Annotated in this window: 792 protein-coding genes, 3 tRNA genes, 6 pseudogenes, 2 CRISPR repeat arrays and 3 riboswitches (1 of these 806 running past the window's edge); of the genes and pseudogenes, 436 read left to right on the plus strand and 365 right to left on the minus strand. The window is 74.2% G+C overall.

All coding sequences use genetic code 11. The features are described 5' to 3' along the window. Nucleotides 1–65: 65 nt before the first annotated feature. From K1J57_RS20555 to K1J57_RS20585, 7 genes are all read left to right on the plus strand, one after another. Nucleotides 66–1208 carry a sugar ABC transporter substrate-binding protein gene (locus K1J57_RS20555; protein ID WP_220560206.1) on the plus strand — a complete coding sequence of 381 codons (1143 nt, stop codon included), beginning with the start codon at nt 66–68 and terminating at the stop codon, nt 1206–1208. A gap of 84 nt (nt 1209–1292) precedes the next feature. After that, on the plus strand, nt 1293–2090 hold the full coding sequence (locus K1J57_RS20560; RefSeq protein WP_220560207.1) for an ATP-binding cassette domain-containing protein: 798 nt from the start codon (nt 1293–1295) through the stop codon (nt 2088–2090). After that, nucleotides 2090–3370 (plus strand): sugar ABC transporter permease, encoded by a 1281-nt coding sequence (locus tag K1J57_RS20565; RefSeq protein WP_220560208.1) that lies wholly within the window; start codon nt 2090–2092, stop codon nt 3368–3370. Before K1J57_RS20560 ends, K1J57_RS20565 begins: the two co-directional genes overlap by 1 nt. 556 nt (nt 3371–3926) lie before the next feature. Beyond that, on the plus strand, nt 3927–5180 hold the full coding sequence (locus tag K1J57_RS20570) for a styrene monooxygenase/indole monooxygenase family protein (RefSeq protein ID WP_220560209.1): 1254 nt from the start codon (nt 3927–3929) through the stop codon (nt 5178–5180). A gap of 99 nt (nt 5181–5279) precedes the next feature. Continuing rightward, a complete protein-coding gene (locus K1J57_RS20575) occupies nt 5280–6050 on the plus strand; it encodes a TSUP family transporter (protein WP_370634468.1) in 771 nt (256 codons plus the stop codon). A gap of 281 nt (nt 6051–6331) precedes the next feature. Then, entirely contained in the window at nt 6332–8257 is a 1926-nt protein-coding gene (gene dxs / locus K1J57_RS20580) for a 1-deoxy-D-xylulose-5-phosphate synthase (RefSeq protein WP_220560211.1), read from the plus strand. A gap of 40 nt (nt 8258–8297) precedes the next feature. Further along, nucleotides 8298–9656 carry an FAD-dependent oxidoreductase gene (locus tag K1J57_RS20585; RefSeq protein ID WP_220560213.1) on the plus strand — a complete coding sequence of 453 codons (1359 nt, stop codon included), beginning with the start codon at nt 8298–8300 and terminating at the stop codon, nt 9654–9656. Here the strand turns inward: K1J57_RS20585 and K1J57_RS20590 are convergent. Together K1J57_RS20590 and K1J57_RS20595 are read right to left on the minus strand one after the other, a co-directional pair. After that, the gene (locus K1J57_RS20590; RefSeq protein ID WP_220560215.1) at nt 9649–10677 is read right to left on the minus strand and encodes a neutral zinc metallopeptidase; all 1029 of its coding nucleotides are present in this window, start codon (nt 10675–10677) and stop codon (nt 9649–9651) included. The genes K1J57_RS20585 and K1J57_RS20590 overlap by 8 nt on opposite strands. A gap of 858 nt (nt 10678–11535) precedes the next feature. Beyond that, nucleotides 11536–12318, minus strand: a complete 783-nt coding sequence (locus K1J57_RS20595; RefSeq protein ID WP_220560216.1) for a TetR/AcrR family transcriptional regulator — start codon at nt 12316–12318, stop codon at nt 11536–11538. Between the two features lie 117 nt (nt 12319–12435). Between K1J57_RS20595 and K1J57_RS20600 the strand changes: the two genes are divergently transcribed. Next, nucleotides 12436–14646: an MMPL family transporter gene (locus K1J57_RS20600; RefSeq protein ID WP_220560217.1), complete on the plus strand. Its 2211-nt coding sequence runs from the start codon at nt 12436–12438 to the stop codon at nt 14644–14646. Between the two features lie 57 nt (nt 14647–14703). Here K1J57_RS20600 and K1J57_RS20605 read toward each other — a convergent pair whose 3' ends face one another. Beyond that, the gene (locus K1J57_RS20605) at nt 14704–15510 is read right to left on the minus strand and encodes an AfsR/SARP family transcriptional regulator (protein ID WP_220560218.1); all 807 of its coding nucleotides are present in this window, start codon (nt 15508–15510) and stop codon (nt 14704–14706) included. A gap of 558 nt (nt 15511–16068) precedes the next feature. Between K1J57_RS20605 and K1J57_RS20610 the strand changes: the two genes are divergently transcribed. From K1J57_RS20610 to K1J57_RS20640, 7 genes are all read left to right on the plus strand, one after another. Next, a complete protein-coding gene (locus K1J57_RS20610; RefSeq protein WP_220560219.1) occupies nt 16069–17106 on the plus strand; it encodes a ScbA/BarX family gamma-butyrolactone biosynthesis protein in 1038 nt (345 codons plus the stop codon). Further along, a complete protein-coding gene (locus K1J57_RS20615) occupies nt 17103–17771 on the plus strand; it encodes an HAD family phosphatase (RefSeq protein WP_255646450.1) in 669 nt (222 codons plus the stop codon). Before K1J57_RS20610 ends, K1J57_RS20615 begins: the two co-directional genes overlap by 4 nt. Beyond that, nucleotides 17768–19396, plus strand: coding sequence for an FAD-dependent monooxygenase (locus K1J57_RS20620; RefSeq protein WP_220560221.1), 1629 nt, complete (start codon nt 17768–17770; stop codon nt 19394–19396). The genes K1J57_RS20615 and K1J57_RS20620 overlap by 4 nt, the downstream gene beginning before the upstream one ends. Before the next feature lie 144 nt (nt 19397–19540). Beyond that, nucleotides 19541–21868, plus strand: coding sequence for an MMPL family transporter (locus tag K1J57_RS20625; protein WP_220560222.1), 2328 nt, complete (start codon nt 19541–19543; stop codon nt 21866–21868). Next, on the plus strand, nt 21855–23036 hold the full coding sequence (locus tag K1J57_RS20630) for an alpha/beta fold hydrolase (RefSeq protein ID WP_220560223.1): 1182 nt from the start codon (nt 21855–21857) through the stop codon (nt 23034–23036). Before K1J57_RS20625 ends, K1J57_RS20630 begins: the two co-directional genes overlap by 14 nt. Beyond that, entirely contained in the window at nt 23033–24217 is a 1185-nt protein-coding gene (locus K1J57_RS20635) for an alpha/beta hydrolase (protein WP_220560224.1), read from the plus strand. Before K1J57_RS20630 ends, K1J57_RS20635 begins: the two co-directional genes overlap by 4 nt. Before the next feature lie 20 nt (nt 24218–24237). Next, on the plus strand, nt 24238–26466 hold the full coding sequence (locus K1J57_RS20640) for an MMPL family transporter (protein WP_220560225.1): 2229 nt from the start codon (nt 24238–24240) through the stop codon (nt 26464–26466). 51 nt (nt 26467–26517) lie between these two features. Here K1J57_RS20640 and K1J57_RS20645 read toward each other — a convergent pair whose 3' ends face one another. Beyond that, complete coding sequence (locus tag K1J57_RS20645; RefSeq protein WP_220560226.1) at nt 26518–26979, minus strand: MarR family winged helix-turn-helix transcriptional regulator; 462 nt, start codon at nt 26977–26979, stop codon at nt 26518–26520. A gap of 69 nt (nt 26980–27048) precedes the next feature. Here K1J57_RS20645 and K1J57_RS20650 point away from each other — a divergent pair, with 69 nt between their 5' ends. Next, nucleotides 27049–28140, plus strand: a complete 1092-nt coding sequence (locus K1J57_RS20650) for an NAD-dependent epimerase/dehydratase family protein (protein WP_220560227.1) — start codon at nt 27049–27051, stop codon at nt 28138–28140. 75 nt (nt 28141–28215) lie between these two features. On the opposite strand, the gene K1J57_RS20655 is transcribed toward K1J57_RS20650, so the two are convergent. Next, entirely contained in the window at nt 28216–30309 is a 2094-nt protein-coding gene (locus K1J57_RS20655; RefSeq protein ID WP_220560228.1) for a 3-hydroxyacyl-CoA dehydrogenase NAD-binding domain-containing protein, read from the minus strand. After that, nucleotides 30306–31505 (minus strand): acetyl-CoA C-acyltransferase, encoded by a 1200-nt coding sequence (locus K1J57_RS20660; RefSeq protein WP_220560229.1) that lies wholly within the window; start codon nt 31503–31505, stop codon nt 30306–30308. The genes K1J57_RS20655 and K1J57_RS20660 overlap by 4 nt, the downstream gene beginning before the upstream one ends. Nucleotides 31506–31793: 288 nt before the next feature. Between K1J57_RS20660 and K1J57_RS20665 the strand changes: the two genes are divergently transcribed. Next, on the plus strand, nt 31794–33548 hold the full coding sequence (locus tag K1J57_RS20665) for an ABC transporter ATP-binding protein (protein ID WP_220565677.1): 1755 nt from the start codon (nt 31794–31796) through the stop codon (nt 33546–33548). A gap of 73 nt (nt 33549–33621) precedes the next feature. On the opposite strand, the gene K1J57_RS20670 is transcribed toward K1J57_RS20665, so the two are convergent. The 3 genes from K1J57_RS20670 to K1J57_RS20680 form a co-directional block, all read right to left on the minus strand. Continuing rightward, nucleotides 33622–34653, minus strand: a complete 1032-nt coding sequence (locus K1J57_RS20670; RefSeq protein ID WP_220565678.1) for a tetratricopeptide repeat protein — start codon at nt 34651–34653, stop codon at nt 33622–33624. A gap of 257 nt (nt 34654–34910) precedes the next feature. Next, on the minus strand, nt 34911–36161 hold the full coding sequence (locus K1J57_RS20675) for an HRDC domain-containing protein (RefSeq protein ID WP_220565679.1): 1251 nt from the start codon (nt 36159–36161) through the stop codon (nt 34911–34913). Between the two features lie 95 nt (nt 36162–36256). Continuing rightward, the gene (locus tag K1J57_RS20680) at nt 36257–36832 is read right to left on the minus strand and encodes a DUF3000 domain-containing protein (RefSeq protein WP_220560230.1); all 576 of its coding nucleotides are present in this window, start codon (nt 36830–36832) and stop codon (nt 36257–36259) included. Nucleotides 36833–37155: 323 nt separating this feature from the next. Here K1J57_RS20680 and hemE point away from each other — a divergent pair, with 323 nt between their 5' ends. After that, nucleotides 37156–38124: a uroporphyrinogen decarboxylase gene (gene hemE, locus K1J57_RS20685; RefSeq protein WP_255647214.1), complete on the plus strand. Its 969-nt coding sequence runs from the start codon at nt 37156–37158 to the stop codon at nt 38122–38124. A 385-nt stretch (nt 38125–38509) separates the two neighbouring features. On the opposite strand, the gene K1J57_RS20690 is transcribed toward hemE, so the two are convergent. Further along, nucleotides 38510–39670, minus strand: a complete 1161-nt coding sequence (locus K1J57_RS20690; RefSeq protein WP_370634469.1) for a DUF4349 domain-containing protein — start codon at nt 39668–39670, stop codon at nt 38510–38512. Nucleotides 39671–39980: 310 nt separating this feature from the next. Here K1J57_RS20690 and hemG point away from each other — a divergent pair, with 310 nt between their 5' ends. After that, on the plus strand, nt 39981–41438 hold the full coding sequence (hemG, locus tag K1J57_RS20695; protein WP_220560232.1) for a protoporphyrinogen oxidase: 1458 nt from the start codon (nt 39981–39983) through the stop codon (nt 41436–41438). Beyond that, entirely contained in the window at nt 41435–42145 is a 711-nt protein-coding gene (gene hemQ, locus K1J57_RS20700; RefSeq protein ID WP_220560233.1) for a hydrogen peroxide-dependent heme synthase, read from the plus strand. Before hemG ends, hemQ begins: the two co-directional genes overlap by 4 nt. A 166-nt stretch (nt 42146–42311) precedes the next feature. On the opposite strand, the gene pssA is transcribed toward hemQ, so the two are convergent. From pssA to msrB, 3 genes are all read right to left on the minus strand, one after another. Further along, nucleotides 42312–43133, minus strand: a complete 822-nt coding sequence (pssA, locus tag K1J57_RS20705) for a CDP-diacylglycerol--serine O-phosphatidyltransferase (protein WP_255646452.1) — start codon at nt 43131–43133, stop codon at nt 42312–42314. Further along, nucleotides 43120–43788, minus strand: coding sequence for a phosphatidylserine decarboxylase (locus tag K1J57_RS20710; protein ID WP_220560234.1), 669 nt, complete (start codon nt 43786–43788; stop codon nt 43120–43122). Before K1J57_RS20710 ends, pssA begins: the two co-directional genes overlap by 14 nt. A 169-nt stretch (nt 43789–43957) precedes the next feature. Next, the gene (msrB, locus tag K1J57_RS20715; protein ID WP_220560235.1) at nt 43958–44395 is read right to left on the minus strand and encodes a peptide-methionine (R)-S-oxide reductase MsrB; all 438 of its coding nucleotides are present in this window, start codon (nt 44393–44395) and stop codon (nt 43958–43960) included. A 212-nt stretch (nt 44396–44607) separates the two neighbouring features. On the opposite strand from msrB, the gene K1J57_RS20720 reads away from it, so the two are divergent. Then, nucleotides 44608–45018, plus strand: a complete 411-nt coding sequence (locus K1J57_RS20720) for a hypothetical protein (protein ID WP_255646453.1) — start codon at nt 44608–44610, stop codon at nt 45016–45018. A 52-nt stretch (nt 45019–45070) separates the two neighbouring features. Here K1J57_RS20720 and K1J57_RS20725 read toward each other — a convergent pair whose 3' ends face one another. From K1J57_RS20725 to K1J57_RS20740, 4 genes are all read right to left on the minus strand, one after another. Continuing rightward, entirely contained in the window at nt 45071–45835 is a 765-nt protein-coding gene (locus tag K1J57_RS20725; protein WP_220560237.1) for a GntR family transcriptional regulator, read from the minus strand. 163 nt (nt 45836–45998) lie between these two features. Further along, nucleotides 45999–46778, minus strand: a complete 780-nt coding sequence (locus tag K1J57_RS20730) for a dihydrofolate reductase family protein (RefSeq protein ID WP_220560238.1) — start codon at nt 46776–46778, stop codon at nt 45999–46001. Nucleotides 46779–46958: 180 nt separating this feature from the next. Continuing rightward, entirely contained in the window at nt 46959–49124 is a 2166-nt protein-coding gene (gene glgX, locus K1J57_RS20735; RefSeq protein ID WP_220560239.1) for a glycogen debranching protein GlgX, read from the minus strand. A 338-nt stretch (nt 49125–49462) separates the two neighbouring features. Further along, complete coding sequence (locus K1J57_RS20740) at nt 49463–51094, minus strand: acyl-CoA dehydrogenase family protein (protein ID WP_220560240.1); 1632 nt, start codon at nt 51092–51094, stop codon at nt 49463–49465. Between the two features lie 126 nt (nt 51095–51220). On the opposite strand from K1J57_RS20740, the gene K1J57_RS20745 reads away from it, so the two are divergent. After that, complete coding sequence (locus K1J57_RS20745) at nt 51221–52471, plus strand: hypothetical protein (RefSeq protein WP_220560241.1); 1251 nt, start codon at nt 51221–51223, stop codon at nt 52469–52471. 16 nt (nt 52472–52487) lie between these two features. On the opposite strand, the gene K1J57_RS20750 is transcribed toward K1J57_RS20745, so the two are convergent. Both K1J57_RS20750 and K1J57_RS20755 read right to left on the minus strand, forming a co-directional pair. Next, nucleotides 52488–53372, minus strand: coding sequence for an SDR family oxidoreductase (locus tag K1J57_RS20750; RefSeq protein WP_220560242.1), 885 nt, complete (start codon nt 53370–53372; stop codon nt 52488–52490). A gap of 75 nt (nt 53373–53447) precedes the next feature. Then, nucleotides 53448–54599, minus strand: coding sequence for an alpha/beta hydrolase (locus K1J57_RS20755; RefSeq protein ID WP_220560243.1), 1152 nt, complete (start codon nt 54597–54599; stop codon nt 53448–53450). A 71-nt stretch (nt 54600–54670) separates the two neighbouring features. On the opposite strand from K1J57_RS20755, the gene K1J57_RS20760 reads away from it, so the two are divergent. After that, nucleotides 54671–55276: a TetR/AcrR family transcriptional regulator gene (locus tag K1J57_RS20760; RefSeq protein WP_220560245.1), complete on the plus strand. Its 606-nt coding sequence runs from the start codon at nt 54671–54673 to the stop codon at nt 55274–55276. Here the strand turns inward: K1J57_RS20760 and K1J57_RS20765 are convergent. Then, nucleotides 55273–55929, minus strand: a complete 657-nt coding sequence (locus tag K1J57_RS20765; protein WP_220560246.1) for a pyridoxal 5'-phosphate synthase — start codon at nt 55927–55929, stop codon at nt 55273–55275. The two genes, K1J57_RS20760 and K1J57_RS20765, sit on opposite strands and share 4 nt — an antisense overlap. Nucleotides 55930–56079: 150 nt before the next feature. Between K1J57_RS20765 and K1J57_RS20770 the strand changes: the two genes are divergently transcribed. Beyond that, nucleotides 56080–57039, plus strand: a complete 960-nt coding sequence (locus tag K1J57_RS20770) for a TIGR03557 family F420-dependent LLM class oxidoreductase (protein ID WP_220560247.1) — start codon at nt 56080–56082, stop codon at nt 57037–57039. On the opposite strand, the gene K1J57_RS20775 is transcribed toward K1J57_RS20770, so the two are convergent. Then, nucleotides 57023–57436, minus strand: a complete 414-nt coding sequence (locus K1J57_RS20775) for a cupin domain-containing protein (protein WP_220560248.1) — start codon at nt 57434–57436, stop codon at nt 57023–57025. The genes K1J57_RS20770 and K1J57_RS20775 overlap by 17 nt on opposite strands. A gap of 52 nt (nt 57437–57488) precedes the next feature. Here K1J57_RS20775 and K1J57_RS20780 point away from each other — a divergent pair, with 52 nt between their 5' ends. Next, nucleotides 57489–58451 carry a GlxA family transcriptional regulator gene (locus K1J57_RS20780; protein WP_255646454.1) on the plus strand — a complete coding sequence of 321 codons (963 nt, stop codon included), beginning with the start codon at nt 57489–57491 and terminating at the stop codon, nt 58449–58451. Between the two features lie 28 nt (nt 58452–58479). Here the strand turns inward: K1J57_RS20780 and K1J57_RS20785 are convergent, their stop codons facing one another. Then, a complete protein-coding gene (locus tag K1J57_RS20785; protein WP_220560249.1) occupies nt 58480–59172 on the minus strand; it encodes a MerR family transcriptional regulator in 693 nt (230 codons plus the stop codon). Nucleotides 59173–59257: 85 nt separating this feature from the next. Here K1J57_RS20785 and K1J57_RS20790 point away from each other — a divergent pair, with 85 nt between their 5' ends. The 4 genes from K1J57_RS20790 to K1J57_RS20805 all read left to right on the plus strand — a co-directional run bounded on the left by K1J57_RS20790 (nt 59258) and on the right by K1J57_RS20805 (nt 63013). Beyond that, nucleotides 59258–59875 (plus strand): stage II sporulation protein M, encoded by a 618-nt coding sequence (locus K1J57_RS20790; protein ID WP_220560250.1) that lies wholly within the window; start codon nt 59258–59260, stop codon nt 59873–59875. Between the two features lie 22 nt (nt 59876–59897). Next, complete coding sequence (locus K1J57_RS20795) at nt 59898–60266, plus strand: VOC family protein (RefSeq protein ID WP_220560251.1); 369 nt, start codon at nt 59898–59900, stop codon at nt 60264–60266. 1121 nt (nt 60267–61387) lie between these two features. Continuing rightward, nucleotides 61388–62584, plus strand: coding sequence for an MFS transporter (locus K1J57_RS20800; protein ID WP_220560252.1), 1197 nt, complete (start codon nt 61388–61390; stop codon nt 62582–62584). 105 nt (nt 62585–62689) lie between these two features. Then, nucleotides 62690–63013 carry a DUF5713 family protein gene (locus K1J57_RS20805; protein ID WP_220560253.1) on the plus strand — a complete coding sequence of 108 codons (324 nt, stop codon included), beginning with the start codon at nt 62690–62692 and terminating at the stop codon, nt 63011–63013. A gap of 69 nt (nt 63014–63082) precedes the next feature. Here K1J57_RS20805 and K1J57_RS20810 read toward each other — a convergent pair whose 3' ends face one another. The 5 genes from K1J57_RS20810 to K1J57_RS20825 form a co-directional block, all read right to left on the minus strand. Continuing rightward, nucleotides 63083–63508 (minus strand): Hsp20/alpha crystallin family protein, encoded by a 426-nt coding sequence (locus K1J57_RS20810; protein ID WP_220560254.1) that lies wholly within the window; start codon nt 63506–63508, stop codon nt 63083–63085. A 171-nt stretch (nt 63509–63679) separates the two neighbouring features. Further along, nucleotides 63680–64564: a sirohydrochlorin chelatase gene (locus K1J57_RS20815; protein WP_220560255.1), complete on the minus strand. Its 885-nt coding sequence runs from the start codon at nt 64562–64564 to the stop codon at nt 63680–63682. Next, nucleotides 64561–65262: a phosphoadenylyl-sulfate reductase gene (locus tag K1J57_RS20820; RefSeq protein ID WP_220560256.1), complete on the minus strand. Its 702-nt coding sequence runs from the start codon at nt 65260–65262 to the stop codon at nt 64561–64563. The genes K1J57_RS20815 and K1J57_RS20820 overlap by 4 nt, the downstream gene beginning before the upstream one ends. Nucleotides 65263–65264: 2 nt before the next feature. Next, nucleotides 65265–65459 (minus strand): hypothetical protein, encoded by a 195-nt coding sequence (locus tag K1J57_RS33570; protein ID WP_255646456.1) that lies wholly within the window; start codon nt 65457–65459, stop codon nt 65265–65267. 204 nt (nt 65460–65663) lie between these two features. Then, nucleotides 65664–67361, minus strand: coding sequence for a nitrite/sulfite reductase (locus K1J57_RS20825; protein ID WP_220560257.1), 1698 nt, complete (start codon nt 67359–67361; stop codon nt 65664–65666). A gap of 551 nt (nt 67362–67912) precedes the next feature. Between K1J57_RS20825 and K1J57_RS20830 the strand changes: the two genes are divergently transcribed. The 6 genes from K1J57_RS20830 (at nt 67913) to K1J57_RS20855 (ending at nt 73750) form a co-directional block, all read left to right on the plus strand. Next, the gene (locus K1J57_RS20830; protein WP_220560258.1) at nt 67913–68923 is read left to right on the plus strand and encodes a YihY/virulence factor BrkB family protein; all 1011 of its coding nucleotides are present in this window, start codon (nt 67913–67915) and stop codon (nt 68921–68923) included. A gap of 248 nt (nt 68924–69171) precedes the next feature. Then, nucleotides 69172–69549: a hypothetical protein gene (locus K1J57_RS20835; protein ID WP_220560259.1), complete on the plus strand. Its 378-nt coding sequence runs from the start codon at nt 69172–69174 to the stop codon at nt 69547–69549. Nucleotides 69550–69554: 5 nt separating this feature from the next. Further along, nucleotides 69555–70307 carry a hypothetical protein gene (locus K1J57_RS20840; protein ID WP_220560260.1) on the plus strand — a complete coding sequence of 251 codons (753 nt, stop codon included), beginning with the start codon at nt 69555–69557 and terminating at the stop codon, nt 70305–70307. After that, nucleotides 70304–71122 (plus strand): hypothetical protein, encoded by an 819-nt coding sequence (locus tag K1J57_RS20845; protein ID WP_220560261.1) that lies wholly within the window; start codon nt 70304–70306, stop codon nt 71120–71122. Before K1J57_RS20840 ends, K1J57_RS20845 begins: the two co-directional genes overlap by 4 nt. A 372-nt stretch (nt 71123–71494) precedes the next feature. Then, nucleotides 71495–72937, plus strand: a complete 1443-nt coding sequence (locus K1J57_RS20850; RefSeq protein ID WP_220560262.1) for a hypothetical protein — start codon at nt 71495–71497, stop codon at nt 72935–72937. A gap of 30 nt (nt 72938–72967) precedes the next feature. Continuing rightward, a complete protein-coding gene (locus K1J57_RS20855) occupies nt 72968–73750 on the plus strand; it encodes a hypothetical protein (RefSeq protein ID WP_220560264.1) in 783 nt (260 codons plus the stop codon). Nucleotides 73751–73879: 129 nt separating this feature from the next. On the opposite strand, the gene K1J57_RS20860 is transcribed toward K1J57_RS20855, so the two are convergent. Then, nucleotides 73880–75073: an MFS transporter gene (locus tag K1J57_RS20860; protein WP_220560265.1), complete on the minus strand. Its 1194-nt coding sequence runs from the start codon at nt 75071–75073 to the stop codon at nt 73880–73882. Nucleotides 75074–75380: 307 nt separating this feature from the next. Here K1J57_RS20860 and K1J57_RS20865 point away from each other — a divergent pair, with 307 nt between their 5' ends. Further along, nucleotides 75381–75941, plus strand: coding sequence for a GNAT family N-acetyltransferase (locus K1J57_RS20865; protein ID WP_220560266.1), 561 nt, complete (start codon nt 75381–75383; stop codon nt 75939–75941). Between the two features lie 128 nt (nt 75942–76069). Further along, entirely contained in the window at nt 76070–77377 is a 1308-nt protein-coding gene (locus K1J57_RS20870; RefSeq protein WP_220560267.1) for a phosphoribosyltransferase family protein, read from the plus strand. Nucleotides 77378–77518: 141 nt separating this feature from the next. Here the strand turns inward: K1J57_RS20870 and K1J57_RS20875 are convergent, their stop codons facing one another. Further along, on the minus strand, nt 77519–77731 hold the full coding sequence (locus K1J57_RS20875) for a WhiB family transcriptional regulator (protein ID WP_014913398.1): 213 nt from the start codon (nt 77729–77731) through the stop codon (nt 77519–77521). A gap of 909 nt (nt 77732–78640) precedes the next feature. Here K1J57_RS20875 and K1J57_RS20880 point away from each other — a divergent pair. The 6 genes from K1J57_RS20880 to K1J57_RS20905 all read left to right on the plus strand — a co-directional run bounded on the left by K1J57_RS20880 (nt 78641) and on the right by K1J57_RS20905 (nt 85729). Next, nucleotides 78641–79048, plus strand: coding sequence for a YccF domain-containing protein (locus K1J57_RS20880; RefSeq protein ID WP_220560268.1), 408 nt, complete (start codon nt 78641–78643; stop codon nt 79046–79048). Nucleotides 79049–79174: 126 nt separating this feature from the next. Then, nucleotides 79175–80572 (plus strand): AI-2E family transporter, encoded by a 1398-nt coding sequence (locus K1J57_RS20885; RefSeq protein WP_220560269.1) that lies wholly within the window; start codon nt 79175–79177, stop codon nt 80570–80572. Nucleotides 80573–80785: 213 nt separating this feature from the next. After that, nucleotides 80786–82384 (plus strand): ABC-F family ATP-binding cassette domain-containing protein, encoded by a 1599-nt coding sequence (locus tag K1J57_RS20890; RefSeq protein ID WP_220560270.1) that lies wholly within the window; start codon nt 80786–80788, stop codon nt 82382–82384. 214 nt (nt 82385–82598) lie between these two features. Further along, nucleotides 82599–82805: a helix-turn-helix domain-containing protein gene (locus tag K1J57_RS20895; protein WP_220560271.1), complete on the plus strand. Its 207-nt coding sequence runs from the start codon at nt 82599–82601 to the stop codon at nt 82803–82805. Between the two features lie 67 nt (nt 82806–82872). Next, entirely contained in the window at nt 82873–83709 is an 837-nt protein-coding gene (locus K1J57_RS20900) for an enoyl-CoA hydratase/isomerase family protein (protein ID WP_220560272.1), read from the plus strand. A 346-nt stretch (nt 83710–84055) separates the two neighbouring features. Beyond that, nucleotides 84056–85729: a DEAD/DEAH box helicase gene (locus K1J57_RS20905; RefSeq protein WP_255646458.1), complete on the plus strand. Its 1674-nt coding sequence runs from the start codon at nt 84056–84058 to the stop codon at nt 85727–85729. Between the two features lie 90 nt (nt 85730–85819). Here the strand turns inward: K1J57_RS20905 and K1J57_RS20910 are convergent, their stop codons facing one another. Next, the gene (locus tag K1J57_RS20910) at nt 85820–87133 is read right to left on the minus strand and encodes an MFS transporter (protein WP_220560275.1); all 1314 of its coding nucleotides are present in this window, start codon (nt 87131–87133) and stop codon (nt 85820–85822) included. Between the two features lie 217 nt (nt 87134–87350). Here K1J57_RS20910 and K1J57_RS20915 point away from each other — a divergent pair, with 217 nt between their 5' ends. The 6 genes from K1J57_RS20915 (at nt 87351) to K1J57_RS20940 (ending at nt 94381) form a co-directional block, all read left to right on the plus strand. Continuing rightward, nucleotides 87351–88901, plus strand: coding sequence for a sodium:alanine symporter family protein (locus K1J57_RS20915; RefSeq protein ID WP_220560276.1), 1551 nt, complete (start codon nt 87351–87353; stop codon nt 88899–88901). Nucleotides 88902–89134: 233 nt separating this feature from the next. Next, a complete protein-coding gene (locus K1J57_RS20920; protein ID WP_255646459.1) occupies nt 89135–90202 on the plus strand; it encodes a permease in 1068 nt (355 codons plus the stop codon). Beyond that, nucleotides 90199–90990: a TIGR03943 family protein gene (locus K1J57_RS20925; RefSeq protein ID WP_220560278.1), complete on the plus strand. Its 792-nt coding sequence runs from the start codon at nt 90199–90201 to the stop codon at nt 90988–90990. Before K1J57_RS20920 ends, K1J57_RS20925 begins: the two co-directional genes overlap by 4 nt. Before the next feature lie 207 nt (nt 90991–91197). Then, complete coding sequence (locus K1J57_RS20930; protein WP_220560279.1) at nt 91198–92535, plus strand: cell wall metabolism sensor histidine kinase WalK; 1338 nt, start codon at nt 91198–91200, stop codon at nt 92533–92535. Then, on the plus strand, nt 92532–93707 hold the full coding sequence (locus K1J57_RS20935) for an AI-2E family transporter (protein ID WP_220560280.1): 1176 nt from the start codon (nt 92532–92534) through the stop codon (nt 93705–93707). Before K1J57_RS20930 ends, K1J57_RS20935 begins: the two co-directional genes overlap by 4 nt. A 29-nt stretch (nt 93708–93736) precedes the next feature. Continuing rightward, the gene (locus K1J57_RS20940) at nt 93737–94381 is read left to right on the plus strand and encodes a TVP38/TMEM64 family protein (protein WP_220560281.1); all 645 of its coding nucleotides are present in this window, start codon (nt 93737–93739) and stop codon (nt 94379–94381) included. A 61-nt stretch (nt 94382–94442) separates the two neighbouring features. Here the strand turns inward: K1J57_RS20940 and K1J57_RS20945 are convergent, their stop codons facing one another. Continuing rightward, nucleotides 94443–95768: an ABC transporter substrate-binding protein gene (locus K1J57_RS20945; RefSeq protein WP_220560283.1), complete on the minus strand. Its 1326-nt coding sequence runs from the start codon at nt 95766–95768 to the stop codon at nt 94443–94445. Between the two features lie 424 nt (nt 95769–96192). Here K1J57_RS20945 and K1J57_RS20950 point away from each other — a divergent pair, with 424 nt between their 5' ends. From K1J57_RS20950 to K1J57_RS33575, 3 genes and pseudogenes are all read left to right on the plus strand, one after another. Next, entirely contained in the window at nt 96193–101955 is a 5763-nt protein-coding gene (locus K1J57_RS20950) for a type I polyketide synthase (RefSeq protein ID WP_220560285.1), read from the plus strand. Continuing rightward, nucleotides 101952–102392, plus strand: a complete 441-nt coding sequence (locus tag K1J57_RS20955; protein ID WP_220560286.1) for a thioesterase family protein — start codon at nt 101952–101954, stop codon at nt 102390–102392. Before K1J57_RS20950 ends, K1J57_RS20955 begins: the two co-directional genes overlap by 4 nt. A gap of 80 nt (nt 102393–102472) precedes the next feature. Then, a pseudogene (locus K1J57_RS33575) lies at nt 102473–102796 on the plus strand (flavin reductase family protein); the annotation flags it as partial. Here the strand turns inward: K1J57_RS33575 and K1J57_RS20960 are convergent. The 3 genes from K1J57_RS20960 to K1J57_RS20970 are packed head-to-tail and all read right to left on the minus strand — an operon-like array spanning nt 102769 to nt 105186. After that, the gene (locus K1J57_RS20960; RefSeq protein ID WP_220560287.1) at nt 102769–103506 is read right to left on the minus strand and encodes a TetR/AcrR family transcriptional regulator; all 738 of its coding nucleotides are present in this window, start codon (nt 103504–103506) and stop codon (nt 102769–102771) included. The pseudogene K1J57_RS33575 and the gene K1J57_RS20960 sit on opposite strands and share 28 nt — an antisense overlap. After that, the gene (locus K1J57_RS20965) at nt 103503–104459 is read right to left on the minus strand and encodes a DUF1702 family protein (protein WP_220560288.1); all 957 of its coding nucleotides are present in this window, start codon (nt 104457–104459) and stop codon (nt 103503–103505) included. Before K1J57_RS20965 ends, K1J57_RS20960 begins: the two co-directional genes overlap by 4 nt. Nucleotides 104460–104478: 19 nt before the next feature. Next, a complete protein-coding gene (locus K1J57_RS20970) occupies nt 104479–105186 on the minus strand; it encodes a helix-turn-helix transcriptional regulator (protein WP_220560289.1) in 708 nt (235 codons plus the stop codon). 610 nt (nt 105187–105796) lie between these two features. On the opposite strand from K1J57_RS20970, the gene K1J57_RS20975 reads away from it, so the two are divergent. From K1J57_RS20975 to K1J57_RS20990, 4 genes are all read left to right on the plus strand, one after another. Then, complete coding sequence (locus K1J57_RS20975; RefSeq protein WP_220560290.1) at nt 105797–107104, plus strand: HEAT repeat domain-containing protein; 1308 nt, start codon at nt 105797–105799, stop codon at nt 107102–107104. Nucleotides 107105–107168: 64 nt separating this feature from the next. After that, a complete protein-coding gene (locus K1J57_RS20980; protein ID WP_220560291.1) occupies nt 107169–107804 on the plus strand; it encodes a DUF6073 family protein in 636 nt (211 codons plus the stop codon). 84 nt (nt 107805–107888) lie between these two features. Next, a complete protein-coding gene (locus K1J57_RS20985) occupies nt 107889–108959 on the plus strand; it encodes an SRPBCC domain-containing protein (protein ID WP_220560292.1) in 1071 nt (356 codons plus the stop codon). Further along, on the plus strand, nt 108956–110185 hold the full coding sequence (locus K1J57_RS20990) for an AarF/UbiB family protein (protein ID WP_220560293.1): 1230 nt from the start codon (nt 108956–108958) through the stop codon (nt 110183–110185). The genes K1J57_RS20985 and K1J57_RS20990 overlap by 4 nt, the downstream gene beginning before the upstream one ends. A 12-nt stretch (nt 110186–110197) precedes the next feature. Here K1J57_RS20990 and K1J57_RS20995 read toward each other — a convergent pair whose 3' ends face one another. The 7 genes from K1J57_RS20995 to K1J57_RS21025 are packed head-to-tail and all read right to left on the minus strand — an operon-like array spanning nt 110198 to nt 117681. After that, nucleotides 110198–111016 (minus strand): helix-turn-helix transcriptional regulator, encoded by an 819-nt coding sequence (locus K1J57_RS20995; protein ID WP_220560294.1) that lies wholly within the window; start codon nt 111014–111016, stop codon nt 110198–110200. Continuing rightward, nucleotides 111006–111845, minus strand: coding sequence for an SRPBCC domain-containing protein (locus tag K1J57_RS21000; RefSeq protein WP_220560295.1), 840 nt, complete (start codon nt 111843–111845; stop codon nt 111006–111008). Before K1J57_RS21000 ends, K1J57_RS20995 begins: the two co-directional genes overlap by 11 nt. 33 nt (nt 111846–111878) lie before the next feature. Further along, nucleotides 111879–113231, minus strand: coding sequence for a KR domain-containing protein (locus K1J57_RS21005; RefSeq protein WP_220560297.1), 1353 nt, complete (start codon nt 113229–113231; stop codon nt 111879–111881). A 16-nt stretch (nt 113232–113247) separates the two neighbouring features. Beyond that, nucleotides 113248–114456 carry an AarF/UbiB family protein gene (locus tag K1J57_RS21010; RefSeq protein WP_220560298.1) on the minus strand — a complete coding sequence of 403 codons (1209 nt, stop codon included), beginning with the start codon at nt 114454–114456 and terminating at the stop codon, nt 113248–113250. Next, the gene (locus K1J57_RS21015) at nt 114453–114899 is read right to left on the minus strand and encodes an SRPBCC domain-containing protein (RefSeq protein ID WP_220560299.1); all 447 of its coding nucleotides are present in this window, start codon (nt 114897–114899) and stop codon (nt 114453–114455) included. Before K1J57_RS21015 ends, K1J57_RS21010 begins: the two co-directional genes overlap by 4 nt. Then, nucleotides 114896–116398, minus strand: a complete 1503-nt coding sequence (locus tag K1J57_RS21020) for a Dyp-type peroxidase (RefSeq protein WP_220560300.1) — start codon at nt 116396–116398, stop codon at nt 114896–114898. Before K1J57_RS21020 ends, K1J57_RS21015 begins: the two co-directional genes overlap by 4 nt. Nucleotides 116399–116415: 17 nt before the next feature. After that, a complete protein-coding gene (locus K1J57_RS21025) occupies nt 116416–117681 on the minus strand; it encodes an ester cyclase (protein WP_220560301.1) in 1266 nt (421 codons plus the stop codon). Nucleotides 117682–117952: 271 nt separating this feature from the next. Between K1J57_RS21025 and K1J57_RS21030 the strand changes: the two genes are divergently transcribed. Genes K1J57_RS21030 through K1J57_RS21040 form a run of 3 tightly spaced genes read left to right on the plus strand, consistent with a single transcriptional unit; the run spans nt 117953 to nt 120153 of the window. Beyond that, complete coding sequence (locus K1J57_RS21030) at nt 117953–118330, plus strand: DUF3052 family protein (protein WP_220560302.1); 378 nt, start codon at nt 117953–117955, stop codon at nt 118328–118330. 45 nt (nt 118331–118375) lie between these two features. Next, nucleotides 118376–119362, plus strand: coding sequence for an ABC transporter ATP-binding protein (locus tag K1J57_RS21035; protein ID WP_220560303.1), 987 nt, complete (start codon nt 118376–118378; stop codon nt 119360–119362). After that, the gene (locus tag K1J57_RS21040) at nt 119359–120153 is read left to right on the plus strand and encodes an ABC transporter permease (RefSeq protein WP_255646461.1); all 795 of its coding nucleotides are present in this window, start codon (nt 119359–119361) and stop codon (nt 120151–120153) included. The genes K1J57_RS21035 and K1J57_RS21040 overlap by 4 nt, the downstream gene beginning before the upstream one ends. Nucleotides 120154–120205: 52 nt before the next feature. Here the strand turns inward: K1J57_RS21040 and K1J57_RS34020 are convergent, their stop codons facing one another. Further along, a complete protein-coding gene (locus K1J57_RS34020) occupies nt 120206–122647 on the minus strand; it encodes an excinuclease ABC subunit UvrA (protein ID WP_220560304.1) in 2442 nt (813 codons plus the stop codon). A gap of 180 nt (nt 122648–122827) precedes the next feature. Between K1J57_RS34020 and K1J57_RS21050 the strand changes: the two genes are divergently transcribed. From K1J57_RS21050 to K1J57_RS21065, 4 genes are read left to right on the plus strand one after another with little or no spacing between them, the layout of a single operon-like run. Further along, nucleotides 122828–124741, plus strand: a complete 1914-nt coding sequence (locus K1J57_RS21050; protein ID WP_220560305.1) for a VCBS repeat-containing protein — start codon at nt 122828–122830, stop codon at nt 124739–124741. Further along, nucleotides 124738–125718 carry an enediyne biosynthesis protein UnbU gene (locus tag K1J57_RS21055; protein WP_255646462.1) on the plus strand — a complete coding sequence of 327 codons (981 nt, stop codon included), beginning with the start codon at nt 124738–124740 and terminating at the stop codon, nt 125716–125718. The genes K1J57_RS21050 and K1J57_RS21055 overlap by 4 nt, the downstream gene beginning before the upstream one ends. Then, the gene (locus tag K1J57_RS21060; protein WP_220560306.1) at nt 125715–126278 is read left to right on the plus strand and encodes a hypothetical protein; all 564 of its coding nucleotides are present in this window, start codon (nt 125715–125717) and stop codon (nt 126276–126278) included. The genes K1J57_RS21055 and K1J57_RS21060 overlap by 4 nt, the downstream gene beginning before the upstream one ends. Continuing rightward, entirely contained in the window at nt 126275–126712 is a 438-nt protein-coding gene (locus tag K1J57_RS21065) for a hypothetical protein (RefSeq protein WP_220560307.1), read from the plus strand. Before K1J57_RS21060 ends, K1J57_RS21065 begins: the two co-directional genes overlap by 4 nt. A 6-nt stretch (nt 126713–126718) precedes the next feature. On the opposite strand, the gene K1J57_RS21070 is transcribed toward K1J57_RS21065, so the two are convergent. Beyond that, a complete protein-coding gene (locus tag K1J57_RS21070; protein WP_220560308.1) occupies nt 126719–127624 on the minus strand; it encodes a LysR family transcriptional regulator in 906 nt (301 codons plus the stop codon). Nucleotides 127625–128141: 517 nt separating this feature from the next. Here K1J57_RS21070 and K1J57_RS21075 point away from each other — a divergent pair. Further along, on the plus strand, nt 128142–129296 hold the full coding sequence (locus K1J57_RS21075) for an acyl-CoA dehydrogenase family protein (RefSeq protein ID WP_220560309.1): 1155 nt from the start codon (nt 128142–128144) through the stop codon (nt 129294–129296). 36 nt (nt 129297–129332) lie between these two features. Here K1J57_RS21075 and K1J57_RS21080 read toward each other — a convergent pair whose 3' ends face one another. Next, nucleotides 129333–130094, minus strand: a complete 762-nt coding sequence (locus K1J57_RS21080; protein WP_220560310.1) for a 4'-phosphopantetheinyl transferase superfamily protein — start codon at nt 130092–130094, stop codon at nt 129333–129335. Between the two features lie 104 nt (nt 130095–130198). Between K1J57_RS21080 and K1J57_RS21085 the strand changes: the two genes are divergently transcribed. From K1J57_RS21085 to K1J57_RS21100, 4 genes are all read left to right on the plus strand, one after another. After that, entirely contained in the window at nt 130199–130366 is a 168-nt protein-coding gene (locus K1J57_RS21085; RefSeq protein WP_220565935.1) for a hypothetical protein, read from the plus strand. Between the two features lie 53 nt (nt 130367–130419). Further along, complete coding sequence (locus tag K1J57_RS21090) at nt 130420–131226, plus strand: DeoR/GlpR family DNA-binding transcription regulator (protein ID WP_220560311.1); 807 nt, start codon at nt 130420–130422, stop codon at nt 131224–131226. A gap of 117 nt (nt 131227–131343) precedes the next feature. Further along, entirely contained in the window at nt 131344–132162 is an 819-nt protein-coding gene (locus tag K1J57_RS21095; protein WP_220560312.1) for a polyprenol monophosphomannose synthase, read from the plus strand. A gap of 167 nt (nt 132163–132329) precedes the next feature. Beyond that, nucleotides 132330–132749: a hypothetical protein gene (locus K1J57_RS21100; RefSeq protein ID WP_220560314.1), complete on the plus strand. Its 420-nt coding sequence runs from the start codon at nt 132330–132332 to the stop codon at nt 132747–132749. A gap of 31 nt (nt 132750–132780) precedes the next feature. Here the strand turns inward: K1J57_RS21100 and K1J57_RS21105 are convergent, their stop codons facing one another. From K1J57_RS21105 to K1J57_RS21115, 3 genes are all read right to left on the minus strand, one after another. Then, entirely contained in the window at nt 132781–134385 is a 1605-nt protein-coding gene (locus tag K1J57_RS21105; RefSeq protein WP_220560315.1) for a DHA2 family efflux MFS transporter permease subunit, read from the minus strand. A 100-nt stretch (nt 134386–134485) separates the two neighbouring features. After that, complete coding sequence (locus K1J57_RS21110) at nt 134486–137191, minus strand: ABC transporter permease (protein ID WP_220560316.1); 2706 nt, start codon at nt 137189–137191, stop codon at nt 134486–134488. Nucleotides 137192–137195: 4 nt separating this feature from the next. After that, complete coding sequence (locus tag K1J57_RS21115) at nt 137196–137966, minus strand: ABC transporter ATP-binding protein (protein ID WP_255646463.1); 771 nt, start codon at nt 137964–137966, stop codon at nt 137196–137198. 358 nt (nt 137967–138324) lie between these two features. On the opposite strand from K1J57_RS21115, the gene K1J57_RS21120 reads away from it, so the two are divergent. From K1J57_RS21120 to K1J57_RS21140, 5 genes are all read left to right on the plus strand, one after another. Beyond that, on the plus strand, nt 138325–139593 hold the full coding sequence (locus K1J57_RS21120; RefSeq protein ID WP_220560317.1) for a sensor histidine kinase: 1269 nt from the start codon (nt 138325–138327) through the stop codon (nt 139591–139593). Continuing rightward, on the plus strand, nt 139590–140249 hold the full coding sequence (locus K1J57_RS21125; protein WP_220560318.1) for a response regulator transcription factor: 660 nt from the start codon (nt 139590–139592) through the stop codon (nt 140247–140249). Before K1J57_RS21120 ends, K1J57_RS21125 begins: the two co-directional genes overlap by 4 nt. 184 nt (nt 140250–140433) lie before the next feature. Beyond that, on the plus strand, nt 140434–141138 hold the full coding sequence (locus tag K1J57_RS21130; protein ID WP_220560319.1) for a beta-ketoacyl-ACP reductase: 705 nt from the start codon (nt 140434–140436) through the stop codon (nt 141136–141138). A gap of 54 nt (nt 141139–141192) precedes the next feature. Then, nucleotides 141193–141957 (plus strand): enoyl-ACP reductase FabI, encoded by a 765-nt coding sequence (fabI, locus tag K1J57_RS21135; protein ID WP_220560320.1) that lies wholly within the window; start codon nt 141193–141195, stop codon nt 141955–141957. 78 nt (nt 141958–142035) lie between these two features. After that, nucleotides 142036–142797, plus strand: coding sequence for an SDR family NAD(P)-dependent oxidoreductase (locus K1J57_RS21140; RefSeq protein ID WP_220560322.1), 762 nt, complete (start codon nt 142036–142038; stop codon nt 142795–142797). On the opposite strand, the gene K1J57_RS21145 is transcribed toward K1J57_RS21140, so the two are convergent. After that, on the minus strand, nt 142748–144154 hold the full coding sequence (locus K1J57_RS21145; RefSeq protein ID WP_220560324.1) for a serine hydrolase: 1407 nt from the start codon (nt 144152–144154) through the stop codon (nt 142748–142750). The genes K1J57_RS21140 and K1J57_RS21145 overlap by 50 nt on opposite strands. A 62-nt stretch (nt 144155–144216) precedes the next feature. Here K1J57_RS21145 and K1J57_RS21150 point away from each other — a divergent pair, with 62 nt between their 5' ends. From K1J57_RS21150 to K1J57_RS34025, 4 genes are all read left to right on the plus strand, one after another. Further along, nucleotides 144217–144840: a TetR/AcrR family transcriptional regulator gene (locus tag K1J57_RS21150; protein ID WP_220560325.1), complete on the plus strand. Its 624-nt coding sequence runs from the start codon at nt 144217–144219 to the stop codon at nt 144838–144840. A gap of 171 nt (nt 144841–145011) precedes the next feature. Continuing rightward, nucleotides 145012–145863 carry a polyphosphate polymerase domain-containing protein gene (locus K1J57_RS21155; RefSeq protein ID WP_255646464.1) on the plus strand — a complete coding sequence of 284 codons (852 nt, stop codon included), beginning with the start codon at nt 145012–145014 and terminating at the stop codon, nt 145861–145863. After that, on the plus strand, nt 145860–146546 hold the full coding sequence (locus tag K1J57_RS21160) for a DUF4956 domain-containing protein (RefSeq protein ID WP_220560327.1): 687 nt from the start codon (nt 145860–145862) through the stop codon (nt 146544–146546). The genes K1J57_RS21155 and K1J57_RS21160 overlap by 4 nt, the downstream gene beginning before the upstream one ends. Before the next feature lie 5 nt (nt 146547–146551). After that, nucleotides 146552–148153: a CotH kinase family protein gene (locus K1J57_RS34025; protein WP_220560328.1), complete on the plus strand. Its 1602-nt coding sequence runs from the start codon at nt 146552–146554 to the stop codon at nt 148151–148153. 50 nt (nt 148154–148203) lie between these two features. Here K1J57_RS34025 and K1J57_RS21170 read toward each other — a convergent pair whose 3' ends face one another. Next, complete coding sequence (locus K1J57_RS21170) at nt 148204–149658, minus strand: cell wall metabolism sensor histidine kinase WalK (RefSeq protein WP_220560329.1); 1455 nt, start codon at nt 149656–149658, stop codon at nt 148204–148206. Continuing rightward, nucleotides 149655–150365, minus strand: a complete 711-nt coding sequence (locus K1J57_RS21175) for a response regulator transcription factor (protein ID WP_220560330.1) — start codon at nt 150363–150365, stop codon at nt 149655–149657. Before K1J57_RS21175 ends, K1J57_RS21170 begins: the two co-directional genes overlap by 4 nt. A 132-nt stretch (nt 150366–150497) precedes the next feature. On the opposite strand from K1J57_RS21175, the gene K1J57_RS21180 reads away from it, so the two are divergent. Together K1J57_RS21180 and K1J57_RS21185 are read left to right on the plus strand one after the other, a co-directional pair. Continuing rightward, nucleotides 150498–150986, plus strand: coding sequence for a glutathione peroxidase (locus K1J57_RS21180; RefSeq protein ID WP_220560331.1), 489 nt, complete (start codon nt 150498–150500; stop codon nt 150984–150986). A 149-nt stretch (nt 150987–151135) separates the two neighbouring features. After that, the gene (locus tag K1J57_RS21185) at nt 151136–152125 is read left to right on the plus strand and encodes a GNAT family N-acetyltransferase (RefSeq protein WP_220560332.1); all 990 of its coding nucleotides are present in this window, start codon (nt 151136–151138) and stop codon (nt 152123–152125) included. 11 nt (nt 152126–152136) lie between these two features. On the opposite strand, the gene K1J57_RS21190 is transcribed toward K1J57_RS21185, so the two are convergent. Together K1J57_RS21190 and K1J57_RS21195 are read right to left on the minus strand one after the other, a co-directional pair. Then, on the minus strand, nt 152137–153882 hold the full coding sequence (locus tag K1J57_RS21190) for a helix-hairpin-helix domain-containing protein (RefSeq protein WP_220560334.1): 1746 nt from the start codon (nt 153880–153882) through the stop codon (nt 152137–152139). A gap of 105 nt (nt 153883–153987) precedes the next feature. Further along, nucleotides 153988–154557, minus strand: a complete 570-nt coding sequence (locus K1J57_RS21195; protein ID WP_220560336.1) for a MarR family winged helix-turn-helix transcriptional regulator — start codon at nt 154555–154557, stop codon at nt 153988–153990. A 127-nt stretch (nt 154558–154684) separates the two neighbouring features. On the opposite strand from K1J57_RS21195, the gene K1J57_RS21200 reads away from it, so the two are divergent. Next, entirely contained in the window at nt 154685–156958 is a 2274-nt protein-coding gene (locus K1J57_RS21200; protein ID WP_220560337.1) for an LLM class flavin-dependent oxidoreductase, read from the plus strand. A gap of 21 nt (nt 156959–156979) precedes the next feature. Here K1J57_RS21200 and K1J57_RS21205 read toward each other — a convergent pair whose 3' ends face one another. Next, on the minus strand, nt 156980–157933 hold the full coding sequence (locus tag K1J57_RS21205) for an aldo/keto reductase (protein ID WP_220560338.1): 954 nt from the start codon (nt 157931–157933) through the stop codon (nt 156980–156982). Nucleotides 157934–158156: 223 nt separating this feature from the next. On the opposite strand from K1J57_RS21205, the gene K1J57_RS21210 reads away from it, so the two are divergent. The 6 genes from K1J57_RS21210 to K1J57_RS21235 all read left to right on the plus strand — a co-directional run bounded on the left by K1J57_RS21210 (nt 158157) and on the right by K1J57_RS21235 (nt 162797). Further along, complete coding sequence (locus tag K1J57_RS21210) at nt 158157–158996, plus strand: undecaprenyl-diphosphate phosphatase (RefSeq protein ID WP_220560339.1); 840 nt, start codon at nt 158157–158159, stop codon at nt 158994–158996. A 90-nt stretch (nt 158997–159086) separates the two neighbouring features. Further along, the gene (locus K1J57_RS21215; protein WP_220560340.1) at nt 159087–159830 is read left to right on the plus strand and encodes an MSMEG_4193 family putative phosphomutase; all 744 of its coding nucleotides are present in this window, start codon (nt 159087–159089) and stop codon (nt 159828–159830) included. 10 nt (nt 159831–159840) lie between these two features. Then, nucleotides 159841–160419, plus strand: coding sequence for a DUF3090 domain-containing protein (locus K1J57_RS21220; RefSeq protein ID WP_220560341.1), 579 nt, complete (start codon nt 159841–159843; stop codon nt 160417–160419). Nucleotides 160420–160426: 7 nt separating this feature from the next. Next, nucleotides 160427–161191, plus strand: a complete 765-nt coding sequence (locus K1J57_RS21225; RefSeq protein ID WP_220560342.1) for an SCO1664 family protein — start codon at nt 160427–160429, stop codon at nt 161189–161191. 91 nt (nt 161192–161282) lie between these two features. Next, a complete protein-coding gene (locus K1J57_RS21230) occupies nt 161283–161936 on the plus strand; it encodes a hypothetical protein (protein ID WP_220560343.1) in 654 nt (217 codons plus the stop codon). Between the two features lie 63 nt (nt 161937–161999). Then, complete coding sequence (locus tag K1J57_RS21235; protein WP_255646465.1) at nt 162000–162797, plus strand: HAD-IIA family hydrolase; 798 nt, start codon at nt 162000–162002, stop codon at nt 162795–162797. A 66-nt stretch (nt 162798–162863) separates the two neighbouring features. On the opposite strand, the gene K1J57_RS21240 is transcribed toward K1J57_RS21235, so the two are convergent. After that, complete coding sequence (locus tag K1J57_RS21240; protein WP_220560344.1) at nt 162864–163247, minus strand: RNA polymerase-binding protein RbpA; 384 nt, start codon at nt 163245–163247, stop codon at nt 162864–162866. Nucleotides 163248–163592: 345 nt separating this feature from the next. Here K1J57_RS21240 and K1J57_RS21245 point away from each other — a divergent pair, with 345 nt between their 5' ends. From K1J57_RS21245 to K1J57_RS21280, 8 genes are all read left to right on the plus strand, one after another. After that, entirely contained in the window at nt 163593–164627 is a 1035-nt protein-coding gene (locus tag K1J57_RS21245) for a hypothetical protein (protein WP_220560345.1), read from the plus strand. A 341-nt stretch (nt 164628–164968) separates the two neighbouring features. Further along, nucleotides 164969–166345, plus strand: coding sequence for an ATP-binding protein (locus K1J57_RS21250; RefSeq protein WP_220560346.1), 1377 nt, complete (start codon nt 164969–164971; stop codon nt 166343–166345). After that, nucleotides 166345–166749: a roadblock/LC7 domain-containing protein gene (locus tag K1J57_RS21255; RefSeq protein ID WP_220560348.1), complete on the plus strand. Its 405-nt coding sequence runs from the start codon at nt 166345–166347 to the stop codon at nt 166747–166749. The genes K1J57_RS21250 and K1J57_RS21255 overlap by 1 nt, the downstream gene beginning before the upstream one ends. Continuing rightward, nucleotides 166746–167105 (plus strand): DUF742 domain-containing protein, encoded by a 360-nt coding sequence (locus K1J57_RS21260; protein WP_220560349.1) that lies wholly within the window; start codon nt 166746–166748, stop codon nt 167103–167105. The genes K1J57_RS21255 and K1J57_RS21260 overlap by 4 nt, the downstream gene beginning before the upstream one ends. Beyond that, a complete protein-coding gene (locus K1J57_RS21265; RefSeq protein ID WP_220560350.1) occupies nt 167086–167697 on the plus strand; it encodes an ATP/GTP-binding protein in 612 nt (203 codons plus the stop codon). The genes K1J57_RS21260 and K1J57_RS21265 overlap by 20 nt, the downstream gene beginning before the upstream one ends. A gap of 127 nt (nt 167698–167824) precedes the next feature. Then, nucleotides 167825–169045: a cytochrome P450 gene (locus K1J57_RS21270; RefSeq protein WP_220560351.1), complete on the plus strand. Its 1221-nt coding sequence runs from the start codon at nt 167825–167827 to the stop codon at nt 169043–169045. Further along, the gene (locus K1J57_RS21275) at nt 169045–170286 is read left to right on the plus strand and encodes a cytochrome P450 (protein WP_220560352.1); all 1242 of its coding nucleotides are present in this window, start codon (nt 169045–169047) and stop codon (nt 170284–170286) included. The genes K1J57_RS21270 and K1J57_RS21275 overlap by 1 nt, the downstream gene beginning before the upstream one ends. Before the next feature lie 124 nt (nt 170287–170410). Continuing rightward, entirely contained in the window at nt 170411–171349 is a 939-nt protein-coding gene (locus K1J57_RS21280) for a hypothetical protein (protein WP_220560353.1), read from the plus strand. A 5-nt stretch (nt 171350–171354) separates the two neighbouring features. Here the strand turns inward: K1J57_RS21280 and K1J57_RS21285 are convergent, their stop codons facing one another. From K1J57_RS21285 to K1J57_RS21300, 4 genes are all read right to left on the minus strand, one after another. Further along, nucleotides 171355–172155 (minus strand): ABC transporter permease, encoded by an 801-nt coding sequence (locus K1J57_RS21285; RefSeq protein ID WP_255646466.1) that lies wholly within the window; start codon nt 172153–172155, stop codon nt 171355–171357. Next, nucleotides 172148–172873: an ABC transporter permease gene (locus K1J57_RS21290; protein ID WP_255646467.1), complete on the minus strand. Its 726-nt coding sequence runs from the start codon at nt 172871–172873 to the stop codon at nt 172148–172150. Before K1J57_RS21290 ends, K1J57_RS21285 begins: the two co-directional genes overlap by 8 nt. Nucleotides 172874–172923: 50 nt before the next feature. Beyond that, nucleotides 172924–173874, minus strand: a complete 951-nt coding sequence (locus K1J57_RS21295) for an ABC transporter ATP-binding protein (RefSeq protein WP_220560355.1) — start codon at nt 173872–173874, stop codon at nt 172924–172926. Nucleotides 173875–174024: 150 nt separating this feature from the next. Then, a complete protein-coding gene (locus tag K1J57_RS21300; RefSeq protein WP_220560356.1) occupies nt 174025–175710 on the minus strand; it encodes an ATP-binding cassette domain-containing protein in 1686 nt (561 codons plus the stop codon). A 410-nt stretch (nt 175711–176120) separates the two neighbouring features. Between K1J57_RS21300 and K1J57_RS21305 the strand changes: the two genes are divergently transcribed. The 4 genes from K1J57_RS21305 to K1J57_RS21320 all read left to right on the plus strand — a co-directional run bounded on the left by K1J57_RS21305 (nt 176121) and on the right by K1J57_RS21320 (nt 184922). Next, nucleotides 176121–177650 (plus strand): TIGR02677 family protein, encoded by a 1530-nt coding sequence (locus tag K1J57_RS21305; RefSeq protein ID WP_220560357.1) that lies wholly within the window; start codon nt 176121–176123, stop codon nt 177648–177650. A 283-nt stretch (nt 177651–177933) separates the two neighbouring features. Next, a complete protein-coding gene (locus K1J57_RS21310; RefSeq protein WP_220560358.1) occupies nt 177934–179301 on the plus strand; it encodes a DUF2398 family protein in 1368 nt (455 codons plus the stop codon). Then, complete coding sequence (locus K1J57_RS21315; protein WP_220560360.1) at nt 179301–183689, plus strand: SbcC/MukB-like Walker B domain-containing protein; 4389 nt, start codon at nt 179301–179303, stop codon at nt 183687–183689. The genes K1J57_RS21310 and K1J57_RS21315 overlap by 1 nt, the downstream gene beginning before the upstream one ends. Nucleotides 183690–183971: 282 nt before the next feature. Beyond that, complete coding sequence (locus tag K1J57_RS21320; RefSeq protein ID WP_220560361.1) at nt 183972–184922, plus strand: bile acid:sodium symporter family protein; 951 nt, start codon at nt 183972–183974, stop codon at nt 184920–184922. A 283-nt stretch (nt 184923–185205) separates the two neighbouring features. Here K1J57_RS21320 and K1J57_RS21325 read toward each other — a convergent pair whose 3' ends face one another. Beyond that, nucleotides 185206–185673, minus strand: a complete 468-nt coding sequence (locus K1J57_RS21325; protein WP_220560362.1) for a hypothetical protein — start codon at nt 185671–185673, stop codon at nt 185206–185208. A 376-nt stretch (nt 185674–186049) separates the two neighbouring features. On the opposite strand from K1J57_RS21325, the gene K1J57_RS21330 reads away from it, so the two are divergent. The 5 genes from K1J57_RS21330 to K1J57_RS21350 all read left to right on the plus strand — a co-directional run bounded on the left by K1J57_RS21330 (nt 186050) and on the right by K1J57_RS21350 (nt 192366). After that, a complete protein-coding gene (locus K1J57_RS21330; protein ID WP_220560363.1) occupies nt 186050–186889 on the plus strand; it encodes an alpha/beta hydrolase in 840 nt (279 codons plus the stop codon). A 995-nt stretch (nt 186890–187884) separates the two neighbouring features. Then, complete coding sequence (locus K1J57_RS21335) at nt 187885–188091, plus strand: hypothetical protein (RefSeq protein ID WP_220560364.1); 207 nt, start codon at nt 187885–187887, stop codon at nt 188089–188091. Between the two features lie 746 nt (nt 188092–188837). Beyond that, complete coding sequence (locus K1J57_RS21340) at nt 188838–189437, plus strand: hypothetical protein (RefSeq protein ID WP_220560365.1); 600 nt, start codon at nt 188838–188840, stop codon at nt 189435–189437. Between the two features lie 287 nt (nt 189438–189724). Continuing rightward, nucleotides 189725–191173 (plus strand): PolC-type DNA polymerase III, encoded by a 1449-nt coding sequence (locus tag K1J57_RS21345; protein WP_220560366.1) that lies wholly within the window; start codon nt 189725–189727, stop codon nt 191171–191173. 407 nt (nt 191174–191580) lie between these two features. Next, entirely contained in the window at nt 191581–192366 is a 786-nt protein-coding gene (locus tag K1J57_RS21350; RefSeq protein ID WP_220560367.1) for a hypothetical protein, read from the plus strand. A gap of 107 nt (nt 192367–192473) precedes the next feature. Here the strand turns inward: K1J57_RS21350 and K1J57_RS21355 are convergent, their stop codons facing one another. Genes K1J57_RS21355 through K1J57_RS21365 form a run of 3 tightly spaced genes read right to left on the minus strand, consistent with a single transcriptional unit; the run spans nt 192474 to nt 196579 of the window. Further along, nucleotides 192474–193775: a PQQ-binding-like beta-propeller repeat protein gene (locus K1J57_RS21355; protein ID WP_220560368.1), complete on the minus strand. Its 1302-nt coding sequence runs from the start codon at nt 193773–193775 to the stop codon at nt 192474–192476. A gap of 13 nt (nt 193776–193788) precedes the next feature. Next, nucleotides 193789–196239, minus strand: a complete 2451-nt coding sequence (locus K1J57_RS21360) for a hypothetical protein (RefSeq protein WP_220560370.1) — start codon at nt 196237–196239, stop codon at nt 193789–193791. 37 nt (nt 196240–196276) lie between these two features. Beyond that, nucleotides 196277–196579, minus strand: coding sequence for a hypothetical protein (locus tag K1J57_RS21365; protein ID WP_220560371.1), 303 nt, complete (start codon nt 196577–196579; stop codon nt 196277–196279). A gap of 118 nt (nt 196580–196697) precedes the next feature. Here K1J57_RS21365 and K1J57_RS21370 point away from each other — a divergent pair. The 6 genes from K1J57_RS21370 (at nt 196698) to K1J57_RS21395 (ending at nt 205709) form a co-directional block, all read left to right on the plus strand. Next, a protein-coding gene (locus tag K1J57_RS21370; RefSeq protein WP_255647210.1) for an IS5 family transposase occupies nt 196698–197494 on the plus strand; the annotation gives its coding sequence in 2 pieces (ribosomal slippage) (nt 196698–197034 and nt 197034–197494; 798 coding nt in all). A 469-nt stretch (nt 197495–197963) separates the two neighbouring features. Then, on the plus strand, nt 197964–198557 hold the full coding sequence (locus K1J57_RS33590) for a transposase (RefSeq protein WP_255647217.1): 594 nt from the start codon (nt 197964–197966) through the stop codon (nt 198555–198557). A 561-nt stretch (nt 198558–199118) separates the two neighbouring features. Then, on the plus strand, nt 199119–201290 hold the full coding sequence (locus K1J57_RS21380; RefSeq protein WP_220560372.1) for a DUF262 domain-containing protein: 2172 nt from the start codon (nt 199119–199121) through the stop codon (nt 201288–201290). A 158-nt stretch (nt 201291–201448) separates the two neighbouring features. Beyond that, a complete protein-coding gene (locus K1J57_RS21385) occupies nt 201449–203065 on the plus strand; it encodes a hypothetical protein (protein WP_220560373.1) in 1617 nt (538 codons plus the stop codon). After that, nucleotides 203062–203610, plus strand: a complete 549-nt coding sequence (locus K1J57_RS21390; RefSeq protein ID WP_220560374.1) for a hypothetical protein — start codon at nt 203062–203064, stop codon at nt 203608–203610. The genes K1J57_RS21385 and K1J57_RS21390 overlap by 4 nt, the downstream gene beginning before the upstream one ends. Beyond that, nucleotides 203607–205709 carry an Hsp70 family protein gene (locus tag K1J57_RS21395; protein WP_220560375.1) on the plus strand — a complete coding sequence of 701 codons (2103 nt, stop codon included), beginning with the start codon at nt 203607–203609 and terminating at the stop codon, nt 205707–205709. Before K1J57_RS21390 ends, K1J57_RS21395 begins: the two co-directional genes overlap by 4 nt. A gap of 115 nt (nt 205710–205824) precedes the next feature. Here K1J57_RS21395 and K1J57_RS21400 read toward each other — a convergent pair whose 3' ends face one another. Beyond that, entirely contained in the window at nt 205825–209118 is a 3294-nt protein-coding gene (locus K1J57_RS21400; protein WP_255646469.1) for a type ISP restriction/modification enzyme, read from the minus strand. Between the two features lie 438 nt (nt 209119–209556). On the opposite strand from K1J57_RS21400, the gene fxlM reads away from it, so the two are divergent. Then, nucleotides 209557–210822: a methyltransferase, FxLD system gene (gene fxlM / locus K1J57_RS21405; RefSeq protein WP_220560377.1), complete on the plus strand. Its 1266-nt coding sequence runs from the start codon at nt 209557–209559 to the stop codon at nt 210820–210822. A 204-nt stretch (nt 210823–211026) separates the two neighbouring features. On the opposite strand, the gene thpD is transcribed toward fxlM, so the two are convergent. Further along, nucleotides 211027–211935, minus strand: a complete 909-nt coding sequence (gene thpD, locus K1J57_RS21410; protein WP_220560378.1) for an ectoine hydroxylase — start codon at nt 211933–211935, stop codon at nt 211027–211029. A gap of 660 nt (nt 211936–212595) precedes the next feature. Between thpD and K1J57_RS21415 the strand changes: the two genes are divergently transcribed. Next, nucleotides 212596–212955, plus strand: a complete 360-nt coding sequence (locus K1J57_RS21415; RefSeq protein ID WP_220560380.1) for an MmcQ/YjbR family DNA-binding protein — start codon at nt 212596–212598, stop codon at nt 212953–212955. Nucleotides 212956–212976: 21 nt separating this feature from the next. Here K1J57_RS21415 and K1J57_RS21420 read toward each other — a convergent pair whose 3' ends face one another. From K1J57_RS21420 to K1J57_RS21445, 6 genes are all read right to left on the minus strand, one after another. Further along, nucleotides 212977–214014: an ImmA/IrrE family metallo-endopeptidase gene (locus tag K1J57_RS21420; RefSeq protein WP_255646471.1), complete on the minus strand. Its 1038-nt coding sequence runs from the start codon at nt 214012–214014 to the stop codon at nt 212977–212979. Between the two features lie 119 nt (nt 214015–214133). Then, a complete protein-coding gene (locus K1J57_RS21425; RefSeq protein ID WP_220560382.1) occupies nt 214134–214811 on the minus strand; it encodes a hypothetical protein in 678 nt (225 codons plus the stop codon). Nucleotides 214812–215076: 265 nt separating this feature from the next. After that, on the minus strand, nt 215077–215727 hold the full coding sequence (locus tag K1J57_RS21430) for a class II aldolase/adducin family protein (RefSeq protein ID WP_220560383.1): 651 nt from the start codon (nt 215725–215727) through the stop codon (nt 215077–215079). Beyond that, nucleotides 215724–216974, minus strand: a complete 1251-nt coding sequence (gene otnK / locus K1J57_RS21435) for a 3-oxo-tetronate kinase (protein ID WP_220560384.1) — start codon at nt 216972–216974, stop codon at nt 215724–215726. Before otnK ends, K1J57_RS21430 begins: the two co-directional genes overlap by 4 nt. Before the next feature lie 103 nt (nt 216975–217077). Next, nucleotides 217078–218499 carry a GntP family permease gene (locus K1J57_RS21440; RefSeq protein WP_220560385.1) on the minus strand — a complete coding sequence of 474 codons (1422 nt, stop codon included), beginning with the start codon at nt 218497–218499 and terminating at the stop codon, nt 217078–217080. Between the two features lies 1 nt (nt 218500). Then, nucleotides 218501–219889 (minus strand): homoserine dehydrogenase, encoded by a 1389-nt coding sequence (locus K1J57_RS21445; protein ID WP_220560386.1) that lies wholly within the window; start codon nt 219887–219889, stop codon nt 218501–218503. 407 nt (nt 219890–220296) lie between these two features. Between K1J57_RS21445 and K1J57_RS21450 the strand changes: the two genes are divergently transcribed. Continuing rightward, nucleotides 220297–221118, plus strand: a complete 822-nt coding sequence (locus K1J57_RS21450) for a DeoR/GlpR family DNA-binding transcription regulator (RefSeq protein ID WP_220560387.1) — start codon at nt 220297–220299, stop codon at nt 221116–221118. Between the two features lie 52 nt (nt 221119–221170). Here K1J57_RS21450 and K1J57_RS21455 read toward each other — a convergent pair whose 3' ends face one another. From K1J57_RS21455 to K1J57_RS21470, 4 genes are all read right to left on the minus strand, one after another. Then, a complete protein-coding gene (locus tag K1J57_RS21455) occupies nt 221171–222832 on the minus strand; it encodes a serine/threonine-protein kinase (RefSeq protein ID WP_220560389.1) in 1662 nt (553 codons plus the stop codon). Nucleotides 222833–222962: 130 nt separating this feature from the next. Beyond that, entirely contained in the window at nt 222963–223397 is a 435-nt protein-coding gene (locus K1J57_RS21460; RefSeq protein WP_220560390.1) for a hypothetical protein, read from the minus strand. Between the two features lie 136 nt (nt 223398–223533). Beyond that, nucleotides 223534–224265: a class I SAM-dependent methyltransferase gene (locus K1J57_RS21465; RefSeq protein WP_220560391.1), complete on the minus strand. Its 732-nt coding sequence runs from the start codon at nt 224263–224265 to the stop codon at nt 223534–223536. Nucleotides 224266–224575: 310 nt separating this feature from the next. Further along, entirely contained in the window at nt 224576–225070 is a 495-nt protein-coding gene (locus K1J57_RS21470) for a hypothetical protein (RefSeq protein ID WP_220560392.1), read from the minus strand. Nucleotides 225071–225348: 278 nt separating this feature from the next. On the opposite strand from K1J57_RS21470, the gene K1J57_RS21475 reads away from it, so the two are divergent. Next, entirely contained in the window at nt 225349–225768 is a 420-nt protein-coding gene (locus K1J57_RS21475) for a YchJ family protein (protein ID WP_220560393.1), read from the plus strand. 4 nt (nt 225769–225772) lie between these two features. On the opposite strand, the gene K1J57_RS21480 is transcribed toward K1J57_RS21475, so the two are convergent. Then, nucleotides 225773–227158, minus strand: coding sequence for a hypothetical protein (locus K1J57_RS21480; protein ID WP_255646472.1), 1386 nt, complete (start codon nt 227156–227158; stop codon nt 225773–225775). Nucleotides 227159–227352: 194 nt separating this feature from the next. Continuing rightward, nucleotides 227353–229440, minus strand: a complete 2088-nt coding sequence (locus K1J57_RS21485; protein ID WP_220560394.1) for an N-6 DNA methylase — start codon at nt 229438–229440, stop codon at nt 227353–227355. A gap of 203 nt (nt 229441–229643) precedes the next feature. Between K1J57_RS21485 and K1J57_RS21490 the strand changes: the two genes are divergently transcribed. Both K1J57_RS21490 and K1J57_RS21495 read left to right on the plus strand, forming a co-directional pair. After that, complete coding sequence (locus K1J57_RS21490) at nt 229644–230267, plus strand: hypothetical protein (RefSeq protein WP_220560395.1); 624 nt, start codon at nt 229644–229646, stop codon at nt 230265–230267. 145 nt (nt 230268–230412) lie between these two features. Beyond that, nucleotides 230413–232458, plus strand: coding sequence for a hypothetical protein (locus K1J57_RS21495; protein ID WP_220560397.1), 2046 nt, complete (start codon nt 230413–230415; stop codon nt 232456–232458). Nucleotides 232459–232920: 462 nt separating this feature from the next. On the opposite strand, the gene K1J57_RS21500 is transcribed toward K1J57_RS21495, so the two are convergent. Beyond that, on the minus strand, nt 232921–233871 hold the full coding sequence (locus K1J57_RS21500; RefSeq protein WP_220560398.1) for a hypothetical protein: 951 nt from the start codon (nt 233869–233871) through the stop codon (nt 232921–232923). A 253-nt stretch (nt 233872–234124) separates the two neighbouring features. On the opposite strand from K1J57_RS21500, the gene K1J57_RS21505 reads away from it, so the two are divergent. Further along, on the plus strand, nt 234125–234721 hold the full coding sequence (locus K1J57_RS21505) for a histidine phosphatase family protein (protein WP_220560399.1): 597 nt from the start codon (nt 234125–234127) through the stop codon (nt 234719–234721). Between the two features lie 618 nt (nt 234722–235339). On the opposite strand, the gene K1J57_RS21510 is transcribed toward K1J57_RS21505, so the two are convergent. Together K1J57_RS21510 and K1J57_RS21515 are read right to left on the minus strand one after the other, a co-directional pair. Continuing rightward, complete coding sequence (locus K1J57_RS21510) at nt 235340–236485, minus strand: hypothetical protein (RefSeq protein ID WP_220560400.1); 1146 nt, start codon at nt 236483–236485, stop codon at nt 235340–235342. A gap of 154 nt (nt 236486–236639) precedes the next feature. Then, nucleotides 236640–239288, minus strand: a complete 2649-nt coding sequence (locus tag K1J57_RS21515) for a hypothetical protein (protein ID WP_220560401.1) — start codon at nt 239286–239288, stop codon at nt 236640–236642. 334 nt (nt 239289–239622) lie between these two features. Between K1J57_RS21515 and K1J57_RS21520 the strand changes: the two genes are divergently transcribed. Continuing rightward, nucleotides 239623–240078, plus strand: coding sequence for a GNAT family N-acetyltransferase (locus K1J57_RS21520; protein ID WP_220565688.1), 456 nt, complete (start codon nt 239623–239625; stop codon nt 240076–240078). Between the two features lie 36 nt (nt 240079–240114). Here K1J57_RS21520 and K1J57_RS21525 read toward each other — a convergent pair whose 3' ends face one another. Together K1J57_RS21525 and K1J57_RS21530 are read right to left on the minus strand one after the other, a co-directional pair. Then, a complete protein-coding gene (locus tag K1J57_RS21525) occupies nt 240115–241704 on the minus strand; it encodes a hypothetical protein (RefSeq protein ID WP_255646474.1) in 1590 nt (529 codons plus the stop codon). A gap of 107 nt (nt 241705–241811) precedes the next feature. After that, on the minus strand, nt 241812–242981 hold the full coding sequence (locus tag K1J57_RS21530; RefSeq protein WP_220560402.1) for a CapA family protein: 1170 nt from the start codon (nt 242979–242981) through the stop codon (nt 241812–241814). 217 nt (nt 242982–243198) lie between these two features. Between K1J57_RS21530 and fxsA (K1J57_RS21535) the strand changes: the two genes are divergently transcribed. Beyond that, complete coding sequence (gene fxsA, locus K1J57_RS21535) at nt 243199–243387, plus strand: FxSxx-COOH cyclophane-containing RiPP peptide (protein ID WP_220560403.1); 189 nt, start codon at nt 243199–243201, stop codon at nt 243385–243387. A 17-nt stretch (nt 243388–243404) separates the two neighbouring features. Here the strand turns inward: fxsA (K1J57_RS21535) and fxsT (K1J57_RS21540) are convergent, their stop codons facing one another. Beyond that, nucleotides 243405–245849 carry an FxSxx-COOH system tetratricopeptide repeat protein gene (gene fxsT / locus K1J57_RS21540; RefSeq protein ID WP_220560404.1) on the minus strand — a complete coding sequence of 815 codons (2445 nt, stop codon included), beginning with the start codon at nt 245847–245849 and terminating at the stop codon, nt 243405–243407. A gap of 282 nt (nt 245850–246131) precedes the next feature. Here fxsT (K1J57_RS21540) and fxsA (K1J57_RS21545) point away from each other — a divergent pair, with 282 nt between their 5' ends. The 3 genes from fxsA (K1J57_RS21545) (at nt 246132) to K1J57_RS21555 (ending at nt 249101) form a co-directional block, all read left to right on the plus strand. Next, entirely contained in the window at nt 246132–246389 is a 258-nt protein-coding gene (fxsA, locus tag K1J57_RS21545; RefSeq protein ID WP_220560406.1) for an FxSxx-COOH cyclophane-containing RiPP peptide, read from the plus strand. Between the two features lie 147 nt (nt 246390–246536). Beyond that, entirely contained in the window at nt 246537–247763 is a 1227-nt protein-coding gene (locus tag K1J57_RS21550) for an FxsB family cyclophane-forming radical SAM/SPASM peptide maturase (RefSeq protein ID WP_255646475.1), read from the plus strand. Beyond that, a complete protein-coding gene (locus K1J57_RS21555; protein ID WP_220560408.1) occupies nt 247764–249101 on the plus strand; it encodes an HEXXH motif domain-containing protein in 1338 nt (445 codons plus the stop codon). Here K1J57_RS21555 and K1J57_RS21560 read toward each other — a convergent pair. Both K1J57_RS21560 and fxsT (K1J57_RS21565) read right to left on the minus strand, forming a co-directional pair. Beyond that, nucleotides 249072–251930 (minus strand): tetratricopeptide repeat protein, encoded by a 2859-nt coding sequence (locus tag K1J57_RS21560; protein WP_220560409.1) that lies wholly within the window; start codon nt 251928–251930, stop codon nt 249072–249074. The two genes, K1J57_RS21555 and K1J57_RS21560, sit on opposite strands and share 30 nt — an antisense overlap. Before the next feature lie 147 nt (nt 251931–252077). Beyond that, nucleotides 252078–254618, minus strand: a complete 2541-nt coding sequence (gene fxsT, locus K1J57_RS21565; RefSeq protein WP_255646476.1) for an FxSxx-COOH system tetratricopeptide repeat protein — start codon at nt 254616–254618, stop codon at nt 252078–252080. A gap of 245 nt (nt 254619–254863) precedes the next feature. Here fxsT (K1J57_RS21565) and K1J57_RS21570 point away from each other — a divergent pair, with 245 nt between their 5' ends. From K1J57_RS21570 to K1J57_RS21580, 3 genes are all read left to right on the plus strand, one after another. After that, nucleotides 254864–255037, plus strand: coding sequence for an FXSXX-COOH protein (locus K1J57_RS21570; RefSeq protein ID WP_220560410.1), 174 nt, complete (start codon nt 254864–254866; stop codon nt 255035–255037). A gap of 223 nt (nt 255038–255260) precedes the next feature. Next, complete coding sequence (locus K1J57_RS21575; RefSeq protein ID WP_338151209.1) at nt 255261–257186, plus strand: tetratricopeptide repeat protein; 1926 nt, start codon at nt 255261–255263, stop codon at nt 257184–257186. Continuing rightward, entirely contained in the window at nt 257183–257761 is a 579-nt protein-coding gene (locus K1J57_RS21580; RefSeq protein WP_220560412.1) for a hypothetical protein, read from the plus strand. The genes K1J57_RS21575 and K1J57_RS21580 overlap by 4 nt, the downstream gene beginning before the upstream one ends. On the opposite strand, the gene K1J57_RS21585 is transcribed toward K1J57_RS21580, so the two are convergent. From K1J57_RS21585 to K1J57_RS21600, 4 genes are all read right to left on the minus strand, one after another. After that, nucleotides 257673–259007 carry an MFS transporter gene (locus K1J57_RS21585; RefSeq protein WP_220560413.1) on the minus strand — a complete coding sequence of 445 codons (1335 nt, stop codon included), beginning with the start codon at nt 259005–259007 and terminating at the stop codon, nt 257673–257675. The genes K1J57_RS21580 and K1J57_RS21585 overlap by 89 nt on opposite strands. Before the next feature lie 235 nt (nt 259008–259242). After that, the gene (locus K1J57_RS21590; RefSeq protein WP_220560414.1) at nt 259243–260388 is read right to left on the minus strand and encodes an AAA family ATPase; all 1146 of its coding nucleotides are present in this window, start codon (nt 260386–260388) and stop codon (nt 259243–259245) included. Beyond that, on the minus strand, nt 260372–261157 hold the full coding sequence (locus K1J57_RS21595; RefSeq protein ID WP_220560415.1) for an RNA ligase family protein: 786 nt from the start codon (nt 261155–261157) through the stop codon (nt 260372–260374). The genes K1J57_RS21590 and K1J57_RS21595 overlap by 17 nt, the downstream gene beginning before the upstream one ends. An 85-nt stretch (nt 261158–261242) precedes the next feature. After that, nucleotides 261243–262529, minus strand: coding sequence for a DUF2786 domain-containing protein (locus tag K1J57_RS21600; RefSeq protein ID WP_220560416.1), 1287 nt, complete (start codon nt 262527–262529; stop codon nt 261243–261245). Between the two features lie 428 nt (nt 262530–262957). Between K1J57_RS21600 and K1J57_RS21605 the strand changes: the two genes are divergently transcribed. Beyond that, nucleotides 262958–264478: a cytochrome P450 gene (locus K1J57_RS21605; protein ID WP_220560417.1), complete on the plus strand. Its 1521-nt coding sequence runs from the start codon at nt 262958–262960 to the stop codon at nt 264476–264478. 50 nt (nt 264479–264528) lie between these two features. Here K1J57_RS21605 and K1J57_RS21610 read toward each other — a convergent pair whose 3' ends face one another. The 4 genes from K1J57_RS21610 to K1J57_RS21625 all read right to left on the minus strand — a co-directional run bounded on the left by K1J57_RS21610 (nt 264529) and on the right by K1J57_RS21625 (nt 268766). Continuing rightward, nucleotides 264529–265755 (minus strand): acetylhydrolase, encoded by a 1227-nt coding sequence (locus tag K1J57_RS21610; protein WP_220560419.1) that lies wholly within the window; start codon nt 265753–265755, stop codon nt 264529–264531. Between the two features lie 145 nt (nt 265756–265900). Beyond that, nucleotides 265901–266542 carry a lactate utilization protein C gene (locus K1J57_RS21615; protein ID WP_220560420.1) on the minus strand — a complete coding sequence of 214 codons (642 nt, stop codon included), beginning with the start codon at nt 266540–266542 and terminating at the stop codon, nt 265901–265903. Next, nucleotides 266539–267978 (minus strand): lactate utilization protein B, encoded by a 1440-nt coding sequence (locus K1J57_RS21620; RefSeq protein WP_220560421.1) that lies wholly within the window; start codon nt 267976–267978, stop codon nt 266539–266541. Before K1J57_RS21620 ends, K1J57_RS21615 begins: the two co-directional genes overlap by 4 nt. Next, the gene (locus K1J57_RS21625; protein ID WP_220560422.1) at nt 267975–268766 is read right to left on the minus strand and encodes a (Fe-S)-binding protein; all 792 of its coding nucleotides are present in this window, start codon (nt 268764–268766) and stop codon (nt 267975–267977) included. The genes K1J57_RS21620 and K1J57_RS21625 overlap by 4 nt, the downstream gene beginning before the upstream one ends. 217 nt (nt 268767–268983) lie before the next feature. Here K1J57_RS21625 and K1J57_RS21630 point away from each other — a divergent pair, with 217 nt between their 5' ends. Further along, nucleotides 268984–269697: a FadR/GntR family transcriptional regulator gene (locus K1J57_RS21630; protein WP_220560423.1), complete on the plus strand. Its 714-nt coding sequence runs from the start codon at nt 268984–268986 to the stop codon at nt 269695–269697. 14 nt (nt 269698–269711) lie between these two features. Here the strand turns inward: K1J57_RS21630 and K1J57_RS21635 are convergent, their stop codons facing one another. Further along, a complete protein-coding gene (locus K1J57_RS21635; protein WP_370634686.1) occupies nt 269712–269972 on the minus strand; it encodes a hypothetical protein in 261 nt (86 codons plus the stop codon). A 249-nt stretch (nt 269973–270221) separates the two neighbouring features. Between K1J57_RS21635 and K1J57_RS21640 the strand changes: the two genes are divergently transcribed. From K1J57_RS21640 to K1J57_RS21665, 6 genes are all read left to right on the plus strand, one after another. Next, complete coding sequence (locus K1J57_RS21640) at nt 270222–271061, plus strand: ion transporter (RefSeq protein ID WP_220560425.1); 840 nt, start codon at nt 270222–270224, stop codon at nt 271059–271061. A 180-nt stretch (nt 271062–271241) separates the two neighbouring features. Continuing rightward, the gene (pgi, locus tag K1J57_RS21645; RefSeq protein WP_220560426.1) at nt 271242–272930 is read left to right on the plus strand and encodes a glucose-6-phosphate isomerase; all 1689 of its coding nucleotides are present in this window, start codon (nt 271242–271244) and stop codon (nt 272928–272930) included. Between the two features lie 670 nt (nt 272931–273600). Further along, nucleotides 273601–274626, plus strand: a complete 1026-nt coding sequence (locus K1J57_RS21650; RefSeq protein WP_220560427.1) for an ABC transporter permease — start codon at nt 273601–273603, stop codon at nt 274624–274626. A gap of 196 nt (nt 274627–274822) precedes the next feature. Continuing rightward, complete coding sequence (locus K1J57_RS21655) at nt 274823–276535, plus strand: ABC transporter substrate-binding protein (protein WP_220565692.1); 1713 nt, start codon at nt 274823–274825, stop codon at nt 276533–276535. A gap of 331 nt (nt 276536–276866) precedes the next feature. Continuing rightward, nucleotides 276867–277877 carry an ABC transporter permease gene (locus K1J57_RS21660; RefSeq protein WP_220560428.1) on the plus strand — a complete coding sequence of 337 codons (1011 nt, stop codon included), beginning with the start codon at nt 276867–276869 and terminating at the stop codon, nt 277875–277877. Between the two features lie 54 nt (nt 277878–277931). After that, the gene (locus K1J57_RS21665; protein ID WP_220560429.1) at nt 277932–279725 is read left to right on the plus strand and encodes an ABC transporter ATP-binding protein; all 1794 of its coding nucleotides are present in this window, start codon (nt 277932–277934) and stop codon (nt 279723–279725) included. Between the two features lie 51 nt (nt 279726–279776). Here the strand turns inward: K1J57_RS21665 and K1J57_RS21670 are convergent, their stop codons facing one another. Beyond that, nucleotides 279777–280559, minus strand: a complete 783-nt coding sequence (locus K1J57_RS21670) for a sporulation protein (RefSeq protein WP_220560430.1) — start codon at nt 280557–280559, stop codon at nt 279777–279779. A gap of 121 nt (nt 280560–280680) precedes the next feature. Next, the gene (locus K1J57_RS21675; protein WP_220560431.1) at nt 280681–281298 is read right to left on the minus strand and encodes a TetR/AcrR family transcriptional regulator; all 618 of its coding nucleotides are present in this window, start codon (nt 281296–281298) and stop codon (nt 280681–280683) included. A 145-nt stretch (nt 281299–281443) separates the two neighbouring features. On the opposite strand from K1J57_RS21675, the gene K1J57_RS21680 reads away from it, so the two are divergent. Then, entirely contained in the window at nt 281444–281836 is a 393-nt protein-coding gene (locus K1J57_RS21680; RefSeq protein WP_220560432.1) for a hypothetical protein, read from the plus strand. Between the two features lie 116 nt (nt 281837–281952). Further along, nucleotides 281953–282330 (plus strand): GntR family transcriptional regulator, encoded by a 378-nt coding sequence (locus K1J57_RS21685; protein WP_220560433.1) that lies wholly within the window; start codon nt 281953–281955, stop codon nt 282328–282330. Nucleotides 282331–282352: 22 nt separating this feature from the next. On the opposite strand, the gene K1J57_RS21690 is transcribed toward K1J57_RS21685, so the two are convergent. From K1J57_RS21690 to K1J57_RS21700, 3 genes are all read right to left on the minus strand, one after another. Then, a complete protein-coding gene (locus tag K1J57_RS21690; protein ID WP_220560434.1) occupies nt 282353–282706 on the minus strand; it encodes a hypothetical protein in 354 nt (117 codons plus the stop codon). A gap of 133 nt (nt 282707–282839) precedes the next feature. Next, nucleotides 282840–284234 (minus strand): RNA polymerase sigma factor, encoded by a 1395-nt coding sequence (locus K1J57_RS21695; RefSeq protein WP_220560436.1) that lies wholly within the window; start codon nt 284232–284234, stop codon nt 282840–282842. Nucleotides 284235–284675: 441 nt separating this feature from the next. Further along, a complete protein-coding gene (locus K1J57_RS21700) occupies nt 284676–285914 on the minus strand; it encodes an AMP-binding protein (protein WP_370634481.1) in 1239 nt (412 codons plus the stop codon). Between the two features lie 166 nt (nt 285915–286080). Here K1J57_RS21700 and menB point away from each other — a divergent pair, with 166 nt between their 5' ends. The 4 genes from menB (at nt 286081) to K1J57_RS21720 (ending at nt 290465) form a co-directional block, all read left to right on the plus strand. Further along, a complete protein-coding gene (gene menB / locus K1J57_RS21705) occupies nt 286081–286920 on the plus strand; it encodes a 1,4-dihydroxy-2-naphthoyl-CoA synthase (RefSeq protein WP_220560437.1) in 840 nt (279 codons plus the stop codon). Continuing rightward, the gene (locus K1J57_RS21710) at nt 286917–287891 is read left to right on the plus strand and encodes an o-succinylbenzoate synthase (RefSeq protein ID WP_220560438.1); all 975 of its coding nucleotides are present in this window, start codon (nt 286917–286919) and stop codon (nt 287889–287891) included. The genes menB and K1J57_RS21710 overlap by 4 nt, the downstream gene beginning before the upstream one ends. A gap of 157 nt (nt 287892–288048) precedes the next feature. Further along, nucleotides 288049–289764 (plus strand): 2-succinyl-5-enolpyruvyl-6-hydroxy-3-cyclohexene-1-carboxylic-acid synthase, encoded by a 1716-nt coding sequence (gene menD, locus K1J57_RS21715; protein WP_220560439.1) that lies wholly within the window; start codon nt 288049–288051, stop codon nt 289762–289764. Nucleotides 289765–289898: 134 nt separating this feature from the next. Beyond that, on the plus strand, nt 289899–290465 hold the full coding sequence (locus tag K1J57_RS21720; protein WP_255646477.1) for a dihydrofolate reductase family protein: 567 nt from the start codon (nt 289899–289901) through the stop codon (nt 290463–290465). Nucleotides 290466–290631: 166 nt separating this feature from the next. On the opposite strand, the gene K1J57_RS33595 is transcribed toward K1J57_RS21720, so the two are convergent. Genes K1J57_RS33595 through K1J57_RS21745 form a run of 5 tightly spaced genes read right to left on the minus strand, consistent with a single transcriptional unit; the run spans nt 290632 to nt 293224 of the window. Further along, nucleotides 290632–290754 carry a hypothetical protein gene (locus K1J57_RS33595; RefSeq protein ID WP_255646479.1) on the minus strand — a complete coding sequence of 41 codons (123 nt, stop codon included), beginning with the start codon at nt 290752–290754 and terminating at the stop codon, nt 290632–290634. A gap of 18 nt (nt 290755–290772) precedes the next feature. After that, the gene (locus tag K1J57_RS21730; protein WP_220560440.1) at nt 290773–291618 is read right to left on the minus strand and encodes a helix-turn-helix transcriptional regulator; all 846 of its coding nucleotides are present in this window, start codon (nt 291616–291618) and stop codon (nt 290773–290775) included. Between the two features lie 43 nt (nt 291619–291661). Beyond that, complete coding sequence (locus K1J57_RS21735) at nt 291662–292498, minus strand: helix-turn-helix transcriptional regulator (RefSeq protein WP_220560441.1); 837 nt, start codon at nt 292496–292498, stop codon at nt 291662–291664. Further along, on the minus strand, nt 292495–293022 hold the full coding sequence (locus tag K1J57_RS21740; protein ID WP_220560442.1) for a DUF6879 family protein: 528 nt from the start codon (nt 293020–293022) through the stop codon (nt 292495–292497). The genes K1J57_RS21735 and K1J57_RS21740 overlap by 4 nt, the downstream gene beginning before the upstream one ends. 1 nt (nt 293023) lies before the next feature. After that, nucleotides 293024–293224: a hypothetical protein gene (locus K1J57_RS21745; protein WP_220560443.1), complete on the minus strand. Its 201-nt coding sequence runs from the start codon at nt 293222–293224 to the stop codon at nt 293024–293026. Between the two features lie 203 nt (nt 293225–293427). Here K1J57_RS21745 and K1J57_RS21750 point away from each other — a divergent pair, with 203 nt between their 5' ends. Together K1J57_RS21750 and K1J57_RS21755 are read left to right on the plus strand one after the other, a co-directional pair. Continuing rightward, on the plus strand, nt 293428–294492 hold the full coding sequence (locus tag K1J57_RS21750) for a TOMM precursor leader peptide-binding protein (protein ID WP_338151210.1): 1065 nt from the start codon (nt 293428–293430) through the stop codon (nt 294490–294492). Next, a complete protein-coding gene (locus K1J57_RS21755; protein ID WP_220560445.1) occupies nt 294489–294974 on the plus strand; it encodes an HIT family protein in 486 nt (161 codons plus the stop codon). The genes K1J57_RS21750 and K1J57_RS21755 overlap by 4 nt, the downstream gene beginning before the upstream one ends. A 296-nt stretch (nt 294975–295270) precedes the next feature. On the opposite strand, the gene K1J57_RS21760 is transcribed toward K1J57_RS21755, so the two are convergent. From K1J57_RS21760 to K1J57_RS21805, 10 genes are all read right to left on the minus strand, one after another. After that, a complete protein-coding gene (locus K1J57_RS21760) occupies nt 295271–295777 on the minus strand; it encodes a flavoprotein (protein WP_220560446.1) in 507 nt (168 codons plus the stop codon). Between the two features lie 69 nt (nt 295778–295846). Further along, complete coding sequence (locus tag K1J57_RS21765; protein WP_220560448.1) at nt 295847–297277, minus strand: glutamine synthetase family protein; 1431 nt, start codon at nt 297275–297277, stop codon at nt 295847–295849. Beyond that, a complete protein-coding gene (locus K1J57_RS21770; RefSeq protein ID WP_255646483.1) occupies nt 297274–299079 on the minus strand; it encodes an IucA/IucC family siderophore biosynthesis protein in 1806 nt (601 codons plus the stop codon). The genes K1J57_RS21765 and K1J57_RS21770 overlap by 4 nt, the downstream gene beginning before the upstream one ends. Nucleotides 299080–299084: 5 nt before the next feature. Continuing rightward, nucleotides 299085–300896 (minus strand): IucA/IucC family siderophore biosynthesis protein, encoded by a 1812-nt coding sequence (locus K1J57_RS21775; protein ID WP_220560450.1) that lies wholly within the window; start codon nt 300894–300896, stop codon nt 299085–299087. Next, complete coding sequence (locus K1J57_RS21780) at nt 300889–302088, minus strand: MFS transporter (RefSeq protein WP_220560451.1); 1200 nt, start codon at nt 302086–302088, stop codon at nt 300889–300891. The genes K1J57_RS21775 and K1J57_RS21780 overlap by 8 nt, the downstream gene beginning before the upstream one ends. Then, nucleotides 302085–303419: a lysine N(6)-hydroxylase/L-ornithine N(5)-oxygenase family protein gene (locus K1J57_RS21785; RefSeq protein WP_220560452.1), complete on the minus strand. Its 1335-nt coding sequence runs from the start codon at nt 303417–303419 to the stop codon at nt 302085–302087. Before K1J57_RS21785 ends, K1J57_RS21780 begins: the two co-directional genes overlap by 4 nt. Further along, nucleotides 303416–304993, minus strand: a complete 1578-nt coding sequence (locus K1J57_RS21790; protein WP_220560453.1) for an aspartate aminotransferase family protein — start codon at nt 304991–304993, stop codon at nt 303416–303418. Before K1J57_RS21790 ends, K1J57_RS21785 begins: the two co-directional genes overlap by 4 nt. A gap of 190 nt (nt 304994–305183) precedes the next feature. Next, entirely contained in the window at nt 305184–305768 is a 585-nt protein-coding gene (locus tag K1J57_RS21795) for a GNAT family N-acetyltransferase (protein WP_220560454.1), read from the minus strand. A gap of 119 nt (nt 305769–305887) precedes the next feature. After that, complete coding sequence (locus tag K1J57_RS21800) at nt 305888–307153, minus strand: alanine racemase (RefSeq protein ID WP_220560455.1); 1266 nt, start codon at nt 307151–307153, stop codon at nt 305888–305890. A gap of 92 nt (nt 307154–307245) precedes the next feature. After that, on the minus strand, nt 307246–308265 hold the full coding sequence (locus K1J57_RS21805) for an ABC transporter substrate-binding protein (RefSeq protein ID WP_220560456.1): 1020 nt from the start codon (nt 308263–308265) through the stop codon (nt 307246–307248). A 174-nt stretch (nt 308266–308439) separates the two neighbouring features. Between K1J57_RS21805 and K1J57_RS21810 the strand changes: the two genes are divergently transcribed. Together K1J57_RS21810 and K1J57_RS21815 are read left to right on the plus strand one after the other, a co-directional pair. Then, complete coding sequence (locus K1J57_RS21810; protein WP_255646487.1) at nt 308440–309519, plus strand: iron ABC transporter permease; 1080 nt, start codon at nt 308440–308442, stop codon at nt 309517–309519. Further along, the gene (locus tag K1J57_RS21815; RefSeq protein ID WP_220560458.1) at nt 309516–310634 is read left to right on the plus strand and encodes an iron chelate uptake ABC transporter family permease subunit; all 1119 of its coding nucleotides are present in this window, start codon (nt 309516–309518) and stop codon (nt 310632–310634) included. The genes K1J57_RS21810 and K1J57_RS21815 overlap by 4 nt, the downstream gene beginning before the upstream one ends. Nucleotides 310635–310691: 57 nt before the next feature. Here K1J57_RS21815 and K1J57_RS21820 read toward each other — a convergent pair whose 3' ends face one another. Then, nucleotides 310692–311960, minus strand: a complete 1269-nt coding sequence (locus K1J57_RS21820; protein WP_220560459.1) for an RNA-guided endonuclease TnpB family protein — start codon at nt 311958–311960, stop codon at nt 310692–310694. 114 nt (nt 311961–312074) lie between these two features. On the opposite strand from K1J57_RS21820, the gene K1J57_RS21825 reads away from it, so the two are divergent. Then, nucleotides 312075–312917 carry an ABC transporter ATP-binding protein gene (locus tag K1J57_RS21825; RefSeq protein ID WP_255646488.1) on the plus strand — a complete coding sequence of 281 codons (843 nt, stop codon included), beginning with the start codon at nt 312075–312077 and terminating at the stop codon, nt 312915–312917. A gap of 329 nt (nt 312918–313246) precedes the next feature. Further along, on the plus strand, nt 313247–315262 hold the full coding sequence (locus K1J57_RS21830) for a PhoX family phosphatase (protein WP_220560461.1): 2016 nt from the start codon (nt 313247–313249) through the stop codon (nt 315260–315262). Nucleotides 315263–315334: 72 nt separating this feature from the next. Here the strand turns inward: K1J57_RS21830 and K1J57_RS21835 are convergent, their stop codons facing one another. After that, a complete protein-coding gene (locus K1J57_RS21835) occupies nt 315335–315787 on the minus strand; it encodes a GNAT family N-acetyltransferase (protein WP_220560462.1) in 453 nt (150 codons plus the stop codon). A gap of 67 nt (nt 315788–315854) precedes the next feature. After that, nucleotides 315855–317132: an isochorismate synthase MenF gene (locus K1J57_RS21840; RefSeq protein WP_220560463.1), complete on the minus strand. Its 1278-nt coding sequence runs from the start codon at nt 317130–317132 to the stop codon at nt 315855–315857. Nucleotides 317133–317498: 366 nt separating this feature from the next. Between K1J57_RS21840 and K1J57_RS21845 the strand changes: the two genes are divergently transcribed. The 6 genes from K1J57_RS21845 (at nt 317499) to K1J57_RS21870 (ending at nt 322820) form a co-directional block, all read left to right on the plus strand. After that, nucleotides 317499–319070, plus strand: a complete 1572-nt coding sequence (locus K1J57_RS21845; protein ID WP_220565697.1) for a glycoside hydrolase family 10 protein — start codon at nt 317499–317501, stop codon at nt 319068–319070. 218 nt (nt 319071–319288) lie between these two features. Next, nucleotides 319289–319690, plus strand: a complete 402-nt coding sequence (locus K1J57_RS21850; RefSeq protein ID WP_220560464.1) for a molybdopterin-binding protein — start codon at nt 319289–319291, stop codon at nt 319688–319690. Further along, nucleotides 319683–320495 carry a molybdate ABC transporter substrate-binding protein gene (modA, locus tag K1J57_RS21855; protein ID WP_220560465.1) on the plus strand — a complete coding sequence of 271 codons (813 nt, stop codon included), beginning with the start codon at nt 319683–319685 and terminating at the stop codon, nt 320493–320495. Before K1J57_RS21850 ends, modA begins: the two co-directional genes overlap by 8 nt. Next, on the plus strand, nt 320492–321316 hold the full coding sequence (locus K1J57_RS21860; protein ID WP_220560466.1) for an ABC transporter permease: 825 nt from the start codon (nt 320492–320494) through the stop codon (nt 321314–321316). The genes modA and K1J57_RS21860 overlap by 4 nt, the downstream gene beginning before the upstream one ends. Then, nucleotides 321298–322350: a sulfate/molybdate ABC transporter ATP-binding protein gene (locus K1J57_RS21865; protein WP_220560467.1), complete on the plus strand. Its 1053-nt coding sequence runs from the start codon at nt 321298–321300 to the stop codon at nt 322348–322350. The genes K1J57_RS21860 and K1J57_RS21865 overlap by 19 nt, the downstream gene beginning before the upstream one ends. A gap of 179 nt (nt 322351–322529) precedes the next feature. Continuing rightward, entirely contained in the window at nt 322530–322820 is a 291-nt protein-coding gene (locus K1J57_RS21870) for a DUF3040 domain-containing protein (RefSeq protein WP_220560468.1), read from the plus strand. Between the two features lie 34 nt (nt 322821–322854). Here K1J57_RS21870 and K1J57_RS21875 read toward each other — a convergent pair whose 3' ends face one another. From K1J57_RS21875 to K1J57_RS21885, 3 genes are all read right to left on the minus strand, one after another. Further along, a complete protein-coding gene (locus tag K1J57_RS21875) occupies nt 322855–326133 on the minus strand; it encodes a penicillin-binding transpeptidase domain-containing protein (RefSeq protein ID WP_220560469.1) in 3279 nt (1092 codons plus the stop codon). A gap of 372 nt (nt 326134–326505) precedes the next feature. Beyond that, nucleotides 326506–327852 carry an FAD-dependent oxidoreductase gene (locus tag K1J57_RS21880; protein ID WP_220565698.1) on the minus strand — a complete coding sequence of 449 codons (1347 nt, stop codon included), beginning with the start codon at nt 327850–327852 and terminating at the stop codon, nt 326506–326508. 304 nt (nt 327853–328156) lie between these two features. Continuing rightward, nucleotides 328157–328852, minus strand: coding sequence for a 1-acyl-sn-glycerol-3-phosphate acyltransferase (locus K1J57_RS21885; protein ID WP_220565699.1), 696 nt, complete (start codon nt 328850–328852; stop codon nt 328157–328159). Between the two features lie 261 nt (nt 328853–329113). Between K1J57_RS21885 and K1J57_RS21890 the strand changes: the two genes are divergently transcribed. Continuing rightward, the gene (locus K1J57_RS21890) at nt 329114–329746 is read left to right on the plus strand and encodes a cyclase family protein (RefSeq protein ID WP_220560470.1); all 633 of its coding nucleotides are present in this window, start codon (nt 329114–329116) and stop codon (nt 329744–329746) included. Between the two features lie 40 nt (nt 329747–329786). Here the strand turns inward: K1J57_RS21890 and K1J57_RS21895 are convergent, their stop codons facing one another. Beyond that, nucleotides 329787–331907 carry an FUSC family protein gene (locus tag K1J57_RS21895; RefSeq protein ID WP_220560472.1) on the minus strand — a complete coding sequence of 707 codons (2121 nt, stop codon included), beginning with the start codon at nt 331905–331907 and terminating at the stop codon, nt 329787–329789. Between the two features lie 413 nt (nt 331908–332320). Continuing rightward, complete coding sequence (locus K1J57_RS21900; RefSeq protein WP_220560473.1) at nt 332321–333517, minus strand: hypothetical protein; 1197 nt, start codon at nt 333515–333517, stop codon at nt 332321–332323. Nucleotides 333518–333632: 115 nt separating this feature from the next. On the opposite strand from K1J57_RS21900, the gene K1J57_RS21905 reads away from it, so the two are divergent. Then, nucleotides 333633–334397, plus strand: a complete 765-nt coding sequence (locus K1J57_RS21905) for a methyltransferase domain-containing protein (protein WP_220560474.1) — start codon at nt 333633–333635, stop codon at nt 334395–334397. Nucleotides 334398–334403: 6 nt separating this feature from the next. Here K1J57_RS21905 and K1J57_RS21910 read toward each other — a convergent pair whose 3' ends face one another. The 3 genes from K1J57_RS21910 to K1J57_RS21920 form a co-directional block, all read right to left on the minus strand. Next, nucleotides 334404–335645, minus strand: coding sequence for a cytochrome P450 (locus K1J57_RS21910; RefSeq protein ID WP_220560475.1), 1242 nt, complete (start codon nt 335643–335645; stop codon nt 334404–334406). A gap of 92 nt (nt 335646–335737) precedes the next feature. After that, nucleotides 335738–335971 carry a cittilin family RiPP precursor gene (locus tag K1J57_RS34195; protein ID WP_220560476.1) on the minus strand — a complete coding sequence of 78 codons (234 nt, stop codon included), beginning with the start codon at nt 335969–335971 and terminating at the stop codon, nt 335738–335740. A gap of 88 nt (nt 335972–336059) precedes the next feature. Continuing rightward, nucleotides 336060–336602: a GNAT family N-acetyltransferase gene (locus K1J57_RS21920; RefSeq protein WP_220560477.1), complete on the minus strand. Its 543-nt coding sequence runs from the start codon at nt 336600–336602 to the stop codon at nt 336060–336062. Nucleotides 336603–336903: 301 nt separating this feature from the next. On the opposite strand from K1J57_RS21920, the gene K1J57_RS21925 reads away from it, so the two are divergent. Beyond that, nucleotides 336904–337833: a LysR family transcriptional regulator gene (locus K1J57_RS21925; RefSeq protein ID WP_220560478.1), complete on the plus strand. Its 930-nt coding sequence runs from the start codon at nt 336904–336906 to the stop codon at nt 337831–337833. Between the two features lie 33 nt (nt 337834–337866). Here K1J57_RS21925 and K1J57_RS21930 read toward each other — a convergent pair whose 3' ends face one another. Next, nucleotides 337867–338805, minus strand: a complete 939-nt coding sequence (locus K1J57_RS21930; RefSeq protein ID WP_220560479.1) for a LysR family transcriptional regulator — start codon at nt 338803–338805, stop codon at nt 337867–337869. A 72-nt stretch (nt 338806–338877) separates the two neighbouring features. Between K1J57_RS21930 and K1J57_RS21935 the strand changes: the two genes are divergently transcribed. Then, nucleotides 338878–339930: a DMT family transporter gene (locus tag K1J57_RS21935; protein ID WP_220565700.1), complete on the plus strand. Its 1053-nt coding sequence runs from the start codon at nt 338878–338880 to the stop codon at nt 339928–339930. A gap of 23 nt (nt 339931–339953) precedes the next feature. On the opposite strand, the gene K1J57_RS21940 is transcribed toward K1J57_RS21935, so the two are convergent. The 6 genes from K1J57_RS21940 to K1J57_RS21965 form a co-directional block, all read right to left on the minus strand. After that, nucleotides 339954–340400, minus strand: a complete 447-nt coding sequence (locus K1J57_RS21940; protein WP_220560480.1) for a hypothetical protein — start codon at nt 340398–340400, stop codon at nt 339954–339956. An 87-nt stretch (nt 340401–340487) separates the two neighbouring features. Next, nucleotides 340488–340694 carry a hypothetical protein gene (locus K1J57_RS21945; protein WP_220560482.1) on the minus strand — a complete coding sequence of 69 codons (207 nt, stop codon included), beginning with the start codon at nt 340692–340694 and terminating at the stop codon, nt 340488–340490. A gap of 81 nt (nt 340695–340775) precedes the next feature. Next, nucleotides 340776–341108 carry a transcriptional regulator gene (locus tag K1J57_RS21950; RefSeq protein WP_220560484.1) on the minus strand — a complete coding sequence of 111 codons (333 nt, stop codon included), beginning with the start codon at nt 341106–341108 and terminating at the stop codon, nt 340776–340778. Continuing rightward, complete coding sequence (locus tag K1J57_RS21955; RefSeq protein ID WP_220560485.1) at nt 341105–341530, minus strand: hypothetical protein; 426 nt, start codon at nt 341528–341530, stop codon at nt 341105–341107. The genes K1J57_RS21950 and K1J57_RS21955 overlap by 4 nt, the downstream gene beginning before the upstream one ends. 506 nt (nt 341531–342036) lie before the next feature. Beyond that, on the minus strand, nt 342037–342300 hold the full coding sequence (locus tag K1J57_RS21960; protein WP_220560486.1) for an Atu4866 domain-containing protein: 264 nt from the start codon (nt 342298–342300) through the stop codon (nt 342037–342039). Nucleotides 342301–342663: 363 nt separating this feature from the next. Continuing rightward, nucleotides 342664–343566 carry a helix-turn-helix domain-containing protein gene (locus K1J57_RS21965; protein WP_220560487.1) on the minus strand — a complete coding sequence of 301 codons (903 nt, stop codon included), beginning with the start codon at nt 343564–343566 and terminating at the stop codon, nt 342664–342666. A gap of 287 nt (nt 343567–343853) precedes the next feature. Between K1J57_RS21965 and K1J57_RS21970 the strand changes: the two genes are divergently transcribed. From K1J57_RS21970 to K1J57_RS21980, 3 genes are all read left to right on the plus strand, one after another. Next, a complete protein-coding gene (locus K1J57_RS21970; RefSeq protein WP_220560488.1) occupies nt 343854–345656 on the plus strand; it encodes a hypothetical protein in 1803 nt (600 codons plus the stop codon). Between the two features lie 77 nt (nt 345657–345733). Beyond that, the gene (locus K1J57_RS21975) at nt 345734–346399 is read left to right on the plus strand and encodes an alpha-ketoglutarate-dependent dioxygenase AlkB (protein ID WP_220560489.1); all 666 of its coding nucleotides are present in this window, start codon (nt 345734–345736) and stop codon (nt 346397–346399) included. 185 nt (nt 346400–346584) lie between these two features. Next, nucleotides 346585–347652: a magnesium and cobalt transport protein CorA gene (locus tag K1J57_RS21980; RefSeq protein ID WP_255647221.1), complete on the plus strand. Its 1068-nt coding sequence runs from the start codon at nt 346585–346587 to the stop codon at nt 347650–347652. Nucleotides 347653–347673: 21 nt separating this feature from the next. Here K1J57_RS21980 and K1J57_RS21985 read toward each other — a convergent pair whose 3' ends face one another. Both K1J57_RS21985 and K1J57_RS21990 read right to left on the minus strand, forming a co-directional pair. Continuing rightward, nucleotides 347674–348447, minus strand: coding sequence for a DUF1266 domain-containing protein (locus tag K1J57_RS21985; protein ID WP_255646492.1), 774 nt, complete (start codon nt 348445–348447; stop codon nt 347674–347676). A gap of 41 nt (nt 348448–348488) precedes the next feature. After that, complete coding sequence (locus K1J57_RS21990) at nt 348489–350042, minus strand: hypothetical protein (RefSeq protein WP_220560490.1); 1554 nt, start codon at nt 350040–350042, stop codon at nt 348489–348491. Between the two features lie 229 nt (nt 350043–350271). Here K1J57_RS21990 and K1J57_RS21995 point away from each other — a divergent pair, with 229 nt between their 5' ends. After that, nucleotides 350272–351675: a GH1 family beta-glucosidase gene (locus tag K1J57_RS21995; protein WP_220560491.1), complete on the plus strand. Its 1404-nt coding sequence runs from the start codon at nt 350272–350274 to the stop codon at nt 351673–351675. 101 nt (nt 351676–351776) lie between these two features. On the opposite strand, the gene K1J57_RS22000 is transcribed toward K1J57_RS21995, so the two are convergent. Then, nucleotides 351777–351953 carry a hypothetical protein gene (locus tag K1J57_RS22000; protein ID WP_255646493.1) on the minus strand — a complete coding sequence of 59 codons (177 nt, stop codon included), beginning with the start codon at nt 351951–351953 and terminating at the stop codon, nt 351777–351779. A 308-nt stretch (nt 351954–352261) separates the two neighbouring features. Next, entirely contained in the window at nt 352262–353992 is a 1731-nt protein-coding gene (locus tag K1J57_RS22005; protein ID WP_220560493.1) for a hypothetical protein, read from the minus strand. Nucleotides 353993–354467: 475 nt separating this feature from the next. On the opposite strand from K1J57_RS22005, the gene K1J57_RS22010 reads away from it, so the two are divergent. Both K1J57_RS22010 and K1J57_RS22015 read left to right on the plus strand, forming a co-directional pair. Further along, nucleotides 354468–355661, plus strand: coding sequence for a hypothetical protein (locus tag K1J57_RS22010; protein ID WP_220560494.1), 1194 nt, complete (start codon nt 354468–354470; stop codon nt 355659–355661). After that, the gene (locus tag K1J57_RS22015) at nt 355658–356596 is read left to right on the plus strand and encodes a carbohydrate kinase family protein (RefSeq protein WP_220560496.1); all 939 of its coding nucleotides are present in this window, start codon (nt 355658–355660) and stop codon (nt 356594–356596) included. The genes K1J57_RS22010 and K1J57_RS22015 overlap by 4 nt, the downstream gene beginning before the upstream one ends. Before the next feature lie 4 nt (nt 356597–356600). Here the strand turns inward: K1J57_RS22015 and K1J57_RS22020 are convergent, their stop codons facing one another. The 3 genes from K1J57_RS22020 to K1J57_RS22030 form a co-directional block, all read right to left on the minus strand. After that, complete coding sequence (locus tag K1J57_RS22020) at nt 356601–358640, minus strand: tetratricopeptide repeat protein (RefSeq protein ID WP_255646494.1); 2040 nt, start codon at nt 358638–358640, stop codon at nt 356601–356603. A 640-nt stretch (nt 358641–359280) separates the two neighbouring features. Further along, nucleotides 359281–362385, minus strand: a complete 3105-nt coding sequence (locus tag K1J57_RS22025) for a BTAD domain-containing putative transcriptional regulator (protein ID WP_255647222.1) — start codon at nt 362383–362385, stop codon at nt 359281–359283. A 590-nt stretch (nt 362386–362975) separates the two neighbouring features. After that, nucleotides 362976–363242: a hypothetical protein gene (locus K1J57_RS22030; RefSeq protein ID WP_220560499.1), complete on the minus strand. Its 267-nt coding sequence runs from the start codon at nt 363240–363242 to the stop codon at nt 362976–362978. Nucleotides 363243–363444: 202 nt separating this feature from the next. Between K1J57_RS22030 and K1J57_RS22035 the strand changes: the two genes are divergently transcribed. Together K1J57_RS22035 and K1J57_RS22040 are read left to right on the plus strand one after the other, a co-directional pair. Then, nucleotides 363445–363627, plus strand: coding sequence for a hypothetical protein (locus K1J57_RS22035; protein WP_220560500.1), 183 nt, complete (start codon nt 363445–363447; stop codon nt 363625–363627). Nucleotides 363628–363635: 8 nt separating this feature from the next. Further along, entirely contained in the window at nt 363636–364256 is a 621-nt protein-coding gene (locus tag K1J57_RS22040; RefSeq protein WP_220560501.1) for a DUF1707 domain-containing protein, read from the plus strand. Nucleotides 364257–364523: 267 nt separating this feature from the next. Here the strand turns inward: K1J57_RS22040 and K1J57_RS22045 are convergent, their stop codons facing one another. Further along, entirely contained in the window at nt 364524–365033 is a 510-nt protein-coding gene (locus K1J57_RS22045; RefSeq protein WP_220560502.1) for a lamin tail domain-containing protein, read from the minus strand. A 377-nt stretch (nt 365034–365410) separates the two neighbouring features. On the opposite strand from K1J57_RS22045, the gene K1J57_RS22050 reads away from it, so the two are divergent. Beyond that, nucleotides 365411–365944, plus strand: coding sequence for a hypothetical protein (locus K1J57_RS22050; protein ID WP_220560503.1), 534 nt, complete (start codon nt 365411–365413; stop codon nt 365942–365944). Between the two features lie 763 nt (nt 365945–366707). Then, the gene (locus tag K1J57_RS22055) at nt 366708–366887 is read left to right on the plus strand and encodes a hypothetical protein (RefSeq protein WP_220560505.1); all 180 of its coding nucleotides are present in this window, start codon (nt 366708–366710) and stop codon (nt 366885–366887) included. 56 nt (nt 366888–366943) lie between these two features. Here the strand turns inward: K1J57_RS22055 and K1J57_RS22060 are convergent, their stop codons facing one another. The 7 genes from K1J57_RS22060 to K1J57_RS22090 all read right to left on the minus strand — a co-directional run bounded on the left by K1J57_RS22060 (nt 366944) and on the right by K1J57_RS22090 (nt 376927). After that, entirely contained in the window at nt 366944–367531 is a 588-nt protein-coding gene (locus K1J57_RS22060; protein ID WP_220560506.1) for a hypothetical protein, read from the minus strand. A gap of 282 nt (nt 367532–367813) precedes the next feature. Beyond that, on the minus strand, nt 367814–368383 hold the full coding sequence (locus K1J57_RS22065; protein WP_220560507.1) for a hypothetical protein: 570 nt from the start codon (nt 368381–368383) through the stop codon (nt 367814–367816). Next, nucleotides 368383–370017, minus strand: coding sequence for an Nramp family divalent metal transporter (locus K1J57_RS22070; RefSeq protein WP_220560508.1), 1635 nt, complete (start codon nt 370015–370017; stop codon nt 368383–368385). Before K1J57_RS22070 ends, K1J57_RS22065 begins: the two co-directional genes overlap by 1 nt. 257 nt (nt 370018–370274) lie before the next feature. Then, nucleotides 370275–372428 carry an acetate--CoA ligase family protein gene (locus tag K1J57_RS22075; protein ID WP_220560509.1) on the minus strand — a complete coding sequence of 718 codons (2154 nt, stop codon included), beginning with the start codon at nt 372426–372428 and terminating at the stop codon, nt 370275–370277. Between the two features lie 4 nt (nt 372429–372432). Then, complete coding sequence (frc, locus tag K1J57_RS22080; RefSeq protein WP_220560510.1) at nt 372433–373662, minus strand: formyl-CoA transferase; 1230 nt, start codon at nt 373660–373662, stop codon at nt 372433–372435. A gap of 15 nt (nt 373663–373677) precedes the next feature. Further along, entirely contained in the window at nt 373678–375384 is a 1707-nt protein-coding gene (locus K1J57_RS22085; RefSeq protein WP_220560511.1) for a thiamine pyrophosphate-binding protein, read from the minus strand. 94 nt (nt 375385–375478) lie between these two features. Continuing rightward, a complete protein-coding gene (locus K1J57_RS22090) occupies nt 375479–376927 on the minus strand; it encodes an MFS transporter (protein ID WP_220560512.1) in 1449 nt (482 codons plus the stop codon). 139 nt (nt 376928–377066) lie between these two features. On the opposite strand from K1J57_RS22090, the pseudogene sucC reads away from it, so the two are divergent. From sucC to K1J57_RS22105, 3 genes and pseudogenes are all read left to right on the plus strand, one after another. Then, nucleotides 377067–378237 (plus strand): annotated as a pseudogene (sucC, locus tag K1J57_RS22095) (ADP-forming succinate--CoA ligase subunit beta). Nucleotides 378238–378253: 16 nt separating this feature from the next. Next, entirely contained in the window at nt 378254–379195 is a 942-nt protein-coding gene (gene sucD, locus K1J57_RS22100; protein WP_255646495.1) for a succinate--CoA ligase subunit alpha, read from the plus strand. Beyond that, nucleotides 379192–380754 carry an aldehyde dehydrogenase family protein gene (locus K1J57_RS22105; RefSeq protein ID WP_220560513.1) on the plus strand — a complete coding sequence of 521 codons (1563 nt, stop codon included), beginning with the start codon at nt 379192–379194 and terminating at the stop codon, nt 380752–380754. The genes sucD and K1J57_RS22105 overlap by 4 nt, the downstream gene beginning before the upstream one ends. A gap of 207 nt (nt 380755–380961) precedes the next feature. Here K1J57_RS22105 and fdhD read toward each other — a convergent pair whose 3' ends face one another. The 5 genes and pseudogenes from fdhD to K1J57_RS22130 all read right to left on the minus strand — a co-directional run bounded on the left by fdhD (nt 380962) and on the right by K1J57_RS22130 (nt 388225). Further along, nucleotides 380962–381843 (minus strand): formate dehydrogenase accessory sulfurtransferase FdhD, encoded by an 882-nt coding sequence (gene fdhD / locus K1J57_RS22110; protein WP_220560514.1) that lies wholly within the window; start codon nt 381841–381843, stop codon nt 380962–380964. A 133-nt stretch (nt 381844–381976) separates the two neighbouring features. Continuing rightward, nucleotides 381977–382918 carry a 2Fe-2S iron-sulfur cluster-binding protein gene (locus K1J57_RS22115; RefSeq protein WP_220560515.1) on the minus strand — a complete coding sequence of 314 codons (942 nt, stop codon included), beginning with the start codon at nt 382916–382918 and terminating at the stop codon, nt 381977–381979. After that, nucleotides 382915–384945 (minus strand): NAD(P)H-dependent oxidoreductase subunit E, encoded by a 2031-nt coding sequence (locus K1J57_RS22120; protein WP_220560517.1) that lies wholly within the window; start codon nt 384943–384945, stop codon nt 382915–382917. Before K1J57_RS22120 ends, K1J57_RS22115 begins: the two co-directional genes overlap by 4 nt. Before the next feature lie 203 nt (nt 384946–385148). Then, nucleotides 385149–387113, minus strand: a pseudogene (locus K1J57_RS22125) (molybdopterin oxidoreductase family protein). Between the two features lie 128 nt (nt 387114–387241). Further along, on the minus strand, nt 387242–388225 hold the full coding sequence (locus K1J57_RS22130) for a 2-dehydropantoate 2-reductase (protein ID WP_220560518.1): 984 nt from the start codon (nt 388223–388225) through the stop codon (nt 387242–387244). Nucleotides 388226–388436: 211 nt separating this feature from the next. Here K1J57_RS22130 and K1J57_RS22135 point away from each other — a divergent pair, with 211 nt between their 5' ends. The 3 genes from K1J57_RS22135 to K1J57_RS22145 all read left to right on the plus strand — a co-directional run bounded on the left by K1J57_RS22135 (nt 388437) and on the right by K1J57_RS22145 (nt 391172). After that, nucleotides 388437–389600: a molybdopterin-binding protein gene (locus tag K1J57_RS22135; protein ID WP_370634687.1), complete on the plus strand. Its 1164-nt coding sequence runs from the start codon at nt 388437–388439 to the stop codon at nt 389598–389600. A gap of 73 nt (nt 389601–389673) precedes the next feature. After that, the gene (locus K1J57_RS22140; RefSeq protein WP_220560520.1) at nt 389674–390357 is read left to right on the plus strand and encodes a GntR family transcriptional regulator; all 684 of its coding nucleotides are present in this window, start codon (nt 389674–389676) and stop codon (nt 390355–390357) included. A 203-nt stretch (nt 390358–390560) separates the two neighbouring features. Beyond that, the gene (locus K1J57_RS22145; protein ID WP_220560521.1) at nt 390561–391172 is read left to right on the plus strand and encodes a hypothetical protein; all 612 of its coding nucleotides are present in this window, start codon (nt 390561–390563) and stop codon (nt 391170–391172) included. Nucleotides 391173–391600: 428 nt separating this feature from the next. On the opposite strand, the gene K1J57_RS22150 is transcribed toward K1J57_RS22145, so the two are convergent. Beyond that, a complete protein-coding gene (locus K1J57_RS22150) occupies nt 391601–391795 on the minus strand; it encodes a hypothetical protein (protein WP_220560522.1) in 195 nt (64 codons plus the stop codon). Nucleotides 391796–392116: 321 nt separating this feature from the next. Here K1J57_RS22150 and K1J57_RS22155 point away from each other — a divergent pair, with 321 nt between their 5' ends. From K1J57_RS22155 to K1J57_RS22170, 4 genes are all read left to right on the plus strand, one after another. Next, on the plus strand, nt 392117–393913 hold the full coding sequence (locus K1J57_RS22155) for an immunity 49 family protein (RefSeq protein WP_220560523.1): 1797 nt from the start codon (nt 392117–392119) through the stop codon (nt 393911–393913). A gap of 16 nt (nt 393914–393929) precedes the next feature. After that, the gene (locus K1J57_RS22160; protein ID WP_220560524.1) at nt 393930–394403 is read left to right on the plus strand and encodes an NUDIX domain-containing protein; all 474 of its coding nucleotides are present in this window, start codon (nt 393930–393932) and stop codon (nt 394401–394403) included. Nucleotides 394404–394461: 58 nt separating this feature from the next. Next, entirely contained in the window at nt 394462–394971 is a 510-nt protein-coding gene (locus K1J57_RS22165) for a hypothetical protein (protein ID WP_220560525.1), read from the plus strand. A 127-nt stretch (nt 394972–395098) separates the two neighbouring features. Further along, a complete protein-coding gene (locus K1J57_RS22170; protein ID WP_255647223.1) occupies nt 395099–395839 on the plus strand; it encodes a VanZ family protein in 741 nt (246 codons plus the stop codon). Between the two features lie 391 nt (nt 395840–396230). Here the strand turns inward: K1J57_RS22170 and K1J57_RS22175 are convergent, their stop codons facing one another. Then, on the minus strand, nt 396231–396788 hold the full coding sequence (locus tag K1J57_RS22175) for an AAA family ATPase (protein ID WP_220560529.1): 558 nt from the start codon (nt 396786–396788) through the stop codon (nt 396231–396233). Nucleotides 396789–397107: 319 nt separating this feature from the next. Continuing rightward, nucleotides 397108–397488, minus strand: coding sequence for a hypothetical protein (locus K1J57_RS22180; RefSeq protein WP_220560531.1), 381 nt, complete (start codon nt 397486–397488; stop codon nt 397108–397110). Between the two features lie 771 nt (nt 397489–398259). Between K1J57_RS22180 and K1J57_RS22185 the strand changes: the two genes are divergently transcribed. After that, nucleotides 398260–398835, plus strand: a complete 576-nt coding sequence (locus K1J57_RS22185) for a TetR/AcrR family transcriptional regulator (protein ID WP_220560532.1) — start codon at nt 398260–398262, stop codon at nt 398833–398835. 37 nt (nt 398836–398872) lie between these two features. On the opposite strand, the gene K1J57_RS22190 is transcribed toward K1J57_RS22185, so the two are convergent. After that, complete coding sequence (locus K1J57_RS22190; protein ID WP_220560533.1) at nt 398873–399472, minus strand: hypothetical protein; 600 nt, start codon at nt 399470–399472, stop codon at nt 398873–398875. Between the two features lie 162 nt (nt 399473–399634). On the opposite strand from K1J57_RS22190, the gene K1J57_RS33600 reads away from it, so the two are divergent. Beyond that, nucleotides 399635–399757, plus strand: a complete 123-nt coding sequence (locus K1J57_RS33600) for a hypothetical protein (protein WP_255646496.1) — start codon at nt 399635–399637, stop codon at nt 399755–399757. 262 nt (nt 399758–400019) lie between these two features. On the opposite strand, the gene K1J57_RS22195 is transcribed toward K1J57_RS33600, so the two are convergent. The 3 genes from K1J57_RS22195 to K1J57_RS33605 all read right to left on the minus strand — a co-directional run bounded on the left by K1J57_RS22195 (nt 400020) and on the right by K1J57_RS33605 (nt 402351). Further along, nucleotides 400020–400484, minus strand: coding sequence for a hypothetical protein (locus K1J57_RS22195; protein WP_255646497.1), 465 nt, complete (start codon nt 400482–400484; stop codon nt 400020–400022). 143 nt (nt 400485–400627) lie between these two features. Continuing rightward, nucleotides 400628–402121, minus strand: a complete 1494-nt coding sequence (locus tag K1J57_RS22200) for a serine/threonine-protein kinase (protein ID WP_255646498.1) — start codon at nt 402119–402121, stop codon at nt 400628–400630. Then, nucleotides 402118–402351 carry a hypothetical protein gene (locus K1J57_RS33605; RefSeq protein WP_255646499.1) on the minus strand — a complete coding sequence of 78 codons (234 nt, stop codon included), beginning with the start codon at nt 402349–402351 and terminating at the stop codon, nt 402118–402120. Before K1J57_RS33605 ends, K1J57_RS22200 begins: the two co-directional genes overlap by 4 nt. Nucleotides 402352–402631: 280 nt before the next feature. On the opposite strand from K1J57_RS33605, the gene K1J57_RS22205 reads away from it, so the two are divergent. The 3 genes from K1J57_RS22205 to K1J57_RS22210 all read left to right on the plus strand — a co-directional run bounded on the left by K1J57_RS22205 (nt 402632) and on the right by K1J57_RS22210 (nt 403998). After that, nucleotides 402632–402943 carry a 2-C-methyl-D-erythritol 2,4-cyclodiphosphate synthase gene (locus K1J57_RS22205; RefSeq protein WP_220560535.1) on the plus strand — a complete coding sequence of 104 codons (312 nt, stop codon included), beginning with the start codon at nt 402632–402634 and terminating at the stop codon, nt 402941–402943. Beyond that, nucleotides 402940–403074 carry a hypothetical protein gene (locus tag K1J57_RS33610; protein WP_255646500.1) on the plus strand — a complete coding sequence of 45 codons (135 nt, stop codon included), beginning with the start codon at nt 402940–402942 and terminating at the stop codon, nt 403072–403074. The genes K1J57_RS22205 and K1J57_RS33610 overlap by 4 nt, the downstream gene beginning before the upstream one ends. Nucleotides 403075–403506: 432 nt before the next feature. Beyond that, on the plus strand, nt 403507–403998 hold the full coding sequence (locus K1J57_RS22210) for a hypothetical protein (protein WP_220560536.1): 492 nt from the start codon (nt 403507–403509) through the stop codon (nt 403996–403998). A 129-nt stretch (nt 403999–404127) separates the two neighbouring features. Here the strand turns inward: K1J57_RS22210 and K1J57_RS22215 are convergent, their stop codons facing one another. Both K1J57_RS22215 and K1J57_RS22220 read right to left on the minus strand, forming a co-directional pair. Continuing rightward, the gene (locus K1J57_RS22215) at nt 404128–404868 is read right to left on the minus strand and encodes a hypothetical protein (protein ID WP_220560537.1); all 741 of its coding nucleotides are present in this window, start codon (nt 404866–404868) and stop codon (nt 404128–404130) included. A 116-nt stretch (nt 404869–404984) separates the two neighbouring features. Then, nucleotides 404985–406115, minus strand: coding sequence for a CdaR family transcriptional regulator (locus K1J57_RS22220; protein WP_220560538.1), 1131 nt, complete (start codon nt 406113–406115; stop codon nt 404985–404987). Nucleotides 406116–406245: 130 nt separating this feature from the next. Here K1J57_RS22220 and K1J57_RS22225 point away from each other — a divergent pair, with 130 nt between their 5' ends. Both K1J57_RS22225 and K1J57_RS22230 read left to right on the plus strand, forming a co-directional pair. Beyond that, nucleotides 406246–407583, plus strand: a complete 1338-nt coding sequence (locus K1J57_RS22225) for an MFS transporter (protein ID WP_220560539.1) — start codon at nt 406246–406248, stop codon at nt 407581–407583. Between the two features lie 40 nt (nt 407584–407623). Next, nucleotides 407624–408907 (plus strand): ArgE/DapE family deacylase, encoded by a 1284-nt coding sequence (locus K1J57_RS22230; RefSeq protein WP_220560540.1) that lies wholly within the window; start codon nt 407624–407626, stop codon nt 408905–408907. 16 nt (nt 408908–408923) lie between these two features. Here K1J57_RS22230 and K1J57_RS22235 read toward each other — a convergent pair whose 3' ends face one another. Together K1J57_RS22235 and K1J57_RS22240 are read right to left on the minus strand one after the other, a co-directional pair. Then, the gene (locus tag K1J57_RS22235) at nt 408924–409157 is read right to left on the minus strand and encodes a hypothetical protein (RefSeq protein WP_220560541.1); all 234 of its coding nucleotides are present in this window, start codon (nt 409155–409157) and stop codon (nt 408924–408926) included. Between the two features lie 67 nt (nt 409158–409224). Then, a complete protein-coding gene (locus K1J57_RS22240) occupies nt 409225–410517 on the minus strand; it encodes an MFS transporter (protein WP_255646501.1) in 1293 nt (430 codons plus the stop codon). A 283-nt stretch (nt 410518–410800) separates the two neighbouring features. On the opposite strand from K1J57_RS22240, the gene K1J57_RS22245 reads away from it, so the two are divergent. The 6 genes from K1J57_RS22245 to K1J57_RS22270 all read left to right on the plus strand — a co-directional run bounded on the left by K1J57_RS22245 (nt 410801) and on the right by K1J57_RS22270 (nt 416395). Further along, a complete protein-coding gene (locus K1J57_RS22245) occupies nt 410801–411703 on the plus strand; it encodes a helix-turn-helix transcriptional regulator (RefSeq protein WP_220560542.1) in 903 nt (300 codons plus the stop codon). Between the two features lie 255 nt (nt 411704–411958). Further along, on the plus strand, nt 411959–412534 hold the full coding sequence (locus K1J57_RS22250) for a hypothetical protein (protein ID WP_220560543.1): 576 nt from the start codon (nt 411959–411961) through the stop codon (nt 412532–412534). 258 nt (nt 412535–412792) lie between these two features. Beyond that, entirely contained in the window at nt 412793–413404 is a 612-nt protein-coding gene (locus tag K1J57_RS22255) for an RNA polymerase sigma factor (protein WP_220560544.1), read from the plus strand. Nucleotides 413405–413507: 103 nt separating this feature from the next. After that, nucleotides 413508–414131, plus strand: coding sequence for an SCO family protein (locus K1J57_RS22260; RefSeq protein ID WP_220560545.1), 624 nt, complete (start codon nt 413508–413510; stop codon nt 414129–414131). Further along, nucleotides 414128–415423: a Dyp-type peroxidase gene (locus tag K1J57_RS22265; RefSeq protein WP_220560546.1), complete on the plus strand. Its 1296-nt coding sequence runs from the start codon at nt 414128–414130 to the stop codon at nt 415421–415423. The genes K1J57_RS22260 and K1J57_RS22265 overlap by 4 nt, the downstream gene beginning before the upstream one ends. 297 nt (nt 415424–415720) lie before the next feature. After that, on the plus strand, nt 415721–416395 hold the full coding sequence (locus tag K1J57_RS22270) for a copper chaperone PCu(A)C (RefSeq protein WP_220560547.1): 675 nt from the start codon (nt 415721–415723) through the stop codon (nt 416393–416395). A gap of 54 nt (nt 416396–416449) precedes the next feature. Here the strand turns inward: K1J57_RS22270 and K1J57_RS22275 are convergent, their stop codons facing one another. Further along, nucleotides 416450–417895, minus strand: a complete 1446-nt coding sequence (locus K1J57_RS22275; RefSeq protein ID WP_220560549.1) for a PepSY domain-containing protein — start codon at nt 417893–417895, stop codon at nt 416450–416452. A 220-nt stretch (nt 417896–418115) separates the two neighbouring features. Next, nucleotides 418116–419420, minus strand: a complete 1305-nt coding sequence (locus K1J57_RS22280; RefSeq protein WP_220560550.1) for an MFS transporter — start codon at nt 419418–419420, stop codon at nt 418116–418118. 264 nt (nt 419421–419684) lie between these two features. Between K1J57_RS22280 and K1J57_RS22285 the strand changes: the two genes are divergently transcribed. The 4 genes from K1J57_RS22285 (at nt 419685) to K1J57_RS22300 (ending at nt 425237) form a co-directional block, all read left to right on the plus strand. Continuing rightward, on the plus strand, nt 419685–421652 hold the full coding sequence (locus K1J57_RS22285) for a GAF domain-containing protein (RefSeq protein ID WP_220560551.1): 1968 nt from the start codon (nt 419685–419687) through the stop codon (nt 421650–421652). Nucleotides 421653–421774: 122 nt separating this feature from the next. Then, on the plus strand, nt 421775–423040 hold the full coding sequence (locus K1J57_RS22290; RefSeq protein WP_220560552.1) for a hydroxymethylglutaryl-CoA reductase, degradative: 1266 nt from the start codon (nt 421775–421777) through the stop codon (nt 423038–423040). 131 nt (nt 423041–423171) lie between these two features. Then, nucleotides 423172–424431, plus strand: a complete 1260-nt coding sequence (locus K1J57_RS22295) for a CaiB/BaiF CoA-transferase family protein (protein WP_220560553.1) — start codon at nt 423172–423174, stop codon at nt 424429–424431. Beyond that, entirely contained in the window at nt 424431–425237 is an 807-nt protein-coding gene (locus tag K1J57_RS22300; RefSeq protein ID WP_220560554.1) for a MaoC family dehydratase N-terminal domain-containing protein, read from the plus strand. Before K1J57_RS22295 ends, K1J57_RS22300 begins: the two co-directional genes overlap by 1 nt. 548 nt (nt 425238–425785) lie before the next feature. On the opposite strand, the gene K1J57_RS22305 is transcribed toward K1J57_RS22300, so the two are convergent. Continuing rightward, nucleotides 425786–426394 carry a hypothetical protein gene (locus K1J57_RS22305; protein ID WP_220560555.1) on the minus strand — a complete coding sequence of 203 codons (609 nt, stop codon included), beginning with the start codon at nt 426392–426394 and terminating at the stop codon, nt 425786–425788. Nucleotides 426395–426704: 310 nt separating this feature from the next. Between K1J57_RS22305 and K1J57_RS22310 the strand changes: the two genes are divergently transcribed. Further along, nucleotides 426705–427547 carry a glycosyltransferase family 2 protein gene (locus tag K1J57_RS22310; RefSeq protein ID WP_220560556.1) on the plus strand — a complete coding sequence of 281 codons (843 nt, stop codon included), beginning with the start codon at nt 426705–426707 and terminating at the stop codon, nt 427545–427547. On the opposite strand, the gene K1J57_RS22315 is transcribed toward K1J57_RS22310, so the two are convergent. From K1J57_RS22315 to K1J57_RS22350, 8 genes are all read right to left on the minus strand, one after another. Further along, entirely contained in the window at nt 427525–428409 is an 885-nt protein-coding gene (locus K1J57_RS22315; RefSeq protein ID WP_220560557.1) for an aminoglycoside phosphotransferase family protein, read from the minus strand. The two genes, K1J57_RS22310 and K1J57_RS22315, sit on opposite strands and share 23 nt — an antisense overlap. Nucleotides 428410–428522: 113 nt before the next feature. After that, nucleotides 428523–429155 (minus strand): histidine phosphatase family protein, encoded by a 633-nt coding sequence (locus K1J57_RS22320; protein ID WP_255647227.1) that lies wholly within the window; start codon nt 429153–429155, stop codon nt 428523–428525. Next, complete coding sequence (locus K1J57_RS22325; protein WP_255646502.1) at nt 429155–430261, minus strand: ABC transporter ATP-binding protein; 1107 nt, start codon at nt 430259–430261, stop codon at nt 429155–429157. Before K1J57_RS22325 ends, K1J57_RS22320 begins: the two co-directional genes overlap by 1 nt. Nucleotides 430262–430299: 38 nt before the next feature. Continuing rightward, nucleotides 430300–432078, minus strand: coding sequence for an iron ABC transporter permease (locus tag K1J57_RS22330; protein ID WP_220560560.1), 1779 nt, complete (start codon nt 432076–432078; stop codon nt 430300–430302). A 32-nt stretch (nt 432079–432110) separates the two neighbouring features. After that, complete coding sequence (locus K1J57_RS22335) at nt 432111–433277, minus strand: ABC transporter substrate-binding protein (protein WP_220560561.1); 1167 nt, start codon at nt 433275–433277, stop codon at nt 432111–432113. Nucleotides 433278–433360: 83 nt separating this feature from the next. Continuing rightward, the gene (locus K1J57_RS22340) at nt 433361–434188 is read right to left on the minus strand and encodes a MurR/RpiR family transcriptional regulator (RefSeq protein WP_220560562.1); all 828 of its coding nucleotides are present in this window, start codon (nt 434186–434188) and stop codon (nt 433361–433363) included. 239 nt (nt 434189–434427) lie between these two features. Further along, a complete protein-coding gene (locus K1J57_RS22345; RefSeq protein ID WP_220560564.1) occupies nt 434428–437271 on the minus strand; it encodes a BTAD domain-containing putative transcriptional regulator in 2844 nt (947 codons plus the stop codon). A 208-nt stretch (nt 437272–437479) separates the two neighbouring features. Then, a complete protein-coding gene (locus K1J57_RS22350; protein ID WP_220560566.1) occupies nt 437480–438220 on the minus strand; it encodes a trans-aconitate 2-methyltransferase in 741 nt (246 codons plus the stop codon). A 335-nt stretch (nt 438221–438555) separates the two neighbouring features. Between K1J57_RS22350 and K1J57_RS22355 the strand changes: the two genes are divergently transcribed. Genes K1J57_RS22355 through K1J57_RS22365 form a run of 3 tightly spaced genes read left to right on the plus strand, consistent with a single transcriptional unit; the run spans nt 438556 to nt 440390 of the window. Then, complete coding sequence (locus K1J57_RS22355) at nt 438556–438948, plus strand: Fur family transcriptional regulator (protein WP_220560568.1); 393 nt, start codon at nt 438556–438558, stop codon at nt 438946–438948. Nucleotides 438949–438961: 13 nt separating this feature from the next. Continuing rightward, a complete protein-coding gene (locus K1J57_RS22360) occupies nt 438962–439711 on the plus strand; it encodes a 2,3-dihydro-2,3-dihydroxybenzoate dehydrogenase (protein ID WP_255646503.1) in 750 nt (249 codons plus the stop codon). Between the two features lie 40 nt (nt 439712–439751). After that, entirely contained in the window at nt 439752–440390 is a 639-nt protein-coding gene (locus K1J57_RS22365; RefSeq protein WP_277615510.1) for an isochorismatase family protein, read from the plus strand. Between the two features lie 41 nt (nt 440391–440431). Here K1J57_RS22365 and K1J57_RS22370 read toward each other — a convergent pair whose 3' ends face one another. Further along, complete coding sequence (locus K1J57_RS22370; protein WP_220560569.1) at nt 440432–442039, minus strand: (2,3-dihydroxybenzoyl)adenylate synthase; 1608 nt, start codon at nt 442037–442039, stop codon at nt 440432–440434. Between the two features lie 166 nt (nt 442040–442205). On the opposite strand from K1J57_RS22370, the gene K1J57_RS22375 reads away from it, so the two are divergent. The 20 genes from K1J57_RS22375 (at nt 442206) to K1J57_RS22470 (ending at nt 471743) form a co-directional block, all read left to right on the plus strand. Further along, nucleotides 442206–448733 (plus strand): non-ribosomal peptide synthetase, encoded by a 6528-nt coding sequence (locus K1J57_RS22375; protein WP_255646504.1) that lies wholly within the window; start codon nt 442206–442208, stop codon nt 448731–448733. Between the two features lie 55 nt (nt 448734–448788). Continuing rightward, entirely contained in the window at nt 448789–454281 is a 5493-nt protein-coding gene (locus tag K1J57_RS22380; protein WP_220560570.1) for a non-ribosomal peptide synthetase, read from the plus strand. Beyond that, on the plus strand, nt 454278–455411 hold the full coding sequence (locus K1J57_RS22385; RefSeq protein WP_220560571.1) for a saccharopine dehydrogenase NADP-binding domain-containing protein: 1134 nt from the start codon (nt 454278–454280) through the stop codon (nt 455409–455411). The genes K1J57_RS22380 and K1J57_RS22385 overlap by 4 nt, the downstream gene beginning before the upstream one ends. Beyond that, nucleotides 455408–456520, plus strand: coding sequence for a Gfo/Idh/MocA family oxidoreductase (locus tag K1J57_RS22390; RefSeq protein ID WP_220560572.1), 1113 nt, complete (start codon nt 455408–455410; stop codon nt 456518–456520). Before K1J57_RS22385 ends, K1J57_RS22390 begins: the two co-directional genes overlap by 4 nt. After that, a complete protein-coding gene (locus K1J57_RS22395; RefSeq protein ID WP_220560573.1) occupies nt 456517–457302 on the plus strand; it encodes a thioesterase II family protein in 786 nt (261 codons plus the stop codon). The genes K1J57_RS22390 and K1J57_RS22395 overlap by 4 nt, the downstream gene beginning before the upstream one ends. 35 nt (nt 457303–457337) lie before the next feature. Beyond that, nucleotides 457338–458072 carry a trans-aconitate 2-methyltransferase gene (locus tag K1J57_RS22400; RefSeq protein WP_255646505.1) on the plus strand — a complete coding sequence of 245 codons (735 nt, stop codon included), beginning with the start codon at nt 457338–457340 and terminating at the stop codon, nt 458070–458072. After that, complete coding sequence (locus K1J57_RS22405) at nt 458069–459892, plus strand: ABC transporter ATP-binding protein (RefSeq protein WP_370634486.1); 1824 nt, start codon at nt 458069–458071, stop codon at nt 459890–459892. Before K1J57_RS22400 ends, K1J57_RS22405 begins: the two co-directional genes overlap by 4 nt. Next, complete coding sequence (locus tag K1J57_RS22410; protein WP_220560574.1) at nt 459889–461631, plus strand: ABC transporter ATP-binding protein; 1743 nt, start codon at nt 459889–459891, stop codon at nt 461629–461631. Before K1J57_RS22405 ends, K1J57_RS22410 begins: the two co-directional genes overlap by 4 nt. 37 nt (nt 461632–461668) lie before the next feature. Continuing rightward, nucleotides 461669–462910, plus strand: coding sequence for a cytochrome P450 (locus K1J57_RS22415; protein ID WP_220560575.1), 1242 nt, complete (start codon nt 461669–461671; stop codon nt 462908–462910). Then, the gene (locus K1J57_RS22420; protein WP_338151211.1) at nt 462904–463170 is read left to right on the plus strand and encodes a ferredoxin; all 267 of its coding nucleotides are present in this window, start codon (nt 462904–462906) and stop codon (nt 463168–463170) included. Before K1J57_RS22415 ends, K1J57_RS22420 begins: the two co-directional genes overlap by 7 nt. Nucleotides 463171–463205: 35 nt before the next feature. Next, nucleotides 463206–464720, plus strand: a complete 1515-nt coding sequence (locus tag K1J57_RS22425; RefSeq protein WP_220560577.1) for an ABC transporter substrate-binding protein — start codon at nt 463206–463208, stop codon at nt 464718–464720. Then, nucleotides 464717–465712: an ABC transporter permease gene (locus tag K1J57_RS22430; protein WP_220560578.1), complete on the plus strand. Its 996-nt coding sequence runs from the start codon at nt 464717–464719 to the stop codon at nt 465710–465712. The genes K1J57_RS22425 and K1J57_RS22430 overlap by 4 nt, the downstream gene beginning before the upstream one ends. After that, nucleotides 465709–466524, plus strand: a complete 816-nt coding sequence (locus K1J57_RS22435) for an ABC transporter permease (RefSeq protein ID WP_220560579.1) — start codon at nt 465709–465711, stop codon at nt 466522–466524. Before K1J57_RS22430 ends, K1J57_RS22435 begins: the two co-directional genes overlap by 4 nt. Then, nucleotides 466511–467950, plus strand: a complete 1440-nt coding sequence (locus tag K1J57_RS22440; protein WP_255646506.1) for an ABC transporter ATP-binding protein — start codon at nt 466511–466513, stop codon at nt 467948–467950. Before K1J57_RS22435 ends, K1J57_RS22440 begins: the two co-directional genes overlap by 14 nt. A gap of 9 nt (nt 467951–467959) precedes the next feature. Next, the gene (locus tag K1J57_RS22445) at nt 467960–468544 is read left to right on the plus strand and encodes a helix-turn-helix domain-containing protein (protein ID WP_220560580.1); all 585 of its coding nucleotides are present in this window, start codon (nt 467960–467962) and stop codon (nt 468542–468544) included. Between the two features lie 72 nt (nt 468545–468616). Next, complete coding sequence (locus K1J57_RS22450) at nt 468617–469294, plus strand: cyclopropane-fatty-acyl-phospholipid synthase family protein (protein ID WP_220560581.1); 678 nt, start codon at nt 468617–468619, stop codon at nt 469292–469294. Further along, a complete protein-coding gene (locus K1J57_RS22455; RefSeq protein ID WP_255646507.1) occupies nt 469291–469785 on the plus strand; it encodes a DinB family protein in 495 nt (164 codons plus the stop codon). Before K1J57_RS22450 ends, K1J57_RS22455 begins: the two co-directional genes overlap by 4 nt. Before the next feature lie 42 nt (nt 469786–469827). Beyond that, nucleotides 469828–470385: a helix-turn-helix domain-containing protein gene (locus K1J57_RS22460; RefSeq protein WP_220560582.1), complete on the plus strand. Its 558-nt coding sequence runs from the start codon at nt 469828–469830 to the stop codon at nt 470383–470385. Between the two features lie 2 nt (nt 470386–470387). Continuing rightward, the gene (locus tag K1J57_RS22465; RefSeq protein WP_220560583.1) at nt 470388–471275 is read left to right on the plus strand and encodes a CPBP family intramembrane glutamic endopeptidase; all 888 of its coding nucleotides are present in this window, start codon (nt 470388–470390) and stop codon (nt 471273–471275) included. Between the two features lie 96 nt (nt 471276–471371). After that, nucleotides 471372–471743 (plus strand): VOC family protein, encoded by a 372-nt coding sequence (locus K1J57_RS22470; RefSeq protein ID WP_220560584.1) that lies wholly within the window; start codon nt 471372–471374, stop codon nt 471741–471743. Between the two features lie 44 nt (nt 471744–471787). On the opposite strand, the gene K1J57_RS22475 is transcribed toward K1J57_RS22470, so the two are convergent. Continuing rightward, nucleotides 471788–472600, minus strand: a complete 813-nt coding sequence (locus tag K1J57_RS22475) for an NAD(P)H-dependent oxidoreductase (protein ID WP_220560585.1) — start codon at nt 472598–472600, stop codon at nt 471788–471790. Nucleotides 472601–472730: 130 nt separating this feature from the next. Between K1J57_RS22475 and K1J57_RS22480 the strand changes: the two genes are divergently transcribed. The 4 genes from K1J57_RS22480 (at nt 472731) to K1J57_RS34030 (ending at nt 476442) form a co-directional block, all read left to right on the plus strand. Beyond that, on the plus strand, nt 472731–473681 hold the full coding sequence (locus tag K1J57_RS22480) for an AraC family transcriptional regulator (RefSeq protein WP_220560587.1): 951 nt from the start codon (nt 472731–472733) through the stop codon (nt 473679–473681). Nucleotides 473682–473873: 192 nt separating this feature from the next. Then, on the plus strand, nt 473874–474386 hold the full coding sequence (locus K1J57_RS22485; RefSeq protein ID WP_220560589.1) for a hypothetical protein: 513 nt from the start codon (nt 473874–473876) through the stop codon (nt 474384–474386). 38 nt (nt 474387–474424) lie between these two features. Further along, entirely contained in the window at nt 474425–475267 is an 843-nt protein-coding gene (locus K1J57_RS22490) for a DUF4097 family beta strand repeat-containing protein (RefSeq protein ID WP_220560592.1), read from the plus strand. A gap of 23 nt (nt 475268–475290) precedes the next feature. Further along, the gene (locus K1J57_RS34030) at nt 475291–476442 is read left to right on the plus strand and encodes a DUF418 domain-containing protein (protein WP_220560593.1); all 1152 of its coding nucleotides are present in this window, start codon (nt 475291–475293) and stop codon (nt 476440–476442) included. 94 nt (nt 476443–476536) lie between these two features. Here K1J57_RS34030 and K1J57_RS22500 read toward each other — a convergent pair whose 3' ends face one another. From K1J57_RS22500 to K1J57_RS22515, 4 genes are read right to left on the minus strand one after another with little or no spacing between them, the layout of a single operon-like run. Further along, complete coding sequence (locus tag K1J57_RS22500; RefSeq protein WP_220560594.1) at nt 476537–477298, minus strand: ABC transporter permease; 762 nt, start codon at nt 477296–477298, stop codon at nt 476537–476539. Between the two features lie 10 nt (nt 477299–477308). Beyond that, nucleotides 477309–478121, minus strand: coding sequence for an ABC transporter ATP-binding protein (locus K1J57_RS22505; RefSeq protein ID WP_220560595.1), 813 nt, complete (start codon nt 478119–478121; stop codon nt 477309–477311). Further along, nucleotides 478121–478507, minus strand: a complete 387-nt coding sequence (locus K1J57_RS22510) for a DUF1048 domain-containing protein (protein ID WP_220560596.1) — start codon at nt 478505–478507, stop codon at nt 478121–478123. Before K1J57_RS22510 ends, K1J57_RS22505 begins: the two co-directional genes overlap by 1 nt. Before the next feature lie 2 nt (nt 478508–478509). Beyond that, nucleotides 478510–478839, minus strand: a complete 330-nt coding sequence (locus K1J57_RS22515; RefSeq protein ID WP_220560598.1) for a PadR family transcriptional regulator — start codon at nt 478837–478839, stop codon at nt 478510–478512. 199 nt (nt 478840–479038) lie between these two features. On the opposite strand from K1J57_RS22515, the gene K1J57_RS22520 reads away from it, so the two are divergent. The 11 genes from K1J57_RS22520 to K1J57_RS22570 all read left to right on the plus strand — a co-directional run bounded on the left by K1J57_RS22520 (nt 479039) and on the right by K1J57_RS22570 (nt 494722). Continuing rightward, nucleotides 479039–480322: a hemolysin family protein gene (locus K1J57_RS22520; RefSeq protein ID WP_220560600.1), complete on the plus strand. Its 1284-nt coding sequence runs from the start codon at nt 479039–479041 to the stop codon at nt 480320–480322. 342 nt (nt 480323–480664) lie between these two features. After that, complete coding sequence (locus K1J57_RS22525) at nt 480665–481678, plus strand: ParB/RepB/Spo0J family partition protein (protein WP_220560602.1); 1014 nt, start codon at nt 480665–480667, stop codon at nt 481676–481678. Next, complete coding sequence (locus K1J57_RS22530) at nt 481675–482769, plus strand: thiopeptide maturation pyridine synthase (RefSeq protein ID WP_220560603.1); 1095 nt, start codon at nt 481675–481677, stop codon at nt 482767–482769. Before K1J57_RS22525 ends, K1J57_RS22530 begins: the two co-directional genes overlap by 4 nt. Beyond that, nucleotides 482766–484130: a SagB family peptide dehydrogenase gene (locus K1J57_RS22535; RefSeq protein ID WP_220560604.1), complete on the plus strand. Its 1365-nt coding sequence runs from the start codon at nt 482766–482768 to the stop codon at nt 484128–484130. Before K1J57_RS22530 ends, K1J57_RS22535 begins: the two co-directional genes overlap by 4 nt. Beyond that, complete coding sequence (locus K1J57_RS22540) at nt 484127–485992, plus strand: hypothetical protein (protein WP_220560605.1); 1866 nt, start codon at nt 484127–484129, stop codon at nt 485990–485992. The genes K1J57_RS22535 and K1J57_RS22540 overlap by 4 nt, the downstream gene beginning before the upstream one ends. Continuing rightward, nucleotides 485989–487908: a TOMM precursor leader peptide-binding protein gene (locus K1J57_RS22545; RefSeq protein ID WP_220560606.1), complete on the plus strand. Its 1920-nt coding sequence runs from the start codon at nt 485989–485991 to the stop codon at nt 487906–487908. Before K1J57_RS22540 ends, K1J57_RS22545 begins: the two co-directional genes overlap by 4 nt. Nucleotides 487909–487923: 15 nt before the next feature. Next, the gene (locus K1J57_RS22550; RefSeq protein WP_255646509.1) at nt 487924–489663 is read left to right on the plus strand and encodes an ABC transporter ATP-binding protein; all 1740 of its coding nucleotides are present in this window, start codon (nt 487924–487926) and stop codon (nt 489661–489663) included. A 168-nt stretch (nt 489664–489831) separates the two neighbouring features. Continuing rightward, entirely contained in the window at nt 489832–490074 is a 243-nt protein-coding gene (locus K1J57_RS22555; protein ID WP_220560607.1) for a thiomuracin/GE37468 family thiazolyl RiPP peptide, read from the plus strand. Nucleotides 490075–490114: 40 nt separating this feature from the next. Further along, complete coding sequence (locus K1J57_RS22560) at nt 490115–492814, plus strand: lantibiotic dehydratase (protein WP_220560608.1); 2700 nt, start codon at nt 490115–490117, stop codon at nt 492812–492814. Next, nucleotides 492811–493773, plus strand: coding sequence for a lantibiotic dehydratase C-terminal domain-containing protein (locus K1J57_RS22565; RefSeq protein WP_220560609.1), 963 nt, complete (start codon nt 492811–492813; stop codon nt 493771–493773). The genes K1J57_RS22560 and K1J57_RS22565 overlap by 4 nt, the downstream gene beginning before the upstream one ends. Before the next feature lie 160 nt (nt 493774–493933). Beyond that, on the plus strand, nt 493934–494722 hold the full coding sequence (locus tag K1J57_RS22570; RefSeq protein WP_255646510.1) for a 2-keto-4-pentenoate hydratase: 789 nt from the start codon (nt 493934–493936) through the stop codon (nt 494720–494722). 101 nt (nt 494723–494823) lie between these two features. Here the strand turns inward: K1J57_RS22570 and K1J57_RS22575 are convergent, their stop codons facing one another. Continuing rightward, entirely contained in the window at nt 494824–495495 is a 672-nt protein-coding gene (locus tag K1J57_RS22575) for a TetR/AcrR family transcriptional regulator (protein ID WP_220560610.1), read from the minus strand. A 279-nt stretch (nt 495496–495774) separates the two neighbouring features. Between K1J57_RS22575 and K1J57_RS22580 the strand changes: the two genes are divergently transcribed. Next, the gene (locus K1J57_RS22580) at nt 495775–496233 is read left to right on the plus strand and encodes a nitroreductase/quinone reductase family protein (protein ID WP_220560612.1); all 459 of its coding nucleotides are present in this window, start codon (nt 495775–495777) and stop codon (nt 496231–496233) included. A 78-nt stretch (nt 496234–496311) separates the two neighbouring features. Here K1J57_RS22580 and K1J57_RS22585 read toward each other — a convergent pair whose 3' ends face one another. The 6 genes from K1J57_RS22585 to K1J57_RS22610 all read right to left on the minus strand — a co-directional run bounded on the left by K1J57_RS22585 (nt 496312) and on the right by K1J57_RS22610 (nt 501607). Then, nucleotides 496312–497478 carry an acetyl-CoA C-acyltransferase gene (locus tag K1J57_RS22585; protein WP_220560614.1) on the minus strand — a complete coding sequence of 389 codons (1167 nt, stop codon included), beginning with the start codon at nt 497476–497478 and terminating at the stop codon, nt 496312–496314. Nucleotides 497479–497854: 376 nt separating this feature from the next. Further along, nucleotides 497855–498862 carry a phosphatidylinositol-specific phospholipase C gene (locus K1J57_RS22590; RefSeq protein ID WP_220560616.1) on the minus strand — a complete coding sequence of 336 codons (1008 nt, stop codon included), beginning with the start codon at nt 498860–498862 and terminating at the stop codon, nt 497855–497857. Nucleotides 498863–499019: 157 nt separating this feature from the next. Continuing rightward, nucleotides 499020–501329, minus strand: a complete 2310-nt coding sequence (locus tag K1J57_RS22595; protein WP_220560617.1) for a transcriptional regulator — start codon at nt 501327–501329, stop codon at nt 499020–499022. 1 nt (nt 501330) lies between these two features. Beyond that, nucleotides 501331–501403, minus strand: a tRNA-Glu gene (locus tag K1J57_RS22600). Nucleotides 501404–501443: 40 nt separating this feature from the next. Continuing rightward, nucleotides 501444–501516, minus strand: a tRNA-Ser gene (locus K1J57_RS22605). Between the two features lie 18 nt (nt 501517–501534). Continuing rightward, nucleotides 501535–501607: transfer RNA gene (locus K1J57_RS22610), tRNA-Met, on the minus strand. A 222-nt stretch (nt 501608–501829) separates the two neighbouring features. Between K1J57_RS22610 and K1J57_RS22615 the strand changes: the two genes are divergently transcribed. Continuing rightward, the gene (locus K1J57_RS22615) at nt 501830–503680 is read left to right on the plus strand and encodes a BTAD domain-containing putative transcriptional regulator (protein ID WP_220560618.1); all 1851 of its coding nucleotides are present in this window, start codon (nt 501830–501832) and stop codon (nt 503678–503680) included. A gap of 123 nt (nt 503681–503803) precedes the next feature. Here the strand turns inward: K1J57_RS22615 and K1J57_RS22620 are convergent, their stop codons facing one another. The 7 genes from K1J57_RS22620 to K1J57_RS22650 all read right to left on the minus strand — a co-directional run bounded on the left by K1J57_RS22620 (nt 503804) and on the right by K1J57_RS22650 (nt 508817). Then, nucleotides 503804–504274 (minus strand): S26 family signal peptidase, encoded by a 471-nt coding sequence (locus K1J57_RS22620; protein ID WP_220560619.1) that lies wholly within the window; start codon nt 504272–504274, stop codon nt 503804–503806. Next, the gene (locus tag K1J57_RS22625) at nt 504271–506196 is read right to left on the minus strand and encodes an ABC transporter ATP-binding protein (protein WP_255646511.1); all 1926 of its coding nucleotides are present in this window, start codon (nt 506194–506196) and stop codon (nt 504271–504273) included. The genes K1J57_RS22620 and K1J57_RS22625 overlap by 4 nt, the downstream gene beginning before the upstream one ends. Continuing rightward, nucleotides 506186–506734, minus strand: a complete 549-nt coding sequence (locus K1J57_RS22630; protein ID WP_220560620.1) for a hypothetical protein — start codon at nt 506732–506734, stop codon at nt 506186–506188. The genes K1J57_RS22625 and K1J57_RS22630 overlap by 11 nt, the downstream gene beginning before the upstream one ends. Next, nucleotides 506731–507315 carry a MauE/DoxX family redox-associated membrane protein gene (locus K1J57_RS22635; protein WP_220560621.1) on the minus strand — a complete coding sequence of 195 codons (585 nt, stop codon included), beginning with the start codon at nt 507313–507315 and terminating at the stop codon, nt 506731–506733. The genes K1J57_RS22630 and K1J57_RS22635 overlap by 4 nt, the downstream gene beginning before the upstream one ends. 15 nt (nt 507316–507330) lie before the next feature. Beyond that, entirely contained in the window at nt 507331–507516 is a 186-nt protein-coding gene (locus K1J57_RS22640; protein ID WP_220560623.1) for a hypothetical protein, read from the minus strand. 184 nt (nt 507517–507700) lie between these two features. Further along, nucleotides 507701–507895 (minus strand): hypothetical protein, encoded by a 195-nt coding sequence (locus K1J57_RS22645; RefSeq protein ID WP_220560625.1) that lies wholly within the window; start codon nt 507893–507895, stop codon nt 507701–507703. Between the two features lie 169 nt (nt 507896–508064). Next, complete coding sequence (locus K1J57_RS22650) at nt 508065–508817, minus strand: hypothetical protein (protein ID WP_255646512.1); 753 nt, start codon at nt 508815–508817, stop codon at nt 508065–508067. Between the two features lie 227 nt (nt 508818–509044). On the opposite strand from K1J57_RS22650, the gene K1J57_RS22655 reads away from it, so the two are divergent. Continuing rightward, nucleotides 509045–509899 carry a Ran-binding zinc finger domain-containing protein gene (locus K1J57_RS22655; protein ID WP_220560626.1) on the plus strand — a complete coding sequence of 285 codons (855 nt, stop codon included), beginning with the start codon at nt 509045–509047 and terminating at the stop codon, nt 509897–509899. A gap of 251 nt (nt 509900–510150) precedes the next feature. Here K1J57_RS22655 and K1J57_RS22660 read toward each other — a convergent pair whose 3' ends face one another. Further along, nucleotides 510151–510924, minus strand: coding sequence for a DNA polymerase beta superfamily protein (locus K1J57_RS22660; RefSeq protein ID WP_220560627.1), 774 nt, complete (start codon nt 510922–510924; stop codon nt 510151–510153). A gap of 230 nt (nt 510925–511154) precedes the next feature. Between K1J57_RS22660 and K1J57_RS22665 the strand changes: the two genes are divergently transcribed. Together K1J57_RS22665 and K1J57_RS22670 are read left to right on the plus strand one after the other, a co-directional pair. Continuing rightward, nucleotides 511155–511955: an SAM-dependent methyltransferase gene (locus tag K1J57_RS22665; RefSeq protein WP_220560628.1), complete on the plus strand. Its 801-nt coding sequence runs from the start codon at nt 511155–511157 to the stop codon at nt 511953–511955. Between the two features lie 145 nt (nt 511956–512100). Further along, nucleotides 512101–512565: an SRPBCC family protein gene (locus tag K1J57_RS22670; protein ID WP_220560629.1), complete on the plus strand. Its 465-nt coding sequence runs from the start codon at nt 512101–512103 to the stop codon at nt 512563–512565. 28 nt (nt 512566–512593) lie between these two features. On the opposite strand, the gene K1J57_RS22675 is transcribed toward K1J57_RS22670, so the two are convergent. Beyond that, the gene (locus K1J57_RS22675) at nt 512594–513514 is read right to left on the minus strand and encodes an AraC family transcriptional regulator (RefSeq protein WP_220560630.1); all 921 of its coding nucleotides are present in this window, start codon (nt 513512–513514) and stop codon (nt 512594–512596) included. A gap of 177 nt (nt 513515–513691) precedes the next feature. Here K1J57_RS22675 and K1J57_RS22680 point away from each other — a divergent pair, with 177 nt between their 5' ends. Together K1J57_RS22680 and K1J57_RS22685 are read left to right on the plus strand one after the other, a co-directional pair. Then, entirely contained in the window at nt 513692–515149 is a 1458-nt protein-coding gene (locus K1J57_RS22680; RefSeq protein ID WP_220560631.1) for an aldehyde dehydrogenase, read from the plus strand. 93 nt (nt 515150–515242) lie between these two features. After that, the gene (locus K1J57_RS22685) at nt 515243–517186 is read left to right on the plus strand and encodes a primary-amine oxidase (RefSeq protein ID WP_220560632.1); all 1944 of its coding nucleotides are present in this window, start codon (nt 515243–515245) and stop codon (nt 517184–517186) included. Nucleotides 517187–517199: 13 nt separating this feature from the next. Here K1J57_RS22685 and K1J57_RS22690 read toward each other — a convergent pair whose 3' ends face one another. Further along, nucleotides 517200–517610 (minus strand): arsenate reductase ArsC, encoded by a 411-nt coding sequence (locus K1J57_RS22690; protein ID WP_220560633.1) that lies wholly within the window; start codon nt 517608–517610, stop codon nt 517200–517202. 93 nt (nt 517611–517703) lie between these two features. Between K1J57_RS22690 and K1J57_RS22695 the strand changes: the two genes are divergently transcribed. The 3 genes from K1J57_RS22695 to K1J57_RS22705 are packed head-to-tail and all read left to right on the plus strand — an operon-like array spanning nt 517704 to nt 520131. Beyond that, entirely contained in the window at nt 517704–518015 is a 312-nt protein-coding gene (locus tag K1J57_RS22695; protein WP_220560635.1) for a helix-turn-helix transcriptional regulator, read from the plus strand. After that, nucleotides 518015–519094 carry an ACR3 family arsenite efflux transporter gene (gene arsB, locus K1J57_RS22700; RefSeq protein ID WP_220560636.1) on the plus strand — a complete coding sequence of 360 codons (1080 nt, stop codon included), beginning with the start codon at nt 518015–518017 and terminating at the stop codon, nt 519092–519094. The genes K1J57_RS22695 and arsB overlap by 1 nt, the downstream gene beginning before the upstream one ends. Next, nucleotides 519091–520131 carry an ArsO family NAD(P)H-dependent flavin-containing monooxygenase gene (locus K1J57_RS22705; RefSeq protein ID WP_220560637.1) on the plus strand — a complete coding sequence of 347 codons (1041 nt, stop codon included), beginning with the start codon at nt 519091–519093 and terminating at the stop codon, nt 520129–520131. The genes arsB and K1J57_RS22705 overlap by 4 nt, the downstream gene beginning before the upstream one ends. 40 nt (nt 520132–520171) lie before the next feature. On the opposite strand, the gene K1J57_RS22710 is transcribed toward K1J57_RS22705, so the two are convergent. Beyond that, the gene (locus K1J57_RS22710; RefSeq protein WP_220560638.1) at nt 520172–521635 is read right to left on the minus strand and encodes an NAD(P)-binding domain-containing protein; all 1464 of its coding nucleotides are present in this window, start codon (nt 521633–521635) and stop codon (nt 520172–520174) included. A gap of 93 nt (nt 521636–521728) precedes the next feature. Here K1J57_RS22710 and K1J57_RS22715 point away from each other — a divergent pair, with 93 nt between their 5' ends. Beyond that, nucleotides 521729–522586 carry a metalloregulator ArsR/SmtB family transcription factor gene (locus tag K1J57_RS22715; protein WP_220560639.1) on the plus strand — a complete coding sequence of 286 codons (858 nt, stop codon included), beginning with the start codon at nt 521729–521731 and terminating at the stop codon, nt 522584–522586. Between the two features lie 15 nt (nt 522587–522601). Here K1J57_RS22715 and K1J57_RS34035 read toward each other — a convergent pair whose 3' ends face one another. Then, nucleotides 522602–523753, minus strand: coding sequence for a helix-turn-helix domain-containing protein (locus K1J57_RS34035; protein WP_220560640.1), 1152 nt, complete (start codon nt 523751–523753; stop codon nt 522602–522604). Nucleotides 523754–523968: 215 nt separating this feature from the next. Between K1J57_RS34035 and K1J57_RS22725 the strand changes: the two genes are divergently transcribed. Beyond that, the gene (locus K1J57_RS22725; RefSeq protein WP_220560641.1) at nt 523969–525255 is read left to right on the plus strand and encodes a M20 family metallo-hydrolase; all 1287 of its coding nucleotides are present in this window, start codon (nt 523969–523971) and stop codon (nt 525253–525255) included. Nucleotides 525256–525561: 306 nt separating this feature from the next. Here K1J57_RS22725 and K1J57_RS22730 read toward each other — a convergent pair whose 3' ends face one another. Both K1J57_RS22730 and K1J57_RS22735 read right to left on the minus strand, forming a co-directional pair. Then, nucleotides 525562–526896 (minus strand): MFS transporter, encoded by a 1335-nt coding sequence (locus K1J57_RS22730; protein ID WP_220560642.1) that lies wholly within the window; start codon nt 526894–526896, stop codon nt 525562–525564. A gap of 71 nt (nt 526897–526967) precedes the next feature. Further along, nucleotides 526968–528626 (minus strand): amidohydrolase, encoded by a 1659-nt coding sequence (locus tag K1J57_RS22735; protein ID WP_220560643.1) that lies wholly within the window; start codon nt 528624–528626, stop codon nt 526968–526970. 271 nt (nt 528627–528897) lie between these two features. Between K1J57_RS22735 and K1J57_RS22740 the strand changes: the two genes are divergently transcribed. Beyond that, entirely contained in the window at nt 528898–530250 is a 1353-nt protein-coding gene (locus K1J57_RS22740; protein ID WP_220560644.1) for an SLC13 family permease, read from the plus strand. Between the two features lie 71 nt (nt 530251–530321). Here the strand turns inward: K1J57_RS22740 and K1J57_RS22745 are convergent, their stop codons facing one another. After that, nucleotides 530322–530972, minus strand: a complete 651-nt coding sequence (locus K1J57_RS22745) for a FadR/GntR family transcriptional regulator (RefSeq protein ID WP_220565716.1) — start codon at nt 530970–530972, stop codon at nt 530322–530324. Nucleotides 530973–531276: 304 nt separating this feature from the next. On the opposite strand from K1J57_RS22745, the gene K1J57_RS22750 reads away from it, so the two are divergent. Continuing rightward, entirely contained in the window at nt 531277–532767 is a 1491-nt protein-coding gene (locus K1J57_RS22750) for a carboxyl transferase domain-containing protein (RefSeq protein WP_220560645.1), read from the plus strand. Between the two features lie 46 nt (nt 532768–532813). Next, nucleotides 532814–534019 carry a CaiB/BaiF CoA-transferase family protein gene (locus K1J57_RS22755; protein WP_220560646.1) on the plus strand — a complete coding sequence of 402 codons (1206 nt, stop codon included), beginning with the start codon at nt 532814–532816 and terminating at the stop codon, nt 534017–534019. 45 nt (nt 534020–534064) lie between these two features. On the opposite strand, the gene K1J57_RS22760 is transcribed toward K1J57_RS22755, so the two are convergent. The 8 genes from K1J57_RS22760 to K1J57_RS22795 form a co-directional block, all read right to left on the minus strand. Further along, complete coding sequence (locus K1J57_RS22760) at nt 534065–535468, minus strand: lyase family protein (protein WP_220560647.1); 1404 nt, start codon at nt 535466–535468, stop codon at nt 534065–534067. Next, nucleotides 535465–537453, minus strand: coding sequence for an FAD/NAD(P)-binding domain-containing protein (locus tag K1J57_RS22765; protein ID WP_220560648.1), 1989 nt, complete (start codon nt 537451–537453; stop codon nt 535465–535467). Before K1J57_RS22765 ends, K1J57_RS22760 begins: the two co-directional genes overlap by 4 nt. Before the next feature lie 82 nt (nt 537454–537535). Further along, complete coding sequence (locus K1J57_RS22770; protein ID WP_220560649.1) at nt 537536–539107, minus strand: class I adenylate-forming enzyme family protein; 1572 nt, start codon at nt 539105–539107, stop codon at nt 537536–537538. Nucleotides 539108–539135: 28 nt separating this feature from the next. Next, nucleotides 539136–539684 carry an SRPBCC family protein gene (locus tag K1J57_RS22775; RefSeq protein ID WP_220560651.1) on the minus strand — a complete coding sequence of 183 codons (549 nt, stop codon included), beginning with the start codon at nt 539682–539684 and terminating at the stop codon, nt 539136–539138. A 55-nt stretch (nt 539685–539739) separates the two neighbouring features. Beyond that, nucleotides 539740–540735, minus strand: coding sequence for a zinc-binding dehydrogenase (locus K1J57_RS22780; RefSeq protein WP_220560653.1), 996 nt, complete (start codon nt 540733–540735; stop codon nt 539740–539742). Nucleotides 540736–540790: 55 nt separating this feature from the next. Further along, nucleotides 540791–542149, minus strand: a complete 1359-nt coding sequence (locus tag K1J57_RS22785; protein ID WP_220560654.1) for an FAD-dependent oxidoreductase — start codon at nt 542147–542149, stop codon at nt 540791–540793. A 221-nt stretch (nt 542150–542370) separates the two neighbouring features. Next, nucleotides 542371–543168 (minus strand): phytanoyl-CoA dioxygenase family protein, encoded by a 798-nt coding sequence (locus K1J57_RS22790; protein ID WP_220560655.1) that lies wholly within the window; start codon nt 543166–543168, stop codon nt 542371–542373. A 44-nt stretch (nt 543169–543212) separates the two neighbouring features. Then, nucleotides 543213–544439 carry a cytochrome P450 gene (locus tag K1J57_RS22795; protein WP_220560656.1) on the minus strand — a complete coding sequence of 409 codons (1227 nt, stop codon included), beginning with the start codon at nt 544437–544439 and terminating at the stop codon, nt 543213–543215. Between the two features lie 370 nt (nt 544440–544809). On the opposite strand from K1J57_RS22795, the gene K1J57_RS22800 reads away from it, so the two are divergent. Both K1J57_RS22800 and K1J57_RS22805 read left to right on the plus strand, forming a co-directional pair. Continuing rightward, nucleotides 544810–545466: an NADPH-dependent FMN reductase gene (locus K1J57_RS22800; RefSeq protein ID WP_220560657.1), complete on the plus strand. Its 657-nt coding sequence runs from the start codon at nt 544810–544812 to the stop codon at nt 545464–545466. After that, nucleotides 545466–547103: an MFS transporter gene (locus K1J57_RS22805; protein ID WP_220560658.1), complete on the plus strand. Its 1638-nt coding sequence runs from the start codon at nt 545466–545468 to the stop codon at nt 547101–547103. Before K1J57_RS22800 ends, K1J57_RS22805 begins: the two co-directional genes overlap by 1 nt. Nucleotides 547104–547127: 24 nt before the next feature. Here K1J57_RS22805 and K1J57_RS22810 read toward each other — a convergent pair whose 3' ends face one another. Both K1J57_RS22810 and K1J57_RS22815 read right to left on the minus strand, forming a co-directional pair. After that, complete coding sequence (locus K1J57_RS22810; protein WP_220560659.1) at nt 547128–548231, minus strand: nucleotide disphospho-sugar-binding domain-containing protein; 1104 nt, start codon at nt 548229–548231, stop codon at nt 547128–547130. Between the two features lie 116 nt (nt 548232–548347). Beyond that, nucleotides 548348–549748 (minus strand): alpha-L-fucosidase, encoded by a 1401-nt coding sequence (locus K1J57_RS22815; RefSeq protein WP_220560660.1) that lies wholly within the window; start codon nt 549746–549748, stop codon nt 548348–548350. A gap of 204 nt (nt 549749–549952) precedes the next feature. On the opposite strand from K1J57_RS22815, the gene K1J57_RS22820 reads away from it, so the two are divergent. The 3 genes from K1J57_RS22820 (at nt 549953) to K1J57_RS22830 (ending at nt 555657) form a co-directional block, all read left to right on the plus strand. After that, the gene (locus K1J57_RS22820; protein ID WP_220560662.1) at nt 549953–553207 is read left to right on the plus strand and encodes a BTAD domain-containing putative transcriptional regulator; all 3255 of its coding nucleotides are present in this window, start codon (nt 549953–549955) and stop codon (nt 553205–553207) included. 117 nt (nt 553208–553324) lie between these two features. Next, nucleotides 553325–554251, plus strand: coding sequence for a glucose-1-phosphate thymidylyltransferase RfbA (gene rfbA, locus K1J57_RS22825; protein ID WP_220560663.1), 927 nt, complete (start codon nt 553325–553327; stop codon nt 554249–554251). Further along, on the plus strand, nt 554248–555657 hold the full coding sequence (locus K1J57_RS22830; RefSeq protein ID WP_220560664.1) for an NDP-hexose 2,3-dehydratase family protein: 1410 nt from the start codon (nt 554248–554250) through the stop codon (nt 555655–555657). Before rfbA ends, K1J57_RS22830 begins: the two co-directional genes overlap by 4 nt. Before the next feature lie 27 nt (nt 555658–555684). Here the strand turns inward: K1J57_RS22830 and K1J57_RS22835 are convergent, their stop codons facing one another. From K1J57_RS22835 to K1J57_RS22855, 5 genes are all read right to left on the minus strand, one after another. Further along, nucleotides 555685–557571 (minus strand): anthranilate synthase family protein, encoded by a 1887-nt coding sequence (locus K1J57_RS22835; RefSeq protein WP_220560665.1) that lies wholly within the window; start codon nt 557569–557571, stop codon nt 555685–555687. Next, complete coding sequence (locus tag K1J57_RS22840) at nt 557568–558239, minus strand: isochorismatase family protein (RefSeq protein WP_220560666.1); 672 nt, start codon at nt 558237–558239, stop codon at nt 557568–557570. Before K1J57_RS22840 ends, K1J57_RS22835 begins: the two co-directional genes overlap by 4 nt. Before the next feature lie 67 nt (nt 558240–558306). Next, nucleotides 558307–559089 (minus strand): 2,3-dihydro-2,3-dihydroxybenzoate dehydrogenase, encoded by a 783-nt coding sequence (locus tag K1J57_RS22845; protein WP_220560667.1) that lies wholly within the window; start codon nt 559087–559089, stop codon nt 558307–558309. A 24-nt stretch (nt 559090–559113) separates the two neighbouring features. After that, the gene (locus K1J57_RS22850) at nt 559114–560289 is read right to left on the minus strand and encodes a 3-deoxy-7-phosphoheptulonate synthase (protein ID WP_220560668.1); all 1176 of its coding nucleotides are present in this window, start codon (nt 560287–560289) and stop codon (nt 559114–559116) included. A gap of 59 nt (nt 560290–560348) precedes the next feature. Continuing rightward, a complete protein-coding gene (locus K1J57_RS22855) occupies nt 560349–561488 on the minus strand; it encodes a transposase (protein ID WP_255646514.1) in 1140 nt (379 codons plus the stop codon). Between the two features lie 431 nt (nt 561489–561919). On the opposite strand from K1J57_RS22855, the gene ispH reads away from it, so the two are divergent. The 5 genes from ispH to K1J57_RS22880 are packed head-to-tail and all read left to right on the plus strand — an operon-like array spanning nt 561920 to nt 568007. After that, nucleotides 561920–562870, plus strand: a complete 951-nt coding sequence (gene ispH, locus K1J57_RS22860) for a 4-hydroxy-3-methylbut-2-enyl diphosphate reductase (RefSeq protein ID WP_220560670.1) — start codon at nt 561920–561922, stop codon at nt 562868–562870. A gap of 28 nt (nt 562871–562898) precedes the next feature. Beyond that, entirely contained in the window at nt 562899–563945 is a 1047-nt protein-coding gene (locus tag K1J57_RS22865; protein WP_220560671.1) for a polyprenyl synthetase family protein, read from the plus strand. Between the two features lie 49 nt (nt 563946–563994). After that, nucleotides 563995–565851: a 1-deoxy-D-xylulose-5-phosphate synthase gene (locus K1J57_RS22870; protein WP_220560673.1), complete on the plus strand. Its 1857-nt coding sequence runs from the start codon at nt 563995–563997 to the stop codon at nt 565849–565851. After that, entirely contained in the window at nt 565848–567005 is a 1158-nt protein-coding gene (ispG, locus tag K1J57_RS22875) for a flavodoxin-dependent (E)-4-hydroxy-3-methylbut-2-enyl-diphosphate synthase (protein ID WP_220560674.1), read from the plus strand. The genes K1J57_RS22870 and ispG overlap by 4 nt, the downstream gene beginning before the upstream one ends. 42 nt (nt 567006–567047) lie before the next feature. After that, nucleotides 567048–568007 (plus strand): prenyltransferase, encoded by a 960-nt coding sequence (locus K1J57_RS22880; RefSeq protein ID WP_220560675.1) that lies wholly within the window; start codon nt 567048–567050, stop codon nt 568005–568007. Between the two features lie 113 nt (nt 568008–568120). Here K1J57_RS22880 and K1J57_RS22885 read toward each other — a convergent pair whose 3' ends face one another. The 3 genes from K1J57_RS22885 to rfbB all read right to left on the minus strand — a co-directional run bounded on the left by K1J57_RS22885 (nt 568121) and on the right by rfbB (nt 572779). Continuing rightward, on the minus strand, nt 568121–570421 hold the full coding sequence (locus K1J57_RS22885; protein WP_220560676.1) for a LuxR C-terminal-related transcriptional regulator: 2301 nt from the start codon (nt 570419–570421) through the stop codon (nt 568121–568123). Nucleotides 570422–571036: 615 nt separating this feature from the next. Continuing rightward, nucleotides 571037–571600: an NADPH-dependent FMN reductase gene (locus tag K1J57_RS22890; RefSeq protein ID WP_220560677.1), complete on the minus strand. Its 564-nt coding sequence runs from the start codon at nt 571598–571600 to the stop codon at nt 571037–571039. A gap of 201 nt (nt 571601–571801) precedes the next feature. Next, nucleotides 571802–572779 (minus strand): dTDP-glucose 4,6-dehydratase, encoded by a 978-nt coding sequence (gene rfbB, locus K1J57_RS22895; RefSeq protein WP_220560678.1) that lies wholly within the window; start codon nt 572777–572779, stop codon nt 571802–571804. A 235-nt stretch (nt 572780–573014) separates the two neighbouring features. Between rfbB and K1J57_RS22900 the strand changes: the two genes are divergently transcribed. Continuing rightward, on the plus strand, nt 573015–574124 hold the full coding sequence (locus K1J57_RS22900; RefSeq protein ID WP_220560679.1) for a DegT/DnrJ/EryC1/StrS aminotransferase family protein: 1110 nt from the start codon (nt 573015–573017) through the stop codon (nt 574122–574124). A 15-nt stretch (nt 574125–574139) separates the two neighbouring features. Here K1J57_RS22900 and K1J57_RS22905 read toward each other — a convergent pair whose 3' ends face one another. Genes K1J57_RS22905 through K1J57_RS22920 form a run of 4 tightly spaced genes read right to left on the minus strand, consistent with a single transcriptional unit; the run spans nt 574140 to nt 577691 of the window. After that, nucleotides 574140–575060, minus strand: coding sequence for an NAD(P)-dependent oxidoreductase (locus tag K1J57_RS22905; protein WP_220560680.1), 921 nt, complete (start codon nt 575058–575060; stop codon nt 574140–574142). Beyond that, nucleotides 575050–575670, minus strand: a complete 621-nt coding sequence (locus K1J57_RS22910; RefSeq protein ID WP_220560682.1) for a dTDP-4-dehydrorhamnose 3,5-epimerase family protein — start codon at nt 575668–575670, stop codon at nt 575050–575052. The genes K1J57_RS22905 and K1J57_RS22910 overlap by 11 nt, the downstream gene beginning before the upstream one ends. A gap of 2 nt (nt 575671–575672) precedes the next feature. Next, nucleotides 575673–576416: a class I SAM-dependent methyltransferase gene (locus tag K1J57_RS22915; RefSeq protein WP_220560683.1), complete on the minus strand. Its 744-nt coding sequence runs from the start codon at nt 576414–576416 to the stop codon at nt 575673–575675. 27 nt (nt 576417–576443) lie between these two features. Continuing rightward, nucleotides 576444–577691 (minus strand): class I SAM-dependent methyltransferase, encoded by a 1248-nt coding sequence (locus K1J57_RS22920; protein ID WP_220560684.1) that lies wholly within the window; start codon nt 577689–577691, stop codon nt 576444–576446. Between the two features lie 251 nt (nt 577692–577942). Here K1J57_RS22920 and K1J57_RS22925 point away from each other — a divergent pair, with 251 nt between their 5' ends. Next, nucleotides 577943–579349, plus strand: coding sequence for a serine hydrolase (locus tag K1J57_RS22925; RefSeq protein WP_220560685.1), 1407 nt, complete (start codon nt 577943–577945; stop codon nt 579347–579349). On the opposite strand, the gene K1J57_RS22930 is transcribed toward K1J57_RS22925, so the two are convergent. After that, nucleotides 579335–581569, minus strand: a complete 2235-nt coding sequence (locus tag K1J57_RS22930) for an ATP-binding cassette domain-containing protein (RefSeq protein WP_220560686.1) — start codon at nt 581567–581569, stop codon at nt 579335–579337. The two genes, K1J57_RS22925 and K1J57_RS22930, sit on opposite strands and share 15 nt — an antisense overlap. Before the next feature lie 62 nt (nt 581570–581631). Between K1J57_RS22930 and K1J57_RS22935 the strand changes: the two genes are divergently transcribed. Both K1J57_RS22935 and K1J57_RS22940 read left to right on the plus strand, forming a co-directional pair. Then, complete coding sequence (locus K1J57_RS22935; protein WP_220560687.1) at nt 581632–582585, plus strand: YafY family protein; 954 nt, start codon at nt 581632–581634, stop codon at nt 582583–582585. Nucleotides 582586–582964: 379 nt separating this feature from the next. Beyond that, the gene (locus K1J57_RS22940; RefSeq protein ID WP_220560688.1) at nt 582965–584233 is read left to right on the plus strand and encodes a metallophosphoesterase family protein; all 1269 of its coding nucleotides are present in this window, start codon (nt 582965–582967) and stop codon (nt 584231–584233) included. A 56-nt stretch (nt 584234–584289) separates the two neighbouring features. Here K1J57_RS22940 and K1J57_RS22945 read toward each other — a convergent pair whose 3' ends face one another. From K1J57_RS22945 to K1J57_RS22960, 4 genes are all read right to left on the minus strand, one after another. Then, nucleotides 584290–584934 carry a response regulator transcription factor gene (locus K1J57_RS22945; RefSeq protein ID WP_255647229.1) on the minus strand — a complete coding sequence of 215 codons (645 nt, stop codon included), beginning with the start codon at nt 584932–584934 and terminating at the stop codon, nt 584290–584292. A gap of 41 nt (nt 584935–584975) precedes the next feature. Then, nucleotides 584976–586106 (minus strand): sensor histidine kinase, encoded by a 1131-nt coding sequence (locus K1J57_RS22950; RefSeq protein WP_220560690.1) that lies wholly within the window; start codon nt 586104–586106, stop codon nt 584976–584978. 27 nt (nt 586107–586133) lie between these two features. Then, nucleotides 586134–586796: a hypothetical protein gene (locus K1J57_RS22955; RefSeq protein ID WP_220560691.1), complete on the minus strand. Its 663-nt coding sequence runs from the start codon at nt 586794–586796 to the stop codon at nt 586134–586136. 301 nt (nt 586797–587097) lie between these two features. Next, nucleotides 587098–588555, minus strand: a complete 1458-nt coding sequence (locus K1J57_RS22960) for a sodium:alanine symporter family protein (RefSeq protein WP_220560692.1) — start codon at nt 588553–588555, stop codon at nt 587098–587100. A gap of 291 nt (nt 588556–588846) precedes the next feature. On the opposite strand from K1J57_RS22960, the gene ilvA reads away from it, so the two are divergent. Then, a complete protein-coding gene (gene ilvA, locus K1J57_RS22965) occupies nt 588847–590127 on the plus strand; it encodes a threonine ammonia-lyase IlvA (RefSeq protein WP_255647230.1) in 1281 nt (426 codons plus the stop codon). Nucleotides 590128–590293: 166 nt separating this feature from the next. On the opposite strand, the gene K1J57_RS22970 is transcribed toward ilvA, so the two are convergent. The 4 genes from K1J57_RS22970 to K1J57_RS22985 form a co-directional block, all read right to left on the minus strand. Continuing rightward, entirely contained in the window at nt 590294–591511 is a 1218-nt protein-coding gene (locus tag K1J57_RS22970) for a hypothetical protein (RefSeq protein WP_220560694.1), read from the minus strand. Nucleotides 591512–591699: 188 nt separating this feature from the next. Next, entirely contained in the window at nt 591700–592050 is a 351-nt protein-coding gene (locus tag K1J57_RS22975) for a hypothetical protein (RefSeq protein ID WP_220560695.1), read from the minus strand. A 142-nt stretch (nt 592051–592192) separates the two neighbouring features. Beyond that, on the minus strand, nt 592193–593371 hold the full coding sequence (locus tag K1J57_RS22980; RefSeq protein ID WP_220560697.1) for a helix-turn-helix domain-containing protein: 1179 nt from the start codon (nt 593369–593371) through the stop codon (nt 592193–592195). Further along, nucleotides 593368–593757, minus strand: coding sequence for an NUDIX domain-containing protein (locus K1J57_RS22985; protein ID WP_255646515.1), 390 nt, complete (start codon nt 593755–593757; stop codon nt 593368–593370). Before K1J57_RS22985 ends, K1J57_RS22980 begins: the two co-directional genes overlap by 4 nt. A 161-nt stretch (nt 593758–593918) precedes the next feature. Here K1J57_RS22985 and K1J57_RS22990 point away from each other — a divergent pair, with 161 nt between their 5' ends. From K1J57_RS22990 to K1J57_RS33625, 10 genes and pseudogenes are all read left to right on the plus strand, one after another. Continuing rightward, the gene (locus K1J57_RS22990) at nt 593919–594734 is read left to right on the plus strand and encodes a TauD/TfdA family dioxygenase (protein ID WP_220560699.1); all 816 of its coding nucleotides are present in this window, start codon (nt 593919–593921) and stop codon (nt 594732–594734) included. After that, nucleotides 594731–595198 carry an NUDIX domain-containing protein gene (locus K1J57_RS22995; protein ID WP_220560700.1) on the plus strand — a complete coding sequence of 156 codons (468 nt, stop codon included), beginning with the start codon at nt 594731–594733 and terminating at the stop codon, nt 595196–595198. Before K1J57_RS22990 ends, K1J57_RS22995 begins: the two co-directional genes overlap by 4 nt. A 15-nt stretch (nt 595199–595213) precedes the next feature. Continuing rightward, on the plus strand, nt 595214–595855 hold the full coding sequence (locus K1J57_RS23000; RefSeq protein ID WP_220560701.1) for a hypothetical protein: 642 nt from the start codon (nt 595214–595216) through the stop codon (nt 595853–595855). Nucleotides 595856–595877: 22 nt separating this feature from the next. Further along, nucleotides 595878–597674, plus strand: a complete 1797-nt coding sequence (locus tag K1J57_RS23005) for a DUF4254 domain-containing protein (protein ID WP_220560702.1) — start codon at nt 595878–595880, stop codon at nt 597672–597674. 22 nt (nt 597675–597696) lie between these two features. Then, nucleotides 597697–598269, plus strand: a complete 573-nt coding sequence (locus K1J57_RS23010; protein ID WP_220560703.1) for a phosphoribosyltransferase — start codon at nt 597697–597699, stop codon at nt 598267–598269. Nucleotides 598270–598409: 140 nt separating this feature from the next. Further along, nucleotides 598410–599369, plus strand: coding sequence for a glycosyltransferase family 9 protein (locus K1J57_RS23015; protein ID WP_255646516.1), 960 nt, complete (start codon nt 598410–598412; stop codon nt 599367–599369). Further along, complete coding sequence (locus K1J57_RS23020; RefSeq protein ID WP_220560706.1) at nt 599366–600496, plus strand: hypothetical protein; 1131 nt, start codon at nt 599366–599368, stop codon at nt 600494–600496. The genes K1J57_RS23015 and K1J57_RS23020 overlap by 4 nt, the downstream gene beginning before the upstream one ends. After that, entirely contained in the window at nt 600481–601242 is a 762-nt protein-coding gene (locus K1J57_RS23025; RefSeq protein WP_220560707.1) for an SDR family NAD(P)-dependent oxidoreductase, read from the plus strand. Before K1J57_RS23020 ends, K1J57_RS23025 begins: the two co-directional genes overlap by 16 nt. Further along, entirely contained in the window at nt 601235–601870 is a 636-nt protein-coding gene (locus K1J57_RS23030) for a histidine phosphatase family protein (protein WP_220560708.1), read from the plus strand. Before K1J57_RS23025 ends, K1J57_RS23030 begins: the two co-directional genes overlap by 8 nt. Before the next feature lie 17 nt (nt 601871–601887). Beyond that, nucleotides 601888–602094, plus strand: a pseudogene (locus K1J57_RS33625) (YdcF family protein); the annotation flags it as partial. A gap of 249 nt (nt 602095–602343) precedes the next feature. Here K1J57_RS33625 and K1J57_RS23040 read toward each other — a convergent pair. Both K1J57_RS23040 and K1J57_RS23045 read right to left on the minus strand, forming a co-directional pair. Beyond that, a complete protein-coding gene (locus tag K1J57_RS23040; RefSeq protein ID WP_255646517.1) occupies nt 602344–602769 on the minus strand; it encodes a nitroreductase/quinone reductase family protein in 426 nt (141 codons plus the stop codon). A gap of 47 nt (nt 602770–602816) precedes the next feature. After that, nucleotides 602817–603596 carry an SDR family oxidoreductase gene (locus tag K1J57_RS23045; RefSeq protein WP_220560710.1) on the minus strand — a complete coding sequence of 260 codons (780 nt, stop codon included), beginning with the start codon at nt 603594–603596 and terminating at the stop codon, nt 602817–602819. 143 nt (nt 603597–603739) lie between these two features. Here K1J57_RS23045 and K1J57_RS23050 point away from each other — a divergent pair, with 143 nt between their 5' ends. Then, nucleotides 603740–604384: a TetR/AcrR family transcriptional regulator gene (locus K1J57_RS23050; protein ID WP_255646518.1), complete on the plus strand. Its 645-nt coding sequence runs from the start codon at nt 603740–603742 to the stop codon at nt 604382–604384. 467 nt (nt 604385–604851) lie between these two features. Here K1J57_RS23050 and K1J57_RS23055 read toward each other — a convergent pair whose 3' ends face one another. From K1J57_RS23055 to paaK, 4 genes are all read right to left on the minus strand, one after another. Continuing rightward, a complete protein-coding gene (locus K1J57_RS23055; RefSeq protein WP_220560711.1) occupies nt 604852–605250 on the minus strand; it encodes a RidA family protein in 399 nt (132 codons plus the stop codon). A gap of 25 nt (nt 605251–605275) precedes the next feature. Next, a complete protein-coding gene (locus K1J57_RS23060; RefSeq protein WP_255646519.1) occupies nt 605276–606526 on the minus strand; it encodes an MFS transporter in 1251 nt (416 codons plus the stop codon). Between the two features lie 96 nt (nt 606527–606622). Beyond that, nucleotides 606623–607096, minus strand: a complete 474-nt coding sequence (locus K1J57_RS23065) for an Rrf2 family transcriptional regulator (protein WP_220560713.1) — start codon at nt 607094–607096, stop codon at nt 606623–606625. A gap of 325 nt (nt 607097–607421) precedes the next feature. Further along, on the minus strand, nt 607422–608783 hold the full coding sequence (gene paaK, locus K1J57_RS23070) for a phenylacetate--CoA ligase PaaK (protein ID WP_220560714.1): 1362 nt from the start codon (nt 608781–608783) through the stop codon (nt 607422–607424). A gap of 248 nt (nt 608784–609031) precedes the next feature. Between paaK and K1J57_RS23075 the strand changes: the two genes are divergently transcribed. The 10 genes from K1J57_RS23075 (at nt 609032) to paaI (ending at nt 617338) form a co-directional block, all read left to right on the plus strand. Beyond that, nucleotides 609032–610267 carry an acetyl-CoA C-acyltransferase gene (locus K1J57_RS23075; RefSeq protein WP_220560715.1) on the plus strand — a complete coding sequence of 412 codons (1236 nt, stop codon included), beginning with the start codon at nt 609032–609034 and terminating at the stop codon, nt 610265–610267. A gap of 11 nt (nt 610268–610278) precedes the next feature. After that, on the plus strand, nt 610279–611034 hold the full coding sequence (locus tag K1J57_RS23080) for an enoyl-CoA hydratase/isomerase family protein (RefSeq protein ID WP_220560716.1): 756 nt from the start codon (nt 610279–610281) through the stop codon (nt 611032–611034). A gap of 68 nt (nt 611035–611102) precedes the next feature. Then, nucleotides 611103–611921, plus strand: a complete 819-nt coding sequence (locus K1J57_RS23085) for a 3-hydroxyacyl-CoA dehydrogenase family protein (RefSeq protein WP_220565719.1) — start codon at nt 611103–611105, stop codon at nt 611919–611921. 4 nt (nt 611922–611925) lie between these two features. Continuing rightward, nucleotides 611926–612714 carry an enoyl-CoA hydratase/isomerase family protein gene (locus tag K1J57_RS23090; protein ID WP_220560717.1) on the plus strand — a complete coding sequence of 263 codons (789 nt, stop codon included), beginning with the start codon at nt 611926–611928 and terminating at the stop codon, nt 612712–612714. Between the two features lie 364 nt (nt 612715–613078). Then, nucleotides 613079–614071: a 1,2-phenylacetyl-CoA epoxidase subunit PaaA gene (gene paaA / locus K1J57_RS23095; RefSeq protein WP_220560718.1), complete on the plus strand. Its 993-nt coding sequence runs from the start codon at nt 613079–613081 to the stop codon at nt 614069–614071. Continuing rightward, on the plus strand, nt 614068–614385 hold the full coding sequence (gene paaB, locus K1J57_RS23100; protein WP_220560719.1) for a 1,2-phenylacetyl-CoA epoxidase subunit PaaB: 318 nt from the start codon (nt 614068–614070) through the stop codon (nt 614383–614385). The genes paaA and paaB overlap by 4 nt, the downstream gene beginning before the upstream one ends. 40 nt (nt 614386–614425) lie before the next feature. Beyond that, entirely contained in the window at nt 614426–615304 is an 879-nt protein-coding gene (gene paaC, locus K1J57_RS23105; protein WP_220560720.1) for a 1,2-phenylacetyl-CoA epoxidase subunit PaaC, read from the plus strand. After that, entirely contained in the window at nt 615301–615819 is a 519-nt protein-coding gene (gene paaD / locus K1J57_RS23110) for a 1,2-phenylacetyl-CoA epoxidase subunit PaaD (protein ID WP_255646520.1), read from the plus strand. The genes paaC and paaD overlap by 4 nt, the downstream gene beginning before the upstream one ends. A gap of 2 nt (nt 615820–615821) precedes the next feature. Beyond that, nucleotides 615822–616922, plus strand: a complete 1101-nt coding sequence (paaE, locus tag K1J57_RS23115) for a 1,2-phenylacetyl-CoA epoxidase subunit PaaE (RefSeq protein ID WP_220560722.1) — start codon at nt 615822–615824, stop codon at nt 616920–616922. Between the two features lie 38 nt (nt 616923–616960). Continuing rightward, the gene (gene paaI, locus K1J57_RS23120; RefSeq protein WP_220565721.1) at nt 616961–617338 is read left to right on the plus strand and encodes a hydroxyphenylacetyl-CoA thioesterase PaaI; all 378 of its coding nucleotides are present in this window, start codon (nt 616961–616963) and stop codon (nt 617336–617338) included. A 140-nt stretch (nt 617339–617478) separates the two neighbouring features. Here the strand turns inward: paaI and K1J57_RS23125 are convergent, their stop codons facing one another. Then, nucleotides 617479–619137 carry a catalase gene (locus K1J57_RS23125; protein ID WP_220560723.1) on the minus strand — a complete coding sequence of 553 codons (1659 nt, stop codon included), beginning with the start codon at nt 619135–619137 and terminating at the stop codon, nt 617479–617481. A 682-nt stretch (nt 619138–619819) separates the two neighbouring features. Between K1J57_RS23125 and lhgO the strand changes: the two genes are divergently transcribed. The 3 genes from lhgO to K1J57_RS23140 all read left to right on the plus strand — a co-directional run bounded on the left by lhgO (nt 619820) and on the right by K1J57_RS23140 (nt 624224). Continuing rightward, a complete protein-coding gene (lhgO, locus tag K1J57_RS23130; protein ID WP_220560724.1) occupies nt 619820–621025 on the plus strand; it encodes an L-2-hydroxyglutarate oxidase in 1206 nt (401 codons plus the stop codon). Nucleotides 621026–621110: 85 nt separating this feature from the next. Beyond that, nucleotides 621111–623375, plus strand: coding sequence for a serine/threonine-protein kinase (locus tag K1J57_RS23135; RefSeq protein ID WP_220560725.1), 2265 nt, complete (start codon nt 621111–621113; stop codon nt 623373–623375). A 447-nt stretch (nt 623376–623822) separates the two neighbouring features. Continuing rightward, complete coding sequence (locus K1J57_RS23140) at nt 623823–624224, plus strand: ADP-ribosylation/crystallin J1 (RefSeq protein WP_370634688.1); 402 nt, start codon at nt 623823–623825, stop codon at nt 624222–624224. Here K1J57_RS23140 and K1J57_RS23145 read toward each other — a convergent pair. Next, entirely contained in the window at nt 624221–625531 is a 1311-nt protein-coding gene (locus K1J57_RS23145; RefSeq protein ID WP_220560726.1) for a DUF4303 domain-containing protein, read from the minus strand. The two genes, K1J57_RS23140 and K1J57_RS23145, sit on opposite strands and share 4 nt — an antisense overlap. Nucleotides 625532–625869: 338 nt before the next feature. On the opposite strand from K1J57_RS23145, the gene K1J57_RS23150 reads away from it, so the two are divergent. Both K1J57_RS23150 and K1J57_RS23155 read left to right on the plus strand, forming a co-directional pair. After that, nucleotides 625870–626760: an ABC transporter ATP-binding protein gene (locus K1J57_RS23150; protein WP_220560727.1), complete on the plus strand. Its 891-nt coding sequence runs from the start codon at nt 625870–625872 to the stop codon at nt 626758–626760. A gap of 55 nt (nt 626761–626815) precedes the next feature. Then, nucleotides 626816–627532: an ABC transporter permease gene (locus K1J57_RS23155; protein WP_220560728.1), complete on the plus strand. Its 717-nt coding sequence runs from the start codon at nt 626816–626818 to the stop codon at nt 627530–627532. A 135-nt stretch (nt 627533–627667) separates the two neighbouring features. Here the strand turns inward: K1J57_RS23155 and K1J57_RS23160 are convergent, their stop codons facing one another. Continuing rightward, nucleotides 627668–627856, minus strand: a complete 189-nt coding sequence (locus K1J57_RS23160) for a hypothetical protein (protein ID WP_220560730.1) — start codon at nt 627854–627856, stop codon at nt 627668–627670. Between the two features lie 276 nt (nt 627857–628132). Between K1J57_RS23160 and K1J57_RS23165 the strand changes: the two genes are divergently transcribed. Both K1J57_RS23165 and K1J57_RS23170 read left to right on the plus strand, forming a co-directional pair. Next, complete coding sequence (locus K1J57_RS23165) at nt 628133–629245, plus strand: LLM class flavin-dependent oxidoreductase (RefSeq protein ID WP_220560731.1); 1113 nt, start codon at nt 628133–628135, stop codon at nt 629243–629245. Continuing rightward, complete coding sequence (locus tag K1J57_RS23170) at nt 629242–629862, plus strand: FMN reductase (RefSeq protein ID WP_220560732.1); 621 nt, start codon at nt 629242–629244, stop codon at nt 629860–629862. Before K1J57_RS23165 ends, K1J57_RS23170 begins: the two co-directional genes overlap by 4 nt. A 140-nt stretch (nt 629863–630002) precedes the next feature. On the opposite strand, the gene K1J57_RS23175 is transcribed toward K1J57_RS23170, so the two are convergent. After that, nucleotides 630003–630587 (minus strand): TetR/AcrR family transcriptional regulator, encoded by a 585-nt coding sequence (locus tag K1J57_RS23175; RefSeq protein WP_220560733.1) that lies wholly within the window; start codon nt 630585–630587, stop codon nt 630003–630005. 74 nt (nt 630588–630661) lie between these two features. Here K1J57_RS23175 and K1J57_RS23180 point away from each other — a divergent pair, with 74 nt between their 5' ends. The 3 genes from K1J57_RS23180 to K1J57_RS23190 all read left to right on the plus strand — a co-directional run bounded on the left by K1J57_RS23180 (nt 630662) and on the right by K1J57_RS23190 (nt 634320). Next, complete coding sequence (locus K1J57_RS23180; RefSeq protein WP_220560734.1) at nt 630662–631834, plus strand: MFS transporter; 1173 nt, start codon at nt 630662–630664, stop codon at nt 631832–631834. A 109-nt stretch (nt 631835–631943) separates the two neighbouring features. After that, nucleotides 631944–632612, plus strand: coding sequence for a maleylpyruvate isomerase family mycothiol-dependent enzyme (locus K1J57_RS23185; protein WP_220560735.1), 669 nt, complete (start codon nt 631944–631946; stop codon nt 632610–632612). A gap of 337 nt (nt 632613–632949) precedes the next feature. Next, nucleotides 632950–634320, plus strand: a complete 1371-nt coding sequence (locus K1J57_RS23190) for a cellulase family glycosylhydrolase (RefSeq protein WP_220560736.1) — start codon at nt 632950–632952, stop codon at nt 634318–634320. 69 nt (nt 634321–634389) lie between these two features. On the opposite strand, the gene K1J57_RS23195 is transcribed toward K1J57_RS23190, so the two are convergent. Beyond that, nucleotides 634390–634986: a flavin reductase family protein gene (locus K1J57_RS23195; protein WP_220560737.1), complete on the minus strand. Its 597-nt coding sequence runs from the start codon at nt 634984–634986 to the stop codon at nt 634390–634392. 68 nt (nt 634987–635054) lie between these two features. On the opposite strand from K1J57_RS23195, the gene K1J57_RS23200 reads away from it, so the two are divergent. Next, on the plus strand, nt 635055–636020 hold the full coding sequence (locus tag K1J57_RS23200) for a threonine/serine dehydratase (protein WP_220560738.1): 966 nt from the start codon (nt 635055–635057) through the stop codon (nt 636018–636020). 132 nt (nt 636021–636152) lie between these two features. Here the strand turns inward: K1J57_RS23200 and K1J57_RS23205 are convergent, their stop codons facing one another. After that, complete coding sequence (locus tag K1J57_RS23205; protein ID WP_220560739.1) at nt 636153–636332, minus strand: histidine kinase; 180 nt, start codon at nt 636330–636332, stop codon at nt 636153–636155. 144 nt (nt 636333–636476) lie between these two features. After that, entirely contained in the window at nt 636477–637907 is a 1431-nt protein-coding gene (gene purB / locus K1J57_RS23210) for an adenylosuccinate lyase (protein ID WP_220560741.1), read from the minus strand. A 155-nt stretch (nt 637908–638062) separates the two neighbouring features. On the opposite strand from purB, the gene K1J57_RS23215 reads away from it, so the two are divergent. Together K1J57_RS23215 and K1J57_RS23220 are read left to right on the plus strand one after the other, a co-directional pair. Then, nucleotides 638063–639454, plus strand: coding sequence for a sensor domain-containing protein (locus K1J57_RS23215; protein WP_220560742.1), 1392 nt, complete (start codon nt 638063–638065; stop codon nt 639452–639454). Next, nucleotides 639424–640104, plus strand: a complete 681-nt coding sequence (locus K1J57_RS23220; protein WP_255646521.1) for a response regulator transcription factor — start codon at nt 639424–639426, stop codon at nt 640102–640104. Before K1J57_RS23215 ends, K1J57_RS23220 begins: the two co-directional genes overlap by 31 nt. A 94-nt stretch (nt 640105–640198) precedes the next feature. Here K1J57_RS23220 and K1J57_RS23225 read toward each other — a convergent pair whose 3' ends face one another. After that, on the minus strand, nt 640199–640909 hold the full coding sequence (locus tag K1J57_RS23225; protein WP_220560743.1) for a nuclear transport factor 2 family protein: 711 nt from the start codon (nt 640907–640909) through the stop codon (nt 640199–640201). A 246-nt stretch (nt 640910–641155) separates the two neighbouring features. Between K1J57_RS23225 and K1J57_RS23230 the strand changes: the two genes are divergently transcribed. Next, a complete protein-coding gene (locus K1J57_RS23230) occupies nt 641156–642094 on the plus strand; it encodes an oxygenase MpaB family protein (RefSeq protein WP_220560744.1) in 939 nt (312 codons plus the stop codon). A gap of 13 nt (nt 642095–642107) precedes the next feature. Here the strand turns inward: K1J57_RS23230 and K1J57_RS23235 are convergent, their stop codons facing one another. Beyond that, the gene (locus tag K1J57_RS23235) at nt 642108–642794 is read right to left on the minus strand and encodes a TetR/AcrR family transcriptional regulator (protein WP_220560745.1); all 687 of its coding nucleotides are present in this window, start codon (nt 642792–642794) and stop codon (nt 642108–642110) included. Nucleotides 642795–642855: 61 nt separating this feature from the next. Between K1J57_RS23235 and K1J57_RS23240 the strand changes: the two genes are divergently transcribed. The 6 genes and pseudogenes from K1J57_RS23240 (at nt 642856) to K1J57_RS33635 (ending at nt 648199) form a co-directional block, all read left to right on the plus strand. Beyond that, on the plus strand, nt 642856–644079 hold the full coding sequence (locus K1J57_RS23240; protein WP_255646522.1) for an oxygenase MpaB family protein: 1224 nt from the start codon (nt 642856–642858) through the stop codon (nt 644077–644079). Nucleotides 644080–644190: 111 nt separating this feature from the next. Then, nucleotides 644191–644718 carry a GNAT family N-acetyltransferase gene (locus tag K1J57_RS23245; RefSeq protein WP_220560747.1) on the plus strand — a complete coding sequence of 176 codons (528 nt, stop codon included), beginning with the start codon at nt 644191–644193 and terminating at the stop codon, nt 644716–644718. Between the two features lie 220 nt (nt 644719–644938). Continuing rightward, complete coding sequence (locus K1J57_RS23250; RefSeq protein ID WP_220560748.1) at nt 644939–646432, plus strand: aminopeptidase P family protein; 1494 nt, start codon at nt 644939–644941, stop codon at nt 646430–646432. A 131-nt stretch (nt 646433–646563) separates the two neighbouring features. Next, nucleotides 646564–646971 carry a YciI family protein gene (locus tag K1J57_RS23255; protein WP_255646523.1) on the plus strand — a complete coding sequence of 136 codons (408 nt, stop codon included), beginning with the start codon at nt 646564–646566 and terminating at the stop codon, nt 646969–646971. Continuing rightward, nucleotides 646962–647744 (plus strand): annotated as a pseudogene (locus K1J57_RS34200) (DUF6596 domain-containing protein); the annotation flags it as partial. The gene K1J57_RS23255 and the pseudogene K1J57_RS34200, both read left to right, overlap by 10 nt. Nucleotides 647745–648067: 323 nt before the next feature. Then, on the plus strand, nt 648068–648199 hold the full coding sequence (locus K1J57_RS33635) for a hypothetical protein (RefSeq protein ID WP_255646525.1): 132 nt from the start codon (nt 648068–648070) through the stop codon (nt 648197–648199). Nucleotides 648200–648218: 19 nt separating this feature from the next. Here K1J57_RS33635 and K1J57_RS23265 read toward each other — a convergent pair whose 3' ends face one another. From K1J57_RS23265 to K1J57_RS23275, 3 genes are read right to left on the minus strand one after another with little or no spacing between them, the layout of a single operon-like run. Continuing rightward, complete coding sequence (locus K1J57_RS23265; RefSeq protein WP_255646526.1) at nt 648219–648644, minus strand: GNAT family N-acetyltransferase; 426 nt, start codon at nt 648642–648644, stop codon at nt 648219–648221. 47 nt (nt 648645–648691) lie between these two features. Then, the gene (locus tag K1J57_RS23270) at nt 648692–650065 is read right to left on the minus strand and encodes a HAMP domain-containing sensor histidine kinase (protein ID WP_220560749.1); all 1374 of its coding nucleotides are present in this window, start codon (nt 650063–650065) and stop codon (nt 648692–648694) included. Further along, nucleotides 650062–650727, minus strand: coding sequence for a response regulator transcription factor (locus K1J57_RS23275; RefSeq protein WP_220560750.1), 666 nt, complete (start codon nt 650725–650727; stop codon nt 650062–650064). Before K1J57_RS23275 ends, K1J57_RS23270 begins: the two co-directional genes overlap by 4 nt. Before the next feature lie 165 nt (nt 650728–650892). On the opposite strand from K1J57_RS23275, the gene K1J57_RS23280 reads away from it, so the two are divergent. From K1J57_RS23280 to cobM, 6 genes are all read left to right on the plus strand, one after another. Continuing rightward, nucleotides 650893–651630, plus strand: coding sequence for a PepSY domain-containing protein (locus tag K1J57_RS23280; protein ID WP_370634496.1), 738 nt, complete (start codon nt 650893–650895; stop codon nt 651628–651630). 138 nt (nt 651631–651768) lie between these two features. Beyond that, the gene (locus K1J57_RS23285; protein ID WP_220560752.1) at nt 651769–652851 is read left to right on the plus strand and encodes a hypothetical protein; all 1083 of its coding nucleotides are present in this window, start codon (nt 651769–651771) and stop codon (nt 652849–652851) included. Nucleotides 652852–652999: 148 nt separating this feature from the next. Further along, nucleotides 653000–653208, plus strand: a riboswitch (cobalamin riboswitch). Nucleotides 653209–653260: 52 nt separating this feature from the next. Then, nucleotides 653261–654136, plus strand: a complete 876-nt coding sequence (locus tag K1J57_RS23290) for a nitrite reductase (protein ID WP_220560754.1) — start codon at nt 653261–653263, stop codon at nt 654134–654136. Then, nucleotides 654133–654798, plus strand: coding sequence for a precorrin-8X methylmutase (locus K1J57_RS23295; protein ID WP_220560756.1), 666 nt, complete (start codon nt 654133–654135; stop codon nt 654796–654798). Before K1J57_RS23290 ends, K1J57_RS23295 begins: the two co-directional genes overlap by 4 nt. Next, nucleotides 654795–656336: a precorrin-2 C(20)-methyltransferase gene (locus K1J57_RS23300; protein WP_220560757.1), complete on the plus strand. Its 1542-nt coding sequence runs from the start codon at nt 654795–654797 to the stop codon at nt 656334–656336. Before K1J57_RS23295 ends, K1J57_RS23300 begins: the two co-directional genes overlap by 4 nt. Beyond that, nucleotides 656321–657088 (plus strand): precorrin-4 C(11)-methyltransferase, encoded by a 768-nt coding sequence (gene cobM, locus K1J57_RS23305; RefSeq protein WP_220560758.1) that lies wholly within the window; start codon nt 656321–656323, stop codon nt 657086–657088. Before K1J57_RS23300 ends, cobM begins: the two co-directional genes overlap by 16 nt. Before the next feature lie 42 nt (nt 657089–657130). Here cobM and cbiE read toward each other — a convergent pair whose 3' ends face one another. Further along, nucleotides 657131–658363 carry a precorrin-6y C5,15-methyltransferase (decarboxylating) subunit CbiE gene (cbiE, locus tag K1J57_RS23310; RefSeq protein ID WP_220560759.1) on the minus strand — a complete coding sequence of 411 codons (1233 nt, stop codon included), beginning with the start codon at nt 658361–658363 and terminating at the stop codon, nt 657131–657133. Nucleotides 658364–658415: 52 nt separating this feature from the next. Continuing rightward, nucleotides 658416–658554: riboswitch (cobalamin riboswitch) on the plus strand. A gap of 25 nt (nt 658555–658579) precedes the next feature. On the opposite strand from cbiE, the gene K1J57_RS23315 reads away from it, so the two are divergent. The 3 genes from K1J57_RS23315 to K1J57_RS33640 are packed head-to-tail and all read left to right on the plus strand — an operon-like array spanning nt 658580 to nt 663893. Beyond that, nucleotides 658580–660676 (plus strand): VWA domain-containing protein, encoded by a 2097-nt coding sequence (locus tag K1J57_RS23315; protein WP_255646527.1) that lies wholly within the window; start codon nt 658580–658582, stop codon nt 660674–660676. Further along, nucleotides 660676–661290: a cob(I)yrinic acid a,c-diamide adenosyltransferase gene (gene cobO, locus K1J57_RS23320; RefSeq protein ID WP_220560760.1), complete on the plus strand. Its 615-nt coding sequence runs from the start codon at nt 660676–660678 to the stop codon at nt 661288–661290. The genes K1J57_RS23315 and cobO overlap by 1 nt, the downstream gene beginning before the upstream one ends. Continuing rightward, entirely contained in the window at nt 661284–663893 is a 2610-nt protein-coding gene (locus K1J57_RS33640) for a cobyrinate a,c-diamide synthase (RefSeq protein ID WP_255646528.1), read from the plus strand. The genes cobO and K1J57_RS33640 overlap by 7 nt, the downstream gene beginning before the upstream one ends. A 62-nt stretch (nt 663894–663955) precedes the next feature. On the opposite strand, the gene K1J57_RS23335 is transcribed toward K1J57_RS33640, so the two are convergent. The 7 genes from K1J57_RS23335 to K1J57_RS23365 form a co-directional block, all read right to left on the minus strand. Continuing rightward, on the minus strand, nt 663956–664675 hold the full coding sequence (locus K1J57_RS23335) for a cobalt-precorrin-6A reductase (RefSeq protein ID WP_220560761.1): 720 nt from the start codon (nt 664673–664675) through the stop codon (nt 663956–663958). After that, entirely contained in the window at nt 664672–666153 is a 1482-nt protein-coding gene (locus K1J57_RS23340) for a cobyric acid synthase (RefSeq protein ID WP_338151214.1), read from the minus strand. Before K1J57_RS23340 ends, K1J57_RS23335 begins: the two co-directional genes overlap by 4 nt. Before the next feature lie 80 nt (nt 666154–666233). Then, nucleotides 666234–666956, minus strand: coding sequence for a precorrin-6A synthase (deacetylating) (gene cobF / locus K1J57_RS23345; RefSeq protein WP_220560763.1), 723 nt, complete (start codon nt 666954–666956; stop codon nt 666234–666236). After that, complete coding sequence (gene cobN, locus K1J57_RS23350) at nt 666953–670543, minus strand: cobaltochelatase subunit CobN (protein WP_220560764.1); 3591 nt, start codon at nt 670541–670543, stop codon at nt 666953–666955. The genes cobF and cobN overlap by 4 nt, the downstream gene beginning before the upstream one ends. After that, on the minus strand, nt 670540–671484 hold the full coding sequence (locus K1J57_RS23355; protein WP_220565729.1) for an ABC transporter ATP-binding protein: 945 nt from the start codon (nt 671482–671484) through the stop codon (nt 670540–670542). The genes cobN and K1J57_RS23355 overlap by 4 nt, the downstream gene beginning before the upstream one ends. A gap of 17 nt (nt 671485–671501) precedes the next feature. Further along, a complete protein-coding gene (locus K1J57_RS23360) occupies nt 671502–672518 on the minus strand; it encodes an iron ABC transporter permease (protein WP_220560765.1) in 1017 nt (338 codons plus the stop codon). Further along, on the minus strand, nt 672515–673540 hold the full coding sequence (locus K1J57_RS23365; RefSeq protein WP_255646529.1) for an ABC transporter substrate-binding protein: 1026 nt from the start codon (nt 673538–673540) through the stop codon (nt 672515–672517). Before K1J57_RS23365 ends, K1J57_RS23360 begins: the two co-directional genes overlap by 4 nt. A gap of 68 nt (nt 673541–673608) precedes the next feature. After that, nucleotides 673609–673821: riboswitch (cobalamin riboswitch) on the minus strand. A gap of 194 nt (nt 673822–674015) precedes the next feature. On the opposite strand from K1J57_RS23365, the gene K1J57_RS23370 reads away from it, so the two are divergent. The 3 genes from K1J57_RS23370 (at nt 674016) to K1J57_RS23380 (ending at nt 676092) form a co-directional block, all read left to right on the plus strand. Next, on the plus strand, nt 674016–675095 hold the full coding sequence (locus tag K1J57_RS23370) for an RNA ligase (ATP) (protein WP_220560768.1): 1080 nt from the start codon (nt 674016–674018) through the stop codon (nt 675093–675095). Nucleotides 675096–675275: 180 nt separating this feature from the next. Beyond that, nucleotides 675276–675758: a hypothetical protein gene (locus K1J57_RS23375; protein WP_220560769.1), complete on the plus strand. Its 483-nt coding sequence runs from the start codon at nt 675276–675278 to the stop codon at nt 675756–675758. Nucleotides 675759–675888: 130 nt separating this feature from the next. Next, the gene (locus K1J57_RS23380) at nt 675889–676092 is read left to right on the plus strand and encodes a hypothetical protein (RefSeq protein WP_220560770.1); all 204 of its coding nucleotides are present in this window, start codon (nt 675889–675891) and stop codon (nt 676090–676092) included. Between the two features lie 84 nt (nt 676093–676176). Here the strand turns inward: K1J57_RS23380 and K1J57_RS23385 are convergent, their stop codons facing one another. Further along, a complete protein-coding gene (locus K1J57_RS23385) occupies nt 676177–677139 on the minus strand; it encodes a YafY family protein (RefSeq protein WP_220560771.1) in 963 nt (320 codons plus the stop codon). Between the two features lie 82 nt (nt 677140–677221). Here K1J57_RS23385 and K1J57_RS23390 point away from each other — a divergent pair, with 82 nt between their 5' ends. Further along, nucleotides 677222–678373 carry an epoxide hydrolase family protein gene (locus tag K1J57_RS23390; protein ID WP_220560772.1) on the plus strand — a complete coding sequence of 384 codons (1152 nt, stop codon included), beginning with the start codon at nt 677222–677224 and terminating at the stop codon, nt 678371–678373. Between the two features lie 14 nt (nt 678374–678387). Here the strand turns inward: K1J57_RS23390 and K1J57_RS23395 are convergent, their stop codons facing one another. Then, nucleotides 678388–678771 carry a hypothetical protein gene (locus K1J57_RS23395; protein WP_220560773.1) on the minus strand — a complete coding sequence of 128 codons (384 nt, stop codon included), beginning with the start codon at nt 678769–678771 and terminating at the stop codon, nt 678388–678390. 544 nt (nt 678772–679315) lie between these two features. Here K1J57_RS23395 and K1J57_RS23400 point away from each other — a divergent pair. After that, nucleotides 679316–680236, plus strand: coding sequence for an ADP-ribosylglycohydrolase family protein (locus K1J57_RS23400; protein ID WP_220560774.1), 921 nt, complete (start codon nt 679316–679318; stop codon nt 680234–680236). 179 nt (nt 680237–680415) lie between these two features. Here K1J57_RS23400 and K1J57_RS23405 read toward each other — a convergent pair whose 3' ends face one another. The 5 genes from K1J57_RS23405 to K1J57_RS23425 all read right to left on the minus strand — a co-directional run bounded on the left by K1J57_RS23405 (nt 680416) and on the right by K1J57_RS23425 (nt 685779). After that, nucleotides 680416–681804: an NAD(P)/FAD-dependent oxidoreductase gene (locus K1J57_RS23405; protein WP_220560776.1), complete on the minus strand. Its 1389-nt coding sequence runs from the start codon at nt 681802–681804 to the stop codon at nt 680416–680418. A 169-nt stretch (nt 681805–681973) separates the two neighbouring features. Beyond that, nucleotides 681974–683512 carry an alkaline phosphatase gene (locus K1J57_RS23410; RefSeq protein WP_220560777.1) on the minus strand — a complete coding sequence of 513 codons (1539 nt, stop codon included), beginning with the start codon at nt 683510–683512 and terminating at the stop codon, nt 681974–681976. 203 nt (nt 683513–683715) lie between these two features. Continuing rightward, complete coding sequence (locus K1J57_RS23415; protein WP_220560778.1) at nt 683716–683913, minus strand: ferredoxin; 198 nt, start codon at nt 683911–683913, stop codon at nt 683716–683718. Beyond that, nucleotides 683910–685121, minus strand: coding sequence for a cytochrome P450 (locus tag K1J57_RS23420; protein WP_220560779.1), 1212 nt, complete (start codon nt 685119–685121; stop codon nt 683910–683912). The genes K1J57_RS23415 and K1J57_RS23420 overlap by 4 nt, the downstream gene beginning before the upstream one ends. A gap of 46 nt (nt 685122–685167) precedes the next feature. After that, complete coding sequence (locus K1J57_RS23425) at nt 685168–685779, minus strand: TetR/AcrR family transcriptional regulator (RefSeq protein WP_220560780.1); 612 nt, start codon at nt 685777–685779, stop codon at nt 685168–685170. Between the two features lie 430 nt (nt 685780–686209). Here K1J57_RS23425 and K1J57_RS23430 point away from each other — a divergent pair, with 430 nt between their 5' ends. Continuing rightward, the gene (locus K1J57_RS23430; RefSeq protein ID WP_220560781.1) at nt 686210–687451 is read left to right on the plus strand and encodes a hypothetical protein; all 1242 of its coding nucleotides are present in this window, start codon (nt 686210–686212) and stop codon (nt 687449–687451) included. Beyond that, complete coding sequence (locus tag K1J57_RS23435) at nt 687423–688199, plus strand: hypothetical protein (protein ID WP_220560782.1); 777 nt, start codon at nt 687423–687425, stop codon at nt 688197–688199. The genes K1J57_RS23430 and K1J57_RS23435 overlap by 29 nt, the downstream gene beginning before the upstream one ends. A 234-nt stretch (nt 688200–688433) precedes the next feature. Here K1J57_RS23435 and K1J57_RS23440 read toward each other — a convergent pair whose 3' ends face one another. Further along, nucleotides 688434–689486, minus strand: a complete 1053-nt coding sequence (locus K1J57_RS23440) for a ferric reductase-like transmembrane domain-containing protein (protein WP_220560784.1) — start codon at nt 689484–689486, stop codon at nt 688434–688436. A 249-nt stretch (nt 689487–689735) separates the two neighbouring features. Between K1J57_RS23440 and K1J57_RS23445 the strand changes: the two genes are divergently transcribed. From K1J57_RS23445 to K1J57_RS33645, 3 genes are all read left to right on the plus strand, one after another. After that, nucleotides 689736–689873, plus strand: coding sequence for a hypothetical protein (locus K1J57_RS23445; protein ID WP_255646530.1), 138 nt, complete (start codon nt 689736–689738; stop codon nt 689871–689873). Between the two features lie 185 nt (nt 689874–690058). Beyond that, nucleotides 690059–691210 (plus strand): MFS transporter, encoded by a 1152-nt coding sequence (locus K1J57_RS23450; protein ID WP_255646531.1) that lies wholly within the window; start codon nt 690059–690061, stop codon nt 691208–691210. Next, nucleotides 691207–691335, plus strand: a complete 129-nt coding sequence (locus tag K1J57_RS33645) for a hypothetical protein (RefSeq protein ID WP_255646532.1) — start codon at nt 691207–691209, stop codon at nt 691333–691335. Before K1J57_RS23450 ends, K1J57_RS33645 begins: the two co-directional genes overlap by 4 nt. Before the next feature lie 93 nt (nt 691336–691428). On the opposite strand, the gene K1J57_RS23455 is transcribed toward K1J57_RS33645, so the two are convergent. Beyond that, entirely contained in the window at nt 691429–692280 is an 852-nt protein-coding gene (locus tag K1J57_RS23455; protein ID WP_220560785.1) for a helix-turn-helix transcriptional regulator, read from the minus strand. A 171-nt stretch (nt 692281–692451) separates the two neighbouring features. Here K1J57_RS23455 and K1J57_RS23460 point away from each other — a divergent pair, with 171 nt between their 5' ends. Next, nucleotides 692452–693462 (plus strand): SDR family NAD(P)-dependent oxidoreductase, encoded by a 1011-nt coding sequence (locus tag K1J57_RS23460; protein WP_220560786.1) that lies wholly within the window; start codon nt 692452–692454, stop codon nt 693460–693462. Nucleotides 693463–693576: 114 nt separating this feature from the next. Here K1J57_RS23460 and K1J57_RS23465 read toward each other — a convergent pair whose 3' ends face one another. Beyond that, on the minus strand, nt 693577–694896 hold the full coding sequence (locus K1J57_RS23465; RefSeq protein WP_220560787.1) for a tetratricopeptide repeat protein: 1320 nt from the start codon (nt 694894–694896) through the stop codon (nt 693577–693579). A gap of 375 nt (nt 694897–695271) precedes the next feature. Here K1J57_RS23465 and K1J57_RS23470 point away from each other — a divergent pair, with 375 nt between their 5' ends. Continuing rightward, complete coding sequence (locus K1J57_RS23470; protein WP_220560788.1) at nt 695272–695661, plus strand: VOC family protein; 390 nt, start codon at nt 695272–695274, stop codon at nt 695659–695661. Nucleotides 695662–695772: 111 nt separating this feature from the next. Here the strand turns inward: K1J57_RS23470 and K1J57_RS23475 are convergent, their stop codons facing one another. After that, nucleotides 695773–696633, minus strand: coding sequence for an AAA family ATPase (locus K1J57_RS23475; protein ID WP_255646533.1), 861 nt, complete (start codon nt 696631–696633; stop codon nt 695773–695775). 905 nt (nt 696634–697538) lie between these two features. Here K1J57_RS23475 and K1J57_RS23480 point away from each other — a divergent pair. Both K1J57_RS23480 and K1J57_RS23485 read left to right on the plus strand, forming a co-directional pair. After that, nucleotides 697539–697847, plus strand: coding sequence for an AlpA family transcriptional regulator (locus K1J57_RS23480; protein ID WP_255646534.1), 309 nt, complete (start codon nt 697539–697541; stop codon nt 697845–697847). Beyond that, nucleotides 697834–699285 carry a site-specific integrase gene (locus K1J57_RS23485; RefSeq protein WP_220560790.1) on the plus strand — a complete coding sequence of 484 codons (1452 nt, stop codon included), beginning with the start codon at nt 697834–697836 and terminating at the stop codon, nt 699283–699285. The genes K1J57_RS23480 and K1J57_RS23485 overlap by 14 nt, the downstream gene beginning before the upstream one ends. Before the next feature lie 155 nt (nt 699286–699440). Here the strand turns inward: K1J57_RS23485 and K1J57_RS23490 are convergent, their stop codons facing one another. Continuing rightward, entirely contained in the window at nt 699441–700409 is a 969-nt protein-coding gene (locus K1J57_RS23490; RefSeq protein WP_220560791.1) for a hypothetical protein, read from the minus strand. Nucleotides 700410–701307: 898 nt separating this feature from the next. Between K1J57_RS23490 and K1J57_RS23495 the strand changes: the two genes are divergently transcribed. Continuing rightward, nucleotides 701308–701679: a hypothetical protein gene (locus K1J57_RS23495; protein ID WP_220560792.1), complete on the plus strand. Its 372-nt coding sequence runs from the start codon at nt 701308–701310 to the stop codon at nt 701677–701679. A gap of 323 nt (nt 701680–702002) precedes the next feature. Here K1J57_RS23495 and K1J57_RS23500 read toward each other — a convergent pair whose 3' ends face one another. Further along, nucleotides 702003–702614 (minus strand): TetR/AcrR family transcriptional regulator, encoded by a 612-nt coding sequence (locus tag K1J57_RS23500; protein ID WP_255646535.1) that lies wholly within the window; start codon nt 702612–702614, stop codon nt 702003–702005. A 113-nt stretch (nt 702615–702727) separates the two neighbouring features. Between K1J57_RS23500 and K1J57_RS23505 the strand changes: the two genes are divergently transcribed. Next, nucleotides 702728–703678: an NADP-dependent oxidoreductase gene (locus tag K1J57_RS23505; RefSeq protein WP_220560795.1), complete on the plus strand. Its 951-nt coding sequence runs from the start codon at nt 702728–702730 to the stop codon at nt 703676–703678. A gap of 222 nt (nt 703679–703900) precedes the next feature. Here the strand turns inward: K1J57_RS23505 and K1J57_RS23510 are convergent, their stop codons facing one another. The 4 genes from K1J57_RS23510 to K1J57_RS23525 form a co-directional block, all read right to left on the minus strand. Beyond that, nucleotides 703901–705850 carry an ABC transporter ATP-binding protein gene (locus K1J57_RS23510; RefSeq protein ID WP_220560796.1) on the minus strand — a complete coding sequence of 650 codons (1950 nt, stop codon included), beginning with the start codon at nt 705848–705850 and terminating at the stop codon, nt 703901–703903. 829 nt (nt 705851–706679) lie between these two features. Beyond that, entirely contained in the window at nt 706680–707687 is a 1008-nt protein-coding gene (locus K1J57_RS23515; RefSeq protein ID WP_220560797.1) for a phosphotransferase family protein, read from the minus strand. After that, nucleotides 707684–708871, minus strand: coding sequence for an acyl-CoA dehydrogenase family protein (locus K1J57_RS23520; RefSeq protein WP_220560798.1), 1188 nt, complete (start codon nt 708869–708871; stop codon nt 707684–707686). The genes K1J57_RS23515 and K1J57_RS23520 overlap by 4 nt, the downstream gene beginning before the upstream one ends. A gap of 77 nt (nt 708872–708948) precedes the next feature. Continuing rightward, nucleotides 708949–709545 carry a TetR/AcrR family transcriptional regulator gene (locus tag K1J57_RS23525; protein ID WP_220560799.1) on the minus strand — a complete coding sequence of 199 codons (597 nt, stop codon included), beginning with the start codon at nt 709543–709545 and terminating at the stop codon, nt 708949–708951. A 178-nt stretch (nt 709546–709723) separates the two neighbouring features. On the opposite strand from K1J57_RS23525, the gene K1J57_RS23530 reads away from it, so the two are divergent. The 4 genes from K1J57_RS23530 (at nt 709724) to K1J57_RS23545 (ending at nt 715359) form a co-directional block, all read left to right on the plus strand. Beyond that, entirely contained in the window at nt 709724–711355 is a 1632-nt protein-coding gene (locus K1J57_RS23530; RefSeq protein ID WP_220560800.1) for a class I adenylate-forming enzyme family protein, read from the plus strand. Beyond that, a complete protein-coding gene (locus K1J57_RS23535) occupies nt 711352–712653 on the plus strand; it encodes an MFS transporter (RefSeq protein ID WP_255646536.1) in 1302 nt (433 codons plus the stop codon). The genes K1J57_RS23530 and K1J57_RS23535 overlap by 4 nt, the downstream gene beginning before the upstream one ends. 310 nt (nt 712654–712963) lie before the next feature. Then, nucleotides 712964–714466, plus strand: a complete 1503-nt coding sequence (locus K1J57_RS23540) for an NAD(P)/FAD-dependent oxidoreductase (protein WP_220560801.1) — start codon at nt 712964–712966, stop codon at nt 714464–714466. Further along, nucleotides 714463–715359, plus strand: a complete 897-nt coding sequence (locus tag K1J57_RS23545) for an alpha/beta fold hydrolase (protein WP_220560802.1) — start codon at nt 714463–714465, stop codon at nt 715357–715359. Before K1J57_RS23540 ends, K1J57_RS23545 begins: the two co-directional genes overlap by 4 nt. Nucleotides 715360–715401: 42 nt before the next feature. On the opposite strand, the gene aztD is transcribed toward K1J57_RS23545, so the two are convergent. The 4 genes from aztD to aztB all read right to left on the minus strand — a co-directional run bounded on the left by aztD (nt 715402) and on the right by aztB (nt 719687). After that, nucleotides 715402–716589: a zinc metallochaperone AztD gene (gene aztD / locus K1J57_RS23550; RefSeq protein WP_220560804.1), complete on the minus strand. Its 1188-nt coding sequence runs from the start codon at nt 716587–716589 to the stop codon at nt 715402–715404. Nucleotides 716590–716669: 80 nt separating this feature from the next. Further along, complete coding sequence (gene aztC, locus K1J57_RS23555) at nt 716670–717602, minus strand: zinc ABC transporter substrate-binding protein AztC (RefSeq protein ID WP_220560805.1); 933 nt, start codon at nt 717600–717602, stop codon at nt 716670–716672. 4 nt (nt 717603–717606) lie between these two features. Continuing rightward, nucleotides 717607–718806, minus strand: coding sequence for an ABC transporter (locus K1J57_RS23560; protein ID WP_220560806.1), 1200 nt, complete (start codon nt 718804–718806; stop codon nt 717607–717609). After that, complete coding sequence (gene aztB / locus K1J57_RS23565) at nt 718803–719687, minus strand: zinc ABC transporter permease AztB (RefSeq protein WP_220560807.1); 885 nt, start codon at nt 719685–719687, stop codon at nt 718803–718805. Before aztB ends, K1J57_RS23560 begins: the two co-directional genes overlap by 4 nt. A 51-nt stretch (nt 719688–719738) precedes the next feature. Between aztB and aztA the strand changes: the two genes are divergently transcribed. The 9 genes from aztA to K1J57_RS23610 all read left to right on the plus strand — a co-directional run bounded on the left by aztA (nt 719739) and on the right by K1J57_RS23610 (nt 729884). Continuing rightward, a complete protein-coding gene (aztA, locus tag K1J57_RS23570) occupies nt 719739–720422 on the plus strand; it encodes a zinc ABC transporter ATP-binding protein AztA (protein ID WP_220560808.1) in 684 nt (227 codons plus the stop codon). 155 nt (nt 720423–720577) lie between these two features. Continuing rightward, complete coding sequence (locus tag K1J57_RS33650) at nt 720578–721033, plus strand: hypothetical protein (RefSeq protein WP_255646538.1); 456 nt, start codon at nt 720578–720580, stop codon at nt 721031–721033. A 250-nt stretch (nt 721034–721283) separates the two neighbouring features. Further along, nucleotides 721284–722390, plus strand: a complete 1107-nt coding sequence (locus K1J57_RS23580; RefSeq protein ID WP_220560809.1) for an iron ABC transporter permease — start codon at nt 721284–721286, stop codon at nt 722388–722390. Beyond that, complete coding sequence (locus K1J57_RS23585; protein WP_220560810.1) at nt 722387–723187, plus strand: ABC transporter ATP-binding protein; 801 nt, start codon at nt 722387–722389, stop codon at nt 723185–723187. The genes K1J57_RS23580 and K1J57_RS23585 overlap by 4 nt, the downstream gene beginning before the upstream one ends. Continuing rightward, complete coding sequence (locus K1J57_RS23590; protein WP_220560812.1) at nt 723184–724227, plus strand: ABC transporter substrate-binding protein; 1044 nt, start codon at nt 723184–723186, stop codon at nt 724225–724227. Before K1J57_RS23585 ends, K1J57_RS23590 begins: the two co-directional genes overlap by 4 nt. A gap of 48 nt (nt 724228–724275) precedes the next feature. Beyond that, nucleotides 724276–726033 (plus strand): ATP-binding cassette domain-containing protein, encoded by a 1758-nt coding sequence (locus K1J57_RS23595; RefSeq protein ID WP_220560813.1) that lies wholly within the window; start codon nt 724276–724278, stop codon nt 726031–726033. Beyond that, nucleotides 726030–727817, plus strand: a complete 1788-nt coding sequence (locus K1J57_RS23600; protein WP_220560814.1) for an ABC transporter ATP-binding protein — start codon at nt 726030–726032, stop codon at nt 727815–727817. Before K1J57_RS23595 ends, K1J57_RS23600 begins: the two co-directional genes overlap by 4 nt. Before the next feature lie 85 nt (nt 727818–727902). Further along, nucleotides 727903–728487: a transcriptional regulator gene (locus K1J57_RS23605; RefSeq protein ID WP_220560815.1), complete on the plus strand. Its 585-nt coding sequence runs from the start codon at nt 727903–727905 to the stop codon at nt 728485–728487. Further along, nucleotides 728484–729884 (plus strand): PEP/pyruvate-binding domain-containing protein, encoded by a 1401-nt coding sequence (locus K1J57_RS23610; protein ID WP_220560816.1) that lies wholly within the window; start codon nt 728484–728486, stop codon nt 729882–729884. Before K1J57_RS23605 ends, K1J57_RS23610 begins: the two co-directional genes overlap by 4 nt. A gap of 21 nt (nt 729885–729905) precedes the next feature. On the opposite strand, the gene K1J57_RS23615 is transcribed toward K1J57_RS23610, so the two are convergent. Further along, nucleotides 729906–731111, minus strand: a complete 1206-nt coding sequence (locus tag K1J57_RS23615) for a cysteine desulfurase-like protein (protein WP_220560817.1) — start codon at nt 731109–731111, stop codon at nt 729906–729908. 110 nt (nt 731112–731221) lie between these two features. Here K1J57_RS23615 and K1J57_RS23620 point away from each other — a divergent pair, with 110 nt between their 5' ends. From K1J57_RS23620 to K1J57_RS23645, 6 genes are all read left to right on the plus strand, one after another. After that, entirely contained in the window at nt 731222–732028 is an 807-nt protein-coding gene (locus K1J57_RS23620) for an AraC family transcriptional regulator (protein WP_255646539.1), read from the plus strand. Nucleotides 732029–732228: 200 nt separating this feature from the next. After that, complete coding sequence (locus K1J57_RS23625; RefSeq protein ID WP_220560818.1) at nt 732229–733257, plus strand: iron-siderophore ABC transporter substrate-binding protein; 1029 nt, start codon at nt 732229–732231, stop codon at nt 733255–733257. Beyond that, nucleotides 733254–734297 (plus strand): iron ABC transporter permease, encoded by a 1044-nt coding sequence (locus K1J57_RS23630; protein WP_255646540.1) that lies wholly within the window; start codon nt 733254–733256, stop codon nt 734295–734297. Before K1J57_RS23625 ends, K1J57_RS23630 begins: the two co-directional genes overlap by 4 nt. Nucleotides 734298–734308: 11 nt before the next feature. Next, nucleotides 734309–735373: a FecCD family ABC transporter permease gene (locus K1J57_RS23635; protein ID WP_370634689.1), complete on the plus strand. Its 1065-nt coding sequence runs from the start codon at nt 734309–734311 to the stop codon at nt 735371–735373. Continuing rightward, nucleotides 735370–736179, plus strand: coding sequence for an ABC transporter ATP-binding protein (locus K1J57_RS23640; protein ID WP_220560819.1), 810 nt, complete (start codon nt 735370–735372; stop codon nt 736177–736179). Before K1J57_RS23635 ends, K1J57_RS23640 begins: the two co-directional genes overlap by 4 nt. Nucleotides 736180–736364: 185 nt before the next feature. Then, complete coding sequence (locus K1J57_RS23645; protein WP_220560820.1) at nt 736365–737594, plus strand: hypothetical protein; 1230 nt, start codon at nt 736365–736367, stop codon at nt 737592–737594. A 30-nt stretch (nt 737595–737624) separates the two neighbouring features. On the opposite strand, the gene K1J57_RS23650 is transcribed toward K1J57_RS23645, so the two are convergent. Beyond that, nucleotides 737625–738581, minus strand: a complete 957-nt coding sequence (locus tag K1J57_RS23650) for a Dyp-type peroxidase (RefSeq protein ID WP_220560821.1) — start codon at nt 738579–738581, stop codon at nt 737625–737627. 378 nt (nt 738582–738959) lie between these two features. Here K1J57_RS23650 and K1J57_RS23655 point away from each other — a divergent pair, with 378 nt between their 5' ends. Then, entirely contained in the window at nt 738960–741254 is a 2295-nt protein-coding gene (locus K1J57_RS23655) for an FdhF/YdeP family oxidoreductase (RefSeq protein ID WP_220560823.1), read from the plus strand. Between the two features lie 51 nt (nt 741255–741305). On the opposite strand, the gene K1J57_RS23660 is transcribed toward K1J57_RS23655, so the two are convergent. Further along, a complete protein-coding gene (locus K1J57_RS23660; protein ID WP_220560825.1) occupies nt 741306–742442 on the minus strand; it encodes a cytochrome P450 in 1137 nt (378 codons plus the stop codon). Beyond that, complete coding sequence (locus tag K1J57_RS23665) at nt 742439–743902, minus strand: MFS transporter (protein WP_220560827.1); 1464 nt, start codon at nt 743900–743902, stop codon at nt 742439–742441. Before K1J57_RS23665 ends, K1J57_RS23660 begins: the two co-directional genes overlap by 4 nt. 136 nt (nt 743903–744038) lie before the next feature. Here K1J57_RS23665 and K1J57_RS34040 point away from each other — a divergent pair, with 136 nt between their 5' ends. Beyond that, complete coding sequence (locus K1J57_RS34040) at nt 744039–744500, plus strand: MarR family winged helix-turn-helix transcriptional regulator (protein WP_220560829.1); 462 nt, start codon at nt 744039–744041, stop codon at nt 744498–744500. Between the two features lie 67 nt (nt 744501–744567). Here the strand turns inward: K1J57_RS34040 and K1J57_RS23675 are convergent, their stop codons facing one another. The 6 genes from K1J57_RS23675 to K1J57_RS23700 all read right to left on the minus strand — a co-directional run bounded on the left by K1J57_RS23675 (nt 744568) and on the right by K1J57_RS23700 (nt 749312). Next, on the minus strand, nt 744568–745191 hold the full coding sequence (locus K1J57_RS23675) for a vitamin K epoxide reductase family protein (protein ID WP_220560831.1): 624 nt from the start codon (nt 745189–745191) through the stop codon (nt 744568–744570). Then, a complete protein-coding gene (locus K1J57_RS23680; RefSeq protein WP_220560832.1) occupies nt 745188–745883 on the minus strand; it encodes a thioredoxin domain-containing protein in 696 nt (231 codons plus the stop codon). Before K1J57_RS23680 ends, K1J57_RS23675 begins: the two co-directional genes overlap by 4 nt. 123 nt (nt 745884–746006) lie before the next feature. Continuing rightward, on the minus strand, nt 746007–746396 hold the full coding sequence (locus tag K1J57_RS23685; protein WP_220560833.1) for a DUF2946 family protein: 390 nt from the start codon (nt 746394–746396) through the stop codon (nt 746007–746009). An 80-nt stretch (nt 746397–746476) separates the two neighbouring features. Continuing rightward, the gene (locus K1J57_RS23690) at nt 746477–747313 is read right to left on the minus strand and encodes a citryl-CoA lyase (RefSeq protein ID WP_220560834.1); all 837 of its coding nucleotides are present in this window, start codon (nt 747311–747313) and stop codon (nt 746477–746479) included. Continuing rightward, nucleotides 747310–748530 (minus strand): CaiB/BaiF CoA-transferase family protein, encoded by a 1221-nt coding sequence (locus K1J57_RS23695; RefSeq protein ID WP_220560835.1) that lies wholly within the window; start codon nt 748528–748530, stop codon nt 747310–747312. Before K1J57_RS23695 ends, K1J57_RS23690 begins: the two co-directional genes overlap by 4 nt. Then, a complete protein-coding gene (locus tag K1J57_RS23700; protein ID WP_220560836.1) occupies nt 748527–749312 on the minus strand; it encodes an IclR family transcriptional regulator in 786 nt (261 codons plus the stop codon). The genes K1J57_RS23695 and K1J57_RS23700 overlap by 4 nt, the downstream gene beginning before the upstream one ends. Before the next feature lie 306 nt (nt 749313–749618). On the opposite strand from K1J57_RS23700, the gene K1J57_RS23705 reads away from it, so the two are divergent. The 3 genes from K1J57_RS23705 to K1J57_RS23715 are packed head-to-tail and all read left to right on the plus strand — an operon-like array spanning nt 749619 to nt 752768. Further along, nucleotides 749619–750611 (plus strand): tripartite tricarboxylate transporter substrate binding protein, encoded by a 993-nt coding sequence (locus K1J57_RS23705; RefSeq protein WP_220560837.1) that lies wholly within the window; start codon nt 749619–749621, stop codon nt 750609–750611. Next, a complete protein-coding gene (locus K1J57_RS23710) occupies nt 750608–751216 on the plus strand; it encodes a tripartite tricarboxylate transporter TctB family protein (RefSeq protein ID WP_220560838.1) in 609 nt (202 codons plus the stop codon). The genes K1J57_RS23705 and K1J57_RS23710 overlap by 4 nt, the downstream gene beginning before the upstream one ends. Before the next feature lies 1 nt (nt 751217). After that, nucleotides 751218–752768 (plus strand): tripartite tricarboxylate transporter permease, encoded by a 1551-nt coding sequence (locus tag K1J57_RS23715; RefSeq protein WP_220560841.1) that lies wholly within the window; start codon nt 751218–751220, stop codon nt 752766–752768. 327 nt (nt 752769–753095) lie between these two features. On the opposite strand, the gene K1J57_RS23720 is transcribed toward K1J57_RS23715, so the two are convergent. Further along, nucleotides 753096–754100: an ABC transporter substrate-binding protein gene (locus K1J57_RS23720; RefSeq protein WP_255646543.1), complete on the minus strand. Its 1005-nt coding sequence runs from the start codon at nt 754098–754100 to the stop codon at nt 753096–753098. A 196-nt stretch (nt 754101–754296) separates the two neighbouring features. Between K1J57_RS23720 and K1J57_RS23725 the strand changes: the two genes are divergently transcribed. The 5 genes from K1J57_RS23725 (at nt 754297) to K1J57_RS23745 (ending at nt 760222) form a co-directional block, all read left to right on the plus strand. Next, nucleotides 754297–755466: a PP2C family protein-serine/threonine phosphatase gene (locus tag K1J57_RS23725; protein WP_220560843.1), complete on the plus strand. Its 1170-nt coding sequence runs from the start codon at nt 754297–754299 to the stop codon at nt 755464–755466. 126 nt (nt 755467–755592) lie between these two features. Continuing rightward, nucleotides 755593–756165, plus strand: coding sequence for an XRE family transcriptional regulator (locus K1J57_RS23730; RefSeq protein ID WP_220560844.1), 573 nt, complete (start codon nt 755593–755595; stop codon nt 756163–756165). 41 nt (nt 756166–756206) lie between these two features. After that, a complete protein-coding gene (locus tag K1J57_RS23735) occupies nt 756207–757640 on the plus strand; it encodes an FAD-binding oxidoreductase (protein ID WP_220560845.1) in 1434 nt (477 codons plus the stop codon). Then, nucleotides 757637–759157, plus strand: a complete 1521-nt coding sequence (locus K1J57_RS23740; protein ID WP_220560846.1) for a peptide MFS transporter — start codon at nt 757637–757639, stop codon at nt 759155–759157. The genes K1J57_RS23735 and K1J57_RS23740 overlap by 4 nt, the downstream gene beginning before the upstream one ends. 84 nt (nt 759158–759241) lie before the next feature. Further along, complete coding sequence (locus tag K1J57_RS23745; protein WP_220560847.1) at nt 759242–760222, plus strand: hypothetical protein; 981 nt, start codon at nt 759242–759244, stop codon at nt 760220–760222. Between the two features lie 372 nt (nt 760223–760594). Here K1J57_RS23745 and K1J57_RS23750 read toward each other — a convergent pair whose 3' ends face one another. Further along, on the minus strand, nt 760595–761431 hold the full coding sequence (locus tag K1J57_RS23750) for an NAD(P)H-binding protein (RefSeq protein WP_220560848.1): 837 nt from the start codon (nt 761429–761431) through the stop codon (nt 760595–760597). Nucleotides 761432–761515: 84 nt separating this feature from the next. Next, entirely contained in the window at nt 761516–762268 is a 753-nt protein-coding gene (locus K1J57_RS23755; protein WP_220560850.1) for a siderophore-interacting protein, read from the minus strand. Nucleotides 762269–762457: 189 nt separating this feature from the next. On the opposite strand from K1J57_RS23755, the gene K1J57_RS23760 reads away from it, so the two are divergent. Next, nucleotides 762458–763219 (plus strand): TetR/AcrR family transcriptional regulator, encoded by a 762-nt coding sequence (locus tag K1J57_RS23760; protein WP_220560852.1) that lies wholly within the window; start codon nt 762458–762460, stop codon nt 763217–763219. Nucleotides 763220–763528: 309 nt separating this feature from the next. On the opposite strand, the gene K1J57_RS23765 is transcribed toward K1J57_RS23760, so the two are convergent. Next, a complete protein-coding gene (locus tag K1J57_RS23765; protein ID WP_220565735.1) occupies nt 763529–764500 on the minus strand; it encodes a GlxA family transcriptional regulator in 972 nt (323 codons plus the stop codon). Between the two features lie 239 nt (nt 764501–764739). Between K1J57_RS23765 and K1J57_RS23770 the strand changes: the two genes are divergently transcribed. After that, the gene (locus K1J57_RS23770; RefSeq protein ID WP_220560853.1) at nt 764740–765333 is read left to right on the plus strand and encodes an isochorismatase family protein; all 594 of its coding nucleotides are present in this window, start codon (nt 764740–764742) and stop codon (nt 765331–765333) included. An 82-nt stretch (nt 765334–765415) separates the two neighbouring features. Here K1J57_RS23770 and K1J57_RS23775 read toward each other — a convergent pair whose 3' ends face one another. The 3 genes from K1J57_RS23775 to K1J57_RS23785 all read right to left on the minus strand — a co-directional run bounded on the left by K1J57_RS23775 (nt 765416) and on the right by K1J57_RS23785 (nt 768784). Then, nucleotides 765416–766696, minus strand: coding sequence for an alpha/beta fold hydrolase (locus K1J57_RS23775; RefSeq protein ID WP_255646544.1), 1281 nt, complete (start codon nt 766694–766696; stop codon nt 765416–765418). Nucleotides 766697–766815: 119 nt separating this feature from the next. Further along, on the minus strand, nt 766816–767499 hold the full coding sequence (locus K1J57_RS23780) for a DNA alkylation repair protein (protein ID WP_255646545.1): 684 nt from the start codon (nt 767497–767499) through the stop codon (nt 766816–766818). 31 nt (nt 767500–767530) lie between these two features. Further along, complete coding sequence (locus K1J57_RS23785) at nt 767531–768784, minus strand: MFS transporter (RefSeq protein WP_220560854.1); 1254 nt, start codon at nt 768782–768784, stop codon at nt 767531–767533. A gap of 178 nt (nt 768785–768962) precedes the next feature. Here K1J57_RS23785 and K1J57_RS23790 point away from each other — a divergent pair, with 178 nt between their 5' ends. From K1J57_RS23790 to K1J57_RS23800, 3 genes are all read left to right on the plus strand, one after another. Beyond that, on the plus strand, nt 768963–769520 hold the full coding sequence (locus K1J57_RS23790) for a Chromate resistance protein ChrB (protein WP_255646546.1): 558 nt from the start codon (nt 768963–768965) through the stop codon (nt 769518–769520). A gap of 129 nt (nt 769521–769649) precedes the next feature. Further along, nucleotides 769650–770600, plus strand: a complete 951-nt coding sequence (locus K1J57_RS23795) for a GNAT family N-acetyltransferase (protein ID WP_220560855.1) — start codon at nt 769650–769652, stop codon at nt 770598–770600. Continuing rightward, nucleotides 770597–771151, plus strand: a complete 555-nt coding sequence (locus tag K1J57_RS23800; protein WP_220560856.1) for a class IV adenylate cyclase — start codon at nt 770597–770599, stop codon at nt 771149–771151. Before K1J57_RS23795 ends, K1J57_RS23800 begins: the two co-directional genes overlap by 4 nt. Nucleotides 771152–771222: 71 nt before the next feature. On the opposite strand, the gene K1J57_RS23805 is transcribed toward K1J57_RS23800, so the two are convergent. Beyond that, nucleotides 771223–771462 (minus strand): DUF397 domain-containing protein, encoded by a 240-nt coding sequence (locus K1J57_RS23805; protein WP_220560857.1) that lies wholly within the window; start codon nt 771460–771462, stop codon nt 771223–771225. After that, complete coding sequence (locus K1J57_RS23810; protein ID WP_220560858.1) at nt 771459–772319, minus strand: DUF5753 domain-containing protein; 861 nt, start codon at nt 772317–772319, stop codon at nt 771459–771461. Before K1J57_RS23810 ends, K1J57_RS23805 begins: the two co-directional genes overlap by 4 nt. Before the next feature lie 250 nt (nt 772320–772569). Between K1J57_RS23810 and K1J57_RS23815 the strand changes: the two genes are divergently transcribed. After that, nucleotides 772570–773145: an ATP-binding protein gene (locus K1J57_RS23815; RefSeq protein WP_255646548.1), complete on the plus strand. Its 576-nt coding sequence runs from the start codon at nt 772570–772572 to the stop codon at nt 773143–773145. A gap of 445 nt (nt 773146–773590) precedes the next feature. Next, nucleotides 773591–774351: direct repeats of the CRISPR family, unit length 29 nt; unit sequence GTGCTCCCCGCGCACGCGGGGATGGTCCC. Nucleotides 774352–774391: 40 nt separating this feature from the next. Here K1J57_RS23815 and K1J57_RS23820 read toward each other — a convergent pair. Together K1J57_RS23820 and K1J57_RS23825 are read right to left on the minus strand one after the other, a co-directional pair. Then, nucleotides 774392–775144 carry a metal-dependent hydrolase gene (locus K1J57_RS23820; RefSeq protein WP_220560859.1) on the minus strand — a complete coding sequence of 251 codons (753 nt, stop codon included), beginning with the start codon at nt 775142–775144 and terminating at the stop codon, nt 774392–774394. A 483-nt stretch (nt 775145–775627) separates the two neighbouring features. Continuing rightward, nucleotides 775628–776269 carry a gamma carbonic anhydrase family protein gene (locus K1J57_RS23825; RefSeq protein WP_220560860.1) on the minus strand — a complete coding sequence of 214 codons (642 nt, stop codon included), beginning with the start codon at nt 776267–776269 and terminating at the stop codon, nt 775628–775630. Between the two features lie 230 nt (nt 776270–776499). Then, a CRISPR array of direct repeats spans nt 776500–777504; the repeat unit is 29 nt; unit sequence CTGCTCCCCGCGCACGCGGGGATGGTCCC. A 163-nt stretch (nt 777505–777667) separates the two neighbouring features. Between K1J57_RS23825 and K1J57_RS23830 the strand changes: the two genes are divergently transcribed. From K1J57_RS23830 to K1J57_RS23840, 3 genes are all read left to right on the plus strand, one after another. After that, on the plus strand, nt 777668–778237 hold the full coding sequence (locus tag K1J57_RS23830; RefSeq protein ID WP_220560861.1) for a TetR/AcrR family transcriptional regulator: 570 nt from the start codon (nt 777668–777670) through the stop codon (nt 778235–778237). Beyond that, nucleotides 778234–779445 carry an FAD-dependent monooxygenase gene (locus K1J57_RS23835; RefSeq protein WP_220560863.1) on the plus strand — a complete coding sequence of 404 codons (1212 nt, stop codon included), beginning with the start codon at nt 778234–778236 and terminating at the stop codon, nt 779443–779445. Before K1J57_RS23830 ends, K1J57_RS23835 begins: the two co-directional genes overlap by 4 nt. A gap of 122 nt (nt 779446–779567) precedes the next feature. Then, entirely contained in the window at nt 779568–780329 is a 762-nt protein-coding gene (locus K1J57_RS23840; protein ID WP_220560864.1) for a phytanoyl-CoA dioxygenase family protein, read from the plus strand. Nucleotides 780330–780390: 61 nt separating this feature from the next. Here the strand turns inward: K1J57_RS23840 and K1J57_RS23845 are convergent, their stop codons facing one another. The 3 genes from K1J57_RS23845 to K1J57_RS23855 are packed head-to-tail and all read right to left on the minus strand — an operon-like array spanning nt 780391 to nt 781398. Beyond that, on the minus strand, nt 780391–780717 hold the full coding sequence (locus tag K1J57_RS23845; protein WP_220560865.1) for a DUF1048 domain-containing protein: 327 nt from the start codon (nt 780715–780717) through the stop codon (nt 780391–780393). A 1-nt stretch (nt 780718) separates the two neighbouring features. Then, complete coding sequence (locus K1J57_RS23850) at nt 780719–781075, minus strand: DUF1048 domain-containing protein (protein WP_220560866.1); 357 nt, start codon at nt 781073–781075, stop codon at nt 780719–780721. Beyond that, nucleotides 781072–781398 (minus strand): PadR family transcriptional regulator, encoded by a 327-nt coding sequence (locus K1J57_RS23855; RefSeq protein ID WP_220560867.1) that lies wholly within the window; start codon nt 781396–781398, stop codon nt 781072–781074. The genes K1J57_RS23850 and K1J57_RS23855 overlap by 4 nt, the downstream gene beginning before the upstream one ends. A gap of 224 nt (nt 781399–781622) precedes the next feature. Here K1J57_RS23855 and K1J57_RS23860 point away from each other — a divergent pair, with 224 nt between their 5' ends. Then, a complete protein-coding gene (locus tag K1J57_RS23860; protein WP_220560868.1) occupies nt 781623–782069 on the plus strand; it encodes a hypothetical protein in 447 nt (148 codons plus the stop codon). 241 nt (nt 782070–782310) lie between these two features. Continuing rightward, nucleotides 782311–782805, plus strand: coding sequence for a hypothetical protein (locus tag K1J57_RS23865; protein WP_220560869.1), 495 nt, complete (start codon nt 782311–782313; stop codon nt 782803–782805). A gap of 69 nt (nt 782806–782874) precedes the next feature. Here K1J57_RS23865 and msrA read toward each other — a convergent pair whose 3' ends face one another. Beyond that, the gene (gene msrA, locus K1J57_RS23870; protein ID WP_220560870.1) at nt 782875–783384 is read right to left on the minus strand and encodes a peptide-methionine (S)-S-oxide reductase MsrA; all 510 of its coding nucleotides are present in this window, start codon (nt 783382–783384) and stop codon (nt 782875–782877) included. Nucleotides 783385–783657: 273 nt separating this feature from the next. Between msrA and K1J57_RS23875 the strand changes: the two genes are divergently transcribed. The 5 genes from K1J57_RS23875 to K1J57_RS23895 all read left to right on the plus strand — a co-directional run bounded on the left by K1J57_RS23875 (nt 783658) and on the right by K1J57_RS23895 (nt 789550). Further along, a complete protein-coding gene (locus K1J57_RS23875) occupies nt 783658–785139 on the plus strand; it encodes an MDR family MFS transporter (protein WP_370634498.1) in 1482 nt (493 codons plus the stop codon). 171 nt (nt 785140–785310) lie between these two features. After that, complete coding sequence (locus K1J57_RS23880) at nt 785311–785838, plus strand: (2Fe-2S)-binding protein (protein ID WP_220560872.1); 528 nt, start codon at nt 785311–785313, stop codon at nt 785836–785838. After that, on the plus strand, nt 785835–786827 hold the full coding sequence (locus tag K1J57_RS23885; RefSeq protein ID WP_220560874.1) for a xanthine dehydrogenase family protein subunit M: 993 nt from the start codon (nt 785835–785837) through the stop codon (nt 786825–786827). Before K1J57_RS23880 ends, K1J57_RS23885 begins: the two co-directional genes overlap by 4 nt. Continuing rightward, the gene (locus K1J57_RS23890; RefSeq protein ID WP_220560876.1) at nt 786824–788905 is read left to right on the plus strand and encodes a xanthine dehydrogenase family protein molybdopterin-binding subunit; all 2082 of its coding nucleotides are present in this window, start codon (nt 786824–786826) and stop codon (nt 788903–788905) included. Before K1J57_RS23885 ends, K1J57_RS23890 begins: the two co-directional genes overlap by 4 nt. A gap of 84 nt (nt 788906–788989) precedes the next feature. Continuing rightward, nucleotides 788990–789550: a TIGR03086 family metal-binding protein gene (locus K1J57_RS23895; RefSeq protein ID WP_220560878.1), complete on the plus strand. Its 561-nt coding sequence runs from the start codon at nt 788990–788992 to the stop codon at nt 789548–789550. Nucleotides 789551–789593: 43 nt separating this feature from the next. Here K1J57_RS23895 and K1J57_RS23900 read toward each other — a convergent pair whose 3' ends face one another. Next, nucleotides 789594–790988 carry a PLP-dependent aminotransferase family protein gene (locus K1J57_RS23900; RefSeq protein WP_220560880.1) on the minus strand — a complete coding sequence of 465 codons (1395 nt, stop codon included), beginning with the start codon at nt 790986–790988 and terminating at the stop codon, nt 789594–789596. A gap of 46 nt (nt 790989–791034) precedes the next feature. On the opposite strand from K1J57_RS23900, the gene K1J57_RS23905 reads away from it, so the two are divergent. After that, nucleotides 791035–792312, plus strand: a complete 1278-nt coding sequence (locus tag K1J57_RS23905; protein ID WP_255646549.1) for an MFS transporter — start codon at nt 791035–791037, stop codon at nt 792310–792312. Here K1J57_RS23905 and K1J57_RS23910 read toward each other — a convergent pair. The 4 genes from K1J57_RS23910 to K1J57_RS23925 form a co-directional block, all read right to left on the minus strand. Next, a complete protein-coding gene (locus tag K1J57_RS23910) occupies nt 792294–792956 on the minus strand; it encodes a 1-acyl-sn-glycerol-3-phosphate acyltransferase (RefSeq protein ID WP_220560881.1) in 663 nt (220 codons plus the stop codon). The two genes, K1J57_RS23905 and K1J57_RS23910, sit on opposite strands and share 19 nt — an antisense overlap. 169 nt (nt 792957–793125) lie before the next feature. Then, complete coding sequence (locus tag K1J57_RS23915) at nt 793126–794985, minus strand: FHA domain-containing protein (protein WP_255646550.1); 1860 nt, start codon at nt 794983–794985, stop codon at nt 793126–793128. A gap of 363 nt (nt 794986–795348) precedes the next feature. After that, nucleotides 795349–795846 (minus strand): ASCH domain-containing protein, encoded by a 498-nt coding sequence (locus K1J57_RS23920; protein WP_220560883.1) that lies wholly within the window; start codon nt 795844–795846, stop codon nt 795349–795351. A 70-nt stretch (nt 795847–795916) separates the two neighbouring features. Further along, a complete protein-coding gene (locus K1J57_RS23925; protein ID WP_220560884.1) occupies nt 795917–796837 on the minus strand; it encodes a threonine/serine dehydratase in 921 nt (306 codons plus the stop codon). Nucleotides 796838–796934: 97 nt separating this feature from the next. On the opposite strand from K1J57_RS23925, the gene K1J57_RS23930 reads away from it, so the two are divergent. Beyond that, complete coding sequence (locus K1J57_RS23930) at nt 796935–797852, plus strand: LysR family transcriptional regulator (protein WP_220565741.1); 918 nt, start codon at nt 796935–796937, stop codon at nt 797850–797852. 7 nt (nt 797853–797859) lie between these two features. Here the strand turns inward: K1J57_RS23930 and K1J57_RS23935 are convergent, their stop codons facing one another. Together K1J57_RS23935 and K1J57_RS23940 are read right to left on the minus strand one after the other, a co-directional pair. Further along, nucleotides 797860–798492 (minus strand): trimeric intracellular cation channel family protein, encoded by a 633-nt coding sequence (locus tag K1J57_RS23935; protein ID WP_220560885.1) that lies wholly within the window; start codon nt 798490–798492, stop codon nt 797860–797862. Between the two features lie 164 nt (nt 798493–798656). Continuing rightward, the gene (locus K1J57_RS23940) at nt 798657–800210 is read right to left on the minus strand and encodes an MFS transporter (protein ID WP_220560886.1); all 1554 of its coding nucleotides are present in this window, start codon (nt 800208–800210) and stop codon (nt 798657–798659) included. 123 nt (nt 800211–800333) lie between these two features. Between K1J57_RS23940 and K1J57_RS34045 the strand changes: the two genes are divergently transcribed. The 3 genes from K1J57_RS34045 to K1J57_RS23955 all read left to right on the plus strand — a co-directional run bounded on the left by K1J57_RS34045 (nt 800334) and on the right by K1J57_RS23955 (nt 805599). Next, complete coding sequence (locus K1J57_RS34045) at nt 800334–803609, plus strand: BTAD domain-containing putative transcriptional regulator (RefSeq protein WP_220560887.1); 3276 nt, start codon at nt 800334–800336, stop codon at nt 803607–803609. A gap of 34 nt (nt 803610–803643) precedes the next feature. Next, nucleotides 803644–804168 carry a pyridoxamine 5'-phosphate oxidase family protein gene (locus tag K1J57_RS23950; protein ID WP_220560888.1) on the plus strand — a complete coding sequence of 175 codons (525 nt, stop codon included), beginning with the start codon at nt 803644–803646 and terminating at the stop codon, nt 804166–804168. 72 nt (nt 804169–804240) lie between these two features. After that, nucleotides 804241–805599: an NAD(P)/FAD-dependent oxidoreductase gene (locus tag K1J57_RS23955; RefSeq protein WP_220560889.1), complete on the plus strand. Its 1359-nt coding sequence runs from the start codon at nt 804241–804243 to the stop codon at nt 805597–805599. A gap of 110 nt (nt 805600–805709) precedes the next feature. Here K1J57_RS23955 and K1J57_RS23960 read toward each other — a convergent pair whose 3' ends face one another. Both K1J57_RS23960 and K1J57_RS23965 read right to left on the minus strand, forming a co-directional pair. After that, the gene (locus K1J57_RS23960) at nt 805710–806597 is read right to left on the minus strand and encodes a glycoside hydrolase family 19 protein (RefSeq protein WP_220560891.1); all 888 of its coding nucleotides are present in this window, start codon (nt 806595–806597) and stop codon (nt 805710–805712) included. 157 nt (nt 806598–806754) lie between these two features. Beyond that, nucleotides 806755–807609: a siderophore-interacting protein gene (locus K1J57_RS23965; RefSeq protein WP_220560892.1), complete on the minus strand. Its 855-nt coding sequence runs from the start codon at nt 807607–807609 to the stop codon at nt 806755–806757. A gap of 151 nt (nt 807610–807760) precedes the next feature. Here K1J57_RS23965 and K1J57_RS23970 point away from each other — a divergent pair, with 151 nt between their 5' ends. Next, nucleotides 807761–808984: an MFS transporter gene (locus K1J57_RS23970; RefSeq protein ID WP_220560893.1), complete on the plus strand. Its 1224-nt coding sequence runs from the start codon at nt 807761–807763 to the stop codon at nt 808982–808984. A gap of 246 nt (nt 808985–809230) precedes the next feature. Here K1J57_RS23970 and K1J57_RS23975 read toward each other — a convergent pair whose 3' ends face one another. Both K1J57_RS23975 and K1J57_RS23980 read right to left on the minus strand, forming a co-directional pair. Further along, a complete protein-coding gene (locus tag K1J57_RS23975; protein ID WP_220565742.1) occupies nt 809231–810238 on the minus strand; it encodes an N-acetylglucosamine kinase in 1008 nt (335 codons plus the stop codon). A 77-nt stretch (nt 810239–810315) separates the two neighbouring features. Further along, entirely contained in the window at nt 810316–810930 is a 615-nt protein-coding gene (locus K1J57_RS23980) for a TetR/AcrR family transcriptional regulator (protein ID WP_255646551.1), read from the minus strand. A 111-nt stretch (nt 810931–811041) separates the two neighbouring features. On the opposite strand from K1J57_RS23980, the gene K1J57_RS23985 reads away from it, so the two are divergent. The 3 genes from K1J57_RS23985 to K1J57_RS23995 all read left to right on the plus strand — a co-directional run bounded on the left by K1J57_RS23985 (nt 811042) and on the right by K1J57_RS23995 (nt 814793). Further along, a complete protein-coding gene (locus tag K1J57_RS23985) occupies nt 811042–812082 on the plus strand; it encodes a carboxymuconolactone decarboxylase family protein (protein ID WP_220560894.1) in 1041 nt (346 codons plus the stop codon). Between the two features lie 58 nt (nt 812083–812140). After that, nucleotides 812141–813418 carry a GNAT family N-acetyltransferase gene (locus K1J57_RS23990; RefSeq protein WP_220560895.1) on the plus strand — a complete coding sequence of 426 codons (1278 nt, stop codon included), beginning with the start codon at nt 812141–812143 and terminating at the stop codon, nt 813416–813418. A gap of 100 nt (nt 813419–813518) precedes the next feature. Further along, nucleotides 813519–814793, plus strand: a complete 1275-nt coding sequence (locus K1J57_RS23995) for a GNAT family N-acetyltransferase (RefSeq protein WP_220560896.1) — start codon at nt 813519–813521, stop codon at nt 814791–814793. A gap of 52 nt (nt 814794–814845) precedes the next feature. On the opposite strand, the gene K1J57_RS24000 is transcribed toward K1J57_RS23995, so the two are convergent. After that, entirely contained in the window at nt 814846–815898 is a 1053-nt protein-coding gene (locus K1J57_RS24000; RefSeq protein WP_220560897.1) for an aminotransferase class V-fold PLP-dependent enzyme, read from the minus strand. Between the two features lie 115 nt (nt 815899–816013). Beyond that, entirely contained in the window at nt 816014–816556 is a 543-nt protein-coding gene (locus tag K1J57_RS24005; RefSeq protein WP_220560898.1) for a MarR family winged helix-turn-helix transcriptional regulator, read from the minus strand. A gap of 398 nt (nt 816557–816954) precedes the next feature. On the opposite strand from K1J57_RS24005, the gene K1J57_RS24010 reads away from it, so the two are divergent. The 6 genes from K1J57_RS24010 to K1J57_RS24035 all read left to right on the plus strand — a co-directional run bounded on the left by K1J57_RS24010 (nt 816955) and on the right by K1J57_RS24035 (nt 824127). Beyond that, nucleotides 816955–817917 (plus strand): MBL fold metallo-hydrolase, encoded by a 963-nt coding sequence (locus K1J57_RS24010; RefSeq protein ID WP_220560900.1) that lies wholly within the window; start codon nt 816955–816957, stop codon nt 817915–817917. A 157-nt stretch (nt 817918–818074) separates the two neighbouring features. Continuing rightward, entirely contained in the window at nt 818075–819757 is a 1683-nt protein-coding gene (locus K1J57_RS24015; RefSeq protein WP_220560901.1) for an FAD-dependent monooxygenase, read from the plus strand. A gap of 48 nt (nt 819758–819805) precedes the next feature. Next, nucleotides 819806–821011 carry a homogentisate 1,2-dioxygenase gene (locus K1J57_RS24020; protein WP_220560902.1) on the plus strand — a complete coding sequence of 402 codons (1206 nt, stop codon included), beginning with the start codon at nt 819806–819808 and terminating at the stop codon, nt 821009–821011. After that, nucleotides 821008–821979 carry a hypothetical protein gene (locus tag K1J57_RS24025; RefSeq protein ID WP_255646552.1) on the plus strand — a complete coding sequence of 324 codons (972 nt, stop codon included), beginning with the start codon at nt 821008–821010 and terminating at the stop codon, nt 821977–821979. Before K1J57_RS24020 ends, K1J57_RS24025 begins: the two co-directional genes overlap by 4 nt. 81 nt (nt 821980–822060) lie before the next feature. Next, nucleotides 822061–823281 carry a fumarylacetoacetase gene (fahA, locus tag K1J57_RS24030; protein WP_220560903.1) on the plus strand — a complete coding sequence of 407 codons (1221 nt, stop codon included), beginning with the start codon at nt 822061–822063 and terminating at the stop codon, nt 823279–823281. A 210-nt stretch (nt 823282–823491) separates the two neighbouring features. Next, nucleotides 823492–824127 carry a maleylpyruvate isomerase family mycothiol-dependent enzyme gene (locus K1J57_RS24035; RefSeq protein WP_220560904.1) on the plus strand — a complete coding sequence of 212 codons (636 nt, stop codon included), beginning with the start codon at nt 823492–823494 and terminating at the stop codon, nt 824125–824127. 45 nt (nt 824128–824172) lie between these two features. Here K1J57_RS24035 and K1J57_RS24040 read toward each other — a convergent pair whose 3' ends face one another. Further along, nucleotides 824173–824577 carry a GatB/YqeY domain-containing protein gene (locus tag K1J57_RS24040; RefSeq protein ID WP_255646553.1) on the minus strand — a complete coding sequence of 135 codons (405 nt, stop codon included), beginning with the start codon at nt 824575–824577 and terminating at the stop codon, nt 824173–824175. Between the two features lie 213 nt (nt 824578–824790). Here K1J57_RS24040 and K1J57_RS24045 point away from each other — a divergent pair, with 213 nt between their 5' ends. The 4 genes from K1J57_RS24045 (at nt 824791) to K1J57_RS24060 (ending at nt 827984) form a co-directional block, all read left to right on the plus strand. Continuing rightward, a complete protein-coding gene (locus K1J57_RS24045; protein WP_220560905.1) occupies nt 824791–825369 on the plus strand; it encodes an HD family hydrolase in 579 nt (192 codons plus the stop codon). A gap of 20 nt (nt 825370–825389) precedes the next feature. Further along, nucleotides 825390–826514, plus strand: coding sequence for a sensor histidine kinase (locus tag K1J57_RS24050; protein WP_220560906.1), 1125 nt, complete (start codon nt 825390–825392; stop codon nt 826512–826514). 68 nt (nt 826515–826582) lie between these two features. Further along, nucleotides 826583–827191: a response regulator transcription factor gene (locus K1J57_RS24055; protein ID WP_255647232.1), complete on the plus strand. Its 609-nt coding sequence runs from the start codon at nt 826583–826585 to the stop codon at nt 827189–827191. A gap of 139 nt (nt 827192–827330) precedes the next feature. Then, nucleotides 827331–827984: a DUF2306 domain-containing protein gene (locus tag K1J57_RS24060; protein WP_255646554.1), complete on the plus strand. Its 654-nt coding sequence runs from the start codon at nt 827331–827333 to the stop codon at nt 827982–827984. Between the two features lie 18 nt (nt 827985–828002). Here K1J57_RS24060 and K1J57_RS24065 read toward each other — a convergent pair whose 3' ends face one another. Beyond that, nucleotides 828003–828314 carry a hypothetical protein gene (locus K1J57_RS24065; RefSeq protein ID WP_220560907.1) on the minus strand — a complete coding sequence of 104 codons (312 nt, stop codon included), beginning with the start codon at nt 828312–828314 and terminating at the stop codon, nt 828003–828005. Between the two features lie 216 nt (nt 828315–828530). Here K1J57_RS24065 and K1J57_RS24070 point away from each other — a divergent pair, with 216 nt between their 5' ends. Beyond that, nucleotides 828531–828896 (plus strand): hypothetical protein, encoded by a 366-nt coding sequence (locus K1J57_RS24070; RefSeq protein ID WP_220560909.1) that lies wholly within the window; start codon nt 828531–828533, stop codon nt 828894–828896. Nucleotides 828897–828927: 31 nt separating this feature from the next. Here K1J57_RS24070 and K1J57_RS24075 read toward each other — a convergent pair whose 3' ends face one another. Continuing rightward, nucleotides 828928–829620: a haloacid dehalogenase type II gene (locus K1J57_RS24075; RefSeq protein ID WP_220560911.1), complete on the minus strand. Its 693-nt coding sequence runs from the start codon at nt 829618–829620 to the stop codon at nt 828928–828930. Between the two features lie 258 nt (nt 829621–829878). Beyond that, nucleotides 829879–830427 (minus strand): GNAT family N-acetyltransferase, encoded by a 549-nt coding sequence (locus K1J57_RS24080; protein ID WP_220560913.1) that lies wholly within the window; start codon nt 830425–830427, stop codon nt 829879–829881. 267 nt (nt 830428–830694) lie between these two features. Between K1J57_RS24080 and rox the strand changes: the two genes are divergently transcribed. Further along, nucleotides 830695–832137, plus strand: coding sequence for a rifampin monooxygenase (gene rox, locus K1J57_RS24085; RefSeq protein WP_220560915.1), 1443 nt, complete (start codon nt 830695–830697; stop codon nt 832135–832137). A 97-nt stretch (nt 832138–832234) separates the two neighbouring features. After that, nucleotides 832235–833704, plus strand: coding sequence for a glycoside hydrolase family 43 protein (locus tag K1J57_RS24090; RefSeq protein WP_255646555.1), 1470 nt, complete (start codon nt 832235–832237; stop codon nt 833702–833704). Between the two features lie 57 nt (nt 833705–833761). Here the strand turns inward: K1J57_RS24090 and K1J57_RS24095 are convergent, their stop codons facing one another. After that, nucleotides 833762–834250 carry a GNAT family N-acetyltransferase gene (locus tag K1J57_RS24095; protein ID WP_220560917.1) on the minus strand — a complete coding sequence of 163 codons (489 nt, stop codon included), beginning with the start codon at nt 834248–834250 and terminating at the stop codon, nt 833762–833764. 238 nt (nt 834251–834488) lie between these two features. Next, nucleotides 834489–835118 (minus strand): TetR/AcrR family transcriptional regulator, encoded by a 630-nt coding sequence (locus tag K1J57_RS24100; protein ID WP_220560918.1) that lies wholly within the window; start codon nt 835116–835118, stop codon nt 834489–834491. A 55-nt stretch (nt 835119–835173) separates the two neighbouring features. Here K1J57_RS24100 and K1J57_RS24105 point away from each other — a divergent pair, with 55 nt between their 5' ends. Continuing rightward, the gene (locus tag K1J57_RS24105) at nt 835174–836631 is read left to right on the plus strand and encodes an aldehyde dehydrogenase family protein (protein WP_220560919.1); all 1458 of its coding nucleotides are present in this window, start codon (nt 835174–835176) and stop codon (nt 836629–836631) included. A gap of 19 nt (nt 836632–836650) precedes the next feature. On the opposite strand, the gene K1J57_RS24110 is transcribed toward K1J57_RS24105, so the two are convergent. Both K1J57_RS24110 and K1J57_RS24115 read right to left on the minus strand, forming a co-directional pair. Then, on the minus strand, nt 836651–837388 hold the full coding sequence (locus K1J57_RS24110; RefSeq protein WP_255646556.1) for a polysaccharide deacetylase family protein: 738 nt from the start codon (nt 837386–837388) through the stop codon (nt 836651–836653). Between the two features lie 142 nt (nt 837389–837530). Further along, nucleotides 837531–839090, minus strand: coding sequence for a polysaccharide deacetylase family protein (locus K1J57_RS24115; protein WP_220560920.1), 1560 nt, complete (start codon nt 839088–839090; stop codon nt 837531–837533). Nucleotides 839091–839481: 391 nt separating this feature from the next. On the opposite strand from K1J57_RS24115, the gene K1J57_RS24120 reads away from it, so the two are divergent. Beyond that, nucleotides 839482–839721 (plus strand): hypothetical protein, encoded by a 240-nt coding sequence (locus K1J57_RS24120; RefSeq protein WP_220560921.1) that lies wholly within the window; start codon nt 839482–839484, stop codon nt 839719–839721. 95 nt (nt 839722–839816) lie between these two features. Here K1J57_RS24120 and K1J57_RS24125 read toward each other — a convergent pair whose 3' ends face one another. Next, on the minus strand, nt 839817–840878 hold the full coding sequence (locus K1J57_RS24125; protein WP_220560922.1) for a pyroglutamyl peptidase: 1062 nt from the start codon (nt 840876–840878) through the stop codon (nt 839817–839819). A 193-nt stretch (nt 840879–841071) separates the two neighbouring features. Here K1J57_RS24125 and K1J57_RS24130 point away from each other — a divergent pair, with 193 nt between their 5' ends. The 3 genes from K1J57_RS24130 (at nt 841072) to K1J57_RS24140 (ending at nt 843731) form a co-directional block, all read left to right on the plus strand. Beyond that, on the plus strand, nt 841072–842616 hold the full coding sequence (locus K1J57_RS24130; RefSeq protein ID WP_220560923.1) for an aldehyde dehydrogenase family protein: 1545 nt from the start codon (nt 841072–841074) through the stop codon (nt 842614–842616). Between the two features lie 147 nt (nt 842617–842763). Then, a complete protein-coding gene (locus tag K1J57_RS24135) occupies nt 842764–843234 on the plus strand; it encodes a MarR family winged helix-turn-helix transcriptional regulator (RefSeq protein ID WP_220560924.1) in 471 nt (156 codons plus the stop codon). A 68-nt stretch (nt 843235–843302) separates the two neighbouring features. Beyond that, nucleotides 843303–843731, plus strand: coding sequence for an organic hydroperoxide resistance protein (locus tag K1J57_RS24140; protein WP_220560925.1), 429 nt, complete (start codon nt 843303–843305; stop codon nt 843729–843731). A 78-nt stretch (nt 843732–843809) separates the two neighbouring features. Here the strand turns inward: K1J57_RS24140 and K1J57_RS24145 are convergent, their stop codons facing one another. Then, on the minus strand, nt 843810–844400 hold the full coding sequence (locus K1J57_RS24145) for a TetR/AcrR family transcriptional regulator (protein WP_220560926.1): 591 nt from the start codon (nt 844398–844400) through the stop codon (nt 843810–843812). 75 nt (nt 844401–844475) lie between these two features. Between K1J57_RS24145 and K1J57_RS24150 the strand changes: the two genes are divergently transcribed. Genes K1J57_RS24150 through K1J57_RS24160 form a run of 3 tightly spaced genes read left to right on the plus strand, consistent with a single transcriptional unit; the run spans nt 844476 to nt 847369 of the window. Then, nucleotides 844476–845258: a class I SAM-dependent methyltransferase gene (locus K1J57_RS24150; RefSeq protein ID WP_220560927.1), complete on the plus strand. Its 783-nt coding sequence runs from the start codon at nt 844476–844478 to the stop codon at nt 845256–845258. Nucleotides 845259–845267: 9 nt separating this feature from the next. Next, nucleotides 845268–845885: an ABC transporter ATP-binding protein gene (locus tag K1J57_RS24155; protein ID WP_220560928.1), complete on the plus strand. Its 618-nt coding sequence runs from the start codon at nt 845268–845270 to the stop codon at nt 845883–845885. Beyond that, nucleotides 845882–847369, plus strand: a complete 1488-nt coding sequence (locus K1J57_RS24160; protein WP_220560929.1) for a DUF6297 family protein — start codon at nt 845882–845884, stop codon at nt 847367–847369. Before K1J57_RS24155 ends, K1J57_RS24160 begins: the two co-directional genes overlap by 4 nt. A 61-nt stretch (nt 847370–847430) precedes the next feature. On the opposite strand, the gene K1J57_RS24165 is transcribed toward K1J57_RS24160, so the two are convergent. The 4 genes from K1J57_RS24165 to K1J57_RS24180 form a co-directional block, all read right to left on the minus strand. Then, on the minus strand, nt 847431–848441 hold the full coding sequence (locus tag K1J57_RS24165; RefSeq protein WP_220560930.1) for a hemolysin family protein: 1011 nt from the start codon (nt 848439–848441) through the stop codon (nt 847431–847433). Then, on the minus strand, nt 848438–849820 hold the full coding sequence (locus tag K1J57_RS24170; RefSeq protein WP_220560931.1) for a hemolysin family protein: 1383 nt from the start codon (nt 849818–849820) through the stop codon (nt 848438–848440). The genes K1J57_RS24165 and K1J57_RS24170 overlap by 4 nt, the downstream gene beginning before the upstream one ends. 264 nt (nt 849821–850084) lie before the next feature. Then, nucleotides 850085–850645 carry a TrmH family RNA methyltransferase gene (locus K1J57_RS24175; RefSeq protein WP_255646557.1) on the minus strand — a complete coding sequence of 187 codons (561 nt, stop codon included), beginning with the start codon at nt 850643–850645 and terminating at the stop codon, nt 850085–850087. A 290-nt stretch (nt 850646–850935) separates the two neighbouring features. After that, nucleotides 850936–851559 (minus strand): class I SAM-dependent methyltransferase, encoded by a 624-nt coding sequence (locus K1J57_RS24180; protein WP_220560933.1) that lies wholly within the window; start codon nt 851557–851559, stop codon nt 850936–850938. A 140-nt stretch (nt 851560–851699) separates the two neighbouring features. On the opposite strand from K1J57_RS24180, the gene K1J57_RS24185 reads away from it, so the two are divergent. Then, nucleotides 851700–852206: a dsRBD fold-containing protein gene (locus K1J57_RS24185; protein ID WP_220560934.1), complete on the plus strand. Its 507-nt coding sequence runs from the start codon at nt 851700–851702 to the stop codon at nt 852204–852206. 241 nt (nt 852207–852447) lie between these two features. After that, complete coding sequence (locus tag K1J57_RS24190; protein WP_220565751.1) at nt 852448–853722, plus strand: APC family permease; 1275 nt, start codon at nt 852448–852450, stop codon at nt 853720–853722. A gap of 12 nt (nt 853723–853734) precedes the next feature. Here the strand turns inward: K1J57_RS24190 and K1J57_RS24195 are convergent, their stop codons facing one another. The 5 genes from K1J57_RS24195 to K1J57_RS24215 form a co-directional block, all read right to left on the minus strand. Beyond that, nucleotides 853735–854496 (minus strand): NUDIX hydrolase, encoded by a 762-nt coding sequence (locus K1J57_RS24195; protein ID WP_255646558.1) that lies wholly within the window; start codon nt 854494–854496, stop codon nt 853735–853737. Beyond that, nucleotides 854493–855221 (minus strand): HAD family hydrolase, encoded by a 729-nt coding sequence (locus K1J57_RS24200; RefSeq protein ID WP_220560935.1) that lies wholly within the window; start codon nt 855219–855221, stop codon nt 854493–854495. Before K1J57_RS24200 ends, K1J57_RS24195 begins: the two co-directional genes overlap by 4 nt. 142 nt (nt 855222–855363) lie before the next feature. After that, the gene (locus K1J57_RS24205) at nt 855364–856311 is read right to left on the minus strand and encodes a VWA domain-containing protein (RefSeq protein ID WP_220560936.1); all 948 of its coding nucleotides are present in this window, start codon (nt 856309–856311) and stop codon (nt 855364–855366) included. A 34-nt stretch (nt 856312–856345) separates the two neighbouring features. After that, nucleotides 856346–857242 carry a DUF58 domain-containing protein gene (locus tag K1J57_RS24210; RefSeq protein ID WP_220565753.1) on the minus strand — a complete coding sequence of 299 codons (897 nt, stop codon included), beginning with the start codon at nt 857240–857242 and terminating at the stop codon, nt 856346–856348. Nucleotides 857243–857311: 69 nt separating this feature from the next. Then, nucleotides 857312–858376 carry a MoxR family ATPase gene (locus K1J57_RS24215; RefSeq protein WP_220560937.1) on the minus strand — a complete coding sequence of 355 codons (1065 nt, stop codon included), beginning with the start codon at nt 858374–858376 and terminating at the stop codon, nt 857312–857314. 156 nt (nt 858377–858532) lie between these two features. On the opposite strand from K1J57_RS24215, the gene K1J57_RS24220 reads away from it, so the two are divergent. The 3 genes from K1J57_RS24220 to K1J57_RS24230 all read left to right on the plus strand — a co-directional run bounded on the left by K1J57_RS24220 (nt 858533) and on the right by K1J57_RS24230 (nt 860742). Beyond that, complete coding sequence (locus K1J57_RS24220; RefSeq protein WP_220560938.1) at nt 858533–859240, plus strand: hypothetical protein; 708 nt, start codon at nt 858533–858535, stop codon at nt 859238–859240. 318 nt (nt 859241–859558) lie between these two features. Next, nucleotides 859559–860311 (plus strand): HipA family kinase, encoded by a 753-nt coding sequence (locus K1J57_RS24225; RefSeq protein ID WP_355261836.1) that lies wholly within the window; start codon nt 859559–859561, stop codon nt 860309–860311. Further along, entirely contained in the window at nt 860308–860742 is a 435-nt protein-coding gene (locus K1J57_RS24230) for a DUF3037 domain-containing protein (protein ID WP_220560941.1), read from the plus strand. Before K1J57_RS24225 ends, K1J57_RS24230 begins: the two co-directional genes overlap by 4 nt. A gap of 142 nt (nt 860743–860884) precedes the next feature. Here K1J57_RS24230 and K1J57_RS24235 read toward each other — a convergent pair whose 3' ends face one another. Next, nucleotides 860885–861361: an RNA-guided endonuclease TnpB family protein gene (locus K1J57_RS24235; RefSeq protein ID WP_338151215.1), complete on the minus strand. Its 477-nt coding sequence runs from the start codon at nt 861359–861361 to the stop codon at nt 860885–860887. A 283-nt stretch (nt 861362–861644) separates the two neighbouring features. Between K1J57_RS24235 and K1J57_RS24240 the strand changes: the two genes are divergently transcribed. Together K1J57_RS24240 and K1J57_RS24245 are read left to right on the plus strand one after the other, a co-directional pair. After that, nucleotides 861645–862916 carry a multidrug effflux MFS transporter gene (locus K1J57_RS24240; RefSeq protein WP_370634500.1) on the plus strand — a complete coding sequence of 424 codons (1272 nt, stop codon included), beginning with the start codon at nt 861645–861647 and terminating at the stop codon, nt 862914–862916. A 200-nt stretch (nt 862917–863116) separates the two neighbouring features. Further along, complete coding sequence (locus tag K1J57_RS24245; protein WP_220565754.1) at nt 863117–865117, plus strand: AMP-binding protein; 2001 nt, start codon at nt 863117–863119, stop codon at nt 865115–865117. Between the two features lie 52 nt (nt 865118–865169). Here K1J57_RS24245 and K1J57_RS24250 read toward each other — a convergent pair whose 3' ends face one another. Both K1J57_RS24250 and K1J57_RS24255 read right to left on the minus strand, forming a co-directional pair. Beyond that, a complete protein-coding gene (locus K1J57_RS24250; protein WP_220560944.1) occupies nt 865170–865817 on the minus strand; it encodes a response regulator transcription factor in 648 nt (215 codons plus the stop codon). Beyond that, nucleotides 865769–867034 carry a sensor histidine kinase gene (locus K1J57_RS24255; RefSeq protein ID WP_220560945.1) on the minus strand — a complete coding sequence of 422 codons (1266 nt, stop codon included), beginning with the start codon at nt 867032–867034 and terminating at the stop codon, nt 865769–865771. Before K1J57_RS24255 ends, K1J57_RS24250 begins: the two co-directional genes overlap by 49 nt. A gap of 228 nt (nt 867035–867262) precedes the next feature. Between K1J57_RS24255 and K1J57_RS24260 the strand changes: the two genes are divergently transcribed. The 3 genes from K1J57_RS24260 to rnhA all read left to right on the plus strand — a co-directional run bounded on the left by K1J57_RS24260 (nt 867263) and on the right by rnhA (nt 869455). Continuing rightward, nucleotides 867263–867694, plus strand: a complete 432-nt coding sequence (locus K1J57_RS24260; protein ID WP_255646560.1) for an SMI1/KNR4 family protein — start codon at nt 867263–867265, stop codon at nt 867692–867694. A gap of 95 nt (nt 867695–867789) precedes the next feature. Beyond that, nucleotides 867790–868449: a peptide deformylase gene (gene def, locus K1J57_RS24265; RefSeq protein ID WP_220560946.1), complete on the plus strand. Its 660-nt coding sequence runs from the start codon at nt 867790–867792 to the stop codon at nt 868447–868449. Nucleotides 868450–868999: 550 nt separating this feature from the next. Next, the gene (gene rnhA / locus K1J57_RS24270; RefSeq protein ID WP_220560947.1) at nt 869000–869455 is read left to right on the plus strand and encodes a ribonuclease HI; all 456 of its coding nucleotides are present in this window, start codon (nt 869000–869002) and stop codon (nt 869453–869455) included. Nucleotides 869456–869519: 64 nt separating this feature from the next. On the opposite strand, the gene soxR is transcribed toward rnhA, so the two are convergent. Together soxR and K1J57_RS24280 are read right to left on the minus strand one after the other, a co-directional pair. Beyond that, complete coding sequence (gene soxR, locus K1J57_RS24275; RefSeq protein ID WP_220560948.1) at nt 869520–870008, minus strand: redox-sensitive transcriptional activator SoxR; 489 nt, start codon at nt 870006–870008, stop codon at nt 869520–869522. A gap of 5 nt (nt 870009–870013) precedes the next feature. Continuing rightward, a complete protein-coding gene (locus tag K1J57_RS24280; protein WP_255646561.1) occupies nt 870014–870733 on the minus strand; it encodes an ABC transporter ATP-binding protein in 720 nt (239 codons plus the stop codon). Nucleotides 870734–870881: 148 nt separating this feature from the next. Between K1J57_RS24280 and K1J57_RS24285 the strand changes: the two genes are divergently transcribed. The 3 genes from K1J57_RS24285 (at nt 870882) to K1J57_RS24295 (ending at nt 873559) form a co-directional block, all read left to right on the plus strand. Beyond that, nucleotides 870882–871841: a GlxA family transcriptional regulator gene (locus K1J57_RS24285; RefSeq protein ID WP_220560950.1), complete on the plus strand. Its 960-nt coding sequence runs from the start codon at nt 870882–870884 to the stop codon at nt 871839–871841. A 3-nt stretch (nt 871842–871844) separates the two neighbouring features. Then, entirely contained in the window at nt 871845–872504 is a 660-nt protein-coding gene (locus tag K1J57_RS24290; protein WP_220560951.1) for a DJ-1/PfpI family protein, read from the plus strand. Between the two features lie 77 nt (nt 872505–872581). Next, on the plus strand, nt 872582–873559 hold the full coding sequence (locus K1J57_RS24295) for a DUF2332 domain-containing protein (protein WP_220560952.1): 978 nt from the start codon (nt 872582–872584) through the stop codon (nt 873557–873559). A 53-nt stretch (nt 873560–873612) separates the two neighbouring features. Here the strand turns inward: K1J57_RS24295 and K1J57_RS24300 are convergent, their stop codons facing one another. Continuing rightward, nucleotides 873613–874587, minus strand: a complete 975-nt coding sequence (locus tag K1J57_RS24300) for an adenosine deaminase (RefSeq protein WP_220560953.1) — start codon at nt 874585–874587, stop codon at nt 873613–873615. Nucleotides 874588–874695: 108 nt separating this feature from the next. Further along, nucleotides 874696–875016, minus strand: a complete 321-nt coding sequence (locus K1J57_RS24305; protein WP_220560954.1) for an SHOCT domain-containing protein — start codon at nt 875014–875016, stop codon at nt 874696–874698. 135 nt (nt 875017–875151) lie between these two features. Here K1J57_RS24305 and K1J57_RS24310 point away from each other — a divergent pair, with 135 nt between their 5' ends. Together K1J57_RS24310 and K1J57_RS24315 are read left to right on the plus strand one after the other, a co-directional pair. Beyond that, nucleotides 875152–876351: a sensor histidine kinase gene (locus K1J57_RS24310; protein WP_277615507.1), complete on the plus strand. Its 1200-nt coding sequence runs from the start codon at nt 875152–875154 to the stop codon at nt 876349–876351. Then, nucleotides 876351–877004: a response regulator transcription factor gene (locus K1J57_RS24315; RefSeq protein ID WP_220560955.1), complete on the plus strand. Its 654-nt coding sequence runs from the start codon at nt 876351–876353 to the stop codon at nt 877002–877004. The genes K1J57_RS24310 and K1J57_RS24315 overlap by 1 nt, the downstream gene beginning before the upstream one ends. A gap of 18 nt (nt 877005–877022) precedes the next feature. Here the strand turns inward: K1J57_RS24315 and pip are convergent, their stop codons facing one another. After that, nucleotides 877023–877955: a prolyl aminopeptidase gene (gene pip / locus K1J57_RS24320; protein ID WP_220560956.1), complete on the minus strand. Its 933-nt coding sequence runs from the start codon at nt 877953–877955 to the stop codon at nt 877023–877025. Nucleotides 877956–878049: 94 nt separating this feature from the next. On the opposite strand from pip, the gene K1J57_RS24325 reads away from it, so the two are divergent. Continuing rightward, nucleotides 878050–878352: a hypothetical protein gene (locus K1J57_RS24325; protein WP_220560957.1), complete on the plus strand. Its 303-nt coding sequence runs from the start codon at nt 878050–878052 to the stop codon at nt 878350–878352. Between the two features lie 57 nt (nt 878353–878409). Here the strand turns inward: K1J57_RS24325 and K1J57_RS24330 are convergent, their stop codons facing one another. After that, nucleotides 878410–879021, minus strand: a complete 612-nt coding sequence (locus tag K1J57_RS24330; RefSeq protein WP_255646562.1) for a DUF1707 domain-containing protein — start codon at nt 879019–879021, stop codon at nt 878410–878412. 162 nt (nt 879022–879183) lie between these two features. On the opposite strand from K1J57_RS24330, the gene K1J57_RS24335 reads away from it, so the two are divergent. After that, nucleotides 879184–879522, plus strand: coding sequence for a pyridoxamine 5'-phosphate oxidase family protein (locus K1J57_RS24335; protein WP_220565759.1), 339 nt, complete (start codon nt 879184–879186; stop codon nt 879520–879522). Here K1J57_RS24335 and K1J57_RS24340 read toward each other — a convergent pair. Continuing rightward, complete coding sequence (locus K1J57_RS24340) at nt 879519–880253, minus strand: trans-aconitate 2-methyltransferase (protein WP_220560958.1); 735 nt, start codon at nt 880251–880253, stop codon at nt 879519–879521. The two genes, K1J57_RS24335 and K1J57_RS24340, sit on opposite strands and share 4 nt — an antisense overlap. Before the next feature lie 110 nt (nt 880254–880363). Here K1J57_RS24340 and K1J57_RS24345 point away from each other — a divergent pair, with 110 nt between their 5' ends. After that, entirely contained in the window at nt 880364–881065 is a 702-nt protein-coding gene (locus tag K1J57_RS24345; RefSeq protein ID WP_220560959.1) for a helix-turn-helix transcriptional regulator, read from the plus strand. 9 nt (nt 881066–881074) lie between these two features. Further along, a complete protein-coding gene (locus K1J57_RS24350; RefSeq protein WP_220560961.1) occupies nt 881075–881977 on the plus strand; it encodes a DMT family transporter in 903 nt (300 codons plus the stop codon). A gap of 24 nt (nt 881978–882001) precedes the next feature. On the opposite strand, the gene K1J57_RS24355 is transcribed toward K1J57_RS24350, so the two are convergent. Further along, on the minus strand, nt 882002–883099 hold the full coding sequence (locus K1J57_RS24355; RefSeq protein ID WP_220560962.1) for an ABC transporter substrate-binding protein: 1098 nt from the start codon (nt 883097–883099) through the stop codon (nt 882002–882004). Between the two features lie 136 nt (nt 883100–883235). Here K1J57_RS24355 and K1J57_RS24360 point away from each other — a divergent pair, with 136 nt between their 5' ends. Continuing rightward, nucleotides 883236–884210, plus strand: coding sequence for a phosphotransferase (locus K1J57_RS24360; RefSeq protein ID WP_255646563.1), 975 nt, complete (start codon nt 883236–883238; stop codon nt 884208–884210). 9 nt (nt 884211–884219) lie between these two features. Continuing rightward, nucleotides 884220–885239: an aminotransferase class V-fold PLP-dependent enzyme gene (locus K1J57_RS24365; protein ID WP_220560964.1), complete on the plus strand. Its 1020-nt coding sequence runs from the start codon at nt 884220–884222 to the stop codon at nt 885237–885239. A 13-nt stretch (nt 885240–885252) separates the two neighbouring features. On the opposite strand, the gene K1J57_RS24370 is transcribed toward K1J57_RS24365, so the two are convergent. Together K1J57_RS24370 and K1J57_RS24375 are read right to left on the minus strand one after the other, a co-directional pair. Next, nucleotides 885253–886182, minus strand: a complete 930-nt coding sequence (locus K1J57_RS24370) for a ribonuclease Z (protein ID WP_220560965.1) — start codon at nt 886180–886182, stop codon at nt 885253–885255. Between the two features lie 44 nt (nt 886183–886226). Beyond that, on the minus strand, nt 886227–886619 hold the full coding sequence (locus K1J57_RS24375) for a hypothetical protein (RefSeq protein ID WP_220560966.1): 393 nt from the start codon (nt 886617–886619) through the stop codon (nt 886227–886229). A 66-nt stretch (nt 886620–886685) separates the two neighbouring features. On the opposite strand from K1J57_RS24375, the gene K1J57_RS24380 reads away from it, so the two are divergent. Beyond that, the gene (locus tag K1J57_RS24380; RefSeq protein ID WP_255646564.1) at nt 886686–887336 is read left to right on the plus strand and encodes a TetR/AcrR family transcriptional regulator; all 651 of its coding nucleotides are present in this window, start codon (nt 886686–886688) and stop codon (nt 887334–887336) included. Here the strand turns inward: K1J57_RS24380 and K1J57_RS24385 are convergent. The 3 genes from K1J57_RS24385 to K1J57_RS24395 all read right to left on the minus strand — a co-directional run bounded on the left by K1J57_RS24385 (nt 887305) and on the right by K1J57_RS24395 (nt 889931). Continuing rightward, complete coding sequence (locus tag K1J57_RS24385; RefSeq protein ID WP_220560967.1) at nt 887305–888462, minus strand: alpha-hydroxy-acid oxidizing protein; 1158 nt, start codon at nt 888460–888462, stop codon at nt 887305–887307. The two genes, K1J57_RS24380 and K1J57_RS24385, sit on opposite strands and share 32 nt — an antisense overlap. A gap of 108 nt (nt 888463–888570) precedes the next feature. After that, nucleotides 888571–889215 (minus strand): TetR/AcrR family transcriptional regulator, encoded by a 645-nt coding sequence (locus K1J57_RS24390; protein WP_220560968.1) that lies wholly within the window; start codon nt 889213–889215, stop codon nt 888571–888573. A gap of 59 nt (nt 889216–889274) precedes the next feature. Continuing rightward, entirely contained in the window at nt 889275–889931 is a 657-nt protein-coding gene (locus K1J57_RS24395) for a response regulator transcription factor (protein WP_220560969.1), read from the minus strand. 137 nt (nt 889932–890068) lie between these two features. Here K1J57_RS24395 and K1J57_RS24400 point away from each other — a divergent pair, with 137 nt between their 5' ends. Then, complete coding sequence (locus tag K1J57_RS24400) at nt 890069–891541, plus strand: serine hydrolase (protein ID WP_220560971.1); 1473 nt, start codon at nt 890069–890071, stop codon at nt 891539–891541. Here K1J57_RS24400 and K1J57_RS33670 read toward each other — a convergent pair. Together K1J57_RS33670 and K1J57_RS24410 are read right to left on the minus strand one after the other, a co-directional pair. Further along, nucleotides 891532–892728 (minus strand): sensor histidine kinase, encoded by a 1197-nt coding sequence (locus K1J57_RS33670; protein WP_255646565.1) that lies wholly within the window; start codon nt 892726–892728, stop codon nt 891532–891534. The two genes, K1J57_RS24400 and K1J57_RS33670, sit on opposite strands and share 10 nt — an antisense overlap. A 302-nt stretch (nt 892729–893030) precedes the next feature. Then, entirely contained in the window at nt 893031–893756 is a 726-nt protein-coding gene (locus K1J57_RS24410) for a Mut7-C ubiquitin/RNAse domain-containing protein (protein WP_220560972.1), read from the minus strand. An 89-nt stretch (nt 893757–893845) separates the two neighbouring features. Here K1J57_RS24410 and K1J57_RS24415 point away from each other — a divergent pair, with 89 nt between their 5' ends. The 3 genes from K1J57_RS24415 (at nt 893846) to K1J57_RS24425 (ending at nt 896036) form a co-directional block, all read left to right on the plus strand. Beyond that, entirely contained in the window at nt 893846–894373 is a 528-nt protein-coding gene (locus K1J57_RS24415) for a PadR family transcriptional regulator (RefSeq protein WP_255646566.1), read from the plus strand. After that, nucleotides 894363–894992 carry a GyrI-like domain-containing protein gene (locus K1J57_RS24420; protein WP_220560973.1) on the plus strand — a complete coding sequence of 210 codons (630 nt, stop codon included), beginning with the start codon at nt 894363–894365 and terminating at the stop codon, nt 894990–894992. The genes K1J57_RS24415 and K1J57_RS24420 overlap by 11 nt, the downstream gene beginning before the upstream one ends. 69 nt (nt 894993–895061) lie before the next feature. Continuing rightward, complete coding sequence (locus tag K1J57_RS24425) at nt 895062–896036, plus strand: magnesium and cobalt transport protein CorA (RefSeq protein WP_220560974.1); 975 nt, start codon at nt 895062–895064, stop codon at nt 896034–896036. 130 nt (nt 896037–896166) lie between these two features. Here the strand turns inward: K1J57_RS24425 and K1J57_RS24430 are convergent, their stop codons facing one another. Together K1J57_RS24430 and K1J57_RS24435 are read right to left on the minus strand one after the other, a co-directional pair. Then, a complete protein-coding gene (locus K1J57_RS24430) occupies nt 896167–897807 on the minus strand; it encodes an ATP-binding cassette domain-containing protein (RefSeq protein WP_220560975.1) in 1641 nt (546 codons plus the stop codon). Between the two features lie 295 nt (nt 897808–898102). Then, the gene (locus K1J57_RS24435; protein ID WP_220560976.1) at nt 898103–899086 is read right to left on the minus strand and encodes an aldo/keto reductase; all 984 of its coding nucleotides are present in this window, start codon (nt 899084–899086) and stop codon (nt 898103–898105) included. A 133-nt stretch (nt 899087–899219) separates the two neighbouring features. Here K1J57_RS24435 and K1J57_RS24440 point away from each other — a divergent pair, with 133 nt between their 5' ends. Continuing rightward, the gene (locus tag K1J57_RS24440; protein ID WP_220560977.1) at nt 899220–899762 is read left to right on the plus strand and encodes an MOSC domain-containing protein; all 543 of its coding nucleotides are present in this window, start codon (nt 899220–899222) and stop codon (nt 899760–899762) included. Between the two features lie 43 nt (nt 899763–899805). Here the strand turns inward: K1J57_RS24440 and K1J57_RS24445 are convergent, their stop codons facing one another. Then, nucleotides 899806–900675, minus strand: a complete 870-nt coding sequence (locus K1J57_RS24445) for a sigma-70 family RNA polymerase sigma factor (protein WP_220560978.1) — start codon at nt 900673–900675, stop codon at nt 899806–899808. 91 nt (nt 900676–900766) lie between these two features. On the opposite strand from K1J57_RS24445, the gene K1J57_RS24450 reads away from it, so the two are divergent. After that, on the plus strand, nt 900767–902068 hold the full coding sequence (locus tag K1J57_RS24450; protein ID WP_220560979.1) for an FAD-binding oxidoreductase: 1302 nt from the start codon (nt 900767–900769) through the stop codon (nt 902066–902068). 3 nt (nt 902069–902071) lie between these two features. Here K1J57_RS24450 and K1J57_RS33675 read toward each other — a convergent pair. Together K1J57_RS33675 and K1J57_RS24455 are read right to left on the minus strand one after the other, a co-directional pair. Further along, a pseudogene (locus tag K1J57_RS33675) lies at nt 902072–902473 on the minus strand (DNA-binding protein); the annotation flags it as partial. A gap of 62 nt (nt 902474–902535) precedes the next feature. Beyond that, on the minus strand, nt 902536–903279 hold the full coding sequence (locus K1J57_RS24455) for an SDR family oxidoreductase (RefSeq protein WP_220560980.1): 744 nt from the start codon (nt 903277–903279) through the stop codon (nt 902536–902538). Between the two features lie 149 nt (nt 903280–903428). Here K1J57_RS24455 and K1J57_RS24460 point away from each other — a divergent pair, with 149 nt between their 5' ends. Continuing rightward, nucleotides 903429–904802 carry an FAD-binding oxidoreductase gene (locus K1J57_RS24460; RefSeq protein WP_220560983.1) on the plus strand — a complete coding sequence of 458 codons (1374 nt, stop codon included), beginning with the start codon at nt 903429–903431 and terminating at the stop codon, nt 904800–904802. A gap of 108 nt (nt 904803–904910) precedes the next feature. Here K1J57_RS24460 and K1J57_RS24465 read toward each other — a convergent pair whose 3' ends face one another. After that, a complete protein-coding gene (locus tag K1J57_RS24465; RefSeq protein ID WP_220560984.1) occupies nt 904911–905420 on the minus strand; it encodes a GNAT family N-acetyltransferase in 510 nt (169 codons plus the stop codon). Between the two features lie 235 nt (nt 905421–905655). On the opposite strand from K1J57_RS24465, the gene K1J57_RS24470 reads away from it, so the two are divergent. Beyond that, the gene (locus K1J57_RS24470; RefSeq protein ID WP_220560985.1) at nt 905656–906426 is read left to right on the plus strand and encodes a MerR family transcriptional regulator; all 771 of its coding nucleotides are present in this window, start codon (nt 905656–905658) and stop codon (nt 906424–906426) included. Here K1J57_RS24470 and K1J57_RS24475 read toward each other — a convergent pair. Then, on the minus strand, nt 906393–907175 hold the full coding sequence (locus tag K1J57_RS24475; RefSeq protein WP_220560986.1) for a Clp protease N-terminal domain-containing protein: 783 nt from the start codon (nt 907173–907175) through the stop codon (nt 906393–906395). The two genes, K1J57_RS24470 and K1J57_RS24475, sit on opposite strands and share 34 nt — an antisense overlap. Before the next feature lie 130 nt (nt 907176–907305). Here K1J57_RS24475 and K1J57_RS24480 point away from each other — a divergent pair, with 130 nt between their 5' ends. The 4 genes from K1J57_RS24480 (at nt 907306) to K1J57_RS24495 (ending at nt 910261) form a co-directional block, all read left to right on the plus strand. Continuing rightward, on the plus strand, nt 907306–907920 hold the full coding sequence (locus K1J57_RS24480) for a helix-turn-helix domain-containing protein (RefSeq protein WP_220560987.1): 615 nt from the start codon (nt 907306–907308) through the stop codon (nt 907918–907920). Between the two features lie 49 nt (nt 907921–907969). Further along, nucleotides 907970–908680 carry a hypothetical protein gene (locus K1J57_RS24485; protein ID WP_220560988.1) on the plus strand — a complete coding sequence of 237 codons (711 nt, stop codon included), beginning with the start codon at nt 907970–907972 and terminating at the stop codon, nt 908678–908680. Between the two features lie 102 nt (nt 908681–908782). Continuing rightward, nucleotides 908783–909616: an SDR family oxidoreductase gene (locus K1J57_RS24490; protein ID WP_220560989.1), complete on the plus strand. Its 834-nt coding sequence runs from the start codon at nt 908783–908785 to the stop codon at nt 909614–909616. Between the two features lie 99 nt (nt 909617–909715). Next, the gene (locus tag K1J57_RS24495) at nt 909716–910261 is read left to right on the plus strand and encodes a type 1 glutamine amidotransferase domain-containing protein (protein ID WP_220560990.1); all 546 of its coding nucleotides are present in this window, start codon (nt 909716–909718) and stop codon (nt 910259–910261) included. Between the two features lie 93 nt (nt 910262–910354). Here K1J57_RS24495 and K1J57_RS24500 read toward each other — a convergent pair whose 3' ends face one another. The 3 genes from K1J57_RS24500 to K1J57_RS24510 all read right to left on the minus strand — a co-directional run bounded on the left by K1J57_RS24500 (nt 910355) and on the right by K1J57_RS24510 (nt 913387). Then, nucleotides 910355–910468: a methionine/alanine import family NSS transporter small subunit gene (locus K1J57_RS24500; protein WP_220560991.1), complete on the minus strand. Its 114-nt coding sequence runs from the start codon at nt 910466–910468 to the stop codon at nt 910355–910357. Then, entirely contained in the window at nt 910468–912024 is a 1557-nt protein-coding gene (locus K1J57_RS24505; RefSeq protein ID WP_220560992.1) for a sodium-dependent transporter, read from the minus strand. The genes K1J57_RS24500 and K1J57_RS24505 overlap by 1 nt, the downstream gene beginning before the upstream one ends. Nucleotides 912025–912382: 358 nt before the next feature. Further along, nucleotides 912383–913387, minus strand: a complete 1005-nt coding sequence (locus K1J57_RS24510; protein WP_220560993.1) for a DUF2804 domain-containing protein — start codon at nt 913385–913387, stop codon at nt 912383–912385. 175 nt (nt 913388–913562) lie between these two features. Here K1J57_RS24510 and K1J57_RS24515 point away from each other — a divergent pair, with 175 nt between their 5' ends. Beyond that, nucleotides 913563–913991 carry an HIT family protein gene (locus tag K1J57_RS24515; protein WP_255646567.1) on the plus strand — a complete coding sequence of 143 codons (429 nt, stop codon included), beginning with the start codon at nt 913563–913565 and terminating at the stop codon, nt 913989–913991. A 7-nt stretch (nt 913992–913998) separates the two neighbouring features. Here K1J57_RS24515 and K1J57_RS24520 read toward each other — a convergent pair whose 3' ends face one another. Beyond that, nucleotides 913999–914449, minus strand: partial view of a sugar nucleotide-binding protein gene (locus K1J57_RS24520; RefSeq protein WP_220560994.1) — the 3' portion only. It continues 383 nt past the right edge of the window; only the last 451 of its 834 coding nucleotides appear in the window; its start codon lies off the right edge, out of view; its stop codon occupies nt 913999–914001.

Genomic DNA, 914449 nt, shown 5'->3' on the forward strand with positions numbered 1-914449 from the left:
AGGTCTACTTCACAACATCACTCGCGAGTTCACATCCGTCCCCCGCACGTCAGAAAGGTGCAGCGTTGAGTACACGCACCGCACACCAGCGCAAGGTCGCCGGAGGCTTCGCCGCCGCCGGCGCCGCCCTCACCCTTCTCGTCTCCGGTTGTGGTTCGCTCACCACCTCGGGCGAGGACGCCGAGAGGGAGACCCACAGCATCGAGGAGGGCTTCCACGTCGGCCTCCTCCTGCCCGAGCTCCAGACCGCCCGCTACGAGGCGTTCGACAAGCCCTTCTTCGAGGAGGCGCTCGCCGAGCTGTGCCCCAACTGCGAGCTGTCCTACGCCAACGCCGACCAGGACGTCGACGAGCAGCAGACCCAGGCCCAGGCCATGCTCACCGAAGGGGTGGACGTCCTGGTCCTGGACGCGGTCGACTCCGCGGCCGCGGCCGGCACCGTCAGCGAGGCCCAGGCCCAGGGGGTCCCCGTGGTCGCCTACGACCGCCTCGCGCAGGGCGGCGTGGACATGTACGTCTCCTTCGACAACCACCGCGTCGGCCAGGTCCAGGCCGAGGCCCTGATCGAGGCCCTGGAGGAGCGCGGCACCGCCGGCGAGGGCCAGATCGTCATGGTCAACGGCTCGCCCACCGACCCCAACGCCGCCGACTTCAAGGCCGGCGCCCACGAGATCTTCGACGGCCAGGTCGAGATCGGCCAGGAGTTCGACACCCCGGACTGGTCCCCGGACCAGGCCAACAGCCAGATGGAGGGCGCCATCACCGCCCTGGGCGTCGATGAGATCGTCGGCGTCTACTCCGCCAACGACGGCATGGCCTCGGGCATCATCGCCGCGCTGCGCAGCGCCGGCGTGGACGTCGACGACCTGCCGCCGGTCACCGGCCAGGACGCCGAACTCGCCGGCATCCAGCGCATCATCGCCGGCGAGCAGTACATGACGGTCTACAAGGCCATCCAGCCCGAGGCGCAGATCGCCGCCGCCATGGCCGTCGCCCTGGCCACCGGCACCGACCCCGAGCTCGGCGAGTACAACCTCGTCGACGTCGAGGACGCCAACGGCGAGACGGTCCCCTCCGTCCTGCTCGAGCCGATCGCGGTCACCGAGGAGAACGTCGGTGACACCGTGGTCTCGGACGGGATCTACTCCATCGAGGAGATCTGCACCGACGACTACGCCGACACCGACTTCTGCCAGGAAGCCCTCTAGGCACGGTGCGACGCCCCAACGGCGCGGGCGGGCCCTCGCCGCCCGCCCGCGCCGGCCCGGGACGAGAGAAGAGATAACGAACGCATGAGTACACCAGTCCTGGAACTGTCCGGGATCTCCAAGACCTTCGGGGCGGTCCGCGCGCTCAGCGACGTGGACTTCCACGTCGCCGAGGGCGAGGTCGTCGCCCTCCTGGGGGACAACGGCGCCGGTAAATCCACGCTGGTCAAGGTCATCTCCGGAGCCCACCCCGCCGACAGCGGCGGCGTGATCCGCTGGGACGGCCGACCGGTCTCCATCGGGGCCCCCGCCGACTCCCAGCGCCTGGGCATCGCGACCATCTACCAGGACCTCGCCCTGTGCGACAACCTGGACATCGTCGCCAACCTCTTCCTGGGCAACGAGAAGCTCCACTTCCCCGGCACCCTCGACGAGGTCGAGATGGAGAGCCGGGCCCGGGAGCTCCTCGACTCCCTGTCGGTGCGCATCCCCAGCCTGCGCGTGCCGGTGGCCTCCCTCTCCGGCGGCCAGCGCCAGATCATCGCCATCGCCCGCTCCCTCCTGGGCCAGCCCCGCGTGGTGATGCTCGACGAGCCCACCGCCGCCCTGGGCGTCGCCCAGACCGCCCAGGTCCTCGACCTCATCGAGCGCCTGCGCGACCAGGGCCACGGCGTCGTCCTGATCAGCCACAACATGGCCGACGTCCGCGCGGTCGCCGACCGCGCCGTGGTGCTGCGGCTGGGCCGCAACGCCGGCGACTTCCCCATCGCGGAGACCAGCTACGAGGAGATCGTGGCCGCCATCACCGGTGCAGCCGACAACCCGGTGAGCCGCCGCACGCAGCGCACCGGTTCCTCGGCCCTGGCCACGGAGGACAAGTGATGACCCAGCAGACCCCGGTTTCCAAGGCACCCGGAGAGGGTGCGGCCGCCTCGGGCGAGCCCGCGCGCGACCCCCGGCTGCTGACCACGGTCGCCTCGCCCAAGGGCTGGCTCCAGGCCCTGCGCCGCAACCTGCGCAGCGGTGAACTGGGACCCATCCCCGTCATCGTGGGGCTGCTGCTGATCGCCGTCGTCTTCCAGTCGATGAACGATCGCTTCCTGTCGCCGCAGAACCTGTCCAACCTGACCCTCCAGATCGCGGCCATCGGCCTGATGACCACGGGCGTCATCATGGTCCTGCTGCTGGGCGAGATCGACCTGTCCATCGGCTCGGTGGCCGGCCTGTCCGCGGCCGTCCTGGCGGTCCTGGCGGTCAAACAGGGCGTCCCCGAATGGGGGGCCATCGCCGCCGCGGTCGGCGTCGGCCTGGTCATCGGACTGGTCCACGGCACGGTCTTCGCCAAGGTCGGGGTGCCGGCGTTCGTGGTCACCCTGGCGGGCCTGCTGGGCTGGCAGGGCGTGCACCTGTACCTGATGGGCGCCGACGGCACCATCAACATCAGCCCCAACGGGGCGATCGCGATGCTCACCCAGACCTACTTCGTGCCGTTCGTGGGCTGGGCCATCGCGGCCATCGCGGTGGGCCTGTACGTGGTGTCGGTGGCCGTGGTCGAGCGGCGGCGCCGCCAGGCCGGCCTGCCCTACAAGCCGATGAGCGAGATCGCGTTCCGCGCCGCGCTGCTGGCCCTGCCGATCCTGGGCGGGGTGTGGGTGCTCAACCAGTACAAGGGCGTGCCGCTGGCCTTCCTGATCTTCGTGGGCTTCGTGGTCGTCCTGGACCTGGTCCTGCGCAAGACCCGCTACGGCCGCATGGTGTACGCGGTCGGCGGCAACGCCGAGGCGGCCCGCCGCGCCGGCATCAACGTCGACCTGATCCGCATCTCGGTGTTCGGCATCGCCTCCACCCTGGCGGCGCTGGGCGGCATCATGCTGGTCTCCCGCAACTTCGCGGCGAGCGTGTCCACCGGCAGCGGCGCCGAGCTCATGATGGCGATCGCCGCCGCGGTCATCGGCGGCACCAGCCTCTTCGGCGGCCGCGGCAACGCCTACTCGGCGCTGCTGGGCGGCCTGGTCCTGGGCGCCATCACCTCCGGCCTGCTCCTGCTCCAGATGGACACCTCGGTGCGCTTCATGATCACCGCGGCCGTCCTGCTCATCGCGGTCATCATCGACGCCGTCTCCCGCAACGGTCGCAAGACCAACGCCAGGGGAGGCGCCTGACACCCGCGGCACCCAGACCCTCTCCCGGGAAGGAGGCGGCGCTCACTCCCCGCCGCCTCCGCGCCCCGGTCCGGCCCCGGTAGCCGGACCGGGGCCCTTCGCGTGCCCGCCCCGGCCGTCCCGGGGAGGAGGGCGCGGGCCGATCCGCCTGTGATGTGCGTCGCTTCGGGCGGAGGGCGCGCGGGGCGGCCCGGCGGACGCGGGGGCGGAGCCGCCGTGGAGGCGGGCGGAGGGCGTGCCGGTCCGGCGGCGGACGGGGCGGGAGCGGTGCGCCACGGCGGTGAGCTGCGCGGACGCCCGTCCGGGGCCGCCGGCGCGGGACCGCGGACGCCTTCCGGCCCCCCGGAGGCCCGGCACGGCCGGAGGTCCCGGGCGCGCAGGGGCGAAGGTCCCGGTCGGCGGGGGTGCCCGAGGGGCCCGCGGGCGCGCTGCTAGGTTCGCCGCGAAACCACCGCCCGCCCGGGGTCGCACACGGACCGCCACGTGTACGCCCCCTCCTCGTCGTGCCCCGGAACCGTCCGGGCCCCGCGCGGGCCCGAACCACGGAGCAAGGCACATGCGCAGAATCCTCGTCGTCGGCACCGGGCAGTCCGGCCTGCAGCTCGCCCTCGGCCTGCTGGCCGAGGACTACGACGTCACCCTGGTCGGCCCCGACGGGCCCGGGGAGATCCGCGCGGGCCGCATCACCTCGACCCAGTGCCTCTTCGGGCCCGCCCTGCGCCGCGAGCGGCGGCACGGCCTCTCCCTCTGGGAGGACCGGGCCCCGGGGATCCTCGGCGTCGGCCTGCGCGTCGCCCCCGGGGAGGGAGGCGTGCCGGGGCCGTCCTGGCTCGGGCGCCTGGACGAGCCCGCCCGCTCCGTCGACCAGCGCCTCAAGCTCTCCGCCTGGCTGGACCTCTTCGTCCAGGGCGGCGGCCGCCTGGTCCGCCACCGGGTGCACCCGACCGAGCTGTCCGCGCTCGCCGCCGAGTACGAACTGGTCGTGGTGGCCACGGGCCGCGGCGGCCTCGCCGACGTCTTTCCCCGGGACACCGCCCGCTCCCCGCACGACGCCCCCCAGCGTTCGCTGGCCCTGGTCTACGCCTCGGGGGCCGCCCCCCACCCCGACGGTCCGGCGCTCTCCCGCACCGCCGTCCCGGGCGCGGGCGAGGTGTTCAGCCTGCCCGTGCTGTCCCTGAACGGCCCCTGTGACGCGCTCATGGTCGAGGCGGTGCCCGGGGGACCCCTGGACCGCCCGCTGCCCGCCACCGCCCACGCCGGGGACGTCCTGGACCACCTGCTGCGCGTGGTGCGCCGCCACGCGCCCTGGGAGTACGAGCGGTTCGCCGGAGCCCGCCCGGCCGACCCCATGGCCGCCCTCACCGGCGGGTACGCGCCCGCCGTCCGCGAGCCCGTCGCCCGCCCCGGAGGGGGCGCGCCGGTCCTGGGCATGGCCGACACCGTGGTCGCCAACGACCCCATCACCTCCCAGGGCGCCAACATGGCCTCGCTGGCCGCCGACGTCTACCGGCGCGCCATCGTCGACCACGGGACGCGCCCCTTCGACGAGCACTTCATGCGCGGGGCGTTCGCCGAGTACTGGCGGCGGGCGCGCCAGGTCACCGCGTGGAGCCGGGTGATGCTCTCGGGGCCGCCGCACGTGTGGGAGCTGTACCGGCTGGCGGCCCGCCACCAGGAGACCGCCGACCGGTTCGCGAACTCCTTCGCCGACCCGACCGGGCTCATCGAGTGGTTCCTGCACCCGGAGCGGGCCCTGGAGTACATCGACGGGGTGTCCCGGCCCGCGTTCGCGGGCGGCCGCCCCCGCTGACCCCGCCGCCCCCGCGGGAGGCGGACCGGAGGAGGAGCACATCCCATGTCCCTACCTCCCGAACCCGACCGGGAAGGTGCGGATGTAACGTCGCACCCCGTGCTCTCGGAATTCTTCTCGCCCTCCGGACACGGGGTGCTCCCAGCGGGCGACATCTGGACCTTCGCCGTCGTCGCCGCGCTCGCCATCGTCGTCGGGGCCGTGGTGCAGAGCACCGTCGGCCTGGGCCTGGGGCTGGTCGGCGCCCCCGTCCTGTCCCTGCTCGACCCCACCCTCGTGCCGGGGGCGCTCCTGGTCGCCGTCATCGTCCTGCCGGCCCTGACCCTGATCCAGGAGCGCGAGCACGTCGACTGGCGGGGCATCGCCTGGGGCCTGCCCGCCCGCCTGCCGGGAACGGTCCTGGGGGTGTGGGTGGTCGCCGCCCTGCCGCCCCGGGCGCTGGCCGGGGCGGTCGGCGCCATGGTGCTCATCGCCGTCGCCCTGTCCCTGCGGTCCTTCCGGGTGCGCATCACCCCGGTCTCCCTGGTCGCCGCGGGGGCCCTGTCCGGGTTCGCGGGCACCGCCACGTCCATCGGCGGGCCGCCCATGGCCCTGCTCTACCAGTACGAGGAACCCGCCCGGGTGCGCGCCACCCTGGCCGCGTTCTTCCTGTTCGGCGGCGCCCTCTCCCTGACCGCGCTGGGGATCGGCGGGCAGCTCGACACCCGCACCGTGGTGGTCGGGGCGGCGGGGATCCCGCTCGTCGCCCTGGGCTTCGCCGCGGGCGTCGCCCTGCGCAGCCGGGTCGAGCCCGGGCCCCTGCGCCTGGGCATGCTCGCCGTGGTCGCGGCCTCGGCCGTCGCCCTGCTGGTCCAGGCCGTCCTCGGATAACCTCGGCGGGGCGGAGGAACGGCAAAGACTTCCCCGGGAACGGGTAATCTACCCCGAAAACCGTGCCGGGGGGCGGTGTCCCCGCGGTTCGAGGCCCGCTCCGCCGGGGACGCGCGACCCGTGCGCCCCGCCGCACCGGCACGCCCGGTGCCGGGCGGGACCCGTGGACGCCGCACCATAAACTCGGGTATGTATACCTGCCGGTAGCCAAACCCGGCCCATGTCAGGGGCCCGGGGCGGCAAACTCAACCGACACGCTGGACGAGGGGACTGACGAGACAGTGACACTGTTCGAGTCGATGCACAATCCGGAAGCTCTCAAGCGGCTTCCGGCCGATCAGCTCCCGGTCCTGGCCCAGGAGGTCCGGGACTTCCTGGTCGAGTCCTGCTCGCAGACCGGCGGGCACCTCGGCCCGAGCCTCGGCGTCGTCGAGCTCACGATCGCGCTGCACCGGGTCTTCGAGTCCCCCAAGGACCCCATCCTGTTCGACACGGGCCACCAGGCCTACGCGCACAAGGTCCTCACCGGCCGGCACGACTTCAGCAACCTCAAGTCCGAGGGCGGCCTGTCCGGCTACCCCTCCCGGGCCGAGTCCGAGCACGACTTCATCGAGAACTCCCACGCCTCCACCGCGCTGTCCTACGCCGACGGCATGGCCAAGGCCAACGAGGTCCGCGGCGTGCGCGACCGCACCGTCGTCGCCGTCATCGGCGACGGCGCCCTCACCGGCGGCATGGCCTGGGAGGCGCTCAACAACATCGCGGAGAAGAAGGACCGCCGCCTGGTCATCGTCGTCAACGACAACGGGCGCTCCTACTCCCCGACCCGGGGCGGCCTCGCCGACCACCTCGCCTCCCTGCGCATGGCCCCCGGCTACGAGCAGGCGCTGGACCTGGCCAAGACCACCCTCAACCGCACCCCCGTGGTCGGCCAGCCCCTCTACGAGGCCCTGCACGGCCTCAAGAAGGGCATCAAGGACGCCATCCAGCCCCAGATGATGTTCGAGGACCTGGGCCTGAAGTACCTCGGCCCCATCGACGGCCACGACGAGCCCGCGCTGGAGAAGGCGCTGCGCCGCGCCCGCGACTTCGGCGGCCCGGTGATCGTCCACGTCATCACCCAGAAGGGCAAGGGGTACGCCCCGGCCGAGAACCACGACGAGGACCAGTTCCACGCCCCCGGCCCCTTCGACGTCGCCACCGGCCGGGCCAAGCCCGGCTCCAAGGCCCTCAAGTGGACGTCGGTGTTCGCCGACGCCATGGTCGAGATCGGCGCCGAGCGCGAGGACGTGGTGGCCATCACCGCCGCCATGCTCCACCCCACCGGCCTGAACAGGTTCGCCGACGCCTACCCCGACCGCATCTTCGACGTCGGCATCGCCGAGCAGCACGCCGCCACCGCCGCCACCGGCATGGCCATGAACGGGCTGCACCCGGTCGTCGCCGTGTACGCGACCTTCCTCAACCGCTGCTTCGACCAGGTGCTCATGGACGCCGCCCTGCACCGCCAGGGCGTCACCTTCTGCCTGGACCGGGCCGGCGTCACCGGCAACGACGGCGCCAGCCACAACGGCATGTGGGACATGTCCATCCTCCAGGTGGTCCCCGGCCTGCGCCTGGCCGCGCCCCGCGACGCCGAGCGCCTGCGCACCCTGCTGCGCGAGGCCGTGGCCGTCGAGGACGCCCCCACCGTCGTCCGCTACCCCAAGGGCGCCGTCGCCGAGGAGCTGCCCGCCCTGGGCAAGGTCGGCTCCATGGACCTGCTGCGCCGCGCCGCCGACGGCGGCCACTCCGAGGACCTGCTCATCGTGGGCGTGGGCACCATGGCCCAGGTCGCCTGCGAGGTCGCCGACCGGATGGCCGACCAGGGCATCGGCGTCACCGTCATCGACCCGCTGTGGGTCAAGCCGCTGGACGAGGCGCTCATCGCCGAGGCCGCCCGGCACAGCGTCGTCGCCGTGGTCGAGGACAACGGCCGCACCGGCGCCGTCGGCGACGCCGTGGCCCGCCTGCTGCGCGACAACGACGTGGACGTGCCGGTGCGCACCTTCGGCATCGCCCAGGAGTTCCTGGACCACGCCAAGCGCGACACCATCCTCCAGGAGCAGGGCCTGACCCCGCAGGAGCTCTCGCGCAGGCTCACCGAGACGGTCTCGCGCCGCACCGAGGGCGCCGCCGGCCCGGCGCTGGCCGACAAGTCGGCCTGACCGTCCCGGACGGGAGGGGTCCTGCTGCCAGAATGGGGGCATGACCTCTCCCGACGATCCCCGCGCCGGGGAACGACCCGCACCGCTCAAGGTGGCCGTCATCGGCTCCGGACCGGCCGGACTGTACACGGCCGACTCCCTGACGCGGCAGCGCAGGGTGCCGGTCCGCGTCGACGTCATCGACCGCCTGCACACCCCGTACGGGCTGGTGCGGCACGGCGTGGCCCCCGACCACACCAAGATCAAGGGCGTGGCCCGCTCCCTGCGGCGCATCCTGGAGCACCCCGACGTGCGGTTCGCGGGGGGCGTGGAGTTCGGCGCCGACGTCACCCGGGACGACCTGGCCCGCACCCACCACGCCGTCGTGTACGCCACCGGGGCCTCCACGGACCGGCGCATGGGCGTGCCGGGGGAGGACCTGCCCGGCAGCGTCGCCGCCACCGACTTCGTCAACTGGTACTGCGGGCACCCCGACAGCGAGATGCTCCGGTTCGTCCTGGACAGCGAAGAGGTCGTGGTGGTGGGCGCGGGGAACGTCGCCCTGGACGTGGCCCGCATCCTCGTCAAGACCGCCGACGAGCTGCGGCACACCGACATCCCCCAGCCCGTCCTGGAGGCGCTGGCGACCAGCCGGGTGCGCACCGTCCACCTGCTGGCCCGGCGCGGCCCGCTCCAGGCCAAGTTCACCGCGCCCGAGCTGCGGGACCTGCTCGAACTGCCCGAGGTCGACGTCGTGGTGGACCCCGCCCAGGTCGACATCGACCCGGCGGGGATCCGCGGCGAGGTCGCCCGCGCCGCCCGCACCAACCTGCGCCTGCTGAGCGAGCGCGCCGCCCTGCCGCCCAAGGGGCACCCGCGCGCCGTCCGCCTGCACTTCTGGTCCCGGCCCCTGGAGGTCCTGGGCACGGACCGGGTGACCGGCGTTCGGGTCGAGCGCACCCGCGAGGACGGTGGGCGCCTGGTCGGCACGGGGGAGACCGCCGACCTGCCCGCGGGCATGGTGCTGCGCTCCGTCGGCTACGCGGGTGTGCCGATCCCGGGCGTGCCCTTCGACGAGGCGGCCCGCACCGTGCCCCACCGCGACGGCCGGGTGCTCGACGCCCAGGGGCGTGTCGTGCCGGGGGACTACGTGGCGGGCTGGGCCAAGCGGGGCGCCACGGGCGTGATCGGCACCAACAAGTCCGACGCCGCGGCGACCGTGCGCTCCCTGCTCGACGACGCGCCCGCCCTGCTGGCGGCCGCCCCCGACCTGGTCGACCTCGCGGAGGTGGTCGAGGGCAGCGACTACGGCGCCTGGCTGCGAATCGACGACGCCGAGGCCCGCCGCGCCGCGGAGCTGGACCGCGGCGAACGGGTCAAGCTCCACGGCTGGGCGGCCTACCGGGACGCCATCAGGTGACCTCGCCGGGGGCCGCGTCGTAGGTGTTGCAGCCGCCCACGGTGGCGTCGCTCCAGCCCTGCTCCAGCCAGTGGGCGCGGTTGGTCGCGGTGCCGTGGGTCGGCAGGTCGCCGCCGCCGTTGAAGTTCTCGTTGACCCACCGCAGGGACCGCTCGTCGGAGCCGGTGATGGCGCGCAGCCCGATCCCGGCCATGCACTCGGCCTGGAGCTCGGTGCGGCGCAGCGTGTCCAGTTCCTCCTCCTCGCTGGAGGACTTGCGGCGCAGGTCGTGGGAGATGTCGAGGATGCCGGTCACGTACTGCACGTGGTGGCCGTACTCGTGGCCCATGAGGGCGATCCACACGTCCTCGTGGGCTTGTGCGGGGATCTGCTCGCCGAGCGTGCGGACGTTGGGCAGGACCACGGTGATGCGCTCGAAGTCGCTCTCGTAGTAGGCGAGGGTGTACCCCTCCTCGTCGCCGGAGTCGGGGGACTCCCGGGTGACGGTGATCTCGGGGGTGTCCGCGCTCAGGCCGAGGTCGTCGAAGACGGGGGCCCACAGCTCGTCCAGGCAGTGGCCGGTGGCGGTGGCGAACTCCTGCCAGGAGTCGTCGGAGGCCGTGTCCAGCTCGGGGACGTCGCAGGCGACCTCCTGGGGGGTGGCGGCGTCGTACAGGGGGTGGTCGGCGATGTCGATCACGACCTGGGCGGGCGGCTCGGACAGCCGGTCGTCGTAGTGGGCGGCGAGGTTCTCGCCGGTGGGGGTCGGCTCGGGCCGCGGCGTCGTGGTCACGATGACCACGCTGGCCACCAGCGCCGCCAGCGCGACGGTCGCCGCCACCGCGGACGCCGCCAGCACCCCGAGCCCGCGCCGCCTCGGTGGCGGAGGCGCGGGCGGCCCCCACTGCGGGGGCCCGGCGTACACCGGCGCGTACGGCGGCACGCCCGCGCCGTGCCACGGCCCGCCGTGGACCGGAGCCCCGGCGTACGGCGGCACACCCGGCACCGGAGCGCCCTGCGTCCCCGCGCCGTACGGCGCCATATGCCCCGTGGTGTGCCCGGGCGCCGGAACCCCCTGCCGCCCGCCCGCGTACGGCGGCACGCCCGGTGCGGGGGTGCCCTGCGGTGTTCCCGTGCCGCCTGGGTCCACGGCGTAGGGCGGCACGTGCCCGGTGGTGTGCCCGGGCGCCGACGTGCCTTGAGGCTCGCCCGGGGCCCCGGTGTGCGGCGGGCCGCCCGGTGCCGGTGTGCCCTGCGGTGTCTCCGCGTTGCCCGCGTTCATGGCATAGGGCGGCACGTGCGTGTTCGGCTGCCCGGGGGCAGGTGTGCCTTGGGGGTCGCTTGAGGCTGTGGTGTGCGGTGGCATGCCCGGGGCGGGATTGTGGGGTGTAGCCGCAGGGGAGGGCATGGCCTGTTCTCCGCCCACGTACGGCGGCACGCCCGGTGCGGGCGTCCCCTGGGGGTCGCTTGAGGCCGCGGTGTGCGGCGGGCCGCCCGGTGTGGGGATGCTCTGTGGTGTTCCTGTGCCGCCCGTGTTCACGGCGTAGGGCGGCACGTGCGTGTTCGGGTGCCCGGGGGCCTGTGTTCCCTGCGGCCCGTCCGGCACGTGGGGGTTCTGGTGGGGTGCCGGGGCTCCTGTGGTGTGCGCGGGAGGCGGTGTGCCTTGGGGGGTGTCCGGGGCGGGGGTGTTCCGGTGATCGGGGGCCGGGGGTGTGTTCCGCGGGGACGCGTGGACGGTGGTGCCGGGGACCCAGGGGGTGCCGGTGGACGGGCGGAAGCGCTCATCGCCGGGTCGGTTCTCCACGGGGTCGGTCCTCGCTCTCATGCCATGGCGCGCCGGCCAGGACCGGATCCACCCGGGGCGAATCCGGCAAGTGCCACAGACCTCTAAGTATGGGGCTTAATCGGACTTACCCATAGTAACTGTGTTGCTGCTTTCGGGTGATTCGTACCGAACGCCCAGGCCTGTCAGTACGTTCTGAAGCTCGGACTCGAAAAGTGGTTCCATGTCCCGCATCACGAAATCCAGGTGCTGGAAGATCTCCATGCACACCACCCCGTACAGCCGCACCCAGCACGAGCTGAGCACCATCACCGCCTCCACCGGTGTGCGCGAGTCCCCGAACCCGCACAGGTCCGCGAAGGACCGCAGCTCCCGCTCCAGCTCCGGCGTGATCGACCGCCCGTCGGGCAGCTCGAACCTCTCCTCGCGGACCAGCCGCTCGAACAGGGTGAAGAAGGTCGCCCCGAACCGCTTGCCCGCCTCCACCGCCGGCGTCAGGTCCACCCCCGGCTCCAGCCGGGCGCGCGGCCCGAACATGGCGGCGAACTCCGCCCGGTGCTCCACCGCCCACCGCCGGAACGCCCGGAGCGAGGTGATGATCCGCCGGTCGGTGTCCCCGGCCGGAACGCTGGCGTCGGCCGCGGCCACCGCGGCGGCCAGCTCGTCGAACATGTCCGCGGTGATGAGCACCAGCAGCGAGTCGATGCCCGACACGTAGCGGTACAGCCCCGGCGCGGTCATCCCCATCTCGCGGGCGATCGCGCGCAGGGACACCCCCGCGGCCCCGTGCTCGACGAGGTGGCTGCGGGCGATGCCCTTGATCTCGGCGAGTGTGGCCTCGCGCACACGCTCCCGCCGGCTCGGCACCCGCTCACCCTGCTCCAGCTGCGGTTTCGTCATCTGATGCGGTACACCCCGGTTTGTGGTCTTTCGTCGGTGATATTGACATCGTAATGCCTGCACGCTTTAGTGAACGCCGTTAACCGACATGAAGGCCGTTTGCCGAAAGGGCTGCTCATGCCAACGCACACGGGGCTTTTCGGTCGTCTGGGGCTCGGCGTCCACCGCTTCCGGTGGGCGGTGCTGGCCGCCACCGCCCTCTTCGCGGCCTTCGCCGCGGCCTGGGGCTCGGGTGTCTTCTCCGACGTCAGCGAGAGCGGCTTCGAGGACCCCGGCGCCGAGTCCTCGCGGGCCATGGACCTCCTCGAGGGCGAGCTGGGCCACGACGACGTCGACATCGTCGCCGTCTACCGCAGCGACGAGATCAAGGTCGACAACCCCACCTTCGCCGCGGCCGTCCAGCGCCTCGCCGACGGCATGCCCGGGGACGTCGTCGCCGACTTCGACACCTACCTCGACGAGGACCTGTCCGACACCGAGCGCGGCATGCTCGTCTCCGAGGACATGCACGCGACCTACATCCCCGTCACCCTCACCGGGGAGAGCCACACCGAGCGCCTGGAGCAGTACGAGTCCGCGGCCGGGCACCTGGAGTCGGGCCCGCTGGAGACCCACCTGGGCGGCCCCATCGCGGTCGAGCACGAGCTCTCCGAGACCGCCGAGTCCGACATCGTCCGCGCCGAGCTCATCACCATGCCCCTGCTGCTGTTCCTGCTGGTGCTGATCTTCGGCGGCCTCATCGCCGGCGCGGTCCCCCTGGCGGTGGGCGGCCTGGCCATTCTGGGCTCCCTCACGGTGCTGCGCGCCCTCACCCACGTCACCGACGTCTCGGTGTTCGCGGTCAACGTCGCCACCATCCTCGGCCTGGGCCTGGCCATCGACTACGGCCTGTTCATGGTCAGCCGGTTCCGCGAGGAGCTGGACCGGGGCCGGGGGGTGGCCGCCGCGGTCGGCCGCACCGTCGACACCGCGGGGCGCACGGTCGCCTTCTCCGGGGTCACCGTCGGCATCGCCTTCGCGGGCCTGTTGTTCTTCCCCCAGCCGATCCTGAAGTCCATCGGCTTCGGCGGCATCGCCGTGGTCCTGTTCGACCTGCTGGCCGCCCTGGTGTTCCTCCCGGCCCTGCTGTCGGTGGTGGGCCGGCGCATCGACCGGCTCCGGCTGCCGCTGCCCCGCCGCACCGTCACCGGGACCCTCCAGGAGGGCGGCTGGACCCGCCTGGCCCGCACCGTGATGCGCGGCCCGGCGGTGTCCCTGGTCGCGGTCCTCAGCGTCCTGGTGGTCTTCGGCTCCGGCCTGGCCTTCGCGCGGTTGGGCACCACCGACCAGCGCTACCTGCCCGAGGACGCGGGCAGCCGGATCGCCACCGAGACGGTCGCCGAGGACTTCCCGGCGGGCGGCCTGGGCCGCCTGCACGTGGCGGTGGTCGGCGACCCCTCGGAGGAGGCGCTGGAGGAGTACGCCGAACGCCTGGAGGGCCTGCCGGAGGTCGCCCTGGCCCGCGTGGAGCGCACCGGCGAGGGCGTCGCCCACGTCCTGGTCGCCTACCAGGGCGCGACCGACTCCGACGAGGTCAAGGGCCTGGTCGCCGACGTCCGCGCCGAGCCCGCCCCGGAGGGCGCCGAGGAGACCCTGGTGGGGGGTGTCGCGGCGATGCAGCAGGACAACGTGGCCGCGATCGTGGAGTCGGCCCCGGTCACCGTGGCGTTCATCGCGGGTGCCACCCTGTTCCTGCTCTTCCTGGCCTTCGGGTCGGTCGTGCTGCCCCTCAAGGCGGTCCTGATGGGCGCGCTGTCCCTGGGCGCCTCGCTGGGCGTGGTGGTCTGGGGCTTCCAGGAGGGCGGCTTCGCCGGCCTGCTCGGGTTCGAGCCGGTCGGCACGATCGACCCCACCTACCTGGTGCTCATCACCATCGTGGCGTTCGGCCTGGCCATGGACTACGAGCTGTTCCTGCTGAGCCGGGTCCGCGAGGAGTTCCTGCGCACCGGGGACAACACCCGCTCGGTGGCGGCGGGGCTCCAGCACACGGGCCGGATCATCACCAGCGCGGCGGTCCTGCTCGTGGTGGTGCTCCTGGCGATGGGCACCTCGGGCCTGCTGTTCCTGAAGATCATCGGCATCGGCCTGGCGATCGCGGTGTTCGTGGACGCGACCCTGGTCCGCGCGGTCATGGTCCCGGCCGCGATGCGCCTGCTGGGCGGGGTGAACTGGTGGCTGCCGCGGCCGCTGCGGTGGCTGCACGACCGCATCGGCATCTCCGAGGGCGGCGGCGAGGAGCCCGCGGCCCCGGCGCGGGCCGACGGCGGGCGCGTGCCCGCGGGGGTCTGAGTCGGGACCGGGCCCGCCGGGAGGGGACTCCTCCCGGCGGGCCCGGCCGTACGCGGGTCAGGGGGCGTTCTGCAGGCGCCGTGCGCCGGCGATCGGCCGGTGCCTGCGGATGGCCTGGTAGAGGTCGTGCAGCTCGGGGCGGGGCGGAACGTTGAGCTCCCCCAGCATCCGCGTGGCCAGCACCTGGTACACGCGGACGGCCTCGGCCGTACGGCCCTCCTCGTACAGGGCCAGGATGAGGAGCCGGGCCAGGTTCTCCTCCAGCGGGTGATGCCGCAGCGCGTCGCGCAGCGGTCCCATCACCTCGGCCCGGCGGCCGGTCCGGAGGCCGACGGCGGCGTACTCCTCGAGCACCACCAGCCGGACGGTCTCCATGAACTCCCGCTCGTCGTCGAACGCGGGGCCGGACAGCTCGCCCAGGAAGGGGCCCCGCCACAGGGCCAGGGCGCGGCCGAACAGCTCGGCGGCCCGCACCTCCTCGCCGTCGTCGCGCATCGCGCGCGCGGCCTGGATCCAGGTCTGGAACAGGGCCAGGTCCGTCTGGCCGGCCTGGGGCACGAGCCGGTAGCCCGAGGGACCGCTCTCGATGGCGACACTCCTGTGCGGGGGCAGGGCGGCGAGGGCGCGGCGCAGTCCGGAAACGTACTTGTGGACCAGGTTGACGGCGTGGTTCGGGTGGCTCGGACCCCACACCATCGTGATGATGCGCTGGGTGGTCACGGCACGCTCGGCGTTGAGCGCGAGTGCCGCGAACACGGCGCGTTGTCGGGGGGCGCCCAGGGACAGGGGACCGTGCTCTCCGACGACCTCCAGTTCTCCCAGGACGGAAACGGTCGTCGGTGCCGCCTGCGTGGTTCTGATCATTCCGGAGCCCTTCCGGCGATTCTTGCGTTACCCGTCTCCAGCTTCTCGTGCACTCCGTTCCCGTTCGGTGCTCTCCGGCGTCGGTGGCGGAGGCCTTGCTCCGAAGGGGGCCGGAGTACCGCTCCGCGGCGGCGAGTGCCCGCCGCCCGTGTGCGGTGAGCCGATCATAAGCACGTGACCTGTACCTGTAAGTGACGGATAAGTCTCCCTGCGCCATCGCGGGGCGGCCCTTCGCAGGCGGGAACGTGGACCACAGGCTCCGAAGCCATCTCCTGTGTCGATCATCACAAAACACAGATGATCGGGCGAAATGATCAATTGCACGCGCATTTTCCCATGTGGACGCCTTGTGCGAAGTCAGAAGTGAAATTTTTTCACTGTGGGCCTTCAGGTCGTGCTCCAGGTCGCCTTCAGGTCGCCTCCGGATACTCGGTGCCGTGGCGGAGGCGGACCGTTCCCCGTCCGCCTCCGCCACAGGGGTCGCCCTCCTCACCGTTCCGAACCCCGTGTCCTCTCGGCGGAACGCCCGCCGAGGGGGATGTGAACGAAAGGGAAGACATGAACCGCACGACCACCGGGCCGCAGGCCACCGCGACGGCCGACGCCGCCGACCGGGACCTGGTCCACCTGGACCCCGACTTCGGGGAGCCCCGGGAACTCGACTACGACGCGACCGTCCCCCGGGGGCTGGTCCACCGCAACGCCGTCTCGGAGGTCTTCGTCACCGACTCCCGGCAGACCGGCGAGAACTCGTTCGACGTCGCCGCCCAGCTGCCCCGCGGGCACGTCATGCTGGAGACGCCCACCTACGACCTCCCGCTGATCCTGGAGGCCTGCCGGCAGACCGGGGTGCTCATCTCGCACCGGCACCTGGACGTCCCCCTGGACCGGGCGTTCATCATGCACCGCATGTCGCTGCACATCGGCGACCTCGACGGCCTGCGCCAGGGGCCCGAGCCGGGCCGCGCCCTGATCCGCACCGAGGCCGACGTCTACCGCAACCAGGCGGGCAAGCTGCGCGGCTACGACTTCCGCGCCGACGTCCTCATCAACGGGACCGAGGTCGCCAAGGCCACCGGAGCGCTCATCTTCGTGGGCCGCCCCGCCTACCAGGCGCTGCGCACCAAGGGCCGGGACGCCCTGGACTGGAGCGACGCGGCGGCGCCCCGCGCGGTCCCGGCCCCGCCCGCCGTGGTGGGCCGCCGCGACCCGCGCAACGTCGTCATCACCGACCCGGTCCAGCGCGGCGACGAGGGCTGGCGGGCCACCGTGGTCCCCGACCACGACCACCCGCACCTGTTCGACCACCCGCTGGACCACCTGCCCGGCAACCTCCTGATCGAGGCCGCCCGCCAGGTGGCGGTGGCCGCCGTGGCCCGCTCCGCGGGCCTGGACCCGGCGACCCTGGTCCCGGTCTCGGTGGACGCGTCCTTCTCCTCCTTCTGCGAGAACGACCTGCCCACCACGGTGGAGGCCGACCTGGCCCCCTTCCGCTCCGACGAGCGGTTCGGCCCGGTCGTCGGCGTGGACGTCCGGGTCAACCAGCAGGGCACGACCAACAGCTCGTTCCGGATCGAGGTGGCCCAGTGGGTGTGAACCGCATCGAGGCCGTCGTGTGCGACTACGGCGGCGTCCTCACCAACCCGCTCCACGAGACCCTGGAGCACTTCGCCCGGGCGGCCGGCCTGAGCGCCGACGCCATCCTCACGGCGATGGGCGCCGCCGCGGCCAAGGTCGGCGCCGACCCCATGGCGCTGCTGGAGGTCGGGGCCATCACCGAGGCGGAGATGGTCGCCTCCATCACCGCCGAACTGCCCGAAGGGGGATGGGCCTTGCCCGAGGACCGCACCTTCGGCGAGCTGTGGTTCGCCGGACGCACCGGCAACCACGAGTTCGCCGACTTCCTGCGCGGCCTGAGCATGGACGGCTACCGGCTGGCCCTGCTCACCAACAACGTCGTGGAGTGGGAGGACCTGTGGCGGGCGACCGTGCCCGCCGACGAGCTGTTCGAGGTCGTGGTGAACTCCGCGCACGAGGGCGTGCGCAAGCCCGACACCGAGATCTACGAGCGCCTCCTGGCCCGGCTCGGCCTGACCCCGGACCGGTGCCTGTTCGTGGACGACCTGGAGGACAACCTCAAGCCCGCCGCGGAGCTGGGCATGGCGACCGTCCGCTTCCAGGACAACGCCCAGGCCGTCGAGGAGATCACCTCGGTCCTGAAGGTCTCGGGGGCCCCGGCGAAGGCCGAGGGGGCGCGGTGAGCACCCCCGACCCGCACCCCCCGGTGCTCGTGGTCGGCGCCGGCCCCACGGGGCTGGCCGCCGCCTGCACCCTGCTGCAGAACGGTGTGCCCTGCCGCGTGGTCGAGCGCCGGGCGGGGGTGGCCGAGGAGCCCAAGGCCCTCATCCTGTGGAGCGGGGCCCTGGAGGTCCTGCGCCGCCTGGGTGTGGACCGGGAGGTGGTCGGCCGCTCCCTGCCGCTGGAGTCGGCGTCCTACTTCTCCGCCGGCAGGCGCATCGGCGGGGTCCGCTTCGGCGGGCTGGCCGACACGGCCTTCCCCGGTCCGATCTGCCTGCCCCAGCCCGGGGTGGAGCAGGCCCTGTACGACCGCCTGCTCGCCCTGGGCGGCTCCGTCGAGTGGTCCACCCGGGTCCACTCGGTGGAGCCGGCCGGGGACGGGGTCCGCGTCACCCTGGGCCCCGAGGGCGAGCCGCAGGCGGCGGAGGAGGTGGCCGTCCCCTGGGTCGTGGCCGCCGACGGCAGCCGCAGCACGGTCCGCGAGTCCCTGGGGGTGGCCTTCGAGGGCGACACCTACGACCGCGTGTTCCTGCTGGCGGACGGTGTCGTGAGCGGCCCGGCCCCGGCCCGGGAGGCCCAGTACCACCTCACCCCCGACGGGGTGCTCGTGGTGGTGCCGCTGCCCGGCGGCGGGCACCGGGTGTTCTTCGACATCGCCCCGGACGGGGAGACCGCCCCGCCCGACGACGCGCTGATCGCCCGCCTGCTGGCCGAGCGCGGCCCGCGGGGCCTGCGCGTGGACACCGTGTGGTGGCGCAGCCGCTTCCGGGTGCACGCCCGGGTGGCCCGCGAGTTCCGCCGCGGCCGGGTCCTCATCGCCGGGGACGCCGCCCACCTGCACAGCCCGGCCGGCGGCCAGGGCCTCAACACGGGCATCCAGGACGGGTTCGACCTGGCCTGGAAGCTCGCCGCGGTGCTGCGGGGCGCGCCGGAGGAGCTGCTGGACAGCTACCCGCTGGAGCGCCGCCCGACCGCCAAGGCGGTGGTGCGCAGCGCCGACCAGCAGACCCGCACCTGGATGGCGCGGTCTCCGCTGGCCCGGCTGGTGCGCGACACGCTGATGCGGACCCTGTCGGCCTCGGGGCTGCTGGAGAAGCGCCTGGTGCCGCAGCTGGCGCAGATCTCCCCGGACCTGTCGGAGAGCCCCGCCGTCACGGCGCCCCCCGCCGGTTGGCGGGCCCGTGACGCGGTGGGCGGCGCCCTGCCCGGGCGGCGCATCGGCGACGCCCCCCTGACCCCGGTCCGGGGGACCGACGCCACGAGCCTGCACGCGTACCTCGCCTCCGGGCGGCACGCGCTGCTGGTGGGCGGCGGTCCCGCGGAGCGCGTCCGGGAGGCGGCGGCCGCGCTGCGCGAGCAGGTCCCCGACGACGTGGACGTGCTGCTGCTCACCTCCGCCCCGGCCGAGCCGGAGGGCGACCACCACGTCGCCCGCCCGACCGGGGGCACCGGGGCCGGGACCGGGTGGGTGGTCCACGTCCGGCCGGACGCGGTCGTCTCCGCGGTCGCCGCGCTGGACGCCGACTGGAGGCCGGGGGTGTTCCTGGGCGGCGTCCTGCTGCCCGGTGCCGAGCGGTCCCTCAGGTAAATGATATGTGAACCCTATCGTTTAGGTTGATGATCGTCGCATGTTTATACAGTATTGTGGCGGCGACGGCACCCGTGATGGCGGCCGGAGGATTCCGGCCGCCATCGGCGGTTCCGCCCGCGAACGACGAACGGGGGTGACACGATGCTCGACGCACTGACCCGGCTCACCACGCGCAGGCCCTGGTGGGTCCTGGCGGCCGCGCTCCTCGCGGTGATCGGCGCGGTGGTCCTGGGCTCCGGTGTCGCCGACCGCCTCCGGGCGGGCCAGGGCACCGAGGACCCCTCCTCGGAATCGGCCCGGGCCGCCGAGATCCTGGAGGAGCACTTCCCCGACAGCAGGCCCAACCTGATCCTCCTGGTGACCGCCGAGGACGGGGTGGACGACCGCGAGGCCGCCGCCCGCGCCCTGGGACTGGCCGAGGGACTGGCCTACGAGGACGGCGTCGCCGGGGTCACCTCCTACTGGCAGACCGGCTCCGACGAGCTGAAGTCCGACGACGGCACCCGCGCGCTCATCGCCGCGCACGTGTCCGGCACCGAGGCCGAGGCGGGCGCGGCCGTGGCCGACCTCGCCGAACGCTACGGCGGCGACCACGGACCCCTCACCGTCGGCGTCGGCGGGCAGACCGCCGTCCTCAACGACATCGAGACCACCATCGCCGAGGACCTGGTCCGCTCGGAGGTGATCGCGCTGCCCCTGACGCTGCTCATCCTCGTGTGGGTCTTCGGCAGCGTCGTCTCGGCGTCCCTGCCCCTGCTGGTCGGGGTGGTGTCCATCATCGGCACCAACGCGGTGCTGTGGGCGATCGCCGGGTTCACCGACGTGTCGGTGTTCGCCCAGAACCTCACCATCGCGCTCGGCCTGGGCCTGTCCATCGACTACGCCCTGCTCATGGTCCGCCGCTTCCGGGCCGAGCTCGCGACCGGCGCCACGCCGGCGCAGGCCACGCTCACCACCGTCCGCACGGCGGGGCGCACGGTCGTCTTCTCGGCCCTGGCCATCTCGGCCGCCCTGGCCGGGATGCTGTTCTTCCCCCTGTACTTCCTGCGGTCCTTCGCCTACTCCGGCGTGACCGTGGTGCTGCTGGCCGCCCTGACCTCCCTGGTCGTGCTGCCGGCCGTGCTCACCCTGCTGGGCCCGCGCGTCAACGCGCTGGACCCGCGCCGCCTGCTGCGCCGGGGCTCGGCCCCGCCCCCGGAGGAGGCGGCCGACCGGCGCTGGGGCCGGCTGACCCGCGCGGTCATGGGGCGGGCCCCGGTCTTCGCCCTGACCGCCCTGGCCCTGCTCGTCGCGGTCGGGCTGCCCTTCCTGCGGGTGGAGTTCGGCATGGCCGACGACCGCCAGCTGCCCGCCGGGGTCGAGTCGCGCGAGGTCATGGACACCATCCGCACGGACTTCGGCTCCACCGCCACCGGCGCCGTCGACGTGCTCGTCCACCAGGCCCCGCAGGACACCGACACCGGACTGCTGGACGACTACGCCGCCGCGCTCTCGCGCCTGGACAACGTCCAGGAGGTCCGCTCCCCGCTGGGCGTCCACACCGACGGCGGCCACCTGCGCGAGCGCACCCCCGTGGACGCCCTGCGCGAGTCCGAGGACCTGGCCTACATCCAGGTCATCCCGGACGCGGAGGTCGAGGACATCTCCCTGGAGAGCCAGAACCTGGTCCGCGACATCCGCGCGGTCGGCACGCCCCTGGAGGTCTCGGTCACCGGCCAGGCCGCCGCGGTCGTGGACGCCCAGGCGGCCATCGCCGAGCGCGTCCCGGCCACCCTGGCCGTGGTCGTCGCCGCCATGCTGGTCCTGGTCTACCTGCTCACCGGCAGCGTCCTCCTGCCCCTGCTGTCGGTGCTGTTCAACGCGCTCAGCCTGACCGCCATGTTCGGCGCCGTCGTCTGGGTGTTCCAGGACGGCAACCTCTCCGGACTGCTCGGGTTCACCCCGACGGGGTTCATCGACACGGCCCTGCCCGTCCTCATGTTCTGCATCGCCTTCGGGCTGTCGATGGACTACGGGGTCTTCCTGCTGTCCCGGATGCGCGAGGAGTACGACCGCACCGGCGACCACCGCACGGCCGTCGAGCTCGGACTCCGGCGCACCGGCGGCATCATCACCGCCGCCGCGGTCGCCCTGGCGGTCGTCCTCGTCGTCATCGGCGCCTCCCGGGTGACCAACACGATGATGCTCGGCTGGGGCGTCGCCCTGGCCGTCATCGCCGACGCCACCGTCGTGCGCTGCCTCCTGGTGCCCTCGGTCCTGCGCATGACCGGCGCCGCCACCTGGTGGGCGCCCGGCCCGCTGCGCCGGTTCCACCGCTTCTTCGACGCCACCCTGGGCGAGAACGCGGCCGAACCCGGCCGCGCCGCCGCCGACCGGCGGGACCCCGCGGGGCCCGCGCAGACCCCGGCACCCGAACCCGGTGCCGCACCCGCCCGAGAGACCGCGGAGGTGGCCCGTGCCCGGGACTAGGAACACCCTCATCGCCGCGGGCGCGGTCGCCGCCGTGGCCGCCGCCGCGCTGGTCCTGCTCCCGTCGGGGGAGGACGGGCCGTCCGCGGCGCCCGAGCCCACCGCCCGGGAGCGCGCGCAGGCCACCGCCGAGCGCATGGCCGCCGCGGACATCGTCGACGTCCCGGTGAGCTTCACCGTCACCAACCGCAACGGATCGCGGCTGCCCTGCAACAGCGACGGCGGGGAGTACACCCTCCGGGGCCACCTCACCGGCCCCGCCGACGCGCTGGAGCAGGACGACCCCGCCGTCACCGTCTACCAGCACGGGCAGGCGGCGGGGGAGTGGTTCTGGCGGCTGGACGAGCCCGGCTACCACCACACCGAGGAGATGGCGCTGCTGGGCCACGTCTCCCTGACCCTGGACCGGCTCGGCTACGGCGGCGGGCGGCCCGACGGCCTGGCCATGTGCCTGGGGTCGCAGGCCGACATGACCGCCCAGGTCATCGAACAGGTCCGCGCGGGCGACTACACGCTGGGGGAGGGCGACGGCGGCTCCGACCGGGTGCCCGACGAGCCCCCCGCCTTCGACACCGTCGTCCTGGCCGGGCACCACAGCGGCGCCCAGATCGCCCAGATCACCGCCTACTCGTTCGACGGACCGGCCGCCCCCGACGCGCTGGCCCTCATGGCCTGGAGCGGCACCGGCGTGACCGACCGCGCCAACGCCCGCTTCTTCGGCGGCCTGGCCTCCTGCATGCAGGGCGGAGTGCCCGCCGAGGCCGAGGCCGGACCGCCCGACCCCGACGGCGCGGACGCGGCCGGATACACCTACGTGGACGTCGGCCGCACCTCCTACACCCGGGCCAACTTCCGCGACCCCGCGACCCCGGTGGCCGCCCTGGCCGCCGGCCTCCAGGACCGCACGCCCTGCGGCGACCTGGGGACCCAGGTCGAGGCGCTGGCCACCGACACCCGCAACCTCCACCGCGTCGAGGTGCCCGTCCTCTTCGCCTTCGCCGACGCCGACACCCGCGTGTCCGACGGCGCCGACCACGCCGGGCTCTTCACCGGGGCCCCCGACACCGAGACCGTCACGGTGGCCGACGCGGGCCACTACCTCGTCCTCGAACCCGGGGCGGCCGAGCTGCGCACGTCCCTGGCCGACTGGCTGGAGGAACAGCGGTGAACACCACCGGAGCACCCCCGCACCGCACGTCCCGGCGCCGCCTGCGCGCCGCGGCCCTGGCGGCCTCCCTCCTGCTCGCCGCTGCGGCGGCCACGGGCGCGGCGGCCGCGGAACCCTCCTCGGGCCCGGCGGCCGCCGCCGGGCCCGCCCCGGCGGCGGACCCCGCCGCCCACCGGACCCCCCGCGAACCGGCCGTGACCCCGCCCGGCGTCGTGGACCTGGCCGTCGAGTTCACCGTCGACAACGTCAACCGCACCCGCGGCCAGTGCTCCGCCGACGGCGAGGAGTACACGGTCCGGGGACACCTGACCGCCCCCGAGGAGGTCCTGGCCGCCGACGCGCCCGCCGTCGCCCTGCTCGTCCACGGCACCAACACCGGCGAGTGGATCTGGCGCCTGGACGTCGAGGGCCGCAACTACGTCAACGAGCTCGCCGAGCGCGGGCACGCCTCGGTCACCATCGACCGCCTCGGCTACGGCTCCAGCGACATCCCCGAGGGGTTCGCCAGCTGCAGCGGGGCGCACGCCGACATCGCCCACCAAGTGGTCGAACAGCTGCGCGCGGGCGACTACCGCGTCGAGGGCGACGACCCGGTGTCCTTCGACACCGTCGTCATGGGCGGCCACTCCAGCGGCGCCCTGGTCGCCGAGAGCGTGGCGGTCTCCTTCGGCGGCGTCGACGGCCTGCTGCTCACCGGCTGGGCGGCCGTCGGCATCACCGACGACACCAACCGCCGGTTCCTCACCGCCTACCGCACCTGCCTGGAGGGCGGCGAGGAGCACGGGTCCCCGGGCGATCCCCGCGGCTACGTGTACTTCGACCCCACCCTGGAGGACTTCACCGAGGGCGGGCTCGGCCCGCACGCCGACCCGGCCGTCGTCGCCGAGATCGAGGGGCTGTGGGGCCGCAACCCCTGCGGGGTCATGGTCTCCGAGCCCATGGCGATCCTCTACGACCTCGACCTGATCGGCGAGATCGACGTCCCCGTCCACCTGGTCTTCGGCGCCCACGACGTGCTGCGCCAGGGGGTCGAGGGGTACCCGGGCCTGTTCACCTCCAGCCCCGAGGTCACCGAGACGACCCTCACCGACGCCGGACACTTCGTCACCATCGACGCCGGCGCGGAACTCCTGTACGACACGGCGGCCGAGTGGATGGACCGGCACGCCCCCACGACCTGACCCTGGAAGGCGAGAGCACCATGGCAACCTCATCGACCACCGCCTCACCCCCGGGCGCCGGCGGCACCGGCGGCCCGCCGCAGCGCCCGCCCCTGCTGGCCCGCCTGGGGGAGGGCCTGGCCCGCCGTCCGGGCCGGGTCATCATCCTGGCGATCGTCCTGACGCTGCTCGGGGTGTTCCTGGCCGCCGGCACGATGGACCGGCTGCTGCTGAGCCGCTTCGAGAGCCCCGGCTCGGAGTCGGCGCTGGTGGAACAGCGCCTGGAGGAGGGCTTCGGCACCGGCAAGCACCACTTCCTGCTCCTGGTCACCGCCCAGAACGGCGACGTGGACGACCCGGCCGTGGTCGAGGCCGCCACCGCCCTGGAGGAGGAGCTGGCCTCCCGGGAGGGCGTCGCCGAGACCGCCTCCTACTGGGGCCGCGGCGACTCCCCGGCGATGCGCTCCGAGGACGGCTCCCAGGCGCTCATCACCGTGCGCATGGAGGGGACCGTCACCGAGGCCCGCACCGCGCTGGGCGAGATCTCCCCGGACTTCACCCGCGAGGACGACGTCCTGCGGGTGGAGGTCGGCGGCGGCGACGAGATCTTCCGCCAGGCCGCCGAGCAGGCCCAGGCGGACTTCCTGCTCGCCGAGGCGATCATCTTCCCGCTGGTGTTCGTGCTGCTGTTCGTCATCTACCGCCGGCTCTCGGTGGCCGCGCTGACCCTGGGCATGGGCCTGTTCTCGGTGATCACCACGCTGGCCCTGCTGCGCGGGGTCACCTACATCACCGATGTGTCCACCTTCGCCGCCAACCTCACCCTGGTCATGGGCGTGGGCCTGGGCGTCGACTACAGCCTGTTCGTCATCAACCGGTTCCGGGAGGAGCTGGCCCGCGGCCGGGAGGTCCCCGAGGCCGTCGCGATCGCGGTCGCCAAGGCCGGGCGGACCGTCGCGTTCAGCGGCCTCACCGTCGCCGTCGCGCTGTCGTGCCTGATGCTCTTCCCGTTCCCGTTCCTGCAGTCCTTCGCCTACTCCGGCATGGGCACGGTGCTGACCTCGGTGTTCGCCTCCCTGGTCATCCTGCCCGCCGCGCTGGCCAAGGTCGGCCACCGGGTCCGGCCCAAGCGCGAGCCCGACCCCGACCGCGGCTGGTGGCACGACACCGCCCTGCGGATGATGCGCCGCCCCGTGCTGTGGGGCCTGCCCGCCCTGGTCGTCGTCCTGGTGCTGGCCGCCCCGGCCGTGGGACTGAACTTCGGCCTGCCCGACGCCCGGGTGCTGCCCCAGGGCAACTCCAGCCGCGACGTCCAGGACCAGATCGAGACCGGGTTCGCCCAGGAGGAGATGGACGCCGTCCAGGTGGTCGTCGACCTGCCGGGCGCCGAGGCCCAGGACGCGTCCGCGAGCGACTACGCCGCCGAGCTGTCCCGGGTGGAGGGCGTCTACCAGGTGGACGCGCTCACCGGGCGGTACGTGGACGGACAGCAGGTCGCGGGCCCCGAGCCGGGCGCGCAGGAGCGGTTCGGCTCGCCCGAGGCCACGTGGTTCTCCGTGGTGCCCGAGACCGAGGCGATCTCCGACGGCGAGGACCTGATCGAGCGCATCCGGGACGTGCCCGCGCCGGCCGCCGCCGAGATCGGCGGCTACCCGGCCGACCTCGCCGACTTCCGCGCGGCGCTGCTGGGGCAGGTGCCCCTGGTGTTCGGGCTCATCCTGGCCATCACCTTCGTCCTGCTGTTCCTCATGACCGGGAGCCTGCTGCTGCCCGCCAAGGCGATCGTGCTCAACGTGCTCAGCCTCGCGGTGATGTTCGGCGTGATGGTGTGGATCTTCCAGGAGGGCAACCTGTCCGGGCTGCTCGGGTTCACCGCCAACGGGACCCTGGAGACGACCTTCCCGATCCTGATGTTCTGCATCGCGTTCGGGCTCTCCATGGACTACGAGGTGTTCATGATGTCCCGGATCAAGGAGGAGTACGACCTGACCGGGGACAACACCCGGGCGGTCGCGGCCGGGCTGCAGCGGAGCGGTCCGCTGGTCACGGCGGCGGCGGTCATCCTGGCCGCGTCGTTCGCCACCTACGCGGTGTCCGACGTGCTCTACCTGATGATGCTCTCGATCGGGATGGCGGTGGTGATCATCGTGGACGCCACGCTCATCCGCGGGGTGCTGGTGCCGGTGTTCATGCGCCTGGCGGGCGACGCCAACTGGTGGGCGCCCGCACCGCTCAAGAGGCTGCACGCCCGGTTCGGCATCTCGGAGTAGGGGGAGTGCCGCCGGGGGCCGCCCCTCCCGGGCCCCCGGCGGACCCCCGGGTCACTCGTGCTTGGTGACCCGGGGGTGGGCGTCCAGCAGGCGCCCCGACAGCTCGTGCAGCACCGTCCGCTCCTCCTGGGAGAGCGGGGCGAAGAACTCCTCCTCGGCGGTGGACACCGCCTCACGGGCCTTCTGCAGCAGCAGGGCGGACTCGGGGGTGGGCGTCACGATGTAGCGCCTGCGGTCCTTCGGGTTGCGCTTGCGCTCGGCCAGCCCGCGGGACTCCAGGTCGTCGATGAGGCCGACCATCACGTTGGGGTCCACCCCCAGGGCCCGGCTCAGCTCCTTCTGGGAGGGGTCGGACATCGCCTCCGCCGCGGCCAGCACGTGGAACTGGCGGGCGGTGATCTCCTGCGGCCCGAAGATGTCGAGGGTGACGGCCTGGACCAGTTCGCCCAACTTGATCAGCCGGTAGCCGGTCGTGTGCCACAGGGGCGTCTCCCAACCCGACGCGTTCTCCATTCCGGACCGCCTTAGAAATTCATAAGCCGAAATTATTATCTCGTTACATGATAGTTGGGATGTGACATCATGGCGGACACGGAAACGCCACGACTTCCGAAGCGGGACCGCTCCCTGGTGACCGGGGCCACCGGCCTGCTGGGCGGCAACATCGTCCGACTCCTCCTCGGCCTGGACCAGGAGGTCGTCGCCCTGGTCCGGGACATGGAGCGGGCGCGCCGCCTGCTGCCCGACGACCCCCGCCTCCACCTGGTCCGCGGCGACGTCACCGAGCCGTCCACCTACCGGGGGCACCTGACCGGGGTCGACGAGGTCTTCCACACCGCCGCCTACTTCCGCGAGTACTTCCAGGACCCCACCCTCACGGCGCCCCTGGAGAGGATCAACGTGCAGGGCACCGAACAGGTCCTGAGCGCGGCCGCCACCTCCGGCGTCCCCGTGTTCCTGCACACCGGCTCCATCAACACCATGGCCCTGCGCGGCCCCGAGCGCCCCGCCGACGAGTCCACCCCGCCCCCGGAGAAGTACGCGCGGCCCGCGGTGTCGGACACCTACCCCACCAGCAAGGTGCGCGCCGACCGGGCGGTCGCCGCCATGGTCCGCTCCGGCCGGACCGGGGACACCCGGGTGGCCACCGTCCTGCCCGGCTGGATGTGGGGCCCGGGCGACGCCGGACCGACCTCCGCCGGCCGCCTCTTCCTCGACGTCGCCAAGGGCAGGGTCCGTGCCATCCCGCGCCTGCACAACTACGTGGTGGACGCCCGCGACGTCGCCTACGCCTGCGTCGCCGCCGCCCGGGTGGGCACCGCCGACCGCTACGTGGTGGCCGGGGAGAAGCGGTCGCTGCCCGCCCTGACCGACACCGTCGCCGCGGAGACCGGGGCCCGGGCGCCCCGGTCGGTCCCCGCCGGCCTGGCCACCGCGGCCGCCGCCCTCATGGAGCTCAGCGCCCGCCTCCGCGGCGGGGAGCCCACGGCCACCCGCGAGGGCGTCCGGGTGCTGCGGGAGGGGGACGCGCGCAACATCAGCTCCGACCTGGCCCGCCGCGAACTGGGCGTGGGGTTCCGCCCCGTCGCCGAGACGGTCACCGCCATGGGCGCCTGGTACCGGACCCACGGCATGCTGCCCGCCGGGCAGGCGCGCGCCGGATCCGTCCGCTGACCCCGGGCGCACGACGGGCCCGGCCCCTTCCCGGGGCCGGGCCCGTCCCGGTCTCCCGGGCGGTCACCGCGGAGGTCAGACGGCCTTCGGGTCGCCCTCGTGGAACCGCTTGCCGTTGACGGCCTCGGACACCCCGACCTTGTCCAGGTAGGGGGTGATGCCGCCGGTGTGGAACGGCCAGCCCGCACCCGTGATCAGGCACAGGTCGATGTCGGCGGCCTCGGCCACGACGCCCTCGTCCAGCATGATCCCGATCTCCCGGGCCAGCGCGCGCAGCGCGCGGTCCAGGATCTCCGGCTCGGTGGACGGCGCGTCCCCGCCCGCGAACAGCTTCTTCACCTCGGGGTCGATGGTGAAGTCGGGGGCGAAGATCGCGGTCTTGCCCTCCTTGACGATCTCGCCCAGCTGCGGCGACACCGCGAAGCGGTCCGGGAAGGCCTCGTGCAGGGTCTCCGACACGTGCAGCGCGACGGCCGGGCCGACCAGCTGCAGCAGCATCAGCGGCGACATCGGCAGGCCCAGCGGGGCCACCGCGCGGTCGGCCACCTCGGGCTCGGTGCCCTCGGACACCGCGCTCAGGACCTCGCCCATGAACAGGGTGAGCAGGCGGTTGACCACGAACGCCGGGGCGTCCTTGCACAGGACGGCGGTCTTCTTCAGCTTCTTGGCGACGGCGAACGCCGTGGCCAGGGCGGCGTCGTCGGTCTTCTCGCCGCGGATGATCTCCAGCAGCGGCAGCACGGCGACGGGGTTGAAGAAGTGGAAGCCGACGACCCGCTCGGGGTGCTCCAGCTTCGAGGCCATCTCGGTGATGGACAGCGAGGAGGTGTTGGTGGCCAGGATCGCCTCGGGGGAGACCACGGCCTCCACCTCGGCGAACACCTGCTGCTTGACCTCCATCTTCTCGAACACGGCCTCGATGACGAAGTCGGCGTCCGCGAAGGCGTCCTTGGTCAGCGAACCCGTGACCAGGGCCTTGAGGTGGTTGGCCTTGTCCTGGTTGACGCGCCCCTTCTTGAGGAGCTTGTCGACCTCGCTGTGGACGTAGGCGACGCCCTTGTCCAGGCGCTCCTGGTCCAGGTCGGTCATGACGACCGGCACGTCCAGGCGGCGGGCGAACAGCAGCGCCAGCTGGCCGGCCATCAGGCCCGCGCCCACGACGCCGACCTTGGTGACCTTGCGGGCCAGCGACTTGTCCGGGGCGCCGGCGGGCCGCTTGGCGCGCTTCTGCACCAGGTCGAAGGCGTACAGGCCGGCCTTGAGCTCGGGGCTCATGATGAGGTCGGCCAGCGCCTCGTCCTCGGCGGCGAAGCCCTCGTCCCGGGTGCGGGTCCTGGCCTCGGCCACCAGCTCGACGGCGCGGGCCGGGGCCGGGGCGGCGCCGTGCAGCTTGCCCTCGACCACGAACCGGGCCATGTTGACGGCGTTGTCCCAGGCCTCGCCCTTGTCGACCGCGGGGCGCTCGACGGTGACCTCGCCCTTGACGACCCTGGCCGCCCAGCGCAGGGACTCCTCGACGAAGTCGGCGGGCTCGAACATCGCGTCGGCGATGCCCAGCTCGAACGCCTGCGCGCCCTTGAGCACCTTGTTCTGGGCCAGCGGGTTCTCGATGATGACCTTGAGGGCCTTCTCGGCGCCGATCAGGTTCGGCAGCAGGTAGGTGCCGCCCCAGCCGGGCACCAGGCCCAGGAAGGTCTCGGGCAGGGACAGCGCCGGGACGCCGGAGGAGATGGTGCGGTAGGTGCAGTGCAGGCCCACCTCGACCCCGCCGCCCATGGCCGCGCCGTTGATGAGCGCGAAGGTCGGCACGTCCAGCTCGCCGAGCTTGCGGAACACGTCGTGGCCGAGCCGGCCGATGGCCAGCGCCTGCTCGCGGTTCTGGATCGCGGGCACGCCGCTGAGGTCGGCGCCGACGGCGAAGATGAACGGCTTGCCGGTGATCGCCACCGCCACGATGTCCTTGCGGGCGCGGGCGGCCTCGATGGCGGCGTCCAGGGCGAGCAGGCCGCCGGGGCCGAAGGTGTTGGGCCGGGTGTGGTCGTGGCCGTTGTCCAGGGTGATCAGGACGGCGGTGCCGGCACCGTAGGGGAGCTCGATGTCACGGGAGATCGCCTTGGTGACGACCTCGTCCTTGAACAGCTCGCGCGCAGCGTCCAGTGCGGTGCTCACTTGCCCCCCTCGTAGTTGGTGTTCTCCCAGAGCACGGTGCCGCCCATGCCCATACCGACGCACATGGTGGTGATGCCGTAGCGGACGTCGGGACGCTCGGCGAACTGGCGGGCGAGCTGCATCATCAGCCGCACGCCGGAGGAGGCCAGCGGGTGGCCCAGCGCGATGGCGCCGCCCCACGGGTTGACGCGGGCGTCGTCGTCGGCGATGCCGAAGTGCTCCAGGAAGGCGAGCACCTGGACGGCGAAGGCCTCGTTGATTTCGATGAGGCCGATCTCGTCCATCGTGATGCCCTGGCGGGCCAGCAGCTTCTCGGTGGCCGGGACCGGGCCGACGCCCATGACCTCGGGCTCGACACCGGCGAAGGAGAAGTCGACGAGGCGCATCCTGGCGTCCAGGCCCAGCTCCTGCGCGACCTCCTCGGCGGCCAGGATGGCGCCGGTGGCTCCGTCGTTGAGGCCGGCGGCGTTGCCGGGCGTCACGTTGCCGTGCGCGCGGAAGGGGGTCTTGAGCCCGGCCAGGGACTCCATGGTGGTGCCCGGCCGCGGCGGCTCGTCCTTGGTGGCCAGGCCGTAGCCCTGCTCCAGGGAGCGGACGACGACCTCGACCAGGTCGGGCTGGATCCTGCCGTCGGCGTAGGCCTTGGCGACCTTCTCCTGGCTGCGCACCGCGTAGGCGTCGGCGCGCTCCTTGGTGATGGAGGGGTACCGGTCGTGCAGGTTCTCGGCGGTGTTGCCCATGACCAGCGCGGACGGGTCGACCAGCTTCTCGGAGAGGAAGCGCGGGTTGGGGTCGACGCCCTCGCCCATCGGGTGGCGGCCCATGTGCTCGACGCCGCCGGCGATCACCACGTCGTAGGCGCCGAAGGCGATGCCCGCGCCGGAGGTGGTCACGGCGGTGAGGGCGCCGGCGCACATGCGGTCGATGGCGTAGCCGGGGACGCTGCGCGGGAGTCCGGCCAGGATCGCGGCGGTGCGCCCGATGGTCAGGCCCTGGTCGCCGATCTGGGTGGTGGCGGCGATGGCCACCTCGTCGATGCGCTCCGGGGGCAGGCCCGGGTTGCGGCGCATCAGTTCGCGAATGACGCGGACGACCATGTCGTCGGCGCGCGTCTCGGCGTAGAGGCCCTTGCCTGACTTGCCGAACGGGGTGCGGACCCCGTCGACGAATACGACATCGCGGGCGGTTCGCGGCACGATGGCCCCTCCTTCTCCAAGGTGTGGGTGGACTTTCGAGCCCATGCTACTCGCCGGTAACAAATTGCGCGAGTGCCGGATTCCCCGACGTCCGGACGGCGGTCCGGTACTGACGATCGATGGGGTCGGGTTCGAACTTTCGGCCGATGCGCGGGGCGGGGCGGGCCGGTTGACTGGAACGGCCCGCGACGTCCCGCCGCGCCTACTTTCGCACGGTTCGGGGGCCGCGACGGGAAACCGACACGGACGGGGAGACGACCCTTGGCGGACGACCGCGAACACCGGGAGATGCTGCGCGCCGCACCGCGCGCCCCCCTGCACCGACTGCTCTCCCACGCCCGTCCCCACCTGCGGGTCCTGCTGGTGGGCGGCTCGCTGACCCTGGCGGGCGGCGCGGTCGGCCTGGCCCAGCCGCTGGCGGCCCGCTACGTCATCGACGCGCTGGGCGCGGGCGGGCCGCTGCTGGCGCCGGTGCTGCTGCTGGCCGCCGCGGTGGTGGTCGGGGCCCTGATCGGAGCCCTGGGCTCCTTCCTGCTGGAGCGCACCGGCCAGGGCGTCGTACTGGACGTGCGCCGCGGCCTGGCGGGATCCCTGGTCCGGCTGCGGGTCGCCGAGGTCGACCGGCTCACCCCGGGCGACCTGGTGGCCCGGCTGACCGCCGACACCACCCTGCTGCGCACCGTCACCACCAGCGGCCTCACCGACCTGGTCACCGGCGCGGTGCTGCTGGTGGGCGGCATCGCCGTCATGGCGGTCCTGGACCCCGTCCTGCTCCTGGTCACCCTGGGCATGATCCTCGTGGTCGGCGTGCTCATGGCCCTGGTCCTGCCGCGCATCGGCCGGGCCACCCAGGAGGCCCAGGCCGCGCTGGGCGCGATGGGCGGCCGGCTGGAGCGGGTGTTCGGGGCCTTCCGCACGGTCAAGGCGTCCTCCGCCGAGGACACCGAACTCGCCCGCCTGGACGAGGCCGCGGTGGACTCCTGGCGCAAGGGGGTCGCGGTCGCGGGCTGGAGCGCGCTGTCGGGCACCTTCACCGGACTGGCCGTCAACGTCGCCTTCCTGGTGGTGCTGGCGCTGGGCGGCGGCCGGGTGGCGGCGGGCACCCTGGAGGTCTCCACCCTCATCGCGTTCCTGCTGCTGCTCTTCTACCTGATGCAGCCGATCGGGATGCTGGTCACCTCGCTCACCGACCTCCAGGCCGGACTGGCCGCGGTCCGGCGCATCGACGAGGTCGCCGGGCTCGACCGGGAGGACACCGGCGGCGGCACGGCGGGGGCGCCCGAGGCCCCCCGCGAGCCCGCCTCGGTGGTGTTCGAGGACGTCGTCTTCCGCTACCGGCCCGAGCTGCCACCGGTGCACCACGGCGTGTCCTTCGCCGCCTCCGGGGCCGGGCTCACCGCCCTGGTCGGCCCCTCCGGCGCGGGCAAGACCACCGTCTTCTCCCTCATCGAGCGGTTCTACGACGCCACCTCGGGACGCGTCCTGCTCGACGGGACCGACGTCCGCGACCTCCCGCTGCGCGACCTGCGCGCCCGGATCGGGTACGTGGAGCAGGACGCGCCGGTGCTGGAGGGCACCCTGCGGGAGAACCTGGCCCTGGCCGCCCCGGACGCCACCGACGCGGACCTGGCCGAGGCCGTGGCCCGGGCCCGCCTCACCGACCTGGTCTCCCGGCTGCCCGGCGGCCTGGACGGCGTCATCGGGCACCGCGGGGTGACCCTCTCCGGCGGCGAGCGCCAGCGGGTGGCCATCGCCCGCGCGCTGCTGCGCCGGCCCCGCCTGCTGCTCATGGACGAGGCCACCTCGCAGCTGGACGCCGCCAACGAGGGGGCGCTCAAGGAGGTGATGATGGACGCCGCCCGCACCACCAACGTCATCGTGGTCGCCCACCGGCTCTCCACCGTCACCGGGGCCGACCGCATCGTCGTCATGGACGCCGGCCGGGTCCGGGCGGTGGATACCCACGCCGAGCTCCTGGAGGGCGACGACCTGTACCGCGACCTGGCCGCCGGGCAGCTGCTGGCCCCCGCCCAGGGGAACTGACACGAAGGCCCCGTGCCCGGCGGGAGACCGGGCACGGGGCCGTGGATGGCGTGGGAGCCGCGGCGGGCCGGGCTCAGAACAGGGCGTCGGCCTCGCGGTGGCGGCCCGCGGCGCTGTAGGCGCCCGCCAGGTCGCGGCGCAGCCGCAGCGTCAGCCGACGCACCTCCGGGTCGCCGGAGGAGTTGAGCGCCACCCGGTAGGCGTCGCGCAGCGTCTCCACCGCCTCGTCGGTGCGCCCCGCCTGGGTGTAGGCGCGGCCCAGCCGGTGGTGCACGGTCAGGGTGTCCAGGTGGCCCTTGCCCATCCGGCGCCGCCGCCCGGCCAGGACCATCCGCAGCTGGCGGACGGCCTCGTCGTGGCGGCCCGCCATGTTCTGCGCGGCGCTCAGCCCCAGCCGCAGGTCCTCGCTGCGCTCGGCGTCCTGCACGTCCGCCAGCGCCCGCTCGTAGTGCGCCATCGCGGCGTCCAGCCGCCCGCTGCGCCGGTAGCACACGGCCAGCCGGCTGCGCGCCTCCACGGTGTCCTCGTCGCTGGGCCCGAACGCGCTCTCCCGGTCCCGCAGCAGCACCTCCCACTGGGCGGCCGCGTCGGCGGGGCGGCCGGCGTCCTCGAACGCCCAGGCCAGGTTCTCCCGGATGATCTCGGTGCGCGGGTGCTCGGTGCCGAAGACCGCGACGGCCTCGTCCAGGGCCAGCTCGAACTGCTGCACGGCGGCCTGACGGCGGCCCATCTGCGCGTACTTGGTCGCCAGGTTGTTGCGGGCGGTGATGGTGTCGGGGTGCTCGGTGCCCAGGCGCTCCACCAGGGACCGCAGGGTGCGCTCCAGCGAGGCGGCGCGCATCCCGGCGGTGGGGGCGGGCTGTGCGGAGGACCCGGCCCCGCCCGGGCCGGCGGCCGGGGACCCGGCGCCGGGGACTTCGCGGGAGGGGTCGGTGATCACAGCGGTCGGGGCGGTGATCCGTGAGGGAAGGGCGTCGGAGGCCTCCACACCCCGGACGTCCGCCCGCACCGGGGTGGCGTCGGAGGGGACACCCCCGTCGACGGAGCGCACCCGGTCGGTACGCGTACGTCCGGTTCCACCGAACAGCGAACGCCAGAACGACAGCGGACTCACCTCTTTTCCCTGACCGCATCCTCGTGCACGCGCGCACCGGGCCGGACCGCCGGTGCTCCTCGCGCGGTGTGCCCCCACACCGTCGCAACGTTCCCTCTCCACCGTCAAGAGGTCACAGCGCCCTGAAATTCCAAGGCACAGTTCCATAACTTAAACGGACACGAGGCCATGGAACAGGCGGTCCGGGCCCCCTATGTGCGGTGACTTCGGCCACACCGGGGTTGAGGACGCGGAAGAAGGGTAAAGGTTCACCCTTCTTCGGCTGTTCTCAGAGCAGTCGCGAGGGGTTCCGAGGTAAGTCCGATCTGCCACTCCCGGGCCCCGCGCTCGCGCAGGAACGCCCCCACCGAGTCGGGGTCCACGGCCGCCGGCGGCGCCCACGCCAGCCGCCGCACGGTGTCCGGCAGCAGCAGGTTCTCGGTCGGCATCACGACGTCCTCGGCGATGCCCGTGACCGTCGCCCGCGCCGCCTCCAGCCGCCGTGCGGCCTCGGGGGCGCGGTCGGCCCACCGGTTGACCGGGGGCGGCCCGTCACCGGGCGCGTTGGGCCGGGGCAGGTCGGCCTGGGCCATCTCCCGGGCCCGGTCGATCGCCTTCATCCACGTCCCCGGGTACCGGCGCGCCAGTTTGATCCCGAACTGGCGGATGCGGTTCAGCTCCGTGGAGTTCTTGGGCATCGTGGACGCGGCCTCCACGATCGCCGCGTCCGGCAGCACCCGGCCGGGGGAGATGTCGCGCTCCTGCGCGATCCGGTCGCGCTCGTACCACAGCTCCCGCACCGCGGCCAGGGACCGCTGGTTGCGCACCCGGTGGATGCCCGAGGTCCGGCGCCAGGGGTCGGCGCGCGGCTCCTTGGGCGGCGCGGCCAGCACGGACGCGAACTCCTCGCGCGCCCACTCCAGCTTCCCGGCCTCCTCCAGCTCCGTCTCCAGCGCGTCGCGCAGCTCGATGAGGATCTCCACGTCCAGCGCCGCGTACCGCAGCCAGTCCTCCGGCAGCGGGCGCTGCGACCAGTCCACGGCGGAGTGCTCCTTGGCCAGGCGCACGTGCAGCATCCGCTCCACCATGAAGCCCAGGCCCACCCGCTGGTACCCGAGCAGGCGGCCGGCCAGCTCGGTGTCGAACAGCCGCCGCGGGCGCAGGTTGACCTCGCTCAGGCACGGCAGGTCCTGGTGTGCGGCGTGCAGCACCACCTCGGCGTCGCCGACGACCTCGTCCAGACCGCTCAGGTCGGGGCAGGCGATCGGGTCGATCAGAGCCGACCCCGAACCCTCCCGGCGCAGCTGGACCAGGTAGGCGCGCTGTCCGTAGCGGTAGCCCGACGCCCGCTCGGCGTCGACCGCGACCGGGCCGCTGCCGGCGGCGACGGCTGCGACGACTCCGGCCAGGGCGTCGGCGTCGGAGGTGACCTCCGGCAGACCTTCGCGTGGTTCCCGTAGCAGAGGCGCCATCTCGGCGTCGTCGTCACCTGGTTCACGGGGTTCTGTCTTCGAGTTCAACGCGTTCGCCACACCACTACGGTATGCGCTGCCGACACCGCGCGCGGATCCGGACCTGGCCTCCCGGAGCCCGCGAACCCCCGCGGGGGGAGGGCTCAGGGCCGCGCACGCTGCCGGGCGATGTCCGCGACGTCGGCCGGCGGCAGCCCGGCGGCCGACGCCAGCAGGGTCTGCCAGGCCGCCGTGTGCGCGGTCAGGTCGTCGGCCTCGGGGGTCCAGGAGGCGCGCATCTCCACCTCCGTGGTGGCCCCCTCGCCCGCCTTGGTCCCGAAGCCCTCGGTGGTGGCACGGGTGACCGTGCCGCTCAGCGTGTGGTGGGCGGCCCCGCACGAGGCCAGGGCGTCGGTCAGCCAGCTCCAGGCGACCGGGCCCAGCAGCGGATCGGTGGCGATGTCCGACTCCAGCTCGGAGTTGACCTGGCAGACGACCCGGAACGGGCCGGGCCACTCCCGGGTCCCCTCGGGGTCGTACAGGACGATCAGGCGCCCCCAGGCGATCTCCTCGCCGTGCACGGTGACCTGCGCCGACACGGCGGCGGCATGGGGGGCCAGCCGCCCCGGGGCGGGGATCTCCCGGACGGTGATCTCTGACCGGAGGGAGGGGCCGTTCAGGGCCTCGACCGCTCGCCGGAACGTGTCGCCGGCGTCCGCGGCGCTACCGACATCGGGCATGGTGGAAAAGTCAGCCTTCATTGAGTGTGATCGCGTGCTGGCGGGGTGTCGCCCGACAGGGGGCGGTTCCCCCCGGCGCAGGAGGGTGGGCACGCCAACGACCGTGGCACGACTCGCCGCCCCCGGGACGCAGATACCCCGGCGTGTCGGGGTTTTGTGATGATCTTGGGACCGGGCACCGCCCCTCGGGGCGCTGCGCACGGTCACCGTTCGGGGCGATCCGCGTGAGAGCACCGGCCGGGGCATGGCACGATCGAAGGGTGACGCTGCAAGATTCTCCTTTCCTTCGCGCCTGCCGGCGCCTGCCCGTGGACCACACCCCGGTGTGGTTCATGCGCCAGGCCGGGCGCTCCCTGCCCGAGTACCGACGGGTCCGCGCCGACGTGCCGATGCTGGAGGCGTGCGCCCGCCCCGACATGATCACCGAGATCACGATGCAGCCGGTCCGCCGGTACGACGTCGACGCCGCCATCTTCTTCAGCGACATCGTCGTCCCGCTCAAGGCGATCGGCATCGACCTCGACATCAAGGCCGGTGTGGGCCCGGTGGTGGCCGACCCGATCCGCGACGCGGACGGGGTCAAGCGGCTGCGCGACATCGAGCCCGGCGACCTGCCCTACGTGACCGAGGCCGTGGGCATGCTCACCGGCGAGCTCGGCGACAAGCCGCTCATCGGCTTCGCCGGCGCCCCGTTCACGCTGGCCTCCTACCTCATCGAGGGCGGGCCCTCCAAGAACCACGAGCACACCAAGGCGCTCATGTACGGCGAGCCGGAGCTGTGGGACGAGCTCATGCGCCGCCTGTCGGCCATCACGCTCGGCTTCCTGCGCACCCAGATCGACGCGGGCGCCAGCGCGGTCCAGCTGTTCGACTCCTGGGTGGGCGCGCTCAGCGCCGAGGACTACCGCGCCTCGGTGCTGCCCTACACGTCCTGGATCTTCGGCCAGCTCAGCGAGTACGAGGTGCCGCGCATCCACTTCGGCGTGGGCACCGGCGAGCTGCTGGGCCTGCTCAGCGAGGCCGGCGCCGACGTCGTGGGCGTCGACTGGCGGGTGCCGTTGGACAAGGCCGTGCAGCGCGTCCAGCCGGGCACGGCGCTCCAGGGCAACCTGGACCCGGCGACCCTGTTCGCCCCGTGGGAGGTCGTCGCCGAGCGCACCCGCGACATTCTGTCCCGCGGACGCACCGCCGACGGCCACATCTTCAACCTCGGCCACGGGGTCCTGCCGGAGACCGACCCGGACATGCTCCAGCGTCTCACGGAGTTCGTCCACGAGGAGACCTCCGCCTGATCCGCGGACGCGGCGCGGCCCGGACCGCCGCCGGCCCGCGCTCCCGTGCCCGTCGACGGCGCCCGGCCCACCCGGCCGGGCGCCGTCCCCCTTCCGCGGCACCGCGGACACGGCCGGGCCCCGGGACCGCCACCGGTCCCGGGGCCCGCTCATCGGCGGGGTCACCGGCCCGCGGGGTCCTCCCCGGTCCCCTCGGCCTCGCCGGGCGCGGGGATGTCCCCGCCTCTGGGCCCTCCGCCCTCGGCGGGTCCGTTCGCCCTCTGCGGCTCCGTTCGTCCCCTGCGGGTTCCCCCGCCCCTGCGGCGACGTCGACCGTGCGTGCCGAGCCGGGCATGGGCGAGCCCCGGAACCGCCACCGGTCCCGGGACTCGCCCATCGGCGGAGGTCACCGGTCCTTGGGGTCCTCTTCCGACCCATCGGTCTCGTCGGATCCGGCTGCCCCAGTGGCCTCGTCGGCGCTCTCGGTGCTACCGGCGGCCTCGCCGATCCCAGTGGCCTCGGTGCTACCAGCGGGCTCGGCGGTCCCGGCGCCACCGGTGGGCTCGCCGGTGCCCGAGGCCTCGTCGGTCTCACCGGGCCCGGTGCCCTCGGCGGCCTCGCCGGTTCCAGCGGCCTCGGCGGGCGCGGGGGTCCCAGCGGCGGCGGCTCCGCGCACGGGCGGCGTGGGAGCGCCCGGAGCACCGGCGCGGACGGGGACGCGCGGGGCCTGCGCGGCGGAGCGGCGGCGGCGACGGCGCAGCCACCAGACCAGGGCGGTGACCGGCACGGCCAGCACCACGGCGAAGGGCAGCAGCCATCCCAGGGCGACGGCCAGGCCCTCGAACACCGAGACCAGTGCCCGCCAGCCGCGCTCCAGACCGCCCAGGAAGCCGATGCCGTCCTCCGCCGGCTCCTCGATGTAGGTCTGCGGCGGCACCAGCGTGAGATTGACGGTCGAGAGCGACGTCTGGTCCTCCAGGGTCTTCAGGCGCGCCTGGAAGGCCTCCAGCTCGGCCTGGCGGTCCTGGATCTCCCGCTCGACCCGCAGCAGCTCGTCGACGTCGTCGGCCTCCTGCAGGTACCCGCGCAGGGTCTCCAGGGCGGTCTCGGCCGACTCGATGCGGCTCTCGACGTCGGCCACCTCGCCGGTGACGTCCTCCACCGACCGGTTGAGGTCGGAGCGGTCGCCCAGTTCGGCCAGGTCCTCCAGCGCGCCCTCGTAGCCCTCGTTGGGGATCCGCAGGGTCAGGTACGCCTCGGGCGTTCCGCCGGTGGGGGTGGACAGCGACTCGGAGGCGACGTGGCCGCCCGACGCGGCGGCCAGCTCCTTGGCCTCCTGGGCCGCCTCGGCCACGTCGTCCACACGGACCGTGAGGTCGGCGATGTGGATGAGGCTGCGGTCGGACACCTCCGCCTCGGCGTCGACGACCGACGACCCGCCGCCCTCCTCGGCGGCGGCCTCTTCCTGCGACCGGTCCGCCTCGGCGGCGAAGTCCTGCCGGGCGGCGGCCTCGGGCGCCGCCTCGGTGCCCGCGGACCCCCCGCCCGCGTCGTAGGAGGCGGTCATGGGTGACGCGCAGGAGGTCACCAGGAGGGCAGCCAAGCCCGTGGACAGCAAGACCCCGGCGGCACGCCGCGCCGGGGAAGAACCCGAAGTAGCCATGCACCTTGGACGTGGCACCCGTCACCGGCGTTTCGGCCTGCTGGTAACGACCGGACAACGGTCCGAATCGGGCGGAAGGACTCTGCCGACACGGGACGTTCCCCGCGGCTCCCGCGCCCCGCGTCCGCGATCCTTGAGGGGGAGGGCCGCGGTGCGCCGGACGTCACGGGGACGGCGGGACGCTGTGACCCACGGCATCTGGGAAGCTGGGAGTATGCCTGAAGCACCGCACGTCGTCGTGGTCGGGGGCGGGATCTCCGGACTCACCGCCGCGCACCGCCTGGCCGGGCTCGGCGCCTCCGTCACCGTGGTCGAGGCCGCCGACGCGCCCGGCGGCAAGCTGCGCGCCTCGCCGGTGGCGGGCGTGTCCGTCGACGCGGGGGCCGAATCCGTCCTGGCCCGCCGCCCCGAGGCGCTCGCCCTCATCGAGGAGCTGGGCCTGGGCGACCGCCTGGTCCACCCCGGGCCGGGGGCGGCCGCCGTCTACAGCCGCGGCCGCGTCCGCCCGCTGCCCAAGGGCCAGCTCATGGGCGTGCCCGGGGACCTGCGGGCGCTGGCCCGCAGCGGCGTGCTCTCCCCGTGGGGGACCGCCCGCGCCGCCCTGGACCTGGTGCGCCCGCGCACACCGGTGCGCGGCGACCTCCCGGTCGCCTCCTACGTGGGCGTGCGCCTGGGGCACGAGGTCGTCGAGCGCCTGGTGGAGCCGCTGCTGGGCGGCGTCTACGCGGGCCGCGCCGACGAGCTCTCGCTGGAGGCCGCCCTGCCGCAGATCGCGCCGATGGCCCGCGAGGGCGGCTCGCTGATCCGCGGCGTCCGGGCCGCCACCGGGGCCCGCGGCCCCTCCGGCGGCCCGGTGTTCGCCTCCCTGCGCGGCGGTATCGCCGGGCTCGCCGGCGCGCTGGCCGAACGCCACGGCGGGGACGTGCGCACCGGCACCCGCGTCCGCTCCCTGGAGCGCCTCCCCGACGGCTGGCGCGTCCACCTCGACACCGGCGACCGGATCGGGGCCGCGGGCGTCCTGCTCGCCTGCCCCGCCCCGGAGGCGGCCCGGCTGCTCGCCGACCACGTTCCCGAGGCCGCCCGCGAGCTGCGCGCCGTCGAGTACGCGAGCATGGCCCTGGTCACCCTCGCCCTGCCCGCCTCGGCGTTCCCCGCCCCGCTCACCGGTACCGGTTTCCTCGTCCCGGCGGGGGAGGGAGGGCTCACCGTCAAGGCGGCCACCTTCTCCTCCAACAAGTGGCCCTGGATCGCGGAGGAGCTGGCCGCGGCGGGCGAGGACCTGGTCGTGGTGCGCTGCTCCATCGGCCGGTTCGGCGAGTCCGGGGTGCTCGACCGCTCCGACGAGGAGCTCACCGCGGCCGCCCTGGCCGACCTCTCCCGCGTCACCGGCCTGGCGGGGCGCCCGGTCCAGGCCCGGGTGACCCGCTGGGACGGCGGCCTGCCCCAGTACGCGGTCGGGCACACCGCCCGCGTCACCCGCATCCGCGACGCCCTGGCCCGCCACGGCGGGCCGGCCGTGTGCGGTGCGGCCTACGGCGGAGTGGGCATCCCCGCCTGCATCGCCGACGCGGACCGCCAGGCCCGGGACCTGGCCGCCGCCCTCCAGACCGACAGCCGTAACAGCCGCGGCGACGGAGCCGACGGCACCGAACAGCAAGGAGTCAACCCGTGACGGGCCAGCACAGCGGAGCCATCGCCGAGGACGGCGTGGACCTCAACTCCCTCATCCGCTACACCATGTGGTCGGTGTTCAAGGTCGGGAGCCTGGAGGGCGTCGACCGCGCCGCGGCGGCGGAAGAACTGCAGGGCCTGCTCGACAAGGCGGCCGAGCAGGGGGTCACCACCCGCGGCGGCTACGACGTGCAGGGTTTCCGCGCCGACGCCGACATCATGTTCTGGTGGGTGGCCGACACCCACGAACGGCTCCAGGACGTCTACAGCGCGTTCCGCCGCACCGCGGTCGGCCGCGCCGCCACCCCGGTGTGGTCGGTGGTGGGCCTGCACCGCCCGGCCGAGTTCAACCGCGGCCACGTGCCCGCGTTCCTGGCCGGCGAGGAACCCCGCGACAACATCTGCGTGTACCCCTTCGTCCGCTCCTACGAGTGGTACCTGCTCGCCGACGAGGAGCGCCGGGCGATGCTCGCCGAGCACGGCCGCATGGCCGCCCCCTACCCGGACGTGCGCGCCAACACCGTGTCCACGTTCGGGCTGAGCGACTACGAGTGGCTGCTGGCCTTCGAGGCCGACGAGCTGCACCGCATTGTCGACCTCATGCGCCACCTGCGCGGCGCCAAGGCCCGCCTGCACACCCGCGAGGAGATCCCCTTCTACACGGGCCGCCGCAAGAGCGTGGCCCAGCTGGTGGAGTCCCTGGCCTAGGGCGCGGCCGGCGGGTCGGTCCGGGGCGCGGCCGCGGGGCCGCGCCGCCTGCGCGCGGACGGCCGCTCCCGGCCGTCGGCGCGGGCGCCGGACACGCACCAGGGGCCCGGTACGACGAAGGGCGCCCCGGCGGATGACCGTCGGGGCGCCCTTCGTGTAGGCGCTCCTACTCCTCGACCGGCTCGGCCGGGGCGGGGACCGGCTCGGCGGCCGCGCGCCGGGTGGCCAGGACGTGGAAGGGGACGGTGACGATGAACAGCAGGACCAGGGCGCTCACCAGGTACACGAGCCACTGCCCGGCGGGCAGGCCCATGCCCCAGGACACCACCAGCGCCACGCCGGCGCCGAGCATGCCCAGCACCATGTACGCCTTGCGGCCGCGCGGCTTGGGGTACTCGATGCGGCTCACCATCAGCCAGGAGATGAACAGCACCGCGACCGCGGCGATCGTCGGGGGCGGGTCCAGCAGCACGACCGTCACCACCGCCATCGCCCCGAACGGGCAGGGCAGGCCGGTGAAGTAGCCGGTGCCCGGCGTCTGGAGGGAGAACCGGGCCAGCCGCACGATCACCGCCAGCAGCACCGCGCCGCCGGCCGCGAGCGACAGCGCCCCGCCGCCGCCCTGGGTGCCCCAGACGACGAACAGGAACGCCGGGGTGAACCCGAAGCTGATGACGTCGGCCAGGTTGTCCAGCTCGGCGCCCATGCCGCTGCCGCCCAGCTTGCGGGCCACCCGCCCGTCGAGCAGGTCCAGCGCGGCCGCCACCAGCATCAGCCCCACGACCGTGGCCATGGCGCTGCGCGGCAGCGGCCCGCCGGCCCCGGCTGCCAGGTGCGTCGACAGCGCGGCGACCAGCGCGCACACGGCCAGGAACCCGCACAGGGCGTTGCCCAGGGTCAGGTAGTCGGCCAGGGCCAGCCGGATGCGGGAGGTGTCGGGGGCGGAGGAGGCGAGGGAGCCGGGGAGCGGGCCGTCAGTCGGCGTCAAGGCGGGTTTCCCCGGCGCGGACGCGTTGGCCGACCTCCACCGCCGGGGTGATCCCGGCCGGAAGATGGACGTCGACGCGCGACCCGAACCGGATGAGCCCGATCCTCTCGCCTTGCTCGACCTTCTGCCCCGCAGCGAGATACGGGATGATACGCCGGACCATCGCGCCGGCGATTTGAACGACCGTGATCTCACCGATCTCGGTTTCAAGGGTCCAGATGACGCGTTCATTACGCTCGCTGTCCTTGTCGAAGGCGGGGCGGAAGCCCCCCGGGCGGTGTTCGACACGGGTCACCACGCCGGCGAGGGGGGCACGGTTCACGTGCACGTTCAGGGGGTTCATGAACACCGCGACCCGGGTCCGGCCGTCGGGACGGACGTCGATGCTCTGGACGACGCCGTCGGCCGCGGACAGCACACGTCCGGTCGCCGGGCCCCGCTCGGGGTCGCGGAAGAACCACGCCATCCCGGCGGCGAGGGCCACCACCGGCACGGCCAGGGCCGTGCGGGCCCGGGAGCCGCGGGCCGCCAGGGCGGCGACGCCGGCGGCGCCGAGCGCGGGGACCAGCCAGGGGGCCGATCCCTGGGCCATGCCCAGGCGCGGACGGGCCGCGGGCCGGTGAGAGACGGATGTGGAAGGTGAGTCGTCGGTCATCGAGCGCTTTCGTCGCGGGTGATTCTGCTCCGGGGGGCGGCGGGGGACCGTCCCGCCGGAACGCTGCATGCGATTATCCCTGATCCGCCGAGGGCGGTGATCGGGTGAACACCGGGCCGCCCTCGGACGACCCGCAGGCGTACGCCCGGAACCAGGATGCTACGCCAACCTACTCCGTAGGCTCCAGGGTCAGGGCCACGGAATTGATGCAGTACCGGTCATCGGTCGGGGTGGCGTATCCCTCACCGTGGAACACGTGCCCCAGGTGCGAGTCGCAGGTGGCGCACCGGACCTCGGTCCGGACCATGCCCAGCGAGCGGTCCTCGACCAGGGTGACGGCGTCGGAGTCGGCCGGGTCGAAGAAGCTCGGCCACCCGCAGTGCGAGTCGAACTTCTCGGTGGACCGGAACAGCTCGCTCCCGCAGCCGCGGCAGCGGTAGACGCCCTCGGTCCTCGTGTCCACGTACTCCCCGGTCCAGGGCCGTTCGGTGGCCCCCAGGCGCAGGACCGAGTACGCCTGCTCGTCCAGCCGCTCGCGCCACTCCCGGTCGGTCTTCGGGATGTCTCCGGTCCCGCCCTGCGGGGCCCTGTCCGCTGTATCAGCCATGTCTTCGACGTTATCCGGAATCGGACACCGGTGTCTCCCCGCGCCCTCGGGACGACGCTTTCGGTAAATCGTCCTTAGCCACGACATACCTCTAACTTCACCAACGGTCGCGTTCGGTGTCCGTCCGTGAGGGTAGGGCATGGAGCAGGGTTCAGTGGTCGAAGCGCAACAAGGCAGGTGACATGGCCGCTACAGCGCAAGAGTCACTCACAGTGAGCAAACGACCGCGGCGCGTCGGATGGATGCGGTACGGACTGTGGTGGTTCGAACAGGCCGCCGCGGGCGCGCGCGGCGGGATCCGCTCCCTGGCCAGGGGAGCGGGCAAGGAGATGCGGCGGGCCGCCGGGCTCACCGCGAAGGCCCTCCCGGCCGGCCTGGAGAAGGCGGAGGCGGAGCCCTGGGACGACCGGAGGCTGTTCGTCGGGCTGACGGCGTTCTCCGTCGTCGCCCTCGCCCTCGCCCTGCTGCTGGGGTTCGGGGTCGCCGAGTGGATGCGGACGGAGGCGGGCGCGCTGCCCATCGTCGGGGTGGGCGCGCTGGCGGTCGGGGTGGTCCTGGCCTGCCTGGCCTACGTGGTGTTCGCCTCCCGGCAGCGCCGTCCCCGGGCCGGGGAGAGGGAATGAACACCCCGGTGGGGCGCCTCCGGGAGCGCCCCACCGCCGGGGTGGGGGCCGGTCAGGCCTCGAAGTCGTACTGCAAGACGTAGGCCGAGCCGTCCATCGTGATGGCGTTGAACTCCACGGGGCGGTGCTCCGCGGTCAGCGCGGTGCGCGCCACCTCCAGCACCGGTGTCCCCGGCGCCAGGGTCAGGGCGCCGGTCTCCTCGGGGGTGGGCATGCGGACCCGGATCTCCTCGGTGAAGCGCGCCGGGGCCAGCCCCCGTTCGGCCAGCCGCGCGTAGATCCCGCCGGGCCCGGTGTCGTTTTCGCGGAACCGCGGCTCGTCCCCCACCGCCGCCAGCGGCAGGTGCGAGACCGCGGTCTGCACGGGGCGGCCGTCCACGAGGTAGCGCCGCGAGCGCACCAGGACCGGCTCGCCCTCGGCCAGCCCCAGGACCCGGGCCACGTGGTCGCGGGCGGCGGCCTCCTCCACCCGCAGGCGGTCCACCTCGTAGCCGCGGTCGTCGCTGTCGGTCTGCCAGATGGCCCGTCCGTTGCCCCACAGCTCCCGGGCCAGGCGCCGGGCCCCGTGTCTTCGCACCGGGCGGAACAGGCGGACGTAGACGCCCGAGCCGCGCACGGCCACGGCCAGGCCCTCGTTGATGAGCACGGAGAGCGCTTGGCGCGCGGTCGCCCGCGCCACGCCGTGGCGCTCCATGAGGACGTTCTCTCCGGGGAGGCGGTCGCCGTCGGCGAACCGCCCGGAGCGGATCTGCTCGCGTAGTTCCTCGGCTATCTCCCTGTAGACCGGTGGAGGGGGTCCGTTTTCGGACGTCGGCACCACGTTCTTCCTCTCGGCCGGGGGCCAGGCCCGGTCAGCCCCGCTGATGCGTTGTGACCACTGGGTGGCACATCTCGGGTATGTCCGGTTGCGGGAAGGTTCATGCGTGATTGAGTGGTGGCCGAAACCGACCGGTTATGGTCAGCGACCGCGGCCTGCGCCGTCAGCGCACGTAGCGTGCGAACAGGGCGTCGTCGGCGGTCAGCAGGTGCGCCATCCGCACGGGCGTGCTCTGCACGGAGAGGAACTCGGGGGCCCCGGGGGTGCCCGGCCCCCCGGCGACGATGCGCGGCGCGCCGGCGCCCAGCAGGTGCGGACTCACCGTCAGGCACAGCTCGTCCAGCAGCCCGGAGGCCGTGAACTCCGCCAGCAGGTGCGGGCCCCCCTCGGTCAGGACGCGGTACAGGCCCCGGCCCGCCAGCGCGTTGACGATGTGCACCGGTGTGACCGACTCCCCGTCGACGACCTCCAGGTCGGCGTGGCGGGCCACGTGCGCGCGGCGCTCGGCGGGGGCCGAGGCGACGGTGAAGACGATGGTGCGCGCGTGCGGGGGCGCGTCGGTGAGCAGGCGGTCGGGCAGGTCCAGGGTCCGCGAGACGACGGCGACGGCCGGGGTCGCCGGGCGTCCGGCGCGCAGCGGGGCCCAGGAGGCCCGGTCCTTGACGGGGCCGTAGTCCTCCACCCGGGCGGTCCGCGCGCCCACCAGCACCACGTCGCACAGCCCGCGCAGGACGCCCATCACCCGGCGGTCGGCGGAGGAGGACAGGTCGCGGCTGCGCCCTGAGGGGCCGATGGCCCCGCCGTCCACACTGGCCACCATGTTGGCCCGCACCCACGGGCGGTCCAGGCCGACCGGGTGGGCGTAGGCGGCGGCCAGGTCCACCTCCCCGCCGGGGGAGGGGAGGAGCTCGCGGAACACCGGGTGCGCATCGTTGCCGACCATGGTGCACCAGCGTAGGGCCTGTACGGGGCGGGGCCGCTCCGCGCGGGGCCCGTGTCGCCGGACGGGGCGCCATCGGGCCCGGGAACGGCGACGGCGGCCCGCCGGGCGCTCAGAGCCCGGCGGGCCGCCGTCCGGAGCCGGGGCCCGCCCCGGCTCCGCCCCTCCTGCGGGTGCCTCCGCTCAGCTCCCCCCGCCGGTGCGGTGGGACACCCGGCGCAGCAGGACCAGCGCCCGGTCGATGACCCGGACCGGGCCGCCCGCCGTGACGAACGGCCGGTCCAGCACGTCCGGCTCCGCGGTGTCCAGCACCGTCTCCCAGGCCATCCCGTACTCGGTGCCCGGCACCGTGAAGTCCACCGCGTCCGCGCCGCTGTTGAGCAGCAGCAGGAACGAGCTGTCCCGGATGCGCCTCCCCCGCGGATCCGGTTCGGTGATGGCGTCCCCGTTGAGGAACACCCCCAGGGCGCGCCCGGGCCTGTTCCAGTCGTCCCCGTTCATCGGCCGCCCGTCCGGGCGCAGCCAGGCGATGTCGGGCAGCCCCTCCCGGTCGTTCTTCGCCGCGGCGCCGCCCTCCACCGGGCCGCCGCGGAAGAACCGCCGGCGCCGGAAGACCGGGTGCTCCCGGCGCAGCCGCGCCAGGTCGCGGACGTAGTCCAGCAGGTCGTTCTCGGGCTCCTCCCCCTCGCCGAGACCGGCCGCCTTCCAGTCGATCCAGGAGATCTCGTTGTCCTGGCAGTAGGCGTTGTTGTTGCCCCCCTGGGTGCGCCCCACCTCGTCCCCGTGGGACAGCATCACCACCCCCTGGGACAGGTACAGGGTGGTGAGGAAGTTGCGCACCTGTCGGCGCCGCAGCGTGATGATCGCCGGGTCCTCGGTGGGGCCCTCCACCCCGTGGTTCCAGGACCGGTTGTCGTCGGTGCCGTCGCGGTTGTCCTCGCCGTTGGCCTCGTTGTGCTTGTGGTCGTAGGCGACCAGGTCGGCCAGCGTGAAGCCGTCGTGGCAGGTGATGAAGTTGATCGACGCCACCGGGCGGCGGCCGTCGTCCTGGTAGAGGTCGCTGGAGCCCGACAGCCGTGAGGCCAGCTCGCCCAGCACCGGCTCGCCCCGCCAGTAGTCGCGCACGGTGTCGCGGTACTTGCCGTTCCACTCGGTCCACAGCGGCGGGAAGTTGCCCACCTGGTAGCCGCCCGGGCCCACGTCCCAGGGCTCGGCGATCAGTTTGACCTGGGAGATCACCGGGTCCTGCTGGACGATGTCGAAGAACGTGCTCAGCCGGTCCACGTCGTGGAACTCGCGGGCCAGCGCCGACGCCAGGTCGAACCGGAACCCGTCCACGTGCATCTCCAGGACCCAGTACCGCAGCGAGTCCATGATGAGCTGGAGCGAGTGCGGGTGCCGGACGTTGAGGCTGTTGCCGCACCCCGTGTAGTCGAGGTAGTAGCGCTGGTCCTGGTCCCCCACCCGGTAGTAGCTGAGGTTGTCGATGCCGCGCAGCGACAGGGTCGGCCCCATGTGGTCGCCCTCGGCGGTGTGGTTGTACACCACGTCGAGCAGGACCTCGATGCCCGCCTCGTGCAGCGACTTCACCATCGCCTTGAACTCCTGGACCTGCTGCCCGCGCGAGCCGCGTGCGGCGTACCCGCTGTGCGGGGCCAGGAAGGCGAGGGTGTTGTACCCCCAGTAGTTGGTCAGCCCGCGCGCCACCATGGCGTGCTCGGGCACGAAGTGGTGCACCGGCATGAGCTCGACCGCCGTCACCCCGAGCGAGGTGAGGTAGTCGATCACCGCCGGGTGCGCCAGCCCCGAGTAGGTGCCCCGCTGGTGCTCGGGGATGCCGGGGTGGCGCATGGTCAGCCCGCGCACGTGCGCCTCGTAGATCACCGTCTGGTGGTACGGGGTGCGCGGTCTGGACTCGTTGCCCCAGTCGAAGAACGGGCTCACCACCACGCACTTGGGCACGTAGGGGGCGCTGTCGGCGGTGTTCTTGCGGCCGGGGTCGGAGAAGTGGTAGCTGAACAGCGATTCGTGCCAGGTGAGATTGCCGTTCAGTGCTTTGGCGTAGGGATCGGTGAGCAGTTTGTTCGGATTGCAGCGCAGTCCGTGCTCGGGTGCGTAAGGACCGTGGACCCGGTACCCGTACTGCTGACCCGGACCGATACCGGGAAGGTACCCGTGCCAGACGAATCCGTCGTATTCGGTCAGGGGTATACGGGTCTCCTCGCCGTCGTCGTCGAACAGGCACAACTCCACCTGGTCGGCGGCCTCGGAGAAGAGCGAGAAATTGGTACCGGACCCGTCGTAGGTCGCACCCAGAGGATAGGAACTACCTGGCCAGACTTCCACCATAGGCGTTATCGGTCTCTTGGTCTCGGGGCTTTCGTGCGGTATCTGGAGATCCGTCCGTGAGCGCTCCCAGTTGCGGTCGGGTGCGCGGACGGTCCGTCGATGGTCCGAAAGCGGATGGTCGTGTGGTGACGACTTCTTTCTTCCGCTCCGGCCGCAGAAGTATGCCGAACTGGACCGATGATCATTCATCGGCCGCCCCGGGCGGGCGGCGGTACCGGTGGAGATCGTGATTTCAGGTGATATGCGAGGCGGCCCGGGAGGGGGAATTCCGACGGGTCCCGCCATTCGCCCCCGCCGGGACCGCGCCGCCCCCGGCCCCGGGGGCGGCGCGGCGACGGTCAGGCCCCGGGCCGGGCCCGGTCCAGGATCAGGCCCGTGTCCACGCCCCGGGGCAGGGTGCCGAACACGTGCCCCCACTCGCCGCCCAGCCGGGAGGCGGTGAAGGCCTCGGCCACCGGGGTGGGGGAGTGGCGCAGCAGCACCGAGGCCTGGAGTGTGAGCGCCATCAGCTCCACCACCGAACGCGCCCGGTACTGGACCTCCTCCAGGTCGCCCAGGGTCTGCTCCAGCCGCTTGACGGCCGTGTCGTAGTGGTCGTCCACGCCCCGGGCGGCGTCCAGCTCGGTGAGGAACGCCGCCACCGACTCGGGGTTGCGGCCCATCGCGCGCAGCACGTCCAGGGCGGCCACGTTGCCCGAGCCCTCCCAGATGGAGTTGAGCGGGGAGTCCCGGAACAGCCGGGGCATGCCCGACTCCTCCACGTACCCGTTGCCGCCCAGGCACTCCAGCGCCTCGGCGGCGTGCGCGGGCTGGCGCTTGGTCACCCAGAACTTGCTCACGGCCACGGCCAGCCGCCGGAAGGCGGTCTCGGCCTCGTCGCCGCGCACCGACCGGTCCACCGCCCCGGCCAGCCGGGTCATGAGCGCCGTGGCCGCCTCCGACTCCAGCGCCAGGTCGGCCAGCACGTTGCGCATGAGCGGCTGCTCCGCCAGCCGCCTGCCGAACGCCGACCGGTGCTCGGCGTGGTGCAGGGCGTGGGTCAGCGCCGCCCGCATGCCCGCGGCCGAGCCGATGACGCAGTCCAGCCGGGTGCTGTTGACCATCTCGATGATGGTCGGCACCCCGCGGCCCGGCTCGCCCACCAGGTGGGCCACCGCGCCGTCGTACTCCAGCTCCGCCGAGGCGTTGGACCTGTTGCCGAGCTTGTCCTTGAGGCGCTGGATGCGCAGGTCGTTGCGGGTGCCGTCCTCCAGCACCCGCGGCACCAGGAAGCAGCTCAGCCCCTCGGGCGCCTGGGCCAGGGTGAGGAAGAAGTCGCTCATCGGCGCGGACGTGAACCACTTGTGCCCGGTGAGCAGGTGGTGGCCGTCGGCGGTGGGCACCGCGCGCGTGGTGTTGGCGCGCACGTCCGAGCCGCCCTGCTTCTCGGTCATGGACATGCCCGCGATGAGGCCGCGCTTGGTGTGCGGGGCGCGCAGCCCGAAGTCGTAGGTGCGCGAGGCCAGCAGGGGCTCGTACCGCTGCGCCAGTTCCGGGGCGTGGCGCAGCGCGGGGACCGCCGCGTAGGTCATGGAGATCGGACAGCCGTGGCCCGCCTCGGGCTGGGACCACAGGTAGAACTTGGCGGCCCGGGCCACGTGGGCGCCGGGCCGGTCGTCGGCCCAGGGTGCGGCGTGCAGGCCGAACTCGACGGCCTGGTCCATGAGGACGTGGTAGGCGGGCTGGTAGTCGACCTCGTCGATCCGGTGCCCGTAGCGGTCGTGGGTGCGCAGGACGGGCGGGTAGGCGTTGGCGGACTCGCCCCAGGAGCGGACCCGCTCCGTTCCGGCGGCGTCGCCCACCTCGCGGACCTCGGGCTCGGCCCAGGCGGCGCCCTCGCGCCGCACGCCCTCCAGCAGGGCGGGGTCGTCGGCGGCGTTGTAGTCGCCGAGCGGGGCGGCCTGGTTGAACACCTCGTGTGTCGGGGGCATGGCGTACTCTTCCGTTCCTGTTCGCAGGCGGCCGGGTGCCGCGCATCCTATCCCGTCGCGACCAGGGGTAACAGAATCGGGTTCGGTTCCGCCCCGGGCCGGCCCCCGCCGGTGGAGAATGACACGATGACCTTCACGGATCCCGCTCCCGCCCAGGCCCCCGAGATGCCGCCCCCCGAAGAGATGTGGGCGGGGCCCGCCGCGATCGCCGTGCTCGGCGCACTGGTCCCCGACCACGGCTCGCCGTGGCAGCGGTGGGGCCGCGCACTGGACCACGACCACAGCGAGGGGCGGTGCTGCCTGGCCCTGGTGGAGGGCGGCCGCGCCGTGCTGTTCGGATACGACGTCGACGGCTCTCGCACACGGCGCGCGGCCCCGGCCGTCGACCTGCTCGCCGGCGGCCCCGGCTGGCTGCCCTGGGAGTGGCTGGACAAGGCCCTGCGGGACGCCGAGATCGTCTCGTTCCTCGCCTGGTGGGACGGCCGCGCCTGGTACCGGGCGCCCCTCCCGGAGGGGGCCGACGAGGTCCTGTCCCCGGACGCCGACGCCGACGACGTGTACGAGTCCCTGCTCGAGTTCTGCCTCGACGGCGGGTGGGACGATGACGACGAGGACTCGCAGGAGCGGCAGGACGCGCTCAGATCCGGCCTGGACGCCCTGGTGGCCGCCGCCTCCGAGCGGCGCCTCGGCGAGGGCGTGCTGAAGGGGCTCGCCGACGCCCTGCCCGACCCGGACGCCGCCGACACCGAGGGGGCGCTGGCCGAGGCCCGCCGGCTCGGGCTGACCGGCGAGGAGGAGCCTCCGGCGCTGCCCGCCGGGACGGGCGAGCCGGCCGGCCGCCGCGTCCACCTGCCCGAGGGCCAGGCGGGCGCGTCGGTGGGGGTCGCCGCCCGCGGTGCAGCGGAGAGGCCGCGGCCCGAACCCGGAGAACCCGGGCCGGCCCTGCGGGCCTTCCTGGACTGGGCGGGCGGGCACGCCCCGGCCGGGGTGACGGTCTCCGCCGTCGGATACGGCGACATCACCGTCCGGGTCGGCGGGGCGCACCTCCCCGCGCCCCCCGGCGGGGGCGCGGACCCGTCGGCCGCCCTGGCCCGGGCCTGGCGGGAGGAGGAGGCCGACCCGCGCAGCGGCGCGTGGCTGTACGCGCGCGTCGACACGGGGCGGGGGACCGTGGAGCGCTTCTACGACGGCCTGCCCGACCGGGCGCACCCCGCCGAGATGTCCACGCGCGCCCTCGAACGGCTGCGCGGGGAGATGGCCGCCCGCGACGGAGAGTGGCGCCCGGACTGGGCGGCGCTGCTGGCCGAGGACTTCGTCCGCGACGGCGCACCGCCCCGCCTGTGCTGGAACCCGGGCATCCCGCTCTCCCTGGGCTGAGGCCGCGCCCCGCGGGTCAGCGGCCCACGCCCAGCGAGAAGCCGCCGTCGGTGGTGATCACCTGCCCGATGACCCACCGGCCCTCGTCGGACGCCAGCCAGCCCACCAGCCGGGCCGGGTCGGACGGGTGCCCGAACCGGCCGAACGGGGTCGCCGCCAGGACCTGCTCGATGAGCTCCGGGGAACGGTCGGTGGACTCCGGGTCCAGGTACCCGGTGTTCACCGGACCGGGGTTGACCGTGTTCAGGACGATGCCGTGCGGCAGCAGCTCGGCGGCCGCGGTGGCGGTCAGCCCGGCCAGCGCCGCCTTGCTCGCCGCGTAGGCCACCTCACCGACCATGGGGCCGTGGATCTGCCCGGAGGTCGTCCAGAACACCCGGCCGGTGGCGTGCTCGTCCAGAGGCCCGGAGAACTCCTGCCGGTCGCCGGGGCGGGCTCCGGGCGCCTCCTCCAGCCCGGCGAACGCCTTGGCGAAGTGCGAGGTCAGCAGCAGGGTGGACCGGGTGTTGACCGACCAGTGGCCGTCCAGCTTCTCCGCGCTCATGTCCAGGAGGGAGCCGTCCCCGCCCGAGCGCGCGTGGTTGCACACCAGCACGTGTAGGGAGCCGGTCAGCTCCCGGGCGGCGGCCACGAGACGCTCGGGGGCGTCGGGCTCGGCCAGGTCCAGGCCCAGGTCCCCGAAGGCGGCGCCGGGGCGCAGCGCTTTCCGGAGCCCCGTGCGCACCCCGTCGAGGTCGTCGGGGCCCCAGGGCTGGTCGGCGTCGTGCGACCGGTGGTGGTGGACGAACAGGTCGGCGCCCAGTTCGGCCAGTCGCGCGGCGATCGCGTATCCGATGCCCCTGCGCCGGGAGACCCCGGTGACCAGGGCGGTCCTGCCGTGCAGCGGAAGTGGGTTCGTCATGGTCGCGATCCTAGGAACCCCGGCCCCTTCCCCGCACCGCCTTTTCGGCCGGCCCCGCCGCCCTTCCGCGGCCCCTCAGCCGGTGTGCCGGCCGAGGAACACGGACAGCTCGTGGCGGGCCCACTGCGAGGCCAGGCCGCCCCAGTTGAGGTCGAACATGTGCTCGGCCCACGGGATCTCCACCAGCCGGTGCTCCACACCCGCCTCCGCCAGCCGGGCGGCCAGGCGGCGGTTGTCCCCGGGGTCCAGGAACAGGTCGTGTCCCGCCGTGATGAGGAGCGTGGGCGGGGCGTCGGGCGAGACGCGGTGCAGCGGGGACATCGCGGCGTACACCTCCGGGTCGCCGTCGGTCATCCGTTCGCCCTCCTGGTCGAGCTGCGCGGCCAGGGGGGAGCTGCGCAGACGCCAGGGGTAGGGCGGCGCGTCGGCGGTGCCGTCGGCCACCGAGTACCAGGCCGCGACGGCCGCCACCGGCACGTGCTCCACGGGGCAGCTCGGCGGGATGTCCCCGGCGGGGGTGTAGGCGGCCAGCAGGGCGAGCAGGCCTCCGGCGGACTGGCCGGTGAGGACGATGCGGTCGGGGTCGCCGCCGTACCCGGCCGCGTCCTCCCGGATCCGGCCCAGCGCGCAGCGCACGTCGGCGACGGCGGCGGTGCCGTCGCCGTCGGGGAAGAAGCGGTAGTCGACCTCGAAGACCACGTGGCCCCGGTCGGCCAGCCAGGTGTCCCAGCGCGGCAGCAGGCTCTGCGGCAGGTCCTCGGCCCCGCCGTGCACGTTGACCACCACGGGCAGGGGCCCGTCCGCGGGCTCCCGCGGCCGCCAGACGTCCATCTCCAGGTCCTCGCCGCCGGGGGAGGCGTAGACCAGGGTGAGCGGTTCCCGGTCGGCGGAGGTGGCGAGGCCGTCGGCGTAGCCGCCGAGCGAGACGGGTGCTCCCGCCTGCCGCGCCGCCCACCAGGTGGTCGCGGGCGGGACCAGGGCGGCGGCCAGCGCCACCGCGTTGACGGCGGCCAGGACCGCCGCCGCGCGCGGGCGGGCGGCGCGCCCGGCCAGGGCCAGGAGCGCCCCCAGGGCCGCGACCGCGGCGGGGACCAGCGCGAACTCCAGGACGATCAGGCCGTACTGCCAGAAGTCCCAGGAGGGCGGTGGGAGCAGCACCACCGTGGCCGCCGCCGCGACGGCCAGGACGGTCAGCCCGGACAGGAGGAGACAGACGAAGCGGACCATGTGGAACCCCAATTCGATACGAGCGTAATGATACGAATGTATCGAATAAGGGCGCGTGCCACAATGGGCCGGTGCCCAAGTACGTCGACAAGGACGCGCGCCGCCGCGAGGTGGCCGCGGCGCTGCGGCGCGTCGCCGCCCGCGAAGGACTCGAAGCCGTGAGCATCCGCACCGTCGCCGCCGAGGCGGGGCTCTCGGCGGGGGCGGTCCAGCGCGACTTCGCCACCAAGGACGAGCTCCTGGCGTTCGCCTTCCACGACACCGTCGCGGCCGTGGAGGAGCGGTTCTCCCGCATCCGCATCGGCCCGGGCCGGGCGACCTTCGCCGAAGGACTGCGCGCGGTCCTGCTCGACCTGCTGCCCACCGACGACGAGCGGCGGGCGCAGGCGCGGGTGTGGGCCGCGTTCTACGCGCGGGCGGCCCTGGTCCCCGACTTCGCCCGCACCCTCGCCGACCTGGACGGGCGCGCCCGCACCGCGCTGCGGGCCGCCCTCTCCTACGCCTCCGAACAGGGGGAGCTCGCCCCGGGCCTGGACCCCGGGGCGGCGGTGGAACTCCTGCTCGTGCTCGTCGACGGCATCTGGCTCACCGCCGTCCGCCAGCCCCCGGGCGCCTCACTCGACCCGCAGCGCGCGGCGGTCGACGCCGCCGTCACCGCGGTCACCGGGACCCCCTAGGGCCAGAGGAGGCCGCGCTCCCAGGTCCCCCGGGACTCCTCGCGCCGGTAGCGCAGGCGCACGTGGCGGCGGTCCGGGGAGCCCTGCCAGAACTCCACCTCCACCGGCCGGACCACGTACAGCCCCCAGTCGTCGGGCACCAGGGACGGGTCGGCCTCCACCCGGGCCCGGCTCTCGTCGAAGGCCCGGTCCATCTCCGCGGGGTCGGCCAGCGGGTCGCTCTGGCGGCCGTGCAGCCCGGCCGCCCGCGACGCCGGCGGCCGGGAGCGGAAGTCCGCGGCGCACAGCCCCGGCGTGGCGAGCTCCGCGACCCCGCCCACCCGCACCTGGCGGCCCTGCTCGCGCCAGTGGAACAGCAGCGCCGCCTGCGGGTCCGCGGCCAGCTCCCGCCCCTTGCGCGAGGTCGTCGTGGTGGCGAACCACCACCCCTCGGGGGTGAGGTCCTTGAGGATCACCACCCGCGCCGACGGCGCCCCGGCCTCGTCGGCGGTGGCCACCGCCATGGCGTGGGGCTCGGACACCCCGGCGGCCACCGCCTCCTCGAACCACGCGGTGAACAGCGCGATCGGGTCGTCGGGGGCGGCGGACGGGTCGAACGCGGGCAGGTCCCCGGCGAACACCGGCAGGCCGCGCAGCAGTTCGCGGACGGTCATGGGTCTCCTCTCGGATCGGCGCAGCCCACCCTACGGACCGGCCGCAGAAACGGCAGCCCAAAACTCGCCCAAGCCCCGCGGGCCGCGTGTGTTCCCATGGCCTTCGCTGGGCAGTGGCACCCCTGCGCCATCCGACCGAGAGGAGCCATCGTGGAGATCGGGTTCAAGCTCATGGCCGAGCGGTACAGCGTCCCCGAGCTGGTGCGCCAGGCGATACGCGCCGAGGAGCTCGGGTTCGGCTTCGTGGAGATCAGCGACCACTACCACCCCTGGCTGTTCGAGCACGGGCACTCGCCCTTCGCCTGGTCGGTGATGGCGGCCATCGCGCAGGCCACCGAGAACATCCGCATCGGCCCCGGGGTGACCTGCCCGTCGATGCGGTACCACCCGGCGATCGTCGCCCAGATGTCGGCCACCACGGCGGTGCTGTCGGGCGGACGGCACTTCCTGGGCGTGGGCTCGGGGGAGCGGCTCAACGAGCACGTCGTCGGCGACGCCTGGCCCTCGGTCACCGTCCGGCACGCGATGCTGCGGGAGTCGCTCCAGATCATCCGCATGCTGTGGACCGGGGGGTACCACTCCTTCGAGGGGGAGTACCTGACCCTGGACGACGCCCGGGTGTTCGACCTGCCCGACACCCCGCCCGAGATCATCGTCGCCGCCGGCGGCGAGCAGGCCGCGGCCCTGGCCGCCGAATACGGCGACGGGCTGTTCGCGACCGAGCCCAAGCCGGAACTGGTGGAGGCCTACCGGGCCGCCGGGGGCGACGGGCCCCGGTACGTGGAGGTGCCGCTGGCCGTCGCCGACGACGTGGACACCGCCCTCCAGCGGGCCCGGGAGGGGTTCCGGTTCGGCCTCAGCGGCTGGAAGGTGATGGCGGAGCTGCCCAACCCGGTCAACTTCGAGGCCGCCACCGCGCTCGCCACCCCGGAGGACATGCGCCAGATGGCGTCCGCCGGCCCGGACCCGCAGGAGCACCTCGAGCAGGTCCGGACCTTCGCCGAGGCAGGGTTCGACCACCTGGTCCTGATGAACGCGGGGGCCGACCCGGACGACTTCTTCGCCTACGCCGAGGAGAACCTGCTCCCCGAGCTCACGTCCGCCCCCTGACCGGGACCTCCAGCGGGTGGCCGACGGTGGCGTCGATGTGGTCGGGGACCTCTCCCTCATGGTCGCCCACCGTCAGCGTCCCGGTGGGCTCGAACAGCAGGATCGAGGCGCCGCCGTCGGACTCGGGCCGGTGCTCGACTCCGCGCGGCACCACGAACACCGAGCCGGGTCCCAGCGCGACCACCCGCTCCTCCGCGCCCTCGCGCAGCCGGATGCGCAGGTCGCCGTCGATCACCAGGAAGAACTCGTCCGTGTCCCGGTGGGCGTGCCAGACGTACTCGCCGCGCACCTTGGCCACCCGGACGTCGTAGTCGTTGACCCGGGCCACCACACGCGGGCTCCACAGCTGCTCGAAGGAGGCCAGCGCCGCGGCCAGGTCGATGGGTTCGTCGCTCATGGACGCCATCCTCCCGGTGGCGCCCCGGCCGCGGAAGTGCTAGGAATCGCACATGCCGCAAGATTCCTCGCACCGGGTGGCGCTGATCGTGGACGCCGGGTCCAACCCGTTCGAGATGGGCGTGGCCACCGAGCTGTTCGGGCTGCGCCGCCCGGAGATCGACCGGACCTGGTACACGCTCACCGTCTGCTCGCCCACCCCCGAGGTGCCGGTGCACCTGGGGCTGTTCACCCTGGCCGGCCTCGCGGGCCTGGACGCCGCGGCCGGGGCGGACACGGTCATCGTGCCCAACCGCCCCGACCCGTGGACGCCGCCCCGCCCCGAGGTGCTCGCCGCCGTGCGCACGGCCCACGCCCGCGGGGCGCGCCTGGTGAGCTTCTGCACGGGCAGTTTCACGCTGGCGGCCGCGGGCGTGCTGGACGGGCGCCGGGCGGCCACCCACTGGCGGCACGAGGAGCTGTTCGCCCGGCTGTACCCGAAGGTGCGGCTGGAGCGCGACGTGCTGTTCGTGGACGACGGCGACGTGCTCACCGCCGCGGGCAGCGCGGCCGCCCTGGACCTGGGACTGCACCTGGTCCGGCGCGACCACGGCGCGGAGGCGGCCGCCTCCGTGAGCAGGCGGCTGGTGTTCACCGCGCACCGGGAGGGCGGCCAGCGCCAGTTCGTACCCGCTCCGCTCCCACACCCCGCCGACGTTTCACTGGCGCCGGTCCTCGACTGGGCGCGCGAACGCCTGGGCGAGCCCCTCACCGTCACCGACCTGGCGGCCCGCGCCGCGGTGAGCCCGGCGACCCTGCACCGGCGCTTCCGCGCCGAGCTGGGCACCACCCCGCTGGCGTGGCTGCGTGCGGAACGGGTCCTCTCCGCCCGGCGCCTGCTCGAACGCACGGACCTCGACCTGTCCTCCGTGGCCCGGTCCAGCGGCCTGGGCACCCCCGCCAACCTCCGCGAGGCGGTCCGCGCGCACACCGGCCTCAGCCCCTCGGCCTACCGCTCCGCGTTCCGTCTCACCTGAGCAGCGGGGACCGGCCCGATCCTCCACCTCATGTGGCCATGAGCCCGACCAGGCGCTCGAGCACACGCAGCTGCGCCGGGTTGTACAGTTCCGCAGCCGCCTCGGCCATCGCCTGCGCCGCCCTCCGGGGACCCCGCGGCGAGTCCGCCACCGGGTCCGGGCCCTCCGCCCGCGCACGGAGGGCCGCCGGCAGCAGCCGCTCGGCGAGATCGGCCACCACGGCGTCATCCGCGTCCGCGGGCAGCGCCTCGAACTCCCGCTCGGCCTCGTCCGGGGTGCCGATGAGCTCGCGGAACTCCGCGAGGTACCTCTCGCTGAACACGGTCGAATAGACCGCCAGCAGCGACCGCTGCCGCTCCGACAGGTCACCGTAGACCGAGGCGAAGCCGGGCGGGGCGTACACCGACGCGCGGTGCCGCAGGATCACGGCCAGCTCCTCCCGCACCCGGACCAGCCGGTCGATCCTCGCCTCCAGGTCCGCGTCCAGCGCCCGGATCGCCTCCTCCGGCTCGTCCTCCACCGCCGCGATCTCCGACAGCGGGATCCCCAGGTCGCTCAGCCGCCTGATCCGCACCAGCCGCACCAGGTGCGGAACGCCGTACTGCTTGTATCCGTTGGCCGTCCGCTCCGGGACGTCCAACAGGCCGATCTCGTGGTAGTGCCGCACGGCCTTCACCGTCGTTCCGGCGAGCTCGGCGACCTGCCGGGTGCTCCACGCCATGCGCCCCTCCTCGGTTCGTGCTCCGGTCCACCCGTTCCCGCCCCGGGCTTGACCATGCCCCAGGGGCACGGTCTGGAGTGGACGCATGCGCCACCTTCGAGAGCCCTTCCGGATCATCCGAGCGAACCTCGGTGCCTACCTCGCCATGAACGCGGTCATGTTCGGCCTCTTCTTCGCCGGCGTCGCCGCGGCGCTCGCCTTCCCCGACCTGCACGCGGCGCAGATCACGTCCATGGAGCAGGACGGCACGGCGGACCTGGTGGGCGAACTGCTCGGGAACGTCTGGCTGTTCGGCCTGACCATCCTCGCGGTCAACGTGCTGACGGTCGCTGTGGCGACCATCCTGCTGCCCTCGATGATCGTCCCCTTCGCCGGCATCGTCCTCTTCGCCTACCGGGCGTTCGGCTTCGGGCTGTCCCTGGCCCCGGTCGACGCCACCGCGGCGAAGATCCTGATCCCGCACTCCCTGACCATCCTCATCGAGTTCCAGGCCTACGTCCTGGTCATGCTCGGCGCCTACCTCCTGGGCCGTGCCTGGCTGCGCCCCGCGTCGGTCGGCGCCGACACTCGCCGCCAGGGGTACCTCCGCGGCCTCGGACAACTGGGCCGCCTGCTCCCGCCCGCGCTCGCCCTGTTCGTGATCGGCGCCGCGTACGAGGCCTTCGAGATCATCTACCTCGTCCCCCCGCTGCTCCTGGGTTGACCCCTTCGGGCAGAATCGGGTGATGCTGAACATCGGATCGGTCGTGCTGGGCGTCTCCGACGTGGCCCGTGCGACGGCCTTCTGGACCGCGGCCCTCGACTACACGCCCCGCGACCCCGGCACCGACCGCTGGGTCGTCCTGGTCCCCACCAGGGGACCGGGCGTCCAGGTCGCGCTCGGCCTGAGCGACGTACCCGTCCAGGAGCACCCCCGGGTCCACCTGGACCTCTACGCGAAGGACGCCGCCGACCAGGCCGCCGAGGTCGAACGGCTGGTGGCCCTGGGCGCCGAACGCGTCGACTGGGACCTCTACCCCGAGGACCCCGACTTCGTCGTCCTCGCCGACCCCGAGGGCAACCGCTTCTGCATCATCGACACCAGCCGCTCCTGACCCCCAACCCCCAGGGAACCCCCCGCCCCAACCGGAGGGCATCGCAGCACCCCACCCCGGGGGTGTCCACCCGCCGGGGCCCACTCCATCCGGAGGGCATCGCACCTCCTCCGCCCCCGGGGGCCGGCCACCCGGGTGCCGGCCACCCCCGGAGGCCATCGCAGCACCCCCACCCCCGGGGGGATTCCCACCGGGGGTGGGCCATACCCGGAGGGCATCGCAGCACCCCCTGAGGGGGTCCCCACCCGGGGGCCGGCCATAGCCGGAGGGCGTCGCAGTGCCTCCGCTGCAGGGGGTTTCCCGCCCGACTTGGGTGGCCCGCCATAGTCGTGTCAGGCCAGTGGGGCCCCTGACCCCAGGGGGTCTTTGCCGAGGTAGTTGTAGGTTTCCAAGAGGCCGGCCGCTTGGGGTGGGCGGTCCGCGCCGGGTGGGCCCGGCCCCGGCCGCAGTCGGTGTCCGGCAGACCGGCAGGCGGGTGCGTTGGGCGCGCGTGGTGGGTGGTGGGGGTGTGACTGCCGGAGCCGGGTGCACGCGGAGCGCGCACACCCGCACCGCTTGGAAAGGTTGTGGGCGCCGGCGGCGGTGCGGGCGCTCCACGCTGTTGCCTACTCCCGCGGATGACCGCGGTACCGGTCAGTGCCGGGGGTGAAAGCCGCACGTTTCCGCGACCCCGGCCCCAGACCGGGCACAGGACCGCACACCTCCACCGCAGGGGGTGAAGGCCGCGCGTACTCGTGGCATCAACCCGAGGGGGTGAGGGAGGAGGGACCGCGACCCTCGCCCGAGGGGGTTTCGCCGCACGTATCCGAAACCCCAGCCACAGCCCGAGCACAGGACCTCGCACCTCAGCTCAAGGGATGAAGGCCGCCCAAACCCGCAGCATCAACCCGAGGGGGATCAGGAGAGAAAGAACCGCCCACCCCCACCCGTATCCCCACACAACGCCCCCGATACGATTCCCCCTGTCGCCCCCTCACCGTTCACCCGCCCACCTCCCTCGCTCTAACCACCCCACGTCCCACGTCCGACGTTCAACGTCCGACACCACCAAGGGACGAGTGATCCCGTGATGGGACCACCCCCGGGATGCAGCGCCAGGGAGCACGGCGCGAGAGGAGACCATGGCCGAGCCGACGGAGTCCGCCGCCGAACCTCCCGAACGCACACGCTGGCTCTGGGCCCTGCTCGGCAGTGTGGTCCTCACCCACACCGCCCTCAACCTCACCCGCCCCCTCATCTCCTACCGCACCATCGCCGTCGGCGGCGACGCCGTCGAGGTCGGTCTCATCACCGCCGCCTACGCGCTCCTGCCCCTGGTCATCGCCGTCCCGCTGGGCCGGGCCACCGACCGCTCGGCGCGCATCGCCTGGATCGTCGGTCTGGGCTCGGTCATCCTCGCCGCGGGCGGTCTCCTGCTCTCCCTGGTCGACGGGCTGGCGGGCCTGGCTCTGGCCAGCACCGTCGTCGGCGTCGGCCACCTGCTGTGCATGGTCGCCGGGCAGGGCCTCATCGCCCGACACTCCCGCCCGGAGAACCTGGACCGCGACTTCGGCTGGTTCACCGCCGCCGCCTCCCTGGGCCAGCTCGCCGGCCCCCTGATCTCCGGCGCCATCCTCGCCGACGCCTCCGGGGACGCCCTGCTCGCGGCCACCTCCACCGCCCTGGTCGTCGCCGGGGCCGTCGCCGCCCTGGGCGCGCTGCCGCTCCTCGCCCTGTTCCGGCTGAGCCCGGTCCGGCGCACCGCCGAACAGAAGGCCGCGCCGCCGGTGCCCACCCTGGACCTGCTGCGCCGCCGCCGGATGCCCTCCGCCCTGCTGGCCAGCCTGGCGCTGCTGTCCGCGGTGGACATCCTCACCGCCTACCTGCCCCTCATCGCCGAGAGCCGGGACATCCCCCCGGTGCTCGTCGGCGTCCTGCTCAGCCTGCGCGCGGGTTCCTCGCTGCTCTCCCGCCTGACCCTGCCCTGGATGCTGCGCCGCTGGTCGCGCAAGACCCTCATCGTCGCCAGCACCGCGGTCGCCGGACTGTCGCTGATCCTGGTGGCCCTGCCGCTGGGCGGGTTCGCGGTGCTGGCCCTCGTGCTGGGCCTGGGCGGGTTCCTGCTCGGCCTGGGCCAGCCGCTGACCATGGCCGAGGTGACCACCCTGGCCCCGGAGGGCGCACGCGGCTCCGCCCTGGCACTGCGCATCTGGGGCAACAGGCTGGGCCAGGTCGCCATCCCCGCCGCCGCGTCCGCGGTCGCCGGGGCGGTGGGCGCCCCCGGCGCCCTGCTGTTCTCCGCCGCCGTCCTCATCACCGCGGCCGTCACCGCCCGCTGACCGCAACCGCCACAACCCGCCGGCCCGGCCCGTCCCCACCAACGGTGTCTGTCGTACCCGACCGCCAGGATGGCCGCGCGACCCCGCCCCCGACAAGGAGACGCCATGGCCGACGACCCCATCTACCTGGAGGGCATGGAGGACGACCCCGCCTTCCCCGACCACCTGGTGGCCAAGGGCAGGTCGATCCTGCTCGCTCTCCACGAGCGCATCGGGTTCGAGCGCCCTGCCGACCTGCCCGCGCTCTACGTGCTCACCCATGCGGCCACCGAGGAGTTCAACGCTCTCCAGGAGGAGTTCTGGGAGGCGGGCGGCGACATCGACACCGTCATCCGGGAGGCCATCGCCCTCTCCTTCGAGCACGTCATGAAAGCCCACGGATTCGCCGACGCGGACCTGGAGGAGGCTCTGGCCCCCCGCGACTGGTGACGCACAAAAGGGGCCGCGCCCTCGCGCGGCCCCGGCCCCCCAGGAGCGAGAAAGAGAGGCGTCCGCCCGTCACGCCTTGATCGAGGCCTGCTCCCGCCCGGCGTCGTGCCCGACCACGATCTTGCGGGCCTTGGACTGCTCGGCCACCGGGATCCGCAGCGTGAGCACGCCGTCGGCGTAGTTCGCGGTGATCCGGTCGGTGTCCAGGGTGTCCCCGAGGAAGACCTGGCGGCTGAACGTGCCGCTCGGCCGCTCGTTGACGATCAGCTCCAAGCCCTCGCGGCGCAGGCCGGGGCGTTCCGCCTTGACGGTGAGGACGTTGCGCTCGACCTCGAGGTCGATGCTCTCGGGGGAGACCCCCGGCAGGTCGAAGTGGACCACGAAGTCGTCGTTCTCACGGTAGGCGTCCATCGGCATGACGGCCGGTCGGCCGTTCTCCAGCAGACGCTGGGTGATCCGGTCGAACTCCCGGAACGGATCGGTGCGCATCAGCATCGCTCGTCACCTCCAAGTGCCTTCGACATCATCGTCGATGACTTGATGCGAACACACTCAACTTTATTGATCACCCAAGGCTTGTCAAGTCCCGAACGTACAAAGCGGGCGGGACCCGGAAGGTCCCGCCCGCCTCGCCTAACGGCGCGTCAGAGCTTCATACGTCAGCACTCAGACCAGCACGTGATGCTCCGCCAGTGCCGCGTCGTACCGCTCCCACACGATCTCCGCCAGCTCCGGAGCCGCGCCCAGCGCCTCCGACACCACGGTCGATCCGGCCGCTCCCTCGGCGCCGGCCACCTCGATCGATCCCACCGGCCCCACCGCCTCCGCCACGACCTTCGCCTCCGCCACCGTCACGGCCTCCGCTTCCGCCTCCGCCACGACCTCCGTCACCGCCACCGCCTCCGCCTGCTCACGGACCCGGTCGGCGAAGAACCCCGGGGCCAACAGGTAGGTGGCCACCGCCACCCGCCGCGCCCCCCGGGCGTACGCCGCGGCGACCGCCTCGGCCGGGGTGGGCCGCGCCGCCGACGCGAACGCCGCCACCGCCTCCCGCCACGGCCCGCGCGCAGCCAGCTCCGCGGCCACGGACTCCACCGTCGCGTTGGCCCCGGGGTCGCTCGACCCCGCCGAGGCCACCACCAGCGCGGTGTCCGGGGCCGCGGTCGCGCCGGCCTCGGCCAGCCGCCGCTCCACCGCCGCCACCAGGCCCGCGTGCGGCCCCAACGTGCCGGCGTAGCGCACCCGCACCCACGGTCCGGTCTCGCGCGCCCGCTCCAGCACCTTCGGCAGGTCCACCTTGCTGTGGTAGGCCGCCGTCAGCAGCGCGGGCAGCACCACGACCTCGCCCGCGCCCTCGGCGGCCAGCGCCGCCAGGGCGTCCCGCACCGACGGGGCCGTGTGGTCGAGGTAGGACACCCGCACGTCTGCCTCCGGCCGCAGCGCGCGCACCCGCTCGAACAGCGCCTCCACGGCCACCGCCGACCGCGGGTCGCGGCTGCCGTGCGCCACCGCCAGCAGCGGCGGCGCGGGGCGGGGCCCGTCGCCGGTCACAGATGGATCCCGCACTCGGTCTTGCCGCTGCCCGCCCAGCGGCCGCTGCGCGGGTCCTCGCCCGGGGCCACCCGCCGCGTGCACGGCTCGCAGCCGATGGAGGGGTACCCGTCGTACTGGAGCGGGTTGATGATCACCCCGTTCTCCTCGATGTAGGCGTCGACCTCCTCCTGGGTCCACCGGGCGATCGGGTTGACCTTGGTCATCCGCTTGCGCCGGTCCCACTGCACGATCGGGGTGTCGCGGCGGGTCACCGAGTCGGCCCGGCGCAGCCCGGTCAGCCACGCGCTGTAGGGCGCCAGCGCCTTCTTCAGCGGCTCCACCTTGCGCAGGTGGCAGCAGATGCCCGGGTCGCGCCCGTGCAGCCGCGGGCCCAGCGCCAGGTCCTGCTCGGCCACGGTGCGGGTCGGCTCGACGTTGATCAGGGTGATGTCGTAGATCGAGGCCACGGCGTCGCGGGTGCCGATGGTCTCGGGGAAGTGGTATCCCGTGTCCAGGAAGATCACGTCGATGCCGGGGACCACCTTGGAGGCCAGGTCGACCATGAGGGCGTCGGCCATGGACGAGGTCATGCACAGGCCGTCGCCGAACGTCTCGGCGGCCCACGCGATGATCTCCTGGGCGGTGGCCTCCTCCAGCTCGCGCGATGCGCGCTCGGCGAGCTCGGGACCGCCCACGGGGGTGATGGTGGCGTTCATTCCTACCCTTCCGTCGGTCTAGAAGGTGCGTCGCCGAACGAGGCGGACCGCAGGCCCACGTACTTGACACGGAAGACCCGGGCGCAGGACAGGCAGGCCCAGGGGTAGCCCTCGCCCTTGACGGGGGCGCCCTCCTCGGGCACCAGGTCCTCGTCCCCGCAGTAGGGGCAGTAGTAGGGTGCGGCCCTCTCGGACACGGCGCACCTCCTCCAATCGGGGATGTCGCGGATGGTGGATTCGGCGGGCCGGACGCGCGCACGCGCCCGACCCACCCGGAGCCGTTCGGACCCGGTCCCAACACCGGACCCGGTCCCAGACCCAAGCCCGGACCCGACCTCAGACCCAAGCCCGGCTCCAAGCCCAGACCCGGACCCGAGCCCGAACAGCCCCGCCCTGCTTCCCTACTTCAGGTCGTCCTCCGCGGCCCGGCCCACCCAGGCCGCGAACGACTCCCCGTCCTTCCTCTGGTCCTGGAACCGGCGCAGCACCCGCTCCACGTAGTCGGGCAGCTCCTCGGCGGTGGACTTGAGCCCGCGGACCTTCTTGCCGAAGGCCGCGTCCAGGCCCATGCCGCCGCCCAGGTGGATCTGGTAGCCCTCCACCTGCTCGCCGCGGTCGTTCATCACCAGCTGGCCCTTGAGGCCGATGTCGGCGACCTGGATGCGCGCGCACGAGTTCGGGCACCCGTTGACGTTGATGGTCAGCGGCTCCTCGAAGTCGGGCAGCCGCTTCTCCAGCTCGTCGATGAGGGTCGACGCCCGCCCCTTGGTCTCGACGATCGCCAGCTTGCAGAACTCGATGCCGGTGCACGCCATCGTCTGGCGGCGGAAGGTGCTGGGCCGCACCTGGAAGTCCTCCGCCTCCAGGGCCGCGGTGATCGACTCGACCCTGTCCTCCTCGATGTCGAGGATGACGAGCTTCTGGTCGGCGGTCGTGCGGATGCGGTCGGAGCCGTGCGCCTCGGCGATGTCGGCGATCCGGTCCAGCGACGTGCCCGAGACTCGGCCCACCTTGGGCGCGAACCCCACGTAGAACCTTCCGTCGCGCTGGCGGTGCACGCCCACGTGGTCGCGGCGCAGGCCCTGGTCCAGCACCGGGGCCGGGCCGTCGGGCAGCGCGTAGCCCAGGTACTTCTCCTCCAGCACCTGCCGGAACTTCTCCGCGCCCCAGTCCTTGATGAGGAACTTGATGCGGGCGCGGGTGCGCAGCCGGCGGTACCCGTAGTCGCGGAAGATCGCGCAGACCCCCGCCCACACCTCGCTCACCTGGTCGGGGCGGACGAAGGCCCCCAGCCGCAGCGCGAACATCGGGTTGGTGGACAGCCCGCCGCCGACGAACAGGTCGTAGCCGGCCTCGCCCGCCTCGTTCCGCACGCCCACGAACGCGACGTCGTTGATCTCGTGGTTGGTGCAGTACACCGAGCAGCCCGCGATGGACGTCTTGAACTTGCGCGGCAGGTTGGAGTACAGCGGGCTGCCGATGTGCTCCTCGTAGATCTGGAAGATCTCCGGCGTCCCGTCCAGCACCTCGTCCTCGGCCACTCCGGCCAGCGGACAGCCCATGATGACGCGGGGGGTGTCACCGCAGGCCTCGGTGGTGGACAGGCCCACCGACTCCAGCCGGTCCCAGATCTCCGGCACGTCCTCGACCCGGATCCAGTGGTACTGGACGTTCTGCCGGTCGGTGATGTCGGCGGTGTCGCGGCCGAAGTCGCGGGAGATGCCCGCGACGGCGCGCAGCTGGGCCACCGACAGCTGGCCGCCGTCGATGCGCACCCGCAGCATGAAGTAGCGGTCGTCCAGCTCCTCCGGCTCCAGGACCGCGGTCTTGCCGCCGTCGATGCCGGGGGCGCGCTGGGTGTACAGGCCGAACCACCGGAAACGGCCGCGCAGGTCAGCGGGGTCGATCGAGTCGAAACCGCGCTTGGAGTAGATGTTGATGATCCGATCGCGGACGTTGAGCCCGTCGTCGTTCTTCTTGTTCTCCTCGTTCTTGTTCAGCGGCTCGCGGTAGCCGAGGGCCCATTGGCCCTCGCCGCGGCGGCGACGCGGCTTGGCCGCCGTCGCCGTCCGACCGTTCTGCGCGGAAGAGGGAGGCATCGCGGGTGTCTCCGATGGGGTCACGGGGTCCGTACGGCCCCGGCGCCCGCACCGCTACGGCCCGTCGGCGCCGCACATCGTCGTGCAGGTGCCACGGGTCGGAATCCGCGTGTGTGGGATGCGAAGAGAAAGGGGAGAGCGCCGGTGCCGCGCGCACCCCTGGGGTGCGTCAAAAAGGCGGCGAGATTAACCGACGCTGCAACAGATGGCGCTGCGGACCCGCAGGAAGTCCACGTGGCGACGCACGCAGAGCATGGGGTCCAGGGCAGCGATCATGAAATGAGAATGTCATGTGCGCGCGTCCTTTGTCCAGGCGGGTCCGGAGGGCTCCCGAGTGAGTCACGTCACTCGGCGAAGGGCGTCGCACACCACCCGCCCCCGCTGCCCGCCACGCGTCGCAACCCACCCGCCACCGCCACCCGCCGCGCCACGCGGCCCACCCGCCATGCCGCCCGCTCACCCACCCACTCACCGCTCACCGCACATCCCAGACCACTCCCCGGGCGGTGCGCGGTCCCGGCGTCCGCCCCCGGACCGCTAACGTTCTCCCCGTGGTGGGTTTCTGGGAGGGGCTGTGGCGGATCACCGACGCCTGGCTGAGGCGCCGCCCCCGGCTGCGCGGCGGTCTGCTGCTCGTGCTGCGCACCGTCCGGGCCTTCTCGCGTGACCGGGTCGTCGGCCTGGCCGCCGAATCCGCCTTCTTCACCCTGATCTCGCTGCCCGCGCTGCTGCTGGGGCTGCTGGGCGTCCTGGTCCCGCTGGCGCCGGTGCTGGGGGAGGGCACGGTGGAGGAGATCCGCGGGCTCATCCTGGACAGCACCGCCCAGATCCTCACCCCCGACACGGTCGAGAGCGTGGTGGCCCCGCTGGTGGACGACCTCCTCCAGGGCGTCCGGGGCGGGGTGCTGTCGGTGACCTTCCTGGTGTCGCTGTGGTCGGGGTCGCGGGCGATGAACGTGTTCATCCGCTCCATCACCATCTCCTACGGCCTGGAGGAGCTGCGCGGCTGGATCACCCAGCGGGTGCTCGCCTTCGTGGCCTACCTGGGCGGGCTGGCGTTCGCCCTGCTGGTGCTGCCGGTCCTGGTGGCCGGTCCCGACCTGGTCCACCGGCTGCTGCCGATCACGGTGGGGCGGCTCAACCTGCTGTACTGGCCGACCGTCGCGGTGCTGGCCACGGCCGCCGTCACGATGCTGTACACCCTGAGCATCCCGGTGCGCACCCCGCTGTGGCGGCACTTGCCGGGGGCGCTGCTGGCGACGACGGTGCTCATCACCGGGTCCATCGGGCTGCGCGCCTACCTGGACGCCTCACTGGCGCAGGTGAGCCTCTACGGCTCGCTGGCCGCGCCGATCGCGATCCTGGCCTGGCTGTTCGTGATGGCGGTCGCGGTGCTGGTGGGGTCGTCGTTCAACGCCGAGATCGACGCCATGTGGCCGACGGTGCGCACCGCCGCGGCCCGTGCCGAGATCGCCAACCGCCGCTTCGAGCGCGCCGACCGCCTGGTCCGCCGCCGCGAGCAGGCGGTCATCGACACCATCGTCGAGAACAACGGCCGCTGACCGGAACCGGTCAGAGCGTACGCCGTACACCCGAACGCGACGGCACGTCGGTATGTTCGAGGTGCCTCCGGAGGGCGGGCCGCGCCCCCGCCGCCCCCCGCACCCGGACGGCTGGAAAGGGCATCCCCCATGACCTCCGCCCCGTCCACGCCCCGCGCCTTCGTCCCGTCCCGCATCCCCGCCCCGTCCGCTCTCCGTGCCTCCGCCCTGTCCGCGCCCCGCGCCTCCTTCCGGGGGAGGGGGCGCCGGTGAAGGCCTCCCAGCTGCTGCGGCAGATCGCGATGGCGGCGGCCCTGGTCTCCGTGATGCTGGCCGCGTCCTTCCGCGCCTTTTACCCCGGCTACCCCGGCACGGTCCCGTGGCCGGCCACGGTGCCGCCCGCCCTCCTCCTGGCCCTGGCGCTCGCCCTGGTCGCCGACGCCGACCCGGATCCCACACCGGGGGAGCGGCGGCGCCTGCACACGGGGGCCGTCGCGGCGGACACCGTGTCCCACCTGACCGTCGAGCCCGGCGGCCCCGGAGGCACGCCCTACGCAGGCCACACGCCCCGGCCGGAGGAGCACATCCTCCTCACCCCCGGCGAACCCGCCGCGCCCCCGGCCCCCGGGCCCCGATCCGGAAGGTGATCGCCTTGAAGGACCTCCGCTGGTTCCCCGCCGTGACCACCCACGCGTTCTTCGGCATGCTGCTCCACAACTGGATCCTCACCTCCATGGAGTCCGCGGCGCGCGAGATCACCCTCGGAGCCGGTCTCGCCCTGAGCTGGTTCCTGTTCTTGGTGGTCGTGTTCTCCCTCCTCCCCTTCCAGGGGACCCGGGGGCGTCCGGGATCCTCGGCCCGGGCGGTGAGGCCGGTGGTCGGAGCGGGAGCGCTCGTCCTGGCCGCGGGCCATGTCCTCCTCCTGCCGCTCGGCCTCTGGTACACCGTGCGTTACGAAAGCCTGGGCCTGCTCCCCCTGCTCGTGACCGCTGAGACGATCGGGCTCCCCGCCCTGGCCGTGCTGCTGTGGCAGCGGCCCTGGCGTCGTCCGGAACGGGCGGCGGGCCGTCCGGAGGTGCCCAAGCTCCTCGGCCTGCGCGATCCCGCCCGGATGCCCCCCGGGTGGGTTCCGGTGGTGTTCTACAGATCCGATCTGTTCCCGCACAACCTCAGGGACCACCCCCTGGAGATCGACGGGGACCGGGTCGGGGAGCTGACGCCGGGGGAGAGCCTGGTCATCGGCCTGCCGCCGGGGGAGCACACGGCACGGATCCCGGTTTCGCCCGGTAAGTACCCGTTCTCGTTCGCGGCGGTCCCGGGGCGCACCGTCCACCTCTACGTCGGCGCGGACACCCGTATCGCCCTGTGGAATCCGACCGTCACGCGGCAGGAGCACTCCGCATGACCCCCGCGCCTCCCGAACAGCGGCGTCCACTGCCCGGGGTGGGCGACCACACCGCCCGGACCGTGCTCGCGGTGTCCGGTGCGGCGCTGCTCGGGTCGGTCCTGTACGACCTGGCCCTCGTCTTCCCACCGGCGTCCGGCGCACCGCTCGAACCCGGCGGGCTCACCCTCGTGCTCATGGTCCTCCTGGTCTCGTGGACGACGCTCGCGGTCCGCCTGGTCCACGCGGTCAGGGCTCCCGGGCCGCGGCCCCGCGACGCGCGGACCGACGCCGACCTGCGCGGGTCCCTGCTCTTCCTGGCCCTGTGCGCGGCCAACGCGCCCGTCGCGCTGTGGCTCACCGCCCTGCGCGACGCGCTGGTCTTCTCCGGGCTCCTGCTCTTCCCGTGGGGGGCGGCCGTGTGGGCCCTGGTCCTCCTGCTCCGGGGGCGGCGCGACGCGGAGCGCGAGCCGGTCGCCGCCCCGCCGGAGGTGCCCAAGCTCATCGGTCTACGCGACCCCGCGCGGATGCCCTCCGGCTGGAGCCCTGTGGTGTTCCACGCGCACGGCGGCTTCGCCGAGGACCCGCCCCTGGAGGTGGACGGCGGCCACGTCGGCTTCCTCGCCTCCGGCGGCACCCTCGTCGTCGGCTTGCCGCCCGGCGCCCACACCGTCCGGGTACAGCGCCGGGGGTCACTCCCGTACCCCTTTTCGGTCGTACCTGGCGGTATCGTGCATTTCACGGTCACCAGCGGACCGAACTTCGGTCCGCCCGGCCCCGGCTTCCGCATCCTTCCGCATGTCACGGGGCCCACGGGAGACCAGGGCCCGGCGTGAACCGTGGGAGACCGGTGGCCGGATTCGGCCAGTTACGGTGTGAACTCATCGACACATCCGCGTGTCCATATGAACGTGACCACGGGAGGGCGGGTCGGGCGGCCCTCCCCGCGTTCCGAAGACATGCCAGGTCAGGGGAAGGGGAGCGGGAACACCGTTGACCGCACAGCGCGTCGTGTCCGCTACCGGCCGCCCGTACCCGGGTGGGCCGTGTCCGTCACGATCAGTATCATCGCGTTCAGCATTGGCTTCGTGCACGTCGACACCGGCGTCCGGTGACCTCCCGGGCCCGGTCCCGCCGTCGCCCCCGACTGACGTTCCCCGTCACCCGCACACGAACAGGTCCACCCTTCCCATGCCTTCGGAGGCACCATGAGCCGGGCGTCCCGTCCGGGGCATCCCCGGCCCACCGCCGTCATCGCCATCGCCCCGGACGAGCGCAGCGCAGAGATCGTCATCGAGGGACAGCGCCAGGTCGTCACCGGCGGCGTCCCCAAGGAGACCCGGCGCGCGGCGCTGGACGTCGCCACCGGCTACGCCGCCAGGATCGGCCAGCCGGTGCTCATCGACGCCCGTGACAGCAACGGCTACTGGAACCTGGTCGCCACCCCCGACGGCGTCGTGCAGGCCGCCGACCGGCTCCCCCCGACGGGTGGGCCCGCTCCCACCGCGCTCCGCCCCCCGGCGCCCGCCGAGCGGCCCGGGCGCGGCAGGCGGGGCCTGGTCATCGCGAGTGCGGCGGCGCTCGCCGTGGTGCTCCTGGGCGGCGCCGGCTTCGCCGCCTGGAACCTGATCCCGGGCGACGACCCCGCCGCGCAGACCACCACGACCGAGGCGCAGGTCCTGGGCCACCCGGCCCCGCCCGGCTACGGCGACACCGTGGAGTTCTCCGAGGCGCTCGCCCCCGGCAGCCAGCCCGGCGTCTCCCGCGACGGCGACCTGATGGCCTTCATGGACCCCGACGAGCGGCTCACCCTGTTCGACGCCTCCGGCGAGCGCCTGTGGTCGGCCGCCCTCCCGGCCGCCTCCACCGAGTTCCTGGGCCCGCCCCGGTTCGTCGACTACGACGGCGAGCCCGCGGTGGTCATGGAGACCACCGGGACCCTGTGGTTCTGGCCGGTCGCGGGCGGTGCGCACACCAGCATCACCCTGCCGGAGGACGCCTCCACCCAGTACGTGGGCTCCTCCGCGCTGGTCCGCAGCGGCGACGACGCCCTCGTGCCGACCGGCGGCGAGCTGGCGCCGGTCGAGGTCCCCGGCGGGGCGGCGCCGATGCTGGCCGAGGGCGCCGAGGTGCTCACCGCGGTGCGCACCGGTGCCTGGACCTGGGTCGACCCCGAAGGGGAGGTCGCCGAGGTCACCGCCCGCCGCCCCGAGAACGCCGGTGAGATGGAGTCGGTGGTCACCGCCCTGCGCGAGTACGTGATCGTCCGCTGGGAGCCGCTGCGCGACGAGGGGGCCGTGCTGGCCTTCCACGACAGCCGCGACGGCTCCGTCATCGGCGCGGCCGAGATCGACCCGGCCGACCTGGAGGACGTGCGGCACCGCTCCGGCCCCATCGGCACCGCCGCCGTCTCCTACGGCCCGGTCGTGATGGACCCCGAGACCGGCACCACCGCGGTCGTCCCCGGGTTCGAACCGCAGGTGGCCGTCGGCGCCACCGTGTTCGGCCAGCTCGGCGGCGCCCCGGCGGCCGTGGACACCGCGGGCGAGGTCCGCAGGCCGGACCCGGCCTCGGCCCAGCCCGCCGGCCTGCTCGGCGGCAACGCCATCGTGGTCCACGAGGACCACCTCTATGCCATCCCCTCTCAGTAGCAACCCCCGATAAAAGAAGAAAGGAGTGGGATGACCCCCAAGAAGCGTGCACTGACCGTGACCGCGGCCGGCCTGTTCATGGCCGGGTTCTCGGTGAGCCCTGCGTTCGCCGAGACCATCGAGGAGACCGCCCCTGCGGCCGCTCCCGAAGCGGCCCAGCAGGTCACCGAACCCCAGGTCCTTCCTGAGGTCCCGGTCGTCACCCCCATCGTCGGCGGGATCGCCGAAGGCGTCGGAGAACTCTTCGACACCCCGCCCTCCCCGGACCCCGGTGGCGGCGACGACGGCGGTGACCCCGGCGAGGGTGAGAACCCCGGTGGCGGTGACCCCGGTGAGGGTGAGAACCCCGGCGGTGGAGACCCTGGCGAGGGTGAGAACCCCGGCGGTGGTGACCCCGGTGAGGGTGAGAACCCCGGTGGCGAGGACCCCGGCGGTGAGGACCCGGGTGGTGAGGACCCGGGTGGTGAAGACCCGGGTGGTGAAGACCCCGGCGGTGAAGACCCGGGTGGCGAGGACCCGGGTGGTGAAGACCCCGGTGGCGAGAACCCCGGCGGGGAGAACCCCGACCCGGGTGACGGCGGGAACCCCGGTGACGACGACGGTGACGAGAGCCAGGCTCCCGGCACCAGCACTCCCGGCAGCACCTCTCCGGTGACCGCCGGCACCTCGGGTTCCAGCGGGACCACCCCCACCCTGCCGACCACCGGTGTCGACATGGAGGGCTTCGTCCTGGGCGGTGCCATCGTCACGGGCATCGGCGCCATCGCCCTCTGGGCGGGCGCGCGCCGTCCCTCCGCGATGCTGGCGGAGTAACACGGCGGATCGGCACGGTTCCGCCGGCCGTCGCCCGGTGAGGGCGCGGACCACGTGCACGGGCCCCCGGACGCCTCGGCGTCCGGGGGCCCGCACCGTTCCTCCGGCCCTTCGCCTCCCCGCTCCTCCTCAGGCGCGCGGGCGCAGCACCGGGGCGAGCAGGAACGCGAACACCCCGGCCGCCGCGATCGTCCACAGCGCGGTCCCCAGCGCCGTCGCGTCCGCGATCAGGCCCACCGCCGGCGGGAACGCCAGGAAGCCCGCGCGGCCCAGCCACCCGACGATGGTCACCCCGTCGCCGGTGCGCACCCCGGGCACGTTCCCGGCCGCCGCCAGCGTCAGCGGGAACAGCGTGGACACCCCCAGGCCCATCACCCCGAACCCGATGACCGTCGTCGCCTGGTGCGGCAGCGCGAGCGCCAGCGCGATCCCGCCCGCCGCCAGCAGGCCGCAGGCCCGGCCCACGGTCGCGGCGCCGAACCTGTCGGTGACCCGGTCGCCCAGCAGGCGGCCCACCACCATCATCGCCTGGCAGGCCACGAACGGCATCGCCGCCAGGAACAGGGAGGCGTCCAGTTCGTCGGCCATGTACACCGCGCCCCAGGACGCCGCGGAGTCCTCGATGCCCCCGGCCAGCATCAGCAGCACGCCCAGCGCGACGAGCAGCAGCACCGCGCGCCCGGGGATGCGCGGACGCCGTCCGTCCGCCTCCCGCGCGCCGTCGGCGCGCTCACTGTCCTCGGGGCCGGGCAGCAGCATCCGGCTCACCGTCAGGTTCACCGCCACCAGCACCACCGCCGTACCGCCCAGGTGCCACAGGATCGGCACCCCGGAGCCGGCCATGACCGCGCCGAGCAGGCCGCCGGAGACCGCGGCCAGGCTCCACACCGCGTGGAAGGTGTTGATGATGGTCCGCCCGTACCGGCGCTGCACCCGCAGCCCGTGCGAGTTCTGCGCCGAGTCCGTCCAGGCGTCGGCGCAGCCCATGACGAACAGGGCCCCCGCCAGCGCCCACCAGTTCTGTGCCAGCGCGATGAATGGAAGCGCTCCCAGCGACAACAGGCTGGTCCCCACCGCTGTGGGCCCGCTTCCGAAGCGGTGGATCAGCGGCCCGGCGAGCATCCCGGTCAGGATCGCGCCGGTCGGCATCGCCGCGATCGCCAGCCCCAGCTCGGCGTTGCTCAGCCCCAGCCCCGACTTGATCGCCGGAAGCCAGGGGACCGCGTTGGTGTAGGTGAAACCGTTGACGAAGAAGAGGGTGGAGACCGCGAGCCTGGCCCGGCGGGCCTGCCGGGGCGGGGCGGTGGTCTTCGGGCTGTTCATGCGTCTCCCACGGGTGGCCGTTCGATGCCTGCGGATGCTATCGACTCCGGTCCGGGTCCGGCCATGCGATTCCCGGCCCCCGCGATCTCCCCTCCGGTGGGCTTGCGATCCGCCGCCGTTCCGATTTACATGGGGATTCCGCTCAGTAACGGAGAAGCCCCCGACGACCCCCGACGACTGCACACGGTCACCACCGCACCCGGTCCCAGCCCCCAGCGACCCGCTCACGCACAGGGCACGGGCCCCGACGCCGACTCCCTCACCCCGGCCGCCGTTCCGCGGCGCCCGGCCGGAACCGGAAGAGCCCATGATCAATACGAGCGCGCTGCGAGACAAACCCACACTCACCGGAAAGCACGTGCGCCTGGTGCCGCTGGGCCCCGAGCACACGGACGCCTACTTCGCGGCGGGACTCGACGAGGAGATCCGCAGACTCACCGGGACCCACCACCACCTCACCTACGACGAGGCCCGGGAGTGGTGCCGCGGCCGCCCGCGGAGCCCGGACCGGCTGGACCTGGCCATCACCGCCCCGCACGACGGCCGCTACCTCGGCGAGCTGTCGCTGTACTCGGTGGCCCCGGAGAACGAGAGCGCCGGGTACCGCATCGCCCTGTCCGCACTGGAGTTCACCGGGCAGGGGCTGGGCCGGGAGGCCACCCGGATGGTGCTGGAGTACGCCTTCGAGCACGTCGGCCTGCACCGGGTGTGGCTGTACGTCTACGCCTTCAACATGAGGGCCATCGCCGTGTACCGCTCCTGCGGCTTCTCCGTCGAGGGGCGGCTGCGCGACTCGCTGCTGTGGGAGGGACGCCGCCACGACGCCCTGCTCATGGCCGTGCTGCGGAACGGGTACCGCAGGACCTGACCCGGGGGTTTTGACCGTGGCCGGGGTTGCAACCTCCGGCTCCCGGGGTATGTCCGGTACCACTTTTCCATCGGCTCCCTTCGACACGGCGAGAGGAGCGGCGCCCGAGCCCGGCGCCGGTGAGGCACATGAATCCGGTACCCGTTTCCCTGCCGTTCACCGACCGCTCCGAGGCGGGCCGCCGCCTGGCGGAGCGGGTCCGGCCGTACGCGGTCTCGGACCCCCTGGTCCTGGCCCTGCCCCGGGGCGGTGTCCCGGTCGGCGCGGAGCTGGCCCGCCGCCTCGACGCCGACTTCGACGTCCTGGTCGTCCGCAAGATCGGCCTCCCGGGCCACCCCGAGCTGGGGGTCGGCGCGATCGCCGAGGACGGGCGCGTCCTCTTCGACGACCTGGCCCTGGCCCGGATGCGGGTGCCCCGCCAGGCCCTGGCCGGGACGGTGGACGCCGAGCGCGCCGAACTCGACCGACGCCGCCGGGTCTACCGGGGCGAGCGCCCGCCCCCGGACATCGCCGGGCGCGACTGCGTGGTCGTCGACGACGGGGTGGCCACCGGCGGCACCGCCCGCGCCGCCCTGCGCATGGTGCGCCAGGCCGGCCCGGCCCAGCTGGTGCTGGCCGTCCCGGTCGCCTCCAGGGAGGCGATCGCGATGCTCAAGGAGGAGGCCGACGCCGTCGTGGTGCTCGGCGTCCCGGACAACTTCCGGGCCGTGGGGGAGTGGTACCGCGACTTCGACCAGCTCTCCGACGGCCACGTCACCGCCATCATGTCGGAGGTGGGGCGCAGCCACAGCCGGCCGGGCACGGCCCGGGGCGTGCGGGTGCGCGCGGGCGACGTCTACCTGGACGGCGACCTCACCCTCCCGGCGGCGCTGCGCGGCGCGGTGGTCATGGCGTTCGGGGAGGCGCGCGGCGATCCGCGCTGGCGGGCGATCGCCTCGGTGCTGCAACGGGCGGGGTACGCGACCCTGATGCTCGACCTGCTGGTGGGGGAGGAGCGCTCCTCGGTGGGCGGCGGCGCCGCGACGGAGGTGCTGGGCGAGCGGCTGAGCTCGGCCGTCACCTGGCTGCGCCGGGCCACCGACGCCGCCAGCGACCCGGTGGGGGTGCTGGGCTCGGGGGCCGGGGCCCCGGCCGCGCTCGTGACCGCCGCGCGGCGGCCGGGCGACGTGGCCGCGGCGGTGGTGCACGGCGGCCGGATCGACCTCGCCGAGCCCGCGCTGCCCGACGTGCGCGCCCCGGTCCTGGTGATGCTGGAGAGCCGCGACTCGTTCGTGCGCGAACTGGGGGAGTGGGCCCGGGGCCGGATGGGCGGGCCCACCGACCTCAAGGTGCTGTCGGGGGCCGAGGAACTGCTCCGGGGAGCCCGGGAATGGCGGCAGGTGGCGGTGGAGGCCCAGGACTGGTTCGACCGGTACCTCCCGCGCGGCCGGGGCTGAGGCCCGGACCCGGAGGGCGCCGGAGAACGAAGAACCCGCGCCGCCGCCGACGGAGTGTCGGGGCGACGCGGGTTTCGCACGGGGCCGGGGCCGCCGAGGAGGAAGATCGGCCGGATCGCGGTTGCGCGACCGCCTGAGGACTCAGGCGGCGTTGGCGCGACGCATACGACGACGGCGCTCGGAGGCGCGCTCGTCCTCGTTCAGGCCGCCCCAGGTGCCGTACTTCTCCGGACGCGAGATCGCATAGTCCAGGCAGTCGGTTCGAACCGGGCAGGCCGCACAGATCTCCTTGGCCTTGCGCTCGCGGATCTCCCGCTCCGGCTGGCGCTCGCCATCCGGGCCGAAGAAGAGCACAAGGTCCTCGCCCCGGCACGCGGCGGCATCCTGCCACCCCCAGCTCGGGCGGGGGCGCAGCGCGGCCTGCCGACGTACCTGAGACATGCTTGAACCACCTCTACTGAAATCACTAGTAAGCTGTCGGAAAAAGCTTCAGTCACCCAAAAGTCGGTCATGCGGCGTGAGCGACCCCGCACGACGCAAACGCCGAACGGTGCAGGCGATGTTCCCCGGTGTGGCTGAGACCACGAGAAGCACGCGAACCGAGCGGCGGTGATCGCCGACTGCGGGTGTGTTCTCACGCGAACGGCTCTCGGAGGCGGTGACGGCCATCCGTCCGAGCCGGTACGTAATCATGCCATCCCCACTCCCGATCGTGCACGGGGGGTGGGGAAATTACTCGCCCAACCGTTACCGAAATCTGATGCCTTGCGGCGGATCTCCGGTCGTTTGTCCGAGTTCGTCACTTATTGCAAGAACGAGTGCCTTGCGAAGGACACAGCACATCGTATGGGGCGATGTCGCTCCTGCCTAGGGGCTCCCCCTGATACGCCGATCACATTGCGGACACGGCACGTCACCGCGATTGGGTGGGACCGTATGTCCTCACCCTCCGTCGCCGCCCCCGGGGTGGCGGCCGGCGCGAACCCCCGCCCCCTGGGGGCCGACGGCGGCGACGGGCGACGGGCGGGAGGGCTGCGGCTGTAGGCCGTCCGTTGAGGGTGGTGGCGGGCGACGGGCGGGAGGGCTGCGGCTGTAGGCCGTCCGTTGAGGGTGGTGGCGGGCGACGGGCGGGCCCCTAGGGGAAGGACCAGGGGCGCGCAGGAGGAACAGGTCGTGGTGTCCGGGCGTCACACGCGATAGAAAGCGAAGGACACCCCGATACCGGGTCGTCCTCTGGCACCACCACAAGGAGTTCGAGTCGCCGTGGCCCTCCTGCGGTTCATCCTCAACGTCATCTGGCTCTTCGTCGCGGGTTTCTGGCTCGCGGTGGGCTACGCCTTCGCCGGGCTCATCTGCTGCATCCTCATCGTCACGATCCCCTTCGGCGTCGCCTCCTTCCGGATGGCCGGATACGCCCTGTGGCCCTTCGGCCGCGAACTCGTGCGCAAGCCCGGCGCGGGCGCGGGCAGCACCGTCCTCAACGTCATCTGGCTGATCGTCGCCGGCTGGTGGCTCACCCTGGGGCACATCGCCACCGCGATCGGCCTGGCGATCACCGTCATCGGCATCCCCATGGCCTGGGCCTCGCTCAAGATGATCCCGGTCGCGCTGGCCCCCTTCGGCAACGAGATCGTCGAGAGCGGCCGTCCCCGGGAACCCTGGCAGTTCTGACACCGTTCTCACGCCGACGGGTGCGAACCCCCCATCCCCCGGACGCATCACCCTCTACAAGAACCCCCGTGCACCCCTCCACCCCGTGACGGGGGGCACCCGCAGAAGTGAAGAAATGGAGTCGATGTGCAAGCCCAACGGCCGGGAGTCTGGGCGCTCCTGAACAAGTGGCTCGCCGCGCGCCGGGCCAACGAGGAGCGCCGGGCCAGGCTGGAGGCCGAGGAGCGCGAGATCGCCGAGGCCAGGCGCCGGGCCGAGGAGGCGGCGGCGCAGGCCGAGGCCGCCCCGCCGGACCTGCTGCGCCGGGTCAGCGACGTCGCCTGGCGGATGCTGCTCATCGGATTCGTCGCGGGCCTGCTGATCTACGCGCTGGTGTACCTGTCGGTGGTCACCCTGCCGCTGATCCTGGCGGTCTTCATCACCGCGCTGCTGATGCCGCTCGCCAACTGGCTGCGCCGCAAGGGGCTCGGCCGGGGGCTCTCCACCACGATCTCCATCGTGGTGGCGCTCATCGTCTTCGGCGGTGTCCTGACGATGATCATCATGCCGGCGGTCCAGGGCTCGGACGCCCTGGTCTCCAGCGTCACCGAGGGCCTGGAGGAGATCCAGAACCTCCAGCTGCCGTTCGGGCTGAGCCCCGAGATGTTCGAGCTCGACGACATGATCGCCGACGCCACCCGGCAGATCACCACCATGATCGAGGAGAACAGCAGCCAGCTCATCAGCGGCGCGTGGACCGCGGGCGCCGCGGTCGTCTCGATCCTGGTCGGCATCGTCCTCATCATCGCCCTGACCGTGTACTTCGTGCACTCGGGCGACCTGCTCATGGACTGGCTGCTCACCCTGCTCCCGCCGGGGTCGCGCCCCGGCCTGCAGCACGCCGGCAACGTCGCCTACAAGGTGATGGGCAACTACGTGCGCGGGGTGGCGGCGGTCGGCGCCATCGACGCCATCGGCATCGGTGTGCTGCTGATCTTCATCCTCGACCCCAGCCTGGCGATCCCGCTGATCGTGCTCACCTTCATCGGCGCGTTCCTGCCGATCATCGGTGCGTTCCTCAGCGGCCTGGTCGCCGTCCTGGTGACGTTCGTGACCGTGGACTGGGTCATGGCCCTGGTCGTGCTCGGCTGGGTGCTGCTCATCCAGCAGCTGGAGAGCAACCTCTTCGCGCCGCGCATCTACGGCCAGGCGCTGGAACTGCCCTCGCCGGTCGTGCTCATCGCGATCTCCATCGGCGCCGTCCTGGGGAACATCCCCGGCATGTTCCTGGCCACCCCCGTGGCCGCGGTGCTCGCCGCCCTGCTGCGCGACCGGCCGCCGGCCGCACCGGAGGAGCAGGAGGAGGCCGAGCCCGACGACCCCGGCTCCGCGCCGACGGAGAAGGCCAAGAAGAAGCAGGGGGTCATGGCCACGACGCCCTCCCCGGGGGAGGGCGCCGCCAAGACCGGGGCCAAGGCCGCTCCCAAGCCCGGCAAGGGGGACAAGAAGGAGGAGCGTCCGGAGGACCCGCCCTCCGACGGCTGACCCCGCCCCCGGGAATGTCCGGCGTCCCCGTTCCTGTTCGACAGGACGGGGACGCCGTCGTCCCGGGGAGAAAACCCCTGGCGGCGCTCCCGACCGCTGCCGTTAGGCTGGGTCGGTCGGCCCCCGCGCCACCGCTCCCCCGTCCGCCCGCACCGCCGCCGGACCGGCGCGCACGGCCGCCCGAACCGTCTCCACCTCGTAGGAAGCCCCATCATGCTGATCGCCACCGACCTCGAACTGCGCGTCGGTCCTCGCCTCCTGCTGGAGCCGACCACCTTCCGCGTCGCCGCCGGTGACCGCATCGGACTCGTGGGGCGCAACGGCGCGGGCAAGACCACGATGACCAAGGTGCTGGCGGGCGAGGGCCTGCCCACCGGCGGCACGGTCACCTCCTCCGGGAGCATCGGCTACCTGCCCCAGGACCCCCGCACCGGCGACCTCGACGTGCTGGCCCGCGACCGCATCCTGTCGGCCCGCGGCATCGACGAGGCCCTGCGCGGGCTGCGCGAGGCCGAGAAGAAGATGGCCAGCACCGACACCAAGACCCGCAACAAGGGCGTGCGCGCCTACGGGCGCTGGGAGGAGCGCCTGCACGTGCTGGGCGGCTACGCCGCCGAGTCCGAGGCCGCCGCCATCGCCTCCAGCCTGGGCCTGCCCGACAAGGTGCTGGGCCAGCCGCTGCGCACCCTGTCCGGCGGCCAGCGCCGCCGCATCGAGCTGGCGCGCATCCTGTTCAGCGGGGCCGACACCCTGCTGCTGGACGAGCCCACCAACCACCTGGACGCCGACTCCATCGTCTGGCTGCGCGACTTCCTCAAGTCCCACCAGGGCGGGCTCATCGTGATCAGCCACGACGTGGAACTGGTCGAGCAGGTGGTGAACAAGGTCTTCTACCTGGATGCCAACCGCAGCGTCATCGACATCTACAACATGGGCTGGAAGCAGTACCTGGCCCAGCGCGAGGCCGACGAGCGCCGCCGCAAGCGGGAGCTGGCCAACGCCGAGAAGCAGGCCGACACCCTGCGCAAGCAGGCCGACAGGTTCCGGTCCAAGGCGACCAAGGCGCGCGCCGCCCAGCAGATGCTCAACCGCGCCGATCGCATCATGGACGGCGTGGCGGGGGTGCGCCAGGCCGACCGCGTCGCCAAGCTGCGCTTCCCCGACCCGGCGCCGAGCGGGCGCACCCCGCTGATGGCGGAGGGGCTGTCCAAGTCCTACGGGTCGCTGGAGATCTTCACGGGCGTGGACCTGGCCATCGACCGGGGCAGCCGGGTCGTCATCCTGGGCCTCAACGGCGCGGGCAAGACGACCCTGCTGCGCCTGCTGGGCGGGATCGAGCAGCCCGACTTCGGGCGGGTGGTCCCCGGGCACGGGCTCAAACTGGGCTACTACGCCCAGGAGCACGAGACCCTGGACGTGGACCGCAGCGTCCTGGAGAACATGATGAGCGCCGCCCCGGACCTGCCGGAGGTCGAGGCGCGGCGCACCCTGGGCTCGTTCCTGTTCACCGGGGACGACGTGGACAAGCCCGCCGGAGTGCTCTCCGGCGGCGAGAAGACCCGGCTGGCCCTGGCCACGCTGGTGGTCTCCAGCGCCAACGTGCTCCTGCTGGACGAGCCGACCAACAACCTGGACCCGGCCAGCCGCGAGGAGATCCTGGCGGCGCTGCGCAACTACAAGGGCGCGATCGTGCTGGTCACCCACGACGAGGGCGCGGTGGACGCGCTCCAGCCCGAGCGGGTCATCCTGCTGCCCGACGGGGTCGAGGACGTGTGGAACGCCGAGTTCGAGGACCTCATCGCGCTGGCGTGAGCGCCGGCGGGGCGCCCGGGCGCCCCGGGGTGGGGGTGGACGCCCGGGGGACCGGTGAGGTTCACCCCTCCTCTTTTCGGTCGGTGTTTGCGGCGTTCCGAAAACGGGCGATCGCCCGGCGTGTCCGGCGTGGCGGGCGGTCAATGTGGCGGTCCGCGTTCCCGATGTCCCATCATGAGGGTCCCTGACCGTCGACCCCTCGAGGAGTGAACCTGTGAACGACGCGCTGGGAAAGGGCACCCGGGTGGCCGGTGAGAACCGCTCCGAACTCGCCGTCGAGCTCAAGCGCCGCTACGACGCGGGCGAGAGCATCCGCCAGCTGGCGGCGGCCACCGGGCGTTCCTACGGTTTCGTGCACCGCCTGCTCGGCGAGGCGGGGGTGGAGCTGCGCGGCCGGGGCGGGGCGACACGCAAGGCCTGAGCGCGCCCTGGCGGTTACCCATGGGTAATATTCGGGGTGACACGGCACACCCACGGAAGGAACCCCCATGGCACAGGCCGCGAACGGCGCCGGTGAGCCGCCCACCGAGGACGAGCTCTCCCGGGCCGGGCTCCGGCTGAGGGTGGACGGGCACGTCGCCCGCATCACCATCAGCCGCCCCGAGCGCCGCAACGCGATGACCGGGCGCACCTGGACGACCCTGGCCCACATCGGCCAGACCCTTCCCGAGGATGTCCGAATCGTCGTGATCGCCGGAGAGGGCGACATCTTCTCCGCCGGGATCGACCTCAACATGTTCACCCCCGAAGGGGTCGAGGGGGAGCGCTCCCTGGTGGCCGGCGTCCTGGACGGCAGCGCCGACGCCGACGACATCGAGGGCCACATCGCCGAGCTGCAGGCCGGGTTCCTGTGGCTGCGCCGCCCCGACATCGTCAGCGTCGCCGCCGTCCGCGGGCACGCCATCGGCGCCGGGTTCCAGCTGGCCCTGTCCTGCGACATCCGCATCCTCGCCGAGGACGCCAAGTTCACGATGAAGGAGCCCGCCCTGGGGCTGGTCCCCGACCTCACCGGCACCAAGCCGCTGGTCGACATCGTCGGCGTCAACCGCGCCGTCGAGATCTGCCTGACCGCCCGCCGGGTCGAGGCCGCCGAGGCCCGCGAGCTGGGCCTGGCGGAGCTGGTCGTCCCCGTGGAGGAGCTGGAGGGCGCCGTCGACGACGTCGTCGCCGCTCTGCTGGCGACCAACCCCGAGGCGGCCGCCGCCACCAAGGCGCTGCTCCAGCAGGCCGCGGGCAACACGCTCGAGGAGCAGGCGCGCGCCGAGCGCCGCGCGCAGGTCGACCGGCTGACCTCCCTGGCCAAGGCCATGGGCGCCGGGGCCTGACCCCGCGCCGCTTGAAGGCGGGGACGGGGCGGAGAGACCCGGATCACCGGTGAAAAACGCCCGTCCCGTCCCCACTTCGGAGCGATCTCTAGTAGGCTTCACCAAGCGGTCGTTCGCAATGCCGCGCGCATCAGGGCGCGCCGAGACCGCTCAAGACGCGGATCTCGTACGCCGATCACCTCGGCGCGACTCTTCCCGAAGAGACCAAGCCCCATGTCCGACGTAGGGGCCCACATCCGCGTGTGATCAGGCGCGTTTGTGTGATTTCTTCGCCGGGACCGCGATGGCCTTCCGTGTGGAGCCTTCCTCGAAACGCCGCCAACCGATGAGGAAGGTACACGTCACCTTGACGGACACTGCCGTAGAGCCTGCCTTCGACAGCCTCGGGCTTCCCCAGGACATCGTCGAAGAGCTGGCCAAGAACGGTGTGACCACCCCGTTCCCGATCCAGGCGGCCACGATCCCCGACGCCCTCGAGGGACTCGACGTCCTCGGCTGCGGCCGCACCGGCTCGGGCAAGACCCTGGCCTTCGGCCTGCCGGTCCTGGTCCGCGCCGCCGAGCGCCGGGCCGCCGCCAACCGCCCCCGGGCCCTGATCCTCGTGCCCACCCGCGAACTCGCCCACCAGGTCCGCGACGCGCTGCGCACCTACGCCCGAATCGTGGGCGCCCGCGTCGGCGACGTCGTGGGAGGCAGCTCCTACACCCGCCAGATCAACGAGCTGCGCCGCGGTGTCGACGTCCTGGTCGCCACCCCCGGCCGCCTCACCGACCTCATCGAGCAGGGCGCCTGCGACCTGGGCGACGTCGAGATCTCGGTGCTGGACGAGGCCGACCAGATGTGCGACATGGGCTTCATGCCGCAGGTCAGCGAGCTGCTCGACCAGGTCAAGCCCGAGGGCCAGACCCTGCTGTTCTCCGCCACGCTCGACGGCGACGTCGACAAGCTGGTGCGCAAGTACATGAACGACCCGCGCACCCACTCGGTGGACCCGCCGGTCTCCCAGGTCGCCACCATGGAGCACCACCTGCTCAAGGTGTTGCCCCGCGACAAGAACAAGATCATCGCCCAGATCGCCGCGCGCGAAGGCCGCACCATCCTGTTCGTGCGCAGCAAGTACCGCGCCGACACGATCAGCGAGCAGCTGGCCGAGGCCGGCGTGCCCAGCGCCTCCCTGCACGGCGGCAAGACCCAGAGCGTGCGCACCCGCACCCTGGCCAAGTTCCGCGAGGGCCGCATCCAGGCCCTGGTCGCCACCGACGTCGCCGCGCGCGGCATCCACGTCGACGGCATCGACCTGGTCGTCAACGTCGACCTGCCCACCGGGCACAAGGACTACCTGCACCGCGGCGGCCGCACGGCCCGCGCCGGCTCCTCCGGCTCCGTGGTGTCCCTGGTGGCGCCCAACCAGCGCCGCATGGCCCGGCGCCTGCTCAGCGACGCCGGCGTCGACGCCCAGCAGCACCTGGTGAACCCCGGCGACGAACTGCTCGCCGAGGTGACCGGAGCCCGCGAGCCCTCCTGGGAGCCGTGGATCGAGCCGCCGGAGCCGGTGCGCGAGCGCCGCGGCCGCGGCGGCCCGCGCGGCGGCGGTTACCGCGGCGGCTACCGCGGTGACCGGCGTGAGGGCGGCTACCGCGGTGGCGAGCGCCGTGAGGGCGGCTTCCGCGGTGACCGCGAAGGCGGCTTCCGTGGCGGCGACCGGCGTGAAGGCGGCTACCGGGGCGACCGCGAGGGCGGTTTCCGCGGCGGTGACCGTGAAGGCGGTTTCCGTGGCGGCGAGCGCCGTGAGGGCGGCTTCCGCGGTGGCGACCGGCGTGAGGGCGGTTTCCGCGGCGGTGACCGCGAGGGCGGTTTCCGTGGCGGCGAGCGTCGCGAGGGCGGCTTCCGCGGCGGTGACCGCCGTGAGGGCGGCTTCCGCGGCGGCGAGCGCCGGGGCGGCTACCGGGACGACTCCCGGGGCGGCCCGCGCGGCAACCGCCGCGGCGGCGAGCGCTTCGACTCCGCCCGCCAGTACTGAGCGAGCACCGACACGACCCGGGCCCGGCAGGATGACCTGCCGGGCCCGGGCCCTTACCGGGGTGAGGACTCCTCTCGGACGCGGTGCCGATCAGTCCAGGGAACGGCCCCGGGTCTCCCGGGACGCCCACACCGCCGTCAGCGTGAGCGCGCCCATCGCCGCCACGTACAGCGAGATCGGCAGGCTCGACCCGAACGCGGCCAGCAGGGCCGTCGCGATCAGCGGGGCCACCCCGCCCGCCGCGATCGAAGCCAGCTGGTAGCCCACCGACGCCCCCGAGTAGCGCGTCCGCGTGCTGAACAGCTCCGAGAAGAACGCCGCCTGCGGGCCGTACATGGCGCCGTGCATCACCAGGCCCACCGTCGCGGCCAGCGTCACCGCCCAGAACGCGCCGGTGTCGATCAGCGGGAAGAACGCGAACGCCCACAGGCCGACCCCGGCCGCTCCGACCGCCGTCACCGGGCGGCGCCCCACCCGGTCCGACAGCGCGCCCCACAGCGGGATCGTCACCAGGTGGACCGCCGAGGCGATGAGCACCGCGTTCAGCACCAGGCCGTTGGGCATGTCCGCCTGCTGCGTCGCGTAGACCAGGATGAACGCGGTGACGACGTAGTAGGAGACGTTCTCGGCCATCCGCACGCCCATCGCGACGAGCGCCTCACGCCAGTGGTGGCGCAGCACGCCGACGATGGGCGCCCGCTCCCGCTCGCCCGACCCCTCGGCCCGGGCCCGCGCCTCCTGGAACACCCGGGACTCGGTCACCGCCAGGCGCACCCACAGGCCGATGAGGACCAGCACCCCGGACAGCAGGAACGGGATGCGCCAGCCCCAGTCCAGGAAGGCCTCGTCGGGCAGGGCCACGGCCAGGATCGCCAGCACCGCGGTGGCCAGCAGGTTGCCGCCGGGCGCGCCCGCCTGCGGCCAGGAGGCCCAGAAGCCCCGGTGCTCGGGCCTGCCGTGCTCGGCGACCAGCAGGACGGCCCCGCCCCACTCGCCGCCCAGGGCGAACCCCTGGACGACCCGCAGCAGGGTCAGCAGCAGCGGTGCGGCGACGCCGACGGCGGCGTAGGTCGGCAGCAGGCCGATCGCGAAGGTCGCGCCGCCCATCAGCAGCAGGCTCAGGACCAGGAGCTGTTTTCGGCCGATCCGGTCGCCGAAGTGGCCGAAGACCAGTCCGCCCAGCGGGCGGGCGATGAAGCCGACCGCGTAGGTGGTGAACGCCAGCATGGTGCCCACCAGCGGATCGGACTCGGGGAAGAAGACGTGGTTGAAGACGAGGGCGGCGGCCGACCCGTAGAGGAAGAAGTCGTACCACTCGATGGTGGTGCCGATCAGGCTGGCGGTCACCACGCGCATGAAGGGGGTGCGCTTCGCGGCGGCGGGGTCTGGGGTGGTCGTGCTCATGTTCCGAACGGTAGAGACGCCGATCGGCAGTGACCATGGTCACATGCGCCATATGTGACCGCCCCGGTATGGGTGATGGCCCCGTGCGGCGCGGACATTAAGGTCCTTTACCGCGGTTTCGCGTGTCCGCGTCCCGTTCCGGCCGGGCCGCGGTGGACAGTGGCGGGCAGACCCCGGTGCCGTCAACGGGGCCACCCGGTCGCCGGAAGGGAAACGCGTGCCCGTCCTCAACACCTTTCTCGTCGCCGTCAACAACGTCTTCTGGTCCTACTTCCTCATCCCGCTCCTCGTCCTGCTGGCCGTGTACTTCACGGTCCGCTCCGGTGTGGTGCAGCTGAGGCTGCTGCCGGAGATGTTCCGGGTCCTGCGCAGCAGCCCCGGCACGGCCCCCGACGGCGGCAGGGAGATCTCCTCCTTCCAGGCCTTCGCGATCTCGGCCGCCTCCCGGGTCGGCACCGGCAACATCGTGGGCGTGGCGACGGCGGTGATGCTCGGCGGTCCGGGCGCGGTCTTCTGGATGTGGGCGATGTCCTGCGTCCTGGGCGCGGCCGCGTTCGTGGAGTCGACCCTGGCCCAGCTGTACAAGGTGCGCACCCCCACGGGCTTCCGCGGCGGCCCCGCCTACTACATCCGGTACGGCCTGGAGAACCGGTGGATGAGCGTGCTGTTCGCGGTCGTCATCACCGTCACCTTCAGCCTGGTCTTCAACACGGTGCAGTCCAACAGCATCGCTGGAGCCGTCTCCACCTCCGTCCGCGACCTGGGCCTCCCCGCCGGCTGGGTCCTCGACGTCGTCGTCGGCCTGGGGCTGGCGGGCCTGACCGCGGCCGTCATCTTCGGCGGCGTGCGCCGCATCGCCACCGTCGCCCAGGCGCTGGTCCCGCTGATGGCGATCCTGTACATCCTGCTCGGCCTGGCCGTCGTGGCCCTCAACATCGGGGAGCTGCCCCGGGTGGTCGGCGACATCTTCGCCGGGGCGTTCGGGCTGCGCGAGTTCGTGGCGGGCGGTGCCGGGGCCGCGATCCTCCAGGGGATGCGCCGGGGCATGTTCTCCAACGAGGCCGGCCTGGGCTCGGCGCCCAACGCCGGCGCCACCGCGTCGGTCTCCCACCCCGCCAAGCAGGGCCTGGTGCAGACCCTGGGTGTGTACTTCGACACCTGGCTGGTGTGCTCGGTCACCGCGTTCATCATCCTGGTCTACGGGCCCGACTTCGCCACGGAGACCGGGGCCGAGGTCACCCAGCGGGCGCTGGAGAGCACTCTGGGCGGCTGGTCCCTGCACGCCCTGACCGTGATCCTGTTCCTGCTGGCGTTCACGTCGGTGCTGGGCAACTACTACTACGGCGAGACCAACCTCGGGTTCCTGGACGCCGATCCCAAGCACATGACGTACTTCCGCTACGCGGTGCTGGCGGCGGTCTTCCTGGGCGCCGTCGCCCCGCTCACCGTCGTGTGGAACCTCGCGGACATCGCGATGGGCGTCATGGCCACCGTCAACCTGCTGGCCCTGGCGCCGCTGTCGGCGATCGCCTTCCGCCTGCTGGCGGACTACAGCCGCCAGCTGCGCAACGGGCTGGACCCGCAGTTCACACTGTCCAAGATGCCCGACCTGCGCGGGGTCCAGTGCTGGGGCGAGCCCGGCGGGGCGCTGCCCGAGGACGTGGACCGCAGCCAAGGGCAGGCCCCGGCCGACCCGGCCGAGGCCCTGGCCGAGCACGACGAGACCCCGGAGGAGGGGCCCGGGGACGACGAGCGCCGGGGCGACTGAGGCCCGCGGACCGCGCGGCGGGGGACACGGGGGGAGCGGACGGCGCTCCCCCCGTCGCCGTGCCGGGGTCCTCCGTCGCGTGGGGGCGGGTGCGCGGTCCGGGCGGGCGGCACCGCCGCGTCCCCGCCACGCTGCGGAGGAGTCGTCCACAGGCCGGCCCGGACCGGTCCAGGACGAAAACGGTTTTCGGTACTATGCCCGGAGACCCACACGATCCATCACGGAGTGCCACCGTGTCCGAACGGACCACACCCCAGCACACCCACGGGGGCGAGCCCCCGCCCGGCGACCCGTTCGTCCCCGCACGGGACTCCGAGCTGCCACCCGACGACTGGGGGCGCCGCCGCGGCGGGCGCCGCACCGGGACGGTCTGGCTGTTCGCGGCGCTCATCACCGCGATGGCCGTCGGCCACGCCTGGTTCTCCGACCAGCTCACCGGGCCGGCGTTCCTGACCTGGGCGACCATCTTCACCGCCATCTGCTTCCAGGCGCTGCCCTTCCTGGTCTTCGGGGTCGCGCTGTCGGCGGCGCTCACCGCCTTCGTGCCGACCTCCGTCTACCAGCGGTTCATCCCGCGCAAGGCCGGCCACGCGGTCCCGGTGGCCGGGCTGTCCGGCGCGCTGCTGCCGGGCTGCGAGTGCGCGTCGGTGCCCATCGCCGGGAGCCTGATCCGGCGCGGGGTCGCCCCCGCCGCCGCGCTCACCTTCCTGCTGGCGGCGCCCGCCATCAACCCGGTCGTCATGATCGCCACCGCCGTGGCCTTCGCCGGGCAGCCGGAGATGGTGCTCGCCCGGTTCGTCGCCTCGCTGCTGGCCGCGGTCGTCATCGGCTGGATCTGGGTGCGCTTCGGCCGCACCGAGTGGCTGCGCCTGCCCTCCCGGCCGGTCGACCCGGGCGAGTCCAAGTGGCGGGTCTTCCGCGAGTCGATGGTGCACGACATGATGCACGCCGGCGGCTACCTCGTCGTCGGCGGGCTGGCAGCCGCCACCATCAACGTCATGGTCCCCCGCGAGTGGCTGCTGACCGTGGCGGGGATGCCGGTCGTCTCGGTGCTGGTGCTCGCGCTGCTGGCGATCCTGCTGTCGATCTGCTCCGAGGCCGACGCGTTCGTCGCGCTCAGCCTCACCGACTTCTCGCCCACCGCCAAGCTGGCGTTCATGGTGGTGGGCCCGATCGTGGACCTCAAGCTCATCGCCATGCAGGCCGGGGTGTTCGGCTGGCGGTTCGTGGTGCGCTTCGTCCCCCTGTGCCTGATCGTCGCCCTGGCGGCCACCTTCCTGATCGGAGGCCTGATCCTGTGAACCGCATCGCGCAAGGGCTCACACTGGTGCTGCTGGGCACCTCGGCGCTCACCGCCACCGTGCCCACGGACATGTACCTCAACTGGGTCAAACCCGCCTTCCAGCCGTTCCTCATCGCCGCCGGCGCGGTCATGGCGGTGCTGGGCGTGTGGCTGGTCATCGCCGAGCTGCGCGGGGAGGCCGAGGAGCACGCGCACCACGCGCACCCCGGGGACGACGAGGCCGTCGCCGAGGCGTACGGGCACGGCGGCGGCCACGGCCACGACCATTCGCGCGCCCCGCACGTGGCCTGGCTGCTGCTGCTCCCGGTGCTCGCCGTGTTCGTGGTGGCCCCGCCGGCGCTGGGCTCCTACACCGTGCAGAGCACCGCCTCGGAGTCCTCCGCGCCACCGCCCCAGCGGGAGCGGTCGGGGCAGTTCGACGACGGCCTGGAGGAGGCCGCCGAGGGCGAGGTCGTCCCCCTGGAACTGCGCCAGTTCGTCATGCGCGCCTGGATCGACGAGGAGCGCACGATGGCCGGGCGCACCGTCGAGCTCACCGGGTTCGCCGTCCCCGCCGAGGACGGCGAGGGATGGTACCTGGCCCGGCTCCAGATGGCCTGCTGCGCCGCCGACGCGGTGGTCAACAAGGTGCTGATCACCGACGGCCCCGTCCCGGAGGCGGACAGCTGGTGGACCGTCCGGGGCACCTGGGTGGAGCCCGATGGGGAGCTGTACGACGTCAACGAGCACCGGTTCGCGGTCGCCGAACGGGAGGAGGTGACCGACCCGCCGGACCCCTACGAGTGACGCCGCGGGCCCCCGGGCGACCGGAACGCCCCGAATCGGGACACGGGTCACTGTCCGTGCACCCACTGCGCCACACCGGGCCCAATTCGGCGGTTCACGGCCACGGCGGGTGACAATGGGCGGGTGTCGGACAGGAGCGGTGGCCGCAGACGGATCTGGAACCGCGTGCGTCCCCGCTCGATCAGAGGGCGGGTCACCGCGGGGGCCATGGTCGCGCTCGTGGTCGTCGTCGCCATCGGCCTGACCGTCTCCGTCCTCCTGCTGCGCGACCTCATCACCTCCCAGGCCCGGGACCGCGCCGCCATCGCCGGACGCCACGTCGTCGAGGAGATCAGCACGGAGCGCTACCCGGGGCCCGTCCCGGCCCCCGAACCGGTCCTGCGGCTGCAGATCGTCGACTGGCACTCCGGCGAGGTGCTCGCCGCCAGCGACGCCATGCGCGGCCTCCCCCCGCTGACCCACGACCACCCCAGCCGGGGCGACTTCCGGGTGGACACCAGCACCTGCGTGGAACGGGACGGCGAGGACTACACCGACTGCTACCTGGTGGTGGGGTACGCCGTCGCCGACTCCGCCTACGGCGACGTCATGGTGCTGGCGGCGGCCCGGACGCCCCCGGTCCTGGTCACGGGCACCCTGGAGGCGGTGCTGATCGGCACCTCGCTCGGGCTGCTCGCCGTCACCGCGCTGATCATCTGGGTCGGCGTGGGCCGCGCGCTGCGCCCGGTGGAGCTGATCAGCGACCAGATGGAGGCCATCTCCGTCACCGACCTGCACCGCAGGCTCCGGGTCCCGCGCACCGAGGACGAGATCGCGCACCTGGCCCGTACCGCCAACGCCAGCCTCGACCGGCTGGAGGAGGCCGTCACCCGCCAGCGCCGGTTCGTCTCCGACGCCTCCCACGAGCTGCGCAACCCCATCGCCGGGATGCGCGCCAAGCTGGAGGTGGAGCTGTCGGACCCCCGCCCCGACCCCCGGGAGCGCGAGCGGCTGCTGACCGACCTGCTCTCGGACACCGAGCGCCTGGAGAACATCGTCTCCGACCTGCTCGAACTCGCCCGCATGGGATCGGACCTGGCGGCCTCCCGCGAGCCCTTCGACCTCGCCGCCCTGGTGCGGAAGGAGTTCGGGGACCGCCAGGAGGTGGCCGACCTGCACGTCCACGCCCCGGTCGAGGTCCCGGTGTGCATGGACCGGCTGCGGGTGACCCGGCTGCTGACCAACCTGGTCGCCAACGCCGAGCGCCACGCCCACGAGCGGATCGACATCGTCGTCGACCTCGACGAGGACGGATACGCGGTGGTGGAGGTGCACGACGACGGTTCCGGCGTCCCCGAGGCCGACCGCGAGCGGATCTTCGAGCGGTTCGCCCGGCTGCGCGAGTCGCGCGACCTGGACCCCGAGGGCAGCGGCCTGGGACTGGCCATCTCCCGGGAGATCGCCAAGGCCTACGGGGGCACCCTGGTGGCCGGTCGCAGCGACCTGCTCGGCGGTGCGCTGTTCACCCTGCGCGTTCCAGCGGAGAAGGGGGCGGAGACGGCATGAGCGACGGAGCGTCGACGGAGCCGAACGGCGGCAGGGGCGGACCGCGCGAGGGGAGGGGGCCGCGGAGGGAGGGGGCCGGACGGGAGGAGCACACGGCCCGGGAGGAGCCGCAGGCCGCGGCGGAGGACCGTCCGGGACCCCCGGCCCGGCGCCCGGCCTACTTCCGGATCGGGTTCGTCGGGGCCCTGGGTGTGCTCGTCGCCTGGCTGATGGTGCAGGCGCTGGTGGGCGTGCGCGGGGTGCTCGTCTACATCGTGGTGGCGCTCTTCGTCGCCGTCGGTCTCAACCCGGTGATCGAGTTCCTGCGCAGCCGCGCCCGCCTGCCGCGATGGCTGGCGATCCTCGTCGTCTGCCTGGCACTGGTGGCGTTCACCGCGGTGTTCGTCTGGGCGATCGTCCCACCGCTGACCGAGCAGGTCGCGAGTCTGGCCGCGGGCCTTCCCGCGATGATCGACGACCTCCAGAAGAACGCTTTCTTCGCCGACCTGAACGAGCGCTACGACCTGTTGGACCGGCTCCAGGGGGCCGTCGCCGATCCCGACGTCGGGCGGCAGCTCTTCGGCGGCCTGGTCGGTGTGGGCCAGGTGGTGGTGAACTCCGTGGTGGCCTCCTTCACCATCTTCATTCTCACCCTGTTCTTCATGGCCTCGCTCCACGGCATCCTCGACGTCTGCTACCGGCTGGTCCCCGCTTCACGGCGCACGGGGGTACGCGAGATCGGCGACGAGATCGTGCTGCGCATCGGTGCGTTCATCGCCGGGGAGCTGGTGGTGGCGGCGATCACGGGTGTGGTCGCCTTCCTCTTCTTCTGGGCGGTCGGTTCCTCCTACGCCCTGACGCTGGGACTGGTGGTGGGGGTGACGGCGCTCATCCCCCTGGTGGGCACAACGATCGGTGCGGTGGTGGCGGCCATGGCCATGACTCTGGTGGACCCCTGGCTGGGGCTGTTCACCCTGGCCTTCTTCCTCGTCTACCAGCAGATCGAGAGCTACGTGATCTCCCCGCGGGTGATGCGCCGGGCCGTGCACGTCTCGCCGACCGCCAACATCACGGCGGCCCTGGTCGGCGGCGCCATGATGGGCCTGGTGGGGGCGCTGCTGGCGATCCCGGTCGCCGCGTCGCTGACGATCATCCTCAACAAGGTGGTGTTCCCCCGGCTGGAGGAGGCCTGAGCGGCCCGGGCGCCGCGTAGGCTGCCCGGGTGGACGGACGAGGGGTGCGGGTGCGGGCGGTACTCGTGGTGGTGTGGGCGGCGGCGCTGGTCGCCGCCCTGGTCTACGGGCCCGATCCGGAGCAGGTGCGCGCCTGGATCGAGGCGTCCGGACCGGCCGCTCCCGTCGCCTACGTGGTGCTGTACGCGGTGGCGGTGTTCGCGCTGGTGCCCCGGCCCGCGCTGAACCTCGCCGCGGGGCTGCTCTTCGGGGTCGCGGCGGGGCTGCCGCTGGCCCTGGCCGGCGGGGTGGCCGCGGCGCTGGCGCAGTTCGCGGTCGCCCGGTACGTCGCCGGGGACGCCGTGGCCGGGCTGCTGCCCGCGGGCGCGCGTGCGCGGCTGGACGCCGTGGCCGGGGAGCACGCGCTCAAGGCCGTGCTCCAGCTGCGGCTGCTGCCGGTGGTCCCGTACCAGGTGGTCAACTACGGATGCGGCCTCACCCGGATGCGGGTCGGGCCGTTCGCCCTGGGGACGCTGGTGGGCGGCGTACCGGCGACCGCCGCGATGGTGCTGCTCGGGGCCGGGGGAGCGGACCTGGGGCTGCCCGCGGCGGTCGGGGGGATCGCGCTGGCGGCCCTGCTGGGGCTGCTGTGGTGGGTGCGCGCCCACCGCGGGCCGCGGGCCGGGGAGGCCTGACGGCCCGGCGGGCACGGGGCGAGGGCCTCGGGCCCTTGCCCCGCGCCCGGGGCGCGGCGGGTCAGGAGCCCTCGCCGCCGAAGATCGCCACCTCGTCGGGAGTGGGGCGTTCCATGTCGAACGGGAGGATCTCCCCGCCGTCGCTGTCGGTGACCATCGGCTCCTGGAGGATCTCCGGGCTCTCGCCGGCGTTGTGCCGGACCACCATGACGCCGCCGTAGCCGCTGTGGTCGGTCTCGGAGGCGGCGAAGGGCACCAGCCCCGGCCCGGTCCACTCGTGCGAGTTGAGGGTCTCGAGCAGGGACGAGCGGGTCAGGTCGGGCCCGGTCTCCATGAGCACCTGGGCGAGCAGGACCGCCTGCACCATGCCGTAGACCGTGGTGTCGGTGAACGGGGTGTCGGCGTTGTACTCCTCGTGGATCTCCAGGAAGAACTCGGTCCACGGGTCGTCGCGCTGGGCCGCCATCGGCAGGAACGCGGTGATGATCAGCCCGTCCAGGAACGACTCCGGCGGGACGTCCTCGGCGGGGGTGCCCTGGGCGTACTCCTCGATGAGGGAGGTCACGATCTCCACGTCGCCGCCGAAACTGGGAGCGATCCACTGCGGGTCGTAGCCGATGGCGGTGGCCTCCAGGATCGCCAGGCCCAGGAAGGCCGGGATGCAGTGGCACACGACGACCTCCGCATCGCTCTCCTTCAGGGAGGCGATCTGGCCGGCGAGTTCGGGGGCCCCGGGGTCGTAGGACTCCCAGGCGACGATCTCGTCGGTGAGGTACTGCTCCAGCCCCGCCTGGGAGGAGGGGCCGACGTCGTCGTTCTGGTAGAGGAGGCCGACGTCGTCGCCGGGGAAGTTCTCGGCGATGTACCTCCCCTGGATCTTGGCCTCCCGGGAGTAGTCCACCTGGAAGCCGTAGCTGTAGGGGTAGACGTCCGGCTGGTCCCACGCCAGGGCGCCGGAGGAGACGAAGAGGTCGGGCACGCCGGCCTCGTTGATCTCGGCGATGACGGCCTCGTGGGTGGGCGTGCCCAGCCCGCCGAGCATCGCGAAGATCTCCTGGTCCTCGATCAGGGTGCGGGCGGCCTCGACGGTCTTGGACGGGTCGAAGGAGTCGTCCTGTACCTGGTACTCGATCCGGCGCCCGTGGATGCCGCCGTTGTCGTTGATGTAGTTGAACACGGCGCGGGCGCCGGTGGACACGTGCCGGAAACCGGGGGAGGCCGGTCCGGTGAGCGGTTGGTGCGTGCCGATGACGATCGCGTCGTCGGTGACCCCTCGGGTCTGGGCTGCGAGTTCCTCGGCCGCCTGGTCCGAGGACGCCCCCTCCGCGCAGGAGGTGGCGAGTACCGCGACGGCCAGTGCCGTGGCGATCGTTCTCAATGGTCGCATGGTGCTGTCCTGGACTTCGTTGTGCCTTCACGGAGCGGGTGTGAGTGGCCCAAGGGGGGAACGAGGCCGTTGCCGGGCCCGACAGGGATACCTACTGGCCGGTACGTTACCCGTGAGTAAACACCATACGCGTGCGTGAGACCACTGGTAACAGGTTCGAGATGTTGCGGATGGTATTTGAGTGAACTCGTGATGTTGCCGCTGTCCACAGTCGGCCGCCCTGCGTCCGCTCGACTCCAAGCTGTTGTCAGGTGATTGCGTTGCGTGCCGCCCGCGTCCCTCTCCGGTCGGCCCGCCGGGGGAATTCCCGCACCGAAAAATAAATATCAACGTTATCGAATTTCCCTCAGCAAAAACCGAGAAGAATGTCGGCTCCCTTTCCGTGCACCCTGGTGGACAGTCGTCCCGACGTCCCGGAGGCAGCATGGACAGGATCGCCATCACCGGCATGGCGTGCCGTTATCCCGACGCCGACAGCACCGAGCAGCTCTGGGAGAACGTCCTGGCCGGACGCCGGGCCTTTCGCCGCATTCCCGCCGAGCGGTTGTCCCTGGCCGATTACTGGTCCGCGGATCCGACCGATGTCGACAGGTTCCATTCCGACCGGGCCGCCGTCCTGCGCGGTTTCGAGTTCGACCGTTCCGCGTACCGGGTGGCCGGCAGCACCTTCCGGTCCACCGACATGACCCACTGGCTCGCCCTGGACACCGCCGCCCGCGCCCTGGCGGACGCCGGCTTCCCCGAGGGGCGCGGACTGCCCCGGGCCACCACCGGGGTGGTGCTGGGCAACACCCTCACCGGCGAGTTCTCCCGGGCCAACTCCCTGCGCCTGCGCTGGCCCTACGTCCGCCGGACACTGGCCGACGTCCTGCGTCGGCGGGGCCGGGACGGCGACGAGGTCGCGAGCCTGCTGGCCGAGGCGGAGCGGGCCTACAAGGAACCCCTGCCCGCACCCGACGAGGACACCCTGGCGGGAGGGCTGTCCAACACGATCGCGGGCCGGGTGTGCAACCACTTCGACCTCGGAGGCGGCGGGCACACCGTCGACGGCGCCTGCGCCTCCTCCCTCCTCGCGGTCGTCACGGCGGCCCGGGCCCTGGTCGCCGGGGACCTGGACGTCGCCCTCGTCGGCGGGGTCGACCTCTCCCTCGACCCGTTCGAGCTCGTGGGCTTCGCCCGGACCGGGGCGCTGGCCACCGGGGACATGCGCGTCTACGACCGCGACTCCAACGGCTTCTGGCCGGGGGAGGGGGCCGGGGTCGTCGTCCTCATGAGGGAGGAGGACGCGCTGGCCTCCGGAGCCCGGGTGTACGCCCTCGTCACCGGCTGGGCGGTCTCCTCCGACGGCGCGGGGGGCATCACCCGGCCGGAACAGGACGGGCACCGCACCGCTCTGGAGCGCGCCTACGCCCGGGCCGGGTACTCCCCGGCGACGGTCGGCTACTTCGAGGGGCACGGCACCGGCACGGCCCTGGGCGACGCGACGGAGATCGCGGCCCTGTCCGCGGCCCGGGGCCCGGGCGCCCCCTCCGCCCTGGGCAGCATCAAGGCCAACATCGGCCACACCAAGGCGGCCGCCGGGGTCGCCGGCCTCATCAAGGCGGCCCTGGCCGTCCACCACCGGGTCGTCCCCCCGGGCACCGCACAGCACACGCCCCACCCCCTTCTCACCGGGCCTGACGCGGTCCTGCGGGTCCCCGAGCGGGCCGAGCCCTGGCCTCAGGAGGGGCCCGCCCGCGCCGGCGTCTCCGCCATGGGCTTCGGCGGGATCAACACCCACATCGCCCTCCAGGCCTGCGGCACCCCCGCTCCCGCCGGGCCCGACGAACGGACCCGGCTCCTGGTGGCGGGGCGCCAGGACGCCGAGCTCCTGCTCGCGGACGCCGAGGACCCGGCCGCCCTGCGTTCCCTGCTGGCCTCCTGGGGCGAACTCCTCCCGGGCCTCTCCCACGCCGAGCTGACCGACCTGGCGGCCGCCGCGGCCGCCGGCCTGGGCGGCGGCGCGGTGCGCTGCGCCGTCGTCGCGGCCGACCCGCAGGCGGCGGCGCACGCCGTCGCGGAACTGGTCGCCCGCATCGATGCGGGGGAGGAGGAGGTCCTCGCCCCGGAGAAGGGGATCTTCCTGTCCGGCCGCCCCGGCACCCCCGCGATCACCTTCCTCATGCCGGGCCAGGGGACGGGGGAGGGGGCGCGCGGCGCCCTGCGCCGCCGCTTCCCGCACCTCGAACGGACCCTGGACGCCGCGGCCGTCCCCGAGCACGGCGATCCGGTGGCGACGGAGAACGCCCAGCCCCGGATCGTCGCGGGCTCGCTGGCCGCCCTGAAGCTGCTGGACGGCCTCGGAGTGACCGCCCGCGCGGCGGTCGGCCACAGCCTCGGCGAGCTCACCGCCCTGCACTGGGCCGGAGCCCTGGGGGAGGAGGCCCTGCTGGAGCTGGCCCGGGCCCGGGGCGGGGTCATGGCACGGACCGCGCGCGCCGGGGGAGCCATGCTCCACATCGCCGCGGACGCCGCGCACGCGGCCCGCCTGGCGGCGGCCGACCCCGACCCGGACGTCGTGGTCGCCGCGCACAACGGGCCCGGCCAGACGATCGTCTCGGGTCCGTCCGACGCGGTGGCGCGGGTCCGGGGCCGGGCCCGCGCCCAGGGGCTGGACACCGCCCTCCTCCAGGTCTCCCACGCCTTCCACTCGCCCCTGGTCGCCCCCGCCGTCCCGGAGCTGCGACGGGTGCTCGGCGGCATCCCCTTCGCACCGCCCGCCCGGCGCGTGGTCTCCACCGTGGACGGCGCGGACCTGGGCCCCGGGGCGCCCCTGCCCGACCTGCTGTGCGACCAGGTGGTCCGCCCGGTCCTGTTCCTCGAAGCCGTCTCCCGCGTGGCCCCGGACACCGACCTGTTCCTGGAGGCCGGGCCGGGACGGGTGCTGTCCCGGGCCGCCGCCCGGATCGCCCCCGGGGTCCCCGCCCTGTCCGTGGACACCGATGCCCCGACCCTGGTGCCCCTCCTGAAGGCCCTGGGCGCGGCCTTCGCCCTCGGCGCCCCGGTGGACGGCCGCAAGCTCTTCGAGGGGCGGCTGGTCCGGCCCCTCCCCGCGGCCGGCGGCTTCCTCGCCAACCCCTGCGAGACGGCGCCCGCGGGCCTTCCCGGGGACGCCTCCGCCCGCCTGGAGCCGGCCCCGGGCCCCGGAGCCTCCCCCTCGGCCGCGGACGAGGAGGGCGCCGACACCCTCGCACTGCTCCGCCGCCGCGTCGCGGAGCGGGTGGAACTGCCGCCGGAGACCGTCACGGAGCACACCCGGCCGCTGGACGAACTGCACCTGAGCTCCATCACCGTCGGACAGATCGCCAACGAGGTCGCGCGGGCCCGGGGGCTCCCCCCGCTGGAGGCGACCAGCGGCCACGCCACCTCCAGCCTCGCGGAGCTGGCCGCCCTCATCGACGACCCGGCGCGGGCGGCGGACGGGCGGCCCACGGAGGAGGTGGCCGGGGCGGGGCCCTGGGTGCGGGCGTTCGGACTCCGCCACCGCCCCGCCGCGGCCCCCGCCCCCGTCACCGCAGGCGCGTCCCCGTCGCACTGGACGGTCCACGCGCCCGACGGCGACCGCCGTGCCGGGCGGGTGCGCGCGGCGCTGGCGGCCGCGGGCGCCGGAGAGGGCGTCCTCCTCATGGCCGACCCCGACCGCCCGGCCGACTCCCTGGCCGCGGCCCAGGAGGCGGCGGACCGCGGGGTCCGCCTGGTCGTGCTCCAGTCCGAGCCGGTCGTCTCCGGCCTGGCCCGGACCCTGCACGTGGAGGCGGGGGTACCGGTCACGGTGATCGAGTCCGATACGGCCCCGGACGGTTCCGACACCGCGCCGCCGGCGGCCGTGGTCGCCGCCGAGGCGGCCGCCACCACGGCCTACACCGAGGTCCGGTACACCGGGGAGGGGCGGACCGTTCCCGCCCTCGTCCCGCTCGTCCCCGGCAGGCCGGGGAGCGGGGGCGCGGCCCCCCTGGGGCCCGACGACGTCGTCCTGGTCACCGGCGGAGGCAAGGGGATCACCGCCGAATGCGCCCGGGACCTGGCGCTGCGCCACGGTCCGGGCCTGCTCCTGCTCGGCAGGTCGGACCCCGGGACCGACCCCGAGCTGGCCGCCAACCTGGAGAGGCTGGCCGACTCCGGGGTCCGGTACCGCTACGAGCGCGCCGACGCCGCCGACCCCGACCAGGTGCGCGCCGCCGTCGGGCGCGCCGCCGGCCTCGGCGCCGTCACCGCGGTGCTGCACGGGGCCGGGCGCAACGAGCCCGCCCCCCTCGGCGCGCTCACCCCCGCGGACCTGGCCGCCGCGGCGGCCCCCAAGGTCGACGGCCTGCACGCCGTCCTGGCGGCGGTGGACCCCCGTCGGCTGCGCCTGCTGGTCACCTTCGGCAGCGTCATCGGGCGCGCGGGCCTGCGCGGGGAGGCCCACTACGCCGCGGCCAACGACAGGATGAGCGCGCTGGCCCGGGAGTACGGCCGGCGCCACCCGCACACTAGGGTCCTGGCGCTCGAATGGTCCGTGTGGTCCGGCGCCGGCATGGGGGAGCGCATGGGCGTCGTCGAGTCCCTCCTGGGGGCCGGGGTCACGCCGATCTCTGTGGACGAGGGACTGGAGGTGCTGCACGACCTGCTCGGGGACCCCTCCGCCGGACCGGTCGTCGTGGTGTGCGGACGCATGGGCGACCCGCCGACCCTGCCCGCGCCCGGGCCCCTCCCCCTGGGCAGGTTCCTGGAGCGGATCCGGGTCCACTGCGCCGGGACCGAGCTCGTCACCGACACGGAGCTCTCCCTCGCGGACGACCCCTACCTGGAGGACCACCGCTTCGACGGGGACATGCTGGTCCCCGCGGTCATCGGCATGGAGGCCATGGCCCAGGTCGGAACCGCGATCGCCGGGTACGCGGGCTTGCCCGACTTCGAGGACGTGGAGTTCCTGCGGCCGATCGTCGTCCCGCCCTCGGGGACCTGCGTGGTCCGGGTGGCCGCGCTGGTCCGCGACACCGGCACCGTGGACGTGGTCGTGCGCACCGGGGAGACCGGGTTCGCCGCCGACCACTTCCGCGCGGTCCTGCGCCTCCCCCCGGCCGGGCGCCCCCCGGCGGAGCGGAGCGTGCCCGCCACGGACGCGCCGCACGTCCCCCTCGACCCGACGGCCGAGCTCTACGGCGGCCTGTTCTTCCAGGGCAAGCGGTTCCAGCGGCTGTCGTCCTACCGCCGGGTGAGCGCCCGGCACACCGTCGCCGAGGTGACCGGGGACGCCGGCGGGCTCCTGTGGTTCGCCCCCTACCTCCCCCAGGGCCTGGTCCTCGCCGACCCCGGCGTCCGCGACACCGCCATGCACGCGCTCCAGGCCGGGGTGCCGGACGCGGTCCTGCTGCCGGAGCGGGTCGACCGCCTCCTGCCCGCCCCGCCGGACCGCTCCGGACCCTTTCTCCTGGCCGCGGCGGAGCGGTTCCGCGACGGGGACTCGCACGTCTACGACGTGGAGCTGTCCGGGCCCGACGGCCTCGTCGTCGAACGCTGGGAGGGCCTGCGCCTGCGGGCGGTGCGCTCCCGGGGCGGCGCCGCCCCCTGGCCGGCCCCGCTGCTCGGCCCCCACCTCGAAAGGTCCGTGTCCCGGTTCCTGGGGGAGGGGGTCCGGGTCGCCGCCGAACCCGCCGCCGGCCCCGGCCGGGCCCAGGCCGGGGCCGCCGCACTGCGGCGCTGCCTCGACCGCGCCGCCACCGTGCGCCACCGGCCCGACGGGCGCCCCGAGGTCGACGGCGCCCACGTCTCCGTCTCCCACGGTGCCGGGGCGGCCCTGGCCGTCTGCGCGGACACACCGGTCGGCTGCGACATCGAGGAGGTGGTCCGCCGGGACCGTGCCGCGTGGGCGGACCTCCTGGGGCCGGGGCCCCTCGCCGCCGCGGACCTGGCCGCCCGGGAGGCGGGCGAGGACGCCGACACGTCGGCCACCCGGGTCTGGGCCGTCCTGGAATGCCTGCGCAAGCTCGGGACCGCCACGAGCGGAGTGGTCCTGGAGCGCGTCCGTCCCGGCGGATGGGCCGTGTTCGCGTCGGGGGCGGTCTCCGTCGCCACCCTGGCCACCGGACTGGCGGGCCGCGACGCCCCCGTGGTCGTCGCCGTCGGCCGCGTTCCCGGGGCCACCTCACCGAAGGAGCAGCAGTGACCGGTCACTACGAGATCCGCCACACCGTCGGCCTGGAGGAGACCAACCTGGTCGGCAACGTCTACTACGCGCACTACCTGCGCTGGCAGGGGCGCTGCCGGGAGATGTTCCTGCGCGAGCACGCCCCCTCGGTCCTGGACGACCTGCGCGGGGACCTCAAGCTCTTCACCCTCCGCGTGGACTGCGACTACCTGGCCGAGACCACCGCGTTCGACGTGGTGTCCATCAGGATGCGGCTGGAGGACCTGGGCCAGACCCAGCTCGGCTTCTCCTTCGACTACGTGCGGCTGGAGGGGGACCGGGAGACGCGCGTGGCCCGGGGGAGCCAGCGCGTCGTGTGCATGCGCGGCCACGGCGACGCCGTGGTCCCGGTCCGGGTGCCCGAGGCCCTGCGCACCGCACTGGCGCCGTTCTCCCCGGCCCGGGCGGTGGTCTGATGGCGGATCTGCGCACGGTGATGGCGCGCTTCCCCACCGGGGTGACCGTGCTCACGACCGGCGGGCCCGACCCCCACGGGATGACCGCCAACGCCTTCACCTCCGTCTCCCTGGACCCGCCGCTGGTCCTGTGCTGCGTGGCCTCGACCGCGCGCCTGCACACCACCGTCCGCGACCTCGGGGCCTTCGGGGTGTCCCTGCTCGGGGCCGACCAGGCCGCCCTGGCCGCCCACTTCGCCGACCGCTCCCGCCCCTCGGGGGCCGCGCAGTTCGCGCCGTGCGACTGGTTCCGGGGAGCGCGGACGGGCGCGCCCCTGCTGGCGGGCGCACGCGGATGGCTGGAGTGCGCGGTACGGGACGTCCACCGCGCCGGGGATCACTCCATCGTGGTCGGCGAGGTCCTCAGCGCGGTCCCGGGGGGCGGCGCCGCCCCGCTGGTGTTCGTCGACGGGGGGTTCGCGGACGCCGGCCCGCCGCGGAACCGGTCGCAGGACAGCGCCACCGACGCCTCGGCCCGTTCCCGCAGGTCCCCGGCGCCCACCATGAGGGCGGGGAGCACCGATTCGAAGCAGGCGTCGGCGTCGTACGGTGCGACCAGGTAGGAGCCCAGCTCCAGGGACACCACCCCGTGCACCCCCGTCCACATGCGGTGGGCGACCGCGAAGGGGTCGTCGGAGGCGAAGCGCCCCTCCCGCATGCACCGCTCGGTGCAGGAGACCACCGGCGCCAGGGTGTACCGCCCGTGCTGGCGGTCCTCCTCCGACAGGGAGAAGCCCGCCAGGGAGGAGGCCCCGAACATCACCGCGTAGAGGTGGGGCGCGGCCTTCGCGCTCGCCCGGTAGGCCCGCCCGTACAGGGCCAGGTCGGCCACCGGATCGGTGGAGGGGGCCACCCGGGCGAAGTGCGCGTGCAACCGGGCGAAGCCCTCGTGGACCATCGCCCGCACCAGGCCCGTCATCCCCCCGAAGTGCGTGTAGACGGCCATGGTCGAACAGCCCGCCTCGCGGGCCAGGCGACGGGTCGTCAGCGCCGCCGGGCCCTCGGTGGAGAGCACATGGGCCGCGGCGTCGAGGAGCGAGGGGGCGGTCCGGGGAGCGGCCCGGCGCGGACTCATCCGGCCCACCGCTCCGCCAGCCGCGTCCGCCACTCCTCGTACGCGGGCGGGCCGCCGGGCTCCTCCCCGTCCGGCCGGGCATCCCTGGCCGCACGGGCCGCCTCCTGGGCGGAGCCGCCGAACAGCACGCCGACGGCCTCCTCCACGTGCGGCACCAGCAGGCCCGCGCGCAGCCGCGTCTCCGCGGCGAACGCCGCGCCCTGGGCCAGCCGCGGCCGGTGCGCCCCGGCCCGGCGGCACAGGCGCTCCAGCCCCGCGCGGTCCGCGCCCCCCGCGTAGACGGCGGCCAGGCCCACTCCGCTGTACAGGTCGGCCCGGCGCTCCTCCCCGAACGACTCCACCAGGTCCGCGGCGCGGTCGGGGTCCGCGCAGGAGACGAACCACAGCGCCCGTCCCACCCCCTGGTCCATCGCCCTGGGCGCGTACCCGGGGCGGCCGGACCAGCGGGCCGGGCGGCCGTCGAGGGCCCGCCGGTGGACGAACCGCCGTGTGCGGAAGTAGGCCTGGTGGAAGCCGTACCCGTCCAGGACCAGCCAGCGCAGCAGCGGGTCGAGCGTGCGCACCGGGGGCCACAGCGGCCGGGGCAGGCGGGCCAGGGCCCAGCCCACGCCGACGTGCGCCATGTACAGGTGGGGGTTCCCGGGGCCGGCCATGTACGCCCGGGACCTCCCTCCGCGCGGGCTCAGGGCGTCCAGCACGGTGAACGCCATGGCCGCGCCCTCGTGGGCGAACCCGCGGAAGCGCACGGGCACCTCGGCCAGCAGGCGGTCGGTGCGTTCCGGATCCGCGGTCTGGGCGGCGTGCCCGTAGCCGACGAGGAAGAAGAGGCCGACGGTCTCGATGAGCGTGCGGGCCTGCGGGGCGCCGGGGTGGAAACCGCGGGTGCTGACGAGGGTCTGGTCGGTCCCGGGGGTGAGGATCCGGCGGCGCAGCGTCGCGAGGTGCGTGTTCACGGGGGCTCCCGGTTCGAGGTCAGCCGCAGACCAGGGTGGCGGTCTCGGCCACGGGCGCGGGGGCGAGCGAGATGGCCAGAGGCACGTCGGTCGATTTCATCCGGCGCATCGACAGGTGGGTCCACGTGTTCATGTTCTGCCTGACCGTGAGCCGGTGCGGGAGGGAGCCGACCATGGCGTCGCCGCCCCTCGTGGCGCCGACCCGCATGGCCAGGGCCACCAGGTTCCACTCGCCCGGAGGCGTGCCGTGGATCGTGAAGGGCATCCGTTCGGCGGTGGGCAGCACGCGGAAGGCGACCGGCCTGCCCTGGGGGACGTCCCCCGCGTACACGCCCACCAGCACCTGGCCGTCGGGGATGGCGCGCGGTAATTCGATCGTGCCGTGCACGCTGCCGGTGCCCCGGCCCGCCCGGTCGGGCGCCGACGAGTGGAGGCCGGCCAGTTCGGCGGCCCGGGGCATGCGGTTGAAGTCCTTGGACATGGCGACCAGCAGCCGCCCCACCGGCGGTTTGCGGTACTCGCGCGGGGACATGCCCACCAGCCGGGTGAACCTGCTGGTGAAGGTGCCCACGCTGTTGTAGCCCACGCTGTGGACGATGTCGCAGATGTTCATGGAGGATTCGACCAGAAGGCGTTTGGCCTCGAACATGCGCACCGCGCCGAGATATCTTCCCGGGGAGATACCGACGTCCTGGGTGAAGAGCCGGGAGAAGTGGAAAGGGCTCACGAACACCTCGGACGAGATATCGCTCAGCGTGATCGGTTCGGCGTAGCGCCGGTGTATGAAAGAAACCGCCTGACGAACCGATTCGCGCATGTTCGCTCCTAGTGACTCTACGGCATGGTCATGTCGTGGCGTTCGCCGGTGCGTTGTACGTTCTCGTGTACCCGCTCATCCTCCATGAGGATTCAACCTTGGACGTCTCCTGTATTGCTGTCTGCGGAACCGCAAATAATGAGACCAGGTTCCGGCAATGCCGGTGCGGCGGGATGTCCGGCGGCGTCGCGGCGGTCGTGCCATGGTCCTTGCGGGGCGGCGAAAAGATCGGTCCCATGCATTCTCACCTGCGGCTTCCCGGGGGTTTCCCGTCTTCTTCGCGTCGGTTCTTGTGAAACCAGGGGTTCCAGTGACTCTCCTATGCTTTCGCTCTGTCACTCATGGTGTTGTTTCTTTTGTGCGACCCCCGTCGTATCCGGCAGGATGTTCGGGGTTGCGCGGGAAAGGAGGACGTGTTAATGGGGGAGGCCCGCAATGCACGAGAAGGAATTGATTGGTCTTCCGTCCTAAGGTGGTGCGCATAATCCCGGTGCCCATTACCTGGTTAAGGAGAGATCAGATGGCGATCGACCTGGCGCACAAACAGCCGCCGCCGGACCCCGCGGACGCCGAACGCCGGGCGGAACTGGCCGGCCGGCCTCCTCTGACCGAGTTGGCCAGCGAGCAGCGCGACGCGCTCAACTTCTCCTACCGCACGACCCTCAGCATGGACCCCCGCCTGGTCGCCGGAGACCCGGCCGCCTGGCAGAGCGACTTCGGCTACGCGCTCAACAAGGCGGCCGTCCGCCTGGACACGCGCACCGACGAGGAGCTCGCCCGCGACGCCCTCTCCCACCCGGACCCGGTGGCCCGCGAGCAGGCCGTCTTCGAGTACGCCGACCGCGACCCCGCGGACGTCTTCGAGGTGCTGGAACAGGTCGTGCGCACCGAGAAGGACCGGGAGATCCGCTGGGACACCCTGTGGGCCATCGAGAAGCTCGGCGGCCCCCACGCGATGAGCACCCTGTCCCGCTTCCTGGACGACCCCGACCCCGAGATCGCCGAGTGGTCCAAGCTCTTCCTCAGCGAGCTGCAGACCGGCGACCCCGCCTTCGACTCCCGGGAGGCCGTCTTCACCGAGGGGCGCACCTTCGACGAGACGATCTACCTCCTCATCCACTGCGACCTCTACATCCGCCTGGACGACACCAACCGGCACTGGGGCAAGCTCTCCCTGGGGCCCCGCGGGCTGGCCCGGGTCTACGGCCAGGCCCACGCCTGCCCCAACGTCGCCACGCGGGAACGGCAGCTCCTGATGGCCAAGACCATCGACGGGCTGTACGAGGACGGCACCCGGCACATGGACAACTACCTGTTCCGCGGGTTCACCGACCGGACGCGGGCCGACCGGGGCAACTTCTACTTCGAGTCCCACGTGCCCCGGACCTTCTACCACTCCGGCCGGGCCGCCGACCCCTCCCGGGGCACGCGGCAGACCGACATCGGCTTCGCCCGCTTCGGCACCTGGTTCCTGGACCCCGACATCCGGGTCCGCGGCGAGGCGGCCATCCGCTACGTGCGTGGGCGCTTCCAGGGCTGGGGCTACACGGACGTCGAGAACATGGTCGGCAAGGACATCACCGAGATGCTCGCCCCCGGCAACGGCATCCTGTCCACGCTGCACGACCCCGAGGTCGGGCCGAAGACCAACGTGTTCATCCTCGGCACCTTCAAGGGCAAGCTCAACGACTGGGACGGCGACGGGCGCATCGACCTCAACTCCCGCGACGTGTACAGCACCGTGGACGGCGAGCTCGACAGCGACCAGGACGGGATCCCCGACGAGCCCGGCCGCACCTGCTCCGACCACCGCCCCGGCCGTGTCTGACGGCCACCGCAGGCCCGGAAGCCCGGACTTCCGCGTTCTCCCAGAGGAAAGGTGAGGAAAGCCCATGTCCGAAAAGAAGACCCTGCTCGGCCGTCCGGTCGAGACCGAGGGGGTGCCGAACCTGTACGAGGGGTCCCCCGTCGTCAAGTGGAAGGCCCCCGAGCCCGGTATCGACAACCTGGGCCTCCACTCCTGGGACACCTTCGCGATCCCGGGCGTCGGCGAGTTCGACGTCGAGTTCGACGGCTACGTGCGCGTCGTGCGCTCCCCGGCCACGGACGAGGAGTGGGCGGGCGCCGAGGTCTACACCAACCTCATCGAGATGCACATGACCGGTGCCTCCGAGGAGCTGGGCACCATCACGGTCACCCTCAACCCGGAGTACCTCTCCGCCGGCCAGATCCGCACCCCCTTCGACCCCTACGCGGGCGAGGGGCCGGCCGCCAAGGCCTGCCGGATGGCCGTCGGGTGCATGTTCGACATCCCCAAGCTGGGCACCAGGCTCTTCAACCGGGAGCCGGTCATCCTCACCATCGACGACGTCCGGTCCATCCCGCCGGCCGGCGCCCCCGGCAAGGGGCAGATCTACCGGATGCTCCCCCTCTACGACGTCCGCACCCCCTGGGACGAGCCGACGGCCTACCTGACCAGCCTGAAGTTCAACATGGGCGGCTACCTGCCCGCCGAGCGCTTCCAGTGACCGACCGCGGTGGGCGGACGCGGCACGGCCCGTCCGCCCGCCGCCGCATGCCCGCCCCGTCCCGCCGGCAGAGTGGAGACCCCCGTGTCCGCCGAACCCCTGGCATCCGAACGCCCCGCCCCGGAACCCGGCCCGCCCGAGGGCCCCGCCTTCGCCCACGAGCTCGTCGACTTCCCCCCTCTGGGCTCGTCCGGGGGCCACCCCGTCGCCCACCGGCGCTGGGAGGAGCTCGTCAGCGACGTCCACATCCGGGGCCACTCCCTCGACGACGTGTGGAACGCCCTCACCGACCCCTACGCCGTCTCCCAGTGGTTCGCCGACGCCGACGAGTTCTGGGCCGTCCCCGGCCGGGAGAGCGCCCTGGACTTCAACGACGGCGAGTTCTTCTGGTGCCGCACCGTCGCGGCCGAGCCCCCGCACGGGGGCCGGGCCGTCCTGGAGCACCTGTGGCGCTGGGTGGGCGTCGGACCCGCCACCACGGTGCGCTGGGAGCTGTCGGAGGGCCCCGGCCCGGTCGTGCCCGTGCGCGCCGTCGAACGCGCGACCAATCCCCCCTCGGACTGGCGGTCGTGGAACGGCATGGGCTGGCCCGGCATCCTGGACCAGCTCGCCGAGCACCTGCGCACCGGCCGCCGGCAGCGGTGGCCGTGGCGGCGTATGGGCCCCTACGTCCAGACGGAGCTGCCCCTGGGGACCTTCGAGGCGTGGACGGCGCTGACCTCCGTCCCGGCCCTGCAGTTCTGGCTCGGGCGGAGTTCCGGGGACCTCGGCGAGGGAGGGCGGGTGGAGTTCACCCTCGGGGACGCCAGCGGAGTGGCGTCGCTGACCGTGACCCGGCACATCGAGGCCAACCAGAGCTTCCCCTCCTTCCAGCCCCGGCTGGAGTTCGAGCTGCACCGCCCGGGGTGGCCCGGCCCCTTGGGCGGCCACCTGTGGATCGAGCCGGCGGGCCTGGGACGCAGCGTCCTCCAGGTGTTCCACTCCGGCTGGGAGCAGTTCGGCCAGCTCGCCGAGGCCCCGGTGGACCGGGCGCTGCTCACCTCCTTCTGGGCGTCCGCCTTCGGCCGGCTGGCCTTCCTCGTGTCGGGCCCGCCGCGGGGGGAGGGCGGAGCCGCGGGCCCCGACGGACCGGGACCGCACGCGTGGAGCCGGTGACCCCCGCCCCGACCCGCGCCGACACGGCCCGGCGCCTGGGGGCCCTGGGCCTCATCGGCGCGGGTACGCTCGTCTCCGCGGCGGCCGCGGCCGCCGTCGGCCTGCTGCGATCGGGGCCGGACGGCGCGCGGCGGGCCGTGGCGGCGTCGGTGGCCACCGGACTGCAACGGCTGGGGCCGACCGCGGCCAAGGCCGGACAACTGGTCGGCTCCCGCCCGGACATGATCGGCCCGGTCTGGGCCGGGGCCCTGGGCGTCCTGCACGACCGGGCCCGGCCCATGACCGAGCGGGAGAGGGCGGTGGCCCTCGCCGCGGCCGAGGCCGAGATCCCCGCCCTGGCCGCGGTCGAGGTCACCGGGGAGCTGCTCGGCTCGGGCACCGTCGGCTGCGTCTACCGCGGTGCCCGGGGCACCGAACCGCTCGCCGTCAAACTCCGCCGCCCCGGGGTGGAACGGCTGATGGCGGCCGACCTGAGACTCCTGCGCGCGGCCGCGTCCCTGGCGGTCCGCCGCGGCCGGGCGGGCGGCCGCCCCCTGGCCGACCTGGTCGACTACGTGTCCGGAGTGGTGCTGGCGCAGACCGACTACGTCGCCGAAGCGGAGAACCACCGGCGCCTGGCCGCCGGCCTGGCCCGCCTCCCGGGGGTGGAGGTCCCCGCCCTGTACCCGGACCTGTGCGGCCGCAACGCCCTGGTCACCCGTTACATCCCGGGGCTGGGGGAGCCGATGCCGCCCACCGCCCAGGCGGTGGCCGCACGCCGGGCCCTGCGGGCCGTGCGCCGCATGGTGTTCGAGGACGGCTTCGTCCACTGCGACCTGCACCCGGGCAACCTCTACGTCCACGGCAACGGCCGGGTGGTGCTCCTGGACGCCGGGTACGCCGTCCGCGTCTCGGAGGACACCCGGAGCCACCTGGACCGCTTCTTCCGGGCGATCGCCCTCGGGGACGGGCGCACGTGCGGGGAGATCGTCTTCGACACCGCCCTGGAGCCGGACGAACGGCGGCGCGGGGAGTTCGTGGCGGCGATGGAGCGCCACGTGCGGGAGCACACGGGGGAGGGGAACGTCTTCACGATGGCGGAGTTCGGCAACGGGATCTTCGAGCTGCAGACCCGTTTCGGCGTCCATTCGCGCGCGGAGTTCGTGTTCCCCCTGTCCGCGCTGATGATCGCCGAGGGGACGCTGCGGTCCCTCATGCCCACCGTCGAGATCCAGGACGGGTTCTGACGGGCCGGCCCCTCAGCGGCGGCGGGCCGCCCCCGCCAGGAACGGCCGCAGGTGGACCGCCGGGGCGGCCGAGACCACCGGCGGGTCCAGCGGGTCGGGTCTGCGCAGGGTGAGCTCGGCCGGCGCGCCGTCCCTCCCGGCCGTCCTGCCCCGGCCGACCAGCGTGCCCGCCTGGCCCCCCACGGCCAGGCCCACCAGGAGGGAGTCGGAGGGCAGGGACACGAGGAACATCTCGGATCGCCCGGACGCGGGCCGCTGCTCCACCAGCCTGCCGGCGGCCCCCTGGACGATCCCGAACCCGGAGAGGCCGCCCTGGGGCAGGTCCGCGTTGAAGAGCCCCACGAAGGAGACCCGGTCGTCGAGCGGGGGGCCGGACGCCTCCCCGGCGGGCAGGCGCAGCTCGCAGCCCAGGGTCCGGCTCTCGGCGGCCCGGGCCCGCTCCAGGTCCGGCTCGGCGACGCGGTACCCCGCCAGGTCGTCCACCAGCTCCCGGAACCTGCCCGGCGATATCCCCACCAGACGGGTGAACTGCGTGGTGAACGAGCCCAGGCTCTGGTAGCCGACCCGGTCGCTGATGCTCATCACCGTCTCGGAGGTGTGGGCGAGCAGCCGCTTGGCCTCCTCCATCCGCAGGGCCGTGAGGAACCGCCCCGGGGTGGTCCCGGTGTGCCGGGCGAAGATCCGGTGGAAGTGGAACTGGCTGTAGAAGCCCGAGGCCGCGAGGTCGGCCAGCAGGTGCGGGGCGGCGGGGTCCTCACGGATCGCGCCGACGGCGGCCAGCACCGCGTCGCGCTGGGCCGGGTTGTCCTTGCCGGTCACGTCAACGGCCATGCCGTTCCTCCTCGGAACCGGCCGCACGCACGGCCTGGTCCAGACTCGCCCGCCAGGTGATCTCGAAGACATCGCGCAGTCGGGTCATCCTACTCTCGCCCCCCGACACGACAGGCCACTGAGAGTGATGCACCGAAAGCACCACGCCACCGGCGTCGTGGGTCGTCCGCACCACCGCACGGGTCACCCCGTCCTCCACATCGACGAACAGGCTGAGCCGTTCGTCGAAGTAGTCCTCCACACGCCGGATGGGGAAGCGCCGGGGGCCGGCGTCGTCGACCACGTAGAACGCCGTCGGCGGGTACCCCGGGCCGCTGGCGGGCAGCCACCGGAAGAGGTTGGCCCGGTGCAGGGGGAGCCAGGTCCCGACGGGGATGCGCACGCCCAGGGAGATGGTCCGGATGCCCCGGGGGGCGCCGCCTCCCTCCCCTTCCATGAGGTGGAAGCGGAGACGGTCGACGCAGTCGTCCCAGAACACCTCACGCGCCACACGCGGTACGGACCGCCGGTGCGGGAACTCCTCCCTGATCCTCAGGAGCGTGCCGACCGGTCCGGGCTCCACCGCCACCCGGATCAGGCTCGGGGCCTCCACCCCGAACTCGGACCACTCCAGGGCCACGGTGCGGTCCGGCCCGATGCCGAGCACGCCCAGGCGCACGTACTCCAGTGACGGGGTGGTCAGGATCCAGGTGCCGCGGCCGTCGCCGCGCCGTTCACCGTACGGCCCCAACCCGCCCAGCCAGCGCCCGATCTCGGCCGGAACGCTCACCGCCCGCCATACGCGGTCCGGCGTCGCGGGCAGGGGTACCGCCCGTTCGATGGCCTCCACACCGTCCTCCTCGCTCCGCTGCGCCCCGCCCGTTCAGAAGGGGACCAGGGCCTCGTACGCGCCGTCGGGGCGCCAGTCCGCCGGCGACGACGACCACAGGCGCACCCCCGCCGGGCCCACCAGGGCCCGCACCGTGCGCGTGCGCGCGGGGGCCGGCGGCGGCCCCGCCCCCCGGCCCCCGGCACCGGGCAGGCAGCCCCGCACCATCCGGCCCAGTGCCGCCCCGGGGTCCGCGCCGTCCAGGACGGCCGTTCCCCCGACACCGCCCACGACCGCGACCGATCCCGGGGTCGCCGGCGGCCGGGGGCCGCCCAGGGCGTAGACCTCGGCCGTGCCCCGCCCCGGGGCCCCGCCCAGCAGGCGGGCCGCGGTGTGCGCGCCCCAGGCCGGGGGGACGGCGGCGAAGCCCGCGGCGCGCAGGCCCGGCCCGGCCACGCCCGCCGCCATGCCGACCCCGCTCCACAGCGTCCACTCCGCCACGGTGAACCCCACCCCGGGGAGCGCCGCCGCCAGGTCGCGGACCGCGGCGCGCGCACAGGCGTGGGACAGCGCGTACGCCCCGAAACCGCGGTGCGCGGACCTGCTCTCCGAGGAGCCCATGAGCAGGACCGAGGACAGCGGCCCGGCGGCCGCGGCCCGCACCCAGCGCCGTAGGTGCTCCCCGCGCCGCCGGGCGGCCCGGTCCAGCGCCGCGCCCGACAGCCGGGACCACCGCTCCAGCACCAGCTCGCCCGCGGCGTGGACGAGGTGGACGGCCGGGTCCGACAGGGACCGCAGCAGCGGTCCGGGGTCGACCCGGTCCAGGTCCGCGCACACCACCCTCACGGGCGCGGACGCCCGTACCAGGGCCAGGGCCGCCGCCCGTCCCGGGGGCAGGTCCTCCTCCCGGATCCGATCCACCAGGACCAGCCGGTGCCCGGCCGCCCCCAGCTCACGGGCCAGGGACAGACCGATCCCGCCCAGCCCTCCGGCGATCAGCACGGCGCCGCGGGCCCGGACGCGGCGCGGCGCGGACACGGGCCGCCACGACGTCGCGTCCACGGGGCCGTGCGTCCGGCCCCCGGCCGTCCGGACCCTCACCCGCAGCCGGGGGCGCTCCGCCGCGGCGGCGGCCAGCACCCCGCCCAGGGACAGGCCGCCCCCGACCAGCTCCACCGGGATGCGGCACCGCTCCGCGCGGGCCAGGGCCTCCAGGAGCCGGTCCCCGTCGCCGGGGTACCACCGGCTTCCGGCGCGCACCCGCACCCGCCCCGGGCCGGCGTCGACCACCGTGCGGGCGGGGGCGTTCCGCGGCCCCCGCCCCACGGCGTCGTCCTCGCGGAACACCAGGTCCGCGCCGTGCGGGCCGCCGCCGTGGAGGACGGGGCCCGCCGGTGATATCGGCATCGGCTCGCTCCGTCGCTCACCAGGTGGGCTTGCGGTTGCGCGCGAGCAGGCCGCGCAGGATGACCGGGTGCGCCACCGCCTGGAAGTTGAGGTCCGGGCACATCCGCTTGACCTGGCCCTCCACCGCCAGCAGGGCCACCAGGGGGAACACGAACGAGGTACGGGAGTAGGCGTTGTGGCGCCGCTGGATCATGAAGAAGTCGGCGATGAAGCCGGTCAGGCTGAACGCTCCGGCCGTCATGCCGTGGACCTCGGTGATGAGCCTCTCCAGCTCCCGCCGGAACTCCTTCTCGGCCTCCGGGGGCACCGGGTTCATGCTCACGGCCAGGGCGTGGTCCGCGCAGACCTCCGCGTTGCCCGCGGCCATGCCCAGGAAGAACTCCGTGAAGTGGTCCTGGGTCTCCCGGTCCAGGGCGTACGTGAAGCCGCCGTCGACGACGGCGAGGCGCCCGTCGGCCAGGAACCACCAGTTGCCGGGGTGCAGGTCGCAGTGGACCTCCCCCGTGGTGAAGAGCATCTCGAACACCAGGGTCAGCAGGAGTCTGCCGCCGCGCGGCCCGGGGTGGTGCCGGTCCCCGTCCTCCTGGCCGGGGATCCACTCCATGACCAGGGTGTCCCGGTCGGGGGAGCCCCCCACCGGCCGGGGGAAGACCACGGGGTGCCGGTCCTCCAGGGAGGCGAAGCGCTCCAGCGCCGCCCGCTCGGCCGCGAGGTCGGTCTGCCGCCGCACCACGGCGCAGAAGTCCTCCGCCAGGGCCACCACCGGCACCCCGCGGCAGAAGGGGAGCCGCGCCACCGTGCGGGCCGCCGCCTCCACCACGGCCAGGTCCGCCTCCAACCTCTCGCGGACCCGGGGGTGGCACGTCTTCACCGCGACCTCCCCGGAAGGCGTCGAGCGCCTCTCCACCGAGGCGATGCTCCCCGCGCGCCGCCGGGGGCCGCCCCCGGACCCCAGCCCGTACCCCAGGGCCAGGCGGTCGCGCATGGTGCGGCACATCCCGCGGGGGAGCAGGTCCTCGCGGGTCGAGACCAGCTGCCCCAGCTTCACGAACGCCGGGCCCAGGCCCGCGCACAGTTCGGAGACCAGCACGCCCACCCGCTCGGCGGAGTGCTCCGCGCGCCCGGGGGAGGCGGAACGGAGCCGGGCCAGGTGGGGCAGCGCGCGGACGCCGGTCCACAGCGACCGCGCCGCGATCGTGCCGGTGCGCAGCGCCGTCCCCCTCACGACGGCGACCCCGCACGCCCGGCGGGACCGGAGCCCAGGGCGGCCGCCAGCCGGCCCAGGTAGTAGGGCCATCCCGCGCGGTACCCCTCGGCCAGCTCCTCGGGCACGTCGGAGTGCACGAAGGAGAACCCGCCCTCCGTGAGGGCGGCGCTCAGCAGGGAGTCGGGGTGGCCGGGGTCGTGGAGCACGCCGCTGAGGCTGTGCCCGGGGACGCAGTCGACGACCTCGAAGACCTTGTCGTGGCGCCGCCCCCCGTGCTCGAAGGTCAGGACGTACCGGCCCCCGCCCGCATCCGCCGCAGGGGCCAGCCAGGCGGCGACGGAGTCGAGGTCGGTCAGGGCGGACCACACGGCCCGCGGGGACGCGTCGGTGGGGAAGGAGAGCGTCAGTGTGCGGTCCGAGTCGTCGGATTCCAGGGAAACGGCCGGGGTGGGAAGGGTCATCGGTATCTCCCGGGGGTGGAGGGGCGGGACAGGCCGCGCAGGGCGGAGACCGAAGGGGTGAAGAAGTAGCCGCCGCCGCGCGGGGCGGTGAAGGGTTCGGGCATGGGCAGCCGCACCAGGGTCCCCCCGGGGGAGTCCGAGGGGAGCCGGAGGACGAACTCGCGGGGCACCGCATCGCCCAGGGGGCGGTGGGGGCGGCCCACGATCGGGTCGTGGTTGTCGCCCTCGTGCTGCTGGTAGGGGTTGTTCAGCCAGGACCGCACGACGAACTCGAACTGTCGCTCCAGCGACGTCTGGTAGCAGGCGAACACCATGCCGCGCTCCCCGTGGTCGTCGTAGGGGATGCCCCGGCGCAGCAGGCGGTGCGTCTCGATGGCGGCCCGGGTCTCCAGGTCGGTCTCGTGGTCCCGGGGGTAGGCCTTGCGGATGTGCGCGCCGACCGGCACGCGCCACCCCCGGGTGTCGTCCACCGGGCCGAGCTCGGCGGTGAACCCGAAGGCGTTCCGGCTCAGGGGGCAGGAGGCCACCGCCGGGTCGGGCGCGTCCGGCCGCAGACTCACCGGCGTGCCGTCGCGCCAGCGGCCGAACAGCCGCGCCGAGAGCGCGTCCGGGGTCCAGCCGGGGAAACCGCGGTCGGCCAGTTCCGCGCACGCCCGTTCGGCGAACGCGGGGAACGCGTCCACCTCCTGCCGGTAGCGGCGCACCGCCAGCAGCGAGCCGTTGACGGTCCAGTCCGGCCCGCCCGACGCCACCGCGCCCGGGGGGTCCGACGCCATCGGGTCCTGGCCGGGTTGGCCGAACACGAACTCCCCGGGCCACAGCCTCCGCTGGCCCGGCGCCGCCTCCTGCGGGCGGTCCGGTGAGGCGGGAGGGCAGAGCGCCTCACCGGTGTCCCCGGCCACGCCCCGGACGGCGGGCTGCGACACGGGGTCGCGGTAACCGAAGTGCTCCCGCTCGTCCCCGGGGCCGGGGCCGGGCAGGGAGGCGCAGCGGTCCCGGTGCAGGACGAGCGGTGCGCCGGGGCCGGCCGTCAGCCGGTCGGCCAGCCGCTCCGCCGCGGCGTCGTCGTCGGCGCGCACCACCAGGAGCGCGTCCGCCGTCGTCGCGGGCCCGCCGACCGGCCAGTTGCCCGGGTGCCCGGGGTCGTCGGGGTCGACGGGATCGCCCAGCAGCGGCGACCGGGCTGCCAGGCCGTCCTGGAAGGGGACGTCCAACAGGGTGTCGGGGCGCCGCCCCAGGGCCCGCAGCCCCGGGGCGGAGAGGGACAGGCCGACCGCCGTCCACCCGCCTCCCCGGGCGCGGGCGCGCAGGAGGGCGCGCGTCGAGGTGACCGCCGAGGCCGCCCTCCCCACCCACGGCCGGGGGTCCGCGGACCAGCGCAGGTAGAGGTGGTGCTGGACGGGGCCGCCGAACGGCACCAGGATGTTGCCCTGGATCTCGTCGAGGTCCAGGAGGGGTTCCCCGGCCGTTCCGCGGCCCCACGCGATCTCCGCGTCCACATTCCCTCCCGGCCGGGTCACCCGGCCGAGACGCCCGGGTAGCGGCCCTTCTCGGGGAAGATCTCCAGGCGCGTCAGCAGGGAGTACATGTCGAACCCGTAGATGATGTCCGACAGCCGCCCGTCGGTCACCGTGAAGACGTCGATGGACCTGGTGATGGCGGCGGTGCCGGTCGCCGCGTGGCCCATCAGGGGGCGCCGGTGCGTGCCGGCGAACGCGGCCAGCAGCGAGGCCCGGGAGCCGTCGATGACGACCCGCTCCACGCTGAAACGGTAGTCGGGGAAGGCGTGCAGGAACGCCGCGGTGGTGACGGTCTCCTGGTGCAGGTCGGTGGCGCCGGGGGCGACCAGGCGGGCCACCGCGGACACGTCGCGGCCGTTGAGGACCTCGTTGACGAAGGCCCGGAGGACGAACTTGCCGTCCCCGGCCGTTCCGGTGGGGGTGGTGGGCTCGCCCGCGGACGCGTCCCGGGGGGCGCCCAGCGCGGAGGCCATGGCGTCCAGGTCGTAGGCCAGGGCCACGGAGGTGATGACCGCTCCCGAGCCGCGCAGCGTGACGGTCAGTGGGAACTCCACCCGGGCCCCGGTGGGGGCGGTCCGCCACAGGGACCGCGCGAACGTCCCGCGCACGGTCGCCCGGGCCGTCGCGGTGCCGCCGTCCACCTCCAGGTCCGCCACCTCGACCGCGTAGTCGTCCAGCGCGCCGACCACGCACAGGTGGACCAGGGAGCCCGCGGCGTCGGACACCGCGTCGATGTCCACCAGCGCGTCCACCGCCGCCAGGTCGAACCGGCCCAGCACGGCGTCCAGGTAGGCGCGCGCCGCGTCCTCGAAGGTCGCGGCCGACCCGGCCTCGGGGCCGGTGTCCGCGACGCCCAGGAAGCGCAGCATGCGCAGCTCGTTGCCCACGCCCCAGCGCTCGGTCATCTTGTCGCCGTGGAAGCGCACCGCGTCGGTGCGCCGCGCCGTAACGGGCTCGCCCGAGGCGGGCAGCCCCATGAAGTCGTTCTGCATGGTGCCGTACCACTTGCCGACGCACACCACACTGTCGCCCTCGAACAGTTCCTCGTCGACGTCGTACCGGAAATCCGGGAACGACTCCAGGAACTCCTCCAGAACGCTCTTGAACCCGTTCAGGGCGACGTCCTGACCGGGGTAGGGGTTCCAGTCGACGTAATCGGCGACCTTCAAGGTCTCCACCCGGTCGACACGGTGCTCGTTGAAGACCTCCCTCACCCAGCGTCGGATACCGTCCACGACTTCCGGTCTGGTCGTCTCGCTCATGGTGCTCCTTTCCCTGCCTCGTCGGGGGCAAGCCGGGATTCACTTCGACATTAAGCCCGGCCCGCCGCGCGCTCCTTCTCTCAAGTTGCGGGGACCCCGGCTCCGGCGCCGTGAAAAGCGATCACCCTGGTCAACGGCTTTCGAAGAAGAGAGCAATCCATGAGAAAACGTGCGCTGCGTAACCGATCGGGTGCGGGGTACCCTTCTTGGGAAACCACTTCTTGCGCATCCGTATGCGCATATAACAGCAATGCGTCCAGTGGAGGAATTCATGCCGGAGAAAAGCGGTGCCGCGAAACTCGGCGTCAAACCCGGATTCGTCGTCGTCGCGCACGGCGCCCCGGACGACTACGGCGACATCCTCGGCGACCTGCCGGCCGCCGCGACCGTCACCGACGAGCCGGGGGCGGCGCCCGACCTGCTGCACCTCTTCTCGACCACGCTGGAGGAGCTCCGCAAGAACCTCACCGAGCGGTTGGCCGGCGTCCCCGACACGACGGTGGTCTGGCTCTCCTACCCCAAGGGCGGAACCAAGCGCGAACTCAACCGGACCGTCGTCATGGACGAGGCGGTCGAGGTCGGCTGGAAGGCCGTCTACGGGGTCTCCCTCAACGACGAGTGGTCGGCCAACCGCATCAAGCGCGCCTGACCGCCCCGCGGCGCGGCACGCCGCGCCCCGAGCAATGGGAGAACAATGATCAGCGTTGAAGAGCTGGGATGCCGCTTCCGGGTGCGTCGCAACGAGTTCGTCGATGCCCTGAAGGACGTCTCCTTCTCCGTGGGGGAGGGGGAGCTGGTGGCCCTCCTCGGACCCAACGGCGCGGGCAAGTCCACCGCCCTGCGCGTCCTCACCGGCCTGGTGCCGCCCACCTCGGGCCGTGCGTCCGTGGCCGGCATCGACGTGGTCGCCGACCCCACGGGGGTCCGCCGCAGGATCGGCTTCGTCGGCCAGGGCAACGGCGCCGCCCACGAGCAGCGGGTGGACGACGAACTGTACGCCCAGGGCCGGGCCTACGGGATGGCCCGGGCCGACATCCGTGCCACCGTCGCCGAACTGGTCGGCCTCCTCGACCTCGGGGACCTCCTCACCCGGCCCGTGCGCGCCCTGTCCGGCGGGCAGCGCCGCCGGGTCGACATCGCCCTGGGCCTGGTGCCCCGACCGCCCCTGCTCTTCCTCGACGAGCCCACGACGGGACTGGACCCCCACCACCGCGCCCGCCTGTGGGAGCACGTCGACGGCCTGCGCAGGGCGTTCAACACGACCATCCTGCTCACCACCCACTACCTGGAGGAGGCGGACGAGCACGCCGAACGCGTCCTGGTCATCGACCACGGGCGCGTCATCGCCGACGACACCTCCGCCCGCCTCAAGCGCGAGCACGTCGGGCACCGCGTGTCCATGGACTTCGACGGGGCCGACGAGGCGGCCCGGGCGGCCAAGACCGCCGCGGACACCGCGGGCGCCCGCGGCGTCGGCGTCGACGGCTGCACCGTGAGCCTGCGCATCGACGGCGGGGACACCGCCGTGCCCCGGCTGCTGGCCTGCCTGGAGGCGGAGGGGACCGGCGTGCGCCGCCTGGTCCTGGCCGAGCCCACCCTCAACGACGTGTTCCTCGAACTCACGGGCCGCTCCCTGCGGGAAGGGGACCAGTACCACCGCGAACAGGAGGAGGCCGCGTGAACCCCCCGGTGAAGGACCCCCGACCCATGAAGCCGCTCTCCGACATCGCGACCGTCACCGTCCGCGAACTGCGCCCCATCCTGCGGGGCCCGCTCTTCCTCGTGGTCAGCCTCATCCAGCCGCTGGTGTTCCTGGGCCTGTTCGGACCACTGCTCCTGGGCTCCGTCGACGACGCCGTCTTCGGCCCGGGCGGCGCGCTCCAGTGGTTCGTGCCCGGGATCATGGTGATGATCAGCCTCGTCGGCACGTCGACCATGGGCTCCAACCTGCTCACCGAGGTGCAGACCGGAGCCCACGAACGCCTCCTGGTCACACCGCTGACCCGCGGTTCCATGATCATCGGCCGGGCCTTGAAGGAGTTCGCGCCCCTGGTGGTCCAGGCGCTCGTGATCGTCCTCGTCGCGATGCCGTTCGGGTTCTCCCCCGACCCCCTCGGCGCCGTGCTCGGCGTCCTGCTGCTCGGCGTGCTCGGGATCGGGCTGGGCGCCCTCTCGTACGCGCTGGCCATCGCGGTGCGCCACCAGGAATGGGCCTTCTGGGGGATCCAGCAGACACTGCTGTTCCCCGTCCTCATCCTCTCGGGCATCCTGCTGCCGGTCGACTCGGGGCCCGACTGGCTGGCCGCGGTCGCCGCGTTCAACCCGCTGACCTACGTCGTCGAGGCCGAGCGGGCCCTGTTCGCCGGGGAGGTCCTGACCGCGCAGGCCGGCCTGGGGGCCGTGGCGGCGCTGCTGGTGGCGGCGCTCGGGCTCTTCGTCGGAGCCCGCTCCATGCGCAGGTCGCCGGTGTGACCCGCGGTCGCCCCGCCGGACCGGCGGGGCGACCGCGCGCGCCGGGGGCGCGCTACACCCACCGGGCCAGGACGCGCCCGGTGTGCGTGTCCTGGCCGGCGACCCGGGCGGGCACGCCCTGGGCGACGACCTTCCCTCCGCCGGCCCCGCCCTCCTCGCCCAGCTCCACGATCCAGTCGGCGGCGGCCATGACCGCCGGGTGGTGGGTGACCGCCACCACGGTCCCCCCGCGGTCCACGAGCCTGCGCAGCACGGAGTTCAACCGCGCGACGTCGGCCGCGTGCAGACCGTGGGTGGGCTCGTCCAGCAGGTAGGCCGTTCCCGGCACCGCGTCCCCGGCCAGCTCCCGGGCCAGCTTCAGCCGCTGCGCCTCCCCGCCGGACAGGGTGGTGGCCGACTGCCCCAGCAGGAGGTAGCCCAGGCCCACGTCGACCAGCGCGCGCAGCGGGGCGCCCACGCCCTTGACGTCGGAGAACACCTCGGCCGCACGCTCGGCGGTCAGCCCCAGGACCTCGGCGATGTTCAGCCCGCGCACGCGCGGCCGCAGGGGCGCCTCCGAGAAGCGCGCCCCGCCGCAGGTCTCGCAGGGCAGCTCCACGTCGGGCAGGAAGAACATCTCCACCTGGACCACGCCCGCGCCCTCGCACGCCGCGCAGCGACCGCCCGCGTTGTTGAACGAGAAGTCGCCCGCGCCGAGCCCCGCCTCCGCGGCCTCCGGCGTCGCAGCGAACATCTTCCGGAGGCGGTCGAACACCCCCATGTAGGTGGCCGCGTTGGACCGCGGGGTCCGGCCGATGGGCGCCTGGCCCACGGCCACCAGCCCGGTCACCCCGGCCAGGCCGGACACCGACGCGCACCTGGGGGCGGGGCGGTCGTCCCGACCGGCCGCGGCCGCCAGCGCCGGCTCCAGCACATGCGCCACCAGGGAGCTCTTCCCCGACCCCGACACCCCGGTCACACAGGTCATCGCCCCCAGGGGGAAGCGGACCGACACCGAGCGGAGGTTGTTGCCCTCGGCCCCGGTGAACTCCGCGAACCTCCACGCCCCGTCCTCCTCGCCGCGCAGGGCGGTGCCCGCCCCGCCCGGCGCGGACAGGTACGGTGCCGTGACCGACCCCTCGGCCGCGGCCAGACCCGCGACCGGGCCCGCGTGGACCAGCCTGCCGCCGTGGACCCCGGGTCCGGGCCCCACCTCGACCACCCAGTCGGCCGCGGCGATCACGTCCAGGTCGTGCTCCACCACCAGCACGCTGTTGCCCTGGTCCCGCAGGGAGCGCAGGGCGTCCAGCAGCCTCCCGGTGTCGCGCGGGTGCAGGCCGGTGGAGGGCTCGTCGAACACGTACATGAGGCCGAACACGCCCATCCCCAGGTGGGTGGCCAGGCGGACCCGCTGGGCCTCCCCGCCGGAGAGCGTCGGCACCGGCCGGTCCAGCGTCAGATACCCCACCCCCACGCGCACGAGGTCGTCCAGCCGGTCGCGGACCTCGGCGGCGCCCAGCGCCGCGCGCGGGTCGCCGGCCGCCGCGGCCGCCAGGTCGTCGGCCCAGGCGAGCGCTTCGGTGATCTCCATGCGGCACACGTCGGCGATGCCCTGCCCGGCCACCCGCACCGACAGCTGGGCGGGGGAGAGGCGTCCGCCGCGGCAGTCCGGACAGGTCGACACGCCCATGAACGCGGTCGCCCGCGCCCGGGCGGCCTCACCGGACGCGTCGCGCAGGCAGGCCTCCAGCCAGGGCAGCACACCCACGAACCGCGTGTCGCGCACCGTCGTCCGGCCCCGGATGGTCAGCTCCGCCCGCAGTTCGGCGCCCCTCTCGTACAGCAGCCGGTGCCGCACCCCCGCCTCCAGCGACGACCAGGGCAGGTCCGGGTCCGCTCCCAGGGACTCGGCGAACCGCAGCGACAGCTCGTGCTCCACCGCGGCCCTGCGGTCGCGCCAGGGGCGCAGCACCCCCTCCCGCAGGGAGCGGGACGGCGAGTCCAGGACCAGCGCGGGGTCGCCGCGCAGGGCCGTGCCCAGGCCCTCGCAGGCGGGGCAGGCGTGCGCCGGGGAGTTGAACGAGAACGCGCGGGCGGTCATCTCGGGGGTCCCCGCCGACCCGTCGCAGGACCCCAGCACGGCGAACAGCGACCTGAGGTAGTCGTGCACGTCCGTGGCGGTCCCCACCGTGGAGCGCGGATTGGTCGCGGCGCGCGCCTGGCCGACCGCCACCGACGCGCACACCCCGGTGACCGAGTCCACGTCCGGGCGCAGGGAGCCCCCCACCAGCTGTCGGGTGAACGCCGACAGCGGCTGAAGGTGGCGGCGCTGGGCCTCGGCGTGCACCGTCGCGTGGACCAGGGAGCTCTTCCCCGAGCCCGACACGCCCGTCACCACCACCAGCGCGCGGTGGGGCAGGTCCACGTCCAGGTCGCGCAGGTTGTGCACCCGAGCGCCCCGCACCCGCAGGAAGTCGGGCGACGGGTTCGGAGAACGGTCGGTCGGCTCCGCCATGGGCGTCCTTCCCCTCGGTGTCCGGCGTCCCCGCCAGCCTAGGTCCGGGGGCCTTCTCCCGGGTTGCCCTTCTTCATTCGTGCGGACCCCGCCCGAACAGCAAACCGGAAGAGGCCCGGCATCGGACGCCCGGCCCACGATGAGGCGGTGCACGGACCACAGCTCTGGAAAGGAGCGCCGATGCGGCCGATGTTCCGCCTGATGAGGATCGCCGTCGCGATCGTCCTCGTCGGCACCCTCGCCGTCCTCACCCAGCGCCCGACCCCCACCGGGGCCGACGCCGCCGAACTCGCCGCGGGCTTCTCCTTCACCCGTCTGGCCCTCAACGGGGAGCCGCCCGACGCGGCCGGGTACCGCGAGGTGGCCCCCGCACTGGAGCACTTCGGCGGGTGGATCTCGGCGGTCGGCGCCGCGGTCGCGCTGACCGACCTGCGCGGCAGCGGCCGGCCGGCCGACGCCTGCCTGGTCGACCCGCGTGACGACGGCGTCACCCTCCGGTCCGTCCCCGGGTCGGGCACCCCCGACTACGCGCCGGTCGAACTCGTGCCGGACGGGCTCCCCTACGACCGGACCATGGCGCCCATGGGGTGCGTCCCGGCCGACCTGGACGCCGACGGCGACACCGACCTCCTCGTCTACTACTGGGGCCGGTCCCCGGTGATGTTCCTCAACACCTCGGGGCCCGGGGACGGCACGGCGCCCACCGCCGCCGGGTTCGCCGCCCACGAGCTCGTCGAGCCCATGCAGGTCTGGAACACGACCACCGTCAACGTGGCCGACATCGACGGCTCCGGGCACCCGGACCTCCTGATCGGCAACTACTTCCCCGACGGCGCGCGGGTGCTGGACCCGGAGGCCGACGACGAGACCCGCATGCAGATGCAGGACGGGATGGGCCTGGCGAACAACGCCGGCCGCAACCGGCTCCTGCTCACCGAGCCCTCCGGCGCACCGGACACGCCGCCTCTGGTCACCGACGCCGGGACGGCCCTGCCCGAACCCGCGGTCACGGGATGGACCCTGGCCACCGGTGCGCAGGACCTCACCGGCGACGGCCTGCCCGAGCTCTACATCGCCAACGACTTCGGCAACGACCACCTCCTGGTCAACCGCTCCACCCCCGGATCCGTCTCGCTGGAGATCGTCCGGGGCGAACGGGACATGGTCACCCCCAAGTCCGGGGTCCTGGGCAACGACTCCTACAAGGGCATGGGCGTCGCCTTCACCTACGACGCCGGGGCCGACCTGCCCACCATCGTGGTCAGCAACATCACCACCCCCTACGCCCTGCACGAGAGCAACTTCGCGTTCGTCCCCGACGGGGAGGGCGCGGACCTGCTGGAGGGACGCGTCCCCTACCGCCAGGAGAGCGAGTCCCTGGGACTGTCCCGCGGCGGCTGGTCCTGGGACGTCAAGGCCGGGGACTTCGACAACGACGGAACCGACGAGCTGATGCAGGCCACCGGCTTCCTCAAGGGGGACACCGACCGCTGGCCCCAGCTCCAGGAACTGGCCATGGGCAACGACGAGCTGTTGCGCCACCCCTGGGCGTGGCCGGTCTTCACCGAGGGGGACGACCTCTCCGGGCACGAGCACAACCCCTTCTGGGTCCGGGACCCCGACGGCCGCTACACCGACCTGGCCGCGCCCCTGGGGCTGGACACCACCGAGGTCTCCCGCGCCATCGCCCTGGGCGACATCGACGGGGACGGCCTGCTCGACGCCGTGGTCGCCAACCAGTGGGAGGACTCCACCGTGCTGGTCAACGAAGCGCCCGACGCGCCCCCGGGCGCCGTGCTGCGCCCCCTCGTCCCGGCCGTCGCGGCCGAGGGGGAGGACGGATGGCGCCCGGCCGTCGGGGCCTCGGTGACCGTCCGGGAGGGCGGCTCCCCGCACCAGACCCGGCAGCTCTTCCCCGCGAACGGCCACACCGGTGTCTCCGCCGGCGAACTCCACCTGGCCCTGCCCGAGACCGGGACCCTCCCGGTCACCGTCACCTGGCGCTCCACCGACGGGACGGTCCACTCCGCCGATCTGGACCTGTCGCCGGGTGCACGCACCCTCCACCTCCACGACGACGGAACGGTGAAATGACGACGACCAGCCCCCAGGCGCCCCCCGCCGACGCACCGGTCCCGGACCGGACACCGCCCGAACCCGCACCGCCCCGGGCCGACACCAGGGTCATGGCCCTGCGCATGTTCGCGACCAGCATCACCGTGTTCACCGTCCTGGGGCACCTGCTGCTCGGCTTCGAGCAGGCCCCGGTGATCCCGGTTGTCGCCCTCCTGACCGGCTACGCGGTGGACCTGCTCATGGAGACCCTGGGCGCGCGGGCCGAGGGGCGCGCCCCCGGCTACGCCGGCGGTGCCGGGGCCCTGGTCACCTACCTGCTGCCGACCCACATCGCCGGGCTCGCCTGCGCGATGCTGCTGTGGGGCAACGAGTCCCCCTGGCCCTACATGTTCGCCGTCACCGTGGCCGTCGCGGGCAAGCACCTCATCAGGATCCCGGTCGGCGGCCGCCTCCGGCACGTGCTCAACCCGTCGAACTTCGGGATCGCCGTCACCCTGGTGCTCTTCCCCTGGGTGGGCATCGCCCCGCCCTACCACTTCACCAACAACACCTCCGGGACGCTGGACTGGCTGCTGCCGCTCGGCGTGCTCATGGCCGGGACCATGCTCAACGTCCGGCTGACCGGGAGGTGGCCGCTCATCCTCGGCTGGGTCGGGGGGTTCGCCGCCCAGGCGGTGGTCCGGTGGCTGGTGCTGGACCACGCCCTGGTCGCGGCCCTGCTGCCGATGACCGGCCTGGCGTTCATCCTGTTCACCAACTACATGATCACCGACCCCGGGACGACCCCCTCGCGTCCGCGGAACCAGGTGGTCTTCGGGGTCTCCGTGGCCGCCGTCTACGGCCTGCTGGTCACCTGGCACATCGTCTTCGGCCTGTTCTTCGCCCTCGTGATCGTCTGCGCGCTGCGCGGAGCGCTCCTCCTGCTGGAGCCGCTCCGGACCCGGCGCGCGAACCCCGTCCCCACCCCCGGCGAGCGGAAGGGAGAGCGCCCGTGACCAGGATCGGGACCACCCGCCCCCTGCACCTCCTCAACACCTCCGGCCACCGCGGCGGACTGGCGCTGTTCATGGTCGTCGTCGTGGCCCACTGGGCGGAGCACCTGGCCCAGGCCGCGCAGATCTACATCTTCAACTGGCCCGTCCCCGAGGCACTGGGCGTCCTGGGGATCCCCTTCCCCTGGCTGGTCACCTCCGAGTGGATGCACTACGGCTACGCGCTCATCATGCTGGTGGGGCTGCTCCTCCTGCTCCCCGGCTTCACCGGGCGCGCCCGGACCTGGTGGAAGATCTCCCTGGGCATCCAGGTCTGGCACCACTTCGAGCACCTCCTGCTGCTCCTCCAGGCCCTGTCCGGGCTCAACATCGGCGGCGGGGCGGCGCCCACCAGCCTGGTCCAGCTGCTCATCCCCCGGGTGGAGCTGCACCTCCTCTACAACGCCCTGGTCTTCGCGCCCATGGTGGTGGCCGTCCTGCTCCACCGCCGCCCCGGCGACACCGAACGCGCGGCCATGAACTGCGGGTGCGCCGACCGCTACGAGGAAGTGGTCGACGGATGAGCCGCCGCCGCGTCGGCCCGTTCGAGCTGGTGATCCTCCTCGCCGCCCTGGCGCTGGTCGCCGTGGGCGCGGGCGGGATCGACCAGGCGGTGCGCGCGGCGCGCGCGGACGGGGTCCCCGGCGGGTTCGCCGTCACCGGGGTCGACTGCGTCAGCCATCTGGGGCACCGGTCGTGCACCTGCCTGGGCGACTACACCGCCGCCGACGGCTCCGTGCGCCTCACCGGGGTCTCCCTCGCCGGAGGCGGCGGGGACTGCGCCGAGGGGGCGGTCGTCGCCGCGGTCGACATCGGCGCCCGGACCCGGGTGGTCCATCCGGACGGGTCGGGGGAGTGGGTCGTCACCGCCCTGGTCCTCGCGGCGGGGGCGGGGCTGGGCTTGTGGGCGGTCGCCCCCTGGCTGCGGCGCCCGCGCGTCCGCCCCCGGGCGTCCTGACCCCCCTCAGTCCTGGGCCGGGCGCGCCCGGCCCAGGATCTCGCGGGCCAGCCGCGCGATGTCGTCGGAGGAGCCGCTGACCGCGCCGTCGCGCCGCCAGACCAGCAGGTGGCGCAGCTGTATGGGCTCGCCCTCCAGTCGGCGGACCACCACGTCCTCCCCGGTGTCGAAGTCCGACTGGCAGGGGGCGATCGCCCGGCGCCGGGCGACCAGGTCGCGGATCTCCGAGCGCTCGTAGAGCCGGTAGGGCACCTGCGGGGTGAACCCGGCGCGCTGGCAGGCCAGGTAGAAGCACTCCGGCCAGCCGGTGCCGTCCGGCGGGGTCAGCGCCCAGGGGCAGTCCGCCAGGTCGCTCAGGGCCACCGTCGGCTTGTCCGCCAGCGGGTGGTCGGCCCACAGGGCCACGTGCAGCGGTTCCACCGCGAGCATCGCCCACGACAGCGGGCCGTCCGTGGACAGGTCCCGGTCCACGTAGTCGATGGTGGTGCCCAGGTCCAGGCGCCCGGCCCGGACCAGGTCGGTGACCAGCTTGGGGGAGTACTCGGTGCGCACGTGGGCGGGCACGTTCGGGAAGATCTCCGGCAGCCGCGCCGCCAGGTCGATCGCCAGCGGCCCCACCCCGCCCACGCGCAGCGTGGTGGGCGAGGCCCCCCGCGCGGTGATGTCGTGCAGCAGATCGTCCATGGACAGCAGGACCGCGCGGGCGCGCACCAGCACGAACTCGCCCAGCTCCGTCGGGCGCACCCCCGAGCGGCCCCGGTGGAACAGCGCGCCGCCCACCTCGCGCTCGATCCGCTGGAGCTGGGTGGTCAGCGCGGGCTGGGAGGTGGAGAGCGCGGCGGCCGCCTTGGTGACGCTTCCGGTGTCGGCCAGGAGGCAGATGGTGCGCAGATGGCGGAGTTCGAGATCCATCAGGGCCTCCTGGGCCGGCCGTCGGACGGTGGTCGGGGTGCTGCTCCGGGCCGGTCGGGGGAGTGTGGGGCGTGTCCGCCGCGGGCGCGCGGGGACGCGCCCGCCGGACCCCTCCCGGGCGCCGTGCCGCGGTCTCCCGTTCCGCCCGCGCCGCCCATCGGCCACTGTCGACTGTACAACGCGTCCCGGCGGGGCTCCGGTGCGTGCCGGGCGCGGGCTGCGGACACGGGCGCGCCGACGGGCCGGGGGCCGCCGTTCCGCCGTGGGTGTCTGCGAGGGGACATGGCGTGGAATCTAGGCGTTCCGGGCGCCGCTGTACAGATGCCCTCCGCGGGCGGCCGCGGCGGAACACCTCGTGCAGCCCCCCTCGGCCCCCGGGGCCCCGGTGTCCAAGGGGCGCCTCCCGGAGTGGGTGTCGCCATGGGATATGGTGCCGTGCGTCACTATATAGTTGGACGTCCTACTACATTCCCGCGGAAGATCCCGGGGAATGGCGAGGAACCGGTGGAGAGGACTCATGGCGGTCGAACGCATGCTGCCCACGCCCGAGGCGGAACAGCTCCTGGAGCTGACCCGGGAACTCGTGGACAAGGAGCTCGCCCCGCGCGCCGCCCGGGACGAGGAGGAGGGCGCCTTCCCCCGCGACCTGTTCCGCACCCTGGGGGCGGCCGGACTGCTCGGCCTGCCCTACGACGAGGAGTACGGCGGCTCGGGCCAGCCCTACGAGGTCTACCTCCAGGTCGTGGAGGAGCTGGCCCGCGGCTGGCTCGCCGTCGGCCTGGGCGTCAGCGTCCACACCCTGTCCTGCTACCCCCTGGCGTCCTTCGGATCCGACGCCCAGAAGGCCGAGCACCTGCCCGCCATGCTCGGCGGCGACCGGCTGGGCGCCTACTGCCTGTCGGAGACCGCCTCCGGCTCCGACGCCGCGGCCATGACCACCCGCGCCGAACGCGACGGTGACGGCTACCTGGTCAACGGCGCCAAGGCGTGGATCACCCACGGCGGCGAGGCCGACCACTACACCCTGTTCGCCCGCACCGGCGCCCCCGACTCCGGGGCCCGTGGCATCAGCTGCCTGCACGTCCCGGCCGGCGTCCCGGGCCTGTCGGCGGCCGCGCCCGAACGCAAGATGGGCATGCGCTCCTCCACCACCTCCGGGGTCCTCTTCGACGGCGTCCGCGTCGGTGCCGACGCCCTCATCGGGGAGGAGGGCAAGGGGTTCGGCATCGCCCTGTCGGCCCTGGACTCCGGCCGCCTGGGCATCGCCGCCTGCGCGGTAGGCGTCGCCCAGGCCGCCCTCGACGCCGCCCTGGCCTACTCCCGGGAGCGCCGCCAGTTCGGCTCCGCCATCGGCGACTTCCAGGGGGTCGGCTTCATGCTCGCCGACATGGCCACCCAGGTCGCCGCCTCCCGCGAGCTGTACCTGGCCGCCGCCCGCCGCCGCGACGCCGGCCTGGCCTTCTCCGAGCAGGCCGCCATGGCCAAGCTCATGGCCACCGACACCGCCATGAGGGTCACCACCGACGCCGTCCAGGTCTTCGGCGGCTACGGCTACACCCGCGACTTCCCGGTCGAGCGCTACATGCGCGAGGCCAAGGTCCTCCAGATCGTCGAGGGCACCAACCAGATCCAGCGCCTGGTGATCAGCCGCCATCTCGCCCGCCGCGCCTGAGCCGCCACCGCCGCCGCGGCCGCCCGCGGCGGCGGTTCAACGGCGCAGCAGGTCCCGGACGGCCGACGGGGGGTGCAGCACCGGCTCCACCGGGCGGTCGGTGAGCACCGCCAGCGCCGCCCGGTACTCCTCTCCCCGGTCCAGGTCGGTCAGCCACGCCGCCTCCGGGTCGCCGCCCCCCGTCCACTCCAGCAGCCGCGCGCCGGTGTGCGGAGGGCTCACCGTCACCCGGCGCAGGCCCCCGGCCAGCCCCAGGCCGGTGGCCTTGAGCAGCGCCTCCTTGCGCGCCCAGTAGCCGAAGAACGCCCCCGTGCGCTCGGCCTCCGACAGCCCCTCCCACGCCTCGCGCTCGGTGTCGGACAGCGTGTAGGCCGCCAGCCCGCCCAGGTCGCGCGAGGCCGACACCCGCTCCACGTCCACGCCCACCGGGACGCCCTCGGAGACCACCAGCACCACCCACTCGCCCGAGTGGCTCACCGAGATCTCCCACCCGCCGGCCGGGCCGGTCGGGTGCGGCTTGCCGTGCGGCTCGGCGTCCCGCTCCGCCCCGGCGCGCTCCTTCTCGTCACAGGAGCGGCAGCGCAGCTCGAAGGCGACCTCCCGCGGGTCGCAGCCCGCCCGCTCCGCCAGCGCCAGCCGGGACATCGCCCGGGCCAGCAGGTGCCGGTCCCGGTCGGCCCGGTGCAGGAACCGGTCGCCCCGGGCCCGTTCACGCTCGTCCAACAGGTCCGAGAGCCGGTCCGCGGCCGAGGACGTGTGCGCCCACCAGACCTCGGGCGCCAGAGGAGGGAGAGTCATGCCCCCATTGTGGACCCGGTCGCACGGTGTTCGGTGGTGTGAGGGGGGTCCGAACCGGGAATCGGGTAAAGGACAGGTCAGCCCGTCCCCTGGGGAGGCCGGAGATGTCCGTTGTGATGTTGTTCGGAGCCGGAGCGCTCGTCGGACTGGTGGCCCTCACCGCGGTCATCATCGCGACCCTCCTGACCGAGGACCCCGACCGTATCGACACGCCCCTCGACGCCGAGGAGGCCGAGGAGGAGCGCCCGGTCGCCGGCAGGTCCGTACTCTAGACCGGGCACGGGCACCGCCCGTGCCCCCGCCCGGAGCACGGAAGGTCAGGTCCATGGTCGAGGAGAACCGTCCGGCGTTCGCCGCCGAACGCCGGGAGCGCATTCTCGAACTCGTGCGCGCCAACGGCACGATGTCCCTGCGCGACATCGCCGTCAAGGTGCACGCCTCCGAGGTCACCGTCCGCCGCGACGTGCGCGCCCTGGAGACCGAGGGGCTGGTCGACCGCCGCCGCGGGGGAGTGGCCCTGCCCGGGCGCATCGGCCACGAGCAGAGCTACACCGGCCGCAGCGGCCAGGCCGCCGCGGAGAAGGCCGCCATCGCCGCCTCCGCCGCCCGGCTGGTCCGCCCGGGCGACGCCGTCACCATCGGCCCCGGCACCACCACCGAGGCCCTGGCCCGGGAGCTGGCCTCCCGCTCGGACATCACCGTCGTCACCAACTCGCTGCGGGTCGCCGAGGCCCTGGCCGGCTCGACCGGCGTCGAGGTCGTGGTCACCGGCGGCACCCTCTACGGGCCCGCCCGGGCCCTGGTCGGCGCCGCCGCCGAACAGAGCCTCAAGGGGCTGCGCGTCACCCGCGCCTTCCTGTCGGGCAACGGGGTGAGCGCCGAGCGCGGACTGAGCACCCCCAACCCCGCCGTCGCGGGCGTGGACACGGCCCTGGCCGACTGCGCCGAGGAGACCGTGGTCCTGGCCGACCACACCAAGATCGGGGCCGACACCATGGTCGCCACCGTCCCGCCCGAGGAGATCGCCCACCTGGTCACGGACAGTAGCTCCGACCCCGAGGTCCTGATGACCCTGGAGGAGACCGGGGCCCTGGTCCACGTCGCCGTCGTGGCACGTGAACGGGGGCAGTGAGCCCCGCTTGCGCCCGCAAAGGGCGTACCCTACCGTTCACGCCCATTGTGCGTTCCGTGCCCGATGGGTGATCCTGGACGCACCCGACGCCGACCGACCCTCAGGAGCCTTCCGCGCATGCCCTCCTCAGCGACGCCCCCGGAGCACCCCCCGTCCGCGCCGGTGCGCGTCACCCCCGAGCCGGTCGCCCTGCCCGAGCCCTGGTCCCGGGCCGCGCTGACGGTGGTCGTGCCCACCTACGAGGAGGCGGAGAACCTGCCGGTGCTGGTCCGGCAGCTCATGTCCCTCGACCTGCCCGGGCTCCGGGCCGTGGTCGTGGACGACAACTCGCCCGACGGCACCGGGGAGATCGCCGACAAGCTCGCCCTGGAGTTCCCCGGCCGGGTCTCGGTGGTGCACCGCACGGCCAAGGACGGGCTGGGCCGCGCCTACGTGGCCGGGATGACCCGGGCCCTGGAGGACGGCGCCGAGTACGTCGCGCAGATGGACGCCGACCTCAGCCACCCCGTCGGCTACCTCCCCCAGCTGCTGGGCACCCTGCTGGCGACCAACGCCGGGGTCGTCATCGGCAGCCGCTACGTGCCCGGCGGCAGCCTGTCCGAGCAGTGGGGTCTGCGCCGCCGCCTGCTCAGCGGGTGGGCCAACGCCTACGTCAAGACGGTGCTGGCCATCCCGGTCCGCGACGTCACCGCGGGCTTCAAGGTGTGGCGGGCCTCCGCCCTGGAGGTGCTCGACCTGCCGGGCATCGAGAGCACCGGCTACGCCTTCCAGGTGGAGATGCACTACCGGGCCTTCCGCCGGGGGCAGAAGATCGTCGAGATCCCCATCCACTTCGAGGAGAGGGCCGTGGGCGAGAGCAAGCTGGACGGCGCCGTCGCCCTGGAGGCGGCCCTGCGCCCGCTGCGGCTGCGCCGCGCCGAGAACTCGCGCCGCTGACCGGCGCCGTCCCCGCCTCCCGTAAAACCTCGCCCCGGCCTGTGATGATCCCGGTGCCGCGGGGGTAGGAGGGACCCCACGGCGGATCGGCCGCACGGCGCCGGCACCGGCCCGGACGCCGGTGCGGACGCGATCCGCGGAGAGGCCGACCACGGACGGGGGAGACGATGACCGAGCCGTACGACGTGGACACCGACATGGGGGACGACCCGGAGCGCAGCCTGATCGAGGAGCGCGAACGGCGGGTCGAGAACGACTACGACATCGAGGGCTACGAGTTCGAGGACGACGACAGCCGCGGCGAGCGCGGGATCGACCGCGCGGTGGCCGACGAGCGGAGCGACGTCCTGCCCCGCCAGAGCTGGGACGTGGAGGCCCCCTCCGCGGAGGAGGACGCCCTGCGGGTCGAGGACGACGACTCGGTGGACGAGGACGCGCCGGGGGCGGCCGTCCGCGACGCCGGGGGCGGCCGGACGGAGGGGCACCCGGCGGACTCGCCCGACGGCCGCGGCGACCGCACCGAGGACACGGACGCCTACGTCCCCGACGCCGAGGACCCCAGGGACACCGGGGCGCCGGACGCCTGACCCGGCGCCGACGCGAGGGGCCGCGGGGCCGTCAGCCGCTCCGTCCGGGAGGCGGACCGTCCTGGGGCCGCCCCGCGGCGGACCCCGGGCAGGAGCGCAACGGCGGCCCCGCCACCCCGCAGAACCGCAGCGGCCGCTCCCCGGCGCCCGGGGGCACCGCGGCGGCCTCCTCGGCCGGCGGGCCGCCCGCGGCGGCCCCGGAGGCGGCGGGCGTCCGCCCCCGCGGCAGCAGCAGCGCGCACAGCGCGGCCGCCGCGCACAGCCCGGCCAGGATGAGCATCGCGGTCCCGAACCCGGAGGCCAGGGACCCGGCGTCGGCGGCGCCCCCGGCCTCCCCGCCCGCGGCGATCCCCGCCAGGGCCGGGACCGCGGCCACGCCGATCAGCTGGGCGCCGCGCGCGAACGTGTTGTTCACCCCCGACGCCAGGCCCGCGTGCCGTTCCGGCACCGACGCCAGCACGGTCGCGGTCAGCGGCGCCACCGTGGTGGACAGCCCCAGCGCGACCAGCAGCACCCCGGGCAGCACTTCGGTGAGGTAGGCGGCGTCGGTGCCGATCCGCGACAGCAGCCACAGGCCGGCCGCCACCAGCAGCGGACCGGCGACCAGCTGGGGGCGCGGGCCGATCCGCGCGGCCAGCTTCCCGGACCGGGCCGACAGCGCCAGCATCAGCACGGTGATGGGCAGCGAGGCGGCCCCGGCCGCGATCGGCGGGTAGCCGGCGACCTCCTGGAGGTAGATCACCAGCAGGAAGAACAGCGGCCCCAGCGCACCGTAGACGAGCACGGTCGCCGCGTTGGTCGCGCTGAACCCCCGGGAGGCGAACATCCCCAGCGGCAGCATCGGGTCGGCGACCCGCGACTCCACCACCAGGAACAGCGCCAGGGCGAGCACGCCGACGGCCGCACCCGTCCACACCGCCGGGGTGGCGCCCGCCGCGCCCCACTGGATGAGCGCGTAGGTGGTGCCGCCCAGCGCCACCACACCCAGCAGCGCCCCCGGGTAGTCGAGCCGCCGCGCCGCCTCGGGGTCGCGCGACTCGGGCACCTTGAACCACGCGATGGCCAGCACGACCGCCGCCAGCGGCAGGTTGATGAGGAAGATGAGCCGCCAGTCGCCGATCTGCACCAGCCACCCGCCGACGAAGGGGCCGATCGCGGAGGCCACCCCGGTCAGCCCCGACCAGGCGCCGATCGCCCGGGCCCGGTCCTGCTCCCGGAACCCCGCCTGGAGGATGGCCAGGCTGCCCGGGGTCAGCAGCGCGCCGCCCACCCCCTGCACGATCCGGCCCGCCACCAGCCACTCCAGCGTCGGGGCGAACGTGCACAGGGCCGACGCCACCGCGAACACCGCCACACCCCAGACGAACAGCCGCACCCGGCCGAACCGGTCCGACAGCGACCCGCTGAGCAGGATGAGCGCGGACAGCGTCACCATGTACCCGTTGACGATCCACTGGAGCCCGGACAGCCCGGTCCGCAGGTCGCCCTCGATGGCGGGCAGCGCCACCGTCACGACCGTCGAGTCCAGGAACGCCATCCCCGAGCCGAGCACCGTGGCGGTGAGCATCCACCGGGCCTCGGGCGAACCCCAGGCCACACCCCCCGCCGCGACCGGCCTCGCCGTCGAACCGCCCATCGGCCCCACCCCCCGGCCCCACGGTACGACGCGGGCCCCCGCCGTGGGCGGGGGCCCGAGCACTTCCGTTCCGTGTGTTGACGCCGGATGTGGGCGGTGTTTACTCGCTCGCCAGCGCCCCGGTGATCGAGGTGCCCGCGGCGCGGCGTGCGGGCAGCACCGCGGCGATCAGCCCGGCCAGCACCGACACCGCGATGAACACCGCGATCTGGCCGGAGGGGACGGCGAACACCATGTTCGGCAGCACCGAGTCCGCGGCCGCCCAGCCGAACAGCACCCCGAACACGATGCCGATGCCGGCGCCGATGAGGCACAGCAGCACCGCCTCGACGCTGAGCATCCGCCGCAGCTGGGCCTTGGTCAGACCCAGCGCCCGCAGCAGCGCCGACTCGCGGGTGCGCTCCAGCACCGACAGGGCCATGGTGTTGGCGATGCCGAACACCGCGATGATGATCGCCAGCCCCAGCATCGCCGCCACCGTGTAGAAGGCGATGTCGAGGATACCGGTGAACTGCTCCTTCATCTCGGCCACGGACATGACCTGGAGGGTCGGGTGGTCCTCCACGGAGCTCAGGACGGCGTCCCGCACCCGGTCGGCCTCGGTGTCGGCGTCGGCGACCACGTACAGCGTCCGGTCCTCCCGGACCTCGGGGTAGGCGGCGGCGAAGTCCTCCGGGTCGACGGTGGCGCCCGTCAGGCCGCCCCCGTTCTCGGTGATCGCGACGATGTCGAGCTCCAGGTCGTCGGCGCCCCACAGTCCCGGGACGGTGAAGGTGTCGCCCACCCGCGCCCCGTCGGCGTAGCCCTCGGACACCACGACCCTGCCGGGGCCGAGGTCGGTGAGGTCGCCCTCGACGGTGTCCGCGGTCAGATCGACGCCGATCCGGCCGTTGATGTACGTGGTGACCGGCATGCTCTGGTCCCCGCCGAGCTCCACGTACACGTTGCGGTCGGCGATCACCCGCTCCAGCTCGTCCTGCTCGCCGAGCGTGTCCCGCACCTCGGCCGGGATGCCCGGGTCCAGGGGCAGGGCCAGGCCCTCGACCTCGGAGTCCGCCGCCGCGGCGGCCGGGTCCGTCCCCGGCTGCTCCTCGGCGGCCCCCTCGGCCGGGGCCCCCTCGGCGGGGGCTCCCTCGGCGGCGGCGCCCTCCGCGGGGGCGGCCTCCTCGCCCGTCCCCTCGGCGGGGGCGTCCTCGGCGGCCGGGACCGCCTCGGTGCCCATCTGGGCCATGATCTGGTAGTCCACCGGGAACTGCTCGTCCAGCATCTTGGTCAGGGTCGTCTCCGTGGAGGCGCTCACCACCGAGTAGCCCGTGATGAGCGTGGCGCCCACGGTCAGCGCGATCATCGCGGTGGCGGCCCGGCGCGGGTTGCGCACGGAGTTGTCCACCGCCAGCATGCTCGGCACCCCCACCCGGCGCAGCGGCAGGCCCACCACGTTCACGATCCCGCGCACCAGCAGCGGCCCCAGGACCACCACCCCCAGGAAGGCGATCAGCGCGGAGCCGGTGACGATGACCGGGCCCAGCTGGTTCGGGCCGGCGAGCTGGCTGACCGCGACCAGGGCCGCGGACGCGGCGAAGGCGAGCAGGCCCAGGACCACACGCACCCAGCCGGTGCCCTTCTCCAGCCCGGCGGCGGTGGCGCTGGTGCGCAGCGCCGCCAGCGGCGCCACCCGGGTGGCCCGGGTGGCGGGGACCAGGGCGGAGAACACGGTCACCACGGTGCCCAGGACCATGCCGGTGGCCACGGCCAGGGGCGTGACGGTGAGCGCGGCTCCGTCCATGCCCAGCAGCGGCCCTCCGAAGGTGGCCCCGGCCATCCCGATGCCGATGCCCGCCAGGACCCCCAGGGCGGACGCGACCAGGCCCACGATCAGGGATTCGGCCAGCATCGACCGGAACACCTGGGAGCGCTTGGCGCCCACGCACCGCAGCAGGGCCAGCTCGCGCTGGCGCTGGGCGATGAGGATGGCGAAGGTGTTGTAGATGACGATGCCGGCCACGAACATGGCGATGAAGGAGAACAGCAGCAGCACGACGCGCAGCATCGCGGTGTCGGCGCCGGACTCCTCGGCCAGGGCCACCCCGAACTCCTCGCCGGTCAGCACCTCGGCGTCGGCACCCAGGACCCCGGCGACCGCGTCGGCGACCTGCCGGTCGGTGTAGCCCTCGGCGGCCACGGCGTCGATCTCGACGTACCCCTCGGCCGCGGTCATCCCGCCCAGGGTCGCGTGGTCGAAGACCACCACGCCGCTGTAGCTGTACCGGGGGTCGGCGCCGAACTCGACCAGGCCGGTGAGGGTGAACTCCCGCTTCTCCTGGTCCGGGTCGAGGACGGTCACGGTGTCGCCGACCCCGAACCCGAGCTGTTCGGCGGTGGAGACGGCCAGGGCGATCTCGTCGCCGCCGGCGGGCAGGTCGCCCTCCTCGGCGGAGAACCGGGTGTGCTCGCCGAAGGACACCGCCGCGGGCGGCACGAAGCCGGACGCGCGGCCCTCGGAGTCGAGCAGGACGACCTGCCCCTCCGCCAGGCCGTCGGCCCCCGCGACCTGCGGGAGCGCGCGGATCTCGGTCAGGGCCTCCTCGGCCAGGGGGGCGGGCTCCTCCTCGCCCCCCTCCGCCGGGACGGCGATGGCGTCGACCGAGGTGGCCGAGCCCATGACGGTCTTCTCGTACCCGGCCTCCAGGGTGTCGGCGAAGACCATGGTGCCGGTGGTGAACATGACGCCGAGCATGATCGCCAGCACGGTCGTGACGTACCGGGACTTGTGCAGGCGCAGCCCGGCCAGTGTGGTGCGCAGCATCGGATCAGGCCTCTTCCAGCTTGAGCAGCCGCTGGGAGACCAGTTCGGCGGTGGGCTCGGTCACCTCGTCCACGAGGCGGCCGTCGCGCAGGAACACCACCCGGTCGGCGTAGGAGGCGGCGACCGGGTCGTGGGTGACCATGACGATGGTCTGGTGCAGCTCCTTGGCGGAGGCGCGCAGGAACTCCAGCACCTCGGCGCCCGAGCGCGAGTCCAGGTTGCCGGTCGGCTCGTCGGCGTAGACCACCTCGGGGGCGTTGAGCAGGGCGCGGGCCACGGCCACGCGCTGCTGCTGGCCGCCGGAGAGCTTGGCCGGCAGGTGGTGCAGCCGCTCGCGCAGCCCGACCACCCCGATGATGCGGTCGAACCGCTCCCGGTCCACCTTGCGCTTGGCGATCTGGGAGGGCAGCAGGATGTTCTGCTCGGCGGTGAGCATCGGCAGCAGGTTGAACGACTGGAAGATGAACCCGATGCGGTCGCGGCGCAGCAGGGTCAGCTCGGCGTCGCGCAGCCCGGTGATCTGCGTCCGGCCCAGGTGCACGCTGCCGGAGGTGGCCACGTCCAGCCCGGCCAGGCAGTGCATGAGGGTCGACTTGCCCGAGCCCGAGGGGCCCATGATCGCGGTGAACGCGCCCCGGTGGAACTCCACGTCGACCCCGTCCAGGGCGTGCACGCGGGTCTCCCCGGTGTCGTAGACCTTGGTCAGACCCCGGGCCACCACCACCGGGGGCGGGGCCACGGGGGAGGAGAGGGGATCCACTGCGGGTGCGTTCACGGGAACTGCTCCAGACGATGTGCGGTGACGATGGACCGGGGCGCACCGGATGGGACGGGTCCCGCCCGGCGGCGCCGCCGGTGATCTCAACGCTAGGTCCGGGAAAAGCCCGGGACCTCGGCCCCCAGGACGGTTTCCCCCCTCGTCCAAAGGAAGGAGGCGCGGGGGCGGACCGACCCCTTCGTCCTGTCGGCCCCCCGACTTTCGTCGGTTGTCCCCCGGGCACCGAAGGTGACGGATGCCCGCTTTCACCCGCTCTGAACTGCGAGGACATCGAAAGGCGGCGGTTCTCCCCCGAGTCGGCGCCGCGCCCGCGCGCCCGCCGGACCGCCGGGCGCCCCGCCGTAGACTCCGCAGCATGTGGAAGTGGGTGAAGGAGTCGGGCAGGGCGCTGGGCGCCCTGGGCCGGCGCAACGGCCGCTGGTGGTGGGAGCGCAGGCTCGTCTTCGCCGACTGGTTCTACGCCCTGGCGCCGCTGCCGTTCAGCGCCATGTTCCAGCTGTCCTCGGGCTCCTCGGGGAGCATCGGGATCCTGGGCGGCACGTTCGTGTTCCTCCTGAACTCGCTGGCGCCGGTCAACGCCTTCGCGACCCTCCTCGCCGGGTTCGTGTTCTACGGCGCCCCCGTCCTGTGGGCCGCCGCCATGGTGCTGCTGCGCCGCACCGACCCGCGGTGGCTGCTGGTCAGCTCGCTCGTGATCCTGCTGCTGTTCGGCAACTTCGTGCCAGCGGCCATCGCCCTGTACTCCTACGCCGTCTACTTCTCCGACCGCCGTGTCCTGGTGGCCTGGCTGGTCGCGCTGAGCCTGGCCGTGACCGCCTCCTACCAGGCGGTCTTCCTGGGGTACTTCTTCCTCATCACCGGGTTCCTGATCACCCCCACGGTCATGGGCCTGTGGGTGGGCACCCGGCGCCAGCTCATCGACCGCCTCCACGAGCGCGCCGAGCGCCTGGAGCGCGAACAGCACCTGCTCGCCGACCAGGCCATCACCGCCGAGCGCACCCGCATCGCCCGCGAGATGCACGACGTGGTCGCCCACCGGGTCAGCCTCATGGTCCTGCACGCGGGCGGCCTGGAGGTCTCCTCCGACGACCCGCGCACCATCGAGACCGCCGGGGTCATCCGCACCACCGGCCGCGAGGCCCTGACCGAGCTGCGCGGCATCCTCGGCGTGCTGCGCGAGGAGGGCGCGGCCGCGCCCACCGCGCCCCAGCCCGTGCTGTCCGACCTGGACCGCCTGGTCCGGGAGTGGCGCGCCGCCGGGATGGAGATCGGGCTCACCGAGACCGGCGGGGACCGGCCCGTCCCCGGGTCCGTGCAGCGCACCGTCTACCGCATCGTCCAGGAGGGGCTGACCAACGCGGCCAAGCACGCCCAGGGGGCCCGCGTCACGGTGCTCCTGCACCGGGCCCCGGACCGGATGGAGGTGGAGGTGGCCAACGGCCCGGCCCCGGCCGGGGCCGGGGCGCCCGCGCCGCGCAGCGGGTTCGGCCTCACCGGCCTGCGCGAACGCGTCGTGCTGGCGGGCGGGGACCTCACCGCCGGTGTGTGCCCGGACGGCGGCTGGCGGTTGCGCGCTATCGTGCCGACCGATACACCCGCAGGCGCCGAGGAGGCCGTTCCGTGATCCGCACCGTCCTGATCGACGACGAACAACTGGTCCGGTCCGGACTGCGGATGATCCTGGATTCGGCGCCCGACATCGAGGTGGTCGGCGAGGGCGGCGACGGGGCCGAGGCGATCCGCCTCACCGAGGAGCTGGCCCCCGACGTGGTCCTGCTCGACATCCGCATGCCCGGCGTGGACGGCCTCACCGCCGCCGCCCGGCTGGCCGCCCTGCCCGACCCGCCGCACGTGGTGCTGCTCACCACCTTCGACCTGGACGAGTACGTGCACGGCGCGCTGCGCGCCGGGGCGGTCGGCTTCCTGCTCAAGGACACCCCGCCGCGCGACCTCATCGCCGCGGTGCGCACCGTGCACGAGGGCAACGCCATGCTCTCGCCCAGTGTCACCAAGCGCATGCTGGAGCGGTTCGCCGCCCCGGCCCCGGCCGACTCCGCCGAGGGCCGGGCCAGCGCCGAGCGGCGCCTGGAGGTGCTGAGCGAACGCGAGCGCGCCGTCCTGGTCGCCGTCGCCCAGGGCATGTCCAACGCCGAGGCGGGGCGCGCCCTGGGGATGCGGGAGGCCACCGTCAAGGCGCACGTCAGCCGCATCCTCGCCAAGCTCGGCATGTCCAACCGCGTCCAGGCGGCCATCCTCGCCCACGACGCCGGGTGGGCCTGACGGCGTGACCCGCCTCACCCCGGCCGGTCCGGCATGTCGGAACCCCACAGGAAGCCGGGGAGGAGTCCTGTACCCGGCCGCATTGCGACCACCCCCCGCGACCTCGGTACGCTGCATTGCGATCCCCGACCCCGTCACGTGCCGTGGCCGCCCCGGCGGCCGCGGGTAGAACAAGGAGCCCTCTATGTCCCGCTCGGTACTGGTCACCGGCGGCAACCGCGGAATCGGCCTGGCCATCGCCCGTGAACTGGCCGCCGGCGGCGACGACGTGGCCGTGACCTACCGGTCCGGCGAGCCCCCGGAGGGGTTCCTGGGCGTGCGCTGCGACATCACCGACTCCGCCCAGGTCGACGCCGCGTTCAAGGAGGTCGAGGAGGCGCAGGGGCCCGTCGAGGTCCTCGTCGCCAACGCCGGGATCACCAAGGACCAGCTCCTGGCCCTCATGAGCGAGGACGACTTCTCGTCGGTGCTCGACACCAACCTCACCGGTTCCTTCCGTGTCGCCAAGCGCGCCGTCCGCGGCATGATGCGCAAGCGCTCGGGACGGATCATCCTCATCTCCTCGGTGGTGGGCCTGCTCGGCTCCGGCGGCCAGGCCAACTACGCCGCCTCCAAGGCCGGGCTCGTCGGCTTCGGCCGTTCGCTCGCCCGCGAGCTGGGCTCGCGCAACATCACGGTCAACGTGGTGGCGCCCGGGTTCATCGAGACCGACATGACCGGCGCCCTGCCGGAGGAGCGCCAGGCCGAGATCAAGAAGAACATCCCCCTGGGCCGCTACGGCACCACGGAGGACATCGCACGCACGGTGTCCTTCCTCGCCGGGCCCGGCGGCGCCTACATCAGCGGCGCGGTCATCCCCGTCGACGGCGGCATGGGCATGGGCCACTGAGCCGACCCGGCCCACCGCACAGCAGACCAGAAACAGGACGGACAACCCGACACCATGGGACTTCTCGAAGGTAAGCGCATCCTCGTCACCGGGGTGCTCACCGACTCCTCCATCGCCTTCCACGTCGCCCGCCTGGCCCAGGAGCAGGGCGCCACGGTCGTCCTGACCGGCTACGGCCGCCTGAGCCTGGTGGAGCGCATCGCCAAGCGCCTGCCCGAGCCGCCGCCGGTCCTGGAGCTGGACGTCACCGACGACGAGCAGCTGGGGACCCTGGCCGCGCGTGTGAGCGAGCACGTCGACGGCCTGGACGGCATCGTCCACTCCATCGGGTTCACCCCGCAGGACGCCCTGGGCGGCAACTTCCTCAACACGCAGTGGTCGGACGTGGCCACCGCGATGCACACCTCGACGTTCTCGCTGAAGTCGCTGACCACCTCGCTGACGCCGCTCATGAAGAACGGCGGCTCGGTGGTGGCGCTGGACTTCGACAACAGCGTCTCGTACCCGATCTACGACTGGATGGGCGTGGCCAAGTCCGCGCTCACCTCCACCGCCCGCTACCTGGCCCGCTACGTCGGCGACCAGAACATCCGGGTGAACCTGGTCTCGGCCGGCCCGCTGAGCACCATGGCCGCGCGCAGCATCCCCGGGTTCGAGGAGCTGGCCAAGCACTGGCCCGAGCGCGCCCCGCTGGGCTGGGACGTGAGCGACCCCGAGCCCGCGGCCAAGGCCGTCGTGGCCCTGCTGTCGGACTGGTTCCCGGCCACCACCGGCGAGATCGTCCACGTGGACGGCGGGTTCCACTCCACCGGGGCCTGAGCGCCCTGCTAGGTTGACGCGGTCGGTCCCCGCTCCCCGGGGGCCGGCCGTACTCGTTGCAGAGGGAGGGACGCGGACATGGATCTGGGACTGTCGGGCGCCAAGGTCTTGGTGACGGGGGCCAGCCGGGGGATCGGCCGGGCCATCGCCGAGGTGTTCGCGGACGAGGGCGCCGACCTGGCGCTGTGCGCCCGGGACGGGGTGCCCCTGGCGGAGGCGGCGGGGGAGCTGAGCTCCAAGGGCGCCAAGGTGTACGCCCTGCCCCTGGACGTCCGCGACCACGACGCGCTGACCGCCTTCGTGGCCGACGCGGCCGCCGACCTCGGCGGGCTGGACGTGCTGGTCTCCAACGTCTCCGGCGGCAGCGCGCCCACCCCCGACCAGTGGGAGCGGGCCTTCGACACCGACCTCGTTCCGTTCCTGCGGCTGACCGAGGCGGCGGAGCCCCACCTGGCGGCCTCGGCCCGGGGCGGGTCGGCGGTGCTGATCTCCACCACCTCGGCGCTGCACGTCACCCCGCCCGCCGGGGCCCGCTCCTACGGGGCGGTCAAGGCGGCCCTGAACCACCACGCCTCCTCCCTGGCCCGCGCCTGGGCGCCGCAGGGGGTGCGGGTCAACACCGTCTCGCCGGGGCCGATCGAGTTCCCCGGCGGCGGCTGGGCCCGCCGCCGGGAGGAGGACCCGGACTTCTACGAGGGCATCCGCTCGCGCATCCCCTTCGGGCGGCTGGGCCGCCCGGAGGAGGTGGCCCGCGCGGTCGCCTTCCTCGCGTCGCCGGCGGCGGCCTTCGTCACCGGCCAGAACCTCGTCGTGGACGGCGGCTTCCTGGACCGGGTCTGACCCCGCCCCGCAGGAGGGGCGCCAGGCCCCGCACGGCCAGGACCGCGCCCAGCAGGCCCCCGGCCGCCACGGCCAGGGCGAGGTCGGGGATCCACAGCAGTGAGCTGCGCGGCCCGAGGTAGGAGAGCAGCGCGGCCGAGGCGACGGCGGCGAGCACGCCGACGGTGCCCAGGGCGGTGCGGGTCCGGCCCCGGCCCGGCCGCACGGCCGCCGCGCCCAGCCCCAGGGCCGCGGCGGTCGCGCCCCAGGCCGCGGCCGGGGGGATCCACGCGGCGGCGGGCTCCTCCACCGGGGTGCCCGAGAGCATCCGGGCGAGGTCGAAGGCGATCCGCTGGATCTCCCCGTCGGCGGCGATCGCGTAGGCGTTCTGGGCGACCACCACCGCACGGTCGCGTTCGGGCAGCAGCACCACGATCGCGGCGTACCCCGGGGTGGCCCCGCCGTGGAACACGACCGGCTCCCCGGTGCCCGACAGCTCGGTCTCCCGCCAGCTCAGCCCGTAGGTCTGCGCCGACCCGGGCACCGGGACGACGCCCTCGCGCATGCCCGCCAGGGTCTGCGCGTCCAGCAGCGGTGGGTCGGGGTCCAGCTGGAGGCGGGCGAACGCGGCCAGGTCGTCCAGGGTCCCGCCGAGGTAGCCGTAGGCGACGCCCTCGTCGTCCACCTTCCCGGCGTCGGCGCCCGCCACCGGCACGCCCCACAGGAAGCGGTGGCCGGGGGTGAGCCCGGCGGCCCGGGCCTCCTCCGCGTCGGTGAACGCGCCGTCCATCCCGGCGGGTTCCAGCACCGCCTCCCGCAGGTGGCCGTGCAGGTCCCCGGTGACCTCCTCGATCACGGCCCCGAGCAGCAGGTGGTTGGCGCTGGAGTAGGCGTGCGTCCCGGGCTCCGCGGCCGCGACCCCGGCCAGGTGCTCCACCCGCTCGTCGAGGCCCATCGCGTCCGGCCCGTAGTGGTCCGCCACCGCGAAGGCGGCGCGTTCGGGGATCCCGGAGGTGTGCGTCATCAGGTGGCGGACGGTGATGTCGCGCCCCTCGAAGGCGGGCAGGTGGTCGCCCACCGGCGCGTCGGGGTCCAGCCTCCCCTCCTCGGCCAGGACGAGGGCGGCGGTGGCCGTGACGGGCTTGGCGACCGACCCCCACAGGAAGGCGGTGCCGGCGTCCACCGGTTCCCCGGCGCCGTCGACGCCGGTGTGGAAGGCGTGCTCCACGCCCTCGGGTCCGACCACGGCGTAGGCCAGCCCGGGGACTCCGACCGCGGCGGCGTGCGCTTCGGCGCGGGCGTCCATGGCCCCGGTGTCCGCGGCCTCGGCGGGTGGGAGGGGGGTCAGTGCGAGCAGCAGGGCGAGGGGGAGGCGCATCGGCGTCCTTTCGATAACCGTATTGGCATATTGTTATAGCCGTATGCTGATACGGTCAACCCGTGCCACGAACCGCAGACCACGACCAGCGCCGTGCCCAGATCGCGGACGCCGTGACCGACCTCATCGCCTCCGGCGGCCTGGCGGCGGTCACCGTCGCCCGCACCGCCGACCGCGCGGGCATCTCCGTCGGCCTGGTCCAGCACTACTTCCCGGCCAAGGACGACATGCTCCTGCACGCCTTCGAGCGGGTGGGCGCCGCCGTCGCCGCCCGGGTCGCGGACGTGATCGCGGGGGGCGTCCGGCACGAGCGCTCCATCGCCGACGTCCTGGCCGCCGCCCTGGCCGAGTACCTGCCCCTGGACGGGCGCCGCCGGGCCGAGTTCCGCGTCACCCGCACCTTCGCGGGCCGCGCCCTGGAGAACCCCCGCCTGGCCGAGGTGGACGCCCGCACCGCCGCCACCATGCGTGCCGAGATCGCCCGCGCGGTCACCAACGGCTTCGAGTGCGGCGAGGTCGACCCCGCCGCCGACCCCGCCCTGGCCGCCGCCCGCCTGGCCGCCGCGACCGAGGGCCTGGCGACCGCCCTGTACCGCGACCCCGGCGAGCGGGACCGCGCCCTGGCCGTCCTGCGCGCCGAGATCGACGCGGTCTTCACCGGGGAGTGCCGCCAGTACACCGGCTGACCGCGCCCGGACCCCTCTCACCCGATTCCAACCCGGGCCCGCACCCGCCCTCCCACCTGGGCGGACGCCCCGGTTCCCAGCGAACTCCCAGGAAACTCCCGGGAAGGTCCCCGCCCCGTCGTGTTCCGTTCCTCGAGTCGTCACCGAACGAACCGAGAGGGGACACCGACCGTGCCGACGGACACGACCTCGGCGGGCGACCGCCTCCGTGCGCCGAGCAGGCTGCACGCCTTCAACCGCTACGAGCTCAAGTACCTGGTGCCGCGCTCCCGGCTGGCCGACGTGCGCGCCGAGCTGGGCGCCCGTATGCGGCGCGACCCGTACGCCGGGGACGACGGCTACGCGGTCTGGAGCCTGTACTACGACACCGACCGCCTGCGCTTCTACTGGGAGAAGATCGAGGGGCTGCGCTTCCGCCGCAAGCTCCGCATCCGCCGCTACGGCGAACTCGGGGACGCCCCCGAGGACACCCCGGTGTCGGTCGAGATCAAGCAGCGCGTCAACCGGGTCACCCAGAAGCGCCGGGTCATCCTGCCCTACCACCTGGCCCGCGGCCTGTGCGACCGGCGGATCCGCGTCGCCCACCCCGACGCCGACCCGGCGTTCGTGGACGAGGTCCTGGACCTGGTCCACCGGCTGGACCTGCGTCCCGTCGCCATGACCGGCTACCGCCGCGAACCCTACGTCGGCGTCGACGCCGACCTGGGGCTGCGCGTCACCCTCGACCACCGGGTGCGCGGCCGCGACCGCGACTTCGACCTGCGGGCCCCGGCCGAGAACCGGTACATCATCCGCCCCGACCTGGCGGTGCTGGAGGTCAAGGTCAACGAGCGCGTCCCCTCCTGGGTGACCGACCTGGCCGCCCGCATGGACCTGCAGGTCCAGCGCATCTCCAAGTATTGCCAGAGCGTCGAGGCCTGCGGCCGCGCCCCGCGCTCCGTGTTCCACCTGCCCGACGGCGACGCCGCCGAGGCCCGACCGCTGACCGCCGACCACCGCACCGCTCCGGAGCCCGCCCGATGAACCTCGACTTCTCCCTCACCGACCTGTCCGGAACGTTCAGCGTCATGGACGTGGCCCTCGCCATGGGCCTGGCCTTCGCGATGAGCCTGGTGGTGGCCTGGACCTACCGGGCCACCCACCGCAACATCTCCTACAGCCAGAGCTACGTCCACACCCTGATCGTCCTGGGCATGCTCATCGCGCTCATCATGCTGGTGGTGGGCTCCAACATCGCCCGGGCCTTCGCGCTGGTGGGCGCCCTGTCCGTGGTGCGCTTCCGCAACGCGATCAAGGAGACCCGCGACGTCGGGTTCATCTTCCTGGTCATGGGCATCGGCATGGCCTGTGGCACCCGGTTCTACCTGCTGGCCGTGCTGGCGACCGTGCTCATCTGCGCCGTCGTGCTGCTGATGCACCGGTTCGACTGGTTCTCGCTGAACGTCCAGCGCCAGGTCGTCAAGGTGCAGGTGCCCGCGGACGGCGACGACCACGCCCCGTTCGTGGAGGACGTCCTCATCCGCTTCACCGACGAGTACGAGCTGATCGGCACCGAGAGCGTGCGCGGCGGCTCCCTGCTGGAGTTCGTCTACACCGCCCGCCTCAAGAAGGGCGCCGAGCCCCGCGAGCTGGTCGCGGCCCTGCGCTCGGTCGCCTCCGGGCAGAAGGCCACCGTCCTGACCGGCTACGACCAGACGGACCTGTGACCCCCATGGAAGCGGAGGACACCGCCGCGGAGGGCGCCGCACCCCGGCCCCGGCTCCGCCACCGCATCCCCGCGCGGCTGCGCCACCACGGGTGGAGGGCCGCCGTCCTCGCGGCCGGGCTGGTCGCGGTGCTGCTGCTCCTGGCACCGACCCGGATCACGCCCTACGTGACCTCGGCCCCGGTCCCCGACGACGGGATCACCGAGGACATCGAGGGCACCGCCGACCTGTTCGCCGACGGATCGCACACCATCGAGGTGACCTTCGACGAGCAGGAGTACGCCGAGATGATGGACGCCTTCCAGGAGGAGGGGGAGAAGGAGTACATCCGGGCGGACATCGTCATCGACGGCACCGGGATCGAGGACGTGGGCCTGCGGCTCAAGGGCAACTCCACCCTCATGGGCCTGCGCGGCGGCGGCCGCGAGGAGGAGGAAGGCGCGGGCGGCGGTCCCGGCGGGGTCGCCCTGTCGGAGGACGCTCCCGAGGACCTGCCCTGGCTGATCTCCTTCGACGAGTACGCCGAGGGGCGCGCCTACCAGGGCCACACCGAGCTCGCCCTGCGCCCCGCCGCCTCCGGCTCCGACACCGCGCTCAACGAGGCCCTGGCCCTGGAGCTGACCGAAGCGGCCGGGCAGACCACCCAGGACCACACGGTCACCTCGTTCACGGTCAACGGGGAGGGCACGGCCGTGCGCCTGCTGCTGGACCACCCCGACGCCGCCTGGGCGGCCGGGCTCGGTGACGGGGTGCTCTACAAGGGCCGCGCCGGCGGGTCCTTCGACTACCTCGGTGAGGACCCCACCGAGTACGAGGACGCGTTCAAGCAGGTCAACGCCGAGGGCGCCTACGACCTGACGCCGGTCATGGAACTGCTGCGGTTCGTGGACGAGGCCGACGACGCCGAGTTCGCCGAGGAGCTGGACGGGCACCTGGACGTGGAGTCCTTCGCCCGCCACCTGGCGCTCCAGGACCTGGTGTCCAACACCGACGGCATGGACGGCCCCGGCAACAACTACTACCTCTGGTACGACCTCTCCGAGGAGCGGTTCACCGTCCTGTCCTGGGACCTCAACCTGGCCTTCGGCGGCATGGGCGGGGGCGGTCCGACGGGCGGCGGGGGCGGTGGGACCCCCGAAGGCACGGAGGCGCCCCAGGGGACGCAGCCGCCGGCGGGCATGGAGTTCCCGGAGGGCATGGAGCCTCCGGAGGGCATGGGGCTTCCCGAGGGCGCGGAGCCTCCGGAGGGCGTGGAACCGCCCCAGGGGGGCTTCCCCGGCGGTGAGCGCGGGGAAGGGGGCGGCATGTCGATGGGCGGCAGCGGGGCGCTCAAGGAACGCTTCCTCGCGGACGCCGGCTTCGAAGCGCTCTACGAGTCCGCCTACGCCGACCTCTACGCCGAACTGGTCGGGAGCGGTACCGCAGCGGACCTGCTCGCCGAGGTCACCGCGCGGGCCGAGGAGGCCGGGGACACCACCGCCGCCGAGGTCTCCGCGGGCCTGGCCGAGCGGCTGGAGGCGATCACCGCCGAGCTGTCCGCCGACACCGGCCTCCCGGGCACCGTCCCGGGCGGCTCCGCCCCCGCGGCCCCCGACACAGGGGGATGACGGCCGGCCCCCGGTGCCGGCGGCCGCCGTCGGCACCGGGGGCCGGGGCCTCATCCCAGCGGCAGCAGCACCGTGAACACCGTTCCGCCCTCCGGGCCGGAGTCCGCCGTCACCACCCCCTGGTGCGCCCCCACCAGGGCCGCCACGATCGCCAGCCCCAGCCCGGCGCCCGGCCCGCGCGGCCCCGGCGCCCGGTAGAACCGGTCGAACACGAACGGCAGGTCCGCCGCGGCGATCCCCGGCCCCTCGTCGGCGACGGTCACGACCGCCACCTCGGCCACCTCCGGCGGCAGCTCCCCGGCCCGCGCCGGGGCGCCGCCCTCCGGCACCGGGCCCCGGTCCACCCGCACCAGCACCGGCGTCCCCTCCGGGGTGTGGGCGACCGCGTTGCCCACCAGGTTCTCCAGGACCTGGCGCAGCCTGCCCGGATCGCCCACGGCCCGCACCGGCACGGCCGCCTCGACCCGCACCGGCGCCCGGGGCGCCCGGGCCGACACGGCCGCGGCGACCTCCCGGGCGATCGCCCCCAGCTCCACGTCGGCCCGTTCCAGAGCGGGCTCCTCGTCGAACCGGGACAGCACCAGGAGGTCGTCCACCAGCGCGCCCATCCGCTCGGCCTCGCCCTCGATCCGCGCCACCCAGCCGTCGCCGCGTTCGTCCCCGGCCACCACGCCCCGGTCGCGCCCCTGGCGGTACAGCTCGGCGAACCCCCGGATCGACGACAGCGGTGTGCGCAGCTCGTGGGAGGCGTCCGCGACGAACCGCCGGGTGGTGGCCGCCGACCGGTCGCGCTCGGCCAGCGCCCGGGACAGCTCGCCCAGCATCGTGTTCAGCGCCTCGCCCACCCGGTCCACCTCCGCGGCCGCGCCGTCGCGGGGCACCCGCCGGTCCAGGTCGCCCCCGGCGATCGCCCGGGCGGTCTCCTCCATCTCCCGCAGCGGCCGCAGCCTGCGGTGCACCACCGCGGTCGCGCCGACCCCCAGCGCGGTCAGGATGACCGCGCCGACCGACACCTCGATGAGCACCAGGGTGCGCACGGTGGTGCCGACGCCGCCGAGCGACTGCGCCACCACCGCCGCGCCGCCGTCCTCCCGCGCGGTGGCCAGCACCCGCCAGTCGTCCCCGCCACCGGTGTCCGGCAGCGTGAAGGGGACGCCCGCGCGCTCGCGCAGCCCCTCGGCGCCCACCCCGGACACGTCGGGCAGCCCCTCGTCCCCGGAGCTCTGCCCGCTGCTCCGTGTCACCTCGCCGTCGGCGGACACCGACAGCGACCGCAGGTCGGTGGGCAGCGGCGGCGGCCGGTGCCCGGCCTCCTCCGGTGGGAACCCATCGGAGCGCGGGGGCGCCTCGGCGGCGGCCAGCCCGCGCAGGCGGTGGTCCACCTCCTGGACGAGCGCCCGGTGCAGCAGCAGCACCCCGGCGGCCCCCGACACCACCAGCCCCAGGGCGACCAGGGCCAGCACCGCCAGCGTGATCCCGCCGCGCAGCGACCGCGGCCGCCTCACCGTTCGGCCCGGGGCGGGCGGAGCCCGTAGCCGACCCCGCGCACCGTCCGGATCAGCGGCGGCCGGTCCCGGTCGATCTTGCGCCTCAGGTAGCTGATGTAGGTCTCCACCACCCGCACGTCGTCGCTCTGGCCGCCCCACACCCGGTCCAGGATCTGCGTCTTGGTCAGCACCCGGCCCGCGTTGGCCAGCAGGTAGCGCAGCAGCGCGAACTCGGTGGGGGACAGGTCGATCGGCACCCCGCCGCGCCGCACCTCGTGGGCGTCCTCGTCCAGCTCCAGGTCGCCGTAGCGCAGCGGCTCCCCGGCCGCCTCGGCGCCGGACCGGCGCAGCACCGCCCGCAGCCGCAGGACGACCTCCTCCAGGCTGAACGGCTTGGTGATGTAGTCGTCGGCCCCCGCCCGCAGACCCGAGATCCGGTCCCCGACCGTGTCCCGCGCGGTCAGGAACAGCAGCGGCAGCCCGGGGACCCGGGCCCGCAGGTCCCCGACCAGGTCCAGGCCGCTGCGCCCGGGCAGGGTCACGTCCACCAGCGCGATGTCGGGCGCGAACCCGGACAGGGCCGCCAGCGCGCCCTCGGCGTGGGGCGCGCCCCGCGTGGTGAAGCCGCTCAGCTCCAGGGACGCCGTGAGCAGCTCCAGGATGTTGGGTTCGTCCTCCACGATGAGGACCCGGGGCCCCTCGGCCCCGGCAGGGGAATGCTCCATCGACTGCTCCCGTCTTCGCCCGCCGCCGTGCGGCAGGTTACGCCGTCCGGGTGAGAGACCGGTGAGAGCGCGCCGCGCGGCTCTGGCACTCTGGAGTCCGGCGCGCAGGCACGGTGACGAGGGGTGTGGACCATGGCGGAGTTGAACGAGATCCCGGTGACGCTGATCGACGGGCGCGAGACGACCTTCGGGGAGTGGGCGGACAAGGTCCGCCTGGTGGTGAACGTGGCCTCCCGCTGCGGGCTCACCCCGCAGTACGGTGCGCTGGAGGAGCTGCAGAAGACCTACGGCGACCGTGGGTTCACGGTGCTGGGCTTCCCCAGCAACCAGTTCCTCCAGGAGTTCGGCGGCGAGGACAGGATCGCCGAGTACTGCTCCATGACCTGGGGCGTGACCTTCCCGATGATGAGCAAGGTCAAGGTGAACGGCAGGGGGAGGCATCCCCTGTACGCCGAGCTCACCCGGACCCCGGACGCCGGGGGCGACGCGGGGCGGGTCAAGTGGAACTTCGAGAAGTTCCTGGTCCTGCCCGACGGCGCGGTCCACCGCTTCCGGCCCTCGACCGTGCCCGACGACCCGGCGATCGTCGCGCTCATCGAGGAGAACCTCCCCCGGGGCTGACCCCGGCGCCCGCCCGGGCCGTTCCGGCGGGGTCGACACGGACCCGGGCGGCGGATCGTCGCGGCGCCGGCCGCCATGACGTCTTCGCGGCTGCGCGGGTTCGGCGAACCCGCGGCCGTACCATCGACCGGACGAGAGGACACCCTTCGATGATCACCCCGATCGACCCCGCCGACGAGTCCGCCCTGCGGGCCTGGCACACCGCCCTGGTGGAGGCGGCGACGCACGGGCGGCCGGAGGCCGCCGTCATGGGCTATGCGGACCTCAGGGGGATGCTCGCCCCCCGGGACGACCGGCACCACCGGCTGTACGCGGCGGTGGAGGACGGCCGCACCGTCGGAACGCTCATGGTGGACCTGCCCGACCGGGAGAACCGGCACCTGGCCGAGGTGGACGTGTCGGTGGTCCCCGACCGCCGGGGCCGGGGCCTGGGGGCGCGCCTGGCGGGCCTGGCCCTGGAGGCCATGGCCGAGGAGGGTCGCACCACCGCCACCGGGGAGGTCTACGTGCCCGGCGGGCACACCCCCGACGACTGGCCCGGTGCCCGGTTCGCCCGCGCCCACGGGTTCGCCACGGTGCACGAGGAGGACTACCTGGTCCTCGACCTCCCGGTGCCGCCGGAGAGGACGGCCGCGCCGCCCGGGGCCTCCGCCGACCACTGGCTGCACACCTGGACCGGCCCCTGCCCGGAGGAGCACCTGGAGGCCTACGCGCGGATGCGCACGGCGATGGAGCGCGACGTGCCCACGGGCGACCTGGACACCGAGCCGGAGGTATGGGACCCCGAGCGCCTCCGGGCGGAGGACGCGCGCCGGGCCGCCCAGGGGTACACCGCCGTCGTGTCCGTCGCCCGCACGGCGGCGGGAGAGTGGGCCGGGTACAGCCTCCTGCTCGTCCCCGCCGAGGGCGGGGGCGAGGTCTACCAGGACGACACCCTGGTCATGCGCGCCCACCGCGGCCACGGTCTGGGCATCGCGCTCAAGCGCCGCAACCTGGAGGTGCTGGCCCGGGAGTTCCCCGACGCGAAGGTGGTCCGCACCTGGGTCGACCCCGACAACGCCCCGATGCGGGCGGTCAACGACCGCCTCGGGTTCCGCGTGGTGGAGCGCATGCTGGAGGTCCAGCGCGTCCTGGGCTGACCCCGCCCGGGTCAGCCCTCGCGCAGGATCTGGACCAGCCGGGTGACGCGGTCGGGGGCCAGGGTCTCGCGCACCCCGGTCTCCAGCCCGCCGCCGGTGGCGTCCACCAGGGACACGTGGCGCAGGGCGCGGGTCAGCACGGTGTACACCCGGGGCCGCGACACGGGCACGTCGGGCGGGAACACGCCCACCACGGCGGGCCAGCGGCCGCCGTGGGCGGCGCCCACGGTGAGCGCCCACCCCGGGCGCAGCGCCGCCGGGTCGCCGACGGTGACCTTCGCGCCGTCGGCCAGCTCCACCTCCACGCCGCCCTCGACGGGGCCGCGCAGGACACCGGTGTCGCCCGGGCCGTACCCGGGGCCCTCGGCCACCAGCAGCACCGCGTCGCCGGGGTCGAACCCGCCCAGGGCGCCGGGGCCCGGGTTCAGCCGCTCCTTGCAGGCGGCGTTGAGCGCGCGGGCCCCGGCGGGGCCGTCCTCGCGGGCGGTGACCACCCGCACCTCCCCGGCGGGGATTCCCAGCGCGCGCGGGATGGAGTCGGTGACCAGCTGCACGACCCGGTGGGCGGCCTCCTCCGCGGTGGCGGCGGGGACCCGCACCACCTCGCGGCCGGGGGCGTCCACCTCGGGGACCTCGCCCTCGGAGACGGCCAGCGCCAGGGCGGCGATGGGTCCCGGGGCCCCGTCGTCCCCGGGGCCGGCGATCTCGGCGGTGTGGGCGGTGCGCGAGCGCACGATGTCCTCGGCGACCCGGCCCGGCGTGGCCGACGGGGCCTGCCTCGGGTCGGCGAGCAGCACCAGGTGCGCGCCGTCGGCGCAGGCGGCGGCCAGGTCGGCGGCGCGGGCGGTGCCCACCGCCATCGACTCGCACAGCACCACCAGGCCCGACGGGATGGGGCCCTGCCGCAGCGCGGCGGCCAGGGAGAGCACGCGCACCCCCGGATCGCCCTGGGCCACCGCGGCCAGGTCGGCGGCCACGGCGGCGGCCGTCTGCGCGGTGGGCGCCACCACGGTGATCCCCACCCGGCTGTCCTCGCCGATCGCGGCCAGGCACAGCAGGGCGCGCGCGGTCTCGGCGGCGTCCCCCGGGCCGTGCCAGAGCACCGTCACCGGCCGCAGGGCGACCGTGACCAGCGCGGCGCGGGTGTGCTCGGTGACGGTGAACCCGCCCTTGGCGCAGGCGGCGTCGACGGTCTCGGCGGCGGTGGCCGAGTCCATGACGGGGTCGTTGGCGGAGATGAGCCGCACCAGGTGCCCGCCCAGCCGCTGCTCGGCCTCGCCCAGGTCGGGCAGGGCGTGGAACCGCTCGGGCTCGGGCAGGTCCGGGACCCCGCCCTCCTCGAAGTCGAAGTCGTCGTCGGAGTCGTCGGTGCTCTCGAACACCGCCGAGGCGCCCGCCTCCACGGCGGCCTCCAGGGCGCGGGCCGGGGCCGGGACGCCCAGGCGGCCCACCAGCGAGGCCAGCCGCTTCTCCTCCACCGCGGTGTGCCCGCGGGCGGCGGCGGTGCGCAGCGTGTGCGCGGTCAGGGCGGCCAGGCGGCGCGGGTCGTCGGGGCGGGCGGCCTCGCCCAGGGCGCGGCGGGCGCAGTAGTCGGCCTGCTCCGCGGTCACCTGCGGCAGCCGCAGCAGCAGCCACGGGTCGGCGGCCAGCTCCGACGCGGCCGCCGGGCCCAGCGCGGCCACCAGCCGCGGCGCCAGGGAGGGCGGGGCCTGCATGCCCTGTAGGACGGCGCTGACCTGTTCGACTGCCTCGGACACCTGGGCCGGTCCCCCTCGATCTCGTGCTCCTGCTCTCGCGACGAGCCTACCGAGAGGTGACGACGTCCGGGTCGGCCCCGTGCGGACCCGGGGCGCGCGGGGCGTTCAGGAGCGGGCGCGGGGGCGGCGGCGCGGGTTCCGGCGCGCGGCCGACGGGTCGCCGACCACCGTGCGCACCGCGGCGCAGGGGTCCAGGTCGGGCGAGGACTCCTGGATGGCGACGGCCGCGGTGCGGGCGGCGGCGCAGAACAGGGCGCGGGTGCCCTCGTCCAGTCCGGCCAGGACGCGCTCCTCCACGTGGGCCACCCGCGCGGCCAGGTCGGCCAGCACCTCGCGGCCGTGCGCGGTGACGCACACCCGCCGCACCCGGCGGTCGTCGTCGTCCACCCGGCGGCGCACCAGGTCGGCGGCCTCCAGGTCGTCGAGCAGGTAGGTCATCACGCTGCGGTCGATGAGCAGGCGCTCGGCGAGCGCGGCCTGGGTGGGGACCTCGGCGGCGGCGCAGGCGACCAGCACGTGGTAGCCGCGGCTGCCGTGCGGGACGTCGGAGAGCGACTCCTCCACCCGCTCGTGCCAGCGCTGCAGCACCACCGCCAGCGACCAGCCGAGGTCGGGCGCCGGGCCGTCGGTGCGCTCCCGCGGCTCCCGCGCGCTCTCGGGGCTCGGTGTCGTCATGCCCCGAGACTACCAGGAATAGGTTTTCTGTACGATGAGTTGCACAGAACATCATTGATCTCACAAACTACTTTGCGGGCGTCCGGGACACGGACCTCCGACCGTCCCTCCGAGGAGACACAGCACCATGCCCGACTACGGACACCCGTTGCGGTTCGGCACCTTCATCACGCCCTCGGCCGGCGACCCCGAGCGCGCCGTCGCCCTGGGCGAGCTCACCGAGGCCGCCGGGCTCGACCTGGCCACCTTCCAGGACCACCCCTACAACCCGGGCTTCCTGGACACCTGGACCCTGATGACCTGGGTCGCCGCCAGGACCGGCCGCATCTCGGTCTCCGGCAACGTCCTCAACCTCCCGCTGCGCGGACCGGCCATGCTCGCCCGCCAGGCGGCCTCCCTCGACCTGCTCTCCGGCGGCCGCTTCGAGCTCGGCCTGGGCGCCGGCGCCTTCTGGGACGGCATCGCCGCCATGGGCGGGCCCCGGCTCACCCCCGGCCAGAGCGTGGCCGCCCTCTCCGAGGGCATCGACATCATCCGCCAGGCCTGGGACACCGACGCCCGCGGCGGCGTCCGCGTGGACGGCGAGCACCACCGCGTCTCGGGCATGAAACGCGGCCCCGCGCCCGCCCACGACATCGGCATCCACCTGGGCGCCTACAAACCCCGTATGCTCCGCCTCACCGGCGCCAAGGCCGACGGCTGGCTGCCCAGCCTGGGTTACCTGGAGATCGCCGACGCGCCCGGCGCCAACCGGATCATCGACGAGGCCGCGCAGGAGGCCGGGCGCGACCCGCGCATGGTCCGGCGCATGCTCAACCTCTCGGGGGGCGCCCTGCTGCCCACCGGCCGCGGCTTCCTCCAGGGCCCCGCCGACCAGTGGGTCGACGACCTGCTGCCGCTGGTCCTGGAACACGGGTTCAGCACGTTCATCCTCGGTAGCGACGACCCGCGCACCATCCAGGAGTTCGGCGCCGAGGTCGCGCCCGCCCTGCGCGAGGCCGTCGAGAAGGAACGCGCCTCCGCCGGCACCGCCACCGGCCCGGCCCGCGCCGCCGCGGCCCTGGCCGCACGCTGCCCCGGCATCGACTACGACGCCGTCCCCGAGGACCTGCGCGGCCACGCCGTCGAACCCGGCGACCGCGCCTACACCCGGCTCCGCCACGGCTACATGCAGAGCGGCAGGCCGGGCCTGGTGCTGCGGCCGGAGAGCGCCGACCAGGTCGCCGAGGCCCTGGGCTACGCCCTGGACCAGGACGTCCCGCTCAACGTGCGCAGCGGCGGCCACGGCATCAGCGGCCGCTCCACCAACGACGGCGGCGTCGTCGTCGACCTGTCCCGGATGAACCGCGTCGAGGTCCTCGACCCCGACACCCGCCGGGTGCGCCTGGGCGCCGGGGCCCGCTGGAGCGAGGTCGCCGCCGCCCTGCACCCGCACGGGCTGGCCGTCAGCTCGGGCGACCACGGCGGCGTCGGCGTCGGCGGCATCGCCACCACCGGGGGCATCGGCTACCTGGGCCGCGCCCACGGCCTGACGATCGACCACATCACCGCGATGGAGGTCGTCACCGCCGACGGCCGGGTCCTGCGCGCCGCCGCGGACGAGAACCCCGACCTGTTCTGGGCCATGCGCGGAGCCGGGGCCAACTTCGGCGTGCTCACCTCCGTGGAGGCCGTCGCCGCGCCGGTCGGCGACGTCGTCCTCGCCCAGTTCGCCTACGACGCCTCCCGCACCGCCGGGTTCCTGCGCGCCTGGGGGGAGATCACCGCCGCCGCGCCCCGCGAGGTCACGGCCTTCCTCATCGCCGCCCCGGGCCGGGGCGGATCGGGGCCGGTCGCCCGGGCGATGGTCGTCCACGCCGGGGACGACACCGACGCCGCCGTGGCGGCGCTGGAGCCCTTCCTCAAGGCGGGGCCGGTCCTGGACCAGAGCGCGCAGCTCGCGCCCTACCCGGCGATCCTGCCCCGGGGCGAGGGGCCCCACACGGGGGCCGGCGTCCCCGCGAGCCGCTCCGGACTGCTCTCCGAGGTCTCCGAGGACACCGCGCGGACCCTGGCGGGCATGCTCGCCTCCGGCGCCACCTACTTCATGCAGCTGCGCCAGGTCGGCGGGGCGGTCAACGACGTCCCCGCCGACGCGACCGCCTACGCCCACCGCCACCAGGCCCAGTCCCTGGCGGCGCTGGCCTCGCCGCGCACCGCGGCCCGCCTCGACGAGCGGTGGGCGGAGCTGGACGGCGCGATCGACGGGATGTACCTGAGCTTCGACACCCGCACCGGGCCCGGGGTGCTCTCCCTGGCCTTCCCCGGGCCCGCCCTCTCCCGGCTGCGCGGGATCAAGGCCCAGTACGACCCGCACAACGTGTTCGACCAGAACTTCCCGATCGAACCGGCCGGGGACTGACCGCCGCGGCGGCCGGGCGCCTCAGCGGCGCCCCGCCGCCGTCGCGTCGTCCAGCGCGTCGCGGATCTCCGGCGGCAGCTCCACGCCCTCCACGCCCAGGACCTGCTCCAGCTGTGCCAGGGTGCGCGGCCCCACCACGGCGGCCGCCACCCCCTGCTGGTCGCGCGCCCAGCTCAGCGCCACCGCCAGCGGCGGCACCCCCAGCCCCTCCGCCGCGGTGCACACCGACTCCACCACCCGGCGGCTGCGCTCGTCCAGGTACGGCTCCACGTACGACGCCATGTGCGGGAGCGCCGCCCGCGAGCTCGCCGGGGTGCCGGTCCGGTACTTGGCGCTGAGCACCCCCCGGCCCAGCGGCGCCCACGCCAGCAGGTGCGCCCCGGCGGACGCCGCGGCGGGCCGCAGGTCGTCGTCCGCGCGCCGGTTGAGCAGCGAGTACTCGGCGCCGACGCTCACCAGCGGCACCCGGCCCGGCCGCGCCCGCTGCCAGGTCGCCAGCGTGGCGAACTGCCAGGCGTCCAGGTCGCCGGCCCCCACGTAGCGGGCCTTGCCCGCGGCGACCGCCGCCTCCATCGCCGCCAGCGTCTCCTCCGGCGGCGTCGCCGGGTCGAACACGTGCAGCTGCCACAGGTCCACGTACTCGGTCTGCAGCCGCCGCAGCGAGGCGTCCAGGGACGCCAGCAGGTGGCGGCGCGAGGCGTCCACCGGCCGGTACCCCTCCGGGGTGTGGCCGCTCTTGGTGGCCACCACCACGTCCTCGCGGCGCACCGCGGTGCGCAGCAGCCGGCCCAGGATCCGCTCGCTCTGCCCGCCCGTGTAGATGTCCGCGGTGTCCACGAGCGTGCCGCCCGCGTCGACGAACGCGGCGAGCTGCTGCCCGGCCTCCTCTTCGGAGGTGTCCTGGCCCCAGGTCATCGTGCCGAGGGCGGTGCGGGACACCCAGAGTCCCGATCGGCCCACCTGTCGCTGTTCCATGCGGCGGAGGGTACCGTGTTCATCCGAAGTCGGCCCGCCGTCCACCCCCACGGCGTACCCTCGTCAGGCCCCGGCCGGAGACGTCCACCGCGCCGTCCGCGCGGGCCGGAGCGGTCCCCCGCCCCCCGGACCCCCTCCGGTCCGGCCCCCGGTTCCCAGGGGAAAGCCCGCAGCCGCCCTCCGGTGCCCCCCATGCCGGACCGTCAAGGAAAGCCGAAACCGAGTGTCCATCTTCGAGGCGGTCGTCCTCGGCCTCATCCAGGGGCTCACCGAGTTCCTGCCCGTGTCCTCCAGCGCCCACCTGCGCGTGTTCGCGGCCTTCTTCCAGTGGCCCGACCCCGGTGCGGCCTTCACCGCCGTCACCCAGATCGGCACCGAGCTGGCGGTGGTGGTCTACTTCCGCAAGCGGATCTGGGCGGTCATCTCCACCTGGCTGCGCTCCCTGTTCGACCGCGACCTGCGCGGCGACGTCAACGCCCGCATCGGCTGGTACGTCATCCTGGCCACCATCCCCATCGGCGTGCTGGGCCTGCTCCTGGAAGACCAGATCGACAGCGTCTTCCGCGACCTGCGCCTGATCGCGCTCACCCTCATCGTCTTCGGCGTCATCCTGGGCGCCGTGGACCACTTCGCCCGCCGCGAGCGGCAGCTGGAGGACCTCACCCTGGGCCGGGGCATCACGTTCGGCCTGTTCCAGACCCTGGCGCTGATCCCGGGCGTCTCCCGCTCGGGCGCCACCATCACCGGCGGCCGCCTGCTGGGCTTCGACCGCCCGGCCGCCGCCGAGTTCGCGTTCCTCATCGCGCTGCCCGCGGTGTTCGCCTCCGGCCTGTACAAGATGCTGGACATCGGCGGCGGCGAGTACGCGGGCTGGGGCGCGACCATCGTCGGCACCATCGTGGCGTTCGTCATCGGCTACATCGTCATCGCCTGGCTGATGAGGTTCATCTCCACCCACAGCTTCATGCCGTTCGTGTACTACCGCATCGCGCTCGGCGTCCTCATCCTCGTGCTCGTCTTCTCCGGCGTGCTCGACCCGGAGGGCGGAGCCGGGGTCGGCTGACCAGCCCCGCCGCGGGCCCGGCCCCCGCGGGGCCGGGCCCGCCCGTGTCCCCGGTCCCCTCCCGGCGCACACCGCCCTAGGGTGGTGGCCATGGCGACACCACCATCCCAGGACACCCTCCCGCAGGCGGTCACGCTCATCCTCGTCCGGCACGGGATGACCGACGCCACCGGGCCCCGGCTGGCCGGCCGCGCCCCCGGGATCCACCTCAACGACACCGGGCGCGGCCAGGCGGCCGACCTGGCCCGCCGGCTGACCGGGCTGCGCCCCGCGGTGCTGCTCTCCAGCCCCCTGGAACGCTGCCAGGAGACCGCGGAGGCCGTCTCCGGGGCGCTGGGCGTCCCCGTCACCACCGACGACCGCCTCATCGAGTGCGACTACGGGTCCTGGACCGGGCGCGCCCTGAAGGACCTGGCCGAGGAGCCCCTGTGGCGGGTCGTGCAGGACCACCCCTCCGCCGTCCGCTTCCCCGGCGGCGAGGCCCTGGCCGCGGCCTCCGCCCGCGCCGTCGAGGCCGTCCGCGACTGGAACGCCCGGCTGCTGCTCACCCCCGGGGAGACGCCCCCGGTGTACGTGGCGTGCAGCCACGGCGACATCATCAAGGCCGTCGTCGCCGACGCCCTGGGCCTGCACCTGGACCTCTTCCAGCGGCTGCGGGTGGACCCCTGCTCGGTCACCTCCATCACCTACACGCGCACCCGCCCCTTCCTCAACGTCCTCAACGACACCGGCCAGGGGGCCGGGCCCGTCCTGCCCACCCCGGCCGAGGCCTCGGGGGACGCCGCCGTGGGCGGCGGCGCCGGGGCCGAGCACACCGTCACCGAGATCCCTTAAGGTTCTAGGCATGCCCGTCTTTCAGTTCAATCCGCCGGAGCGCTTCGTCGCCGGGACCGTGGGCCAGCCGGGGGAGCGCACGTTCTTCCTCCAAGCGGTGGGGGAAGGCCGTATCACCAGCGTCGTCCTGGAGAAGGCGCAGGTCGAGGCGCTGGCCACCCGTATCGAGGAGCTGCTGGAAGAGGTGCACCGACGCTTCGGCGCGCCGCCGGACGACAGCGCCGTCCCCGAGGACGAGGGCCCCCTCGAACAGCCCATCGAGCAGGACTTCCGCGTCGGGACCCTGGCCCTGGCCTGGGACGCCGAGGCCTCCCGCGTCATCGTCGAGGCCCAGGAGATCGACGAGACCGCGGCCGAGGAGTTCACCGAGGACGAGGAGGAGTTGGAGGTCTTCACCGAGGAGGGCCCGGCCCACCGCGACGTCCTGCGCGTCTACCTCACCCCCGGGGCCGCCCGCGCCTTCGCCGGCCGCGCCCTGAAGGTGGTCGCCGCGGGCCGCCCGGACTGCCCGCTGTGCGGGCGTCCCCTGGACCCCGCCGGCCACATCTGCGTGCGCCAGAACGGCTACCGGCCCGACCGCCTGGTCTGATCCCGCCTTGACGCACGACGACACCGCGCTCGACGGCCCCTTCGACGGCCTCACCCCCGCAGCGGGCCTGGAACTGCTGCGGACCGGCGAGATCACCGTCGAGGGGCGCCTCACCGCCGCCTCCAACACCACCCTGTACTGCACCGTCTCCGACGGCACCCTCTCGGCGAACTGCGTGTACAAGCCGGTGGCGGGGGAGCGGCCGCTGTGGGACTTCCCCGACGGCACCCTGGCCGGGCGCGAGGTCGCCGCACACGCCGTCTCCGACGCCCTCGGCTGGGAGATCGTGCCGCCCACCGTCCACCGGGACGGGCCCTTCGGCGAGGGCATGGTCCAGCTGTGGGTGCACGGCGACACCACCGTGGACCTGATCGCCCTGTCCCGGGAGACCGACAACGCCGCCCTGCGCCGCATGGCCGTGTTCGACGCGGTCATCAACAACTCCGACCGCAAGATCGGCCACCTGCTGCCCACCCCGCAGGGGCATCTGTACGGCTGCGACCACGGGGTGACCTTCGCCGAGGACTACAAGCTCCGCACGGTGCTGTGGCAGTGGCAGGGGCTGGCGCTGCCCGAGGAGGCGCTGGCCGGGCTGGCGCGCCTGCGCGACCGGCTGGCCGACCCCCGGGACGCCCTGACCCGGGAGCTGGGGCTGCGCCTGACCGGCCCCGAGGTCTACGCGGTGCGGGCCCGCACCGACCTGCTCCTGGAGCACCGCATCCACCCCTACCCGGCGCCCGACTGGCCCGCGGTGCCCTGGCCGCCGGTCTGACCCGCGGCGCGTCCTGATCCGGCCACCCGGTTCCCACCGCCCCCGCCGTGGCCCATAATCGCCGGGGACCACCACAGAGGCGGAGAAACGTATGGCCACCGAGATCAAGGTCCGGGTCGACCCGGGCGGCCGGGCGCTGCTGGCGCTGGGCCGGTCCGGCTACCGGCTGCGGACCTTCGCGCGCCCGTCCCGCTGGGAGCGGGTGCCCGCCGTGCTCGGGACCGCGTCGCTGATCCTGTTCGGGGTGGGCTGGATCCCGCTGATCTGGCTCCAGGCCACCGGCGGCGAGCCCACCGGCCTCCACCTGGCACCCGTCGGGATCGGCCTGGCGGGGCTGCTGATCACGGGCCTGGCCTTCGCCTGGAGGGAGCTCGCCGGGGAGCTCCTGGGGTACCTGACGGTCTTCCTGCTCGTCACCCTGTTCCCGCTCTACTTCCCGCTGCTGCTCATCCCGGCGGTGCGCCGCCGGGTGGGCGCGGCCCTGCCCTCCGGCGACGGGGACGGCGAGAAGCCGCGGCGGCGGCGCACCGTGGAGGAGGGCGGCCGCTCGTACTCGTACGCGGGGCTGGCCGGGGCCCGGCTCTCCGACGAGGGGCACCGCGCCACCCTGGTGCTGGAGAACCGCGACGGGAGCACCCTGGAGTGCGGGGCCGCCGGGGCCGACGCGCACCTGCTGCGCACGGCCGCCCGCGAGCGCCTGGGCGCCCTGCTGGAGGAGGGGTCCGGGGACGCGCCCCGGGTGTGAGGAGTATCGACTACCGGGGAGTAGGAATGGCGTGCCGGGCGCGGCTACCGGCACAATGGGCCCGTGAGCAACGAATGGAACTACCTCTTCGACATGGACGGCGTGCTCGTCCGTGAGGAACACCTCGTCCCCGGCGCCGACGAAGTCATCGCCGAGCTGCGCGAGCACGGCACCCCGTTCATGGTGTTGACCAACAACTCCATCTACACCCCGCGCGACCTGCGGGCGCGGTTGCTCAACACGGGCCTGGACATCCCCGAGGAGTCCATCTGGACCTCGGCGCTGGCCACCGCCCAGTTCCTCCAGACCCAGCGCCCCAACGGGTCGGCGTACGTGGTCGGCGAGTCCGGCCTGACCACCGCCCTGCACAACGTGGGCTACGTCATGACCGAGCGCAACCCCGACTACGTGGTGCTGGGGGAGACCCGCACCTACAGCTTCGAGGCCATCACGCGGGCGATCCGCCTGGTCCGCGCCGGCGCCCGGTTCATCGCCACCAACCCGGACGAGACCGGCCCCAGCGCGGAGGGCCCGCTGCCCGCCACCGGCGCGGTCGCCGCGCTCATCGAGAAGGCCACCGGGCGCAGCCCGTACTTCGTGGGCAAGCCCAACCCGCTGATGATGCGCTCGGCCCTGCGCCGGATCGGCGCCCACTCCGAGAACACGCTGATGGTCGGCGACCGCATGGACACCGACGTGCTCAGCGGCCTGGAGGCGGGGCTGCAGACGATCCTGGTGCTGTCGGGCATCTCCGGCCGGGAGACCGCCGAGGAGTTCCCCTACCGCCCCACCCGCGTCATCGAGTCGGTGAAGGAGCTGGTCGGCTCCACCGGCGACCCGTTCGGCCGCGGCGCCGAGTAGGGCCCGGACACACGGACAGGGGCGGCGGACACTCCCGTGTCCGCCGCCCCTGCCGGATGCGGTGCGTCAGGCGCTCTGCCGCTGCTTGGCGATCTCCTCCACCTTCGCCGCCTCTTCGCGGCGGCGCGAGCGGAGCAGTTCCAGGCGCTCGGCGAGGACCTCTTCCAGGTCCTCCATGCTCCTGCGCTCCAGCAGCATGTCCCAGTGGGTGCGCGTCGGCTTGGCCGCCTTGGGCTCCTCCCCGGAGCCGTCGCGGCGCAGAGCGCGGTCGCCGCAGAAGCGGCACTCCCACTCGGCGGGGATCTCGGCCTCGGTCGCGAAGGTGACCGAGAAGCGGTGGCCCCGGCTGCAGTCGTAGGTGACCTCCTGCCGCGGAGCCAGGTCGGTGTTGCGGTCGTTCTCGTAGCTCGTCGCCCCGAGTCGGGTGCCGCGCAGTGCTCGCTCGGCCATCGTGTGGGTGCCTCCCAGGCGCTTGTGCGGTCTCGCGGGGTTGTAACACGCGGGTACACGTCAAGATTCCCCGCCGTCCCGTGGTCGAACCACGGGCCCCGGGCCCTGTGGAGCGGGCGGCCCGGAGCGGCAGGACGCCGTGCGTGTGACCTGTCGCACTCCTTCCCGCTCTTTTCCGGATGCACACCCCGACGCCGGTACGGACTGCGGAAAACCCGTCCGGTGACGTTCCGTGGCCGGACCGGGACGCGAGTGGCCATTGTTCTTCGAGAGGCTTTCCGCGTGTTTCGCTATTGATATCGAGGAACAAGAAGAAATTGCCTGTATATCCGATATAAGTTCTCCGTGGTTCTCCTGAAGCTCCTCGAGAAGAGCATTGACAAGATCACGGAACGCCAGGTCAGGAAGGCGGGCATCACCTTCGGCGACATCTGGCGCGACCCCGATCTCGCGGCGGCGCTGCCCGCCGTCCGCGCCGGCGACATCGCGACGGCCCGTGAGCTGCTGACCGTCGACGACCCCCAGCGGGCCGATCTGCGCCTGCACGTGCTCCCGGACGAGTGCACCCCGCACCTGTCCGTATTGGAGGAACGCTACGGCGACGACGATCCCCTCCTGCTCCTGCTCGGCGGGTCCACCCGCATGAAGGCGGCCTGGGAGATCCGCGGCGGGGGCTGGGCCGCCTCGGTGGGCATGGACCGGGCGCGCGCCTTCCTCGCGTTCCTGGAACCGGCGGCCGGTGCCCTGATGCGCGCCGCGGAACTCGCCCCCGAGGACCCCCGTCCCTGGAACAACCTCCAGTGGTACTGCCTGGGCATGGGCGTCCGCCGCGAGGACCTCGACCGGATCTGGCTGGAGCTGTGCGCCCGGGACTCCTGGCACCACCGCGGCCGCTACTCCCGGCTCCAGGTCCTGTGCCGCAAGTGGAGCGGCTCCCACGAGGAGATGTTCTCCTTCGCCCGGGAGACCGCCGCCCTGGCCGGGCCCGGCGACGCCTGCCTGGGGCTGCTGCCCGCCGCCCACAGGGAGCTCATCATGCTCACCATCCGGGACGAGGCCGAGATCGCCACCGTCGCCGACGCCAAGGAGTTCGTCGGGGGCTACCTCGCCGACCCGGGCGTCCACGGCGAGCTGGCCGGGGCCGCCGACCGGTGGCTGGCCGGGGACGTCTCCTTCGATCCCGAGCACGCGAACGTCGCCCACCTGTTCGGCGCCGCCCTGTACTACGGGGGAGACCTCGAACGCGCCGCCCGCGCCCTGGCCCACGCCGGGCGCGTGATCCCCCCGGGCTCCCTGTGGGCGCACGTGTCGGCCTCGCCCGCCTACGCCTTCCGCAGGGCCCTCGACAGGTGCGGCCTCACCGACCGCCCCGCGCCCTGACCCCCGCCCGGCGGCCCCGGCCGGCCTCCGCCGGCCGGGGCCGCCGGGGCCGCCGCCGGAACTCCGTTCCCGCAGTTCACCGCCCTTTCCCCGGGGGCGGCAATGGCCCCGTCCGGGCGGGGGAGAGGCCCGGTCGCGGACATGTCCTTTCGGTTGTTCACTGTGCGGCAATACCGTTTGTGTGAATCTGGTGATATGTTGACTCGCTGTGCGCTGAAAAGTGCGTGTTGTGGAAAAACATCCCCTTCTCGTATCCACTGCGCACCCCGATCCCACCCCCCGGTCCCCAGCCCGGCCGCAGCCGGTGCGACCAGGGGACATGCCGCCGCCGGACGTGAGCCATGACAACCACCACCCCCCGGGGCGCGGTCTCCCAGCCGCGCCCCGCCTTCCGCTGGGCGTACCTCCCGGCGGTGCCGCTGCTCCTGTGGGGCGGCGCGCTCCTGGCCTTCCCCGCCGCCCGCCAGCCCTGGCCGCTGGGCACCGCGATCACCGGCCTCGTCCTGCTCACGGTCCTGGCGCTGGTCGTGGAGCGGCGCGAGCGCACCGTGAGGGCCCTGCGCGCCGAACTCGACGAGCTGCGCACCAGCACCGAGCTCCTGGCCCGCGACCACCTGCCGCGCCTGGTCGAGCGGCTGCGCGAGGGCGACTCCGCGGAGACCGCCCTGCACCGCATCCCGCTGCCGCCCGACGCCGCCCGCGCGGCCGTCGTGCGCTTGATCGCCGCCGAGATCGCCGTCTCCGAGCGCCGCCGCTCCGCCGCCATGGCCGCCTGCGCCACCGCCGCCGGACGCATGCAGGCCCTCACCACCGCCATGCTCGCCGACCTGCGCCGCATGCAGGAGCGCTACGGGGACGGCGACACCGACTCCGGCATCCTCGGCGACCTCATGCACCTGGACCACAGCACCGCCCAGGCCGGCCGCATCGCCGACAGCATCGCCGTCCTCACCGGGGCCCGCTCCGGGCGCCGGTGGAGCCGCGCCATCGGGATCGAGAGCATCCTGCGCGGCGCCATGGCCCGCATCGGCGCCTACCGCCGGGTGCGCCTGCACAACGTCCCGCGCCAGGCCATCGCCGGGTTCGCCGCCGAGGGCGTCATCCACGCCGTGGCCGAGCTCCTCGACAACGCCGCCAAGTTCTCCCCGCCCACCTCCGAGGTCCACGTCCACGTGGAGGAGGTCCAGGCCGGCATCGCCGTCATGGTCGAGGACAGCGGCCTGGTCATGGGGGAGGAGGCGCTGCGCCGCGCCCGCGAGTCCGTCGCCGGCGACGCGGACATCACCACCATCTCCGGGAGCCGCCTGGGCCTGTCCGTCGTCGGCCGCATCGCCCGCCGCTACGACCTGACGGTGTCCTTCCGGTCCTCCTCCCGCGGCGGGACCGCCGTGGTCCTGCTGCTCCCGAACAAGCTCGTCAAGCCCCTGCCCGCGGCGCCCGCTCCCGCCGCGCGGCCGGAGCCGGCCGCCGTGGCCGCCTCCCCGGCGGCCGCCCCCGAGGCGGCCGCGCCCGCGTCGGCCCCGCCGCGGGACACCGCCGCCGAGACCGGAGGGCTGCCCCAGCGCCGCCGCGGCAAGACCCTCGCGGCCGTCCAGCAGCAGACCGCCGACTCCCGACCCGCAAAGGACGCCGGCCCGGCCACGTCGCCACGTGGCTTCGGGGCGTTCCGCGCGGCGGTGAGCGGCCAGGACCAGAACGGAACACCGAAGGACGCATGATGGACCTCGAACATTCGACCTGGCTCCTCGAAGGCCTCCTGGAGCGCACCCCCGGGGCCCGGCACGCCCTCGTGCTCTCCCGCGACGGCCTCAAGCTGTGCCACACCCCGGGCCTGGGCAAGGACAGCGCCGACCACCTCGCCGCGATCGCCGCCGGGGTGCAGAGCCTGGCCCACAGCGCCTCCGTCGAGTTCGGCGACGGCGCCGGAGGCGTCCGCCAGGCCATGGCCGAGTTCTACGGCGGCCTGCTCTTCATCGTCGAGGCCGGCGCCGGGGCCCACCTGGCGGTGATCACCTCGCCCGAGGCCGACCCGGGCCTGGTCGGCCACAACATGAACGAACTGGTCGAACAGCTGGGCGAGCACCTGTCCACGCCGCCCCGGGCCGCCACCGGAACCGCATGAGCCGCTCGCACCGCGACGAGAGCCCCGACCGCCTCTACGTCATCACCTCCGGACGCAGCGACGGGGCCGACGAAGCACTGGACGCGGTGACGCTCGTCGTCGCCGAGAGCGAGCCCACCCCCGACATGCAGTCCGAACACGCGGCCATCCTGCGGATGTGCCGCGGGCCCATGGCGGTGGTGGAGGTCTCCGCCCACCTGGGCCTGCCCCTGGCGGTCACCCGCATCCTGCTCACCGACCTTTTGGACGGCGGCCGGATCACCGCGCGCCACCCCCGGCCCGCCCCCTCTCCCGCCCACCCCCTCGCCTCCCCGGACGTGTTGGAGAAGGTCCTCGTTGCACTCCACAACCTCTGAAACCCCCACCGCCGACCCGCCCCGGTCCCTGCCCCCGACCGTGGACCAGGCCCTGAAGATCGCCGTCGTCGGCGGCTTCGGCGTCGGCAAGACCACCCTGGTGCGCTCGGTCAGCGAGATCCGCCCCCTCAACACCGAGGAGACGATGACCCGGGCGGGCACCGGCATCGACGACCTGAACGGCGTGGAGGACAAGCGCACCACCACCGTCGCCTTCGACTTCGGCCGCATCACCCTGGACGCCACCTCGGTCCTGTACCTGTTCGGGGCCCCCGGCCAGGAGCGCTTCTGGTTCCTGTGGGACCGCCTGTTCAGCGGCGCCCTGGGCGCGGTCGTCCTGGTCGACACCCGCCGCCTGGACGACTCCTTCTTCGCCATCGACCGGCTGGAGGCCCAGGGCACCCCGTTCGTCGTCGCCCACAACGACTTCGGCGAGGGCACCCACAGCCTGGAGGAGATCCGCGCCGCCCTGGACCTGGACCCGCAGGTGCCCCTGCTGCGCTGCGACGCCCGCGACCGCGGCTCGGCCAAGCACGTCCTCATCGCCCTGGTCGAGCACATCCGCACCCTCATCGCCCAGGCCCCCCGGTGAGCCCGGCCCGTCGCCCCCGGCCTGCGCGACCCCCCGTCCCGCCGGGTCCCTGACCCGGCCACCGGGCCGCTCCGGCCGGGGCGGCCCGCCCCATGCCGCCATCCACAACCGACACACGAGGTGCCCGGTGGACACGACGACCCCGGTCCGGCTCTACGACCCCGAATTCAACACCGACCCCCGCGGCTTCTACCGGAAGATGCGCGCCGAACACGGCCCCGTGGTGCCCGTCCTCATGGACGGCGACGTCCCGGCCTGGCTCGTCATCGGCTACCGCGAACTGCACGGGGTGCTCGGCGACTCCGACACCTTCGCCCGCCACCCCAGCCGCTGGAACGCCTGGGACCGGGTGCCCGAGAACTGGCCGCTGCTGCCGATGCTCGCCCCGCTGCCCAACGTGCTGTGCGCGGAGGGCGAGGAGCACCGGCGGCGCACCCGCGCCATCAACGACGCCATCAACGGCGCCGACCCGCACGAGCTGCGCATCCTCGTCTCGCGGATCGCCGACCGGCTGATCGACGCGTTCTGCGGCTCGGGCGGGGCCGACCTGCGCGCCGGCTACGCCGAACGCGTCCCCGCCCTGGTGCTGTGCCGCATGTACGGCCTGGACGACGCCACCGGCGACGCCATCACCTCCGACATGAACGTGCTGTTCAACGCCGGCCCCGACGCCATCGCCGCCCACCAGCGCATGGTCGGGGCCTTCGCGGAGCTGATCGCCTCCCGCCGGGCCGTGCCCGGCCCCGACATCGTGTCCCGGATGATCGCCCACGCCGCGGACTACACCGACGACGACCTCAACGCCGACCTGCTCGCGGTCCTGGCCGGCGGCCACCAGACCACCGGCGAGTGGATCGGCAACGCGCTGCGGCTGATGCTCACCGACGACCGGTTCGGGACCTCCCTCTTCGGCGCCCGCAGCAGCGCCCGCGAGGCCCTCGTCGAGGTGCTGTGGGAGGACTCGCCCTCCCAGATGAACGCCGGCCGGTTCGCCGCCCACGACGTCGAGCTGGGCGGCCGCATCATCCGCAAGGGCGACCTGCTGCTGCTCGGCTACGCCGCCGCCAACCAGGACCCCGCCCTGCGGACCGGCGCCGCCGGCCCCGGCCACGGGGCCAACCACGCCCACCTGTCGTTCTCCCACGGAGAGCACAGCTGCCCGCACGCCGCCCAGGGCCTCGCCGAGACGATGGCGGTCACCGCGATCGAGGTCCTCCTCGACCGGCTGCCCGACATCGAGCTCTCCGTCCCCGCAGACGAGGTCCGCTGGCGGCCGTCCCCCTGGATCCGGGGCGTCACCGCGCTCCCGGTCTCCTTCACTCCCGCAACCCCGCAAGGAGTCCATTGATGTCCTGCCCCTTCCACGCGGCCGACGGCGTCCCCCTCATCCACGCCGTCCCCGAGGACGTCCAGGCCGACCGCGAGCGCCTGTACCAGGAGGGCCCGCTGACCCGGGTGGAGCTGCCCGGCGGCGTGCGCGCCTGGGCCACCACCCACCACGAGGTCAGCAAGGCGACGCTGAACGACCCCCGGTTCGTCAAGAGCGTCGACCACTGGGCCGACTACCAGGAGGGCCGCGTCCCCGAAGGCTGGCCGCTGCTGGGCACCATCCCCACCGACAACACCAACATGCTGGCCCTGGACGGCGCCCCCCACCGGCGCCTGCGCCAGCTCACCGCCAGCCCGTTCTCGGCGCGCCGGGTCGAGCGGCTGCGCCCGCGCATCGAGCGGATCACCGCCCGGGCGCTGGACGCGCTGGAGCCCCGGGCGTCCCAGACCCTGGACCTGAAGTCGGAGTTCACGTTCCGGGTGCCGATGGCCGTCATCGGCGAGCTGTACGGGGTGTCCGAGGCCGAGTACGAGAACCTCGGCGAGATGTACGCCAAGCTGTTCTCCGGCACCACGGAGGAGGGCGAGCACCTCCGGATCTACCACACGCTGTTCCAGTACTTCGGGGAGCTGGTCGCCCGCAAGCGGGCCACCCTGGACGAGCACGACGACTTCACCGCCGACCTCATCCGCGCGAGCGAGGACGGCGAGGGCCTCACCGACATGGAGATCACCCTCACCCTGCTGACGGTGGTCGCCGCCGGGCACGAGACCACGGTCAACCTGCTCACCAACGTGGTGCGGGCGCTGCTCAGGTACCCGGAGCAGCTGGAGCGGCTGCGCAAGGGCGAGGTCACCTGGGACGCGGTCGTGGAGGAGACCCTGCGCTACGACCCGCCCAACAACCTCATGATGTTCCGGTTCGCCACCGAGGACATCGAGATCGAGGGTCAGACCATCAAGAAGGGCGAGGCGCTGCTCACCCACTACGGGGCGGCCTCGCGCGACCGCGCCGAGTTCGGCGACGACCCGGAGGTGTTCGACCCCGACCGCGGTAAGGGGCGGCACATCTCCTTCGGGTACGGCCCGCACATCTGCCCGGGTGCGCCGCTGTCGCGCCTGGAGGCGGGGATCATCCTGCCGATGCTGTTCGAGCGCTTCCCCGACCTGAGGCTCGCGGTCCCGGACGAGGAGCTGGTGGTGGCCTCGGCCCTGTCGGTCAACAGCCTCAAGGAGTTCCCGGTCGTGCTGCGCCCGTAGCCCGCGCCCTCCCCGGGGACCGACGGCGTGACGGCCCCCGGGGAGAACCTTGCCGGGACGAAACCCCCTTTTTGCGGACTGTGACCGTACGATCCCCGCAGGCCACCGGCAGGGAGGGGCGGACATGGTCGTGACGAGGAGCTGTGCGCTGGCCCTGGCCGTCCTCCTCGCCGGCTGCGGCGGTCCGGGGGCGGCCGCCCCGGCCGGCGGGGAGGCGCCGCAGGCCACCGGCGCCCCGTCCGCCCCGGGCCCGGCCCCCGTCCTGAGCCCGGCTCCGGGACCGGCGCCGGCCGCGCCGTCCCCCGCGGACCCGTCCCCGTCGGGCGGCCCGGCCCAGGCCACCGCGGAACCCTCCGGGTCCGGCGGGTCCGGTGAGCCCGGCGGGCCCGGCGGCCGGCCCGAGGGCGAACCGCCAAAGGAGGCCGTCACCGGCTACCTGGAGGCGCTGGCCGCCACCGACGACCCCGACCGCATGAGTGAGGGGCTCAACCTGGCGGCGGACGACTCCGCCGCCCACGACCTGCTCCTGCACGCCGCCTCCGTCGCCCGGGCCCGCGCCGACGGCGGCCGGACGCCCGAGGCCGCCGGGCTCACCCCCACCGCCGACGGAGCCCGGCTGTGCCCGGCCGAGGGCAACGACCCCGACTGCGGCGAGTACACCGACTTCACCGGCCGGGACGGGCTGGTGACGGGGCTGCACATCAACGGCTCCGACCCGGGCCCCTCCCTCATCGTCGGCGACGGCGCCACCGCCGACTCCGAGGGCGTCGGCGCGACCCTGGTCACCGCCTACCGGTCCGTCGTCGACCACACCCTGGTGGTGACGGTGGAGTTCGCCGCCGTCGACGCCGTGTCCCTGGACCTGGACGGCGCCGTCTACCGCGCCGCCGACGGCACCGGGCAGCGCGCCGAGGACGCCGCGGGCCGCCGCGAACTCACCGCGGGGACCGCCACCCACGCCGTCTTCCACTTCCCCGACGCCCTGCCGGGCGGCGAGCTCTCCGTCGGCGGCTGCCTCGCCGAGTGCTCCGCCCTCGTCGACCTCTCCCTCCCCGTCGGCTGACCGGCTCAGCCCAGGAGGGAGCCGTCGATCCGGGCGCGGGCGAAGATCCACCGGAAGGCCGCCAGGGCCGCCGCCAGCCAGCACGCCGCGGCCAGCAGCATCCATCCCGTCTCGGCGGCCACGGCGGCGGCCGGGGCGCCCGCCTCCAGCAGCCGCACCGCAGCCAGCCCGTGGACCGCGGGCAGGGCCTGGGCGGCCCACTGCACCGGGACGGGCCAGTACTCCACCGGCACCATCGCCCCGCTGACCACGACGACCAGCGACGACGCGATGTTGCCGATGACGTTGCGCGCCTCGGGGAAGACCAGCGCCACCGAGGCGACGAGCAGCGTCATGCAGTAGGTGGACAGGCAGGTCAGCGCCACGATCCCGACCAGCACCGGCACCTGCCACCAGGCCCACTGGACCCCGAAGAAAGGCGGCAGGGCCAGCAGCGCCACCGACGTGGTCGCCACCGACGAGGCGGGCCACTGCAGGCTGCGGCCGAAGTAGAACCACCCGGGGGACACCGGCGAGGCGGCCAGCAGCCCCATCGTGCCCCGGTGGTGGTCCCAGCAGGTGGAGGCCACCGCCAGCATCGCCTCGGCCACGCAGACCGTCACCGCCGCCCCCAGCACGATGTACCGCGTGTACTCCGGGTCGCCGACCAGCACCCCCACCGTGGAGTAGAACAGCACCTGGCACAGGAGTCGCACCAGCCAGCCGAACAGCCAGGTCTTCCAGGTGTAGAACGCCCGGAAGTCGGCGCGGGAGACGACGGCGCCCTGGCGCACGGTACGCGCCACCGGCGCGATCAGGTCAGACACGGGACAGGCTCCCCTCGGCCCGGGCGCGGCGCAGGAAACGGTCCATGGTGTGCGTGCCGAAGGCCAGTGCCAGCGCCCCCAGCAGCAGCACCGCGGCCAGCCGCGCCGCCGCGTGCTCCACCGGCCCCGGCGCCAGGGAGTCGCGGAACAGGTCCGCGCCCCAGGACAGGTACAGCAGACGGCCCGGCGCCGCCGCCCACAGGGGCAGGAACGCCAGCGGCACCACGACCCCCGACAGCAGGAACACCGGCATGGACAGCGTGTTCTGCACGATGCGCGCCCCCGGCGCGGCGATGAACAGCGCCGACAGGGCGGTGGCCGTGGCAGCGGTGGCCAGTGCCGTGGCCAGGGCCGAGAGCACGAACACCGCCGGGTGATGGACGGTGACCCAGTGCCCGAACAGCAGCCCCGCGGTGGCGATGGCCAGCCCGAACGCGGGCAGGGACACCAGCATCGCCCCGCACAGCCGACCGAACACCAGAGCGGTCGGCGACACCGGGGAGGCGACCAGCAGCTCCAGCCGTCCGTTCTCGCGGTCCTCGGCGATCATCTCCCCGGCGAACATCAGCGCCGCGGTCCACAGCGCCATGAGGGTGGGCGCCACCACCGCGTAGGAGGCCAGGTCGGTGCGCCCGCTGTACAGCATCATCGACAGCAGCACCGCGGTGGTCATCGGGACCGTGGCCAGCGTGAAGTAGGTGTCCACACTGCGCGCCATGGTCCGGGCCTGGAAACCGGATCCCAGCGCGAATCCGGTGAGCGCCGTCCTCACTCGCCCACCGCCATGCCCCGCTCGCCCACCAGGTGGAGGTAGACCTCCTCCAGGTCGGGGCGGCTGCGGGCCACGTCGCGCACCCGGGCCTCGACCAGGGCGCGCTGCACCGCCAGGGTCGCGTCGGGGGAGGAGGTCTCCACCCGGGTCAGCCCCTCCTCGGGGGAGGTCACCGACACCACCCCGGGCAGGCCGGCCAGGGACTCGCGGACCCGGCCGGGGACGCCGCGGGCGTCCACCCGCTCGTAGGCGGAGACGAGGTCGCCGACGGCGGCGGGGGACTCGGTCATGACCAGGGTCCCCCGGTCGATGAGGGAGACCCGGTCGGAGAGCGCCGCCGCCTCGGCCATGTCGTGGGTGGTCATCAGGACGGTGGTGCCCCGGCCGCGCAGCTCGCCGACCAGGGCGCGGAAGTCGCGGGCGGCGACGGGGTCCATGCCCACGGTGGGCTCGTCCAGGATGAGCACCCCGGGGTCGGAGACCAGCCCCCGGGCCAGGTGCAGGCGCTGCTTCATGCCGCGGGAGAAGTCCCCGGCGCGCTCGTCGGCCCGGTCGGCGAGCCCGACCCGTTCCAGGAGCTCGTCGACCCTGCGGCGGCGGGCGGCCCGGCCCAGGCCGTACAGCGACGCCCAGAAGGTGAGGTTCTGCCGGGCGGTGAGCCGTTCGTACAGGCCCTTCTCACCGCCGAAGACGATACCGAGGCGCTCCTTGACCCGGGCGGTGTCGGTGACGACGTCGTGTCCGAGGACCCGGACGGTGCCCGCCGTCGGCAGCAGCACCGTGGAGACGATCTTGCACAGGGTGGTCTTGCCGGCGCCGTTGGGGCCGAGCAGGCCGTGCACCTCGCCGCGGGGGACGTCCAGGTCCAGGCCGCGCAGCGCGTGGAACTCCTCACCTCCCCTGCGTCGGTAGGTGCGGGTGAGGCCGGAGATCTCCAGGGCTTGCATGCGCGGACCTTCCAGGGGGTGGGGTTTCGCCGCTCACATTTATCTTGATGTCGAGATAAATCGACCCTACCCCCGTCCCGGGCGGAGGACAAGGGGCCGGCGACCCCGCGGGGTCGCCGGCCCCGGCGGCCGCGCCCCGGCCCGGCGCCCTCACCTGGCGCGCTGCACGCGGCCCTCGTCCCACACCGGCTCGTCCGACTCGTACACGTTCCCGTCCGCGCCGAACACCAGGAAACGGTCGAACCCCCGGGCGAACCACCGGTCGTGCGTCACCGCCAGGATCGTCCCCTCGTAGGCGTCCAGCGCCGCCTCCAACGCCTCCGCCGACACCACGTCCAGGTTGTCGGTCGGCTCGTCCAGCAGCAGCATCGTCGCCCCCGACAGCTCCAGCAGCAGGATCTGGAACCGCGCCTGCTGCCCGCCCGACAGCGTGTCGAAGGTCTGCTCCGCGGCCCGCGCCAGCTCGTAGCGATCCAGCGCCCGGCCCGCCTCGTCCCGCGGCACCCCCTTCCGGGAGCCCTCGCCCCGGTGCAGGATGTCCAGCAGCGTCCGGCCGGCGAACTCCGGGTGCTCGTGCGTCTGCGCGAACCACCCCGGCAGCACCCGCGCCCCCAGCCGGGCCCGGCCCTCATGCGGCACCGGCGCCCCCCTGGCCCGCTCCTCCTCCGACAGCGGCGTCCCCTCGGGGTCCGAGCCTCCCCCGGCCAGCAGCCGCAGGAAGTGCGACTTGCCCGAGCCGTTGGATCCCAGGACCGCGACCCGCTCCCCGTAGTGGACCTCCAGGTCGAACGGGCGCATCAGCCCGGTCAGCTCCAGGCCGGCGCACACCAGGGCGCGCTTGCCGGTGCGCCCGCCGCGCAGCCGCATCCGCAGGCTCTGGTCCCGGGGCAGCTTCTCCGGCGGCCCCGCCTCCTCGAACCGGCGCAGCCGGGTCTGCGCCGACTGGTACCGCGACGCCATGTCGGAGTTGTACGCCGCCTTCTGCTTGTACATCGACACCAGGGCCTTGAGCTTGGCGTGCTCCTCGTCCCACCGCCTGCGCAGCTCGTCCAGGCGCGCGAACCGCTCCCGCCGCGCCTCGTGGTAGGTGCCGAAGGCACCGGCGTGCGTCCACGCCGTGTTCCCGGCCGCCCCCAGCTCCAGGGTGACGATCCGGTCCGGCACCCGGCTCAGCAGCTCGCGGTCGTGGGACACCAGCAGCACCGTCTTGGGGGTGGCGAGCAGCGCCTCCTCCAGCCAGCGCTTGCCCGGCACGTCCAGGTAGTTGTCGGGCTCGTCCAGTAGCAGCAGGGGGGCCGGACCCCGCAGCAGGGACTCCAGCACCAGCCGTTTCTGCTCGCCGCCGGACAGGGTGCGCACCTCGCGCCACCGGCACCGCTCGTAGGGCACGCCCAGCGCCGCCGTGCAGCACTGGTCCCACACCACCTCGGCCTCGTAGCCGCCGGCGTCCCCGTACCGGGCGATCGCCCCGGCGTAGCGCATCTGGGTCTTCTCGCCGTCGTCGACCATCATCGCGGCCTCGGCCGCCTCCAGGTCGGCGTGCGCTTCGCGCACCGCGGGCGGCGACACCGACACCAGCAGCTCGTGCACCGTGGTCTCGTCGCGCACGTGCCCGACGAACTGGTCCATCACCGCCAGGGCGCCGTCCAGGGTGACCGCCCCCGACTGCGGGCGCTCCGCTCCGCGGACGATCCGCAGCAGGGTGCTCTTGCCCGCGCCGTTCGCCCCGATCAGGGCCGTGACCGAGCCCTCGCCGACCCGGAAGGACACCTCGTCCAGCAGCACCCGCCCGTCCGGCAGGGTGTGGGACACCCGGTTGACATCGATGTGGCCCACGGCCGTACTCCACCGGGGTCGGCGACAGGTCCAGGCGCCCGGCCCGGCCCGCGCGCCTCCCGGCAGGCTGCCACGCCCCCGAACCGCCCGGCAACGGGTTTTCGCCCCGCGGCCGCCCGGCCCCGTGCCGTGGTCCGCCCCGGCCCCGCCCGCCGGCACCGTCCGTTCGGGTACGGCCGGCCACCGTGCCGTTCGCCCCCGGGCCGCGGTCCGCCTCCGCGCCGCCCGCGTGCGCGCCGCTTCCGGAGCCGCCGTCCACAGGCGTCGCCGTCCCGGGACGGACCGTCGTCGCGCGCTGCGATAATGGCCAGTGCCCGACGGCCGGACGGGGGAGACGGGCGGCCGCGGGGAGGGCCGCCGCCGCGCGGCCGCGACGTACCGGCAGCACACAGGGGAACGGGGAACCACGGGTGGCCGAGCGCAGCGCTCTCGACCTGGACGCGCTCACGATCAGCGACCGCTTCCAGCTGTTCAACTTCACCCGCCGCGACGACCACGTCACCTACCTGTGGATCCTGCGCGCCCTGGACCGGCTGCGCGAGGTCCACCGGGTGCAGGCCGGCGCCGAGGACCTGGCCGCCACCCTGCGCGAGCTGGCCGCCGCCCACGACGGGGTGCCCGCCCTGGACACCGCCGACCTGCGCTACCGCCTCGACGAGCTGTACGCCGATCGGGTCGTCCACCGCTTCGACGACGCCTCCCGGGCCGGGAACCTCGCCCGCTACCGCAACCGCCAGTCCGTCTACCAGTTCAGCGAGCTCGGCTACCGCGCCTACCGGGCGGTCGAGGGCGTCCTGGGCGCCCGCAGCGAGGACGTCAACCTGTCCCGCCTGGTCCTCTCCGACGTCCTGGAGGACCTGCGCGCCCTGGCCGACGCCAACCGCACCGGCCGCGCCGAGCACGTCTACCGCCGGCTGTCGCGCCTGGACACCGTGATGGAGGACATGGGCCGCCGCTCCGCCCAGTTCCACGTCACCCTGGGCGAGATCCTGCGCTCCACCGACGCCTCCCCGGACACCTTCCTCAGGTACAAGAACGCCCTGCTGGTCCACATGACCGAGTTCATGGCCGAGCTCGACCGCCACCAGCCCCGCCTGGAGCGCGCGGTGCGCGAGGTGGAGGACACCGGTCTGACCACGCTGCTGGCCCGCGCCGCCGACACCGACGAGCGGCTCTTCATGGACCGCGACGAGCGCCTCGACGACTGGCGTCGGCGCTGGTCGGCGCTGCGCGGCTGGTTCACCACCGAGGGCGGCGCGCCCACCCGTGCCGCCGAACTGCACGCCGCCACCCGCTCGGCGACCTCCGGGGTCATCGCGCTGCTGCGCCAGCTCACCGAGGCCCGGCGCGGCGGGGTCAACCGGGCCACCCAGCTGCGCCACCTGGCGCAGTGGGTCTTCGACACCCCCGACGAGGGGGCCGCGCACGCCCTCATGGGCGCCGCGTTCAACGTCCGCTCCGCCCGCCACCTGGGCGTCGCCCACGAGGACGACGAGCAGATCTCCCCGAACGCCACCTGGTGGGACGCCCCCGGCGTGGAGGTGTCGGTGACGCTGTTCCGCAGCGGCAAGGCGCCCACCGCCGGGGTGCCCAAGCCGGTGCGCCGCAACCCGAACGCCCGCGCCGAGCTGCGCCGCCGCCAGGCGGCCGACCGCTCCGCCGACCGCCAGGCCGCCGCCCGCCTGGCCGAGGAGGGGGCCCACGACCGGGTCCTGGACGAGGTCGACACCCGCGTACTGCTGCGCCTGATCACCCGGGCCCTGGAGTCGCGCGCCGTCGTCGCCGGGCGGCTGTCCTCGGCCACCGGCACCGACGAGGGCACCCTGGTCCGGCTGGTCCCCAGCGACACCGGCAGCACCGTCCGCACCACCCGTGGCCTGCTCCACCTGCCCGGCATGCGCCTGGAGTTGGCCCCCCGCGCCCGTGGAGCCGCCCGATGAGCCGCCCGCCCCGCCCCGCCGCACACACCGCCTTCGCACACGGCGCGCCCGCACCCGGCACGCCCGAGCGCACTGCGTTCACACGCACCGCATTCGTGCACGGCGCGCCCGCACGCACCGGGTCTGCCCGCATCGCGCCCGCACCCGGCATGCCCGCCCACACCGCGGCCGCCCGCCCGCGGGCCGCCGTCCGGCCCGGCGCCGCCCGCCTGTGCGCGGCCGCTCCCGGCGCGGCGCCGCGGGTGTCCGCGCCCCGCGTCCCCACCCGCCCGGGGGAGGGGCGATGAGCCGCCGGCGCCGCCCCGCGCAGCGGATCGACCCCGCCGACCTGGGGGCCTACCAGCAGGCGATGCGCCGGGTCCTGACCTGCGACATCATCACCCGCGACCGGCCCCGCCCCGGAGTGCTCGCCAACGTCCTGCGCTGGGCCGACGAGCTGTCCGAGGACCTGCGCGAGCTGTTCGGCCACACCCTCATCGCCACCACCGAACACGTCCGCCTGGTCCGCGCCCCCGACACCCTGGACCCCACCCAGCGCCAGGTCTTCGCGCGCGCCGGCCGCCCCTTCGACCGGCGCCGCCTGGCCTACCTGTGCCTGCTGCTCGCCTCCTTCCAGCGCTCCCAGGTCGAGGTGAGCCTCGCCGACCTCATCCGCCACTTCACCCCCTCCGCCAACGCCGTCGGCGGCCTGGGCTACGACCCCACCGACGGCACCCACAAGGCCGCCCTCGTCGACGTCTGCTCCTGGCTGGTCGACCACGGCGCCCTGCACGTCTCCGACGGCTCCCTGGAGGCGTGGGCCGGCGGCCACGGTCAGGCCGACGCCCTCTTCGACATCGACCACGAGGTGTGCGAGGTGCTGTTCCGCCCCGTGCGCCCCGTCCAGCACGTCACCGGCGTCACCGGCCTGCTCGTCCACCACCCCGACGAGCCCACCCGCGAGCAGACCGCCCGCCGTGCCCGCCGGCTCCTCGTCGAACACCCCGTCGTCCACTACGCCGACGTCACCCCCGACGTCGCCGACGCCCTGCGCGCCCCCGGCGTCGCCGAGGAGGTCGCCCGCCTCACCGGCCTGACCGTCGAGCGCCGCGCCGAGGGCGTCCTGCTCGCCGACCCCGGGGGGCTGTTCACCGACCGCCCCTTCCCCGGGCGCGGCAGCGCCGTCAACCGCACCGCCGGGCTCCTGCTGGCCAAGATCGCCGACCGCATGGAGACCGCCCGGGCCGCCCTCACCCACCTGCCGCTGCCCGCGGCCCCGGACGCCCACGCCGAGCTCGCCGCCCGCATCGACTCCGCCCTGCCGCGCGAGGGCGTCGTCGGCGCCCTGGCCTGGACCCCTCCCGCCACCGCCGCCGCGGCCCCCGAGCCCGCGACCGCGCCGCTCATCGAGCAGGGCCGCCTGGAGGCGATGGTCGAGGACCTGTTCGCCGAGTTCGGCGCCGCCTCCTTCACCGCCGCCTGGCAGCGCGACCCCCGCGGACTGCTCGACGCCGCCCTCGAACTGCTCACCGACCTGTCCCTGCTGCGCCCCGTCCCCGGCGGCGTCCTCGTCCTGCCCGCCGCCCTGCGCTACCGCAACATCCAGGGCGCGCTGCCCCAGCGCCCCGACACCGGCATGCTGCCCCTGGGCCTCGAACCGGAAGGAACCTGATGTCCGCCGCCCGCTTCAAGCCCACCCGGGCCGGGGTGATCAACGTCTGGGACTACGTCGACGAGGAGTTCACCTTCGCCGACGGGCGCCTGGTCCTGCGCGGCCACAACGGTTCCGGCAAGACCAAGGCCCTGGAGGTGCTGTTCCCGTTCATCCTGGACGGCCACACCGACCCGCGCCGCCTGGACCCCTTCAGCGGCCAGAACCGCACCATGAAGTCCAACCTCCTCTACCGGGGGCAGGACGCCGAGTACGGGTTCGTGTGGATGGAGTTCGCCCGCCCGGGCGAGGGGTCCCGGCCCGAGACCGTCACCCTCGTCATCGGCCTGCGCGCCCAGCAGCACCGCGACGGCGTCGCCACCTCCTTCTTCGTCACCGACAAGCGCCTGGGCGTCGACTTCGGCCTGCTGGCCACCGACAACCGCCCCCTCACCGAGCGCCAGCTCAAGGTGGCCCTGGGCGAGGGCGCCCACCACACCTCCGCCGCCGACTACCGGGCCGCGGTCGACGCCCGCCTGTTCGGCCTGGGCGACCGCTACATCCAGCTCCTCGACCTGCTGCTGGCCCTGCGCCGCCCGCTGCTGGCCAAGGACCTGGACCCCGAGAAGGTCTCCGACACCCTCACCGCCGGGCTCAGCCCCGTGGACGAGGAGCTCATCGACCAGGCCGCCCGCGACTTCGCCAACCTGTCCGCGGTCCAGCGCCGGTTCGACGACGCCACCGCCGCCCACACCGCCGTCGAGGCGTTCACCGCCTCCTACACCGCCTACCTCACCGCCCACGCCCGGCACCGGACCTCCGGCGTCGCCGCCTCCCTGGCCCGGGCGCAGGAGTACATCTCCGCCCTCGCCGGGCACACCGCCGCGCTGGCCGCCGCCACCGCCGAGGGGGAGCGCCTGGCCGCGGAGGTCGCCCGGGCCGACGAGGAGGCCGCCGGGCTGGACGCGGTCCGCCGGGGCCTGTCCGAGAGCGAGGCGCTGCGCGACGCCCGAGCCCTGGAGGTCGAGCTGCGGCACAGCGACGACCGCGGCCGCGAACTCGCCGAGGCCGAGCGCCGCCTGCACCGCCAGGGCGAGGAGATCGCCCGCCTGCGCGAGGAGGCCGAGGGGGTCGCCCGGCACCTGGAGCAGCGGCGCTCCGCCATCGCCGACCTGCTCGCCGAACTGGAGGAGTCCGCCGACCTGGCCGGGATCACCGGCGACGGCGAGGGCCCCGCCGACACCGACCCCGAGACCGCCCGGGCCCGGGCCGCCGCCCGCGCCGCCGACCTCGACGGGGTCCGCGCGCACCTGGCCGACCTGCACCGGGTCGAGGCCGAACGCGCCCGCGCCGACGCCGACGCCGCCCGCGCCCTGACCGCCCTGACGGAGGCCGAGGAGGCCTGCGCCGGCGCCGAGGCCGGCCTGGAGTCCGCCCGCGCCGACGCCGCCGACGCGCTCGCGGCCTGGTCCGGCCGCTGGGCCCAGGGGCCGGGCGCGGTCTGCGACCGGGCGTCCCTGCCCGCGCTCGACGCCGCCCTGGACACCTGCGGCCAGCCCGGCGCGCCCACCCTCCCGGAGGTCTTCACCGACCTCACCGACCCCGCGCGCACCGACGCGATCCGCCACGAGCACCGCCTGGCCGCGGACCGCGAGCGGATCACCGCCGACCTGGCGGCGGCGCGCGCCGAACGCGCCGAGGTCGCCGCCGAGCGCGACGACGCCCCGCCCGCCGACCGGGCGCGGACCGCCCCGCGCGAGGGGCGGCCGGGCGCCCCGCTGTGGCGGCTGGTCCGGTTCGCCGACGGCCTGGACCCGGCCCGCGCCGCCGGGATCGAGGGCGCCCTGGACGCCGCCGGGCTGCTCACCGCCTGGGTCCACCCCGACCCGGACGCCGCCCGCGCCGCCCTGGACGGCCGCGCCGCCGACGCCCACCTGGTCCCGACCCCGCAGGAGGGCGCCCCCGCGGGCCCCACCCTGGCCGACGTCCTGGTCGCCGAGGAGCAGGACCACGTCCCCGCGGACGTGATCGACCGCCTCCTCGCCTCCGTCGCCCTGGCGGACGCCCCCGACGACCCCGTGGCCTCTGGAATCCCCATGGTCTCCGGCGGCACCACGGCACCTGGGATCTCCGCGGTCTCCGCCTCCTCTGGCGGTACCGCGGCACCGGGAGCCTCCACCACTCCGGGCATCTCCGATCTCCCCACCGCCCACATCAGCACCGCGGGCCACTTCTCCCTCGGGGTGCTGGCGGGCGCCGGCCCCAAGGCCGCCCCCGAGTTCATCGGCGCCACCAACCGCGCCGCCCGCCGACGCGAGCGCCTGGCCGACCTCGACGCCCGCATCCAGGCGTTCACCGCCGAACTCTCCGACCTGGAGGAGCGCCTCGCGGCCGCGGCCGACCGGGTCAAGGCGTTCGCGCTGGCCCGCACCGACCTGCCCGACACCGCGCCCGTCGCCCGCGCCCTCAAGACCGTCGAGCACCACGCCACCCTCGTCGCCGGGGCCCGCGCCGCCCTCGACCGGGCCCGCCTGCGCCTGGACTCCGCCACCGCCGACGTCGACGCCCACCGCACCCGGCTGCGCGCGGCCGCCGCCGAGCGCTCCCTGCCCACCGCGCCCGCCGACCTCGACGCCGTGGCCGCGGCCCTGGAGGCGTTCCGCGCCGCCCACCGCGCCCTGGTCCAGACCCGCGCCGACGTCGAACGCGCCGAGCACGACCTCGCCGAGCGCACCGCCACCATCGAACGCCTCACCCGGGCCCACACCGCCGACACCCGCTCCCACGAGGAGCGCGCCGCCGAGCACGCCGAGACCGTCACGCGGCTCCAGGTCCGCCAGGAGAGCGTCGACGCCCCCGCCCGCGAGGTCATCGACCGGCTGCGCCGCACCGAGGAGGACCTCGCCCGCACCCGCTCGGCCCTCGCCGACCTGCGCCGACGCGCCACCTCCGCCCGCGAGGACGCCGTCCGCGCCGAGGCCGGGATCGAGAACGGCCGCTCCTCCCTCCTGCTCGCCCTGGAGGCCGTGTTCGAGCACTGCGCGGGACTGGCACCGCTCACCCGACCCGGCACCCGGACCCTGCTGGGCATCGACGGCGACCGCGCCTGGCCCGCCCCGGCCCTGTGGCCCGGCGCCGAGGAGGCCGCCGACCGGGTGACCGCCGCCGTCACCGGCGGCACCGACCCCGCCGAGGCCCTGCGCTCGGTCCTGCCCCCGGGCGCGGCCGACACCCTGGACGCCTTCACCGCGACCGTCGGCACCGCACCCGTCACCGAGTCCGCCCTCAAGACCGCGGGCACCCGCATGTCCGAGGCGCTGCGGGTGTTCACCGACGCCCTCGCCGCCACCGCCGACGGCCACCAGGTGGACCACGAGGCCGACCCCAGCGGCCTCGTCGTCGTCCACGTCAACGACGAGGCCGGGCGCAACCCCCTCCCGGCCTTCGCGCGCCTGGTCGCCGAACGCGTCGAGGAGCAGGACGCCCTGCTCCGCCGCGAGGAGCGCGGCGTCCTGGAGGACGAGCTCCTCTCCGCCGTCGCCCAGCAGATCCACGAACGCGTCCGCACCGCCCGCGACCTGGTCCGCAGCATGGACTCCGACACCCGCTCGCGGCCGATGACCTCCGGCACCCGGATCGGCATCCGCTGGACCCGCGCCGACCACCTCACCGACCGCCGCCGCGCCGTCGCCGACCTGCTGCGCCGCGACTCCGCCGGCCTGGGGCAGGACGGCCTGACCGAACTGCGCGGCCTGCTGCGCGACCTGATCCGCGAGTACCACGCCGCCCACCCGCGCGCCACCTACAAGCAGGTCCTGGCCGCGGTCCTGGACTACCGCGAGTGGTACCGGTTCGAGCTGCGCAAGGCCGTCCCCGGCCAGGACGAGGTCCGCCTCACCAAGGCCAAGCACGAGGAGATGTCCGGCGGCGAGAAGTCCGCCGCCATCCACCTGCCCCTGTTCGCCGCCGCCAACGCCCTGTACTCCTCCGCACGCGCCACCTGCCCGCGCCTGATCGCCCTGGACGAGGCGTTCGCCGGCATCGACGACCGCTACAAGCCCGAGCTGATGGGGCTCACCGTCACCTTCGACCTCGACGTGTTCATGACCGGGCACGACCTGTGGGTGCACTACGACAGCGTCCCCATGGCCGCCCACTACGACATGCACCACGACAAGGCGTCCCACACCGTCTCCGCCATGTTCATGCTGTGGGACGGCGCCCAGGTCGTCGACGCCGACGCCGGGTTCTCCGGCAACGACGCCCTGTCCTCCCACCTGCTCGGCATCACCCCGAGCCGGTTCGTCCCCCTGGCCACCGAGGGCACCCTCCCCGTCGGCACCGACGACGCCCCGGGCCCGTCCGGACCGGGGGAGGAGGGCGCACCCGAGCCGGGGGAGGCGGCGTGACCGGCCCGCGGCCGACCCCCTGAACCCGCGGCACGGGGGCGGCCCGGGCGGACACCCGCCCCGGCCGCCCTCCCATCCGCCGTCTGCTGTTCGCCTCGTCCGGTCTGCGCGGCCTGTACGGCCTGCGCGGACGCCCCTGCGGGGCCGCCCCCGGGCCCCGGTCGGCACCCGAAGGGAAGGCGGGGGCTACCCTGGCCGGGCGGCGTCGACCCCCACGGGGCGGTGACCGCCCGGGGCGGGGAGGTCCCGACCGCCCCGGAGAACTCTTCGGGAAAGCCACAGATGAACACCATCAAGAACATCGCGGACTTCACCGGCCGGTGGTTCGCGCTCCTGGTCCTGGGCGGAGCCGTGCTCGGCCTCCTGCTGCCCGCGGCCACCGCGCCCGTCACCCCGTACATCTCGCTGCTGCTCGGCATCATCATGTTCGGCATGGGCCTGACCATGCGCCCGGCCGACTTCGCGATCGTCGTCCGCCACCCCAGGGCGGTCCTGCTCGGCGTCCTGGCGCAGTACACGGTCATGCCCGCCCTGGGCTGGGGCATCGCCCACCTGCTCGGCCTGCCGCCGCTGCTCGTCGTCGGCATGATCCTGGTCGGCGCCTCCCCGGGCGGTACCGCCTCCAACGTGATCGTCTACCTGGCCCGCGGCGACGTCGCCCTGTCGGTGGCGATGACCTCCATCTCCACGATGCTCGCCCCCGTCCTGACGCCCCTGCTCGTCCTGGGCCTGGCCGGGTCCACCCTGCCGGTGGCCGCCGGCGACCTGTTCCTGTCGATCCTGCAGATCGTCCTGGGACCGGTCGTCGCCGGCCTCCTGCTGCGCATGGCCGCCCCGAACCTGGTCGAACGCCTGCTGCCGGCGCTGCCGCTCATCTCGGTGACCGGCATCGTGGTCGTCGTCGCGGGCATCGTCGGCGCCAACGCCGACGCCGTCCTGGGCACCGGCCTGCTGGTGGCGCTCGCCGTGGTCCTGCACAACGGCCTGGGGCTGGGGCTGGGCTACCTGGTCGGCGTCGTCGGACGCCTCCCCGACAGCGCCCGCCGCGCCGTCAGCGTCGAGGTGGGGATGCAGAACTCCGGCCTGGCCGTCGCCCTGGCCACCGCCCACTTCTCCCCGCTCGCCGCGCTGCCGGGCGCCCTCTTCTCGGTCTGGCACAACCTGTCCGGCTCGGCGCTGGCCACCTACTGGGCCCGCCGCGCCCCGAAGGACGAGCCCGCTCCGACCCCCTGACGGGAGAACCGGCTACCCGGGCACGACCGGACCCACACGCGCATTCAGGGTCCGAAACCGGACACCCTTCTTCGCGTGATCGTGTCGCGCCGGAGAGTGATGCTTGTCAGGCTGTGGCCATGGCACGCATCCTCTCCGGCCTCCTCGCCCTGTCCCTGACCACGACCGGCGCACACCTCCTCCCCACCCCGCCCCCGCCGCCCGCACCGGCGCTCCCGCCCGTCCCGGTCGCGGTGCCCCATGCCCGCCGCCCGCGCCGGCGGCGCGTCCCCCACCCCCGCTGTCACTTCGACTGACCCCCGCGGAGGCGGCGCACCGCCTCCAGCGCGAGCCCGCCTCCCACGGCCGCCGCCCCCAGCCCGAACAGCCCGCCCAAGCCGAAACACAGCAGCCCGATGACCAGCAGCAACAGCACCGAGCCGAACACACCCCCGGGCGCCCCGACCTCGTAGGCCCGGTCCTCCAGGGTCGTCGACACCCATGTCTCCTCACCGTCCACGAGACGGGCGCCGACGACCCTGCCGGGCGCGCACCCGTGCGAGGAGTGGAACCACACCCCCTCCCGCGCGGGGCCGTCGCCCGGATCGAAGGTCCCGTAACACCGCACCTCCCGGCGCACCTGGGCCTCGTGGGTCACGGTCACCCGGCCGGCCTCCCCGGACCACCCGTAGGCGGCCCCGAGCGCCCGCACCTCGTGACCGCCGAACTGCACACCCACCGCGAGGAAGAAGTACGCGAGCAGACCGCTCACCGCCACCAGCCCCAGCCGCCGGGCCGGCGACCCGCCCGGCGCCCTCGGAAACCGCCCGGAGGACTCCGGCCGAGGCGCCCCCGGTGCCCCCCGGTGCTCCGCCCGCCGCCTCCGCACGTTCCGCCGCCCACGCCCGCCCATCCGGCCACCTCCACCGGACTCCGATCCCCCCGGCGCCCGCCCGGTTCCCCTCCCGCCGGCCCTTCCCATCGGGGAGACCACCGGCCCCGCCCCGCCTCCCCGCGGACACCGCCGCCCGCCGGATCAGGGAAACGACCCGTCCTCGGTCACACCCCGTTGACGCCTCCTCACCAGGGGCCGATATTCGGGTGCAGCGCGCTGAACGAAAGTCACCCCACCCCCAGAGGAACCCCCCATGCACCGACGACGATCGGCCCGCCCCACCGCCCTGCTCCTGGGAGTGCTCACGGTCCTCACCCTCGCCCCCGCTGCGCCCGCCACCGCCGCTGCCGCGGGCGGCACCGGCCCCTACGCCGCGGAGTACACCACCACCTGGCGCCTGCGCGACCACACGATCTACCGCCCCGTCGACCTGCCCGACGACGAGCCCCTGCCCATCGTCGTGTGGGGCAACGGCGCCTGCCGCGCCGACGGCACCTGGTTCGAGAACATCCTCACCGAGTTCGCCTCCCACGGCTTCCTCGTCATCGCCAACGGCCGCCCCGGCGGCAGCGGAAGCACCGACCCGGAGATGCTGACGGAGGCCGTCGACTGGGCGGTCGACGAGAACACCCGCCCGTTCAGCGAGTACCGCGGGCACATCGACACCGACCGCATCGCCGTCATGGGCCAGTCCTGCGGCGGCCTGGAGGCCTACGAGGTCGCCGACGACCCCCGCGTCACCACCACCGTGCTCTGGAACAGCGGCCTGCTGACCGACCGCGACGACGACCTCCTCGACGACCTGCACGCCCCGATCGCCTACTTCACCGGCGGCCCGAGCGACATCGCCCACCCCAACGCCCTGGACGACTACTCCAAGCTCCCCGCCGGGCTGCCCGCCTTCATCGGCCACCTCGACGTCGGCCACTACGGCACCTTCGCCGAACCCAACGGCGGCGAGTACGGCCGCGTCGGCACCGCCTGGCTGCGCTGGCACCTCAAGGGCGACGCCGCCGCCCGCGCCGAGTTCCTCGGCACCGACTGCGGCCTGTGCGGCACCGACTGGGACATCGACCACAAGAACTGGCCCTGACCCCGCCCCGACCCCCGCCCGGCCGTGTCCCTGCCGCCCCACGGCCGGGCGGGCCGCCGGCCCCGGCGGCGGACCCCGCCGGGGCCGGCCCGCCCCTACCCGCCCGGCAACCGGTCCATGGGGGATTTCGGGGCCCGGGAGGGGGCGTCCGCCCCCTACTCGCCCGGCAACCAGTCCATGGGGGGATTTCGGGGTCTGGAAGGGGCCGGCCCGCCCCTACTCATTCGGGAACCGGTACCCGAACTGCTCCAGCCGCCCCCGCGCCCGTCCCAGTTCCTCCTCCGTGAACAGCGCCGCGAACTCCGGCCGCAGCACCAGCGCCTCCACCGTCAGGTCCAGACGCCCCTGGTCCCACGCCCTGGACGAAGGGTCGGCCCGGCCACACCCGAGCCCGGAGCCCCCACCGCTGCCGCGCCGTCCCCGGTGTCCGCACAGCCCCCGGGGCCCCGAAAGTGCGGCCCTACCGCCTGCGCCCTAGCCCACCACCTGGCCGCATCCCCGCCATGGCCCCATGGCCATCCCCGCTCCGGTGGGGGCGATCCGCCCCGCCCGTGGTCCTGCGCGGCCTCTCGCCCCGGAGCGTGGTCCCGCTGCGCCCCTCACTACAGTTCCGGTCCATGACGGACTCCCCCCACCGCACCGCTGCGAACGATGAGGAGCTCCTGGAGAGGCTGCACGCATGTGCGTGGGGCAGGGGAGACTCGATCCCCTCCCCTGGCCACCTCCCGGACGAACCCTTTCCGCCTGTCACGATGGCCGAGGTCGAACAGGCGGAACACAATCTGGGGTACCGGCTTCCCGCATTGCTCCGGCGCATGTACACCGAGATCGGTGACGGAGGGTTCGGTCCGGAGGGCGGTCTCGCATCATTGACACCGCGCGGCGTTCCGCCCCGGCACGTGCGGGAGTGGCCTTGCGCGACCTCCGTCCGGGAACAGCGCCCGGGATGGGCACCACCGACGTCATGGTTCTTCCTGACCGGCGGCGGCTGCTCCATGGAGTGGTACGTCTCCCTGATCGCGGTCGACCACCCGGTGCTCCTCTGGGACGCCGACGGCTGGGAACCGGACCGGGGCCAGAGCCCCCATGACGGCCTGCGCTACGCGGCGCCGTCCCTACGCCACTGGCTGTGGACCTGGGTGGAAGGAAAGGACGTGTGGGACGGGGCCCTGGCCCAGATCGAAAGGGACACCCACAGCTGACGAAATGAGCGCCGAACCCCCGCTCCCCACACAGCCCGGCTGAGCGGTCGTCATCCGACCCCGGTGGCCACCTCAACGGCGGGGGCGCTTCTTTTCCCGAGCCGAGCGAATGGCGAAAGACATCGACGTATCGCTTTCCGCGGTGCCCTCCTGGCCGAAATCGGCCACGCTGTGGAGCGGGCGAGTCCTTATCGTTAAGAAGAGATCGTGGTGGTGAGAGTAGTGTTCTTCTCCCATAGCCGGTTCAGGGCGGTATTCCGAGGGGCGTTTTCTGTGCGTCCTTTGCGGAGGTTGTGATGAGCGCCGGGGATTCTTCGAGGTCGAACGCCAGGAAACCTCTGGCCGTGAACACCGGTCACACCGGGAACCAGTGCGAGTACCCGGGATGCACCGACCGCAACGCCAGCCTGTCCACGATGTGGGACCGCCCCGACCATGAGAACGACTGGTCGAGCAACCGCGAGCTGCGCTGCGGTGAGCACTGGGGCAGGGACGCCCCGAGGGTCCCGCGCCCCCGTGCGCCGCTGCCGGTGGACTCTGGCAGGAAGAGCTCCTCGGATCGCCGGGAGAAGCCGGCCGGGGAAGCCCGTGTGGCCCCTGCTCCCCGTTCTTCCGCGAAGAGGGGCACGCGAAAAGCGAGCGGAAAAGGGGTGGCTTCTGCGAAGAAGAATGCCTCCCGTAAAGTCACCGGACGAGTGCGCTCCGAACGCGATAAGCCGCTGTTCATCGCCCCTACAAGAAAAACCGTGGCGGTTCAGAAGGAGAAGATTCCCCTGGATGAGTCCTGGCTGAGGGGCAGGAAACCCACGGGCATGGCCGATCTGGACGCCGCGCGCCCGGTGGCACTGGAACTCCTGAACCGGAGGCGCTTCGACGCCGCCGCCCGCCTCTGCACGGAACTGCTCGCCTCCGGAGCCGGATTCATGCGGGAGGCGGGTGAGGAGGGGGACAGGATGCGTCGTCTCCTCAAGGCCTGTCGTGACGCGGCCCGGGCACGGGTCGGGGCTCAGGGGGCGGTGCCCCGGGCCAGGAGGGGCGGCGAGCCCTCTCGACAGAGGAAGCGTGCACAGCAGCGGGTGAACGGCGGAGCACCCTCTCGTGAGAATGCAGGGGGCGCCGCTTCGCCCAAGGTGGTGATGCCCTCTGGGGACGACGCCGCTTTCCCCAGGGTCCGGTGGCTCATCAAGCGGGACCCCGCCACGGCGCTCTCCCTCTGCGACCGCGTGCTCGCCGACCTGCGCCGCATGCCGGAGGCCGAAGGCCGGGAACAGACCCTGGCCCGCTGGACACGGCTGCGTCGGTACGCGGAGAACGAGACGAGGCGCAGGAGCCGCTCTCGGAAGTGATTTGGCAAGCGTGAGCCCTCCTGCCCTGGCGGAGCTCCTGCCGGGACCGCTGGATCCCGGCCGCACTGTCGCCGCGCGCCCGGTCACAGAGCACGGCCGGAACGGTGCCTGACCGATTTCTGTGGTTTCGCCACGCCGACCGTGCCCGGCGTGGTAATTCCGATGCAGGTCCTGTTCGCCACCGCTGTCCCCATGGTGGGCCGGGCCGTCGGCGAGGTTGTTCCCGCTCATCACCTCCGGTTGTCGCGTGACCCATTCCCCTACGACCACGAACTGGAAGGTGACGCATGTTCACCGAAGGCCACCTGACCCGAACCCCGGGACACGATCCCCGGTGGATGCTGTTCGCCGTCCTGGATGTCGCCACCACCGGCTACCACCCCGAGCGCGATGACCGGATCTACGAGGTGGCCGTTGCCCGCATGCGCGGAGACGGCGCCGTCGTGGGCGAGTACTCCACCCTGGTCAATCCCCGGCGCCCGGTCCCCTACGAGGAACACGCGGAGATCACCGACGCCCACGTCGCCAAGGCCCCCGGCTTCGACCGGGTCGCGGGGGACCTGCTCGCCCACCTGGCGGATGCGGTGGTGGTCGCCCACAAGCTCGACCACGAGGATCGGTTCCTCGACAGCGAGCTGAACCGAATGGGCGTGCGAGTCTCCGGAGTTCCGGGCCTGTGCACGCTCCGGCTCCTGCGCAGCCAGCTCGACACCTGGCCCTACAAGCAGCGGCACCTGTACCGGCTGCTGATCGGGGGTTGGCCGGCGTGGCGGTCGAACGCGCTGTCCAGCGCCCGCCAACTCGCGCACGTGCTGCGCATCCTCATCGCGGAGGGCCCACAGCCCCTGCACTGGAACGGACCCGCGCCCGTGGCGCTCCTGGCGGTGCCGCGCACGGGTGTCATCACCCCCTACATCGTCGACATGAACGGTGTGGACAAGGGGTGGCTCTCCACCCTGGCCGCGGCGCTGCCCGATATGGACCCCTCGCCCGAACCCTCGCCCCGAGAAGCAACCGTCTACCGGGCGACCCTCGACCAGGCCCTGGCCGACGGGAAGGTCGTTGCGGAGGAGGCCGAACGGCTCGCGGAACTGGCCACCGCGGCGGGGTTCACCCAGACCACGATCCGCAGGGTGCACGAGCAGGTGCTGTTGGAGGCACGGACCCGGGCGGAGGCCGACGGCGTGGTGACCTCGGCCGAGTTGCGGGAGCTGGAGAGGGCGGCGGCCTACCTGGGGACCGGACACGTCATCCAGGACCTGCTGAACCTGGCTGCGCAGGAACGGGAGCGCAGGAACGGACCCCTCAAGGGGTGGCGCATCGTGCCGGTCGGGACGTCAGAGGCCATCGACGAGGCCGTGTCGTACGCGGGTTCCCAGGGGGCGGCCATCGGGGTCAACGTCACCAAGACCGTGCGGCTGGTCATCGCCGAAGAGGGGGAGACCGATCCCAAGGTGCGGCGCGCCATCGAGGGCGGCCACCGTGTGGCGACGCCGGAACAGGCCCGTGAGGTGCTGCGCGAGGCGGTGAGCCAGGCGGAGTCCCGTCTGTTCGGTGAGCGGGAGCCGGTGGAGGACGACGACCGCGGCGCCGGCGAGAACGACCGCTCGTGGCGGGCCTCCTGGCGGCCCCGGGAACTCGGCCCAGGGGACTACCACCGCGAGTTCGTGGCCCCCTACGCCGACCGGGACCGTGCGGAACGTCGGCCTGTCGCGGCCGCCCTGTGGCCCCTCTGAAACGGCTATCGGACCTTTGAAGACCTCCGGTCCTCCGGTGAGCGCATCGGAGGACCGGAGGTGACCGGGTACGGGGTCCGGCCCGGCGTTCAGTCCGTGACGATGGTGATCGTCCTGTCGGCGCCTCCGGCTCCCGGTGGAGCGTCATGTGAAAATCCCCTGGGAGTGTACGAATTCCCCTGGTGTTGTCGATGTCAGCCCCTCCTCAACCGCATTCGTCGCCCTCTCCTCTCTCCTCTCTGCGAGCCATGTGCCACTCCCGGCACTGCCCACTGGCAGACACCTGTCACCGTGTGGTCACAGCACAATGACCGCGTAACGGATACCCGGTACCACCTCCTCCGTGAAAGGAAGAACGGAGCGGCCCGGTACCCCTCCGAGGCCGGTCCCACCCCCACGGAGGCCCCATGGCGCACAACCACTCCTGCGCGAACGCCAAAAACCCCGGTTGCCGCTGCTCCGGCTGTGGCGGCAGCCTGCACGGCTGGCCCGCCCACTTCGAACGCGCGGCGGGATCTCCGAGCGAACGCGACCGCTTCCGCCGCCACACCGACCTGGAATGGGTGTCCGCCCTCGGAACCGGCAAGACCCGCGAGAACCGCTTGCAGGCCCCCACCCTACGGCTGAAGCGGGCCGGGACCACATGTGCGGCCGCCGACGCCGCCGACTGGCTCGCCCGCGACCCCGACCTCATCACCGCGGGGCGCGACCTGGGCCACTCCCTGCACGACACGGCCCTGCCCGAACTGCACCGCCATGCCGCACAGCATCCCGACCGCTTCCCCGGCGCCAAGGAGCTGGACAAGACCATCCCTGGGCACTTCTGGTGCACCCTCCTTGCCGAACTCTCCGGGGCCGGGGACACGGTCCAGCGCTACTCCGACCGAGTACCGGAACTCGCCAAGCAGGTCCTCCTCGATGGCGAGATCCCTCCGGACTGGGGACCGGTGCAGAACCATCTTGCCGAGGCCGCGCTGACCGCGGTCTGGAAGTGCGCCGGCAGCGTCCTCCTCGGCGACTTCACCGGCCTCATCCGCATCGCGCGCCTCGTGTCCCTGTTCATCTGCCCCGACCCGGCCAGGCACCCGCTCATCGTCCGCCGCTCGCTCGTACCCCTGGTCAAGGAGGACGTCATCACCGAGACCACTTTGACCCGCCTCCAGCAGGCCTTCCCCACCGACCCCGCTCCCTGACCCCGGTAAGCCCCGGCCCGAGGGGCGGCGTGCTCACGAAGCAGGCCCCGTGCTCGGCTTATCCGTATCTTCGCTACCCGGGTGGAGGAGAAGGTTGGGATCATTCGTCACTGATAGGCGATCAGTTCGTTTTCTCCCCAGTGTTCTCCGCCGACCAGTAGCACAGCCCCAGGGACGCCGACCAGGGATCCCGGGAACTGGGAGAGACTCGTGCTCTGAAGGGCGGGCAGACCAGGATCGAGGAGTTTGGTCTCCCCGGTTTCCCATGAGGTGAATCCGATGGTTGCCGTTGTTTCGTCGGTGTCGCTTTCAACGATTTCGACACCTACTACGCCTTCTGGTAAAGGTAGGGCGTGCCTGCTCTCCTCGGATTCCTCGAGGTTTTCGGAGGTCTCCATCGACGCGATGGGATCCAAATCAGCGTTGAGCAGCTCGTAGTGGCTTCCTTGAGCGGCTGTCGCCTGTATCAGGATTCCGTTTTCATGGAAAGCGATGACACTCCCCTCGGCGCTCACTTCGATTTCGCCGCTCTCGATCCCGATGGCATGCACTTCGCGGCTCTCATTGTTGGCGAGTAGAACCGAATCTTCTTCGACGGCGAAGGAAATTCTGGGAAACCTGTTCTCTGACGAGTAGGCGAATTCCTGACGCCAGAGTTCGGTTCCGTCCGCCAGGTCTACGGCGACCACCGCTACAGCCGACTCGAAGGGGCGGTGACCACCGTCCTCAGGGGTGCACGTGACGAGGACGAGCAGTGTCGACCCGTGGATGGCGGTGTCGTCCTGGCTGGAGGGCAGTTCGGGTGCGATTTCACAGGACAGGGGCTTCTCCTGTTGCCAGCGTTGTGTGCCATCGTCTACCTCGATGACCGACAGCGGCCGGTACTCCTCCAGTACACCTTCCGGCCGGTGCACCCGCTCGGCCTCGGACACTCGTCGCAGATCCCAGGGTGCCAGATCTTTTCTGACCCGGAACTCTCCCTTGACGGCACCCGTGCCCGCGTCGAGGATCAGCGTCTCTTCGGGCGGTTCTTCTCTGTCGGGTCCGCGGGCGACCAAGAACGCGGAACCATCGGCAGTGAGGCCTGCGGAGAAGAACTCCTCCTCGGAGACCAGGTGGCTCCACACCTCTTCACCGGTGTCTCCGTGGAGAATGACGATTCCCGTGTCGAGTGTCACCGCCGCCCCCATCGCCACGGGTTCAACATTCAGTATTCTGCTTTCTTCCGGTGCCTGCCATTCCCAGCCGACTTCGGAAACATATTCGACGGCGCCCGGCGTGGAAAACTCACCTCCTGTAGCACCTGGGCTGCCGGGCCAGCCCGCTGAAGAGCAGGCTGAACTCAGCAGGCACAGGAAGGTCGCCGCAACAAGGGCTGGCATGCGACGGCTTCTTTCGGGCTTGGACATCGGTCCCCTTGTCCTAGGAATTGGTTACAATGTTGTAGTATTCATCGTAGTCCAATCCATAGGTTTCAGTTCTTGCGGAGACTGGGCTCTCGCTGTTATTTCTGAATCCGGATTTAATGGAGTCGTTGACGTCATTTCTGGTTACGGGTGAAAGTGGTTCGCCTGCTGCCGACTCTACCTCTTCAGAGTAAACCCACTCCTCCCAATTGGCGATGAGTCGCCCGTCAGAGTCAAGTACTGCGGCCTCGCTCGGCAGGGAGAAGCCGAATTCACGAAACTCTTCGGGGCTCATGCCGGCGGCTGCTTGGATCATGGCGTTGTTCTTGAGTTGGAGAAGATATTTTCCTGAATGATCCTCTTCGGGATTGGGGACATGGGAATCTGCGAGCGATTCCTTGATGGTGACCTTGAGGGCCTCGACTCCCATGTCTGCTATGGGTAGGCCGTCTGGTGTCGGAACCCCTGAGAAGAGGATGTCCACAACGTTCCCTGTCACCTTGTTCCTGTAGTCGATCGAGGCGTTCGTGTTGTTCGGTCGGGCTGCCCCGACGTCGGCCAGGGCATTGTCGAGGATCCCGTTCAATATGCCCGCTCTTTGTGGGATCTGAATATCTTCGCTCCGCTCGCCCTCGCCCATGTACGGTCCCATTTCTTCTGTTGCGGCGAAGAAGAGCTCAGTTTTGAGGAAGGTTGCCGCCTCTTCGGATCCCACGATGTACTCGGCGAAGACTTCACGCCTGTCCATGCTGATCTGTGGGTTGCCCACCGGATCGAAGGAGCTGGCCCCTTCTTCGCTGCCACTTTCGATCGCATTGGAATCGATTCCGTAGTCGCTTCCCATGGCATCCAGGGTGGCGAGAAATATGTCTGCGAAGGAGTAGGCGATCTCCGGATTCAGGTGGCTGAAGGAGATGTCCTCCCAAACAATGGGATCTCCCTTGTCGTCCTTGAGAACCGGGTCTTCCATTGAGTGCCCGGTCCTGCTGAGCTTGTTCTGCATCTCCTCGGATGTGACGAGGTCCACGAAGTCCAGGAAAACTCTGTCCCCGATGTCGGACTTCACTTCGTCACCGCTCTGCTGGTATTCGGTGATCCAGTCGGTGATGCCGCTGACAGCCGCGCCGTCGTCCTCCCAGCTGTGGGTGTAGAACGTCTCCAGGAACTTCTCCGGACTGAGGTCCCCGTGGCTTTCGTAGTGTTCGTAGGGGTTCCCTTCGAAGTCCTCGCCGGTGAGAACGATGTGGTTTGCCTCATCGTTCCTGCTGGCCACCTCGATGATGTTCTGGAAGTTCTCGTCCCCTGGCTTGCCGGGGGAGAAGTAGGGGATATCCAGGGTGGCGGCGACCGTCCCCATGAGCGCGGTGGAGAACTCCGTGCCGCCCTGGACTCCGGGGCCGGAGCTGTCAAGGAACGTGCTCAGCGTGGTGAACGGGCGCCCCCAGGCGCTGTAGGCCTCGGCGAAACCGGGGAGCTCTGAATCGTGGTTGAGCTCGTTGACGTCCGGGAACTCGGGAATGTCCAGGACGTCTCGCACGTCCTGGGGCAGCCGTCCCACACCGCCGCCGATGCCTTCATCGGACAGGACGAGCATCGAGTTCGCCAGGTGGCGATTGATGTCTTCCCGTAGCGAGTCGCTGATGTGCTCACTGCTGTTGACCTGGTCCACGAATCCGAGGAAGCCCTGGTCGTCGCCGCCGATTTCCTCAAGGTCGCCGAAGAGGGTCTCCAAGAACTCGACCTCACCGTCCAGCAGCTTTTCTCCGCTCTGCTGGGCGGTCAGGCCGCGGGCGACCACGGCGGATATCAGCGCGAGGTACTCGGGATTGTCCTCCAGTAGTTCGAGGCTGACTTCATTGCCGTCCAGAACCGCATGGCCGAGGTGCGTGGCGATGAGCTCGGCCTGGCCCTCATCCACGTGGTAGTAGTCGAAGTCCCCGGTCGTGTAGAAACCGATGTTCTCGTTGGTGCCGAAATGACCGCCGTCCGCAAGGGCCCTGATGTTCTCCGGGGTGGGTCCCCCCTTCAATATCTCCCGGGACTCGTCACACCTGGTCTCCAGATCTCGCCACGCCTTGTCGGCCTTGAGGTTGTACGACTCGATGATCTGCTGTGCGATCATGAGGTTGTCAGGTTCCGCGGAGTTGGCGAGCGCGGTGGAAAGGTCTCCCTTGATCTCCTCGATCTTGTTCTCGTACCACTGCACGTCGGTGCTGATCTTGTCGAGGACACCATAGGCGTGGGTGCAGGCCAGCATCGAGCTGCTCCAGGCGAACTGGTTTTCATTTGCTGCTGTACTGAGATTCTCACTGATCATGTCGGAGAACTCGAACGCCACATGGGTTGTGATGGTGTTGTAGCCACCGGACCGTCCGATGATGAGGGAGTGGAGTTCCGCGAACGCATCCCTTGCGGAGGCGACGGTTCCACGGTCGATCTCGCATTCGTTGTAACTGAGCGCGGACAAGTCATGGACTCCTGGGGTGATCCTGGGATGGAGGAGGTCAGTAGGGCTGGATTCCGTTGATGGGTATGTCGAACCCCTCGCTCGACTCCAGATCCGTCACGGCCGCCTCGCGGGCGCCCGCCTGGACGTTCCCGGCGAGTGTCCGCGCGTGATCGCCGACCTCGACCATGTGCTGTTCGTGGTCGGTGCCGAAGGTGCCCCAGCCGGTCACTCCAGGGGCGCCGCTGACTGCGCTTTTAGCGGTTTGGACCGCCTCGTTGAAGTCAGTGGGAAGATCGCGAAGCCGTGCTGCGGCTTCAGCTGAATCCGATCCGCCTGCATGGGCGTCGTCGACGTTCACGCCTGTGCCTTCTGACACGCCCCCACCCGCCTTCCTTCTCTCAAGTCCTCGTACGTTCGGTACGGCGGCTCTTAAGAGCTCATCTCATTTGGTTTCTCGGTAGCCTGCTCCTGTGTCGATGGTGGAACGGCTGGTGCCGGACGAGCTGTGGGAACTGTTCCAACGGGTGGTGCCCGAGGCGCCCACCCGCCCCCAGGGCGGTGGGCGGCGCAGACACGGTGACCGGCAGGTGCTGGCCGCGATCATCTTCGTGGCCACCAGCGGCTGTACCTGGGCTCAGCTCCCGCCGGTGTTCGGCCCCTCCGGGCCCACCGCGCATCGGCGCTTCACCGAGTGGACCCGGGCCCGGGTGTGGGCCAAGCTCCACCGCCTGGTCCTGGACGAGCTCGGCTCCCAAGGCGAGCTGGACTGGTCGCGGTGCGCGATCGACTCGGTGAACATGCGGGCCCTCAAAGGGGGGACCTGACGGGTCCGAATCCTGTCGACCGAGGCAAGAAGGGGTCGAAGATCCACCTGATCACCGACCGGCAGGGTTTGCCCCTGTCCATGGCTATCTCGGGGGCCAACACCCACGACAGCCAGGCGCTGCAGCCCCTGGTGGAAGGGATCGCTCCGATCCGCTCCCGTCGCGGACCCCGGCGGCGCAGACCGGGCAAGCTGCACGGCGACAAGGGCTACGACTACGCCCACCTGCGCCGCTGGCTCCGGCGCCGGGGGATCGTGCACCGTCTGGCCCGCCGGGGTGTGGAGTCCTCGCAGCGGTTGGGCAGACACCGGTGGCAGGTGGAACGCACCATGGCCTGGCTGGCCGGATGCCGCCGACTTCACCGCCGCTACGAGCGCAAGGCCGACCACTTCCTGGCCTTCGCCGGCATCGCCTGCACGCTGATCTGCTACCGCCGACTCACCAAATGAGATGAGCTCTTAAGGGCCGTGGCCGCCCGATTACTCGAATGGAAGGTATCGGGGGCAAGCGGTCCTTATCAACTCGTGCATGCGGAATCCGGGTCAGAAGAGGGACTTCGGAAGTTCTTCCACCACTGGCTGTTTCTTGCGAGGCGAGGGTCGGTGCCTCTGTGTTCTGTTGCACCCACTGTCTCCTGCCGTGAACCGGACCCGGCTCGGGCGGCTCCGGGAGCGCTGGCGCTTTCAGATGGGAGAACGCTCCGGATACTACATTCGGACTTCAGAGCGCCACCCTGTGTAGTAACGCCAAGTCATGGAGACCGAAACCCCGTGCGCTGATAGGAACACGGGCCCCGCCATCACCCTCGAGGACATCCAGACCTAGGCAGACCGCCTCGAAACCCTCATCACCGACCTCGCCTACCCCCTCTTCCCCCACAGCGAGCCACGCGCCACCTTCACCGACTACGCCTGCGGGCTGCTCGCCGACGTGGACCGCAAGAACTCCTGGCGGTTCGCCGAACACGCTGGACACCGCCGTGCTTACCCCGTGGAACACCTCCTGGACGGCGCTCGGTGGGGCCACGACATTCTCACCCGCCGCACCCGCGCCCACATCCGCGACCACCTAGCCAACCCCGAGGCGGTCCTGGTCGTCGACGACACCCAGGTCATCGAGAAAGGCAGCCGGTCGGTCGGCGTCGCCTACCAGTACTGCGGCCTGACCGGACAGGTCGAGAACTGCCAGACCCTCGTGACCTGCACCTACGCCGCACCGGCCGGGCACGCCCCTACGACCAAAACCGCCCTGGCCGAGCAGACCACCTTCACTTATCTGGCCACCGACACCGTCAGGTCGAACGCGTCGGCCAGGCCGGTCATCGCTGTGGCCAGCACCTCGGCGTCCTCACTGCTCTGCTGTGCCTCGTTCGGATTCGCACCCGTTCCACCGCTCATGCGAGATGTGACCTTCCCAGGGGGTGGTACCAACCCTCGTCACCCTTGTGCCACAAAACTCCTGCTTGCCGCCATAAGTTACCGCTCCGTACTGAGAGCAACGGATCTGCCCTGAGGTTCATGGCTCGCGACCTGGGTTTCCAATGGAACCCGTGACCACTTTCGGCCAGACGAAGGTGCCCGGGCAAGAAACCCAGATCGGCTCACCGGCGTTGTCCGCTGGACTCGCGTGATCCGAGTCTGACCTTGTGCACCTCCAAACGCTGCGTGAGCAGGTGCCGGCCTGGGATCTGGGCCTGCTGTGGTGGCTGACACGGAAGGGGATACCGCAAGGGATGGAAAGTCCGTTGCGGTGGATCAGAGTGCTCATCGAGGGCCACCGGGAGCCGGTCGCCGTGCTGAGCCGCGAGCGCGCCGTCGCAGATACGCAGGAGGGTGCGTTGTTGAGAGCCAGAGCCGAGGATGCTCTGGTTCTGGAGAAGGCCCCCTGGGACCGCCGCTCGCTCCGCTCGCCCTCTGGGGGCTGCGTCTCCCACAACCTCACCCGGCCCTCCGGCGAACGAGGCGTGCGATCCGCACCCGGTCGTCCGCGGCGGCTGACACCATGGTGGAAAGCCGTGTGCTCACCCCGCTCCCGCAGTACCGCCCCCGTCCCCCCGAGTGCACAGGAGTCTTGGTGCAGTCCAACACCTACAGTCCGACCGCGATCTTCGGCAGCCACACACGGTACGTCGTCCCCCTCTTCCAGCGGCCCTACGTCTGGAACCGGGACGAGCAGTGGGAACCGCTCTGGCAGGACGTGCGATCGGTCGCCGAACGACTGCTGGAGCCCCAGACCCTGCTCGCCCCGCCGGCGCCGCACTTCCTTGGGGCCGTCGTCTTGGACCAGCAGAGCATCCCCACCGGGTACATCGCGGTGCGCCGGGTCATCGATGGGCAGCAGCGGCTGACCACCCTCCAGCTCCTGCTCGACGCGGTGCGAAGGGCGGTACGGTCGCACGGCCGATCCGAGGACGAGCCGGCGCTGCGGATCCTGGTGCGCAACGAGGCGCAGATCGCCGGCGACGCCTCCGAGATCTTCAAGGTCTGGCCGACGGACCGGGACCGGGACGGCTTCCGGGCGGCGATGGGGGAGGACGGGGTTCTCGGCCAGGGGGACTCCCCACTGGTGCGGGCGCACGGCTTCTTCTTCGAGGAGATCACGCGGTGGGCCCTGGACGACGGTGAGGGGGCACCCGGCGGGTCCCCGCAGGAGCGGCTGAACGCTCTGGTGCGCACGGTCCGCGACCACCTGCGCTTGGTCGTCATCGACCTCGAACCCGGGGACAACGCCCAGGTCATCTTCGAGACCCTCAATCACCGGGGCAGCCCGCTGCTGGCCGCCGACCTCATCAAGAACCTGCTCTTCCAGGTCGCGGAGCAGCAGGGCGCCGACGTGGAGCGGATGTACCGGGACCATTGGGCGCCGCTGGACGGTGACCGGTGGCGGGAGGAGGTCAGTCAGGGGCGGCGCATGCGCCCCCGGATCGACATGTTCTTCCAGGTATGGCTGACCATGCGGCTGCGTCGCGAGGTCCTCCAGGACCGGCTCTTCGTGGAGTTCAGGGAGCTGCTGGCCACCGGGGGGACGACGGCCGCCGCCCTGATGGAGGAGGTCGCCGCCGACGCGCGGGTCTACCAGGGCATGGCGGACGCCCCCTATCACTCCGTCGAGGGCCTGTTCCACTACCGGGTGGTCCGGGCCCTGGACACGGCGGTCGTGGCGCCACTGCAGCTGTGGCTCATGCGCTGGGACGAGTCAGACATGCCCGAGGAGCAGCGGCACCTGGCGCTGGGGGCGCTGGAGAGCTGGATCGTGCGCCGGTCCTTGTGCCGGGCGACGGTCAAGGACATCAACCGCTTGGTCGTCGCCCTCCTCCGGGCCGTGCACGAGGCGGGGCCCGCGCAGGCGGGTACAGCGGTTCAGCGGGAGCTGAAGCGGCAGACCGCCTCCTCCCGGTACTGGATCGACGACGACCAGTTGCGGACGATCCTGCGGACCGCTCCGCTGTACCGGCAGCTCACCCGCCCCCGCATGCGCATGCTTCTGGAAGCGGTGGAGGACTCCCTGCGCGGCCCGTGGGGTGAGGGACAGCCCTGCCCGCGCCAGCTCACCGTCGAGCACGTGATGCCCCAGCAGTGGGCGGAACACTGGGGGGAGGACGTGCTCGGTGACCCGGAGGCGGAGCAGGCCAGGGAGGATCACGTCCACGTCCTGGGCAACCTGACCCTGGTCAACGACAGGCTCAATCCCGCACTGTCCAACCGCCCTTGGACCGACGAGACCACGGCGGCCCGGGGGATCAACGGCAAGGGCAAGCGATCCCTGCTGCTGGAACACAGCACCCTCAAGCTCAACGCGCTCCTGGCCGTCGGCCATGAGAGGGAGTGGACCGAGACGGACATCGACCAGCGCACCGAGGAGCTGATCGACCACATCGTCCGGATCTGGCCCCGCCCCGAGCAGGAGGGGCCGGGCACCGCAGTGGTCATGGAGAACACCGCGGTGGGGGAGGGGCACGGTGACGCCGACCGGAGCGCCGCCGCCGTGGACCACCACGGCAAGTACCGGGGACTGTGGCGCTGGCTGCGGGACCGGGACGGCGACCGGATTCCGATGGACTTCGCGCAGGTGGCGGAGGCGGCCGGGGTCCCGTTGCCCGACTCGGCCTACAACCATTCCCCCCACTGGTACTCCTACGAGGGCAGCGCCCTGGGCCGGGCCATCCGTGACGCCGGCTGGCGCGCCACGAAGGTGAACCTCGACGCCAGGACCGTCTGCTTCGTCCGCTTCGACCAGGAGGGGTGACCCCGGCTCCCCCGGCTGGGCGCCCGTTCGGCGCACCGGTCCGACGCCGTGCCGCTAGGATCCGGTGGGGCCCGACGGGGCCGTTCCGCACGGCCGCCGCGGCGCAGCCTCCACCCCCTTCCCCCTACCCCCGACCGCAGGTGAATAGAGCTTTCAACGTGGATATCAGCGACCCCAGGGCGCGTAAAGCCGCGGCACTCGCCGAGGAACGCCTCCGGCTGGCCCGCATCCGTGAGGAACGGGAGCGCGGCCGCAGGGACAGCGTCTGGCAGGAGTTCGGAGCCGAATCCGAGCGGATCCCCGACCTCCGTGACACGGTCGAGGCCGTGGTCGCCGAATCGGGAGACGACGCGGGCGGCCCGGCTCAGGGGCTGCGGGCGATGCTGGAGGGGCGGATGTGCCCCGGGGCTCCCGGGCTGCTGCTGGAACTGCTACGGGACCTGCCTCCCGACACCGCCGCCGGTCACCTGGCGCGCCTGCACGGTATCGGCGTGCCCGCTCTGGCGAGGTGGACGCGCCTGGGTGAGTTGCTGCACGGGCAGCGTGAACCCGCTACGGAGGAGCTCCAGGGCCTGCCCTCGCTCGATCCGGCGTTCAGCCTGTGGCGCGATGGCGAACTGCTGCGCCGGGGCAACAGGCTGAGGAGTCTGGAGCGGTTTCTGGAGAACGCGCCTCTCCCCCTGGTCGACGACCTTGTGGACCGGGGAACCGCCTTTCCCCTCGGTGGACAGGAGCGCTCGGACCCGCAGGAGAACCTCTACCTGTTGGCGCGCCGCAGCCCGGAGAGGTTGACCGACGCGCAGGTCGAATCACTCGGTTGGCTGGAGGAGGGGTGGCGCAGACGCCTCCTGGAGAATCCCGAGTGCGAGGTGCCCGACGACGCGCCCGAGCCCGTCCGCGACCTCGCCGCCGTGGGAGGGGGCGACTCCGAGGCCCTGGCGAGACTCGTGCACACCCTGGACGAGCGCTCCCGGCAACTCGTCCGCCAGGTCCTCGGTGAACCGGAGCGGCCTTCGGTCTGGCCCAGGGCGCTGTTCAAGGACACCGACCTGTGGCCGGTCCTCGAGCGTCTGTGCGAGGGCTGGGCCCTCGAAACCTCGCAGGAGACAACGGTCCCGTTCGCCGTCTGGCGGGATCTGCGATCGGCGCACCGGGAACTCCTCGACGTACGCCCCTCCGCATACGAATATCTCGCGCCCTACACGTCCTCATCAGAGCCTTGGGTCCGGGAGGAGGCGGTGGCGATGGAGGTCTACCTCGATCTTCGCTTCTCCGAAAGCGGGGACTCCCAGATACTGCACAAGGCCCTGGAACGCCTGAACGCGCTGCCGGAGCGCAGCGCCGTCACCGAGGGCAATATCGCCTGGATCCACTCCCGGCTGGCTATGGACCGCAACAACCGCGGTCCGCTCTTCAACCCCTATCTGGAACTGGGCGTTGCCCACGGCTCCGACCAGCGCATGTGGCGGGACGCCTGGCGCAGCCTGCGCCGCCTCCTCCAGGGGCACAAACAGGAACTGTCGGACATCAATCAGGCGCGTGACCTCATCCGCGACATAGAGGCCACCGGCGGCCTGGAGAACCACCCCCTCTACATCCTCCCGGTGTTCCCCGACCGCCTCTTCCCCCGCCCGCGGGTCCCGCGGAGGTTCGTCGCAGAGCCCCGGCCCCTGGCGCGCCGGAGCGGGCCCGTGTCACAGGAACTCAGGGAGCGCATACGTACCGATGCCATCACGGCACTGCTGAACCGAGCGGTCGCGGAGAGGACACCATGAGGCGGCGAGAACGCGAAGAAGACACCGACGAGAAGATCGAACGCATCCTCAGAGAACTGAGCCCGCGGGAGCGGGAGCGGCTGATGGCCGTCGTGGCGGTCGGCATGGAACCGAAGCGGCTCATCGCCCCGCTGACGGACAGGCTCGTCGAGGTCTTCCGGGAGCACACCGAACACGAACTGACACCACAGCAGGCACGGGAGATCGCCCGTCTGGCCCTGGTGGAGAACATGGGAGCGAGGCAGACGCACCTGTCCCAGCTCGCCCAGCTCCTCCAGGACGTCGAGAAGCAGAAGGGGGAGGGCGACCCCCGGGTCCTGTCCCGCAGGATCCTCGACTTCTGCCGGGCCAGCGGACTGAAGAAGGTCACCGATACCGAGGACCTGTCCCGCTACCGGGTGATCGCCGGGCATCCGGGCCCCGGAACCACGGTCAAGGTCGTCTCTCCGGCCTTCGTGGACGAGATCAGCGGGCGCCTGATCGTCTCCGGGGAGATCCGCTTCCTGGAGGCGAAGTCCGAGAAGAGCGGCAGGGGGCGCGCATGAGTTTCGGTATCGACTTCGGGACCACCAATTCGGTCCTCGCCCGCTGGAACGGGGAAGAAGCCGAGGTGGTCGCGTTGGACAGCACCAACCTGGACCACTGGAACTACCCGGCGTTCGCGTCGTTGTTCCCCTCCATGGTCGGTGTCAGTTCGGTGCGAGAGGAGGTCCTGTTCGGCTGGGAGGCCAAACTCCGGTCCCAGCAGGCCACCGCGGCCGCCAAGCGCCTCCTGGCCGGTGATGAGCACGTCCAGGTCGGGCAGCGTTCCTGGCACGCCTCCACCGTGGCCGCGGGCATCTTCCGGACCATGCGGGACCGGGCCGAGGAGGAGCACTTCCTGGAACTGGACTCCGCGGTCGTCACCGTCCCGGCCAACTCCGCCGGGGCCGCCCGGTTCCGTACCCGGGCAGCGGCCCGCGAGGCCGGGATCAAGGTGGACTCGCTCATCAACGAGCCGACAGCGGCCGCCCTGTACTACAAGCAGCAGCTCGGCGACGACGGGCTGGAGAACATCGTCACCTTCGACTGGGGCGGCGGCACCATCGACGTCACGGTCATGGAGGCGGAGGGGAACGGCGGCCTGTTCGAGGAGCGGGCGGCCCGCGGCGTCCCCCGCCTGGGCGGTCTGGAACTGGACGACAGCCTGGCACGCCTGGTCATGGCGAAGGCGGGCAGGCGCCCCAAGGGCCTCGCCGAGAGGACCGTGTTCGCCCGCGAGATCGAACTGGCCAAGATCCGCCTGTCGAACGAGGCCGTGGTCGCCGTTCCCGCGCCCGGCGGCAGGACCAACGTGGAGATCACCCGTGAGGAGTTCGAGAAGGCGATCCGTCCCGTGGTGGAACGGGCGGTCGAACCGCTCCGCCGCTGCCTGGCCGACCTCGACCTGGTCCCGGAGGACGTCGACTCGGTCCTCATGATCGGCGGCAGCAGCCAGATCCCCCTCGTTCGGCGGATGGTCGGCGACATCATGGGGGACCGCATCGTCTCCTCGGACCTGTGCGACCCCATGACCTCCGTCGCCCAGGGCGCCGCCGTGGCAGCCGCCATCAACGGCGGCGACGTCGACATCGACCTCGCCGTGGGCACCACGCATGCCCTGGGCACCGTTTCCACACGCAGGATCGGTCCGGGCGAGGAGGTGCGGTCCTTCAGCCAGATCATCCCCCGCAACGCCACCCTGCCCCGGTCACAGGAGAAGAACTACCGGCCCAACGATGCCGGGCAGAAGCGCATCGGCGTCGAGATCTGGGAGGGGGACCCCGCGGACCCCGTCTCGGCCGAGACCGGAGCCGACAACAGGTCGAACATCTGCCTGACCAGGCTGCCCATCGACCTGCCGCCGTTCCGGGACCCGGAGGAGGCCTCCTTCACGCTCACCTACACCTACGACCTCAGCGGGCTCCTGGGTGTGCGGGCCGTTATGGACCGGGACGGCACCGTCCTGGTGGACCGTGAGATCGACGCCTTCGGCCTGTCCACGACCGGGGTGGGGGTCAGCGCGGCGAGTCTGCGCGAGTTCCTCCAGACCCGTCCCCGGATTCCGGGTGACGACCGGATCGACGAAGGGGCGGTACCGATCGCGCGTCCGGGCGCACGGTCTGCCGTGCCCTCTCCCGTCCAGGTGGCCGCCGCCGTCGGCAGACCCTCCTCCGGGGCTGCCAACACACCTTCGGGGACGGCCGTCCGGGGACAGGGGCCGCTGGTGGTGGACGGCTCCAACCTCTCCTACGGCGGTCGGGGCAAGGCCAGTCTGACCCGGCTGTATTCGGCTTTGGACGAATTGCGGGTGCAGAACCCCGGGGTCGAGATCGTCGTGGTCGTGGACGCCAACTTCCGGCACGTCGTGGCCGAGGAGGAACGGTCGGAGGTGGACCGGGATATCTCCGAAGGAGCCCTGCACCGGGTGCCGTCCCGCACGGTGGGCGGGGCCGACGTCTACCTGCTGGAGATCGCCCGACGCAAGGGCGGGACCGTTGTCAGCAACGACGGTTTCCGCGAGCACACCGACCACCACTCCTGGCTGTCCGAGCCGGGTCGGCTGCTCGGTGCCGAGGAGATCGCCGGGATGTGGGTGTTCAAGGAGCGCCGCCCCACCTCCTGAGACGCCCTTGGGGGTACGGGTGGTCTCCGGGACGCCGGAGGCCCCCGTGCCGGATCGGACCCGGTGCCGGCCTGGGAGGTCCCCGCCGTGCAGCGGCGCGGCTCGGGGGCTGGGCTCAGAGGAGGGGGAGTTCGCCCTGGCCGTGCCGGGGCGGGGCTTTGCGTGCCTCCCGGCGGACTGGGAGGACCCGCGCTTCGGTGAGTTCGTCGGTCGTGATGAGCGGGGAGGATCGTACGCGTTCGAGCAGGTCCGCCTGGGCCGGTTCCAGGTCGGTGAGCCGGGTGAGGACGGCGACCAGCCGCAGGAGCCCGTCGGTGAAGGCCGGAGTCCAGCGCTCGGGGCGGATGTCGTCGAGTGCGGACCCGCGCCGGACATGGCGGGGATTGCGCCGACGGGCGGTGAACCACTTGCCGATCACGTGCATTCCGCCGACCCGGTAGTTCCAGGCGGCCGCCTCCACGGGCGCGATCACACCCTCGCCCACGTGCAGGCGACGGCTGTCCGAGCCCTCGTCGCTGTCATGCCGGATCATGTCGGGTAGGTGCCCTCTGCCGTCGGGGATCTCGACTAGGACCTGGGGGCGGCGGCCCGGCGGGAGCCTCGGGAAGCGGGCAGGCCTGTCTGCCGCGGGGTCATGCAGGCGGGTTCCATAGGTGTGCAGCCACACCACCTGACGACCCAGCCCGACCGCCTCGTCCCACAAGCCGGGGGTGGCGGTCAGGGGGATGCGGATTCCCGGCGTCTCCAGCTCTTCGGCGAACGCGGCGGTGTAGCCGGGGTGGGCGGCGATCGCGGCCAGGTAGGCGACGACGTCCTCCGGGGACACCCGCTGCCCCAGCCGTGCGGAGAGGTGATCCAGGAGCCGGGGCGCCAGGTTGGGGGAGGAGGCGTCGGGCGTGCGGTACAGCGGAAGGGCGCGTCCGCCGCGGCCGTTGAAGTAGTGCACGTTCGGTGGCAGCGCGGTGAAGAGCAGGCCGGGGCCGCCGGAGATCGCATGTGCGTGCTGCTCCACCACATGGATCTGCCTGTCGCTTTGGGCCGCCTGTAGGGAGGTGCGCTGGAAGTCGACGTATCTGGTGTCGTCCACGATGTACTGCTGGTCGAAGGCTCGGTAAGGGTGCGAAGTGATCCTTGGAGGGACACGATCCTCGGCGATGGTCGGCAGTCCCGGGAATCGCCGTGTGGTGTCGCGGTCCCTCGTGGCCTTGAACAGTCCGTCCTGCTCGGCCGCGGGAGCGGATGCCAGCCGCTCCCACCTGTTCCTCAGGGTCTCCTGGTCCGGAGCGATGACCCAGGTCCGGTTGGGGCCTACACCGGAGGACTGCCAGGGCATCAGGTCGGCGAGAACGGGGAAGCGCAGCCATTCGTGTTTTTCAGGGGCGAACGGGGCGGTCCACCCACGTGGGCATTCGGTCCACTTCTCCCCGTCGAGGTGCAGTCCCGCGTCCCGGGCCAGAGCCGCGAACTTGTCCGCCTGGTCGCCCTGCACACTGCAGTGCCACACCCGCGCGGGCGTGTCCGGCCGTGCGGGGCCGTAGCGCGCGAATATCCCGATACAGACCGGTTGTTGGACCCCGCCGAAGATCCGCGAGCCCACGGATGAGCGGTGCCCCTCCGGGGAGAGGTCGACGATCCACCCCTCGTCCGCGGTCTGCCGCAGGTAGCGACGCATGCCCGCGAAGGACTCGCTCGTCAGGTAGGCGGAGGTGCTGACGAACGCCACCACACCGCAGGGCTGGTCCGGGTGGGCGTCGAACACCTTCCAGGTGGCCCAGCGCCAGAAGTACAGGCTGGCCGAGGAGAGCTTGAAGGCGAGCCGTTCCGAACCCGGTTCCCGGAACTCGTCCATGGACGGCCTCGCCCGGACGGGGTCGCCGGTGGCCGCGCGCCTGCGCTCCAACCACGGGGCGGGGTCGCGCTGTCTGGCCCGTTCGATGTAGGGCGGGTTGCCGAGCACCACCATGACCGGCGTGGTCCTCTTGATCCGGTTGGCCTGTTCCCGGAAGGCCACCAGCTCGTCGTAGCGCCTGCCGAAGATCTGGAAGTGGTGGTCCGGGTCGTCGAGGGTGTTGCACAGGAATCTGCTGTGCTCCTCGGGTACCTCGGCGCCGTACCCTTCGCGCAGCTGCTGGTGCAGCCGCAGCTCGGAGACGGCGAAGGCGGCGGTGCTGCGTTCGAAACCGATCAGGCGGCCGCGGTACATGTCCTTCAGCCAGGTGCGGCCGTGGATCTCCCCGTATTCGTCCGTCAGTGTGGCGGCCGCGCGGTCCATGACCGAGGACAGGAACGTTCCGCTGCCCATCGCCGGGTCCAGGGTGGTCACCGAGGGTTCGGCGAGTCCGAGGGGCAGCCCCATGCGTGTGCGCAGGACCGCGTCGGTGAACCCGGCCATGTAGTCGGCCACGGCGGCCGGGGTGAAGTAAGCGCCTGAACGGCGGCGCAGTTCGGGGTCGTACCGCGCCAGGAAGGTCTCGTACAGGTCGACGTGCGCCCGCGGGTGTTCGCGCATCATCGCCGACCAGTCGACCGGTTCCAGGACCCGCACCAGGGTCGCCAGGATGCTGGGGTTCCTCTCCTCCTGTTCCTCCTGACGACTGAACTCGGTGAGCAGGCCGAAGGCCTTGCTCAGGAACCTGTGGTGCTTGCCCAGCAGCTCGCCGATCTCGTGGAGCGGGCGCCCCCGGAAGCCCACACCGGCCTCCCGGGCCAGGATCAGCGAGAACGTGACCGCCTGTGCGTACACGTCGGGGAAGTCACGGTCCGTTTCGAGGTTGGGGAAGAGCAGGTCGCGCCATTCCTCGGAGAGCCGGGTGAACTGCTGATCCCGTCCCCGGTACCTCTCCGCGGCGAGGATGTCGGCGACCTCGTCGCGCAGTTGGGCACACAGGTGCGCTACGAGGGTGATCAGCCGGTCGAGGCCGGGTGCCGGGTCCGGGGTCCAGCAGAGGAAATCCTCGATGATCCGGGAGAAGACGGGATCGACGGTCGGGGCTTTGCGTATCCGCCGAACGAAGTCGGGGGTGGTGGCCGTTCCCCGGTGGTGGCCGTTCTGGAACAGCGACCACTGTGTCCCATTGGTGTACAGGATATTGGTGAGGTTCTGGAATTTCTCCCACTGCTCTCGGTCGCGTTTTCCGCTCATGGCCGACGGAGGAATAGGATGTCCGGGGCGTTTGATCTCGATGTACCCGACGCGGCTGTGCGGGCCCTGCCCGATCCCGGTCAGGTCCACGCCGTAGTCGGGTCTCGCCCGCAGCCAGGGCAGTCGCACCTCCCCGTAGGCGACGACCGGCAGACCCATCGCCGCCCCGAGCGCCTGGACGAGGGTCTTCACCGGGGTGCGCAGCTGGTCCTCCTCGGCACCGCCCCGGCCCAGTGCTTCGGTGACCTCGTTGACGAAGCCGCGCATCAGGCCGTCGACGGTTCTCGGGGAGAGGGAAAGGGGCTTCCGGGTTTTCGGGGGCTCATGAGGCTCGTGGGGGAGAGCGGACATCGAATCTCCGAAAAGAGAGGAATCATCACCTGTCCCAAGGAGACAATTAAATATAGATATAGGTCAAGCTCTCTCTTTTCTGGAGATCAGGGGGATTGCTTCTGGGAAGGATTTTCTTCGAGTGGCCGATGTGGCCGATGTGGCCGGGCAGGCCACCGGAGAAGTCCGCGTCCTCCGTGACTCCCCCGCCGCGGGCCGAGCCGAGGCCTGTCCGCTGCAACAGGTGACGCCAGGGGTTCTCCCGTGCGTGTGCGCACGGCGCCCCAGCGATTCTGTCGTGTCCGGTGGCGCCGAGAGGCCACGGATCCGAGGGAATCCGCCTGCGGCCGGAGTGGGGACGGATAATCTGCCCGGGTGACGACCTCCGAGGCCGCCGGTACCGCTCCGGCTCACGATCCCGCCGTCATCGACAGGCTGCTCGACCGAGCCGTCGCCCGGTTGAAGGCCGTCGGAGCCCTGTGCTCCGAGGAGGTGGAGCGCGCGGTGCGGACCGTGCCCCGTCACGCGTTCGCGCCGGAGTTCCCCTTGGAGGAGGTCTACGATCCCAGGATGGTGCTGCGCACCCGCTACGCCGACGACGGCACGGCCACAAGCTCCGTCTCGGCGATGTGGGTGCACACCCTGATGCTGGAGCGCGCCCATCTCGCCCCCGGTATGCGGGTGCTGGAGGTGGGCGGCGGCGGGTACAACGCCGCACTGGTGGCCGAGCTCGTCGGCCCGGGCGGGTCCGTCACCTCCATCGACATCGACCCCGTCGTCGTCGAGCGCGCACGAACCTTCCTGGCCGGGACGGGCTACGGGGACCGCGTGGAGCCGGTCGAGGGCGACGCCGAACACGGCCACCCACCCGGTGCACCGTTCGACCGGATCATCGTGACGGCGGCGGCGAGCGACGTGCCCCCGGCCTGGACGGAGCAGCTCGTCGACGGAGGCCGGCTCGTCCTGCCGTTGGAGGTCCGCGGGTACCAGCGGATCTACGCGTTCACCAAACGCGGCGGCGACCTCCTGGTCGGGGAGACCGGAGACCATGCCGGATTCGTGCCCATGCAGGGCGCCGGCGCCCCCGACTCCCGACGGGCACGGGTGACCGGGACCGTGGAACTGGTCACCGACGCCGATCCGGTGCCCGCCCCCGAGGCCCTGCCCGATGTGTTCGCCCTCCCGGCGCACCAGGAGCGCACCGGGGTGCGCATCGGCGGGATGGAGCCGTTCAGCACCCTCCAGATGTGGATGACCGGGCTGTCCGGGTTCGGCCTGCTGACCGGGACCGGGGAGGACTTCGTCCACCGCCCCATGGCCTCGAACACCACTCCGGCGGTGTGGGACGGAGCGACCCTGGCCTACCTTCTGCTCCCGAGGGTCCCCGACGATACCGAGACGTACGAGTACGTGGCGTGCGGACACGGGCCACAGGCGAAAGAGGCGGCCTCGGCGCTGGCCGAGCACGTCCGGGCCTGGAACCGCGACCACCGGCACGGCCCCGGCCCGAGGTTCCTGGTCCATCCCGGCCTGCCCGACGCCGACCGGGTCGTCCGCACCCGTCATACGAGACTGCTCGCGTTGTGGGACCGGGCCGAGCCCGATCACGGGTTGGACTGGGCCGCCGACGCGTCGGGGTGACCCGGCCGGGCCGACGGGACCGGGGGCGGCGATCACGTCCTGTGCCGGCCGTTCCCTCCGGCCGAGACCGTCGGCCGGGTCCTGGTCGTCCCGGAGGCGGGCGTTGGGCGAACGCCGGTCAAGGGGGCGGTTCCCCGGCCCGGGCACGGAGGCGCCGGTGCGGGCGGCTCGGGGCCGCCCGCACCGGCGCCCGTGGGAGCCGGGTCAGCGGCCGACGGGGGTGAAGTCGCGCGAGGAGAGGAACTCCGGGCGCCGGGCCGGGGCGCTGAACGGTTCCACGCAGGCGTTCTCGACGCTGTTGAACACGATGAACACGTTCGAGCGCGGGAACGGCGTGATGTTGCCGCCCGAGCCGTGCATGCAGTTGGAGTCGAAGACCGTCACGCCGCCGGCCCCGCCGGTGAGCACGTCGATGCCGTGCCGTTCGGCCAGGCGGGACAGGGAGCCCTCGTCCGGGGTGCCGATGTGCTGGCTCTTCAGCGAGGCCCGGTAGTGGTCCGCGGGGGTCTCGCCCACGCACGACACGAACGTCCTGTGCGAGCCCGGCATGATCATCAGGGCGCCGTTGTGCGTGTAGTTGTCGGTCAGCGCGACGGAGAAGCTGCACGCGCGCATCCGGGGCATGCCGTCCTCGGCGTGCCAGGTCTCGAAGTCGGAGTGCCAGTAGAACGAGCCGCCGCCGAAGCCCGGCTTGTAGTTGACGCGGCTCTGGTGCACGTACACGTCCGAGCCGAGGATCTGGCGCGCCCGGTCGACCAGGCGGGGGTCGTTGACCAGGTCGGAGAACACCGGGCTGACCTTGTGCACGTCGAACACCGAGCGCACCTCCTCGGAGGAGGGCTCGACGACCAGGCGCTCGTCGCCGCGCAGCGCGGGGTCGTTCGCGAGCCGGTCCAGTTCGGCCCGGTAGGTCGCGACCTCGGCGTCGGTGACGAACGCCTCGGTCTGGGTGTAGCCGCGCCGGTCGTATCCCTGGAGCTCCTCCTGGGAGAGGGGGCCGTCACCGGGTCCCCAGACGACGGGGTCCCTGCGGTCGAGCAGCGCTGGTTCGGGGGCCTTGCGGGTGGGGTACTCGTCGGCGGTCGATGCCTGAAGATCCATTTGCAGAGTCATGGCCGAATCCCCTGGCGGGGTCTCATCCTCTCCGGAGTCGGTGGTTTCTCCTGCCGAAACGGGAACTTAACAAAGACCCGGACGCCCCTTATCCGCCGTTCGCGGGGCGATGTGTTTGATGTTCCGACCGCTCGGGTAGGGCTCCCTTACTATATGGGCGGAAATTCTTCGGAGCCGGTTTTCTCCCGCCCTTCTTCCCCCGTTCGTCCTGGTCGTCGTCCTGCTCACCTGCATAGAGGTACACGGGGTGCGGAAGTGGACACCGGTGGTCATCACCCCAGTTCGTCGCCCTGCGAGGCCCCTGTGGGAGGGGGCATCGCATCGATGCACACTTGTGCTATGCGCTAGTTCACACGAATTTGATGCAATGCTCGGTGCAGATCACTGGTCGCCGTCCAAGGGTCGCCAGGGGCCTTTGTGGTTCGCTCGCACCCGGGTGACAGTTGGAAAATCCGGGCGTGTTCCCCGCCGGTCGAAAGAGTGCCCCCGATTGCGGTTCCCGGGTGGCGCACCTTTCACGGGACGCGACCGGGGCCCCTTTCCGGTGTTCTCCGGGAAAGCGGAGCGTGCGGTCCGGCGGCCGTCCAGGCCCCGCCGGGGCCCGGCCCTTCCCCCGGCGCCGTCGTCGGCGGTGTCGGTGCGGTGTGGTTGGCTCGTCCCATGGGTGTGGAGATCGAACGGTTCCTGCGGTTGACGGAGGCGCTGCCCGAGTGCGAGCCGCAGCGGGGCGAGAGGTACACGACGTTCCGGGTGCGCGGGAGGCCGTTCGGCTACCTGTGGCCCCGTACCGCCACGGTGGGGCTCAAGCAGACGCTGCTGGAGCAGGCCGCGCTGGTGGCCGAGCGCCCCGAGGTGTTCGAGGTGCAGTTCACCGGGGGCGGGTTCGGCTGGGTGGTCGTCCACCTCGACGGGATCGAGCTGGACGAGCTCAGCGAACTCCTCCTGGAGGCCTGGTTCCACACCGCGCCCGAGGAGCTGCACCCCGTCCAGCCCACCCCCGAGGAGCTGGTCGGGGCCTGACCGCCGCGGCGGCCGCGGCCGTCACCGGGGTGCGGGCACCACGCGCAGCGCGGGGCGGCCGCGGTCCCGTCCCGGGCCGCCGCCCCGGCCGGGGCGGGAGGTGAAGGAGAGCCCGAACATGAGGGAGTTGAGCTCCGAGAGCGGGATGCTCAGCTCCTCGGCCACCCTGCCCGGCGTGGTGCCCCTGCCGCGCAGCAGGGAGAAGACCTTGGGCAGGAGCTGCGAGGTCTCGCGGGCGATCCCGTCCGGTTCGGCGGTGCGGTAGCCCATCTCCGCCAGCTGCCGGCAGGTGGAGCGGTACTGCCAGTCGGTGAGCAGTTCCAGGTCGTGCAGCCGGTGGGTCAGGGCCATGGCGGAGACCCGCCAGATCGACTTGGCCTTGAGGATCTGGTCGACCTGGGCGCCGGCGGGCATGCGGCCGACGACGTCGGCCCGCGGCATGAGGAAGGCGCTGGCGAACCGGTTGGCCTCGCGTTCGGCCTCCGGGCCACTGAGCGGCCGCTCGTCCCCGTGCATCACCAGGTGGCCGAGCTCGTGGGCGCAGTCGAAGCGCCCGCGCTCGCCGCTCTTGGCGGTGTTGAGGAAGACGTAGGGCACCGAGTCGCGCCAGAACCCGAACGCGTCCACCTCGTGGTGCTCGGTGTCCAGGGAGAACACGCGGATCCCCTGCGCCTCCAGCAGGTGCACCATGTTCGGGGCCGCGGTGTCGCCCAGCTCCCACAGCGCGCGCACCGTCTCGGCGCAGTCCTCGGGGGAGGGGCGGCCGTAGGTGGGGACGTTGGGCGCGGGCAGGGCGAAGTGCGCGGTGAGCCAGTCGTTGAACTCGATCGCCAGGGCGGCCTGGGAGCGGACGGCCTTCTGCTTGCGCATCGAGGTCTTGGTCCGGGCCCGGAACGCCACCGCCTCGGAGGCCACCTCCTCGACCTCGTCGGCGGAGAAGAACCCCACCGGGAACCCCAGGGCCTCGGCGATCCGGCCCAGGGTGGGCCCGGTGGGGGCGGTGCGGGCGTTCTCGTAGTTCGACAGGCTCTGCTGCGATATCCCCGTCAGGGCCGACAATCGCGCCAGGGTGAGCGCCCTTCGCTCCCGTGCGAGTCGGATGCGTGACGGCGTGACCATGGTGTGCGCTGCCCTGTCGGTTGTGGGCCCGGCGGGGCCGCCACCGGGCGTGTTCGTCGTTAACGGAAGCCGACCGGGACGTCGATCGGCTCCATGCCCCCGCCCTCGTCGGGGAAGACCACGCTCCCGATCGTCACTTCGGGGAACAGGATGCGGTCGTACCAGGCGGTGATGTACCCCCGCTCGTCGGGCGGGCAGGGGCGGGACAGTTCACTATGCCAGACCACGAGATCACTTTCGGGCACCTGCTTTCGGTAGGTGAGGAAGACCCACACCTCCAGGCCGTCGAGGTCGGAGGGCTCCGCCGGGGGCGGCAGGAATTCCGTCGGCAGGCCGGGCAGGGAGAGCTGCTCGAACGCGGTCTCGTCGGTGAGGAGGTGGCGCCCGTTGGGGCCGCGCGGGTGCTGGCTGTGGGGTACGGCCGTCGGGTCGGGGTTCCCGGTGTTGGCGTCGCCGCTCAGCGTCTGGATGCCGACGGTGCGCTCGGGGTTGACGGTGAGGTCGATCTGGAAGCGGCTCACGTTCTCCCAGCCGTACCGGACCTTCTGCTCGGACCGCAGCGCGGCGAGCCGTTCGTGGTAGGCGTACTGGCCGGAGGCGGTGCGGCCGTGGCTCTCGGTCACCCGGCGCAGGCCCGCCTCGCTCATGCGCAGGGCCTTCTCCATGACCGGCCAGGAGGTGCCCAGGAGGGCGAGGCGGTCGTCCCGTCGGGGGAGTTCGTGTGCGGCGATCAGCAAGAGACACCTCTCGAGGTCTGTGCACTTGAAGGAACCCTACCGCGATCGTGGTCGGATTTCTTCAAGTCGAGGTCGGGCTGGGGGTGTCGGTGCCGTCCATGGTGCCCGGTGCCTCGGACGTTCCGGGGCGCGACCGGGAGATCACCCCGCCACCGTCACCCCGCCACTGCCACCGCCACCCCGCCACCGCCACCGACGCCGCGGCCCCGGCCGCGCGGGTGGCGCGGCCGGGGCCGGAGCGGAGCGGGTCCGCGGCGGGGGCCGGTCACAGGTCCCAGGTGGTCCCGTACCTCGCCGTCAGCTCCTTCACGTCCTCGGGCGCGAGCACGGAGTACTCCCGGCCGTGGAGCGAGACGGCGATCCGCGAGGCCTCCTCCAGCTCGACGGCCCCCTCCAGGGCCGCGGCCGGGTCGGCCGCGGCCGCCAGCGACCCGTGGTTGGCCAGCAGTGCCGCGGCGAACCGCCCCGGCAGGGCGGACAGGTTCTCGGCCAGCCGGGTGCTCCCCGGCGCGGCGTACGGGACCAGGGGCACCCGCCCGACCCGCATCACCAGGTAGGGGGTGATCGGGGGCAGGGCGGAGGCGTGCGACCACGGCGGCAGGCACGAGGCCGCCGTGGCGTGCGGCGAGTGCAGGTGGACCACCGCTCCGGCCTCGGGGAGGCGGTCGTACATCGACCGGTGGAGCGGCAGCTCCTTGGAGGGCGGCGGACCGGAGACCGGGGTCCCGTCGGCGGCCACCACGGACAGGCCGTCGGGCTCCAGGCGGTCCAGGGGGACCCCGGTGGGGCTCATCAGGACGAGGCCGTCCACGCGCGCGGACACGTTGCCGGAGGATCCCGGGCTCAGCCCCAGCTCCACGGCGCGGTGTCCGGCCGCGCACAGCTCCTCGGCCGCCTCGCGGGTCGCACGGTTCACGCCCCCTCCTCCCACGCGCGGACGAACAGGTCCTCGCGGCCGAAGTTGCCGGACTTGAGCATCAGGCGCAGGTCGTCCCCGCCACCGGAATCCTCCGTCCGGGCCAGCATCCAGGCCACCCCCGGGTCGACCTCGGGTCCCACCGCGAGCGGCCCCACCCCCAAGCGCCCCACGACGGCGCCGCTGGTCTCCCCGCCCGCCACGAGCAGGGCGCGGACGCCCGCCGCGACGAGCCGCACGGCGGTCTCGGCCAGGGCCTCCTCGATGAGCGGGGCGTCGGCGGCGTCCACGACGTGCTCGGGCGCGGCCGTGGCGTAGACGACGAACGGGGCGTCGGCGGGGGCGCGCAGGGCGGCCTCGGCGGCCCGCGCCACGGTGCCGTCGAAGTCGGCGCGCAGGTCGCCGGGGACCAGGCGGTGCCCGGAGCCGGCGGCCAGGGCGTGGCGGACCTGGCCCTGGGTGGCCCGGGAGGCGCTGCCGGAGAGCACCACCCGCGGTCCCTCGGGCGGGGTGAGCGGCAGATGGCCGACGGGGTGCGGCCCGGGCAGCCACCGGGCGAGGGCGCTGCCCCCCGTGAGCAGCCGCAGCCCCGACGCGGCGCGGGCCAGGACATCAAGGTCGTCGTCGGACAGGGCGTCCACGACGGCGAACCGGGCACCCCCGGCGGCGGCCCGTGTGAGGGCCGCGCGCACAGCGTCCGCTCCCCGCGAGACCACCGGCCAGGGCACCAGGGCGATATCGTCCTTGCCCCGCGACACCTGCGGTTCGAGCAGCCGCACCAGGCTGGAGTCGGTCATCGGGGTGAGCGGGTGGTGGCGCATGGGGGACTCCTCCAGGAGGTCGTCCCCGACGAAGAGGTGGCCGCGGTAGACGGTGCGCCCGTTGGCGGGGAACGCCGGGGCGATCACCGTGGCCTCCTCGCCCAGCGCCTCCAGCACCGCCTCGCAGACCGGCCCGATGTTGCCCTCGGGTGTGGAGTCGAAGGTCGAGCAGTACTTGACGTAGAACCGTTCGCATCCGGCGGCGCGCAGCCTGTCCAGGGCCTCCAGGGAGGCCGCGACGGCCTCCCCGACCGGGGCGGTGCGCGACTTCAGCGCCACCACGAGGGCGTCCGCGTCGGCGGCCGCGCCCCCGAGCGGGACGCCCTCCCCCAGGACGACGGCGGTCCGGTGGCCGGCGGAGGTGAGGGCGATCGCGATATCGGTGGCGCCGGTGAGATCGTCGGCGATCACGCCGAGGGTCGCCATGGTGTCCTCCTGTGCTGGGTTCTCTCGTTCATGCGGGCCGCTCCCGCTCCCCGCGGCTCGGCGGCCGGGGGAGGCGGGGCGGCCCTTCGGTCGGGGGCGGGGATCAGATGACGCCGAGGGTGGTCATGGCGTAGAGCACCGCGAACCCGGTGACGCCGGAGATCGCCGAGGCGACGCCGATGGAGCGGATGCCCTGGCCCACGGTCATGTTGGACAGGGTCGTGGTGACCCAGAAACCCGACGAGTTCGCGTGCTTCATGATCTGGGCGCCGGTCGCGCAGGCCAGGTAGACCGCCAGCGGTGCGAGGTCGAGTTCGGGGAGCAGGGGCTGCATGATGGCCGCCGAGGTCATCACACCGAGGATGTTCGAGCCGGTGATGGTGCACACGGCGGCGGCGACCAGGAACGGGATGATGATCGGCGACAGGCCGGCGTTCTCGATGCCCGCGGCGATGTTCTCGGCCACGCCGGTGTCGCGGATCACGGTGGCCAGGGCCCCGCCGACACCGGTGAGCGCCATGGGCATCGCGGCGATGCGCAGGCCCGACTCGAACAGGTCGTTCAGGGTGGCCTTGTCGCGCCAGCGGCCGCGGAACAGCGGCAGCGCGAGCAGGCAGGCCAGGAACAGGGCGATGGTGGGCTCGCCGGCGAACAGGATGACGGAGGTGACCGGGGACCCCTCGGGCAGGACCGGGGCGGCCAGGGCGGCGATCACGATGAGGAGGATGGGGGCGAGGATCGGCACCAGGGAGCCGAACAGGCCCACCCCCGGGGCGCCGTCCGCGGCGGAGCCGGTCCCAGCGGAGCCCGTACCCGTGCCGGCCGCGCCCGGGCCCGCCGCACCCGTTCCCGTACCGCCGGGGACCGTCTCGGAGCCGCTCACCAGGTGTTCGACGAACTCGGGCTTGGGCGCCACGTACGTCTTGAGCCGGGACAGGTAGAGCGTGGCCGCGAAGACACCCGGCAGGCCCACCACGAGGCCGTAGAGGATGGCCTCGCCCATGGACACGTCGAGCAGCGCCGCGGACGCCAGCGGCCCGGGGCCCGGGGGGACGACCGAGGTCATCACGTAGGCGCCGATGTACAGGATCGGCCCCAGCTTCATCATCGAGATGCCCGTACGGTACGCCAGGGCGGACACGATCGGGATGAGCATGACGACGGCGGTGTCGGCGATCAGGGGGATGCCCAGGACCACCGAGGCGAGGGCGATCGCCCACGGGACGCGCTTCTCGGCGAACATCCGCAGTGCGGTCTCGGTGATCTTCAGGGCCGCGCCGCTGAGTTCGAGCATCTTGCCGAGCACGCAGCCGAAGATGATGAGCAGGCCGACGTTGGCCAGCGTGCTGCCGAAGCCCGTCGTGACCAGCTCGATGGTGCCCTCGCCGCCGATGCCCAGGACCAGGCTCAGGGTGACGACCACGATGAAGAGCGTGGCCACGGGGTGGACCTTGAAGCGGGCGATGAGGAGGACGAGGACGACGATGGCGGCGAGGAACGCCCCGAGGGTGTAGAGGTCCGACATGTCACCGGTTCCGATCGTTCACGAGGCGGGTCCGGGCGTGCCGCCAGGCGTCGACGAGGACGCCGTCGGGGTCGGCGAGGTCGTCCAGGCGCAGCAGGGCTCCGGCGGGGATGTCGCGGGCCAGGGTGGCGTGGGCCGCGAGGTAGAGCGGGGCGGTGTCGGCGGGCGCCTGCGCGGCGTCCAGCAGGACGGGCGCCACTCCGGCGACGTCGTGGTGGTGGCCGCCCATGTCGAGCCGGGTGCCGGCGGCCAGCGGGCCCCGCGCGCGCCCGGCCAGGACGGCGTGGGGGCGGGGGCGGCGCGGCCCGGCGGCGCGGTGGCGGTCGGCCGCGTCGAGGATGCTCAGCGGGGTCTCGACTCCCATGAGGTGGTAGGGCAGGTACAGGCACGCGTAGCGGCCCGAGCGGGAGACCACGTGCCCCTTCTGGGCGAGCAGCTCCCAGGTGACCGGGTCGCCGGTGCGCACGACGGCGAAGACGCCGCCCGCGAAGGAGGCCTCCCCGGGCAGGCGCAGGACGCTGAAGACGTCCACCGCGCCCGGCCGGGAGAGCACGCCGCCGTCCTCGGCGAGCGCGTAGACGTCGGCGAGCTCGGCGACCCGGGCCACCGGGTAGTGCAGCGACTCCGTGTCGGGGACCAGGCCGGTGTGGTCGGCGACGACGCCCATCTCGCAGTAGTCGGCGGTGGCGGCGCGGGTGAGGCCCGCGACGGCCTCGGCGCGGGCGCGCAGGGTGGCGGGCACGTCCGGGCCGAGGGTGAGCAGGTCCGCGAGGGCGGGGGCGTCGACCTCCTGGTCGAGCTGCTTCACACGTCCGGTCGCGGGGTCGAAGACGAGGTCGTACTCACCGGACTTGCCGACGGCCACGACGTCTAGGCCCAGGAGCCGGGTGCGCTCGTACCACTCGACGAGGTTGGCGGGCTGGTCGCCGATGCCGGGGGTGTAGACGACGCCGTGTTCGTCCGCGAGGTCGGCCAGCGCGGTCCCGGAGACCGAGGCGACCTCCTTGGAGACCATGACGACGTGGTGTCCCGTCGTGATGGCGGTGCGCGCGGCCCGGGTCCCGGCGCCGGGGCTGCCGGTGGCCTCGACGAGCACCTCGTAGTCGGCGTGCGCGAGGAGGGCGGCGTCGGCGATCACGGCGATGCCCCCGTCCTTCGCGGCGGCGAGCTCGGCGGCGTCGGCGCACACGTGCAGGTCGGCGGGGTCGTAGCCGAGCTCGGTGCACAGGGCGACGGTGCCCTCCGGGTCCAGGTCGCACAGGACCGCGGGGTGCAGGCGGTCGATGCCCCTGGTCTGGGCGAGCAGCGTGCGTGCGAATCCGCCGCGTGCTCCGGTGAGCGCGTACCGCACCGTGGAGGTCGGCGCGGTGGCGGCGTCGGTGTCTTGCATGGGTTCTCCTTCTCCCGCCGTGCGGAGGGCGCGCGTGGTGGCGTCCCGCGACGACGATGACCCAAGTCTTAACATCACATGCACATGAGAGTCAATAATCGTCACATCTGAGATCATCTGGTAACGCTGTCCGGTGGTGGACGTACAACGGGGCGGGGCCCGGGAACCCGCAGACGGAATGGCGGTCCGGTGCGCGGCCCGTCCGTCCGCGAGTCCGTTCCATTCCTGCTCCTGCCTGGTCCGGAGACGCGATGGCCCCGGCGGGGCGGCCCGGGCGTCGCCGGGGTGGCGGCGGTGGTGCGCCGGGGGTACCACCGCGAGCACGTGGAGGTACAGCGGCGTAACATCTGAGATCATCTGGGAACTTTGGATTACCCTGGCGGGTGAGACCGACCCGAAGGAGGACGATGATCCCGGCGCAACGGCGTGAACTGCTACTGCGGGAGCTGCGCGGTACGGGGGTGCTGAGCGTGCGGGAGCTCTGCGACATCCTCGGGGTCTCCCACATGACCGTGCGCCGCGACATCATGACCCTGGAGGGGGAGGGGCGGGTGCGCTCCGTCCCCGGCGGCGTCGAACTGGTCTCACAGGTGCGCGCCGAGCCCTCCTACCGCGACAAGTCGCGCGCGGACGTGGCGGAGAAGCGGGCGATGGCGCACGCCGCGGCGGCCCTGGTGGGCGACGGCCAGACCCTCTACCTCGACGCCGGCACCACGCTGGGGCACCTGGTCCCCTTGCTGTGGAACACCCTCGGGCTCACCGTCATCACCAACGACATCACCACGGCGGCCTCGCTCAGCGACCACCCGGACGTCACCCTGTTCCTCATCGGGGGGCGGATCGACCGCGAGAACCGCTCGTCGGTCGGCGACATTGCGGCTGCGACCGTCGCCGAGTTCAACATCGACACCGCGTTCATCTCCACCAGCTCCTGGGACCTCAACCGCGGCTCGACCACGCCCTCGCGGGAGAAGGTCGCGGTCAAGCGGGCGGCCATGGCGGCGGCCTCGACCTCGGTGCTGGTGGCGGGGGCCGACAAGTACGGGGCGTTCGGCACCTTCAAGGTCGCGGCGCTCACCCGCTTCTCGACCGTCATCACCGACGACCGCCTCCCGGAGTCGTCGGCGCGCGCCGTCCGTGACCTGGGGGTCTCCCTGGAGGTCGCGGTGCCCCGGCGCGGCGCCGAGGAGGCGGGGGAGGGCCTCGAGGCCGAGGAGCCGTCCGCCTGAGCGGTGCCCGGGGGCGGTGCCCCCCGGGCACCGCGCACCGGGGACCGGGCGCTCAGGGGAGGACGTGAATGCCGCCGCCGAAGCGGTCCAGCGCCTCGCGCACCCGGTACAGCGTGTCGGCCGCGTCGGGCAGGGACGTGGTGGCGATCGTGTGGCCCTGGTCGGATCCCAGGACGCCGTGGCGCTTCAGCCACGCCTCGTCGGGGGCCCGGCCCTGGGCGAACTCCACGGTGACGCTCACCTCGATCCCCTTCCCGGAACCGGGGCGGGCGGCGTGGGCCCGGACGGACCGCAGGCGGTCCCAGGCCAGGGTGAAGGAGCGGTCCCGCAGGCGCAGCCACCTCCTGTCGACCACACGGATGCCTCCGTTGTCCACGATGAGGAGGTCGTGTCCGGCGGAGCCCCCGTCGAGGAGGGCGAGGACGGCCGCCGCGCTGTAGAGCAGGACGAACAGGGGTGCTGTGACGATGTCCCCGGCGAACGCGAGGGCCTCGTCGAAGTCGGCGTCCGGGCCGCCGAACAGCAGGCCGAAGAGCACCGCGCCCACGAACAGGGCCACCACCAGGGCGACCACGTAGCGCACCTCCGAGAACCGTTCGACGACCCTGGTGGCGGCCGTCGTCATCTCGAAGGCCCGTGGCACGTCCTGCGGGTCCCGTGCCTCCTCCGAGGCCTCGGCCCCCTCCGGAGCCTTTGCCCCGCTCGAGGCCTCGGCCCCTTCCGGAGCCTGCGCCCCGCTCAGTGCCGCGCGCGGCCGCGGCGGGGACGGCGCCCGGCCGCCGTCCGCGGGCCCGCCCGGTGCCGTCCCGGGGTCGACGAGGGTCTCCAGGAGGGTCTCGTGCCGCCCGATGACCTCGGTGAGGTCGTCGGGGAGCCAGCCCCGCCCGGAGCTCTCCGGCTCCGGGGGCGCCGACTCGGGGAACCGCCGCAGCAGGTCCTCCGGCCGGGGCCGGTCCCCGGGTTCCTTGGCCAGACAGGCGGCGACCAGGTCGGCCAGGGGACCCGGGATCCCCTCCAGGTCGGGGTCGGCGTGCACGACCCGGTAGGCGACGGCGTGCGCCGGCCCCTCCCCGAAGGGGCTGTGCCCGGTGGCGGCGAAACCCAGCACACAGCCCAGGGAGAACACGTCGGAGGCGAAGCCGGTGTGCTTCTCCGCCCTCGCCTGCTCGGGCGACATGAAGGCGGCGGTGCCCAGCACGGTGGAGGTCCGGGTGTGGGACGTGGTGTCCAGGGCGCGGGCGATACCGAAGTCGATGAGCCTGGGCCCCTGGGCGGACAGGATCACGTTGGCCGGCTTGAGGTCGCGGTGCACCACCCCCTGGGCGTGCACGGCGGCGAGGCCCTCGGCGAGCCCGGCGCCGAGCGCGGAGACCGAGTCCGGCGGGAGGGGGCCGCGGTCGGCGACGGCGCGGTGCAGGGAGGGGCCCGGGATGTAGGCGGTGGCCAGCCACGGCGGGTCGCCGTCGGGGTCGGCGTCCACGACCTGGGCGGTGTACAGGCCCCCCACCGTGCGGGCGGCGGTGATCTCCACCGCGAAGCGGCGGCGGAAGTCCGGGTCGTCGGCGAGCTCCGGGCGCACCGCCTTGACGGCGACGGTGTGCCCGCCCGGGGAGCTACCCAGGTACACCAGCCCCATGCCGCCCGCGCCCAGCCGGGCGTGCAGGCGGTAGGGGCCGATCTCCCGGGGGTCGGAATCGCGCAGGGGGTCCGGCATGGCACCGCTTCCGCTCGGGGGTGGTCGGCCCCGATCATGGCAGAGGCGGCGGTCCCGTGGGGGACGCCCGTCCGGTTCCGGCCGTGCCCGGCGCGCGGGGGCGCGGGGGAGGGGCCGGGGCGCCGCGGCCTCACCGGGCGTGGAAGGCGGAGAGGTCGACGGCCGGGGCCGGGGCGAACTCCACACCGTGCTCGGGCGGGACCGGTTCGCCGGAGGCGGCGTCGGTGCAGTGGGCGTCGAACATCTGGGCCTCGTCGAGGGGGACGAGGGCGTGGTCGGCGGCCCGCCAGCCGCGGACGACCTTGACGGGGATCTCGGTCCCGTCCGGGAGGGTGTGGGAGATGCGCGGTGTGAAGCTGCGCAGGACCACGGCGGCGCCGCGGCCGCCGGCCAGGACGGCGGAGAGCCGCTCCACCACCGGCGGGTGTTCGATGTCCCAGCCGCCGGTGTGCAGGACGACCGAGGTGGACGCCGTCCGGTCGGTGTGCACGGTGAGGATGTGGTGCCGGTCGGGAAGGTCCCTGAGCAGGGCGGACAACAGGATGCGGGCACGTGAGGTCAGCATGCTCCGAGTATGTGCTCCCCGGACCGCCCGGATCGGGTTGTCCACAGGCCGGATCCGCGCGGGGCCGCACGGGTTCCGACGGTCGGCGGGGTGCCCGGCCGGGCCCGTGGTGGGGCGCCGGCCGGTCCGGGACCGGTCAGCCGGGCTTGCGCAGGACGGTGATGCGGTCGCGGTACTTGGCGACGGTGTACTGGCCGCGGTCGCCCCAGGAGCCGCGCTGCTCGATGACCTCCAGGCCGTGGTCGGCGGCCCAGCGGGCGAAGGCCTCGGCGGAGACGTCGGAGCGGTTGCCGTCGTCGCGCCAGCGCCGCTGGCTGATCCAGCGCTGGGCGACGCGGCCCGCGCGCCCGGCGCGGCGGGTGGCCGGGGCCAGGCGCAGCGACCAGTCGGGCTTGCCCGCGTGGTGGACGACCGCGGTTGCGCCCGGCACCATGACCCGGGACATCTCGCCGAGGTAGCCGGTGATGACGTCCGGGTCCAGGTGGACGAAGACGTCGAAGGACCACACGAACGCGATGGAGGCGTCCGGGACGGGCGCCATGCCGCAGTCGGCGGTGTGGTGGACGCGCAGGCCGGGGTGGTCGGCGAACCGCTCCCGGCAGTGGTCGAGGCAGTTCTCGTTGACGTCCACGATCCACACGTGCGGGGAGCGCTCCAGCAGGTGCTCGGTCCAGCGGCCGTGGCCGGGGCCGATCTCCAGGGAGGGGCCGCGGGAGGCGCCCGGGACGAGCAGGGTGTCGATGAGGGAGGCCTTCCACTCCTCGTAGGGCTGACCGCAGTAGGCGGCCATGAAGGACCACTCGTCGCCGTTCTTGTCCCAGGAATGCGTTTTGCCCCAGGCCTTGCGATTCCATTCGACTGTCGGCATTTTCTCTGTTCCTCCTGTTCGCGTGCCCCGTGGGAGTATTGGGAATTTCCCTCGAGGCGGAGAATGCGCGTTCCGAATCCTACTCCCGGGTCGCCGGAGGGGTGTTTTCTCTTTTCTTTTTTGGGTGCTGCCGATCAGGGTGACCTGGAAAATGGTGAAATGCAATGATCTACGCTATAAAGGTGGCGCATGGATCAACGCAGCACACACCGGTGCCTTCATTCGGGCCGACAACGGTCGGATCCCGTCCTGCGCCGCGCACGGCACGGCCCGGGAACGGGGCCTCCGGCCGGGCCGTGCCCCGCGGGGGTCAGGAGGTGCGCAGACGGGCCGCGGTGGCGGGGTCGAGGTCGTCCAGGGCCGCGAGGGACGCGGCGTAGGCGGCGGTGCCCTCCGGGCCCAGGGCCTCGGCGTAGGCGTCCGCGGAGACGGCGGGGACCTCCTGGCCGTTGGCCTGGGCGGTCAGCAGCCAGCGGGCGACCTCGTCCGGGGCGAGCCCGGCCCGGGCGCAGGCGGCGGCGTGCAGCGGGACCAGGGCGGCGGCCTCCGCGGCCGGGGCGGCGGGGTCCGCCAGCAGCGGCACCGTGTGGTCGATCAGGACGATGGCGCGGCGGGCCAGGGATTCGGCCGCGGCCCACTCGCCCAGCCCGGACAGCGCCTCCACCTCGCCCACCACGTCGCGGACGGCCGCCGTGTACTCCTCGGCGCGGTCGGGGACGGCGCCGGGGTCGGCCAGCAGGGCCAGGGGGTCGGGGCCGGGGAGGAGCTCGTCGGGCAGGTCGGGGGTGTCCGGGAAGGAGGCCATGGGGCCAGTGTCCCGCGTCCGGCCGCCGGACGGCGCCGACGGGAGGCGCGCCGGGCCCGCCCCGAGCGATGCGGTGGGATCTCTCAGGGGGCCGCTGCCGGTCCCCCGCCCGGAGTCCGCCAACGGGCCAGGAGGAAGGCGGCCCCGGCCAGGACCGTGGCCGCTCCCGAGCACACCATGAGGGCGCGGGCCCCACCGGCGCCCGCGGCGGCGCCCCGGCGGCGGGTCCCGCGGGGCGAGCGGATTTCCCGGCGTTCGCGGGGCGCCACAATGGGAGGATGTCGCAGCGCAGAACTCCCACAGGTACCCGCCGCCCCCTGGACACCGACGCCTGCCCCTGCGGGGGCGGGGAGTACGGCTCCTGCTGCGGCCCGGCCCACCGCGGGGACCGGGCGGCCGCCACCGCCGAGGCGCTCATGCGTTCGCGCTACAGCGCGTTCGCCGTCGGGGACCGCGCCTACCTGGAGCGCACCTGGCACCCCGAGACCCGGCCGGCCCGGGTGGAGGCCGGTCCCGGCACCGAGTGGACCGGGCTGGAGATCCTGGAGACCAACGGCGGCACCCCCTTCCACACCGACGGCACGGTGCGGTTCCGCGCCCGCTACCGGGAGGGCGGCCGGGCCGGGGAGATGGTGGAGCACAGCCGCTTCACACGCCTGGACGGAGCGTGGGTCTACGTGGACGCGCTGCCCGCCTGAGCGGTCATCCCGGGCGGCGCAGGGCCCGGGCCAGGAAGGCGGCGGTGCGGGACCGGGCGGCCCGCTCGGGGTCGGGGTGGAGGCGGCCCAGCGCCTCCAGGACCTGCACGGTGTCGGGGTGGTCGGTGCGGCGCAGCCGGTCGACGTCGTCCAGGATGAGGGATTCCAGCCCGCCGGTGGCGGGGGAGGCGAGGAAGTCCGCCAGGCCGTCCTCCCCGGCGGACAGCGCGGCGGCGAGCATGTCCACGACCACCCACGGGCCGCGGCCCGCCATGATCCGGTCGATCTCGTCCTGGCGCAGCATCCGCGAGCCCAGCAGCACGATCGCCGCCAGGTGCGCCAGGGCCGGGCGGTCGCAGGTCAGCAGGGCGCGCAGCTGCGGACCCAGGTGCGAGCTGGTCAGCTCCAGGACCGCGGCGCCCTCCCAGCGGCGCGGCTCCGCGCCGGGCCGGTCGACGGCCTCGCAGATCTCCCGCAGGGCGCGCGCCGGGGTGCGCGCGGCCAGCCAGGAGTCGATCGCGATGATCCGCCCGTCGGGGGAGAAGGACTGCAGCGAGTCGAGGAACGCGCCGGCCTCCACCCGGCCGACGTCGTCGACGAGCGGTGCGGGGACCCCCACCGACAGCAGGATCTGGCGTACCCCGTAGCGGCCCAGCGGGGTGAGCCGCACCAGGCACGGGCCGCCGCCCGGCCGGCGGCGGTCGAGGTGGACGGCCCCGGTCTCGGCCAGCTGGCACAGCATGTGCAGGAGCAGGTCGGGCAGGCGGCGGCGGATCCGCGCCGTCACCGGCACCGCTCCGGGGGCGGCCAGCAGCGCGGCGATCAGGTCGGTGAGGGGGACGCGGGAGCGGTCGGGCGCCTCGTACAGGGAGCGCAGTACCGGGGGGAGCAGATCGGGGCCGGTGGTGCCGGGCTCGGTGGTCAGGTCGCCGCGGGCGCCCTCGACGGCGGCCTCGAACATGTCGGTCCACCACAGCAGGATCTGTCTGGGGTCGCGGGCCCTCTCCTCCAGGTCGGGGGCGGGGCGGGCCTGTCCCGCGGCGAGTTCGACCATGCCCAGCCGGACCGCCTCCCACCAGGGCAGAGCGAAGGCGGGGGCGGGCGGGTCGGACGCCCGGTCGCCGTCCGGCCCGGGGGGTCCGCCCGGCGGGGGGGCGGCGGGCCGCAGGGAGAGGGTGCGCACGGCCTCGCGGATCAGCGGGGTGTCGGGGAACCCGCGCGCGGTGACCGGGACGGTGGGCCCCGTCCAGCGGGCCAGGGCCAGGGCGTTGGCGTACAGGGGGCAGTGCGAGGCGGCGAAGGCCAGCTGTGTGCGGGGGTGCAGGCGCACCGGGCGGGCCGAGACCCGGGGCGGGTCCGGCGGGGGCGGGCGATGAGAGGGCGTGTCCACTCCCGGATTCTCCTTACGAGGAGGGAACCGACGTCACCTTCTCTATCGCCCCGGGGCCGGGTCTCGGGCGGTTTTCCGTGACATCGGTCCGGAAAACCCTGCCGGCGGGGGCGGCGAACCGCGCGTTCGGTGGGAAAAGGGGCAGGTTGGCCGGTCCCGCCGGGGGTGGTCGGCCCGCCCCGTCCCGGCCGGGGTCAGTGGGAATGCGGGGCAGGGCTCCAGCGGCCCGCGATCAGGTCCACGCTGCGGTCGGCCAGGTCCTGGCCCAGGGCGTCCAGTTCGTGCAGGGCGTCGCGGAACCGCGCCACCTGCCGGAACATCTCCCCGTGGCGGCGCTGCTCCTCCACCGGCAGGACCGGGAGGCGCATGCGTGCCGGGTCCACGCGCAGGCTGCCGCGCGTACTGCTGCTGACCCGGGCGATGGTGCGGCTCTCGGCGGTGCTGGTGACGAACCCGGCCAGGAACCACGGATCGACCGCGCCCGGGTTGGTGCGCACCACGTACAGGCCCGGCCCCGGGTAGGCGCCCGCGTCGGCCGCGGTGGCGACCCGGGCCACCGGGCGGGCGGCCACCGCGGGGATGAGCACGTCGCCCTCCTGGACCGGGGGGTTGCGCATGGGGTCGGCGTCGACCTCCTCGGTGCCTGAGGCGGGGCGGCCCCGGGCGACGTCCTCGCCGGAGATCACCCGGGCGGTGGTCCGGGCGTCCCCGGTCCGGTGGTCCCGGTCGGTGCGGCGGGCGGCGGGGCGGCGGATCGTCACGGACCCGGCCTTGGCCAGCTCCGCCAGGGTGACCACCCGGGTGGGCTCGGCGCCGGGCTCCTCTCCGGGGGGCCGGGGCACCAGTGTGCGCAGGGCGCGCAGAGCGGTCTCCACCCGGCGGCGGTCGCGGGCGAACGCCTCCAGGTCGACGGCGGCGCCGCGGGGGACGGGCAGGCGCGGGCGCGGGGTGAGGTCGACGTCCTCGTCCAGCAGGTCCACCACGTCCACGCCGCGGGCGACGCCGGGTTCCGCCACCCCGGCGGGGTCGGTGAGGAAGGCCCGCCACAGCCGGTCGACGTGGTCCACGACGGAGGCCTCGTCGGCGGGGGCGCCCGGGTCGTGGGGGGAGGTGTCGGCGAGCAGGACCGGCCCGGGGGCCCGCCCGGGTTCGGGGCGGCGCAGCACCCACAGCTGCAGGGGGACGGCGTAGTGGGCGGCCAGGCCCGGCGGCAGGGAGATGACGGCCCGGAACACGCCAGCGCGCAGCAGTTCGCGGCGGATGCGGCGCCCGGAGGGGCGGGCGGCGGCGCCGGGCGGCATCACCATCACGACGGAGCCGCCGGGGCGGGCCAGGGCCAGGCAGTGCTGGGCCCAGGCCAGGTCCGATTCCAGGCGCGGCGGGACCCCGTACACCCAGCGTTCGTCCTCGACGAGGTCCTCGGTGCCCCAGTTGCGCTCGCCGAAGGGCGGCGCGCACAGGACGGTGCCGGCGCCGCCGGCGGGCGGTGCCGGGGAGCGCAGGGCGTCGCCGACCACCAGGTGCAGGCGGTGGTCCAGCAGGCCGGCGAACCCGGCGCGCAGGGCGGCCAGCCGGGCGGAGGGGGCGTCCCGGTCCTGTCCGTGCAGGGGGGAGTGCCCGGCCCGGCCCGCGGCGAGCAGGAGTTCGCCGCGTCCGCACGCGGGGTCGGCGACGGCCCCGTCACCGGTCACGGGTCCGGCGAGGCGGACCATGAGGTCGGCCAGGGCGGGCGGCAGGGTGTGGGAGCCGGAGGGGGCGCGCTGGTCCAGGCGGGCCAGCAGGCGTTCGAAGGCCGTGGCGGGGCTGCTGCCGCGGGCGGCGCGCACGGCGGCGTCGGCCAGGACGGGCAGCTGGGCCCGGGGCGGCGAGTCGGGCCCGACCAGGTACTCCAGGCCCGCGTCGGCCAGGGACGCGGCGAACCCGGTGCGGGCGGCGTCGAACAGGGCGTCGGGGTCGGCGGTCCCGGCGGCGGGCGTGCCGTGGCGGTGCAGGTGCAGTAGCAGGATCCCGACCCAGGCCAGGGCGGACTCGGCGGGCATGGCCGAGCGCAGGGAGTCCACCGCCTGCCACAGGCGCTGGTCGGAGTCGATGCTGGGGGCGCCGCGGTGGGCGGACAGCCAGCGCTCCACCGCGGCGAGGTCGAAGCGGGGGCTGCGGTCGGTGCCGCCGACCGGGCGGGGGAAGTCGTCGTGGCGCCGCCGCCAGTTGCTGACCGCTGTGGGTTTGACCCCGGCGATCCTGGCGATGTCGGCGGAGGTCACCTCCACGTCACCGGTGTCCATGAGGTGTCCCATCCACGCTGGCGAACGAACAGGGCACGAGTGTACACATGCGGTTCCGAACACCGGTCCGGGCACAGCCGAAAAGGTGGTTGGCCGGATTCACATCCGGTGCTCTGGGCGGGGCCGGGGACGGCGGCGAGGCGTCGGTCCCGATTCGGACGAACACCCCACACGGCGGCCCCGCGCGGTCTAGCTTCGTTTTCATGGCCGATGACACGATCGGGGCGTCCTACCCCGCAACGGTCCCCGCAGCCCTGGCGGAGACCCTGGAGAAACTCGATCTGCGCGAGGGACTGCTCCGGGAGCTGCAGTGCTACCCGGAGGAGGCCGGCACCATCCTGGTGGAGACCGCCGAGCACCTGCTGCACGAGGGGGAGCGGGAGCAGGGGCTGCGGTTGCTGGAGGCCCTGCGCGACCACCCGCCGGCCCCCGAGGACGCCCAGTACGCCCTCATCGAGATCGCCCGCGACCTGCGCGAGCAGGGCCGGGGGGCGGAGTCGGAGCGGATGGTGGAGGACCTGCTGCGCGCCGAAGGGCTGCAGCCGGGCCCGGCCGGGCTGCTGGCCGACCTGTTCGAGGGCGACGGGGACCCGGTCCGGGCGCTGCACTGCTACAACATCGCGGCCCGGGAGCTGCTGGCCCACCCGGACGAGTCCCTGGCGGGGGCGAGCGTGTACGACATCGGCCCCCTGGTGGGGCGGGCCCGGCTGCGCGGCGAGGCCGGGCTGGAGCCGGACGGCCACGACCTGGTGGCGCTGGAGGCGGCCGGGCGGTTCTGGAGCGAGCGCCAGGGGGAGGCGTGGCCGCCCCCCGGACCGGGGGCCTGACGGCGCGGCCCTGGCCGGGGCGATCGTGTGCCCTGAGGGGCCGCGGGACGGACCCCGGCGCCGCCCCACGGCGCCCGCCCGTGTCCTACGATGCTGTCCCTGAGGGTGCGTGCGGGCGCCCGGAGGTTTCTCTTTGGAGGGGTCCGTGGCCGTCGCACCGGGTTCGGGTGAGGGGCTCGTCCGCGTCGTCCCCGGGTCGCCGCTGGACGCCGCGCTGCCGGTGGAGGGCGGGCGGGGCCGCCTGGCGGTGCGCGACGGCGTCGAGGGCGTCCTGCACTGCGCGCTGGTGATGGAGGACGTGCGGCTCACCGCCTCCGAACGCGTCGGCCTGGGCTGGCTGCTGCGCGAGCACCAGGAGTTCACGGCCTCCTCCTTCGTGCCCGGGGACGGCGCCGGGTTCGCGGAGTTGTGCGCCGGGCTGCGCGAGGGCGGACCCGGCTGCGGGGTGGTCCTGGGCCTGCCCGGCGAGGGCCGCACCGCCACCGCGGTGGCCGCCCTGTCCCGGGCCGGGCTGGTGGTGCGGCCGCTGATGGCCGACACCGACGAGGACGACCCCTTCCAGGGGGTGTGGCCCGAGGAGGGGCGCGGCTACCTGGTGGACGTGTCCGGGGCCGGGCCGCTGCAGGACGCTTTCCTGCGCGCGCTGGGCGGCTTCGCCGGGGTCGCCGCCCACGGCGGTGCGGCCCTGGTGGTGGTCGCCGAGCCCGGGCAGTGGGACGCCGCCCCCGTCCCGGGCGCCGTGCACCTGCGGGTCCGGCCGCCCGAACGGCGGGAGGTGCTGGCCGCGCACCTGGGGTGCCTGCTGGGCGACCGCCACCGGGCGGCGCGCTGGGCGCGCGAGCTCGACGGGCGCGGGATGCTGCGCGGCGCGACCCCGGGGGAGGCGGCCGCCCTGGCCAGGAGCGCGCACGCCGTGCTCACCGGCCGCGAGCGCGGGGCGGGCGAACAGGAGCAGATCACCCTGATCCGCGAACGGCACCGGGGCAGCGGCGAGGTCGCCGCCTGGTTCGCCGGCGCCACCGGCCCCGACGGGGTGTGGAGCCGGGTGGTGGTCGCGGCGCTGGCCGTCCTGGAGGGGGAGCCGGTCGAGGCCGCACTGGCGGGCGCCCGCGGCCTGGCCGCGGAACTGGGGGTGGAGCCCCGGGAGACCGACGGCATCGCCGGGGCCGGCGTCGGCCCGACCCTGGAGCGCGTGGGGGCCCGGCGCACCGCCGCCGGAGAGGTGCTCTTCGAACGGGAGGACCGTGCCGACGGGGTGCTGGAGCACCTGTGGGCCGAGCACCCGGGCGTGCGGTCGGCCCTGGTGCGGTGGGCGGCCGCCGAGGCGGTGCGCCGCGGCGGGGAGACCGCGCACCGGATCGGGGCCCGGCTGTTCTCGCTGTTCGACCGGTGCGACGCCCCGGCCGCGCTGGTGGGCCTGTTTGACGCCTGGGTGGGCGAGCCGGACCTGGTGGACGCGGTGGTGGCGCTGTCCTCGGCGGCCCTGGTGCACCCCCGGTTCGCGCGGGCGCTGCGCGAGCGCCTGTACGAGGAGGCCCGGACGCCCGCGTCGGTGGTCACGGCCCGTGTGGTGGCGCGGGTGTGCGCCGAGTACGGAAAGGCCGACCCGGTGGGCGCGCTGACCCGGCTGAAGTGGCTGGTGGAGGTGGACGAGGACGCCGAGGCGGCGCTGGGGGAGCTGGCCCGCCACGAGGGCCTGCACCCGGCTCTGGTGCGGGCGGCGCTGGAGTGGATCGGCGGCGCGCTGCCCTGGAACACCCAGGCGACCTCGCCGGTGCGGGCCGACGCCGGGGTGCGCCTGCTGGAGGGGTTGATGGCGGCCGAGGCCGACGGTGTGCCGGTGCTGCTGGCCCGGCACCTGCGCGAACCCGGCGAGGAGGGGGAGCGGCTGCTGGGCCCGGCCTGGTACGCGCTGTTGGAGTTCGGGGCGCACGAGCGGGTGCGCGGCGCCCTGCGGCCGTGGCTGCGGGCGGCGCTGGCCGACGCCGCCGGGTTCGACGAGGTGGTGTACACGCTGGGGTGCGCGGTGGCCGGGCTGGCCGACGCGGAACCGGACGCGGTGGCGCGCCGGTCGGCGCGCCTGGACCGGGCGCTGTCCGAGGCGTGCGCACGGGAGGGGCTGGAGCCGGCCGAGGGCGAGCGGCTGCGGGAGGCCCTGGGGCTGGCCCCGGCCCGGGACCGCACTGCCTGATCTCCGGCCCGGCACGGGATCGCGGTACCTGCCCTCCGCCCTGGCCCGGGGCCGTGCAGGCCGACCCCTGCCCCGAGCTGGAGCCGCGGCGCCTGGCCCCCGCCCAGAGTTGGAGCCGCGGCGCCTGGTTCCCGCCCTGGCCCGGGACCGAACCGCCTGCCCTCCGCTCCGGTGCGGGACCGCGCCGCCTGTCCCCGCTCCGGGCCGGGGTCGTGGCGCCTGACCCCTGCTCCGGGCCGAGGACGCGCAGGCTGCCCCTTGTCCAGGCGCGGGGCCGCGGCGGGGTCGGGCCCAGGGGCGGGGTGGTGCCCGGCGCGGCCGCCGACGGTGTTCCGGCTCAGGGCCGTGTCTCCTATGGCCCGCACGTGGCCCACACGGCGGGGCCCGGCCGCCGCGCCCGGGCGGGCCGACATGGGCGCGTGGCGGGGCCCTGTGCCCGGGGGCGTGGCCGGGCCGGGCGGGTCAGTCGGGCAGCAGGGCCCCGGCGGCGGGCGGGGTCGGGTCGGCCCACGGCAGCGGGGCCTCGGCGGCGACCTCGCGCATGCGCCGGTAGGCCGCGTCGTCGGAGGGGCGCGGCGCCCCGTCCTCGGCCAGCAGGTGGGTCAGCGGCGGGGCCGTACCGCCGTCGTCCAGGACCACCGTCTTCTGCCGGGCGCCGTCGCGCAGGGTCAGCCGCACCTCGGTGACGTTGTCCGCGCTGCGCAGGTGGAACAGCCCGGCCAGGTCCACCCGGCGGGCCAGGATCTGCTCCGTCAGCGGGGCGGGCAGGTGGCGCTGCCCCGACGGCGGGGTCAGGACGTGCCGGAAGGTCCCCATCGGCCGCGGGTCCTCCAGGTTGAACAGGTCCGCGCCGCGGGTGACCTCCACGACCTCCACCTTCACGGCGTGGGCGCCCTCCAGGAACCTGCGGTAGGCGGCCGAGTCCGACAGCGGGGCGCAGCGCAGCGACAGGCGCCCGCCCAGCCGGGCGTCCACGCACCGCTTGAGGTGGTCCAGCAGGATGGTCCCGGCGCCGCGGCCCTGGTGGCGCTCGGTCATCGCCAGGGCGTGGGCGCCGCCCAGGGGCACCACCAGCAGGGCGCGCAGGTGGGTGGTGGCGGCCTCCTGCGCCCCATAGTGGTAGGGGTCCCTGTCCTCGGCGACGCTGCGGATGGTGCCCGGGGTGCCGAACCTGCCGTAGTCCAGCCGGATCTCGATCTCGCGGTCGCCGGTCCGGCGGTGGTCGCCCACCGACAGGTGGGAGCGGCGCTCGGGGTCGGTCACCGGTCTCTCCTGCAGTTCGCGCACGGCGCCGTGGAGGAGGTCGAGCAGGTCGGTCCCCTCGTCGTCGAGGCGGTCCACCGGAGGGTGGTCGTCCGGGCGTCCGGGCGGGGCCGCCCACAGCCGGTAAGCAGCGAAACCGTGAGTGGCCACGCATGTCCTTCACGTCGTCGGTCCGGGTGCGCGGCCCGGGCGGGCGGCGCGGAACACCAGCGTAATGGGGGTGCGGCGGTAGTGCGCCGAGCGCCGCAGCCGGGGGCCGGCCGGGGCGTTCGTGTCACCGCACCCCTGTGGGCGCGGTGCGCGGGGCGGGGGACGCGGGCCCGGGGCGGTCGGTGGACCGTTGCGCCGGTGTCAAAGGGGAACGGGCGGAGTGCAGCGGCCGGGGCGGGGCACAACACCGACCATGGGTGTATTGGTACTGGTCAGGCACGGACAGACCGAGTGGAGCAAGGGGCATCGGCACACCGGCCTCACGGATGTTCCCCTGACGCGGGAGGGGGAGCGGCAGGCCGAGGCACTGCGGCCGCTGCTGGCGGACCGAGGGATCGGGTGGGTGATCACCAGCCCGCTGAGCCGGGCGGCGCGCACCGCCGAACTCGCCGGTCTCGCCGTGACGCGGACCGATCCCGACCTGCGGGAGTGGGACTACGGCGGATACGAGGGGGTGACCACCGAGGAGATCCGCCGGGAACGGCCCGGCTGGTACCTGTGGCGTGACGGGGTGGTCCCCGGCGATACCGGACACCCCGGCGAGCAGGTGGAGGAGGTGGCGGCGCGGGTCGACCGGGTGCTGGCCCCGCTGGCCGCGGAGGTGGGGGACCCGGGGGCGGCGGACACGGTTCTGGTGGCGCACGGCCACGTACTGCGGGTGCTCACGGCGCGGTGGCTGGGGCTGGAGGGCCGGGAGGGGGCGCTGTTCCGGCTGGGGACCGGGGCGGTGTGCACGCTGGACCGGGAACACGGTCGGCCGGTGATCTCCTCCTGGAACCTGGTGCCGTGACGGCCCGGGGCCGGGGATCGGGGACGTGCGGAGGGGCGCGCCCGGGGACCGGAGCGGGGGAGGGACGGATCTCCCACCGACGGTCAGGACCGGACGGACTGGGCGCCGGGGGTGGCCGTTGGCCTGGCGCCGCATTCCCCGGTGAAGGGGTGGTCCTGTCAGGGGTGAGCAGGGGAAACTCGGGGCTCGACGGACCGGAATCGACGCCCGCCCTCGTGGCGGGGTCGGTCGTTTCTTTTGACGTGAGGTCTATGCCACCGGTTCCTCAGGGGCCACATGAGGCCACTCTGGAACCTTTTGCCTCAACCCGTGCGAGACGGGGACGGCCGGGCCTCCTCATGAACAGGGGACATGGAGGAGACCCGACCGCCGAAGCCCCTTCTCCAGATGAGAGGGGCGGTATCCGCCGGTGGTTCCCCGGGGGCCGGGGGAGGCCGGGAACACGCGGCGAAGGCATGCGGACACGATGGGTGCACCGTCGGTGGCAGGGTCTTCCATGAACGGAGGTCACGGAGGACCCCGCCACCTCGGCCCGCCGTCCGCGCGGGGGCTGCCGGAGGGCGGGCCGACGGTGGCGGCGGCACCGGAGGTGCGGGGTGCCGCCGCTCGGGGAAGGGTCTATGCGGCGTTCTCGCGGTCGAGCGCCGCGCCCGGTCTGAGGCCGAAGGGGACGCCGAAGCCGGTGAGCCGGCCCGTGCGCTCCAGGCGGTCGAAGATCTCCTGGGTGACGTCGTGGTCGGGGGCCGACCGGGGCGGCCACCCGAAGTGCTCGGCCACCGTGGACCAGCTCGGTCCGTGTCCGTGGTCGGAGCGGTACCGGGCCACCCAGTCGACCACCTCGGCCGCGCGCCCGCCCAGCAGCGCGTCGGCGCGCTCGGACACCGGGGTGTCCAGCGGCGTCGTCGCCGGGGAGGTTCGCGGCGGGGTCGGTGGCGGCGGGGCCAGGGGAGCCAGCCAGGCGGTGGTCTCACCCAGTTCCGCCTCTATGACCGCGCCATCGTCGCGGACCGACACGATCCACTCGATGCGCTCCAGCCACTCCAGCAGCTCGGTGAGCTCGTCGGGACCCGACAGCGCGCACGCCACGGTGACCTCCACCCGGGGGACCCGGATGCGGCCGCCGGGCAGGGCGCGCGACGCCAGGTAGGCACCGGTCAGCCGGAGCCGGTTGGGCTTCTTGCGCATCTTCTTGTGCCCCATCGCCCGGCCCACCCAGCCCGAGGCGCGCGAACGCACGCCCTGGCCGATGTTCCAGGGATTGCCCTGGAGGTCGGGCAGGTCGCACAGCGCCGGGTCGGAGGGGTGGGACTCGATCACCCGCTCGGGGGTGGTGACCAGCCAGCCCGAGGCGATCAGGTCGCCGAGCGAGGCGCGCGGGTCCTCCAGGCGTAGGATCCGCATGTCCTGCCCGAGCAGGTAGACCGCGCCGCGGATCGCCCCCCGCAGGGCGCAGACCAGGGCGAGGTAACGGCTGTCGGGGTCGCCGCCCACCTGCTTGGCGGCGACGTAGGCCCACACCTCCCGCAGGAACTCCATCTTGTGCAGGGTGATGGGCAGGTCCCGGTTGGGGTGCGGGGTCGGCGGGGGCGGCCCCTCCCGGCGCCTGGGCGGCTTGGGCGGCCAACCCGGAGGGTTGACCACACCCTGCTCGTGGCAGCGGACGCACTCCATCGCCGCGGCCAGGTCCGGATTGGGCCTGTGGAACCGTGGTCGCCGGACCTGACCGGCGGGGGCCGTCCCCGGGGTCCCGTTGTGCTGCGTCATGGCAAGGAGACTAGCGGTACCGGTCCCGCGGGGAGCGGTTGTCGGAGGGAATCCCGGGGGCCACCCGTAATCCGAATAACCCTCCCGCGGAGCCGCGGGATCCGGTATAGGGCGCCGCGGGGCGCCGGTCGCGGTGGTGGCGCGCGGGGCCGGGTCACGGGGAGGCGTCCTCCCCCTGCGGACACCACCCCCGATAGGGGCAGGTCCGGCAGGCCGGTCCGGGCACGGGGACGTATGCCCGGTCGCGGTGCCAGGGGGCGACCAGCGCGCGGACGGTGCGCTCGGCGGCCGCCAGGACCTGCGGCGAGGCCGGGTCCATGGTGTCGACATGGGCGCCGTCGGGGCCGAGGACCTCCACCTCCACCGCGGGTTCGGGGCCGGCGGCGATCACCCCGGAGGCGAAGAACAGTACCCCCAGGGCGGCGCGCGGGTCCTGCGCGAAGAGCGCGAGGCCGGTCGCCCCGGGTGGTCCCTCCTCGGAGATCAGGACGCTGCGGTGGACCCAGGAGCCGCGCCGGTGGTGCAGGACGTCGGTGCGGTACACCACCAGCACGTCGGCCTCGGTGTCGTCGGCGGTCAGGGTGGGCCCGGAACGCACGTGGTCGCCCGCGGGCAGGTCGCGCAGCGGGCACACGGGGATGTGCGCGGCGAGCAGGGCGGCGGCCCGCCGGGCCCGCTCGCCGAACAGCCGCCGCCCGGCGCACGCCCACCGCGCGGGGTCCACCGGCAGGTCGGCGGGCTCGCAGGCCCGTCGCGGCAGCCGTTCGTGCGCCCGCTCCAACCAGGCCCGCACCGCCCCCGCCACCACCCCGTCCCCATGCCCGCCCGGCGGCGGGCCGCCGCCGGACCCGCCGCCCGTGCCTGCACGCTCCGACCCTGCGGCCCGAGAGGGAACACGCTCCCCGGGCTCCCCGCCACCGGCCCACCCCGGGACCGCGGGCGCCACGTTCTCGCCGTGTAGGGCGGGAACGTTGCGCGGGACGGCCTCATCGCGCCGGGCGGGCACGCCGCATGGGACGGATGCGCCGCGCGGTGTGTCTTCCTCGTGTGAGACGGGTGCATCCTGCGGGGCGAACTTGCCGTGTGGATCGGGTGTGTCGTGCGGGATGCCCTCATCATGTGGGGCGGTCTTGTCGCGCTGTGCGGGTGTGCCGTGTGGGACGGCCTCGCCACGCGGCACGGGTATGTCGCGCAGGGCGGTCTCGCTGTGCGGGACGGGTGCGCCATGCGGCGCGGGTGCGTCGCCCGGTACGACCTCGTCGTGTGGGGTGGTCTTGTCACGGTGAGCGGGTGCATCGTGTGGGACGGTCTCGTCGTGCCGGATGGGTACGCCGTTTGGGACGAGTACACCGCTCGGTGCACCCTCTTCGTGCGGCACGGGTACATCATGCGGCCCGGTCTCGTCGTGCCGGGCGGATGCACCGCATAGGGCGTTCTTGTCGTGCGGGGCGGCCTCGCCGTGTGGGCCGGGTGTGCCGCGCGGGATGTCCTCATCGCGCGGGGCGGTCTCGTTATGCGGGTCGGGGGAGCCGTATGGGACGGGTGCGCCCCCCGAGGCCTCATCGCGCGGTGCGGCCTCGCTGCGCGGGATGGGAGCGCCGTGCGGGGCGGTCTTGCTGTGCGGGGCGGGCACTCCGCGTGGGGCGGGTTCGCCGTGCGGGACAGGTATGCCGCGAAGGGCGGGCACCGTGCCGTCGGGCACGGGGTCGGCTTCCCGTGCGCCCGGGCGGCGGGCGAAGCTCTCGGACGGGCCGGGTGCCCCGGGCATGCCGGACGCGGTGGCGGCACGGGGGGCGGGCCCGGGGCCTCCTGGTGCGGGCGGCGGCGCCGGTGGCCGGAGGTCGGTGGGGGCCGGGGGAAGGTCCAGGCTGCGGAAGTGGGCGCGGGCTGGACAGAGGACGTGTTCGCGGGCGGTGGCCGGGGACCAGGAGCGGCGTTCGCCGCCCGGTCCCAGGCCCAGCAGCCCCGGCGCGCGGGGCAGGCGGCCGCAGCCGCTGCGGACGGCGCAGGCCAGGCAGTCCTCCCCCGGGGAGCGGGCCCCGCCGACCAGGGCGGAGCGCAGCCCCTCGCGGCCCCGGGCGACGAACAGCGCCTCGGCGTCGGCGGCGGTGCCGTCGAACCGGACCTCCGTGGCGCCGTCCAGGCACGACACCCGGATCACCCGTACCCGCTCCGGCGGGTCGTCGCGGCAGCGCATCGGGTACGGGGCGCCGCCGTGGAAGCGCTCCGGGGCCGCGGCGTAGGCCTCCCGGTCGACCGGTGCCCCCGTGGCCAGCACGTACGCGGCGACCGCGAGCCCCGCGTCGGCGGGCGCCCGGCGCAGCCGGCCCGGCACCGGTACCCACAGCTCGCGGGCCGCGCCGAGGGTGTAGCAGCGGCCGGTGGCGCGCACCTCGTACGGGCGGCGGTGCCGGGACCCGCGTTCGGGCATGTACTGGCGCACCCGGAAGTCGGGGACGGGGGTGCGCCCGGCGGTCGCCGCCAGGTGGGTGCGGGCGGCGTGGCGCACCCACCGGCGCACCCCCTCGTGCACGGGCGGCACCCGCTCGCCCAGCACGGTGACCGGCGGGCGCCCCGGCGGCGGCGGATGGGCGCAGGCCCGCTCCAGCGACCAGCCCCGGTGCTCGACCAGGTCCAGGACGGCGTGCAGGACGGCCGCGGGCACCTCCCGCGGCCGGTGGCGGGCGGGGCCCAGTGCGAGGTCCGCCCGTACCCGGCGGTGCGCCGGACAGCCGCCGCGGGGGAGGACGGCGGTGTCGCTGAGGAGGCGGACGACGGGAGGGTGACCGGTGTCGGTGGTCATGTGCGGCACCTTCCGGAGGGCTTCTCCTTCAAAGGGTGGCACGGACGGCGGGATCGTGCCGGGGGCCTGTGGACAACCCTTCCGGCCGCTGCGGCCGGGGGTTCCGCGCGGCCCGTCCCCGAACGCGATCCGTGACGGCCGCGGCCCGGCGCCGGGCTCGGATCCGCTGTTCGGAGGGGGTGGCGCGGGCGCTCCGAGGAGGGGATGAACCCACGTAAAAAGTCACTCACGGTGACGTTTTCGGCGCCTTGGGAGGCGCGGCGAACCCACACGCCGCCCCCTCCGATCATGTTGAATGTCGACCATGATCGTGCGTCGAGTACTTCCCGATGAGATGAGCGCCGTCAGCGAGCTGCGGGTGATCGCCTATACGGCCGACGGACTGTTGGATGTCAACCCGGTCTACGTCGAGACGCTGCGGCTGCTGGGCACCGACGGTGAGGGCGAGGTCCTGGTCGCCGAGGACGGCGGTCGCCTGCTGGGGACGATCATGTTCGAGCCCTGGTCCCCGCGCAGCGAGATCGCCCGGGGCGCGGACGAGGCGGAGGTGCGCGCGTTCGCGGTCGCGCCCCAGGCCCGGGGCCGGGGGGTGGGCCGCGCCCTGGTCAACGCGCTGGTGGAGCGGGCCCGCGAGGAGGGCGTCTCGCGGCTGCTGCTGTCCACCCAGCCGCAGATGCTCTCGGCCCAGTACGTCTACCGGGCCCGCGGGTTCGTCCGGGTGCCCGAGCGCGACTGGTCCCCGCTGCCCGACGTCACGCTGCTCACCTACGAGCTGGTGATCAAGGACTGAGGGCGGGGCCCGGGCCGCCCGTCCGCGGCCCGGAGGTCAGCCCGCGCGGACCCGGCGGGCCGCCCGGGCCAGGTCCAGCCCCAGCTCCCCGTCGGCCAGGCGGTCCAGGACGCCGTCGGCGGCGGGGTGCCCGGACACACGCACCGAGCGGACGAACCGGGTGGCGTGCGGGGCCAGCCGCTCCCGGTCGTCGTCGGGCAGCGGGAGCCCCGCCTCGGCGAGCGCGGCGTAGTCGTCCAGCAGGGCCCACGCGGTGACCGGGGAGGTCGGCGGTTCGGGGGTGCCCGGCCGCAGCCGCCGCACCCACCCGCCGAGCACCGGGTGGTTCAGGTGGGCGCGCAGGGCGACCTCCGGGTCCGCGCCGCGCTCGGCCAGCAGCGTGAAGACCTTCCTGCGCCGGTGCCAGGCCCGGGGCTCGGTGCAGGCCTGGACCAGTTCCCCGGCGACGGCGCCGATGTCGCGGCCCCGGGCCCACCGGTCCAACAGCCCCTCGGTGTCCACCGGACGGCCCTCCTCCAGCAGGGCCAGCACTTCGCGGACGCCCATGTCGGGGATGGCGCGGGTCACCCGCACGGCGGCGCCCGCGCGCTGCAGCTGGCGCACCATGAAGTGGTCGCCCAGCCGCGCGATGCGGAACCGCCCGCCGACGCGGTGCACCGCGTCCAGCTCGGCCAGCACCTCCAGGGCCGCGCGCATCCGCTCGGGACCGGCCCCGCCCCGCCCGCGGTAGGCGGCGGCCACCTCGGCGGCGGTGCGCTCCCGGCCCGACAGGAACAGGTCGGTGAGCGCCAGCAGGGCGGCGGTGCCGTGTTCGGCGGCCATCGCGGGCAGCGCGTCGGCCCAGGCGTCGGCGACCGCCCCGGGTACCCCCGAGGACCAGGCGTAGGCGGCGCGCCCGGTGAGCACCCGGGTGTAGGTGGTGCGCAGCAGCCGGGCGGCGCGGGCCACGCAGAACAGGTGGTCGACGTCGTCCGGCGTCGTCTCCAGGTGGGCGGCGGCCGCCGGCACGTCCTCGGCGCACAGGGCGTCGCGGCCCCCGGGGTCGGGGCGCAGCACCCTGCCCCGGTCGACCCACACGGTCAGGCGGGCGGCGTCGGCCAGGGTGCGGCAGCGGCGGGCGGCGTCGTCCAGGTCCCCGGGCTCCGCGGGGGTGACCGGGCGCGGCGGCGCCTCCTCGAACCGGTCCGCCAGCACCGGTGCGGCCGCCGGGACGGCGGCGGGGCCGGTGTCGGAGCACGGGTCCAGGTCGGCCTCCTCGACGGCGGCCCGCAGCCGCCGCGGGCTCTCGTCGGAGAGCAGGCCGCCCTGGCCGACCAGGTGGTCGCACCAGGTCAGCCAGGTCGAGCGCAGCACCTCGGCGCCTCCGCCCGACCCGTCGGCGCCGCGCAGGCCGCCGAGGGGCAGGGCCCCGGCGCGCACCGCGCGCGCCACCTCCCGGACGTCGTCGACGCACCAGTCCCCGGGCTCGGGCGCCCCGAGGTCCCGGTGGGCGGTGAGCAGCAGGGCCAGGGCGCCGGGGTCCGGGGCGGGTCCGGTGTCGGCGTCCTCCGCCCAGTCGAGGCAGGCCCGCACCGCGGAGGCGACGCCCCGGGTCATCGCCCCCTCACCGAAAGTGGTGGTACTCACGGCTTCAGACTAGCCGTGCGCGGAACCCGCGGGGCCGGGAACCCCGAAAACGCACCAGGTCCGCGCACCGGGCACCCGCACAGGGTGCGTGGCCCCGGCCCACGCGCTCACCCCGCCATGGAGAACCCGGGGTCGCCGCTCACCCCCAGGCCGTCGACGTACCCGGTGATCCGCTCCACCGCCGCCCGGTACACCTCCCGTTCGTGCCCGGGCAGGTCGGGCGAGGCCAGCTCGTCGGCCAGGTCCACCACGCGCAGCGGCCCCAGGGCGACCCAGGTCGGCCGCATCTCCAGCGCGGACGACTCCCAGACCCCGGGCTCCACCTCGGTGAACTCCACCCGGGCCAGCACGCCTTCGCGGCGCGAGTCGATGGGCGGGGACGACTGCCCGGCGACCTGGTTGCCCAGCCCGTAGACCACCCACTCGCCGCCGATCCGCTCCGCCGACTGCACCACGTGCGCGTGGTGGCCCAGGATCAGGTCGATGTCGGGGGAGGCGACCAGGTCGGACAGCTCCAGCTGGAACCCGTCGGCCTCGTGCGCGTACTCGGTGCCCCAGTGCATCGACAGCACCACGATCTGCGCGCCCAGCTCCCGGGCCAGCGCCGCCTCGGCGCGGATGGCCTCCTCGTCGATGAGGTCGGCCATCCACTCCTTGCCCTCCGGCGGCAGGAACCCGTTGAAGCCGTAGGTGTAGGACAGGTGCGCGACCGGCACCGGGGCGCCCCCGTCGGCGGGTTCGACCTGGTAGATCTGCGGATCCCGCGACTCCTGCTCGGTGCGGGCGCTGCCCGCCGCGCCCAGCCCGGCCGCCTCCAGGGCGTCCAGGGTGCGGACCACTCCGGCCTCGCCGTTGTCCAGGGTGTGGTTGGAGGCGGTCGAGCAGCCGTCGTAACCGGAGTCGGCGAGCCCCTGGGCGACCTGCGGGGGCGCGCTGAACACGGGGTATCCGCTGAAGGGTCCTTCCTCCGGGGCCAGGGGCACCTCCAGGTGGCACAGGGCCAGGTCGGCGCCCTCCAGGGCGGGGGAGATCCCGGAGAAGAGCGGGGCGAAGTCGAACTCGCCGCCCCCGTTCTGCCGGGCCTGCTCCCAGACCGAGGCGTGCACCAGCACGTCGCCGCCGCCGATCACGCTCAGGGTGCGGGGGACGTGCGCGGTGGGGGAGGGGGTCGGCGGGGCCGCGCCGGCGGTGTTCTCCACCCGGGGGGCGGAGCAGGCGGTCGGGGCCAGGGTCGCCGCGGTCAGCAGGGACAGGATGCGCAGGCCGGTCCGGGTCATCGTCCCACGGTAGGAACGAAGTGGGTGATAAGGGTGGTCGGCGGTGTCATCGGTGGCAAAGGGATAAAACGCCTTTTAACGTGATGAAACCGTTCCAATGAAGAGAGAGGAATGCAGAGATTTCTTCGGCTCCCCGCCCGGGCCCGGGTCGGGCGGCCTTCCGCTGCCCGGGGGACCCTTAGGATGTCGTCACCGGTCGGCCGCTGCGGAGGAGACGATGGACGAGCAACCCCTTTCCCCCGGCGTCGGCCTGGTGGAGGTCTCCGGCCTGTCCCTGCGCGACCTCGGAACGGCGGGCGACACGGTGATCGCCCGGGCGCTGCGCGAGGTGCTCGCCACCACCCCCGACGGTGAGGAGGGCGTGGCCGCCTTCTCCAACGACGGTGACGACGGCGGCCCCTGGTAGGCGCGCCGCCGGGCCGTTCACAGGAGCGGCGGATCGAGGTCGGAGGTCATGCGCCCGCCCGCCGCCATCGTGCGGGTGAGGATGTGCCCGGCCCCCAGCACCCTGGTGTACGAGGCCCTGGCGGCCTCCGCCAGGCTCCGCGCCTCCCCCTCCTCGCCCAGGGCCGCCAGATCCAGCGCCAGGTTGGCCGTGCCGGCCAGGGTCATGGGGTGCTCGTCGCCGATGAGCGCGCGCAGCCGCCGCACCGTGTCCCGGCCCGACCGTACGGCCGCGGCCGTCTCGCCCAGGGCGGCCAGATCCCCGGCGAGGTTGTTGGCCACCGCGAGGGAGTAGTGGTGGTCGCGCCCCAGGAGGACGTCCAGGCTCCGTAGCGTTGCTTCGTTCATCCGGCGGGCCTGCCCGGCGTCTCCGCGCAGCCGGTGGACCAGGGCCGTGTTCGCCGCGCACGCCTGGTGGTACGGGTGGTCGGGGCCGTAGACCCGGGCGTACCGCTCCAGAGCGTCCAGGGCGGTGGAGAGGGCTCCGTCCAGATCGCCCTCCACCCGCATGAGGTTCACCAGGCACATGGCCGCGGCCAGGGTCTCGGGATGGTCGGCGTCGTACAGCCGCAGGTAGCGGTCGTGCGCGTCCCGGGCCAGGGTGCGCGCCCGCTCCAGGTTCCCGGACAGGCGGTGGGCGATGGACAGGTCCAGCTGGACGCGCAGGGTGCGCGGGTGCTCCCTGCCGAGCTGCTCCCGGCCGTAGGCGAGCGCCTCCTCGCCCAGGTCGCACGCCTCGGCGTACTTCCCGCTCAGGCGTACCGCCTGTGCCAGGCTGTTCCAGAAGGCCGCCAGGTTCGGCGACCCGTCGGCCGAGGCCTGGCGCTTGTAGAGCATGTAGGCCTGCTCGTGGCGCAGCCGCGCCCCCGCGAAGTCGCTCAGCAGGGTGTGGTCGATGGCCAGGTTGTGCAGGGCCCGCAGCGTGACGTTGTGGTCGGGGCCCAGGGCCCGCACGTGCAGCCGGTAGGTCTCCGTGTCGTGCTCGAAGGCCTCACGGAACCGGCCCTGGGCGCGCAGGTCGGCGCCGATCCCTGAGAGGAGGGTCAGGGTTTCGGGGTGGTCGGGGCCCAGCACCTCCTTGATGCGGGGCAGCATGGCGACGTTCAGCCGGTAGGCCTCCTCGTAGCGGCCCAGGTCCCGCAACCTGTTGGCGTAGCTCCTCTTGGCCTTGAGGAGATCGGGGTCGTCCTCCCCGAAGGCGGCGGCCCAGCGCGCGATGAGGTTGCGCGCGTGGTTCTCGGCGGTGGCGTAGTTGCCCGAGAAGTACAGGAAGGACAGGACGCTGAGCGAGAGCCTCCGCGCCTCGGGCAGTTCGCTCAGCGGGACGCCGGCGGGCTCCAGGTGGGGGAGCAGGTCCAGGTAGCGGTCCTGGGCCTGCCGTCCCAGCAGGCCCACCGGCTCTGCCGCGGCGAGCAGGGCGCACACCTCGGTGCGCACGGCCCGCAGCCGTTCGGCGTCGAGCCTCCAGCGGATCAGCTTCTGGACGAGCGAGTGGACCTGGATGGTGCGGTTGGCGTTGTCGATCTTGACCAGGGCGTAGCGGCCCAGCTGGCCGAAGGCCCGGCTGAGCCTGATCGGGTCGTTCAGCAGGGCGGCGGTCCCGGGCCGCACGTGCGGGCTGTCCGTGGCGAAGAAGACGTCCCGGGGGATGGGCTCGGGGCCGAAGACAGAGCAGGTCTCCAGGAGTTCCACGGCCTCCGGCGTGCCGGCCGCCAGCTCCTTGAGCGAGATCTGGAGCGAGGCGCTCAGGGACGCGTGGTAGTCGGGGGGATGGCCCTGGCTCAGCAGGTCCTCGGGCCGCCGTTCCAGCAGGCGGAGGTACTCGCGGCTGGACATGCCGGTCTCCGTCAGCAGCGCCCCCGCCTGCTCCAGGGCCAGGGGCAGGTGCCCGAGGGCCTGGGCCAGGTCCGCCGCGGACGCCTCGTCCAGCCCCTGGGGTACGCGCCTGCGCAGGAATTCCGCGCTCTCCCTCGGTGGGAAGACCTCGATGGGGACGGTGGTCGCCCGCCCCGTCCAACGGTGGTTGCGGGAGGTGATGAGCACGTGGCCGGTGCCCTCGGGGATGAGTTCGTAGAGGTCCTCGGGTTCGTCCGCGCTGTCGAAGACGAGCAGCCACCTGCGGTAGGGCTCGCCGCGCCGCAGTGCGTCGAGGACGCCGCTCGCGGCATCCTCGATGCCGGTCACCCCGGGTCCGGGGAGCCCGAGGTGCTGGGCCAGCTGGGCCATGTTCGAACGCACCAGGCCGGGCTGCCCGGCGGGTATCCACCACACCAGGTCGTACTCGGCCTTGGAGCGGTGGACGTGCTCCACGGCGGTGAGCGACTTGCCGACCCCGTAGTGCCCGTGCAGGACCACGGTCGCCGCTCCGCTGCGCAGTTCGCGCCGGAGCCCGGCCAGGGGCCCCTCGCGACCGATGAAGTTCATGGAACGCGGCGGCACCCGGCCCCAGACCGTGGGGATCCGTTCCCGTGGACCGCCCTCGCCGTGGTGCGCATGTTCTCTTTGTGAATTCACTCGGATCACACGGGCAACAGCATCATCTTTTTCCTTTATGTCGCCCCCTGCGGTGGAGTGAGCGCGAATTTCCCTGCGGAGAACAGGGTAAATGACGGTCACGACGGCAGGAAGTGCGGTTTCCGATGAGGGGCGGTACCGTTCTCCCGAGCCGGCCGTCGGCGGTCGATGGAGTGGCGGAGGCGGAGGACGATGGTCGAAATGCAGGTGGAGCGCGTCGGCGCCATGGTGGACGTGGGCGGGATGTCCCTCGAGGACCTCGCCGGAGTGGATTCCTCCGTGGTCGCCCACGTTCTGCGCGGCGTCCTGGGGGCTCCGGGAGCGGGACCCGAAGCGGTGTCCGGGTTCGTCAACGAGTCCGATCAGCGCTCGGACAACGAGGTGCCTCCGCAGAAGCCCGGTTCCTCCGGATATGAGGGCAGGGAATCCCTCACGGGCGGCGGGAGGTGATCCCTTTCCCGTTCGGCGCCGTCGGACGCGGTGCCCGCCGGGCTGTCCGAGATCAATGTCCGTACCCCGCTCGCATATGAACACCAAGGAAGGGGAGTCGTACCGATCCCCTTTTTTTCATGTGCTCTCCCCCCAGGAGGACACCGCGTGACCGACGACCCCGTCACGACAGCCCGTCCCCACCAGGAGGAATGGCCCGCCGGGCTGGACGTGCAGGACCTGCTCGCCCAGGGATGGCGCCCCACGCCCTTCCTCCAGTTCATCCTCAAGGTCCACAGCCGCTGCAACCTCGCCTGCGACTACTGCTACATGTACGAGATGGCCGACCAGGGGTGGCGCCGCCAACCCCGGCGGATGGCCCGGCCGATCGTCGACAGGGTCGCCGAACGCATCGCCGCGCACGCCCGCGCCCACGGCCGCTCCCGGGTGGACGTCATCCTCCACGGCGGCGAACCCCTGCTGGCCGGGGTGGACCACCTCCGCTACGTCGCCGATGCCCTGCACAAGACCTGCGACCCCGACGTGCACGTGTCCCTGCGCCTGCAGACCAACGGCGTCCTCATCGACGACGCCTTCCTCGACCTGTTCGAGGAGAAGCGGATCCGCGTCGGCGTCAGCATCGACGGCGCCGAGGAGGACCACGACCGCCACCGCCGGCGCGCCAACGGCCGCGGCACCCACGCCGAGACCCGGGCCGGGCTGGAGCGCCTCACCCGCCGCCACCGCCACCTGCTCTCCGGGCTGCTCGCCACCGTCGACCTGGAGTCCGACCCTGTCACCACCTACGAAGCCCTGCTGGAGTTCGACCCTCCCGGCATCGACCTCCTGCTGCCCCACGGCACCTGGGACACGCCGCCCCCGGGGCTGACGGGGGAGAGCACCCCCTACGGCGACTGGCTGGTCGCCGTCTTCGACCGCTGGTACGGGGCTCCCGAGCGCGAGACCAACATCCGCATGTTCACCGAGATCATCCGCCTCGTCCTGGGCTCCCACTCGCGCACGGAGACCATCGGCCTGTCCCCGGCCGCCATGGTGGTGGTCGAGACCGACGGCTCGGTCGAACAGGTCGACACCCTCAAGGCCGTGGCCGAGGGGGCCGCGGCCACCCCCTTCCACACCCTCACCCACGACTTCACCGAGGCTCTGTACTCACCGGGCATCGTCGCCCGGCAGATCGGCGTGCGCGCCCTGAGCGCCACCTGCACGGCCTGTCCCCTGGTCCGGGTGTGCGGCGGGGGCCTGTACACGCACCGCTACCGGAGCGGCAGCGGCTTCCGCAACCCGTCCGTGTACTGCGCGGACCTGGCACGCCTGATCACCCATGTCCACCGCACCGTGGCCGCCGACGTGGCCCGCATCCGGGAAGAAAACTGAATGTCCACCACCGCATCCGTTCCCGACGAGGTCTTCGACGCCCTGGCCGAAGGAGGGGGCGGACCGTCGGCGACCGCCCACCTGCGCGCCGCCCAGTACGGCAAGCACCTGCTGCTGGTGCGGCGGGTCCTGGACGCGGCCCGGGAGGCGCGCCACCCGGACGCGGGCCGTGCCGAGGAGGCGTGGTGGGCCCTGATCGCGGCACAGGAGGCCGCCCCCGAGGCGGTCGCCGCCACCCTGCGCCACCCCACCGTCGGGGTCTGGGCCCGGCGCACCGTCCTGGCCCTGGAAGGGCACCGCAGGGAGGACCCCCGGGTCGCGGTCCTGGCGTCCCTGGCCGCGGCCGCCGCGCTGCGCGCCGGAACGGCCCTGCGGATCGAGGTCCCGCTGGACGGGCCCACCGCCCCGCTGGTCTCCCTGGGGCGGGCCGTGGTCGGCGGCAAGGGCGGCGCGATCGCCGAGGTGGCCGGCGGGCGGGCGGTGTTGAGCACCCGGGGCGGCGAGGTGGCGGTGCCCGACGACCCGCACCGGGACGGGCCCGGCTGGCAGGCCCTACGCAGAATGGAGGCCGAGCACGCGGGGCACCGCCTCGCCCTGCTCCTGGACGACCAGGAACCCGACCGCATGCCCGGGGCCGACCTCGTGCCCGGGCGCCTGAGCGCCCGGGAGGCGGAGCACTGGCGTGCGACGCTCCGCGAGGCCTGGGAGATCCTGGTGGAGCACCACTGGACGATCGCGCGGGAGACGGCCGACACCGTCTTCACCCTCACGCCCACCCGGGCCCGGGGCGGCGCCCACACCAGCGCGACCGCCCGGCACGCCTACGGCAACCTGGGACTGTCCACACCGCCGAACCCGGTGGCGCTCGCACTCACCTTCGCCCACGAGGTCCAGCACGCCAAACTGACCGCGCTGTGGGACCTGGCCCCGCTCACCCTTCCCGACGACGGCAGCCGCTACTACGCGCCCTGGCGCCCGGACCCCCGCCCCGCGGCGGGGCTGTTCCAGGGGGTGTACGCCCACCTGGGCGTGGCCGGCTTCTGGCGCCGCCACCGGCACACCGTGACCGGAGCGGAGCAGGAGCGCGCACACGCGCAGTTCGCGCACTGGCGGCGTTCCACCCTGGACGCCGCCCGGGTGCTGGCGGGCTCGGGCCGCCTCACCCCGGCGGGTGAGCGGTTCCTGCCCGCCACCACCCGGACCCTGCTGGCCTGGCAGGACGAACCGGTGCCCGCGTCGGCCGCGGAGGCCGCCGACCGGGCGGCCCGGGAGCACCTGGCCCACTGGACCGAGCGCAACGGGAACTCCTCAATCACTGGAACCTTCTCCCATGGATAGCGCGGCCTCCACCCGCGACGCATGTACCGAACCGATGGAGGAAAGATGGGTGAGCGCTCGCTCGAGATGTTCACGGGCTTCGGTGGTACGCCCCTCTTCGTGTAGACACCGACCCAGCCCTTCCAGCGCGAGAGATTTCTCCAGGGGGAGTGAGTGTTCTACAGCAGTGGTGAGAGCGCCATCGAACGCTTGCCGTGCGCAAGGCACGTCGCCGCTGCCCAGATGAACGCGGCCGAGGCGGTATAGGAACCGCGCCTCCTCGCGTCGAGAACCGATTCTTCGGGTGATGGACAAGGCATGTTCTAGATTCTCGAGGGCGGAGGCGTGATCGCCGAGTGCGGCTTGCGCGGATCCCAGGGCGGCTCGGGTCTCCGCCTCCCTTTGTGGGCTGATCCTCTCATTGAATATATTAAATGTTGCGGACAGAACCGAGATGGCTTCGTCGTATTCCCCGGAGGTCTCGTGGAGGATTCCGAGCTTGGAAAGAGCGCATGCCATCCCCGAGACGGCCTGTAGGTCTTCGAATATGTTTGCGGACTCGCGCAGGTCAGTGGTGCCGGAGAGGAAATCCCCGGTGTCGCACTTGACGGATCCCAAGTAGTGCAGGGCGTTGGCCTCACCAAGCCGGTTGCCCAGTTCTCGGTATTCTTGCAATGACCAGCTCAGGTCGGCGATGGCCCCTGGGTAGTCTTCGGTTAAATACTTGACTTCTCCGATACTTCGAACCGTGTTGACGAACTCCCGGTGGTTTCCCAGTTCGGCATATATCTCCCTGGCCTCTTGAAGTTCCAGGATCGAATCTTGGTACCCCAGGATATCGGTTCGAGCTCCGCCTAAATAGTTCAGTGAGATCGCGATTCCGAGTCGATCGCTTAGGGATCGGAAGAGGAAAAGTGCCTTTTCGTGGCTTTTTACCGCATCGGGGAAGAGGCCGCTTCGTCTTTGTACGACTCCTATGTGATTGATTGTTTTGGCAGACTTTCCGATATCCCCGATTCTCTCGTAGCCCTCTTTTGCTTGGTTGAGGTAGTCCAAGGCTCGAGAGAACCTGCCGCGCATTCTTTCGTTCAGCCCTCTTTGCATGAGCGTGTTGGCTATTCCTCTGGGGTTTCCCAGGGACTTGAAAATGGTGTGGGCCCGCCGTTGGTCGGCGTCTCCGGCCTCCGTGTATCCGAGCGAAGTCTGCACTCGCCCCAGTGCAGTGAGCGCGTTTCCTAGAGCGAGTTCATTTCCCAGGCGCTCGGCCGCTAACACTGCGATTTCTTGGAGCTCTCGGTCCACTCCTAGAAACCCCTCTTGCCAGAGAAAGAATGAGAGCACTCGGGGGAGGCCTAAGGCGTGGTCGTTCAGGTTTTGCTCGATGGCTCTCCGGGTGGCTGTGCGCAAATTTTCCAACTCGGATCGCAGCCATGATCGGGCCTGGCCGGGTGAGATGAATTCGGAGAGGGTTTCGGCAAGGACGACTCCGGGGAGCGGGGATATGGAGCGGCCTTCATAAAGTATTGCATCCGCCGCATGCGCGGTGGCGAGAAAGTAGTCCAGTGTTCTTTTTATCGTTTGTTGCCTGCTGGCTGAAGATAAAGAATTGAGTGCCCTTATTTTCAAGTGCTCGGATATCAGGTCGTGAAAATTGTAACGCTCTCTGGTCGCCTCCAAGATGAGGTGGCGATCATAAAGGGTGCTCAGATTATTTCTTGCGGTGTCCGGGTCGAGCCCGGTGGCTGCCGCCGCCGAGTGTACATCGAATTCCGAGCATGGATGGAAGGAAAGAAGGAGGAGAAATCTTTGAACGTCACCAGGGAGGCTATCGAAGGACAGATCCAGTGCGGCGGCCACGGAGACGTCCTCCGTTCTTATCGCACGAACCCGGTTTTTCGCCGAGACCAGATCGTCCACTAGGTCCCGTACCCGCCAGGAAGGACGGTGGGCCAGGCGCCCCGCCATGATTCCGACGGCCAGGGGCAGATGACCGCACAGGTGAACGAGTTCGTCCACATCTTCGGCTTCTTCGGTGTCGGCTCTCCGGGACAGGCCGGTGAAGAGCAGTGCCGCCTCTTTCGCGGAGAGGGGGGAAAGTGTGAGGGGGGTGGCCCCCGCGAGGCCGCTCATCCGAATGCGGCTGGTCACAAGGACAAGGGAACCGCCTTCGCCGGGCACAAGTGGCCGGACCTGGGCACTGCCTGCTGCGTCATCCAGGATCACCAGCATCCTCTTGCCCTCGGTCCGGCGTCTCCAAAGGGCAGAACGCGCCTCCACGTCCTCCGGGATTTGTTCTAGAGGGATCCCGGCTCCGACCAACAGTGAGAGGAGGGCGTCACCGGGCTCAGCTGGGCGCCGTTCGGGGGAGTGACCGTGAAGCTGGGCATAAAGTGCGCCGTCAGGGAACCTGTCTTTAAGGAGCCTGGCGACTCGAAGAGCGAACGCAGTTTTTCCGACACCGGCCATCCCGTCGATCGTGTGGATGATCGTTGTCCCGGAATCCTCGGAGGCGGCAGCCGCGGCGGTCAACGCTTCGATCTCCTCGGTCCGTCCTGTGAACACCGGCGTACTGCTCGGTAATCCACCAGAAGTCGACTGCCCGGATCCGCTAGCGAGGAGTACACCACCATGGATGCTTCGGGCTTGGATTATGGTGTTCCTGTCACCCTGGGAGAAATTGTCGGCGGGCATCTGGCTGTACTTCTCCTGAGAGGGGATGCTGGTAGAGGTACATGAACTCTTCGGGAGGTGCCGGTGTCGGAGAATTACGTGTCTGTGGTGGACCTGACCAGTCTGTCCCTGCTCGATGTCAAGGACTTGGGAGGGAGCGTGCTCGGCTCGGTTCTGCACCGGATCCTCGGAGCACAGGGCGCCGACGATTCGGAGGCCTGTGCTTTCTTTGCGAACGAAGGTGACGACGGGGACGACCCTCTGCGGGGTTCCCGGGACGATGGACAGGGGAGCGGTCGAGGGCAGGGGTAGGGCCCCGGGCCGGGGTCAGAGCTGGCGGGGGTCGAAGTCGAAGGACAGCCGACGCCCGTCGTGGAACGCCTGGGTGAACTGGTGCTCGGCGCCGTGCACCCGGGTGAACAGCGGACCGACCTGTTCGCGCAGGGCTTCGGCCTCCTCGCCCTCCCCCTCCGCCCGCAGGTCCATGGTGAGGTTGGCCGCGCAGTTCAGGGTCAGCGGGTGCTCCTCGCCCAGCAGCGAGCGCAGACGGCGCAGGGTGCCCCGGCCCAGCCGGGCGGCGTTCTTGGTGTCCCCGAGCGCGGCCAGGTCGCCCGCCAGGTTCATCGCGACGCCCAGGGAGTAGTGGTGGTCGCGCCCCAGCTTGGCCTCCAGACCGGCCAGCGACCGCTCGTTGAGCTCGCGGGCGCGTTCGTTCTCCCCGACCAGGCGGTACAGGAGGGCGACGTTGCTGGTGCACCCGTGGTTGTAGGGGTGGTCCGAGCCGTAGACGTCGTCGTAGCGCAGGTCGGTGTCCTCGGCCAGCTGCAGGGCCTCCGACAGCGCCCCGGTCATGCGCCAGGTGTTGGCCAGGCACATCGCGGCGGCGAGGGTGTTGGGGTGGTTCAGGCTGTACAGGCGCAGGTGCCGTGAATGTCCGTCCTGGGCCAGTTCCAGGGCCTGGTCCAGGTCTCCGTTCATGCGCAGGGAGGTGGCCAGGCTGATCTGGGCCTGGAGGGTGCGCGGATGGTCGGCCCCGAGCTGTTCGATGCCGTAGGCCAGGGCCTCCTCGCCCATGTCGCAGGCCTCGGTGTAGTTGCCGAGCAGGCGGATGACGGTGGCCAGCCCGTTGAGGTAGGACAGCAGGGCCGGGGAGCCGGGGGAGCGGGTCTGCCGGTTGTGCAGCAGGTAGACGCGTTCGTTGAGGTCCCGCGCCCTCTCGAAGTCGCTGGTCAGGACGTAGTCGATGGACAGGTTGTACATGGCGCGCAGGGTGGCCGGCGCGGTGGGGCCCAGTGTCTCCTCGTGCAGGCGCAGGGTCTCCTCGTCGTGGACGCGCGCCTCGCGGAAGTCCCCGGAGGTGCGCATGTCCGCGCCCAGCCCGGAGAGCACCGACAGGGTCAGGGGGTCGGTCGGCCCCAGGACCGCCCGGGCCCGGGGCAGCAGCGCCCGGTCCAGGTCGTGGGCCTCCCGGTAGCGTCCCGCTTCGCGCAGCCGGTTGCCGTACTTGATCTGCGCTTCCAGCACATTCGGGTCGTCGGGGCCGGAATCCTGCGACCACTGTTCGATGAACTCGTGCGCGTAGCGCTCGTTCATCGCGTAGTTCCCGGAGGCGTAGAGGAAGTCCAGGATGTCGAGCGCGAACCGCCGGGCGTCGTCGGCGGTGCTCTCGACGATCCCGGAGGGGCGCAGGTGGGGGATCAACTGGAGGAAGCGCGTACGCGAGTCCGGGTCGCTCGTGCCGGTCGGGGTGGCGGTCGCCAGCAGGGTCCAGACCTCTTCGCGGACGGCCGTGCGCTGCTCGGCGCTCAGCTCGGCGCGGACCAGGGTCTGGATCAGCCGGTGGACCTGGATGGTGCGGTTGGTGCCGTCCAGGCGGATCAGCGCGTAGCGCCCCAGGTGCCCGATGGCCCGGCTCAGCCGGATGGGGTTGTTGAGCAGCTCCGTCATCACCGGGCGGACCCGGGGGTCCTCCACCGGGAAGAAGATGTCCCGGGGGATGGGGTCGGGGCCGAAGAACGAGCAGCAGCGGAGCAGCTCCATGGCCTCGGGCAGGTTCTCCTGGAGCTTGCTCACCGACAGCTGCCAGGCGGCGGTCATCGGGGCCGGGTACTCGGTCGGCTTGCCCTCGCGGAGCAGGGAGGCTGGCTGTTCGGAGAGGAGCCTCAGGTACTCGGCGTTCGACATGCCCGTCTCCGCCCGCAGGGCGCCGGCCTGCTCCAGGGCCAGGGGCAGGTGCCCCAGGGCCTCGGCGAGCTCCTCCGCCTCCTTGCGGGTGATGCCGCGGGGGATGCGCTTCTTGAGGAACTCGACGCTCTCGGTCTCGGGGAAGACGTCCACGGAGACGGTCTGGGCCGTCGCCTCCCAGCGGTGGTTGCGGGAGGTGATGAGCACGTGTCCGTGCTCGCCGCCCTCGGGGATGACGTTGCGCAGGTCCTCGGGCTCGTCCGCGTTGTCGTAGATCAGGAGCCACCTGCGGTGGGGCTCCCCCCGGCGCAGCGCGTCCAGGACGTTCTCCGAGGCCTCCTCGATCCCGCTGACGTTCACCCCGGGCAGACCCATGTGGGGGGCCAGGTGCGCGAGGGATGAGCGCACCAGGCCCGGCTGGTCCGCGTTGATCCACCACACCAGGTCGTACTCGTACCTGTACAGGTGCGCGTACTCCACCGCCATGAGGGTCTTGCCGACGCCGCCGTAGCCGTGGAGAGCGTGCGGGACGACGGCGGTGATCTGGCTCATCAGCCCCGACCTGAGCTGTTCGAGCTGCCGGGTGCGCCCGGTGAAGTTCTTGTTGCGCGACGGTACACCTCCCCACACCTCGGGGAAGCGTCCGGAGGCCCGGTTGCTCGTCGGCTTGTGCACATGGGTCACTCGGTTATCCTCCGGATTCACATATGTCACACCGGAAACTCTTTTCTTGATTCCGGTCGGGGGCTGGTCTCGGTGTGATCGTTCCGATTCCCGGGGTATTGCAGAGACAGGTGGCCTTCAGGGTAGGACATCGGCTACCGGAAGGACAGTGGGTGGAGGTCTGGAAAGTTCGCGGGAAGCGCGCGAGAATGGTTTCCGAAAGTCGTCGGACTTCGCACGCATCGATGTGCGGGAAAGAGTGGACGGTGCGAACCAAGGAACCCGTCGAGCGCCTGCCCGACCTGACCGTCTCCGGATGGTCCCTGTGCGATGTCGACGCCTTCGGCGAGTCCGCCATCGCCGCCGCCCTGCGGACGATCCTCGATCCGGACGGGGCGGAGAACGAAGCGGTGGCCGCCTTCGAGAACGAGGGCGGCTAGGAGAGGACGGCCTGCCGCCGGAGGCGGCGGGCGTTCTGGTGCGGACGGGGCCGGCGGTCTTCGGCCCCGCCGATCCGAAGGTTCCGATCGGGCGTCCCCGAAACCGGTCCCCCGTACGCGGAGACGGCGTCGGCGCACAGGGGGCCGACCGGGCGGGACCGATGCCCTCTCGCGGCCGGTATCCACTTCCGGCGTTCTGTTTCCGCTGGTCAAAGGTCATTCCATGAAACGAGCCGGCATTAATTCGGAGAGGGGTCCGGGACCGTTCATCGGTTCGCGGCCTTTCCGTGCCCTGGATCGCCTTTTCTTTCACGGACGCGAGAAAGAGACCGCGGAACTCGTCTCCGCGTGGCGGAACCACCGCCTCACCGTTCTGCACGGCGACACGGGGGTCGGGAAGACCTCCCTGCTGCACGCGGGCGCCGTCCCCGCGATCACCGACCGGGCCGGAGAAGTGCTGGCCGACGGCGGCCGGCGGTGGTCGGACGCCGGGCTGCCCGCAGCCGTCCTGCCCGACCAGAACCCCTACACCCGCGCGCTGGTCTCCTCCTGGGACCCCGACGGCCCTCCCGGCCGCTCCGTCGCGGACCTGGTCCGTGCCCGCGCCCGCGCCGACCGCTACGGCCTGCCGGTCCCGGTGTTCGCGGCCGTGGACCGGCTGGAGTTCCTCCTGCGCCCCGGCGGAGCGGACGAACAGAGCCGGCGCGACCTGCTGGAGGAGCTGTTCTCCTGCCTGGAGGAACCGGGGGAGCTGCGCCTGCTGCTCTGTGTGCGGGCCGACCACTGGGACGAACTGCGCGGCCTGCTCGACAAGCACGCCCTGCGGTTCGCCGAGGTTCCCCTGGGCCCGCTGTCGGTCCCGGCCGCGGCCGACGCCGTCGACCGCTCCCTGGAACGCGTGGGGCACGGACTGGACCCGGGCCAGGGACGGCTGCTCGCCGGGGCGCTGGCCGCCGCGGCCCCGGCAGGGGGCGGCGACGGGACCGTGGACCCGGGGCTGCTCCAGCTCGCCGGCCGGGCGATGTGGGAGGAACGCGCCGACCGGGACCGGTCCCTCAGCGGGGATCCGGACGCCGACACCGACCGGGCCCTGCGCGCCCATACGGCCCGCGTCCTGGCGGAGACGGCGGCCGAATGCCTCCTGTCCCCCCGCGCGCTGCGGGGCTGGCTCGACCGCGTCCTGGCGTCGGGGGACCAGGGGGCGCGGCCCTTCCGCGGCGGCGAGAACGCCGCCCGCGCGCTCCAGGACGGACACCTGCTGACCCGGCACCACGCCGACGGCGCCTATGTGGTGCGGCACCCCCGCCTGGCCGGGCCCCTGGCCTCCCCGGACCGGCTTCCCGAGATCCCCCGCGACGCCGGCGCCCACTTCTCCTTCGCGTGCCGCAACAGGGAGCAGGGCGACCTCCCGGTGGCCCGCGAGCACGCGCGCAGGGCCCTGGCCGCCCGGCCGGCGCCCCGGTCCGGGGGGCGCGCCCGGATCGTCTCCCTGCTCGGCGACCTGGCCTTCCAGGAGGGCGACCTCCCCTCCGCGGCCCGTCTGTACCAGGAGGCGGCCGGCCTGTGGACCTCGGCGGGGGAGGGCACGGCCGTGGGGTACGTCCTGGTCGCACAGGCCCGCTGCCTGCTGCTGGCCCGCGACCGGCCCGCCGCGCTGAACGTCCTCGGGGCCTCGGCCGGCCGGGCCGGCACCGACCCCGGGCTGCAGACGGGCCTGGGCCAGGCCCTGTGGCACGCGGGGCAGGCCGAGTCGGCCCTGGACGTCCTGGACCGGGTGCTGGCCCGCGACGCGACCAGCACCGAGGCCCGCCGGACCCGGGGCGAGATCCTCGCCGACCAGGGGGAGGCCGCCTCCGCGCTGCGCGACCTGGAACGTCTGCGGACCCCGGACAGCCCGTCCACCCGGACCGCCCGGGCCCTGGCCCAGGCCACCCTGTCCGGTGTCGGTACCTGGTCAGAAGAGCTGGACGAGGCCCTGGCCCAGGCCTCCGACAGCGGCCCGGTCCTGCTGCGCGCGGCCCGGGTGCGGCGCCTGCGCGGGGACCGCGACCTCGCCGCCCGGCTGGCGGCACGCGCGGTCAGGGCGCACCATCCGCCCCTGCCGCCGCACCAGGTGTCCACCGCCGCACGGCTGTCGGAGGAGGGGTGACGGGAGTCCTGGCCCAGCTGTCCGATCCGACCGTGCTCGTCGCGCTCATCACGGGGGTGACCACCGCGACGGCCACCATCACCGCCTCGGCCGTCACCGGCGGGCGGGCGGTCAGGGCCGAGGGGGAGCGGGCCCGCCACGCCCTGGAGGCCGAGCGCGTCCGCTGGGAGCGGGAGGACCGGGACCGCGGGGCGGAGTCCTTCGAGCAGCGGGTCGACGACGTCCGCAGCACGGTGCTGCGCTTCAACGTCACCGCCCGGTGGATCCTGCACGTGCGCAGGACGGGCCCCTCGGGGCAGGGAGGGGACGACCTGGCCGGGCTGCTGGAGCGGCTGCCCGACGAGGTGTTCGCCGCGCTCACCGCCGTCGAGCGGCTGCGGACGGCCCTGCCCGAGCGGGAGCGCGGCCTGGCCGCGGAGCTGGCGGGGGCGGTGGAGGAGGTCTCGACCCGGGTGATCTCGCGGGAGCACATCACCCCCGACGAGATCAGGGAAGGGCCGGACGCGGCGCTGCGGCGCCTGCTGGACGCGGTCTCCCCGCCGCCGACCGTTCCAGAACAGGGAGCAGGAGCGTGACGGCCAGCGCGACCGCCCCGACCCCGGCCAGCAGCAGCACGGAGGTTGTCCTCGGGGACAGGTACTCCAGCAGGTAGCCGCCGCACACCATGCCCAGGGGCAGGGCGCCGCTGGTGAAGACCCGGTCGGTGCCGATGACCCGGCCCAGGAGCCGCGGGGGGACGTGCAGGGCGCGGTAGGTGCCGCGCGTGACGTTGATGTGGGCGCCGACGAACCCGATGGTCCCCCAGGTCAGGGGCAGCCCCACCATGAGCCAGTGCGGGTCCAGGCTCAGGGCCAGCACCAGCACGGCCAGGGACAGCACCCAGGTCCACACGCACAGGGCCACCATGCGCGGGGCCGAGACCCTGCTCACCAGGTGCGGGGCCAGGACCGAGCCGAGCAGCCCCCCGACCCCGGTGGCCGCCAGGATCGCGCCGATGAGGTGGGGCGGCAGCCCCCGGTCGGTGGCCACCAGCATGATGACCAGCCACACCACCTGGAACACGGCGTTGGTGACGGCGCACACCACGAGCGTCAGCGTCAGCAGGCGGTCGCGGAGCAGCAGGACCAGTCCGGCGGAGAACTCGCGGACCAGGGAGGGGCGCCGGCCGGGCGCGGGTTCGTCCTTCGGGCGCATCCCGCGGGGAAGGAAGACGGTCCCCGCCAGCACGCACAGCGACACGACGGCGTTGGACAGCACGGGCGCCCACGCCGCCAGCCCGAACAGGAACCCGCCCAGGGGCCTGCCGATCATCTGGGTGCCGTGGACGTGGGCCTCGTTCTTGGCGGAGGCGGCGGCGAGCTCGCTCCGGGGCACCAGGCAGGGGACGGCGATGGTCGCCGCCGCCTCGAACAGCGTCGAGCAGACGGCGTGCAGAGCCGTCGCCGCGGCGAGCAGGTGGACCGGCGCCGACCACAGGACCACCGGGGCCACCAGCAGGACGATGACCATGAGCCGCCCCGTCTGGGCGGCCAGCATCATCCGGCGCGGGTCCCCGCGGTCGGCCAGGACCCCCAGGGGCAGGTGCAGCACGAGGTTGGGGACCAGCCCGGCCGCGGCGATCCAGGCCGCCGTCACGGGCGACCCCGACTGCGCCAGGGCGAGCAGCGGCACCATCAGGGTGAAGGTCATGGTGCCCAGGCCGTTGAGCGCCCCGCCGCTCCACAGCAGGGCGAAGTGGCGCCGCCACGGGGGGCGGGCGCCGGTGTTCTCGGGGACGGGGGGCGGTGCCGCGGCGCGGGTCCGGGCGGTCACCCCGTCCATGCGGAGGTCTCGGGCATGGCCTCGGAAGGAAGTCGACGTCGTTGTCCGACGGCGGCCGGGGATCCGGTGGCATCCCCGTGGTGCCGTCTTCTCCTACCTGCCTCGGTGGCCGGATGGGCCGTGAGGCGGCGCCGCGACCGTGTGTCGTCCGTGCGGCGCCGCAGTGGGACGGCGACAGCTTAATGCGCTGCGGGAGCGCATGCGCCCGCAACACGTCAACAGCGGGTGAAGTCGGTCAGGGTCCGGTGCCGACGAGGGTGAGGCGGTGGGCCTCGGTCGGGTCCGGGTGCTCCCAGCGGCCGACGAGGCGGTCGACGACCGCCGCCGGGACGGGCGCGGGGCGCCGGTCCAGGCGGGTGCGCAGCACCCCGGGCGGGGCCTCCACGGCGGTGATCTCCACGCGGGCGCCGTAGGCGGCGGCCAGGCCGGTGCAGCGGTCGCGCAGCGAGCGGGAGATGTTGGTGGCGTTCCAGACGAAGGACCGCCGTGCCCGCAGGTGCTCGCGGGCGCGCTCGTGGGCGGCGGCCGCCACGGGCCGCTGGTCGTCGGTGGGCCTCACGCCCAGCTCCGCGCGGATCGCGTCCAGGCCCACCACCGGCAGGCCGGGGCGTTCGCGGGCGATCCAGGTGTCCTTGCCGGCGCCGGGCAGGCCGGACATGACGGTGACGGTCATGCGGGTGTCGTCGTAGGCGTCGTGGTCGGGGTCGCGGTCGGGCCGGCGGAAGAACCAGAACCGGGCGTGGTCGGAGGGGAAGGCGCGCGGGCGGTCCAGGCAGGCCTGCTCGGCGCAGTACTCGCGGTACAGGCCGATGTTCTCCAGCACCTCGGCGGTGTCCCGGCAGCGGCGGCCCAGGATGTCGGCGGTGGCGAGCAGCGCGAGGTCGTCGTTGCGGGCGGTCAGGCTCACCCGGAACGCGATGCTGCGCAGGTCGGGGCGTTCCAGCGCCCAGAACGGCACCTGGTGGTGGCGCACCAGCGCCGCCACGTGCTCGCGTTCGGCGACGGGGGCGCCCAGCCGCCACAGGAGGGCGCGCACCATGAGGTCGCCGCGGCGGGAGTGGCCGTGGGCGGTGACGCGGCCGTCGTCCTCGCGGCGGGTGCACAGGGGTTTGGCGACGTCGTGCAGCAGCACGGCGACGAACAGCCGCGCCCGCTCGTCGGCGGGCCGGGCCCGCCATTCGGGCAGGGAGGCCAGCGCCTCGCAGGCCATGCGGGTGTGCACGGCCACGTCCCCCTCGGCGTGGTGGACCGGGTCCTGTTCGACGCCCTCCAGGGCGCGGACCTCGGGCAGGGCGTCGCGCACCCGGTCCCAGTCCAGGTCCCAGGAGGGCGGGGCGGGGCACAGCCCGGCCAGGTCGGCGTACTCAGTGGGTGTCCGCATAGAGCACCTCCGGGTCGGCCAGGCCGTTGGCGATGAGGGGGCGGTCCATCCAGTGCGTCCCCGAGTCCAGGACGGCGGTGGTGAAGTCGGCGCGCACCCACTTGTAGCGGTCGACGGTGCGCCCGCCCTCCTCGACCTTGATGTACAGGCCCTCCATGAGGTCGGAGCCGTCGCTCTCGGCCAGGGCGCGGTCGGGGTCGGCGCCGCCGGCGCGGGCGGCCTCGGCCAGGGCCTCGCGCCAGCGCGGGGTGCGGCATGTGGAGGGGCCGACCAGGGCGGTGAGGTCGGCCGGCCGGTCCAGGGGGCCGGTGTGCAGCACGGGCACCGACGCGACGGGCAGCCCGGCCAGCATCTCCCGCCGCGCGGGGGTGTCCAAGAAGGCGCCGTCGCGGGTGTCGAGGATGTCGAACTCGCAGAACAGGTGGGGCAGCGCGTCGTAGTACACGGTGTGCTTGGCGTACATCCACTCGCCGTACAGCACGTACCGGTCGCCCAGGCGCTCGTGCAGGCGCGGGGCGAGGATGGCGGCCCAGGCCTTGAACCGTGCGAACTGCCGCTCGCGCGGGCCGCCGGTCAGGTAGTGCCCGCGGCTCTGCAGGAGCAGCTCGCCGCCGGGGCCGAAGCCGATCCCGGCGTTGGCGCCGTCGAGCTTCTCCTCCACGACCAGGTGCCGTCCGGCGATGGCGGAGAAGGGGACCGCGGACAGGTCCCGGTCACCGGGCTGCAGGCGCGATCCGTGGATGTGCCGGGTCCGCGGGTACTTGTGCATGGGGACCGTTCTAGCGCGGCACGGGGACCGGCGGCCAGGGATTTTCCGGCCCCCGCCGGTGCCCGCCGTGTGGCCCCGGCCGGGCTCAGCGGCCGGTGACGGGGCGGCGCGAGCCCAGGGAGGCGGCGTCGGCGGCGGCCCGTCCGGCGTTCCACCCGTCCTCGCTGTAGGGCCCGCGCATCCGCGAGTAGGTGAGCTCGCCGAACGCCTGCTCCACGGCCTTCTCCACCTCGCGCTCGCGGGCGGCGAACAGCGGCACCAGGTCGCGTCCGGCCTCGGCCTGGGCCGCGTCGCGGACGCTGCGGGCCGCTTCGGTGAGGCGTTCGCCCACGCGCACCGCGAACGCCGACATGAACGAGGACCGGAAGTCCCTGCCCGCCCGGCGCCCGGACCGGTCGCGCACCGAGCTGCCCGCCCGCATCGCGGCCTCGGCCTGCACCAGCAGCGAGGTGAACAGCAGGTCCACGGCGTCGACGTCGTCGGGGAAGCCCATGACGGTGCACGTCTCCAGCTCGCGGTGCCACACCGCCCGGCAGTGGTTGGCCTCGGCGACCTCGTGCAGGAGCACGGCCTTGGAGTCGTCGTAGGGGGCGTCCACGGGCACCCGCCGGGCGTACCCGGCCTCGGAGGACTCCTCCTCGTCGGCCTCCAGCAGCGCCCGGTCGATGCTGTGCCGGGCCATGAGCTCCTGGGCGCGGGCGCTGAGCGCTTCGGCCTCCTCGGGGAACTCGGTGGACTCGGCCTTGGCCAGCAGGGCCCGGACCCGGGCGAGCTTGCCCCGGTCGACCTCGGTGCGCGCGCGGGAGGGGCGTACCCGGCCCGGGCGGTGGGAGCCGGGCACGTCCATGAGGCGCTGCAGCGGCGGCAGCGCGCGCAGCGCGGCCAGGGTCCGCAGCACCAGCTCGACCGCCTCGAAGCGCAGCAGGCCGTGGGCCCGGCCCAGGTGCCCCAACGGGTCGGCGACGGTCTCCAGGGCGCGCACCTGTGCGGTCCAGGCGGGGTCGACGGTGGCGGGGGAGTGGCGCTCCAGGTCGACGGCGGCCGCGTGGGCTCCCACCGCCGCAGCGGCCGGACCCAGCAGGCGGTCCAGGCGGCGCACGGCCTCGGCGGGCTGCCAGCCGCGCGCCCACACCGACCCCGCCGCGTCGCGTAGGGCCGCGGTCAGGGCCTCTTCGGCGGCGCGGGCCCGGGCCGGGTCCTCGGTGTCGGCGAGCAGCGCCGCCGCCAGGTCGACGCCACCGCCGCCGCGACCCGTGACCAGGGCGTCTACGGCCTCGGTGACGATGTCGGCCGCGGGGGACGCGGGCGCGGGGCCGTCCCAGTCGGGCACGGCCCGCTCGCGCGGCGCGCGCCGCTGCTTCCTGCTCCCCACCCGTGGCCCCCGTGTCCCGTCGTTCGTGGTCGGTGGACGATCCTACCGAGCGGCGCAGGCCCGCCCCGCACGTGAGAGAACGGAAATACCCGTGAAAAACGTCCGGACCGGAGTATCCGCGGCTTCGCCGGGGAAAGGGGTCCGTGCCGCGCATTCGCCCGGGAACCGCTCCCGTCGGCCGTACGGATCGCGCCGCCGGCGCCCGATCCGCCCGGTCGGCGGCGGTTCCGTGCTCCCTGGTCCGCGATGGCCGGAACGTCACCGTCGGTCCGCCGGAACGCCGAACACGTGCCATATCCCTCAATCCGGTCTCGCCCCCGACCGGGATCGAGTGTCGGTCGCGGAAAGGTGGACCTTTCCTCGCGGAAGCATTCCGGAAACATCCCGGTCCTAGCGTCTCCTGCATCCGCCGCCACCGAGGAGTCTCCATGCACCAGGGAACCGGCCCCGCCGACCATGAGGGCCCCTCGGCCGCGGGCCCGGCCCGCTGCCCCTACAGCGCGAACGGGGCCCTGGCACTGCACCGGGGAGGCGAGCTGCCCTGGCGGCAGCTGCGCGAACGCCACGGCGGACTGGTCCCGGTGGAGCTGGACCCGGGCGTCCCGGGCTGGCTCCTGCTGGGCTACAAGGAGAACCTCCAGGCCCTGCGGGACCAGACCCACTTCTCCGCGGACCCGCGCCCCTGGCGCGCCGACGGGGGACCGGCGCGCACCGAGGCGCTGGGGCACGACGGGGCCGAGCACCAGCGCCTGCGGATCCCCATCGTGGACGCGCTGGCCAGGGTCGGCACCTCGCAGCTGGTCCCCGTCGTGGAGCGCGCCGCGGTGCACCTGCTGGGCCGGGTCGCCGCCGAGGGCTCCGCCGACCTCATCGGCCGGTACGCCGCCCCGCTGCCCGCGATGGTCCTCAACGAACTGTTCGGCCTGCCCGACGAGTACGGTCGGATGCTCGCCGACCTCGCCGAGCGGTCCTGGAGCGGGGACCCCGAGGAGACGGCGGCCGCCGCGCGGGCGGTGCGCGGCTACTTCCAGGGGCTGGTGGAGCGCAAGCGCCGCGAACCCGGCGAGGACCTGGTCGGCCACCTGCTGGCCCACCCCAACGCGCTCACCGATCAGGAGGCGGTCGAGGCGCTGACCCTGCTGTGGCGGTCCGGGCACGAGCCCACCACCCACCTGATCGGCAACGCCCTGCTCAAGCTGCTGGAGGACCCCGGCGTGTGGACCGCCTACCTGGGCGGCACCCTCACCCCGGAGGACTTCATCGACTACGTCATGTGGACGGACTCGCCCCTCCAGGTGCTGGCGGGGCGCTACTCCACCATGGACATCCGGTTCTCGGGCGCGCACATCCGCCGGGGCGAGCCCCTGCTGTTCGGGCTGGCCTCGGCTCACACCGACCCGTCGGTGTCGCGGCACGGCGAGGACGCGATGGCCCTGGCCGGGAACCGGTCCCACCTGTCGTGGGGCGCGGGCGCCCACCGCTGCCCGGCCACCGCGTTCTCCCGGGAGCTGGTGCGCACCGCCGTCGACCTCGCCGTGGACCGGCTGCGCGGCATGGTGCTGGCGGTGGAGCCGGCCGACCTGCGGTGGCGGCCCTCGCTGTCGGTGCACGGGCTGGAGGAGCTGCCGGTGTGGTTCACCGCCACCGGTGAGCGGGTGGAGCAGGGACAGGGGGAAGAGCCCCGGGAGAGGAGGCCGGCCCGCACCTGGATCCGGCGCAGGCGCCGCCCCGCGGCCCAGGGCGCCCGGTACCAGGCGCCGCTGGCCCGGTCGGGCGGGGAGGACGGGAGCGACGGGGAACGGACCGAGGCGGCGGCCGTCGCGCCCCGGCCCCGCAGGCACCGGTCCCCGCAGGGCGCGGGCGCCCGGTACCAGGCGCCCTTCGCGGAGAAGGAGGCGGCCCCCGACCCGCTGGACCGGCTCCTGGCGGACTGGCGCCCCCGCGGCTGAACGCCCGCCGCCCCGGCCCGGGGCCGGAGCGGGGCCCCGCGGCCCGTGGGTCAGGGCTCGATGACGACCAGCTCGGGATGGACGGCGGCCGGATCCTCCAGCAGACCGGGGTCGGCCCCGCGCAGGTGGTGGTCGAAGAACGCCAGGGTGTAGGCCCGCGTCAGGTCCAGTCCGCGCCCGGTGCCCAGGTCTCCGTAGAGGCGCCGCCACTCCTGGGGCGTATAGGAGTCCCTGAGCCCGAGCTGCTCTGCCAGCAGGCCCTCGTCGACGGAGTTGGAGTGGCCCCCGCCGGCGACGCGGATCCACTGCCGCCACCCGGTCAGTCGGGGCCAGAACTCCCGGTAGCCCGCCTCCCATTCCTCGTTGAGCTCGAAGTCCCGTTGGAGCAGGGCCAGCGGCTTGTCGGTGCCCGCGTCGAGGGCGGGCCGGTAGTAGGGGCCGTCGTAGTTGATCCCCGCGTCCACCCGGTCCTCCACGCGCAGCGCCTCGGCGGTCGCCGCCCCGCCCCAGGAGTGCCCGGCCATGCCGACCCGGGAGGCGTCGATGACCCCCGACCACCGCCAGGCGGGGGCGGCGCCGTCGGCCCCGGTGAGCCGGTCCAACAGGAAGGACACGTCGGCGCCCCGCTGGACGGCCCCCTCGGGCCACGTCTCGGGACTTGCCTGCGCGGGTGGGCACATGGGACAGGTCAGGATCCGGTCGCCGGGAAACTCCACCGGACCCGCCTCGTGGGCGTGGTCGATCCCGGCCACCACGAAGCCGTGCGAGGCCAGGTCCTCCGCGAGGGAGGAGTACAGGATCGCGTTGTGCCCCGCGCCGGGGGAGACCAGGACCAGCGGGTACCCGTCGCCCGTGGGGCGCGCCGGGGCGGTGTTCGCCCGGGAGTGGGTGCGGACCCCGTGCAGGACATCCGCATACTCGTCGGGCAGGAGGCCGTCGGAGCCCTCGATCCAGGCCTCGGCCTCGGCCCCGGTGAGGTAGGAGGCGGTGCGGCCGGCGTCCGAGCGGGCCGGGTACCACAGGGTCGCCATCAGCTCGCGGGGACCGTCCGACCACAGGTCCTCGCGGTCGGCGTCCACCAGGTGCAGGTCGGTGCGGCCCACCGGGAGGCCGCCGGTGGGGGCGGGCAGGGCGAGCCGCGGGAGGCCGGAGGTGTCGGCCGCGGCGGTTTCCGGGACGGCGGTCAGTGCCAGGATCAGAGCGGAGGCCAGAGCGGAGGCCGACAGGAGTCGGACGCCCCGCGGGGGCGGACGGTCGTCGTGGATTTCAGGGGGCATGGGTTCCCGTTCCGTCGGCGGCGGAGTCCAGACCTCGACGCTACGCATCGTGACGCCGCCGGGCCATCGGGTGTCCCCCCTACTCCCCCCGGAGAGGACCACTGCGCAGGCCCGGGGGTTTCCCGGGCCTGCGCAGTGGAGGACCTCAGGGGCCGGTCTCGACCAGCAGGACCTCCAGGGTGCGGGGGCCGTGCACCCCCTCCACCCGGTTCAGCTCGATGTCGCTGGTGGCCGACGGCCCGCTGATCCAGGTCAGCGGGCGGGCCGGGTCGAGCAGGCGCACCGCCTGGGGCACCCCGTCCACGACCTGGTCGGCGCGCACGACGCACAGGTGGTAGTCGGGGACCAGGGAGATGGCGCGCCGGCCCTGGTCGGGGCCGCCGTCCAGCACGATCGTCCCGGTCTCGGCGATCGCGACCGCGCACGCGGTGACCACCCCGTCGGCGGCGTCCAGTTCGTGCACCCCCAGGGGCGCCTCCCGCGAGTCGGCCAGGGTCTCGACGCCGGCCTGTTCCGTCCACTCCCCGGGCAGCCCCTGGGGCACCACCACACGGCGGGCACCGCGCCGGGCCAGGGCCGCGGCCACCTCCGCGCCGACCCGGTCGGCGGGCACCCGGTGCACCAGCGCCTTGTAGTCGACCAGCCGGTCCTCGAACACCTCCAGGGTGGGGCCGACCGCGTGGGAGTCCAGGTAGGTCCGTTCGCGCGGCCGGTGCACCGACTCGTCGGCGGGGACGTCGGCCAGGGCGGCCCGCACCCGGGCCAGGATCGCCTCCTTGGCGCTCATCGGTCCTCCTCCCGCGCGCTGTCGCGCTCGTTCCACCAGCGGCGGAACGACTCCGCCGGGACGTCGGGGACGTCGCGTGTGTCGGTCCAGGCCCCGGCGAGCCCGGGCAGGTGCCGGGGGACCAGGTCGCGGCCCAGCCCGGCGGCGCGCTGGACCGCGCCCAGGGTCCGGGAGGACGAGAACACCGTCTCCGCCCCCGCCATCAGGGCCTTCTCGCCCGTGTGGCCGCGGCGTCCGGCGACCTCCTCGCGCAGGTGCACCAGCACCTCGGGGATGTCGATGGCGACCGGGCACACCTCGTAGCAGGCGCCGCACAGCGAGGACGCGTACGGCAGGGCCTCGTCGACCTCCGACCCCATCCCGCGCAGCTGCGGGGTGAGGATCGCGCCGATCGGGCCCGGGTAGACGGAGCCGTAGGAGTGGCCGCCGGTGCGCTCGTAGACCGGGCAGGTGTTCAGGCAGGCCGAGCAGCGGATGCAGCGCAGCGCCTGGCGGCCCACGGTGTCGGCCAGCACGTCGGTGCGGCCGTTGTCCAGCAGCACCAGGTGGAACTCCTGCGGGCCGTCGCCCGGGGTCACCCCGGTCCAGGTGGAGGTGTAGGGGTTCATCCGCTCGCCCGTGGAGGAGCGCGGCAGCAGCTGCATGAACACCTCCAGGTCGTTCCAGGTCGGGACGATCTTCTCGATGCCCACCACCGAGATGAGGGTCTGCGGCAGGGTCAGGCACATGCGCCCGTTGCCCTCCGACTCCAGCACCACGAGCGTCCCCGAGTCGGCCACCGCGAAGTTGGCGCCCGAGACGGCCGTGCGGGTGCGCAGGAACCGCTCGCGCAGGTGCGTCCGGGCGGCCTCGGCCAGCGCCCGCGGATCGTCGGTCAGCCCGGGCGGGGCGGGCGTGCCCCACTCGGCCATCTGCTCCAGGAAGATCTCGCGGATCTGGGAGCGCCCCAGGTGGATGGCGGGCACCAGGATGTGCGAGGGCAGGTCCTCGCCCAGCTGGACGATCAGCTCGGCCAGGTCGGTCTCGTAGGCGGTGATGCCCGCGGCCTCCAGGGCGTTGTTGAGCTCGATCTCCTGGGTGGCCATGGACTTGACCTTGACCACGTCGGTCTCGCCGGTGGCCTGAACCAGACCGGTGACGATCCGGTTGGCCTCGGCGGCGTCGCGGGCCCAGTGGACGTGCCCGCCCGCGCGGGTCACCGACTCCTCCAGCTGCTCCAGGTAGTGGTCGAGGTGGCGCAGGGTGCGGTTCTTGATCTCGGCGCCCTCGGCGCGCAGCCGCGCCCAGTCCTCGCCCAGCTCGTCCACCACCAGGCCGCGCTTGTCGCGGATGGTGTGGGTGGCCTTGCGCAGGTTGTAGCGCAGCCGCGAGTCCCGCACAGCGGTGCGGGCCGCCTCGGGGAAGGGCGGCATGCCCAGGAACGTGGCGCTGCTCATCGGGTCGCGCCCTCCTTCTCGGTCCGGCCCCGGCCGGTCTGTTCGGTCCCGGCGCCCTCGAAGTCCTTCTCGGTGCTCGCCAGGATCTCGGCGATGTGGGCGACCCTCATCCCGGCGCGCTGGCGCGAGAGGATGCCGCCGATGTGCATCAGGCAGGAGTTGTCCACGGCGCACAGCACCTCGGCGCCGGTCTCCAGGGCGTGGCGGGCCTTGTCGGCGCCCATGGCCGAGGAGACGTCGCCGTTCTTGACCGCGAACGTGCCGCCGAACCCGCAGCACTCGGTGGCCCCGGGCAGCTCGACCAGCTCCAAGCCGCGCACCGCGCGCAGCAGCTCGTAGGGGCGGTCGCCCAGGCCGAGCATGCGCAGCCCGTGGCAGGTGGGGTGGTAGACGACCCGGTGCGGGTAGTAGGCACCCACGTCGGTGACGCCCAGGACGTCCACGAGGAACTCGGTGAGGTCGTACACGCGCGGGGCCAGGGCGGCGACCTTACGGGACAGGCGGCTGCCGCTGCCGCCCAGGCGCGGGTAGTTGTCGCGGACCATCGCCGCGCAGGAGGCGGAGGGCACCACGACCGCGTCGGCGTCCTCGAAGGTGCGCACGAACCGGACGGCGAGCCTGCTCGCAGGGCGGCGGTAGCCGGTGTTGTAGTGCATCTGCCCGCAGCAGGTCTGGTCCGGGGGGAAGACGACCTCGTGGCCGAGCCGCTCCAGGAGGCGCACCACGGCCCGGCCGGTATCGGGGAAGAGCGTGTCGTTGACACAGGTGATGAAGAGCGCGATCCGCATGGGCCTCCTTCGCGCCGCGCCGGACCGGCGGCGGCCTGCTCGCCACGAGCCTCTGAGTGGTCAGACCACTTTGTCACACGCGAACGGAAAAGAGCAAGAACCGGCCCTTTGTCGGGTATGGGGGTTTCGTCGGAACGAATTGGTATGATCACTTGCCCGGGGAGGTGATCAGAAGGCGTCCCCGGCGCGACGACCACAGGGATCGGAGGGGAGCTGCATGGACGACCGGACCCCGGTCACCCAGCGGGCCGTCGAGCGCATCAAAAAGATGATCGCCTCCGGCGAGGTCGGCCCCGGCCAGCGCCTGCCCACCGAACGCGACCTCGCCGCCCGCCTGGACATCTCCCGCAGCTCCATGCGCGAGGCCATCCGCTCCCTCACCACCCTGGGCGTCCTGGAGGCCCGCCACGGGGCCGGCGTCTACGTCACCGCCCTGCGCCCCGCCGACCTGTTGGAGACCTTCTCCGTACTGGCCGAGGTCTCCCGCGGCGACACCCTCCTGGAGGTCCTCCAGGTCCGCCGGATGATCGAGCCCGCCGCCACCGCCCTGGCCGCCGCCCGCGCCACCGACGACGACCTGAGGCGCATCGGCACGCTCCTGGACCGCATCGACGGCGCCCCCGCGACCGAGGCCGAGACGGTCACCGCCGACCTGGACTTCCACCAGGCCATCGTCGCCAGCACCGGCAACGCCACCCTGGCCGCCGTCAGCCAGGGCCTGTCGTCGCGGACCTTCAACGCCCGGGTGTGGGCCGGGCACCGCGAGGCCGGGTTCACCGACGAACTGCGCGAGGACCACCGGCGCATCCACGAGGCCCTGCTGGCCCGCGACCCCGACGCGGCCCGCGCCGCCGCAACCGTCCACGTCATGCGGGTGGAGCGCTGGCTCGCCGCCGACCTGGCCGACCGCGACGGGGCCCCGGGGGCCTGAACCGGGGCCGCCCCTCACACGCCGCGTTCGCGCAGCCGCTCGGCGAACTCCTCGGCCCGCAGCACCCGGGCCAGGTCCTCGCGCCGCGGCGCGGGCGCCCGCTCGTCCCGCGGCCCCTCCTGCGGATCGGGCGCCTGCTCGGCGACCTCCCTGCGCAGCTCGTCGCCGATCCCCAGGGAGCCGCGGTCCTCGATCTCGTCGATCCGCAGGCCGTGCGGGTGGTCGAGCAGGTACTCGGCCACCGCGCTGTCCTGGTCCGGGGCGCCCACGTCCATGTCGGCGTCCACGTCGTCGATGTCCTCGGACCGCTCCCAGCGCTCCCCGTCCGACCCCTCGCTTGCTCCGGCCACGGGCGTCCCCCTCACCCTCGGTCATCCCTACTTTCCGATCATGCCTGGTCGAGGCGGGGTATTCCAGTGTCGGAGCGGACAGAGCGGGGCAAGGGGGAAAGCGATGTCGGTTACGGACGGTAGGCTTTTCCGGCCGAACCCCGACCCTCCCCCAGGAACGGAGCCCCCTGTCCCGTGACACTGCGCCAACGGGTCCGCACGATCGTCGACGCCTCCTGGTTCCAGGGCACCGTCGTCACCCTCATCCTCGTCAACGGCGTCATCCTCGGTGTGGAGACCTCGCCCCGGATCATGGAGGAGCACGGAACGCTCCTGCACGGCATCGACCTGTGCATCCTGGCGCTGTTCGTGGTCGAACTGCTGCTGCGGATCTACGCCCACCGGGCGGAGTTCTTCCGCGACCCGTGGAGCTGGTTCGACCTGGTGATCGTGGGCATCGCCCTGCTGCCCACCTCCGGGCCGTTCTCGGTCCTGCGGGTGCTGCGCGTGCTGCGGGTCCTGCGGCTGCTCTCGGTCATCCCCAGCCTGCGCCACGTCGTCGCCGGGCTGTTCCGGGCGCTGCCCGGCATGCTGTCGATCCTGTTCCTGGTCATCCTGCTGCTGTACGTGGCGGCGGTGATGGCCACCCGGCTGTTCGCCGACGTGTCCCCGCAGTACTTCGCCGACCTGCCCACCTCGCTGTTCACGCTGTTCCAGATCGCCACCGCCGACGGGTGGGGCACCATCGCCAAGGACGTCATGGAGCACATGCCGATGGCGTGGGTCTTCTTCGTCGTCTTCGTGCTGGTGTCGACACTGGTCGCCCTGAACCTGTTCATCGCCGTGGCAGTGGAGGCGCTGGAGAAGGACGACGACCGGCCCGGGGGCGGCGGCGAGGGCCCGGTCGGCGGCGGCCGCGCCGGCCCCGACGGCGAGGGGCCCGACGGGCAGCGCCTCATCCTCGCCGAGCTGCGCGCACTGCGCGCCGAGGTGGCACAGCTGCGCCGCGAGCGCGAGGAGGTCGGCCGGGGCTGACCCGCCCCGTCCGGCGGGAGCGGAACAAGGCCGCCGGGGCCGGGGTTGTGGAAAACGCCGCGCGGGCCCGCGGACGTGGCAAGGTGGTCTTCACAGCCGCGGCGCGGACGTGCGGGCACGGTCCGAGCCCCGTGCCGCCCGCCGCGCACCTGGACCTTACGGACGACGAGGAGCGACCGGATGCCTGCCACACCCCTCCCCCGCGCAGAGGACACCGGAGAACGGGCCGGGACGGCCCCGGCCCTGGACCGCAGGGACGAGTGGGCGGCCCTGGGCGCGCACCGCGAACGGCTGGCCGGCACCCACCTGCGCGACCTGTTCGAGGCCGACCCCGCCCGCGCCGACCGGTTCACCCTCGACGTCGGCGGCCTGCACGCCGACTACTCCAAGAACCTCGTCACCGACGAGACCCTGCGCCTGCTGGCCGACCTGGCCGGGGCGACCCGGGTCGCCGGGCTGCGCGACGCCATGCTGCGCGGCGACCACGTCAACCTCACCGAGGACCGGGCCGCGCTGCACACCGCGCTGCGCGCGCCCCGCTCGGCGGTGATCGAGGTGGACGGCCGGAACGTGGTCCCCGAGGTGCACGAGGTCCTGGACCGGATGGCGGAGTTCGCCGACCGGGTGCGGTCCCGGCGCTGGCTCGGCCACACCGGGCAGCCGGTGCGGAGGGTCGTCAACATCGGCATCGGCGGCTCCGACCTGGGCCCGGCCATGGCCTACGAGGCGCTGCGGCCCTACAGCGACCGGGGCCTGGAGTTCCGGTTCGTGTCCAACGTCGACGGCGCCGACCTGCACGAGGCGCTGGTGGACGCCGACCCCGCCACCACCCTGTTCGTCATCTCCTCCAAGACCTTCACCACGATCGAGACCATCACCAACGCCACCGCGGCCCGCCGGTGGCTGGTGGAGGGCCTGGGCGCGGAGGAGGCCGTCTCCCGGCACTTCGTGGCGGTCTCCACCAACGCCGAGGAGGTGGCCCGGTTCGGGATCGACACCGGGCACATGTTCGGCTTCTGGGACTGGGTGGGCGGCCGCTACTCCTACGACTCGGCCATCGGCCTGTCGCTGATGGTCGCCATCGGCCCGGAGCGGTTCCGGGAGATGCTCGCCGGGTTCCACCTGATGGACACCCACTTCGCGACGGCGCCGGTCGAGCGCAACCTGCCGTTCCTGCTGGGGCTGCTCGGCGTCTGGTACGGCGGGTTCTGGGAGGCCGAGAGCCACGCGGTGCTGCCCTACAGCCACCACATGTCCCGCTTCGCCGCCTACCTCCAGCAGCTGGACATGGAGTCCAACGGCAAGTCGGTGCAGCGCGACGGGCGGCCGGTCGGGTGGGCGACCGGGCCGATCGTGTGGGGCACCCCGGGCACCAACGGCCAGCACGCGTACTTCCAGCTGCTGCACCAGGGCACCCGGTTCGTGCCCGCCGACCTCATCGGGTTCGCCGAGCCGGCGCCCGACCTGCCCGAGACCCTGGTGCCCCAGCACGACCTGCTGATGGCCAACATGTTCGCCCAGGGCCAGGCGCTGGCCTTCGGCAAGACCGCGGAAGAGGTCGCCGGGGAGGGGGTTCCGGCCGGGCTGGTCCCGCACCGCACCTTCGCCGGGAACCGCCCCACCACCACCATCCTGGCCGAGCGGCTCAGCCCATCGGTGCTGGGGCAGCTGGTGGCCCTGTACGAGCACAAGGTGTTCGTGCAGGGGGCGGTGTGGAACATCAACTCCTTCGACCAGTGGGGCGTGCAGCTGGGCAAGGTGCTGGCCAAGCGGGTCGAGCCGGCGCTGACCGAGGGGGCGCGGGTGGAGGGGCTGGACGCCTCCACGGCCGGGCTGGTGGCCCGGTACCGCACCCTGCGCGGACGCTGACCGGCGACGGCCCCCGCCGCCGCGGGCGGGGGCCGGGCCCGTCGCGGGTCCCTCCCAGGGAAGGCGCGGCCGGTGCTCCGGAGGCCGCGCCCCGAGCCGCGCCCGCCCCAGGGTGACGCGCCGGGGCACCGCCCTTCCAGCCTGCCGACCTCCCGGTCCGCCGAGCCCCGGGGCGCCGCACCTCCAGATCGGTGCCCCTCAGGACCTTCGGTCCCGCAGACCGCGGAGCCCCCAGACCGGCGGGCTCACACCCCGCCCCGGACCGGTGCCCCTTGGGGCCGTCGGCCCTGCGAACCCAGGAGTCCCCAGACCGGCGATCTTCCGGTGCACCCAACCCCCGAACCGTCGTTTTCCAGGGCGCCGAGCTTTTCTAGGCCGCCGGCCTTCCGGACCGGCGGGCTCACGCACCGCCGAGCCCCGGACCGGGGCCGACGAACCTCCGGGCCGGAGGCCGGCGGGGGCGGTGACGGCCGGGGTGCCGCACGCTCCGGAACGGGGGGACACGGGGCCGGGATCGGGCCGCGGCGGTAGGGCGGGTTCCGGGGCGTCCTGCGCGTTCCGGGCGCAGGCCGGGGTTCCGGCGCGGATGTTGGAAATCGGCACGCCACTCGTGCAAGCTCTACGTAGTCGATCTACTACGTAAAGCGACCTACGGGGGGCAGGGCCACACATGACCGCGCCGATGGACGTGCCCGAGTCGTCCCAGCACGCCGAGCCCGAAGCCGTGGCCGCGGGGGCGAAGAACGCCGCCGGCCGCTCGCTGCGCCAGATCGCCTGGCAGAGGTTCCGCAAGGACAAGGTCGGCATGGCCGGCGGCATCGTCGTCATCCTGCTCATCCTCGTCGCGGTCTTCGCCCCGCTGCTGACCGCCTGGTTCGGCTATCCGCCCAACCAGTTCAACCAGCAGCTCGTCGACCCCCTCACCGGCGGCGTCCTGCGCGACCCCGAGAACCCCGCCCTGGGCCTGGACCCGTGGGGCGGGATCAGCGCCGACCACCTCCTGGGCGTCGAGCCCGTCAACGGCCGCGACCTGTTCAGCCGCATCGTCTACGGCGCCCGCACCTCGCTGCTGGTCGCCACCGTCGCCACCCTCGTGTGCGTCGTCATCGGGACCGTCCTGGGCGTCGTGGCGGGGTACTTCGGCGGCTGGGTCGACACCGTCATCAGCCGGGCCATGGACATCTTCCTGGCCTTCCCGCTGCTGCTCTTCGCCATCGCCCTGGTCGGCGTCATCCCCGACGGGGCCTTCGGCCTCACCGGCAACGGGCTGCGCATCGGCGTGCTGATCTTCATCATCGGGTTCTTCAACTGGCCCTACATCGGGCGCATCGTGCGCGGGCAGACCCTCACCCTCAAGGAGCGCGAGTTCGTCGAGGCCGCCCGCAGCCTGGGCGCGGGCAGCGCGCACATCGTGTTCAAGGAGATCCTGCCCAACCTCGTCACCCCGATCCTCGTCTACTCCACCCTGCTCATCCCCACCAACATCCTGTTCGAGGCGGCCCTGAGCTTCCTGGGCGTGGGCATCAACCCGCCCACGGCCACCTGGGGCGGCATGCTGGAGAACGCGCTGCGCTTCTACACGACGTCGCCGCACTTCGTGATCATCCCGGGTCTGGCCATCTTCGTCACCGTGCTCGCGTTCAACCTGTTCGGCGACGGCCTGCGGGACGCCTTCGACCCGCGCTCCTCCGACTGACCTCCCCGGCCGCCGCCCGCCCAGGGCGGGCCGGCCTCGGGCCGTGCACCGATCACGGCCCCGGCGGCGACCGATCCCGGTCCCGCAGCAACCCGATCCTGGAGGCAAGGTGAACACCCACCACCACGGCACACCCCCGGCGCCCCGCAGGCGCCGGTTCGCGGCCCCCGCGGCCGCCGGCACGGCCCTGGCCCTGATGCTGACCGCGTGCGGCGGCGGGGGCGGAGGCGGCGGAGGAGGGGAGGTCGACGCGGAGTTCAACCAGGCCGAGACGGAGATGGTCAACCCGTCCGACCAGACCGGCGGCACCCTCCGGTACGCCATCTCCTCGGACTTCGACTCCCCGGACCCGGGCAACACCTACTACGCGTTCAGCTGGAACTTCACCCGCTACTACGCGCGCACCCTGCTCACCTACACCGAGGCCCCGGGGGAGGAGGGCACCCAGCTCCAGCCCGACCTGGCCGAGGCCATGCCCGAGGCCAACGAGGACTCCACCGAGTGGACCGTCCGCCTCAAGCCGGGGCTCAAGTACGAGGACGGGACGGAGATCACCGCCCAGGACGTCAAGTACGCGATCGCCCGCAGCAACTTCGGCGACCAGGCCCTGCCCAACGGTCCCAAGTACTTCCAGCAGCTGCTGGCGGACAGCGAGGACTACGAGGGGCCCTACGCCACCGACGGGGACCCGCTCGAGGGCTTCGACGGCATCGAGACGCCGGACGACCACACCCTGGTCTTCCACCTCAACGAGAGCTTCTCGGAGTTCCCCTACATCCTCATCCAGCCGCAGACCGCGCCGGTGCCGCCCGACGCCGACCGCGGCGAGCAGTACCAGAGCCGGGTGGTCTCCTCCGGGCCGTACAAGTTCGACGGGGAGTACCGGCCGGGCGTGTCCCTGAACCTGGTCCGCAACGACCAGTGGGACGCCTCGACCGACCCCACCCGCCGGGCGCTGCCCGACCGCATCGAGGTGCAGCTGGGCGTCGACCAGAACGAGATCGACCAGCGCCTGGTCAACGGCGAGCTGGACGTGGACCTGGGCGGTGTCGGCGTGGGGCCGGCGATGCGCGGCACCCTCATCACCGACGAGGCCCGGCGCGCCAGTGTCGACAACCCGCAGACCAACACCCTGCGCTACGTCAACATCAACACCGTGGTCGAGCCGCTGAACAACCTGGCCTGCCGCGAGGCGGTCATGTTCGCCGCCGACCGGGACGCCCTGCACCGGGCCTGGGGCGGTGAGACCGGTGGGGACATCGCCACCCAGATCATGCCCTCGGCCCTGGCCGGCGCCGACCCGAGCATCGACCCGTACCCGTCCGACGACAACAAGGGCGACCTGGACAGGGCCCGGGAGAAGCTGGAGGAGTGCGGGCACCCGGACGGGTTCTCCACCTCCATCGGCGCCCGCGCCGACCGGCCCTCGGACGTGAGCACCGCCGAGGCCGTCCAGCAGGCGCTGGCCCGGGTGGGCATCGAGGTCGAGATCAAGCAGTACCCGTCCGACACCTACACCAACACCCAGGCCGGATCCCCGGACTTCGTCCACGAGAACGACCTGGGGCTCACGGTGTACGGCTGGGCCCCGGACTGGGCCACCGGCTACGGGTTCATGAGCAAGATCCTGGACGGCGACGCCATCCAGGACGCGGGCAACGCGAACATCTCCGAGTTCGACGACGACCAGGTCAACGGCTGGTTCGACGAGGTCGTCACGGTCGAGGACCCCGAGGAGCGCGCCTCGATCTACACGCAGATCGACCAGCGGGCCATGGAGCAGGCGGTCATCCTGCCCGCGGTGTTCGAGCGCACCGTGATGTACCGGCCGCCGAACCTGACCAACGTGTACTACCACGCCGGCTACAGCATGTACGACTACATGTCCTTGGGCACCACCAACAGCTGACGGTGACCCGCCAGGGGCGGCGGCCCGCCGAGACGCGGGCCGCCGCCCCCGCCCGTGTCCGGAGGCCATCGGGCCCTCCGCGGCCGCACGCCGCGTCGGCTGTTCCGGGATCATCCGATCCCGGTCCCGTGGAATTCGAGGGCGCCGACGACTCCCCGGCACACCTTCCCCACCCGTGCCCGGACCGCCGTGTCCGGGGCGCAGGTACACGCCGCGCGATCAAGCGTGATCATTCAAACACGCTGCGTTATCTTGGTCGTCTCAGGCCGAAACTTCGCGCCCCTGCCGATTTCCCTTCCAGGGCGGGCCCGACGACAGAAAGACACGCGCCTTGCTGACCTACATCCTGCGCCGCTTGGGCGCCGGTCTGCTGCTCCTGGCCGTGGTCACCATGGTCACCTTCGGCATCTTCTACGTCGTGCCCAAGTGGGCCGGCCGAACCACCGAGCAGCTGGCGACCATGTACGTGGGACGGGCGCCCACCCCCGAGGCGATCCAGGCGACCATCGACCGGCTGGGGCTGGACAAGCCGGTCATCGTGCAGTTCGGCGAGTTCGTGCGCGGGATCTTCTTCGGCGCCGAGTACCGGTTCGGCCGGGACACCATCGAGTGCGCCGCGCCCTGCTTCGGCTACTCCTTCCAGACCTACCAGGAGGTCTTCCCCGAGATCGTCTCCCGGCTGCCGGTCACGTTCTCACTGGCCCTGGGGGCGGGCATCATCTGGCTGGTCGGCGGCATCGCCGTCGGCGTGGTCTCGGCGGTGTGGAAAGGCAGCCTCTTCGACCGGATCGCGATGGCGATCGCCCTGGCCGGGGTCTCCCTGCCGATCTTCTTCACCGGCCTGCTGGTGCTGGCCTTCCCGGTGCACGCCTGGGGCTGGTTCCAGACCCCGCGCTACGTCCCCCTCACCCAGGACCCGCTGGGCTGGGCCGCGGGCATGTTCCTCCCGTGGCTGACCCTGGCCTTCCTGCACGCCGCCATGTACGCGCGCCAGACCCGCGCGGGCATGCTGGAGGTGCTGAGCGAGGACTACATCCGTACCGCCCGGGCCAAGGGGCTGAGCGAGCGCAAGGTGGTGCTCAAGCACGCCCTGCGGCCCACCCTGACGCCGATCGTGACGATCTTCGGCCTGGACCTGGGGCTGGTCCTGGGCGGCGCGGTCCTGACCGAGCAGGTGTTCTCCCTCAACGGCATCGGGCGCTACGCGGTGAACGCCATCACCCAGAGCGACCTGCCCGTGATCCTGGGCGTGACCCTGTTCGGCGCGTTCTTCATCGTCGTGTGCAACCTGGTCGTCGACCTGATCTACCCGCTCATCGACCCGCGCGTGCGGGTCCACTAGCGGGCCCCCTTCCCGCATCCACCACTCCGGACCCAGAGAGCAGAGGCCTCTCCTATGAGCGAATCCGCACCCGAGCCCGTCGTCCGCGTGGACGACCTGCGGGTGGCGTTCCCGACCATGGACGGCGATATCCAGGCGGTGGACGGGCTGTCCTTCGAGGTGCCCGCCGGGGGAGGGCTGGGCATCGTGGGCGAGTCGGGCTCGGGCAAGAGCGTGACCTCGCTGGCCCTGATGGGCCTGCACCGCGGCAGCCGGGCGAAGATCACCGGCGCCATCGAGGTGGCCGGGAAGGACGTCAACAAGCTGACCGACGGGCAGCTGCGGGCGATGCGCGGCAACGACATCGCGATGGTCTTCCAGGACCCGATGCAGTCGCTGCACCCGCAGTACACCATCGGCAACCAGCTGGTCGAGGCGCTGCTCGTGCACCGGCCGGGCGTGTCCAAGACGGAGGCCCGCAAACACGCGGCCGAAGCGCTGGACCGGGTCGGCATCCCCTTCCCGGCCAAGCGGATCAATTCGTATCCGCACGAGTTCTCCGGTGGTATGCGCCAGCGTGTGGTGATCGCGATGGGGTTGATGTGCGATCCCAAGGTGCTGCTGGCCGATGAGCCGACGACGGCGCTGGATGTGACGGTGCAGGCGCGCATCCTGGACCTGTTGGACGAGCTGCGCCGGGATCTGGGGATGGCCCTGATCCTGGTCTCGCACGACCTGGCCGTGGTGGCGGGGTCGGTGGACGAGGTCGTGGTGATGCGCCACGGTGTGGCGGTGGAGCGCGGGGACGTGCGCACGGTGCTGTCGGCGCCGGAGCACCCCTACACGCAGGCGCTGCTGGCGGCGGTGCCGCGGGTGGAGGTCTCCCGGGCCCAGCGCCGCGCCCAGGACCGCGCCGACCGGGCCGAGCGCGAGCGCGGGGAGCAGCGGGCCGCGGGCGCGGTCACCGGGGAGACCCCGGGGCGGGAGGGGTTCGCGGCGTTCACGCCCAAGGAGCCCGAGGGCGGGCGGGAGGCCCTGCTCACGGTCTCGGGGGTGGGCCAGCGCTTCAAGGTGCGCGGCGGGATGTGGGGGCGTTCCACCGACTTCTGGGCCGTAAAGGGCGTCTCCTTCGACCTGTACAAGGGCGAGACGCTGGGGATCGTGGGCGAGTCGGGCTCGGGCAAGAGCACGCTGTCGCGGATGGTCATGCGCCTGCTGGAGCCGACCGAGGGCACCGTCGTGTTCGAGGGGCGGGATATCACCCACATCGCCGAACACCGGATGCGTCCGTTGCGGCGTGATGTGCAGATGGTGTTCCAGAACCCGTACTCGTCGCTGAACCCGCGTGTGACGGTGGGCGACGCGATCGGGACGGCGCTGCGGGTGCAGGGCGAGCGCGACACCAAGAAGATCAAGCGCGAGGTGCAGGAGCTGCTGGACCGGGTCGGGCTCCAGCCGAACCACTACAACCGGTTCCCGCACGCGTTCTCGGGCGGTCAGCGCCAGCGGATCGCGATCGCGCGGGCGCTGATCCTCAAGCCCAAGCTGATCATCTGCGACGAGCCGGTGTCGGCGCTGGACGTGTCCACCCAGGACCAGGTGCTGCGGCTGCTGTCGGAGCTGCAGGACGACTTCGGGCTGACCTACATCTTCGTGGCCCACGACCTGGCGGTGGTGCGCCAGGTCAGCGACCGGGTCGCGGTGATGCGCAAGGGCGAGATCGTGGAGCTGGGCGACAGCGACTCCATCTACGAGAACCCGCAGAGCGACTACACCCGCCAACTGCTCAACGCCGCACCCGTGCTCGACCCGGACCAGGCGCGCGAGCTGCGCGCCGAGCGGGTCCGCGAGCGCGCCGACGGGGCCTGAGCCGGGTCCCGGCCGGGGCGCCGCCCCGGCCGGGACCGCCGGCCCGAACGGTCAGAAGAGGTCGCGGCGCCCGGCCAGGGCGTCGATCCACCGGTCCAGCTCCCGGCTCCAGTCCATCGCGGCCGCCTGCTCGTGGGTGACGTTGAAGCTCTTGAAGGTGTCGCGCCCCTCGGTGAACAGCCCCGGCTTCTTGTCCAGCTCCAGGACCACGTCCATGCCGTGCTCATCGGCGACGAACGACAGCTCCAGCTGGTTCAGGCCCCGGTAGCGGCTCGGGGCGTAGTACTCGATCTCCTGGTAGAAGGGCAGCCGCTGGCGGGTGCGGGCGATGCGCCCGCGCTCCAGGTCGGCCTTCTTGAACCGGAAGCCCAGGGAGTCCAGCGCGAGCAGCACCGCCTGCTGGGCGGGCAGCGGCTCGATCGCCACCGGGTCCAGGTCGCCGGGGTCGACGGCGCCCGCGACGGCCAGGCGCGTGTTGACGCCGAGGTTCATGCCGTACAGCCGCTGGCCGCCCAGGGACGTGACGGGGGCCTCCCAGGGCACGGGCAGCTCGAAGGGGACCTCGAACCGCTGTCCGGGGACCAGGCCGGTCCGCCCGCCCAGCCGGACCCGGTGGAACTCCATGTGGGAGGTGACCTCGCTGTCACCGATCTCGGACTCGACCGCGGCCTGCAGGCCCACGGTGAGCTCCTCGACCTCCTGCTCGACGTTCCCGCCCTCGACCAGGACGGTGCCGCGCACCGTGCCGCCGGGACGGGTGGACGCCGAGTCCAGGTGGGTCTCGACCGAGGCCCCGCCGAAACCGATGCCGGCGAGCAGACGCTTGAGAACCATGGGCCTTTCCTGTTCCCGCCCCGGCGGTGCCGATCCGGGCGGGGCGTTCGGGAGTGTTCGGGCATAGGGGAGAGCGGCACCCTCACAGGTACAGACGGCCGGCGGCGGGTCCCGGTTCCCGTCAGGCCGCGAGTCCGCGCAGCAGGGCCCGCAGCCCGTAGTGGAAGCGGGCGGCGGCCTCCTCCGCGTCGGGGGCGTCCTCGTCGTCCTGGTGGCGGACCTGGTGGACGACGGCCCCCAGGCAGTGGGCGTACAGGGCGTCGGCGGCGCGGTCGAGGTCGCCCTCGGGCACCCCGGCGTCGGTGAAGGCGCGGTGGACCAGCGCGCGGGCGGCGGCGTCGGCGGGGGTGGCGGGGGCGCGGTGCACCAGCAGGGACAGGGCGCCGGAGTACTCCAGCAGCCGGGCGCGGTACCCGTCGGCCCAGGAGGCCAGGCGCTCGTCCCAGGGGCGGGTGTCGGCCTCCTCGGCGCCGTCCTCCTGCGGCTCCCCGCCGTCCTGGTCGTCGGTCTCCTCCGGGAGGGCGTCGCCGGTGGCGCCGGGGGAGGTCACGTAGGCGGCGATGGCGTTGAAGAGCTGCTCCTTGCCCAGGGGGAAGTGGTGGTAGATGGCCATGGCCTCCACCTCCAGGGCGTCGCCCAGCCGCCGCATGGACAGCCCGCCCAGCCCGCGCCCGGCGATGATGTGGAGCGCCTCCAGGATGATGCGCTCCCGGCTGAGCCCCGCGTAGTTCCTGCTCACTTGTTTCCTTTCGGAAGTTTTGTCATCAAATGTGGCGTTTTCTGTGCGCCGAGGCCATCACCGACGCACGATCCGGCTCGCCTCATGATCCACGTCACCACTACAGTGCCATTGCAGGCGGTGTACCCGGTGAACGGAGCGAGCGATGGGACTTGGCGGACGAGGCACGGCGCAGGCGCGGGAGAGCCTGGTGGCCGACCGCGAACGGGCCGGACGGCTCGACGACCTGCTGCGGGAGGTGGCGGCCGCCCAGGCGGCGCTGGAGGAGGCCCGCGAGTCCGGGGCCGCGGTGGAGGAGCTGCACGAGCGCGCGCTGGCGCTGGACACCGCGCTCACCGAGGCGATGCGGGCCGCCTACGCCCGCGAGCGCGTGCTCGTCGGGGAGAAGGGCTACCGCGACCGCATCCACCGGCGCAAGCGGCTGGCCCGGCCCGCGGTGCGCGAGGCCACCGAGGTCGCCGAACAGCTGCTCACCGCCCGTGAGGCCCACCGGCTGCACGGCGTGCCGCGGGTGCCCCGCACGGTCGGCGCACTCTGACGTCCGCGCCGCCCCGCGCCCCCCGCGGGCGCGGGGCCCGCACGCACGGTAGTTTTGGGCGCGAACGGGTATGGGGCCCGGAGCACGAACGCCGAACGTGGGGAGCGCAGGAGGAGATGGCGGAGTTCATCCGCGTCGACCCGACGTCGAAGGTACCGCCCTATGAGCAGATCCGGACGACCGTGGCGATGGCGGCCGCCGCAGGGGAGCTCCCGGTCGGCTACCGGCTGCCGACGGTACGGGCGCTGGCCGGGGACCTGTCGGTGGCGGTCAACACCGTGGCCCGCGCCTACCGCGAACTGGAGCAGGCCGGGGTCGTCGAGACCCGGGGCCGCTCGGGCACCTTCATCGCGGCCGCGGGGGACGACCAGCGTGCGGAGGCGCTGGCGGCCGCCCGCGCCTACGCCGAGGTGATCTCCCGGGTGGGGCTGGACCACGACGAGGCCGTGGACATCCTGCGCGCCGCGCTGGACTCCGCCCGGCCCACGGGCTGAGGCTCCGCGGGCCGGGCGCCGCTCAGCGGCGCAGGCCCAGCACGGAGACGAGGTAGAAGAGGATCAGGCCCGCCCACACGGCGGCGATGGCGGCGGCCCCGCCCACCATGGCCGCGACGATCGCGGTGGCGGGGAGGCTCACCCCCAGGCACACCAGGGACAGCACCATCCGCACCGTGTTGGAGGGGACCCCCACCTTCTCCTTGTGCTCGCGCTGCCGGTGTTCCAGGTGGCGCCGGACGCTGGTGTCGATGGCGTCGTCCATGCGCTCGATCAGAGAGGTCGCCAGCGCGTCGTCGTACTCGGGCCCGAGCTCGCGGCCGGCGCGCAGCGCGGCGGCGATATCGGCCTGCCGCTGGGAGGTGCTGTCGGTCATCTCCCCATAGTGGCACCCGCCGAGGACCCCGGGCGCCCCTCGGCCCCGATCCCGGGGAAGGTTCAGGGACATCCCCGATCCCGGACACACCGAAGGGCCGCCCCCCGGTGCGGGAGGCGGCCCCTGTCGGCGGCTAGCTGGCGAAGTCGAGCAGCTGCTGGGCGCGGCTCGGGTGGCGCAGCTTGGAGAGCGACTGCTTCTCCAGCTGCCGGATGCGCTCCCGGGTCAGCCCCAGGTGCTTGCCGATCTCGTCCAGGGTGCGCGGCCGGCCGTCCATCAAGCCGAAGCGCAGCGACATGATGGTCGCCTCGCGCGGCTCCAGGTCGGACAGGGCGTTGCGCAGCTGGTCGGCCATGAGCTGGCGGTCGACCACCTCGGAGGCCTCGGAGGCGTCCACGTCCTCGATGAGGTCGCCGATGCGGGTCTCGCCGTCCTCGCCGATGGTGGAGTCCAGGCTGATGGGCTGGCGGGTGACCCGCAGCAGCTCCTCGATCTGGGCCGGGGTCTTGTCCAGCTCCAGCGCCAGCTCCTCCGGGGTGGGCTCGCGGCCCAGCGCCTGGTGCATGTCCCGCTCCAGGCGGCTGACCTTGCTCAGCAGCTCCAGCACGTGGACGGGCAGGCGGATGGTGCGCGCCGAGTCGGCGAAACCGCGCTGGATCGCCTGGCGGATCCACCACATGGCGTAGGTGGAGAACTTGAAGCCCTTGGTGTAGTCGAACTTCTCCACCGCGCGGATCAGGCCGAGGTTGCCCTCCTGGACCACGTCCAGCAGCGACATGCCCCGGTCGCTGTACTTCTTGGCCACCGACACCACCAGGCGCAGGTTGGCCTCCAGCATGTGGGACTTGGCCTTGCGGCCGTCCTCGGCGATCCACTCCAGCTCGTCGCGCTCGGCCTCGGACATCGGCACGGAGGTGTCGACCTCGCCGTGCAGGCCCAGCCGGTACTCCGCGTACAGGCCCGCCTCGACCCGCTTGGCCAGCTCGACCTCCTGCTCGGCGGTGAGCAGCTGCCGGCGGCCGATGGCCTTGAGGTAGGTGTGGACGGAGTCGCCCATGGCGGGGGACTGGTCGTCCAGGTCGGCCTCGCCGGTCTCCGGGTCGATGGTGGCCTGGGATGTGTCCTCGGTCTTCTTGGTGCGCCGCGTGGTGCGGGTCTTCCTCCGGGGGGAGGGGCCCTTGCGCGGTGCGACCTTGCCGGATGCGGCCTTGGGTGCCTCGTCGGTGTCGGGCACCGTCGCGATGAGAGTGTTTTCCAGCACGTCGTCCTCGGCGTCGGGTTCGGCCACCGGTGCGGAGTGGTCGCCCCCGTTGGCGAGCCGGACCCCGTGGTCGGTGAGTTCACGCAGGATGGCACGGCCGTCGCCGGCGGAGACTCCGGCCGCGGAGAAGGCGGTGCGCAGCTCGGCGAGGGACAGGTGCCCCTGGGCGCGCCCGCGGGCGAGCAGATCGGTCAGCGCCGCGCGGTCCGCCGCGAGCGGAGCGGTGCCGTCGGTGGGCGCCGAACGGGTCCGGGCGGAGCTCGTCATCCGGACACCTCCCTCCCTTCCATGACGTGTGGCACGTGGCGGAAGGCTCCCGCCGACTGGACGCGCCAATATGTCCAACGTGTCGGGGTGTCAAATGTTCCCCGTCTCGATTGGATATCTTTCGAAGTGGCATGGATCACCGCGCGTTCAGTGGCGGGCGGTGGGAGGCAGCGGGTATGGGAGCCCGCCCGGACGGCCGTGCCGGGGCACAGCGCTCCAGGCGCGGGGGAGGGCGCAGGGGCGTGGGCGGGTGGACTCGTGGCTGTCGCCAACTGCGGACCTCCTTGGCAGAGGGGCCGTGGGGTCCGGGCATTCGGGCGGCCCGGATACTCAGGTAGACGCCGGGCGGCCCGGGGAAGTTCCCCACATGGGCGGACATGTCCTCCCCTGTGGTGGCGGCCTGCCCCGGTCGGGGCACGGACCGCCCGCCCGGCCGCGGTCTCAGCCGCGGCGCAGCGCCACCAGGTCCGGTTTGCCCGAGGCCAGCATCGGCAGCCGGTCGCGCACCTCCACCTCGCGCGGGGCCGCGTAGGCGGGCAACCGGTCCCTGACCACCGCCCGCAGGTGTTCCAGGGCGGGCGGCGCGGCCGGGTCGGCGGGCACCACCACCGCGCACACCCGCTCGCCCCACTCGGGGTCGGGGCGGCCCACCACCACCGATTCGGCCACCGACGGGTCGGCCATGATCAGCGCGTTGACCTGCCCGGGCACCACCTTGTGGCCGCCGGTGTTGATCACCTCGTCCATCCGGCCCAGGATCTCCAGCCGCTCCCCGTCCCAGCGCCCCAGGTCGTTGGTGCGCAGCACCCGGGTCCCGTCGGCGGCGGTGTCCGGACCCGGCACCGGCTCCGCCCCCGGCGCGGTCCGGTAGCGGGTGAGCAGGGTCGGCCCCGACAGCAGCACCCGGCCGGAGCCGTCCGGGCCCGGGGCGTCGGTCGCCACCCCCACCCCGTCCAGGGGCACGCCGTCGTAGACGCACCCGCCGCAGGTCTCGCTCATGCCGTAGGTGGTGACCACCCGGCCCCCGGCGGCGCGCGCCGCCGCCAGCAGCTCGGGCTCGGCGGCCGCGCCGCCCAGCAGGATCACCCCGAACACCGACAGGTCCGCGCCCGCGGCCAGCAGCCGCCGCAGCTGGGTCGGCACCAGGGACACGTGCGGGCGGAGCCCCTCCGCCAGGGAGAGCACCCCCTCCGCCGAGAACGGGGCGTGCACCGCCCCGGTGCCCGTGACCAGGGCGCGCAGCATCACCTGTAGACCGGAGATGTGCCCGGCGGGCAGCACGCACAGCCAGGAGTCGCCCGGCCGGGCCCCGATCCGCGCCACCGACGCCCGCGCCGAGGCGAGCAGCGCCGCGGCCGACAGCTCCACGCCCTTGGGCGCGCCCGTCGACCCGGAGGTGGTGACCACCAGGGCCGTCCCGGGGGAGGCGGGCAGACCGCCCTCCAGGGGCGACTCCCCCTCGGGGGTCAGCACCGAGGAGGGGCGCATCGCCCCCAGCAGCTCGCGCACCCGGGCGTCCGGGGTCCCGGCGGGCACCGGCATCAGCGCCGGGCCCCCGCCCTCCAGCGCCGCGGCCAGCAGGTCGGACAGGTGATCCGGCTCCAGCCCCACGGCGGCGCGCAGCGCCGGGCCGTCGGCGGTCGTCGGGTCGGGGACGTCGGGAAGGTTCACGGAAGCCACGGGGCACAAGGGTACGCCCGCCACGCTCCCGGGGGGCGTACCCGGTCGTCCCCGTCGGCCTGGCACAATGCGTAGGGTTGACGCGGGGGTCGCCCCGGAGGGGGCTCCGTGGGGAGCCGGTCCGGGCGCCCGCCGTTCCGATGTCCCGTGAGGAGAAGCAGTAGCCGTGAGCAGCGTGATCGACTGGCAGCGGTCGGGCGAGTATTCCGACATCATCTACGAGACCGCGGAGGGCATCGCCAAGATCACGATCAACCGGCCCGAACGGCACAACGCGTTCCGGCCGCAGACCCTCTTCGAGCTGCAGCAGGCGTTCAACATCGCCCGCGACGACTCCGAGGTGGGCGTGATCATCTTCACCGGCGCGGGCGACCAGGCGTTCTGCTCCGGCGGCGACCAGAAGATCCGCGGCGACGACGGCTACATCGGCGACGACGCCGTGGCCCGCCAGGGCATCGGCCGCCTCAACGTCCTGGACCTCCAGGTGCAGATCCGCCGCCTGCCCAAGCCGGTCATCGCCATGGTCGCCGGCTGGTCCATCGGCGGCGGCAACGTGCTCCAGGTGTGCTGCGACCTCACCATCGCCGCCGACAACGCCAAGTTCGGCCAGACCGGCCCCAGGGTCGGCTCCTTCGACGGCGGCTACGGCTCCTGGCTGCTCGCCGAGACCGTCGGCCTGAAGAAGGCCCGCGAGATCTGGTACCTGTGCCGCCAGTACAGCGCCCAGGAGGCGCTGGACATGGGCATGATCAACACCGTGGTGCCGCTGGCCGACCTGGAGAAGGAGACCGTCTCCTGGGCCCGCGAGCTGCTGGAGAAGTCCCCGCTGGCGCTGCGCATGCTCAAGGGCGCCATCAACGCCGTCAGCGACGGCGCCGCCGGGATGCAGCAGTTCGCCGGCGACGCCACCATGCTCTACTACATGAGCGAGGAGGCCCAGGAGGGCCGGGACGCCTTCAAGGAGAAGCGCCGTCCGGAGTTCGACAAGTTCCCGCGCCGCCCGTGACACCGTCCCCCGACCCCGCCGCGGAGACCGGCCCCGGAGCGGGCCGGGCCTTCGCCATCGGCCTGCGCAACCGGTTCCGCGGCATCACCGTGCGCGAGGGCATGCTGGTGCGCGGGCCCGCCGGGTGGGGCGAGTTCTCGCCCTTCGCCGAGTACGGCCCGCGCGAGTGCGCCCGCTGGTGGGCGGCCTGCCATGAGGCCGCCCACCGCGGGTGGCCCGCCCCCGTGCGCGACCGGGTCGCGGTCAACGTCACCGTCCCGGCCGTGGACCCCGGGCGGGCCCACGCCATCGTCGCCGCGGGCGGCTGCGCCACCGCCAAGGTGAAGGTCGCGGAGCGGGGCCAGGACCCCGCCGAGGACCTGGCCCGGGTGGAGGCGGTGCGCGACGCCATCGGCCCCTCGGGGAAGGTGCGCGTGGACGCCAACGGGGCCTGGGACGTGGACACCGCGGTGCGGATGGTCCGCGCCCTGGACCGGTACGGGCTGGAGTACGTCGAGCAGCCCTGTGCCACCCTGGACGAACTCGCCGAGGTGCGCCGCCGGGTGGACGTGCCGGTGGCCGCCGACGAGTCGGTCCGCCGAGCCGAGGACCCCCTGAAGGTGCGCGCCGCCGATGCCGCCGACATCGTCGTGCTCAAGGTGCAGCCCCTGGGCGGGGTGCGCGCCGCCCTGCGGGTCGCCGAGGCCTGCGGGCTGCCGGTGGTGGTCTCCAGCGCCGTCGAGACGTCGGTGGGCCTGGCCGCCGGGGTGGCGCTGGCCGCCGCCCTGCCGGAGCTGCCCTACGCGTGCGGCCTGGCGACCATGCAGATGCTCACCGCCGACGTCACCGCCGACCCGCTGCTGCCCGAGGACGGGTACCTGCCGGTACGGGCGGTGGAGGTCGACGAGGAGCGGCTGCGGGCGGTCGAGACCGAGCCCGGGCCCTGGCGCGCCCGCGCCGAGGCCGCCATCGCGGCCGACCGCCGGGATTGACCGGTACAGGACACGGATCACACGGGCGGGCGTTCGCCGTTCGCGCCCGAACGGGGTTCACTGGGAGGTGTGCGCCCGTGAGAAGAGGGGTGCCGGGCGGCATCCCGGCGTCCTGCGGTGATACTTGTTGCACACTTTGACGAACGAAAGCGTTTGGATGAATCCGTCTACCGCCCTGGCGCGGGTCCTCGTCGACGAACTGGCCCGCTGCGGCCTGGCCGAGGCCGTGGTCGCGCCGGGGTCCCGCTCGACGCCGCTCGCGCTCGCCCTGGTCTCCCACCCCGGGATCCGGGTGCACGTGCGGGTGGACGAGCGGTCGGCGTCCTTCCTCGCGCTGGGACTGGCCCGGGCGTCGCGCCGCCCCGTGGCCGTGGTGTGCACCTCCGGGACCGCCGCCGCCAACTTCCACCCCGCGGTGCTGGAGGCCGACGAGAGCGGGGTGCCGCTGCTGGTGCTGACCGCCGACCGGCCGCCCGAGCTGCGCGGCACCGGCGCCAACCAGACCGTGGACCAGATCGGCCTGTACGGCGGTGCGGTGCGGATGTTCGCCGAGGTCGGCACGCCCGACCCGGTACCGGGGATGGTCGCCTACTGGCGCTCGCTGGTGGGGCGCGCCTGGGGCGCCGCCCGCGGCGGGCGGCCCGGTCCGGTGCACCTGAACGTGGCGTTCCGCGACCCGCTCACCCCCGACGGCCCCGGCCGGGAGTGGCCCGAGCCCCTGGAGGGGCGGGCCGGCGGGGCGCCGTGGATCTCGCGCCCGGGGCCGTTCGCCGAACCCCCGGCGTTCGTGCTGCCCGACGTGGAGCGCGGCGTGATCGTGTGCGGCGACGGCGACTACGACCCGGTGCCGTTCCTGGCGCTGGCCGAGCTCACCGGCTGGCCGCTGCTGGCCGAACCCACCTCCAACGCCCGCCGGACGGGCGCGGTCTCCGCCTACCGGCAGCTGCTGGCGTCCCCGGCGATCGCCGCGGGACCCGCCCCGGACCTGGTGGTGAGCGTGGGGCGGCCCAACCTGTCCCGGCAGACCCTGGCGTTCCTGCGCCGGGCCCGCCGCCACGTGGTGGTCACCGCGGGGTCCCTGGGGGACCCGTGCGCGGCGCTGCCGGACGGGTTCGCCGACCCGGCGCGCACCGCCACCGACGTGGTGGCCGCCGTCGCCGCCCCGCCGGCGCTGACCTTCGACGAGCCGCGCCGCACCGACTGGTCGCGGCTGTGGCTGCGGGCCGAGGCCGCGGCCCGCGCGGCGCTGGACGCGGTGCTGGACGAGCAGGAGACGCTCACCGAGCCGCGGCTGGCCCGCGACCTGGTGTCGCACCTGGCCGCGGGTTCGCTGCTGTTCGCGGGTTCGAGCATGCCCATCCGCGACCTGGACGCCACCATGCGCGCCCGCTGCGGGGTGCGCCTGGTCGGCAACCGGGGCGTGAGCGGCATCGACGGCACGGTGTCCACGGCGATCGGCGCCGCCCTGGCCCACCAGGCGGCCGACCCGGCCGCGGGGGCGTTCGCGCTGCTGGGCGACCTGGCGGTGCTGCACGACCAGAACGGGCTGATCATCGGGCCGGGGGAGCCGCGCCCGGACCTGGCGATCGTGGTGGTCAACAACGACGGCGGCGGGATCTTCTCCGGCCTGGAGCAGGCCGGGCACCCGGACTTCGAGCGGGTCTTCGGGACCCCGCACGGGGTGACGATGGAGCGGGTGGCGGCGATGGCGGACGTGCCCTACATCCACCTGGAGTGGGCCACCGACCTGCCCAAGGCACTCCTGGGGGAGGGGGTGCGCATCGTGGAGGTGCGCACCGACCGCGCCGAGAGCGCGGCCCTGCGCAGACGCCTGCAGACGGCGGTCGACGCGGCCCTGGCCGAGGCCCTGTAGCCCCTGTGCGCACCGCGCCCCGCCCGGCCGTGTCCGGCGGGGCGGTTTTTTCCGCGGGATCTGCGCGCGTCGCGATGAGTCCCGCCGGGTGCGATGGTCGTACCGTCGAACCCGGAACCGAGGAGGACCCCCTGATGCACGACGTGATCTGTTCGATGGGCGTTTCGCTGGACGGCTACATCGCCGGGCCCGACGGCGGTTTCAACTGGTCGGCGCCCGACCGGGACGTCTTCGCCCTGGCCACCGACGAGGTGCGCCGGACCGGTGCCTACCTGCTGGGGCGGCGGCTGTACGAGACGATGCTCTACTGGGAGACGGCCGACCAGCACCCGGAACACGACCACCCCACGCGTGAGTTCGCCGAGATCTGGCGGGCGCTGCCCAAGGTGGTCTTCTCCACCACGCTCTCCGAAGTAGAGGGCAACACCCGCCTGGCCTCCGGCGGCCTGGCGCAGGAGGTCGAGCGGCTGCGGGCCGAGCCGGGGGAGGGCGACATCGCGGTCGGCGGCGCCGCCCTGGCCGCCGAGGCGGCCGCGCTGGGCCTGGTCGACGAGTACCGGCTCCGGGTGTACCCGGTGCTGGTCGGCGGCGGCACCCCGTTCTTCCCCCGGGCCGAACGCCGTGTGGACCTCGACCTCGTCGAGTCCCGCCCCGTCGGGTCCTCCGGGGTGGCCTACCTCCGCTACCGCGTGACCCGCTGACCGGCACGGTCGCACGCACGGACCGGAGCCGCGGACGCGGGAGTCCATCCGGTGTGGGCGGGGCCGTCCCGCGGGGCGTGTTCCACCCGGAGCCGCTGGGCGCGGCGCATCGGCAGGTCCTCGATCTCGGCGGGTGAGAACCAGCCGGCCTCGTGCGACGCGTCGCTCACCGTCGGTCCCTGCCCACCACCCGGGCCCGGAAGCACACGTTGAACCGGCGGCGCACCTCGCCGTCGCTGTGGGCGATGACGTGCCGGGCGTCGGTGCAGGTGCCGACCGGGCCGGTCACCTCCACCTCGTACCCGGTTCAGGCCGGCGTTCCGGTGAGGGCGGCACGGGCCCGGAGAATGGGTTCCAGGGCCCGGTGTCCGCTGACCGCGGCGCGGGACAGGGCGGCGAACACGCGCCGGTACGGCCGGACCGCGTCGTCGTCGGTCAGGTACAGCTCCGCGCTGACGGTCTCCACGATCACCCGTTCTTCGTCGTAGATCCAGAACCCGTGCATGGGGGAGACCGGCAGGGTGGCCGCCAGGGGTATGACGCCGATTCCGCCGAGCCCCCGGCGGATGCAGGAGGCCAGGTGGTCGAGCTGCTCCACCTGGACCTGTGCGGAGGCGTGCCGGGTGTACAGGGCCGGCTCCCACAGCAGGATCCGTACCTCCCTTTCCCCGTCCTGGAGGACGGCGCGGCGCTCCATGCGTGTGCGCACGCCCTCCTCGACGTCGGCCGGGGTGCCGTAGAGTTCGACGGCCCGGCCGATCATGGCGCGGGCGTAGGCCTGGGTCTGCAACAGCCCCGGGACGCACACCGACTCGAAGGCGTGCAGGACGCGGGTGCGGTTCTCCAGGTCGACGGCGTTCTGCTGGCGGGCCCGGTTGCCGGCGGCGAGGCGGCGCCGCCAGCCGGTGTAGTGGGTCTCCAGCGAGCCGAGCTGGGCCACCAGCCCCCCGGCCGCGTCCTGGCGTCCGCACAGCAGGGCCCAGCGGCGCAGGTCGGCCGCGGCCGCGGTCTGGTTCCCGCGTTCGAGGCGGGACACCTTGGACGGGTGCCACTCGGCGCGCGCGGCCAGCTCGCGGCCGGACAGCCCGGCCTCCTCCCGGAGTTCGCGCAGGCGGATACCGAGGGAGGCGCGGGCGGTCTGGTAGTCGGTCATAGGGCGCGGGCCTCCAACCGTCGGGAGAACGCCGACGTGCGCCTCACGTCGACAGGTCCCGGCCGATGGCCTGGACGAGCCGCACGGCACGGGGGCCGCGCAGGGCCGCGGCGGAGAGTTCGGCGAACGCGCGCCGGTAGGGCTCGGTCGCGAGGTCCTCGGTCAGGGACAGCTCGGCACCGATGGTCTCCACCAGGACCTGCTTCCCGTCGAAGATCCAGAACCCGTGGGAGGGGACCACGTCCATGCTCGCCCCCATGGGGATGACGCCGATGTCGGCCCGGCGCCGGGTGATCTCCGAGGCGACACGGGACAGCTGCCCGGCCATGACCGGGTCCGGCCCCAACCTGATCCGCAGGGCCGGTTCCCAGATGAGGATCTCGAACCGTTTGCCGGGGGCGTCCAGGACGTCCTGGCGGGCCATGCGGGCGCGGACCGCCTTGTCGATGTCCTCAGGGGTGCGGTGGTGGCGCACCCCCCGGCGGAACATGAACGCCGCGTAGTCCGCCGTCTGGAGAAGGCCCGGCACGCACGCGGTTTCGAGGATGCGGAAATGACGCGTCGCGGCGTCCAGGGGTGCGTTGGAGCGCTGGAGCGGTTCGTGCCCTCCGGCGAGCAGGCGGCGCCAGTTCGCGTAGTGCGTCTCCAACGACCGCAGTTGCGCCGCCAGCCCCTCCGCCGCCTCCGGGAGTCCGCACACCCGCGCCCATGACCGGAGATCCTCCAGGGCGGCCGTCTGCTTGCCGTGCTCCAGCTTCGACACCTTGGAAGGGTGCCAGCCCAGACGCGCGGCCAGCTCGCGGCCGGACAGCCCGGCCTCCTCCCGGAGTTCGCGCAGGCGGATACCGAGGGAGGCACGGGCGGTCTGGTAGTCGGTCATAGGGCGCGGGTGGCCATGTACTCCGTGAAGGTCAGGGCGTGGTGCCAGGCGGCATCACGCGCCTGGAGGGCGGCCAGGACCTCGGATGGCTCCTCACTGAGGTGCACGCCCAGGAACCGGTCGCCGTCGAAGGCCAGTCGGGCGACGGTCCGGCTGTCGAAGACCCAGAAGTCGTGGTCGGGCAGTTCCTCGACGATCGGGTGGGAGCGGTTCAGATAACGGATGTCCTCACCCGCACCGAGGTTGTAGGGGGTGCCCCACAGCTCCCAGCGCAGGTAGTCCGAAGGCGGGTCGTCAACGAGCCGGACCCGCTCCATGCGTTTGCCGGCGGCGGTCTCCTCCCGCACCATGCGCAGCCACGGGACGAACCATTCCAGGTCGGGTTCCTTGCCGGTCAGCCATTCCTGAAAGGGCCGGTCCTCGTCGAGTTTGCCGTAGTAGGTGCGGGTCTCCAGTCTCCAGGCGGTGTGTCTGTACCGCCGGAAGAGGTCGTCGAAGGCTTCTCCGGACACCAGGTCGGACACGTCACTCCTTGGGGGCGAAGCGGGTCAGCAGGGCTCGGGGGACCACGACGAACTCCTCGCCCTCCAGCACGTCGCGCAACTGTGCGAGAGCTTCTGGATCCGTCAGCCGGTCACCCTGGACCACGATGTCACCGGTATCGGTCTCGTACAGGGTCGGGCATCCGCCGTTCTGCGAAGTCGTACCTATTTTGCGGAGTTTCACAGAGGCTCCCTGATCAGGGGGTGGGAACCCAGTTTCACCGATTCGGGTCCGCGCCCGCCAGAGCGCCGTCGGCACCGCGCGAGCAATTCCGAGCAATCCCCGACCCTGCGGCCCGAACCCGGGATTACGTTCGTCGGTACGCCGACCCTACCGACGAAGGAGACCTTGTGCGATCGGTGGAACCCCGCCTTGACGAACCCCGGGTGTTGGCCCCTTACGTCCGTGTCGGTTTCCAGGACGGGGTGCTGTTCCTCGGATTCGGGTCGATACGCCGGCCCGTGCACGATCCGGTGCTGTGGGAACCCCTGCTACGGCTGGCCGACCACTTCCGCGTACCCCGCACCCGGGCCGAGGCCCGCTCCTTCCTGGACGGCCACTGTGAAGGGGACACCCTCCGGGCCGAGACCGTGATGCGGCTGCTCGAAGACGGTGTCCACCTGATCCCCGCGCACACCTACGACCCGGCCGACCGCTACAGCCGCCACGCCCTGTTCTACGAGCTCTCCGGGGCCGACGCGGTGCAGGTCCAGCTCCGACTGGCACGGGCCCGGGTGGTGCTACTGGGGTGCGGGGGCATCGGCGGCCTGGTGGCGGTCACCCTGGCCACCGCCGGGGTCGGGGAGTTGGTGCTGGTGGACGCCGACCACGTGGAGCTGAGCAACCTGACCCGGCAGTTCCTGTTCACCGAGGCCGACATCGGACTGCCCAAGGCGGAGGTGCTCGCCAGGGAACTGCGGCGGCGCAACCGCCACTGCCGGACGCGGCCGGTGGTCCGCGAGGTCCGGGACCGGGAGGATCTGGAGAGCCTGCCCTCCTGCGACCTGCTCGTGGTCTCGGCGGACTCCCCCGGGCTGACGAGCACGGTCAACGCCCACTGCGTCCGGGACGGAACACCCTGGCTGAACGCCTGCTACGTCAACGACATCGCGGTGTGGGGCCCGCTGGTGGTACCGGGGACGACCGGCTGCTGGGACTGCCGGCCCCTCACCGTCCGCGCCCCGGAGGGGGAACCAGAGCTGGCCCGGCTCATGGCCGGGATCAACGGCCGCTACCAGGCGCCCTCCAACGGTCCCGTGAACATGCTCGCCTCGTCCCTGGCCGCCCTGGACGTGTTCCGGTACCTGGGCGGCTTCGGCGTTCCGGCGTCGTTGGACCGGCGGGTGGGCGTGTGGTCGCACGACCTGTCGCTCGACGAACAGGATACGGACCGCGACCCGGCCTGCCCAACCTGCGCCGATGCCGTTCCGGTCCGTGAGGGGGTCCGATGAGCGCCGACCGCGACGCCGGGTGCGTCTTCTGCCGGATCGTGACCGGGCAGGCCCCGGCCCACCGGATCTGGGAGGACACCGACCACCTGGCGTTCCTGTCGATCTTCCCCAACACCGAGGGGTTCTCGGTGGTGGTCCCCAAAGCCCACAAGAGCAGCTACGTGGTGGACCTGGAGGAGGGGGAGTACACCGCGCTGCACCTGGCGGCCCGCGAGGTGGCGCGGCTGTTGGATACGGCCTTCGCCGATGTGGCACGCACCGGGATCATGTACGAGGGGTACGGGGTGGACCACGCCCACGCCAAGCTCTTCCCCATGCACGGCACGGCGGGCAACGCGGGCGAGGGGTGGCGGGCCGTGGCATCGACGGCCACCGGCTACTTCGACCGCTACCAGGGGTACCTGTCCTCGCACGACCACGAGAGGGCCGACGACGAGTGGCTGGCCGAGGTCGCCGAACGGATCAGACGCGCCGCGGAGTGACGGCAGAGCCCGATGCCGGGGAACAGATGCGGGGCGGCCCAGGGTCAGGGCCGCCCTGCCGTCGCTTCCCGGTGGTCAGTTGTTGCCGTCGTCGTTCACGGTGGCCTCCTCGCTCTTCGCGGTGGACGTCGGTGGAGGCCGGAGCCGTCCCGGGTGCCTCGGCGGCCTCCGGAATCCATGGAAGCCCGACGGCCTGGGCGGGGACAACGTGCTTGCTCGAGATTGCACGCGAAGGTGCGGCGTGTGGACCTCACCGGGCGCCGGTGGTGCGGTATCGGGGCCAGGGGCGGCCCGTCTCAGCTGGTCGGAGCCTCGGCCAGGGCGTCGGCGACCCGGCGCCAGGTCGGGAGGCCGCCGGTCGGGCCGCGCAGGAGGGTGACGTGGGGGACGGCGTCCAGGAAACCGAGGCTGCGGTCCCAGGCCGGGTGTCCCGCGAGCGCGTCCCCGCCCTTGGGCACCAGGAACGTCGGCACGCCCCGGCCGATCATCTCGCACACCAGCGCGACCGCGAACGTGTCCGTGATGCCGAGCGCCGTCTTGTTGGTGCTGTTGAACGTCCACGGGCAGGCCAGGACCGCGTCCGGCGGGGGCAGGCTCACGCCGGTCCCCGGCCGGCGGAAGTCCACGCGCACCGGCTCGCCCGTCAGCTCCTCCAGCGCGTCGAGGTCGTGGAAGCGGGTGCCCGTCGGCGTGCACAGCACGGTGACCCGCCACCCCTCGTCCTGGAGCAGGCGGACCAGGTCGGGGGCGGTCTCCTCCGGTGTGGTGGTGGCCCCGGAGAGTGTGAGGTACAGAGTTCGCATGTGGTCCAGTCTGGCCGCCGCGGGCGGGCGGCGCCCCGCCGGAACGGGGCCGGCGGGGGCACCTTCACATCAACCGCGCTCGAAGTGGCGGCGGCGCTCGAAGTCGGTCACGGTGGCCGAGAAGGCCGCCAGCTCCGCACGTCCCGCCGCCGCGTAGTGGCGGACGATGCCCGGCCCGAACACCGACCGGGCGATGTCGCTGTTCTCCCAGGCCAGGACCGCCTCCTCCAGGGAGGCGGGCAGCCGCGGCAGGTCCGGGTCCGCGCCGGCGTCGCCCGCGGTCGGCTCCGGCAGCGGCAGGGCCTGGTCGATGCCGGAGAGGCCCGCCGCGATGATCGCCGCCACCGACAGGTACGGGTTGGCGTCCCCGCCCGGCACCCGGAACTCGATCCGCGCCGACTCGCCCTGCCCCACCACCCGCACCGGGCAGGTGCGGTTGTCCAGCCCCCACGCGATCGAACTGGGCGCGTAGGCCTGCGGGGACAGCCGCTTGAACGAGTTCACGTTGGGCGCGTGCAGCAGCGCGAACTCCCGCATGCACGCCAGCTGCCCCGCCACGAAGTGCTCCATGTGCTTGGACATCCCGTACCGCCCCGACCCGTCGTCGGCGAAGACCGGCGCACCGGTCTCGTCGCGCAGCGACAGGTGCACGTGGCAGGAGTTCCCCTCGCCCTCGTCGTACTTGGCCATGAACGTCAAAGCCACACCCGCCTGGGCCGCCAGCGCCTTGGCCCCCGCCTTGTACACCACGTGGTTGTCGCAGGTCCGCAGCGCGTCGTCGTAGCGGAACACGATCTCGTACTGCCCCGGGTGGCACTCGCCGCGCGCCGACTCCACCCGCATCCCCGTCCGCTCCATCGCGGTGCGGATCCGCCGCATCAGCGGGTCGATCTCGGCGACCTCCGGCAGCGCGTAGTCGGAGTTGAACCGGGTCGCGGCGGTCAGCCCCCGGTAACCGCCCTCGAACGCCTCCTGGTAGGAGTCGCGGAACACCAGGAACTCCAGCTCCGTCCCCGCCAGCGCCCGCCAGCCCCGCTCCGCCAGCCGCTCCAGCTGCTCCTTGAGCACCTGCCGCGGCGCCACCGGCACCGGCCGCCCGTCGGCGTCCAGCGCGTCGCCCAGCACCAGGGCGGTCCCCGGGTCCCAGGGCAGGTACCGCAGGGTGCCGGGGTCGGGCAGGATCGCGAAGTCGCCCAGCCCCCCGCCCCACGGGTCGGTGGCGTACCCCGGCCGTGACTCCATCTCCACGTCGGTGGCCAGCAGGTACAGGCAGGCGTCGAACCCGTTCTCCAGCACCCGTTCGGCGAAGTCGCGCGGTGCCACCCGGCTGCCCTGCACCCGCCCCTGGAGGTCGGGCAGGGCCACGATCACGTCGGTGATCCCGCCCGCCTCCACGTCGGCGCGCAGCCGCTCCAGCGGCACCGGGAACGGCGGCGGCGGGGGCGACGGCGGCAGGGTCTCGTACAGGGGCGGCAGTCCGTCGCCGATCGTCGTGCTCATCGCTTCTCTTCCGGGGTGTGCAGCGGGTTGGGGACCGGCGGGGCGTCCAGGTGGAACTCGGCGTCGCGCTCGGCGCGGTCGTGGTAGCCGCCGCCCAGCAGCCGCTCCCGGTTCAGGCACACCCGCTCGTACTCCGGCGCCAGCAGGTCGAACAGCGCGAACCGGTCGGCCAGTTCGGGGAACTCCGCCCGGTACCGGTCGATCTCGGCCCGCACCAGCGCCCAGAACCGTTCCTCGCCCACCCCCAGCTGTTCCTCCGCCAGCGGCGCCAGGTACCGGAAGTGCCCGATGAACAGCGACTTGGCCACCGACGAGGTCAGCTCGCGGGCGTCGAAGCGCATCAGCACCCCCAGCGCCTCCGCCGGCAGCCCCTCGTACTCCGGCAGGTCGGCGTCCAGCAGCTTCATGTCGTCCACGAAGTCCTTGACCGCCAGCCGCACCGGCCGGTCCCGCTCGTCGTAGACGACGATGGTGTTCTCCCCGTGCGGGTTGAACGCCAGGCCGTACCGGTACAGCAGGTGCAGCAGCGGCGGCAGCACCGTCCCGAACAGGGCGGCCAGCCACTCCTCGGCGTCCAGCCCGGACCGCTCCACCAGCTCCGCCGTGAACGCCCGGCCCTCGCCGTCCACGTGCAGCAGCGCCGCCAGGGTCCGCGCCCGCTCGCCCGGCTCCAGGAAGCCGGCGACCGGCTCGCGCCACAGCGCCCCCAGCAGCTGCCGGTGCCGGTACGGGGCGTCCGGGATGTCCTCCAGCACCGGGTGGCGCACCGCCACCGCGGCCACCTCGCCGGGCAGGATCACCCGGTGGCGCTCGGCCAGGAACGCGTCCTTGGCGTGCAGGGCGTGCACCCACCCGGTGCTCACCGGGGCGGCCCGGCACAGCTCGGTGGGGATGCCCCGGTAGACCATGGTGTTGAGGATGGCCAGCGACAGCTTGACGTTGAACCGGTCCGGTCTGGTCAGGTTGGTGAACGTGCGGATGGACTGCTGGGGCAGGTAGTCGTCCCCGGCCTCGCCCAGCGGGACGATGAGCCCGCGCGCCAGCTCGGCGGCGAACAGCGGCACCACCACCTCGTCCCACTGCCACGGGTGCACCGGCAGCCACACGAACGCGTCCGGGTCGGCGCCCGCCGCCGCCAGCCGTCCGGTGAACCGGGCGACGGTCTCCCCGCCCAGCTCACGGGCGCGCAGCACCTCCTCCTCCAGCCCCGGCACCCCGTGGTACTCGGCCAGGGAGCGGTGCACCGCGATCCACGGCAGCCGCACGGGCCGCCGCGCCTCGGGCGGGAAGTCCGCGCGGTCGCGGGCGGAGAAGCCCACCCGCCCCTTGTTGGCGAAGATCCACGGGTGCCCGGTCTGGTGCCCCTCCAGGTCGGCGTAGGGCAGGTCGGCCAGGTCGGCGGCGGTGCGCCGCTCCACGGCCAGCCGGGCGTCCGCCGACAGGGTGGCGGTCAGCTCCCCGACGGTGAACGCCTCCACCGCCGGGTCCACGACCCCGGCCGCGCCCAGGTCGCGCAGCAGGGCGAACGGGGAGGCCGGGGCCTCGGTCCCGTCGGCGCCGACCCGGGTGACCCCCGGCAGCACCCGCCACCCGTCCAGGAGGGTGCGCCGGCCCTCGAACCGGTACCGGGCGGCGCCCACGGCGGCGCTCCAGCGGCCGGGGCCGTCGGCCTCGGGGACCAGCGCGTACTCGAAGCACAGCTCGGCGACCATCTTGGCGGCCAGCAGGCCGCTGGCCCGGTCCCAGTGCCCGGCGGTCAGCTCGGCGGGCACCGGCAGCGGTGCGGCGGGGGTGCGGGCCACGTCGTTCACTCCTCCTCCCCGGGGACGGCCAGCGGGTTGTCCACCAGGCCGTGCATGACGTCGAACTCGGCGTCGCGTTCGGCGCGCTCGTGGAAGCCGCCGCCCATGAGCTGCTCGCGGTTGAGCGCCACCCGCCCCACCCGGGGCGCCAGCAGGTCGAACCAGGCGAACCGTTCGGCCAGCTCCGGGAAGCGCGCCTGGTGGGCCAGCACCTGGGCGCGGGCCAGCGCCCACAGCCGCGCCCCGGGCACCCCGAGGTCGTGCTCGACGATGTCGGCGAGGAACCGCAGGTGCCCCGCGCAGATCGCCGACAGCACCGAGTGCGCCAGTTCCTCCGGTCTCCAGCGGTGCAGCACCGACCGCACGTGCTCGGGGATCTCGGCGTACTCGGGCAGGTCGAAGGGGAGCAGCTCCACGTCCGACCCGAAGTCCTTGAGCGCGATGCGCACCGGGACCTCGTCCTCGTCCAGGATGAGCACCACGTTCTCCCCGTGCGGGGTGAAGGACGCCCCGTACCGGTACAGGTAGTGCAGCACCGGCGGGAACAGGGCGGCGACGAACCGCTCCAGCCAGGCCTCCACGCCCAGCCCGGAGCGCTCGATCAGCTCGGCCACCAGCGGCCGCCCGTCGGAGCCGCGCAGCAGCAGGCAGGCCATGGTGCGGGCGCGCTCGCCCCCGCGCAGGTGGCGGTGGACCGGCTCGCGCCAGATGGCGCCCAGCAGCTCGTGGAACCGGTACGGGGCCTGCGGCATCCGCGCGAACACCGGGTGCGGGACGGTGGCCGAGGCGCGCTCGGCGAGCATCACCACCCCGGTCTCGGCGAAGTAGGCGTCGCGTTCGGCGAGGTCGCGCAGCCAGGTGCTGGTGTGCGGGGCGCAGCCGGTCTGGGTGCCCGACAGCCCGCGCCAGACCAGGGTGTTGCGGATCATCAGCGGCACCTTGACGTTGAGCCGGTCGGGCCGGTCCAGGTTCATCAGGGTGCGGATGGACTGGAAGGGGCGGTAGCGGTCGCGGCTCTCGCCCAGGCGCACCACTCGGCCCAGGGCGATCTCCGCGGCGAACAGCGGGGCGACGACCTCGTCCCACTGGAAGGGGTGGACCGGGACCCACAGGTAGGCGTCGGGGTCGCCGCCGCGCTCGCGGATCCGCCCGGCGAACTCCGCGCGCTGGTCCCCGTCGATCTCGGCGGCGACCAGGGCGGCCTGGTCGGTGTCCGCCATGGACTGGAAGGCGCCCAGGTCGGGGTGGACGGCGATCCACACGAGGCGGAACGCGCCGCGCGCCTCGGGGGTGTAGCGGGCGGCGTCGTCGGCGGAGAAGCCGAGCCGGCCCTTGTTGACGAAGATGCAGGGGTGGCCGGTCTGGTACCCCTCCAGGTCCTCGTAGGGCAGGTCGGCCAGGTCGGCGGCCGGGAGGGCGGCGGCCAGCAGGCGGGCGTCGGCGGCGTGGGTGGCCAGCAGGTCGCGCACCACCTCGGCCAGGGAGTCGCCCGGCAGGCCCACGGTCTTCTGGGCGTCGGTGACGAACCGGGTGGGGTCCCAGGCGGGCTCGGGGCCCTCGGCGCCGGTGCGGACGAAGGAGTCGGCGTCCACGTGCCAGGAGCCGAAGCCGCCGCGCCGGGCGGTGAAGGCGTAGGTGACGCCGTCGTCCACGGGCAGCCGCCAGGCGGGGGAGCCTCCGGGCGCCCCGGGCCCGGCCGCGGGCTCGGGGACGATCATCTCCTCGTAGGCCATCTCGCCGACCATGTGGGCGAGCAGGCGGCTCCCGGCCCGGCGCCACAGGTCGGCGTCGTGGGTGGACTGTGCGTTCTCAGACATGGTGCGGTCTTTCGGTGCGGTGCGCGGACGGGTCGTCGGAGGTCCCGGGAGGTGGGGGCGGGCGCGAGGGGAGGCAGAGCAGCAGCGCGAGCACCGCGAACAGCCCCGCCCCCGCCGCCAGCGGCAGCCCCGCCCCGCCCGCGGCCAGGGCCGTGGCGGCCACCGGGCTGACGAGGGTCGCGGCCACGCGCACGGTGGCCACGGCGGAGAACGCCGGACCGTCCGTGCCGGTCACGGCGAACACCCTCAGGTCCAGGGCCACGTGTCCCAGCCCCAGGCCGACGCCGAACACCACCCGGCCCAGCGCCAGCGGCACGGGGTCGAGGGTGAGGAACTGCCAGGCCAGCCCGGCCGCGGCCAGCAGGCACGCGGCCGGCAGCAGCGCCCGGCCCAGCAGGGCGTGCGCCCGCCCGGCCAGCGGCAGCACCGCCAGCACGGCCACCTGCGGGAGCAGGAAGAGGACGGCGGCGGCCGTGGTGCCGACGCCGCCGTCCTGCGCGTACAGGGTGAAGAACGGACGCACGACCAGCCGTGCGGTCTCGACCGCCAGCACGACGGCGCTCACCGCGGCGATCGCCGCCACCGCGCCCCGCGGAGCCCTCGCCCGGGGCTCGGGGACGGAGTCGGCGACCGCGGGCGCGCGCCGCTCCCGCGGCAGCCTGCGGTGGCACAGCACCGCCAGCGCCACGTACAGCAGCGCGCAGGCGGCGATGCCCCAGCGGGGCTGGGGCAGGGCCATGATCCCCGCGCCGATGAGGGTGGCCGCCACCGTGCCGCCGTTGACCACGTAGGCGAACACGGTGACGTCGCGGACCCGGTCGGCTCCGGTGCCCACGAACGCCGGATAGGCCAGGGTGAACGCCATCGTCACCGCCACCTGCACCGCCGACAGCACCAGGAACACCGGGTACGCCGGGGAGGCGGCCAGCGCCAGCTCCAGTACCGCCGCCGCCCCCAGGGAGCCCAGCACCAGGGACGACAGCGAGAACCGGCGGGCGAGCAGGCCCCACAGGGGCATGGCCGCCAGCGCGGTCACCCGGCACACCCAGATGTACACGCCGGTGGCCGCCGGGTCGGTGACCCCGAACAGCCGCTCGAACAGCTGCGGGTAGAACGGGCTCAGCGCCACGTCGCCCACCAGGTGCAGCAGGACGACCAGCAGGTACAGCCGGCGGAACGAGGCCCCGCTCACCGCCGGGCCCCGGCCGGGGCGCCGAACGACGTGAACGCCGTCCGCTCCGGCAGCCGGTAGGCGGTGCCCCCGGTGAGGGAGTTGAGGATGACGGCCGCCCGCCAGGCTCCCAGGCCCAGGTCGGGGGCGCCCACGCCGTGGGTGTGCAGTTCGGCGTTCTGCACGTGGATCGGGGCGGTCAGCGCCGGGTCGGTGGCCAGGCGCAGGTCCCCGTCGACGAGCGGCCGGCCCCGTCCGTCTGTCTCGATGAGCTTGGCGAGGGGCGCCAGGAAGCCGGGGGAGCGCTGGGCGTACCCGGAGGCGGCGACCACCGCGCCGGTGCGGACGGTGAACTCGGCGTCCTGCTCGCGGTGGCGGAACCGCAGCGCGAACCCGTCCCCGTCGGCCTCGGCGGCCAGCAGCTCGCACTGGGCGCGCAGGCTCACCCCCACGTCGGCGCCCGCGATGCCGCGCTCGTAGAGCACGTCGTGGATCTCGGCGATGGTGTCGCCGCTGATGCCCTTGTACAGCTGCCACTGGGCGGGGACCACGCGGTCCTTGGTCTCCTGGGGCAGGGCGTGGAAGTAGCGGGTGTAGTCGGGGGTGAAGTGCTCCAGCCCCAGCTTGGAGTACTCCATGGGGGCGAACGCCGGCGAGCGCGTCACCCAGTGCACGGCGGTGCCGCGGTGGGCGGGGGAGCGCAGCAGGTCCAGGAACACCTCGGCGCCGGACTGGCCCGAGCCCAGCACGGTGATGTCGTCGACCCCGTCCAGGCCCGCCGCCCGCTCCAGGTAGTCGGCGGCGTGGAACACGCGCTCGCCCACCAGGGGGCGCAGCGGCCCGGGCAGCACCGGCTCGGTGCCGATGCCCAGTACCAGGGCGCGCCCGCGGGTGCGGGTCACCGCCCCGGCGGCGTCGGTGTGCTCCACCGTGAAGACCCCGTCCTCGTGGTGGACGGCGTCCACGCGGGCGTCGAACCGGCACGAGCCCAGTGAGCGGGCCACCCAGCGGCAGTAGTCGTCGTACTCCCGGCGCGGCACGTGGAAGTGCTCGGAGAAGTAGAAGGGGAACAGCCGGTCGTGCTCGCGCAGGTAGGACAGGAACGACCAGGGGCTGGTGGGGTCGACCAGGGTCACCAGGTCGGCGAGGAAGGGCACCTGGAGCCGGGCGCCCTCCAGCAGCAGGCCCGGGTGCCAGGAGAAGTCGGGCCGGGCCTCCAGGAAGCGCGCGGTGAGGCCGGGCACACCGTCGGCCAGGGCGGCCAGGGCCAGGTTGAACGGGCCCAGGCCGACGCCCACCAGGTCGTACGGTTCGTCGTCCCCGTGGGCGTGGGGGCGGGAGGTGGCGGTCAACGGGACTCCTTCAGGGCGGCGAGTTCGGTGTCGCCCGCGGCGGCGACCCCGGCGAGCAGGGCGGTCGTGTCCTCGACGGTGGTGGCGGGGTTGAGCAGGGTGAGCTTGAGCCACACGCGGCCGTTGATCCGGGTGCGGCCGACCACGGCCCGGCCCTCCTGGAGCAGGCGGCGGCGCAGGCGGGCGTTGACCTCGTCGGAGTCGGCCCCGGCGTCGTAGCGGAACACCACGGTGGTGAGGGAGGGCGAGTCGGCCAGCTGGAGCCGCGGGTGGGCGGTGACTTTGGCAGCCGTCCGCAGGGCCAGGTCGCGGCAGGCGTCCACGAGGCGGCCCAGCCCGTCGGTGCCCAGGGCCCGCAGGGTGACGGCGATCTTGAAGACGTCGGCCCGGCGGGTGGTGCGCAGCGAGTACCCGAGCAGGCTGGGGTAGCCCGCCTCCTCGTCGTCGGCGGGGTTGAGGTAGTCCACCGAGCGCGAGAGCGGGGCGAACAGGGCGCGCTCGCGGGTGAGCAGGACCCCGGCGGCCACCGGCTGCCAGCCGAGCTTGTGCAGGTCCAGCCCGACCGAGTGGGCCCGGTCCAGCCCGGCGAGCAGGCCGCGCAGCCGGCGGGAGAACAGCAGCCCGCCGCCGTAGGCGGCGTCCACGTGCAGCCACACCCCGTACTCGCGGGCGATGTGGGCGATCGCGCCCAGGGAGTCGATGCCGCCCAGGTCGGTGGTGCCCGCGGTGGCGACGATCGCGACGGGGATGTCGCCGTCGGCGCGCATCCGGTCCAGGGCCTCGCGCAGGGCGCGCGGGCGCATCCGGTGCCGGGAGTCGACGTCGACGGTCTCGACGGCGTCCTCGCCCAGGCCCAGCAGGGCGGCCGAGCGCTGGACGGAGAAGTGGGCGGCGGCCCCGCACAGGATGCGCGGGCGGGCGCCGGCGGCCGCCCGCGCCACCCCGTGGCGGACGGGGTCGCGCTCGGGCCCGGCCAGGGCGTGGTCGCGGGCCAGCAGCAGGGCGGTCAGGTTGGACTCGGTGCCGCCGGAGGTGACCACGCCGCCCGCCGCCTCGGGGTCGTACCCGGCCAGGCCGGCCAGCTCGCCGATGACACGGGTCTCCATGGCGGTCGCGGCGGGGGCCTGGTCCCAGGAGTCCATGGACTGGTTGAGGACGGAGGCGACGGCGTCGGCGGCCACCGCCACGGCCAGCGGCGGGCAGTGCAGGTGGGCGGCGCAGTGCGGGTGGGCGGGGTCGGCGGCGTGCACGGCCAGGGCGTGCGTGAGCCGGGTCAGGACCCGTTCGGCCAGGTCGGGGGCGTTCCGGTCGCCTTCGGGCGCGGCGGTCGGCGGGCCCAGGGCGGTCCGGACCGCCTCGGCCACCTCCTGGGGTGTGCGGGCGGGCAGCGGTCCCCCGCGCTCCTCGCGGGCCGCGGACAGGGCGTCGGCGGCCGCGGCCAGGAGGGCGGCCACGGCCTCGGGGCCGCCGGGGGCTCCGGCCAGGGCGTCGGGCAGCAGGGCGGAGGCGTCGGCGGGGACGGTGAGGCCGTCGGCTCCCCAGGTCACGGTGTCGCCACCGGGAGTGATGGTCATGGGGCGTGGGGCTCCTGTTTCTCTCCGAGGCGGTTCGGGCGCGCGGACGGGGGAGGCCCGGGCCGCGGGGCCCGGTCGGTGCGTTGTGCCGGGGGCGGCGGGGGAGGCCGCGCGTCCCGGTGCCCGCCGGGCGGGGCGGGCTGGAGGGGAGCGCCGGCGCGCACGGCGGCGTGCGCGCCGGTGGCGCGGGTCAGCGCAGGGGCATGGTCAGGGCGTGGTGGCGGCGCCAGCCCGGGTGGGGCTCGACGTCGCCGACGTGGGTCCAGCCGTTGCGCAGGACCAGGTCCAGGGCGTGGGCGTTGGTCTCGGCGACCAGCCCGGCGGCGCGTTCCTCGGCGCGCCCCTGGACGAGGAGGGGGAAGGCGCGCTCGACCACGCCGGATCCCCGGAACGGTTCGGGGACGAGGGCCTCGCACAGGGCGAAGGTGCGGCCCGGGTACTCGGCGGTGACCTCGTCCGCGTCCACGCCGGGCAGCGGGGTGAAGCCGTTCCACCAGCCGGTGGTCACCGGCAGGGGGTACCCGTAGGCGAACCCGGCCAGGACGCCGTCGGCGTGGCAGGACGTGAGCCGGAAGCCCTCCCGCCGGGCGCTGAAGGCGAGGCGGTCGGCGAAGGCGGGGGCGCGGTGGTCGGGCAGGTGCAGGGCGTGCGCGTAGACCTCCTCGTAGGCCCGGACCCAGGGGGAGGGGTCGGCGAGGACGTCGGCTCCGGTGAGGTTCTCGATCCGCCAGGTGACGGAGGTCGGGTCGGCCGTCGGAGCGGGGGAGGCGGACACGGTGGGATCTCCTTGTCGGGGACGGGGGTACGGGGCCGGGGGAGGCCGAACCAATTAGGGCAGGCTTACCTAAGTCATGTCAAGAGGGGGATGCATGTCCCGCGCCACAGGGGCCGCGGTCAGGGCAGCCGGGAGTCCACGGTGGTGCGCACCGCCGCGGGGTGCCCCAGGAACGCGGGCATGGCGAACTCGAACCCGTACGCGCCCGCGTTGGGGAAGACCAGCACGTCGCCGGCGCGCACCGACGCCACCCGCACATCGCGGGCCAGCACGTCCTCGGGGGTGCACAGCTCGCCCGACACCGTCACCGACGCCCCGCGCGCCTCGGGCCGGGGCACGCCGGCCGGCCACAGGTCGTCCGCCAGCACGGCGAAGTTGTGCCGGATCTCCCAGGAGGTGGGCAGCTGGAAGTGGTTGATACCGCCGCGCACCACGGCGAAGGTCCCGCCGTAGGACGCCTTGACGTCCGTCACCCGGGCCGCGTACCAGCCCGCCGGGGCGCCGATCCACCGGCCGGGCTCGAACACCACCTCCACACCCGGGTCGGGGGCGTCCGCCAGCGCGGCGCCGAACCCCTCCAGGTCGAAGGCGTCGTCGCCCGCCTCGAACGGCACGCCCAGGCCACCGCCCACGTCCACCGTGCGCAGGTCGACCCCGTGCCGGTCGGCCGTGCCGCGCGCCCACTCCAGGCACCACAGCACGTAGGCGGCGTGCGCCGCGGCGTCGGTGTTGCCGCTCACCGCGTGCACGTGGAAGCCGGTCAGGTCCAGGCCCGGCAGGGAGCGCACCGCCTCCACCGCCGCGGGCACCTCCGCCTCGGGGACCCCGAACGGGCCCGGGGTGCCGCCCATCACCAGGGAACCGCTCACCGGCACCCGGGCGGGGTTGACCCGGATCGTCACCGGAAGCACCGTGCCCGCGCCGACCGCGGCCGCCGAGGCCCGGTGCGCCTCCAGGACGCTCTCCAGGTTGACGGCCACGTCGGCGCCGTGTCCGGCGCGCAGCCGGGCCAGCCCGGCCAGCAGTTCGGGGGTCTTGCCCGGACCGCTCACCGCGATCCTCCCGCCGGGGCCGCCGCGCCGCTCGCGCAGCGCCGCCAGGGAGGCGCGCGCCTCGCGCAGCGATGCCGCCTCGAACCCGTCCACGGCCTCGGCCAGGTGCGCCAGCACCGGCTCGAAGCCGTTGGCCTTGACCGCGAAGTACACCCGGGCCCAGTCCGGCAGCGCCTTGCGCAGCGTGCGGGCCCGGTCGGCGGCCAGGGCGGGGTCGTACACATAGCCCGCCCCGGTCCCGGCGGCCAGTTCCAGCGCCGCCGCCCGCACGGGGGCGGGGATCCGGCCGGCGTCCAGGCAGGGGGCGTGTTCGAAGGAGCGGGGCGGTTCCACGGGGTCTCCCGGTGTGGTGTCGCGGGGCGGCGCGGGTGCGCGGCGCCGGGCGGGGCGGCCGCGCACCCGTTCTGGGAAGGCGGGGCGCGCCGTTACCGCTGCGGGTCGACGCCGAACATCTCGGCCAGGTCGTCCAGCACCGCGTGCGCGGCGATCAGGCCCACGCCGGAGATCCAGTACTCGTCGTCCACCTCGGTGATCTCGCCGGTCAGCTCGCCCCACAGCGGAGCGGCCATGTACTCCTCCTTGCTCTCCTGGACACCGTCGGCGCCGCCGTCGTCGTAGGTGGCGACGAAGATGTGGTCGGCGTCCAGGTCGAGCAGGCGCTCCTGGCTGTGGTAGGTGACGATCTCCTCGGACTCCGTGTCCACGCCCGGGCCGGGCTCCAGGCCCACGTCCTCCAGGATCACGCCGATGTAGGACTGCGGGGTGTACAGGCGGACGCCGTCGGCGTCGCCGGCGAACCGGACCGCCGACACGGTGGGCGCCTCGCCGCCGTTGGCCTCCACGATCGCCTCGCCCAGGGCGGCGGCGCGCTCCTCGAACTCGGCGACCAGCCGCTCGGCCTCCTCCTCGGCGTCCAGCGCGGCGCCGGTGAGGACGAGGTTCTCCTTCCAGGTGGCGCCGGTGGTCTCGGACATGACCGTCGGGGCGACCTCGGAGAGCTGCTCGTACCCGTCGCCGTGGCGGACCTGCGCCGACAGGATCAGGTCGGGGGAGGTCTCGGCCACGGCCTCGGGGTCGACCTCCCACAGCAGGCCCACCGGGACGGCCTCGTCGGCGGTGCCGACGTTCCAGTCGCTCTCCACCAGGTAGTCGGGGAGCTCGGTGACGTCCTCCGCGAACGTGGTGAAGCCCACCACGTTGCCGCCCAGGGCCAGGGTGGAGTCCACGTAGGCGGCGTCCAGCGGCAGGACGCGCTCGGGGGCCGCGGTGATCTCGGTGGAGCCGAGGAAGTGCTCCACGGTCCGCGGGTAGCCGTCGGAGGGCTCGTTGGAGGCCTCGGGGGCGCCTTCGGGGCCGCCGGCGCCGCAGGCGGTCAGCATGGCGACAGCGGCGGCCGCCGCGGCGACGGGCGGGAACAGCCGGCGCGGCCGGGTGGACAGGGTCATACGGGGGCTCCATGAGGGTCGGGGAATACGTTCGGTCCAGGGCGGGCCGGGGGGCGCGCGAACCACGGGGCGGTGTGTCGTTCCAGGCCGGGACGTGGCAAACTTAGGCCATCCAGATACGGCTAGGCAAACCTAACTTAGGATTGCCTGGCCTTCGTCATGATAGGAGTCCGGGTGCACGACACCTCCGGGCCGCCCCCCGGTAACGCGGATCCCCCCGCGCAGCGGGCGATCGCGGCGGACACCGCGGTCGCCGCACGCCGCTCGCGCCGCCTCGCCGGGCTGGCGGCGCTCGTCCTCCTGCTGTGCGCGGCGTCCCTGGGCAGCGTGCTCATCGGCGCCCGGGCCCTGAGCCCGGACACCGTCTGGCAGGCGCTCACCGCCACCGCCGGGGCCGAGGCCGACATCATCGTCAACGACATCCGGCTGCCCCGCACCGCGCTGGGGATCATGGCGGGCGTCTCCCTGGGACTGGCCGGGGCGCTCATGCAGGGCCACACCCGCAACCCCCTGGGCGACCCCAGCATCCTCGGCGTCACCTTCGGGGCGGCCCTGGCCGTGGTCCTGGGCATCGCGCTCTTCGACATCACCGCCCTGTACACCCAGGCCTGGCTGGCCTTCGCCGGGGCCGGAGCCGCCGCGGCAGCGGTCTACCTCATCGGGTCCGTGCCCGGACGCGGACCCACGCCCGTCACGCTGGCGCTGGCCGGGACCGCGGTGAGCTGGCTCGCCTACTCGGTGGTGTCCGGCCTGGTCCTGCTGGACCGCTCCACCATGGACGACTTCCGGTTCTGGCGGGTGGGGGCCCTGGTCGGCCGCGATCCCGAGATCCTGCCGCCGATGCTGGCCGTGGTCGCCGTCGGCACCGCCCTGGGCCTGGCCAACGCCGGGGCGCTCAACGCCCTGGCCCTGGGCGAGGACACCGCCAAGGCGCTGGGCCACCGGGTCGGCCGGGCGCGGGTGGTGGGCCTGACCGCGATCACCCTGCTCACCGGGGTCACCGTGGCCGCCTGCGGCCCCATCGCGTTCGTCGGCCTGATCGTGCCCCACCTGGCGCGCGGGATCGTCGGCGCCGACCACCGGTGGCTGCTGCCCTACTCCGCCCTCATGGGGGCGATCCTGCTGCTGGCCGCCGACGTGCTGGGCCGCTTCCTGGCCCCGCCCGGCGAACTCCAGGTCGGCATCGTGCTCGCCCTCGTCGGCGCGCCCTTCTTCATCTACATCGTCCGCCGCCGGAGACTCCTCGCCCTATGACCCCCCTCGCCCCCGAACACCCGGCGCACCAGGTGCGCGACCGGCTGCGCCGCAGCCGCCCCGCCCTGCGCCTGGGACCCGTCGCGCTGCGGCTGCGCCCCCGCCTGATCGCCGTGTGCCTGGCGGTCCTGGCGGTCCTCACGGTGCTGCTCGCCCTCAACCTCTCCCTGGGGCGGACCCCGCTGACCCCCGCCCAGGTGTGGGCGCACATCATCGGCACCGACTACGAGCACTACTTCACGGTGTGGCGGGTGCGGATGCCGCGCGTGGTGACGGGCATGCTCGCCGGGGCCGCCCTGGCCGCCGCAGGGGCGGTCACCCAGACCATCATGCGCAACCCCCTGGCCAGCCCCGACCTGCTCGGCGTCACCCACGGGGCGAGCGCCGGCGTGGTCGCCGTCCTGGCGTTCGGCGGCAGCTACGGCATCCTCTCCGGAGGCGGCGCCCTGTCCTCGCTGGGCGTACCCGCCGTCGCCCTGATCGGCGGACTGGCCGCCGGGGCGCTGTGCTACACGCTGGCCCGCCGGGGCGGCGTCGACGGCTACCGGCTGCTGCTGGTGGGGGTGGGCGTCTCCACCGTCCTGATGAACCTCACCCTGTGGCTGCTCACCCTAGGCGAGGTCACCGACACCGGCCGGGCCATGGTCTGGGTCGCCGGCAGCCTGAGCATGCGGACCTGGGAGAACGCCGCCCCGGTCGCCCTGGCCCTGGTGCTGCTCCTGCCGCTCGCCCTGGCCGCCTCGCGCACCCTGGACGCCCTGTCCTACGACGACGACGTGGTGCGCGGCCTGGGCGTGGACCTGGAGCGCGCCCGCACGGCCATGCTCGTCCTGGCGGTGCTGCTGGCCGCGTTCGGCACCTCCGCCGCCGGGCCGATCCTGTTCGTGTCCCTGGCCTGCCCGCAGATCGCCCTGCGCCTGGCCGGGCCCGGCACCTCCCGGCCGCCCGTGCTGCTGTCGGCGCTGGTGGGCGCCGCCCTGGTCAGCGGGGCCGACCTGGCGGCCCGCACCGCGCTCGACAACATCCAGCTGCCGGTCGGCGTCGTCACCGGCTGCCTGGGCGCCCTGTACCTCATCCACCTGCTCGTCCGCGCCAACCGGAGGACCCAAGCTTGACTTTCTCCCCTCTCCGAAGGGAGGGGATCCCGATACGCACTCGTGTGCGCACAACCCTTACGGGCCGGCCCTCGCGGGCCCGGTTTCCTGCTTCGTCGCCGACCGCGGAAGGGAGGACCCTTGCCGTCTCACACCGGCTCCACAGGCCTGCCCCGGGGCCTGGCCCCGGAGTACGGCACGTCCTGCCGCCCCGATGTTCTTCGCCGCGTTCAGCTCACGGTCGTGCCGTGTGCGGCAGTCCGGGCACGTCCAGAACCGGGTGCCCAGAGAAAGACGTTTCAGGAGGTACCCGCAGTCCGAGCAGGTCTTGGACGAGGGGAACCACCGGTCGACCACCACCAGGGTGCGACCCTGTCGTGCGGCCTTGTACTCCAACTGGCGCCGGAACTCACCGAAGGCGGCGTCCAGCACCGCCCGGTTGAGTCCCGCCTTCTGCCGCACCCGCCGGCCGGGCGCCTGGAGGGTGCCGCGCGCGGAGGCCGTCATCGCGGAGACGTCGAGGTCCTCGATCGCGATCACATCGTGGGTGCGCACCAGCCGGGTGGTGGTCTTGTGCAGGAAGTCGGCGCGGGCGTGGCGGACCTTGCGGTGCGCGGCCGCGACCCTGCGGTCGGCCTTGCGCCGGTTGGCGGACCCGCGCTGTTTGCGGGCCGTCCGCCGCTGGTACCGGGCCAGGTTCTTCGCTTTGCGGGCCAGGTGGCGGGGGTTGGCGATCCTCTCCCCGGTGGACAGGGTCGCGAAGTCCCCCACCCCCAGGTCGATCCCGACCACAGGACCGGACCCCGTCCCGTCCTCGGGTGCGGGGGCCGGGTCGTCGGCCTCCACGGCGAAGGTCACGTACCAGCGCCCGTCCGGCTCCCGCGACACGACCACCGTGGTCGGGTCCAGGGCCGCCGGGTCCACGTCCGGCCACGACCACGCCAGGCGCAGCGGTGTCCGCTGCTTGGCCAGGAACAGTTCCCCGCCCCGGATGCGGAACGCCGACCGGGTGTAGTGCGCCGACTGGCGGCCGGTCCGGGTCTTGAACCGGGGGTAGCGGGCGCGTCCGGCGAAGAAGTTGGAGAACGCCGTGTGCTGGTGCCTGAGCGTCTGCTGGAGCGGGACCGAGGACACCTCGGACAGGAACGCCAGCTCCTGGGTTTTCTTCCACCCGGTCAGCGCGGCGTCGGTCTGTTTGTAGGTGGTCGTCTCGCCGTACCGGTGGTAGGCGGTGCGGCGCTCGGCCAGGGTCTTGTTCCACACCAGGCGCACACAGCCGAAAGTGCGGCCCAACTGGGCCGCCTGTTCGGCGTCCGGATAGGCCCGGACCTTGTACGCCGTCCGCATGCGGAAAAAATTACACCGAGGAGAGGCATGAGTAAGGCAGAACGGAAAAGTGAGTGCGGATTGTCCCGAATGCCTTTCCGCCCTGAAGGACGGGGCATCCTTCGGGAAAATTCGGTGACCGCGCCGCAGACCACACGCACCGAGGGCACGCCCTCCGACGCGCGGGCGCGCCTGAGCGCCCGCGGCCTGACCCTGGCCTACGACGACCGCGTCATCGTCGACGGCCTGGACGCCGACATCATCGAGGGGACCGTCACCTGCGTCATCGGCCCCAACGGGTGCGGCAAGTCCACGATGCTGCGCGCCCTGGGCCGGCTCATGCGCCCCAGGTCCGGGCTGGTGGAGCTGGACGGCCGCGACATCCACCGCACCCCCACCCGGGAGGTCGCCCGGGTGCTGGGGGTGCTGCCCCAGCAGCCCACCGCCCCCGACGGGCTCACCGTCGCCGACCTCGTGGCCCGCGGCCGCCACCCGGCCCAGCGCTGGTACCGCCAGTGGTCGGGCGACGACCACGAGGCCGTCGCCCGGGCTCTGGAGCTGACCGGGCTGGCCGACCTGGCCGACAGCCCGCTGTCGGAGCTGTCCGGCGGCCAGCGCCAGCGCGCCTGGATCTCGATGGTGCTGGCCCAGGGCACCGACCTGCTGCTGCTGGACGAGCCCACCACGTTCCTGGACCTGGTCCACCAGGTGGACGTGCTCGACCTGGTGCGCGAACTGCACGACGAGGGCGGGCGCACCATCGTCATGGTCCTGCACGACCTCAACCTCGCGGCCCGCTACGCCGACACGGTCATCGCCATGCGGGACGGGCGGGTGCTGGCCAGCGGCGGCCCCGCCGACGTGCTCACCCCCGAGCTGCTGCGCGAGGCGTTCGGGCTGGACGCCGTGGTGGTGGAGGACCCGGTCACCGGCGGCCCCATGGTGGTGCCGGTCGGCCGCAGCAAGGGGAGGGGATAGGGCGCGGCGGAACCGGGCAGGGGTAGGGGAAGGGGGAACGGGAAAGGGCCCCGGGCGTGGGGTCTGGACCCGGTGGTCCGCGGTGGTGGATCATCGCGGACAAGGGCCGACGGTGGGTGTTCACCGAGTAGCGAAGAGTGATCAACTCGGTGCTGCGCGGGAGTTGTAGGGGCGTTCACCTCGGTTTCACCCGTGCGTGTGGAACCTCGGCCAAGGTCGAGAGCGACCGGTGGGACCACCCCGCCTGCCGCGACCCCGCACGGCCCCGACCCAGCCCCGTACCAGGGCGGAGGCCGCCGGGGGGAAGCAACGATCCCCGAGGAGAAGGTGTGCCCGAATCCGCGCCCCGCCGCCGCTTGCTGCCGTTCGTCGACACGGTCGGCGGTGGCCGTTCCCGCAGGACCTGCGAGCTGCGCTGCGGTGATGCCTGTTTCCACCCCGCTCCCAACAAGAGCGACAACGCCTACTTCGGTGACATCTTCGCCAAGGCGCTCTCCCGCCGCTCGATGCTGGGCGCCGCGGTGGTCGGCGCCGGTGCCGGCGCCCTGGGCATGGCCGCCCCCGCCGTCGCGGACCGGGGCCCCGGCCGCCCCAAGCCCGCCCCCCGGCCGACCTTCAGAAGCGTCCTGCCCAACAACGACGACAAGGTCACCATCCCCAACGGCTACGAGCAGCACGTCGTCGTCCGCTGGGGCGACCCCGTCCTGCCCGGGGCCCCGGAGTTCGACGTCGAGAACCAGACCGCCGAGGCCCAGGCGCAGCAGTTCGGCTACAACTGCGACTACGTCGGCCTCCACCAGCTCGACGAGAACCGCGGCCTGCTGTGGGTCAACCACGAGTACACCAACGAGAACCTCATGTTCCGCGGCTACCGGAACGGGGCCTCGGCGACCCCCGAGCAGATCCGGATCGCCATGGCCGCCCACGGCGGCTCCATCGTCGAGGTCGAGCGGGTCGGCCGCACCGGCCAGTGGCGCCTGAGCACCGGCGAGCGGCGCTACAACCGGCGGATCACCACGGACACCCCGTTCACCCTCACCGGCCCCGCCGCCGGGCACGACCTGCTCAAGACGGAGGAGGACCCCACCGGGACCACCGTGCGGGGCATGCTCAACAACTGCGCGGGCGGCTACACCCCCTGGGGCACCTTCCTCAGCGGCGAGGAGAACTTCAACCAGTACTTCGGCAACGCCCCGGCGAGCCCCGAGTACGCCCGCTACGGCCTGTCCACCGGTGCCTCGGGCCGCCGCTGGGACCGGGTCGAGGAGCGCTTCGACCTCTCCCGGCACCCCCACGAGGTGAACCGCTTCGGCTGGATCGTCGAGACCGACCCCCTCGACCCCTCCGCCCCGCCCGCCAAGCGCACCATGCTCGGCCGCTTCAAGCACGAGGGCGCCACCGTCCGCCTCGCCGAGGACGGCCGCGCGGTCGCCTACATGGGCGACGACGAGCGCTTCGACTACATCTACAAGTTCGTCAGCGCGAAGAAGTTCCGCGAGGGCGACACCCGCCACAACCTCACCCTCCTGGACACCGGCACGCTCTTCGTCGCCCGCCTCACCGGCAACAGCCCGGAGGAGGAGATCGACGGGTCCGGCGCGCTGCCCGCCGACGGCGAGTTCGACGGCTACGGCGACTGGATCCCGCTGGCCAGCGACACCACGAGCTTTGTGGACGGCTTCAGCGTCGCCGAGGTGCTCGTCCACACCCGCCTGGCCGCCGACGCCGCCGGGGCGACCAAGATGGACCGCCCCGAGGACATCGAGGCCAGCCCCGCCACGGGCAAGGTCTACGTGGCCCTGACCAACAACACCGCCCGCGAGCCTGGCCAGGCCGACGAGCCCAACCCGCGCGGCCCCAACAAGCACGGCCACATCCTGGAGATCATCGAGCACAACGGCGACGCCGCCGCCGAGGCGTTCGCCTGGACCGTGCCGCTGGTGTGCGGGAACCCCGAGGACGAGGACACCTACTACGCGGGCTACGACAAGTCCAAGGTGATGCCGATCTCCTCGCCCGACAACGTCACCTTCGACAGCGACGGCAACCTGTGGATCTCCACCGACGGCCAGCCCGGCACCCTGGGGATCAACGACGGCCTGCACGTCATGCCCGTCGAGGGGCGCTTCCGCGGCGAGCTGAAGACCTTCGCGACCGTTCCGGTGGACGCCGAGGCGTGCGGCCCGTTCATCACCAAGGACGACAAGACGGTCTTCCTGGCCCCGCAGCACCCCGGTGAGGACGGGACCTTCGAGGCGCCCACCAGCGTGTGGCCCGACGGCGACTTCCCGCGCCCGTCGGTGGTCTGCATCTGGCACAAGGGCGGTCGCGCCGTCGGCAGGTGACCGGCGCCCCCGAACACCGGCCCCGGGACTCCATCGTGGGGGAGCCCCGGGGCCGGTTCGTGTCGGCGCGTCCTACAGGGTCTTGCCGAAGCACAGCGACGAGGGCTCGCCGGCGTAGGCGCCGAAGGGCTCCACCGGGGTGTAGCCGGACTTGGTGTAGAACCGCACCGCGTCGGGCTGGCGGTCGCCGGTCTCCAGCCGGAGCCGCTTCCACCCCCGGTCGCGCGCCCATTCCTCCAGGGCGGCCAGCAGCCGCGGGGCCGCCCCCGACCCCCGGTGCCCGGGCAGCACGTACATCCGCTTGACCTCGCCGCCCTCGTCCGGCCCCAGGTCGCGCAGGCCCCCGCAGGCCACCGCGGTGCCGTCGGCGGCCCGGGCCAGCGCGAACACGGCGATGTCGGACGCCGACGGGGGCGTGCCGGGCTCGGAGTCGGGGGTCCCGTACCGTTGGGCGATCTCGGCGCGCTGCCCGGCCCGGAGAGCGGTGGCGTCGGGATCGTCCCAGGCCACGAAGTCGATCTGCATGGCGTGACGGTATACCGGGCGTGTTACGGGCCGGTTTCCCGTTCCGCGCCGCCGGGCGTGGCCCGGCTCACCCGTCGGTGAGGGCCTCGCGCACCGGCCGGAACTTGGACTCGGTCTCGGCGATCTCCGACTCCGGCTCGGACCCGGCGACGATCCCGCACCCGGCGAACAGCCGGGCCGTCGCCCCGTCCACGTGGGCGCTGCGCAGGGCGATGCCCCATTCGGCGTTGCCCGCGCCGTCCACCCAGCCGACCGGTCCCGCGTAGCCGCCCCGGTCCATGCCCTCCACCTCGTCGATGAGGCGCATCGCGGTGGCGGTGGGGGTGCCGCCCACGGCGGCGGTCGGGTGCAGGGCCGCCACGGCGTCCAGCGCCGACACCCCCGGCCGCAGCCGGGCGTGCGCGCGGGTGGCCAAGTGCTGGACGTTGGCCAGCCGCAGCAGGTGCGGCCAGGCCGGGACCGCCAGCTCCTCGGCGAGGGGGGCCAGGGCGTCGCGCAGGGAGTCCACCGCCAGCCCGTGCTCCTCCACGTCCTTGGCCGAGGACATCAGCTCCTCCGCGAGCCGCTCGTCCTCCTCCGTGTCGGCGCCGCGCGGGCGGGTGCCCGCCAGCACCAGGGAGGACAGCTCCTCGCCCTCCCGGCGCAGCAGCAGTTCGGGGGTGGCGCCGACCATGCCCGCGACCGAGAACGTGAAGCACTGCGGGTAGCGGGCGTGCAGCCGCTCCAGCAGGGTGCGCACGTCGATGGGGCCCTCGGCCCGGGCGACGAGGTCGCGGGCCAGCACCGCCTTGTCGAGCTCCCCGGCGCGGATGCGCGCGACGGTGTCCGCGACGACGCCGCCCCACTCCCGGGCGGTGAGCTCACCGGTGTCCCAGGAGAGGGGGCCGACGGGGCGCGGCGCGGGGGCCGGGTACAGCAGCTCCCCGGGGTGGACGCCGGGCTCGTCGGTGACGGTGGTCAGCCACGCCCGGTCGCCGCGGCGGCCCAGCAGGACGCGGGGGACCACCATGGTGGAGCCCGTGGAGGTGGGGGCGAAGGTGAACGTGCCGAAGGCGACGGCGCCGGTGCCCGGCAGGCCGACCTCGTCCTCCACCACGGCCCGCTCCAGCACCCCGTTGAGCCAGCGGGCGGCCTCGGTGAACCGGGTGGTGTCGGTGGGCTCGGTGCCCGCGGGCTCGGCGTCCGGGCTCCAGTGGGCGGCCCGGCCCCAGCCGACCAGGCCGTCGTCGCCGGTCAGCCAGGCCAGCGGGGCCCCGGCGGGCAGGCGGCGAACCAGGGAGTCGGCGCCGCCGCGCAGCGGAACGGTCCGGACGAAGAGCTTGGGAGGGCACACAGCGGCGTTCACGTCACCCGAGTCTAGGTCGCCCGGTGCCCTCGCGAGCCCGGACCGGGGGCCGGGGGAGGGGAGGGTCAACCCCTCTGCCGGCGTGACGGGGCCCGCACCGCGACGGTTTCCGTACCCGGGGCCGGTGGAGCCATGGGGATCCGGGGTGCCGCATTGACCTGGGGCGATGTTCCCTTCCCGGGGCTTGTGCGAGGTTGTCCACAGATTGGCTCAATCGTGTCCGAAAATTGACATTGTCCTCTACGCTGGTCCACGGCACGGCGCTCCGGGGAACGGGCGCCGCCCCGGCTTCCAAGAGGAGACATCGCTTTGAAGGGTTCTGTGGCACGGACCGTGGCCGTACCGCGCGCCGCGCGCTGGGCGACCATGGCCGCCGCGTCCACCGTCCTGCTCGCCGGATGCGCCGCGGGCGCCCCGGGGGGAGCGCCCGGCGACGGCGCCAGCGGGAGCCGCAACGACACCGGCGGCACCGTCCGGACCGCGGACGCGCTGTGCTCGGCCGACTCCGCGCGGCAGATGCGCGGCGCCTGGCTCACCACCGTCCGCAACATCGACTGGCCCTCTGAGCCCGGCCTGTCCGCCGAGGAGCAGCAGGCGGAGCTGGACGCCTACCTCGACGACGCCGTCGCCATGGGCCTCAACGCCGTGTTCCTGCACGTGCGGCCCACCGCCGACGCCGTGTACGCCTCCGACAAGGAGCCCTGGGCCCGCTACCTCACCGGCGAGCAGGGCGGCGACCCCGGGTACGACCCGCTGGAGTACGCGGTGGAACAGGCGCACGCCCGCGGCCTGGAGCTGCACGCCTGGTTCAACCCCTACCGGGTGGGCCTGCAGGACCCCGACATCGAGAACCTGGTGGACGACCACCCGGTGAAGCAGAACCCCGAATGGCTGGTGGACTACGGCGACGAGGCCTACGTGGACCCCGGCAACCCCGAGGTGCGGGCCTGGGTCACCGGCGTGATCATGGACGTGGTCGAGCGCTACGACATCGACGGCGTCCACTTCGACGACTTCTTCTACCCCTACCCCAAGGACGGCGAGGAGTTCGACGACGACGCCTCCTGGGAGGCGCACGGCGGGGACTTCGACGACCGCGACGACTGGCGCCGCGACAACGTCGACCAGCTCATGCGCGACGTGCACGGCGCCATCCAGGAGACCGAGCCGTGGGTGAGCTTCGGCGTCTCCCCGTTCGGCATCTGGCGCAACCAGAGCACCGACCCCAGCGGGTCGCCCAGCTCCGGCCTGCAGTCCTACGACGCCCAGTACGCCGACACCCGCACCTGGATCCAGGAGGGCACCGTCGACTACGTCGCCCCCCAGCTGTACTGGGAGCGCGGGTTCGGCACCGCCGACTACGAGGCGCTCACCGACTGGTGGGCGGACGAGGTCGAGGGCACCGGCGTGGACCTGTACATCGGCCAGGCCGCCTACCGCCTGGGCGAGGACGGGTGGACCTCCGACGACGCGCTCTCCAGCCAGCTCGACTACTCCGGCGGGCTGGAGGGGGTCGGCGGCGACATCTACTTCTCCATCAAGAGCCTGCGCGAGAACCCGGACGCGGTGGACGACCTGCTCGGCGGCCACTACGCCGAGCCGGCCCTGCCGCCGCGGACCGACTCCGGCGAGGAGGAGGCCCGGGTCGGTGCCGTGGCCGGGGTCTCGGCCCGCGCCGGCGAGCACGGGGTCGAGGTGTCCTGGGAGGAGGCCGAGGGCGCCCGCTTCTACGCCGTGTACCGGCTGCCCGCCGAGGCGGCCGAGGCCGGGGACGAGACGGCCTGCGAGGCGCTCACCCCGGAGAACCTCGTCGGCGTGACCGGCGGCACCTCGTTCGACGACACCGGTGCGGGGGACGACACGGTGTACGCGGTCACCGCCCTGGACGACTACCGGGCCCAGGGGCCGGTCGGCGAGATCGCCGCCCCCCGCGGCTGACCGGTACCGGACGCGGCCCCGGCCCCCTGCGGACCGGGGCCGCGCCGTGTCCCGGAGCGCCCGCCCCGGGCGGCCGCGGCCCTGCCCGGGGGAGTCCCCCGCGCGGGCACCGTTCGGACGATCATCCGACGAATGCGGCCCTTTCGGCGCGAAAAAGTTGTGATCCGCCAGCCTTGAGGGGCTGCCACCCTCGCATCTGCGAGCGGTAGATTGCTCCCATGCCCACCTTCCAGATCAGCGAGGCCGCCGAACTGCTCGGCGTCAGCGCCGACACCGTGCGCCGCTGGGTCGACGCCGGCCGCCTCGGCGCCTCCCGCGACGCCTCCGGCCGCCGCCTCCTCGACGGGGCCGACCTGGCCGCCTTCATGCGCGAGGGGTCCCACCAGGACCCCGACCGCCACCGTTCCTCCGCGCGCAACCGCTTCCACGGACTGGTCACCGGGATCGTCCGCGACACCGTCATGGCGCAGGTGGAGGTCCAGGCGGGGCCGCACCGCATCGTCTCGCTGATGAGCCGCGAGGCCGCCGACGAACTCGGCCTGGAGGTCGGCGCCACCGCCACGGCCGTGGTCAAGTCCACGAACGTGATCGTCGAGACGAGCGGAGACCGCCATGCGTGACACCCCCCTGCGGCTCGTCGCGGCGCTGGCCGCGGCGGCCCTCGCCCTCACCGCCTGCGCGGACCGCGACACCGGGCCCGGACCGGCGGGCCCGGACGCCGGGGGCCCCGCCGGCGAGCTGACCGTCTTCGCCGCCGCCTCCCTCACCGACGTCTTCGAGTCCCTGGCCGAGGAGTTCGAGGCGGACAACCCCGGGACGGAGGTCGTCTTCAACTTCGCGGGCAGCAGCGAGCTGGCCGCCCAGATCGGCTCCGGCGCGCCCGCGGACGTGTTCGCGGCCGCGAACACCGACACCATGGCGCAGGTCGCCGAGGGGGAGGGCCTGGACCGGGAGTGGGCGGACGAACACGGCGACGGCGCGGTCTTCGCCACCAACACCCTCCAGATCGCCGTGCCCGCCGACAACCCCGCCGGGATCGAGGGCCTGGACGACCTCGCGCGGGACGGCGTCTCCGCGGCGTTCTGCGCACCGGAGGTCCCGTGCGGCGCGGCCACGGCGACCGCGCTGGACGCCGCAGGGCTCGACGTCACCCCCGTCACCTACGAGGAGGATGTCCGCGCGGTGCTGACCAAGGTCGAACTGGGCGAGGTCGACGCCGGACTCGTCTACCGGACCGATGTGATCGCCGCCGGGGAGGCCGTCACCGGCATCGCCTTCCCCGAGGCGGACGCGGCCGTCAACGACTACCCGATCGCCCTGCTGGCCGACGCGCCCGCCCCGGACCTGGCCGCCGCCTGGATCGACCTCGTGCTGTCCGAGACCGGCGCCGCCGCCCTCGCCGACGCCGGGTTCGGCACCCCGTGACCCGCGGCTCCGCGCGGACCGGGCCCGCCCTGCGGGCCCGGTCCGGCAGGCCGCCCTGGCCGCTGGTCCTGCCCGCCCTCGCGGGCGTCGCCTTCCTCGTCCTGCCTCTGCTCGGGCTGGTCGTGCGCGCGCCCTGGCACGACATGGGCCGCCGGGTCACCGAACCCGAGGTGCTGGCCGCGCTGTGGCTGTCGCTGTCCACCGCCACCGTCGCCACCGCCCTCTGCCTGGTCCTGGGGGTCCCGCTGGCCTGGCTGCTGGCCCGCACCGACTTCCCCGGGCGGCGGATCGTGCGCGCCCTGGTCACCGTGCCCCTGGTCATCCCGCCCGTGGTCGGCGGCGTCGCGCTGCTGCTCGTGCTCGGCCGCAACGGCCTGCTCGGGCGCTACCTGGACGCGTGGTTCGGGATCACCGTCCCCTTCACGTCCGCCGCCGTGGTCCTGGCCCAGGTGTTCGTCGCCATGCCGTTCCTGGTCATCAGCGTCGAGGGGGCGCTGCGCGGGGCCGACCGCCGCTACGAGGAGGCCGCGGCGACCCTGGGTGCCGGGCGGGTCACCGTGTTCACCCGCGTCACCCTGCCCATGGTGCTGCCCGGCATCGGCGCCGGGGCGATCCTGTGCTGGGCCCGCGCCCTGGGCGAGTTCGGCGCCACCATCACCTTCGCCGGCAACTTCCCCGGCACCACCCAGACCATGCCGCTGGCCGTCTACATGGCCATGCAGCGCGACCCCGAGGCCGCGATCGTGCTCAGCCTCGTCCTGCTCCTGGTGTCCCTGGCCGTGCTGGCCACCCTGCGCGAGAAATGGGTGAACGCCGCGTGAGCGTGCTCTCTGCCGACCTCCGGCTGCGCCGGGGCGACTTCGAACTGGACGTCGCCCTGTCCGTGGCGGCCGGAGAGGTGCTGGCCCTGCTCGGCCCCAACGGGGCGGGCAAGTCCTCGGCGCTGCGAGCCCTGGCCGGACTGCTGCCGCTCAACGGCGGGCACGTGCGAGTGGACGGGGACGACCACACGCGCACCCCCGTGGAGCGGCGGCCCGTCGGCATGGTGTTCCAGGACTACCTGCTGTTCCAGCACATGAGCGCGCTGGACAACGTCGCGTTCGGGCCGCGCTGCCAGGGGGCGTCCAAGGCCGACGCCCGCGCCCGCGCCGCCGAGCTGCTCGACCACATGGACCTGGCCGGGTACGCCCGCGCGCGGCCCCGGAACCTGTCCGGGGGGCAGGCCCAGCGCGTGGCGCTGGCCCGCGCGCTGGCGGTGCGCCCGCGCCTGCTGCTGCTGGACGAGCCCATGGCCGCCCTGGACGTGAGCACCCGCGTCCGCGTGCGGGGACGGCTGCGCCGCCTGCTGGAGGAGTTCGACGGGGCGACGGTGCTGGTCACCCACGACCCGCTGGACGCCATGGTGCTGGCCGACCGCATCGCCGTCGTCGAGGGCGGCCGGGTGGTCCAGGAGGGGGCGCCCGCCGAGGTGGCCCGCCGCCCCCGGACCCCCTACGTGGCGCGGCTGGTGGGGCTCAACCTGTTCCGCGGGCGGGCCGACGGCACCGCCGTCCTGTTGGACGGCGGAGCGGTGGTGGAGGTGCACGAGGCGCACAGCGGCTCCGCGCTGGTGGCGTTCCCGCCCCGGGCCGTCGCCCTGTACCGGCGGCGCCCCGACGGCAGCCCGCGCAACCTGTGGGAGCTGACCGTGGACGGGGTGGAGCGGTTCGGCGACCAGGTGCGGGTACACCTGACCGGAGCGCTCGACCTGGCCGCCGACATCAGCCCGGCCGCACTGGCCGAGCTGGGGCTCGTCCGCGGCGGCACCGTCTGGGCCGGGGTCAAGGCCGCGGAGGCCGAGTGCTACCCCGGATGACCGCTGCGCGGGACGCCGTTCCCCCGTGTCGGGACGCCGGGCGGCGGTGACCTGCGGGGGTCCGGAACGGCCGGGAAAACCCGCGGAAGCCGGGGATATCCTCGCGCTCCGCTGGGGAGACTGTAGGACACCCGGTGGCGATAGTAGACCTTCCCCCGGCCGCTGAAGGAGGGTGCGCCATGTCCCTGAGAGAGCACGAGCGGAGAATCCTCGAGGAGATCGAGAGGCGGCTCGGCGAGGAGGATCCCGAGCTCGCCGAACGCCTGGATTCCTTCGGGGACCCCGACGCGCCCGCCGAACCCGGCCTGAGCGGCTGGAAGCCCTGGGTGGCCTGCGGCCTGATCGCGGCCGTCACCGCCGGACTCCTGGTCCTGCTGTTCGTCCTCACACCCGGCGCGCCGCAGCCCGTCGAGCAGCCGTCCGCGCCGGCACCCGCGCAGACCCTGCAGCCCGCCGACGAGGGCCGCTGAACGGCGGGCGGCCGAGGCCGCCCGCCGTCGCGCGTCACAGCGCGTTCGTGAACTTCGCGGCGATCGGGCCGGCGACGGAGGAACCGCCGCCGCCGCCCTCCACCACCACGGCGAACGCGACGTCGCCCTTGAAGCCGACCATCCACGCGTGGCTGGGCAGCTCCTCGTCCTCGCCCTCGGCGGTGCCGAACTCGGCCGTGCCCGTCTTGCCGTAGACCTCGCCCTGGAAGGGCAGGTTCTCGGCGGTGCCCTCGGTGATGACCGCGCGCATCATGGTGCGCAGGGCCTCGGCGTTGGGGATCGGGCGCGGCTCGGCCGGGGCCTCGGCGGCCGGCTCGGTCACCAGCAGCGGGGGCCGCCAGTTGCCGTCGGCGACCGCGGCCGGGACCGTGGCCATGTGCAGCGCCGAGGTCTCGACCTGGCCCTGGCCGATCGCCTGGGCGCCCAGCATGACGGCGCCCTCGGAGAGCGGGTAGACCGGCTCGAAGGTCGGGACGCCGATGTCCATCGGGGCGTTCATCCCGAACAGCTCGGCGCTGGCCAGCAGGGTGTTGGCGTCGATGTTGTCGACGGCCGCCTGGACCAGGGCGGTGTTGCAGGAGGTCGCGAACGCCTGGGTCATCGTCTGCGCGCCGTACTCGGCGCCGCCCGCGTTCGTGAACTCCCAGCCGCCCGGGTTGTACTCCTTGGGGCACTGGAACTGGGTGTCCATGGTCAGGCCGCCGTCCAGCAGCGCGTTGTAGCTGACGACCTTGAACGTGGAGCCGGGCGGGTAGCGGCCCTCGAAGGCCCGGTTGAACCCGCCGGGGACGTTCACCGCGGCGAGGATCTCGCCCGTGGACGGCCGGATCGCCACCATGCCCGCCGGGTCGTCGGAGTCGATGATGGCGTTGGCGGCCGCGTTCTGCACCGCCATGTCGATGCTGGTGACGACGTTCTCACCGGGGGCGCCGTCCAGGCTGGCGACGGTGTTCTCGTCGGTCGCCTCCACGGCGTCGGCCTCGGTGCCGGCGTCCACCATGACGATGGTGGTGGCGGCCTGTCCGGCCAGCCGCTCCTCGTAGGTGCGCTGCAGCCCGCTGGTACCGACGGTGTCGCCGACCCGGTAGGCGGGGCCCAGCCGCTCGATGTCCTCCTCGGTGGCCTCGCCCATGCCGCCGACGATCATCTGCAGCGAGCCGGAGATGTCCGGGGTGTCCAGGCGGGTGCCGTCGGCGGCGAGGATCTGGCCCCGCTCGCCCCACACCGCGGTGCGGGCCAGGGTCTGGCCCTCGGCCAGGCCGGGGAACGCCACCTCGGGGGAGAAGTCCACCAGCCACTCGCCGTCCTGGCGGACCAGGGGGAGTTCGCCCTCCCAGCCCCAGTCGCCGGCGTTGGACAGGCCGACGGCCACCTCGTAGGAGGCGGTGCCGGTGCCGCCGTCGGCGGTGGGCTCGCCCACGGTGACGTCGACGCTCTCCACCCCGATCCCGGAGGCGATGCCGCCGAGGACCTCGGCGGCGCCACCGCCGGTGGTGACGGCGGCCAGGCGCTCGTAGTCCTGCGCCTCCCAGGCGGCCGCGTACTCCTCGACCGCCTCCTCGGGCTGCGGGAGGGTGAGCACGTACCAGGAGACGCCGCCGCCGATCAGCGCCAGCACCACGCCCGCGGCGATCAGGCCGATGACCAGGCCGCGCCTGGACTTGCGCGGCTGTTGGTCGGGCTGCTCCGGCGGCGCGGCGGCGTTGCCGTGGTAGAGGTACTCGAAGCCGTCGCCGCGGGGGGCGGACTCCGCGTCCCGCGGCTCGCCGTCCCAGTCGTCCCAGCCGTCGCGCGGCCCGCCGGGGCCCGGCGGGGGGGCGCCGTGGCCGTCGCCGGCGCCCTGCTGCGGTCCGTTCCACCGGTCCCCGTGCCCGGGCTCCGCCGGCCGCGGCCCCATGCCGCCCGCCCCCGGGGGCTGCTCGCCCCACCCGGGCGCGTCGCCGGAGCCGCTCCACGCGGCGCCGGTCTGCTGCGGGCCGCTCTGGGCGTCCCCGCCGCCGTTCGCGCTGCGCGCGTCGCCGGGCCGTTCGCCCCACCCAGCGGCGGCCTGCTGGGGACCACTGTGGGTCTCGCCCCAGGTGTCGTTCGACCCGCGCGCGTTGCCGGGCTGTTCGCCCCAAGCGGGTGCTTCGTTGCTGCCGGAGCCGCTCCATGCAGCAGCGGCCTGCTGCGGGCCGCTGTTGCTGTCGCCCCAGGAGTCGCCCTGGTCGCTGCCGTCCCAGGTGTTGTCCGACCCACGTGTGTTGGCGGGCTGTTCGCCCCATCCGGGTGCGTCGCCGGAGCCGCTCCACGCGGCGCCGGTCTGCTGCGGGCCGCTCTGGGCGTTCCAGCCGTCGTTCGCGCCGCGCGCGTTGCCGGGTTGCTCGCCCCACCCGGTGGCGGTCTGCTGCGGACCGCTGTTGGTGTCATCCCAGGTGTCGTTCGATCCACGCGCGTTGGCGGGCTGTTCGCCCCACCCCGCGGCGGTCTGCTGCGGGCCGCTGTTGCTGGCGCCCCAGGAGTTGCCCTGGTCGCTGTCGTCCCAGGTGTTGTCCGACCCGCGCGCGTTGCCGGGCTGCTCGCCCCATCCGGGCGCATCGCCGGAGTCGCTCCACGCAGCGCCGGTCTGCTGGGGGCCGCTCTGGGCGTTCCAGCCGTCGTTCGTGCCGCGTGTGTCGCCGGGTTGTTCTCCCCATGCGGGTGCGTCGCCGGGGCGTTCGCCCCACCCAGCGGCGGCCTGCTGCGGGCCGCTGTCGGTGTCGTCCCAAGAGTTGCTCTGGTCGCCGCCGTCCCAGGAGTCACCCGTCGCGGGCGTGGCGCCGGGACGGTCGTCCCAGGAGGGGCCGGCACTCCGGTGGGCTCCCGGCGGCTGCTCGCCCCAGGCGTCGCCCTGATCGCCGCCGTCCGTGGCGGGGCCGGCACTCCGGTGGGCCCCGGTGGGCCGCTCCTCCGGTGCGGGCGCGCCGCCGGGGGCGTCCCATGCGGCGGTGGCCCGTTCCGGGCCGTCGGCGTCCCGGTCGGGTGCGGCCTCGGGCTCCTCGCTCGGGGCCTGCCAGTCCTTCCAGGTGTCCGTGGGAGGGGTCTCCTCGGGACGAGGGGGCGTCCACTCGCCGGTGGGGCCCTGGGCGGCCGGGTACGGGATGTCCCAGCTCTCAGGACGGTCGGACGGGCCACCGGCGGCCGTCCCGCCCGGGGCCGGGGGCCGCTGCGGAATGCGATAGGGGTTCTCCGGGCGAACGCCTCGGGTCGGGGTGTCGCCCGACTCCTCGGGCGGCCCGGAGGAATCCGGTTGTCGGGGGGACCGTTCGTCCACGCCTGACCGTCCTTCGTCGTTTTTCGGGGAGAATACCAAGATGCCCCGCTCCCACCTCGGTGGGAGCGGGGCACGAGACTGATGGTCGGCATGGCGGTCGCCTCTCGGCGCGGGGCACAACGGGGCTCCGGACCGTACGGTCTCCCCTGGCGGGGGCCGTACGCGGTATTCCGCGAAGGCAATAGTTGAGGCCCGGGGGACACTTGCTACCACACCGACCAACAGTGACTCTAACCCATGGAACCGGGCCGTTGTTCCATGTTCCCCCGGCGAGTCGCATGCGCAATCTCACGGTGGGGAACCCTTTGCGGGTGGGAATAGGGTGCCGGCCCCGCAGAGGGGCGCGGGGCCGGCCGGGACGTTCGCGCGGGGTCAGCCCTGGCGCGCGACCGTGGTCTGTTCCTCACGGGTGAGCAGCTTGAGGCGCTTGCGGCCGCGCTCGGCCCCCAGCTCCTCTTCCCGGGCCTCGATCCGCTGCCAGCCCTCCCAGGTCGTGTACTCCACGCCGCGCTCCTCGAGCAGGGCCCGGAACGCGACCGGGTCCGGCTCGGCGGCCGGGGTGAACGACTCGCGGTCGGAGACCAGGTTGGTGACGGTCTCCAGGGCGTCGCCCTTGGTGTGGCCGATCAGGCCCACCGGTCCGCGCTTGATCCACCCGGTGGCGTAGACCCCCGGGATGTGGTTGTCGTCCAGGTCCAGGACCCGGCCCTCGCGGTTGGGGACGACGCCGTTCTCCTCGTCGAAGGGCAGGTCGGCCAGGGGCGAGCCCAGGTAGCCGATGGCCCGGTAGACGGCCTGGACCTCGTGGTCCACGAACTCGCCGGTGCCCTTGACCCCGCCGTCGCCGGTGAGCTCCATGCGCTCGGTGCGGAAACCGGTGACCCGGTCCTCGCCGAGCACCGCCACAGGCGAGTGCAGGAAGTGCAGGTGCAGGCGGACGTCCTCACCGCGCGGGTCGCGCAGCGCCCAGTTCTGGAGCACCTTGACGTTGGTCTTGGTCTGGTTGGAGTCCTCGCACGCCTGGAGGCTGCCCTCGTCCATCTCGAAGTCCTCGGGGTAGACGATGACCTCGACCCCGGGCTGCTTGTCGAGCTCGCGCAGCTCCATCGGGGTGGCCTTGCACTGGGCGATGCCGCGGCGGGCGAAGACGTGCACGTCGGTGATCTGCTTGGCGCGCAGGCCCTCGTACACGTTGTCGGTGATGTCGGTCTCGAGCAGGTCGTCGGCGTTCTTGGCGAGGATGCGGGCCACGTCGACGGCGACGTTGCCCGCGCCGATCACGGCGACGCTGGTGCCCTCGACGTGCCAGGACGGCGAGACGTCGGGGTGGGAGTCGTACCAGAAGACGAAGTCGGCGGCCCCGTGGCTTCCCGGCAGGTCGATGCCGGGGATGTCCAGGGGGCGGTCGCGGTCGCTGCCGGTGGAGAAGATGACCGCGTCGTAGTGCCTGCGCAGGTCGTCGAGCTTGAGGTCCCGCCCGTACTCGACGTTGCCGTAGAAGGTGATCTCGGGCTTGTCGAGGATCTTGTGCAGGGCTCCCTGGATCTGCTTGATCCGGGGGTGGTCCGGGGCGACGCCGTAGCGGACCAGGCCGTAGGGGGAGGGCAGCTTGTCGAGGATGTCGATGCTGACGGACGTGCCGCACGCGGACAGGGTCTCGTCCTTGGTGAGCAGGTCGGCGGCGTAGATTCCCGCCGGACCGGCACCAACGATTCCCACTCGCAGGGGTCGCGTCATCGCACAGCTCCAAGTCTTCGCGCCAGGGGTCGGACGCCATCTAAAGTAAGGCTTGCCTAATCTATCCGGTGTCGACACCGGTAATTCCCACTGTACTGGTGGGGAATTGTGCCCCCGTTCCCGGGGTGCGGCTCCGGACCCGGGTGGCCCCTCGGCACCTCGGTGAGCCCGGCATCCCAGTTGGGGTGGGGGTCGCGGCGCGCGCGAAGGCGTCGTTCCGCACCCCTCGATCAAGGGTCAACGCTCCGTCAAGGGCGAATCAGCCCCGAGTTCACTGTGGTGAAAGTCACCCGCGCGGGCCGCCCTGTCCCAGTTCGGCCTTGACCGAGGCCGCGTAGCGCGCGACCCGCTCCTGCCCGGACAGCTTGGCGATCGCCTCCATGATGGCGTCGGTGGCCTCTCTGCGGGGCTTGGCCCGGTCCGCCCGGCCCTTCCACGGGGACAGGTCCACGGGCTCCCCGAAGCGCACGCCCACCCGGTTGAACGAGGGCACCTTCCGCCCCTGCGGCAGGATCCGCTCGGTCCCGGCCAGCGCCACCGGCACCACCGGGACGCCGGTCGTCAGCGCCAGCCAGGCCAGGCCGGTCTGCCCCTTGTACAGGCGGCCGTCCGGTGAGCGGGTGCCCTCGGGGAAGATCCCGAAGACCTCGCCGCGCTCCAGCACCTCCAGGCTGTTGTCCATGGCCTCCTGGGCGCTCTGCCCCGGGCGGCGGTCCACCGACAGCTGGCCGAGGCCGCGCAGGACGCGCGCGAACGTCCGGCGCGGCAGCGTGCCCTCGTCGAACAGCTCCTGCTTGGCGATGAACCGCACCGGCCGCGGGCAGGCGACGCCGATGAACAGCGGGTCGATGAGCGCCAGGTGGTTGGCGGCCAGGATCAGCCCGCCCCTGCGGGGGACGTGGTGGGCGCCCTCGGCCTTCACGGGCCACATCATGCGGGTCGCGGGCGCGACGACGGCCTTGGCCGCTCCGTACAGTGACACCATGAAGTGGACCCTTCTCCGTGCGTGATGCGGGTTCGCGGTGGCGGGGATCTCCACGGCGCCGCCGCGTTCACCGACCTTACCGGGCCCGCGGAGCGGACCGCCGGGCCGAGGCGGGGCGAACGCCTCCGGGGGGTTCCCGGCGGGCACCCGGAACAGCAAGATGGTGGCGTGGGTCACACACGCTAGGCTCATGGTCTAGACCTCTGGTGCAGCCCGGGGGTCGCGCACCGGACACGCTCGTGAAGCGAGGAAACAGCCATGTCCAAACCGGTCGACGTCAGCCACCAGATCACCGACGGGATGACCACCCGCCCCGGTCTCCCTGAACCGCACATCACCGAGGGCTCGGCCGCCCACGGCGACGGGGGCGGGGTCACGATGGCCGGTGCCACCGGCACCTACGTGGAGATGCCCGCCCACCGCTACCGCGACGGCGCGGACCTGGCCGACCTCGACCTGGACCGGGTGGCCGACCTGCCCGGCGTGGTCGTCGACGCGGCCGGCGCCCGCCAGATCGGCCCGGAGGCGTTCGCCGGCCTGGACCTGCGCGGCCGGGCCGTGCTCGTCCGCACCGGCTGGGACCGCCACTGGCGCACCGAGTCCTACGGAGACCACGACCACCCCCACCTGACCGAGGCCGCGGCCAAGACCCTGGTCGAGGCCGGGGCGGTCCTGGTCGGCATCGACTCCGTGGGCGTGGACGACACCTCCCCGGCCGCGGAGGGGGCCCGCCCGGTACGGGCGGTCCTGCTGGCCGCGGGCATCCCCGTGGTCTCCCACCTGTGCCTGCTCGGCGAGCTGCCCGCCGAGGGCTTCCGGTTCTTCGCGGTCCCCGCCAAGGTGCGCGGACTGGCGGCCTTCCCCGTCCGCGCGTTCGCCCTGGTCGACTGAGCCGGGGGACGGCCGCCCCGGGCCCGGCGGCCGCCCCGCCTCACAGGTCGGCGTCGAGGTCCCCCTGGGCCCGGCGCCGCTCCAGCTCGGCCCGCTTCTCGGCCTCCAGCCGCGCCGCCCGCTCGTCCTGGGCGACCGCGCCCGCCATGGCCGTCGACAGGGCGCGCAGCTCCATGTTGATCCGCGGATGGGCGGGCAGCCGGGGCAGCGCGCCCAGGCGCGGAGTGCGCCGCTCCTCCATCGCCGAGATCAGCTCGCGGAACGCCAGGTCCACCCGCTGCAGGGTGATCGTCCCCACCGGCTCCGGGTTCTCCAGGGCCAGCGCCGACAGCGCCAGGTACCCGGTGCGCTGGGTGGCCACCACCACCGGCCACAGCGGCTGTGTGGAGGCGGCGCGCGGCACGTCGCCGATGGCGCTCTCGTAGACCCCGCGCAGGCTCACCAGCGCCGCCCGCATGTCCCGCCGCAGCTCGTAGCGGAGCCGCCCGTCGATCACGGTGTCCTGGTCCAGCACCGCCGCCATGGCGCGCCGGGCCTCCTCCAGCACACCGACGATCGACTGCGGCAGCCGCGTCGCCGACGCGCCCCGCCACAGCAGCATCGCCCCGGCCAGGCCCACCAGCGACCCCACCACGGTGTCGATGATGCGGGTCTCGGCCAGCTCGGTGATGGGGTGCGGCGCCGCCGTGTACGACAGCAGCAGCGCCATCGGGGTGAGCAGCACCGAGCCGTAGAAGAAGTTGCGGCCGATCACCAGCTGGGCGGCGCCCTGGAACAGTCCCGCCAGAACGATGACCCCGGCCAGCGGCGGGTTCGCGGCGATCAGCAGCGCCCCGATGACCACGCCGACCAGGGTGCCCAGCGACCGCTGGACCGACCGGTTGAGGGTCAGCACCACGTTGCCGCCCTGCAGCACGGCCGTGGTGGTGATGCCCACCCAGTAGGAGTTCTCCAGGCCCGAGGCCAGGGCCAGCGCGCCCGCCGCCGTCACCGTGATCCACATGCGCAGGGCGGTGGGCCGGATCAGCGAATCCTGGCTGAGGCTGGAGCGCAGCGCGCCCCACAGCGCCGGGTAGCGCTCGTCGTGCAGGTTCCGGGCGCGCTCGTCGTCGTCGGGCCCGCCCGCGTCGCGGCGCGCGGCGGTGGCGGCCCGGGCCATCAGCCCGTACAGGCGCGCCTCCAGGGAGCGCGGGCGCATGCCCCGGCGCAGCCCGTCCAGGTCGGCCGGGTCGGGCGCCTTCTCCGGGGCGGCGACCGCGGCCGCCATCCGCTCGGCGAACGCGGCGGCCTCGGGCGGCAGCGGTGTGGGCCGGGCCATGCACACCTGCGTGGTGGCCAGGTGGATGTCGGAGACCCAGCGCAGCAGGGAGCGCAGCCGGGCCGCCTCGTCGCTGGTGCGGTAGCCGCGGGTCTGCGCCAGCAGCACCAGCCGCCAGGCGTCGGCGACCGCGACCGAGGCGTCGTGCTGGGCGTGGTCGAGCTCGGGGGTGCCCACCGCCCGCAGCAGCACCGCGAGCTTGCGGTACGCCCCGGCGACCGCCTGTCGCTCGGGCTGGCGGGCGCGCACGAAGACGCCCGACATGGACACCGCCCAGCCCACCGCCGCGCCGGACGCGGCGATGGCCGCGTGCAGGGGGACGTCGGCCAGACCGCCGGGGACGATGGTGGAGATCGCGCCGACCAGCACGAAGAACATGGGTCCGGGCTTGTCCACCCGCCAGGCCGCGCAGACCCAGGTGGCCAGGCCGGCGGTCAGCCCGATGGAGAACACCGCCGCCCACGGGGACAGGGCCGAGGCCAGCGAGCCCAGGGACACGCTGATCACGAACCCCACCCCGACCAGGGCGAGCGCGGCCGCCCGGTAGGCGTAGGGGGTCTTCTTCTCGTACAGGACCGTCATGGAGCCCATCGCCGCCAGGGTGGCGACCTGCGGGCCGAACAGCCACGCGGCCAGCGCGAAGGAGACGGTCATGGCGATCGCGGCCTGCGCCGCGGTGGTCCAGGCCCAGGTACCCGATTCCAGCCCGAAGACGGCGCGCAGGTCCACCCGCGGCCGGGGGCGCTCGCCGACGGCGACGCGCCGGGGGCCCGGGTGCGAGGTGTCGCCCACGTCGAGGGGTCCGGTATCGCCCGTGGTTCCCAGATCTCGCACGTGCCCCATCCTAGACCGGGACGAATCGGTACTCATGTCCCAGGGGACGCGCGGCCCCCGCGCCCGGGTTCGGCCTCGCGCCGGTGTCGTGGGCCACCCTCCGGCCGCAGCCGGGTGTCCCGGGCGCCATCGGGCCGGTCGGCCGGTCCGCTGATCTGCCCCAACGCTGCGGGGGTGGCCGCCCGCACGGTGCGGGGTGTCTTCGGACACCCCCGGCACGGCCCCGCCGTCCCGGTGGACCGCCGCCGGGCCGCCCGGCCCTGCCCCGCGCGCGTGCATGCGGCCCGCCCGAGGCGCCCTGATGCGCATCATCGTGACCCCCGCCCCTGCACACGTGTACGCGGCCGGCGGGAGCGGCGGCACGGGACCGAGCCCGCGCGCGGGCGCCGCCCGCGGCGTCCCGGCGGTGCGCCGGTGTCCGGTCACCCCTGGGAGGGGGCGGACTCCGCGGGGCGGGCCAGTGCCTCGTCGCGCTCGGCCTCGGCGCGCTGCGCCCGCTCCAGGGCGCGGTCCCGGGCCTCCTCCGCCAGGGCCAGGCGGGCGGCCGCGGCCTCGCGGGACTCGGCCAAAGTCAGCTCGGCCGCGCGCCGCTGCGCCGCCAACTCCCCGGTCAGGCGGTCCCGCTCGGCCACCGAGCGCTCCAGTTCGGCGGTGAGCCGCTCCCGCTCGGCCACCGCCGCCGAGCGCTCGGCCTCCAGCGACCGCTCGATCCGGCCGAGCTCCGCCTGGGAGCGCTCGCGCTCGGCGGCCAGCGCCTCCTCCGCCCGGCGTGCGCTCTCTTCGGCGCGCTCGGCCCGTTCACGCTCACCGCGGGCGGCGGCCAGCGCCTCCTCGCGCTTGCGGGAGTGCTCGGCGGTCTCCGCCCGCAGCCCCTCGGCCTCGGCGTGCGCGTGCTGCAGCCGCCGGGCGGCGTCGGCGCGCTCGCGCCCGGCCTCCTCGCGCTGCTCGGACAGGCGGCGTTCGGCGTCGGCCAGGCCCGCGTTGGCCTCCGCGACGGCGGCGTCGCGCTCCATCAGGGCGGTCCGCGCCTCCCGCTCGGCCTCCTCGCGCGCGCTTTGAGCCTCGTCCCGGCGGGCCAGCGCCTCCTCGGCCATGCGCTCCGCCTCGGCGGTGGCGGCGATCGCCGAGGCCGCCGCCTCCTCCGCCGCCCGGCGGGCCGACTCCGCCTCGCGGCGGCGGTTCTCCGCCTCCAGCCGGGCCGCGTCGGCCTCGGCGGCGTGCCGGGCCCCCGCCAGCCGGGCCGCCTCCACCTGGGCCTCGGCCGCGGCCGGGTCGGTCATCGTCGTGAACGCCTCGGTGGCGGCCCGCAGCGTCTCGGTGAGCTGCTCGCTCTGCACGGCGAACCGGGTCAGCAGGTCGTCGGCGCGCAGCCGGGCCGCCGTCACCGGCTCGGTCGAGGCGAACCCCGGGGCGGCCGGGCCGGCCGGCTCCCGGGAGGCGCGCGCCTCGGCCTCCTGCCGCTCGGACTCCTGGGCCTGGCGCTGACGCTCCTTCCAGGCCCGCCACCGGGTGTGCTCGGGCAGGTCGCAGTACTGGGGAGGCCGCCCGGGGGAGGAGGCCCGGGGCACCGGGCGGTCGCAGCCGGGGAAGTTGCAGGTGTTGGAGTCGGAGGTCGCCACGCAGGCGAGCGTAGCGTTTCCGGGCCCGCCCGCGCCGGGGTGTGTCGCGCCCGCGCCGTGGTCCCGGGCCGCTCCCTCCCTTGTCCGGGGCGGCGGGCCGACGGACAATGCCCCCATGCCGACCTCCCAGCGTGACGGCGCCGATGCGCGAAGCCTCCTCGTGCGCCTGGACCGTTTCTCCCATCTGCCCGAGGCGCGCGCCCTGCGCGACCGGGTCCGCGACCGCCTGCGGGTCCGGCCCGGCGACACCGTGGTGGACGTCGGCTGCGGCGGCGGCCGGGCCACCGCCGAACTCGCCGCCGCGGGCGTGCGGGCCGTCGGTGTGGACCTGGACCCCGCCATGCTCGACGCCGCCCGCGCGGCCCACCCCGGAACGGACTTCCGCCACGGCGACGCCTACCGGCTGCCCCTGGACGACGGGTCCGTGCACGGCTACCGCGCCGAGAAGGTCTACCACTCCCTCGACGACCCCGCCCGCGCCCTGGCCGAGGCACACCGGGTGCTGGCCCCGGGCGGACGCCTCGTCCTGCTCGGCCAGGACTGGGACGCCTACATGGTCGACTCCGACGACCCCGGCACCACCCGGCGGATCGTCGCCGCCTACGCCGACACCATGCCCGACCCCCGCGCCCCGCGCCGGCAGCGGGCGCTGCTGGCGGAGGCCGGGTTCACCGACATCTCGGTCGAGGGCCGGGTCGTGGTGTTCACCGACGCGGACGTGGTGGGGATGCTCGTCGGGTTCGCCGACACCGCGGCCCGTACCGGGGTGATCGACGGGGAACGGGCCCGGGCGTGGACGCGGGAGCAGCGGTCCCGGGCCGGGGAGGACCGGCTCTTCGTCGCGGTCCCCTTCCTGCTGGTCGGCGCCGTGCGCCCCTGACCGGCTTCAGCGGGGCCGGACCAGCGCCCGCACCCCGACCGGTTGCAGCGCCAGCGCCGGCCGGGGCCGCACCCGTTCGGGGCGCACCGGCTCCAGCCGGACCCGGGAGCACAGCGCGGTCGCGATGACCTCCACCTCGCGCAGGGCCATGGACGCGCCCGCGCAGCCGCGTGGACCCGCGCCGAACGGGAAGTAGGCGTGCCGGTGCCCGGGCCGCCCGCCGTCCAGCCAGCGTTCGGGGAGGAACTCCTCCGGGTCGGGGAACCACCGCCCGTCCCGGTGCACGACCCACTGGCTCAGCCCCAGGGTGGTGCCGGCGGGGAGCGTGTACCCACCCGCCTCCAGGGGGCGCACGGTCTCCCGGCTGATCACCCAGGCCGGCGGGTACAGGCGCATCGCCTCCTTGGCGGCGGCCGCCGCGAAACCCGGCTCGGCCATCCGCTCCGCCGCCTCCGGCCGGCCGCCCAGGGCGTGGAGGAGCCAGGTCAGCGCGTTGGCGGTGGTCTCGTACCCCGACATCAGCAGCGTGGCCAGCTCGTCGCGGACCTCGGCGAAGGGCGGGCCGTCGGCCAGCAGCCTGCCCAGGGCGTTGTCGTCCTCGCCGGCGGGGTGCTCGGCGATCAGGGCGGCGAGGGTGGTGTCGAAGTCGCGCAGGGACCGGCGCAGGTCGCGGTTGGTCCTGGTGGGCAGCCACATCGGCAGGCGCGGGGCCGAGGTCAGGCGCATGATCGCGGCCACGGCCCGGATCAGGGTCTCGCCGCGCGCGCCCAGGGGGCGCCCGGCGAGGTGTACGGCGCCCACGCCCATCGCCAGCCGGGACATCTCGTCGTGGACGTCGATCTCCAGGCCGTCGTGCCAGGTGTCCACGAGGCGTGCGACGCCCTCGCGGGCGGCGCGCTCCAGGCCCTCCAGTCGGTCGCTGCGCAGGGCCGGGCGCAGCCGGGCCCGCTTGCGCTCCCAGTCGGCCCCCTCGCTGTTCATCATGGCGAGGGGGAAGCCCATGGGACCGCGCCGGGTGGCCGCGCCGATCTTGGCGACCAGGCCCTCGCGGTCCAGCAGGACCCGGCCGATGTCGTCGGGATGGGCGAGCAGCACGTTGGCGGGGGTGAGGGAGACGACGTCGCCGAACTCGCGGGCGGCCGAGGTCAGGAAGCCCAGGGGGTCCACCGCGTAGTCGGCGGCGTTGGAGGAGGAGCGCCCGCCCCGGGGACCCGGGGGAGCGGAGGAGAGGGGGGTGGGGGCCGCCATCGCGTCCTTTTCCGGGCGGGGCCCGCACCGCCCGGGGGGCGGTACGGGCCGGGTGTGACGATCCGGGGCCTGTGCGGCCTGGCGGTGGGCGCCTAGTAGTAGATGTAGGGGCGGGTCAGGCGCGCGGCGTCGATGAGGCGCAGCTTGGCGGCGATGCGGTAGGCGGCCTTCTTCACGGGGGGTCTCCTTCCACGGTGTGCTCCGGTCCCCTGTCGGTCCCGGGCGACGCGAAGAACGCTAGACGGCCGGTGACGGAGGGGGACAGTGGCGCGACGGTGAGATAACCCTGCGCGCGGGGCAACCCATTTCTGTTGCCATAACGTCACCCGCCGTCAGGGCCTGGGGGAAGGGGCGGACACGGCGACGCCCCCGTGCCCGGGGGCACGGGGGCGTCCGCACGGCGGAGGAGCGCGGTCAGTCGTGGGCGCCGAAGCCGTCGACGCGGCAGACCATCGTGGTCACGAAGGGGCGGAAGCCCTCCGTCTCCAGGAAGCTGATGTCCTCCGAGGCGGTGGCCAGGGCGGAGAACTCGATGTCGCGGATGCCCATGGCGGCCAGCTGGTGGCGGATCTCCTCCAGCAGCTTGGAGCCGACGCGGGTGCCCGCGTACTCCGGGTCGATGGCGAAGGTCTGCACGACCGCCACGCGCTCGCCGCGGTCCCAGGTGCCCTGCGGCCCGGGGCGCAGCGTCACCATCGCGTACCCGGCCGGGTCGTCGCCGTGCTCGGCGAGGATCGCCAGCGTCTCGGGGTCGGCCATCCACTCCAGGTACTGGGTGCGGCGCCGGCGCCAGGACTCGTCCATGCTCGTGGTGCTGATGATGTCGGACAGGTGCGGGGCGTTCCGGGCGTGCTGCTGGTGGAGGGCGCCCCACAGGTCCGCGAGTTCCTCTACCTCGTGAGCGCCCAGGTAACGGAAGCCGAGCACACCGATGTCGGTCGGTCGAGGTTTGGTCATCAGCGAATTTTGCATGTTCTTCTCACCCGTTCCACCAGCATTGGGTGCTGATCCCTGGCGCGCACGGGGTGCGCGCTCTTGGTTGAGCTGTGACCCTGACTGTACGTGCCGGTATCTACTGGAACGTTCATGACACGGGGAAAGAGCTGGACGACATCACTCTGTGGAAAGAAGTTAGGTTTTTCTTCTCAAAATGTCCGGAGGGTGGAGTTGGACGTTGTGCAGCGAATCACTGTCCTTGGGTGAGTGAAATGTCGGAAATCACCCGGAAACCTGAGTGTGCTCGCCTACATTGGGAGCCATGATCGACGTTCGGCGATTGCAGCTCCTCCACGCCCTGGCGCACCACCACACGGTGGCGGCGACGGCCGAGGCGCTCAGTGTCACCCCGTCGGCGGTCTCCCAGCAGCTCGCAGCCCTGGCCAAGGAGCCCGGGGTCCCCCTCGTCGAACGCCAGGGCCGCCGCTTCATCCTCACCGGCGCCGCCCGGGTCCTGCTCGAACGCGCCCCCGCGATCTTCGCGGAGATGGAGCGCGCCGGAGCCGACCTGGCCGCCTACGCCGAAGGGGACCGCGGCGTCGTCCGCGTGGGCTCCTTCTCCACCGGGATCAGCGACCTCATCGCCCCCGCCCTGGCGCGGCTGCGGGTCAGCCACCCCGGGTGGTCCTTCGAGGTGGTCCAGGCCGAGCCCGAGCAGAGCGCCGAGATGGTGCGCTCCGGGCGCCTGGACGTGGCGCTCACCATGTCCACCGGCCACCTGCCGGCCGCCGGGGACCCCGACTTCCGCACCGACTCGGTGATGGTCGAGCTGTTCGACGCGATCCTGCCCTACCAGCACCCGCTGGCCACCCGCAACGGCCTCCACCTGTCCGAGGACCTGGCCGCGGAGGACTGGATCATGTCCGCGCCCGGCACCGCCTGGCACGAGTGCGTCACCGCCGCCACCAGCCAGGCCGGGTTCCAGCCGCGGGTGGTCCACACCGTGGACGACTTCAGCGCCGTGTTCGCGCTGGTCCAGGCGGGGCTGGGCATCGCCCTGATGCCGCGCCTGGCCTGGACGGGCATCAACACGCCGCAGATCGTCGTGCGCGGGGTGCGCGACACCGCCCGGCGCCACATCATCGCGCTGTCGCGGGCCGGGTCCACCCCCGAGCCGTTGCTCACCGCGGTGCGCGAGGCCGCCAGCAAGGTGCCGGTGCCCTCGGTGGGGCCCTTCGCCATCGCGGGCTGACCGCGGGGCCGGGGACGGACGAGGGCGGCCGGCTCAGGCCGGGGCGTCGGGCGCCTCGGGCAGCGGCGGCACGTCGTCGAGCACGTCCTCGGCGGCCTGGTGCAGGTAGCGCGCCAGCACCCGGATCGGCCGCCAGGCCCAGCCGCCCGTACGCCCGGCCAGGTACACCTGGCGCACCCCGCCCAGCTCGCCGAGCGGGGCGTGGGCGACCCCGCGCCGGGTGGCCGCCGACAGCCGCGGGACGACCCCCACGCCCACCCCGGCGGCGACCAGCTCCTCGAACAGTTCGAGGTTGTCGATGCGGTGCGTGATCCGGGGCGTGAACCCCGCGTCGGCGCACATGCGCTGGACCAGGGCCTCCTCGTCCCCCCGGTAGGGGCTGGCGATCCAGGCCGCGTCGGCCAGGTCGCGCAGCCGCCGCCGGGTGAGGGTGCGGCTGTCCGCCCCGGCCGAGGGCTGGGACAGCAGCAGGCCCTCGGTGCCGATCGGCTGCACCGTCAGCGTCCCCGGGAAATCCCGGGGGAGCAGACTGTACTGGTACACCACGCCCAGATCCGCGCCCCCGTTCTGCAGCAGGGTGAGCGCCTGCTCCGACTCGTACTCGGTCAGGTGGATGTCGATGCCCGGGTGGTCGTGGCGCAGCCTCCGCAGCGCGGGCAGCACCACGGGGGCCGCGCTGGTGTACATGACCAGGTCGACCCGGCCGATCGGCTCCCCGTCGCCGTCGAACTCCGCCCGGGCCGCCTCCACCCGGGCCAGGATGTCCACGGCGTGCTCGGCCAGCCGCCGCCCCGCCGGGGTGAGCCGCACCCGCCGCCCGTCCGCCGCCAGCAGGGGGACGCCGGCCTCCCGCTCCAGGACCGCGAGGTGTTTGGAGACCGCGGAGGTGCTCATGCCGGTGACCTCGGAGACGGCGACCATCGTGCCCAACCGCTCCAACTCGACGAGCAGGCGCAAACGGGTGAAATCCATCCACTGAAACTACATGGTTCGTCAACCAATGGTTCGTGGACAGAAACAGACGACATGCTTCACATTGGTCGGGTGATCCGCTCCTTCCTTCCCTCGCTGCGCCGTGCCCGCCTTCAGGTACCGGCGCCGTTCATGCTGCTCATCGGCATGTTCACGCTGCACACCGGCAGCGCCTTGGCCGTCACCGCGTTCGCCCAGGCGAGCCCGGCCACCATCACGTGGCTGCGGCTGACGTGGGCCGCGCTCCTCTTGACGGCCCTGGGCGGTCGCTCCCTGTGGCGGGCCGTGCGCGAGGCGACGTGGCGCCAGCGGGCCGCGGTGGTGATCCTCGGCACAGCCAGCGCGGGGATGATGATGTTCTACTCCGAGGCGACGGCGCGGATCGAGCTCGGCACGGCCACCGCCATCGAGTTCCTGGGAACGCTGGTCGTCGCCGTGGCCGCCATGCGGCGCCGCCGCGAACTCGTGTGGATCGCCGCCGCCGTCGCGGGCGTGCTCTGCCTGACCCGGCCCTGGGAGGGCGAGCTCGACCTGCTCGGCGTGGGCTTCGCCCTGGCGGGCGCGGTGTGCGTGGTGTTCTACATCGTCCTCACCCAGAAGGTGGGCGCCGGATTCGGCGCCGTCCACGGGCTGGCCCTGACCATGGCCGTCGGCTCCCTGGTGACCGCGCCGTTCGGCGCGCCGGGGGCGTTCGCCGAGCCCGACCCGGGGCTGATCCTGTTCACGCTGCTCATCGCGCTGCTGTTCCCCATGGTGCCGTTCCTGCTGGAGATGGTCGCCCTGCAGCGGATGACCCGCACGGCGTACAGCACCTTCTCCAGCATGGAGCCCGGGGTGGCGCTGGTGATGGGCCTGGTGGTCATCGGCCAGGCGCCAGCCCCGTTGCAGATCGTCGGCATGGCGCTGGTGGTCGTGGCGGGCATCGGGGCCACCCGGGGCGAGCGGAGCGGCCGCCCGGCGGTTCCCGAGCGCGTGCGCGAGCGGCGCCGGGCCGTGCCGGGGGAGGAGTCCGGTCGGACCGTGGAGCCCGGAGAGGTTGTGGCCCCCGGTCCCGTCGCGCCCGCCGTCCCCGGGGAGGGGTCGGAGGACACCCCGACCGCCGCGGCCCCCGGCCGGGCCGCCTGAACCGGCCCTTCGGCGCGTACCTTTCACGAGGGCGGACGGCGCGCCGAAGGGCCACCCACCGGGAGCCCCTGCCCGGCGTCGCCCCGACCGGCCCGCGCACGTGTGTGCGGGCCGGTCTTCTTCTCCCCGCCGGGCGCCCGGGACCGACCGTCCCGGACGCCCGGAGAGAAGGCCGGGAGCGGCTCAGTGGCGTTCGGGGACGAGGGGGTGCTCTCGGCCAGTGCGCGGTGGCCCACGGCCGGCGCCTCGCCGAGGAAGCCGACTCCCAGGGCCGACTGCACGGGCCGGGCGTCCGGGGCCATGCCCAGTGCCGCCGCGGCGAGGTCGAAGGCGGCCATGGCGAGGAACGTGCCCACCACGTACACGAAGGTGCCTCCCGTGTAGCGCTGCCACAGGTGGCCGTCGCGCTCGAAGACCACGACGGCGCGGCCGCGCACCGCGCCCAGCGCCAGCCCCAGCGCCGACGCCACGGCGGTCCACGCCAGGTCCGCGCCCGAGGCGGTGCCCCGGTCCGGGAGCGTTTGGACGCCGAGTCCGGTCAGGACCAGGGCCGCCGCCTACAGCTCCCGGGCCCGGAGCTGTTCGCCCTGGAACCGGCGGACGATCACGGCGACGTGCCCGCCCCGGTCGCAGGTGGCGCGCACCAGGTCCCGGCCCGGCCGGTGCCAGTCTGCCGCCGCCGGTGGCCGATTCCGGCAGGGGACGGCCCGGACCCGGCGGACGATCACGGCGACGTGGACGCCTCGGTTGCAGGTGGCGCGCACCAGGCCGCGGCCTTGCCGGTGTCGGGCTACCGCCGCCGGTGGCCGGTCCCGGTAAGGGAGGGCCCGGACTCCGCGGCGGGGTCAGTCCCCGGGGCCGCTCGTCGGCGCCGGTTCCAGGGCGGTGCCCGCGGCGATCTCGCGCAGCGCCGCCACGTGCCGCTCGAAGGCGGCCCGCCCCTCCTTGGTCAGCGTCAGGGAGGTCCGGGTGCGCCGCCCCACGGTGAACTTCTGCACCTTCACGTAACCGGCGTTCTCCAGCACGGTGACCTGCTTGGACAGCACCGAGTCGCTGACCTCCACCGTGTCCCGCACCAGCCGGAACTCGGCGCGGTCCACGGCGGCCAGCGCGGCGACCACCGAAAAGCGCACGGGGGAGTGGATCACCTCGTCCAGGCGGTTGCGCGGGTGGTTCATCGTGGGTTCCCGCTCTGCCGTAGCGCCACGTAGGCGACCGTCAGGGGCGGAACGCAGCTCAGCAGCGCACCCGAGACCCACCAGGCGGTCACGCCGGGGAAGAGGTTGATCCCCACCACGAGGGTGACCAGGTAGATGGCGGTCCAGGCGCCCATCATGCCCAGGTGCAGCACGCCGAGGTTGCGCGGCTGCGCGGGCCGGGTGAGCGCGTAGGTGAGGAGCAGTGTCAGCACCACGGCGAAAGCGCCCATCGTCCACGGCAGCGCCTGGGGAGAGGGCAGCAGGCCCAGCGCCAGGATCAGGGCGCAGCTCATCGCCGCGTACCCCACGCCGAAGACCGCGTACCAGCGGCCCTGCCCGCCCATGCGGGCCTTGAGGGTCTCCGCCTGCTCGAGGGCGTCCAGTGCCTCGTCCTGCCGCATATCCCACCTCCGGTGTTCGAACCTGTTTCCAGGGTCGCACTCACTTTCCACTTTGGCAAGTACTTTCCGAAGATGTGGATGAGGGGCGAAGACCCCGACCCGACGCCGGGACCCCCGATCGGCCACCGCCCGGACCCGGGGCACCGCTCCGGTGCGCTCCTGCGCGCCCGGTGGGGCGGGACGCCTCCGGCTCCGTCTGACCTTGAGGTGTGGCCTCGCGCCGCGCTCTCCTCACGGGTCGGGGCCGCCGGGTCGCCGCCCCAGCGTGCCCGGTGGGGCGCCCCCCGGCCCCGCCCGGGCTTGAAACGTGGCCTCAAGGGCCGGGCTCTTTCGGGGGGCCGGAAGGCCCCGGCTCGGCATTGTGGACTCGGTCGGGCCGCCGCCACCCGACCCGGAGGTGCGCCGGTTCGATGGAGGTCCGAGGGGCGCCGAGGGCACCGCCCCGGCGTGCCCGGCGGGGCGCCTCCGGGCTCCGCCGTCCCACTGGCCGGGGGCGGGGCGCGGTCTCAGCCCGCCGGGGTCTCGCGGTAGAGCACCAGGTGCTCGTGGTACAGCACCCCGTCGCGCACGTCCCCCGTGGCGGTGAACCCCGTGTCGTCCACGTAGTCGATGTGGTCCCCCGTCACCGTGTAGCGCCCGGTGTAGGCGCTGCGGCGGTTCCCGCGCGCCTCGTCGTAGCGGCCGTCCGGCAGCAGCTCCTGCCGGATGAAGCCGTCTGCGGTCACCCACATGCCCACGAACGGGTGCGGCGCGGTGGTCTCCTCGGCCATGGCGGCCCTCCTTCTTCTTCCTCGTGTCGGCGTACTCCCACGACGACGGGGCGTCTCAGCGGACGACACCGGCCGGGACCCGGTCCCGAAACCCGCGTACGCGCCCGCACGGCCCGTCGGTGTCCCCCACCACGAGCACGTCGGCGCAGACCGGGACACCCGTACCCGGGTCACCGGCCCCCCTCCGGCGCGGCCTCGGCCGGGCGGCTGTCCCGGAACGCATGGCGTGCCCCCCGGCCCGTGCGGTGGACGACACCGTCGATCCTCGTGCCGCCCGAGCCGCGGTTCCAGGCCGCCGTGCACCCTGGTGTCCCACTCCCAGGCACTGCGCGGCACCCCTCCCGGAGCCCGGGACGGGGACCCTCAGGCCCGCCCGGTGCGCGTCCCCGCGCCCGCCTCCGGACCGTTCTCCGGGTACAGGGTGTGCAGGGAGCCGAGCAGGGCGAGCGCCTCCTCGGACGGGCTGCCCGGTTCGGCCTGGTAGACGACCAGCTGCTGCCCGTGCCCGTCGGCGTTGTTGACCGTGAAGCTCTCGTAGTGCAGGTCCAGCGGCCCGACCGCGCTGTGGTGGAGCCGCTTGGCGCCCCCGCTCTTGCCCCGGACGTCGTGGCGGGCCCACAGCGTCCGGAAGTCCGTGCTCCTGAGGGAGAGCTCCCCGACGAGCGCGCTGAGCCGGGGGTCGTCCGCGCGCGCCCCCGCCGCCTTGTGCAGTTCCGCCACGACCGCCGCGGCGGACCGGTCCCAGTCGCGGTGGAACCCGCGGGCCGCCGGGTCCAGGAAGGTCATGCGCGCCAGGTTGTCCGTGACCGTGAAGTCCGCGTGCAGGGCCGCGGCCAGGCGGTTGCGGGCCACCACGTCCAGCGTCCCGCCCAGGACGAAGGCCGGGGTGTCGCTCCAGCGGTCCAGGAGCCGGAGCAGGTGCGGGTTCACCCGCTCCGGGCGGGCCGCGCCCCGGCTCCGCCGGCCGCCGGCCAGTGCCAGCCGGTGCAGGTGGTCGGTCGCCTCCCCGTCCAGCAGCAGGGCCCGGGCCAGGGCGTCCAGCACCTGGGGCGAGGGGTTGCGCTCCCGCCCCTGTTCGAGCCGCATGTAGTAGTCGGTGCTGACCCCCGCCAGGATCGCGACCTCCTCCCGGCGCAGCCCCGGCACCCGGCGGCGCCCGGAGCCCGGCAGCCCGACGTCCTCGGGCCGGACCCGGTCCCGCCGTGCCCGCAGGAAGCCTTCCAGGGTGGCCCGGGGTTCCGCGCCGGTCGTTTCGTCGGTGCCCATGGACCCAGGCTAGGACGGACCCCGGCCGTGCGGGCGGGCCGAGGGTGGGTGCGTTCCACCCACCCTCGCGACGGCCTCCCGGGGCCGCCCGCGCCCCCGGCGCGCTGCCGTGATCCGTGACACACCAGGCGTGCCCGCCGGGGCCCGCGGCGCCCCCGGGAGGGGGCGCCGTCCCCCCGCGTCCCCACGAGCTGGGAAGACCACCGCGCGGCGCCGTCCGGGGCCTTCGACCGGCTCGGGGCGGAGGGGACGGACGGCCCCGCCACATGCACTAATCTGGCGCGACGATGCCCGCGAAAACTGATCTCGAACTCCTGCGCGCCCACGAACCCGTGCTCATGTGCACCGAGGGAGAACTCTTCTTCCCCACCGATGTGGACGCCTACGTACGCAACTGCAGTCTGTGGATCGAGGAGCCCGGGGGCCGCGAGCGCGTCATCGTCCCCGTCGGGGAGCTCGACCTCGACCGCCTGGCCACCGCCGAGGAGGAGTGGCCCGGACGCCACAAGCACCTGCGCTTCGTCCAGGAGGAGACCCTGCGCGAGGAGGCCCGCCGCTTCCGGGGCAGCTCGCGCACGGTCATCCCCAAGAGCGGCCGCCTGGCCGCCGTCGGCGTCCTGGGCCGCATCCTCGACATCCTGATGAAGCTCTCCCTGCTGATCCGCGGCGCGGTCCCGGGCGGCCTCACCTTCGCGGCGGTGACCCGCTACCGGGAGCGGGTGGACGACGGCAACGCCACCTACTACGGCCGGGTCACCCGCGAGGGCGGCTACATCATCCTCCAGTACTGGTTCTTCTACGCGATGAACGACTGGCGGACCATCTACGGCGGCGTCAACGACCACGAGGCCGACTGGGAGCGCGTGACCGTCTACGTCGTGGAGAACCCCGACGGCACCACCCGCCCGATCTGGGTCGGCGCCTCCTCGCACGAGTACCACGGCGACGACCTGCGCCGCAGCTGGGACGACCCGGACCTGCACCGCGACGGCGACCACCCCGTCATCTACGTCGGCGCGGGCTCGCACTCCCACCAGATGCTCCCGGGCGACTACCTCATCCAGGTCGACCCCTCCGTCCTGCGCGGCCTGCTCAACGCCTGGAAGTGGATCACCCACCGCATCTTCCGGGCCGACAGCGCCATCAACCGCCACGGCATCGGCGTCCCCTTCGTCGACTACGCCCGCGGCGACGGCGAACGCCTGGGCCCGGGCGGCGCCCGGCAGTGGAACGCCGTCGTCATCGACGACGACACCCCCTGGCTCAAGGGGTTCCGCGGCCTGTGGGGCCGCGACACCCGCGACTTCTTCGACGGTGAGCGCGCCCCCAGCGGCCCCCGCTACGAACGCGACGGCACCATCCGCCGCTCCTGGGCCGACCCGCTGGCCTGGGTGGGTCTCCAGAAGGTCGCCCCCACCGAGGCCGCCGCCCGCGCCGAGCTGCGCTCGCACGTCCTCTCCCTGGAGGAGCGCATCCGCGAGTTCGACGCCGACATCGTCAAGCGCCGCGACCGCCTGCGCCAGCTCGACTCCGCGCGCATGGTCCTGGCCCGCGAGGCCAACACCCGGCCCCGCGCCCGCGCCTACGCCGAGGAGATCGCCGCGCTGGAGAAGGAGCTGGCGGGCGTCTACGAGAAGCGCGTCCTCACCGCCGACGAGCGCGACAGCCACCTGCGCGCCCTGGCCTCCGAGACGCCCCTGGTGCCGCGGCCGACCGAGCACCTCAAGGCCCCGCACCTGCCCTACTCCTCGGGGCAGCAGCGCACCACCCGCTTCCTGCACCTGTGGGTGGCCCTGAGCACCCCGCTGCTGCTGATCGCGCTCGCGCTGCCGCTGTTCCTCCTGGAGGGGCAGTTCACCTTCTACGCGATGATCGGCGTGGTCGTCGCCTTCGCCGCGGTCGACTCGATCGCCCGCCGCAAGTTCCTCCAGTACCTCACCGGACTGGCGGTCCTGGCGGTGGTGGTCGGCCTGGTGGTGGGCGTCATCGCGGCGTTCGTCGTCAACTGGCGCATCGCCATCACGGTCCCGGTGGTGCTCATCGTGGTGCTGCTGCTCGTGGTCAACATCCGCGACCTGATGCGCCGCTGACCCGGCCCCGGCCCCCGGACGCGCCCCCGCCCCGCGGCGGGGGCGCGTCCGTCGTTCCCGGCGGGCACGATGGGGGCATGAGCGACACCCTGTTCACCGGGCCCCCGGCGGAGATCGCCCCGGGGGCCGTCCACCTGCCGGGGTGGCTGCCGCCGGAGCGGCAGGCCGCCCTGGTCGAACGCTGCCGGGAGTGGGCGGCCGGGCCCGCCGGGATGCTCCGCCACACCATGCCGCGCGGCGGCCGCATGTCGGTGGCCATGACCTCACTGGGCTGGTTCTGGAGGCCCTACACCTACGAGCGCACCCTGCCCGACGGCACCCCGGTGCGGCCCTTCCCCGCGGAACTGGGCGCGCTGGCGGCCCGCGCGGTGGAGGCCGCCTACGGCGCCCCACCCGCGCCCGGGACCCCGCCCTACGACGTCGCCCTGGTCAACTTCTACGACGCCGACGCCCGCATGGGCATGCACCAGGACCGCGACGAGGCGGCCCTGGAACCGGTGGTCTCCCTCAGCCTGGGCGACACCTGCGTCTTCCGGTTCGGCAACACCGAGACCCGCACCCGCCCCTACACCGACGTGGAACTGCGCAGCGGCGACCTGTTCGTGTTCGGCGGCCCCTCCCGCCTGGCCTACCACGGGGTGCCCCGTACCCGGCCCGGCACCGCCCCGCCCGCCCTGGGCCTGACGGGGCGCCTCAACATCACCCTGCGCGCCTCCGGCCTGGCGGCCGACCCCGCCCCCTGAGCCCCCGCGGACCCGTGCCGCCACGGGCGTGTCGGGGCGCCCCGCGGCCCGCGGGCGGCCAGGATCGTGCACGGCGGCGCCACCGACGACGAGAGGACACCCGCGTGAACACGGGCGGACCCGGATCCCACGACCCCGAACCCCGTGCGTACCCGGGCGGCGGGCTCCCCTCGCCCGAACGCACCCTGGCCCTGGGCCGGGCGGGCGCCGAACCGGCCGGCGCCACGGCCCCCGGCCGCATGTGGATACGCCTGTACCGGGACGGCCGCCCCGACGGCACCGCCGCCACCCCGGCCCGGGCCAGGGAGGCCCTGTCCGGACACACGGGCCGCATGGCCTGGATCGCCCTGGCCGACCCCGCCCGGGACCAGCTCGCGGAACTGGCCCGGGTCTTCCGGCTGCCCCCGCTGGCCCTGGAGGACGCCGTCGTCGCCCACCAGCGGCCCAAGGCCGAGCTGTACCGCGACGTCCTCTTCGCGGTGCTGCGGCCGGCCGGGTACGACGAGGACGCGGAGGCGGTGCGCGTCGGCGAGGTCCACGTGTTCGCCGGAGAGGACTTCGTCATCACCATCACCCACACCGACCGGCTGGACCTCTCCGCCCTGCGCCCGCGCCTGGAGAAGGAGCCCCGCCTGCTCGCCCGCGGGCCCCTGGCGGTGCTGTACGCCGTCCTGGACCACGTGGTGGACGCCTACGCCCCGGTCGTCGCGGCCCTCCAGGAGGACGTCGACGAGCTCGAGAACGAGGTGTTCTCCGGGGCCCGCGGCACTTCACAGCGCACCTACCGGCTGGCCCGCGAGGTCATCCTCCTCCAGCGCGCGGTGGACCCGCTCGGCCGGGTCCTGGAGGAGTTCATGGCCCGCCTGCGGGAGCCCGCCGAACAGCGCGGCCCCGGCGGGCCCCGGCCGCGCGGGGACCGCGGGGAGCTGGAGCACCTGTACGGCCACCTGCGTGACACCGCCGACCACGAGGCCGCGGTGCGCGAGCGCGTCGACGCGCTCGCGCAGCTGCTGCAGAACATCATGTCGGTCAACGGCACGCTCGTCGCCCAGGCCCAGAACGAGGCGATGAAGAAGGTGTCCTCCTGGGGCGGCATCCTGGTGGTGCCCACCCTCATCGCCTCGGTCTACGGCATGAACATCCCGCCCTCGACCGGGTTCGGCTGGACGTTCAGCTGGCCGCTCGCCCTGCTCCTGATGGGGCTGTCCAGCCTCTGCCTGTACCTGGTCTTCCGCCGCAACGGCTGGCTGTGACCCCGCCGCGCGCGGACCGCCTCACATCCGCCAGGGCAGGTTGCGCCACGGGCTCTCCGGGTCGGTGGCCAGCACCCGGTGCGCCTTGACCGAGTCGGTGTAGTACACGCCGAACTCCCCGTCGTCGAACCCCATGGCCCGGCCCAGGGTGAACCCGGCCGACATCTCCTCCCACGACCCGTGGTGGCGCATCGACATCGCCCCGGCCCGGACGATGTGCGGCAGGGCCGCGTCCTCGGTGGCGTAGCCGGCGTTGACGCCCCACCGGGCCAGGTTGACGGCCCGCCCGAAGTCGTAGGCGCGCACCGTGCGCACCACCGCGCCCCGGGGCAGCACCCCGTCGGCGACCATGCGCTCCTCGTACTCCCACACCCGGGCGGCCTCGGCCACCATCTCGTCGTAGGTCTCCCTGGGGGCGCCCCGCTCCCTGCACCAGTACGCGACGAGGTCGGGCCACGTCCCGGCGTCGAAGGGGACCCCGGGGCGGGAGTCCACGACCCGGGCGCGCAGTTCCAGCACCAGGGACAGGGCCGTGGGCGCGCGGTCCGCGGCGGTCAGGGACACCAGGGCCCGCTCCCACCCGGCGTGGTCGGTGATGCCCCAGGCCGAACGCAGCTTCTCGCGGTCGTCGCGCGCGTCGCAGCACGAGCACGCGGAGTGGATCGCGTTCCACACCCCGCCGTTGGCCACGGGCATGTGCGCCCCGTTCGCGAAGGCGTGCGCCAGCGGTCCCTGGAACACGCCCCGGGGGTCGCTGCGCAGCCGCGGCCTCTTGGTGAACAGGCCCATGTCCATCCGCCTCTCACGGTTCTTCCGCCCCAGGATCCCAGCGCCGTCTACCGGGGGTCGAGCAGGGCCGAGATCTCGTCGGCCAGCTTCCGCGCGGTGGCCTCCCGCGCCCTGGCCTCGTCCAGTCGTTCACGCCACTGCCGCCCGGCCTGGTCGGCCTCCCGCCGCAGCCGGTGCAGCTGCGCCTCGCGCGCCTCCGCGGCCGACCGGGCCTCCCGCAGGTCGCGGACGAGGAAGCCGACGGCGCCCAGCGCGCACCCCGCGGCCAGGAACCAGGCGAACCCGGCCTGGGACACCAGCGCCAGGACCACCAGGAGCGCGGCCAGCACCCCGAGCCCCCACACGTAGAGGCGGCCTCCCTGCTCGGCGCGGTAGCGGAGGGCCAGCTGCTGTTCGGCCCGGTCCAGCTGCGGGGTGGTGGGCCCGTTCTCGGTGACCCCGACCCGGACCCCCTGGACGGTGACGGTCGTGGACTCCGGCAGCGGGGCCGAGGCCTGCCGCAGCAGGTCCTCCACGGTCCTCGTCACGGCCGGACGCTGCAGGACCAGCGCGAAGGTGCTGCGGTGCGGGGTGGCCCCGGAGGCGCGCAGGTCCTCTGCCAGCAGGGAGGAGACGGTGCCGACCCCGTCGTCCCAGCCGGGCCTGCGCCCGCCGTCGCCGTTCTCGATGACCGCGCGCAGCTCGTTGGCGCGGGCGATCAGCGGGGCCTCCTCCGGGGTGCCCTCCTCCACCAGGGCGACCAGCGCCTCGGTGAGGAAGGAGGCGCTGCCCTCGTCGGGCGCCGTCCGCTCCGCGCCGGTGTCCCCGCCCGGCGCGGTGATGCGGGCGACGTCGCCGTGCAGCGCGGTGAGCCTGTCCACGGCCGCGGCGCGGGCGTCCAGCTGCGCGTCCGGGGCGCTGCCGCCGCCGCGGCGGCCGGAGCGGGAGGACCTCCCGGAGGCGGCGGGGGCCGACAGGTCGAGCGCGGGCGCTTCGGCCCCCAGCGCCGACCAGTGCCGCAGGGTGGAGAGCAGCAGCTGCTCGCGGGCCTCCTCGCCCAGGGACCCGTCGGCGGTGAGGATCCACAGGGCGCGCCGTCCCCGGCTGATCTGCTCGTCGGGGGCGGGCAGGTGGGGGAGCAGGTCGCCGGAGCCGCCCAGGGTGCGGGCGTACTCGGCGCGGGTGAGGGCGGCGGCCAGGACCGAGAAGGCGGCGGCCCGCTCCGGGTCGCGCCGGGCCGCCTCGTCCAAGTGCGGGAGCGCTCCGGCGGGGGAGCCGGTGAGCAGCGCGTGCAGGCCGTGCGCGGCGGGCGGGAGCCAGTAGTCGGGGACGTCCTCCAGCTCCAGGACGGCGGGGACCGACCCGTCGAGCATGGCCAGGACGCGGTGCCGGGCCAGCGCGTGCGGGGAGAACACGGCCAGGGTGGCGCGGATGTCGCTGAGCTCGATGAAGGCGTCCAGGGTGGCCGAGACCCGGTCCAGCCTCTGTTCGAGGCCGCCGCGCAGGCTCGACAGCTCCGAACGCATCCTCTTGCGTTCGGAGTACAGCATCGAGTGGGCCGAGCTGACGTCCTCCTGCAGCTCCCTGAGGCGCCGGTTCTGCGAGTAGTCGATCCAGTCCATTCCCGTTGCTTCTCTCTCCAGGGGTCCGGGCACGTGCACGCCATGGCATGGGATGTGCGCGGCGGCCCGGGGGTTCCGCCTCCGCGGAGAATGTGAGCGTTCGGTGACCCGGGAGGGCCGGACCGGCGGGGACTGTGGCCGAGGGTGACGGGACCGGTACGGAAAAGGGATTGGTAATACTAATCACCCGGCCTAGCATGGGAGCGCTCTCATACCTGGAAGGCCGCCGATGGACCACCCCGCCCCGTATCCCGCCCTGCCCCCGCACCTGCTCTTCGGTACCGCCACCGCCGCCTACCAGATCGAGGGCGGGGCGAACGAGGGCGGCCGCGGGCCCTCCATCTGGGACACCTACTGCCGCACCCCCGGCCGGGTCGCCCGCGGCGAGACCGGTGACGTCGCCTGCGACCACTACCACCGCTACGAGGAGGACGTCGCCCTCCTGGCCGCCCTGGGCGTGGACCTGTACCGCTTCTCCGTCGCCTGGCCGCGCGTCCAGCCCACCGGAGCGGGCCGCCCCAACGCCGAGGGACTGGACTTCTACGACCGGCTCGTCGACACCGTCCTGGCCGCCGGGGTCGAACCCGCGCTCACCCTCTACCACTGGGACCTGCCCCAGGCGCTGGAGGACGCCGGCGGCTGGCGCGTCCGCGACACCGCGCACCGGTTCGCCGAGTACGCCCGCATCGTCGCCGACCGCCTGGGGGACCGGGTCTCCCGGTGGATCACCCTCAACGAACCCTTCTGCACCGCCTTCGTCGGCCACGCCGTCGGCCGCCACGCGCCCGGCACCCGCGAGGGCACCCCCGCCCTGGCCGCCGCCCACCACCTGCTGCTGGCCCACGGCCTGGCCGTCGGCGAGCTGCGCGCGGCCGGCGCCGGGGAGGTCGGCATCACCCTCAACCCCGACCACCTCGTCCCCGCCACCGGTTCGGCGGCGGACCTGGCCGCCGTCGAACGCGCGCGCACGCTGCACAACCGGGTCTGGCTCGACCCCCTCTTCGCCGGCGCCTACCCCGACAACGAGAGGGAGGTGTGGGGGGACCTCGTCGACGACTCCCTGCGCCGCGACGGCGACCTCGCCGTCATCGGGCAGGAGCTGGACTTCCTCGGCGTCAACTACTACCGGCCCATCAAGCTCCGCGACGCCCCGCACACCGAACCCGACCCGGCCGCCCGCACCGCCGTCGACATCGGCACCGAACAGGTCGCCTACGAGGACGTCCGGCACACCACCATGGGCTGGCCCGTGGTGCCGGAGACCTTCACCGAGATGCTCGTCGACCTGGACCGGCGCTACCCCGGCCTGCCGCCGGTCTACATCACCGAGAACGGCTCCGCCGAGGAGGACCTCCCCGACGCCTCCGGCCGGGTCCGCGACACCGACCGCATCGCCTACCTGAACGACCACCTCACCGCCCTGGCGGCGGCCGTCGAGGCGGGCGTGGACGTGCGCGGCTACTTCGTGTGGTCCCTGCTCGACAACTTCGAGTGGGCCTACGGCTACGAGCGCCGCTTCGGGCTGGTGCGGGTGGACTACGAGAAGCTGACCCGCCACCCCAAGGACAGCTACCACTGGTACCGCGGGCTCATCGCCGACCACCGCGCCCGCCGCGCCGGGGCCGGGGACTGAGGTCCCGCCGTCGCCCGCGCCCGAGTGGGAGGGCGCCCCGGCCCACGGCACGGGGGCGGCGCTTCCACACGGGACGGGCGGGCGTCCGCCGGGCGCGGGGTTCAGGCCCGGCGGCGGGCGATGTCGCCGAACGCGCCCACGACGGCGCCCAGGGCGAACATCGACGCCTCGTCCTCGTCCATGTGGACCAGCCCGGCGGGCAGCAGCACCCGGTAGGGCTTGTCCTCCCCGTTGGAGAGGATCTCCAGGCCGTCGATGATCCCCTGCCCCTTCAGCATGAGGAGAGCCTCCTCGACTCTTCCCCTGCGGTCGCCGCGAGACCAGATCGACATCGTTCAACCCTCACTACGGCCCGGGGCCGTCGCGGGCGGGCGCACGGCGACGCGGTTCCCGTCCGGACGGGCCGACAACCCCAGTGATACCACCCGAGCACCGGGCGTACACGCCCTGTCCGGATTCTCCTCCTTGTCCGGAAGCGGCCAGTGGTCGGGCTTTGCGGTGCCGGGGCCGCCGGAGCGCGGGCGGCTGCGGCCGGACGCCCGCGTCCGCGCCGCCCGGGCCGTGCGGCCGTCGGTCCGGTGCCGGGTCAGCCCGTGATCGGGGTCATGGCGCCGCCGCGCACGTCGACCGCGCTCACCTCCACCGGCGCCGCGGGCGGGCCGTCGCCGAGGCGGGGGCCGGCCACCGCCAGCACGGGGCCCTCGCCGTCGCCCTCGGCCCCGCCCGACACCCGCACGGAGGCGGCCTCGCGCGAGGCCGCCGCCAGGTAGTGCCACCGGCCGTCGGGGGCCTCCCACCAGGTGCCCGCCACCACCTGCCGGTCCAGGTTGCTGCACGCCCAGCCGCCCGCGCTCTCCCCGGCGACCACCGCCGCGGTGCCCTCGTCGGTGGTCGCCACCAGCACCGCACGGGCCAGGCCGCCACCGTCGTGGGTGCCGTAGCGCAGGCACACCCACCGGCCGGAGCCTCCGCCGGGCAGGTCCTGCACGGCGAACTCCCAGGCCGTCGCCGTGACCACCGGTCCGCGCGGCGGACCGCCCGCGCAGGCGACCTCGCCCCACAGGTCGAACCCGTGCTCGGCGTCCAGGACCTCGTGCGGGCCCAGGCGGCGGATCTCGGCGGGCGGCGGCGGCATGTACCCCAGGTGGGCGGTGGCCGGCCCGCCCAGGTCCACCACCGTGTACGGCTGGCCGTGCGCCACCTCGGGGGCGCGCAGCCGCAGCACCGGGCCGGTGCCGCAGTGCCCGTCCGCGGGCAGCGGGCCGGTCACCCCGTGCTCATCCCGCGGCACCTCGGCCCAGCCCTCCTCCGCGGAGCCCAGGGACGCCGACGCCGCCTCGGTGACCCACGGCGGCAGCAGGTAGCGCACGCCCTCGGCGGTCTCGGACAGGCGCACGGCGGGCCAGTTGGCCACGCCGTTCGCGGGCTCGGCGAACACCTCCACATCCTCGGCGTCCCCGTCCCGGGTGTAGCGGGCCGTCCGGGGGGCGTCGTGCAGCAGCACCACGTCGCGGCCGTCCACCCGGCCGGCGAAGACCAGGCGCGGATCGCGCGGCGCCCGCCCGTCGTGGTCGGTCCAGGCGGCCAGGGCGGCGTCGGCCAGACCCTCGTCGCCGACGGCGTCGCCCCGGGCGGGCCACGCGGTCAGGTCCAGCCGGAAGCTCTCCCGCCAGGCGTCCCCGTCGGTGAGGACGGCCGCCTCCACCGGTGCGGCCGCCGGCCCCGGGGGCCCGGGCCGCGCCTGCGTCGTCAGGGCCAGGGCCGCCAGCGCCAGGACGAGCAGCCCGGCCCCGGCCGCCGCCAGGGCACCGCGGGCGGGCGGCGCCCCGCGCCCGCTGACCCGCACCACGGTGGGGTCGGGCGGGCGGAACCCGTCGGCGACCGCCGCCGCCCGGTCCAGCGCCCCCTCGGGGTCGGCGGCCCCGGCCCGCCGCAGCAGGGCCGCGGCCTCCTCCGGCGCCAGCGCCTCCACCCGCAGCAGCGCGTACCCGGCGCGCGCCGCCGGGTCCAGCCCGTCCAGGGGCTCCAGCGCCCGCTCGAAGGGGGTGATCCCCTCCACGGGCGACACCCGCAGCCCGGCCGCGCCCCGCCGCGGCCGCCTGCCGCGCAGCGCCCGCCGCAGTACCCGCAGCCGCACCCGCGGGTACTCCCGCGCCCGGGGGTTGCGCCGCCCCCACGGCAGCGCCCGGGACACCAGCCGGTGCGCGCTCGGCAGCAGCTCGTGCGCGGGCGGGCGGCCGGACAGCGTGAGCAGCGCCAGGAGGACGAGGTTGCGGTACGGGTCGCGGGGGAGGGGGCGGACCGGGGGAGTGGGCATCGGGGCTCCTCGGGGATCTTTCCGAGCGAGCCTAGGGAAACCGGTGCGGGTCCACCCGGCGAACGCCGATACCCGCCCCCTATGTCCCGAAAGTCCCACCCCGCAGGCGTTTTCGGCCCCGGCGGCCGGCCCTCGCCGGCCCGGCCGAACCGGTGACCCCACGGGAACAGAGGACGCCGCGACCAGTGCCCGACGCCCGATCGCCTCCTCGGCCGGGAGCTCCCGCCGAGGTCGTTCCGGCGCGCTCAGAAGCGCGATCTCCGGAGCCTCCTCGCGCGGGCAGGGCCTGCCGTGCGCGTCGGGACACGGGCCTTCCCTGGTCGTGGCCGGGTGTCCAGGATGTTGTCCAGGCCCTGTCCAGCGGTGTGCCCGGTACCTGTCCGACCCTCCTCCGCATCCTTCGGGGGACCCACCACACCGGGTGGGCGGAAGAAGGGAGATCCGGGTGGACACATGGGTTCACACCCCGATCGGTATGGAACCGGACCGATGGACGACCTGGCGGGCCCAGCGCAGGGTTCTGGCGATCGCGCACACCGTCGCCGACACCCAGAGGCTGATGGACCCCGTGAAGCTGCTGGCCTCGGACCCCCGCGTGCAGGTCGTCTTCACCATCGCACCCCACTCCGTGTTCGGCGCGGGCGTGCGTACCTGGCTGGAGGAGGTCGGCCCGGCGGTGGTGCCGTGGGAGCAGGCCGTGCGCACCCGCTTCGACGCGGCGCTGGCGGCCAGCCCCAGCCGTGACCTGGACATGGTGCACGCCCCGCTGGTGCTCTTCGCCCACGGGGTCGGGTTCAACAAGCTCATCCCCGCACGCCCCGGCCGGCACTCCGCCGGCCCCCGGCAGACCTACGGGCTGGCGCGGGAGAACCTGCTCCGGGAGGGGCGCCTGATCCCGGCGCGCGTCGCGCTCGCACACCAGGACGAGGAAGCGCGTCTGGCCTCGGAATGCCCGGAGGCCGCAGGGGCGGCACGGGTGGTGGGGGACGCGGTCGCCGACCGCTTGCTCTCGGCCGCCGAACACCGCGACCTGCACAGGGCCGCTCTGGGGATAGGACGTGACCAGAGGCTCGTGGTGGCCGCTTCCACCTGGGGACCCGCCTCCCTGCTCGGAGCCGACCGCCGGATCCTGGCCCACCTGGTGGCCCAGGCCCGGGAAGGCACCTGCCGGGTGGCCCTCCTGGCCCACCCGAACGTGCGCGCCGCCCACGGGGCCTGGCAGGTCGAGGAGTGGCTGCGTCCGCTCACCCGGGCCGGCCTGATCCTCGGACCGGCCTCCCCGGAGTGGGTGAACGTCCTGGCGGCGGCCGACGCCGTGGTCGGCGACCACGGGTCCACCACGCTCTACGCGACCCTGCTCGGCCGCCCCGTGTTCGTCACCCGCAGCGGAGCGGCCGACATCGACCCCGCCTCGCCCATGGGCGAGGCCCTGCGAAGCCTGCCCGTGGCGTCGGGCCAGGGCCCGTCCCTGGGCCTGCTCCTGGAAGGAGGGCCCTCCGAGGCGGAGCAGCGCACGGTGGCCCGTCTGGCCGCCCGGGTCACCTCCCACCCCCTGGGATTCGCCGACCGCGCCCGCGACCTCCTGTACGAACTGCTGCACCTTCCCGATCCCATCGCCCAGGACGCCTTCGGTCCGCCCGCCGCCGGACTTCACGGGGAGCGGTCATGAGCAGCCCGCCGCGCATCGTGGTGGCCGGCGTCGCGAACCTGTGCACGGCCGCCACCGTCACCACGACCGCCGCCTCCGGAACCGACGACCGGCGCGAGCACACCACCGCCATGACGACCGGCGTCAGCGGTGTGGGCGCCAACCTGGCCCTGACCCTGAACCGCCTGGGCACCCGGGTGGACCTGTGCACCCTCATCGGCCAGGACCCGCCCGGCCGGGCCATCCGCGCCGGACTGGAACAGGAGGGGCTCCACGGACCGGGATGCGTCCCCACCCCGTCCTCCGCACTGGCCCTGTGCCTGGTCGACGGGAACGGGAGCAGGCGCTCCGCCACCTATCTCAACGACCTCGCCGACGCCCTCTACCCCACCTCGGTCTTCACCGATCTGGTCCAGGGCGCGGACCTGGCCGTACTGACCACCATCGGGTTCACCCGGCCCCTCATCGCCCACGCCCACCGGGCGGGGGTCCCGATCGCGGTCGACGTCCACGTCGTCGCCGACATCGACCACCCCGAACAGGAACCCTGGCTGCACAGCGCCGACGTGGTCTTCTGCTCCCACGAACGGCTGCCGTGCCCGCCCCGGGCATGGATCCGGCACGTCTTCGACACCTATCCCGGATGTGTGGTGGCCGGGGTCGGGTGCGGTGACCGGGGAGCCATGGTCGGCACACGCGAGGGTCTGCTGGTGACCGCCCGCACCCGGCCGCCGCGGCCCCTGGCCAACACCATCGGTGCCGGAGACGCCCTGTTCGGGTCCTTCCTGCACGGCTGGGTGGCCGCCGGAAACCCGGCCCAGGCCCTGCACGACGCCGTCCTGCATGCGAGCTGGCTCATCGGGGACCTGTTCCCCAACCACGGCCGCCTCGACCGGGACCAGCTCCGGGAGCTGGCCCGTACTCATCCCGTCCACATGACCGTGGACCGGTGGTGAACCCCTATCCCAGCCCTTCCAGCCGCTGCTCCACACGCTTGCGGGCGGGGTCGCCGGTCACCAGAAGGGCCGATGCCCGCTCGTAAGCCGACCGGGCCCGGGTGAGGTCGCCTTCGTACTCGGCGACCTCACCCAGGACCTCCCACGCCTTGCCCTCGCCCGAAGAGGAACCCCGCGCACGCATCACCTCCAACGCCGCCTCGGTCTCGCGGCGAGCCCGGCCCGGCATCGACCGGGCCACCAGCACCGACCCCAGGGCGATCCGCACACGCGCGGCATTGTAGGGGTCGCCGGTCAGGAGCGGCAGCGCGCGCTCCAGATGCGTCTGGGCCTGGACAGGCGAGCCGGCGGCCAGATGGGCACGGCCCAACATCATCAAGGTGATCGCCTTGTTGTGCTCGATCCCGGTCTGCTCGTCCACCTCCAGCGCATCTTGAAGGTGCACGAGCGCCTCATCGAACCGCCGGTTCCGGAAGGCGAGGATGCCCCGGCGCTGCCGGGTCTGGGCGACGCGCTCCAGGTCCCCGGCCGCGGTCCAGATCTGTTCGGCGTCCGTCAGGTCGGCCATGGCGTCGTCCACACGGCCCAGGTGGCCGTACACCAGCGCGCGCTTGTTCAGCAGCCGTCCCAGCGCCCGCGTCTCTCCGAGTTCACGCGCACCGGTGATCGCCGGGGTGACCGCTCGCAGGTACAGGGACGCCTGCCCATGGTGCAGGAACAGCGACCACAACCCTTCGACCAGCCGCAGGGCCTGGCGGGGGTGTTCGCGGATGAGGGCGAGCTCGGCCAGGGCCGCCAGATTCCGTCGCTCGTCGTGCAACCACTCGGTGGCCTCGGCCGGCGTGGAGAACGGCGCCTCCTCCAGTGCCGGGGGAGCCACGGCGTACGGACGCAACAGGGCGTCCGCGGCCACGGACAGGTCACCGAACATCTCCAGGAGCCGGCCGACGCCTTCGGAGAAGGCGCGGGGGGTCTCCTCCTCAGCGGCTTTTTCGCGGGCGTGCAGTTGCAACAGGTCATGGAAGCCGTAACGGCCGTCCCGATACTCCGTCAGCAGATGGTGGTGTGCGAGGTCCTCCAACAGGCCCTCGCAGGCGGAGATCGGATCACCGGTCACGTACGAGGCGATCTGTGAGGTGAGGTCTGGGCCGGGGTGCCAGGACAGCCGCCGGTACAACCGGGCCTGAGCGGGGTCGAGGTTCCTGTAGGAGAGATCGAACGCCCCGCGCACCGATACCTCCAAACCGATCCGCTCACCCGTGTCCGCGAGCCTCCCCAGGCGTGCGGAGGTGTCTCGGAGCCTGCGTTCGACCCGGTTCCACGACCGCCAACGATGGGCGCTCTCGCCTATCGCCACGGTGCACACGGCCACCGGGAGCCCCGCGCACAGGTCCACGATGTGGCCGATCGCCGCTTCCTCCTGGCTGGTGGCCGGGGGCCGACCGCTCAACCTGGTGAGGAGTTCGACGCCCTGGGCGGAGTCCAGCGGGGGGACCGTGATGATCTCGGCTCCGTCGATCCGCAACCCTGCGAGGTGGATCCTCGAAGTGACGATCACCGTGCTCTTCTCTCCCCCGGGTAGCAGGGAGCGGACCTGCGCGGCGGAGAAGGCGTCGTCCAGGAGCAGGGCGATGCGCGTCCGGTCGGTGACCGAGCGCCACATGGCGGCGCGCGCGGCCAGGTCCGCCGGCACCGTTCCGGGCTCCACGCCCAGGGAGACCAGGAGGACTTCCAGCGCCTCGTAGGGATCGGTGACCCTCCCTTCGGAGAATCCGCGCAGGTCGACGAAAAGGGCCCCGTCCGCGCTCAGTTCCGCGTGGTCGTGCAGGAAGCGGGTGGCCAGAGCCGTCTTGCCGACTCCGGCCACGCCGGTGAGCACGATCAGGCCGTTCCTCCGATGCGTACGGGCACGGGCGAGCGCGTCGGAGACCATCGCGGTCGACTCGGACCTGCGCACGAAGGTCGCGGGCGGTGTGGGCAGTTGGCGGGGCGGGGGCCGCCGGCGTTCGCCCGTCAGGTGCACGTCGCCTCGGAGCGTGCCCACCTGGATGGAGGTCCCGCTGATATGGCCTTGGACGCGGTTCTCGGAAGGGGGACGGTGGTGGGGAGGGGTGTCCACGTTACTCCCATGACACACGGATCTTCGTTGCGGTACCGAGCAGGGGTTCGATCTCCTTCGTCGGAGTCGTATCCGGACCTGTCGATCGTGCGAGGACTTCCATGAGAACACGAAAATGTCCGTGCACGTGCATCTGCACGTTCTGGTACTCTTGCAGAAAGGCTGTGGAGTGCGACTTCGCAGTGGCTAACCAAAAGGCCCATCGCGATCAGCGATGGGCCTGATGGTCAATCCGCAATGGCTGTTAGAGGATCGCCCCCTGCTCCGGTATGTGGGTGCCCAGATAGATCACCCAGCCGAAGGCGAGGGTGAAAAAAGCAGCCGCTTCGGCTACTCTTGGGTACTTCATTGTTCTCCTAGCTAGGCCCTGAATCCTTGGTAGTTGCAGGGGCCTGGTCGGTCAGCGCAATGAGAACGGGGCGCCTCAAGGATCTGCAGTCCAGGGCGTCCCGTTTCACTGCTCTGAAGAGGGTGTTTGCCGCTTATCGGCGTGCTCTGCGTGTGACTCGGTGGCATCGTACAGACTTCCACCCTGGGGGTGGGCCTGTTTCAAAGGTCCCGAGGGTCACGATTCGGGCGGAGCCGTCGTATCCAGTAATAGCTGGATTAGTGAGGCTTCTGGCGCCGCGAGTTCATCGTACAGGGACGCGGCGGCCTCCAGGTGGGTCCGGCCCTGCCGGCTCCGGCCCAGGATGTGGAGCTGCTGTCCCAGCAGGTGATGGGCCTTCGCGCTCTCCCGCCGCAGACCGTACCGGGACGCGACGGCGAGCCCGTCCTCGAGGAGTTCCACCGCGGCCCGGGGGGCGTCGGCCTCCAGCTCGATGAGCGCCAGCCCGAGGCAGGCGTCGAAGACCGCGGCGGGGGGAGCCGAGCCGCGCATCTCCAGGCTGCGGCGGAAATAGACGCGCGCCTGGCCGGGTTCCCCGTTCATGGCATAGGCCGCCCCCGTATTGGACAGCACCATCGGAGCCGCCCACGGGTCGGGGAAGCGCTCCATGAGGTCCAGCGCCCGGGAGAGGCATTCGACGGCCCGGGCGGGGCGCTGGCGGTGAAGTGCCAGTTCCCCCATATTCGCCCACACGATGGCCTCTTGGCGGTCGTCGCCGTTCTCTTGGGCCGACGCGAGTGCGGCTTCGCAGAGGCTCCATGCCTGGCGGTGGTAACCCAGTTGCTGGAAGGCGCCGGCGAGGTTGACCTGTATCCCGGAAAGCGATCGCGGATCGGGAGACCGTTCCAGTACCGAGATCGCGTCGCTGAAATCCGCCACCGCCTCGTGGAAGGAACTCACGGTGAAGTGGCACAGGCCCCGGTGCCGCAGGGCGAAGAGGATTCCGGCCCTGTTCCCGTGTGCTTTGAAGTCCTCCAGGGCCCTTTCCAGGAAGGAGCGGCTCCGGTCGTAGTCCCCGGAGACGTAGTGGAACAGCCCCTGGAGCGCGACGCACCACACCCGCCCCAGGGGCTCGTCCATCCGGGCCCACAGGCCGTCGGCGGCGCGGGCGTGCTCATGGGCCCTGTCGAGTTCCCCGCAGCGCCACAGGGCGCGGGCCAGGTCGTAGTGGGCCCTCGCCGCTTCCCTTGCGTTCCCGTGCTCCCGCACGTACGCCACAGCCCGTTCGTGCAGCAGGAGGGCCGGCTGCCAGGGGCCGTGGAGATCCAGGTACTCGGCCACGGCGTGCGACAACTCCGCCGCCACCCCCTCCTGCCCCCGCTCGTACGCCTCCCGGATAACCGTGAGAACCCGGGGCAGTTCGGTGCGCATCCACCTTTGGGCGAGAACGGGATCCTGCTTCGCCGCCTGCGGAGCGGGACCGCGGAGGCCGTGCCCGGGGCGGTGGGGGTGGAGCACCTCGTCGGCGGCCCGGCACAGGGAGAGGTAGGTGTCGTGCATCCTGTCGTGTGTCCGACGCAGCTCCTCGGCGGACAGCGTTTCGTGGGCACGGTGGAAGGCGTGGTTCTTCAGCAGCGTGTGGAACCGGTACCTGCCCGGTTCGTGCTCCTCCAAGAGACAGGCTCCGACCAGCGCGTCCAGGGCCCGGTGCGCCTGCTGCGCGCCACCGCCGATCAGGGCGACCGCGACCGGCGCCCCTATGTCCCGCGTCGGATGCAGCCCGAGGCGCGAGAACGCCTCCCGCGCCGGCGGGTCCACGGCCCGGAGTGCCAGGTCGAACACCCGGCTCAGATCCATGTGACCGAATCGGAACGCCCCCACTCCCGACCGCTCCGAGGACGGGAACCGGGCGAGCAGTCCGTCGAGGGACCAGGAGGGGTGCAGCCGCAACATGGTGGCCATCAGCCGCAGAACGAGCGGGAGCCTGTCGCAGCGGGCGACCAACTCCTCCAACAGCGCCCTCTCGTCGGGGTGTTCGATCACACGGCCGCTGGCCGTGCTGAACATGTCCGCGCATTCGTCCACCGAGGGCAGCCCCAGCGGGAGGTGGTCGGCCTCGTCGAGTTCGGGGAGCTGGAACCTGCTGGTGATCATCGTCGCGCATTTCTCACCTGAAGGGAGCAGCCCGGAGACCTGTTCGGCGCCGGCGGCGTCGTCCAGCACCAAGAGGACCCTTCTGGACCGGGTGTGCTCCCTCCACAGGGCCACCTGGCCCGTGAAGGACTCCGGAATCCGGGAGGCCGGTATGCGCAGCAGCTGTAGCAGCTCCGTGACGGCCTCACCCGGGGTGAGCGGCTCCAGCCGTTCGTGATTGCCCCGCAGGTCCAGATACAACCGGGCATCGGGGTAGTCGCCCTTGACCTGGTGGGCGACCCTGATGGCCAGTGCGCTCTTGCCGATCCCCGCCATCCCGCTGATCACCCAGGTCCGCGGAGAGGACGGGGACTGTTCGCGCAGGCTCGTGTTCAGCAGAAGCTGCTCGGCCTCTCTGTGGCGGAACAGGGTCAGGTCACGGCCGAGGTTGTCCGGTGCCGAAGGTGCGAGGGGGCCGTCCCGGAGGGGTGTCGGGTCCTTGTCGGCCGGCGGTGCGGCGGTGTGTCGGAGGAGGGTTCGGAACTCCTGCTGTAGCTCCCTGGAGGGGTCGACGCCGAGTTCCTCCGTCAAGCGTTCCTTGAGCTGCTGGTAGAGGACCAGCGCGTCCGCGGTCCGTCCCAGCTCGCGTAACCCCCGCAGCGCATGGAGGTGGAGCACCTCGTTCAGCGGGTAGTGGACGAGGGCGTCATCCAGGACGCGGACCACCGGAGCGGCATCGCCCAGGTCCAGCGCCAGCGACGCCCACTCTCCGAGGGTCTCCTGATAAGCGCGTTCCATCGACAGCCGCATCCGGGCCATCCACCTGCCGGACAAACCGGCCAGGGGAGTACCCCGCCTCAAGCGGACGGCCTCCTCCAAGGCGGAGCGGGCGGACGCGTGGTCCCCGGCCTGTTTGAATGCCGAGGCCCGGGACCTCGCCAGGAGGAGGCGCTGCCAATCCAGACTTCCCGCGGGTAAACGGAGCAGATAACCGCCCTCGTTGTGGGACAGCAGCCCCCGGTCGACGCCGGATTCCTCCAGTCTGCGACGCAGACGTGTGATGTAGGTGTGCAGGGTGCTGCGGAATGTCGAGGAAGGGGAATCCCATAACCGCTGGGCCAACTCGGGTAGGGCGAGCGAGGTATTCCCGGCGAGGGCCAGGTGCACCAGTAGTTCGCGTTCTCGCCCGGAGCCCAGGGGGACGGGCATGCCGTTGGCATGCAGGCGGATGTCGCCGAGTACGCGAAGTTCCACGACACGATCCCTACTGTGAGAAACACCTCCGGTTCCATGGTTGCATAACCTCGGTCGCCGAAAAAGCGCTGCTCTCGCGTTCTTGGTCCGTGTCAATTATGGAATGAGCGTTTGCACGTGCATTGTCCCGAGTGTGGGCTGGTGTGGTTGTTGAAGCTGTTGTTGCGGGGGCTGTGGTCTTCTTATGCGGGGCGGTTCGGGTTGCTGTTATTTCTTTTCTGGGTGCAATCGTGTGGTCCGTTCTTCGTGGGTTTCGATATCGAGGGCGTTCTTTTTGGAATTCTGGTTCATTGTGATCGTGGCCTTCGATAGGAGCCGTGGGCACTGCTCCAGCGGGTGGCGCCCGGGGTGCCCACCCGGATCCGGGGCGCTCACCCGACCCCGGGCGGCGGCCGGCAGGTCCCGGAAGTGGGGACGGCCTGCGCCTGCATGGCGGCGGTGCATGCCGCCCTGGGTGGTAGGCGGAGTGTGGAGGGTGGCCCCGGCGGCCGCTGGGTCGCCGGGGGCCTGTGTTCGTGTCCGCTTCGCCGACGCGGGCCCTCGCCCTAGTCGCCGGACTCCCGGGTGGGGGGAGGGGCCTGGCCCTCCCAGCCCCGGAAGAGCCACGCCGTCCGGTCGCCGTCCGGGTCGGGCTCGTACACGGCCCGCGGGGACGCCCGCCCGGGGACGCTCAGCAGCGCCCCCAGTTCCTCCACGGGTACCTCGTAGATCTCCTCATGGTCGAAAACACCCTCCACCACCACCCCGTCCCAGCAGGACGGACCGCCCACGAGGCGCACGGTCACAGAGCCCGACTCGTCTCCCAGTTCCATGGGTTCGATGATGTGGCCGCTTCCCCGCGATCCTCCTCAGGACACGCCCGGGCCGCGCCGGTCAAGGGTCCCGAGTCGGCGTGACGGGCCCCCGCGCGCCGAATCGGGTCGGCGGACCCGGCTTGACACCACTCCGTCCGTAGTACTATGTTCAAACCACTTCAAGCGAAGTACTACAAACCGAGTGGAAATGAGGCGCTCCATGCCTGCCACCCCCCTCCGCCTGGACCTGACCGGGCTGCTGAACGCCGAGGCCCGCCCGCCCGTGGTGGCCCTCTCCGTCCCGGCGCAGCCCCGCCCCCGCCGCAAGAACCGTGACCAGCAGCCCAGGCCCCTCCCGGTGCGGAACGCCAGGCCCCTGCGCAAGCCGGGCGGTGTCCGTTGAACACGACCATGAGTGCGAACGACCACAACACCCCTCTCCCCGCCCCCGCCGCTCCGGCCGGGGAGCTGCGGGCCTCCCACCAGGACCGGGACACGGTGGTGGAACGCCTGCGCAACGCCGCGGTCGAGGGGCGCATCGACCACGACGAGCTGGACGAGCGCCTGGAACGGGCGCTGACGTCCAAGACCCACGCCGAGCTGGCCGCCCTGACCGCCGACCTGCCCGTGCCGCAGGACCCCGAGGAGCAGCTGCCGCCGCTGGTGCTCAAGGGCGGGATGAGCGGCGCCGTACGCGGCCCCGGCCGGTGGGAGGCGCCCGCCTACGTGATCGCCCACGGCGGTGTGGGCGGTGTGAAGATCGACTTCAGCCGGGTCCGGAGCCGGCTGCGGGAGATCCTGGTGGAGGCCTACGGGGAGACCTCCGGGGTCACGGTCGTCATCCCCGACGGGTGGACCGCCGACACCACGGGCATGGACCCCGGCGTCGGCGGCCTCAGGGACAGGACGACCCCGGACCGCCTGCCGGGAACGCCGCTGATCCGGCTCGCCGGGTCCGGCGGCATGGGGGGAGTGATCGTTCGCCACCCCAACGACAAGGAGCGGCGCAAGCTGGACGAGAACCCGGCCTAGACGGGTGATCGGGGCCGAGGAGGATCCCGGAGGCGGTTCCCGTCGGCGGTCCGGCCGGCCGCACCACGAAGTCCCGTACTCCGTAACTCCCGGAGTACGGGACTTCTCGTGTTCGCGGGGCCGGCCGCGGCCGTGGTCCCTACCGACCACCGGCACTCCGGGGAGGGCCGCCGTCCGTGTCGTCGGTACCGCCGGCCGCTCACTCGGCGCCGCCCGGCGGGAACCGGAGGGCGGCGCCGAGAAGCCGCGGGCGCGGCCGGGCGGGGGTCAGCAGCGGTAGGTGGTGCCGTTGGCGGCCCGTCCCCAGTTGCAGGTGCTGATCGAGCCGGAACTGCTGTTGTTGTCGGCGCTGCCGGGCCGCTTCAGGCGCAGGTCGGGGTTGTTGGGGCCGTCGTTGCGCAGTACGTGGCGTCCGTAGCCGCGGTAGATCTGGTGGGCGCCGCTCGCGTACCGGTTGGTGCCGCTGCCGGTGCGCACGTAGGCCACCGCCCCGGCCGGCAGGTTGTAGGACGGCAGGGGGCGGCCGTAGGTGTTGGTGGTGATGTCGGGGACGTAGCCGCCCACGTTCACGGTGCGGGTGGTGACGTTCTTGATGACGAAGTACTCGCCGTTCAGGCTGGTGTTGCTGTTGGTGTCCGAGCCGGCGGCGTTGGGGCGCACGTGGGTGATCATCAGCGCGCCGGTGGTGGAGGCGGCCTGTGCCGGGGCCGACATCAGGGTGGCGGCGGTGAGGGCGGCCGCGGCGATGGCGGCGGCGCGCGCGAGGGGGCCTGGCATGTGGACGCTCCTGAGATGGAAAAGCGTGGATGAAGGAGGCGTCATCGTCCCAACCCGGGGCGGGTGCGCGTCGTGATTTAGCTGGATATGGCCGCTTTTGGTCAGGCTGTGCACCTACCCGGCGGTACCGCGTCCACGAACGGGGGTGCCTGCTGCCTTCGCCTTTCCTGCCGTGGCCGACCGGACACGGGAGCGGCGGGTCCTGCGGGACGGGACCGGCCTCGCGCCAGGGATGCGGGTCGGTGGCGGGGGCGCCGGAGGCGGCCGGGGAACCCGGTGAGCCCGCCACGGCCTTCCCTCGGTCCAGGCCCCGGGCGGGTGTCGCAGGGCGTAGGGTCCGGGTGCTTTTGTCACAGCGGTCTTCTAGGTTGCCCCGTATGACGGACGACCTTCTCGACATCCGCCTGTGGGTCCACTATGGGCAGGCGGACCTGGTCGACGGTGAAGCGGGCTTCGGCGTGGTGCCCCTGGGCGGGCCCTCGGGCATGTTGTGTCCGGGGCCCCGCCTGTCCGGTCACGTGACCCTGCTGACCGGTCTGCACACGGGGTACGTGGACCTATCGGTGAACGTCACCGGAACCGACCCCGGCCCGGCCCTGGACGAGTACGAGGACGCCGTGGAGGTCAGCCTCTACATGCCGCAGGGTGCTCCGGTCCTGGTCGAGTGGGCCGGCGAAGGGGCGCACACCCTGCCGGAGCCGTCCACCGGGCCGGGGTGGTACCGGTTGCGCTACCACGCCCGCGACGCGGACGCGGGGGCCGACGACACGGGCGAAAACGACGAGGACGGGGAGGAGTGCAACCCGGTGGACGCCTACCTCCTCCAGATCTGGCCCGCGCCCGAGGCGGCCCCCCGCGTTGTCGCCGCGTACAGCCGCACGATGCGGTACTGGCTCGCAGCGGGTTCCTGAGGCATCGCGGCTCCTGCGTCGGCCGGGGTCCTGTCGCGGGAGCCGCGCATTGCGCGGAACGAGGCGGGCATACGGAGCTCGGCCGCCGTCGACCGGAAGCGGACGGGCGCCCGCGGATCCTGTCTGGGATGTACGGCTCGCCGTCTGAAGCCCCTGCGATCGCCCGACCGCTGATCAGTGCGTGCCCTCACGCCGCGCGGACGGGTTCACCGGGGTGCCACAATGCCGTGCATGACCGATCGACCAGGTGCCCCCGGGCTCGCCCATCCCCCGAGCCTGCCGCTTCCGGAAGAGCTGTGGCGGCACGGTGCCTTCTGCGTCCTCATCCGCGCGGCCCTGGGCGGGGCGACCGACGAATGGTTCCGCGCCCACTGGCTGTCCGGGCGGGAGCGCGTCGGCTGCGAGGACGGGGGCGGCAACTGGTGGGAGCTCGAAGCGCTCCCCGAGGGGCGCGCGGTCCTCTACGGCGAGGACCACGAGATGAGCGGCGCCCGCCGGCCGAAGCCCCGCTGGACCTGCTCGCCGGCGCACCGGAGTTGCTGCGGGCGGACCGGCTGCGCTCCATGGACGACATGCTCGGCCACGTCCACTGGTTCGACGGCGCCTCCTGGGAGCGCGTCGCCTACCCTCCCGAGTTCCGGGACGGCGGCCTGGGGAGCACCGCCGGCCGGTACTTCACCGAGTGGCGGGCCCTGGAGGAGGCGATGCGGCCGCTGGGCGACGGGCTGCTCGTGGAGGCGGACGCGGGGGAGGGGCCCGGCGGGTGGTCGAGGCCCTGTTCGAGGCGGCGGCCCGGCGGCGCTGCACCCGCGAGGTCCTCGACGGCCTCCTGGGCGACCTGAACCGCTCGCTGGAGTACGACGACGACCCCCCGGAGTCCCTCGACGTGGAGGCGGCCTTCGACATCGCCCTCCGGGCCGGCTTCACCCCGCCGGGCAGCTGAGGGCCGCCCGGCGCCCGGAGCGGTGGCCGGGCGAGGGGTGCGACCTTTCGCCCGGATCAGACCCGGGCGCTCCCGGGAGCGTCCTCCGCCCGGTTCCAGGCGTGCCAGGCGAGGTAGGCGAACGGGAGCACCACGAGCAGGTCGGCCGCGTAGGCGACCCACTCCAGGCGCAGGACCCTGCCCGCCGGAAAGGCGACGGCCGCGATACAGATGAACGCGGCCACCCAGCGGGGCGCAATCCGGGTCCAGCCGGCCATCAGGCCGAAAATGAAAAGCGAGAGCGGGAAGACCGGGCCGGGGAGCCACAGCAGGGGGATGCTCTGGGGAGGATAGTCCGAGAAGCTCGCCAGGGATACGTCGCCGACCGTTCCCAGTGATTCCTCGAAGAATCCCTGAAGGCCGAAGGAGACGGTTCCGAGTATTCCCACGAGGAGCATGAAAAGCCAGATCCCGGAGATCCGGGGAAGGTGTTCGCGGAGCCGTCCGTACTCTCCGATGAGGCCGTACACCCAGGGTGGCATGGACAGGGCGATCAGCATGCCGCCGGTGGCGCCGTAGTGGCCATTGTTCCAGAAGAACGGAGAAAGGGAGAATATGGCCGGGCCGAGCAGGAGCGCCGCCGCCTGCAGCCTTTGTGTGAACATGGCGACATGATACGGATTCCGGATGCTTTTTCAAGCATGCCCCGGGTGCTCGCGGTATTCGCCCGGGAGGGGCTGTTCGGATATTTCCGGAAAAGTTCATCGCCTATTCTGTGGCGGTGGCCGGGAGCCGTTGTCGGCTTTCTCCGATACTGCTGCTCCGCCGCCCGCCTGCCACCCGGGACCTCCCTCCGCCTGTGCGCGGATGGACGGCCGACGGCCCCGGCGGGCGGGTGCCCGGCCCGGGGCCGTCGGTCTGATGAGCGCCGTGCGGGCGCGTGCGGGTCAGTCCGGGCGCCCGCGCCCGCGGGACCTCCGGCGCGACCCGCCCGCACCGCGCCGGCGGTGGAGGTGGGCGGCGTGCTCCAGGTAGCGCTGGAACAGCGACTCGGCCACCGGGTTGTGGCCGCGCACCCGCATCAGCCAGTGGGGCATGGTCCGTTCGTGCAGCCACAGGAAGCCGATGGTGAAGCCGAAGCTCAGCATCGCCTGCAGCGCGAGGAACGACGGCAGCGGCTCGCGCAGCGCGGTGCCCCCGGTCACCCACGCCACCATGTGGGCGTCGAACAGCCGGGCGGCGGGGAACCCGAGCAGCCAGTACAGGGCCAGCGGGGCCACCGCGCCGATCGGGAAGACCCCGCGTGCCAGCAGCACGCTGTAGGCGGCGCCGAGGACGGCCAGCGGCAGGCCCAGGGCCAGTCCGACGGTCCCGGTCAGGGCCGGGGACAGCCCCGCCACCATCCCGAGGCCCGTGGCGAACAGGCCGGCGACGGCGCCGATGGCCGCTCCCGGGAGCGCGACCTCCAGGTGGGCGGCCGCGCTCCCTCCCAGCCGGAGGGCGGACGAGGCGGGCATCAGTCGACCACCACCCCGAAGGCGAACAGCGAGTAGAAGAGCGCTCCCAGGTAGAACACGGCCGCGAACGCGATGATCGCGTTGGAGACGATCCCGGGGCGGATGGGCTTGGGCAGCGTGATGTTGTTGACCAGCAGCAGCACCACGCAGTACGCGCCCATCGCGAAGGCCGACAGGAACGCCAGCACGTCCAGGATGGCCGCGGGCCCGTCGGCCGGCCCGAACAGCAGGATGACGATGCCGAAGGCGATCAGCCCCCACAGGAACATGCCGTACAGCTTCGAGAGCCCGAACCGCTTGGCGCCCGGCACGAAGTTGTAGGTCATGTCGGCCTGGCCGCGCGAGAAGGAGTCGAACAGGCCCAGCGTCGCGTTGAGGCCGATCAGGGCGATGAACAGGAAGAACACCGTTCCGAGGATCGGGCTGCCGGCGGCGGAGAAGGCGCCCGCCATCGCGTCCAGCGACGCGTCCCGGTCGCCGGCCCGGATCAGCTCCGTCACCTGCGGGTCGAACCGGGCCGCGGACTGGGCCAGGACGGTGAAGGAGACCGTCACCAGCATGGTGATGCCCCAGAACAGCACCAGGGCGTCGAAGGTGACCCAGCGGCGCCACCCCTTCCACTTCTCCATCTCCGCGGGGTCGGAGGTGTCGAACATGTAGCCGTGGGAGGGCATGGCCTCCTGCTCGCCGGCGTGCCGCAGCCCCCGGATCTTGGGGATGTGCACGCCCATGCCCGCGCCCTTGTCGCGCAGGTGCAGGGTGTACCACATCTGCTGCATGCCGGAGGGCCCGGCGAAGGCGATCGCGCCGACGATGATGGGGAACCAGGCCGCCGTCATCGCCTCGTCCGGGAGGTACCCGAACGAGAACATCCCGGTGAGGGTGGAGCTGAGGTCCGACAGGTTGCCGACCATCGACGCGACCACCGAGGTGCCGACCACCAGCAGGCCGATGCAGATGGAGAGCACGTTCTCCAGCAGGTCGTAGATGACCTTGGCGAGGGTGAAGACCACGCCGACGAGGATCATGCCGGCCACCGCGGTGGCCTGCCAGGGGATGCCGGTCACCCGTTCGAAGGCGGACGCCCCGGCCGACAGGTGGCCGGGCCAGATGTAGACCAACATCGCCGTCACGAAGAAGAACCACATCAGCGGTTTGAACACGCGCGCGGCGCCGTAGAAGATGCTCTCCCCGGTGGCCATCGCGTACCGGGACATCTCCAGCATGACCACGGCCTGGAGGGAGAGGCCGATCAGGAACAGCCAGCGGATCTCCGGGCCGAAGATCAGCACCAGGCGCGGCCACATGTAGGACTCGCCCATGCCCACGCCCAGGGCGACGAGGAACACGGTCGGTCCGAGGATGTGGATGGAGGGGGGAGCCTTGGGCAGGCTCCGGATGGGCATCGGCTCCAGCCGGCCCGCCTTCCAGTACCGCTCCTCCTGCGGGGGCGCGGCGTCGTCGGCCGGCGGTTCGGCGGGGGTTCCGGTCGTGGCGGAGTCGGCGGTCACCGGTTCGGCGGGGGGACCGGACTCGGAGGGGTGGGCCCGGCGCTGCGCCGGGATGTGGGCTCCCCGGGTCTCGGGCGAGGCCGGGGGTTCCGAGGGACGGGGGGTGGGGGGTGAGGAATCCAAGGCGATACTCCGTGTGTGCGCGAATGCGAGTCGGTGGTTCGCATGTCGCCCCCGGGTGGTGCTGCACCTCCCTGTCGTGTCGGGTACGCGGTCGGATCACCGTGGCCGGACGTGGCTGTCGTGGCGGTGACCGGGCCCGGCGGCCTTGCGGCGGCGGCTCCAGGGCCGCCGGGCGGGTATGGCGCGTGTTGCGGTTCGGTGGCTGTCGCGTGTCGTGGCGGCCCGGCCGGAGCGGTCGGCTCCGACCGGGCACCCGGTCAGAGTAGTCCGGCGGCGCGGGCCCAGCGATACTTCGCGCCCAGCACCTTCACCGGCATCTCGGTCGTGTAGGGGTAGGCGACGATCCCGTGCTCGAACAGCTTCCGGCTCGCCGCCTCGACCTCGGTGTCACCCGAGAGGGAGGCCACCACCGGCTTGTCGATCCCGGCCGCGCGGGCCTTGCCCACCACGTCGATCACGACGTCGGCGAAGACCAGCGGCGGCGTGACGATGGTGTGCCAGTAGCCGAGGACCAGCGAGTGCACGCGGGGGTCCTCCAGCCCCAGGCGGATCGTCTTCTCGTAGGTGGAGGGCGGCTCGCCGCCGGTGATGTCCACCGGGTTCCCGGCCGCCCCGAACGGCGGGATGAAGGCGCGGAAGGCCTCGTCCAGGTCCGGCGGGATCTCGTACAGCGACATCCCGTTGTCCACCACCGCGTCCGACAGCAGCACGCCCGAGCCGCCCGCGCCGGTGATGATCACGATGTTCTCGCCGCGGGGGGCGGGCATGACCGGCAGGGCGCGGCCGTACTCCAGGAGTTCGGTCAGCCCGGGGGCGCGGACCACGCCCGCCTGGCGGAGGATGTCGTCGTAGACCTTGTCGTCCCCGGCGAGCGCGCCGGTGTGCGACCCGGCGGCGCGGGCCCCCGCGGAGGTCCGGCCGGCCTTGAGCACGACCACGGGCTTCTTCGGGACCACCTCGCGGGCGGCTGCGACGAACGCCCGGCCGTCCTTGAGGTCCTCCAGGTGCATGGCGACCGCGTTGGTGTGCTCGTCCTGGCCGAAGAAGGTGAGCAGGTCGTCCTCGTCGATGTCGGCCTTGTTGCCGACGCCCACGATCGCCGACACGCCCGTGCGCGTGCTGCGGCTGTACCCCAGGATCGCCATGCCGATCCCGCCGGACTGCGAGGTCAGGGCGGTCCCGCCGGCCACGTCGTACGGCGTGCAGAAGGTCGCGGACAGCTTCTGCGGCGTGTAGTAGTACCCGTAGATGTTGGGCCCGAGGATGCGGACCCCGTGCCGCCGGGCCACGGCGAGCACCTCGTCCTGGAGCTCCTGCTCGCCGGTCTCGGCGAAACCGGACGGGATGAGGATGGCGCCCGCCACCCCCTTGCGCCCGGCCTCCTCCAGGGCCCCGGCCACGAACCTGGCCGGGATGGCGAAGACCGCCACGTCCACCTCGCCGGGCACGTCGGCGATGGACTTGTAGGAGGGGAGGCCGTTGACCTCGGCCGACTTCGGGTTGACCGGGTGGATGGCGCCCTCGTAGCCGCCGTCCACGATATTGCGGATGACGGAGTTGCCGATCTTGCCCGCCTCGTTGGAGGCGCCGATGACGGCGATGGAGCGCGGCTTGAAGATGCGCTCCATGGACGCCAGGATCTCCTCCCGCCCGAACTTGCGGGGCCCCTCGGCGGGCGCGAAGTCCAGGACGAACCGCAGGTCGGCGGCGATGGCCCCGGAGGCCGAGGCGAACACGGGGTTGAGGTCGGCCTCCGCGATCTCGGGGAAGTCCGTGACCAGCTCGGACAGGCGCACCAGCAGGTCGGCCAGGGCGCCCCGGTCCACCGCCTCGGCGCCCCGGACCCCGTCCAGGACCTCGGCGGCCCTGATGTCGGCGACCTGGGCCAGCGCCTCCTCGCGGCTGACCGGGGCCAGGCGGAAGGAGACGTCCTTGAGGACCTCCACCAGCACGCCGCCCAGCCCGAACACCACGACCTTGCCGAACGTGGGGTCGGTGGTGGCGCCGACCAGGACCTCCAGGCCGCCCTGGACCATCTGCTGGACCTGCACGCCGTCGATGCGCGCGTCGGGGTCGTGGGCGCGGGCGTTGGCGGTGATGCGCTCGAAGGCCGCGGCGACCTCCTCCGCGCTGTTCAGCCCGATCTCCACCCCGCCCGCGTCGGTCTTGTGCAGGATGTCGGGGGAGACGATCTTGGCGGCCACGGGCAGGCCGAGCCCGGTGGCCAGGGCGGCGGCCTCCTCGGCGGTGCGGGCCAGGGCCTCGCCGGGGACGGGGATGCCGTAGGCCTCCGCGAGGACGCGGCTCTCGGGGGCGGTGAGGGCGGACCGGCCCTCGGCGCGGGCCCTGTCGAGGACCTCGCGGACCGGGGCGGGATCCCGGTCGGAACGCTCGGGGGTGTAGACGGCCATGCGCTCAGATCACTCCGTTCGATGAGAGCTCTGCCAGTTCCTCGTCGGTCAGGCCCAGCTCGTCGCGGTAGATGTCGGCGTTGTGCTCGCCGAGCAGGGGGGACCGGTCGACCTCCACCGGGGAGTCGGAGAGGCGGATGGGCGAGGACACGGTGTGGTAGGTGCCGCGCTCGGGGTGGGCGACCTCGGTGATCACGCCGTTCTCGCGCAGGGTGGGGTCCTCGATGATCTCCCGGGTGGACATGATCGGCCCGCAGGGGATGTTGTGCGCGTTGAGCGCGGCGAGCACGTCCCACTTGGGCAGCTCCCGGGACCACTCCTCGATCAGGGCGAAGGCCTTGTCGAGCTTGTCGAGCCGGGCCTCGGGGGTGGCCCACTCGGGGTCCTGGGCCAGCTCGGGCCGGCCGATCAGCCGGGTGATGGGCTCCCAGCCCGCGGGCTGGATGATCACGTACACGTAGTCGTTGGGGCCGCCGGGCGCGGTGCGCACGGCCCAGCCGGGCTGTCCGCCGCCGGACGCGTTGCCCGAGCGCGGGACCTCGTCGGCGAAGTCGTCGTTGGGGTACTCCGAGAGCGGACCGTGGGCGAGCCGCTGCTGGTCGCGCAGCTTGACCCGGCACAGGTTGAGCACCGCGTCCTGCATGGCGACCTGGACGCGCTGGCCCCGGCCCGTGTGCACCCGCTGGTACAGGGCGGCGAGGATACCGGCTACTGTATGCATCCCGGTGCCCGAGTCACCGATCTGCGCCCCTGTGGCCAGCGGCGGCCCGTCCTCGAACCCGGTGGTGCTCATGGAGCCGCCCATGGCCTGGGCGATCACCTCGTAGGCCTTGAAGTCGGCGTACGCGCCCGGGCCGAAGCCCTTGATCGAGGCGTAGACGAGCCTCGGGTTGGTCTCGGCGAGCACCTCCCAGGTGAACCCCATCCGGTCCAGGGCGCCGGGCGCGAAGTTCTCCACCAGGACGTCGCTGCGGCGCACCAGGTCCAGGAAGATCCGCTTGCCCTCGGCGCTCTTGGTGTTCAGGGTGATGCTCCGCTTGTTGGAGTTGAGCATCGTGAAGTACAGGCTGTCCACGCCGGGCTTGTCCCGGAGCTGGCGCCGGGTGATGTCGCCCGAGGGCGCCTCCAGCTTGACGACGTCGGCGCCCATCCACGCGAGGATCTGGGTCGCGGACGGCCCCGACTGGACATGGGTCATGTCCAGGACGCGGACCCCGTCGAGTGCCTTGCCCATGACTCTCCTTCCGGGCTACTTGTACATCGTCTGGTTCATGGTCCCCGGGGCGTACACCTCGGGGTCGATCCAGACGTTGATCAGGGAGGGCTTGCCGGACTCGCGGGCGCGCAGCAGGGCCGGGCCGATCTCGGCCGGGTCGGTGACCTCCTCGCCGTACCCGCCGAGCATCTTCGCGAACTCGGAGTAGCGCACGTCGCCCAGCGTGTTGCCGAGCTCGCCCCGGTCGGCGCCGTACTTGGCGATCTGCCCGTAGCGGATCTGGTTCATCGAGGAGTTGTTGCCGACGATCCCCACGAAGGGCAGGTCGAAGCGGACCAGGGTCTCGAAGTCCCAGCCGGTGAGGCTGAAGGCGCCGTCGCCGAACAGCGCCACCACCTCCTTGTCCGGCCGTGCGTACTTGGCCGCCATCACGAACGGGATGCCGACGCCGAGCGTGCCGAGCGGGCCCGGGTCCATCCAGTGGCCGGGGGACTTGGGCTGGACCACCTGTCCGGAGAAGGTGACGATGTCGCCGCCGTCGCCGACGTAGACGGAGTCCTCGGTGAGGAACTTGTTGATCTCGTTGACCAGGCGGTAGGGGTGGATCGGGGTGGAGTCCGAGGTCAGCAGGTGCGCGCGCTTGTCGAGCGCGGCCTGCTCCTGGGTGCGCAGCTCCTCCAGCCAGCCCTTGCGGGCCTGGGCCCCGGTGTCGCCGTACCCGGAGACCGCCTGGAGCACCGAGGAGAGGACGACGTCGGCGTCGCCCACGATGCCGAGGTCGATGTCGCGGTTCTTGCCGACGGTGGCGTAGCTGAGGTCGATCTGCACGACGGTGGCGTCGGGGGACAGACGCTTGCCGTAGCCCATCCGGAAGTCGAACGGGGTGCCGACGATGATGATGAGGTCGGAGTTGGTGAAGGCGTAGCGCCGGGAGAGCTGGAAGTGGTGCGGGTCCCCGGGCGGGAGGGTGCCGCGCCCGGCGCCGTTCATGTAGGCGGGGATGTTGAGCGCGCGGACCAGCTCGACGGCGGAGTCGGTGGCCCGGGTGGTCCACACCTGGTTGCCGAGCAGGATGCTGGGCCGTTCCGAGCGCACGATCAGCTCGGCGAGGCGCTCGATGGCGGCGGGGTCGCCGGCCTGGCGCGTGGACGCCCGGTAGTGTCCGGCGGCCGGGATGCGGGCCCGCTCCACCGGGACCCTGGCGTCCAGGACGTCGCGGGGGATCTCCAGGAAGGCCGGCCCGGGGGCGCCGTTGTTGGCCTCGCGGAAGGCCATGGAGACCATGTCGGCGACCCGCTCGGTGTGCGGGACGGTGGCCGCGAACTTGGAGATCGGGTTGATCATGTCCACGTGCGGCAGGTCCTGGAGGGACCCCATCTTGTGCTGGCTGAGGGCTCCCTGCCCGCCGATGACCAGCATGGGGCTCTCGGCCCGATAGGCGTTGGCGATGCCGGTGACCGCGTCCGTGGTGCCCGGGCCCGCCGTCACGACTGCGCAGCCGGGCCTGCCGGTGATCCGGGCGTAGCCGTCGGCGGCGTGCGCGGCGACCTGCTCGTGCCGGACGTCGATCACGTCGATGCCCTCGTCGGCGCAGCCGTCGTAGATGTCGATGATGTGGCCGCCGCAGAGCGTGAAGATCACGTCGACGCCCTCGGCCTTGAGCGCCTTGGCCACCAGGTGGCCACCGGAGATCGTGGTGTTTTCGCTGTTGGTTTCGGTGGATACCTTGCCGTCGGCCATCGGTGCGACGACCCCTTTCGTGCGGGAGAGGACTGGTGTGCTTCGCCGTTGGATGCGGGGGAGTCTGAAGTTCGGATACTGTATACCGTGTGCATCACATTGGAGCACTCCGGCGGCCCGCTGTCCAGACCCCGTGGGGAAGCGTCCGGATCGGCAGCGGCCTGCGCAGCCGGGCCGCCAGGACCGCGGCCGAGGCCGGGAGCAGGGCGGAGACCGCGAGGTAGGCGGCGTGGGAGCCCGCCGGGACCAGGGACAGGAGCGCGATCGCCCCGCCCACCCCGAGCAGGCCGCCGACCGCCTTGGAGCCGTGGACGAGACCGGGGAGGTCCGCCGGGTGTCCCGGGCCGCCGTGGCGCCCGGCGCCGAAGTGCCCCTCGGTGATCGCCCTGGTGAGCGGGTAGCAGGACCCGGTTCCCACGCCCACCACGAGCCCCAGGCAGACCAGCAGCGGGAGCGGGCCGTCCTGGATCGCCGCGGCCAGCCCGGCCTGGCCGAGCGCGGTCGCGGCCAGGAGCACCGCGAGGGTCCGGCGCCGTCCGGCGCGCTCGGCGACGACGCTCGCGGCCAGCCGGCCGAGCCCGCTGGCCAGGGCGAACGCCGTGATCACCGTTGCGACCTCCGTGGGGTCGCGGCCCAGGCCCAGCGCGAGCGCGGGCAGCGCCACGAGGGTGAACAGCCCCACGGCCCCGGACAGCGCCACGATCGTGTGCAGGGCGGGCAGCGAGCGCCCGCTCGCCCAGGCCTGGCCCGCGCTGAAGTCGCGTGCGGCCGGGGGATCGGCGCTCCGCCGCAGCGCGGCCGCGCGCGGGTCGCGCTCCGGGGGCCACCAGTGCGCCGGGGCGCCGCGCTGCCCGATCCCGCCCGCGGCGCCGAGGGCGAGCACGCCCAGGGCCAGGGCGGTGGAGGCCGCGGCCAGGGACTCGGGGGACAGACCCAGGACCAGCGCGGGCAGCAGCGGGACCGGGCCCAGGGCGAAGGCCCCGCCCACGGCGCCCAGGCGTACGGTGTGCCGGTCCGGGAACCAGCCCTCCACCAGGTCCGCGCAGGAGTGGTAGACCAGCCCCGCGCCCGCGCCGCCGAGCAGGCCGTAGCCCGCGGCGGCGGCCAGGGGGTCCGAGGCGTGGCCGACCGTGTACAGGGCCGCGGCGCACAGCGCCGTGCCCAGGAGGATCGCCGCACCCGGGCCGGCCGGGCCGCGTGCCCCGAGCAGCCGCGGGACGGGCGCGAAGGAGCCCTGGACCAGCGCCCAGACGAGGAACGGGACCAGGGCCTGGGCGGGGGACCAGCCGTGCGCCGCGATCAGCACGGGCACCGCGGCCCCGTAGCCGAACTGGAGCACGCCCACGGCCGCCGCGGCGAGCAGGATGCGCAGGAGCAGGGCGGGCCGGGACAGGCCGGTCAGCTCCCGGGCGGAGGGGCCCACCGTGTACCGCCTGCCCAGCCAGTCGCGGACGTCCGAGGCGTCCGCGGCGGGTGCGGCGACGGGGGCCGGTGTCGGCGGGGGGCGACGGGCCGGTGGCTCCGGCAGGTGGCGGGGGAACATGGCGGCACCTCCTTGTATGCAGTATGCAAAATGAGGTGTGGCTTGTGAAGAGGAGACTTCGGGCGGATGCCTATTGAATACTGCATACAGTATGAGGTATCCCTGTGAGAGGGGGCGAGAAGCGTACAGAGGAGGAGTGTTGGATCTCTACGAGTACGAGGCCAAACAGATCTTCGGCGAGTACGGTGTCGCGCTGGTCCGCGGCGAGATCGCCGACACCCCGGAGCAGGCCGCCGCGGCGGCCGGCCGCCTGGGTCGGAAGGTCGTGGTCAAGGCCCAGGTCAAGACCGGTGGCCGCGGTAAGGCCGGCGGCGTCAAGGTCGCCGAGGGCCCCGAGGACGCCCAGGCCAAGGCCGAGCAGATCCTCGGCATGGACATCAAGGGCCACACGGTCCGCCGCGTCCTGGTCGAAGAGGCCTCCGACATCGCGGAGGAGTACTACTTCTCCTTCCTGCTGGACCGGGCCGAGCGCAGGTTCCTCTCGATCTGCTCCGCCCGGGGCGGCATGGAGATCGAGGAGGTCGCCGAGACCGACCCCGGTGCGGTGGTGCGCACCCCGGTGGACCCCACGGGGGTGACGACCTCGGACGCCCTGGACATCTGCCGGGCCGCCGGGATACCCGACCGCGCCCGCGGCGCCGTCGCCGCGGTGATCGCGCGCCTGTGGGACGTCGCCTCCGGCGAGGACGCCACGCTCGTCGAGGTCAACCCGCTCGTGCTGACCGGGGACGGCCGTGTCATCGCCCTGGACGGCAAGGTCACTCTGGACGACAACGCCCTGTTCCGGCACCCGGAGCGCAGCGGCTTCGCGGACCCGCACGGCACCGACGAACGCGAGGCCCGTGCGGCCGAGCGGGGACTCAACTACGTCAAGTTGGACGGTGAGGTCGGCATCATCGGCAACGGTGCGGGCCTGGTCATGTCCACCCTGGACGTGGTCGCCTACGCCGGCGAGGCGTTCGGCGGGGTCAAGCCCGCGAACTTCCTCGACATCGGCGGCGGCGCGTCGGCCGAGGTGATGGCCAACGGCCTGGAGATCATCCTGGGCGACCCCTCGGTCAAGAGCGTGTTCGTGAACGTCTTCGGCGGCATCACCGCGTGCGACGCGGTCGCGAACGGCATCGTGCAGGCCCTGGAGCTGCTGGAGGGCCGGGGCGAGGACGTGTCCAAGCCGCTGGTCGTGCGGCTGGACGGCAACAACGCCGAGCTGGGCCAAGCAGATCCTCACCGACCGCGCCCACCCGGCCGTGCGCCAGGTCGACACCATGGACGGCGCCGCCGCGCAGGCCGCCGAACTCGCGGCGAAGTAGCAGGGAGCAACACACCATGGCCATCTTCCTCACCAAGGACAGCAAGGTCCTCGTCCAGGGCATGACCGGGTCGGAGGGCACCAAGCACACCCGCCGGATGCTCGCCTCGGGCACCAACATCGTGGGCGGGGTCAACCCGCGCAAGGCCGGGCAGTCGGTGGACTTCGACGGCACCGAGGTGCCGGTGTTCGGCACCGTCGCCGACGCGATGGAGAAGACGGGTGCGGACGTCACCGTGATCTTCGTGCCGCCCAAGTTCACCAAGGACGCCGTGATCGAGGCGATCGACGCCGGGATCGGCCTGGCGGTGGTGATCACCGAGGGCGTGCCGGTGCACGACACCGCCGAGTTCTGGTCCTACGCCCAGTCCAAGGGCAACAAGACCCGCATCATCGGCCCCAACTGCCCGGGTCTGATCACCCCGGGCCAGTCGAACGCGGGCATCATCCCGGCGACCATCACCAAGCCGGGCCGGATCGGGCTGGTGTCCAAGTCCGGGACGCTGACCTACCAGATGATGTACGAGCTGGCCGACATCGGTTTCTCCTCAGCGGTGGGTATCGGCGGGGACCCGATCATCGGGACCACGCACATCGACGCGCTGGCGGCGTTCGAGGCCGACCCGGACACCGACGTGATCGTGATGATCGGTGAGATCGGCGGGGACGCCGAGGAGCGGGCGGCGGCGTTCATCCGGGAGAACGTGTCCAAGCCGGTGGTCGGGTACGTGGCGGGGTTCACCGCGCCCGAGGGCAAGACCATGGGGCACGCGGGCGCGATCGTGTCCGGTTCCTCGGGGACCGCGGCCGCGAAGAAGGAGGCGTTGGAGGCCGCCGGCGTCAAGGTCGGCAAAACCCCCAGCGAAACCGCAGGGCTCGTCCGGGCCACTCTGGCGGCCGCCGAAGACCGAGAGGAGGGGGACGGCTCCGCTGCGGCGGAGGCGCCCGCGACCGCATGACGGCGACGACCCTGAAACCCGGTACGGAGTGGGCGGCCCTGTACGCCCGCTGCCGCGAGATCGCCCCGGAGGCCTTCGGGCCCGACCGGGTGCACAACCGCTGGGGCGGCCGCTGGCGCGCCGACGGGCGGCCGCGCACCTCCTACTCCCCGGTGGACGGCACCGAGATCGCCGGGCCGCCCATGCTCGACACCTCCACCGCCGCCCGGGCCGTGGCGGCGGCCGCGATCGAGCACCGCGCCTGGACCCGCGTCCCTCTCGAGGAACGGCGCTCCCGCGTCCGCGCCGCGGTCCGGTCCTGGAGCGAGCACCGGGACACCCTGGCCCTGGCGCTGGTCTGGGAGATCGGCAAGCCCTGGCGGCTGGCCCGCCAGGACGTCGACCGCGCCATCTCCGGTGTGGAGTGGTACCTGGACGAGATCGACGGGATGCTGGACGGGAGGCGGCCGCTGGAGGGGCCCGTCAGCAACATCGCCAGCTGGAACTACCCCATGAGCGTCCTGGCGCACGCCATGTGCGTGCAGGCCCTCGCGGGCAACGGGGTGATCGCCAAGACGCCGACCGACGGCGGGCTCGTGTGCCTCACCCTCGCCGTCGCCCTGGCGGTGGCGGAGGGCCTCCCGTTCACCCTGGTCGGCGGGGGCGGCAGAGACCTCTCCCCGGCACTGGTCCGCAGCCCGGAGATCGGCTGCGTGTCCTTCGTCGGCGGCCGCGACACCGGCGGCCGGGTCGCCGCCGACCTGGCGGACCTGGACCGGCCCCACATCCTGGAACAGGAGGGGCTGAACTGCTGGGGGGTCTGGGAGTACGACGACTGGGACACCCTCTCCGGCCAGATCCGCAAGACCTTCGACTACGCCAAGCAGCGCTGCACGGCCTACCCCCGGTTCGTGGTGCAGAGGACCCGCTTCGCCGACTTTCTCCAGGCGTACCTGGCCGCGGCGGCGGGGGTGCGGTTCGGCCACCCGCTCGCGGTCGCCGACCCCGGGGACGACCTGCCCGAACTCGACTTCGGGCCGCTGATCAACGCGGCCAAGGCCAAGGAGCTCAACGACCGGGTGGCGGAGGCCGTCGCGGGCGGGGCGGTGCCCCTGTACCGCGGGTCCCTGTCCGACGCCCTGCTGCTCCCCGGCCAGAACACCGACGCCTACATGGCGCCCGTGGCCCTGCTGGAGCCGCCGAGGTCCTCCCCGCTCTTCCACGCCGAGCCCTTCGGGCCGGTCGACTCGGTCGTGCTGGTCGACACCGAGGCCGAGCTCATGGCGGCGATGAACGCCAGCAACGGCGCCCTGGTCGCCACGCTCTCCTGCGACGACACCGACACGGCCGCACGCCTGGCGGCCGGTGTGCGGGCCTTCAAGGTCGGCGTCAACCGCCCCCGCTCGCGCGGCGACCGCGACGAGCTGTTCGGCGGCCTGGGCGACTCCTGGCGGGGGGCCTTCGTCGGGGGCGGGCTCCTCGTGCACGCGGTCACCCGGGGGCCCGCAGACGAGCGGCCGCCCGGCAACTTCCCGCACTACACGCTCCGTCCCCGGGGATGGGAGGGCGCCGTCCACTAGGGACTCCGGCCTCCGCCCGTCCCGGTCCGGCGCCCGCGCCGGCCGGGGCGGGCACCGGACCGGAACGGGCGGAGGGGCGGGGGCCCGGGGACGCGCCCCGGGCCCTGACGTGCCGCGAGGCCGCTCGAGCGTTCGAGCGGCCTCGCGGAGGTCCGGTATCGGCCCTGGGCGGTACGGGGGGCTGGAACGCACCGGCCAGGGCCGCGCCTACCGGTGCGGAGGGTGCGCAGCCCCTGGGGCCGCCGAGGGCGCGGTGAGCGCCCTCTCCAGGAGAACGCGGTCCCTTCCGCTGTAGACGTTCATGGAACTGCCGCGCAGGAAGCCGACGAGCGTCATGCCCGCCTCCGCGGCCAGTTCGACGGCGAGGGACGAGGGGGCCGAGACGGCGGCCATCATGGGGATGCCCGCCATCCACGCCTTCTGGACCAGCTCGAAGGAGGCGCGCCCGGACACCATGAGCACGGTTCCGCGCAGCGGGAGCCGCCCGGAGCGCAGCGCCCAGCCGACCAGCTTGTCCACCGCATTGTGCCGCCCCACGTCCTCGCGCAGGGCCAGCAGCTCGCCCTCGGCGGTGAACAGCCCGGCCGCGTGCAGCCCGCCGGTGCGGTCGAACACCCGCTGGGCCTCGCGCAGGCGGTCCGGGAGCCCGGTGAGGGTGGAGACGCCGACCCGCAGGCCGTCGTCGGCCACCGACCACCGCGCCTTGGTGCGCACGGCGTCCAGGCCGGCCTTGCCGCACAGCCCGCACGAGGACGTGGTGTAGAAGTTGCGCTCCAGCGAGGTGTCGGGGAGCGGCACCCCGGGGGCCAGGGACACGTCCAGCACGTTGTAGGTGTTGGACCCGTCCTCGGTGGCCCCGGCGCAGTAGCGGATGGCGGTGACCTGCGGGCCCTCGGACACCACCCCCTCGCCCACCAGGAACCCGGCGGCGAGGTCGAAGTCGTTCCCGGGGGTGCGCATGGTGACGCTCAGCGGGGAGCCGTCCAGCCTGATCTCCAGCGGCTCCTCCACGACCAGGGTGTCCACGCGTTCGCTTCCGACACCCTCCCTGATCCGGAGGACCTTCTCACGGGCGGTCACCCGTCCCATGCCCCACCACCGCCTTCCGGCGTCCGAGCCGTCTACTGGTCTACTCCTCCCGACATTCGATGTCGAGGGGACGAAGCGTCAAATCGGTGCGGAGGCCGGACCACTGCTCCGAGGGTCGGCCTCCGCCCGCGGGTCAGCCGTCGCCGCGCCGCTGCACGTGCTGGAAGCCGAACCTGCCCTTGATGCACAGGTTGCCGTGCGTCACCGGGTTGTCGTGCGGGGACGACACCTTGACGATCCGGTTGTCCTGCACGTGCAGGGTCACGTTGCACCCGACCCCGCAGTAGGTGCACACCGTGGTCGTCTCGGTCTGGCGCTCCTCGTCCCAGGTGCCGGCCTTGCGCATCTCGAACTCCGTGGTGAACGACAGCGCCCCGGTCGGACAGACCTCGATGCAGTTCCCGCAGTACACGCAGGCCGAATCGGGCAGCTCCACGTCGTGCTCGGTGGAGATGCGGGCGTCGAACCCGCGCCCGGCCACCCCGATCGCGAACGTGTTCTGCCACTGGTCGCCGCAGGCGTCCACGCACTTGTAGCACATGATGCACTTCGAGTAGTCGCGCACGTAGAGGTCGTTGTCCACCTTGGCGGGCTGCTCCACGGTCTCGGCCACCGAGCCGTCGCCGGGCCGGTGCTCGCCCGCGTGCCGGGCGTCGCGGACCCCGAGCGCGGCCGGTTCGGCCCGGGGGCCGAACCGGCCCGGGTCCGCCTCGTAGCGCTCCATCCATTCGGCGACCTCGGGCGTGGTAGACAGGTCCACCGACGAGCCCAGCAGCTCCAGGACCAGCTTGCGGCTGTGCCGCACCCGCTCGGAGTCGGTGGACACGCTCATCCCGGCCTCCAGCCTGCGGGAGCAGGCCGGGGCGAGGGTGCGGGCGTCCTCCACCTCCACCACGCACACCCGGCAGGCGTTGCGCGGTGTGAGCGTGTCGCCGTAGCAGAGCGTGGGCACCTCGGTCCCGGCCGCGGCGCAGGCCTCGAGCACGGTGGTGCCCTCCGGCACGCGGACGGCCTCGCCGTCGATGGTCGCGTCGATCAGCCTCTTGGGGGCGGGCAGGAGTACGGGGACGGTCATCGGGCCTCCTCGGTCGCAGCCCGGTCGCCCGGGGCTGGGGTTGCTGTGCCGCCGGGGGCGGGGTTCTCGGTCGCGGGGCCGTCCTCGGAGTACAGGCCCAGCCGGTCGATCGCGGATTCCACGGCGTTCCAGGCGGTCTGGCCCAGGCCGCAGATCGACGCGTCCCGCATCGCCCTCCCGACCTCGCGCAGCAGCGGGATCTCCTGGGCGGGGGAGGCCCCCGAGCGCAGCCGCAGCAGGGACTCCTCCTGCCGCACCGTGCCGACCCGGCAGGGGACGCACTGGCCGCAGGACTCGTCGCGGAAGAAGGCGGCCACGCGTGCCAGGATCGCGGGCAGGTCGGCGGTGTCGTCCAGGACCAGCACCACGCCCGAGCCCAGGGACGCCCCGGCGGCGCGCGCCCCCTCGAAGGTCAGCGGGATGTCCAGTTCGTCGGCCCGGACGAAGGTGCCGGCGGCCCCGCCCAGGAGCACGGCCCTGATCGAGCGCCCCTCGGGCGGCCCGCCCGCGGCCTCGATCAGGTCGCCCAGGGTCGCCCCGAAGGGCAGCTCGTACAGGCCGGGGCGGCGCACCCCGCCCGACAGGCAGAACAGCTTGGGGCCGGTGGACCCGGAGGTGCCCACGGCCGCGTACGCCGGTCCGCCCATCAGCAGCACGGGCAGGACGTTGACCAGGGTCTCCACGTTGTTCACGGTGGTCGGCTTGCCGAACAGGCCCTTCTCCACCGGGAACGGCGGTTTGGTGCGGGGCTCGCCGCGCTGGCCCTCGATGGAGCCGAAGATCGCGGTCTCCTCGCCGCAGATGTAGGCGCCCGCGCCGCGCCGGATCTCGATGTCGAAGGAGAAGCCCGACCCCATGATGTCGGTGCCGAGCAGCCCGCGCTCCCGGGCCAGCGATAGGGCGTTCTCCAGGTGCAGGAGGGCCCGGGGGTACTCGCCCCGGATGTAGAGGTAGCCGGTGCGCGCCCCGATCGCGTACCCGGCGATGGTCATGGCCTCGACCACGGAGAAGGGGTCGCCCTCCATGAGGACGCGGTCCTTGAAGGTCCCCGGCTCGCTCTCGTCGGCGTTGCACACCAGGTAGTGCGGGGTGTCCGGCTGCTGGGCGGTGGCGTTCCACTTGCGCCCGGTGGGGAAGGCCGCCCCGCCCCGGCCGACCAGGCCGGAGTCGGTGACCTCCCGGATCACCCCGGCGGGGCCGAGCCGCAGGGCCTCGCGCAGTGCGGCGTACCCGCCCGCGGAGCGGTAGTCGTCGAGGCTGAGCGGGTCCACGCGGCCGATCCGGCGCAGGAGGACGTGGTCGGGGGAGCCCGCGTCGGGGACGGCGTCCTCGGGGCGGGGCTCGGGGGAGGCCCCGGGCAGGGGCTCGGGGTGGAAGGTGGTGGGGTGGGCGGTCCCGGGGCCGTGGGGGCGGTGGCCGTTGGTCGGCTCCTCCCCGCGGGGCGCGCCCTCAGTGAGCGCGTCGAGCCCGTCGGGGGTGGCCGGGGCCGCGACCGCGTACCGGGCCGGCGCCCCGGCCTGGAGGGAGAGCGCCGCGGGGGCGCGCTCGCACATGCCCAGGCACGGGCTCTCGTGCCAGGTGACGGGGGGAGCGTCGGGGCCGGCGGCCTCCGAACCGGCTCCGGGAGGGCCCAGGCGCTCGGCCAGCCGGTCGCGCAGCGCGCCCGAGCCCGCCGCCGCGCAGGCGATGTCGGTGCACAGGTGCACGACCCGCCGGGGGCGCTCGTGCAGGGCGAACATCGCGTAGAAGGAGGCGACGGCGTAGGCCTCGGCCGGGGGGACGGTGAGTCTGCGGCAGATGTGGTTGAGCGCGCCCCGGCTGATCCAGCCCACCCGGTCGTTGACCGCGTGCAGGGCGGGCAGGAGCAGGTCGCGCCGGTCGCGGGCGGCGTGGCCGCCCCTGGCGTAGCGCAGGTCGGAGTCCCGGCGCGTCCCGCCCTCCCAGCCGGATTCGGGCGTGCCCAGGAGTGAGTCGACGGCGTCGCGTTCGGCTTCGGTGGCCGCCTCGTCCAGAAGTCGCAGGTCCACGCCCGGATCACCTCAATCGTGTAAGACAGATCACAGGATTCTGTATACAGAAGACAGTAGGATGGGAGTTCCGGATTGACAACCCTCGTCACCGATGCGAATCCGTCGGCGGAGGCGGTCGCTCCGGGCGTCCGGTCGAACGGACACGGGGTGGACCGTCCCGCCAGGGGGCTGGGAGACGGTCCACCCTTCGCCCTCCCGGGCTAGCGGAGCGCCCCGTCGGGGGCGTCCCTGCGCTCGGCCGGGGCCCGGGGGCCGAGGCGCTCGATCCGCACGGCGGCCGCCTTGTACTCGGCGGTCCCCGCGATGGGGTCGGTGGCGTCGATGGTCAGCAGCTGGGTGTCGACCTGGTGCGGGAAGTGGAAGGTCATGAACACCAGGCCCGGCCGCATGGACTCGGTGATCGAGGCCGGCACCAGGACCGAGCCGCGGCGGGAGGTCACACGGACCGTCTCGCCGTCCTCGATCCCGAGCTTGGCCGCGTCCTCCGGGGACAGGTCCAGCAGCTCACCGCGGCGCAGGGGCGAGGAGAACCCCCCGGTCTGCACCCCGGTGTTGTAGTCGTCCAGGCGGCGGCCGGTGGTGAGCCGGAACGGGAAGTCCTCGTCCAGCAGGTCCACCGGCGGCGAGTGGCCCACGATCCCGAACGGCGCGGGGTCGCCCCGCAGCGCCGGGTCCTTGGACCACAGCCGGGAGTGCAGGTAGCTCGGCTCCACGCTGTCCTCGGAGTAGCAGGGCCACTGGATGCCGTCCAGCTCGGCCAGGCGCGCGTAGGTCATGCCCCGGTGCATGGGGGACAGCGAGCGCACCTCGTCCCAGATCTCCTCCGCCGCCGGGCGCTCCCACCCGTGGCCGAGCCGGTTGGCCAGCTCGCACATGATCTCGATGTCGTCCCTGGCGCCCTCCGGCGGGTCCAGGGCCTTGCGCACCAGCTGGACGCGCCGCTCGCTGTTGGTGAAGGTGCCGTCCGACTCGCACCAGGCGGCGCTCGCGGGGAGCACGACGTCCGCCAGCTCGGCGGTGCGGGTGAGGAAGATGTCCTGCACCACCAGGTGGTCCAGGGCCTGGAGCCGGGCGGTGGTCTTGTGCGTCTCGGGCTCGGACTGCACGGGGTTCTCGCCGATGACGTAGAGGGTCTTGAGCTCGCCTTCCTCCATCGCCTCGAACATCTGGGTCAGGTTCAGGCCCTTGCGCCCCTGGATGGGGCGGCCCCAGGCGCGCTCGAACGGTGCCCGGACCTCGGGGTCCAGGATGTCCTGGAAGCCGACCAGCCGGTCGGGGATGGCGCCCATGTCGCCGCCGCCCTGCACGTTGTTCTGGCCGCGCAGCGGGTTGAGCCCGGAGCCGTACCTGCCGACGTGCCCGGTCAGCAGGGACAGGTTGATGAGCGCGCGCACGTTGTCGGTCGCGTTGTGGTGTTCGGTGATGCCGAGGGTCCAGCACAGCTGGGCGCGCTCGGCGCGGGCGTAGGTGTGGGCGAGCTCGCGGATGGCCTCGGCGGGCACGCCGGTCTCGGCGGAGGCCGCGGCGAGCGTCCATGGCTCCACCAGGGCGCGGTACTCGTCGATGCCGCTGGTGGCGCGCTCGATGAAGGACTCGTTGGCGAGCCCCGCGTGCAGGATCTCCCGGCCGATCGCGTGCGCCAGCGGGATGTCGGTGCCCACGTTGAGGCCGAGTCAGCGGTCGGCCCATTCGGCGGTGGGCGTCCGCCGGGGGTCCACGACGAAGAGCCGGGCCCCGTTGCGCACGCCCTTGAGCACGTGCTGGAAGAAGATCGGGTGCGCGAACCGCGGGTTGCCGCCCCAGATGACGATGAGGTCGGTGTCCTCGATCTCCGCGTAGGAGGAGGTGCCGCCGCCGGACCCGAAGGCGGCGGCCAGGCCCGCGACGCTGGGCGCGTGGCAGGTGCGGTTGCAGGAGTCGACGTTGTTGGTGCCGACGACGACGCGCGTGAACTTCTGCGCGATGAAGTTCATCTCGTTGGTGGCCCTGGCGCAGGAGAGCATGCCGAAGGAGTCGGGCCCGTGGCGTTCGATGCCCTGGCGGAACCCGGCCGCGGCGCGGTCCAGGGCCTCCTCCCAGGAGGCCGGGCGCAGCTCGCCGTGTTCGCGGACCAGGGGGGTGGTGAGGCGGTCATAGGGGGCTGAGAAGTCTTCGGAACGACGCATGTGGCCTCGCTTGGAGTTCGTGGCCTTGGAGAGAATACTGTATGCAATGTTGAAGGCCGCGGCAATGGGCGGTCCGGGGAAAGGGTGGTCCGGGAGGGGCCGCGGATGCCGGCTCCGGGGTCGGAGGGCTAGGCGGGGGCGGGCTCGGAGACCCTCTGGTTCAGGAGGCCGGCCACGGCGTCGACCGCGCGGAGGGTGGGCACGGGGGCGCCGGTGAGGTCGGCCAGCTCGACCACGGCGGACAGGATGACGTCCAGTTCCATGGGCCGGCCCCGTTCCAGGTCGTGCAGGGTGGAGGTCCGGTGGTCGCCGGTCCGCTCCGCGCCCGCGAGCCTGCGTTCGACCGAGATGTCGGGGTGCACGCCCAGCCGGGCGGCCACGTCCAGGGTCTCGTTCATCATGGTGCGGGCCATGTCCCGGGTCGAGCGGTGGCGGCAGATCTGCGCCATGGTCGAGCGGGTGAGCGCGCTGAGCGGGTTGAAGACGATGTTGCCCATCAGCTTCACCCAGATGTCCACGCGCAGGTCGGGCTCGACCGGGCACTTCAGCCCGCCGGCCACCATCGCCGCGGACAGGTCGCGGCAGCGCTGGGAGTCGGAGCGGTCGGGCTCGCCGATGGAGAACCGGGTGCCCTCGATGTGCCGGACCACCCCCGGCTCGACGATCTCGGTGGCCGCGTAGACCACGCAGCCGATGGCGCGCTCGACCGGGATCGCCCGGCTGACCGCGCCGCCCGGGTCCACGCTCTCGATCCTCCGGCCGGCGAACGGCCCGCCGATCCCGTGGAAGTACCACCAGGGGATGCCGTTCTGGGCGGCGACCACGGCGGTGGACGGCCCCAGGAGCGGGCGCAGCAGCGGGCCGGACGCGGCGTAGTGCTGGGCCTTGAGGCCGAGCAGGACGATGTCCACGGGGCCGACCTCGGCGGGGTCGTCCGTGGCGTGGGGGTGCGCGGTGAAGTCGCCGCGGGGGCTGAGCACCCGGACGCCCCGCTCGCGCAGGGCCCGCAGGTGCTCGTTGCGGGCTATGAGGTGGACATCGGCTCCGCCGCGGTGCAGTGCGGCGCCCGCGTAGGCGCCGATCGCTCCGGCGCCGAGGACGGCGATGCGCATGGGAACTCCTTCCATTTGCCATACTGTATACAGTATGCTTTGTGGCGATCGTCTCCTCACCTCGGCAGGGAGAGAAGGAATGCCCGACTCGGTCGCCCCGGAAACTTCTCTGGTTCTTCGTCTCCACGGCCGTCGGCGGGGCCACGCGCCGACACCCTGGCACCGCGCCCGCGAGCTGGCGCGCGAGGCCGGCGCCGGGGGCGCCACGCCCATGGAGGAGGTGCCGCTCTCCGCGGCCCTCGGCTCCACGCTCGGGGCCGACCTCGTCTCCGCGGTCGACGTCCCCGTCCTGGACAGCGCCGCCATGGACGGCTACGCCGTCTGCGGCGAGGGGCCCTGGACCGTCCTGGGCCGGGCACTGGCCGGACACCGCGGGCCCGTCGCCCGCCTCAACGCGGGGGAGGCGGTGGAGATAGCCACGGGTGCCATCGCTCCGGACGGCACCACCTCCGTCCTCCCCTACGAGCGCGCCACCCTGGCTCCGGCCGGGCCGGGAGGGACCGCCCCGGCGGCGGCCGCCGGAGACCGGGACGGCGCGCCGGGACCGGGGGGCGCGGGGCTCCTGAGCGGTGCGACCGAGCCGGGGGAGCACCTGCGCCTGCGGGGCGAGACCACCCCGGCCGGGACGGTGGTCGCACGCGCCGGGAGCCCCGTCACCCCCGCGCTCCTGGGCCTGGCCGCGGGCCTGGGGCGGGACGCCCTGCCGGTGCTCCGCCCCCGGGTCCGCGTCCTGGTCACCGGTGACGAGGTGGTGCGCGAGGGAGTCCCGCGCCCCGGGGCGGTGCGCGACGCGATCGGCCCGGTGCTGCCCGGGCTGGTGGCCTGGGCCGGGGGCGTGTGCGCGTCCCCGGAGCTGCTGGCGGACCGGCGGGAGGACCTGGAGTGGGCACTGGACGGGGCGTCGGGGACCGACCTCGTCGCGGTCTGCGGCTCCTCGTCGAAGGGCCCGGCCGACCACCTGCGCGCGGCGCTCACCGGCCTCGGCGCGCGGTTCGTGGTCGACGGGGTGGCCTGCCGCCCCGGCCACCCGCAGGCCCTGGCGGTCCTGCCCTCGGGGGCCGTGGTCGTGGGGCTGCCGGGCAACCCCGGCGCGGCCCTCGTCGCCGCCCTCACCCTGCTCGTCCCCGCGCTGAGCGGCCGGGCGGGCCGGCGCGACCCGGCCCACACCGGGCAGCGGGCCCGGCTCATCGGCGAGACCCGGCCCCACGCCTCCGACGTGCGGCTGGTGCCGGTGCGCGTGAGCCGCGACCTCGCCGTGGAGCTGCCCTCCAGCGGCTCCGCCGACCTGCGCGCGGCCGCCGTGGCCGACGCGTTCGCGGTCGTCCCGCCCGCCCGCACGCCGGGACTCGTCGAACTCGTCGGGACGCCCCGATGATCTGTGGACCCTCTGCACTTCGTAGACTGTCTACAGTGAACCCGACCACGCAGCCGGAATCTGGAGACACCTCATGTCCTCGCAGGGATTGAACGCCGTCGCAGGACGGATCCAGCGCCCGGTCCCGTTGCGGGAGTCCGTCTACGAGGCCATCCTCGACCTCATCACCACCCGTGCGCTCTCACCCGGCCAGCACCTGGTCGAGACCGAGCTGGCCGGGTCCCTCGGCGTGTCGCGCCAGCCGGTCCGCGAGGCCATGCAGCGGCTCAGCAACGAGGGCTGGGTGGACCTGCGGCCCGGCTACGGGGCGTTCGTGCACACGCCCACCGAGAGCGAGGCCGACCAGCTCCTGGCCGTCCGCGCGATGCTGGAGGCCGAGTCCGCCAGGCTCGCCGCCGAGCACGCCTCGCCCGAGCAGATCCGGCACCTGCGCGAGCTCGTCTCCGCCGGCCGGGCGGCCACCGAGCACGCGGACACCGAAGCCGTGGTCCAGGCCAACGCCGACTTCCACCGGGCCGTCACCGAGGCCTCCGGCAACCGGGTGCTGGCCGAACTGGCCGCCCAGGTGGACCGCCGGGTCCGCTGGTACTACGCGCCCGTCGCCGGCATCCGGGGCTCGGCCTCCTGGGACGAGCACGAGCAGCTGGTCGAGGTCATCGAGCAGGGCGACGCGGCCCGCGCCCGCCTGCTCATGAGCGAGCACACCGAGCGCACCCGCCGCACCTACCACGAAGAGGTCGACGGCGTCCGGCCCTGACCCCATGGGTTGGGCGTCCGGGCGGCCCGGAGGGCTCGGCGGGGGTCGTTCGCGTCTCCCCGGAACCTCCCGTCAGGCAGTGGGGGCGACCGTCTCCCACCACCCGCCCGGCCACTCCCGACCCTGTGCGGGTTCCCCGATCGCAGCCGGAAGAAGCGATCGTGCCGGAGCCCTCCCGGTGGCCGCGGACGGTGGCCACCGCCGTGTTCAACGCCGACGGCCTTGGAACGCCGCCCCGCGACTGGGGCGTCCACACCATCCACGTCTACACGCTCCGCATGTCCGCGCGGTTCAACGACCTGCACATCGCTACCGACTGCCCCGACAATGTCGCCCGGCGGATCAACACCCCTCGTGCTGACAGCACGTACAGGATCCCCGGGCTGCGCACCCTGTGCCACCGATTCGATCACACCACCCTTCGGCACCTGCCCACCCGCGCCTTCCTACTGGTCCGCTTCAACCACGAAGAAGGCTCACGGCTCGTGTGCGGCCGCCCCTGCCCCGACAGTGACCTCGACAAGGACATGCTCCCGGTCGACCATCCGATGGGACCCCAGGAGGCCAGCGAGCCGGCCGCCGTCCCGCCCATGAGCTCCGCGGCCCAGACCCTGTTGGCCGCCCTGCTCGTCCGGATGACGCTGCAGGCCCCTGACAGGACGTGGGCGACGGCGGGCTGGCACCACCCACCCCGTCACATCCCGAACGCTTTCCCCAACCAGAACGAGCTGGGCAAGGCCTTGTGGGGGCCAACGACCACTGGAGCCTGCGCTGGTACGGGTTCCCCAACCCCGAGTTCGTCGCTGCGGCCCTGACCGACCCGGTGATCGGGCTCGCCGGAGCCACGGTGGAGGAGGTCGGCAACGACTTCGTGGTGTCCTATGGCAGCGTCCGGCTGCGTCTGGTCGAGCACAACCGCCACATGCTCGGCTCCACACCGGCCGTGCTCCAAGCCCTCGAACGCCAGGAGAGGCACTCCTGGACTGGGATGCGACTACGCTCTACGCCCCGACCGGTACCACCGAATCCTGACCCAAGATGCCCTGCAAGGGACGGCCACACACGCGGCCGCCCCTTGCAAGGTGAGACCAACCGACGTGTACGCCACCTGCGCATCAGCCCCCTGTTCCGCCTGCGCCCAGGCAGGTCCTGGCCGCACATGCCCTCGAACGGAGAGATGTCTCGAAGGGATCTGGCCGTGCTGGTGTGGGAACGGCTGGACCTTGACCTGAGCTGTGGTGTTTCAGGAAGCGGCAGGTCCCTCGTCGTCGAGGGGCAGGTCCAAAGCGCGGAAGAGGTCGCGGCGCATCTGGTCACGGGGGCCGGCTTCGATCGTGATCCCCTCCGGAGGAAGCCCGGCGTGATGGAGCGCCAGTGACTGCTCGATCAGCGCGCGCTCGTGGCCCTCGTCGTCCTGTCGGCTGCCGGACTTGGCCATGGCGAGTACTCCGATTCGCTGCCACCACATTCGACTGCCCCTCACCCTAGACGTCGAAGCTTTTCTCCACAGCGTGATCACCCCACCGAGGGGAAGGCTTCGACCTGCTCCCACGAAGGGAAAAACCCTCACCAGTGCCGTAGCGCTACGGCGACGGACTGTCAGGTAAACGGCCTGAAGAGGCCACGAGCCCGCCCCGGTCGGGCCTCGATCAACCCGGTGGTACCGAACAGGAGACCGACGTTCCCGGAGGGTTCGTGTCGTGGCGCTGTGCCAGACTCTGCTCCGCGCCCGGAACAGCCGACTGGAAACGAGGGCCCTGTGACCTTGCGGATCGAACGCCACCGAGTCGACGAGAAAGCGATCGGGGAGGCCCTGGACGACTTCGCCGACCGGATCGGCCAGGACGTCAACGACCAGCAGCACAGCGGCCGGGACGGGTTCGGCTGGAAAATGATCGGCCGTGACCTGGTCACCTACGCCGCCGCCCGGTCCGCCACCGACCCGGAAGCAAAAGCCGACATCCGGGCCGCCCTGTACTCGGCCGCGGAGGCCTTCACCGGAGCGCTGCTGCTGGACGGAGCGCCCACCTCCGCCGAGGTCTCGGTCCACCTCACCTACACCGGGACCGGTGTCTCCTACCGGCACCTCGAAGAGTACGGAGAAAAACCCCAGGGCCAGCGGCCGATCGCTCCCGGCAGGTGGGCTCACGCACTGTACCTGTGCGTCATCTCCGGCCTGTGCGACGCCTACGAAGGCCCCCTCGTCCAGTTCGCCGCGGGCTTCACCGAGGATCAGGTGCTGCACCGAGCGCTCGCGTTCTACGTCTACCCGGGACTGGGCGCCGAGCGCGACCAGCTGACGGGGTACGTGGAGTCCGCGATGGCGCCCTTCTTCGCCTCCCTGGAAGAGGGGTCCCAGAAAGGCCTCCCCGACCTGGCCGCGGTCGACTTCGAACTGCTCTTCCTGCACGCCCTGATCAGCCGCAACGAGCAGCTGTTCTGGTCCCTCATGGCCATGCGGCTGGCGTGGCTCCGCGACAACCGCGACAGCGAGGACCTGGACGCACTGCTCCCGGTGGCCGAGCTCGCCTTCGCCGCCCTGGCGGTGCGGGTGGAGGGCTGGACGATGCCCTTCGACACCGACTACCTGCCCCGGCACCTCGTCCAGGGCGGCCGCGGCCTTCGAGTCGGTCCCTACGGTGCGGACAAGGACCCCGACGCGCTGCGCCTACTGGCCCAAGGGCCGATCGAGGTCGCCCACCCCGCCGAAGCCTCCACCCGTAACTGGACGATCGAGAAGCTCTTCAAACGCAACGACACCTGGATGGGAGAGGCCGCGCAGGCCGATACCTCCCGTTACAGGACTGCCGACGACCTGATGCGCTACGCCGACTTCGAGCAGCTCACCTTCGGCCGGTCCCTGTCCGTCGATCCCCAAGCCCGTCACCCCCGACAGCTCGCCGCGTTCACGCATGCCTCCCAGTTCACCGCGGCCGCCTTCGCCTGCACCGCAGCGGGTGGGGAGAGCGTCGAGGTGGCCCTGGGGGAGTCCACGGCCGTGCTGCGCACGTTCGGATCCCGCAACGGTGTGTCCGGGAACCGGCTCGTCACCGCAGTGGAGTACGCCCTGATCTCAGGGGCACCCGAACGTCTGGAGGCGCTGTTGGGCATGCCGGAGGAACTCTTCCCGCGCCCGGGCGGCCCGGGCACCTCCGTCTTTCTCCGCTACGGGGTCGCGCTGCTGACCTACCTGCGGTCCGCCCCGACCGGTCCCGGCGCGGTACCGGGCCCGCGTGTGCGCGAGGCTCTCGACGCGGCACTGGAAGCGCTGGCCGGCCACACCCGCCCCGGTTCCCCGCCGCCCCCGGTGATCGCGCTCTCCCAGCTGGTGGCCGAAGACCAGGAGGGTTTCAACCTGGCCCTGGCCGATGCCCTGGAGGCGTACCGGGACGCGTACTCCTTCGGGGAACAGGCCCGACGCTCGGACGGGCTGGTGGACCGGCGGTCACTGACCCTGGCCTGTCTGGCCCGGATGCGGGGCTGGGAGGTGCGCATCGACAGCGGCTACCTGCCCCAGGGGCTGCTCGACCGGGCCGGAGCCCTTTCCGTTCCCTGACCACGGAGACACGCACATGGCCCCGGCCATCCCTGCACATGCAGCGAACCCCGGTGAGCGGTTCCGCAGTATCGTCGACGTCCACACCATCCTGATCCGCGACGACGGGCGGATCCTGCTGCTTGAGCGCGGGCCCGGCCGGTACGGAGCCGGCCTCCTGCATCTGCCCAGCGGCCATCTGGAACCGGGGGAGCCCCTCCACCTAGGTGCCGCCCGGGAAACAGTGGAAGAGACCGGAGTGGTCATCGACCCCGCTGACCTGGAGATCGCCGCACTGGTCCACCACCGCCAAGACCCTTCCCACACCCGCGTCGGAGCCTTCTTCGCCTGCCGACGGTGGCGGGGAGAGCCCTACAACCGGGAACCGGACAAGTGCACCGGCCTGGTCTGGGCCGATCCGGTGGCACTGCCACAGGCGACCATCGACTACCCCGCCGCCGGCATCCGGGCCTGGACGGCAGGAGAGGGGTATGCGGCGCACGGCTGGTGACACTGCCAGCGCCGCTCCCGACCAACGAAGGTGAGGTCGTTTCGTGGGATCGAGACCGATGAACCCTCTCGCCCGATTCGAGACCTTGGCCAAACCCTGGTATCGCGTCATCGACCTTCACGACTCTGCCGCGGAAAGCAACGAGGAGCCCCTGAGGGTTCCCGGTTCGCAGATCATCGGTGGGGCCCGGGAACACCTGTACATCCAATGCGCTCAGGACAGCGCCAGGGTCCGTGTCCACCTTCGCATGTGGGACAGTGAGGCCGAGGCCGTGCATCCGGGCTGGTCCGAGCCGGAGCCCGGTGTGCTCGCCTGCCCGTCTGGAACTCTCTTGGTGGACCAGTGGACCGTCGGACCCGCAGCCGAGTGGGACCTGCCCAGGGCAGGCCTCCTTCACACACAGGTCAGGCAGAGGGGGAGACAGGACGCGATCAGGAAGATCGCAGAGCTTCGGGAAGCAGCCGACGAACGAGGGTTCACCGTCGAAGAGACAACAGCGCTCATGCGCGACCTGGACGGAACCGAGCAGTATCTCGTCGATCTATGGCCCGCATCCCAGGAGTCGTGATCTGATGCAGTCGGCCGGTGACAACGACTGCCGAGGAAATCGATATCTGATCACTGACACGGAGGTGCTCAATTCCAGGTCGCGCGCGCCGTGATTGTGTTCGTCCGTACCTGAAGACGTGTCCGGCATGTCGGCGGCCACCTTGGATCCCGTCGTCCACGAGGAAGGCTTGACGCCTTCCATGTTCGGTCCCACCCGGATCTGCTTTCCAACTACCAAATGCCCCTGGAAGAGCGAGGCCTTCTCCCCTTCTTCCGGTGTGGGCTACGTTGGGTGCATGGGCTTTTCCACGGCCATCGGGCTGTTTATTTTCGCGGCCTACACCTCGCCGATATTCGCGGCCATCATCGGTCTGCTCGGACTGGTGCGCCGAATGCGTGGATCCCCCTGGAAGCCCGCATTGGCGCAGAGCGTGTTCGACGTATCGGCCATAGCGAGCCTGGTGCCGGTCGTGATCGTCACCCTCATCAACCCCGGCGGCGTCGAATCGACCGTGCAACCGGTGCCCTTCACCGACATGTGGGCCATGGGAGTGACCCCGACCTCGCTGTACCAGAACCTCGGCAATGTGCTCGTGTTCGTGCCGTTCGGGGCCCTGCTTCCATTGGCGTTCGGCGGATACTTCGCCGGGCCGGGCCGCATCGTCGGAGTTGCCGCAGTGGTGTCGATCGGGATTGAGGCCCTGCAGTTCCTCTTGAACGTCGGGCGGGTCAGCTCGACCGACGATGTCATTGTGAACGTACTCGGAGCTTTGGCCGGCTGTGCGCTGACGTGGTACTGGTGGCGCCCTCCCAGGGCCGAAGGTTCATCCTTCTCCCGCGGGAGCACCACGGGCTCATCATCAACACGCCGCGGGGAGCAGGGGTAGGCCCTCGGGCCGCTGGCTGTGTGGCCGCAGTCGCTGTACGCCGTCATGTGCAGGATCAGGCCTCGGCGGAGGGTCCCGGAACCGACGCCGCCGAAGGTGGCGGTACCGCCGCAGATGGCCACGATGTGCCGGGGGTTCCAGGGTGCAGGCGGTGGGTCGATGACGGGAACGGCGCCCTGGCGCTGGAGGATGAGCGCACCGGACAGGTGTGGTTCGACCACGAGTGTTCGGCAATCATGGACTCGGTCTGCTACACCCCAGGGCTGAGCCGAGCGGTCCAGCGCACCGTGTTCCGCCTGAAGATCAGCGGTGCTCAGGCGCCACTGACGCCATCGTGCACCGGGCCCTGCTTCTCTACCGTGTCAGGCGTTGCTGCTCCGTGCGAGGGTGGTCAGACCCGGCGCCGGGATTCCAGGCCGCAGTCGGTGAGGATCCGCATCGTGTTCTGCTCCACGGTGCCGTGCTCGTCGATGATCTCCTCCACCCCGCCGGGAAGCAGGTCACGCGGTCGCCACCAGTCCCGCAACTCGGCCTCACCGACCTTGCCTGCGATGGATTTGGTCGCGTGGCGCTCCAGCGTGACGTCGAAGGGGATGTCGAAGTAGTAGGCGCGCGTGATGCCCTGGTGGTCGCGCATGAGCGCCGTGAGCATGTCCCCGTAGCGGTCGGCGTACAGGATCCCCTCCACCACCACGTGGAACCCGTGGTCCAGGGCGTAGCGGGCCATCAGGTCGATGAGCCCGATGTTCGCACCGCCGGGCACATCGCGCTCGCGCAGCACGGTGCGGCGTACGTTGTCCTGTTCGATGATCGCGAGCCCCCGCCCGTACGCCGCCCGCAGCGACCGGGCAACGGTGGACTTGCCCGAAGCGGAGTTGCCCCGCAGCACCACCAGCGACGGCACAGCACGAACGCGCCGGTCAGGAGCGGCGTTCCCCCACGAGGTCATGGACGCGACCCTAGCTCAGACGCCGCCGTCTCAGGGCCGGAATCGGGCAGCCCCGGTCCTTCGACAGTGCTGTCGTGGAAATCCCCACCCGCCTCTCCCGGCCGGGCCGACCTGCCGGTGTGACGACCTCCGACCTCCCACGACACCGTCCGGGACGAAGCTCTGCGCGAGCGGAGGATCGAACGCCGGTGGGCCGTCAGCGCCCTACGCGCGCAGCCTGTGGCCGACGTCGTTCGCGCCAGTGGCAGGGCTTCGCTTCACATGCCCTTGAGGGCACCGTCCCGGGAGCGATCACCAGGCCGGTGCCGGAACCGCAGGTTCACCACTGCGCGAACCGCTGTTCCAACGTCTCCGACAGGAGCGCGTGTTCGACGTGCAGGGCCGCGGTCAGGAGTTCATGCACCCATATCCGGCCGACCTGCGGGTGAGTGCCGCCCTTGTTGCCGGTGAGCGCGTCGCCGATAGTGGCCAGGGCGACCTCGTCCAGATCTGAGAAGGCCTCCGAGATCTCCTGCGCCAGCGCGCGGGTCGGCCCGGGCCGACCCTCCAGGGTGTGTTCGACCAAGGGGCGTAGGAACTGCGCCAGATCGTAGTGGGGGTGGTGGAGGCTGATCGCCACCCAGGCGGCGGAGTGGTCGGTGCGGTTCAGCATGAGCAGGAGCGAGAGCATGGTGCGCGCTTCGGGGCGCAGTTCGTTCATGCCCCCTGGCTAGCGGACATCGGGTCGGCTGGAGCAGGTGATGGCCGATTGCGGCCATACCGTTTCCTCTCGCCTTCGGTGGAAGAGCTGGTGTTGTGTGTGCGGGACGTCCCGGACCGAGGTGGCATTCGATCCGGGGCGTCCCGATGCCGGTGGTGGGGTCGGTGGTGGACGCCGACCGCTGCCAGTACAGGACGCATGCGGTCCCCGTCGCGCTCGCGCCGACAGCAGCGCACTGACCGGGGTGTGGCCCGCGCGGCGAGCGATGACGGCGCCGATGCCGCCGATGTGCACGGTCACTGACACCGCCGGCAGCAGGGCGAGCACCTGGACGACGGACATGGGTTCCTCCCGGAGGGTGCGGGCCGATCACTCGGAACGCTCCCTGGCCGCTGGGATGTCCGTCAGCCGTAGCCTGTCAAGATGGACGAGCCCATGGCGGGCCGCTGGTGGGCGCCCTGCGCTGATGGTGTCCGGAAGCGCCGTTCCGGGCACCGGACGGCGAAGCGGGGCGGTGGTGGGCACACCCACCCGGGTCGGTGGTGCCGAGGGCTGCGCATCCCCACCGCCTACCTGGCGGGCGGCCGCCACCTGCCCGCCCAGGCCTTCGCTCGGGTCCACGTCGCCGACATCGCCCGCGCCCGCCGCGCGGACCCGGACACCGCCGGGACGCCGACGGCGAGTAGCCGTGCGGTCGGCCTTCGAGTCAGCGCTTGGTCCGGCCGCATACGCTTTCTTGATCGATCGATCCAGATAGGTTACGGTGAGGCCATGGCAAGGACCCGGGAGTTCGACACCGAAGCGGCCGTGGGCCGCGCCATGGAGCTGTTCTGGACGCGTGGCTACGAGGCGACCTCGGTGCGCGACCTGACCCGGCACCTGGGGATCGGGCAGGGGTCTCTGTACGCGGCGTTCGGCGGCAAGGACGGCCTGTATCGGGCCGCGCTGGAGCACTACCGCGCCACCCTCGCGGCGGATGCCCTGCGCGCTCTGGAGGAGGGGGCGGACGCCCGCACGGCGATCCGTGCGCTGCTGACGGAGCGGATCCGCATCGCCGTCGACCGCGGCGGCCAGGGCTGCCTGGCCGTCAACGCCGCCTGCGAGCGGCTGCCGCAGGACGCGGCGACCCGGCGCACCGTGCGCGACATGCAGGACGCGAGCCGGGAGGCGCTGGCCGAGGTGCTGCGGGCCGCGAGGGGCCGGGGCGAGATCGCCGAGCGCCACGACCCGCACACGGTCGCCGCCTTCCTGGTCACCTTCCTCAACGGCCTGCTGGTCTCCTCGAAGATCACCCCGGACCGCTCCCTCGAACCCCTCGTCGACGTCGCGCTGACCGCTCTCGACTGACGCGGCCCTCGCGGCCCGGGTCGGGCGTTGTCCCGTTCTACTCCACCGGCCCGTGCCAAGCGGCGACGAGATCATGGAAGCGTGGGAACCGGGCGCCGGGAACGGTCTCGCCACTGAACGTCTCGCCGTTGAGCCAGCAGATGTCGAAGGTGTCGTCCTCGGTGTCGAGTACGCAGCACACACCACCGGTGGCGGCGGTGAGGTCGGTGAACGCCGTCCTAACGCTCGCGGACCGCGCGAACATCCGGCTCATGCTCGAGCTGGCGGCTGTGAACTGCAGTGACGCGAAGTCCGGGTGCCATGCGGGGGAGAACCTGACGGTCAGGTAGATGTATCCGACCGGCACCCGTCCCTGCTCGTCGACCCTGTGGGAATCGTGGAGGAAGAACTCGCGCACCGTGTCGTCGACGCCGATGGCGATCGAGGTGTCCAGTTCGAGTGTGCCGTTCGCTGAACAGTCGACCGGTTCGCTCTTGAAGTTCGAGGTGAACGGCACGGTCACCTGTTCTCCGCCCGGCAGCGTCACCCGAAGCGGCGGTGTGTCGCGGTCCCGGGGGGCGAGCTCGGCCAGCCGGTTCAGTGCCTTCCCGACGTTTCGAGGCGGCATGAAGATCTCGTAGCTGTAGTTCAGTCCCATGCCGCCCTGCTCTCCCTGTCTGGAAAAGGCATCCTTCCATGATTCTGCGGGGCCGTTTCCAGCCGTGGCCCGCCCCGGCCACGGGGGCCTGCCCGCCGCCGGCGCGGGGTAGGCCCGTCCGGTGGGCGGCGCACTCGGTGCCCGCCAGGGAAGGAGATCCCTGTGCACCGATCCAAGAACGGCCCCGGCATCGGCAGCCGCGGGTTCGACCCGCTCGACCCGGTCCCGGTCCCCGAGCCGGAGCCGGTGGAGGAGAAGCCGGGCACCGAGCGCAAGCCCGCCTGAGGCCGCGCCCCGGTCCCGCCGACCCCGTGCGACGCGATGTCGCGCGAGGGCCGTTTTTGTGCTCTGCTTTGTGGCTAGGCAAGGTCTAGAACATGATGGGCCACTTGTCGCGGGTCAGAAACCCCGGCCCGGCCGCTGTACCGGTGGGCTGGGTTGCTTGTATACCGGACCCCGCATTGTCGCCTCGACAGCGGCCTGCAGGACCGCCAGGGCATCGTAAGGCTCCGCGCGCGGCAACGCCGCCCGCATTGACGCCTCCGGCTCAGTGATGGCGGACGGCGACGTCGAAGCGGGACCGGGGCCAGCTGTCCAGGGTGAAGACCGGGCACCGGAGAGAGCCTGACAGCAGGCCGTACAGGTAGTCGGTGGCGGTCACGGTATGGCGGGCCCAGACGGGGCTCCGGCAGCCGTCGGCGACCACCGCCCAACCGTCGGGGTCGCCGACGGCCTCCAGGTAGAGGTCGTTGCCGTTGTCGTCCGACCCCAGGATCAGCAGGTCGTCGATGACGACGTCCCAGTCCCCCTCGGCCTTGCGGACATCGGGCCGGCGCTGTTCGTGGCCGCCCCGGATCGCGATGGTGTCAGCCCTGTACACGTGCCTGAGATTCTCGTGGCGTTTCGCGGAGTACTCCAGGAGCCCCTGGTTGACACCGAAGCCGAACCGGTTGTCCACCTCCACGGTGTTGTGGCCGATCCGGGTGAAGAACTCGCGCAGATCGGAGGGCATCGGTAGGTCGGGTGGTGGACCGGCCGGCTCCGGAGAGCCGTTGGGGAATAGCAGGTCGATGAGTGCGTCAACGGCGGGCACGGGCCGTCCTCTCAGCCAGGGGATGGGGGCCGAGTGTCTCATCCAGCGAGGACGGTCGGGGTTCACGGAGTCGACGGCCGTTCGACCCAGAGGTCCCCAGCGAACCACCGCAGCGCCGCACGCAAGCGTTCGACCTGAAGGGGTGTGACCGCGCGGACCTGTCCTGCCCGGCACACGACCTTGCCGCCTTGATAGTCCTTCATCCACTTGTCGTCGCGCAGCGGCGGTCGGCCCCTGCGCGGCCAGACCACGACTCGTGCGCTTTTCCCTTCGCCGACCAAGCTGACCCGTGCCATGTCAGCCCACCGGCGCGGCGTGTCGGCTACGGAGAGTGCCACAGGCGTTAGCCCTTCAGTGGACAGGACCAGGGCGGGCCAGGCACCCGGAATCACAAAAATAGCGAGCAGAGCCAACAGAAGACCCAGGGCACCAAGGACGATGGCCACGAACAAAGCGAAGGGTAGTGCTTCCTCCGGAAAGATGATCACCCCCCTCGCGGCCAACAAGCCCAAGGCCACGCTAGAGATAGCGCAGATGAACAGGACGATCACGCAGACATCCAAGGCCCGCTCCAGGGATGGCTTGCCGGTGAAGACGACTTTTTCGACCACTTCCGGGGCGGACCTCGGCTTGGAGGGGAGGTCGAAGGCCAGTTTCACGGCCGCGCCCCCGGCCAACGCGATACGTTGCGAGGCCCCGTGGTCCTCCGTGCGCACTAGGAGCGAGCGCTGCTCGGGTGCGACGTGGAAGGCACCGGATGCGAACCGGGGGACCGTGCCCAGCACGGTGTCGCCCACCAACACCTCCATGGGGTGCGCGCTGAAGTTGCCGATCACCAGCTCGGCGTCCTTCGGCCCGGACGGGGCGCGGCCCGGGGCCGCCGGTGTCCGTGGCTCCTGGACCCGGGTGTAGGCGAGCGTGTACCGCGCCAGGACTTTGGTGATGTCCTCAGGCAACCACCGACCGCCCGTGTCGGAGGGGGAGGGGGCCGCGGCGGCCAAGGCCGTCAGCACTTCCCCTACCCCGGGCCGGGATGCGGGGTCCTTGGCCAGGCACGCCCGCACCAGGTCGACCAGGGGTCCGGGAACGCCGGCCAGGTCGGGCTCTTCCTGCACGAGACGGAACATGACCGCTAGCGGCGCTCCCTCTCCGAACGGGCTGCGGCCGGTGGCGGCGAAGGCGAGCACGCTCCCCAGGGAGAACACGTCCGAGGCCGGGCCGACCTTCTCGGCGCGGGCCTGCTCGGGGGACATGAACGCCGCGGTGCCCAGCACGGCGGAGGAGTGGGTGTGGGAGGTGGAGTCCAGGGCGCGGGCGATGCCGAAGTCGATCAGGCGCGGACCGTCGTGGGCCAGCAGGACGTTGCCGGGTTTGAGGTCGCGGTGCACCGGCTTCTGGGCGTGCACGGCCGCGAGTCCTTCGGCCAGGCCGGCGCCGAGCACGGCCACCGTCCGTTGGGGCAGGGGGCCGTGGTCGGTGACGGCGCGGTGCAGGGTGGGGCCGGGGATGTAGGCGGTGGCCGGCCAGGGTGGGTCGGCGTCGGTGTCGGCGTTCACGAGGGGGCGGTGTAGAACCCGCCGACCTTGCGGGCGGCGGCCACCTCGGCGGCGAACCGACGGCGGAAGCCGGGGTCCTGGGCCAGATCGGGGCGCACGACCTTGACCGCGACGGTGTGACCGCCAGGGGAGCGGCCCAGGAACACCTGGCCCATGCCGCCGCCCAGGCGGGCGTGCAGCGTATAGGGGCCGATACGGGGGGAGCCGCCGGGCAGGAGGGGATCGGCCATGGCACCGCTTCCAAAGGGGGTCCCGTCAGGGGACCGATGATCCCAGCAGGCCCCACCGACAGGGGCTTTCTTGCCGGAACCGGCCATTCGAGCTGCGGCGGTTCGACTCCGGTCTCCTTCTGGGGTGCTCAGCCGCGGGTTCGTCAGGGCCGCAGCCCGGGCCTGTACATCCTGACCGTCACTACCAGCCAGGATGCCTGAGCCCGCCCCGGGGCTGTGCTCCCACCGATGCGCGGCCCCGGCTCGGCCCAGTGTCGGTGGCCTGCGCGATCCTGGGGCCATGACCGACCGTACCGAGGCAGCTCTGTCCGCCGCCGCACCCTCCGCCGATGTCGAGCACCTGGCCGCTGTTCTCCGGCGGCGCCGCGAGGAGTTGGCCGGTGCGGCCGGGGTGCGGATCGGACGCGGCGAGGTCGTGCACCGACTGGAGGCGCACATGTGGGCGGGTGTGGAGATCCCCGCGGTCGGCTGCCACGCGGCGACCGACCCGCTCCGGCTGGTGGCGTCGAACGGGCCCATCACCTGCCGCCGGTGCCTGGGGCGCGGCCGCCAGGCGCAGGAGCAGGTGCTCGGCCAGATCGAGCTGCTGTGAGGATCCGCCCCGCACTTCCGGACGAACCGCCCGCCCTGGCGGTCGCCGCGGCCCGCGCAGGGTCCGCCTACATCCCGGACGGCGAGCCGGTCCTGGGCGCCGTCGACGACCACGACCGGGCCGTGGAGTGACTGTCGGGGACGCCGGCCGACGCCTACCCCGGGCCGAGGCTCCGTGTCCGCCACCGCACGGCTACGTCCAGGCCGTCGTCGTTGCTCCGGCCGTCCTTCGGCGGGGGTACGGGCACACGCTGCTGGTGGTGTATGCGAGCGATTCGTTTCGGTAACGGGACGACCGAATGGTCCAGGGCGGCCTCCCGGAACTCTGACCGATGGGCCTGCTGCCAACGGATGAGGGAGGAGGGGCCGCCGGGGCAGGGTTGTCTCGACCACTTCATGAGGGTGGTGGCCGCTTTGGAAGGGCGCCCTCGGCGGCCGCTGGGGTCCCAGGATCCGGAAAACCGACTCCGAAAAACGCAGGGCACACCACACCGTCTGTCAGGGAGATGGCCTGAAGAGGTCACTCCCGCCGCCCGTTCGGCCGGGCTTGGGTATATCGCGCAGATGGCGGGTTTCTTCAGGGTGCACGCGGACTATGTCGGGCGCGTGGGTGTCGAGGTGGGGATCTTCGTGGCGGTCGACCACCTCCGGCGGGCGGGGATGCTCTCGGAGGCAGAGGAGGACCTCTACTTCGACATCGACGACTGGTTCCGGGACGCCCTGCCCGTCCCGCCCCTGTACACGGACGGGAACACGCTGGGAGCGGTGACGTGGTTCCGGCGGTCCGTGCGAGCCCGGAGCGATTTCGTGGAGCGGATCGCCACTCTGAGGGGGATTCTCACGACTCATGGGGTGCCCCACCGGGAGAGCACCTCCGACGATCCGGGCCGCATCGTGTACGAGGACGACCACCAGGTCGGCGTCGTGCCCCCTGCCCGTCGGCCGGTCACCCCCCTTCCCTTCCCGCCCTTCCCGCCGGGGACCGTGTTGGGGCCGACGACCGCGGGCTCAAAGCGGCATCTGGCCCGGAAGGCGGCGCGGCCGGAGGAGGCCTGAACACTGCGCGGGGGGCGGGGCGGCGGGCGGTTCGGAGGGGCCTGCCGGGGCCCTCCACCGCGGTCGGGGGGCGTACACCGCCCGTCCGCGGGGAGGGCCCGGGAGCCGGGCAGGCGTCCGGCACGGGGATCACCAGTCGTCGAGCGAGCCGACGAGCATTGCGCCGGAGATCCCGCTGAAGAGGACGGTGACCAGGACCTTCGCGACGAGCTCGGCCCCGGTGGGCATGCCGTAGGCCAGGGCGTCCACCGCCATGACCACCGGCAGCAGGCCCATGAACATCCAGGCGAAGGCGCGGAAGCAGAGCATGAAGAACCCGTCCCACCAGCCGAACAGCCCCCACAGCAGGATTCCGAGGCCGAGGAAGGCCAGGTACGACCAGGCCATGAGCCTCCCGCCGGACTCCGGCAGGAACCACTCCGCGCCGCCCGCCACCTCCACGCCGACGACCTCCCCCTGCCAGAGCCGCAGCGTGGCCGGCTGCCCCTCCTCGGCCTCGGAGTAGAAGGCCGAGGACACGTCGCGGGTCTGGTGGGAACCGTCGGCCCGCCGCCAGGTGACCTCGTAGTGGGTGGTCCTGGTCGTGCTGGTGTGGGTGTGGCCGTTGGCGTCGGTGTACGTCGACGTGGAGGTCGTGGTGTAGGTGTGCCGGCCGACGATGGTGGCCGCCTCGCTGTCGAAGCAGTCGTCCGTACCCCTCTCGCACGCCACGGCCGCGCGGAACTGCCGGGTCTGCTGGTACGGTCCGGCGGCGCCGAACAGCGCCGCCGCGAGCACGCCCAGGCCGAGCACGACCACCACCACCCGTCCGAGGACGGGCGTGTGGGCCGGTGAGCGGCGCAGCGGAAGACGGAACCGGTGAAGCCTCATTGCACCATCCCTACGATCACCTGTGAGGGGGGCGGTGGATCGCCGATCCGTTGATGCCCGCTCGCGGTCCGCGGAATCCCTCCCGCCGGGGCGCCCCGGGGCCTCCGGACCCGGTCCTAGCGCAGGCCCGCCAGGGCCAGCTGGGCCGCGGACGCGTCCACCGGCCGGGAGACGTCGAGGCCGGTGGCGTCGGCGAACCTGCGCAGGCGGTTGATGACCGTGTTGCGGTGGCAGAACATCCGCTGCGCGACCTCGGTGACCGAGCCGGTCCTGAAGTAGTTCTCGACCGTCTCGATCTGGAGGTTCCTCTCCCGCTCGGAGAACCCCTCGAGCGCCTCCCCGACGTCCTTGGAGAAGGCCTCGGCGACCGGGCCCAGGCGCGTGCCCGCCAGCCGGGTCCAGTGGCTCCCGACCGTCGCCGCCGCGCCCTCCCGCGCCCACGGCGCCAGCTCGCAGGCGATCCGCCACATCGGGGCGATCTCCCCGAGGCCGCGGGCGCTCGGCGAGATCCCGACGGGGCTCCGTGCCAGCTCGGCCCCGGCGGCGCCCGTGGCCTCCGCCGTGGGGACGAGGGCGAACTCGACCCCGTCCGAACGGAGCGGGACCGCTCCGGGCAGGACCGCGCCGATCCGGTCCCTGAAGCCGCGCGCGTGGTCCCCGTTGGCCACCACGACGATGTGGACGCCGTCGGCGCGCAGCCCCAGGGCCTGCGCCGCCTGCGCGTGCAGGCGCGCGTCCGAGCCGGAACCGCTCAGCAGGTGCCGCAGGAGGAACGCGTGCTCCAGCTCCAGTTCGGCGCGCACCCGCGCGATCTCGTCGGTGTACCCGGTCTGCACGTGCGTCGTGTGCACCTCCACCGCCTCCCAGATGGAGATGACGTCCTCGGAGAAGGCGGGGAAGTCGGACTCGGGGACGTGGGCGCGCATCGCCTCCCACAGGAAGCGGAAGTCCATGCGCACGGCGCGCAGCAGCGACTCCAGGGGGATCCCGCGGCGGGCGCGCGAGCGCCCCACCTCGACCGAGTGGGCCCGCAGCTCCTCGTAGCGGTCCCGGCCCCGCAGGAGTTCCAGCAGGAGTTCGAGCGTGGCCCGGGCCGTGCCGTACAGCTCCGTGTCGTCGATGACGGTCTCGGCGTAGCCGGTGAGCTCGCGGACCCTGCGGACGTAGGCCCCGGCAATGGAGTCGAGCTCCGCCAGACACGCCCCCGCGACGCGGGGGACGACACCCGACTGTTCGGATTTGTGCATGTGCACATTTTAGAGGGGATTCCCGTGGTGATCTGCGCTTGTCGGGGTGCGTTCCTTCCAAGACGATGATCGGTATCACACCTGGTCGTTCATGTTCCGTCCGACCGGTGCACATCTCCCGGAGGATCACATGTCACGACCCGACCCCGCCGTGCCCGCGCGAGGGCCGAAGGTGAACGCGGCCGACGCTGGACGGATCGCCTTCGCCGCCTTCGTCGGGACCGCACTGGAGTGGTACGACTACTTCCTGTTCGGCACGGCCGCCGCCCTGGTCTTCAACCGCCTGTTCTTCACCGACCTGGACCCGAGCGCGGGGCTCATGGCGTCCCTGGCGACCTTCGGCGTGGGCTTCGCCGCCCGGCCGATCGGTGCGCTGATCTTCGGCTACGTCGGCGACCGCTACGGCCGGCGGCCCGCCCTGCTGACGACCATCGTCATGATCGGCTGTGCCACCGGGCTCATCGGGGTGATCCCCGACTACCTCGCGATCGGGATCGCCGCGCCGCTCCTGCTCGCGGTCCTGCGGCTCCTCCAGGGGCTGGCCGTGGGCGGCGAATGGGGCGGTGCCATCACCATCGCCATCGAGCACGCCCCCGAGCGCCAGCGCGCCCGTTACGCCGCCCTGGTCCAGGTCGGGTCCCCGGTCGGCACGCTCATCTCCTCCGCCGCCTTCGCGGCCGTGCTGCTGCTGCCCGCGGCCGAGTTCGACGCCTGGGGATGGCGCCTGCCGTTCCTCGCGGCCTTCCCGCTGCTCGGCATCGCCCTGTACATCCGCCTCAAGGTGGAGGAGTCCCCGGTCTTCCAGGAGCTCGTGGAGATGGAGGACCGCGCCAAGGTGCCCGCCCTGGCCCTGTTCCGCGAGGCCGGGGGCCGCCTGGCCGTGGCGGTCGCCGCCGCGCTGCTGGGGGTCGGCGGGTTCTACATGATGACGACCTTCGTGGTCTCCTACGCCTCCACCGTCCTGGAGGTCGACCGCCAGGTGGCCGTGAACGCGACCCTGGTCGCCGCCGTCCTCCAGATCGCGACGACCCTGGTCGCCGGGCGCGTGGCCGAGCGCTTCGGCCCGGGCCGGATGACGGTGATCGGCGCCGTGGCCACGGGCGCGGCCGCCTTCCCCCTCTTCTGGCTCATCGACACGGGCGCCCCCTGGGCGATCACCGTCGCGGTGGCCACCGGCATCTGCCTCATCACCCTGGCCTACGCCGTCACCGGCACCCTGCTGGCCGACCTCTTCCCGCCCCGGCTCCGCTACAGCGGCGTCTCCCTGGGCTACAACCTGGCCGGAACCCTCAGCGGGTTCCTCCCGCTCATCGCCACCGCCCTCCTGGCCGTGGACGACGGCGCGTCCTGGCCCGCGGTCCTGGTCCTGATCGGCATCTGCGCCGTCACCGCCCTCGGCGGCGCGGCCGGCGAGCGCATCCGGGCCAAGGACATCCGCGCAGCGGCGGACGCGCGCACCGCGGCGTGAAGCGCCCGCACCGACGACAGCACCGAAGACAGGAGATCCCGTGAACCTCGCACCCGACGTCATCGCGCGCATCGAAGCGGCCGTCGACGACGCCTTCGAAGCCCAGCTGGCCTTCACACAGGAACTCGTGCGCCACCCCTCCCTGCGCACCCGGGAGTCCTCCGCGCAGGACCTGATGTACGAGGCCATGGCGAGCAGGGGGCTGGCCATGGACCGCTGGGAACTCGACCCCGAGGAGATCGCCGCCCACCCGGGTGCCGGAAAGATCAAGGTCTCCTACGAGGGCGTCGAGAACGTGGTGGGCACGTACACCCCGGCCGAGGGCGGCGGCCGCTCGCTCATCCTCAACGGCCACATCGACGTCGTCCCCGAAGGCCCCCTGGAGGAGTGGTCCCGGTCGCCCTGGGACGCCCCGATCATCGACGGCTGGCTCTACGGCCGGGGCAGCGGCGACATGAAGGCGGGGCTGGCGGCCAACCTGTTCGCCTACGACGCCGTGCGGGCGGCGGGCTTCGCGCCCGCCGGACGCATCCACTTCCAGTCGGTGGCCGAGGAGGAGTGCACCGGCAACGGCGCGCTCGCGACGATCCAGCGCGGGTACACCGCCGACGCCGTGCTGATCCCCGAACCCGAGGAGGACATGCTCGTCCGCGCCAACGTCGGTGTCATCTGGTTCACGGTCCGCGTCGCGGGGCACCCCACCCACCCCAGGGAGATGTCGGCGGGGTTCAACGCGATCGACGCGGCGCACCACGTGATGGGCCGGCTGCGCGGGCTCGAACAGCGCTGGAACGACGAGAAGGGGCGGCACCCCTACTTCGAGGACCTGGACCACCCGATCAACTTCAACCTCGGCGGGATCACCGGCGGCGACTGGCCGTCCAGCGTCCCGGCCTGGTGCGAGCTCCAGGTCCGGGCGGCGATCTACCCCGGGGTGAGCGCCGACGACGCCTGGGAGCAGATCCAGGGGGTGCTGCGCGACACCACCACCGACGACGCGGGCCACCCCATCGTGGCCGTGGGCGAGCGGACCGGCTTCTACGCCCAGGGGTACGTCCTGCCCGAGGGCACGGACGCCGAGAACGTGCTGCGCAGCGCCCACGAGGCCGTCTTCAAGGACGAGCTGCGCACCTTCACCACCCCCGGCTACCTCGACGGGCGTGTCTACGCCCTGTACCAGGGGATCCCGGCGCTGGTCTACGGGCCGGTCTCCGAGGCCATCCACGGGTACGACGAGCGCGTGGACGTCGAGTCCGTGCGGCGGATCACCAAGTCCATCGCCCTGTTCATCGCCCAGTGGTGCGGTCTCGCCGAGACCCCCTGACCGCACCCGGCCGGGATCAGGCGAACCGGTGCGGGACCAGCGCGGCGACACGGCGCGCGGTGCCGGGCGGGCCGTGCGGGGTGGCGGCGCCGGTGGGGCCGAGCCGGAGGAGCCGGCAGAGCGCTACCAGGCGGCGGAACCCGCGCACCCGCCCGGCCTCTCCGGACTCCAGGTCGAGCCGGGCCGGCAGGGCGTCGTGGGCCAGGGCGCCGGGGCCCAGGGCGCCGTGGGCCGGGCACCGTGAGGCCATCGCGGACCGTGTCCACCGTCGGGTGGGACGGCGGGACGGGCGGTCCGCCGCCCGGTCGGCGCCGGGGTCAGGCGGGGTCTTCGGGGCGCGCCGGCCGGTCCGGTCCTTCGGCCGGGTCCCGGCCGGGCCCGGTGCGCGCACGGCCCGCGGCGATGAGGCCCAGGGCCGCGGTCGGGACCAGGGTGAGCGCGATGACGGCCGTGCCGACCGCGGCCGGTCCGTCGAGCCCGAGCGGCGAGGCCAGGGCGGCCCCCGCCACCGGGGTGACGGCGGCGGTGCCGAGGTTGAACGCGGCGACGCTCAGCGCGGACCCCAGCGACGCCGCCCTCCCGGCGAAGCGCACGGCGAGGTGGATGAGCACGCCGTTCGCGCTGAGCCCGAACAGCCCGAGCAGCGCGATCAGGACGACCATCGCCCAGGACGAGCCGGAGAACACGAGGATCGAGGCCATCAGCACGGTCGACACGGCAGGGGTCGCGATCGTCACCGCGTGCGGGCGCCCGTCGCCCAGGCGCCCGGCGACGAGGGTGCCGACGAACGAGCCGACGCCGAAGACGGTGAGCACCAGGGGCACGGCCGCGGCGGGCACGCCGGACCGGTCGGTCAGGACGGGCGCGATGAAGGAGTAGACCGCGAGGACGCCGCCGCTGGTGGTGGCGCAGGCGGCCAGGACGAGCCACAGCCGGACGGACAGGAGCCCGGCCAGGTCCGCGACGAAGGACGTCCTCTCCCCGCCGGCGGGCTCGTCGCGGGGGACCGACCGCAGGACGAGGACGGTGACGAGCGCCGCGGCGGCCGCCAGGGCCCAGAAGGTTCCGCGCCACCCGGCCAGCTGGGCGATGTACGCCCCGGCCGGAACGCCGAGGACGGTCGCCAGGGAGCCCCCGGCGCCCACGACGCTGACGGCACGGGAACCCAGCGCGGGACCGGCGGCGCGGCTCGCGACCACGGCGGACACGGCCCAGAACGCGCCGGTGGCCAGGCCCGTGAGGAACCGGGCGACCATGATCTGGTCGACGTCGGAGACCAGTGCCACCCGGATGTGCCCGGCGACGAAGACCCCGAGCGCCAGGATCAGCGTCAGCCGCTGGGAGAGCCGGGCCGTGAGCATCGTGATGAGCGGTGCTCCGACGATCATGCCCACGGCGAAGACCGTGATGAACGACCCGACCCGCGCGGGGGAGACGCCGAGGTCCGCGGCGATGTCGGGGAGTATCCCGGCGACGACGAACTCGGTGGTGAGCATCAGGAACGTGCCCACGGCGAGGACGTGGACGACGAGGGGGAGGCGCCTGCGTCCGGGTGCCGTCCGGTCGGTGGAGCCGCCGGGACGGGAAGCCGGGAGGGCTTCGGTCTGCATGGGTGAACCTCGCATGGCGTCGTGGTGCATGGGATCGCGGTGTGCGCCGGCCGCCGTCGCGGTGGCCGGTGCGGTGGCCGGGGTGTCCGCGCTCCGGCCGCGGGGCGCGGTCGGAGCGGGATGAGCGGGCCGAGGGCCCGCGGGCGGTGGCGGGACACCGTGAGGTCCCGCGGTCGGCCACCCCTCCACGACACCACGCCCGCCGCGGGCGGGGGAGACCCGCCCGGTGGGGGTACCGCCAGGGACTCCCTCGTGACGGGGACGGCCGCCTACCGTTGGAGACATGGACAACCGAGCAGAGGTCCGCGAGTTCCTCACCACCCGGCGGGAGAAGGTCACCCCCGACGACGTGGGGCTGCCCGCGGGCACGAACCGGCGGGTGGCGGGGCTGCGCCGCAGTGAGGTCGCGACCCTGGCCGGCGTGAGCGTCGAGTACTACACGAAGCTGGAGCGCGGGGCGATCAGCGGTGCGTCCCCGGAGGTCCTGGACAGCATCGCCAGGGCGCTGCGGCTGGACGACGCCGAGCGGGCCCACCTGTTCGACCTGGCACACGCCGCGAGCCCGGTGGCTCGGCCCCCGCGCCGGCGGAGCACGAAGTGCTGGCGGCCCCACCCGAGCCTGCAGTGGACGCTGGACGCGGTCACCGCCGGGCCCGCGTTCGTCCGCAACGGCCGCATGGACCTGCTCGCGGCCAACGCGCTGGCCCGGGCGTTCTACAGGGACACCTACGCCATGCCCGGGCAGCCGCCGAACATCGCCCGGTTCACCTTCCTCGACGGGCGCGCCCGCGAGTTCTACCCGGACTGGGACGCGTTCGCCGAGATCACCGTCTCGATCCTGCGCACCGAGGCGGGCCGCGACCCGCACAACAAGGAGCTGCACGACCTGGTCGGGGAGCTCTCCACCCGCAGCGACGAGTTCCGGCGCCTGTGGGGCGCGCACAACGTGAGGCACCACGGCACCGGGTTCAAGACGTTCCACCACCCGGTCGTCGGCGAGATGACGCTGGCCTACGAGGGGCTGAACATGGAGGCCGAACCCGGCCTGACGCTGACGGTCTACGCCGCCGAGCCGGGCTCGCCGTCGGCCGAGCGCATGCAGCTGCTCGCCTCGTGGGCGGCCGGCGAGGAGGACGCGCAGCCCCCGGCGGCCGCGGACGAGCACCGCTCGAAGCCCCGCACCTGACGGGCGCCGCCCGTGTCCCTCCGGCCGGGCCTCGCGCGGACCGCGCGCCCACCCGGATGCCGACCCGGAGGGACGCCGACCGGAGCGGTGCCGTCGGCCGCGTGCGGGACCGGCCGTTCGCGCGCGGGCGCCGTGCGGTGCGCGCACCGGGCGCGCCCCGGGGCACGGCCGTCCGGCACGCCCCGCGGGAGGCGCCGGGCGGAGGACCGGACCCGCCGCAGCCCCCCTTGACGGCGGTGAGACCATATCGGTGAGATGACCGAGAACAGAGCGTGCCGCCCGCTGCGCGCCGGGGTGTTCACCCTGGTGTGCGCGAGCCTGTCCGCTCACGGGCACGCGCTCTCCTCCGGTCACGACGTCCCGCTCCTGGGCCTGCTCCTGGGTGCGGCGGTCGTCTTCGCCATGGCCTGGGCGGCCACCGGCCGGCGCCAGGGTTGGGCCGCCCTCACCGGGTGGATGCTGTGGGGCCAGTTCGCCCTGCACGTGGCGTTCAGCTACGTCGGGTCGTTCGGCGTGCCGCACACCGCGTCGCACTCCGGCCAGGTCGTCGCCGAGGCGGCGGCGCCCGCCTGGACGATGATCGGGATGCACGTGCTCTCGGCCCTGGTCAGCGCCTGGTGGCTGCGCCGGGGGGAGAACGCCCTGTTCTCCTTCCTGCGCTTCATGGCGCTCACCTTCCTCCCGCTGCTGCTGGTGCTGGGCGCCCTGCCCGCGCCGCGCGGCCCGGTCGCCCCCCGCCCGCGGAGCGCCGACGCGCCCGCCCGCATCCGCCTGCCCTACCTGCGGCACAGTCTCATCCTGCGGGGACCGCCGGTCCCGTCCGTCGCCTGAGACCCCGCGTTCGCCCCGTGCGCCGGAACGCCGGGGCACGGCCGCCCGTGCCGTGACCCGCCCTCCGCCGTGCGGTCCCGGCACCCCCGCCGCTTTCTCCGCCGTGTCGGGAGGACCGTCGAACGCGCCGTCCGGGCGTCCGCCGATCCTCCCCTTCCGGGGCGTGCCGCCCGAGCGGCCGCCCCCTCGACGAGTACGCGCGCACCCGGGCCGGCTCCCGGCCCGGCGACCGCGCGGACGGCGACAGAAAGAACGGACATGCTCTCCCTCTGTGAGGCCGCCTCCGCCGTGCCCTTCGACGGGACCGCCCGCCCCGAGGGCTCCGCCCGCCCCGACGTGGCCGCGCACGGCGAACTGACCGTGCTGGCCATGCGCGCCAAAGAAGGCACCCGCGAGGCGCTGGAATCCCTCTTCGAGCTCACCCGCGACGACGTGGTGCGCTTCATCGCCCGCCGGGTCGACCCCGCGTGGGTGGACGACCTGACCCAGGAGACCTTCTCTCGCGCCCTGCGCGGCCTGGCCCACTACGCGGGACGCGCCCCGGTGCGCTCCTGGCTGTTCTCGGTGGCGCGCCACACCGTGGCCGACCGCTACCGGCTCCAGGGCCGGACCCCGCGCCACAGCACCGTGGACGAGTGCGCCGAGACCGGGGCGCTCGCGGAGCCGGGCCGGTTCGACGAGTACCTCGCCCTGCTGGACCTGCTGGACGCCCTCCCCGAGGACCGCAGGACGGCCTTCGTGCTGACCCAGCTCCAGGGGATGCCCTACGCCGAGGCGGCCGAGGCCATCGGCGCCCCCATCGGCACCGTGCGCTCCCGTGTGGCGCGCGGCCGCCGCGACCTGCTCCGGATGCTGCGCCAGGCGGCCTGACCCCGCCCCGGGCGGGACCGCGCCGCCGTCCCGCCCCACCCGGGCCCTGCCCCTCCCCGCCCCGGTCGACCGGCGACCGGGCCCCGACCATGGAACGAGAACGATGACTTCCCGCACGCGCCCGACGCGCGCCCTGACCGCCGCGCTCTGCGCCGCCGTACTGGCCGCGGCCACCGCCTGCTCCCCGGCCGACCCCGTCGCGGAGGCCGGGTACTACCTCGACCTGTCCGACGACCCCATGGCGGCCTCGGCCGTCGAGCTGGCGACCGTCGACGGTGAGCCCTGGGGGTTCACCGACGTCGCCGACGACCGGCTGACCCTGCTCTTCTTCGGCTACACCAGCTGCCCCGACGTGTGCCCCATGACCATGGCCGAGATCGACCTCGCCCTGGGCCAGGCCCGGGACGCCGCCGACTCCTACGACGTCGTCATGGTCAGCACCGACCCCGGACGCGACACCGACGAGCAGCTGCGCTCGTGGCTGGACCGCTTCGACCCCGCCTTCCAGGGGGTGCGCGGGGACATCGACGCCACCGTCGAGGCCGGCCGCGACTACGGGATCGCCATCGACCCGCCGCAGGAGACCGACGGGCAGTACCTGGTCACCCACGGCGGGCGCATCGTGGTCCTGCTGCCCGGCGGGGAGGCGGCGGGCATGTTCGACGAGGGCACCGAGGCCGACGAGATCGCCGCCCTGCTCCCGGCCCTCGCGGACACGCTGCTGTGAAACGCCGCACCGACACCGGGACCGGAACCGGGGCCGCCGGCGGCACCGGGGGCGGGCTCGCCCGGCGCGACCTGCTCACGGCCGCGGCGGCGGCCGGGGCCGCCGGCCTCGCCACCGGTGCGGCGGCCGCCCACGCCGCCGCCGCGCCCCGGGACACCGGGGAGCCCGACCCCGCACTCGCCCCCGCCCGCTCCCGGGCGGGGGCCCGCGGCGGCCTGCCCCCGGCACTGCTGACACCCACACCGTCGCAGGTCCACCTGGTCGCCGTGGACCTGCGGGCCGACCCCGGGGCCCCGGCCCGCGAGGCCGCGCGCCGGGTGCTGCGGATCTGGAGCCGGGAGGCCGCCGCCCTGCACGAACACGGGCTGGCGGCCCTCGTCGAGGGCGCACCCTCCCAGGGGCTGCGGCCCGCCTCGCTCGGCGTGACCCTCGGCCTGGGGGCCTCCCTGCTCGCCGCGGTGGGGCTGGCCGACCGGGTGCCGCCGCACCTGGAGGACCTGCCCGCCTTCGCCGCCGACCACCTGGAACCGGCCTGGTGCGGCGGGGACCTGCTGCTCCACGTCGGGGCCGAGGACCCGGTCGTGCTGTCCTCCGCCGTGGGGCACCTGCTCGGCGCGGTCGCGGCCGACGTGAGGGTGCGCTGGTCCCTGGCCGGGTTCCATCGCTCCGCCGCGGCGGCCGACGACCCGTCGGCCACCCCGCGCAACCTCATGGGGCAGATCGACGGCACGGTCAACCCGCGCCCGTCCGACGCCCTGTTCGGCCCCCAGGTCCTGGCCGCGCACCCCGAGCCCGCCCTGGCGTGGATGGACGGCGGCGCCTACCTCGTCGTCCGCCGCATCCGGATGCTCCTCGACGACTGGTTCGCGCTGGACCCGCGCGACCGCGAGGCCGTCATCGGACGCCGCCTGGATACCGGGGCGCCTCTGGGCGGAGCGGCCGAGGACGACCGACCCGACCTGGCCGCGACGGGGGACGACGGTTCCCCCGCCATCCCCCTCGACGCCCACATCAGGCTGGCCGCCCCGGAGAACACGCTGGGCGCCCGGATGCTGCGCCGCGGCTTCTCCTACGACCAGGGCTGGGACGCCCGGGGGCGGCGCCGGGCCGGGCTGCTCTTCACGGCCTGGCAGGCCGACCCCCGCACGGGGTTCACCCCCGTGCAGCGGGCCCTGGACGAGGGGGGCGACGCCCTCGGCCCGTTCATCCGGCACGAGGGCAGCGCCCTGTTCGCGGTCCCGCCGGTGCGCGGGGGCGCCCCGTGGACCGCGCACGACCTGCTCGGCGGGTGAGGGCGCGCACCGGCGGGAACCCGGGCGGCTCTGGAGACGACTCCTGGGATGGGCCGCCCGCCCCGCCCGGCCGCACGCCCACGGCCATGACCACGGTCACGAACGCGCCCGCGAGCGTGACCACGACCGCGACCACGAGGAGACCCGAGCACCATGCCGTCCCCGCGCGCCTCGCGCACCCCGCACGTCCCGTGCGTCCCGCACTCTCCGCATGTCCCGAACCCCCAGCACACCCCACCCGCCTCGTGCGTCTCGGATGTCCCGCACGTCTCGCACATCCCGGAGGTCTCGCACGCCATGCGCGTCCTGAATGATCCGCACGTCCCGTGTGTCCCGGATGCCCCGCGCGCCTGGCCCGCCCCGCAGGCCCCGAGCGTCCGGCAGGTCTCGCGGGTCCCGGATACCCCGCAGGCCCCGCGCACTCCGCGCGTTCCGCGGGCTCTGCGTTCTGTCGGCGTTTCCGCGGCGCTGGCCGCCGCGCTGCTGTTCGCCACGGCCTGTGGGGCCGCCGAGGCGCCCACGGCCGCCGAAGCCTCACCGGAGGCATCGCGCGGCCACGCGGTGGCGGGGGACCTGGAGGTCTCGGGCGCGTGGGTGCCCGAGCCCGCCAACCCCGAGGTCGCGGTGCTGTACCTGGAGGTGGCCAACGCCGCCGCCCGGGACGCGGCGATCACGGGCGTGTCCACCGACGCCTCGCCCGACGCCGACCTGTGCAGCACCGAGACCACGGACTCCGGGGCGTCCGGGATGCGGGTGGTGGAGGAGATCCCCGTGGCCGCCGGGGGAGCCACCGCCCTGGTGGACGGCGGCTACCACATCATGCTCAACGACCTCCCCGAGCCCCTGGAGGTGGGGGACGGGGTGGAGGTCACCCTCACCTTCGACGGCGACCGCGAAGCGGTGTTCACCGCCCCGGTGGAGCCCATGACCGCCGGGAGCGCCCCCGAGGCCGATCACGGCGGACACCACTGAGCCCTCGGCCGCCCGCACGGGCGCGCCCGGCGGCGGGTGCGCCCGTGCGGCCGTTCACCGGGCGTCCGACCCGACGGCCGGGGCCTCCCGCACCCTTCCTCCGGGATCCGCGGAGTCCGGGCGGCTCCTGCGCGCCCGCCACCCCAGGAGGACGTCCACGGCGAGGAACACCGCCAGGGACACCCCCAGCAGCGGCACCGCCCAGCCGGTCACCACCAGGACGGCGACCACCCCGGCCTTCCACGGCCAGGGCAGCGACCGGAAGGACCCGCGCGGGTAGGGGCGGCCCACCCCCAGGGCCCGGCCCCGGGTCGGCCGCCGCTGCCACCACATCCGGTACCCCCAGAGGACGACCGCGACCAGCCCGCCGGCGACGGCGGTGAGCACGATCTGGTTGGGCACCCCGAACAGCACGCCCATGTGCGCGTCGATGCCCCACCGGCTCAGCTTGGCCATGAGCGGGTAGTCGGAGAAGCGGACCACGTCGACCACCTCCCCGGTGTCGGCGGCGATCGCCGCGGAGTCCACGCTCGTCGGCCAGGACCGGTCGACCTGGGTCACCGTGTAGGGGGCCGCGGGGTCCTTCGGGAAGGAGACCTCGACGAGCCCGTCCAGGCCGGCCTCCCGGGCGCTCGCCAGCACCGTGTCGACGCCGACGTCCACACCGGGGGTGGCGTTCGGGGTCTCCACCGAGACGGCGGGGGTGGTCCAGGACAGCCGTTCGCGCAGGTCGGAGATGTTCGCCCCGGCATATTGCGACCAGGTCATGCCCGTGGCGGACAGGAACAGCAGACCCGCCAGCAGCCACAGCCCGGTCGCCCCGTGCACGGACACCGACCGGGAGCGGCCGGGCGCGGTGCCCGCGCCGGGGACCAGCAGGCGGCGGGCGCCCCCGCGCCCGCGCCGGCGCAGCGCCGCCGACACCCACAGGGCGGCCCCGCCCAGGGCGACCGCCCACAGCCAGCTCGCCGCCAGTTCGCTGTACAGGCGGCCCGCGTCGCCCAGGTGCAGGTTGCGGTGCAGCATGTCCACCCAGGTCCGCGCCGGCAGCGCGCCGCTGGTGCCGTAGGTCTCCATCACCCCCAGCACCTCGCCGTCGTAGGGGTCGACGAAGACCGTCGTCCGGTGGCTCTCGGACGACGCGGGCAGGTCGAAGAGGACCCGGGTGGAGTCCCGTTCCCCGGTGGCCGGGCGGACCGCGCCGGGTTCGGCGCCCGAGAGCTCCGCGCGGGCGATGCGCACCTGCTCGTGCAGGGGCAGGTGCTCCCCGCCCGGTTCGACGTAGAGCTGCTCGGCGTGCACCGCCTGTTCGAGCTGCGGCGTCCACACGTACAGCAGCCCGGAGACGGCGGCCACCAGGATGAACGGGGCGACGAACACCCCGGCGTAGAAGTGCAGGCGCAGGATCAGCGGGCGCAGCGCCGCCCAGGCGCCGCGGGTCCCGTCGGGCCGGTCCGGTGCGGGGGCGTCCGGTGCGGGGGTGTCCGGTCGTGGGTCCACGTGATCGTTCTCCTCGGAACGGTCCGCCGGGCGCGGTACCCGGCGGTCTCTCCCCCCTGTGGTCGTCGGCGGGGCCGCCCGGGTTCCCGCGGGGCGGCGATGGGCGCGCCGGCCTCGGCGGTGCCGCCGGGCACCGCCCGGACGGGCAGGGGCGGAGGGGAACCGGGGCGGCCGGAGCCCGTTCCGCGGCCGTCCGGGCCGCTTCCGGCGGACCGGGGCCTCAGGCGGAGGGCTCCTTCTCGACCGCGGGCCCGCCTGCCCCGGCGGACGCGGGCACCTCCGGCGCGGCCCCGTCCACCGTGGTCGCCCTGACCAGGGTCTCGGGCAGGTACCGGATGCCGATGACACCGATGAGGCTGAGCACGACCAGGTAGCCCGCCACCAGCCACGGGGTCCCCCCGCCCACGGACACCAGCCAGGTGGCCACCATGGGGGCGGTGCCCCCGGCGACGGCCGCGGGGATCTCCCGGGACAGGGCGATCCCGCTCCAGCGCATGCGGGTGGGGAAGATCTCGGCGATCATCGCCGCCGAGACGCCGATGGTGGCCCCCTGGATCACCGCCAGGCCCAGGATGAGCCCCAGGGCCACCAGCAGCGAGTTCTCGGTCTGGTAGAGCATGAACATCGGGAAGGCGAAGACCGTGCCGAACACGGCCGCGCCCATCAGCAGGGGCTTGCGGCCGATCCGGTCCGCGAGGGCGCCCGAGGCCAGGGTCGCCGGGATGGTGAGCAGCATGGCGGCGAGCAGGCCGATCAGCGCGTGCGTGGGGTTCACGCCCAGGGTCCCGGTGGTGTACGAGACGGAGAAGGTCTGGACGATGTACACCCACGGCAGGGCGAAGACGAAGAGGGCCATCCCGGCCAGCAGGAACCGCCAGTGGCCGCGCACCGCCTCCACCAGGGGCGCGCGCCCCTGGGCGTCCTCCTCGGCGGCCTCGAAGGCGGCGGTCTCCTTCACCCGGAACCGGAAGTACAGCGCGATGCCGATGATCACCACACTGGCCAGGAACGGCACGCGCCAGCCCCAGGCGATGAAGGCCTCGTCGGACATCACACCGGTCAGGACCGCGAAGGTGCTCGTGGCCAGGGCCATGCCCACGTAGACGGAGGCACCCGGGAACCCTGCGGTGAAGGCGCGCCTGCCCGTGCCCGCGGACTCGCTGGCCATGGTCATGGCCCCGGCGAACTCCGCGCCCGCGCCGGCGCCCTGGAAGACCCGGAGCACGATCAGCAGGACCGGAGCCCACAGCCCGATCGAGTCGTAGGTGGGCAGGAAGCCGATGAGCGTTGTGGCGCCGCCCATGATCAGCAGGGTGAACAGCAGGGTCCCCTTGCGGCCGATCCTGTCTCCGTAGTGCGCGAGCAGCAGGCCGCCGAAGGGGCGGGCCAGGAAGCCCACGGCGAAGGTGGCGAAGGCGCCCAGGGTGCCGGCGAGGTCGCTGCCGCCGAAGAAGAGCGGCGCGAAGACCAGGGCCGCGGCGAGTCCGTACAGGGTGAAGTCGTACCACTCGATGACGGTGCCCACCGAACTTCCGATGACGGCCCGCCGCCGTTGCCGGCGGGAATCCAAACCAGCACGATCGATGTCGTGTGAGACGGCCATACCACTTCTCCCTTGCGCCTGCCGGATCGTCCCGGCGGGGCCGCGGCGCGCTGACCGGGTGCCGCCGCCCGTCCGGACGTCGACTCACGTTAGTGTCGGGCGTCACACGCGTGATATGTGTCTTTGATACATCCGCCCGCTCTTTTCATGAGCTCTCATCCCACCGGGGTGCTCCGGGAGGTCGTCGTGGGACAGCGAACAGAGGCCGGACCGCCCCTCGGCGGACCGCCCCCGGGTCGGGGCGAGGCGCTGGCCGCACTCGTCTCCGCGGTCACCGGCTCCGGGAGCGCGTCCGACGCCGAGCGCGCCCTGGCCTCCCTCGGCCTGGAACCGGGGGAGGTCCGCGACCTCTCCGAGAAGATCGCCCTGGGACGGCGCGAACTGGTGCGCCTGCGCCGCCGCGAGTACGAGCTGGGGGTGCTGTTCTCCAGCGCCCGGGAGCTCGCCGCCGAACGGGACGGCGAGGCGCTGCTGGAGAAGATCGTCGACCGGGCCCACCAGATGATGGGCAGCGACCTGACCTACCTCTCGGAGTACGACCCCGCGACCCGGGAGCTGTTCGTCCGCACGACCATCGGCTCGGTCTCCCCGGACTTCCGGGCGCTGCGGGTACCGCCGGGCAAGGGCCTGGCGAGCCTCGTGGTGGAACGGGGCGCGGCCATGTCGGTGACCAGGTACGCGGAGTTCGAGACCGGCCGCCACGAGGCCGGGATCGACGCGGCGGTGGCGGCGGAGGGCATCGTCTCCATGCTCGGCGTCCCCATGCTGGCGGACGACGAGGTCCTCGGGGTGCTCTTCGTCGCCACCCGCGCCGAGCACGCGTTCACGCCGGAGGACACCGCCCTGCTGACCGCGCTGGCCGACCACGCCTCGGTGGTGCTGCAGACCGCGCGCATGCTGCGCAGCCTCCAGCGCGCAGAGGACGAATCCCGGCGGGCGCTCTCGCGCCTGACCGAGCACATGATCCAGCGGGACCGGGCCCACGCCGTGCACCGGAAACTGGTGGAGGCGGTGCTGACCGGCGGGGACTTCGGCACTGTGGCGGCCACGCTCTCCGACGAGCTGGCGCGGCCCGTGGCGCTGGCCGACCGGGCGGGGGGCCTCCTGGCCCGGGCGGGGAGCGGTCTGGAGCGGCCCGGCGCGCTCCGGGACGAGGCGCTGCTCGGAGCGGTGCGCCGCAGCGCGGAGTCGGGCCGCCTGGTCCCCCTGGAGGACGGGGGCCCCGTGGACGGGGTGGTCGCGTTCGCCGCGGGGGAGCGGCACCTGGGCACCGTGTTCCTGGGGAGGGGCGGCTTCGCCCTCAGCGACGTGGACGCGCGCACCGTCGAGCGCGCGGCCCAGGTGTGCGCCCTGCTGCTCCTGTCCCAGGAGGCCGTGGCCGAGACGGAGTACCGCGTGCACGGCGAGCTCATCGCCGACCTGCTCTCGCCTGACCCCGAGCGCAGGCGGGACGCCATGGCCCGGGGCCGCCAGCGGGGCATGGACGCCGCCGACCTCACCTCGCTGCTGGCGTTCTCCGTGCCGGCCGGGCAGCGCGGCCGCGCCGTCCGTCTGGCGGCCAAGGCCGCGCCCGCGCCGTCCCTGGCGGGGGAGCACCAGGGCCTCGTCATCGTTCTGGGCAGGCCCGGGCTGCGCGACCGGGCCGAGGAGATCCGGCGCGGACTCGCCCACCTCCTGGAGGGCGAGGTGCTCGGCGTGCTCCCGGCCCCCGGGGAGCCGAGCGCACAGTTCCCCCTGGTCAAGAAGACCGTGAAGCTGTTGGAGGCGCTCAGGGTCTCCGACGCCCTGGTCGAGACGGGCGACTACCTCCCCTACGCCGCCGTCTTCGACGCCGACGCCCCCGCCATGGAGGACTTCCTGCACCGGACCCTGGGACGGGTCAAGAGCTACGACGCCGAACGCGGGACGGAGCTGCTGCGGACCCTGCGGGCCTTCGTCCACCACGGGGCCAGCCCCACCCGGGCCGCCCGCGCCCTCAACTTCCACGTCAACACGATCCTCCAGCGGCTCGAACGGCTCGACCGCGTCCTGGGTTCCGGGTGGCGCGACGACGAGGACTACTTCAGGCTCACCCTGGCGGTGCGCATGGACGAGTTGCGGGAACGGCTCGTCGGCGGTGCCGAGGAGACCTGGCGTGGAGCCTCGGCACAGTGAATCGCCCTCTTGCTGTGCCCTTCCACCATGCGTCGGCTCACACGGCGACCCTAGGCTCACCACCGAGTATGAGAACGGTGCCCGGACCGACCTCCGGACGCCGTGTACCAGGAGGTGGATCCTTGCCGGTCAACAGTCGTATCCCCAAGCTCCGCGAGCTCGGCGTCCGGGACCGCCGGGCCAGGATCGCCGAGCACGCCGGCGTGGACCCCGCGGCCTTCGACCCGGAGAACGGCATCGGCCCCGAGCAGGCCGACCAGATGATCGAGAACGCCGTCGGTGTCTTCGGTGTACCGCTGGGCGTCGCCACCAACCTGACCGTCAACGGCCGCGACTACCTCGTCCCCATGGCGATCGAGGAGCCGAGCGTGGTGGCGGCCGCCTCCAACGCGGCGCGGATGGCCCGCGGGCGGGGAGGCCTGCGGGCCTCCACCACGGGGCCGGTGATGATCGCCCAGATCCAGATCGTGGACGTCCCCAACCCCGAGGCCGCCCGCTTCCGGATCCTGGAGGCCCGGGAGGAGATCATCGCGCGGGCGAACGAGCAGGACCCCGTGCTGGTGGACCTGGGGGGCGGGGCCCGGGCCGTGGAGGCCCGCGCGGTCCCCACCGCTTCGGGGACCCACCTCGTCGTGCACCTGGCCGTGGACGTCCGCGACGCCATGGGCGCCAACGCCGTCAACACGATGGCCGAGGCGCTGGCCCCCCGGCTGGCGGAACTCGCCGGCGGCCGCCCCCTGCTGCGCATCCTCAGCAACAAGGCGGACCGCAGGCTCGTGCGGGTCCGCGGCGAGTTCGACGCCGGGCTGCTGGGCGGGCCCCGGGTGGTGGACGACATCGTCCTGGCGAGCGACTTCGCCGCCGCCGACCCCTACCGGGCCGCCACGCACAACAAGGGCATCATGAACGGCATCTCCGCCGTCGTCCTCGCCACCGGCAACGACACCCGCGCCGTCGAGGCCGGGTGCCACGCCCACGCCGCCAGGGACGGCCGCTACACGGCCCTGTCGCGCTTCGAGAAGAACGGCGCCGGGAACCTGGTGGGGACCCTGGAGGTGCCCATGGCCGTCGGCCTGGTGGGCGGCGCCACCCGCGCCCACCCCACCGCCCGGGCCGCGATCGCCCTCCTGGGGGTGGACACGGCCGTCGAGCTCGGCGAGGTCATCGCGGCCGTGGGCCTGGTGCAGAACCTGGCCGCCTGCCGGGCCCTGGCCGCCGAGGGGATCCAGCGCGGCCACATGGCCCTGCACGCCCGCACCCTCGCCGTCTCGGCCGGGGCGGCGGGCGCGGAGATCTCGGAGGTGGCCGCCCGGATGGTGGCCGCGGGGCGGATCCGGGAGGAGTACGCCCGCGAGGTCCTCGGCGACCTCCGGGGCGCCCCCGCATGAGCGGGGCGCGGCCGCGACCGTATGAGCGGGGCACACCCCGGACGCCCGAGGGACGCACGACCGCATGAGCGGCGCACGACACGTTCCGCGGACCGCACCGCGGTCCGCGGGACCACAGGGAGTGAGACCTTTTGAACACCACACCGGAGTCCACGGACCGGCCCGGAGGCGGCGCGCTCGACGGGATCGTCGTGCTCGACCTCTCCCGGGTGCTGGCCGGGCCCTACGCGGCCCAGACCCTCGCCGACATGGGTGCCACGGTCATCAAGATCGAGAACCCCGAGGACCCCGACGTCTCCCGCGGGTTCCCCCCGTACCTGAGGACGGGGGAGGACGCCGACGGCGGGCCCGCGCAGGAGTTCAGCGGGTACTACGGCCAGTACAACCGCGGCAAGCTGGGGCTGACCGTCAACCTCGCCCACGAGGAGGGCAGGCAGGTCCTCAAGGACCTCGTGGCCGGCGCGGACGTGCTGGTGGAGAACTTCCGGCCCGGGACCATGGAGAAGCTCGGCGTCGGCTACGACGTGCTCCGGGAGATCAACCCCAGACTCGTCTACACCGCCATCTCCGGGTACGGCCACACCGGCTCCCGGAGCCGCCGCCCGGCGTTCGACAGCACGGCCCAGGCGGCGGGCGGGATCTGGTCCATGAACGGGTTCCCCGGCATGCCCCCGGTCCGCGTGGGGGTCACCATCGGCGACCTCTCTGCCTCGCTCTTCGCCGTCATCGGCACCCTGGCCGCGATCCGGCACGTCGAGCGCGGCGGGGAGGGCCAGAAGGTCGACGTCGCCCAGGTGGACAGCATCATCGCGCTGACCGAGACGGCCGTGGTCGACTACACCGTCGACGGCAGGGTCCCCGAGCCCGCGGGCAACGAGCACGCGTGGGTGCGGCCGTACGAGCTCTTCGACTGCGCCGACGGGCAGGTGTTCTTCGCCGGGTACACGGACAAGCTGTGGCGGGCCGGCTGCGAGCTGTTCGGCACCCCCGAGGCCACCGAGGACCCCGAGATCGACACCATGCGCAAGCGCTTCGACAAGGAGGTCTACGACAGGAAGGTCAAGCCCCTGATCGCCTCCTGGTTCCGCGACCGGACCCGGGCCGAGCTGGAGGAGCTCGCCGGGGACGTCGTCCCGCTGACCGCGCTGCGCACCATCGCCGACGTCGTCGAGGACCCCGGGACGGCGGAGCGGGAGATGGTCGTCGAAGCGGACTACGGGGAGCTGGGCCCGCTGCGGATGTTCGGCCAGCCGATCAAGCTGAGCGCCACCCCCGCCGACCCGGCCAGGACGGCCAACCGCGTCGGGGAGCACACCGACCGGGTGCTGGCCGACTTCGCCGGCTACGCGCCGGAGGAGATCGCCCGCCTGAAGAAGGGGGGAGCGGTCTGATGGGCGGCGCGGCCCCCACCCGCACCCAGCGCGTGGACACCGTTCCCGCGGAGGACTACCGGGGCACCTTCGCCCCGTGGCTCCCGAGCCCGGTCCCGGGCGACCCCCTGCCCCCGGGCTGGGAGGGGCTGTACTTCCCCTTCGCCACGGGAATGGACGGGCTGCGCCCGGACGGCACCCCGTTGGGGGACGCGCCGCCCGGGATCGACCTGCCGCGCCGGATGTACGCGGGCGAGGACACCGTCTTCCACCGCCCGATCCGGTTCGGGGACACCGTCGAGCAGAGGGTGCGCCAGGGCCGGGTCACGGAGAAGAGAGGCCGGAGCGGGCGGCTGGTCTTCGCCGACCTCGAACGGGAGTACCTCGTGGACGGGGAGCTCGCCGTCCGCAGCACCTGGCACGACGTGTTCCTGGAGCAGGACGCGCCCCCGCCGCCGGTCCGCCGGGCCGACCCGGCGGGGGACCGGTTCCACCGGCTCACCCCGGACTCCCGGCACCTCTTCCGGTTCTCCGCGATCACCTTCAACACCCACCGCGTGCACTACGACCGGGACTGGGCGCAGCGGGTGGAGGGGCTGGAGGACCTGCTCGTGCACGGCCCGCTCACCCGGCTGCTGATGCTGGACGCCGTCATGGCGGGTGGCGGTCCGGGCAGGACGCCCGCTCGCTGCTCGTTCACCGCGACGGCCCCGCTCTTCGTCGACCGGGAGATCACGGTGGGCGTCACGGACGGGGAGGACACCGCCCGCGCGGTGGCGGTGGCCGACGACGGTCGTCTCGCCGCCGAGGCGACCGTCCACTGGTGAGGCCGACGGCGGTGTCCGGTACCGGGCCGGGGCTTGGCCTGCGGGTCCCCGGCCCGGACACCGCCGTCGGCAGGAGGGCCCGCGCCCTCCGGGTGTCCCATGCGCTCGAGCGTGTTCCACCCCGGGGCTTGTTCTCCTTCTCCCATCACCGGTTCCCGCCCCGGGCCGAGGCGGTGCCGGAGCGGCTCGGCCCGGTGCAGGCGTGCGGGCGGACAGGCGTCCCGGTCGTCGAAGACCGACGGCGAAGGCCCCCTCCGGAAAGAACGACCGGGCCGTGGCCAGGCTGCGGGCGCGTTCCATGATCCGCTCCAGCGAACGGACGCGGTCGGGACCGGCGGGCATGGTCGCGCGCACCGAGCGGTAGTCGGTGAGGATGAGCCCTGCGGCTTCGAGGAGGGTGCGGGGGTGTCCGGTCGTGGGTCCACGTGATCGTTCTCCTCGGAACGGTCCGCCGGGCGCGGTACCCGGCGGTCTCTCCCCCTGTGGTCGTCGGCGGGGCCGCCCGGGTTCCCGCGGGGCTTCGGTGCCGCTCGCCGCGCGCCCGCTTCTCAGCGGAGGAGTGGGAAGACGACCGCCGCGACGGCCGCGCCGAGCACCGCCCCCACGACGGCCTGCGCCGGCGTGTGGTCCCGGAGGCGGACCCGGGACCAGCCGATGACCGCGACGACCGGTACCGCGACCGCCGTCGGCGCGCCGTAGGTGAGCATGAGGACGACGGAGACCCCGCCGGCCACGGCGGTGTGGAAGGAGATCTTCCACGTCAACGTGATCGCCAGTGTGATCACCAGTGCGATCAGCATGGCGGCGACGAGCGCGAACAGCTCCCGCGGCGCGTCCAGCGACACGAGCGTCGCGACACCCAGGGACACGCACGCGATGACCATCAGGAGGGGGACGAACCGCTGGCGGCGCTCCCGTACATGGCGGTCGGTCCACCAGCCGAACCGGACACCGAGGATGAGGACCGTGTAGGGGATGACGCCGCAGAACAGCGCGGCGAGGAGGCCCCAGCCCAGACCGGCGATGCTCCGGGTGTCGTACCACCCGACCGCAAGCAGGACGGCGACCACGAGGACACCGGGCGTGAACACCTCGGTGACGGCTCGGGCCGCCCGGTCCGCGGCCGTGGGGGTGTGGGCCTCGTCGAGCGCGGTCACAGCGGTTCCTCTGTTCTGTCGGCGTCGTGGGCGGCGGACGGGTGTCCGCGGGCGGCACGGAACGGCCGGCGGGTTCTCCGGTCCGGGTCCATCCGACCATGATCCCCGGTCCTTCCGGGGCTGGGGCCGGTGGGGCGGGCGGGGGCGGGGCGGCCGTTCGGCCTGCGCGGTCACCGGGCGTTTCCCTCACGGTCACGGGGACCGTGTCGGCCGTTGCCCTGCCTGGGGTCATATGGTCCCGGACCCGGGCGGCCGCCCGGGTCCGGGACGAGGCGGGCACAGCCGTCGCAGGACCGAGGAGAGGAAATCCGTGACCGACGTCGATATCCCGAGAAGGAGGCGCGGGAGGGCGGCCCGGGCGGTGGCGTCCGCGCCGACGGTGTCCCTGGTCATCCCGGCGTTCAACGAGGAGGCCACCATCGAGCGGTGCCTGCTCGCCGTGCTGGCGCAGACGCGGGCCCCCTGGGAGGTCATCGTGGTCGACAACCGCTCGACCGACGGCACGGCGGAGGCCGTCCGGCGCCTGGCCCGGGCCCACCCCGAGGCGGGGATCAGGCTCCTGCGGCAGTTCGACGCCCAGGGGCTGGTCCCCACCCGCAACGCCGGGTTCGCCGCGGCGACCGGCGACGTCCTGGGGCGTATCGACGCCGACTCCGTGCTCGCCCCCGACTGGGTCGAGAACGTCTCCCGGGCCATGGAGGACCCGGCCGTCGGGGCCGTCACCGGGCCGGTCACCTACTACGACGTGCCCCGGTTCGGGTCCCTGCCGGTGTCCGACGACCTCGTGCGGCGCACGCTCTGGCACCTGGGGAGGCGGCGCTGCCCGTTCCTCTACGGAAGCAACATGGCGATCCGCGCCACGGCGTGGAAGTCGATCGAGCACGCGGCCTGCCCCGACCACGAGGACGTGCTGCACGAGGACATCGACCTGGCCGTGCACCTCAAGCAGACCGGTATCCGCGTCGCCTACGCCCCCCGGATGCGGGCGGGGGTCTCCGCCCGCCGGCTGGACTCCTCCCCGGCGTCCTTCCGCGCGTACACCCACCGCTTCGTCGCCACCTACGAGAGCCACGGCATCGACCACTGGACCCTCCGCGCCCCGCGCCACCTCCTCCAGGGGCTGTTCTGGGCTACCCGGCGAGGGCGGCGGTGATCTGGCGGGTGGTCTGCGCGGCGACGCGCGCGTCGGTGGCGGCGTAGGCGGTGTAGGCGTTCAGGCCGGTGGCCAGGGCCCAGCCGCGGCCGCGCAGCCAGGTGGCCCCGTCCACGCCCAGCGCCGCCCGGAATTCGGCCCGGCGGTCGGCCGACATCAGCGTGAAGGCGACCATCAGGTCGCGGGACGGGTCGCCGGCGCCGAATTCGCCGAAGTCGATGACCGCGCTCAGGCGGCCGCCGACGGTCAGCAGGTTGCCGGTGTGGAAGTCGCCGTGGAACCACACCGGGGGCCGCCGCCAGTCCGGCGCGGCCAGTGCCGCCTCCCACACCTCCGTCATCGCCGCCGCGTCGAACACGTCGGCGGTCGCGGCGATGGCGGCGCGGGTCTCGCGGTCCCGGCCGGCCAGCGGCTCGCCGGCGAGCCCGCCGCGGGCGCCCGCGGCCGGGACCGCGTCGGGGGCGAACCGCTGCAGGGCGGTGAGGAACCCGGCGAGCCCGACGGCGGCGTCGGAGGAGTCCGCCAGCGCCCCGACGGTCGCGGGCTCGCCGTCCAGCCAGCGGGTCACCGCCCACGGCCACGGGTACCCGAAGCCGGGAGCGCCCACCGCCACCGGCTCGGGCACGGCCAGCGGCAGGTGCGGGGCGAGCCGGGGCAGCCACTCGGCCTCCTTGCGGGCCTGCCCGACCGCCCCGGCGTGCCGGGGCAGCCGGACGGACAGCTCCCCGCCCAGCCGGTGGATCACGTGGTCCGAGCCGCCGGGTTCCACCCTGGTCAGGGGCAGGTCCGCCCATTGCGGGAACTGCGCGTCGACCAGGCGTCGGACGAGGTCGTGGTCGATGGCCGGGCGGACGGTTCCCACGGGCGCTCCTGCGTTCGGTCCGCCCGGGGCGGGCGGCGGTGTACACGGCAGGTCCCCATCCCAGCGCCTCGGCGCCCGTCCGTCCACGGGTTTTCCCGGGGCCCGGCGCGGCGTCAGTCCGGCGGGTCCAGCGGGGACAGGGCCGGGGCGTAGTTGAACAGCCGCAGCCTGGCCGCCCCCGGCTCGGTGAGGGAGGCCGCCCCGGGGTCGACGTCCACGATGCTGAGGCTGGCCGGATGGCTCGGTACCGTGCGGGCCGGGTCGAGTCCGACGGCGGCCGTGAGCAGGGCCCGGGCCGGTCCGCCGTGGGTGACCGCCATGAACAGCTCGTGTCCCCGGGCCGCGGCGTCGCGCACGGCGGCGTCGATCCCCGCGACCACCCGCTCGGTGAGCGCGCCGAAGCTCTCGGCCCCGGGCGGGTGGTAGCGGCCCGCGCGCCACGCGGCGTACACGCCGCCGCCCTCCTCCTTGATCTCCGCCGAGTACCGCCCCTCCCAGCCGGCCAGGTACGCCTCGTTCAGCCGGGGGTCGCACGCGTCCGGGCGGACGCCCAGCACCTCGGCGGTCTCGCGCGTGCGGCGCAGCCCCGAGGTGACGACGTACCCCGGCGCCAGGTACCCGACCGTCTCCGCCAGCGCGGCGACCTGTCGCCGCCCGGTGGCGGACAGCCCGATGTCCTGCTGCCCCTGGAGACGCCGTTCCTCGTTCCACTCGGTCTCGCCGTGGCGGACCAGGACCAGCCGCATCACCGGGCGGCCCCGGCCGCCGGGCGCCCGTCCGCGGCGTCGAAGTACGCGTCCGCCCTCTCGGGCAGGCGCACCCCGAGCCGGTCGCCGGGCCGCAGGTCCACCGGGGTGTCCCGGGAGAGGTGCAGCCGGGTCCCGTCGTCGAGGTCCGCGCCCAGTACCCACCGGTCGGCCATCGGCACCTGGTCGGCGAACGTCGCCGGCAGGCACCCGGGCCCCGGCTCGGCGGCCGGCGCGAGCGAGCCCGCCCGGTACATGGCCTGCACGGCCCCGCCCGTGACGCCGTCGGGGGCGGGCCCGCAGTCGACGCCGTACGCCCGCAGCCGCCCGCCCTCCACCCGGCATCCGATGATGTTGGCCGGGGGAGTGCCCACGAACGTCGCGGCGAACGGCGTGCGCGGCGCCTCCAGCAGTTCCCGCGGCGTGCCGAACTGCTCGACGCGGCCGTCCCTCATGAGCGCGATGTGCGTGGCCATGGTCATCGCCTCCACCTGGTCGTGGGTGACGTAGACGCTCGTCGCGCCGGTGGAGCGGTGGATGCGCATCAGCTCCCCCCGGGTCTCGACCCGCAGCCGCGCGTCGAGGTTGGACAGCGGCTCGTCGAAGAGCAGGACCCGGGGCTGCGGCGCGATCATGCGGGCGATCGCGACCCGCTGCTGCTGGCCGCCGCTGATCTCCCCCGGGTAGCGGTCGGCGAGGTCGGTGATCGCCAGCATCGACAGCACCCGCTCGGCGCGGGCCCGCCGGTCGGCCCGCGGCCACTTGGCCACGACCAGCGGCCATTCGACGTTCTGCCGCACCGTCTTGTGCGGCCACAGCGCGTACGACTGGAAGACCAGCCCGGCCTCGCGCTCGCTGGGGGCCACGGCCGGGCCGCCGCCCCGGGCGATGACGCGGTCGCCGAACCGGATCTCGCCCCCGGTGGGGTCCTCCAGCCCCGCGAGCATCCGCAGGGTCGTCGTCTTCCCGCACCCGGAGGGGCCGAGCAGGACGAGGAAGGAGCCCGCGGGGACGTCGATCGAGATGCCGTCGACGGCCGCGGTGCCGCCGAAGTCCTTGCGCAGGTCGGTGATGGTCAGGGAGGCAGCGGGTGCTCCGGGTCTCATGCCGGTCCTTTCCGCCCGTCGGTGGTCCGTCGTGGAGGTCATGGGTTCGGGTTCCAGGGTTGGGCGGCGCCTTCGAGGCGCCGGGCGAGGACGGTCGCCCCGACCGAGATCACCGCGATGACGACGGTGACCGCGTTGGCGAGCTGGGTGAAGTTCTCCGAGGAGTACTGGTAGGTCAGGACGGCCAGGACCGGCATCGCCGGGGTCGCCAGCAGCACGACCAGGGACAGGTCGCGCACCATCTGGACGAACACCAGCACCCCGCCGGTGAACAGGCCGCGGGCGGTCAGCGGCGCGATGACGGCGCCGATCCGGCGGAACAGGCCGGCCCCGGCCATCACCGCCGCCTCCTCCACGTCCCGGGACACCTGGCTCAGCGCCGAGGTGCCCGACCGCACCGCGAAGGGGATCGTCGCGGCGATCCCGGCCAGCACCAGGATCGCGAAGGTCCCGTACAGGCTCGGGAACGGCCCGATGGGCGCCCCGAACTGCGCGATGAACGCCGCCCCGAGCGCGATGCCGGGGATGAGGAACGGCACGAAGGAGACGACGCCCAGGGTCGGGGGCAGCCATCCGGTGCCGCCGGAACGGGTGACGGCGTAGGAGACGAGCAGCCCCAGGACGCCGGCGCCGACCGCCACGCACACCCCCAGGAGCACCGTGTTCCAGGTCGCCTGGAGGATCTGCGGGTTGCCGAGGATCCCCGGCAGCCCCTGCGCGAACGCCGGGTCGGAGGCACCGATCCAGTAGTGGAGGGTGAACCCGGAGGCGAAGTCGTTGGTGCGCCGGGTCAGGGAGCTCAGCACGAGCACCGCGCCGGGGACGACGGTGGTGCACACGACCACCAGCCAGGCGAGCGCGGCCGTCGGCCGGGTCCACGGACCGAGGTCGACGCTGCGGCGGCGGCCGCCCTTGCCGGTGATCGTCGCGAAGCTCCGCCGGCCCCCGGTGAGGCGCGTCGAGGCGTACATGATCATCGCGGCCACGAGGATGAGCACGATCGACAGCACGTAGCCGCGCACGACGTCGCCGGTGGAGATCGCCCCGTACAGCCGGGTCGAGAGCGTGTGGAACCGGACCGGCAGCCCCAGGAGCGCCGGGGTGACGAAGTTGGAGACCCCCTCGGCGAAGGCCAGCAGCGCGCCGGACACCATCGCCGGGGCCACGACGGGCAGGGCGATGTCGCGGGCCACGCGCAGGGTGGAGGCCCCCGTCAGCTCGGCGGCCTCCATCAGGTCCCCGTTGACGCTCGCCAGGGCGGCGGCGATGAGCATGAACGACAGGGAGAAGTAGTGGGCCGTCAGGGTCGCCGCGACCGGCACGGGCCCCCAGGCCAGCCAGTCCGGGACGGCGACCCCGAGGTTCGTCAGGATGCCGGCGGAGCCGCCGATCAGGTCGTTGCGGAACACCGACTCCCAGGCCAGCGCCAGGGCGAAGCTCGGCAGCGCGAACGGGATCGTCGCCAGCAGGCCGAGGACGCCCCGCCCGGGGATGCGGGTCATCACGACCACCCAGGCGAGGAATCCGCCGATCACCGTGGAGCCGACGGCGGTGGCCGCGCCCACGAGGATCGAGTTGCCCATCGGCCGCCACAGGAGGTTCTCCGACATCGGGCTGGCGAAGACGTCGGTCCACGCCCCGCGCCCGTCCTGGGTGAGGGTCGTGTTGACCAGCCCGGCGAGCGGCGCCACCACGAGGACGGCCAGGACGAGCAGTGTGCAGGCCCCCAGCACCGCGGTGGGCCGGGTGAGGGCGGACCGGGCGCGGGCCGCCGCGCGGCCGGCCGCGGTGCGCCGGGGGGAGGGTGCCGTCGGCATGGCGTCCTTTCGTCGCTGCGCTGGCGGGTGGCTCACAGGGTGAGCAGGAAGTCGGCCACGCCGTCGCGGATCTGCGCGGTCTCCTCCGGGACGATGTCCCAGGCGCCCAGCTCCTCCAGGGGGGCCGCGTCCGCGGGCTCGGCCATGTCGGTGCGCACGGGGTAGTCGCCGGGGACGTAGAACGGCTCGTAGGCGGGGCCGCCGGTCTCGGAGCCGTCGCCCATGAGGAAGTCCGCGACCAGCCGCGCGGCGGCCGGGTTCCGGGCGCCGTTCACCATGCCGATGTAGGCGGGGAAGGTGATGCCCGGCGACGGGACGGTGCCCAGGGACGCCTGGAGGGCCCAGCCCTCCTCCTCGTTGTCCCGGCGGTCGGAGTACGAGGTGATGCCGACCGGCGGGTCGTCCTGGCCGGTGGCGCCCACCGCCTGGTTGACGTTGTCGGTGTCGTCGACCAGGACCAGCCCGTTGGCGTACAGGTCCTTGATGAACTGCTGCCCGGCGTTCTCGACGCCCTCGTCGAGGACGACCTCGGTCCCGAAGTGCTCCCGGTGCGCCTGGGCCATCTCGTCGGACCGGTGGACGATCTCCGCCATGAGGTCCAGGTAGTCGCCGCGAACGGAGGGGTCGACCATGACGACCCTGCCGTTCCACTCCTCCTCGGTGAGCTGCCACAGGTTCCGGACCGGGCTGCCGTCGGGGTGGGCCTCCTCGTTGTACATGAGGATCTTGGTCGAGAGCCGGTTGGCCAGCAGCGGCTCCCGGTACTCCTGGGGGACGGTCTCGGCCAGGCGCGGCGGGACGTAGTTCCGCAGGATGCCGCCCGCGACGAGCTCGGTGACGACCACCGGCGCGTCGGAGATGTAGGCGACGTCCGCGGAGGGGGACCCGGCCTGCGACTCCGACCGCAGCCGGGTGATCTGCTCGGAGGAGGCGATGTCGTGGCCGATCAGGTCGATCCCGGGGTACTGCGCCTCGAACGCCTCCTCCACGGAGGCGATGCGGGAGGTGAAGGAGTAGACGGTGACCGACCCCTCCTCCGTGGCCAGTTCCACGAGCTCCTCGTGGGTGGCGTCGTCGAGTTCGTGGGGTTCGGCGGCCGCGTCGGCGGCGGGGGTCTGGGGGGTGCCGCCGCCGCAGGCGGTGAGGGCCGCGGCGAGGGAGAGGGCGACGGGGGCGGAGAGCATTCCTGACAAGCGCATGACGGTTCCTCGGTGTCGGCGGGCGCGCTGGTGGAGGGGTGGGGGACGGCGCTGCCGCCGTGCCGGGGCTTCGGACCGTGCGGTCAGTCGAAGTCCGCGAGCAGGCCGTCCAGGCGGTCGAGTGCGGGCAGGACGGCGTCCGGGTGCCGCCGGGCGATGGTGAGCACGATGGCGTTCGCGATCAGCATCGGGACGCTGAGGGAGGAGAAGCCCTCCTGGTGCCCGCGCGGGGCGGACAGCACGGTGGTCGGGGCGGGGTCGAGGGTGTGCAGGGTGTCCGTGACGAGCACGGAGCGGGCGCCGACGGCGGTCGCGTGGGCGTACAGGTCGGTGAGGTTGCGCGGGGCGCGGCGGAAGGCGAAGGAGACGACGGCGTCGGACTCCGACATCGCGAGGAGGCGTTCGGCGACCTCGCGGCCGGGCCCGGTGAGGTTGACCGACCGCATCCCGAACCGGCGCAGGCGGCCGTCGAGGAGTTCGGCCAGGACGGCCGCGTTGCCCCGGGCGAAGAGGTAGACCGTCCGGGCGCCGGCCAGGAGGTCGGCGACGCCGTCGATCTGCGACTGGTCCACGTGCCTGACGACCGCGGACAGCGATTCCAGCTCCGTGGCCAGGAGCGTGTCCAGGACGAGCCCCGGCTCGCGGAGCTCCTCCCGGAAGCGGTCCCCGGCCCCGTTGAGGCGGTCCTCGCGGTCCTTGCGCAGGTCGTCCCGCAGCTCCGGGTACCCCTGGTAGCCCAGTCGCTGCGCCAGGCGGGTGGCGGCGGCCGCGTGGACCCCGGCGCGCCGGGCGACGTCGCCGCCGCGCCAGAACGGAGCCTCCGCCGGGTGGGCGAGGATCTCGTCGAGGAGCACGCGGTCGGACCTGGTCAGTCGGTCGCGGTACTCGTTCACACGCTCGGGGAAGGTCATGGCCGTCACGCTACAGCAACTTTAATTGCAGAGATAGGAATCTCTGCAACTTTACTTGCGTTTCATCGGTCCGTCACCCTCCGGACGGGCGCGCTTCCCCTGGTCAACGCCCTGCGGCGGACGCGGCCGGGCCCTGCCGCAGGAGCCGGTGCGGTCCGGTCTCGGAGGCGCCTCGTCCCGGGCCGGGGCGATCGCGGTGGCCGCACCCTCCCGCGCCCGCCCGGCGCGTCACCGAGGGGTCAGGACGAGGCGCGGAGCCTCTCCTCGGTCTCCCGCACCTGTTCCGTCCGGTGCTGGATGCGGTAGAGGTCCAGGGCCCGCAGCCAGGCCCCGCGGGCGGCCTCCGTCTCGCCGAGGGCGTGGTGGGCCTCGGCGATACCGCTGAGCGTGTTCGCCTCCTCGAAGGCGTCCTTCAGGGCCCGGTAGACCCGGATCGCCTGGTGGTAGTGCTCGATGGCCTCGGAGTGGCGGCCGGACAGCACGGCGATGTTGCCGAGGCTGTCCAGGGAGGCCGCCTCACCCGCTCTGTAGCCGAGTGCCCGCGATCCCTCCAGCGACTCCCGGCAGCATGCGAGGGCGCGTTCGTACTCGCCGAACGAGGCAGCCAGGACCCAGCCCAGGTTGTTGAGGGCTCCGCACACCCACAGCGTGTTGCCGACACTCCGATACAGCTCCAGGGACTTCTCCCCGTGCTCCAGCGACGCCTCCCTGTCCCCGTCGAGGAGCGCGGCCAGCAGGAGCACCTGGTGCGTGTGCCCCTGGTTGAGCAGGTCGCCGATGTCCTCGAAATGGCCGAGGGAGTCCGCGAGGAGCCGGAGGGGCTCCTCACCGGGCCGGCCGGCCATGAGCATGGTGGAGGCCAGGGTCCTCTGCATCAGGGCCTTCAGCGACGGGGCGCTTCCGTCGTCCAGCCGGGAAGCGGCGTCGAGGCCGGTGCGGCTGAGCCCGATGAAGTCCTCGACACGGCCGGTGCGTCGGAAGTACAGGTGCGCGTCCCAGCACAACCGCCAGGCCTGGCGGTGCAGGCCCAGGTCCGAGGCGAGCCGGATCACCGCGAGGAGCCGGGAGCGTTCCGTGGTGAACCATTCCATGGCCTCGCCATCGCTCGCCAGCCGGAGCGCGAGGGGGTGTCCGCCGGACGGCTCCCTCTCCGCGACGGACGAGGGGATCTCATGCGGGCCCAAGAGGTGGTTCGCGGTGGCCGCGGTGTGGACGTGGAAGTCCACCAACGACCGCAGTGCCTCGCTGCGGTCCTCCTCCGACAGGTCCTCCTCGGCCCTCTCCCCGCCGTGCAGGCGGACGAGGTCGTGCAGATCGTAGCGCCCGGGCACCGGCTGTTGGACGAGGTGGGCCGCCTCCAGGGTGCGCAGCAGGGTCCGGGTGCGCGAGGGCGTGTGCCCGGACAGCGCCGCGACGGCGGTCAGCCCGATGTCCTGTCCCGGGAGCAGGCTGAGCAGGCCGAGCAGGCGTGCCGCCGCGCCGGGCAGCGCCCGGTGGGAGGTGTCCAGGACACCGCGCAGGGAGGTGTTCAGATCGCCGGTGTCCAGGGCGTCCAGCCGAGTCTCCGCCTCCCGCAGTTCGGAGGCGAGTTCGGCGAGCGGCAGGTGCGCGTCGCCCGCGGCGCGGGCCGCGGCGACGGCCAGGGCCAGGGGGAAACGTCCGCAGCCGGAGATGATGGACTCCACGGCCTCGGGTTCCGCCGCCGTACGGCGCTCTCCGATCCGGGCGGCGAGCAGCCGACGGGCTTCGGCCGGGGTGAGCGGGCCCAGCCCGACGGAGCGGGCCCCCTCGGTGGCGACCAGGCCGCTGAGCCGGTTGCGGCTGGTGACCAGGACGATGCACGAGGGGGAGCCGGGGATCAGGGGGCGCACCTGCTCGGCGTCGCGTGCGTTGTCGAGCAGGATCAGCATCCGCTTGCCGGCCAGGAGGCTGCGGTACAGGCCGACCTGTGCCTCGGTGCTGTCGGGGATGGCCTTCTTGTCCATTCCGAGGGCGATGAGGAAGTCGTGGACCGCGGACTCCGGCCCGGTGGCGGAGGTGCTGGGGGAGGAGCCGTGCAGGTTCACGTAGAGCTGGCCGTCGGGGAACCGGTCGAGGTTGTCGTGCGCCCACCGCAGGGCCAGCGAGGTCTTGCCGACGCCTCCGAGGCCGGAGATCACGGTGACCGGTGCCGCGCCCGGTGTCCGGGCGGTGTCGAGCGCGGCGAGTTCCCTGCCGCGGCCCGCCAGCAGCGGCGGCGGCGCGGGGAGCTGGCTCGGCAGGGGGACGGGAGGGGGCTCCACCGCAGAGGACGAACGGACGGCGGAGAGGGCCGCCGCCGGGGACGGGGCGTCCAGTGCCGGGTCGGTGTTGAGGATCTTCAGGTGGAGGTCCCGGAGTTCGGCCCCGGGGTCGGCGCCCAGTTCTTCGGACAGCGCGCCGCGGATGCGGTCGTAGTGCTCCAGCGCCTGCGCGGCCCGCCCCTCCCGGTACAGCGCGAGCATGAGCTGGCCGATCAGCCGTTCGTCGAGCGGGTGCGCCCGGGCCAGGGAGAGCAGGTCGCCGAGGCGTTCGGCCTGCCTGCCCTGGCGCAGCAGCAGCTCGTTGCGGTCCAGTTCCGCCCGCAGGCGCTCCAATCGCAGGCTCTCCCGGAACTCGTTGACCCAGGGGCCGTCCAGGGTGCCGAAGGCGTCGGCCCGCCACAGGGCGAGCGCCTCCTCCAGGAGGGGCAGGGAGGCGTGCTCGGTCGGGGCGTCCCGCGCCCGGGCGGCGAGCCGGCGGAAGCGGTGCAGGTCGACGGTGTCGAGGGCGTCCCGGCTCAGGGAGAGGACGTAGCCGCCCGGGCGGCGGCCGACCGCCGCGTCGTCCCCGGCCGCGGACAGGGCGGTGCGCAGCCGGGAGACGTAGCTGTAGAGCGAGGACCGCGCCCCGTCGGGCGGCACGTGCCCCCAGACCCGGTCGATGAGCCGGTCCACCGGGACCGTGCGGTTGACATCGGCCAGCAGTCCGACGAACACGGACTGCCGCCGCCCGTGTCCCAGGTCGACGGCGCGCCCGTCGATCCGCGTCTGGATGTCGCCGAGTACGGAGATCTCGACCGTCAACGCCACTCCCGGGCTGGAGAGAAAGGGGACGCCTGCGGGTCCGGTACGCGGGAGCACAGCGATACCTGGGGTCCCAGGAGTTTACTCTCCGAAGCCCGTTCCGGAAGCCGCGTTCCCGGCAGCCCCGGCCGGGCTTTCCGGAGGGGGACCGGGGGGCGGGACGGCGGTGGACCGCCGCCCACCGGGGCCGTCGCCGCCCGCATGAGCTTCAGCCCTGCCGCAGGATCTTGTACAGGCCGGCTTCGGCGGGGCCGTGGGGGGTGGCGGTCAGGCCGTGGGGTGCGGTCTCGGCGCGCAGGGCGGTCTCGGAGACGGTCCACCAGTCGTAGTGGACCTCGTCGGAGGACAGGACGCGGTCGCCGTGGCGGGTCTGGTAGGTCATGTGCCAGGTGAGGCGTTCGGGGCCGGCGGGTTCGGCGCGTGCCCAGCCGACGTAGGCGCGTTCGCCCACGCGCACCTCGCTCATCGGGGATTGTTCCACCGGCCGGGGTTCGGTGGGTGCGGGCAGGTTGAGCAGGACGAAGGCGCCCGGTGCCAGGCGCGGGGCCAGGTCCTCCCAGAGGCGGTCGCGTTCGTGGGGGCCGAAGTGGCCGATGAGGTTGGCCATGACCATGCCGCCGATGCGTTCGGGCAGGTGGGCGGCGAGCAGGTCGTCGGTGTCCACGGTGACCCGCTCCCGCAGGCCGGGGTCGTCGGCGACGCGGGAGAGCAGGACCGCGGCCAGGACGGGGGAGGGTTCCACGGCCAGGACGGGGGTCGCGGGCAGGGTGCGGGCGATGAGGCGGGTGCCCTGTCCGCCGCCCGCGCCCGCGTCCACGACGGGCCCGGAGCCGGGGGGCAGTTCGCGCAGGGCCGCGGCGACGGTCTGTGCGTGGTGGTCCCACCAGGTGCGGATCATGATGTCCAGGTAGCGGCCGGAGATCCGGTAGGGGTCGTCGTAGTCGGTCACGGGTGCTTCTCCCACGGGTCGCGGAGAGACGGGAGCCCCGCCGGCGTACGCCGCCCGGGGGTCGGGGGTCCGGTGCGGGCGGATCCCGTCTTGCCAAAATGAAAACGGTTATCATAACCTGTCATGGGCGGGCGGCCGCTGTCCACTCCTCGAGATCCCGGTCCGGTCCGTCGGCCGTCCGCCTCCCCGCACCCGCCCGATCCGTCCCGTCGAGGAGCGGTGACCGGACCCCCGCCCCCGAGGAGCACATGTGAACAGCCCCCCGTCCCCCGACCCGCGCCCCGCCCGCGCCGCCGGCCGGTCCCGGCGCTCCGCCCGGCCGGGGGCCCGGTGACATGGGTGCGGGGTCCAGGTACGACGGCGAGGTCCTGGCCGCGCTGCGGCGGGGCGACCGGTTCCGCAGCTGCCAGGAGGTCCACGCCCTGATCGCGGACGCCCGCGGCGGCCCGCAGCGCCCGCCCAGCCTGTCCACCGTGTACCGGACCCTGCACCGGCTGGCGAGGGAGGGCGAGGTCGACACCATCCACTCCGAGGACGGCGAGCGCCTCTACCGCCGGTGCGCCACGTCCTCCCACCACCACCTGCTCTGCCGCGTCTGCGGGCGCGCGCAGGAGGTCCCGCACGCGCGGGAGCTGCGCACGGTGCTCACCCGGGTCGAGCGGCTGACCGGTTTCACCGGGCTCGCCTACTCGCTGGAGTTCGCGGGGGTGTGCCCTGACTGCGCGTGAACCCTCGGCCCTCGTGACCGGGGCGGCCGGCGGCATCGGGAGCGCCGTGGTCCGCCGCCTCGCCGGGGCGGGGCACCGGGTGGCCGCCGCGGACGTGGCCGGCCCCACCGCCCGCAGGCTCGCCGCCGGGCTCTCCCGCTCCGGTCTCCCCGTCACCGGCCACGCGGTCGACGTCACCGACGAGGCCGCCGTCGACGCCCTCGTGGACGCGGTCGAACGCGACCAGGGGCCCCTGGACGTCCTCGTCAACGTCGCCGGGATCCTGCGCTGGGGCCCCGTCACGGAGTTCTCCTCGCAGGACTGGCGGGCGGTCTTCGACGTCAACGCCCTGGGCGCCTTCCACGTCTGCCGCGCCGCCGCCCGGAGGATGGCGCCGCGCGGCCGGGGCGCGATCGTCACGGTCGGATCGGACGCCGGGACGGTGCCCCGCACGGGCATGGCCGCGTACGCGGCCTCCAAGGCGGCGGCCGCCCACTTCACCCGCTGCCTCGGCCTGGAGCTGGCCCCGCACGGGGTCCGGTGCAACGCGGTGTCCCCCGGGGCGACCGACACCGAGATGAGCAGCGCCCGCTGGGGCGGCTGGGAGGGGACCCACCCCGCGGTGGCCGGCGTGCCCGGGCAGTTCCGGGTGGGGATCCCCCTGGGGCGGCCGGCCCGGCCGGAGGACGTCGCCGACGCCGTCGCCTTCCTCTGCTCGCCCGAGGCCTCCCACATCACCATGCACGACCTGCGCGTGGACGGCGGAGCCGGACTCGGCTCCTGACACCGCCCCCGTGACCGAAGACGAGAGGCCGGAGAAAGCCGTGTCCCTGCCCGCCATCACCTCCTACCCGATGCCCGCCGAGTCCGACCTGCCCGAGCCCCGGATGGACTGGGCGCTCGACCCCGACCGGTGCGTCCTGCTGGTCCACGACATGCAGCGGTACTTCCTCGGCGCGTTCGACGAGGGCGCCGAGCCGGTGCCCGAGCTGCTCTCCAACATCGCCCTGCTCCGCGAGGCCTGCGTGGAACGCGGGGTCCCCCGGGTCTACACCGCCCAGCCCGGCGCGCAGAGACCGGACGACCGGGGCCTGCTGCGGGACCTGTGGGGCGAGGGGTTGCGCGACGACCCGGCGCACACCGGCCTCGTGGTCCCCTTCGACGCGGAGCGGGGGGACCTGCACCTCACGAAGTGGCGGTACAGCGCCTTCGTCCGCACGGACCTGGAGGGGCTGCTCCGCAGGTCGGGCCGGGACCAGCTCGTCGTCTGCGGCGTGTACGCCCACATCGGGGTGCTGATGACCGCCTGCGACGCCTTCATGCGCGACATCCGGACGTTCATCGCGGCCGACGCGGTCGCCGACTTCTCCGCCGACGACCACGCGATGGCCCTGTCCTACGCGGCACGCCGGTGCGCCGGCGTGGTGACCGCGAAGCAGGTCCTGGCCGCGCTGGCCGCCTGAGCGCGCCCGGGGCGGGCGGCCCGCGCCGCCCGCCCCGGAGGTCACGCGCCCCCGTGCGCGCGCAGCCGCTTCTTGTCGACCTTGCCGACCCCGGTGAGGGGCAGCGCGCCGATGCCGCGCACCTCGTCGGGGACCTTGAACGGGGCCGCCCCGCGCCCCAGCATCGCCGCGCGCACCTCCTCCCGGGAGGGCACAGGGCCCTCCGTGACGAGGAACGCCACCGAGCGCTCCCCGAGGTGGGGGTCGGGCAGCCCCACGACCGCGGCCGCCCGGACGCCGGGCACGGCGAGCAGGTGCTCCTCCACCTCGACCGCGGCGATCTTCTCGCCGGCCCGGTTGACCTGGTCCTTGACCCGGCCCACCACCACCAGGTCCCCGGCGGGGGTCCGGGTGACCAGGTCGCCGGTGCGGTAGAAGCCGTCCGGGGTGAAGCGCAGCGCGTCGAGCTCGCGTGCCCGGTAGTAGCCGCGCAGGGTGTAGGGGCCGCGGGTGAGCAGTTCGCCGGGGGCGCCGTCGGGGACCGTGGCGCCGTCCTCGTCCACGACGAGGACCTCGTCGGCGGGGGAGAGCGGCCTGCCCTGGGTGCCGCACACGACGTCGTCCGGGGCGTCCAGGGGGGTGTAGTTGTTCAGGCCCTCGGCCATGCCGAACACCTGCTGGAGGTGGCACCCCAGCTCCGGGCCGATCCTGCGGGCGGTGGCGTCGTCCAGGCGGGAGCCGCCGACCTGGAGCACCCGCAGCGAGGACAGGTCGGCGCGGGTGCGGCGGGCCTCGTCCAGCCAGGAGGGCACGAGGGCGGGCACGAGCGAGGTGAGGGTGACGCCCTCGCGTTCGATGAGGCCGAAGGCCGTCGTGGGACTGGGGTCGGGGCACAGGACCACGGTGCCCCCGGCGCCCAGCACGCCCACGATGCCCGGGGAGACCATGGTGAAGTTGTGCGCCGCCGGCAGGACCGCCAGGTAGACGGTGCCGGAGTCCACCCCGCACGCCTCGGCGGAGGCGCGGGCGTTGTAGCCGTAGTCGGCGTGGGTGCGGGGGATCAGCTTGGGGGTGCCCGTGGTCCCCCCGGACAGCAGGAGCAGGGCCAGGTCCTCGGGGTCGGCGGCCTCGTCCAGGGGGGCGGCCCGCGGTGCGAGCAGGGACTCCAGGGAGCGGGCGGGGACGTCGCCGGGATCGCCCGCGACGAGGACGTGGCGCAGCCCGGGCAGCCGCTCGGCCATGCGGGCGGCCTCGGCGCGCGGGTCGGAGCGGCCGTGCCGGTCGGCGACCACGAGCGCGCACGCGTCGGCGGTCCGGGCCAGCGACTCCACCTCAGCGGGGCCCAGGGAGGGCAGGGCCAGGACCGGGACCGCGCCGATGCGCAGCAGGGCGAACAGGGTGAGGACGTACTCCTCGCGGTTGGGCAGGCGCACCAGGACGCGTTCGCCCGGGTGGATCGGCAGCCCGGCCAGGCCGAGGGCGAGCCGGTCCACCCGGGCGTCGAGTTCGGCGTAGGTGAGCCGTCCGGACCGTGAGACGAGGGCGGTGGCCCCCGGACGGGCGGCGGCCCGCTCCCTCAGCAGCCGCGACAGCGTCCGGTCCTCGCGAAAGCCCTGTTCGCGGTAGGAGCGGATCTCCTCCTCGGACGGGCGCGGCCAGTCCTGCGTCATGTGGTCTCCCTTGGCTCGTGGGGTTCGGGGGTCGACTCGAGGCGACCGAAGGTGCTATACAGGGACATATCGACAATGAAAACGGTTTTCATTATTGTCGATCGTGTCGAGAACGGCCATGGAGGGGTGGGGTGTCGTGTCACACCGCGGTGCTGAGGAGGCCTGTGTGATCGTGCGGGATCAGGTGGCGCGGATCCTGGGGACGGACGGCTTCACCGACACCGACGACCTCTTCGACCACGGGCTCGACTCCCTGGGCCTCATCCGCCTCGTCGGGCGGTGGCGCGAGGAGGGGCGCGACGTCACCTTCGAGGACCTGGCCACCGCGCCGACGGTGAGCGCCTGGACCGCCCTGCTGGAGCGGGCGGAGCCCACCGCGGACGCGGCCCCCGCCCCGGCCCCGGCGGCCCCCGCCGCCGATGGCACCCCCTTCCCGATGGCGACCATGCAGCACGCCTACTGGGTCGGCCGCGGGGACGAGCAGCCCCTGGGCGGCGTCGCCGCGCACTTCTACACCGAGTTCGACGGCCGCGGCGTCGACCCTGGCCGGCTCGCCGCCGCGCTGGACGCCGTCGTCGACCGCCACCCCATGCTCCGCGCCCGGTTCGACGGCGACGGTCTCCAGCGCATCGCCCCCGCCGGGGCGGGGACCGGTCCCACCGTCCACGACCTGCGCGCGGCCGCCCCCGACGAGATCGAGCGCACCCTCGACCGCCTGCGGGAGGAGAACACCCACCGGCGCATGGACGTGGCCGCCGGGCACGTCCTGGACGTCGCGCTGTCGCTGCTGCCGGACGGCCGCACCCGCCTGCACGTGGACCTGGACATGATCGTGGCCGACGCGCTCAGCCTGCGCGTCCTGCTCGACGACCTCCTGGCCGCCTACGAGGGCCGCGACCTGCCCCCGCTGGACTACGACTTCGCCCGCTACCTGGCCGACCGCCGCGCCCGCGACACCGGTGCCGTCGACCGGGCCCGGGCCTGGTGGCACGAACGCCTGCGCGACCTGCCCCCGGCACCCGGGCTCCCCGCGGTGGCCGACGCCTCCCGGCCCACCCCCGCCGGCTCCCCCCTGGCCAGGTCCACCCGCCTGCACCACCGGCTCACCCCGGAGCGCACCCGGGCGCTGTCCGACCGGGCCCGCGCCGCCGGGGTCACCCCGGCGGCGGCCCTGGCCGCCGCCTTCGCCGAGGTGCTCGGCGCCTGGAGCGCCTCGCCCGCCTTCACCCTCAACCTGCCGCTCTTCGACCGGGCGCCGCTGCACCCCGACGTGGACCGGCTGATCGGCGACTTCAGCGGCTCGGTGCTGCTGTCCGTCGACACCTCCGAGGCGGTGCCCTTCGCCGACCGGGCCCGCACCGTCCGGCACGACCTGCACGCCGCGGTGGACCACGGCGCCTACGGCGGTGTGGAGGTGCTGCGCGACCTGGCCCGCCTCGACGGCGGCGCGATGACGCCGATGCCCGTCGTCTACACCAGCGCGATCGGCCTGGGACCGCTGTTCGGCGAGGCCGTCCAGAACACTTTCGGCACCCCCGTTCACATCATCTCCCAGGGCCCCCAGGTGTGGCTGGACGCCCAGGTCACCGAGCTGGACGGCGGCCTGCTGCTCAACTGGGACCTGCGGGAGCACGCGTTCGCCCCCGGCACCGCCGAGGCGGCCTTCGACGCCTACCGCGACCTGGTGGAATCCCTCATCGACGATCCCGGGGCGTGGACGCGCCCCTTCCGGCCGCGCGTCCCCGCCGCGCTCGACGGCACCCGCGCCGTCCCGGCCGCCGATCTGCCCGCCCCCGCGCCGCGCACCCTCCACGAGCGGTTCTTCGAACACGCCCGCACCGCGCCCGGTGCCGTGGCCCTCGTCGCCCCCGATGGGAAGGAGACCACCTACGGGGAGCTGGCCGAGCGCGCCCTGCGCATCGCTGGAGCGGTCGCCGACACCGCCCCGGCGGGGGAGGCCGTCGCCCTGTGCCTGCCCCGGGGCGCCGACCAGGTCGCCGCGCTGCTGGGGATCCTCGCCGCGGGCTGCGCCTACCTGCCGGTGGGCGGCCACCAGCCCCCCGCCCGCAGGCGCGCGATCCTGGAGCGGGGCGCCCCCGCGCTGCTGCTCTCGGACGACCCGGCCGTCCTCGCCGACGCCGACCCGCCTGCGCTCACCCTCGCCCAGGCCCTGTCCGGCCCGGTCGCCGGGCTCCGGCCGACGGCACCCGACGCCCCCGCCTACGTGCTCTTCACCTCGGGGTCGACCGGCGCCCCCAAGGGCGTGGAGGTGCCCCACCGGGCCGCCGCGCACACCGTCGACGTCCTCAACGCCCTCCTCGACACCGGGCCCGGCGACCGCACCCTGGCCCTCGCCGAGATCGACTTCGACATGTCCGTCTTCGACCTCTTCGCCCCGCTGTCGGCGGGGGGAGCCGCCGTCCTGGTGGACTCCGGCGACCGCCGCGACGCCGCCGGGTGGGCGGACGCGGCCGAGCGCGCCGGGGTCACCCTCCTCAACTGCGTGCCCACCCTGCTCGACATGCTGCTGACCGCCGTCGAGTCCGGCCTGGCGGCGGCCCCGCCGCTGCGCGCGGTCCTGCTCGGCGGCGACCGCGTCGGCACCGACCTGCCCGGGCGGCTGCGCGCGGTCGCCCCGGGGAGCCGCTTCCTGGCGCTGGGCGGGATGACCGAGGCCGCCGTCCACTCCACCCTGCTGGAGGTCGGCGAGCCCGACCCCTCCTGGAGCCACGTCCCGTGGGGCCGCCCGCTGCCCGGCGTGCACTGCCGGGTCGTCGACACCCAGGGGCGCGACCGCCCCGACCTGGTGCCCGGCGAGCTCTGGGTGGGGGGAGCCGGACTGGCCCGCGGCTACCGGGGCGCCCCGGCCACCACCGCCGACCGGTTCGTGCACGCCGACGGGCGGCGCTGGTACCGCACCGGCGACGGCGCCCGCCACCTGCCCGACGGGTCCCTGGAGTTCCTCGGCCGCCTGGACCACCAGGTCAAGGTCAACGGGGTGCGCATCGAGACCGGAGAGGTAGAGGCCGCCCTGACCGCGCACCCCGGGGTCGCGGCCGCCGTCGCCCTCGTCCTGCCCGGCCCGGCCCCCGTGCTCGCCGCCGCCGTCGTCCCCGCCCTCGGGACCGGCGCGGGCGACGGCCCCGCGGACCTCGACGGTCACCTGCGGGCCCTGCTGCCCGCGACCATGGTCCCCGCCGTCCTGGAGGCCGTCCCGGAGATCCCGCTCACCCCCAACGGCAAACCCGACCGCGCCGCGCTGGCGCGCCTGCTGCGCGACCGCGTCGCCGGCCCCCCGGGACCGGGCGCCCCGCCCCGGGGGGAGCGCGAGCGCGAGGTGGCCGGACTGTGGTCCGACCTGCTGGGCGTGGAGTCCGTGTCCCGCACCTCTTCCTTCTTCGCCCTGGGCGGCGACTCCCTGCTCGCCACCCGGCTGGTGGCGGAGCTGCGGGCGCGCGGCTACGCCGCCGCGGGCGTCACCGACCTGTTCGTCCACCCGGTCCTGTCCGACTTCGCCGCCTCCCTGCCGGAGAAGGGGGAGGCGGACCGGCGGCCGGCCATCGGGCACGACCCCGCCTCCCGGTACGAGCCCTTCCCCCCGACCGGGGTGCAGCGGGCCTACCTCACCGGCCGCGACCCCGCGTTCACCCTGGGCGGTGTGGGCACCTACCACTACACCGAGTTCGACGGCGCCGACGTGGACCTGGAGCGCCTGGAACGCGCGCTGGACCGGCTCGTCGCCCGCCACGACATGCTCCGCGCCGTGTTCGGCGAGGACGGCGACCAGCGAGTCCTGCCCGAGGTCTCCCCGGTGCGCATCCCGGTGGAGGAGGCCGGGCCGGGCGACCCGGGCCCCGCGCTCGACGCCTTCTTCGAGACCATGTCCCACCGGGTCCTGGACCCCGCCCGCTGGCCGCTGTTCGACATCCGCGCGCTGCGCTACACCCGGGACGGGGCCGAGCGGGTGCGCCTGGGCGTCGGCCTGGACTACCTCGTCCTGGACGCCCTCAGCATCATGACCCTCTACACCGAGCTGGACCTGCTGTACCGCGACCCCGACGCGGCCCTGGAACCGGTGGACGTCACCTTCCGCGACTACGTCACCGGCGTCCCCGACGACCCGGCGCGGCGGGAGCGGGCCCGCGACTACTGGCGGGAGCGGGTGCGCGACCTGCCCCCCGCCCCGGACCTGCCCCTGGCCGCCGACCCCGCGCGGATCCGTCGGCCCCGGTTCACCCGCCGCGCCGACCACCTGTCACCCGCCGAGTGGCGTGCGCTGGCCGGACTGGCCCGGTCCTCGGGGATCACCCCCTCGACCCTGCTCCTGGCCTGCTACGGCGAGGTCCTCTCCGCCTGGAGCGGCCGGACCGCCCTCAGCCTCACCCTCACCCTGTTCGACCGGCGCGACGCGCACCCCCACATCGACCGGGTCCTGGGCGACTTCACCTCCCTGGCCCTGACCTCCTACCAGCGCGAACCGGGCCAGGACCCGCTGGCCGCCGCCCGCGCGCTCCAGCGCAGGCTGGGGCGGGACCTGGACCACCGCGAGGTCTCCGCCGAGGAGGTCCTGCGGGAGCTGACCCGCCGCGACGGCACCGCCCAGGCCGGGGTGCCCGTGGTGTTCACCGGCTCCGTGGGCGTGGGGGACGGCGTCTCCCTGGACCTGTCGCCGCGGTTCCCCGCCCGGGTCCGGGGGCTGTCCCAGTCCCCGCAGGTCCACCTGGACAACCAGGTCCTCGAACGCGAGGGCGGCCTCGACGTGTACTGGGACGCGGTGGAGGAGCTGTTCCGCCCCGGCGTCCTGGACGGCATGTTCGCCGCCTACCTGGACCTGCTCCGCGGCCTGGCCCGCGGCGGGGCGCGGGCCTGGCCGGAGCTGGTGGCCGACCCGCTGCCCACCGCCCAGGCCCGGGTCCGGGCCTCCATGAACGACACCGCCGGCCCCCGCCCCCGGGGAGCGCTCCACGACGCCTTCTTCTCCGGCGCCCGCGACCGGGCCGGCGACCCCGCCCTCATCACCGCCGACGGCGTCCTCACCCACGCCGAGACCGCCGAGCGCGCCCTGCGGATCGGGGCCGGGCTCCGCGCGCGCGGCGTGCGCCCCGGGGACGCCGTCGGCGTCCACCTGCCCAAGGGCGCCGACCAGGTCTGCGCAGTGCTGGGGGTGCTGGCGGCCGGCGCCGCGTACGTGCCCGTCGGCACGGGGCAGCCCCCGCTGCGCCGCGCACGCGTGCACGCCGCCGCGCGCACGGTCCTGACGATCGGGAGCGACGAGGCCGCGGAGCACTCCGTGGAGGTCGCCGACCTGGTGGGGGCCGCCCCGCTGGACGCCCCCCTGCCCACCGCGCCGGGGGCGACCGCCTACGTCGTCTTCACCTCGGGGTCCACTGGCGACCCCAAGGGGGTGGAGATCACCCACGGGGCGGCCCTGAACACCGTCGCGGAGATCAACGACCGCTACCGCGTCGGCCCCGGCGACCGGGTCCTGGCCCTGTCGGCCCTCGACTTCGACCTCTCGGTCTACGACGTGTTCGGACTGCTCGGCGCGGGCGGGGCCCTGGTCGTCCCGCAGGAGGAGGAGCGCAGGGACGCCCGGCGGTGGCTGGAGCTGTGCGCCGAGCACCGGGTGACGGTGTGGAACACCGTGCCCGCACTGCTGGACATGCTGCTCCTGGCGGCCGAGGACGCCGGCCCTCCCCGCTCCCTGCGCCTGGCCCTGGTCTCCGGCGACTGGGTCGGCACCGACCTGTCCCGGCGGCTGCGCACCGCCAACGGCGGCCGCACCCACCTGGTCGCCCTGGGCGGCGCCACCGAGGCGTCCATCTGGTCCAACGCCTTCGACGGCGGGCACGCCCCCCGGGGCTGGCCCTCGGTCCCCTACGGCACCCCGCTGCGCAACCAGCGCTACCGGGTCGTGGACCCCCACGGCCGCGACTGCCCCGACTGGGTGCCGGGGGAGCTGTGGATCGGCGGCGCCGGGGTGGCCCGCGGGTACCGGGGCGACCCCGAGCGCACCGCCGCCCGGTTCGTCACCGCCGGCGGAGAGCGGTGGTACCGCACCGGCGACCTGGGCCGGTACCGCTCCGAGGGCCTGCTGGAGTTCCTGGGCCGCACCGACCGCCAGGTCAAGGTCGGCGGCCACCGGCTCGAACCCGGCGAGGTCGAGGCCGCGCTCGAGGACCACCCGGCGGTGCGCCGGGCGGCCGTGGTGGCGGTGGGGGACCGCGTCTCCCGGAGGCTCACCGCCTTCGTGGTCGCCGAGGGCCGCACACCCTCCCACGGCGACCTCACCGCCCACCTGGCCCGGTGGCTGCCCGCCCACGCGGTCCCCGGCACCCTCCGCGTCCTGGACGACATCCCGCTCACGCCCAACGGCAAGGTCGACGCCGCCGCGCTGGCGGCCCTGGCCGAACGCGACGCCCCGGCCCCGGGCGCACCGCCCGCCGACCACACCGAGAAGCGGATCGCCCGCCTGTGGGAGGAGGTGCTCGGCGTTCCGGTCCGGGACCGGGAGGCCAACTTCTTCGCCCTGGGCGGCAGCAGCCTCCTGGCCATCCGCATGATCACCACCCTGCGCCGGGAGACGGCCGGGGAGGTCTCCACCCGCGACTTCCTGGCCGTCCCCACCCTCGCCGCACTCGCCGACCGGGTCCGCGCCGCCGAGCCGGGCGACGTGCAGACCGGCGTCATCTGACCCCGCCCCCACCCGACCGGGGACCGCGTCCCCGGACCCCTGAGGAGAGAACACCGTGCAGCCCACCCCCGCCGGCCCCGACGACCCGCGCGCCCTGCTCGACGAACTCCGGGCGGACGGCGTCCACCTGTGGGCCGACGCCGGACGCGTCCACTTCCGCGCCCCCTCGGGCACCCTCACCGACGAGCGGCGCGCGCTCCTGCGGGAGCACCGCGACGCGGTCCTGGCCCTGCTGGAGGAGCCGGCCGCGCCGGCCCTGGTCCCCGACCCCGCCTCCCGGCACGAGCCCTTCCCCCTGACCGACGTGCAGGGCGCCTACCTGGTCGGCCGGGGGTCGGCCTACGACTACGGCGGGGTCGCCTGCCACGCCTACGCCGAGCTGGAGTTCGACGACCTGGACCCGGACCGCCTGCGCACCGCGTGGAACGCCCTGGTGGACCGGCACGACATGCTGCGCGCCGTGGTCTCCCCCGAGGGCCACCAGGAGGTCCTGCCCGAGGCCCCCGGCGAGTCCCTCACCGTCACCGACGTCGGAGCGGCCGACCCCCGCCCCCACGCCGAACGGGCCCGGGAACGGCTGCGCGACCTGGTCCCCGACCCCTCGTCCTGGCCGCTGGTGCGCCTGCACCTGACCCGCGGTTCCGGCCGGGCGGTCCTGCACCTGTCCGTCGACCTGCTCGCCGCCGACCACACGAGCGTCCGCCTGCTCCTGGAGGAGCTGCGCGCGCTCTACGAGGACCCCTCCCTCGCCCTCCCCGCGCCGCGGGTGACCTTCCGCGACCACGTCCTGGCCCAGCGGGCGCTGCGCGACGGCGCCGGGTACCACCGGGACCGCGCCTACTGGACGGAGCGCGCGGACGCGCTTCCCCCGGCGCCCGAACTCCCCCTGGCCGACCACGCCGCCGACGCCTCGGCGCGGTTCACCCGGCTGTCCGCCCGCCTGGAACCGCAGGTGTGGGAGGCGCTGCGCACCCGTGCCGCGGGCCGGGGCCTGACCCCCTCCTCCGTCGCCCTGGCCGCCTACGCCGAGGTCGTCGGCCTGTGGTCGCGCCGCCCCGACTTCACCCTCAACCTGCCCGTGCCCCGGCGCCCGGCGACCCACCCGGACCTGGACCGCGTCGTCGGCGACTTCACCTCGCTGACCCTGCTGGCGGTGCGGGCCGACGACGGCGCCACCTTCGCCGAGCGCGCGGCCGCCCGCCAGACCCGGCTCATCGAGGACCTGGACCACGGCCTGTACTCGGGCAACGAGCTGCTGGCCGAGCTGTCCCGGCGCCGGGACGAGACGGCCGTGCTGATGCCGGTGGTCTTCACCGGAGCGCTGGGCGCCGACGACGGGGAGCCCGACCCCGGCGCCTGGGCCGCCCGCGAGGTGTACGGGCTGTCCCAGACCCCCCAGGTGTGGGTGGACTGCCAGGTCTCCCTGAACGGCGACGCCCTGGCACTGCGCTGGGACGTCCGCGAGGGCGTGCTCTGCGAGGGCGTCGCGGAGGACGCCTTCCGCGCCTACCACGACCTGCTGCTCCGCCTGGCGGCCTCCGACGCCGCCTGGGACGAGGAGGCCCCCGTCCCGCTGCCCGCCGAGCAGGTGTTCACGCGCACCCGGGCCAACTCCACCGAGGGGCCGCTGCCCGACGCGCTGCTCCACGAGAACGCCCTGGCCCGCGCGCTGGAGGCCCCCGACACCCCGGCCGTGCTGCACAGCGCAGGCGCCCTCTCGCACGGGGAGCTGTGGCGGCGCGCCGCCGGCACGGCGGCCCTGCTGCGCGAGGCCGGGGCCCGGCCGGGCGACCGCGTGGCCGTCGTCATGGACAAGGGCCCCGAGCAGGTGGTCGCCGTCTACGCCGCGCTGCTGGCCGGAACGGTCTACGTCCCGGTCGACACCACCCAGCCCGCCGCGCGCCGCCGCGCCATCCTGGGCGACGCCGGGGTCCGGCACGTCCTCACCCAGTCCTGGCTGGCCGCCGTCGGCGACTGGGACGCCGACACGGCCGTCATCGAGGTCGACACCGCCCCCGAGGGCACCGCCCCGACCTCCCTCCCCGAGCGGCCGGTCTCCCCGGACGACCCGGCCTACGTCATCTACACCTCCGGCTCCACCGGCACCCCCAAGGGCGTGGTCATCGCGCACCGCGCCGCCCTCAACACCGTCGAGGACGTCGACCGCCGCTTCTCCGTGGGTCCCGGCGACCGCGTGCTGGGCCTGGCGGCCCTGGGGTTCGACCTGTCCGTCTACGACCTCTTCGGCCCCCTGGGCCGGGGCGGGGCGATCGTGCTCCCCGACGCCGACCGGCGGGGCGACCCCTCGCACTGGGCCGAGCTGGCCCGCGAGCACGGGGTCACCCTGTGGAACTCCGTGCCCGCGCAGATGGGCATGCTCGCCGACTACCTGGCCACCGCTCCCGACAGGGCGCCCACGACACTGCGGGTCGCCCTGCTCTCCGGCGACTGGATCCCCCTCACCCTGCCCGAGCGGGTCCGCGCCCACCTGCCCGGCACCGAGCTGTACGGCTTCGGCGGGGCCACCGAGGGCTCCATCTGGTCCATCCACCACCGCATCGGCGAGGCGGACCCGTCCTGGCCGAGCATCCCCTACGGCCGCCCCCTCACCAACCAGACCTTCCACGTGCTCGACGACCGCATGCGCGACCGGCCCGACTGGGTCGCCGGGGAGCTGTACATCGGCGGCGCCGGCGTCGCCGCGGGCTACCTGAACGATGAGGCCCGCACCGCCGAGCGCTTCGTCGCCCACCCCCGCACCGGCGAGCGGCTGTACCGCACCGGCGACCTGGGCCGGTACCGGCCCGGCGGCGACATCGAGTTCCTCGGCCGCGAGGACGACCAGGTCAAGATCCGCGGCCACCGCGTCGAACTCGCCGAGATCGAGGCGGCGGTGCTCTCCCATCCGGCCGTGGCCTCCGCGGCCGTCCTGGCCGTGGGGGACCCCCGCGACCGGCGCCTGGCCGGCTTCGTCGAGACGGCCGTGCGCGGGACCGGTCCGCACGCCGCCGTGGAGGGCGCCGTCGCCGACGCCGCCCGCGCCGCGGCCGACGGGGCCACCGCCGGACTGGACCGCGCCGACCTCGACGCCTTCCTGGAGCGGATGCGCACCACGGCCCTGGAGGCGATCGCCCTCACCCTGACGGAGTCGGGCCTGTTCCGGGACACGGCGCACACCGCGGCAGAGGCCGCCGACGCGCTGAGAGCGGACCGCAGGCACCACCGGCTGGTCCGCCGCTGGCTGGAGGCGCTCGCCGACGCCGGTCGCCTCACCCGCGACGGCGACGCCTTCCGCGACCCGGCCCCGGTCACCCGCGAGGAGCACGCCCGGGGCTGGGCGGAGCTGGCCGCGCTGGAGGCGAAGGTCGACTACGGCACCGAGGTCCTGGACTACATGCGGACCTGCTCCGAGCGGCTGCCCGAACTCCTGCGCGGCGACCTGGACGTGCGCACCCTGCTCTTCCCCGGCGCCGCGCTGGACACCGCCGGCGCCGCCTACCGCGACAACCTCGCCGTCCGCCACCTCAACGCCTCCGCCGCCGCGGCGCTCGCCGAGATCGCCCGCCGCCGCACCGGCGACACGCCCCTGCGGGTCCTGGAGGTCGGCGCCGGCGTGGGCGGCACCACCGAGGCCGTCGTCCACGCCCTGGCCGGGTACGCCGTCGACTACCGGTTCACGGACCTGTCGCCGTTCTTCCTCACCGAGGCCAGGGAGAGGTTCGCCGACTTCCCCTGGGTGTCCTTCGGCCTGTTCGACCTCGACCGCGACCCCCGGTCCCAGGGACAGGAGCCCAACTCCTTCGACGTGGTCGTGGCGGCCAACGTCCTGCACAACGCCGTCAGCGCCGACACCGCGCTGGCCCGCCTGGGGGAGGTGCTCGTCCCCGGCGGCCACCTGCTCTTCATCGAGACCACCCTCGAACGCGACCCGGCCCTGCTGGTCTCCATGGAGTTCATGGAGGGCTTGGGCGGCGGCCACCGCGACGCCCGCACCGACGACGACCGGACCTTCCTGGACCGCGCCCAGTGGGCGGACACGCTGGAGCGCGCCGGGGCGGCGGCCCCGCTCGTGCTGCCCGACGCCGCCGACCCGCTCTCCGGGACCGGGCAGACCCTGTACCTCACCCGGCTCAAGACGGACCGGCTCCCGGTCGGCCCGGACGGGCTGACCCGCCACACCGCCGCCCGCCTGCCGGACTACATGGTGCCCGCCCGGTGGCGGGTCCTGGACTCGCTGCCGCTGACCGGCAACGGCAAGGTCGACCGCGCCGCCCTGGCCCGCGACCTGCCCCGGGAGGAGGGCGCGGCGACGGTGGAGACTCGGTCCGCCGAACCCGCCGACGACCTGGAGCGCGCCCTGGCCGCACTGTGGGCCGAACTCCTGGAGCGCCCCCGGGTGGGCCGCACCGACGACTTCTTCGACCTGGGCGGCGACTCCCTGCTGGTCGCCCGCATGGTGGGACGCCTGGGCGAGGCCCTGCCCGGCACCGGGGAGGACATCGAGTGGGAGGTCGTGCTGCGCCACATGCTGCGCACGCCGACCGTCGCGGGCCTGGCCTCCTACCTGCGCGACCTCTCCGGGCAGAGGGACGCCGCCACCGCGGGCACCGCCGACCCGTACGTGCCCCTCAACGGCCCGGGCGGCGGTACGGTCACCGCGCTCGTCCACGCCGGGACGGGCACCATCATCCCCTACCGGGCCCTCATCACAGAGATCCGCCGCCGTGCCGCCGGGCGGGGCACGCTGGTCGGCCTGGAACTGCCCGACGTGCCCGCCTTCCTGGCGGCCGACCCGGCAGAGGTCATCGAGAAGTGGGCCGCCGACTACGCCCGGGCGCTGCTGGAGCGCGGCGGCGACCGCTTCCACGTCGTGGGCTACTGCCTGGGCGGGCTCATCGCCACCGAGGTCGCCCGCACCCTCACCGAGGCCGGGGCCGAGGTCGCCTCGCTCACCGCGATCAGCACGCACCGCCCGCCGTTCCGGCTCGACGACGAGCTCATCTCCGAGTACGCCTTCGCCGTCATGATGGGCATCGACCCGGTCTCCGTGGGGTTCCCCGCCGACGAGGACCGGGTGTCGGCCGCCTCCGACCTGCTGCTGGAGGCCACCCCCGGGCTGCTCCCCGACGGGGCCATCGGCCGGCTGGAGGGGGAGTACGCCGACGTCGCCGCGTGCTTCCGCGCCCTGGCCGAGGTGCCCCGCGAGGTCCGCGTGGCGCGCATGTGCGCGGCCGTGCCGCCCTCGGCGGGCACCTACGAACCCGAGGCGCTGGACGAGATGTTCCGCGTCTTCCGCCAGAGCGTGTTCTCCATCTCGCGCTACGAGCCGCAGCCCTACGCGGGCGACGTCACCTTCGTCCGGCACGGCGGCGCCTACCCCTTCCCCGGTAACAAGGAGAGCGTCACCGCCTACTGGGAGCGGCTGGTCCTGGGCGACCTGTCGATCGTGGACGTCCCCGGCGACCACTTCGGCATGCTGTCGGTGCCCTACGCGCCCGGCATCCTCAAGCACCTGGACGCGATCACCGGCGGGGACGTGATCCGGTGACGGAGGAGTCCCTGATCGGGGTGGTGGGGGCCTCGGGCGCCGTCGGCGCCCCCGCCGCCCGGTTCCTGCGCGCCCTGGGGCACACCCGCCTGCGGCTGGGCGGGCGCCGCCCCGGGCCGCTCGACGCCCTGGCCGGCGAACTGGGCAGGGGGGCCGAGGCCGTCCCCGTCGACGTGCACGACCCCTCCTCCCTCGCGGGGTTCTGCGAGGGGTGCGCCGTGGTGCTCAACTGCGCGGGCCCCTCCTACGCCCTGGTCGACAGGGTCGCGCTCGCGGCCCTGGCCGCCGGAGCGGACTACGTGGACGTCACCGGCGACGAGCCCGTGGTCGCCTCCCTGACCGGGAACCCCCTGCTGGAGGGGCGCACGGCCGTGGTGTCGGCGGGCCTGCTGCCGGGCCTGTCGGCCCTGCTGCCCCGCCTGGCGGCGGCCCGGCACGGGCTGACCCGGCTGCGGGCCCACGCGGGGGGCCTGGAGCGGTGCACCGAGGCCGCCGCGGGCGACCTGCTGCTGTCGCTGCCCGGAGCGGCGGACCCCGCCGCCGTGTTCGGGACGCCGCTGGCGGCCTGGCGCGGCGGGGAGGTCGTGCCCCGCGCCCTGCGCGCCGCCGACGGCGTGCGGGCCCCGCACTTCCCCCTCCCCGGGTTCGTGCAGCCGTTCCTCACCGAGGAGGTGCGCAGGCTCGCCCGCGACCTGGGGCTGCGCGAGGCGGAGTGGTCCAACGTCCACCTCGGCGGGCGCACACGCGCCCTGCTGTCGGCGTTCGCCGGGCGCCCGCCCGCCGACCCGGCCGCGGCCGCGGCCGGCCTGCGCCGGGCCGCGGACCTGGACCTGGCCGGGCGCGAACCGTTCCACCTCCTCGTCCTGGAGCTGAGCGACGGCCGGGGCCGGGACACCACCCTCGTGCTGCGCACCGCGGACGGCTACCGCACCACCGGGCACGTCGGCGCCTGGACGGCGCTGGAGGTCCTGGAGGGGCGGGTGCCCCGCGGGGTCCACCACGCGGCCGACGTGCTGGACCCCGAGCCCGCGGTCGCGGCGCTCTTCGCCGACCCGCGGACCGGGACCCTCCGGGAGTACGAGGGCGCGCCCGGCCCCGGCGGCGCCGCCGTCGAGGAGGGCGCACTGTGAACGGCGGGCCGCTGCGCACCGTCGTCTGCGGGACGGGGTTCGGGCGCTTCTACCTGGAGGCCCTGCGCCTGCTCCCGGAGGACTTCGCCCCGGTCGGGATCCTGGCCAGGGGCGGGGACTTCTCCCGGGCCTACGCCCGCGAGCAGGGGCTGCCCCTGTACACCTCCGTCGAGGATCTGCCCGGGGACGTCGACGCGGCCTGCGTGGCCGTGGGGTCGGCGGTCTCGGGCGGCCCCGGCGCGGAGATCGCCCACGGCCTGCTCGCCCGGGGCGTCCACGTCCTCCAGGAGCACCCGGTCCACCACGACGAGCTGGCCGGGCTGCTGCGGGCGGCGCGCGGCGCGGGCCTGGTCTACCACCTCGACCCCTTCTACCGGCACGTCCCGGCCGTCGGGCGGTTCCTGGACGCGGCGGCGGAGATGCGCCGCCGGGGCCCCGTCCTGGCCGTGGACGCCACCTCCGCGCTCCAGGTGCTCTACCCCCTGCTGGACGTCCTGGGACGCGCCCTGGGCGGGCTGCGCCCCTGGGCGGTCACCGACCCGCTGGACCCCGGGACCGCGCACCCGGCCGCGACGCCCCCGCCCTACCGCGTGGTGCAGGCGACGGTCGCCGGGGTCCCGGTCACGCTGCGCGTCCAGAACCAGATCGACCCCTCCGACGGGGACAACCACGCCCTGCTCTGGCACCGGCTGTCCCTGGCCGCGGAGGGCGGGGTGCTGGCCCTGGCCGACACCCACGGGCCGGTGCTGTGGCACCCGCGGCTGCACGCGCCCCGGGACGGCCACGGGCGGCTGCGCTCGACCGGCCCCGGGACGGACCACCTGGACGAGCCCGCGGTCACCGTGCTGGAGGGAACGCTGCCGCCCTCCCACCGCGAGGTCTTCGCCCGCGTGTGGCCCCGGACGCTCGCCCGCGCGATGGCCGACTTCGCCGCCGACGTGCGGACGGGCGCCGACCCCCTGCCGCGCGGCCAGTTCGACCTGTCCGTGTGCCGCCTGTGGCACGAGGTCACCGGCCGCCTCGGCCGCCCCGACATCATCCGGCCCGCCGCCCCCGTCCCCTGGAGGGCCGCCGACTTGGACCGCACCGCCCCGATGGGAGCCCCATGACCGCCACCGCACCCGGATCCTGGCTCCGCCGCCCCCGTCCCCGTCCGGGGGCGGGACTGCGCCTGGTCTGCCTGCCCCACGCCGGGGGAGGGGCGGGCGCCTACCGTGCCTGGGCGCCCCTGCTGCCCGACGGCGTCGACCTGCTCTGCGTGCAGTACCCCGGCCGGGAGGACCGCTTCGGGGAGCCCCCGGCACAGGACATGGCCGAGCTCGTCGCCGCGGTCGCCGGTGAGCTCGCCCCCCTCCTGGACCGCCCCTACGCCCTGTTCGGGCACAGCATGGGATCGGCGGTCGCCTACGAGCTGGCCCGCGCCCTGCGCGGCTCGGGCGCCCCCGCCCCCGAGCGCCTCTTCGCCTCGGGCCGCAGGGCCCCGGCGGACGCGCCGGCCGGCCGGGTCCACGAGGGTGACGACGACGCCCTCGTTGCGGAGCTGCTCCGCCTGGGCGGCACCGAGGAGGAGGTCCTGGCCGACCCCGGGCTGCGCGAGGCCGTACTGGGCTACATCCGCGCCGACTACCGGCTCGTCGAGCGCTACCGGCCCTTCCCCGGGCCCGTCCTGGACTGCCCCGTGAGCGTGTTCCTGGGGGACGCCGACCCCGAGGTCGACACGTCCAACGCCGGGCGGTGGTCGGCGACCACCACCGGCCGCGTCGACGTGCAGGTGTTCCCGGGCGACCACTTCTACCTGGTGCCGCAGCGGCGGGCCGTCCTGTCCGCGCTGCTGCGCCGGCTGGACCCGGCACTGGCCGCCGCCGCCTCGCCCTGGCCCAGCACCCCCTGACCCCTTTTCCCCTATCCACCCTGGAGGACGCACCTGTGACGGCCATCGACTACTACTCACCGGCGGCCGAGTTCTTCGACCTCGTCGGCCACCGGCACCTGGTCTCCAGCGCGCCCGCCCTGCGCGCCGCGCTGACCGGTCTGGACACCGGCCACGGCCCGGTCCTGGACATCGGGGCCGGCACCGGCCTGGTGACCGCGACCATCGCCGGGATCCTGCCCTCCGCCCGGATCCTCTCGGCGGAGCCCTCGCCGGTCATGCGCGCCGTCCTGACCAGCCGGGTGTTCTCCGACCCCGCCCTGCGCGGGCGCGTCACCGTGCTCCCCGAACCGGCCCAGGAGCTGCCGCTGCCCGACTCCCTCTCCGCGGTGGTGATCTTCGGGGTGGCCGGGCACATCCCCCGGCCCGAGCGGATCGCCCTGTGGAAGCGCCTGGCCGACCGCCTGCCCCCGGGCGCGCCGATCGTCGTGGAGCTCATGGGGGTGGACACCCCCCGGTCCATCCCGTTCGTGCGCATGTGCCGGGAGGCCGTCGGCGAGCAGGTCTACGAGTGGTGGATCTCGGGCGAGCCCGCCGGCGACGGCGTCATGCGCTGGCGCACCGAATGGCGGGTCTTCCGCGGCGGCGAGCAGGTCCGCACGGTCGCCGACGAGTACGACTGGGAGACCTTCGGCGTCGACCGCCTGGCGGAGGAGTCCGGGCTGGCCGTCAAACGCCTCGCGCAGACCGGGCGCGAGGCCACACCGGAGATCGGGGTGCTGGTCAAGTGACCGTCGACGACACCGCCACCGGCACCGCCGCCGTGCCGCCCGCCCCGCCGGAGGCCGGCCCCGAAGCGCGGCCCCCCTCCCCGCTCACGGTCCTCCTGGGACCGGTCCGCGGCCGGGTCGCCACTGCGGCCGCCCTCCAGGGGGCGGCGGGCGCACTCGGCCTGGTGCCCCTCGTCTGCATCGTCGAGATCGCCCGGGCCCTGCTGGAGGCCGGGCCGGCCGACCCCGGCCGCCTGTGGACCCAGATCGGCCTGGCCCTGGCCGGAGCCGTCGCGTCCCTGCTGGCCGGCGCCGCCTCCGCCCTGGTGGGGCACCTCGCCGACAACGACATGCAGCTGGCGGTCCGGCGCTCCCTGGCCGCCCACCTGTCCCGGGTGCCCCTGGGGTGGTTCTCCGGACGCGGGTCCGGCCGGGTCAAGAAGGCCCTGCACGACGACATCGCCGAGGTCCACTCCCTGGTCGCCCACACCCTGCCCGACCTGGCCGCGGTCGTCGCGGTACCGGTGGCCGCCCTCGCCTACCTGCTCCTCGTCGACTGGCGGCTCGGCCTGGTGGCCGTCGCCCTGATCGCCGCGGGGATCCTCCTGTTCGCCCGGGCCATGGCCGGCGGGACCGCCAAACTGGCCGAGGCCGCGCGCGCGATGGGCGACATCAACGCCGCCGCGGTGGAGTTCGTCGAGGGCATCCAGGTGGTCAAGCACTTCGGCGGCCACCGCCGGGCGCACGAGCGCTTCCTGCGCGCGGCCGACGCCTACGCCGACTTCTTCGCCTCCTGGTCGCGCGCCACCACCCCCGTCACGGTCGCGTCGTTCCTGCTGCTGTCGGCGCCCATGGTCACCGTGGCCACCGTCCTGGCCGGGACCGCGTTCACCGCCGCGGGGTGGAGCGACCCGGTGTCCGTGGTCGCCTTCGCGCTCATCGCCCCGGCACTGTGCGCCCCCATGAACGTCATCGGGTCCCGGGTCCAGCAGATCCAGGGCGCGGCCGCCGCGGCGGCCCGGGTCGCCGGGCTGCTGGCGGTCCCCCCGCTCCCCGAGGGGGAGGGCGGTGTTCCGCGCGACGCCCGCGTGGTCTTCGACGGCGTGCGCTTCGCCTACCCGGCCCAGGACGGCCGCGAGGCCGAGGAAGTGCTGCGCGGCGTCGACCTGGTGCTGGAGCCCGGCACGGTCACGGCGCTGGTCGGACCCTCCGGGGCGGGCAAGACCACCCTGGCCACCCTCCCGGCCCGGTTCCACGACCCCACCGCCGGATCGGTCTCCCTCGGCGGGGTCGACCTGCGCGACCTGCCCTCCGAGGAGCTGTACCGCAACGTCGGGTTCGTCTTCCAGGAGGTCCGCCTGCTGCGCGAGTCCGTGGCCGACAACATCGCCCTGGGCCGGCCCGGCGCCTCCCGTGCCGACGTCGAGGCCGCCGCCCGGGCGGCCCGGATCGCCGACCGCATCGAACGGCTGCCCCGCGGCTACGACTCCGTGGTGGGGGAGGACGCCGAACTCTCCGGCGGAGAGGCGCAACGGGTGTCCATCGCCCGGCTGATCCTGGCCGACCCCGCCGTCCTGGTCCTGGACGAGGCCACCGCCGCGGTGGACCCCGTCGCCGAGGCCGACATCCAGGACGCCCTCGGGGAACTCGCCCGGGGCCGCACCGTCCTGGTCATCGCCCACCGGCTGGCCACCGTCGCCGGGGCCGACCGCATCGCCGTCATGGAATCCGGCCGGATCGTCGAGTCGGGCACCCACGACGGGCTCCTCGCCCGCAGGGAACGCTACGCGGCCCTGTGGAGCGCACAGAACGACGGCGGCGAACAGGGAGAAGAACAGTGATCCGCGACCTCCTCAGGGCCATGGGCCCCGGGCACGCCCGCCCCATGGCGGCGGCCCTCGCGCTCACCACAGGCGTGTCCGCCCTCCAGGGCGTGGTGTTCGCGCTCCTGGTCCCCGTCCTGCAACGCCTGCTCGGGCCCGACCCGTCCGCGGCCGCGCCCTGGGCCCTCGTCCTCGCCGCGGTCACCGCCGTGTACGCGGTGCTGCGGTCGGCCGGCCTCTACGTGAACTTCCGGGTGGGGAGCACCATCTCCCGCGCCCTGCACCACCGGCTCGGCGACCACGTGGTCCGGCTGCCCCTGGGATGGTTCACCGGGGCCCGGCGCGGGGAGCTCAACCGCATCGCCACCGACGGCGTCTCGCGGACCACGAACCTGCCCGTCCACACCTACCCCCCGCTCGCCGACGCCGTCGTCACCCCCGTGGTGGCGGTCGCGGCCCTGGCCCTCTTCGACTGGCGGCTGGGCCTGGCCTGCGCCGCGTGCCTGGTGGTCCTGTGGATGGTCTTCACCCTGACCTCGGACGCCGTGGGGCGCGGCGACGCCGCCCGGGACGCCGCGGCCGACGAGGCCGCCGACCGGGTGGTGGAGTACGCCCGGTCCCAGCCGGTGCTGCGCGCCTTCGGCCGCACGGAGCAGGGCCGGGCGGGCCTGGACCGGGCCCTGGAGGCCGAGCACGCCACCGCCCGCACACTGCTCTTCAAAGCGGTCCCGGCCCTGGTCGCCTACGCGTTCGCGGTGCGCCTGGCCCTGACCCTGGTCCTGGCCCTGGTGGTGTACCGGGTGCTCGGCGGCGACCTGTCCGCCGCCACGGCGGTCGCGCTGACCGTGCTGGTCGTCAGGTTCGTCCACCCGCTGTCGGCGGCCGCCGAGCACGGGGCCTCGCTGCGGATGGCGGTCAACGGGCTGGCCCGGATCAACGCCGTACTGGACGCCCGCCCCCTGCCCGAGCCCGAGGCGCCCGTCGCCCCGCAGGGGTCCCTGGTCGAGTTCGACGACGTCCGCTTCTCCTACACCCCCGGCGGGGAGAAGGTCCTGGACGGGGTGTCCTTCCGGGCCGGACCCGGCTCCCTGACCGCGCTCGTGGGCCCCTCCGGCGGGGGCAAGAGCACCGCCGCCCGGCTGCTGGCCCGCTTCCACGACGTCGACGCGGGCCGGGTGCGCGTGGGCGGGGCCGACGTCCGCGACATCGGCGGCGAGGAGCTGTCCCGGCGGGTGGCCGTGGTCTTCCAGGACGTGTACCTGTTCGACGCCACCATCGCCGACAACGTGCGCGTCGCCGACCCCGGTGCCACCGACGGGGACCTCGAACGCGTCGCGGCCCGCTCCGGCCTGGACCGGGTCGTCGCCGAACTCCCCGACGGCTGGAACACCCCGGTGGGGGAGGGCGGCGCCTCCCTGTCGGGCGGCCAGCGCCAGCGGGTCTCGATCGCCCGCGCCCTGCTCAAGGACGCGCCGATCGTGGTCCTGGACGAGGCGTCGGCGGCGCTGGACGCCGAGAACGAGGCGCTGCTCACCCGGACCGCCGTCGAACTTGCGGGGGAGGGGCGCACCGTCCTGGTGATCGCCCACCGCCCCGCCACGGTGGCGGCCGCCGACCACATCGTCTTCCTCGACGGCGGACGCGTCGCGGAACAGGGGTCCCCCGACGAACTCCTCGCCCTGGACGGCCGCCACGCCGCCTACATCCGGGCCCGCGAACGGGCCCGCGGATGGCGGATCACCGCCGACCGCGCCTGACCCCGACCCTCTCCCACTCCCCTGGAGGACCGAGCCCATGACCTCGCCCGTTCCCGACGCCCCCGACGCCCCGGACACGACCGCGGACGGCGCGCCCGCCGCCTTCCCCCTCGCCCGCTCCTGCCCCTTCTCCCCGCCCGACGGGTACGCGCCCATGCGCGAGAAGGGCGGCCTCACCAAGGCCGTCATCCCCAGCGGCAAGGAGGTCTGGCTCGTCACCGGCTTCCAGGACGTGCGCACCGCGCTGTCCCACCCGGCGGCCGGCTCCGACGCCCGCCACCCGGCGTTCCCCGCCCTCGGGGACGGCGAACAGGCCGTGGCCGCGGAACTGCGGCCCTTCATCCGCATGGACCCGCCCGAGCACACGCGGATCCGCCGCATGCTCGTCGGCGAGTTCACCGTCAAGCGCGTCCGCGCCATGCGCCCGGCCGTCGAGGCGATCTGCCGGGAACAGGCCGACCGCCTGCTCTCCCTGCCCGCCCCCGCCGACCTGGTCGGCGAGTACGCCAACCGGGTCTCCACCACCGTCATCTGCCGCCTGCTCGGCGTCCCCATGGAGGACCTGGAGTTCTTCCGCCGCATCACCTCGGTCTCGGGGGCCCGCACCAGCACGGCCGAAGAGGTGGGCGCGGCCCTGTCCGACCTGTTCGGGCTCATCGACAGGCTCATCGACGAGAAGGCGCAGGAGCCCGGCGACGACCTCATCAGCCGCCTCGTCAACGGCCCCCTGGCCCGGGGCGAGATCACCCGGACCTCGCTGCTGTCCCAGATCGGCATCACCCTCAACGCCGGGCACGAGACCTCCCGCAACATGATCCCCCTGGCCGCGCTCGACCTGCTGCGCCACCCCGACCAGCTGGACCTGCTGCGCGAGGACCCCTCGCTGTGGCCCGGCGCCGTGGACGAGCTGCTGCGCCACCTGTCGGTGGCCGACGTCATCACCCTGCGGGTCGCCACCGGGGACATCCCCCTGGAGGGGGCGACCATCCCCGCCGGGGACGGCTTCATCGCCCTGCTGGCGGCGGCCGACCACGACCCGCGGGCCTTCCCCGACCCCGGGCGCCTGGACATCACCCGGGCCCAGCGCAACCACGTCGCCTTCGGCTACGGAGCCCACCAGTGCGTCGGCCAGAACCTGGGGCGCCTGGAGATCGAGGTCGCCCTGCGCGTCCTCTTCGAGAAGGCCCCCGGCCTGCGCCTCGCGGTGCCCCTGGAGGACCTGCCGCTGCGCTCGACCTCGGCGATCTTCGGCCTGGACGAGGTGCCGGTGTCGTGGTGAACCCCGCCCCCGGACTGCGCCTGGCCGCCGACGCGGACGTGTGCGCGGGCGCCGGGCAGTGCGTGCGCGCCGCCCCCGAACTCTTCGACCAGGACGACGACGGCCTGGTGGTCCTCCTCGCCGCCGACGTCCCGGAGGACTCCCGGGCCCGCGCCCTGGACGCGGTCGACCTGTGCCCCTCCGGTGCGATCGCCCTCCGGGGACACCCCGCTCCCCCCGCTCCCGACACGGGGGCGGACCGACTCCCCCCTGGGCCGTGACCGCCACGGCTCCGAACAGAAACGAGAACCCACCGATGCGACGACGATCCCTCCTCGCGGCCCTGTGCGCCGCGACCCTGGCCGCCTCCGGGTGCTCCGGGGGCGGGGACGCCCCGGCCGGCGCGGACCCGGCGACGACCCTGCGCTACGCGGCGGTCGGCGCGCCCGCGGCCACCACGAACGACCCGCACGGCCGGGTCGGCAACGAGGCCGACTACCTGCGCTTCGCCATGCTCTACGACGTGCTCACCGTCCTCGACGAGCAGGGCGTGGTGCAGCCCCGGCTCGCCGAGTCGTGGGAGCCGGAGGACGGGGACCTCACGCACTGGCACGTCACCCTGCGCCGGGACGCGGTCTTCTCCGACGGCGCTCCGGTCACCGCCGACGACGTCCTCTTCTCCCTGCGCCGCATCCAGGGCAAGGGGGCCGAGAACAACGGCCGCCTGTCCATGTTCGACCTGGAGGCGTCCTCGGCCCGGGGCGACCACGAACTGGAGCTGGTCACCCGTCAGCCCTACGCCGAGGTCGGCGCGGCCCTGGCCTCCCTGACGTTCGTCGTCCCCGACGGCGCCGACGACATCACCGAGCCCGTCCCCGGCTCGGGTCCCTTCGTCCTGGAGGAGGCCGACGACACCACGGCGGTCCTGACCCGCAACGGGGACTGGTGGGGGCCGGAGGGCGGAGCGGACCGGCTGGAGATCACCGCCATGCCCGACCCGGCGGCCCGCGCGGCCGCGGTCGCCTCCGGCCAGGCGGACGTCGCCGGGAGCGTGGCCCCCGCCACCGCCGAGCAGTACGCCGGGGGCGGGGAGGTCGAGGTGGTCACCCGGCCCGGCGGGGTCAACTACCCGCTGGTGATGGACCTGGAGACCGAGCCCTTCGACGACCCGGCGGTGCGCGAGGCGGTCAAGCTCGCCCTGGACCGGGAGGCGCTCGTCGACACCGTCTTCCTCGGCTACGGGGAGCCCGGCGCGGACCTCGTCGCCCCCTCGGAGCCCTTCGCCCCGTCGGCCGAGCCGATCGGGCGGGACCTCGACCGGGCCCGCGAACTGCTGGAGGAGGCCGGGCACGGAGACGGCGTCTCCCTCACCCTGCACGCCACCAACTCCTACCCGGGCATGGAGGAGGCGGCGGTGCTGGTCTCCGAGCAGCTCGCCGAGGCCGGCATCGAGGCGCGGGTCGAGGTCGGCCCGCCCGACACCTACTGGACCGAGGTGTGGAACGTCGAGCCCTTCTACCTCAACAGCCTGGGCGGGAACGGGTTCGTGGACTTCTCCCGCATGGCCCTGCTCGCCGACGGCCCGATCAACGAGACCGGCTGGAACGACGAGGAGTGGGACGCCGACTTCCACACGGCCCTGGCCACCCCCGACGAGGGCGAGCGCCACGCCCTGCTGGGCGACCTCCAGCAGCGCCTCGCCGACGACGGCGGATACGTGGTCTGGGGGCTCGGCGACGGCATCGACCTCACCGCCCCCGGCGTGAGCGGCCTGCCCACCGGGCCGGGCTTCCACCGGCTGCGGATCGAGCAGGTCGAGGTCTCGGGTTGACGCGTCCGACAGGGGCGGCGCCGCAGGGCGCCGCCCCCCGGTCCCCGGGGGCCCCGCTCCTGGGGCCGCTCGCGGCCCTGGCCCGGGCCTGCCTGCTCCTCGTCGCGGTGTCGGCGGTCGTCTTCGCCGCCACCTCCCTGCTGCCCGGGGACGCCGCCGAGCTGCGGGCGACCCCCGGCGCCACGCCGGACCAGGTCCGCGAACTGCGCGAGGAGCTTGGCCAGGAGGGGCCGCCCTGGCGGCTCTACGCCGACTGGGCCGCGGGCATGCTGCGCGGGGACCCGGGGACCTCCCTGGTCAACGGCCGCCCCGTCCTGGACGCCGTCCTCCAGCGGCTGCCCGCCACGGCCACCCTGGTCGGCGCCTCCCTGGCCCTGGCCGCACCCGCGATGCTCCTCCTGGGCGGGTGGGCGGGCGCGGCGCGGCGGGGCCGCGGCACCGCGACCGCGCTGCTCACCGGCGGGGCGGCGGTGCCGGTGGCGGTGACCGCCTCGGGACTGGCCGCCCTGCTGTCCGGGGTGCTCGGGCTGGTCCCGGCGGTCTCCCTGCTCCCGCCGGGGGAGCCGCCGGTCCGCCACCCGGAGCTCCTGGTCCTGCCGGTGCTGTCCATGGCCCTGCCCACCGCCCTGTTCGGCGGCGGGCTCCTGGCCGGAGCGGTCGCCGACGCCGCCTCCCGCCCCCACGTGGCCGACGCCCGCCGCCGCGGGCGGCCCCTGTGGGCGATCGCCGCGGTGGACGTCCTCCCGTTCCTGCTCGCCCCCTTCCTGCGGGTCCTGGCGGTGAGCGCGGGAGGTCTCATCGCCGCCGCCACCGTCGTGGAGACCCTCTTCGGCTACCCCGGCCTGGGCTCCCTGCTGGTCTCCTCCATCGCCTCGCGGGACGTCCCCGTGATCCAGGCGGTCGCCGTGTCCGCCGCCGCGGTCGTGCTGGCGGGCACCGCCCTCGCCGACGCGGTGGCGGGCGGCACCGACCCCCGGAGGCGGCCGTGGTGAGCCGCGCACTCACCGCCGCCGTCCTGGTCGCGGTCCTGGCCGCGGCGGCGCTGGGCGGCCTGGCCGCCCCGTACGACCCGACCGCCCCGGTCTCGGCCCCCTGGCAGGGGCCGGGCGCGGGGCACCCGCTGGGCACCGACGCCCTGGGCCGCGACGTGTGGTCCCGGGTCCTCGCCGGAGGGGCCGGGCTCCTCTCCGTCTCCTTCGCCGCCGCCCTGGCCGCCTCCCTGGCCGGGGTCGGCGCCGGGCTGGCCGCCGGCTGGTACGGCGGCTGGACCGACCGGGTCCTGAGCCACCTGGCCGACCTCCTGCTGGCGGTCCCCTCCCTGCTGCTGGCCCTCGTGGTGGCCGTGGCCCTGCCCGGGAACGCCGCCGTCGTCACGGCGACCGTGTGCGGAGGGGCGCCGCTCACCCTGCGGGTGGTCCGCGACGCGGTGCGCGCGATCCGCGGCGCCGGGTACGTGGAGGCGGCCCGCGGCCGCGGTGAGCGCTCCGCGTCGATCCTGGTCCGCGAGGTGCTGCCCGCCATGAAGGGGGTCGTCACCGCCGACCTGGGGCTGCGGATCGTGGTGGCGCTCCAGATCGCCTCCGCCCTCAACGTCCTGGGGTTCGGACCCGCTCCGCCCGCCCCGGACTGGGCGCTGATGCTGCGGGAGAACATGCTCGGCGTCGCCATGAACCCGTGGTCCGTGGCCGCGCCGGCCCTGGCGATCGGCCTCACCACGGTCGCCCTGGCGCTCTCGGTCCACCTCGTCACCGCCCGGGGCCCCGGAGCCCCGCGGCGCAGAAAGGACACCCGTGCCGGGATATGAGATCAGCGGCCTGCGGGTCGAGGACGGCTCCGGCCGCACCGTCGCCGGTCCGCTCGACCTGTCCGTGCCGTCCGGCGGCGTCGCGGCCCTCATGGGCGAGTCCGGCTGCGGCAAGACCAGCGCGGTCCTGGGCGCGCTCGACGCCCTGCCCGCCGGGCTGCGCCGGGCGGCCGGGCGGGTGCGGTGGAACGGGGTCCCCGTCCCGGCCGGGAGGGCCGCCCGGCTGTGGCGGCGCGCCCACGTCGGCCTGCTCGGCCAGGACCCCTCCGCGGACCTGCACCCCCTGCGCACCGTCGCGGGCCTGGTCGCGGAGGGCCGTGCCGGCGGGTCCCGGCGCGAACAGGCCGAGGCCGCGGACCGCGTCCTGCGCGGCCTGGGACTGGACCCGCGAATGCTCTCCCGCCGCCGCCCGCACGAGCTCTCCGGAGGCCAGGCCCGGAGGGTGGCCCTGGCCCGGGCCGTCGTCGGCGACCCCGACCTGCTGGTCCTGGACGAGCCCACCAGCGGCCTGGACCCGGCCACGCTGGAACTCGTGGTCGGGATCCTGGACGGGCGCCGGGGGAGGCCCGGACGGGCCACGATCGTCATCACCCACGACCGGGCGTTCGCCGAGAGGGTGGCCGACACCGTGGCCGTGGTCGGTGACGCCCCGCCGGAACGGTCCGGACCGCTCCGGTCGGTGCCGGTCGTGCCAGCCCGGGGGGAACCGGTCCTGGAGCTGCGCTCGCTGTCCGTCGGCGCCCCCGGAGGCGGCCCCCTGCTGCTGGAGGGGGTCGACCTGGCGGTCCCGCCGGGCGGGTTCGTCGCCCTCGTCGGCCCCTCGGGCAGCGGCAAGTCCACCCTGCTGCGCACCCTGGCCGGGCTGCACCCGCCGGCCTCCGGGAGCGCCGCGGTGTCGGGGAGCCCCCTGCCCGAACGGGTCGAGGACCGGCCGCGCGGCCTGCTGCGCGCCGTCCAGTTCGTCGGCCAGGACCCGGCGGGCGCACTCCACCCCTCGCACCGGCTGGGCACGGCCCTGGCCCGCCCCGCGAGGGTCCTGCTGGGGGAGCCGCGCGGACGGGCGCTGGAGCGGGCCGCCTCCCTGGCCGCCGAGGTCGGCCTGCCCCCCGACGCGCTGGCCCGGACCCCCGGCGGGCTCTCGGGCGGACAGCGCCAGAGGGCGGCGATCGCCCGCGCCCTGGCGGCCGAGCCGCGCGTCCTCCTCGCCGACGAGGTGACCTCGGCCCTGGACGCCCACAGCGCCCGGACCGTCCTGGACCTGCTGGACGCCCTGCGCGCCGAACGCGGCCTGGCCGTCCTGCTGGCGACCCACGACCGCGCCGTGGCGGCCCGCGCGGACCTGGTCCTCGCGGTGGATCCGGAGCGCCGGGCCCTGGTCCCCGACCCGCTCGTCCCCGTCCCGGCCGAACGCCGGGCCGGCCGCTAGATTGCCGATATGGACGAGACCGGGGACGACGGCGCGGTGCTGCGGGCCGTGGGCGAGCGGTTGCGGCGGCTGCGCACGGGGGCGCGGATGACCCTCGCCGAGCTGGCGGAGCGGACCGGGATCACCCCGAGCACGCTGTCGCGGCTGGAGACCGGGCGGCTGCACCCCACCCTGGGCCAGCTGCTCCCGCTCGCGCGCGTGTACCGGGTGCCGATCGACGAACTCGTGGACGCGCCCCCGGTGGGGGACCCGCGGGTGCACCTGCGCCCGGTGCGCCGCTTCGGCCTCACCTTCGTCCCGCTCACCCGGCGCGCGGGCGGGGTGCAGGCCTACAAGGTGGTCTACCCGCCCGCCCGGACGCTCCCCGCGCCCGAGCTGCGCACGCACGAGGGCCACGAGTGGTTCTACGTGCTCTCCGGCACCGTCCGGCTGGTCCTGGGCACCGAACAGGACCTGCTGCTGGGGGCGGGGGAGGCGGCCGAGTTCGACACCCGTGTCCCGCACTGGATCGGCAACCCCGCCGAGTCGGCCGCCGCGGAGGTCATCGCGATCTTCGGGACCCAGGGCGAGCGCGTCCACCTGCACGGGGCCTGAGGCGCCGCCGCCCCTTTTGCGGATCCGCAAGAGAACGTGCGCCGCGGGCGCCGGTGCGCCCACCATGGCGGCATGGAACCAGACACCACCCGATCCCCGTCCGGCCGCGGGTTCTGGGAGCAGCGGTACCGCGACGAGGACCCCTCGGGGCCGCCGCCCGCGCCCAACCCCGCCTTCACCGCACTGGCCGGCGAACTCTCCCTCGTGCCGCCCCCGTCGGAGGGGTCCCGGGCGCTCGAACTCGCCTGCGGCCGCGGCGGGGACGCCCTGTGGCTCGCCGCCGCGGGATGGCGCGTCACCGCCGTCGACATCGCGGAGCACGCCCTCTCCGCGCTGGCGGAGCGGGCCCGCAGAGCCGGCCTGGGGGACCGCCTCGACGTGGAGCGGCACGACCTGGCCCGGTCCGTTCCTGCGCCCGGGAGCCGGGACCTCGTCTACGCGAACTACTTCCACACCGTCGTGGACCTCGACCGCGGCGCCGCGCTGCGCCGGGCGGCGCGGTCCGTGGCCGACGGCGGGGTGTTCGCCGTCATCGACCACGGCTCCAGCGCGCCCTGGTCCTGGGAGCAGCGCGACGACCACCCGAGCGCAGAGGACCTGTGGCGCTCGCTCGGCCTCGGGGCCGGCTGGACCCTCCTCGTGTGCGAGGGGCGCTCCCGGCTCGCCCGCGGCCCCCACGGGGGGACGGCGACGGTGGTCGACACCGTGGTGGCGGCGCGCCGTCGGGCGGGCGGGGGTGAGCGCGCGTGAGCTCCGCGGGACCGCGCCGCCGGGACCGGCTGCCGCCCCGGACCGGCCCCGGTGAGAAGGCGGTGCTCACCGGTTTCCTGGACTACCTGCGCGGGAGCGTCCTGGCCAAGGTGGACGGGGTGCCGGAGCACGACCTGCGCGCCCCCCGGGTGCCCTCGGGCACCAACCTCCTCGGGCTCGTCGAGCACCTGGCCCACGTCGAACGCTTCGTCTTCCTGGGGGAGCGGGCCCGCGACTGGCAGGCCACCTTCCACGCCGCCCCGGACGCGAGCCCGCGGGACGTCGTCCGCGGGTACCGGGAGGCCGTCGCGGCCGCCGACCGGGCCATCGCCGCCTGTCAGGACCTGGACCTGCCCGCCCACCCGGGCGGCCCGGGCGGGTCCGCGCCGTCGATGCGGTGGGCGCTGGTGCACATGATCGAGGAGACCGGCCGCCACGCCGGCCACCTCGACATCCTCCGCGAGCTGGCCGACGGGGCCACCGGCCGTTGATATCGGATTTGATAACATTCTCAGAGTTGATAACGTAAGGGCATGGCCACCGCCGACGTCCTCCTCCACCCGGTGCGGCTGCGCGTCGTGCAGTCGCTGTTCGACTCCGACCCGCTGACCACGGCGCAGCTGCGCGACCGCCTCCCCGACATCCCGCCCGCGACCCTGTACCGGCACATCGCCGTCCTGGTCGAGGCCGGCGTCCTGGAGGTGGTGGAGGAGCGCCGTGTGCGCGGGGCCGTGGAACGCGGCTACCGGCTGAGCCGGGGGCGCGTGGAGGTCGACCCCGAGGCCCGGGCCGCGATGACCGCGGACGACCACCGCCGCGCGTTCACCGCGTTCGCCGCCTCGCTGATGGCCGACTTCGACCGCTACCTCGACCACGAGGACGCCGACCCCGTCCGGGACGGCGTCGCCTACCGGCAGGCGGCGGCCTGGCTCACCGACGAGGAGCTGGCCGACCTGGTCGCCCGGATCGGCGAGCTGGTCCTGGCCGCGGCCGGGCGCGGCCCGGGCGGCGGGCGGCGGCGGCGCGTTCTCAGCTACCTGGCGGTACCCGACTCCCACCGGGGCCACGGGGCCCCGCGAGAAGGAAAGTGATCATGTCCGACACCCCCCGAACCGCGGTGGCGCCCGAGTCCGGCCGGAGGGGGCCGGCGCCGGCCCGCAACGGCCCGCGGTGGCTGCGCCCCGCCCTGGTGCGCATCGTGCTGCTGACCGTCCTCTTCCTGGCGGTGCAGGCGCTCGCCGCCCAGGTGATCCTGCCGGTGATGGACCGCCCCCTGTGGGCCCAGACCCTGGGTGTGGGGGTCGCGGTCCTCACCCTGCTCCTCTACGCCGCCATGGTGCGCCTCACCGAGCGCCGGGCCGTCACCGAACTGCGCGTCACGGCCCTGCCCCTGGGGCTGGTGGGCGGTTCGGTCCTGGGCGTCGCGCTGTTCGCGGCGGTGATCGGGATCATCGCCGTGCTCGGCGAGTACACGATCACCGGTCGGGGCTCGGTCGACGGCGTCATGGCGGCGATCGGACTGATGTGCGCGGTCGCGGTCATCGAGGAGGTGATGTTCCGCGGGGTCCTGCTGCGCGTCCTGGAGGAGGCCACCGGCCCGTGGATCGCGCTGGCGCTGTCCTCGGTGCTCTTCGGCGCCATGCACATGGCCAACCCCGGGGCCACCCTGTGGACCGGGACGGCCATCGCCGTGGAGGCGGGCCTGATGCTCGGCGCCGCCTACCTGCTCACGCGCAGCCTGTGGCTGCCCATCGGCCTGCACCTGGGCTGGAACCTCGCGGCCTCGGGGATCTTCGGCACCGCGGTCTCGGGCGTCGACCACGGGGAGACGAGCGTGTTCACCGCCACGGCCTCGGGCCCCTACCTGCTCACCGGCGGCGACTTCGGCCCCGAGGCGAGCCTCACCGCGGTCCTCGTGTGCAGCGTCCTCACCGTGCTGTTCCTCCTCCGGTTCCGGAAGGGGTCCCGAGCGGACCGCTGACCCGCCGCACGGGGGACGCGGGCCCCGCGGAGAGCCCGCCACGCCCGCGTCCCACCGCCTTGACCGGTCCGGCGGCGGCTCCTAGGGTCGTGCACCATGGAGCCCATCGCCACGTTCAGCCTCGTCGCCCTCGACTGCCCCGACCCGGCCGGCCTGGCTGAGTTCTACGCGGCGGTCACCGGTTGGCGGGTCCGCCCCTGGGAGGACGACTCCTGGATCCAGCTCGTGAGCGACACCGGTGCCACGATCGCCTTCCAGAAGGCGCCCGGCCACGTGCCGCCCGAGTGGCCCGGCGACGAGCGCCCGCAGCAGCTGCACCTGGACTTCGACGTCCCCGACCTCGACACCGGCGAGCAGCGGGTGCTCGCGATCGGTGCCCGCAAGGCCGGGTTCCAGCCCGCCCCGGACTCCTTCCGGGTCTACCTCGACCCGGCCGGGCACCCCTTCTGCCTCGTGCGCTCCGGCTGACCGCGGGGCGGGACCCCGTATAGGCCCCGCCCCGCGGGGCCGGGTCAGCGGTCGGCCTCCCCGTCTCCGAGCAGGTGGATGCCCAGGTCGGTGCGGCCGGGCAGCAGGTCCTCCCGCAGCGCGCGCGTGCCGTGGTAGTCGCCGTCCCGCAGGCGGCGGAACGGCCGGGCCGGCTCGGTGTCGAGGGTCTTCAGCCGGTCGCGCAGCCGCCCGGCCTCGCGCTCCAGGCCCTCCGCGTCCAGGGAGTCGGCGTCGTGGACCACGTGCAGGTCCAGCACGTCGATCCCGACGTACCACAGGGTGCCGTGGGTGAGGGGGAACAGGAGGGAGTCGAGGTCGCCGCTGATCCCGCGGGGCCCGATGGAGCGCTCGTCCTCGCCCGCCGTGACCACGACGAGCGCCCGGCGCCCGGCCAGTCCGCCGTCGCCGTAGCGGCGGGGCAGGCCGGAGGCGGGGTCGAGGTCGCCGTAGGCGAACCCCTGGGTCAGCACCCGGTCGAACCAGCCCTTGAGGATCGCCGGCGGCCCGTACCACCACAGCGGGAACTGCAGGACGAGCAGCTCGGCCGCGGCGAGCTTCGCCTGCTCCTCCCGGACGTCCGCGGGGAGCAGGCCCCGGGAGTACGCCTCGCCGGCGAGTTCGGCGACGTTCCCCGGGCGGCCCGCCGGCTCCCCCAGGTCGCGTTCGGCCAGCACGGGATCGAAGCCCTGGGCGTACAGGTCCGAGGCCGTCACCTCGTACCGCTCCGCCAGGGCCTCGGTCCCGGCCCGGAAGAGCCGGTCGTTGAACGACCCGCGGCGGGGGTGCGCGTACACCCACAGGGCGGTGCCGGGTTCGGGCCGGTGGGCGATGGTCATGGTGCGCCTTTCCGTGTCGGTGCGCGGCGGCCGGAGCGGTCCGCCGGACGCCCTCCAGTCAAGCCGCCACCGTGAGACGGGGGAATACCTCCCAGGCTCGGATCGATACGCGATCGTCTAGGCTTGCGGCATGGACACGCTGAGCGAGGTGCTCGACCACATCCGTTCCTCCGGCGCCCTGGTCGGGCGGAACCTCATGTCGCCGCCGTGGTCGATCGGGTTCGACGAGGGCGCGTCGATGACCCTCGTGACCATGCTGCGCGGGGACGGGTGGATCGTCCAGGAGGGGGCCGGGCCCGTGCGCCTGTCCAACCGCGACCTGGCGGTCGTGACCGGCCCGCGGCCGTTCGGCGTCACCAGCGACCCGGACGCGCGGATCGCCCCCCTCTACGTCCTGTCCGCCCAGGGGACCTGCACCGACGGGGCGGGGAGGGCGCTCGCCCAGGAGGACGTCTCCCTGGGCGTGCGGACCTGCGGCACCCGCCTCGACGCCGAGCACGCGCTGCTCACCGGCTCCTACACGGCGACCGGGCGGATCGCCGACCGCCTGCTCACCGCCCTGCCGCGCGTGCTCGTGGTCCCGGGGCGGCACCGGCGCTCGGCGCCCCTGGAACTGCTGGAGGCCGAGATCGCGCGCGACGAGCCCGGCCAGCAGGCGGTGCTCGACCGCCTGCTGGACCTGGTGCTGGTCGGTACCCTGCGCGACTGGTTCGCCCTGCCGGAGGCGTCCGCGCCCCGCTGGTACCGGGCCGCGGCCGACCCGGTCGTGGGGCCCGCGCTCAGCGCGATCCACGACGATCCCGCCCGGCCGTGGGACGTCGGGAGCCTGGCGCGCGAGGCGGAGGTCTCGCGCGCGACCTTCGCCCGCCGGTTCACCGAGGTGATGGGCGAGCCGCCCATCTCCTACCTCACCGGCTGGCGCCTGTGCCTGGCCGCCGACCTGCTGCAGCGCAGCGACGACAGCATCGAGTCCATCGCGCGCCGGGTGGGCTACTCCAGCGCCTACGCGCTGAGCGCCGCCTTCGTGCGGGAGTACGACGTCCGCCCCGGCCGCCACCGCGCCCTGGCCCGGGCCCTGTAGCGGGGGCGCTCCGGCCGGGGCGCCCGGGGGCTTCGGGTGCCGACCGGGTGCGTCCCGGCGTCACATTAGCGCCATCATGTGCGTCGTGGCGCCATCTCGTTCATGCTGTTCAGGGATGCTGGATCCCTCTTCCTCGTGGGTTCGGCGCAAGAATATCTTTGAGTTGTGCCATTCATGTGCCACTATGGCGCCATGGATCTCACGTCATATGTCGCCGCGCTGAGGGACGAGCTCGCCCTCGCCGCCGAAGCGGGCGGAGACGACGCCCGGGCCCTGGCCGAACGCCTCGTCGCACCCCTGGACTCCGCCGCCCGCCTCATGCTGCTCAACGTCCTGTCCGACGCCATGGCCGAGGTCACCCGCGAGCTGGCCCCGGGCTCGGTCGACGTCCGCCTGCGCGGCCGCGACCCCGAGTTCGTCGTCACGCCGCCACCGCCGGAGCCCGAGGCCGCCGACGTCCGGGCCGCCCGGCCCCTGCCGCCCGCGCCGCCCGCCGACACCGAAGGCGAGGGCGGCACCGCCCGCGTCAACCTCCGCCTGCCCGCCCACCTGAAGGGCCGCCTGGACACGGCCGCCGAGCAGGAGGGCCTCTCGACCAACGCCTGGCTCGTGCGGGTCGTCGCCGCCGCACTCGACCCCGCCGACCTCCCCGCCTCCCGCGCCCGCGGCGGCGGCCGCGAGAGCTTCACCGGATGGGTCCGATGAACCCCCGCCCGTCCGCCCCCGACCGTGAGGAGACCGCCATGCCCGCCTTCGACACGCCCGGCCCGACCCCGCTCGTCCTGCGGCTCGAGATCGGCACCGTCCGCGTCACCGCCTCCGACCGGGCCGACACCCTCGTCGAGGTGGCGCCCGCGGACCCCGGCACCGGCGCCGACGTGCGCGCGGCCGAACGGATCGAGGTCACCCGGACCGCCGACGGGATCTCCGTCAGGGCGCCCCGGAGCCTGTCCTCGCTCGGCTCCCGGAACCAGGGTTCCGTCCGGGTGAGCGTGGACCTGCCCGCCGGCTCCCCGGTCCGGGCCCGCACCGAGATCGCCGACCTCCTCTGCGAGGGCGACCTCGGCCACTGCGACCTGCGCACCTCCATCGGGGACGTGACCGTCGAGCGGGCCCGCGGGGCCACCCTCGCCAGCGGCAACGGGACCGTCCGCGTGGACCACGTGGCCGGGGACCTCCGGCTGACCGGATCCGACCGGGTCCGCGTCGGCCGGGTCGAGGGCGCCGCCACCGTCACCGGGCTCAACGGCGGGATCGAGATCGGCGAGGTCGCCGGCGAACTCGCCGTCACCTCCGCCAACGGCCCCGTCCACGTGGGCGGCGCGCACGCCCGGGCGGAGATCCGGTCCTCCAACGGCACCGTCCGCGTCGACGAGGTCGTCCGCGACGAGGTCACCCTGCGCGTCGGCGTCGGCGACATCGAGGTGGGCGTGCGCCGGGCCACCGCCGCCTGGCTGGACCTGAACACCCGCCTGGGCCGCGTCCACCGCTCCCTGGAGGACTCCGACGGGCCGGACGGGGACGAGCGCACCGTCCGCGTCCTCGCCCGCACCGGGGTCGGCGACATCACCGTCCATCCCGCCTGAACGACACGGAAGGGAACACCGACATGCCCCCCAGCCGACCCGGGACGGAGGTCCCCGTCGGGACCCGCTCCCCGGCCCCCGACCTGGCCCGCGGCGTCATGCTCCTGGCCATCGCCGTCGCGCACGTCCCCGCCCTCCTCGCGCACTGGGGCACGGGAGCCCCCGACCGGGCGGCCCTGTTCGCGGGGACGCTGCTGGCCGAGGACCAGGCCCGCCTGATGTTCGTGCTCCTCTTCGGCTACGGCGTGGGCCAGATCCTGCGCCGCGAGACCGGGCGGGGCGCGGACTGGCCCGACATCCGGTCCCTTCTGCGCCGCCGCGGCCTGGTGCTGCTGCTCATCGGCTTCGTCCACACCCTGCTGCTCCCGCTCGACATCGTCGCCGTCTACGGGGCCGCCCTGCTCCTGGCGGCCCCGCTGGCCCGGGCCCGCACCGCCACGCTGGCGTGGGTCGGGGCGGTGGCCCTCGTGCCGGGCGTCCTGCTGGTCTCGGCCCCGGCCGTGGCCCTCGCGCAGGCGGGCGTCCCGCCCACGATCGCCCACCTCATGGCCGACGGCCCGGTCGCGCACGTGGCCGACAACCTCCAGTGGACGTGGCCGCTGGAGACGCTGGTCTCGGTGGTGTCGGTGCTCCCCGCCATGGTCCTGGGCATCGGGGCCTCCCGCCTGCGCGTCCTGGAGGAACCGGCCCGCCACCGGACCCTGCTGGTCCGCGCCGCCGTACTGCTGACGGCGTTCTCCCTGGCCGGGCGGCTGCCCCACACGCTGGTGGTCACCGGGATCTGGCCCGTCGAAGCGTCCGCGCCCCTGCACGCCTTCTCCGCGCTGCACGTCCTGGCGGGGCACGCGGGCGGCGTCGCGGCGGCGGCGCTGGTCGGCCTGTGGGCCCTGCGGCCGACGGACGGCCCGTTCGCCACGGCCGTCATCGCCCTGGGCCGCCGGTCGCTGACCTTCTACCTGTTCCAGTCGGTGGTGTTCGTGGCGCTCTTCTACCCGTTCACGCTGGACCTGGCCGACGACCTGGGCGCCGCCGCGGGGCTGGGCGTCTCCGCCGCGCTCTGGGCGGTGTCCCTGCTCCTGGCCGAGTGGATGCGCCGCACCGGCCGCCGGGGCCCGGCCGAGACCCTCCTGCGCCGCCTCACCGCACGCCCCTGGAGCCTTCCCGCCGGGCGGTGACCCACGCGGCTCCGTCGGCCGGCCGGGCGACGGGTGCCTGAGACGCGGACGGGCGGCGGCCCCCGGGTGGGGGCCGCCGCCGGGGGAGCGGTGGTCAGGAGGTCTTCTTGCGGTAGGTGGCCATCGCGAAGGCGTAGGCGACGACGAGGATGCCCGCGCACCAGGCCAGGGCGGTCCAGGCGTCGTCACCGGCCGGCCGCCCGGACAGCAGGTCGCGGATGGTGTTGACGATGGAGGTCACCGGCTGGTGCTCGGCGAACCAGCGCACCGGGCCGGGCATGGTCTCGGTGGGGACGAACGCCGAGCTCAGGAACGGGAGGAAGATGAGCGGGTAGGAGAACGCGCTCGCGCCCTCCACGGAGGTCGCCGTCAGGCCCGGGATCACGGCGATCCAGGTCAGCGCGAGCGTGAACAGCAGCAGGATCCCGGCGACGGCCAGCCAGGCCGCCGGTCCGGCGTCCGAGCGGAAGCCCATGAGCAGGGCCACGCCCACGACCACCGCCAGCGAGATGACGTTGGCGACGAGCGAGGTCAGCACGTGCGCCCACAGCACGCCCGACCGGGCGATCGGCATGGACTGGAACCGCTCGAAGATCCCGCCCTGCATGTCCGTGAAGAGCCGGAACGCCGTGTAGGCGATGCCCGAGGCGATCGTGATGAGCAGGATGCCCGGCAGCATGTAGTTCACGTACGGGCCCGAGCCGACGTCGATGGCGCCGCCGAACACGTACACGAACATCAGCATCATGGCGATGGGCATGACCGCGGTCGTGATGATCGTGTCGGGGCTGCGGGTGACGTGGCGCATGGTGCGCCCGGTCAGGGCGGCGGTGTCGCCGAGGAAGTGTGTCGCCATGGTCCGTCCCCTACTTCTTCTCGCTCGGTGCGGTCCGGCGGTCCCCGCCGTTCCCGCCGGAGCCGCCGGTGACCGCGAAGAAGATCTCCTCCAGGGTCGGCTGCTTCTCGACGTACTCGATCTCGGAGGGCGGCAGCAGCTTCTTGAGCTCCTCCAGGGTGCCGTTCACGATGATCCGCCCCTGGTGCAGAATCGCGATCCGGTCGGCCAGCTGCTCGGCCTCCTCCAGGTACTGCGTGGTGAGCAGCACCGTCGTGCCGCTGTCGGCGAGGCCCTTGACGGCCTCCCAGACCTCGACGCGCGCCTGCGGGTCGAGCCCGGTCGTCGGCTCGTCCAGGAAGACGACCGGCGGGTTCCCGATGAGGCTCATCGCGATGTCCAGGCGCCGGCGCATCCCGCCGGAGTAGGTCGACACCCGCCGCCCGCCCGCCTCGGTGAGGGAGAAGCGGGCGAGCAGGTCGTCGGCGATCGCGCCGGGGTCGCCGAGGTGGCGCAGCCGGGCGACGAGCACGAGGTTCTCCCGCCCGCTGAGGATCTCGTCCACCGCCGCGAACTGGCCGGTGAGGCTGATGGACTCCCGTACCCGCGCGGGCTGCGCGGCGACGTCGAAGCCGTTGACGGCGGCCGTCCCACCGTCGGCCCTGAGCAGGGTGGACAGGATCCTCACGAGCGTGGTCTTGCCCGCCCCGTTGGAGCCGAGCAGCGCGAAGATGCCGCCGCGCTCCACGTCGAAGTCCACCCCGCGCAGCACCTTCAGGTCCTTGTAGGACTTCTCCAGGCCCCGCAGGCGGATCGCCGGGACCGGCCGTGTCTTCGTCTCCATCAGAGGGATTCCCCGTCCTTCTCGCCGTCTTCTCCGGCCGCGCGGTCGATGGCCTCGACCAGCCGGTCCCGTTCCTTTTTGATCCACTGGCCCTCGGAGTAATTCGCCAGGAAAGCCTCGGCGAACCCGACGGGGTCCTCCCCGACGACCTGGCGGACCGGCGTCCCGTTCGCCGCGCTCTGCTCGAACAGCTCGATGAGGTCGTCCAGCATCGTCTGGAGGATGTCCCCCCTGGTGATGGACCCGAAGTACATCAGGTACCGGTCGAGCGCCTCGACGGCCGTGCGGTGGTTCTCGGGCAGTTCCCGGACGCGCGCCTTGTACCGCTTGTAGCGCTTCTTGTCCTCGAACGATCCCGTGACCTTCTCGATCCATTCAGCCGCCATGGCTACCGGCCCCCTTCTCGGAGCTGTTCGATCTTTTCCGCGAGGAAACGCCAGTTCCCCCAGAACTCTTCGAGGTATTCCCGCCCTCGGGAACCGAGCGAGTACACCTTGCGCGGCGGGCCCTTCCCGGACGGGACCCGCCGCGCGTCGACGAGGCCGCGCCGCTCGAACCTGACGAGCAGGGCGTAGACGGTGCCCTCGGCGATGTCGGTGAAGCCCTGGTCCCGCAGCCACGCCGTGATCTCGTAGCCGTGCGCGGGCCGGCCGGACAGGGCCGCGAGGACGATGCCCTCCAGGGTCCCCTTGAGCATCTCCGTCGCCTGCCTTCCCATGGGTGCCTCCCCTCACTACTCGTTGCCGCTGAGTACCACTGCATAGTAGTACTGACTACCGGTACATAGCAACACCGAATACCGGGCGGGATGCGGCGTGTGCGTCCGAACACCGGGAGGGCGCCGTGTGAAAGGGTGAGTCGGCACGGAAACGGCCCCAGGGCCACCACCACCATCCGCATCGGAGATGACCGCAGTCATGGAGAGTTACGGGGTGCAGATCGGCCTCGTCCTGGTCCTCGTCCTGGTCAACGCACTGTTCGCGGGCAGCGAGATCGCCCTGATCACCCTGCGCGAAGGCCAGATCAGACAACTGGAGGAGAGGGGGCCCGGCGGCAGGGCGGTCGCCCGCCTGGCCCGCGACCCCAACCGCTTCCTCGCCACCATCCAGATCGGCATCACCCTCGCCGGCTTCCTCGCCTCCGCCACCGCCGCGGTGGCGCTCGCCCAGCCGCTCGTCGAGCCGCTGGGCTTCCTCGGCTCCGCCGCGGGGCCCGTGTCCGTCATCCTGGTCACCGTCGTCCTGACCTTCGTGACCCTGGTGTTCGGCGAACTGGCCCCCAAGCGCATCGCCATGCAGCGCGCCGAGGGCTGGGCCCTCATGGTCGCCCGCCCGCTCAACCTGCTCGCCACCCTGTCCCGCCCGGTCGTGTGGCTGCTGAGCGTGTCCACCGACCTCGTCGTCCGCCTCACCGGCGGGGACCCCTCCGCCGCGCGCGAGGAGGTCGGCGAGGAGGAGCTGCGCGACATGCTCACCGCCCAGCGCGGCATGACCCGCGAGCAGCGCACCATCATCAGCGGCGCCTTCGAGATCGACGACCGCAGGCTGCGCCAGGTCGTCGTCCCCCGCGGCGAGGTCTTCACCATCCCCGCGGCCACCCCCACCGCCGAGGCCACGCGCATGCTCGCCGAGCACGGCCACTCGCGCGCCCCGGTCGTGGCCGACGACGACCTCGACGACGTCCTGGGCATCGTCCACTGGTCCGACCTGGTCCGCGGCACCGGCACCGCCCGGGACGTGGCCCGCGAGGCGATGCTGCTGCCCGACTCGCTGGTCGTCTCGCTGGCGCTGCGGCAGATGACGGCCGAGCACCAGCAGCTGGCCGTGATCGTCAACGAGATGGGCGGCATCGACGGCATCGTCAGCCTGGAGGACCTGCTGGAGGAGATCGTCGGCGAGATCTACGACGAGACGGACTCCGACATCCGCACCGTGGTCTCCAACGACGACGGGACCCTGACGCTCCCGGGCACCTACCCGGTGCACGACCTGTCCGACATCGACCTGTCCCTGACCGACCCGCCCGAGGGCGACTACGTCACCGTCGCGGGCCTGGTCATCGCCGTCCTGGGGCACATCCCGCGGGAGCCCGGCGAGACGGTCGACTTCGGCGGGTGGATCGCGGAGGTCGCCCGGACCAGCGGCCGCACCATCACCGAGGTCAGGGTGCGGCGCATGGAGGAGGCCCGGCCCGAGGAGTGAGCGAGGGACCGGGCCCCTTCCGACGGCCGCACCGCCGAAAGCGGTGCGGCCGTCGGCGTCCTCCAGGCGGCGCCGCCCGGAGGACGCCGGGAGCCGGCCGGGCGGCCGGACCCGTCCCGCGGCGCGCACCGCGGTTCAAGGTCGCCGCAAGGTCCGTTCAAGGTCGGGCCGGGAGGATCCTGCCACCGAACGCGAGCCCGTCCACGGCGGCGGGCGTGGCCGGTCGGCCCCCTCACCCCTCGGAGAACGCATGCCCAGCGCTTTCGATCGGACCGCCGACCCCGGAACCCGGAACGCCCCCGGCGGCCGGCCTCCGGCGCGGGAGCGGGCGTGGCGACGGGGATGAGCACCCGGGAACGGCGGTCCGCCGCTCCGGATCCCGTGCTCGCCCGCCTCCCCGTCGAGACCGCCCGGGTCGCCCTGCTGAGGGACGCCCGCTCCCCGCGGCTCGACGGCACCGACCCCGCCCGGGTCGCGCGGCTCGCCGAGATCGTCGACGAGCTGCCGCCCATCGTCGTGCAGCGCCCGGCCATGCGCGTGGTGGACGGCATGCACCGCCTCCAGGCCGCCCGGAGCCGGGGGCGCGCCTCGATACGGGTGCGGTACTTCGACGGGTCGGACGAGGACGCGTACATCCTGGCCGTCCGCCTCAACGTCTCCCACGGCCTGCCCCTGCCCATGCGGGACCGGCTGGCGGCCCTGTCCCGTGTCCTACAGGCGTTCCCCCACTGGTCGGACCGGCGTATCGCGGCGACCTGCGGGGTGTCGCCGGGCACGGTCGCCGCCCGACGCCGCCGTTCAGGTGACGAAAGACTGCACGTGAACACGCGGATCGGCAGCGACGGGCGCCGCCAGCCCCGGTCGGCGGCCGCGGGCCGGCAGGCGGCGGCCGAGTTCATGCGCCGCAACCCCGAGGCCAGCCTGCGGGTCGTGGCCCGCCACGCCGGGATCTCCGTGGGCACGGCATTGGACGTCCGCCGCAAGGCCGCGCACGGCCCGACCGGCCCGGACCCGGGAGGCGACCGGCCCGAGCCGGACGCCGCGGCCGCAGTGCTGCGCGACGCCGCGGCCCGGGTCGAGCAGCTCGCCCGCGACCCCTCCCTGTGGGGCTCCGAACACGGCCGGGCGGTACTGCGCCTGGCCTCGGCCACCCTGGGCCTGACGAAGCGGTCCGAAGAACTGGCCGACGGCATGCCCGACCACGCCCGGCGGGCGCTGCACGACGTCGCGCGGGCCTGTGCCCTGGTCTGGAACCGGTGCGGCGATCGGGTCGGCGGCGCCGGAGCGGCCGCACCGCCCCCCGGTGCCCCGGACCGGCCCCACCGCCCGCCGGAAGAGGAGAACGGAGAACCATGATGGACGCCCGGTCGTGGCACAGCATCCACGTCCACCACCACGGCGAGGCCACGTCACGGCTGGTGGCCGAGGCCCTGTGGCCGGTCTCCCGCGAGCTGGAGCGCCGCGGACTGCGGAACTGGTTCGTGCGGCACTGGCGGCGCGGGCCGCACCTGCGCCTCAACGTCGAGGCGGGGAGCGGGGAGTTCCGCGCGGCCCTGCCGATGGTGGCCCAGGTACTGGACCCCTACCTCGCCGCGCTGCCCGCCACAGAGACCGATGTCGGCGCCCTCCTGCCGCTGCACCGCCGCACGGCCGAACAGGAGCGGGAGCCGGGCCCGCTGACCCCGTGGTTCCCCGACAACTCCTGGCACGTCGACGACTACGACGACCGGATGGCGGTGCACCGGACGCCGGAGGCGGCGGCCCTGGTCGCGGACTTCCTGCGGGACGCCAACCAGCACGCCTTCGAGGTCACCGCGGAGGTCGCGGCCGGGGCGAGCCTGCCCGCCGTCGTCTTCGACACCATGGCCGTCCTGGCCGACCGGCTGGTCGACGGCGGCATCGCCGTCGGCTACCTCAGCTACCGGTCCCACGCCGAGGCGTACCTGTCCTACCTGCCCGAACGCGCCCCCTGGCGCCGCGAGTGGGACGACCGCTACCGGTCCCACGCCCGTGCGCTCGCGGACCGGATCGACCGGCTCGTCGGTCCGGACTCCCCGGGGGACCCCCGGGCGTCGGAGTTCGCGGACCTCATCGCGCGGTACCGGTCGGCCGGGGCGGAACTCTACGAGCGGGGGCTGCTCCCGGCGCTGCGGATCGACCCCCTGGACGGCCAGCGGGACGACCCGCGGGCCGCGGACAGCCCGTTCCACCACGCCCTGCTGTCCAGCGGGCACTGGACGACGCGGGTCGGGCCCTCGGCCGACTTCGCGGCGTACCGGCTCGCACTCAACCTGATGTACCTCCAGTTCACCCGGCTCGGGATCACGCCGCACCACCGGCTGTTCCTCTGCCACCTGCTCGCGGAGGCGGTGGAGCGGCGCACGGGGCGGTCGTGGGCCGACCTGATCCGCTCCTGGGACGCCCCCGCCGCCGGAGCGGTGACATGACCCCGCCGGACACGGGACCGTACGAGACCGTGCGGCTGCGCGGCGGGGTCGAGAGCATGCGCCACCCGCGCGGGACGTCGCTGGTCGACCTCCCCGACCAGGAACCGGTCACACCCGAGGAGGAGGCGGTCGTCCGAACTCTGGTCGACGGATCGCACCGGATGACGGTCCGGGACGACGGCACCGGCGCGCTGCTGGACCGGCTGCGCAGCGGAGGCTGGCTGGCGGTCACCGTCCACGACGCGGACGGCCCCGTCTTCACCGTCGAACCCCACCGCTCGCCCGCCGCGCGGCCCGTCCCGCCGCCTCCCGGGCGGCCGCGCCTGTCCCGTTTCACCGCCGTCCGGGCGTCGGCCGACGGCCTGCTGTGGGTCTCCTCGCCGCGCGCCTGGGCGGCCGTGGTCGTGCACCGGCCCGAGGCCGCCGTGGTCCTGGCCGATCCCGGCGGGGAGCGGCGGGTTCCCGGCCTGGACGAGGCGGTGGCCGCCCGGCTGCGCCACGACCTGCTGTGGGCCGGGCTGGCGGTGGTCGGCGACGAGGACGAGGAGTTCCGGGTACGGCAGTGGTCGTGGGCCGACCTGGAGTTCCACCAGAGCAGCCGGGGGTATACACCGGGGTTCAGGCTCGGGCGGACCGGCTGGGGAGCGGAGTACGCCCCGGCGCCTCCCCCCAGGCCCGAGCCCTTTGGGCCGGCGGTCGAGCTGCGCCGCCCGGACCTGGAACGGCTGCGCGGGACCGACCCGCCGTTCACCTCCGTCCTGGAGAGCCGGCGCTCCCTGCGCCGGCACGACCCGCGGAACCCGCTCACCTGCGACCGGCTCGCCGAGTTCCTGTACCGCACCGCGCGCACCGTGCACCGCCGGCCGGGTGACGGGATGGAACTCCAGTACCGCCCCTACCCCTCCGGCGGCGCGGCGCACGAGCTGGAGGTCTACGTCGTCGCCGCCCGGGTGGCCGGGCTCGAACCCGGCACCTACCACTACGACGGCCACGACCACCGGCTCGAACTCGTCCGCCCGATGGACGGCCCGGGGCGCCTGCTCGTGGACGGCGTCGGGAGTGCCACCTCGCAGACCGGCGCCCCCCAGGCGCTGCTGCTGATCAGCGCCCGGTTCGAGCGGTTGATGTGGGCCTACGAGGGGCTCGCCTACGCCCTGATCCTCAAGCACGTGGGGGCGCTGATGCAGACGATGAACCTGGTGGCCACCGCCATGGGCCTGGCCGGCTGCGCCCTCGGCACCAGCACCCGGCACGCGTTCGGCCGCCTGACCGGGCTCGACCCGCTGGAGGAGGACCTCGTCGGCGAGTTCCTCCTCGGCGTCCCCGCCGGACCGGAGCAAGAAGAAGGAGGCCGCCGGTGAAGCTGCGCCTGCACGACGACGCCTACCTGGCACCCGTCGACGACGGCACCTACATCATCGCGCCGCGGGAGCGGACCTGGGTGGGCGGCACGTCGTTCGCCCGCTGGGTGGAGGCGCTGTCGCCGTGGCTGGACGGCCGGTTCACGGCCGCCGAACTCGGCGCGCGGTTCCCGGACACGCACACGCCCGCGCTGGAGGCCGTGCTCGGGCGCCTGCGCGACGCGGGCGCCGTGGTGGAGGAGCCGACGGGGCCGCCACCGCTCGACGCCCCGGTCCGCGAGCGGTTCGCGCCCGAGCTCTCCTACCTGGCGGCGCACCACGGCGACGCCGCCGCGGCGTTCGGCCGGTTCCGGGACCTCTCCGTGGCCGTGCTGGCCGAGGCCGCGTGGGCGGCGCCGATCCGGGAGCACCTGCGCTCCGCCGGCGTGCTCCGCGTCGATACCCTCCCCCTCGGGGCGGACGGCGCCCGAGCCGAGGCCGTCACCGGTCGCGACCTCGTCGTCGCCGTCGTCGCGGACCCGGCGCGGCTGCTGCGGCTCGACGCGCGCTGCGCCGGGTCGGGGACCGCGCTGGCGGCCGTGCTGCCCGACGGGGCCGACCTCTGGCTGCCGCCGATCGCGGACCCCCGCGCCGACCCGGGCGACCCGCTCGCGCCGGTGCGCCCCGGCTCGGTACTCGACCGGTCACCCGGCCCGCGGCCGCCGGCGGAGCCGACCGCGGCCCACCGGGAGGTGGTGGCCGCCGCCGTGGCGCGGTCGGCGTTCCACTGGGCGACCGGCACCGGCGCCCCCCGGTGGGAGCGAGATGTCATCCGGATCGGGCCCGACCTCGCCGCGCACCGCCACCACTGCCTCCGGCACCCCCGCCGGCTGCCGGTGCCCCCGGGCGGCGGCGAGGGGGTCCGGGACCGGGTCGCGTCGCTACGCGACCGCCCGGCGGCGGCCGACGCCGAGTTCGCGCGGACGGCGGTCCGCGCCGCCGACGACGTCTTCGGCCTGTTCCGGTACCTGCCCGACGACGGCGCCTCGCAGAGCCCGGTGCACGTCGCCGAGGCGCAGATCCGAGACCCCCTCTCCGACACGGGGTGGGAGGGGGCCGCGGTCGTGCGCGCCGTCGCGTTCGACTACGCGACCGCCCGGATCGAGGCCGCCCGGTCCGCGCTCACCTGGTACGCGGAACGGTTCGTCGACCCGCGCCGCCTGGTGGACGCGCCGGACGGCCCCCACGGCCTCGTCGCCGGATACGACCCGGTCGCCGACCGCGTCGTACAGCTCCCCGCCGCCGCCGTCTTCCCCCGGCTCGGCGGCCCGGCCGCCGGCACCGCGGCGGCCGCCGCGGGGGAGTCCTGGGACGCGGCGCTGGACCGGGCCCTGGCCGGGCTCTGGTGGAGCGACCCGCAACTGGTCGGCGACACCGCCGGACGGCCGGTCCGGGTGGACCCGGCGACGCTCGACGAGGCGGGGCGGCGCTGCGCCCTGATCCTCGCCGAACTCGGCGAACTGCCGCAGGTGTACGACCACGGCGGCCGCCACGGTGTCACGGCCCTGTCGTTCCGGCGCGGCGACCTCGTCCTGGAGCGCACCGCGGGCCCGGCCGGACGGGCCTGGACCGACGGCCTGCTCAGGACCCTCTTCACCGTCCAACGGTGGATCCACGGCGACCTGCGGCGGCCGCCGCAGGCGACCACGCCCCGGGCCCCCGCGACCGGGGAGGAGGTCCGGGCGGACCCCGCCGCGCCGGACCCCGGCACGGTCCTCGCCGCGCTGGCCGCGGCGGGCCGCACGGCCGTCGTCGTCCCGCTCGACCACGACCCGGCCGCGGCCGCGCTCCTTCCCCACACACTCAAGGTGGTGCTGCTGTGACCGACCCGCTGCCCGGACCGGCCGTCGTCGGACGGGGCCTGATCGCCGACGCGGTCGCCGAACGCCTGGGGGTGTCCGTCCACCCGGTGCCCGGCGACACCTCCGCCGGCGGTCCGACCGTGTTCGCCGCGGACGGCTGGGCGGACCCCGTGCCCGAGGGGGCGCGGGCCCGCGGCCCGCTGCTGCCGGTCCGCACCGAGATCGACCGGCTGGTCATCGGCCCCTGGGAGGTCCCCGGGGAACGGGGGTGCGCGCGCTGCGCGCAGACCCGGTACCGGCGGATGGGCCACTCCGGCGAACAGGCCGCCCGACGGCTCCACGGCGACCGGCTGGACCGCGCCCCGGCACTGCTCACCGGTCAGGCCGCCCGGCTGGCCGCGGCGCTCGTCGAGGACGACGTCCGCTCCGCCGCACGCGGAGCCGCCCCCCGCACCCGCCACGCCGTGCTCTGCGTCGACCTGCGGGACCTCACGGTCACGACGCACCGGGTCCTGCCCGATCCGGCCTGCGAGACCTGCGCGTCCCCGCGGCCGGACGCCCCCGACGACACCCTCGGCCGACCGGTGCCGCGCCCCGCCCACCGCCCCGGGGCGGCCCGCGGCCGCGACCTCCCCGTGGAACTGGAGAGCCTGACCGCGCGCTACGTCGACGCCCGTACGGGCGTCCTACGGCGCCTGCACGACCGCACCGAGGGCGCGCAGATCGTCACCACCGCCGAACAGGCCGGACCGCACCACGGCATGGCCGGGTACGGCCGTTCGCCGCAGCGGCGGACCAGCCGCACCACGGCGATCCTCGAAGGGCTCGAACGGTTCGCCGCCACACCGGCGGCGGGCCGACGGGTCACCGTCGGCTTTTACCGGGAGCTCGCCGACCGGGCGCTGGACCCGCGCACCCTCGGGCTGCACCCGCCGCGGGAGTACGACCGGCCGGGCTTCCCCTACGCGCCGTTCGACCCCGACCGGTCCTACCGCTGGGTGTGGGGGTGGTCCTTCCTGAGGGGCGCCCCGATCCTGGTGCCCGAACCCCTGGCCTACTACGGCCTCGGACCGCACGGGGGCGGCTTCGTCTACGAGATCTCCAACGGCTGCGCCCTGGGCGGCAGCCTCCAGGAGGCCGTCCTCTACGGGGTGCTGGAGGTCGCCGAACGCGACGCGTTCCTGATGACCTGGTACGCGCGCCTGCCCGGCCCGGAGATCGACCCGGCCACCCTGGACGAGGCGGACCGGCTGCAGGCGGCCGTGCTGCGGGCGGAGACCGGCTACGACATCAGGTTCTTCGACATCACGACCGAGCAGGGGATCCCCGCCGTGTGGGCGATGGCCACCGCCCCGGCCGGCTCGACCGGCGCCGCCCTGCGCTGCGCGGCGGGCGCCCACCTCACCGGCGCGCGTGCGGTCCGCGGCGCGCTGTCCGAGCTCGGCGCCGGCCTGTCCTACGCGATCGAGCACTTCGCGCACCCGGAGGTCGCCGCACGGGCGGCCCGGATGGCCGACGACCCGGAGGCGGTGCGCGACATGGAGGACCACCCGCTCCTCTACTGCGAGCCGCGCACCGCCGAACGGCTGGGCTTCCTCACCGGCCTCGCCCCCACACGCCCGGTCGGCGACGTCGGCGTCCGGACCGGGGAGTTCGCCGACGACGACATCGACACCGTGATGCGCGCCGTCGTCGGACGGTACCTCCGCGACGGCCTCGACGTCGTGGTGGTCGACCAGACCCCCGACGAACTGCGGGAGGCGGACCTGCACTGCGCCAAGGTGCTCGTCCCCGGAACGCTGTCCATGACCTTCGGCCACCGCAACCGCCGCACCACGGGCCTGCCGCGGCTGCTGGAGGCGCGCCGGCGCCGCGGGCTCGCCGACCGCCCGATGCGCGAGGACGAGGTCAACCCCCACCCGCACCCGTTCCCCTGACTCCGAGGAGCCCACGTGACGACGTCCACCGGCGCCGCCCCGCGACCCGCCTGGCGGGCCGTCCTGGGCCGACTGCGCCCCTACCGCGGCGGGGCGGCCGTCGGCATCCTGCTCTCCCTGGCGGCCTCCGCCGGCGGACTGGTGCTGCCGCTGCTGACCCGACGGCTCATCGACCGGGTGGCCGACGGCGGAGACGTGACCGCCCCGGTACTGATGACCGTCGGCCTCCTGGCCGGCGGGGCCGTGGCGGGCGCCTTCGGCTGGTTCCTGCTGGACCGGATCGCGATCACCCTGGTGCGGGACGCCCGGCGGTCCCTGCTGTCCCGGCTGCTGCGCGTGGACGCGCGCACCGTCGACCGGCTCCAGCCCGGCGACCTGCTGGCCCGCCTGACCACCGACGCCGCGGCACTGCACATGCTCGCCGTCGAGGTGCTGGCCGGAGTCGGCACCAACCTGCCCGTGATCGCCGTGGCGATCACGCTGATGGCCTACCTCGATCCGGTCCTGCTGGCCGTCACACTGGCCGTCTCGGTCGCGGCGGGGGTGATCATGCACGTGCTGTCACCGCGTGTCCAGCGGTCGAGCCTGGCCGCACAGGAGGCGGTCGGCGCCATGGCCGCGGCGATCGAACGCGCGATCGGCGCGATCCGCACGATCCGGGCGAACGGCGCCGAGGCCGCCGAGGAGGCCCACCTCCACGCCGCCGTCGGGCTGGCGTGCACGGAGGCGGTCCGGACCTCGGCCTGGAGCACCGTCGCCGCGAGGGCCACCGGCATGACGTTCCAGCTGGCGTTCGTGGCCGTGCTCGCGGTGGGCGGGGCCCGGGTCGCGACCGAGCAGCTGACGGTCGGCGCCCTGGTCGCGTTCCTGCTCTACGTCTTCTACCTCGTCATGCCGATGCAGAACCTGGTCGGCGCGGTCGCCGCGTACCGGGTCGGGATCGCGAGCGTGACCCGGATGGGCGAGGTGCTGGAGTACCCGGCGGAACCGGTCCACCCCGCGCCCGGCACGGTCCGCGGCGGGGCACCGCTGGACGTGCGGTTCGCGTCCGTCCGCTTCGCCTACCGGCCCGGGGAGGAGGTGCTACGGGCCCTGTCGTTCACCGCGCCGGCCGGCGCGGTGACGGCGATCGTCGGCCGCTCCGGAGCCGGCAAGTCCACCGTGCTCGACCTGATCGAACGCTTCTACGACCACTCCGCCGGGGAGATCCTCCTCGGCGGCCGCGACGTGCGCGACTGGCCGGTCGCCGAGCTGCGGCACGCGATCGGCTATGTGGAGCAGGACAGCCCGGTCCTCGCGGGCACGCTGCGCGACAACCTCCTGCTCGGCGCCCCGAACGCGGGCGAGGCCGAGATCCGCGAGGTCCTCGGACGGGCCCGGCTCACCGACCTCGTGGCGGGGCTCCCCGAGGGGCTGGACACCGTCGTCGGGCACCGGGGGAGCACGCTGTCCGGCGGGGAGCGGCAGCGGGTGGCGATCGCCCGGGCCCTGCTGCGCAAACCCAGACTGCTGCTGCTCGACGAGGCGACCTCGCACCTGGACGCGGAGAACGAGGCGGCGCTGCTGGAGTCGATCCGCGACATCGCCGGTACGGCGACGGTGGTCGTCGTGGCGCACCGCTCGTCCACCGTCCGGCTCGCCGACCGGATCGTCGTCCTGGACGGCGGCGCCGCGCGCGCGACCGGAGACCACGAGGAGCTCGCGGCCGGAGACGCGCTCTACGCCGAGCTGGTCGCGACGCGGCTCACTCCGTAGCGCCCGCTACCCTGCCCGCACGGCCTCCCCGCCGCCGTTCCACCGGCGCGGGGAGGCTTCGTGCTGCCCGCCCGTCACCTGGTTGAACACGATTGACCGGGACCGGCGGCCTGGGGATCCTTCCTTGCAGCAAGCCCGACCGCGGGCTTGGCAAGGAAAGGAGGAACCATGGCGACCCAGCGGAACGCGGCACGGTTCGACATCGACGATCTCCCCGTCGACGTGTTCGACCTCGTGGCCGACGGCACCGTGGGCGAGTCGCTCGCAGCCGGCCACGGCATGACCGAGTACGACGCCTCGCGCGCCTACATCACCTGCAACTGCTACGCGAGCTGCACCTGCGGAGGCAGCTGCGGCAGTGGCGGCGGTGGCTGCGGCGGCGGCAGTGCCGCGCCGGACAGGCCCCTCTGATCGATCGGTCCCGTGTCGCTGCGGAAAGGAAGGTTGCAGGGTGGAGCCTCCACCGACGATGTACACGCACGGTGATGCCGCAGCGGCCGTGACGGATCCGGTGCGGCCCGGCCCGGCGGTGTTCCGCCGGGCCGGGCTGCCCAGCGGGGTCCTGGACACCCTCCGTTTCCCCTCCACCGGCCGGGCCGTCGACGAGATCCTCGCGCGGCGGTCCGCCGTGGCCGAGCGGGGCCGGTCCGCGGCGGACGCCCTGCACCCGGTCATCGGCGCCCTGCCCGAGCGGGAGCCCCTGCGGCCGCGGCTCGTCGGGCTCCGCCGGGCGCTGTACCGGGGACGCCGGCCCACGGCCAAGGAATGGGCGCCCGACCTCGCCGACCGGTTGCCTGCCGGGCCGGCCCGCGACATCCGGCGCTGGCTGGCGGACCTGGACGGCCTCCGGTCGGCCGAGGCGTCGCTGGAGCGCGTCCTCGACGCCGAGGCGGCCGAACGCCGGGACCTGCTGGTCGGGACCGCCGCCGACCCGGCGTTCCGGATCGGCCTGGACGTCTCCAGCCCCGCGCTCGCCGCGGAGCTCGACAAGTGGCTCGGGGATCCGGCGCGCTCGCCCCGGCCGCGCACCGTGTCCACACTCGCCCGCTACGTGGCCCGGGCCGCGGCCAAGACGAGTCCGCTGAGCGCCTTCCTGACCAGCGGGCCGGTCGAATGGGCGGCCGACGGCCCCGCGGTGGCGGTCCACCCCCGGCAGGCCCTCGGCGTCCACGAGCTGGCCGAGCACGGGCTCAGGGAGAGGATCGCGGAGCTGGCCGCCTCGCGGCCCGGTCTCCGCGATGAGGCGGTGCTCAGGCTCAACCCGACCGCCGGGCGGGACGGCGGGACGATCGGCTACATCGGCCCCACGGCCTCCCAGGCCCCCTGCTCGATCCCCGCCCGCCCGGCGGTGCTCGACGTCGTCGCACTGCTCGGGGCCGAGGCGGCCGGACTGCCCCGCCGGGAGCTGCGCCGGCGCCTGTGCGGCGGTGACGCCGAACCGGCCGAGCAGGTGGACGCCTTCATCGACCACCTCCTCAAGGCCGGGCTGCTCGTCCGCGTCGTCCCCGTGTCCCGGTTCGAGACGATGCTCGGCGACTGCGCGGCGTGGCTGGACGACCGCCGCCCGGCCGACCCCGGAGCCGGAGCACTCGCCGACGACCTGCGGGAACTGGACCGGACCCTCTCGACGCGGGTGCCGCCGGACCGGGTCGAGCCCTACCGGGAGCACCGGCGGCGGGTGATCGGACAGGTGCGGGGGCTCGCCGCCCACGCACCGGCCTCCGACCCGCTGGGGGCGTACCTCGCCACCAGGACGATCAACGGCCTGCGGGACAGCGCCGTGACCCCTGGACCGCTGGCGTCCTGCTCGGTCCCCGCCTGGGAACCGGTCCTGGACGACCTCGACGCGCTGCGGCGGTGGCTGGCGCCCTTCGCGCTGTGGCTGCCCGCCCGGCTCGTGCTGACCGAGCTGCTGGGCGAGGCCGTCGCGGCGCGCGGGACGATGCCGCTGGTCCGCTTCTACCGGGAGCTGCAGAAGGCCCGGAAGGCCACCGGCGACATCTACCGGGAGCTGAACGCGTGGCTGGCGTCGCCCACCGCCATGTCGGCCCGGGAGAGCGCGTGGGAATCCGTGCGCCGGCTGGCGGGCGTGTGCGATGCGGCCACCGCCGCCATCGCCCCCTACCCGGTCTCGGGCCCGGTGCCCGCGCCCACGGGCGCCCCGGCCTGGCCGGAACCGGTCGTGGTCGGAACGGAGCGGCTGCGCACCGCCGCGGCGGGTTTTCCCGCGTGGGTCCCGCCGGTGCGCTCCCTCGACGCCGCCGTCCAGGTCGTGCCCGGCGACGGGCCCGGGCCGGCCGTCGTGGTCAACACGGTCATGCCCGGGTTCGGGGCCGTACGGGCCCGGATCGACCACCTCACCGGCCCTGGCCGGCTCCAGGGGCCCCCTCGCTTCCCGGACCTCCCGGGAGGTCCGGTCTACGCCTGTTTCAGCGACCGGTTCGGCCTGTCGCTCAACGACCACCGGCAGGTGCTGCCCTACACGCTCGGCGACGCCCCGATGCGAGTGCCGGGCGACCGCGACACGACCCTGGCGGTCGACGACCTGGTGGTGCGCGTCGAGGAGGAGACCGGGCTGCTGGCCCTGTGGTCGCGCCGCCTCCGGCGGCCCGTGCGGGTGGTCCACACCGGCATGATGGTGTCCCTGTGGCAGTACCCCTTCTCCCACCTGCTGTCGATCCTCTCCGGTGAGGTGCTCACACCCGCACCGGCTCCGCCCGTCACGGCCGCGGCCGGCCTGCGCCGCGACCGGCCGCGGCTGACCGCGGGAGGGCTCACCCTCGTCCGGGGCGCCCGGCGCTTCCCGGTGTCCGAGGTCCCCGTGATCCGTCCGGGGGAGCGGAGCGGGCGGTACCTCCTCCGGCTGGAGGAGTGGCGCCGAACGGAGCGGCTCCCGCAACGGTGCTTCCTCACGCTGTGGCGGACCTCCGAGGAGGGGCCGAGGCCGGCGTCGACGAAGTGGCGCAAGCCGATGTACCTCGACTTCGGGAGCTGGTTCCTGGTCCAGGGCCTGGTCGGCGTGCTCCAGCGGCCGGACGCGGGGGAGGTCGTGTTCACCGAGGCGCTCCCCGACCCCCTGGCGCCGGGGTCCGGACCGGACCCGCACGTCGCGGAACTCGTCCTGGGCGTGAGCGGGGACGGACGGCCGTGACACGACCGCACCGCGCAGGCGGGGGGAGTCCGGCACCGGCCCCGGAGCCCCGTTCGTGGCTGGGCGTCCACGTCTTCTACGACGGGGACCTGGACGCGGTGGCCGGCGACCTCGTCGGCGACATCACGGCCCGGCTGGCCGCCGAGGAGGCGGCCGAGGGCCTGTTCTTCCTCCGGCACTGGGAGGCCGGGCCGCACGTGCGGATCCGTGTCCTGCCCGGACCGCGCCGGACCGGCGACGCCCGGCGCATCGTCACCGGAGCGGCGGAGGCGTTCCTGGCCCGGCGTCCGGCGCCCTCCCTGGTGGGACAGGCCGAGTACGAACGGTACGCGCCGGCCTTCGCGGCGGCCGAGGAGGCGGCCGGGTACGAACGCCGCCGACGGCCGAACAACTCCCTCGCCGAGATCCCCTACCGGCCGGAGACCGGCAAGTACGGCACGGGCGCCGCCCTGCACGCCGTCGAGGACCACTTCGTCCGGTGCAGCGCGGTGGCGCGGGAAGTCATCGGCGCCGACCCGCAGGGCGGGCGGCGCGCCGCGACGGCCTTCGCCCTGCTGGCGCTGGCCTGGTGGACGGCGTCGTCGTCGGGTGGCGCCCCATCCGCACCGGTCTCCCCGCCGCGCGGGGTCCCCGAACCCGCCGCGGCCCCGGCCGACCTGTACCACCGGCGGCGCGACGCGCTCCTGGACACCCTGGCCAGGACGCGGGACCTCGCCGCGGCGGCGCGCGGCCGCCCGGCGGGCACCCTGGGCACGTGGGCGTGGTCGGTCGCGGCGGCCGTCGACGGCCTCGGCGACCCCGCGCGGGCACGGCGGGTCCTGGACCACTGCGCCCACCTGGCGTGCAACCGCCTCGGGCTGGACGCGTCCCGGGAGCTCACCCTACGCCGCCTCCTCCACCTCGCGGCCGCCGACCACTTGTCGGCCGGCCGGTCCGGCGGCCCCGCGTCCGCGACATGACCCGGCCCGCTGACAGCCCGGAACCCCGGCGGGCAGGGCGTTCCGGGCGGAACGGCCGCCACGGTACGGTGAGGCGACCCGGCCGAGGAGCCCCGGGGCGGGGGACGCCCCTCCGGGGCCGCGAGACCGGCCGTGCCCGCGTCGCGGAGAAGGAGACCGAGTGACCCTGGACGAGAAGACACGGCGCGAGGCCGCCCGGGCGCTGCGCGAGGCGGACCTCTCCGTCCGCCCGGTGGAGCCCCCGAGCCGGACCCACCCCGGCCTGGACGTCGCCGACGCCTACGACATCCAGCTGCGCAACATCGCCGCCCGGCTCGGGGAGGGCGCCCGCACGGTCGGCTACAAGGTGGGCCTGACCTCCCGCGCGATCCAGGAACTGCTGGGCGTCGACGAACCCGACTTCGGCCACCTGCTCGACGACATGGTCGTCGAGGACGGCGCGACCGTGGACGCCTCCCGGTACTGCGCCCCGCGGGCGGAGCCGGAGATCTGCTTCCGCCTCGCCCGGGGCCTGCGGGGCCCGGGGGTGACCGCCGCGGACGTGCTGGCCGCAACCGACGCGGTCGCCCCCGCGCTGGAGATCGCGGACAGCCGCGTCCGGGACTGGGAGATCACCCTCGTCGACACCGTCGCCGACAACGCCAGCGCCGGCGCCCTGGTGCACGGCCCCTGGACCCCCCTGTCCGAGGTGCCCGACCTCGCCGCGCTCACCGCCGAGCTGTACATCGACGGCGAGAGCGTCGCCCGGGGCGAGGGGAAGGCCGTGCTCGGCCATCCCGCCGAGGCCGTGGCCTGGCTGGCCGACGGCCTGGCCGGTATCGGGGCCGCCCTGGAACCCGGGCAGGTGGTCCTGTCCGGATCCATCACCACCGCCCCCTTCGTCACGGCGGGCCACCGCGTCGAGGCGCGCTTCGACGCCCTCGGTACGGTCTCGGTGTCCTTCTCCTGAGGCGCCCCCCGTGAGCGGACGCCCGGCCGTGGCCGCGGGGGGCCGCGGCCGGGGTGCTCTTCCGGCCCTCGCGGTCCGGGCCGCGTCGCGGGGAGGGAGACCTACCGTCCGGCGGCGCGGCGGCGTTCCAGGCCCTCGAGGATGAGGTCGAGCGAGAACACGAACTCCGCGTCGTCGTCGCAGCCGCCCAGGGCGCCCTCGTGGGCGGACCCGGTGATCATCTCCGCCACCCAGGGCATCTCCGGCGCCAGCGCCGCGGCCTGGGCGGCGGCGACCTCGGGCGGGGTGTCGGCGGCGCCGTCGTCGAACAGGTCCTGGCTGAACCCCAGGATGCGGCTGCCCAGGGCGTGCAGGGCGTGGTGCGTCAGCTCCAGGCTCAGGCCCCCGCCGCGCAGGATGCCCAGGACGGTGTCGACGTAGCGCAGGGCGGCCGGGGTCGGCTCGGGCCGGGCCTTGATGACCTCGGCGGTCCAGGGGTGGCGGAGCATCGTGCGGCGCGCGGCCAGCATCTGCTCGCGGGCGGTCTCCACCCAGGTCGCCCCCGGTCCGACCCGTTCGATCCCGGCGACGACGGTGTCGGTCATGAGGTCGAGCAGGCCGTCCTTGGCGCCGATGTGGCGGTACAGGGACATCGGGTCGACCCCGAGCTCCTGCGCGATCCGCCGCATGCTGACCGCCGCCGGGCCGTCGGCGTCGGCGACGCGGATCGCGACGCCGACGATGCCCTCCCTGGTGAGCCCCGCCGGGGCCGTCCTCGATCGTCGCGTCGTCACCCGCCCCAGTCTAGGCCGTGTTTTTTGAACCTCCGCTGCGCTTTGGTTCGTGCTCGGCACCCCCTGAGGGCGGGAACCTTCGGCCCCTCCGTCGCAGTCCTCGTTCCTCGGACCGCTCCTCCGGGGCCTCCAGAACCCCGCCGGGCGCCTCGCCGACCCTCAGTGGCACAGGAGAGCGGTAGGTCTTAGGCACCCATCCGTTGACCGTGTGCAGGCGTCGGTCTACTCTGTAGGTCTACGGCGTAGGTCTACGCCGTAGACGACCCGAGGAGGGTGACGATGACGGATCGTGAGAAGACCCCCGCCCCGCCGCCGCGCTGGTTCGTCCGCAGTGTCTGGACCGGCCACCGGCTGCTCTTCCGCACCACCGGCCGGGGGCTGTCGCGCCCCCGGCCGGGCGACCGGATGGGAATGCTGCGGCTGCGCGTCCAGGGCCGCCGCACCGGCCGCGAGCGCGCCGTGATCCTCGGCTACCACCTGGACGGGGACTCCTACGTCACGCTCGCGATGAACGGCTGGGCCGAGGCCGACCCGGCCTGGTGGCTCAACCTCCGGGCGCACCCGAGTGCCGAGGTCGACACCGTCGACGGCACGTTCGGCGTGGTCGGCCGCGAGGCGGCGGGCGAGGAGCGCGAACGCCTCTGGCGCCGGTTCGACGACTACCGGGGCTGGGGCGACATCGACGCCTTCTCCGCCCGCCGCCCGCACACCCCCGTCGTCGTCCTCGACCGCCGCTGACCCGCACCCGGGCCGGGCCGCCCGCACCCCCGGCGGCCCGCCGGGCGTTCGCGGCGGCGGGCCCGGTCCTTCCGGGACTCAGAGGCGCTCGAAGACCGTGGCGTTGGCGAGGCCGCCCGCCTCGCACATCACCTGGAGCCCGTAGCGGCCGCCCGTCTGCTCCAGCACGTTGAGCAGTGTGGCGGTCAGCCGGGCGCCGGAGGCGCCCAGCGGGTGGCCGATGGCGGTGGCGCCGCCGTTGACGTTGACCTTCGCGGGGTCGGCTCCGGTCTCCTTCTGCCAGGCGAGCACCACCGGGGCGAAGGCCTCGTTGACCTCGAAGGCGTCGATGTCGTCCAGGCGCAGTCCGGCCCGGGCGAGCACCTTCTCCGTGGCCGGGATGATCCCGGTGAGCATGTACAGCGGGTCGTCGCCCACGACCGCGAAGGAGTGGACGCGGGCGCGGGGCCGCAGGCCCAGGCGGCGGGCCGCCTCCTCGCCCGCCACGAGCACGGCGGCCGCGCCGTCGTTGATGGGGGAGCTGTTGCCCGCGGTGATCCTCCACTCCAGGCCGGGGAAACGCCGCTTCCAGTGGTCGTCCTCGAAGGCGGTGCGCAGCCCGGCGAGGATCTCCGGGGTGGTGTCCGGGCGGACGCTCTCGTCGGTGCGCAGGCCGTTGACGGGGCTCACCTCGGCGTCGAACCGGCCCTGCGCCCAGGCGTCGGCGGCCCGCCGGTGCGAGGTCGCGGAGAACTCGTCCAGGAGCCCGCGGTCCAGGCCCCAGCGCTGCGCGATGAGTTCGGCGCTCACCCCCTGGGGGACCAGGCCCTCGGGGTAGCGCTCCCCGACGCCGGGGCCGGTGAAGTCGCGGCCCAGGGACTGCGAGCCGATGGGCACGCGGCTCATGGACTCCACACCGGAGGCGATGGCGAGGTCGTAGGCGCCGGCGATGACGCCCTGGGCGGCGAAGTGCAGGGCCTGCTGGCTCGACCCGCACTGGCGGTCGACGGTCACGGCGGGGACCGATTCGGGGAACCCGGCGGCCAGGGCGGCCCACCGCGCGGTGTTCCCCGACTGCTCGCCGACCTGGCCGACGGCGCCGCCGATGACGTCGTCGATCCGGGCGGGGTCGATCCCGGTGCGCTCCACCAGCGCGCGCAGGACGTGCGCGTGCAGGTCCACGGGGTGGACGTCGGCGTACGCGCCCCCCGGCCTGCCCTTGGCGATCGGGGTGCGGACGGCGTCCACGATGACGGCGGTGGTCATGGCGACTCCCTTGTTGCGCGGCCTGTGCGGTCACCCTAACCGAGAGGGTTTGATTTTCAAACCCTCGGTGGTGTCTTCGGAGCCGCCGAAGGAGTCGTGTCGGGAAGTGCCGGGACCGTCACCGTCGATAACGGACAGTGCGAGACAAGGGCCACAGCAGCCCCTCATGCCCCACGGGTTTTCCAAAAGCGTTCACGTTCACTCCCTCGTATTCCGTAAGGTGTCATTCGGGACCCGGAGGTCCGGAGCGGGACGGTGTGGACGGACGCCCCGCCCGGGCCCCGGATCCCACCGGTCCCGCCGGTGCCGGCCGTGCCCTAGGGCGGACGGCGGTCGGCCCCGGCGGGCCGGGCCCCCGGGGGGCGCGCCCCCGGGCTCACCCCGTGTTGCGGGCCAGGACCAGGTCGATCAGCTCCCGGTCGGGGAAGTCCATCACCACGATCCCGGTCCGTTCCAGGGGCGCCTGCCGCAGGTGGGCGACCGCGTAGGTGTTGACCCCCCGCGATCCCAGGAAGCCCCAGGCCACCTCGCGCGGATTCGCGAACGGGGCGCCGCTCCCGCTCAGGTGGTTGACGTACAGCGTCCCGGGCGACCCCGCCGCCGCCTTCTCCAGGTGCGCGCGCACCTTGTCCCACTTGGCCGGGATGTCGAACAGGGTGGGCACCTGGTAGGCGTCCTGGATGTCCGTCGCCGGGCCGTTCCACCCGATCCCGTAGTCGCGCGAGGCCGCGAAGTCCTGCACGATGACGATCCGCCCGCGCACCTCGCCCAGGTCCGGCACGTACGCCCCGCCCTGCGCCGGCGGCCGCCACAGGCGCTCGCCCAGGATCCCCCGGGTGCCGGGGTCCTCCTCGATGTAGTGGTCCAGTGTCTCCTGGTAGCTGCGGGTGTTCTCCTCCTCGGTGTGCTCCTTCTTCATCCGGATCAGCACCGTCTCGGTGGGGTTGCGGTCCAGGAACGCGTCGATCGCCACGACCACGTCGGTGAAGTTCAGGTGCAGGTACTCGGCGCCGTGGTGGATGGGGAAGGAGTCCCGGTAGTGGCGGGTGCGCACGTCCAGGAAGCGCACGCCGGCGTCGAGCTGCTCGGCGATGGTCAGGTCCTGGGTGCGCGACCACACCGTGCCGCGCCAGGCACCGCTGTCGTGGGTGCCGGGGATGGACAGCTCCGCCAGGCCCGTGCCGTCGGGCAGGGAGCCCATCCACCCGGCGGGTTCGGCGGCGGCCACGGTCTCGGCCGCGGCCGGGGCGGGGGCCATGAGGCCCGGCAGGACGACCAGGGTGACCAGGGCCGACCACACCAGGGACAGGGGCGAGGGGCGCGGGACGGCCGGGGCTGGGGCCGGGAGGGCAGGGGAGGGGGAGGGGGCGGACGCGGGGAGCATGGGGTTCCTCCGTTCGCGGGGGCGGGCGCGGGGGAGCGCCCGGTCCCGTCCACACTGCCACGCGGAGGGCGCCCCCCACATCCCCCTATCGCGCCGGGGACCGCGCGCCGTTCCCGCCCGCCCCCGAAGGGAGCGGACGGCGCCCCCGGCCCGGTCCTCAGAAGCGGTGGCGGTTCCGGAGGAGCGCCTCGGGGGCGATGTCCAGCATCCAGTGCCGCCCCACCGTCCACCCCAGGAAGCGCCGGGCCTCCCCGTCGCCGCGGGCCGGGAGGGTGTGCCCCTCCACCGCCGCGCGCAGCCCGGCCAGTGCCGGGGCCAGCCGCTCGCGCACGTGGTAGGGCGGGTCGGCCTCCTCCATCCAGGCCAGCACCGCGCGCTGCTCCCGCGGCGTGCACCGGGACAGCAGGAACACGGTCTGCCGCCAGGCGAACGCCGCGTTCTTGACGTGCGCGAGCGCGTCATAGACCCGGGGCAGCGCGCCCAGCAGCCGCACCGTCGTCCGGTGCGCCCGCCGTGCCGCCGCCTCCCAGCCGTCCCGCGGCCGGGACCCGGCCGCGACCAGCGCCGCCAGGTTGTGGGTGGTGAGGATCTGCGCCTGCTCGATCACCGTGCCGTTGCCCGGCACCGTCCGGGGCGGGTCCCCGGCGCGCTCCCGGCACAGCCCGGCGAAGGTCTGCTCTCCGCCGGAGCGCTTCTCCTCCAGTGCGAACACCCGGGCGCAGTCGATCCCGTAGTACCGGGCGTACAGGGTCCCCTCGACCACCTCGGCGGCCCGCCGGGCGGCCCGGGTGAACTTGGCCGAGAAGGTGCCCATGAAGATGTCCGAGGCCAGCTCCTCCACGAACGGGAAGTCCACCTGCGACGGCGGCACCCGCCCCTCGGCGGTGCGGGCCAGCCCGTTCAGCTCGCTCACCAGCGGGTTCGGCGTGATGGTCCCGGGGAAGCAGGTCAGCGCGGTGTCGCCCACCCGGACGATCACGCTGCGGGCGGCCTCCCGGCGCACCTCGGCGGACCCGTGGTGGCGCTCCAGTTCCCGCACCCAGGGCAGCTCCCCCTGCCGCACCTGGGAGGCCAGGTGGAGCAGCAGCAGGGACCGCCGCCGCGCGAACGCCTCGTGGTTCGCGGCGACCAGCCGGGCCGCCGCCGGGTCGCCGACCGCCGCCGACTGCGCCTCGGCTGCCAGGGCGGGCACCAGGGCGGCCAGCACCTCGGCCGAGGGGACCACGCCCAGCTCCACCAGGTCCTCCGGCGGGGCGATGACGGCCTTCTCCACCCGGGCGCGCAGCGGCCCCGGGATCGCGGAACCTGCGGCGGCGCCGGAGTCCCGTGCCTCCGCGGCGGAGACGGGGGCCAGGGCGGCGTCCGGGTCGGGCACCCCGGAGTTCTCCGGCAGGGCGGACAGGCGCTCGGCGAGCAGCGCGGCCAGCACGTCGTAGGTGGGCAGCGCCGCCTGGCCGGCCTGCCGGGCGCGCAGTTCGGCGTGCCCGGCGGAACCGGGGACGCCGCGCTTGGCGGTCATCGCGGCCACGGCGCACCGCAGCAGGCCGCGCCGCCGTGCCCCGAGCACGCCGGACCCGGCCGGGTCCACGGCCTCGCGCAGGGCGGCCAGCAGGATCGCGAGGTTCTCCTTGGGCCTGCGGTGCTTGGTGCACAGCGTGTGCTCGGCGGCCAGCCGCCCGTACTCGTCGAGCAGGGCGGCGCCGCGCGCGGCCCACCCGTCGGGGCGGTGCGCGTCCACCCCGGTCCCGCCGTCCGCGGCGGTCTCCAGCCAGTGGGCCAGGACCCGGTCGGCGAACGGGTTCCACACCGCCAGCGCCTCCTGCTGGACGCCGGGCGCCCCGGAGCCCCGGGCGGCCACCGCGGCCAGGGTGTCGCGCACCTCGCGGACGGAGTAGCGGAACACCGCGCCCGGCGGCAGGTCCCGCACGGGGGCCGGGCGCGGGGTGAGGCACAGGGTCGCGGCGAAGGGGTCCAGCTCTGCCAGCAGCCGCAGCGCGGCGGCGGTGTCGCCCGCGCGCAGCAGCCACACCACGGTGAGCAGGGCCGCCTGCTCGGGCTGGTCCACGGCGTAGCCGCCACTGTCCAGCAGCGCGCCCAGGTGCTCCAGGCCCGCCTCGGTGAGGTGGTGGGCGTACAGGGCGGCGCGGTCCTCCCGCAGGCCGTGCCGGCGGACGAGGTCCAGCTCGTGCGGGCGCAGCGGCCCTCCGGCGGCGGCCTCACCGGTGGCGAACCCCCCGTGCGCGACCTCGGGGGTGACCCAGGCGGGCAGGCCCCTGACCGGCGTGCGCGAGCCGACGGACAGCAGCCCGGAGGCCATGCCCGCCGCGACCCGGCGCCAGGTGGCGGCGCGCCGCTCGGCGGCCCTGCGCACGGCGGGGTCGTCGTGGGCCGCGGCGGTGGCCAGCTCCTTGAGCAGGCGGCTCGCCGGGTACCCGGGGTTCGCGTGTACGGGGGTGGTGTCGTCCATGCCGGTGCGGTGGGTTCCGCCCCCACGCCCTCCCGGTTGAGAGCCGGGCGCTCTGCTGGCTGAGCTACACACCGTGTGGGCCGACGCGCGCGGTCGGGAGCGCGCGTCGGCCGGCCGGTACGGCGGGTCCCGCCCCCGCTCCCTCCCGGACTCAAGCCGGGCGCTCTCCTGATTGAGCTACGTACCGCCGCCCCTGGCGGGGCCGTCGACGTGGCGGGCCCTGCCCCCGCGACCTCCCGGTTATGAGCCGGACGCTCTCCTGACTGAGCTACACGTCGTCGATGGGGGAACCGTAGCGCGCGGGGCGCGGTACGGGGAAACGCTTTTCCGGACCCGGCTCCGCCCCGCGCGGCCGATGCTCCGCGTAGCCGGGGTGTCGCGCGGAGAAAGCCCTGTTGACGGCGCATTGGACGAGAGGTAACGTGCTTGGGAGCGCTCCCAAAGTTGGTCGTCCTGCCCCCGGGCCACCGCTCCCCGCCTCCCTCCCCCCTGGAGGACCCATGGGACTGCGATTCGGGCTGCTGGGCCCCACCCAGGTGTTCGCCGGACCCCGAGAGCTCGACCTCGGCACCACCAAGCAGCGGACCCTGCTGGCCGCCCTGCTCCTCCGGCCCAACCACGTGGTGCCGCTGGACGAACTGGTCACCGCCCTGTGGGACGGAGAACCGCCGCGCTCGGCCGTGGCCAACCTGCGCACCTACGCGGCCCGGCTCCGGCGGCGGATCGGCGACCCGGGGCGCATCCTCACCCGCCACCCCGGCTACCTGCTGCGCGTCGAGGGCGGCGAACTGGACGTCACCGCCTTCACCGGGCACGCCCGCGCGGGCCGCAGCGCCCTGGACGGCGGGGACCTGGTCCGGGCGGAGGACGAACTGGCGGCCGCCGTGGGCCTGTGGCGCGGCGGCGCCGCCGAGGACGTCCCCCGCACCCTCGACCTGGCCCCGCGCCTGCAAGCGCTGGAGGAACTGCGGCGCGCCGCCGTCGAGGACCTGGCCAGGACCCGGATCCTGCGCGGCGCGGGGGCCGGGCTGGTCGGCGAGCTCCGGGCCGGAGTCGCGGCCGACCCCCTGCGCGAGCGCCAGTGGGCCAACCTCATCCTCGCCCTCCATCACGCCGGGGACACCGCCGGGGCGCTGGACGCCTTCCACTCCGCCCGCGCGGCGCTCCGCGACCACCTGGGCCTCGACCCGGGGGAGGAGCTGACCCGGCTGCACCGCTCCCTCCTCGACCGGTCGCCCCCGCCGGTCCCGCCGATCCCGCGGCAGGTCGCCGCGACCCGGCCGGTCCCCCGCGTCGACGTCCTGGTGGGCCGGGACACGGAGCTGTCCGCCCTGGCCGAACTGCTCGCCCCGGGGCCCGCGCCGGTGCTGGCCGCCGTGCACGGCCCGGTGGGCAGCGGGAAGTCGGCCCTGGCCGCACGGGCGGCCGACGAGGCGGAGCGGTGGTACCCGGACGGGCGGCTGTGGGCCGACCTGGAGGCCTCCGGCCACGGGGGGAGGCCGCGGACGCCCGCGGACGTCCTGGCCGAACTGCTGCACGGGCTGGGGGTGGACCCGGCCCGCGTCCCCCGGGGGGTGGACGGGCGGGTGCGCCTGCTGCGCGAGCGCGGCGCGGGACGGCGCCTGCTGCTCGTGCTGGACAACGCGGCCGACGAGGCGCAGGTCCGGCCCCTGGTGGCCACCTGGCCGGGGGCGGGGACACTGGTCACGAGCCGCAGGCACCTCAGCGCGCTGGACGGGGCGGGCCACGTCGGGGTCGGCGCGCTGCGGCCCGGCGACGCGGTCGCCCTCCTGGCCCGCATGTGCGGGGCCGCGCGCGTGGGGGCCGACCCCGGATCGGCGGCGCGGATCGCCGCCTTCTGCGACCACCTGCCGCTCCCGCTGTGGATCGCTGGCCGCAGGCTGCAGGCGCGCCGGGAGTGGCCGCTGCGGGCGTTCGCCGACCTGCTCGACGACGAGCGCCACCGGCTGGACGCCCTGGTCTGCGCGGACCGGTCGGTGCGCGCCGCGTTCGCGAGCGCCGTCGCCCCGCTGCGCTGCGCCGCCCGCGCCACCGAGCGGTTGGCGGCCGACCTCTTCGAGCGCCTGGCCGCCCGTCCGGCCGGTGCCTTCGGGCCCGGGGAGGCGGCGGAACTGGCGGGCTGTGACACCGTCACCGCGACCGCGGCCCTGGGGTACCTGGCCGACGCCCGCCTGATCGAGCCCGCGGGCGACAACCGCTACCGCGTCACCGGGCTGCTCCGCCTCTACGCCTCCGAGCAGGGGGCGCGGCTCCGGAGGGGGTTCGGCGTGGCGCTGCCCCACCGGGGTGCGCGCCCGGTCCTGGCGGTCTCCGACGGACCGGCGGTCTGACGGCGGCCGCCCGGGCCGCTCCGGGGGCGGGGGAGCGGTCCCGGGCGGCCCCGCGGGCACCGGGGAGCGGCCCCGATCGGGGCCGTGTGCGGGGCCGGTGCCCGGCCTGCGGGCGCGGGGCGCTCAGGCGGAGGGTGTGCGCGGGCGCGCCATGCGGCGCCGGACCACGCCCAGGAGGCGCCGGGCGGGGACGTACCCCCACACCCGGGAGTCGGCGCTCAGGGCGGCGTTGTCGCCGAGCACCACCATGCGGCCCGGCGGGACGGGCGCGCCCGGGGCCACGCCCGCCGCCCGAGCGCACACGGCCGGGGTCGGGTCGCCGGGCAGCGCCGCCACCCTCTTGACCATCCAGCGGTGGCCGGGGTCCGCGCCGGCGGGCCACGGACCGGCCCCCCGCGGCACCTCCAGCACCACCACGTCGCCGACGCGCAGGTCGGCCGTCCGGCGGCGGCGGACCAGCACGCGGTCGCCGTCGGCCAGGGTCGGCGCCATGCTCGGACCGGACACGTCCACGGCCACCAGCGTGCGGCGCAGCCACCACAGCACGCACCCCGCGGCCGCCACCGCCGCCGCGACCGACAGCAGGGCGGTCACCGCGCGCTCCCCGCCGGGTCCGGGGCCTGCCCGTCCGCGGTCCATTCGTCGGCGGCCTGCCCGTCCGCGGCCGGGTCCTCGCGGTAGCCGCGGGCCTGGAGGCCGAACATGCGGGCGTAGACGCCCCCGGCGGCCACCAGTTCGGCGTGCGTGCCCGACTCGGCCACCCGGCCCCCCTCCAGGACGACCAGCAGGTCGGCGTCGCGCACCGCCCCCAGCCGGTGGGAGACCAGCAGGCTCGTCCTGCCGCGGCGGTGCTCGCGCAGGCCGGTGTGCACGGCGTACTCGGCCTCGGCGTCCAGCCCCGAACTGGGCTCGTCCAGGATCAGCAGGTCGCGCCGCCCGCGCAGGTAGGCGCGGGCCAGGGCCAGCCGCTGCCACTGGCCGCCCGAGAGCGGCACCCCCGGCTCGTCTCCGGCGTCCGCGCCGCCGTCGAAGAACAGCCGGGAGAGCAGGGTGTCGTACCCGCGCGGCAGCCCGGCGACCATCCCGTGCGCGCCCGCCCGCTCGGCGGCCTCCCGCAGAGGGGCCCGGTCCCCGGACTCCAGCACCCCGACGTCCCCGAGGCCGATGTTCTCCCCGGCGGTCAGGTCGTACTCCATGAAGTCCTGGAACACCGCGCCGATCCGGTCGCGCAGGGAGGCCGGGTCCAGGTCGCGCAGGTCCACGCCGTCCCACAGGATCGCCCCGCGCTCGGGGTCGTACATCCGGCACAGCAGTTTCACCAGGGTGCTCTTGCCCGCCCCGTTGCCGCCGATGAGCCCCACCGAGCGCCCGTGCCCGACGGTGAAGTCGACGCCGCGCAGCACCCACGGGTGGTCCGGGGAGTAGCGGAACCAGACGTCGCGGAACTCGATGCCTTGGCGCAGGGCGGGGGCCGGGCGCGCGGCGGCGCGCACCGGCAGATCCGGTCCGCCGTCGACGACCGCCAGGTAGTGGCCGAACATCAGGAGCTCGTGGTGGGCCATGGTGATGTCCCGGACCACGCCGGCCATCGCGGCCTGCACCCCGGCGACCGCGGCGACGAACAGCGAGACGTCGCCGACCGAGACGCGCCCGTCGGCCGCCGCCGACACCGCCCACACCAGCCCGGCCCCCGCGATCACCGCCGACAGCGCGCCCAGGCCGCCCTGGGCGCCCAGCACCCGGCGGTCCATGCGGCGGTGCTCGGCGTTGGCGGTCCGCCGCTCCCGCGCCATCCGGTCCCGCAGGAACCCGGCCGTGCCGAACAGGCGCAGCTCCTTGGCGGCCCGGACGTCGGACAGCAGGCCGCGGAAGAAGATCTCGCGGCGCTCCACCGGCCCGATCCGCCACATCATCGCCGCCCGGCCGCGGGACAGGCGCAGCTCCACGGCCAGGGCGGGGACCGCCGACAGCAGCACGGCCGCCGCCATCCACGGGCTGACCACCAGCAGGGAGCCGAGGAAGCCGAGGATGGTGACGGCGCCGCCGGCGATCGTGAACACGCTGTTCACGACCACCCCCGGGGTGCGGCCGCCGGACTGCTGGGCCAGCCGCAGCCGGTCGAGGAAGGCGGGGTCCTCGAAGCGGGCCAGCCCCGTGAGGCGTTCGGCGGCGGCGAAGAGGCGGTCCTGGGACACCAGGGCCACCCGCCGCTCGACCTCCATCGTCAGGTAGTGCGCCGCGTGCGGGGCCAGCGTGACGACCACCCCGGCCGCGGCCAGGCCCGCCGCCACCGCCGCGAGCCGCCCGTCCGGGGTGCCGGGGGCGACGATCATGTCCAGGGCCAGCTTGGTCAGCCACGCCGTGGCGACCGGCACCCCGGCCTGGACCAGGACCAGCAGCCCGTACCCGGCGGTCAGGTGCGGCCCCGCCCGCCAGGCCAGCGCGAACGCCGAGCCGACGGTGCGGGCGGCGGCCCGGGGGCCGGAGGGCCCCTCCGGCCCCGCGTCAGACCGCAACGGACTCGTCCAGGTCGGCGGCCAGGTAGCCGCTGGCGAGCACCCGTCCGGTGGAGTCCAGGCGCAGGAAGGCGGGGAAGGCGCGCACCCCCAGGGCCTCGGCCACGGGGCCGGCGGCCCCCTCGACGACCACGCGGGCGACGGGGGCGAGCCGCCGGGCCTCCTCCTCCACCTCCCCGGGGGACCCGGCGAGGACGGCCAGGACGTCGCCGCGGCCGCCGGGGAAGGCGGCGGCGCGGTCGAAGAAGAGGGGCAGCTGTTCGGCGCAGGCCCCGCAGCCGGGGGAGAAGACCGCGACCAGGGTGGGGTCGGCCAGGGAGTCGGTGCCCACCGTCCCGCCGTCCTCGGCGGTGGCGGTGAAGGGCGCCGAGCGCTCCCCGGGGGCGAGCACCGTCCGGTCGGGCATCCCGGCGGTGGACAGGTTCCGGATGAGCTCGGTGTGCTCCTTGAGTCTGCGGATGACACCGACGGTCAGGAGGAGGTCGAGCAGGCACAGCGCGACGGCCAGGACGGCGGCGGCGAGGGCGACGACGGTCATGGTGAGGTCCGATTCCCGGGTCTGAGAGGGGTGAACAGGTCGAGGAGGTCGTCCAGCAGCAGGAACGGCAGGGCCGCGGCCGCCCCGGCGGCGGTGGCGACCGCCGCGGCGGCGGCCCCGGCGGGCTGCGGGTCCAGGGCGGCCGCCGCCAGGCCGGCGGCACCGGCGCCGGCCAGGAGGAGGTTGCGGACCACGTGGGCCGGGCGGATCGGGTGCCCCGCGGCGCCGAAGCAGGCGCAGGGGGCGCGGTCCCCCCGCCGCAGCGCTCCGACCAGGGCGGCCGTGAAGGCGGAGAGCAGCACGAGCGCGCACAGGAGGCCGGCGGCGGGCGCCGACACCAGCAGCGCGACCGTCGCCGCCTCGGCGGCCAGGACACCGGCCGCCGCGGCGCGGGCCCCCGCCCGGCGGGGGCCGCCGGGCGGGGTCAGCGCCCTGACGGCCCGGGCGGGGGCCAGGCGCTCCACGGCGGACACGAAGTCCCGCCGTGCGGAGCGGCCGCGCAGCTTGCCCAGGACGGAGGCGGCCAGGACCACGGCCAGCAGCGTCCGGGCGGCGACCAGGAGGGAGAAGAGGGAGAACACGGGTGTCCCGCCCGGTCAGCAGGCGCTGTACCCCGTGCAGTAGGAGCCTCCGGGGATGCCGCTGCCGGTGCAGCAGTACCGGCGGTAGCAGGGGCTGCTGATCGGGAGGTACTCGTACCAGCAGACCACGGCCGACGCCCGGGCCCGGGGGACGAGGCGGGACAGCAGCCGGTCGCTCACGGAGGCGAGTCGTTCGAGCATGGGGGGCTCCTCGGGATGCGGTGGGACCGTCGTCCGCCGCCCCGCCCGGCCACAGGGCCGGACGGGGCGGCGACGGCTGCGCGCCACGCTAGGCACGGGGCCGATAAACCGGATACATCCCCGATACATCGGCTGGCCGCGTGCCACGCGCGGGCCGGGAGCGGGTGCGGCCGACGGGTCCGGGTCAGCAGGGGCGGTAGGGCGAGCAGACGGTGGCGCCGTTGGTGCCTCCGCTGCCGGGGACGTTGCAGCAGGAGCGGCGGATGCACGGGCTGCTGATGGGCGCGTACTGCCACCAGCAGTAGCTCGCCGACGCGGTGGCGCGCGGGACGAGGCGGGACAGCAGCCGGTCGCCGGCGGTTCCGAGGGTTCGGAGCACGGTGATGCCTTTCCGGGAAGGTGCGCGGTCGGGACGCCCCCCCGGGCCGGATACGGCCCGAGGGGTGGTGCGCAACGCTACGAACGGCGGCGATAAACCGGATACACGCCGGATACACGCCCTGGAAGGGCGGTCGGGAGGGGGCGGACCGCCGGGAGGGCCGGGCCGCTCAGGCGCTCGACTCCAGCCCGTAGGGGGTGGAGAACCGGGTCGCCAGCGCGAACACCGCCGTCGGGTCCGGCAGCGGTCCCCGGTCCAGCAGCGCGGCCAGGGCCGGGCACCAGCGGGCCCGGCCCTGCACGGCGCAGGCCAGCACGCCCAGCAGCCGCAGGGACAGGGCCAGGTCGGCCAGGTGCGGTGCGGGGCGCTCGACGGCGGCCCCGGGGGCGAAGGCGCGCAGGCCCAGCTGCTCCTGCTTGGCCCGGGCCAGGGCGCGGGCGACGCGGTGCTCGGGGGTGGGCCGCAGGTCGGCGAAACCGTCCTCGGCGATACGGGGGAGGGCGCCGGCGGCGACGGCGGCCGGGGACTCGCAGGCCCGGGCCAGGGCCTCCAGGGTCGGGCAGTCGGCGCGGTGCGACGGAGAGCAGACCCGGTGCCGGCACGGGGCGGGGAGCAGGGAGGCGAAGCAGTCCAGGGCGGCGCGGGCGCGCGGGGTGAGCCAGCGGCGCACGCGCTCGGCGTTGCCGGGGGAGTCCGCGGCGGACGGCCAGGCGGTGGGGAGCAGGGCGCTCAGCCGGGGGCCGTTGCGGCGCGGCGCGCGCAGGGGGACCGGGCGGCGCGCCCACGGCCCCGGGGAGCTCCGGCGGGACAGGGCGTGCGGGGTGTGGTCGGAGCAGGGCGGGACCAGGCGGGGACGGCGGCAGCGGCCGCCGCGGAGGGTGGGACCGTCGCAGGGGCGGGCGCGAACAGGGTTCCGGGCCATGCCTTCGAGGATGTCCGGCCTGCGCGGACGCGTCCATGTCCCCGGCGGTGAGGTTCCCGGGACGGACGGTAAGGGGCGCGGGGCGGCCGGGACCGGCCGCGGTGACGGGGGTTTCGGGAGGGTTCCCCGTGTCCTGCGGGGGTACCTCCCGAGCGCGCGGATTCCGGGAACACGGCACGCTCCGGGATCCGACGGCGTACGGTGGGGCCGAGCGGGGGAGGGCACCCTTGGCGGAAGGTGACTGGCGGTGCGGCGTCTGCGCCGCTCCCAACGAGGCGGCGGTCCGGGCCTGCCTGGTGTGCGACACCGTCCGCACGGCGGCCCGTCCCGCGGGCCCGGCGGACCTGCTGGCCGAACCCGTGGGGGCCGACGCGTTCCACGCCCCGGTCCCGCCGCCGCTCGCGGCGCAGGACCCGCCCCCGGTCCGTGTGGTGGAACCCCCCGGCCTGCCGCTCCGGAGCCCGGCTCTGGGGCCCGGCCCGGCCGGACCCCTCCCGACGGCGCCCGCCGTGCCGGTTCCCGCCGCACCCGTGCCCGACGTTTCCGTGCCCGCCGAGGACGGCGGCGCGTCCGACCCCGGCGGAGGGGGACGGGAGCCGGTGACCGAGCCGCTGCCCGTGGTGGGCGGGCGCTCGCGCGACCGGCCGCGGGTACCGCCCGGAACGGTGCGGGCGCTCGCGCTCGGAGCCCTGGGGCTGGCCGCCGTCGCGCTCTGGTGGTGGCCCGACGGTGAAGGGCCCGACAGGGCCCCGTCCGGCCCCGCGGCCCAGGTGCCCTGCCCCGACCGGGTCGCCGAGCTCATCCCCGGTTCGGGGGACGGGCCGCTGGTGGAGTCCTACGAGACCTCGCGGCACCGGATCGTCCTGTGCGCCGACGGCACGGGGGACCTGTACTACTTCGGGGAGTTCCTGGACGGCACCGGCGAGCCCATGGTGGTCCCCGCGCGGCGCGACGGGGACGGATACACCGCACAGGCGGGGGAGACCCGCTACGAGATCTCCGGCGGCCGGGTCGCGGTCATCGGCGGCGACGGCACCGAGCTGGCCCGCCACGACCTCGTGGAGGTCGATCCCGGGCGGTGAGGCGGCGGGCGCACCCCGCGGGGCGCGCCCGGACGCACGCCCTAGCGGGTCTTGATCAGCGTGGCGATGAGACCGGAGACGATCATCATCGACAGGCTCACGCACATCAGCACGAAGGCGATGGTTCCGATCACGGTGGGGCTTCCTCACGTTCCTTGCCGGCACTCACCCGGCGTGTACCTCTACGGTGGGCCAGCCTATCCCGCCCTCGGCGGACCGCCGCGCCGGGGCGCCCGTCGCGACCTGTGCGTTCACCCCCGGTCCCAGGACCTCCGGTAGGCGTCCACCAGCCAGGCGTCGGCCCAGGCGGTGTCGGGCTCCTCGGGCAGGTCGGCGCTCTCGCACAGGGCGGCCAGCCGCTCCTCCAGCTCGCCGGCGCGCGCCAGAGCCTCGGCCCTGGTGTGCTCGCCGCGGCGCAGGGCGAGCAGCCACTCCCGGTCGTCCGCGGGCATGGGCAGGGTGATGCGGCCGGTCTCCATCAGTTCCACGCCCTGGAGGCCCAGCCGGACCATGTGATAGGCGAACTTGGTGTCGAACCCGTGTTGCTCGACGAGCTCGGGCCGGTTGGTGTGCTTGCCGCCGCGGGTGCCCTCCAACCGGTCGCGCTGGGCGCGCAGGTAGCCCAGGAACCGCCGCCCGGCGCTGCGGGACACGATGCGGTCGGCCCGGGAGCGCAGGTCGCGTCCGGTGTCGGTGATCCCGACGATCTCGTCCTCGGGCACGAACAGCGGCAGCAGGACGGTGGGGTTGCCGTCCAGGGCCAGGCGCATCCACTTGCGCAGCGAGTACACGGTGAGGTCGAGGTCGCCGGGCCCGGAGCGGACGTGGTCGTCCTGGGAGCGGTACATGTACTGCTCGAACCCGCGCAGGCCGATGACGTACTCGGGGGGCTCGACGCAGATCCCCATTTCGTCGCGGTCGTTCTGGCCGGGGAGGCCGAGTCCGTGGACGCCGGAGCCCACCTGGCAGCGCAGGACGGTGTGCTTCGCGGCGATCTCGGCGAACTCGGGTGACGCGTGCTTCACGGGCGGCTCCAAGGGTGGGGTCATCGGAAAACTACCGGCCGGGCGGCGGGGCCGCCCGTGATTTTCGCACCGGGCATCCCGACAGGGGGCGCATGTCCTTAATGCGAAATATTTGAAGAATGTGAGTCGAGGGACCGTCGGTACTTGCCCGCGGGGCCCCGGAACCGTTTACTGGGCGGCATATCGCGCGAACGGCGTCCCGGCGCCGCTCCCGGACAGGAAGAAGGAACGTGACCTCCGATACTCCCCCCAAGATCGACACCACCATCCCCCACAACGCCCGCATCTGGAACTACTGGCTGGGCGGCAAGGACAACTACCCGGTCGACCGCGAGATGGGCGAGCAGATCCGCTCGTTCTTCCCCGAGATCGTGGACAACGCGGTCGCCGACCGGGCCTTCCTGGTCCGCACCGTCACCTATCTCGCCGAGGAGGAGGGGATCCGCCAGTTCCTCGACATCGGCACCGGCCTGCCCACCCACAACAACACCCACGAGGTGGCCCAGGGCATCGCCCCGGACGCGCGCGTGGTCTACGTGGACAACGACCCGCTGGTGCTCGCCCACGCCCGCGCCCTGCTCACCGGGACCGACGAGGGCGTCACCGACTACATCGACGCCGACCTGCGCGACCCCGCGGGCATCCTCGCCAAGGCGGCCCTGACCCTGGACCTGTCGCGTCCGGTCGCGCTGATGCTGCTCGGCGTGGTGAACTTCATCGACGACGACGCCGAGGTCCGGAACGTCCTGGACACCCTGCTGGAGGCCCTGGCCCCGGGCAGCTTCCTGGTGGTCTCCCACCCCGTGGACGACATCGACCGCGAGCGCGCCCACCAGGTCGCCGCCGCCTGGAACGAGAAGGGCACGCCCAAGCTCACCGTCCGCACCGCCAAGGACGTCGAGGCGCTGTTCGACGGCCTGGAGCTGCTGGAGCCGGGCGTGGTCTCCTGCTCGCTGTGGCGCCCCCTGGAGACGGAGATCGGCGAGATGCGCCCGGTCGCCGAGTACGGCGGCGTCGGCCGCAAGAAGTGACCCGCGGCGGTCCCGCCCGCAGGGCGGGACCGCGCACCCGGCCGGGGCCGGGGCGCCCCCGGCGCGGCGGGCCGCCCCCGCCGGGGCCCGGAACCGTCGGTAGGGCGTGGGAGGGTGGCGGGGCACGCACGAACGGGGGAGCGCCATGACCGAGAAGCGCGTCGACCGCGGGGAGCGGCGCATCGCCGCCCCGCCCGGGGACGTCTACCGCGCCCTGCTGGACCCCGCCGCGCTGGAGCGGTGGCTGCCCCCCGAGGGGATGACCGGCCGGATGGAGCACTTCGACCCGCGCCCGGGCGGCGGCTTCCGGCTGACCCTCACCTACCGGGAGCCGGGCCGCGGCAAGACCGACGCGGACACCGACGTCGTCGAGGTGGGCTTCGCCGACCTCGTCCCCGGCGAGCGGGTCGTCCAGAAGGCGGTGTTCGACTCCGACGACCCCGCCTTCGCCGGGACCATGACGATGACCTGGGCGCTCGCCCCCGACGGCGGCGGCACCGTGGTGACCGTCGCCGCCGAGGACGTCCCGCCGGGCATCTCCGCCGAGGACCACGCGGCCGGGCTCGCCTCCTCCCTGGCCCAGCTGGCCGCCTTCGTCGAACCCCGCTGACCCCCGGATCCGGGGCGCCCCCCGGGGCTCAGGGGCGGGCGCGGGCGCGGATCTCCGGGACGGTCTCGCCGAACTCCGCGCGCAGCATCCGCCCCAGGTGGGCGGCGTCCAGCACGCCCCAGCGGGCCGCGATCGCCGCCGCGCCGCGGTCGGCCAGCGCCGGGTCGGCCAGGTCGCGGCGGATGCGGGACAGCCGCTCGCCGCGGATCCACCGGCCCGGGGCGAACCCGCGCTCGGCGCACAGCTTGTACAGGTAGCGGGTCGAGATCCCGTGCGCCCGGGCGACCGACTCCGCCGACAGCCCCGGGTCGGACAGGTTCGCCAGGCAGTACGCCCGGATCCGCTCCCAGGGGTCCTCGTCCTGCGCCGCGGCGGCGGCGTCGGCGAACGCCGCGCACACCAGTGACACCAGCGCCGCCGCCAGGTGGTGGCGGCCGCCCGCGCCCAGGTCGGCCGCGGCCCCGCCGGACACCCCCTGGAACAGCGCGCCCACCACCCCGCCCAGCCCGCGGCCCGCCCGCACCGGGACGGCCGTCCGCCGGCGCAGCACCGCGGCGTGCGCCCCGAACAGGCGCGGCGGCACCCCCATCACGACGGTGTCGTAGGGCTCCCAGAACGGCAGCTCGTAGGGGCGTCCGGTCTCGTAGACCACCAGGTCGCCGGGGGACAGCAGGCACTCGCGCCCGTTCTGCGCCACCCCGGCCCGCCCCGACACGTGCCAGGCGACCTTGAACAGCTCCGGGTCGGTGGAGCTCATGGACGACGGCTCGCGCCGCACCAGCACCGGCGCGGCCGTGATCCGGGTGAGTACCACGTCGTCCACGCGGGTGCTCGCGAACGAGCCCCGGAACGGCCGCTCGTCCGCCCGGCGCATGCGCAGGGGGGCGAACGCCCGGGACGCCTCCGCCTCGAAGCGGTCGAGCCGGTCGGTGGCCTGCGCTCCCTCCACGCCCTGCTCCCTCCCCGCGTCCTGACCGGATGTTAGCCCGGTCACGGAAACCCGGACAAGCACAGGCCGGGCGGAGCGGGCGCCGTGCACGGAACGGCGACCGCCCGTGCGCAGAACGGAGACCAGCTCGCCACCACTGTGCCTAGGCTCACGCCCCAACCGACGAAGGGACGCCCCATGGCCGAGCACCGCCACCCCGACCTGCACACCGACATGCTCATCGACGGCGCCCCGGTCCCCGCCGCCGGACGCGCCGTCCGCGCCACCGTCGACCCCGCCACCGGCGGCGTCATCGCCGAGGTCCCCGAGGCCACCGCCGCCGACGTGGACGCCGCCGTCGCGGCCGCCGCCCGCGCCTTCGGCTCCGACGCCTGGGGCGGCCTGCTCCCGGCGGCCCGCGCCCGCCTGCTGCTGCGCCTGGCCGACCTGCTGGAGGCCGACGCCGAGGCGTTCGCCGCCCTGGAGACCACCGACCAGGGCCAGCCGCTGGCGGTCAGCGCGGGCTTCTCGGTGCCCAACGCCGTGGAGCACCTGCGCTACTACGCAGGCTGGGTCACCAAGATCACCGGCGTCACCGCCCCGCTGTCGGTCCCCGACGTGGACTACCGCACCCGCCGCGAACCCCTGGGCGTCTGCGCGCTCATCACGCCGTGGAACTTCCCGCTCATGATCCTGGTGTGGAAGCTGGCCCCCGCCCTGGCCGCCGGCAACACCGTGGTCGTCAAGCCCGCCGAGCAGACCCCGCTCACCACCCTGCGCCTGGCCGCCCTGGTCCGCGAGGCCGGGTTCCCCGACGGCGTCGTCAACGTCGTCACCGGCGGCCCCGAGGTGGGCCGCGCCCTCGTCGCCCACCCCGACGTCGCCAAGGTGTCCTTCACCGGCTCCACCGAGGTCGGGCGGGAGATCGCCGCCGGGGCCGGGCGCGACCTCAAGCGCGTGTCCCTGGAGCTGGGCGGCAAGGCGCCGTCCATCATCACCGCCGACGCCGACATCGACGCCGCCGTGGCGGGCAACCTCATGGGCGGCCTGCTCAACTCCGGGCAGGTGTGCGCCGCCTACACCCGGTTCTACGTGGACGCCGCCCGCCACGACGAGTTCGCCGAGAAGCTCGCCGCCGGGGCGGCCTCGATGAAGCTCGGCCACGGCCTGGACGGCGCCACCCGGCTGGGGCCGCTGGTCTCCGCCGAGCAGCGCGACCGCGCCGAGGAGTACGTCCGGATCGGCCGGGAGGAGGGCGCCCACCTGCACGACCGCGCACCGCTGGAGGACGGGGACGGGTACTTCGTGCGCCCGGCCGTGTTCTCCGGGGTCACCGACGGCATGCGCATCGCCCGCGAGGAGATCTTCGGCCCGGTCCTGTCGGTGCTGCCCTACGACGACCCCGACGAGCTGGCCGCCCGCGCCAACGACAGCCGGTACGGGCTGGCGGCGGTGATCTGGTCCCGCGACATCGGCACCGCCAACCGGCTGGCCGCCCGGGTCAGGGCCGGGACCGTGTGGATCAACATGCCCCCGATGCTCGACGCCGCCGCGGCCTGGGGAGGGATGAAGGACTCGGGTCTGGGCCGCGAGATGGGCTGGTCCGCCATCGAGGCGTTCACCCAGGTCAAGAGCATCTGGACCAGCCTCGCCTGAGACCCGCGGCAGACCCGCCGCCGGGGCCGGACGCCCCGCCCCCGCGCCCCGACACCGTCCCGTTCCCCTCACCCGGAAGGACCCAGGACCGCCATGAGCGACCACCACCCCCTCGACGCCCTCACCGCGGAGGAGATCACCGCCGCCCGGGATCTGCTGGCCGGTGCCGGGCACCTGACCGACACCACCCGGTTCGTGTACACCGGGCTGGCCGAACCCGCCAAGGAGGTCCTGCTCGCGTACACCCCGGGCGACCCGGTGGAGCGCCGGGTGCGCGTCCTGCTGCTGGACGTGGGCACCGGTACCGCCCGCGACCTCGTCGTCTCCCTCACCCGCGGCCGGGTCGACTCCGAACGGGTCCTGGACCCGGCCGAGGACGGGCAGCCGCCCGTGCTGGACGAGGAGTTCGAGCTGGTCGAGCGGGTCCTGTCCGCCGACGAACGCTGGCTGTCGGCCCTGCGCGACCGCGGCCTGGACCCCGCCACCGTGCGCGTGGCCCCCCTGTCCGCGGGCGTCTACGACGACGAGTACCCCGAGGAGAGGGGTCGCCGCATCCTGCGCGGGCTCGCCTTCGTGCAGGAGCACGCGGCCGACCACGCCTGGGCGCACCCCGTCGACGGCCTGGTCGCCTACGTGGACGTGCTGGCGGGGAGGGTCGACCGGGTGCTGGACTTCGGCCCGGTCCCGGTGCCGTCGGTGTCGGGGAACTACACCGACCCGGCGGTGACCGGACCGCACCGCACCACCCAGCGCCCCATCGAGATCACCCAGCCGCAGGGGCCGAGCTTCACCCTGGAGGGCAACCTGCTCACCTGGGAGAACTGGTCGCTGCGGATCGGGTTCGACGCCCGGGAGGGCCTCGTCCTGCACCGGGTGTCGTTCCACGACCGGGACAGGGGCCGCGACCGGCCGGTCGTGCACCGGGCGTCCATCGCCGAGATGGTCGTCCCCTACGGCGACCCGTCCCCGGTGCGGTCCTGGCAGAACTACTTCGACACCGGCGAGTACATGGTGGGGCGCTACGCCAACGCGCTCCGGCTGGGCTGCGACTGCCTGGGCGAGATCACCTACATGGACGCGGTCATCGCCGACGAGTCCGGCGCGCCCCGGACCCTGCCCAACGCGGTGTGCCTGCACGAGGAGGACTTCGGGGTGCTGTGGAAGCACACCGACCTGTGGGCGGGCTCCTCCGAGACCCGGCGCCAGCGCCGGATGGTGGTCTCGTTCTTCACCACCGTCGGCAACTACGACTACGGCTTCTTCTGGTACCTGTACCTGGACGGCACCATCGAGTTCGAGGCCAAGGCCACCGGCATCGTGTTCACCAGCGCGTACCCGGGCGGGGACTACCCCTACGCCTCCGAGGTCGCCCCGGGGCTGGGCGCGCCGCTGCACCAGCACCTGTTCTGCGCGCGGCTGGACATGAACGTGGACGGGACGACGCACCGGGTGGAGGAGGTGGACGCCGTCCGCGTCCCGGTCGGGCCGGACAACCCGCGCGGCAACGCCTTCGCCCAGAAGCGCACGGTGCTCGCCACCGAACTGGAGGCGCGGCGCGCGGCCGACGCGTCGGTGGACCGGGTCTGGCACATCTCCAACCCGCGGGTGCGCAACCACCTGGGCCGGCCGGTCGCCTACGCCCTGCACCCGGAGGGGAAGCCGGTGCTGCTGGCGGACCCGTCGTCGTCGGTGGCGGCCCGGGCGGCCTTCGCCACCCGCCACCTGTGGGTGACCGCGCACGACGAGGACGAGCGCTACCCGGCGGGCGACCTGGTCAACCGGCACCCGGGCGGGGCGGGTCTGCCCGCGTTCACGGCCGACGACCGGGCCATCGACGGGCGGGACGTCGTGGTGTGGCACACCTTCGGGCTGACCCACGCGCCGCGTCCGGAGGACTGGCCGGTCATGCCGGTGGACCGCACCGGGTTCCGGCTGCGGCCGGTCGGGTTCTTCGACCGCAACCCCACGCTGGACGTCCCGCCGAGCGCCTCCGCGCACTGCGCCGCACAGGACCCGGACGGGGGCCGCTGCCACTGACGCCGGGAGGCGCTCAGCGGGGCAGGAGCTCCCCGATGAGCGCCTCCACGCGTTCGCGGATCCCGTCGCGGATGGGGCGCACCGCGTCCACGCCCCGCCCGGCGGGATCGGGCAGCTCCCAGTCGAGGTAGCGCTTGCCGGGGAAGAAGGGGCAGGTGTCCCCGCAGCCCATGGTGACGCACACGTCGGAGGCCTCGACGGCGTCGGTGGTGAGGAGTTTGGGCCGCTGGCCGGTGATGTCGATGCCGACCTCGGCCATGGCCTCGACCACGGCGGGGTTGAGGGCGTCGGCCGGCGCGGACCCGGCCGAGCGGACCTCGATCCGGCCCTCGGACAGGTGGGCCAGCCAGGCGGCGGCCATCTGGGAGCGGCCCGCGTTGTGCACGCACACGAACAGCACGGACGGCCTGTCGTCGGAGGTCATGGTGGGACTTCCCGTTTCGTCTCGGTGGAGGTCGGCCGGGCCGCCCCCGGGTGTCCGGGGCGGGCGCGTCCGGTGCCGGGATAATATCAGTGCATGCTGATATCAGTCGACGCTGACCTGTTGAAGGCGCTCGCCGACCCCCTGCGGACGCGGATCCTCTCCCTGCTGTCCCGCGAGACCCTGTGCACCACCCACCTCATGGAGGAGACCGGGGCCCGCCAGACCAACCTGTCCAACCACCTGCGCGTCCTGCGCGAGGCGGGTCTGGTGGAGACCGAGCCCTGCGGCCGCTTCACCTACTACCGGTTGGTCCCCGAACGCCTGGAGGCCCTCTCCGCCGACCTGGCGCGGGTGGCCGCCACCGCGCGCGCCACGGGCGCGGCCGACCGGAAGCGGGCCTGTTGATGACACGCCTGGACGGAACCCCGCAGGCCGGGCCGGCCGTCGTCGCGAAGCTCCCCTTCCTTGACCGGTTCCTGGCCGTGTGGATCCTGCTCGCCATGGCCGCCGGGCTGGGGCTGGGCCGCTTGGTCCCCGGCCTGGACGAGGCGCTGGCCGCACTGGAGGTCGGCGGGATCTCGCTGCCCATCGCCCTGGGCCTGCTCGTCATGATGTACCCGGTGCTGGCCAAGGTCCGCTACGACCGCCTCGGCACCGTCACCCGGGACAGGCGCCTGCTCCTCTCGTCCCTGGTGGTCAACTGGGTCGTCGGCCCCGCGGTGATGTTCGCCCTGGCCTGGATCTTCCTGGCGGACCTGCCCGAGTACCGCACCGGGCTGATCATCGTCGGCCTGGCCCGCTGCATCGCCATGGTGATCATCTGGAACGACCTCGCCTGCGGGAACCGGGAGGCCGCCGCCGTCCTGGTCGCGCTGAACTCGGTCTTCCAGGTGCTGGCCTTCGGCCTGCTGGGCTGGTTCTACCTGGACCTGTTGCCCGGGTGGCTGGGCCTGGACACCGGCGGGCTCGACGCCTCCCCGTGGCTGATCGCGCTCAACGTGGTGATCTTCCTCGGCGTCCCGCTGGCGGCCGGGTTCCTCACCCGCCGCGTCGGCGAGAAGCGCATGGGGCGGGAACGCTACGAGTCGGCGTTCCTGCCGCGGATCGGCCCGTGGGCCCTGTACGGGCTGCTGTTCACCATCGTGCTGCTGTTCGCCCTCCAGGGCGACCGGATCATCGAACGGCCGCTGGACGTGGCGCGCATCGCCCTGCCGCTGCTCGCCTACTTCGTCCTCATGTGGTTCGGCACCTTCGCCCTGGGCAGGGCGCTGGGCATGGACTACGGGCGCACCACCACGCTGGCGTTCACCGCCGCGGGCAACAACTTCGAGCTGGCCATCGCGGTGGCCGTGGCGACCTTCGGCGTGGCCTCCGGGCAGGCGCTGGCGGGTGTGGTGGGGCCGCTGATCGAGGTGCCCGTGCTGGTCGGCCTGGTGTACGTGTCCCTCGCCCTGCGCGGGCGCTTCGCCCCGGGGCCCCGATGAGCGCCGCGGACGTGGTGGTCATCGGCGGCGGCCAGGCCGGCCTGGCCGCGGGGTACTTCCTGCGCCGGGCGAAGGCGGACTTCGTGATCCTGGACGCCGCCGGGCGCCCCGGCGGCTCCTGGCCCGAGTACTGGGACTCGCTGAGGCTGTTCTCCCCGGCGGGGCACAGCATGCTGCCCGGCTGGTGGATGCCCGAGGAGCCCGGCCGGGAGTACCCCTCGGCCGCGCACGTCGCGTGGTACCTGTCCGAGTACGAGCGCCGCTACGACCTGCCCGTGCGCCGGCCGGTCCGGGCGGTCGCGGTCGAGCGCGCCGACGGCGCCCTGCGGGTGCGCACCGACCACGGCGACTGGACCGCCCGCCACGTCGTCAGCGCCACCGGCACCTGGCGCGCCCCGTACGTCCCCGACGTGCCCGGCCGGGACGCCTTCGCGGGCCAGCAGCCGCACACGGTGGACTACCGCCGCCCCGAGGCGCTCGCCGGGCGCCGGGTCGCCGTGGTGGGCGGCGGCAACTCGGCGGCGCAGATCCTCGCCGAGCTGTCCCGGGTCGCGGACACCACGTGGGTCACCGCCCGGCCGCCCCGCCTCATGCCCGACGGCCTGGACGGGCGCGCCCTGTTCGCCGGGGCCACCCGCCGGGTGCTCGACGGGACGGCCGAGCGGCCGCCCGGGGACATTGTCATGGTGCCGAGCGTGCGGGAGGCCCGCGACCGCGGAGTCCTCAAGGCCGAGCCGATGTTCGAGCGGCTGACCCGCACCGGCGCGGTCTGGGCGGACGGGACCGCAGCCGACTTCGACGCGGTCCTGTGGTGCACGGGCTTCCGCCCGGTGCTGGACCACCTGGCCCCGCTGGGGGTGCTCGACGACCGGGGCCGGGTCGGGGTCCGGGGCAACCGCTCCCGCGCCGAGCCGCGGCTGCACCTGCTGGGCTACGGCGACTGGACGGGCCCGGTCTCGGCGACGCTCATCGGCGCGGGCCGCACCGCCAAGACCGCCGTCGCCGAGATCGTCCGCTCCCTGGAGCAGGGCCCCTGACCGGGGGCGGCGGTGCGCCGCCCCCGGTCAGGGGCCGGCGTCACGGCAGCCGGTCCGGGTCGGCGGCCCGGGCCGGGCGCGGGGAGTCCCCGCCCCCGCAGCACCCGCCGCCCGCGGAGGCGGTCGGAGCGGCCGTGAGCAGCGGCAGCGGCGAGACGGTCAGCAGGCCGGCGCCGGCCGCCGCCGGGGACGGCCGCTCCGCCTCGGGGGCGGGACCGCAGCAGCCGTCCGCGCCGGCCTTGGTGGCGCCGGGGTCGTCGAACAGGCCCGCGCCGCCGCAGACACCGGTCTCGGGCAGGGTCAGCTCCACGCGGGCGGCGGCCTCGCGGTCCCCGGCCAGGTGGGCGGCGATGCTGCGGACCTGCTCGAACCCGGTCAGGGCCAGGAAGGTGGGGGCGCGCCCGTAGGACTTCATCCCCGCCAGGAAGAACCCCTCCTCCGGGTGGGACAGCTCGGCGGCCCCGTGCGGGTACACCGTCCCGCAGGAGTGCACGTTGGGGTCGATGAGCGGGGCCAGCTCCACCGGCGCCTGGAGGGCGGCGTCCAGGCCGAGGCGGACCTCGGACAGGAAGGACAGGTCGGGGCGGAACCCGGTCAGGGCCACCACCTCGTCGACCGGCTCCAGGGCCCGGCCGCCGTCGTCCACCAGGACGAGGCGGTCCCCGTCCGGGCGCACCTCGGCGGTGCGGAACCCGGTGACCACCTCGATGTGCCCGGCCTCCACTGCGGCCCTGGCGCGCAGGCCCAGGGCGCCGCGCCCGGCGAGCCGGTCGGCGGCCCCGCCGCCGAAGGCGTCGCCCACGGCTCCGCGCCGCAGCACCCACACCGCGCGGGTGCCCGGGACCTCCTCGGCGAGGGCGGCCAGGGCCACCAGCGCCGTCAGCGCCGAGTGCCCCCTGCCGACCACCGCCGTGGTCCGCCCCGCGTGACGGGCCCGCCCGGCCGGGTCGGCGGTGTCGGGGACGCGGTAGGAGACGCGCCCGGCCGCGTCGGCCTCGCCCAGGGCGGGCAGGCCGTCGCCGCCCGCCGGGTTGGGGGAGCCCCAGGTGCCGGAGGCGTCCATGACTGCGCGGGCGAGCAGCCGCTCCTCGCCGCCGGACGTGCGCACGCGGACGGTGAACGGCTGTTCGGCGCGCCCGGAGTCCACGACCCGGTCGCGGCCCAGACGGCTCACCCCGGTCACCTCGGCGCCGAAGCGCACCCGCCCGCCCAGGGCGGCGGCCAGCGGGGCCAGGTAGGAGTCGACCCACTCGGCGCCGGTCGGGTAGCCGCCGTCGGCGGGGCGGGTCCAGCCGGCGGCGGTGAGCAGCTTCTCCGCCGCGGGGGCCACCAGGTCGCGCCACATCGAGAACAGGCGCACGTGCCCCCACTCGGACACGGCGGCCCCGGCCCGGTCGCCGCGCTCCAGCACCACGACCGGCAGGTCGCGCCCCACCAGCTCGGCGGCCGCGGCCAGCCCCACCGGCCCCGCTCCGATCACCACGACGGGAAGACCCTCGTCCATGACACACCCTTTCATCGATCGGTGTCTATGGAGCGAGACTTTATAGATGTACGTCGATGGACGCAACCATAGATCGTGGTCGATAATGAGCGCATGACCGTGACGACCCCGGACTCCCTGTCCGCCCTCGACGCCGAGACCTACGCCGCCTGGTTCGCCTGCCTGGCCGAACCCATGCGCGTCCGGCTGCTCCATGCCATCGCCACGACCCCGGGGTCGGTCGGCGTGGGGGAGTTGGCCGAGATGGTGGACCTGCGCCAGCCCACCGTCTCCCACCACCTGCGCAAGCTCGCCGACGTCGGGTTCGTGACCCTCACCCGGGTGGGCACCTCCACCCGGGTCGCCGTCAACCCCGCCTGCTGCGTCGGCCTGCCGCACGCCGCCGACGCCGTCATGGGCCTGCTGGCCGCCCGCCCCTGCTGCCCCACCGACCTGCCCGGGGACGTCGCCACCCGCCCGATGGCCGACGCCGACCTGGAGCGCGTCCGCGAGATCTACGCCGAGGGCATCGCCACCGGCGACGCCACCTTCGAGACCGAGGCGCCCCCGGTCGACGCCCTGAAGGACAAGTGGCTCCCCGGCCACCGCTGGGTCGCCGAACTCGACGGCGCCGTGGTCGGCTGGGCCGCCGCCGCCCCGGTCTCGGCCCGCGAGGCCTACACGGGGGTCGCCGAGACCTCGGTGTACGTCGCCGGAGCCGCGCGCGGCCGGGGCGTGGGCAAGGCGCTGCTGTACCGGCAGGTCACCGAGGCCGACACCGGGGGGCTGTGGACGCTGCAGACCTCGGTCTTCCCCGAGAACCGCGCCTCGCTGGCCCTGCACCACCAGGCCGGGTTCCGCACCGTCGGGGTGCGCGAGCGCATCGCCCGCCACCACGGCCGCTGGCGCGACACCGTCCTGCTCGAACGCCGCCGCGAGACCGGGGCCGAGTCCCCGGCCTGCGCCTGCTGAGCGCCGCCCGCCCCCTCACCCCCACCCGTCGCCCGGGCGCCGGTCGGAGAACAGCACCAGCGCCCGGGCCGCCTCCACCGGGACGGTCAGGTCCAGCCCCGTCACCTCGCGGAACGCCTGGAGCCGGTTCACCACCGTGTTCCGGTGGCAGTACAGCGACTCCGCGGTCGCCTTGACCGACCCCGTCGCCGTGTAGTGCTCCAGGGTCTCCAGCAGCCGCGCCCGGGCGTCGGGTTCCAGCGCCGCCACCCGCTCCACCGCCTCCCGGCCGAACCCGGGCAGCACCTCCAGCAGCCGGTCCCGGGCCAGCGCGGGCCACACCCCCTCCGCCCGGACGAACCCCCCGCCGGGGCGGGCGTACCCGGCCAGCCGCCGGGCCGCCGCGATCGCCGCGGGCACCTCGGCCAGCCCCCGCACCCCGGGGACCGCGCCCCCCGTCATCCCCTCCAGCGGCAGCGGCCACCGGGCCCGGCCCTCCCGCACCAGCGCCACCCCGTCGTCGAACTCCCACACCAGGCAGCCGTCGCGGGCCGGCCCGCCCAGTTCCGAGCGTCTCCCCGGCCCGGCCCCCGGCCCCGGCGCCGCGAACAGCACCTCGAACACCCCGTCCACGGCCACCCCCAGCACCGGGGCGACCTGCGCCGCCACCTCCGCGGCCCGGTCGCCCGACCCCAGCAGCCGGGACAGCGCCTGGGCCGCCTCGGCCCGCGAGTCCCGCTCCAGCGCCGCCCGCTCCTCCAGGAACGCGGCCTGCACATCGCTGATGTACTGCTCGACGGTGCCGAGGATCTCCTCCACGTGCAGCACCAGGATCTGCGCCGAGTCCGCGCCGCCCGCGCGCACCAGTCCCGCCCACAGCACCCGGAAGTCCAGCCGCACCGCCTCCAGCAGGTCCTCGCGCGCCACCCCCTGCCGGGCCCGCCGCACCCCCAGCCGGGCCGGCAGGTCGCTCAGGTGCCCGGGCAGCGGCAGCCCGGCCAGGCGCCGGGTGAGCATGTCGAAGGTGTCGGTCGCGGTCTGGCGCAGGTCGTCGTCGGGGATCAGCCCGTCGCTGTAGCGCCCCAGCGCCGACAGCCGCCCCAGGAAGTCGGCGACCAGCCCGTCGCGGTCCCGGGCCAGCAGCTCCAGCATCCTCGGCCACGGCTGCGGTCCGTCCGGGTCCACCATGGTCTGCCTCCTCACGGCGTCCTTGGGCGAATACACCGGGAACGATGGTGCCACGGATCGCCCGGTGCCCCCCACCTGCCCCGACGCGGGCCGGTGCGGTCCCACCGTGGTCATGTGCACAGCCGAGCCCGGAAATCTTGGGTGAATGCCGATTGAGCGCGGCCGACCCGCACGCCGAGTATGGGAGCGTCACCACCGGACCCGAGAGGAACCACATGACCGCCCCCGGACGCACCGCCGCCGACACCCGCTTCCTGGAGGACTTCCGCGCCATGAGCGCCTTCGGCGCCACCCCCTCCGGAGGGGTCGACCGGCAGGCCGCCACCGAGCCCGACAACGCCCAGCGCCGCTGGCTGGCCGGGCTGCTGGAGGAGGCCGGCCTGCGGGTGGTGTACGACCGCATCGGCAACCAGTTCGGCCTGCTGGAGCGGGTGCCCGGCGCCCCCTACGTGGTCGTCGGCTCCCACATGGACTCCCAGCCCACGGCCGGCCGCTACGACGGCGCCTACGGCGTGCTGGCCGCGGCCCACGCGGTGCTGCGCGCCGCCGAGCGCGACGCGGCCGAGGGCGCGGAGCCGCCCTACAACCTCGCCGTCGTCAACTGGTTCAACGAGGAGGGCTCGCGGTTCACCCCCTCCATGATGGGCAGCGCCGTGTACACCGGCCGCCTGCCGCTGGAGACCGCGCTGGCCTCCCGCGACCGGGCCGGGACCACGGTCGCGCAGGCACTGGCCCCCACCGGGTTCCTCGGCGACACCGACGGCCCCGAGGCGGTCTTCTGCGCCGAGATCCACGTGGAGCAGGGCCGGGTCCTGGAGAACACCGGCACCACGATCGGCCTGGTCGAGGCCTGCTGGGCGGCCCGCAAGTACCGGGTGACGGTCCGCGGCGACCAGGCGCACTCGGGCGCCACGGTCATGGAGGACCGCCGCGACGCCCTGCTGGGCGCCTCCCTGCTGGTGGTCGCCGCCCGCGAGCTGGCCGACCGCTTCCCCGGCGTGCTGCACACCGCGGTGGGCAGCATGGACGTCTACCCCAACTCCCCGGTCACGGTGGCCTCCCGCGCCGAGCTGCTGCTGGACCTGCGCTCCCACGACGAGGCGGTGCTGGCCGAGGCGGACCGGCTGCTCGCGCAGGAGGTCGCCCGCATCGAGGGCACCGCCCGGGTGGAGATCGACCTCGACCTCTCCCACGCGTGGGGTATCGACCGCTACCAGCCCGAGGGCGTGGAGCTGGCCCGGGGCGCCGCCGAGCGCCTGGGGCTGAGCCACCGCGGCATCCTCACCGTCGCCGGGCACGACTCGATCAACATGAAGGAGCGCGTCCCCACCGTCATGCTCTTCGTGCCCTCCGTCGAGGGCGTCTCGCACAACGAGGGCGAGTACACCCAGGACGACGACATGCTGGCCGGGCTGGACCTGCTCACCGACGTGGTCCGCGGCCTGGGCTCCGGGGCGCTGCCGAGCACCGGGGTCCACGACCCGGCCGCCGTCCGCGCCTGACCCCGCCCCCGCGCATGTGAAGGCCCCGCCCGGGAATCCCGGGTTCCGGTGGGCGCTGCGACACCCCGCCTCTGAAGGGGTGCGACGGACGGCTTCGAGATCCGAGCGAGCCGGAAGCCACCGGGGCGCGGGAAGTTCCACGCCGAGCGCGGGCGCAACCTCGCCCGAACGGGGCTACGGCGACACGCGGGCCGGCCGGATGGCGGGCGCCCTCCCGCGCCCGGCAGGAGCGGACGCGGGAGGGCGCGCAGATGGCCGGGGGCCGGCGGGGACATCCCCGCCGGCCCCCGGCCCGTCCGTACCGGCCTAGCGGACCACGACCTCGTCGCGGACCCGCAGGCGCTCGCCGACCAGGCCGCCGACCGCGGTGATCAGCGCGATCCCCACCAGCAGCAGCGAGGCCACCCACGAGCCGCCGTTCGAGACGTCCAGCAGGGCGGTGGCGGCGAACGGCAGGAAGCCGCTCAGCGCACCGGCCAGGTTGTACGCCAGCGCCACGCCGCTGTAGCGCAGGTGCGCCGGGAACAGCTCGGTGAGCAGCGCGCCCGACACCGCGTAGGCGATCGACAGGATCGCCACGCCCGCGGCCACCGCCAGCACCACGAGCACCGGGGAGCGCGTGTCGATCATCCAGAACACCGGGAAGGCGATGGCCGCCGTGGCCACACCGCCCCACAGCGTCACCCGGCCCGGGCCGATCCGCTCGGCCAGGCGGCCGAACACCAGGATGACCCCGATCTGGGCCACCGCCGCCACCAGGGTGGCGTTGACCATCAGCCCCCGCTCCAGCCCCAGGGTGCCGGTGCCGTAGCTGATCGCGAACGTGGTCATGACGTAGAAGCCGCCCACGCCCAGCAGCGCCGAGGCGATCGCGACCAGCAGCCGCCCCCAGGCCTTGCGGAACACGTCCACGGCCGGGACCTTGGACCGCGCCTCCTGGCGCTCCATCTCCTCGAAGACCGGCGACTCCTCGACCTTGCGGCGGATGTACACGGCCACCAGCAGCAGCGGGAACGCCGCCAGGAACGGCAGGCGCCAGCCCCAGGAGTCGAACTGCTCCGGCGGCAGCGTCAGCACCAGCGCGAACGCGCCCGAGGACAGCAGGGTTCCGACCGGGGAGCCGATCTGCGGCAGCGCCGCGTAACGCCCGCGCTTCTCGGGCGGGGCGTGCTCGACGGCGATGGTCACCGCGCCGCCCCACTCGCCGCCCACAGCGATGCCCTGCACCAGGCGCAGCAGCGCCAGCAGCAGCGGGGCCGCCACGCCGATGGCCGCGAAGTCGGGCAGCACGCCGATGAGGCCGGTCGCCACACCGATGGCGACCACCGTGATCAGCAGCGCGGGACGCCGTCCGATCCGGTCGCCCATCCACCCGAACAGGACGGCGCCCAGCGGGCGGGCCACGAAGCCCACGCCGAAGGTCGCGAACGCGGCCAGGGTGGCCGCCGTCGGGTTCAGCGTCGTGAAGTACAGCCGGTTGAACACCAGGGCGGCCGCGGTGCCGAAGAGGAAGTAGTCGTACCACTCCAGTGCGGTGCCGACGAACGCGGCGAAGGCGATGCGACCGGCCTCCTTGCCGCTCACCACCGGGGCCTTCCCGCCCGGCGGGGCCTCGGGGCCCGTGCGGTCGAGGTCGTTCATGGGGAATTCTCTCCTCTTCGGTGTCCGCGCCGCACCGGCGCGGGGTCTATCAGGGGATGGGAGGGGGCGGGTCAGGCGCCGCCGCCGGATGCCGTCGCGGCCAGTCCGGCGAAGGCGTCCGCGCCGTGGACGGCCTCGCCGCCCACGACGGTCGCCAGCACCTCGACGGTGTCGATGCCCCGGTCCGCCGTGTCGACCGGATCGCGGTCCAGGATGACCAGGTCGGCGAGCCCGCCGGGGGACAGCGTGCCCCTGTCGTGCTCATCGTGGCTCGCCCAGGCCGCGTCGACGGTGTAGGCGCGCAGGGCCTGCTCGGCGGTGACCCGCTCGTCGGGGGCGAGGACGGCGCCCCCGCTGCTGAGCCGTTCCACCATCGAGGCCATGCCCGCCAGCGGCGCGCCGGGCGCGACCGGGCGGTCGGAGCTGCCCGGCACCCGGATCCCGTGCTCCAGGAACGACCGGTGCCGGTACAGCCAGCCCACCCGCTCCGGGCCCAGGGACGCCGCCATGGCGTCGCCCACGGTGTACAGGAACCGGGGCTGGGGGACCGGGACCACGCCCAGTTCGGCGAACCGGGCCAGCTGGTCGGGGCGGACCACCCCGGCGTGCTCGATCCGGTGGCGCACGTCCGGGCGCGGCAGCTCCCTGTGCGCCCGCTCGAAGGCGTCCAGCGCCAGGTCCACGGCCTCGTCGCCGATGGCGTGCGCGGCCACCCGCCACCCGGCGCGGTGGGCGGCCACCACCAGGTCGCGCATCTCCTCGGGCGGGTTCTGGAACACGCCGTGCCCGTGTCCGCACAGGGGCTCGGTCACGGCCGCGGTACGGCCGATGAGCGAGCCGTCCAGCCAGATCTTCATGGGGCCCAGGCGCAGCCGGTCGTCGCCGAAGCCGGTGCGCAGCCCCAGGTCGATGCCGACGTCGATGCCGTCGTCGGCGTGCCCGTCCAGCGGGTGCAGGTTGTCGGCGGCCACCATCAGCTCCACGCGGGTGCGCAGGTCGCCGCGTTCACGGGCCAGCTGGTAGGCGGCGGCCTCCACCGGGGTGCGGCCGATCAGCCCGCGCCCGATCCCGGCCTCGACGACGTGGGTGAGGCCCTCGGAGGCGTACACGCGCGAGGCCCGGCCGATCGCGTCGGCCAGGTCGGCGACGGGGTAGGGCATGACCAGGGCGGTGACCAGCTCCTGGGCGCGCTCCTGGAGCAGGCCGGTGGGCGTCCCGTCGCCGTCGCGGACGATCACCCCGCCCTCGGGGTCGCCCACCGCGGCGGAGTCGGCGCCGACCCGGCGCAGCACCGCGCTGCTCACGGTGCACATGTGCCCGGAGCGGTGCTTGAGCCACACCGGGCGGCCGCCCCCGGCCCGGTCCAGGCCGTGCCGGTCGGGGTGCGCGCCCATGGCGGTGTCGTCGTAGCCGGATCCGATGATCCAGGCGTCGGCGGGCAGGTCGGCGGCCCGGCGGGTCACCGCGTCGTAGAGCCCGTCCAGGGTGGTGACGTCCTCCAGGCCCAGCTCGCCCAGGGACTGGCCGAACCACGCCATGTGGTTGTGCGCGTCCCCGAAGCCGGGGACGACCGCGGCGCCGCCGCAGTCGACCACGGCCCGGGCGGGCAGGTCGGCGACGTCCCCGTCGAACCCGAGGACGCGACCGGCGGCGATGCCCACGGCGGTGGCCGCGGGCCGGTCGTCGTCGAGGGTGCGCACGCGCGCGTTGGTGAGCAGGAGGTCGAGCATGCCGGCGGTGTTCTTCCTGGAAGGGAGGGGTGTGACGGATTCCCTCCAGGGTGCCGGGTGGGTGCGCGGGGCCTCAATGACGATCCGCAGCGGATCATCCGCCCCCGGGTGGGCATGTGCACAATCCGGGGCGGGGGCCGCGGCGCCGCGGGTCGGGGGAGTGACGGGGGTGTTTCCGAGGGCTTGACAATTGGCCCATTGGCATATTGGCTAGGCCAGTCGCTCCTATGAGCTGAGTCACACCCCTCCACCGAAGCTCGAATGGCCGGTCATGACACCCCAGCTGCTCACCATTCTCGTGCTCGCGGCGATGTTCGTCGTCGCGACCGTCTTCCCCATCAACATCGGCGCACTCGCCTTCGTCGCCGCCTTCCTCGTCGGCACCCTCGCCCTGTCCATGGAGGCGGGGGAGATCCTCGGCGGCTTCCCGGCCGACCTGTTCCTCACCCTGGTCGGTGTCACCTACCTGTTCGCCATCGCCAAGAACAACGGGACCGTCGACCTCATGGTCCGGGCGGCCACCCGCCTGGTCGGCGGCCGGGTGGTGGCCATCCCCTGGGTGATGTTCGGCATCACCGCCCTGCTCACCGCCGTGGGCGCGCTCAGCCCCGCGGCCGTGGCCATCGTCGCGCCCATCGCCCTGGGCTTCGCCGCCAAGTACCGGATCGACCCCCTGATGATGGGCATGATGGTGATCCACGGGGCACAGGGCGGGGGCTTCTCCCCGGCCAGCGTCTACGGGGTCACGGTCAACACCATCGTGGCGGACAACGGGCTCGACGTACACCCCGTGACCCTGTTCCTGGGCAGCCTGGTCTTCAACCTCGCCATCGCGTTCGTGCTGTTCATCGCCCTGGGCGGCCACCGGCTCGTCGGGGTCAGGGTGGAGCGGTCCGAGAGGGAGGCCGTCGCCGCGGGCGGCGGGGGAGCGGGCGGGGGCGGCGGCACCGCCGTGGCCACCGGCGGCTCCGGCACCGGAGCCGGGGAGTCCGGCACCGGAGCAGGGGAGTCCGGGGCCGCGCCGGCGGTCCGGTTCGACCAGGTCGCCACCCTGCTGGGCATCCTCGCCCTGGGTGTGCTGGCCCTGGGCTTCGGCCTCAACGTCGGGTTCGTCGCCATGACCGTCACGGTCGTCCTGGCGCTCATCTCGCCCCAGGCGCAGAAGAACGCGATCTCCCAGATCAGCTGGCCCACGGTGCTGCTCATCACCGGCATGCTGACCTTCGTCGGCGTCATGGAGAGCGCCGGGACCATCGAGTACGTCGGCCTGGCCGCGGCCGGGCTGGGCGCGGCCCTGCTGGTCGCCCTGGTGCTGTGCTACATCGGCGGCATCGTCTCGGCCTTCGCCTCCTCCACCGCCATCCTGGGCGCCACCATCCCGCTGGCGGTCCCGTTCCTGCTCATGGGGGAGGTGAGCGCGACCGGCGTCATCGTCGCGCTGGCCGTGGCCTCCACGATCGTGGACGTCAGCCCGTTCTCCACCAACGGCGCCCTGGTCCTGGCCAACGCCACCGGGGTGGAGCCGGAGAGGTTCTACCGGCGGATCCTGGTCTACAGCGCCATAGTGGTGGTCCTGGGACCGCTCGTGGCCTGGGGCGTCCTGGTCGTGCCCGGCCTGCTGTGACGCCCGCGGCTCCGGCCGAGCGGTGACGGCCCGGCGCGGGGACCCCGCGCCGGGCCGCCCGCGTCCGGGGCTCAGTTCGCGGCGCGCTCGGGCACGTCGCCCACCTGCGACACCAGCCGCAGGTGGCGGCGCATGGCCTCGGCGGCCATGTCCGGGTCGCCCAGCCGGATCGCCGAGGCGATCTTCTCGTGCCCGGCCAGCGAGTCCTGCGGCCGCCCCGGCTGGGACAGCGACTCCAGGCGGGTCTCGCGGATCATCGGGGCGAGCTCGTTCATCATCCGGGTGAGCAGCCGCGAGCGCGCCGCCTCGGTGATCGCGGCGTGGAACCGCTCGTCGCCCTCCACCCCGCGCCCGCCCGCGCGCAGCTCGGCGCGCATGAGGTCCAGGGCGGCGTCGACGGCGGCGAGGTCGTGCTCGGTGCGGCGCTCGGCGGCCAGCTCGGCGAGCTTGACCTCCAGGGCCTGGCGGGCCTCGATGATCTCCGCCCGCCGGTTGGCGCGGTCGCGCAGCAGGGCCAGCACGCCCTCCTCGGAGGTGGTGCGGCGGATGATCGCGCCGTCGCCGTGGCGCACGTCGATGATCCCCTGCACCTCCAGCGCCACCAGGGCCTGGCTGAGCGAGGCGCGGCTCACGCCCAGGGAGGCGGCCAGTTCCCGCTCGGCGGGCAGGCGGTCGCCGGGGGTCAGGCCGGCCTCGCGCATGTACTCCACCAGCCGTTCCACCAGCTGCTCGTAGAGACGAGGCCGTGCCGGTGGCCGGGGGGTGGGCTTGGTGGGCACGCGGGCGGGCTCCTTCCGGCTCGGGCTGGGCGGACCTCCAGAGTAGTCCGGGAGCGTCGGTGCGGTCGACCGGGCCCGCGGGGGGTTCCCCGCGCGGGAAGGGGATGTCGGCCTTCACAAAGCCGGGGGCGTGTGCCATGCTGACGAAGAGACCCAGTGGCCTAGCCACTGAGCCAATGGAGTGGCCGCTGAACCGACACGGCAGGCCGCCGGGCCACTGGGTCGCCGAACCGATAAGGAGATGCCGATGGCCACCCGGTACGGCGCCCGAGACCTCCTCGACCGGATCCTGGACCCCGGGAGCTTCCGCTCCTGGGACACCACGCCCGTCGACGTGCGCCCCGACCCCTCCTACGCCGCCGACCTCGCCCGCGCACGCGCCGCCTCCGGCTGCGACGAGGCGATCCTGACCGGCGAGGGCCTGCTGCGCGGCCGGCGCGTCGCCGTCGCCGCGGGCGAGTTCGCCTTCCTCGCCGGGTCCGTCGGCGTGGCCGCCGCCGAACGCCTGGTCACCGCCGTCGAACGCGCCACCGCCGCCCGGCTGCCGCTGCTCGTCTCCCCGGCCTCCGGCGGCACCCGCATGCAGGAGGGCACCGTCGCCTTCCTGGCGATGGTCAAGATCGCCGCCGCCATCGCCGCCCACAAGGCCGCCGGGCTGCCCTACCTCGTCTACCTGCGCGACCCCACCACCGGCGGGGTCCTCGCCTCCTGGGGGTCCCTGGGCCACGTCACCGTCGCCGAACCCGGCGCCCTCGTCGGCTTCCTGGGCCCGCGCGTGTACAGCGCCCTGTACGGGGCCGACTTCCCCGAGGGCGTCCAGCGGGCGGAGAACCTCCTCGACCACGGCCTCATCGACGCGGTCCTGCCGCCCGAGGAGCTGCCCGCCATCGCCGACCGCGCCCTCACCGTCCTGCTCGCCCGCGACACCGGCGACGCCCCGCCGCCGCCCGCCGAGCCGGCCGCGGCCACCCCCGCCTGGACCGCCGTCACACGCTCCCGCCGGCCCGGCCGGCCCGGGGTGCGAGCCCTGCTCCGCCACGCCGCCACCGACGTCGTCCGCCTGCGCGGCAGCGGCGAGGGCGAGTCCGACCCCGGCCTGCTGCTGGCACTGGCCCGGTTCGGCGGCTCCTCCTGTGTCCTGCTGGGCCAGGACCGCGACCGCCAGACCCCCGAGCACCCCATGGGCCCGGCCGCCCTGCGCGCCGCCCGCCGCGGCATGCGCCTGGCCGACGAACTGGGCCTGCCCCTGGTCACGGTCATCGACACCCCCGGCGCCGCCCTGTCCAAGGAGGCCGAGGAGCAGGGCATGGCCGGGCAGATCGCCCGCTGCCTCACCGAGATGGCCACCCTGGCCGCGCCCACCCTCGCCCTCCTCCTGGGCCAGGGCACCGGCGGCGGCGCGCTCGCCCTCATCCCCGCCGACCGGGTGCTGTGCGCCCAGAACGCCTGGCTGTCCCCCCTGCCCCCCGAGGGTGCCAGCGCCATCGTGCACCGCACCACGGAGAAGGCCGCCGACCTGGCCCGCGACCAGGGCATCGGCTCCACCGACCTGCGCGCCCACGGCATCGTCGACCGGATCGTCCCCGAGCACGACGACGCCGCCGACGAGCCCGAGGAGTTCTGCCGCCGCGCGGGCCTGGCCCTGCGCCACGAGCTCGCCGCCCTCACCCGCGCCCCGGGCGCCGCCCGGCGCGCCGCCCGGGCCGCCCGCTACCGCCGCCTGGGCCTGCCCTCCTGACGGGCCCGCCTCCCCGCCTCCCGCACACCACCACCGAAGGAGCCACATGGACCGCGAACGAGGACCGCTGCAGGGCACCGTCGTCGTCGACCTGTCCCGCGCCCTGGCCGGGCCGCACGCCGCCATGCTGCTGGGCGACCTGGGCGCCCGCGTCATCAAGGTCGAGCAGCCCGGCACCGGCGACGAGACCCGGGGCTGGGGCCCGCCCTTCGTCGGCCCCGAGGACGAGCGGATCAGCACCTACTTCCTGTCCTGCAACCGCAACAAGGAGTCCATCGAGCTGGACCTGAAGTCCCCCGACGGGGTCGAGCAGCTCACCCGCCTGGTCCGCGCCGCCGACGTGCTCGTGGAGAACTTCCGCCCCGGCGTCCTGGACCGGCTGGGCTTCTCCGCCGAACGCCTGGGCGAGCTCAACCCCCGCCTGGTGGTGTGCTCCATCAGCGGGTTCGGCCACGACGGCCCCGAGGGCGGCCGCGCGGGGTACGACCAGATCGCCCAGGGCGAGGCGGGCCTGATGAGCCTGACCGGCCCCTCCCCGGACGAGCCCACCAAGGTCGGGGTGCCCATCGGCGACCTCCTCGCCGGGATGAACGGCGCCCAGGGGGTGCTGGCCGCGCTCGTGCAGCGCGAGCGCACCGGTACCGGCGCGGTGGTGCGCACCTCGCTGCTGTCCTCGATCGTCGGCGTTCACGCCTTCCAGGGCACCCGCTGGACGGTGGCGGGCGAGGTGCCCCGCGCGATGGGCAACCACCACCCCTCCATCGCGCCCTACGGCGCCTTCGCCTGCGCCGACGGGGTCCTCCAGGTCGCCATCGGCGGCGAGTCGCAATGGTCCAAGTTCGCGGGCCTGCTGGGCCTGGACGCCCAGGACCCCCGGTTCCGCGACAACGCCGCCCGCGTCGTCCACCGGGACGACCTGATCGCCGAGGTCGAGGCGGTGCTGGGCACCGCGCCCCGGGACGAGTGGCTGCGCCGCATCGGGGACATCGGCGTCCCCTGCGGGGCGGTGCGCACCATCGACCAGGTCTACGAGTGGGAGCAGACCCGCTCCCAGGGACTGGTCCTGGACGTGGAGCACCCCGTCCTGGGACGGGTGGAGCTGCCCGGCTCCGCGCTGCGCTTCGCCCCCCACCGCGGGGACGGGGGCGCGCCGCCCGCCGCGGAGGGGCACCTGCCGCCGCCGCTGCTGGGCGAGCACAACGAGCGGATCCGCGCCTGGCTGGACTCCCTGGAGGAGAGCCGCGCCGCCTGACCGCGGCCGCGGGCCCCCGCTCACAGACGGCCCGCGGCCGCGGGGTCAGCCCGCCTCCCGCGGCCGGCGGTCCAGGGCGCGGTCGACCAGGCGGGCGGCCGCGCCGGTGTACCGCACCGGGTCGCAGAGGGCGGCGAGGGCGTCCGGAGCGGCGGCGCCCTCGAGAGCGGGGTGTTCCGCCAGGACGTCGGCCAGCGGCCGCCCGGACGCGGCCGCCTCGGCCGAGCAGGCGTCGAGGACCGCGCGGGCCCGGGGCCGTCCCAGGCGGGGGGTCAGGGCGGCGGCCACCCGTTCGCTGGTGGCGGCGCCCCCCGTCAGGGCGAGGTTCGCGCGCATGCGGACGGGGTCGGCCTCCAGCCCCCGGGCCAGCTCGACCATGGTGTGCGCCGCGCCGCCGGTGAGCCGCAGGCATTCGCGCAGCGGCTGCCACTCCGCGTGCCACGCCCCGGGGGAGCGCTCGTCCTCGGCGGACAGGCACTGGAGGACGCCCGCCGTCAGGACGGGCACCTGGAGCGCGGCCGTGCGCACCATCGTGGCCAGCACGGGGTTGCGCTTGTGCGGCATGGCCGAGGACGCCCCGCGTCCGGCGGGCGAGGGCTCGGCGACCTCGCCCACCTCGGTGCGCGACAGCGTGAGCACGTCCACCGCGACCTTGCCCAGGGCCGCGGCGGTGAACCCGAGCGCGGACGCCACGTCCGCCACGGGGGTGCGCAGCGCGTGCCAGGGGAGCCGCTGCGGGGCCAGCCCCGTCTCGCGGGCGAACCCCCGCACCAGGGCGTCGTAGAACGCGCCCGGGTCCTCCTGATGCCCGGGCGCGGCGTAGGCCAGGTACCCGCCCAGCGTCCCCGCCGACCCGCCGAGCGAGACCGGCAGCCCGCCGTCGAGCACCCGGTCGATCCGCTCCACGGCGTCCAGCACCAGCGACCGCCACCCCGCGACCCGCAGCCCGAACGTCGTGGGCACCGCGTGCAGCGCCAGCGTGCGCGCCGCCGCCGGGGTGTCCCGATGGGCCCGGGCCGTCACCGCGAACGCCTCCGCGGCGGCCGCGAGGTCGGCCCGGACGGCCTCCAGGGCGCGCCGGCAGACCAGCATGGCGCCGGTGTCGAAGATGTCCTGGCTGGTGGACCCGCGGTGCACGTGTTCGGCGGCCGCGGGGTCGCGCGCGGCGACGCGCCGGGTCAGCTCCGACACCAGGGAGACGACCGGGTTGGCGTGCTCGCGCGAGGCCACCGCGATGACGCGGGGGTCGGGCGCCCCCTCGCGCACGACCTCGGTGATGAGGTCGGCCGCCGCGCGGGGCAGCACCCCCAGGCCGGCCTGGGCGCGCGCCAGCGCGGCCTCCGCGTCCGCCATCGCCTGGAGCCAGGCCGCGTCGTCGACCAGGCGTTCCACGGGGGTGCCCGCCCGGCCGGGGGAGAGCAGGCCGGTGTCCGCGGCCGGGGCGTTCATACGATGACCCCCGTCGACTCGATGCCGGTGGCGGTGTGCGGGACCGCGGGCACGTGGGCGACCGGCGGCAGGGCGAGCACGGCCCGGGCGATGGCGTCGGCGTCCTTCAGCGTGACCGAGTCGGACTCCGGCCGCACCCCGGCGGCGGTGACCCAGTGGACGGACTCGGTGGGCACCCCGTACGCGAAGCGCCGGGGGTGGGCCTGCCCCCGCCCGTCGACGACCCGGTACGGCCGCTCGGTGACCGTCAGCCCGCCGGTCTCGTACGGCTCGCCCCCGCTGGCGGCGATCCGGTAGGGCGTCGCCTGGTCGCTGTCGAGCAGGTGCCGCAGCAGGGGATCGTCGGTGCGCAGCAGGTCGGGCACGGGCAGCCGCGCCTCGATGAGGACCCGGGACCGCACCGGCGGACCGGGGACCAGCGGTGAGGAGGCGGTGAAGACCGCGGGCCCCGTCTCCAGGCGCACCTGGGTGCCCGGTCCCAGCACCTCCACCACACCGGCCTCGACGAGCGCGATCAGTTCCCGGATCCGGGAGGCGGGCGGTCCGATGGACAGGTACGCGTTGAGCGGCGTGTACTCGCCGTCGAGGTCGTCCCGGTGCGAGTGGCCGTCCAGCCCGCCGTGGTCCACCAGTTCCCGGATCTCGTTGCGCAGGTCGCGCAGCACGTCCAGGGCGCTCTTGAGCGGGCCGTCCACGTTGCCCCGCTCGGCCTCGCGGACGTCGCGGCGCAGGTGGTCGAGCAGCCAGGAGCGGAACGCCGCCCGGTCGGAGAAGCGCTTCCCCGCGCAGGGGCGGGCGACGCGCTCCCAGTCCCACCGGTCCGCGGTGCGGATCCCGTACTCGTCCGGCAGCAGCGCCGCCCCGGAGGGCGACGCGGCGACGTAGCGGTCGGCGAACTCCAGCGCCTCCCGCGGCCGCCCCTGGGAGCGCAGCAGGGCCGCGTAGTAGACCGCCTCCACCTCCCGGGAGACGAGCGGCCACAGGTCCCGGGCGAAGTTCAGGGTGTCGCCGGACTCCGCCCGGAGCCGGCCGATGGCCTCCGGGGTGAGCAGCCGGGGCCGGTGCCGTCCGGCCACGCCCTTCTGGTTGCGCCCCCGCGCGTGGTAGGGCACCCCGCGGCGGGAGAACGCGTACAGGCGGGGTTCGCGGCCGGAGGGGAGGTACACGAGCCCTCCGTCGCGCTCGGCGTACCGCCCGCCGCGCTCCTCGGTGAACAGGGCCGTGTAGTCGAAGAAGTTCAGGCCGAGCCCGCGCAGCAGCACGGCGGCGCCGGGCTCGATGCCGTCCAGGTCGGCGTCGGCCGGGTTGACCGGGGTGATGTAGGTGAGGTGGTGGATCCGGGCCAGGCTCGCGGTGCGCGCCTCCTGCGCGGTCGACCGGACGGGCAGGTGCCCCTGGGCGAGGACGATGGCGTCCAGGTGGTTGAGCCGCGTCCGGTCCTGGAGCCGCAGCCCCTGGGGGCCTCCGGGCACGCCGTAGGTGTCGGCGATGGCCACGGCGCGGGAGCGGTGCGTCCGGACCTCGACGTGGCCGGGCGCGGCGTCGACGACCCGCGCGAAGCAGGCCCGCAGGTACCGGCCGTAGAAGACGCGCGTGGGATAGGAGTCCGGCCCCAGGGAGCGGGCCTCCTCCAGGATGTGCTCGTCGTGGTCGCCGTCCCCGCCGAACAGGGCCGTGTCCCGGGCCCACTCGTACAGGTTGGGGCCGGGCTCGATCGGCCCCTCGATCACCACGCTGTGATCGGTGAAGGCGGTGATCTGCGAGGCGACGGTGTTCATCAGCAGCCTGCGCGACTGCCCCTCCCGCCACACCGCGCCCGGCCCCGGTTCGTGCGGGTCGATGACGTGCACGGTCAGGTGCGAGCACGAGGGGCGCGCCCGCTCGTTGGCGCAGATCCGTTCCAGCAGGGCGAGGCCGCGGGGCCCCGCCCCGACGACGGCGATCTCGGTTCGGCCACCGCCGTGGTGGGCGTGGATCCCGGACACGTTCTGTCACTCCCTTGTGCGACGGACGAGAGGGGGCGGGACGCGCGGAGCGCCCCGCCCCGGGTGGGGCGCGGGGCCCGGGTCATTCGGCGCGGTCGGCGGCGACCAGACGGGCCGCCAGCTCCAGCCGCTTGATCTTGGTGGTGGCGGTCTGGGGCAGCTCCTCCAGCCGCCGGTGCACGGGCGCCTCCAGCGGGGGCAGGTCAGCGGTCGCCGCCTCCCAGGCGGCGGGGTCCAGCGGCCGGTCGTCGCGGGTGCACACCACGGGGACGGGGGAGCCCTGGGCGGAGGGGACGATGACCACCTCGACGAGGTCGGGCAGCCGGGTGAACAGCTTGTCCTCGATCTCCAGGGTGCTGTCGATGCCGTCGATCTCGTCGACCTCGCGGTCGAGCAGGTGCAGGCACCCCCACTTGCTCCGGTAGCCGACGTCGCCCATCCGCCACCAGCCGCCGTTGACCTGCTTGCGCCAGCGCGCGTGCTCGCCCATGTAGGTGATGATGCGGCCGTCGCTGCGGACCTCGATGTACCCCGGGGAGGACTTGGAGGGGGTCCTCCCGTCGCGGGGGACCACCCGGACGTCGGTCATGCCGGGGAACGGGAAGCCCACGCAGCGGCCGTCGGCGTCCGGCGAGCGGTCGCGCGAGTAGGTGCGCGCCGCGATCGGACCGACCTCGCTCTGCCCGTAGGCCTGGGCGAACAGCGGAACGCCGCGCCGGGAGGCGCGCAGCATGGTGTGCACGGTCCGGGGGTGGATGGCGTCGAAGGTGCTGCTGAAGTACTTGACGTTGGCCAGCGGCTCGCGGGGGTCGTCCGCCAGCACCTCCCAGCGCAGGAAGGTGTTGGGGTGCGCCTCGATGAACCCCGGCCGCACCCGGGAGAAGAGCTCGGCGACGTGCTCGGGGGCGTCGTCGCGCAGGATGACCAGCGGGTGCCCCTGGAGGATCGAGATGGGCATCGCCGTGTACATGCGCGAGTGGACGAAGGACACGTGGACCGCGATGGGCTCGCTGCGGCCCACGGCGGCGGCGACGACGGCGGCCTGGGGCCGGTAGCGCGACTGGAAGGTGAACCCGGTGTGCACGGCCAGCTTGGGCAGGCCGGTGGTCCCCGACGTGTGGGTGACCATCGTGGGGTGGTCGGGCGGCATGATGACCGGGCGCACCCGGGGGGTCCCGGCCAGGGAGGCCAGGGACACGGCGCCCTCGTACTCCCCGGAGGCCAGGATGACCCGCTCGCTGAGGTCGAACACCTCGGCGGGGAGCTCCTTCTCCAGCTTGGCCTGGTCGGTGAGCAGGTAGGGCCGGTCGACCCGGCGCAGGAGCGCGGCGACGGTGTCCCCGTCCAGCTTCGCCGACAGCATGACGGGGACGGCGCCCACGCGGTTGACCGCGCAGGCCATCAGGGAGATGTCGAAGCCGTCGGACTTGTGCACGACCACGTGCTCTCCCGGGCGGACCTTCAGCGCCCACAGCCGGGAGGCGAAGTCGTCCACCAGGTCGGCCGCCTCGGTCAGGGTCAGGCGGCGCCCGCGCTCGGGCGCGATGTCGAGGTCGTGGTCGAGGATCAGCGGACTCGCCGGGTGCCGGGCCGCGGCCCGGTCGAACAGGCTGCCCAACCGGATGCCCTGGTTGGCGATGCGTTGGAGGAACATGGCTTCGGTGTCCTTCGGGTTCGGGGGGTCAGGCCTTCTCGATCACGGCCTTGATCCGGGCCAGTGTCATCGCCAGGTCGTCCTCGAGCTTGGCGGTCCAGTCGGTGATGAAGCGCTCGCGGTCGGGCTCGCTCAGATCGGCGGTGATCTTGTGGATGCCTGCGGTCGCCCGGCCCATGCGGAAGTGGTGTTCGAGGTAGGACTCGGGGCCGTCGGCGCCGGTGTCGAAGCCCCAGATGCTCTCCTGGTCCTCGCCGGCGTGGGACAGCATCATCCAGCGGAAGGTCCGCCCCGGCTCGGCGGCCACCACACGGCACTCGGTGTGCCAGGTGCCGCGGATCAGGGGCGCCCAGCCCACGACGTCCCGGGGCCGGTGGTTCTCCCCCCGGAAGACCGAGCCCACCTGCGCGGGCTCTCCGTGGATCCACTCCCCGCCGCGGCACTCGGGGCTCCACTCGGCGCTGCGGGGCAGGTCGGAGACCACCGCGTAGATCTCGTCGGGGGAGGCCGCGACGGTGATCCGGGCCCGGAGGTCGAAGAGGGGGCTGCGGTCGATGACGGAGACGGGTGTGTTCATGGGGAGAGGATCGCAGCGGCACGGATCCGGTGGCCAAGCATCGGGCCAGGGTTGGTCAAGTCCTCCCGGCGCCCGCCCCGACCCGCAGCACGAACCGCCGCCCCCGGGCGCGGCCTGTCTCGACGGCGCGGTGCGCCTCGGCGGCCGCCTCCAGCGGCAGGACCTCCACCTCCCGCGGGCGCAGGCGCCCGTCGGCGATCAGGGGTCCCAGGTCCGCGACCGCGCGGGCGAGCTCCCCGGTCGACGCCTGGGAGATGGCGAACCCCGTGACGGTGCGGTCCAGCAGGTAGAGGTCGCCCACCGGGATGACGGCCCGGGTGCGCATGCCGGCCAGGAGGACGATCCTCCCCCGCCGGGCCAGGACGCCCAGGGCGTGGTCGACCTCGTTGCGGCCCGCGGCGTCGACGTACACGTCGACCCCGTCGGGGCACAGGCGGGCCAGGCGGCGGTGGACGTCGGGGGCGGCGCGGTCCACGACCGCGTCGGCGCCCAGCTTCGCGCAGTAGTCCGCGTCGTGGGCCGAGGCCACGGCCACGACCCGGGCCCCGGCGTCCACGGCCAGGGCCACCGCCGCCCCGCCGACGTTCCCGCCGGCGCCGACCACGGCGACCGTCTCGCCGGCGCGCAGCCGGCCGCAGCGGAACAGGGCGGCGTGCGCCGTCGCGGCGGGGTGGGCCAGCGCCACCGCGTCGACGGGGTCGGCCCCAGAGGGCAGGTGGTGGAGGTGGTCGGCGGGGACGGCGACCCGTTCGGCCGCCGCCCCCGGGCGCCCGGCGTATCCCATGCTCAGCGACCAGACCCGGTCCCCGGGGGCGAAGCCGGACACCCGCTCGCCGGTGGCGGCGACGGTGCCGACCAGGTCCCGGCCGATGACGAACGGGAACGACAGAGGGGTGCGCCAGGCACCCGAGCGCACGAAGGTGTCGACGTGGTTGACGGCGGTGGCGGTCACCTCGACCAGCACGTCCGCCGGTCCGGGGAGCGGGTCCGGCAGGCGCCCGTGGCGGATCTCGTCGGCCGGGCCCAGACGGTCTATGTATGCGGCGTCCATGTCCATGGAGTGTGGCCGCCCGCGGCCCGGCGCGGGCGGGTTCGCACGGAGTGTGTCACCTGGGTCCGCGGCTGCGCCCGAGGCCGTCCAGCAGGGTCTCGGCGGCCCGCTCCCCGGACAGCAGGGCCGCCTCGGTGGTGGGCGAGTTGAAGTAGTCGCCGCAGAAGACCACCGGGGGCCGCTGCGACCGGATGACCGAGGCGGAGGCGCGGTAGCGCCCCGGGGCCGGGATCGGGAAGCCGTAGGGGCGTTCGGCGATGTGGAAGGGCTCGACGTTCTCGGGCATGTCGGGCCACAGCGTGGGCAGCAGCGGGGTGACCTCGGCGAACTGCTCCTCGGCGGGGCGGCCGATCAGCCTGCGGGTGACCGCGCGGCCCGGGTAGGTGAACAGCAGGAGCGTTTCCCTGCGCCCCCCGTCCGGGTCGATCCGGGTCCGCGTGTAGGTGATCATGTTCCGCAGCGGCGGGTCCTGGCGCCCGCCGGCCACGATGTGGGCCTGTTCGGGGAGCGTGCCGCGGGGGACGAGGTAGGACACCGAGAGCGCCGGCTCGTACCGCTGGGTGGTCAGGAACGCGCGGGTGGCGTCCGGGACGGCCTCGGCCGACAGCTTCGCCGTGATCCGGTCGGCGACGGGCGCGGGCGTCGCCACCACGACCGCGTCGAACTCCTCCTCGCCCGGGGCGCCCGTGGCGTCGGTGAAGCGGACCAGCACGCCCGATCCGGTCTCGGCCGTCTCGGTCACCTCGTGCCGCAGGCGCACCTCGCTCCCGGCCGCGTTGCGCTCGGCGATGACCTCCATCCCGTCGCGCAGCACGTGGAAGCCCGCCCCGCCCAGCCACGCCACCAGGGCGCGGGCGTGCACGGCCGAGACCTCCTCGCTGGCGAAGTTCCAGAAACCCTCGATCTGGGGGCGCAGCAGGTAGTCGAAGCCCTCGGGGGAGATGACCCGCGCCCCGTACCCGGCGGCGGTCTCGCCGTTGTCGAGGTGGGCCGTCTTGAGCGGGTCGAAAAGGTCGAGCTCGGACTTCTTGGACACCTCCCGCAGGGAGGCGATGAGGAAGGCGAACCGGTCCCGCAGCGACGCGTGCGGGTAGCGCAGCAGGTTGACCGGCGAGTCCGAGGACAGTCCCACGGCCCGGCCGTTCTTGGTGATGTGGACGTCGGTGGAGAGTTCGACCAGGTCGTTCTCCAGGCCGTACTCCCGGATGAGCGCGCCCATCCGCTCGTAGAAGCTCACGAACATGAGGTTGATGCCGACATCCGGCTCCAGTTCGGGCCGGTGCCAGGAGCGGGCCCGGCCGCCGAGGCCGTCCGCCCCCTCGAAGAGGACCGTCTCGGCGCCGTCGCCGGCCAGTTTCTTCGCGGCCGCGGTTCCGGCCATTCCGCCACCGACGATCGCGATCCTGCGGGGCATGGTGAACTCACTTCCGTCTTCGGTCGGGCGTGGGGGTGACCGGGTCCGGGCCGCTCCGGGGGCGGAGCGGCCCGGACACCCCGCCCGCGGCGTGCGCGGGCGGGACGGGCGGCGGGGGCGGCGCATTCACCCCGCCGCCCAGGCGGGTACGGGCCCGCCTGGCGGGTGGGGCGGCCGCCGGTCCGGAGGAGGTCCCGGCGGCCGCACGGGGGGCGGTCCGGTCAGGCGCCGGAGCGGGCGAGCGGGAACCGCTCGCCGCGGACCGGCTGGCCGGGCTCCAGGCCGCCCAGGTCGTCGCCCGGGAACAGGTAGCTGTAGACGGGGTTGGGGCGGTACACGGCGTCGGCGTCCATGTACACCGTGCCCAGCGAGATCCGGGTCGTGTCGGTGTTGTTGGCCCCGGCGGAGTGGATGACCCGGCCGTGGTGGAAGTGGACGTCGCCCGCGCGCAGCGGGACGGTCACACGCTCCTCCCAGGCGAAGTGCGGCCACCGGTCCAGCGGGGACATGCCGTCGTCGCCCTCCTTGGGGGTGACCTCCTTGTGCGAGCCGGGGATGAATGACATGCAGCCGCGCTCCTCGGGGACGTCGACCAGGGCGGTCCAAGCGGTCAGGGTGACCGGTCGGCCCTCGAAGGGGTGGGAGGGCGAGTCGTAGTGGATCGGGGTGGGCGCCGACAGCCCGCCGGCGGGCTTGCGGAACAGCTCGCTCTTGAAGAGCCGCAGCGGGGTCCCGGCCAGCTTCTCGGCGGCGGCGGTGACCTTGGGGTGCAGCGCGAGGCGGCGGGTCACCTCGCTGCGCAGGCCGGCGTCGGCCACCCAGTCCATGGCCAGCCCGTCCTCCTCCTCCCACAGTTCGGTCTCGCGCTCGGCGAACTGGCGCTCGGCGTCGGCGAACTGCTCGGCGACCTCCTCGGGGGTCAGGAGCGCCGGCACGTTCACGAAACCGCGCTCCCGGTAGAGCGCCACGAGCTCGTCCGTGACGATCGAGTCGATGTCCGATTCCTTCGCCACCGTCATGGTGAGGGTCCTTTCCGTTCTGGGATGGGTGGGGCGCGGCGTGGTCAGGCGCAGGACGCGGGCGTGATCCGCACGGGCAGGGAGCAGACCCCGCCCAGGAACGCCGACCCCTTGAAGACGGCCTCGCCCGCGGGCTCGATCGCCTTGGTACGGTCCAGCAGTTCGGTCAGGAACAGCCGGATCTCCATGCGGCTCAGCGGGGCGCCGATGCAGTGGTGGGGGCCGTACCCGCCGAAGGCGAGGTGCCGGTCGGCGTCGGTCCGGGTGACGTCGAACCGCTCGGAGTCGGCGAAGACCTCCTCGTCGCGGTTGGCCGCGGGGTAGGACAGCATCACCCGCTCGCCCTTGCGGATCTCCACCCCGCGGACCTCGGTGTCCTCCTGGGCAGTGCGCAGGAAGTGCCGCACCGGGGAGGTCCAGCGCAGGATCTCCTCCACCGCGTTGGGGATCAGCTCCGGCTCGGCCCGCAGCAGGGCCAGCTGGTCGGGGTGGCGCATGAGCTCGTACAGGCCCCCCGCCAGGGAGAACGCCGTGGTCTCGTACCCGGCGTCGGCGATGAGCATGTAGTAGGTCGTCAGGTCCGGCTCCACCAGCAGCTCGCCGTTCACCCGCCCGTTGGCGATGGCCGACGCCAGGTCGGAGGTGGGCTCGGCCCGGCGGGACTCGGTGATCCGGGCGAACATGGCCAGGGTCGCCTGCCAGTTGGCCTGGGCGCCCTCCGGGTCCTTCTCCCAGGCCATGGTCTGGGTCGACCGGTACATCCGCTCGAAGCTCTCGTCGGGCAGCCCCAGCAGGGCCATGACCGTGCGCAGCGGGAAGCGGGCGGCGACGGTCTCGACGAAGTCGCACTCGGGGCCCTGCTCCAGCAGCTCGTCCACCGACTGCCGGGCGAGCTCGGCCACGTGCTTCTCGATCTCGCTGATGGCCTTGTACCTGAACCAGTTCTGCGCGATGGCCCGGTGCGCCCGGTGGTCCTCGCCGTCGCGGTGGGGGAGGGGCTTGAGGTCCTCCTCCGCGGTCTCCTCCGGGGGCTCGGTGTACTCCAACAGCGGTCCGGGCCGGTTCGTGAACAGCTCCGGGCGGCGCTCGATCGACGTGATGTCCTCGTGCCGGGTCACCAGCCAGAACGAGCGGAAGTCGGGGCTCTCCGCCAGGGCCACCGGCCGTTCCCGGCGGTAGCTCCCCAGGATCGCGAACATCTCCTCGGGGCGGCGCCACCGGGAGTCGTCGGCGAGCACCGCCAACGGCGTCAAGCTCTGGGTGTTCGTCACGGTCAACCTCGCCTTGTCAGGGGAGTGGTGCGGGCGGGCCCGTCGGCCCCGCGCCCCCGCCGGGGGCGCCGGGGCGGGCGCCGCCGGGGGGCGTCGACGGCTCAGACTCTGGCACCGGCGCCGCGGGCCGACCAGGGCGGTGCGCCGAATGTGTCAGGTCAGCAGCCCCGTTCGGCGCGACCATAACCGGAGCCGAACGTCTCCCGAACGGTTCCGATGGAGACTGCGTGCCAGGGCGTGTTCCGCGCGCACCGTCCGCCGCGGGGAGAAGGACCGCGCCGTGTGCGTCCGTCCGATGCGGTGGCGGGCGACGGACGGGAGAAGGGCCCGCGGAACACGCCCACAGGGGCACCGTGCGTGAGGAGTCGGGATGGGCAGTGCATCGCGGTTGGTGATCATCATCGGCAGCACACGCAAGGGGCGTGTGGGGCCGGTGGTCGCCGAGTGGTTCGCCGAGCGGGCCCGCCACCACGGGTTCTTCGACGTCGACGTGATCGACCTCGCCCAGGCGTGGCTGCCCGACATCCTGATCACCGACCGGGCGGAGGAGCCCCCGCAGGCCGTGCGCGACCTCAAGGGGTGGCTGCGCGCCGCGGACGCCTTCGCGATCGTCACACCCGAGCACAACAACGGGTACCCGGCCGCCCTGAAGAACGCCATCGACTGGTGCGTCGTGGAGTGGCGGACCAAGCCGGTCGGCTACGTCTCCTACGGCGGCGCCGCCGGCGGCCTGCGCGCGGTCCAGGCCCTGCAACCGGTCCTCACGGAACTGGGGGCGGTGAACGTCCGCGAGACGGTCAGCCTGCCCCACTACCCGGAGCGCTACGACGGCGGGCCGGTCTTCACGGTGCTGCCGGAGCACGACGCGCACTCCCTGGCCCTGCTCGACTGCCTCGCCTGGTGGGCCCGCACCCTCCAGGACGGCAGGGAGCGCGCACCCTACCCCGGCGAGCCGGGGTCCCCCGGTCCGAGCGCGGAGGACCCCGCGCCCCCGGACCGACCGCACCACGAGGAACGGAGAAAGTGATGTCCCCAGCGGAACCCGGCGCGCCCGTACGCGCCACCCCGAGGCAATGGGCGGGCCTGATCGTCCTGGCCCTGCCCACCATGCTGCTCTCGCTGGATCTCACCGTGCTCTACATGGCGATCCCGCACCTGGGGGCCGACCTGGGGGCGAGCACCACCGAGCTGCTGTGGATCATGGACATCTACGGGTTCATGGTCGCCGGCTTCCTCATCACCATGGGGACCTTCGGCGACCGCATCGGCCGGCGGCGCCTGCTGCTGATCGGCGCGGTGGCCTTCGGCGCGGCCTCGGTGATCGCGGCGTTCTCCGTCAGCACGGAGATGCTCATCGCCGCCCGCGTGCTCCTGGGGATCGCCGGAGCGATGCTCATGCCGCCGACACTGGCCCTGATCACGGTCATGTTCAAGGACCCCAAGCAGAGGTCGATGGCGGTGGCCGTCTGGCTCATGTCCTTCACGGTGGGAGGCGTCCTCGGCCCGGCCGTGGGCGGCCTCCTCCTGGAGTTCTTCTGGTGGGGGTCGGTGTTCCTGCTGGCCGTCCCGGTCATGGCCGTCCTCCTGGTCGCGGGCCCGTTCCTGCTGCCGGAGTACCGGGACTCCTCGGCCGGGCGCATGGACCTGGTGAGCGTGGCCCTCTCGCTGACGGCCATCCTGCCCGTCGTCTACGGCATGAAGGAGATCGCCGCCGACGCGGCGGTGCGGGCGGTGCCGCTCCTCGCCCTGGCCGTGGGCCTGGCCGCGGGCGCGCTCTTCGTGTACCGCCAGCGCAGGATCGCCCACCCGCTGCTGGACCTGAGCCTCTTCTCCAGCCGCACGTTCACCGGCGCCCTCCTGGCGCTGCTGCTCGGCCAGGTGGTGTTCTACTCCTTCACCTACCACTTCACCCAGTTCATGCAGCTGGTCCAGGGGCTGTCGCCGTTCGCGGCGGGCCTGTGGTTCATCCCCCTGGGCATCGCCAGCGTCGTCGGCGCGACCGCCGCCCCGATCCTCGCGGCGAAGTACCCGCCGGCCACGGTCATCGGCGCGGGGCTGGCGCTGTGCGCGCTGGGGTTCGGCGCGATGGCCTTCGTCGGCCCGGCCTCCGGCCTGGTCCTGTTCATGACCGGCGCGGTCGTCGGGATCCTGGGCGCCCAGCCGCTGCTGGCGCTGAGCACCGACATGGTGGTCAGCTCCGCGCCCCCGGAACGGACCGGCACGGCGTCGGGCATGTCGGAGACCGGCGCGGAGTTCGGCGCGGCCATGGGCATTGCCACGTTCGGCTCGCTGGGCGCCGCCATCTACGCCTCGCGCGTGGGCGGGCTGCTGCCGGAGGGACTGTCGGCCGAGGAGGCCGAGAGCGCCCAGGGGAGCTTCGCCGGCCTGATCGGCGTCGTCGAGGGCCTGTCCGGCCCGCTCGCCGACCAGGTGCTGGCCGCGGGCCGCGAGGCGTTCATGAGCGGCATGAACGCCGTGATGCTCGTCAGCGCGCTGCTCATGCTGGGCACCGCCGGCATGGTGGTGGTCCTGCTGCGCCACCTGCCCCCGATCGGGCACGAGGACGGCGCCCCGGAGGAGGACTCCGGCGAGAGCGGTGCCGCCGGGGACGCGGCGGCCGCGGAGCCGGACCGCCGCGGTGACGACGTCCCGACCCAGGGCTGACGGCGGACCCCCGTGCCGGGGCGGTCAGCCGACCAGGCGCTCCAGCCGCTCCACCATGGCCGCCGGGCCCGGCTGCGCGGCGTTCTCCGCGGCCAGCTCCCGCGCCCGGGCGCGGTAGGAGGGGGACTCCAGCAGTGTCGAGCACGCCCGGGCGATGTCCTCCACCTCCTGGCGGTCCGGGTCGAGCATGATCGCCGCACCGGCGTCGGCGATGCGGCGCATCTCCACCGCCGACACGTCCTGGATGGCGATGAGCTGGGGGACGCCGCAGGCCATCGAGGTCATGTCGGTGGCGCCGCCGCCGTGGTGGACGATGACGTCGCAGGTCGGGGCGAGCACGTCCAGGGGGACCCAGCCCGCGCGCACCTGCGGATCGCTCTCGCGCACCTGCGCGGCCACCGGCTCGGGGGCCGCGACCACCACCTCCACCCCCAGCGCGCCGATGGCGCGCGCCGTCCGCGCCAGCCGGTCGCCCTGGAACACCCGGCTGCCGCCGGTGATCGCGACCCGCGGGCGGTCGGCCCGGGTGTACATCCACGGTTCGAGGTGCCGCTGCGGGTTCGCCGGGACGAAGCGCATCGTCACCGACTCCGGCGCGCCCTCCGGGCGCAGGCTCGGCGGACAGACGTCGATGTGCAGGTCGGGCCCGGGCAGCCGGTCCAGGCCCAGCCCGTCCAGGACCGGGCGCAGCACCTCCATCGCCCCGGGGTGGTAGATGGAGGCGTCGCCGCGGTCCCACTCCAGCATCACCCAGGGGACCGAGAGCCGCTGGGCCAGGAGCGCGGCCCCGTAGTACATCGGGCTGCCGACCACGAGGTCCGGCCGCCAGTGCTCGGCCATCTTCACCAGGGGGTCCAGGGATTCGACGCCGATCTCGGCGTACACCCGCCCGGCGGCCCGCGCCGCCCCCTCGGGGTCGGCGGGCATGCCGGCCATGAACGCCATGACGTCGTCCAGGTCGATCGGGGAGGTGCGCACCGCGGGCAGGCCCACGGACACGATGTCCGGGAGCACCCACTGGATGCCGGCCATGAACACCTCGTGCCCCGCGTTGCGCACAGCCGTGGCCAGGGCCGCGTGGGTGTAGACGGTCGCCGGACTGTTGCCGGGGATGAACAGCGCCTTCATCGGTTCTGCCTTTCTCGTGGAGCCAAGGGGCGGACCCGGTCCCGGGGTCCGCGGAATCGAAGGGGATGCGGTCGCCGCCGCGCCCGCCCGGGACCGGGGCCGCCCGGTCGCGGGGGTCACACCGGGGCGACCCCCTCCACAGGGCCGATCCGCACGGCGAGGGCGGGCTGCTCGGGCGGGGCCTCGCGCAGCCGGACGGTCGTCCCGTGCGGCGAGGGCCGCCAGTCCAGGGGGCCGGAGCCGTCCAGGGCGGTCACCTCGGAGCCGGGTTCCAGGAGCAGGTCCAGGCCCAGGTCGGCGGTGCGCGGCGTGCCCAGGACGATCGCGTTGAGGTGCCGGCCGGTCCGGGTGTACCGCACCTGGAGCCCCTCGTCGGTCGTCCCGTGCACCCTGGTCCAGGGGCGGGTGCCGCGGACGGCCTCCCCGTACACGTCCATCCAGGCGCCCAGCTCCAGCAGCCGCCGGGACTGGGACCAGGGGACGGCGCCCGTCCCGGTGGGGCCGACGTTGACGAGCAGGGAGCCGCCCCGGGCGACGACGTCGGCCAGCACGTGGACGAGGTGCACGGGGTCGATGTGGTCGGAGTCGCGCTCCTCGGCGTTGTAGAAGTAGCTGCCGCTCAGCGGCCGCACCGACTGCCAGCGGCCCCGCTCCGGGGGCGCGACCCCGGGTTCGCACGTCGCGTACCCGGCGTGGAGGTCGCCCCGGCCCTGGGCGGCGATGTCGAACCTGTCGTTGACCAGGCCGTGGGGGACCCTGTCGTGGTACCACTCGAACAGGGACGGCAGGTCGACGCCGGGAGGGGAGACCCCGTAGTCGTTCCACAGGGTGCACGGGCGGTACCGGCGGACCAGCTCCTTCCAGTGCCCGAGGAACAGGTCGCGGTAGTCCTCCCCCCGGGGCAGGGCGGCCAGGGCCGACGCGAGGTCGGAGACGGGCTCCTGCGAGAAGGAGAAGTCCCAGGCGCTGTAGTAGACGCCGAACTCCATGCCGCGGCCGCGCACCTCCTCCGCCAGCTCCCCCACGACGTCGCGCGGCGACGACCAGGCCGTGCCCCGCGGGTGGGGGTGCTCACTGGGCCACATCAGGAAGCCGTCCTCGGCCTTGGCGCTGAACACCACGTATCCGGCGCCCGAGCGCTCGAACAGCTCGCCCCACGGGCGCGGGTCCCAGCGGGGGACGACCTCGTCGCGCAGGCGCTCCACGAAGGCGGAGTAGGGCAGGTCGCCGTACCGCTCCCGGTGGTGGCGCCCGACGGCGCTCCCCGGGAGCGCCAGGGCGTTCTGGTACATGCCCGCGTCCCCGTCGGTCCGCCACCAGGCGGGGACGTCCGCGCGCTCGACCGCGCCCATGCCCGCCACCGGGTCGGGGAGCAGGGACCGCCGGACCGGGGCGTAGGCCGGGATCGAGGCCGCCCCCCAGTGGACGAGGATCCCGAGTTTGGCCTCGTCGAACCAGGAGGGGTGCCGCAGGGCGTCACCCCGCCCCGTCGTGTCGGTGTCCGCGGATTCGTGCATGGACGGCCTCCCGAAGTCTCACCGGGGGAGTGTAGGGTTCCCCGGACCCCCGGAACCGGCGCGGTTCCAGGGGTTTGTCACCTCCGCCGCCGTCGTTCCCCGGCTATATAGTGAGCCCCGTTCCGCGGACCCCCGCGGACCGGCGGGGACCGCGCACCGGCCGGGCGCCGGGGGCGGAGAAGGGGAAGGGGACGGGGGACGACGATGCGATTCCGCCTTCTCGGGCCGCTGGCCGTGGAGACGACGGACGGCCGCCCCGTCCAGGTGCCCGAACTCAAGGTCCGCAGGCTCCTGGCCGTACTGCTCACCGGCGAGGGGCGGGCGATCCCCGCCGACCGGCTCATCGACGAACTGTGGGGGGACACCCCGCCCGCCCGGCCGCTCCCGGCCCTGCGGGCCAAGGTGTCCCAGCTCCGCCGGGCCTTCGACGAGGCCGAGCCCGGCGGCCGGGACCTCGTCGTGTCCATGGCCTCCGGCTACCGGCTCGCCGTCGGACCCGACGACACCGACACCGACCGGTTCCGCCAGCTCATGGAGCGGGCCCGCGCCACCGGCGAGCCCCGCATGCGGTCCGTCCTGCTCTCCGACGCCCTCGCCCTGTGGCGGGGCCCGGCGCTCGCCGACTTCGCCGACGAGCCCTTCGCCCGGCCGGTGGTCGCCAACCTGGAGGAGCAGCGCCTGTCGGCGCTGGAGGAGCACGCGCAGACCCGCCTGGACCTGGGCGAGCACCACCGGCTCATCGGGGATCTGGCCGCGCTCGTGGACGAGCACCCCCTGCGCGAGCGCGCCCGCGCCCTCCACATGCTCGCCCTGTACCGGTCCGGCCGGGGCTCCGAGGCGCTGGAGAGCTACGCCGACGTGGACCGACTCCTGCGCGAGGAACTGGGGCTGGACCCGGGGGTCGAACTCGTCACCCTGCACCAGAGGATCCTCACCCAGGACCCCGCCCTCCTGCCGTCGGACGCCCGTTCCGACACCCCCCGGCGCAGGTCCAACCTGACGGCCCCGGTCAGCGACCTGATCGGACGCGCGGACCTGATCGAGCGCCTGCGCGAGGTGGTCCGCGCCGAGCGCCTGGTCACCCTCACCGGCCCCGGGGGGATCGGCAAGTCCCGCCTCGCGCTCGAACTCGCGCGGAGCATGGTCGACGTCTTCCCCGCCGGGGTCTGGTCGGTGGAGGCCGAGGCGGGCCGGTCCGCGAACCCCGGCGGGGAGTCCTCCGCCGCCCGGGTCGTCCAGGCCATCGCCGACTCCCTCGAACTGCGCGACCCGCTCCCGGCCGGGGCGGGCGAGGACCTGTTCCACCGGGTGGCCGACGCCCTGCGCCCGTCCCGCGCCCTGCTGGTCCTGGACGGCTGCGAGCGCGTCCTGGACGGGGTCGCCGACCTCGTCGAGCGCCTGTTGGGCGAGGTCCCCGAACTGCACGTCCTCACCACCAGCCAGGAGCCCCTGGGCATCGTCGGCGAGTGGCTGCACGTCGTCCCCCCGCTGGAGGTGCCCGACCCCGGCACGGACGCGGCGGCCGCGCGCACCGCCGGGGCGGTCGAGCTGTTCGTCCGCCGCGCCGCCGCCTCCTCGCCCGGGTTCGAGCTGACCGACGACAACGTCGGTCCGGTGACCGCCATCTGCCACCGCCTCGACGGGGTCCCCCTGGCCCTGGAACTGGCCGCCACGCGCGTGCGCGGCCTGGGGGTGCACATGGTCGCCGAACGGCTGGACGACCGCTTCCGGCTGCTCACCGGAAGCCCCCGCCGCACCCCGGCCCGGCAGCGCACCCTGCGCGCCACCATGGACTGGAGCTGGGACCTGCTCTCGGCCGCCGAGCGCCGGGTGCTGCGCCGCCTGGCCGTGCACGCCGACGGGTGCGCGCTGGCCGGCGCCGAGGCCGTCTGCGCCGGCCCGGACGTGTCGGCGGACGAGGTCGTGGACGTCCTGGGGAGGCTGATCTCCCGCTCCCTGGTCGTCATGACGGAGGAGGAGACCGGGCCGCGGTACCGCCTCCTGGAGTCGGTCGCCCTCTACTGCGACGAGCGCCTGGCCGAGGCCGGGGAGGACGGGGAGGTCGCCGCCCGGCATGCCCGGTACTACACCGAACTGGCCGAGCGCGCCTCCTCCTTCCTGTACGGGCCCGAGCAGCGCACCTGGCTGCGCCGCCTGGACACCGAGACCGCGAACCTGAGGCTCGCCCTGGACACGGCCCGGCTCACCGGCGAGGGCGACCTGCTCCTGCGCCTGGTCCGGGCCCAGCTCTGGTACTGGTATCTGCGCGGCCGGATCCAGGAGTGCCGCAGGGCCCTGGACGCCGTCCTGTCCGGGCCGGGGCCGTTGCCGCCGGGCGTGCGGGAGCGCATGTCGGTGTGGGCGGACGGCCTGGCGGTCCTCTCCGGCGCCGGGCCCGAACCGGCCGCGCTCGTCCACGAGAGCCTCGCGGCGTGCGAACGGGTCTCCGGCCCCGTGGACGCGGCCCGGGCCCGCTGGTTCGTCTCCATCGTGCTGTTCACGGTGGGCGAGAACGGGCTGGGCGCCGAACTGGTGGAGCCTGCGCTGGTCGACTTCCGCGCGCACGGCGACCGCTGGGGCGCCGCGGCCGTCCTGGCCCAGCGCACCTGGTTCTCCCTGGTGGCCGGGGACTACACCGCGGCCGCCCGCGACGGCGAACAGAGCATGGCGCTGTTCACGGAGCTGGGCGACCGCTGGGGGCAGGTCCAGGCGGGCGACGCCCTGGCGACCCTGGCCGAGGCCCTGGGCGACCACGCCTCGGCCGAGCGCCGCCACCGCGAGGGGCTGCGCGTGGCGGAGGAGCTGGGGCTGTGGCACGACGTCTCGTGGAAGCTCTCCGGGCTGGGGCGGGCCGCCCTGCTCACCGGGGACCACGCCGCGGCGCGCGAGTACCACCTGCGCGCGGTGCGCGTCGCGGAGGAGCACTCGGACCGGGCCGGGCTGATCTACGCGGAGATCGGACTGGCCCTGGGCGCGCGCCGGGAGGGGGCGCTGGACGAGGCGGAGCACCGCCTGAGCGGACTCCACCGGCGGCTGGACGGCCAGGGCGGGGTCGTGCTCGCGCAGGTCCTGAGCGAATGGGGCTTCGTCGCCGAGGCGCGCGGCGACGCCGGCACCGCGCTGCGCCGCCACCGGGAGGGCTGGGCGGTGGCCCGCCGGGAGGGGGACCCCCGGGCGATGGCGTCCGCGCTGGAGGGGATGGCCGCCGCCTGCGCCCTCGCGGGCCGGCACGCGCACACCGCCCGGCTGCTCGGCGCGGCCGGGGCCCTCCGCGAGGGGCTGGGCGTCGCGCCGCCCGCCGCCGAGCGCGCCGACGCCGACCGGGCCGGACAGGCCGCGGTCGCCGCCCTGGGGGCGGACGCCGTGGAACGGGAGATGGGCGCGGGCGCGGAGTCCGACCCCGAGGACCTGGTCGCGCGGGCCGCGGGCCCCGGGGCCCCGGGGGACGCCGCGCCCTGAGCGGGGCCCGCGAGGTGACATACCCGGCCCGGCGCGTTGGCCGCCCCGCGCCCCGGTGCACCACGATCGGTTCCGTCCGGGTCCCCGGGGCCCACGTCGAGCACTCGGAGGTCGTCGGTGAAGGGGATCATCCTCGCGGGCGGCAGCGGAACACGGCTGCACCCGATCACCAAGGGAGTCTCCAAGCAGCTCCTGCCGGTGTACGACAAACCGATGATCTACTACCCGCTGTCGGTGCTGATGCTGACCGGCCTGCGGGAGATCCTGATCATCTCCACCCCCGAGGACCTGCCCGGGTTCCGGCGCCTCCTGGGCGACGGCTCCGACCTGGGACTGAGCCTGGACTACGCGGAGCAGACGCACCCGTGCGGGCTTCCCGACGCCTTCCGCATCGGGGCGCGGCACGTGGGGGCGGACCGGGTCGCGCTCATCCTCGGCGACAACATCTTCCACGGCTGGGGCCTCTCCGACCTGCTGGTGGAACAGGCGGCGGCGGTGGACGGCTGCACGCTGTTCGGCTACCGCGTCTCCGACCCCGAACGCTACGGGGTCGGGGAGACCGACGCCTCGGGGCGGCTGGTCTCCCTGGAGGAGAAACCGAGCCGCCCGCGGTCCAACCGGGCGATCACCGGCCTGTACTTCTACGACAACGACGTGCTGGAGATCGCCCGCGACCTGCGGCCCTCGGCGCGCGGGGAGCTGGAGATCACCGACGTCAACCGCGCCTACCTGGAGCAGGGGCGCGCCCGCCTGGTCGAGCTCGGCCGGGGGTTCGCCTGGCTGGACACCGGCACCCACGACGCCCTCCTCCAGGCGGGCGAGTTCGTGCGCATCCTGGAACAGCGCCAGGGCGTCCGGATCGCCTGCGTGGAGGAGGTCGCCCTGCGGATGGGGCTGATCGACGCCGGGAGCTGCCGCCGCCTGGGCGAGGCGCAGGCGACGACCGGCTACGGGCGCTACATCATGGACGTCGCCGACGAGTACGAGGCGAGCGCCCTGCCGGACGCCGAACCCGGCGCCGTGACCTGGGCGGGTGTCCGATGACGCCGCCCGGGACCGCGCCCGCCGCCCCGCGCCCGGTGGCGCCGAGGTGGCGTTCGGACCGCTCCGCCGCCGCGCGCCTGCGCCGCTCCGCGGCCGTCGTGTCGACCCCCGGGCACCCCGACGGGGTCGCCGGGGTCCTGGACTGGATCGCCGAGCGGGCCCGCTCCGGCGGCTTCGGCGTGGACCGGATCCCGTTCGACGCGATGGGAGAGTGGGGGTTCGACCCGGCGACGGGCGACCTCGTCCACCGCACCGGGCGCTTCTTCGCCGTACGCGGTCTGCGCGTGTGCTCCGGCACCGGCCCCGCGGACGTGCGGCACCAGCCCGTCATCGACCAGCCCGAGGTCGGGGTGCTGGGCATCCTCGCCCAAGAGATCGACGGCGTCCTGCACCTCCTGATGCAGGCCAAGATGGAGCCGGGCAACCCCGACCCCGTCCAGCTGTCCCCCACCGTCCAGGCCACCCGCAGCAACCTCTCCCGGGCCCACGGCGGCCGCACGGTCCGCTACCTGGAGTACTTCCTGGACCCCGGCGAGGGCCGGGTCCTGGCCGACGTCCTGCAGTCCGAGCACGGCGACTGGTTCCTGCGCAAGAGCAACCGCAACATGATCGTGGAGGTCCCCGCCGGCCACCCGGTCCCCGAGCACCCGGACTTCCGGTGGATGAGCCTGGGCGCCCTGGGACGGCTGCTGCGCCTGGACGGCGTCGTCAACATGGACGCCCGCAGCGTGCTGGCCTGCGCCCCCGCCCATCCCGGCGCCCCCGACGCCCTGCACACCGACACGGACCTGCGGTCGTGGTTCGTCGGCGAGCGCTCGCTGACGCCGCTGCGCGCCGACCCGGTGCCCCTGGCCGGGCTGCCCGGCTGGCACCGCGGCGCCGACCGGATCCACCGCGAGGACGGCCTCGGCTTCGAGGTCGTCGCGGTCGGGGTCCGGGCGGGCTCGCGGGAGGTCGCCCGGTGGAGCCAGCCCCTGCTGCGCCCGGTGGGGGAGCGGGTGGCGGCCTTCCTCACCCGGCGGTTCGGGGGCGTGCCGCACCTGCTGGTGCGCGCCCGCCCCGAGGGGGGCCTGCCGGGCGGGGTCGAGCTCGGCCCGACGGTCCAGGGCGCGCCCGGGGACCCCGACCCCTTCGAGGGGCGCTCCCCCTTCCTGGACGCCGTCCTGTCCGCACACGGCGACGCGGTGCTCTACCGGGCCGTGCACACCGAGGAGGGCGGCCGGTTCCTCGACTCCCACGGCGTCTACACGGTGGTGCGCGACGACACCGCCCCGGCGGACCCGCCGCCGGGGCACCGGTGGGCCACCCCCGCCCAGCTCGGGGAGCTGCTCCGGCACGGCCACTACGTGAACGTGCAGGCGCGCACCCTGCTGTCCTGCGTCGTCACCGGCGCGGTGCGGCTGTGAGCCGGGGCCGGCGCGGCCGGCCCCGGCTCACCCCTCCAGCGCGTCCCCCACCACCCGGGAGAGGATCGCGACGCCGTCCTGCGTGAGCAGGGACTCGGCGTGGAACTGCAACGAGCCGAACCACGGCCCCCGCAGGGCGTGGACCTCCCCGGTCTCCGCGTCCCGGCTGACCTCCACGGCGCCGATGCCCGCGCACGCGACCTTGTCCTCCGCGCAGCGGGCGGCGAACGTGTTGTAGAAACCGACCCGCTCCCGCCGGCCGAACAGGTCGATCACGTGCTGGGCGCCCTGGTTGGGGACGGCCCTGGGCGCCACCTCCAGGCCCAGCTCCAGGCACAGGACCTGATGGCTCAGGCACACGGCGAGGAACGGGCGGCGGGACTCCAGCAGGGTCCGCGTCGCCGCGCGCAGGCGGGCGATCTTGGGGTGGGAGGCGTCGCGCGGATCGCCCGGCCCCGGCCCCAGCACCACGAGGTCGTACCCGCCGAGGTCGACGTCCTCCGCGAACGGCCGCACGGCCACCGACGGCCCGATGGACTCCAACTGGTGCGCCAGCATCGCGGTGAAGGTGTCCTCGGCGTCCACGACCAGGACCGACAGCCCCTCCCAGGAGCGCACGGGGGGCCGCCCCGCGCCCAGCCAGAAGTCGGACACCCGCGTGTTGCGCGCCCGGAGGGCCTCCCGGACCCGGGGGTCCTCGTTCATGCTCCGCGGCCGTCCGCCCTTGAGCGCCCCGAGCACCCCGGCCACCTTGGCGTGGGTCTCGGCGACCTCGGAGGCGGGATCGGAATGGCGCACCAGGGTCGCGCCCACGGAGACGCGGGTGCCGCCGCAGGGCGAGATCTCCGCGGTGCGGATCATGATCGCCGAGTCCAGCGTGGTCCGGCCGTGCCGGTCGCGGCCGATGAGCGCGAGCGCGCCGCTGTAGTGCCCCCGGCCCCGCCCCTCGTAGCGGGCGATGACCCGGCAGGCGTTCTCCAGCGGACTGCCGGTGACGGTCGGCGCGAACGCGGTCTCGCGCAGCACCTCCCGCGGATCCCGGTCGCACCGCCCCTCGATGAGGTACTCGGTGTGGGCGAGCCGCGCCATCTCCTTCAGGCGGGGGCCGTGCACCCGCACCCCCGCGTCGCAGATCCGGGCCATCATCTTCAGTTCCTCGTCCACCACCATGTACAGCTCGTCGGTCTCCTTGCCGTCGTCGAGGAAGCCGAGCACGCCCTCCAGGCTCGGGCCGGAGGGCGGGTATCGGTAGGTCCCGCTGATGGGGTTCATGGTCGCCGTGCCGTCCCGCACGCTCACGTGCCGTTCGGGGGTGGCGCCGACGAAGGTGCCCTCGGGCGTGTACAGGACGAACGTCCAGTACGTGCCGGACTCGTGCTCCAGCAGCCGCCGGAACAGGGCGAGCGCGCGGGTGCGGTCGAAGCCGTCGATCCGGGTGGTGAAGGACCGCTTCAGGACGAAGTTGGCGCCCTCGCCCCGTCCGATCTCGTCGGTGACGACCCGGCGCACGGCCTCGGCGTAGGCGTCGTCGTCCACGTCGAAGGCGCCGCCCGACAGGGTGATCCCCGGGTCGGGGACGCGCTCGCACACCTCCGCCAGCGGCATCCTCCCCTGTCCGGTGACCCGGAGCGCGACCAGGGGGGCGCCGTCGTCGATGTGGTCGAAACCGCGCTCGCGGATCTGCCGGTAGGGGACGGCCACCAGCAGGTCGTGCCGCTCCCCGTCCCCGCCGTCCGCGCGGGCCCCCTCCAGCGGCAGGTCGGCCAGGGTGTCGTGGACGGCGGTCTCGCCCGTGAGCACCTCGACCTCGCCCGGCGAGGTCTCGGGCCGGTAGAGCAGTGCGAAGGCGGGCGCGTCGCCGGACAGGACCGCGGCGAACGGGTCGTGGCCGCCGTACGGCCGGGTGCCGCTCATCCGCCCACCCCCGCGCCCGCCCCGCCCGCCGGTGCCAGCGCGGCGAGCAGGTGGTCGGTCAGGGTGACCTTCCCGCAGCGCAGGGCGGTGTACTCCAGGGCCCACCGGTGGCGTTCGGCGTCGAAGTCCGCGACCGCGTCGGCCGGCAGGAACACCCGGATGTCGTTGCTGTAGGCGTCCACGGCGGTCATCAGGACGCCGACGTGCGCGTACACGCCGCAGACGATGATCTGGTCCCGTCCCAGGGCGCGCATCCTGCCCAGCAGGTCGGAGCGGTGGAAGGCGCTGTAGCGCCACTTGGTGAACATCCAGTCCTCCGGGCCCGGCGCCAGGGGCGCGACGACCTCGCGGTCCTCGGGGGAACCGGTCATCCCCGGCCCCCAGAAGTCCATCAGCAGACCGCGCTCCGGCGGGGTCATCCGGCCGGGCTGGGCGGTGTAGGCGACGGGGATCCCCAGGGAGGCGCAGCGCTCGCGCAGCCGGGTGCACTGCTCGACGAGCGTCTTGCGCAGGTCGGGGGCGTCGTCGAAGGGGCGGAGGAAGAACTTCTGCATGTCGTGGACGAGCAGGACGGCCCGGTCCGCTCGCGGCTCCCAGTCCACGAGGGGGGCCGGAAGGTCGTCGGGCCCCGGCAGGGGGTAGGAGCGGATCGGTGGGATGGTCGGCATGGTCGTCCTTCCGGTGTCGGTCGGGTGTCCTTCTCCGGCGGGCGCGCCGCCGCGCCCGGGCGGCGGTTCAGGTGCCCAGGGTGGCTCCGCCGTCGACGGTCAGGGTGTGCATGGTGATGTGCGCCGCCCGGTCGGACAGCAGGAAGAGCACCGAGTCGGCGATGTCGTCGGGGGAGGCGATCCGCCGCAGCGGGATGCCCACCCGGTACGCCTCCGGGGTGCCGTCGAGCGTGCCCCGGGGGTCGGCGCCCGAGGCCCGCCACAGGGCGCGCAGCATGGGGGTGTCGGTGGACCCCGGCGCCACGACGTTGCAGCGGACGCCGTGCCCGGCCACCTCCAGCCCCAGGCACTTGGTGAACATCTCGGCCGCGGCCTTGGACGCGGCATAGGCCGCCATCCCGGCGCGGGCGGTGCCGGCGGCGTTGGAGGCCACCGTGACGATGGAGCCGCGCGAGCGGGCGACCATGTCACCGACGACGGCCCGGGACATGACGAACACGCCCTTGGCGTTGACGTCCAGGCTCTCGTCCCAGTCGGCCTCGGACAGGTCCCGGGCGGGGCCCGGGCGCATGATCCCGGCCGCGTTCACCAGGTGGTCCGGCGGCCCCCACCGGTCCCGCACGGCCTCCACCGCCCGCCGGGCGTCGTCGGGCGAGCGCACGTCGCCCGCGACCGCGGCGACGTCCAGGCCCGCGTCGGCCAGGCTCCCGGCGACCGAGTCCAGGGCCGCGGGGTCGCGGTCGAAGACCGCCACCGCGGCCCCCCGCTCCGCTGCGCCCCGTGCCACGGCCGCGCCGATGCCGCTCGCGGCGCCGGTCACCAGCACCACTTCGTCCTTCATGTCCTGCATCGCCGTCTCCTCGCTCGGGGGCGTTCATCGGGCGGACCAGGCCGAGGCGACGGCGACGGCCTGGTCCGGGTTGAGCCTGGGGTCGCACAGGCTGGTGTACTTGTCGGCCACGCGCTCGTCGTGGCGCCGGTCGGGCACGCACTCGGTGACCGCGTCGGGGGTCGTCTCCAGGTGCAGGCCGCCGGCGGTCCCGCCGGCGGACCGGACCGCCGCCCCGAACCCCCGGACCTCGCGGACGATCGCCTCCAGGTAGCGCGTCTTGAGCCCCGACGGCGTCTTGACGGTGTTGCCGTGCATGGGGTCGGACATCCAGATGACCGGGTGGCCCGCGCCGCGCACCGCCGCGACCAGCGGCGGGAGCAGGGACCCGACGGCGTCGGCGCCCATACGGGCGATGAGCGTGAGGCGGCCCGGGGTGCGGTCCGGGTCGAGGCGTTCGCACACCCGCAGCAGCTCGCCGGGGTCCGCGGACGGGCCGACCTTGCAGGCGACGGGGTTGGCCACCCGGGCCAGCAGGTCGACGTGCGCCCCGCGCGGGTCCCGGGTGCGGTCCCCGATCCACGGCCAGTGGGTGGACGACAGGAAGAGTCGGCCGTCCGGCGCCCGGCGCAGCAGGGGGGCCTCGTAGTCGAGGAGGAGGGCCTCGTGCGCCGTCCACACCGGTGCCGCCGGCCGCGGGCGGCCCGTCCCCGGGGACCAGCCCAGGTGCCCCATCAGGGTGCGGGCGGCGTCGTACCCCGCCAGCAGGCGCGTCGGGTCCGGGGCGCGCAGCTCCGCCACGGGCTCGGGCGCGTTGACCAGGTGTCCCCGGTATACGGGCAGGAGCAGGCCGCCCACCCGCTCGAAGGGTTCGGAGCGCGGTTTGGCGAACTGGCCCGCGATGCGCGCCAGCCGGACGACCGGCCTGCCGGTGTTCTCCTCCACCACGTCCGCCAGGGCCCCGACCAGTGCCGTCTTGGCCGCGGCGTCGGGGGCCGTGCACTCGGCGGGGTCCTCGGCGCAGTCGCCGGCCACCACCATGAGGTCCTCGCCCGCCGCGACCCGCGCGAGGCGGGCGCGCAGCCGGTCGGCGTCCTCGACGCGGACCAGCGGCGGACGCCCGGCGAGTATCCGCCGGGCGGTCGGCAGCCGGGGGTCCGCGGACCAGTCGGGCTGCTGCGGGGCGGAGGGGACGGGAGGATCCTGCTGCGGGGTGTACACGGAGCGCTCCACGTGGCGGGGACGGGGGTCTGCCGGGCCGGGGGGCGGGTGTTCGCTTCTCACGGTCGGTGCGGTGCCCCCGCGTTCCCGGCCAGTTCGGCGACGGCGTAGGCGGCCGACGCCAGGGTGATGTGCCGGTGCCAGCCGTTGAAGGAGCGGCCCGCGTAGTCGCGCACGCCCACGCGGTCCCCGACCGAGGCCAGGGAGCGGCCGACGCGGTCGACCAGGTCGGCGGAGCGGGAGACGGCCATCGCCGCCCGGTCCGCCGGGTAGGTGGTCAGCCACAGCTCGCCGGGCCAGTCGGGGCCGCCGGGGCCCAGGCCGACCAGGGTCAGGCCCCCGCCGGGGGCGGTGCCCGCGGGGTCCGCGGGCCCCGGGACCGGGCGGCCGACCCGCACCGTGGCCATCAGCGGCGGCCTGCGCACGGGGCGCGGTCCGCCGCCCGTGCCCCGGATCACCGGGCGGCGCAGTTCGCGGGAGGCGCGCATGATGCTCCCCGCGGGCAGGGTCCGGCCGTGGTGGCCGGTCAGCGCGGGCTCCTCCACCCGCAGCTCCACGTCCTCGGGCACCCGCGCCACCGCGTGCAGGCCGGCGGCGCGCAGCCGTTCGAGCGCGGGGAGGGGGTCGGCCCCGTCCAGGTCCAGGACCGCCGGCCGGACGGGCGCCCCCCAGGAGGCCACGGCCAGGCACGCCTGGGCGGCGTGCTCCGCCAGCAGGCCCGGGTCGGGCCGCGCCGGGATCCGGACGCCGCCGCAGTCCAGCGCGGTCCGCGGGGGCTCGGAGAGGTGGAGCCGCCACTCGACCGGCACGCTGACGCGGTCGGACGCCATCCACACGCCGATCGCCCGCTGGGCGGTGATCATCTGGCCCTCGGCGGAGGAGAAGTAGCGGCCCACCCCCACCGAGTGCCGCCCCACCTTGGGGATGGTGAGCGGGCGCACCACCCACGCGACCGGCGGTGCCGTCCGCAGCAGATGGGCGGCCAGCGCCCGGCGGACGGGGGTCCAGTCCCAGGTGGAGTTGCAGATGAAGTGGTGCAGGCCCTGGCCGGTGGCCGAATCGCCGATCAGTGACGCCATGTTGCGGATCGACTTGCGCCCGGGGGTGGACAGCAGGCCGCGCAGGTAGTCCGACCCCTTCCTGCGCTGGTCGCTGCGGGCCAGCGAGACGAACAGCTTCTCGGTCAGGGCGCCGAGCACCCCTTCCTCGTCGGGCGGTGCGCCGGCCGGCCCCGCGGGGACGCCCGGAAGGGCCGCCGGTCGGACGCGGTGCGCCGGCCGGGGCGCCGGGACCTTGCTCTTCGGATGTTCGATCGCTGTGTTCACACGGATTCTCCGGTCCGTTCGAGCCGGCTGTGCCTGCTTTATTCGGCGAATGGTCATCGGGTCGACGTGCTCGGACCAAAGCTAGGAGTCGGGTTCCTGACATGTGAATGGCAAACAGGCGGCAATAACGTGTGGGACAGCATCTAGCCATGCATGGCTATTTCTTGCCGGTACGCCCTTCCCGGGGTTGACGGTCCCGGCGGGCGTCAGCAGAGTGAGGAACGCTGACCGTCGGGATCGGATCCGCTTCCCCGTCGGGCCCGGGTGCGAGCGGCCTCCCGCCACCGGAATCGGAAGAGGGCCAGATGTCCCAGAAAAAGAAGGTAATTCTTGCCGAGCCGCGCGGTTTCTGCGCCGGGGTCAGGCGGGCGATATCCATCATCGAACTCGCCCTGGAGCAGTACGGGGCGCCGGTGTACGTGCGTAAGGAAATCGTGCACAACCATTACGTCGTTCGCGTGCTGAAACAGCGGGGAGCGGTTTTCGTCGATTCGGAGACGGAGGTCCCCGAGGGCGCCGTCTGCGTCTTCTCCGCCCACGGCGTGTCCCCCGAGGTGCGCCGCCGCGCCGACCAGCGGAGCCTGGACGTCCTGGACGCCACCTGCCCCCTGGTCTCGAAGGTCCACCAGGAGGCCGTACGGTTCGCCCGCGACGAACGCACCCTTCTGCTCATCGGCCACGCCGACCACGAGGAGGTCGAGGGCACCTACGGGCACGCGCCCGACCGCACGATCATCGTCGAGACGGTCCGGGACGCCGAACGGCTGGACCTGCCCGCCGACACCCCGCTGGCCTACCTCACCCAGACCACGCTGTCCGTGGACGAGACCCGGGACATCATCGGCGTGCTCAAGGACCGCTTCACCGACCTGCGCGGGCCGGGCACCAGCGACATCTGCTACGCCAGCCAGAACCGGCAGGACGGGATCAAGGCGATCGCCCCGCGCAGCGACCTGGTGATGGTGGTCGGGTCCCGCAACTCCAGCAACTCGGTCCGCATGGTCGAGGTCGCCCGCGGCATGGGCGTCGACGCCCACCTGGTGCCCGACGTGGGCGAGTTCTCGTCCGACTGGCTGGAGGGCGTGAGCACCGTGGGGATCAGCGCGGGCGCCAGCGCCCCCGACATCCTGGTCGACCAGCTGCTGGAGGAGCTGGCCGGCCACGGCTTCGAACACGTGGAACTGGAGAGCGTCGCCCGCGAGGACGTCGTCTTCTCCCCGCCGGCCAAGCTCGCCCGCTCCGCGCCCACGGCGTGACCCGGCATCGAGAAGTGGAGGAATCCCCATGACGGTCCCCGCGGTCCGCACCGCCCCCCGGGCCCTGCGCACCGGGCTCCTGGCCCTGGTCGAAGAACGCCTGGACGGCCTCCTGGCCGAGGAGCACCGAAGGTGGTCGCGCGTCGACACCCGGGGCGCTGTCCCCGTCGACGACGTCGCCGCCCTGGTCCGCGCGGGCGGCAAGCGCCTGCGCCCCTCCTTCTGCCTCACCGGCTACCTGGCCGCGGGCGGCGACCCCGGGGCCGGCACCGTCGTCGACTGCGCCGCCGCCCTGGAGCTCGTCCACGTCGGCGCGCTCATCCACGACGACGTCCTGGACGCGGCGGACACCCGCCGCGGAGCGCCCGCCGTGCACGCCCGCCGCGCCGCCGACCACGCCGCGCGCGGCTGGCACGGGGAGGCCCGCCGCTACGGGGAGGGTGTGGCGATCCTGGCCGGGGACCTCGCCGACATCCTCGCCGACCGCCTGACCGCGGACCTGCCCCCGCACTGCCGTCCGCTGTGGAACGAGCTGCTGACCGAGATCGTCATCGGCCAGCACCTGGACGTCGCCGTCGCCGCCGAGGCGGTGGTCGACCCCGACCTCTCCCGCTGGATCGCCGTGTGCAAGTCCGGCCGCTACAGCATCCACCGCCCCCTGGCCCTGGGCGCCGCACTGGCGGGCCGCCCCGACCTCGCCCCCGTGTTCGAGGGCTACGGGGAGGCGCTGGGGGAGGCCTTCCAGCTCCGGGACGACATGATCGACGCGTTCGGTGACGGGGCGGTCGCCGGCAAGCCGGTCGGACTGGACCTGGAACAGCACAAGATGACCCTGCTCCTGGCCCTGGCGGTGCGCGCCGACGACCGGGTGCGCGCCCTCGTGGAGTGCCCGGTCTGGGACGTCCCGGCCCTGCGCGACCGCCTCGACGAGATCGGGATCGGCCACGAGATGGAGGAGCGCATCGGCACACTCGTCGCCCGCGCGCTCGAAGCGCTGGAGGACTCCGGACTGCCCGCCCCCTGGCAGGAGGAGCTCACCGCCATGGCCTACGAGGTCGCCTACCGCGGCAGGTGACCCGCACCCTTCCACCACCACGGCCGTGCCAGCGGCCCGAGGAGAGCACATGACCTTGCTGGAACGAGTGGACGGACCCGCGCGGCTGCGCGGGTTCACCACCGACGAACTCCGCGAACTCGCCGGAGAGATCCGCGGATTCCTGATCGACCGGGTCTCCAGGTCGGGCGGCCACCTGGGCCCCAACCTCGGTGTGGTCGAGCTGACGATCGCTCTGCACACGGTCTTCGATTCCCCGCACGACCGCCTGCTGTGGGACACCGGCCACCAGGCGTACGTGCACAAGATCCTCACCGGACGCCGCGACGGCTTCGACCGGCTGCGCCGTTCCGGCGGGCTGTCCGGCTACCCCTCCCGCACCGAGTCCGACCACGACCTGGTGGAGAACTCCCACGCCTCCACGGCGCTGTCCTACGCCGACGGGCTGGCCCGCGCCGACGCCCACAACGGGGTCACCGACCGCTCCGTGGTCGCGATCATCGGCGACGGCGCCATGACGGGCGGCATGGCCTGGGAGGCCGTCAACAACATCTCCGGCGGCCCCGACCGGCCGCTCGTCATCGTCCTCAACGACAACGGGCGCTCCTACGCCCCCACCGAGGGCGGCCTGGCCGAGCACTTCAGGGAGCTGCGCGCGGGGGCCGACGGGCGCAACGTGTTCGAGCAGTTCGGGCTGGCCTACCTCGGCCCCGTGGACGGCCACGACATCTCCGCCCTGCGGGAGGCCCTGACCCGGGCCAAGGGGGAGCCCGGACCGGTCCTGGTCCACGTCGTCACCGAGAAGGGGAAGGGGTTCGTCCACACCGAGACGGACGACCTCGACCGCGGGCACGCGATCAAGCCCATGGACCCGGAGACCGGCCTCCCCCTCGCGTCCCCCTCCGGTCCCTCGTTCACCTCGGTGTTCGGCCGGGAGATGGTCGGGATCGCGCAGGAGCGCCCGGACGTCGTGGCGATCACCGCCGCGATGCTGGAGCCCACGGGCCTGCTCCCGCTGTACGAGCGGCTGCCCGAGCGCGTCATCGACGTGGGGATCGCCGAACAGCACGCCGTCACCATGGCGGCGGGGCTGGCGATGGGCGGCGTCCACCCGGTGGTGGCCGTCTACTCCACCTTCGTCAACCGCGCCTTCGACCAGCTCCTCATGGACGTCGCCCTGCACCGCCGGGCGGTCACCTTCGTGCTCGACAGGTCCGGGGTCACCGGCGACGACGGGCCCAGCCACAACGGCATGTGGGACATGTCGGTGCTCCAGGTGGTCCCGGGGCTGCGCATCGCGGCCCCCCGGGACGCCACCCGGCTGCGCGAGCTCCTGCGGGAGGCGGTCGCCTGGAAGGACGGGCCCACCCTGGTGCGCTTCCCCAAGGGGGCGGCCGGCCGCGACATCCCCACCGAGGCCCGCTTCACCGGTATGGACGTCCTGCACCGGTCCGGCTCCCTGGACGTCCTCATCGTCTCCATCGGCGCGCTGGCCGGGGTGTCCCTGAGCGTGGCCGAGGGCATCCGGGAGCAGGGGATCGGCGTCACCGTGGTCGACCCCCGCTGGGTCTCCCCGGTCAACCCCGGGCTGGCCGACATCGCCCGCAGGCACCGGACCGTCATCAGCATCGAGGACAACAGCCGGGTGGGCGGCATCGGGTCCACCATCGCCCAGGCCCTGCGCGACGCCCGGGTCCCCACCCCGTTCCGGGAGTTCGGCATCCCGCGCAGGTTCCTGGAGCACGGGAACCGGGCCGAGGTGCTGTCCGGCTGCGGGCTGGACGTCCGCGACATCACCCTGGCCGCGGTCGAGGCGCTGGCCGAGTCCGACGCCCTCACCGGGCCGCGGCCGGCCCCGGACCCCATCGACGAGGGCCTGTACCGCCTGGCGCACGACGCGCGCCCCAACGGAGGGACGGACTCGTGACCGTCGATCTCGGCATTCCCGCCACCCCGCCGCGCCCGCTGGCGACCCGGCGCAAGACCCGGCAGATCATGGTCGGCAACGTCCCCGTGGGCGGGGACGCGCCGGTGTCCGTGCAGTCCATGACCACCACCCGCACCTCCGACATCAACGCGACCCTGCAGCAGATCGCGGAGCTGACCGCCTCGGGCTGCCAGATCGTCCGGGTCGCGGTGCCCACCAACGACGACGCCGACGCCCTGCCGATCATCGCGAAGAAGTCGCAGATCCCGGTGATCGCCGACATCCACTTCCAGCCCAAGTACGTGTTCCAGGCCATCGACGCCGGCTGCGCCGCGGTGCGCGTCAACCCCGGCAACATCAAGAAGTTCGACGACAAGGTCGCCGAGATCGCCAAGGCCGCCGGCGAGGCGGGGGTGCCGATCCGCATCGGCGTCAACGCCGGGTCCCTGGACAAGCGGCTGCTCGCCAAGTACGGCAAAGCCACCCCCGAGGCGCTGGTGGAGTCCGCCCTGTGGGAGTGCTCCCTGTTCGAGGAGCACGGCTTCCGCGACATCAAGATCTCGGTCAAGCACAACGACCCGGTGGTCATGGTCAACGCCTACCGCCAGCTCGCCTCGGCGTGCGACTACCCGCTGCACCTGGGGGTCACCGAGGCCGGCCCCGCCTTCCAGGGCACCATCAAGTCCGCGGTGGCGTTCGGCGCCCTGCTCGCGGAGGGCATCGGGGACACCATCCGGGTGTCGCTGTCGGCGCCGCCGGCGGAGGAGGTCAAGGTCGGCACGCAGATCCTGGAGTCGCTGGGCCTGCGCGAGCGGGGCCTGGAGATCGTGTCCTGCCCCAGTTGCGGGCGGGCGCAGGTGGATGTGTACACGCTGGCGGAGGAGGTCACCGCCGGTCTGGAGGGCCTGGAGGTGCCGCTGCGGGTGGCGGTGATGGGGTGTGTGGTCAACGGTCCGGGTGAGGCCCGTGAGGCGGATCTGGGGGTGGCCTCGGGCAATGGCAAGGGGCAGATCTTCGTCAAGGGCGAGGTGATCAAGACGGTGCCGGAGTCCAAGATCGTGGAGACGCTGATCGAGGAGGCCATGCGGATCGCCGAGGAGATGGGCGAGGCCGGGGTCGAGCCGGGCGAGCCCACCGTCGCCGTCGCAGGCTGAAAGCCCCCGTCCCCCCTTTCCCCGACACGTCCAGGAGGACCCATGTCCACGACCTCCCCTCCCCGGACCGCGCGCGGTCCCCTCCACGCCGTCGGCCGCTACGCGCGGCTCGTCAAGTACAAGTTCGTCATCGACTTCTTCCTCGCGCTCGTCATCGTCGCCACCCTGCTCGGACCCGCCGCGCTCGTGTCCGGCACCACCCCCCTCGCACTGCTGTTCTTCGCCCTGGGGATGCTCGGCGTGCTGGCGGCCGTCATGACCCTGGACGACGTCACCGGGGCGCAGGACGGCAGCGACACCGCGAACTACGTGGAGACGCCCAGCGGCCAGCTCCGGCCCCTGTCCCGCAAGCCCCTCCTCACCGGTGAGATCACCGTCCGCGACGCGCGCGCCTTCGGCCTCGCGGGCCTGGTCTGGGGGGTCCTGTGGTGGGCGGCCGCGCTGCTGTACGCCCCCGGCGAGCCGTGGGTGATCGTCACCATGGCCCTGCTGGCGTTCCTGAGCGTGCAGTACTCCTGGGGGCTGAAGTTCAGCTACTACGGGCTCGGTGAGGCGGTGCTCCTGTTCTCCGCAGCGGCGTTCCTGATCGCCCCCTACGGGCTGGTGACCGGGCAGCTCCCGCTGATGGTGCTGGTCCAGGGCTTGCTGTTCGGCTTCGGACAGCTCCTGATCGCCGGCTACTCCAACACCAACGACGTGCGCGGCGACGCCGAGGCGGGCCGCCGCACCGTCGCCGTGCTCACCTCCGAGTTCGGGAACAAGGTGTTCCTGGCCGTGCTGACCTGCGTGAACCTCGCGGTGATCGTGGTCCCGGTGGCCGTGGGCGCCCTGCCCTGGACCTTCCTCCTCGTCCTGGCGCCCTTCGTGGTCCTGCGGGTGCGCCAGTACGCCGGGTTCCTGCGCACCGGCGACCCGCTGGTCGCGCGGAGCCGGGGCATCTGGGCCTTCCGGACGGTGGTGGCCTGCCTGCTGCTGTTCAACGTGCTCGAAGCCGTCCTGTGAGGCGGGCGGCGGGCCCCTCCCCCGAGGGGAAGGGGCCCGCCGCCCGGGGGACGGGGACGGCCGGTGCTCCCCGCGGGGAGCACCCACTCCCATGGGCGGCCGCCCGTCCCCCGTCACTCCCTGGAGCCGTGGCCCGGCCTGCCGCCCGCCGCGATCCCGTGCTCGCGCCGGGTCTTCTCGAACCAGCCGGCCACCTCGGCCCGGGAGGACATCTCCAGCTTGCGCATGACGTTGCGCAGATGGTTGATCGCGGTCCATTTGGAGATCCCCAGCCGGTTGGCGATCCGGTGGTTGGTGTCGCCCTGCGCCACCAGTTCGGCCACCTGGAGCTCCCGCGCGGTCAGCGGGGTCCCGGTGATGCCCGCGGGCTGCGCCGGGCCGGTGTCCGCGGCCGGGGCGTCGGTGGTGTGGAGCGGTGTGAGCGCCTCGGCCACCACCGTCCTGACGTCCAGGCCCTGGCCGGTGGACCAGCACTCCATGAACGCCCGTTCCCCGAGGGCGCTCCGGGCCTGGTCCAACGACCGCTCCACCTCTCCGGCCAGCGGTGCCAGGGAGGCGTAGCCGGTCTCCGCGCGCCGGGCGGCCATCGCCGAGGCGATGAGCACGGCCTGGCGCAGCGGCTCGCGCTGCCCGCGCGCGGTCCACGCGCGCAGCACCGCCACACGCTCCAGCGCGGGGATCAGCGCCGGCAGGCAGTTCCACCCGGCCAGGCAGCGGATCGAGGATTCGAGGCACTCCTCGGCCTCCTGCTCGTCCTCGGGGCGGCCCCCGCAGAGCATCGCGGTGGAGAAGACGGCCTCGGCCACCGCCGCGCCGACCTTGTGGCCCACCCGCTCGGCCATGTAGAAGGACGCCTCCGCGGTCTTGCGGGCCGCCCGGTGCTCCCCCCGCGCGATCAGGGCCTCGGCCAGGTCGCGCAGCACGCCCGACCGCTCGTCCTCGGCCCCGGACCTCGACAGGTGGGCGTCGGCCTCCCGGAGCAGGGCCTCGGCCTCGCGCGGGGAGCTGCGCTGGAGCGCGAGGACCCCGGCCCAGCGGGTGTCGACGGCCATGGCGATGACATTCCCGGAGGCGCCGTGCTCGCGGCGGGCGGCGGTCAGCAGCTCCTCCGCCTCCTCGTACCGCCCCAGGAGGACCGACAGCCGGCCCAGGGCCGAACGGGCCTCCCGGGCCCGCCGCTCCGGGAGCAGGCCCTCCCGTAGCGCGTCGCGCAGGACGGCCGCGACCCGGACCATGTCCTGGTGCCCGTACAGCCCCAGGGTGGTGGCCAGGTCGGTGGCGGTGAGGGGGTCCTCCTCCAGCAGGAACTCCATGGCCGCCAGGAGGTCCGCCTGGCGGCGGTACACCCCCTGGGAGCGGCGCGGGCGGTTCCAGCGCGTGGCCGGGTCGCACAGGAAGAGCGCCCACCGCGCGAAGTACGCGGCGTGGGCGCGGCGCGCGCCGTCCAGCCGGCCCTCGGCGCGCATGCTCTCCAGGAGGAACTGCCGGGTCAGGCCCAGGAGGCGGAAGACGATCTGGCCGTCGGACTCCTCGACCGCGTCGAGGAGGCTGACGTTCACCAGGCGCGCCAGGTGCTTCTCCGTCTCGTCCGCGCCGGTGCCGGAGATGGCGACGGCCGCCGGGACGTCGACCTTGGAGTGGAAGACCGCGAGGTGTTCGAGCAGCGCCCGCTCCTGCGGTGTGATCTGGCGCAGGGCCCAGGCGATGGCCTCCTGTACACCGGTGTGCCGGGAGAGGGTCTCCCCGTGCTCGCCGGAGAGGGTCCCCAGGTCCTCCTCCAGGCCGTCCAGGACCTCGCGCGCGGAGCAGAACTTCATCCGCGCCGCGGCGAGCTCGATGGCCAGGGGCAGGCCGTCGGTCCTCTGGCACAGGAGCATCACCGCCTCGTGGTTCTCGGGGGTGAACTCGAATATCGGGCGGATCGCCTGGACCCGCCGCAGGAACAGCCGGACGGAGGGCAGGGACCGGGAGTCGGTCCACTCCTCCCCGTTGCCGGCCTCCGGGGTGGGTAACGGAGCCAGGCGCAGGACGGCCTCCCCGTAGGCTCCGATGGGCGTCGGCCCGGTGACCAGGACGGTCGTCCCCGGGCGGGCGGCGAGCAGGGGAGGGAGGGCCTCCCGGAGTTGGGGGAGGATCTGCTCGCATCCGTCGAGGATCAGCAGCGACCTCCCCTCTCCCGTCGGTGGGGCCCCGGCCACGGGGGAGGGGAGGACGTCGACCAGGGCGGACTCGACCTCCTCCAGGGGGACGTCCGCGGACTTGCCGTAGTTGAGTCCTCCGATCTCCGGGCACACCACGTCGAGTTCGATGATCTTCGTTCCGGCCGTGAAGGTCTCCGCGACCTTCTCCAGGGCCGCGGCGGCCAGCCGGCTCTTGCCCACGCCCACGGGGCCGGTGATGGTCAGAATGCGCACTGCGGGGTCCGAAAGCCACTTCCCCAACCGGTCGAGTTCCGCCTCGCGGCCGATGAGAGGGGTGGAGAAATGGTTCCAGGATGTACGGTACGGGGCGGTTACATAACCCATGGTGCGCGGCAATGAATGCGACATGCTCAATCGTCTTCCGGTGCCGTGGTCCGATCGGTGATGTGCATTGCGCACTGCGCCGGGGTCAGGGGGGTGGTCGTCTCGTGCTCTGCTGGCGGCGGCCCCCGTTGTACGGGAATCCCCGGGCTGCGGGCCGGTGTCCGGTGTCGTGTTCTGTGTACTCTCGAGTACACCCGGTCACCGAGCATAGCGGTAAGGACGGTTCTGTGCCAAGGTTCTCCATTTCCCCCGTGCGGCCGGGCGCCGGGATAATTCATTTGTCCGCATCTCGGAATAGCGGGCGCCGGCGCCGGGCCGGATGTCCGCCCGGATGAGCCGATCCGGCGCCGGCTCCCGCCGGGTCCCGATCGGGACCCCATTCCGTGTTCGTTTCCCGGGATTTCCCCCGGGCCTCTGTGAACGCCCGCCCGCGCCGAAAGGCGTCCGGCGCCGGGGACGGCGCCCGGGTCGGCGAATTCCCCCGGATTTCCCGCGCGGGCCCTTCTAGGTGGCGTACGGCCGCTTCCGGCGGCCCTCGCGCAGCACGTCGGACCACCACATCAGCTGGTCGAGGAAGGCCTTGGCGGCGATCTCCGTCTCCTCCACCTCCACCGGGCGCCCCTCCGCGTCGAAGCGGTCCCAGAAGTTCGGGAAGCTGAGCGTGTTCCGGATGGTGGCGGCGTGGACCTCGCTGAAGACCGGGCGCAGCTGCTCCACCGCGTGCAGGCCGCCGCCCACGCCCCCGTAGCTGACGAAGCCGACGGGCTTGGCGACCCACTCCTGGAAGAACCAGTCGATGGCGTTCTTCAGCGACGCGGGGTAGCCGCGGTTGTAGACCGGTGTCACCACGATGAAGGCGTCCGCCGCCGCCAGGCGCTCGCCCAGCGCCCGGACCCGGTCGGGCGCCTGCTCCCCGTCGTCCCCGGGCAGGACCACCGGGAGGTCCGCCTCGGCGAGGTCGATGAGATCCACGTCGATGTCGCCGTGCGCGCGGGCGCGCTCCGCCACCCACGCGGCAGGGGTCGCGCAGAAGCGGTCCTTGCGGATGCTCCCGATGATCACTGCCACACGTGTACGCTCGTTCTCCACCGTGCAACGGTCCTCTCTGGCGGTCCGGCCGTTCGGCCCGGGGTGCAGGGTTGCGGACCACTGTGCCCCCCGGGGGCTCCGGAATGGTTGTGATCGTGTTCCGGTCCGGCCCGAACCGCCGTAACCGCAGGAAGGGCGTTCGCGGGGGACGCCCGTTCGGCCGGCCGGGGCCCGCGCCGTTCACCCGGCCGCGGAGTCCCCGCGCAGCGGCCCCCACCAGTCGGGGTTCTCCGTGTACCAGGCCACGGTGGACGCGAGCCCCTCGTCGAAGGGCACGCGGGGCGCGTACCCCAGCTCGGTGCGGATCCGGGTGTCGTCCACGGAGTAGCGGCGGTCGTGCCCGGCCCGGTCGGCCACGCGGTCCACGGACGACTCCGGGGCGCCGAGCAGCTCCAAGAGCCGCCGGGTCACGTCGAGGTTGGTGCGCCCGGTGCCGCCGATGTTGTAGACACGGCCCGGCTCGCCCTTGGCCAGGACCAGGCCCAGGGCCCGGCAGTGGTCGTCCACGTGCAGCCACTCGCGGACGTTGAGGCCGTCGCCGTAGAGCGGCACCCGCCCGCCCTTGATCAGGGAGGTCGTGAACCGCGGCACCAGCTTCTCCGGGTGCTGGAACGGCCCGTAGTTGTTGGAGCAGCGGGTGATGCGGGCGTCCAGTCCGTGCGTGCGCACGAAGGACTGCACGAGCAGGTCGGCCGCGGCCTTGGAGGCCGCGTAGGGCGAGTTGGGGGCCACCGGGCAGGACTCGTCCCAGGAGCCCGTCTCGATCGAGCCGTACACCTCGTCGGTGGAGACCTGGAGGAAGCGGACCCCGCCGGCGCGCCGCGCCGCGTCGAGCAGGACGTGGGTCCCGAGCACGTTGGTCCGCACGAACGCCTCGGCCGCCGCGATGGAGCGGTCGACGTGGCTCTCCGCCGCGAAGTTCACCACCGCGTCGTGGCCCGGGACGAGCCCGTCCATCCGGGCCGCGTCGGTGATGTCGGCCCGGACGAACGACAGGCGGGACGACTCCTCGGGCAGCCGCCGGCGGTCCCCGGCGTAGGTGAGCAGGTCGACCGCCGTCACCCGCGCCCCCTCGGTCCCGGGCAGCAGGTCCTCCAGGACGGAACGCACGAAATGCGCGCCGATGAATCCCGCGGCCCCGGTCACCAGAATCCTCATGGTGCCTCCGTGCCCGCCCCGTGTTCGACCGGCGGTCGCGAAGGTTTCATTCACAGAGGGCGGCGCTGATCGTATTGAAACCTCCGATCACCTGAAAATAATGGTTGTGAAAGCCAATGCGGCAAGGATTTACGCGCTGGTTTGTCAGGTTGAAAAAAATGGATCGACGCCATTGACACGCATATCCTTTCCTGCGAGCCTCGGTTCGTCGAATTTCACACGGGAAAGAGTGGTCATGGCCATGCGGGTGTGGGACTACGTGGAAGAGTACGAAGCCGAACGGGAAGAGATCCTGGCCGCGGTCGACAGGGTCTTCCGTTCCGGGCAGCTGGTCCTGGGCGAGAGTGTCCGCGGATTCGAGCGGGAGTTCGCGGGCTACCACGGGACGGCGCACTGCGTGGGAGTGGACAACGGCACCAACGCGCTCGTCCTCGCGCTGGAGGCCCTCGGAGTGGGCCCCGGCGACGAGGTCGTGACCGTTTCCAACACCGCGGCGCCCACCGTGGTCGCCATCCACTCCACGGGCGCCACCCCGGTGTTCGTCGACGTCCGGGAGGAGGACTTCCTCATGGACGTGAAGCAGGTCGCCGCCGCCATCACGCCCCGGACCCGGGCGCTCCTGCCGGTGCACCTGTACGGCCAGTGCGTCGACATGGAGCCGCTGCTGCGGCTGGCCGAGGAGCACGGCCTGGCCGTCGTCGAGGACTGCGCGCAGGCGCACGGCGCCCGGCACCACGGCAGGATCGCGGGCACCATGGGCCACGCGGCCGCCTTCTCCTTCTACCCCACCAAGGTCCTGGGCGCCTACGGCGACGGCGGCGCCGTCCTGACCCCCGACGCCGGGGTCGACGCGAACCTGCGCCGCCTGCGCTTCTACGGCATGGAGGAGCGCTACTACACGGTGGCCACCCCGGCCCACAACAGCCGGCTGGACGAGGTGCACGCCGAGATCCTGCGCGGCAAGCTCGCCCGCCTGGACGCCTACATCGAGGGGCGGCGCCGGGTGGCGCGCCGCTACGCCGAGGCCCTGGCCGACACCGACCTGATCCTGCCCCGGACCGCCCCCGGCAACGACCACGTGTACTACGTGCACGTGGTGCGCCACCCGCGCCGGGACGCGATCATCGAGGCGCTGCGCGAACACGACATCCACCTCAACATCAGCTACCCCTGGCCGGTGCACACCATGAGCGGGTTCGCGCACCTGGGCTACTCCGAGGGCGACCTGCCGGTGACCGAGCGGCTGGCCCGGGAGATCTTCTCGCTGCCCATGTACCCGTCGCTGTCGGAGGGCGCCCAGGACAAGGTCATCGGTGCCCTGAGGGAGGTCCTGGCCCGGATCTGACCGGGGCCGGAACGCTCACGCGTGCCACATGTCGTGGAGGGAGCGCTCCACGGGGATCCGGGGACGCCAGCCCAGCAGGCGTTCGGCGGCGGACACATCGGCCAGGGACCATCCGCCGCCGAACCCGTCCACGTCCCCCTGCGTCTGCTCGACGGCGTCCGCGGGCACCCCGGTCACCTCCACCATGCGGGCGACCATGTCCTTGACCGCGACGGCGCGGCCCCCGCCGATGTTGACCAGGCCCCCGCCGCGCTCACAGGCGCGCACCACCGCGCGGGCGACGTCCCGGACGTCGACGTAGTCGCGGTGGTCCCCCGCTATCCGCAGCGACGGCCGCTCGCCCGCCAGGGCACGGCGGAACGACCGCTGGAGCAGGCCGGGGAAGGAGGCGGGGGAGGGGTGCGGCCCGCACACGTTCGCCAGCCGCAGCACCGCCGGGTCCGGGACCCCCGGGCCCGCCGCGGCCAGCACCGTCTCGCTCGCGATCAGCCTGCTGCGCGCGTAGGCGCCGCGGGGGCGGGCCGGCTCGTCCTCGCGGACCCGCCCGCCCCACGGCTGTTCGCCGTACTCGTGCAGGGTCCCCAGGTGCACCAGCCGGGGCGGGTCCGCCAGCTCCCGAACGGCCCGCACCAGGGTCAGCGCCGCCGTGGTGTTCGCCTCGTGCACGACCGCGTCGGGCCGGTGCCACCCGTCCCTGGCGTTGGCCGCGTCGGTCGCGTTCACCACCGCCGTCACCCGCTCCGAACGCAGCAGCCCGGCGAGCGCTCTGGGCCGCACGGACGTCAGGTCCACGGGGTGGAACGGGTACCCGGACAGGTGCGCGGCCGGCGACCGCGCCAGCGCCACGACCCCGTGGCCGTGCGCGGCCAGGGCGGCGCACACGTGTCGCCCCACCCAGCCGGTCGCGCCGATCACCGCGACCCGCTCACCGGACACGGCCGCCCTCCCCGGCGTGGAGGGACTGTTCGAGGACGAGGCACTCCCGGTAGTCGGGCAGCGCCCCCAGCCGCGCGGCCTCGCCCAGGGACGGGGCCACCCGGTCGCGCTCGGAGATCTGCGTGTGCCCCGGCGGGATCTCCAGCCCCAGGTCGGGGTCGAAGGGGGCGACGGCCCGCTCGTTCTCCGCGACGTACTCCCGGGAGAGGAAGTACGACATCACGGTGTCGTCCTCCAGGGCGACGAAGAGGTGGCCCACACCCACCGGCAGGTAGGCCGACCTCCCCGAGGCGGGGTCCAGTTCGACGCTCTCCCACCGCCCGAACGCCGGCGAGCCGGTGCGCAGGTCGACGATGAAGTCCAGGGCCCGGCCCTGGGGGCAGTGCACGAGCTTGGCCATGCCCGGCGGGGTGGCGGTGTAGTGCACCCCGCGGACCACGCCGCGGCGCGACCGGCTGTGGCTGATCTGCGCCGGGGCGAACAGGGGGTGCCCCGCGGCCTCGGCGAAGGCCGAGGCCAGGAACGGCGAGGTGAACGTGCCGCGGGGGTCGGAGTACACCGGGGCCGTGAACACCAGCGCCCCCGGGATCGACAGCTGACGCGCGCGCATCCTCACCCGTTCCGTCGCGAGGTCGCGACGAACAGGCCGGGGCCCTCCGTCTCGACGTAGTCCACGTCGCAGCCCACCGCCGCGAACGCCTTCTCGTAGATCCCGCGCTCGATGATCGCCAGCACGTGCTCGTCCTCGAAGGCCCGAATGCCCTCCGCGGGATCGGCGACCACGTAGTGGACGCGCATCCGGTGCGCCCCCTCCTCCCTGACCGCGTGCGAGACCCGGGCGATGGTCCGGTCCCCGACCGTCATCACGTCGCCCACGACGTGGCGGTCCAGGGCGGTCTCGGGGAAGTACCACGGCTCCAGGACGATCACCCCGCCCGGCGCCAGGTGCCGCGCGAAGGTGTCGAGCGCCTCGACGAGCCCGCGCTCGCCGCCGGCGTAGCCGATGGAGCTGAACATGCAGGTGATCACGTCGAACCGGCCGTCGATGCGGAAATCGCGCATGTCGCCGATGTGGACGGGGACGTCGGCGAGTTTGGCGCGGGCCACCCGCACCATGTCGGGGGCCAGGTCGATCCCCTCGACGTGCTCGAAGTGCGAGCTCAGGTGCTCCAGGTGCGAGCCGGTCCCGCAGGCGACGTCGAGCAGCGACGCCGCCCCGGGCCGGCGCTCGCGCACCAGCGCGGCGATCTGCCCGGCCTCGCGGGCGTAGTCCTTGCCCCGGCGGCTGTAGATGGCCTCGTACAGGTCGGCCGAGGACCGGTAGATCCCCGAGAGCGGTGCGGAGGGGCTGTTCATGGCGGACTCCTCGTCGGCTGCGCCGGGTCAGACCGTGTGCGGTTCGGGGACGTAGAGGACCCAGCGGCCTCCCTGCTCGCGGAACCACCGCTCCTTCTCCATGATCTCCTCGGCGTGGTTCCAGGCGAAGAGCAGCAGGTGTCCGGGAGGGTCCTCGCGCAGGGCGGCGGGCGGCACCACGGGGATGTGCGCCCCGGGGGTGAGCATGCCCTGCTTGGCCGGGGTGCTGTCGTAGACCCGGCGGATGAGGCCGGGGCCCAGCCCGGCGTAGTTGACGACGGTCGCGCTCTTGGCCGTGGCGCCGTAGGCGTCCACCGTCCCGCCCTCCGCGACGATCCGCTCGAGGAGGGCGATCAGGCCGTTCCTGACCGAGGCCACCGACCCGGCGAAGGCCCGCAGGGTCTCGGGGGAGTGCAGCCCCCGCTCCTCCTCTTCGGCGATCAGCGCGGTCACGGCGTCCGAGACCGGCCGCGCGCCCGCGCGGGCGATGGTGTAGCGCACCTCGCCGCCGTGGACCGGCAGCCGCCGCACGTCGACCAGCTCCAGGCCGTGGCGGGCCACCATCGCGCGCACCGACGTCGCCGAGAACAGGAAGAAGTGCTCGTCGTAGATCTGGTCGAACGAGGTCCGGGACACGATGTCGCCGAAGTAGGGGTCCTCGAACACGAAGACGCCGTCCGGCCCCAGCAGGGCGTCCACGCCCTTGAGGACGGAGTCGATGTAGGGGATGTGGCAGAACGTGTTCGCGGCGAAGATGACGTCCGCGGGGCCCTCCTCCAGCCGCAGCGCCTCCGCCGTGGTGGCCTCGAAGAACTCCTCCCGCACCCGGATCCCGGCGCCGCGCGCCACCGCGGCCACGCTCCCCGACGGCTCGAACCCGACGTGGCGGACGCCCGCGTCGCGCACGGTGGAGAGCATGACCCCGTCGTTCGAGCCGATCTCGACGATGAGCGGGTCGTCCCCGGTCAGCTCCGTCTCCAGGAAGCCCCGCGCCGTGCCGGCGAAGTGCTCGCGCATGACGGAGGAGCCGCTGGAGAAGTACGGGTAGTCGGCGTGGAACATGCGCTCGCGGGGGACCTCCTCCATGAGCTGCACCATGGAGCAGGAGCCGCACTGCCCCACGTGCAGCCGGTAGAAGAACTCCTCGGTGTCGTCCTGCGGCGAGCGGAAGACGTCCGAGAGCGGCTGCCGGCCCAGGTCGAGGAAGCGTTCGACGGACCCGCCGCAGACGCGGCACCGGGTCGTGGCGGGCGGGGACTGCGCGGACGCGGCCATGGGGTCTCCTCCTGAGCGGTGTCGCCCCGGCGGCCCGGACCCCGGGTCCGGGCCGCCGGGGCCGGAGCGATCTGGCCCGAGCATGCCCGCCGGGCGGCGGATCGGCCACGGGCGGTCCCGGCGCGTGTCAGGTCGGCGGGCCGCGCGGCGCGGGCCGGGAGGGGGCCCGGCCCGGAGCGCGGGGCACGTTCTAGGGTGGCCGGTGGGCCCCGGTACCGGGACCCACCGGCCACGACCGACAGGGGAGCACCTTGCCCGACGAACCCACCCCCCTCGACCCCGGCCACTGGGCCGCCCGGCTGTCCGACCTCGCCGGACGGCACGGCGTCCCCGGCGCCCAGCTCGGCATCCTGCGCCTGTCCCCCGACGGGGGGCAGGAGACCGCCGCGGTGGCGCACGGCGTCCTGGACACCGACACCGGCCACCCTGTCACCCCCAGGTCCGCCTTCCAGATCGGCTCGGTTTCCAAGGTCTGGACGGCCACCGTCGTCATGGGCCTGGTCGAGGAGGGCCTGCTGGCCCTGGACACCCCCGTCGCGGAGGTCCTGCCCGAGCTCGTCCCCTCCGCCGGCGCCACCACCGCCGGGGTCACCGTCCGCCACCTGCTCACCCACACCAGCGGCATCGACGGCGACCTGTTCACCGATACCGGCCGCGGCGACGACGCGATCGAGCGCTACGTCGCACCGCTCGCCGACGCCCTCCGCGTCCACCCCCTGGGCGCCACCTTCTCCTACTGCAACTCCGGGTTCGTGCTGCTGGGCCGGATCATCGAACGCCTCACCGGGCAGGTGTGGGACGAGGCGATGCGCGACCGCCTCTTCGCGCCGCTGGGCCTGGAGCGCACCGGCACCCTGCCCGAGCACGCCCTGCTGAACGACCCCGCGACCGGCCACGTCGAGGGCCTGCCCGACCCGGTGCGGACCACGCAGTGGGGGCTGCCCCGGGCCATCGGACCGGCCGGGGGCGTCACCGCCGACGTCGGCGACGTGCTGGCCTTCGCCGCCCTCCACCTGCGCGGCGGCACCACGGCCGACGGGACCCGCCTGCTGTCGCGGGACACCGTCCGCGCCATGGCCGAGCCGCAGGTGGGCCTGCCCGACCCCTACACCCTCGGCGACTCCTGGGGGCTGGGCTGGATCCGCTACGACTGGGACGGGCACCGCGCCATCGGCCACGACGGCAACACCATCGGCCAGTCCGCGTTCCTGCGCCTGCTGCCCGGGGAGGGCCTGGCCGTCGCCCTGCTCACCAACGGCGGCCGCACCCGCGACCTCTACCAGGACCTGTACCGGGAGGTGTTCGAGGCCCTGGCCGGGGTGCGCGTCCCCGGCGCCCTGGAACCGCCCGCCGACCCGCCGCACCACGACGTCACCCCGCACCTGGGCGTGTACGAGGGCGCCGCCGGGCGCCTGGAGGTGCTGGCGGGCGCGGACGGCCCGGTGCTGCGCAGCACCGCCCTGGGCCCGCTGGCCGAGCTGCGGCCCGACCCCGTCCAGGAGCACCCCATGGCGGCGGTCGCCCCCGGTGTGTACGCCACCCGCCCCGAGGACGCCGTGACCTGGTCGCCGGTGACCTTCTACCGGCTGGAGACGGGGCAGGAGTACGCCCACCGCAACGGCCGCGCCCTGCCCCGGGTGGACTCACCCGCCGTGTAGGGCCTCGGCGGTCGCCGTGCCGACGATCCCGGCGGGCGGTCCCTGGTAGAGGACCCGCCCGCCGCGTTCGCCCGGCCCCGGGCCCAGGTCGATGAGGTGGTCGGCGTGGCGCATGACGTCCACGTCGTGCTCGACGACGACCACGGTGTGCCCCCGCTCGACCAGCCGGTCCAGCACCCCGAGCAGCACGGCGACGTCGCCCGGGTGCAGCCCGGTGGTGGGCTCGTCCAGGACGTACAGGGTCGGGCCGGCGGCGTCGCGCAGCTCCCGGGCGATTTTGAGGCGCTGGCACTCGCCGCCGGACAGGCTCGTCAGCGGCCGTCCCAGCCGCAGGTGGCCCAGCCCCACCCGGTCCAGGCGGCGCAGCGCCGTCCGGATCGCCTCGTCGGGCAGCAGGGCGAGGGCCTCGGCGACCGTGAGGGCGTCGATGTCGGCGATGGTCAGCCCCGCCACCCGGTGGCGCAGCACCTCCTCGGTGAAGCGCCGGCCCTCGCAGACCGGGCACAGGACCTCCTCGGCCTCCAGGAACGCCAGGTCCACGCGGACCGTGCCCAGCCCGCGGCACTCGGGACAGGCGCCCTCGGAGTTGGCGCTGAACCGGCCCGCGGGCAGCCCGCTGCGCTCGGCGAACAGCGCGCGCAGCGGCGCGGCGATCCCGGTGTAGGTGACGGGGGTGGAGCGCCGGTGGGCGGTCACCGGCCGCTGGTCGAGCACCACCGCCCTGTGCCCCTCGACCAGCTCCGCCGCCAGGCTGGACTTGCCCGAGCCGGCGACGCCGGTCAGGACGGTGAGCACCCCGGTGGGCACGTCCACGGTGACGTCCTTGAGGTTGTTGCGGCGGGCGCCGCGCACCGTGAGCGCCCCGGTGGCCGGGCGGGGCACGGACCGGACCGGCGCCCGGGCGGCCAGGGCCGCGGCGGTGGCCGTGCCCGCGGACCGCAGCGCGCCGAAGGTCCCCTGGTGGACCACCCGGCCCCCGTCGGCCCCGGCCCCCGGGCCGATCTCGACGACCTCGTCGGCGATCGCCATGACGGCCGGGTCGTGCTCGACCACCAGGACCGTGTTGCCCAGGTCGCGCAGCCGGAGCAGCAGCTCCGTCATCGACGCGACGTCGCGCGGGTGCAGGCCCGTGGTGGGCTCGTCGAAGATGTAGGTCATCCCCACCAGGCCCCCGGCCAGGTACCGGACGGTCGTGATCCGCTGGGACTCGCCGCCGGACAGGCTCGCGGTGCCCCGGCCCGGGTGCAGGTACCCCAGCCCGATCCCGACCAGGGCCCGCAGGCGCGCCTCCAGCCCGGCCACCACCGGGGCCACGGCGGGGTCGTCCACCTCCCGCACCCAGGCGGCCAGGTCGGCGATCTCGGTACGGGCGAGCCCGCCCAGGGTGCGGCCGCGGACCGTGGCGGCGCGGGCCGCCGCGTTCAGGCGGTCGCCCCCGCACTCCGGGCAGGGCGCCGCGCGGGTGAACCGGGCCGTCACCTCGCGCTTGCGCTCGGAGGCCTCCCCGCCGGAGCGCAGGTGGATGCGCTCGAACCGCTCCACGATCCCCTCGTACTCGCGGGCGGGCCGGGTGCCCAGCCGCGCCGCGTGCTCTCCGCCGTACAGCAGGGCGCGGCGCTCCTCGGGCGTCCACTCGCGCAGCGGGGTGTCGGCGGTGAAGGGGCCGATGTCGGCGTAGCGCTCGTACCAGTGGCGGCCGTCGCCGAACCCCGGCACCCGGATCGCCCCCCGCGCCAGCGACAGGTCGAGGTCCAGGAACCGGTCGACGGCGCTCACCACGGTCTCGCCCAGCCCCGAGCAGGCCGAGCACATCCCCGCCGGGTCGTTGAACGAGAACCGGGAGGCCTCGCCCACGTGCGGGGTGCCGATCCGGGAGAACAGCAGCCGCAGGTACGCCCAGACCCCGGTGGCGGTGCCGACGGTGGAGCGGGCGTTGCCGCCCAGCCGCCGCTGCCCGACCACCACCACGGGGGAGAGCCCCTCGACGAGGTCGGCGTCGGGGCGGCTCCACTTGGGCAGCCGCTCCCGGGCGAACGGGGGGAAGGTCTCGTTGAGCCGGTGCCCGGCCTCGGCCGCGACCGTGCCGAACACCAGAGACGACTTGCCCGAACCCGACACGCCCGCGAACACCACCAGGCGTCCGCGCGGGATGTCGAGGTCGATGGACTTGAGGTTGTTGGTCCGCACTCCGCGCAGGCGGATCACCGCGTTGGTCTCCATACCGGCGACGCTACGAGCAGATGTGGCCGGAATCCGGCCGCGATATCGGCGAGACTGGACCCATGGCGGACGTCACCGGGCGCACCCTCGCCCTGCTCACCACACTCCAGTCCGGGCGCTCGTTCACCGGGGAGGAACTGGCCGCGCGGCTGGGCGTCAGCCCCCGGACGCTGCGCCGCGACGTGGACCGCCTGCGCGGCTACGGCTACCCGGTGAGCACCCGGCCCGGGCCCGGCGGTCACTACCGGCTGGTCGCGGGCTCCTTCGTGCCCCCGCTGGTGTTCGACGACGACGAGGCGACCGCGACCCTGCTGGCGCTGGCCGCCCTGGCGGCGGGCGGCGCGGCCGAGGGCGGGAGTGTGGAGGAGGCCGCCACCCGCGCCTACGGCAAGGTCGACCAGTACCTGCCCGCGCGGCTGCGGCACCGGGCGGCCCGCCTCCGGGAGAGCCTGGAGAGCACGACGCCGCCCGGGCCGGGCACCGCGGCCGGGAGCCTGGCCGCCCTGGCCGACGCGATCCGGGACCGGCGGACCGTCGCCTTCGACTACCGGGGGCGCACCGGGCGGGAGTCCTCGCGGCGGGTCGAGCCCCACCGGCAGGTCCACCACCGGGGCCGGTGGTACCTGCTGGCCTGGGACACCGGCCGCGAGGACTGGCGGGTGTTCCGCACGGACCGCATGGACGGCCTGCGGACGACGCACGACGCCTTCACACCCCGGCCGCTGCCCGCCGACACCGCCGCGGAGTACCTCCGGCGCGGCCTGGACCGCGAGCGCACACGGGTCGTCCTCACCGTGACCGCGCCCGCTGCGGCGGTCGCCGACGCCTTCGCCGAGCACGACGCCGAGGTCGAGGCACTGGCGGGGGAACGGACCCGGGTGGCGGTCATGGCCGACACCTGGGAGTGGCTGCTCACGCCCCTGGCGTTCCTGGACGCCGACGTCACCGTGCACGGGCCGCCGGAGGTGCGGGCGGCCCTGCGCGCCTTCGGCGCCCGCCTGGCGGGACAGCGGTAGGCCCCGGCCGTCCGCGGCGCCGTTCCGGACCCGGGTGGGCGCCGCCCAGGCCCGGCCGCCGTGTCCACCGGACCGGGTGCGGGGGCGTCCGCCGACCACGGCCGGGGCCGCCGAGGGCGCCCGGACCCGGCGGCGCCCGCCCCGGCCTTCGCTGTACCGTTCCGGCCGAGTGGAGCGCCACCCGGGCCCGGGTGCGAGGTCCTCCGCCGGCCGCCCCCGGCCCCGGGGGACACCGCCGACCCCCTGCGCTGGGGCGGTAACAGTGCGCACGTACGGCGTTCACCGGGTCGCGACCGATGGTCCCCGACCGTTCACACCGCGTTGCCCCCGGGCGGCTACCGTCGCTGCGTCAGCGTTCCCCGGCAGAAAGGCACCCCCCGTGTCCCCCCTCGCCGCCCGCCGCGCCTTCGCCCTGTTCGGCTCGACCCTCCTGGCCCTGACCGCGGTCGCCGCCACCGCCCCCGCCGCGACCGCGGCCACCGACCCCGAGCGCGTGATCCTCACCCCCACCGCCGACCCCGCCACCTCGCAGACCCTCACCTGGCGCTCGGACGGCTCCGGCGACCCGGTGCTCCAGATCGCCCCGGCCGCCGACCCCGACCGGGTCGACACCGTCGAGGGCGCCGACACCGCCTCGGTCAACGGCACCTTCCACGCCGCCACCGCCACCGGCCTGACCCCCGGCACCGACTACCGGTACCGCGTCGGCGACGGGACCTCCTTCAGCCCCTGGCGGGTCTTCACCACGGCCTCCTCCGGCGCCGACCCCTTCACGTTCCTGTACTTCGGCGACATCCAGAACGGCATCTCCACCGGCGGCGCCACCATGGTGCGGGCCGCCCTGGCCGCCGAGCCCGACGCCGAACTGGCCGTCCACGCGGGCGATCTCATCAACACGGCCGACAGCGAGTCGGAGTGGACCGAGTGGTTCGACGCCATCGGCCCCGAGGCCGCGGGCACCATGAACCACATCACCGCCCCCGGCAACCACGAGTACTCGCTGCTGTCCCTGAGCCGCTACTGGACCGCCCAGTTCCCCGGCGCGGGCAACGGCCCCACCGGCGGCCGCCACCTGCCCGAGACCGTCTACCACACGGACTACCAGGGCGTGCGGTTCGTCGTCCTGAACTCCAACTACCGCAACGCCGCCCCGCTGAGCACCCGCTCCTGGCTGGACACCCAGCAGCGGTGGCTGGCGGACACCCTGGAGTCCAACCCCCACGAGTGGACGGTGGTCACCTTCCACCACCCCGTCTTCTCCAACAGCCCCAGCCGCGACAACCGGCCGCTGCGCGACGCCTGGCTGGACACCCTGGAGGAGCACGGCGTCGACCTGGTCCTCCAGGGCCACGACCACTCCTACGCCCGCGGCAACCTCACCGCCAACCGCACCGACGACCCGGCCGTGCAGACCGGGACCGTCTACACCGTCGCGGTGACCGGCACCAAGATGTACGACGTCTCCGACGGCAACTGGACCTCCAACGGCGCCGAGGCCCGCGTCCAGATCGCCGACACCCCGACCTTCCAGGCCGTGGAGGTCGACGGCGACCGGCTGGTCTACACCGCGCGCACCGCCGACGGCACGGTGGTGGACGCCTTCACCATCGACAAGAGCGACGGCAAGCGCGTCACCGACACGCTCTGACCGGGAGCGGCGCCCCCGGCCCCGGGGGCGCCGCGGCCCTCCCGGCGGGGCCCGCCCTAGGCGCGGGGCCGCTCCGCGCGCCCGGCGCCCACCAGCCCGGACTCGTAGGCGGCGATCACCAGCTGGGCCCGGTCCCGGGCGTGGAGCTTGGCCAGCAGCCTGCCGATGTGGGTTTTGACCGTGGCCATGCTCAGGTGCAGGTGCTCGGCCAGCTCCGAGTTCGAGAACCCCGAGGCGACCAGCCGCAGCACCTCCGTCTCCCGCTCCGTGACACTCCCCGGCAGGGCGGACGGGCGCCCGGCCCCGGGGCCGCGGACGAAGGCGGCGATCAGCCGGCGGGTGACCGAGGGCGACAGCAGCGACTCCCCGGAGGCCACGACGCCGACGGCCTCGATCATCTTCGCGGGCGGGGTGTCCTTGAGCAGGAAGCCCGCCGCCCCCGCGTGCAGCGCCGCGTAGACGTACTCGTCCAGGTCGAAGGTGGTGAGGACGAGCACGCGGACCCCGGACGTCCGGGGGTCCGCGCAGATCCGGCGGGTGGCCTCGATGCCGTCCAGGACCGGCATGCGGATGTCCATCAGGACGACGTCCGGCAGCAGGCGCCGCGCCTCCTCCACCGCCTCCGCCCCGGTGGCGGCCTCGCCCGCGGCGGCCATCCCCGGGGTGTGGTCGATCAGGAACCGGAGGCTGCCCCGGAGCATCGCCTGGTCCTCCGCGACCAGCACCCGGACGCCGGGACCCGTCACCGCCCCTCCTCCGCGACCGGCAGGCGCGCGGAGACCGCGAACCCGCCGCCCGGGCGCGGCGCCGCCGAGAGCTCGCCGCCGTACAGCAGCACCCGTTCGCGCAGGCCCGCCAGCCCGTGCCCGCCCGGGAGGCGGGGCCTCCGCCTGCCCGCCGGCCCCTCGTCCACGACGTCGACGGCGACCGTGCCGCCCCCGACGGCCACGGTGATCCGGCACCGGGTCGGAGTGGCGTGCTTGACCGCGTTGGCCAGGGCCTCCCGCACGATCCGGTGCACCAGGGCCCGCGGGCCGTCGGCCAGGGACCCCAGGCCGCCGACCGACGACTCCACGTCGACCCCGGCGCGTTCCGCGTCCTCGATCGCCTCCCGCAGGTCCCCGTCGGCGGGGGAGAGCGGTCCGCCCTCCCGCAGCGCCCCGAGGGTGCGGCGCACGTCCGTCAGCGCGGACCGGCCGATCTCCTCGATGTCCCGGAGCGCGGCTCGCGGGTCGGCCTCGGGCACGTGGGCGGCCACACCCGCGCGCACCGTGATCAGGCCCAGGGTGTGCGAGACGGCGTCGTGCATGTCACGGGCGATCCGCAGCCGCTCCTCGGCCGCCGCCCGCTCCGCCAGGTGCCGTTCCCACCGGCTCTCCCGCTCCCTCCGGGCCCGGGCGGCGGACCCCAGCGCCCAGGCGCCGCCGACGACCGCCGCCACCAGCAGGGCCAGGCCGACCGCCTCCGCCCGGTCACCGGAGGGGGTGACCAGCGCCTGACCGGCGTACACCCCGGCGCAGACCACCGCCAGCGCGGCGGCGAGCGCGGACGCCGAACGCCGGGAGGGCGGCGCGGACCCCGCGGTGTGGGCGGCCAGCGCGGCCGCCAGATAGGGCTCCCGGGTGAGGTCCAGGAGGGTGGCGGCGGTGAGCGCGGCCAGGATCACGCCCAACGCCGCCAGGGGCCACCGGCGGCGGAACACGAGCGGCGCGCCGACCCCGAGGGCGATGGCGACGGCGAGCCAGGGCGGGCCGGGGTAGGCGGGCTGCCCGTCGGTCCCGGGCAGCTGCGCGAAGCCCGTGTAGACCGCGGTCGCGGCGACCGCCGCCACCAGGTCCTGGACACGGGGGCGACGGACATCGCGGGAATCCATGGCGTAAAGGTACCGATACCGGTGTGCTCAGCCCAGCCGGCCCAGGACGGTCAGCGCCGCCAGCGCCGCCAGGGCCGCCGCCCCCCACCCCAGGACCGCGGCCGGCCGCGGCCTGGGCCGGGCGCGCAGCAGTTCCACCCCGGTGGGCACCAGCGCGATCGCGAGCCCGGCCACGGCGACCAGCGACAGCGGCGCGGTGCCCTTCAGCACGCCCAGCGGCAGCGCCGCGGTCGCGGCCAGGGCCAGGGCGCGGACCGGCCCCAGGACCCGGGCGCGCAGCGCGCCGAACGCGAGGACGCCCCAGCCGGCCGGGAGGACGAGATTCAGCGTCGAGAACACGTGGAAGGCACCGTAGGTCTCGGAGACGACCCGGGCGGTGGCGGCGGCCCCGACCGCCTCGGCCGACCGGAGGGCCATGTGGTCCGCCCCGGCGTGGAAGACACGGGCGGCCAGCCCGGACACGACCGCGAGCCCGCCCCACAGGCCCCAGGCGGGGGCGCGCTCGGCGACGCGCGCCGCGAGCACCGCCGCGGCGGGCATCAGCAGCAGGAGCGCGGTCCCGGTGAGGGCGTGGGAGGCGGCCATGGCGGCGGGGTGGTGCTCATAGGCGGTGAGCTGCGCGGCGGGGGTGAACGCGGCGGGGAGGCGCAGCAGCATGCCGGCCGCCAGGAGCAGGGGGGCGAGGACCATGCACGCGCCACCCACCCACCGGACCGGGAGGGCGCGGGTCGGAGCGGGCGCGGACGCGGGAGGAGCGGATTCGGGAGGAGTGGCCATGCGCCCCACCCTGCCGGGGGAGCGGCCCCGGGGCGTCGGACCGGGGTCCGGTCCCGGGAGTCCTACCGGGGTAGGAGCCGGCGCGCACGGCCGACGCCGCCCCGGCCCGGCAGGCCCGGCAGGCCTGACCGGGCCTGCCGGGCCGACCGGGCCCGCGCCGCGGCCGGACGCGGCGGGCCCCTCCGGCGGGACGGCCGGACGGGCCTGCCGAGGCTCAGACCGGGGCCTTCCCCGCCTTCTCGGGCTCGGGGTCCCAGCACTGCACGTTGGGCAGGCCCGGCAGCCGGTCCGCGGTGAAGACCGGGTCCAGGCCCTGCCTGCGCTGGTCCGTGTAGTCCTTGAGCAGTTTCAGCGCGACCCCCGCCAGCGGGACGATCGCCGCCAGGTTGACCAGCGCCATGAAGCCCATGGTCGTGTCGGACAGCGTCCACACCAGCTGGATCGAGCCGATGGAGCCCAGGAAGGTCGCCACCAGGAACACCCACTTGTACGCGGTCAGCAGCTTCTCGCTCGGGTTGAGGAAGCCGACGTTGGACTCGCCGTAGTAGTAGTTGCCCAGCACCGAGGTGAAGGCCAGCAGGAAGATGATGACGGTGAGGGCGTGCACCGCCCAGGCGCCCAGGTTCGCGCCCAGGGCGTCCTGGGTCATCGTGGCCCCCAGGTCCTCGCCGTAGGCCGGGTCGGACACCAGGATGATGAAGGCGGTGACCGAGCAGACGACGAGGGTGTCGAAGTAGACGCCCAGGGTCTGCACCAGCCCCTGCTTGACCGGGTGGCTGACGCTCGCCGTCGCGCCCGCGTTGGGCGCCGACCCCAGCCCGGCCTCGTTGGAGAACATCCCGCGGCGCACGCCCTGGATGATCGCCGTGCCCAGCCCGGCGGCGGCGATCTCGCGCAGCCCGAACGCGTGGGTGAACATGAGCGCCAGGACGCCGGGGACCTTCTCGATGTTCATCAGGACGACCGCCACACCCAGCAGCAGGTAGGCGAGGGCCATGAACGGCACCAGCAGCTGGGCGACGTGGGCGATGCGCCGGATGCCGCCGAAGATCACCGCGGCGGTCAGCGCCACCAGGCCCAGCCCGATGGCGGCGGGCAGCCACGGCATGGCGCCGGTGTCCGCGCCCAGTTCCGCGGCGGACCCGGCCAGGGTCGTGGAGATGGTGTTGGCCTGCACGGCGTTGAAGACGAAGCCGAAGGTCACCGTGATGGTGATCGCGAAGACCACGCCCAGCCAGCGCCTGCCGAGCCCGTACTGCATGTAGTAGGCGGGGCCTCCCCGGAAGCCGCCCTGGTAGGGCACCTTCCACAGCTGGGCCAGCGTGGACTCCACGAAGCTGGCCGCGCCGACCAGGAGCGCCATCATCCACATCCATACCACGGCGCCGGGACCGCCCAGGGAGATGGCGGTCGCGACGCCCGCGACGTTTCCGGTGCCGACCCGGGCCGCGGCGGACACCGCGAACGCCTGGAAGGACGAGATGGAGCGCCTGCCGTCGCCGTCCGTCTGTGTGGAGCCGCCCAGCGCTCGGAACATGTCGGGCAGCAGGCGCAGCTGCACCAGCCCCAGGCGGACGGTGAAGTACAGGCTCGCGGCGACCAGCACCACGATGACCAGGGGCCAGAAGAGGTCGTTGTTGAAGGCGCCGATGGCGTCGGTCAGCCCTTGCATGGGAGAGAGGATCACCGTTTCCACAGAGGAGGTCAGTACGAAGGGCCTTTCTCGCCCGATTCGCCCGCATCAAACACGGAGCGACCGACAGGACACCTCCTGTCACGTAATCGTTGCCCGACCGTGGTGGCATCGGGACCCGTGCGCGTCGCCGGACCCGGGTGCCCCTGTGTCCGATGGGGCGCGAGTGCCACCCGAACACCCATGGGACGCTGTACGGTCGGAGCGGACGGTCCGGAGTCCCGCCCCCCGGCGGAGCCGGGCCCCACGCCCGCGACGACGAGGACCACGGTGAACGACAACGACCGGTACGGGGACGCGGCGCCCGCGCGGGTGACCGCCGCGCAGGTGGAGGAGGCGGCCGCCCGCCTCGCCGACGTCATCGCGCCCACCCCGCTCCAGCGCAACGAGCGCCTCTCCGCGCGCTACGGCCTGGACGTGCGGCTCAAACGCGAGGACCTCAACGCCGTCCGCTCCTACAAGGGGCGCGGCGCCCTCAACTTCGTGCGCTCGCTCGACCCCGCGCGCCGGGAGCTGGGCGTGGTCTGTGCGAGCGCGGGCAACCACGCCCAGGGGGTGGCGTTCGCGTGCGCCTCGCTGGGCATCCGGGCGCGCATCCACCTGCCCAGGACCACCCCGCGCCAGAAGCGCGAGCGGGTGACCGCGCTGGGCGGGGGGAGCGTGAGCGTCATCGTCGCCGGGGACACCTACGACGACGCCGCTGCGGCCGCCCGGGCCGACGCCGAGGTGCTGGGGATGACCCTGCTGCCCGCCTTCGACGACCCGCGCACCATCGCCGGGCAGGGCACCGTGGTCAAGGAGGCCGTGGAGCAGCTCGGCCGGGCCCCCGACGCCGTCGTGGTGCCGGTGGGCGGCGGCGGGCTCCTGGCGGGGACGCTCACCTGGCTGCGCGTGCACCACCCGCGGGTCCGGGTGATCGGCGCCGAGCCGGAGGGGGCCGCGAGCATGGCGGCCGCCCTGTGCGCGGGGCGGCCGGTGGACCTGGACCACCTCGACCCGTTCGTGGACGGCGCCGCCGTGCGCCGGGTCGGCCGCATCACCCACGCGGTGGCGGCCGAGCGCCCGCCGCACCTGGTCGCCGTGCCCGAGGGGCGCATCTGCCGGGAGATGCTCGACCTGTACCAGACCGACGGCATCATCAGCGAACCCGCGGGCGCGCTCGCCTCCGCCGCGCTGGACCTGGACGTCGACCTCCCGGAGGGCGCGACGGTCGTGTGCGTGCTCTCCGGCGGGAACAACGACGTGAGCCGGTACGCCGAGATCGTCGAGCGGGCGCTGGTCCACGAGGGGCGCAAGCACTACTTCCTGGTGGACTTCCCCCAGGAGCCGGGCGCGCTGCGCCGCTTCCTCGACGACATCCTGGGACCGGACGACGACATCACCCGGTTCGAGTACGTCAAGCGCAACAACCGCGAGACCGGCCCCGCCCTAGTGGGCGTGGAGCTGGGGGCGCCGGAGGACCTGGAGCCCATGCTCAAGCGCATGGAGGCCGCCCCGCACCGCATCGAGCGGGTCCGCCCGGACAGCCCCCTCTTCGGTTTCCTGGTCTGACCCCGTGCACGACCGCGCCGTGGAACTGACCGAACCGTGCACGGCCTGCGGCGGAGCCCGCACCGGCTGGGCGGGTCAGTCCGTCGAGGACGGCCGCCTGCACTGGACGCTCGAATGGCTCTGTGCCTGCGGTCAGGTCTGCGCCCGGGGCAGATCCGTCGTGCGGTCAGCCGCCGGGGAGGAGGTCGGGGCGGACGGCGCGGAACGCGCGGACGAGCTCGCCGTGCCGGGCCCGATTCGGCTTGATCCGCACCTTCTCGCGCTCCAGGCCGACCCAGTGCGGCAGGTCGACGCCGTACAGGGGCTCGCGGGTCACCACGTCGACGGAGAACTGCGGCTTCCGACCCGAAGCCTGGTGGTCGATCCCCACGTCCTGGCTCACGCCGAGCACCTCCGACCAGGGGATGCGGGCGCGCACACCCGCGAACGAGCCCTTCGGCTCCTGCACCAGGGTGATGCCCTCATCGTCCAGTTCGACGCCCTGCACGGTCGTGTAGCGCGGTGTTCTCCGCAACAGCGGGCGGCTGACCAGCGCGAAGAAGACGGTGAGGAACAGCATCACGCCCGCGCCTCCGTACTCCCCGTTCACCGCCGAGACCACGGTCAGCACGGCCAGCCCGAGCGCGAAGTAGACGCAGACCACGGTCGTCACCAGCCAGCCGGCGGCCTGCTGCCACCGCATGTCCACCCGCCGCACGCCGGCCCCGGCGGGCCCGGGGGCCGCCTCCGGCGCGGACTCCGCGGCGGCCGCCGACTTCACCGCCTCAGGCGCCGCCGACCGGGCCCGCCCCGCCCCGGCGGGGCGCCAGACCCCGATCTCCTTCTCGACGCGGCTCAGCAGGTCATCGCCCAGGGTGACGACGATCCGGGGCCGCGAGGCCGTCGTCCCCTTCCAGTTCCTCCCGGCGGGGACGAGCGTCGCCCACCGCACCACGGGCTCGGACACCCCGTCCCCCCGCTTCAGGTGGATCTCCAGGGTGCGCCCGGGGGCGGACCCCTTGCTCACGCTCCGGGTGACCAGGTGCACGTCCCGCCAGGGGACGAACACCGTGCCGCCGCGCGCCCATGACCGGCGTTCACGCACGAGGCCGATGCCCCGGTCGCCGACCTCCACGCCCTGCTCCGCCAGGTGGCGCGGGCCGGTCAGCACCAGCGCCAGGAGCGGGACGAGCAGCAGGGCGCCCAGGACCCCGAACACCACCAGGTCTCCGGACGGGTCCTCGACGTTGCCCCTGACGTACGCGGCGTAACGGGCGCCGGCGCCGAGCCCCACGGGCAACAGCAGGATCAGGCCGAAACCGATCCAGCTGCCGATCCAGTACTGCACCTGGTCTTTGCGCACGTCCACCCGGCCGGAGCCGGGCGCGGGGGAGGAGGCGGGCATGGGGGTCCTGTCCTGAGGCGGGGTGACAAGCCGACCGTACCGGGAACCACCGGTCGGATGTGCGCCCGAACCGTCCGCACCGGATGCCCCGGCGCCCGCCCCACCCGGACGAGCCCGTCGGCCGGGCACAACACGGCGGCCCGGCCGCTAGCACGGGTCGGTCGGGATCACCGAGAGGGCGTCGTCGCTCACGTCCGCCCCTCCTCCTTCGCGGCGAGAAACCCGTCCAGGAGCCGGAACAGCGTGGCGACGGCGTGTTCCTCCTCTTCGCGAGTCAGGTCCCTGAGGCGTTCCTCGTCGGGGAAGGCGATCCTGCGCGCCTGGCCCCACCAGCCGGTGACGCCGCGCGGGGTCCCCCGTGCCTCGATCCACGCGTCGAACCCGCCCAGCACGGATCTCCCGCAACGTTGCGCGTGACTCTCGTACCCGTGGAGGAAGGCGACCGCCAGTTCGAAGGACGTCCTTCCGGTGTACATGCCGGGTCGTTTCCCCACCAGCGCCAGGAACTCCCGGTCGCTCAAAGCCGTGACGTCGAACAAGGAACCGCACCTCTCACACCGTGGCCGATGCGCGGCACCCTAGCCCCCTCAGGGGACCCGGAAAACCGCTGGTCCGCTGTCCTGTTTATCCCCTCTGCTCGAAGTTGGCGGAGGCCTTCGTGTGAAGGGTGGAGGCTTGGCCTCACCGTCCTGAGACGCCCGGAAAAGCACCGATAGGTGCCCCGTGCCGGTGTAGGTTCTCTAATTCTGTCCGGGCACGGGCACGGATACCTTCGAATTCCCGTATCCGAACGCTCCTCACGACGCGTTGAACCTGGTGCGGCAGCCTGTGGCGTGCGGCGAGCGAAAGTGCTTCGTCGTACAGGGCATGTGCACTGGTGAGGTCTCCCGCCGCTGACAGCGCGTCGGCCGAGGTGACCGCCTCGATGGCCGCCCACTGAGGGGCCGGGGCCTCTCCTGGTCCCGGGCGTGACTGGGCCAGCTTCGCTGCAGCAGCGGTGCGCCCGGTTTCCAGCAGCCCCCTCATGCGCACCTCGCGCAGGGAGAAGGAGGTGAAGAGGATTCCGCTCGGCCCTGCTTCATCCATCAACCGCTCGGAGGCGGCCACGGAGCCATCATGCAGTTCCGTGTTTCCCTGTTCGCCTGCCGCGCGGGCGAGCAGGATCAGGGTCTGTCCGCGTTCCTGCGTCTCATGGGAGAGTTCGGCGGCCTCGGTCAGTCGCGCGATGGCGGCACCGTGGCGGCCTGCCTTTCTCAGCTCATTGCCGTGCATGCGTAGGGTGTGGCCGAGGAAGGAGCTGTTGTCCAGGTGGCGGGCCAAGCGCATGGCCTGCCCTGTCCAGTAGGCGGCCAAGTACAGCCTTTCCTCCGCCAGGACGTGACCCAGCGACGTTCCCAGCGTCGCGCGTGCCCGCGCCAGCAGGGATGCGGTCCCATGGTCGACAAGCCCTTCCTTGAGCCGAGCCTCCAACCGTGCCACCAGGGGCCACAGCTCCTCGACTGCTTCGGCTGCGCGTCCGGCCTGCCGGGCTATCTCCGCGAGCCGTACGGTCGACTCCCCGAACTGTAGGGCCGCAAGGAAGTCCGCGTCTTCCTCGGTGCTGATCCCCAAGGCGTGGGGAGGGATCGACAGAACCCGACTGATGTGCGCCAAGCCCTGGCGGTCGCCGATGGTGCGCTGGCGACGCTCCAGAAGGGAGATATAGGAGGGGTCGTAGCCCAACAGCTCACCCATCGCCGCCTGGGACAGTCCTGTCAACCTGCGGTAGCAGCGAAGGATCACCGCGAGTTCACGGCTTTCCAGGGCCTGGCGTGCTTCGGGCAGCAACCAGAGCCAGCGCGCCGCCGGCCTGGCGCTCATGCGCGCGATCGGGAGAACCAGTCCAGCACCGAGCGCTTGTAACCCTCTGGCATCGGCAGGCCGGGGACCTCGGCCTCGGTGAACAGGCCCGCCTCCTTGTGCTCGCTGGAGACCACGACCGGCGCCCGGGAGTCCACGCGGCACCCGTAGGTGACGATGAAGACGTGCCGGTCGACCTGGGTGATGTGATAGATCCACGAGTCGAGGACGGCGGACACCTCGACCGGCCAGCCCGTCTCCTCCTCGATCTCCCGGGCCAGGCACTCCTCGGGGGTCTCTCCGATCTCGATCTTGCCGCCGGGCAGTTCCCACTCATCGCGCTCGTTGCGCAGCAGCAGTACCCGGTCGTCACGGATCACCACCCCCTTGACGGAGACGGGGAACATACGCGGAACGTAGGGGGTGTCCGACACGGGAGGGCTCGCTTTCGAAGGCGTACGGGCTCGACGCTAGCGAAACTAGCATCGGGCCGCCCGGTTTTCGGTGGACACCGCCTTGACGGATTGTCACTGGACCTTCCCGAAGCCGGTCCGTGAAGCTGAGCGGTGTGGACGAGACGACACTCCCTCCGGCCGTCGACGACGGCTCCCTCCTCATCCGGTACCTTGTCGACCTGCACGGCTCCGACTTCCAACGGCGCCTGTGGTCCGCCCTCTCCGGAGACGGCCTGGCCACCTTCACGGGAATCCTTGACCGAAGCGCGTTCGCGCGTCTGGCCCGAGGCCTGGCGGCCCTTTACCCCCACCCCGACGCGGACCCTGACGGGCTTACCCTGCTGCATGCCCGAGAGAGTGGGGAAACGCTCGGAAAGCGCGGGTTCAGCGACGCGGAGCTTCTTCCGCACACGGAGCGGTCGTGCACGACGGTTCCTCCGCACCTGCTCATGCTCGTGTGCCTGACGCCTGGACTCCACGGCGGAGAGACCCTTCTCATCGACGGTCGCTCCGTGGCCGAGGACCTCGCTCGGACCGAACCGGAGTCATGGCGTGTGCTGTCGGGTCCGCGTACCGCCTATTTCGGGGGAGCAGCCGGCCATGCCGGATCGATCTTCGAACCTCTCAGTTCCGGAAGGTGGATGATCCGTCTGCGCCTGGACGAACTCGTCCGCTTCGCACCCCAGACCCTGCCCCATGTGGCGATTCTGAGGAAGGTCATAGGCAGGCACACGAAGACTCTGCTTCTAGAGCCGGGACAGGGATTCATCCTCGACAACACCCGCTGGCTCCACGGCCGCCGCTCCTTCCAAGGGCCGCGCACGATGCTGCGGGCCCTGGGAGAACTGCGTGAAGGTCTCTCCCCGGAACGCGGCTTCCCCGTACTTCTTACCGACCTCGAACGCACGACCGGAAAAGGGTGGACATGACGAAGATCGTCAAGCAGAGCGCCCGCGCCCTCCTGTTCGACGAGCACCGGCGGCTGGTGCTCATCAAGCGCACCAAACCCGGGCAGGAGCCTTACTGGGTCTCCGTGGGCGGCGGGCTGGAGCCGGAGGACGCCGACGCAGAGGCCGCGCTGCACCGCGAGGTGTCCGAGGAGTTGGGTGGGAAGATCGACCGGGTCCGCCAGGTCCTGCTCATCACCGACGACCTTCCCGGAGGCGTGGGCCTTCAACATGTCTTCGTCGCCCGGCTGCTCTCCGCTGACCTGGGGCAGCGTACCGGGGCCGAGTTCACCGAACCCGGCCGCGGCACCTACGAGGTGGTCGCCGTTCCCGCCACCCGTGACACTCTCGCGGACATTCGCCTCCTGCCGCCCCGGCTCGCCGACTTCCTCCAAGCGAACCTCCACGGCCTCCTCGCCCTGGTGAACCAGGGCGACGAAACCTGACCGGGATGGGACGCGATGACCGGATTCGTCAGTCTCAACGGCCCCGACAACAGCGGCAAGTCGACGCAGGTGCGCATGCTCGCCGACGGTTGGGAGGGGTTCTGCGACCTGGGCCCCGTCCACCGGCACGATCCGGTTCCCTGGTCCCGGGTGTCGGGTCAGGACTACGCCGCCTGGTGGTTCGCCACCTCCACCACGGAGGAACTGACCGCCATGCTGTTCGCCGGCCACGCCAAGCGGGCACGGGCGCTGCCTCCGGGAAGGACCGGGCTCCTCGACCGCGGCTGGTACATGCTGCTCGCCACAGCGATCGCCACCTGCGCCGTCAAGGAGTCGGTATCGGTCGAGGGCGCCTGGCACCGCGTCAGGGCCCTCGTCGGCGCTGAGGAGCCTGAACCGTGCGAGCTCCCGGTCCTGCTGCTGCCCTCGACCGATACCGAACGCAGCATCGCCATCGCTCGGCGCCGCGACCACAGCCCGTGGACCGGGACCTACCTCGACTACCAGATGCACCTGCACCGCGTACTTCTGCGCATGGCGCACCAGGACGTGTTCGTCGAAGTCGTGTCCGACGACCTCCTCAACGCCGACGAGACACACGTGCGCATCCGCCGGGCCCTCCTCGCCCGAGGGATCGGCGCCCCCGCGAACCGCTGACCGTGAAGGACGGACCACCCCCGTGACCCCTCCCTGCCTCTTTCTCGACGAACCCCTCGAACCCCTGACCGGCCGACTCCCTCCCAAGGAACGCGAACGCCTCCGGGAAGTGGCGGCCCGGCTGCACCACACGAACCACCTGCTGTGGACGGCCGAGGACACGGTCCGGGGCAGCACACTCGACACGTCCCGGGTCGCCGACGGCAAACGCACCATCGACCGGCTCAACATGGACCGTGCCCGCCACACCGAGCGCCTGGACGAAGTGATCGCCGCGGCCTGTCCGCCCTGCGACGGGACCGTACCGCTGCACACCGAATCCATCGGCTCCGTGGTCGACCGGCTGTCGGTGTCGGTCCTTCGGCTGCACCACACGCGGCTGGCGGCGGGCGACGACCCCGGCGTCCGGGCACGCCTGGCCGGGGTGGAAACACAGCTCCAGGAGGTGGGCGAAGCGCTCCGACTCCTTGCCGAGGACGTCTCGGCCGGTCGACGGCGGCTCCCCCAGGGGGCGAGGTTCAAGCTCTACGGCACCACCGTGCGCACCCGGACACGTCCGGTGCCGAGCTCCCACCTGCCACGGGTCATCGCACTGGGCGGCCTGAGCGAGTGCGGCAAGACCACCTCCGGGATCTTCCTGAACCGGGACGAGGGCGCCGCACGGTTCAAGATCGGCTACCTCCTCACCCAGGCCGCCGCCCGCCAGGGCCTGGCCGCCCCCTACGTCCTCTCACCGCAACGGCAGGCCGAACTCCTCCTGGAAGAACTGAACCGGTTCGCGGACGCCCACCGGGACATCCGCCTGATCACCATCGAATCCGTGCACAGGGCCGAGTCGATCGCGGCTCTCAAGGAGATGATGGGCGAACTCCTCCACGTGGTCTACATCGACGCTTCCCGTCCGCTGAGGCTGGCACGGTCGGGAGGGGACGAGCGGGCGCTGGAGGAGAAGGACCGGGTCAAGACCGGACGGGGCGCGGACCGGATTCCGGCCGATGCGGTCCTGGACAACTCCGGCAGCGTGATCCGGCTGCACAGCAGGTTGCGCCACCTGGCCGGGCCTGCGGTCGGTGCTCGGTTCAAGCTCCTTCCTCCCCAAGAGCTGGCCCTGCCTCCGGCGGTTCGGGAGGCGACATCGCGGCTCACCGATGCGCTGTCGGCCCTTCCCGACGACCGGTGCCTGGCCGCGTTGACCGGCAGCGCGGCCCACGGCGGTTGGAGGCAGGGGTGGTCCGACATCGACCTGCTCGTGTTCTCCGAGGAAGGACACGGTGAGGAGGTGAAACGGGCGGTCGAGGTCTACCGGGCCGCCCTTCTGGCCCAGAACGGTATCCACCTGGGGGCGACGCTCCTGCCCCTCGCCGAAGCACAGGCCCGCCGTCTTCCCAATCGGGTGCTCGCGGCGCTGGTCATGCTCCAGGAAGGCGCTCCCGCCCTCCTTGCCGGCCCAGGGCTGAGGCTCCCGGTGATCTCACGGGCAGAAGTGGAACGAGCGACTCCCGCCGCCCTGGCCGACGTGGTCGCCACCACCCGGCGACTGCGCCACGACCCCGGCCGGGGACGGATCCGTCCCCTGTACAAGCACGTGGCCCTGATCTGCCGACTCCTGCTCAGAGAACAGGCGGTCTGGGTGGACGGAGGCGACGCCGTCACCGAAGCACAGAGGCTGCTGCCCGACCTCGGATCCCTCGGTCTTCCGCCCGTGGACGAGGTCATAGCCGCCCACCGCGAGGGGGTGGACCGGCACCGGGTGCTCGGAGCGATCGAGGCGGCCGCCGACCGGCTGCTCGCCTGGCACCGACGACAGTGCGCCGCCTGAACGCGACCAGGAGAGGAAAGACATGGAAGCCGTGACCGAGGAAACCGGATTCCACGCCGAGATCGTTCCCCGGCTGGACGCCGGGCCCGGAAGCCGCCCCGAGCGGGTACTCCACGCCCTGGACGGTACCCGCTCCGCTGTACCGCCTGCCCGCCTCACCGATGCCGGACAGCTCCTGTGGGAGTCCCTGCGACACAGGCTGCCCTCAGCCGTGCGCGCCGACGCGGTCCTGGGCCTGGACGCGGGCGGGATCGTGCCCGCGCTGGCCCTCAGCCTGGCGTCGGGGCTGCCCTACAAGCTCGCGTGGAAGGTGCGCGTCCCGCTTCCTGGAGCCGTGCACTTCGTCGAGGGCCACGCCAACCGGCCGAACGTGTTCGCCTACGGCATCACCCCGGGGCAGAGTTACCTCTTGGCCGACGACGAGGTGACGACCGGCGTCACCCTGGTCAACCTCGTCCAGGCCCTGCGCGCGCAGGGAGCGCACCCGCTGGCCGCGGTCTGCCTGGCCGAGGACACCTGGTACAACGCCAGATCCGTCATCGAGGAACTCGGCATCCCCCTGGTCTCCCTCACCCGGATCGGGCAGGAGCGATGAGCCCGCCGGTGCGTCGCCACTGGGGTGGGACCGTCTACACACCAGGGCAGGTGCGCAGTGAACCCCTCGGCTACGACCGGGAAGCGCTTCCTGCCGGCCGGTCGCTGCCCGAACCCCCGGACCATCTCCTTCGGCGAGCCGTGGAACGGTGCGGTCAGGTCGTGGTGGCCTTCCAGAGCAAACTGGGGGACTCGCTCCTCGCCTTCGGGGCGGTCGCGGCGGTCACGGACGCCCTCGCCCTCAACGGCCGGACCGTTCCCCTCCGCACGGTGGGCCGGTACGGGCGGCTCTACCCGGTGACACCCTCGGCTCCTTGTCCATGGCGTTCCTCGTTCCGGTTGATCCTCGGTGACGAATCCGGTGTGGCACTGGCACAGCCCACCGGAGAAGACCACGTACTGATCTGCCGCCCGGAGAGAGCCCGCTGTTTCCACGACGGCCGACACGCCCACCCCTTCCTCCCCGCCCGCTACTACCTGGAGGTGGAGCGGCGCGTCGGTGCCCGTCTGCCCGGCGAGCCGCCGTTCCTGACGCCCCTGTCCCGGGACGGCGGAGCCCCGGCCGGGGGAGGGCTGACGGTCGCCGCCGTCATCGCCACCAGCCGCCCCGACCGCAAGGACTACGGAGCCGAGCGCTTCGCCGCCGCCGCTCGGATCATCGGTGAGCGAACCGGGCGCCGCGTACGGCTCCTTCTCATTCCCGGACGTGAGGAGAGGGCTCCCCGACCACTGGAAGCCGCTGATGGTTTCGAAGTGGAGTGGGCGGCGGACATCCCGTTGGAGGAGCTGGCCACACTGTTCGCCCGGTGCGACGTCGTCCTGGGCAACGACACCGGCCTCACCCACCTGGCCGCGCTCAGCTCGGCCAGAGCCGAGGTCGTCGGCCTGTACGGAAGGCATTCCCACAGCAAGTGGCGGACCGGATTGAGCCGCCACCATGCCCTGGCCACACCCTTCTCCGAGCACATGCACCGCCGGGACCTGTGTCCCGTGCGCGACAGCCTGGACGAAAGGGACGCGCCGCGGTCTCCGCTGTCCTCGATACCTCCGGCCACCGTGGCGGAAACCGCCGTCCTCGCCCTGGATCGAGGAACTCCGTGAACACTCCGGCGTTCTTCCCGCGGATCGGACGGCCGCTGAAGCACACCCGAAACCGGCTCTACCCGATCGACACCCCGAGGCGAAGCCTCATCGCCAAATGCATGCCCGACCACGGCGAGGCCCGCGCGGAGGCGGCAGGTCACCGGCTCCTGCGCGAGTGGTACCCGGTGCCCGCCCTGCACCACCACATCCGGCTCCCGGGACGCTCGGTCCTGGTGTACGACAGGCTGCCCGGCGGTCCTGACCGCGGGCTCCTCCTCGACCTGCTCAACACCCCCGATGACGGAGACCACGCCGCCCTGGAGGCCTACATGGGGGAGCTGACAGCCGCCTACGCAGGGGTTTTCGCGAAGACCGCCGAACTGACCCCACCGGAGGCCGTCGTCGGGAAGCTGTACCGGGACCGCGCCGCGCCGGGCGGACGGCTCGACCGCTACTACGCCGGACGTGACCTGCCGCTGACCGACACCGAGACCGGGCCGAAGGCGAGCGACCTGGCCCGGACGGGCCTGTACGTCAACGGACGCCACTACAGGCTCGACTGGGAGGGAACACGCACCTGGCTGCGCAACGCGTTCGACGCCCCCGTCTGGAGCGCGATCAGCCAGGGGGACCCGACCGACGTCAACCTCGCGGCGCCCCTGGCCTGGCTCGACTACGACACCGCCGGACGCAACGCCATCGCGGGAGAGATCGCCGATTTCAGCTTCCACACGGCCGTTCTCGGAGGCTGGCTGGTCCCCCTCCTCAACCCGGAGGCGTTCGTCCGGCACCCCGCCACCTTCGACCGCGTGCCCGCGAACACACCACGGATCAGCGCACGCCTGCGTGAGGGCGTACTCCACATCCGCTTCACCGACCGACTCTCCGCCACACGGCGGCTCGCTCTGGACCGCTATTGGGAACTGTTCGTCCGCCCGATCGCGGCCCGGTACTTTCCCGGGGAGTCCCTGGCCCAGGCCCTCCGCCCCTACTTGGCGATGCGCATCATCGGCGTCTTCGACCTCGCCCGTATGACCTTGGAACAGCGGTTGTACCTGCTGGCCAAACTCGCCCTGTGCGCGACTCCCGACTTCTCCCCGCAGCGCTTCTTCGACCTGGAGGAGTCCTCATGCCCTACTCCTTGAACGGCCGTCTGGCCCTGGTCACCGGAGCCACCGGCGGCATCGGCTCGGCCATTGTCCGCGCTCTCGTCGCCAACGGGGCCCGAGTCGCTCTGGCCCACTTCAACGACCCCCACGGCGCCGAGCACCTCGCTCAGGAGATCGCCGTCCGAGGGGGAGCAGCCGAAGCCTTCGACGCGGACCTGCGCTCGCCCGCCGCGCCGGCGGAGCTCTACGCGCGCGTCCATGACCGGATGGGGCCGCCGGACGTCATCGTCACGGCGGCCGGCGACTACCCCCGCACCCCGCATGCGGACCTCACGCAGGGGCGCTGGTCTGAGTGCCTTGCCCTCAACCTGACCGCCCACCACCTGCTCGCCCAGGCCGCTGCTCCAGGGATGATCTCCCAGGGGCACGGCCGTCTCATCGGCATCGGCAGTGTGCTCGCGGCCGCGGGCAGACACGACCTCGCCGACTACATCGCGGCCAAGGCCGGACTCGAAGGCCTCACCCGTGCCCTCGCGCGCGAATACGGTCAGCACGGGGTCACCGTGAACTGCGTGGCTCCAGGGTCCATCCGCGTACCCGCTGAAGAGCAGGTCGTTCCCGACCCCGAAGCCATGGAGAAGCGGCAACTGGCCCGGCAGTGCGTCCGCCGCCGCGGCCGACCGGAGGAGGTCGCCTCCGCCGTCGTCTTCCTCGCCAGCGAGGAGGCCGGATTCATCACCGGCCAGACCCTGCGAGTCGACGGAGGATGGGTCCTTGGCTGATATCCACTTCATCCGCCACGCCCACTACACCGGGCACAGGTCGGGGTACCACGCACCCGACGACGCCGAACCGTCCCCCGAGGGGCGTCGGACTGCGATCGCCGCGGCCGGGGCGCTGCCCGCGGTCGCCGGTATCGTGTCCAGCCCCTTGCCGCGTGCACTACAGACGGCCGGGCTTCTCGCCGAACACTCCGGAACGCCCTTGCTGGACGTGCTCCCCGAACTCCGAGAGTGGCGCAGTCCGACCACGGTCCAAGGAATCTCTCCCGCCGACCTCCCCGAGGACTACGCCGCGTGGCGGGGGAGGCGTGCTCTCGATCCGACCAGCCGTTACGGGGACGGAGAATCAGAACGCGAGCTGACCGAGCGGGCCGAGAGAGCCGCTGAGCGTCTCAACGCCCTCGCCTCCGAATACGGACCCGTCCTCGTCGTCTCCCACAAGATGCTCCTGCGCGCTCTGGACCGTTCCGAGGTCTCGGTGTTCGACCCGAACCACTGGGATGAGTGGAGTTTCCTGGAACTCCGCACAGCCGAGGAGATGGAGATCTGGTCCGGTCACCGGAGGAGGACTACATGGCGGACGACGTACGCACCATCACCCAGGAGCAGCGGCGGCACGCGGAATTGATCTGGGAGTACCACCGCATGCACCACCGGGTGCGGCGGTGCGATGCGGCGATCGCCTTGGGCTGCAACGACATCGGTGTCGCCTCCTACGCCGCCGAGCTCTACCTTGCCGGGTACTTTCCCACCCTGGTGTTCACCGGAGCCAACAGCCCCGAGACCGCGGAGATCTTCCCGTGCGGGGAGGCGGTGCACTTCCTCGAGCGGGCACTCGAACTCGGGGTCCCCGACACCGCGGTGCTGGTGGAGCCGGAGGCGGCGAACACCGGGCAGAACATCGCCCGATCACCCCGCCCGATCACCCCGCCCCCGACGGGGCGGTGCCGCTCGCGGCGGCACCGCCCCGGGGACCGGACGCGGCCTCAGCCCCGGGTACACACGGCGACCGCACCCACCTCGAAGATCACTTCGTCAGGAGCTCCAACCGCGACTGCACCCCGATCCCCGGGAGCGGACCACCTGTCGAGGGATCCGCGATCACGGCCGATGGCGGAAACCGATGCGCATCAGTCGGCTGTCGGCCCAGTCTTCGAGCCGGGTCGGCCGGATGGTGCCGGGGTCGTGGGGCTGGTTGAGATCCGCGACGATCTCCGCCAGCACGGTCCGGCGTTCCGCCGGGTCGGTGACGGGCGTGGCCCAGGCGGGCAGATCCGCCCGGACCCCGTTCTTGAGGTGGAAGGTGAAGGCGGGGTCGGCGAGAAGGTTCGCATACCAGTCGGTGGCGGCCCCGCCGGCGCCGCTGCACAGGTAGGTGGCGCCCGCCGCCCGGTAGAAGAAGATCTCGATGCGGCGTGCCCGGCCGGTGCGGCGTCCCAGCGTCGTGATGTCGACGATCCGTTCCGCGGTGCCTGCGGCGGGGGTGATCTCGATGGCTCGCCGGATGTGTTCGGGCAGGTGGGCCAAGGACGCGTCCTGTGCGGGGCCGTTCGACCCTGTCGTCTCCGGAGCGCTCATGCGGCGTCGGCCTGAAGGGCGGGGCCGAGGAGGAGCCCACCGTCGATGACGTACTCCGACCCGGTGATGAACGACGCGTCCGATGACGCGAGGAACAGGAGGAGCCGGGTGACGTCGGTCGGCTCCCCGAGTCGGGGGATGGCGAACGGCTCGGGTGAGTAGAAGTCGGCGATCGCCGCGGTGGCGCCGACTGCCGGTTCTTGGATGAAGGGGGTCGCGATCACGCCGGGGTGGATGGTGTTCACACGGATGCGGTCTCGGCCGAGCTCGAGCGCCGCCGTTCGGGTGAGGCCTCGCACGGCCCACTTGCCGGCGACGTACGGCGCGTAGTGCACCGTGCCGCCCAGGCCCATGGTCGAGCCGATGTTGACGATGACTCCCCCTGCTGCGCGGCGCAGAGCGGGGGCGGTGGCCTTGATGCCGAGGAAGGTCCCGGTGAGGTTGATGTCGAGGATGCGCGACCACGTGGCCCGGTCCGTCTTTTCGATCGGTGCCGGCGGGTTCTGGACGCCCGCGTTGTTGACGAGCACGTTCAGGGCGCCGAAGGCGCTCTCGGCGGCCAGCACCGCGGCGGACCACGAGTTCTCGTCGGTGACGTCGAGGTGGGTGAAGCGGGCGCGGGGCCCGAGCCGGTCGGCGAGGGCGGCGCCGCGTTCTGCGTCGATGTCGCCGATCACCACGTTCGCTCCCTCTGCGTGGAAGGCGCGTACGTGGCTCGATCCCTGGCCACCGGTCCCGCCGGTCACGAGCACGGTCTGGTCGTCGAAGCGGTGCATCGGATGTTCCTTCGGTACGCGGGTGACCGGCCGGGGTCATCGGTGATGAACGACGGCCGGTGGTGAGCCCATCGACTCACCACTGTCCGACACTAGATCGGAGCCAGAGGTGAGTCAAGCCACTCGCCTCGTATAATCGATCCATGAGCAGAGCCGTGACGACGTACCATCAGCGCATCGCCCAGGAGAAGCGCGCGCTGATCCTGACGGCCGCGACCGCACTGTTCCTCGAACTGGGCTACGACCGGACGTCGCTGGCGCGGATCGCGGAACGCTCGGGCGTTTCGCGGGCCACCCTGTTCAAGCAGTTCCCGAGCAAGGCGGCCCTGTTCGACGCCATGGTCACCGAGTCCTGGTCGATCGCCGAGGAGGAGGACCCCCCGCCGGCAGGCGACATCGTCGCCGGGCTCGGCGTCATCGGCCACCGCTACGCCGAGCTGTTGGGCCGCGCCCGGATGACCGACCTGTTCCGAATCGTCATCGCCGAGCTGCCGCGATTCCCCGAACTCGCCAATGCGCAGTTCTCGCACGGGAAGATGCCCTACTTCGAGTCCGTGCGCGGCTACCTGCTGGCCGAGCACGAGGCGGGAACGGTGCGGGTCGATGACGTGGACCTCGCAGCGACCCAGTTCCTGGGCATGATCTCCAACTACGTCTTCTGGCCGACACTCCTGGTGCCGGGCTGGGAGGTGAGCGCCGAACGCGCCGCTCAGGTGGTCGAGGAGGCCGTCCGCACCACCGCCGCCCGGTACGCCGTGACCGGAGCAGAGCCGGCGGCCAGCGGCTGAGTCCCACCGCCACAAGGGGCCGCTGCCCGAGCAGGCGAGGCCGTCGACCCCAAGGACGTTCGCGGGGTGCCCCCGGAACGGACACCGAAGGAGAAGGAAGGGGAGCGCCGATGTGTCGCCCCGACCTGCCGGCCGCAGTGTGGCGGTCTCCGAAGGGATCCGGGTGCCGGCGCTCACCTGGCACAGGCGATCATCCCGACCTTCGACCGGCGAGTCGGTACCGCTCGCAGCGGTGCCGCCTCACCGCCCTGCGGGGAGGGGCGGAAAACCGCCGGTCACCGGGGTGCGCCCCGTATTCACCCACCCCGGATGTGCGTTCCCGGCCGGAGCCTGACAGGCTTCCACCACCGTGCGCCCGGGTGGGAAGCGCAGCCCCACCGGCCAACGACACCCACCCGGCGCACGCCGTCCCGGGCGCCCGGCGGGGCGGCGCGGCCGCCGCCCCGCCCCGCGGACCGGGCGCGGTCTCAACTCCGGGGGCGCACGGCGACCGCGTCCACCTCGAAGAGCATCCCCGGCAGCGCCAGCCCGGCCACGCCGAGCAGCGTCTGCGTGGGCGGGCGGTCGCCCCAGGTCCGCGCGATGCGCGCGGTGAGCACGCCCAGGCGGTCGAGGTCGAGCCCCACCACGTAGGTGCCGAGCCGCACCACGTCGCGCGGCGCGACCCCGGCGGCCTCCAGGGCGGTCTCCAGGTTCGCGAAGGACCGCTCCACCTGCTCGGCGAAACCGTCGGAGGCGACCCCTCCCTCCGCGTCGGAGGCGTACTGCCCCGCGACGAACACGAACTCCTCCGTACGCGCCAGGTGGCTGTAGCCGAAACCGGTCGGGTCGTGCAGGGCGGCGGGGTTGAGGACGGTGTGGCCCATGGTTCTCTTCTCTCTCGTTCGTCTCTTACAGTTCGTCGTCGTTCTCGTCGGCGGGTCGGTCGCACGGCGGCGCCGCGCGGGGGAGCGGGAAGGCCACCAGGACCAGTGCCGCCACCAGCAGCGCTCCCGCCAGCAGGAGCGCCCCGTTCGGCCCCGCCGCGTCCAGCGCCAGCCCGCCGCCCAGCGCCCCCAGGGCGATCGCGGCGTTGAAGGCCGCCACGAACAGCGAGGTCGCGCCCTCGGCCCGCTCCGGCGCGGCCCGCAGCATCCAGGTCTGGAGGCCGACCGACACGCCCCCGTAGGCCAGTCCCCACAGGCCGACCGCGAGCGCCCCCGTCCACGGTCCGCCGACCGCCGAGAGCAGGAGCACGGTCAGCGCGAGCGCCCCGGCGACGCCTCCCAGCACCCCGCGGACGCTCCGGCCGACCAGCACCCCCGCCAGGAGGTTCCCGGCCAGCCCCGCCGTCCCGAACAGCAGCAGCGTCCAGCCGACCGCCGCGGCGTCCATCCCCGCCTGTCCGTGCAGCAGCGGGCGGACGAACGTGTAGGCCGTGAAGTGCCCGGCCACCAGAAGCAGCGTCAGCACCACCCCGATCCGCACCCCGCCACCCCGGAGCAGGCCGCCCAGGTCGGCCGGCCGCAGCGACCGCTCGACGGGCAGCGGGGGCACGAGGGCGAGCACCCCCGCCAGGGCCACGAGCCCCAGCAGCCCGGCCGCCCCGAACAGCGGCCGCCACCCGTACGCCTCGGCCAGCAGCGTCCCCAGCGGCACCCCGACCACCGAGGCGGCCGAGACCCCGCTGAAGACCACCGCCGTGGCCGCGCCCACCCGGCGGGCCGGGACCAGCCGCGGCGCCAGCCCTCCGGCGACGGCCCAGAACCCGCCGATCGCCGCGCCGATCGCGACCCGCGCGGCCAGTACGGCGGCCAGGTCCTGCCCCACAGCGGTGACCAGGTTCCCCGCGGCCAGTAGGGCCAGCAGCCCGGCCAGGACGAGCCGCCGGTCGATCCGGCCCGCGATGGTCGCGGTGAGCGGCGCGGCCGCCGCCGCGACGACGCCCGGCACGGTGACCGCCAGTCCCGCCCGGGCCTCCTCCACTCCCAGGTCCGCGGCCATCGGGGTGAGCAGCCCGACGGGCAGCAGCTCGGTCGTCATCAGCGCGAAGATGCCCAGGGCCACGGCCGCCACGGCGGACCACCCCCGGGCCCCGCCCAGAGCCGTCCGGGTGGCGGACGCGGCGGCCCCGGCCTCCGGTGCGGCGGCCCGCCGGCTCATCGCGGCCTCCGGTCAAAGAGTTCCCGGATATTTGATATCGATAATTGGTGCACGGTGAGTCCTCCGTCGTGAGGGGGTGGTGGGGGCCGCTCGGGGCTAGCGGAGCGCCTCGCGGGTGGCCGGAGCCGCCGCCGGGTCCCGCTGTTCGACGGTGCGGCGGATGTCGGCGATGGTCTGCCCGGCCAGTTCCGCGCGCCAGGCGAGCTCCGCCCTGCGCATGGCCTGGGAGACCGTGCAGGTCCGCCGGTAGTCGACGTCCGGTCGGCCGCCCGGCCCGTCCTTGAGGATCTGGCGGCAGCGGAACGCGTCCTCGGGGCCCTCGATCGCGGTGACGACGTCCAGCAGCGTGATGTCGCCCGGATCGCGGGCGAGCCGGAAGCCGCCGCGCGGCCCCGTCGTGGAGATGAGGACGCCCGCCCGGGCCAGCGCCTGGAGGTGCTTGGCCAGGTAGGCCGTGGGCAGGGCGAAGACCTCCGCCAGCCGTGCGGCGGGGACCGCCTCACCCGGGTCGGTCCAGGAGAGGTTGACGCAGGTGTGCAGCGCCCACTCGACTCCCTCACTCATCTTCATGATCCCGGATGTTATATGTCCTGAATAGGTCGTGGCAACACCCGGGCCCCGGAGGCGGCACCCGCTCCTCGTGCCCGGCGGGCGCCCGCCGCCCCGCGCCGGCACCCGCCGTCCGCCGCCCCGTACAGGCGGACGGCCCCGCCCCCACCCGCCGCGGCCACTCTCGCCGCGCGGGTGGGGACGGGGCGGCCACGGGCCCGCAGGGTCCCTCGGACACCCGGGGCCCGGGCCGCTCGGGCCCCGAGCGGCCCGGGCCCCCAGGCCCCTCAGGCCCCTCAGGCCCCTCGAGCCTCGCAGACCCCTCAGAGCCCCCAGACCCCCGGGACTACTCCTTGGGCCGGTTGTCGATGATCCGGCGGAACTTGCCCACCGACCGCTCGATCTGCTCCGGGTCCACCACGTCCACCGTCACGCTCACCCCGACCCGGTCCTTCACGGTCGCGGTGATCTCCCGGGCCAGCGCCGCGCGCCGGTCGGCCGCGCAGTCCGGCGCCGCCTCGATCCGCACCGCCATGCGGTCCAGGCGGCCCTCCTTGGTGAGCACCAGCTGGAAGTGCGGCGCCAGCCCGTCCAGGCCCAGCACGATCTCCTCGATCTGGGTCGGGAACACGTTCACCCCGCGCAGGATGATCATGTCGTCGCTGCGCCCCGTCACCTTGTCCATCCGCCGCATCGGCCGGGCGGTGCCCGGGCGCAGCGTGGTCAGGTCGCGGGTGCGGTACCGGATGACCGGCATGGCCTGCTTGGTGAGCGAGGTGAACACCAGCTCGCCGTTCTCGCCGTCGGGCAGCACGTCCTGCGTGACGGGGTCGAGCACCTCCGGGTAGAAGTGGTCCTCCCAGATGTGCAGCCCGTCCTTGGTTTCCACGCACTCGTTGGCCACGCCCGGCCCCATGACCTCCGACAGCCCGTAGATGTCCACGGCGTGGATGTCGAACCGCTCCTCGATCTCCGAGCGCATCTTCTCGGTCCACGGCTCGGCGCCGAAGATGCCGATCCTCAGGGACGTGCTGCGCGGGTCGATGCCCTGGCGCTCGAACTCGTCCATGAGCGTCAGCATGTAGCTCGGGGTGACCATGATGATCTCGGGCCGGAAGTCCTGGATCAGCTGCACCTGCTTGGCGGTCTGCCCGCCCGAGGCCGGGATCACCGTGCAGCCGAGCTTCTCGGCGCCGTAGTGCGCGCCCAGGCCGCCCGTGAACAGCCCGTACCCGTACGAGACGTGCACCTTGTGCCCCGGGCGCCCGCCCGCGGCGCGGATGGAGCGGGCCACCACGGTCGCCCAGGTGTCGATGTCCTCGCGGGTGTAGCCCACCACGGTCGGCTTGCCGGTGGTGCCGCTGGAGGCGTGGACGCGGGCCACCTTCTCCTGCGGGACGGCGAACATGCCGAACGGGTAGTTGTCCCGCAGGTCGGCCTTGGTGGTGTGCGGGAAGTGCCGTAGGTCGGACAGCTCCCGCAGGTCCGCGGGGGTCACGCCCGCCTCGTCGAACTTCTTCCGGTACAGCGGCACGTTGGTGTAGGCGTGCTCCAGGGTCCACTTGAGCCGTTCGAGCTGGAGCGCCCGCAGCTCGTCGACACTCATGCGCTCGGCCGGGTCCAGGATCTCGGGGGAGGGGGCTTCTCCGAGACGCGGGGTGGTACCGGTGACACCGGTCGACCGCCGGATGGTGTCGTGGCTCGCCATATGAGACTCTCCGTGTGCGAGTGCGCGGTGGGCCGCCGGGCCGGAGCCCGGGAGGGTGGTGCGACGAGTGCGCCGCGCGTTCGAGGTGGGTGCCGGCCCGCTACGGGGCGGGCCGACTTGCTTACTGACCGAACGTTCGGTTACTAATGCATTAAGTCAGTCTCCGAGACCTGTGTCAAGGAGACCTGTCGATCAGTTCACTGTCGACGGTGGCGCAGGCCACCGTCAACCTTCATGGGAGGCCGTTCGTGAGCGACGTCTATGTGGTCGACGGGGTCCGCACCCCGCAGGGTCGGTACGGCGGCGCCCTCGCCGCGGTCCGCCCCGACGATCTGGCCGCCACGGCCATCGCCGAGGCGGTCCGCCGCGCCGGCGTCCCCGGGGACGCGATCGACGAGGTGATCCTGGGCGCCGCCAACCAGGCCGGCGAGGACAACCGCAACGTCGCCCGCATGGCCGCCCTGCTGGCCGGGCTGGACCCGAGCGTCCCCGGCTACACCGTCAACCGCCTGTGCGCCAGCGGCCTGACCGCCGTCTCCTCCGCCGCCCAGGCCATCCGCGCGGGCGAGGCCGACGTGGTCGTCGCCGGAGGCGTGGAGTCCATGACCCGCGCCCCCTGGGTGATGGCCAAGCCCGGCACCCCCTGGGCCAAGCCCGGCGAGGTCGCCGACACCTCCCTGGGGTGGCGCTTCACCAACCCGCGCTTCGCCGCCCACGACGCCGACGCCCCCGCCGACGCGGCCCCCGGCGACCTGCGCTACACCCTGTCCATGGGCGAGACCGCCGAGGAGGTCGCCGTCCTGGAGGGCATCACCCGCGAGGAGTCCGACGCCTTCGCCCTGGGCAGCCACCGCAAGGCGGTCGCCGCCGCCGCGGCGGGCCGGTTCGACCGGGAGATCGTCCCCGTCACGGTCACCGGCCGCAAGGGCGCCACCCACGAGGTCACCGCCGACGAGGGCCCCCGCCCCGACACCGACGAGGCCACCCTCGCCAAGCTGCGCCCGGTGTTCCGCAAGGGCGGCATCGTCACCGCGGGCAACTCCTCCTCCCTGTCCGACGGCGCCTCCGCCCTCGTGCTGGCCTCCGCCGCCGCCGTCGAGCGCCACGGCCTCACCCCGCGCGCCCGCGTGGTGGCCTCCGCCTCGGCCGGGGTCCCCCCGCAGATCATGGGCCTGGGCCCGGTGCCCGCCACACAGAAGGCGCTGGCCCGCGCGGGCTGGACCCTGGACCAGGTCGGCTCGGTCGAGCTCAACGAGGCCTTCGCCGCCCAGTCCCTCGGTGTCATCCGGCAGCTCAAGCTGGACGCCGAACGCGTCAACGCCGACGGCGGCGCCATCGCCCTGGGCCACCCGCTGGGCAGCTCCGGCGCCCGCATCCTGGTCACCCTCCTCAACCGCATGGAGCGCGAGGGCACCGACCGGGGCCTGGCCACCCTGTGCGTGGGCGTGGGCCAGGGCGCCGCGCTCCTGGTCGAGCGGGTCTGAGGGGGCACGTCATGACCGAAGCGGACAAGACCGACTTCGAGACCCTGCGGGTGGAGTGGCGCGAGGACCGGGCCGTGGTGGAGCTGCACCGGCCCCAGGCGCGCAACGCCATCAACGCGGCGATGATCGCCGAGCTGCACGAGGTGTGCGCCCGCGTCGAGGCCGACCCGCGCCCGCTGCTGCTCACCGGGCACGGCACCGTGTTCGCGGGCGGCGCCGACATCTCCGAGCTGCGCGAACGCGGCCGCGAGCAGGCACTGGCCGGGATCAACAGCCGCCTGTTCGAGCGCCTGCACCGCCTGCCGGCCCCCACCGTGGCGGCCGTGGACGGCTGGGCGCTGGGCGGCGGCGCGGAGCTGTCCTACGCCTGCGACATCCGCATCGCCACCCCCACCGCCGTGTTCGCCCAGCCCGAGCCGGGCCTGGGCATCATCGCCGGGGCGGGCGCCTGCTGGCGGCTCAGGGAGCTGGTGGGCGCGTCGGTGGCCAAGCAGGTGCTGCTGGGCGGGTTCCGCCTGGACGCCGAGGCGGCGCTGCGGCACGGCCTGGTCGCCGAGATCGTGCCCGCCGAGGAGCTGCGCGAGCGCGCCCACGCCCTCATCGACCGCATGGCCGCCTCCTCGGCCCTGGCACTGCGCATGACCAAGATGGTGCTGGACGCCGACGGGCCCCACCCGCTGGCCGACGACCTGACCCAGGCGGTGCTGTTCGAGACCGCCGACAAGCACGACCGGATGACCCGGTTCCTGGAGAGGAAGAAGCGTTGACCTCCGGCAGCACCGCAACCCCGGACACCGCCGTCCCCGCCCTGGTCGCCGTCATCGGCGGCGGCACCATGGGAGCCGGGATCGTCCAGCAGTTCCTCACCGCGGGCGCCTCGGTGACCCTGGTCGAGGCCACCGCCGAGGCCGCCGGGGCGGGCCGCGACCGGGTCGCCTCCGGCCTGGCCGCCTCCGCCGCGCGCGGCAAGCTGGACGGGGAGCCCGACGCGTACCTGGCCCGGCTGTCCACCGCCACCGACGCCGCCGACATCCCCGCAGGGACCGGCCTGGTGGTCGAGGCCGTGCCCGAGAGGCCCGAGCTGAAGATCGCCGTCCTCACCGCCGCCGAGGCCGCCGTGGGGGAGGAGGCCGTGCTGGCCTCCAACACCAGCTCCCTGTCGGTCACCGAGCTGGCCGCCGCCCTGAAGCACCCGCGCCGGTTCCTGGGCACCCACTTCTTCAACCCGGTGCCCGCCTCCAAGCTGGTGGAGATCGTCACCGCCCCCGACACCGACCCGGCGGTCACCGCCGCGGTGCGCGGCTGGGTGGCCGCCCTGGGCAAGACCGAGATCGTCGTCCGCGACGCCCCCGGGTTCGCCACCAGCCGCCTGGGCGTCATGCTCGGCCTGGAGGCCATCCGCATGGTCGAGGAGGAGGTCGCCTCCCCGGCCGACATCGACACCGCCATGGAGCTGGGCTACCGCCACCCGATGGGCCCGCTCAGGCTCACCGACCTGGTCGGCCTGGACGTGCGCCTGGCCATCGCCGAGTACCTCGCCGCCGAGTTGGGCGACCGCTTCTCCCCGCCGGAGCTGCTGCGGCGTATGGTCGCGGAGGGGAAGCTCGGCAAGAAGACCGGACAGGGCTTCCACACCTGGAACAAGGGAGAGTAGGGCGTTGAGCGAACAGAGGGCGGCGGAGTTCTCCGAATCCGACGGGCTGGCCGTGGTGCGGCTGAACCGGCCCGCGCTGACCCGGGAGGTGAAGGAGGAGCTGCTGGCCGCGCTGAGCGGGGCCGCCGCCTCCACCACCGCCCGCGCGGTGCTGCTGCTGGGGTCGGACAAGGCGTTCTGCGTGGGCCAGGACCTGGCCGAGCACGCGCGCACCCTCCAGGAGGGTGCCGGCGGGGCCCTGAACACCGTCCGCGAGCACTACAACCCGATCGTGCTGGCCCTGGAGTCGATCCAGGTGCCGGTGGTGGTGGGCATCGGCGGCGCCTGCGTGGGCGCCGGGATGGGCTTCGCCCTGGCCGGGGACGTGCGGGTGGCGGCCCGCCGGGCCAAGTTCGGCACCGCGTTCACCGGCATCGGCCTGGCCTCCGACTCGGGCCTCGCCTCCCGGCTGGTGGCCTCGCTGGGGCAGGCGCGGGCCATGGAGCTCATGCTGCTGGGCACCCTGTTCGGCGCGGACCGGGCGCTGGAGCTGGGCCTGGTCACCGAGGTCGTCGACGACGACGCCTGGGAGAAGCGCGCCCGCGAGCTGGCCGCGACCCTGGCGGCCGGCCCGACCGCGGCGTTCGTCGCCGCCAAGCGCGAGGTGCGCTCCGCGGCCGAGGGCGGGCGCCCGCTGGCCGAGCTGCTGGAGGAGGAGGCCGACCTCCAGCAGCAGCTCGGGGAGACCGCCGACCACGCCGGGGCCGTCGACGCCTTCGTGAACAAGCGCACGCCGACCTTCACCGGCCGCTGACCCGCGGCCGGCCGGCGGCCCGCACCGCCGGTCGGCCCCGTGGGTCCCTGTGGTCCCACCGGTTCCTGTGACCGCGTGGGCTCCGGCGGCCCCGCTGGTCTCTGTGGCCGCGTGGGTCCTGGTGGCCCCTGCGGCCCTACTGGTTCCTCTGGCCGCGTGGCCCCGGCGGCCTGGGGTCCCGGTGACCATGCCGGTCCTCGCGGTCGCGTCGGCCCCGGTGGCGCAGGCCACCGGGGCCCGCTCGGTGTCCCGCCGACCGGCCCGTCCGGGGCAGGACCCGCCCGCGTCCGGACTTGACCCGCGCGGCCGGATGCGTGGATACTAATTACTGACCGAACGTTCGGTTATGAATGGGGATGGATCAATGACCGTGACGCAGGAGGCGCCCCCCGGCGCCGACGACGCGCTCCAGGCGGACTTCGACGCGAAGATCGCCGCGGACCAGCGCATCGAGCCGCGCGACTGGATGCCCGAGGCCTACCGCAGGACCCTCGTGCGCCAGGTCTCCCAGCACGCCCACTCGGAGATCATCGGCATGCAGCCGGAGGGCGACTGGATCGCCTCCGCGCCCAGCCTGCGCCGCAAGGCCATCCTCCTGGCCAAGGTCCAGGACGAGGCGGGCCACGGCCTGTACCTGTACGCCGCCGCCGAGACCCTCGGCGTCGACCGCGCCGACCTCACCACGCGCCTCATCGAGGGCCGCCAGAAGTACTCCTCGATCTTCAACTACCCCTCGACGACCTTCGCCGACGTCGGCGTCATCGGCTGGCTGGTGGACGGCGCCGCGATCTGCAACCAGGTGCCCCTGTGCCGCAGCTCCTTCGGCCCCTACGCCCGGGCCATGGTGCGCATCTGCAAGGAGGAGTCCTTCCACCAGCGGCAGGGCTACGAGCTGCTCATGCGCATGATGGAGGGCACCGAGGGCCAGCGCCGGATGGTCCAGGACGCCGTCGACCGCTGGTGGTGGCCGTCCCTGATGATGTTCGGCCCGCCCGACGCCGACTCGCCCAACACCGCGCAGTCCATGGCCTGGCGGATCAAGCGCGACACCAACGACGACCTGCGCCAGAAGTTCGTCGACATGACCGTCCCCCAGGCGGAGAAGCTGGGCGTCACCCTGCCCGACCCCGAGCTGGCCTGGAACGCCGACCGCGGCCACTACGACTTCGGCGAGCCCGACTGGGTCGAGTTCAAGCAGGTCGTCTCCGGCGCCGGCCCCAAGAACGCCGAGCGCATCGCCCGCCGCCGGGCCGCCCACGAGAAGGGCGGCTGGGTCCGCGAGGCCGCCACCGCCTACGCCGCCAAGCAGGCGGCCAGGGCACGCAACACCGAGAACCTCCAGGAGGCCACGGCATGAGCAACGACACCACCGCGACCTCCGGCGCCGCCCGCCCGGAATGGCCGCTGTACGAGGTCTTCGTCCGCGGCAAGCGCGGCCTCAACCACGTCCACGTCGGATCGCTGCACGCCCCCGACGACACCATGGCGCTGCACAACGCCCGCAACCTGTACACCCGCCGCAACGAGGGCGTCAGCATCTGGGTGGTCCGCGCCGAGGACATCACCGCGTCCAGCCCCGACGAGAAGGACCCCTTCTTCGCGCCCAGCGGAGACAAGGTCTACCGCCACCCGACCTTCTACCCCATCCCCGAGGACGTCCCGCACATCTAGGCGGCGACCCGGGACGACGAGGCTTCGAGGAACAGAACACATGAGTGGCGACAACATTTTCACCGGCCTGGTCGAAGAGCACCAGGGCGACGCCCGCTGGGCCTTCGGCACCGGCTTCACCGACGCCCTCGCGGGCGTCGACACCACCCTCCCCGCGGGGGTGGACGGCGCCGACCTGGCCCTGTACTGCCAGATGCTCGGCGACGACGCGCTGGTCCAGGCCCAGCGGCTGATCCACTGGGTGACCGACGCGCCCGAGCTGGAGGAGGAGGTGGCGCTGGCCAACATCGCCCTGGACCTGCTCGGCCAGGCGCGCCTGCTGCTGGCCCGCGCCGGCCAGGCCGACGGCACCGGCCGCGACGAGGACGCCTTCGCCTACCGCCGCGCCCCGCACGAGTTCCGCAACGTGCACCTGGCCGAGGCGCCCCGCGGCGACTTCGCCCGCGCCGTCGTCACCCTGCTCGTGCTCTCCAGCCACCGGCTGGCCCTGTTCACCCGGCTGGCCGACAGCGCCGACCCGGTGGTCGCCGCCATCGCGGCCAAGGGGGTCAACGAGCTGGCCTACCACCGCGAGTACGCGGTGTCCTGGGCACTGCGCCTGGGCGACGGCACCGACTACTCGCACGAGCGCCTGGCCGAGGCCGTCGCCGACGTGTGGCCGCTCACCGGCGAGCTGTTCGCCGCCCACCCCGTCGAGACCCGCCTGGCGGGCCTGAACGCGGCCGTGGACCCCGTCACCGTCCGCGACGAGGTCCACGCCGTCCTGACCTCGGTCCTCACCGAGGCCACCCTGCCCGCCCCCGGCCCCTTCCCCGAGGCCGCGGTGGCCGGGCGCGAGGGCCGCCACACCGCCGAGCTCGCCCCCCTGCTGGACGAGCTCCAGAAGGTGGCCCGCGAGCACCCGGAGGCGACGTGGTGACCGCCGCACCGGTCCGGGACGTCGAGCGCGCCCGCGCCGCGGCCGCCGCCGTCACCGACCCCGAACTGCCCATGCTCACCCTCGCCGACCTGGGCATCCTGCGCCGGGTCGAGATCGACGGGGAGGGCACCGTACAGGTGTGGATCACCCCCACCTACTCCGGCTGCCCGGCCCTGGCCGAGATGCGGGTGGACGTGGACCGGGCGGTGCGCGCCGCCGGGTTCGGGGCCGTCGAGGTGCGCACCGAGCTGTCCCCGGCCTGGACCACCGACTGGATCACCGACGAGGGGCGGCGCAAGCTCGCCGAGCACGGCATCTCCCCGCCGGGGGCCGCCCCCCGACGGGCCGCCGGGCCCGTCCCGCTGACCCTGCTGCCCACCCGGACCGCCCCGCGCTGCCCGCTGTGCCGGTCGGCCGACACCGAGGAGCTGTCCCGGTTCGGGGCGACCTCCTGCAAGTCGCTGCACCGCTGCCGGTCCTGCCTCGAACCGTTCGAGCACGTCAAGGAGATCTGACCGTGACCACACCCGTCACCGACGCCCCCGCGGCCCCGCGCCGCGGGTCGGTGTTCCACCGGCTGCGCGTGGCCGCCGTCGAGAAGCTGTGCGACGACGCCGTCGCCGTGAGCTTCGACGTGCCCGACCACCTGGCCGAGGAGTTCGCGTTCGCCCCGGGGCAGTCGCTGACGCTGCGCCGGGAGGTCGACGGGGTGGAGGAGCGGCGCAGCTACTCCATCTGCGCGCCCGCGGGCGACGCGCCCCGGGTGGGAGTGCGCCTGGTCGCGGGCGGGCTGTTCTCCACCTGGCTGGTGGAGGAGGTGCGCCCCGGCGACGAGGTCGAGGTGGGCGTGCCCACCGGCCGGTTCTGCCCGGACCTGTCCACCGCCGCCAGGCACGTGATGATCGCCGCCGGGTCGGGCATCACCCCGATGCTGTCGATGGCCGCGTCGCTGCTGCGCCGCACCGGCTCCCACGTCACCCTGCTGTACGGCAACCGGCGCAGCGACACGGTGATGTTCGCCGACGAGCTGGCCGACCTCAAGGACGCGTTCGGGCACCGCTTCGAGCTGGTGCACGTGCTGTCCCGCGAGCCGCGCGAGGCCGAGCTGTTCACCGGCCGCCTGGACGGCGCCAAGCTGGAGGCGCTGCTGGACACCATCGTCGCGGCCGACGCCGCCGACCACTGGTGGCTGTGCGGCCCCTTCGGGATGGTCACCGACGCCCGCCGGGTGCTGGCCGAGCGGGGGGTGTCCGCCGAGCGGGTCCACCAGGAGCTGTTCTTCGTCGAGGGCGCCGAGCCGCCGCCCCAGGCCCGCCACGAGGACCCGGAGGTGGAGGGGCCGGCCAGCGAGGTCACCGTCATCCTCGACGGGCGCACCACCACGCTGACCCTGCCGCGCGGGGTGCCGGTGCTGGACGCCGCCCAGCGGTACCGGCCCGACCTGCCCTTCGCCTGCAAGGGCGGCGTGTGCGGCACCTGCCGGGTCAAGGTCTGCGACGGCGAGGTGCGCATGCTGCGCAACTACGCCCTGGACGAGGCCGAGGTGGCGGCCGGGTACGCGCTGTCCTGCCAGGCGCTGCCCGAGACCGACGCCGTGACCGTGGACTTCGACTCGTGAGCGGGGAGGGCGCGGTGCGCAACGGGGCCGCCTGGGAGATGTTCGAGGCCGACCGGGCCTCCAAGAACCTGGGGATGCGCCTGGTGCGCGCCGACCTGGGGATCGCGGTGGTGGAGATGACCGTGGGGCCGCTCATGGTCAACGGGCACGGGATCGCCCACGGCGGGTTCGTGTTCACGCTGGCCGACACGGCGTTCGCGTGCGCCTGCAACGTGGACGGGCGCGGGGTCACCGTGGCCTCGGGCGCCGACGTCACGTTCGTGGCCCCGGCCCACGAGGGCGACCTGCTGGTGGCCACGGCCGAGGAGCGGACGGTGTTCGGGCGCAGCGGCGTCTACGACGTCACCGTGCGCCGCGGCGAGGAGGTCGTCGCCGAGTTCCGCGGCCGCAGCCGCACCCTGCCCGCCAGGGGCTGACACACCCGTCGGGGCCGCCCGGGGACTTCCCGGGCGGCCCCGACGGGTGGACCCGGAAGGATCAGGGCCTGCCGTACCCGGACGCCACGGGACGGAGCCGGGCGCGGCCCGCGCGCACGGCTCCGTCCGGTAGGGCCGTCTCAGCGTTCGACGACGTGGCGCTCGTTGGGGACGCAGTGGGTCATGGTCAGGCCGGAGACGTCGCGGGGGCCGTTGGAGCCGAGTTTCGACAGGCGCCGGAGGTCCTCCTCCGTGAGGCTCTGGCTCTCCAGCGGCGCCAGGTGGGACACGTCCTCGGGGCTGATGCCCAGCCTCTTGCCCACGCGCAGCCCCAGGTCGTCCTCCACCAGCAGGAAGTGCCACACCATGCGCTCCTGGACGGCCCGGTCGCACTGGGAGAGCAGCGTCGAGAAGTTGTGCACGAGGTCGTCGCGCTCCCACTGCTCCATCAGCAGGTAGCGCTGCCCGGCCTGCCGGTAGTCGTTGGTGCGCGCGATGCGCTTGCGGGTGACCCGGCCCCGGATCTCCGGGCCCTGCTCGTCGTGCGTGGGGTACTTCCCCTCGCGCAGGCCGCCGGTGATGGACGGCTCGTAGTTGACGTGCGGGTTCTCCCCGCCCGTGTCCTGCTCGTAGGTCATCAGGCCGTCGCGCTGGTTGGTGCGCACGTTCGCGTTCTTGGCCCGGTTCACCGGCAGCTGCAGGTAGTTGGGGCCCACCCGGTAGCGCTGGGTGTCGCTGTAGGAGAAGGTGCGGCCGACCAGCATCTTGTCGTCGGAGAAGTCCAGGCCGTCCACCAGCACACCGGTGCCGAAGGAGATCTGCTCGTTCTCGGCGAAGTTGTTCGACACGTTGCGGTCGAGCACGATCCGCCCCACCGGCTTGGGCGGGAAGTCCTGCTCCGGCCAGGTCTTGGTGTCGTCCAGGGGGTCGAAGTCGAGCTCGGGGTGCTCATCGTCGCTCATCATCTGCACGAGCAGCTCCCACTCCGGGTGGTCGCCCCGGTCGATGGCCTCGTGCAGGTCCTTGGTCGCGTGCCCGGTCTCGGTCGCCTGGATGTTCGCGGCGTCGGCCTCGGTCATGCTGCGCACGCCCTGCTTGGGCATCCAGGTGTACTTGACCAGGACGGTCTCACCCGCGGCGTTGACCCACTTGTAGGTGTTGACGCCGAAGCCCTGCTGGTGCCGGTAGTCCGCCGGGATGCCGCGCGGGCTGAACAGGTTGACCAGCATGTGCATGCACTCGGGGGTCTGGGACATGAAGTCGAAGATGCGGTTGGGCTCCTGCCGGAACGTCACCGGGTCCGGCTTGAGCGCGTGGATGACGTCGGGGAACTTGATGGCGTCGCGGATGAAGAACACCGCGAGGTTGTTGCCCACCAGGTCCCAGTTGCCGTCCTCGGTGTAGAACTTGACCGCGAACCCGCGCGGGTCGCGGGCGCACTCGGAGGAGTCCCGTCCGCCGATGACCGTGGAGAAGCGCAGGGCGATGTCGGTGCGCTTGCCCTTGCCCTGGAAGAGCTTGGCGCGCGTGTACCGCTCGATCGGCTCGTCGCCCCAGGCCCCGTAGGACTCGAAGTAGCCGAAGGCCGTGGCGCCCCGGGCGTGCACCACCCGCTCGGGGATGCGTTCCCGGTCGAAGTGGCTGATCTTCTCCAGGAACTGGTAGTTCTCCAGGGTAGCGGGCCCCCGCTCGCCGACCGTCCTCTGGTTCTGGTTGTCGTAGACGGGGTGCCCCTGGCGGTTGGTGAGCACCTCCCGGTCGTCTCCCGGCTGCGGTCCCCGGCTGGATACGTCCGTCATGCGAGTGGTCCCCCGACGCTCGTCGTGATCCGTTCCCCCGCCCACACTGCCCCGTGGCGGCCGACGGACACCCTCGAGCCACGGGAAAGTGGCAGATTTTTACCGGTCCCGCCCCCGGCCCCGGCCCTTCGGCCGCCGGGTGGCCCGGAGGTGTCGGCGCGGGGGAGCGCCGGAGCAGAAGCCGGTGAGGGCCCGGGCGGGCGGGGCATCGGCGCGGGCACGGCGCTCGGGGGCGCCGGCACGGGGCGGCGCGTTCGGAGAAGGGGTCCGGACATGGGGGTGCCCGGGGGCGCCGTCGGGTGGGGACGGCGCGCTCCCGGGCACAGGCCGGGCCCATGTCCCCCAACATGGGCCCAGCGGGTGCGGCCGGGATGCACGGGATGCGGTCCGGCCGCTGGGAAGGCGAACGCGGCGGTCGGGTACGTGCCGGAAACCCCCATTGCCGGCACGAGCGCTCACGTTCGCACATGGTCTCGTTGTCACGCTCCGGACCCGTGGGGCGGGTTCCGTCCGCGTTCACCTGAGAGAACGTGCCATGGCGGCCGGATGTTCCCGGCTAGCACGATTCCTGAAAGATGTCCAGGTCACATTCGCGGATGTCGCCTCCGCGACCACGCGCGGTAATGTCGGGGGCGCGCCCGCGCCGGGCGCGCACGGCTGTCGACGGGAGGGCGCGTCCACCATGGCCGACCGGAGCATCGGCGTCGTCGGCGCCGGGATCGTCGGGCTCGCCACGGCCCGTGAACTGGTCCTGCGCCGTCCGGGGACCCGTGTCGTGGTCTTCGAGAAGGAGGACCGGGTGGCCGTGCACCAGACCGGGCACAACTCCGGAGTGGTGCACGCGGGCATCTACTACGAGCCCGGCGGCCTCAAGGCCCGGCTGTGCACGCGCGGCCGGGACCTGCTCCGGGAGTACTGCGCGGAGCGGGGACTGCCGTACGAGGAGTGCGGCAAGCTCGTGGTCGCGCTCACGCCGCGGGAGGTGGACCGGCTGGACGCCCTGCACGCCCGGGCCGGCCGCAACGCCGTCCCGGGGCTGCGCCGCCTCGGGCCCGAGGGGATCCGCGAGATCGAGCCGCACGCCGCCGGCCTGGCCGCCCTGCACTCCCCGCGCACCGCCATCACCGACTACACCCGCATCGCCCGCGCCTTCGCCGAGGACATCGCCGCGGCCGGGGGCGAGGTCCGGTTCCGGGCCCCGGTCACCGCCGCCGTCCCCGCCGGGGACGGGGTGCGCGTCACCGCCGGGGGCGAGGACCTGCGCCTGGACGGGCTGGTCGTGTGCGCGGGCCTGCACGGCGACCGGGTGGCCCGGGCCGCCGGGGACGGGGACGGGCCCCGCATCGTGCCGTTCCGCGGGGAGTACATGCTGGTGCGCCCGGCCAAGGCGCACCTGGTGCGCGGCCTGGTGTACCCCGTGCCGGACCCCCGCTACCCCTTCCTGGGGGTGCACTTCACCCGCCGGGTCTCCGGGGAGGTCGAGGTCGGCCCGAACGCGGTCCTGGCGCTGGCCCGCGAGGGCTACCGCCACTCCGACATCCGCCTCGCCGACCTGCGGGACACCCTCGCCTGGCCGGGGTTCTGGGCCATGGGGCTGCGCCACTGGCGCACCGGGGCCGCGGAGGTGTACGGATCGTTCTCCAAACGCGCCTACATGCGGGCCGCCCGGCGGTACGTCCCCGACATCGGGCCGGCCGACGTCGTGCGCGGAGGCTCGGGTGTGCGCGCCCAGGCCCTGGACCGCGACGGCTCACTGGTGGACGACTTCCGCATCCACCGGGTCGGGCCGGTCACCGCCGTGCGCAACGCGCCCTCTCCCGCGGCCACGTCCTGCATGGCCATCGCCGAGCACATCGCCGACACCCTCGAAGGCGGCCCCGGGGGCTGAGGCGGAGAACACCCGGGCCGGGACGGGCGTCACACGGTGCGGAACCGGGAATCCCCCGGAGGCGACACCGATCAGGGAGGGCCCGATGAGCACCCCCACCACCCCCGAGCCGCCCGCCCCCGCCCCCACCGCCCCCCTGGGGCCGCCTCCGGGCCTTGCGCCCCTGGCCGCCGACGACCCCCGCGCCCTGGGGCCCTACCGCCTGGCCGGCCGTATCGGCGCGGGCGGCATGGGCGCCGTCTACGGGGGAGTGGGCCCCGACGGGCGGTGCGTCGCCGTCAAGACCGTGCACGCCCGCCACGCCCGCAGGCGCCGCTACCGGGAGGCGTTCGCGCGCGAGGTGGAGATGCTGGGCCGGGCCCGCGGCATCGGCACCGCCGCGCTGTACGCCGCAGACGTCGCCGCCCGGGTGCCCTGGCTGGCCTTCGAGTACATCCCCGGACGCGACCTGCGCGCCCACGTGCGTGCGTTCGGCCCGCTGGAGGGGGAGATGCTGCGGGCGTTCGCGGTCGGCACCGCCGAGGGCCTGGCCGGCCTGCACGCCGCCGGGATCGCCCACCGCGACATCAAGCCCGGGAACGTGGTGCTGTCTCCGACCGGCCCCAGGATCGTCGACTTCGGCATCGCCACCGAGATCGGCGCCGACCGGTCCACCGACCGCGCCGCCTCCTACGGCACCCCCGGCTGGGTGGCGCCCGAGCGCTATGCCGGGGCCGCCGCGGCCCCGGCCGCCGACGTGTTCGCCTGGGGCGGCCTGGTGGCGCTGGCCGCCACCGGCCGCGACCCGTTCGGCGGCGGGACCCCGCAGGAGCTGCGGGCCCGGGTCGAGGCCGGGGAGTACGACATCGACGGGGTCCCCGCCACCCTCCGGCCCCTGGTGGAGGCGGCGCTGTCGGTGGACCCGGCGGCGCGTCCGCGCGCCGTGCAGGTCATGCGCGCGCTGCTGCCCGAACCCGGTGAGTTCGGCCTGACCGACGCGAGCGGCCGGGTGCCCGCCGCCCGGACCCTGCGGGCGCTGCTGGACGCCCACTGGCGGGGCGTCGACGCCGCCGGGCACGACCCGCGGCTGTGGGCGGGCGCGGTCGGCCTCGCCTCGGCGGCCGGGCTGGCCGGCACCGCCCTGCTCTCCGGCGGCGGGACCGCGACGGCGGGCGGAGGCGCGGCCGCCACCGGCGGCACCGCTGCGGGCGGCACGGCGGCGGGCGCCGCCGGAACGGGCACGGCCGCCACGGGCACCGTCACGGGCGCGGCCACGGTCAAGGGCGGCGGTGTACTGGCCGCCGTGGCCGGGTCCAAGGCGGCGCTGGCCGGTGCGGGGGTCCTCCTCGCCGGGAGCCTGGCCGGCGGCGGCTACCTGGTCTACGAGCGGGTCGCCGACGACCCCGCCGAGGCGGTGCTCGCCGCCGCGCAGGTCCTGGAGACGGGGGAGGGCTTCACCGCCCGCGTCGAGCGCACGGCGGTCGGCGGGGGCGAGACGGTCGTGGAGGAGTACCTCTACTCGGCGGAGGAGCGGACCTTCCTCGTCCGGGGCGCCGCCATGGGAGAGGGGACCACCGCCGTGGCCGCCCACCGCGGCGGGCTGTACGTGTACGCCCCCTGGGAGGAGGAGTTCTCCGGTCATATCTGGCACGATTCGGCCGCCCCCGTGCCGGTCGACGCGAGCGTGACCGCCGATTCCCTCACCGGCCTGGCGGCCGCGCCGCTGCGCGCCCTGGCCGACTCGGGGGAGGCCACCCGGGACGGAGGGGGGACCGTGTACACGGGGCCGACCGTGCTCGGGGTCCTGGCCGGGGGCGTCCTCACCGAGGAGGAGGCGACCGCCCGGGTGGAGGTCGGCGCCGACGGCGCCCCGGTGCGGGCCGAGTACACCACCGGCTCCTGGGAGGTGCGGGTCGACTTCACCTCCACCGGGGAGGCGGTCGAGGTGGAGGACCCGCGGACCGCGTCCGCCGGGGACGGGGCCGGCTGGGCCGCGGTCCACGCGCCGGTGTGCGGGACCGTGACCGCGTTCGACCGGGAGTGGGACGTCCAGGCCAGCGGCTGGGAGGTGGACTGCGGCTACGCGATGGAGGTCGCGGAGGCGATGGCCGACCCCGGCACCACGCCGGAGGAGGCCTTCCCCGACCGGTTCGAGTACCTGGCCGGCTACAGCGGGAGCGGCGGCGGCACCTGGCTCGTCGACGGGGAGATGGCCTGTGCGATCTTCCGCCGCGACCTGGGCGGGACGATCGAGGGGCGTACCTGGTACCTGTCCCCCTGCCACTCGGCCTCCGCGGTCGCCGAGGACGGGCCCTTCACCACGGTGGAGTTCGGGCCGCGGACCCTGATCGACTACCACGAGCGGCCCTGACCGGCCCGGACGGGAAGAGGCCGGGGCCCGCCGCGCGGTGGCGGCGGACCCCGGACACAGGCCGGGCCCGTGTCCCCCAACACGGGCCCGGCGGGCGCGGCCAGAAGCACTGAGTGCGGTCCGGCCGCTGGGAAGGCGAACGTGGCGATGAATTCGTGTCGGAAACCCCCATTGCCGACACGACGCGCACGTTCGCGCATGGTCTGTGATGTGTGGTGCGGCGCCTTCGGGACCTCGGCGGCGGGTTGCGGGATCGGGGTCTGCGGGGCTTCGAGGTCCGGGGTTCGGGGCGCTTCACCTGTGAGAACGCTTCGTACAGCTTGGGTGTTCCCCGTGGTCCCGGGGATTTTCACCCCGCCCGGTAAAAACCGGGTGCGGACCCGGCCACGGAATCCCTAAGCTGCCGGTCGCGCGGGGTGCGAACGCCCCGTGCCGACGACGAGGGGGATGATCGGTGTGGCCGGGGTCATGACGTTGTGGCGTCCGACGGGGCCGGAGGAGCTGGACCTGGTGCGCGCGTCGGGGTGGCGGGAGTGGCCGCCGCGCCTGCCGGACCAGCCGATCTTCTACCCCGTCCTCAACGAGGACTACGCCGCCCGCATCGCCCGCGAGTGGAACCTGCCCCGGTCCGGGGCGGGGTACGTGACCCGCTTCGACGTGGACGCGGACTTCGCCGCCCGCTACCCGGTGCGGCAGGCGGGCGGGCGTACGATCCTGGAGCTGTGGGTGCCGGCCGAGGAGCTGGAGGAGTTCAACGCCCACCTGGTGGGTCCGATCCGCCTGGTGCTGTCGTTCTTGCCCGAGCACCCCGAGGGCCTGCGCCACGACGGGGACGGCACCGCCTCCTAGGCCGGCCCCTGAACCGGCCCCTCGCCGCGGCCCGGGGCGCCGCCCGCGCGGCCGTCCCGGGCCGCGGGCTCCCGGTGGGACAGCCACCCCACGAGGTCGTCGGTGAGGAACTCCCCCTCGTCCGCGACCCCGGGGCACAGCGCGCCCAGGTCCAGCAGCACCACCTCCGCCGACTCCCGCCCCGAGGCCGGGTCGAAGTCCGGGCCGGTCTCCCGCATGAGGAGCCCGCGGCCGCCGCCGTCGTCACCGACGAGCACCCACCCGGGCGCGTAGCGGGCGACCTCGAAGGCGGCGTTGCGCTCGGCCAGGGTGTGCGGGCCGTAGACCGCCGTCCCGTCCGCCAGGTACAGGCCGGGCGTGGCGCGCCACAGGTCGGCCACCGAGGGGTTGGGCGCCGGGGCGAGCCCGCCCCGGTGGCCGGCGAGCTCGGCGCGGGCCCCCTCGTCCACCGGGAGGCCGGGGTCGTCGGACTCCTCGCGCAGCCACGAGTCCCGCAGCGGCCCCGCCGGGTTGAGCCGCCGGACGGCGCCGGCGTCCTCCTCGTCCGGGGGCATGGTCCCGGCCAGCAGCAGGACGCCGAGGCGGTCGGCGCCCGTACCGAAGAACCCCTCGGAGTCCAACCGGCGCAGCGCCTCCTCCATGGACGCGAGCCGGGTCGCGTACTCGGCGAGGCGGTCCCGCTCGCCGGGGATGTCGAACAGGTCGCCGCGGGCCCCGAACGCCCGCACCACCTCCCCGAAGTGCTCCTCGTAGCCCCATACGGCGTACGGGCCGTCGGGCAGGCTCCAGGGGTGGGCCCCGGTGCGCGCCGCGCCCTCGGCCGAACCCGCCGCCAAGTACGGCGGGAGCGCCTCGCCCGTCGTCAGGAGCGCGAAGGCGTGGAAGTGCTCGGGGTGGCGCGCCCGCAGGTCGGCGACGGCGGCGCGGGTCGCCCCGGCGATCACGCGGGTCAGCTCCGGATCGGGTGCCGGGCGCACCGGGGCCGGCGGCTCCGAGGCTGTGGCCAGGGCGGCGAGCAGGGTCGCGGCGTCGGTCCGGCTCTCCGGTCCCGGGGAGGCGTCGCCGACGCACTCGTGCACCTCGTGGCGGTGGGGCGCGACCAGGTCGAGCACGGTGCGCAGGCGGCGGGCCGCCTCGGCGTGGTCGTCGCCGAACAGCCCGACCCGCAGCAGAGGTTCACTCGACCGGGCGCGCCGGGCCACCTCGGACACGCCCAGGCCCAGGACGCGGTGCAGGGCCGCCAGCACGGCGGCGGGCGGACGCTCGCGCAGGAGGACGTACGCGTTGACGGCGTTCGGATCGGTCACCGGCGCCCCTTTCCACGGTTCGGTCGCGGGGGACAGGTTAGCGGGGGCCGGGGACGGGGACCGCGGCGGATGTCCGCGCGGCCCGGGGCCGGGGATCCGCCCGCACCCGCGCTGGAGCGGGAGAAGACCCGTGCCGGGGAGGGGCCGCAGGCCCCGCCCCGGGGCACGGGGCCACGGCGAGGACGGCGGACGCGGCCGCGCACGGCGGCACGGGTACAGCGGGCGCCGCGGGCGTGTGAAGTGACACCACGTCATGCGTCCACCTGTGAGAACGTCACGGCCGGGTGGTGACACGGCGGGACTGCCGGGCGGGCGCGCCGCCGACTGTAATGGGGGCCATGTCCACTTCCACCACGGCAGTCATCGACGTCCAGAGCCTGAACATGAAGTACGGCGACTTCCACGCCGTCAAGGACCTGTCCTTCCAGGTGCGGCGCGGGGAGCTCTACGCCCTGCTCGGCACCAACGGGGCGGGCAAGACCTCGACCCTGGAGGCCGTCGAGGGCCACCGCGCCGCCACCTCCGGCACCGTCCGCGTCTTCGGCCGGGACCCGCGCGACCGCGGCGGCGTCCGCCCCCGGACGGGCATCATGCTCCAGGAGAGCGGCTTCTCCCCGGACCTCACGGTCCGGGAGTCGGTCCGGCTGTTCGGGACGCTCTCCCGGCGCACGGACCGCGTGGAGCGGCTGCTCGACCTGGTCGACCTCTCCCACCGGGCCGGCACCAGGGTGTCCCAGCTCTCCGGCGGCGAGAAGCGCAGGCTCGACTTCGCCACCGCCGTCTACGGGGGGCCCGAGCTGGTCTTCCTCGACGAGCCCACCACCGGCCTGGACATCCGCTCCAGAGACGCCCTGTGGGACGCCGTGGACCGGCTGCGCGAGGACGGCGCCACCGTCGTGCTCACCACGCACTACCTGGAGGAGGCCCAGCAGCGCGCCGACCGCATCGGGCTCATGCACCAGGGCACGCTGCGCCGCGAGGGGACCGTCTCCGAGCTCACCCGGACGCTGCCCGCGACCGTCCGCTTCTCCCTGCCGCCCTCCGCGCCGGTGCCGCCCCTGCCCGCCGTCCCCGGGGAGGGCGGGGCGCTCCTCGTCGAGACCCCCGCCCTGCAGAAGGACCTGCACGTCCTCCTGGACTGGGCGCGGGACCACGCGGTGGAGCTGCGCGACCTCCAGGCCGGGCCGACCCGGCTGGACGACGTCTTCCGCGCCATGGGCGCCGAGTAGCGGTCGGCGCGGCGCCCGACGACCCCTCCCGAACCTTCCAGACAAAGGACCCGCCATGCTCGCGATCGCTCAGGGTGAGCTGATCCAGATCTTCCGGAACCGGCTGGTGCTGGTCACCATGCTCGTCATGCCCGCGGCGGCCAGCGCGTTCTACATGTACCTGCAGGACCGCATCCCGTTCCTCGACCTCGGCGGCGTCGCCGCGATCCTGGTGTTCCTCGTGGTGACGATGGGGCTCTACACCACCGCGGTGACCACGCTCGCCTCCCGCCGCCAGAACCTCTACCTCAAGCGGCTGCGCTCCACCGCGCTGGACGACGCCCGCATCCTCACCGGGCTGCTGCTGCCGGTGACCGCCTTCGCGGTCGCGCAGACGGCCGTGGTCCTGACCGTGCTGTCGGTCGTCGCCGCCCCGCCGGAGCGGCCCCTGCTGCTGGTGGCGGCCGTGCTGGCGGCGGTCGTCATGATGATCGGCCTGGCGCTGGCCACCGCAGGGGTGACCAACTCGCCCGAGCACGCCCAGGTGACCACGCTGCCCGTCCTGATCGGCGTGCTGGCCGTCTCCGGCTGGGTGGGGTTCACCGGGGCGGAGGAGTTGGCGCCGCTCAAGCGGCTGCTGCCCGGCGGCGCGGCCACGGAACTGGTCGTCGGCGCCTGGAACGGCGGCGTCCCGCTCGCGGACTCCCTGCTCCTGCTGGCTCCGACCCTGGCCTGGGTGGTCGTCGCCGTGGCCCTGGCCTTCAGGGTCTTCCGCTGGGAGCCCCGCCGCTGACGGCGGGGCCCCGGCCGCCGGCCGTGCCGCCCGGTTCGAGGGCGCACGGGAGGGCGGCGCGGCGTCGGGGGACGCCTGGGGTACCGCCGCACGGCCGTATCGACGCCGTCGATACGGCCGTCGGTGTGTCGGGGGTCAGGCCTCGCCGAGGCGCGGCCTGGGGGCCAGGTCGGGGTCCAGGCTGCTCAGCGCGGTGACGACGTCGGCCAGCGCGTCGGCCAGGACCACCGGCTGACGGGGGCCGTCGGCGTGCGCGGTGTCGGCGCGCTCGTGGTCGTCGGGTCGGTGGTGGGGAAGCCGCCGGGGATCGAGGGTGACGGACATGTGGTTTCGGGCGCGGGGTCGAGGGGGCGCCCTTCTCCTTCCGGTGCGTTCGACGTCCTCGTGTCCGGCCGACCATGACTCCGGGTGACCGGGATGGTGTCGGCTTTACCAGGGATAGCAGGTCCGGATGACATTCTGCGGATACGGAGCGTGCCTGTGGATGAACAGCGTCCGGCCGCGGAGGCGCCGGCGGGGAATACGGGGGGTGTGTCCACCGTTCGAACGTGATAGTTTCGCAGGAAACTACTTCTTGGAAAGCTAGTTCAGGAGCGGGCCATGCAGTTCGGAATCTTCTCGGTCGGCGACGTGACCACCGACCCCACCACCGGCCGGACGCCGACGGAGCACGAGCGCATCAAGGCCATCATCGAGATCGCGCTCAAGGCCGAGGAGGTCGGGCTCGACGTCTTCGCGACCGGCGAGCACCACAACCCGCCGTTCGTGCCGTCCTCGCCGACCACCATGCTCGGCTACATCGCCGCGCGGACGGAACGGATCGTCCTGTCCACCGCGACCACCCTCATCACCACCAACGACCCGGTGAAGATCGCCGAGGACTACGCCTTCCTCCAGCACATCGCCGACGGCCGGGTGGACCTGATGATGGGCCGCGGCAACACCGGCCCGGTCTACCCCTGGTTCGGCTACGACATCCGCGAGGGCATCCCCATGGCCCTGGAGCACTACAACCTGCTGCACCGCCTCTGGCGCGAGGACGTCGTGAACTGGGAGGGCAAGTTCCGCACCCCGCTGCAGGGCTTCACCGCCACCCCGCGCCCGCTCGACGGCATCCCGCCGTTCGTGTGGCACGGCTCCATCCGCAGCCCGGAGATCGCCGAACAGGCCGCCTACTACGGTGACGGCTTCTTCCACAACAACATCTTCTGGCCGGCCACCCACACCAAGAAGCTCATCGCGCTGTACCGCCGCCGCTACGAGCACTACGGCCACGGCAAGGCCGAGCAGGCGATCGTCGGCCTGGGCGGACAGGTGTTCATGCGCAAGAACTCCCAGGACGCGGTCAAGGAGTTCCGGCCCTACTTCGACCACGCGCCCGTCTACGGCGGCGGACCCTCCCTGGAGGAGTTCACCCGGGAGACGCCGCTGACCGTCGGCAGCCCGCAGCAGGTCATCGACCGAACCCTGACCTTCCGCGAGATGTTCGGCGACTACCAGCGCCAGCTCTTCCTCATGGACCACGCGGGCCTGCCGCTCAAGACCGTCCTGGAGCAGCTGGACCTGCTGGGCGAGGAGGTCGTGCCGGTGCTGCGCAAGGAGTTCGCCGCCGGCCGCCCCGCGCACGTACCCGACGCGCCCACCCACGCCTCGATGCTCGCCGCCCGGCGGGCCGAGGACCGCAACGAGGAGAACACGGAGGCCAGGGAATGACCGTCCGCCGCATCGTCACCGTCTCGGCGGGGCTGAGCACCCCGTCGTCCTCCCGGCTGCTCGCCGACCGGCTCACCGCCGCCACCGAGCGCGCCCTGGGGGACGAGGGGATCCAGGCGCAGGTGCGCACGGTGGAACTGCGCGAACTCGCCCACGACGTCATGAACGCCATGGTCACCCAGGTGCCCACCGGCGACCTGCCCGGTGTGCTGTCCGACGTGGCCGGGGCCGACGGGATCATCGCGGTGACCCCGGTGTTCAACGCCTCCTACAGCGGACTGTTCAAGTCGTTCTTCGACGTGGTCGAGCAGGGGGCGCTGGACTCGGTCCCGGTGCTCGTCGGCGCCACCGGCGGCAGCCCGCGCCACTCGCTGGTCCTGGAGCACGCCCTGCGGCCGATGTTCACCTACGCCCGGGCGCTGGTCGTCCCGACCGGTGTCTACGCGGCCTCGGAGGACTGGGGCGCGGGCGACGAGGGCGCCCGCGAGCTCAACGAGCGCATCGAGCGGGCCGGCCGCCAGCTCGCCCGGCTGGCCGCCGACCACGAGCGGCGCGAGGAGGACCCCTACGACGAGCCGGTCGCCTTCGCCGACCTGATGTCCGGCCTGGGCACCTGACCCGCCCGTCCGCGCGGCCCCGACCGGGAACCCCCGGCCGGGGCCGCCCTGCTTCCGCCGGGAGAGGTCGTGGGCGACGGGCTGTGGCTGCTGCCCGACGAGGCGTGGGACCGGATCCCGCCGCCGCTCCCGGCCGGGGACTAGCCGCGGGGCGTGGCCCGGGCGTCCACCCAGGCGCACAGGTCCTCCAGCGCGGCCTCGGCGCGGTCGCGGTCCCCGGTGGTCAGCAGGTCGGTCTCCAGGCCGGAGAAGGCCGCGTTGAGCAGGGTCGCGGTCCGCAGGGCCTCGGCGGCGGGCAGCCCCCGCAGGGCCAGGCAGGAGGCCACGAACGCGGCCCGGCCGCGCACGAAGCCCGGCACCTCCACGGGCAGCCGGCCGGCGGCGGCGAGCCCCTCGATCTCCCGGATGAGCCGGGTCACGGCGATCTCCGGCTCCGCCAGGGTGCGCCGCCAGGTGTCGCGGACGATGTCGCCCACCGGGACCCCCGGGTCGTCCCAGCCGGGGGTGGCGCGCAGCGCCGCGTGCTGCACCTCGTCCAGCCGCTCCAGCACCGCGACGAGCAGGGCCTCCTTGCCGGAGAAGTGGTGGGTGAGGACCCGGGTGCTCTGCCCCAGGCCGCGGGCGAGGTCGCGCAGCGAGAAGTCGGCGGCGCCGATGCGGGCCAGCTCGGCGATGACGGCGTCCAGGACCTCGCGGCGGCGCTCGGGGTCGGCGGTTCGGGGCATGGGGCGCGATCACCTCTTCTTCCTTCGCCCCACGTTCGCACACCTATTAAGGAAACAGTTGTTACCCTAATCGCATGCGCTCATCCCGGTGGCTCCCCGCCCTCACCCTCACCGCCTTCGCGGTCCAGACCGACGACTTCGTGGTCATCGGCGTCCTGCCCGGGCTCGCCGCGGACCTGGCCGTCCCCCCGTCCGCCGCCGGCCAGCTTGTCACCCTCTACTCCCTGGGCTACGCGCTCACGGCACCGCTGTGGGCGCTCCTGCTGGCGCGGGTCCCGCCCCGGGCCGTGCTCACGTGCTCCCTGGCGGTCTTCACCGCGGCCAACCTCGCCGTGCCGCTCACCGAAGGGCTCGGCCCGCTGCTGGCGCTGCGCCTGCTGGCGGCCCTGTCCGCGGCCGTGGCCCTGCCCTGCGCCCTCGCCCTGACCGCCGCCCAGGCCCCGCCCGAGCGGCGCGGCCGCCACCTGGCCACCGTGATGACCGGGCTGACCGGGGCGGTCCTGCTCGGCGTCCCGCTGGGCGCCTGGGCCGGCGGCCTCTTCGGATGGCAGGCCGCCTTCGTGCTGGGCGGGCTGCTGGGCGCCGCCGCCCTGGCCGCCTCGGCCGCCACCGTGCCCGCCTCCGGGCCGGTGGGGGAGCGGCGCGGACCGGTGGACCTGATCCGTCCGCTCGCCTCCCGCGCCGTCGCCGCCGTCCTGGCCGCCACCGTGCTCACCGTCGCGGGCAACATCGCCTTCCAGACCTACCTCGCGGTGTTCCTGGCCGGCCTCGCGGGTGTGGGGCCCACCGCCCTGGGCGCGCTGCTGGTCGCCGCGGGGGTCGGCGGGCTGGTGGGCACCCGCGTCTCGGGGACGCTCGCGGACCGTGTCGGGCCGGGCCGCGCCTTCGCCGGGGCGGGCGCGGTGTTCTGCGCGGTGATGGTCGCGTTCGCCCTGCTGTGGTGGCTGCGCCCGGTGCCGGTCGCGGTGGTGGCGCTCCTGCTCGTGCCCTGGTCGGCCGCCGCCTGGGCGGTGCCGCCGGCGCTCCAGACGCTCATGGTCGCCCGCGTCGGCACGCGGACCGCCGGCCGGGCGCTGGCCGTGCACAGCTCGTCGGTGCACGTCGGCGCCGCCCTGGGCGCCGTGCTGGGAGGTGCCGCCGTCGCGCTCGGTCCCGGCCTGGTCCCGGCCGCCGCGGCCCTCGCCGCGGCGCTGGGCCTGGCCGCGGTCCCCCTCGTCCGCCGCCCCCGCCCCCTCCCGCACCCCTGACCGGACCCGGCGCCGCGCCCGAGGGGGAAGGGCGGACACCCGTGGGAGGGGGCCGGTGGGCCCGTACCCGGGCCGGGGTTTCCGAACGGTGTTCGGTAAGGTGGCCCGCATGGATCCCGTGCGCATCTACAGCCAGTCCCAGGAGCGTCTGATCGCCCTGGCCGGCGGCCTCGACGCCGCCGCGCTGGCCACCACCGTCCCCGCCTGCCCCGACTGGACCGTCCACCAGACCTACGCGCACCTGGCCGGACTGTGCGCCGACGTGGTCGCCGGAACCGTCACCCCGCCCGCCTCCGACGAGGTCACCGCCCGCCAGGTCGCGGAGCGGGAGGGCCGCGGCATCGCGGAGGTCTGCGACGAGTGGCGCGCGGGCACCCCCGCCCTGCTGGAACTGCTCGGCACCCAGAACCGCATGCGCTACCGCCTGCCCGTCGTGGACGTCTGGACCCACGAGAACGACATCCACGGCGCGCTGGGCCTGGACCCCGTCACCGAGCACGCCGATGCCCTGCTCGACTTCGCCCTCTCCGGGCTGGGCCGCGCCTGGCCCGAGCAGGCGCCCGGCCCGACTGTCACCGCCACCGACGCCGACCGCTCCTGGACCCTGGGCGCGGGCGGCGGCCCGCACTGGCGGGGCACCGCCTTCGAGCTCTACCGCGCCCTCATGGGGCGGCGCACCCCCGGCCAGATCGCCGCCATGGACTGGACCGGCGACCCTGCGCCGGTCCTGCCGGCCCTGTCCCTGCTGCCCGCCACCCGCGAGCCCCTCACCGTCTGATCCGCGCGCCGGGCCGGGGCGGTCCGCCGTACCCGGTCCCGCGAAGTACCGGTTTCCCCTCCATTGCGGGGCGACGGCGGCGGTGTTAATTTCTCCCCATCGGCTATGGGAGCGCTCCCTCACGGAGAGCGCCCCCACGGCCGGAACGGGCGCGGCCCCCGCCGCGCCCGGGCGGCGGCGCCGGTGCCGGTCCCGCCGGTGCCCCCTGCCCGTCCGCCGATCCTTCCGCACGAGATGACAACGTTGTCTCACGGTGTCGCATCCCGGGTCCTCCTGCTGCCCGGGATGCCCGCCACAAGAAGACAACGTTGTCCTCCGTCCTTGAGGAGAACCCCCCATGGTCCGACGTCTGCTCACGGCCCTCGTGGCCCTGACCGGGATCGCAGCCCTCGCCTTCGCGTGGGCCTCGCCCCCCGCGCCCTCCGGGGCGCACCTCACCGCCTCCGCGCAGGCCGACACCGGCTTCCGGATCGAGAACGGCCGCCTCGTCGACGCGGCCGGCAACGACTTCGTGATGCGGGGCGTCAACCACGCCCACACCTGGTACCCGCAGGAGACCGGGTCCCTCGCCGACATCAAGGAGCTGGGCGCCAACACCGTCCGCGTCGTGCTCAGCAGCGGCGACCGGTGGGCGGAGAACGGCGTCGCCGACGTGGCCGCCGTCGTCGACGACTGCAAGGCCAACCGCCTGATCTGCGTGCTGGAGGTGCACGACACCACCGGCTACGGCGAGCAGTCCGGGGCCGCCACCCTCGACCAGGCCGTCGACTACTGGCTGCGCGTCCAGGACGCCCTGCACGGCGAGGAGGACCACGTCCTCGTCAACATCGGCAACGAGCCCTACGGCAACGACCAGGCGACCGTGGCGAACTGGGCGTCCGACACCTCGGCGGCGATCGGCCGGCTGCGGGACGCGGGGTTCCACCACACCCTGGTCGCGGACGCGCCCAACTGGGGCCAGGACTGGTCGCACACCATGCGCGACGGCGCCGCGTCGGTCTTCGCCTCCGACCCGCACGCCAACACGCTCTTCTCGATCCACATGTACGGCGTCTACGCCCAGGAGTCCACCGTGGTCTCCTACCTGGAGCACTTCACGAACGCGGGCCTGCCGCTGATCGTCGGCGAGTTCGGCCACGACCACAGCGACGGGAACCCCGACGAGGACGCCATCCTGGAGCACACCCGGCGCCTGGGCCTGGGGTACCTCGGCTGGTCCTGGAGCGGCAACGGCGGGGGAGTGGAGTACCTCGACATGGTCGAGGGCTTCGACCCCGAACGGCTCACCCCCTGGGGCGAGCGGATCTTCCACGGGCCCGACGGCATCGCCGAGACCTCCGTCGAGGCGCCCGTCTACGGTGACGGGGAGCCCACGGAGGAGCCGACCGAGGAGCCCACCGAGGGCCCGGGCGGCGACGGCTGCGAGGCCGTCTACACGGTCGTCCAGGAATGGTCGGGCGGGTTCCGGGCCGACGTGACCGTCACCGCCGCCGAGGACCTGACCGGCTGGACCGTGAGCTGGACCCACGCCCCCGGGCAGCACGTCGTCCACGCGTGGAACGCCGAGGTGACCTCCGACGGTCCGGACGTCACCGCCGTGAACGCCTCCTACAACGGCACGCTCGCCTCGGGGCGGTCGACCACCTTCGGCTTCACCGGTTCCAGTGAGGGGAGCCCGCGGGTCCCGGCCCTGACCTGCCGCTCCTGACGCACGTTCCGTTCCCGGCCGCGCGGACCACCGGGTCCGCGCGGCCGGGGACCCCGGGTAAGGGGCGGATCAGGGGGTGTAGGGGAGGCGGTCGACCGCGCGCACCTCGCCCAGGGTGGACCACTCGTTGCGGCCCAGGCGGGCCAGCGGACGCAGCCGCTCCACCTCCGGCAGGCCGTCCCGGCCCAGCACGCCGTCGTCCACCGCCACGTGCACCACCCGGCCGAACACCACCGTGGAGGTGCCGAACCCCACCGTCGAGTGCAGCGTGCACTCCAGCGCCACCGGGGAGGCCGCGACCCGGGGCGGGCGCACGGCCGCGCTCTCCTCGCGCGTGATCCCCAGCGCCTCGAACTCGTCCACCTCGGGCGGGTAGGCGGTCCCGGAGGCGTTCACCTCCTTCCACAGCGGCTCGGAGGCCAGGTTCACCACGAACTCGCCGGTGGCCTCCGCGTTGCGCAGGGAGTCCTTGCGGCCGGTGGAGGTGAACTGCACGATCGCCGGATCGGCGCAGGCGATGGTGAAGAAGGAGTGCGGCGCGAGGTTGTCCACGCCGTCGGCGGAGGTGGTGGAGACCCAGGCGATCGGCCGCGGGACCACCACCGCGGTGATCATCCGGTAGAAGGCCCGGCCGGGCAGGTCCTGGGGAGTCCATTCGGTACGCATCACCACCGATTATCCACAGGGGGAGGCCGCCCCGTGAGGGCGGCGGGGCCAGGGGGCATACCGGGGTCATGGAACTGGTCTCAGCAGACGACATCCGCGCCGCGGCCGCCCGCCTCCAGGGCTCGGTCGTGCGCACCCCCCTGACCGCCGGACCCGCCCAGGGGCCGCCGTTCCTCGTCAAACCCGAGAGCCTCCAGCCCACCGGGGCCTTCAAGCTGCGCGGCGCCACCAACGCCGTCGCCCTGCTCACCCCCGCCCAGCGCGCCCGCGGCGTCATCACCCACTCCTCCGGCAACCACGGCCAGGCCCTGGCCTACGCCGCCGCCCGGCTGGGCGTCCCCTGCACGGTGGTCGTCCCCGACAACGCTCCCGAGGTCAAGGTGGAGCGGATGCGGGACCGCGGGGCCCGGGTGGTCCTCGTCCCACCGGAGCGGCGGGCCGAGGTCGCCGAGGAGACGGCGCGCGCCGAGCTGCTGGCGCTGGTCCCGCCGTTCGACGACCCGGCCGTCATCGCCGGCCAGGGCACGGTGGGCCTGGAGATCCTGGAGCAGTCGCCGGAGGTGACCACGATCGTCGTCCCGGTCGGCGGGGGCGGGCTGGCCTCGGGGGTGGCCACGGCGGCGCGGACCGTCCACCCGCGCCGGATACGGGTCGTCGGGGTCGAGCCCGAGCTGGCCGCCGACGCCGCCGAGAGCCTGGAGCGGGGCCTGCGGGTCCCCTGGGAGCCCGCGCGCACCCACCGCACCATGGCCGACGGGGTGCGGGTGTGCCTGTCCGACCTCACCTTCGAGCACCTGCGCCGGCGGCTGGACGCGATCGTCACCGTCACCGAGGACGAGATCGCCCGCGCGGTCGCGCACCTGGCCCTGGGGGCGCGGGTGGTGGCCGAGCCCAGCGGGGCGCTGGCCGCGGCGGCGGTCCTGGCCGGCCGGGTGGCCGTGGAGCCGGGCAGACCGGAGGCCACGGTCGCGGTGGTCTCCGGCGGCAACGTCGACCCGGACCTGTTCGCCCGGATCATCGCCGAGCACCGCTGATCCGGGAGGGGGCCGGAACGCGGGCGAAAGGAGGGAGGGGGCGCCGAAGCCGCGAGATCCCGGCGGTGCGGCCGGCCCCAGGAGACCGGCACGGGAGGCTCCACGGTGCGCGAAGCCCGGGGCGGGGGACTCTCAGGGGGCCGCGGTGCCGGAGCGCTGCCGGTCGGCGGCCTCGCGGCGGGCCCGCTCCTCGCGGTCCTCGCGGCGGCGCAGCGCCATGTCACCGAGGGCGGCCGCGCCGAAGGCCAGGGCGATCCCGGTGATCAGCAGCAGGGTCCACAGGGCGGTGCCGAAGGAGTCGGGGTCGGTCAACGGGGCCTCCAGGGGGTGCGGAACGCCGACCCCACAACCGTAATAGGCGTTAACTTCCGAACCCAGTGTTCGCGGGGGTGAACTGTGCCATACCGCACACACGAAGGGCCGGGGCCGCGCGGCCCCGGCCCCCGCGGACGGCGACTAGAGGATGGACCCCGGCGTGTACGCCGCGGCCTCCGGGTGCAGCGCCGCGAGCGCGTCGATCCGCTCCACCACGGCGCCGACCTGGTCGGCCGCCGCGCCCGTGAACGTGATCCGGTCCGCGAGCAGCGCGTCCAGGGCCGCCCGGTCCAGCGGGAACCGCTCGTCCCCGCCCAACCGCTCCAGCAGCCGGTTGCCCGTGCCCTCACGGCGCATCGCCAGCGCCGAGCCCACGGCGTGCTCCTTGATCAGCTCGTGCGCCGTCTCCCGGCCCACGCCCTCGCGCACCGCGGCCATCAGCATCTTGGTGGTCGCCAGGAACGGCAGGTACCGGTCCAGCTCCGCCGAGATCACCGCGGGGAAGGCGCCGAACTCGTCCAGCACCGTCAGCATCGTCTCGACCAGGCCGTCGAAGGCGAAGAACGCGTCCGGCAGCGCCACCCGGCGCACCACCGAGCACGACACGTCGCCCTCGTTCCACTGGTCGCCGGCCAGCTCGCCGGCCATCGACGCGTACCCGCGCAGGACCACCGTCAGGCCGTTGACCCGCTCGCAGGAGCGCGTGTTCATCTTGTGCGGCATCGCGGAGGAGCCCACCTGGCCCTCGGCGAAGCCCTCGGTGACCAGCTCGTGCCCGGCCATCAGCCGGATCGTCTTGGCCAGCGACGACGGGCCCGCCGCCAGCTGCACCAGCGCCGTCAGCACGTCGAAGTCCAGCGACCGCGGGTACACCTGGCCCACGCTCGTGAACCGGTGGGCGAACCCCAGGTGGGCGGCCACCTCGTCCTCCAGCTGCGCCAGCGCGGCCCGGTCCCCGCCCAGCAGGTCCAGCATGTCCTGGGCGGTGCCCACCGGGCCCTTGATGCCGCGCAGCGGGTAGCGGCCGATCAGGTCCTCCAGCCGCCCGAGCGCCACGAGCACCTCGTCGGCGATCGACGCGAACCGCTTGCCCAGCGTGGTGGCCTGCGCCGCCACGTTGTGCGACCGCCCGGCCATCACCGTCGTCCCGTACTCGGCGGACAGGCGGCCCAGGCGCGCCAGCAGCGCCACCGTGCGGTCGCGCACGAGCAGCAGGCTGTCGCGGATCTGCAGCTGCTCGACGTTCTCGGTGAGGTCGCGCGAGGTCATGCCCTTGTGCACGTGCTCGTGCCCGGCCAGGGCGTTGAACTCCTCGATCCGCGCCTTGACGTCGTGGCGGGTGACCCGCTCACGGGCGGCGATGGACTCCAGGTCCACCTGCTCCAGGACCTTCTCGTAGTCGGCCACCACGCCGTCGGGGACGTCCACGCCCAGGCGCGCCTGCGCCCGCAGGACGGCCAGCCACAGCCGCCGCTCGGCGACCACCTTGTACTCCGGGGACCACAGCCGGGTCAGCTCGGCCGAGGCGTACCGGGCGGCCAGGACATCGGGGATAACGGGTTTCGCGCTCACGTTCGTCCACCCTACCGTCCTGAGCAGGCACGCCCGCGACCAGGCGAGGCCTTGCGGCCCGCGCCGCGGGGGCGGCCGGGGTAGGGGCGGCACTACCCCCGACCCGGTGGCCCGGCGGATTCCCCGGGCGCCCCCCGGCTTCCTACCGTGGAGGCATGACCACAGGCACCGTACGGCAGCGCACCCCGGGCGCACCCGCCGACCTCCTCCGGGCGATGGCCCGACCGGGCTTCCCCGTCTCCCGATGGTCGCTGAGGGCGATCACCTACACCGCCACCACCATGGTGATCGGGATCGCCGCCATGGCCGTCGCCTTCCCCTTGTACGGGCCCTGGCTGGTCGTGGTCATCGCCCTGTTCGACGCGCCCCCGGGCCCCGGGGACCGGGCGTTCCTGCTGGTCTCGGGGACCCTGAGCGGCCTGGCCACGGTCGCGTTCTTCGGGCCGCTGGTCGGGATCCCGCTGGGGGCGGTGGAGCGCCGCCGACTGCGCCTGGTCTCGCCCGGCCTCGCCGACAGCGGCCACCGCGTCCCCCCGCCCGGGCTGTGGGGCTGGATCAAGACCCGCTACACCGAGGCCGCCACCTGGCGCGAGGTCGCCTACCTCTTCCTGCTCATGGTCATCGCCTTCTCGCTCTTCACGGTGATGGGCATGCTGCTGATCTTCGCCGTCGTCCTGCTGGCGGGACCGGTCCTGGTCGGGGACGCCCCCGGCTCCGAGGTGAGCCTGGGCTTCGTCACCGCCACCACCGTCGAGGAGGCGCTGCCGCTGACCCTGCTCTCCCCGGTCGCCCTCCTGGCCGCCGTCTACCTGAGCGGCGTCACCTCCTACGGCCACGGGGTCCTGGCCCGCGCCCTGCTGGTCGGCCCGCCCAAGGAGGAGCTGCGCGCCGAGCTCACCGAGGTCACCCACTCCCGGGCCCGCCTCGTCGACGCCTTCGAGTACGAGCGCCGCCGCATCGAACGCGACCTGCACGACGGGGCGCAGCAGCGCCTGGTGGCCCTGAACATGGACCTGGGCATGGCCCGGCTGGACGTCGAGGAGGGCTCGGAGGCCGACCGCCGCCTGGCCGCCGCCCAGCGCAAGGCCGACGAGCTCATCACCGAGCTGCGCGAACTCGTCCGCGGCATCCACCCGCGCGTCCTCACCGACCGCGGCCTGCCCGCCGCCCTGGCCGAACTCGCCGACCACTCGCCCGTCCCGGTCACCGTCCAGGCGGAGCTGCCCCGCCGACTCCCCTCCCACGTGGAGGGCACCGCCTACTTCGTGGTCGCCGAGGCGCTCACCAACGTCTACAAGCACACCGAGGCCAACGCCGCCACCGTGCACGCCTCCCTGGTCCCCGCCGCCCACGGCGACGCCCTGGTGGTGGAGGTCACCGACTACGGGCCCGGCGGCGCCGACCCGGCGCGCGGCAGCGGCCTGACCGGGATGCGCGACCGGGTCGCGGTCATGGGCGGCACAATGGACCTGACCAGCCCCCAGGGGGGTCCGACCCGCATCCGAGTGGAGCTGCCGTGCACGATCGACCGGACGGATCCGAGGTGACGCCCGTCCCCACCGTGCTCGCCGAGGACGGCGTGCTGCTGCGGGAGGGCCTGGTGGGCGTGCTGGAGCGCTTCGGGTTCCCCGTGGTGGCCGCCGTCGGCGACGGTGACGCCCTGCTCAGGGCCGTGGACGAGCACCGCCCCGGACTGGTCGTCACCGACATCCGCATGCCCCCGGACTTCACCGACGAGGGGCTGCGCGCCGCCGTCGAGCTGCGCCGCCGCCACTCCGATCTGGCGGTGGTGGCGCTCAGCCAGTACGTCGAGCTCAGCTATGCCTCCGACCTGCTCGACTCCGGGGCGGGGCGCGGCGTGGGCTACCTGCTCAAACAGCGGGTGGGCGACGTGCGCGAGTTCGCGACGGTGCTGCGCCGCGTGGTGGAGGGCGCGACCTTCGTCGACCCCGAGGTGGTCCGCCAGCTGCTGCGCCGCCGCTCCGACCCGCTGGAGCGCCTCACCCCGCGCGAGCGCGAGGTGCTGGCGCTGATGGCCGAGGGCCACTCCAACGGGGCGATCGCCCGCCGCCTGGTGGTCAGCGACGCCGCCGTCGGCAAGCACGTCGGCAACATCCTCGCCAAGCTCGACCTGCCGCCCGACGAGGACGTGCACCGCCGCGTCCAGGCCGTGCTGGCCTACCTGCGCGGCAACTGAACGGCCGCCGGGCGGGCCCACGGCTCCGCGGTCGGGCGGCCCGCGTCCGCGGGTGCGGTGCGGGTCCGCCCCGCGGGGCGGACCCGCGACCGGGTCAGTCGTTCCCGGTCCAGTCGATCGCCATGACGGTCTCGTCGCCGACCACCCAGGCGTCGTGGCCGGGCGGGATGTACGCGAGCCGGCCGGTGGAGGCCTCGGCCTCGGTGCCGTCCTCCATGCGCACCCGCAGGGTGCCGGACAGGACCAGGAGGCTGTGGGCGAGCATGCACAGGTCCGTGCCCGCCTCCTCGCGCCGGTGCTCCGACCAGCGCCATCCCGGCTCGAACGTGAGGCGGGTGACGTTGTGCCCGCCCAGCCGCACGATCTCCGCGTGCCCGTGGTCGAACGCCTGGCGCTCGTCGGGGGACTCGAAGCCGGCCGTCTCGATCCGGTCGTGCGCCTCCTCGTCCCACGCCTGCACGGTGGTCTGGTGGGCGATGGCGCCGTCGCTCAGGTCCAGCATGGTGTTGCTCATGACCATGCCGCCGTCGGGGTAGACGCACCGCTCGGTGTAGGCGACGTGGTCCCCGTCCACGGCCACCGTGAGGACCTCGTGCGTCATCTCCCGGCCGCACAGCTCGCGCACGACCGGCTCGATGGCCTCCTTGCCGTGCAGGACCGCGGGGGACCCCGGCGGCGTCCGCTTGTCGAACATCTCCAGGTCGGCGTCGTCCCGGAACATCGCGATCATGGTGTCGGCGTCCGTCTCCTCGATGGCGCGGCGGTAGGCCTCGACGTCGAAGCGGGCGTCGTTCTGGGTGGACATGTCTCACTCCACATGGAACGGAGGGAAGGTGAGGGGCGCGGCCGAGGGGCGGGCCCGGGGCGTCCCACTGCCAGGTTGCGCCCGGCCCCCTCCCCGCGCGTGCCAAGAATCGGTGCTTTCTCGACAAGGGCCGCGGGGGCCGGGCCGCCGAGGGGGCCCGCGGGGCCGGACGTATCGTGGTCCCACAGGCGGCCCCGGGCCCCGGCCCAGAACGCGAAGCCCCCGCGCAGCCCTGGAGGAGAGCCGATGAGACCGACCGTCGCCGCACCCGAGAGCGTCACCTGGGCGGTCCACCTGGACCGCGCCATGTGGGTGGCGGGGGTGCGCGCCCTCATGCTCCAGGCCCTGCACCCGGTGGCGATGCAGGGCGTGTGGCAGCGCTCGGACTTCCGCAGCGACCCCACGGGGCGGCTGCTGCGCACCGCCCACTTCGTCGCCGTCACCACCTACGGCTCCCCGGAGGAGGCCGACCGGCTGGGCGCGCACATCCGCCGGGTGCACCGGGCGCTGTCGTTCACCGACCCCGCCACCGGCCGCCGCCACCGCGTCGACGAGCACGACCTGCTGGTGTGGGTGCACTGCGCCGAGGTGACGTCCTACCTGGAGACCGCGGTGCGCGCCGGGGTGCCCCTCACCCCCGCCGAGTACGACCGCTACTTCGACGAGCAGTCCGCCACCGCCGCCTACGTGGGCCTGTCCCGGGACGACGTCCCGCGCTCGGCCGCGGACATGCGCCGCTACCTGGCCGCGGTCCGCCCCGTGCTGCGCGCCACCCCCGAGGCCCGGCAGGCGGTCCGGTTCCTGCTGTGGCCCGCGGTGCCCGAGCACCTGTCCGCGCTGGCCCCGCTGCGGCCCCTGTGGTTCCCGGTCGGCGCCCTGTCCTACGCCACCCTGCCCGCCTGGGCGCGCCGCGAGTACGGGGTCCTGCCCGAGGTACCGGGCGGGGAGGCCGCGGCCACCGCGGCCCTGCGCGCGCTGCGCGCCGGGCTCAACCGGGTGCCGGAGCGCTACTACAACCTCATCTTCGACGAGGCGACCGTGCGCAGCGCCGAGGAGGCGCGCGAGCGCCTGCTGGCGGCGGGCTACCGGGTGGAGAACGGGTTCCGGGCGCTGCGCTCGCGCACCCGCTTCCGCGCCCCCGAACCGGCCGCCCTCCCCGCGCCGCGGGTCCCCGCCGGACCCTGACCCGGCGCGCCGCTCACCCCCGCGCGGGCGGCACCCGGTCGATGAGCCCGTCGAGGACGACCTCGGCCAGCCTTCCGGCGGCGTCCCGGCGCTCCTGCGGGGTGCGCTCACCGCTCCCGGCGAGCCGGTCGGCCAGGGGGAACTGCGTGAAGCCCGTGGCCGGTCCGATGACCGCGAAGTAGAGCAGGTCCGTCGGCAGCGGCCGGATCCGCCCCTGGGCGGCGAGCCGCTCCACGGAGGGCATCGCCGCGGCCAGGACCGGCGCGATGTAGTTGCGGTGCAGGTGGTCGAGCCGCTCGCCCTCGCGGCGGAACTCGTCGGTCAGCACCCGGCCGAGCATCGGGGTGTCCACGACCGAGCGGTAGAAGTGGCCGATGACGGCGCGCAGCACCGCCTCGTCGTCACCGGTGTGCTGCTCCACCAGTGCGGTCAGCCGGTCCTTCTGCGCGGCCAGGACCCGGTCCACGACCGCGCGCCAGAAGGCGGCCTTGGAGCCGTAGCGGTCGTTGATGAAGTTGTGGCTGACCCCCAGCCGGCGGGCCAGCTCCCGGGCCGAGGCCCCGTCGTAGCCGAGCTCGGCGAACGCCTCCAGGCCGCGTTGCAGGACGGTGTCCTCGTCCGGCGCCGCCGGGCCGCCCCGGCCCGGCCGCCCGGGTCCCCTGACGGTGTGCGCGCCCATGCCGACCTCCTCGCTTGACACCTGTCAGATTCTATTTAATCTGACAGGTGTCAGACCTTGTCGCGTCCCGCAGGAGGACCCCGTGCACGAGTCCACAGCCACCACTCCCTGGCCCGTCGGGCGCGGCTCCCGGGACCGGGTCGCCGCCCGCTTCGGCGCCGGGCGCGCCGACCTCGCCCACCTGGCCCTGACCACCGGCGACCCCCTCGCCGACGCCGTCGCCGACGAGATCGCCGCGGGCGGCCGCCGTGTCCGCGCCGCCCTCCAGGAGGGCATCACCCGCGGCCTGGCCTCCCTCGCCGACCCGCCCCCGGCCGTCGCCGCCCTGCTCGCCGACACCGAGACCCCGCCCGACGGCGCCGACGACGCGCTCCTGGACCGGGGCTCGCTCTCCGCCTTCGACGCGCCCCAGGCCGCGCGCATCATCGCCCTGACCGCCGGCTCCCTCGTCAGGACCTACGAGTCCCCCTCCATCGCCGAGGTCCTCAAGCTGAGCGGGCGCCTCCTCGACGCCGTCCCCCGCAGGCTGGAGGACACCGGCCGCTGGTACCTCACCGCGCTGCTGCCCGGCTCCCTGCGCCCAGGGGAGGCTGGCTACACCGCCACCCTCCAGGTGCGGGTGCTGCACGCCCACATGCGCGCCATGGCCCGCCGCCGCGGGTACGACGAGGCCGCGCTGGGCGTGCCGATCAACCAGGTCGACCTGGTCCGCACCTGGATGGACTTCACCCTCACCTCCCACAACGCCCTGGACGCCATGGGCTACCACTCGTCCGCCGCGGACCGGGCCGACCAGTACCGCTACTGGCACCACGTCGCCCACCTGCTCGGCATCGACCCCCGCCTCCTCGACGGCGTCCGCGACCAGGAGAGCGCCCGCGAGACCGACGACCTCCTCCAGGCGGTCACCGGACCGCTGGGCCCGGACTCCGCGGCCCTGGCCGAGGCCACCCTGCGCTCGACCGCGGCCACCCTGGACGAGGTCGCCTCGATCCCCGGCGCGGTCGGCCTGCCCGCCCTGTGCGCCCTCGCGCGCCGCTTCCACGGGGACGCCCGCGCCGACGCGCTCGGCCTGCCCCGCGCGGCCGTCGCCGGCGCCGTCCTGGACGCCGCCGCGGCCCTCAACCGCGTGCGCGGGCGGCGCCTGCTCCGCGACCCCCGGCGGCTCGGCGCGGTCCGCGCCCGCAACGTCGCCGCCACCCGCGCCCACCTGGCCCGGGCGGCCCGCCCCGCCACCCACGCCCGCGGGGGCGACCCCGACCGGCCCGTCCCCGCCGAGCACCGCACCGGAGAGGAGCGCCCCTGAGGCGCAGGCCCGCCGTCCGGGGGTGACATTCGCCGCGTGGCGGGGCACTCCGGGCGCCGGTAGCATTCCCGGCGGGCGTCCACGGGCGCCCTTTCGCACGGGGGAGGGGCCATGGCGCAGGACGGGACGACGGCGGGAACGGCCGAGGCCGCGGACGTGCGCATGCTCACCGTCCACCACGACGACCCCCGGGTCCAGGGCCTGCTCGACGGCCTGCTGGAGGAGTACACCGAGCGCTACGGCGCCGAGGGCGCCGCGAGCGAGCTGTCCCGCTACCCGGTCTCGGAGTTCGCCGCGCCCCACGGCCGGATCGTGCTCGCCGAACTGGACGGCGAGGTCGTCGCCGGGGGAGCGCTGCGCCCCTACGCCCCGGGCGGCGGCGAGCGCCCCGGCACCGCCGAGTTCAAGCGCATCTGGACCTCCGCCCGGCACCGGCGGCGCGGCCTGGGCCGCCGGGTCATGACCGCCCTGGAGGACGCCGCCCGCGCCCTGGGCTACCGCGACGTCATCCTGTTCACCGGCCCCAACCAGCCCGAGGCGGTCGCCCTGTACGAGCGCATCGGCTACCGGTGGACGGACCCCGCCACCATCGCCGACCTGCCCTATCCGAAGGCCATCCCCTTCGTGCACGTGCTCTGAACCCGGCCGGCCCCGGAACACCCGTCCCCACCTGCGCCGATCGTGGTCACGGGGGCATAACGGGGAGTGCCCGGGCGTTATGGGGTTCGCTATGTCCGCGCGACGGCCACCGCGCCGCCCGCCGCCGTACGATGGGCGCCGAGACCGCCGCCGGCGAGCCGTCCGGCCGCCCACCCGCGGCGGCGGCCCCGCACCGACGCACGACGAGGAGAGTCACGACGTGAGCGAGCAGCAGCGCCCCGGAGCCGACATGGGCACCTTCGTGTTCACGCCACGCAAGAACGGCCAGGCGCAGTCGGTCTCCGACGAGCTCGCCGCGTGGATGACCACCGGGTGGGCCGACACCGAGCGCCGCGACCTGGAGCCCATCGAGCAGGCCGGGCACACCGCCCGCCGCCGCGCCGCGCTCAGCGCGGCCTTCCCCGGCGAGCGGCTCGTCGTCCCCGCCGGACAGCTGCTCACCCGCTCCAACGACACCGAGTACCCCTTCCGCGCCGCCAGCGACTACGCCTACCTCACCGGCGACACCTCCGACGGCGGCTGCCTGGTCCTGACCCCGCGCGCCGACGGCGGCCACGACGCCGTCCTCTACCTCAAGCCGCGCTCCAACCGCGAGAACGGCGAGTTCTGGCTCGGCGGCTACGGCGAGCTGTGGACCGGCCGCCGCAACAGCCTGGCCGAGGCCGCCGACCTGTTCGGCGTGCCCACCGCCGACGTCACCACGCTCACCGGCGTCCTGGCCGCCACCGACACCGCCGTGCGCATCGCCCGCGGCCACGACGCCGAGCTCGACGCCGTCATCGACGGGGTGCGCGCCGACGCCGACGAGGAGGCCCGCGCCAAGTCGGCCTCCCTGGACGAGGAGCTCGCGGTCACCCTGGCCGACCACCGCCTGGTCAAGGACGAGTGGGAGATCGCCCAGCTCCAGCTGGCCGTCGACGCCACCGCCCGCGGCTTCGAGGACGTCGCCAAGACCCTGCCGCAGGCCAAGGACACCTCCGAGCGGTTCATCGAGGGCACGTTCTTCCTGCGCGCCCGCGTGGAGGGCAACGACGTCGGCTACGGCACCATCGCCGCCTCCGGCGCCAACGCCACCACCCTGCACTGGACCCGCAACGACGGCCCCGTCCGCGACGGCGACCTGCTGCTGCTCGACGCCGGTGTGGAGACCACCACCCTGTACACCGCCGACGTCACCCGCACCATGCCGGTCTCGGGCACCTTCACCGACACCCAGCGCAAGGTGTACGACCTGGTGTACGCCGCCCAGGAGGCCGGCATCGCGGCCGTCGCCCCCGGCGCCCCGTTCATCGCCTTCCACCAGGCCGCCCAGCGGGTGCTGGCCGAGGGCCTGATCGAGTGGGGCCTGCTGGAGGGCCCGGTGGACCGCGTCCTGGAGCTGGGGCTCCAGCGCCGCTACACCCTGCACGGCACCGGCCACATGCTCGGCCTGGACGTGCACGACTGCGCGGTCTCCCGCCAGGAGGTCCACCTGTACGGCGACCTGAAGCCCGGCATGGTCCTCACCGTCGAGCCCGGCCTGTACTTCCAGGCCGACGACCTGACCGTCCCCGAGGAGCTGCGCGGCATCGGCGTGCGCATCGAGGACGACGTCCTGGTCACCGAGGACGGGCGCGCCGTCCTGTCGGCCGCGCTGCCGCGCTCCTCCGCCGAGGTCGAGGCCTGGCTGGCCGAGCGCCTGCCGCGCTCCTGACCCCCGGTCCGCCCCGGGCCGCCCGCGCCGTCCCCCGGCGCGGGCGGCCCGGGTCTTTTTCCGACGATTCCCGCGGGCGGCCGTCGAATCCCCGGCCCGTCGATCGTCATCCTTGCGAACCGCCCTCCCAGGTGGTCACGTGGAACGACGACGAGGAAGAGGAACCCGCCATGCGCTACGCGCTGCTGCTGCACAACGCCGAACCCGCCGAGGGCGAGATCCCGCAGGAGGCCGTCGAGGCCGTGCAGGAGGCCTTCGGCGCCTACGGCAGGGCCCTGGAGGCCGCCGGCGTGCTGGTCGCCGCCGAGGTCCTGGCGACCCCGCGCGCCACCACCACGCTCACCCGCCGCGAGGGCGGGCTGCGCATCCAGGACGGCCCCTTCGCCGACACCAAGGAGGCCCTGGCCGGGGTGTTCGTCATCGACGTGCCCGACCTGGACGCCGCCCTGGCCTGGGCCGAGAAGTGCCCGGGCGCCCAGTACGGGGTCCTGGAGGTCCGCCCCGCCGCCACCTCCTACATCGACGGCGCATGGACCTGACCGCCGGTCCCGCGGTGCGGGCCGCCTGCGCGGCCCGCACCTCCCACGGGCGCCTGCTCGCCCTGCTGGCCGCGCCCACCGGAGACCTGCCCGCCGCCGAGGACGCCCTCGCCGACGCCTACGAGCGCGCCCTCACGGCCTGGCCGCGCGACGGCGTGCCCGCCGATCCCGAGGCCTGGCTGTTCACGGTGGCCCGCAACCGGCTGCGCGACCACTGGCGGTCGGCCGCCGTGCGCACCGGGGTGCCGCTGGACCCGGACCGCCACGCCCCGGCCGCCGACGCCACACCCGACGTGGACGCCGTCGGCGACCGCCGCCTGGAACTGATGCTGGTGTGCGCCCACCCGGCGGTCGACCCCGCCGTGCGCACCCCGCTCATGCTCAACACCGTCCTGGGCCTGACGGTCGCCCGCATCGCCCCCGCGTTCGCCCTCCCCGCGCCCACCCTGGCCGCCCGGCTCACCCGGGCCAAGAAGCGGATCAAGGAGGCGGGAGTGCCCTTCCGCATCCCCGACCGGGACGCCCTGCCCGAACGGCTGGACCACGTCCTGGAGGCGGTCTACGGCGCCCACGCCGTCGACTGGGAGATCGGCGGCACCGAACCCCGCACCGGCCTGACCGCCGAGGCCCTGGACCTGGCCGAGGTCCTCGCGCGGCTGGCCCCCGACAGCGCCGAGGCCCACGGCCTGGCCGCGCTCATCGCCCTGGCGGCGGCCCGCGCCCCCGCCCGGCTGGACGGACGGGGCCGCCCGGTCCCCCCGGCCGAACAGGACACCGGCCGCTGGGACCGCGCGCTCATCGAACGCGGCCGCGCCCACCTGCGCGCCGCCCACGCCCTGGGCGCCGTCGGCCGCTTCCAGCTGGAGGCCGCCGCCCAGGCGGTGCACTGCGCCCGCGCCGACACCGGCACGGTCGCCTGGGAGCACCTGCGCGAGCTGTACCGGCACCTGCACCGGCTGGCCCCCACCCTGGGGTCGGCGACCGCGCTGGCCGCCGTCACCGCCGAGACCGACGGACCCGCTGCGGGCCTGGCCCTGCTGGAGGAGGAGACGGCGCCCTGGGGGCGCGGGCCGCGCGCTTCGCCCCCGCCTGGGCGGTGCGCGCCCACCTGCTGCGGGCCCTGGGCCGCACCGGCCCGGCCCGCGCCGCCTACGACAGGGCGGTCTCGCTCACCACGGAGCCCGGTGCCCGCTCCCGCCTGGAGGAGGAGCGAGCCCGGTCGGGCTGACCCGCGCGGAGGGCGCCCGTCAGCCGAACCGCACGAACGCCCGCAGCGGCGGGCTGTGGTCGTGCGCCTCCGTGAACCCGAGGGCCTCGTAGAACGCCCGCTGCCGGTCCTCGTCGTCGGTGAGCAGCACCCGCTGCCGGACGCCGGGGTACCCGGCGAACAGCTCCTCCAGCAGCCGCCGCCCCAGACCGCCGCGCTGCTCTCCGGGGGCCACCAGCACGTCCTGGAGGTACACGACGGTCGCCCCGTCGGAGACCGACCGGGCCAGCCCCACCAGCCTGCCGTCCCTGCGGGCCGCCACCACCCGGTGGGACCCGGCCAGGGCCCGCACCAGCCCCTCCGGATCGCGGGTGTAGGCGTCCCAGCCCACCGACCCGTACAGCTCCAGCACCTCGTCGCGCACCAGCTCCGGCGCCGCGCAGGCGCGCACCTCCACCACGGCCACGGACCGCCCTCCCGTCCTCGTCTCAGAAAGGGGGAGTCTGGCACGGATCAGGCGGTGGCGCGCGGCAGGGTGATGGTCACGGACGTGCCCGACGGGCCGCTGTCCAGGTCCACCCGGCCGCCCTGGGCCGCCACCAGCGAGCGCACCACGGCCAGGCCCAGCCCGGCGATCCGCCCGCCCCCGCCCGCGCGCGTGGTCACGAACGGCTCGAACACCCGCGGCAGCACGTCCGGGGCGATGCCCGGGCCGTCGTCGGCCACCACCAGCGCCACCCCGTCGCCGGTGCCGTGCGCGGACACCTCCACCCGGGTCCCCTCCGGGGTGTGGTCCACCGCGTTCCCGATCAGGTTGGCCAGGCACTGCTCCAACCGGGCCTGGTCGCCCAGCAGCACCTCCGGCGGCGGCTCGGCCACGGTGACCGCCTCCCGCGCGGGCAGCGCCCCCGCGCGCGAGCGCACCTCGTCGAACAGGTCGGGCAGGAACACCGGCTCCCGGGCGGCGTCGATCTCGTCGCCGCCGCGCGCCACCGCCATCAGGTCCTCCAGCACCCGGCGCAGCCGTACCAGCTCGGCGCGCACGATCTGCGCCTCCGGGCCGCCCAGCAGCTCCAGGTGCCCCTCGGCGACCGCCAGCGGGGTGCGCACCTCGTGCGAGATCACCGACAGGTAGCGCCGCCGGTCGGCCTCGGCCCCCTCGATCCGGTCCAGCATGCGGTTGATCTCCCCGGCCAGCTCGCCGATCTCGTCCCGGGTGCCGGGAACGGGCACCCGCGCCGCCAGGTCGGCGGGGGAGACCTCCTTGGCCGCCGCCGACACCTCCCGCACCGGCCGCAGCGTGCGCCGCACCACCGCCCACAGCAGCAGCCCGCCCCCGGCCAGGCCCACCGCGCCCGCCGCGCCGACGCTCGCCAGCACCGCGCCGGCCGCGTCCCGCGACGGCTCCAGCGGCGCCGCCACCGTCACCACCGCCACCTGCGCGCCGTCCCCGTCCACCACGGCGGTGTCCATCACCCGCAGCGGCCCGACGCCGCTGTCCACCGTGCGCAGGGAGCCCGGTTCCACCGGCGGCGCCCCGGGGCCGCTCAGCAGCGTCGCCACCGGCCCCGGCCCCCCGGTGCTCTGCAGCCGGACCCCGCCCGCGGACACCAGCGTCACGTGCCGGGCCCCGCTCGGCCGCGTCGCCAGCGCCTGCCGCGCCGCCCGCTGCGCCTCCGGACCCGACACCACCCCGTCGATCCCGGCGGCCTCGGGCAGCCGGTTCCCCAGCGCCTCGCCCACCAGCGCCGCCTCCTCCTGGAGCAGCCGGTCCACGTCGGCCCGGCCCGACACCCGCACCAGCTCGTAGGTGAGCAGGGCCACCCCGCCGATCACCAGCGCCATCACCAGCAGGGCCCGGAGCACCACCCGGGCGGTGAGGTTCACCGGTCACCGCCGTCCAGCCGGTAGCCGACCCCGCGCACCGTCACGATCCGCTCCGCGCCGAGCTTGCGGCGCAGCTGGCTGACGTATACCTCCACCACGTTCGACGCCCCGTCGAAGTCGTAGCCCCACACCCGGTCCAGCAGCTGGGGCTGGGAGAACACCTGCCCCGGGTGGCGCACCAGCACCTCCAGCAGGCCGAACTCGCGCGCCGACAGGGTGACGGTGGCCCCGTCCACCGACGCGGTGCGCGCCCCCAGGTCCAGCACGATCCCCCCGGCGGCCAGCACGTCCGCGCGCTCCTGTCCGCCGGTGCGCAGCCGGGCCCGGACCCGGGCCAGCAGCTCGCTCACGCTGAAGGGCTTGACCATGTAGTCGTCGGCCCCGGCGTCCAGGTTCGCGACCCGGTCGCTCACGGCGTCCTTGGCGGTCAACACGATCACCGGGACCGAGGGGCGGCGGCTCCGCAGCCGACGCAGCACCTCCTCGCCCGGGATGCCCGGCAGGCCCAGGTCCAGCACCACCAGCTCGACGTCGGGGGACAGGGCCATCGTCAGCCCGTCGATGCCGTCGGAGGCGACCAGCACCCGGTGCCCGGCGCTCTCCAGCCCGCGCCGCACGAAGGAGACGATGCCCTCCTCGTCCTCCACCACCAGAATCGCCACGCCCCCGCGCCCCTTTCCCCCGCCTGTCGTGGCCCAGCCTCCCAGGGGGCACTGAGCCGTTCCTGAGCGCAACATGAAGAAGGTCTTCAGGTTGCACTCATGTCCCCATCATCCCGCCGTCCCATGCTGGAGTCAGTGAACGGGACCTCCACGGGTAAGGACACCATGATGCAGAAGCGGACCACGATCCTCCTCGCCACCTCCGCGGCCGGGCTGCTGGCCGTCGGCGCTGTCGGCGGCTACCTGCTGCTCGACGACCCCGAGCAGCAGATCCAGCCGATCAGCCTGACCGGTTTCTCCTCCGGCGGCGCCCCGGCGGCCGCCCCCGCCGACGGCAACGGCGGCACCTCGGCCACCCGGTCCGTCGAGGGCCTGGAACAGCTCACCGGCGAGCTGCGCGCCGACGACGACCAGGACCGGGACGAGGACCACGACGACTGGAGCGTGGCCGGGGTGGACGTCGACTTCGGTCCCGAGGAATGGCTGCTGACCGACCCGGTCGTGGAGGACTACGACGGCGACGGCACCGCCGCCCCGCTGCTGGAGGAGCTGCGCGGGCTGGAGGGCACCGAGGTCACCCTGGGCGTCCGCTACGAGGAGGACGACGACGGCGAGCGCGAGGACGCCGACGTCTACACCGTCAACGGGCTCAACCTGCGCGACCCCGACGGCGGCCCGGCCCCCTGGGACAACTCCGGCACCGAGGGCGAGGCCGACCGCGACGCCGTGTCCGCCGCCGCCGAGGCGGCCGTGGGCGAGGGCGCCCGCGCCGTGGACGCGGACCGCGACGACGAGGACGGCCACCAGGTCTGGGACGTCGAGGTGCACGGCGCCGACGGCCGCGAGTACGACGTCATCGTCGACCTGTCCGGCGAGGTCGTCGACGTCCGCGAGGACGACTGATCCGCTCCCGCCGTCCCGTCCGCCGACGGGACGGCGGGAACGGCACCGCCGGGACGGCCGGGGGTGGGCCCGGGGACACCTTGGGGGTAGGGCCCGCCGTAGTGACCGGCCGGTGCGCCGTCGGCCAGGCTCGATACCATGACCGAGAACGCCCGTCCGCTCGGCACGCTTCTCCGCCTGCCGCCCGTCCTGGGACTGCTCCTGCTCGCCCCGGTCTGCGCCGAGTACCTCTACGGCTACGACGACTCGACCGGCGACCCGCGGGAGCTCCTGGGTGGGCTGTTCCTCTTCGCGCCCCTGTACGGCGGGGCCGCCGTGCTCATCCGCGAGGTCGTCCGCAGGACCGGGCGCGGGTGGCCGGCCGTCCTGCTGCTGGGCGCCGCCTTCGGCGTGGTCCAGGCGGGGCTCGTGGACCTGTCGCTGTTCAACCCCTCCTACCGCGACATCCCGTACTGGGAGGACATGTTCTCCTCCTCCCTGCTGCCGGCCCCGGGTGTGAACCCCAACCTGGCGCTCGCCTTCACGGCGGGGCACGCGGTCTGGAGCGTCACCGTGCCGATCGCGGTCGTGGAGTCGCTCGCCCCCCGGACGGCCGCCCGGCCGTGGCTGGGGTGGTTCGGGCTGGCCGTGGTCGCGGCCGGGTTCGCGGCCGCCGCCGTGCTCGTGCTGCGGTGGTCCGTGGAGACCGAGGGGTTCGTGCCCTCCGCCGGGCAGGCCGTCGGCGCGGCCGCGGCGGCGCTCGCCCTGGGCGCCGCGGCCTTCCTGTGGCGCGGGCCCGCCCGGCCCGACCCGCGGCCCGCGCCCCCGCCGTGGGCGGTCGGCGGCACCGTCCTGGCGGCGCTGGGCCTGCCCGGGGCGGTCGCGCACCTGCTGCGGGTGGTGGGCCTGGGGGAGGGGCCGTGGCGGATCGCGGACTCGTCCTGGTTCCTCATCGGCTGGCCGGGGTTCGCGGTCAACCTGGCCGTCCTGGGCGGCCTCGCCGTGCTGCTGGCCCGCTGGTCGGCCCGGGCGGGCTGGGGGCCCCGCCACGTGCTCGCCGCAGCGGGCGGCGCCCTGCTCGCCAACGTGTTCACGGCCTTCCTCGCCCGCCCCATCGGCGACGTGGCGGCGGCCGCCAAGTACACCCACAACACGGTCGCCCTCCTCGGCTCGCTCGCGGTGCTCGCCCTGGGCTCTCGCCGCCTCCGGACGGCCCGGCCGCCCACGCCCGGGGCGGGGTGACCACGGCCGCGCCCCGAACCGGTCGGCCGCCGAGCCGTTCCCCGGCCCGGCCCCGGGCGGCCCGGCCGGGCGAGGTGCGGGCCGCCGCCGGCAGCCGGGCCCGCGGCGGCGGGAAGGCGAGACCGCTGGTCGGAGCCGGAAGCGGACGTTGTACGCTCTTCGGGCCAGTCGTACTCCACTTCGTGGGGCAGGGAACCCGGTGCGAATCCGGGACTGACGCGCAGCGGTGAGGGTGACGGGCGGGCATGTGCCGGGACCTCCATGTCCCGGACGGCCACTGGGGCGCACCGCCCCGGGAAGGCGCTCCGCTCCGGAAGACCCCGAGTCCGAAGACCTGCTGGCACCGGCGGTGACGGGCCGCCGGGTCACCCGCGGGCCCCGCGTACGGGCCCCGAACCGAAGGACGTGCATGTTCCCCGCGGACGCCCCCGCGCCCCGCTCCCGGCGCGACCGCTGCCCCGGCGCGCTCCGGCCCTGGGAGGCCCCGGACGGCCTGCTGGTCCGGCTCCGACTCGTCGGCGGCCGCCTGCCGGCCCGGTCCCTGGCCGCTCTGGCCGCCGTCGCCGAGGAGTTCGGCTCCGGCCGGGTCCACGTGACGGGGCGGGCCAACCTCCAGGTGCGCGCCCTGCCCGGCCGGGACGGGCGCCTCGACCCCGCGGTCCTCGGCGCGCTGGAGGAGACGGGGCTGCTGCCCTCGCCCTCCCACGAACTGGTCCGCAACGTGATGGCCTCGCCGCTCACCGGGCTGTCGGGGGGACGCGCCGACCTGCGCCCCGTCGCCGCCGCCCTGGACGCGGCCCTGTGCTCGGCCCCGCACCGCGCCGCCCTGCCCGGCCGCTTCCTGTTCGTGCTCGACGACGGGCGCGGCGACCTCGTGGAACGCCCCTGCGACCTGGGCCTCACCGCGCTCGACGGGGCCACCGCCCAACTGCGCGTCGGCGACCGCCACGGGTCGGCGGTGCGGCTGGACGGGGCCGCCGACGCCCTCGTGCGCTTGGCCGACCTGTTCCTGGAGCGGCGCGGCGACGGCCCCTCCGCGCCCTGGCACGTGGCCGAGCTCCCCTCCGCGCTGTGCGCGCCGCATCCCCCCGACCCGCGCCTGCCCGCGCCCGCCCCGCCACCGCCGTACGGGCCGCTGCCCGGCGGCGCGCACCACGTCCCCGTCCCGGAGGAGGGCCTGGACCGGGTCGCCGCGGACGCCCTGGCCGCCGCCGCCCTCGCCGCGGGCGGCGACCTCGTGGTCACGCCCTGGCGCGGCGTCGTCGTCCCCGGGGCACGGCGGTGACCGCCCCCCGCCGGCCGAACCGGCACTACGAGTACATCGACGACGGGCCCGCGATCTACACGGACTCCTTCGCCACCATCCGCGCCGAGGCGTCCCTGGGCCACCTGCCCGCCGACGCCGAGCGCCTCGCGGTGCGGATGATCCACGGCACCGGGCAGGTCGACCTCGCCGCCGACCTGGTGGTCCACCCCGGCCTGGTCGGCGCCGCCCGGGCGGCCCTGCGGTCCGGCGCGCCGATCCTGTGCGACGCGACCATGGTCGCCACCGGCGTCACCCGCGGCCGCCTGCCCGCCGACAACGACGTCCTGTGCCTGCTGGGCGACGAGCGGGTCCCCGGCCTGGCCCGGCGCTGGGGCACCACCCGCTCCGCCGCCGCGGTCTCCCTGTGGGAGCCCCGGCTGGAGGGCGCCGTGGTCGCCTTCGGCAACGCCCCCACGGCGCTCTTCCACCTGCTGGAGATGCTCGTCGACGGCGCCCCGCGCCCCGCGGCGATCGTCGGCTGCCCGGTCGGCTTCGTCGGCGCCGCCGAGTCCAAGCAGGCGCTGGAGGAGTTCGCCGGCCGCCACGGCATCGACGTCCCCTACGTGCTCGCCCGCGGCCGCCGCGGCGGCTCCGCGATGGCCGCCTCGGCCCTCAACGCCCTCGCGAAGGAGGAGGAATGACCGGCAGGACCGGCAGGTTCCACGGCGTGGGCGTCGGCCCCGGCGACCCGGAGCTGATGACCCTCAAGGCCGCCCGGCTCATCTCGGCCGCCGACGTCGTCGCCTACCACTGCGGCCCGGGCAAGGACTCCAACGCCCGCCGCATCGCCGCCGGCCTGATCCCGGCGGGGGCGGTCCAGGAACGGCTCGTCTACCCGGTGACCACCGGCGCGGCCGACCACCCCGGCGGCTACGAGGGTGCCCTGGCCGACTTCTACGAGGAGTCCGCCGCGCGCCTGGCCGCCCACCTCGACGCGGGGCGCGACGTCGTCCTGCTCTCCGAGGGCGACCCGCTGTTCTACGGGTCCTACATGTACATGCACGACCGCCTGGCCGACCGGTACGAGACCGGGATCGTGCCCGGCGTCCCGGCCTTCGCCGCGGCCGCCGCCACCGCGGCGGCGCCCCTGGCCCGCCAGACGGACGTGCTCACCGTCCTGTCCGGCACCCTGCCCGAACCGGAACTCGCCCGCCGCCTTGCCGACACCGACGCGGCCGTCGTCATGAAGCTCGGCCGGACCTTCCCCGCCGTGCGCCGCGCCCTCGCGGCGGCGGGGCGGCTGGACCACGCCGTGTACGTGGAGCGCGCCTCCATGGAGGGCGGGCGCCGCCTGCCGGCGGCCGAGGTCGACCCCGACACGGTCCCCTACTTCTCCCTCGTCCTGGTCACCGGCGACAGCCGCAACGGCACCCGGTCCCGCGACGGAGCCACAGCGCCCGGGAGCGCCGCCGCGCCGGGGGAGGCCCCCCGGCCCGCGCGCCCGGCGGCCGAGCTGCTGGTCGTCGGCCTGGGTCCCGGGCCCGGCCACTGGCTCACCCCCGAGGCCGGGGAGGCGCTGGCCGGGGTGGACCACGTGGTCGGCTACGGGCCCTACGTCGCCCGCGTCCCCCAGCGCCCGGGGCTGACCCGCCACGCCTCGGGCAACACCGTCGAGCTCGACCGCGCCCGGCACGCCCTGGACCTGGCTGCCCGGGGCGAGCGCGTGGCCGTGGTCTCCGGCGGCGACGCCGGGATCTTCGGCATGGCCACCGCCGTGTTCGAGGCGGCCGAGGACCCCCGGTACCGGGACGTGTCCGTCCGCGTGGTGCCCGGGGTGAGCGCGGTCCAGGCCGTGGCCGCCCGCGCGGGCGCCCCCGTCGGCGGCGACTTCGCCGTCATGAGCCTCTCGGACCGCCTCAAACCGTGGAAGGTCGTCGAGCACCGGCTGCGCGCCGTCGCCGACGCCGACCTGGCCCTGGCCCTGTACAACCCCGCCTCGCGCTCGCGCACCGAGCAGATCGCCACCGCGCGCCGCGTCCTGCTGGAGCACCGCGACCCCGACACGGTGGTCGTGGTGGGCCGGGACGTGGGCCGCGACGGGGAGTCGCTGGAGGTGACCACCCTGGCCGGGCTCGATCCCGCGGCGGTCGACATGCGCTGCCTGCTCATCGTCGGGGCGTCCGGGACCCGGGTCTCCCCGTCGGGCCGCGTCTGGACCCCCCGGTGGGTGAAGCCGTGACCGTGCACTTCGTGGGCGCCGGACCCGGGGCGGCGGACCTGCTCACCGTGCGCGCCACGCGCATGCTCGGCGCGGCCGACGTGGTGCTCTACCCCGGGACGTACCTGGACCCCGGGGTCCTCTCCCACTGCGCGCCCGGGGCGGAGCTGGTGGACACCCAGGGCCTGGACCTGGACCGCATCACCGAACGCCTGGTCGGGGCCCACCGGGCCGGCTCCGACGTCGTGCGGCTGACCTCGGGGGACCCGTCCCTGTACTCCGCGCTCGCCGAGCAGACCCGCCGGCTCGACGCGCACGGTGTGCCGTGGGACGTCACCCCGGGCGTGCCCGCCTACGCCGCCGCCGCGGCCCTGGCGGGACGGGAGCTGACCGTGCCCCTGGTCGCGCAGTCGGTGGTCCTCACCCGGACCCGGGCGCGGTCCACGGCCATGCCGGACACCGAGTCCCTGGCCGCGTTCGCCGCCACCCGGGCCACCCTGGTCCTGCATCTGGCGATCACCCGGGTGCGGGCGCTCATGGGGGAGCTCGCCCCCGAGTACGGGGCGGACTGCCCGGTGGTCGTCGTCCACCGGGCGAGCCAGCCGGGCGAGGCGGTCCTGCGCGGGACGGTGGCCGACATCGCCGACCGGGTCGAGGAGGCCGGGTTCCGGCAGGCGGCGGTCATCCTGGTCGGACGGGCCCTGGACCCGCGGGGCGGCGGGGAGTCCTTCCTCTACGACCCCGCCCGGCCCCGGCCGGGGGACGGCGGGTAGGCCGCGCCCCCGGGGCGCCGGGGCCGCGGGGGCGGCGCACGGTCAGGCCCGCCAGGACCACTGGGTGACCGTGCGCGCGGGCGTCCACCCGGTGAACCCGCCGATCGGCGCGGCGGTCTCCACGGCGATCCGGGTCAGCTCGCCGCCGTGCTCCCGGTGGGCCTCTCCCAGCAGCCGCTCGGTCTCCAGCGTCACCCCGTGCACCACCAGGCGGCCGCCCGGCCGCAGCGCCTCCAGGCACGCCCCGAGCACACCGGGCCGGGTCGCGCCGCCGCCGACGAACACCGCGTCGGGCGCGGGCAGCCCCGCCAGCGCCTCCGGGGCGCGCCCGTGGACCACCCGCAGCCCCGGCACGCCGAGCCGCCCCGCGTTGCGGCCGATCCGCGCGGCCCGGCCGGCGTCGGCCTCCACCGCCGTCGCCGCGCACTCCGGGTGCGCGCGCATCCACTCGATCCCCACCGACCCCGCGCCCGCGCCCACGTCCCACAGGTGCAGCCCCGGGGCGGGCGCCAGCCGGGCGAGGGCGCAGGCGCGCAGGTCGCGCTTGGTGAGCTGCCCGTCGTGCTCGTAGGCGTCGTCGGGCAGCCCGGCGGCCAGCCCGTACCCGGGCGGCCCATCGAGCTCCAGGGCGAGGACGTGCAGCGCCGGCACGGACCCGGGGTCCACCCCGGGCCACCCGTCCGCGGTGCCCTCCAGTCGCGACTCGGCGTCCGAGCCCAGGTCCCCGAGCACGGTCATGCGGGTGCCCCCGTACCCGGCGCCGCTCAGCAGGGCGGCCGCCAGGGCCGGGGTGCCCGCGTCCGAGGAGAGCACCAGCAGCCGCGCCCCGGGGGACAGCCACCGCAGCAGCAGCCGGGGGTCGCGCCCGACCAGGGTCACCACCGAGCACCGTTCCGCGGGCCAGCCCATCCGCGCCCGGGCCAGCGCGACCGAGGACAGGGCGGGCTCCACCCGCACCGCGTCCGCGCCCAGCAGGTCGATGAGCGTGGCCGCCACCCCCGACACGAGCGGGTCGCCGGAGGCCAGGGCCACCACGCCCCGGCCGGGGCAGGAGGCGAGCAGCCCGGGCAGCCCCTCCCGCAGGGGGGAGGGCCAGGGCTCCCGGCGCTGCCCCCGCCGGTCCGGCACCATCGCCAGGTGCCTGCGCCCGCCCAGCAGCGTGTCCGCCTCCAGCACCAGGCTCCGCAACCGTTCGGGCACCCCCGCCCAGCCGTCGGCGCCGACGCCGACGACGGTGACACGGGGGACGGGGGTGGGGCGGGTGTCGGTGCTCATGGGGTGGACGCTATCGTCGAACCCTGGTGCGAGGTGCCCCGGCCTCCCCACCTTCGGAAACGGTGGGAAGGGCGGTCGGGGAGAATCTGGGAAGCCGGTGAGATTCCGGCACAGGCCCGCTGCGGTGAACCGAGCCCCCGAGGAGGGGGACCCGGCAAGTCCGAAGACCGGCCCCGCACCCGTTCAGACCCATGGCGAAACGAGCGGGAGCCTCACATGCCATTGCGGCCATCGCACTACCCCTTTTCGGCGATCGTCGGCTGCGACACCGAACCGCTGGACGACCTGGGCCTGGCCCTGGTCCTGGCCAGCGTCTCCCCCGAGATCGGGGGCGTCCTGGTGCGCGGGGAGAAGGGCACCGCCAAGTCCACGGCGGTGCGCGCCCTCGCCCCCCTGCTGCCCCCGGTCGAGGTCCACCCGGGCGACCGCTTCTCCGTCGACCCCGCCGACCCCGCGCAGGAGTCCCCGGACGGCCCGTTCCCGCCCGGCACGGCCGTGGAGAGCCGCCCGGTGCGCCTGGTCGAGCTGCCCGTGGGCGCCACCGAGGACCGGGTGCTGGGCTCCCTGCACCTGGAGCAGGCGCTCACGCACGGCAGGGTCGCCTACGAGCCCGGGCTGCTGGCCCGTGCCCACCGGGGCCTCCTCTACGTGGACGAGGTCAACCTGCTCCACGACCACCTGGTCGACCTCCTCCTCGACGCCGCCGCGACCGGCCGGGTGACCGTGGAGCGCGACGGGTTCTCCGTGGAGCACCCCGCCCGGTTCCTGCTCATCGGCACGATGAACCCTGAGGAGGGCGAACTGCGCCCGCAGCTCCTGGACCGGTTCGGGCTCACTGTCGAGGTCCGCGCGCCCGCCGACCCCGCCGCCCGCGTCGAGGTGGTCCGCAGGCGCATGGCCTACGACTCCGACGCCGCTGCCTTCGCCGACCGCTACGGGGCCGCCGAGAAGGCGCTCGCCGAGCGCATCGCCGCGGCCCGGGACACCGTCCGGGGCGCCCGGCTCTCCGAGGCCGCGCTGCTGAAGATCGCGCAGGTGTGCGCGGCGTTCGAGGTCGACGGCCTGCGCGCCGACATCGTCACCGCGCGCACGGCCCTGGCGCACGCCGCCTGGGAGGGCCGGGCCTTCGTCACCCGGGCCGACATCCGCCGCGCCGCCCTGCTGGCGCTGCCGCACCGGCGGCGCCGCAACCCCTTCGATGCTCCGGGCCTGGACGAGGAGCTCCTCGACCGGGTCCTCGGCGACGGGGACCCGCCGCCCGACCCCCCGCGGCCGCCGGGGCCGGACGGGGCGGACGGCCCCGCCGAAGACGGCGGCCCCGGGGACGGGGACGCCGACGCCCCGCAGGCCCCGGACACCCCCGGGGACGGCCGGAGCCCCGACGCCGGACCTCCTGACGCGGGGCCCTCCGACATCGGGTCCTCCGGGGACGGCGACGGGACCGGCGGCGCCGAGTACGCCCCCGCTCCGCAGCCCCCCGCGCGCCCCGACGGCGCCGCCCCCTCCGTCACCGCGAAGGCCGCCGCCCCCTACCGCCCCCGCACGCTCACGGTGCGCGGCGCGGGAGCGGGCGCCGACGGCCGCCGCAGCCGCGCCGTCGGCACCCGGGGCCGCAGGATCGGGGCGCAGCCGCCGGGCCGGGGTCCGAGTGGTTCGCTCCACCTGGTGGAGACCGTCAAGGCCGCGGCCTCCCGCCCGCACGGCGGCGGCCGGATCGGCCTGCTGCCCCGCGACCTGCGCGTCGCGGTGCGCGAGGGCCAGGAGAGCAACCTGGTGCTGTTCTGCGTCGACGCGTCGGGCTCCATGGCGGCGCGCAAGCGCATGGGCGAGGTCAAGACCGCGATCCTGTCCCTGCTTCTGGACGCCTACCGGCGCCGCGACAAGGTCGGCCTCGTGACCTTCCGGGGGACGGGCGCCGAACTGGTGCTGCCGCCGACCCGGTCGGTGGACACCGCCGCCGCCCGCCTGGACGGGCTGCCCGCCGGGGGCCGCACCCCCCTCGCCGAGGGCCTGCTGGAGGCCGCCCGGGTCCTGCGGCGCGAGCGCCTGCGCGACCCGCGCCAGCGCCCGCTGCTCGTCCTGGTGACCGACGGCCGGGCCACCGCCGGCCCGGGCTCCGTCGGCCGTTCGCTGGCGGCCGCCGACCACGTCGCCGCGCTGGGCGTGACCACCGTCGTCGTGGACGGCGAGTCCGGTCCGCTGCGGCTGGGGCTGGCCGCCGGCCTCGCCCGCAGGCTGGGCGCCGACCACATCCCCGTGTCCGAGGTCAGCGCCGCCGCCCTGGGCGGCGCGGTGAGGGAGAGGGCCGCCTGATGCCGCAGGGAAAACCGCTCGTGGTCCCCGACGACGGGCTCACCACGCGCCAGCGCCGCAACCAGCCGGTGCTCGCGGTCCACACCGGCGACGGCAAGGGCAAGTCGACCGCGGCGTTCGGGCTCGCCCTGCGCGGCTGGAACCAGGGCTGGCGGATCGGGGTGTTCCAGTTCGTGAAGTCGGCGAAGTGGCGCATCGGCGAGCAGACCGTGCTCGAACGCCTGGGCCGGCTCCACGAGGAGACCGGCGAGGGCGGCCCCGTGGAGTGGCACAAGATGGGCTCGGGCTGGTCCTGGAGCCGCCGCCCCGGCAGCGCGGAGGACCACGCCGCGGACGCGGCCGAGGGCTGGGCGGAGATCAAGCGCAGGCTCGCCGACCAGCGCCACGACCTGCTCATCCTCGACGAGTTCACCTATCCCCTGAACTGGGGCTGGGTCGACGTCGACGACGTCGTGGCGACCCTGTGCGACCGCCCCGGGCGCCAGCACGTGGTGGTCACCGGCAGGCGCGCCGACCCCCGGCTGGTGGAGGCCGCCGACCTGGTCACCGAGATGGCCAAGGTCAAGCACCCCATGGACGCGGGCCGCAAGGGCCAGCGGGGCATCGAATGGTGACGGCTCTGCCCCGGGTCATGGTCGCCGCCCCCATGACGGGCCAGGGCAAGACCACGGTCGCGACCGGGCTCATGGCCGCGCTGCGCGCCGCCGGGCACACCGTGAGCAGCCACAAGGTCGGCCCCGACTACATCGACCCCGGCTACCACGCCCTGGCCACCGGCCGCCCCGGCCGCAACCTCGACCCCCACCTGGTGGGGGAGGACCGGGTGGCGCCGCTGCTCCTGCACGGGGCGCGCGGCGCGGACGCCGCCGTCGTCGAGGGGGTCATGGGACTGCACGACGGGCGGATCGGAACGGGCGGGTTCTCCTCGTCGGCGCACGTCGCGGCCCTCACCCGGACCCCCGTGGTGCTGGTCGTGGACGTGTTCCGCATGTCCCGCTCCGCGGGCGCCCTGCTGGCGGGTATGGCCGACTACGACCCGTCGGTCGAGGTCGTGGGCGTGATCCTCAACCGCGCCGGGTCGGCGCGCAACACCGCGGAGATCACCCGCTCCACCCGCCTGCCGGTGCTGGGCGCCGTCCCCCACGACGATCGGATCGCGCGCCCCTCCCGGCACCTGGGCCTGGTCCCGGCCGCCGAACGGGCGGAGTCGGAGCGGGTGGTGGACCGCCTGGGCGAGCACATCGCCGCCCACGTCGACCTGGACGCGGTGCTGGAGCTGGCCCGCTCCGCCCCAGCCCTGGACGCCCGGCCCTGGGACCCGGCCGACGCGGTCGGTGCCCGTACGGGTGGGCGCCGGCCGGTGGTGGCGGTGGCGCAGGGGCGCGCCTTCACCTTCCGTTACCCGGAGACGGAGGAGCTGCTGCGCGCGGCCGGGTGCGACGTGCGGGCGTTCGACCCGCTCACCGACACCGGGCTGCCCGCCGGGACCCGCGGGATCTACCTCGGCGGCGGCTTCCCCGAGGTGTACGCGGGCTCCCTGGCCGCCAACCGCTCCCTGGCCGCCGAACTCGGCGAAGCGGTGCGGGACGGGGTCCCCACCGTCGCCGAGTGCGCGGGGCTGCTCTACCTCGCCCGGTCCCTGGACGGGCGGCCCATGGTCGGGGCGGTGCGGGCCGACGCCCGGATGACCGACCGCCTGACACTGCGCTACCCGGAGGCGGTCTCCCCCGGGGACACGCTGCTGGCCCGGGCGGGGGAGAGGGTGACCGGCCACGAGTTCCACCGCACCCGCGTCACCCCGGAGACCGGGGCGGACGGCCCCGCCTGGGAGATCGAGGGCGCCGCGGAGGGGTTCGCCTCGCCCACCCTGCACGCGTCCTACCTGCACGTCCACTGGGCCGGGCACCCCCGGCTCGCCGCCCGCTTCGCCGAGGCCGCCGCCTCCGGCGCGCCCGCTGGCCCCGCTCCCGCCGCCCCGGGCCCGCCCGCCGGAACGGCCGCGGGCACGGGTGCCACGGGTGCCGCCCCTGGCCTTCCCCGCGACGCGCATACCGGTGCCACCTCCGAGGTGGCCGTCGGCACGGACGGCGGCGCGCACACCGGTGCCGTCTCCGTGGCGGCCGCGGGCACGGGTGCCACGGGTGCCGCCACCGGCCCTTCCGGCGGCGCGCTCCCCGCGGACCCGCTGCGCCACCACGGCGACGCCGAGACCGGCGACGGGCTGCTGGACCTGGCCGTCAACGTGTACGCGGGGCCGCGCCCCGCCTGGCTCGACCGGGCCCTGCACGCGAGCCTGGACGACGCCGCCGCCTACCCCGACCCCCGCTCCGCCCGCGCCGCGATCGCCCACCACCACGGCCGCGGACCCGACGCCGTCCTGCCCACCGCCGGCGCCGCGGAGGCGTTCACGCTCCTGGCCCGGCTGCGGCCCTGGCGCCGGCCGGTGGTCGTGCACCCCCAGTTCACCGAGCCGCACGCCGCGCTGGAACAGGCCGGACACCGCGTCACCCCGGTGCTGTGCACCGCCGGGGACGGCTTCGCGCTCCGCCCCGAGGCCGTCCCCGAGGACGCCGACCTCGTGGTGGTGGGCAACCCCACCAACCCCACCGGGGTCCTGCACCCGGCCCGGGTGCTGCGCGCCCTGCGCCGCCCCGGGCGCCTGCTGGCCGTGGACGAGGCGTTCATGGACGCCGTCCCCGGCGAGCCGGAGTCGCTGGCGGGGGAGGAGCTGGAGGGGGTGGTGGTCCTGCGCAGCCTCACCAAGCACTGGTCGATCCCCGGCATCCGCGCCGGGTACGTCGTCGGCGACCCGACGGTGGTCCGGGAGCTGGCCCGCGGGCAGACGCCCTGGTCGGTGTCCGCGCCCGCCGTCGCGGCCATGGTCGCCTGCACGGCGGACCCGCGGGCGGCGGCCGAGGCGACCGAGCGCGCCCGCACCCTGGACGGGTGGCGGGCCACGCTGGAGGCCGGGCTGCGCCGGGCCGGGCTGGAGTCCGTCCCCTCCCGAGCCCCGTTCGTGCTGGTCCGGGTCGGGGAGGGCGGCCACGCCCGCCTGCGCGCGGGCGGTGTCGCGGTGCGGCGGGCCGACACCTTCCCCGGCCTGGACGCCTCCTGGGTGCGGGTGGCCGTACGCCCGCCCGAGGCCACCGCGAGGTTCCTGGCCGCCCTGGAGGCGGTCGCGGAGCGGTCGGCGTCCGTCCTGCCTGTGCGGGCGTGAGCCCCGGAACGGTGTCCGGCGGCCCGCGTCGGCCGGTGCGCGCGGAATCGGCCGGGCCCCGCTCAGCCCAGGTCGCGCACCCAGGCGAACGCCGACGCCACGTCGTGCACCACGGGCACTCCCGCGGGCCCCGGCGGGCGCCGCACCACCACGACCGGGACGCCCAGCAGGCGCGCGGCCTCCAGCTTGGGCCGGGTGTAGGTCCCGCCCGAGTTCTTGGTGACCAGCACGTCCGACCCGTGTCCGGCCATGAGGCCGCGCTCGCCGTCCAGCGTGTACGGCCCCCTCCCGGTCACCAGCCGCCAGGGGGCGGGCGGCGCCTGCTCCGGCGCGTCCACCACCCGGGCCAGGACCGGGAGCCCGCCCAGGGCCGGGACGAACCGCGCCAGCTCCTGGCGCCCCACGGTCAGGAACGGCCGGGAGCCCAGCCGCGCGGCCGTCCGGGCCGCCTCCCCGTGGTCGGCGGCGTGGTGCCAGCCCGGCTCCGGCTCCCACCCGGGCCTCTCCAGCCGCAGCAGCGGCAGGTCCGTGCAGGCCGCGGCCGCGTTCGCCGACATGCCCAGGGCGAAGGGGTGGGTGGCGTCCACGACCGCGTCGTAGTCCGCGAGCGCCGCCCGCAGCCCGGCCACCCCGCCGAAACCCCCGATGCGGACCCGGCCCTCCGGCAGGCGCGGCCGCGCCACCCGCCCGGCCAGCGACGAGGTGACGTCCACCCCGGCCGCCACCAGGAGCGCGGCCAGTTCGCGGGCCTCGGAGGTGCCGCCCAGCAGGAGCAGCCTCACCGCACACCCCCGGGGTGCGGTTCGGGCAGTCCCGGCGGGGCGCCCTCGAGCGCCAGCTCCAGCAGGGCGTCGACGTCCAGGTGTGCCTCCACCAGGTCGGCCAGCAGGTCCAGGCGCCGCTCCCGGGCCGTGGCGAACCGGACGCCGGACGCCCCGTGCCCGAGCGCCTCGGCCAGGAACGCCTCCCGGAACGCGTCGCCCTCCAGGGCGCCGTGCCACAGGGTGCCGAACACCGCCCCCGCGCGCGCCCCGCCCGGGAACGCCTCGGCCCCGGGCCCGCGCGTCACCGTGCCGTGGTGGATCTCGTAGCCGCTCACGGGCACACCGAACGCCTCCCCGGACGGCAGCCCCAGGGTCTTGTCCGCGGTGAAGTCGGTGCGCACGTCCAGCAGGCCCAGCCCCGGCGCCCGCGCCCCTCCGGGCGCCTCCACCCCGTCGGGGTCGGCCACCGTGGTGCCCAGCATCTGGAACCCGCCGCAGATCCCCAGCACCGGCCGCCCCCGGCGGGCGTGCTCGACCACGGCCCGGTCCAGCCCCCGCGAGCGCAGCCACGCCAGGTCGGCCAGGGTGGCGCGGGTGCCGGGCAGCACCACCAGGTCGGCGTCGGAGAGGTCGCGCGGACCCGACGCGAACACCACGTCCAGGTCCGGCTCCAGGCCGAGCGCGTCCACGTCGGTGAAGTTGCTGATGCGGGGCAGGCGCACCACCGCCACCCGCCGCACCCGGTCCCCGTCCGCGCGCCGGCCCTCCAGGTCCAGGGCGTCCTCGGAGTCCAGCCACAGCCCGGGATCCCACGGCAGGACGCCGTAGACGCGCCGTCCCGTGCGCCGCTCCAGGTCCGCCAGTCCCGGTTCGAGGAGCGCGGGGTCGCCCCGGAACTTGTTGACGACGAAACCCGCGACCAGGTCGCGGTCCGCCCGCTCCAGCAGCGCCACCGTGCCGTACAGGGCGGCGAACACCCCGCCCCGGTCGATGTCGCCCACGACCACCGCGGGCAGGTCCGCGTGCCGGGCCAGCCCCATGTTGACGTAGTCGCCCGCCCGGAGGTTGGTCTCGGCGGGGCTGCCCGCGCCCTCGGCGACGACGACGTCGTACCTGGACGCGAGGTCGTCGAAGGCGGCGTGCGCCGCCTCGGCCAGGTGGCGGCGGCCCGCCTCCCAGTCCGCGGAGGACACCTCGCCCGCCGGATGGCCCATCAGCACCACGTGGCTGCGCCGGTCGCCGCCGGGTTTGAGCAGCACCGGGTTCATGGCGGGCTCCGGTTCGGCGCGCGCGGCCAGCGCCTGCACCCACTGCGCCCGGCCGATCTCCGCCGCCCGCCCGTCCGGGCCCCGGCAGACCATGGAGTTGTTGGACATGTTCTGCGCCTTGTACGGGGCGACCCGCACGCCGCGGCGCGCGAAGGCCCGGCACAGGCCGGTGGTGACCACGCTCTTGCCCGCGTCGGAGGTGGTCCCGGCGACGAGCACCCCTCCCACCCGTCGCCCGCCACCGTCCGACGCGGGCGCTTCGCGCCGTCCCGGACTTCCGCCCTCAGCGGTGGCCTTCGGCCCGGTGCTCATCGCGGCCTCCGCAGCAGCGCGGTGTCCATGACCCATCCCGCCTTCCCCCGGGCCCGCAGCCGGGCCTCCTCGATCTCGGGCAGCACGTCGCCGACCCGTCCCGCGACCAGTTCCTCGGTCTCGGTGCCCAGGTTGGCACCCCACCACACGGACCAGTCCGCCAGGCCGTCGAACCCGTGCCGCCCGGACAGCATGACGACGATGTCGCGGTGGCCCGCGGCCACCGCCTCCCCCAGGCGGCGGGCCGGGGTGACGTGGACCGGGTCGCCCACCCCGTGCAGCACGATCCGGTGCCGCGCGGCGAGCAGCTGCGGGGCGCTGATCCCCGGCAGCACGTCGTACTCCACCGGCACGGCGCCCCGCGCGGCCACGGCCTCCACGATCCGCAGCGTCGAGTCGTACAGGGAGGGGTCCCCCCAGACCAGGAACGCCGCCGTCCCGCCGCGCTCGCCCAGCACCCGCTCGTAGGCGCGCACCCGGGCCTCGTGCCAGGCGGCCACGGCCCCCTTGTAGTCCCCGGAGCCGCGGTCCCGCACGGGGTCGGGCACCTCCACCAGCGGGACGCCGTACGCCGCGCAGACCGCCCGCCGCAGCGCCAGCAGCCCGTCGTCGTCGCCCTTGCGGGCGGCGACCGCGTAGTCGCACCCCCGCAGGGCGTCGGCCGCCTCCCCGGTGAGCTGGCGGGGACCCGTACCGATCCCCAGGATCCGCACCCTCACTCGGCCCGCTCCTCCAGGTCGCCCTCGACCTCCAGGTACACCTCGGTCAGCGCCTGGAGGGTCGCGGGGTCCGGCTCCGCCCACAGGCCGCGCCGCGCCGCCTCGTGCAACCGCTCCACGATGCCGTGCAGCGCCCACGGGTTGGACGCGCGCAGGAACTCCTGCGTGGTCCCGTCGAGCACGTACTCCGCCGCGAGCCGCTCGTACATCCAGTCGTGGACGACCCCGGCCGTGGCGTCGAACCCGAAGAGGTAGTCGACCGTGGCGGCCAGCTCGAACGCGCCCTTGTAGCCGTGCCCCCGCATCGCGGCGATCCAGCGGGGGTTCACCACCCGGGCCCGGAACACGCGGGCCGTCTCCTCCGACAGCGTGCGGGTGCGCACCGCGTCGGGCGAGGTGGAGTCGCCCACGTACGCCCGGGGGTCGGAGCCGGTGAGCGCGCGCACGGTGGCGATCATGCCGCCGTGGTACTGGAAGTAGTCGTCGGAGTCGGCGATGTCGTGCTCGGCGCTGTCGACGTTCTTGGCCGCCACCTTGATCCGCCGGTAGTTGGCGCGCATGTCGTCGGCGGCCGGGACCCCGTCGAGCCCGCGGCCGTAGGCGAAACCGCCCCAGGCGGTGTACACCTCGGCCAGGTCGCGGTCGTCGCGCCAGTTGCCCGACTCCACCACCTGGAGGATGCCCGCCCCGTAGGACCCGGGCGCGGAGCCGAAGATCCGGGTGGTGGCCCGCCGCAGGTCCCCGTGCGACTCCAGGTCGGCCAGGGCGTGCGCGCGCACGAAGTTGAGCTCGGCCGGCTCGTCGAGCCCGGCCACCAGCGCCACGGCGTCGTCCATCATGGCGACCACGTGCGGGAAGGCGTCCCGGAAGAAGCCGGAGATGCGCACCGTGACGTCGATCCGCGGCCGCCCCAGCTCCTCCGCGGGCACCACGTCCAGCCGCGCGACCCGGCGTGACGCCTCGTCCCACTCGGGCCGCACCCCCAGCAGGGCCAGAACCTCGGCCACGTCGTCGCCGGACGTGCGCATCGCCGAGGTGCCCCACACCGACAGGCCCACCGACTCCGGGTAGGTCCCCGTCTCCTCCAGGTGGCGGCGCAGCAGCGACTCGGCCATGGCCTGGCCGGTCTGCCAGGCGAGCCGCGACGGCACCGCGCGGGGGTCCACGGTGTAGAAGTTGCGCCCGGTCGGCAGGACGTTGACCAGGCCCCGCAGGGGCGACCCGGACGGCCCCGCCGGGACGAACCCGCCCGCCAGGGCGTGCAGGACGTGGTCCATCTCGTCGGTGGTGCGGGCCAGGCGCGGGACGACCTGCGCGGCGGCGAACTCCAGCACGGCGCGCACCCGGTCGTCGTCGTGCAGGCCCGGCACCGCGGCCGGGTCCCAGCCCGCGGCCTCCATGCGCTCCACCAGGGCGCGGGCGGCCGCCTCCACCGCGTCGACCTCGGCGGTCGGCGCGCCCTCCTTCAGGCCCAGCGCCGCGCGCAGCCCCGGCACGGCCCCGCCCACCCCGCCCCACACCTGGGCCGCGCGCAGCACGGACAGGACCAGGTCCACCCGTGTCGCGCCCTCGGGGGCGGCGCCCAGCACGTGGAGGCCGTCGCGGATCCGGGTGTCCTTGATCTCGCACAGCCAGCCGTCGACGTGCAGCAGGAAGTCGTCGAACTCCTCGTCGCCGGGGCGATCGGCCAGGCCCAGGTCGCGGTGCATCTCCGCGGCCCGCATCAGCGCCCAGATCTCGCCGCGGACCGCGGGCAGCTTCGCCGGGTCCATGGCGGCGATGTTGGCGTGCTCGTCCAGCAGCTGCTCCAGGCGGGCGATGTCGCCGTAGGTCTCCGCGCGCGCCATCGGCGGGATCAGGTGGTCCACGACCGTGGCGTGGGCGCGCCGCTTGGCCTGGGCCCCCTCGCCCGGGTCGTTGACCAGGAACGGGTAGACCAGCGGCAGGTCGCCCAGGGCCGCGTCGGTGGCGCAGGCCGCGGACAGGGCGGCGTTCTTGCCCGGCAGCCACTCCAGCGAGCCGTGCTTGCCCAGGTGGACGACCGCGTGGGCGCCGAACCCGTGCTCCAGCCACCGGTAGGCGGCCAGGTAGTGGTGGCTGGGCGGCAGTTCCGGGTCGTGGTAGATCGCGATGGGGTTCTCTCCGAACCCGCGCGGCGGCTGCACCAGGACGACGACGTTGCCCGCGCGCAGGGCGGCGAGCACGATCTCGCCGTCGTCGTTGACGTAGAGGTTCCCCGGGGCGGGCCCCCAGGCCCCGGCCACCGCCTCCCGCAGCTCGGCGGGCAGGTCCCGGGTCCACTCGGCGTACTCGCGGGCGGTGATGCGCACGTGGGCGTCGGTGAGCTGGCCGGAGGTCAGCCACTCCTCGTCCTGGCCGCCCGCGGCGATCAGGGCGTGGACGAGCGCGTCGCCCGCCCGCACCTCGTCGGGCAGGTCCAGGCTGGGCAGGTCCCCGGGCCCGCCGAGGTCGTAGCCCTCCTCGCGCAGCCGCCGCAGCAGGCGGACCAGGGACCGGGGCGTGTCCAGGCCGACCGCGTTGCCGATCCGCGCGTGCTTGGTGGGGTAGGCCGACAGCACCACCGCGATCCGCTTCTCGGCGGGCGGCACGTGCCGCAGCCGCGCGTGCGCCACCGCGATCCCGGCCAGGCGGGCGCAGCGCTCGGGGTCGGCGACGTAGCGGGGCAGGCCGTCCCGGTCGATCTCCTTGAAGGAGAACGGCACGGTGATGATGCGGCCGTCGAACTCGGGGATGGCGATCTGGCTCGCCGAGTCCAGCGGTGTGACGCCGTCGTCGGACGCCTCCCAGGCGGCGCGCGGGCTCGTCAGGCACAGCCCCTGGAGGACCGGGACGTCCAGGGCGGCCATGCGCTCCACGTCCCAGGCCTCGTCGTCCCCGCCGGCGCCCGCCGTGGCGGGGGTGCTGCCGCCCGCGGCCAGGACGGTCACCACCAGCGCGTCGAACGCGCCCAGCGCCTCGTACAGGTCGTCGGGCGCCGAGCGCAGCGACCCGGCGAACACCGGCACGCCCACCGCCCGGCCGGTGGCGTCCACCGCGTCGGCCAGGTCGTGCGCGAACGCCGTGTTGCCGCCCGCCTCGTGGGCCCGGTAGTACAGGATGCCGATCCGGGGCAGGTCGGGGCTGGCGGGGAGGTCGCGCTCGGCGAAGCCCCACACCGGGATCTCCAGGGGAGGCTCGAACCCCTCGCCGGTCAGCAGGACGGTGTCCGACAGGAAGGCGTGCAGCCGGGCCAGGTTGGCGGGCCCGCCCTGGGCGAGGTAGCGGTGCGCGTCGGTGGCCACCCCGATCGGCACGGTGGAGTGCTCCATCAGCTCCGCGCTGGGCTGCTGCTCGCCGCCGAGCACGACCAGCGGGACGCCCCGCTCCCGGACGGCGGCCAGCCCCGGCCACAGGTCGTGCGGCGAGCCCAGCAGCCGCACCACGACCAGGCCGGCGCCCTCCACGGCCGCGGCGAGCTCGTCGTCGGAGGCGCGGGACGGGTTCGCCCACGTGTAGGCGGCGCCGCTCCCCCGCGCGGAGAGCAGGTCGGTGTCAGAGGTGGACAGCAGTGCGATCCGTACCGTCATGGCCGGATACCTCCCCAGGGGGTCGTGGGCTGTGGTTCGTCGGGACCGTCGGTGTTCGCGGAAGGAGGGCGTTCGGGCGGGGCGGCGTCCCGGGGGCCGCCCGGGGGCAGGGGGCCGTCCGGAGACCGGGGAGGGGCCGGGGTCCGGCGCAGGAACCGGACCACCGGGTGGCCGGGCCCCTCGTCGACCTCGGCGCGCACCCCGTACACCTCCCCGATGAGGGCGGGGGTGAGCACCTCGCCGGGCGTCCCCCCGGCGACCGCCCGGCCGCCGCGCAGCACGAGCAGCCGGTCGCAGTACATCGCGGCCAGGTTCAGGTCGTGCATGGCGATCACGGTGGTCACCGGAAGGCCGACGACCAGCTCCATCAGGTCCAGCTGGTACTGGATGTCGAGGTGGTTGGTCGGCTCGTCCAGCAGCAGCTCCCCGGGCTCCTGGGCCAGGGCGCGGGCGATCTGGGCGCGCTGGCGCTCGCCGCCCGACAGCGTCTGCCAGGACCGGTCGGCCAGGCCGGCGAGCCCGGTGGCCTCCAGCGCGGCCGCCACCGCCGCGGCGTCGGCGGCCGACGCGGGCGTCCAGGCGCGCCGGTGGGGGATGCGCCCCAGCGCCACCACGTCGCGGACCGTCAGCTCGGTCCGCGCCTCCGCGTGCTGCTCCACGACCGCCACCCGCCGCGCCGCCGCCCTGCGGGGCGTCCGGGCGAGCGGGCGGCCGTCCAGGACGACGACCCCGGAGGAGGGCGCCAGGACACCGGACAGCAGCCGCAGCAGGGTGGACTTGCCCGAGCCGTTCGGCCCCAGCAGCCCGACCGTCTCGCCGGGGCGCGGGGCCAGGCTGACCCCGTCCACGACCAGGCGCCCTCCCGCCGGGCGGCTCACCCGCTCGGCCCGCAGCCCGCGCTCCCGTTCCGGGGGCGCGGCCTTTGGGGGCGCTCCCGCCAGGGTGGTCCCGCGATCGGTCACAGCGCCCTCCTCGTCCGGTACAGCACGGCGACGAACGCCGGCACGCCGATGAGCGAGGTCACCACGCCCACCGGGATCTCCTGCGGGTCCAGCAGCGTGCGCGCCGCCGTGTCCACCCACACCAGGAAGACGGCGCCGGTCAGCGCGGCCACCGGCAGCAGCCGGGCGTGGCCGGCCCCGGTGAGCAGCCGGGTGACGTGCGGGAGGACCAGCCCCACGAACCCGATCGCCCCGGCGGCGCTGACCAGCGCGGCCGTGAGCAGCGCGGTGACGGTCAGCAGTACCAGGCGGGCCCGGGCCACCCGCACGCCCAGATGCGCGGCGGCCTCCTCCCCGAAGGCGAAGGCGTCCAGGGTGCCGGTGTTGGCCAGGCAGACCGCCAGCACGGCGGCCAGCACCAGCGAGCACAGGGCCACGTCGGACCACCCCGCGCCGGAGAGCGAGCCCAGCAGCCAGAACAGCACCCCGCGCGTGGTCTCGGCGTCCGCCGAGGTCAGCACCACGAACGAGGTCAGGGCCGAGAAGAGCTGCATCGCCGCGACCCCGGACAGGACGACGCGGTCCATGCCGCCGCCGAGGGTGTGGGACAGCAGCACCACCGTCCCGAAGGACAGCACCGCCCCGGCGAAGGCCCCCGCCGACAGCGACACCGCTCCGGCTCCCCAGCCCAGGACGATCACGAGCACGGCCCCGGTGGAGGCGCCGGAGGACACCCCCAGCACGAAGGGGTCCGCCAGGGGGTTACGCAGCAGCGACTGCATGACCGCCCCGCACAGCGCCAGCCCGGCCCCGCACACCGCGGCCAGCAGGGCGCGGGGCATGCGCAGGTTCCACACGATGCCGTCGCGCAGCACCGACAGGGGGCTCTGTCCGTGGCCGAGCCGGGCGAGCACGGAGCGCCCGACCTCGGCCACGGTGATGTCGGCCGGGCCGACGGTCACCGCCGCGGCGACCGACACGGCCACCGCCGACAGGCCCAGCGGGACGAGCAGCGCGAGGCGCGCGCCCCTCACTGCGCGAGCCCGAGTTCCCGCAGTCCGGCGGCGACCTGCTCCACACCCTCGACGGTGCGGATCGACGGGTTCATGGCCTGGCCGCTCAGCAGGATGTAGCGCTCCTCGCGCACCGCGGTGAGGTTCCGCGTGGCGGGGTGCCCCTCCAGGAAGTCGATCTTGGCGGCGGCGGTCTCGGCGGTCTGCGACTCGCGGGTCAGGTCGCCCAGCACGATGACGTCCGGGTCGCGGTCGGCGACGGTCTCCCAGTTGATCTGGGGCCACTCGTCGTGGGTGTCGTCGAAGGCGTTCTCTGCGCCGACCGCCCGGGTGATGGCGCCCGGGGCCCCGCAGCACCCGGCCAGGTAGGGGGACTCGGAGTTCGCGAACCAGTACATGAGGGACACCCCGGAGGCGTCCAGGTCCGCGGTGGCGGCCTCCACCCGGCCCTCCAGGCCGGCGACGAGCTCCTCGCCGCGCTCGGGGACCCCGAAGACCCGGGCCAGGTCGCCGATCTCCCCGTAGACGACGTCCAGGGTCAGCGGTTCGCTGCGCGACCCGTCGCCGCCGCTGTCGTTGTCCTTGCCCGCGGCGCAGTCCGAGGGGGAGACGTAGGTGCCCACGCCCAGCTCCTCGAACTGCTCCCGGGTGGCGACGCCGCCGGTGCCCAGGGTGGACTCGAAGGACGCCGTGACGAAGTCGGGCTCGGCCTCCAGGACGCGCTCGAACGAGGGGTTGTTCTCCGCCAGGCGCGGGACGCCCTCGTCGGCCTCCTCCAGGCCCTCCATGATTGGGTCGGTCCAGGTCGCGGTGCCGACCACGCGGTCCTGGAGCCCCAGGGAGTACAGGATCTCGGTGGTGCCCTGGTTGAGGGAGACCACCCGCTCGGGGGGAGCGCCGACGGGCACCTCGTGCCCGCAGTTGTCGAGGGACGCCCCGCCGGCCGGGGCGGAGCCGGCCGCGGCCCGCCCGTCCCCCGGGCCGGGGGAGCAGGCGGTGAGCAGTAGGACGGGGACGAGCAGCAGGGGGCCCGCGAGGGGCATACGGCGGTGCATGGGATGCCTTGCATGTCGGGGCTCGGACGCGGAGCCTGGCATGGGTCGCCCGCGCGGTGTCGGCGCGCGGGGCCAGCAGGTCTTCGGACTCGGGCTCACCCGGACGGAGTGCCTTCCCAGGCCGGTCCGCACCGCCGTTCCCGGCCCGCACGGTCCCGCCCCAGTGGCGTAGTACCCCGCCCGTCCCCCTCACCGCTGCGCGTCAGTTCCGGATTCGCACCGGATTCCCTGACCACCGGAGTGGTACGACTGGCCCGGGCAGGATACCAACGCCGCCCCGGGCGTACGCGGCCGGTCCCGGCGGGAAAAGGCGTTGTCGCCCGGACGGCGCCTCGGCCATAGTGGCGGGACCCCCGGGAGCCCGGCGCCGGGACGCCGGGGATCCGGCGCCGCCGCCCGCGCCCCCGGGCCCCTGCCCTGCCCCGGCACGACCCTGCGCCCCCTCACCAGGAAAGGAACCCCCATGTCCACCCTCCGGGTCACCGCGGAGAGGCTCACCGTCCACCCCCACCCCAACGCCGACGCGCTCGAACTGGCCCAGGTCGGCCTGTTCCGCGCGGTCGTGGCCAAGGGCGCCTACCGCACCGGTGACTGGGCCGTCTACATCCCCGAGAACGCCCTGCTGCCCGACGGCCTCATCGACGAGCTCGGCCTGACCGGCAAGCTCGCGGGCTCCCGGCGCAACCGGGTCAAGGCGATCCGGCTGCGCGGCGAGATCTCCCAGGGCGTCGTCTGCAGCCCGCGGGCGCTGGCCGACCGGGACCTGGCGGCGGCCCACGAGGAGGGCGCGGACTTCGCCGCGGAGCTCGGCGTCACCAAGTGGGTGCCCGAGATCCCGGTGCACATGAGCGGGGAGGTCGTCGCCGCCCCGGACCTGCTGCGCTGGATCGAGGTGGAGAACGCCAAGCGCTACCCGGACGTCTTCACCCCCGGCGAGCCGGTGGTGGCCACGGAGAAGATCCACGGCACCGCCTGCCTGTTCACGCTGGTCGCGGAGACGGGCGAGGAGTTCGTCTCCTCCAAGGGGCACGGGTCGCGCAACTTCGCGCTGGCCTTCGCCGAGGACAACCTGTACTGGCGCTCGGTGCGGACCCACGGGGTGCCCGAGGCGGCCCGCCGGATCGCCGAGAAGTTCGGCGCGGCCCGGGTGGGCGTGTTCGGCGAGGTGTTCGGCGCCGGCGTGCAGGACCTGGGCTACGGCGAGCACGGGCGCAGCGAGCGGCCGGGGTACGCGGTCTTCGACGTGCGCCTGGACGTCGACGGCACCGTGTCCTGGGTCGACGCCGCCGACCTGCCGGGCCTGCTCGCCGAGGTCGGCCTGCCCGCGGTGCCCGAGCTCTACAACGGCCCCTACGACGAGGCCGCGCTGTTCGAGGCGGCCCAGGGCGACGAGACCTGGAGCGGCCGCGCCGCCCACCTGCGCGAGGGCGTGGTGGTCCGGCCCTCCCGCGAGCGCTACTCGCCGGTCCTGGCGGGCCGCGCGATCGCCAAGTTCGTCTCCGACGCCTACCTCACGCGCAAGGGCGGCACCGAGTACGAGTGACCGCCGTGCCGCCGGGGCGCCCCGCCCCGGCGGCACGCGCCCGCCGCGGCCCGGGGCCTGTTCGCCGGGTGTTCTCCTGTGCCATGGGGGCGGCGGGGCGCCCGGCGGGGCTCCGGGGTTCGGAGGAGACGTCCGCGCCCCGCCGGTCCGAGGGCCCGTGATCCTTGAGGAGGTTCCCGCGTGTTCGACTTCGGGATCGGGGGCTACCGCCCCCGGTGGATCATCGGCGCCGCCGCGGTCGGCGCCTACGGCGACCGGCTGCGGGCGCTCGCCGGCCGGCGGCTGACCCGCACCTGGCTGGTCTGGGACGTCGAAGGCGACGAGTGGTTCGCCGACTGCCCCGTGCTCCTCGACTTCGAGGGCGAACAGGTGGAGATCAACCACGCCCGGTTGGACGACCTCTCCATCACCTGGAACACCGTCGACCCCGCGGCCCCGGTCCGGTGGCCGGGGTTCACGCTGTGCTGGCGCCCCGACGCCCACCCCGCTCCGAACGGGCTGCGCGGCCGGGAGCTGCGGGGGGTCGACCTCCTCGAACGCAAGGGGTGCGTCAACGTCCGCTTCCGGTTCGACGGGGGAGACCTGACCGTCCTGAACGCCCTCGACGAGAACGGATTGCGTTTCGACCCGGCCCCCGCGGACCGCCGTCGGGACAGCGGTTGAGACCCCGCGCGGCGGCCTACTGGAGTGACCGATGTGAACGCGGAGCGTTTCAATCCATGATCAAAGGGTTATTCCCCCTGGTGGGCGTTGTGCCCGAATGATCATCTGATCAGAGCAACGGGGGGATTTCATGCGTACCGCTCTCAAGTTGGCCCTCACGGGTCTGTTCGCCGCCGGCCTGCTCGGCGCGGGTGCGGGGGTGGCCAACGCCGCTCCGGCCACGGCCGCCGGCGGGCAGAAGTCCTACGACGAGTGCATCGACGAGCAGAACGCTCTCGGCCTCATCAACCTGGACCTCAACCTGCTCAGCCAGTGCATCACGTCCGACGACTGACCCGCGGTGTCCGTCCCGGTGCGCCGCACCGGGACGGGCCCGGACCGGGCGCGGCCGGCCCCCGCTCTCACTTCGGGGACACCCTCACCCCGAGGAGCCCGCGACCGCCCGGGCGTAGCGCTCGGACAGCGCGCGCAGCAGCGGCACCAGCTCGGCGGGGGACTCCACGGTGAAGTCCATGCCGAGCATGCCCGCGTACACGGCGACCGTGTCCAGGCTGTCGGCGCCGGTGACCAGCACCGAGGTCCCCCCGTCCACCGGTTCGACCACCCCCACCGCCGGGTTGATGCGCTCCAGCACCCGCTCCGCCGGCGCGTGGACCCGCAGCCGCGCGTGCACCTTCCACCCCTGCGAAGCGATCGTCCGCATCGCGAACGCCGTGTGGTCGCCGCCGGGAGGCGGCACCGGGTCGAAGCGCCGCCCGGTCGGCGTCCGCGGCTCCATCCGGTCGACCCGGTAGGTCGACCACACCCCGTCGCGCGGGTCGCGGGCGACCAGGTGCCAGCGGCGCTGCCAGGCCAGCAGCCGGTACGGCTCCACCAGCCGGGGGTCGCCCCCGTAGTCGAACCGCAGCCACTCGCCGTCGCGGACGGCGCGCGCCACCGCCCGCAGCACCCCCGGGTCGACCTCCGGGTCGGGCGCGTCGGTGGCGGTGTTCTCCGGGGCGTGCTCGATCGCCCCGTGCAGCGCGTCGACCGTCGGGCGCAGCCGCGACGGCAGCACCTGTTCGAGTTTGGCGAGCGCCCGGCCGCCCGACTCGGCGACCCCCGAGACGCCCGCCGCCGCACGGAGGCCGACGGCCACGGCGACCGCCTCCTCGTCGTCGAGCAGCAGCGGGGGCATCCGGCCACCCGGTCCGAGCCGGTACCCGCCCGCCGGGCCGCGGGACGCCTCCACCGGGTAGCCGAGACCGCGCAGCCGGTCGACGTCCTTGCGGACGGTGCGGCCGCTGACCCCCAGCCGCTCGGCGAGTTCGGGGCCGGACAGGTCGGGCCGCGACTGCAACAGGGACAACAGGGCCAGGAGCCTGGCCGCCGTGTCGGACATCCGGCACCCCCGGGGATTCTTTCGCAGGCCGTGTGCTCAATGAGGAACGGAACGTTCCTGATAGGACCGTAGCGTCGGAGACATGGAGAACACCAGCGCTTCCGCCGCCACCGACATCCGCCCCTTCACCGTCGCGGTCACCGACGCCGAACTCGCCGACCTGCACGAGCGGCTCGCCCGCACCCGGCTGCCCCAGCCCTCCCCGACCGACGACTGGGAGGCTGGAACCCCCAACGCCTACCTGCGCGAGGCCGTCGACGCCTGGCGGGACTTCGACTGGCGCGCCGCCGAGGCGCGCGTCAACGCCGTCCCGCACTTCACCACCGGTATCGACGGCCAGGACATCCACTTCGTCCACGTCCGCTCGCCGCACGCCGGCGCCACGCCCCTGCTGCTCGCGCACACCTACCCCGGCTCCTCGGTCGACTACCTCGACCTCATCGACGCCCTCACCGACCCGGTCGCCCACGGCGGCCGCGCCGAGGACGCCTTCCACCTGGTCATCCCGGACGCGCCCGGCTACGGCTTCTCCCAGCCGCTCGCCTCCGGGGGGTGGACCACCGCCCGCGTCGCCGCCGCCTACGACACCCTGATGCGCCGGCTCGGCTACGAGGGCTACGGCGTGCACGGCTCCGACAACGGCGCGATGGTCGCCCGGGAGCTCGGACTGCTGGAGCCCGACGGGTTCCTCGGCCTGCACGTGCTGCAGCTCTTCTCGTTCCCCTCGGGCGACCCCGCCGAGTTCGAGCGCATGGAGCCGCGGGACCACGCCGGCCTGGAGCACATGCGGTGGTTCCAGTCGGTGGGCGGCTACAACACGATGAACGCCTCGCGACCGCAGACCGTCGCGGTCGGCCTCAGCGACTCGCCGGTGGGCCTGCTCGCCTACAGCGAGCTGTTCAACTCCTTCGGCAACGGCACCTCGCTGGTGCCGCTGGAGAAGATCCTCCTGGAGGTGAGCGTGAACTGGTTCGCCAACGCCGCCTCCGGGATGGGCCGCTCCTACTTCGAGAACGCGCGGGCCCAGGACGAGCCGCGGGTGAACAGGGCGCCCACGGGCGTCGCGGTCTTCGCCGACGACTTCCAGACCATCCGGGTCCTCGCCGAGCGCGACAACTCCGCCATCGTGCACTGGAACCGGTTCGACAGGGGCGGCCACTTCGCCGCCCTGGAGGTGCCCGACGTCCTCGCCGCCGACATCCGCGCCTTCTTCGCCGCGCTCCGCACCCCCTGAACCCCGGCCGCGGGTCAGCGGTCGGGCCGCACCCACCGGCGCAGCGCGTCGAGCGTGGTGTCCGGCGAGGTGTTGAAGCAGAACACCACGCCCGGGACGAGGGAGGTGATCAGGTTGACCACCCGCTCGAACAGCAGCGTGTGCTCCGGGGCCATGCGCAGCCCCGCGCCGATCATCACGACGCGGACGGGCCGGCCGTCCAGGCACGCGCGGAGCGCGGCCTCGGCCTCGTCGGGGTCGGTGGTGACCTGGCAGGTGACGACGTCGAACCCGGCGTCGCGCACGGCCCTGTCGCCCTCGGCGATCCTGGCCCGCAGCATCTCCTCGGTGACACCCGGGTACCGGTCGAAGTCGACCGTGCTCGGGTGCAGTCCCACCGACAGGACGGCTTCGCTCACCGTGTTCCCCTTCCGTTCCCTGCACGCCGTCGTCCGCGCGCCGCGCGGGGACGACCGGCCCCGGACGGGGCGCGGCTGTAGCGTAGCCGCCGCGGCCCCGGTGTTCCAAGGGGGCGCCCGCGGCGTGCGCACACCGCCTCCGCGGCCCGCGGCACCCCGGACCGCCGGGGGCCGTGCACTCGGCGGAAGTCGCCCGGCGCCGTGCCGGTGGGCGGGGACCTGCCCGCGCCGACGCGCCGCGCGGGGGCGGCGGGCCTCCGGTCGGGGGGCCGCGCACTCCTGCGGAGCGCAGCCCGGGGAGAGCGTGCTCGGCGAACGCCCGCGCGTTGTCGGCCGACCGCACCACCGCCGTCTCGGCGTACTCCCCGTCCGCCCCGCCCGGGCCCGCGACCGCCGCCGGGTCCTCCACGAGCACGGCGCGCGCGGGCACGTCCCGTTCCGCGTGGCCGGCGACGAACACCGCGGCCGGCGCCCGGCCCGGGCGGCGCGGCCGCGGCGGTACCGGGCATGATGGGGGCGGCGACACGGCGGACGGAGGCGGCGGATGCCGGAGCAGCGGATCGGGCGGGCCGTGCGGAGCCTGGGCGGGCTCGCGCTCGGGGACGCCTTCGGCGACCGGTACTTCCTCCCGCCGGACGAGGCGGAGCAGGCGGTCGGCCGGCGGCGGTGGCCGGCCGAGCCCGTCTGGCCCTGGACCGACGACACCGCCATGGCGCTCTCCGTGCTCGCCGTGCTCATCGAGTACGGGCGGATCGACCAGGACGCCCTCGCCGCGGACTTCGCCGCCCGGTACGACCCGGGCCGCGGCTACGGTCCGTCGATGAACCGGCTGCTTCGCCGGATCGGCGACGGGGAGCCGTGGCGCCCGGCCGCCGCCGGGCAGTTCGGCGGCGAGGGCTCCCACGGCAACGGCGCCGCCATGCGGGTGGCCCCGCTGGGCGCCTACTTCGCCGACGACCTCGACCGCGTCGCCGAGGAGGCGGCCCTGTCCGCCACGGTGACCCACACCCACCCCGAGGCCGTCGCCGGCGCGGTCGCGGTGGCCCTGGCCGCCGCCCTGGCGGCGCGCCACCGCGAAGACCCCGCGCCCGACCGCGCGGGGTTCCTCCGCGCGGTCGCCGGACGGCTCGAACCCTCCCGGGTGCGCTCGGGCCTGGAGCGGGCGGCCCGGCTGGCACCGGGTACCGCGCCCGAGCACGCGGCCGCGATGCTGGGCAACGGCACCCTCATGTCGGCCCAGGACACCGTGCCGTTCGCGCTCTGGGCGGCCGCGGGCCATCCGGACGACCTGGCCGAGGCGCTCTGGACGACGGTGGCGGGCCTGGGCGACCGGGACACCACCTGCGCGATCGCCGGGGGCGTCGTGGCGGCCCGCACCGGTGCGGCCGGTGCGCCGGAGCCGTGGTGGGCGAGCCGCGAGCCCCTGCCGGCCTGGGCCGCCGCCCTCGAGGACGCCGGCGCCTGACGGGCCTGCGCTCAGTTCCAGCGGACGCGGTACTCCCGCTCCGTGGTCAGGTCGCTTTCCAGCAGGGCGAGCCCGTGCGGCTCCCTCTCACCGATCGGCCGAAAGGAGATCGGCAGCCCACCGGCGCCCGGCCCGGGGGTTCGCAGGCGCCCGGGGCCGGGCCCGGGCGCCTGCGGAGGTCAGACGCCCAGGGCGTCGAACAGGTGCAGCCAGACCTCGCTGCGCGTGGGGAACGCCGGGACCGCGTGCCGCAGCCTGCGCACCGGCACCTCCCCGACGATCGCGATCGTCGCCGCCTGAAGCATGTCGGCCACGCCCGTCCCCGTGATGGTGGCGCCCACCAGCACCTCCGCGTCCTCGTCGACGAGGAACCGGGCCGTGCCCCGGGTGGCGCCGGTGAACGCCCCGCCCGCGTTCCCGTCCGTCGGCACGTCGACCACGCGCACCCGCAGCCCCGCCTCCCGCGCGCTGGCCGCCGTGTGCCCCACCGAGGCCACCTGCGGCTCGGTGAAGACCACCCGCGGCGCGCCGGGGCCGTCCGCCAGGTGCTCCACCACGATGTCGGAGCCCAGGACGTCGGAGGCCGCGACCGCCGCCTGGTACTTGGCCATGTGCGTGAACAGGGCGCGCCCGTTGAGGTCGCCGATCACGTAGAGCCACTCCAGGCCGGGCACCCGCATCCGTTCGTCGACCTTGACGAACCCCTCGGTCTCGACGCCGACCTCCGCCAGCCCCAGCCCGGCGCTCTGGGGCACCCGGCCGGCGGCCACCAGCACCTCGTCGGCGTGCAGCTCCGCGCCGTCGTCCAGGACCACGGTCACCCGCTCGCCCTCGCGGCGCACGGACACCGCCCGCCGCCCCGTGCGCAGGTCCACGCCCTGCTCCACCAGGGACGCGCCGACCTGCTCACCGACGAACGCCTCCTCGCGGGGCAGCAGCCCCCGGTTCCCGGCCACCAGGGTCACCGCGGCGCCCAGCGACCGGTACGCCTGGCTCATCTCGGTGCCCACGACCCCGCCGCCGATCACGACCAGCGACCCCGGGACCTCCCGGGCGGTCGTGGCCTCCCGGTTGGTCCAGGGCCGGGCGTCGGCGAGCCCGTCGATCGGCGGCAGCGCCGCCCGGGTGCCCCCGGCCAGGATCACCGCGCGCCGGGCCCGCAGCACCGTGTCGCCGACCGCCACCCGCCGGTCGCCGATCAGCCGTCCCCGGCCGCGGAACAGCGTGATCCCGTGCTCCTCCAGCCACGGCAGTTGGCCGTCGTCGCGCAGTCCGCCGTCCTCGCCGCGCCCGCCGATGATCTCGTCGCGGCGGCGCAGCACGGCGCCGACGTCCACCGGCCCGGTCACCGCGGCCGCGGCCCCGGGCACCCGGCGCGCCTCGATCAGCAGCTCGCCCGGGCGCAGCAGGGCCTTCGACGGCATGCAGGCGTAGTACGAGCACTCCCCGCCGACCTTGTCGGCCTCCACGATCGCGACGCTCAGCCCGGCGTCGGCGAGTCTTCCGGCGGCGACCTCGCCGCCGGGTCCGGCCCCTACCACCACCGCGTCGAATTCGGTCTCGTCCATGCCCGCCCCGTCCGTGTCCGCCGTCGTCCTGTGCGCCGGTCGCTCCACCCTCTCACCACCGGGCCGCCACCCGGGAGGTGCTCGGCCGACTTCCGTGCCGGCGGCGGTCCCGGCCCCGCCCCACCCCGGCCCGGCCCTGGACCAGGGCCGGGGCCGGGGCCGGTCGGCGTCAGCGGCCCTCGGGGGTGAGGGTCCGCGTCCAGAGGGAGTCCCCGTTGGCGTCCCGCAGGAAGACGGTGAGCTCCTTGCTCCCGCGGTCGATCTCGATCTCGCCGAAGTGCTGGTAGCCGTCGAGCGGCGAGGTGTTCGCCACGGGCGGGGCGTGCTGGAACACCACCTCGGGCCCGAAGGTGGGGTCGAGCGCGTTGGGCCCGAACGCGCCGGCGTGCAGCGGCCCGGACACGAACTCCCAGAACGGGGTGAACTCGCGGCTGCTCGCGCGGTCGGGGGAGTAGTGGTGCGCGGCGGTGTAGTGGACGTCGGCCGTCACCCACACCACGTTCCGCGCGCCCCGGCGGTGCAGGCCGTGCAGCACCCCGTCGAGTTCGGCCTCGCGCCCGCGCGGTTCGCCGGGCAGGCCGTTGGCCACCGCCTCGATGCCCTCGCCGTCGCGCACGATCACGCCGATCGGCATGTCGGAGGCGATCACCTTCCAGGTCGCGGTGGACGCCGAGACCTCCTCGACCAGCCAGCGCGCCTGGGCGGCGCCGAGGACGCGCTCGAAGGCGGCCGTCCCCGCCGAGTTGGGGTCCCGGTAGGGCCGCATGTCGATGACGAAGACGTCCAGGTCGGGGCCGTAGGACAGCTTGCGGTGGATCCTGCCGTCCACCGCCTCGGCCGGGACGATGGGCATCCACTCGTGGAAGGCCCGGTGGGCCCGCCGGGCCAGGAGGTCGACGTCGGTCTCGGTGTAGCGGGGGTCGTCCAGGATCTCGCCCGGGTACCAGTTGTTGACGACCTCGTGGTCGTCCCACTGCACGATCTGCGGGACCCGGGCGGCGAAGTCGCGCAGCGCCCCGTCGAGCAGGTTGTAGGCGTACTGGCCGCGGAACTGGGCCAGCGTCTGCGCGACCGCCGCCTTCTCCTCGGTGACCACGTTGCGCCACGTGCGCCCGTCGGGCAGCACGACGCTCTCCTGGAGCGGGCCGTCGGCGTAGACCGCGTCGCCCAGGTGGAGGAAGAAGTCCGGGTCGCGGTCGGCCATGGAGGCGAAGATCGGCATGCCGCCGATGTCGGGGTTGATGCCCCAGCCCTGGCCCGCGACGTCTCCGGAGAACACGAAGCGGATCGTGTCGCCTCCGCCGCCCCCGGCGGTGCGGAAGCCGCCTTCGAGGACCTCGCTGGAGTACCGCCCGTTCTCGGCGTGCACCCGCAGGTACACCTCCCGGCCCGGGGGGAGGCCGGTGATGCGGACCCGCCCCGTGCCGTCGGCGGCCGGGGTGAGCCGCGGCCCGCGGACCGTGCGCGCGTCGCGGAAGTCGGGCCGGGTGGCGACCTCGACCACCATCCGCGCGGGGCGGTCGGACCGCGTCCAGACCACGGCCCCGTCGGCGCGGGGGTCGCCGAGCTGGATGCCGTGCGTCAGCACCGGGCGGTTCCGGCCCTGGGCGAAAGCGGGCGCGGCCCCGCCTCCGGCCAGGAGCGCGCTCGCGGTGCCCGCGGCGCCCAGGCGGAGGGCGGACCGGCGCGAGAGGTGGGTGCGTACCATGGAGGCTCCTCGTTGTGGGGGAGTGGTCACCCACGGTTTCTATCCGGAACTTCCGTCCCCCGCCTGAACGAGAGCCGACACGCGGACGAATACGGCCCCGGGCGACCGCCCCGGACGGCGGGCCGTGATCCCCGGGCGGCGAGAGGCCGCGGTCCCCGGGCGTGCGGCACGGCGGCCCCTTCCGGCCCGGCCGCGGCCGCCCCTCAGGTGTCGGAGACGGTGATCGCGCCCGAGGGGCAGAGCCCGGCGGCCTCGGCCGCCCGGCCGCGCAGCCCGGGCGGCGGCACCGGCGCAAGCAGCACGACCCGCCCGTCCCCGTCGTCCTGGTCGAACACCTCCGGCGCGGTCAGCGCGCACATCCCCGCTCCGACGCAGACCTCCCGGTCCGCCCGGACCCTCATGCCCTCCCCCTCCCCCAGGTGACGGGAAGCCGGTGGACGCCGTAGATGGCCATGTCCTCCCGGGTGGGCACCTCCTCCTCCGGCACGGCCGGACGCAGGTCCGGGAAACGGGCGAACAGCGCCGGGTAGGCGACCTGCATCTCCACGCGGGCGAGCTGCTGGCCCAGGCACTGGTGGATGCCGTGGCCGAAGGCGAGGTGTCCGCCGGCCGGGCGGTCCGGGTCCAGGGAGTCGGGTGCGGCGAAGACGTCGGGGTCGCGGTTGGCCGCCGCGATGGAGACGGTGACCGTCTCGCCCGCGCGGACCCGCCGCCCGCCCAGTTCCAGGTCCTCCAGGGCGGTGCGCGTGGTGAAGGGGACGATGCTCAGGTAGCGCAGCAGCTCCTCGACGACGCGGGCGCTCCGCTCCGGCCCCTCGCGCAGGGCGGCGAGCTGCTCGGGGTGGCCCAGCAGCAGGAGGACGCCCAGGCCCAGCATGTTGGCCGTGGTGTCCAACCCGGCGCCGAGCAGGAGGAACGCGATGTTGGTGAGCTCGTCGTCCTCCAGGTCGCTGTCGGCGGCCAGGTCGCCGAGGAGGTCGTCGGTGGGCGCGGCGCGCTTGTCGGCCACCAGCTCCCGCAGGATGTCCTGCGTCCTGGTGTAGGCGGCGAACTTCTCCTCGGGGGTCGAGTCCACGTGCGAGGCCGCCGCGACCGTTCGGTGGAACGGGCCCACGGCGTGGTCGGGCACCCCCAGGAGCTCGGCGATCACCAGTGCGGGGATCGGGGAGGCGTACACCTCCCCCAGGTCCACCGGAGGGGTGAGCCGTTCCATGGAGTCGAGGTGTTCGGCGGTGATCTGCTCGACGCGCTCGGTGAGCCGGCGCATCCGGCGGACGGTGAACCGCCCGGTGAGCAGGCGCCGGTAGCGGGTGTGCTCGGGCGCGTCGTGGCCGATGAAGAGCCCCCGCGGGGCCGGAGGGGGCGGAGTGGGGGGCGCCCCGGGCGAGGGGTTGTGCCTGAGCTCGTTGCGGGCGCTGAACCGGGGGTCGGCCAGGACCTGCCGGACCAGGGCGTGGCCGGTCACCAGCCAGCCGGTGTGCCCGCCGGGGTAGGACAGGCGGCTGACCGGTTCCTCGGCGCGCAGCCGGGACAGGTCGGCGGGCGGGTCGAAGGGCGTGGGCCGGGCGGTGGGCAGCGGGGCTGCCCCGCCGGGTACGGTCGCGGTCATCTCGGGTCTCCTTCGGAAAGGGCTCGTGGCCGGCGGGGCGCCGCCGTCAGGTCTCGTGGCCGTTGGGGCGGAAGCGCGTGTGCGCCAGCACGGCGAGGAGGAACTCCTCGGCCTGGCGCACGGTGGTGCCCTCGGGGTGCGTGGTCAGGTGCACCGTGACGGCTCCGGCGAGGATCTGCCGGATGATCTCCAGGTCGGTGTCCCGGGGGAGGCGGCCGCGTTCCCGTTCGCGTTCGAGGACCCTGCGGATGAGCGCGTTGCGGGGCTCGGTGCTGAGCCTGCGGAACGCCGCGGCGAACTCGGGGTGGTCCCGGGCCGCCGGCATCAGGCGCAGCATCAGCTTGCGGATGCGGGCGTTCTCGGGAGCCTCGAGCGCGTGGGCCCACCACCGGAGCATCTCCTCGACGCCGCTCGGTTCGGGCAGCTCCTCCGGCTGGTACCGGAAGGCCCAGTGGATCGCCGCGATGAGCAGCTCCGTCCTGTCGCTGTACCGCCGGTAGACGGTCGGGCGGGAGACCCCCGCGCGCTTGGCGACCCGGTCGATGCCGACCCCGTCGAGGCCGACCTCGATCATCAGGTCCGCCGCGGCCTCCAGGATGTCCTCGTCGACCTGTGAACTCCGGGGCCGGCCGGGGCGGGCCGGGGACTGCTGTGTCATACCTGAAAAATTACAATACAGGTGTGTAATGTTTCAAGCCCCCGGAAGACGACCCCGGGCGGCGGCCGGGAGCGCCCCTGTCGTCCGCGCCCGTGCACCTCGCCGTGGTCCTGTCCTCGGCACGGCCCGGACGCCCGGGGCCGGAGCGACACGTCCTGCGCGGGAGGGACGCCACCGCGCGACCCGTGTGGACGCGCGCGTTCGCCTATCCGCTATCCGCGGCGTCGGAGCCCCGGAACCACGCCGATCGGCTCCGTGCCCCGGTATGGCATAATCCGTTGTCCTCTGTTCGGCCCCGTGAGAGCATCGGGCCCCCGTGGTCCGCCCCCTCCCCTCCGCGTTCCTCCGCGGAAGGGATGAGGACGCGGGCCGCTCTCACGTCCACGGCTCCGAGTGATCCCTCGACATCAGCGAATGGCAGGTCCGTTTGATGCGCATGACAGGGCCGGGGGAGGCCCGCCTCGAGGACGCGGACAACGTCCTGGTCGTCCCCGCCGCGTCGCGGGACGACGACCCGGCCGGGAACTTCTTCGGGACCGTGGTCACGCCGGAGGACCTCGCCTCCGGGGCGTTCGACCCCGCGCGCAAGACCGTCTACCTCTACGGCGACGTGTCCGCCGCCGGCGCCGACCGGCTGCGGGAGGCGGACCGGGTGTTCGCCGTCCGGGACCCGGAGCCCGGTCGCCGCGGGGACGCCGACGGGCCCTGGACCACCGTCGGCCCCGGCCGGGTCCCCGTCCGCGTGCACGGCGCCGGCGTGTACTACCGCCGCTTCTTCGACCCCGGCGCCGACCACTTCGGGCGGATCCGCGCGGAGCACGCGTTCCAGTCCCTGACGGAGTCCACCAAGCCGGGGACGGCCCACCGCAGCGGGATCTACCTGACACCCGTCACCGGGAGCGGCGACGAACTGCACTTCCGCCTGCTCCGGTGCTCCACGAACCTGTCGGGGCCGACCGAGGACTTCGGGCCGACCGACACGGACGTCGTCGGGGCCCTGAACCGCGAGGCCGCCGCCGTCTTCCGGGGCCACGCGCCGCTCAACCACGTCCTCGCGCAGATCTACCACAACACCGCCGCCACGGCCGGGCGCAAGCAGTCCAAGGCCGGGATCTCCTCCCACGCCGACAAGACCAAGGACATGCCCGTCAACGGGATCATGGCCTTCTGCACCTTCTACGACGGGCTCGACGGGCTGCGGCCCCTGGCCGGGGACGCCTTCGACCGCGGGGTGAAGACCACCAGCGGACTGACGCGGCTCCGCTTCCGCCTCAAGGAGGCGGCCGCGGAACACGGCGGGGACGCGCTCCCGCCGCAGTTCACGCTGACCCTGTATCCCGGCTCCGTGTTCTTCATGCCGCTGTCCACCAACCGCCTGTACACGCACGAGATCCGGCCCTCGTCCCTGGACGCCGCCCTGCTCCCGACCCGCCTGGGGTACGTGGTGCGCTGTTCGGACACCGAGGCCGTCCACAGGGACGGCCGCACGTTCCTCAAGGCGCCCGGCGGCCCGGTGGCGCTGGAGCCGCCCACCCCGGAGGGCATGGACGAGCTGCGCAGGCTGTACGCCGAGGAGAACAGGACCTCGTCCTTCGTCGACTACGGCGACCGGTTCCGCTTCAGTATGAACACGGGAGACTACCTTGCCCCCCGAATCCACGATCTCGGATGAGGTCGTCTCCTGCGCACTTCCGGCGGGGGAGGACCTCTTCACCGAACTGTCCGCGTCGGTCCGCTGGGAGGACCTGGGGAAGGGCCGGCGGGGCGCCGTTCTCGCCAGGGTCGACGAGGCGGGCGGTGTGCCCCTGGTGCGCACCACCACCCGGTACGGCCTCCCGGCGCAGCGCTTCCGGGAGGTGCACGAACGGCTGGCGCGCCGGGTCCGCGAACGCGCGGCGGTCCCCGTCGGCTTCGACAACGCCCTCGTCGAGAGCTACACGAACGCCTACAGGACCATGGGCGCCCACTCCGACCAGGCCCTCGACCTGGCCGAGGGGTCGTTCATCGCCGTTCTCTCCTGCTACCGGGACCCCGGGGCGGGACCGCTGAGGAAACTGGTCTTCGAGTCGAAGGGGGGCGGCGCCGAGAGGTTCGAGGTCCCCCTCGCCCACAACGGGATCGTCGCCTTCTCCGTCGCGACGAACCGGCGCCTCAAGCACAGGATCGTGCTGGACACGTCGGGCGGGTCCGGGGACGGGGACGCCGAGTGGCTGGGGGTGACCTTCCGGACGTCGAAGACCCGCGTCCGCTTCCGCGACGGGCACGCGTACCTCCCGCAGGGGGTCCGCCTCACGCCGGCGGACGAGGAGCAGAGGGTCGAGTTCTACCGGATGCGGCGCCGCGAGAACAACGAAACGGACTTCACCTACCCCCCGCTGACGTACACCGTCAGCGAGAGCGACCTGATGCCGCCCGTGTGACCCCGGGGCGACCGGCCGGTCCCCGGCCGCATCCGGGTCTCCGGGGGACCGCATCGGCCCGACCGGGAGGCACCGGCCCGCGGCGGATCGCGCCCCGGGGGACGGCTGCGGGCACGTGCGGGGCCGCGTCCACCGTCCGCCGCCACCCGGCGGGCGCCCCGGACACGGCGGCCGGACGGCTCCCGCGGCCCGCCCGGCACCGGCGGCCTCCGCCCCCGGTACCGGGCCGGGCCCTCACCCGGCGGGGGCGACGGCGGAGCGGTCCCGCCGCACGGCGAGGGCCACCGCGCCCATGACGGTCAGCAGGACCGCGAGGGCGCCCCACACCATCGGCTGCGTGACGAGCATGTCGCCGCCCTCGGCCCCGGGCGTCCGTCCGCCGTCGCGGCCGGTGACGGTGACCAGGAGGAGCACCACCACTCCGGCGGCCGCGACGACCCGTCCGGCGAGCCGGAGCAGGGGGCCGGGGCCGCGCAGGTCCTTCACCGCCAGCCGCTCCTCCCGGCGCAGCGGCGCCAGCAGGCGGGCCAGCAGCAGGAGGGCCACGGGCAGCTGGAGCGCCCACACGGCGGTGCGGAACCAGCCGTCGAACCACACGTTGGTGCCGTACAGCAGGGTGTGCCACACGCTGAGGGCGTACACCACGATGACGAACCGGTGGAGCACCCGCCACAGCCGGGTTCCGGTCCAGGAGCGCACGTAGAACGACAGCCCCAGCGGGACCGCCAGGTAGAGGGCGATGAGGCCGAGAAGGATCGCGACACGGCCGGTGCCTGAGTCGTACCCGCCCGGGACGAACACGTCCACGAACGCCGACCAGAGCAGCGCGGCGGTCCCCAGGCCGTCGGCGTTCTCCCGCAGGAGTTCGAGGAAGAAGGCCAGGGCGTGCGCGAACATCAGCCCGATGGTGGTGATGGACGTGACCCGGTGCCACCGTTCGATCCGGGCGTGCGAGACCACCGTCCACCGGCCCGGCGCGGTCGCGCGCAGCAGCCCGAGCATGACGGTGATCCACGCCCACAGCAGCCCCGACCAGCCGAAGGCCTGGCACAGCCAGTAGAGCAGGTAGCGGTCGGCGTCGGCGAGGTAGGGCATCACGGCGAGGGTCTGGGAGGTCCCCTCGACGACGCGGTGCCGCAGGAGGGCGAAGACGGCGGCGGTGACCGCCAGGGCGACCGACACGTCCAGGAGGAGGTGGCGCAGGTCGGTGCGCAGGGTGCGGACGTCCACGCGGGCGGGGGCCGCGGCGGCGGCCGGGGACGGCCCGGGGGCGGAGGGCGAGGGCATGGGGGTTCCTTGTTCGGATCGGCGGGTGACCATCAGAACACCTTCCGTGCCGGTTGCCCAGACCCCTACGGGCGCGCGAAAGACCGCCGCAGCGGTCGCCGTGCGGCGCCCAGCGGGTGAACGTCCACCTCTCCCCCGAGGCGCCCCGTAGGAGCGCGGCCCCACCGCCCGGCCGGGCGTCCGCCTCCGCGCGGACGCCCGCGGCCCGCCCCGCCCACGGCGCCCCGCGGGCCGCACGTGGGGGACGAGGTGGTCAGGGACGAGGAGTGGGCGCCCACGCGCCCCCATCCCGGTGCTCCGGACACCCCGCCCGCCGACCGGCTCCTGGCCCCGGGAGCCGGGCTCATCGACCGGATGCGCGACGCGCTCTCGGGCCGCCGTTCTTGAATACCCGTCGACACCCGTGGCGCGGCCGGACGCCGGGACCGCCGCTCCCGGGCGCGTCCGCGGGGCGGCTCCCTCCCTTACCCTGGTCGGGTCGTCCCGGGTCCTCGGCCGCCGCCCGTGCCGGGGGCGCGGGCCGGGCGACGGCCCCCACCAGTCCTCGAACCCCTCCGGAACCCTCGACCAGAATGAGCGAAGTGCCCCCCACCCCCTCCGCGTCGGCACGGCGGCCGCGTCCGCTGGGCCGCGACTTCTCCCTGCTCTGGGGGGCCTCCGGCAGCGCGAACCTCGCGGACGGGCTCGTCCGGGTCGCGCTGCCCCTGGTCGCGGTCGAGCTGACCCGGTCCCCGGCACTGGTCGCCGGGGTCTCGGTCACCACCACCCTGGCCTGGCTCGTCACGGGCCTCCCCGCCGGAGCGCTCGGCGACCGGCTGGACCGGCGGACCATCGCCCTGTGCGCCGCCGTCCTGCGGACGGTCCTGCTGGGCGCGGTCGGCGTCCTCCTGCTCACCGACCACCTCACCCTGGCGGTGCTGTTCGCCGCGGCCTTCCTCCTCGGGGTCGGCGAGGCCTTCTTCGACACCTCCACCCCCGCCATGGTCCCCGGGGTGGTGCCCCGGGAGGAGCTCTCCCGCGCGCACGGCCGCCGGCACGCCGTGTCCCTGGCCGGGAACGAGCTGGTCGGACCGGCCGCGGGCGGAACCCTGTTCGCGCTCTCCAAGGCCGCGCCGCTGCTGGTGTCCGCGGCGTGCCACGCCCTGTCCGCACTCCTGCTCTGGCGCGTGCGCGCCGGTCCCCGCAGGCCGCCGGGACCGGAGAGTGAGCGCACCGCCCTGTTCACCGAGATACGGCAAGGGCTGGTCCTGCTGGTCCGCAGCCGCCGCATCGCCGTCGTCGCGCTCTGGGGCGGGGTGGCGAATTTCGCGGGGAGCCTCACCTTCGCCGTGCTCGCCCTGTACCTGGTCGCGCCCGGACCGGTGGGGCTGGACACCTGGGGCTTCGGTCTGCTCATGGCGTCGTTGGGGGTCGGCGGGCTGGTCGGGGCCTCGCTCACGGGCCGGCTGGCGGCGCGTGTGGGCGAGCTCCGACTCCTCACGCTCTCCTGTGCGTTCATGGCCGCGGACAGCGTCGTGCTCGTCCTGACCACCCAGGTCTGGGCGATCTCCGCCGGCCTGATGGCGGGGTCGGCCTCCGCCGCGGTCTTCGGCGTCATGGCGGTCACGGCCCTGCAACGTGCGACTCCCGACAGCCACCTGTCACGGGTGTCGGCGGGCAACCAGCTGGTGATGACGGGGGCACCGCGCTGGGCGGGGTGGCCGCGGGCGCCCTGGGGGAGATGACCGGCGACCTGCGGTTCGGGTTCGCCGCGGCGGCGGTGCTCCTGCTGTTGTCGACCCTGATGCGCGCCGCGATGCCCGCCTCCGATGAGCCCTCGGAGGGCGGCGGCACCGGCACGGGCGGCTGACCGCCGATGAGCCTTCCGCGCTCCGGGGGGAGGGCGGCCCTCCGGCGGCGGACCAGGGCGCCCCCTCGCACCGCCGCGCGCATCCGGCGCGGTTCAGCGCAGGGCCGATCCGTCGAACCGTTGCACTCCGATCACCGCGAGCAGGTCGAGTTTCTCGCGCGCGTCCGTGCCCTCGGTCGGGAAGAAGGCGCGCATCCTGATGTCGTTCTCGGTCGTGAGCACGTCTTCGCAGGTCAACTGCAACGCGCCCACGTTCGGCACGAGGAACGTCTTCCGGTCGAACCGCCGCACGCCGACGTCGTGCACCTCCCACAGCGCCCGGAACTCGTCGCTCGCCCCGCTGAGCAACCGGACGAGCTCGCGCACGTCGTGGTCACCGCCGCGGCGCGAGGCCGTGCCGCGCAGCCCGGCGACGTGCGCGGCCGAGTGCAGCGGCCACTCCTCCTCGGGGAAGCGGGCCCGGGTGCCCGGCTCGGTGAACCACCGCCACGTGATGCCGGCGCGCACCCCGTCGGCCGGGGCCGCCGGCCCGGTGAGCGCCGTCGCCAGCGGGTTCTGCCAGAGCACGACCTCCAGGTCGGTGGCGATCACGACGGGGATGTCCGTGAGCCGATCGGCGATGCGCATCAGCCCGGGGCTGATGAAGCGCCCCGGCCGCCGCGCCGACGGCGCCATCCCCGCCAGCCGGTAGAGGTAGTCGCGCTCGTCGAGGTCCAACCGGAGGGCCCGCGCCAGTGAGGCGATGATCGCCTCCGACGGGTTGGGGCCGCGGCCCTGCTCGATGCGCGAGTAGTAGTCGGCCGACATGCCGGCGGCCTGCGCCACCTCCTCCCGGCGCAGCCCGGGGGTGCGCCGCCGCACGCCCTCGGGCATCCCGAGGTCCGTCGGCCGCAGCGATTCGCGCCGACGCCGGAGGAAGGTGGCAAGGCCCTGTCGATCCGTCACCCCTCCAGTATCCGCGGCCGTTCCGCGGCCATCCAGGGACAGATGATCCGTGGACGAACCGTGCCTTCACCCCCGCGAGGCGAGAACGCACAGTGGATGCCGTCCACATCGACGGAACGGATCACCATGGCGACATCCACACCCCCTTCCACGCCTACGACAGGAGCAGAGATGACAGGTCGGCAGCGCCCCATCGGCACCGGATTCACCCCGGCCTCGACGGCCGGGGAGGTGGCCGCCGGCATCGACTTGACCGGCCGGAACGTGATCGTGACGGGCGGCCACAACGGCCTCGGCCGGGAGGCGGTGCGCGTGCTCGGCGAGGCGGGCGCGTCGATCACCGTGGCCGCACGCGACCCCCGCCGGGCCGCGGAGTCGCTGCGGGGTGTCGGGCGCGTGGAGACGGCACGGCTCGACCTGCTCGACCCCGCGTCGGTCGACGCGTTCGTCGCGGCCTACCTCGCCTCGGGCCGTGCGCTGCACATCCTGATCAACAACGCCGGCATCATGGCGGGCCCCCTCGTGCGCGACGCCCGGGGGTACGAGTCGCAGTTCGCGACGAACCACCTCGGCCACTTCCAGCTGACCACGGGACTGCTGCCCGCGCTGCGGGCGGCGGGCGGCGCCCGCGTCGTCAACATGACCTCGGGCGCGCACCGCCTCTCGGGCGTCCGTTTCGACGATCCGCACTTCACCCGGGGCGACTACGACCCCCACGTCGCCTACGGCCAGTCGAAGACGGCGAACGTGCTCACCGCGGTCGAGCTGGACCGCCGCTGGGCCGCCGACGGCATCCGCGGTTACGCCGTGCACCCGGGGATCATCCTGGGTACATCGCTGGGCGCCTACCGTCCCGAGGGCGCCCCGGTCCCGGACGGGCTGCCCGAGGAGGTGCTGCGGGCCCAGGGGCTGATCGACGCCGACGGCGTGCGGGTCAACGACCCCGAACGCGGACTCAAGAACATCGAGCAGGGCGCGAGCACGATGGTGTTCGCGGCGACGAGCCCTCTCCTCGCCTCCCTCGGCGGGGTCTACCTGAAGGACAACGACGTCTCGGCGGTCGACCCCGCCCCGGCGGACCCGCACTTCGACGGGCCGCCGCCCACCGACGTCGCCCCCCACGCCATCGACCCCGAGGCGGCGCTCTGGCTGTGGGGGCTCAGCGAGCGCCTGCTCGCCTGAGCGCGCGCCCGTACCGGGGCGGGGACGGGCGGGGAGGGGCGGGGAGGGAGCGCCCCTCCCCGCCCGGGCCCTGCGCCGGCGGCGCCGAGGGCGAGCCCGCGGCCTCAGGAGGCCTTACGAGGCCTTGCCGCGGACGATGTAGACGTTCATGCCGGTGAAGTCGAGGGTGACGTTGTAGGGCTTGAAAAAGGCGTGGGCGAACCAGCCCGTCGAGTCGATCCCGGTCCCGTAGGGCCAGGGCACGTTGACCGGCATGTCCGGGTTCGTCTCGCAGTAGACCTCCTCGGCGACGGCGTCGCCGAGGCGGATCTCCGCCGGGTAGCAGGGGTAGGTGACGGCCGGGTGGCCCTGGGCGCCGGTCTCGATCGGGCGGTCATGGTCGGTGCGCACCCCCAGCTCCCGGGCCACGTCCCCGGGCATGCCCGCGACGGCCTCGCCGCGCCCGCCGAGGTTCACGCCCACCACACGCGTGCCGGAGCCGGCGATACTCCCCTGACTGTGCACGTAGTGGTCCCGGGCCAGCCACAGCGGCAGGGGCTCGGCCCCCGCCCGGGCGGCGGCGGCACGCACCTCCTCGGCGGCTTCGGGGGTCGGGCGGCGCAGGATCAGCTCCCTGCCCCTGTAGTCGAAGGTGGTCAGCAGGTGGTAGAAGACCCAGGTGCCGATCATGCCGTCGTTGGCCGCGGGGGGCTCGCCGCCGGCCGGCTCCGACTCCGACCAGGCCACGGGCACGCCGCGCAGTTCGATGCCGCCCAGCCCGAAGGAGTCCAGCACCCCGTAGTACGACCACACGGTGCGGCCCTCGAACTCGCTCTTCTCCCGGTACACCGGGCGCACCCCGGCCTCCTCGGCGGCCCTCGCGGACAGGCCCAGCCAGGAGGCGCCGGTGTAGAACGTGAAGCGCTTCGGCGGCCCGCCGTTGAGCGAGGCCTCGATCTGCGGCTCCGGGTCCATCTGCGTCCACGGCACCCGGCCGACGTCGCCGTGGATCCGGTACGCGTCGTCGGGGACCGCCGCGAACCATTCGGCCATGGCGGTCTCGCCGGCCGCCCGCCAGCGCGGCACGGAGAGGGAGAACGCGTCCTGCCGGATGTGGCAGTCGGCCAGGAGCTCGTTGGTCTGCCTGTCCCCCGGGTCCAGGCGCAGGGCGGTCGTGAGGTACTCCTCCGCCTCGGGGAACCTGTTGCCCAGCAGCCCGATGTACCCGCGCTGCCGTGCGGCGTGCAGGTTCGCGGGGTCCCTCCTCAGGATCTCCTCGTACGCGCGGCCGGCCCGCTCGAACCTCCCGGCCCTGAACAGCGCGTCCGCGTCACCGCCGCCGCCCTGGGCCCCGGCCGCCGTCGCGCCCAGCAGCGGTGCGGCCGCGGCGGCGCCGGCCACCACGGCCGCACCCCGGAGCAGTGAGCGCCGGTCCCATCCTCTGGCCTCGGCCACGGTCTTCTCCCTGTCGTGATCGCCCTCCGGGGCCGGGAACCGGGCCCCCGGCACGGACCGCTGCGGTCCGTGCCCCCAGCGAAGACCGCGGGGCGTTGCGGCGGCGTATCCGTTTTCCGATACGCCCCCGGTACACCCGCCCCGGCATCCTCGACAGGAGCGGCAACCCCGGCGGTCCGGCACCGGGGGACCGGTGCACGGCGCGGTGGGGCCCGCCGCCGGCGGCCGCGCCCCCGCCTGCCGCGCCCCCGCCTGCCGCTGTCTTCGGAGCCGGTGCGGGCCGGGCGGTGTCTCGGGCGATCGGGGGTCCGTGCGATGAGTTCCACCGGGCCCGCTGGTCTCAACGGGTATCCACCACACGCGAGGAGAGCAAAGATGAACGAGCACGACCGGGCGCGCGTCACCGGCATCGGTTCCGTCGCCGTCCCCGTCGGTGACCAGGACGCGGCCGTCGGGTTCTACGTGGACGTCCTGGGGCTGAAGAAGCGGATGGACGTCCCGTTGGAGCAGATCGGCGGGCGCTGGATCACCGTCGCCCCCGACGGTGCCCTGGCCGCTATCGCACTGGTCCCCGGCCAGACCACCGGCGTCGACACCGGGATCAGGCTCGAAGCGGTCGACGTCCCGGCCCTCCACGCACGTCTCGAAGAGCAGGGGACCGACGTGGACGACCTGCTCCAGTGGCCCGGAGTGCCGCCCATGTTCACCCTGCGGGACCGTGACGGCAACACGCTGGTGATCGTCGAAGGGGGGAACGCTCCCTGACGGCACCGGACGGGGAGCCCACCGCGGCGCGGCGGAAGGGCTCGGGAGGGAACGGTCGGGCCTGTGCGGTGATGCCCGGACCGGCCCGATACCGCCGTCCCGGCGACGCTTTCACTCCGGTCGGCGGGGAGGAGGCCGGAGGCGCTTCGGGGGATCCGGGTCTCCGACCGGGGGGCGCACCGTGCTCGGCAGGCGGAGTACCGGGGGCACACGGGGCCTCGGACCCTGTTCGGTTCCGGCGCCGGTGGGACCGCCGGGGACCAGTGCGATACCGGTCAGGGCCCCGTCGGGGCGACGGTGACGCGGGTGATCGGACATCACGGGCTCGGGCGGGGTGGGGGGTGGCTCCGTCACGGTGCACAGGGGGCCGAGGGCGTCCGGGCAGGGACCGAAGCGGATCCAGGCCAGCTCCCGCGCCCGGCGCCGGTCGAGGACGAGCAGGCTGCGCACGCCCGGCGCGAAGGCCGCCGGCCCGCGCCGGGTGGCCGCCCGCAGCCGCCGCCAGCGCCGCGAATGCGCCCGGTGGCTGCGCTCGGTCACCCGCCGACCCCGCGCGTCCTGCCCGGCCCGGGCCTCCCGCGGAGTGGCGTCGATCATCACCACGTGCAGCTCGTACCGGCGGAGCCGGCAGAGCAGGGCGAGCAGCACGCGGACCGGGCGCCGGGTCCCGCACTCGTGCAGGACCACCGGGCCGCCGCGCAGCGCCGCGGCCGTCCGGACCAGGTGCAGCACGTGCACCGTCCAGCGCCACAGCGGGTAGGGGACCCGGCTGAGCAGGGGACCCAGCCGGTGCCGCGACTGGAGCGAGTCGATCACCCGCACGCCCTCCGCGGTGAGCACGGTGCGCTCCTGGTCCTCGCGGACCCCGAACAGCCGCCGCAGCAGGGTGCTCTTCCCGGCCCCGGGCACCCCGGTGACCAGGACCAGGGACCGCCTGGGGTAGACCACGCCGCGCACCGTCGGGTCGTTCACCGAGGCACCTACCGCGCCAGCCCTTGGAACATCTTCGACAGCTCCCCCAAGCCGACCTCGCGCCGGTGGTGCGCGGCTCCGCAGCGGCCGCGCCACCCATGCTTCGACGCTACCGGGCGTCGGCGGCTCTGGAAAATGCGGAGCCCTCCATCCGGCCGATATCACACGGCCGGTCGTTTGGTTGGGGCACGTGATTCAGCACGAGGACGTACTCGTGTTCGCCAATCCCTCGCCAGCGCAGCATCACGTACAGGGCGAAGGAGAAGCGGCATGAGGCGGAGCTCCCGACCAGGAGGCGCCGGAAGAAGCACCGACAGCGGCCCGCACTGCGGAGGGAAGGTGTTTCGCCGACGCGGCCGACCCGGACCTGCGGGAGCGCATCATCTCGGACCTGCGCCACCTGGCCGATTTCATCCACGAACACCCGGAGCTGCCCATCAGCCCGCACACCAGCGTGGACGTGTCCTACTTCCCACGCACCAGACACGATGAGGCGGTCTTCGCGGAAGTGGACGAGGCCGGTGCCGGGTGATGGCCATCCCCGGGCACACGCGGGCCAGACCGGGCCTGGCTGACCTATACCGGGCACGTCTGCCCGAACTGATCCGCGCGGGGCAGGGTCGGTACGGGGGCTTGGACGCCCCACACCGCCCCTTGGACGCCCGCCCCAGCACCCGGGCCGCCCTGGCGGTTCCAGGGCCGGTCGGGAGCGCTGGCGGCCGCTGTCAGGAAAAGCGACGAAACATGTTATGTCGGGCGGCGGTCCAAGGTGGAGGGAAACCGGTGGGCTTGGTGGCGAATCCGCTTGACCACCTCGGCGAGGCCGAGCGTGGATGCACAGTGCTCCGCCCGATGCGGGGTCGCGCATCGTGTCTGTGCAGTTCAGAGGTAGTGAGGAGGTGGGCGTGGTGAAGCGGGATGCTCCGGTGACGCTGGCCGAGGTCGCCTCGTTGCCGGTGGTTCTGGGACCGGTTCAGGCGGGGCGGTTGCTCGGGCTGGGGCGCACCACCGTCTACCGGATTCTCCGCGAAGGGGCCTTTCCGGTTCCGGTTCGGAGGGTCGGTCGCAGTTGGGTGGTTCCGATCGCAGGGGTGCTGGCCTACCTCGGCCTGGACACCCTGGCCACCTCCACTGTCACTACCGGCGGTGGGAGCGGGTGCGGTGCGCGTGTGAACGCCGAGGAGAAGGCGAGGACCGTAGATGGCAGCACGTGAGGGGTCCACGTTCAAACGGTGCGGGTGCCGCGACGAAACCGGCAGGGCCTTGGGGGTGAGGTGCCCCCGGCTCAAGCGCAAAGGCGGCGGGTGGAGTCCGTCCCATGGGGCTTGGGCGTTCCAGTATGAGTTGCCCCGCACCACCGATGGCAAGCGTCGCCAGGCGCGCCGGGTCGGGCTGGCCACGCACACCGAGGCCTCCGAAGGGTTGGAGCGGGTCAAGACACTCCTGGGGCTGGCGGAGGAGGACACCGAGGTGCAGATCGCCGACCTCATCCAGATCGCCCTCCAGGGCCGCCGGCCTCTGCCCGAGGTGGAGGAGGTCCGTAAACGCATCGGCGCCGGGACGGATGTTCGGCGGGAGTCGCCCTCAGTAAGAGAGTGGTTGGACGGCAAGCCCGACCTCGCCGAAGAAACCCGCTCCTCCTACGACGGCCACATCCGCAAATACCTCACCCCACACTTGGGGAAGATCCGGGTGGGCCGCTTGCAGGCCCGTCACGTCGAGGCGATGTTCGCGGCGGTGGAGGAGGCCAACGTGCACGTCCTGGAGTGCCGTGAATCCGAGGACCCGAAGGTGAAGAGGTTGGTGCGGGGACGGCGGGTGATCTCGCTGTCCACGAAGCACCGGATCCGGGCCACGCTGCGCAGCGCGCTGTCGGACGTGGTCCGCTCCCCGGACCTACCGGTGTCGGTGAACAGTGCCTCCCACGTACGGCTTCCGTCCCGCCCGAGGAAGCGTCCCCTGGTGTGGACTGCGGACCGGGTGCGTCAGTGGGAGAAGGACGGGACCGTGCTTGGCGAGGTGATGGTCTGGACCCCCGAGCAGACCCGGACGTTCCTCCAGCATGCGAGGAGGTACACGTGGCTGTTCCCGATGTTCCATCTCATCGCGGTCAAGGGGCTGCGGCGGGGTGAGGCGGTGGGGTTGCCGTGGGCGAACACCCGGCTGGTGGACGGCCAGATCGACATCCGCGTCCAGGTCGTGCAACTGGCGTGGGAGACGATCACCTCGACTCCCAAGAGCGCGGCGGGCCAGCGCACTATCACCTTGGACGCCGACACCGTCAAGATTCTCCGCGGTTGGAAGAGGTTCCAGAACGAGCAACGCCTCCAGGCCGGGAAGCACTGGAACCACACTGGGTTGGTGTTCACCCGTCAGGATGGTTCGGGGTGGCATCCGGGTCAGGTCAGTGACTGGTTCTGCCGTATCGCCAAAGCCGCCGGGCTCCCGCCCATCACCTTGCACGGGCTGCGCCACGGGGCGGCCTCCCTGGCGCTGGCGGGTACGGACGTGAAGGTGGTCTCGGCCGAGCTGGGCCACGCGACGACGCACTTCACCCAGGACACGTACCAATCGGTGTATCCCGATGTGGCCAAGGCGGCGGCGGAGGCGACCGCCGCGCTGTTGCGCGGGGAACCGGTGTCGGTCGGGTAGCGGGACGGGGGAGCACACCAGGAGCGATTCAGCGCTCCGAGCCCCGGGCTGTGCGGCGGGTTCATCCCGCCTGGCCTGGGGCTTCCTCGTGGGCGGGGCCGGTGGACCATCGGATCAAAGGTCCCCTGGGAAAGATTTTCCGGCGGCAACTTTTTCTAAATTTTGAGTTCTGATTTAAATGAATCCATGGCTACTTTTGTTGCCTCTCTGCTTAGTGCGTTTTCTTTTATGGTGAACTGGTGGAGTGGCGGGAGAAAGTTTGGGTCAAATGGGCGCGCTCTCCCTTTTTCGTCTCGGTCCGGGCTGCTGTCTACCGAGATGAGACCTAGGCGCTCTAACGTGCGATGGGCAGAGTAAGAGTCGCGCCCCATCCCGTAGTAATGGAGGCGGACGTAACTCTCCACTTTGATCCCGTCGCTTTTGCCAAATATTTCCTTTTGGTGAAACATCATCAACAAAAATGATATCTCACTATCTTCGAGCAGATAAATCCATCCTTGAGTAAAAAACTCTATCGGCAATTTTATATGGTCTTCCCCCGTTCGTGGAACTGTATACGGGGGGATGTGTGGTCCTATTTGGGTTCCTCCTTCTTGTAGTAGCTGGAATCTTTCGAAGCGCCCTGACCTGCTATTCTCATAGGGGAGGTTGACCAGTTGAACATTTTGTGCGGAGAGGTGCTTTAGGGCCGACTGTAGGGATCTTATTTTTTTGTCTGTAAGTGACTGGTAGACGCGGCCCTGGGTCTGCTCTTTGGCGGGTAAGGCAATGAGGTCTGTCCAGCCGGGGTCTTTATTTGTTCCTGCTAGAGGCAAGCTGTTGATGGGAGCTCGTCCGACTGCTGTTCCTTTGGCTTGTGCTTCGAATAGGCAGATTAGATAAAATTTTAAAGCCACCCCTCGGGGTGTCATTATTTTTGTCGCCGAAGGGCGTTTTGATTTATCTGGAATTCTGCGATCGGAGGATGGTTCGTCTATTTGTGTTTTCAGCCAGATGAACTCTGTCCTTATTTTTACATGGCCTCCCGGAGGGCTTCCAATTCTTTTTAATTGGCGCGAGGATGAGTGAATCATTTGCTGCATCATCTTTATTCGCTCTCGGCGGCGTTCCAGGTCGTGGCTCATGCTTGCTCCCTGAGGCTGACTCTTGACCTTAACGTCTTGATCCTCCTTCTTGTAGGGCGACGGGGGATGCGGTTGGGGAAGGCGGGTTAAGGCGTTTTCGATGTGATCACGAGGGCTCGCTTCGAGGCGCAAAGATGGAGGGGAAGGCAGCGGGCATCGTGTGGTCTGCGGTGTTTTTGCTGGTCATAGGACCTGTGTGTGCAACAAGTGTTAAGGGAGACACTCGTGTTCCGATCCCGGAAGGAAGACCCCTCTGACGCCTCGAAGCCTGCGCAACGGCTCTCGCTAAGGTGGGCAGTCATCCTTGGTGTGGCGGCGTGTACCGCGATTGCTGCGTTTTCAGCGTCCGGCTTCGTGGCTGGTGCTGTCGCGGCTGTAACGGTCGCAGGTGGGCTTCACCTCATCATTGAGTAGGGATAGCCCTTCGGCGTGCTTTGTCTGGTAGTGCTCCGGCTTGGTGTTCCGGGCATGGCCAACCCCACAGCGTCGCTGTTGCGTGAGGTGGCGCGTAGGTAGGGGACAGAGCCAGACGGGCTCCTGAGATGGGGGTGCAGGGGTGCTGGAGCAGGTGAGGCGCTGCAAGGACGTGATCGCTCCCGTGCAGAACGCTTTTGGCTCGAGGGTCACCGGGGTCCTAGGATGGCGAAGTGCTCAGGAGGTGGGTGCCCTACTCGTACTGACCTTGTACTGGGGAGCGCGCCAGGAGCACACATGGCCCTGGAACGCCGCGAGGACCTCTTGCGAGGTCCTCGGGGAATCCCTGTGACCTGGGGTTTTGTGGCGCGCCCGGTAGGATTCGAACCTGCGGCCATCGGATGAGAAGTCCGGTGGAGGGTCTCGGGGACCGGTGGAGAGGCCCTGGGGGCGGGGGCGGAAGGGGCGCGGGTACGATCGCGCGGTGATCGAGGATCTTCCCGCGGATGTGGTGGGTGTGCTGGAGGCGGTGCTGGACCCGGCCGATCCCGTGCACGCGGCGCTGCGGGCGCAGGCCGGGCGGATGCGGGTGGGCCGACGGTGCGGGTGCGGCTGCGGGACCGCCGATCTCGAGGCGGTGGAGGGCGTGGCCCCGGCGGAGCCGGTGCCGGGCGAGACCGGACTGAGGATCGCCGTGCAGGCACTGCTCTACGACGGGGACGGCGGGTGCCCGGGCGAGGTGCTGGTGTTCGTGCGGGATGGTCGTCTGGCCTGGGTGGAGGTCGCGTGGTGGAGCGACGCCACGGTGACGTTGGCCGAGGCTGCGCGGATGCTGCGGGCCCGGGGCGGGAAGTAGCCGTTCGGCCCGAGGAACGCGGTGGGACGCACTTGCGGCGCTCCGTTCCGGTTCGGCGGCCTCGGGGGAGTTCGTCGGCAGTGCCACCGGGCGGGTGGAGCGGGTCGCGAATCCGGTGGACGCCGCCGTGTGCGGCGGCACGCTCCCTGCGTTCGACTCGATGCGCATGGGTGCCGCCGGGTCCGTCGGTTTCCCCTGTCCGCGGTGAACTCCTGTGGTTCGAGGCCGTGTCGGCGGTGCTGAGACGGGGTGGCGGACGGCCGGGTGTGCGAAGGGACCTTAAGCGGCGGTTCGCGTGGTGGGTGGGCCGGTTCCGCCCGGGCTCAGCCCGGGCTGCGGAACGACCGCAGGAAGTGCGTCACCAGCCGCTGGGCCGCCCGGCCGGCCCGCTCCGGGTCCGGTTCGGCGGCCGCGGCCGCCGCGACGGCGGACGTGGCCAGCCGCAGGTCCCGGTCGGTGATCTCCGCCGAGATCCGGCCCTGTGCCCGGGCGCTCTCCAGGAGCCGGTGCAGTTCGCGGTGGACGTGCTCGTCGAGGGCGCGCGCCCGCTCGGGGAAGCGCTCCCGGTGGTCGGGCGCGCACACGCGCGTGGCGACCGCCTCGGCGGCGACGAACCGCAGGGCGCGCTCCAGCGCCAGGTCGGCGGGCACGGTGCGGGCCAGCTCCGCGAAGCGCTCCGTCAGCTCCGCCGCCGCGTGCTCGGCCAGGTCCCGCACGAGCGCGTCCCGGCCGGGGAAGCGCCGGTGGACGGTGGCGGCCGAGACCCCGGCGCGGCGGGCCACGTTCTGCACGGTCGCCTCCAGGCCGCGGTCGCGGAACACCGCCCGGGCGGCCCGCAGCACGGTGGTCCGGTTGCGCCGGGCGTCCTGCCGCAGCCGCCCGACTGCGCCGCTCCCGGGGCGGATCTGCGTGTCCTCGTCCACTTCTCGTCTCACTTCCGCGCTGTCGGGACGGGCCGCCGACGGGTCCCGGTTGCCCATGTCGGCACCGGCCGACACCGGTCAGAACCCATGGAGGAGGCGGGGGCTTCCCCGCACGAGGAGGAATCATGCGCGCAGTCCGCTACGAACGCTACGGGGGACCCGAGGTCCTGGCCGTCGCCGACGGTCTCCCCACGCCCCCGGTGGGCGCCGCCGACGTGCGGGTGGAGGTCGCCGCCGCGGCGGTCGGCGGCGGGGAGGCCCCCATCCGCGCCGGAAGGCTGCGCCGCGTGCTGCGCCAGCGGTTCCCCGCCGGGACCGGCGTCGACTTCGTCGGCACCGTCGTGCAGGCGGGGCCGGCCGTCACCCGCGCGGGGGTCGGGGACGCGGTGTGGGGGGTGATGCCGCACGGCACCTTCGGGGCCCTGGCCGAGTCGGTCGTGGTGCCCCAGGAGCGCGTCGCCGCGGCTCCGCGCTCGGTCCCGGCCCACGAGGCCGCCGCGCTGCCGTCCTCGGGCACGACGGCCCTGCACGCGCTGACCCGCCGGGTGCGCCTGGAGCGGGGGCAGCGGCTGCTGGTGCGCGGGGCGGCCGGGGGAGTGGGGGTGGTCGCCGTGCAGCTCGGCGCCTCCCTGGGCGCGCACGTCACCGCGCTGGCCGGGGCCGACCACCTCTCCTGGCTGGGCGGGCTGGGCGCGGCCGAGGCCCTTGACCACCGAACGACGGACCTGGGCGGCCTGGGCCGGTTCGACGTGGTCCTCGACCTGGTCGGCACGCGCCTGTCCGAGTTGCGCGGACTCCTCGTCCGCGGGGGCGTGCTGGTGCCGCTCGCCCTCGACCCGGCGCGGCCGATCCGGTCGGCCCTGTGGACGGCGGCGGCCGGGCTGGACCGGCGCACGCGGATCGCCGCGTTCAGCAACGACCCCTCCCCGCGGGAGCTGGAGGAGCTGGCCGAGCTGGTGGACCGGGGCGCGGTCGCGCCGGTGGTCGCCGCCGTGCTGGAGATGGACGACGTGGTCCGGGCGCACCGCATGCTCGAGCGCGGAGGGGTGCGGGGGAAGATCGTCCTCACCCCCTGACCGGCGGCCGGGGCGCGCAGGGCCGGGGGGCCGGGGCCTCCCACCCTCCCGGTCCTCCGAGGGCGCCCTCGCCCGAGACTGTGCGGGCGGTCGGTGAGTCCCCGCACCCCGTCTCCCCGGGAATGTCGCACCGACGGCCGTCCGGGCGCGCCTGCGCCCGGCCGCGGACCGGCGGCGGTGCGGACGGGCCTTCCGCGGCCCCGCCCGCACCGCCGCCGCGCGTCACTCCCGGTCGGCGCCGCCGTAGGCGTCGGCCTGGAGCGTGTACAGCTCCCGGTACCGGCCCGGCACCGCCATCAGCTCGGCGTGGGTGCCGTGCTGGATGATGCGGCCGTCGTCCAGGACGTAGATGCGGTCCGCCGTCCGCACCGAGGCCATGCGGTGGGTGATGAGCACGACCGCCGCCCCGGTGCGGGCGGCGTGCTCGCCGATGGTGGTGAAGAAGCGGGCCTCGGCGCGGGCGTCCAGCGCCGAGGTGGGCTCGTCGGCGATGAGCAGGTCGGCGGTGCGGTAGAAACCCCGCGCCCCGGCGATGCGCTGCCACTGCCCTCCGGACAGGTTCACGCCGCTGGCGAAGGTGGTGTCCAGCAGGGTGTCCCACCCCCTGGCCAGGTCGTTGACGACCTCGTCGGTGCCGCTGAGCCGGGCCGCCTCCTCCAAGCGGGCGGGGTCGCAGCCCTGGGCCATGGTGACGTTGCGGCGGGCGGTCATGGGCCAGCGGGTGTGGTCCTGGATGATGACGCTGATCCGCTCGCACACGGCCGGCCCGATAGCGGTGAAGTCGGCGCTGTTCCAGGTGACCCCGCCCTCCTGGGGGCTGTAGAGCCCGCCGAGCAGCCGGGCGAGGGTGGACTTGCCGGACCCGTTCTCGCCCACCAGGGCGACGGTCTCACCTTTGTCGACGTGCACGCTCACCCCGCGCAGGGCGGGTTCCTCACCGGTGGGGTAGGTGAAGACCGCGTCGCGCACCTCCAGCCGTTCCAGCCGGGCCGGGGGCGGCGCGGTGGGAGCGGGCGGCAGGGCGGCCCGTGCCAGCGTGCAGTACTCGGTGAAGTCCGCGAAGTACAGGCCGCACTCGTACACCCTGTTCAACGTGTAGAGGAGCTGCTGCATCTGCCCCTGGGTGCGCTGTAGCGCGAGCACCGCGGTGCCCACCGCCGCCAGCGGCATCGCCCCGGTGACGAGCAGGACGCCCAGGGCGGTGTAGGTCAGGGCGGTCGCCGCCCCGGAGATGATGCCGCCCACGGCGCGGGTGCGGGTCTGGGACCAGGCCACCGCCAGCATGGTCTCCCGCTCGCGGTCGGCCAGGGATCCGTAGTCGGCCATCAGCGAGTCGCGCATGGTGTAGGAGCGCAGTTCCGCGGCCGAGTCCCGGGAGGCCATGCGGTCGCCGAGGATCCACCGCCGCCGGCGCCCGGTGCTGAGCCTGCGCTGGGCCTCGTACTCCATCCGCGCCGCCCGGGTGGCCGCCCACCCGGTGGGCACGACGCTGACCAGCAGCAGGGGCAGCAGCAGCGGGTGGAGCACGGCGAGGACCCCGCCCAGGGAGAGCAGGGAGACGAGTCCGGTCAGCCCGTCCAGGGTGGCGGTGACCATGCGGGGCACCTCGTACATGCCGCGGTCGCGGGCCCGGTACATCGCGTCGGCCCACTCCTCGTCGTCGAACGCGATGAGCCGGGCCTGGGTGGTGAGGTCGAACAGCTCGGTCTCGACGATGCGTTCGGTCTGGGTGCTCAACCGGGACAGGGCCAGTTCCGACACGAGCCGGACGGCCAGGGACAGGGCGGCGACCCCGGCCACCACGGCCACCGCCGGAAGTGCCGCCCGCACCCGGGCGGTGATGGGGCCCTCGGCCAGCAGGGCGTCGAGCACCCAGGTCACCGAGACCAGGCTGACCGCGGCCAGGACGGCGGCGACGGTGCTGGCCCCCAGGGCGAGGAGCAGGTCGCGGCGGTTGGCGCGCCAGGCCCACCCGACGGCGGCCGCGGTCAGGGAGGGCATGCGGGTCAGCTTGGTCCACAGGCTCGTGCGCTGGAGTTCGTCGGCGAAGAAGTTCCACTTGGGAGCGGCGAGGTCCTCCTCCGAGCCGGTGTCGGAGGGGGTGGCGGCTCCGGGCGCTCCGGTCTCGGCCGCCGGTTCGGGATCGGTGGATCGGCTGCGGGATCGACGCATAGGGCTCCTCGCGGATTCGGGGGCGTCGGCCGTGTGATCCTGCCTCCGGGGGACCGGTGTCCGCCACGGGTTTTCGGGGCGGGGGAGGGTTGTGGTGGGGCCGGATCCGCGGTCGCGGGCGCGGCGGCGGAGCGGGGCCACCGGCGCTGCGGGCGGGGGCGGTCGCACCCGCCCGCGGGAAATCCCGGTGATCGGTGCGGTCCGGATCCGCGGGGGAATCGGCCCGGGCGCGAACGCCGCGCTCGCCTGTCCGCCGTAGCCGTGTGCCCGTCGTGCCCGCCCGTCCGTCAGGACTGCCCGTCGGTCGGGCCTGTCTTTCCATCGTGCCTGTGTGTCGGCCGTGCCTGCCTGTCTGCGTGTCCGCCGAGGCCGTGTGTTTCCCGAACTTGCCTGTCCCGCGGTGCCCGGGTGTCCGCCGTAGCCGCGTGACGGCCGTGCCGGACCGTCCGCCGCGCCTGCCTGACTGCCGCGCTCGCCTGTCCGCCCTGGCCGCCCGTGTGGCCGGAGGCTGTAGACCCTGGGCGAGGCCGTACCTGGGTGTCCGTCGTGGCCGCGTGAACGCAGCGCTCGCCTGTCCGCCGGGGGAGGGGCCCGCGGCCCGGGCCGGGAGTGGGCCCGGTCGTGCGGGGGCGCAGGGGGCAGGGAAGCCCGGGGCGGCCCGGGTGCCGGGGAGGACGGTCGCCCTGCCTGCCAGGGAGACGCCGTGTCTGAAATGCCGGAAATCTACCCCGTAAAGGTGGCGGTTCCCTTCACCCGCCCGGGCTCCGGCACTGCCCCAAGCTCTGGCACTGCCCCAGGACCCTGCACCGCCCCCGAACCCGCCCCCGCCTCACACCCCGCGCCGCTCCGCCGCCAGCACCCGCAGACCCGCCGCTGCGTACGGGGCGACGGCCTCGCCCGCCCGGTCGCGGCCCGCCCCCGTGGCGCCCTGGCGGGCGCGGTACTCGATGCCCTGGGCGATGACCGCCAGCTTCAGGTGGGCCAGGCCCAGGTGGAACGCCCAGTGCTCCAGGTCCCGGCCCGAGGCGTCGGCGTACATCTGCGCCAGCGCGTCGGCGTCGGGCAGGCGCTCGCTGTTCCACGCCGCGGGCTCGCCCAGCACCAGGTCCAGCCCCGGCGTCCGGTACACGCACATCATCGCCGCGTCCGCCAGGGGGTCGCCCAGGGTGGACAGCTCCCAGTCCACCACCGCCCGCACCTTGGAGGGGTCGCCGTGGTCGAGCATGACGTTGTCGATGCGGTAGTCGCCGTGCACGACCGCGTGCGCGGAGGAGTCCGGGACCGACTCCGACAGCAGCCCGTGCAGCCGGTCCAGGTCGGGCAGGTCCCCGGTGCGGACCCGCCGCCACTGGCGGCCCCACAGGTCCACCTGGCGGCGCAGGTACCCGTCCGGCCGCCCGGCCAGGCCGGTGGCCCGGTGGTCGACGGCGTGCAGCGCGGCCAGCACCCGCACCAGGGCGTGCGCGCAGTCGGCGACCGCGCGGTCGTCCCAGTCAGCCAGCTGGTCGCGGGTGCGCACCACCCGCGCGTCCACGTACTCCACCAGGGAGAACGGCGCGCCCAGGACCCGCGGGTCCTCGCACAGGGCCACGGCCCCGGCCACCGGGACGCCGGTGTCCCGCAGGGCGGCCACGGTCCGGTACTCGCGCCCCATGTCGTGGGCCGAGGGGGTCAGCCCGGCCGTCGGCGGGCGGCGCAGCACCCAGCGGGGGCCGGCCGCGTCGTCGATCCGGTAGGTCAGGTTGGACTTGCCGCCGGAGAGCGGTACGGCCCGCAGCGGGCCGGGGACGCCCAGGAAGGCGGCGAGGGCGGCGGTGTCCAGGGCCGGAGCGGTCACCGGGCCCGGGCCCCCTTCACGACGCGGGCGGCGATCGACCAGCGGTGCACCTCGGAGGGCCCGTCGTAGATCCGGAAGGGCCGCACCTCGCGCAGCAGCCGGGCCAGCGGCAGGTCGTCGCTGACGCCCAGGCCGCCGCAGAGCTGGACCGCCCGGTCGACCACCCGGTGGATGGCCTCGGCGGCGAACGTCTTGGCGACGGAGGTGGAGGTGCGCGCGTCGGCCCCGGTGTCCAGCTCCCAGCAGGCCCGGACCAGCAGGGCGCGGGTGGCGGCCAGGTCGATCTCGTTGTCGGCGATGAGCTGCCGGGCCAGGCCCAGGTCGCCCAGGCGGGAGCCGAACAGCTCGCGCTCGGCGGCCCGGGCGGCGGCGATGTCCTGGGCGCGCTGGGCGCTGCCGAGCCAGCGCATCACGTGGGTCATCCGGGCCGGCCCCAGGCGCACCTGCGCGTTGTGGAAGCCCTGGTCGACCTCGCCCAGGACGTTCTCGTCGGGGACGAACAGGCTGTCGAAGGCGACCTCGCAGTGGCCGCCGAGCATGGAGGTGTCCATGGTGCGCACGTGGCGTCCCACGGTGAGTCCGGGCGCGTCGGCGGGGGAGAGGAACATGGTGGCGCCGCCGCGGTCGCCGGGGGAGCCGGAGGTGCGGGCCATGATGATGAGGAACCCGGCGCCGTCGGCCCCGGTGATGAAGGTCTTGCGGCCGTCGACGCGCCAGCCGCCGGGGACGCGGGTGGCGGTGGTGGCCAGGGCGGAGGGGTCGGCGCCCGCGCCGGGGGCGGGTTCGGTCATGGCGAACGCGGAGCGGACCCGGCCGCGGCAGAGCGGCTCCAGGAAGCGCTCGCGCTGGTCGGGGGTGGCGACGTGGTCCAGCAGGTGGACGTTGCCCTCGTCGGGGGCGGCGATGTTGAGGGCCAGGGGGCCGAAGACGGAGTGCCCGGCGGCCTCGAACACGGGGGCGCGGTCGCGCATGTCGAGGCCGTGGCCGCCGTACTCGCGGGGGACGTGCGGGGCGAAGACCCCGGCGGCGCGGGCCCGTTCCTGCATCCGTTCGCGCAGGGCCTCGCCGCCGCGGGCGATGTCGCCCCCGTGCTCCTCCTCCAGGGGGAGGATCTCGTCGCGGACGAAGGCCAGGGTGGCCCGGGTGAGGTCGGCCGCGGCGGGGGTGGGCTGAAGGTCGATCACGTGGAGCCTCCCTTACCACCGAGCGATCGCTCGGTCGGTGTTGGTGGGCACAGCGTGGCACGGCCCCCGCGGCGGCGTCAACGCGCGCCGACGGTGGCCCGGCACAGGGTCAGGTAGTGGTCCACGACCTCGTCGGGGGAGAGCTCCCCGTCGGGGCGGTACCAGGAGGCGACGGCGACGCACATGGTGGTCACGGCGCGGCCGGCGTCCTTGGGGTAGGGGGTGGTGAACACGCCCTCCCGCGCCCCGTCGCGCACGGCGTCGTCGACCATGCGCTGCTGCTCGTCGCGCAGCGCGATGTAGGCCTCGCGTACGTCGGGGTCCATGCCGCGGATCTCGGTGGAGGCGACGAACGCCTGGTCGCGCCGGTGCATGTGGAAGCGCAGCAGGCACTCGACGAGGTTGTCGAACCGGAGCCCGGGGTCGTCCCCGGCCTCGGCGGCCGCCCGGCGGGTGTGGTCGAGGAGCTCGCGCATCACCGTCATCACCAGGCCCTCCAGGAGCGCCTGCTTGGACGGGTAGTGGTGGTACAGGCCGGGCACGGACAGCCCGGCCCGCTCGGCGATCCGCCGGATGGTGGTCCCGTGGTACCCCTGCTCGACGAAGCAGTGCAGGGCCGCCGCCAGGGGGGCGGACAGCCGCTGCTCGCCGAACGAACGCCAGGACTCCGTCAACGTGTCCCTCGCTTCCTCGTGGTCCGTCGCCAGCACGTTATCGGTGCCGCGGACGGGGTGGGCGGGCGCCGCCGGGGTGTTGACAGCGCCGGTGTGATCCACAACACTACAGGCGACCGAGCGATCGTTCGGTCGGTACCCCGGACGTCGACGTTCCCGCAGAGAGAAGGGCCGCGACATGCCATCCGACCTCCCCCGGACCCCCGACACCCTCCCCGGGGCCTGGCGTCGCCGCGTCGAGGCCTCGCCCGACGCCCCGGCCATCGCCTACTTCGACCGGGTGCTCACCGCACGCGAGGCCGACGACCTCTCGGACGCCATCGCCTCCGCCCTCGCCGAGCGCGGGGTCGGCCGCGGCGACCGCGTGGGCGTGCGCCTCCAGAACATCCCGCAGTACGCGCTCGTCCTGCTCGCCCTGTGGAAGCTCGGCGCCGCGGCGCTGCCCGTCAACCCCATGTACCGGGGCGAGGAGCTGCGGCGCCTGGTCGACGACGCCGCGCCGGTCGGGATCGTGTGCGCCGACACCGACCACCCCGGGGTGCGCGGGGCGCTGGCCGGAAGCCCCGTGCGCTGGGTGCTGGGCACCAGCGACCGCGACCTCCAGGGGCGCGACGACCCGCGGGTGCTGACGGCGGAGCGGGCCGCGCCCCCGCCCGACGGCGACCTCATGGAGCTGGCCCGCGCGCACGCCGGGCGGCGGCCGCCCGCGACCGGGGTCGGCCCCGGCGACGTCGCCCTACTCACCTACACCTCCGGCACCACCGGGCCGCCCAAAGGCGCGATGAACACCCACGCCAACGTCCTGGCGGTGACCTCCACCTTCGGCCGCCACGTGGACCTGCGCCCCGGCGACGCCGTGCTGGCCCTGGCGCCCCTGTTCCACATCACCGGCGCGGTCATCAACGCCGCCCTGGCCCTGGTGCACGACACCCTGCTGGTCTTCGCCCACCGCTTCCGGGCCGACGTCGTCCTGGAGGCGCTGGCCGAGCACCGCGTCACCTTCACCATCGGGTCGATCACCGCGTTCAACGCCCTGTACGACCACCCCGACGCCCGGCCCGCGCACTTCCGCAGCGTGCGCGCCCTCTACTCCGGGGGCGCGCCCATCCCGCCCTCCACCGTCGAGCGCTTCCGGGAGCGGTTCGGGGTGTACATCCACAACGCCTACGGCATGACCGAGACCAGCTCGGGCGTCATCGCGGTCCCGCTCGGCCGCGAGGCCCCGGTGGACCCGGTCGGCGGGTCGCTGTCCATCGGCCTCCCGCTGCCCGGCGTCACCGCGCGCGCCGTGGACTCCGGTGGGAACCCGGTCCCGCCGGGGGAACAGGGCGAGCTGGAGATCTCGGGGCCGTCCGTGGTCCCCGGCTATCGGGACCGGCCCGAGGAGACCGCCGCCGCCTTCCCCGGCGGTCGGCTGCGCACCGGCGACGTCGCCGTCATCGACGGGGACGGGTGGGTGTACCTGGTGGACCGGCTCAAGGACCAGATCAACGTGTCCGGCTACAAGGTCTGGCCGCGCGAGGTCGAGGACGTTCTGCACCGCCACCCCGCCGTGTTCGAGGCCGCCGTCGTCGGCCGCCCCGACCCCTACCGGGGCGAGTCCGTCGTCGCCTACGTCTCCCTCGCCTCCGGGGCGCGGGCGACCGGCGAGGAGCTGGCCGGATTCGCCCGCGAGCACCTGGCCGCCTACAAGCGGCCGCGCGAGGTCCACATCGTCGAGACCCTGCCCAAGACGCCCACCGGCAAGATCCGCCGGCGGGCGCTGCGGGACACCCCCGTTCCCACCACCCCCTCAGGAGGCGGCGCATGAGCGTCACCGTCCCGGCGCCCGGCGCCGCGTCCCTGCGTTCGAAGAAGAAGTCCCTGCTGGCCAGCACGGTCGGCAACGTCCTGGAATGGTACGAGTGGAGCGCCTACGCGGTCTTCGCGCCTTTCATTGCAGTTGTGATGTTCGACCAGGGCGACCCGCTGTCGGCGCTGCTGTCCACCCTGGCGGTGTTCGCCGTCGGGTTCCTCATGCGGCCGCTGGGCGGCATCGTGTTCGGGCGGATCGCCGACCGGCGCGGACGCAAGTTCGTGCTGGTCACGACCATGCTCATGATGGCGGTGGGCAGCCTGGTCATCGGCCTGATGCCCACCTACGCCACGATCGGGGCGTGGGCGTCCCTGGTGCTGCTGGCCGCCCGGGTGCTCCAGGGGTTCGCGCACGGCGGTGAGTCGGCCACCGCCTACTCCTACGTGGGCGAGATCGCCCCGCCGCACCGGCGCGGCATGTGGGGCAGCGTCGCGTTCATCGCGATCTTCGGCGGGTCGGTCATCGCCTACACCCTGGGCGGCGTGCTCACCTCGGCGCTGTCGGAGTCGGCGGTCGGGGAGTGGGGCTGGCGGGTGCCGTTCCTGCTGGGCGCGCTGCTGGCGCTGGTCGCGCTGTACCTGCGGCGGGACATGGACGAGAGCGACGTCTTCGAGGCCGACCGGGACCGGGGCGGGGACACGGGCCCGGCCCCCGAGCGCATGTCGCGGGCGGGCCTGGTGCGCGCCGTCCTGGTGATGATCGCCATGGTCTCGGGCATCACCGCCGCCCACTACACGTGGACCTCCTACGTCTCCACCTACGCCATCACCCAGCAGGGCATGGACCCGGGCACCGCCTACTGGATGTCGGTGGCCGCGCAGGTGATCGCGCTGGTGTCGCTGCCGTTCTGGGGGCTGCTGTCGGACCGGGTCGGGCGCCGGCCGATGCTGCTGTTCTTCGCGGTGCTGATGTTCGCCCTCCAGTACCCGCTCACCCGGATGATCACCGACCAGGGGTGGACGCTGCTGGTGGCGACCTCGGTGGCGCTGCTGGTGGTGTCGGCCCCGGCGGCGATCCTCTCGGCGATCCTGTCGGAGAGCTTCCCGACCCGGGTGCGCACGCAGGGGATCGGGTTCGCCTACTCGCTGTCGGTGGCGGTGTTCGGCGGGACGGCGCCCTACCTCAACCAGCTGTTCGGGAACCTGGGCGCGGGCTGGGTGTTCGGTGTGTACATCATGGCGCTGTGCGCGCTGACCGGCCTGTCGTGCCTGTTCATCCGCGAGACCAGGGGCATGGAGCTCACACGGGAGTGAGCGCCGGCGCCCCGCGGGCCCGTCCCCGGCCGGGGACGGGCCCGCGCCGTGTCAGGGGCCCGCCGGCGCAGCGGCCCCGGGGTGGCGGCCACGTCCACGGGGTTCTCGGCCGGGGCGCGCGGCTGTTCCGGCGCGGGCTCGGCTCCGCGCCGGAACAGTCGCGCGACGCGGGGCGAGGGGACCGGCCGGGAGGGGGCCGCAGTAGCGTTGTGCACCACGCGGACCGGGAGCACGGTGCGCGGTGCGCCGGCACGACACGGCCCGGTTCGCACAGGGTGGTAGAGGCGCGCCGAACGGAGGAGAGCGGTACATGGCCGGTGGGCGGACAGAGGTGGAGCACCTGGACGTGCTCGTCGTCGGGGCGGGCATCTCCGGGATCGGGGCCGCGCGGTACCTGAAGGAGCACCACCCCGGAAAGCGGTTCGCGGTCCTGGAGGCCCGGGCGGCCGTCGGGGGGACCTGGGACCTGTTCCGGTACCCGGGCGTCCGCTCGGACTCGGACCTGCACACCTTCGGCTACGAGTTCAAGCCGTGGCGGGACCACCAGGCCATCGCCGACGCCGACCGCATCCTGGCGTACCTGCGGGAGGCGGTCGAGGAGAACGGCCTGGGGCCGCACATCCGGTACCACCACCGGGTGCTGGGCGCCGAGTGGTCGAGCGAGCGGGCGCGGTGGCTGGTGGAGATCGAGCGCACCGACACCGGTGAGCGGCTGCGGCTGAGCGCCGGGTGGCTGTTCAGCGCCTCCGGCTACTACCGCTACGACGAGGGCTTCACCCCGCGCTTCGAGGGCCGCGAGCGGTTCGCCGGCACGGTCGTGCACCCCCAGCACTGGCCGCGGGACCTGGACTACGCGGACGGAAAAGTCGCGGTGATCGGCAGCGGGGCCACCGCGGTCACGCTGGTCCCGGCGATGGCGCGCGAGGCCGGGCACGTCACCATGGTGCAGCGCACGCCCACGTACATCATGCCGGTGCCGCGCGGGGACGCCCTGGCCGACCGGCTGCGCAGGGTCTTCGGTGACGAGCGGGGCCACCGGATGGCACGGCGTAAGAACATCTGGAAGAGCGCCCTGGTCTGGAGGTTCTGCCGGCGCTTTCCCAAGGCGGCGCGCGGGCTCATCCGCCGGGTGACGGTCGCGCAGCTGCCCGCCGGGTACCCGGTGGACGAGCACTTCTCCCCGCCCTACGACCCCTGGGACCAGCGGCTGTGCGCGGCGCCCGACGGCGACTTCTTCCGGGCGGTCCGCTCGGGGCGGGCGTCGGTGGTGACCGACCGGATCGCCTCCTTCACGGAGAAGGGGCTGCTGCTGGAGTCGGGGCGGGAGGTGGAGGCCGACGTCGTCGTCACCGCCACCGGCCTGAACCTCCGGCTGTTCGGCGGTGTGGAGCTGACGGTGGACGGCGCGCCGGTGCGCCTGCCCGACACGGTGGCCTACAAGGGGATGATGCTGTCGGGGGTGCCCAACCTGGCGTTCGCGGTCGGGTACACCAACACGTCCTGGACGCTCAAGGTCGGCCTGCTGTGCGAGCACTTCTGCCGCCTGCTGGAGCACATGGACGCCCGCGGGTACGACATCTGCGTGCCCGAGCCCTCGGATCCGGGGATGCCCACGCGCCCGCTGCTGGACTTCGCGGCCGGGTACGTGCGGCGGTCGGTGGCGGAGCTGCCCCGCCAGGGCGACCGCGCCCCGTGGCTGACCTCCACGGGCTACACCGAGGACGTGGCACTGCTGCGGGCGGACCGGGTGGCCGACCCCGAACTGCGCTTCGCGAGGGCGGCGGCGCCGGTGCGGACGGAGGCGTCGGCGTGACGGGGGAGGACCGGTTCGCCGACCTGTCGGACGGCACGCGGATCTGCTACCGCGTCCAGGGGCCGCCGGAGGGGGTCCCGGTGCTGCTCATCGCGGGCCTGGGACTGGACCTGACGTCCTGGCCCCGGCGGATGGTCGACGGGCTCCTGGACCGGGGCGCGCGGGTGGTCGCCTTCGACAACCGGGACGCGGGCCGCTCCACGCGGGTGCCGACGCCGTCGCCGTCCCCCTTGCACAGCGTGCTGGGTCGGCCGCGCCCGGACTCCTACGACCTGGGCGCCATGGCCGCGGACACCGTGGGCCTGCTGGACCACCTGGGCATCGAACGCGCCCACCTGGTGGGGATGTCGATGGGCGGCATGATCGGGCAGACCCTCGCGGCCCGCCACCCCGACCGGACGGCGTCGCTCACGTCGGTCTTCTCCACCACGGGGGAGCGGCGGGTGGGCCGGGTGGCGTGGTCGAGCCTGGCCCGCATGGGCGGGCGCCCGGCGCGCACGGTCGAGGAGTCGGTGCGCAAGCACCTGGCGTTCCTGCGGCACATCGGGTCGGCGGTCTTCCCGCCGGACATCGACGAGGAGGTCGCCTGGGCGCGGGGCCTGTGGGAGCGGGCCGGGGGAGTGCGGGCCCGCAGCGGGGTGCCGCGGCAGATCGGGGCCATCCACGCCTCGGGGGACCGGACCCGGGAGCTGGCGCGGATCGGCGCCCCCACGCTCGTGGTGCACGGGGACGTGGACCTCATGGTGCACCCCAGCGGCGGGCGGGCCACCGCGCGGGCCGTGCCGGGGGCCAGGTTCGTGGAGATCGGGGGGATGGCCCACCACCTGGCCCCGGGGGTGGTGGATCGGCTGGTGGACCTGGTCCGGGACCACACGGCCCGCGCCGGGGGCTGAGCCCGGGGGCCGGTGCGCGCGGCGCGCACCGGCCCCGGCGGGTCAGGGGGCGACGCCGCTCAGCTCGTTGGGGGTCTCCTCCAGGGTGGTCGACGCGGTGACCTCGCCGGTCTCCAGGTTCAGGGCGTGGACCTGGCGGGTGGCGGTGTCGGTCACGTAGGCGGTGCCGCCGCGGACGAAGAGGGCCGGGCGCGGCTGCTGCCACTCCAGCGGCTCCTCCCAGGCGTCCATCAGCTCGATGGAGTCGGTGAGCTCGGCGGTCTCGGGGTCGATGACGTGCAGGGAGCCGTCGGTGCCCAGGACCAGGGCCTCGTCCCCGGGGCCGCGGCCCAGGGAGCGGAAGGTGTAGCTGGAGGGCAGCTCGACCAGGGTGAGCGAGGCGTCGGAGGTGTCGATCAGGGAGACCTGCTCGGGGCGCTCCAGTTCGGCGTCCGGGTCGGTCTTGTAGTCGCCCAGGACGATGGGCGAGGTGTCGGATCCGGCCTGGTTGCCGATGCGGCCGTAGTCGTGCTCGGCGTCGACCTTGGTGAACCCGTCGTCGCCGTAGACCAGGACGCCGTCCTCGCAGCCGATGACGATGGTGTCGCCCTCGGCGGCGGCCTCGCCGTGGACGCCGGGGCAGTCCTCGCTGCGGGCGATCTCCTCGCCGTCGGCGTCCAGGACGAGGGCGCCGGTGCGCTCCTCCTCGGTGCCGATGGTGAGCAGGAGTTCGCCGTTCTCCCGTTCGACGGCCACCCCGTGGTGGGCCTCCTCGGCGGTGTGGGTCTCGGCGTCCTCGGGGATCCCGTCGCCCAGGGCGTCGGAGTCGAAGGCGGTGATCTCGCCGCTGCCGTCGGCGAACAGCACGGTGCGCCCGGCGTGGCGGACGACGTGGCCGGGGGTGTCGGCCGCGAACACGGTGTCGGTCAGCTCGCCGGCGGCGGCGTCCAGGACCTGGAAGCCCTCGGAGGTGGAGACGAACACGTGGCGGTCGTCCCCGGCGGGGTTGAGCCGGTTGAAGCCCTCGATCTCGATGTCTTGGGCGACCTCCAGGGTGTCGCCGTCCAGGACGTAGATGCCGCCGTCGTAGGTGACCGCGATCGGGTTCGCGATGGCGGCCTCGGCGGGGGAGGCGTCCGTGGAGGCCTGCTCGGCCCCGCCGTCCTGGCCGGCCGAGCAGGCGCTCAGCAGCAGTCCGGCGGAGAGGGCGACGGGCAGGGCCGCCCGTGCCGCGGTGCGGGGTGATCTCATGGTGTTTCGATCCTTGTGTCGTTCTCTTGCGGGGACGGGTGTTCTCCGGGGCGCGGGGCGCCGCGGGCGGGGGGCAGGGGTCAGGGCGCGGTGAGGCCGTCGACGATGGCCTCGGTGTTGGCGCGCATCATGTCCAGGTAGGTGGGCGCTCCGCCGTCCGGGCCGGTCAGCGATTCGGAGTAGAGCGGGATGACGTCGATCTCCACGCCGGCCTGCTCGGCCATGACCGTGGCCAGCCGGTCGGGCTGGGAGGAGTCGGCGAACACCGCCCGCACGCCGGCGGCCTCGACCGCTTCGGCGAGGGACTGCAGGTCCGAGGCGCTGGGGGAGGCCAGGGTGGTGCCGGAGGGGATGACCGCGCCGATGACCTCGAAGCCGTAGCGGTCGGCGAGGTAGCCGAAGACGTGGTGGTTGGTCACCAGCCGGCGCTCCTCGCGGGGGATCGCGTCGAACTCGGCGGTCATCCACTCGTCCAGTTCGGCCAGCTCCCCGCCGTAGGCCTCGGCGTTGGCGCGGACCGCCTCGGCGTCGACGCCGTCGACCCGCTCCACGACCTGTTCGGCGATGAGGTCCACGGCGGCGGCGACCCGTGCGGGGTCGGTCCAGAAGTGGGGGTCGGGTTCGCCCTCGCTCTCGTCGGAGGTGTAGGGCAGCGGGTCGACGGCCTCGCCCACCGCCAGGACGGGGACGCCCGCCTCCTCGGCGGCGGCCACGTTGCGGGCCACGCCCTCCTCCAGGCCCAGGCCGTTGTGCACCACCAGGGCGGCGCCCTCGATGAGCGCGGCCTCCTGGGCGGAGACCCCGAAGGAGTGGGGGTCGGCGTCGGGCTTCATCAGGACGGTCACCTCGGCCTGGTCGCCGACCACCGCGCGGGTGAGGTCGCCGAGGATGTTGGTGGTGACCACGATCCCCTCGCCGGGGCCGTCGCCGGCGGAGCAGGAGGAGAGGCCGAGGGCGGCGGCCAGGGCCAGGGCGAGCGCCGCGGTGCGCGGCCGGGTGCGGGGGCTGCTCATCGGTTCACCGTCCGGTCTCGACCATGTGGTGGGGCGCGACCTCGGTCTCGAAGGTGCGTGCCACGCGCAGGTCGTCGTTGTAGTCGATCTCGTGGACCCGTCCGGCGTGCGCGTCGTTGACGTAGGCCCGGGAGGTGTCCACCTGGAGGGTCGGGGGGTGCTCGGCGTCGACCCGCTCCAGGAGGTCGGTGCGGGCGCGTTCCTCGCCGGTGGCGGGGTCCAGGGCGTGCAGGGCCCCGTCCTCGGTGAGGGCGAGTACGGAGGCGCCCTCGCCGACCGCCGTCGCCGTGACGACGCCGGGCAGCTCCCAGTGGTCCCAGCGCCGTTCGGCGAGGTCGAGCACGAGGACGGTGTCCGGGGCGGGGACCGCCGCCAGGGCCGCGGCCCCGGGCCGGTGGTGGAACCCGGCGACGGCGGCCCCGGCCGGCAGGCCGTCGGGGTAGGGGAGGGGCTCCGCGGTCAGGGCGCCGTCGTCCTCGGTGACCACGAGCGCGCCGTCCGCGCAGCCCAGGACGAGGCCGCGGCGGGTGTCGGCCCATGCCCCGGGGTCGGCGCACTCCTCGCCCAGGGTCTCCAGGGGTCCGCCGTCCCGGTCCAGGACCTGTACGGGGCCGTCCTCGGCCACGATCAGCCGCTCGGCGTAGGGGAGGGTCAGGCCGGCCGCCCGCGGGTCGGCGGCGGCAGCGGCGGCGGTCCCGTCCTCCAGGGAGGGCCGGTCCAGCAGCGCGAGCGTGCCGTCGGCGCCGTTCAGGGCGGTGAGGGCGGTGTCGGTCGCCGCGCTCGCGGCGGTGATGTCGGCGGTCCCGGCCGTGCGGATCTCCGCCCGGTAGTAGTGGGAGTGGTCGCCGTGGTCGACGGTCCACACGCCGCTGTCGACGACGGAGGTCGTCCGTTCATCGGATGACGACAGGTACGCGAACCGCCCGTCGCCGGTGATCCCGTCGACGGGGCCGACGGGGTCCAGCAGGGTGGACTCCTCGGTGATCAGGTCCAGGACCTGGATCCGGCCCTCGTCGTCGGCCAGGACCAGGCGCGACTGGGGCTCGGCGGCCTCTTCAGCCCCCTCGACGTAGCCGTGCGGGGTCGGCTCGGCGTCCGCGGGCGGCTCCTCCTGCGGCGCGGGGCCGCATCCGGCGAGCAGCGCGGCGGCGAGCAGCCCGGCGCCCGACGCCGGGAGCCGGCCTCTGCGGTGGGTGCGGATCATGACGCGTTCGACCTTTCGTCCGTGTGCAGGGGTGCGGGGGGATCGTCGTCGGGGGGAGTGGGGCCGCCGCCGGGCCGGAGCCGGGACAGGGCGGCCGAGCAGAAGAAGAGGGCCACGGCGGTGGCCGAGATGCTGGCCCCGGCCGCGGTGCCCCAGTGCCAGGACACGAGCAGACCGACGAAGGTGGCGGTGCAGCCCAGTACGGCGGCGCCGGCCATGATCGCGGGGATGCTCCTGGCCCAGAGCGCGGCCGCGGCCGGAGGGGCGATGAGCAGGCCGAAGACGAGCAGGGTGCCGACCACGTGGAACGAGGCGACCACCGCCAGGGTGATGAGGCCGAGCATGGCGGCGTGCGCGGCCCGGGGGGCCAGGCCCAGGGTCGTCGCCTTGCGCGGGTCGAAGGCCAGGGCGGTGAAGGAGCGGTGTCCCAGGACCGCGACGGGGAGGGCCACCAGCAGGGCCAGGGCGAGCAGGACCAGGTCCTGCTCCCGCACGGCCAGGACGTCGCCGAACAGGAAGCCGGTGAGGTCGACGGCGAAGGACCCCGAGTGGGAGACGATGATCACCCCCGCCGAGAGCATGCCGACGAAGAGCAGGCCGATGCTCGTGTCCTGGGACAGGCGCGGCGAGCGGTTCAGCGCGGTGACCCCCAGCGCCATCCCGGCCGCGGCCGCGGCAGCGCCGACGAACAGGTTGCCGCCCAGCAGCGAGGCCAGGGCGACCCCGGGGAGCATTCCGTGGGACATCGCGTCCCCCAGGAAGGCCATCCCGCGCAGCACCACCCAGGTTCCGGCCAGTGCGCAGATGAGGGACACGAGGACGCCTCCCCACAGCGCACGCTGCACGAAGACCACCTCGAAGGGGGCGAATAGGGCTTCCATGCCGGGCACTCTATAATGAAAACCGTTTTCACTACCAAATCGGAGGTGGGCATGACCTCGGACGGGGCCGGTACGGCAGGGGCGCCGGCGGTCGAACTGGCGGACGTGTACGCGGGCCACGGCGGCCGCGACGTCCTGCGCGGCGTCACCCTGGCGCTCCCCGCGGGGACGGTGACCGCCCTGGTGGGGGCCAACGGCTCGGGCAAGTCCACGCTGCTGTCCGTCATGGCCGGGGTCCTGGCCCCGCGGACCGGGAGTGTGAGCCTGGGCACGCCGCGCCGCCCCGCCCTCGTTGTGCAGCGCAGCGCGGTCTCCGACGCGCTGCCCATCACGGTGCGGGAGACCGTGGAGATGGGCAGGTGGGGGCTGCGGGGGCCGTGGCGCAGGCTGACCCGCCGGGACCGGGAGGAGGTCGGGGCGTGCATGGAGCGGCTGGGGGTCGCCGACCTGGCCCGGCGGCAGCTGGGCGAGCTGTCCGGCGGGCAGCGCCAGCGGGTCCTGCTGGCCCAGGGGCTGGCCCAGGAGGCGGACCTGCTCCTGCTCGACGAGCCCGCGACCGGCCTGGACGCGGACTCCCGCGCCCGGATCGGGGAGGTGCTGGAGCAGGAGCGCGCCCGCGGGGTCACCGTCGTGCACGCCACGCACTCCGAACGCGAGGCCGCGCGCGCCGACCTCGTCCTGCGGATGCGGGGCGGGCTGCCCCGGGAGGCCGGCGGGGCGCTCGCCCAAAGGTGAGGCGCGGGTCAAGCTTTCCCCGGTCCGCCGCCACCGAGGTTCCCCGCGGAGGGTGTTCTCTGATCGACTGGTCCCTGTGCGGCCGGTCCGCCGCGCGGCCGCGGAGCGGTGCGGCGGCGGGCCGGCGCGGGACCGACCGAGCCCCTGGGGGAGCGATGGCGACGCGACACCTCGTACACGAGGACCACACCCACGAGCACGGTGCCTCCTGCGGGCACGTGGCGGTGCCCCACCAGGGGCACGTGGACTACGTGCACGACGGGCACCTGCACCACGGCCACGAGGGCCATTGGGACGAGTGCGCGCACGAGGGGCACGCCGTCCACGAGGACCACGACCACCGGCACGGGGAGGGGTGCGGGCACGTGGCGGTGCCCCACCAGGGGCACGTGGACTACGTGCACGACGGGCACCTGCACCACGGCCACGAGGGCCATTGGGACGAGTGCGCGCACGAGGGGCACGCCGTCCACGAGGACCACGACCACCGGCACGGGGAGGGGTGCGGGCACGTGGCGGTGCCCCACCAGGGGCACGTGGACTACGTGCACGACGGGCACCTGCACCGCGAGCACGACGGCCACTGGGACGAGCACTCCACCGGTCCCTGACCGGGGCACGGGGCCCGGCGGGCCACGGGGGGCGGAACGGCTGTTCCGCCCCCTTTCGCGTGCTCCGGGCGCGCGGCCCCGGGGCGACCGAGGGGCTGGAGCCGCGGGCGGTGGATCCGTCCCGTTTCGCGGAGGTCTATACTCATGAAACGAAAACCGTTTTCATTGTCCGCATGGCCGGGGTGCGCCCCCACCCGGCCGGACGCGCCCCCGCACCGCCCCCACGGCCCCGGAGAGGAACCCCCGACCCATGAGCACGCGCAGCCCGCACCGCGCCGGGCTCCCCGCGCCACCGCCCCCGGCCGCCCGGCCCGGACGGCGGCGGCGCGGCCTCCCCGCCGCGCTCCTCCTGGCGGCCGCCCTCGTGGCCGTGATCCTGGCCTCGGCCGCCACCGGGGCGGTCGACCTGACCCCGCTGGACGCCGCCCGGCTGCTGCTGGGGCACCTCGTCCCGGGCATGCCCTGGATGACCGACGGCACCTACACCGTGCTCCAGGACCAGGCGGTGTGGGGCTTCCGGCTCCCCCGGGCCCTGCTCGCCGCCCTGGCCGGGGCCTCCCTGGCCCTGGCGGGCGCGCTCATGCAGGCCGTCGTGCACAACCCGCTCGCCGAGCCGTACGTCCTGGGCGTCTCCTCCGGGGCGGGCGTCGGCGCGGTCCTGGTCGTCGTGGGCGGGGCCGTCGGCGGCCTGTCGCTCTCGACGGCGGCCTTCGCCGGGGCCGCCGCGGCCACCGCCGCCGTCTACTTCATCGCCCGCAGGCACGGCCGCATCGCCCCGCAGCGGCTCATCCTCGCCGGGGTCGCGCTCGGCGCCCTGTTCAGCGCCGTCACCAGCTACCTCACCCTGACCACCGAGGCGCAGAACGTCTTCAGCGTCATGTTCTTCCTGCTCGGCTCGGTGTCGGCCGCCACCATGGGGTCCCTGCTCGCGCCCGCCCTGGCGCTGCTCGCCGCGCTCGTCGTCGTCGGCGCCAACGTGCGCGGGATCAACGCCCTGCTCGCGGGCGACGAGGCCGCCACCTCCCTTGGCGTCTCCGTGGACCGGCTGCGCACCGTCCTGCTGCTGGTCTCCGCACTCCTGGTGGGCGCCGTCGTCTCGGTGAGCGGCAGTATCGGCTTCGTCGGCCTGATCATCCCGCACATCGCGCGCATCCTCGTGGGCACCGACCACCGGGTCATGCTCCCGGTGAGCGTGCTCGGCGGCGCCGTCTTCCTGGCCGCCGCCGACCTGATGGCCCGCACCGTCGCCGCACCGGTGGAGGTCCCCCTGGGCATCCTCACCGCCGTGGTCGGCGCCCCCTTCTTCCTGTGGCTGCTGCGGCGCGACCGCGCCTCGACCGTGGGGATGGACCGGTGAGGGTCGTACTGGAGGGGGTCTCCGTGGTACGGGGGAGCCGCACCGTGGTCCACGACGTCTCCGTCGAGGCGGCCCCCGGATCGGTCCTGGGCGTCCTGGGCACCAACGGCAGCGGCAAGTCCACGCTGCTGCGCACCGTGTGCCGGGTGCTGCGCCCCAGCACCGGGCGCGTGCTGCTCGACGGCGACGACGTGCGCGACCTGCGGCCGCGCGAGGTCGCCCGCCGCGTCGCCGTGGTCGCCCAGGACTCCCACGAGGACTTCGGGATCACCGCCCTGGAGTCCGTCCTGCTGGGCCGCACCCCCCACCACCGCGGGTTCTCCCCCGACACGGACCGGGACCTGGACATCGCCCGGGAGGCGATGGACCGGGTCGGCGTGCTCGGCCTGGCCGGCCGCCAGGTCGCGGAACTGTCCGGGGGAGAGCGCCAGCGGGTCCTGCTGGCCCGGGCGATCACCCAGCAGGCCCGGGTGCTCGTCCTGGACGAGCCCACCAACCACCTGGACACCGCCCACCGGCTCGAACTCATGGACCTCATCGGCGAGCTCGGGCTGACCACCCTCATCGCCCTGCACGACCTCGACCTGGCCCTGGCCCACTGCGACCGGGTCGCCCTGCTCGTCGAGGGCCGCCTGGACAGGTCCGGCACCCCCGCCGAGGTCCTCACCCCCGACGTCCTGCGCGACCGCTTCCGCGTCGACGCCGACATCGTCCACGGCCCCCGGCGGCCGCACCTGCTCCTGCACGGCGTGGCCCGCCCCGCCGCCCCCGACACCCTCACGGAAGGAACCGCATGAACCGGCAGCACACGACCCGGCGGCACGTATCCCGGGGGCGCCGCCCCCTCACCGCTCTCGCCCTCCTCACGGGCACCGCCCTGGCCCTGAGCGCCTGCGGGACCTCGGTGGAGCCCGTGCCCGCGGCAGGGGAGGAGGCCGGCCGGGGGTACCCCGTCACCGTCGAGAACTGCGGCAGGGAGCTGACGTTCCAGTCCGCGCCCGAGAGCGTTGTCGGCCTGAGCCCCTCCCAGACCGAGCTCCTCGTCGAACTCGGGCTGGCGGACCGCCTCGTCGGCCAGGCCCAGGTCGCCCACCACGAGCTCGACGAGGACATCACCGCGCAGCTCACCGATGTGCCCGTGCTCAGCGAGGAGGCCCCGCCCGCCCGGGAGGACCTGCTCGGCGCGGCCCCCGACTTCGTCTACTCGCCCACGGACTACGAGTTCACCGCCGAGCAGGGCTTCGCCAGCATCGAACAGCTCGCCGGCGCCGGGGCCGAGGCCTACACCGCCACCGGCGGCTGCTCCGACCGCCGGGCCGCCGGCACGGTCGACGACCTGTTCACCGACATCGCCGACCTCGGCCTGGTCTTCTCCGTCACCGAGCGGGCCGAGGAGCTCTCCGAGCAGGGGCGCGCACGGCTGGAGGAGGTCGCCGGCACCGTCGAGGGGGCCGAGCGGCCGAGCGTCGCCCAGCTCTACGTCGAGGGGACGACCCTCTCCGCGATCGGCGGCGGCGTGGAGTACGACATCATCGACCGCGCCGGCGGCGACAACGTCTTCGAGCGCGACGAACCCGCCTTCGCCGAGTTCTTCGCCGCCGTCGTCACCCCGGAGGAGATCACCTCGCGCGACCCCGAGGTCATCGTGTTCTCCGTCAACGACGCCGAGCACGAGGCCGCCACCCGCGCGTACCTGGCCGAGACCTTCCCCGACGTGTCGGCCGTCGCCCGGGACCGGCTCGTCGCGGTGCCGAACTCGGACCTGTTCCCCGGGACCCTGGGCAACATCGACGCGGTCGAGCGGATCGCCGCCGAACTGCACCCCGACCTGTTCTGACCGGTCCCGTCCGCCACCGGCCCCCTACCGCAGACGAAAGGCCCGGCGATGTACCTGAACCGAGGGATCCGGCCCTTCCTGGCCCCCGTACGCGGCGGCGTCGCCGCCACCGCGGCCGCTGCTGTGGCGGCCGCCGGGTTCTCCGTGGGGGTGGCCTTCGGCCTGGCCTCCGTGACCGGCGCCCTGCTGCGCTGGGGGGACGGCGGCGCGCCGGCGGTGGCGGGCGCCCTGGCCGCCACCGCCGCCTGCGCGGCCGGGCGCGGGGTCTGCCTGTGGGTCCGCGACCAGCTGGCGACCGCCACCGCGGCCCGGGTCAAACGGGCGGTCCGGGCCCGGGTGATGGACCGGATCTACGAACTGGGCCCCGGCCACACCTGGCCGCGGGGGCGCGGCGGGGTGCAGCCGACCGCCGTCGACGGGGTCGAGCACCTCCAGGGCTACATCGGGTTCTACCTGCCCCAGCTGCTGGTGTCGTGGGCGGTCCCGGCGGTGCTGCTCGCCGTGCTCGTCGCGGTCTCCCCGCCGGTGGCGGCCGTGGTGCTGGTGTGCGTGCTCACGGTCCCCTTCGCCCAGCGCCTGTGGCGCCTGGTCCTGCGCGACCGGGCCCGGGACCACTGGGACAGATTCGAGGCGTTCGCCGACCGGGTCGGCGACACCGTCCGCGGCCTGCCGACCCTGGTGGCGCTGGGCGCCGCCGACCGGCGGCGCGCACATCTGGCCGGGGCCGCCGAGGACCTGCGCGCGGCCACGACCGCGAACATGCGGGCCTCGCTGGGGGTGTCGGCGGTGATGAACGCGGCGATGTCCGTCGGGACGGCCGGGGCCACGCTCACGGCGGCGCTGGAGGCCTCCCGCGGCTCGCTGCCCCTGGAGTCGGTGCTGCTGGTGCTGTTCCTGTCCGCCGAGTGCTTCCGCCCCCAGCAGGAGCTGAGCGGGTACTGGCACGAGGGGTTCCACGGCATCGCCGCGGCCGGCGCGATCACCCGGCTGCTGGAGACCGAGCCCCCCGTCCGCGACCGGCCCGGGGCGGCGCCGGCGGAGTGGGCGGGGCCGCCCTCGGTGGCCTTCGAGAACGTGGACTTCACCTTCCCCGGCGCGGCCGGGCCCGCGCTGCGCGGGGTGTCGTTCGCCGTCCCCGCGGGCTCGGTGCTCGCGGTGGTCGGCGCCTCCGGCGCGGGCAAGACCACCCTGGGGCGGCTGCTGCTGCGCGACATGGACCCCGACTCCGGGCGGGTCCTGCTCCAGGGCCGCGACCTCGCCGACCTGTCGCTGTCCGGGCTGCGCCGCGGCACCGCCCGCGTCGCACAGGACGTGGTCCTGCTGTCCGGCACGATCCGGGAGAACATCGCCCTCGCCGCCGGTCCCCCCGGACCGGAGGCCGACGCCCGGGTCGCCGACGCCGTCGCCCGGGCCCGGGTGGACGACGTGGCCGGGCAGCTGGACGACGGCCTCGACTCAGCCGTCGGCGAGGGCGGGCGGCTGCTCTCGGGAGGCCAGCGCCAGCGCGTCGCCCTGGCCCGCGCCCTGGCCGCCGACGCCCGGCTGCTGCTCCTGGACGAGGCCACCAGCGCGCTGGACGCGGAGAACGAGGCGCTCATCACCGGCTTCCTGCGCGCCGGGCGCGGCGAGCGCACCATGGTCGTCATCGCGCACCGGCTCTCCACCGTCGCGCACGCCGACCTGGTCCTGGTCCTGGACCGGGGGCGGGTGGCGGAGTTCGGCCCGCCGGGGGAACTGGCACTGGGGCAGGGGCACTGGGCGCGGCTGGTCGACGCCCAGCGCGCGGGGACGGGAGGCGTGCGATGACCGCCGCGACCGGGCCGGCGCCGCCCGCGGCCGGACTCGCCACCTGGCCCGGCATGTGGGCGGCCCTGGCCGGCCACCGGGGCGTGTACCTGGCGGCCGTCGCCTTCAACACCCTGGCCCTGCTGGCCCAGGCGGGCGCCGCGCTGGGCGGGGTGTGGGCCGTCGTCACGGTCCTGGCCGGCGGCGGGCCCGCCGACCTGGCGGCACCGGCGGCCGCCACCCTGGCGGCCGTGGCCGTCCGGTCGGCCGCCTCGTGGCTGGAGTCCTGGCTCTCGCACGACCTGAGCTTCCGGGTGCTGGCCCGGGTGCGGCTGTGGGTGTACGACGCCCTGGCCCGGCTCGCCCCCGCCGGGCTCTCCCGCCGCCGCTCCGGCGACCTGCTCACCTCGTCCCTGTCGGACGCCGAGGCGCTGGAGATCTTCTACGCCCACTCCTCCATTTACACGCTCAGCGCCTGGGCGGCCACCCCGCTGCTGTGGGGCGCGCTGGCCGCGGTGAGCCCGCCCGCCGCCCTGCTCACCGCTCCCGTCCTGGCCCTGTCCGTCGCCCTCACCCTGGCCGCCCGGCGGTGGGCGCGCCCCCAGGGCGAGCGGATCCGCACCGCGCTGGCCGAACTGGGCGGCGAGGTCGCCGAGAACACCGGGGCCGTCCGCGAGATCGTCGGCTACGGGCTGGTGCCCCGGCGGGCCGAGCGGCTGGCCGCCCTGGACGACCGGCTGCTCACCGCCCAGTTCCGCAACGCCCGCCGCTCGGGGGCCGAGACCGCCGTGCTGGGCGCGGTCGCCCTGCTGGCGGCGGTGGCCACCGCGGCGGCCGCCGCCTGGCAGCTGGAGCGCGGCACCCTCGCCCCCGAGGCGGTGCCCTTCGCGATCGTGCTGGCCACCATGGCGACCGCCCCGGTCCTGCAATGGGCGGCGATGACCCGCCACTACGGCACCACCGGCGAGGCCGCGGCGCGGATCGGCGCGCTGCTGACCGCGCGCCCGCCGGTCGCCGCCCACGGCGACCTGGCCGCGCCGCCCGAGGAGGGCGGCCGGGTGCGGGCCGAGGGGGTGACCTTCCGGTGGAGCGACGTCGACGCGCAGGCGTCGGCCCGCCCGGCCGTGCGGGACCTGACCGTGCGCGTCCGGCCCGGGGAGCACATCGCGATCGCCGGGAGGTCGGGGTCGGGCAAGTCCACGTTCGCGCAGGTCCTGGCCCGGTGCGTGGACCCGGGGCAGGGCCGGGTGGAGGCCGCCGGGGCGCCCCTGCCCGGCTACACCCGACCGGCGCTGCCGGGGGTGGTGTCGCTGCTGCCCCAGGACGTCGCCCTGTTCCGGGAGACGGTGCGCGACAACCTGCTGCTGGCCACCGACGACGACCTCGGCGACGCCGACCTGTGGCGGGTGCTGGAGGCGGCGCGGGTGGACGACGTGGTCCGGCGGCTGCCACAGGGCCTGGACACGGTGCTCGCCGACAACGGCCGCTCCCTGTCGGGCGGCGAGCGCCAGCGGCTGGCCCTGGCCCGCACCCTGCTGAAACCGGCCCGGGTGCTGGTCCTGGACGAGGCGGTCAGCCAGCTCGACGCCGTCGGCGAACACGACGTCCAGGAGGCGATCGCCGCCGCCCGGGCGGGCCGCACCACGATCACCATCGCCCACCGCCTGACCACGCTGGTGCGCGCCGAACGGATCATCGTCCTGGACGCGGGGGTCCCGGTGGGCGACGGCGCCCACGCCGACCTGCTCCGGGACTGCCCCGCCTACCGGCGCCTGGTCGCCCCCCAGCTGGACGCCCCGGGCTGAGGATCGAAACTCCGGACGCCACGGGCATCCAGATGTGGTTATCATCTGGATGTCATCGACATCTGAGAAGGCGTGAGGTGCGGACATGGCGTCCACCGATCCCCCCGCCGCGGTGCTGTCCACCCTGCGCTGCATCGGGTTCAGCTCCGTGGAGACCGTCGCGGCCGTCACCGGCCTGGACCCGGACGAGGCCGAGTCCGCCCTCATCGACCTGGCCGTCGACGGGCTGGTGGTCCGCCACAGCGGGCCCTTCGGCGGCTGGGGACAGACCGCGGCCGGACGGGAGGCCGACGCCCGCGCGCGGACCCGGGAGCTGGAGGCAGCCGGGGCCGGACCGGCCGTCGCGGCCGCCTACGAGCGGTTCCTGGAGCTCAACCCCGAACTCCTCGACCTGTGCTCGGCCTGGCAGCTGCGCCGCCCCGGAGACCCGGCCGCCGAGGCCCGCGTCCTGGACCTGTTCGCCGACCTGGACCGGCGGGCGGCCCCGGTCTGCGACGCGCTCGCCGCCGCGCTGCCCCGGTTCGGCCGGTACCGGCCCGGCCTGGCCCGCGCCCTGGAGCACGCCCGCGCGGGGCGCACGGAGTACCTGACCGACCACCTCGCCTCCTACCACACGCTCTGGTTCCAGCTCCACGAGGACCTGCTCGCCACCCTGGGGGTCCCCCGATGAGGTGGGTGCGGCCCCTGGACCCGGCCGTGGCCGACGGGCCCGGCGACATCGGCGGCAAGGCCCACGGCCTCATCACCCTGCGGCGCCTGGGCCTGCCCGTGCCGCCGGGGTTCGTCGTCACCACCGGGGCCTGCCGGGCCTTCCGCAGCCTGGGCCGCCTCCCGGACGGGCTGGAGGCGGAGGTCCGCGCCGCCCTGGCCGCCCTGGAGCGGCGGACCGGCCGCACCCTGGGCGGCACCCCGGCCCTGACCGTGTCGGTGCGCTCGGGCGCCGCGGTGTCCATGCCCGGCATGATGGCCACCGTCCTGGGCCTGGGCGCGCCGCCCGTCGGGGGCGCCGGCGCCGGGCCCGAGGGGGCCCGGGAACGGCTGACGGCGGCCCTCGTCGAGGTGCTCGGGTCCTGGGACGCCCCGCGGGCGCGCACCTACCGGGCGCTGCACGGGATCGACGGCGACGCGGGCACGGCGGTGGTCGTCCAGGCCATGGTGGACGGCGACCGCGACGACCGCAGCGCCTCGGGGGTGGCGTTCGGTCGCGACCCGGTGGACGGGTCGCCCGGCCCCGCCGGCGACGTGCTCTTCCGCAGCCGGGGCGACGCCGTGGTCTCGGGGCGTGCGCTGCCGCTGCCCCTGACCGCCCTGGCCGAGCGCGAGCCGCGCGCGTGGGCGGACCTGTGCGACGCCCTGGACCGCACGCAGGCCCACTACCGGGACGCCTGCTACCTGGAGTTCACCGTCGAGACGGGGCGGCTGTGGCTCCTCCAGGTGCGCCCCGCGGGCTTCACCGGAGCCGCGGCCGTGCGCACCGCCGTCGGCCTCGCCGAACACGGCGTCATCACCCGCGCCGAGGCGCTGGCGCGGGTCGCGACCGCCGACCTGGAACGCGCCCGGCTGCCCGTCCTGGCCGAGGGCGCCGACCTGTGGACCCGCGGCACCCCCGCGGGCCCCGGAGCGGTGGTGGGGCGCATCGCCACCGACACCGCGTCGGCGGTGCGCATGGCCGCCCGCGGACCGGTGGTGCTGGTGCGCCCGGAGACCTCCCCGGCGGACATGGCGGGGCTCGCCGCCGCGGCGGGGGTGCTCACTGCCCGGGGCGGGGCCGCCTCGCACGCCGCAGTGGTGGCCCGCGCCCTGGGCCGGCCCGCGGTGGTGGGCGCGGTCGGCCTGCACGTCGAACCGGGGCGCGTGCGCGCGGGGGACCGCTGGGTCGCCGAGGGCGACCTCCTCACCCTCGACGGCACCACCGGCCGGGTCGCCCTGGGGGAGCGCCCCACCGCGCCCCCGCCCGCCGACTCGGCCGTGGACACCCTCCTGGCCTGGGCGGACGCCGTCACCGGCGCCGGGGAGGGCACCGACACCGACCGCCTGGCCGCCGCCCACCGCGCCCTGGCCCGCTGACCCGGGGCCCACGGCGGCCGGTCAGCGCAGGGCGTCGGCGAGGGCGGACAGCAGGCGGTCGACGTCCTCCTCCGCCGTGTAGGGGGCCATGCCCACGCGCAGCCCGGCGGTGTCGTCCACGCCCAGCCGGGCGAACGCCTCGTAGGCGTAGAAGCTCCCGGCGGGGGCCAGCACGCCGCGTTCGGCGAGCAGGCGCGAGACGTCGGCGCTGCGGCGGCCGGGGAAGGTCATGAACAGCGTCGGCGTGCGATCGGCCGCCCGCGAGTGCACCTCCACCGCCCCGCCCAGCCCGGCCAGGGCCGCCTCGACCCTGTCGCGCAGCGACACCTCGTGCTCCTCCAGCAGCCGGCGGGCGGCGGCCAGCCGCCCGCGCCGGTCGCCGCCCGCCGGGGCGAGGTCGGCCAGCACCTCCACCGCCTCGGTGGCCCCGGCCATGGTCTCGTAGGGCAGGGTGCCGTACTCGAACCGCTCGGGCACCGCGTCGGTGGAGGGCACCAGCTTGTCCGGGACGACGGTCTCCAGCAGCGCCGGGTCGGCGGCCAGGACCGCGCAGTGCGGGCCCAGGAACTTGTAGGGGGAGCACACGTAGAAGTCGGCGCCCAGCTCCCGCACGTCCACCACCGCGTGGGCGGCGTGGTGCACCCCGTCGACGTAGACCAGCGCGCCCGCCCGGTGGGCGCGGTCGGCGATCGCGCGCACGGGCACCCGGGTGCCCAGCAGGTTGGAGGCCGCCCCGACGGCCACCAGCCGGGTGCGCTCGTTGATCACCGCGTCCAGCCCGGACAGGTCGGGCTCGGCGGTGGCCGGGTCGAAGTCGATCCACCGCACGGTCGCGCCGGTGCGCTCGGCGGCCTGCACCCAGGGGCGGACGTTGGAGTCGTGGTCCAGCCGGGTGACCACGACCTCGTCGCCGGGGCCCCAGTCCCGGGACAGGTGGCGGGAGAAATCGTAGGTGATCTGGGTGGCGCTGCGCCCGTACACCACGCCCTCCGGCGCGCACCCCAGCAGGTCGGCGTAGGCGCGGCGGAACGCCGCCACGGCCGCCTCGGCGTTGGCCTCCGAGGCCGCCGACGCCCCCCGGTTGGACAGCGGCCCGGTGAGCGTGCGGGCGATCGCCTCCCCGACCCGGACCGGGGTCTGGGTGCCGCCGGGCCCGTCGAAGTGGGCGATCCCCGAATCCAGGGAGGGGAACTGCGCGCGGAACGCGCCGAGGTCGAACGCCGTCATGGGGCTCCTCCGTCGAATGCCTGCGGGTCACCGACAGCATCGCACCGCCCACCCCCGCGGGCGCGGGCGGGGCGCGGCCGCCCGCGCGCCGGGGCCGTACCCTGAACGACGTGGTCATACGAGACGTCCTTCCCGGTGCGGACCCGGGGTTCGACAACCGCCGGCTGCCCGTGTACGAGGCCGGGGAGATCGACGTGCCGTTCGTGGTGTGGGGCTCGGAGGAGGTCATCGCCCGCGACACCTTCTGGGAGGAGCACGCCCACCCCACCCACGAGCTGCTGTGGAACGAGCACGGCGCCTCCTCGGCGACGGTCGGGACGCGGGTGTGGACCATCACGCCGACCGTGGGCCTGTGGATCCCCGCCGGGGTGCGCCACAGCGGGTGGACGCCCGCCGGGACCCGGCACCGGGCCGCGCACTTCGGGGTGCACGCGGTGCCCGCGATCGCCGACCGGCCGGTGGCGGTCGAGGTCACGCCGCTGCTGCGGCTGCTGCTGGACCGCCTGGACCACGGGGACCTGTCCGGGGACGAGCGCGCCCGCACCGAGGGTATGGTGCTGGACCTGATCGCCCCGGCCCGCAACGAGATCCTGCTGCAGATCCCCGAGTCCCCGCTGCTGGCCCCCATCGTGGAGGCGGTGCTGGCGGACCCGGCGGACACCACCACCCTGGCCGCGTGGGCGGCCCGGCTGGGGGTGAGCACCCGCACCATCACGCGGGCGTTCCGGGCCGGGACCGGGCTGGGCTTCAGCCGCTGGGTGGCCACCGCGCGGGTGCGGCACGCGATCGCGCTGCTGTCGCGCGGGGAGGACATCGAGGACGTGGCGGCGTGTGTCGGCTATCACTCCGCGAGCGCTTTCGGCACGGCGTTCCGCCGCATCACGGGCACCAGCCCCGGCCGTTTCCGGGCCGGGTGACGGCGTTCCGGGGGACGAATGTCCGTTTCGCGACAAAGGTTGTCACATCTGCGTGATTGCGCGCCGGGTAAATGCACCCTAAGTTCGGTTAGGCAACCCTTATCTTCCGTTGTCGCGGGTGCCCCTGCCCTGCGACGACTCCCCGGCGGGCGGCGACGGCCGCGGCCGCCGGGGCGCGGTCCCCTGATCGGAAGGACACCATGTCCCGCGTTCTCACGCCCACCGCCGCCGCCGCGGCGGCGCTGCTCACCCTCGGGCTCACCGCCTGCTCCTCCGACGAGCCCGCCGGGCCGGAGGGCGGGGCCTCCGGGGACTGGACCCCGATCACGATCGAGCACGCCCTGGGCACCACGGTCATCGAGTCCGAGCCCGAGCGCATCGCTACCGTCAACTGGGCCAACCACGAGGTCCCCCTGGCCCTGGGCGTCGTCCCCGTGGGCATGGCCGCCGCCGACTTCGGCGACGACAACGGCGACGGCCTGCTGCCCTGGGTCGACGAGAAGCTCCAGGAGCTCGGCGCCGAGCCCCCCGTGCTGTTCGACGAGACCGACGGCATCGACTTCGAGGCGGTCGCCGACACCGAGCCCGACGTCATCCTGGCCGCCTACTCCGGCCTCACCCAGGAGGACTACGACACCCTCAGCGAGATCGCCCCCGTCGTCGCCTACCCCGAGACCGCCTGGGGCACCCCCTGGCAGGACATGATCCGCTTCAACAGCCAGGCCATGGGCATGGCCGAGGAGGGCGAGGCGCTCGTCGCCGACCTGGAGGAGGAGATCGCCGCGGCCGCCGCCGAGCACCCCTCCCTGGAGGGCAAGTCGACGATGTTCCTCACCCACGTCGACACCTCCGACCTGAGCGAGGTCAGCTTCTACACCACCCACGACACCCGCGCCCTCTTCTTCGAGGACCTGGGCCTGTCCACCCCCGAGAGCGTCGCCACCGCCTCCGCCGAGACCGAGGCGTTCTCCCTCACCCACAGCGCCGAGCAGGCCGACGCCTTCAGTGACGTCGACATCATCGTCACCTACGGCGGCGACGAGCTGGTCGAGGCGCTGGAGGGCGACCCGCTGCTGTCCCAGATGCCCGCCGTCGAGAGCGGCGCCATCGTCGCCCTGCCCGGCACCGACCCGCTGGGCACCGCCGCCAACCCGACCCCGCTGGCCATCTCCTGGGTCCTGGACGACTACCTGTCTCTGCTGTCCGAGGCCGCCGACAAGGCCGAGTGACCGTGCACGACACCTCAGCAGCCGTGGGCGCCGCCGTCGTGCGGCGCCCCCGGCGCGCCAAGGCCCTGTGGCTGCTCCTGCTCGCCGCGGTGCTCCTGGGGCTGATGTTCGCCTCGGTCACCGTGGGCTCGCGCAGCGTCTCCTGGCCCGACATCCTCGCCGCCCTGGGCGGCGACACCGAGGGCTTCGGCCGGGCGGCCGTCGCCAAGCGCATCCCCCGCACCGTGCTCGCGGTGCTGGCCGGTGCCGCGCTGGGCCTGGCCGGAGCGGTCATGCAGGGCGTCACCCGCAACCCGCTGGCCGACCCCGGCATCCTGGGCGTCAACATGGGCGCCTCGCTGGCCGTGGTCACCGGCATGGCCTACTTCGGGCTGGCCACCGCCACCTCCCAGATCTGGGTGGCGATCGCCGGGGCCGCGGCCACCGCCGTCGCCGTGTACGTCGTCGGCTCCCTGGGCCGCGGCGGCCCCACCCCCCTCAAGCTCGCCCTGGCGGGAGCGGCCACCTCGGCCGCGCTGACCTCGCTGATCACCGCCGTGGCCCTGCCGCGCGGCGACATCGCCGAGAGCGTCCGCTCCTGGCAGATCGGCGGCGTGGGCGGCGGCACCTTCGAGGCCGTGTCCCAGGTCCTGCCGTTCCTGGTGGTCGGCCTCCTGCTGTGCCTGCTGTCCGCGCGCGGCCTGGACCTGCTCGCCCTGGGCGACGAACTCGCCGCCGGGCTGGGCGCCCGGGTGGCCACCGCCCGCGCCACGGCCTCCCTGGGCGCCGTGGTCCTGTGCGGGGCGTCCACCGCCGTCACCGGGCCCATCGCGTTCGTCGGCCTGGTGGTGCCGCACGCCTTCCGCATGCTCATCGGCGGGGACCACCGCTGGCTGCTGCCGTTCTCCGCCCTGGGCGGCGCCGCCCTGCTGACCGCCGCCGACGTCCTGGGCCGCATCGTCGCCCGGCCGGCGGAACTCGACGTCGGCATCGTGACCGCGCTCATCGGCGCCCCCGTCTTCATCTCCATCGTCCGCCGACACAAGGTCCGTGCACTGTGAGCGGTTCCGCCATCGACACCACCCGGTCCCCCGTCCCCGCCCCCGGCGAGGCCGTCGTGTCCGCCGTCGCCCGGGGGCGGCGCGCCCGCGGCCGGCGGCGCCTGGTCGTCATCACCGTCCTGGGCGTCCTCATCGCGACCGGGTTCGCCGTCACCCTCATGGTCGGGAGGACCTTCTACCCGCCCGGCGACGTCATCGGCGTGATCCTGGGCCGCGACGTGCCCGGCGCCTCGTTCACCGTCGGACGGCTCCGGCTGCCCCGGGCCGTGCTGGCCGTGGTCGCCGGACTGAGCTTCGGCCTGGCCGGCGTCACCTTCCAGACCATGCTGCGCAACCCGCTGGCCAGCCCCGACATCATCGGTATCAGTGCCGGGGCCGGGACGGGCGCCACCTTCGCGATCGTGGTGCTCTCCCTGGAGGGCGTCGGGGTGTCGGTGTTCGCCATCGCCTCCGGCCTGGCCGTGGCGCTGCTGGTGTACCTGCTGTCGTACCGCAACGGGGTGGCGGGCGGACGGCTGGTGCTGGTGGGCATCGGCATCGCCGCGATGCTCCACAGCATCACCGACCACATCCTGGACCGGGCCGCCCAGTGGGACCTCCAGGAGGCGCTGCGCTGGCTGACCGGCAGCCTCAACGGGGCCGGCTGGGAGGCGGTCGTCCCCGCCGCGACCGCCCTGGCGCTCCTGGCCCCGGTGCTGCTGGCCCGGGCCGGGGACCTGGACGCCCTGCGGCTGGGCGACGACACCGCCGCGGCGCTGGGGGTGCGGGTGGACCGCACCCGGCTGGTCCTCATCGTCGCGGCGGTGGGGCTCATCTCGTTCGCGACCGCGGCCGCGGGCCCCATCGCGTTCGTGGCGTTCCTGTCCGGCCCCATCGCGGCCCGCCTGGTGGGCCCGGGCGGGTCCCTGCTGCTGCCGGCCGCCCTGGTCGGCGCGCTGCTGGTGCTGGTCGCGGACTTCGCGGGCCAGTTCCTGCTCGGCACCCGGTTCCCCGTCGGCGTCGTCACCGGTGTGCTGGGCGCGCCCTACCTCGTGTACCTGATCGTCCGCACCCACCGCGCGGGAGGCTCCCTGTGACCACGGCCCATTCGCTCCTCGTCGAGGACCTGACCCTGGGGTACCAGGACCGGACCGTCATCGAGGACCTGGACCTGGCGGTGCCGCCGGGGCGCATCACCGTGATCGTCGGCGCCAACGCCTGCGGCAAGTCCACGCTGCTGCGGGCCATGTCGCGGCTGCTGTCCCCCCGGTCCGGGCAGGTGCTGCTGGACGGCGAGAAGGTCCACCGGATGCCGTCCAAGCAGGTGGCCCGCACCCTGGGGCTGCTGCCGCAGTCGCCCATCGCCCCCGAGGGGATCGCGGTGAGCGACCTGGTGGGCCGCGGCCGCCACCCCCACCAGGGGGTGTTCTCGCGGTGGACCCGCGAGGACGACGAGGCGGTGGCCGCCGCCCTGGAGGCCACCGGGACCCTGGAGCTGGCCGACCGGCCGGTGGACGAGCTCTCCGGCGGGCAGCGCCAGCGGGTGTGGATCGCGATGGCGCTGGCCCAGCGCACGGACCTGCTGCTGCTCGACGAGCCGACGACGTTCCTGGACGTCAGCCACCAGGTGGAGGTCCTGGACCTGCTCACCGACCTCAACCGGTCCCTGGGCACGACCATCGTGATGGTGCTGCACGACCTCAACCTGGCGGCCCGCTACGCCGACCACCTCATCGCCCTGGCCGACGGGAGGCTGCACGCCGCGGGCGCCCCCGAGCAGGTGCTCACGCCCGAGACGGTGGAGGCGGTCTTCGGCCTGCGCAGCCGCATCATCACCGACCCGGTGTCGGGGCGGCCGCTGATGCTGCCCATCGGCCGCCACCACGACCCCTCCACGGACTGACCGCCGGACCGGCCGGTGTCGGGCCCGGCGGCTAGGGTGGGCGGACCGCCGGACCCCTGCCGTGGAGGAGACGCCCCCGTGCCCCGAACCGCCGTGGACGAGAGCCCCCGGAGCGGCCGCCGCGCCGCCTCCGGCCGGCCCGGGACCGCGCCCGCCCGCTCCGCGCCCCGGACGGGCGGGCGGCCGTGACGTCCGCGGCCGGCCCCGGGGACGGGGCACGCGCCTGGGCGGACGGGGCGGCCGCCCGGTTCTCGCTCGGGGGCATCCGCACCGCGGAGTTCCTCGCGCTGCTGTACACCCCCGGCCTCGCCGCGGCGGTGGAGGGGCTCGACGCCGTCGTCCGCGACACCCCCGCGGTGGGCACCGCCCGGCGCGGGCGGGCCGGCACCGGGCCGCGCCCGGATTGGGCTCCCCGCGTGTTCACCGACGCGCTGCCCGCCGACCTGCGCCACCGGCTGCTCGTCTGGACGGAGCTCGTCCCCGCCCGCCGGCACGGGATCGGCCGCGCCATCACCCCGCCGGACGCGGCGGCCAACGACGTGTACCGGGTCCTGCACCGCCACCTGCGGGAGGACGGGGCACCCTGGGAGGCCGGCCTGCTGTCGCTGTACCTGGACATGTGCCTGGCCCACGTCGTGGACGTGCACTCCGTGCTCGCCGTCTGCGAGCGCCTGACCGCGGACGCCCCGGCGGAGCACCTGGCGCAGCTGGAGGAGATGGGGGCCCGCCGGTTCGGGGGCCGGGGGGATCAAAGCTCCGGCCCGCCCGCCCCGGGGCCCGAGCACGTGCGCCTGCTGCGGCTCCTCCAGCGCCTGGACCGGTCGCGCACACCGGAGGACGTCCTCCCCCCGGGCGACCTGCTCGGCGACCTGCTGTCGACCGCCCGCCCCGACCTGTGGACCGGCACCGGCACGGCCGACCTGCTGGTCCACCTCCTGGAACCGCCGTCCACCCGACCCTCCGCCGCGTGGCGGCGCCGGACCGCCGGACACCTGGCCGCGCTCCCGGACGCGGCGGCGACGGTGCTGGGAATCCTCGACCTGGTGCCGTCCCTGCCGGAGGCGGGGCCCCGGGACCGGTGGGACACCTCCGCGGACCACCTGCGGCCGCACGTCCAGGACATCCTGCACGGCGCCGTCTGGTGTGCGGACCTGCTGCCCGAGGAGGCCCGGGAGGCGGCGGTGCCCGTCCTGGAACGGACGGCCGCCTTCACGGGCACCGGCCCGGGCGGCTCGCGGAAGGTGCGCGCGGAGCGCGCCGCCTCGGCCGCCGTGCGCGTCCTGGCCGGATGGGGCGGGCCGCCCGAGGCCCGGGCGCTGGCCCGGCTCGGAGCGGTGATCGAGAAGGAGACCCTCAGGCGCGTCCTGGCAGCGGCCGCGGCGTCCCTCCCCGCCGCCTCCCGCGGCGCCCCGTGACCGGCCGCCCCCGGCGGCGGCCCCGGGCCGTCACGGCTCTCCGCCGCGGCCCGGCGCCGGGGGAGGGTCCTGGAGCAGGCCGGCGGGCGGGACGAAGAACAGGGACCCGGTGACCGCCGTGGAGAAGTCCAGGATCCGGTCGTGGTTCCCGGGCGGGTCCCCGACGAACATGTTGTGCAGCATCCGCTCGATCACGGCCGGATCCGAGGCGTAGCCGATGAAGTACGTGCCGAACACGCCCTCGCCCACCGAACCGAACGGCATGTTCTCCCGGACGATCCTGAGCTCGTTCCCGTCGTCGTCGGTGATCGTGTTCAGCGCGACGTGGGAGTCCGGCGCCTTCTCCGAGTCGGGGATCTCGATGTCGCTGAGCTTGCGGCGGCCGATGACCCGCTCCTGCTCCTCCACCGGCAGTGCCTCCCAGGCGCCCAGGTCGTGCACGTACTTCTGCACCACCAGGTAGGAGCCGCCGTCGAACACCGGGTCGCCGCCGGTGACGCGCACCGTGTCCACCGCCTCCGCGCCGGTGGGGCTCTCGGTGCCGTCGACGAACCCCAGCAGGTCCCGCTCGTCGAAGTACCGGAACCCGTGGACCTCGTCGACCACGTCGGCCAGCCCCGACAGCCGCTCGGTGAGCCGGCGGGCCACCTCGAAGCACAGGTCCATGCGGTGCGCCCGCACGTGGAAGGCCAGGTCGCCCGGTGTGGAGACCGCGGTGTGCCGGTCGCCGGAGACCTTGCGGAAGCGGTGCAGCCCGGGCGGGCGCCCGAGCGCGTAGAGCCGGTCCCACAGGTCCGCGCCGATCCCGGCCACACAGCTCAGCGCCTCGCCGGGGGCGCGGAACCCCACGGCCCGGACGATCCCCGCCGCGTCCGACAGCAGCTCGCGCACCGGGTCCGGCGGCCCGGGCCGCACGGTCAGGACGAGCACCACGGCGGCTCTGGCCGGCGGCACCGCCACCGCCTGGGACCGGTTCCCGTCCGCCATCCGCCCCACGCCCTTCCTCCGCCCGGCCGCCGGAGATTTCACCGGAAGGGCCCGAGTCCGCCATTGTCCGCCGTTCATGTTCGCATGCGCCGGCCCCTTTCCCCGGGGCGGTAAAGGACGCGGTGTGTCGTGGCGGGGCGGCGCCCGCGGATTCCCCCGGTGATTGTCGGGGCATCTCCCGGACCGTATGATGGCGGCGCCGTGATCTGCGGTTCCACGGCGCAGGAGCGTGTCCGTGCGATCGGTGCCGGTGCGCTTCCGGGGATATTCCGGATATCTCCGGAGGCGTCGGTATCGGCCGATTCAAACGTCCGCAAGGAATTCCTCTTTTTCCGTCCGCCGCGGCGGGGACCGCGGACGACGACCGGGGAGGGCCTCATGGCGGACGAGAAGAAGGAACGGTGGTCCCGGCGCGACTACCGCCACCCCGCGGCCGGATGGGGCGCGGCGCTGTCGGTCGCCAACGTCCTCAAGGGCGAGGGCGAGTGGATCGACGGCCCCCGGGCCGTCTTCAGGATGAACCACGAGAACGGCGGCTTCGACTGCCCCGGCTGCGCCTGGCCCGACGACACCAAGGGCCTCAAGCTCGACATCTGCGAGAACGGCATCAAACACGTCGCCTGGGAGATGACGCACAGGCGCGCGGGCAAGGAGTTCTTCGCCGGGCACACCGTCACCGAGCTCAAGACCTGGAGCGACCACGACCTGGAGGCCCAGGGGCGGCTGGTGGGACCGCTGGTCTACGACGCCGACACGGACAGGTACGTGCCGATCGCCTGGAAGGACGCCTTCGACCTCGTCGGCCGCCACCTGCGCGGGCTGGACTCCCCGGACCAGGCCGCCTTCTACACCTCCGGGCGCCTGGGCAACGAGGGGACCTTCCTCTACCAGCTGATGGCCCGCGAGCTGGGCACCAACAACCTCCCGGACTGCTCCAACATGTGCCACGAGGCGTCCGGCCGCGCGCTGACCGCGGCGCTGGGCACAGGCAAGGGCACCGCCGACCTCAAGGACTGGGAGACCGCCGACGCCCTGTTCATCATGGGCGTCAACGCGGCCTCCAACGCGCCCCGCATGCTCACCGCCCTCACCGAGGCCCGCAAACGCGGCGCGCGGATCGTGCACGTCAACCCGATGGTCGAGGCCGCCGCCCGCAGGGCCATCGTCCCGCACGACTTCGTCGACATGGCCCTGATGAAGGCCACCCCCACCAGCAGCCTCAACCTCCGGGTCCGGCCCGGCGGCGACATGGCGCTCATGCGCGGCATCGCCAAGGCGCTGCTGGAACGCCTGGAGACCGACCCCGGGGCCGTCGACCCCGAGTTCATCGAGCGCTACACGTCCGGGTTCGAGGCGTACCGCAAGGTGTGCGCCGACACCCCCTGGGAGGAGCTGGAGCACCAGTCGGGCCTGTCCCGCGCCGCCATCCTGGAGGCGGCCGAGGTGTACCACCGGTCCGAGCGGACCCTCATCAGCTGGTGCCTGGGCATCACCCAGCACGAACACGGCGTGGACACCGTCCGCGAGATCGTCAACGTGCTCCTGCTGCGCGGCAACCTGGGCCGTGAGGGCGCGGGCCCCTCGCCGGTGCGCGGGCACAGCAACGTGCAGGGCAACCGCACCTGCGGCATCGACCACCGCCCCAAGGAGGAGTTCCTGGACCGGCTGGCGTCGGTGTGCGGCATCGACCCGCCGCGCGAGCACGGCCTGGACACCGTCGGCACCATCGAGGCCATGAACCGGGACGACGGGGACGGGGGCCGGGTCCGGGTGTTCGTCGGCATGGGCGGCAACTTCGTCCTGGCCGCCCCGGACACCTCGTACACGGCGCAGGGCCTGCGCCGGTGCGACCTCACCGTGCACGTCAGCACCAAGCTCAACCGCAGTCACCTGGAGCACGGCCGGGAGGCGCTCATCCTGCCGTGCCTGGGCCGCACCGAGAAGGACGAGCAGCGCACCGGCCTCCAGGCCACCTCGGTGGAGGACTCCATGAGCATGGTCCACCTGTCGGTGGGCATGAAGCGCCCGGCCTCCCCGCACCTGCTGTCGGAGCCGGCGATCATCGCGGGGATGGCGCGGGCGGCCCTGCCCGACAGCGCCACCCCCTGGGAGGACTACGTCGGGGACTACGACCGCGTCCGCGACACCATGGCCAGGGTCCTGCCGGGGTTCGAGGACTTCAACCGCCGGGTGCGGCTCCCGCTGGGGTTCCGCATCAAGCAGCCCGCCCGCGAGCTGGTGTTCCTCACCCCCTCGGGGCGGGCCGAGTTCTCCACCGCGGCGCTGCCCGACGTGGTGCCCGCCGACCGCGACGTGCTCGTCCTCCAGACCATGCGCTCCCACGACCAGTGGAACACCACCGTCTACTCCGACGACGACCGCTACCGGGGCGTGAGGAACCTGCGCACCCTGGTCCTCATGAACGCGGAGGACATGCGCGCCCGCGGCATCGCCGAGGGCGCCCTGGTCGACATCGAGTCCCGCTCCAAGGACGGCACCCGCCGCCGCCTGAGCGGCTACCGGGCCCTGCGCTACGACCTGCCGCGCGGCAGCGCCGCCGGCTACATGCCGGAGATGAACGCCCTGGTCGGGATCGCCGACTACAGCACCCAGAGCGACCAGCCGCTGATGAAGAACGTCCTGGTCCGGGTCACCCCGGCCGCGGCCGGCTGAGCCCCGCCCGCCGGGGCCGCCCCGCCTCCGGGGCGGGGCGGCCCCGGACGGTCAGAACAGGACCGGGAGCGAGACCGGGCGGCTGCCCTGGATCCCGCCGACCCCGTGCCGACGCAGGTCGGCGAAGGGCACGGCCAGCCGGGCCCCGGGCAGGTCCGCGTGCAGGACCTCGACCACCGCGGCCAGCTCCAGACGGGCCAGCTGCGCGCCGGTGCAGTAGTGCGGACCCGCCCCGAACGCCAGGTCCGGGCCGATGGCGCGGCCGGGGTCGGTGTTGATCCCCTGGATGTCCACGAGCACCGGGGAGCGGGCGGGGAGCCGGACCCCCGCGAGTTCGACCTCGTCGGCGGTGAACCGCCACAGGCTGAAGGGCGCGGGGGAGTACCGGCGCAGCGTCTCGCGGACGACCTCGTCCGCGTCCCCCGCGGAGCGCCCCCCGGGTCCGAGCAGGCCGGCGATGAGGAAGCCCAGGGACGGGTCGGTGGTGAGCTGCCCCGCGTAGATCAGGGTGAACAGCAGGTAGTGCACCTGGGACTCGGTGAGGTCGGGGACGCGTGCGCGCAGCTCGACGGCCAGGCCGTCCCGGCCCGGTTCCAGGGCGGCCGCGGCCAGGTCCGCGAAGGCCGCCATCGCCCGGCCCACGTCCTCGGGGCCGTCGCCGTGCATCAGGCGGCAGGCGGCGACGGCCTGGTCCACCCGGTCCAGGGGGACGCCCAGGAGGTCGCACACCACGGTGAGCGGGAAGCGCGTGGTGAAGTCCGCCATCAGGTCCACGGGCCCGCCTTCCGCGGCCAGGCCGGTGAGCATCCGCCGCGCGTGGCCGGTGACCCGTCCGGCGTAGGAGCCGATCCGGCGCGCGGTGAACAGCGGCGCGTGCGCCCGGCGCAGCCGTTCGTGCGCGGGGCCGTCGGTGGTGGTGAGCGAGGGCTGCGCGGCGGCGGTGGGCTCCAGCCCCGCGGTCCGCGGGTCCCAGTGCCCGGGCGCGTACGCCGGGTCCTTGACGATCCGCGGGTCGACGAGGACCTCGCGGGCCAGGGTGTCGTCGGTGACGATCCAGGCGGGGCCGCCCGCCGGTGCCCGGACCCGCACCAGGGGTCCCAGGGCGCGCAGGGCGGCGTGCGCCGGGTGGGGCTCGTCGAGTCCGCGGACGGCCGGGGCGAAGGGGTCGATGCCGGTCGGGGATGTCATGGGGAGGTCTCCTCGTGGGGTCGGGCGGGGAGCAGGAACAGGAGCACGGCCGCGGCCGCGTAGCAGGCGACCTGCCAGGGCAGGACGGCGGCCAGGGCGTGGGTGTGGGCGGCCGCCGCGGAGGAGCCGCCCGCGAGCGCGTCCTCCAGCCGGGCGAAGAACACGGTGCCCAGCGCGGCCACACCGACCGCGCCGCCGATCTGGGTGACGGTGCTCAGGACACCGCCCGCCGCCCCCGCGTCCCGGGCGGGCACCCCGGCCAGCACGACGTTGACCAGGGAGGGGGCGGTCAGGCCCAGTCCCAGGCCGCCCGCGAACAGGGGCACGGCCAGGGCCGTGGAGGAGGGGGCGTCCCCGTGCAGCAGCGCGAGCAGCAGGAGCTGGGACGCGGCCAGGAGCAGGGCGCCGCCGACCAGGACCGCGCGTCCGGCCCGGTCGGCGAACCGGACCCCGATGCCGGAGGTGATGACCGAGCCCGCGGCGAAGGGCAGGATCACCAGGCCGGCCTCCCACGGGCCGCGGCCGGTTCCCCCCTGGAGGTACAGGGAGAGCAGGAGGAAGAAGGCGCCCAGGGCGCCGAAGAACGGCAGCGAGGCGGCCAGCCCCAGGGCGAAGGCCCGGCCGCGCAGCAGCGCGGGGTCCAGGACGGGCCGTCCGCCGCGTGCCGCCAGGCGGCGCTCCCACCACAGGAACAGGGCGGTGACGGGCACGGAGAGGGCCATGAGGGCGGTGCCCCACCAGGGCCACCCCCAGTCGCGCCCCTGGACCAGCGGCAGCAGCGGCAGGACCACGGCGGTGGCGGCCAGGGCCGCGCCCGTTCCGTCGAACCCGGTTCCGTCCCCGCCCCGCGACTCCGGCAGGAAGCGCGCGCCCAGGGCCAGGCCGGCCGCCGCGACCGGCACGTTGACCCAGAACACCGCGCGCCAGCCCAGACCGAACGGGTCGGCCTCCACCAGGAGGCCGCCCAGCAGGGGCCCGGCGACGGAGGCCAGCCCCAGGACGGCGCCGTAGGCGCCCATGGCGCGGGCCCGTGCCGCGGGGGCGAACGAGGCGCGGATGACGCCGAACACCTGGGGGATCATCAGCCCGCCCGCCAGCCCCTGGGCGACGCGCCCGGCGACCAGGGCCCAGGGGGAGGGCGCCAGGCCGCAGGCGGCGGAGGCGAGGGCGAACCCGGCCAGGCCGAGCAGGAAGAGGCGGCGGCGCCCGTACCGGTCGCCGAGGCGTCCGCCCGTGACGAGCCCCGCGCCGACGGCGAGCGTGTACCCGGCGACCGTCCATTGCAGTGCCGCTTCGCCCGCGCCCAGGTCGGCGGCGATCGCCGGGGCGGCGACCCCGACGATGGTGGCGTCCAGCAGCTCCATGAAGGCGGCGACGAGGACGACCGCCAGGGCGACGGCGGCGGTCCGCCCGGTGAGCAGGGGCGGTGGGCCGGTCGCGGCGGCGGGCGGTGCGGTCATGGTGACGGGTCCTCTCCTGGTGGCCGTTTGCTGTGTGGCACAGTAGATGTGTCGCGCAGTAGCTGCGTGACGCAGTTAAAGTAGCATGGCTTTGCTGCGCGGTGCAGCGAACGGGGAGTGGAACGGAGCGGCGCCCATGGCACGGAACGAGAGGGACGCCCTGGTCAGGGCGCTCGTCGAGGACGCGATACCCGCCTGGGCGATCCGCGTCGTCCAGCTCAACAGCGTCGTCGCCGCCCGGCTGGGGGTCACCGACACCGACGTGCAGTGCCTGCACGCCCTGGCCCGGCACGGGCCGATGACCCCGGGCGCCCTGGCCGGGCACGTCAACCTGACCACCGGCGCGGCCTCGCGCATGGTCGACCGGCTCGTCGCGGCCGGCTGCGTGCGCCGGGTGCCCGACCCCGGCGACCGCAGGCGCGTCCTGGTGGAGCCCACCGAGGAGGGGGTGGCCCGCGTCACCGCCGCCTACGCCGGGCTGGTGGCGCGCACCCGGGAGGAGCTCGCCGGGTTCGACGAGGACGCCCTGGCCGCCCTCCTGAGGTTCGTGCGTGCCGCCGAGCACGACACCGCCGAGGAGGCCCGCGGAGCCCGGTGACGACGCGGACGGCGGGTGCCCGACGCGGTCGGGCGCCCGCCGCCGTGCCCGGGAGGGCCGGGCGGCGTCAGACCAGGGTGGTCCAGTAGGTCCAGAACGCCTGGGTGACCGCCGCGGCCAGGGCCAGCGCCCACAGGCACAGGAGCGTGCTGTGGTAGCGGACCATCACGTCCGCGGCCCGGCGCAGGACGCCCGGCGCCGGGAGGTGGCCCGCCTCCAGGGCGTGCAGGGTGGTGTACCAGAAGACCGGCACGGTCACCGCCCACACGACCGTGCAGTACGGGCACAGCGCGCCGATCCGGTACAGGCTCTGGAAGATCAGCCAGTGCACGAACCCCGCGCCGAACAGCGTGCCCGCCCACAGGCCCAGGTGGAACCAGCGCGGGAACCGCGCCCCCGCCAGCAGGGCGACGCCCACGGTGGTCACCACCGAGAACCCGACCACGCCCAGGACCGGGTTGGGGATCCCGAACACCTCCGCCTGCCAGGTCCCCATGACCGTTCCGCACGACAGCACCGGGTCGATGCTGCACGAGGGCACGTGGCCGGGGTCCTGGAGGACGCGGACCTTCTCCACCAGCAGGGCGGTGGCGGCGAGCAGGCCGACGGCCCCGCCCAGGGCCAGCAGCCAGGGCAGAGCGCGGGCCGGGACGCCCGCGCCCGGCCGCCGGAGCCCGGCGGCGGTGCTCATTCGGCGAGCCCGGCGTCGATCAGGGAGGCCAGCATCTCGTAGGTCGGCATGCTCGGCGTCCGGTACCCGTTGACGAAGATCGTCGGGGTCCCCTGCACGCCCAGGGCCACGCCGTCGTCGAAGTCCGCCCGCACCCGATCGGCGACCTCCTGCGACTCCATGTCGGCGGTGAACTCCCCGACGTCCAGGCCCAGCTCCTCGGCGAAGCCGACGAACACCTCGCTCCGGTCCTCCTGGGACTCGCCCCACTCGGCCTGGGTCTCGTACATCAGGGCGTACATCTCCTCCAGCGCGCCCTGGCGGGCGGCCGCCTCCACGGCCGCGGCGGCGGGCTCGGAGTTGGTGTGCCCGGGCAGCGGGAAGTAGCGGACGACGAAGTCGATGCGGCCCTCGTAGTCCTCCCGGATCCGCTCCATCACGGGGAACTGGGCGCGGCAGGCCTCGCACTCGAAGTCGAGGAACTCCACGACGGTGACCGGCGCCCCCTCGACCCGGTCGAGGTACCGGCTGTCCTCGCGGACCAGCAGTTCGGCGGGGGCGGGCGAGGGGGAGGCCTGGCCCCCGGGCGCCGCCGCGGAGGCGCCGGCGGAGCCGGGGGAGTCCTGGGGGCGGTTCGACAGGTACACGAGCGTGCCGACGAGCAGGCCCAGGACGGTGAGCATCACGAGGGTGAAGGTCGTGTTCTGGTTCACGGTTCTTCCGTTCCAACGGGTCCGTGCGCGGGGCACGGAGGGATCACGACGGGACCGCCGGTCGGGGCGGTCCGGGGGAGGGGGAGGCGGCGCGGACGCGGAGGGCGTCGGCGCGGTCGTGTTCTAGACCCGTTGTACGCAGAGCAGGGTGAGCAGCCCGGGCCCGTGCCGGGGCGCCGCGGGGGCGTCCTCGACGGGCGGGGCCGGCGCGTGCGCGGCGCGGACCAGCGCCCACAGCAGGGGGAGCGGGGCCAGGAGGAGCGGCGGGCCCGAGGCGGACGCCGAAGCGGGGGCCACCCCGCAGGCGTGGTCCCCGTGCCCGGCGCCGCCCCCGGTGTCGGTCGCCGGGGCGTCGGTGGCCGCGGCCACCGGGACGGCCCCGGAGCCCGCGGGCGGGGCGGTGTGCGCCGCGGTGCCGGTGCGCACCAGGGCGCAGGCCAGGCAGGCCAGCACGAGCACGGCGAGCAGCACCGCGAGGGTGCGCGTGCCGCGTGTGCCGGGGTGCCCGTCCATGATCGGCACTTTAACGGCGCCCCGCCCCGCCCCCGCCCCGGGGTGCCCATGAGGCCCCGCGGGCACCCCGGGCGCGGGTGTCACCGCGGCAGGTGGCGCGTCTCCGGCCCGTGGTGCCCGGCCAGGACCCGCCGGGGCAGCGGGCCCTTGATCCGGGCCCTGCCGCCGCTCTCCTCCCAGGCGTGGGCGAGGATGCCCACGGACCTGGACAGGACGAACAGGCCGCGCCCCAGCTCGGCGGCGAACCCGAGGGAGGCGTAGACGATCGCCGTGGCGCCGTCGATGTTCATCGGCACGGGACGGCTGCGCCCCCGGGCCAGCGCGGCCTCCAGCGCCAGCCCCGACTCCAGGTGCGTCGGCGGCACCAGGTCCCGGTCGACCGCCTCGCGGACCCGGTCGACGAGGGGGTCGCGGCGCGGGTCGCGGGGGTGGAAGCGGTGGCCGAAGCCGGGGACCCGCTGCCCGCGCTCCCGGTGCTCGGCCACGACGGCCTCGGCGGCCCCGTCGGCGGACGCGCCCTCCTCCCGCAGCAGGGCCATCCGCTCCAGGAGGGCGATGCACTGCTGGCCCGCGCCCCCGTGCACGTCCCCCAGGAGGTTGACCCCGGTGGCGACCGCGTTGTTGAGCCCCACACCGCAGGTGGCGGCCATCCGGGCGGCGGCGATGGAGGGCGCCTGCGGCCCGTGGTCGACCGCGGCCACCAGGGCCGCCTCCAGCAGGCGGGCGCGCTCGGGGTCCGGCAGCTCGCCGCGCAGCAGGAGCCAGACGGTCTCCACCAGGGAGACCCGCCCGATCAGCTCCTGGACCGGGTAGCCGCGCAGGTCGATCTCCCCGGGGGCGATCCGCGTGATGGCGGTCGACCACCACGCGCCGATCTCCTTGTGGGTCATGGACCCCGCCGTGTCCTGTGTGCTCATACCGTGCCTTCCTCTCGCAGGGCCTCGATCTCGGCGTCGTCGAACCCGGCCTCGCGCAGCACGGGGACGGTGTGCTCGCCCAGCAGGGGAGGAGGGGTCCGGGGCGCCAGGGGCGCCCCGTCCACGTGCACCCCGCTGCCCAGCACCCGGAGCCCGCGGTCGCCGGAGCCGGGGAAGGGCAGGGTATGGACCAGGCCGCGGTGGGCGATCTGCTCCGACTCCAGGGCCTCCCGGACCCCGAGCACGCGTCCCGCCGGGACGCCCGCGCCGGAGAGCTCTTCCTCCCACTCCGCGGCGGACCGCGCCCGCAAGTGCTCCTCCAGGGCCTTGCGGAGCTCCTCCCGGTGGGCCTTGCGGTCCTCGCGCCGCGCGAAGCGGGGGTCCCCGCACAGCTCGGGGGCCCCGACGACGCGGCAGAGGATCTCGAACTGCTCCTGCTTGTTGGCGGAGATGTTGAGCGCTCCGTCGCCGGTGGCGAAGGTGCCCGAGGGCGCGGCGGTGGCGTTCTCGTTGCCGATGCGCTCGGGCTCGGCCCCCGTGGAGAGGTAGTTGGACACGCCCCAGCCCATGGCGGTGATCGCGGTCTCCAGCATGGACACGTCCAGGTGGGTGCCCTGCCCGGTGCGCTCGCGCCGCGCCAGGGCGGTGGACACCGCGAAGGCGGCGGCCAGGCCGCCCAGCACGTCGGCGATGGGGAAGCCCGCCCGCAGCGGCCCCGTGTCGGGGGTGCCGGTGGCGCCCATCATCCCCGACAGGCCCTGCACGATCTGGTCGTAGGCGGGCCGGTCGCTCAGCGGGCCGTCGGCGCCGAACCCGGAGATGGCGCAGTACACCAGGCGCGGGTTGACCTCGCGCAGCACGTCGGGGCCGAAGCCGAGGCGCTCCAGCACCCCGGGGCGGAAGTTCTCCAGCAGGACGTCCGCGCCGGCCAGCAGCGTCCGCATCACCCGCCGTCCGGAGGCGGACTTCAGGTTCAGGGTGAGCGAGCGCTTGCCGCTGTTCTGGGCGAGGAAGGACGCGCCCAGCCGCCGGTCGTTGAGCTCGGCCGAGGCGCCCAGCCGCCGGGCCAGGTCGCCGGTCCCGGGGACCTCGACCTTGACGACGTCGGCGCCCATGAGGGCGAGCTGGTAGCCGGCGTAGGGGCCGGCCAGCACGTTGGTCATGTCCAGGACCCGGACGCCCGCCAGGGGCGGGCCGTCCCCGCCGGTGCCGGTCATCGGTCCTCCCCCGGGGCCGGGGCGCCGCCGGCCGGGTCCAGGCCGATCTCGGAGATGCGCCGGGCGGCGCCCATGACGGACTCGGTGAACCCCCGCACGGCGGCGTCGGTGAAGCGGGCCGTGGGCCCGCCGACGGCCAGCGCGGCGACGGGGGTCCGCCCGGTCCGCCCGAAGACGGGGGCGGCCACACCCGAGGCCCCGTGCTCGCGTTCGCCGTGGCTGACGGCGTAGCCGCGTTCGGCGGCGTCCCCGACCTGCGCGCGCAGCCGGTCCACGTGGGCCGGGCCGTAGGGGGAGGCGGCGGCCACCCGCAGCAGGGTGGCGTCGTCGGCCCCGATGAGCAGGACCTTGCTCGCGGCACCGCCCCACAGCACCATCTCGTCGCCGGTGTTGACGACGTGCCGCAGGCGCTGCGGCCCCTCCTCCTGGGCCACGCACACGCGGACGGCGTCGGCGCGCACGTACAGGTTGACGGTCTCGGCGGTGTCGGCGACGAGTTCGCGCATGACGGCGCGGGCCGCCTCGGGCACCTGCCAGACGGCGTGGGCCAGGCGGGCCCAGCGGAGCAGGCCGGGGCCCGCGGCGATCCTGCCGTCCGGGCCCGTCCACAGCAGGCCCCGCTGCTCCAGCGTGCCGACCAGGCGCAGGACGGTGGTCTTGGCCAGGCCGGTGCGCTCCACCAGCTCGCGCGTGGTGTAGCGCAGGTTCCGCTCGTCGAACAGGTCGAGCATGTCGATCGCGCGCGTCACGCTCCGGACGCCCCCGTCCGAGTCACCGGACATGCGCCCTCCTCTCATGTGGTCCGCTAGGCGGACCTATAAGACCATCAAGTGGACTGTGGTGGTCAGCGTAACGCATCGCCCGCAGCCCCGCCAGGGTGCTCCGGAGGCCGGGCGCCGCCCTCCCCTGATCGGGAAATCCCGGATTCACCAGGGGTTCCCCCTCCCTCGGCCGGAGGGAGGGGGAATGTTGCACAAAGGTTTCGCGGCCCCATTGACACGGACAAACGTGATCCGCATCATTTCCTGAACCGAACAGCGGCCCGTTCGGTCCGCCAGGCGGACCAATCGGGGCGAGAGGGAGTGAAGATGGACAAGCAGCGGGCCCTCCGGGCGACCGGGGCCGTGTGCGCGGCCCTGGTCGTGGGCGCCGCCGCGGTGAACGCCGCGCTCACAGGAACGCACGAGTCCCAGGCGCGGGCGAGGATCGACATCCTCGTCCCCGCCGACCCCGGCGGCGGGTGGGACCTGGTGGCCCGCGAGACGCAGCACGCGCTGCGGGTCAACGGCATCGTCGACAACACCCAGGTGCTCAACCTGCCCGGCGCGGGCGGCACCATCGGGCTGGCCCAGACGGTGCGGCGCGAGGGGGAGGCCACGACCCTCATGACCACCGGGACGGTCATGATCGGCGGCATCATCGTCAACGACTCCGCCCAGACCCTGGAGGACGTCGTCCCCATCGCACGGGTCGCCGACGACTACGAGGTGTTCGTGGTCCGCGCCGACTCGCCGCTCCAGGACATGGGCGACCTGGTCGAGGAGTGGCGGGACGACCCGGGCTCGGTCGCCGTCGGCGGGGGCTCCCTGGGCGGCACCGACCACCTCCTGGCCGGCCTGGCCGCCCGCTCCCAGGGGGTCTCCCCCGACGAGGTCAACTACATCCCCTTCGCGGGCGGCGCCCAGGCGCTGACCTCCCTGCTCTCCGGCAGCATCGACGTCGGCGTCTCCGGCTACAACGAGTTCCGAGACCAGGTGGAGGCCGGGAACCTGCGGGTGCTCGGCGTCTCCGCCCGGGAGCGCGTGGACGGCCTGGAGGAGCACCCCACCCTCCCCGAGCAGGGGGTGGACGCGGTCCTGCCGAACTGGCGCGGCTTCATGGCCCCGCCCGGCATCACCGAGGAGGAGCGCGCCGAGCTCACCGCCGTCGTCGAGGAGATGGTGGCCACCCCGGAGTGGCAGGACACGCTGGAACGCAACCGGTGGGACGACACCTTCCAGTCCGGCCCCGAGTTCGAGGAGTTCCTGGAGGCCGAGATCGCCCGCATCACCGAGGTCACCGAGGAGCTGGGACTGTCATGACCACCCACCGCACCGAGGCCGCCCCCGGCGGCACGGCCCCCGCGGCCCCCAGGGCCCGATCCTGGTGGCGGGGGCGCAGCGAGATCTTCGTCGGCCTGCTCACCGTCGCCATCGGCGTCTTCCTCGCCGTCCAGACCGGCGCCATGCACGTGCCGGACAACTCCGCCTCGCCCGGCCCCCGGCTCTTCCCCTCCCTGGTGTCGGCCCTCATGATCGTCCTGGGCGCGGTCCTGGTCCTCCAGGTCGTCCGCCGCCCCGCCCCCGAGCCGGACGGCGGGGAGGCCGACCGGCCCGAGGGCGCCGGGGTCGTCGGCGCACTGGTGGAGGGCGAGCGCCCCCACACCGCCGCGCCCGCCGCCCACAGCGACTGGCGCACCGTCGGCACCGTGCTCGGCTCCGTGGTCCTGTTCGCCCTGCTCCTCCAGCCCGTCGGGTGGCTGCTGTCCGGGGCGCTCCTGTTCTTCGGCGTCGCCTGGGCCTTCGGCGGCCGCCGCCCCCTCTTCGAGGCGACCGTCGCCCTCGTGTACTCGTCCGTCGTCCAGCTGGCCTTCGTGGCGGGCCTCGGACTCAACCTGCCCTCCGGCATCCTGGGAGGGGTGCTCTGACATGGAGACCTTCGGACTCCTGGCGGGCGGCTTCGCCGCGGCGCTGACCCCCGAGAACCTGCTGTGGGCCCTCGTCGGCGTGCTCCTGGGCACGGCGGTGGGCGTCCTGCCCGGACTGGGATCGGCCATGGCCGTGGCGCTCCTGCTCCCGGTCACCTTCAAGCTCGACCCCACCGGGGCGTTCATCATGTTCACCGCCGTCTACTACGGCGGCCTGTTCGGCGACTCCACCACGTCGATCCTCATGAACACCCCCGGCAACAGCTCCGCCATCGCCACGGCGATCGAGGGGCACCGGATGGCCCGGCGCGGCAGGGCCCCGCAGGCCCTGGCCACGGCCGCCGTCGGGGCGTTCCTCGGGGCGGTCGTCTCGACCACGGTCGTGGCGTTCTTCTCGAACGTCATCATCGACATCGCCCTGCGGTTCGGCCCGGCCGAATACCTGGCGCTGGCCGTCTTCGCGTTCCTGGCCACCTCCGCGGTGGTCGCCCAGTCCATGGTCCGGGGCACCATCGCCCTCACCATCGGCCTGGCCATCGCGATGGTCGGCATCGACTCCCAGAGCGGGGCCGCGCGCTTCACCCTCGGCGTGCCCTCCCTGTTCGAGGGAATCAGCGTGGTCACCGTGACCGTGGGCCTGCTCGCCCTGGGCGAGGTCCTCCACGTGGCGTCGCGCGTCCACCGGGGTGGCCACGCCGCGGCGCCCGTCAGCGCGGGCGGGACGCCCTGGCTCGGCCGCGGCGACCTGCGCCGGGCGCTGCCCGCCTGGCTGCGCGGCATCGGGTTCGGCCTGCCCTTCGGGGCGATCCCCGCGGGCGGCTCGGAGATCCCGACCTTCCTGGCCTACGGGACCGAGCGCCGGCTCGCCCGGTTCCGCGCCCGCCGCGGCCGGGGGGCCGACGAGTTCGGGGAGGGCGCGATCGAGGGGGTCGCGGCGCCGGAGTCCGCGGCCAGCTCCACGGCGGGGACCGCGATGGGCGCCCTGCTGGGCCTGGGGCTGCCGACCTCCGCGACGGCCGCCATCATGCTCGCCGCCTTCCAGCAGTACGGGATGCAGCCCGGCCCGCTGCTCTTCGAGCGCAACGCGGACCTGGTCTGGACCCTGCTGGCCAGCCTGTTCGTCGGCAGCGTCATGCTGCTGGTCCTCAACCTGCCGTTCGCGCCGCTGTGGGCCAGGCTGCTGCTGATCCCGCGCCGGTACCTGTACGCGGGCATCACCGGGTTCGCGGTCCTGGGGGTCTACGCGGCGTCGTACTCGACCACCGACCTGTGGCTCCTGATCCTGCTGGGGCTGCTCGGCTTCATGATGCGCCGCTACGAGATCCCGCTCGCCCCGGTGCTCATCGCGGTCATCCTGGGGCCGCTGGCCGAGACCGAGCTGCGGCGCGCGCTGGCGATCGGCCAGGGGGACGTGGGCGTCCTCTTCGCCGGGCCGATCACCCTGGGCATCTACACCGTGGTCCTGGCGGCCGTCGCCTTCGTGGGGATCGCCCGGGCGCGGTCCCGCGCCCGGGCCGCCGCACCCGCCCCCGAGGACACCCCGGCGGGGTGACGCCCCGCCCCGGGGCGCCCGCCCCACCCGGCCGGGCGCCCCGGGCGCCCGGCCGACCGGCACAGCGCCCCTGTGTGTCCGTCTAGGCCAGGGCGCCGACCACCGGACGCGGGCCGGACCGGGCTCGGCGGGGTGAGAGCCCGCTCCACCCCGCCGGGCCGACGGCCGGATCGGTTCCGGGCTCCCGTGCGGGGGCTGCGGCGGACCGGCACCCGGGGCGGCGCCCACCGGTGCCGTCCCCGCCCGGGCGGGGACAGGGGCGCCCGCCCCACCCGGCCGGGCGCCCCGGGCGCCCGGCCGACCGGCACAGCGCCCCTGTGTGTCCGTCTAGGCCAGGGCGCCGACCACCGGGGACAGCTCGTCGCGCAGCCAGCGCAGGGAGATCGGCGCGGGGGAGTTGATGGCGTTGGCGAAGTCCAGGCCCGCGAAGTAGACGGTGCCGTTGCGGACCGACGGCAGCTCCCGGAACAGCGGGTCGGCCTCCAGCTCCGCCTGCCGCTCCTCGGTCTGCGCCCACACCGCCAGCAGGTCGGCGTCCAGGTCGCCGGTGTTCTCCAGGGAGAGCGCGGCAGCGGTCTGGGTGTTGTCCTGGTTGTCGGCCGGGCGCATCCCGAACAGCTCGAACAGGGAGCCGTTGCCGAACACGTAGCCGTTGTCGTCGGCCCGCACCCACTGGTAGGTCCGGTCCCCGATCCCGGGCACCTCCGCGCCGGCGGCGGCGAACTCCTCCTCCAGTTCGGCGATCAGCTCCCGCGCCCGCTCGGTGCGGTCCACCGCGGCGGCGGTGGAGAGCAGGCGCTCGTCCCAGTCGGGGTTGAAGGCGTCGGTGTCGGGGGTGATGGTGGGGGCGATGGCGTTGAGCCGGTCGAACGCCGCCCGGTCCGGCACCTGGTAGACCTCGGCGATGATGAGGTCCGGCGCCGCGGTGGCGATCGCCTCCAGGTCGGGGCTGCCGTCGGCGGTCACCAGGGAGGGGTCGGCGACCGACGCCAGGTCGCCGCCGGCGGCCTCGGTGAGGGGGTCGACCAGCCAGGGGGCGTTCTCGGCCAGCGTGTCGGGGTCGACGGCGACCTTGACGGGGGCGACACCCAGGGAGATGAGCTCGTCGGCGGAGGAGAAGCCGAGCGCCACCACCCGCTCGGGCGCCGACTCGACGGTGACCTCGCCCTGGGAGGTCGCCACGGTGACCGGGTAGGCGCCCCCGCCCCCGTCCGCCGCGGCCGGGGCGTCGTCGTCCCGCGCCGCCGCCCCGCAGCCGGTGAGCGCGGCCGCCAGCAGCCCCGCCAGTGCGATACCCCCGAGCCGGGCGGTGCGCCCTCGTGCTCCCGTCACGGTGTTCCTCCTCGATCCCGCCATGTGGTGAGGGGAGCCTAACCTAATCCGATACGGATTGGATGGCCGGGTCTGGTCGAAATGAGTGCTATGTGGGTATCTGTGCCTGGTGTGACGGATGTGCGACCATGGACGTTCGGTCGCGAAGACACCGCGGAGGGGAGGGCCGAGAGGCCCTCGGGGGAACGGGGTTGCCATGCCCGTACAACACGCGTCCAACGACTTGATGGTCTCCCTGGTGCGGGCCGGGCACCTGGCCACCTTCGAGGAGTTGCCGGAGCTGGTGGCCAAGAAGGCCGACGCGGCCGGCCTGCCCGAGGCCCGGTTCTACCTCTCCGACCACCAGCAGCAGGTCCTGCGCGAGGTCACCGGGGTGGGCCCCGACGCCCACGGCGGCGGCGAGGACCTGCCCATCGACCACTCGCCGGCGGGCCAGGCCTACATCACCGGCGTGGCGGTGCGCTCGGACGGCGGCCCGCGCTACTGGGTGCCCATTCTGGACGGCGCCGAACGCCTGGGCGTGCTCCACGTGGCCTGGGCCGGCGACCCCGACCGCTCGGCGATGCGCGACCTGGCCTCTGTGGTGGGCCTGCTGGTCATCGCCAAGCGCTCCAACAGCGACTCCTACGCGCGGCTCATCCGGACCGAGCCCATGTCGGTCTCCGCCGAGATGCAGTGGACGCTCATGCCCCCGGGCACCTTCGCCGACGCCCGGGTGACGATCTCCGCCGCGGCCGAGCCCGCCTACGAGAACGCCGGGGACTCCTTCGACTACGCCCTCACGGAGGAGACCGTCCACCTGGCGATCTTCGACGCCATGGGCCACGACACCGCCGCCGGGCTCATCGCCAACCTCGCGGTCGGGGCCTTCCGCAACGAGCGCCGCAGGGGCACGCCGCTGGCCGAGATCCCCCAGGGGGTGGAGACCACCCTGATCCAGGAGTTCGTGCGCACCCGGTTCGCCACCGCCGTCCTGGCCGAGCTCCACCTCACCACCGGCATGTTGGAGTGGGTCAACTGCGGCCACCTGCCCCCCGTGCTCATCCGGGGGGAGAAGGTGCGCGAGCTGGAGTGCGACCCCTCCCACCCCCTGGGCATGGACCTGGGGCTGCCGGTGACGGTGTGCCGCGAGCGGCTCGAACCCGGCGACCGCCTGCTCTTCTACACCGACGGCGTCATCGAGGCCCGCGACGCCGACGGCAACGAGTTCGGGGTCGAGCGGTTCGTGGACTTCGTCATCCGCAACCAGGCGGACAACCTGCCCGTCCCCGAGACCCTGCGGCGCCTGGTGCACGAGGTGCTGGCCTACCACCACGACACGCTCAACGACGACGCCACCGTGCTCTTCTGCGAGTGGCACGGCTGACCCGGACCGGTCGGCGTCACCCGCGCGTTTCGGCATCGCGGCTGCTCGCGGCTGGGTACTAAAGAAAACTTTAGTGCTGGCAACATCCATTGTGCTCCCAGTCGGGGTTCTGTTAGGTTCCTCACCATGCCGAACGACCAGACCGGCGCCGAGGCGGGCGTCGGCTCCCGCCTCCGCCGCCGCAGGCGGGCCCTCCACCTCACCCTCAAGGACGTCGCGGAGCAGACCGGCCTGACCGAGGGGTACCTGTCCCAGATCGAACGCGACCAGGCCAACGCCAGCGTCCGCACCCTCCAGCGCCTGTGCGCCGTCCTCAAGCTCTCGGTGGGCGACCTGTTCGCCCCGCCGGGCGCGGCGGCCAGCGCCGTCCTGCGCTTCAGCGACACCCGGGGCATGGCCTTCGGGGAGGGCGCGACCAAGGTCAAGCTCACCCCCGGCGCCTTCGACCACCTGGAGGTCCTGCTCGGGCACTTCGAGCCGGGCGGCTCCACCGGCGTCGAGCCCTGCACCCACGGGGACTCCGAGGAGATCCTCCTGGTCCTGTCCGGCGAGGTCGAGGTGCAGGTGGACGGCCAGGTCCACCGCCTCTCCGCCCTGGACTCGATCCACTACCGCAGCAGCAGCCCCCACAAGGTCGTCGAGACGACCGGCCGGGAGGAGGCCCGGGTGCTGTGGGCGATCGCCCCGCCCACGTACTGACCCCCGCCGCGCACACCCCACGACCCCCACAGGAGACGTTCATGACCGGCTACCGCAACGGTGCGATCTCACACTGGATGTCCGCGCCCCCCGATCCCGGCCGGGCGGCGGACCGGCGCACCGCCCCGCTCCCCGACGAGGAACAGGACCTCGTCATCGTCGGCGGCGGCCTCACCGGGCTGTGGGCCGCCCACACCGCGAGCCTGGAGAATCCCGGATGGCGGATCACCGTCCTGGAGGCCCGCGAGGTCGGCTACGGCGCCTCCGGCCGCAACGGCGGCTGGATGTCCCCGCTGATCCCCGGCAACCGCGCCGTCTACGCCCGCACCGCGCAGGCGCGGGGCCGGGACGGCGTCGAGGCGGTCCGCGTCTTCCAGCGCGAGATGATCACCGCCGTCGACGACACCCTGCGCCTGCTGGAGGAGGAGGGCATCGAGGCCGACCAGCACCGGGGCGGGCACCTCAAGGTCGCCACCACCCCCGCCGCCATGCGCCGCCTCGAACGCGCCCACGCCGCCGACCTCGCCTTCGGGTACGAGGAGTCCGAGCTGTCGCTGCTGGACGCCGCCGGGGTCGCCGAGCGCGTGGCCGTGGGCCCGGCGCTGGGCGGGCTGTTCACCCGCGCCACCGCCCGGGTGGACCCGGCCAAGCTCGTCCGCGGCCTGGCCGACCTGGTCGAACGCCGGGGCGTGCGCATCGCCGAGGGCACCACCGCCACCCGCGTCGATCCCGGCGCGGTGGCCACCGACCGCGGCACCGTGCGCGCCGCCACGGTGTTCGTCTGCCTGGAGGCCTACTCCGGGACGGTCGCGGGCACCGCCCCCGGCCTGGGCCCGCGCCGGGTCATCCCGGTCAACTCCTCCATGATCGTCACCCGGCCCCTCCCGGACGAGGTGTGGGAGCGCATCGGCTGGCGGGGCGGCGAGTGCCTGGGCGACGCCGCGCACACGTTCGTCTACGCCCAGCGCACCGCCGACGGCCGCATCGCCATCGGCGGCCGCGGCACCCCCTACGCCTACGCCTCGGGCACCCCCGGCCAGGGCGTCGTGGACGCCCGCACCGTGCGCACCCTGAGCGAACGGCTCCGGCTGTTCTTCCCCGGCGTGGAGTTCGGGATCGAGCACGCCTGGCGCGGTGCCATCGGCGTCACCCGCGACTGGTGCGCGGGTGTCACCTTCGACCCCGCCACCCGCGTCGGCGTCGTCCGCGGCTTCGCCGGACACGGGGTGACCGCGACCCGGCTGGCCGCGCGGACCCTGGTGGACCGTGCCGCCGGACGCGACACCGTCGCGACCCGGCTGCCGTGGAACGACCACGACTCGGGCAGGTGGGAGCCCGAACCACTGCGCTGGACCGGTGTGCACGGCATGTACCGGCTCTTCGGGGTCGCCGACCACTGGGAGGAGAGCCGGGGCTCGCGGGAGACCTCGCTCATCGCACGCTTCGGAGCACGACTGGCGGGACTGGCCGAATGACGCACACCGACCCCCGGAACCCCGGGACCCCCGACACCCACGACGCCCCCGACACCCACGGCGCCGCCCCCGGCCGGGCCTCCCGGCGCGGCCTGCCCCGCGGCCTGTGGAGCATGGCCTTCACCGAGCTCTGGGAGCGCTACTCCTTCTACGGCCTCCAGGGCATCCTCTCGTTCTACCTGCTCTACGAGCTGTCCCAGGGCAGTCTGGCCCTGGACCCGGCCGCGGCGGCCGGGATCGTGGGCGCCTACGGCGGCGCGGTGTACCTGTCCCAGATCCTCGGGGCGTGGCTGGGCGACCGGCTCGTCAGCCCCAAGGACATGGTGCTGTACGGGGCGGTCGTCATCACCGCCGGCCACCTGGTGCTCGCGTTCGCGCCCGGCCTCGCCGGGCTGGGCGTCGGCCTGGCCCTCATCGTCGCCGGGACCGGGGCCCTGAAGACCAACATCACCTCGATCGTCGGCTTCGTCATGGACGCCGCCGACGGCCGCCGCCGCGACGAGGGCTTCTCGTACTTCTACATGGCGATCAACATCGGCGCCGTGGTGGGCCCCCTCACCACCGGGCTGGCCCAGAACGAGCTCGGCTTCCACTACGGGTTCGGACTGGCCGCGATCGGGATGGGCGCCGCCCTGGTGCAGTACATCCCCTCGATGAAGTCCCTCCCCGAACGCGCCCGCGTGGTCAACGACCCGCTGCCCGCCCACCGCCGGCCCCTGGTGGCGCTGGTCGCCCTGGCCGCCGTCGGAGCGGTGGTCGCAGCCGCCGCCACCGGGCTGCTGCGCGCGGAGAACCTGGCCACGGTGGTGACCTTCGCGGCGCTCACCGCCGCCGCCGTCTACTTCGTGACGATGACGAGGTCGTCGGCGGTCTCCCGGGACGAACGCCGCCGCATCCTGGGGTTCCTGCCGCTGTTCCTGGTCTCGGGCCTGTACTTCGGGTTCCTGTTCCAGAAGTTCACGGCGATCTCGATCCTCATCACCGAGCGCATCGACCTCCAGATCGGCGGGTGGACCTTCCCGGTCGCCTGGATCACGACGGCCAGCCCGCTGGCGGCCGTGCTGATCACCCCGCTCATCGCCGGGCTCTGGAACCTGCTGGGGGACCGGCAGCCGGGACCGGTGGCCAAGTTCGCGGTCGGGCTCACCCAGATCGGCTGCGCGTACCTGTTCCTGCTGGTCGTCTCCGAGGCCACCGGGGAGGCGCACATCCCCCTGGTGCTGATCCTGCTGTTCATGGTGCTCGCCGGGTCCTCGGAGGTGTTCGTGGGGCCGATCGGGCTGTCCCTGGCCACCCGGATCGGGCCGCGGGCGTTCCGGTCGCAGATGGTGGGCCTCAACTTCCTCACCCTCGCCCTGGGCTCGTCTCTGTCGGGGCTGCTGGGGCAGCTGTTCACCGTCATCGACAACGCGTCCTACTTCACGGTCATCGCGACGGCCGGGATCGGCCTGGGCCTGGTGCTGTTCGCCGCCCGCGGGCCGGTGGGCCGCCTGCTGGAGTCGGGCCTGACCCGCTGAGCCCGGACGGACCCCGCCCCGCCCCGGCACTCCGTGCCCGGGGCCGGGTGCGCCCGGCGGCGGGCGGGCGGGGATGATACCGGGGTGGACTTCCCCGAACTCCAGCGGCGGCTGCGCGCGGCCGGGCACGACGCCCACCTCGCCTACGACGGCCGCCGCGACCCCTTCCTGGCCCACCTGCCCGCCGAGCACAGGGCGCGCGGCGGGTACTGCCGCGGCGCCTGGAACCTCTACCCGCTCGACGGCGGCCGGTACGCGGTGACCCTGCGCGAGCTGTACCGGCCCTCCCGGTACCCGCCCGACACCACCGGGCCCGAGCCGGCGGAGTTCGACACCGAACAGGAGGCCTGCGCGTACCTGTGGGAGGCGGTCGCGGCGCAGAGCCCGCCCGAGGGGACGCGCGACCTCGCCTTCGGCGAGCTGCCCGGGCCGGTCGCCGGGTGGATCCGCGACTGCGGGTTCGAGCCCGGGCGGACCCTGTTCGGGAACCCGTTCGTGGCGACGCTCCCCTCGGGGGCGGTCCGCCTGTCGCGCGTGGGCGACGCCTACGAGCTGCGCCGGCGCTCGGACTTCCCGCCCACCGTCGGGGAGGCGGTGTACTCCACGCCGGTGTGGGAGGACGTGTGCCGGGTGCTCATGACCCTGGCCGGCGACGCGCGCGCCCCGGGGCCCCTGGGGACGCCCCGGGTCGGGTTCGCGCCCGGCGTGCCGGGGCCGGAGCGGGCCCGGCGGCTGGCCGGGGCCGGGTACGCCGATATCGCCCGGGCCTATGGGGACGGACGCGGCGGGCCGCTGCTGGACGTCCTCGCGGAGGGGGCCGCGGTCGACCTGGCCACCCCCGAGATCCTGCGGCGGGCCGAGGCGGCCGGACTGCCCGCGTACCCGTACGGGGACGGCTGTTCCATCACGTTCGGGTACCTGGAGGAGCGCTACCGGTTGTCCCGCACCGGCGACGGCCATGTCCTGGAGCGGGCGCGCGAGCGCGAGAACACCTACTCGGTACTGGCCGGGCCCGCGGACCTGGAGGAGGTGCGGGCCCTGCTGCTGCGCCACCTGGGGGGTTAGGCCGCCGCGCCCGAAACCCGGTGCCGTAGAGCGCGCCGTGCGCGGTGCCCCCCGCGCTGCCGCGGTGCGGGGCGGTGTCGCCCCGGCCCTGCGGCGGTCGGCCCACTCCTCGCCCTTGCGGGGTTCGGCGGGCATGAGCGGGGCGGGCAGGGGCCGCTCGGTACCGGCGCGTTCCTGGTGTCCGGGGCGCGTTCACCCGCCCTGCCGGAGCAGGCCCTGCTCCGCTCCCACTTCCCGGGAACAGTTCCCGGTCGTCGTGCTCCCCGCGCACACGGGGAGGGTCTCGCCGCCCGCCTGGTCTCTCCCGAGCGGACGGCGGGTGGCGAGGCGGCCCGCGCCGCGCGGGCCGCCTCCCGGTGCGGAAGCAGGCGCTCAGCGGAATCGGTCGGCGTACCGGGCGGCCCAGTCGGCGTAGGTGTGCGAAGGGCGCCCGGTGACGCGTTCGACCGCGGGAAGGACGGGGCCGGGGGCGACGGCGAAGTGCGCGCCGAAGTCGAGCATGGCGGTGGCGTACTCGGGCGGGTACCCCCGGCCGGTGACAGTCCGGACGAACTCGTCGGCGGGCTGGAGTTCGAGGCGCAGCGGGCGGCCGATGGCCCTGGCGAGGATACGGGTGCGCTGGACGGGGGTGAGCGACTGAGGCCCGGTGATCTCGTGGACTCGGCCGGCATGGGCGTCGTCCAGCAGCGCGGCGACGGCGACGGCGGCGATGTCGCGTTCGTCGATCAGGGCGACGGCGGAGTCGGGGCACGGGTCGCGGACCACGCCGCCGGTCCTGACCGAGTCCGCCCAGGCCAGGTCGTTGGCCATGAAGCCGCCCGGCCGCACGAAGGTCCACGGCAGGCCCGCCTCCCGCACGATGCGCTCGTGCGCCAGGTGGGCGTCGCTGATCGGGTCGGGCTCGGGGTAGCCCGGCACGGTGGACGACAGCAGGACCAGGTGGCGCACACCGGCGTGCGCGGCGGCGGCGGTGAGCGCGCGCGTACCGTCCGGGGCGGTGGGGAACACGAACACCTTGTCCACGCCGTGCAGTGCGGCTCGCAGGGTTCGGGGATCGGCGAGGTCGGCGTGCAGGACCTCGACGTCCTCGGGCAGCCCGGCCCGTCCGGGGGAGCGGGAGATGGCGCGTACGGTGCGTCCCGCGGCCAGCAGCCCGGTGACCACGTTGCGGCCGACCTTGCCTGTCGCGCCGGTGACCAGGATCGTCATGGTGTCTCCATGGGGAGTGTCGGGGGTGTGCGGTGAGGGGTGGAGGACCGGCACCGGTCCGGCCGGTGCACGAGGGCGCGCGGGTCAGTGCAGGCCGCGTTTGCCCGGGGCCCAGAACGGTTTGACCTTGATCGAGCGGCGGTCCCAGCCGCGGTCGCGGACCAGGTGGTCGCGGATCTTCTGGCAGGTGCGCGCCTCACCGGCCAGGTAGGCCGCGCCCTCGCCCGCGGGCAGGTCCAGGTCGGCGACCGCCGCAGGCAGGGTGTCCGATGAGGCGGCCGGGGCGCCGTGGCGGTGCACCCGCAGCAGGCGGTGCGGGCCGGGCATCGGCAGGTCGTGCTCGGCGGACTCGCTTTCCAGCACCCCGTACACCGCGGCCGACGGGTCCAGCGCCCGCAGCATCGGTCCGAACGCCGCGCTCGCGGTCTCCTCACCGGCGAACAGGTGGAACGGCGCCTCCCTGGTGAACAGGTCGCCCTGCGGCCACCAGACCGGTACCCGGTCGCCCGGCGCGGCCGCACGTGCCCACCTCAGTCCGATGCCGTCCCCGTCGTACAGGTGCGCGCGCAGCTCGATCGCGCGCTCGCCGCGGTCGAACTCCCAGATCGTGTAGGTGCGCAGCGTCTCGCCCGGGCGCAGCAGCCCCGGCACCGAGAGCGGGTCGTTGATCTCGACCCGCACATGCTGTCCGGGAGCGTACGGAAAGGAGACCGGCCCGTCGGCCACCAGGCGGATCCGCCGCATCGTCGGCGTCACCGCCTCGACGGCGGTGACGGTGGTCTCCAGGCGGTATTTGGCGAAGGCTCCGGCCAGGGGGTTGCGCGAGCGCCTCGGCATCTCAGGCCTCCCCGGCGCCGCGCGTGCGGGAACGGCGGGACAGCCCCCACCACACCGCGGCCGTCAGTACGAACAGGGCGACAGGCAACAGCCGTTTCACGACCATCTCCTTAGAGGCTCTAGATCTTTTAGAGCCTCTAAGGAAGCATAGAGGCATTAGACTGTCAAGACCGTTCAGGAAGGACCCGCATGGCCGCCCCCACCGCCCGCCGGCGCGAGAAGCTCCGCCAGGCCACCCTCGCCGAGATCCACCAGGCCGCCCGCGAGTTGCTGACCGACCAGGGCCCCGCGGCGGTGACGATCAACGCGGTCGCCCGGCGGATCGGCATGAGCGGGCCCGCGCTCTACCACTACTTCGCCTCACACGACGACCTGGTCGCGGCCGTGACCGCCGGTTTCCTCCGGGAGCTGACCACGGCCATGCGGACCGCCCGTGACGCCCGGCCCGCCGACGCGGCCGGTGACCGGTTGCTGGCCACCTGCCGCGCCATGCGCCACTGGGCGACCGCCCACCCCGCCGAGTTCGGATGGATCTTCGCCAGCCCCATCCCGGCCGCCGCCTCCGCCCGGCACCGCCCCGACACCCCCCGCAACCAGGCCGCCCGCGATTTCGAGCTGGTCTTCCTCCAGCAGATCGAGGAACTGTGGGCACGCCGGGGCTTCCCGGTCCCCGCCCTCGAAGACCTGGACCCCTCCATACGCGAGCAGTTGCGCGCCTACGCCGAGTCCCTGGGCCGCGGCCTGCCCATCGAGGCGCTCCACGTCGCCCTGTCCTGCTGGATCAAGCTGTACGGGCTGCTGTGCATGGAGGTGCTCAACCAGCTCGACTTCGTCTACTCCGACCCCGGTCCGATCTACGAGGAGACCCTCCGCGACCTGGTCGACACGCTCGGCCTCGACTACCGGCCGCCCGAACCGTCCGAACTCCCGCCGCACGCCCCGCCTTCGTGAGACGGGTGCGGCGCCCGCCTCGCGCAGTGCCCACACGCACCGGACGGTGGGGTCGACGGGCGGCCGTGGAGAGCCCGTCCGCCCCTGGGGGAGGTTTCCCGTGGTGTCCACGCGCTCGCCGGAGCGCGCCGTGCGCGGTGTCCCCGTGCGGTGGCGGAGCGCCCGCCCGTATCCGGGCGGAGGTGGCCTGCGGTGCCCGTGTGCGCCTGCCGGAGCGCGCCGGGCAGTACGTCGGCGCGCGGCCACGGATCGTCCGCCCGCGTCCGGGCGGATGCGTGCTGCCGTGCCCGAGCGCCCCGGACGGCAGGGTCAGCGCACGGCCTCGGGGGAGAGGCGGAAACGCTCCCGGTACCGGGCGGGGGTCGTGTTGAGGACGCGGCGGAACGCGCGCGTGAGCGTGTCGGTGCTGGCGAAACCGCAGGCCGAGGCCACCCGCTCCAGGGTGTCGTCGGTGGTCTCCAGCCGCTGGCGGGCCACCTCCACCCGGGCCGCCTCGATGTAGGCGGCCGGGGTGGTCCCCAGCTCGTTCTTGAAGATCCGGGTGAGCTGCCGCTCGCTGACATGGGCGTGGGCCGCCAGGTCGGGCACGGTGAGGGGCCCGGCCAGGTTGCGGGCGATGTGGTGGCGCAGGTCGTCGATGCGGCGCGTGGTCGACACCGGGTCCAGGGCCACGCTGAACTGGCTCTGCCCGCCGGGGCGCTTGAGGTACACCACCAGCTGCCGGGCCACCCGCAGGGCGGGCTCGCGCCCGAAGTCCTCGGCCACCAGGGCCAGGGACAGGTCGATGCAGGCGCTCAGCCCCGCCCCGGTCCAGATGTCCCCGTCCCGGATGAAGATCGGGTCGGCGTCCACCTCCACCCCGGGGTGCTCGGCGGCCAGCTGGCGGGCGGTCGACCAGTGCGTGGTGGCGCGCCTGCCCTCCAGCAGCCCGGCTGCGGCCAGCAGGTGCGCGCCCACGCACACCGAGGCGATGCGCCGGGAGCGCGGGGCCAGTCGCCGCACCTGGTCCACCACCGCCGGGTCGGCGACCGCCCGGATCCCGGAGCCCTCCCCGGTCTCGACCGAGCCCGGCACGAGCAGCGTGTCGATGCGCCGCCCGGCGACGTCGTCGAACGTGGCGTCGGGCAGCACCCGCACCCCCGCCGAGGTGGTGACCGGGTCCAGGGACGGCGAGGCCAGCACCACCTCGTAGCCGGTGGGGCCGCCCATCTCCCGCCGCAGCAGCGAGAACACCTCCGCGGGGCCGGTGACGTCCAGCAGGTCGACCCCCTCGAAGAGCATCACCACCACGAGCCGCCCCTCCACGGCACCTCCTCCGTTCGTCCCCTCGCACGGCGCGGACGGCGCCGTGCGCGTGCCCGCCCTCCGGCCGGAGCGCCCGCCCGCATGTCCGAATCTGCGGTTCGCACGACATTGCCGACATCAGGGTCCCGATCCTAGCGTGGACGGTGGCCGCTCCACGAGGGCGGACCGCCGACGCCGCACCCCGCGGCACGGCACGGAAAGGAAGAACGACACCGATGGCCTCCACCACCCTGCGCGACATCAGCGGCCTGGACCCGGCCCCGGCCGCGCTCGCCGACGCGACCCTGGTCCTCATCGACTACCAGAACACCTACACCCGGGGCGTGATGGAACTGGAGGGCTGGGACGAGGCCCTGGACGCCGCCGCCGACCTGCTGGCCCGGGCGCGCGAGGCCGGGACCCCGGTCGTCCACGTCGTCCACGACGGCGGCGAGGGCAGCCCCTACGACCTCCGCGAGGAGATCGGGGAGATCCACCCGCGCGTGGCACCGGCCGAGGGCGAGCAGGTCGTCGTCAAGAGCGCCCCTAACGCCTTTGTCGGCACCGACCTGCTGGAGCGCGTCAACGCCACCGGCCGCGGCGGGAACGTCGTCATCGCGGGCTTCATGACGCACATGTGCGTCACCTTCAGCTCCGAGGGCGCCTTCCTCAACGGGCTGCGGCCGACCGTCGTCGCCGACGCCTGCGCCACCCGGACGCTGCGCTCCCCGGTGGCCGAGGTGCCCGCCGCGCAGCTGCACGCCGCCGCCCTGGCCACCATCGGCGACCTGTACGGGGTGGTCGTCCCCACCGCCGCCGACCTGGGCTGAACCCGGGCGGCCCCGCCCCCGCACGGGGGCGGGGCCGCGGCCGGTCAGCGGCGGCGCGCGGCCGTCCGGGGCCCCGGGCCGCTCAGCGGGGCTCGCCCCCGCGGTCGCGCACCGACTCCCGCAGCCGCCCGAACACCCGGCCGGAGTGGATGCCGTCGTGCTCGAACTCGTTGGTGACCCACGCCCACGAGTTCCCCACCCCCTCCAGGGTGTCCAGCTGCAGGTGGGCGTCCACGTACAGGTCGTCGTAGTACACGGCGGCCGCCACGGGGACCTCGTTGGCGGCCAGGCGCTTCTCGTCGTACAGCGGCGGCCAGTCGGTGCGCCGGGCCAGCTCCTCCACCGCGGGGCGCAGCTCCTTCAGCAGCCGCACCTCCTCGAACATCCACGGGAAGGCCATCTCGCCGGTGAACATCAGCGGCCGGGCGTCCTCGGCGAACACCGGGCGCCGGTCGCGCTCGCGCTGGGCCGCCCAGGCGGTGGCGGTGCCGGGGCGGTCGGCGTAGATCGCCTCCTGGAGGGTCCAGTACAGCGGGTCGGCGGCGCTGGAGGTGCGCACCAGCACCTCCTGGAGGAAGCCGTCGGACAGCCGGCCGGGGCGGATGAACGCGCTCTCCACCAGCCAGTGCATCCGCTCGAACCCGGGCTTGCGGCCGAACTCGATGCCCAGGGTCTGGAACCGGCGGACGGTGAGCCGGTCGCCGTCGGGCAGGCGCACGTCGTCGGCGGCCAGGTGGTCGGCGATCGCCGCCACGGCCTCCACGTCCTGCGGGTAGCGGCGGCGGTACTCGGCGGTCTTGCGCTCCACCCGGGTGAAGGTCCGGCGGTACACCTCCTCCACGTCGGCGGGGACCCCGGGGACGCCGCCGCAGATGTAGCAGGCGTTGAGGGCCTCGGGGGCGTGGGAGAGGTAGGCCAGGGTCAGCCAGCCGCCGTAGCTCTGGGCCAGGGTGGTCCAGCGCCTGCCGCCGTAGACGGACTCCCGGACGTGCTCCATGTCGCGCACGATCGAGTCGGCGCGGAACCGGGACAGGTAGTCGGCCCCGGCGGCGGCGTCGCCGCGCTCGGCGACGGCCCGCGCGTCCAGGGGCGTGCTGCGCCCGGTGCCGCGCTGGTCGACCAGGACGATCCGGTACTCGCCGACGGCCTCCCCGATCCAGCCGGAGGGCTCCAGCGGGCGGGGGTTGGCCCCGCCGGGTCCACCCTGGAGGAAGGCGAGCAGGGGGAGGTCGTCCCCCTTGCGCTCGGGGGCGACCAGCTCCCGGACGAAGAGCTCGATCCGCTCCCCGCCGGGGTCGGACCAGTCCAGGGGGACGGTGACCGTGTGCTCGGTGACCCACAGCCCGGGCATGGCGTAGCCCATCAGCGATCTCCTCGGTGTCGGCCGCTTCCCGGGATTGGCGGATGCGGGGGGATTCGGGAAGTCGGCCCGAACATCGTAGGGGAGTTTTCGGCCTCGTTGTCCGATCCGGCGCGCGGGGCCTACGCCTCCTGCCGGCGCACCATCTCCCGGATCCAGACGGGCGCGAACGGGGACGTGCAGCCGGGGGGAGTGGGGTAGTCCTCCAGCACCCGCAGGCGCTCCCCGATCCCGATCGCCCGCTCCCGGTACCCGGGGTGCTCGATCCCGATCCGGGCCAGGCACTCGTTCATCGCCCACTGCAGGCGGTCGGGGGCGTCCTTCATCCGCGCCTCGACGGTGTCGAGCAGCCCGGCCAGGTCCAGGCCCTCGGGCCGCTTCGCCACGCGGTCGGTGGTCAGCGCCCATCCGGCGCTCGCGACCACCGGGTCCGGGTCGGAGAACCAGGCCAGGCGCAGCTCCTCGGCGTGCGGGCTCTTCTTGACCACGTAGTTGACGAGCCAGTCCTGCACCTTGGGCCTGCGCGCCTCGCGCAGCATGGTGTCCAGCTCCTCGCGCCCGAACGCCTTGGGGCGGCAGACCAGCAGCGCCAGCAGGCGCGCCGCCGTGTCGCCGGTCGCCCACAGTCCGACCGCGAGGTCCTGCTGTGTCTTCAGCCGCTTGGCGACCGCGCGCAGCTTCGTGAGGTTCACGCCGTGGTCGTCGCCGTGCTTCTCGTTGACCCGCCGGACCTTGGGGTCCTCCAGCGCGGCCAGCTCGGCCATCACCTCGGCCACCGTCGTTCCGCCCCGCGTCTCCCCGGCCATGCCGATCCCCTTTCTCACGTGCGGGTTCAGCCTACGGCGCGGGTCGGACGCCCGTCCCCTCCCTGGGTTCCCCGGGGTCTGCGGGGGCGCCGGGTCCTCCAGGGCCACCGGGGCCTCCGTGCTCTCGCGGGGACCGCAGGGCGGTCCGGCTCAGGACCCCGCCGCCCAGGGCGACCGCGGCCAGGGTCGCGAGGGCCGCGGGCAGACCGGCCGCGGTGGCGACCGCGCCGACGAGCAGCGGACCGCCCGCGTCGCCCAGCTCGCGGCCGAGTTCGGCGTTGCCCATCGTCCGGCCCATGCGCTCCTCGGGGGTGACGGCGGCCAGGTGGGCGAAGGCCAGCGGGGTGACGGTGCCGACGGCCAGGCCGATCACCGCGGCGCAGGCGAACAGCGTGACCGTGTTCGGGGCCAGCGCCAGCAGCAGGAGCGCGGCGGCGGCCGCCCACAGGCCCAGCATGCCCCCCGTGCGGGTGCCCATCCGGTCTTCGTCGCGCAGGCGTCCGACGGCCGGCTGGACCAGTGTCGAGGTGAGCGCGAGCAGCGCGACGGCCGCGGCCCCGGCCAGGGGGTGCAGCTCCAGGCGGACGGCCAGCAGGGGGAGGAAGCCGACGGCGACGCCCAGGACCGCGGTCGTGGTGGCGAGCAGCAGGGTGGGGACGAGGAAGCCGCGTTCGGTGGTCTGCCGGACCAGGTCGGCGACGGTGTAGCGAGGGCGGGGCACGACCGGCAGGGCGGGAACGGCGAGCAGCACCCACACGGCGGCGACGGCGGACAGCAGCCCCAGCGCCAGGTAGAGCGATCCGATGCCCCACAGGTGGGCGAGGCCGACGCCGATGAGCGGGCCCAGGACGTAGCCCAGGCTCTTCCACGCGCCGTACCGGCCGAAGGAGCGGCCCAGCCGCTCCCGCCCGGCCAGGCGCGCGACCGCGGCCGAGGAGGCGGGGGAGAACGCCGAGGCGGCGGCGCCCTGCCCGAGCCGGGCCAGGCCGAGCAGCAGCGGGGTGGGGGAGACGAGCGCGAGCAGCGACGCGGCGGTGAACGCGACCAGGCCGCCGACGATCACGGGCCTGGGGCCGATCCGGTCGCTGAGCGCGCCGAAGAGCGGCTTGAGCACGACTTCGGCCACGTCGTAGAGGGCGAGCATGAGGCCCAGGTGGATCAGGGACAGGCCGATGTCGTCGCTCTGGGCGCCGAGCACGCCGGCGACGCCGTGGGCGCCGAACGCGGTGGTGAAGCCGGCGAGGTAGAGCGGGGCCACGGGGCGCATGGAGGAGGATGCCGTCACGTAGAGGAATGTAACACCTGTTACTGAGGACCTGAAGAGGGGTGGGGGAGGGGGTGGTGGCAGTACCGCCCGGACCGGTTCGGAGCGGAACGGCCCGGGAGGCCGGGAGCGGATCCCGGCCCACCGGTCCCCGCACCACCGGCCCCCGGCCGCGGAACCGAGTGTTACGGTCGGGCCTGTGACGGACGATGCGGTGCGGTGGATGCTCGCGGTGGTACAGGTGCCGGCCAAGCCGTCCCGGCACCGCGTCGCGGTGTGGCGGGAGCTGCGGCGGGCGGGCGCCGTGCCGGTGTCCCAGGGGACCTGGGCGCTGCCGGCGGCGGAGGTCTTCCGCGAGGCGGCGGCCCGGGCCGGGGAACTGGCGGCCGAGGGCGGCGGGCGGGTGGCGGTGTTCGACGTCGAGCCGCGCGACGCGGCGGCGCGGGAGTTCATCGTGGACGCCTTCACGGCGGCGCGGGTGGACGAGTGGGGCGAGTACGCCACCGACTGCGGCCGGTTCCTGGAGGAGATCGCCAAGGAGATCGCGAAGGAGAAGTTCACCTTCGCGGAGCTGGAGGAAGAGGAGCAGAGCCTGGAGCGGCTGCGCCGCTGGTTCCGCGACCTCAAGAAGCGCGACGTCCTCGCGCTCCCGCAGGCCCGGGACGCCGCCGAGTGCCTGCGCGCCTGCTCCGACGCCCTGGACGACTACGCCGAACGCGTCTACGCGGCCGTCCACGGCGGTTCGTCGGAGGGGTGACCCGGGGCCGGGCGCGGGCGGGCGGAGCGGCGTGCGGGGGAGCGGGGAGAGCCGGGCGAGGGCGGGCATGGTGGGCGGGAGCGGAAAATCGGTCGACGGCTCCGGGGCGCCCTGACACGGTGGGGCACCATGACGAGCTCGGAACTTTTGACCGCCGCGGACGTGGAACTCATGCAGGGGTTGGCGCAGCGCCTCACCGCCACCCACCCGGAACTGGTGAACAGCGACGCGTCCTACGGCGAACTGGCCTGGAACTGGGGCAGGGGGCACGCGGCCTTCGCCGACAAGTGGCGGCGCCGGCTGTGGTTCTCCGACGGTGACCTGGTGGCGTGGGGGTGGGCGCAGCTGCCGCGCCGGGCGCGGCTCAGCGACGGGACGGTCAAGGAGGTCACCGGCGCCTACCTGGCCCACCAGGTCCATCCCGACCACGCGGGGCTGCTGGACGAGGTGATCGACTGGTTCGACGCGACCGCGCCGGGGCTGGAGCGCTCGGTGCTGCCGTGCGCCCTCGACGGGGCCGTCCTGGAGCGGTGGGCGGCGCACGGGTACGGGACCGACCCGGACGCGCTCGGGGACGAGGGGTCCTGGACCCAGTTCAACCAGCGGGACCTCACCGACATCGAACGGCCGGAGCTGCCGGACGGCTTCCGGTTCCGCACCGCGGAGGAGGCGGGGGCCGAGGCCGCCGTCCAGGCCCACCTGGACGCGTGGCGTCCCTCCGGGTACTCGATCGAGGCGTACGAGGGCGTGCGGGCGACGGCCGCGTACCGCGGTGACCTGCACGTTCTGGTGGAGGCGCCGGACGGGACGATGGCGTCCTCGGGGATCATGTGGTTCGACGAGGTGAACCGGACCGTCGAGTTCGAGCCGGTCGGGACCCATCCGGACTACCGGCGCCTGGGGCTGGGGCGGGCGATGCTCCTGCACGGGATGGGGCTGGCGAAGGAGGCGGGGGCCGTGCACGCGACGGTGGCCTGCCTGGGGGCGCCCGGGCACCCGTCGGCGCGCGGGCTGTACTACAGCGTGGGGTTCCACAAGTTCACGTGGGACGCGCCGCTGGTCAAGGGGGCGGACGCTTGAGCGCGGGCGGGGACGTCGAGTACGAGGCCAGGGTGCTGGAGGTCGACCCCGAACGGGTGGCCCGGCTCATCCTCGACAAGGGCGGAACGGACCTGGGGGAGGTGCTCCAGCGGCGTTACGTCTACGACCTCGCGCCGGAGGGGGACGTGTCCCGGTGGGTGCGGCTGCGGGACACGGGGGAGCGGGTGACGCTCGCGGTGAAGGAGATCGTCTCCGACGCCATCGACGGTACGCGGGAGACCGAGACCGAGGTGGGGGACTTCGAGACGGCGAACGTGCTGCTGGGGAAGCTGGGGTACACGGCGAAGGCCTACCAGGAGAACCGCAGGCACAGTTTCGTGCTGGAGGGGGCGCGGCTGGAGATCGACAGCTGGCCCCGGATACCCCCGTATTTGGAGGTCGAGGCCGACAGCCGCGAAGAGGTGGTGCGGGTGGCTGCGCTGCTGGGGTACGCGGAGGAGGAGCTGACGGGGGAGAATACCGTCAAGCTGTACACCCGCTACGGCATCGACCTGTCGGCGATCGAGGACCTGCGGTTCGAAGGACCGTGAGGGGGGCGGGGTCGGCCGTGGTGTGCCCCTCCGGTGATCGGAGGGGCGCACCACGGCTCGCGGGACCCCTGTTAAGACAGCGTGGAGCGGAGGAAGGCCGTCCACTCGGGGGAGGGGAAGGGGAGGTGCCCGGCGGTGGGGTGCTTGGAGTCCCGGACGGCCGCCCCGCAGGGCAGGTCCGCGACCTCGACACAGTTCGGTTCCTGGCCGCTGTGGCTGCTCTTCCGGAAGTTCGCAGGGATGTGCGCGACCTCGACGCAGTTCTCACCAGCACCGCTGTAGCTGCTCTTGCGAAAAACGAGATCTGTCACGATGAATCCTTCAGCGGTTCGCTCATGTCGCGAACGAAGTCTATGCTCTGGGCCACGGTCAGCGCGGCACTGCTCGCCTCACGCCACATGGCATCGTATCGGCGTATCTCATCCGGCCCCTCCACATACAGGGTGGATGTGGGGGTCTCGGCGTAGCCGATGGTCGGATCGCTTGGCTCCGGGAACTCCATGATCTGGAAGCTGCCCAGATTGGCGGCGTGCATCCCTGCTGTGAAGGGCAGTACCTGGATGGCGACGTTGGGCTTCGTAGCCATTTCGACCAAGTGTTGGAACTGTTCGCGCATGACGGCGTCCCCACCCGCATGCCGACGTAGGGCTGCTTCATCGATGACTGCGGCGTACTCCGGTGGGTGAAGCCGGTTCAGGATCTCCTGGCGTTCCATGCGGGCTTGCACATGGCGCTGAATGCGCTCTTCGGAGTAGGCGTTGGCGCCAAGGAAGACGGCCCGCGTGTAGTCGGGGGTCTGGAGCAGGCCGGGGATCACCTGGGCTTCATAGACCCGGATGAACGAGGCCTCGACCTCGAAAGAGGGAAGCCCGCTGGAACTGAAGACATCCTTGTACTTGGACCACCAGCCCGATTCCGCGGCGTCCTTGGCGAGTTGGTGCATGCTCTCCCAAGCTCTCCGGTCCACCTGGTAGAGCTCGGCGAGAGCGTCGATTTGGGCGGGGCGGATGCGCTTGAGGGAAGCGGTCTCCAACTTGCCCAGGGTGGCTCGGGGGATACCCGATTTCTTCGCGGCGATGTCGAGGGTGTCGCCGGAGTCCTCGCGCAGGTCTCGCAGGATGCGGGCGAGCCGACGGCGGCGGATGGTCGGGCTGAGGGAGTTCTTCATGGGGGCAACCTATCAAGGCTCTCTGGAGATTCTCCATAACGCTTGACTGTGGAGAATCTCCAGAGCATGATGAATGTGCGGCTGGTGAGCGCTCCCTTACCTAGGGTGGGTGAGGGTTCTTGCTGGTCAGACTATGCCGCGGCCGTCCCCCGCGCCTGTGGAATGCGCAAGTTCACCCTGCGCGGATGGACGTACCGGTCGGGTTCGTTCGAGGTTCTTCACCACATCCATGCCAAGGAGTGTCTTTGTCATGCTCGCAATCGTTCCCTTTCCCCCGCCGATGCCGCCGTTGCCGGAGGTGACCCTGCCTCTGGGAGAGCTGGTGCCGCGGCGGTGCCGGCACTACTTCAACCCGCACGCCCGCCGGGCGCACTACAAGGTGCGCTCCTACGAGTTCGGATCGTCGCCGCAGCTGATGCCGCTGGTGCGGGCGTTCCTGGACGCCAGCGCCGCCGAACGCGACGCCGACTATCGCTACCTGTTCACCCTGCTCGGGTCGGAGCTGGCCGCGAACGCGCTCACCCACTCCCGCTCGGGACGGCCGTTCGGCACCTTCACGTTGCGCTGCGAGCGCAGCCGTACCGGACTTCGCCTGACCTGCACCGACCAGGGGCACCCGGACGGGCGCACCACCCCGGAGGGGCAGCGCGAGTACCTGGTGGCCGACCCCGCCGGGCTGGACGTGGGAGCCGAATCGGGTCGGGGGCTCGCCCTGGTCGATGCCCTGGCCACCTCCTGGGGTGACAACGGCATCGCCGACCACCGGCAGGTGTGGTTCTTCCTGGCCTACGACCTGACCGGCAACCCCTGGGCCACTGCGGCCTGAACGGACTTCGCGTCCTGAACGCGAAACGGGCCCAGGAGAGCGCGGCAACGCTCCCCGGGGCCCTCAATCCCGAAATCCACAGTTCCACGTGTAAGAAAGCAGGATCGGTGACGCATCCTATCCCGCGCCCCCGCCCGCCGACCGGACCGCCCAGGCCCCTGCCCAGGCGCCCCCGTCCTCCGAAGGAGTGGGCTGCCTGACCGGAGCCGCGCCCCGCCCGCGCCTATGCGGGCGGGGCGTTCTGTGTTTCCCGGAACCCGACAAGGGCTTCTCCGTCGTGGCGTTCGTGGTGGGGCCGCGATGGTTGTGGGGTGCCCGTTGCCCTGGCGCGCTCAGTCCGGTAGAAAGCCTTGGAGCTTAAGAACGAAGCTTGGGCGTTTTGTCTGTTTCTTGAAAAGTCATAAAATCGGTCGGTTCCCGGTGGCATATGCCCAGGTCATTTACTGTGCTCCCCGCGCACGCGGGGATGGTCCCCCGCCACTGGGACGCCGACCACGACCAGGACGGTGCTCCCCGCGCACGCGGGGATGGTCCCGGGGTTTCGGCGTGATGGTATAAAAAAGCCCAGTGCTCCCCGCGCACGCGGGGATGGTCCCCGGACCAGGTGGAACAGGTGACCGGCGACCCGGTGCTCCCCGCGCACGCGGGGATGGTCCCCCGGCCGGGATCATGGCGGGGGCCGCGATCCAGTGCTCCCCGCGCACGCGGGGATGGTCCCGCGGCGCGGATGTGCATGACCGACGCGGTGGCGTGCTCCCCGCGCACGCGGGGATGGTCCCGCGGCGCGGATGTGCATGACCGACGCGGTGGCGTGCTCCCCGCGCACGCGGGGATGGTCCCGACTCAAAGAGCAACAACAAGCCATTCCTATTGTGCTCCCCGCGCACGCGGGGATGGTCCCACGGGCAGAGCCAGCAGCCCGACCCCGACCGAGTGCTCCCCGCGCACGCGGGGATGGTCCCGCCGACACGCACTTCGGGAGGACCCGTTGACCGTGCTCCCCGCGCACGCGGGGATGGTCCCACGAGGACGACCCCGACAACCCGCTGCTGGCGGTGCTCCCCGCGCACGCGGGGATGGTCCCTGGAGACAACGGCCTTGGACGCCCCGACCACAGTGCTCCCCGCGCACGCGGGGATGCTCCCGGCGAGTCGGCCGACGACGCTACCCCGGAGCAGTGCTCCCCGTGCATGCGGGGATGGCCTTTGGTCCTGTCAGCCTGTCAGCCACAGGGAGACCGCCCCGATCACACCGGCGGCACCGGCGACCCCAGCAGCACCGTCACCGGTGCCGCGATCACCGACACCACCCTGATCCCCACCTCCACCGGCGACTTCCCCGTGTGGAACGCCACCGGGCTGCGGAACATCCACCACCGTTTCCCGTTCACCACGAACGGCCACGCCAGCGGAACCCCCGACCTCGTGAGCCAGTCTCCGAGGACGTGCACCAGAGCCCCCGCGAACACCACCGAACCGATCAACCACCACGCCGGTGTCTGCTCGTACCCCAGCATCGCCGCCACCGCCAGTCCTCCGGCGATCCACAGCGTCGCGTGCTTGCGCTTCCTCAGTGAGCCCAGCTTCTTCATCGGCCGCAGCACCGTCCCCAGTCCGAGGGCGACCATCGCGAACACCACCAGGCCCGCACCCAACGGCACCAGCGACACCAGCAGAGCGACCAGCCCGAACACCGCACACGCCGGCACGGTGTGGGTGAGGTACCGGTGCCCGCCCTCCTGCGGATGTCGCCGCTCCACGTCGGTGGCGGTCCTGCGGTACACGGCCTTGGAGGCGTCCCGGAGTTTGCGGGACGCCAGCTCCGTCACCCGTCCCAGCGACCGGCCGACCGTGGACCCGGGCTCGTCCAGGTCCGGGAGCAGAGCCGCGCCGCCGCCGATGAGGGCGCACCACAGGGCGGTGAACGGATCGGTCTGGACGGCGACCGCGACGGCGGCTCCGGCGAGCAGGCCGGTCGCGGCGTGCGAGGTACCCATCATGGGGGGCTCCAAAATGCAGGGGAGGGAAGGGCGCCTTGACTGTCTCTCGGACATACGACAAGAACCCGGATAAATGTGCCAGAAGGTTGTTCGTGAATGCTCCCCGTGCATACGGGAGCCGGGACGACGGACACGACTCCCGAGCCTTCTGCATGAGGTGACGGGCGGCGATCTCGGCGAACCGCGTCTCGGCCCCCTTCGGTGAGGGCGCACAGGCGACCGCGAACCGGCAGGGCGCTCCCCGCCCCGAGGGTGCGCGCCGTCGGTGGTCGGCCCGGCGCGGGTACCGCGTGACCGGCGGCGTTCGGGAGCGGAGAACGGCGGGGCCATGCCACCGCGGCGCGGACGGGCCCGGCGGGCGGATGCGTTCCCGTGGCTCAACCCATCGCCACCAGGAACACCACAGACGGAGAAGACCGCACGGCCGGAGGGGTACCCGGGCAGCGCATCGCTTCACCACGGCACAGGGGGAGGAACGCGGCACTAGTCGGGGTTCAGGACCTCGTCGTTCGCGTGCGTGCCGAACTCGGCGACGCGCACCTCCGCGATGCGCTCGTACCGGCTGATCCGGTCGGCCCACTCCGCGTCGACGCCGAACGCCGCCTTCGCGAAGCCCACCCTCCCGATGGCCTCCGCCAGCTCCGGATCGCCCGGGGCCAGCAGCCGCAGCGGCGCGTCGAGCGCCACGGTGTGCGGCGGCACGAAGAACTCGTCCGGCACCACCGTGCGCGCATGGACGAGTGCGCCCACGGCGACGACCGCGCCGGCCCCCAACCGGGCGCTCTGAAGGACCGTTGCCGCGGTCGCCACATAGGCGCACCTGCCGACCTCGCAGCCCAGCAGCGTGGCGTGCGGCCCGACGAAGACGTGGTCGTGGACGAGCACCGGCTGGTCACCGGCGACCGCGGACGCGCGCAACACCGCGTTCTCGCAGATTACGGCGGCCTCCCCGACCTCGATCCGGGACCCCTCGGAGTCGAGCACCGCGCCGTACATCACCCGGGCTCTGGGGCCCACACGGACGTCACCCACGAGCGTGGCCGTGGGGGCCACGTAGGCGGTGGGATGGACCTGCGGCTCTTGGCCGCGATGCCGGATGCGGATCCCCTGTGCTCCAACGGTCATGAGCGGATTGTCGACCAAGGGGGCGCAGGAGCGCTGGCGGATTTCAGACGCCGCGTTCGCCGGTATCCGTGCCGCCCGCCGCCTGCCGATCCACGGCTCCCATTGCCCGGACCCGATCCATCCGGTAGAAACCCCTGAGAGCCCACCGAGCAAGGCCGGGCGTTTTGTCCGTTTCTTGAAAAGTCATAAAATCGGCCTGTTCCCAGGGGTATCCGCGCAGGTCATTTACTCTGCTCCCCGCGCACGCGGGGATGGTCCCCCCGCCACCCGGCAGGAGGCCGACCGCCTCCACTGCTCCCCGCGCACGCGGGGATGGTCCCCCTGAAGACGGGTTGAGGTTGGGTTGCATGGCCTGCTCCCCGCGCACGCGGGGATGGTCCCGCCTCGGCACTCAACACCCGGTAGACGGTGCCCTGCTCCCCGCGCACGCGGGGATGGTCCCCACCAGACCGGAGAGACGACACCGTGACCGAGCTGCTCCCCGCGCACGCGGGGATGGTCCCTTCCTGGTCGACCGGGCGGGCACCGTCTACGACTGCTCCCCGCGCACGCGGGGATGGTCCCTACTCCAAATTACCGGCGAGTAGGACTCCAAACTGCTCCCCGCGCACGCGGGGATGGTCCCGTCCACCAGGCGCGGACCGCCGCCTACAACGCCTGCTCCCCGCGCACGCGGGGATGGTCCCTGCAACGTCCCCGGTGTCGACCCGGTCTGGAGCTGCTCCCCGCGCACGCGGGGATGGTCCCACGGCGATCCAGGAAGCCGTGGACGCCTACGGCTGCTCCCCGCGCACGCGGGGATGGTCCCCGTGCCGCGCAGCTCAACGAAGCGGTCTTGGACTGCTCCCCGCGCACGCGGGGATGGTCCCCTCAGGGTGAGCACGAGCGGTTCGTCGGGGGTCTGCTCCCCGCGCACGCGGGGATGGTCCCCCGAACCCGGCCACCGGAACCCCACCGGCGGGCTGCTCCCCGCGCACGCGGGGATGGTCCCGGGTCGGGAACGACCCGAGACCGGAGCAGGTGCTGCTCCCCGCGCACGCGGGGATGGTCCCCATGCAGTTCGACGACCACCCCCTGATGCAGGCTGCTCCCCGTGCACGCGGGGATGGTCCCCTTATCTGCGCACTTGTGTGTCACTCATGTATCTGCTCCCCGCGCACGCGGGGATGGTCCCGCGACGACCTTCACCTGGTCGCTGCGCATCATCTGCTCCCCACGCATGCGGGGGGCTTGTGGGCTGGGCCCGGATGTGGGTGAGGGGCCTGCCTGGCGTGAGGGCAGGGCCTTGCGGATGGCCCCGTACGGCCACGGGGGTGTACGAGCGCCCCCGACATGTGGCATGCTCGGATTTGGGCACTCGTCCAAGGCGATCGCCCAAAAACTGGTTCAGGAGGACGCATGACCACACAGCGAGCGCAGGAGGTGCGGGAGCGCCTGCTGGCCGCCGCGGCGGAGCTCATCGCGGAGCGGGGCTGGGCGGGGGTGAGCACCCGGGTCCTGGCCGAGCGGGCCGGGGTGGGGCCCGGGCTGGTCCACTACCACTTCTCCTCCCTGCGCGCCCTGCTCAACGAGGCCGCCCTGCGCACCATGTCCGGCGTCGTCCTCGAAGGCGCCGCCCACCTCCCCGGCACCACCGCCCGAGAGGGCCTCGACCTGATGCTCGGCAAGCTGGACGCCTACTCCGGCGACGACCCCACCTCGGTCCTCTTCATCGAGACCTACCTCGCCGCCGGGCGCGACGCGGAACTGCACCAGGCCCTCACCCGCCTGCTGGCCGACTTCCGCGACCTGCTCGCCGACTGGATGCGCGCCGCCGGCGTCCCCGACCCCGACACCACCGCCCGCGTTCTCGCCTCGGCCGTGGACGGGCTCATGCTGCACCGCCCCCTGGACCCCTCCCTGACCGCCGAGACCGTCGTCCCCGTTCTGCGCAGGCTCCTCGTCGGAGCCGTTGAGGAGTCACGATGAGCACACCCCACGCCGTCATCGCCGGAGCCGGGATCGCCGGCCTGGCCCTGGCCCGGCGCCTGGCCCACCACGACTGGCGGGTCACCGTCGTCGAACGCGCCCCCGGCCCGCGCCCCCAGGGCTACATGATCGACTTCTTCGGCCCCGGCTACGACGCCGCCCGGATCATGGGCCTGCTGCCCCGCCTGCGCGAACTCGGCCACGACTTCTCCGAGGCCGTCCTGGTCGACGAGCGGGGCCGCCGCCGCGCCTCGGTCGGTTTCCAGCGCTTCGCCGAGGCCCTGGGCGGCTCCGTCGTCTCGATCATGCGCCCCGACCTGGAACTGGCCCTGCGCGAGTCCCTCCCGTCCAATGTGGACCTGGTCTACGGCACTGCCCTGACGGGTGTGGAGGAGCACCCCGACGGCGTCGCGGCGCGGCTGTCCGACGGCCGCGTCCTGGAGGCCGACCTGCTCGCCGGAGCCGACGGCATCCACTCCACCGTGCGGAGCCTGGTCTTCGGCCCGGAGGAGGACTACCTGCACCACCTGGGCTTCCACACCGGGGCCTTCGTCTTCGAGGACGCCGCCCTGCACGCCCGCACCCGGCAGCGCTTCCTGCTCACCGACAGCCTCGGCGCCCAGATGGGGTTCTATGCCTTGGAGGGGTCCAAGGTCGCCGTCTTCACCGTGCACCGGACTCGGGACACCACCCTGCCCGAGGACCCCCGCCGGGCCCTGCGCGAGGCCTGCGCGGGCCTGGGCTGGGAGGTGCCCCGGGCGCTGGAGCTGTGCCCCGAGCCCGCGCAGGTCTACTACGACCACGTCGCCCAGGTGCGGATGGACTCCTGGTCCCGGGGCCGGGTGGTGCTCCTCGGGGACGCCTGCCAGGCGGTGTCGCTGCTCGCGGGCCAGGGCGCCTCGATGGGCGTGGGCGGGGCGTTCGTCCTGGCCGAGGAACTCGCCGGGGCGCCCACCCTGCGCGAGGGGCTGGAGCGCTACGAGGCGCGGTGGCGGCCCGTGGTGGAGGAGCGCCAGCGCGCGGCCCTCACCGGGACCTCCTGGTTCCTCCCCGACACCGCGCTGCGCCTCCGGCTGCGCCGCCTGGTCCTGCGGCTGTCGGCCCTGCCCGGGGTGGACCGCCTGGTGGCCTCGGCGGTGTCGGGCAAGCCCAGCCGGGTGATCGGCGACCTGGCCTCCGCCTCCCCGGGCGAGCGCACCGCCCCCTGAGCCCCGGCCGGGACCCGACCGAACGCGCACGCCGACTGTCGGGTCGCGCCGCCCGGGCACCGCATAGCGTTTCCCGCGGACGGGGCACGCCGCCCCGCGACCGTGGTGAGAGGAGACCGCACATGCTGTCCGAGCGCGACGTCGAGGCGTTCGTCCGGGACGGGTACGTCGCCCTGCGCGGCGCGTTCCCCCGCGAACTCGCCGACCGGGGGAGGGAGCTGCTGTGGGCCGACCTGGACTGCGACCCCGGCGACCCGGCCACCTGGACCCGGCCGGTCATCCGGCTCGGCGGCTACCACGACCCGCCGTTCCGCGAGGCCGCGTGCGCCCCCGCGCTGCTCGAGGCGTTCGACGCGCTGGTGGGGGAGGGGCGCTGGCAGCGGCCCGGCGGGCTGGGCACGTTCCCCGTGCGCTTTCCCAGCGAGGAGGACCCCGGGGACGCCGGCTGGCACCTCGACGCCTCGTTCGCCGGAGAGCAGGGGGAGGCCCGGATCAACCTCCGCTCGCGCGGGCGCGCGCTGCTGATGCTCTTCCTGTTCTCCGACGTGGGGCCCGACGACGCACCCACGCGCATCCGGGTGGGCTCGCACCGGGACCTGCCCCGGCTGCTGGCCGACGCGGGCGACGAGGGGCGCGAGTTCATGGACCTGTGCGGCGAGGCGGTACCTGTCAGTGAGGGACGGCCGGAGGCACTGGCCACCGGAGAGGCGGGCGACGTGTTCCTGTGCCACCCGTTCCTCGTGCACAGCGCGCAGCCGCACCGGGGCTCCGTGCCGCGCTTCATGGCCCAGCCCCCGCTGCTCCCGGTGGGGGAGCTCGACCTCGAGGCCGAGCACCCCACCCCGGTGGAGCGCGCCGTCATCGAGGCGCTCCGCGACGGCTGACCCGCGGCGGCCCGGGGGGCGTTGTCCACCGGGCCGCGCGGCAGCCGCCCCGGGCGCGGGTTCACGCGCCGGGGGAGCCGGAGCCCTCGGCCGCGGACGCCTGGTAGAGGTCCGCGTAGGTCGGCGTGTCCTTGATCAGGTCGTCGCAGAAGGCGGCGACGTCGGGGCCGATGAGGTCCATGACCCCGGTGCCCGCTGCGGCCCCCTCCTCGAAGAAGTCGACGATCCCCGAGAGCAGGTCCCCCTCGGCCAGGCCGACCGGCCCGACCTTGAAGTAGTACCTCTGGATCTCCTTGTAGACGATCTGGTAGTCCGGCGGCAGCGCCTTGACCCGCGCCACGTGCGCGCGCCACTGCCGCTTGCCCTCGATGATGTCCTGGACGCCCATGTCAGCCTCCCAGCCGGGCCAGTTTCCTCGCGACGTTCCGGTTCAACTGCTCGCGCCACCGGTCCCGGTGGCTCCGAGCCCCCTCCCCGCCGGCCAGCGCCGCGCAGAAGCCCGCGACGTCGTCGCCCAGGACGTCGCGGACGTCCTGCCCGTCCGCCGCGGTCTCCTCCAGCAGCCCCAGGGCGCCGTCGAAGATCGGCATCAGGTTGCGTCCCGAGAAGTCCGAGTAGGGGTACAGGTGGGCCTTGATCTGCTCCCACGCCTCCCGGTGGCCGGCCGGCAGGGCCGCGGCCCGGGCCTCGAACGCCTTCCACTCCCGGGTGAGGTCGCTGCCCGTCACCGTCTCCCAGAGGTTCATCTCCCGTCCTTCCTGAGCTTCTCGATCCGGTCCGAGACGTAGTCCCACTTGGCCCAGAACGTGGCGAGCTGCGCCCGCCCCGCGTCGTTGAGCGCGTAGAACTTGCGCGGCGGCCCCACCCCGGAGGGCCGTTTCGTCACCTGGACGAGGCCGTTCTTCTCCAGGCGCAGCAGGATGGTGTAGACCGTCCCCTCGACGACGTCGGCGAAGCCGAGCTCGTTCAGCCGCCGCGTGATGGCGTACCCGTAGGTCTCCTCGCCGCCGATGATCTCCAGCACGCAGCCCTCGAGCGTGCCCTTCAGCATCTCCGTCAGGTCTTCCATCGCAGGTCCTCTTCAGTCCTCCTGGTACTTCGTGGCACAGAGTACTACTATAAAGTACCACAAGGTAGCGGTGGACGTGAGGCGAACGGGAGAACCCGGCTCGGGGTCCGGGCGCGGTCGCCGCCCCCTCGGCAATACCTCGGCCGGACCGGCGAGGCGCTCCCGCCGTTCGGGCCCGACATGGCGCAGGATCGGTTGCGGGACCACGGCACGGGGAGGACACCATGACGGAACGGAAGGGCATCCCGGTACGGGCCTGCCTGCTGGGCCTGGCGGCCGGATCGCGGGCCAGCCTGGGCGTGGGGACCGCGCTGCGCACCGTCCCCTGGGGCGGCCGGGCGCTGACCGTCCTGACGGTGCTCGGCACCGCCGCGGAGTTCGTCGGCGACAAGCTCCCCGGAGTCCCCAGCCGCCTGGGCTGGGCGGGGCTCGCCCCCCGCATCGCCAGCGCCGCCGCCGGCGGCGCCCTTCTGGCCCGCGCCGCGGGCGCCCCGGCCCTTCCCGCCGCCCTGATCGCGGGCGCCACCGCCCCCGCGGGGGCCTGGGCGGGCGTCGCCTGGCGCGAGGCGTGGGGCTGCGTCGGCCCGGACACCGCCGGGGCCCTCGTCGAGGACGCCGTCGCGCTCGCCGTCTCCTCGGCCGCCGCCCGGGGCCTGGCCCGCGAGGACTGACCAACGCACCCGGCGCGGACCGGGCGTCCGCCCGCGGACCCGGACGGACGACCGAAAAGCCGGAAGAATCAGGGAATTTCGACCGAACGGCTCCGAACGGTGACTTCGCCATCACAGGTGCGCTGAGCTGCGCCTTTGTGTGCGACGGGGGTGGGATTCCCAGGTCCGGGCCCTCGGGAACCCCTGGGGTTGCGGGAATCCTGGTTCACACCTGCACCTCCCGTCACTCTAAGGTTCGCTCATGATCAACAATCGGAACGGGCGCCCCATCGTGCGAGGCGAGTCCCCCGCCCTGGTCGGCGAACTCCTGGCCGACTTCGAAGCGCGCACAGGGGCCGCGCACACAGCCGCCTTCGACCTGGACGGCGTCCTCCTCGGCCACGCCGGGCACCCCGACGACGAGGCGGCCACGGCGCGCGCCGAGCAGTCGGCCTCCAGCTCCTACATGCTCGCCTCCCTCTCCACCGGGGTGGGCACCACCCTGCCCTCCCTCAGCCGCCCCGGGGGGCTGGGCCGCCCCGACCACCTGCTGCTGCGCTACCGCGGCCGCGACGAGAACGGCCGCCGGCCCTCGCCCTGGTGGGTGCTGGTGGTCCCCGTCCCCGAGTGGGGCGGCCTGGTCACCGAGATCCCGCCGGGCTCCGACGCCTCGGTCACCGCGGTCATGAGCGAGCTGCTGCTGTCCTCCGAGCGCATCCACGCCGCCCTGGCCGAGGCCGGGCTCGTCGGCGGCTGACACGCCCTCCCGGAACGCCGAGGGGCCCCGGCCGTCCGGCCGGGGCCCCTCGGGCCTCGCTTCACGTCCTCACGCGGTGGCCCCGCGCCTGGGCAGGCGCCACTCGGGCCGCGGGAAGTGGCAGGTGTACCCGTTCGGGTACTTCTCCAGGTAGTCCTGGTGCTCCGGCTCGGCCTCCCAGAAGGCCCCCGCCGGCTCGACCTCGGTGACCACCGGGCCCGGCCACAGGCCGGACGCGTTCACGTCGGCGATGGTGTCCTCGGCGACCTTCCTCTGGTCCTCGTCCACGTAGTAGATCGCCGACCGGTAGCTCATCCCGATGTCGTTGCCCTGGCGGTTCAGGGTCGTCGGGTCGTGGATCTGGAAGAAGAACTCCAGCAGCTCCCGGTAGGAGGTCCGCTCCGGGTCGAAGTGGATCTCGATCCCCTCGGCGTGCGTCCCGTGGTTCCGGTAGGTCGCGTTCTCGACGTCGCCCCCGGTGTAGCCCACCCGGGTGTCGACCACCCCGGGGAGCCTGCGGATGAGGTCCTGCATGCCCCAGAAACAGCCTCCGGCCAGGACGGCGCGCTCGGTCGTCATCTGTGACCACCCTTTCTTCGTGCGGCGTCCTTCATAACACCTCCGGGCCGCGGGGAGTTCCCGCCGCCCCGGGCGCGCGGGTGCGGGCCCCGCCACACGGCCGCGGACCCGCTCCCGCCCAGGTGGGGATGCCGTAGAACACAGCGCCGCAGCGGGAATGTCCTAAACATGTGGAAGGTTGGGAGTTTTCCGGGAGAGAATATTTGCACTCCCTGCATCCCCCGCCTGCATCCCCCGCGCACTGACGGACACCACGAACCACAGAGGACACTTGTGACCGGGACACCCACACCATCCGACCGCGCGCCGGAGACCGCCGACACCGGGCCGGAGCCGCGCGCCGACCGCCTGGTCATCCCGTTGCTCCTGGTCTCGGCGTTCGTCGTCATCCTCAACGAGACCATCATGGGCGTGGCCCTGCCCGCGCTCAACAAGGACCTGGGCATCTCCGTCTCCACCGGGCAGTGGCTCACCTCCGCCTTCATGCTGGTGATGGCCGTGGTGATCCCCGCGACCGGCTACCTGCTCCAGCGCTTCCACGTGCGGCAGGTGTTCATCGCCGCCATGTCGCTGTTCACCCTGGGCACCCTGCTGTGCTTCCTGGCGCCGGGCTTCGCGTTCCTGCTCATGGGGCGGGTCGTCCAGGCCGTGGGCACGGCGATCATGATGCCGCTGCTCATGACCACCATCCTCAACACCGTGCCCGCCGAGCGGCGCGGCCGCACCATGGGCAACATCTCCATCGTCATGTCGGTGGCGCCCGCCGTCGGCCCGACGCTGGCCGGCCTCATCCTCAGCGTCCTGGACTGGCGCTGGATGTTCGGCCTGGTGCTGCCCATCGCCCTCCTGGGCCTGACCCTGGGCGCCCTGTTCATCCGCAACGTCACCGAGCCGCGCCCCTCCACCATCGACATGTTCTCGGTGCTGATCTCGGCGTTCGCGTTCGGCGGCCTGGTGTACGGCTTCTCCAGCCTGGGCGGCCACGGCGGCGGCCCGATCCCGCCGCAGCTGGCCATCGGCATCGGCGCGGTGGCGCTGGTGGTGTTCGTGTGGCGGCAGATCCGCCTCCAGCGCGACGAGCGCGCCCTGCTGGACCTGCGCGTGTTCCGCTCCACCCAGTTCTCGATCTCCATCGGGCTGGTCGCGGTCAGCTTCATGGCCCTGTTCGGCACGCTGATCCTGCTGCCGCTGTACATGCAGAACGTGCTGGAGTACGACACCCTGGCCACCGGCCTGGCCCTGCTGCCGGGCGGCCTGACCATGGGCCTGATCGCACCGTTCGTCGGCCGCCTCTACGACAAGCTCGGCCCCCGGCCGCTGGTCATCCCGGGCGCCGCGCTGGTGTCGGCGATCCTGTGGGCGATGACGACGTTCGACACCCAGACCCCGCTCGGGTTCATCATCGCCACCCACGTCATGCTCACCATCGGCCTGGGCCTGATGTTCACGCCGCTGCTCACCGGCGCCCTGGGGTCGCTCACCCCGCAGCTGTACTCGCACGGCAGCGCGGTCGTCGGAACCGTGCAGCAGGTCGCGGGCGCGGCGGGCACGGCCGCGTTCGTCGCGGTGATGGCGGCCTCCACGGCCGGCTACCTGGGCGACGGCCTGCCGGAGACCGAGGCCATGGCGGGCGGCATCCACGTCGCCTTCCTGCTCGGCGCCTCGATCTCGGTGCTGGCGTTCGCGGCCACGTTCTTCGTGCGCCGCGCCGCCGCCGGCACCGGGGAGGTCCCGGCGGCCGCCGCCGCGCACTAGCCGCACCACGCCACGGCCGGCTCCCCACCGGGAGCCGGCCGTTCGCGTGCCCGGGACCGGACGCCGGGATCGGTTCCCCCCGCCGTGTCGGCTTCGTTCCGCCGTGCCCCCGTCGCAGACTGTGGGGAGCCGTCGCCCACGGCCGCGCAGATCACGGAGGGGGCACCCGCAGTGGACGTCACGATCACCCTGCACGTCGACGGCCGCGAGCACGAGCTCACCGTCGACACCCGCACGGGGCTGCTGGACGCCCTGCGCGACCGGCTGGGGGAGACCTCGCCCAAGAAGGGGTGCGACCACGGGCAGTGCGGCGCCTGCACCGTCCTGGTGGACGGCCGCCGCATCCTGTCCTGCCTCGCGCTGGCCGTCGCCCACGACGGAGCGGAGGTGACCACCGCCGCCGGGCTGGCCCCGCCGGGCCGGCTGCACCCGGTGGCCCGCGCCTTCGTCGACCGCGACGCCCTCCAGTGCGGCTACTGCACCCCGGGGCAGGTGTGCTCGGCCGTCGGCGTCATCGACGAGGCCGCCCGCGGCTGGCCCAGCCTCGTCACCGGGGACACCGGGGACACCGGGGATACCGGGGAAGGGGCGCCGGTCCCGCTGGACCGCGAGGAGATCCGCGAGCGCATGAGCGGCAACCTGTGCCGCTGCGGGGCCTACCCCCGCATCGTCGAGGCGGTCGAGGAGGCGGCACGGTGAGGCCCTTCGACTACAGCCGGCCGACGGACGCCGCCGCGGCGGTCGCCGAGGTCTCGGCCGATCCCGGGGCCGCCTACCTGGCGGGCGGCACCAACCTGGTCGACCACCTCCGGCTGGGCGTCGAACGCCCCGGCCGCCTCGTCGACCTGCGGTCCCTGCTCGACGACGGCGTCGAGGAGCTGCCCGGGGGAGGGCTGCGGATCGGCGCCGGGACGCCCAACGCCGACCTGGCCGCCCACCCCCTGGTCCGCCGGCGCCACCCGATGCTGTCGGCCGCCCTGCTCTCGGGCGCCTCCGGGCAGGTGCGCAACGCCGCCACCACCGGCGGCAACCTGCTCCAGCGCACCCGGTGCCCCTACTTCCGGAACCCCGCCACCCCCTGCGACAAGCGCGAACCGGGGACGGGGTGCTCCGCACTGGAGGGGCACGGCCGCCACAACGCGGTCCTGGGCGCCTCCCGCCACTGCGTCGCCGTCCACCCCTCGGACATGGCGGTGGCGCTCACCGCCCTCGACGCGCGGGTGCGCGTCCTGGGCCCCGGCGGCGAACGCGTCGTCCCCATGCCCGGCCTGCACCGCCTGCCCGGCGAGGAGCCGCACCGCGACACCGTGCTGGAGCACGGGGAGCTCATCACCGCGGTGGACCTGCCCGACCCGCCCGGCGGGCAGCGCTCGGCCTACCGCAAGGTGCGCGACCGGGCCTCCTTCGCCTTCGCCCTGGTGTCGGTGGCCGCCGCGCTGGAGGTCGACGGCGGCCGCGTGCGGCGGGTCCGGCTGGCCCTGGGGGGCGTGGCGCACGCCCCCTGGCGCGCCCGCCGCGCCGAGGAGGCCCTGACCGGCGGCCCCGCCACCGAGGACGCCTTCCGCGAGGCGGCCCGCGCCGAACTCGCCGACGCCCGCACCGGGCCCGACAACGCCTTCAAACCGGGGCTGGCGGTCTCCACCGTCACCGCCGTGCTGCGCGACCTGGCCGGGGAGGGGGACCGGTGAGCGGGCGGGACGGAACGCGCGCCCTGGGACTGCCGCTCGCCCGGCTGGAGGGCGCCGACAAGGTCACCGGCCGGGCGCCCTACGCCTACGAGCACCCCCTGCCCGACCCCCTGTACCTGCACCCCGTGACCTCGACCGTCGCTCGGGGGCGGATCACCTCCGTCGACGCCTCCGCCGCCCGCGGCACGGACGGGGTCCGCCTCGTGCTGACCCACACCACCGCCGAGCGCCTCGCGGACACCGAGGACCGCGAGTTCGCCGTCCTGCAGTCCGACCGGGTGGCCTTCCACGGGCAGCTCGTCGCCGCCGTGGTCGCCGACACCCCCGAGACGGCCCGCGAGGCGGCCGCCCTGGTGCGGGTGGACTACGCGGTCGAGCCGCACGACGTGGTCCTCACCGCCGACCACCCGGGCCTGTACCGCCCCGAGGACGAGGACGACCCGGCCGACACCGAGCAGGGCGACCCCGACGCCGAGCTGGCCCGGGCCCCGGTCGTCGTCGACCGCACCTACCGCACCCCCATGGAGCACAACAACCCCATGGAGCCCCACACCACCGTCGCCGTGTGGGACGGCGACGGTGGCGGGCTGACGCTGTACGACTCCACCCAGGGCGCCCACCCGGTCCGGGAGACGGTCGCCGGGGTGCTCGGCCTGGACCCCGCACGGGTCCGGGTGGTGTCCCCGCACGTGGGCGGCGGGTTCGGGTCCAAGGGGTCGGCGCACGCGCACAACATCCTCGCCGCCATGGCCGCCCGGGAGCTGCCGGGCCGGCCGGTCAAGTTCGCGCTGACCCGACCGCAGATGTTCTCCCTGGCCGGGCACCGGACACCGACCGTCCAGCGGGTGCGCCTGGCCGCCGAGCGCGACGGCCGCATCCGCGCCCTGGTCCACGACTCGGTGGAGCACACCTCCACGGTCAAGGAGTTCACCGAGGGCAGCGCGGCGGTCTCGCGCATGATGTACGCCGCGCCCCACCGCCGCACCACCCAGCGCCTGGCCCCGCTCGACGTGCCCATCCCCTTCTGGATGCGGGCCCCCGGCGAGGCGCCCGGGATGTACGCCCTGGAGTCGGCCATGGACGAGCTGGCCCAGGCCTGCGGGATCGACCCCGTCGAGCTGCGCCTGCGCAACGAGCCGGAGACCGACCCGCGCACCGGCGAGCCCTGGTCGGACCGCCGGCTGGCCCGGTGCCTGCGCGAGGGCGCCGAACGGTTCGGCTGGGCCGGCCGCGACCCCGCGCCCGGGACCCGCCGGGAGGGCCGCTGGAGGGTGGGCACCGGGGTGGCCGCCGCCGTCTACCCGCACCTGTACAACCCCGGCTCCGCCGCCGAGATCGGCTACGACGGGGACCGCTACACGGTGGACATCGGAGCCGCCGACATCGGCACCGGGTCGCGCACCGCGCTCACGCAGATCGCGGCCCAGGCGCTGGAGCGGCCGGTGGAGGAGGTGCTGCTGCGCCTGGGCGACACCGACCTGCCCCCGGCCACGGTGGCCGGCGGCTCCAGCGGCACCGCGTCCTGGAGCGCGGCCGTGCTCGCCGCCGCGGCGGCCTTCCGGGAGGAGCACGGGGCCGACCCCCGGCCCGGGGCCCGGGCCCGCGCCGCGGCCCCGGAGGACACGGTGGCGCCGGGCCGCGCGGTGGCCTCGTTCGGGGCCCACTTCGCCGAGGTGCGGGTGGACGCCGACACCGGGGAGGTCCGGGTGCCGCGCATGCTGGGGGTGTTCTCGGTGGGCCGGGTGGTCAACCCGCGCACCGCGCGCTCCCAGTTCGTGGGCGGCATGGTCATGGGGATGTCGATGGCGCTCCACGAGCGCAGCGTCCTGGACCCCCGTTTCGGGCACGTGGTCAACGCCGACCTCGCCGAGTACCACGTCGCCGTCAACGCCGACGTGGGCGAGGTGGAGGCCCACTGGCTGGAGGGCGAGGACCCCTCGGCCGGCCCCCTGGGGCTGCGCGGGGTCGGGGAGATCGGCATCGTCGGCACCGCGGCGGCCATCGCCAACGCCGCCCACCACGCCACCGGGGTCCGCGTCAGGGACCTGCCGCTCACCCCGGACCGGTTCGCGGGCTGAGGGCGGGACGGGGCCGCCGGGTGTCCCGGGGCCCCGGGGCGGGTAGACGGCCCTGAGCGACCGGACACAGCGGAGGGAACCGACATGGAACGGCTGATCGACCTGCACGGCACCGCCCTGGAGGAGTTCGACCGGCGGGTGCGCCTGATCCGGATGACCGACTGGGCGCTGCCCACCCCCTGCTCCGACTGGGACGTCCACGATCTGGTCGACCACCTGACCACCGAGCAGCTGTGGGTGCCGCCGCTGTTGGAGGGCCGCACCCCCGAGGAGGTCGGCGACCGCTTCGACGGCGACGTCCTGGGCGAGGAGCCGCTCGCCGTCTGGGAGGTGGCGGCCCGGGAGGCCCGCACCGCCTGGCTGGCGCCCTCCGCGCAGAACCGCACCGTCCACCTGTCGTTCGGCGACGCCCCGGCGGAGCTGTACCTGTGGCAGATGACCTTCGACCTGGGCGTGCACGCCTGGGACCTGGCCCGGGCGCTGGGCGCCGACGAGAACCTGGACCCCGACCTGGTCGCCGAGCTCTACGGCTGGGCCCGGCGCCAGGACTTCGGCCCGGGGCCGATGTTCGACGCGCCCGTGGAGGTGGGGGAGGAGGCCGGGACCCAGGAGCGCCTGCTGGCCCTGGCCGGCCGCGCGCTGTGACCCCGCCGCGGGCCGGGGCCGCCACCGCTCCCGGCGTGTGCGCTCAGGGCAGGTGGGCGGCCACGGCGGCGACGGCCGCGGCCAGGGCGGGGGCGAACAGGTGCGGGCGGGGCGCACCGTAGCCGATCACCATCGCCGGACCCCGCTCCGGCGCACCGGACCCGAACGAGGCCAGCCCCTCCAGCGCCAGCCCCCGTCGCGCAGCCTCGGCCGACACGGCCGCCTCCGACACCCCCGCGGGCAGCTCCAGCGGGCAGTGCAGCCCCGCCTCGGGCCCCGACAGGGAGCAGCCGGGCAGCCCGGCGACGGCCGCGGCCACCGCCCGCCGCCGGTCCCGGTGGACGGCCCGGGCCCGGCGCACCGCCAGGTCGTAGCGGTGCGAGGTGATCAGGTCCGCCAGCGCCAGCTGCCCCGGGACGTGGTGGCCCGCCCCCGACAGCTCGCGCAGCCCCACCAGCTCGGGCACCAGCCCCGCGGGCGCCACCGCCCAGGCCGTCCCCAGGCCCGGGGCCAGCGACTTGCTGGCCGTGCCCAGGTAGACGACGCGGTCGGGGGCCAGCGCCTGCACCGCGCCCACCGCCCGGCGGTCGTAGCGGAACTCGCCGTCGTAGTCGTCCTCCAGCACCAGGGCGTCCCGCCGCTGCGCCCACCGCACCAGCGCCCGGCGCCGCTCGGGTGAGAGCACCGCCCCCGTCGGGAACTGGTGGGCCGGGGTGAGCAGCACCGCCCCCACATCCAGCCCCTCCAGCGCCGCCACGTCAGCGCCGTCGGCGTCCACCGGCACCGGTACCGGCTCCAGCCCGTGGGCGGCCGCGATGCGCCGGTGCCGCCCGTGCCCGTACGCCTCCACCGCGATGCGCCGGGCCCCGCGCCGGGCCAGCGCCCGGCACAGCAGCGCCAGCAGGTCACCGAAACCGTGCCCCACCACCACGTTCTCCGCGCGGGCGCGCACGCCGCGCGCCCGCGCCGTGTACCCCGCCAGGGCCTCGCGCAGCGGTGCCGCCCCGCGCGGGTCGGGGTAGTCGAAGGCGTCGGCGGGCGCGGACTCCACGGCCCGGCGCAGCGCCGCCGCCCACTCCCCGCGCGGGAACGCCGACGGGTCGGGGATGCCGCCGCGCAGGTCCAGGGCGGGCGGCGGCGGTGGCTCGGCGTCGGCGCCCGCGGGCGGCGGCCCGGGGCGGCGGGCCACCCAGGTGCCCGCCCCCACACGCGACTCCAGCCACCCCTCGGCGGCCAGCCGCCCGTACACCTCGGCCACGGTGTTGCGGGCGATGCCCAGGTCGGCGCCGAGCGTGCGCGAGGACGGCAGCCGGGTCCCGGCGGGCAGGCGCCCCCCGGTGACGGCGGCGCGCAGCTCCCGCTCCAGGGACCGGGCCACCCGGGTCCCGCCGACCTCCACGTGCAGATCGATCCCGGAAATGGCCCATGTTCTCTCCATGGGATCGCACTGTAGCGGTGGGCCGATCGCTCCGTAGCCTCGACCCGTGAACACGGGAACGAACCCGGCCGGCGCCGCCCTGCGGGCCGCCCGGGACGGCGGGTTGCGGCGGATGTACGCCGCGCAGGCGGTCGGAGCGGTGGTCGACGGCGCGGTGCTGGCCACGGCGGTGCTGTACTTCGGCACCCGGGTGGGGGTGCCGGTCCCCTGGATCGGCCTGGTCCTGGGGGCGGGCAACCTGGCCGCCCTGGTGGCGGCGGTGCCCCTGGGGGCCCTGGCCGACGCGGTCGGGGCGCGCCGGGCGGCGGTGGGCTTCACCTGCCTGGTGGGGGCGTCCCTGGCCGTCTACGCGGTGGCGGACGGGCCGTGGACGTACGCGGTCGGCGCGGTCGTGTTCGTGGTGGCCCAGACCGGGCTGGGCGCCGCCCGCCAGGCGGTGGTGGCCGCCCGGGTGGAGCCCCGGGCCCGGGTGGCCGCCCGGGGGAGGATGCACACCCTGCTCAACGCGGGCATGGGCGCCGGGACGGTGCTGGGCGCGCTGGTGCTGGCCGCGGGCGCCGACGCCGGGTTCACGCTCCTGTACGGGGGCGGGGCGCTCGTGGTGCTCGGCTGCGCGCTGCTGCTGGCGGGGATGCCCGCGGACCCGGCCGACTCCGCGGCGGCGGGCCGCGACCGCCGGATCTCGGCCGCCCTGGGCGACCGGCGGCTGCTGGCGGTCACCGCGCTGACGTCGGTGGTGCAGCTGTGCCTGCCCGTGCTGTCGGTGATCCTGCCGCTGTGGGCGGCCCAGGGGACCCGCGCCCCCGGGTGGGTCCCCGCGGTGGCGCTGGGCCTGAACACGGTGCTGGTCCTGGCCGTGCAGCGCCCCTGGGCCGACCACGTGGTCTCGGACGCGGCGGCGGCCCGGTCGGCGCTGTGGGCGGCCGCCGCCCTGCCGGGCGGGTGCGTGCTCCTCGGTGCGGCCGGGGCGGGCGGCGCGGCCGCGGCCACCGCCCTCGTCCTGGCGGGGATCGTGCTGATCACCGTCGGCGAGGTGGCGGGCGGGCCGCCCGCCTGGCACCTGGCCCTGCGCGACGTGCCGGCCGCGCTCCAGGCCAGGCACCAGGCCGTGTTCGGGATGGCCGGTTCGGTGGCGCGCATCGCCGGGTCGGCGGCGCTGCTGCCGTTCGTCCTGGCCGCGGGGGCCTGGGGCTGGACGGCGGTGGGCGCGGCGATGGCGGCGGCCGCCGCCGGACTCGCCCTGCTGGCCCGCCCGGTCCGCCGGGACCTCCCGCACGGGCGCCCCGGCCCCGGGCAGGCGCCGGGTCAGCCCACGGAGTTGTAGTGGTCCGCCCGCTCCTGCCCGGACAGGGAGTGGATGGCGTCCATCACCCGGTCGGTGATCTCGCGGCGGGCCTTGCCGGGGGCCAGGTGGTCGTAGCCGGTGGAGAAGTCCAGCGGCTTCCCGAAGCGCACGGTGAAGGGGCGCGGCCGCGGCATCGACGCCCCGATCGGCTGGACCTCCTGGGTGCCCGCCACCGCCACCGGGACCACCGGGGCCTTGGACTCCAGGGCCAGGTGCGCCACGCCGGTGCGGCCCCGGTACAGGCGGCCGTCCTTGGAGCGGGTGCCCTCGGGGTAGATCACGCAGGCCTCGCCCTCGCGCAGCCGCTCCAGCATCACGTCCAGGGACACCAGGGCGTCGCGGGCGTTGCGCCGCTCCACCGGGATGGCCCCCAGCGCGCCGAACACGGTGCCGGTGACCCGGCCCTTGATCCCCTTGCCCTCGAAGTAGTCGCTCTTGGCCAGGAACCGCACCCGGCGCTGGGTCACCGACAGCGGGATCACCACGCTGTCCACGAAGGACAGGTGGTTGCTGGCCAGCAGCACCGGCCCGGTCGTGGGGACGTTCTCGCGGCCCTCGATGGTCGGGCGGCACAGGGACCGGGCCAGGAGTGACGCCGTCTGCCGCAGCACATCGTAGAGCACGTGGTCTCCCTCACTCAGGGTGGTGGTCGAACCCGATGGTAAGGGTGACCCACGGGTAATGAGCGGTTCCGCCGGAGAGAGTGCCGCAGGTCACCGAACAGGGACGACGCGGACGAACAGGGCGCATCCGCGGTCATGTTCCGCACCGCGCCCCGCTCCGCCCCGTGCGTCACGCCCGTGCGGGCTGGGCCGCCTCCTCGCGGTAGAAGATGTCGATGTCGACCTCCTCGCCGCCCACCGTGAGAGTGTCCCACGGACCCCCGGCGACCAGCGAACGCAGGGTCTCGTCGGTGAGCCGGGCCAGGTGCTCGCGCAGGGCCCCGTCGTCGGGCAGCCCCTCGATCCGGCCCGCCAGCCGGGACCGGATCGACCCCAGCCGCTCCATGAGCACCTCGGTGTCGGCCTCGCGCCCGGCGCCCTCCCCGGCCAGGCTCCGGGCGATCAGCTCCTTGACCGTGCTCGTCACCCCGTCCTCGTCGCTGGCCACCATCGCCTTCCAGGCCCGGCTCTTGTGCCGGTACTGGAGCATCGACATGGCCGCCTCGTGGCGGATGAAGTCCGCGTCCCGGAAGGGGCGCCCGTTCCAGGCGCTGCTCAGCGAGCGGGCCAGCGAGATCGCCGAGGCCAGCCCGCTGTTGAGGCCGCGCCCGGGCCAGAAGTGGATGGCGTTGGCGGCGTCCCCCAGCAGGAACCCGTAGGTGCCGGGGGAGGCGGGGGTCTCCGCCCGCAGCTGGGCGGTGAACCGCGGCCGCTGCACCATGCTCAGCCGGAACGCGGTGACGGCGCTCAGGTCCTCCTCGGGGACCGCGAAGAACTCCAGCCCCTGACGCACCCGCTTCCACAGTTTCGACCCCTTGACGAGGGCGGGCAGGAACAGGGTGCTGTGGGTGGAGCAGGCGAAGTCGCCGTCCCCGTCGCGGTCCATGACGCACGGGCGGGAGCCGATGCACTGCTCGAACGACCGCCGGACCGGGTCGATGCCCACGACCTCCTGCGCCTCCTCGTCGGTGAGGCGCATGTTGAGGAACCCCTCGCCGCGCAGCGAGTTGAGCAGGAACCGGTTCTGGGCGACCGTCAGCAGCACGGTCGCCGGGTCCGACAGGGCCGACCGCACCTGGAGCCCCAGCACCACGTCCTCCACGTGCTCGCCGTCCAGCGAGTAGATGCCGCTGTCGGCCTGCCCGAAGCGGCCGGTGAGGTGCTCGCGGGTGCGCGAGCGCGACCCCTCGCACACGGCCAGCACGTGCCGGCCCTCCAGCGCCCCGGGCGCGGTCACGTCGAACTTCTCCGGGACCAGCCGGATGCGGTCGGGCCGCTCGCCGCACATCCGCAGCAGCACGTCCTCGATGCGCGCGATGCGGATGTTGCGCGGCCCCAGGCCGCCGATGGAGTCGGCGCCCGAGGGCCACATCTCGGTGTACTCGCCGGGGGCGAACAGCCGCTCGCGCATCTCCTCGGACAGGTTGAGGAACTGGCGGCTCTGGATCGTCACCACCTGCCGGCGCCGGACGTTGCCCTGCCGCTCGTCCTTCCACACGACCCGGCCGTCCTCGCGGGTCCAGCGGGAGTCGTACACGGTCACCGACACCTGCGGGCCCAGCAGGTGGTCCAGCAGCAGGGCGAAGGCCAGCCCGACGGGGCCGCCGCCGGACACGGCGACGTTCAGGACGGGCCCGGAGAACACCTCGGGCCGGACGAACATCTGGGTCACCGGCAGGTCGGAGGGCGCCCCCGGGGTCTCGGCCGCCTCCCAGCGGAACGTCTCCTCGCCGATGGCGATGAGATCGCCGGGCAGCAGCAGGTGCTCGGTGACCCGCTCGCCGTTGACGAGGGTGCCGTTGCTGCTGCCGCGGTCGCGCAGGACGTGGTTCTCCCCCTCCCGCCGCAGCTCGGCGTGGAAGCGGGAGACCGCGCGGCCGGGGAAGACCACGGTGTTGTCGGTGTGGCGGCCGAACGTCACCGGCGCGTCGCCGACGGGGAAGCGGTGCCCGCAGAGGGCGCCCTCGGTTCCGACGATCTCGAAGGACACGGCTGCTTCTCTCTGTGCAGGGGGTGACGGGGGATGAACGACCTGGGGCCGATTCCCTGCGTAGGATGCGACCGCCGGGCATTCGGATCGGAATATTACGGAAAAAACCTCTGCTTCGTATATTCGGAAGGACCGGAACCCGGCGCTGTAATCGGTCTTTTTCGAGCCCCTGTGCGCCGTCCGCAGTTTCGGCCACGTGGGCGCGAAACCGCAGCTCACGGACCTGTGAGGCGGAAGTCCTTTTCCCGGCCTGGGGCGAATGGGGAGGATGTGACGCCGCATTCGCCCGCCGCCGTTCGGTGGAATTCCTTCGGGCGCCCGACCCGGGGACGCGTCCGCGCGCACGGGGCCGCGGGCAGCGGGTCAGCCGTCGGCGTGCTCCGGCGGCCAGACCACCGAGAACCGCTCGAAGACGATCTCCCTGTCCTCGTCCCATTCCAGGCCCAGGCCGCGGCACACCCGCCGCCAGTACCGCAGGTGCCCCTCGCGCCAGTACTCCAGGGACAGGTCGCCCTCGCCCTCGTCGCGGGCGAACGCCGCGTCCGCGCTCGCGAACCCGCCCAGCCGCAGCTCGGTACTGCGCAGGACCACGCGCGGGCGCCCGGAGGAGTCGCAGGCGATCCAGTGGCCGCCCACCCTGGGCAGCGGGTCGCCCGCGGCGGCGAACTCGACGGCCAGCGCGGCGGTGGCCCGCTTGGTCCCGGCCAGGACCAGCCCCAGCAGCTCGTCGGTCAGCTCGGGGTGGTCGCCGAAGTACTCCACGGACGGGGGTTCCGGGTCGGTCGCCAGGTCGGGCCTGGCCGACCGGTACTCCTCCCACAGGCGCAGGGCGGCGGTCCGGTCGACGGGTGCGTTCTCCATCGGACCAGGCTCCCACGCCCGGACCGGACCGCGCGCCCCCGGGGCGCGGCGCACGGGCGGCCGGCGGGGGTCAGCCCACGCGGTCCCAGCGGGCGTTGGCGCCGCACACCACCAGGCAGGGCCGCTCGCCCGGCACCCTGCCGGCCAGCCAGGCGGCGAAGGGCACCGCGGCGGCGGGCTCGGTGGCGATGCGGAACTCCGACCACAGCCGGTCCTGGGCGGCGACGATCTCGGCGTCGCTCACCAGCCTCCGGGTGATCGGGTTGTCGCGCAGCACCTCGAACGGCACCCGGCCCAGCACCGACGCGCCCAGCGCGGACGCCGCCACCGAGTCCACGGGGGTCTGCACCGGACGGCCCGCGTCCATGGCCGCGTGCAGGCTCCGGCAGCCCTCGGGCTCCACCCCCACGACCTCGCGCCCGTCCGCGCCCAGCCGCACCCCGGCGGCCAGTCCGCCGCCGCCCACCGCCACCACGACGGTGTCGCACTCGGGCGCGTCGGCGGCGATCTCCAGGCCCAGGGTGCCCTGGCCCGCGACCACCAGCGGGTCGTCGAACGCGTGCAGGTAGCGGATGCCCTCCCGGTCCGCGTGCGCGCGGGCGGCCTCGGCGGCCACGGCGTAGTGCTCGCCCACCCGGACGACCTCGGCACCCGTGGCGGCCAGCGGCGCCGCCTTGGCCTCGGGGACGGTCTCGGGCACGTAGACGGTGGCGCGCACCCCGAGCAGGCGGGCCGCGGTGGCCACCCCCAGCCCGTGGTTGCCGCCGGAGGCGGTGATCACCCGGTCGACGGGGCCGCCGCCGAGCAGGGCGTTGAGCGCGCCGCGCAGCTTGAACGCGCCGGTGAGCTGGAGGTGCTCCAGCTTCAGGGTCACGGGCCTGCCGTCGACCTCGGTGTGCATCACCGGGGTGCGGCGGGCGTAGGGCGCGATGCGTTCGGCGGCGGCACGGACGTCGGTGGCCGTGGGCACGGCGTGCGCGGTCGTGGTCATGGCACCATGCTGCCGCTACCCACGATTAACTTAAAGTTGGGTCTGCTAAGGAACCTTAAGCAGAACTTTGCCCCGACCCTTGTCCCAGGAGGCCGCCGTGCTGGACGCCAACCGCCTGCGCGTACTCGTGGAGATCGCGCACGCCGGCTCCATCTCCGCCGCCGCCGAACGCCTCTCCTTCACCCCGCCCGCCCTGTCCCAGCAGCTCACCAAACTGGAGCGCGAGGTCGGCGCGGTGCTGGTGGAGCGCGGCCGCACCGGGGCCACCCTCACCGGCGCCGGGAGGATCCTGCTCGAACACGGCGAACGCGTCCTGGGCGAGCTCCGCGACGCCGAGGCGGCCGTCCGCGCCCACGCCGGGACCCCGCCCGACCACCTGTCCCTGGGGGCGTTCGCCAGCGCGGGCCAGATCCTGCTGCCCCAGACCCTGGCCGCGTTCGGCCGCGCCCACCCGAACGTGCGCCTGTCCCTGGCCGACATCGAGCCCCCCGGCGGCCACGACCTGGTCACCTCCGGCGAACTCGACGTGCTCGTCACCCACCGCTACCCGGCGGTCCCGCTGCCGCGCGCCTCGGGCCTGCACCGCGAGCGCATCCTCGTGGACCCGCTCATGGTGGTGGCCCCGGCCGGGCACCCCATCGCCGACCGGCCCATGTCCCTGGCCGACCTTGCGGGGGAGGAGTGGATCTGCGGCGCCCCGGGCATCGCCAACCGCACCACCCTGGACGCGGCCGCCGCGGCCGCCGGGGTGAAGCCGACCGTCACCTACGAGACCCGCGACTACGAGGTGGCCCTGGCCCTGATCGAGGTGGGCGTGGGGGTGGCGCTGATCCCCTCCACCATCCTGGGCGCCGCCCGCCGCGGCGGCTGGGTGAGCCGGCCGCTGCTCGGCGCCCGGCTGGCCCGCGAGGTGTACGTGGTGCACCGGCGCAGGCCCCCCGAACCGCTGCCGGAGCTGGTCGCCACCCTGCGCGGGGTCGCCGCCCGCGCCCTGGAGGAGGCGCCCGCCCCGTGAGCGTCCGCTACAGCGGCGGGACGCCCGGCGGGCGCGGCGCGTTCCACCGGTAGCGCAGGGCCAGCACCCGGATCGTGAAGCACAGCAGCGCGCCGACCACCGCCACCCACCCGGCGTCGAACCCGAGCACGTGCGCCACCGACACCGTCCCCGCGCCCAGCAGCGCCGGGATCGCGTACAGGTGCGAGTTGGCGCTGAGCACCGTCGGCACCCGGTTGAGCAGCACGTCGCGGATGGTGCCGCCGCCCACCCCGGTGATCGCCCCCAGCAGGACCGCCTGCAACGGCCCGAAGCCCAGCTCGATCGCCTTGGCCGCCCCGATGACCACGAACAGGCTCAGGCCCGCGGCGTCGAACAGCAGGATCGGCTTGGTCAGCCGGGTGAGCCGGGAGCTCAGGAAGAACGCCACCATCCCGCCCGCCAGGGCCACGGTCACGTACCGCCAGTCCTGGAACGTCGCGGGGGTCACCCCCAGCAGCACGTCCCGGATGATGCCGCCGCCGATGGCGGTCACCAGCCCCAGGACCAGGACGCCCACGATGTCCACCCGGGCGGTGCGGATGGCGGTGAGGGCCCCGTCGACGGCGAAGGCGAAGATCCCGACGAGGTCGAGGATCAGGAGGATGGTCTGCGTGGACATATGGAGCGCGGGTCCCTGGTGAGAGCGGTGTGCCGACCGGTCATTTCACCACGCCCGGGCCGCGCGCACCCGCGTTCGCGGGAGTGACGCGCCGCACTCCGCAGGGGACGCGGCCGGGCCCGCCGCGGGGACGTCCTCCCCGCGGCGGGCCCGGGACCCCCGGCTCAGCGCCCGGCGGCCTCCTTCTCCGCCGACTCCGCCGCAGCGGTCCCGGCGGCCTCGGCCGCCCCGGTGGCGGGGACCCGGCGCAGCAGGGCCAGCGCCAGCACCGCGCCCAGCACCGCCAGGGCGGCGGCCGCCCACGCCGCCGTGTTCAGCCCGTCGGTGAACGCGGCCCGCGCCGACTCCGCCAGCGCCGCGCCCGCCTCCTGCGGCAGGCCCGCCGCCGTCTCCAGCGCCCCCGGCAGCGTCCGGCCGGCCTCCTCCCCGGCGCCCTCCATGCGGGCCCGGTAGACCAGGGTGCCCACACTGCCCAGCAGCGCCACGCCCAGCGAGGTGCCCAGGTCGCTGGCGGTCGTGTTGACCGCCGAGGCCGCACCGGCCTTCTCCGGCGGGGCCGCGCCGACGACCAGCCCCGGCACCAGCGCCATCGCCGGGGCGACACCCGGGTAGAGCACGTAGAACGCGGCGACCAGCAGCGGCAGCCCGCCCGCGGCGTCCACCCCGGTCAGCATCAGGTACCCGGCCGCCGACAGCGCCATGCCGGCGGCGATCACGTAGGCGGGCCGCACCCGGCGGGCGATCGCCGGGGTCACCGTCGAGACGATCACCAGCAGGACCGCCGCCGGGAGGATCCACAGCCCGGCCCGCAGCGGCGACTGCTCCGCCACCAGCTGCAGGTACTGGGTGAACAGCAGGTACACGCCGCCGATGCCCACGGCCGCCAGCAGGAACACCACCAGCGACCCGCTGAACACGCGGTTCGCGAACAGCCGCACGTCCAGCAGCGGGTCGGCCGCCCTGAGCTGGCGCCGCACGAACAGGACCCCGAAGACCGCGCCGGCGGCCAGGGCCGTCAACGGAAGAGCTTCCCAGCCCTCCTCGGCGAGCTTCTTGACGCCGTACACGAACGGCAGCAGCGCGGCCAGCGACAGCAGCACGCTCAGCGGCTCCAGCCGCCCGGCGACCGGGGCGCGGTACTCCGGCACCAGGAACGGCACCGCGACCAGCACCAGGGCCATCACCGGGACGCCGATGAGCATCGCCGCGCCCCACCACAGGGATTCCAGCAGCAGGCCGCCCACCAGGGGGCCCAGCGCCACACCGGCCGACACCGACGCCGCCCACAGGCCGATCGCCGTGCCGCGCTGGCGCGGGTCGGTGAACATCACGGTGATCAGCGACAGCGTGGCGGGCATGATCGCGGCCGCGCCCAGGCCCATCAGGGCGCGTGCGGCGATGAGGATCTCGGGGCTCGGGGCGTAGGCCGCCCCCACCGAGGCGAGCGCGAACACCGCCGCGCCGGCCAGCAGCAGGCGGCGCCGCCCCACCCGGTCGCCGAGCGTGCCCATGGTGACCAGGAACCCGGCCATGACGAAGCCGTAGACGTCGTTGATCCACAGCAGCTGGCCGCCGGTGGGCCCCAGGTCGGCGGCGATGTAGGGGGTGGCCAGGAACAGGACGGTCATCGCCAGGAACAGCAGCACCGTGGGCGCCATCAGGACCGCCAGGCCCGTCCAGGTCCGGGCGGTCGCCCGGGGAGAGGCATCGAGTGGCATCGTGAACCTTCTTCGCGGATCGGATCGAACGGTCACCACCGTGGCGGCCCGGGCTCCGGAAACCCTTCGGGCGGACTCAGGGCGGCGGCGCGGCCGGCCCTGAGGACCCCTAGAGTTCGGATCATGAGATTCGGGGTGCTGGGGCCGCTGGCCGTGTGGGACGAGCGCGGGGAGCCGGTCCGGGTGCCCGAGCTCAAGGTCCGCCTGCTGCTGGCGGCGCTGCTCATCGAGCCGGGCCGGGTGGTGCCCGCCGACCGGCTGGTCGACGACCTGTGGGGCGCCGACCTGCCCGCCGACCCCACCGCCTCGCTCCAGACCCGCGCCTCCCAGCTGCGCCGGGTCCTGGACGCCGCGGAGCCGGGCGGCCGCGCCCTGCTGGTCTCCCGCCGCCCCGGCTACCTGCTGGAGGCCGCCCCCGGCCGGCTGGACGCGCGCGACTTCGAGGACCTGCTGGGCCGGGCCCGCGACACCGCCGACCCGGCCGCGCGGGTGGGCCTGCTGGGCGACGCCCTGGCGCTGTGGCGGGGGCCGGCCCTGGCCGACCTGGCCGACCACGACTTCGTCCGCGCCGCCGTCCTGCGCTGGGAGGAGCGGCGGCTCACCGCGCTGGAGGACCAGGCCCGGGCCCGCCTGGACCTGGGGGAGCACGCCGCGGTCGCCGACGGGCTCGGCGACCTGGTGGAGGAGCACCCGTTGCGCGAGCGCCTGCGCGCCGCCCACATGCTCGCCCTGTACCGGTCCGGCCGCCAGACCCTGGCCCTGGAGTCCTACCGCAGGCTGCGCGACCTGCTGGCCGACGAGATGGGCCTGGACCCGGGGCCGGAGCTGACCGCCCTGCACCAGGCCGTGCTCGCCCAGGATCCCGGCCTGGACGCCCCCGCGGCGCCCGCCGCCGCCCCGGGGACGCACACCGTCCCCGGCATCCCGGCACCGCCCGCACCCGGCGGGGACGCCCCGCGGCTGCCGCCCCCGCCGGACCCGCCCGTGCCCCTCACCCCGCTGGTCGGCCGCGAGGACGACCTCGCCCGGGTGCTCGCCCTGCTGGAGCGGGCCCGCGCGGTCACCCTCACCGGCCCCGGCGGCGTCGGCAAGACCCGGCTGGCCCTGGCCGCCGCCGCACAGGCCGCCCCCGGCGGCGTCCACCCCGTCGACCTGGCCGGGGCCTGCCCGGGCGAGGACGCCGACAGCGCCGAGGCGGCCGTGGTGGAGGCGCTGTCCGCCGCCCTGGGGGTGCGCGACGACTCCTCCGGGACCAGCCCCTTCACCGCCCCGCCCGGCACCCGCACCACCCGGCTGGCCGACGCCCTGCGCACCCGCGACGCCCTGCTGCTGCTGGACAACGCCGAGCACGTGGCGGCCGCGCTCGCCCCGGTCCTGTCCGCCCTGCTGGCCGCCGCCCCCGGGCTGCGCGCCCTGGTCACCAGCCAGGTGCCGCTGGGCATCGCCGCCGAGCACCTGCACGCCGTGGAGCCCCTGCCCGAGGCCGACGCGGTGCGCCTGTTCGCCGACCGCGCCGCCGCCTCGGCCCCCGGGTTCGCGGTCACCGACGACAACGCCGACGCCGTCACCTCCATCGTCCGCCGCCTCGACGGCGTCCCCCTGGCCCTGGAGCTGGCCGCCACCCGGGTGCGGGCCCTGGGCGTCCACGAGCTCGCCGACCGCGTCGACGACAGGTTCGCCCTGCTCACCGACGGCTACCGGGACGCCCCCGACCGGCACCGCACCCTGCGCGCCGCCCTGGACTGGAGCTGGGAGCTGCTCACCGGCCCCGAGCGCGCCGTGCTGCGCCGCCTGGCCGTGCACGCCGACGGCGCCTCCCTGGCCTCGGCCGAGGAGGTCGTCTCCGGCGACGGTGTCCCCCGCGCGGAGGTGCCCGACCTGCTCGCCCGGCTGGTCGACCGCTCCCTGGTCACCGCCTCGCGCGAGGCCCGCCCCCGCTACCGGCTGCTGGAGTCCGTCGCGCTCTACGGGACGGAGCGGCTGCGCGAGGCCGGGGAGGAGGAGCGGGTCCGCCGCCGCCACCTGGACCACCACCTCGCCCTGGCCGAGAGGGCCGACCCCCTGCTGCGCACCGGCGCCCAGCGCAGGTGGCTGAACGCCCTGGACGCCGAGGGCGCGGACCTGCGCCGCGCCCTGGAGACCGCCCGCACCGAGGGGGACGCCGACGCGGCCCTGCGCCTGTCCGTCTCCCTGGCCTGGTACCGGGTGATGCGCGGCCGCCTGGCCGAGGGCGTGCGCGCCCTGGACACCGCCCTGCACCTGCCCGGCGCCCCGGACCACCCGCTGCACCGCACCGCCCTGCTGTGGCGCGCCGCCCTGGGCCACGGCCTGGGCCGCGACGCGGGCCCCGTCCCGGAGCCCGTAGGCGAGCCGGCCGCGGGCGAGGCGCGGGCCCGCTGGTTCCTCGCCCACGTGCGCACCGGGTTCGGCGGCGGGGACGAGGCCGGCCTGGAGGACCTGCACGCCTTCTTCGTCCGCACCGGGGACCGCTGGGGCGAGGCCGCGGCCGCGGCGACCCTGGCCCGGCGCGCCTTCGGCCGCAGCGACCTGGACGCCGTCCTGCGCCGCGGCGATCGCGCCCGGGCGCTGTTCACCGACCTCGGCGACCGGTGGGGCCAGGCCCTGGCCTCCTTCCTGCTCGCCTCCCGGGCCGAGCCCGCCGGCGACCTGGACGCCGCCGAACGCCACCACCGCGAGGCCCTGGGCACCGCCGAGGACCTGGGCCTGTGGACCGAGGTCGGCGAACGCCTCACCTCCCTGGGCCGCATCGCCCTGCTCCGCCGCGACCTGACCCGCAGCGCCGAACTCCACGAGCGGGCCCGCCGGGTGGCCGCCGAACAGGGGCACGTGGTGGGGGAGGAGTCCGCGGTGCTGGGCCTGGGCCTGGTGGCCCGCCGCCGCGGCGACCTGGCGGCCGCCCGCACCCACCTGGAGGCCTGGCTGGACTGGCACCTGGAGTCGGGCTCGGACTTCGGGGCCGCGCTCATCCTCGCCGAGCTGGGGTTCGCCGCCGAGCTGGACGGCGACGCCGCCGGGGCCGAGGACCTGCACCTGCGCGGGCTGGCGGCGGCCCGCCGCACCGGCGACCCCCGCGCCCTGGCCCTGGCCCTGGAGGGGCTGGCCGGGGCGCGCTCCCTGGCCGGGCGGGCCGGGCACGCCGCCCGGCTGCTCGGCGCCGCCGACGCCCTGCGCCGTTCGGTGGGGGTGCCGCTGCCCGAGGCCGAACGCGACGACGTGGCCCGGATCGAGGACCGGATCCGGCGGGCCCTCGGGACGGAGGGGCTGGCCCGGGAGACGGCGCGGGGCGCCGTGGAGGGGGCCGAGGCGCTGCTCGCCGGCCCCTCCGGCCCTTCCGGCCCCGTCGCCCCGGCGGACCGGGAGGCCCTGAGCGGACCCTGAGGATCCCCGGAGCCGCGCGGCGCACGGTGGTGCCATGAACGATGACAGCACCGCCACCCGACGCCGCGGCCGCGTCCACACCTTCGCCGACCTCCGCGAGGACTTCGACGCCATCGTCGGCTCCATCAACTACGCCACCATGGTCACCGTCGACGCCAAGGGCAGGCCCCGCACCCGCGTCCTCATCCCCGTCTGGGAGACCGAGGGCGACGAGCCCCGGGGCTGGCTGGCCACCTACCGCACCCCGGTCAAGGCCGCCCACCTGGCGAACAACCCGCACGTCACCTTCTCCTACTGGAACCCCACCCAGAACACGGCCTCCGTCGACGCCACCGCCGCCTGGACCGAGGACCCCGCCGACCGCCGCCGGGTCTGGGACCTGTACCGCTACGGCAGCCCGCCCGGGGCCGGCTACGACCCGTCCGGGTTCTGGAAGGGCCCCGACGACCCGGAGCTCTCCGTGCTTCGGGTGGACCCCTGGCGCGTGCAGGTGCTGCGCGGCCGCGACCTGGTCACCGGTGTCCCCGCCCGCATCTGGACCCGCGAACCCCGGTGGTGACCGCGTGTCGGGCACCCGGTGCGGGCCGGCAGGGGACACCATCGGTGGGGACCCGGCGAGCGGAGGACACCAATGGAGCACCTGGACGCCATCGTCATCGGCATGGGACCGGGCGGCGAGGTCGTCGCCGACCGGCTCCTGAAGGCCGGCAAACGGGTGGCCGTCGCGGAGCGCGAGCTCATCGGCGGCGAGTGCGGGTACTACGCCTGCATCCCCAGCAAGACGCTCATCCGCCCGCCCGAGGCCCGGGCCGACGCGGAGGAGGCCGCCGGGCTGGACCGGCCCGGCCTGGACTGGCCCGCGCTGCGCGCCTACCGCGACCAGATGATCCGCCACCTGGACGACTCCCGGCAGGTCCGGGGGTACCGGGACCAGGGGGCGCTGGTCCTCAAGGGCGCCGCCCGCGTCGTGGGCCGCGACCCCTGGCGGGTCGCGGTCGACGGGCGGGAGTACACCGCCGACCACGTGGTGGTCGCCACCGGCTCCGAGGCGGTGCGCCCGCCCGTCGAGGGCCTGGACGGCCTGGGCCCGGACCGGGTGTGGACCAACCGCGAGGCCACCACCCTGACCCGGATCCCCGGCCGGGCGCTGGTGGTGGGCGGCGGAGCGGTCGCCGTCGAACTCGGCCAGTTCCTCGCCCGCATGGGGGCGGCGGTGACCCTCGTGCAGCGCGGCGACCGGCTGCTGGACCGCGAGGACCCGCGCCTGTGCGAACTGGTCTCCGAGCAGTTCGAGCGCGACGGCATCACCGTCCACCTGGGCACCGAGGTGGCCTCGGCGGCCGCCGACGGCGACGGCGTCGCGGCGGTGCTGGGCTCGGGGGAGCGCGTCGGCGCCGACGTCCTCGTGCTGGGCACGGGGCGCAGGCCGCGCGGCGACGGGCTCGGCCTGGCCGACCTCGGCGTGGAGACGGACCGGGGCGCCCTGCCCGTGGACGACCGCTGCCGGGTCGCCCCGGGGCTGTGGGCGGTCGGCGACGTCACCGCCCGCGCCATGTTCACCCACGTCGCCAAGTACCAGGGGCGGCTGGTGGCCGCCAACATCCTGGGCGGGGACCGCCGCGCCGACTACACGGGGGTGCCCCGGGTGGTGTTCGCCCACCCCGAGATCGCCGGGGTCGGGCTCACCTCCGAGCAGGCCCGGGACCGGGGGATCGACGTGGCCACCGCCGAGATCGACCTGCCCGAGACCCTGGCCCGGCCCTGGACCCACGCCACCGACCCGCGCGGCACCCTCGGGGTGATCGCCGACCGGTCCGAGGGCGTGCTGGTGGGGGCGTGGGCGTTCGGGCCGATGGTCTCCGAATGGATCAACACCGCGGCGCTGGCGATCCGCGCGCGGATCCCGGTGGGCTACCTCATCGACTCCACGCCGCAGTTCCCCACCTTCAACGAGGGCTACGTGGCGGCGCTGGAAGAGCTGGACCTGTAGCGCCGCAGGACGGGGGAGCGGGGGCGCCCCCGGCCGGACGGCCGGGCACGCCCCCGCTCTGTACCGCCGGACCGGCTGCTCTCCACGGGCGTTCGGACCCGCCCGGGAGGTCAGCAGCCCAGGTTCGAGCCGGTGGTGGTGCCCAGGATCTGGGCGAACCGGGTGAACTTGTCGATCCGGCTCTGGACCTGCCCCGGGTTGCCCCCGTTGCACTCCAGGCCCCCGTTGATCGCGCGGATCGTCTCGCCGAAGCCGTGGCCGTCGACGATGGCCCTGTGCGGAGTGATCGAGCCCGCGCCGGTCTGGGTGTTCCAGTACCACAGGCCGGTCCGCCAGGCGACCGAGGCGTTCTGCTCGACCTGGTAGGGGTTGTTGAGCAGGTCGATGCCCAGGGCGTCGCCCGCGGCCTTGTAGTTGTAGTTCCAGCTGAGCTGGATCGGGCCGCGGCCGTAGTAGGCGGCCTGGCCCGCCGGGCAGCCGAAGGGCTGGTTCCGGTCGCAGTAGTGGGGGTAGTTGGCCTCGTTGGTCTCCTTGATGTGGACGAGGCCGCCGGTCTCGTGGCTGACGTTGGCCAGGAAGGCGGCCGCCTCGCGCTTGCGGATCTCGGTGCTCCCGGTGTTGGTGAACGCCGGGTAGGAGCTCAGCGCGGCGACCAGGCCGCTGTAGGTGTAGAAGGGGTTCCGGTTCGGGAACATCTGGTCGAACTGGGCCTGGGTGACGATGAAGTCGCTCGGACCCGGCTGCTCGCCGCCGTCGCCGCCGGTACAGGGGCCCTGGTCGGCCCACACGTCCGAGGCGCCGGGGCGCTCGTTCTGCGTCCACCACTTGGCGGTGTAGTTGCGGCCCTCGTAGGAGGCCGTCTTGCCGCCGGTGTAGACGGCGGAGGCGCTCCAGGGCGCCGCGCAGACGGCGGCCTGCGCAGCGGTCGCGGGGAGAACGGTGAGCAGGGCCGCCATCGCGCCGAGCGCGGCGAACTGGCTCAGGAGACGTCGGATCACGTGATCACACTCCTCGGGGGCGGCGCGCATCCGACCGCGCGCCGCAGGGGGTGCCGTCACCCAAGCAAGTGTGGTCTAGACCTGTCAAGACCAGTAGTACGTATTGTGAGGATACGGTGACAGAACGCGGTCCGCGGCGGTACCGCGGCCGCGGGCCCTAGGTGCGGTCGGCCAGGGCCGCGGCCTCCTCGTCCTCCACCCGCTTGTTCCACTCGGCCTTGGAGGACTGCCAGCCGTCCTCGTCGCGGCCCAGCCGCCAGTAGCCGGAGATCGACAGGTCCTCCTTGGGCAGGCCGTGCTCGACGCGCAGCAGCCGGCGCAGGTCGCGCACGAACCCGGCCTCGCCGTGCACGAACGCGTGCACCCGGCCCGCCGGGAACTCCAGGGCCCGCACCGCCTCGGTGAGCAGGGCGCCCACCGGCCGGTCGCCCCGGTGCAGCCAGTGCACGCGCACCCCGGAGTGGGCGTCCAGCTTCTGTTCCTCCCGGGGGTCGGTGACCTCCACGAACACGTGCGCGGGACGCCCCTCGGGCAGGCGCTCCACCGCGGCCGCGATCGCCGGGAGGGCGCTCTCGTCCCCCGCCAGTAGGTGCCAGTCGGCGTCCGGGTCGGGGGAGTAGCCGCCGCCCGGGCCGAGCAGGCGCAGCGTGTCGCCGGGGCGGGCCGCGGCCGCCCACGGCCCGGCGAGCCCGGCGTCGCCGTGGTGGACGAAGTCGATGGTCAGCCGCCGGGAGGCCGGGTCGAAGGCCCGCACGGTGTAGGTGCGGGTGACCGGCCACTCCTCGCGCGGGCGGCTCTCGCGGATCTCTTGCACGTCGTAGGGCTCGGGGTCGCCCTCGGCGGGCGGCGGGAACAGCAGCTTCACGTAGGAGTCGGTGTACCCGGCGGTGGCGAAGGCGTCCAGGCCCTCCCCGCCGAACACCACCCGCACCATGTGCGGGGTGAGGCGCTCCACCGCCTCCACCCGGCCCACGTGCACGGTCACCTTCGGTCGTTCCCGTCGCTCGGTCACGGCGGCCCCCTTCGTCGAAACGTGTTAGGCGAACCTAACACCACCGTCGGCCAGGGTACCCCTCCGGGTGGTCGGAGAAGGTGGTGGAAATACCCCGGGGGGGTATATGGTTACCGCGTTCGACGACGACCACTCCACGAGGAGCGCCACCATGGGACTTTTCGCCATCCGCGACTACCGCAACCTGTTCTCCGCCCAGGTCATCGCCCTGTTCGGCACGGGGCTGGCCACCGTGGCCCTGGGGCTGCTCGCCTACGACCTGGCGGGCCCGGACGCCGGCGCGGTCCTGGGCACCGCGCTCACGATCAAGATGGTCATGTACGTCCTCATCGCGCCCGTGGTCGCCGCCTACGCGGACCGGCTGCCCAGACGGCTGTTCCTGACACTGCTCGACGCGGTGCGCGCCGCGGTCGTCCTGGCGTTACCCTTCGTCACCGAGATCTGGCACATCTACGTGCTGATCGGCGTCCTCCAGGCCGCCTCCGCGGCGTTCACCCCCACCTTCCAGGCGGTCATCCCCGACATCGTGACCCGTGAGTCCGACTACACGCGGGCGCTGTCGGCCTCCCAGGTGGCCTACACCATGGAGAGCCTGCTCAGCCCGGTGCTCGCCGCCGTCGCGCTGACGTTCATGACCTTCGACTGGCTGTTCGTCGGGACGTCGGCCGGCTTCGCCGCCTCGGCCGCGCTGGTCCTGGCGACCCGCGTCCCCGACGCCCGGCCCAGCGGGCTCACCCGGGTCTGGGACCGGCTGGCCTCGGGGATCCGGGCCTTCGCGGCCGCCCCCCGGCTGCGCGGGGTCCTGGCCCTGAACCTGGTGGTCGCCGCGTCCGGGTCGATCGTGGTCGTCAACACCGTCAACTTCGTCCGCGACGAGCTCGGCGGCACGCAGGCCGACGTCGCCTGGATGCTCGCCGCCTCCGGCGGCGGCACCCTGGCCGTCGCCCTGGTCCTGCCGCGCGTGCTCGACCGCGTCGCCGAACGCGCGGTCATGATGACCGGCGCCGCGGTCCTCGTGACCGCCGTGCTGGCCGCCGTGGGGACGGCGTACGCGCAGATCGCCGCCTGGGCGGTCGCGGTGCCGGTCTGGGTGGCCGTCGGCGCCGGGATGGCGCTGGTCATCACGCCGACCGGCCGGGTGATCCGCTCCTCGGTCGCCCCCGCGAGCCTGCCCGCGGCCTTCGCGGCCCAGTTCTCGCTGTCGCACGCGGCGTGGCTGGTCACCTACCCGGTCGCCGGGTGGATCGGCACCGCCGCCGGGTTCGCGCCCGCCTGGACCGTCCTGGCCGTCCTGGCCGTCGGCGGGGCCGCGGCGGCCGTGGCCCTGTGGCCGCGCGAACGCGCTTCGGCCGCCCCGTCCCCGACGCGGGTGTGAGGGCCGGCCCGGGCGGCACCGCCGCCCGGGCCGCCGCCCTCGGTGGACGGCCCGCGGTCGCGGCACCCCGCCTCGCCCGGCACCCGTCGCGGGCGGGAGCCTTCGGTCCTGCGCCGGCACCCCCGCCCGTCGGAAGGTCCTCGACGGGTGGCTCGCGGTCGCGGGTCCTCCCCGGGGACCTCTCCTCCGGGCCTCCAGGACCCGGCCGGGCGCCTCACGGAAACCCCCGGCGGCCGGGGACGGGCCTCAGGCGGCGTCGCTGCGGCCGTCGCGGGTGGGGGCGGTGAAGACCGCGTGCAGGCGGGTGTCGTCGGCGGGGGCCCCGGCCTCCAGGGCCGCCAGCCAAGCCGCCGCCCCGGCGGTGCACCCGGCCGTCGACAGCGGCGACCCCGCGGTGCCCAGCGCCAGTTTGCGGGTGAGCGCCTCGTGCACCGGCGCGGACCCCAGCAGCACCCCGCCGGCCAGCACCACCGGCCGCCGCTCCCCGGGCGTGCGCACCTGGTGCACCGAGTGCGCCAGGTGCCCGGCCGCGGCGTTGACGATCACCTCGGCCGCCTCGTCCCCCTGCGCGAACGCCTCCGAGACCAGCGGGGCCAGCTCGGCCAGCCCGATCGGCGGCCGCCCGGTCAGCGTGCGGGCGAAGGCGCGCGCGTGCTCCTCGGGCAGGTGCTCGCGCCCCTGGACCGGCCGCCTGCCGGGGATGACCCGCTTGGCCACCATCCGCGCGAGCGGGCTCAGCGCCGTGCCCCGGCTCAGCTGGCGGGCGGTCTCCCGGGCCGCCTGGTGGCCGATCCAGAACGCCGACCCCTCGTCGCCGATCAGCCAGCCCATCCCGTCCGCGGACCGGCTGCGGCGCCGCCCCTCGATCCGGGTCGCGATCGCGCCGGTGCCCGCGATGAGCACCGTCCCGTCGGGTTCGGGGGTGCCGGAGGTGAACGCCACCTCGTCGTCGCCGACGAACACCATCCGGTCCGCCGGCACGCCGACCAGCAGCAGCTCCTCCACCAGGGCCGCGCGCACCCGGTCGTCGCGCAGCGCCGACACCCCGGCCAGGCCGATCGCCCCGGCCACCACGTCCTCGCGGGCGCGCGGCCCGGCCTGGTCGAGGGCGGCGCCCACCGCCCGGGCCAGTTCCCGGCCCGCCCGCGCGGTGCCGTGCGTGTTGGGGTTGGCACCGCCGGCCCGGGCCAGGCCCACCCGCTCGCCGGCCGGGGTGGCGACCAGGGCCCGGGTGGAGGTGCCGCCCGCGTCCACCCCCACCACCAGGCGGGGGCGGTCGGAGCGCTTCGTCGTCGAAGAGGTCACGGCTGTCACAGGAGGGAACTGCCCTTTCAGCGGTCGGAATACTCTTCGCGCAGGCGGCCGACCACGGCCAGCGCGGTCTGGACGGCCTCGGCCGCGGCCCCCTCGTCCAGCGGGTCCCCGCTGACCAGCAGCCTGAGGTAGACCGGCGCGGCCAGCGCGCGGGCGACCCGCGCCGGGTCGGTGCCGGGCGGGGCCTCGCCCCGGGCGACGGCCCGTTCCACCACCGGCCGGACGTGCTCGACGCGGTCGGCGAAGACCCGCTCGCGCGCCCGCGCGATCTCGGGGATGCGCGCGGCGTCGGCGAGCATCGCGGTCATCACCGCGCCCCGCGGCGAGGTGAGCAGGCCGACCAGGGCGCGGGCCAGGGCCTCCAGGTCGCCCGCCAGCGCGCCGGTGTCGGGAGCCGGGACCTCCGTGGCGGCCAAGTGCTCGAAGGCGTCCACGACCAGCGCCTGCCGGTCGCGCCAGCGCCGGTACACGGTGGTCTTGTGCACTCCGGCGCGGCGGGCCACCGACTCGACGCTGAGGTCGGCGTAGCCCCGCTCGCCCAGTTCGGCCAGGGTGGCGGCGCGGACGGCGGCCAGCACCTTGGCCCCGCGCCCCACCGGCCGGGCGGGGCCGGCGTCGTGTTCGTGGGTCATCGTCCTCCCAGGATCGTCCCGATTCTCCTTTGCCGCGGGGGTCCGGCGCACGCATACTGAAGCTATCGCAACAAAAAGTTGCGATAGCTCCCCGCGGTTCGAGGAGGACCCGTGCCCGACATCTACCGCTACACCTCGCCGGTGGCCCCCAAGGACGCCACCGGACCCGTCGCCGCCGTCTACGCCCAGATCAAGGACGAGTTCCTGCTCGCCGACGGCCCCCTCATGACCCTGTCCCGCGCCCCCGAGCTCCTGGTGTGCGTCTGGGCGCTGCTGCGCGAGTCCGAACTGGCCGGGCCGGTCCCGCGCGCCGAGCGCGAACTCGTCGCCGTCGCCGTCTCCGCCGCCAACACCTGCCCCTGCTGCGTCGACGCCCACACCGCCCTGGGCCACGCCGGGGGCGACCACACCGCCGCCGAGGCCGTCCGGGCGGGCCGCCGCCCCCGCGACCCCGCCCTGGCGGCCCTGGCCGACTGGGCCGCCGTCACCGGCGACCCCACCCCCGGCCCCCGGCCCGCGCCGCCCTTCCCCGCCGAGCACACCGCCGCGTTCATCGGCACCGCCCTGGTCACGCACATCATCAACCGCGTCACCTCCTCCCTCCTCGTCGAGCGCCTGCTGCCCGGTGACCTCCAGCGCTCCCGGACCGTGCGCCGGGTCCTGGGCGCGGCCGTGCGCCGCGGCCCCGGCCGGCCCGTGGCACCCGGCCGCTCCCTGGAACTGCTGCCGGCCACCGCCGCCGCCCCGCCCGCCTGGGCCGACGGACCCGTCGGCACCGCCTACGCCGCACTGGCCGGGGCCGTCGCCTCCCTGGACGTCCCCGACACCGTCCGCGCCCGTACGCGGGACGCCGTCGCCGCCTGGGACGGGCGCCCGCCCGCCCTCTTCGAGGACCCCGTGGGCGCGCACGCCGACGGGCTCGACGCGCCCGATCGGACCGCCGTGCGCCTGGCCGTGCTCGCCGCCCTGTCCCCGCACCGGATCGCCGACGCCGACGTCGCCGCCTGGCGGGCCGCCACCGGCCGCACCGCCGACGCCGACCTGGTGCGCCTGGTGGTCCTGGGGGCGTTCACCGCCGCCGACCGGATCCAGCGCTCCCTGGCCGCCGCGGCCGCCCGCCGACACCCCGCCGGTCAGCCGGGGGAGGCGTAACCGCGGACACACGGAAAAGCAGTGGCGCGCCCCGCGGCGGTCCTGAGAGGGTCGGTCCATGGCAGCAGAGCACCACCCCGCGACACCCCGATCCGACGGACCCGGATGGGAGGTCGACCGGCCCGCGGAGGACGAGATATCCGAGGCCACCCGGGTGTTCGCCACCGCCATCAACATCCCGTTGAACGACCTGCTCGACACCGAGCGCGACCACCCCGTCAACGAGCCCGACCGCTTCCTGGTCGTCCGCGACGGCGGCCGCATCGTCGGCACCACCAACTCCCATCCCTTCTCCCTCACCGTCCCGGGCGGTCCGCGCCCGGCGGCCGGGGTGACCGGGGTGGGCGTGCTGCCCACCCACCGCAGACGCGGCATCCTCACCGCCCTCCTGCGCGAACAGCTCGCCGACCTGCGACGACGCGGCGAGAACCTGGCGATCCTGTGGGCCTCCGAAGGCGGCATCTACGGCCGCTACGGCTACGGCCGGGCGTTCCGCCAGCACACCTACTCCGTGAGCCGGGCCCACGCCGCCCTGCGCCCCGACGCGCCCCGCGACCCCTCGCTCACCCTGGAGCTGGCCGAGCCCGCCGACGTCCTGCCCGACCTGGACCTGCTGCACCGCGCCGCCCAGGCCGAACGCCCCGGCGGCTTCCCCCGCGAGGGCAACTGGTGGAAGCTGCGCCTGTGGATGCTCTCCCGCCCCCGGCCCGACACCTCCGACCTGCGCGCCGTCCTCGTGCGCGACGCCGGGGGCCACCCGGTCGGCTCGGCCCTGCACCGGGTCACCACCGGCTACGGCGAGGGCGGCCTGCCCACCGGGACGGTCTCCGTCCGGGAGGTCAACGCCCTCACCCCGGCCGCCCGCACCGCCCTGTACGAGTACCTCTTCGACACCGACCTCACCGTGGAGACCGAGGTCGTCGGCCTGCCCGAGGACGACCCCCTCCCCGCCCTGCTGGCCGACCCCGCCCAGGCCGTCCGCCGCGGCGGCGTGAGCCTGTGGCTGCGCCTGGTCGACGTGCCCGCCGCCCTGGCCGAGCGCACCTATGCCCACCCCCTGGACACCGTCATCGAGGTCGCCGACCGGCACGCCCCCTGGAACGCCGGGCGCTGGCACCTGAAGACCGACGGGGAGCACACCCGGGTGGAGGCCGCCACGACGGCCCCCGACCTGTCCCTGGACGCCGCCCACCTGGGCTCCGCCTACCTGGGCCGCGGACCGGTGACCACCCACGTCGACGCCGGCACCGCCGTCGAGCACACGCCCGGCGCCGCCGCCCGCCTCGACACCGCCCTGTACACCCCCCGCGCGCCCCGCTGCGACACCGGCTTCTGAGCGGGACGGGCCCCGGCCGACACGGGTCCGCCGGGCCCCGACCCGCTCCGAACGCCCCCATCCCGTCCCGACCGCACCGAACGACAAGGCGAAGAACACCATGACCACATCCGACAGCCCGCGCGCCGAGTGGACCGTGCGCGGCACCGACCGGGACGAGTACGCACGGGCGGCCCGGGTCATCGGCGAAGCCCTCCTGGTCGCCGAGGACGTGCCCGCCATGCTGGAGCGGATGCGTCCGATCCACGACGCCGAGGGCTACGAGCGCGTCCGCGTGGCCGTCGACGACATCGACGGCGAAGAGCGGATCGTCGGCGCCACCAACGACTTCCGCTTCGAGATGACCCTGCCCGGCGGGCCGCGCCGCGTGGCCGGGGTGACCGGGGTGGGCGTGTGGCCCACCCACCGCCGCCGGGGCGTGCTCAGCTCCCTCATGCGCCGCCAGCTCGCCGACATCCACGCCGCGGGGGTCAGATACGCCGCCCTGTGGGCGTCCGAGGGCGCCATCTACGGCCGCTTCGGCTACGGCCCGGCCGTCGCCGAGACCGAGGCCCACATCGCCCGGCCGCACGCCGCGCTGCGCCCCGACGCACCCCGCGACCCGGAGCTGACGGTCCGCCTGGGCTACGCCGCGGAGCTGCGCTCCGACCTGGAACAGGTGTACGCGGAGGCCGCCGCCGCCCGGCTCGGCCAGGTCGCGCGCCCCGGCCACTGGTGGGACCGGACCCTGCGCGACAAGCCCGAGCACCGCGAGGGCCGGGGCCCCAAGCACGCCGTCGTGGTCCGCGGGCCGCAGGGCCCGGTGGGCTACGCCCTGTACAGCACGCGGAGCAAGTGGGAGTCGGACGGCCCGGCCGGGACGGTGTACGTCCAGGAGATGCGGGCCACGGTCCCGGCGGCCTGGACCCTGCTCTACGAGCACCTGCTCGACCGCGACCTGACGGCCCGGATCGAGTTCGAGTTCATGCCGGTGGACGACCCGCTCGTGCACCTGCTCGGCAACCGGGACCGGCTGGTCCGGGAGGTCTTCAACAGCCTCTGGTTCCGGCTGGTGGACGTGCCCGGCGCGCTGTCCGAGCGCACCTACGCCGCCCCGGTGGAGGCGGTCCTGGCGGTCACCGACCGGTACGCGCCGTGGAACGCCGGGACGTGGTCGCTGAAGGCGTCCCCCGAGGGCGCGCGGGTGGAGGCCACCGACGCCGCCCCGGACGTGTCGCTGGACGCGGCCCTGCTGGGCGCGGCCTACCTGGGGCAGACCCCGCTCACCGGCTACGCCGCCGCCGGGCTGCTCACCGAGCACACCCCGGGGGCGGTCGCCCGCCTGGACGCGGCCCTGCACCGTCCGGACGCGGCCTTCAACGGGTCCATCTTCTAGCCGTCGGCGGCCGCCCGGCCCGCAGCGGACGCTGCGGGCCGGGCGGCCCGTTTCAGCCGGTGAGCGCCTTGACCAGCCGCTCCACGTCCTCCTCGGTGTTGTACAGGTGGAACGAGGCGCGCAGGCGCCCGTCGCGGGCGGCCACCGCGATGCCCTCGTCCATCACCCGCTCCACCCCGCCCGCCGGGGCGGCGACGGACACGATCGCCGAGCCCGCCGGCTCCAGGCCCAGGCCGGCGCGCAGCAGGTCGCCCAGGGCCGCGTTGTGCGCGTGCACGGCGCCGACCCCGGTCTCCTCCAGCAGCGCCAGGGTGCGCTCCAGCCCCGCCCAGGCGGGCCACACCGGCGGCAGGTCCAGCCTGCGGGCGCCCGGCGCCGGCGCCAGCGGCCCGCCGTACAGGCTGTTCCACGGCTCCTCGGCGGCGTACCAGTTGCCCGCGAGCGGGGACAGCTCCGCCAGCGCCTCCGCGGTGCCGGTGAGGAACGCCGCGCCGCGCGGCCCCAGCAGCCACTTGTAGGTGCTGCACACCGTGTAGTCGATCCGGTCGGCGGGCAGCGGCAGCCACCCGGCCGCCTGGGTGGCGTCCACGAGCAGCCGCGCCCCGTGGGCGTCGCGGGCCGCCAGCAGGTCCTCCAGGGGAGCGATGCGCCCGTCGGAGGACTGCACCGCCGACACCGCGACCAGCCGGGTGTCCGGGCCGACCGCGTCGGCCAGGTGCTCCAGCGGGACCTCCCGGACGGCGAGGTCGGTCCGGGCCAGGAAGGGGTGCACCACCGAGCTGAACTCGCGGGCGGCGACGACGACCTCGGCGCCCGGCGGCAGCGCGGCGGCGACCGTTCCGACGAACTGGGCGGTGTAGGCGCCGATCGCGGTGTTCTCCGCGGGCACGCCCAGCAGGCGGGCGTAGGAGGCGCGGGCGCGTTCGACGCCCGGGTCGGCGTCGGCCGGGGAGAACCGCCCCTCGGCCACGGCGCGGGTGTACTGCGTCACCGCGTCCAGCGCGGTGTCGGGGGTCAGCCCGTGGGTGGCCGTGTTGAGGTACACGGTCCCGGGGGAGAAGTGCCGTCGTGCGGCGTCGATGCGGGCACGGGTGGAGTCGTCCATGCCCCCATGCTCCCCATGGCGGGGAACCGGGTTCAAGGGCCGCTCCGGTCGGGATTGGCCCTTGTCGCGGGGAAGGGCGCGGGACGGCGGCCGGGTGCCCCCGGGCCGGGCGCCCTCAGTTGCGGAACTTGGCCTGGGCGTCGGTGGACCCGGCCATGAGCTTGTTGAGCAGGCGGACCAGCTCGCGCCGCTCCTCGGGCTCCAGGGCCTCGGCCCAGGCGGACTCGCGGCGGTTGTGGGCGCGGAACCCGCCGAGGATGGCGTGGTAGCCCGCCTCGGTCAGGCTGAGCTGGAGGGCGCGGCGGTCGTGGGTGGCGCGCTCGCGCAGGATGAGTCCGTCGCGCTCCAGGGTGTTGAGCAGCGCGGACAGGGCGGCCCGGCTCATGCCGGAGATCTCGGCGGTGGTCTTGGCCTCCATCGGCCCGGCCAGCCAGAGCGCGAAGATCACCCGGAATCCGGGCCAGGTGAGCCCGCGCGGCCGGTGGACCGTGGACTCCAGGTCGTAGATGACCATGCTCGTGGCCCGGTTGAGGGTGAGGACCATGCGCATGGCGTCGGCGTTGACGGAGGGGAGTTCCTGCTCGGCCTTCTGCACCGCGTAGTCGACGAACGACCAGAAGGTGAGGTCACTGCTGGGGGGTGCGGTGTCATGGGTCACGGGACCAGCCTAATACCTGGGGTCCGGGCCGTGTTTACCGTGCTTTTCCCTTTCCGTGGGCGCCTTGTTCAGTGGTGACGGCGGACGGGTGGAACGCGGCGAATGCTCTTTTCGGGGTGGAGGCGGCGCTTTTTCCGTTCTTCGTTCCCGGGGGGACCGCGACCCGCCGCGGGGAGGCGGGGGTGTCGTGCGCGCCGTGGGGAGAGTGGGGGAGCGGGGCAGGTCGGTGCCCTGCCGTCGGCGGCCGACAGGCGTACAGTGTGACCTGTATCACCGGCGAGGTGGCTCTGCGCCTCTTGGTCCGGTGACGCAGAGCACGTTATGGTCTGAATCATCAAACGTTTGATCATTATGGGCGGCGGCCGCCGCCCGGAGCGAGTGAAGGGGTCCCGACGACCATGGCAGCCAAGCCGTTCGCCTCGTCCGCCGACACCGAGGCCAAGCAGCAGACCCTGGAGGTCCTGGCCGACGGCGTCTACGCGCTCACCGCCGAGGGCGACCCCAACGTGGGCGCCATCGAGGGCGAGGACTTCCTCGTGGCGTTCGAGGCCCTGGCCACGCCCACCGCGGCCCGCGAGTGGCTGGCCAAGCTGCGCGAGCACACCGACAAGCCCGTCCGCTACCTGGTGCTCTCCCACTACCACGCGGTCCGCGTCCTGGGCGCCAGCGCCTTCGACGCCGAGATCATCCTCACCCACGAGAAGACCCACGAGCTGATCCGCGAGCGCGGCAAGGAGGACTGGGCCAGCGAGTTCGGCCGCATGCCCCGCCTGGCCAAGGACGCCGGCTCCGTGCCCGGCCTGACCTGGCCCACCCAGACCTTCGCCGACCGCACCACCATCGACCTGGGCGGCGACCGCGGCGAACTCGTCCTGGAGTACTTCGGCCGCGGCCACACCGAGGGCGACATCGTCGCCTGGCTGCCCCGGCAGAAGATCCTCTTCGCCGGCGACCTCGTCGAGGCCCAGGCCGCCCTCTACACCGGCGACGCCTTCCACAAGGACTGGGCCGGCGCCACCCTGGACAGGGTCAAGGCCCTGGGCGCCGAGATGCTCGTCGGCGGGCGCGGCGCGGTCAGCCGCGGCCGCTCGGAGGTCGACGCCGCCATCGAGCAGACCCGCAACTTCCTCAACGTGATGATCCGCGAGGTCGGCGGCGTCCACGAGCGCGGCGGCACCCTCAAGGAGGCGTTCGAGGCCACCCACGCCGCCCTCGTCGACGACTACGGCCACTGGCCGATCTTCGAGCACTGCCTGCCCTTCGACGTCTCGCGCCTGTGGGACGAGTTCTCCGGCATCGAGCGCCCCGTCATCTGGACGGCCGAGCGCGACCGCGAGGTCTGGGACCTCCTCCAGGCCTGAGCGGACCGCCGGGGCCGAGCCCCGCCCCCGCGGGAGGGGAACCTCCCGCGGGGGACCCGCGGCCGCCGACGCCCCGGCGGCGGGCACCCGTCCCGCCGCCGGGGCCGCCCACCGACCACCCCCGCCCCGAAGGGGCGCCGACGCCCAGGAGCCCGACATGCGACCTCCCGCTCCACGACCCCCCGCCGACACCTCCGCCGAGCCCGTCCTGGTCCTGGGCGCCGGCCCCGTCGGCCAGACCGCGGCCCTGCTGCTGGCCCGGCGCGGCGTCCCCGTCCGCATCGTCGACTCCCGGCCCGAGCGCGACGCCGTCGGCTCCAAGGCCATCTGCCAGCAGCGCGACGTCCTGGACGTGTGGGACTGGGTGGGCGCCGGAGAGGTCGCCGAAGAGGGCCTGACCTGGGACACCGCCCGCACCTTCTACCGCGACAGCGAGCTGTTCAGCGTCCGCCTCGCCGACCCGGGCGCCTCCCCCCTGCCGCCCTTCGTCAACATCTCCCAGTCCCGCACCGAGGAGATCCTCGACCGCCGCCTCGCCGAGGCGGGGGTGGCGATCTCCTGGGACCACACCGTCACCGGCATCGAGCAGGACGACACCGGCGTCACCGTCACCTGCGACACCCCCGCCGGCCCGGTCCGCCTGCGCGGCACCCACGCCCTGTCCTGCCTGGGCGCCCACGGCGGCGTCGTCCGCCGCGCCCTGGGCCTGGGCTTCGAGGGCACCAGCTTCCAGGACCGCTTCCTCATCTGCGACATCCGCGCCGACCTGGGCGACTGGGCCCGCGAGCGCCGCTTCTACTTCGACCCCGAGTGGAACCCCGGCCGCCAGGTGCTCATCCACCCCTGTCCCGACTCGGTGTTCCGCATCGACTGGCAGGTCCCCGCCGACTTCGACCTGGAGGCGGAGGAGGCCAGCGGACGACTGGACGCCCGCATCCGCCAGATCATCGGGGAGAAGCCCTACGAGATCGTCTGGCACTCGGTGTACCGGTTCCACACCCGGGTGGTGGACCGCATGCGCGCGGGCCGCATCCTGCTCGTCGGCGACAACGCCCACCTGGTCGCGCCGTTCGGCGCCCGCGGGCTCAACTCCGGCGTCCAGGACGCCGAGAACGCCGCCTGGAAGATCGCCTACGTCCGCGCCGGGTGGGCGGACGAGGAGTTCCTGGAGACCTACCACACCGAACGCCACGCCGCCGCTCTGGAGAACGCCGAGATCACCGGCGCCACCATGCGCTTCCTCGTCCCCCAGGACGAGGCCGAGCACACCACGCGGGTGAGCGTCCTGGAGCAGGCGCTCACCGACGAGGCCGCCCGCGCCCGGGTCGACTCCGGGCGCCTGGCCGAGCCCTTCTGGTACGTGGACTCCCCGCTCACCACGCCCAACGCGCGGTTCCCCTTCGGCGGCCGCCCGCCCCGCGGCCGGGCCCCCGAGCCCTGCCCCGGCGTGATCGCCCCCGACGCCCCGGTCGAGGTGCCCGGCGGCCCGTCCGGCGGGGACGCGCCGACCCGGCTGCGGTCCCTGCTCCGCGAGGGCGTCACCCTGCTGCTGGGCCCCCTCCCGGAGGGCACCGACGCCGACGCCGCCCGCGACGGCGTTTTGGCCGCAGCCCGGGGCGCCACCGGCGCGCCCGTGGCCGCGTTCCACCTCGCCGACATCGACACCACCGGGGCCCTCGCCAAGGCCCTGGACTGCCACCCCGGCGGGGTGTGGGTGCTGCGGCCCGACGCCCACATCGCCGCCGTCGTCGACGCCGCCGACACCGGGGCCGTCGCCGCCGCCGTCCGCACCTGCCTGGGGCGGGCCGCCGCCCCCGAACGACCGGCGCCCGCGCTCTGACGCCCGGCGCGACCGCACGAACCACGACGACCACCTGGAGGACATGCCATGGCCTACTACCGCCAGGTAGGCGAGGTGCCCCGCACCCGCCACACCCAGCACCGCACCCCCGAGGGCGGCCTGTACTACGAGGAGCTGATGGGGGAGGAGGGCTTCTCCGCCGACTCCTCGCTGCTCTACCACCGCGCGATCCCGTCGGCCATCGTCGACGCCGCCGAGTGGGAGGTCCCCGATCAGAGCCGCACCCGCAACGCGCCGATGGTGCCGCGCCACCTGCGGCTGCACTCGCTCTTCGACGACCAGGAGTGGAAGGCCGCCGACGTCGTCCAGTCGCGCCGCCTGGTCCTGGGCAACGACGACGTGCGCATCTCCTACGTGGTCGCCGGGGCGCCCTCGGAGCTGTACCGCAACGGCATCGGCGACGAGTGCGTGTACGTGGAGTCCGGCAGCGCCCGCGTGGAGACCGTGTTCGGCCTGCTGGAGGTCGGCCGCGGCGACTACGTCATCCTGCCCCGGGCCACCACCCACCGCTGGGTGCCCACCGGCGACGAGCCGCTGCGCGCCTACGTGATCGAGGCCAACAGCCACATCGCCCCGCCCAAGCGCTACCTGTCCCGCTACGGGCAGCTGCTGGAGCACGCGCCCTACTGCGAGCGCGACCTGCGCGGCCCCTCCGAGCCGCTGCTGGTCGAGGGCGAGAACGTGGACGTGCTCATCAAGCACCGCGGCGACGGCCCCGGCGGTATCTCCGGCACCCGCTACACCTACCCCACCCACCCCTTCGACGTGGTCGGCTGGGACGGGTGCCTGTACCCGTACGCGTTCAACATCGACGACTTCCAGCCCATCACCGGCCGGGTGCACCAGCCGCCGCCCGTCCACCAGGTGTTCGAGGGCCACAACTTCGTCATCTGCAACTTCGTGCCGCGCAAGGTGGACTACCACCCCGGGGCGATCCCCGTGCCGTACTACCACTCCAACGTGGACTCCGACGAGGTCATGTTCTACTGCGGGGGCGACTACGAGGCCCGCAAGGGCTCCGGGATCGGGCAGGGCTCCATCTCGCTGCACCCGGGCGGCCACTCCCACGGCCCGCAGCCCGGCGCCTACGAGCGCAGCATCGGCGCCGAGCGGTTCGACGAGCTCGCCGTCATGGTGGACACCTTCCGGCCCCTGGACCTGGGCGAGGGCGGGACCGCCTGCGACGACGGCGCCTACGCCTGGACCTGGGCCGGAGGGAGGCGGGAGTCGTGAGCGGCGCCGACGCGGCGGCGGGCGCGGGCGGGGCCGGGGACGCCCTGTACCGCTCCCTGTTCGACGACGCCGCCCTGTTCCCGCCCGGCAACGCCCCCATGGGCGAGGCCCTGCCCGCCCACCGCGGGCACCGGACCTCGTCCCGGGCCGCCTACGTGGGCCCCTTCCTGGTCTCCGACGCCCGTGTGGCCGAGCTGCGCGCGGTGCTGTCCCGTGAGGACGGCGACCACCCGCCCCTGGGGGTCGTGGTCACCGTCCCCGGCGGCGCCGACGGGGTCGCCCCCGCCGTCGAGGCGGTCCTGGCCGACCCCGCCCTGCGCCTGAGGGGCCTGGAGGTCGCCGCCCCGCCCGGCGGCGCCGACGGGGTGGCCGCCGTGCTCAACGCCCACCTCCCCGACGGGTCGGGCGGGCATGAGCGGGTCCGGGGGCGCGGTGTGGAGGTCTCCCGTGGGGACTCCCGCCCGTCCGACGGCGCGGACCGGCACGAGCGGGCCGAGGGGTACGTGGAGGTCTCCCGTGGCGGCGGGCCCGAAGGGGCCCGTGCGGACCTGGCGGCGCTCGCCTCCGCCGGGCTCCGCGCCAAGTTCCGCACCGGCGGGGTCACCGCACAGGCCCACCCGGACGAGGACGAGCTGGCCGCGTACCTGTACGCCGCCGTCGACCTCGGAGTGCCCTTCAAGTGCACCGCCGGGCTGCACCACGCCGTCCGGCACACCACCGCCGAGGGGTTCGAGCAGCACGGTTTCCTCAACGTGCTGCTGGCCACCGACACCCTGGTCCGGGGCGGGAGCGCCGCCGAGGCGGCCGCGGTCCTGGCCGACCGGGACGGCGGAGCCCTGGCCGCCCGCGCCAAGGGGCTCACCGCCGGGGAGGCGGCCTCGGTCCGGGCCGCGTTCCGCTCCTTCGGCACGTGCAGCATCATCGAGCCGCTGGAGGACCTCATCGTCCTCGGGGCGCTCAGCCCCTGAACCGCCGACGAACGACCACCCCCGCGGCCGGGCCGGAACCGACGGCCCGGCCGCGGGCCGCACCCAGAAAGCGCGCACCCCATGCCCGACAGCTGGATCGACCTGCCCCAGGACACCGAGTTCGGCCTGGCCACCCTGCCCTACGGGGTGTACGACACCGGCCCCGGCGACGACCGCGGCACCCGTATCGGCGTCGCCGTCGGCTCCCACGTCCTGGACCTGGGGGCCGCGGCCCTGACCGCCGGCTCCCCCCACGCCGACCTGCTCCGCACCCCGAACCTCGACGCGCTGCTGGCCGCCGGCCGCCCCGTCTGGGACCGGGTCCGCGCCGACCTGGCGGACTGGCTCACCGACCCCGCCCGCGAGGAGGCCCTGCGCCCCCACCTGGTGGACCGGGCGTCGGTGCGGCTGCACCTGCCGTTCACCGTCGCCGACTACGTGGACTTCTACGCCTCCGAGCACCACGCCACCAACGTCGGCCGGATCTTCCGCCCCGACCAGGAGCCGCTCACCCCCAACTGGAAGCACCTGCCCATCGGCTACCACGGCCGTTCCGGGACCATCGTGGTGTCGGGCACCGACATCGTCCGCCCCACCGGGCAGCGCAAGCCGCCCACCGAGCCGTCCCCGGTCTTCGGGCCGTCGGTGCGGCTGGACATCGAGGCCGAGGTGGGCTTCGTGGTCGGCACCCCCAGCCCGATGGGCGGGCGGGTCGGGGTGGACGGCTTCGCCGACCACGTCTTCGGCGTGTTCCTGCTCAACGACTGGTCCTCGCGCGACCTCCAGGCCTGGGAGTACGTGCCGCTGGGCCCGTTCCTGGGCAAGTCGTTCGCCACGTCCGTCTCCCCGTGGGTGGTGCCGCTGGCCGCCCTGGAGGCGGCCCGCGTGGAGCAGCCCGCCCAGGACCCCGAGCCGCTGCCCTACCTGCGCGGCACACAGCCCTGGGGCCTGGACCTGCGGCTGGAGGTCCGGCTCAACGGGCACGTGGTGTCGCGGCCCCCGTTCTCGCAGATGTACTGGACGGCGGCGCAGCAGCTCGCCCACATGACCGTCAACGGGGCGTCGCTGCGCACCGGCGACGTGTACGCCTCGGGCACGGTGAGCGGCCCCGAGGTGGGGCAGCGGGGCTGTTTCCTGGAGCTGACCTGGAGCGGCAAGGAGCCGCTGCGGCTGCCGGACGGCACCGAGCGCACCTTCCTGGAGGACGGGGACGAGGTCACCATCACGGCGACCGCCCCGGGCCCGGACGGGACCCTGGTCCACTTCGGCGAGGTGAGCGGGCGGATCCTGCCCGCCGTGTAGGCGCCGGGCGGGGGCCGCGGGCCCCGCCCCGCCCTCCGGGGCGCGGTCCCGGGAACGCGCCGCCCCGGGGACCCGGCTCCGCCGCCGGGCCGGAGGATTGTCGGAACCGTGGGGCAGGATCGCCCGTGACCGTAGGACCGGTACCGACGACCTGGAGGACCCGATGGCGCAGGGCGGACCCGAGGGCGGCGTTCGGCGGAGGCGGCCGGAATGAGGCGGGGAGAGGACCTGTGGCCCCTGGTCCACGCCGAGCGCGCCGCCCTGGCCGACGACCTCGCCGGGCTGTCCGAGGAGGACTGGGCGACCCCGTCGCTGTGCGACGGGCTGACGGTGCGCGAGGTCCTCGCGCACCTGACCGCCGGGGCGAGCCTCAACGGGCTCCGGTGGTTCGCCGGTGTCGTCCGCTGCCGGTTCGACTTCGACGCCCAGGTCGCGATGCGCCTGGCCGAGCAGATGGGGGACTCCGGCGCCGACACCCTCGCCCGCTTCCGCGCGGTGGTGTCGAGCACGACCTCGCCGCCGCTGCCCCGGATCGCCATGCTGGGCGAGGCCGTCGTGCACGGCGAGGACATCCGGCGCCCGCTGGGCATCGCGGCCGACCGGCCCGTCGGCACCCTGACGCGGGTCGCCGAGTACTACCGGGGCTCGGACCAGGTCGTCGTCGCCAGGAGCCGGGTGGCGGACCTGCGGCTGGAGGCCGCCGACGGCTCCTTCGCGGCCGGGGAGGGGCCGCGGGTCGCCGGGAGCACGCTCGCGCTGATCATGGCGATGACCGGGCGGTCCGCGCACCTCGGCGACCTGAGCGGGGACGGGGTGGAGGTGCTGCGCGGGCGCCTGGACGGATGAGCCGGCGGGGCCGGGCGGCGGGCTCCGCCGCCCGGCCCCGCGGGGTCACACCGTTGCGTCCCCCGCGCCGGTGAGGTAGTCGGCGAGGACGTCGGCCTCGGCGCGCAGGCGCAGGGCGGCGTCGTGCCGCCCGTGGGCGGCGTAGCGCTCGGCCTCGGCCCGCCGTTCGTCGACCTGGGCGCGCAGCAGGCCGTGGACGTCCTCGGCGGACAGGCGGCGGCGGGGAGCCTCGGTCGAGCCGACGCCCGCGCTCGCGCCGGCGACGTGCTCGCTCCCGGCCGCCCCGCCGCCCGCGGGGGCGGTGACGGCCTCGGCGTTCTCGATGGCGGCCAGGGCCGTGCGCAGCGCTGAGACGGCCTCGGGCCTGCGGGCCTTCATCGCGGCGACCAGGTCGGCGCGCAGCAGCGCGCGCAGCTCCTGGGGCGGGCGGTGCCCGGGTGGCGTGTCCACGTCGTCCCTCCTTCCTCCGGGGCCTCGGGGTACGAAGCCGGAACGTACTGAAAGTACTCTTTCATTCCCTGACAGGCAACTCGAAAGGGAATGATAGGGAGTGTCAGTGGACTCCCTTCCTGCGGGTGGTGGAAACCCGGGCGGACCGGGGCCGGATGTAGTTGGATGTCCGGGGGGCGCGACCCGCCGCCCCCGACGTGGAAGGACGTGACCATGGGCGACGACGGGCCGGCCCGCATCGCACACCTGCTGTTCGAGGCCGGGACGCTCAAGAACCAGCGCCGTACCGGCTGGTGGGTCGCCGGGGTCCGCGACCCCGAGTCGGTGGCCGAGCACTCGTGGCGGACCGCCCTGATCGCGTCGGTGCTGGCGTCGATGGAGGGCGCCGACCCCGCGAAGGCCGCGCTGATCGCTGTATGGCACGACACCGGCGAGACCCGCACCGGCGACCTCCACCACCTGGCGCAGAAGTACCTGGAGGCCAAGCCCGACGCCCGGGACATCGCCGCCGACCAGACCGGGGGAGTCCCGGAAGCGGTGGGCGCGATGGTCCGCTCCGCCGTGGCCGCCTACGAGGAGCAGGACACCCCGGAGGCGCGCTGCGCCAAGGACGCCGACAAACTGGAGTGCCTGATCCAGGCCGTGGAGTACCGGGCGCAGGGGCACGCGGCGGCACAGCGGTGGATCGACTCCAGCCTGGAGCGGATCGCCACGGACGGGGGACGGGCGCTCGCCGCGGCGGTGCTGGCGCAGGAACCCCTGGACTGGGTCCGCACCGCCATGGGCCGCTGAGCCCCCTGTACCCTGGCCGTGTGCGCGGCCTCCTCCGCTCCCTGTGGGACGAGCCCCGGCCCCCTCGCCCGCCGTCGCGGCCACGACGGGACCTGGCGCTCGCGGGTGTGCTCGCGGCCGCCGCGGTGGCCGAGGCCGTGCTGCGCCCCGACCTGCCGTGGCGGATCCCGACGCTGCTCCTGACCGTCGGCCTGATCGCCCTGCTGCCGCTGCGCCGCACCCGTCCGCTGGCGGTGGTCGCGGCCACCTTCGGCCTCTCCGGCCTGGCCACAGCGGTCCTGGGCGGCCAGAGCGCCCCGCTGTACACGACGGTCTGCTTCCTGCTGCTGCCCTACGCGCTCTTCCGCTGGGGATCCGGCCGGGAGATCGCGGCGGGCTCGGCCGTCATGCTCGCCAACGTGGCGGTCCCCGTCCTCTTCGGCGCACCCGCCGACACGCTGGGCGGGGCCGTGCTCTTCTCGGCCGCGGCCCTGGGCGCGGCGGTGCGGTACCGGGCCGGGGCCCGCGAGCGCGAGTTCGAGCGGGCCCGCCTGCTCGAACGCGAACGGATCGCCCGCGACCTGCACGACACCGTCGCCCACCACGTCTCGGCGATGGCGATCCGGGCCCAGGCCGGGCTGGCGGTGGCGCGGACGCGGCCCGGGGCCGCGGTCGACGCCCTGGAGGTCATCGAGGCCGAGGCCGCCCGCGCCCTGACCGAGATGCGCGCCCTGGTGCGCGTTCTGCGCCGGGACGAGGACGGCCCCGCGGCGCGGGTGCCCCACCCGCGGGTGGGCGACCTGCGTGCGCTCGCCGGGGACTCCGGCGGCCCCGCCGTGGAGGTGGAGGTCGACGACGGCCTCGACGACCTGCCGCCGGAGGTGGCGGCCGCGGTCCACCGCCTGGCCCGGGAGGCGGTCGCCAACGCGCGCAGGCACGCCCGCAACGCCACCCGCGTCCGGGTGCGCGTCACCGCCGACGACACGTCGGTGCACCTGCGGGTCAGCGACGACGGGGACCCCGTCACCCGGAGCACGACCGGTTACGGGCTCATCGGCATGGCCGAACGGGCCGAACTGCTCGGCGGCACCTGCCGGGCCGCGCCCGGCCCCGGGCGGGGCTGGACCGTGGCAGCCGACCTGCCCCGGACCGGGGCGGCCGCGTGAGCGGCGGTCACGGACACGTCCGGGTGGTCGTCGCCGACGACCAGGAGATCGTCCGCACCGGCCTGACGATGATCCTCGACGCCCAGCCGGGCATCGAGGTCGTCGGCCAGGCCGCCGACGGCCGCGAGGCCGTCGCGCTGGCGCGGCGCCTGCGCCCCGACGTGTGCCTGTTCGACATCCGGATGCCCGGCACCGACGGCATCGAGGCCACGCGCCTGCTGGCCGGCCCCGGGGTGGAGGACCCCCTCGCCGTCGTCGTCATCACCGTGTTCGACCTCGACGAGTACGTGTACGCCGCGCTCAGGGCCGGGGCCCGCGGGTTCCTGCTCAAGGACGCCGGGGCCGACCTGCTCGCCCAGGCCGTGCGGGCCGCCGCCGCGGGCGACGCGCTCATCGCCCCGGGCGTCACCCGGCGGCTGCTCGACGCGTTCGCGCGCAACCGCCCCGCCGGGCCTCCCGAGCAGCCCGCCGAGGCGCTCACGGACCGGGAGGAGCAGATCCTGCGGGCCGTGGCCCGCGGGAGGACCAACGACGAGATCGCCCGCGAGACCTACATCGCGGTGAGCACGGTCAAGACCCACATCGCCGGCATCATGGCCAAGCTCGGCGCCCGCAACCGGGTGGAGGTCGCCATGTGGGCCTACGAGACCGGGAGGGCCGGGAACACGCCGCGCTGACCGGAAGGACGAGTCGGCCCTCCTCCTTCCGGCGGACCCGGACCCGGCCCGAATGCCGATGCCCCGGCACCGGCCCGGCGGCCACGATCGGAGCACGGCGGCGGGCGCGGTGCCCGCCGCGGCAGTGAAAGGACCCGTCGTGACCCCCTCCGCCCGACGCGAGTGGCCCGTACCCGTTCTGCTGATCCTGCTCAGCGCCGTGCCCGTGATCGCGGGCGGAGTGCGCCTGGGCGACCTCGGCGGCGGGCCGGTCACCCCGGACAACGCCCGGTTCTTCGCCGACCCGGTGCCCGTGGTGCTGCACATCGTCGCCGTGGTGCCCTACTGCCTGCTGGGCGCCCTGCAGTTCGCGCCCGGGCTGCGCCGCCGCCGCTGGCACCGCCTGTCGGGGCGCCTGCTGGTCCCGCTGGGGCTCGTCGCGGCCCTGACGGGGGTGTGGATGAGCCTGGCCTACCCCCTGAACGAGGGGGAGGGCGCCTCGCTGACCCTGGTGCGGCTGGTGTTCGGGAGCGCCATGGCGGCGGCGGTCCTGCTGGGGTTCGCGGCCGTCCGGCGCGGCGACATCGCCGGGCACCGGGCCTGGATGACCCGCGGGTACGCGATCGGGCTGGGGGCGGGGACCCAGGTGTTCACCCACCTGCCCTGGGTGCTGCTGCCGGGACAGCCGGGGGAGGCCACCCGGACGGTGCTGATGGCGGCGGGGTGGGTCGTCAACCTCGCCGTCGCCGAGTGGGCCGTCCGCCGCGGTCCGGCGGCCGCGGGGGAGCGTGCCGCGGCCCCGGCCCGGCGCTGACCGCGGGGCGGCGGGCCGCTACGAGCCGCCGGTGAGCAGGCAGTGGCCGACGGAGCCGGGCCCGCCGAACGCCTGGTACCGGGAGGCGAACTCCACCAGGCCCAGCAGCGCGGCGGCGGTGGCCGCGGACGCGCAGGCGAGCCGGAGGCCCCGGTTCCCGTCGGCCGGGCCCGGACGCGGACTCCGGTGGCTGCGGCCCGGTCCCGCGGAGGGCGGTTCCCCGTGCGGGGCGCCGTGGGGCCGTCCGGCCGGGAGAAGGGCGTAGGGGTTCCCGGGGCCGACGGTCCGGCGGGGGAGGAGCAGGGGGTCCGTGTCCGAGAGTGAGCGCATGAGGTCCTTTGTACAGTCGGAGGATTCGGTTCGCGGGGGTGTCGGGATATCTTCCGGAAGCGGAACCCAAGGTCCTGAACCGGAACCGCGCGGACGTCACCGCATATCGCCCCGATATGCCGTTGAACCGTGCCGGTGCCGGTCATCTGCGGCGGTTCGCGGTGGCCCCGTGCGCACGCCGCGCCGAGCCGCGGAGACGGAGAACGGAGGCCGGAGATGGACGTGGTCCGCGCGCCGGTGCGCGCCTGGGCGGAGGAGATCCTGCGCGGCCTGGGCGACCCGCCCCTGCGCGACCTCGTGGTGGAGTCCCGGCCGGAGAGCGGGGAGGTGGAGGTCGTGCTGTGGTTCCCCGACGGCACCGCCGCGGGTTCCTACCTCCAGGCCGCCATGACCGACGCCGAAGCGGTGGTCCACCTGGCCGACGGCCTCCAGGACGCCGCCGTGGAGCAGGCCCTCGGGCGGCCGCTGCCGCCCTGCCCCGGCCACCCGCACCCCCCGACCGCCCGCCTGGTCTCGGGGGTCCCCGCCTGGACCTGCCCGAGGACGGGAGGGGCGGTCCGCCCCATCCTCACTCCCCCGTGAGGGGTGTCCCGGAGAGTCCCGGGGCGGGCCGTCAGTCGGCGGTGAGCAGCGCGGCCAGGCCGTCGAGGCCCGCCGCGCTCAGGTCGAAGGCGTCCGCCGGCCGGGGCGGGTCCCCGACGGGGCGTTCGACGTAGGCGGTCCTCATGCCCACGGCTCGGGCACCGCGCAGGTCCCAGGCGTGGGCGGCGACCATGAGCAGGCGTTCGGGCGCCAGGCCGGTGTTGGCCACGGCGAGGCGGTACACGTCCGGGTGGGGCTTGTACCCGCGCACGTCCTCGGCGGAGAGCACCTGGTGCCAGCGCAGCCCGGCGTGGGTGTTGATGCGGGTGAGCGCCGGACGGCCGGCGTTCGACAGCCCCATCACGGGCAGGCGCGCGGCGATCCGCTCCAGGCCCGACACCGAGTCCGGCCACGGATCCAGGCGCTGCGCGGAGTCCGCCAGCGCGCGGACCGCGTCCGCGTCGGCGACACCGGCCTCGGCGGCGACGCGTTCGGCGGCCTCCCGGTCGATCGCGGTGCTGTCGGTGTAGGGGCGGCGGCCCGCGAGGATGTCCCGCTGCCGCTCCTCGACATGCCGCTGCCACGTTGCGACGAGGCCGTCCACGCGCGCGTCGTCGAGCCGGGCGGGCAGCGAGCGGATACCGCGTGCGATCCCGCCGGGTTCGTCGACCATGGTGCCGAGGATGTCGAACACGACCACGTCCACATCGGGGAGCGGAGCCATGGGGCCTCCTGAATCGTCTGGTGTCGGATGGCGGAGGACCCCGCCGGGGCGCCACGGCGGCCTCCACGGGCGGCGGGTCGGCCCGCCCGGCCGCCGGTGGCCGGGGGAGGCCCCGACGGGGGAGGGGCGCGGACCCGCGGGGGCCGCGGTGGACCTTTCCGCCGCGGAGCGTACCTTCCCCGTCTTCCGGTACCGCCGGGACCGCGACGGCTGCGCCCGCGCCCCGGCCGGGGCGGCGCCCTTCGGGGCCGGCCCGGCTCAGCCGGTCGGCGCGGCCGGGGACCACACGCCGAACCACTGTTCGGCGCCGTACTCCTCGAACCGCTCCGCCTCGGTGAACCCCAGCCTCGCCGCCAGGCGCATCGCGCGGTCGTTGGCGGTCTGCGTGCACAGCACCACCGGCTCGCCGGGCAGCGCCCCGGCGAACCAGTCGAGCACCGCGGCGCACGCCTCGGCGGCGTACCCGTGCCCCCAGGCCCGGGGCAGGAACAGGTAGCCGAGCTCGGCCTCCGCGCCCTCCGGACGCACGTGGCCCGGGCGTTCCGGGTCGCGCCGGTCGAGCGTGGTCATGCCGACCATCGCCCCGTCCAGCTCGACCGCGAACAGGCCGGGGCGCCGTCCGGGCACCTCGGGCATCGCGCGTTCGAGGTCCTCGCGCGGCTGCGGTCCGCCGAGGTAGGTGCCCACCTCCGGCGAGGAGAACAGGTCGATGAACGCTTCACGGTCCCGGGCCTCGGTCTCACGGAGCACGAGGCGTTCGGTCTTGATCGGGGAGGGCGGCCAGATATCGGGCCCGAGTTCAGACATGGCGGGCAAAGTAGCACATCCCCGGGCGAGAACTCAGGGAATTACAGGACCCCGCAAGCGGATGCGGCGGCCCGAGAAGAAGGCCGCCCCAAAGCGAAAGGCAGGGGTTCCGGGAACCTCCTGCCACTCTCAATCTATAGCGCACCCCGGGGCTTGCGGCAAGACCCGGGTCAGGGCGCAGAATCGTCGATCGCGGCCGCCGCCGGCGGGATCCCCGGGACCCGATGAGGGGCGCGCCGCCATCGACACGCACCGAACGGGGGACACATGATCGACGTGGTCATCGCCGGCGGGGGGCCGACCGGCATGATGCTGGCCGCCGAACTTCGGCTGCACGGGGTGGAGGTGGTCGTGCTGGAGAAGGAGGCCGAGCGGCCGCCCTTCGTCCGCGCCCTGGGGCTGCACGCGCGCAGCATCGAGGTGATGGACCAGCGCGGCCTGCTGGGCCGGTTCCTCGCGGAGGGGCGCGAGCACCCCCTGGGCGGGTTCTTCGCCGCCATCCGCAAGCCCGCCCCCGCGGGGCTCGACACCGCGCACGGCTACGTGCTCGCCATCCCGCAGACGACCATCGACCGGCTGCTGGAGGAGCACGCCGCCGAGGCCGGCGCCGACATCCGGCGCGGCCGCGAGCTGGTCGGCCTGGAGCAGGACGCGGAGGGGGTGGACGTCGAACTGGCCGACGGGACACGGCTGCGCACGCGCCACCTCGTCGGCTGCGACGGCGGCCGCAGCACCGTGCGCAGGCTGCTGGGCGTCGGCTTCCCCGGCGAGCCCAGCCGGACGGAGACGCTGCTGGGCGAGATGGAGGTGACCGCGTCGCCGGAGGAGCTGGCGGCGGCGATGGCCGAGGTCCGCAGGACCCACATGCGGTTCGGCATCGGCCCCATGGGCGACGGGGTCCACCGGGTGGTCGTGCCCGCGGCGGGGGTGGCGCCGGACCGGACCGCCGCGCCGACCCTGGAGGACTTCAAACGGCAGCTGCGCGAGTACGCGGGCACCGACTTCGGGGTGCACTCCCCGCGCTGGATGTCCCGCTTCGGCGACGCGACCCGGCTGGCGGACCGCTACCGGGTCGGCCGGGTGCTGCTGGCCGGGGACGCGGCGCACGTCCACCCGCCGGTGGGCGGGCAGGGGCTCAACCTGGGCGTCCAGGACGCCTTCAACCTGGGGTGGAAGCTGGCCGCCGAGGTGAGCGGCCGGGCCCAGGCGGGGCTGCTGGACACCTACGAGGCGGAGCGCCGCCCGGTGGCGGCCGACGTGCTGGACAACACCCGCGCGCAGATGGAGCTGATGTCCCCGGAGCCGGGGCCGCAGGCGGCGCGCCGCCTGGTGTCGGAGCTGATGGACATCGAGGAGGTGAACCGGTACCTGACCGAGAAGATCATCGCCACGGGGATCCGCTACGACGTGGGCGCGGAGGGGCACCCGCTGCTGGGCGCGCGGCTGCGGGACGTGGAGCTGAAGGAGCACGGGCGCCTGTACGGGCTGATGCACGGCGGCCGCGGACTGCTGCTGGACCGGACGGGGAGCCTGTCGGCACAGGGGTGGCGGGACCGGGTGGACCACGTCGTCGATGACAGCGAGGAGCTGGCGGAGATGGACGTGCCCGCGGTGCTGCTGCGCCCGGACGGCCACGCGGTCTGGGTGGGGCGCGACCGGGAGGGGCTGCCCGACGCGCTGTCCCGGTGGTTCGGACCCGCGGCCGCCTGACCCCGCACGGGCCGCCCGGGAGCGCCTCCGCCGAGGGGAGGCGCGCTTTCCGGGCGGGCCCCTTCCGGGCGCGCCCGCGACGTGCCACACTCGTCGCGTGATCGAGCCCGAGGCGCCCTCCTCCCCGGCCGGCGTACTGCCGACCCGCCCCGTTCTCGGGGGCTTCCACCCCGACCCCACCGTCTGCCGGGTGGGCGACGACTTCTACCTGGCGTGCTCCAGCTTCGAGTACGCGCCGGGGGTCCCGCTGTTCCGGTCCCGGGACCTGCTGGCCTGGGAGCCGATCGGCCATGTGATGGACCGCCCCGCGCACCTGGCGGCCCGCGCCGGCCCCTCGGGCGGCGTGTACGCCCCGACCCTGCGCCACCGCGACGGCACCTTCCACCTGGTGACGACCGACGTCTCCGCCGGCCCCGGCCACCTGCTGATGACCGCGTCCGACCCCGCCGGCCCCTGGTCGGACCCCGTCCGCATCCGCGGGGCGGGCGGCATCGACCCCGACCTGGCGTGGGACGAGGACGGCCGGTGCCTGCTCACCTGGTCGGACGGCGGGATCCGCCAGGCCGTCCTGGACCCGGCCACCGGCGAGCTGCTGACCGGGCCGCGCACCCTGTGGAGCGGCACCGGCGGCAGGGACCCGGAGGGGCCGCACCTGTACCGGGCCGGCCGGTGGTGGTACCTGGTGATCGCCGAGGGCGGCACCGGTCCCGGGCACGCGGTCACGGTCGCCCGCGGGCCCTCCCCGCAGGGCCCGTTCGAGCCCTGCCCGGACAACCCCCTGCTGACCGCCCGGGGCACCCCCGGCCCGGTCCAGAACACCGGCCACGCCGACCTGGTCGAACGCCCCGACGGGTCGTGGGCGATGGTGTTCCTCGGCGTGCGCCCCGCGGGCTCCTTCCCCGGCTGGCACGTGCTGGGCCGGGAGACGTTCGCCGCGGAGGTCTCCTGGAGGGACGGCTGGCCCGTGGTCTCCGGCCCGCTGGAACCCTCGCCGCGGCCCCCGGTACGGTCGGTCCTCGCCGACGGCGTGATCGGGCCCGACTGGGTCGGCGCCGGCGTCCTCCCCGACCGTGTGCTGCGGTGGGCGGGGGACCGGTGGCGGATGGCCCCGCCCGGCCCCGGCCGGGTGTTCGTGGGCCGCCGCCAGGAGCACACCACCATGACCGCCCGGGCGGTCGTCGCCGCGGACGGCGGGACCGGCGCCCTGGAGCTGCGCATCGACCCCGCCCACCGGTTCGCGCTGGAGGTCGACGCGGACCGGGTGCGCGCCGTGGCGCAGGCCGGGCCGCTCACCACCGTGCTGGGGGAGCTCCCCCTGCGGCCGGGGACGGAGCTCGAACTGCGCGCGGTGCCCCCGACCGCGCCCCTGTACAGCAGGGAGCGGGGGCCGGACGTGCTCGTCGCCGGTGTCCGCACCCCGGACGGCGGGACCACCGAGCTGGCACGGCTGGACGGGCGGTACCTGTCCACGGAGGTGGCCGGGGGGTTCACCGGCCGCATGGTCGGCGTCTCCTGCGCCGGGGGCGGGATCGCGGTGCGTTCCGTGGAGTACCTGGGCGGCACCTGACGGCGCCGGGGGAGTCGCGGACGGCCGGGCCGTTCGGCCCCCGGACGGGATCCGGGCTCACAGCCTCCGGTACATGATGTGCAGTCCCACGAACCCCTTCCGCGGGTGCGCGAACCCCTCCGGCAGCGTTCCCACCACCTCGAACCCCAGCGACCGGTACAGCCCCACCGCCCGCTCGTTGCCCTCCACGACCGCGTTGAACTGCATCCCGCGGTAGCCCGCCGCGCGCGCCCAGTCCAGCGAGTACTCGCACAGGGCCCGCCCCACCCCCCTGCCGGAGTGGGCGGGGTCGACCATGTAGCTGGCGCTCGCGATGTGCGAGGCGTTCCCGCCGTGGTTGCGGTTCATCTTGGCGGTGCCCAGGACGCGGCCGTCGCCGTCCACCGCGACCACCGTCCGGTCCGGCTCGGGGAGCAGCCACATGTCGCGCGCGGCCTCCTCGCCCAGGTCCGGGGGATAGGTGAAGGTGTCGCCGGCGGCGACGATCCGGTGGAGGAAGGGCCAGATCGCGGGCCAGTCGGCCGGGAGCGCGGTGCGGATGTGCATGGCGGACAGTGTGGTGTTCGGCTTCGTGCCCCCGCAAGTCGTTTGCGCGGTCCGACCGGCGCCCCCGATTGAATCTACGTCGTAAAGGCGGGGGTTCGGGAAACTACAGGACCAAGAGACGAAGAGGCGTGCGGCTGCGCCGCACACCCCCTCCTGAAGCGTGTTCGACGGACACCCCCGTGCGGTCCGGTGCTCGCGCCGAAGGAGCGCGGGCCGGCCCGGAGGACGCGGGGCGGAATCATCCGCCGGACACGTCCCGAGCCCCCAGCGCCCTCAGCAGGTAGGGGAGCAGCCGTTCCGCCATGTCCCGTCCCGGGCGCCCGCCCGGTTCGTGCGGGACCAGGAACGTGTGCGTCACCATCGGCCCGATCACCAGCTCGCCCACCACCACCGGGTCCTCCACCGGGGGGATCTCCCCCCGGTCGGCCGCGCGGGCCACGATGGCCGCCACGCGGTCCTGCAACGGGGCCACGTACTCGCTCACCAGCACGTCGGCCAGCGCCCGGTTGTGCGCCGCCTCGCCCAGGATGGCGCGCAGCAGCTGTCCGGAGGGGCCGTCCAGGGCGGTGGCCTTGTCGTGCAGCAGTTCGCCCAGGTCCGAGCGCAAGGTCCCGGTGTCGCGGTCGGGGCCCAGGTCCTCGCACCACACCGCCGCGGCCTGGAGCACCAGGTCCTCCTTGGAGCGCCAGCGGCGGTACAGGGTCGCGGTGGAGACGCCGGCGCGGCGGGCGACGGCGGCGGTGGTCAGTCCGCCGTAGCCGTGCAGGCGGAGTTCGTCCAGGGTGGCGTCCATCAGCGCGCGGTCCCGGGCGGCGTCCCTCGGCCTTCCGCGGCGGGGCGTCGTCTCGGGCAGATGGTCCGTGGTCATGGCAGCATCCTACGGTCCCTGGTCAAAACGAAAAGGTTTCGTTTAGTATCCGGCTATGACGAACGACACCCCTGGCACCCCGACCATCCGGCAGGCCACCGTTCAGACCGCGGCGCCGGCCCCCATCGACGGCGACAGCGCCGCGGAGATCTCCGCGCTCGTGCGCGGTCTGCGCGCCGCCTTCGCCTCCGGCCGCACCAAGCCCGTCGCCTGGCGCCGCGCCCAGCTGCGGCGGCTGCGCGCCCTCCTGGTGGAGGAGCGCCCCGCGCTGGAGAAGGCGCTCAAGGCCGACCTGGGCAAGAGCCCCGTCGAGGCGCACACCACCGAGATCGGTTTCGTCGTCAACGAGATCGACCACACGCTCAAGCACTTGGCGTCGTGGCTGCGCCCCCGGCGCGTGCCGGTGCCGATGGCACTGGCCCCCGCCAGGGCCCGCACGGTCCGCGAGCCGCTGGGCACGGTGCTCATCATCAGCCCGTGGAACTACCCGGTGAACCTGGCGCTGGCCCCCCTGGTCGGCGCCCTGGCCGCGGGCAACGCCGTGGTGATCAAGCCCAGCGAGCTGTCGCCGGCGACGTCGGCGCTGCTGGCCGACCTGGTGCCCCGGTACCTGGACCCGGAGGCGGTCGCCGTGGTCGAGGGCGGTGTCCCCGAGAGCACCGCGCTGCTGGAGCAGCACTTCGACCACATCTTCTACACCGGCAACGGCCAGGTGGCCCGCATCGTCATGGCGGCGGCGGTCAAGCACCTGACGCCGGTCACCCTGGAGCTGGGCGGCAAGAGTCCCGCCATCGTGGAGCCGGGTGCGGACCTGGCCGCCACGGCGCGGCGGCTGGCGTGGGGCAAGTTCACCAACGCGGGCCAGACCTGTGTGGCGCCGGACTACGTGCTGGCCGTCGGCGGCACGGCGGACGCGCTCCAGCGGGAGCTGGCGGCCGCGATCACCGAGATGTTCGGCGAGGACCCCAAGGCCAGCGGCGACTACGGGCGCATCGTCAACGAGCGCCACTTCGACCGCCTGGTCGCGCTGCTGGGCAGCGGCACGGTGGTGGCGGGCGGGCGGCACGACCGCGGGGACCTGTACATCGCGCCGACGGTGCTGGGCGACGTCACGGCCGACACCCCGGTCATGGCCGAGGAGATCTTCGGTCCGATCCTGCCGGTGGTCGGCGTGCCGGACCTGGACGCGGCGATCGCGTTCGTCAACGAGCGGGACAAGCCCCTGGCCCTGTACGCGTTCACCGAGTCGGAGGAGACCAAGCGCCGCCTGACCACGGAGACCTCCTCCGGCGGCCTGGCGTTCGGCCTGCCCATCGCGCACCTGGCCGTACCCGACCTGCCGTTCGGCGGTGTGGGCGAGAGCGGCATGGGCGCCTACCACTCGACGGCGTCCATCGACACGTTCTCGCACACCAAGTCGGTGCTGGACAAGTCGCTGGTGCTGGACACCATGCGGGTGGCCTACGCGCCGATCACGGACCTGAAGGAGAAGATCCTGCGGCGGATGCTGTGAGCCGCGGCGGGTCGCGGGGCTAGCGGGCGTCGGTGATGGCGACGCCCGGCTCCAGGTCGTCCCCGGCCAGGTCGGAGACGGTGACGAACTCGTACCCGTCGTCGGCGAGTCCGTCGAGGATGCCGGGGATGGCGTCCACGGTGCTCTCGTGGATGTCGTGGAAGAGGACGACGCTGCCCCGGTCGGTCTCTTCCAGGGTGACGTCGGTGACGGCGCCGGCGTCGCGGCTCTGCCAGTCGAGGGTGTCCACGTCCCACAGGACGATGGGCTTGTCGATGGCCTCGCGGGCGGTGTCGTCGAGAGAGCCGTAGGGCGGGCGCACGGTGGCGGGCTTCTCGCCGGTGACGTCCTCGATGGCCTTGTCGGTGCGCTCGATGTCGTCCTTGACGGCGGAGCCGGACAGGGTGGCCAGGTCGTCGTGCTTCCAGGAGTGGTTGCCGATCTCGTGGCCCTCGTCGGCCATGCGCTCCACGGTGTCGGGGAAGTTCCCCACGTTGGAGCCGAGCAGGTAGAAGGTGGCCTTGGCGTCGTGGTCGGCGAGGGTGTCCAGGACCTTGTCGGTGTACTGTCCGGGGCCGTCGTCGAAGGTCAGGGCGACGCACTTCTCCTTGGTGCAGTCCGGGGCGGCGATGCTCTTGGCCTCGGCCTTGAGGACGGTGTCGGCCGCGGCGGGCGAGGCGGGGATCAGGAGGGCGGCGAGGGCGAGGCCGCCGGTGGCGGCCAGGGCGAGTTTGGGTTTCGGAAAGGTAACGTTCACGCAGGAGAATGTATGCGAGCCCGTGACCTGGGAAAAGGTGAACGCCCACGAAGTGACGAACCGCTCTTTACGTCCGTGGGGGAATGAAATACGCGAACCCCCGCCACGGCGGGGGTTCGCGCGTCCGGCGCCCGGGGCGCCCTCAGTTCACGCGGGCGTCGGTGAAGACGTCGCCCGGGGCCAGCGCCTCCAGGCCGAACAGGTCGGTGACGGTCACGAAGTGGTAGCCCTTCCGGTGCAGACCCTCCAGTACCTCGGGAACGGCGTCCACCGTGCTCGGGTGGATGTCGTGGAACAGCACCACGCTGCCCGCCGTCGTGTGCTCCAGGGCGTGCCCGGCGACCTTGGCGGTGTCGCGGCTCTGCCAGTCCATGGTGTCCACGTCCCACAGGATCAGCGGCTGGTCCACGGCCCTGCGCACGGTCCCGTTGAGCGAGCCGTAGGGCGGGCGGATCGTCAGCGGGTCGGAGCCGGTGATCGCCCGCACCGCCTCGTTGGTGCGCGTGATGTCTTCGGCGACCCCCGCCTCGGACTTGCCCGCCAGGTCGTCGTGCTTCCAGGAGTGGTTGCCCATCTCGTGCCCCTCGGCGTGGGTGCGCTCCACCACCTCGGGGAACTCGCCCACGAGCGAGCCCAGCACGTAGAACGTGGCGCGGGCGTCGTACTCGGCGAGCATGTCCAGGAGCCGCTCGGTGTCCTCGCCCGGGCCGTCGTCGAAGGTCAGCGCCACGCACTTGAGGCGTGAGCAGTCCAGGCTGTCGCCCTCGGCCGACAGCTCCCCGTCCAGCGGGAAGTCGGGCTCGCCGGACAGGGCGGCCTCCCGCGCGTGGTAGCCCAGCTCCGACAGCAGGCCCTCGGTGTCCTCGGGCTGGACCGGCAGCAGGACCTCGCTGACCCGCCCGGCCTCGGGCACGTCGCCCGGCTCCATGCGCACCGCCAGTCCGCCGGCGGTGCTGAAGGCCAGGTCGGCCAGGGGCGAGCCCTCCCACAGCTCGGCGGCGCGCAGCGCCTGCTCGGGGTCGGACAGGTCCAGCGGGGCGGTGTCCTCGCCGGTGGCGCCGGGGGAGGGCGGTGCGGAGCCGACCCCGGCCTCGCCGGGCCCGGAGTCCGGGGCCTCCTCCTGTTGGGCGGCGCGCAGCGCCACCTCGCCGACCAGGCCGGGCAGCTGCTCGGTCGGCATGTCGTAGTCGTCCTCCAGCACGCCGGCCAGGGCCAGGTGGGCGCTCTCGATGGCCTCCTCGTCGCGGAACAGCGACGTCCAGGGCAGGACGGTGTCGTGTTCGGCGTCGTACCACAGGGTGCGGGCGCCGAAGGTCTCGTTGACGCCGGCCTTGACGGTCTCGGTGACGCGGACGCCCACCACCTTCGGCGAGGCGGCCAGCATGGTCGCGTCCTGGAGCAGTTCGGGCGTGCCGTTCTCGGGCAGGTCCTCCAGGAATTCGGTCTGGCGCTCGGCCATGGAGGTGTGGATCTCCGTGGTCAGCGGGTGGTCCGGCCCCAGGATCGGGTAGCGGTACCCGACCGTGCCGGCGTCGGTGGCCACCGAACGCGTTCCCACCTGCACCGCAGGCCACGCGTCGAGTGGTATGCGCACCGCCTCGGCATAGGGCAGGGCCGGTTCCGCTGCGTGGCAGCCGGGTACCAGGAGCAGGCCCAGAACGGCGGTGACGGCGAGTTTTCGGCTAATCGAGGTGACAGGCACGAGGGGACCATATCGAAGGGGCCACCGAAACAATAATCAGAACGCGCCCGATTGAATACTCTCTGTCATGATTTTGGGGGAGAGTGAACAAGCGCGGAGAGGCGAACCCGTGGCCCGGGCCGGGCGTCCCACCCTCTAACGTGGTGTCCGCTCCACGCATCTGTTTCGAAAGGGACTCATGAGCTACGGTCCAGGCCCCGGCCAGCCGCCCAACGGCGGAACCGGAGGATACTTCCCCCCGCCTCCGGGAGGAACCGGCGGCTATCCCCCTCCGGGCGGCGGCTATCCCCCGCCCCCCGGCGGACCGGGCGGCTACCCGCCGCCCCCGCCCGGCGGCCCCGGCGGCTACCCGCCCCCGGGCGGCCACGGGCCCCAGGAGCCGCCCTTCAGCATGGGCGCGGCCATCGGCGCGATCATCGCCAACGTCATCGGCCTGTGCGTGTGCTGGGGCTTCGCCCTCATCGGCCTGATCCTGGGCGTCATCGGCGCGTCCCTGGCCACCAGCAACCCCAAGGCCGCCAAGACGTGCACCATCATCTCCTGGGTGCTGTTCGGCGTGGGGATCGTGGTCGGCATCATCTACATGGTCCTGTACGGGGCCTGGTACCTGACGGCGCTGTCCTCGTACTGACGGGCCCCCGCCGGCCGGCCACGGCCGGCACGGCCCGGTGACACGGCGGGCGCGCGGCCTTCCCGGCCGCGCGCCCGCCGTTCCCTTTTTCCGGCTCAGGCCAGGGTCGCGGCCACCGCGGCGACGATCTCGCGCACCCGGGCCAGCACCGGTGCGTGCTCGCCGGTGGAGCCGGTGCGGGGCAGGTGGACGTGCCCCGCCGGGATCGAGGACCCGGCCCGGTCGCGCAGCAGGGTGTTGCGGTAGGCGATCTCGTTGGACAGGTAGTCGCCGCCGCCCCCGCGCCGGGCCGCCGAGCCCGGTGTGGGCCCGCCGGGGCGCACGACCGGTGCGCCGCCGCCCGCGGGGACCTCGGTGACCTCGGTGTTGACCACCACCGGTCCGCCGACCCGGGCGGCGATCTCCTCCACGGGCAGGGAGGAGCGGGTCCACTCGGGCGCGTCCGGGGGCAGGGCCCGGCCGGTGCGCGCCACTCCCAGGTTGTCGGTGCCGCCGCCGCGCCACACGCCGTTCCACACCTCCAGGTCGAACCGGTCGGGGCGGCCGCGGCTGAGGGTGAGGACGGCGTCGGCCTCACCGTGGACCCGGCCCAGGGCCTCCTCCACCAGGCCCGCGTCGAAGTCGGCCCAGCGCACGGGGAAGACCGCGGTGCGCACCACGGCGGTGCGCCCGCCCACGGGGAAGGTCCACCCGTTCAGGTCCAGGGCGGCGGCCCCCGACGGGTTGGCGCAGGCGGGGTCCTCGTCCAGGCGGAAGGGGTCGAACCCGGTGACGACGATGCGCAGCAGGCGCTCGCCGGGCGGGAAGAGCAGTTCGGTGATGCCGCGCGAGGCGGTCTCCAGCAGGTGCAGGAGCCCGGCGCGGTCCTCCTCGGCCAGGTCGAAGGCGGGCCGCCAGGTGCGCAGGCGGGCGGCCAGCCGCAGCCGGGCCCAGTACAGGGGGCGGTCGTCGACCGTCCCGACGTCGGTGCGGGCGGCCTCGGTCCACAGCCGCGAGGCGTGGGCGGCGACGGCCTGGCGGGCCGCCTCGGTGTCGGCGGCGTCGTTGAGGTCGGCGGCGAAGAGGGGGACGGCGGCTCCGAAACCGGAGCGGTCGAGGATCCTTCGGGGGACGTCGAGGTCGGCGCGGTCCTCTTCGGGGGTGGTGTCGTGGTGCACGGGATCGCTGTCTGTCTCGAAGTCGGCCGGTGCGGCCGGGGGATGGGCGCTCGCGAGTCTAACGCCGCGCGGGGGCGCCCCGGGGAACGGGGATCGGGCGCGCCGCGAAACCTGGACGGCGGGGCTGGACCGGCGGCCCCGGACTTGGCAGGGTGTTGAGTGTCCTGCCCCCTCTCGACGAAGAGAGTCGCACATGCACACTTCCGGACTCCCCGACACCGAACACCTCGCCGAGCGGGCCAGGGAGGCGCTGGCCCGGTGCGGCGTGGACCGGCTGCGCGAGCCGGTGGGCGCCGCCGGGACCGCGCGGACCCCCGTCACCGGGGGGATCCTGTTCCCCGTGGAGTTCGACACCGCGGCCTCCGCCGAGCGGGCGGTGGCGGCGGCGCACGCCGCCTTCCCGGCCTGGCGGGACACCCCGGCCCCGGTGCGCGGGGCGCTGGTGCGCCGCCTGGGGGAGCTGCTGCGCGAGCACAAGGGCGACCTGGCCGAGCTGGTGACGATCGAGGCGGGCAAGATCCGCTCCGAGGCGCTGGGCGAGGTCCAGGAGATGATCGACGTCTGCGAGTTCGCGGTGGGCCTGTCCCGCCAGCTGTACGGGCGGACCATGCCCTCGGAGCGGCCCGGGCACCGGCTGATGGAGACCTGGCACCCGCTGGGCGTGGTCGGGGTGATCACGGCGTTCAACTTCCCGGTGGCGGTGTGGTCGTGGAACACCTGTATCGCCCTGGTGTGCGGTGACACGGTCGTGTGGAAGCCCTCGGAGCTGACCCCGCTGACGGCGCTGGCCTGCCACGCGCTGCTGATGCGCGCCGCGAGGGAGACGGGGGCGCCGGACGACGTCCACCGCGTGGTGCTGGGGGACCGGTCGGTGGGCGAGGCCCTGGTGGACGACGCGCGGGTGGCGCTGCTGTCGGCGACCGGGTCCACGGCGATGGGCAGGGCGGTGGCGCCGCGGGTGGCGGCGCGGATGGGCCGGTACCTGCTGGAGCTGGGCGGCAACAACGCCGCGGTGGTGGCCCCCTCGGCCGACCTGGACCTGGTGGTGCGCGGCAGCGTGTTCGCGGCGGCGGGCACGGCCGGGCAGCGCTGCACGAGCCTGCGCCGCCTCATCGTGCACGAGGACGTGGTGGATGAGGTCGCGGAGAAGGTCGTGGCCGCCTACCGGCAGCTGGAGGACCGCATCGGCGACCCGTTCGCCGAGGAGACGCTGGTGGGCCCGCTGATCGGCGAGCGCGGGTACACGGCGATGCGCGAGGCCCTGGACCGGGCCGAGGCCGACGGGGGCCGGGTGCTGGTCGGCGGGGCGCGGCGGCTGGAGCAGGACGCCAAGGACGCCTACTACGTGGAGCCGGCGGTGGTGCGGATGCCGGGGCAGACCGAGGTGGTGCGCCGGGAGACGTTCGCGCCGATCCTGTACGTGCTGGCCTACCGCACCCTGGAGGAGGCGGTGGAGCTGCACAACGGGGTGCCGCAGGGGCTGTCCTCGGCGATCTTCACCCGCGACCAGCAGGAGGCGGAGCGGTTCCTGTCCTCGGCGGGGTCCGATTGCGGGATCGTCAACGTCAACATCGGCACCTCGGGTGCGGAGATCGGCGGGGCGTTCGGCGGGGAGAAGGACACCGGTGGCGGGCGGGAGTCGGGTTCGGACTCGTGGAAGGCGTACATGCGCCGGGCCACCAACACGGTGAACTTCGGCGGTGAGCTGCCGCTGGCCCAGGGGGTCCGGTTCCTCTAGGAGGCGGGGCGGGGCGGGTCCGCGGACCCGCCCCGTCGCCCGGGGTTCCGTGCGCGAAAAAATGTTTGTGCTCAATCTTGTTGTGGGCAACCGATCTCTGTTACGGTGTGACGGCACCCGAAGGACGGGAAGGGGAGGAGAAGAGCCGTGGCCGAGACCGAGTACGACCCGCTCGCCCTGGACAACCAGCTGTGCTTCTCCCTGTACGCCGCCTCCCGCGCCCTGACCGGGCTCTACCGGGAGCTGCTGGGCGACCTGGGCCTGACCTACCCCCAGTACCTGGTCATGCTCGCGCTGTGGGAGCACGGAACCCTCAGCGTCAAGGGGCTCAGCCGGGTCCTGCACCTGGACTCGGGCACCCTGTCGCCGCTGCTGCGCCGGCTGGAGGCCGCCGGGGCGATCACCCGCACCCGCAGCGCCGCCGACGAGCGGGTCGTCGAGATCGGGCTCACCGAGCGCGGCGCCGCGATGCGGGAGCGGGCCCTGGGCATCCCCGAGCAGCTCACCTGCGCCTCGGGGCAGCCCGCCGACCGGGTCCGCGACCTCATCACCACCCTCGACGAGCTCACCCGCTCGGTCGAGAACGCGGCCGCCCGGCGCCCCTGCGGGACCGGGTGAGGACCGACCGCCGCACGCCACCACGAACGCCACCACAGGCTCCGCGGGGAGCCGAAGGAGAGGAACCCATGGCATACGACGTCATGTACACCGCGCAGGCCACCGTCACCGGCGAGGGCCGCAAGGGCCACGGCCGCACCGAGGACGGCCGTCTGGACGTCGACCTGTCCGTGCCCAAGGGCATGGGCGGCGACGACGGCCCGGGCACCAACCCCGAGCAGCTCTTCGCGGTCGGCTACGCCGCGTGCTTCCACGGCGCGCTCAAGGCCGTCGCCCGCAAGGACAAGACGAGCGTCGACGGCTCCACCATCGAGTCGCACGTCAGCCTGGGCAAGTCCGATGAGGGCCTGGACATCGCGGTGGAGCTGGACGTCACCATCCCCGGTGTCGACCAGGCCAAGGCGGAGGAGCTGGTCGAGGCCGCCCACCAGATGTGCCCCTACTCCCGCGCCACGCGCGGCAACATCGAGGTCAAGCTGACCGCCAAGGCCGTCTGAGCCCGTACCGCGCAGTACTCGGGGGCGTCCCGCACGGGGGCGCCCCCTTCGCCGTGCCCGGGGCCGCCGTGCCCGGGGTCAGGGGGCGAGCGCCCCGCCCACGGCCGCGGCGATCGCGCGCCGCACGGCCCCGGGGTCGGGCCGCCGCCCGGTGCGGTCGGCGAACAGCAGGTGGGCGGTGCCGATGAGGGCGGGTGCCAGGGCCTCGACGTCGGTGTCGGGGCGCAGGCGGCCCAGGTCGCGCTCGGCGGCCAGGTAGGCGCCGATCCGGTCCACGGCCTCGGTGAGCACCGGGATCCCGGCCGGGAGGTCGCGGCGCAGCCGGGCGCGCAGGCCGTCGCGGAAGGTGACCAGGGCGACCACCGCGACCGCGATCGAGTCGAACAGGCCGGTGAGGGCGCCGGTGAGGTTGTCGACGACCTCGCCCCGGCCGGCCCGGTCGCGCAGCAGCGCGGTGCGGGCGTCCAGGCGCCGGGAGCGGTCGAGCACGAACGCGGCGAGGAAGTCGTCGAAGTCGTCGAAGTGGCGGTGCAGCACCCCCTTGGCGCAGCCGGCGGTGTCGGTGACGGCGCGGCTGGTGAGCGCGCTGGGCCCGGACCCGACCAGGATGCGCTCGGCGGCGTCGAAGAGCAGCTCGCGCACGTCGCGGATGGCCACCCCGGTCGGCATCGGCCCCACCCCTCTCCCCGTTTTTTCTGGGATACCAGGTTCCCAGAATGGGCATGTGCCCACTAAAGTGGGCGCATGCCCACTTCTGAGTTCCGCCCCGAACCGGGGACCGCCGTCTCCTTCGGCGCCGACGCCGCACGCTACGACCGCGCCCGCCCCGGATACCCCGCCGCCCTGGTCGAGAGGGTCCTGCCCGGCCCCGAGCCCCGGGACGTCCTCGACGTCGGCTGCGGCACCGGGATCTCCGCCCGCCCCTTCCGCGCCGCCGGCCACCGGGTCCTGGGCATCGACCCCGATCCCCGGATGACCGACCTGGCCCGCGCCGGCGGCCTCGCCGTCCAGAACGCCGCCCTGGAGGACTGGGACCCGGCCGGACGCCTCTTCGACGCCGTCGTCTGCGGCCAGGCCTGGCACTGGGTCGACCCCGTCGCCGGACCGGCGGCCGCCGCCGCGGCACTGCGCCCGGGCGGGCGCCTGGCCGTGTTCTGGAACGCCCTGGACCCGCCCGCCGACCTGGCCGAGGCCTTCGCCCGCGTCCACGAGCGCGTCCTGCCCGACCTGCCCGCGATGCCGCGCCGCACCGGCGCCGAGGGCTACACCGACCTGGCCTCCAGGGTCGCCGCGGACCTCACCGCGAGCGGCGCCTTCGCCACCCCCGAACCGTGGCGGCACACCACCCGGGAGCACTTCACCCGCGAGGCCTGGCTGGAGCTGCTGCCCACCGGCGGCCTGTACACACGGCTGCCCCGCCCGGCCCTGGACGCCCTGCTGGAGGGCGTGGGCGCCGCCATCGACGCCGTAGGGGGCGCCTTCCCCGTGCACCGCACCACCGTCGCCGTCATCGCCGTGCGCCCCTAGAGTGGACCGGTGAGCGAACCCACCGTCATCGCCCGCGGCGTGGGCGTGGAACTGGGCGGCGTCCCGGTCCTGCGCGGAGCCGACCTCACGGCCGCCCCCGGGGAGGTGGTCGCGGTACTGGGCGCCAACGGCGCCGGGAAGACCACCCTGCTGCGCTGCCTGGCCGGGCTGCAGCGGTCCGAGGGCACCGTGCGCGTGCTGGGCCGCCCGCCCGCCGACACACCGGACTTCTGGCGCGACGTCGCCTGGGCCGGAGACGAGCCCGCCTGGTACCCGGGGCTCACCGCGGGGGAGCACCTGGAGCTGATGCGGGCGGTGCACGGCCCCGGGCGGCTGGAGGCCGACCGGGCCCTGGAACTGTTCGGGCTCGCCGCCCTCGCCGACCGGACCCCGCCGTCGCTGTCGACCGGCCAGCGCCAGCGGCTGTCCCTGGCCACGGCGCTGCTGCGGCCGAGCCGGGTGCTGCTGCTGGACGAGCCCGAGCGCGGGCTCGACACCGGCTTCCGGGACCGGCTCGCCGGACTGCTCGCCGCCTACGCCGCGGACGGCGGCACGGTGGTGATGGTGACGCACGACGCGGGGCTCGCCCGCGGCGCCCGCCCCCTCGTCCTGGAGGCCGCGGCGTGAGGGCGGCGGCGCGGGTCCGGGCGTTCGCGCGGAACGGGGACCGCAGGCGCCGCACCTGGTCGGACCGCTACATCACCCTGTTCGGCCTGGCCCTGCTGGCGGTCCTGGCGTCCCCCCTGGTCGGCCGCGCGGTCGCGGCCGTCCCCGCGGACACCGACCCGGCGCGGGCCGGAGCCGGACTGGCCCTCACCGCCCTGCTCCTGGCCGGGGCGCTGGCCCTGGCCCGGGCGGCCGGACCGCTCGGAGTGCCCTCGGCCGACGCGTCCTGGCTGCTGCTCTCGCCGCTGCCGCGCCGCGACGTGCTGGCCCCGGCACTGCTCCTCCTGGCGGGGACGGCCGTGCTCGTGGGCGCCGCCGCCGGCCTGGCCCTGACCGGTGCGCTCGGCGCCGCCGACCTCGCGGCGCGGCTGGCGGTGGCCGTCGCGCTAGGGGTCTCCTGGGCGCTCGCCGGAGCAGCGGCGGCCGTCCTGGCGCAGGCGTCCCCGGCCTGGGACGGCTGGGTGGTCGGGCTGATCACCGCCCTGCTCCTGGCGGCGGCCGCCGCGGCGGCCATGGGCGCCGGGCCCGGGCGCGGCGCGCTCACGGCCCTCGCGGCGGCCCCGCAGGGGGCCTGGACGGCGGCGGCGACCGTCTCGGCCGCGGTGGCCGCGGCCCTGGCCCGGCGCGCCTGGGCGGCCGTGGCCCGCATCCCCGCCCCGGCCGTCCTGCGGGCCTCGGACCGGGCCGGGCTCGCCGCGGGCGCGGTCCTCGGCCTGGACCCGGGCGCGCTCTCCTGGATCGCCGAGGACGCGCACTGGCGGACGCGCACCCTGCGCTCGCGCCCCTGGCCCCGGTGGGCGCGCGGGGCGGCCGCGGTGGCCTGGGCCGACTGGCGGCGGGCGGGCCGGCGGCCCGGACGGCTCGCGGCGGCCGCCGCGACCGCGGTGCTGCCCGCCCTGGCCGCGCGGGCGGGCACCGGGGAGGCGGTGGTGCTGACCGTGCTCGCCGCCGGTGCCGCGGCCGTCGCCGCGACCGGCACCGCCGGGGCCCGCCGGGACGCCGGGGACGCCGCGCTCGCACGGCTGTCGGCCGCGGGCCCGCGCGCGCTCACGGCCGCGCGGGCGGTGCTGCCCGCCCTGCTCGGCGGCGCCTGGCTGACCCTCGCCCTGGCGGGCCTGGACCTGGCGGGCCCGGGCACCGCCGCCACCGGCGTACCCCTGTGGCCGCTGGGGGCGCTGTGCGCGCCCGCGCTGGCGGCGGGCGCCCTGCGGATGGCGCGGCGCCGCCCCGTCGAGCACACGGCCCCCGTCATGGACACGCCCCTGGGCCCGGTACCGCTCGGTCCGGTGCAGTGGGCGCTGACCGGCCCCGACCTGGCCGCGCTCGGCTGCCTGCCCGCGCTCCTCGCCTTCACCGCCGGGGGGAGCGGCCCGCTGTTCGCGGCCCAGGCGCTCGCGGGCGCGGCGGCCCTGGCGGCCTACTGCGCCCTCCGGCGGAGCCCCTGAGACGGAACGGAAAAAAGGGGGCCCGGGGTCGTACGACCCCGGGCCCCCTGCGTGCTCACCCTCAGGCGGCGGTGTCCAGCAGCAGCAGCCGGTCCAGGATGTCCTGGAGGGTGACCAGACCGATGGTCTCGCCGTCCTCCTCCACCAGGGACAGGTGGCTGCGGCTCTCCCGCATGGTGCTCATCGCCGAGTACATCGGCGTGCCCGCGGGCAGCGTCAGCACCGGGCGCATCAGGTCCGCGGCGGTCGTCCCCGCCGGGCTCGTCAGCGCCTCGCGCACGTGCAGCACGCCCACCGGCACCCCGCCGTCCATGACCACCAGGCGCAGGTGCGAGGACTCGCGGGAGACCCGCTTGATCTCCTCCACACCGTCGTCGGGCCCCACCGAGGCGATCTCCTCCCGGGGGGTGACGATCTCGCTCAGCGGGCGGGAGTTGACCTCCAGCGCCGTGGCCAGCTGGTCGCGGCGCTCGGAGTCCAGCGCACCGGCCTTGGCCGAGTGCTCCACCAGTTCGCGGACGTCCTCGGGGTTGTGGCCCGAGTGCATCTCGTCCACGGCCTCGACCCCGAACCGGTGCAGGCACCAGTTGGCCATCCCGTTCAGGGCCAGCAGCAGCGGCCGGGTGAACCACATGAACACCCGCATCGGGATCGCCAGCATGATCGCCGACTTCTCCGGGTGCGAGATCGCCCACGACTTGGGGGCCATCTCGCCCACGACCAGGTGCAGGAACGTCACCACGATCAGCGACAGCACGAACGACACCACGTATCCCACCGCGCTGGGCAGGCCGCCGAACAGCGGCTCCAGCAGGTGGTGCACCGCGGGCTTGGAGATCGCGCCCAGCGCCAGCGCGCACAGCGTGATCCCCAGCTGGGAGCCGGCCAGCAGCAGCGACAGGTCCCGGGCGCTCTTGACGGCCGCCCGCGCCGAGGCGCTGGTCTTGGCCTCCTCCTCGAGCCGGTAGCGGCGGGCCGCCACCAGCGCGAACTCGATCGCGACGAAGAACGCGCTCAGCGCGATGATGGCGACGGTCAGCGCCAGCGCCACCCAGATGTTCATGTCGCTCATGCGCGCGCCTCCTCGGCCTGCTCGGAGCCGGCCTCGTGCAGGCGCACCTCCACGGTGTGCGGCACGTGCCGCTGGACGGAGGACACCCGCAGGGTCAGCGCCATGTCGGGATCCTCGTCGTGGGCGCTGACCGGGCGCGGCAGCGGCAGGGCGATGGTGTCGCCCACCTGCGGCAGCCGGTGCAGCTCGTGGATGACCAGACCGCCCAGCGTCTCGTAGTCGCCCTCGGGCAGGTCGTGCTCGATCAGCCGCTCCACCTCGTCGATGTGCAGCCCGCCCGGGACCAGGTAGGAGCCCTCACCGTCCAGGTGGGCGGGGGCCTCCTCCTCCGGGGCGTGCTCGTCGGCGATCTCGCCGACCAGCTCCTCGGCCAGGTCCTCGGTGGTGATCACGCCCGCCAGGCCGCCGTACTCGTCCACCACGCAGGCGAACTCCTCGTTCGCCTCGCGCAGCTGGTCGAGCACGCCGGGCAGCGGCAGCGACGCCGGCACCATGACGGTGGGCCGGGCCACCTCGCTGACCTTGACGTGCTCCAGGTCGCGGTCGCCCAGCGCCAGCACATCGCGCAGGCAGATGACGCCCACGATGTCGTCGACGCCGTCGCCCAGGACCGGGAAGCGGGAGTGGTCGGAGGCCATGAGCTCCACGACCCGGCTGACCGGGTCGCCCTCCTCCACCGTGGTCACCTCGGGGCGCGGGATCATCGCGTGCCCCGCCGTGCTCTCGTGGAAGTCCAGGGTGCGGTCCAGCAGGGTGGACAGCTCCGCGGGCAGGTCCCCGCTCTCCTTGGACTCGGCGATGATGCTCTCCAGGTCGCGCGGGGTCGCCGCGTGCTGGACGTCCTCCACCGGCTCGATCCGGACCAGCTTCAGGATCAGGATCGCCGCCTGGTCGAACAGCCAGATGACCGGGCCGAAGACCTTGAGGTAGATCCCCGTGGACAGGGCCAGGGCGCGGGCCACGGGCTCGGGCCGGGCGATGGCCAGGTTCTTGGGGAAGAGCTCGCCGAAGACCATCTGGACGACGGTCGAGAACAGCAGGGCCAGCACGGTGCCGATGGCGACGCCGACGCCGGTGGGCACCCCGACCCCGCCGAGGAGTTCGCCGATGCCCTCGCCGATCAGCGGCTCGGCGACGTAGCCGACGAGCAGGGCGGTGACCGTGATGCCCAGCTGGGCACCGGAGAGCATGAACGATGTGCGGTTGGTGATGCCCAGCGCCCGCTTGGCGCCGGCGTCACCCGCCGAGGCCCGCGCCCGCAGTCGGGAGCGGTCCACGGCCATGTAGCCGAATTCCTGGGCGACGAAGTATCCCGTCGCCACGGTGATCAGAAAGACCACCAGAATCCCCAGGCCGATACTGAGAACGGTGCTCATCATCGGGCACGCACCGCCTGGGCAGTGTTCCCGGCGCCACCGGGAACGGTTCTACGAGGGCGCGTGCCCCCGGGAGAAGGAGGCTCGTCTGTTTCAGGGCCACAGCATCCCTCAGGGATGCTGCCGGTACTTCGGGACGGGTCCACTTTTCCTCTCTCTGCGCTGATGCGCTCAGGGTGATGCCGTTTTTGGTACGGCTGTGACAGGTGGGAGACCTGCTACGCGATCAAAGACGAAGGGCGGCGGGGGAAAGTTCCCGCCACCTGCTCAGTTCCCGACCGGAGCGTCCGCCTCACCACCGAGGGAGGCCCACTCGCGACGGCGGGCCTCGGCGAGCGCGATCGCGGTGGCCACGGCCACGTTCAGCGATCCCACCCGCCCGATCTGCGGAATGTAGGTGACGGCGTCCGCGCCCGCCAGCAGGGCGGGGGAGCAGCCGTGGTCCTCGGCGCCGACGGCCAGGCACACGTCGCCGTCCAGCGGGGCGGCGTGCAGCGGCACGGCCCCCGAGGCCAGCTCCAGGGCGACCACCTTGTAGCCGTCGGCGCGGGCGGCGGCCAGCGCCTCGGCGGTGGAGCCCGCCCGGACGTGGTCCACCTTGGCGGCGGTGCCCAGGGCGGTCTTGCCGACCTTGGGGTCGAGCGGGTCGGCGCTGTTGCCGGCGAGCCAGAGGCGGTCCACGCCCAGGGTCGCGCAGGTGCGCAGGATCGAGCCCAGGTTGTAGGGCTGGGTGACCGACTCGACGATCAGGGCGAGGCGTCCCCCGGTGCTCCTGCGCCACTGGCGGTTCAGGCGTTTGACATCCGTGGGGCGCAACTGCGTGCTCAACTGCGGTGTGTTCCTCGGCGGTGTGTGGACGGCCACCCGGGACCGGGTGTGCGCACCAGGTTACCGGGCGGAACCCGGACACGCACGTGTGACCGGACACAAGAGGACAAGAGCCTCCTCTCGCCCACGGCCTCCCCGCCGGCCGGGGGCGCCCCCACACCGCCGCACCGCGGCGCTCCCGCCTCCCGCCGCCCCAACGGACGGCCCGCGATCATGGCCCTTCCGCATACGGGCGGGGTGCGGCCGAGGTCTTCACGGATACGGACTGCGCGTGGCCTGTGAGCCCGCGTTCAGCCGCGGCGGACGGCGAGGACGCGGAAGCCCGCGCGGGAGGCGGTGCGCTCGGTCGGGAACCCCTGCTCCACCAGCCACTTGTGCAGGGAGTCGGCGCCCAGGTGGCGCTGCACCACCAGGTGGGCGACGCCCTGCTCCGACAGCCGCCCCAGCCACACCCGCAGCAGGGTGTGCAGGACGCCCTTGCCCACCCGGATCGGCGGGTTGGACCAGATCGCGTCGAAGGGGCCGGACAGGTCGGGGGCGTCCTCCTCGGCGGGCTCGCCCTCGGGGGTGACGACCGCGAAGCGGGCGTTGTCCAGGCCGTGCTCGGCGGCGTTGCGGCGGGCCAGGCCCACCGCGCGGGAGTTCACGTCCACCCCCAGCACCTGTGCGGCGGGGGCGCGGGAGGCCAGCGTCAGCGCGATCGGCCCGTAGCCGCAGCCCACGTCCAGCAGCCGCCCGCCCTCGGGCGGGGCCGGGACCGACTCCAGCAGCACCCGGGTGCCCAGGTCCACCTTGTCGGGGGAGAACACCCCGCGGTCGGTGTGCAGGCGCAGGTGCAGGTCGGGCAGGACCAGGTCCGCGGTGGAGGGACGGCTCGCGGCGTCCGGGTCGGAGTCGAAGTAGTGCTGGGCCACGCCGTGACGCTACCAGCACCGGTGCGCGTCCCACGCCCGGCAAAAACCTCACATGCTGCGGAAAACGACGTGCCAAGCCCCGACACGACCCGGCAAGGGGTGCGGAAGATGGAGTTATCCGAGGGATGGCGGGGGAACCCATGCGAGCACAGGTAGGAGATCGTCTGGTCATCGAGAGCCAGCGCGCGGACGCGCACCGCCGGACCGGTGTCGTCACCGGGATCCGGGGGAGCGGCGGGGAGCCCCCGTACCAGGTGCACTGGCTCGACGCCGGGCAGGGGCACGACGCCCTGGTCTACCCCGGCCCGGACGCGCACATCGAACACCCGCCCGGCGCGGACGCCGGGACGAGCACGGAGGGGGCGCAGATGCACACGACCAAGCGCTGGAACGTCGACGTCTTGATCTCGGAGGAGAACGAGGGTGAGGCCGCCCGCACCTGGGCGGAGGTGGGCATGGTCGCCGACGACGGTACGGCGCTGCGCGGTCACGGGATGGCACGCAAGCACCCGATGGACATGGACGTCCCCGAGATCGGCGAGGAGCTCGCCGTCTCCCGGGCGCTGTCGGACCTCTCGCGCCAGCTCCGGCAGGTCGCCGCCGAGGACATCAACGACAACACCGGCACCCCGTGGCGGCCCACCTGACCGGGCCCGCCCGCCGGGCGGCGATCACGAGGGAACACGGACCCCCGGCCCCGCAGGGCCGGGGGTCCGGCCGTGCCCGCCCCGGCCGGGACCGACACCCCTCGGACCGGAAGTGGCCACCCTCACCACCGGGGGAACGCACCCGGTGGTCACCGGGATCGGGCACACTCGAAACGTCCACCGAAAGGAGGCCCCGGGCCGGGAGGGCCCGCCACCGACGTCCATCAGGCAAGGAGACGCCCTGTTGACCACCTCATCACCGCAGGCCGGACCCGCCCGGGTGCTCGGCACCGTCGACGCGGTCGCCATCGGCGCGGGCGCGATGCTGGGGGCCGGGGTCTTCTCCGTGTTCGCCCCCGCGGCGCGGGGCGCCGGCGCGTGGCTGCCCGTGGCCGTCCTCATCGCCGGACTGGTCGCCTACTGCAACGCGATGTCCTCTGCGCGGCTGGCGGCCCGCCACCCCGAGTCGGGCGGCGCCTACATCTACGGCCGCGAGCGCCTGGGCGACCTGTGGGGCTTCCTGGCCGGGTGGTCGTTCGTCGTGGGCAAGCTCGCCTCCTGCGCGGCCATGGCGCTCACCTTCGCCGCCTACGTGCTGCCCGGGTGGGAGAGACCGGTGGCGGCCGCCGCGGTGGTGCTGACGACCGCCCTGGGCCACCGGGGGGTGCGCCGCTCCACGCTCGTGGTCAAGGTCCTGCTGTCGGTGGTGCTGGCGGTGCTGGCCGGCGTGGTGGTCGCCATGCTGATGAGCGGGCGGCTGGCCGCCGTCGCCGAGGTCGACGGGCTGGGCCCCTGGCCCGGCTCCTTCGGGGTGCTGGGCGCGGCCGGGATGATCTTCTTCGCGTTCGCCGGGTACGCCCGGGTGGCGACCCTGGGCGGGGAGGTCCGCGACCCGGCGACCACCATCCCGCGCGCCGTCACCCTGTCCCTGGGCGGGGTGCTGCTGATCTACCTGGTGGTGGGCACCGGGACGCTGATCGTGCTGGGCCGGGAGCGGCTCATCAACTCCTCGGCGCCGCTGGCGGACGTGGTGCGGGTGGCCGGGCTGGAGTGGGCGGTCCCGGCGGTGGCGGTCGGCGCCGCGGTGGCCTGCCTGAGCGCCCTGATCACCCTGCTGATGGGGGTCACCCGGACCACGGCGGCGATGGCCGCCGACGGCCACCTGCCCCGGGTGCTGGCCACGCGCCGCGGCCGCCACGGGGTGCCGGTGTACGCCGAGGCGCTGATCGCCGCGATCGTGGTGGGCCTGGTGCTGTTCACCGACCTGACGGGGGCGATCTCCTTCTCCGCGTTCGGGGTGCTGGTGTACTACGCCATCACCAACGCCTCGGCGCTGCGGCTGGGCCCCGACGAGCCCCGCCCGCCGCTGCCGGTGCCGCTGGGCGGCCTGGTGGGCTGTGTGGTGCTGGCGTGCAGCCTGCCGCTGAACGCGGTCGCGGCCGGCGCCGCGGTGCTGGCCGCGGGCGCTGCCCTGTGGTGGGTGCGCGACCGGCTGGGCGCCCGCGCCGCGGGCTGACGCCGCCCCGCGTCAGCCGCGGACCAGGAACTCCAGGCCGCGCCGGGTCGTGGTGGACAGGCGCAGGTCCCCGAGCTGGTCGGGGGAGAACCAGGCGCAGTCGGCGGTGGAGCCGCTCTGCTCCAGGACCCGGGGCGGGACCGGGTGCGCCACGTGCACGTGGGAGAACACCCACACCGCGTACACCTCGTGCCCGGTGGGCGGGACGCGGTGGTGGCTGGTGACCGTGATGAGGCGGCCCACCACGCCGTCCTGGCCGGTCTCCTCGTGCACCTCGCGGCGCAGGGCCGAGCGCACGTCCTCCCCCGCGTCGACGCCGCCGCCCGGCAGGTGCCAGGTGCCCGCGCCGGGGAAGCCGTCGGCGATGAGGCTGAGCAGGATGCGCCCGGCGGGGTCGGTGACGATCCCGTAGGAGGCCATGCGGCGCAGCCGCGGCCGGTCGCCGGCCGGGTCGGGCTCCTCCGGGAGCAGCTCGGCCAGGCCCGGCTCCAGCCCCTGGGGCGGCAGGACCGCGGGCCATTCGCCGGCCGCGTCGGGGGTGGCGAACACGACGCGGTCCACGTGCAGCGGCGAGGGGGACCGGCCCGGGGTGGAGGCGACCTCGGTGATCACGTCCAGGGCGACCAGCGGCGCGTCCCCGGGCAGGCCGCCCAGGCTCCGGGCCAGGGCGGCGGGGTCCTGGCCGAACAGCACCCGGGCGCCCAGCAGCCGGGGCCCGCCCGGTCCGCGGGCGACCAGGTGCGCGGTGACGCGGCGGGGCAGCGCGGGGATCACAGCGTTCCCGCGGTGACCGCGGGCAGGCCGATGAGGCGCAGCAGCTCGTCCATGTTGTGGACGGTGGTGACGCCGTCGAAGCGGCGGCCGTGGTGGCGGTCGATCATGACCGGGTACATGCGCGAGGCGACGGCGCCCACGCCGTCGGACTGGATCTGGTCGCCCACGTGCCAGCAGGCGGCGGGGTCCACGCCCAGGCGCTGGGCGGCGAGGTGGAAGATGCGCGGGTCGGGCTTGCCGGCGCCCGCGCTGTCGGCGCAGACCACGGTGTGGAAGTAGGGGGTCAGCTCCAGGGCCTGCAGCTTGGCGTGCTGCAGGGCCTCGATCCCGTTGGTGAGGACGGCCAGCCGGTACCCGGCCGAGGCCAGGGCGCCCAGGGCGGGGATCGTGTCGGGGAAGACCTGCCAGGCCGAGCGGTGCACGTCGAGGTAGAGCCGGTACAGCTCGTCGCAGTGCTGGTCGGCGATGCCCGAGTGCCCGGCCTGGACCGCCAGGGCGCGCACCCGCTGGCGGCGCTGGTCCTCCAGGGACAGGTCGCCGCGCAGGTAGGCGCCGAAGGAGATCTCGGTCTGCACGTCCCACAGTGTCCGGGCGGCGCCGAAGTCCGGGTGGCCGAGCCGCTCCATGAGTGCGCGCAGTCCGGCCGAGGACGCGGCGACGTCGTCGATCAGGGTGTCGTCCAGATCGAAGCAGATGGCGGTCGGGGCAGCGGGTATGTTCGGCATCGTTCCTCAACTGGGTGAGCATGACAAAACATGCCAACGCTAACCCGTGCAGATGACGGAAAAGGGGTAAACCCCACCGAAAGGGATGTGACCAGGGTCACATACAATGCCGTCACTGCACGTCACACGCCTGAGGAACCCCCTAGGGCAGGCGTTGGAACCATAGGAGCGACGTGATCGACGTGGCCAGCGCCAACAGGATCGCGACCAGCACGAACCGTGTGACGATCTCCTCATGCACCGTCTCGGTCCCCAGCGACGAGCCGATGTCCTCGTAGACGTCGTCCAGCTCGTGCCCGCTCTCGGCCTCGTAGAAGTGCCCCTCGGTGATCTGCGCCAGCTCCTGCAGCGCCTCCTTGTCGATGTCCGCCGGGACCTGGTAGCCGTCGATGTCGATCATCGCCGCCCCCGTCCCGAACGCGATCGTCGACACCGGCACGCCCTGGTCGCGCGCCACCGCCGACGCCTGGTCGATCTCCCGGCCGCTGGTGTTCTCCCCGTCCGACAGCAGCACGATCGCCGACGGCGGCGGGTCCTCCTGCGACTCCTCGTCGAACCCGCGGATCGCCTCCAGCGACGCGAAGACGCCCTCGCCGATCGCCGTCCCCGGACCCAGCTGCAGGTTCTCGATCGACCCGATCACCGCCTGGTGGTCCTGGGTGGGGGAGGACACCACCGTCGCCTGCGCCGAGAACGCCACCAGCCCCACGTTGAACCGGTCCGGCAGCGTCTCCACGAACCCCTGCGCCGACTCCTTGGCCGCCCGCAGCCGGTCCGGCTCGATGTCGGTGGCCGCCATCGACAGGGACACGTCCACCGCCACGATGATCGTCGCCCGCTCGCGCGGCTGCTCCACCGGCATCGCCGGGAGCGCCATCGACGTGATCAGCACCCCCAGGGTGACCGTGAACAGGGCCGCGGGCACGTGCCTGCGCGCGTCCGGCCGGTGCGGCGCCACCTGGTCCAGCAGGGACAGGTTGGTGAACCGCACCGTGTACTCGCGCCGCTGCATCTGGGCGAACACGTACGCCCCCACCAGCGGAACGAGCAGCAGCAGCCACCACAACCGCTCGGGTTCCAGGAAGGTCATCGCCCACTCCCCCGTCTCCAGGCCCGGCCCGCCCTCATCGCGGCACCCCCGGCGTGTGCCGGGACAACCGGTGCGCGGTCCGCCTCTGGTGGATCACGAACCGTGCAATGTCCAGTACCCAATCACGGTCGGTCCGCAGCACCAGATGGTCCACCCCGCAACGGCGCAGCGCCCGGCGCACCTCCTCGCGCTGGGCCCGCGCCGCTTCACGGTACCGCTCGCGCACCGCGCGGTTGATCCGCACATCGCGCACCCGGCCGGACACCGGGTCGCGCAGCGTCACGTCGCCGACCTCGGGCAGGTCCAGCTCCCGGGGGTCGATCACCTCCACCACCAGCACCTGGTGCCGGGAGGACAGCCGCGACATCGGCCGCTCCCAGGGCACCTCGCCGCCGAACGCCGGGGTGTCCAGGAAGTCGGAGATCACCACCCGCAGCCCGCGGCGGCGCCGGGTCCGCGCCAGGTCGTCGACCGCCCCGGCCAGCCCGGGCCCGTGCGCCTCCCGCGCGGTGTCCCCGGTGGGGGCCGCCGCCACCGTCGCCAGCAGCGACAGCAGCGCCTCGTTGCCCGAACGGGCGGGCCAGCGCCGGATCACCCCGCGGTGCAGGAAGTGCGCCCCGAACCGGTCGGCCACCCGCTGGGTCAGCAGGGTGACGGCGACCATCGCGCCCACCGCCACCTCGCGCTTGACGTGCCGGTCGGTGCCGAAGTCCATGCTCGCCGACAGGTCCAGCAGGGTCCAGCTCTCCAGCTCCCGGTCGGCGACCAGGTCCCGCACGTGCGGGGTGTCGGTGCGGGCGGTCACCGCCCAGTCCATGTGCCGCACGTCGTCCTCGCCCGGCTGGTACAGCCGGGCCTCGGCGGCCTCCGACCCCGGCCCCAGGCGCAGGCCCAGGTGCTCACCGTGCAGCAGGCCCTCCAGCCGGTGCATGATGCGCAGGTCCAGCCGGCGCAGCGCCGAGCGCAGCCGGGGGTCGTTCCCCAGGGAGGTCACGGGGCCTCACCCGCGCGCGGCGAACGAGGCGGTCTCACCGCTGGGCGGCTCGTCCCAGATCACCCGGGGCGCGGGCACCGTCGCCAGGATGCGGTCCACCACCTGGACGGCGGTCACCCCGTCGGCCAGCGCGTCGAAGCTGAGCACCAGGCGGTGCGCGATGACGTCGCGGGCCAGCACCCGCACGTCGTCGGGGAGCACGTAGTCGCGCCCGCGCAGCAGCGCCAGGGCGCGGGCCGCCGCCACCAGGCCCAGGGTGGCGCGCGGGCTGGCGCCGACCTCCAGGACCCCGCGCAGGTCCGGCATCTGGTGCGCCTCGGGCTCGCGGGTGGCCATCACCAGCCGCACCACGTAGTCGGCGATGAGCTGGTGGACGTGCACCTTCTCGGCGTCGGTCTGCAGCTCGCCCAGGGTGACCGGGTCCAGGACCTGGTGGGCGGTGGGCGGCTCGGTGGACATCCGGCGCAGGATCTCCATCTCCTCGTGCGCCCGGGGGTGGCCCACGTCGACCTTCATCAGGAACCGGTCGCGCTGGGCCTCGGGCAGCGGGTACACGCCCTCGGACTCCACCGGGTTCTGTGTGGCGATGACGATGAACGGGGAAGGGAGGGGGTAGGTGGTCCCGCCCAGGGAGACCTGCCGCTCGGCCATGACCTCGAGCAGGGCCGACTGCACCTTGGCGGGGGCGCGGTTGATCTCGTCGGCCAGGACGAAGTTGGCGAACACCGGGCCCAGCTCCACGTCGAACTTCTCGGTGGAGGGGTGGTAGATGCGCGTGCCGACGATGTCGGAGGGCACCAGGTCCGGGGTGAACTGGATGCGGGTGAAGGAGCCGCCGGTCACCTTGGCCAGCGTGGACACCGCCAGGGTCTTGGCGATGCCCGGCACCCCCTCGATGAGGCAGTGGCCCTTGGCGACCAGTGCGATGAGGGAGCGCTCCACCATGCGTTCCTGTCCCACGATGACCGTGGACACCTCGTGCAGCGCCGCGCGCAGCAGCCGGGTGGGCTCGCCCGGGGCGCCGTCGGACCCCGAGGGGGAGGCGCCGTTGCCGGGTGAGGTCTGTGCCATGTTCCGCCTTCCAGGCCCGGCGCCGGGCGCCGGATAGGTTGTGGATCACTCACCTGTGGGCGAGACTACCCGCTCCGGGCGCCTCGTTCCGGTGCACAACGCGCCCAAGGGGACGCAGTGGACGCGGGGAGAGCGGAGTGGAAAGGGGGTGGGGGCGTGACGGCTCCCCTGATGGGACTGAACGCGGGAGACCCGCGCCAGTTGGGCGCCTACCGGCTGCAGGGCCGGGTGGGCGAGTCCGCGCTGGGCGTGGTGTACCTGGGGCGCGACCGCGAGGGGGCGGCGGTGGAGGTGGCCGTGCTGAACCCGGGCGCGGTGGCCGACCCGCAGGCCCGGGAGCGGTTCGCTGAGGCGGTGCGGGCCGAGTCCGGTGTGCTCTCGGCGCGCACTCAGGGCCGCTCGGTGCTGTGGGTGGCGGTCCCCGACGGGGAGGGGGGTGCCGCCCGTTTCCTGGAGCAGGCGGGCCGGCCCGGCCGTATCGCCGCCCGCGGTCCGGTGGTGATGCCGCACTGGGCGGGGTCCCGGTCCGGGACCGCGGTGCCGTGGGCGCCCTGGGCGGGCCGCCGTGACAGCGCGGTGGAGGAGGGGCGCGGCAACTGGTGGCTGATCGGCGGGCTGGGCGCGGTCCTGCTGCTGATCCTGGCGCTGGTGGTGGCGCTGTACTGGTTCCTGCTTCAGTTCCCGCCGCCGGAGATGCCGGCCCCGGGCCAGCCGGTGCCGGAGGAGGGCCCCGCGGGGGAGAGCGGCGAGGAGAGCGGGCCCAGCCCGGAGGAGGACGGGGACGGCGACCCCTCGACGCCGACGGTCCCCACGCCGGGGGAGGGCGAGGAGGGCTGGGGCGAGAACCCGGAGGACAACCTCTGACGCACGCGGCGGCCCGGGCGCTCACCGGTACTTCGGTGGCGTCCGGGCCGCATTGTGTCGGCCGTCGGATTCCGCTTGATAAATCTACGTCGTAAAGGCGGCGGAGTTTTGCTGTAAAAGCACCCACCAAAAACAGAAGGAGTGCGGCTACGCCGCACACTCCTCTTGAAACCCCTGGTCAGAGGACCATCGGCGTGTCGCGGTCCAGGGGGTCGACCGCCCGAACGCGCTCAGAGAGCCGTAGCGGGGCCGGGAGCGGCCGCCGCCGGTCGAGGGGAGGGGCGGCGAGGTCCTAGGCTGTTCGGCGTGGTGAAGGCGCTGAAAGAAGTGACAGGCACGCGGTACGTCCTACCGCTGCGCGAGGGCGGTTCGCTGCCCGGACTCGTCGAGGCCGACGACCTCGGCATGTACGTCGTGAAGTTCATCGGCGCGGGCCAGGGGCGCAAGACCCTGGTGGCCGAGGTGATCGCCGGTGAGCTGGGGCGCGCGCTGGGGCTGCCCGTTCCGGAGCTGGCCCTGGTGGACTTCGACGCGGTCATCGCGCGGGGCGAGCCCGACCAGGAGGTGCAGGAGCTGCTCAAGGCGAGCGGCGGCCTCAACCTCGGGATGGACTTCCTGCCGGGTTCGCTGGGGTTCGACCCGCTCGCCTTCGAGACGTCCCCCGGGTTCGCCGGCCGGGTGCTGTGGTTCGACGCGCTGACCGGCAACGTGGACCGGTCGTGGCGCAACCCGAACATGGTGGTGTGGCACGGGGAGCCGTACCTCATCGACCACGGGGCGACGCTGATCTTCCACCACTCGTGGGCCAACGCGGACCGTTTCGTCGGCCGTGCCTACGACGCCTCCGACCATGTCCTGCTGCCGTCATCGCCGGATCTGGCGGCCGCCGACGCGGCGTTCGCGCCGTTGGTGACCGAGGGGCTGCTGCGGGACGTGGTGGGGCTGGTGCCCGATGTGTGGCTGGAGGGCGAGCCGGGGTTCGCGTCCCCGGAGGAGGTCCGGGAGGCGTACGTGCGCCATCTGGCGGCCCGGGTGGCGGACCGTTCGTGGCTGCCGGAGGTGGGGCGGTGAGCGTGCGCAGGTACAGCGATGCGGTGACGACGGGCCGGGTCGGCGAGGAGCGCGACCGGGCGGTGTTCGAGTACGCGCTGCTGCGGGTGGTCCCGCGGGTGGAGCGCGGTGAGTGCGTGAACGCCGGGGTGATCGTGTACTGCCAGGAGCGGGCGTTCCTGGCGGCCCGTGCGGAGGTGGACGAGGCCCGGCTGCTGGCGTTGGACCCGGGGGTGGACGTGGCCGGGGTGCGGCGTGCGCTGGAGGCCGTGGAGGCGCTGTGCCGGGGTGGTGCGGTGGCGGGTGCGGCGGGCCGGGAGCGGCCGGGGCAGCGGTTCCGGTGGTTGACGGCGCCGCGGAGCACGATCGTGCAGCCGGGGCCGATCCACGGGGGGTTGACGGAGGATCCGGCGGTCGAGGTGGAGCGGTTGCTGGACCGGCTCGTAAGGTGACGTCCTCCCCGGGGCGGGCCCCGGGGATTCCCACGGCCTCGCAGCCGTGGGTGCGGTGTGCCTCGCGGCGTCCGCTGGTTCCTGTTTCGCAGACCGGTGCCTCACCCGAGGGTGGTGGTCTCACCCCGTCTCCACAGGCGTTTCAGTTCTCCGCTTCCCGCTCTCTGGCGAGTTTCCGTCCAGCGGCGAGCACGATCCGGGACGCGTTGACGTCCCGGTCGTGGTGGGTCTTGCAGGCCCTGCATGTCCATGCCCGTACGTGCAGTGGTTTGGGGCCGTCCACTGCTCGGCATTGCGAGCAGGTCTGCGAGGAGGCCAGGAACCGGTCCACTCTGTGGAAGGTCCGTCCGTATCGGGTGGCCTTGTACTCCAGCATGTGCGCGAACGCCGACCATCCGGCGTCGTGCACGGACCCGGCCAGGTGGGTGCGCCCGAGTCCGGCCACGCACAGGTTCTCCACGTAGACCGCTTGGTTGTCGCGGATGATCCGTGAGGAGAGCTGGTGGTGGAACTCGCGGCGGCGGTCTGCTACCCGGGCGTGCGCCCGGGCGACTGTCCGGGCGAGTGCTCGGCGCTGGTCGGCGTCGGGGTACGCGCGGAAGGAGTACCGGAGCTGCATGGTCGGCATCATGGCAGCTGCTTGTGACGATCCGTGTCCGCTCGTGGGGTGGGCGGATCCGGTTCGTCTCTGGTGGGAGTGCTCGTGTGCTCTCGGTCAGGGAGGGTAGCGGGTCGTGGCGTAAGGGATGTCACAGGGGATTCGGGGTTATTCGAGGAGACTTCGGGCGGGTCCCGGTGTTGGTATGGAGTGGCCCCTTTCGGGTGCGCTCCCACGCGCCGGGGCCCTTTTCGCTTTGTGTACTTCTCTTCCTCGATCGCGTCGAGATCTTTTGGAGTGGCCTGTGCAGTCCCCGAACTCCCCTGACACGGTTCCCGGGCCGGTGGCGGCCGAGGGTGCGCCGCCGGTGCGTGCGCGCCGGTCGGTGGTGTTGCTGGTCCTGGTGCTGGGTGTGCTGGCGGCGGTGGGTCCGTTGGCGACGGATATGTATCTGCCGGCGTTTCCGCAGATCGCGGAGGATCTGGGGGCGTCCGAGGCGCAGATCCAGTTGACGTTGACCTCGATCATGTTGGGGTTGGCGGTCGGTCAGTTGGTGATCGGGCCGATGAGTGATGCCTGGGGGCGGCGGGTTCCGCTGCTGGTGGGCGGTGCGGTGTTCACGGTGACGTCGGTGCTGTGCGTGTTCGTGCCGGATGTGACGTTGTTCGTGGTGTTGCGGTTCGTGCAGGGTGTGGCCGGTGCGGCGGGGGCGGTGATCTCGCGGGCGGTGGTGCGGGACCTGTTCAAGGGCGATGACGCGGTGCGGTTCTTCTCGCGGTTGGCGCTGGTGATGATGCTGGCTCCGTTGTTGGCGCCGTTGGCGGGTGCGCAGTTGTTGCTGGTGGGGCCGTGGCAGTTGAGTTTCTGGGTGCTGGCGGCGATGTCGGCGGTGAGCTTCGTGCTGGTGCTGTTGTGGTTGCCGGAGTCGTTGCCGGTGGCGGAGCGGCGTGCGCAGGGTCCGCGGGTGCTGGGTGCGACGGTGGCGGGTCTGGTGCGTCAGGCGCGGTTCGTGGGGCCGGTGCTGACGTTGGGTCTGGGTTTCGGGATGTTGTTCACGTATGTGTCGGCGTTCTCGTTCGTGGCGCAGCAGGAGCTGGGGGTTTCGGCGCAGACGTATGCGTGGTTGTTCGCGGTGAACTCGTTGGGGATGTTGGCGGGGACGCAGGTGAACGGGTTCTTGGTGGGTCGGATGGAGACGTTGCGGCGTTTGGGTCTGGGCCTGGTGGTGGGTTTGAGCGCGGTGTCGGGTCTGCTGGTGGCGGCGGTGTCGGGGGTGGCGTCGTTGTGGCTGGTGGTGGCGTTGTTGGCGTTGATGATGTTCAGTACGGGTTTCATCATGCCCAATGCGACGGTGACGGCGTTGGACGGTCAGCCGGCGGCGGTGGCGGGTACGGCGTCGGCGTTGATGGGTGCGTTGCAGTTCGCGCTGGGTGGTGGTGTGGCGGCGTTGGCGGGGTTGACCCCGTCGGGTGAGGCGTCGTTGGTGAGTATGTCGGTGGTGATGGTGGGGGCTGCTGCGTTGGCGGGTGTGGCGTTCTTGTGGACGGTGCGTTCGGCGGTGCGTGCCCGGGTGTGATCGGTTCGGGTGTCGGGCCCCATGACCCTGTGCGGGGGTCATGGGGCCTTGTGTTTTGTGGGTCTCTCCATGTTGCCGTGGGTGGGGGAGGTTGGGCATTGTAGGGGAACTATTTCCCCCTTGGTGCGGGATGTCTGTCCTGTGCGGGCCGGTGGGGTCCGTGCTCTTCGACGCTGTTTGAGGATGAGTGGTCTGTGGTCATGGGCGAGACGGGTGTCGGCTCCGGTGGGTGGGCTCGGCGGGTGGCCGGGTTGAGCGACCTGGTCTACGAGATGGCGACCGATGATGCGCACGCGGAGTTGTTCTCGGTGCCGGAGGAGGGGCGTCGGGGCGGTCGTCGGTGGGGGTCGGTGAGCGCGGGGGCGTTCGCGACGGATGTGACGGGGTTGGCCAAGGGGTTGGTGGCCGCCGGTGTGGGTGAGGGCGACCGGGTGTTGGTGGTGTGCGCCGATCATCTGGATTGGGTGAGGTTGGCGTTCGCGGTGTGGTCGGTGCGGGCGGTGTTGGTGCCGTTGCCGGTGTCGGCGGGTCCGGAGCGGGTGGCGCATGCGGTGCGTCAGACGCGTCCTGCGGCTGCTGTGGTGGAGGGTGAGGGGTCGCTGCGGGTGGTGGCGGCGTTGCAGCGGGAGTTGCCGGATCTGGGGCGTGTGTGGCGGTTCGAGCCGGGGTTGGCGGAGATCGTGTCGCTGGGTGCGTACATGGATGCTTCGTCGGTGCGGTTCCGTCGGGATGCGACGGCTCCGGAGGATGTGGCGGTGGTGCTGTATCCGGTGAGTACGGTGTCGCGGTGGATGCGTGGGGTGGCGTTGTCGCACGGTGCTCTGGTGTCGGCGGCGGCGGATGTGGTGGATCGGGTGGGTCCGCGGGTGGCGGAGTTGGGGCCGGGGAAGGCGACGGCTCTGTCGGATGCCGCGTTGTCGCAGGTGCAGGGGTTGGCGACGGTGTTGGCGTGTGTGGTGGGTCGGGTGCGGTTGGGGTTGGGGGGTGGTGGCCGGTTCCTGGATCGGGTGCGGGAGTTCGGGCCGTCGGTGGTGGTGTGCGGTGCGGGGGTGTTGGAGGAGGTCTTCGAGGGGGAGCGGGGGAGCGCCCGGTCGACGGGGTGGGATTCGTTGGGGACGTTCAATTCGGCGGTGGACGCGGCGGTGCAGTTCGATCGTTCGCCGAAGAAGGGTGCGTGGCAGCGGTTGTCGCGGTCGATGTACGACTGGCAGTTCGCGAAGGTGCGGGAGATGTTGGGGGACCGGGCGCATCTGGTGGTGTGCTGGGGTGGTGGGTTGTCGGACCGGTTGGACTCCTTCTACGGGGGTGTGGGGGTGCCGGTGGTGCAGGTGTTCGGTACGGCGGAGACGGCGGGGGCGTTCGCGGCCAATGCGGTGGGGGCGCGGGTGCCGGGTTCTGTGGGGCGTGCGTTGGAGGGGCGCGAGGTGTGGGTGTCGCGTGAGGGTGAGGCCCATGTGCGCGGTGGTGCGGTGTTCGCGGGGTATTGGGGTGATGAGGGCGGGACGCGGTCGGCGTTTCGTGAGGGGTGGTTGGCGACGGGGTTCGCGGGGTCGGTGGACGGTGACGGGTTCGTGTGGGTGAGGGGCCGGTTGCGGGGGCAGGCGGCGGTGGAGGAGGTGCCGGGCCGGTTCGTGGCGGGGTCGCGTGCTGTGGCGGGTGCGGAGCCGGTCGTTGAGGGGCCGGTGGTGGAGCCTGTGGTGGAGGCGGAGCCGGTGGTGGAGGTGGTGGAGCGTCCGGTGCCGGAGCCGGACGCGACGATGGCTTTGCCTGTGGTGGAGGCGGAGCCGGAGGTGGTGTCGGATGCTGAGTTGGTGGCGGGGTTCGAGGCGCGGTTGCGTTCGCATCCGTTGATCAGCCAGGTGTTGGTGATCGTGGAGGGTCGGCCGTTCGCGAGTGCGTTGATCACGTTGGTGCGGGATCAGTTGGAGTATTGGCGGTTGGTGAACGGTCGGCCGTTGTCGATGGCGCCGGAGGAGATCGCGGGGGATCGGGATCTGCTGCGGGAGGTGCAGGGGTTGGTGTACGAGGCCAATCGGAGTGTGCCGCGGCATTTGGCGGTGCGGTCGTTCCATGTGTTGGCGGAGGAGTTCACGGTGCAGTCGGGGTTGGTGCATCCGTCGGGCGGGTTGCGGCGTGAGGCGGTGCTGCGGGCGTTCTCGGAGGAGATCGACGGGTTGTACCGGGTGCGTCGGGAGCAGTAGGCGGGGGTGCGATGGGCCCCGGGGCGTTGTGCTCCGGGGCCTTTTGGTGTGTTCATTGGCCGTTGAGGTAGGCGAGGACGGCGAGGACGCGGCGGCTGTCGTCGGAGGAGGGGGGGAGGTCGAGTTTGGTGAAGATGTTGTTGATGTGTTTGCTGACGGCTTTTTCTGTGATGTAGAGGCGTCCGGCGATGGCGGAGTTGGAGCGGCCTTCGGCCATTTCGGAGAGGACTTCGCGTTCGCGGGGGGTGAGTTGGCCGAGGGGTCCTTGGCTGTCCTGGCGGGCGAGGAGTTGGGAGATGACGGCGGGGTCCATGGCGGTGCCGCCGGCGGCGACGCGGCGGACGGCTTCGATGAATTGGCCGATGTCGAAGACGCGGTCTTTGAGGAGGTAGCCGACGCCTCCGGTGTCGTCGGAGAGGAGTTCGCGGGCGTAGAGCTGTTCGACGTGCTGGGAGAGGACGAGGATGGGCAGGCCGGGGATCTGGGCGCGGGCGGAGATGGCGGCTTGGAGGCCTTCGTCGGTGAAGGTGGGGGGGAGGCGGACGTCGACGACGGCGACGTCGGGGTGGTGGTGGGTGAGGGCTTTGTGGAGGTCGGGGCCGTTGTCGACGGCGGCGACGACGGTGAAGTCGTGGGCTTGGAGGAGTTTGATCAGTCCTTCTCGGAGGAGGGCGAGGTCTTCGGCGATGACAACGCGCATGGGATCTCCAGGGTGACGATGGTGGGGCCGCCTGTGGGGCTGGTGATGTTCATGGTGCCATCGAAGGCGTCGATGCGGCGTCGGATGCCGGCGAGGCCGCTGCCGGGGGCGGCGTCGGCGCCGCCGTGGCCGTTGTCGGTGACGGTGATGACGAGGCGGTCGTCTCCGTGGTTGATGTGGACCCATGCGTGGGTGGCGTCGGCGTGTTTGGCGGTGTTGGTGAGGAGTTCGGCGATGGCGAAGTAGGCGGCGGATTCGACGGGGTCGGCGGGGCGGCCGGGGAGGGTGACGGTGACGGTGATGGGGAGGTGGTGGGTGAGGGCGAGGGCGTGGACGGCGCCGTGGAGTCCGCGTTCGACGAGGACGGGTGGGTGGATGCCGCGGACGAGGTCGCGGAGTTCGATGAGGGCGGTGCGGGTGGTCTCGCGGGCTTCGGCGAGCATGGCGCGGGCGGTGGCGGGGTCGTGTTCGACGATTTGTTCGGCCATGCCGAGGTTCATGCCGAGGGCGACGAGGCGGGCTTGGGCGCCGTCGTGGAGGTCGCGTTCGATGCGGCGGATTTCGGCGGCCTGGGTGTCGATGGTGTTGGCGCGGCTGGTGGCGAGGTGGGCGACGCGGGCGGTGAGGCGGGCTTTTTCGGAGGGTTGGAGGAGGAGGCGGTTGAAGGCGGTGTAGAGGCGTAGGGCGGGGGTGGCGAGGGTGGTGCCGAGGGCGATGAGGAGGGTGGCGGGGATGAGGAAGAGGAGGCGTTCGGTGGTGTCGGTGGGGGTGTAGCCGTAGATGGCGGGGCCGCCGGTGAGGCCGAGGGCGTGGAGGGTTTGGTAGGTGCCGTGGCCGATGAGGGTGAGGGGGAGGGCGATGAGGAGGATGTTGACGGTTCCGGTGATGAGCCAGAGGAGGTCTTTCCAGGTGGCGGGGTCGGTGATGATGACGCTGGCGCGGCGGTTGATGCCGGTGGGGGGTATGGGGCGGTAGCCGGAGTGGACGGGGCGGTGGTGGTCGAGGTGGGTGAGGGTGCGGCGTTGGCTGTCGGCGAGGGTGCGGAGGAGGTGGCCGGTGAGGATGACGAAGGGGAGGCCGATCCAGATGAGGGAGAGGACGGCGGAGGCGATGACGAGGGGGAGTAGGAGGAGGGCGGCGATGTTCTGGGAGAGGAGGAGGAAGAGGTAGGCCAGGGTGGTGAGGGGGCCTGCGCGGTGGTGGTGTGCGGTGGCCATGGTGGGTGCGGGTCCTCTTCCTTCGGGGTGTGGTGGTTTCCATTGTGGCGTGTCGGGTGTGGGGTGGTCGGTGGTGGTGGCTCCCCTGGTGGTGGGTGTGCGGGGGTGTCGGGTGCGGGGTGGTTGGGTGGGGTGTGGGTGGGTTGTGGGCTGGGTGGGTGTGGGTTTTTGGCGCAACTCGCCGCTGACGATTTCCCGTGTGTTGGCATGACCTGTGATGATCGGGGTGTGTGGCGTGAACTGATTCTGGAGTTGTATCCGGAGGCCGATCTTCGTGATCCGGCCGATGAGGCGGCGTTGGCCGAGGTCGAGAAGCGTTTGATGCTGCCGTTGCCGTTCGAGTTGGCGTCGTTGCTGCGGGAGACCGACGGTGTGGTCAACGAGTACGGGGATGCGGTGGTGTGGAGTGCTCAGCGGTTGGTGGAGGACAATCTGGCGATGCGGGGTGAGCCGGATTACCTGGAGTTGTACGCGCCGTTCGACGAGATGATCTTCTTCGGGGATTCGGACATGGGGCCGCAGTTCGCGTATGTGCACACGGACTACGGTCCGGGTGTGGTGGTGTGGGACCATGAGACGGATCGGCGCCGGTTGGTGGTGGTGTCGTTGCGTGATTATCTGGCGCGGTGCCTGTTGCAGGGCAATGCGTGGTTCCGTTGACGGTGTGTGGTCGTCTACCTGGTGTTCCGTGCTATTTTGCGGGGTGGTGCGGCGGTGTGCGCCGCCGGTGATCGCGTTGTGAGAGTGGGACCCCTATGCCGGATGAGTCGCAGGTGGCGGCCGTTGTTCAGGGCCGTGAGGTGGACGGCTTCCCGGAGTTGGCGCCGGAGGCGGCGCGGGGTTCGGTGCGGCGGATCACGGTGACGGGTGAGGATGTGCTGCACCGTCGTTGCCGGGATGTGCCGGGGGAGATGCTGGGCGGCGGGGAGCTGCGCCGGTTGATCGATGACATGTTCGTGACGATGTACGCGGCCGAGGGTGTGGGGTTGGCGGCGAACCAGGTGGGTGTGGACCTGCGGGTGTTCGTGTACGACTGCCCTGATGATGAGGGTGTGCGTCATGTAGGGCATGTGGTGAATCCGGTGTTGGACGAGCGGTCGGCCGAGGATGCCCTGGTGGTGGAGAGCGAGGGGTGTCTGTCGGTGCCGGGTCCGCATGCGGAGCTGGGGCGTGTGGAGCGTGCGACGGTGCGCGGGGTGGACCGGGACGGGGAGCCGGTGGTGGTGAGCGGGAGCGGGTATTTCGCCCGGTGCCTGCAGCATGAGACCGATCACACGTTGGGTCGGTTGTACATCGACCGGTTGTCGGCGCGGGAGCGCAAGCGGGTGTTGAAGAAGATGAACGAGATGGCCAACGATGTGTTCGCGCGTCGTGAGGAGCGGGCGGCCGAGCTGGAGCGCGAGTTCGCCGGCTAGCCCGTGGGGGTGTGGTGTGCGGGGCGGGGGCCTGGGGCTCCCGCCCCTTTTTTTGTGTGTCGGCCGGGGTGGGATTCGTTGTCTTCGGGGGGCGGCCGGGGCGGCCTGGCCGGTGCCGTCGGGGCGGCGGTGGTCGTGTAGGGGGGCGGGCGCCGGGGGTGCGGAGGTGGTGGATCCGGGCGTCGTGGGTGGGGTCTGGGGGTCGGGGTGGAGGCGGTTCTCGGTGGTTTGGGGGACGCGGGGGAAGAGGAGGGCGGGGGTGGTGTCGTGGTCGCCTCGGGGGCGGGTGTGTGCGGGGCGGCGGGCCGGAAGCGGGCTTGGGCGAGGGGGGTGAGGGTGTGGGTGTGCGCGGCGGGGCCTTCTGGGTTCGTTCGTTTGTTCGGTTCCATGGCGGCGGGCGGGGTGGCCTAGCCTGGGGGTGCCTTTGGCGGGTTTTCGGTGCCATTCGGGGGCCTTTCGGGGTTCCATTGGGGGTGGTGGCGCCGTAGGTGGCCCCTTTCGGGGGGTGTGTGGCCTTTTTGTTATCGGGTGGGGCGGTAGATTGCCCGGCATGAACGACGGGGAACAGAAAGTGATCGTGTACACCGACGGGGCGTGCAGCGGGAATCCCGGCCCCGGCGGGTGGGGGGTGTGGCTGCGCTACGGCGGGCACGAGAAGGAGCTCTACGGCGGTGAGGAGCAGACCACCAACAACCGGATGGAGCTGATGGCGGCGATCCGGGGTCTGGAGAGCCTGACCAAGCCGGTGCCGGTGGTGGTGTACACCGATTCGTCGTACGTGCGCAACGGGATCACGTCGTGGGTGGCGGGGTGGAAGCGGCGCGGGTGGCGTACGGCGGACAACAAGCCGGTCAAGAACGTGGACCTGTGGCGGCGGCTGGAGGAGGCCGCGGCGGGTCACGAGGTGGAGTGGCGGTGGGTGCGCGGCCACAGCGGCGACGAGGGCAATGAGCGGGCCGACGAGCTGGCCCGGCGCGGCCGTGACGAGGCGGCGGCCCTGCGCTGAGGCGGCGGGTCATGGTGAAGGGGGGCGTCCCGGGTGGGGCGCCCCCCTTCGTTGTGGGGTGGGTTCAGGCGGTGCGGTCGTGGGTGTGGTCGGTGTCGGCGGGGTCGTCGGCGATGAGCAGGCGGCGGGGGCCGGAGCCGTCGGCGGCGAGTTCGTCGTCGGGGTTGACCAGGACGCAGGAGTCCAGGGAGAGGCAGCCGCAGCCGATGCAGCCGGTGAGGTCGTCGCGCAGGCGGACGAGTTGGGCGATGCGGGCGTCGAGTTCGTCGCGCCACTGTTCGGAGACGCGGGCCCAGTCGGCGCGGGTGGGGGTGCGGTTGTCGGGGAGGCGGTCCAGGGCCTGGCGGATGCGGGCCAGGGGGATGCCGACGCGTTGGGAGACGCGGATGAAGGAGACGCGGCGCAGGGTGTCGCGGCGGTAGCGGCGTTGGTTGCCGGCGGTGCGGCGGCTGTGGATGAGTCCCTGGCGTTCGTAGAAGTGCAGGGCGGAGACGGCCACGCCGGAGCGTTGGGAGACCTGCCCCACGGTGAGTTCCTTGGTGATGGGCGGCACGGTTCTCAAGTGTAGGGGCGGTTGCGGTGGGTGCCGCGTAGGGCGTAGAGGCGGGCGTAGGCGCCGCCGCGGACGAGGAGTTGGTGGTGGGTGCCGGTTTCGGTGACGCGGCCGCGGTGGAGGAGGAGGATGCGGTCGGCGGTGCGGGTGTGGGTGGGGCGGTCGGTGAGTTGGAGCAGGCCGGTGGTGGGTGTGGGGGTGAGGTGTTCGCCGGGGGCGGGGTGGGTGAGGACGAGGAGGTGGTGGTGGGTGAGGTCGGCGTAGTGGGTGCGGGCGGTGTGGAGGCGGTGGGTGAGGTCGGTGGGCAGGTCGGACAGGGGTGTGGTGGGGGTGGTGGGCAGGTGGGCGTGGGCGAGGGCGGTGTGCAGGTGGGGGTCGTGGGGGTCGGGGTCGGGGTGTCCGGTGATGGTGTGGGCGAGGGTGGTGTGGGGGGTGCTGGTGTGGATGTGGGGGGTGGTGTGGGTGGTGATGCGGCCGTGGGTGGGGGTGGTGTGGCCGGTGAGGAGGTCGGTGAGGGTGGTGGTGTGGTCGGTGGGCAGGCCGATGAGGGCGACGTGTTCGCCGGGGTGGACGGTGAGGTCCAGGTGGGAGAGCAGGGGGGTGTGGGACACGTCGTGGAACTCGACGAGGGGGCGGGCGCGGGGTGCGGTGGTGGCGGGGCTGCGGTGCAGCCGGTCGCGGTCGGTGAGCCTCACGGGTGTCCGTTCGTGGTGGTGGGGTGTCATGGGGCTGTGATCGTCGGGGGCGTGTGAGAGTTCTCGTTATCTGTTCGTGTCTTTCCTCTCGTGTGGGGGTGTGCCCCGCCGGGGGGTGTCCTTTTTCGTGGGGTGTGCGACCTTGTGGACGTGGTGGGCGGGTGGTGGGGTGGGGGGTATGGGACACGAGGTCGTGATCGTCGTCTTCGACGGGGTGCAGAGCCTGGACGTGGCGGGGCCGTTGGAGGTGTTCGCGGGCGCCGGGCGGGCGCCGGGGGCGGACTACCGGGTGCGGGTGGGGTCGTTGGGCGGGGGCGCGGTGCGGACCTCCAGCGGGTTGGGGCTGGTGCCGTCGGTGGCGCTGGAGGAGGTGGGGCGGATCGACACCCTGGTGGTGGCCGGGGGTGACGGGGCGCGGGCCGGGGTGGATCCGGCGCTGGTGGAGTGGTTGGCGGGGGCGTGCGTGCGGGCGGGGCGGGTGGCGTCGGTGTGCACGGGGGCGTTCCTGTTGGCGGGTGCGGGGGTGTTGGAGGGGTTGCGGGCCACGACGCACTGGGCGCACTGTGCGGAGCTGGCGCGCCGGTTCCCGGGGGTGGAGGTGGATCCGGATCCGATCTTCGTGCGCCAGGGGCGGGTGGTGACCTCGGCGGGGGTGAGTGCGGGGGTGGATCTGTCGTTGGCTTTGGTGGAGGAGGACCTGGGGCGGCGGGTGGCGTTGGCGGTGGCGCGGCACCTGGTGGTGTTCCTGCGGCGGCCGGGCGGGCAGGCGCAGTTCTCGGCGCCGTTGGCGGCGCAGTGGGCGCAGCGTCCGGCGGTGCGGGAGGTGCAGCACTGGATCGTGGGGAATCCGGCGGCGGATCTGTCGGTGGAGGCGTTGGCGGGGCGGGTGGGGTTGTCGGTGCGCCAGTTCGCGCGGGTGTTCGCTCGGGAGGTGGGGTGTACGCCGGGCCGGTATGTGGAGCGGGTGCGGGTGGAGGCGGCGCGGCGGTGGTTGGAGGATTCGGAGCTGGGGGTGGAGGCGGTGGCGCGGCGGTGCGGGTTCGCGTCGGCGGAGGTGATGCGGCGGGTGTTCGTCAGGTCGCTGGGGTGTTCTCCGGCGGGGTATCGGAGCAGGTTCCACGGAGCGGAAGGTGTGTGAGTCGTGAGGTTGGCGGTTGTTCTGTTCGAGGGTGTGACGGCGTTGGACGCGATCGGCCCCTATGAGGTGCTGGGGTCGTTGCCGGGGGTGGAGACGGTGTTCGTGGGTGAGGAGCGGGGGCCGGTGCGGGCGTCGGCCGGTGGTGCGGGGCTGGTGGTGGATGCGGCGCTGGGTGAGGTGGACTCGGCGGATGTGGTGGTGGTGCCGGGTGGGCCGGGGCAGGCGCGGCAGATGGGCGGGGCGTTGGTGGAGTGGATCCGGGCGGTGGACGCAGGGTCGCGGTGGACGGCGTCGGTGTGCACGGGGTCGTTGATCCTGGCGGCTTCGGGGGTGTTGGCGGGGCGTCGGGCGGCCACGCACTGGTTGGCGGGGGAGGAGTTGGAGCGCTGGGGTGTGGAACATGCGGTGGGGGAGCGGGTGGTGTTCGACGGCAAGTACGTGACGGCGGCGGGGGTGAGTGCGGGGATCGATATGGGGTTGGCGTTGGCGGGTGAGCTGATGGGGGAGTTCGGGGCGCAGATGGTGCAGTTGGCGTTGGAGTACGATCCGGCGCCGCCGTTCGATGCGGGGTCGCCGGAGAAGGCGCCTGCGGAGGTGGTGGGGTTGGCGCGGGAGAGCCGGCGGTTCCTGTTGTGGGAGGAGGACCGGCCGGGGTGGGCGTGAGGGGGGTCACGGTGCCGCCCCGGGGTGTCAGGGGTATGAGGGGGATACTCCTTTCCCCCGGGTGAGACGAGGTCGCCGTGGACCGGCAGGACGAGCAGGACGGGTTCGAGCGGGTGCGGGCGTGGTACCGCCGGTTCGCCGAGCACTACGAGGCGGGGGGCGCCGGCTCCTATGCGGAGATCGCCCGGGCGCTGGCGGGGGACGAGGAGATGGTGGGGCGGGTGCTGGCCCTGCCCGGGGACAACAAGCGCCAGCCGCACCTGCTGTTGGGGGCGGTGCGGTTCCTGGGCGGGCCGGTGGACGGTTGGGCGGTGTTCCGGCCGTGGGTGGTGGAGCACTGGGACCGGGTGCGGGCGGTGGTGCTGGAGCGGATGACCCAGACCAACGAGGTGCGGCGCTGTGCGGCCCTGCTGCCGGTCCTGGCCCGGTTGGAGGGGCCGTTGGGGCTGGTGGAGGTGGGGGCCTCGGCGGGGTTGTGCCTGTACCCGGACCGGTACGCCTACTCCTATGACGGGGCGGCGCCGGTGGGGGAGGGTCCGGTGGTGCTGGAGTGCGCGACCTCGGGCGGGGTGCCGGTGCCGGAGCGGGTGGTGGAGGTGGCCTGGCGGGCGGGGGTGGACCTGAACCCGTTGGACGTCTGCGATGAGCGGGACGTGCGGTGGTTGGAGTCGCTGATCTGGCCGGGTGCGCACGAGGCGGAGCGGCGGGAGCGGTTGCGGGCCGCGGCGGCGGTGGTGGCCGCGGCGGGTCGGCCGCCGATCGTGGCGGGGGATCTGCTGGAGGTGGTCGCGGACCTGGTGGGGCGGGTTCCGGCGGGGGTGACGCCGGTGGTGTTCCACGGGGCGGTGCTCACCTATCTGCCGTTGGCCGAGCGGGAGCGGTTCGCGCGGCTGGTGGAGGGGCTGCCCGGGCACTGGGTGTCGTACGAGGGGTGGCGGGTGCTGCCGTGGATCGAGGGGGCGCGGCCGCCGGTGGCCACGGATCTGACGGTCGCGGTGGACGGGCGGGTGGTGGCCTGGGCGGGGGAGCACGGCCAGTCGCTGACCTGGGCCTGAACGGCGGGCGGGTGTGCGGGCGGTCCCCCTGTGGGGGTGGCCGCCCGCGGGTGTCAGTGGGCGTCGACCAGGGCGGTGAGCTCCTTGATGCGGTCGGCGGGCAGGAAGGACGCCTCGAAGGAGTTGCGGGCCAGGGTGCGCAGCTGCTCTGGGGTGAGGTGCAGGTGGTGGGCCAGGGCCCGGTAGTTGTCGTCGACGTAGCCGCCGAAGTAGGCGGGGTCGTCGGAGTTGACGGTGACCAGTAGCCCGGCGTCCATGAGGGCGGGCAGGGGGTGGTCGGCCATGGTGTCCACGGCGCGCAGGCGCACGTTGGACATCGGGCACACGGTGAGGGGGGTGCGTTCGGCGGCCAGGCGGGCGACCAGGTCGGGGTCCTCCAGGCAGCGGATGCCGTGGTCGATGCGCTCCACCCCCAGGTCCAGGGCCTGGCGGATGTAGTCGGGTGGGCCTTCTTCGCCGGCGTGGGCGACCAGGCGCAGCCCCAGGTCGCGTGCGGCGGCGAACACCTGGGCGAAGTCGTTCGGGGGGTGGCCGACCTCGGCGGAGTCCAGGCCGACGCCGATGATGCGGTCCAGGTGGGGGCGGGCGGCGTTCAGGGTGTCCATGGCCTCGGCGGCGGGGCGGTCGCGCAGGAAGCACATGATCAGGTGGGTGCTGATGCCGTGGTCGGCTTGGGCGGTGTCCAGGGCGGCGGTGATGCCGCCGATGACGGTGTCCAGGGGGATGCCGCGGGCGGTGTGGGCCTGGGGGTCGAAGAAGATCTCGGCGTGGCGGACCCCCTGGGCGGCGGCGCGGGTGAGGTAGGCGCGGGTGAGGTCGGTGAAGTCGGCCTCGGTGCGCAGGACGTCGGTGAGGGCGTAGTACAGGTTCAGGAAGGACTGTAGGTCGGTGAACTCGTAGGCGGCGCGGAGTTCGTCGACGGTGGTGTAGGGCAGGGTGATGTTGTTGCGGTGGGCGAGGGTGAAGGCGAGTTCGGGTTCGAGGGTGCCTTCGATGTGCAGGTGGAGTTCGGCTTTGGGAAGTGGCATGCAGACCATGGTGGCGTACCGCTGATCGTGGTCTGTCCGTTTTGTGGTGTTGGGGTGGGCACAGCGGGGCGCCCGTGACCTGGTGGGTCGCGGGCGCCGGTGGGTGGGTCACTTCTTGGTGTCGTCGTGTCCGGGGTTCCAGTTCAGGGCGCTGGCGCGTTCCATGAACTCCTCGACGGTGATGTCGCCGCGGGCGAACCGGTCGGCGAGGGTGCGGCGGGCCTCGTACTCGGGCGGGGCGGGTCGGGGGCCGGCGGCCCAGGGGGGCGGTCCGCCGCCGCGGCGGCGGATGAGGACGAACGCGGCCAGTGCGGCGGCGGCGAGCAGCAGGCAGAACATGAGTGCTCCCAGGGGTGCGAAGGGCGGCGGTCCGTCCCCCCACGGGGGGTGGCCGGCCAGGTCGGTGATGGCGGCGGTTGCGGTGTTCATGGTTTCCACTGTGGGCGGGGCGGGTGGTCGCGGGCGTCGCCTCTGGGGCGGCTTCGTGTGTACGTCGGTGGGCGTAGGCGGGGCTGCGTCGTGGGGGCGATGCGCGGGCGGGGCGGGGAGCCTAGGGTCGGTGGCATGAGGGGTGTGCGGACGGTCGCGGTCGATGCCGGGCTGGGTGTGGTGCTGGGTGCGGTGGCGGTGGTGGCGGTGCGCGCCCAGGTGGCGTTCGGGCACGCCGCCCCGTGGGGTCGGGAGGGGGCGGGGCCGCCGTGGGCGGGCGGGCCGGGCCCGGAGTGGGGTCAGGTGACCCTGGGGTGGGGGGTGTGGGCCGGGGTGGCCCTGCTGGTGGTGGCGGTGGCGGTGCGGCGGGTGCGCCCTGCGGTGGCTCTGGTGGCGGCCGGGGCCGGGGCGGGTGCGGTCCTGGTGGGCGGCGGGGTGGTGAACCCGGTCGTGGTGGTGATGGGTGCCCTGGTGGTGTTCTCCGCCGCGATCCGGATGGAGCCGGTCCGGTTCCTCGCCTGGGCGCTGCCTTTGGTGGTGGGAGTGGGGGTGCTCTCCCGGGCGGGTGAGCCGTGGTGGGGGCTGGCGGACGGGTCGTTGTGGGCGGCGCTTGCGGTGGCGGTGGGGGTGGCGGCGCCGTGGGCGGGGGCGGGGGTGTTCGTGCGGGCCCGCCGGCAGGGGCGGGCGCGTGAGCGGGAGGCGGAGGTGGCCCGGCACCGGTACGAGGAGCGGTTGCGGATCGCCCGGGAGGTGCACGATCTGGTGGGGCACAGCCTGTCGGTGATCAGTATGCAGGCGGGGGTGGCGTTGCACGTGGTGGACCGGCGGCCGGAGCAGGCGGCGGTGGCGTTGGCGGCGATCCGGGACAGCAGCCGGTCGGCGTTGGAGGAGCTGCGGCGCACGTTGGCGGTGTTCCGCGGTGAGGAGGGTGCGGCGTTGGAGCCGGTGGCGGGCCTGGACCGGTTGGAGGGTGTGGTGGAGGAGATGGGTCGGGCGGGGTTGGCGGTCACCGTGGAGCGGTCGGGTGAGGCGGTGGTGCTGCCGGGGGCGGTGGACCATGCGTTGCTGCGGATCGCCCAGGAGGCGTTGACGAATGTGCTGCGCCATGCGGGTGCGGGGGCGGTGGCGCGGGTGGAGGTGGCCTTCGAGGCGGGGTGGGTGCGGCTTGTGGTGGCCGACACCGGTGCGGGGCCGGGTGCGGGTTGGTGTGAGGGTGCGGGGATCGCGGGGATGCGGGAGCGCGCCCGGGGTGTGGGCGGGGAGTTGGCGGCCGGGCCGGGGGATGGTGGCGGGTTCGTGGTGCGGGTGCGGGTTCCGGTGGAAGGGGGCGTGTGATGGCGGTGCGGGTGGTGGTGGCCGATGACCAGGCGCTGGTGCGGATGGGGTTGGGGGTGCTGATCGAGGCGGAGGAGGACCTGGAGCTGGTGGGTGAGGCCGCTGACGGGGCGCGGGCGGTGGAGGTGGTGCGGGCGGTGGTGCCCGATGTGGTGCTGATGGACGTGCGGATGCCGGTCATGGACGGGTTGGCGGCGTTGCGGGAGATCAGTGCCGATGAGGGGTTGGCGGGGGTGCGGGTGGTGGTGCTGACGACGTTCGAGTTGGACGAGTACGTGTTCGAGGCGTTGCGGGCGGGGGCGTCGGGGTTCGTGGTCAAGGACGCCGATCCGGGGGTGTTGTTGGAGGCGGTGCGGGTGGCGGCGCGGGGGGAGGCGTTGTTGTCGCCGTCGGTGACGCGGCGGGTGGTGGCGGCGTTCACGTCGTCGCGGCCGGCGGTGGGGCCGGTGGTGGATGTGGGGGTGTTGACGGAGCGGGAGCGGGAGGTGGTGGGGTTGGTGGGTGAGGGGTTGAGCAATGAGGAGATCGCGGGCCGGTTGGTGGTCTCCCCTGCGACGGCGCGTACGCATGTGTCGCGGGCGATGGTGAAGTTGGGGGCGCGGGACCGGGCGCAGTTGGTGGTGTTCGCGTTCCGGGCGGGGCTGGTGCGGTGAACGCCTCCCCCGTGGGGGTCAGGGGGTGAGGCGGGTGATGGCGGCGGCGCCGGCGGTGTGCAGGGCCCGGTCGGTGTGTCCGGCGCCTTCGATGATGTGCAGGGTGGCGGCGGGCCAGTGGCGGGCGAGGTTCCAGGCGGTGTCGGCGGGGCCGCTGATGTCGAGGCGGCCGTGGACGAGGGCGCCGGGCAGGTGGGCGATGCGGTGCATGTTGTGGAGGAGGTGGTGTTCGGGCAGGAAGGCGTGGGCGGCCCAGTAGTGGGTGACCAGGCGGGCGAAGCGGAGCTGGAAGTCCAGGGGGCGGGTGGACAGGAACGGGGTGAAGGCGTTGGTGGTGGCCATGTGGGTGTCCTCCCAGCGGCACCAGGCGCGGGCGGCGTCGGCGCGTACGGCGGGGTCGGGGTGGGCCAGGAGGCGGGCGTAGGCGGCGGGGAGGCGGTGGGGGTCGGCGTCGGGGCCGACGGCGTCGCGGAAGGCCTCCCATTGTTCGGGGAAGACGCGGCCCATGGCGTGGGTGAGCCATTGCACCTCGGTGGGTGAGGTGGTGGTGACGGCGATCAGGACCAGGGCGCGGACCCGGTCGGGGTGGGCCTGGGCGTAGGCCAGGCCCAGGGTGGTGCCCCAGGAGGTGCCGGTGACGAGCCAGGAGTCGATGCCGCGGGCGGTGCGCAGGGCTTCGATGTCGTCGATGAGGTGGGCGGTGGTGTTGGTGGCCAGGTCGGTGGTGGGTAGTCCGGCGTCGGGGGTGGAGCGGCCTGCGCCGCGTTGGTCGAAGAGGATGACGCGGTGGCGGGTGGTGTCGAAGAGGTGGACGAGGCCGGGGTGGGCGCTGGAGCCGGGGCCGCCGTGCAGGACGAGGCAGGGGGTGCCGTGGGGGTTGCCGTGTTCTTCCCAGTAGAGGGTGTTGTGGTCGGTGACGGGGAGGTGGCCGTGGGTGCGGGGGGCGGTCATGGGGTGCTCCCTCGGGGTGGGGTGCGGGGGTGGTGTTCGAGAGGAGTGGGGGCGGGCGCGGGGTGCGTGCCGGCGGAGGCGGCGGGGAGGGGTCGTGGTGGAGCGGGTGCGGACGCTGGGTGAGGCGGTGCGGGTGCTGGTGGGGGCCGGTGAGGTGGATCCGGTGGTGGCCGAGCGGGTGCTGGCGGGGGTGTTGGCGGGGACTCCGGTGGGGGAGTTCGTGGATGCGCGGGGGTTGGCGCGGTTGGTGGCGTCGGTGTCGGGGGTGGAGGGGGCCGCGGAGGCGTTGGTGCAGGTCGCTGAGGTGGTGGGGGTGGTGGGGGTGTTGGATGCGGGGGCGCAGCGGGCGGTGCGGATCCGGTTGCGGCACCGTACGGCGCGGGGCGCGTTGGGGTGAGCCCGCCGGGTGCGGGTCGGCCCGCCGTCCGGGTCGGGGGGCGGGCCGCGGGTGGTGTCAGGCGGGGTCGGTGTCGAGTTTGCGGCGTTCTCTGCGGTTGGGGTGGCGGATGTGGACGCCGCCGAGGCCGCCGGTTCCGGTGAGGCGGATCAGGGGGGTGCCGGGGTGGCGGTCGGGGGTGGTCTTGTCCTTGAGGCCGCCGATGCCGGGGTCGATGCCGGCGGTGTCGGCGGCCCAGCCGTCGGGGATGACGATGGTGACGCCGGAGGTGTCGCCGTGGGCTTCCACGTGGATTTCGGGCAGGTGGCTCTGGACGCGGCTGAAGTCGAGGGTGGCGCCGCCCAGGCCGCCGTGGGCGGTGATGTGGGCGGGGGCCTGCCAGCGGTTGGGGCCGAGGGCGGCGCCGCTGATGCCGCCTTGGACGACCAGGGGCGGCCGCTGTTGTTCGGCGGCCTGTTGGAGGGCGGCCTGGGGTGCGGGCAGGTCGGCGGTGAGGGCGTTCAGGTCGGCGTGGGTTTTGGCGGTCAGGGCCCGTTCGAGGCGTTCGTCGAATTCGTCGGGGTCCAGGCGTCCTTCGGCGGCCGCGTCGCGTAGGCGTTCGACGACCGTGTCGCGGTCGTGGTGGGAGGCGCGCATCCGCCCTGCGGGGTCGGGGTGGTGGTCGTTCACGCCGGTAAGGGTATAGGGGGCGGCCGGTGCGGGCCCGGTGGGGTGTAGGGGCCCTGGTGGGGGGTGTGGGCGGGGGCGTGGGATCCTGTTCCCCTGCGAGTTGAGGGGGTTCGTGTGGGTGAGAGCGGGTTCGTGGAGTTCTGGGGTGAGCACCGGTTGTGCATGCTGGCCTCGCCGCGTCCGGACGGGTCGATCCACCAGGTGCCGGTGGGGGCGACCTATGACGCCGACCTGGGTGTGGTGCGGGTGATCTGCGACGGGGCCAGTTTCAAGGCCCGCAACCTGGCCGCGCACCCGGGGGTGCGGGTGTCGGTGTCGCAGGTGCAGGGGCGGCGCTGGTGCACGGTGGAGGGTCCGGCGGTGGTGTCCGATGACCCCGGGCGGGTGGCCGAGGCGGTGCGCCGGTACGCGGACCGGTACCGGGAGCCGCGGCCCAACCCGGCCCGGGTGGTCATCGAGGTCACCGTGGAGAGGGTGCTGGGGAACGTGCGCCCGGACTAGGCGGGGCGGGCCAGGGTGATGACCTCCGGTGAGGCGGGGGTCAGGGGGGTGCGGTCCCAGGTGCCGTGGCGTTCGGCGACGGTGAGTCCGGCGGCGGCCAGCAGGGTGTCCAGGTGGTCGGTGGCCAGGAACCGCAGGGTGCTGACGGTGGACAGGATCTCGTGGCCGTCGGCGTCGGTGGTGGTGGAGGTGAACGTCACCAGCCCCTGGGGGGTGATGGGGCGGGCGTCGTGGGTGTCGGTGACGGTGCGGCCGTCGGGCAGGGTGCCGGTCCAGGGGTGGTCGGGGGTCCACCGCTCCCAGGCGCGGGCGGTGATGTTGCGGGTCTCGAAGGCGATGAGGCCGCCGGGGTTCAGGGCGGTGCGCATGGCGGTCAGGGCCTGGACGGTGGTGGTGTCGGTGAGCAGTTCCTGGAAGGCGTGGCCGGTCATGGTGACCAGGTCGAATCCGCCGTTCCAGGTGTGGGTGGCCAGGTCGCCGCGGGTCCAGTGGACGTCGCGGGTGTGGGAGCGGGCGATGTCGAGCATGGCGTCGGCGGGGTCGAGTCCGACCAGGTGGCCGGTGTGGCCGTGGGCGCGGGCGGTGCGCAGGAGCAGGCCGGTGCCGCAGCCCGCGTCCAGGGCGGCGGGGGCGTCCATGACGAGGTCGAGGTAGAAGTCGTCGCAGGGCGCCCAGGGGTTGAAGGTGTCGTAGAGGGCGGCGACGGCGGGGTCGTCGTAGGGGTTGTGCATGGGCGGAGTATCCCGGGGCGGCGGGTGGGCGCGCACCGGGTTTTTCCGCCTGGGCGGGCTGCGTTGACGGTTCGTCGGTGGGCGAAGTGTGGTGGTGGGATGCTGGTGGTATGTCCTCTCACGCGCATGAGACGGCCGCGTTGGCGGCCCTGTTGGCGGATCCGACCCGGGCGGGGGTGTGCCTGGCGTTGGCGGACGGGCGGGCCTGGACGGCGTCCGAGCTGTGCCGGCATACGGGTGTGGGCGCCTCGACGATGAGCGCGCACCTGGGGCGGCTGGTCGGCGGCGGGGTGCTGGTGGAGCGCCGGCAGGGGCGGCACCGGTATGTGGCCTTGGCCGATGAGGGGATCGCGGCCCTGGTGGAGGCGTTGGCGGCGCGGGCGGCGCCCGCCGCGACGGTGGCGCCGACGCTGCGCGCGCACCGTGTGCGGGACGCGTTGGCGCGGGCGCGTACGTGTTACGACCATCTGGCGGGTGCGTTGGGGTGTGCGGTGGCCGAGGCGATGGTGGGGCGGGGGCTGCTCACGGCCGACCTGGGGGTGACCGGTCGGGGCCGGGAGTGGTTCGCGGGGTTGGGTGCGCCGCTGCCGGAGCGGGGGCGGCGGCCGTTGGCGCGGGCGTGCCTGGACTGGACCGAGCGGCGCCAGCATTTGGCGGGGGCGGCCGGGGCGGTGCTGTGCGCGCACGCGTTCGCCGCGGGGTGGTGTGAGCGGGTGGGGTCCTCGCGGGCGGTGCGGGTGACGCGGGAGGGGCGGCGGGCGTGGGGTGAGGTGCTGGATGTTTCGGTGGGGGGCGAAGTGTCCGGCCTCTAGGGTCGCCGCATGACTTCTCGTACTCCTGTCCTGGCCGTGGTGGCGGCCGGGGTGACCGTCGTCCTGTGGGCGTCGGCGTTCGTGTCCATCCGGGTGACCGGTGGGTTCTTCTCGCCGGGGGCGCTGGCCCTGGGGCGGTTGTCGGCCGGGGCGGTGGTGCTCGGTGTTGTGTTGGCGGTGACCCGGTCGGGGTGGCCGGTGCGGGCGGCGTGGCCGGGGATCGTGTGCTCGGGGCTGTTGTGGTTCGGCGTCTACATGGTGGCGTTGAACTGGGGTGAGCGGGAGGTCGACGCCGGGACCGCGGCGCTGCTGGTGAACGTCGGGCCGGTGCTGATCGCCCTGCTCGGTGTGGCGTGGCTGGGTGAGCGGTTGTCGGTGTGGCTGGTGGTGGGCGGTGCGGTGGCGTTCGCGGGGGCGGCGGTGGTGGGGGTGGCCACGGCCGGGCCCGGGCATGTGACGTGGACGGGTGTGGTGCTGTGCCTGGTGGCGGCGGTGACGTATGCGGTCGGGGTGGTGGCGCAGAAGCCGGCGTTGGCGCACGCGAGCCCGTTGCAGGTGTCGGGGTGGGGGTGCGTGGTGGGGGCTGTGGCGTGTCTGCCGTTCGCGCCGGTGCTGGTGGCCGAGGCCGCGGCGGCGCCGTGGTGGGCGGGTGCGAACGTGGTGTATCTGGGGGTGTTCCCGACGGCGGTGGCGTTCACGACGTGGGGGTACGCCCTGGCGCGTATGGACGCCTCCCGTCTGGGTGCGGTCACGTATCTGGTGCCGGTTCTGGTGGTGGTGTTGTCGTGGGTGCTGTTGGGGGAGGTGCCCACGGCGGGGGCCCTGGTGGGCGGGGTGCTGTGCCTGGTGGGGGTGGGGGTGTCGCGGCGGCGGCCGGCGGTGGCCGGGGGGCCGGGCCCGGTGCCCCGGTGAGCGGGGGTTCGGGCCCGGTGGGTGTCAGCCCTGGTGCAGGACGCGCAGGCGGTCGGGGTGGTGGGGGTCGCGGTCCACGACCTGGACCGGTGCCCACTGCCACTGGTGCGGGCCGGTGTCGGCGGGGGTGAAGCGGATGCGGCCGCGGGTGCCCTGGACGTCCAGGCGGGGCCAGGCGTGGGCGAGGGCGGTGCGGTCGGTGCCGTGTTCGCGTAGGGCGTGGGCCAGGACGGTGATGGTGTCGTGGCCTTCGTAGGCGACGAAGGAGGGTTCTCGGCCCAGGCGTCGGCGCAGGGTGGTGCGGACCTGTTCGGCGGCGGGGTCCAGGGTGGGGGGCAGGTAGCTCAGGAAGGGGATCTGTGCGCCGTCGGGGCCGAGCCGGTCGGTCCAGGTGGGCAGTTCGGGTTGGCCGGCGGGGGCGCCGATGAGCAGGCCGGTCAGGCGGGGGTCGCGGCGTAGGGCGGTGACGAGGGGGAGGGCGGGTTCGGGGACGCCGGTCAGGATCAGCAGGGCGGTGGCGCGGTGGTGGGCCAGGGCGTCGCAGACGGCTCGGGGGTGGTGGGGGTCGGCGTCCAGGGTGGTCAGGGTGGCGCCGCGGGGGGTGAGGTGGTCGTGCAGGATGCGGGTGCCGGCCTGCCAGTAGGCGCTGGGTTGGGCGGTGACGGCGATGCGGTGGTGGCCTCGGGCCAGGAGGAAGTCGGCGTAGGTGCGCCAGCCGTGGGACTGGGCGGGGGCCAGGCGGGCGATCCAGGGTGAGGGGTGGTCGGTGAGGGTGTCCAGGACCGCGGAGGAGCACAGGAAGGGCAGGGCCCGGTGGTGGGCGCGGGCGGCGGCGGTGCGGGCGACGACGCTGTGGTACTCCCCTGCCAGGGCGCTGGCGCCCAGGTCGGCGAGTTCGTCGACGGCGGCCGCGGCGCGGTCGGGGTCGGCGGCGGTGTCGCGGACGAGGAGGCGCAGGGGGCGGCCGTGGATGCCGCCGGTGGCGTTGACGTGGTCGGCGGCGGCCTGGAGTCCGGTGAGGAGGTGGTGGCCGGCGTCGACCCAGCCGGGCGGGGTCAGGGGGGCCAGGGCGCCGATGAGCACCGGTGCGGTGGGGTCGTGGGGTGCGGCGGGTGTGTTCATCCGGGGGTGTCTTTCGTTGCCGGGGGCCGGGGTGGCCGTGTGCGGTCATTACACCGGTGGCCTTCGGGGGTGGACAACCGGTTATCGGATGGCATGATGTGCGCTTCCCCTTTGTCGGCGGATCCGAGGTGGCGTGTTGAGGTCCTTGTCGTATGCGGTGCCCGCCCTGGTGGGTGATGGCCGTCCCGCCCGTGCCGTGCGGGAGTTGCGCGGCGGTACCAGGAAGGGGGTGTGGCGGGTGGTGCTGGCGGACGGTTCGCGTGTGGTCGCCTACCGGTGGCATCCCGACCACGACCGGTGGCCCGCGGGGCAGGGGCCGCCCGATCCGGCCGACCCGTTCTCCCCCGCCTCGGGTCCGGGGCTGTTCGCGGCGGCGCACGCGCTGCTCACGGGGGCGGGGGTGCGGGTTCCGGCCCTGTACGCGCTGGAGGAGGAGGGTGGGGGCGGGGCTTTGGCGGTGGTGGAGGACGTGGGTCCGACCCTGGAGCAGGTGATGGAGGCCGATCCGGGGCGGGCCGCGCCGGTGCTGGAGCACCTGGCCTCCGTGTTGGGTGTGCTGCACGGGCGCACCCACCCGGTTTTCGGGAAGGTCGCCCATGTGGCGGGCGGGGGCGCCCCTGCGGCGGCCTCCTGTCACGAGGCGGTCCTGGTCCGGGCGTTGGCGGACCTGGAGGAGGCCGCCCGGCTGGATGCGCGGGTGGGGGCGGCCCGTTCGGCGCTGGAGGAGGAGTTGTGCGCCCGGGCGGCGCGCATCGGGCCCCGCCCGGGCGGGTACGCGCTGGTCCACGGTGAGCTGGGGCCCGACCATGTCCTGGTCGCGGCCGACGGGCAGGGTGCCCTCATCGACTTCGAGGGGCTGATGTGGTTCGACCACGAGTGGGAGCACGCCTTCCTGCGGTTGCGGTTCGCCGACCACCGGCGCCTGGCGACCCGGCCGGTGGACGCGCACCGGATGGGGTTGTACGTGTTGGCGTTGGACCTGTCGCTGGTGGCCGGGCCGTTGCGGTACCTGGCCGGGCGGGCGGTGTCGGACCGGGGGGTGATGGCGGGCATCGCCGAGCGCGCCCTGGGGCGGGCCCTGGCGTCGGTCGGGTGCGGGGGCGGGTGGTAGGACGGGGGGATGGACGATCTGCGCCACCTGTGGAACACCGACACCGTCTGGTTGAACACCGCCCAGTACGGGGTGCTGCCCGCCACCACCCGGGCCGCGCTGGCCGAGTACCTCGACTCCTGTGCGGCGGGCACGGGTGATCCGGCCCGGTGGGGGCGCACCACCGGGGAGGCCCGCCGGCGCCTGGGCGCCCTGTTGGGTGTGCCCGGGGGTGACGTCGCGTTGGGTGCGGCCGCCTCGCAGCTGTTGGGCACGGTGGCGGCGTCCCTGCCGGGGTCGGCGCGGGTGGTGGTGCCCGAGGGGGAGTTCGCGTCGGTGCTGTTCCCGTTCCAGGCGCGGGGGGTGCGGGTGCGCACGGTGCCCCTGGGCCGGTTGGCGGAGGCCGTCGGTGAGGGGTGTGAGGCGGTCGCGTTCAGTGTGGTGCACCCGGGGACGGGTGCGGTGGCGCCGGTGGCCGAGGTGGTGGCGGCCGCCCGGGGGGCGGGTGCGCTGGTGGTGGGGGATGCCACGCAGGCGGCCGGGTGGTTGCCGTTGGACGCGTCGGGGTTCGACGTGCTGGTGGGGGCCGCCTACAAGTGGTTGATGACGCCGCGCGGGCTGGGGTACGCCTACCTGGCGCCGGCGGTGCAGGAGCGTATGGGGGTGGTGCCGGGTGCGGGGCCGGCCGCGGCGGCGGATCCGGTGGACCTGTTCGCGGACCGGTTCGTGCCGGCGGCGGGGGCGCGCCGGTTCGACACCTCGCCGAACTGGGTGGCGCACACCGCGGCGGTGGCGTCGTTGGAGGTGCTGCTGGGGGCGGGGGTGGACAGGGTGCACGCCCACAACGTGGGGTTGGCGGACCGGTTCCGGGCCCGGTTGGGGTGGGGGCCGGGCGGGTCGGCGATCGTGTCGGTGGAGGTGCCGGGGGCGCATGAGCGTCTGGCGGCGGCGGGGGTGGTGACGACGGTGCGGGCGGGGCGTACCCGGTTGTCGTTCCACCTGTACAACACCGAGGAGGACGTGGACCGGGCCGCCGAAGCGCTGGTGTAGGCGGGGCCCGCGGTCAGTGGGCGCGGGCGGGGACGGGGATGCGGTCCAGGTCGTGGGCGAGGGTGAGGGGGCCGTCGTACTCCTGGGCGGCCTGGGCGGTGAAGAGGGGGTCCTGGTCGGCGTCGTAGCGTTCGGAGATGTGGGTGAGGACCACCGAGCGTGCGCCGGCCTGGGCGGCGATGCGGCCTGCCTGGCGGGCGGTGAGGTGTCCGTAGGGTGCGGCGAGGTGTTCTTCGGAGTCCAGGTAGGTGGACTCGATGACGAGCAGGTCGGCGCCGCGGGCGAGTTCGACGGCCTGGGGGCAGGGGGCGGTGTCCATGACGAACGCCATGACCTGTCCGGGGCGGGGTCGGGCGCAGTCGGCCAGTTCGACGCGGTGGCCGTCGGGGGCGGTGACGTGTCCCTGCCGGTGCAGTTCTCCGATGAGGGGGCCGGTGATGTTGTGGGCGGCGAGTCGGTCGGGGAGCATGCGCCATCCGTCGGGTTCGGCGATGCGGTAGCCGTAGCAGGGCAGGGAGTGGGTCAGCGGCAGCGCGGTGATGCGCAGGTCGTCCTCCCCCAGGAGGCTGGTGCCGTCGCCGGAGACGGGTTGGGGGACGATGCGGGCGGTGTCGTGGAAGGCGGTGGCGTGGCGCAGCCGTTCGAAGTGGTCGGCGCCGGCGGCGGGGTGGGCGACGGGGACGGGGTGGGGGACCTGGTCGCGGGCGATGCGCTGGATGATGCCGGGCAGGCCCAGGCTGTGGTCGCCGTGGAAGTGGGTGATGCAGATGCGGGTGATGTCGGTGGCGGACAGGCCCGCGGTGCGCATCTGGCGTTGGGTGCCCTCGCCGGGGTCGAAGAGGATGCCGTGGGTGTCCCAGCGCAGGAAGTAGCCGTTGTGGTTGCGCCGTGGGGTGGGGACCGCGCTGGAGGTGCCCAGGACGGTGAGTTCGCGTGCCGACATGGGGTGCATCCTGCCACGGCCCGGGGGTGGGGGGCGCGTGGTTTTCAGTGGGTCGGGCCCGGGCGGGGGGTCGGGGCCAGGAGAGCGGCGAGCACCAGGGGGGCGACGGTCTGGTAGCCGATCCACACCTCGCCGCCCAGGGTGCCGCCCTGGTGGGTGATGAACAGGCCGGTGAGGGCGGTCAGGACCCAGCCGCCGTCGTAGCAGGCCATGAGCTTCAGGAGGGTGGGCATCGGGCGGGTGCGCGCGCAGGCGATCTCGATGACGCCGCCGGCCAGCAGGGCCAGGCCGGAGGCGGCCATCAGCCAGGTGGGGACGCCGAGCAGGGCGCCGAGGGGGGCGGCTCCCAGGGTGAAGGCGGCCCCGAGCAGGGTCTTGACGGCGCCGTCGGCGATGACCCCCGCCGTGAGCGGTGACGCGGTCCTGTTCGGTGCCATGTTCGGTCCCCTTGTTCGGTGTCGACCCGACCACTTCGGTAATCAGATTATGGCAATAATGAGATTATGAGAATGACGAGGGGCCAGACCAAGGAACGCAACCGCCGCGCCCTGTTGGAGGCGGCCCGGGAGGTTCTCGCCCGGGACGGCCACCGTGCCCGGCTGGAGGAGATCGCCGACCGGGCCGGTCTGACCACCGGTGCCGTCTACTCGCTGTTCGGCAGCAAGGACGGCCTGGTCACCGCCTTGGTCGCCGAGCACCTTCGAGGGGACTACGAGGAGGCCGAGCGGGAGATCGGCGCCGATCTGGACCTGGTCGGGGCGGTCGGGGCGTTCGCGCGCCTGTACCTGCACGGCTGCCGGGGGTCCCGGGCGAGGTCGGACCTGGCACTGCAGGCGGCCCTGATGGACATGGCCCTGCGCGACGAGGCGCTGCGCTCCCGGCTCGCCGAATCGATCTCCGCGCAGGAGGAGCGCCTGGCGGCGCTCTTCGCCGGCCGCGACCACGGCGGCGCCCCGGTGGGGGCCGGTCGGGCGCGGCGTTTGGCCACGGCGCTGCGGGCGCTGCTGGTCGGCCTGGGCCAGGGCGTCGTGCTCGGCCTGACCCGGGCCGATGAGCGGTTCTTCGCCGACGCCGCCCGGGCCCTGGTGTGCGACGCGGTGCTGGAGGGGCCCGGGCCGGGGGTCAGCGCAGGTGTTCGAGGGCCTGGGGGGTGAGGTCGGCCGGGGTGGGGTAGCCGTTGACGGCCATGAGCAGGTCGGCTTCGGCCAGGAGGGCGCGCAGGGTGTGGACGAGGCCGGGGACGCCGCCGGCGGCCAGGGCGTAGGCGTAGGGGCGGCCCACGGCGACGGCGGTGGCGCCCAGGGCGAGGGCTTTGACGATGTCGGTGCCCGAGCGGATCCCGGAGTCGAAGATGACGGGCAGGTCGGTGGCGGCGGCCACGGCGGGCAGGCAGCGCAGGGCGGGGATGCCGCCGTTGGCCTGGCGGCCGCCGTGGTTGGAGCAGTAGATGGCGTCGATGCCGGCGTCGGCGGCGCGGCGGGCGTCGTCGGGGTGGCAGATGCCCTTGACGATGAGCGGCAGGTCGGTGAGGGAGCGCAGCCAGGGCAGGTCGTCCCAGGTGAGGGGGTTGCCGAAGAGTCCGGCCCAGGTGGCGACCACCTGGTCGGGGGTGGGGTCGGGGCCGACGATCTTTTGGAAGACGGGGTCGGAGGTGTAGTTGGCCAGGCAGTGGCCGCGTAGTTGGGGGAAGTTGGCGGTGGCCAGGTCGCGGGGGCGCCAGCCGGTGATCCAGGTGTCCAGGGTGACGACGATGGCCTTGAATCCGGCCTGTTGGGCGCGGTGGACGAGGCTGGCGGCGAGGTCGCGGTCGGTGGGGGTGTAGAGCTGGAAGAGGCCGGGGGTGTCGCCCAGGTGGGGGGTGACCTGTTCCATGGGGTCCTGGGTGAGGGTGGAGGCGATCATCGGTACGCCGGTGGTGGCGGCGGCTTGGGCGGTGGCGATGTCGCCGTGGTGGTCCTGGGAGCACAGGCCGATGACGCCGACGGGGGCCATGAGCAGGGGTGAGGGCAGGGTGATGCCGCACAGGTCCACGGACAGGTCGCGTTGGGCGGCGCCGACGAGCATGCGGGGGTACAGGCCCCAGTCGTTGAAGGCGCGGGTGTTGGCGTCCTGGGTGTGTTCGTCGCCGGCGCCGCCGGCGACGTAGGACCACAGGGAGGGGGGTAGGGCGTGGCGGGCGCGTTCGGCGAGGTCGGTGAAGGTCATGGGGTGGTCGGGGAGGACGCCGGTGAGGCCGTTGAGGTAGATCTCGAGCTGGTAGTCGCCGTAGCGGGGGTTCATGGTGGGGTCCTTGCACAGGGGGTGTGGTGTGGTTCACACCATGCAAGTTGACATGTGGGTGTGTCAAGAGTGGGTGCGGGAGTGGTGGCCGCCGGCGGTGCGGGGCGGTCAGGGGGCGGTGCGGCGTGAGCGCAGCAGCGGCAGGAACACCTCGGCGATGTCGGCGCGCACGCGGTCGGCGTCTTGGGGGCGCTCGCCCAGGACCCAGTCGACGACCAGTTCGTTGGCGGCCCCGACCAGGGCCAGTGCCTGTTTGCGGAAGGGGCGCTCCACCAGGCGGCCGCGGGCCGCGCCGCGGGCGTAGGCGGCATCGACCAGGTCGGCGATGGTGTGGCGGGCGGTGCGGCGGCGCTCCTCCATGGCGGGGCTGACGCCCACGCTCTCCACGGAGATGATGCGGACCCGGCGCGGGTCGGCCATGACGAAGTCGAGGTAGGCGCCCAGGGCGGCCATGACCTGGTCCTCGAAGTCCTGCCGGGTGTCCAGGGCGGTGGCCATGGCGGTCAGGGCCCGGTCCAGGAGTTCGTCGTACAGGGCGCGCAGGGCGGCCTCGCGGTCGGCGAAGTGCTCGTAGAAGTAGCGGTTGGTGAGGTGGGCGCGGGCGCAGATCGCGCCGACGGTGGCGGCGCGGAAGCCGGTGGTGGCGAACTCCTCCAGGGCGGCGTCCAGCAGGCGGCGGCGCCGGGCCTGTTGGCGTTCGTCGGGGGTCATGCCCCGCCAGGGGCGCACCAGTTCCACCCGGGGTCGTGTCATGGGTTTCACGGTAGCGCCCCTTGCGGGGGCGGCGCCGGGTCCGGCGGTGCGGGGGGTGTTCAGGGGGCGGGGCCGGTGGTGAGGCCGGCGCGGTGGGCGATGAGGGCCAGGTGGACCCGGCCGTGGACGCCCAGGCGCAGGCGCAGGGAGTCCAGGTGGGTTTTGACGGTGCTGGGCGCCACGTCGAGCAGGCGGGCGATGTCCCGGTCGGTCTCGCCGTGTCCGACCAGGGCCAGGACCTGGCGTTCGCGGGGGGTCAGGGCCCGGATCCGGTCGCGGTCGCGTTCCTGTTCGCGGGTGCGGGGGCCGTAGTGGCGGTGCAGGACGCGGCGGGCCACCGGCGGGGACAGGAACGCGGCGCCGGTGGCGGCCGCGAGCAGGTCGGCGGGATCGCCGGTCTTGAGGACGAACCCGTCCACGCCGATGTCCAGGGCGGTGTCGATGTTCTCGTCCTCGCCGAAGAGGGTGAGCATGACGATGGCGGTGCCGGGGAGGCGGGCGCGGATGCGGCGGGCGGCGGCCAGGCCGTCGGTGCCGGGCATGCGCACGTCCAGCAGGGCCAGGTCGGGGCGGTGGCGCAGGCACCGGTGCAGGGCCTGGTCGCCGTCGGCGGCCTCGGCGACCACGTGCAGGTGCGGGTCGGCGGCCAAGATGGCGCGCAGTCCGGCGCGCATGAGGGCGTCGTCGTCGGCGAGCAGGACCCGGATCCGGTCCATCCCTCCCCTTTTCCCGTTCCCCCTTGTGGGGAAGGGTAGCGGGCCGGGGCGGGTCGGGTGTCTCCCCCGAAAGTGGGGGGTGCTCCCCCTCTGGGGGCCCAGGCGGCGGCCCCCGGCCCGGGCCTAGGTTCGGGCCCATGGTTGCCGAGGCGGGTGTGCGTGTGGTCGTGGTGGTGTCGGCGGTTGTGGCGTTGCTGATGTGCGCCGTTCCGGTGGCGGGACGGGAGGGGGAGGTGCCGGCGGGGCTGGGCGGGCGGGTCGACGCGCATGTGGAGGAGTTCCGGGAGCGGCAGGGGCTGGGCGGGGTCGCGGTCGTGGTGGTGCACCGGGGGCGGGTGGTGCACGCCGCCGGGTACGGGCGTGACGCGCTGGGGCGGCCGGTGAGCGCGGACAGTGTGATGCCGGTGGCGTCGCTGTCCAAGTCGATGACGGCGGCGGCGGTCCTGTGGATGGTGGAGGAGGGGCTGTTGGGGTTGGACGATCCGGTGGTCGAGCACCTGCCGGCGTTCGACCCGGTCGATCCGCGGGGGCGGCGCATCACGGTGCGCCACCTGCTGGAGCAGACCTCCGGGTTGGCCTCGCAGGGGTTGTTGTCCCCCGACCGTGCGCACAAGGAGTCCTTGGACGACGCGGTCCGGATCCTGTCGGGGATGGGGTTGGCGGCCGAGCCGGGTACCGCGCACCGGTACTTCAACGGCAACTACTGGTTGGCGGCGGCCCTGGTGCAGGAGGTGGCCGGGGTGCCGTTCGCCGACGCCCTGCGGGATCGGGTGTTCGCGCCGCTGGGCATGGGGGACAGCGCGTCGGTGCCGGCGGGGGCGGCCGTGGAGGGCATGGCGCCGGGGCACCTGCGCGTCCTGGGGATGCGGCCGGTGCGCGGGCTTCCGCCGGACCTGTCCACGGGGTCGGGGGAGGTGGTCTCCACCGCCCGCGACCTGGGGCGGTGGCTGGCCCCCTACACCGGTGCGGGCCGGTCCGCGTCGGGGGAGGTGTTCCTGTCCGAGGCGTCGGTGCGGGAGGCGCTCGCCCCGGGTACGGCGGGGGGCGACTACACGCTGGGGTGGCGGCTCTTGGACGACGGCCGGTGGGCGCACGGCGGCACCGAGTACTCCCACCTGGCCCAGCAGCTGCTGTCGGCGGACCGGGAGTGGGGGGTGGCGGTGCTGGACGACACCTTCTCCTACCTGGACACCGCCTACCCCCTGGCCGCCGGGGTGCTGGACCTGGCGCAGGGGCGCGAGCCGGCGCCGCGGCCGCCCGCCAACCTGTACCTGGACCTGGCCCTGGGGGCCGGGGTCGCCTCCAGCGCGGTGGTGGGCGCGGTGCGGTTGCGTCGGGCCCGGGCCTGGGGCGGGCGCCTGGCGGTGCGGCCGCGGTGGCGTGCCCTGGTGGCTTCGGTGCCGGTGCTGGTGCCCGCGGGGGTGGTGGTGTGGCTGGTGGTGTTGGGTGCGGCCTCGGGGGCGCATCCGCGCACGGTGTGGGCGGTGCTGTCGGGGGGCCTGGTGCCGGCCGGTGCCATGGTGTGGCTGGCGGTGGCCGCCCTGTCGGGGGTGGTGGTGGCCGCGGTGCGCTGGCGGGCCCGGGCGCGGGCTGGGGCGGGTCAGGTGTAGGCGGCCAGGGCGAGGGTGGCGGTGCAGGTCAGGGCCAGGGTGAGTGCCAGGGTCAGGAGCAGGTCGCGGCGCAGGCGGCGCCGGTCGGCGGTGGGGGCGGGGGGCTGTTCGGCGGGGAGCGTGGTGGCGGGGGCGTGGTGGGGCAGGTGGGCGCGCACGGCGAACCCGTCCCCGTGGGGGCCGGCGTGCAGGGTGCCGCCCAGGGCGCGGGCGCGTTCGCGGGCGGCGGCCAGGCCGGTCCCGCCGCCGGGGGGCTGGGGGGTGCGGCGGGCCGCGGTGTTGGCGACGGTGACGTCGGTGGCGTCCGTGTTGGTGTGCACGCGGACGGTGACCGGGGCGTCGGGGGCGTGGCGGGCGGCGTTGGTCAGGGCCTCCTGGACGATGCGGTGGACGGCGCGGGCCACCGGGTCGGGGGCGCCGTGGCCCCGGTCCAGGTCGGTGTGGACGTCCATGCCGGCGGCGCGGGCCCGGTCGAGCAGGTCGGGCAGGTCGTCGGCGGGGGTGGCCTCGGGGGTGTGGGGGTGCAGGACGCCGATCACCTGGCGCAGGTGTTCGGTGGCGCGGGCGGCGCCGCGGCGCAGTTCGGCGGCGGCGGCGCGGGCCTGGTCGGGGGTGGGGTCGGGGGCGACCTCCAGGGCGGCTGCGCGGACCGCGAGCAGGCCCAGGTCGTGGCCCAGGGAGTCGTGCATGTCGTGGGCGATGCGGGCGCGTTCGCGCAGCCGGGCCCGGTGCTCCTGCTCCTGTTGCCGGTGGCGGGCCAGCAGGTCCAGGGCGCGGCGGTGGGCGCCCACCGCCCAGGGCAGGGCGACGTACAGGGGCAGGGCGGCGACGGCGTCGGCGCTCAGGGGTGCGGTCCCGGTGAGGGCGGCCGCGGCCAGGGCGAGGGTGAGGGCGGCGGCGCCGGCCAGGTGGCGCGGGTGCAGGGCGGTCCCGGTGCGGCCGCAGCGGTAGGCGAGCAGGCAGGTGGGGATTCCCAGCAGGGGGGTCACGGTGGTGGCCGCGGCGGCCAGGGCCAGGGCGGTGAGCGGGGCGCGCGGGTGGGTGAGGGCGGCGGTGACGCCGGTGGCGGCGGCCAGGGCGGCCGCGGCCGGGGGTGTGTCCCACAGGGCGGGCAGGGCACAGGCCAGGGCGGTGGGGGCGGTCCAGCGCGGGTCGGCGTACCAGGGGGCGCGGGGGTGCTCGGTCATGGGTTCACGCTAACCCCGCCCCTGGGTTCAGTGGTGGCTGTACCCATCGCGTTTTCGCACCCCGGGGGCGGGGCGGGGTGGGGGTGCCAACGTTATGCGGCCGCACTGTCCCACTTATGTAGCAATACAAGATGTACATCATTATAAGGCCCACTTATCGTGAGTCAGGATTCCGGGGTTTCCGGGCGCCTCCGGGGTCAACGTAACTCGATACGTTTTATGGGTTACGTTTCCAACGAAACGTTATTGGGCGGGGGTGGGAGAGCCCCGCCCCGGACCGCTGTGGGCGGGCGGGGCGGGCCTCAGGCGCGGTGAGCCGAGACCTCCTCCTGGGCCTGGCGCACGATGCGGGCCAGGTGGGAGTGGTGGGCGCCGGGCCAGTACACGCGCTCGCAGGCCGGGCAGCGGGCGAAGGCGTCGTAGGCGGCGCGGGTGCCCTCCTGCAGGTCGCCGGCCACCTGCCCCTTGTCGGTGTGGACCAGCACGCCGTTGCAGGCCGGGCAGCGCGTCCACGGGTCCAGGTCGGGGGCGAACCGGTGCAGGACCTCGCGCAGCTGCTCCTCGGGGCGGGTGTTGCGCACGTGGGCGCCCGCGCGCAGCCCCGCGCGGGAGAGCAGGCCGCGGTCGCGCGTGAGCAGGACCCGCTCCTCGGCGTTGGCCTGCCGGAACAGCGAGGGGTCGTCGCGGTCGTTGTCGTAGGCGGTGTCCAGCCCCAGCAGGCGCAGCCGCCGGGCCAGGGTGCCCAGGTGCACGTCCAGCAGGAAGCGCAAGGGGAAGGGGACCGCCTGGGGCAGGGGCAGGGGCGGGACGTCCACGGTCTGCCCGGGGGCGGGGATGGTGCCGGGCCCGGCGGGGCGCCCGTCCAGGAGCAGCGTGCCGACCTCGGTCATGGGCACGCCGTGCGACTGGACCACGTGGGCCAGGGTGGAGGTGGAGTCGGCGCGCGCGTGCAGGGTCCCGCCGCGGTGGCGCGGGGCCAGGAAGAACCGTAGTTCGGGTGCGAAGCGCAGTTCCAGGGTGGGTTCCATCGGCCGAGTATGCCACCGCGCCGGCCCCGCCCACCTCCCCTTTTCCGGGGGTCGGCGGCCCCGCTTATTCCAGTGCTAGAATAGTGGGTGTGGAGCTGACACCCGCGGAACTGACCGTGCTGGGCCTGGTCGTGGAGCGCCCCCGCCATGGATACGACCTGGAGCAGGTCATCGAGCGGCGCGGCATCCGCCGCTGGACCGACATCGGGTTCTCCTCGATCTACTACCTGCTCGAGCGGCTCCACAAGCGCGGACTGGTCCACGTCCCCCGGGCTCCGGACGCCGCCCGGTCCCGCCGCGTCTTCCACGCCACCGGCGCCGGGCGCGAGGCCGCCCGGGCGGGGGCGCTCGCCCTCATCCGCGGCCCGGCCCCCGCCGCCCACCCGGTGCTGGCGGGCATCGCCCACCTGGACCTGCTCACCCCGGCCGAGTACACCGCGGCCCTGGGCGAGCGGCTGGCCGCACTACAGGAGCGCATCGCCGCCGTCCGCGCGGCCCAGGACGCCCAGGAGCCGCTGCCCCGCGCGGCGCGCGAGGTGTTCTCCTACTCGCTGAGCCTCATGGAGGCGGAAAGGACGTGGCTCGCCGCGCGGGCCCGGGTGCACGATGACCGCTAAGACCGACTTCAAGAAGACCCTGGACTCCTACAGCGCCCGGGCCGGCCACTTCCGGGTCCTGGACGTGCCCGAGCTGCGCTACCTGATGATCGACGGCCACGGGGACCCCAACACCCCCGCCTTCGCCGAGGCGGTCCGGGCGCTGTACCCGGTGGCCTACAAGCTCAAGTTCGCCGCCAAGAGGGAGCTGGGCCGCGACCACGTCGTCATGCCCCTGGAGGGCCTGTGGTGGTCGGGCGACATGGACGCGTTCACCACCGCGCGCGACAAGTCGCGGTGGGACTGGACCCTGATGATCATGGTCCCGGACTGGACCGGGCAGGACATGTTCGCCGCCGCCGTCGCGCAGGCCGGCGCCAAGAACGCCCCCGCCCGGCTGGAGGACGTGCGGCTCGCGCCGCTGAGCGAGGGCCGGTGCGTGCAGACCCTGCACGTGGGCCCCTTCGACGAGGAGGGCCCGGTGCTGGAGCGGATGCACCGCGAGTTCATCCCCTCCCAGGGGCTGCGCCTGGGCGGCCGCCACCACGAGATCTACCTCAGCGACCTGCGCAGGACCGCGCCCGCCAGGCTGCGCACCATCCTGCGCCAGCCCGTGGTGGAGGACGGCGGCCGCGCCTAGCCGCACCCGGGTGCGGCCAGGTGCGGCCAAGGCGTTGCGCTCCCGGGTCCGGGGCACCATGATCTGCGGGTGATCATCGACAAGGCCATCTACCGGCACGGGTCGCGCCGGGAGATCGACGGCGACATCAGCGACGCGTTCGACCTCGAACGCGGTGAGACCGAGGACTGCTTCCTGTGGATCGGGCTGCACGAGCCCACCGCGGAGGAGTTCACCCTCATCCAGGAGGAGTTGGACCTGCACCCCCTGGCGGTGGAGGACGCCCTCGAAGCGCACGAGCGACCCAAGATCGAGCACTACGGCGAGACCTCGTTCGTGGTGGTCAAGACCCTCTCCTACGACGAGCGCGCCTTCGACGTCGAGGCGGGGGAGATCATGCTGTTCGTGGGCACCGACTTCATCGTCAGTGTCCAGCACGGCCCGGCCGGCCCCCTGGACGGGGTGCGCGAGCGGCTGGAGAAGGACCCGGACTTCCTGCGCCTGGGTCCGCCCGCGGTGCTGCACGGGTTCATCGACGACATCGTCGACCACTACGGGGTCATCGGGCACAAGGTCGAGACCGACATCATCGCCCTGGAACAGGAGGTGTTCCGGCCCCGCGGCGAGGACGTCACCGAGGAGATCTACCGGCTCAAGCGCGAGGTGCTGGAGTTCCGCAGGGCCGAGGGCCCCCTCATCCCCGTCCTGCAGGAGATCGTCAAGGGGCGGATGACGCAGTTCTCCTCCACCCGCGAGCACTTCCGGGACGTGCTGGACCACCTGCTGCGGGTGGACGACCTGGTCGACGCGCACAACGAGCTGCTCACCAGCGCCCTGACGGCGCACCTGGCGCTGCTGGGCAAGGAGCAGAACGAGGACGTCCGCAAGATCTCCTCCTGGGCCGCGGTCATCGCCGTCCCCACGATGATCGCCGGGTTCTACGGCATGAACTTCGACAGCATGCCCGAGCTGCACTGGGACTACGGGTATCCGCTGATGATGGCGGTGATGGTGCTCATCAGTGTCCTGATCTACCACCGGCTGCGCCGCAACCGGTGGCTGTGAGCCCCGGCCTCCGGGGGTGGGGTCCCGCGGGACCCCACCCCCGGGCGCGTCCCGGAGGAGGGCCCGTGGCCGCGTGCCGCCCGCTGAGGGCCGTCCGGCGCTCGGCAAGCGGGGTCCGCGGGGACGCGCTCTAGACGCGGACGGCCGCGTCCAGGGGCAGGTGGGGCCAGGAGGCCACGTCGCGGCGCAGCTGCCGGTCGTGGGTGGCCACCACCACCGCGGCCGCGGTGGCGCCCAGCCCCTCGGTGAGCTCCTCCACCAGCGGGATCGACAGGTGGTTGGTGGGCTCGTCCAGCAGCAGCACGTGCGGGCGCTCGGCCAGCGCCATCGCCAGGTCCAGGCGGCGCTGCTGGCCCATGGACAGCTCGCCCACCGGGCGTGAGGCGTCGGCGGCCGGCAGCAGCCCCAGCGAGGACAGCGGCACCGCCTCGCGGAGGGCGCCGCGGCCGACCAGGTCCTGCATCCGGGCCGCGAACACCTCGTGGGCGCGGCGCGAGGGCGCCTGCGGCGACTCCTGGGCGAGCAGGCGCACCCGCGTCCCGCGGGCGGTGCGGACGGTTCCCGTAGTGGGGTGCAGCAGTTGGGCCAGGACCGCCAGCAGGGTGGACTTGCCCGCCCCGTTGGGGCCGGTGACCACCAGGCGGTCCCCCGACTCCAGGTGCACGTCCACGGGGTGGTGCAGGCGTCCGGCCACGCTCACCCCTGCGGCGTCCAGCAGGGTCGCGCCCGGGCGGGCGGGCAGGTCGGGCATGCGCAGCCGCAGCGGCGGCGGGGGCATGGTGACGGCGTGGGCCTCCAGGTCGGCGCGCCGGCGGTGGACGGCGCGCACCAGGCCGCCGGCGCGGGTGGCCCGCTGGTGTTTGCCGGTGCCCTTGTCGGGGCGCCAGCCGCTGATGAGCCGGTTCTGGGCGTGGGACAGGTCCTGGGTCAGGCGGGCGTGTTCGGCCTGCTGCTGTTCGTACTCCTCCTCCCAGCGGTCGCGTTCGGCGCGCCGGCCCTGCTGGTAGCCGGCGAAGCCGCCGCCGTGGACGCGGGGGCGGCCGTCGCGGCTGGGGTCCAGGTCCAGGACGGTGGTGGCCACGTCCGACAACAGGGCGCGGTCGTGGCTGACCAGCACCACCCCGTTGCGGTGTTCGCGCAGGCGGGCGGTGAGGAAGTCCAGGCCGGCGGCGTCGAGGTGGTTGGTGGGCTCGTCCAGCAGCAGGAAGTCGTGTCCGGCGCCCAGGAGGGCGGCCAGGCGCACCCGGTAGCGCTGGCCCACCGACAGCTCGTGCAGGGGGCGGGTGCGGTCGGTGACCGCGTCCAGGTGTTCCAGGGCCAGGTCCACGCGCCGGTCGGCGTCCCAGGCGTCCAGGGTCTCGGCCGCGGTGAGCGCGGCGGTGTAGTCGGTGTCGGCTCCGGGTTCGCCCCGGGCCATGCGGGCGGCGGAGGTGTCCAGTGCGGCCAGGGCGGTGCGGGCGTCGGCGAGTTCGATGTCGATGAGGTCGCCGACGGTGCGGCCGCCGGTGGTGTGCATCTCCTGCTCGGCGTAGCCGAGGGTGCCGATGCGGCGGACGGTGCCGCGGTCGGGTTCCAGGGCTCCGGTGAGTACCTGGAGCAGGGTGGATTTGCCGCGGCCGTTCTCTCCGACGACGCCCCAGCGCGAGCGGGGGGTGACGGTCATGTCGACGCCGGCCAGGACGGGGCGGCCGCCGCGGGCGACGTACAGGTCGGTGGCGGTGAGCTGGGCGCGTTCGCCGGCGGGCGCGGCGGCGGGGTCCAGGGTGGGCATGTCTCTCCTCGTGTGGGGGCTCGACCCGTGTGGGCGGGGAGCCTCCCGGTTCCTCTGACGGTGGACCCGTGCGAAGGCGGGGTCCGGGTACGCATGGGGCACCCGCGGCCACGCCGGGCGTGGGGCGGGTGTGCGTGGGGCCGTTAGAGGTAGAGGACGTACTGCATGTCGTCCAGGGTAGGCGGTGGGGGGTGGGGGTGGCCAGTGGTTTTGCGGCCCGGGGGCGGGGGCGGGGCCCTGGGGGCGGTGCGGGTGGCGGTTTCGGTGTCGGGTCGCTCACGTGGCCGCGGCGGCCTCAGCGGGGGTGGACCTCGCGGGGGCCGTCGAGCCAGGGCAGGGTCTGGGCGATGAGGTCGGCGGGGTAGCCGAGCGGGATGCGGGAGGCCTCCTCCAGCCGGTCCAGGGTGTGGGGGGACAGGGTGGTGTCGGCGGCGGTGAGCAGGTCGGTGAGCTGGGCGTCGGTGCGCGGGCCCAGGATGGGGTGGACGGGGTCGGGGCGCGAGAGCAGCCAGGCGATGGCGGCGGGGGCGTCGCCCACGCCTTCGTCGGAGGCGGCCTCGTGCAGGGTGCGGGCCAGGGCGCGTTCGTGTTCGGTGAGGTCGGCGGGGTCGACGCGGCCGGTGGCGGGGGCGTCGGGGTGGGCGAAGCGGCCGGACAGGAGACTGCCGCCCAGGGGGCTGTAGGCGGCGGTGCTCAGGCCCAGGGTGCGGGCCATGGGCAGGAGTTCGCGTTCGATGTCGCGGCGGGCGAGGCTGTAGGGGACCTGGAGGGCGCTGAAGGGGGTGCGGTCGCGCAGGTCGGCGCCGGTGTTGGCGGCGGCCACCGCCCAGGCGGGCAGGTTGGAGGCGCCGGTGTACAGGACGGTGCCGGCCCGGACGGCGTCGTCCAGGGCGCGCATGGTCTCCTCGACGGGGGTGCGGGGGTCGTGGCAGTGCACCCACAGCAGGTCGATGTGGTCGGTGCGCAGGCGGCGCAGGCTGCGTTCCAGGGACAGGCGCAGGGATTTGCGGTGGGATCCGGCGGTGAGCGGGTTGGCGGGGTCGGCGGGCAGGGTGAACTTGGTGGCCAGGACGAAGTGGTCGCGGCGGGTGCCGTGCAGGACCCGGCCGAGGATGTCCTCGCTGTCGCCGTAGACGGGGGCGGTGTCGATGACGTTGCCGCCGGCGTCCTGGTAGCGGTCGATCATGCGGGTGGCCTCGGCGGTGGTGGTGAAGCCCATGGTGCCCAGGAAGAGGTCGCTGACGCGCAGGCCGGTGCGGCCCAGGGTGCGCAGTCGCATCAGGGCTCCCGGGGGTCGGTGGTGGTGTGCATGGGGTCAGTCTGGCGGGCGCGGGGTCCGGCGCGGAACCCGTTCGGGGTCGCGGTCTAGGGTGGTTGTCCGGATCTGTCGGGACGGTGGAGGGTGGTGGCCGGTGGGTGCGGTCGTCGAGTCGGTGAGCAGCAGTGCGGGGCACACGTTCGGCAAGCCGGTGCGGGAGGGCATCCGGTTGCTGGCGGGGCTGGGTGTGGAGGGGGACGCCCACCTGGGGGTGACGGTCAGGCACCGTTCCCGGGTGGCGGTGGATCCCACGCAGCCCAACCTGCGGCAGGTGCACCTGATCCACGCCGAGCTGTTGGAGGAGCTGGCCGGCGAGGGGTTCGCGGTGGGTCCGGGGGAGCTGGGGGAGAACGTCACCACCCGGGGGATCGACCTGCTGGGGTTGGGCCGGGGGGCGGTGCTGTGCCTGGGGCCCCAGGCGCGGGTGGAGGTGACGGGGTTGCGCAATCCGTGCGTGCAGATCGACGCGTTCTCGCCGGGGCTGTTGAAGAAGGTGGTGGGGCGCGGCCCGGACGGCGAGGTCGTGCGGCGGGCCGGGATCATGGGGATCGTGCTGCGGGGCGGCCGGGTGGAGCCGGGGATGGCGATCGACGTGCTGGCCCCCCGGGGCCCGCACCTGCCGTTGGAGCGTGTCTGAGTCGGCGGTGGTGGCCGCGCCCGGGCGCGGCCACCACCGGGGGTCAGGCCAGGGCGGTGAGCAGGTCGGGGTCGTAGTGGATGTCGATGGCGGTGATACGGCCGTCGGTGACGGTGAACAGCAGGACCGCGGTGGGGCGGTGGTCGGACAGGGACAGGAAGCCGGGGCGGCCGTCGACGCGGACGGGGCGGGCCCCGTGGGCCAGGCGGGAGAAGGTGACGGCCTGGGCGGCGACGGTGTCGGCGCCGCGGGCCAGTGCCGGGACCCCGTGCAGGCGGGCGAAGACGTCGCCGCGGGCGGTCACCTGCGGGTCCAGGACGGTGAGCAGGCCGGTCAGGTCGCCGCCGCGGGCCGCGGTCAGGAACGCCTGCACCACGGTGTCGTGGTGGTCGGTGGCCGTCGCGGTGGTGGCGGGGGCGGGGGTGCCGCGCAGGCGGCGGCGGGCGCGGCTGGCGAGCTGGCGGGTCGCGGCGGGGGTGCGTTCCAGGAGGGGTGCGATGTCGTCGAAGGGGACGGCGAACACGTCGTGCAGGATGAACGCGAGGCGTTCGGCGGGGGTGAGGGCGTCCAGGACCACCAGGAGGGCGGTGCTCACGGCGTCGGCGGTCAGGGCCCGGTGTTCGGGTCCGGGGTCGGGGTCGGCGGGTTCGGTGCCGGGCCGGTCGGCGGGGTCCTCGCGGCGGGCGGTGCGTGAGCGCAGCAGGTCCAGGCAGATGCGGCCGGTGACGGTGGTGAGCCAGCCGGCGGGGTTGTCGATCCGTTCGGTGGTGCGGGCCAGGCGCAGCCAGGTCTCCTGGACGGCGTCCTCGGCCTCGGCGGTGGACCCGAGCATGCGGTGGGCGACGGACAGCAGGAGGGGCCGGTGCTCCTGGAAGAGGGCGGCGCGGGTTTCTTCGGAGGTTTTCTCGTGCATCGGTCACATTCTCGCGGTGGGGTCCGTCGTGGGTTCGACGGTTCACCGGGACGACGTGAGGGGTTCCGGTGGTGTGACAGGAGGGGCCGTGATGGGTGTGCGGGGTCTGGAGTCGGTGGTGCGCGGTCGGGTGCTGGCCGGTGGGGACGCGGGGTTCGGGGCGGCGTCGCGGCCGTGGAACCTGGCGGTGGAGCAGGAGCCGGTGGCGGTGGTGGAGGTCGCCGACGCGGGGGATGTGGCCGCGGTGGTGCGGTGGGCGGGTGAGCGCGGGCTGTCGGTGGCGGCGCAGGCGACGGGGCACGGTGCGACGGGCAGTGCGTCGGGGGCGGTGCTGGTGCGCACGGGGGCGCTGGACGGGGTGGAGGTGGACCCGGTGCGGCGGACGGCGCGGGTGGGGGCCGGGGTGTCGTGGGGGCGGGTGCAGGAGGCGGCGGCGGTGCACGGGTTGACCGGGTTGCCGGGCAGTTCGCCGGGTGTGGGGGTGGTCGGGTACACGCTGGGCGGGGGGTTGGGGTGGTTCGGGCGCCGCCACGGGTGGGCGGCCGACGCGGTGCGTGCCTGGGAGGTGGTGGACGCCGGGGGCGGGCGGGCGCGGGTGAGCGCGCAGTCGGATCCGGACCTGTTCTGGGCGCTGTGCGGCGGTGGCGGTGACGCGGTGGTGGTGACGGGGGTGGAGCTGGAGCTGTTCGGGGCCCCGGAGCTGTACGCGGGTGCGGTGGTGTGGCCCGTGGAGCGGGCGGCGCGGGTGGCTGCGGTGTACGAGGAGGTCCTCGCGGGGGCTCCGGAGGAGTTGTCGGTGTGGTGGAGTCTGCACCGGTTCCCGGGGGCGGAGCCGCTGGTGTCGGTGCAGGCGGCGTTCCTGGGTTCGGCGGCGGTGGGGGAGAAGCTGTTGGCGCCGTTGGTGTCGGTGGGCGGGTCGGTGCGCGACACGCTGGGGGTGCTGCCGTTGACGGGGCTGGGGTCGGTCTCGGGTGATCCGGTGGATCCGACGCCGGGGCTGGCGCGGACGGAGCTGTTGACGGGTGCGGTGGGCGAGTGGAGTGCGGCGTTGGCGGCCGAGCCGCTGGATCCGCTGTTCGGGGTGCAGGTGCGGGGGTTGGGCGGTGCGCTGGCGGGGCCGTCGGCGACGCCGTTCGGGCCGCTGACCGAGCCGTTCTACGCGTACGCGTTCGGGGCGCCGGTGGGTCCGGGCGGGGCGGAGGCGGTGCGGAGCCGGTTGGAGCGGCTGTTCGCGGGGGTGGCGGTGAGCGGGCGCAAGCCGTTGACGGCGCTGGCGGGCGGGGAGCCGTTGGGGCGGGTGTTCTCGCCGGGGGTGCTGGAGCGGTTGGGGCGGATCAAGCGTGAGCGGGATCCGCGCGGTGTGGTGCGGGCGGCCCATCCGGTGCTGGGGTGAGGTGCGGCGGGTGAGGCGGTCGTGGCGCTGGCGGGCGGCCTGGGCCGAGCCCAGGCCCAGGCCGAAGGCGATGTCCTGCCAGGTCATGCCGCGTCCTTTGGCCATGTGGAGCAGGCCCAGTTCGAGGCGGTCGAATTCGGCGCGGGCCAGGGGCAGCAGGGTGAGGGCGGCCATGAGGTCGTCGTGGTCGACGTCGGGTTCGCCGGTGTCGGGTTGGGCGCTGCCGGCGGCCAGGTCGGCGGTGCGGCGCAGGGCGTCCAGGGGGGCCATGGGGCGGGTGTCGGCCTCCCAGCGGATGCGGTCCTCGCCGGTGGCGTGGCGTTGGGTGAGGCGGGTGAGCGCGGGGTAGGTGCGCTGTTTGCGGGCTTTTTCGGGGTCGGGCGGGGTGAGGTCGGGTGTGGTCATGGGTCCAGCATGACGGGACAACCCCACGATGTCAACATAGGGTTTTCAACAATGTGTTCAAGTCAGTGGTGGGCGAGGAAGTCCGCGAAGGTCACCGTGCCCACCGCCCGGTCCGGGGCCAGGTGCTCCCCCGCCCGGTAGGCTGCGAACACCCTCCCCGGCAGGCGCACCGGTACCGTGCGCCGCTCGAGGCCGCGCGAGCGCAGGTAGGCGTCCATGAGGCGGGTGAAGGGCTCCACCGCCGGGCCGCCCATGTCGGCCACCCGGCCCCGCGGCTCCCCCTGGGCCAGCAGCACCAGCCGGGACGCCGCCTCGCGCACCGCGATGGGCTGCACGTCCACGTCCGGCACCGGCGCCGCCGGCAGCAGGGCCGCCCGCGCGCACAGCGACGCCACCAGGTCGTGGAACTGGGTGGTGCGCAGCACCGTCCACCCCAGCCCGGAGGCGGCCAGCGCCCGCTCCACCGTGTACTTGGCGCGGTAGTAGCCCAGCGGGATGCGGTCCACGCCCACGATCGAGATGTAGAGGAGGTGGCCCACCCCGGCCCGGCGCGCCGCACCGATCAGGCGGGCGGCCGCCCGCAGGTCGCCGCCCAGGGGGTCGGTGGCGCAGTGGACCACCGTGTCCACCCCCTCCAGCGCCTCGTCCAGGCCGGTGCCCCGGCGCAGGTCCACCGCGTGGGAGAGCGGGTCGTCGGGGCGCGGGTGCCTGCTGAGCGAGCGCACCCCGTGGCCCGCGCGCCGCAGCCCCTCCACCACCGGCCGCCCCAGGGTCCCGGTGCCCCCGGTGACCAGGATCTCCGCCATCGCCCGCTCCTTTCCCGCCGCCGCTGGCGACGCTAGCACCGCGGCCCCCCGGTGCGGGGGCACCGCGCGGCGAAGGGCCGGAGCCGGGTCGTTAGGGTGCTGGTCAGCGCCGCCCGATCCGGGCCGGCGCCCGCGCACCGAGGAGGAGCATGTCCATCGCCCAGAGCCTGGCCGCCGCGATCGGCGCCGACCAGGTCGTCACCGACCCCGAGATCATGGAGGGCTACGCCCACGACGAGGCCGAGTGGGCGCCCTACGGCACCCCCGCCGCGGTGGTGCGCCCGCGCGACACCGCCGACGTGGCCGCGGTGGTGGCCCTGTGCGCCGAGCACCGCGTGCCGGTGGTGGGGCGCGGGGCCGGGACCGGCCTGTCGGGCGCGGCCAACGCCGTCGACGGCTGGGTCGTGGTCTCCTTCGAGCGCATGGACCGGGTGCTGTCGGTGGACCCGGTCCAGCAGAGCGCCGTCGTCCAGCCGGGGGTGGTCAACGACGACCTGCGCCGCAGGGTCGCCGAGGACGGGCTGTGGTACCCGCCGGACCCGGCCTCGGCCCCCTGGTCGACGATCGGCGGCAACGTGGCCACGAACGCGGGCGGGCTGTGCTGCGTCAAGTACGGGGTGACCCGCGACTACGTGCTGGGCCTGGAGGCGGTGGTGGGCACCGGGCAGGTGGTGCGGCTGGGCCGGTCCACGGCCAAGGGGGTGACCGGCTACGACCTGGCCGGGCTGATGGTGGGCTCGGAGGGCACGCTGGGCCTGGTCACGGAGGTGACCTTGCGGATGCGGCCGCTGCGCACCGGGGTGGAGCACACGGTGGTGGGCTACTTCGACTCCCTCACCGACGCCGGGCGCGCGGTGGCGGCGGTGGCGGCGTCGGGGGTGGTGCCCTCGGCGCTGGAGCTCATCGACCGGTTCTGCCTGCAGGCGGTGGACGAGTGGAAGAACATGGGGCTGTCGGCGGAGGGTGAGGTGCTGCTGCTGGCGCGCAGCGACCAGCCCGGGGCGGCCGGGGAGCAGGAGGCCGACACCATCCTGGGCTGCTTCGAGGCGCAGGGGGCGGCCTACGCGGTGCGCTCCACCGACGCCGAGGAGGCCGAGGCGCTGTTCGCTGCGCGGCGGCTGGCCTACCCGGCGCTGGAGCGGCTGGGGCCGCTGCTGACCGAGGACGTGTGCGTGCCCAAGGCGCAGGTGCCGCACATGCTGGCGCGGATCGAGGAGGCGGCCCGCCGGTTCGACACCCACATCGGCAACATCGCGCACGCCGGGGACGGCAACCTGCACCCGCTGTTCATCGTCCCTGCCGGGGACGAGGCGGCCAAGAAGCGGGCCAAGGAGGCGTTCGAGGTGATCGTGGACGAGGCGCTGGCACTGGGCGGCACGGTGACCGGCGAGCACGGGGTGGGCCTGCTGAAGATGCGCGGGGCCGCCAGGGAGCTGGGCGAGGACGTGGTGGGCATGCACCGGGCGGTCAAGGGCGCCCTGGACCCGGCGGGGATCTTCAACCCCGGCAAGGTGTTCGCCTGACCCGGGGGGTGTGCGGGGACTGTGGCGCCCCCGCACACCCTGTGTGGTCCGACCACTGCGCTGCCCGACCGGGTGCGGGCCGACCGGGTGCGGGCCGGTGCGGCGGGGTCAGATGCCGAACGGTGCGGCGTAGCGGATCGTCCCGGCGGGCGGGGTGTGGGCCGGGTCCAGGGACAGGGCCATGAGGGCCTCGTCCGGGACCTCGATGTCCAGCCCGATCCCGTAGGCCGAGGCGCGCTCGAACCCGAACCGGGGGTAGTAGCCGGGGTGGCCCAGGACGGTGACGAAGCGTTCGCCGCGGGCGCGGGCGGCGTCCAGGACCGCGCGGATGGCGGCCGATCCGGCGCCGGTGCGCTGGTGCTCGGGCAGGACGGCGCACGGCGCCAGGCACAGGGCCGGGGTGTCGCCGATGTGGCAGCGGGTGAGCAGGGCGTAGGCGGCGACGGTGCCCTGGTCGGTGACGGCGACCATGGACAGGCCCTCGATCCAGGCGGGGTCGGCGCGCAGGGCGTCGACCAGGTCGGCCTCGGCGGGGGTGTCGAACGCGGCGGCGTTGACGGCGTGCACGGCGGCGGTGTCGGCGGGGGTCTCGGCGCGGGTGTTCCAGGCGGTGTTCACGGTGGGCCTCGGGTGTGAGGGGGTCCGGTCCCTGCGTGCGCCGGTGGTGTGCGCGGGCGGTGCCGCGGTTCCGGGCGGTGCCGGGTCGGGGACCCCGAAGGTGTGGACGTGGCGGGGTGGTGTGCGCCCGGGGCGTGGGCCCCGCCCGGCTCCTGTGGTCGGTACCGTCGTTCGGAGCGCCGACCACGGTAACACGGGTGGGCGGGGTGGTGCGGGCGATACGGGGGAGGCCGTGGTGGCGGGAGGGGTCGTCCGGGGGGAGTTGCGGCCGGTGGACCTGGCCCGGGCGGTGGGGGTGTCGGCCCAGACGGTGCGCGACTGCGAGGCCTCGGGGGTGCTGCCGCCGGCGCGGCGGACGGGGTCGGGGCAGCGGCGGTTCACCGGGCGCCACCTGGCGGCGCTGGTGGCCTATCGTGCGCTGGCCCCGGGCATGGGGGTGATGGCGGCGGGCGAGGTGCTGCGGGTCCTGCACGCGCGTGGGGCGGACGCGGCGCTGGAGGCGGTGGAGGCGGCCTTCGCCGAGGCGCACCGGGAGCGGGGCGCGGTGCGGGAGGCGGCGCGTGCGCTGGCGGCGGTGGCCGCGGCCGCCGGTGCGGGCGGGCGCGAGGTGCCCGCGGTGCTGGCGGGGGTGCGGGCGCGGGAGGCGGAGGGGCCGTTGCGGATCGGCGGGGTGGCGCGCCTGGTGGGGGTGCGGGCCTCGGCGCTGCGGGTGTGGGAGCGGGCCGGGCTGGTGCGGCCGGTGCGGGATCCGCGGACGGGGTACCGGGTGTACGGGCCCGAGCAGGTGCGCGAGGTGCGGGTGGTGTCGGAGCTGCGGCGCGGCGGGTACGGGCTGGGGCAGATCGCGCCGGTGATGGAGGAGTTGCGGGCCTCGGGCGGCGGGGAGGCGCTGGAGGGGGCGCTGCGCCGCCGCGAGGAGGGGCTGGCCGTCAGGGCCCGCGCCCTGGCGGCGGGGGTGGCGCGCCTGCAGGACTACCTGGACCTGCTGGAGGCCGAGGGGTCCTGACCCGCGGCGGGCCCGGGCGGGGTGTCTCGGCCTTGTGTGTCCAGGCGTTCCTCCAGGCGTTCGATGCGGGCCAGCAGCGGGGTGAGCCGGGCCTCGAGCGCGTCGGCGGGACCCTGCCCGGGGTCGGCGGCCTGCTGGGAGCGCAGGTGGACGTACCCGGCCAGGGCGGCGGTGACCGCGCGGCGGGTGGACCGGGGGTCGGCGCCCAGGGAGCGCAGGGCCGCGCCGCCGGCGCCCTCCTCCTCGGCGACCAGGCCCAGCAGCAGGTGTTCGCAGCCCACGTAGTTGTGCCCCAGGGCGGTGGCCTCGCCCAGGGCGGCCTCCAGGCAGTGGACGGCCGGGGAGCTGAAGGCGGGCGGGGCGCTGGGGCCCTCCTCCTCGGCCGCCTCGTGTCCGGCCAGGGCCGCGGTGAGGGCGGCGGGGGTGATCTCCATGGCCCCCAGCACGTGGAGGGCGAGGTTGCCGCCCTCCTGGACCAGGGCGGCGGCCAGGTCGGCGGTGGTGATGGGGGTTCCGGGGGCCGGGCGGTCGGCGGCCAGGCTCAGCACGGTGCGGGCCCGGGGGGTGAACAGGGGCAGGTGGGCGTCCAGGTCCCGGCCGCGGACGGGGCCGCGCAGGGCCTCGCGGGCGGCGGCCAGGCGGCGCACCGCCTGTTCCAGGGCGCGCTGGCACACGGCCGAGACGGGGATGCGGCTCTCGCGCACCGCCTCGGCGAGGTCCTCGGGGAGGTAGACGTTGACCTTGGGCATCGAAACTCCCTTCGATGGGGGTATGATGTAACCCCTTACATACCCCCACTGGGATCCGGTCCAACCCCCTTGCGGCCCCCAGTGGGGCCCTTCCTTCTCCGGCGGTCCCGCCTGTGGCAGATTGACGCCCATGGACGACGAACTCGACCCGGTGCTGGCGGCGGTGGGGCCGCGGCTGCGCGAGCTGCGCCGCGACCGCGGCATCACCCTGGCCGGCCTGTCGGAGACCACCGGGATCTCGGTGAGCACCCTGTCGCGCCTGGAGTCGGGGCGGCGCCGCCCCACCCTGGAGCTGCTGCTGCCGCTGGCCCGGGTGCACGGGGTGCCGCTGGACGAGCTGGTGGGCGCCGACACCGCCGACCCGCGGGTGCGGCTGCGCCCGTTCACCCGCGACGGCGTCGAGTACCTGCCGCTCTCGCGGACCCCCGGGGGCATCCAGGCGTTCCGCATCACCATCCCCCCGCCCCGCGGGCACGTGGAGGCCGACCAGCGCAGCCACGAGGGCCACGACTGGCTGTACGTGCTGGAGGGGCGGCTGCGGCTGCTGCTGGGGCCGCACGACATGGTCCTCAAGCAGGGGGAGGTCGCCGAGTTCGACACCCGCATCCCGCACGGGTTCCTCAACCCCGGCCCGGGGCCGGTCTCCTATCTGGGCCTGTTCGGGCCCCAGGGCGAGCGCGCCCACGTGCGGGTGCGCCCCACCGAGGGGCGCCGTGAGGACGAGGGGGAACCGCGGGGGCGGTGAGGTGCGTCCGACCCCTCGAGAGCCGTTGGCCGGAAAAGGGGAGGCCCCGATGGGCACCGTCGTCGTGGAGGTCCTCGTCCTGGGGGCGGTGGTCCTGCTGGCCGTCGCCGCCGTCGCCTCCCGGGTGGCGGGGGCCGTGCCCGAGCGCAGGCACCGCGAGCGGCTGGCCGGGTGGGCGCGCGACCACGGCTGGAGTTACGACCGCGAGCGCCCGGAGCTGGTCGACCGGTTCGAGGGGGACCCCTTCGTGGAGGTCCGCTCCAACGCCCGCGCCCGCCACGTGCTGTGCGCCCGGGTGGGCGGGTACCGGGTGATGGCCTATGAGTACTCCTACACCGCCACCCGCGGGCAGGGCCGCGACAGCGCCACCACCGGTCACGTGCACACCGTCGTGGCGGCGGCCCCGCCCGGCCCGGTCCCGGTGCTGGAGGTGCGGGCCCGGGGGGAGGGCGGCCCGGGGCCGTCGGCCGCGGGGGTGCGCGAGGTGCGGGTGGGCGATGCCGCCTTCGACGGGGCCTTCGCGGTCTGGGCGGCCGACGGGGACTTCGCCCGCCGTGTCCTGGACGAGGGGGTGCGCGCCCACCTGCTGGGGGGCGGCGCGGTGCCGGTGCCGTTCCGGTTCTCCCGGACCCATGTGCTGACCTGGCAGGCGGGGGCGCTGGACCCGGGGCGGGCGGCGGAGCGCGCCCGGGCCCTGGTGGATCTGCTGGAGCGGGTGCCCGGGGCGGCCTGGAGCGGCCGCCGCGACGCGGTGGGCTGAACCCCCGGCGGTGCCGGCGTGCGGCGGGCCGGGGTGTGGCGCGGGCCGGGGCCGGGTAGCCGCCCCCGTGAACGTGTGCACCGGCGCAGGTGAGGGGGAGACATGGCACGGGACGACCGCATCGCGGGGGCGAGCGCGTTCGACGACTACGACCGAGTGGCCGTGGTGACGGGTGCCGACAGCGGTATCGGCAGGGCGAGTGCGGTCCGCCTGGCCCGGGACGGCTTCGACGTCGGCGTCACCTACCACAGCGACGAGGAGGGGGTGCGGCGCACCGAGGAGGAGGTGCGCCGGATCGGACGGCGGGTGGCGGTGCGCAGGCACGACCTGGCCGACCCGGTGCGGGGCTCGGAGGCCGTCGCCGACCTGGTCGGGGAGCTGGGCGGGGTGGGCGTCCTGGTGAACAACGCGGGCACCGGTTCGGGCGAGCACCTGCTGGACACCGGCTACGAGCGCTGGCGCGAGGTCCTGTCGGTGGATCTGGACGGGCCCTTCCTGTGCGCGAGGATCGCCGCGGAGCACATGCGCGACGCGGGCCGGGGCGGGCGCATCGTCAACATCACCAGCGTCCACGAGGAGTACCCGCGGGTGACGGCGGGGGCGTACTGCGTGGCCAAGGGCGGGCTGCGGATGCTCACCCGGGTCCTGGCCCTGGAGCTGGGCCTGTACGGCATCACCGCGAACGCGGTGGCTCCGGGGGAGATCGCCACGCCCATGACCGGGCAGCACGAGGAGGAGCCGCGGCTGGACTCGCGCGCCGGGTACCCGCTGCCGCGGCCGGGGCACGCCGACGAGGTGGCCGAGGCGGTGGCGTTCCTGGCCGGGCCCGGGTCGTCCTATGTGACGGGGGCGTCGCTGTTCGTGGACGGGGGGCTGTCCCTGATGGGGCCGCAGGCCGCGGGGGCCCTGGAGGACGCGACCTGGCGCAAGGGCTGAGGCGCCCAGGGGTGTGAGGGACCCCGCCGGGCGGGTAGGCGGTGACCACGGTGCCGCGCGGTGTGCGGCCCGATCCGATGAGCGAAGGGGGAGAGGACCATGGCGGACGTGCTCAGCGGGCGGCGGGTGGCGTTCCTGGCCGCGGACGGTGTGGAGCAGGTCGAGCTGGAGCGGCCGCGCCGGGCGCTGGAGGAGGCCGGGGCCGTCACCGAGCTGCTCTCGTTGAAGGACGGCGAGATCCAGGCGATGAACGGGGACATCGAGCCGGCCGACCGGTTCGCTGTGGACCGGCGGGTGGCCGAGGCGTCGGTACAGGACTACGACGGCCTGGTGCTGCCGGGCGGCACCGTCAATCCCGACAACCTGCGGGCCGACGCCGACGCGGTGCGGTTCGTGCGCGAGTTCGCGGCGACGGGCAGGCCGATCGCGGCGATCTGCCACGGTCCGTGGACGCTGGTGGAGGCCGACCTGGTGCGCGGGCGCACGCTCACGTCGTATCCGAGCATCCGCACCGATGTGCGCAACGCCGGGGGGAACGTGGTGGAGGAGGAGGTGGTCACCGACGGCGGGATCACCACCAGCCGCAATCCGGACGACCTGCCCGCGTTCTGCGAGCGGATCGTGCGGGAGCTGTCCCGGGCCTGAGGGTCCGGGCCCGGGGAGGGGGTGCCCGGGCGGGGGGAAGGTGCGGGGGCGGGGCCCGGTGCGGGCCCCGCCCCCGTGTGCGCCGTGTGCGGGTCAGTCCTGGTCGGAGACCTCGGGGTGGCGGCGCAGGTGGACGATGGCGGTGATCAGGCCGCCCCACAGCAGTGCCATGGAGATGACCATCATGGTGATCGCGCTGGCCGACATCAGTGGCCCTCCTCCTTGTCGTGGACCTGTCCGGTCCCCTCGGTGCGTTCGCGGTCGTGGGCGGCCATCTGGTCGGCGCGCTTCCAGGGCACCAGGGCGATGACGGCGCCGACGACGATGGCGCCGATGGCCACGCCCCACCCGGCGGTGAGCAGGAACCCGGTCGGGTACCCGGCGTAGTTCTCCGTCAGTTCGGTGCGCAGCGCGTCCCACATCATGAAGCCGAGCAGGACCGGGGTGACCACGGCCAGGGTGATGCGCCACCAGCGGCCCAGGCGGATGGAGGACACGCTGTTGGCGTGCTCCTGGAAGGCCGGCAGGCGGCGCAGGACCCATCCGAACACGATGAGCATCACCAGGGCGGCCAGGACGATGCCGTACTGGTTGATGAAGTGGTCGAAGACGTCCAGGTAGTGCAGGCCCTGGTGGGTCGGGAAGATCAGGATCGACACCAGGGCGATCAGGCCGCCGACGATCAGGACCGCCTGGAGGCGGCCCAGGCCGACGCGGTCCTGGACGGCGGAGACGACGACCTCGACGATGCTGATCAGCGAGGTGAGTCCGGCGATGACCAGCGACGCGAAGAACAGCACGCCGAACAGCGCCCCGCCGAAGGGCAGGGTGGAGATGATCTGCGGGAAGGCGATGAAGGCCAGGCCGATGCCGGAGGTGGCGACCTCGTCCACCGCGGTGCCCGCGGCGGTGGCCATGAAGCCCAGGGCGGCGAACACGCCGATGCCGGCCAGCAGCTCGAAGGAGCTGTTGGCGAAGCCGGCGACCATGGCCGAGCCCGTCAGGTCGGCCTTGCGCTTGAGGTAGGAGGCGTAGGTGACCATGATGCCGAAGCCGATGGACAGCGAGAAGAAGATCTGTCCGTAGGCCGCCACCCACACGCTGCCGTCGGCCATGGCGCTCCAGTCGGGGGTGAACAGGGCGTTCAGGCCGGTGGTGGCGCCGTCCAGGGTGAGGGCCTGCACGACCAGGATGAGGAACAGGACCACGAGCAGCGGGATGAAGACCTTGTTGGCCTTCTCGATGCCGTTGCGCACGCCCAGGGCCAGGATGGCCAGGACGACGATCCACACGGCGATGAGCGGCCAGGCAACGGCGGGCACGTAGCCGGTGATCCCGCCGGGGGCCTCGCTCATCTGGAGGTAGTCGCCGAAGAAGAACGCGTTGGGGTCCTCGCCCCAGGCGCCGGTGATGGAGAACCAGACGTAGGAGGAGCTCCAGGCGATGATCGCGCCGTAGTAGATCGCGATGACGAAGCAGATGGCCACCTGCCACCAGCCGATGGCCTCGGTGGGCCGGGAGATCCGCCGGTAGGACAGGGGTGCCGAGGACCGGTACCTGTGGCCGATCGAGTACTCGAGGATGAGCAGCGGGATGCCGGCGGTGAGCAGGGCGACGAGGTAGGGCACCATGAACGCCCCGCCGCCGTTCTCGTAGGCGATGTAGGGGAATCGCCAGATGTTCCCGAGCCCGACGGCGGATCCGATCGCCGCCATCAGGAAGCCCGCGCGCGTCCCCCACTGCTCGCGAGTCTGTTGGGCCATGGTCAGGTCTCCTCATCGTGCCTGTCGTTGCGCGTCCCGCACGCTAGCAGGATTTGGACGAAACGGCATGTTCCAGGACCGGTTGTCGGCTGTTCGTCTTGCCTTTGCGGGGGGTCGGCGCTCGATCGTCCACACCTGGATCGCCTGTGCCGCAGGGGGTGAGCGTTCCTTACGGGCGGTGTTCAGGTGTGCTCACGTTCGGGTGCCGGCCGGGGGGTGCCCCGGCCGGTGCCCGCGGCGGTCCGGTGCCCGCGGCACGGCGGTGCCGCGGGCGTTCGCGCGGGGGAGGGTCCACGGGTCGTTCACACCGCCGACGGTAGCCCGGCCGGGGGCGGTGCGCCCGGAGCGGCGCGGGGTTTCACCAGCGCATGTGCACGTGTTCGGCGAAGCCGGTGAGGCCGTCCACGGAGATCTCGGTGCCGTCGTCGGTGCGGACGGTGCCGGTGTAGTGGCCGAAGCACTGGCGGGTGTCGTTGACCAGGACCCCGGCGTCGGTGCGGTCCAGGCGTCGGTGGAAGGGGGTGAACACCAGGTCGATCCGCCCGGAGGGGGAGCGGATCCACCAGGGCGAGGAGTCGTCGTCGGGGTCGTAGTCCCACTGGAGTTCCTCGCCGACCTTGGTCAGGCGGCCGTCCACGCACAGGGCGTTCTCGGTCAGGCCGGTGCCCCGGGTCCACCGGCCGCCCAGTTGCAGGCCCACGGTGTGGGAGTCGGTGACCCCGGCGGCGGCGCCCCAGTTCCAGAGGGTGTCGTAGGGCCAGATGCCGCGGCCGTGGTCCAGGACGCCCCAGCCGCCGGAGAAGTCCAGGGTGCGCTCGCCCAGGCGGACGGTGCCGTGGGCGGGGCGGGCGGTGTGCTTGGAGGTGTACTGGAAGCGGGTGGGGCTCCAGGGGATGACCACGTTCATGGTCTCGTGCCCCTCTGGCAGGCCGACGGTGAGGTCGGCGTGCAGGCGGCCCCGGGGGGTGTCGCAGGCGAAGCGCAGGCGGTCGCCGTCGGGTCCGGGGGTGATGCGAGCGCGGACCGGTCCCAGGGCGGTGGTGGGTCCGGCGTTGAGGGTGTCGGGCAGGCGCACCCCGTGCCCGAGCGGGCCCAGGTGGCTGCGGCCGGTCTCCACTCCCCCGTATTCCAGCAGGTAGACGGAGGTGAGCGACAGGTAGTCGAGGTCGGCGACGGTGAGGGCGACCAGGTGCGTGGGGGTCAGGACGCACCAGTACTCCCATTTCTTGCGGCGTCCGCGGCCGCGGGGCAGGGCGGTGGTGTGCAGTGGGGTGCGGGACCAGCCCACGGCCCGGGGGTCGAGGCGGCCCCGGGGTGTGCACAGGTCGACGGGGGCGGTGATCTCCCGCTCGTGCGTTGGCATGACCGGCAGCATAGGCGGCGCCGGCCGCGGGCGGTAGGAGCCGTGGGGCCCGTGGCGCCGGGCGGGTGGTGCGGTGCGGCGGAGCCGAAAAGGCGTGGTGCCCGGCGGCGGGTGCGTGCGACGGTGGTGGTGCCGCGGCGCCCCGCCGCGGGTCTTCGGCCCTGGGGAGGTTCCTTTGACGGACGAGGAGTGCCTGTTCTGCGGTATCGCGGCCGGCCGGCTGCCGGCCAGCCCCGTCTACGAGGACGACCTGGTGGTGGCGTTCATGGACCTGTACCCGGTGACGCCGGGGCACGTGCTGGTGGTGCCGCGCGCCCATGTGGTGGGGCTGGGTGGACTGGACGACGCGGTCGGGGCGCGGTTGTGGAGCGTGGCCCGCCGGGTGGGGACGGCCCTGCGCGGCGGCGCGGTGCGGTGCGAGGGGGTGAACCTGTTCCTGGCCGACGGTGAGGCGGCCGGGCAGGAGGTCTTCCATGTGCACCTGCACGTCTTCCCCCGGTTCGCGGGGGACCCCTTCTCGATCCACGCGGTGTGGGAGGAGGCCGACCGGGCGGTGCTGGACGGGCAGGCGGCCCGGCTGCGCGCCCTGGTGCCCCGGGAGTGAGGGTGGGTCAGCGCGGGGCCAGGAAGGCGCGGGCCCCGCGCAGCCGTGTGCGCAGCACGGCGCGGGTGGCGGCGCAGTCCAGGCGCACGTCCAGCGGGCCGGGCGGACCGGAGGCGGCGCGGCGGCCGCGGGGCAGCCGGTCGGGGTCCAGGCCGTCGCGGCGGGCGATGAGCACGCCCAGGTCGTGGCGGCTGAGCGCGTCGGGTCCGGCCAGGTGGTGGACGCCGGCGCGGTCGGAGGCGGCCAGTTCCACCAGGGCGTCGGCCAGGTCGCCGACGTGGACGGGGCAGCGGACGTCGTCGGTGAACAGGGCTCCGGGGCCGCCCGCGGCCAGGTGGTGGACGAACTGTTCGTGGGCGGAGCCGTTGCCGCCGATGATCAGCGAGGTGCGGGCGATGACCGCGTCGGGGTGCAGGGCTTTGACGGCGGTCTCGGCGGCGGCCTTGGCGGCCCCGTAG

Source organism: Nocardiopsis sp. MT53 (assembly GCF_019598965.1).
GTDB classification, from domain to species: Bacteria; Actinomycetota; Actinomycetes; order Streptosporangiales; family Streptosporangiaceae; genus Nocardiopsis; species Nocardiopsis changdeensis.

Bases quoted from the DNA above. Each gene is read 5' to 3' on its own strand.
- K1J57_RS20560 (WP_220560207.1), top strand. From the start codon at position 1,293: ATGAGTACACCAGTCCTGGAACTGTCCGGGATCTCCAAGACCTTCGGG.
- K1J57_RS20565 (WP_220560208.1), top strand. From the start codon at position 2,090: ATGACCCAGCAGACCCCGGTTTCCAAGGCACCCGGAGAGGGTGCGGCC.
- K1J57_RS20570 (WP_220560209.1), top strand. From the start codon at position 3,927: ATGCGCAGAATCCTCGTCGTCGGCACCGGGCAGTCCGGCCTGCAGCTC.
- K1J57_RS20585 (WP_220560213.1), top strand. From the start codon at position 8,298: ATGACCTCTCCCGACGATCCCCGCGCCGGGGAACGACCCGCACCGCTC.
- K1J57_RS20590 (WP_220560215.1), bottom strand. From the start codon at position 10,677: ATGGCGCCGTACGGCGCGGGGACGCAGGGCGCTCCGGTGCCGGGTGTG.
- K1J57_RS20595 (WP_220560216.1), bottom strand. From the start codon at position 12,318: ATGACGAAACCGCAGCTGGAGCAGGGTGAGCGGGTGCCGAGCCGGCGG.
- K1J57_RS20600 (WP_220560217.1), top strand. From the start codon at position 12,436: ATGCCAACGCACACGGGGCTTTTCGGTCGTCTGGGGCTCGGCGTCCAC.
- K1J57_RS20605 (WP_220560218.1), bottom strand. From the start codon at position 15,510: ATGATCAGAACCACGCAGGCGGCACCGACGACCGTTTCCGTCCTGGGA.
- K1J57_RS20610 (WP_220560219.1), top strand. From the start codon at position 16,069: ATGAACCGCACGACCACCGGGCCGCAGGCCACCGCGACGGCCGACGCC.
- K1J57_RS20625 (WP_220560222.1), top strand. From the start codon at position 19,541: ATGCTCGACGCACTGACCCGGCTCACCACGCGCAGGCCCTGGTGGGTC.
- K1J57_RS20640 (WP_220560225.1), top strand. From the start codon at position 24,238: ATGGCAACCTCATCGACCACCGCCTCACCCCCGGGCGCCGGCGGCACC.
- K1J57_RS20645 (WP_220560226.1), bottom strand. From the start codon at position 26,979: ATGGAGAACGCGTCGGGTTGGGAGACGCCCCTGTGGCACACGACCGGC.
- K1J57_RS20650 (WP_220560227.1), top strand. From the start codon at position 27,049: ATGGCGGACACGGAAACGCCACGACTTCCGAAGCGGGACCGCTCCCTG.
- K1J57_RS20665 (WP_220565677.1), top strand. From the start codon at position 31,794: ATGCTGCGCGCCGCACCGCGCGCCCCCCTGCACCGACTGCTCTCCCAC.
- K1J57_RS20680 (WP_220560230.1), bottom strand. From the start codon at position 36,832: ATGCCCGATGTCGGTAGCGCCGCGGACGCCGGCGACACGTTCCGGCGA.
- K1J57_RS20690 (WP_370634469.1), bottom strand. From the start codon at position 39,670: ATGACCGCCTCCTACGACGCGGGCGGGGGGTCCGCGGGCACCGAGGCG.
- hemG (WP_220560232.1), top strand. From the start codon at position 39,981: ATGCCTGAAGCACCGCACGTCGTCGTGGTCGGGGGCGGGATCTCCGGA.
- K1J57_RS20710 (WP_220560234.1), bottom strand. From the start codon at position 43,788: ATGACCGACGACTCACCTTCCACATCCGTCTCTCACCGGCCCGCGGCC.
- msrB (WP_220560235.1), bottom strand. From the start codon at position 44,395: ATGGCTGATACAGCGGACAGGGCCCCGCAGGGCGGGACCGGAGACATC.
- K1J57_RS20730 (WP_220560238.1), bottom strand. From the start codon at position 46,778: ATGGTCGGCAACGATGCGCACCCGGTGTTCCGCGAGCTCCTCCCCTCC.
- glgX (WP_220560239.1), bottom strand. From the start codon at position 49,124: ATGGTGGAAGTCTGGCCAGGTAGTTCCTATCCTCTGGGTGCGACCTAC.
- K1J57_RS20740 (WP_220560240.1), bottom strand. From the start codon at position 51,094: ATGCCCCCGACACACGAGGTGTTCAACCAGGCCGCCCCGCTCGGCGAC.
- K1J57_RS20745 (WP_220560241.1), top strand. From the start codon at position 51,221: ATGACCTTCACGGATCCCGCTCCCGCCCAGGCCCCCGAGATGCCGCCC.
- K1J57_RS20750 (WP_220560242.1), bottom strand. From the start codon at position 53,372: ATGACGAACCCACTTCCGCTGCACGGCAGGACCGCCCTGGTCACCGGG.
- K1J57_RS20755 (WP_220560243.1), bottom strand. From the start codon at position 54,599: ATGGTCCGCTTCGTCTGTCTCCTCCTGTCCGGGCTGACCGTCCTGGCC.
- K1J57_RS20765 (WP_220560246.1), bottom strand. From the start codon at position 55,929: ATGACCGTCCGCGAACTGCTGCGCGGCCTGCCGGTGTTCGCCGGGGAC.
- K1J57_RS20775 (WP_220560248.1), bottom strand. From the start codon at position 57,436: ATGAGCGACGAACCCATCGACCTGGCCGCGGCGCTGGCCTCCTTCGAG.
- K1J57_RS20780 (WP_255646454.1), top strand. From the start codon at position 57,489: ATGCCGCAAGATTCCTCGCACCGGGTGGCGCTGATCGTGGACGCCGGG.
- K1J57_RS20785 (WP_220560249.1), bottom strand. From the start codon at position 59,172: ATGGCGTGGAGCACCCGGCAGGTCGCCGAGCTCGCCGGAACGACGGTG.
- K1J57_RS20790 (WP_220560250.1), top strand. From the start codon at position 59,258: ATGCGCCACCTTCGAGAGCCCTTCCGGATCATCCGAGCGAACCTCGGT.
- K1J57_RS20795 (WP_220560251.1), top strand. From the start codon at position 59,898: ATGCTGAACATCGGATCGGTCGTGCTGGGCGTCTCCGACGTGGCCCGT.
- K1J57_RS20800 (WP_220560252.1), top strand. From the start codon at position 61,388: ATGGCCGAGCCGACGGAGTCCGCCGCCGAACCTCCCGAACGCACACGC.
- K1J57_RS20805 (WP_220560253.1), top strand. From the start codon at position 62,690: ATGGCCGACGACCCCATCTACCTGGAGGGCATGGAGGACGACCCCGCC.
- K1J57_RS20810 (WP_220560254.1), bottom strand. From the start codon at position 63,508: ATGCTGATGCGCACCGATCCGTTCCGGGAGTTCGACCGGATCACCCAG.
- K1J57_RS20820 (WP_220560256.1), bottom strand. From the start codon at position 65,262: ATGAACGCCACCATCACCCCCGTGGGCGGTCCCGAGCTCGCCGAGCGC.
- K1J57_RS20825 (WP_220560257.1), bottom strand. From the start codon at position 67,361: ATGCCTCCCTCTTCCGCGCAGAACGGTCGGACGGCGACGGCGGCCAAG.
- K1J57_RS20845 (WP_220560261.1), top strand. From the start codon at position 70,304: ATGACCCCCGCGCCTCCCGAACAGCGGCGTCCACTGCCCGGGGTGGGC.
- K1J57_RS20850 (WP_220560262.1), top strand. From the start codon at position 71,495: ATGAGCCGGGCGTCCCGTCCGGGGCATCCCCGGCCCACCGCCGTCATC.
- K1J57_RS20855 (WP_220560264.1), top strand. From the start codon at position 72,968: ATGACCCCCAAGAAGCGTGCACTGACCGTGACCGCGGCCGGCCTGTTC.
- K1J57_RS20860 (WP_220560265.1), bottom strand. From the start codon at position 75,073: ATGAACAGCCCGAAGACCACCGCCCCGCCCCGGCAGGCCCGCCGGGCC.
- K1J57_RS20865 (WP_220560266.1), top strand. From the start codon at position 75,381: ATGATCAATACGAGCGCGCTGCGAGACAAACCCACACTCACCGGAAAG.
- K1J57_RS20870 (WP_220560267.1), top strand. From the start codon at position 76,070: ATGAATCCGGTACCCGTTTCCCTGCCGTTCACCGACCGCTCCGAGGCG.
- K1J57_RS20890 (WP_220560270.1), top strand. From the start codon at position 80,786: ATGCTGATCGCCACCGACCTCGAACTGCGCGTCGGTCCTCGCCTCCTG.
- K1J57_RS20900 (WP_220560272.1), top strand. From the start codon at position 82,873: ATGGCACAGGCCGCGAACGGCGCCGGTGAGCCGCCCACCGAGGACGAG.
- K1J57_RS20910 (WP_220560275.1), bottom strand. From the start codon at position 87,133: ATGAGCACGACCACCCCAGACCCCGCCGCCGCGAAGCGCACCCCCTTC.
- K1J57_RS20930 (WP_220560279.1), top strand. From the start codon at position 91,198: ATGGTCGCGCTCGTGGTCGTCGTCGCCATCGGCCTGACCGTCTCCGTC.
- K1J57_RS20935 (WP_220560280.1), top strand. From the start codon at position 92,532: ATGAGCGACGGAGCGTCGACGGAGCCGAACGGCGGCAGGGGCGGACCG.
- K1J57_RS20945 (WP_220560283.1), bottom strand. From the start codon at position 95,768: ATGCGACCATTGAGAACGATCGCCACGGCACTGGCCGTCGCGGTACTC.
- K1J57_RS20950 (WP_220560285.1), top strand. From the start codon at position 96,193: ATGGACAGGATCGCCATCACCGGCATGGCGTGCCGTTATCCCGACGCC.
- K1J57_RS20960 (WP_220560287.1), bottom strand. From the start codon at position 103,506: ATGAGTCCGCGCCGGGCCGCTCCCCGGACCGCCCCCTCGCTCCTCGAC.
- K1J57_RS20975 (WP_220560290.1), top strand. From the start codon at position 105,797: ATGGCGATCGACCTGGCGCACAAACAGCCGCCGCCGGACCCCGCGGAC.
- K1J57_RS20980 (WP_220560291.1), top strand. From the start codon at position 107,169: ATGTCCGAAAAGAAGACCCTGCTCGGCCGTCCGGTCGAGACCGAGGGG.
- K1J57_RS20995 (WP_220560294.1), bottom strand. From the start codon at position 111,016: ATGGCCGTTGACGTGACCGGCAAGGACAACCCGGCCCAGCGCGACGCG.
- K1J57_RS21005 (WP_220560297.1), bottom strand. From the start codon at position 113,231: ATGCCGATATCACCGGCGGGCCCCGTCCTCCACGGCGGCGGCCCGCAC.
- K1J57_RS21015 (WP_220560299.1), bottom strand. From the start codon at position 114,899: ATGACCCTTCCCACCCCGGCCGTTTCCCTGGAATCCGACGACTCGGAC.
- K1J57_RS21025 (WP_220560301.1), bottom strand. From the start codon at position 117,681: ATGAGCGAGACGACCAGACCGGAAGTCGTGGACGGTATCCGACGCTGG.
- K1J57_RS21030 (WP_220560302.1), top strand. From the start codon at position 117,953: ATGCCGGAGAAAAGCGGTGCCGCGAAACTCGGCGTCAAACCCGGATTC.
- K1J57_RS21035 (WP_220560303.1), top strand. From the start codon at position 118,376: ATGATCAGCGTTGAAGAGCTGGGATGCCGCTTCCGGGTGCGTCGCAAC.
- K1J57_RS34020 (WP_220560304.1), bottom strand. From the start codon at position 122,647: ATGGCGGAGCCGACCGACCGTTCTCCGAACCCGTCGCCCGACTTCCTG.
- K1J57_RS21050 (WP_220560305.1), top strand. From the start codon at position 122,828: ATGCGGCCGATGTTCCGCCTGATGAGGATCGCCGTCGCGATCGTCCTC.
- K1J57_RS21055 (WP_255646462.1), top strand. From the start codon at position 124,738: ATGACGACGACCAGCCCCCAGGCGCCCCCCGCCGACGCACCGGTCCCG.
- K1J57_RS21065 (WP_220560307.1), top strand. From the start codon at position 126,275: ATGAGCCGCCGCCGCGTCGGCCCGTTCGAGCTGGTGATCCTCCTCGCC.
- K1J57_RS21070 (WP_220560308.1), bottom strand. From the start codon at position 127,624: ATGGATCTCGAACTCCGCCATCTGCGCACCATCTGCCTCCTGGCCGAC.
- K1J57_RS21075 (WP_220560309.1), top strand. From the start codon at position 128,142: ATGGCGGTCGAACGCATGCTGCCCACGCCCGAGGCGGAACAGCTCCTG.
- K1J57_RS21080 (WP_220560310.1), bottom strand. From the start codon at position 130,094: ATGACTCTCCCTCCTCTGGCGCCCGAGGTCTGGTGGGCGCACACGTCC.
- K1J57_RS21085 (WP_220565935.1), top strand. From the start codon at position 130,199: ATGTCCGTTGTGATGTTGTTCGGAGCCGGAGCGCTCGTCGGACTGGTG.
- K1J57_RS21090 (WP_220560311.1), top strand. From the start codon at position 130,420: ATGGTCGAGGAGAACCGTCCGGCGTTCGCCGCCGAACGCCGGGAGCGC.
- K1J57_RS21095 (WP_220560312.1), top strand. From the start codon at position 131,344: ATGCCCTCCTCAGCGACGCCCCCGGAGCACCCCCCGTCCGCGCCGGTG.
- K1J57_RS21100 (WP_220560314.1), top strand. From the start codon at position 132,330: ATGACCGAGCCGTACGACGTGGACACCGACATGGGGGACGACCCGGAG.
- K1J57_RS21105 (WP_220560315.1), bottom strand. From the start codon at position 134,385: ATGGGCGGTTCGACGGCGAGGCCGGTCGCGGCGGGGGGTGTGGCCTGG.
- K1J57_RS21110 (WP_220560316.1), bottom strand. From the start codon at position 137,191: ATGCTGCGCACCACACTGGCCGGGCTGCGCCTGCACAAGTCCCGGTAC.
- K1J57_RS21120 (WP_220560317.1), top strand. From the start codon at position 138,325: ATGTGGAAGTGGGTGAAGGAGTCGGGCAGGGCGCTGGGCGCCCTGGGC.
- K1J57_RS21130 (WP_220560319.1), top strand. From the start codon at position 140,434: ATGTCCCGCTCGGTACTGGTCACCGGCGGCAACCGCGGAATCGGCCTG.
- fabI (WP_220560320.1), top strand. From the start codon at position 141,193: ATGGGACTTCTCGAAGGTAAGCGCATCCTCGTCACCGGGGTGCTCACC.
- K1J57_RS21140 (WP_220560322.1), top strand. From the start codon at position 142,036: ATGGATCTGGGACTGTCGGGCGCCAAGGTCTTGGTGACGGGGGCCAGC.
- K1J57_RS21145 (WP_220560324.1), bottom strand. From the start codon at position 144,154: ATGCGCCTCCCCCTCGCCCTGCTGCTCGCACTGACCCCCCTCCCACCC.
- K1J57_RS21160 (WP_220560327.1), top strand. From the start codon at position 145,860: ATGAACCTCGACTTCTCCCTCACCGACCTGTCCGGAACGTTCAGCGTC.
- K1J57_RS34025 (WP_220560328.1), top strand. From the start codon at position 146,552: ATGGAAGCGGAGGACACCGCCGCGGAGGGCGCCGCACCCCGGCCCCGG.
- K1J57_RS21175 (WP_220560330.1), bottom strand. From the start codon at position 150,365: ATGGAGCATTCCCCTGCCGGGGCCGAGGGGCCCCGGGTCCTCATCGTG.
- K1J57_RS21180 (WP_220560331.1), top strand. From the start codon at position 150,498: ATGGCGGAGTTGAACGAGATCCCGGTGACGCTGATCGACGGGCGCGAG.
- K1J57_RS21185 (WP_220560332.1), top strand. From the start codon at position 151,136: ATGATCACCCCGATCGACCCCGCCGACGAGTCCGCCCTGCGGGCCTGG.
- K1J57_RS21195 (WP_220560336.1), bottom strand. From the start codon at position 154,557: ATGACGACACCGAGCCCCGAGAGCGCGCGGGAGCCGCGGGAGCGCACC.
- K1J57_RS21200 (WP_220560337.1), top strand. From the start codon at position 154,685: ATGCCCGACTACGGACACCCGTTGCGGTTCGGCACCTTCATCACGCCC.
- K1J57_RS21205 (WP_220560338.1), bottom strand. From the start codon at position 157,933: ATGGAACAGCGACAGGTGGGCCGATCGGGACTCTGGGTGTCCCGCACC.
- K1J57_RS21215 (WP_220560340.1), top strand. From the start codon at position 159,087: ATGGCGACACCACCATCCCAGGACACCCTCCCGCAGGCGGTCACGCTC.
- K1J57_RS21220 (WP_220560341.1), top strand. From the start codon at position 159,841: ATGCCCGTCTTTCAGTTCAATCCGCCGGAGCGCTTCGTCGCCGGGACC.
- K1J57_RS21230 (WP_220560343.1), top strand. From the start codon at position 161,283: ATGGCCACCGAGATCAAGGTCCGGGTCGACCCGGGCGGCCGGGCGCTG.
- K1J57_RS21240 (WP_220560344.1), bottom strand. From the start codon at position 163,247: ATGGCCGAGCGAGCACTGCGCGGCACCCGACTCGGGGCGACGAGCTAC.
- K1J57_RS21250 (WP_220560346.1), top strand. From the start codon at position 164,969: ATGACAACCACCACCCCCCGGGGCGCGGTCTCCCAGCCGCGCCCCGCC.
- K1J57_RS21255 (WP_220560348.1), top strand. From the start codon at position 166,345: ATGGACCTCGAACATTCGACCTGGCTCCTCGAAGGCCTCCTGGAGCGC.
- K1J57_RS21260 (WP_220560349.1), top strand. From the start codon at position 166,746: ATGAGCCGCTCGCACCGCGACGAGAGCCCCGACCGCCTCTACGTCATC.
- K1J57_RS21275 (WP_220560352.1), top strand. From the start codon at position 169,045: ATGTCCTGCCCCTTCCACGCGGCCGACGGCGTCCCCCTCATCCACGCC.
- K1J57_RS21280 (WP_220560353.1), top strand. From the start codon at position 170,411: ATGGTCGTGACGAGGAGCTGTGCGCTGGCCCTGGCCGTCCTCCTCGCC.
- K1J57_RS21290 (WP_255646467.1), bottom strand. From the start codon at position 172,873: ATGGCGCGCAGTGTGGACACCTACTTCACGCTGGCCACGGTCCCGATG.
- K1J57_RS21295 (WP_220560355.1), bottom strand. From the start codon at position 173,874: ATGCAAGCCCTGGAGATCTCCGGCCTCACCCGCACCTACCGACGCAGG.
- K1J57_RS21310 (WP_220560358.1), top strand. From the start codon at position 177,934: ATGAGCCGCCGGCGCCGCCCCGCGCAGCGGATCGACCCCGCCGACCTG.
- K1J57_RS21315 (WP_220560360.1), top strand. From the start codon at position 179,301: ATGTCCGCCGCCCGCTTCAAGCCCACCCGGGCCGGGGTGATCAACGTC.
- K1J57_RS21320 (WP_220560361.1), top strand. From the start codon at position 183,972: ATGAACACCATCAAGAACATCGCGGACTTCACCGGCCGGTGGTTCGCG.
- K1J57_RS21330 (WP_220560363.1), top strand. From the start codon at position 186,050: ATGCACCGACGACGATCGGCCCGCCCCACCGCCCTGCTCCTGGGAGTG.
- K1J57_RS21335 (WP_220560364.1), top strand. From the start codon at position 187,885: ATGGAGTGGTACGTCTCCCTGATCGCGGTCGACCACCCGGTGCTCCTC.
- K1J57_RS21345 (WP_220560366.1), top strand. From the start codon at position 189,725: ATGTTCACCGAAGGCCACCTGACCCGAACCCCGGGACACGATCCCCGG.
- K1J57_RS21350 (WP_220560367.1), top strand. From the start codon at position 191,581: ATGGCGCACAACCACTCCTGCGCGAACGCCAAAAACCCCGGTTGCCGC.
- K1J57_RS21355 (WP_220560368.1), bottom strand. From the start codon at position 193,775: ATGTCCAAGCCCGAAAGAAGCCGTCGCATGCCAGCCCTTGTTGCGGCG.
- K1J57_RS21390 (WP_220560374.1), top strand. From the start codon at position 203,062: ATGAGGCGGCGAGAACGCGAAGAAGACACCGACGAGAAGATCGAACGC.
- K1J57_RS21395 (WP_220560375.1), top strand. From the start codon at position 203,607: ATGAGTTTCGGTATCGACTTCGGGACCACCAATTCGGTCCTCGCCCGC.
- K1J57_RS21400 (WP_255646469.1), bottom strand. From the start codon at position 209,118: ATGCGCGGCTTCGTCAACGAGGTCACCGAAGCACTGGGCCGGGGCGGT.
- thpD (WP_220560378.1), bottom strand. From the start codon at position 211,935: ATGACTCTGCAAATGGATCTTCAGGCATCGACCGCCGACGAGTACCCC.
- K1J57_RS21415 (WP_220560380.1), top strand. From the start codon at position 212,596: ATGGGTGTGGAGATCGAACGGTTCCTGCGGTTGACGGAGGCGCTGCCC.
- otnK (WP_220560384.1), bottom strand. From the start codon at position 216,974: ATGGCGACCCTCGGCGTGATCGCCGACGATCTCACCGGCGCCACCGAT.
- K1J57_RS21440 (WP_220560385.1), bottom strand. From the start codon at position 218,499: ATGTCGGACCTCTACACCCTCGGGGCGTTCCTCGCCGCCATCGTCGTC.
- K1J57_RS21445 (WP_220560386.1), bottom strand. From the start codon at position 219,889: ATGCAAGACACCGACGCCGCCACCGCGCCGACCTCCACGGTGCGGTAC.
- K1J57_RS21450 (WP_220560387.1), top strand. From the start codon at position 220,297: ATGATCCCGGCGCAACGGCGTGAACTGCTACTGCGGGAGCTGCGCGGT.
- K1J57_RS21455 (WP_220560389.1), bottom strand. From the start codon at position 222,832: ATGCCGGACCCCCTGCGCGATTCCGACCCCCGGGAGATCGGCCCCTAC.
- K1J57_RS21460 (WP_220560390.1), bottom strand. From the start codon at position 223,397: ATGCTGACCTCACGTGCCCGCATCCTGTTGTCCGCCCTGCTCAGGGAC.
- K1J57_RS21465 (WP_220560391.1), bottom strand. From the start codon at position 224,265: ATGCCGACAGTCGAATGGAATCGCAAGGCCTGGGGCAAAACGCATTCC.
- K1J57_RS21470 (WP_220560392.1), bottom strand. From the start codon at position 225,070: ATGGCCTCCTTCCCGGACACCCCCGACCTGCCCGACGAGCTCCTCCCC.
- K1J57_RS21475 (WP_220560393.1), top strand. From the start codon at position 225,349: ATGTCGCAGCGCAGAACTCCCACAGGTACCCGCCGCCCCCTGGACACC.
- K1J57_RS21485 (WP_220560394.1), bottom strand. From the start codon at position 229,440: ATGGACACCGGTGACGTGGAGGTGACCTCCGCCGACATCGCCAGGATC.
- K1J57_RS21490 (WP_220560395.1), top strand. From the start codon at position 229,644: ATGGCCGATGACACGATCGGGGCGTCCTACCCCGCAACGGTCCCCGCA.
- K1J57_RS21505 (WP_220560399.1), top strand. From the start codon at position 234,125: ATGGGTGTATTGGTACTGGTCAGGCACGGACAGACCGAGTGGAGCAAG.
- K1J57_RS21510 (WP_220560400.1), bottom strand. From the start codon at position 236,485: ATGACGCAGCACAACGGGACCCCGGGGACGGCCCCCGCCGGTCAGGTC.
- K1J57_RS21515 (WP_220560401.1), bottom strand. From the start codon at position 239,288: ATGACCACCGACACCGGTCACCCTCCCGTCGTCCGCCTCCTCAGCGAC.
- K1J57_RS21520 (WP_220565688.1), top strand. From the start codon at position 239,623: ATGAGCGCCGTCAGCGAGCTGCGGGTGATCGCCTATACGGCCGACGGA.
- K1J57_RS21530 (WP_220560402.1), bottom strand. From the start codon at position 242,981: ATGACCCGGACCGGCCTGCGCATCCTGTCCCTGCTGACCGCGGCGACC.
- fxsA (WP_220560403.1), top strand. From the start codon at position 243,199: ATGGACGAGCAACCCCTTTCCCCCGGCGTCGGCCTGGTGGAGGTCTCC.
- fxsT (WP_220560404.1), bottom strand. From the start codon at position 245,849: ATGAACTTCATCGGTCGCGAGGGGCCCCTGGCCGGGCTCCGGCGCGAA.
- fxsA (WP_220560406.1), top strand. From the start codon at position 246,132: ATGGTCGAAATGCAGGTGGAGCGCGTCGGCGCCATGGTGGACGTGGGC.
- K1J57_RS21555 (WP_220560408.1), top strand. From the start codon at position 247,764: ATGTCCACCACCGCATCCGTTCCCGACGAGGTCTTCGACGCCCTGGCC.
- K1J57_RS21575 (WP_338151209.1), top strand. From the start codon at position 255,261: ATGAAACGAGCCGGCATTAATTCGGAGAGGGGTCCGGGACCGTTCATC.
- K1J57_RS21585 (WP_220560413.1), bottom strand. From the start codon at position 259,007: ATGGACGGGGTGACCGCCCGGACCCGCGCCGCGGCACCGCCCCCCGTC.
- K1J57_RS21590 (WP_220560414.1), bottom strand. From the start codon at position 260,388: ATGCGGACACCCACTGAGTACGCCGACCTGGCCGGGCTGTGCCCCGCC.
- K1J57_RS21595 (WP_220560415.1), bottom strand. From the start codon at position 261,157: ATGCACAAGTACCCGCGGACCCGGCACATCCACGGATCGCGCCTGCAG.
- K1J57_RS21605 (WP_220560417.1), top strand. From the start codon at position 262,958: ATGCACCAGGGAACCGGCCCCGCCGACCATGAGGGCCCCTCGGCCGCG.
- K1J57_RS21610 (WP_220560419.1), bottom strand. From the start codon at position 265,755: ATGCCCCCTGAAATCCACGACGACCGTCCGCCCCCGCGGGGCGTCCGA.
- K1J57_RS21615 (WP_220560420.1), bottom strand. From the start codon at position 266,542: ATGAGCGCCAAGGAGGCGATCCTGGCCCGGGTGCGGGCCGCCCTGGCC.
- K1J57_RS21620 (WP_220560421.1), bottom strand. From the start codon at position 267,978: ATGAGCAGCGCCACGTTCCTGGGCATGCCGCCCTTCCCCGAGGCGGCC.
- K1J57_RS21625 (WP_220560422.1), bottom strand. From the start codon at position 268,766: ATGCGGATCGCGCTCTTCATCACCTGTGTCAACGACACGCTCTTCCCC.
- K1J57_RS21630 (WP_220560423.1), top strand. From the start codon at position 268,984: ATGGACGACCGGACCCCGGTCACCCAGCGGGCCGTCGAGCGCATCAAA.
- K1J57_RS21635 (WP_370634686.1), bottom strand. From the start codon at position 269,972: ATGGACGTGGGCGCCCCGGACCAGGACAGCGCGGTGGCCGAGTACCTG.
- pgi (WP_220560426.1), top strand. From the start codon at position 271,242: ATGCCTGCCACACCCCTCCCCCGCGCAGAGGACACCGGAGAACGGGCC.
- K1J57_RS21650 (WP_220560427.1), top strand. From the start codon at position 273,601: ATGACCGCGCCGATGGACGTGCCCGAGTCGTCCCAGCACGCCGAGCCC.
- K1J57_RS21655 (WP_220565692.1), top strand. From the start codon at position 274,823: ATGCTGACCGCGTGCGGCGGCGGGGGCGGAGGCGGCGGAGGAGGGGAG.
- K1J57_RS21665 (WP_220560429.1), top strand. From the start codon at position 277,932: ATGAGCGAATCCGCACCCGAGCCCGTCGTCCGCGTGGACGACCTGCGG.
- K1J57_RS21670 (WP_220560430.1), bottom strand. From the start codon at position 280,559: ATGGTTCTCAAGCGTCTGCTCGCCGGCATCGGTTTCGGCGGGGCCTCG.
- K1J57_RS21680 (WP_220560432.1), top strand. From the start codon at position 281,444: ATGGGACTTGGCGGACGAGGCACGGCGCAGGCGCGGGAGAGCCTGGTG.
- K1J57_RS21685 (WP_220560433.1), top strand. From the start codon at position 281,953: ATGGCGGAGTTCATCCGCGTCGACCCGACGTCGAAGGTACCGCCCTAT.
- K1J57_RS21690 (WP_220560434.1), bottom strand. From the start codon at position 282,706: ATGACCGACAGCACCTCCCAGCGGCAGGCCGATATCGCCGCCGCGCTG.
- K1J57_RS21695 (WP_220560436.1), bottom strand. From the start codon at position 284,234: ATGACGAGCTCCGCCCGGACCCGTTCGGCGCCCACCGACGGCACCGCT.
- menD (WP_220560439.1), top strand. From the start codon at position 288,049: ATGAATCCGTCTACCGCCCTGGCGCGGGTCCTCGTCGACGAACTGGCC.
- K1J57_RS21720 (WP_255646477.1), top strand. From the start codon at position 289,899: ATGCACGACGTGATCTGTTCGATGGGCGTTTCGCTGGACGGCTACATC.
- K1J57_RS21730 (WP_220560440.1), bottom strand. From the start codon at position 291,618: ATGACCGACTACCAGACCGCCCGCGCCTCCCTCGGTATCCGCCTGCGC.
- K1J57_RS21735 (WP_220560441.1), bottom strand. From the start codon at position 292,498: ATGACCGACTACCAGACCGCCCGTGCCTCCCTCGGTATCCGCCTGCGC.
- K1J57_RS21755 (WP_220560445.1), top strand. From the start codon at position 294,489: ATGAGCGCCGACCGCGACGCCGGGTGCGTCTTCTGCCGGATCGTGACC.
- K1J57_RS21760 (WP_220560446.1), bottom strand. From the start codon at position 295,777: ATGCGAACTCTGTACCTCACACTCTCCGGGGCCACCACCACACCGGAG.
- K1J57_RS21765 (WP_220560448.1), bottom strand. From the start codon at position 297,277: ATGAGCACGACGATCGGCGACGGACTGCCGCCCCTGTACGAGACCCTG.
- K1J57_RS21775 (WP_220560450.1), bottom strand. From the start codon at position 300,896: ATGTCTGAGAACGCACAGTCCACCCACGACGCCGACCTGTGGCGCCGG.
- K1J57_RS21790 (WP_220560453.1), bottom strand. From the start codon at position 304,993: ATGACCATCACTCCCGGTGGCGACACCGTGACCTGGGGAGCCGACGGC.
- K1J57_RS21805 (WP_220560456.1), bottom strand. From the start codon at position 308,265: ATGACCCTGTCCACCCGGCCGCGCCGGCTGTTCCCGCCCGTCGCCGCG.
- K1J57_RS21815 (WP_220560458.1), top strand. From the start codon at position 309,516: ATGACCCCCCTCGCCCCCGAACACCCGGCGCACCAGGTGCGCGACCGG.
- K1J57_RS21820 (WP_220560459.1), bottom strand. From the start codon at position 311,960: ATGCGGACGGCGTACAAGGTCCGGGCCTATCCGGACGCCGAACAGGCG.
- K1J57_RS21835 (WP_220560462.1), bottom strand. From the start codon at position 315,787: ATGCAGATCGACTTCGTGGCCTGGGACGATCCCGACGCCACCGCTCTC.
- K1J57_RS21845 (WP_220565697.1), top strand. From the start codon at position 317,499: ATGGCCGCCGCGTCCACCGTCCTGCTCGCCGGATGCGCCGCGGGCGCC.
- K1J57_RS21850 (WP_220560464.1), top strand. From the start codon at position 319,289: ATGCCCACCTTCCAGATCAGCGAGGCCGCCGAACTGCTCGGCGTCAGC.
- modA (WP_220560465.1), top strand. From the start codon at position 319,683: ATGCGTGACACCCCCCTGCGGCTCGTCGCGGCGCTGGCCGCGGCGGCC.
- K1J57_RS21865 (WP_220560467.1), top strand. From the start codon at position 321,298: ATGGGTGAACGCCGCGTGAGCGTGCTCTCTGCCGACCTCCGGCTGCGC.
- K1J57_RS21870 (WP_220560468.1), top strand. From the start codon at position 322,530: ATGTCCCTGAGAGAGCACGAGCGGAGAATCCTCGAGGAGATCGAGAGG.
- K1J57_RS21890 (WP_220560470.1), top strand. From the start codon at position 329,114: ATGTCCAAACCGGTCGACGTCAGCCACCAGATCACCGACGGGATGACC.
- K1J57_RS21895 (WP_220560472.1), bottom strand. From the start codon at position 331,907: ATGGGGCACGTGCGAGATCTGGGAACCACGGGCGATACCGGACCCCTC.
- K1J57_RS21905 (WP_220560474.1), top strand. From the start codon at position 333,633: ATGCCGACCTCCCAGCGTGACGGCGCCGATGCGCGAAGCCTCCTCGTG.
- K1J57_RS21910 (WP_220560475.1), bottom strand. From the start codon at position 335,645: ATGGCGGCCCCCACCCCCCTCTCCTCCGCTCCCCCGGGTCCCCGGGGC.
- K1J57_RS21920 (WP_220560477.1), bottom strand. From the start codon at position 336,602: ATGACCAAACCTCGACCGACCGACATCGGTGTGCTCGGCTTCCGTTAC.
- K1J57_RS21925 (WP_220560478.1), top strand. From the start codon at position 336,904: ATGATCGACGTTCGGCGATTGCAGCTCCTCCACGCCCTGGCGCACCAC.
- K1J57_RS21930 (WP_220560479.1), bottom strand. From the start codon at position 338,805: ATGGATTTCACCCGTTTGCGCCTGCTCGTCGAGTTGGAGCGGTTGGGC.
- K1J57_RS21950 (WP_220560484.1), bottom strand. From the start codon at position 341,108: ATGAACCACCCGCGCAACCGCCTGGACGAGGTGATCCACTCCCCCGTG.
- K1J57_RS21955 (WP_220560485.1), bottom strand. From the start codon at position 341,530: ATGCGGCAGGACGAGGCACTGGACGCCCTCGAGCAGGCGGAGACCCTC.
- K1J57_RS21960 (WP_220560486.1), bottom strand. From the start codon at position 342,300: ATGGCCGAGGAGACCACCGCGCCGCACCCGTTCGTGGGCATGTGGGTG.
- K1J57_RS21965 (WP_220560487.1), bottom strand. From the start codon at position 343,566: ATGGGCACCGACGAAACGACCGGCGCGGAACCCCGGGCCACCCTGGAA.
- K1J57_RS21970 (WP_220560488.1), top strand. From the start codon at position 343,854: ATGCCCGCGAAAACTGATCTCGAACTCCTGCGCGCCCACGAACCCGTG.
- K1J57_RS21975 (WP_220560489.1), top strand. From the start codon at position 345,734: ATGAGCGACACCCTGTTCACCGGGCCCCCGGCGGAGATCGCCCCGGGG.
- K1J57_RS21985 (WP_255646492.1), bottom strand. From the start codon at position 348,447: ATGGACATGGGCCTGTTCACCAAGAGGCCGCGGCTGCGCAGCGACCCC.
- K1J57_RS21990 (WP_220560490.1), bottom strand. From the start codon at position 350,042: ATGGACTGGATCGACTACTCGCAGAACCGGCGCCTCAGGGAGCTGCAG.
- K1J57_RS21995 (WP_220560491.1), top strand. From the start codon at position 350,272: ATGGACCACCCCGCCCCGTATCCCGCCCTGCCCCCGCACCTGCTCTTC.
- K1J57_RS22000 (WP_255646493.1), bottom strand. From the start codon at position 351,953: ATGCTGAAGGGGCAGGGGATCATCGACGGCCTGGAGATCCTCTCCAAC.
- K1J57_RS22005 (WP_220560493.1), bottom strand. From the start codon at position 353,992: ATGCCCACTCCCCCGGTCCGCCCCCTCCCCCGCGACCCGTACCGCAAC.
- K1J57_RS22010 (WP_220560494.1), top strand. From the start codon at position 354,468: ATGGAACCGGACCGATGGACGACCTGGCGGGCCCAGCGCAGGGTTCTG.
- K1J57_RS22015 (WP_220560496.1), top strand. From the start codon at position 355,658: ATGAGCAGCCCGCCGCGCATCGTGGTGGCCGGCGTCGCGAACCTGTGC.
- K1J57_RS22025 (WP_255647222.1), bottom strand. From the start codon at position 362,385: ATGCCCGTCCCCCTGGGCTCCGGGCGAGAACGCGAACTACTGGTGCAC.
- K1J57_RS22030 (WP_220560499.1), bottom strand. From the start codon at position 363,242: ATGGAACTGGGAGACGAGTCGGGCTCTGTGACCGTGCGCCTCGTGGGC.
- K1J57_RS22035 (WP_220560500.1), top strand. From the start codon at position 363,445: ATGCCTGCCACCCCCCTCCGCCTGGACCTGACCGGGCTGCTGAACGCC.
- K1J57_RS22040 (WP_220560501.1), top strand. From the start codon at position 363,636: ATGAGTGCGAACGACCACAACACCCCTCTCCCCGCCCCCGCCGCTCCG.
- K1J57_RS22045 (WP_220560502.1), bottom strand. From the start codon at position 365,033: ATGCCAGGCCCCCTCGCGCGCGCCGCCGCCATCGCCGCGGCCGCCCTC.
- K1J57_RS22050 (WP_220560503.1), top strand. From the start codon at position 365,411: ATGACGGACGACCTTCTCGACATCCGCCTGTGGGTCCACTATGGGCAG.
- K1J57_RS22060 (WP_220560506.1), bottom strand. From the start codon at position 367,531: ATGTTCACACAAAGGCTGCAGGCGGCGGCGCTCCTGCTCGGCCCGGCC.
- K1J57_RS22065 (WP_220560507.1), bottom strand. From the start codon at position 368,383: ATGCCCGCCTCGTCCGCCCTCCGGCTGGGAGGGAGCGCGGCCGCCCAC.
- K1J57_RS22075 (WP_220560509.1), bottom strand. From the start codon at position 372,428: ATGGCCGTCTACACCCCCGAGCGTTCCGACCGGGATCCCGCCCCGGTC.
- frc (WP_220560510.1), bottom strand. From the start codon at position 373,662: ATGGGCAAGGCACTCGACGGGGTCCGCGTCCTGGACATGACCCATGTC.
- K1J57_RS22085 (WP_220560511.1), bottom strand. From the start codon at position 375,384: ATGGCCGACGGCAAGGTATCCACCGAAACCAACAGCGAAAACACCACG.
- K1J57_RS22090 (WP_220560512.1), bottom strand. From the start codon at position 376,927: ATGTTCCCCCGCCACCTGCCGGAGCCACCGGCCCGTCGCCCCCCGCCG.
- sucD (WP_255646495.1), top strand. From the start codon at position 378,254: ATGGCCATCTTCCTCACCAAGGACAGCAAGGTCCTCGTCCAGGGCATG.
- K1J57_RS22105 (WP_220560513.1), top strand. From the start codon at position 379,192: ATGACGGCGACGACCCTGAAACCCGGTACGGAGTGGGCGGCCCTGTAC.
- fdhD (WP_220560514.1), bottom strand. From the start codon at position 381,843: ATGGGACGGGTGACCGCCCGTGAGAAGGTCCTCCGGATCAGGGAGGGT.
- K1J57_RS22115 (WP_220560515.1), bottom strand. From the start codon at position 382,918: ATGACCGTCCCCGTACTCCTGCCCGCCCCCAAGAGGCTGATCGACGCG.
- K1J57_RS22130 (WP_220560518.1), bottom strand. From the start codon at position 388,225: ATGCGCATCGCCGTCCTCGGCGCCGGAGCGATCGGCGCCTACGCGGGC.
- K1J57_RS22135 (WP_370634687.1), top strand. From the start codon at position 388,437: ATGGAGGAGGTGCCGCTCTCCGCGGCCCTCGGCTCCACGCTCGGGGCC.
- K1J57_RS22140 (WP_220560520.1), top strand. From the start codon at position 389,674: ATGTCCTCGCAGGGATTGAACGCCGTCGCAGGACGGATCCAGCGCCCG.
- K1J57_RS22150 (WP_220560522.1), bottom strand. From the start codon at position 391,795: ATGGCCAAGTCCGGCAGCCGACAGGACGACGAGGGCCACGAGCGCGCG.
- K1J57_RS22160 (WP_220560524.1), top strand. From the start codon at position 393,930: ATGGCCCCGGCCATCCCTGCACATGCAGCGAACCCCGGTGAGCGGTTC.
- K1J57_RS22165 (WP_220560525.1), top strand. From the start codon at position 394,462: ATGAACCCTCTCGCCCGATTCGAGACCTTGGCCAAACCCTGGTATCGC.
- K1J57_RS22170 (WP_255647223.1), top strand. From the start codon at position 395,099: ATGTCGGCGGCCACCTTGGATCCCGTCGTCCACGAGGAAGGCTTGACG.
- K1J57_RS22175 (WP_220560529.1), bottom strand. From the start codon at position 396,788: ATGACCTCGTGGGGGAACGCCGCTCCTGACCGGCGCGTTCGTGCTGTG.
- K1J57_RS22180 (WP_220560531.1), bottom strand. From the start codon at position 397,488: ATGAACGAACTGCGCCCCGAAGCGCGCACCATGCTCTCGCTCCTGCTC.
- K1J57_RS22185 (WP_220560532.1), top strand. From the start codon at position 398,260: ATGGCAAGGACCCGGGAGTTCGACACCGAAGCGGCCGTGGGCCGCGCC.
- K1J57_RS22190 (WP_220560533.1), bottom strand. From the start codon at position 399,472: ATGGGACTGAACTACAGCTACGAGATCTTCATGCCGCCTCGAAACGTC.
- K1J57_RS22195 (WP_255646497.1), bottom strand. From the start codon at position 400,484: ATGCCCTCCGATCTGCGCGAGTTCTTCACCCGGATCGGCCACAACACC.
- K1J57_RS33605 (WP_255646499.1), bottom strand. From the start codon at position 402,351: ATGGCCGATCCCCTCCTGCCCGGCGGCTCCCCCCGTATCGGCCCCTAT.
- K1J57_RS22205 (WP_220560535.1), top strand. From the start codon at position 402,632: ATGACCGACCGTACCGAGGCAGCTCTGTCCGCCGCCGCACCCTCCGCC.
- K1J57_RS22210 (WP_220560536.1), top strand. From the start codon at position 403,507: ATGGCGGGTTTCTTCAGGGTGCACGCGGACTATGTCGGGCGCGTGGGT.
- K1J57_RS22215 (WP_220560537.1), bottom strand. From the start codon at position 404,868: ATGAGGCTTCACCGGTTCCGTCTTCCGCTGCGCCGCTCACCGGCCCAC.
- K1J57_RS22220 (WP_220560538.1), bottom strand. From the start codon at position 406,115: ATGCACAAATCCGAACAGTCGGGTGTCGTCCCCCGCGTCGCGGGGGCG.
- K1J57_RS22225 (WP_220560539.1), top strand. From the start codon at position 406,246: ATGTCACGACCCGACCCCGCCGTGCCCGCGCGAGGGCCGAAGGTGAAC.
- K1J57_RS22235 (WP_220560541.1), bottom strand. From the start codon at position 409,157: ATGGCCTCACGGTGCCCGGCCCACGGCGCCCTGGGCCCCGGCGCCCTG.
- K1J57_RS22240 (WP_255646501.1), bottom strand. From the start codon at position 410,517: ATGCAGACCGAAGCCCTCCCGGCTTCCCGTCCCGGCGGCTCCACCGAC.
- K1J57_RS22245 (WP_220560542.1), top strand. From the start codon at position 410,801: ATGGACAACCGAGCAGAGGTCCGCGAGTTCCTCACCACCCGGCGGGAG.
- K1J57_RS22250 (WP_220560543.1), top strand. From the start codon at position 411,959: ATGACCGAGAACAGAGCGTGCCGCCCGCTGCGCGCCGGGGTGTTCACC.
- K1J57_RS22255 (WP_220560544.1), top strand. From the start codon at position 412,793: ATGCTCTCCCTCTGTGAGGCCGCCTCCGCCGTGCCCTTCGACGGGACC.
- K1J57_RS22260 (WP_220560545.1), top strand. From the start codon at position 413,508: ATGACTTCCCGCACGCGCCCGACGCGCGCCCTGACCGCCGCGCTCTGC.
- K1J57_RS22270 (WP_220560547.1), top strand. From the start codon at position 415,721: ATGCGCGTCCTGAATGATCCGCACGTCCCGTGTGTCCCGGATGCCCCG.
- K1J57_RS22300 (WP_220560554.1), top strand. From the start codon at position 424,431: ATGGGCGGCGCGGCCCCCACCCGCACCCAGCGCGTGGACACCGTTCCC.
- K1J57_RS22320 (WP_255647227.1), bottom strand. From the start codon at position 429,155: ATGCGGCTGGTCCTGGTCCGCCACGGCGAGACCGAGTGGAACGAGGAA.
- K1J57_RS22325 (WP_255646502.1), bottom strand. From the start codon at position 430,261: ATGAGACCCGGAGCACCCGCTGCCTCCCTGACCATCACCGACCTGCGC.
- K1J57_RS22330 (WP_220560560.1), bottom strand. From the start codon at position 432,078: ATGCCGACGGCACCCTCCCCCCGGCGCACCGCGGCCGGCCGCGCGGCG.
- K1J57_RS22335 (WP_220560561.1), bottom strand. From the start codon at position 433,277: ATGCGCTTGTCAGGAATGCTCTCCGCCCCCGTCGCCCTCTCCCTCGCC.
- K1J57_RS22340 (WP_220560562.1), bottom strand. From the start codon at position 434,188: ATGACCTTCCCCGAGCGTGTGAACGAGTACCGCGACCGACTGACCAGG.
- K1J57_RS22355 (WP_220560568.1), top strand. From the start codon at position 438,556: ATGGGTGCGGGGTCCAGGTACGACGGCGAGGTCCTGGCCGCGCTGCGG.
- K1J57_RS22370 (WP_220560569.1), bottom strand. From the start codon at position 442,039: ATGACGCAGGACTGGCCGCGCCCGTCCGAGGAGGAGATCCGCTCCTAC.
- K1J57_RS22395 (WP_220560573.1), top strand. From the start codon at position 456,517: ATGACCGCCACCGCACCCGGATCCTGGCTCCGCCGCCCCCGTCCCCGT.
- K1J57_RS22415 (WP_220560575.1), top strand. From the start codon at position 461,669: ATGACCTCGCCCGTTCCCGACGCCCCCGACGCCCCGGACACGACCGCG.
- K1J57_RS22425 (WP_220560577.1), top strand. From the start codon at position 463,206: ATGCGACGACGATCCCTCCTCGCGGCCCTGTGCGCCGCGACCCTGGCC.
- K1J57_RS22445 (WP_220560580.1), top strand. From the start codon at position 467,960: ATGGACGAGACCGGGGACGACGGCGCGGTGCTGCGGGCCGTGGGCGAG.
- K1J57_RS22450 (WP_220560581.1), top strand. From the start codon at position 468,617: ATGGAACCAGACACCACCCGATCCCCGTCCGGCCGCGGGTTCTGGGAG.
- K1J57_RS22460 (WP_220560582.1), top strand. From the start codon at position 469,828: ATGGCCACCGCCGACGTCCTCCTCCACCCGGTGCGGCTGCGCGTCGTG.
- K1J57_RS22465 (WP_220560583.1), top strand. From the start codon at position 470,388: ATGTCCGACACCCCCCGAACCGCGGTGGCGCCCGAGTCCGGCCGGAGG.
- K1J57_RS22470 (WP_220560584.1), top strand. From the start codon at position 471,372: ATGGAGCCCATCGCCACGTTCAGCCTCGTCGCCCTCGACTGCCCCGAC.
- K1J57_RS22475 (WP_220560585.1), bottom strand. From the start codon at position 472,600: ATGACCATCGCCCACCGGCCCGAACCCGGCACCGCCCTGTGGGTGTAC.
- K1J57_RS22480 (WP_220560587.1), top strand. From the start codon at position 472,731: ATGGACACGCTGAGCGAGGTGCTCGACCACATCCGTTCCTCCGGCGCC.
- K1J57_RS22485 (WP_220560589.1), top strand. From the start codon at position 473,874: ATGGATCTCACGTCATATGTCGCCGCGCTGAGGGACGAGCTCGCCCTC.
- K1J57_RS22490 (WP_220560592.1), top strand. From the start codon at position 474,425: ATGCCCGCCTTCGACACGCCCGGCCCGACCCCGCTCGTCCTGCGGCTC.
- K1J57_RS34030 (WP_220560593.1), top strand. From the start codon at position 475,291: ATGCCCCCCAGCCGACCCGGGACGGAGGTCCCCGTCGGGACCCGCTCC.
- K1J57_RS22500 (WP_220560594.1), bottom strand. From the start codon at position 477,298: ATGGCGACACACTTCCTCGGCGACACCGCCGCCCTGACCGGGCGCACC.
- K1J57_RS22505 (WP_220560595.1), bottom strand. From the start codon at position 478,121: ATGGAGACGAAGACACGGCCGGTCCCGGCGATCCGCCTGCGGGGCCTG.
- K1J57_RS22510 (WP_220560596.1), bottom strand. From the start codon at position 478,507: ATGGCGGCTGAATGGATCGAGAAGGTCACGGGATCGTTCGAGGACAAG.
- K1J57_RS22515 (WP_220560598.1), bottom strand. From the start codon at position 478,839: ATGGGAAGGCAGGCGACGGAGATGCTCAAGGGGACCCTGGAGGGCATC.
- K1J57_RS22520 (WP_220560600.1), top strand. From the start codon at position 479,039: ATGGAGAGTTACGGGGTGCAGATCGGCCTCGTCCTGGTCCTCGTCCTG.
- K1J57_RS22525 (WP_220560602.1), top strand. From the start codon at position 480,665: ATGAGCACCCGGGAACGGCGGTCCGCCGCTCCGGATCCCGTGCTCGCC.
- K1J57_RS22530 (WP_220560603.1), top strand. From the start codon at position 481,675: ATGATGGACGCCCGGTCGTGGCACAGCATCCACGTCCACCACCACGGC.
- K1J57_RS22535 (WP_220560604.1), top strand. From the start codon at position 482,766: ATGACCCCGCCGGACACGGGACCGTACGAGACCGTGCGGCTGCGCGGC.
- K1J57_RS22555 (WP_220560607.1), top strand. From the start codon at position 489,832: ATGGCGACCCAGCGGAACGCGGCACGGTTCGACATCGACGATCTCCCC.
- K1J57_RS22580 (WP_220560612.1), top strand. From the start codon at position 495,775: ATGACGGATCGTGAGAAGACCCCCGCCCCGCCGCCGCGCTGGTTCGTC.
- K1J57_RS22585 (WP_220560614.1), bottom strand. From the start codon at position 497,478: ATGACCACCGCCGTCATCGTGGACGCCGTCCGCACCCCGATCGCCAAG.
- K1J57_RS22590 (WP_220560616.1), bottom strand. From the start codon at position 498,862: ATGCTCCCCGCGTCCGCCCCCTCCCCCTCCCCTGCCCTCCCGGCCCCA.
- K1J57_RS22595 (WP_220560617.1), bottom strand. From the start codon at position 501,329: ATGGACGACACCACCCCCGTACACGCGAACCCCGGGTACCCGGCGAGC.
- K1J57_RS22615 (WP_220560618.1), top strand. From the start codon at position 501,830: ATGGGACTGCGATTCGGGCTGCTGGGCCCCACCCAGGTGTTCGCCGGA.
- K1J57_RS22630 (WP_220560620.1), bottom strand. From the start codon at position 506,734: ATGACCGTCGTCGCCCTCGCCGCCGCCGTCCTGGCCGTCGCGCTGTGC.
- K1J57_RS22640 (WP_220560623.1), bottom strand. From the start codon at position 507,516: ATGCTCGAACGACTCGCCTCCGTGAGCGACCGGCTGCTGTCCCGCCTC.
- K1J57_RS22650 (WP_255646512.1), bottom strand. From the start codon at position 508,817: ATGGCCCGGAACCCTGTTCGCGCCCGCCCCTGCGACGGTCCCACCCTC.
- K1J57_RS22670 (WP_220560629.1), top strand. From the start codon at position 512,101: ATGACCGAGAAGCGCGTCGACCGCGGGGAGCGGCGCATCGCCGCCCCG.
- K1J57_RS22680 (WP_220560631.1), top strand. From the start codon at position 513,692: ATGGCCGAGCACCGCCACCCCGACCTGCACACCGACATGCTCATCGAC.
- K1J57_RS22685 (WP_220560632.1), top strand. From the start codon at position 515,243: ATGAGCGACCACCACCCCCTCGACGCCCTCACCGCGGAGGAGATCACC.
- K1J57_RS22690 (WP_220560633.1), bottom strand. From the start codon at position 517,610: ATGACCTCCGACGACAGGCCGTCCGTGCTGTTCGTGTGCGTGCACAAC.
- K1J57_RS22695 (WP_220560635.1), top strand. From the start codon at position 517,704: ATGCTGATATCAGTCGACGCTGACCTGTTGAAGGCGCTCGCCGACCCC.
- arsB (WP_220560636.1), top strand. From the start codon at position 518,015: ATGACACGCCTGGACGGAACCCCGCAGGCCGGGCCGGCCGTCGTCGCG.
- K1J57_RS22705 (WP_220560637.1), top strand. From the start codon at position 519,091: ATGAGCGCCGCGGACGTGGTGGTCATCGGCGGCGGCCAGGCCGGCCTG.
- K1J57_RS22710 (WP_220560638.1), bottom strand. From the start codon at position 521,635: ATGGACGAGGGTCTTCCCGTCGTGGTGATCGGAGCGGGGCCGGTGGGG.
- K1J57_RS22715 (WP_220560639.1), top strand. From the start codon at position 521,729: ATGACCGTGACGACCCCGGACTCCCTGTCCGCCCTCGACGCCGAGACC.
- K1J57_RS34035 (WP_220560640.1), bottom strand. From the start codon at position 523,753: ATGGTGGACCCGGACGGACCGCAGCCGTGGCCGAGGATGCTGGAGCTG.
- K1J57_RS22725 (WP_220560641.1), top strand. From the start codon at position 523,969: ATGACCGCCCCCGGACGCACCGCCGCCGACACCCGCTTCCTGGAGGAC.
- K1J57_RS22730 (WP_220560642.1), bottom strand. From the start codon at position 526,896: ATGAACGACCTCGACCGCACGGGCCCCGAGGCCCCGCCGGGCGGGAAG.
- K1J57_RS22735 (WP_220560643.1), bottom strand. From the start codon at position 528,626: ATGCTCGACCTCCTGCTCACCAACGCGCGCGTGCGCACCCTCGACGAC.
- K1J57_RS22740 (WP_220560644.1), top strand. From the start codon at position 528,898: ATGACACCCCAGCTGCTCACCATTCTCGTGCTCGCGGCGATGTTCGTC.
- K1J57_RS22750 (WP_220560645.1), top strand. From the start codon at position 531,277: ATGGCCACCCGGTACGGCGCCCGAGACCTCCTCGACCGGATCCTGGAC.
- K1J57_RS22755 (WP_220560646.1), top strand. From the start codon at position 532,814: ATGGACCGCGAACGAGGACCGCTGCAGGGCACCGTCGTCGTCGACCTG.
- K1J57_RS22760 (WP_220560647.1), bottom strand. From the start codon at position 535,468: ATGAACGCCCCGGCCGCGGACACCGGCCTGCTCTCCCCCGGCCGGGCG.
- K1J57_RS22770 (WP_220560649.1), bottom strand. From the start codon at position 539,107: ATGTTCCTCCAACGCATCGCCAACCAGGGCATCCGGTTGGGCAGCCTG.
- K1J57_RS22775 (WP_220560651.1), bottom strand. From the start codon at position 539,684: ATGAACACACCCGTCTCCGTCATCGACCGCAGCCCCCTCTTCGACCTC.
- K1J57_RS22780 (WP_220560653.1), bottom strand. From the start codon at position 540,735: ATGGACGCCGCATACATAGACCGTCTGGGCCCGGCCGACGAGATCCGC.
- K1J57_RS22785 (WP_220560654.1), bottom strand. From the start codon at position 542,149: ATGCCCCGCAGGATCGCGATCGTCGGTGGCGGAATGGCCGGAACCGCG.
- K1J57_RS22790 (WP_220560655.1), bottom strand. From the start codon at position 543,168: ATGACGGTGGCGAAGGAATCGGACATCGACTCGATCGTCACGGACGAG.
- K1J57_RS22800 (WP_220560657.1), top strand. From the start codon at position 544,810: ATGGGCAGTGCATCGCGGTTGGTGATCATCATCGGCAGCACACGCAAG.
- K1J57_RS22805 (WP_220560658.1), top strand. From the start codon at position 545,466: ATGTCCCCAGCGGAACCCGGCGCGCCCGTACGCGCCACCCCGAGGCAA.
- K1J57_RS22810 (WP_220560659.1), bottom strand. From the start codon at position 548,231: ATGAAGGCGCTGTTCATCCCCGGCAACAGTCCGGCGACCGTCTACACC.
- K1J57_RS22815 (WP_220560660.1), bottom strand. From the start codon at position 549,748: ATGCACGAATCCGCGGACACCGACACGACGGGGCGGGGTGACGCCCTG.
- K1J57_RS22820 (WP_220560662.1), top strand. From the start codon at position 549,953: ATGCGATTCCGCCTTCTCGGGCCGCTGGCCGTGGAGACGACGGACGGC.
- K1J57_RS22830 (WP_220560664.1), top strand. From the start codon at position 554,248: ATGACGCCGCCCGGGACCGCGCCCGCCGCCCCGCGCCCGGTGGCGCCG.
- K1J57_RS22835 (WP_220560665.1), bottom strand. From the start codon at position 557,571: ATGAGCGGCACCCGGCCGTACGGCGGCCACGACCCGTTCGCCGCGGTC.
- K1J57_RS22840 (WP_220560666.1), bottom strand. From the start codon at position 558,239: ATGCCGACCATCCCACCGATCCGCTCCTACCCCCTGCCGGGGCCCGAC.
- K1J57_RS22845 (WP_220560667.1), bottom strand. From the start codon at position 559,089: ATGCAGGACATGAAGGACGAAGTGGTGCTGGTGACCGGCGCCGCGAGC.
- ispH (WP_220560670.1), top strand. From the start codon at position 561,920: ATGTCCCAGAAAAAGAAGGTAATTCTTGCCGAGCCGCGCGGTTTCTGC.
- K1J57_RS22865 (WP_220560671.1), top strand. From the start codon at position 562,899: ATGACGGTCCCCGCGGTCCGCACCGCCCCCCGGGCCCTGCGCACCGGG.
- K1J57_RS22870 (WP_220560673.1), top strand. From the start codon at position 563,995: ATGACCTTGCTGGAACGAGTGGACGGACCCGCGCGGCTGCGCGGGTTC.
- K1J57_RS22880 (WP_220560675.1), top strand. From the start codon at position 567,048: ATGTCCACGACCTCCCCTCCCCGGACCGCGCGCGGTCCCCTCCACGCC.
- rfbB (WP_220560678.1), bottom strand. From the start codon at position 572,779: ATGAGGATTCTGGTGACCGGGGCCGCGGGATTCATCGGCGCGCATTTC.
- K1J57_RS22900 (WP_220560679.1), top strand. From the start codon at position 573,015: ATGGCCATGCGGGTGTGGGACTACGTGGAAGAGTACGAAGCCGAACGG.
- K1J57_RS22910 (WP_220560682.1), bottom strand. From the start codon at position 575,670: ATGCGCGCGCGTCAGCTGTCGATCCCGGGGGCGCTGGTGTTCACGGCC.
- K1J57_RS22915 (WP_220560683.1), bottom strand. From the start codon at position 576,416: ATGAACAGCCCCTCCGCACCGCTCTCGGGGATCTACCGGTCCTCGGCC.
- K1J57_RS22920 (WP_220560684.1), bottom strand. From the start codon at position 577,691: ATGGCCGCGTCCGCGCAGTCCCCGCCCGCCACGACCCGGTGCCGCGTC.
- K1J57_RS22930 (WP_220560686.1), bottom strand. From the start codon at position 581,569: ATGGAGACCAACGCGGTGATCCGCCTGCGCGGAGTGCGGACCAACAAC.
- K1J57_RS22935 (WP_220560687.1), top strand. From the start codon at position 581,632: ATGGCGGACGTCACCGGGCGCACCCTCGCCCTGCTCACCACACTCCAG.
- K1J57_RS22945 (WP_255647229.1), bottom strand. From the start codon at position 584,934: ATGCTCCGGGGCAGCCTCCGGTTCCTGATCGACCACACCCCGGGGATG.
- K1J57_RS22950 (WP_220560690.1), bottom strand. From the start codon at position 586,106: ATGGATTCCCGCGATGTCCGTCGCCCCCGTGTCCAGGACCTGGTGGCG.
- K1J57_RS22955 (WP_220560691.1), bottom strand. From the start codon at position 586,796: ATGGTCCTCGCCCCCCTGCTCCTGGCGGCCGGCATGCTGCTGCGCCTC.
- K1J57_RS22960 (WP_220560692.1), bottom strand. From the start codon at position 588,555: ATGCAAGGGCTGACCGACGCCATCGGCGCCTTCAACAACGACCTCTTC.
- K1J57_RS22970 (WP_220560694.1), bottom strand. From the start codon at position 591,511: ATGCCCGCCTCCTCCCCCGCGCCCGGCTCCGGCCGGGTGGACGTGCGC.
- K1J57_RS22980 (WP_220560697.1), bottom strand. From the start codon at position 593,371: ATGAGCGCCAGGCCGGCGGCGCGCTGGCTCTGGTTGCTGCCCGAAGCA.
- K1J57_RS22985 (WP_255646515.1), bottom strand. From the start codon at position 593,757: ATGTTCCCCGTCTCCGTCAAGGGGGTGGTGATCCGTGACGACCGGGTA.
- K1J57_RS22995 (WP_220560700.1), top strand. From the start codon at position 594,731: ATGACGAAGATCGTCAAGCAGAGCGCCCGCGCCCTCCTGTTCGACGAG.
- K1J57_RS23000 (WP_220560701.1), top strand. From the start codon at position 595,214: ATGACCGGATTCGTCAGTCTCAACGGCCCCGACAACAGCGGCAAGTCG.
- K1J57_RS23010 (WP_220560703.1), top strand. From the start codon at position 597,697: ATGGAAGCCGTGACCGAGGAAACCGGATTCCACGCCGAGATCGTTCCC.
- K1J57_RS23025 (WP_220560707.1), top strand. From the start codon at position 600,481: ATGCCCTACTCCTTGAACGGCCGTCTGGCCCTGGTCACCGGAGCCACC.
- K1J57_RS23045 (WP_220560710.1), bottom strand. From the start codon at position 603,596: ATGCACCGCTTCGACGACCAGACCGTGCTCGTGACCGGCGGGACCGGT.
- K1J57_RS23050 (WP_255646518.1), top strand. From the start codon at position 603,740: ATGAGCAGAGCCGTGACGACGTACCATCAGCGCATCGCCCAGGAGAAG.
- K1J57_RS23055 (WP_220560711.1), bottom strand. From the start codon at position 605,250: ATGGGCCACACCGTCCTCAACCCCGCCGCCCTGCACGACCCGACCGGT.
- K1J57_RS23060 (WP_255646519.1), bottom strand. From the start codon at position 606,526: ATGAGCCGGCGGGCCGCCGCACCGGAGGCCGGGGCCGCCGCGTCCGCC.
- K1J57_RS23065 (WP_220560713.1), bottom strand. From the start codon at position 607,096: ATGAAGATGAGTGAGGGAGTCGAGTGGGCGCTGCACACCTGCGTCAAC.
- paaK (WP_220560714.1), bottom strand. From the start codon at position 608,783: ATGGCGAGCCACGACACCATCCGGCGGTCGACCGGTGTCACCGGTACC.
- K1J57_RS23080 (WP_220560716.1), top strand. From the start codon at position 610,279: ATGACCGAAGCGGACAAGACCGACTTCGAGACCCTGCGGGTGGAGTGG.
- K1J57_RS23085 (WP_220565719.1), top strand. From the start codon at position 611,103: ATGGGAGCCGGGATCGTCCAGCAGTTCCTCACCGCGGGCGCCTCGGTG.
- paaA (WP_220560718.1), top strand. From the start codon at position 613,079: ATGACCGTGACGCAGGAGGCGCCCCCCGGCGCCGACGACGCGCTCCAG.
- paaB (WP_220560719.1), top strand. From the start codon at position 614,068: ATGAGCAACGACACCACCGCGACCTCCGGCGCCGCCCGCCCGGAATGG.
- paaC (WP_220560720.1), top strand. From the start codon at position 614,426: ATGAGTGGCGACAACATTTTCACCGGCCTGGTCGAAGAGCACCAGGGC.
- paaI (WP_220565721.1), top strand. From the start codon at position 616,961: ATGTTCGAGGCCGACCGGGCCTCCAAGAACCTGGGGATGCGCCTGGTG.
- K1J57_RS23125 (WP_220560723.1), bottom strand. From the start codon at position 619,137: ATGACGGACGTATCCAGCCGGGGACCGCAGCCGGGAGACGACCGGGAG.
- lhgO (WP_220560724.1), top strand. From the start codon at position 619,820: ATGGCCGACCGGAGCATCGGCGTCGTCGGCGCCGGGATCGTCGGGCTC.
- K1J57_RS23135 (WP_220560725.1), top strand. From the start codon at position 621,111: ATGAGCACCCCCACCACCCCCGAGCCGCCCGCCCCCGCCCCCACCGCC.
- K1J57_RS23140 (WP_370634688.1), top strand. From the start codon at position 623,823: ATGATCGGTGTGGCCGGGGTCATGACGTTGTGGCGTCCGACGGGGCCG.
- K1J57_RS23150 (WP_220560727.1), top strand. From the start codon at position 625,870: ATGTCCACTTCCACCACGGCAGTCATCGACGTCCAGAGCCTGAACATG.
- K1J57_RS23155 (WP_220560728.1), top strand. From the start codon at position 626,816: ATGCTCGCGATCGCTCAGGGTGAGCTGATCCAGATCTTCCGGAACCGG.
- K1J57_RS23160 (WP_220560730.1), bottom strand. From the start codon at position 627,856: ATGTCCGTCACCCTCGATCCCCGGCGGCTTCCCCACCACCGACCCGAC.
- K1J57_RS23165 (WP_220560731.1), top strand. From the start codon at position 628,133: ATGCAGTTCGGAATCTTCTCGGTCGGCGACGTGACCACCGACCCCACC.
- K1J57_RS23170 (WP_220560732.1), top strand. From the start codon at position 629,242: ATGACCGTCCGCCGCATCGTCACCGTCTCGGCGGGGCTGAGCACCCCG.
- K1J57_RS23175 (WP_220560733.1), bottom strand. From the start codon at position 630,587: ATGCCCCGAACCGCCGACCCCGAGCGCCGCCGCGAGGTCCTGGACGCC.
- K1J57_RS23180 (WP_220560734.1), top strand. From the start codon at position 630,662: ATGCGCTCATCCCGGTGGCTCCCCGCCCTCACCCTCACCGCCTTCGCG.
- K1J57_RS23185 (WP_220560735.1), top strand. From the start codon at position 631,944: ATGGATCCCGTGCGCATCTACAGCCAGTCCCAGGAGCGTCTGATCGCC.
- K1J57_RS23190 (WP_220560736.1), top strand. From the start codon at position 632,950: ATGGTCCGACGTCTGCTCACGGCCCTCGTGGCCCTGACCGGGATCGCA.
- K1J57_RS23195 (WP_220560737.1), bottom strand. From the start codon at position 634,986: ATGCGTACCGAATGGACTCCCCAGGACCTGCCCGGCCGGGCCTTCTAC.
- K1J57_RS23200 (WP_220560738.1), top strand. From the start codon at position 635,055: ATGGAACTGGTCTCAGCAGACGACATCCGCGCCGCGGCCGCCCGCCTC.
- K1J57_RS23215 (WP_220560742.1), top strand. From the start codon at position 638,063: ATGACCACAGGCACCGTACGGCAGCGCACCCCGGGCGCACCCGCCGAC.
- K1J57_RS23225 (WP_220560743.1), bottom strand. From the start codon at position 640,909: ATGTCCACCCAGAACGACGCCCGCTTCGACGTCGAGGCCTACCGCCGC.
- K1J57_RS23230 (WP_220560744.1), top strand. From the start codon at position 641,156: ATGAGACCGACCGTCGCCGCACCCGAGAGCGTCACCTGGGCGGTCCAC.
- K1J57_RS23245 (WP_220560747.1), top strand. From the start codon at position 644,191: ATGGCGCAGGACGGGACGACGGCGGGAACGGCCGAGGCCGCGGACGTG.
- K1J57_RS23280 (WP_370634496.1), top strand. From the start codon at position 650,893: ATGATGCAGAAGCGGACCACGATCCTCCTCGCCACCTCCGCGGCCGGG.
- K1J57_RS23285 (WP_220560752.1), top strand. From the start codon at position 651,769: ATGACCGAGAACGCCCGTCCGCTCGGCACGCTTCTCCGCCTGCCGCCC.
- K1J57_RS23290 (WP_220560754.1), top strand. From the start codon at position 653,261: ATGTTCCCCGCGGACGCCCCCGCGCCCCGCTCCCGGCGCGACCGCTGC.
- K1J57_RS23300 (WP_220560757.1), top strand. From the start codon at position 654,795: ATGACCGGCAGGACCGGCAGGTTCCACGGCGTGGGCGTCGGCCCCGGC.
- cbiE (WP_220560759.1), bottom strand. From the start codon at position 658,363: ATGAGCACCGACACCCGCCCCACCCCCGTCCCCCGTGTCACCGTCGTC.
- K1J57_RS23315 (WP_255646527.1), top strand. From the start codon at position 658,580: ATGCCATTGCGGCCATCGCACTACCCCTTTTCGGCGATCGTCGGCTGC.
- cobO (WP_220560760.1), top strand. From the start codon at position 660,676: ATGCCGCAGGGAAAACCGCTCGTGGTCCCCGACGACGGGCTCACCACG.
- K1J57_RS33640 (WP_255646528.1), top strand. From the start codon at position 661,284: ATGGTGACGGCTCTGCCCCGGGTCATGGTCGCCGCCCCCATGACGGGC.
- cobN (WP_220560764.1), bottom strand. From the start codon at position 670,543: ATGACGGTACGGATCGCACTGCTGTCCACCTCTGACACCGACCTGCTC.
- K1J57_RS23365 (WP_255646529.1), bottom strand. From the start codon at position 673,540: ATGCCCCTCGCGGGCCCCCTGCTGCTCGTCCCCGTCCTACTGCTCACC.
- K1J57_RS23370 (WP_220560768.1), top strand. From the start codon at position 674,016: ATGTCCACCCTCCGGGTCACCGCGGAGAGGCTCACCGTCCACCCCCAC.
- K1J57_RS23380 (WP_220560770.1), top strand. From the start codon at position 675,889: ATGCGTACCGCTCTCAAGTTGGCCCTCACGGGTCTGTTCGCCGCCGGC.
- K1J57_RS23385 (WP_220560771.1), bottom strand. From the start codon at position 677,139: ATGTCCGACACGGCGGCCAGGCTCCTGGCCCTGTTGTCCCTGTTGCAG.
- K1J57_RS23390 (WP_220560772.1), top strand. From the start codon at position 677,222: ATGGAGAACACCAGCGCTTCCGCCGCCACCGACATCCGCCCCTTCACC.
- K1J57_RS23400 (WP_220560774.1), top strand. From the start codon at position 679,316: ATGCCGGAGCAGCGGATCGGGCGGGCCGTGCGGAGCCTGGGCGGGCTC.
- K1J57_RS23405 (WP_220560776.1), bottom strand. From the start codon at position 681,804: ATGGACGAGACCGAATTCGACGCGGTGGTGGTAGGGGCCGGACCCGGC.
- K1J57_RS23410 (WP_220560777.1), bottom strand. From the start codon at position 683,512: ATGGTACGCACCCACCTCTCGCGCCGGTCCGCCCTCCGCCTGGGCGCC.
- K1J57_RS23415 (WP_220560778.1), bottom strand. From the start codon at position 683,913: ATGAGGGTCCGGGCGGACCGGGAGGTCTGCGTCGGAGCGGGGATGTGC.
- K1J57_RS23420 (WP_220560779.1), bottom strand. From the start codon at position 685,121: ATGACCGCGACCGTACCCGGCGGGGCAGCCCCGCTGCCCACCGCCCGG.
- K1J57_RS23425 (WP_220560780.1), bottom strand. From the start codon at position 685,779: ATGACACAGCAGTCCCCGGCCCGCCCCGGCCGGCCCCGGAGTTCACAG.
- K1J57_RS23430 (WP_220560781.1), top strand. From the start codon at position 686,210: ATGCGCATGACAGGGCCGGGGGAGGCCCGCCTCGAGGACGCGGACAAC.
- K1J57_RS23440 (WP_220560784.1), bottom strand. From the start codon at position 689,486: ATGCCCTCGCCCTCCGCCCCCGGGCCGTCCCCGGCCGCCGCCGCGGCC.
- K1J57_RS23450 (WP_255646531.1), top strand. From the start codon at position 690,059: ATGAGCGAAGTGCCCCCCACCCCCTCCGCGTCGGCACGGCGGCCGCGT.
- K1J57_RS33645 (WP_255646532.1), top strand. From the start codon at position 691,207: ATGACCGGCGACCTGCGGTTCGGGTTCGCCGCGGCGGCGGTGCTCCTG.
- K1J57_RS23460 (WP_220560786.1), top strand. From the start codon at position 692,452: ATGACAGGTCGGCAGCGCCCCATCGGCACCGGATTCACCCCGGCCTCG.
- K1J57_RS23470 (WP_220560788.1), top strand. From the start codon at position 695,272: ATGAACGAGCACGACCGGGCGCGCGTCACCGGCATCGGTTCCGTCGCC.
- K1J57_RS23485 (WP_220560790.1), top strand. From the start codon at position 697,834: ATGGCAGCACGTGAGGGGTCCACGTTCAAACGGTGCGGGTGCCGCGAC.
- K1J57_RS23490 (WP_220560791.1), bottom strand. From the start codon at position 700,409: ATGAGCCACGACCTGGAACGCCGCCGAGAGCGAATAAAGATGATGCAG.
- K1J57_RS23505 (WP_220560795.1), top strand. From the start codon at position 702,728: ATGCGCGCAGTCCGCTACGAACGCTACGGGGGACCCGAGGTCCTGGCC.
- K1J57_RS23510 (WP_220560796.1), bottom strand. From the start codon at position 705,850: ATGCGTCGATCCCGCAGCCGATCCACCGATCCCGAACCGGCGGCCGAG.
- K1J57_RS23530 (WP_220560800.1), top strand. From the start codon at position 709,724: ATGCCATCCGACCTCCCCCGGACCCCCGACACCCTCCCCGGGGCCTGG.
- K1J57_RS23535 (WP_255646536.1), top strand. From the start codon at position 711,352: ATGAGCGTCACCGTCCCGGCGCCCGGCGCCGCGTCCCTGCGTTCGAAG.
- K1J57_RS23540 (WP_220560801.1), top strand. From the start codon at position 712,964: ATGGCCGGTGGGCGGACAGAGGTGGAGCACCTGGACGTGCTCGTCGTC.
- aztD (WP_220560804.1), bottom strand. From the start codon at position 716,589: ATGAGATCACCCCGCACCGCGGCACGGGCGGCCCTGCCCGTCGCCCTC.
- aztC (WP_220560805.1), bottom strand. From the start codon at position 717,602: ATGAGCAGCCCCCGCACCCGGCCGCGCACCGCGGCGCTCGCCCTGGCC.
- K1J57_RS23560 (WP_220560806.1), bottom strand. From the start codon at position 718,806: ATGATCCGCACCCACCGCAGAGGCCGGCTCCCGGCGTCGGGCGCCGGG.
- aztB (WP_220560807.1), bottom strand. From the start codon at position 719,687: ATGGAAGCCCTATTCGCCCCCTTCGAGGTGGTCTTCGTGCAGCGTGCG.
- aztA (WP_220560808.1), top strand. From the start codon at position 719,739: ATGACCTCGGACGGGGCCGGTACGGCAGGGGCGCCGGCGGTCGAACTG.
- K1J57_RS33650 (WP_255646538.1), top strand. From the start codon at position 720,578: ATGGCGACGCGACACCTCGTACACGAGGACCACACCCACGAGCACGGT.
- K1J57_RS23580 (WP_220560809.1), top strand. From the start codon at position 721,284: ATGAGCACGCGCAGCCCGCACCGCGCCGGGCTCCCCGCGCCACCGCCC.
- K1J57_RS23590 (WP_220560812.1), top strand. From the start codon at position 723,184: ATGAACCGGCAGCACACGACCCGGCGGCACGTATCCCGGGGGCGCCGC.
- K1J57_RS23595 (WP_220560813.1), top strand. From the start codon at position 724,276: ATGTACCTGAACCGAGGGATCCGGCCCTTCCTGGCCCCCGTACGCGGC.
- K1J57_RS23600 (WP_220560814.1), top strand. From the start codon at position 726,030: ATGACCGCCGCGACCGGGCCGGCGCCGCCCGCGGCCGGACTCGCCACC.
- K1J57_RS23605 (WP_220560815.1), top strand. From the start codon at position 727,903: ATGGCGTCCACCGATCCCCCCGCCGCGGTGCTGTCCACCCTGCGCTGC.
- K1J57_RS23610 (WP_220560816.1), top strand. From the start codon at position 728,484: ATGAGGTGGGTGCGGCCCCTGGACCCGGCCGTGGCCGACGGGCCCGGC.
- K1J57_RS23615 (WP_220560817.1), bottom strand. From the start codon at position 731,111: ATGACGGCGTTCGACCTCGGCGCGTTCCGCGCGCAGTTCCCCTCCCTG.
- K1J57_RS23625 (WP_220560818.1), top strand. From the start codon at position 732,229: ATGTCCCGCGTTCTCACGCCCACCGCCGCCGCCGCGGCGGCGCTGCTC.
- K1J57_RS23650 (WP_220560821.1), bottom strand. From the start codon at position 738,581: ATGGCGGACGGGAACCGGTCCCAGGCGGTGGCGGTGCCGCCGGCCAGA.
- K1J57_RS23655 (WP_220560823.1), top strand. From the start codon at position 738,960: ATGGCGGACGAGAAGAAGGAACGGTGGTCCCGGCGCGACTACCGCCAC.
- K1J57_RS23660 (WP_220560825.1), bottom strand. From the start codon at position 742,442: ATGACATCCCCGACCGGCATCGACCCCTTCGCCCCGGCCGTCCGCGGA.
- K1J57_RS23665 (WP_220560827.1), bottom strand. From the start codon at position 743,902: ATGACCGCACCGCCCGCCGCCGCGACCGGCCCACCGCCCCTGCTCACC.
- K1J57_RS34040 (WP_220560829.1), top strand. From the start codon at position 744,039: ATGGCACGGAACGAGAGGGACGCCCTGGTCAGGGCGCTCGTCGAGGAC.
- K1J57_RS23675 (WP_220560831.1), bottom strand. From the start codon at position 745,191: ATGAGCACCGCCGCCGGGCTCCGGCGGCCGGGCGCGGGCGTCCCGGCC.
- K1J57_RS23685 (WP_220560833.1), bottom strand. From the start codon at position 746,396: ATGGACGGGCACCCCGGCACACGCGGCACGCGCACCCTCGCGGTGCTG.
- K1J57_RS23690 (WP_220560834.1), bottom strand. From the start codon at position 747,313: ATGAGCACACAGGACACGGCGGGGTCCATGACCCACAAGGAGATCGGC.
- K1J57_RS23695 (WP_220560835.1), bottom strand. From the start codon at position 748,530: ATGACCGGCACCGGCGGGGACGGCCCGCCCCTGGCGGGCGTCCGGGTC.
- K1J57_RS23700 (WP_220560836.1), bottom strand. From the start codon at position 749,312: ATGTCCGGTGACTCGGACGGGGGCGTCCGGAGCGTGACGCGCGCGATC.
- K1J57_RS23705 (WP_220560837.1), top strand. From the start codon at position 749,619: ATGGACAAGCAGCGGGCCCTCCGGGCGACCGGGGCCGTGTGCGCGGCC.
- K1J57_RS23710 (WP_220560838.1), top strand. From the start codon at position 750,608: ATGACCACCCACCGCACCGAGGCCGCCCCCGGCGGCACGGCCCCCGCG.
- K1J57_RS23715 (WP_220560841.1), top strand. From the start codon at position 751,218: ATGGAGACCTTCGGACTCCTGGCGGGCGGCTTCGCCGCGGCGCTGACC.
- K1J57_RS23725 (WP_220560843.1), top strand. From the start codon at position 754,297: ATGCCCGTACAACACGCGTCCAACGACTTGATGGTCTCCCTGGTGCGG.
- K1J57_RS23730 (WP_220560844.1), top strand. From the start codon at position 755,593: ATGCCGAACGACCAGACCGGCGCCGAGGCGGGCGTCGGCTCCCGCCTC.
- K1J57_RS23735 (WP_220560845.1), top strand. From the start codon at position 756,207: ATGACCGGCTACCGCAACGGTGCGATCTCACACTGGATGTCCGCGCCC.
- K1J57_RS23740 (WP_220560846.1), top strand. From the start codon at position 757,637: ATGACGCACACCGACCCCCGGAACCCCGGGACCCCCGACACCCACGAC.
- K1J57_RS23750 (WP_220560848.1), bottom strand. From the start codon at position 761,431: ATGACGATCCTGGTCACCGGCGCGACAGGCAAGGTCGGCCGCAACGTG.
- K1J57_RS23755 (WP_220560850.1), bottom strand. From the start codon at position 762,268: ATGCCGAGGCGCTCGCGCAACCCCCTGGCCGGAGCCTTCGCCAAATAC.
- K1J57_RS23760 (WP_220560852.1), top strand. From the start codon at position 762,458: ATGGCCGCCCCCACCGCCCGCCGGCGCGAGAAGCTCCGCCAGGCCACC.
- K1J57_RS23765 (WP_220565735.1), bottom strand. From the start codon at position 764,500: ATGCTCTTCGAGGGGGTCGACCTGCTGGACGTCACCGGCCCCGCGGAG.
- K1J57_RS23770 (WP_220560853.1), top strand. From the start codon at position 764,740: ATGGCCTCCACCACCCTGCGCGACATCAGCGGCCTGGACCCGGCCCCG.
- K1J57_RS23775 (WP_255646544.1), bottom strand. From the start codon at position 766,696: ATGGGCTACGCCATGCCCGGGCTGTGGGTCACCGAGCACACGGTCACC.
- K1J57_RS23780 (WP_255646545.1), bottom strand. From the start codon at position 767,499: ATGGCCGGGGAGACGCGGGGCGGAACGACGGTGGCCGAGGTGATGGCC.
- K1J57_RS23795 (WP_220560855.1), top strand. From the start codon at position 769,650: ATGACGAGCTCGGAACTTTTGACCGCCGCGGACGTGGAACTCATGCAG.
- K1J57_RS23810 (WP_220560858.1), bottom strand. From the start codon at position 772,319: ATGAAGAACTCCCTCAGCCCGACCATCCGCCGCCGTCGGCTCGCCCGC.
- K1J57_RS23815 (WP_255646548.1), top strand. From the start codon at position 772,570: ATGCTCGCAATCGTTCCCTTTCCCCCGCCGATGCCGCCGTTGCCGGAG.
- K1J57_RS23820 (WP_220560859.1), bottom strand. From the start codon at position 775,144: ATGATGGGTACCTCGCACGCCGCGACCGGCCTGCTCGCCGGAGCCGCC.
- K1J57_RS23825 (WP_220560860.1), bottom strand. From the start codon at position 776,269: ATGACCGTTGGAGCACAGGGGATCCGCATCCGGCATCGCGGCCAAGAG.
- K1J57_RS23830 (WP_220560861.1), top strand. From the start codon at position 777,668: ATGACCACACAGCGAGCGCAGGAGGTGCGGGAGCGCCTGCTGGCCGCC.
- K1J57_RS23835 (WP_220560863.1), top strand. From the start codon at position 778,234: ATGAGCACACCCCACGCCGTCATCGCCGGAGCCGGGATCGCCGGCCTG.
- K1J57_RS23840 (WP_220560864.1), top strand. From the start codon at position 779,568: ATGCTGTCCGAGCGCGACGTCGAGGCGTTCGTCCGGGACGGGTACGTC.
- K1J57_RS23845 (WP_220560865.1), bottom strand. From the start codon at position 780,717: ATGGGCGTCCAGGACATCATCGAGGGCAAGCGGCAGTGGCGCGCGCAC.
- K1J57_RS23850 (WP_220560866.1), bottom strand. From the start codon at position 781,075: ATGAACCTCTGGGAGACGGTGACGGGCAGCGACCTCACCCGGGAGTGG.
- K1J57_RS23855 (WP_220560867.1), bottom strand. From the start codon at position 781,398: ATGGAAGACCTGACGGAGATGCTGAAGGGCACGCTCGAGGGCTGCGTG.
- K1J57_RS23860 (WP_220560868.1), top strand. From the start codon at position 781,623: ATGACGGAACGGAAGGGCATCCCGGTACGGGCCTGCCTGCTGGGCCTG.
- K1J57_RS23865 (WP_220560869.1), top strand. From the start codon at position 782,311: ATGATCAACAATCGGAACGGGCGCCCCATCGTGCGAGGCGAGTCCCCC.
- msrA (WP_220560870.1), bottom strand. From the start codon at position 783,384: ATGACGACCGAGCGCGCCGTCCTGGCCGGAGGCTGTTTCTGGGGCATG.
- K1J57_RS23895 (WP_220560878.1), top strand. From the start codon at position 788,990: ATGGAACGGCTGATCGACCTGCACGGCACCGCCCTGGAGGAGTTCGAC.
- K1J57_RS23900 (WP_220560880.1), bottom strand. From the start codon at position 790,988: ATGGAGAGAACATGGGCCATTTCCGGGATCGATCTGCACGTGGAGGTC.
- K1J57_RS23920 (WP_220560883.1), bottom strand. From the start codon at position 795,846: ATGGAGAACGCACCCGTCGACCGGACCGCCGCCCTGCGCCTGTGGGAG.
- K1J57_RS23925 (WP_220560884.1), bottom strand. From the start codon at position 796,837: ATGACCACGACCGCGCACGCCGTGCCCACGGCCACCGACGTCCGTGCC.
- K1J57_RS23935 (WP_220560885.1), bottom strand. From the start codon at position 798,492: ATGTCCACGCAGACCATCCTCCTGATCCTCGACCTCGTCGGGATCTTC.
- K1J57_RS23940 (WP_220560886.1), bottom strand. From the start codon at position 800,210: ATGCCACTCGATGCCTCTCCCCGGGCGACCGCCCGGACCTGGACGGGC.
- K1J57_RS34045 (WP_220560887.1), top strand. From the start codon at position 800,334: ATGAGATTCGGGGTGCTGGGGCCGCTGGCCGTGTGGGACGAGCGCGGG.
- K1J57_RS23950 (WP_220560888.1), top strand. From the start codon at position 803,644: ATGAACGATGACAGCACCGCCACCCGACGCCGCGGCCGCGTCCACACC.
- K1J57_RS23955 (WP_220560889.1), top strand. From the start codon at position 804,241: ATGGAGCACCTGGACGCCATCGTCATCGGCATGGGACCGGGCGGCGAG.
- K1J57_RS23970 (WP_220560893.1), top strand. From the start codon at position 807,761: ATGGGACTTTTCGCCATCCGCGACTACCGCAACCTGTTCTCCGCCCAG.
- K1J57_RS23980 (WP_255646551.1), bottom strand. From the start codon at position 810,930: ATGACCCACGAACACGACGCCGGCCCCGCCCGGCCGGTGGGGCGCGGG.
- K1J57_RS23990 (WP_220560895.1), top strand. From the start codon at position 812,141: ATGGCAGCAGAGCACCACCCCGCGACACCCCGATCCGACGGACCCGGA.
- K1J57_RS23995 (WP_220560896.1), top strand. From the start codon at position 813,519: ATGACCACATCCGACAGCCCGCGCGCCGAGTGGACCGTGCGCGGCACC.
- K1J57_RS24000 (WP_220560897.1), bottom strand. From the start codon at position 815,898: ATGGACGACTCCACCCGTGCCCGCATCGACGCCGCACGACGGCACTTC.
- K1J57_RS24010 (WP_220560900.1), top strand. From the start codon at position 816,955: ATGGCAGCCAAGCCGTTCGCCTCGTCCGCCGACACCGAGGCCAAGCAG.
- K1J57_RS24015 (WP_220560901.1), top strand. From the start codon at position 818,075: ATGCGACCTCCCGCTCCACGACCCCCCGCCGACACCTCCGCCGAGCCC.
- K1J57_RS24020 (WP_220560902.1), top strand. From the start codon at position 819,806: ATGGCCTACTACCGCCAGGTAGGCGAGGTGCCCCGCACCCGCCACACC.
- fahA (WP_220560903.1), top strand. From the start codon at position 822,061: ATGCCCGACAGCTGGATCGACCTGCCCCAGGACACCGAGTTCGGCCTG.
- K1J57_RS24035 (WP_220560904.1), top strand. From the start codon at position 823,492: ATGAGGCGGGGAGAGGACCTGTGGCCCCTGGTCCACGCCGAGCGCGCC.
- K1J57_RS24045 (WP_220560905.1), top strand. From the start codon at position 824,791: ATGGGCGACGACGGGCCGGCCCGCATCGCACACCTGCTGTTCGAGGCC.
- K1J57_RS24055 (WP_255647232.1), top strand. From the start codon at position 826,583: ATGATCCTCGACGCCCAGCCGGGCATCGAGGTCGTCGGCCAGGCCGCC.
- K1J57_RS24065 (WP_220560907.1), bottom strand. From the start codon at position 828,314: ATGCGCTCACTCTCGGACACGGACCCCCTGCTCCTCCCCCGCCGGACC.
- K1J57_RS24070 (WP_220560909.1), top strand. From the start codon at position 828,531: ATGGACGTGGTCCGCGCGCCGGTGCGCGCCTGGGCGGAGGAGATCCTG.
- K1J57_RS24075 (WP_220560911.1), bottom strand. From the start codon at position 829,620: ATGGCTCCGCTCCCCGATGTGGACGTGGTCGTGTTCGACATCCTCGGC.
- K1J57_RS24080 (WP_220560913.1), bottom strand. From the start codon at position 830,427: ATGTCTGAACTCGGGCCCGATATCTGGCCGCCCTCCCCGATCAAGACC.
- rox (WP_220560915.1), top strand. From the start codon at position 830,695: ATGATCGACGTGGTCATCGCCGGCGGGGGGCCGACCGGCATGATGCTG.
- K1J57_RS24095 (WP_220560917.1), bottom strand. From the start codon at position 834,250: ATGCACATCCGCACCGCGCTCCCGGCCGACTGGCCCGCGATCTGGCCC.
- K1J57_RS24100 (WP_220560918.1), bottom strand. From the start codon at position 835,118: ATGACCACGGACCATCTGCCCGAGACGACGCCCCGCCGCGGAAGGCCG.
- K1J57_RS24105 (WP_220560919.1), top strand. From the start codon at position 835,174: ATGACGAACGACACCCCTGGCACCCCGACCATCCGGCAGGCCACCGTT.
- K1J57_RS24120 (WP_220560921.1), top strand. From the start codon at position 839,482: ATGGGCGCGGCCATCGGCGCGATCATCGCCAACGTCATCGGCCTGTGC.
- K1J57_RS24130 (WP_220560923.1), top strand. From the start codon at position 841,072: ATGCACACTTCCGGACTCCCCGACACCGAACACCTCGCCGAGCGGGCC.
- K1J57_RS24140 (WP_220560925.1), top strand. From the start codon at position 843,303: ATGGCATACGACGTCATGTACACCGCGCAGGCCACCGTCACCGGCGAG.
- K1J57_RS24145 (WP_220560926.1), bottom strand. From the start codon at position 844,400: ATGCCGACCGGGGTGGCCATCCGCGACGTGCGCGAGCTGCTCTTCGAC.
- K1J57_RS24150 (WP_220560927.1), top strand. From the start codon at position 844,476: ATGCCCACTTCTGAGTTCCGCCCCGAACCGGGGACCGCCGTCTCCTTC.
- K1J57_RS24165 (WP_220560930.1), bottom strand. From the start codon at position 848,441: ATGAGCGACATGAACATCTGGGTGGCGCTGGCGCTGACCGTCGCCATC.
- K1J57_RS24170 (WP_220560931.1), bottom strand. From the start codon at position 849,820: ATGATGAGCACCGTTCTCAGTATCGGCCTGGGGATTCTGGTGGTCTTT.
- K1J57_RS24185 (WP_220560934.1), top strand. From the start codon at position 851,700: ATGCGAGCACAGGTAGGAGATCGTCTGGTCATCGAGAGCCAGCGCGCG.
- K1J57_RS24200 (WP_220560935.1), bottom strand. From the start codon at position 855,221: ATGCCGAACATACCCGCTGCCCCGACCGCCATCTGCTTCGATCTGGAC.
- K1J57_RS24205 (WP_220560936.1), bottom strand. From the start codon at position 856,311: ATGACCTTCCTGGAACCCGAGCGGTTGTGGTGGCTGCTGCTGCTCGTT.
- K1J57_RS24210 (WP_220565753.1), bottom strand. From the start codon at position 857,242: ATGCACCGGCTGGAGGGCCTGCTGCACGGTGAGCACCTGGGCCTGCGC.
- K1J57_RS24215 (WP_220560937.1), bottom strand. From the start codon at position 858,376: ATGGCACAGACCTCACCCGGCAACGGCGCCTCCCCCTCGGGGTCCGAC.
- K1J57_RS24235 (WP_338151215.1), bottom strand. From the start codon at position 861,361: ATGCAGCTCCGGTACTCCTTCCGCGCGTACCCCGACGCCGACCAGCGC.
- K1J57_RS24245 (WP_220565754.1), top strand. From the start codon at position 863,117: ATGGGCGAGACGGGTGTCGGCTCCGGTGGGTGGGCTCGGCGGGTGGCC.
- K1J57_RS24250 (WP_220560944.1), bottom strand. From the start codon at position 865,817: ATGCGCGTTGTCATCGCCGAAGACCTCGCCCTCCTCCGAGAAGGACTG.
- K1J57_RS24255 (WP_220560945.1), bottom strand. From the start codon at position 867,034: ATGGCCACCGCACACCACCACCGCGCAGGCCCCCTCACCACCCTGGCC.
- def (WP_220560946.1), top strand. From the start codon at position 867,790: ATGCCGGATGAGTCGCAGGTGGCGGCCGTTGTTCAGGGCCGTGAGGTG.
- rnhA (WP_220560947.1), top strand. From the start codon at position 869,000: ATGAACGACGGGGAACAGAAAGTGATCGTGTACACCGACGGGGCGTGC.
- K1J57_RS24280 (WP_255646561.1), bottom strand. From the start codon at position 870,733: ATGACACCCCACCACCACGAACGGACACCCGTGAGGCTCACCGACCGC.
- K1J57_RS24285 (WP_220560950.1), top strand. From the start codon at position 870,882: ATGGGACACGAGGTCGTGATCGTCGTCTTCGACGGGGTGCAGAGCCTG.
- K1J57_RS24300 (WP_220560953.1), bottom strand. From the start codon at position 874,587: ATGCCACTTCCCAAAGCCGAACTCCACCTGCACATCGAAGGCACCCTC.
- K1J57_RS24305 (WP_220560954.1), bottom strand. From the start codon at position 875,016: ATGAACACCGCAACCGCCGCCATCACCGACCTGGCCGGCCACCCCCCG.
- K1J57_RS24310 (WP_277615507.1), top strand. From the start codon at position 875,152: ATGAGGGGTGTGCGGACGGTCGCGGTCGATGCCGGGCTGGGTGTGGTG.
- K1J57_RS24315 (WP_220560955.1), top strand. From the start codon at position 876,351: ATGGCGGTGCGGGTGGTGGTGGCCGATGACCAGGCGCTGGTGCGGATG.
- pip (WP_220560956.1), bottom strand. From the start codon at position 877,955: ATGACCGCCCCCCGCACCCACGGCCACCTCCCCGTCACCGACCACAAC.
- K1J57_RS24335 (WP_220565759.1), top strand. From the start codon at position 879,184: ATGCTGGCCTCGCCGCGTCCGGACGGGTCGATCCACCAGGTGCCGGTG.
- K1J57_RS24340 (WP_220560958.1), bottom strand. From the start codon at position 880,253: ATGCACAACCCCTACGACGACCCCGCCGTCGCCGCCCTCTACGACACC.
- K1J57_RS24345 (WP_220560959.1), top strand. From the start codon at position 880,364: ATGTCCTCTCACGCGCATGAGACGGCCGCGTTGGCGGCCCTGTTGGCG.
- K1J57_RS24350 (WP_220560961.1), top strand. From the start codon at position 881,075: ATGACTTCTCGTACTCCTGTCCTGGCCGTGGTGGCGGCCGGGGTGACC.
- K1J57_RS24355 (WP_220560962.1), bottom strand. From the start codon at position 883,099: ATGAACACACCCGCCGCACCCCACGACCCCACCGCACCGGTGCTCATC.
- K1J57_RS24365 (WP_220560964.1), top strand. From the start codon at position 884,220: ATGGACGATCTGCGCCACCTGTGGAACACCGACACCGTCTGGTTGAAC.
- K1J57_RS24370 (WP_220560965.1), bottom strand. From the start codon at position 886,182: ATGTCGGCACGCGAACTCACCGTCCTGGGCACCTCCAGCGCGGTCCCC.
- K1J57_RS24375 (WP_220560966.1), bottom strand. From the start codon at position 886,619: ATGGCACCGAACAGGACCGCGTCACCGCTCACGGCGGGGGTCATCGCC.
- K1J57_RS24380 (WP_255646564.1), top strand. From the start codon at position 886,686: ATGAGAATGACGAGGGGCCAGACCAAGGAACGCAACCGCCGCGCCCTG.
- K1J57_RS24385 (WP_220560967.1), bottom strand. From the start codon at position 888,462: ATGAACCCCCGCTACGGCGACTACCAGCTCGAGATCTACCTCAACGGC.
- K1J57_RS24390 (WP_220560968.1), bottom strand. From the start codon at position 889,215: ATGACACGACCCCGGGTGGAACTGGTGCGCCCCTGGCGGGGCATGACC.
- K1J57_RS24395 (WP_220560969.1), bottom strand. From the start codon at position 889,931: ATGGACCGGATCCGGGTCCTGCTCGCCGACGACGACGCCCTCATGCGC.
- K1J57_RS24400 (WP_220560971.1), top strand. From the start codon at position 890,069: ATGGTTGCCGAGGCGGGTGTGCGTGTGGTCGTGGTGGTGTCGGCGGTT.
- K1J57_RS33670 (WP_255646565.1), bottom strand. From the start codon at position 892,728: ATGACCGAGCACCCCCGCGCCCCCTGGTACGCCGACCCGCGCTGGACC.
- K1J57_RS24410 (WP_220560972.1), bottom strand. From the start codon at position 893,756: ATGGAACCCACCCTGGAACTGCGCTTCGCACCCGAACTACGGTTCTTC.
- K1J57_RS24420 (WP_220560973.1), top strand. From the start codon at position 894,363: ATGACCGCTAAGACCGACTTCAAGAAGACCCTGGACTCCTACAGCGCC.
- K1J57_RS24430 (WP_220560975.1), bottom strand. From the start codon at position 897,807: ATGCCCACCCTGGACCCCGCCGCCGCGCCCGCCGGCGAACGCGCCCAG.
- K1J57_RS24435 (WP_220560976.1), bottom strand. From the start codon at position 899,086: ATGCGACTGCGCACCCTGGGCCGCACCGGCCTGCGCGTCAGCGACCTC.
- K1J57_RS24445 (WP_220560978.1), bottom strand. From the start codon at position 900,675: ATGCACGAGAAAACCTCCGAAGAAACCCGCGCCGCCCTCTTCCAGGAG.
- K1J57_RS24450 (WP_220560979.1), top strand. From the start codon at position 900,767: ATGGGTGTGCGGGGTCTGGAGTCGGTGGTGCGCGGTCGGGTGCTGGCC.
- K1J57_RS24455 (WP_220560980.1), bottom strand. From the start codon at position 903,279: ATGGCGGAGATCCTGGTCACCGGGGGCACCGGGACCCTGGGGCGGCCG.
- K1J57_RS24460 (WP_220560983.1), top strand. From the start codon at position 903,429: ATGTCCATCGCCCAGAGCCTGGCCGCCGCGATCGGCGCCGACCAGGTC.
- K1J57_RS24475 (WP_220560986.1), bottom strand. From the start codon at position 907,175: ATGCCCAAGGTCAACGTCTACCTCCCCGAGGACCTCGCCGAGGCGGTG.
- K1J57_RS24480 (WP_220560987.1), top strand. From the start codon at position 907,306: ATGGACGACGAACTCGACCCGGTGCTGGCGGCGGTGGGGCCGCGGCTG.
- K1J57_RS24485 (WP_220560988.1), top strand. From the start codon at position 907,970: ATGGGCACCGTCGTCGTGGAGGTCCTCGTCCTGGGGGCGGTGGTCCTG.
- K1J57_RS24490 (WP_220560989.1), top strand. From the start codon at position 908,783: ATGGCACGGGACGACCGCATCGCGGGGGCGAGCGCGTTCGACGACTAC.
- K1J57_RS24495 (WP_220560990.1), top strand. From the start codon at position 909,716: ATGGCGGACGTGCTCAGCGGGCGGCGGGTGGCGTTCCTGGCCGCGGAC.
- K1J57_RS24500 (WP_220560991.1), bottom strand. From the start codon at position 910,468: ATGTCGGCCAGCGCGATCACCATGATGGTCATCTCCATGGCACTGCTG.
- K1J57_RS24505 (WP_220560992.1), bottom strand. From the start codon at position 912,024: ATGGCCCAACAGACTCGCGAGCAGTGGGGGACGCGCGCGGGCTTCCTG.
- K1J57_RS24510 (WP_220560993.1), bottom strand. From the start codon at position 913,387: ATGCCAACGCACGAGCGGGAGATCACCGCCCCCGTCGACCTGTGCACA.